This is a genomic window from Enterobacter ludwigii (assembly GCA_023023105.1).
Classification (GTDB): domain Bacteria; phylum Pseudomonadota; class Gammaproteobacteria; order Enterobacterales; family Enterobacteriaceae; genus Enterobacter; species Enterobacter adelaidei.
The window spans coordinates 1,897,310-2,820,055 of sequence record CP083824.1 but is presented as its reverse complement, the minus strand read 5'-3'; the positions used below and the strand labels follow the sequence as shown (position 1 = coordinate 2,820,055).

Genomic DNA, 922,746 nt, shown 5'->3' with positions numbered 1-922,746 from the left:
AGAAACTGATCGACGAAAATTTGCTGGATGCGGTGATTGGATTACCAGATAAGTTGTTCTACGGAACGGGGATTCCGGCTGCGATTCTGATTTTTAAGAAGCAGAAAGTGGATGACAAGGTGATGTTTATCGATGCCAGCCGTGAATATAAGGCGGGCAAAAACCAGAACCAGCTCAGCGCAGAAAATATCCAGAAGATCGTTAACACCTATCGTGAAGGCGATAACGTCGAGAAATACGCCTATCTTGCCAGCCTGAAAGAGATTCAGGACAACGACTATAACCTTAATATTCCACGCTATGTCGATACCTTTGAGGAAGAAGACGAGATTGATTTGCTTGCGGTACGTGCTGAGCGTGAGCAACTGAAAGCGGAACTGGCTAAGCTGGAAACTGAGATGGCGGGTTATCTGAGGGAGTTAGGTTATGGTGCCTAAGGGGTGGAGTGAAAGTTATCTTGGTGAAGTGGTTACATATAAAAAAGGCTATGCATTTAATTCATCATTATATACAGAGGAAGGGATACGGATTGTTCGAATTTCGGATACAACTAGGGAAGGTGCGAACAAGTTCCTGATATGAGATCATCATATTCATCCGGAGCGCATCCCAGAGGGACATCATGAGCCATCAACTCACCTTCGCCGATAGTGAATTCAGCACTAAGCGCCGTCAGACCCGAAAAGAGATTTTCCTCTCCCGCATGGAGCAGATTCTGCCATGGCAGAATATGACCGCTGTCATCGAGCCGTTTTATCCCAAGGCGGGCAATGGCCGACGGCCCTATCCGCTGGAGACCATGCTGCGTATTCACTGCATGCAGCATTGGTACAACCTGAGCGACGGTGCCATGGAAGATGCCCTGTACGAAATCGCCTCCATGCGCCTGTTTGCCCGATTATCCCTGGATAGCGCCCTGCCGGATCGCACCACCATCATGAATTTCCGCCACCTGCTCGAGCAGCATCAACTGGCCCGTCAATTGTTCAAGACCATCAATCGCTGGCTGGCCGAAGCAGGCGTCATGATGACCCAAGGCACTTTGGTGGATGCCACCATCATTGAGGCACCCAGCTCTACCAAGAACAAAGAGCAGCAACGCGATCCGGAGATGCATCAGACCAAGAAAGGCAATCAGTGGCACTTTGGCATGAAGGCCCACATTGGTGTCGATGCCAAGAGTGGCCTGACCCACAGCCTAGTCACCACCGCGGCCAACGAGCATGACCTCAATCAGCTGGGTAATCTGCTTCATGGAGAGGAGCAATTTGTCTCAGCCGATGCCGGCTACCAAGGAGCGCCACAGCGCGAGGAGCTGGCCGAGGTGGATGTGGACTGGCTGATCGCCGAGCGTCCCGGCAGGGTAAAAACCTTGAAGCAGCATCCGCGCAAGAACAAAACGGCCATCAACATCGAATACATGAAAGCCAGCATCCGTGCCAGGGTGGAGCACCCGTTTCGCATCATCAAGCGGCAGTTCGGCTTCGTGAAAGCCAGATACAAAGGGCTGCTGAAAAACGATAACCAACTGGCGATGTTATTCACCCTGGCCAACCTGTTTCGGGTGGACCAAATGATACGTCAGTGGGAGAGATCTCAGTAAAAACCGGAAATAACGCCAGAAATGGTGGAAAAAATAGCCTAAATAGGCTGATTCGATGTGTTTGCGGGAAAAAAATCGGCCCAGATCCGCGAAATTTTAATCAGCGAGTCAGCTTGGGAAGAAATGACCTGCTTATTCGCACCTTCCCTAGGGACTCCATCCATTCTGACAACCCTGTTTTTATTGCTGGCGGGAATGTCGAAGGTTTAGAGCAATACAGTCTTTTCGAAAACGATATAATACTCTCTACTGTGGGATCTCGTCCACATTTACTGGACTCCATGGTTGGTAAAGCTGTAAAGGTTCCGCGCAGTGCACATAATAGCTTGCTAAATCAGAATCTTGTTAAACTCATACCGAAGAAAACAAAAATAACAAATGAGTATCTTTTTAGCATGCTTAAAAAAAAGGAGTTTATACAATTCATCTCAAACTTGGTTCGTGGTAATGCAAACCAAGTCTCTATAACTTTGGCTGATCTTTTTAAATATAAATTCATCTTACCTTCTCTCCCCGAACAAAATAAAATCACCCAAATTCTGTCCACTTGGAATAAGGCAATTTCGGTGACGGAAAACCTTCTCGCCAACAGTCAGCAGCAGAAAAAAGCGTTGATGCAGCAATTGCTCACTGGGAGGAGGCGCTTACTGGATGATCATGGGGTTAGGTTTAGTGGGGAGTGGCGTTCAGGACCGCTAGGGAGCTTAGTCGGTAGGATTTATGGTGGGGGCACACCATCACGAGCTAATAGCGGACTATGGGGAGGGGATATCCCATGGGTAACAGTTAAAGATCTAATTTCACCACGTATTAACGGGGCTCAAGAGTATATTAACGAAATTGGTTTGGCTGAGAGCGCATCAAATCTTGTCCTTGCTGGAACGGTAATAATTGCGACTAGAATGGCCGTTGGGAAAACAGTTATGGCGTCTTGCGATGTTGCTATTAACCAAGATTTAAAAGCAATTTGTGCAAGTGAATATGTTTGCTCAGAATATATTTTTAACTGGTTTCTATTACACGCTGAACAGATAGCAAAAATGGGGACGGGGAGCACGGTTAAGGGCGTTCAAGTTGAAGCCATCAAGGCACTAAATATGACAATTCCTAAAGCGATAGAAGAACAACAAAAAATCGCAGCCGTACTTTCTGCTGCGGACGCTGAAATATCCACCTTGGAGAAAAAACTCACCTGCCTGAAAGACGAGAAAAAAGCCCTGATGCAGCAATTACTGACCGGAAAGCGTCGTGTGAAAGTAGAAGCTGAAGAAGCCGTTAGCGCTTAACGCTAAGAACAAGGAAAGCCAATGAACCAGACGTACACGCCAAAGTTCCAGGAAGAATACAGCGCCAAAATCCCGGCACTGACGTTACTGACCAGCCTCGGCTGGACGTTTTTATCTCCGAAACAGATTATGGGTTATCGGGGTTATAAACAGGATGAGGTAGTGCTGCGTCCGGTTCTGCGTGAAGTGTTGTCGAAGCGTTCGTTTATGACTGGTGGCAAAACCTGCCAGTTATCGGAAAAGGCACTGGATAACCTGATATCGCAGGTCTGTTCCCCGGCACTCAACGAAGGGCTGCTGAAAGCCAATGAGCGGATGTATAACCATCTGCTCTACGGGATCGCCGTCACGGAGTTTGTCGATGGTAAGAAGGTCAACCCCACGATTGCACTCATTGACTGGCAACATCCGGAAAATAACCAGTTCCATTTTACGGAAGAATTTACGGTGTTGCGGTCAGGCGGTGTTGAAACCCGCAGACCGGATATTGTCTGTTTTGTGAATGGTATCCCGCTGGCCGTCATTGAAGCGAAAAGCCCGGCAGGCCACAGCAAGAAAGGGCCAACCATTGATGAGGGGATATCCCAGAGTATCCGCAACCAGTTCAACGATGAAATCCCGCAGATGTTTGCCTACAGCCAGCTATTGCTTTCAATTAACGGGCATGATGGGCGCTACGGTACCTGCCATACGCCAATGAAATTTTGGGCAGCATGGCGCGAAGAAGATATTACGGATGCGCAGATGTATGCTCTGCGCAACCATCAGTTATCGACTGAACAAATTCATGCATTGTTTGATCATCGTCCTTCAGCCGATCTCGACTGGTACCAGCAGTTAATCGCCGCTGGTGAACTGGCTGTCAGTGGGCAGGATAAGCTGCTTATCAGCCTGCTTTCGCCGGAGCGTCTGCTGGAGATGACCCGCTTCTTCACCCTGTTTGATAAAAAGACCGGGAAAATTGTCGCCCGCTATCAGCAGGTGTTCGGGATTAAAAGGCTGTTGGAACGCATCAGTACCCGCAGACCGGACGGGGGCAGGGAAGGTGGTGTGATCTGGCATACCACGGGGTCAGGTAAATCGTACACCATGGTGTTCCTCAGTAAGGCGCTGATTCTTCATGACAGCCTGAAGCAGTGTCGTGTTGTGGTGGTGACGGACCGTGTCGATCTTGAAGGACAGCTCAGCGGCACTTTTGCCTCAGGTGGCGAACTGGCAGGGAAGGATGATAAGGCCAAAGCGATGGCGACCTCAGGTCAGAAGCTGGCACAGCAGATTGGCTTTGGTAAAGAACGTATAATCTTTACCCTTATCCAGAAATTTAACTCAGCGACAAAACTCCCCGAATGCGTCAATACCAGCCCCGACATCATCGTTCTGATTGATGAAGGTCATCGTAGCCAGGGTGGTGAGAACCATGTGCGAATGAAACTGGCCCTGCCGAATGCCGCCTTTGTGGCATTTACCGGTACGCCATTGCTAAAAGAAGATAAGACCACCAATAAATTCGGGCCGATTGTCCACGCTTATACCATGCAGCGAGCGGTAGAAGATAAAGCCGTTACACCTTTGCTGTATGAAGAACGTATTCCCGACCTTGAGGTTAACGATCGGGCAATAGATGCCTGGTTTGACCGTATTACCGATGGATTAAGCGAAGCGCAAAAAGCCGACCTTAAACGTAAATATGCCCGTAAAGGTGAGGTCTACAGTGCAGATGACCGCATCCGACTTATCGCACTCGATATTGCCACACACTTCTCGAAAAACATTGATGAGGGGCTGAAAGGGCAACTTGCCTGCGACAGCAAAATCTCCGCCATCAAGTATAAAAAGTATCTTGATGAAGCAGGGTTGTTTGAATCAGCAGTGGTTATCAGTACGCCGGATACCCGGGAAGGGAATACCGAGGTAGATGAAAGTAAACTACCGGAAGTGACGAAATGGTGGAAGGATAATGTCGGCACGCAGGATGAGTCCGCGTATACCCGCAATATCATCAGTCGTTTCGATACCGATGATAAGCTTAAATTGCTGATCGTCGTTGATAAACTGCTCACCGGGTTTGATGAACCAAAAAATACCGTGCTGTATATCGACAAGCCACTTAAGTCCCACAACCTAATCCAGGCGATTGCCCGGGTGAACCGACTGCATCCACTGAAAAAGTTTGGCCTGCTGATTGATTATCGCGGCATTCTGGCTGAACTGGACACAACTATCGGTAAATATCAGGATCTCGCCTCCCGAACCCAGGGTGGATACGACATCAAGGATATTGACGGGCTGTACAGCGCCATGAGCTCTGAATATAAACGTCTGCCGCATCTGTATAACCAGTTGTGGGCCATATTTGCCGGTGTTAAAAACAAAAATGATACTGAGCAGTTACGTGCAGTACTGGTGCCTAAAATGGAAGAACGTGACGGAGAGATGGTCGATATCCATCAGAAAACCCGTGATGATTTCTTCGAGGCGTTAACGGCCTTTGCCGGATGCCTGAAAGTGGCACTGCAGTCCGCCACCTTCTTCACCGACAAGAGCTTTACGGAACAAGACCGAAATATCTATAAAGAAACCGTAAAACAGATGTCCAGCCTTCGCCAGTGGGCAATGCAGGTAAGTGGAGAGCAGGTCAATTATGACGACTACGCTGAGCAGGTGAAAAAACTGCTGGATAAGCATGTCACCGGCGTTGAGGTTCGTGAACCGAATGGCGTGTATGAAGTCGGTAAAATGGGCAAGAGTGAAAAGCCCGAAGAGTGGGACAACAATAAAACCCGCAATGAAACCGACATCATTAAAACCCGTGTGACAAAGATGATTGAGCAGGAGCTGCGTGATGACCCGTATGCTCAGGAGGCCTTTTCCAAACTCCTGCGTATGGCAATCGAAGAGGCTGAAAAACTATTCGACCACCCACTGAAACAGTATCTCTTATTCCGTGAGTTTGAAGAAAAAGTTGAAGCCCGTAAGCTCAGCGATATCCCGGATGCGCTGGCGGTAAACAAGCATGCTCAGGCGTATTACGGTGTCTTTAAAAAAGAGCTACCGGAGGTTTTTGCGATTAACGACATTCAGGTGCAGGAGAAGTGGACGAAGCTGGCTTTTGAAGTAGACTGCATTATCGTCAAAGCAGTGGCAGAAAACTCCCTGAACCCTCAGGATATCGAGAAAGTGGTCAAGACAAATCTCTTACCGCTGCTGTTTACGGTCTGCCGGGAAGTAGGTGCCGGAATGAACCAGGTAAACCGTATTGTGGAAACTATCATCCAGATACTGCGCGTTGGTTTAATGAAATCATGAGTGAAAAAGAGTCGCCAGCAATGAAAGCAATACGCATTGTTTATGGTGATGAGGTCATCGTCGTACAGTGTGTTTCACGTCAGGTCGTTAAGGGCAGGGTGCTCATCAAGGTGCATCCGGACTGTCGTGTTGTTGCCTCTGTACCACCAGAAACACCTGAGCACGAGGTGCTGTTTGCGCTGAAAAAACGAGGGCGCTGGATATATCAGCAACTGCGTGAATTCAGGGAGCAACAGACGCACATTGTCCCGCGTCAGTATGTCAGCGGAGAAAGCCATTACTACCTTGGCAAGCAATATCAGTTGAAAGTGACAGAAGACGCTACTGCACCGCAACGAGTGAAAATGTTGCGTGGGCGCCTGGAAGTGACGGTCAGACACAAATCGACAGAAAAGGTTAAAGCGTTGCTGGCTGAATGGTATCGGGAACGCGCCAGAGATGTCTTCCAACGCAGACTAGATTTATTGATACCGCAGACCCTTTGGGTTAGTGAGCGTCCGCCGATACGTTTGCGGGCGATGCAAACGCAATGGGGCAACTGTTCTGCGAAAGGCTGTCTGACCTTAAATCCGTGGTTGGTGAAAGCGTCCTCAGAATGCGTCGATTATGTCTTGTTGCATGAGTTATGCCATGTGGCTGAGCACAACCACAGCGAGGAGTTTTACCGTCTGATGGGGCAGGTTATGCCGGGCTGGGAAAAGGTTAAGAAGCGACTGGATGGTATGGCTGGGATGTTGTTGGCTGACGTAATTGAAAATTAACTAGTTGTTTGATATGTAAAATTTTGTGGAGTTTTTATGTCAATTAATATCAATGATATTTTTAATGAAGCTAAAAATGAATTAGAAGATCTTAGGGTTGAAGGGATAAAAAGTGCTGCCTATCTGGAGCTAAAATCCATTTTTGAAGAGATAAAAGCAAATCCTGAAATAAAGACGAATTATAACTTTAGTTTTTCAGAACCCAGTTCAGGTTGGAAGAATGGTTGTTTATCGTACCGAGAAACTTGTTATAACAAGGATACAAAATCATATGTATTAGGGTTAACACATTTTGATGGCGAAAAATACTCCGCTGAAATGTATGTTTTTACCAGAGGACCAAGAGGAGCCGATAAAGGATATGAAAGGAAAATATTTAATGATGCAAGAGATGGCATTAAATTCATCATTAAAAAGCTAATTAGTTAAAATGGTATAATTCAAGGAAATATTATTAATTATAAATTTAAAAGGAAGCTAAATTGTCATGTAAAGCGTTAAACATCGAATTCATGAAAATGTTAAAAGGGATTTGTTTTGAGGATGATATTGAATTCAATTTTTTTGAATTGGGAGGTTCCGGATATCTCGAAAATCCAACAACGGACTTGATGGCTTTGTTTATGGGAGCACAGAAAATGGTGCAGCCATGGTTGCTCAAAGCATTGTTATGTTGCCTGGATGATTCCCTCGATGTTGATGAAATTGATTTCACCTCTCTGGAATTAATGAGAGAAGCCAGAACAGAGGATGGGAAATATCTTGATATTCTTATCAGACATGATGAATTCATCATAGGTATTGAGCATAAAGTTTTGGCTGATACATATAATCCTTTTCCCAGCTATGTAAGCCTCATTGATAGTTACGGCGGCAACAATCAAAAACTATTTCGCTGTATATTAAAGCCTGACGGTAACAGTGCTAAAGGCGTAGACGGTTGGCAACTGATCAATTATTCACTGTTGCTAGAAACCGCCATTCGACGTCTGGGGTTAGAGATGATGAATCAAGAGTTCAGCAAGTGGACTGTTTTTTATCAGGAGTTTTTGAGTCATCTTAAAAAATTGAGTGAGGTTAGTATGGATAAGGTATCTGATAAAAATGTGGAGTTTGTCACTGAAAATTTCACAGCTTTGATAAAATCGGTTCAATTGCTGGAAATGTACCAAAATGCTATCACCGAGGAAGCTAAATCGGTTGTCTCAGAGGTATTGCCTGATATTCATATTGCAACAGGTATTAATAACTGGAAGGGTTACTATAAAGCAATTCATCTGATGCCGGGATGCTGGGGGCAAGGTAAAACAGGAATTACGTTAGTTTATCGACCTTCAGAGGATGGACGAGATGAAGCTGAGTTCTACGTATATGGCTGGATACATTCAGATGATTACCCTGAAGTTAATGCACTAAAAGAAGAAATAAGAGTTGCTTTAAGTGCTGGAAATTTCATTCCAACCGCTAGCCCTGAGGACTACGAAGTATCAATTTCTGGGAAGGGGAAAGTGCTTGAACTGAGTTTTTGGGGGAACACGAGAAGCAAAAAAGATGCACTGGTTCTTCTTAAGGATATGACGGAGTGGGTGGACTCAAAAATAAGAACATAAATTAATATGACTGCGTTATGATGATCTTTTTTAAATTGTGGATTATTAAGCAGGAAATTAAAGTGTCGAATAGTCAGATATTGGAATAAAAGGAGAATATTCAAATGATTTATCAGTGTGATACTTGCAGTAGAACGACTTTTGAGGTTAATTGTCCCTGGTGTAGTGGAGTTTCGCCTGTAAAAACGTCTGCATGGGGTTCAGCATCATCGACCACACAAGCAATAGATATACAACGTATGACGCCATTGAATCCATCGTTTTATCCCGAATTTCAGTATCGTTCAAAGGGTGTTCTGAAAGATCTGTTTGGGAAAAAGAAAGAACAAACTCAGCTTAATCAATTACTTGAAAATGTTCTCGAAAAATACTCCAGTTTAAAAGATCCATATTTTACTAACTTCATTTACACTTCCAGATTCTCACATAATAATAAATCGGAAGCAGATTTCCCAACAGATAATGGCACATACTCCGAATTACAACTTTTCCGTGAGGTGTTGGTCAGAAAAGGGTTCAATGAGCTTGAGGAGTTACCTGAGCTATTAGATAAATTACTCCTTACCACGTCATTTAGCGCTCTTTATTATGGTTTCGCTAAAGAAGTTAAACGGCATATTAAATCTACACTTACTGAATCCTTGAAGTCATGGATTGAGGAAGCGGGCACCACTTTTCGGGCAGATCTTTCATTATTTCTATTCTATATATGGAGCAATAAAATAGAGTTCTCATCAGTAGAATTCAATGAAAAAGCGGAGGCCACGCCTGGTGTTCCTTTGGTTTTATTCGATGAAGTTAAAAAATACTTAGCTGTGTGCGAACGTATTTATTTTGATATTCTGGTTGATAGATTAGCTACACGGCTTGAGCATTTTAACCCTAACAAATTCGTTACCATGTATTTAGTTGACGCAATGGACGGCTTCCAGTTTGAAGATTTCCTTGTGGAAGTATTCCAGACTATGGGTTATGACGTCAAAGAAACCAAGAGAACGCAAGATCAGGGGGCAGATCTCTTCGTCACTCGATTTGGTAAGGATATGGTTATTCAGGCGAAAAATTATTCTGGTTCTGTAGGTAACTCGGCGGTGCAGCAGGTGATCTCTGCTAAAACGTTCTATGGTTGTGATGAGGCGATGGTTGTGACTAATTCCTACTTCACACGCTCTGCTAAAGAGTTAGCTGAGTCAGCCTTGGTACGTTTGATCGACAGGGATGAACTGCAAAAGTATCTGGATGATTACAATCAGAAGATAATCGAAGATTTCCAGTCAAACTCGTAACTTTGTCTTGTGATCAATGGAAAATGGCTTGTCCTTGGAGAAACGCTGATGAATTTGACGAAAATAAAGCTTGGAACCCGGAAATACCTCCCAGTGATCCATGAGCTTTTAGACTTGGGATTGCCAGGAGAAATTTTATCAATTCGTACTACAGGTAAGAAGGGAACCTTGATACCTGATCTGACTGTTGGGTTAGGTAAAGCTAGGCGAGTCAAAACTGGCGATTGGAACATCGCAGATACAAGAACATTTGACTATGTTGTTTTGCGAGTTGAGCGACCCGATAGTTATCATGATGTTTACACCGGTCAGTTCGTTCGACTCCATCGGTCAGAAAGAAGCGGCGGACAAATCGTCGAAATGAGTAATCCCAGGTTGGCGGGTATGACAAAATCCATTTCAAAAGTTTTTAATGGTGGAAAGGTGAGTGGTAGAGGGACCGCGTATGTCTCAATCTCTCCAGGCTTGAGCAACACAGTTATTTTCCCTACTCGCGTGTATAAAGAAGGGCGGGAAAGCAATGCAACTTACAGTTCCGACCAGTCGCCCTTTTCACAAGATGCCAGGAAGAATTGTTTTGACCGCTGTGTTGTTACCGGAGTCCAATCGCGTTGGAGGACCGAGGCAGCTCACATAACGCCGCGACACGAAGAAGGCATCCCAGACGTTACGAACGGTCTTCTATTACGTAGGGATATTCACAACCTATTTGACCACAACCATTGTGCGATTGATCCCGATAATATGAAAGTTTACTTCAGCCCTCAAGTCTGCGCGATAGATGAAGACCTCTTAGAGTGGCAGGGGAGCACTATCATTGCATCACGTATGCAGACACACATTAATATTGAGTATCTGCGTCCGCGATGGAGCAAGTTCATTGAAATTCATGGGAAAATGATGGACTAAAATGACGTGCACACATAGATGTATGGCAGGTTCATAGCGCATATAATCACGAAGTCTGCATATGGCATTGAATAGATGATCCTACCATTGAGAACGCTGCTTTGAGTATATTGAATGAAAACGGAAGCATGTTGCGACACTGCGTACCGACGATCAAAAAGGACTTAACATGTCAATTAACATCAATACTTTGAAGAATCTACGTACTGGATTACTTACTGCACTGGAACTTTCCATTAAGCATGGTGAAGCTGCAGAAAATGTCGATCACATTACCGATGTTTTGCGTCAGGTGGAGCTGACGACGCTTTTGCAGAAAGAACCAATTTATGCTATCGCCGGTATGCAAGGGGCTGGTAAAACAACCTTGGCGAAAACGATCCTCGGTATTAATGATGAATGGTTAGACGCCAATCCGGGTCGTGGCGAGCAGGTGCCGCTTTTTATCGAACAGGTGGATGGTGACCCCGCCTACTTTCCCCAGGTAGTCTATCAGTGCCTCAACCTTAAAACTGGCGAAATTCAGCAGCAAAAAGGCGAGGGCGGGGAGCAACTTCAAAACCTCCTTCGTGACTGGAACAGTGTTCGTCGCTATGAAAAAGCAGGCTTTAAGCTGCTCTACCCCAAACTGCTGATCAGCAAGAAAAACTCGTTCATTGATGAACAGGTGACCTGGGCGCTGTTACCGGGCTATGAGTTGACCACCAGCAAAAACTATCTCTGGCAGGATATGATGCGTCACGTATTGGTTAACGCCCGTGGCGTCCTGTTCGTTACCGATGCCTCGTTGTTAGCGAACGACAGCAAATCTGGTGTGCTGCAAGATTTGCGAGATAACTTCAGTGACCGAGGCCCTGTGGTGGTCATCAGCAAAACTGAGATGCTCGGTTTACAGGAAATCGAACAGCTCAAGACCAGTGCTGCTGAATGTGTATTCCCAAATGTTGGAATGAAAAAAGAGGATATCGTAGCGACAGGCTCTGGCAATAGCGATATTTGGATTGACGCATTGCGCCAGACGGTGACCAATAAGCTCACTAGCAGCTCGGCGTCTGAAGCAATTGCTTTGGATAATTTTATGGGGCTTATTCGCGAAGATGTATCCGAAATTATTAATGATTTGAGAATATTGGCGGATAAACAGCAGCATCATGAATCCATGGTAGAAGAGATTCTTGAGGCCTTTGATGAATCAGCCGCCAACCATGAGCAAAAATTACGCGCAGCGATAAAAAAGCAGACCCGTCAGCACTTTACTGATGCACTTATGCATTGTGAAGAAAACTATAAAAGCGAAGAGGTTGGTTTTCAAAACAATCTTAAAATTTTTGCGCGGCGTCTGTCGTTGCGCGGCGTAGAAGTGGATGACGAGCGCAGTCGACGCATTCTTGATGCTTGGAATAAACAATATGAAAACGTCAGCATCCACGAGCATAACTTCAAGGCACTGACATCTACAAATACACGGGTGCTTCGTGCTCAGGGGCTCTTGCCTAATGTTGAAAATCAGCAGTTACTACCGACAACAGCACCCGGGAGAATGGGATATCTGGTTCAGGATAAGCAGACGGAGTACTCGATGACAGATCCTGAGCTGATGACGGGACTGTATACACTGCTCAAAAAACCGAGCAAAGAGCATCAAGTTCCTCTGCCTACAAAACTAACCGCAGCTCTGGATATTTTGCCTGCCTTAATGCTGGAAAATGCACGTTCCAGGCTTGCAATGCAGCTCGATCCTGCTTGTACTACCCAACTGGCAGAAGAGATCCAACCTAAGCAAATATTTGATGCTCTCTTTTCCAGCAGTGAACAGTACCATCCAATTAAAACAGCCATGATGGCGTTTTTGGGGGCTGATGCTGCAGATGGAACGGTGGATGGTAAGAGCACACCAAATAAGGAAGGGGGATTAACTCCGCTGGCGTTAGTAGGTAAAGCGGCGTTGGTTGCCAGTGTGGCGTATGGTATTTACCAAATAACGGGTGTGATTCGCGACAGCGATAAAGCGCAGATCTATTACATTCGTCGTGCTATGGAGGAACTGGCATTCCATAACGAACAAACAGTGATCGGCAACTATCAGGAGATGATTGCCGAACTGAGAGAGCATATTGCGTATAACTTGAAGCAGATTTTTGGCGAAACGGATGCTCTGGCAAATCGAAGTGCGTTGGTACTCGCGATTAACAAGCTAACTGCGGCACAAAAGGAAGCAAAACTGTATGAAACTCACTTCCGAAAAATCTTGGGTTGATCTTAGCCGGGAACGTTACTTGTGGGCAGAAGAGAGTTTTGTCGCCTTTCTTAAGAAATTTGACGAGCAACGGCTAATCCAGGCGACGGACAATGCCAGAAGGCAGATTTCAGTGATCCTTTACGGCCCGGCTCAGGTTGGTAAAACCTCACTGATCTTGACCTTGCTGGGCATTCGTGATGACTGCTTCACCGAACTAAATACTTTGCTACGTGGCGAGCAGGATCTGGGCACGATGTCCACGGCGCGCACTTATCGCTATCGTATGTCTAAAAACGACTTCTGGTACTTTAGTCACCGCGAGAACGGTACAGCCTGGTTTAACGACGAGGAGGCGAAGGCCATTTTTGCCGGTTTTCGCCAGGAAGTTGAGCAGGGTGTGCGAGAATTCGATAGCGTGGATGTATTCCTGCCCCGACGCTTTTTTGATTTGCAGCAACAGAGCAGTGCTCAGCTGTTGATCCGTGATTTACCAGGCACTCACTCAACCAACGCCAATGAGCAGTACTATGTCAACATGCTTGCCAGCCGTTATCTTGCCTCTGCCGATGTGGTGATGCTGACAGGCAAGGCAGATGCGTTGTCCTTCCTAAAACCAGAAGAGTTGGACAATGACCTGCTGAAGGACTGGCACTGGCAACGCCACCGCTACAAGATTGTCCTGACTAGAGCTTATTCTGATGCAACACTTCAGCGTCTGATCAAGCAAAAACGGCTTGATAAAAAGGCAATGCGGACGTTCTTGCTTGAACAAATCAATACCATGGAGCTGGGATTGCCTGAAAGTATCAGTGAACTGATCTACCCCGTAGAGTGCGGCCACACCTGGCTGGCAATCAATGCCGGAGATGACGAGTTCGCCTGCCAGTGCCGAGATTTGCGGCGAGACGTGTTGCAAGAGTTACTCGACTCTCTGCACCAGGCGTCGAACCCGCTTTCACGCTTGCGCACGGGCTACGCGTTGCCGCATATCATTGAACAGCAAATGGCCGTCGAAAAGGTGCATTACGAAACAGAAAAAACGTTGCTGCGAAAACAGCTCTTACGGTTGGAAGAGCATGTTGATATGTACCAGGAACGTGTGAGCTGTAATAGAGATAACCATCAGAAATTAATAAAGAAGCAGCAAACGTTATTAAAAAAACGTGATGACGCATCGGGTAAGAATTTTGGTGAGCATTCGAACGTATCTCAGATAATCGCGCAATTAACGACATGCAAATCGCCATCTCTAGATTTACTTAAGTCGAAGATTCGTGAATGTGGTGAAACCTATACCCAATGCTGGAATGACCTGCTTGAAGCCTTCCAGCTTCCTCCTGAAAGGGTGCCGGAGATGGCCTATCTAGAGCGGGTCTTAACCAGACTGAATGGCTACTGGTTTGAAACCTATTTTCGCGAGAAAACACGCAGGGAAGATCAGGATGAGATCAAAGGGGCGTGCCTCAAAGACGCCAACTTCTTAACGGCTCTTTTCCACAAACGCATCAAGTTTAAGTTCGATACCGAAGAATGCGCCCTGAATAAAAACATTGTTAAAAATGAGCGCACAACGCGGCGACTGGAGCGTATCGTTGCTCAGTTATTGAAAAAAAAAGAGCACACACATCTGCGGATCGTCCGGATTAAGCAGGAGTTCGACGAGTCGTTAACTCGTTATTCCCAGCGGCTTCACGAGAGTAAAAACTTTCTGAATGTCATTCTTTCGGCAAAAAATACCCGGGCGCATGAAATCGAGGTCAACGTTAAAAACCCAGACATCAGCCGCAGCGAGCGCCTCGGCTGGTTGCTGATGTATAAAGCGTTGAACAACGATTTTGACTACGTAAAATCCTTAGCCGAGGAGAGCAGTAAAATTGAATAAAAACCTTGTTGTAGCGGAAACGGCCAACGATGAACAGTTACTGGACCAACTGGTGCAGGATCTGTTTTTGGAGCATTTGCGACGCGAGCTTGTCGGGCAAAAGAAGAGTATTGACGACAGTAATGACAAACTCTTTAATCTCGACCGAAAATTCGTCGCTGAATTTAAAAAACTGACCGGACCGCTTGAGACGATATCCGATACGCTCGGTGAGCAGACACGCGAACTGAACGATGCCAAAGATGATGCTCAAAGACATTATCTTACTTTATTGAACAGTCTGGCGCAGAACAGGGCGGACACTACCGCTCTGCATGACATGTCCCAGCAACAGAATAGTAAGCATCATCAGGAACAGGTCGAAGAACTACAACGCATCCATGAACAATTGCCCCAACAGAGCGCTAGACTTCAGGAGCAAAACGCAGCATTGACGTCCCTTACGGAACAGCAAGTGGCGTTAAGCCATCAGCAGGTAGCCCTTCAGGAACAACTGTTCTCCGCTACTCTGGCCGAGATGCAGGCGCAAAACGTGATGCTGGAGTCGCTCACGGAACAGAATAAATCTCTGCATCAACAAATACTCACCTTAGAGGATAAACAACGTGCAGAGCTACAGACAAACCGCCGTTGGGGCAAGCTGGCCACTGTATTCACGCTGGTGAATACACTCATTCTGATGGGCATGACCACCCTGTTTTTCATTCAGCATGGCACCTGACTAGGGATGATAGCTCTTTTAACGTCACAGCCCGTTTAAGTAATCTGCGTATAACTATGCGCATTCAGAGTGGACAAATGCGAGTTGATACGCTGCTGGCAGCTGAGTGTCAGTTGGGCGCGCTGTGTGGGTTTACACACTTGGCCGCTCACTGTTAGCGTTGCATTCAGCAAATTGATTTAACTAGGGTGAATACTTTCGGCACGAACTCATATCTGTGACGTTTCTTTGCTCAAAGCTATCCATGGCTATCTATTTACTGCTAACTACAGCAAATATGAACATCCAATCCCCACAAAATATTGCAATGAATCGCTATGTAACACATTGATCCTGCGTAGAATTTAAAATCCCTCGGCGTTCGCGCTGTGTGGGTTCAAGTCCCACTCCGGCTACCATGGGAAACAAAGAATAATCAAAGCAATAAGCAGTGTCGTGAAACCACCGAAAGGTGGTTTTTTTGTGCCTGAAATTCATTTTCCTAACATCATTTGTCATTTTTGCCCACCAACCACCGGAACAATCTTCACTTTTTGATCGTAACGTGACGTCTGTGTGATCGTCTTGAGACCTGAAATCTGTTGCTTCTCCTGCAGGCTTCCTTGCAGATCTGAAACGCCTTTTGCTTTCAATTCGTGAAATGTGAAATCAAAAAGTAGGTGGGGGAATTTTTTCTGAACTTCATCGCGTGCCCGCTGCCACCGGCTGTTAAACCCGTCACGGGTATAACGCGTGCCGTTCTGCTGGTGCAGCACATAGGGGTATACGCAAAGATGCATTGCATCAGTACCCCTTTCAGATCGTCGATTTACTTTGCATTCAGGTTGTCAGAAATATCTATGCTGGCTACAGACTGGACTTTCCAGGCCCCGTCTTCTTTTACCATGCAGTCAATAACGGTGTGATCGCGCTTCTTGCCAAAGGATATATACACCTGCATGCACACGGCATCGTAATCAATCGCTCTGGCAATAACCGTTCCCCAGTCATCTTCATAGCCCTGGGCCTTTATGAACATATCAGCGTCTGGAACGTCGTATTCATTCGGATCAAGCTTGTCCATGGCTTTAAGCTTACTGATGGTAACGTGGCTTACATACTGGCTGAGTGCGTCATAATCCGTAAGTGGCTCTTTGACCTGCCCCCACGATTAGATACAACACTCAGTTAGTAACGTCGGAATCTTCATTCTCAGAATGACCCTTTCTCCAGCCCGCTGCAAATTCAGACGGTGTCTGATAATTCAGCGTGGAGTGCGGGCGGCATTCGTTATAATCCTGCCGCCAGTCATTAATAATTTTCCTGGCATGAACGATATCGCTGAACCAGTGCTCATTCAAACATTCATCGCGAAATCGTCCGTTAAAGCTCTCAATAAATCCGTTCTGCGTTGGCTTGCCCGGCTGGATTAAGCGCAACTCAACACCATGCTCAAAGGCCCATTGATCCAGTGCACGGCAAGTGAACTCCGGCCCCTGGTCAGTTCTTATCGTCGCCGGATAGCCTCGAAACAGTGCAATGCTGTCCAGAATACGCGTGACCTGAACGCCTGAAATCCCAAAGGCAACAGTGACCGTCAGGCATTCCTTTGTGAAATCATCGACGCAGGTAAGACACTTGATCCTGCGACCGGTGGAAAGTGCGTCCATGACGAAATCCATCGACCAGGTCAGATTGGGCGCCGCCGGACGGAGCAGCGGCAGACGTTCTGTTGCCAGCCCTTTACGACGTCTTCTGCGTTTTACGCCCAGGCCACTGAGGTGATAAAGCCGGTACACGCGCTTATGATTAACATGAAGCCCTTCACGGCGCAGCAACTGCCAAATACGACGGTAGCCAAAACGCCTGCGCTCCAGTGCCAGCTCAGTGATGCGCCCTGATAAATGCGCATCAGCAGCCGGACGGTGAGCCTCATAGCGGCAGGTCGACAGGGATAAACCTGTAAGCCTGCAGGCACGACGTTGCGACAGACCGGTCGCATCACACATCAACATCACGGCTTCCCGCTTCTGGTCTGTCGTCAGTACTTTCGCCCAAGAGCCACCTGAAGCGCCTCTTTATCCAGCATGGCTTCGGCAAGCAGCTTCTTGAGTCTGGCGTTCTCTTCCTCAAGCGACTTCAGGCGCTTAACTTCAGGCACCGCCATACCGCCATACTTCTTACGCCAGGTGTAAAACGTGGCATCGGAAATGGCATGCTTGCGGCAGAGTTCACGGGCGGGTACCCCAGCTTCGGCTTCGCGGAGAATACTGATGATCTGTTCGTCGGAAAAACGCTTCTTCATGGGGATGTCCTCATGTGGCTTATGAAGACATTACTAACATCGGGGTGTACTAATCAACGGGGAGCAGGTCATCTTTCCCGATCATTATCTGAGAGATGTACCACTTATTAAACTGCAGTGCCGCCTTAGCTTCCGGCGGTAAGGTTTGAGCAGCATAAGCCAGAGGCGGCAGCAGCAGAGCTGCGAGTATTATTTTTTTCATGTTATTCATGCCTGTAAATTGCGTACGCTGGTTTTACTTCCCTGTACTCCGGGTCTGGATACAGCCATGCTGAAAGCTCCTTTTCAGTTAGTTTGACGTGATCGTCAGTGACTAATAAATCAGCATAACCAGACCTTCTCTAGCCATTGCGTGCTATACATTCTGTGAATAATTTATTGTTATTTATAGGAAATAATTTTGATACATACACCAGTATCGAATCAAACACCACCTAAATACGCCTTCCTCACCTCCTGATTGCCCAGCAGTTCTTCGCCGCTGCCGCTCAGGCGGATCTGGCCATTAACCATCACATATCCCCGGTCAGAAAGTTTCAGCGCATGGTGCGCATTCTGCTCGACCAGAAAAATCGTCATGCCGTTGCGGGCCAGCTCGCGCAGCGTCTGGAAAATCTGTTTTACCACAATGGGTGCCAGCCCAAGACTCGGTTCATCCAGCAGCAGCAATTTCGGGCGACTCATCAGCGCCCGGGCAATGGCCAGCATCTGTTGTTCGCCACCGGACATGGTCATCGCGCGCTGCTTGCGACGCTCTTTGAGGCGCGGAAACAGGTCAAACATGGTTTGCATATCTTCAGTCGCAAATTGATTGCCGATGGGGATAGTCCCCATCAGCAGGTTTTCTTCAACCGTCATATCCGGGAAGATACGTCGTCCTTCTGGCGCCTGGGCGATACCCCCAGATGCAACGTAATGAGTCGATTTATGGCTAATGTCCTCTCCGCAGAAAAGGATCTGTCCGTCACGAATACGGGGCTGGCCAAAGATGGACATCAGCAGTGTCGATTTACCCGCGCCGTTTGCACCAATCAGCGCTACGGTTTCACCCTTATTGACCTCCAGGGAAACCTGCTTCAGCGCCTGAATGACGCCGTAAAACACGTCCACCTCGCGAAATGCCAGCAGCGGTTCGTTCATAAGGTGACCTCGCTTTCGTCCGTACCCAGGTAGGCAGCAATGACCTTTTCATCATGCTGGATCTGCTCGGGTTTTCCTCTGGCAATAACATCGCCGTGGTCGAGCACGATAATGTCGTCCGATATCTCCATCACCATTCCCATATCATGTTCAATCAACAACACCGTGATGTCGTGATGATCGCGCAGAAAACGAACTATGCTGCTCAGCTTATGCGTTTCTACCGGGTTTAGCCCGGCAGCGGGCTCATCCAGGCAGATCATCTCCGGCCCGGTACACATTGCCCGCGCGATTTCCAGACGCCGCTGCTGCCCGTACGACATCTCTCCCGCCAGGCGATTGGCGCACTCCACCAGGTCAACCACTTCCAGCCAGTAGAAGGCTCTGTCCAGGGCATCACTCTCCGCCCGGCGGTATGCCGGCGTATTTAAGATCCCGGCAAGAAGATTGCGGTTAACGCGCATATGCTGTGCAACCAGCAGGTTTTCCACGACCGACATTTCGCGAAAAAGCCGGATATTTTGAAACGTGCGCGCCAGTCCGGCGCGGTTGACCAGGTGGGTTCCGCCAAACATTTTGTAGAAAAGACGCTGCCCAAACTGCGCGGGGTTAATCCAGTCACCTGGCTGGAATTTTTGCCCGAGGACCTGAATAACGTTGGTCGTTTTACTGCGGGTATTAAATAAAATGTTGCCGCCAGAGGCTCTGTAGAAGCCCGTCAGGCAGTTAAACACGGTGGTTTTCCCCGCACCGTTTGGCCCAATCAGGGCGGTAATAGAGCCACGCTGCACGTCCAGGTTGACATCGTTTAGCGCCTTAATCCCGCCGAAGTGCATCATCAGATGTTCAACGCGCAATATCATATCGTTCATGGCGCAACGCCCTTACGCACGGCAAACCCGCTGCGGTTTATGCGGATCAAACCGCGTGGACGCCAGATCATCATCACCACCATCAGCATGCCAAACAGCAGGACCCGGTACTCGGCAAAACTGCGCAGCAGCTCGGGCGTGACGGTAAGCACAAAGGCCGCCAGCACGACGCCAAGCGTGGAGCCCATGCCGCCCAGCACCACGATGGCGAGGATCAGTGCCGATTCAAAAAACGTAAATGAGGTCGGATTCACGAAGCCCTGGTAGGTTGCAAAGAACACCCCGGCAATCCCGGCGGTTGAGGCACCGAGCGTAAAGGCCGAAAGCTTGACCAGAACATGATTCAAGCCCATTGAGCGACAGGCGATTTCGTCTTCGCGCAATGCTTCCCACGCCCGGCCAATCGGCATCCGCGTCAGGCGGTGCTTAATATAGAGCACCAGCATCACCACCAGAAACAGTACCGCATAGATAAAGATAAACTTCATATTGGGGTTGTAGGTCAGGTGGAAAAATTCGTGGAAGGGCACTCCACCTTCTTTAGCCCGACGGCCAAACTCCAGACCGAAAAAGGTAGGAGGAGGGGCTGAAACACCATTGGGCCCTCCGGTGAAGGTCAGCCAGTTGTTCAGGATCAGACGAATGATCTCCCCAAACCCGAGGGTCACGATGGCCAGATAGTCACCGTGCATGCGCAGCACCGGGAAACCGAGCAGGGCACCTGCGGCAGCGGCCATGATTGCCGCCAGCGGTAGCATGCTCCAGAAGCCTAACCCAAGATACTGATAACCCAGCGCCAGGCCATAAGCGCCGATGGCATAGAACGCGACATATCCCAGGTCCAGCAGACCGGCCAGACCCACGACGATGTTAAGTCCCAGACCAAGAAGCACGTAGATCAGCCCGAGAATGGCAACGGTCAGCACATATTTGGTGGCGACAAACGGGAAGCAAATCGCAAGGGTAATCACCAGAGGAATAATCCAGCGCATGCGGCTTTTGTATTCCGGGGGGCGGACATACACGCCCGCGCTATCGGCTTCAAAGCGTGACTGGAAACGGGCTCCGGTGGCAGTACCCAAAAAAGCGCTCAACAGAAAGCGCCCCAGCATCACAATGCCAACCATCCAGGCCAGTCGCTGCCCGGCGAAGTTAAAGCTGTACCCGTCCAGCACCACGCCCGCAATTGGGCCAAATATAATCAGCGCAATCAGCCCGGAAAAAATAGCGTCCAGAGTGCAGCGTTTGAGAGAAAAACCGTGGCTTGTCATCGTTGCTCCCTCACACTTTGGCCACAATCGGGCGACCAAGCAGTCCCTGGGGACGGAAAATAAGGATCATCACCAGAAGCCCAAACGAGAACACATCTTTATAGTCCGAGTTCACCATGCCCGAGAACTGGGCTTCCGCCACGCCGAGAATAAGTCCGCCGAGCATTGCCCCGGGCAGGGATCCGATGCCGCCGAGTACCGCCGCGGTAAAGGCTTTGATGCCAATGACAAATCCGACGTAGAAATCAAAGGTGCCGTAATTCATGGTGATGAGCACACCCGCCAGACCCGCCATTGCCGCGCCGATGACAAAGACCAGCGAAATAATCCGATCGGTGTTTATCCCCAGAATGGAGGCCATTTTGCGGTCCTGTTGCACCGCGCGGCACATCCGTCCCAGGCGGGTATGGTTGATTATCCAGGTGAGGACCAGCATGCCGGCAAATGAAGCGACCAGAATAAACACTTTGGTATAGGTTATCTGAACGAACCCTTCCCCCAGATGCAGGCGAATAACGCCATCCAGCATGGTCGGAACCCCTTGCTGGCGCGGGCCCTGGCTCAACTGCGCGTAGTTTTGCAGAATAAGCGACATACCGATGGCGGAGATCAGTGGCGCCAGGCGTGTGGAGTTTCGCAGCGGCTTATAGGCAATTCGCTCGATGGTCCAGCCGTAAACCCCGGTCACCACAATAGTGAAAACCAGCGTCCCGAGGATCAACAGAGGGAAAGACTGCAGGCCGAAGAATGACAGCAGCGCCAGGCCAATGGCGCAGAGATAGGCGGAAATCATATACACTTCGCCGTGGGCGAAATTAATCATGCCGATAATGCCGTAAACCATGGTGTAGCCGATGGCGATCAGGCCGTAGACGGAGCCCAGCGTTAAGCCATTAATTAACTGTTGCAGGAAGAATGTACTCATCTTAGCGCGCTCGTTTTTTATAGGCTGCGCGACTTACGCAGCCTGATGTTTATTACGCGCCGACAGGCTGGCCTGCCGGCGTTGAGCGTGATTCCGTCCCGTTACTGCACTTCCTTATATTTTCCTTTGTCGTCCCACTGGTAAACCACGTAGTCAGACACTTTCAGATCGCCTTTGCTGTCCCAGGCTTTTTTGCCCATCACCGTGTCGACGGCATTGGCTTTCAGCCACTCGCTGGCTTTGGCAGAGTCCTTGCCACCGGTGGCTTTGAAGGCAGCAGCAATGGCCTGTACAGAGGCATAGGAATAGAGGGTGTAACCTTCGGGTTCGAATTTACCGGCGCGGAATTTCTCGATAACCGCTTTACCGTCCGGGATCAGGCGCGGATCTTTACCGAAGGTCATGTAAATACCGTTGGTGTATTGCGGGCCACCCGCGGCGGTTACCATCTCTTCGTTGACAATACAGTCGCCGGAGAAGAATTTCGCCTGCACGCCCTGTTCACGCATCTGGCGAACCAGCGGACCGGCTTCCGGGTGACAGCCGCCGAAGAACACCACGTCCGGTTTTTGTGCACCGATCTTCGTCACCAGCGCGTTAAAGTCTTTTTCACCGCGCGAAAGTCCCTCATACATCACATCCTGAACCCCGCGTTTCGCCAGCGCCGCTTTGGTGGCGTCAGCCAGACCCTGACCGTAGGTGTCTTTATCGTGAATGATCACCACACGTTTGGCTTTCAGCTTGTCGATGATGAAGTCGCTGGCGACCTGGCCCTGCTGGTCATCGCGTCCGCACATGCGGAACATGTCGCTCATACCGCGTTCCGTAATCAGCGGGTTGGTCGAGCCGGGAGTGATGGCAATAATCCCCGCATCGCTGTAAACCTCGGAGGCGGGCATGGTGGAAGAGGAGCAGAAGTGGCCAACCACGGCGTTGACTTTATCCTGGTCCACCAGACGGTTAGCAACAGCCACAGCCTGTTTCGGCTCGCAGGCGTCATCCCCCTGAACCAGTTTGATCTTCTCCCCGTTAATGCCGCCAGCAGCATTAATGTCTTCAGCGGCTTGCGTTGCGCCGTGCCAGTACTGATCGCCATAGGTGGCATTGGGGCCTGTGAACGGTCCGGCGACACCGATCACAATATCTGCCTGGGCGGAAAATGCGGTCACCAGGCAACCGGCCAACACAAGAGAAAGAGGCGTTCTGATAAATTTCAGCGACATTATTATGTTCCTTAGCAAAGAGGTTTTTGCACCACGGCGTATACCCAAACGCCCGACGGCGCAGCCAGTCCAAAACACGAGCAAGAACAAAATGCACTAAACGAACAAGATCCAGACTGCATCCTGCGTGATACGGCGAGGTTTCCATGCGCAACTTCGCGCGAAGAACATTAAGCAAAAACGTTGCCAGAATGGTTAACCCATTGATGGGTTTGCGACATGTTTGAGTATAGAGCCCCGTGTTATGTCGCCTTGCGGGAGGAGAAGAAATTACAGCGGAGATCACATATCGTTAACAATAAAGCCCATAAGTTGTGCAGGAGTCACGATTTGCACGTTTTTGCAGCAATAAAGACCTAAACTTCAACCCGGAAAGGTGTGCGATATGTGGTAGGATCCTTTCCTTTTTATCAGGAGTGTCAGCGATGACTGAAGGCCCATTGAATGAAAGCGAAATGGAGTGGCTTGAAGAGACATTAATGTCTTACGGTCACGACGATGCGTCCGTGATTGACGTCTCCGAACTGGACGGCATGCTTACCGCAGTGCTTTCTGGCCCCGTTGTCGTCGAGCCCGATACCTGGCTGGTGGCGGTGTGGGGTGGCGAGAAGTACATTCCACGCTGGAAAAACGATCGTGAGATGAACCGTTTTATCGATCTCTGCTTTAAGCATATGAACGATATCGCCGAGCGCCTGAGCGAATACCCGGATCAGTTTGAACCGATGTTTGGTTACAACGACGTGGACGGTGAAAGCTATACCGTTGTGGAAGAGTGGTGCTACGGCTACATGCGCGGCGTGGCGCTGACGGACTGGTCTGCCTTGCCGGAAGATCTAAAGGCCGATCTGGATGTGATTGCGCTGCACGGTACTGAAGAGAACAGCGACAAGCTGGATGCGCTGACGGAAGAGGAATATAAAGCCAGCATTGAAAGCATCCAGCCTGCGGCACTGCGTTTGTACAATTATTGGGTGAACAACCCGCAGCAACCGGAAGAGAAGAAGCCGATTGTGAATGGGGCGAAGGTCGGGCGTAACGATCCGTGTCCTTGCGGTAGCGGGAAGAAGTTTAAGAGCTGCTGTTTGCACTGATACATTTTTTTGTGGATTTAGGTAACTTTATTTCGTTCACCTTAACACCAACAGAAAATAATACGTCCTTAACATGTGATCAAGATAAGGGGGCATCGTAGCCCCCTTAGCAATCCCCGCGGCCCTGCGGATAATGATAGCTGGGTGGATTTTTCTGTTAACTATACGTCGCTTTTCACTCCAATAATACGGAGGTTAATCATATTTGTCTTGCCTAAAGATATCCGGGCGATGATTGTCGGCTAGAATCTCTTGCCGTTCTGAAATTCTTAGTGGTTCCCTGTATTATTATATTTGTATCGAGTGTGTCCCGGTCTTTTGGTAATGACTCCAACTTACTGATAGTGTTTTATGTTCAGATAATGCCCGATGACTTTGTCATGCAGCTCCACCGATTTTGAGAACGACAGTGACTTCCTGCCCAGCCTTGCCAGATGCTGCCTCAGATTCAGGTTATGCCGCTCAATGCGCTGCGTATATCGCTTGCTGATAACGTGCAGTTCTCCCTTCAGGCGTGATTCATACAGCGGCCAGCCATCCGTCATCCATACCACGACCTCAAAGGCCGACAGCAGGCCCAGAAGACGCTCCAGCGTGGCCAACGTGCGTTCACCGAATACGTGCGCCACAACCGTCCTCCGTATCCTGTCATACGCGTAAAACAACCAGCGCTGGCGTGATTTAGCGCCGACGTAACCCCACTGTTCGTCCATTTCCGCGCAAACAATGACGTCACTGCCCGGTTGTATGCGTGAGTTTACCGACTGCGGCCTGAGTTTTTTAAGTGTCGTAAAATCGTGTTGAGGCCAACGCCCATAATGCGTGCACTGGCGCGACATCCGACGCCATTCATGGCCATATCAATGATTTTCTGATGCGTACCGGGTTGAGAAGCGGTGTAAGTGAACTGTAGCTGCCATGTTTTACGGCAGTGAGAGCAGAGATAGCGCTGATGTCCGGCAGTACTTTTACCGTTACGCACCACGCCTTCAGTAGCTGAACAGGAGGGACAGCTGATAGAAACAGAAGCCACTGGAGCACCTCAAAAACACCATCATACACTAAATCAGTAAGTTGGCACCATTACCGTAATGATGAATGAATTAATCGCTCTAATCTTACCTCGTAAAGCTGTTCTTTATTATGATGCTTTGGCATTCGGTGTAATGCTTGCATTAATGACTGTGTGTTGATTTAGATTTCGATTGTTCTAACAAAAAACAATGGTGTATGCATAATAAATTTAAATCATTGAAAGATGAACCGAGAATTTATGAGAATGTATATGTCAATACGTATTCCTTCCCGAAGGAAATACTATGTTAGTGTTCACTGAGTTTTTTCAATTGGGGGTTAAGCAATATCGCGGGCCTCGTGCCCGCGTATTGTTTATAAATCTGAAATCACGACTGAATTTCTTTCAACTCTCTGATGTTTTCCTGAATCCGCGTAAGCGCAGTCTCTGCCTTATCAGGACATAAGGGGTTTTATCAAAGGGTAAACATACCCCTATGGTAGCTGGTAGTTTCCCCTTAACCCCCGTTTTTAACCCACTTCAGGCAGCATTCCCGCTGCAATCAAAACCTGCACCAGAATAATCACCACGCCACAGCCAAACACGATACACAGCAGCGGTTTTCCCCCCGCCACGCGATACCCTTGCTGAGGATGTTGCTGACGGCTCTTCCATGCCAGCAGGGAAGGGAGCAACAGGGCAAGGATCGACAGTGCCACCCCCGCGTAACCCAGCGCCATCACAAACCCGCGTGGGTAAAACAGCGCAAAGGCCAGCGGTGGCAGGAAGGTGATTGCGCCCGTCTGCAACCGTCCAGCCGCGGTATTGCGACGCTGGAACAGGTCAGCCAGGTAATCAAACAGGCCCAGCGCAACACCCAGGAACGACGTGGTCAGTGCCAGGTCGGCAAACAGGTGTACCGCCAGTTCCACATGTGGGGAGGTCACAACCTCGCGCAGTGCCAGCAGAAAACCATTCAGGCCAGCGTGTTGCGCCATCAGTCCAATAAAGGTCGAAGAGTCAATGCTGCCCAGCGTCACCAGTTGCCAGAAAATATAAGCGATCAGGGGGATTGCGCTGCCGATAACAAAGACACGGCGCAGCTTGCGAATATCGCCGTTCATATAGCTGACAATGCTCGGCACGCTGCCGTGAAAACCAAACGAAGTGAAAATGACCGGGATTGCGGAAAGCGCCAGCCCTTTTTCCAGCGGCAGCGTCAGCAGGTTGACCTTGTGTACATGTGGTGCGAGCAGTACCAGCATCACAATCAGGAACAGAATTTTGGCACTGAACAGAAAACGGTTAAACAGATCGACCAGCGACGTCCCCACGCAGACCACGCCACCGCCGATGAGCGCAAAGAAAATGGCGCCCGTTGCCGGGGTAATATCGGAGCCGAACCAGTCATTGACGCTGGAGGCGATGAGCTCCCCGGCACCGCTAATATAGGCGGCAGTCAGAGCGTACATCAGGAACATCATGCTAAAGCCGGTTATCCACTGACCGTAGCGTCCCAGATAGCGTGCTGCAAGAGAACCCAGACCGGTGTCGGCTGGCACATGCTGATAAACCTCAAGCAACAACAGTGCGGTGTAGCACATTAACGCCCAGAGCATACCAAGTAGCAGCAAGGTCATCCCAAACCCCACGCCTGCGGCTGCCAGGGGCATTGCCAGCATTCCTGCTCCAATCGTCGTTCCGGCGACGATAAAAATACTTCCCAGGGTTCTGTTTTTCACGCTTTCCTCTACAACGATTCGTAATCGCGACAAAATCTGCGGCGCAGAGTAAGGGAAAAGCGGTAACTCGTCAAATCACCGTTACAAGTAGTGTAATGAAAGGTTTACGAAGTTGAGCGCTCTGCGATCATGCATGGGGCGTCATCCAGACGTAACGTTAATAAGGGGAACAGGAAATACAATGAGGGTTTTGATGCAGGGAATGTAAGTAAAAAACGCGGCGCCGATTTTCGGCACCGCGCTGGAATTAGTTTTGCGTATCGAGGGTAGAAAGTTCTTTATCAATAAAGTAAAGACCTTCGCCAGATTTACCCACCAGAGATAATTTATCCAGGACGGATTTAAACAGCTTCTCTTCTTCGTGCTGTTCAGCTACATACCATTGCAGGAAGTTAAAGGTTGGATAATCCTGGCTGGTCATTGCCGCATGAACCAGTTCGTTAATTTTCTGTGTGATTAATTGTTCGTGCTCGTAGGTTGCGCGGAACAGTTCATCGAGAGAATTATATTCAGCAAAAGGGGATGTCACGGTTTCAATGCGCGGCAGGGCGCCGGTATCTGTCAGATAATCAAACAGACGTTGCATATGGGTCATCTCTTCCTGAGCGTGACGACGCAAAAACGCAGCCGCGCCTTCGAAACTGTGGTAGCTGCACCAGGCGCTCATCTGCTGGTAGAGCAGGGACGAAAAAAGCTCAAGGTTCATTTGTGCATTGAGCTTGTCGATCATTTCAGTTTTCAGCATAGTGGCGCTCCTGGTTATTATTTCTGATTCACAATGAGCGATACTATAATTTGTTATTTAATTATTTGCAAAACGTAAAATTTTTATTTCTTTATTTAAAATACGAATGGGAATAAAACGCATTGACGATTTTTATATTTATTAATGAGAATTATTTTTGTTCGTAATGAAATAAACTGCCAGCAAATACTGGCAGTCCTGATTAATACCACGGATTATTTGACTTAGGGTTAACGGCAAAACCCATACATTTATACTGGATAGTCACGCTCTCGTTCAGACACAGAGAGCCGCTAATCAGCGTGCAGGTTTTGATGGGCTGGCCATAGGCAGAGGCGGTGGCATACCCCATGCTCTGACACGCTTTTGCCGCCGTACCGTTATTCACATACTCATCAGAATACGCATTTTGTAGCGCCGCCTGGCCGTAGTCGAGGCGGACTATGCCGTTGGGCGCGTCGAGACTACTGACCTCAGCCTGGCGGTTAATGCTACACCCCGCGAGCAGCAGGATCGTGCCAGCTACGATGACTCTTTTCATGGTTCGCTCTGAATGGATGGAAATACGTTATCGTACCTGCAGATGTTTGCTGCAATGCCTGGAATAGCCGGACAATCTGCCCTCTCTCTTTGCAACGGGATGGAATTGAATGTAATCCGCATCCGGTACATTTAATATTGGCGGTTTTTTTGTACCTGTACGTGACGAAGGGGAGATAAAAGAGCCTGCGTTTTGCTACTATGGCGGCCTTTAAATAAGGAGAAAGCCCCCATGTCTCAAAACCTGAGTGCCGATCAGGAACTGGTCTCTGACGTTGTCGCCTGTCAGCTGGTTATCAAACAAATTCTTGATGTCCTGGACGTTATTGCGCCGGTTGAAGTGCGCGAGAAGATGTCAACTCAGCTGAAAAACATTGATTTCGCCAGTCATCCGGCAGCGGCTGATCCGGTTACGCTTCGTGCCATCCAAAAAGCCATTGCGCTGATTGAGCTGCGATTCACGCCGCAGAGTGAGTCTCACTGAAGAGTGGAAATGGGCGACAGTATTTGTCGCCCTTCAATGCCATCAGAAGAACGTCTGGACCAGCAGGTAGCTTGCCGCGCACGCACAACTTACACCAATCAGCCCTGGCAGAATAAAGCTGTGGTTGATGATAAATTTGCCGATGCGGGTCGTGCCTGAACGGTCAAAACCGATACAGGCCAAATCACTTGGATAGGTCGGCAGGACAAAATACCCGTATGACGCCGGGAAAAAGGCGATCAGCATTTTCGGCTCAATACCCAACATCAGGCCCATGGGCGCAACGGCCGTCAGCGCTGCGGCCTGGCTGTTCACCAGCTTCGACACCAGAAACAGTACAATGGCATACGTCCACGGGTGGCTTTTCACAACGCCTTCCAGCGCCAGTTTTAACTCGTCAAGATGCGCCTGGAAAAAGGTATCACTCATCCACGCCACGCCGAACACCGAGAAGATCGCCACCATTCCGGCTTTGAATACCGCACCGTTAGAAATAGCAGAGGCATTGACCTTGCAGGCCATCAGCATTACGGCGCCTGCAATTAACATCATCATCTGAATGACAAGGTTCATCGACAGCGCCGTCATTTTGCCTTTCAGCTCAAAGGCGGGGCGTAATTCCGGGAATGCCCCCAGCAGCACCACTACGGCAATACCGGCAAAGAAAATCCACGTGGACCAGTAGGCTTGTTTTGGAAAACGTTGATTCATTAACGTCTCTGTTCCGCCATAGATAAACTCGCGCTGCTTTGGATCTTTAAGCTTCTCCTGAAAATCCATGTCGTCGGCCAGATCTTTCCCGCGCCGCAAACTCCACAGGGCAGCGATGGCTACACCGAAAAGTGAAGCAGGAACTGACACTGCAAGTATTTCAAGGATGCCCCACGCATGGCCAATTCCATGCTGAGCGCCCAGGATGGACACCAGCGATACAACGGCAACGGAAACCGGTGATGCCGTAATCGCCATCTGCGAGGCCACGGATGCTACCGCCATTGGACGTTCCGGGCGGATCCCTTTTTTCAGGGCGATATCTGCAATGATCGGGAACATGGTGTAGACCACATGTCCGGTACCACACAGAAAAGTCAGCATCCAGGTGGTAAAGGGGGCGAGAAGTGTGATGTGCTGCGGGTGTTTACGCAGAAGGCGCTCTGCAAATTGCATCATGACATTGAGACCGCCTGCGGTCTGCAGAGTAGCAGCACAACCAATCACCGCGAGGATGGTCAACATGACGTCAACCGGGGGCTTGCCAGGTTGCAGCCCAAAAACAAAACACAAAATAAAAAGCCCAATACCGCTTATTAACCCCAGCCCCATACCGCCGAAACGTGTACCTGTCAGCAGGCAGAGGAGAATGACAACAAACTCGATGGTGATCATGATGCTCCCTCGTCAATGATTATGTAATTAAATAAATCATTACATGTTGTGTGGATAATCATTGGGAGCAAGATCTGATTTGTTAAATTTCAGCAAAAGCAGAAGGTTGGCGGTGAGAAGGGAAACCTGCGCCCGGACGGGAGCAGGTTAAAAGGGATCAGTGATGTTGCACCGTCACAATGTCGAGCAGGTGACGGTCAGTCTGTTCCGGGCATAACCCTGCCTGTCGCGCATTGCGCAGTTCATCCGCCAGTATCTTCAGCAGCATGCCGTCCTGCTGCTGTTCTTTGTCCATGTCGCGTAAGAATTTAAGGGTGGTAGTGTCTTGCTGCGCTTTGGCTTCATCGGCCAGTTTACTGAGAGTGGTGCAACGTTGCTCATACTCTTCAAGCGTTTTCTGGAACAGTTCTTCCAGGGAGGAGTAGTCATCGTTAATGGTATCAAGGGCTTTAACAACAGGATTGGCGCCAACGGCCTTCATGAAGTTAAAGACGCGCATCATGTGCGTGACGTTACTTTGTGCCTGAGTACGGAAGAATGTTGCTGAACCCGTAAGACTGTTCTCAGCACACCACGCACTTAAGTGAAGGTGCAGATTGGACGCATAGAACTCAAGGTTCATCTGCGCATTTAGTTTTTGCATCATCGTTGGGGTAGCCATACTCATATCCTTATTGACTGTGGGACGAGATGTCCGCTGCTTAACCTGAGCGTCAGGCATTGACGAAGAACTCGCAGATATACAATTTCCGCAGTATCTAAAATCGACCTAAAATTCACTTCCTGTGTTCGATATAAATAAGCATACCCTTGTCTCCGGGGTAAGAAAACTCCTAAACACCTTATTTTTACCATACATTACAAAAATTAAAATACTACAAATTTGCAAATGGATTTTCATAAAGCAAATATAGTATAAGTCATTGATAATTAATTATTATTTTAATTTGTCGCATGCTAATGTTCTTCCGTAAATATTAAGTCGGAATAATGCTCTGAGAAAAAATGAAATACGGATTATTCATTGCGAATATATGATACGCGGGAAAAATTGCGCTAAATCAATTTCTGCAGAATAACAGTCTGATGTGGTTCCCGTGCATTTGTGATGAAACGCAGTTTGATCTTTTTTTTCGTTGGTTGCCATTTTTCCCAGCGGACGGTGTCAGGGATTTCTTAGCTAATCTTATGGATAATTCTGCTTAACCCTCTTTCATTTGTCTGACAAATCCTGCCTTTTTTATGTCATTTTTCGCTGAATTTATGTACGCAATTACTGTAATTCTGCGGTGTGATGGGGCTCTCTTATGGATGATTAATTTCCCGCTAAAACTATCACCAGCAATAACGCTTATGACGAGGTAAGCGCTAATGCCTTGTTTTAAGTCCGATTAAATTAGAAGCACGCACATATTCCCTACAGAAAAGAATGCTAAAGCTGGAGTTTACCATGCACAAATTTACTAAAGCGCTGGCGGCCATCGGTCTGGCTGCCGTTATGTCACAATCCGCTATCGCTGAGAATTTAAAACTCGGTTTTTTGGTAAAACAGCCCGAAGAACCCTGGTTCCAGACTGAGTGGAAATTCGCAGATAAAGCCGGAAAAGATTTAGGTTTTGAAGTGATTAAAATCGCCGTGCCTGACGGTGAAAAAACCCTGAATGCCATCGACAGCCTGGCGGCCAGCGGTGCGAAAGGTTTCGTTATCTGCACACCCGATCCAAAACTGGGATCGGCAATCGCGGCGAAAGCGCGTGGTTACGACATGAAGGTCATTGCGGTTGACGATCAGTTCGTTAACGCCAAAGGCAAACCGATGGACAGCGTCCCTCTGGTGATGATGGCGGCGACCAAAATCGGTGAACGTCAGGGCCAGGAACTTTATAAAGAGATGCAAAAACGTGGCTGGGATGTGAAAGAAACCGCTGTGATGGCCATTACTGCGGACGAACTGGACACGGCTCGCCGCCGTACTTCCGGTTCCATGGACGCGCTGAAAGCAGCCGGCTTCCCGGAAAAACAGATCTACAAAGTCCCCACCAAATCCAACGATATCCCGGGTGCTTTCGACGCCGCGAACTCCATGCTGGTTCAGCATCCGGAGGTGAAACACTGGCTGGTGGTCGGGATGAACGACAATACCGTGCTGGGCGGAGTACGCGCGACGGAAGGCCAGGGCTTCAAAGCGCCTGACGTGATCGGGATCGGCATCAACGGCGTTGACGCAGTCAGCGAGCTGTCCAAAGCGCAGGCCACTGGCTTCTATGGCTCTCTGCTGCCAAGCCCGGACGTTCACGGCTACAAATCCAGCGAGATGCTCTACAACTGGGTAACCAAAGGGGCTGAACCGCCGAAATTTACCGAAGTGACTGACGTGGTGCTGATCACCCGCGATAACTTCAAAGAGGAACTGGCGAAAAAAGGATTGGGCGGTAAGTAATTCGCTGTGATTGTGCCCCTCATTCCTGTGAGGGGCCAGATGTACACACTACTGGAATCACGGAGACGTTATGCAACAGTCTGAGCCGTATCTCTCTTTTCGCGGCATTGGTAAAACTTTCCCCGGTGTTAATGCGCTGACCGATATCAGTTTCGACTGCTATGCCGGCCAGGTTCACGCCCTGATGGGCGAAAACGGCGCGGGAAAATCCACGCTGTTGAAAATCCTCAGCGGTAACTACACGCCGACGACCGGCACGCTGGCTATTCGCGGAGACGAGGTGGCGTTTGCCGATACCACGGCGGCGCTCAACGCCGGGGTAGCCATTATTTATCAGGAACTGCACCTCATCCCTGAGATGACCGTGGCAGAAAACATCTATTTAGGACAGCTTCCGCATACAAGCGGCGTGGTGAATCGTTCGCTACTTAATTATGAAGCGGGGCTGCAGCTTAAACATCTTGGCCTGGACGTTGATCCTCAGACGCCACTGAAATATCTCTCTATTGGTCAGTGGCAGATGGTTGAAATTGCTAAGGCGCTGGCGCGTAACGCCCGAATCATAGCCTTCGATGAACCCACCAGTTCTCTCTCCGCGCGTGAAATCGAAAATTTGTTCCGTGTGATCCGTGAATTGCGTCAGGAAGGCCGCACCATTTTGTACGTTTCGCACCGTATGGAAGAGATATTCGCCCTGAGTGATGCCATTACCGTCTTTAAAGACGGACGCTATGTACGCACCTTTACCGACATGAAGCAGGTTAACCATGACCAGCTTGTTCAGGCGATGGTTGGCCGCGAGTTGGGTGACATTTATCACTGGCAGCCGCGCGAGTATGGCCCTGAACGCCTGCGTCTGGATAGCGTAAAAGCGCCAGGCGTGCGTACGCCAATCTCCTTGTCAGTACGCAGCGGTGAAATCGTCGGACTGTTTGGCCTGGTGGGGGCGGGGCGCAGCGAGTTGATGAAAGGGTTATTCGGCGGTACCCGGATTACCGAAGGTCAGGTTTCCATTGACGGCAAGCGGGTAGATATTCAGAAACCGGCCCACGCGATCAGGGCGGGGATGATGCTCTGCCCGGAAGACCGTAAAGCGGAGGGGATTATTCCGGTTCATTCGGTGCGCGATAACATCAATATTTCCGCCCGCCGTAAGTTTATCCGCGCCGGTTGCCTGATTAACGATAGCTGGGAGTCGAGCAATGCCGACCACCATATTCGTTCGCTGAATATCAAAACGCCTGGCCCGGAACAGCTGATCATGAATCTCTCCGGCGGAAACCAGCAGAAGGCTATTTTAGGCCGCTGGCTGTCGGAAGATATGAAGGTCATTTTATTAGATGAGCCAACGCGCGGTATTGATGTGGGGGCAAAACACGAAATTTATAACGTGATCTATGAACTGGCAAAACGCGGCGTGGCGGTGCTCTTCGCCTCCAGCGATCTGCCGGAGGTGCTTGGCGTAGCCGACCGCATTGTCGTGATGCGTGAAGGTGAAATTGCCAGTGAATTACTTCATGAACAGGCGAATGAACAACAGGCGTTGAACCTCGCCATGCCTAAAGTCAGCCAGGCTGTCGCCTGAGTAAGGAGTTAATGATGTCCTCTGTTACTACATCCGGAGTGCCGAAGTCGGCTTTCAGTTTTGGACGCATCTGGGATCAGTACGGCATGCTGGTGGTCTTTGCCGCGCTGTTCCTCGCCTGTGCGATCTTTGTTCCTAATTTTGCCACTTTCATTAATATGAAAGGGCTGGGGTTGGCCATTTCCATGTCAGGGATGGTGGCCTGCGGCATGCTCTTCTGCCTGGCCTCCGGCGATTTTGACCTGTCGGTGGCGTCCGTTATTGCCTGCGCGGGTGTGACCACGGCAGTGGTGATCAACATGACTGAAAGCCTGTGGATCGGCGTCCTGGCCGGTCTGTTACTGGGCGTCATCAGCGGTCTGGTCAACGGTTTTGTCATTGCGCGTCTGAAGATAAATGCCCTGATCACCACGCTTGCCACAATGCAAATTGTCCGAGGCCTGGCCTATATTATTTCCGACGGTAAAGCGGTGGGGATTGAAGACGAGCGCTTCTTTACGCTGGGTTACGCCAACTGGCTCGGTCTGCCTGCGCCTATCTGGCTGACCGTAGCCTGCCTGATCCTGTTCGGCTTCCTGCTTAACCGGACCACCTTTGGCCGTAATACGCTGGCGATTGGTGGCAATGAAGAAGCGGCGCGTCTGGCTGGGGTGCCGGTCGTGCGAACCAAGATTATTATCTTTGTGCTCTCGGGGCTGGTTTCTGCCGCCGCGGGCATTATTCTGGCATCACGCATGACCAGCGGCCAACCCATGACCTCTATCGGTTACGAGCTGATCGTCATTTCGGCCTGCGTTTTAGGGGGCGTTTCCCTGAAGGGCGGCATCGGAAAAATCTCATATGTGGTGGCCGGTATCCTGATCTTAGGGACGGTAGAGAACGCCATGAACCTGCTGAATATTTCCCCGTTCTCTCAGTACGTGGTTCGTGGCCTGATCCTGCTGGCTGCGGTGATTTTCGACCGTTACAAGCAAAAAGCGAAGCGTACCGTATAACGCTTTTTCCCGTCTTTTATTGCTCAACTTATAACCTTAGTTGACCCCTTAACCGCCTCGCCAGTAAAACTGGCGGGGCGGTTGTCAAATGGCGAGCCACGTCACACTGTCTATACTTACATGGCTATGAAAGAGGTAAAGGCGTTTACCTCTCGCAAACCGTAAGGAGGAAAAGGGTGGCTGACTTGTTAACCGCACCGCCTGTACTGTCCGGACACTATGCTTTCTTTTTTGATCTCGACGGCACGCTCGCCGGGATAAAACCGCACCCTGATCAGGTGGCTATTCCGGATGCGGTATTACAGGATTTGCATCAGCTCTCGCTTATGAATGAGGGAGCACTGGCATTGATATCAGGGCGCTCAATGGCCGAGCTGGATATGCTCGCCAGTCCTTACCACTTTCCGCTGGCCGGTGTACACGGAGCGGAGCGCCGCGACATCCATGATCAAACGCATATCGTTTCACTTCCCGATGCACTCACACAACGTCTTCAGGAGAAACTTTCTGCTGCGCTGGCAGAACTGCCGGGCACAGAACTGGAAGCTAAAGGCATGGCCTTTGCTCTGCATTATCGTCAGGCGCCACAATATGAAGAGCGCGTGCTTGCCCTTGCCAGAGAAATTGCGAATGCGCACCCGCAACTGGCGTTACAGCCGGGTAAATGCGTGGTGGAGCTAAAACCGCAAGGGATCAATAAAGGCGCGGCCATCACCGCGTTTATGGCGGAGGAACCTTTTAAGGGCCGGACGCCCGTTTTCTTTGGGGATGACCTGACCGACGAAGCAGGGTTCCGCGTGGTGAATCAGGCCCGAGGGATCTCCGTTAAGGTTGGGCCCGGCGACACTGTTGCCCAATGGCGGCTGGTGGATGTCGCCAGTGTCTGGCAGTGGATATCTGACATCGCTAACCAGCAACAACAACAAATAGCGCAAAACCAAGGGGGAAACCATTATGGGTCGCTTAGTCGTCGTCTCTAACCGAATCGCGCCGCCTGATGATAAAAAAGTCAGCGCGGGTGGCCTGGCGGTAGGGGTGTTAGGTGCCTTAAAAGCTGCTGGCGGGCTGTGGTTTGGCTGGAGTGGTGAAATCAGTGAAGACGAAAAACCGCTCAAAAAAGTGACGCGCGGAAATATTACGTGGGCATCGTTCGCGTTAAAAGAGAAAGACTATGACGAGTATTACTCGCAGTTCTCGAATGCCGTTCTGTGGCCTGCATTTCACTACCGTCTTGACCTGGTTAAATTCCAGCGTGAATCCTTCGAAGGCTACACGCGAGTCAACGCGCTGCTGGCGGATAAACTGCTGCCTTTAATCGAAGAAGACGATATTTTATGGATCCACGATTATCATCTGCTCCCCTTCGCCAGAGAATTGCGGGAAAGGGGCGTAAATAACCGGATTGGTTTTTTCCTGCATATCCCGTTCCCGACACCGGAGATTTTTACCGCGTTACCACCCCATGAAGCGTTGCTGGAGGCGCTATGTGATTACGATTTGTTGGGCTTCCAGACTGAAAATGATCGCCTTGCGTTTTTGGATTCTGTGTCAGGCAAAACGCGCCTGGTGACCAAAGGTGGAAAAACGCATACTGCATGGGGGAAAACATTCCATACCGAAGTGTATCCGATTGGGATTGAACCCGACGAGATTGCGGAGCAGGCCGCCGGGCCGTTGCCATCAAAGCTGGCGCAGCTTAAGAATGAACTTAAGCATGTGAAAAATATCTTCTCGGTAGAGCGACTTGATTATTCCAAAGGGTTACCGGAACGCTTTCTGGCATATGAAACGCTGTTGGATAAGTACCCTCAACACCACGGTAAAATTCGCTATACGCAGATAGCACCAACGTCGCGCGGCGAAGTTCAGGCCTACCAGGACATTCGGCATCAGCTGGAGACAGAAGCGGGGCGCATTAACGGCCGCTATGGCCAACTGGGCTGGACGCCGCTCTTTTATCTGAATCAACACTTTGACCGTAAAATCCTGATGAAAGTGTTCCGCTATGCAGACGTTGGCCTGGTCACGCCGCTGCGTGACGGGATGAACCTGGTGGCGAAAGAGTATGTGGCGGCCCAGGATCCTGCCGACCCGGGTGTACTGGTACTTTCACAGTTTGCCGGAGCGGCAAATGAACTCACTTCAGCGCTTATCGTAAATCCTTACGATCGGGATGATGTGGCTAACGCCCTGAACCGCGCCCTGACAATGCCGCTTACAGAGCGCATTTCCCGGCATGCCGAAATGATGGAGACGATCCGTAAGAACGACATTAATCACTGGCAGGCGAATTTTATTCAGGATTTACGTGATATCGCCCCGAAAAGTAAGGATGGTGATCTGCAAAAAAAGATCGCGACATTTCCTAAACTCGCCTGATTTTCTACTGGGGGATTAATCTCCCCCAAGAGGTACTAACAGCACATCGACCTGACTTGAAGCAACAATAGATTTCGCCGCACATGCCGCGCGCGATAAAAAGCTATGGTTGTGGTTCCCGCATATCACTAAATCAATATTCTGTTTACGACACATGTCAAGAATATGTGCATTAAGTTCTCCCGTTGCAATAACGGTCTCATAAACAGGATATTGTGCCTTTTCAGCCAGTTCCCGCAGAAATTGCTGTGTTTCTTCCTGAAGTACCTCCCGAATATCTTCAAGCATAGGGGCTGCCAGCTGGTTATACATTTCGGGTTCGGCCGCGAGAGTGATGAGGCTGATGCGGGCATTATGGGGCCTGGCAATGGAAACTGCCCGGGCGACAAGCTGATGGCTTTCGGGTGAAACAGCAACAGAAACAAGAAGATGGGAGTAACTCATGGTGCACTCCTTAGATGTCTGACAGACTGCGTCTACCCACCTTTACCGCGAATCCCCTGGTTCTGCAAGAGTTGAATACGACATTAGTGTGAAGCTTATCATAATTATTCATTAATTATTCTTATAAGAAGAATAACTGAAAAATACGCCTAAATGAAAAAAATTAACAACTTAACGTAAATCACACAATTTTACTCTTCCACTATTAAATCATTTTAACGCGTTATAAACACAATTCGAATGATCACATACTGAAACATTTTTTTTGAGCGTTACGCATAAGTATATGTTTTTTCGAGGTAAGAAAAATGTATCCAGGACATTCTCGGGATGTGAACGATTGCAGACACCGGGAATGACAGGCAAAGCACGTTAAATGCCAGTTATGTTCACCCTTCTGCATGAGTATTCGGCATTTAAGAATACAAAACAGGACTGATTGCTCGCTTTTTGAGCAAATTACAAGTCATGCTGATGGATTTATGGGTGATATTCACTTAAATTATGTGACGTGGATCACATTTTTTTAAATTTGAGGAAGGCTGCATTGTATGTATCAAATCTGACGAGTAGAGTTTGCGTCGAATTAGGAAAAATCTTAGTTATTTGTAAGAAATGATAAAAGATGTAAGAGGCGCAACGGCGTTTCTTCTCTTGCGTGTATCAACTGAATACAAACCTAAATTCAACTATGCATTTGGCCTTTTCTTTTTTATACCGGGTGATTTCCCGGCGACATCACGGGGTGCGGTCTTTCCGCATAAAAATAATAGTTGGTTATTCGGGATGGGAACAATGCATACATCCGAGTTGCTAAAACATATCTATGACATCAATTTGTCGTATTTACTGCTCGCGCAGCGTTTGATTAGTCAGGACAAGGCGTCCGCGATGTTTCGTCTGGGTATTAACGAAGAAATGGCAACCATGCTGGGGGGTTTAACCCTCCCTCAGATGGTTAAACTGGCCGAAACGAATCAGCTGGTTTGTCAGTTCCGTTTCGATGATTCACAGACAATAACGCGTCTGACGCAGGAATCCCGTGTTGACGATCTTCAACAGATCCATACCGGTATACTTCTCTCCACTCGCTTGCTTAACGAAATCAGCCAGCCTGATGACGCAGCCCGTAAGAAAAGGGCCTAGCAATGAGCGAAAAAAGCATTGTTCAGGAAGCGCGTGACATACAGTTGGCCATGGAGCTGATTACACTGGGTGCTCGTTTACAAATGCTGGAAAGCGAGACTCAGTTGAGCCGTGGTCGTCTCATCAAACTGTACAAAGAGTTACGTGGTAGTCCCCCGCCGAAAGGCATGCTGCCGTTTTCTACCGACTGGTTTATGACGTGGGAGCAGAACATCCACGCATCCATGTTCTGTAACGCCTGGCAGTATCTTCTCAAAACCGGTTTGTGTAGCGGCGTTGACGCTGTGATCAAAGCGTACAAACTTTACCTTGAACAATGCCCACAGCAGGAAGATGGTCCACTGCTGGCGCTGACCCGCGCATGGACGCTGGTGCGTTTTGTTGAAAGCGGAATGCTTGAACTGTCGCGCTGCAATTGCTGCGATGGCAATTTTATTACCCATGCTCATCAGCCTGCAGGCAGCTTCGCCTGTAGTTTATGTCAGCCTCCATCCCGTGCAGTAAAAAGACGTAAACTTTCCCGGGATGCTGCCGATATTATTCCACAACTGCTGGATGAACAGATCGAACAAGCTGTTTAACCCGAACGTGTGGGCAAGATTCCAGCAGCGGTAAGCAATTACCGCTGCTTTTTTTTACCCCGCAAACGGTAAACGCTGCGAACTGAACGTCCTTGCCATAGTCACTAGCGGAAGGATGATGTCGTGCTTATCTTATTAGGTTACCTGGTAGTTCTCGGTACAGTTTTCGGCGGTTACATGATGACCGGCGGGCACCTTGGAGCACTCTATCAACCGGCTGAACTTATTATCATCGGCGGCGCAGGGGTAGGGGCTTTTATCGTTGGTAACAACGGTAAATCGATCAAGGGCACGCTGAAAGCGATTCCATTGCTGTTCCGTCGCTCGAAATACACCAAAAGCATGTATATGGACCTGCTGGCGCTGCTCTATCGCCTGATGGCGAAGTCACGTCAACAGGGGATGTTCTCTCTTGAACGCGATATCGAAAACCCGAAAGAGAGTGAAATTTTTGCCAGCTATCCGCGCATTCTTGCCGACGCCATGATGCTGGATTTCATCGTCGACTACCTGCGACTCATCATCAGCGGCAATATGAACACCTTCGAAATTGAAGCGCTGATGGACGAAGAGATCGAAACCCACGAAAGTGAATCCGAAGTGCCGGCCAACAGCCTGGCGCTGGTGGGCGATTCCCTTCCTGCGTTCGGTATCGTTGCCGCTGTCATGGGGGTTGTTCACGCCCTGGCCTCGGCGGATCGTCCTGCCGCTGAGCTGGGCGCACTGATCGCCCATGCTATGGTGGGCACCTTCCTCGGTATTTTGCTGGCGTATGGCTTCATCTCTCCGCTGGCAAGCGTTCTGCGCCAGAAGAGCGCGGAAACGACTAAAATGATGCAGTGCGTGAAGATCACGCTGCTCTCTAACCTCAACGGTTATGCGCCACCGATCGCGGTTGAGTTTGGCCGTAAAACGCTTTACTCCAGCGAGCGTCCGTCGTTTATCGAACTTGAAGAACACGTGCGTGCGGTGAAAAACCCAAACCAACAGACGACAACTGAGGACGCATGAAAAACCAGTCCCATCCGATCGTCATCGTAAAAAAACGCAAGCATAAGGGCGGCGGGCATGGCGCACACGGCTCGTGGAAAATTGCGTACGCCGATTTTATGACTGCAATGATGGCGTTCTTTCTGGTGATGTGGCTGATCTCCATCTCCAGCCCGAAAGAACTGATCCAGATTGCGGAATATTTCCGAACGCCGCTGGCGACGGCGGTGGCCGGTGGGCCGCGCATCTCTAACAGCGACAGCCCAATCCCGGGCGGTGGCGATGATTACACCCAGCAGAAGGGTGAGGTGAAAAAAGAGCCGAACATCGACGAGCTGAAAAGAAAGATGGAGCAGGCGCGTCTGAAGAAACTGCGTGGCGATCTCGATCAGCTGATTGAAGCAGATCCAAAACTGCGCGCGCTGCGTCCGCATCTGAAAATCGATCTGGTACAGGAAGGGTTACGTATCCAGATTATTGATAGCCAGAACCGCCCAATGTTTAAGACCGGGAGTGCGGAAGTTGAGCCGTACATGCGCGATATTTTGCGTGCTATTGCGCCGGTGCTGAACGGCATTCCTAACCGAATCAGCCTGTCAGGACACACGGACGGTTTCCCGTACGCCAGTGGGGAGAAGGGATACAGCAACTGGGAGCTTTCTGCCGATCGTGCCAACGCCTCGCGTCGCGAGCTGGTGGCCGGTGGGCTTGATGATGGCAAGGTACTGCGCGTGGTCGGCATGGCAGCAACCATGCGTGTCTCTGACCGCGGGCCGGATGACGCCATCAACCGTCGTATCAGTCTTTTAGTGCTGAACCAGCAGGCGGAGCAGGCCATCCTGCATGAAAACGCCGAAAGTCAGAATGAGTCACTGGACGATTTAAAACAGCCTGGGGCCGTTCCTTCGGCTGCCGTTCCAACATCGCCACCAGCCAATCCGAGGTGATAGCGTGAGCATGGATATTAGCGATTTTTACCAGACATTCTTTGATGAAGCCGACGAGTTGTTGGCCGATATGGAGCAACACTTGCTCGATTTGGTGCCTGAAGCACCAGACTCTGAGCAGCTTAATGCCATCTTCCGTGCGGCGCACTCCATTAAAGGCGGAGCCGGAACGTTTGGATTTACCATCCTGCAGGAAACGACCCATCTGATGGAAAACCTGCTTGATGAAGCACGACGCGGTGAGATGCAGCTCAATACCGATATTATCAACCTGTTTTTGGAAACCAAAGATATTATGCAGGAACAGCTCGACGCCTATAAAAGCTCGGCAGAGCCTGATGCCGCCAGCTTTGAATACATCTGCAATGCGCTGCGCCAGCTCGCGCTGGAAGCAAAAGGTGAGGTTGCCGCAGCCGTTGTTCCGGCCGCAAAACTGAGCGTTGTCGATGCCGTTGCCGCCCAGGAGTCTGCCCCTGCCGAAGCACAAGCGGGCAAATTGCGCGTTGTGCTGTCACGCCTGAAAGAGAATGAAGTTAACCTTCTGGAAGAAGAGCTGGGTAATCTGGCGACATTAAGCAATGTGGTAAAAGGCAAAGACAGTCTTGCTGCGACGCTTGATGACGGCATTGGCCAGGACGATATCGTGGCGGTGTTGTGCTTCGTCATTGAAGCCGACCAGATTGCCTTCGAAACCGAAACGGCCGTTGTCGAAACGCCAGCAGAAGAGGTCGCTGTTGTTGCTCAGACTACTGCACCGGCCGTTGTGCCTGCGGCTCCGGCGCTGAAAGCCGTGCCAAAAGAGGCTGCGGCGCCAGGCCGTGGTGAAAAACCGGCTGCGCGTTCCAGTGAGTCCACCAGCATCCGTGTTGCCGTTGAGAAGGTTGACCAGCTGATTAACCTGGTGGGCGAACTGGTCATCACTCAGTCAATGCTGGCACAACGTTCAAACGAACTGGACCCGGTCACGCACGGCGATCTGATTACCAGCATGGGGCAATTACAGCGTAATGCCCGCGATCTGCAGGAATCGGTCATGTCCATCCGAATGATGCCGATGGAATATGTCTTCAGCCGCTTCCCGCGTCTGGTCCGCGACCTTGCCAGCAAACTGAATAAACAGATTGAACTGACCCTGATGGGCAGCTCAACCGAACTGGATAAGAGCCTGATCGAGCGCATTATTGACCCGTTAACACACCTGGTGCGTAACAGCCTCGACCACGGTATCGAACTGCCGGAAAACCGCATTGCCGCCGGGAAATCTCCGGTCGGCAACCTGATCCTCTCTGCGGAACACCAGGGTGGGAACATCTGCATCGAAGTGACCGATGACGGTGCGGGCCTTAACCGTGAACGCATCCTGGCAAAAGCGATTTCGCAGGGGATGGCGGTCAATGAAAACATGACCGACGAAGAAGTGGGCATGTTGATCTTTGCGCCAGGCTTCTCGACTGCGGAACAAGTGACCGACGTGTCCGGGCGCGGTGTGGGCATGGACGTGGTGAAACGTAACATCCAGGAGATGGGCGGTCACGTTGAGATCCAGTCTAAGCAGGGCTCTGGCACCACCATTCGCATCCTGCTGCCGCTGACGCTGGCAATTCTGGACGGTATGTCAGTCAAAGTGGCAGACGAAGTCTTTATTCTGCCGCTGAACGCCGTGATGGAATCGCTGCAGCCGCGTGAGGAAGATCTGCATCCGCTGGCGGGTGGCGAGCGTGTTCTCGAAGTGCGCGGTGAGTATCTGCCGCTGGTGGAACTGTGGAAAGTGTTTGAAGTGGACGGGGCGAAGACAGAGGCCACGCAGGGTATCGTTGTGATCCTGCAAAGTGCGGGCCGTCGCTACGCGCTGCTGGTTGATCAGCTGATTGGTCAGCACCAGGTGGTGGTGAAAAACCTCGAAAGCAACTACCGCAAGGTACCAGGTATTTCTGCCGCGACCATTCTGGGTGATGGTAGCGTGGCGCTGATCGTCGACGTATCGGCGCTTCAGGGATTAAATCGTGAACAACGTGTGGCGTACACAGCCGCCTGATTAAGTAGAAGGTAATAACATGACCGGTATGAGTAATGTAACGAAACTGGCGGGCGAGCCATCAGGGCAGGAATTCCTGGTTTTCACTTTAGGTGACGAAGAGTACGGTATCGACATTCTGAAAGTGCAGGAAATCCGTGGTTACGACCAGGTTACCCGCATCGCTAACACGCCTGCTTTTATTAAAGGTGTCACCAACCTGCGTGGTGTGATTGTGCCAATCGTTGACCTGCGCGTGAAGTTCAGCCAGGGCGACGTTGACTACAACGACAACACCGTGGTGATTGTTCTGAACCTGGGGCAGCGCGTAGTGGGCATCGTGGTGGATGGCGTGTCTGATGTGCTTTCCCTGACCTCTGACCAAATCCGTCCTGCACCGGAATTTGCCGTCACATTGTCGACGGAATACCTGACCGGTCTGGGCGCGCTCGGCGAGCGTATGCTGATTCTGGTGAATATTGAGAAGCTGCTGAACAGCGATGAGATGGCACTGCTGGATATCGCGGCGAGTCATGTAGCGTAAAACAAAGCCGGGTAGCACTGACGCTTACCCGGCCTACGTGTTCGAGCCATTAGTGGGCCGGGTAAGGCGAAGCCGCCACCCGGCTTTTTCATACCCTTATGCTTCCTGCTCCACCAGCTCAGCTTCCGCTTCCCGCGCACCTTCATTCTGCGACAGCATCGCGGTCGCGATACCATTCCCCAGAACGTTAATCGCAGAACGTCCCATATCCAGGAAGTGATCAATTCCCATCAGCAGCAGAATACCGGCCACCGGAATATTGAAGCTTGGAATAGTCGCCGCCAGAACGACCAGCGATGAACGTGGTACGCCTGCAATGCCTTTTGAGGCGAGCATCAGGGTCAGCATCAATACCGTCACTTCAGAGAAGCTCAGGTGAATGTTGTACGCCTGGGCGATAAACATCGAGGCGAAAGAGCAGTACACCATCGAACCCACCAGGTTGAAGGAGTAGCCAATCGGCAGAACGAAAGAGGCAATGTTGCGCGAGCAGCCAAAACGCTCCAGCTGTTCCAGCGTTTTTGGATAGGCCGCTTCAGAGCTGCTGGTGGTAAACGCTACCAGTACCGGGTCTTTCAGCATACTGACCAAGCGAAACACCTCTTTTTTCAGCACCATGTAACCCACGGCCAGCAGCACCATGCAGGTGAGAAGAATGGCAACATAGTAGCCACCAATAAAGGAGGCGTAGTTCAACAGAATGCCCAGACCCTGAGTGGCAATAACGGATGAAATCGCCGCGAAAATGGCCAGTGGCGCAACGTACATCACGTAACCCGTCACCTTCAGCATGATATGGGAAACCACATCCAGCGCGGCAACCAGTGGCGCGTTGAATTTCTGTCCCAGCGACGCGCCGCCGATGCCGAAGAACATCGAGAACACCACAATCTGCAGGATCTCATTGTTCGACATCGCCCCTGCGATACTGGTTGGAATGGTGTGAGACAGGAAGGCTTTCAGCGTCATGCCCCCAACGGCCAGACCGGTATCGACGGCCTCGGTTGGGATCGTCAGGTTCAGACCGCTTCCCGGATGCTCGAGCGTGACGATAAACAGCCCCACCAGAATAGACAGCACGGATGAGCTGATAAACCACACCATCGCTTTGCCGCCAACGCGGCCAATGGTGGAGGTTTCACCCAGTTTCATGATGCCGACGGTTAACGTGCTGAAGACCAAAGGTGCAATCACCATTTTGATCAGGCGAAGGAAGATATCGGTCAGAAGGGTAATATTATCCGACCAGGCTTTAATAGCATCCGCAGATGCGTACTCATGAATTGCTGCCCCTGAAAGAATACCCGCCAGCATGAAAATCACGATGAAGAGTGTGAGTTTGTTTGCACTTGCCACGAAAAAAGACCCTCTATGCGCTTTAGATGTAGCCCGAGTCGATACATATAAATTTTTTATTACGACGCGGGAAATTATTCGGCACATAAATTGACGCAAAGTGTAGGGGGATACAACTCCTTTTTAAGTTTTATTAATTTTGTTGTTAATTCACTGACGATATATTGTGATCAATATCACATTATTGCGGATATATTCTCTGTGGATAAAATAAAATCTCTGTTTTTTAGAGTTCAACTGACTGTTATTTATAGAAATACCTCGTCAATAAGACATTCGGCTTATGCGTCATGGGGCAGGTGGTAGAAGCGATATCCATAAACTAAATTCTCAATAACCCCCCTCAAAGGAACCTTAAGCGGGGCTAACATCTTGAACGACAAAAATAAAATGCGGCAAGGGAACGGAGACGTCTTCTGGAGGGTGTAAATGAAAAGAAAACTCCTGTTGATCTGCGCAGGCAGCTTACTGACTGCAACAACGGCCCATCAGGCGCTGGCCGTTACCAGCAGCGGCACCATCGGCGCGACGCTGACGCTGACAAACGGTTGTTTGATAAACGGATCGCCCGCGCAAAGTGGCATTAACTTCGGTACGCTCGATTTCGGTACCCATCCGGCTACCTTTTCCACTCTTACGACGCAGTTGAGCGGCGCCAGCGGCGGAAACACCTTCACCATTCAATGTACGACCGCAAGCTATACGGTCGCGATCACCGGTAATACCCACTCCACCGCGCCCGGCTCCGTTGTCGGTTCGCCGGGTACGCCTGAACGCTATCTGGTTAATACAGCCAACGCGGCACAGGGCGTGGCTTATAGCCTGTACAGCGACAGCGGGTTTAACACCGTGATTGCCAATAACGCCGCGTTGCCGATCGCCTCTACGGCCGGAGGCGTGGATAGCTACACCCTCTACGGGCGTATTACCGGCGGTGGTAACAGCGTGACGGTCGTCCCGGGAACCTACACCGACACGATTAACGTCAGCGTCACCTATTAGTCCCGAACCGCCATGAAGGCAACTCTCACAGGTCTGCGCAAACGCGCAGAGGGACGCGTGCAGCCTTTTTTCGCGCTGATTGTCGGATTGCTCGTGATGCCCTCTGCGGACGCGGTGACATCACAGTCCTTTAAGGTCAGCGCGACGATAGTACCGGGATGCGCGGTGGCCACCGGCAGCGGAGGGCTTCTCGGTATGCTGGATTTTGGCACCCATAACGGCGTCGAGAGCGCGCCGGTCAGCACCAGCTTTGTGCCAAACGGGGCGTTGTCTATCGCCTGTACGCCGGGCGTGGCGCTGAGCATGAGCATTAATGGTGGTCAAAATTATTCATCCGTGCGTCGAATGAAGCGGTCCGGTGCAACAGAACTGGTGCCGTACCGGCTCTACAGCAGCAGCTCGCTGGCCGCGAACAGCGAAATTGGCGTAAACCAGGCAATACCGGTGACGTATACCAACAGCAATAACATCGCGCTGCCGCTTTTTGGCGTGGCGCTACTGACCGGATTTAGCCCGGCAGGAACCTATTCCGATCAACTCACCGTGACCTTGTCATGGTAATAAAGGGAGAGTGTTGATGAAGCCATTTTTCAGACCGATATGTCTGGCGGGTGCGTTGGGTATGGCTGCGGTAACCGGCCAGGTGCAGGCGGCGGCGACTATTCTGCTCTGGCCGATCGATCCGTGGCTTGCTGCAGACGCCAACGCCACGGAACTGTGGATCCAGAATCAGGGAAACAGCGCCACGACGATGCAGGTCCGCATCGTGCGCTGGAAGCAGGAGGACGGACACGAGCGTTATACCTCTCAGCAGGACGTGGTCGCCAGCCCGCCCATCGTCACGATTGGTACTGGCAGCAAGCAGCTTATTCGCCTTATCAAACAGGCTTCTGTTCCCGCTGGTGTCGAACAGGCTTACCGCATTATCGTAGATGAAATCCCTCAGCCTGATACAAAAGCCGAACCTGCCATCGGCCTCAAATTGCAGATGCGTTACTCCATCCCTTTGTTTGTGTATGGACAGGGGATCCCGACCATCAAAGAAGGCGCGCATCACGCGCTGGCGGAAACCCAAAACCTGAGCTGGCGGGTGACGCGCGCGGAGGGGCAGCCGGCGCTGGAGGTCAGAAATCGGGGTGATGTCCATGTCAGGCTGAGCCAGGTGGCGCTGGAGCAGGGAGGTCGGAAACACACGGTAGCGGATGGACTACTGGGTTACGTTCTCCCCGGCAGCACCCGCAGTTGGCCAATACCCGCCGGGGTTCGCCAGCCAGACCGGATGAGTGCGCAAATTAATGCCAGGGACGCACAATGGCAGTCGACGCCCGTCAACTAAAACCGGCGATGATGATACTGCTTTGCGTCAGTACCACTTCCTGGGCTGAAACCGGCGACGACAGTTTACCGCCGCCCCCCCAGGCTCAGGCGATCAATGATGAGGCGGTCTTCCAGCTCGCCCTCGTGCTGAACCACTACGATACCGGTCTGGTGGTGCCTGTGACGCAACGTAAAGGCGCTTTCTATATCTCCAGCGCAGATTTGTTACGCGCAGGGCTTCCCCCTGAGCATGTACCAACCGGGGACGTTAATCTCTCTTCGCTTTCTCAGGTTAGGGTGGAGTATGACAGCGCTGCGCAACGGTTATTGCTGACCGTTCCCCGCGACTGGGTCACGACCCGCGTGACGCCGTTCAGCACACAAACGGCGCAGAGCAAACCGCACTTTGGACGCGGGGCATTGCTGAATTATGATCTCTACACCAACCACACGGAACATCTTGGTGGTCAGGCGTCGCTCTGGCACGAATTCCGCTACTTTAACGAGAACGGCTCGTTTTCCTCTACCGGCTACGCCCGGGAAAATTTCACCGGGGATAATGGTCAGCAGGAAGGATATGTCCGCTATGACACCACTCTGCTATTCACAAATGAGGATGAGGCGATTTCCTGGAGTGCCGGGGATGTGATCAGCGACGCCCTGAGCTGGAGTACCAGCGTACGTATGGGCGGGATAAGTTACGGACGGGATTTCTCCCTGCGTCCGGACCTGGTCACATGGCCGCTACCCGAATTTTCGGGAGAAGCCGCGGTACCCACCTCGGTTGATCTCTTTATTAATGGCTATCGGTCCGGCTCAACTCAGCTCCAGCCGGGGCCATTTACGCTGACTAATCTGCCCTATATCAACGGTGCTGGGGATGCGGTGCTGGTCACCACCGATGCATTGGGTCGTCAGGTAAGTACCACGCTACCGTTTTATGTCACCAGTGATTTGTTAAAACAAGGCCTGAGCGGCGGGGCCGTGACGCTGGGAAGCCTGCGGCGTAATTATGGCATCAGGAATTTTGACTACGGCCCTGCGGCAGGCAGCGGCTCATATCGTTATGGTTTGACGGACTGGCTCACGCTGGAGGGGCATGCGGAAGGGGCACAAGAGCTGGCGTTGGGGGGCGCTGGCACTGTGGTTAAACTCGGACAGTTTGGCGTGGTGAATACCTCTTACTCGCAAAGCCGCATGCGCGGTGATGCAGGCGGGCAAATCAACTGGGGTTACCAGTACAGCACCAGCGAGTTTAGCGTGGCAACCCAGCACACGCGGCGCGATCGCGGCTTTGGCAATCTGGCTCTCTACGACCAGCCGACGGTCTATGACGAAAATGACAAACCCATCGCCAGTTTTAGTCGCAATACGGATCAGTATTCTCTCACCTTTAATCTGGGGCAGTACGGCAATATTGGCGCCGCCTGGATCGGCGTAGAGAGCTTCGACAGTCAAAAAACCGAGCTGCTGAATCTCTCCTGGAGCCGTAATCTGTGGGGTGCGAGCAGTATTTATCTGGCGGCAAGCCGGGACCAGCAGCGGGGAGACTGGACGGTGGCGTTGTCGCTGCAGGTGCCGCTGGGGGCGCGTGACAGCGCCGCCGTCACTTTCGAAAACACCCCGGATGCGGGCAGCACGCAGCGCATCAACTATAACCACTCGATGCCTTCCGACGGCGGGTTTAGCTGGAACATGGCATGGGCTAACCAGTCGAAAGCCAGTGACTATCAGCAGGGAACGCTGGGCTGGCGCAATAACAACATTGAGCTACAGGGAGGCGGTTATGGTGAAAAGGACAACATGACCTGGTGGGGCGAGGCGATGGGGGCGATTGTTCTGATGGACGGCGAGCTGTTTGCGGCCAACAAGATCAACGATGCCTTTGTGGTCATCAGTACCGATGGTCACCCGGACGTCCCGGTCAGCTACGAGAACCAGCCCGTCGGTAAAACCAATAACAACGGTTATCTGCTGGTGAGCGGGGTGTCGGCGTATTATCCGGCCAGTTACCGGATTGATACGCTGAATTTGCCTGCGGATACTCGGCTGAAAGAGACCGAACACCGGATTGCGATCCGCCGCCATAGCGGCTACCTGGTCGATTTCCCGATGGAACAGGAGCGGGTGGCGAGCGTTATTCTGCATGATGCGCAGGGACAGGCTATTCCGGTGGGAAGCCAGGTCCGACGCGCATCGCGTAGCAATGCGGTGGTAGGGTATGACGGTATCGCCTGGCTGGAAAATCTCAGTGATGTGAACCCGCTCGACGTTATCACCCCTGACGGAAAGCACTGCTCGGTCACGCTGACGGTGAGTGCCAATCCGCAACACAAACTGCAAACCTACGGTCCTCTGGTTTGTCGGGAGGGACAGTGAAACGCTTGCTGCTGTTGATGTTGTTGCTGTTCTCTGGCAGCGGCTGGGCGGCGTGTAACATCAGCACGGTCAATGCGTCGTTTGGTAGCGTTACCTCGTTCGCACTCAGCGGAAGCGGAGAGGTCGAAACCACGGGCACGCTGGTGGTGGCGTGCGATGCCATACTGAATCTGTTGACCAGCGACTCCGTGACGCTGACCTATAGCTCGGCATCGGTCTCGGGCAGCAGTCGGGCCACCATGAAACGGACGGATAATGCGACCATTACGGACGTGATCCCCACGCGATTGTGCGGTCTATCGGGGTGCGCAAGCAGCAGCGAGGTACAGATAAGTAAATCGTATACCTGGAGTGGGAATACCTTGCTGGGGCTGCTGGGGTCAAAGCAGTACAACATTCCGCTCTATTTTCGCACCGTCGCCGGGCAAAACGTCACTGCCGGGCCATATCAGGTGCAGTTAACCTTCAGCATTAACTACAGCGTGTGCTCCGTGGGCGCGCTCGGCATTTGCACAATCAATCAGACGGGAACCTCGACAACCACCATCCTGTTAGATATGACCGTCACCAATGACTGCAGCGCGATGACCACGCCAGACGTGAGCTTCAATAGCGCGCCGCTGGTACAAAGTTTCCCCACCGTCTCACAGGCGATTGCCGTCACCTGCACCAAAGGAAGTTCGTATACCATCGGCATCAATAACGGTGCCAACGCGCTGAACAACGTACGGCGTATGGTGAATGGTAGCAACTTTATGAGCTACGACATCTATAAAGAAGCCACCAGTAACCGCTGGGGGGGAAGCGGCAGCGAGCGCTGGTCCAGCGCGGTATCGTCGCAGGTCAGTACTGATGGTTTACTGCGCACCTACAACTACACCGCGAAAGTCCTGACCAATCAGGCCACGCCCCCCGCCGGAACCTACACCGATACGCTGATTGTCGACGTGGCGTTTTAACCCCGCGCTTTTCCCTTTCTCAAATGTAAAGTTCCTGTGGGCAGTGCCGATAACACCGTTAATAAATCTATGAGAAGGTGTTGTATGTTGAACCGTATCCGCGTTGTCACAATGCTCATGATGGTGCTGGTCATTTTCGCACTTCTTCAGCTCATCTCCGGCGGGCTTTTTTTCTCGTCATTAAAACAGAACCAGGACAGTTTCGCGGCCTCGAACGATCTCCGCCTGCAGCAGAGTGAACTCACGTCGACGTGGGATCTGATGCTGCAAACGCGTATCAATCTGAGCCGCTCGTCCGCGCGCATGATGATGGATCCGAATAATCAGCAGAGCAGCGCGAAAACCGATCTGTTGAAAAATGCCCGTGCTACTCTCGCTGACGCCGCAAAACATTACGACGCCTTCAAAAAGATCCCCCCGCAGCCCGCTATGGAGCAGGTGAGCCAGAATATTGACGAAAAATACAACGCCTACAATGCCGGTCTCACGGAGCTGATTCAGTTCCTGGAAAGCGGCAACATGGACGCCTATTTCGCGCAGCCAACGCAAGGGATGCAAAACGCACTCGGCGCGGCGCTGGGGGAATATGCGAAGGTCAGTAGCGATCTGTATCACTCGGCCTTTACCGAAAGCCAGAATGACTATCGCTTTGCGAAATGGCAGATGGCCGTGATGGCGCTGGCGCTGGTCATTGTGCTGGTCGCGGTCTGGTACGGCATTCGCCATATCCTGCTGAACCCTCTCGGCCGCGTCATTGCCCACATTCGTGAAATTGCCGGTGGCGACCTGACCAAAACGCTGACCGTTTCCGGGCGCAATGAGATCACCGAACTGGCCAACAGCGTTGACCATATGCAGCGTTCATTAATTGAAACCGTCGCCAACGTGCGAAACGGGTCGGAGGCTATCTATACCGGCACCAGCGAAATTGCGCTGGGGAATAACGATCTCTCTTCCCGTACTGAAGAGCAGGCATCCGCCCTGGAAGAGACGGCCGCCAGCATGGAACAACTTACCGCGACCGTGAAGCAGAACGCCGATAACGCCCGTCAGGCTTCTCAACTGGCTGAAAGTGCCTCTGAGACGGCGCAACGTGGTGGTCGCGTGGTGGATGGCGTGGTGAAAACCATGCACGAAATCGCCGACAGCTCGAAGAAAATCGCCGACATCATTAGCGTCATCGATGGCATTGCTTTCCAGACCAACATCCTTGCGCTGAACGCCGCCGTGGAAGCGGCACGTGCGGGCGAGCAGGGGCGTGGGTTTGCCGTGGTCGCGGGTGAAGTGCGTAACCTCGCCAGTCGCAGTGCCAATGCGGCGAAAGAGATCAAAGCGTTGATTGAAGATTCCGTTTCCCGCGTGGATACCGGCTCCGTGCTGGTAGAAAGTGCCGGGGAAACCATGAATGACATCGTGAATGCTGTTACTCGCGTAACGGACATCATGGGTGAAATCGCCTCTGCATCTGACGAGCAGAGTCGTGGTATCGACCAGGTTGCTCTGGCGGTATCGGAAATGGATCGCGTGACACAACAAAACGCCGCGCTGGTGCAGGAGTCCGCTGCGGCTGCTGCTGCCCTGGAAGACCAGGCGAGCCGTCTGAAGATGGCCGTCTCGGCGTTTCGTCTCGCTTCACTCGCTGGAAACACGGTCACCCCGCAAGCCACCTATCGTGTGCCCGCTGCAGAATCAGCGGCAACCCGTACCCGTGCTGCGACGACCGGACAAGATGAAAACTGGGAAACATTTTGACTGACAATTAAACCGCGGCTGCTTGCCGCTTGATGGGAGCGTGGATGTTAAATCGTATTCGTATCTCGACCACACTGTTTTTGATTCTGATCCTTTGCGGTGTGTTGCAGGTTGGCAGTAACGGGTTGTCTTTTTGGGCGTTTCGCGATGGCTATCAGAATTTGCAGGAAGTTGAGGCGAGTAATCAGCAGCGCTCCGCACTGGCACAAACGCGTGCCGTGCTGTTGCAGGCAAGCACTGTGCTGAATAAGGCGGGAACCTTAACCGCGCTGAGTTATCCGCCGGATGACATCAAAGCGCTGATGGCGACCGCGCGTGACAGCCTGAAACAGGCAGACGGGCAGTTTAAAGCCTTTACGGCGCAGGAAGCCGTTAGCGAGAAAGAGAAAACGCTAAAGGCTGCCATGAAAAAGAACTTTGAACAGTGGTACAGCGATCTGGACCACCAGGCAACCTGGCTTGAGAACAACCAGCTGTCAGATTTTATGACCGCACCGGTTCAGGCGTCTCAGGCGGCGTTTGATGGCAGCTTTAACGCGTGGCAGCAGGATATTAACCAGTTTGTTCAACGTGCAGAGGAAGACAGCAAAATGAGCTACCACATGTCCGGCGTGATTTTTGCCGTGGTGGTGATTTTGGCGGCGCTTCTGACCGGCGGGGCACTGATCTGGTCTCGCAAAATGATTGTGCAGCCGCTGGCGATTATCAGCAGCCACTTCGACAGTATTGCGAAGGGGAATCTGGCGCGTCCGGTGGCGGTTTATGGCAAGAACGAAATTTCGGCGATCTTTGCCAGCCTGAAGGCGATGCAGGGATCGCTGCGGGAAACGGTATCCGATGTGCGTCAGGGCAGTTATGCCATGCACACCGGGATTTCAGAGATTGCGGCAGGCAATAACGATCTCTCGTCCCGTACCGAGCAGCAGGCGGCCTCCCTGGCGCAGACGGCAGCCAGTATGGAGCAACTGACTGCGACGGTAAGTCAGAACGCTGATAACGCGCGTCAGGCGTCTGACCTGTCGAAACAGGCAGCAATGACGGCGAAAAAGGGTGGGGATCAGGCGTCTCATGTTGCGAGCACCATGCAGGAGATTGCCACCAGTTCGCAGAAAATTGGTGACATCATCAGCGTGATTGACGGTATCGCGTTCCAGACCAACATTCTGGCGCTCAATGCCGCTGTCGAAGCGGCGCGCGCCGGTGAACAGGGTCGTGGTTTTGCGGTGGTGGCGGGTGAAGTGCGTAACCTGGCAAGCCGAAGTGCCAACGCGGCGAAAGAGATTAAGGTGCTGATAGAAGAGTCGGTTTCACGCGTCCAGCAGGGCTCTACGCTGGTCGATACGGCGGCACAAACCATGCACGAGATCGTCACCTCTGTCACGCGGGTGAACGACATCATGGGCGAAATTGCCTCGGCGTCGGACGAACAGCGTCGCGGGATTGAGCAGGTTGCTCAGGCAGTCAGTCAGATGGATCAGGTCACGCAACAGAACGCCTCGTTAGTTGAGGAAGCGGCAGCGGCAACCGATCAGCTGGCCAGCCAGGCGGATCATCTCACCGGACTGGTCGCGGTATTTAATGTGAAAGAGCACGTTGAAGCAGTAACAGAAGTCGGGCGGTCGCAGGCCGTGCCAGTTGTATCCTGAATGTAATTAAGAAGGCGCTATGACATCACCAATGCCCTCCGGGCAAACGTCATTATTGTTGCAGATGACACAGCGCCTCGCGCTGTCCGACGCGCATTTCCGTCGGATATGTCAGTTAATCTACCAGCGTGCGGGGATCGTGCTTGCGGATCATAAGCGAGACATGGTTTACAACCGTCTGGTGCGGCGCTTGCGTACGCTGGGGCTGGATGACTTTGGTCGCTATCTGAGCATGCTCGAAGCGAACCAGAACAGCGCCGAGTGGCAGGCTTTTATTAACTCATTAACCACGAACCTGACGGCGTTTTTCCGTGAAGCGCACCACTTCCCGGTCCTGGCAGAGCACGCGCGTCGCCGCACCGGGGAGTATCGCGTCTGGAGCGCGGCAGCCTCGACGGGTGAAGAGCCGTACTCGCTGGCAATCACCCTTGCCGATACCCTGGGCATGGCACCCGGACGCTGGAAAGTCTACGCCAGCGATATCGACACCGAGGTACTGGAGAAGGCGCGTAACGGTGTTTATCGCCAGGATGAGTTGAAAACGCTGTCACCGCAACAGCTACAGCGTTATTTCATGCGTGGAACCGGTCCACATGAAGGCCTGGTACGCGTACGCCAGGAACTGGCGAACTGCGTCGAATTTGCGCCCGTTAACCTGCTGGATAAGCAGTACAACGTGCCGGGACCTTTTGACGCTATTTTTTGCCGTAACGTCATGATCTATTTTGATAAAACGACGCAACAGGACATTCTGCGTCGGTTTGTTCCGTTGCTCAAGCCTGACGGTTTACTGTTTGCCGGGCACTCGGAAAACTTCAGCAACCTCGTGCGTGAGTTTAGCCTGCGTGGGCAAACGGTATATGCGCTGAGTAAGGAAAAAGCATGAGTAAAATCAGGGTATTGTCTGTCGATGATTCGGCGCTGATGCGCCAGATAATGACTGAAATCATCAATAGCCACAGCGACATGGAGATGGTGGCAACAGCGCCGGATCCGCTGGTAGCGCGGGATTTAATTAAAAAATATAACCCCGATGTGCTAACGCTGGATGTCGAGATGCCGCGCATGGATGGCATAGATTTTCTGGAAAAATTAATGCGACTGCGCCCGATGCCGGTGGTGATGGTCTCCTCCCTGACGGGAAAAGGATCGGAAATCACGCTGCGCGCGCTGGAGTTAGGGGCGGTGGATTTTGTCACCAAACCGCAGCTCGGCATTCGTGAAGGAATGCTGGCCTACAGCGAGATGATCGCAGAGAAGATCCGTACCGCATCGCGAGCGAAACTCGCCGCTCACAAACCGATGGTTGCACCGGCAACGTTGAAGGCGGGTCCATTGCTCAGCTCGGAAAAACTGCTGGTGATTGGGGCGTCAACCGGGGGAACAGAGGCAATTCGTCATGTACTCCAGCCATTGCCGCTTTCAAGTCCGGGTATTCTGATCACTCAGCATATGCCGCCTGGCTTTACCCGCTCGTTCGCTGAACGTCTGAACAAGCTGTGTCAGATCAGCGTGAAAGAGGCGGAAGACGGCGAACGCGTGCTCCCGGGGCATGCGTATATTGCGCCGGGTGACAAACATATGGAGCTGGCGCGCAGCGGCGCTAACTATCAAATCAAAATTCATGACGGGCCGCCGGTCAACCGGCACCGTCCGTCGGTGGATGTGCTGTTTCATTCGGTGGCGAAACATGCGGGGCGCAACGCCGTTGGGGTGATCCTGACGGGGATGGGCAACGATGGTGCCGCCGGAATGCTTGCAATGCACCAGGCTGGCGCCTGGACGATTGCGCAGAATGAAGCAAGTTGTGTGGTGTTCGGCATGCCGCGCGAGGCCATCAATATGGGTGGCGTGAGCGAAGTGGTCGATCTTAGCCAGGTAAGCCAGCAGATGTTGGCGAAAATCAGTGCCGGACAGGCAATACGTATTTGACTCAGGAGTAGAATTAGATGGCGGATAAAGAGCTTAAGTTTTTGGTTGTGGATGACTTTTCCACCATGCGTCGCATTGTACGCAACCTGCTGAAGGAGCTGGGCTTCAACAACGTTGAAGAAGCAGAAGATGGTGTTGATGCGCTGAACAAACTGCAGGCGGGTGGGTTTGGTTTTGTTATCTCCGACTGGAACATGCCAAACATGGATGGTCTGGAACTGCTGAAAACCATTCGTGCAGATGCGGGCATGGCGTCTCTGCCGGTTCTGATGGTCACCGCAGAAGCGAAAAAAGAGAACATCATTGCCGCTGCACAGGCGGGCGCAAGCGGCTACGTGGTGAAGCCATTCACTGCTGCGACCCTGGAAGAGAAGCTCGGCAAGATCTTCGAGAAACTCGGCATGTGAGGTGTTGGTTATGATGCAACCTGCTATGAAACCCGTTGAAGAACACTCGCCGAGCGATATCATCGTACGCATCGGCAGCCTGACGCGCATGCTGCGTGACAGCCTGCGTGAACTGGGGCTGGATCAGGCGATTGCCGAAGCGGCGGAAGCCATTCCTGATGCGCGTGATCGCCTGGACTATGTCGTGCAGATGACTGCTCAGGCGGCTGAACGTGCGCTGAACAGCGTTGAAGCGTCACAACCGCACCAGGACGCGATGGAAAAGGGCGCGAAAGCGCTGACAAAACGCTGGGATGAGTGGTTTGAGAATCCGATCGAACTGGCGGACGCCCGTGAACTGGTTACCGATACCCGTCAGTTCCTGGGGGATGTTCCTGGCCATACCAGCTTCACCAACGCACAACTGCTGGACATCATGATGGCGCAGGATTTCCAGGACCTGACCGGTCAGGTTATCAAGCGCATGATGGATGTTATCCAGGAGATTGAACGTCAGTTGCTGATGGTGCTGCTGGAGAATATTCCAGAGCCTGCAGCCCGCCCAAAACGCGAGAACGAAAGCCTGCTCAATGGTCCACAGCTCGACGCCAGCAAAGCGGGCGTGGTAGCAAGCCAGGACCAGGTGGACGATCTGCTCGACAGCCTCGGCTTCTGATTGTCCATTCCGCCTCAGAGGGTTAACACCGTCTGAGGCGGTTTACGACAAAATCACTGAAAAGAGCCCGAATAAACGGGCTTTTCCCGCCATTGGATTTTCGCTGCACTGGCATGATACCCGTGACTTAATAGGTTGGGCATGCACTGTGGCAGAAGAGAACGACGACAAAACGGAAGCCCCCACACCCCACCGACTAGAAAAGGCGCGTGAGGAAGGGCAGATCCCCCGATCCCGAGAACTGACTTCCCTGCTGATCCTTATCGTAGGGGTGTGCATTATCTGGTGGGGTGGGGAGTCGCTCGCCCGCAAACTGGCGGGAATGTTGTCTACTGGCTTACGTTTTGACCACAGCATGGTCAATGACCCGAATCTGATCCTCAGCCAGATTATCCAGCTAATAAAAGGGGCGATGGTTGCACTGCTGCCGCTGATTACAGGGGTTGTGCTGGTCGCGCTGGTTTCGCCGGTGATGCTGGGTGGTCTGGTCTTTAGTGCCAAATCGCTGCAGCCGAAATTTTCCAAACTGAACCCGCTGCCGGGCATTGCGAAAATGTTCTCTGCGCAGACCGGGGCGGAGTTGCTCAAAGCCATTCTCAAATCGGTACTGATGGGGAGTTCAGCGGGGTTTTACCTCTGGTACCACTGGCCGGAAATGATGCGTCTTATCAGTGAATCCCCCCTCACCGCAATGAGCAATGCGCTGAACCTGGTCGGACTCTGCGCGCTGCTGGTGGTGCTCAGCATTATTCCGATGGTGGGTTTTGACGTGATCTTCCAGCTTTATACCCACTTCAAGAAACTGCGCATGTCACGCCAGGATATCCGTGACGAATACAAACAGATGGAAGGTGACCCGCACGTCAAAGGGCGTATCCGCCAGATGCAGCGCGCCGCTGCCCGTCGACGCATGATGGAAGACGTGCCAAAAGCTGACGTGATCGTCACCAACCCGACACACTATTCCGTTGCGCTGCGCTATGACGAAAACAAAATGAGCGCGCCGAAAGTGGTGGCGAAAGGGGCGGGTCTGATAGCACTTCGCATTCGTGAGATTGGTACTGAACACCGTGTACCTATCCTGGAAGCCCCTCCGCTGGCGCGTGCCTTATACCGCCATGCGGAAATTGGACAACAGATCCCCGGACAACTCTACGCCGCCGTGGCGGAAGTGTTGGCCTGGGTATGGCAGTTGAAGCGCTGGCGTCTGGCTGGCGGACAACGACCTGTGAAACCTGAGAACCTTCCGGTGCCTGAAGCGCTGGATTTTTTGAACGAGAAGGACACTGATGGCTAATCTGGTGGCAATGTTGCGCCTGCCCGGCAACCTGAAATCGACCCAATGGCAGATCCTTGCCGGGCCGATTCTCATCCTGCTAATTCTGTCGATGATGGTACTGCCGCTCCCGGCATTCATCCTCGATTTGCTTTTCACATTCAACATTGCGTTGTCCATCATGGTGCTGCTGGTGGCGATGTTCACCCAGCGTACCCTTGAGTTCGCGGCGTTCCCGACCATTCTGCTGTTTACCACCTTGCTGCGACTGGCGCTGAACGTGGCCTCCACGCGTATCATTCTGATGGAAGGTCATACGGGTGCGGCTGCGGCGGGTAAAGTGGTTGAGGCCTTCGGCCACTTCCTGGTAGGCGGTAATTTCGCCATCGGTATCGTGGTGTTTGTGATCCTCGTAATCATCAACTTTATGGTTATCACCAAGGGTGCAGGGCGTATCGCCGAAGTGGGCGCGCGCTTTGTGCTGGACGGGATGCCAGGCAAGCAGATGGCGATTGATGCCGACCTGAACGCCGGTCTTATCGCGGAAGATGAAGCGAAAAAACGCCGTGCGGAAGTGACGCAGGAAGCGGACTTCTACGGCTCCATGGACGGTGCGAGTAAGTTTGTGCGCGGTGACGCCATCGCGGGCATTCTGATCATGGTGATCAACGTGGTGGGTGGCCTGCTGGTCGGTGTTCTGCAACATGGCATGGACATGGGCCACGCGGCAGAGAGTTATACGCTGCTGACCATCGGTGACGGTCTGGTCGCGCAGATCCCGGCGCTGGTTATCTCCACGGCGGCGGGTGTGATTGTGACCCGCGTGAGTACCGATCAGGACGTTGGCGAGCAGATGGTCGGCCAGCTCTTCAGTAACCCGCGCGTCATGCTATTGGCCGCTGCGGTACTGGGGTTACTCGGTCTGGTCCCAGGTATGCCAAACCTCGTGTTCCTGCTGTTCACTGCGGCACTGCTGGGTCTTGCCTGGTGGATGCGAGGGCGTGAAACCCAACCGGCAGCCGAGCCTGTTGCGGTTAAAATGCCGGAGAACACCCAGGCTGTCGAAGCGACCTGGAATGACGTTCAGCTGGAAGATTCGCTGGGTATGGAAGTTGGGTATCGCCTGATCCCGATGGTCGATTTCCAGCAGGATGGCGAACTGCTTGGCCGCATCCGCAGTATCCGTAAAAAATTCGCCCAGGACATGGGCTTCCTGCCGCCGGTGGTACACATCCGCGACAATATGGACCTGCCGCCCGCGCGCTATCGCATCCTGATGAAAGGCGTTGAAATCGGCAGCGGCGATGCCTATCCGGGACGCTGGCTGGCGATTAACCCCGGCACCGCCGCAGGCACATTGCCAGGCGAGCAAACCATCGATCCGGCTTTTGGTCTGGCCGCGATCTGGATTGAAAGTGCGCTGAAAGAGCAGGCGCAAATTCAGGGGTATACGGTAGTCGAAGCCAGTACCGTGGTGGCAACCCATCTTAATCACCTGATTGGCCAATTCTCGGCAGAGCTGTTTGGACGTCAGGAAGCGCAGCAGCTCCTTGACCGCGTCACGCAGGAGATGCCGAAGCTGACGGAAGATCTGGTGCCGGGCGTGCTGACGTTGACTACCCTGCACAAAGTGTTGCAAAACCTGCTCGACGAGAAAGTACCGATCCGCGATATGCGTACCATTCTGGAAACCCTTGCCGAACATGCGCCGTTACAAAACGATCCGCATGAGCTTACCGCGGTGGTGCGCGTGGCGCTGGGGCGAGCGATTACCCAGCAGTGGTTCCCTGGAACCGGAGAAGTGCAGGTTATTGGTCTCGATACGCCGCTTGAACGTCTGCTGCTGCAGGCCTTGCAGGGTGGCGGCGGGCTGGAACCGGGTCTGGCGGACCGCCTGCTGGCGCAAACGCAGGAGGCGCTGGCGCGTCAGGAGATGCTGGGAGCACCGCCGGTGCTGCTGGTTAACCATGCGCTGCGTCCGCTGCTGTCGCGCTTCCTGCGTCGTAGCCTGAACCAACTGGTCGTGCTGTCAAATATGGAGCTGTCGGATAACCGTCATATCCGCATGACCGCGACGATTGGAGGAAAATAATGCGTAAGTGGTTATGGATCTTATTCTTCCCGCTGGTGGCGCAGGCTGCCGGGGAAGGGACCTGGCAGGCGAGCAGCATGGGCGTGACCCTCAGCAATCGCGGGGTTGCCATGTCATCAAACCCGTTATCGCCCTCTGAGCCGGTTTCCGGCCAGATGGGGCTTGTGGTGTGGAACTACAGGCTGATTGGCCCAACGCCAGCAGGGTTGCGGGTACGTCTCTGCTCTCAGACTCGCTGCACGGAAATTGACGGAGAGAACGGCACCACACAGGCATTTAATGGCGTGCCGGCCATCGAACCTTTGCGTTTTATCTGGGAAGTACCGGGTGGAGGGCGTTTGATTCCGGCGCTGAAAGTTCAGAGTAACGCTGTCATCGTTAACTATCGTTAACGGTGTGAAAAAAGAAACCCGGCGCTTGCCGGGTTTTTTGTATTACATGCGTTCTACGGTTTCGATACCCAGGGTATCCAGACCCAGCTTCAGGGTCTTCGCCGTGAGCTGCGCCAGCTTCAGGCGGCTGTTACGTACCGCGTCGCTTTCCGCAGACAGGATAGGGCAGTGCTCGTAGAAGCCGGAGAACAGGCCTGCCAAATCGTACAGGTAAGCACACATCACGTGCGGTGTTCCGTCTCGCGCCACAACCGTCAGTGTCTCTTCAAACTGCAGCAGACGCGCTGCCAGCTGCGCTTCGCGATCTTCAGTGATGGTCACGGCAGCATTCGCCAGTACGCTTTCGTCGATATTGGCTTTACGGAATACAGAGAGCACACGGGTGTAGGCATACTGCATGTACGGCGCGGTGTTGCCTTCAAACGCCAGCATGTTATCCCAGTCGAAGATATAGTCGGTGGTCCGGTTCTTGGAAAGATCCGCGTATTTAACCGCACCGATACCCACGGCATTCGCCAGTTTTTCCAGCTCATCGGCAGGCATATCCGGGTTCTTCTCCGCCACCAGGCGACGGGCGCGTTCCAGCGCTTCGTCCAGCAGGTCGGACAGCTTCACGGTACCGCCCGCACGGGTTTTGAACGGCTTGCCGTCTTTACCGAGCATCATGCCGAACATATGGTGTTCCAGCGGAACGCAATCCGGCACGTAACCGGCTTTACGCACGATGGTCCACGCCTGCATCAGGTGCTGGTGCTGACGGGAGTCGATGTAGTACAGCACGCGGTCGGCATGCAGCGTTTCGTAACGGTATTTTGCACAGGCGATATCGGTAGTGGTGTAGAGATAGCCGCCATCCTTTTTCTGGATGATCACGCCCATCGGTTCACCTTCCTTGTTTTTATACTCATCAAGGAACACGACCGTTGCGCCTTCGCTCTCAACTGCCAGATTTTTGGCCTTCAGGTCAGCCACAATGCCGGGCAGCATTGGGTTATAGAGGCTTTCACCCATTACGTCATCACGGGTTAGGGTGACGTTCAGACGGTTATAGGTGAGTTGGTTCTGAGACATCGTAATGTCAACCAGCTTGCGCCACATCTCGAGGAAGTACTGGTCGCCGCCCTGCAGTTTTACTACGTAGCTGCGCGCGCGCTCGGCAAAAGCTTCGTCTTCGTCGTAGTGTTTTTTGGCTTCGCGGTAGAACCCTTCGAGATCGGCCAGCGCCATTTCACCCGCGTTTTCCTGCTGCTGTTTTTCCAGGTAAGCAATCAGCATACCGAACTGAGTACCCCAATCGCCCACGTGGTTCGCGCGGATCACCTTGTGACCGAGGAATTCGAGGGTACGCACGGCAGCATCACCAATGATGGTGGAGCGCAGGTGACCCACGTGCATCTCTTTCGCCACGTTCGGGGCAGAGTAGTCGATCACAACGGTCTGCGCTTCCGGCTGGGAGACACCCAGGCGGTCAGATTTCAGCGCCGCGTCAACGTGGCTTGCCAGGAAAGCAGGTTCCAGGAAGATGTTGATAAAGCCCGGACCGGCGATTTCGGTTTTGCTGGCGATACCGGTGAGATCCAGATGCGTCAGTACCTGCTCAGCGAGTTGTCGCGGCGGCATGCCCAGTTTTTTAGCCACTGCCATCACGCCATTAGCCTGATAGTCGCCAAACTGTACTTTTGCTGACTGACGAACCTGCGGTTCGCAATCCGCAGGTGCACCTGCGGCAATCAGTGCCTGACTGACTTTTTCGGAGAGAAGAGCCTGAATATTCACCTGGATACCTTACTTTTTTGATGCGGGCTCACAACCACCCGCGCCAGTTATAGAATTTAGGGCGGGAGTATACTGCAAATGCCCTCTGGCGTCAGCATTGCGCGGGCCGAAGATTGTTCAGAATCCAGGCTAAGAAGGCGTGCATAATCATGCAGTCATAAAAAGCCGTATTCTGCGGTTGGTCAAAACTGGGCAACAGAGTAAATTAGCGGCTTTGCGACATGAAAAGAGACTGACTTATGGCGAACTGGCATTCCATTGACGAACTGCATGATATTTCCGCAGATTTACCGCGCTTCACCCAGGCGTTCACAGAACTTGCCACCCGCCTTGGTCTGGATATCGCACCGCTTGAAGCGGATCACATCTCTTTGCGCTGTCATCAAAATGCGACCGCCGAGCGCTGGCGTCGAGGTTTTGAACAGTGCGGTGAGCTGCTCTCTGAGAACATTATTAACGGTCGCCCAATATGCCTGTTTAAACTGCATGAACCCGTGAAGGTAGCGCACTGGCAATTCACTGTGATTGAACTGCCGTGGCCGGGGGAAAAACGTTATCCGCACGAAGGCTGGGAGCATATCGAAATTGTTCTGCCGGGTGAGCCAGAAACACTGAACGCGCGCGCACTGGCCTTGTTATCTGATGAAGGCTTAAGCAAACCGGGGATTTGTGTCAAAACGAGTTCACCCAAAGGCGAACGCGAGCGTTTACCTAACCCGACGCTGGCCGTCACGGACGGACAGGTCACCGTGAAGTTTCACCCGTGGACCATTGAGCAGATTGTTGCCAGTGAAGCGTGAGAGTTGTGAGTCAACGCCGGGACTAAAAACGGGCGGCGTGTCATGATGATTTGTTTAGTGGGCTTTCAGGAGGATTAAATGGCACTGCTGGAGATTTGTTGTTACAGCGTGGAGTGTGCCGTGACTGCGCAAAAACACGGTGCTGATCGCATCGAACTGTGCGCGGCACCCAAAGAGGGTGGGCTGACGCCATCCTACGGCATGTTGAAGTCTGCCCGTCAGGCCGTCACCATTCCCGTTCACCCGATTATTCGTCCTCGCGGCGGTGATTTTTGTTACACGTCGGGCGAGTTCAGTGCCATGCTTGAAGATATCACTCTGGTTCGTGAACTGGGATTTCCCGGGCTGGTTATCGGGTTGCTTGATGAAGACGGTCAGGTCGATATGCCACGTATGCGCCAGGTCATGGATGCCGCGAAAGGGATGGCAGTGACTTTCCATCGCGCATTTGATATGTGCAAAGACCCCCTGCAAGCATTTGATTCGCTTACCGAACTGGGCGTGGCACGCATTCTGACATCGGGGCAGCAGTCCTCTGCGGAAAAAGGTCTGCAATTAATTACGGAACTAAAAGCCCATTCTGGTGTTCCAATAATAATGGCGGGTGCGGGTGTCCGTGCCAGCAATCTGGAACGGTTTTTAAACGCCGGGGTAGAGGAGCTTCACAGCTCGGCAGGCAAGTGGATGCCGTCTCCCATGCGTTATCGCAATACAGGGTTGTCAATGTCGACAGATGCTGAAGCGGATGAGTATTCACGCTACGGTGTAGAGGGAGAGTCGGTTGCGGAAATGAAGTCGCTGATTGAGCGTCATCACGTGTAGCAACGTACCGATTTTTACCGCGCATCATGTCGCCCAATATGATGCTTGCTTGTACCAGGCCCCTGCAATTTCAACAGGGGCCTTTTTTTATCCTTCATATTTCAAGCCGCAGCTGCGTTGGCCACCAACGGCTAAAAGGCTACGGCTTCGTGGCAATCAACACCGCACGCATCGGCGCAGGATAGCCTTCAACGGTTTTGCTGTGATCGGCCGGGTCAAGGAATTGCTCCAGCGATTCGGTAATCATCCAGTCGGTGCGGCGCTGTTCTTCGATTGACGTCACGCAGACATCTGCAATGCGTACATCCACAAACCCGCACTTCTCAAGCCAGTTTTTTAGTGCCAGCGCGGAAGGGATGAAGTAGACATTTCGCATTTGCGCGTAACGGTCACCCGGCACCAGAACCGCATTCTCATCACCTTCGATAACCAGCGTTTCCAGCACCAGTTCGCCACCGCTGACCAGCTGATCTTTAAGCTGCCATAGATGCTCCAGCGGGGAACGGCGGTGGTACAGCACACCCATGGAAAACACGGTATCAAAGGCTTTCAGGGCTGGCAGTTGCTCAATGCCCAACGGCAGCAGGTGTGCGCGCTGGTCGTTACCCAGCAATTTACGCACTGCCTCAAACTGGCACAGGAACAGCTGCATCGGATCAATGCCCACTGCCAGATGCGCACCTGCGCCAATCATGCGCCACATGTGGTAACCACTGCCGCAGCCGACATCCAGAATGGTACGTCCGGTCAGATCGGACAGATGCGGCAAAACGCGATCCCATTTCCAGTCTGAGCGCCATTCGGTATTGATGTTCACACCGTAAAGTGAAAACGGTCCTTTGCGCCAGGGCATCAGGTTTCGCATCAACGTTTCGATGCGGTTAGTCTGCCCGGCGGAAAGAGGCTCTGCGCTTTCTGCGGTCACGCTATGCAGCAGATCCAGACGGTGAGGTGTCAGTTCAGGAAGAAACTCCACTGCATTTGACCACTGCTTTAACAGGCCGTGCTGCTGATCGCGCTGCCAGGTAGCAATCTGCGCCGGCAGGGTTTCCAGCCAATGGGAAAGGTGGTTTTTCGCAATCAGCTGATAGAAGTTGCCGAACTCAATCATGCAGGAACCCCCGCTTTCAGTGCCACCAGGGAGCCAAAGTTGAAACACTGGAACCACAGTTCGCTATGCTCAAATCCTGCCTGACGCAGACGCGCTTTATGGGTCTCCACGGAGTCCGTGAGCATCACGTTTTCGAGCATGCTACGCTTCTGACTGATCTCCAGCTCGCTGTAACCGTTCGCACGCTTGAAATCGTGGTGCATATTGAACAGCAGTTCGCCAACCTCGGCGTCTTCAAAGCTGAATTTTTCGGAAAGGACCAGCGCACCGCCAGGGTTCAGCCCTTGATAAATTTTGTCCAGCAGTCGCTGACGGTCTTCAGGCACCAGGAACTGCAGGGTAAAATTCAGCACCACCATCGACGCGTTATTGATCTCAATCTCACGGATATCACCTTCTACGACGTCCACCGGGGTAGGGGCTTTGTAAGCATCAATATGGCGACGGCAGCGTTCAACCATTGCCGGGGAATTATCCACGGCAATGATCCGGCAGCCTTCGTGGTGAACGTTACGACGTACCGACAGCGTTGCCGCGCCAAGCGAACAGCCCAGGTCATAGACCTTTGTGCCGGGTTGAACGAATCGCTCAGCCAGCATGCCGATCATCGAGACAATATTGGAATAACCGGGAACAGAGCGCTGGATCATATCCGGGAAGACTTCGGCTACCCGTTCATCGAAGGTCCAGTCGCCCAGGCTGGCGATAGGCGCGGAAAAAAGCGTGTCGCGATCTGACATAACGTAAAAAATCCGGGAAAAATAAAGTGGCGTATTGTGCGCTAATGGAAGGAGAAAACCAACTCCCACGGCATATACCAAAGGTTAGCCAGCACCATCAGCAAAAGTGAACACCACGTCGCACTCATGCCGGAACGACGCCAGCGAAACAGGCGGTGGTGAAAACCGTAATAATGCATTAGTCGGCCGGCAAGCAGAAGCAGGCCACAGATGTGCACCATCCAGGTTTCTGCGCCATTCATCTCCATAAACAGCAGCAAAATTAACGCCACCGGGATGTATTCGACCGCATTGCCGTGAACGCGGATAGCGCTTTGTAGCTCGGAAAATCCGCCGTCACCGTAAGAGACGCGGTACTGCATTCTGAGGCGCACAACATCAAATGAAAACTTAATCAGTAGCAATGCACCTAATACCGCATACAGCGCGCTGACCATACAAACTCCCTGTTTTTTGGCAGATGGCACTTTACTATGATAGGGGGTGATATCAGAAAAGAGAAGATTGTTGTGGGATGACGGGGGCGCTGCCCACGGACGGTACCGCAGCCTGCAAGGCCTGCCAGAGAGCATCGACCAGTTCAGGTGCCTGCGCGATATCCGGGGTGTGCAGGAAGAGATATGGCGTGGTGGTCTGTTCCCACGTCGCTAATTTTTGCAGCCAGACGGCGAACATCTCCTGATTTTGCTGCATGTTATCGCTGCCTATAAACCTGACCATAGGGTGATGAGCCGTCACGATGGCATGAACAGGCACTTTGGGCTTTTTGCGTTGCGCATCAATGATGGCTTCGCTATGCGGAATGGCGCTATGCACCGGACGGCTGTCGAGGATCACACGGTTGACTGAGCGCTCAAGCAGACCGCGATTGAGCGCTTTCTCTTCTTCACCTTTGGCAAAAAATGCAGGATGCCTGACTTCAACCCCATAGGTAAATTCCCGGGGAAGTGTATCCAGAAACTGCCAAAGCGCGGGCAGATCGCGTGGGCCAAAGACGGCGGGAAGCTGCAGCCAGTACTGACCTATGCGGTTTGCCAGCGGCGACATTCTGTTCAAGAACTCGACGGTCAAATCATCGCAGTGACGCAGGGCCGCGTTATGGGAGATGGTTGCCGGAAACTTAAAGCAGAAGCGGAAATCATCGGTTGTTTGTTCGCGCCAGCGTTCAACAATCTCTGCTTTGGGTAGTGCATACAGCGTGGTGTTACCCTCGACGCAATTGAAGTGTCGGGCATATTCCTCAAGGCTGGTGATGCCAAGGCGCACCCATTTCGGGTGCGACCATTGGGGCAGGCCCACATACATCATAACGCGTTTAAGATCTCGTCAGTGCTGCGCACACGACTGATGCGCGGGAAGATGTGAGTCATACTGCCCTGGTGCTGTTCCGCAGAGGCCGCGCTGCAGGCATCTTCTGCAATCACAAGGTTAAAGCCCAGTTCCCACGCGTTGCGGGCGGTAGATTCCACGCCGATGTTGGTGGAAATGCCACAAAGAATGATGGTGTCGATTCCGCGACGGCGCAGCTGCAGCTCCAGATCGGTACCGTAAAATGCACCCCACTGGCGTTTAGTCACTTCGATATCACTGTCACGCTTGCCGAGTGAGACCGGATACGTCCACCAGTTTTCCGGTAGCGAATGCGCCGCAATCTGCGCATCGACGGGCTGTTTTAAGGCTTCGGCAAAATCGGCGGACCAGCCGACGCGCACCATGACAACAGGCGCTCCGCTTGTGCGGCATTTTTCCGCCAGGCGAGCGGCGCGGCTGACCACATCATTTGCGGTGTGTGGGCCTCCGGCAAAAGGCAGGATCCCTTCCTGTAAATCAATGACGACAAGCGCGGTTTTGCTGGTATCGAGTGTTAACATAGTCACTCCAGTTAAATTAATCACTTCCGCTACACCATACGACGTGATGGCCTGTTACCGGTCGGATAATTTTGTTAATTTTTGTGAGAATGCGCAATAAGAGTGCAGCAAACGACCGTCAGGCCGAGGTTCGCTCTTATCGTCCGGCGGAATTTCCAGTATAATAGCCGCCTTTTTTCATCCAGTTGTGACATACAGAAAGCTGCGACATAGTAGCCTGCATACCAGGCGACATTTAGCCTGCGGCTAATTAAGGGATATCTCATGCGTACAGAATATTGCGGGCAGCTGCGTCAGTCCCACGTTGGACAGCAGGTAACCCTGTGTGGTTGGGTCAACCGCCGTCGTGATCTTGGTAGCCTTATCTTCATTGATATGCGTGACCGCGAAGGTATCGTTCAGGTGTTCTTCGATCCGGATCGCGCAGATGCGTTGAAACTGGCTTCTGAGCTGCGTAATGAGTTCTGCATTCAGGTCACCGGCACCGTTCGTGCGCGTGACGAGAAAAACGTCAACGCAGACATGGCGACCGGCGCAATTGAAGTGCTGGCGTCCGATCTGGTGATTATCAACCGTGCTGAAGCGCTGCCGCTGGACTCTAACCACGTCAACACTGAAGAAGCACGTCTGAAGTACCGCTATCTGGATCTGCGTCGCCCGGAAATGGCTCAGCGCCTGAAAACCCGCGCGAAAATCACCAGTCTGGTGCGTCGCTTTATGGATGACCACGGTTTCCTGGATATCGAAACCCCGATGCTGACCAAAGCCACGCCGGAAGGCGCGCGCGATTACCTGGTCCCATCCCGCGTGCATAAAGGTAAATTCTACGCGCTGCCACAGTCTCCACAGCTGTTCAAACAGTTGCTGATGATGTCTGGTTTCGATCGCTACTATCAGATCGTAAAATGCTTCCGTGACGAAGACCTGCGTGCTGATCGCCAGCCAGAATTTACCCAGATTGATGTGGAAACCTCCTTCATGACCGCCGAGCAGGTGCGTGAAGTGATGGAAGCTCTGGTGCGTAGCCTGTGGAACGACGTGAAAGGCGTTGAGCTGGGCGATTTCCCAATCATGACCTTCGCTGAAGCTGAGCGTCGCTACGGTTCTGACAAACCAGATCTGCGTAACTCGATGGAGCTGGTGGACGTTGCTGATCTGGTTAAATCCGTTGAGTTTGCGGTATTTGCTGGCCCGGCTAACGATGCCAAAGGTCGCGTAGCTGCGCTGCGTGTACCTGGCGGTGCGGCACTGAGCCGTAAGCAGATTGACGACTACGGTAACTTCATCAAGATCTACGGCGCGAAAGGTCTGGCCTATATTAAAGTCACCGAGCGTGCAAAAGGTCTGGAAGGTATTACCAGCCCGGTCGCGAAATTCCTGAACGCGGACATCGTGGAAGCGATCCTTGAGCGCACTGGCGCGCAGGACGGCGACATGATCTTCTTCGGCGCGGACAACAAGAAAGTGGTTGCCGATGCGATGGGCGCCCTGCGTCTGAAACTCGGTAAAGACCTGAACCTGACCGACGAGAACAAATGGGCGCCGCTGTGGGTTATCGACTTCCCAATGTTTGAAGACGACGGTGAAGGTGGTCTGACCGCAATGCACCATCCATTCACCTCGCCGAAAGACATGACTGCCGCAGAGTTGAAAGCCGCACCGGAAGACGCGGTGGCGAACGCCTACGATATGGTCATCAACGGCTACGAAGTGGGCGGTGGTTCCGTGCGTATTCACAGCGGTGACATGCAGCAGACCGTGTTCGGCATTCTGGGCATCAATGAGCAGGAGCAGCGCGAGAAATTCGGCTTCCTGCTGGACGCCCTGAAATACGGTACGCCTCCGCACGCGGGTCTGGCCTTCGGTCTTGACCGTCTGACCATGCTGCTGACCGGTACCGATAACATTCGTGATGTTATTGCCTTCCCGAAAACCACTGCCGCGGCGTGTCTGATGACCGAAGCACCAAGTTTTGCTAACCCGGCCTCTCTGGCCGAGCTGGGCATTGAAGTGGTGAAGAAGGAAGAGAAAAACTGATATGACATATAAGCTGCCCGTTTCGGTCCTGGTGGTCATCTATGCAGAAGACACGAAGCGGGTGCTGATGTTGCAGCGGCGCGATGACCCTGATTTCTGGCAGTCGGTAACCGGCAGTCTGGAAGAGGGGGAGACCGCGCTGCAGGCCGCCGCGCGTGAAGTAAAGGAAGAGGTCACCATTGATGTTGCCCGCGAGCAACTGACCCTGAAGGACTGTCAGCGCACGGTGGAGTTTGAAATTTTTAGCCATTTACGTCATCGCTATGCGCCGGGTACCGAGCGGAATACGGAATCGTGGTTCTGTCTTGCACTCCCCCACGAACGTGAGGTTGTGTTTACCGAACACCTGACCTACCGCTGGGTCAGTGCGGCGGATGCCGCCGCTCTGACCAAGTCGTGGAGCAACCGGCAGGCGATTGAAGAATTTGTAATTAACGCAGCCTGAGAAGGCGCGATTTTTGGAGAACTTTTTATGGCAGGTCATAGTAAGTGGGCCAACACCAAACACCGTAAAGCGGCACAGGATGCCAAACGCGGTAAAATCTTTACCAAAATCATTCGTGAGCTGGTAACAGCGGCACGTCTGGGCGGCGGCGATCCGGCTTCTAACCCGCGCTTGCGCGCGGCGGTTGATAAAGCGCTGTCTAATAACATGACGCGTGACACCCTGAACCGTGCAATCGCACGTGGCGTGGGCGGTGATGAAGACGCGAACATGGAAACCATCATTTATGAAGGTTACGGCCCTGGCGGTACTGCGGTCATGGTTGAGTGTCTGTCCGACAACCGTAACCGTACCGTAGCCGAAGTGCGTCACGCGTTTACCAAAACCGGTGGTAACCTGGGAACTGACGGTTCCGTTTCTTATCTGTTCAGCAAGAAAGGCGTGATCTCCTTCGAGAAAGGCGACGAAGATGTGATCATGGAAGCGGCACTGGAAGCCGGTGCAGAAGACGTTGTGACCTTCGATGATGGCGCAATCGACGTCTACACCGCGTGGGAAGAGATGGGTGCGGTACGTGACGCGCTGGAAGCGGCGGGTCTGAAAGCAGACAACGCTGAAGTGTCTATGATCCCATCAACAAAAGCGGACATGGATGCGGAAACTGCACCGAAACTTCTGCGCCTGATCGATATGCTCGAAGACTGCGACGACGTGCAGGAAGTGTATCACAACGGTGAAATCTCTGATGAGGTTGCAGCGACTCTCTGATGAGAGCGTGTAAACCGTTAACGGGAGACGCGTGATGTCGATTATCCTCGGGATTGACCCCGGCTCACGCGTCACCGGCTATGGCGTTATCCGTCAGGTGGGACGCCAGCTAACCTACCTCGGCAGCGGGTGTATTCGCACCAAAGTGGACGATCTGCCGTCACGCCTGAAACTGATCTACGCAGGTGTGACAGAAATTATCACCCAGTTCCAGCCAGACTATTTCGCCATCGAACAGGTCTTTATGGCCAAAAACGCTGATTCGGCATTAAAGCTTGGTCAGGCGCGCGGTGTGGCCATTGTTGCTGCCGTAAACCAGGATTTACCGGTGTTCGAATACGCGGCAAGGCAGGTCAAGCAGACGGTGGTGGGGATTGGCAGCGCGGAGAAAAGCCAGGTGCAGCACATGGTGCGAACCTTGTTGAAGCTCCCCGCGAACCCCCAGGCGGACGCCGCGGATGCGCTGGCTATCGCGATTACCCACTGTCACGTCAGCCAGAACGCGATGCAAATGAGCGAGTCGCGGCTCAATCTGGCGCGAGGCAGGTTACGATAATGAAAAATCAGGCTGGATGTTTATCCAGCCTTTTTTTATTATGTCGGCAGTTAATTTTTCCAGAACGCAGGAGCGTCACGTGATAGGCAGACTCAGAGGCATCATCATTGAAAAACAACCCCCGTTAGTGCTGCTGGAAGTGGGTGGCGTGGGCTATGAAGTCCATATGCCGATGACCTGCTTCTACGAGCTGCCGGACGCGGGTAAAGAGGCGATTGTCTTTACTCAGTTTGTGGTGCGTGAAGATGCTCAGCTGCTGTACGGCTTCAACAACAAACAGGAACGTACCCTGTTCCGCGAGCTGATTAAAACCAACGGCGTCGGGCCGAAGCTGGCGCTGGCAATTCTCTCCGGTATGTCAGCTCCACAGTTTGTGAATGCCGTTGAGCGCGAAGATCCCGCAGCGCTGATTAAGCTTCCGGGTATCGGCAAGAAAACCGCCGAGCGTCTGATTGTCGAAATGAAAGATCGCTTCAAAGGGCTGCATGGCGATCTCTTTACCCCTGCGACCGATCTGGTGCTGACCTCGCCTGGCGCGCCAGCGACGGATGATGACGCCGAGCAGGAAGCGGTTGCTGCGCTGGTGGCACTGGGCTATAAACCTCAGGAGGCCAGCCGTATGGTGAGTAAAATCGCCAAACCGGATGCCAGCAGTGAAACTCTGATTCGTGAAGCGCTGCGCGCTGCATTGTGAGGTAAAGGATGATTGAAGCAGATCGCCTGGTATCGGCAGGCTCCCTTCAGGCTGAAGACGTGGTGGATCGTGCGATCCGCCCGAAGCTGCTTGATGAGTACATTGGCCAGCCGCAGGTACGTTCCCAGATGGAGATTTTCATCCAGGCGGCAAAACTGCGCGGCGATGCTCTCGATCACCTGCTGATTTTTGGTCCTCCGGGACTGGGGAAAACCACGCTGGCGAATATCGTCGCCAATGAAATGGGCGTCAACCTGCGTACTACCTCCGGCCCGGTGCTAGAGAAAGCAGGCGATCTGGCGGCGATGCTGACCAACCTTGAACCCCATGACGTGCTGTTTATCGACGAGATTCACCGTCTGTCGCCGGTGGTGGAAGAGGTGCTCTATCCGGCGATGGAAGATTACCAGCTGGATATCATGATCGGTGAAGGCCCGGCAGCGCGCTCTATCAAGATCGATCTGCCACCGTTTACCCTGATTGGCGCAACAACCCGCGCCGGGTCGTTGACCTCTCCGCTGCGCGACCGTTTCGGTATCGTACAGCGTCTTGAGTTTTACCAGGTGGCGGATCTCCAGCACATCGTTGGCCGTAGCGCCCGCTATATGGGGCTGGAAATGAGCGAAGAGGGCGCGTTTGAAGTGGCGAAGCGTTCCCGCGGTACGCCGCGTATTGCCAACCGCCTGCTGCGCCGCGTGCGTGACTTTGCCGAAGTGAAGCATGATGGTTCCATTTCCGCCGAGATAGCTGCTCAGGCGCTGGATATGCTGAACGTAGATGCCGAAGGCTTTGACTACATGGACCGCAAGCTGTTACTGGCGGTGCTGGACAAATTCTTTGGCGGGCCAGTCGGGCTGGATAACCTGGCGGCGGCAATCGGGGAAGAGCGCGAGACAATTGAAGATGTGCTCGAACCGTATTTGATCCAGCAGGGCTTCCTGCAACGTACTCCGCGTGGACGCATGGCCACGGTGCGGGCGTGGAATCACTTCGGGATTACCCCACCGGCAATGCCATAATGTTTAATTCCCTCTCCCAACGGGAGAGGGGCAGGGTGAGGGCATCAGCGCCCTCGATGTCAACTTGCCGTCTTCTTCATCATACTGAAAATAAACAGCACCGCTGCACACAGCACCACAGACGGCCCTGCAGGCGTGTCATAAAACGCCGAGAAGGTTAATCCACCCGTTACCGCAATCATCCCGATAATCACGGCCACACCGGCCATCTGTTCTGGCGTGCGGGCAAAGCGGCGCGCTGTTGCTGCCGGAATGATCAGAAGGGAGGTAATAATCAGCGCTCCAACAAACTTCATCGCCACACCAATGGTCAACGCTGTTACCAGCATCAGCAGCAACTTCACGCGCTGCAATTTCACGCCGTCAACAAACGCCAGATCCGGACTTACGGTCATCGCCAGCAAATTACGCCACTGCCAGAGCAGAATGCCGAGCACCACGACGACACCAATGGCGATAGAGATCAGATCTTCTGGCGTCACGGCCAGCAGGTCGCCGAACAGGTAGGCCATCAGGTCGACGCGAATGTTCGACATCAGGCTCACGACGACCAGACCCAGCGACAGGGCACTGTGCGCCATGATGCCAAGCAGCGTATCAATGGCGAGGTGTGGGCGTTTTTCCAGCCAGACCAGCCCCCCGGCAAGGAGCAGCGTGACTACAATCACCGCATAGAAAGGGTTGACGTTCAGTAACAGACCAAAAGCGACGCCCAGCAGAGAGGCATGCGCCAGGGTATCGCCAAAATAGGACATTCTGCGCCAGACAACAAACGAGCCGAGTGGGCCCGCGGCGCAGGCAAGCATAATCCCGGCTAACCAGCCGGGCAGTAACAGTTCAATCATGAGTGTCCATTTCCCCGGCGCAGGACAATTCGTCCCTGTAAATCATGGCGATGATTATGATGATGGCGATAAATGCCCAGTTGCTCAGCACCGCGAGGGCCAAACATGGAGATAAACTCCGGATGCATTGACACCACTTCAGGCGTGCCGGAGCAGCAAATATGGTGGTTGAGACACAGCACTTCGTCAGTTTTTGCCATGACCAGATGCAGGTCATGGGACACCATCAGCACTGCGCAATCAAGCTCTCGACGTAGCTGGTCGATCAAATCATAAAGCGCAACCTGACCATTCACATCCACACCCTGAGTCGGCTCATCCAGTACCAGCAGCTGCGGGCTGCTCAGCAGCGCGCGGGCGAGTAAAACTCGCTGCGTTTCACCGCCGGACAGTTTTTGCAGAGGCGCATCGACAAGATGGCCCGCCTGCACGCGTTTCAGTGCCGGGAGAATATCGGCTTTACGGGTGCCGGGGCGCAGACGCAGGAAACGGCTGACCGTCAGCGGCAGCGTGGCGTCGAGGTGAAGTTTTTGCGGCACATAGCCAATACGCAATTTTTCCTCGCGCTTGATCACGCCTTCATCGGGTGCGACCAGACCCAGCACCACGCGCACCAGGGTAGATTTTCCGGCGCCATTGGGACCGAGCAGCGTCAGAATTTTGCCGGGCTTCAGATCGAGCGACACGTCAGAGAGGACGCGGCGCTGCCCGAATGAGACCGAAATATTTTCAAGAGAAACCAATGTCGTCATGTCATTTTAAGCTTGAAGAAGTCAACGAATGTTATAATATCACATTCCACGCATTCACTACGATGATTAGTCGCATTATGTTACATAAAAATACGCTTCTTTTCGCAGCATTATCCGCTGCCCTTTGGGGTACAACCGCACAAGATGTTAACGCTGCGGTTGTCGCTTCGCTTAAACCGCTTGGATTCATCGCATCTGCCATTGCAGACGGGGTAACGGAAACCCAGGTTCTGCTCCCTGATGGTGCATCCGAGCATGACTATTCCCTGCGCCCGTCAGATGTAAAGCGCTTACAAAACGCGGACTTAGTCGTCTGGATTGGTCCGGAAATGGAAGCGTTTATGCAGAAGTCAGCGAAACAGATTGTTGACGAAAAACAGGTCGCGATTGCCGAACTCCCTGGCGTGAAACCGTTGCTCATGAAAGGGTCGGATGACGACGGCGACGAACATGACCATCATGCTGCAGACGGCGAAAAAGGTGATGGAGATCACCATCACGGCGAGTACAACATGCATCTTTGGTTATCCCCAGAGATAGCGCGGCTTTCAGCGGTTGCAATCCATGACAAATTAGTGGAACTTATGCCGCAAAGTCGAGCCAAACTAGACGCCAACCTGAAGGATTTTGAGGCACAATTAGCCGCAACCGATAAGCAGGTAGGTACTGAGCTCGCACCGTTGAAAGGAAAAGGGTATTTCGTTTTTCATGACGCCTATGGCTATTACGAAAAACACTACGGTCTGACCCCGCTGGGTCATTTTACCGTCAACCCTGAAATTCAACCTGGTGCGCAGCGTTTACATGAAATCAGAACACAGTTGGTTGAGCAAAAAGCGACATGCGTTTTTGCTGAGCCACAGTTCAGGCCAGCGGTCGTAGAAGCCGTGGCCAGGGGGACATCCGTGCGCATGGGGACCCTTGACCCGCTAGGAACGAATATCCAGTTGAGCAAAGCGAGCTATTCGCAGTTTCTCAGCCAACTGGCGAACCAGTATGCGAGCTGCCTGAAAGGAGATTAACGAGGAAGTGAATACGTGCAACAGATAGCCCGCTCTGTCGCCCTGGCATTTAACAATCTGCCTCGACCCCATCGCGTTATGCTGGGGTCGCTTACAGTTCTCACTTTAGCGGTCGCCGTCTGGCGGCCCTATGTTTACCACCCGAGTTCTGCCCCTATCATCAAAACCATAGAGCTCGAAAAGAGCGAAATCCGTTCTTTGCTGCCTGAAGCCAGTGAGCCTATCGATCAGGCGGCTCAGGAAGATGAAGCTATCCCACAAGATGAACTGGACGATAAAACCGAGAGCGACGCAGGGACCCACGAATACGTTGTTTCTACCGGGGATACGCTGAGTAGTGTACTGAACCAGTACGGCATCGACATGGGCAATATCAGCCAGCTGGCGGCTGCAGATAAAGATCTCCGTAATTTGAAAATAGGGCAACAGCTCTCATGGACATTAACGGCAGATGGCGATCTGCAGAGTCTGACCTGGGAAATGTCTCGCCGCGAAACCCGCACCTACGAACGCACTGCAAACGGTTTCAAAATGACCAGCGAAATGCAGAAGGGCGACTGGGTCAATAGCGTTATGAAAGGGACCGTGGGCGCAAGCTTTGTTTCCAGTGCCCGAGATGCAGGGTTGACCAGCGCTGAAATCAGTTCTGTCATCAAAGCCATGCAGTGGCAGATGGATTTCCGCAAGCTGAAGAAAGGTGATGAGTTTTCCGTTCTGATGTCCCGCGAAATGCTGGAGGGTAAGCGCGAGCAGAGCCAGCTGCTGGGCGTGCGTTTGCGCTCAGAGGGCAAAGATTACTACGCGATTCGTGCTGAAGACGGCAAGTTCTATGACCGCAGCGGTACAGGTCTTGCGAAAGGCTTCATGCGCTTCCCGACGGCGAAACAGTTCCGCGTTTCCTCTAACTTCAATCCGCGCCGTCTGAACCCGGTCACCGGGCGTGTTGCACCGCATCGTGGCGTTGATTTTGCTATGCCGCAGGGTACACCGGTACTGGCTGTGGGTGATGGTGAAGTGGTCATGGCCAAACGCAGCGGAGCAGCTGGATACTATGTTGCGGTGCGTCATGGTCGTACTTACACGACTCGCTATATGCACCTGCGCAAGTTGTTGGTCAAACCGGGTCAGAAAGTGAAACGTGGTGACCGTATCGCGCTGTCAGGCAATACCGGACGTTCTACCGGCCCGCACCTGCACTATGAAGTATGGATCAACCAGCAAGCCGTGAACCCGCTGACGGCGAAACTGCCGCGCACCGAAGGCCTGACAGGTAAAGATCGTTCTGATTACCTGGCGCAGGTGAAAGAGGTGGTGCCGCAGCTGAGCTTAGACTAAGCCTTCTGTGTTGTTTAAAAAGCCGGTGTCAGTGTGCGCCGGCTTTTTCTTTTGTGCGTGGGCGACTGCCTCGCTACACTATCTGAATAAAATTTTGCGTCATCAGACCCTGGATCCAGCATGGAAACCCAAAAAAACAATATTGAATACATTCCCGAGTTTGAAAAATCTTTCCGTCACCCGCGTAACTGGGGTGCCTGGCTTGGCGTTTATGCATTTGCGGGTATTGCGATGCTACCAGCTTCTGTACGCGATCCTGTGCTGGGCAAAATAGGTCGCCTGGCCGGACGCTTAGGCAAAAGTGCCCGTCGCCGCGCGCAAATTAATCTTTACTACTGTTTCCCGGAAAAGAGCGACGCAGAGCGGGAGGCCATTATTGATGCCATGTATACCACTGCGCCACAGGCGATGGCGATGATGGCTGAACTGGCGCTGAAAGGGCCGGAGAAAGTCATGGATCGCGTTGACTGGAAAGGTCTGGAAATCATTGATGAGATGCGTCGCAACAACGAGAAGGTCATTTTTCTCGTTCCGCACGGCTGGGGCGTTGATATTCCAGCTATGCTGATGGCGTCGCAGGGACAAAAAATGGCGGCAATGTTCCATAATCAGGGTAACAAGATCTTTGATTACGTGTGGAATACGGTACGTCGCCGTTTCGGTGGTCGCCTACATGCGCGCAATGATGGTATCAAGCCGTTTATTCAGTCCGTACGTCAGGGCTACTGGGGCTACTATTTGCCAGATCAGGATCACGGCCCGGAACACAGTGAGTTTGTGGATTTCTTCGCGACTTACAAAGCGACACTACCTGCGATTGGCCGTCTGATGAAGGTGTGCCGTGCCCGTGTTATTCCGCTTTTCCCGGTCTACGACGGTAATACCCATCGTCTGAGCATTGAAGTTCGTCCGCCGATGGATGATCTGCTCACTGCAGACGATAACACCATTGCGCGTCGAATGAACGAAGAGGTGGAAATACTGGTGGGACCGCATGCGGAGCAGTACACGTGGATACTGAAACTGCTTAAAACGCGTAAGCCAGGCGAAAAAGAGCCGTATAAACGCAAAGAGCTTTTTCCAACGAAATAAAAAAAGCCCTCTCTGAAAGGAGAGGGCTTTTTAACAGAGACTGACTTACTCGACTGTCATAACGCGAGTGGTGTTGGTTGAGCCGATGGTGCTCATCACATCACCCTGGGTCACGATGACGATATCACCGGATACCAGATAGCCTTTGTCACGCAGAAGGTTTACGGCGTCGTGTGCCGCAGCCACGCCGTCATTGGTGCTATCGAAGTGAACAGGGGTAACACCGCGATACAGCGCCGTCAGGTTCAGCGTACGCTCGTGACGGGACATGGCGAAGATAGGTAAGCCGGAACTGATACGGGAGGTCATCAGCGCGGTACGGCCAGATTCGGTCATGGTGATGATTGCGGTAACGCCCTTCAGGTGGTTGGCAGCGTACATGGCGGACATCGCAATCGCTTCTTCCACATTGTCGAACTGAACGTCCAGACGGTGTTTAGAGACATTAATGCTTGGGATCTTCTCAGCACCCAGACAAACGCGCGCCATGGCGGCCACGGTTTCTGCAGGATACTGGCCTGCTGCGGTTTCCGCTGAAAGCATAACCGCATCGGTACCGTCCAGCACGGCGTTGGCCACGTCCATGACTTCCGCACGGGTTGGCATTGGGTTGGTGATCATGGATTCCATCATCTGAGTGGCGGTGATCACCGCGCGGTTCAGCTGACGTGCGCGGCGAATCAGCGCTTTCTGGATACCCACCAGCTCAGGGTCGCCGATTTCCACACCCAGGTCGCCACGGGCAACCATCACCACGTCAGAGGCGAGAATCACGTCGTCCATGGCGTCCTGATCGCAAACGGCTTCCGCGCGTTCAACTTTAGCGACGATTTTGGCATCGCAACCAGCATCACGTGCCAGTCGGCGCGCATAGTTCAGGTCTTCACCGCAGCGTGGGAAGGAGACGGCCAGGTAGTCAACGCCGATCAGCGCAGCGGTAACGATATCCGCTTTGTCTTTATCGGTAAGCGCTTCTGCAGAGAGGCCGCCGCCCAGTTTGTTAATACCTTTGTTGTTGGAGAGCGGGCCGCCGACGGTGACTTCGGTGAACACTTTCATGCCCTGAACTTCCAGCACTTTCAGCTGTACGCGACCGTCGTCGAGCAGCAGGATATCGCCAGGCACCACGTCAGCCGGCAGGCCTTTATAGTCAATCCCGACTTTTTCTTTATCGCCTTCACCTTTGCCGAGGTTGGCATCAAGCAGGAATTTGTCGCCAATATTGAGGAAAACTTTTCCCTCTTTAAAGGTCGATACACGAATTTTAGGACCTTGCAGATCGCCGAGGATGGCAACATGGCGCCCCAGTTTTGCTGCGATTTCACGCACTTTATCGGCACGTAATTTATGGTCTTCTGGCGTACCGTGAGAGAAGTTCATACGCACCACGTTGGCACCTGCGGCGATAATCTTTTCGAGGTTATTATCGCGATCGGTGGCCGGGCCTAAGGTGGTTACGATCTTGGTTCTGCGAAGCCTTCTGGACATGTATTACTCCGTTGACTGAAACAACTTTGGTGTTGCGTGAACATTGAATCGGCCTTCATTTGCCGCAAGGCGGCAGAGAGTGGACCGAATGCCGTAAATCGTTACATCGTCATTATTCGTGACGTTTTGTTATCAACTATCAGGGAACATCGCTCTTTATAAGCAATTCTTTATCAAAACGCGATTCCTTAAGCGCTTCCTTGACACGCTTCAAGTTATCTCTGAATTTTGCCCCTCTTCGTAGGGTAAAACCGGTCGCCAGCACGTCAATCACCGTGAGCTGCGCCAGACGGGAGACCATCGGCATATAGATATCGGTGTCTTCCGGTACGTCGAGGGTAATCGCCAGCGTGGCCTCACGGGCCAGCGGTGTCCCTGCCGTCGTGAGAGCGATCACCATGGCATCGTTTTCACGCGCCAGCTGGGCCAGTTCTACCTGGCTCTTGGTACGTCCGGTGTGCGAAATCAGTACCACGACGTCATCTTCACTGCAATTCATACAGCTCATGCGTTGCAGCACAATGTCATCGGAATAAATAACCGGCACGTTAAAGCGGAAGAATTTATTCATGGCGTCATGCGCCACGGCTGCCGATGACCCAAGACCAAAGAAGGCAATCCGCTTGGCCTGGGTGAGTAAATCCACCGCACGATTTACCGAACTCATATCCAGAGACTGGCGGACGTGGTCAAGTGTGGCCATCGCTGACTCAAAAATTTTCGCCGTGTAGGCATCAACGCTGTCGTCTTCATCCACATTACGATTAACATAAGGTGTGCCGTTTGCCAGACTTTGTGCCAGATGCAGTTTAAAATCAGGAAAGCCGCGCGTTTCCAGGCTACGGCAGAAGCGATTTACCGTTGGCTCGCTGACACTCGCTTCCTGCGCCAGAGCGGCGATGCTTGAATGAATCGCCTGAGCGGGAGACGCGAGAATAACTTCGGCCACTTTTCGCTCGGATTTGCTAAGGTGTTCCAGTTGAAACTGGATTTTTTCCAGCATGTTCATTGTTAACATGACGCTCATGGGTGTAAACGATTTCATAAATGGGTGAAATCGTGATTCGATTTAGCCGATATTACCCCTGTGGCTTCCATAAAGGGTAACAGTCGACAAGATAATGTTGTTGTTTTTTTTCATTACTTGATCGGCGTCGGGTTTTGCCGGGCCCTTGTTGCGCAAAGAATCGACGGTTGTTGCGTCATTGCATCCCCGAAAGCACCGGAATGGCGAAAAATCGCGGTAAAGCACGTGGCGATAAGCGCTAATGGTTTCGGGAATGACGTAAAAGCAGTACAGTGCATTGTAATAAAATTACAACGATACCTGGCAGAAGTACCAGGTGATCCAACTGAGGAGAATGACATGGCGGTAACGCAAACAGCCCAGGCATGTGACCTGGTCATTTTCGGCGCGAAAGGCGATCTTGCACGCCGGAAATTGCTGCCTTCCCTGTATCAACTGGAAAAAGCAGGCCAACTTCATCCAGATACCCGTATCCTGGGTGTAGGGCGCGCCGAATGGGACAAGGACGCTTATACCAAAGTCGTTCGTGAAGCGCTCGAAACGTTCATGAAAGAGAAAATCGATGAAAGTTTGTGGGATACGCTGAGCGGACGCCTTGATTTCTGCAACCTGGACGTGAACGACATCAGTGCGTTTTCCCGCCTGGGCGACATGCTGGATCAGAAAAATCGTGTCACCATTAACTATTTCGCCATGCCGCCAAGCACCTTTGGTGCCATCTGCAAAGGTCTGGGTGAAGCCAAACTGAACGCCAAGCCGGCGCGCGTGGTGATGGAGAAGCCGCTGGGTACGTCGCTGGCAACCTCCCGCGAAATTAACGATCAGGTAGGCGAGTTCTTTGAAGAGTGCCAGGTTTACCGTATTGACCACTATCTTGGTAAAGAGACGGTCCTGAACCTGCTGGCGCTGCGTTTTGCTAACTCCCTGTTTGTGAACAACTGGGACAACCGCACTATCGACCACGTGGAAATCACCGTGGCGGAAGAGGTGGGGATTGAAGGGCGCTGGGGTTACTTTGACCAGGCCGGTCAGATGCGCGACATGATCCAGAACCACCTGCTGCAAATTCTGTGCATGATTGCTATGTCTCCACCGTCTGACCTGACGGCTGACAGCATCCGTGATGCAAAAGTGAAAGTACTGAAGTCACTGCGCCGTATCGACCGCTCTAACGTACGTGAGAAGACCGTTCGTGGTCAGTACACCGCCGGGTTTGCGCAAGGCAAAAAAGTGCCTGGGTACCTGGAGGAAGAGGGCGCGAACAAGTCCAGCAACACCGAGACGTTTGTGGCTATCCGCGTGGATATCGACGACTGGCGCTGGGCGGGGGTTCCGTTCTATCTGCGTACCGGTAAACGTCTGCCAGCCAAATGCTCCGAAGTGGTTGTCTACTTCAAAAACCCGGAACTGAACCTGTTCAAAGAGTCCTGGCAGGAACTGCCTCAGAACAAACTGACCATTCGCCTGCAGCCGGACGAAGGGGTTGATATTCAGATCCTGAACAAAGTGCCGGGTCTTGACCACAAACACAACCTGCAGACCACCAAACTGGATCTGAGTTACTCCGAAACCTTCAACCAGACGCATCTTGCAGACGCGTATGAGCGCCTGCTGCTGGAAACCATGCGCGGTATCCAGGCGCTGTTTGTGCGCCGCGACGAAGTGGAGGAGGCCTGGAAATGGGTTGACTCCATTACCGAAGCCTGGGCAGCCGATCAGGATGCGCCTAAACCGTATCAGGCAGGCACCTGGGGGCCAGTCGCGTCCGTGGCGATGATCACCCGCGATGGCCGCTCCTGGAACGAGTTTGAGTAAGATCATCCTCTAGCTCGAAAGTGTTATTTTACCGGTAACATGATCTAACACAGCTAGTGGCATAATTTTTAAACTTTTAAGCTCCGTGTGGATTCACCCGCGGAGCTTTTTTTATTACACTGCCGGAAGTGATTTTGCCCCTGAGCTCCGGACAGCAAGCGTTTCAGCGTTGTTAACAACTGCCAGCGACTTTGTAAACTCCTGAGCACGGACAGATAAATTAGAGGAGCATTTATGAATCCGACATTGTTACGCGTAACACAGCGCATTATTGAACGCTCGAAAGAGACCCGTTCGGCCTACCTCGCCCGGATTGAACAAGCTAAAAGTAACACCGTCCACCGCTCTCAGCTGGCATGCGGTAACCTGGCACACGGTTTCGCCGCCTGCCAACCCGATGATAAAGCCTCGCTGAAAAGCATGTTGCGTAACAACATCGCCATCATTACTTCCTATAACGATATGCTTTCCGCGCACCAGCCGTATGAGGTATATCCCAATATCATCCGTAAAGCGCTGCACAGCGTGAATGCCGTGGGCCAGGTGGCGGGCGGTGTTCCGGCGATGTGCGACGGCGTGACGCAGGGTCAGGACGGAATGGAGCTTTCCCTGCTGAGCCGCGAAGTGATTGCGATGTCTGCAGCGGTTGGCTTGTCACACAACATGTTCGATGGCGCGTTGTATCTCGGCGTGTGCGACAAGATTGTCCCGGGCCTGGTAATGGCTGCGCTGTCGTTTGGTCATCTGCCTGCGATCTTCGTGCCATCCGGCCCGATGGCAAGCGGCCTGCCAAACAAAGAGAAAGTGCGTATCCGTCAGCTGTACGCAGAAGGGAAAGCAGACCGTCAGGCGCTGCTGGAGGCAGAAGCCGCGTCCTACCATGCGCCGGGAACCTGTACTTTCTACGGTACGGCTAACACTAACCAGATGGTCGTAGAGTTCATGGGGATGCAGCTTCCGGGCTCGTCCTTTATCCAGCCGGATGCACCACTGCGCCAGGCGCTGACCGAAGCTGCTGCCCGTCAGGTGACGCGTTTGACCGGTAATGGCAACGAATGGATGCCAATGGGCAAAATGGTTGACGAGAAAGTCATCGTTAACGGTATCGTCGCGTTGCTGGCAACGGGGGGGTCAACCAATCACACCATGCACCTGGTGGCCATGGCGCGTGCGGCGGGCATTCTGATTAACTGGGATGATTTCTCCGAGATCTCTTCTGTGGTGCCGCTGATGGCGCGCCTGTACCCGAACGGCCCGGCTGACATTAACCACTTCCAGGCCGCAGGTGGTGTGCCGCTGCTGATGCGCGAGCTGCTGAAAGGCGGTCTGCTGCATGAAGATGTAAATACCGTGGCGGGCTTTGGTCTGCAACGCTACACCCAGGAGCCGTGGCTGAATAACGGCGAGCTGGACTGGCGCGAAGGGGCGAATGCCTCTCTTGATGCACAGGTTATCGCCACCATCGACAAACCGTTCTCTCCTCATGGCGGTACCAAAGTGCTCAGCGGCAACCTCGGACGCGCGGTGATGAAGACGTCTGCCGTACCGGAAGAGAATCAGATTATCGAAGCACCGGCGGTAGTGTTCGAAAGCCAGCACGACGTATTACCTGCCTTTGACGCCGGTCTTCTGGATAAAGACTGCGTGGTGGTCGTTCGCCATCAGGGGCCAAAGGCCAACGGGATGCCAGAATTACATAAACTTATGCCGCCACTTGGTGTATTATTGGACCGCCGTTTCAAAATTGCTCTGGTGACGGATGGACGCCTCTCTGGCGCATCCGGTAAAGTGCCTTCAGCCATCCACGTGACACCTGAAGCTTACGACGGTGGTTTGCTGGCGAAAGTGCGTGACGGCGACATGATCCGCGTAAACGGTCAGACAGGTGAGTTAACCCTGCTGGTGGATGACGCAGAGCTGGCGGCACGTAAGCCACATATTCCTGACCTGAGCGCATCGCGCGTGGGGACAGGGCGCGAAATGTTTGGTGCGCTGCGTGAGAAACTCTCTGGTGCTGAGCAGGGCGCAACCTGTATTACGTTTTAAGACGACTTGATTTTAACGATCTGGCGAGAGAAGACACTGATGAAAAACTGGAAAACAAGTGCAGAAGCAATCATGACCACTGGCCCTGTCGTGCCGGTTATCGTGGTAAATAAACTGGAGCATGCGGTACCGATGGCGAAAGCGCTGGTTGCCGGTGGCGTTCGTGTTCTGGAAGTCACCCTGCGCACTGCCTGCGCGATGGATGCTATTCGCGCAATCGCTAAAGAAGTGCCGGACGCCATCGTCGGTGCGGGTACCGTTCTGAATGCACAGCAACTGGCGGAAGTGACTGAAGCGGGCGCACAGTTTGCGATCAGCCCGGGCCTGACGGAGTCTCTGCTGAAAGCGGCAACCGAAGGCACCATTCCGCTGATCCCTGGCATTAGCACCGTATCTGAACTGATGCTGGGTATGGACTACGGTCTGAAAGAGTTCAAATTCTTCCCGGCAGAAGCGAACGGCGGCACCAAAGCGCTGCAGGCGATTGCGGGTCCATTCGCTCAGGTTCGTTTCTGCCCGACGGGTGGCATCTCTCCTGCTAACTACCGTGACTACCTGGCACTGAAAAGCGTGCTGTGCATCGGTGGTTCATGGCTGGTTCCGGCGGATGCGCTGGAAGCGGGCGACTGGGATCGCATTACTAAACTGGCTCGTGAAGCGGTTGAAGGTGCGCAGCAGTAAGTTATACGCAGCATGAAAAACGGGCCATTCGGCCCGTTTTTTTATCCTCTTACGCTAACAGCTGCGGAGGCTGTTTTCGCTCTCGCCACGGCGTCTTCTACGTTATCCCCGGTGGCTAATGCTACGCCAAGACGACGCGTGCCGTCGATCTCCGGTTTACCGAACAAACGCACCTGTAACCCTGCACCTACTGCGCCGTCGACGTTATCAAACGTGACATTCTGGCTGGTTAATTGCGGCAGGATCACTGCGGAAGCGGCCGGGCCGTACTGACGGATGCCACCAACAGGCAATCCGAGGAAAGCGCGCACGTGCAGGGCGAACTCAGAGAGATCCTGCGAAATCAGCGTCACCATGCCGGTGTCATGCGGGCGAGGTGAGACTTCGCTGAAAATAACCTCATCTCCGCAGACGAAAAGCTCTACGCCAAACAGGCCATAGCCGCCCAGCGCGAGTACGGTTTTACGGGCGATCGCCTGCGCACGTTCCAGTGCCAGGGCACTCATCTGCTGCGGCTGCCATGATTCACGGTAATCGCCATCTTCCTGACGGTGGCCAATTGGGTCACAGAAATGGACGCCATCAATGGCGCTGACGGTCAACAGGGTGATCTCGAAATCGAATTTCACGACACCTTCGACAATCACGCGACCCGCTCCGGCACGACCACCTTGCTGGGCATAATCCCATGCCTTATCCAGCGTGCTGCTGTCGCGAATAAAGCTCTGTCCTTTACCGGAGGAACTCATCACGGGTTTAACGATGCACGGGTAGCCAATCTCCTCAACAGCCTGCAGGAATGCGGTTTTATCGCCAGCAAACCGATAGCTCGACGTGGGGAGCCCCAGCTCTTCCGCTGCCAGACGACGAATACCTTCCCGGTTCATGGTCAGTTTTGCCGCTTTGGCACAGGGCACCACGCGCTGGCCTTCCTGTTCAAGAGCGATCAGCGTATCGGTGGCGATGGCTTCAATTTCCGGGACCACGAAATCGGGTTTCTCCTGCGTAATCAGTGCCCGTAGGGCATCGCCATCCAGCATGTTAATCACATAAGAACGATGGGCGACGTGCATGGCAGGAGCATCGGCGTAACGGTCTACGGCAATCACTTCCACACCTAAACGCTGACATTCAATGGCGACCTCTTTACCCAGTTCGCCCGATCCCAACAGCATCACACGCGTCGCTGCAGGTCGCAGCGCAGTGCCTAAACGAGTCATAACATTCCCCCTGAAAAAGATGCGCGCAGTATAAACGAAAACGTTTGCGTGTGTCTTGTGCAGGGCTAAGGGAGGGGGAAGAAATTTGCGCATCTTTAGCCCATCCAGACATTTCCTGACGCCTGCTCGCTTACGCTGTGAAATATGTTCACCGTTAAGTGAGGGAAACCATGTCTGGTTGGTTAAATCAGTTGCAATCGCTGTTAGGACAGAAAGCATCGTCGTCTGGCGAGCAGGGGCTCAGTAAACTATTGGTTCCCGGCGCACTTGGCGGGCTGGCAGGCCTTTTAGTCGCGAATAAATCCTCACGTAAGCTGCTGGCAAAATATGGAACTGGCGCGTTGCTGGCCGGTGGCGGGGCCATCGCAGGTACCGTACTATGGAATAAATACAAAGACAGGGTACGGGCTGCACACTGCGATGAACCGCATTATAGCGAGCACACCTCGCCGCTGGATCTGCGTACCGAACGATTGATCCTTGCGCTGGTCTTTGCCGCGAAGAGTGACGGGCATATTGACGATAAAGAACGATCGGCGATTGAGCAGCAGCTTCGCGAAGCCGGTGTTGAAGAGAAGGGCAGAGCCCTGGTGGCGCAGGCGATTGAACAGCCGCTCGATCCACTGCGTCTTGCGCAGAGTGTGAAGAATGAGGAAGAGGCGCTTGAACTCTATTTTCTCAGCTGTGCCGCCATTGATATCGACCACTTTATGGAACGTAGCTACCTCAATGCCCTCGGCGATGCGTTGAAGATCCCGCAGGATGTACGCGAGGGTATTGAGCAGGATATCCGGGAACAAAAAAAAGCGTTACAGGGATAGCGTCGCGGCTGCGACACTGTTTCGCTTGCATCATGCGTGGGTTTTGCCAACCTTATAGGGTGTAAAACTTAAAAGAATGATGACATGCCACCGAAAGCCCGACGTACTCCTTATGCGATCACCACGCATGGCGATACGCGTATAGACAACTATTACTGGCTACGGGACGATTCTCGCTCCCGGCCAGAGGTGCTCGACTACCTGCACGAGGAAAACGACTATGGCCGCAAGGTCATGTCCAGCCAGCAGGCACTTCAGGATCAATTGCTGAATGAAATGGTGCAGCGCATTCCTCAGCATGATATCTCCGCGCCCTGGACCAAAAATGGCTATCGCTATCGTCATATCTACGAGCCCGGCAACGAGTATCCCATCTACCAACGACAACCCGTGTTAAGTGCCGAATGGGATGAGTGGGAGATTTTACTGGATGCCAACCAGCGCGCCGCCCACAGCGAATTTTATACGCTGGGTGGCATGTCCATTTCACCTGACAACACGATTATGGCGCTGGCTGAGGACTACCTCTCCCGCCGTCAGTATGGCCTGCGTTTTCGCAATCTGGACACCGGGAACTGGTATCCTGAAATGCTGGAAAATGTCTCCCCGGATTTTGTCTGGGCGAATGATTCCGAGACCGTCTACTACGTCAAAAAGCATGCGTCCACGCTACTGCCTTATCAGGTGTGGCGACATACCGTAGGGACGGGTTCTGCCGATGACGAACTGGTCTATGAAGAGAAAGACGAAACGTTTTATGTCAGCCTGCATAAAACCTCCTCACGCCACTATGTGATTATTTTCCTCGCCAGCGCGACGACGTCTGAGGTTTTGCTGCTGGACGCCGAACTACCTGATGCCCAGCCGCTCTGTTTTCTGCCGCGTCGCAAGGATCATGAGTACAGTCTGGATCACTTCCAGCACAGTTTTTATTTGCGCTCTAATCGCGAGGGCAAAAACTTTGGTCTCTATAAAACCAAAGTGCGCGATGAGCGCAAGTGGGAGGTGCTTATTCCCGCGCGGGAGCAAGTGATGCTGGAAGGGTTCACTCTGTTTACCGACTGGCTGGTGGTGGAAGAGCGTCAGCGCGGGCTGACCAGTATCCGGCAAATCAACCGTAAAACCCGGGAAGTGGTGGGGATTGCGTTCGACGACCCAGCGTATGTGACGTGGATTGGGTTCAACCCTGAACCCGAGTCGTCTCGGTTGCGCTACGGTTACTCCTCAATGACCACGCCGGACACGTTGTTTGAGCTGGATATGGATACCGGGCAGCGTCAGGTGATTAAGCAGACCGAGGTCAAAGGGTTTGAATCTGAAAACTACCGCAGCGAGCACCTTTGGGTCACTGTCCGCGATGGCGTGGAAGTTCCGGTCTCACTTGTTTACCACCAGGCGCATTTCCGGAAAGGGAAAAACCCACTGCTGGTTTACGGCTATGGTTCCTATGGCTCAAGCATGGATGCCGATTTCAGCAGCAGTAGGTTAAGTCTGCTCGATCGTGGCTTCGTTTTCGCTATCGCCCATGTGCGCGGCGGCGGTGAACTGGGGCAGCACTGGTATGAAGACGGGAAATTCCTGAAAAAGAAAAACACCTTCAATGACTATCTCGATGTTTGTGATGCGCTGATTGAGCAAGGCTACGGGGATCCGCATCTCTGCTTTGGGATGGGGGGCAGCGCGGGCGGCATGTTGATGGGGGCGGTGATCAACCAGCGTCCCGATCGCTTCAAAGGGATTGTCGCGCAGGTTCCGTTTGTCGATGTGGTCACGACCATGCTCGATGAATCCATTCCCCTGACGACGGGGGAGTTCGAAGAGTGGGGGAATCCTCAGGATGCGATCTACTATCGCTATATGAAAGAGTACAGCCCGTACGATAACGTGGAGGCAAAAGCCTATCCGCACATGCTGGTCACCACCGGGTTGCATGATTCGCAGGTGCAGTACTGGGAGCCGGCAAAATGGGTGGCAAAACTGCGGGAGCTAAAAACCGATGATAATCTGTTGCTGCTCTGTACCGATATGGATTCCGGGCATGGAGGGAAATCAGGGCGGTTCAAAACCTATGAAGGCGTCGCCCTGGAATATGCCTTCCTGATTGCCCTGGCGCAGGGAACGCTGCCAGGCGGTGAAGAGCCTTAAGCTTCGCCCAGGTAGTGTTTCAGCGTTAAGCGCAGTTCCGGGCTCATTTTGTCGAGGTTATTGTAAAGCCAGCGCAGATAGCCCGGATCTTTATCCGCAATATCAGACACCGCTCTACCGCGATATTTGCCAAAGGTAAAGGTGGTGAGAAGCGCAGGACGACCGGTGATCGTTGCCATATCATCCGGCGTCCAGCCAGAGATATTCATAATATCAATGAGTAACGCGGCGGTAATATAGCAGTCGTACAACGCGCGGTGATGGTGAAGCCCCTCAGGTGTACGGACGCTAAGCTTACGGGACTTATACAGCGCCATATTACTGTATTTGATCCCCGGCCAGAGGCGACGCGCCAGCTTCATAGTACAAATCCATTCCCCTGGCATTTCGGGCAACACCCGGCGGTCAAAGCTGGCGTTATGCGCGACGTACCACGGGCTACCGTAATAGTGTGGAATAATTTCTTCTATCCACGGCTTATCCGCCACCATTGATTCGGTAATGCGATGGATTGCCATAGCCTGCGGGCTAATGGGGCGATCAGGGCGCACCAGATGGCTCATTGGGTTGACGATTTTACCGTCTACCACATCGACAGAGGCCACTTCCACAATTCCGCCCTGAAGATCGCAAGTTTCGGTATCGATGACGCGCAGCATTGAAAACTCCTGAGCTTAAAACGCTTAGCCTAAAGGAATGATATCGCCTTGCCAACCCTGTCTGCCGAGCGTGCCGGTCAGCAAGAGCTCGCCTTTATCCGCGCGGACAATCAACTGGCCTCTTTCATCCCATAACGCGCTGCCGCCACACGCATTAGCCATTAACACGGCAATCGCATATTTATGTGCGAAGCGCTGCAGGGTGCTGATGGACTGCCGCCAGCGATAATCAACAACAGACTGACAGCTGGTAAACAGCGCCGCCTGTGAATCGAGATTGGGTGAATCGGTATGCGCATCAATGATGCTAAGTTGTTTATCTCCCGGAACCAGACTTGCACCGCTCCCCTGCGGGTAGCGCAGAATATCCTGGCTGGAAGGCGTAAACAGCGCGAGTCCTTTCTGGCGCTGACCATTCCGTTCAAGAGGGAGCCCGGCAATGAGGGTGATTTGGTAAAAATGTGCGGCGTCAAGCAGGGGTTCAAGCTGCGCATCACTGGGGGGAGGAGGTAATACCGTTGTGCCCGAGCCCGTTAATGAAAGTTCAGGAAATACCAGCAAATCGCATTGCTGGCGTGCTGCTTCGGCGATGAAGCAGAGGTGGCGCGCAACATGGTCATCCACACTGTGATGCTGCCCGGTATACTGGGCTGCGGCAATATTCCATTGTGACATCGTGACTTCCTTATACACTGAGTCGCAGGGATTTTAAGAATACACCTAGATTAATCAGGGTTTTCTTATCCTGGCATATTCCGCGTAAGGAAGTGTAACGACTTTTTAAGCTTATTTAACTTTAGGCTCGTAGGGCAAACGAGAAAGGTTGACCGATGCGAGACGGTGGGCAATTAATCTTTCGCGAAACCAGTCGCGCAGATGAGCCGGTTGTTCACGTTCAACAACCTCAGCCACGATGGGCATGTTGTAACGCTCTTTAAACGCGACGCCTGCGGCAGCGAGATCGACATTCACTTTATCCATCTCGTCCTGAGGAAGGGTGGCCAGATTGATCTTCATTTCCTTCTCCTTATTATGCGGCGGCAACGTTACCGCGATTGCACGATGATGACAAGCGGAGGCGGGATGATCCTCGACTCGTTTATTATACAGCGTTATTCTTTAGCATACAGACATAACAAAAAGGAATGATTGCGATGGGACTAACCACTTCCCGCGCGGTATGCGCGCTTGCCTTTCTGGCATCATTGGTCATGACGCCTTCTGTGCTGGCGCATGCTCATCTTAAACAGCAAACCCCGGCGGCAGAAAGCCAGGTGACACCACCCCAGGTCCTTACGTTGATTTTTTCGGAAGGTATCGAACCTGGTTTTAGTGGGGTCGTGGTCACGGATGCACAAAAGCAGGTTATGAAAACAGGTACGGTTAAACGAGACGAAAAGAACAACGCTCAGCTGACGGTTCCGCTGGAACAACCGCTGACGCCCGGGACCTATCAGGTCGACTGGCATGTGGTCTCCGTAGACGGCCATAAAACCAAAGGCAGCTACCACTTTAGCGTGAAATAGCATGCTGGCCCTGATTTATGTCGTGTTGCGATTTATCCATTTCGGGGCGCTGATGCTCATTTTTGGCAATGCGCTTTACAGCGTCTGGTTTGCGCCTTCCTCACTCCACCGCCTGATGTCCCGGCGTTTCCAGTTACAGCAGAAAGTGGCGTCTTTAATCAGCCTGGGTGCTGCACTCCTGATGTTTGTGTTTCAGGGGGGATTGATGGGTAGTGGCTGGGGAGATGTCTTTTCCCCGGAGATCTGGCGTAGCGTGCTGGCGACGCAGTTTGGCAGCGTCTGGCTGTGGCAAATGATTCTTGCTGCCATTACTGTCGGAGCTGCATGGCTCGCTCCCCTGAAAGGTTCACGGCTGTTATTGCTCGCAATGGGTCAGCTTATTCTGCTGGCAGGGGTAGGGCACGCGGCGATGAGCGACGGTCCGACAGGGGCTTTGCAGCGTCTTAATCACGCTTTTCACCTGCTGTGTGCCGCAACCTGGCTTGGCGGATTACTTCCGCTGCTGTTCTGCATGCGTCTGGCGAAAGGGCGCTGGCAAAATGCCGCTATCTACACCATGATGCGTTTCTCGCGTGTCGGCCATTATGCCGTTGCGGGTGTGCTGCTCACTGGCATTATCAACACGCTGTTTATCACTGGCATCCAGATCCCATGGCAGTCTGACTACGTGCAGTTTTTGTTGTTCAAATGTGCGCTGGTGGCGTTGATGGTAGCAATTGCACTGGCAAATCGGTATTTTCTGGTGCCACGGTTTCGTCCGGAGACCGGACAAGCGCAACAGATTTTTATCAGGATGACACAGGCAGAGGTGGTGCTGGGAACGCTGGTGCTGGCAACGGTCAGTCTGTTCGCTACCTGGGAACCCTTCTGATAAGGTTAAATAGCATATGAAAAAGACAGTACTTTCTCTCTTATTACTGGCCTGCACGGGGAGTGCTCTGGCTGCACCGCAGGTGATTACCGTCAGCCGTTTTGAGGTGGGTAAAGACAAATGGGCTTTCAATCGCGAAGAGGTAATGCTGACTTGCCGTCCGGGTCATGCATTATATGCGATCAACCCAAGTACGCTGGTGCAATACCCGTTAAATGAGACCGCAGAGCAACAGGTGGCTAGCGGTAAGAGCAGTGGCCAGCCGATCAGTGTTATTCAGATTGATGACCCGGCTCATCCGGGACAGAAGATGAGTCTGGCACCGTTTATCGAGCGTGCCGACAAGCTCTGTTAATGTTCAGGTTTCCAATAAAAAACCGCAGATGCTTGCGAAAGCACTGCGGTTTTTTACTTTTTATGATGCTCTTACGCTTTTTTTCAGGCCGCTTTAGCTGTGGACTGGAAAACCTGGCGTCGTCATCTATTCTTAAAAGGCAAGGCGACTTAGCCTGCATTAATGCCAACTTTTAGCGCACGGCTCTCTCCCAAGAGCCATTTCCCTGGACCGAATACAGGAATCGTATTCGGTCTCTTTTTATCTGTATGAAAGTAAACGAATAAATCCAACGCCTTCTTTCTTTTACAGCGTGCACACTGTGTGTGTCTTACTAAAACATAACACAACACAGCATGCGGAAGTCCAGCCCTTTTTGCCTGTTTTGTTAAATTTTTGTGCGCAGTCAGCGAAAGCCTATGCAGTGCTTAGAAGCGCGATTTAACAGATGCCTCAATTTCATCAAGGAGTTCAAAGCGACGGCGATATTCGGCACGTTTTTTACTGGCAATCTCCTCAAGGGATTTGCGTTCCATCTGCAAGGGCAGTTGCCAGCTGAATGTTGAGCGCTTTTGACCGTCGATAGAGGCCCAAAACTCATCGTAACTGGCGTGGAAATGACGGCCTTTACTCAGGCGATAACGCAGAGCACGGAAGATATGCCCTTCATCGCTGACGGCATAAATCGCTTTGATACCGGAGAGTGTTGCAAGCTGGAAAAGCACCTCCATTAATACTCGCTTAGGGAAAAGGCCGTGGCAGGCTCGTGTTGCCTGCTTGATCACATCACGGGATACGCTGCGGCGAGGTCCCTGAAGACCGCCAATCACCAGCACATATTCCCCGTTTTCCCGGGCGACGCAAAAGGTCACGCTCGCAAGCAGGGTATTTTCATTGTCTCGCAGCCACAGCGTACACTCGCCTTCGCGCTCCGCTTTACTGGCGTTCATGGCATTGACGTTATAGCTCACGCCATCTTTTGCATGAAACTCAACAATAGATTGCTCCTGGGGGCCAGTTAAAGCGTTGACCAGCCCGGCATCTTTCAGAGAGTCAATCCACTGATAATGACTAATGATAGCGTCGGCACGCGCGTTGGCATTCATGCCACGCATCAGATACTGACGATGGGTTTTACTTGGCAGCGTGATTTGCGAGGCCAGAAGTTGGTCAAAATCGTCGCGACGGGCCAGCGCATCGAGCATTCGGTGCGTTGAAGACCAGAAAAGCAGCGAACGTAATAGAAATTTAAGTCGATACTCGCGTTTTTGCCAGATAGGGCCTGGGACGAGTTGACCTTTCACCAGTTCGGAAATGATATGGGTACGATGCGAATGTGCTGCATCGTCTTGCAGGCGCGTATTTGACACGGGAAAACCTCAAATTTTATGCATTGCATATTTTAGGGGGCATGCAAAACTGGATTAATACTGGTGAAATATTTATTTATCCTTAGTTTACTGTTTGTTTAGCTTTGTGGAAAGCACTGCTGGATTGCGTCTCTCCGGATAAGTCTGGTGCAACTATACTCGCTACAGGAGGTGTTATGTATCAGCGATTAGAAGGTGGGAGGTGGCGTCACGTCTGGGTTGTTAGCGACATTCATGGTTGTTACCAGTGGCTGATGGATGAACTGAAACGTCGTCATTTTAATCCATATGAGGATTTACTGATCTCCGTCGGGGATTTGATTGATCGTGGTCCTGACAGCGTTAAATGCCTGGGGCTAATCAATGAAAAATGGTTTCGCGCGGTGCGCGGCAATCATGAACAAATGGCAATCGACAGCCTGGATAATAATGATTTTTCGCTCTGGACGATGAATGGCGGAATGTGGTTTGCACGCCTTGAACGTGACCAGCAACAGCTGGCGCTATCGCTGCTCAATGCCTGTCGCAGTTTGCCGCATATTATCGAGATCACCTGTGCAAATGGCCTGAATGTGATCGCCCATGCTGATTATCCTGCGGAGGAATACCGCTGGCAAAAACCGGTAAGCGCCCAGCGCGTATTATGGGATCGCGATCGGTTGATGGGGTTTATGGTGGGTAAAGGGCAGGGAATTCGCGGAGCGGATCATTTCTGGTTCGGACATACGCCTGTCGACCGAAGGTATGATTTTGATAATTTACACTATATCGACACGGGGGCTGTTTTTGACGGTTACTTTACGCTGGCACAACTGCAATAATAAATAACCCGCCTTCGGGCGGGTTCTCTTTAGGTCAGGCAAGGCGCATGACCCAGGCATCAGTTTTGCTATCGTAATGCTCACGGTAAAGGACAGAGTGTTCGCCATCAAGAATTGCCGGGACGCTGATGTCCGCATCCCAGGCATCGAGTTGCATACACAAATCCGGGTCGGATTTGCAGGGAATACTTAACGTTCGATCGCCTTGTATTTCGCCGCGCAGTTCTGCGTCGTCAATCTCAAAAGCGCCAATACGCACGCTGGTTTTCGTCATATTGCTCTCCGGGTCGATTGTCAAAATCTGGTATGACCAGTACGGTCATCCATTTTTGATCGTAGACAAGGAGAGCGAAATCGCCAGTAAAAAAATGCGCTTTTTTTCAGGCGGTGCGATCGTTACCGGTAAACAGCCGACCATCTCGCACTAGTTCACGCGGATAGCTGTTCTTCAGTCGTGAGCCCACTTTTTTAGCCAGCCCCAACGGGTATCCCTGATACGTAACCACAACTTCATCATTCGATGGCGTACTGACAGGATAAACATCGCGACCACGGTACCACTCTTCGGCTTCCTGATGTGTCAGGGCAAACGTATTCTCGTGTCCGGCGAGGGCGATAACAGCCTCATGCTGCCAGCGATAGCCTTTATTATGAACTTCCGCCAGACGGATCCCGATACGGGAAAAACGTACTTTGCCAATAAGCGGTTCAATACTGGCCGGGAAAAGCCAAATCTCTTTCTCACGTAACCAGAGATGGTGCGTTTCATCCCAGGAAAGCCCGGCTTTTCTGGCGGCGAGGGTGACCTGCTCGGCCTCTCGGCCTTTCAGCGGTGTGAACGGGAAATTGCCGACCTTAAACGTTGGAGCGGGCAGGGGGGCAACGGCGACAGCTTTACGCAGTCGGGCAACAAAAAAACCTTCACAGTCATAGATCTGCGGGAAAACATGCAGGAATCCTTCAGGCGTGATGGCCTCTTTTGCCGTGGGGAACAGATCGTTGAGCGGCAGAAACTCGACGGCATCGGGATATTGCCCCTTCAGCCACAGACAGACGTCTTCGTTTTCATCCCGGTTCAGTGTGCAGGTGGAGTAAATCAATGTGCCGCCTGGCCGCAGTGCATGAAATGCGCTGTCGATCAGCTCACGCTGGGTAGCAGCGATCTCAAGGTTGCTTTCAACAGACCAGTTCTTTAACGCATCAGGATCTTTACGCACCACACCTTCCCCGGAGCAGGGAGCATCCAGCAGAATAGCATCAAAGGCTTCCGGCAGGGCAGCACCGAACACGCGCCCGTCGAAGTGTGTCAGGGCAACATTATGAATACCGCAGCGGCTGATGTTGGCATGCAACACTTTGACGCGGCTGGCGGAATACTCATTGGCAAGAATTGCCCCCTGGTTACCCATCCGGGCGGCAATCTGCGTGGTTTTCGACCCGGGTGCCGCGGCCACATCCATCACCCGCTCAGGCGCGTTGTCATCGGCGAACAACGCGGCAACTGGCAGCATTGAACTGGCTTCCTGAATATAAAACAGCCCGCTCAGATGCTCGGCGGTACTTCCCAGCGGCACGGCATCTTCGTCATCACGCTCGATCCAGAACCCTTCAGCACACCATGGTACTGGCGTCAGTTGCCAGTTGTACGGGGATACCAGCGCGAGAAAATCCCCGACGCTGATTTTTAGCGTATTGACGCGAATACTTCGGCGCAACGGACGCTGACAGGCGGCGATAAAATCGTCTAACGACAGGTGAGAAGGAAGCGCCTCACGCATTTGCGCGAGGAATTGTTCAGGAAGAAATACGGAGTTTTGAGCCACGGGTACACCACAGGGAAAAGTTCAGGTGCGCAGTGTAGCATAAAGGCTCCGGTGCGTTGACACCGGAGCCCTGAGATTAACGCGGCAGAGCAGTTCCCCATTCACGCCACTCTTTCGGTTCACTTTCGAGCAGCAGGAAGTGTTTACCCGGTTGCGCTTTCGGTGCCAGCGGTGTGCCCGGTGGTGTGGCAAACGCAATCCCACCGCGAATAAACTGGTTGAAGGTACCAGTTTTCACGACACCCCCCGTCAGGCCAAAGTCCAGCGAATAGCCGGAAGCCAGCCAGAATACCGAGTTATTTCGCACCAGATGCTGGTAACGTTCGCTGATCCGTAACGCCACCATCACGCGGTCGGAGAGCGTCCCGAGCGTCAGACCGGTCACTGTGCCCACCTCAATACCGCGGAACAGTACTGGCGTGCCGATGCTGAGCGAACCAGCTTCTGGTACCTCCACCACAATGCTCAGACCATCAAGATAGCGCGAATCAGTGATTGTGGCTTCCTGCAGCTCAAAATCACGACGGGCATTGCCCTGGCCAGGCTCGACGTTGATATACGGCTGCAGGATGGTGTCGAGGTGCTCAACGCCTGCGGCCGAGATTTGCGGCGTCACCACCGAGAAGCGCGAACCGGTGCGGGCGAACGTCTGTACATATTCCGGGTAGAGCACGGCGGTGGCCTGCACCTCGTTACGCGAGGTGATCAGCGTCAGCTTCTGGATCTGCCCGATATCAATACCCAGGTAACGGATTGGCATCCCTTCAGCCAGTTTTCCCGCATCAAAAGCGTGCAGGGTAATCTGCCCGCCAACGGCACGTGCTGCGGTTTCGGACGGGAAGAGAATACGCTTATCCCCTTTGCGCAGATTCGCACCTGCACCGCTGAGGTTATCGAAACTAATTGCCCCACGCAGCGCGCGTGAAAGCGGGGAGGCCTGCACCGTCAGCCCGTTACCGTTGAGCTGAACTTTTGCACCGCCTTCAGCCCAGAAGACGCTGTTTGGCGTCAACAGCTTGCGATACTCCGGCTTGATATGCAGCTCGATATCAAATGCGTCCGCGCGAGGGCGAACGGTGATCACTTCCCCGACCTCAAATTTGCGATACAGCACAACGGAGCCTGCCTGAACGTCCGGCAATGTTTCGGCGCTTAATGTCAGCGTAGTGGTAGGAAGATCGCTCAGGCTGTTTTCAATCGCTTTATCCAGGTTGGCATACAGCGGGTAGCTGTCACGCACAGGGCCTTTATCGCCCGGCAGAATGCGGATCCCGCCGTTGACCCATTCGCTGGCGCTGGCGCCAAGGAACTCCACCCCGTCCAGACCTACTTTCACGTCGACACGACTGTTAACCACAAACTTACTGTCGCCATGGACCAGGTTGCTGTATTGCGGGTCAATGGCGACCGAGAAGCTCACGCCGTTCTCGGTAAGCGTACGCTCAAGAACTTGTCCTACCTGAACACCGTGCAAAATCAACGGCTGGCCGGCTTCAATACCGTAGCTTTCTGGCGCATTCAGCGTGACCGTCACGACACCCGGCTTTTGCAACAAGGCTTTGTCGGCCGGGGCAATCACAAAGCTATTGCTGGGCTGACCTTCACCGGGCACCAGCTCAAACGTATTTCCCGTCAGCAGACTACTGATACTGGCATCGTTGAGTGATAGCTTTGGACTGCGCATTTCAATACGCGTCTTCTCGCGCAGAAGATCGACCACGCTCGGATCAACGGTCATTTCGCCGGTGACCGAGCCGCCCGGGTTGAGCGTCATTTTGGTAAGCTGACCGACCTGCAACCCTTGATACATCAGCGGTGTTGAACCGGCTTTAAGCCCCTTCGCATCGGGCAGGACGAGTTTGATAATCACTCCGCGCTGGCTGTGCGCCAGGTCAGCGTACAATCCGAACGAGTCATCAGCGGTGGCAGGGCTTGAGTTTTCAGGGGAATCAAAGGCAATGGCGCCATTCACCAGCGCAGCCAGACTCTCCAGTTTCACCTTTGCACCGCTCAGGCTGAGATCGGCATCCACGCCGGATACGTTCCAGAAGCGGCTGCCCTTTTTAACCAGATTGGTAAAGCGGCGCTCGATCAGCACATCAATGGTGACACCCTGTTTATTCGGGTTGATGGCGTAATCGTAAACGCGACCCACCGGGATTTTACGGAAATAAACCAGTGAGCCACTGTTCAGAGAGCCGAGATCCGGCGCCTGCAGATGGATCATCAAATCGCCGTTGTTAAGGCGGTACTTGGGCTGTGTATCCAGGGCAACAAAGTGATCCTGCGGTTCACCTTTACCTGGCATCATACCGATATAGTTACCGCCCACCAGCGCATCCAGACCGGAAACACCCGCCAGAGAGGCCTTCGGCGTGACCAGCCAGAATTGCGTTTCGCTGCGCAGGGCATCCTGCATGTCTGATTTAATACTGACCCGCACCTGAATCTTGTTCAGCCCTTTTCCAAGGGAGATGTCCTGAACCGTACCTACTTCAACCCCCTGGAAGCGAACGGGTGTTCGCCCGGCGACGATACCGTCGGCGGTCTGGAAATCAATGGTGACCGTACTCCCGCGATCTTGATAGCTCGTCCAGATAAGCCAGCCCGCAATCATCAGGGCGATGACAGGCAGCAGCCAGAATGGCGAAATGCGGCGTTTTGTTTTAATTCTCGCTTCAGTCGGCGAAGCGGGGGTTTCCTGACTCATGTGCATCCCAAAGTAAGCGGCTATCCAGCCATTCCACAGCAAGAATAGTCAATATCACCGCTGAGCCGAAATAAAAAGCCGCGGGTCCCATTGTAAAAGCAAGTAACTGGTCACGATTAATCAGCGACATCATCAACGAAATCACGAACAGATCCAACATCGACCAGCGACCAATCCAGGTGACGAACCGCAAAAGCAGGATACGGGTACGTAGCCCCTGCTCACATTTAAAGTGAATGCTGATAAGTAACGTAAACATCACCACCACTTTGGTAAACGGCACCAGGATACTGGCAATAAAGACGATGGCAGCCACCCCCACATTGCTGTGCGCAAGGGAAATAATGCCTGAGAGGATGGTATCTTCCTGGCGTGCACCATTCACGTAAATAATGGAAATCGGTAGCATATTGGCCGGGATCAGAAACACCAGGGAGGCAATCAGCGCCGCCCAGCATTTTTGCAGGCTGTTGTTGCGCCGCAGTCTCAAAGGAATATGGCAGCGTGGACAGCGGCCACGCGCGTCGGGCAGCCCGGTATAGTGGCAACCCAGACAGACACGGAGGTTCTCATCCGGGCGTGTGGCTGGGCGCTGAGGATAAAAACGCTCCCAAAGCTGTTCGACGTTCAGGTGGATGAGCGTCAGGATACTGAGCAATACCAGGCAGATAAAAGCAAAGAGTCCGACGCCTGGCTGCAGAAACGCGTAGTCCTGCACTTTAATTGACGCCACGCCAACACCCACAAGATAGATATCCAGCATGACCCACTCTTTGAGTTTATCCAGCATCAGCAACACCGGTCGCAGGTTCATACCCAGAATGTTGCCGAGCCATAAATACGCAATCGCCGCGACCAGGACCAGCGGCGCGCCAACGGTGCAAAAAAGCACCATCGCTGCAGTTACCGGATCACCCTGTCGGGTCATCTGCCAGATACCCTGTAGAACGTTGGCATCAATGCGTACACCAAGCAGATAGAGTTTGAGGAGCGGCTCGCTCCACGCGAAAGGCATCAGAAGCAGCATCGTGACGGCCATGGCGGCGAGGCGGGTCAAAGACCAGTCGCGGCCGTCACGAATTTTGGCATCGCAGCGGGGACAAAAGGCACTTTGGTGCGATTTCATCTTCGGCAACATAAAAAGCGTATCGCACTGGGGGCAACGCTGATAATGTGCACGAGGCAAAGCTTCGCTTACCGTATGGACAGTTATCTTTTTTGTCGGCGTAATTTTGGTTGTTTTTAAGGCCATCAGCTGCGCACAAATAAGTATTGTTGAAAGTTATAATAACTCATGAACTGATTCATCTTGAGCATGAGTGCATTTAATGCTTATTTTAATAGGCTATGCGGTAATTTTGTAAGACAACTAAGTGATTGAATAATGAACAAAACAGAATTCTACGCGGATCTGAACCGCGATTTTAAGGCATTGATGGCGGGCGAGACCAGCTTCTTAGCCACTCTGGCAAATACTAGCGCATTGCTGTTTGAACGTCTCAGTGACGTTAACTGGGCTGGATTTTACCTTCTGGAAGGTGAAACACTGGTGCTGGGGCCATTCCAGGGCAAGCTGGCCTGCGTACGTATCCCGGTAGGGCGCGGTGTGTGTGGTACCGCGGTCGCCGAGAATCAGGTACAGCGTGTGGAAGACGTTCATGCGTTTGACGGACATATTGCCTGCGACGCTGCAAGTAATTCTGAAATCGTTCTGCCACTGGTGGTAAAAAATCAGATTATTGGCGTTCTGGATATCGACAGTACGGTCTTCAGTCGCTTTACAGCCGAGGACGAACAGGGACTGCGCGAGCTGGTGGCAAACCTGGAAAACGTTCTCGCTGCAACCGATTATCAAAAATTCTTTGCGAGCGTCGCAGGATAATCAACGGATAACGTAGCATTTACTGATAGCGTCATTATAATGACGCCTGTTCATGCCTGCGCTTGTTGGCAACGTCCGTTGTAATCAGGAAATTTCATGGAAAATCAACCTAAGTTGAATAGCAGTAAAGAAGTTATCGCATTTCTGGCCGAGCGTTTCCCACAGTGCTTCAGTGCTGAAGGTGAAGCTCGTCCCCTGAAAGTCGGTATTTTTCAGGATCTGGTGGCACGTGTTGAGGGGGAAATGAACCTCAGCAAAACTCAGCTGCGTTCCGCCTTACGTCTTTATACTTCGAGCTGGCGTTACCTGTACGGTATCAAACCGGGCGCGACTCGCGTGGATCTCGATGGCAACCCTTGTGGTGAGCTGGATGAGCAGCACGTTGAGCACGCGCGTAAACAGCTGGAAGAAGCCAAAGCACGCGTTCAGGCACAACGTGCTGAACAGCAAGCGAAAAAACGCGAAGCCGCAGCGGCAAACGGCCAGGAAGAAGCGCCTCGTCGTGAGCGTAAACCACGCCCTGCACCGCGTCGTAATGATAATAACGATCGCAAACCGCGTGCTGACAAACCTGCAGCGAAAGCCCCGCGCGCCCCTCGTGAAGAGCCGCGTCATACCCCGGTTTCAGACATTAACGCCCTGAGCGTTGGTCAGGCGCTGAAGGTAAAAGCGGGTAACAATGCTATGGACGCCACTGTACTGGAAATCACCAAAGATGGCGTTCGTGTACAGCTGACTTCTGGTATGTCAATGATTGTACGCGCAGAACACTTGTTGTTCTGAAACGGAGGCCAAGCCTGGCATGAACACTTTTTTTAAGCTCACCGCGCTGGCGGGCCTGTTTGCCATAACAGGTCACGCTTTCGCAGTGGACGATATCACGCGTGTTGATCAAATTCCGGTTCTTAAGGAAGAGACCCAGCACGCAACGGTGAGCGAGCGCGTAACCTCACGTTTCACCCGTTCGCACTATCGTCAGTTCGATCTCGATCAGGCCTTTTCGGCCAAAATCTTTGACCGCTATCTGAACTTGCTGGATTACAGCCATAACGTTTTGCTCGCCAGCGATGTCGAGCAGTTCGCTAAGCGTAAATCTGAGGTGGGTGACGAGTTGCGTTCAGGCAAGCTGGATCTGTTCTACGATCTCTATAACCTGTCGCAAAAGCGCCGCTTTGAACGTTATCAGTACGCGCTGAAAGTGCTGGAACGTCCGATGGACTTCACCGGCAATGACACCTTTAATCTGGATCGCAGTAAAGCACCCTGGCCGAAAGATGAAGCCGAGTTGAATGCGCTGTGGGACGGAAAAGTTAAATATGACGAACTGAGCCTTAAGCTCACCGGCAAAGATGAAAAAGAGATCCGTGACACGCTGACGCGTCGTTACAAATTTGCTATTCGTCGTCTGGCGCAGACCAACAGTGAGGATGTCTTCTCACTGGCAATGACTGCCTTTGCTCACGAAATCGATCCGCATACCAACTATCTCTCCCCGCGTAACACCGAGCAGTTCAATACTGAAATGAGCCTGTCTCTCGAAGGTATCGGTGCGGTGCTGCAGATGGATGATGATTATACCGTGATCAATTCGATGGTCGCAGGTGGCCCGGCATCCAAAAGCAAAGCGATAAGCGTAGGCGATCGCATTGTGGGTGTGGGACAAACCGGTCAGAACATGGTTGATGTGATCGGCTGGCGTCTTGATGATGTGGTGGCGCTGATTAAAGGCCCGAAAGGCAGCAAGGTTCGTCTGGAAGTTCTGCCAGCAGGAAAAGGCACTAAAACCCGTATTGTTACCCTGACCCGTGAGCGTATCCGTCTGGAAGACCGCGCGGTGAAAATGTCGGTGAAAACCGTGGGTAAAGAGAAGGTGGGTGTCCTGGATATCCCGGGCTTCTACGTAGGGCTGACCGACGATGTGAAAGTGCAGCTGCAGAAGCTTGAGAAGCAGAACGTTAGCAGCATTATCATCGACCTGCGCAGTAACGGCGGCGGTGCGCTGACGGAAGCGGTTTCGCTCTCTGGCCTGTTTATTCCATCTGGTCCTGTGGTTCAGGTGCGCGATAACAACGGTAAAGTCCGTGAAGATGCCGACAACGATGGTGTGGTTTACTACAAAGGCCCGCTGGTGGTCTTAGTGGACCGCTTCAGTGCTTCAGCGTCTGAGATCTTTGCTGCCGCAATGCAGGACTATGGCCGTGCGTTGATCGTGGGTGAACCGACGTTCGGTAAAGGCACCGTTCAACAGTATCGCTCTCTGAATCGTATTTACGATCAGATGCTGCGCCCTGAATGGCCTGCGCTGGGTTCGGTTCAGTACACTATTCAGAAGTTCTACCGCGTGAACGGTGGCAGTACGCAGCGTAAAGGGGTGACGCCGGATATCATGATGCCGACAGGCACGGAAGAGACGGAAACGGGCGAGAAGTTTGAAGATAACGCGTTACCGTGGGACAGCATCAACGCGGCGACCTACGTGAAAGCGGGTGATATGACGCAGTTTGGTCCTGAACTGCTGAAAGCGCATAATGACCGTATTGCGAAAGATGCGGAATTCCAGTACATCATGAAGGACATTGCACGTTTCAATGCTCTGAAAGATAAACGGAATATTGTTTCTCTGAACTACGCTCAGCGTGAAAAAGAGAACAACGAAGACGATGCAACGCGTCTGGCGCGTATCAACGATCGCTTCAAACGGGAAGGCAAGCCTCTGCTCAAGAAACTGGACGATCTGCCAAAAGATTACAAGGAGCCAGATCCTTATCTGGATGAGACGGTGCATATTGCACTCGACCTTGCGAATCTTGAAAAAGAGAAACCTGCCGTCCAACCTGCTCCGGCAAAATAATCTCCCAACAGGCACAAGAAATTGTGCCTGTTTCTTTTTGTTCTGCATCCTTCCGTCAGGCTGGTTTCCAATTGTGTAAAGTTGTGTCTTTCTGGTGACTTAAGCCCGCCTGATGCTTGAAAATAGCCACAATACCCATACGATGTGGGTAATCGCATAGTGCGTTTTGTTAAACTGAGGTTAAAAGAAAATTATGATGCGAATCGCGCTCTTCCTGCTCACCAACCTTGCGGTCATGGTGGTTTTCGGGCTCGTGCTAAGCCTGACAGGAATTCAGTCGAGCAGCGTTCAGGGTCTGTTGATTATGGCGCTGCTGTTTGGTTTTGGTGGCTCTTTCATTTCACTGTTGATGTCGAAGTGGATGGCACTGAAATCGGTAGGTGGTGAGGTTATTGAACAGCCGCGTAACGATATGGAACAGTGGCTGATGAATACGGTTGCTCAGCAATCCCGTCAGGCTGGGATTGCCATGCCGCAGGTCGCTATTTATCACGCGCCGGATATTAATGCGTTCGCTACGGGTGCTCGTCGTGATGCATCCCTGGTTGCCGTCAGCACCGGGTTATTACAGAACATGAGCCGTGATGAAGCCGAAGCGGTTATCGCTCACGAAATCAGCCATATCGCAAATGGTGACATGGTGACCATGACCCTGATTCAGGGCGTGGTGAACACTTTCGTTATCTTTATCTCCCGTATTCTGGCGCAGATTGCTGCAGGCTTTATGGGTGGCAACCGCGACGAAGGTGAAGAGAGCAACGGTAATCCGCTGATCTACTTCGCAGTTTCCATGGTACTGGAGCTGGTGTTCGGTATTCTGGCAAGCATTATCACCATGTGGTTCTCCCGTCACCGCGAATTCCACGCGGATGCCGGTTCCGCAAAACTGGTTGGGCGTGAGAAAATGATTGCTGCGCTGCAGCGTCTGAAAACCAGTTACGAGCCGCAGGAAGCGAACAGCATGATGGCCTTCTGTATTAACGGTAAATCGAAGTCACTGAGTGAAATGTTTATGTCTCACCCGCCGCTGGATAAACGTATCGAAGCGCTGCGTAGTGGGGAATACATGAAGTAACGCGAAGAACCGCAATAAGCCGGGCAGGAGAAGACTCCGCCCGGCTTTTTTTATGCCTGGGCTCTGGGCTGGGTAATGCGCAGACCGCTGACGATAGCCGCGAGGGTAGCAAGGGCTCCAGCGCTAAGGAGCGCAATGTGATTACCGTTTTGCCCGGCAAGGTTAAACATCAGAGCGACCAGAGCTGCACCGCTGCTTTGCCCTAACAGACGCGCGGTGCCTAACATACCGCTGACCCCTCCACTGCGATGACGCGGCGCTGAGGTAATAATGGTGTGATTGTTAGGCGACTGGAACAGGCCAAACCCGGCTCCGCACAGGATCATGCGCCAGATGATGTCGAGATCGGAAGGCGATGACGGCAGCAGCGCCAAAGCGAAAAGGCCTGTTGCCATCACAGCCAGCCCCAGAGCACCTAATAAACCGGCATGGACGCGTTCAATCAAGTAACCCGCCAGCGGTGCCATTACCATCGTAGCCAGCGGCCATGGGGTTAACAACAGCCCGGTCTCCACTTCAGAGCGTCCCACTACGCTTTGCAGGAAGAAAGGCAGAGAGACCAGGGCCAGCATCTGGGCGCAGAATGAGCAGACAGATGTGCAAATGGAGAGCGAAAAGAGGGGAATGCGCAGCAGGTCAACTGGCAGTAACGGCACAGGAAGCGTGAGCTGACGGCGAACAAAGAAGAAACCTGTCGCCAGCAAGACGATGAGTTCCGCGCCGGTAAGCATCAGGGATTGTCCCTGTGCAAAACCGCTCAGGGCAGTAATCAGCAGACCAAAGGTGAGGGCATTCATTATCGCGCTCACGACGTCGAAGCGCGGCATTGTACTTCTGGGGCCGTTAGCGGGAAGAAAGCGTAGGGCAAAGAAGATAGCCACGATGCCCAGCGGCACGTTTATGGCGAACAGCCATTGCCAGGACGCGACGGAAAGAATGGCTGCTGCAATGGTTGGCCCGGCGGCAGAAGAGACCGCAACAATAAACGAGTTTATCCCCATGCCGCGTCCCAGATGACGCTGCGGATAAATTAAGCGGATCAACGCTGTGTTAACACTCATGAGCGCTGCACCGCCAAAACCTTGTGCAATACGTGCAAGCGTCAGGGTATGCAGCGAATCAGAAAGGGCACATAACAATGAGGTGAAGGTGAAAACCACCAGACCGCATTGATAAACCCGACGGTAGCCAAACATATCGCCCAGAAAAGAGAACGAGAGCAGGGAAATAACAATTGCAATCTGATAGGCGTTAACTATCCATATCGAACTGGCAGGGGAGGCATGCAGGTCGCTGGCGATGGTTGGCAGGGCCACATTCGCAATTGCGCCGTCAAGGACGGCCATTGAGATACCGATAATGATGGTCGCTATAGCGCCATACCGCTGGGGTAAAGGCAGGCCATCGGAAAGGGTCTTTTCCATTAGGATTAAAAAAGCTCAGCGTGAAATTATTCTCAGGGTAACTATTTTAGCATTGTTACAGCCGCGATATGTCGCAGATTTGTAACGAAGTAAACGCGGATTGATTGCAGGTGACATGACGGGAACTTATAATAAAAACCGATTCTGATTTTTATAAAACACTCTCTATGAGGTGGTAAATGGCAATTGCGGATTTGGATAAACAGCCAGATTCTGTTTCTTCCGTGCTGAAGGTGTTTGGCATCTTACAGGCGCTTGGGGAAGAGCGTGAAATTGGTATTACAGAGTTGTCGCAGCGTGTGATGATGTCGAAAAGCACCGTTTATCGTTTTTTGCAAACCATGAAGTCACTGGGCTACGTTGCGCAGGAAGGCGAGTCTGAAAAATACTCTCTGACGCTGAAACTCTTCGAACTGGGTGCCCGTGCGCTGCAAAATGTTGACCTGATCCGCAGCGCGGATATTCAGATGCGTGAAATCTCCCGTCTGACCAAAGAGACCATTCACCTGGGGGCACTGGATGAAGACAGTATTGTTTACATCCATAAAATCGACTCCATGTACAACCTGCGTATGTATTCACGCATTGGCCGCCGTAACCCACTCTATAGTACTGCCATTGGTAAGGTTCTGCTGGCGTGGCGCGATCGTGAAGAAGTGAAACAGATCCTTGATGGCGTGGAGTACAAACGCAGTACGGCACGAACCATTACCAGCACGGATGCGCTGTTAACCGTGCTCGACAAGGTGCGTGAGCAAGGCTATGGCGAAGATAACGAAGAGCAGGAAGAGGGGCTGCGCTGTATTGGTGTTCCGGTATTTGACCGCTTTGGCGTCGTGATTGCGGGGCTCAGTATTTCTTTCCCGACGTTGCGCTTCTCTGAGGAGCGACTGCATGAATATGTGGCTATTCTGCACACCGCAGCACGTAAGATTTCCGAGCAGATGGGGTATCACGACTATCCTTTTTAATCCTCGTTAGCATAAAAAACGCCGCGAATGTTGCGGCGCTTTTGCTGTTAACCTGGCTGATTAGCCATTATCGATCACGACGGATGTTTTACGCAGTACCGGGCAATTAGTCAGGCCAATGATTCCGCTGTCAGTATGCAGATACTGCGCGGTGCTTACTCCTTGTGCTGTTAAATATTTACACTGAATGCCTAATCCTGCCGCGTTTTCAGTGCTTCCCACCAGCACACCATAACCGGTTAACAGAAGGCCAATCCAGACGATGGCCAGTACAACAATTGTTCGAATGATTAAGCGCATCAATGCCTCTTTATCGTTGTTATCATTAAGCAAGCGTAAACGGTTTACGTAATGAAACAAGTGCATGATTCTGAAAAAGGCTTGATGTCGGTACAGTTAGCCCTTGTTTAAGATAACCGTGATAACCTGGTTACATCAGGTCTTTTGACGGAGTGTGGAGTGAAAAAAATACGCTGGGTAATTCTGATTATCGTGCTGGTAGCGTGTGTGGTGCTATGGACGCAGACCATCAATGTGATGTGCGATCAGGATGTACAGTTCTTTAGCGGCGTTTGCGCAATAAATAAGTTTATTCCGTGGTAACACGCATTTTTTCTCAAGGTGATTTCCTTCCTTCGCGCCAGTGGTAAAATAGACGTTTTTATTGAGGTGGTGAAATGGGTGAGTTACTGAATTCAGGGCTGCTGAATGTGGCATCCTTGATGATTTCTTTGGTCGTTCTGCTTGTGGGACTGGTCATTTGGTTTTTCGTTAACCGGGCCAGTTCACGTACTAACGAGCAGATCGAACTGCTGGAAGCGCTGCTCGATCAGCAAAAACGTCAAAACGCGTTGTTACGCCGTCTGTGTGAGGCTAACGAACCGGAAGAGAAAGACGCGCCGAAAGACGCTGTCGCTGAAGACGACAAAGACGAAGACGACTTTATCCGCCTGGTGGCTGAGCGTTAATCTTTTTGTCCTGGGAGGTGGCTGTGGTCTGGAAAAATCCCTGGTATGACCCCTCCCTGAAACATCACACGCCGAATGGTTTCCGTAATACCCGTCCTGTCGGGCATCAGCCCGGTGACCTTGAGCGCTGGCGAAAAGCGCGTAAAGAGGCCGGTTTGCCCAGACCGCCCGCACTCGGTTATGAGGATTTTATACGTCAGTGGTGGCAACCGGTTGATCTTATGCAACCTCATGAGGATGGGGTATGGTGGCTGGGACACGCGAGTGTGCTGCTGCAGATAGACGGCAATATTCTCCTCACTGACCCGGTTTTCTCACAGCGTGCCTCTCCGCTCTCATTTCTGGGACCACAACGTAAAACCCCTCCGGTACTTTCTGTCGATCAACTTCATCAGCTTGATGCCGTCGTTATCTCCCATAATCATTACGATCATCTTGATGACGCAACTATCCGTCGGATCCTTAAACGCTTCCCTGACGTGAGTCTGTTTGTACCTTTAGGTCTGGCCGACTGGTTTCGCCGCCGGGGGGCAAGATGTGTGGTTGAGCTCGACTGGTGGCAGAGTTTCACCTGGCAAGGGATAACCTTGAGTGCTGTTCCGGCACAGCACTGGAGTATGCGAACACCCTGGAATCGAAATCGCACCTTGTGGTGCGGCTGGGTCTTTGAGGGGCGGCATCACCGTTTCTGGTTCAGCGGTGATACAGGTTATTCGCCTGAGTTGCTATTGATACCGGAGCGTTTGGGGAGAATTGACGCTGCTGCATTACCTATCGGAGCTTATGCCCCACGATGGTTCATGGCTGTACATCATATGGACCCTCAATCTGCCGTTGCGTTATGGCAACAGTTGGGCTGCCCTCTGGCGTTTCCTATTCACTGGGGCGTGTTTGAACTGGCAGATGATGCGCTGGATGACCCAGTGAGGGAGTTAACGGTTGCACTAGATAATTTAGCACCAGTTGATAGTTCTTTAAGGATACTGAAAATTGGTGAATATTTATCCTTATAAACGAAGCGATAAATTGTTGCATATATTCTGTATGTGAACGCGATAATGAATATTTTATTTTTATCGAAACGTTTTGCTTGCCTTGTTTTGATGCAGAGTCATAAAAATTTCATTATTTTGGTGCATAACACGGCTTATTAGCTGATGAATTTTAATACAGTCAACTGCAGGTTATTAACATTGTATTTTCTGCGAAACAATGCCGTGTCGTTACAATGATTTAAGCATAAGTTTTCACAAATTGTTCTAACTCAATCAATTTTGAAGATTTCTTTTCCCGACTGCTGGACGCACTGGAATGATTGAGCTATGTTAAAAAAGTCTTAGATTACAGCGACTGCGAAAGCAACGTTGAGTCTCTGTAACGAAGTAGAATTGCCTGTATGTTATGCGCATAATTGTGCAAAACCTGACAGGCAGTGTTCGAATTTGTGCGGCGGATCGAGACATGTTTAAAAATGGCTTGCCATATTAAACATTGTGTGTGATAACACGTTTTGGGTCAAACGAGGTACAGTTCTGTTTATGTGTGGCATTTTCAGTAAAGAAGTCCTGAGTAAACACGTTGTCGTTGAATACCGCTTCTCTGCCGAACCTTATATTAGTGCCTCATGCAGTAATGTCTCAGTTTTATCTCAGTTAATGCCTGCGGGCTAAGAAAACACTCTAAGGAATTTTGCAAATGGCAAAGATTAAAGGTCAAGTTAAGTGGTTCAACGAGTCTAAAGGTTTTGGTTTCATTACTCCTGCTGACGGCAGCAAAGACGTGTTCGTACACTTCTCTGCAATCCAGGGTAACGGCTTCAAAACTCTGGCTGAAGGCCAGAACGTTGAGTTCGAAATTCAGGACGGCCAGAAAGGCCCAGCTGCAGTTAACGTAACTGCTATCTGATCGAACCACTGCTGACTGAAGCGCTTAGCACTTCACTCTCAGACATAAAGCCTCGCATAACGCGGGGCTTTTTTATGCCCTTTATCTTTCAAAATATTACCATCCCCGTACTTGTTAGTAACTTGTTGCAAAGCTGCGAGGTTAGTAGCACTGTTTCGGCTCCTTCTGCTCGGCTTTTCCCGTTAAATCAGGGCGTTGTTAAATTGTCCTGGGGTTCAGGTGAAGAAGAAGATACTTACGACAGCCGGAAATTTCACTCCGGCGCGTTTTGCGCTGCTCTGTTTTGCCATTTTTTGTAGTCTGGCTTTTTTACTGGGTCGTGTTGCGTGGCTGCAAATCATCAAGCCAGACAATCTGGTGAAGCAAGAGGATATGCGGTCACTCCGGGAACTGCCGATTGATGCTCCACGCGGCATGATCAAGGATCGTGAAGGAAGACCACTGGCGGTCAGTGTGCCAGTCAGGGCCGTATGGGCCGATCCAAAAACGGTACTGGCGAAAGGGGGAGTCGGCTTTGATCAGCGCTGGCAAGCGCTGGCGAATGCGCTACATCTCTCTTTGGCTACGCTCTCGACACGCATCAACGCGAATCCACAGGGACGTTTCATTTACCTTGCCCGCCAGGTTGACCCGGCACAGGCAAAGTGGATCGATAAACTGAATTTGCCGGGTATCAATTTACGTGATGAGTCTCGTCGTTTTTATCCCGCCGGGCATGTGGCGGCAAATCTGATTGGTTTCACCAATATTGACGGGCAGGGTATTGAAGGTGTGGAAAAAAGCTTCAACGCTCAGTTAACGGGGAAGGCCGGGGTCCGGCAGGTAAGAGAGGATCGCTACGGGCGTGTGGTAGAAAACCTGACAGAAGTTGCTCCTGCACCGGCGCATAACATCCAGTTGAGCATCGACGAGCGGTTGCAAACCATTACCGAAGATGCGCTTGATAATGCCGTGGCCTGGAATAAGGCCGAATCCGGGGCATCGGTGTTAATTAATATCCCAACCGGGGAAATACTCGCCATGGCGAGCTATCCGGATTTCAACCCCAATAATCGCGAAGGCGCAACAATAAACGATTTTCGTAACCGTGCGATCAGCGATACTTTTGAACCTGGTTCTACCGTCAAACCGCTGGTGCTGATGACTGCATTGCAGCAGGGGCTGGTCCAGCCGGACAGCGTGATTGACACCCATCCGTATACTCTCGACGGGCATCGTATCCGCGATGTGGGTTACTACCCTGAACTGACCATGACCGGGATCCTGCAAAAATCGAGCGATACAGGCGTATCCCGCCTCTCGCTGGCGATGCCGATCCAGCATCTTATTGATACTTACCGGAACTTTGGTTTTGGTACAAATACGGGGCTTGGCTTAACGGGGGAGAGTGCGGGACTACTGCCACAGCGTAAATTCTGGAGCCAGCTCGACAGGGCGACGTTTGCCTTTGGCTACGGGCTGATGGTGACACCGCTCCAGCTGGCACATGTTTACGCCACCATTGGCGGCTACGGGCTTGAGCGTCCTCTCTCAATCACGCGTATCGATCCACCCGTAATTGGACAACGCGTCATGCCAGAGGAAATCGCTCATGAAGTGGAGCATATGATGGAGAGTGTGGCACTGCCTGGTGGGGGAGGCGTTAAGGCAGCCGTGCGTGACTACCGCGTGGCGGTGAAAACCGGTACGGCGAAGAAAATTGATGATAGCGGGAAGTATGTCGATAAATACGTCGCCTACACTGCAGGTGTTGCACCCGCCAGCGACCCACGTTTTGCGCTCGTAGTCGTGATTAACGATCCTCAAAACGGGGCATACTACGGCGGTGCCGTCTCCGCGCCCGTTTTCAGCGAGATTATGGGAAACGTGCTGCGTCTGGAGAATGTGAAACCCGATGGTTTACCGGCGGGTTCAGATCACCTTATCGTTATGCGTTAACCGGGCGTTTATAACCAGGGCGAATAGCGGTACACTTCGCCCTTTGAATATGCTCCGGAGTCACCATGTCCTTCAGCTGCCCCCTTTGCCACGCCCCCCTGACACACTCAGATAAAAGTTATACCTGTCCGCAGGGGCATCAGTTTGATATGGCAAAAGAAGGCTACGTGAATCTTCTGCCGGTGCAGCATAAGCGCTCCCGCGATCCCGGCGACAGTGCAGAGATGAAGCAGGCGCGTCGCGCGTTTCTGAATGCCGGGCACTATCTGCCGCTGCGGGAGACCGTCGCGCAGAGGCTGAATGACATTCTGCCTGATTCTGCCACCGCCATACTCGATATCGGCTGCGGGGAAGGGTACTACACCGCACGGTTTGCCGAGATTGCCCGTGAGAAGGGCGCGCTGACATTCGGTCTGGACGTGTCGAAAGTGGCGATTCGCGCAGCAGCAAAACGTTACACCGACGTGACGTTCTGCGTGGCATCCAGCCACCGTCTGCCGTTTGACGATGCCAGCATGGACGCTGTTATCCGCATTTACGCGCCCTGCAAGGCGGAAGAGCTGGCTCGCGTGGTGAAGCCGGGCGGATGGGTGATTACCGTTACCCCCGGCCCACGTCATCTGATGGAGTTAAAAGGGCTGATCTACGACGAAGTGCGTCTGCATGCGCCGCATTCTGAACAGCTGGCCGGTTTTAGCCTGAAGCAGGAGCAAAGCGTGGCGTATGAAATGACGCTTAAAGGAGAAGAGGCCGTTGCGTTGTTGCAGATGACTCCGTTCGCGTGGCGGGCAAAACCGGAAGTATGGGAAACGTTAGCGGCACGATCAGCATTTTGCTGCCAGACGGATTTCAGTATCCACGTCTGGCAGCGCGAAGATTAACCGGCGAAGTGTGCCCAGAGTATCTGGGCTCCGATGCCAATTAACACAATCCCACCCAGGATCTCGGCGCGTTTACCCAGCAGCGGGCCGATAAATCGACCAACCATCATTCCCAGTGTGGACATAATTAGCGTTGCGCAGCCAATAGCAAGCGCAGTGGCGATAATATTGACCTGCAAAAATGCCAGTCCGACACCGACAGCCATCGCATCAAGGCTGGTAGCAATGGCTGTGGTAACCAGTAACCAAAAACCGTGGCGGTGTTGAGGCTCCTCATCTTCATCGTCACTGCCGCGAAAACCTTCGATGACCATTCGGCCACCAAGAAACACCAGCAGCACGAACGCAATCCAGTGGTTCCATTCCAGCACAAACTGGCTGGCGAGCATGCCAAGACCCCAGCCGATAAGCGGTGTCAGCGTTTCAATTGCGCCAAAGATAAGACCGGTGCGTAATGCTTCAGAGAATTTTGGTTTGTGGAGCGTGGCACCTTTACCAATGGAGGCGGCAAACGCGTCCATGGACATGCCAAAAGCAAGAAGGATGGTAGCGGAGATATTCATAACAGCGTCCAGACCGGGAGATATCCATATGACACATCACTGCCCCCAGTAAACAGCAGTTGATGTATCTATGGTCTCGCCTGATCGCAACGCACATAAGATGTGCAGAAAGCGATCCGTACGCGCCACGTTTTTCAACGAGTATGTTGACACGTACATTTCCTGAGAACAGGAAATCGGCTACTCCCCAACGACGGGCGCAACCTTAACATATTTTGAGAATATAAAACAACAATGGATAGGCATTATTTCAAATGCTTATTGATAACGATTTTCATTTTTATTTAAGGGTGAGTGTGTCGTTAAGAAATATAGGTAGAAAGAAAAATGAGTAATATAGCTTCGGCTATGTTTATTGCGTAAAACGCACACAAAATATAGCCGATGCTATATATCTAACTCATTGAGTTTTAACGAGTAGTTTGTATATTTTTTCCAAATCGTCAATATTTTTAACACGAATAAGCAGGCGGCGTTGCTCTAATTGCATGACCAGTACACCATCTTCCGATAAATTCATCTCTTTAATACGGTTATATTCTATCCAGACATTGGCAAAGAAAAATCCATGGGATTTAAAAATGATTTTTGGCGTGCGGATCCAGAACAGATAAATCGCCATTAATGCCAGCGCACATAATAACCATGTGGTTAATATTGCACCATGGCTGGTGACGTTGTTGTAAATAAGGATGACGATGAGACCCGCGAAGATAAACGCATCTACGCGTCCGCGTCGCAGAAGAGGGAGGGAGAGCAGCGTCTCGCCGTGGCGGCGAGGCATGATGAACTCGTCATAGATCGCGTAAGCCAGAAGGGCAGCAATAAATAAAACCAATACGATGTCCGTGACAGTCATTCATCCTCCAGATGACAGATAAAAAAACCGGGGGCAAGCCCCCGGCGTCAAACGTTATTGCCTTACAGGCCCAGCAGGCCGACAGCGTAACCCGCGATACCGATGATAAAGAAGCCAACGATGATCCACAGTGGGTTAACTTTCTTACGCAGCAGCCACATGCAGGCGAAGGTTAACAGCAGCGGCACCAGGCCAGGCATAAGCTGGTCCAGAATCGTCTGCACGGTGGTGACGCGCGTCTGACCATCCTGCCCGGTGATGGTCGATACCACCAGCGGGATGTTCACGTGCGTCCACTTGTTAACCAATGCCCCCATCACAAACAGGCCGAGGATCGACGCCCCCTCAGTCAGTTTTTGCAGGAAGCCGCCGCCCATGTCCTTAACGATGTCCACCCCTTTACGGTAACCGTATGCCACACCGTAGTAACGGGTCAGCAGACGCACGGCGTTGAACAGGATAAAGAACAGCAGCGGGCCAAGCAGGCTGCCGCTCATCGCGATACCGGCCCCTAGTGCCGCGAAGACCGGACGAACGGTACCCCAGAAGATAGGGTCACCGACACCTGCTAACGGACCCATCAGACCGACTTTAATACCGTTGATGGCACCATCGTCAATCTCTGCGCCGTTCGCACGCTGCTCTTCCATCGCCAGCGTTACACCCAGAACGGGAGCCGCCACATATGGATGGGTATTAAAGAATTCCAGGTGACGCTTAATTGCCTGACGGCGCGCTTCGTTGTTTTCCGGATAAAGGCGTTTGATTGCCGGCACCATGGAGAAACAGAAGCCCAGCGCCTGCATACGTTCGAAGTTCCATGAACCCTGAAACAGGTTAGAACGGATGAACACGCCACGAATATCACCCGGAGTGAGTTTTTTCTCGGTGGTAGTTTTTGTCATATCAACCATTTCGCTCACCTGCTAGTCCAGTTCGTTATCGAGATCGTTGTTACCAGCAGCCTGCACTGGGGCACCCGCAACGCGGTTGTATTTCGGGCTCAGCTGGATGTAGAGAATCGCCATCACTGCACCAATTACACCCAGCGCAACCAGGTTGAAGTTGGTGAAGGCAGCGGTCACGAAGCCGAGGTAGAAGAACGGCATCAGGTAGCCTGCGCGCATCATGTTGATGACCATTGCGTAACCGACTACCACGATCATACCGCCCGCGATGTTCAGGCCGCCGGTGACCACTTCTGGAATGGCGTTCAGCATGCTCTGCACTTCACTGGTACCGACAGAAATCGCGACGATGACCGCCGGAATAGCGATACGCATCGCCTGCAGGAACAGCGATGAAACGTGGATCCAGGACAGCGCCGTGAGGTTGCCATTTTCGGCTGCCTTATCCGCTGCGTGCTGGAAAGCAACCGTGATGGTACGAACGATGATAGTCAGTACCTGGCCTGCTGCTGCCAGCGGGATCGCCAGGGCGATACCTGCACCAATACTCTGGTGACCGGCAATAACCAGAACGGTAGAAATGATGGAAGCCAACGCGGCATCAGGCGCAACCGCCGCACCGATGTTCATCCAGCCCAGGGCGATCATTTCAAGGGTACCACCGATGATGATACCGGTTTTCATGTCACCCAGAACGGCACCAATCAGCGTACAGGCCACCAGAGGACGGTGGAACTGAAATTCATCAAGTACGGATTCCATACCCGCAATACATGCGACGACGAACACCAGCACAATCTGAAGAGTGGTAATCTCCATTGCACTTCTCCTATTACATAAGCGTTATGTGAAAACCGGCGCGGGCTTATTTCCCAACTTTACCGATCAAATCCATCATTTTCAGTTTCTGATCCGTGGAAACCTTACGGGCTTCCAGCTCAATACCGCGGGCATTCAGCTTGTTAAATGCCTCGATATCTTTCGCATCAACCGAAATGGCGTTGTTGACCTGCGTTTTGCCCTGACGGAATGCCATACCCCCGATGTTCACGGAGGTGATTTTCACGCCGCCTTCAACAATGCGCTCAACGTCTGTCGGGTTAGTGAACAGTAGCATCACGCGTTCACCCGCATATTTCGGGTTGTTATAAACGCGGATCATCTTGGCGACATCCACCACGTGCGCGGTAACGCCAGGAGGAGCAACCTGAGTCAGAAGGGTTTTACGTACAGTATCGGCGGCAACCTCATCACTGACGACGATAATGCGTCGAACGTTGGTCTCTTTGGTCCAGCGCGTAGCGACCTGACCGTGGATTAAGCGGTCATCAATACGTGCAAGGCCAATAACCATGTAATCATTCGGGCCCATCGGTTTTGCCGGTGCAGCAGCTTTTGGCGCTGCGACAGCCGGTGCGGGTTTCTCGACTGGTTGTGCTTTCAGCGCTTTCACGCCTTCGCGGCCGGTTTCCACAGCGAGTGCAACCAACTCATCGAAAGAGGGATTGTCGTCGCGCGCCATGAAGGTTTCCACCAGCATCGGGATATTCACCCCGGCGACAACTTCGTAGTGTTCTTTATCGACGACAATGCGGCTGGCAGCATTGAACGGACTGCCTCCCCATGTATCAACGAGAAACAGCACGCCTTTGCTGGTATCCAGCTTCGCGAGTTGGGCGTTGTACTTCTCAATCAGCGTCTCGGCATTTTCACCGGGAACGAAATCGATCCAGCCGACGTTTTCCTGCTCGCCCAACAGCATCTCTGCTGTTTTGAGTAGCTGCTCAGCAGCCCAACCATGTGTGCCTATGACAATAGCAATGGTCACTTGCTACCTCCTTTTATTATCATTAATACGCCTGCCAGGCAGTCGTACTGAGAATCGTATTGGCGAACCGAATCGATTCAGATAAGGGTTAGAGTTCAAAAAACTAAGACTTCCGCGAATTATTTTAGATAGTGAAAAAATAATTTATGTGATGAAGATCCGTAATTTAGCTTTCGCAATCGAGAAATTACTCGTCAAGAATTAAGCCTTATCGAATTTTTGCAAAGGAACGTAAATCTTTGCTAAACAGATATTGTCTCTGATATGTTTAGCCTCCGTTTAATTGTTCAGGAGTATAGGGCTACAGCCCACTATATGGACCGTCACCGACGTCAGACATCTACCAGGCCATTTCGCGCCTATTTCACCGGCGATCCTCGCCACGTATCGACTCTGTTTGCCTCTGTTTTGCCCACATTGAGTGGGGCACCGTTTCGTCATTCCTTTAGCAGGAGCTTGTCATGGAATTCTTAATGGACCCGTCAATCTGGGTGGGATTGCTCACGCTGGTGGTGCTGGAGATTGTTCTCGGCATTGATAACCTGGTGTTTATCGCCATCCTTGCGGACAAACTGCCGCCAAAACAGCGTGATAAAGCGCGCCTGATCGGTCTGTCGCTGGCGCTGGTCATGCGCCTGGCACTGCTGTCCGTCATCTCGTGGATGGTCACGCTGACAAAACCGCTTTTTTCCGTCATGGATTTCACCTTCTCCGGCCGTGATTTGATCATGCTATTGGGGGGGATATTCCTGCTGTTTAAAGCGACGACAGAGCTGCATGAGCGGCTGGAAAACCGTCAGCACGATGATGGACACGGTAAAGGCTATGCCAGCTTCTGGGTTGTTGTGATGCAGATCGTGGTGCTTGATGCAGTCTTCTCGCTGGATGCGGTGATCACGGCCGTCGGTATGGTGAACCATCTTCCGGTGATGATGGCGGCTGTTGTTATTGCGATGGCGGTTATGCTACTGGCCTCGAAACCGCTGACGCGTTTCGTGAATCAGCATCCGACGGTAGTGGTACTGTGTCTGAGCTTCCTGCTGATGATTGGTCTGAGCCTGGTGGCGGAAGGCTTCGGTTTCCATATTCCGAAAGGCTACCTGTACGCAGCCATTGGCTTCTCAATTCTGATTGAGCTGTTTAACCAGATTGCGCGCCGTAACTTTATTAAACAGCAGTCGAATCAGCCGCTTCGCGCCCGTACTGCAGACGCCATTCTGCGTCTGATGGGGGGGCGTCGACAGGTCAACGTCCAGTCTGACTCCGAAAACCGTCATCCGGTTCCGGTCCCTGAAGGGGCGTTTGTGGAAGAAGAGCGCTACATGATTAACGGCGTACTCTCCCTGGCCTCGCGTTCACTGCGTGGGATCATGACGCCGCGCGGCGAAATCAGCTGGGTTGATGCTAACCTGAGCGTGGATGAAATTCGTCGGCAGTTGCTCTCGTCACCACACAGCCTGTTCCCGGTTTGCCGTGGTGAGCTGGATGAGATCATCGGTGTCGTCCGTGCAAAAGAGATGCTGGTGGCTCTGGAAGAGGGTGTCAACGTCGAAGCCATCGCCGCTGCTTCACCTGCGATTGTGGTGCCGGAAACGTTAGATCCAATCAACCTGCTGGGCGTGCTACGCCGTGCTCGCGGTAGCTTTGTGATCGTCACTAACGAATTTGGCGTAGTACAGGGGCTGGTGACGCCGCTGGACGTGCTTGAAGCGATCGCCGGTGAGTTCCCGGATGCAGACGAAACACCTGAGATCGTGGCTGACGGCGAAGGCTGGCTGGTTAAAGGTACAACCGATCTGCATGCGCTCTCGCACACCCTGGGGCTGGAAAACGTGGTCAACGATGAAGAAGACATTGCCACCGTGGCGGGTCTGGTCATCGCGGTTAACGGGCAAATCCCACGAGTGGGGGATGTTATCGAACTGCCGCCGTTGCACATTTCCATCGTTGAAGCCAACGACTATCGCGTTGATATGGTTCGTATTGTTAAAGAACACTCTGTCCACGATGAAGATGAGTAAGTCTGCTTAACGTAACGGCATTAAAGGCACGATGTGTCCGTTATGGTGTGCTGGCGGGGGGGCGCTTCCCGCCAGCCATTGCGGAAAATCTCGCAGTGGCATAGGCCGCGCATAGAAAAACCCCTGCAGGACAGGTACCCCATGACGGCGTAAATACCGCGCCTGCTCCTCTGTCTCGACTCCTTCAGCAACCAGTTCGATATTCAGCCGCTGACCCAGAGCAATAATGATGTCTGTCACCGTTGAATTTACTGCATCAGTTCCAATTGCAGTGGTAAACGACTGATCAATTTTCAGAACGTCCGGGTGCAGTTTTTCAAGCCAGGAGAGGGAACTGTTCCCGGTGCCAAAATCGTCGATAGCGAGTTTCACCCCCTTACGATGGAGCTCACGCACAGTGCGATAATCCGCATCCAGCAACGCATCTCGTTCCGTTAATTCAATCACCAGTTGCTGGCGCGGGTGTGCGCTGAACCAGAAGTGGTTCAGATCCTGTATCAACACAGCGCGACGGAAATGGCTGGCGGCGACGTTAATCCCAATGTGGAAACCTGCGCTGGAAGGAAAGTAACCTATCTGGCGCACCGTTTCGGCGATGACGTAACGGGTCAGGGGAACAATCAGGTTGTGTTCTTCTGCCAGAGGAATAAACACTTCCGGGGAGATCCACCCCTGACGGGGATTATTCCAGCGCAGCAGGATCTCAACACCAGAGCACTCCTGAGTACGGGCATTCACCAGCGGCTGACAGAAAAGCTCAAATTCCCGCGCCGCAATCCCCATATCAATCTCCCATGTGAAGCTCATCCGGTTTGCCGTAGCGAGCCAGGCGAGATATCCCAGCAACAGGCTCAGCATTAACCCCAGCGGCAGTTGGGCTGGCAGGCTCTTTAAGGCGAGTTGTCCAGGACCCGGCCCGCTTACTGTAATGGAGAAAGGATTACGGATTGATGACTGCTGGAAAATAGCGCCATCTTCATCAAATGTCAGGCTATCAGTGACGCGTTGACCATAACGCAGGAAGCGATCGCCCACGGTCAGCGCCACGTCATCGATCAGCGGGCGCTGGGGTTCCAGTATCATTTTGGTGATCAGATCAATATTGATGATTTCAATAACGCCATCTTCACCGTCACCGGAAACAGGGTACCACTGGATCAAAATCGGACTGCCCTTAAGCAGCCACTGGTCGGTCGATAAAATCAACTTCGTCGTATTGGCGGGTAATTCTTTCAGAAAATCACGAACCGGCACATCGCGGCTACCGAAAATACTGGAGCAATAGAGAATACCGTCTTTAATCAGGGCAATGGAGCGCACGGTCTGCAAAATGGCTGCCTGCTTTCGCAGAGCAAGGTGCACCTGAGGGCAGGGTTGACCCACGAGGGACTGCAGCACCTTGCGACGGTTTTCTAATGAAAGCAGTATGTTATCAAGGGAGCGAACGGTATGGCTGGTAAAATCGAGGATCCGCTGTTGGTTGACGTTCCGCTGCGAAATAAAGCGAATACCTAATGTCAGGATGAGCGTGAGGAGCGCGACCGTCACACAGACGATAACGCGTTTTCGGCGATAGTTTTTAATGATCGTTTGTGCTGTTTGCATGAACGGGCGCCTGATAAGCCACCAGCCACAAAAGCCGGACGCAACAGTACAAAGTGTAGTGGTGAAAGCAGAAGGAGACGAGAAACAGGAGGGAAATTCGCCCATCCGTTGCAGATGGGCGAAAGAGAGTATTAGTCGCACTGCACCTTAATAGCCAGGCCACCACGGGACGTTTCACGGTATTTCGCGTTCATGTCTTTGCCCGTTTCGTACATGGTTTCAATCACCTTATCCAGCGATACGCGAGGTTCGCTGGTACGGCGCATCGCCATGCGCGAGGCGTTGATGGCTTTCACTGAGGCAATCGCGTTACGCTCGATGCACGGTACCTGCACCTGGCCCGCGACCGGGTCACAGGTCAGACCGAGGTTATGCTCCATACCGATTTCAGCCGCCACACAGACCTGCTCAGGGCTTGCTCCCAACAGCTCTGCCAGACCGGCTGCCGCCATCGAACAGGCCACACCCACTTCACCCTGACAACCGACTTCAGCGCCAGAAATTGAGGCGTTCATTTTGTACAGCGCACCGATGGCACCTGCCGCCAGGAAATAACGGATGTAGATGTCCGGGGTCACGGGCTCAATAAAGTGATCGTAGTAGGCCAGCACCGCCGGAACGATGCCACACGCGCCGTTGGTTGGCGCAGTCACGACACGACCCCCTGCGGCGTTTTCTTCGTTAACCGCCAGGGCAAACATGTTTACCCAGTCGACCACGTTCATCGGGTCGTTGGAGAACTTGTCCGTGGTCACCAGCATACGGCGCAGGGCGGAGGCACGACGCGGCACGCGGAGCGGACCCGGCAGAACGCCTTCGGTGTTCATCCCGCGATCGATACAGGCGCGCATGGTTTGCCACACGTTCGCAAAATAGTCTTCAATCTCTTTTTTGCTGTGCAGTGCCAGTTCGTTCTGCATCACCATACCGGACAGTGAAAGACCGGTCTCTTTGCAGTAACCCAGCATTTCGGTAGCCGATTTGAACGGGTACGGTACGTTGACGTCGCCGACGCTATCTTTGCCAAAATGCTCTTCATCGACGATAAAGCCCCCGCCGATGGAGTAGTAGGTTTTGCTGTAAATCTCTTTTTCACCGCTATAAGCGTGAATGGTCATGCCGTTTTCATGCAGCGGCAGGTTGTCGCTACGAAAACGCATGCCATCATCCTGCGGGAAATCGACTTCCTGCTGGCCGTTTGCCAGCAGCAGGCGGCCACGTGTTTCCACGTCGCGAATGAATGCCGGGATGGCATCAATATCAACGGTATCTGGCATATTGCCTGCCAGACCCATAATAATGGCGATATCGGTGTGGTGGCCTTTACCCGTTAATGACAGTGAGCCGTAAACATCCACGGCGACACGGGTAACGCTTTCCAGTAATCCTTTTTCGACCAGATCATCGACGAACTGTTTACCGGCCTTCATCGGGCCAACAGTATGGGAAGACGAAGGGCCAATTCCCACTTTGAACATGTCGAATATACTAATCACTTTCACACTCCTGACAGGGTTACCGGGGTTCCAGTAACGATGTTATAACTGCGCATAGTGTAAGAGGGAACACCGACCTCGGCTTAACTATTCACATGAATTAAACTAATGGTTAACGATGGGTTTTGCTAATAGCGCGACGCAGATCGCAAACCTGGCAGAAGAGGGTGGAATGTAAAGTATAGTCAAGGCTTCAGGCCGATTTGCAACGCCAGCTCACGAATAATCCCCGCCGTCATGCCCCAGACAAAATAATGCTGATACCAGGACAACCAGACCCGATGGTCATGTCCGCGACGCTGAATATCCAGCGGGTGATAACGACTCAGTCGAAGGGCTTCATCCAGCGGCATTTCAAACACCGCGGAAACTTCATCAACGCTGGCGTGATACTGCAGGCCCGGCGGGATAATGCCAACCACTGGCGTGACCTGAAACCCGGTGACACTGTCGACGGGCGGCAGCACGCCGATAACCTCCACCGCCTCTGGCGGAATGGCAACCTCTTCCTGCGCCTCCCGCAGCGCGGCGGCAATCAGCGAGGCGTCGGAACTGTCGACTGCGCCTCCTGGAAAGGCGACCTGACCCGCGTGCTTACGTAAATGGGGAGAACGCTGGGTGAGCAGCAGGCCCGGCTGCGCGCGACGCACGACCGGGATCAGTACGGCTGCCTGACGCTGATTAAGCGCTTCGCGGTTGACCTGCGGTCGTAATAGCTGAAAACGAGATAAAAAGTCATCCAGCGTCAGGTTCTCTTTTTCCACCCGTGATTACTCCAGTTGTTTCAGGATACGGTTAACTTTATCAAAGGTTTCCTGATATTCCGCATCGACCTGGCTATCAGCAACAATGCCGCCCCCGGCAGAACAGTACAGGTTCCCGTTGCATGCCGTCAGCGTGCGGATCGTAATGCTGGTATCCAGCGTGCCGCACAGGCTTATATAGCCAATGCTGCCGCACCAGGCGTTGCGGCGGTGCGGTTCCAGTTCGTCGATGATTTCCATGGCGCGAATTTTTGGCGCGCCGGTGATGGAACCGCCCGGAAACGCGGCGCGGAGCAGATCGCAGGCGGTGCGAGAAGTGGGCAGACGCGCGGTAATGGTACTGACCAGATGATGCACCGCCGGGAAAGGTTCGACGACAAACAGTTCCGGCACGCGCACGCTGCCCGGAACGGCCACCCGGCCTATATCGTTACGCATGAGATCAACAATCATCAGGTTTTCGGCGCGGTCCTTCGGTGAGGTGGCCAGTTTTTCTGCCTGCTGACGATCGGCGTCGGGATCGGTAAGACGCGGCAATGTGCCTTTAATCGGACGGGTTTGGATCGTACCCTCTGCCAGATGAATAAAGCGCTCAGGTGACAAGCTGAGTATTGCCCCCTGTTTCAGGCGAATAAACGCGCTGAACGGTGCCCGGTTAGTGGCATTGAGGCGGGTAAATGCCTGCCATTCGTCGCCTTCATAAGTCGCCTGGAAACGCTGGGCAAGGTTAACCTGGTAGCAGTCACCGCTTTGCAGATACGCCTGAACGCGCGAGAATTTTTCGGCATAATCCGCGGCGCTCATATTCGAGCGCCAGTCGGAGGTCAGCATGAACGTCTCTGCGGGTGTAGCCTGTTGCGCCTCTAGCCAGTCCAGACGCGCCTGCACGTCACGATGGCTCAGCAGGGAAACCGTTTTTTTCTGGTGATCAACAATTAACGCCCAGTCATACAGCCCCACGGCCATGTCGGGCAGGGGAATATCAGCCTGCGCATGCTCAGGCAGCGTTTCGTAACGACGACCCAGATCGTAGCCAAACAGGCCCAGCGCGCCACCCTGAAAAGGAAGGTCCGGGTTCGGTGTGGCAGATAAGCCCAGCGCGTTAATTTCTTGCTGAAGCTGCATCAGCGGATCGTCCGTTAACGGCAGGTCATCGGTTGTCAGCGTCTTGACGGGATCGGCGACCAGAATATCGAAGCGGCTGTACGGGTGGTCCGCATAGCCGGAGTGCAGCAGCATCGCAAACGGAAGATGGCTCAAACGAGCAAACCAGAATTCAGCGGCGTCCGTACGCCAGGGCAGGGTAATAACAGTGGGGAAGCGCATGTTCATGTGTGGCATACTACCGGGCAGCGTGAAATAATTAGCGCCAATAATCTAGCAGGAGTTGACGATGTTTGCAGGTTTACCTTCTCTGAGCCATGAACAGCAGCAGAAAGCGGTTGAGCGAATTCAGGAACTGATGTCCCAGGGGATGAGCAGCGGACAGGCGATTACCGTTGTCGCCAAGGAGATTCGCGCCAGTCATTCCGGCGAGCGGATCGTGGCGCGTTTCGAAGATGAAGATGAAGATCCAGAAGAGTAATCGGGCTTACACCGCCGCGATAATCTTAATCTCAACCTTATACTCCGGTTTCATCAGCGTGGCCTGTACGGTGCAGCGTACAGGCGCGTGACCTGCTACAACCCACGCATCCCAGGCTTTGTTCATCGCCGCAAAATCCTCTTTGTTTGCCAGGAAAATCGTCGCATCCAGAATGCGGGATTTGTCGCTGCCCTGTTTTTCCAGCACCGCGTCAATCTGCGCCAGGGTATTTGCCGTCTGCTCGAACGCATCTGCGTCCAGGTTAGCCGGTACGCCGGTGTAGTAGAGCGTCTGGTTATGGATCACCACATCAGACCAGCGGGCTTCGGCATCAATGCGCACAATTGTCATAAACGTTTCCTCGTTATTTTTCGTCATCAGGCGGCAAGACTGCCATATTGTTCCGCTGACGTCACTATTTGGGGTGGCACTGGAGAGAAGGGGCTGACATAATCCCTGTGCAAAAATACAGTGAGAGAACACCGTGGCAGACGATTTTTCCCCTGAAGGTCAATTAGCACAGGCCATCCCTGGCTTCAAACCGCGTGAACCACAGCGGCAGATGGCGCATGCCGTTGCACGCGCCATCGACAAGGCGCAACCGCTGGTGGTCGAAGCCGGAACCGGCACGGGGAAAACGTATGCTTACCTTGCACCGGCGCTGCGCGCGAAAAAGAAGGTAATTATTTCCACCGGGTCGAAAGCGCTGCAGGATCAGCTGTACAGCCGCGATTTGCCCACGGTGGCAAAAGCGCTGAAATACAAAGGTCGTCTGGCCTTGCTGAAGGGGCGCTCCAACTATCTCTGTCTGGAACGTCTTGAGCAGCAGGCGCTGGCGGGTGGCGATCTGCCGGTGCAAACTCTGAGCGACGTCATTATTCTTCGCGCCTGGGCGAACCAGACCGAAGAAGGGGATATCAGCACCTGCGCGAGCGTGCCGGAAGACTCTCCTGCCTGGCCGCTGGTGACCAGTACTAACGATAACTGTCTTGGCAGCGACTGCCCGCTGTATAAAGACTGCTTTGTGGTGAAAGCGCGCAAAACGGCGATGGATGCCGACGTGGTGGTGGTTAACCACCATCTGTTTCTCGCCGATATGGTGGTTAAAGACAGCGGTTTCGGCGAGCTGATCCCCGAGGCGGACGTCATGATCTTCGATGAAGCCCATCAACTGCCGGATATCGCCAGCCAGTATTTCGGTCAGTCGCTCTCCAGCCGTCAGCTACTGGATCTGGCCAAAGATTTCACCATTGCTTACCGTACTGAATTAAAAGATACCCAGCAGCTACAGAAATGTGCCGACCGTCTGGCGCAAAGTGCCCAGGATTTTCGCTTACAGCTTGGCGAGCCGGGCTATCGTGGCAACCTGCGTGAACTGCTGGCCGACAAAAATATCCAGCGCGCACTGCTGCTGCTGGATGATGCCCTTGAGCTCTGTTACGACGTGGCGAAACTGTCGCTCGGACGCTCCGCGTTGCTGGATGCCGCCTTCGAGCGCGCCACGCTCTATCGCGGGCGGCTTAAACGGCTGAAAGAGATTAACCAGCCGGGGTTCAGCTACTTGTATGAGTGTACCTCACGTCATTTCACCCTCGCCCTGACACCGCTTACCGTAGCGGATAAATTCAAAGAGGTGATGGCGCAAAAACCGGGAAGCTGGATCTTCACCTCGGCAACGCTTTCGGTGAATGACGATTTGCACCACTTTACCGAGCGTCTGGGTATCGAGCAGGCGGAGTCGCTGCTGCTGCCAAGCCCGTTCGATTACGAAAAACAGGCGCTGCTCTGCGTGCCGCGCAATTTGCCGCTACCGAATCAGCCCGGTGCCGCACGCCACCTGGCGGCGATGTTAAAACCGATGATTGAGGCCAACAATGGCCGCTGCTTTATGCTCTGCACTTCTCACGCCATGATGAGAGACCTGGCTGAGCAGTTCCGTGCCACTATGACCTTGCCAGTGCTGTTGCAGGGTGAAACCAGCAAAGGGCAACTGCTGCAGCAGTTTGTCAGTGCTGGTAATGCCCTCCTTGTGGCCACCAGCAGCTTCTGGGAAGGGGTGGATGTGCGCGGGGACACGCTCTCGCTGGTGATTATTGATAAACTGCCGTTTACCTCTCCGGACGATCCGCTGCTGAAAGCGCGCATGGAAGACTGCCGCCTGCGCGGAGGCGATCCGTTTGATGAAGTCCAGCTGCCGGATGCGGTAATCACCCTTAAGCAAGGGGTAGGGCGATTGATCCGCGACGTGACCGACCGCGGTGTGCTGGTCATTTGCGATAACCGGCTGGTGATGCGCCCATATGGTGCCACTTTCCTTGCAAGCCTGCCGCCCGCGCCGCGCACGCGGGACATAAAACGCGCGGTGCGTTTCCTCGCAAACCCAACGGCGGAGTAATTTGCCCCGGAGTGTGCTAAGATGCGCGCCATTTTGTGACTGACCCTTGCGAGAGCGCGACAACTGATGCGAATTCTGGCTATTGATACCGCTACAGAGGCTTGTTCCGTTGCCCTGTGGAACGACGGTACTATCTCTGCTCATTTCGAAGAGTGCCCACGGGAACATACCCAGCGCATTCTGCCCCTGGTAAAAGCGATTTTAACTCAGGGCAACACCTCCTTAACCGACCTCGATGCGCTGGCCTTTGGCCGAGGGCCTGGCAGCTTTACGGGCGTACGTATCGGGATTGGCATTGCACAGGGGCTGGCGCTGGGCGCTGAGCTGCCGATGATTGGCGTCTCTACTCTCGCCACCATGGCGCAGGGCGCATGGCGCATGACCGGAGCAACGCGTGTGCTGGCCGCGATTGATGCCCGCATGGGTGAAGTCTACTGGGCTGAATATACGCGCGATGAAAACGGCGTGTGGCACGGTGAAGAGACGGAAGCCGTGCTTAAGCCGGAAGCGGTCACCGAAAGACTGCAACAGTTGTCCGGTGAATGGGCGACCGTTGGCACTGGCTGGCCTGCGTGGCCGGAGATGGCGAGCGGCACCGGGGTGACACTGGTAGACGGCAACATGCTGCTGCCGGCTGCGGAAGATATGCTTCCGATTGCCTGCCAGCTGCTCGCAGAAGGAAAAACCGTTGCCGTTGAACACGCGGAGCCGGTTTATTTGCGAAACACCGTCGCGTGGAAGAAACTTCCGGGCCGCGAGTGAATCTCAGTAACAGGAACTGAGAAAAAGGAGTCGCATCATGGCGGTTCAGACCAAAGTAGTACGCCTTATTATGGCAGGCGCAGTTGCCATAGCACTGAGCGGATGCGTTTCCGTTCCTGATGCGATTAAGGGCAGCAGCCCAACGCCACAGCAGGATCTGGTTCGGGTGATGAATGCGCCTGAGCTGTACGTCGGCCAGGAAGCCCGCTTTGGCGGCAAGGTGATCGACGTGCAAAATCAGCAGGGGAAAACCCGTCTGGAGATCGCGACCGTCCCGCTGGACAGCGGTGCCCGGCCTGTTCTGGGTGAAGCCTCTCGCGGACGTATTTATGCGGACGTCAGTGGTTTCCTTGACCCGGTCGATTTTCGCGGGCAGCTGGTGACCGTCGTCGGGCCAATTACCGGCGCCGTGCAGGGCAAAATCGGCAATACGCCGTACAAATTCATGACCATGCAGGTTAACGGGTATAAACGCTGGCGGCTGGCACAACAGGTGATTATGCCGCCTCAGCCGATCGACCCGTGGATGTGGGGGCCGCATCCTTATCGTTATGGCTACCCAGGTTGGGGTTGGTATAACCCAGGACCTGCACAGGTACAGACTATCGTTACTGAGTAACTTACTGTTATTGTTGGAAAAGAGACAGCGGCTCAGCCGCTGTCTCTGTTTTTTTACGGACAAGACGAAAAAAAAGAGTGACGCGCTTCGCAACCTTAAATCTGAACAATTAATAAACTGGTACGCTGAGTTAATATAATGTTAACAAACTGTTTATTATCGGGGTTGTGATGACGACGAACACTCATTTCAGAGGTGATGCATTGAAGAAGGTTTGGCTTAACCGTTATCCCGCAGATGTTCCTGCCGAGATCAATCCTGACCGTTATCAATCCCTGGTTGAATTATTTGAACACTCGGTAAGGCGTTATGCCGATCAACCCGCTTTCGTGAACATGGGCGAGGTGATGACGTTCCGTAAACTTGAGGAGCGTAGCCGGGCGTTTGCGGCGTATCTGCAGGAAGGGCTGGGGCTGCAAAAAGGGGACCGCGTCGCGCTGATGATGCCGAACCTGCTGCAATACCCGGTGGCGCTGTTCGGTATCCTGCGAGCCGGGATGATTGTCGTCAACGTTAACCCGTTGTACACGCCGCGTGAGCTGGAACACCAGCTGAACGACAGCGGCGCGGCGGCGATAGTGATTGTCTCTAACTTTGCCCACACGCTGGAAAAAGTGGTCGACAAAACCCAGGTTAAGCATGTCATCCTGACGCGTATGGGTGATCAACTCTCCACCGCCAAAGGCACGCTGGTTAACTTTGTCGTTAAATACGTCAAACGCCTGGTGCCAAAATACCATCTGCCTGATGCTATCTCCTTCCGCCGTGCGCTGCACGCGGGCTACCGTATGCAGTATGTGAAACCCGACGTGGTGGCAGAAGATCTTGCGTTTCTGCAATACACAGGCGGGACCACCGGCGTGGCGAAAGGCGCGATGCTGACCCACCGTAACATGCTGGCTAACCTTGAACAGGTGAACGCCACTTACGGGCCGCTGCTGCATCCGGGCAAAGAGGTGGTGATCACCGCGCTTCCGCTGTATCACATCTTTGCGCTGACCATGAACTGCCTGCTGTTTATTGAGCTGGGTGGTCAGAACATCCTCATCACCAACCCGCGCGATATCCCGGGCCTGGTGAAAGAGCTGGCGAAATATCCGTTCACCGCCATGACCGGGGTGAATACCCTGTTTAACGCGCTGCTTAATAACAAAGAGTTCCAGCAGCTGGATTTCTCCACGCTGCATCTCTCTGCGGGCGGCGGCATGCCGGTTCAGCAGGCGGTCGCCGAGCGCTGGGTCAAACTCACCGGTCAGTATTTGCTGGAGGGCTACGGCCTGACGGAATGTGCTCCGCTGGTTAGCGTCAATCCACATGATATCGACTACCACAGCGGTAGCATTGGTCTGCCAGTGCCTTCGACAGAAGCCAAACTGGTCGATGATGACGATAACGAAGTTGCACCGGGCGAGCCGGGAGAACTGTGTGTCAAAGGGCCACAGGTGATGCTGGGTTACTGGCAGCGTCCCGATGCGACCGACGAAATCATCAAAGACGGCTGGCTGCACACGGGTGACATCGCAGTGATGGATGACGAGGGCTTCCTGCGCATCGTTGACCGTAAGAAAGATATGATCCTGGTGTCCGGGTTCAACGTCTATCCGAACGAGATCGAAGATGTCGTCATGCAGCACAGCGGCGTACTCGAAGTGGCGGCGGTAGGGGTTCCTTCCGGCAGCAGCGGTGAAGCGGTCAAAATTTTTGTGGTCAAGAAGGATCCCTCTCTCACCGAGGAGGAGCTGGTAACGTTCTGTCGTCGTCAACTGACGGGCTACAAGGTACCGAAGCTGGTTGAATTCCGCGATGAGTTGCCGAAATCCAACGTCGGAAAGATATTACGACGAGAATTACGTGACGAAGCCCGTGGCAAAGTAGACAATAAGGCCTGAGCTTCACGCTAATCGCCCAGACGCCGGTTAAGCCGGCGTTTTTTATGGGCGCAAACAAAAGAGAACCCGTTTTGAATTACCAGATGATCACGACCAATGACGAGCTGGCTTCGCTGTGCGAAGTGACGCGCGACTTTCCTGCCATTGCCCTGGATACCGAGTTTGTTCGTACCCGGACGTACTATCCGCAGCTGGGTTTGATTCAGATGTTCGACGGTAAACATGTGTCGCTGATCGATCCTCTCGGTATTACCGACTGGACGCCGATGCGTGACCTGCTGCTCGATACTGCCGTGACGAAATACCTGCACGCAGGCAGTGAAGATCTGGAGGTATTTCTCAACACGTTTGGCATCATGCCACAGCCGTTGATTGATACGCAGATCCTGGCGGCATTCAGCAATCGTCCGCTCTCATGGGGCTTTGCTGCTATGGTAGAGGAGTATACGGGCCTGACGCTGGACAAAAGCGAATCCCGTACTGACTGGCTGGCGCGCCCTCTGACTGAGCGTCAGCTGGAATACGCGGCGGCAGACGTGTTTTATCTGCTGCCTATTGCCGGACAGCTGATGAAAGAGGCTGAAGCTTCAGGCTGGCTGGCTGCAGCCCTGGATGAGTGTCGTATGGCGCAGCAACGTCGTCAGGAAGTGGTTGACCCGAAAGACGCCTGGCGCGATATCAGTAATGCCTGGCAGTTGCGTACGCGTCAGCTGGCGTGCCTGCAGCTGTTAGCGGACTGGCGTCTGCGCAAAGCCCGCGAGCGCGATCTTGCCGTTAACTTTGTAGTCCGCGAAGAGCATCTCTGGGCGGTCGCGCGCTATATGCCAGGCAGCATGGGCGAGCTGGACAGCATTGGGCTTTCGGGAAGCGAAATCCGTTTCCACGGCAAAACCCTGCTGGCGCTGGTCGCAAAAGCGCAGGAGCTGCCGGAAGATGCGTTGCCGGAACCGCTGCTGAATCTGATGGATATGCCGGGCTACCGTAAAGCGTTTAAGGATATCAAAGCGCTGGTGCAGGTCGTCGCAACGGAAAGCAAACTGAGTGCGGAACTGCTCGCCTCACGCCGACAGATTAACCAGCTGCTGAACTGGCACTGGAAGCTGAAACCGCAAAATGGTTTGCCGGAAATGGTAGCAGGATGGCGCGGAGAATTGATGGCCGATCGCCTGAATACGCTGCTGGAAGGGTATCCGCGCTAATAAATATGCCGGGTGAAATACCCGGCATATTCCCCCGGCGGCGCTGCGCTTACCGGGCTACAAAATCACAAACCTACGGACGTGACTCTTCCGCTTCCGGAAGCGTAACGTTCAGCTCCAGAATCGAAATATCCCCGTCTTTCTGCTCCAGCTGTACGGTGACCATCTCCGGGTCAATCTGCACATACTTACAGATCACTTCCAGGATATCCTTACGCAGCTGCGGCAGGTAATGAGGCTCGGCGTCGCTACGACGGCGCTCCGCCACGATAATTTGCAGACGTTCTTTAGCGATGTTGGCGGTGTTCTTTTTCCGCGAGAGAAAAAAGTCCAGTAATGCCATAACTTATCCTCCGAACAGGCGTTTGAGGAAACCTTTCTTCTCTTCTTCAATGAAGCGGAAAGGACGTTCTTCTCCCAGCAGACGGTCAACAGTATCAGCATACGCTTTACCTGCATCTGCCATTGTATCAAGGATCACTGGCTCGCCCTGGTTAGAAGCGCGTAACACGGACTGATCTTCCGGGATAACGCCTACCAGTTTGATGCGCAGGATCTCCAGCACGTCTTCCATGCTCAGCATGTCACCTTTGTTCACGCGGCCAGGGTTGTAGCGGGTGAGCAGCAGGTGTTCTTTAATCGGGTCTTCGCCATTTTCCGCACGACGGGATTTAGAGGCGAGGATCCCCAGAATGCGGTCTGAGTCACGCACGGATGAAACTTCAGGGTTGGTGGTGATGATCGCTTCATCAGCGAAGTAGAGCGCCATCAGGGCACCGGTTTCGATGCCGGCAGGGGAGTCGCAGACAATGAAGTCGAAATCCATTTTTTTCAGATCGTCGAGCACCTTTTCCACCCCTTCACGGGTCAGCGCGTCTTTGTCACGCGTCTGAGAGGCCGGAAGAATGTAGAGGTTCTCGGTGCGCTTGTCTTTAATCATCGCCTGGTTCAGCGTGGCATCGCCCTGAATGACGTTCACGAAGTCATACACGACGCGACGCTCACATCCCATGATCAGGTCGAGGTTACGCAGACCGATATCGAAGTCGATAACGATGGTTTTCTTTCCCTTCTGGGCCAAACCAGTAGCGATGGCCGCGCTGGAGGTGGTCTTGCCAACGCCTCCTTTACCCGAAGTAACAACAATAATGCGTGCCATAGAAATTCCTTGTTAAAAAGGGATCAATTCAACGGTTGAACGGTCAACGCGTCGTCTGCCAGAAGCAGGCGAGCCGCTTTGCCATAAAATTCGGCTGGGATCTTGTCGCTCAGCCAATATTCACCTGCGATGGACACCAGTTCCGCCGTCAGGTGAGTACAAAATATTTGCGCATCCCGATCGCCACTTGCTCCCGCGAGCGCGCGTCCACGCATCATACCGTAAACGTGAATATTGCCATCTGCAATCAGCTCTGCGCCAGCACTGACGTGGCTTGTAACAATCAGATCACAGTTTGGTGCATAAATGCGCTGACCGGAACGAACCGGTACATCAATCATTCGCGTTTTTGTGACGGGGGTAACGTTTTGCACCACGGGAGGGGGCGTCTGGACGGCAACAGGTGCTGCACGTGAGGCTTTTTCTTTGCCCTCAGTCAGAAGTGGCAGCCCCGCACGGTCAATTTCCGCTTTCAACTCAGCATCTTTGCAGCCGCTGATGCCCACAATACGCAGACCGGTCGAGGAGACGGCTTGCTGGAGAAGTTTCCAGTTAACCGGTGCTTCAAGCGCGCTGACATTGATAACAACAGGGGCATGTTTCAGAAAAGCGGGAGCCTGGGCGATTTTGTCTTCTAACGCCTGACGAATAACCTCGGGTTTTGCATCATGCAAATGTACCACTGATAAGGTGAAGCTACTGCCTTTAAGCTCGATGGGCGTGTTTGACATCCTGGCCTTACTCAATTTGCTATTAACCGCAACCACTCGCTGCGATATTCCGAAGAGTATCAGGCATGTTATAGTCAGGAGTATATTGAGGCAAGCAACCACCCATTAATTCAGAGTAAAAACATGTTTTGTGTGATCTACAGAAGTACAAGTCGTGACCAGACCTATCTTTATGTCGAAAAGAAAGACGATTTTTCCCGCGTGCCTGAAGAATTAATGAAAAGCTTTGGCCGACCGCAGCTGGCGATGCTGCTGCCGCTGGATGGTCGTAAGACGTTGGTGAATGCCGATCTGGAAAAAGTGAAAACGGCATTAACCGAGCAGGGCTATTATTTACAGCTTCCGCCGCCGCCTGAGAATTTATTAAAACAGCATCTTGAGGCGAACGGAAAAAAATAGTCTCAACTGTTTTTGGACTCAACACATCAACCGTTTAGGGGTCGACCATGTATCAACATCATAACTGGCAAGGTGCATTACTGGATTATCCCGTCAGCAAAGTGGTCTGCGTGGGCAGCAACTATGCAAAACATATTCAGGAGATGGGCAGCGCGACGCCAGAAGAACCGGTTCTGTTCATTAAGCCAGAAACGGCGCTTTGTGATATCCGTCAGCCGCTGGCCTTACCGCAGGGGCTGGGTTCAGTCCACCACGAAGTTGAACTCGCCGTGCTGATCGGCGCGACGCTGCGTCAGGCCTCTGAAGAGCACGTGCAAAAAGCGATTGCTGGCTACGGCGTTGCGCTGGACCTTACGTTGCGTGATGTTCAGGGGAAAATGAAAAAAGCCGGGCAGCCGTGGGAAAAAGCCAAAGGGTTTGATAATTCCTGCCCGATCTCCGGTTTTGTGCCAGTGGGCGAGTTCACTGCTGACCCGCAGGATACGCCGCTTTCCCTGAAGGTTAATGGTGAATTCCGCCAGCAGGGAACCACCGCCGATATGATCCACAAGATCCTACCGCTGATTGCCTATATGAGCCGCTTCTTTACCCTGAAACCGGGTGATGTGATCCTGACAGGTACACCGGAAGGTGTTGGCCCGCTACTCAGCGGGGATGAGCTTGAGGTTGGTTTTAACGGCCTGTCGCTGAAAACCCGCGTGCTGTAACTGCATCTTGCCGCCTGAAGAGGGCGGCAAAACTTGCAACAACGTGCCAGACTCGTTATAAGGTGCGCTTTCTTTTGACGTGTGGACATCCTGATGAACGACATCCCTTTCTGGCAAAGCAAAACTCTTGATGACATGACTGACGCGGAATGGGAATCATTGTGCGACGGATGCGGGCAGTGCTGCCTGCACAAGCTGATGGATGAAGATTCTGACGAAATCTACTTCACCAACGTTGCCTGCAAACAGTTGAACATCAAAACCTGCCAGTGCCGTAACTATGAGCGTCGGTTCGAGTTTGAGCCGGACTGCATCAAATTAACCCGCGATAACCTGCCAACTTTCGAATGGCTGCCGCATACCTGCGCGTATCGCCTGCTGGCGGAAGGGAAAGGTTTACCAAACTGGCACCCGCTGCTGACGGGGTCGAAAGCGGCGATGCACGGTGAGCGCATTTCAGTGCGCCACATTGCGGTGAAAGAGTCTGAGGTTCGGGACTGGGAAGATCACATCATGAATCATCCCAACCGTTGAGTTGAAATAAAAAACCCGCCGAGGCGGGTTTTTTATTGTTTGCTGTATGTCGGGTAGCGCTGCGTTTACCTTCCAAACAAATCGCGTTTCTTCGGTTTGAATGGCTGAGCAATCAGCACCAGCAGTGCCACGACGAAGTAGGCCACAAAAATACCCACCAGCCACTGCGGCATCTCCAGGGTCAGGAATTCCCACTGACGAACGGAGCAGTCGCCGGAAGCAACAAACACCTGCGGCAGCCATTTATCCAGCGGTAGCCAGCTCGGGAAGCGGGCGGCGAAATCACAGGTCATAAATGGTGACGGATGCAACTGCATCATGGTGTGCTGCCAGGAGAGTTCAATCCCTTTCCAGGCGCTGTACAACCAGATAGCGATTGCGGCATAGCGCAGCGGTGATTTCGGGGCAATCGCGCCCACCAGACCCGCCCCCATAATGCCAAACAATGCGCAGCGTTCGTAAATACAAAGCACGCAAGGCTTGAGTCCCATTACATGCTGGAACCACAGCGCGACCATTTCCAGCGCAAAGGCGGTCAGGGCCATTAACAACCACGCTCCGCGACCGCGGGAGCACTGGTTTAAAAATCTCAACATAATCATTTCCCTGGAACATGCTTAGAAAGCGCAGTGTAAACGAATTCGTTTTTCGCGCCACCTGTACCTGACGAAATAAAACGTAATTGGATGTTTATCGTGCGAAAAAACAAACGGGCAGCGAACTGCCCGAGATGCATACTTTATTGCGCCGCAAGTATACCCGCTTGTATCAACCATTGCGTACAGGGAATGAGGGTAATTTTGACGCAAAGCAATCCCACGATCGTGAGCACCAGCGTATAGGGCAGGGCCATCCAGACCATCTTGCCATAAGAAAGTCGTATGAGTGGCGCCAGCGCGGAGGTCAACAGAAAGAGGAAAGCGGCTTGCCCGTTAGGGGTCGCAACCGACGGCAGGTTAGTGCCGGTGTTGATCGCCACAGCCAGCAGCTCAAACTGCCCCGTACTGATGACGCCTTGCTCCATGGCCGCTTTAGCCTCATTGATGTAGACCGTCCCGACAAAGACGTTGTCGGATATCGACGAGAGCAGGCCGTTAAACAGATAAAACAGCGAGAGCTGAGCATCCGGTGCAGCCTGTAAAACAAAGGCAATAATTGGCGCGAAGAGGTGTTGGTCAATAATTACCGCCACAACGGCAAAAAATACAGCTAACAGCGCGGTAAACGGCAAGGCTTCGGTAAACGCCTTGCCGATAGCATGTTCATCCGTTACGCCAGTAAATGTGGCGGCGAGGATAATAACCGAGAGACCAATCAACCCCACTTCAGCAAGATGAAACGCCAGCGCGGCAATAAGCCAGACACCGATGATCCCCTGCGCAATAAGACGCAGTGTCTCCTGGCGCGTCCGCTGGCTACGGCTTTGCAGATCGAATTTATGCAGTTCCTGACGCACCGGGGCCGGGAGTTGTGCGCCATAGCCAAAGAGACGAAACTTCTCCACCAGCATGCAGGTCACCAGACCGCAGATCAGAACCGGTATACTCACCGGTGCCATTCTCAGGAAGAAATCACCAAAATGCCAGCCAGCCGCTTTGGCAATGATCAGGTTTTGGGGTTCACCCACCATTGTCATCACGCCACCCAGGGCGGTGCCAACGCCGGCATGCATCATCAGGCTTCGCAGGAAGGCGCGAAATTGTTCCAGCACTTCCCGGTGGTAAGTATCAACCTGGCTGTCATCCAGCAGATCGTCACCGGGGCGCGAAGAGGCCACCCGATGGTAAATGCCGTAAAATCCAACGGCAACGCTTATCACCACCGCAACGACCGTCAGGGCATCCAGGAAGGCCGAAAGAAAAGCAGCAGCCACGCAGAAGGCCAGCGACAGAAGTGTTTTCGACGGAATGCTGAGCAGCAGGCGGGTAAAGATAAACAGCAGTAGCTGTTTCATGAAGTAGATACCGGCCACCATAAATATCAGCAGCAGAAGCACTTCCAGATTAGAGGCCAGTTCTGCTTTAACATGCTCTGCGCTGGTCATACCGATAACGACCGCTTCAAACGCCAGCAATCCGCCCGGCAGCAGGGGATAACATTTCAGCGCCATTGCCAGGGTAAAGATAAACTCGGCCACCAGCAACCAGCCGGCAATAAACGGGCTCACAATAAAAATGATGGGATTAACGACCAGGAACACCAGCAATAACAGTTTGTACCAGTCGGGTGACTGGCCTAAAAAATTGCGCCACACTGCGCGCCCAAAAGAAATTTCCACGACAGACGTCCTTCCCCGTCAACTCAGACAAAACATGAGTATACGCAAAAATCGCGGCCTGGAGGTGGATAAGTCAGTATTGTAAATTTCACAAAAATGAAACCGCGATCCCTCTTTTCTCTCTTTGCCGCGCTATCTGCTACAGCGTGCCTCTGGTATGATGAGTCCAATTTGCTAAAGCTGTGTAATGGAAATCTCACTATGGTCATTAAGGCGCAGAGCCCGGCGGGTTTCGCGGAAGAGTACATCATTGAAAGCATCTGGAATAATCGTTTTCCTGCGGGATCCATTCTTCCGGCTGAACGCGAACTCTCTGAACTGATTGGCGTCACTCGCACCACGCTGCGTGAAGTGCTCCAGCGACTGGCACGTGATGGGTGGTTGACGATTCAGCACGGCAAACCAACGAAAGTGAACAACTTCTGGGAAACTTCCGGGCTGAATATTCTTGAAACGCTGGCGCGCCTCGACCATGAAAGCGTGCCGCAGCTGATCGATAATCTGCTTTCCGTGCGTACCAACATTGCGACGATCTTTATTCGCACCGCTTTTCGTCAGCATCCGGAAGATGCGCTTGCCGTGCTGGCCAGTGCGAACGAAGTTGAAGATCACGCAGATGCGTTTGCAACCCTCGATTACAACGTCTTCCGTGGGCTGGCGTTTGCCTCTGGCAACCCAATTTACGGCCTTATTCTGAATGGTATGAAAGGGCTGTATACCCGCATTGGTCGCCACTATTTTGCTAATCCGGAAGCCCGCAGCCTGGCACTGGGTTTCTACCATAAGCTGAGCAAGCTCTGTTCTGAAGGTCTGCACGATCAGGTCTATGAAACCGTGCGTCGCTACGGCCACGACTCCGGTGAAATCTGGCACCGTATGCAGAAAACCCTACCGGGTGATTTAGCGATTCAAAGTCGTTAAATAAAAAAACCTCTCATATGAGAGGTTTTTTTTCGTCGGATGGCGCGACGCTTCGCGGACAAACAGGGCAGAGCTACAGCGTATTCAACCGCGCCGGACAACGCTCAAGTAACTCCACGCTACCATCTTCATTCTGCTGCTCAAGCTGCACGTCAAAGCCCCACAGGCGATGCACATGCTTCAGCACTTCTTTACGCCCTTTATCCAGCGGCGCGCGGTTGTGAGGGATATACCGCAACGTCAGAGAGCGGTCACCGCGTAAATCAACGTTCCATACCTGAATATTGGGTTCAAGATTGCTCAGGTTGTACTGAGAAGAGAGGCGAGAGCGGATCTCACGGTACCCCTCTTCGTTATGGATCGCTGAAATCTCCAGATAATTATTCCGATCGTCGTCCAGAACGGTAAAGAAGCGGAAATCACGCATGATCTTCGGCGACATAAACTGGCTGATAAAGCTCTCATCCTTAAAGTCGCGCATGGCGAAATGCAGCGTTTCCAGCCAGTCAGAACCGGCGATATCCGGGAACCAGTACTTGTCTTCTTCTGTGGGTGACTGACAGATACGTTTAATGTCCTGGAACATGGCAAAGCCAAGCGCGTACGGGTTAATCCCGCTGTACCACGGGCTGTTGTACGGCGGCTGGAACACCACATTGGTATGGCTATGCAGGAATTCCATCATAAACCGCTCGGTGACTTTTCCTTCGTCATACAGATGGTTGAGAATGGTGTAGTGCCAGAATGTCGCCCAGCCCTCGTTCATCACCTGGGTCTGTTTTTGCGGGTAGAAATACTGGCTTACCTTGCGCACGATGCGCAGGATTTCACGCTGCCATGGTTCCAGCAGCGGAGCATTCTTCTCCATAAAATAGAGCAGGTTTTCTTGCGGCTCAGACGGATAGCGACGTGCTTCGGCCACCGCTTTCTCTTCCTCACGCTTCGGCAGGGTACGCCACAACATATTTACCTGGCTTTGCAGATACTCTTCGCGGCTTTTCTGCCGGGCTTTCTCCTCCTGCAGGGAGATTTTCTGCGGACGTTTGTAACGATCCACGCCGTAGTTCATCAGCGCATGGCAGGAATCGAGCAGTTTTTCCACTTCATCCACGCCATAACGCTCTTCGCAGTCGGTAATGTACTTACGGGCGAAGATAAGGTAATCGACAATAGAACTGGCATCCGTCCAGCTGCGGAACAGGTAATTGTTCTTGAAAAAGGAGTTGTGTCCGTAGCAGGCATGCGCCATCACCAGTGCCTGCATGGTAATGGTGTTCTCTTCCATCAAATAAGCAATACACGGGTTGGAGTTGATGACAATCTCATACGCCAGCCCCTGCTGCCCGTGCTTATACAACCGTTCCGTTTCAATAAATTTTTTACCAAACGACCAGTGAGGATAATTAATCGGCATCCCGACGCTGGAGTAGGCGTCCATCATCTGTTCGGACGTAATGACTTCAATCTGATGCGGATAAGTATCCAGGCGATACAGTTTTGCCACCCGGTCGATTTCGGCGAGGTAGACATCCAGCAGCTCGAAGGTCCAGTCGGGTCCATCGCTCAGACGTGTGTTGTCCTTGTTCAGGGAATCAATAGTAGCCATTAGCGCGCCCTCATTGTGGGTGCTCTCTCTGTCTGGAGAGCCTCCTTTCAAGCATAGATCAACGTGTTAAAAAGCGTGCTGGAGCAGAAATTTTTTCTTTGCGATTTCGCGTTTTTGATACGGCAAATAAACGGTGTCTCGCAGCATATTATGCTGGTTAAAAATAACGCGCAGCAGGAGATCCCAAATTAGCACTATCCCCTGATGCTGGGGGATGTGTGAGGTAAGTCACCATAAAAAAGTCATATGTTGAATAATATTTTCAACTAGGTTATCAATCTGTAATTAGAAGATTGTTCTTTTGCACATAATGGAGTGGCTATGCGTGTTGTCATACTGGGAAGTGGTGTCGTTGGCGTAACCAGCGCCTGGTATTTAAGTCAGGCGGGACATGACGTAACCGTTATCGATCGTGAATCCGGTCCAGCGCTTGAAACCAGCGCGGCAAACGCCGGGCAAATCTCTCCGGGTTATGCGGCGCCGTGGGCGGCACCCGGTGTTCCGCTGAAGGCGATTAAATGGATGTTCCAGCGCCATGCGCCGCTGGCCATCAGCCTCGACGGCACCCAGTTTCAGCTGAAGTGGATGTGGCAGATGCTGCGCAACTGCGACACCCGCCACTACATGGAAAACAAAGGGCGCATGGTGCGTCTGGCGGAGTACAGCCGTGATTGCCTGAAAGCCTTGCGCGCGTCGACCGGCATTGAGTACGAAGGCCGCCAGGGCGGGACGCTACAGCTGTTCCGTACGGAGCAACAGTACGAAAATGCGACCCGCGATATCGCCGTGCTGGAAGATGCCGGCGTACCGTACCAGCTGCTGGAAGCGAGCCAGCTTGGTCAGGTTGAACCGGCCCTTGCGGAAGTGGCGCACAAACTGACGGGCGGTCTGCGCCTGCCGAATGACGAAACCGGTGACTGCCAGCTCTTTACGCAACGTCTGGCACAAATGTGCGAGCAGGCGGGGGTGAAATTCCGCTTTAACACCTCTGTCGATAAGCTGCTGTCGGAAGGGGAAAAGATTTACGGCGTGAAGTGCGGCGACGAAGTGATCAAAGCTGATGCTTACGTCATGGCGTTTGGCTCGTACTCCACTGCCATGCTGAAAGGCATTCTCGATATTCCGGTCTATCCGCTCAAGGGCTACTCGCTGACCATTCCGGTGAAAGAGGAGAGCGGCGCGCCTGTGTCGACCATCCTGGATGAAACCTACAAGATTGCAATTACGCGCTTCGATAACCGCATCCGCGTCGGCGGCATGGCGGAGATTGTCGGCTTCAACACCGAGCTGCTGAAGCCGCGTCGTGAAACGCTGGAGATGGTGGTGGGGGATCTCTTCCCGCGCGGGGGTTTTGTTGAGCAGGCAACGTTCTGGACCGGCCTGCGTCCAATGACTCCCGACGGCACACCGATAGTTGGGCGCACGCCGTTTAAAAATCTGTGGACCAATACCGGACACGGCACGCTTGGCTGGACGATGGCCTGCGGGTCTGGTCAACTGCTGAGCGACCTGATTTCCGGGCGCACGCCGGCTATTCCGTTTGACGATTTAAGCGCAGCACGCTATCAATCAGGGTTTACGCCGTCACGTCCACAGCACCTGCACGGCGCGCATAACTAAGGAGTCGTCATGTCCCGTCCTGTTCTGGCTCAGCTGGATCTGCAGGCCCTGAAGGATAACCTGCAAATTGTTCGCCGGGCAGCACCTGGTTCACGCGTCTGGTCGGTGGTCAAAGCGAATGCCTACGGCCACGGTATTGACCGTATCTGGAGCGCCCTCAGCGCGACCGACGGTTTTGCGTTACTGAATCTGGAAGAGGCCATTCTGCTGCGTGAACGCGGCTGGAAAGGGCCCATCCTGTTGCTTGAGGGTTTCTTCCACGCCGACGACCTGCCGTTACTGGATAAGTACCGTCTGACCACCAGCGTTCACAGTAACTGGCAAATTAAAGCCCTGCAGGATGCAAAACTGCATGCGCCGCTGGATATTTACCTCAAGGTCAATAGCGGTATGAACCGCCTGGGCTTCCAGCCTGAGCGGGTGCACACCGTCTGGCAACAGCTGCGTGCGCTGAAGAATGTGGGTGAAATGACGTTGATGGCGCACTTTGCCGATGCGGAAAAACCTGATGGCATTGCCGATGCCATGGTGCGTATTGAGCAGGCGGCTGAAGGGCTGGATTGTCCGCGCTCGCTGTCAAACTCAGCCGCCACGCTATGGCATCCTGAAGCCCACTATAACTGGGTACGACCGGGGATTGTCTTGTACGGCGCATCTCCGTCAGGTCAGTGGCAGGATATCGCCAACAGCGGCCTGAAGCCGGTCATGACCCTGCGCAGTGAAATTATTGGCGTGCAGACGCTGAAGGCCGGTGACACGGTGGGCTACGGCAGCCGTTACCGGGCGAAGGGTGAGCAACGGATTGGTATTGTGGCGGGCGGCTATGCCGACGGTTACCCGCGCATCGCCCCGACCGGTACGCCAGTCCTGGTAGATGGTGTGCGCTCCGGTACGGTGGGTACCATCTCTATGGATATGCTGGCCGTTGATTTGACGCCATGCCCGCAGGCGGGGATCGGTTCACCGGTTGAGCTGTGGGGTAACGAAATCAAAATTGACGATGTGGCTGCCGCGGCGGGAACGGTGGGGTACGAATTAATGTGCGCGCTGGCACCAAGAGTGCCGGTTGTGACGGTGTAACATATATTCGCCGGGTAGCGCTAGCGCTTACCCGGCAAAAAAACTACTACTCCGCTTCCTCGTCCATTGGCCTCACGCCAACTTTCCTGACCTCGTTATCTTCTTTCTCGGCCACCGTCCAGATCATCCCGGCAAACTCCACCTGGTCACCAACGACGGGGGCTGCACCCAGCAGTTGCTGAATGATTTCCCCTAACGTCTGCTGCTTGTCGCGGTACTCCAGTCCTTCATCCAGACCGTAAATCAGCGCCACATCGGCAAACTTGGCACTCGCTTCCAGAATAAAATCACCAAAGAAGCGCTGATCCAGCGCCACCGGTGGTGACTGACTGAACAGCTTGCCCAGCGCAGGCAGATCGCGCTCGCGGCCAATGACACACAGGATATCGCCTTCGCGCAGACGAGTGCTGCCGGTAGGATGCAACAGGGCATTATCACGGAACAGCGCGGCAATACGCGTTTCGGCCGGCATATGTAAATCGCGCAGCGATGCTCCCACACACCATTTGTCGGCGCTCAGTTGATAGACGAATTGTTCCCATGGGTTCTCAGGGTGAATGTCCAGCCCCACGCGGGAAACCGGCCAGCCGACAGGAGGGACCACCACTTTGGCTTTTTTCGCCGCCCACCCGAGCGAGGTTCCCTGGAACAACAGGGAAATCAGTACCACAAAGAACGCCACGTTAAAGAACAACCGCGCATTATCCAGACCGGCCATCATCGGGAAGACGGCAAGAATAATCGGCACCGCACCACGCAGCCCCACCCAACTGATAAAAACCCGTTCACGCAGATTGAAACCGCGAAACGGCAGCAGGCCCGCAAACACCGACAGCGGACGGGCGAAGAAGATCATCCATGCTGAAAGCAACAGCGCCGGAACGGCAATCGGCAACAGGTCTGACGGCGTGACCAGCAGACCCAGCACCAGGAACATGCCGATTTGCGCCAGCCATGCCAGACCGTCGAAGTTCTGCAAAATGGCGTGACGGTTGCGAATCGGACGGTTGCCCATCAGGAATCCGCAGAGATAAACCGCCAGAATGCCGCTGCCGTCCAGCGCCGTGGTAACGGCAAAAATCAGAATGCCGCCGCTCAGCGCCAGCAGAGGGTAAAGCCCCAGAGGAAGCGAGATACGGTTGATCATCTGCTGTAACAGATATCCTCCCGCCAGACCGATGAAAATACCCAGACCGAACTGCTGCAGAATATGCCAGGCAAACATCCAGCTCAGCCCGTTTTCGTGCTGCTGAATCATCTCGATTAACGTGATGGTGAGAAACACCGCCATCGGATCGTTACTGCCGGATTCAATCTCAAGCGTGGAACCGACACGTTCGTTAAGCCCCTTTCCGCCGAGCAGGGAAAACACGGCAGCGGCATCGGTTGAGCCAACGATAGCGCCAATCAGCAAACCTTCCATGATATTGAGATGGAAAAGCCACGCGGCCATCATCCCGGTCAGTCCAGAGGTAATCAACACACCGATCGTCGCGAGAGACAGTGCAGGCCCTAAGGCCACGCGGAACGAACTCGCCTGGGTGCGCATCCCGCCGTCCAGCAGGATCACCGCCAGCGCGAGGTTACTCACCATGTAAGCGAAAGGGTAGTTATCGAATGGGATACCGCCGATGCCATCAATGCCAGCCAGCATGCCGATGGCAAGGAAAATAACAAGAATAGGTATGCCGAGACGCGATGAAAATGAACTTAATAAAATACTGCTGGTTACAAGCACAGAACCCAGAATGAAAAGGCTGATTATCGCTGCGGCATCCAATGTTGTCTTTCTCCCACCTCAATGTTAACGCTGTTACTAAAACCCTAACATATTAACGGTGGCAACAGCGTTTTATTAAGGGGGTTAAACGGTTTTTTTATGCCTTTATGACAGGATGGCCGCTGATGGTTAGTCGACTGCCTGAATCATCATGAATCAGGGCGGCGTGTGCGCCCAGCGCCAGGGTCACAGTCTGCTGCTCATGGCCAAAATCCAGCCCCGTAATAACCGGAATATCCAGCCGCGAGCGAATGAAATCGACCATGGTTTCAAGAGAGTAACCTGCATCATAATCATTCGGTGCCGAGCCGCTAAAGCTGCCCAGTACAATCGCGGACTGACGTTCGAGGATCCCGGCGTGATAAAGCTGCAATAACATACGCTCAACGCGGAACGGATGTTCGTTGATATCTTCCAGCACCAGAATGCCGTCCTCAATTTGCGGCAGCCACGGCGTACCAATCAGCGAGACCAGCATCGCCAGGTTGCCGCCCCAGAGCTGGCCTTCACATTCCCAGTGCGGCCCATTGCCTTGCCACTCCACGCTGTAGGTGGGATTACGCAGCGCGCGCCAGAAATGCTCCTGGGTGAAGGGATCCAGTTCCGGCGCACCGAAGTTACCGGCCAGCATCGGGCCGCTGAAGGTGATGACGTTATGCAAGGCCAGCAGCCCAAGCTGGATCGCCGTGAAATCGCTGTGTCCGCAGATCAGCAGCGGATCCTGTTGTTGACGCTGTGCCAGCCCTTGCCAGTCGATACTCTCCAGTAAGCGGCTCGCACCGTATCCCCCGCGCACCGCGAGCACAATCTGGTTTTCGCCCTTCAGGTTCACCAGGTTATTAATATCATTCAGCCTCTGCGCTTCCGTTCCGGCAAAACGCTGAAGACGGCGGGGGATAATCGTCTGATTTTCTACCTGATGGCCGGATTCCAGCAAGCGCTGAACGCCCCGTTGTGCCGCGTCCTGGTTAATGCAGTAGCCCGAGGGCGCGATGAGATGAAACTGAGACATGGCAATTCCTTGCTGAATGAGAAACTAATTGTCTATATCATGCCGCTTATACGCCGCCCGCTTCAAGAGGCGGCGCACCGCGATGACCGGCTATAAGGATAGATGACGTGAAATTGAGATGGTTTGCTTTTTTGATTGTGTTGCTTGCTGGCTGTAGTTCTAAACATGATTATCAAAACCCGCCCTGGAACCCGGAAGTGCCTGTAAAACGGGCTATGCAGTGGATGCCGATCAGCGAACAAGCCGGAAAGGCCTGGGGCGTTAGTCCACGACTGATCACGGCGATTATTGCGGTGGAGTCCGGCGGTAATCCAACGCTCGTCAGCAAATCCAACGCGGTGGGGCTGATGCAGCTTAAAGCGTCAACGGCGGGAAAAGAGGTCTACCGTTACATGGGCTGGAGCGGGCAGCCGTCGACCAGTGAGCTGAAGAACCCGGAACGCAACATTTCGATGGGAACCGCCTACCTGAGCATTATGGAGCATGGGGTGCTGAAGGGGATTCAGGACCCGGAAGTGATGCAGTATGCGCTGGTGGTGTCTTATGTAAACGGTGCCGGCGCGTTGCTCAGAACCTTCTCCTCTGACCGGAAAGAGGCGATAGCAGAAATTAATGGCATGGACAAAGATGAGTTCTTTGAGCATGTAGCTAAGAATCACCCGGCACCACAGGCACCTCGTTATATCTGGAAAGTTCAGAAAGCGATGGATGCTATGTAATGCCGTAGACGGGCGGCGGTTACGCTGCCCGACTTTTCTCACAGAACTTTATTGGCGCGTTGCCGCGCTTCCCGCTCCAGTGAATAGATAATACGCTGAAGCTCGCGCTCTGCGCCGGGCCCCACGTTAAGGAAACGGAAGCTCAGGCGTGGCGTAGTGATAGTTTCATTTTTGCTGTCTACGACTTTGCGATCGCTGATGGCAATCAGCTGTGCATCAAAATAAAAGCGACCCCAGCCTCCCATATCCAGTTCTATCTGGGTAAAGCGCATGCCTTCAACCAGCCCCTCAGGTTTCGCGGTATCCATCAGCGCGCCCATACCGCCCAGAGACAGATCGAAGAGGCGGAAACGGATCTCTTTTTTGTCAGGCATTTTGGCCTTACAAAAATAGGCTGGCTGAAGTGGAGCGCTGATGCGGAAATACTCACGACGCTGGACAAACCAGAGATTGGTGGGAAGAGGCGTAACAAAAGCAGGAAGCCCCTGGTATTCACTCAGTTCCAGTCGTGGCAGCACAAACTCCACTTTCGCACCCTGCGTTTCGGCCATCACTGCGATATTTTCCGCTTTCAGTGCGGCACGGTTTTCATACTCCTGACTGCCAAGGTCGATAACCAGCCGCTCCTGCGAGGCATCAAGGATCTTGCTGATGAACTGATTATTCGACCAACTGATGCGCAGCGGCACTTCGCCTTTTTGCAGGTCGCGTAATACCCCTAATACAGCCAGCGGATTTTGCTTGAGGAACTGCTCACTGTAATGACTCACGCCGGATGGCTCCTTGAAAGATGACAGACTGTCTTAGCGTTATCGGCAATCAACAATGAAACTTAATACAAACCGGTGAGTTTTTTTTGCCTGTTTAAGCAAAGATAAGTCGGTGAGATGAAAATGGTTTTCCGGCGATGACCTATACTTAAGTTAGCTGTGCAGAAGGTTTTCTGCGCACGCGTTAAACCTGCAAGAGGGCATCGCTATGGGTATCATCGCCTGGATTATCTTTGGTCTAATTGCCGGCGCTATTGCCAAACTGATCATGCCGGGGCGTGATGGTGGCGGTTTTATTTTGACCTGTGTACTCGGGGTCGTTGGTGCGGTTGTGGGCGGCTGGCTGGCGACGATGTTTGGCTTTGGAGGCAACATAAGTGGTTTCGACCTGCACAGTTTTCTGGTCGCTGTCGTGGGTGCCATTGTGGTGCTGGTCATATTCAGGTTACTGCGACGAGCATAAATTGACATAAACGGCTCTCTGCGGAGGGCCGTTTTTTTACCGGAGTATTGATTTGCTAATCTAAATGATAATAATTGTCGTTCCTAATTGTATCTAACAACAAGACGACATTATGAATACCTCACGTTTTGCGCTGTGCGCCCTGGCAGGTGCCGTCACGCTGGCATTACAGGCCCAGGCGATTGCCGAAGAATCCACCATCGTTGTTACGGGCTCAGAGCAGGGCAGCGCGCTACCGGCCTGGACGAACAGCGCCACGAAATCGGCCGTTGCTGAAAGTAAAACGCCGCAGGTCATCACGACCCTCTCTGCGCCGGAAATAGAAAAGCGTCACGCGAATTCGGTGAATGAAATCCTGCGCTATGCCCCGGGCGTCTCAACGGAGGTACGGGGGAATACCTCCTATATGAGCGAATATAAAATTCGTGGCTTTACCGTTGACCAGGAGTTCTACAACGGGCTGCAACTACCCTATAACGTCACCGGAAACACCAAGGCGCGCATCGATCCGCTGTTAATAGACAGCGTTGATATCCTGAAAGGTCCCTCATCGGTCCTATACGGCGGCGGTTCGCCGGGCGGGCTGGTGAATATTCAAAGTAAAAAGCCGCAGCGAGAAGCCCGAACTGAGGTCGGTTTTAACACCGGGAACCGTAATCTGAAAGAGGGCTATCTCGACTCAACCGGACAAATTGCCGGCAGCGACTGGAGTTATCGTCTGCTGGGTAAAGCGACGGAAAATGACGATCAGCCGCACACTACCCGGTATGAAAACTACCTGATTGCCCCATCTGTCACCTGGCAACCGGACAGTAAAACCCGCCTCACCCTGGATGCCCTGGCGCAAAATACCCCGAGCCTGACGCCGTCTAACCCGTTGCCGCTCGCTTACCTGCGCTCGAAATACGCGGGCAAGCGCGATTACGCCGGAGATGAGTGGAATGGATTTAAGCAGCGTCAGTGGATGCTGGGCTACAGCTTCGAACACGAATTTGACAGCGGCTGGGGCTTTAATCAGAAAGCGCGCTATTTCGACGTTGATACCCACCAGCGCAGCGTCTACGCGACAGGGACGGGAAGTGAGGTGTACCAGCTCAACCGCTTTGCCTACACCACCGATGAAGACCTTAAGAGCTTTAACATCGATAACCAGGTGACCAAAACCGTTACGCTGGGTGACTGGAAACACCATCTGCTGGCCGGGTTTGACTATCAGAAGCTGAACTCCCATTTCCACTATCGCTACGCGTCGGCCACGCCGGGTATGGATATGCGTCATCCTGACTATTCGCAGATCCAGGAAAGCGCGCTGGGGCTCTACACCGCCCAGAAAAACCGTCTCAGCTACCAACAGAACGGTTATTACCTGCAGGATCAGGTGGAATTTGGCGGCCTCAACCTGCTGGGCAGCTTGCGCTACGACGATTACCGCTCCGTCACCACCAATTATCTGCAAAACGGCGATAAAGCCTGGGTATCGCAGGACCGCGTTACCAAACGCCTGGGGGCGCTTTACGCCTTCGACAACGGGATTTCGCCATTTATCAGCTACTCAGAAGGTTTTGCGCCAGTGTCACCGCAGGGAACGCTCGTGGCGAAAGACGTCAAACCGACCACCAGCAAGCAGGTGGAAGGCGGGGTAAAATATCTGCTGGCCGACTACGCCACCACCTTTACCGCCTCGGTGTTTAACATCCGTCAGAAAAACGTCGTCACCTCCGATCCGGGCTTCCTGAACTATCGTCAGACCGGGGAAGTGGAATCAAAAGGGGCAGAACTGTCCGCCATCAGCCGTCCGATGGATAACCTGACGCTGATTGCTAACTATGCCTACACCCACGCGATCAATACGGAAGATGACAAGTACAAAGGGAAACGTCCAACGCAGGTGCCGGAAAACGCCTTTAATCTCTGGGGGGATTACACCTTTGAGAACACGGCGTTGAAAGGGTTGATGCTGGGTGCGGGCGCACGCTACACCGGGCCGATGGAAATCTCTCCGGCTAACGATGCGGGTAAACTGGGTGGTGCAACGCAGTACGATCTGGCGGCTTCGTACCGGATGGGGGAAATTATGCCTTCGCTGGCAGGGCTGACGCTTAAGGCCAGCGCACAGAACATCACCAACAAAGAGACGCTGACCTGCTACGACGCGACCAACTGCTGGATTGGGCGTGACAGGACGTATCAGCTAGGGGCGAGTTACAGTTTCTAAGCAAAGCCCGGTGAGTACAAAACGTAGGCCGGGTAAGGCGTAGCCGCCACCCGGCAATACTCACTTTCTGCGCCGTCGCTTTCACCGGTGCCACCTCATCATTTGCCGCAGGCTGATTTTCCGGCACGCTGTCACACGGTTTCGCTTTCGGACACACCCTATCCAGCATCTTCAGCGTTACGCCGTTACTCCAGCCGAAGCCGTCCTGCAGCGGATACTCGCCTCCGCCGCCACCGGTCCCGGTTGTCGACACGTCATATTTCTCGACCAGTTTCTTTTCGCGGTCGTAAGTATGCTGAACGTTCTTCAGGAAACGCCAGGTTACCTCCATCGAGACCTTCTCTTGCCCGTAATTCTGCAGACCTTCCGCGGCCACCCACTGCAGCGGGGCCCAGCCGTTTGGCGCATCCCACTGCTGACCACTGTTGATGGTGGTGGTGGAAATCCCGCCCGGTTTCAACAAGCGAGACGAGGTTGCTGCTGCCACTTTGTCGGCCCGATCCTGTGCCGCCGCCTTCACGTAAAGTGGGAACAGGGCTGCCGCCGTGAGTTGATTACGCACCTTTTTGCTCTTGAGATCGTAATCGGCGTACCAGCCCTCTTTATCATTCCACAGATGGCTCTCGATGGCTTTCTGACGCGCGGTTGCCAGCGTTTCGTATTTGCTTGCGCTGGCGGCATCGCCACTCTCCTGGCTTGCCCGCGCCAGCAGTTTTTCCATCTTGAACATCAGGGCATTCAGATCGACGGGCACAATGCTGGTGGTCCGGATCGTGCCGAGCTTTTGCGGATCGTCCATCCAGCGGGAGCTAAAATCCCAGCCCGAAGCCGCAGCGGAACGCAAATCACGGTAGATCTCCGTCGCGGGACGGTTAGGGTTACTTTTGGCGGTATTCACGTCGTCAAGCCATGACTCCGGGCGCGGGGTATCGCGGTCATCCCAGTAGCGGTTGAGAATGGCGCCATCATCCAGTTTCACCACCCGTTTACTGGCTTGCCCCGGCTGAAGGGCATCTACGCCATCCATCCAGTAAGCGTACTCTTTCTCCATCTGCGGACGATATTTCTTCAGCGCATCGCTGTCGTGGGTCGCCAGCAGCTCAACCATCATTGAGAAAAACGGTGGCTGGGAGCGGCTCAGGTAGTAGCTACGGTTGCCGTTGGGAATGTGGCCGAAGGTGTCAATCTCATACGCAAAGTTATCCACCATGTCGCTGATTTTGTCCCAGTGATCGCTTTCCGCCAGGCCCAACATGGTGAAATAGCTGTCCCAATAGTAGACCTCACGGAAACGCCCGCCGGGCACCACGTAAGGTTTGGGTAACGGCAGAAGGGAATCCCATTTGTTGCTGGCTTTATCCGTGGTGCGCGTCAGTACGGGCCAGAGATCGTCAATGTGCTCACGTAAACTTTGTCCAGCAGGCGGAACATATTTTTCCCCTTCCGCAGGGAGCGTGAAGTTCATCTCGACAAAGTGGCGTAAGTCAAAGCTGGACTGCGTGTGCTGCATCCGATAATCCGCCAGAATCATTAGCGGGTCGCTTTTGGGGACTGCATCAGCGAAGGTTTTCTGATCGGGAAACAGTTTGGCACTTTGCACATCATTGAAAAGAGGGCCCAGCAAAATATCAGGTGAGGTTGTCTGGGGCGCGGGGCTATCGTCGGCATAACCCAATGTCGTTACGCCGAGCAGCACGCCTCCTGACGCAAGGGCCAGGAAAGCAGGGCGTAGTGTACGAGGTCTTATCATTAGTTCGTCTCCTGTCTTCACTAAACAGCGTGACCGCTGTTGTCAATCACCTGAAAACCTTAGACGAATATTGCCTGCTTCGCGTTAAATATTGCTGTTCGGTCAGGCCTCTTCCGGCGTCTGGCTGGTTTCCCGCAGCGTGCCCGGCGCATGTCCAATAATGCGCTTAAATGCCCGGCTAAATGCCGCCAGAGAGCCGTATCCCAGCCGCAGCGCGACGGTTTCAATCGGCTGATTTTCGTGTCGAATGTACTGAATGGCCAGCCTCATCCTCAGCTCGCTGAGATATTTTGCCGGCGTAGTTCCCGTCGCCGCCAGAAACCGTTCTGCGAATACAGAACGGGAAGTCCCCGCTTCTTTTGCCAGGTCTGCCACGCTCCAGTTCAGGCCAGGCTGCTGGTGCATAGCGTAAATGGCGCGGCTCAGGCGTGGGTCACGCAGTACCTGCACCCAGCCGGTGGCTTTGCCACAGCCGCCTTCAACCCAGCCACGTACGATTAACGCTGCCACCACGTCGGCCAGTCGCGCCAGGATCCCCGCGTACCCGGCCTGACGCGCCACGGATTCCCGCTCCATCGCCGCCAGCAACGGATGGATCTCCGGCCAGGTGGACATCAACCGGCTGACCATCATCACTTCCGGCATCGCCTTGATCAGTGGCTGCATCCCGCCCAGCTCAAAATCCATGCACCCGCTAAAGATGATGGTGTTCTCGCTTTCCGGGCAGGGCTCGCAGGTGATGGCACACACCGAGCTGCAGATGGGCTCGCTGGGAAAGGCGTTAATGGGCGTAATGGTCGCCTGCTCGTCTGAGAGCAGGGCATGGGAATTGCCGGCAGGAATAAAAAGGGCGTCACCACTGCTCAGTTCGAACGTTGCACCGCTCTCCATTCGCAGCAGGGCGCTACCGTGGCTTACAAAATGAAACTGCGCCCTACCGGGTGCCTGATGGAACGCGACGCCAAACGGTGCACTGGCCTGGATGCGCCGGTATTTCACACCTGACAGGCGCATGCCGCGTAAAAGTTCGCTGATCAGATCGGGTGACTGTACGGTCATGGCGCAACTCCGGACGAATAATCAATAAGTGGAGATTATATGTCATAGATCGTCCAGGGTGAACCTTCTATGCTTTTGCGACAGTTGTCACATTTTCATAACGGGAGAACAACAGATGAATTCATGTGTCGCGGCGAGAGAGGCCATCGCGCCTGCAAAACCCGCCTGGCGAGCGGTCTATTCACTGGGGCTGGGAGTGTTTGGGTTGATTACGGCAGAGTTTCTGCCCGCCAGTTTGCTGACGCCGATGGCAGCGAGCCTGGGGGTAAGTGAGGGGATGGCCGGTCAGGCCGTAACCGCCACCGCACTGGTGGCGCTGGTCACGGGATTGCTGATCACGCCGGCCACCAAGAACATCGACCGCCGCTGGGTATTGATGTTTTTCTCCGTGCTGCAAATCATCTCCAGCCTGCTGGTGGCTTTTGCGCCCAGCCTGCACGTCCTGCTGATGGGGCGATTGCTGCTGGGGGTTGCCATCGGCGGATTCTGGGCGATGTCGACGGCCACGACGATGCGTCTGGTTCCTGCGGATAAAGTGCCGAAAGCGCTGGCGGTGATCTTCTCCAGTGTATCAATTGCCACCGTAGTTGCTGCCCCACTGGGAAGCTATCTGGGTAGCCTGATCGGCTGGCGTAACGTCTTTATTCTCTGCATTCTGCCAAGTATGCTGGCGCTGCTGTGGCAGCTCTGGGTGCTGCCTTCCATGAAACCGGAGAGCAGCGGTAGCCTGAGTACGCTGTTCCGGGTGCTGCGTCGTCCGGGGATGATCGGCGGCATGCTGGCGACCATCCTGATCTTCAGCGGCCACTTTGCCTTCTTTACCTACCTGCGTCCGTTCCTGGAAACAGTAGGTCAGGTAAGCGTTGAGAGTATTTCACTGATCCTGCTGGGTTTTGGACTCGCCAATTTTGTGGGCACCTCTGTCGCCGGGCACCTGCTGGCACGTAATCTGCGCCTGACGCTGGCGCTGGTACCGTTTGCGATGGGCGTACTCGCCCTCACGATGGTGGCGTTTGGTCATCTGGCGATGCTGGATGGATTCCTGGTTGCGTTGTGGGGCTTTGCGTTTGGTCTGGTTCCGGTGGGCTGGTCAACCTGGCTTGCTACCACCGTTCCGGATGAAGCCGAAAGTGCAGGGGGGCTGCTGGTGGCCTCAATTCAGCTGGCAATCAGTGCGGGTGCGGCCGGGGGCGGGGCGGTATTTGACCTCAACGGTGCCAGCGGCGTATTTGCCGGAAGTGGTTTCCTGCTGGTGACGGCGATGGTGATTGTGTTTATGGGTGTAAAAGTTAAAGCAGAGTGAGTGCTTTCCCTCTCCTTTGGGAGAGGGACTTATCGGGTGTCCATCGTTCTATGCTGTCGCTCTTTCATTCCAGGTGTCTTTAAACATGATGTTCCCTTCGCAATATTTCCATTCAATTGATTCATAGCGGAGTTCGACTTCTTCCATGTGCGCACTCGCGATACCTAATGGATGCAATACTGGCGAAATCCTCGTTATCTTGACGTTTTCCAAAGTGATATGGAAGTATTCGCGCTCAATACCGGCGTCATCGATTTTATACATTTTTATTAATGCAGATTTGAATGTTTTGCCTGTGCATACAGCACGACATAAATAGGGTGTGATGCGGTCTATTTCCTTTTCAAAGGTAATTGGAACATGAAGGCGTGTCCCTGTCAGCTTTCCCGTGTTGGAACAGGTGGGGATCCAGACCGAGTGGTTAAACGATTTTAGTTCGGTAGAGCCCAATCTTGTAGGCATTAAACATTCACCAATAACGGGCGCGTTATTTTCATCAGTAAACCATATATGTGCTGGAGTAGGCATATTTCATTCCTTTCCCTGGTAAAAAAAGACAATTGAGTAAACGACGAGCACAATGACGCCAATGATTCCCATTGCAGTCAGGTCATCTTCGATGTAATTCACGACTAGCATGGCAAGAATAAGGATAAATAATACTATCCCATAACCTAAAATATCGTTGATGATATCTTTAATAAAGCTTGTAAAAAATTGCTTGAAAAATTTGCTTATGGATTTCCACATTATTTCATCATCGCTTTCAAAGCATCAATGATTTCATGAGAGGATGCAGTATTTATATTAAGATAACCAGATTTCATTATTACAGGTTCTACCAGAAAGTACATCATTTCGAGATCTTCCATATATAGTGCATGGTAAAATTGTGGACAGAGATTTTTCAGGTTATTTGCGCTATCTGCGGCATGCTGAACTATTGCATAAGCATTTAACGCCGCCAGACCCCAGCCAGTTTTGTTCGCAATTTTTTTCATTAAAGCGTTTTGAACGGCTGTATTTACTTTGTTGCCATAACAGATATAGGATGCCAGGGCATAAACTAAACCATTTTTAGATATCACTCTAACTGAATAGTTGGATGTAAAAGGTGTGACTTTTTCGAGAATATATCTTATTTCATTTTCACTCTTGTTTTTAAACAATGTCATTATGTATATTTTAATTATACGGGAAATGAGATCTCTTTTCTTGATTAACTGTATAATACCAAGCAAAAATCTTTGATCTTCTGAAGCCAAACGTTTACAGACATCCTGGTAATTGTCTGTAAAGCAAGATGTATAATAAAGCAAGCGCGTGGTAGCATCACCAAGATTGTTTAAATATTCTATAGCACCATCCTTTACTCCCGCGACGGCGCGATCGAGTCTTACTGCGAGGTCCTTATCGGATCCAATTATTTCTATAATTTCCTTGCTGTAATACATAATATGTTCCTGTTGTGTACAGGGTTTATCATGGTCTACGTTATCGTCTAAGGACAGTGATCGTACTCTCAATTTTAAAAGTAAAATAAAGAATAACTACTAACCTATTATCTAAGTTAATCGATGCTTATTTATAATTGATGCGATGAATTGGAACTTGTTGAATCTTAATAAGATTATCTTGAATTATATATTCAGCGAGGAGAGGGTGATATTACAGAATGATGACATAATTTGCAGACCGGGTAAGCGTAAGCGCCACCCGGCATTAAGGTAAGATTTACAACCCTTTCTTATCCATCCACAAAGCCAGATCTACCAGGCGGTTTGAGAATCCCCACTCGTTGTCATACCACGCCAGGATCTTCACCATATTCCCGCCAATCACCAGCGTGGAAAGCCCGTCGATAATTGAGGAGCGTGGGTCGCCCTGGTAATCGCTGGAGACCAGCGGTTCATCGCTATATCCCAGAATGCCTTTCAGTGGCTCGCTGGCGGCAGCGTGACGAAACGCGTCATTCACCTCTTCAACAGTCACGTTACGGCTTAGCGTTACCGTTAAATCCACAATCGATACCACCGGAACCGGCACGCGCAGGGAGTATCCGGTCAGTTTACCGTCCAGGGAAGGGATGACTTTCCCCAGCGCTTTTGCCGCACCGCTGGAGTACGGGACAATTGACAGTGCTGCAGCACGTGCTCCACGCAGATCCTTTTCAGGCTGATCATGCAGCGCCTGACTGTTGGTATACGCATGTGTTGTGTTCATTAGCCCATGCTCAATCCCGAACTGTTGATGCAGCACTTGCGCAGCGGGAGCCAGGCCGTTAGTGGTACAACTCCCGTTGCTTACGACAACATGCAGGGCCGGATCGTACTGCTCGTGATTGACCCCCATGACTATCGTCAGGTCATCGTTTTTCCCGGGAGCGGAGATGATAACGCGCTTAGCACCACCGTGGGTGATATGCACTGCCGCTTTTTCCCGTTCGGTAAAGAAGCCGGTGGCCTCAATCACCACGTCAACGCCGGCATCACGCCACGGAATATTCGCCGGGTCGCGTTCGCTGTATACGGTAATTCGTTGACCATCCACCTGCAACGCGCCGTCAGCTGCTTCAACGGGAACCGGCAGGGTACCGAGAAGGGAATCGTGTTTGAGCAAATGGGCGAGGGTTTTGCTGTCCGTCAGATCGTTAATGGCCACAATCTGCAGATCCGCATTACCCAGCGCCGCGCGCAGGAAATTACGTCCGATACGGCCGAAACCGTTAATACCGACCTTAACCATGGTGCACTCCTTATCTCTGTTGTCTGGAGTCACTGTAGGCGTCAGGCCGGGTGGCGTAAACGACAAAAAAAGATCAGATTACGCCATCTTCCGGCAATGAAAGCGCTGGCGGTACTCGCCCGGAGTGAGGTGGAGTTGTTTCTCAAACACGCGTCGCAAATTAATACTGCTGCCAAACCCGGTTCGCTCAGCAATAAGCTCAAGGGGATCCCGGGTCTGCTCCAGCAGTTGTCGGGCGGCAGCCAGACGCGCTTCAGTGACGTAGCGGGCCGGAGAAACCCCTGTCTCACGGGTAAACACACGGGTGAAATTGCGCGGACTCATCGCCGCTTTTCCGGCCAGATTTTCCACGCACAGGTCTTCCGTGAGGTTTTGCAGGATCCAGGTTTGCAACGCACTGAGCGGGCCAGAATCACCGGGTTGCTGAAGGCTATAACGGCTGAACTGCAGTTGCCCACCGGGGCGGCGCAGATACATCACCATATCCTGCGCCACGTCGCGGGCGAGGGTAAAGCCATAGTCATCTTCCACCAGCGCCAGAGTCAGATCGAACCCGGAACTTACGCCGCCAGAGGTCCAGACAGGACCATCCTGAACATACAGCGGACCACTTTCGACCCTGATATCCGGATACTGGGTTTGCATTGTTTCCAGCAGCCGCCAGTGGGTGGTCGCGCGACGACCATCGAGCAATCCCGTCTGGGCAAGTAGCATCGCACCGCCACAAATTGACGCGATCCGCCGCGCATGCGGCGCAGCAAGGTGCAACCAGTCCACCACGGCGGTACTTTCCTGTTCGTTCATACCGCGACCGGTGATGATAATCGTATCCAGCGGTTCACGCGGATCCAACTCCGGCAGACGGTAGTCCGCCAGCAGATTCAGGCCAGACTGACCGTGGATCACCTGGTGGGGCTGAGTCGTGGCGATGATAATGCGATAGCGGGGATGAGAAATACCTTCCGGATGCAGTCGATTGGCCTGCATCAGAATGTCAGCGATACCGGCGGCTTCAAACAGCATGCCGCCGTCGGGAACAATAATCAGGATTTTCTTCATGTCTTGAAAAGTACCTTTATTGCAGAATAAGTCAAGTGGCGGAGCCTGCCCACGTTTCTGGCAAAGCAATGCGATTTAAGTTCTTTGTTATTTCAGACGTTATCCGCGATCGTCAGGGCACTGTCTCTGGCGAAACGGCGTCTGAAGGAATGGGTAATCGAAGCTCCCTCTATTTACATCCACAACATCGTAATCACATCCACCGTCTCGCGTCGGGATTCCTGTGGCGAAGCGAACTGCCCACGTGGCTATTGATCATCACTATTTATGCAGGCTGGTTTGCCACGCTGACGTTCTGGCAAACGCTCGGCCTGCTGCCCGCCACGCTGCTGCTCATCGGGTTTACCGCCTGGTACATGTCCCTGCAGCATGAGCTGATCCACGGACACCCCACGCGTTTTGCCTGGCTTAACCAGCTGTTTGGCACGCTCCCGCTGGCGGTCTGGTACCCGTACGGCCTGTACCGGGACTCCCATCTTGCCCATCATCGGCACCATAGCCTGACCCATCCGGTGGATGACCCGGAGTCGTACTATTTTACGCCGGAGAGCTGGGCGCGCTTCTCCCCCTGGCAGAAGCGCGTGATCCAGGCGCGTAATACCTTTACCGGGCGGATAGTGCTAGCGCCGCTGCTGGATATCGTTCAAACACTGGGCAGCGCCGTGGCGGCATTTCGTCATCTTCAACTGCGGGCAATATCAATGTGGCTGCTTCACGTTTTGCTGCTGGTGGCTCTCTTCGCCTGGATGACGCAGACCGGCTTTTCACCCGTCTGGTTTGTACTGGCGGTCAGTTATCCGGCGCTGGCGCTGACCAAGGTTCGATCGTTTTTCGAACATCGCGCGGCGGATGACCCGCTCGCACGTTCCGTCATTAACGAGGCCGGGCTGTTCTGGCGGGTACTGTTTTTGAATCTCAACTACCATTCAGTACATCATGATTTACCGGGCGTGCCCTGGTATGGACTGAAGACGATCTACCAGCAAAACCAGGATGCGTATCGGCTGCGAAATCGTGGTTTTCTCGTTATGGGCTATGGCGAATGGTTCCGCCAGTTCTGGAGCAGACCCGTTAACGTTACCGTTCATCCGGGGAGCCAACAAAGGACAAATGATGAGTAACCTGCTGGCATTTCCCATGTATGCCGTGGATCAAGCCAATACCCGCGCGCTTTGGCTAACGGTAAAGAGGTTGCTGGTCGCACGTGGTGTGTCCGTTGACCGTGTCCCCGGCTGGCCGGAATCCAATCTGCTGACCCACTGGCAACAGCCTGAGCTTATCCTCAGCCAGACCTGTGGTTATCCGTTGGTGACGTTGCTACCGGACGTGCAGGTGGTCGGCTGTTTTCACTACACCGCTCCGGGCTGCGAGGGGATCCAGTACCGCAGTTTTCTGGTAGTGCGTGCGGAGGATCGGCATCTCGCGCTGGCTGATTTTCGCGGTCGTCGCGCGGTCTGTAATTCCGCGGACTCGCAGTCCGGCTACCGTGCGCTGCGAAAAAAAGTGGCTGACGACAATTTTTTCTCACAAACAACATTCAGCGGCAGCCATCGCCAGTCGCTGATTGATGTCAAACGCGGAGAAGGTGATATCGCGGCCATCGACTGTGTGACCTGGGCGCTGCTCCAGCGTCACGAGCCGGAACGGCTTGAGGGGCTCGCGGTCATTGACCGTACCCCTTTGACGCCGGGGCTGCCGCTGATCACCTCGCATAACACCTCGCCTGAAACGCTTAACGCCATTCGCGATGCGCTCCGCGCGCTGGTGGAATCACCGGAAAATCGGGACGTTTGCAACGCGGTGTTGATCGGCGGTTTTAGCGTGGTGACACGCCAGGCTTACGCTTCATTGTCTGCCTGAAAAATCTCCTGAGCGTCAGTAAAACAGCGCAGCGCCAGCGAGGAGACGGGCTTCTGTCTGCGCATAATCAGGCCGACGGGCGCCTCAATGTTTGCATCGGCGATGGGGACTATCCTGAAATTGCTGTTCAGGTCTTCCAGCCCGTTGTTCAGCGGCATCACGGCGCAGCACACGCCGCTCTGCACCGCCTGAATGATCTGGAACGTGGAGTCGCTTTCAAAAACAGATTTGGGTTCGATCCCTGCTGCGTTAAAGCTGGCCTCCATATGCGCCCGGTAGTGCATCCCTTTGGTCAGGAACCCCAGCGGAAAATCCATCAGGTCGCGCCAGGTCAGCGTGTCCTGATCCAACTGAAAGTGACGCGTATCGTGCAGCAGGCCCATCTTCGTTTTTGGCAGCTGGATAATGTCAAACAGGCTGGTGTCGATGCTGTTGAGGTAGCATATACCCAGCTCAAGCTGATTGCGGCTGACGCCATCGGCGATCTGTGCCGAGGACATGGAATAAAGGCTGTAAGTCAGCTCCGGGTATTTTTGCGTCAACAGGCGGATAAAGGTCATCGGGTCCACGCTCGCCAGCGGGACCATTCCCAGGCGTAACTCACCCACCACCTGGCCTTTGCACAGCGCGGCTTCGGCCTGTAACCCGTCGTGGGCAGCAAGCAAGGCATGCGCCCATGCCAGAATGCGTTCACCTTCCGGTGTAAAGCCTTCAAAGCGCTGCCCGCGCACAATCAGCACCAGCCCAAGCTCCTCCTCCAGGCTGCGGATGCGCATGGAGAGCGTCGGCTGGGTGATGTTGCACTGCGAGGCCGCCTTACCAAAGTGGCGGGTCTGATCGAGCGCGATCAAATATTTTAGCTGTTTTATATCCATCGTTTACTCGGCGCGAACAGCCTTACAGCATGCGGATCTCTTTCGAGCGCAGGGTGATGCGAACCGGAACCGATTTATAGGACGGCGTACCGCTGTCCTTATCCAGATAATCGAGTGGAACCAGCACGTTGGCTTCCGGGTAGTACGCCCCGACAGATCCCTGTGCGATGCTGTATGCCACAACGGTAATATCTTCCAGACGCTGAACACTGCCGGGGAGGGCGGTTTCGATATCCACGCGATCGCCGTGTTCCAGCCCGGCCTGTGCCATATCATCTTCATTCATAAACAGCACATCCCGGCGGCCAAAAACGCCACGGTAGCGATCGTCCAGGGCGTAAATGGTGGTGTTGTACTGATCGTGGCTGCGCAGCGTGATCAGACGCAGAACATGCTCTCCTTCACCACTGGCATTTTCATGCACGCCGTCGAATATTGAGAACATCGCTTTGCCCGTTGCGGTTGGCCAGATACGTTTCGTTGGCGGTAGCGGCATGCGGAAGCCGCCGGGAACGCGGATCCGCGCATTGTAGTTCTCGAACCCCGGAATGGTTTGCTCGATGAGATCGCGGATGCGGTCGTAATCCTCAATCAACGTCATCCAGTCCACGCGAGTTGTCTGCAGAGTGGCTTTCGCCATGCCGGCGACAATGGCCGGTTCAGCCCGCAACAGTGGAGAAGCAGGCTTCAGCTTGCCTGAAGAGGCATGCACCATCGACATGGAATCTTCGACGGTAATGGACTGACGCCCGGTGGCCTGGACATCCAGTTCTGTACGACCAAGACACGGTAAAATAATCGTCTCTTTACCGACCAGCAGATGGGTACGGTTGAGCTTGGTCCCGACGTGCACACTCAGTTCGAGTGACCCCATCGCCGGAAAACCGCGCTCGTGATCGGGCATCGCGACGGCAAAATTACCGCCGAGGCAGATGAGCGCTTTCGCGCGGCCGTCGATCATGGCTTGCGTTGCCTGCACCGCATCATGGCCGTGGTGGGAGGGGGGCTCAAACCCAAAAACGTCTTTCAGACGCTGCAGAAATGCCGGTGTCGGCTTCTCGCTAATCCCGACGGTGCGGTTCCCCTGCACGTTTGAATGACCGCGCAGAGGGCAGATCCCCGCGCCGGGTTTGCCAATATTGCCGCGTATCAGCAGCAGGTCAGCAATCAGCCGGACGTTAGCCGTGCCTTTATTGTGCTGGGTAATCCCCATCCCGTAGGTAATGATGGTGGCACTGGATTTCGCATAGGCGTCGGCCACGCTTTTAAGGGCCGCCTTGCTTAGCCCTGACTCTCGCTCGATCTCGTCCCACTGCGTATGGGCAATATCGGCAGCAAAGTCCTCAAAACCCTGGGTGTGCTCGGCAATAAACGCGTGGTCGAGCACGTTACCGCGTTCGGCCTCCATGTGCAGAAGGTGTTTAGCAATACCTTTTAACGCGGCGGCATCGCCTCCGGCCTTCACCTGGAAGTAAGTCGACGCGATATCTGTCGAGCTGTAGGTCGCCATTTCAATGACGCTTTGCGGGTCAGCAAAACGTTCCAGAGCGCGTTCGCGTAGCGGGTTAAAGACGATAATCGGCACGTTGCGACGCGCAAGCTCATGAAGGGTACCCATCATCCGTGGGTGGTTAGTCCCGGGGTTGTGACCGATGGAGATCACCAGCTCTGTTTTATCGAAATCATCCAGTGAGACGGTACCTTTCCCGATACCAATCGAGCGTGGCAATCCGACGCTGGTGGCTTCGTGACACATATTCGAACAGTCGGGGAAGTTATTGGTACCGTATTCACGTGCAAAGAGCTGGAACAGGTAGGCCGCTTCGTTGGAGGCGCGCCCGGAGGTATAGAACTCAACCTGATCCGGATCGAGCTCGCGCAGGACCTCACCGATGCGTTGAAACGCCTCGTCCCATTCAACAGGCCTGAAAGTATCGCTTGCCCGGTCATAGCGCAGGGGATGTGTCAGACGGCCGTATCCTTCCAGTTCAAAGTCAGACTTAGCCAGCAGTGAGGTAACTGTGTTTTCGGCCAGAAACGCCGGGGTGACACGTTTGCTGGTCGCTTCCCAGGTCACCGCTTTCGCGCCGTTCTCACAAAACTGGAAGGTCGATTTGTGTTCTTTATCAGGCCATGCACAGCCCGGACAGTCAAAGCCGTCAGGCTGGTTGGTACGCAGCAGCGTCGCGGGAGCATCAAAGGTATCCATTTGGGTACGTACCGCAATGGCGGTGGCTTTTAACGCCCCCCAGCCTCCGGCAGGACCGTCATAGTGCCTGATTCCGGGAACTGAGCGTCTTTTCTTGTTCATACCAACTCCTGACTCGTTAACTCATACACCGTCGGACCAGTAAAACCACTGTGGGAGGCAATAAGCGCAAGCAATGATCGGCACGTGTATCAATGCACACGGTGTTGCAAAGCGCTTTATCTTAAATACCTCTTTATTACAGTGATTTATCAACGATGTAATCTAAATATTTAAAGAAATTATAACGAAATTTTATCATTTTGATAATAAATCTTATCTATCACACATTCGGTGGGATAGATGACGCAGAAAGAAAAAATGATGTAGCAGCGGTAAAACTTCATATGAAAGTCGGGAAGGGTGAGCTAGCGGTAAACCTCAGCGTAAGTTGGTTTAGAGAAAAATCAGAACATTCTGGCAGCATAAAAGTTTACTCATGCTTAATTGTTAATTCATTCAATTGATGTCTGAATAGACAGTTATCACCATACAAAATACAAACTTATTTTGGGGTGTGAAATTAACCGTCTGCCAATGACCGAATTAATCTCATTTAAGGTGCCCTGCCGGAAAAAATAAACATACTCTATCGATGCAACAAATAATTCATAATGAATATATTCATTGCAAACCGAAAATAAACGAAATTCTACTAATTATGGTAGTGGTGAAAATAGGGCTTCTGCGTTAATGCAACTGGTTCTCTTTTGTGTTTTTCTTTTTTTAAAACAAGTAGTTGTGTTGGTTGTTTGCCTGGTAATTAGCTCATTGAGACTGCGCCACTTTGTTTGTCAGATTAATCCTATAATGCGCCATGTGCTTCATTAACCATCACTTGCGGGGCGTTAAATATTGAATTGATGCGAAGCTCATGTAAACTTGCTTGCTGTTTGTCAAAATATGTCAGGAAGACACTGGGCCTTATTCTGAAGGGCTCGTGCGGTAGCTATGCCCTTAAAATAGTCACGTCCCGAAAATATCCTGCATGTTTTAACTTTTGTACTTAAAACAAACTTCATTCCCTCATCTTCATCATCGAAATATCGCTACGGAAAAGCATATGAAAATGCGCGTACTGTTTTCACTTCTGTTTGTAATGGCGGTGGCGGGCTGTAAAGCGCCGCAGAAACCTGTGATCAACGACGATACGATCGTGACTAGCCAGGTCAACGGCGTCACCTTAACCCACCGTCACGCCGTTACCCCCCCAGCAGAATTCACCCAACTCAATGAGCCGTATCGTGCCATGTATCCGGCATCCGTGATGAGCCGTCCTGACTTTGGCGGAAAGGTTATCCGTACGCTGGAAACCGGAAAAACCTACGTGGTGCTGGGGCAGGTTGAACACTACTGGATGGCGCTTGCCGATGAAGGACAAGACCAGCTGATTGGTTACGTGCCGATGCGCGCCGTTATCAAGGCCGATCAGTACGACGCGGCCGTGCGTAAACAAGCCATTCGTCCTAAGTCACGTAAAAAAGCAACCTGTGTCGATGTTGATGGCAACAGCAAAGCCTGCAAAGACAGCGCTAACGGTACCTGGATCCTGAACTAAACGGCTTTTATGAGCGTGTTTTTATGAATAATAAAAATTTTCATCGGCTGTGGTTGGTCTTTTACGCGGTGGTTTTCACCCTTGTCAGTGGTTGTACGTCGTCTTCACACAGCGACCCTTCCCGCTACAATCTGCAGTTTCAGGCTCATCCACAAATCAATGAATCTGCGCCGCTTAAAGTCCGGGTACTGTTGTTGAAATCCGATGCGGATTTCATGTCCAGCGACTTCTATTCCCTGCAGAACAACGCGTCAGCAACGCTTGGCGCGAATCTGCTGAACAGCGATGTGTTCTTCCTGATGCCAGGACAGCTGTCGAAAACCCTCAGCGGACAAAGCTCTCCGGAGGCCCGCTATATCGGTGTGATGGCGGAATATCAAATGCTGGATGGAAAAAAATGGCGCGTTTCAATCCCTCTGCCTGTGCCAGGCGAAAATCATCTCTATCAGTTCTGGAAATGGTCCGCGGATGAACTCCAGGCCAACGTTTTTCTCGACGTGAATGGCATTCGTGTCATCAGTCAGTAACGCGCGTTAAAACAGGAAACACATCATGACGAAAGCAGAAAAGGTCGTCTGGACCGAAGGCATGTTCCTGCGTCCACACCATTTTCAGCGGGCTGAAAGCTATCTGCTCAACCATGTTCGTGAATGGGGTGCGCTACAGCGGTCCTATCTCTGGGGCTTTCTGGACGTTGAACTCGATGAAGCCATCCTGCGTCAGGGATGCATTGCCCTGAGCTACTGCAGCGGGTTGCTGCCGGACGGCACCTTTTTCCAGGTGCGTAACGGGCGCAACGGGCCTGCACCGCTGAAAATCCCGGACAACCTCACCAATGAAAAGGTGGTGCTCGCACTGCCGGTTCGCCGTGGCGAGAGAGAAGAGGTGATTTTTAGCGAAGAGCAGGCCTCTCTGGCGCGCTTCATCGCTTTTGAGCAAGAGGTAGAAGACGATAACGCCATGTCGGTGGGGGATGCCACCGTCCAGTTTGGCCGTCTTCGTCTGACCCTGATGCTGGAAAAAGATCTGACAGCAGAATGGACCGCCATCGGCGTGGCGGCAGTGACCGAGAAACGTAACGATAACCTCGTGCGACTCGATAACAGCTACATTCCGCCAATGCTGAACGCCAATAACAGCCCGCAGATCTACAGCATGATCAACGATCTGCACGGCTTACTGGTGCAGCGCAGTCAGCAGATTGGCGGTCGTCTGCGTCAGCCTGGCCGCTTTAACACCTCTGAACTGATCGAATTTACGCTGTTATCGCTGGTGAACCGCCATCTGGGCGAGGTTTCTCACTTAAAAACGCTGCCGCTGCTGCACCCGGAAACGCTCTGGCGCAGCTGGCTGCCGTTTGCCACCGAACTCGCCACCTGGACCTCGCAACGTCACGCCGAAAACGTACTACCGATTTACGATCATGACGATCTCGCGAACTGCTTCAGTAAGTTGATGCTGATGCTGCGTCAGGGGCTGTCGCTGGTGATGGAAGATCACGCGATTCAGCTGCCGCTTAACGAACGCTCTCACGGTCTGAACATCGCTACGGTGCCTGAAACCAGCATGGTGCGCGAGTTTGGTTTCGTACTGGCGGTAAAAGCCAGTGTGCCAGGCGAACACCTGCAAACCTATTTCCCTGCCCAGATGAAGATCGCGCCGGTATCGAAAATCCGCGATCTGGTCCAGTTGCAACTGCCTGGCATTATGCTGCGCGCCATGCCGGTTGCGCCACCGCAAATCCCATGGCATGCGGGCTACAGCTACTTTGAGCTGGAGAAAGGCAGTGAGCTGTGGCACGAGATGGATAAGTCCGGTGCATTTGCCCTGCATCTTGCAGGGGAATTCCCGGGGCTGGATATGGAGTTTTGGGCCATCCGTAGCCCGACAGAATAATATAGCGAGCGCTAAATATGCAGGAACGACAGGATACCGGCAGTGATGCCGCGATTACCGGAGCCAGTAGTAACAATCCGCTGGTGGCGGCCGCTAATCCGCTGCTCAATGCGATTCCGCAGATCCGTCATTCGGTGTCTCATGACGATCAGGTGGCATTACGCCAGCGTCTGATCGATGAAATTCGCCGTTTCGAAGTCCGCTGTCAGCAGGCTGGCCTCGCCTATGAGGTGATCGTCGGGGCACGTTACTGCCTGTGTACGGCCCTGGATGAAGCGGCTGCGCTGACCCCCTGGGGAAGCAGCGGCGTCTGGTCAAGCAACGGTCTGCTGGTGACGTTTCATAACGAAACCTGGGGCGGCGAGAAATTCTTCCAGCTGATGGCGCGCCTGTCGCAGAACCCGCGTGAACATATTCTGCTGCTGGAGATGATCAATTACTGCCTGCTGCTTGGCTTCGAAGGACGTTATCGGGTGCTGGATAATGGCCGCACCCAGCTCGAGACGATCAAGCAGCGGCTGTGGCAGATGATCCGCGGCGTGCGTGGAAGCTATCCGCCACCGCTTTCTCCCCATCCGGAAGATCGCCCGGTGCTGCGCAAACTGTGGCGTCCGATGGTGCCGCTCTGGGCTTGTGTCGCGCTGGCCGGGTTTATCGCCTGCCTGTTCTACATCGTCCTTAACTGGCGTCTTGGCGACAACACCAGCCCGGTGCTGGCGAAGATTTACCAGTCCCAGCTGCCGGAAACCACCATCCAGCAGCCAGCTCGCCAAGTACCTGCGGTGTTAAACCTGCGCGGCTTCCTGAAGCCTGAAATCGAGGCGGGCCTGGTCGCGGTGAAAGACGAAGCGGACCGCAGCGTTGTTATCCTGAAAGGTGATGGGCTGTTTGCCTCTGCTTCCACCGTTGTGCGTGACCGCTATGAACCGGTGATTAACCGTATTGCGCAGGCGATGAATAACGTCAGCGGCAAAATTCTGGTGGTGGGCTACAGCGACAACGTACCGATCCGCAGCGCGCGCTTTGCTTCTAACTATGAACTGTCTCTGGAACGTGCCCGCTCGGTACAGAAAATGCTGCAGGGAAGCCTCTCCCGGCCCGATCGTGTAAAAGCGGAAGGGCGGGGCGAAATTAACCCGGTGGCGCCGAACACGACGCCTGAAAATCGCGCCCGTAACCGCCGTGTGGAAATTACTCTGCTGGTGTCGCCTGAAAATACACAGGCTGAGCTGAACGGATTGCCGCAAGGAAACTAAGGATGCTGACTACACTTCTTTCCATTTTGACCAACCGCATTCTGTGGAGCTTCCTCGGCGTAACGGCGCTTGCGGCGGTGATCTGGATGATCGGTCCCCTGTTGTCCATCGTGGACACCCGACCGCTTGAGTCTGAACAAAACCGCATTATCAGCATCGCTGTGGTCTATCTGCTCTGGGCGCAAGGCCATATCCTGCCGCGGTTGTACAATGCCTGGCTGAACCGCAAGCTGATGGACAAGCTCAATGAGAACACGAGCAAACCGGAAGCCGCGGATCCGCAGAAACGACTGAACAGCGAGGAGCAGATCCTCGCCAGCCGTTTTGATGAAGCCGCGCAGATGCTGAAAAAAGCGCACTTCAGCAAAGCGGGGCAGAGTGCCCAGTGGACGCAGCGCTTCAGCACGCAATATCTGTATCAACTGCCGTGGTACGTCATTATTGGCGCACCGGGCTCCGGTAAAACCACGGCGCTGGTCAATTCCGGGCTGCAGTTCCCACTGGCCGATCGTTTCGGTAAGACCGCATTGCGCGGTATTGGGGGGACACGTAACTGCGACTGGTGGTTCACTAACGAGGCGGTGCTGCTGGATACGGCGGGTCGCTATACCACTCAGGAGAGCGAGCAGGTACAGGATGCCGGAGAATGGCTGGAATTCATGGGGTTACTGCGTAAGTATCGCCGCCGCCAGCCGATCAACGGTGTCATCATCACTATCAGCATTTCTGACCTTCTCACCCAGTCTGCCGAGGCGTCCCGCCAGCAGGCGGTGAATCTGCGTCAGCGTCTGTCTGAGCTGCATGAACAACTGGGCATTCGCTTCCCGGTGTACGTGATGGTAACCAAGGCTGACCTGCTTAAAGGCTTCCGTGCATGGTTTGCCGACTACGACAAAGCCCAGCGCGATCAGATCTGGGGCTTTACGCTGCCGTGGGAGCAAACCAGACACGCCGATTACGACCTGATGGGCAACTTCCAGCAGGAGTTTTCTCTGCTGCAGCAGCGCCTGGACGCCGGGCTGCCGGAAACCATGCTGAAAGAGCATGATGCAAAAACGCGCGCCGAAGCCTATCTCTTCCCGCAGGAATTTGCCGCGCTGCGTCCGCTGCTGGCGGACTACCTGAGCACGGTCTTCGCCCGTTCGAATTTCGAAACCGAGTTTTCCCCGCGCGGGATCTACTTCGCCAGCGGGACGCAGGAGGGCATGCCGTTCGACCGCGTGGTGGGCGAACTGAACCGCGCGCTCTCTTTACCTGAAGGTGCCGAGGGCGATAGCTGGGATGCAGTCAGCAAAGAGGCACCCATTCCAGGAGCGAAAGGCCAGAGCTTTTTCATCAAGAATCTGCTGCAAAACGTCATTTTCCAGGAGGCCGGTATTGCCGGAGAAAACCGCTGGTGGGAACTGCGCAACCGGGCGGTGATCTGGTCCGGCTATGCAGCACTACTGTCTCTGCTGGTGATCCTCGGTGGACTGTGGCTGACCAGCTACGCCAAAAACAAGGCGTATCTGGAAGAGGTCGATGCGAAGGTGCCGCTGCTTGATCAGCAGAGTAAAGCGTTACAGAACCAGCCTCAGCGTGACCTGTTTGATCTGCTGCCGCTGCTCAATGGTCTGGTGGACCTGCCGAAGAGTGACGCGTTTGATGTAAACGATCCGCCAGTATCCCGCCGTATGGGTCTTTATCGTGGGGATGACGTCAGTGATGCATCGCAGTCTCTGTACCAGAAAGCGCTGGATCAGATGCTGCTGCCTGCCGTCGCCATGCACATCACCACCTGGCTTCGTAACGACAACGGCAGCGATGTGGAATACAGCTACGAAGCGCTAAAAGCCTATCAAATGCTGTATCAGCCGAAGCGCTACGACGGCAAATTCCTGCATTCGTGGGTGATGCTCAATCTGCAGCGCAACCTGCCGCAGAACGTCACGAAGGCGCAACTGCAACAGCTTGAATGGCATCTTACGCAACTGCTGGAACCGAAAATTCAGGCCTCCCCGTATGCCCAGGACGAATCCCTGGTTACCCGCGAAAGAGCGCTGATCAACCAGCAGCCGCTCTCCACCCGCGTATATGGTCGTCTGAAGCGTCTGCTGGAACATGATGAAAATCTGAAGCCGGTTTCTCTTACCGACCTGGGAGGACCGCAGAGCGAACTGGTGTTTTCACGTAAAAGCGGCAAGCCGGTGAGTGAGGGTGTGCCGGGGCTTTATACCCCGGACGGCTACTGGAAAAGCTTTAACGGCCAGATTGACAGCGTCACCACCGCCCTGCATGAAGACGATGCCTGGGTGCTGGGAGCCGCCACGGCGCAGGAAGATAAAAAGCAGATCGATAACGCCGTGCGCCAGCTCTACATGCGAGACTTTATCGCAAACTGGGATCCCTGGCTCGCCGACATTCAGCTTAACAACAGTGCCGACCTTTCTCAGCGTATCAATACCGCACGCCTGCTTTCTGGCACAAACTCGCCGCTGCGCCGTCTGGTGCTGAGCCTGAGTCAGGTACTGAGGCTTTCTCGTGATGTGCCAGCAGCAGACAATGCTGGTAAAGCGCAGGATCAGAGCAACCGTGCTACCCGCACGCTGGAAGCGCTGTTCAGCAACAATGACAATACCCCGACGCAGGCTGCCGTGGTCACGCAGGCGCCGGAACAGCTGGTGACCGACCACTACGCCCCGCTGATTGAGCTGGCGCAGCCGCTGGAGAAGGGCGGGAAGACCATCGTCTTTGATGACTTTCTTAAGCAGGTGGACGAGCTTTATCGTTACCTGACCGCCGTCCAGGATGCCGCCAACAGCGGTATGCCGGCACCGGGTGGTGAGGCGATCAGCCGTCTGCAGGCCAGCGCCGGTCGCCTGCCGGGCGGGCTGCAAACCATGTTCAGCAACATGGCGGTGGGGGCCAGCAGTGATACCCAGCGCCGCGATCTGGACAATGTGCGTAAGCGGATCAATGTCGAAGTGGGCGGATTCTGTCGTCAGGCGATTGCCGGTCGCTACCCGCTGGTACGCAGCGCCAGCACCGAGGTCACTCCTGACGATCTCGCGCGTATGTTTGCGCCGGGAACCGGGCTGATGGACGCCTTCTTCCGCGACAATCTGACCAATAAAGTGGATACCACGCAGGCAAACTGGCGCTTTATGCCGGGCATTGACGGCAAAACGCTGCCGGGAAGCGAAGGGCTGCTGAGACCGTTCCAGCAGGCCCAGTCGATCCGTGATGCTTTCTTTGCTAATGGCGCCACGACCCCGTCTTTCAAAGTGACGGTCCGCACCGTCCGAATGGATAACACCATTCTGAACCTGACGCTGGACGTTGATGGCCAGCAACTGCGCTACAGTCATGGTCCTCAGGCGGTGCAGATCATGAACTGGCCAGGACCAGGTGGTACCAATCAGGTTCGTATGCAGCTGGGGCTGGCGAATGGCAGCACGGCAACGCTGGTGACCAACGGTGCCTGGGCGCTAAACCGCTTTTTCGATAAAGCGAGCACCAGCCCGGGGGCAGGTAGCCTGAGCCGCCAGGCCACGTTCAACGTCGACGGACATCAGGTCACGCTGGAGTTTGCGCCAAACAGCATTCGCAACCCGTTCCAGCTTCCTCGTTTCTCATGCCCATAACCGCAAGGACAGCCGTATGACGAATACCCCTGCGATGAACCGCTACAGCTGGTATGGCAAGTTACCCAGCGCCGGAGATTTTTTGCAGCGTCGCTTTCCTGACACTTTACAGCGCCAGTGGTCACACTGGTTCCAGGTTGGCCTGCTGGCCTGGCAGCAGGAAGAGCAGCGCAGCGGCGAGCGCCAGTTTCACAAAGCGCCGGTCTGGAATTTTGTTGTCCCCCCGATGCTGGGTAGCCAGATGATCCAGATGGGCTGTCTGCTGCCCGGCCGCGACAGCGTTGGTCGACAATACCCGGTTTGCCTTCAGCTGAGCTTCGCCCCGACAGAGTGGTCGACGAGCCTGCTCAGCCAGGCTGAAAGCTGGTATCAGCAGATTGGGCGCCTGGGTTTGCACGCGGTGCGCAATAGTTTTTCCGCCTCACAGCTGGATGAGATGCTGATGACCATTCCGGCGCCGCAGCCCGTTGAGCCGCAAAAGCGTTCTGACATCCTTGATGTGATTGGTTATGACGAAGACGGTCAGAACACGCTGGGCTGGCCCCAGGCCGCGGAATGCTTTGATCCGCTGCGCCAGACCAGCTACTGGTGGACTAACCGCTGCGATGGTTATCCGCTGTACACCCATGTTCACAGCGGTAACTTTACCGGGCAGCTTTTCACCCTGCTGTTCGACCCGGCAGGGGGTGCCCGCCCGGGCCGTCACGGTCTCTATCCGCCCATGTTTGAATAAGCAGGGAACTCATGAATATCGAAGAATTTCTCGCACCAATAAGCCCCGACAAGCCCTGCGGCGAAAACCTGGAGTACGACGCTGACTTCCAGATCATGAATCAGGCAAGTCTTGGGAAAGCAGAACAGCAGTTTGGCGACACCATTATCCCGGCAGAGCCTGCTGACTGGAACACGGTAGAAAAGTTCGCCACCAGCCTGCTGACCCGCACCAAAGATCTTCGCGTACTGCTGGCACTCACGCATGCCTGGACCCGCCGTCGCGGCCTGGCAGGTTACGCAGACGGGTTATTACTGGTGCAGGAGGCTATCAGTCGTTACTGGGAGCCGCTTTATCCGCTGCTGGAAGAGTATGGCGAAACTGATCCGTTCTATCGCATTAACGCTCTGGCCGCGCTGAGCGATAAATCTGATCTCACCGTCGCCGTGCGTAACGCTTCGCTGCTGCGTTCAAACGGCGATGAAATTTCGCTCCGGGATGCCCAGGCGCTGCTGGATGGCAGCAAGACCGAATGTCCGGATTATCCGGGTGGCCGTCCACGACTGATTGACGAACTGGCTCGCGGCGACCAGCCAGGTACCGCCGCGGTTATCGTCATTCACGAACGACTGCAGGCCATTCGCGATCTCCTCACCGGGTATCTCGGTGAAAGCGGCGTACCCGAAATGGAGCAGCTGCTGAAAACTGTGGGGCTGGTCGCCGGCGCGTGTCAGGTGACCGACATCAGCAAGCTGCTGCCAAACCGTGAAGCGCAGGTTGAACAACAAGCTGAGCAGCAACAGGTGACAGCACAGCCCGTTCAGCAGGTCACCGACTGGCGCAGTGTGCAGGTCACCAGCCGCGCCGACGCGCAGCTGATGCTGGAAAAAGCGAAGCAGTATTTTGCGCAGTACGAACCGAGCCACCCTGCGCCGCTGATGATTGAACGGGTACAGCGGCTGTCAGAACTCAACTTTATGGACATTATTCGCGACCTGGCGCCGGACGGCGTTAACCAACTGGAAAACATCTTTGGACGCCGCGAATAACGCGTCCAGGCATTATGACGACAGGCATGGAGCCTGCCGTTTCAACTTCACCGCGCATCTTTGATGGAGAACATCATGGCAATGAGTAACAGTGGGCAGAAATTCATCGCACGTAACCGTGCCCCCCGCGTGCAGATTGAGTACGACGTAGAGATCTACGGTGCAGAACGTAAAATTCAGCTGCCGTTTGTGATGGGCGTCATGGCCGATCTGGTCGGCAAACCGGTTGAAAACCTGCCGGCCGTCGACGAGCGTAAATTCCTCGAAATCGACATCGACAACTTTGACGAACGCATGAAGGCACTTAAGCCGCGTGTGGCGTTCCAGGTGGATAACACCCTGACCGGCGAAGGCAAGCTCAATGTCGATCTGACCTTTGACAGCATGGACGACTTCCTGCCGGATGCGGTGGCCCGCAAGGTTGAACCGCTGAACAAGCTGCTGGAAGCCCGTACACAGCTCTCCAACCTGCTGACCTACATGGACGGCAAAAACGGTGCGGAAGAGCTGATCGCGAAAATTCTCCAGGATCCGACGCTGCTCAAATCCCTGAGCCAGTTGCCGAAAAATGACGAAAGTGCGAAAGGTAGCGAGGAATAATCGATGAGCAACCAGACTCAACAACATGAGCAGCAGGCGGGTCAGGCGTTCAGCCAGGATGAATTCAGCGCGCTGCTGAACAAAGAGTTCCGCCCGAAAACCGATCAGGCGCGTTCCGCTGTAGAAAGCGCGGTCAAAACCTTGGCGCAGCAGGCGCTGGAAAATACCGTCACTTTCTCCAACGACACCTACCGCACCATTCAGAACCTGATCGCCGGTATCGATGAGCAGCTGTCGCAGCAGGTGAACCAGATCATTCACCACGACGAGTTTCAGAAACTGGAAAGCGCCTGGCGCGGTCTGAGCTACCTGGTGAACAACACTGAAACCGACGAGATGCTGAAGATCCGCTTTATGAGCATCTCCAAGCAGGAGCTGGGCCGCACCCTGAAACGCTATAAAGGCGTGGGCTGGGACCAGAGCCCGATCTTCAAGAAAATCTACGAGCAGGAGTACGGCCAGTTTGGTGGTGAGCCGTTTGGCTGCATCGTTGGTGACTACTACTTCGACCACAGCCCGCAGGACGTTGAGCTGCTGGGTGAAATGGCGCGCATCGGCTCTGCGGCGCACTGTCCGTTTATCACCGGTACCGCACCGGGCGTGATGCAGATGGAATCCTGGCAGGAACTGGCTAACCCGCGCGACCTGACCAAGATCTTCCAGAACACCGAATACGCCGCCTGGCGTTCACTGCGTGAATCCGAAGATGCCCGCTATCTGGGTCTGGTGATGCCACGCTTCCTGTCACGTCTGCCGTATGGCATTCGTACTAATCCGGTCGACAGCTTTGACTTTGAAGAGCAGACCGACGGCGCGAACCACAACAGTTACTCCTGGGCGAACGCGGCGTATGCGATGGCTGCCAACATCAACCGTTCTTTCAAAGAGTACGGCTGGTGCACCTCGATTCGCGGCGTGGAGTCCGGCGGGGCGGTAGAAAACCTGCCATGCCACACTTTCCCGAGCGATGACGGCGGTGTGGACATGAAATGTCCGACTGAGATCGCCATCAGCGATCGTCGTGAAGCCGAGCTGGCGAAAAACGGCTTTATGCCGCTGGTTCACCGCAAAAACTCCGATTTTGCGGCCTTCATCGGCGCGCAGTCTCTGCAGAAACCGGCCGAATACCACGACCCGGATGCCACCGCCAACGCGCGTCTGGCCTCTCGTCTGCCGTACCTGTTCGCCTGCTGCCGCTTTGCGCACTACCTGAAGTGCATTGTGCGCGACAAAATCGGCTCCTTCCGCGAGCGCGAAGAGATGGAACGCTGGCTGAACGACTGGGTAATGAACTACGTAGACGGTGACCCGGCCAACTCCTCTCAGGAGACCAAATCCCGCAAACCGCTGGCGGCTGCCGAAGTGCAGGTGCAGGAGATTGAAGACAACCCGGGCTACTACGCCGCGAAGTTCTTCCTGCGTCCACACTACCAGTTGGAAGGTCTGACCGTTTCCCTGCGTCTGGTTTCAAAACTGCCGTCGCTGAAGACGAAAGACGCGTGATTAAGGAGCATGCACAGACAGCCCCCTCTCCCTTGAGGGAGAGGGTTGGGGTGAGGGGGAAAATACGGCTACGGTGGTTATTCCGTTTTCCTCAAAAATAATTGTCTGTATGTGTTCAATTTTAATTCCGGCTAATGCTGGGTTTAGTAATAAAGACTTCACATTCTTTCCGTTTATTCAAGGGGAATGTAAGACTGTCAAATGACACGGGTCATTTGATGTGAGGCAGAGGTAAAATATGGACGGTTTTATTCAGCCCCATGCTTTCCTGTTTGCCATATAAGTGCTTTTTCGAAAGCAATATTGTTCATCCACGAAGAGTAGATATTATGGCTATTGATATGTTTCTGAAGGTCGAGGGTGTTACGGGCGAATCTAAAGATTCTAACCACACCGGCTGGACTGATATTACCTCCTTCTCCTGGGGCGCTTCCCAGCCAGGTAATATGAGCGTCGGCGGTGGTGGTGGTGCCGGTAAAGTTAACTTTAACGATCTGCACGTTAACGCTCTGATTGACAAATCCACTACAGCAATCCTGAAACACTGCGCCAGCGGTAAACACCTGACCAAAGTTGAGCTGTCCGTCTGTAAAGCCGGTGGTCAGCAGGTAGAATACTCCCGCATCACGCTGGAAGACGTTCTGGTAACGTCTGTTCAGTACACCGGTGCAGATAACGGCGATACCGTTGGTGTGACCTACGCATTCCAGGCTGCGAAAGTGAAACAGCAGTACTGGGAGCAGACCACTTCTGGTGGTAAAGGTGCTGAAAGCAGCGCTGGCTGGAACATCAAAGAGAACAAAGAAGCGTAATTGCGTATGTGACCGGGGAATTTTCCCCGGTTATTACGATTGGTTCACAACCCGGTGTATATTTGCGATGGAAAAAGCGTTAACGGTTATATCCATTGTATTATCATGTAGCGCCTGTATATCCCATCCTGCTCAGTTTCAGAGTCTAACCGTTAAGTTAGAAAAAAATGTTCCCTGTTTTGGAGTTTCGAATGACGCGAGATTCGGTGAACCTGTGTTAGTTTATGAACCTTCGATATCTAGACGTGTAGGTAACGGATGGGAGACTGTTTTTTCTCCAGGGAAATATCCTTCTCGCCATATTCTAAAATCTGAAGAGTGTCTTCGCTGGGATAAGGTGGACTGGCGGTCAGGAGAGTATGATGTGGTATTAAAGTCGAGAAATTATAATGGCGCTATTCGATATGCGACTCGCTTTGTGCTCAGTATAAATTCTAAAGGTGAATTATCGCTGGCTAAAATAGAATAGAGGCGTTTTCAAATGTTGGCGTTTTAAAGAAGTGCCAACATTTGGGTAATGGTGCCAACTTACTGATTTAGTGTATGATGGTGTTTTTGAGGTGCTCCAGTGGCTTCTGTTTCTATCAGCTGTCCCTCCTGTTCAGCTACTGAAGGCGTGGTGCGTAACGGTAAAAGTACTGCCGGACATCAGCGCTATCTCTGCTCTCACTGCCGTAAAACATGGCAGCTACAGTTCACTTACACCGCTTCTCAACCCGGTACGCATCAGAAAATCATTGATATGGCCATGAATGGCGTCGGATGTCGCGCCAGTGCACGCATTATGGGCGTTGGCCTCAACACGATTTTACGACACTTAAAAAACTCAGGCCGCAGTCGGTAAACTCACGCATACAACCGGGCAGTGACGTCATTGTTTGCGCGGAAATGGACGAACAGTGGGGTTACGTCGGCGCTAAATCACGCCAGCGCTGGTTGTTTTACGCGTATGACAGGATACGGAGGACGGTTGTGGCGCACGTATTCGGTGAACGCACGTTGGCCACGCTGGAGCGTCTTCTGGGCCTGCTGTCGGCCTTTGAGGTCGTGGTATGGATGACGGATGGCTGGCCGCTGTATGAATCACGCCTGAAGGGAGAACTGCACGTTATCAGCAAGCGATATACGCAGCGCATTGAGCGGCATAACCTGAATCTGAGGCAGCATCTGGCAAGGCTGGGCAGGAAGTCACTGTCGTTCTCAAAATCGGTGGAGCTGCATGACAAAGTCATCGGGCATTATCTGAACATAAAACACTATCAGTAAGTTGGAGTCATTACCAACATTTGGGTACTAATTCAACTCCATTTTTATTTTAATGTTTTTACTTATTCGTGAGCGTTTTTGTGAAAATCAAAGGGAATGAACATGGCTAGTCAATCATTAGTTAATCCGGGATATTGTATTGTTCAGCAACCAGGAACCCTGGATTTCCAGGCAAGGCACTTGTTCAACAATCCCAATAGTGATGCTGCACGTTATTTCATGCAGGTTAATAGTGATATGCAGTGGTCAAAACCTGGGCAGATGTTGATTCTTGATGCGCCGGGAAGTAATAATGCTGTGCAATTTAAGCAATTACAGCTTGCAAAAAAGAAAGTCAATGGTGCTCTGGCCGATCTTAACTCTGGAGAAGCGAATTTCTTTAACCAACATTTTAGTACCATAGCCGCAGTCACTAATTTTATGGATAAGTCCCTTGGTGTCGTTGCTGATGCAGGTGAAAAATATTTCAGTGAAATAGAAAAAAAACTTAAATCCATTGAGTTGGCTTACCAGAATCAGTACAGGGCGCAAGGGACATTGATAAGCCAACAGTTTTTTGTTGAGCGTCAGCGCCTCTTTTCTGAGTTGGATGGTTTATTAAACAAATTGTCCCGACTGACCTTAAAGATGAAACCCTATAACGAATTGAAGCATGCATTAGGCTTGTCAAGCAGATCCATTGTACATGAATGGAGTACAGCCGGAGTCGCTTCTATTCGTGGTTATTCAACTTATATCGATAATGCCTCTAAGGCTGCTCGTTTTCTTAAAGCGGGAGGGTGGCTTGCAATAGGTTTTGCAGGTGCAAATACCACTAATGAAGTTTACAATGCCTGCACCGCGGGACGAGAGCAGAGTTGCTCTAAAGTCGCTGTGAAAAAATACAGCAGCTTTGGTGCAAGCCTGGCAGGGGGGATTTACGGTGGTAAATACGGAGCCATGGCAGGTGCTGGTGTATGCGTTGCGCTTGGTGTTGCGACGGGGGGCGCAGGACTGCTCGCCTGCTCCATTGTCGGGGCTGCTGCAGGAGGATACGTTGGTGGCGAGATAGCGGGCGGAGCGACTGAGTATATGATGGATAAAATATGGTGAATATAGAGAATTTATTATTACTACTTATCGTGGTTTTATTGCTGATTGTTGTAATTATGGATCTGCGCAGTTCTCGTTATTTCAAAAAACACGAGGCTGATTATAATCAGTTACTTTCAGACTATCGGCGCAAGGGATATGATCTCGATCTTGTAACCGACTATGCTTCTTTTTTTGGTTCGCTGGCCAATTATCAAAAAATAATCTGGTTTGTTCGCCTTTATAAAGGCGTTAAAATGAAATTTACGCGTGAAAGGCTTGTTCAGGAAGATGCTTATAAATATGTACAGTCGTTACCTGAAGAAAGAATTGGTTGGATACTAAAGTTACATCGCCGTTATAAGTTACAGGCGTTAATATTCACTCTATGGCTCATTGTTGGATTATATTTTATCATCTTCATTAAATAGTTTTTTGATATTCAATTTCTCAAACGCCGCCGTTCTCGCTCCGAGAGCGGCAGCGTTTGAGCGCTAATCATACCAGCAGGAATACGCCATGCGATTCACGATTATTTCTACAAAACCCGGTCATCAGCCGCCGCAGAGCAGCTGTGATTTTTATGCCCCGGGCGGCACCATTGGGCGCGGTACGGATAACAACCTGGTGTTGCCGGATAATGACCGCACTATCTCTCGTCTGCAGGCCATTGTTCACGTTGACGCCCAGGGTGAATGCCGCGTGACCAACCGTGGCAGCGTCACCCGCGTGGTATTAAATGACATTCCGCTGGAGCGGGGGCGTCAGGTTGAACTGCAGGATGGCGACATTCTCGGTATTGATGACTACCGCCTCGAAGTGACCGAGCTGATCCACGACACGCAGCCCGTGAGCCGTATGGCGGCGAGCATGCAGCAGCAGGCACGTCCGACTGTCGCACCCGCACCCGCTCCGCAACCGAAGCCTGTGAGTGCAGCGCCACGAGCGAAAGCAGAGCCGACAGCCGTGCCAACGGAAATCTGGGATAACCTGATGCAGGAGTTCTCTATCTCCGACAGTATCTCCAGCAACCGCACAAAACCGCAGCCTGCAGCTTCGCACGATCCCTTCTCCCAGCCTGCGGCCCCGGAGCGTAACGCTGAAGATCCGCTGGCGATGTTCAACGACAGCGATCCTAAGCTTGAGCGTAAGAATGTCGATCCGGACACGCTGTTCAGCGATGAAGCGTTGTTCAAAAAAGAGAGCATCTTCGATGACGTCACCCCGTCAACACTGGTGCCGCCTGTAGAGAGTAAACCCGCACCAGAAGAAGAGGCGACGGATGAGCTCGATCCGCTGGCCCTGTTTGGTGGCAAGGCCAGCGCGCCAGCTGCGCGTAATGATGACCCACTCGGGCTGATGGGCGGCACGCCGTTAACCCATCCGGATGAGGTCATCGACAATCAGCCATTACCTGAACCTGAGCAGGAAGACAGCGTGCTGGCTGATTCTCCTCTGTTTGCCCCTGAGCCGCAGGAAGCACCGCGTGCAGAAGAAGCGCCCGCGCGACCAGATTATGCAGGTTTCACGATGCCTACGCCGCAGGCTGTGACGCGCAGTAGCGCTCAGGCCCCTAAGGGCCGTCTGCGTATCGATCCGGTCAATAACACTGCCACCTCAACCGCCACGGTAAACAATGGCGAGAAGGGCGATGTGTTGCAGGGTGAACTGCTGGAGGCGCTGCTGGAAGGCATGGGCCTGAGTGAAATGCAGCCGGTGCCGCAGTTTGACCGTGAAAATATGCGTCAGCTGGGGCAGATTCTGGGTATGTTCTCTCAGGGAACCGTGGCGCTGCTCTCCTCGCGCTCCATCCTCAAGCGCGGCGTAAAAGCCGACATGACCATGGTGCTGGACGATGCCAACAACCCGTTCAAGCTGTTGCCGACCGGCAAAACCGTCCTGATCCAGATGTTCGGCACCCCGATGCCGGGGTTTATGCCGCCAACAAAATCCGTGCGCGACGCGCTGATCGATTTGCAGGCGCATCAGCTGGGTATGATCTCCGGTATCCGCGCCATTATTGCCGCGATGCTGCAGTCCTTTAACCCGGAACAGCTCGAAGAGCAGGCGAAGCAGAACGGCATGACCTCCCGTCTGGCGCTACCGGGCAGCCGCAAAGCCGCCCTGTGGGACTATTTTGTCCGCAGCTATGGCGAGACGGCCGGCGAGATTGAGGATGACTTCCATACCCTGTTTGGCGAAGCATTCCTTCATGCGTATGACATGGAGGTGAATCAGTACAAAGACTCACAGAGCGGATCGGAAGACAAATGAATATCGCAACGGCTTCTCTCTCCCGCCAGGGGACGCGCGCCAGCAACCAGGATCAGACGGGAGAAACCATTGGGGAACGTTCAGCCTGCTTTGTCGTCTGTGACGGCATCGCGGGCCTGCCGGGTGGTGACGTCGCCGCTGAACTGGCCCGCAACAGCATTATCTCCCGCTTCGATGGCGACAAGCACCTCAACGCGCAGCATATACGCGACTATGTGAAAACGGCGAACCGCACCATTCTGAGTGAACAGCAGGCGGTACAGGACTATCGCCGGATGGGCACGACGCTGGTCAGCCTGTTTATTGACAGGGATTACGGCCTGGCGTACTGGGCGCACGCCGGAGACAGCCGTCTGTATCTGTTTCGTCGGGGCTGGTTGTGGCATGTCACCACCGACCACAGCCTGGTGCAACAGATGAAAGATGCCGGACACCAGACCGACGACCTGAACAGCAACCTGCTGTATCTGGCGCTGGGGATTGAAAACGGTGGACCGGAAGCGAGCTACAGCGACGTGGTACAGGTTGAAGATGGCGATGCCTTTTTACTCTGCACAGACGGCTTCTGGCATGGCGTCAGCGAAGAGCAGATGAAACAATCGCTACACATGGTCAACACACCGCAAGAATGGTTGACCTTAATGAACCAAATCATTCAAAAGAATGGCGAGCAGGAGGGGAATGCGCAGGATAACTATACCGCTCTGGCGGTATGGATGGGCAACCCTCAGGACACCACATTGCTGCACACACTCTCTGACGCAGCACAATTTCTTCCCTGCGGAACTGATTAGACACACAAGGAACGATATGAAACTTTGGCTATCGGGTTTGGCACTTCTGACGGTGGCTTCCACCGCGCAGGCTGAGAATTTCCGCATTGTGCAGTCACCTGCGCAGAAGCTGGATATCTGGATCGACAACATCAAAGACAACACGCCGCAGAGCTGGTGTAAGCCAGAGGTGGCCCTGCGTATTGTGGCGAACGGCAAGAAAGACGTTTCCGTTCTGGAGAACTTTGTGCCACGTCTTGGTGCTCTGCTGGAACACCAGTGCAGCAAAGTGAATAAGCTCAACTGGACGCTTAACGATCCGGCGGGCACGACGCTGGCACAGGGCACAGCAGGTAAAGCACAGGATTGGGCGCTGGTGGTGAAACAGGAGCAGTCCGCCCCAGCAGCGACCGTAACCGCAACCCCTGCCAGCGGTGCGTTAGTGCCGCCGGACCAGAATGTCGCCGCCCAAACTGCTGCCGCCGACCGCACGCCGTGGCAGGAATTTACCCTTCAGGATGGCTGCCACCTGCGCACCTTCTGGGAAGGGGGTTCCTCAGCACCGGCGCTGTTTATTCCGGATACTGACACCACCCGCTGCGGTAACGGGAGCTGGCTGAGTGGACACGCCGTCATCTCACAGTCCCGTAACGGCGGGCAGAAAGAGATGGCAGTGACGTACATTCATGGCTTCCCGGTAATGGGGCTGAATCAAAGCGCCAACCCTGAAAACGCGCTGATCACCTCCGTCAATAAAGAGCGCATGGTATTCAGCACCCCAAACAGCGACCAGAGCTGGATGATCCTGCCTTACGACGACACCCTCAATAGCTGGAAGAGTAACGGCACCGTAGCGGTGGAGATTTCCCGTGAAACCGCCAGCGACGATGCAAAACTACAGGCGCGTATTGCGGCAGTGAAAAAAACCTGGAGCGCCTGGGTTGCACCCGGTACCCCGGTGAATATCGTTCTGATTGATACCCTGCGTCCTCAACTGCGCGACCCGGCAGTCGGTGCGTGGCGCGCGGCGAATTAAGGAATGGCTATGAATACGCTTTATCAACACCTGGCGGGTGAGTCGCTCAGCGACGCGCTGGCACGTCTTGAAGCCGAAATCAAAGCCCGTCCGGCAGATGCCGATCTCCGCGCCGCGTTCGTACAGTTTTTAACCCTCAGCGGCAACTGGACGCGTGCGCTGACTCAACTGAAAAGCTGGCTGGCGCTGAAGCCTCAGGCAAAGCCAACGGTTACGCTGCTGGAGCAGTCAATCCAGGGCGAGTTGCAACGTGCGCAGGTAATGGCGGGACAAGCGCGTCCGGCCATGCCTGAAACCCAGTGGCCGTGGCTGACCACGCTTGCTGCGGCGCTGAGCGAAGAAGGCGAACAAGCCGCGGTACTGCGTCTGGACGCCCTTGAACAGGCGCAGGCAAACCCGGGACACCTCACCCTCGAAAACGAGGAAACACAGACGTTTGACTGGCTGATGGATGGCGATGCCCGTCTCGGCCCGGTGTGTGAAACCATTGTGAACGGTCGCTATTTCTGGCTGCCGTTTAGCGCCATCGCAGAAATCCGCTTCCAGGCTCCGGCCAGCGTCACCGATCTCGTCTGGCGCCATGCGCTGGTACGTCTGACCGACGGTACGGAACAGGTGTGTCAGATCCCGGCGCGCTATCCTTTTGCGGCCGATGCCTCCGATGCGGTCAAGCTGGGACGCACCACCGAGTGGCGTCCGCTCGACGAGGACGCCACCCTTTACGAAGGGATGGGGCAGAAAGCCTGGCTGAGCGAACAAAGCGAAAGCCCGCTGCTGACGCTAAGCCTCGTGACGTTTGCGACGGATGGAGCCGATGAGTAATCCCGCTGGCGAAGGCGATCTGCTGCGCAGCGGCTGGCAAGCCCGCAGCAAGCAGGAGAAGGTGGGGGCGCGCGATAAAATGCAGCCCTCACTGCTGGATCGCCTCACCGATAACGACCCGGAAAAAAAACGCGAGTCGGCCAACAGCAATCTGATCACCCACGCTGCGCTGCGTCGCAATGTCCTGCGGGATCTGCAGTGGCTGTTTAACACCATTAACCATGATGCGTCCGGTGATTTGAGTGCGTTGCCACACGTCAACCGCTCGGTGATCAACTTTGGTGTTGCGCCGCTGGCCGGGAAGCGCATGTCGGATATCGAATGGCACGACATTCAGCGCAAGCTCACTGAGGCCATCATCAATTTTGAACCACGTATTTTGCCGCAAGGGCTGCAGGTTCGCTGCGTATCGGATACCTCATCGCTGGATCTGCACAACGTGCTGTCCATCGAAATCAAAGGGCGTTTGTGGTGTGTGCCATACCCGCTGGAGTTTCTTTTTCGCACTGATGTCGATCTGGAAAACGGCCATTTTGAACTGAAAGATGCGGGGTAATCATGGAAAGTAAACTGCTCGAATACTACAACCGTGAACTGGCCTACCTGCGTGAAATGGGGGCCGAATTTGCAGAACGCTACCCTAAAGTCGCCGGACGGCTGGGCATGCGCGGCATCGAGGTTGCGGATCCGTATACCGAACGTCTGATGGAGGGCTTTGCCTTCCTGACGTCCCGCGTGCAGATGAAAATGGATGCGGAGTTTCCGCGTTTCTCTCAGCGCCTGCTGGAGATGATTGCGCCGAACTATCTCGCCCCGACCCCCTCAATGGCGATTGCTGAAATCCAGCCAGACAGTAGCCGGGGCGATCTGAGCAAAGGTTTTATCGTGCCGCGCGGCACTATGATGGACAGCCTGGCGCTGAAAAAAACCGGCGTGACCTGCAGCTATACCACTGCGCACGAGGTCAACCTGCTGCCGCTGAAAATCGAGAAAGTCGAACTGGGCGGGGTGCCTGCTGACCTGCCGCTGGCGCAGCTGGGCCTGAGCCAACGGGGGATCAACAGCGCGTTACGGATCCGCATCGCCTGCGACGGCCCGCAAAACCTCGGTCACCTGGATTTCGACCGTCTGGAATTTTTCCTCGGCGGTCCTGACATTGAAGCGCTGAAGCTGCTGGAGCTGGTGATGGAGCACCACGCCGGGATCGTCTGCCAGACGGTCAGCCCGCAGCCGCAGCGACAACTGCTGGCATCTGACGCTTTGCGTCAGGAGGGCTTTGAACCGGATCAGGCGCTGCTCCCGGACGATCTGCGTAACTTTGACGGTTATCGCCTGTTGCAGGAGTATTTTGCTTTTCCGGCACGTTTCCGCTTCATCAGCCTGAGCGGTCTGAGCAGGCTTATTGAGCGCAGCGAAGACGAAAAAGCCTTTGATATTTTCATCCTGCTGGATAAGTCGGATGAGCAACTGGAGCGCGTCGTTGATGCCAGTCATCTGGCGTTGCACTGTACGCCGGTGATCAATCTGTTCCCGAAAGTGGCGGCGCGACAAAAGCTCAACGACGGTCAGCATGAATACCATCTGGTGGTGGATAACATCCGTCCGCTGGATTATGAAATTTACGCGGTGAATAAAATCTTCGGCAGCGCCGACGGCCAGCGTGACGACCAGACGTTTCGTCCTTTCTGGAGTACCTGGAGCGGCGATGCGGGCAATTACGGTGCCTATTTTTCTCAGCGCCGGGAACAGCGCGTGCTCTCAGAACATGCTCTGCGGTACGGCACCCGTACCGGTTATATCGGTTCGGAGGTCTTTGTTTCGCTGGTGGATGAACAGCATGCACCCTGGCAGGAAAACCTGCGCTACATCTCCGCCGAGGTGTTGTGCACCAGCCGCGATCTGCCGCTGATGCTGCAGCAGGAGCTCGGGCAGTTCATTATGGCCGACTCCATGCCGGTGAAATCCCTTACCTTGCGTAAAGGCCCAACGCCACCGCGTCCGGCGCTGGCCGAAGGGTTCAGTACCTGGCGGCTTATCAGTCAGTTGCAGATGAACTACCTCAGCCTGATGGACAGCGAAAATGAAGAGGGCGCGGCGGCGCTGCGTCAGCTGTTAGGGCTGTATGCAAACCTGGCAGAAACGCCCGTTGCGCGTCAGGTCGAAGGGGTTCGCCACTGCGTGCTGGAACCCGTTCACCGTCGTGTTCCTGAACCCGGTCCGGTCGTTTTCGCCCGTGGGATCGGTATTACCCTGACGGTGGATGAGCGGGCGTTTTCCGGTGCCAGCCCCTGGCTTTTTGGCAGCGTGCTGGAGCGCCTGTTTGCCCGGCTGGTGTCGATCAACAGCTTCACCGAGTTCACCCTGCAAAGTCAGCAGCGCGGCGAGATCGGCTACTGGGCTCCGCGGATGGGTAAAAGGGCGCTGCTATGAGTGACGTTGCTGTCGCACCGCTGCGCGTCCAGCGCCTGACGCCGTTGTCGGATACGTTCTGGCATGGCGTTCGCGAGACCCCGTGGCGCTACGATCTGTTCCAGCTGTTAAGGCGTATTGATGCTCAGGGCGGCGAGCGCTACCCGCTGGGACGCGCGCCACTGCCAAAGTTTGAGCCGTTACGCATCGGTCAGCAGCCGTCGATGAGTTTTGCGCCGTCGACGGTGGCACAGGCCGGCCTGCGGGAGGAAAGCGGGCTGCATGAGGTGTCTATCCTCAGCTTCGGCCTGTTTGGCCCTAACGGCCCGCTGCCGGTACACATGACCGAGTACGCCCGCGAGCGTATTCATCATCACCAGGACACCAGCCTGAGCGCGTTTGCCGATCTGTTCCATCATCGTCTGACGTTGCTGTTTTATCGCGCGTGGGCGGATGCGCAGCCTGCAGTCTCTCTGGACCGCGCCGACAACAGGCGCTTTGAGGGGTATCTGGCGTCGCTGATTGGCATGGGACAGCCGGGCCAGATGGACAAAGGCAGCCTGAGCTCGCATGCACGCTTTACCCACGCCGGGCACCTGACCCGTCACGGGCGCGATCCCGAGGGGCTGGAGAAGATCCTGCGCAACTATTTTAAAGCGCCGGTCAAACTGATAAGCAACGTGCCCCAGTGGATGCCGCTTTCACCGCGTGAGCAGGCGCAGTTGGGCGAAGGACGTCGTTTGCCTCGTCTGGGCGAATCTGCGTTTCTCGGCGTTGCCGTCCGCGACGTGCAGCACAAGTTTCGCATCGACATTGGCCCGCTGAGCGCGGAGGAGTACAACCGTTTTCTGCCGGGCGAAGCGTGGGTCACCGAGCTGCGCGACTGGGTGCGCCAGTATCTTGGGGTGGAGTTTGAATGGGAAACACGGGTGATCCTGCGTGAAGACGCCGTGCAGGGCACCACGCTCGGCAGCGCCGGGCGATTAGGCTATAACACCTGGCTGGGACTTCAGCCGCAGCCTGTCCCGCGTGGCGACCTGGTGTATTGCGCAGAGCGATAATTTTTCTAACGCATTGTTATCAACGGAACCGAACATGTCAGAAATTAGCCGTGCCGTGCTTTTCGGCAAACTGGATACGCTGTTATTTACCTCTCTGGAAAGCGCCACTGCGTTCTGCAAGCTGCGCGGCAACCCCTATGTTGAGCTGGTGCACTGGCTGCATCAGCTGATGCAGCAGCAGGATGGCGATCTGCAGCAGGTCATCCGCCACTTTGGTCTCGACGAACAGCAACTGACGCGTGATATCGTGGCCGCGCTGGACGCACTTCCGCGCGGCGCGAGCTCCGTTTCCGATCTCTCCGAACATATCGACAGCGCTGTGGAGCGCGCCTGGGTGTTCGGCTCGCTGAAGTTTGGCGTCAGCCGTATTCGTGGCGGGCATTTGCTGATCGGCATACTGAAAACCTGGAATCTGGCTAACGTGCTGAAAAGCATCTCTGCGCAGTTTACTCGTCTGAATGTCGAGGTGTTGATTGAGCAGTTCGACGCTATTTGCGCCAACAGCAAAGAGACGCAGCAGGCTGCTGCCGCGGCGGATGTGCCAGCCGGTGCAGTACCGGCTGCACAGGGCACGCTGGCCCAGTATGGTCAGGACCTGACTGCGCGTGCCCGTGAAGGGAAAATTGATCCGGTGGTCGGGCGTGATGAAGAGATCCGCCAGATGGTCGACATTCTGATGCGCCGCCGTCAGAACAATCCGCTGCTGACCGGAGAAGCCGGGGTCGGGAAAACGGCCGTGGTGGAAGGACTGGCGTTGCGTATCGCCGACGGCGACGTGCCGGAACCGCTGCAAAATATTCAACTCTGGCTGCTGGATATCGGCATGCTACAGGCCGGTGCAGGCATGAAAGGTGAGTTCGAAGCACGTCTGCAGGCATTAATCAATGAAGTGCAGTCCAGCGCCACGCCGATCATTCTGTTCATTGATGAGATCCACACTCTGATTGGCGCAGGTGGCCAGCAGGGGACCGGTGATGCGGCAAACCTGCTGAAGCCTGCCCTGGCTCGCGGGCAACTGCGTACCATTGGGGCCACGACCTGGGCGGAGTACAAAAAATACATTGAGAAAGATCCGGCGCTGACCCGTCGTTTCCAGACGGTACAGGTTCACGAGCCGGATGAAGCCAAAGCCATTCTGATGCTGCGCAGCACCGTCTCGCCGCTGGAGACCCATCACCAGGTCCTGTTGCTGGACGAAGCGGTCAGCGCGGCGGTGAAGCTGTCGCATCGCTACATTCCGGCGCGTCAGCTACCGGATAAAGCTGTTGCGTTGCTTGATACCGCCTGTGCCCGCGTCGCGGTCAGCCAGAGCGCGCCACCTGCGCAGTTGGAAGACTGCCTGCGCCACCTTGCCGCGCTGGACGTGGAAATTGAGATAGCGGAACGCGAAGCCCGCGTGGGGGCAGGTGACGTCGATCGCGTGACGGCATTACTTGCAGATCGCGACGCGTATGAAACAAAACGCGAAGCCCTGGCCCAGCGTTGGGAAGATGAACGCAGCCTGGTGCAGGAGATTATCCGCCTGCGTGCCGCGCTGTTTGCAGTGGGCGACGACGATAACGCTGAGCTTCGCCGCCAACTGGCGGAACAGCAGCAGGCGCTGAACGCCTTGCAGGGTGATGAACCGCTGCTGTTCGCGGCGGTGGATGAAAACGTGGTCGCTGCAGTGGTTTCTGACTGGACCGGCATCCCGCTGGGCCGGATGGTGAAAAACGAGATCGACGCGGTGCTGAACCTCGCCGACACGCTCAACCAGCGCGTTATTGGCCAGCGTCACGGTCTGGAGCTCATTGCCCGTCGCGTCAAAACCTCACGGGCGAAACTCGACGACCCGAACAAACCGGTCGGGGTCTTTATGCTGTGTGGCCCGTCTGGCGTCGGTAAAACCGAAACCGCACTGGCGCTCGCCGAATCGCTGTACGGCGGTGAACAGAACGTTATCACTATCAACATGAGTGAGTTCCAGGAAGCACACACCGTTTCCACCTTAAAAGGTGCGCCTCCGGGGTACGTAGGGTATGGTGAAGGCGGGGTGTTAACCGAGGCGGTCCGCCGTCGTCCGTACAGCGTGGTGTTGCTGGATGAAATTGAAAAAGCGCACCCGGACGTACACGAGATTTTCTTCCAGGTCTTCGATAAAGGCTGGATGGAAGACGGCGAGGGTCGCCACATTGATTTCCGTAACACCATAATTATTCTGACGTCTAACGTTGGCACCGATCTGATCAGCGCCATGTGTGCCGATCCGGATCTGATGCCGGAGCCAGACGCCCTGAGCGGCGCGCTTCGCCAGCCACTGCTGGAAGTATTCCCGCCAGCGCTGCTGGGCCGCTTGCTGGTGGTGCCGTACTACCCGCTCAGTGACGAGATGCTGGGGCTGATTGTTCGCCTGCAGCTCAAGCGCATTCAGCGTCGTCTGGAAGAGAATCACAGCATTATTTCTGAGTTTGACGACAGCGTAGTGGAACAAATTGTTCAGCGCTGTACCGAGGTGGAGTCTGGTGGTCGCATGGTGGACGCTATCCTGACCAATACCCTGCTGCCTCAGATGAGCCAGATCTTACTTACCGCCAGCCGCAGCGACGAGCAGTACCGACGTCTGCATGTCACCTGCGAGCAGGGCGAGTTTCACTGTCAGTTTGCCGCGTAATAATCATCAAGAGAACTGTAAAAGATGACGGATAATGATAACAATCGGACTGTTCCAAACGCGCTCCCGGTCGGGTATCGCTTCAACGAGTTTGAAATCAAAGAGGTGATCGGCGGCGGTGGATTCGGCATCGTCTATCGCGCGTGGGATCATCAGCTCGAACGCACTATCGCTATCAAAGAATTTATGCCTTCTTCGCTCGCCGTGCGTGGCGATGACATGACCCTCGTGCTGCGCAGTGAGCGCTTTGGCAAAGCCTTTTCCGCAGGCCTGAATAGCTTTATTCAGGAGGCTCGTCTGCTGGCGCGTTTTAACCACCCGAACCTGCTGCACGTCCTGCGTTTTTGGGTACAAAACGACACGGCCTATATGGGGACGCTGTTTTACAGCGGTACCACGCTTTCTCGCCTGCGTGAAGAAAAGCCGGAGCTGATTAACGAGGCCTGGATCCGTCGTACGCTGCCGATGCTGTTTGGCGCGATTAAGACCATCCATGACGAAGGCTATCTGCACCGCGACATCTCCCTGGATAACATTCAAATTCAGGAGAACGGTCTGCCGGTACTGCTCGATTTCGGCTCCGCACGTCGCACCATTGGTAACCTTTCTGACGAAACGGAAACCATGTTGCGCCCGGGTTTTGCGCCCATTGAGCAGTACACCGACGACAACGAAAGCGAGCAGGGCCCGTGGACAGATATTTATGCCCTCGGTGCGGTGTTGCGTACGCTAATCGTGGGTTCACCGCCGCCAGTCAGCGTGGTGCGTTCGATCCAGGACACCTGCAAACCGCTGGTCGAGTTGATGCCGCTGGGCTATTCCATTCCACTGCTGCAGGCCATTGACCGCGCGCTGTCGCTGCACATGGAAGACCGTCCGCAGTCCATCGACGAGTTTGCCGCGCTGATTGAGATGCCGGTCGCCGGTATCAACGACGTGCTGACGGCGAAAAAACCTGGCACGATGCTGGTTCCGGTGGAAGAGGAAAAACCGGCTTCTGTACTCGACTGGCGTCGCTACAAGATCCCTGGGATGGTTGCCGCAGGTGTGCTGGTAGGTGTTGTCGCCGGAGCGATGCTGTTTAGCGGCGGCCATGATGCGCCGGAGCAGGCCGCACAAGCGCCGGAAGCGTCTCGCCCGACGGAAACCGCATCTAACGCGCCAGAAGTAAAACCTGAAACCGAGAAGGTGAGCGAGCCAGCGGCAACGCCTGAGACCGCGCAACCGAGCCCGCCACCGGTTGAAGCCAGCCCGATTGCCCTGGTTTACATTCGCATTCTTGATGGCGAGACGTTGAAAGTGAACGGCGAGACAAAAGCGCTGCGTCCGGCGACCAACGGTTATGCATCGCTGAAATTGCCGGCGGGTGAGATCAGAATTGAACTGGAAGGGAATGGAAGAACCCGTACCCAGACGCTGGATATTGCGAAGCCTGGCACCTGGCTGGTGAATCCATAAGTAAGGTAGACAGGGGCAGGTAACAGGACGGAGCGAATGTATAACATTAAGTTTGTCTATCTTTTCAACGAGAATGTCTCGCCAGCGCTTTTTGCGAAAATTACCCGCCCGTCCGTTGCCGGGCAGTGGATTATGTCGGTTCCTGACAATTCGCTGCGCTCCCTGTTCACACGCTACGATTTGCTGCACGCCATCACTGGCGCGAATCCTTATCAGTCAGGGCGTGATACCCGTAAGCTGATTGTGCAGGATCTTGATATGGGCAGGGTCGTTGCTATCGACGAGAGCTATCGCAACTGGTCGTCGGTGACGGAGATGTTTTATATCAATGCCGATGGCCGTCTGCAGGCCGCCTCGTTGAACGGTCTGGGCTGGTACCCGGTAAGTACCATTGTCGATCGTTACGAAACGATGGTGCGAACCTATGGTTCTCGCCCTGCGCCAACAGTGCTGCCGAAGCAGGTTGTGAAATCCAAAACGGCACAGATGCCGGATAAGCCGACACCGGGCAAAGACGGTAAAACCTACGCGGCGCAACTGCAGGAGATGACCAAGGCAGAGCGTTGGCAGGCACGTAAGGATCTGATTGCGAAGGGAAGCAACAGTCTCTACCCGGATGCGCAGATCGCGGCTAAACGGTTAGCGGCGAATAATATTGCCGTGGAGAAAGCGAAGCTTGCGGAAAATGTTTATAAGACCGTAAACCCGCTGGAATCAACGCCGGGCGTGCCGGAGGGGTGGAAGGATATTAGTAATGATAATGCGATGTTGAATAAATTTTATCTCTCGAACGATATGCTTTACGACAAAAAAGTCGGTCCCGACTTTCTGGCGCGCGTCTATCAACCTGACCCTGATATTTTTGGTAATGATATGAACCCTACCTTGGTATTTAGGGGGTCCCGGGCGCCGGAAATTACATCCAAGGAAGAGATAATTTCTTGGATGAAGGGGGATGAAGGTGCACAATTAATTAAAAATGGGGAAGACTGGAAAAATAATTTTTCGCAGGGTGCTGGAATGAGTGCGGAATATTATAGGAAGGCAGTATTGATTGGTAATAGACTGGCAAGGTCTGGTCAGAATATTGATATTGCTGGGCACTCATTAGGTGGTGGAATGGCTTCCGCAACTTCAATTGCTGGTGGTAAAGCTGGATGGACTTTTAATGCTGCCGGGCTAAATAGTAGTACCGTAAAAAAATATGGCGGCAAGATTGTTGGAAGTCCGGATAACATTCAGGCCTATCGGGTTAAAGGAGAACTCTTGACGAAGCTTCAGGAGGTTAATCCATTAGAGGATATTCAGATAATGAAAGAATATGGACCTGGAAGTTTCCTGCTTAAGGAAGAACTTTCTGCGATGCTTCCAAACGCTGCTGGAATACCTCACGATTTACCCGGTGGTGTGGGTGGAGCATTTGACAAGCATGGGATCAATCAAGCTATTGATTGTATAGAACAACAAAAAGACGAAGACATTTCGATTATCAGGAGTCGTTTGTGAAGACGTATGTTTTAACAAGCCTGATGTTTATTTTTATTTTCACGGTTCAGGGGTGTAAGCCAAATATGGATTTAAAACCACAGGATTACTTCAACGGAGATCAGCTTACTTTGGCGAAGGCTATTGAAAGTGGCAAGTTCGAAGAAGTTAACAAACTTGCCCCAAAAACCGAGCTCAACAAACCAGGGCAACATGATATGACTCTGCTGTTCTGGGCTGTTGGATGCTCAATAAACGATCGAAATTCTGTCTCGAAATTAAAAATAATAACTGATCTGGTAAAGAGTGGAGCGGATCCACTCCAGCAAACTCAGAAAGGTGATAGCAGCCCGGCTGAATTTGTTCTGAAAAGTGATAATGGTGAATGGATAAAAGCAATGTTAGATGGTGGCTTATCGACAGATGCTAAAGATAAGACTTTCAATAAGCCAATAATATTCAACACGCTTGAAGCAAAAAATACCAGGACACTAAAGGTCATGATTGACAGAGGAGCAAATATCAACGTCACCGACTCGCTCGGAGATACTTTACTAATGTATGCAATGGATTACGGTAAATACGAGCATGTACTGTTATTACTGGATAGTGGTGCAGATCCTACAATTCCTGGCAAAGGTGGCTGGACTTTAGGTAATCAACTTGAGCGTCTTTTAACTGATACAAAAGAAGATGACGAGCACTATCAAATCCTAAATAAGATAAAAGAAGAATTAATTAAGCACGGCGGTAAATGGCCACCTGCGCCAGTAAAATAAGAGATGAGCAGGATATGACTGGAAAAGATAAGGTGTTCTTTTTCTGGGGGGGTATGGATATTCTTGCCATCATACTCTATTGTGTTAACTCAGTACGAATGGGAAGAATACCTGTCATTTCGGATGCCCAATCATTTATTGATCTATGGTATGCACACAACGCTGTAGTACCAGGCATATTCGTAATGATCCTTTTTATACTGGATCTGGGACTTCTGCTTTCTTTTGTTGTCTCAGCAATTCTTTTCTTTAAACGGAAGCACTGGGCAGTTAAGTTGGCTCTGTTTCAAGAAGTTTTTCGATTGATATCATTCCGTTGTTCCCTTTCATTATTCCCGTTGCTGGTGGGCGTTACTGGTATCTCGAATGTTTGGGTTAACCTTATTTTATTCATAATCTCCGAAACGCTAAAATTGTACTCCCTAAAATATTATAAATATGTGCAGAAGGGAGTTTCTGCGTAAAATAGTGCTTTTATCAAGCATTGAGGGGCGAATGATTCTTCGAAATTTTTTCGTGTTAGTAATAGTAATCCTTTTACCAGGGTGCAATTGGGATGTAGAGATGGGCCCCCGGGATTATTTCAGTGGTTCACAACTTATTCTGGCTGAGGCAATTGAGCGTGGCGATACGAGTCATGTAAAAAAACTTGTGGCAACAACTGAACTCAACAAACCTGGTAAAGAGGACATGACGCTGCTCTTTTGGGCATTAGGCAATACAATGTATGAAAAGAAGACTGCTAATCGACTAAAGATTGTAACCCTTTTAGTCAAGGCGGGGGCGGATCCACTCCAGCCACGTTCTAAAGGTAAAAGTAGTCCTGCAGAGTTTGTCCTCATGGCCGATAGCGGTGTATGGATTGAAGCGCTGCTTGATGGTGGATTGTCGCCTAATGCAAAGGATAAAACATTTGATAAGCCAATTGTTTTCCAGTCAATAAAGGCTAAAAATACTGAAACGTTAAAAGTAATGTTGGATTATGGTGCAGATATAAACACAGTTAACTCGTTAGGCAGTACGCTGCTATTTGAAGTCTTGAATTATCATGCGTATGATCACGTTTTCCTTTTATTAGAGCGTGGCGCTGACCCTGAGATTAGGGCCGATAATGGATGGACGATGGTAAATCAATTGCAGAGACTGCTTAATGTGGAAGAAAAAGATAGTGATGAATATAAGATGTTAATAAAAATAAAAGATGCTGTCGTTGCGCATGGCGGGAAGTGGCCGCCTGCACCGGTTAAATAGGCAACATAAAGAACATGAATCTCACCGCTCGTCTAATACTGATTTTCATCCTTCTGTTACAGGGATGTAGACAGAATACAGATCAAAATCCACAAGACTACTTCAGCGGTCAGCAACTTGTTCTGGCTCAGGCTATTGAGAGCGGCAAGATAGATGAAGTTAAAAAACACCTAACGGGAACCGATCTCAACAAGCCTGGTCAGCGTGATATGACGTTGCTCTTTTGGGCGCTGATGAATACGCTCTATGATAAGAAAACGCAACCGCGCCTACAGATTGTTACGGAACTGATAAGGGCTGGGGCCGACCCGCTTCAACCAAGGCCTAATGGAAAAAGTAGCCCGGCAGAATTTGTTCTTATGGCGGACAGTGGTGACTGGATAAAGGCGATGCTGGATGGTGGATTATCACCCGTTGCTGAAGACAAGACATTTCATGAACCCATAATATTTGAAACCATCAAAGCTCAAACTACTGACACTCTCGTTGTTATGTTAGATCGGGGGGCTGACATTAACGTCACCGACTCACTTAATAGCTCATTATTGTTTGAAGCCTTAAATTACCATGCTTATGAGCACGTCATGCTACTATTGAATCGTGGTGCTGATACTGAAATCAAAGCCAAGAATGGCTGGACGGTGAGTAATCAACTTCAACGTTATCTGGATAGGGCTAAAAAAGACAGCGACGAGTATAAAGACCTTATTGCTATTAAAGAATCACTTATTCGACATGGTGGTAAGTGGCCACCAGATCCGGTCAAAAGAGGGTTTGAGTGAATATAACCGCGAAAAATAAAATATTCTATTTCTGGGGCATTATGGATGTCATTGGTATTGTGTTTTATTCAATTGGCCCATACCACTTGCTTCAGTCATGGTGGGATTCTACAGGCGGAAACTTTGGTGTCATTATCTTTATGCTGATAGCAGGAGGGGTAAACGGTTTATTGGCGGGGCTTTTTTACCTCGTTTACCTTCTGTGGCCGGTTTCATTATGCTTCTCTGCCTGGTTTTTTTTCACAACGCACCGATATGCCGTCCGGTTTGCTCTGGCGCAGGAAGTACTACGCCTGCTCACCATGAGTTGTTCGGTGACCTTGTTCCCAATGATTATAGTCGGTCTGGGAAAGAGTGTTATCCCTCTCAATATCACGCTGTTTGTTTTTTCTGAAATAGTGAAAATTGGTTCGCTCATATTTGTAATGAAAAAATAGTGTTCTGTGAATATCAAGTCTGATTCAGAATAGTCATTATCATCGTACGTTTATTGCCGTAATTATCTACATCGCATAAGCCATATGGATTAACGATTATGCTCAACCGAATTACCGTTCAGCTCCCGGTCGAGGGGCTTCTTTTCTGGAAACTTTCTGGCCGCGAGGCGATGTCCGAATCGTTCGCCCTGACGCTGACGCTGCTCGGCACGGATGCGCGCATTGACCGCAGTAAACTGCTGGGGCAGCCGGTCACGGTCACCATTCCGACGCAGAATCTGCTCACTTCCCGCTACATCAACGGCAAAGTCACACGGGTGGGGGTCAGCGCCGTGGAACTGACGGGCACCCGCTATGCGGTCTATCAGTTAACGGTAGAGCCAGATTTGTGGCCGATGAAACGTGACCGCAACCTGCGAATCTTCCAGGGCCAGACGGTGCCACAGATTGTGAAAACCCTGCTGGGTGAGCATCAGGTCAACGTTGAGGATAAACTCACCGGCAGCTACCGGGTGTGGGATTACTGCGTGCAGTATCAGGAGTCCAGTCTGGACTTCATCAGCCGTCTGATGGAGCTGGAAGGGATTGCGTATCACTTTAATCACGAAGCGGACAAACATACGCTGGTGCTTACCGACGCCGCGACGCAGCATCAGCCGTTCAGTGGCTATGAGGTCATTCCTTACCACCAGACTCCGTCCGGCGGCAGTACGGACGAAGAGGGAATCAGCCAGTGGGCGCTGGAAGACAGCGTCACGCCGGGGATTTACAGCCTCGACGATTATGACTTCCGCAAGCCGAATGCGTGGTTGTTCCAGGCTCAGCAGAACCCCGCGTCACCGAAACCGGGCAGCATCGACGTTTACGACTGGCCGGGTCGCTTTGTAGAGACAGGGCATGCGGAGTTCTATGCCCGTATACGCCAGGAGCGCTGGCAGGTGGAGCATCAGCAGATTCAGGCCACCGCGACGGCGGCAGGAATTGCGCCAGGCCACACCTTCACGTTAACCAACGCGCCGTTCTTCAGCGATAACGGTGAGTATCTGGTGACGGCCGCCGGTTACCACCTCGAAGAGAACCGCTATGCCAGCGGCGAGGGGGAAACCATTCACCGTACCGATTTCACGGTCATCCCGTCGGCGGTGGTCTACCGTCCATTGCAGTCCACGGCATGGCCACGCACCTACGGGCCGCAGACCGCGAAAGTGGTGGGACCGCAGGGGGAAAGTATCTGGACGGATAAATATGGCCGCGTGAAGGTGAAATTCCACTGGGACCGTCTGGCGAAGGGCGATGACACCAGCTCCTGCTGGGTACGCGTGTCGAGCGCGTGGGCGGGCCAGGGCTACGGCGGGGTACAAATCCCGCGCGTCGGCGATGAGGTGGTGGTGGACTTTATCAACGGCGACCCGGACCGTCCGATTATTACCGGCCGCGTGTATAACGACGCGAGCATGCCGCCGTGGGCGCTACCGGCTGCGGCTACGCAGATGGGCTTTATGAGCCGCACGAAAGACGGTTCCGTCGACAACGCAAACGCTCTGCGCTTTGAGGACAAAGCAGGTGCAGAGCAGGTGTGGATCCAGGCCGAGCGCAATATGGATACCAGCGTTAAAAACGATGAAACGCACAGCGTCGGCGGGGAGCGCAGCCATTATGTTAAGAAAAATGAATTGCATCGGGTGGAAGCAAACCAAATCCAGGCCGTAAAAGGCGGAACCGAAATCCTGACGGGTAAAGGCAAGCTGGATGCGGCGGTAGAGCAGTATGTCATTGCTTCCGGGACGAAGCTGCGGCTGGTCTCAGGTGAAAGCGCTATTGAGCTGAATGCTAACGGCAAGATTAACCTGATCGGCAAAGAGTTTAACTTCTTTGTTGAGGGCGATGGTTATATCACCACAGGCGGTAAGCTGCATCTGAATACCTCCGGTACAAATCCAGGTACCACGGCACCGGGAGCGGGACATAAAGGGGATATTGATGCGGCGGTGCAGGAGAAATTTACGACCAAAGGTGAGTAAGGCAGGAGCGGTGCTTGCCGCTCACTTAAAACGTTATCCGTTATGAATCTGAGTGCTGCACCGCTTCGGTTTCACCATGAAAAAACCTGACTCTCTTGCTTTAGTCTTCATTTTTCACCAGTGGTGAGAAACGCAATACACATTCCTTAAATGACAAATAACGTGAAAAAGTGCATCCCGACATATCTCTGCTGTGCCCTGATGTTGACCTGTCTGAGCAGCTATGAGGTATTGGCTCAACAAGTTTTAGTAAAACAGGATTTTTCTGTGCAGGTAAAAGACCATACTGTCGCATTGGGCGACAGGTGGACTCATGACGTTGCGTGTAAAATCGAGGTGCCGGTTGAAGGGAATTTTGTTGGTGAGGTTCCTTTTGACGGAACCAATTATAAATTCTACCAGCATCAAAGGGCTGGGTTAGAAATATTCAGTTCCAATCTCTGGTGGGATAAAGCGGAAAGACGCGTTGATGATTATATCGTGTCGCAGATTACGCTGACGGTAGCGGATATCAAAACGCCGCGTGGTATCCATGTGGGTTCAACGACGACGGAACTGAATAAAGCATACGGTGAGGGTCTGGTCGAAAATGATTCCGGGGAACGGTGGGTTTCCTATGAATTGGGTAAGAAATTGCTCTCTTTTGAGATTAAAGACAGCAAGATCGCAAAAATAACAATGAATTACGATAATGGTACTTCAGAGTGATTATGACCAGAAAATATTTGGCAGCTGCCTTGCTCGCAGCTTTATTGACTGGCACTGTTGAACCGTCATTTGCACTTGAATTATCACAGTACAATAACCTCGATACGGTAAGTCGCATCGTTGACGACAGTGCAGTGACAGACAATCTCAGGAAGGCGCTGGGCCGAGATTATGAGACGTTTATTGATAACTTTGATGTCTTTGGTGAACCGCATACCACCCCAGGTGGCGGATTGTTTGTTGAAGGCTGGCTAAAAGATCTTTATCAGGAGAACGCATCAGCTCTGGTCATCAATCCTGACGGCAAAATCTTTGCGGCCTGGGTGGTTCCGGAGTCGGACGTTATACAATATCGGTCATCTGATAATAGTCCGGATATTCATGCCGATATTCAGCAATGGGCCGCCAGATTTAATACGATGCATTTCGCAATGATGAACTAATCAAGATTATGCACCGTAAAATTTATTGTCAGCAAAGGCAGCCATATTTTAGTCGACCAGTCAGGTCATTGGCTTACAAAATAAAATAGCCAGCCAACAGGCCAGCGTGGATTGGCCATTCCTCTCTCAATAGTCATCATCCCGAGTTCACTTATGAAATACATCCTTCAGGAAGGCTCATTTTCCCTATTCCCTGCTGCCTGGCAGGATAACAGCATGAACATTATTCGTGATGACGAAAGTGGGTTGTCCGTGGTGGTCAGCCGCGGCGTTATCCCGGATGGCAGCGACTACGAACAAGAGTTCCACCGCCAGTGGGATGCGCTGCGTCCTCAGATGGGTGAGATTGCCCAGAGCGAATTCCGCAACGTAAAAGCGGGTCCTGACGGAAAAATTAACGGGCTGGAAGTCGAGACCACCTTTGACCGTAATGGCCAGCGCCTGTGGCAAAAACAGCTGGCCGTTCAGACACCGGGCAAACCGGTATTGATGATTTTTACCCTCTCGGCACTCAGAGCCTTCACCGAAGAGGACGAGGTGCGCTGGAGCGCGCTTAAGCAGAGTCTGACGCTAAACGACAACCGGAATGTGTAAGGCATGAGCGATAACAACGCGGCCCGTAAGGGCGACGAGATTATTCACTCCAGCATTTTTGCTGACATCACCAGCATTGTGGCGGAAGGTGCCGCCTATGCGGTGATCGGTGCGGCGGTGGGCGCGGCAGCCACCGTGGCTGCACCATTGCTGGGGGCGGGGGCTGCTGCCGCAGGCGTGGCGGCGATTGGTTCCAGCTGCTTGCTGAGCGGCATCATTGGCGGTGTGCTGGCAAACGTGGCGGGCATCACCGACGATATCAGCAACGCTGCGGAGGGATTAGGCAATGCGCTTTTCCCGCCGTCGCCTGCGGGTAAAATCACCACCGGCTCGAATAATGTTCTGACGAATGCGATCCCTGCTGCACGCGCGGCGGGCACGCTGACGCCCGCGGATACCCCTTCACCCGAACCGCAGTCCCCGGGTAGCTTTGCCGATTACGCGGGTATGCTGCTTTCCGCTGCCGGACAGTTCGGCAGTGAAATGTGGCAGCCGAGTGTGGCATCTGCCGCTGCGGGGACTTCGCCGCTGGAAGAAGACAAGGTGGCGTGCGAAAAACACTCCGGGCCGCAGTATCTGGCAGAAGGCTCCAAAAGCGTCTTCATCAACGGACAACCCGCTGTGCGTGCGAAAGATCGCACCACCTGCGAAGGCACCGTTTCCGACGATGTCTCCCCGAACGTGATCATTGGCGGCGATACGCTGACGGTCCGCGATATCAAAAGCGGCAAAACGCCTGGGCTGGCGCTGGGGATGATTGCGCTCTCCTTGCTGCGCGGGCGTCCGGGCAAGATCCTGAAAAACATGCCCTGTGCGCTGGCGGCAGCCGGCGGCGGGATGCTGGCCGATATGGCCGTCAATGCCGTGTTTGGCTCCTCGCATCCGGTTCACGCCGCCACTGGCGTGAAGGTCTTGAATGACGACGACGAGCTCGACTTCTCGCTGCCGGGGCGTTTCCCGCTTCGCTGGCAGCGCAGCTATAACAGCCTGACCACCCGCGAAGGGCTGTTTGGCCTGGGCTGGGCTACCACCTTTGACAGCTATCTGACGCTGGAAGAGAACAACGCAACCTGGTTCGATGAAACCGGACGAGAGCTGACTTTTGAGCTGCCGCCGGTTGACCACGCGTTTTACAGCATCAGCGAAGGCATCATTATCCGCCGCAATGAGAGCGGCGACGTGGCGATTGCCGACGATGACGGCGCTGTGTGGCGTCTGTATAAACCAACCCGGGCGGAGCCATCTATCCTGCGTCTGGCCTCTCTCAGCGACGAATACGGCAACGCGCTGCTGACGGAGTGGGATGAGCACGGCAGGCTGGTCGGTCTGCACGATGAGTTGCGGGCGATAGACGTCACCCTGCGCTATGAAGATGAACGTTTCCCGCAGCGTGTTACCGCTGCCAGTCATTTTGACGGTAACCAGACATGGCCGCTGATGCAGTGGCGCTACGATGCGCGCGCACAGCTGGCGAGCGCGACGGATGCCTCCGGCGTGGTGACGCGTGAATACCGCTATAACGACCACGGCATGATGGTCTGGCATCGCCTGCCGGGCGGTCTGGAAAGTGAATACCGCTGGAAAAAATTTGACCACTGGCGCGTGGTGGAAAACCGCACCAGCACAGGGGATGGCTGTCGCTTCACCTACGATCTGGACGCCGGGCTGACCAGTGTTGAACACTACGATGGTCAGAAACGTCAGCACTACTGGAACGCGCAAAATCTGATCGTCCGCTACGTTGACGAGCGCGGCGAGAACTGGCGCTACGCGTGGGATGACAACGAGCTCCTCACGCAACGCATCGATCCGCTCGGGAACGTCGTCACCTTCGTCTACGACGACATGGGCAATCGGGTGCAGGAGATCGACGCCGACGGCAATGCCCGTACCACGACCTGGCTGGAGCACCGTGCGCTTCCCGCGGCGATTATCGAAGCAGACGGCAGCGCTACCCGGTTCTGGTACGACGAACACCACGGCCTGAAACGCGTGGTGGACCCGATGGGGCAGACCACGCAGCTGCGACGGGATGAGTTCGGTCAGGTGGTTGAAGAGGTGGACGCCGCCGGGAACAGCCGCTACCAGGAGTACAACGAGGCCGGACAAGTCGTGCGTGCGACGGATTGCTCTGGCCGCACGACCCGGTATCACTATCATCCGCTGGGCTGGCTGACGACTGAGATAAGCGCTGACGGTGAAGAGACCCATTACCGCTATGACGCGGCAGGGCGTCCGGTGCAGCTTGATCGCCCGGAAGGCTGGACAGAGTCGCTCAAATGGAACGAACGTGGCCTGCCTGTGAAGCATGCTGGCGCCGACGGGAAAGAGAGTGAGTTCAGATACGATGAGGCAGGGCGCTTAACTGCCACCCGCAATACCCGGGGCGAAGAGGTTCGCCGCCGCTGGGACAGCCGCGGGCGTCTGATTGCTCTGGAAAACGAAAACGGCGAAGCGTATCAGTTCCGCTGGGGCGCAGACTCGCTGCTGCTGGAAGAGGTGGGGCTCGATGGGGTGGCCTCGCAGTATCGCTACGACGCCTGCGGGCGCACGATAGCGCGTACCTTTGCCGCCGGTCATCCCGAAGCCATTACTCACGCCTTTGCCTGGAGCGCGAGCGGCCAGTTGGTCGCCCGCACCACGCCGGAAGGGCAGACCCGCTACCATTACACCCCGTCCGGGCTGTTAAGCCGGATTGGCCTGCACCCTGCGCTTTCAGCGGATGCGTGGAGCTCCGAGGCAGAGCAGGAGCTTGCCTTTGAGTATGACGCGCTCGGTCGCGTCACGCGCGAGGCGGGTGAGCACGGCGAGCTGGCGTGGGAGTATGACGCGCTGGGCAACCGCACGTCCGTCACGCTGCCAGATGGCCGCGAGCTGAAGCAGTTCTACTACGGCAGCGGGCATCTGCTCAGCATTGCCCTCGATAAACTGTCGGTCTCCGACTTTACCCGCGACGAACTTCACCGGGAGACCAGCCGCACACAGGGGCTGCTGACCACCCGCAGCGAATACGATCGTCTTGGCCGACTGCATCGCCGGGATGTCTTTACCGGCAACGCTCAGCGCCCTTCGCCGCGTCGCTGGTCCCGCCGCTGGGATTACGACTACCGCAATAACCTGGTGCGGGAAGAGCGGGACGATAACCCGTTCAGCTGGTACCGCTGGCAGTACGACAGCGCCGGACGTCTGCTCGTTCAGGACGGTACGCTGCCCGGACAGGAGCAGTGGCGCTGGGACGCTGCCGGTAACCCGCTCGAAGGATCTGCTGAGAAGGTCACGCACAACCGCCTGACGCAGCTGAACGGCATTCGCTGGCGGTATGACATTCACGGCCGCACCGTGGAGAAGGATAACGGCCAGACCCGCTGGCACTACCGCTACGACGGTGAACATCGCCTGACGGAGGTTATCAGCCAGCCGCGGGACCGCAATAAACCGCAGACGCAGGTGAGCTTCCGCTACGACCCGCTCGGACGCCGCATCAGCAAAACGCGACGCCAGATGCTGGGCGGTCAGCCAACCGGCAAGCCGGTCACAACCCGGTTTGTCTGGGAAGGGTTCCGCCTGCTGCAGGAAGTGCACGGGGATGTGCCGCTGACCTACGTCTACAGCGACCAGGACAGCTACGACCCGCTGGCACGTATTGACGGCGTGGATGCGCCGGAGATTTTCTGGTTCCACTGCCAGCCCAACGGTACGCCGGAGCGGATGACGGATATCGAGGGGCAGGTGCGCTGGGAAGGCGTGAACAGCGCCTGGGGCAAGCTGCTGCGGGAAAGCAAGACGCAGGTATCAGGATATTCTCAGAACCTGCGGATGCAGGGGCAATACCTGGACCGTGAGACAGGGCTGCACTACAATCTGTTCCGGTATTACGACCCGGACTGCGGAAGGTTTACGCAGCAGGACCCGATAGGGCTGGCGGGGGGGATAAACCTTTACCAGTATGCGCCGAATGCGCTGGGGTGGGTGGATCCGTCGGGGTTGAGTAGGTGTTCATCCTCAGGTAAATATAAGCCCGGAACAATTCTTGGACGTACGGTTTATAAAAATACTGTCGATATACATCCTGGAGTTCCTAAATCAGTTCATCCTTCAGTTCATCCGTCAATCAAAGCGAAAGTTAAGGATGGTTGGACAAATGTTGATTTGATGAAAAACGGCTATGCTCCGATTGGTACGGATGGAAAACAAGTGAATCTACATCATGTTCTTGGACAAGAGCCTGGACCAATGGTGGAAATTCTTTCATCTACGCATAAGCTGTATCATAAGCAATTGCATGGATTAATCGAGAACGGTGGTAGTTTCAGAAATACTCCTGAACTTGATAGACAGTACAACAGATTCAGAAGTGCGTATTGGAAGTTGAGAGCATTAGATTTTTAATAGGGTGTAAAAATGATGACTATCAAAGCTGCAATTGAGTATTTGAACAATAATGCGACAGACGAAGTTTTTTGGTTAGGTCAAGTTGATATAGAACAGGTTGACTCACTTGAAAATAACCTGGGCATTAAACTCCCTCATGATTTTCGAGAGTTCTTACTTTTGGTTGGAGGCGGAGGGGTGATTGGAGAGGAGATTTCAGGAGTTGTGGATAATAATGCTCTCGAAGAGTCCGGAGGGGCCGTTTTTTACGATACAATATATTGTCGTAATGAATTTTCACTTCCTGAAAATTATGCAGTTATATATTTTAAAGATGATGAAGTTTGCTGGTGTATAGATTCTAATAGTGATGGCTTTGGAAGGGTTGTTAATTATGACCTGTTTTCCAAGAAAACGACAAACACTATAAGCTCTTCGTTTACTGAATTTTTTGATAATTATGTTAAGTTACGAACGTGATTAGTGGTATGAATTCCAATTAAATCCATGAGTATTTCCCAAGCTGATAAGGTCCAAGAGATAATTTGGACCTTATGATGCGAGTTTTATTGTGTCTAATTTAGAATGTGGGAATGCACCAACGCGATTGAATAGTCATGAGAATACACCGGATAAATCTCATTTGGAACAGCTGACTATATTTGATAATAATTTGACCAAGGCTGAGGCTAAATACTTGGAACAAAGAATTATGGATCTTAATGGTGGAACTAAGTCATAGAATTCCTTAACAAATCTCCTCAATAAAATCAGATTATATAGCCCTAATAACCAAAACGCTAGCATATATTATATTGCGGGTCATAGCTGTGATTGGGGTGGGAAAGTATTGAAAGATGCGTTATCAATTCTGAAAGGTAATGGTTTATGAAAGTAAAATACAAAGAGGGTGACATTTTTGTCATTCCATTGAGTAATGGGGAATATGCGATTTGTCATATTGTTTTTGTTCCAAGCAAAAAATTTAAGCAAGCAATAGGGTTCTGCATATTATCATTACAGAATACTGAAGAACTTATGGATAGCGGTGCATTAACGCCTTTAATTTTTGAAAAGTTTGGTAAGGAGATGAAAGTTATCTTTACTGGCAACCAAAATATCAGCAAAGGCGTTTGGAAAATTATTGGTTACGCTGATCTCACAGAAGAAAAAAAACAACTGAAAATATTTAATTATGCAGGTGGTTTGTATAATGGAGAGGACGAAATCAGGAGGTTATCTGTTGCAGAATACCCTAATTACACAACAATGGGGGTATCAGGGTTTGAGCTTGCCGATAACATTCTGACCAATATTTGAGTATCAGGGGAAGGGTGCTTCCCCTGTCACCTTTCGTATTACAGCCACTCATTAACGCATTGAAAAATATCACAGGAATTTTATTTTTTGATGGCCTGACCTCACATTATAGGTAGAGCGAGAATAAAAATAGAGGTAATGTAATGAATGATAAAAAAATACAAATAGTTGACCTACTGATTTCGCATAGTCAAATATTGTTACGTTCCCGAGATTATGACGAAAAACTGAGTCAGTGGGGAAAAGGCAATGTTTCTCAAGGTGCTGTTCTACACAAGGATTATGTTATATTCGATCCATTACCAGAGGACGCGTTTGGAGCAAACGTCAATATCAAAATAGAGAATGCTTTCAAATTGGATGAAAATGCTCAGCGCTGTATTGTTGTACCATTTTTTATTACGGATAAACATAAGCTGCAAATCGCTTCTGCAACTGAGAAATTCGATTTAAATATAGATGTGAACGATAAAGTTTATTCACTCTTTTATGAGATTTGTGAAGGAGATGAAATTTACTATAATTTCACTCTTGTACCGACAAAAGAAGCTATTGCTGCTAAGTTTTTGCTAGATGATCCTTGGGGAGGAATAAAAGATCATCCTCTCAAAGAAGGGGTTTTTTAAATGTAATATTAACCGGGGAATTAATCTTGGAATAAAAATCCACGCCGAAGCGTGAATTTTTTTCATTCAAAACAAATCAAACGTTAAACAAGAAGTTCATTACGTCGCCATCTTTAACGATGTAATCTTTCCCTTCCGCACGCATTTTGCTTGCTTTTTTCGCGCCTTGCTCTAGATAAGCTGTCGGTCTACGACTTTACCCGCGACGAACTTCACCGGGAGACCAGGCGCATCCAGGGGCTGCTGACCACCCGCAGCGAGTACGACCGTCTTGGCCGACGGCATCGCCGGGATGTATTCACTGGCAATGCCCAGCGCTGCGTCGTTGGGATTACGACTACCGCAATAACCTGGTGCGCGAAGAGCGGGACGATAACCCGTTCAGCTGGTACCGCTGGCAGTACGACAGCGCCGGGCGTCTGCTCGTCCAGGACGGTACGCTGCCCGGCCAGGAGCAGTGGCGCTGGGATGCGGCCGGTAACCCGATCGAAGGATCTGCTGAGAAGGTCACGCACAACCGCCTGACGCAGCTGAACGGCATTCGCTGGCGGTATGACATCCACGGCCGCACCGTGGAGAAGGATAACGGCCAGACCCGCTGGCATTACCGCTACGACGGTGAACATCGCCTGACGGAGGTTATCAGCCAGCCGCGGGACCGCAATAAACCGCAGACGCAGGTGAGCTTCCGCTACGATCCGCTCGGACGCCGCATCAGCAAAACGCGCTGCCAGATGCTGGGCGGACAGCCAGTCGGCAAGCCGGTCACCACCCGGTTTGTCTGGGAAGGGTTCCGCCTGCTGCAGGAGCTGCACGGAGACGTGCCGCTGACCTACGTCTACAGCGACCAGGACAGCTACGACCCGCTGGCGCGTATTGACGGCGTTGATGCGCCGGAGATCTTCTGGTTCCACTTCCAGCCCAACGGCACGCCGGAGCGGATGACCGATATCGAGGGGCAGGTGCGCTGGGAAGGCGTGAACAGCGCCTGGGGCAAGCTGCTGCGTGAAAGCGAGACGCAGGTATCAGGATATTCTCAGAACCTGCGGATGCAGGGGCAATACCTGGACCGTGAGACAGGGCTGCACTACAATCTGTTCCGGTATTACGACCCGGACTGCGGAAGGTTTACGCAGCAGGACCCGATAGGGCTGGCGGGGGGGATAAATCTTTACCAGTATGCGCCGAACCCTATCAAATATATCGACCCGCTTGGATTATGTAAGGCTGAAAGAGCAAGAGCGCGCCAAGCTAAAATGCTAAAAGATGATGTAGGATATAATATTAGTCCAAAAAGTTGGGATCAATATCCTGCAATCGGTCGAGATGGTACATTTATTACAGACAAAAAAGGAGCGTTGAAATATTTCAATGGCATTGAAGACGGAGATATCATTATATCTAAATCTCTTGCTTCAAAAATTGAAAAAGACATGGGTTTATACCCAGGGTCTTTAAGTGAAGGATTTAATATAAGAAAGATTGGTGGCATCTCTAATATGCAGCCACGAAGCCCATTAAGTGGTAATGATTATTTCTTAGGTCCGGGCCAACATTTACCTGGCGGGGCTCCAGAAATGGTGATAAATTCCGTACCAACATCAACTCCAGTAGCTATAAGGGTGAATGTAAATTGAATAAGATGCCAGATGATTCGATTATTGTCATTGATATGGCTGGGACTAGTGTGAAAATACGCGTTCTGGGAAAAGATTTAATTAGAAAAATGCAGGCGATAGGTTTTTCATTAAAAGATGAGCTTATGGTTTTACCTGTAATTGACGATCAGGATAAGCAAAGAATAATAAGGCTATTAGTTGACGAAGGAGCTCTTTTTTTATTTGGATATGGTTGGTATCCATCCGAAGTAATGGATTATTACAAAGAACAAAACATCAACTTTGGTAAATATAAGATTATATACTGGAGTGATAAAGATACATACCATATTGAGGAAAGATAACCCCCCATAAAATAAATGCAGGAGAGCACTTATCAACCATGTTGATAATCTTCGAAGCTCAGGGCAAAAAATTATTTTGGACTCCACCTCCTGAAGGCGCAACTTTCTATTACTTAACATTCAACCTGTCAAAGGAAGTGGTCGTTGTCTGTAGATATCCAGCAAAAAAATGGCTGGCATGATTGGTTTTATTCCTGGGATATGAAACGTAACACGTTGTCACGATCAGGCCCTGCATATTAAGCTCAAATGCGCCCTAAAAATGATAATGATACCGGGTGGCAAAAGAGGGGCTGCACAAGCAGTTCGAACAAACGACGGCTTTGTTGAATAAATCAGATTTCGGGTAAGTCTCCCCCGTAGCGGGTTGTGTTTTCAGGCAATACGCACGCTTTCAGGCATACCTGCTTTCGTCATTTTGTTCAGCGCTCGTACCAGGGCCATAGCCTCTGCAACCTGACCATCGTAGTCACGCAGTGTCAGTGAACCTCCGAACAGCTGTTTTACCCGGTACATCGCCGTTTCCGCTATCGAGCGACGGTTATAATCTGTTGTCCATTTCCACCGCGCATTACTCCCGGTCAGCCGCTGATTCGCAACAGCACGGTTACGGTCTGCATATTCACCGGGCCAGTAACCCGCGCCTTTTCGGGGCGGGATAAGCGCGCTGATTTTCTTACGCCGCAGTTCATCGTGACAGAGCCGGGTGTCGTAAGCGCCGTCTGCCGATGCTGCCCTGATTTTTCTGTGAGTCTGCCGGATAAGACCCGGGAAGGCTTCTGAGTCCGTCACATTGTTCAGCGACAGGTCTGCACAGATGATTTCATGTGTGTTGCTGTCAACTGCCAGATGCAACTTTCGCCAGATACGGCGGCGTTCCTGGCCATGTTTTTTGACTTTCCATTCGCCTTCACCAAAGACCTTCAGCCCGGTGGAATCAATCACCAGATGCGCGATTTCACCCCGGGTGGGCGTTTTGAAACTGACATTAACCGACTTTGCGCGCTTGCTGACACTGGTGTAATCCGGGCAGCGCAACGGAACATTCATCAGTGTAAAAATGGAATCAATAAAACCCTGTGCAGCCCGCAGGGTCAACCTGAACACGCGTTTAATGACCAGAACGGTGGTGATGGCGAGATCAGAATAGCGCTGAGGTCTTCCCCGTGATGAAGGCGTTGCCGACTCATACCAGGCCTGAATAGCTTCATCATCCAGCCAGAAAGTTATGGAGCCACGGTTGATGAGGGCTTTATTGTAGGTGGGCCAGTTGGTGATTTTGAACTTTTGCTTTGCCACGGAACGGTCTGCGTTGTCGGGAAGATGCGTGATCTGATCCTTCAACTCAGCAAAAGTTCGATTTATTCAACAAAGCCACAAACGACGTAAAAACCAAACTAAGAGGCAAGGATGAGCACAGTTTACATTGTCATATTGACCTATATAAAACCACTCGAAGAAATCGACGCAGAGATACCTGCTCATGTTGAGTGGCTTAAAAAGGGGTATTCAGAGGGGATTTTCCTGGCATCGGGTAGACGGATCCCAAGAAACGGTGGGGTCATTCTCGCGAAATGTGAGAGTCTTGCCGCTCTTGAAGAGCGCTTGCGCGAGGATCCTTTTCAGGCGTTGAAGCTTGCGACAGCCGAAATCATTCCATTTGAACCCAGCATGAAAACAGAACTCTTAGACAGTGTGTTTTAACCCCGGAATAAAAAAATCCACGCCAGGGCGTGGATTTTTTTCAGTCAAGACGACTCAGACGTTAAACAAGAAGTTCATCACATCGCCATCTTTAACGATATAATCTTTCCCTTCCGCACGCATCTTGCCTGCTTCTTTCGCGCCTTGCTCACCCTTGTAGGTGATGAAGTCTTCAAACGCGATGGTCTGCGCACGAATAAAGCCTTTCTCGAAGTCGGTGTGAATTTTACCAGCCGCCTGAGGCGCAGTTGCACCCACAGGGATGGTCCACGCACGCACTTCCTTCACCCCAGCGGTGAAGTAGGTCTGCAGGTTCAGCAGCTCATAGCCTGCGCGGATCACGCGGTTCAGGCCCGGCTCTTCCAGACCCAGCTCGGCCATGAACTCTTCACGGTCGGCGTCGTCCAGCTCGGCGATGTCGGATTCAACGGCAGCGCACACCGCCACAACCACAGAACCTTCAGCCGCCGCGATTTCACGCACTTTGTCCAGGTACGGGTTGTTCTCGAAACCGTCTTCGTTAACGTTGGCGATGTACATGGTTGGCTTCAGGGTCAGGAAGCTCAGGTATTTGATTGCCGCCTTGTCTTCTTCCGTCAGATTTTTCAGCGCGCGCAGCATGCCCGCGTTTTCCAGCTGTGGCAGACATTTTTCCAGCGCAGCCAGTTCCGCTTTCGCGTCCTTGTCGCCGCCTTTGGCTTTCTTCTGCACGCGGTGAATTGCGCGTTCGCAGGTGTCGAGATCAGAGAGCGCCAGCTCGGTGTTGATAACGTCGATGTCGTCAGCCGGATCCACTTTGTTGTTTACGTGGATAATGTTGTCGTTCTCGAAGCAGCGCACAACGTGCCCGATCGCTTCGGTTTCACGAATATTAGTCAGGAACTGGTTACCCAGACCTTCACCTTTGGATGCGCCTTTTACCAGGCCCGCGATATCCACGAATTCCATGGTGGTTGGCAGAATGCGCTGCGGCTTCACGATTTCCGCGAGCTGGTCCAGACGCGGGTCCGGCATTGGTACAACACCGGTGTTAGGTTCGATGGTACAGAACGGGAAGTTCGCCGCTTCGATACCCGCTTTGGTAAGCGCGTTAAACAGGGTGGATTTGCCCACGTTTGGCAGACCGACGATACCGCATTTGAATCCCATTTCTAAATCACCTTAATATCTTGATAATCAATCCGTTAACGATAACCGATTGATGAAAAGTAAATAACTACGCCTATTATACACGTAACCCGCATGACGCGCGGTAAAAAAGCCGGATCGGGCGGATTATTGCGCTTTGAAAGCGTGTAAGCGGTTTGTCGCTTTGGTTAACCCATCTTTCAGCCAGATTTCAGTGCAGCGAGCCGCTTCGTCTACCGCCTCGTCAATCAGTTTCTGCTCAGAAACCGGTGGTTTACCGAGTACGAAACCAACAACTTTGTTTTTATCGCCCGGATGACCGATTCCCACGCGCAAACGGTGGAAATTCGGGTTATTGCCCAGCTTGCTGATAATATCTTTTAGACCGTTGTGGCCGCCATGCCCGCCGCCCAGTTTGAATTTTGCCACACCAGGCGGGAGATCCAGTTCATCGTGCGCCACCAGAATTTCATCCGGGTTGATACGATAAAACGTTGCCATCGCCGCCACGGCTTTACCGCTCAGGTTCATAAAGGTGGTTGGTACCAGCAAACGAACATCAGCGCCAGCAAGGTTGATACGTGAGGTATAGCCAAAGAATTTAGGTTCTTCACGCAAAGGAGCACGTAACCGCTCGGCCAGGAGATCGACGTACCATGCCCCGGCATTATGGCGTGTTGCCGCATACTCTGCGCCTGGGTTGGCGAGGCCGACAATCAGTTTAATCGTCACGATTCAATTCCTAATGGGTTCCAGATCTGGCGCGTAGTTTACTGTCTGACGAGCCGCTTGACAAAATTCTGCGATCTTCACAGCGGAATACGAATAATTTCTTATTTAAACAATTAGAATTTCAAGCTGTTCAACGTCTTATTTGTAAACTTTTGTTTGGACGTTATCGGTAATTGTGATCATTCACGCAACTCATAAAAGAGGCGTTGTCTATACTTTACACACAAGGATTAGGGGCTTTTCCCCTGACAACCCAAAGTTCCGGAGGTGACACATGAAACGCAAAAACGCTTCGTTATTCGGTAACGTGCTGATGGGGTTGGGACTGTTCGTGATGGTAGCCGGCGTGGGTTATTCAATTTTAAACCAACTGCCGCAGCTTGACCTCCCGCAATACTTCGCGCACGGCGCGATATTGAGCATCTTCATTGGTGCGGTATTGTGGCTGGCAGGGGCTCGCATGAGCGGTCGTGAGGAAGTGTGTGACAAATACTGGTGGGTGCGCCACTACGACAAGCGCTGTCGTCGTGACCAGCACAAGCACAGTTAGTGCGACGATAAAGAACACCGAAACGGCTCCCAAGGGAGTCGTTTTTTTTTGCACGGACATGAAGCAGGAACCGCATATGATGAAGGGGATATGGATGGTGCCTGCCGTGCTTGCATCGCTCCAGCAGGCCACCCGGGTGATGATGCAGAGACATTATTCTGCATCAGACCACTCACAGATCCGCTAATGCGGCTTCACGGTTAGGGTAGAAGGAGAGTCGGCCAGGGATTGGCTGCACGCCCGCGCGCGCCATGGTGCGTAGGGGCTGGAATTCCAGGTTACTCACGCGCAGCTCACAGCCTTCCGGCAGACGTTTCACAAAGCGCTGGAAGGCATCCAGTCCACCGGCATCCAGCACCGGAACGGCATCCCATTTCAGCACCACAATCCGTTTCCCCGCGATGCGGGATTCGAGATCGCTGAACAGCCCCTCCGCGGCGGCAAAGAACAGCGGGCCAATCACACGCAAAACCAGCACATCGTCAGGCACTTCGACGTTCACCGGGGAAAGACGCGTCATCTGCGCAATACGACGCATAAACAGCAGGGACGCCAGCACAATCCCGACGCTGATGGCAATGACCATATCAAACAGCACGGTCAGCGACATACAAAGCAGCATCACGATAATGTCGTCTTTCGGTGCGCGACGCAGCAGGTTCACCACCTTATGCGCCTCACTCATGTTCCAGGCTACCATCAACAGCAGAGCGGCCATGGCTGAAAGCGGTAGCCAGGAGAGCAACGGAGCAAGGATAAGCAGGGCGAGGATCACCAGCACGGAGTGGATCACTGCCGAAATGGGGGATGTTGCCCCGGCACGCACGTTTGCCGCGGAGCGTGCGATGGCTGCCGTTGCAGTGATGCCGCCAAAGAACGGTGCGATAAGGTTACCCAGACCCTGACCAACCAGCTCGCTGTTGGCTTTATGCTTCGTTCCCGTCATGCCGTCCAGTACCACCGCACAGAGCAGAGATTCAATGGCCCCCAGCATTGCCATTGAGAAGGCTGCGGGAAGGAGGGCGCGCAGGGAATCCCAGCTTAGCGTGAAGCTGGAACCGGGCATATCCCACGGCAACACCAGCTGCGGTAACAGCTGCGGAATACCGCTTCCCTGTGAACCGTCCGCCAGAACATAGTGGAACTGCGAGCCGATAGTCGCGACATGGCCACCGAACATATTGACGATGGCCATTACCGCGCAGCCCAGCAGCAGCGCGGGCAGATGGCCAGGGAGACGAATGCCCAGACGAGGCCACACAATCAGCGTACCCAGCGTCACAATCCCGATGGCGGCGTCGCCCAGGTTGGCGGTCGGCAGCGCCATAATTAGCGCACCGATTTTTTGCAGATAGTGTTCAGGTACGTGGGGCATCTGCAGACCCAGGAAGTCCTTGATCTGCATGGTTCCGATGGTGATACCAATCCCGGAGGTGAACCCCAGCGTCACGGAAAGGGGGATGTATTCAATCAACCTGCCAAAACGGGCAAGACCGAATAAAATCAAAAAGACGCCGGACATCAGGGTGGCAACCAGCAGGCCTGCCAGGCCAAACTGCTGGGAAACCGGGTAGAGGATCACCACAAAGGCAGCGGTCGGGCCAGAGACGCTGAAGCGCGAACCGCCGGTCAGGGCAATGACGATCCCGGCAACGGCCGAAGTATAAAGGCCATACTGCGGCGCAACGCCGCTGCCAATCGCCAGCGCCATTGCCAGCGGAATGGCGATAATGCCGACGGTGATCCCGGCTATCAGGTCACGTAGAAAGCGTGACGAGGTGTACTTCTCTTTCCAGCAAGCGTCGATGAGGGCGCGAAAGGGCAGAACATGTGAGGAGGTTACGTTTTTCACAATTATCTATCTTCCAGATGCGCATCATCTGTCATATGAATGGCAGGTGAAGGAGGCATTGATCATACAAATAAATATTAAAGACAAAAAAACCCGCCGCAGCGGGTTTTTTGGCCGTGCTCGATTAGTGTTCGAACATAGCTGAGATGGATTCTTCGTTGCTGATACGACGAATCGCTTCGGCCAGCATCCCGGACAGGGTCAAAGTACGTACGTTTGGCAGCGCTTTGATTTCGTCACTCAGTGGGATGGTATCGCACACCACAACTTCGTCAATGACGGAGTTACGGAGGTTGTTTACCGCGTTACCGGAGAAGATCGGGTGAGTTGCGTAAGCGAATACGCGCTTGGCACCACGTTCTTTCAGTGCTTCTGCAGCTTTACACAGCGTACCGCCGGTATCGATCATGTCGTCAACCAGCACGCAGTCACGGCCAGCTACGTCACCGATGATATGCATCACCTGAGAAACGTTAGCGCGCGGACGACGTTTGTCGATGATCGCCATATCGGTATCGTTCAGCAGCTTCGCGATAGCACGAGCACGTACCACGCCGCCGATGTCCGGAGAAACCACAATTGGGTTGTCCAGGTTCAGTTGCAGCATGTCTTCCAGCAGAATAGGGCTGCCGAATACGTTATCAACCGGGACGTCGAAGAAGCCCTGGATCTGCTCTGCGTGCAGGTCAACGGTCAGTACGCGGTCAACGCCGACGCTGGACAGGAAGTCAGCGACAACTTTGGCGGTGATAGGTACACGTGCAGAACGAACACGGCGGTCCTGACGGGCATAGCCGAAGTAAGGGATTACAGCAGTGATACGGCCTGCTGAAGCACGACGCAGCGCGTCGACCATAACAACCAGTTCCATCAGGTTGTCATTTGTTGGAGCACAGGTGGACTGGATGATGAAAATATCACCACCGCGTACATTTTCGTTAATTTGTACGCTGACTTCGCCGTCGCTAAAGCGACCTACGGCGGCGTCGCCGAGGGAAGTGTACAGGCGGTTGGCAATACGTTGTGCTAGTTCCGGGGTGGCGTTACCAGCAAAAAGCTTCATATCAGGCACGAGAAGAACCTCAGGCATGCGTCCAGTGGTGGATAGCGTTCGCCGCAAACTGTGCGGGCCAGGCGAATACTATCCAGGCGGTGTATTAAAGAGCGCGATGCAACGTCTGGAACAGGGTGACGTTGTCACCGAAACTCAGTCTGCGCCAGAATGGTCTGCTGTAGGGGAGACGTGTTCATCCCACGCGCTACAAAACCATGCAGCCAAACCGGCGCTTGCTCAAGCACCTGACGAGCGGCGGATTCGGTGTCAAATTCAGCAAAGACACAGGCCCCTGTACCAGTCAGGCGCGACGGCGCGTATTCTAACAGCCAGGAAAGCACCGCATCAACCTCGCGAAAACGTTTTCTTGCGATATCCTCGCAATCGTTGCTGAATTCACAATTTAATAACGTTTCTATTGACCGAACCGGAGTATCTCTTTTCAGGTCAGGATCTTTAAAGATGACCGGGGTCGGAATGCTCACGCCGGGGTGGGCAACGAGATACCATTTTTCTGGCGGCTCGACCGGAGTGAGGACCTCTCCTACACCTTCGGCAAATGCCGCATGACCACGAATAAATACCGGTACATCCGCGCCCAGCGTCAATCCTAAGGCTGCCAGTTCGTCCGTCGACAGCCCACAACCCCAGAGATGGTTCAGAGCAACCAGCACGGTTGCGGCATTGGATGAGCCTCCACCGAGACCGCCACCCATTGGCAGACGTTTCTCAATGAGGATATCTGCGCCGCTTCCTGTCGGTAGTCGTCCGGCGTCAGTTGCCGCTTTCATCAGCAGGCGCGCCGCGCGGACAATTAGGTTGTCCTCATGCGCCACACCATCGACAGGCGTCAGCAGGCAAACCTGCCCGTCCTGACGCAGCTCAATCGAGATTGTGTCGGCATAGTCAATAAACTGAAACAGCGTCTGCAGGGTGTGATAGCCATCAGCACGCTGGCCGGTGATGTATAAAAACAGGTTCAGTTTTGCCGGAGAGGGCCAGTGGGTCATCATTTAACGATCCAGTTGTCCATTTTCAGCTTGATACGCTGGCTGCCCTGGGTCAGTTCCATATTCGATGGCAGAGAAGGTTTACTGTTGCTGTCATAGGCGCTGTACACCACTTTCCAGGTTTTGCCATTCTGCGCGTAATTCACCTGGCTTAGACGGTACTGATCGTCAAGCTGGTAGTCGGTGGCATCCCCCGGCAGGCCAAGGATCCACTGGCGCAGGCTGTTGAGCGGGATAGGCATTCCCGTCAGCTTACCAATCATCTCTTCGGCATCTGTCGCGGTGTAATGCTGGCCTTTGTTATCGGTGATCTGCGCTTCGCCCGGTTTCGCGATAAGCTCCAGTTCGGTGCTGCCCAGCGGGTTCAGCAGCAGCAGACGGTAGTTGTCCTGGCCTGTTTGCTGCCAGAAGAAACGCGCATAAACCTTTTGTTCGTCAGAGAGATACGCGAAAGCGCCGCGAGTCTGGTACTGGCTCAAATTACGGACGTCCTGCTGGTGTTGACGCCACTGCGGAGAATCAGGGCTTTTGCCTGGGCCTTTTGGTTGGGTGACAGTACAGGCGGTCAGAACCAGTGCGGCCAGCGGCAGCAGGCGAATCAGTCGGGTCATAATGAGGACAAATCCTTGAGATACGTTGCAGTTATAACTGTTAATGCTAGCGTTGAAGGGCCCCACCGTCTACGTTCAAATTATCTCAAAGCGCGATGTAACCTATTACTCCGAAAGGGTGCAGTCTCTTTTATTGATCTCGCGCATCCTGTATGATGCGTTCTGCTAACCTTATTAACGCTGGTACTACTCCCGCTCAACATGACCTTATTAGCACTCGGCATTAACCACAAAACAGCCCCGGTTTCGCTGCGAGAACGCGTAACGTTTTCGCCAGACACGCTTGACCTGGCGCTGGACAGCTTGCTTGCACAACCTATGGTGCAGGGTGGCGTGGTGCTCTCGACGTGCAACCGTACCGAGCTTTATTTGAGTGTGGAAGAGCAGGATAACCTGCACGAGGCGCTGATCCGCTGGCTATGCGACTACCACAATCTCAACGAAGACGAACTGCGCAATAGCCTGTACTGGCATCAGGACAATGATGCCGTCAGCCATCTGATGCGCGTGGCCAGCGGGCTGGATTCGCTGGTTCTCGGCGAGCCGCAAATTCTGGGGCAGGTGAAAAAAGCGTTTGCGGATTCGCAAAAAGGGCATCTGAAGGCCAGTGAGCTGGAACGTATGTTCCAGAAGTCATTCTCCGTGGCTAAGCGTGTGCGAACCGAAACCGACATTGGTGCCAGTGCGGTTTCTGTTGCTTTCGCGGCCTGCACCCTTGCACGCCAAATCTTTGAATCCCTGTCGACCGTTACCGTGATGCTGGTGGGTGCGGGCGAAACCATCGAACTTGTCGCGCGCCATCTGCGCGAACATAAAGTGAAAAAGATGATTATCGCCAACCGTACCCGCGAACGTGCTCAGGTGCTGGCGGACGAAGTGGGCGCAGAGGTGGTGGCGTTAAGCGACATTGATGAACGCCTGAAAGAGGCGGACATTATTATCAGCTCTACCGCCAGCCCACTGCCGATCATCGGTAAAGGGATGGTGGAGCGTGCGCTGAAATCCCGTCGTAATCAGCCGATGCTGCTGGTGGATATCGCCGTCCCGCGCGATGTTGAGCCAGAAGTCGGTAAACTGGCTAACGCCTATCTTTACAGCGTGGATGACCTGCAAAGTATCATTTCGCACAACCTTGCCCAGCGTAAAGCGGCGGCAGTGCAGGCGGAAACCATTGTTGAGCAGGAAACCAGTGAGTTTATGGCCTGGCTGCGCGCGCAAAGCGTCAGCGAGACCATCCGCGAGTATCGCGGGCAGGCGGAGCAGGTGCGTGATGACCTGACAGCCAAAGCGTTAGCGGCCCTGGAACAGGGCGGCGACGCACACGCTATTATGCAGGATCTGGCATGGAAACTGACCAACCGCCTGATCCATGCCCCAACCAAATCTCTTCAGCAGGCTGCCCGTGACGGGGATGATGAACGCCTGACTATTCTGCGCAACAGCCTCGGGCTGGAATAGCGCCCTATACCCATTTTCTAAGAAAAGGTGCACTTACGCCTATGAAGCCTTCTATCGTCGCTAAACTGGAAGCTCTGCACGAGCGCCATGAGGAAGTACAGGCGCTGCTCGGTGATGCCGGGACCATTGCGGACCAGGAACGTTTTCGCGCGCTCTCTCGCGAATACGCGCAGTTAAGTGATGTTTCTAAATGCTTTACTGACTGGCGACAGGTTCAGGAAGATATTGAAACTGCGCAGATGATGCTTGATGACCCTGAAATGCGCGAAATGGCGCAGGAAGAGTTGCAGGATGCGAAAGCGCGTTCGGAAGAGATGGAACAGCAGCTTCAGGTGCTGTTGCTGCCGAAAGATCCGGACGATGAACGTAACGCATTTGTGGAAGTCCGCGCCGGTACCGGCGGTGATGAAGCGGCCCTGTTTGCCGGGGATCTGTTCCGCATGTACAGCCGCTACGCTGAATCGCGCCGCTGGCGTGTGGAGATCATGAGCGCCAACGAAGGCGAGCATGGTGGTTTTAAAGAAGTGATCGCGAAGATCAGCGGCGACGGCGTATACGGTTGTCTCAAGTTTGAATCTGGCGGTCATCGTGTGCAGCGCGTACCTGCCACCGAATCGCAGGGGCGTATTCATACGTCAGCCTGTACCGTTGCGGTCATGCCGGAGCTGCCGGAAGCGGAACTGCCGGACATCAACCCGGCGGACCTGCGTATTGATACCTTCCGTTCCTCCGGAGCGGGTGGTCAGCACGTTAACACCACCGACTCCGCCATCCGTATTACCCACCTGCCGACCGGTATTGTCGTTGAATGTCAGGACGAACGTTCGCAGCATAAAAACAAAGCCAAAGCGCTTTCCGTGCTCGGTGCGCGTATCCACGCGGCAGAAATGGCAAAACGCCAGCAGGCAGAAGCGTCGACCCGCCGTAACCTGCTGGGCAGCGGCGACCGCAGCGACCGTAACCGCACCTACAACTTCCCGCAGGGGCGCGTGACCGACCACCGCATCAACCTGACGCTTTACCGTCTGGACGAAGTGATGGAAGGCAAGCTGGATATGCTGATTGAGCCTATTGTGCAGGAATACCAGGCCGATCAGCTGGCGGCGCTGTCCGAGCAGGAATAATGGATTTCCAGCGCTGGTTACGCCAGGCCGTCGGTGAGCTTTCAGAAAGTGAGAGTCCTAAACGCGATGCCGAAATCTTGCTTGAGCATGTGACGGGGAAACCGCGCACGTATCTGCTGGCTTTCGGGGAAACACAGCTGGCTTCTGAGCAGGAGGCGCAACTCGCCATACTGCTTGCCCGTCGTAAGGCCGGTGAGCCGGTGGCGCATCTGGTTGGAGAGCGTGAATTCTGGTCGTTACCTTTGTACGTTTCGGCAGCGACCCTGATCCCACGTCCGGACACCGAGTGTCTGGTCGAGCAGGCGCTGGCGCGTTTACCGGCTAGCGCCACTCGAATCCTCGATCTAGGTACTGGGACGGGCGCCATTGCGCTGGCGCTCGCCAGTGAACGCCCGGACTGTGATGTGACGGCAGTGGATGTGATGCCAGACGCGGTAGCGCTGGCAAAGCGTAACGTGGACAGGCTCGGCCTGACTAATGTCACCGTACTGCACAGCAGCTGGTTTAGCGCGCTAGAAAATCACACGTTTGGGATGATTGTCAGCAACCCTCCTTACATTGACGAACATGATCCGCATCTTGCGCAGGGAGATGTCCGTTTCGAACCGCTGACGGCCCTGGTCGCCGCTAACGAGGGACTGGCCGATCTTGATCACATTGTGACAACGTCACGGAAGCATTTAGTTCGCGGCGGCTGGCTGCTGGTGGAGCACGGCTGGACGCAGGGAGAAGCCGTGCGGGCGCTGTTTACGCAAGCAGGCTACACCGCAGTGGAAACCTGCCGCGACTACGGCGGCAACGAACGTCTGACGCTGGGGCAGTGGTGATGAGCCTGTTTACTGTGCTTATTTCCGCTCACCTGATTTCCGTTGCGCTGACCATCGGTTTTTTCATCGTGCGCTACTGGTGGCGTTACAGCAACAATCCGCTGATGGATGCCCGCTGGGTGCGTGTCGCACCGCACTGTATCGATACGGTTCTGTTCCTGACTGGCGCCGGACTCATGTGGAAGACCGGCTATCTGCCATTTACTGATAAAGGCGCATGGCTGACTGAAAAGCTGTTTGGCGTTATCATCTATATCGTTTTGGGTTTTATCGCGCTTGGGCGTCGTCGTCCGCGCAGCCAGCAGGTGGGATTTATTGCCTTTCTGCTGGGTCTGGTGGTGCTGTACATCATCATTAAACTCGCCACCACAAGAATACCGTTACTGGGGTAAGTCATGAAGTCCTTAGCCGATTTCGAATTTAATAAAGTGCCGCTTTGCGATGGCATGATCCTGATTTCGGAGATGATCCGTGACGATTTTACGTCGCAGTATGTCTACGATGAGCTGGAAAATCTGGTCAGCCTGGCGCGTGAAGAGATCAATCAGGCGCGTCCGCAGGACTGGCAATTAGAGAAGCTTCTGGAACTTTTCTACGGCGAATGGGGTTTCTGCGATACGCGTGGCGTGTATCGCCTGTCTGACGCATTATGGCTGGACCAGGTCTTAAAGAATCGTCAGGGCAGCGCCGTTGCGCTGGGCTCTATTTTGCTGTGGGTCGCACACCGTCTGGATATTCCACTGGTGCCGGTCATTTTCCCGACGCAGATGATACTGCGTGCCGAGTGGCTGGATGGTGAGATGTGGCTCATTAATCCGTTTAACGGCGACACGCTGGATGAGCATACGCTGGACGTCTGGCTGAAAGGCAATATCAGCCCGGTGGCCGAGCTTTTTAACGAAGATCTCGACGAGGCGGATAACTCAGAAGTGATCCGCAAGCTGCTGGATACGCTGAAATCAGCGCTGATGGAAGAGCGTCAGATGGAACTGGCTTTGCGTGCCAGTGAAGTGCTGCTGCAGTTTAATCCGGAAGATCCGTATGAAATTCGCGACCGTGGGCTTATTTATGCTCAGCTCGATTGTGAACACGTCGCGCTGAATGATTTGAGTTATTTCGTGGAACAATGTCCGGAAGATCCGATTAGCGAAATGATTCGCGCGCAGATCAACGCGATCTCGCACAAACAAATTACACTGCATTAATCTTAATTCCGATTCACACCTGAATAAGGCGATCCTATGAAACAAAAAGTGGTTAGCATTGGTGATATCAACGTGGCAAACGACCTGCCGTTCGTGCTGTTTGGCGGTATGAACGTGCTGGAATCCCGCGATCTCGCTATGCGTATCTGCGAACACTACGTGACTGTGACCCAGAAACTGGGTATCCCGTACGTGTTTAAAGCCTCTTTTGACAAAGCCAACCGCTCCTCCATCAACTCTTACCGTGGCCCGGGCCTGGAAGAGGGAATGAAAATTTTCCAGGAGCTGAAACAGACCTTTGGCGTGAAAGTGATCACCGACGTGCATGAAGCCGCTCAGGCGCAGCCTGTGGCCGATGTGGTAGATGTTATCCAACTGCCGGCGTTCCTGGCTCGCCAGACTGACCTGGTTGCCGCGATGGCGAAAACCGGTGCGGTGATCAACGTGAAGAAACCACAATTCGTGAGCCCGGGTCAGATGGGCAACATCGTCGATAAGTTTATCGAAGGTGGCAACGACAAAGTTATTCTGTGCGATCGTGGTTCAAACTTCGGTTACGACAACCTGGTTGTGGATATGCTGGGCTTCAGCGTGATGAAGAACGTCTCTAATCAGTCTCCGGTGATCTTCGACGTGACGCACGCACTGCAGTGCCGCGATCCGTTTGGTGCAGCCTCCGGCGGCCGCCGTGCCCAGGTTACCGAGCTGGCGCGCGCCGGTATGGCAACCGGCCTGGCGGGTCTGTTTATCGAAGCGCACCCGGATCCGGCTAACGCGAAATGTGACGGTCCATCCGCGCTGCCGCTGGATAAACTGGAGCCGTTCCTGAAACAGATCAAAGCGATTGACGATCTGGTGAAGAGCTTCGACGAGCTGGATACCAGCAACTAATAAAAAAACCCGCTTCGGCGGGTTTTTTTATGGGGCATGGTAAAAAGACTACGCAAATATCGTCATCAGATACGCAATAAACAACGCCATATGCGCCGCGCCGTTCAGCACATTGGTACGTCCGGTCGAGAACGAAATCTGACACAACAACAGTGATGCCACCATCACGATCATCTCTGGCGCACCCAGCGCAAACTGCAGCTCGTTACCCGTCATAAACGCAATCAACGTCACCACCGGAACGGTAAGCGAAATCGTCGCCAGCACGGAGCCGAAGAACAGGTTCATTGCGCGTTGCACCTGATTATTCAGTACCGCTTTCAGCGCGCCCAGTCCTTCAGGGGACAGAATCAACAGCGCTACCAGGAAGCCGGTAAAGGCCACCGGCGCGTTCAACTCGGTTAACAGCGTCTCCAGCGGATTGGCGTTCATCTTGGTAACCGCGATAACCGCAATCAGATGCACGATCAGCCAAACCGTGTGCCACGCGCTGCTGTGGGCCGACGGTTTACCGTGATGCGGGTCGTCATCGTCGCTGTCGTCTTCATGCTCATACACAAACAGACTCTGGTGCGTTTTGGTCTGAATCAGCAGGAATACGCCGTACATGGCCGCGGAAATCAGCGCAACCAACAATGCCTGACCGGTGGAAAAGTTTGCACCCGGCAGCGCCATCGGGAACACCAGCACGATAATTGCCAGCGGGAAGAGGGCAATCAGATACTGTTTAATGCCGAACAGGTTCATATACTGGGTCGCGAATTTACGACCACCCAATAACAGTGAGAAGCCCACCAGACCGCCCGTCACAATCATAATGATTGAGTAGAGCGTATCGCGCATCAGCGTCGGGGCGGCATCACCGGTCGCCATCAGCGCAGAGATCAGGCTAACTTCGAGGATAACAACGGAAAGACTAAGAATTAACGAACCGTACGGCTCGCCCAGACGGTGGGCTAATACGTCGGCATGGCGAACGACGCTAAAAGCGCTGGTTAAAATACCAACCAGAGCAAGAATATTGATACCAACCACCACTGGCAGTGACTGACTGCTTCCCCAGAAGAGCAGCACAGCCAGTGCCAGAACCGGGAAAATGAGTGACGTCTCCTTGTGGCGGGTCTTTACCGCCTCGTGTGTTGCTGTCATGTGCTTCTCCATCAATGCAGGTGCTTGTAATTATAGATAGATTTTTGAGGTCATTAAACTAACAGATCTCTGTTAAATACCCTTTATTTTTTACTTAATTTTACCCTTTGTCATAATTTTGTTTCTTGATGGGTAAAATGCAGAGTCTTTGTTTATTAGTCATTAAATAACAATGTATTAAAAATATAATGTCCTCATAAATTATTGCCGGGTGGCACCATGCCATATCGTCGTCCACACTTATCTCTTTAGCCAAAAGAGAGGTCAGTGATGCCCTATAAAACGAAACGCGAATTACCCGATAACGTGCAAAACGTGCTGCCCGCCCACGCGCAGGATATCTACAAAGAAGCGTTTAATAGCGCCTGGGAACAATACAAAGATAAGGACGATCGCCGGGATGATGCCAGCCGTGAAGAGACGGCGCACAAAGTCGCCTGGGCCGCCGTAAAACATGAATATGAGAAAGGAGACGACGATAAATGGCATAAAAAGAAATAGCCGTGAAATAATTCGCTGCCTTCATTTTGACTTTTCAGGCGGTTGAACTTCCGTTGTATTGCAACTGGTCCGCTAATTGCTTATCGTTATTTAACTGCTGGCAAAATGACCAGCACCTAAGGCCGGGAAGGCGAATTACAGATGTCGCAAGGAAGCATGCAGTGGCGGAGGTGTAAAGTGTTAACGCGTGATTTCTTAATGAAGGCAGATTGTAAGACGGCATTTGGTGCTATTGAGGAATCGCTTCTCTGGTCGGCTGAACAACGTGCGGCGTCACTCGCTGCCACGCTTGCCTGCCGTCCGGATGATGGCCCGGTATGGATTTTTGGCTACGGCTCTCTGATGTGGAACCCGGCTCTGGAATTTGTCGAATCGGCAACGGGAACGCTGCCGGGCTGGCACCGCGCATTTTGCCTGCGTCTGACGGCCGGGCGTGGCAGTGCGTGTCAACCTGGGCGCATGCTTGCACTGAAAGAGGGCGGACGCACCACGGGCGTGGCATATCGCCTCCCGGACGCCACGCTGGAAGAGGAGCTCACGCTGCTCTGGAAGCGCGAGATGATTACCGGCTGCTATATGCCGAGCTGGTGCAAGCTGGAACTGGACGACGGACGTACCGTTAATGCGCTGGTCTTTATTATGGATCCTCGCCATCCGCTGTATGAAGCGGATACCCGTACGCAGGTAATTGCCCCGCTGATTGCTGCCGCCAGTGGCCCGCTGGGTACTAACGCGCAGTATCTCTTCTCTCTTGATGACGAGCTGACCCGCCTCGGTATGAAGGACGACTGTCTGAACGAACTGGTGGTGAAGGTGAAGGCACTTCTGGAAGGGAACCTGCTCAACAGCTCGCTGCGACCGGGTTTTGCCTGAGAATACGCCCGGCTCGCCGGGCGTTTAATGTTATGCTGCTACGTAGCTGACAGAATGCTCCAGTGACTGACTGTGGCTGTCGATCAACACATCCCACGTGCCGGTATAGGGCACCGTAAGCCAGGCTTTATCATCCTGCACGGTCAGAATATCTGCCTGCGATTGTTTTTGTGCTTTTGAACTCATCAGATGAATACGGCAGCGCTCTGAACAACGAACCACTACCGTATCCCCGCCAAACAGTTTCAAACTTGTTTTTACCAGTGCCATTTTTTACCCCGTAGTCTTAAACAACGCTCTCCCTGCTGCCATATCCGAGCGTGATATTGTTCACAATTCACTCATGGCATAACACCAAAGGGGAGGGGCCGGGATGCTGATTTTGATCAAAAAATGGCATAACGATTAAACAAAAATGACAAAATCCCTAAAAATTTCAGCTGGCGCGCGTTTTACCCGCTAAACGCGCGCCGGGATAAAATTAAATGCGGAAATGTCCGGCGGTTTCAGCAAGGTCACCCGCCTGGCTCTGCAGGGCGCCCGCGGCGGCGGCGGATTGCACAACCAGCTCGGCGTTCTGCTGTACCATTCTGTCGAGATGGGTTACCGCATGGTTGATCTCATGGATACCCTTCATCTGCTCGCTGGTGGCGATGGAGATTTCACGCATGATGCCCGAGACGCTGCCGATGCTGGCGCGGATTTCATTCATGCTTTCCCCTGCCAGATGCACGTAACGGGAGCCCGTTGCCACGCTGTCAGTGGTGGAATCGATAAGCGATTTGATCTCTTTCGCCGCCTGAGCGCTACGGCTTGCCAGGTTACGCACCTCTCCTGCCACCACGGCAAACCCACGCCCTTGTTCCCCGGCTCGTGCTGCTTCCACCGAGGCGTTCAACGCCAGAATATTGGTCTGGAAGGCAATGCCGTCAATTACGCTGGTGATATCGCCAATTTTTGCGGATGCCACTTCGATGGACTGCATGGTACTGATTGCCTGCGACACCACCTCACCACCGCGCGCCGCGGCCGCTGAGGCTTTGCTCGCCTGGTCGTTGGCTTCTGCTGCAGACTCATTCGACTGCGTCACGGAGGCGGTGATCTGCTCCACGGCACTGGCGGTCTCTCGCAGGCTGGATGCCGCCTGCTCGGTGCGTCCGGAAAGATCCTGGTTACCAGCCGCAATTTCCTGCGCGGCATTTTTCACCGATGCGCTGGCATCACGGAGCTGTACCATGACGACGGAGAGTTTATCGCTGAAGGCGTTAAACGCTTGTGCAATCTGCGCGACTTCGTCTTCACCATCATCCGGCAGGCGCTGCGACAGGTCGTTAGTCCCGTTAGCAATGTTGTGCATCGCGTCGCGGATGTCAGACAGTCGCTTCAGCAGACGGGCAATCAGGAAGTGAACAATAGCGGCGCTCAGCAGAGCCAGGATCACCAGCGAGATAGCCGACGCTTTAAGCAGGGAACGCATGCCGGATGTCGCATCGCCATTGTCGAGGGCGACAACTAACATCCAGTTAGTGCCTGACACGGCCGTCGCAACAAAGGTTTTTTCTTTGTCATCGAATGTGCCGACAACCGGATTACCGCTTTTCAGCGCCGCAAAATCGATACCTTTGATCGTCTCGGCAAACGGTTTAAGCGTCAGCGCCGGATCATTGGCGGCAATCACGGTGCCATCGCTGGTCAGAAGTAATCCACTACTTGCCGGGGTCGGATGGATCCCGCGCACGTTAGCGACCACGCTATCCATGGCCACATCGCCTGCTACCACGGCTTTCAGGGTGCCATTTTCTTTCACCGGCACGGCGAACGTCACCACCAGCTTCCCGGTACCGGCATCTACGTAAGGTGCGGTGACGACAGGGGCGTCCTGGCTTACCACCTGCTGATACCAGGGGCGAATGGTCGGGTCATAATCCGCGGGGACGCCCGCTGGGTCAGAGAATTTGGCTGTCTTGCTGGCATAACCAACATAGACGTTGGTGAATCCCCCCGCCTGCGCAAGCTGTTTGAATACCGGAACCGGATCGTCACTCAGCGCCACGGTCTGAGCGGAGGCGATCACCGTCATTTTGCTTTTTACCCAGTCGGCAATCGCCATGTTATGGCTGGCGCTGGTGCTGGTCAGGATATCGCGCTGTGACTGCTGGTTATCCTGACGCGTGACCTGGAAGTTGATAACGGTATTAAGGAGAAGGGCGACGACCAGACAGCCTGCCGTCGCGGCGATGATGCGTGCACGAATCGATCTGAACATAAGTGAAATACCTGCTGTGTTGTTTCCATGCCTATCGGCAACCTTGCAGGTAAACTTGATGCTGAAACCGCGTCCATAAGAAAATAATATTTTTACGGGTTTATTATTAAAAAGTTAATACTTTATCGGCGGACAGCGTCCACTCGGCCAGCTCAACCAGCGTACCAATCTCTACACCATCAATCAGCGGCAGCCCGGTAATGCCGCGGCCGTCGGTGCAGGTCTTGCACAGCTTCACCGGCACATTTTGCGCGGTGAGGATCTCCAGCATTTGCTGAATGTTGTAGCCTTCTGCAGGTTTCTGTCCCTTCAGCCCGGCAGTGACCGCGTCCGACATTAAAAAGAGCCGTAACTCCAGTTCGCTCTCTTTATCGCGGAGTGCGATAGCCAGACGCAGGCTGTTAAAAAGGGATTCGCTGCCGTAAGCCGCACCGTTGGCGATGATCACTATCTTCTGCATGTTGACTCCTGTTCTTAAAAAGGCACGAATAATATAGGGTTTACCGAGTTTACGCCGTCTACAGCCGACAATAAACTTCAGGATATTCCTGAAATTTCCCGTAAGGCTGCAATTCTTTCTTAATAGCGTTAAGGTAAGAGCGTCTTTAACAAAACCCAGGCGCTAAACCCGACGTTGATGGCTGTATCGTCCTGCATTCGCTTTCTGTTATTACTCCCCCTTCTTACGGCGGGAGCCGTTCACGGTGCCCCGAATTCCTTTATGCAACAGGCAGAAAATCCCTTTGATAACAACGGGGATAGTTTGCCCGATCTCGGTATGGCCTCCCCAACTGGCGAGGGAGAAAAACACCTGGCCGAAATGGCAAAAGCGTTTGGTGAAGCCAGTATGACCGATAACGGTCTGACCACGGGCGAGCAGGCGCGCCAGTTTGCGTTTGGTCAGGTACGTGATGCGGTGAGTGGGGAAGTGAACCAGCAGATTGAATCCTGGCTCTCCCCGTGGGGTAACGCCAGCGTAAACTTGCTGGTGAATGACGAAGGTAAATTTAACGGCAGTAGCGGGAGCTGGTTTATCCCCTGGAATGATAACAACCGTTACCTGAGCTGGAGCCAGTTTGGCGTGACGCAGCAGACGGATGGCCTGGTCAGTAACGCCGGGGTAGGTCAGCGCTGGATCGCCGGCAAGTGGTTACTGGGCTACAACACGTTTTACGATAACCTGCTGGATGAAGGCCTGCAGCGTGCCGGGCTGGGCGCGGAAGCGTGGGGTGAAAATCTGCGTCTGTCTGCTAACTACTATCAGCCGTTTGCCAGCTGGCGTGACAGCTCGGACGTTCAGGAGCAGCGCATGGCGCGCGGGTATGATGTCACCGCCAAAGCCTGGTTGCCGTGGTTCCATCATCTGAACACCAGCGTTAGCTTCGAGCAATACTTTGGCGATAACGTCGACCTGTTCAACACCGGAACCGGCTATCACAACCCTGTCGCGGTAAATCTGGGGCTCAACTATACCCCTGTTCCGCTGGTCACATTGACGGCCGCCCATAAGCAGGGAGAGAGTGGCGTCAGTCAAAATAATCTCGGACTGAAGCTTAACTATCGCTTCGGCGTACCGCTTATAAAGCAGATCTCTGCCGGAGAAGTCGCCGCCACGCGCTCCCTGCGCGGGAGCCGCTACGACTCGCCTGAGCGGGACAACCTGCCGGTTATGGAGTTCCGCCAACGCAAAACGTTATCAGTGTATCTGGCGACGCCACCGTGGGATCTGAAAGGGGGCGAGACCGTGATGCTGAAGCTACAAATTCGCAGCACGCATGGTATTCGTCAGATCCACTGGCAGGGTGATACCCAGGCATTGAGCCTGACATCACCGGCGAAAAGTAACAGCGGCGATGGCTGGAGTGTGATTATGCCTGCCTGGGATAGCCGGGAAGGGGCAACTAACCGCTGGCACTTGTCGGCAGTGGTAGAAGATGAGAAAGGCCAGCGCGTCTCTTCCAATGAGATCACGCTTATTGTGGTGCAACCGCTGGTCGCATTACCCAACGACGACCCGCGCTGGAGGCTGCTGCCGGATGAGTAATGCTTAAAAAATTCGTTCCTGATGTACCCACACAGCGGCTTCAACGCGGGATTTTAACTTCATTTTCTTCAGCATGTGCTTCACATGTACTTTGACCGTGCTTTCGGTGATATCCAGGCGGCGGGCAATCATCTTGTTTGGCAGACCCTGAGCAATCAGCTTGAGAATGTCGCGCTCGCGTGGCGTTAACTGACTGACGTCGCGATCGGAGGTGGCGCGGTTGGCGCGCAGGCTGGCGGCCAGTACCGGCGTTAATGCTTCGCTCAGCACCATCTCACCTGCGGCAGCCTGTTGCAGCGCTTTAAGCAGATCTTCCGGCTCCATATCTTTCAGCAGATAGCCGTCCGCACCGCGCTTCAGCGCTGTGACCACATCTTCTTCATGGTTCGACACGCTAAAAACCACCACGCGACCGGAAAGGGATTTTTCCCGCAGCTTGTCGAGGGTTTCCAGACCGTTCATTCCGGGCATATTGAGATCAAGCAGGATCAGATCGGGATCAAGCGCTTCGGCAAGCTCAATGCCTTGTTCACCGTTGCTGGCTTCGCCTACGACGGTGATATCGGGTGCCATGCTGACCAGCTGTTTCACGCCAGTACGCAGCATCGGATGGTCGTCGATCAACAGAATTGATGCCGGTTCCTGATTAGTCATGGGTTTCTCCTTGAGCAGTTGTGAGCGGTTTCTCGGGAATAAAGGTGACAACAACTTCCGTGCCACCTGTCTCTCTCCGGCGAACCTGGCAATCACCGCGCAGGCTTTGGGCGCGGTCTCGCATGATGATTAAACCATAGTGGTTAGTTCGTTCGGCATTTTCCGGCACGCCGCGGCCGTTGTCATGAACCGTGAGCCTGACCTGATTAGCGTGCTGGCTGACGGTGACGGTTACCGCCGTCGCGCCAGCATGTTTGAGCACGTTACTCAACGCTTCACGGGCGATCTGCAGTAAATGAATGGCCTGATGCGACGGAACAAACCGCGGCGGCAGTTGGTAATCCAGCTTCACCGGGAACCCCAGCCGGGCGCTAAATTCGTGACAGCTGGATTCCAGGGCGGGGCGCAGGCCAGGTTCAGTGAGCTGCAGACGGAAAGTGGTCAGCAGTTCACGAAGTTGCACCCAGGAGGTATTCAGTTCGTTGCGGATCTGGCTCAGCAGCTGTTTATTACTTTCCGGCATCTCCGTATCCTGCATTTGCAGGCAGCTCACCTGCATTTTCATACAGGAGAGCGACTGGGCGATGGAGTCGTGAAGCTCGCGGGCGATGGTTGCACGCTCTTCCATGACGATCAGCTGCTGCTGTTTTTCCTGATGACGGTCGAGTGCCAGCGTGGCCGTCAACTGTTCAACCAGCGTATCAACCAGCTGTTGCTGGTCGTGGCTGAGGTGACGACCGGCCGGCAGGGTTGCCAGCAGAATGCCGTACTGGGTGTGGTTGTCCGTCAACCGCCACTTCAGCGTGGTACCACTCGACGTCAACGGCGGCAAGCCGCGAGGACAAAGATGGCAACCTTTGTCATCACAGGACATATCGGACTGGCAGGTAAACTCCTGATGGTTTTCTTCGTCTTCCACATCGTAGACCCGCAGCTCCAGGTCGTGAAGCAGGGTCAGATTTTGCAGGCCATTCAGTACCGGCGAGAGACGCTCGCAGAGCGGTACCTGCATATGCAGACGACGGTTGGCTTGCCACAGGAAGGAGAGCATCTCGTTTTTCTGCTCCAGCCCGGCCGTTTTTTCCTGAACGCGCTGCTCCAGCACCGCGTAGCTTTCGGAGAGTTCTGCCGACATGGTATTCAGCGCCTGGCCGAGCATCGCCATCTCGTTGCGCCCGCTGATATGGGTGCGCTGCGTAAAATCCCGTGCGGTGACCGCGCGGGCCATCGCCAGCAGCTGTTTCCAGGGATTCAGCAGCCGTGCACGCAGCCAGACAATGGTGAAGATGAGTAACAGCCCCATACACAGCGCCATTGCACGGTGCATCATCACTACCCGGTCAATACGCAATTCGGTGGTTTGGTCAAAAGAGGAGACCAGGGCATCAATGCGTGATACGAAACCCGCAACATCATGCGCAACCGCTTCTGGACTGCGCGCCTGTTTCAGCCCCGGCTGCAGTTGAGTGTGCCAGTAGCCCTGGAGTTCTTTAAGCTGAGATTGCTGACCGGCGCGAATGGCGGCGTTTTCCAGTTCCGGGCTGAACGCCGTGCGTTCCATTTCATCGAGCAGTGGCTGATCGACCTGCGTCAGGGGAACCGATGACAGAAGGCGGTAACTCTGCATGCGTAGCGAGCCCGCCTCATTGATGGCATGCGCGTTACCCTGTACACCCTGTACCAGCCAGCCGGAGATCGCCATGCCCGTCACACCGAGGGCGGTGGACAGCAAAACGATCAGCGCGACCTGATTCACGAGTGTCAGTGGAGATAAACATCTTTTTAACATAGAGTTGCCGTGCTCCTGACGTGGCCTGCTTGCAGGAATGGCGCTATTCTGGTGCATACCCTGGAGTATACCCATACCAATAAAGGATTACTCCCAAATTGCCAACGGAGTAACGGGAAGGGGGTGGGGGTAGCAAGGAAACGTCAGCACCGTGAAAAACCACATCTTTTTTACCGTCATAACCTACTCATTAAGGATGAGGGCTTTTTTTGCGCCGCAAATCCTCCCTCTTTTCCTTTGATTTATATCAACTTACCGCCGCTCTAAAACCCTAATGTTTGCAGCATCATTCGAGAATCAGAGGTGTCTATGAGTCACTCATCCGCTCCCGAAAGGGAAAATGGTGCCGTTATTACAGACTGGCGTCCAGAGGATCCGGCGTTCTGGCAACAGCGCGGCCATCGTGTAGCAAGCCGGAATCTGTGGATTTCCGTTCCGTGTTTGTTGTTAGCGTTTTGCGTCTGGATGTTGTTTAGTGCGGTGGCGGTAAACCTGCCAAAAGTCGGTTTTACCTTTACAACCGATCAGCTATTTATGTTGACCGCGCTGCCGTCTTTATCCGGCGCATTGCTGCGAGTGCCTTACGCGTTCATGGTTCCGGTGTTTGGCGGCCGTCGCTGGACGGCATTCAGTACCGGTATCATGATCGTGCCATGTGTCTGGCTCGGTTTTGCGGTACAGGATACGTCTACCCCGTTTAGCGTGTTCGTGATTATCTCCCTGCTGTGTGGTTTTGCGGGTGCGAACTTCGCCTCCAGTATGGCAAACATCAGCTTCTTCTTCCCGAAAGCGAAACAGGGCGGCGCGCTGGGTATTAACGGCGGTCTCGGCAACATGGGCGTGAGCGTGATGCAGCTGATTGCACCGCTGGCGATCTCTGTCTCCATTTTCGCAGCGTTTGGCGGCGGTGGCGTTGAGCAAGTGGATGGCTCTTCCCTGTATCTGCAAAACGCCTCCTGGATCTGGGTTCCGTTCCTGGTGATCTTCACTCTGGCAGCCTGGTTCTTTATGAACGATCTGTCAGCGTCAAAAGCGTCTCTGAGCGAGCAGTTGCCGGTGCTGAAGCGCGGGCATCTGTGGGTAATGGCGCTGCTGTATCTGGCAACGTTCGGTTCGTTTATCGGATTCTCTGCGGGCTTCGCCATGCTGTCGAAAACGCAGTTCCCGGACATTCAGATCCTACAGTTTGCCTTCTTTGGGCCATTTATTGGTGCCCTGGCGCGTTCGCTGGGTGGCATGGTGTCTGACCGTCTGGGCGGGACGCGTGTGACGCTGGTGAACTTTGTGGTAATGGCTGTCTTCTGTGCGCTGCTGTTCCTGACGCTGCCAACTGACGGACAGGGGGGTAACTTCACCGCCTTCTTCGGTGTGTTTATGGTGCTATTCCTGACTGCCGGGCTGGGCAGCGCTTCTACTTTCCAGATGATTTCCGTGATCTTCCGTAAACTGACCATGGATCGCGTAAAAGCTCAGGGGGGAACCGAAGAGCAGGCGATGCGTGAAGCGGCGACGGACACGGCGGCAGCGCTGGGCTTTATCTCTGCCATCGGCGCAATTGGCGGCTTCTTTATTCCGAAAGCGTTCGGTATCTCTCTTGACCTGACCGGTTCTCCGGCGGGGGCAATGAAAGTATTTCTCGTCTTCTATATCGCCTGCGTTGTGATCACGTGGCTGGTATATGGCCGTAATACTAAGAAAAATAAGTAAGTTTGATTATCCGTTTACGCGGCCTTCGGGCCGCGTTTTTTTGGCTCGTGAATAGTTACAACATACTGACGGGTTTGCAGAGGAAATCTGCGGGTAACACTGTTATCGCCATCGCTTTGCAGGTGGTTCTACCCCTTAATACCTGGGATGTTAAATCGTCTCCGTCTTTTTGTATGGCGAAATAAAAATATTCATATAAATCATCATTATATGAAAAATATAAAGCTACCGCTTTGGTGGTATTCGCTTTAATGCCTCGCCTGAAAGTCCCTCGTCGTCTTGATCGTTATCAATTCTCCCCCTCTTTCAGGGCGTTACCTTCGCTGCAAATCAGCAATGTCGATTTAGAGAGCCACAGGCTCCACACAGGAGATACCCGATGAGCAAATTTTTGGACCGGTTTCGCTACTTCAAGCAGAAGGGTGAAACGTTTGCCGATGGGCACGGCCAGGTTCTGGAGACTAACCGGGACTGGGAGGACGGTTACCGCCAGCGCTGGCAACATGACAAAGTCGTCCGTTCGACCCACGGCGTGAACTGCACTGGCTCATGTAGCTGGAAGATTTTCGTTAAGAACGGTCTGGTGACATGGGAAATGCAGCAGACCGACTATCCGCGCACTCGTCCGGATATGCCAAACCATGAGCCGCGCGGCTGCCCGCGTGGGGCGAGCTACTCCTGGTATCTCTACAGTGCTAACCGACTGAAATACCCGCTGATGCGCAAGCGCCTGATGAAAATGTGGCGTGAAGCGAAAGTCCAGCACAGCGATCCGGTTGATGCCTGGGCGTCTATTATCGAAGACGCTGACAAAGCGAAAAGTTTTAAGCAGGCTCGTGGCCGCGGTGGCTTTGTGCGTTCTTCCTGGAAAGAGGTGAACGAGTTGATTGCTGCCTCTAACGTCTACACCGTTAAGACCTACGGTCCGGATCGTGTAGCGGGCTTCTCACCAATCCCGGCGATGTCGATGGTCTCTTACGCCTCCGGGGCTCGCTATCTGTCACTTATCGGCGGTACCTGCCTGAGCTTCTACGACTGGTACTGCGACCTGCCGCCGGCGTCTCCGCAGACCTGGGGCGAGCAGACCGACGTGCCGGAATCCGCCGACTGGTACAACTCCAGCTACATCATCGCCTGGGGCTCTAACGTGCCTCAGACCCGTACGCCTGACGCGCACTTCTTCACCGAAGTCCGTTACAAAGGCACCAAAACCGTAGCAGTGACCCCTGACTACGCGGAAATCGCCAAGCTCTGCGATCTGTGGCTGGCACCGAAGCAGGGTACCGATGCCGCGATGGCGATGGCGATGGGCCACGTCATGCTGCGTGAATTCCACCTGGATAAGCCTAGCCAGTACTTCACCGACTACGTGCGTCGTTACACTGACATGCCAATGCTGGTCATGCTGGAAGAGCGTGATGGCTACTACGCTGCAGGCCGTACGCTGCGTGCCGCCGATCTGGTGGACGCGCTGGGCCAGGAAAATAACCCCGAGTGGAAAACCGTTGCGTACACCAGCAACGGCGAGCTGGTGGTGCCAAACGGCTCTATCGGTTTCCGCTGGGGTGAGAAGGGTAAGTGGAATCTTGAGCAACGCAACGGCACGACCGGTGAAGAGACGGAACTGCGCCTCAGCATGCTGGGTAGCCAGGACGAGATCGCCGAGGTGGGCTTCCCGTACTTCGGCGGTGAAGGTTCCGAGCACTTCAACAAGGTTGAACTGAACAACGTTCTGATGCACAAGCTGCCGGTGAAACGCCTGCAGCTGGCCGACGGCTCTACCGCGCTGGTCACTACCGTCTATGACCTGACCATGGCGAACTACGGCCTGGATCGCGGCCTGGGCGATGAGAACTGCGCAACTCACTACGACGAGGTGAAAGCCTACACCCCTGCGTGGGCGGAGCAGATCACTGGCGTTCCTCGGGCACAAATCACCCGTATCGCACGCGAATTTGCGGAAAATGCCGACAAGACGCACGGCCGTTCGATGATCATCGTCGGTGCCGGTCTGAACCACTGGTATCACCTCGATATGAACTATCGTGGCCTGATCAATATGCTGATCTTCTGCGGCTGTGTCGGTCAGAGCGGCGGCGGCTGGGCGCACTACGTGGGCCAGGAAAAACTGCGTCCACAGACCGGCTGGCAGCCGCTGGCGTTTGCCCTCGACTGGCAACGTCCGGCACGCCACATGAACAGCACATCCTACTTCTATAACCACTCCAGCCAGTGGCGTTACGAGACCGTAACCGCGCAAGAACTGCTCTCGCCAATGGCGGATAAATCCCGTTACAGCGGCCACCTGATCGATTTCAACGTGCGCGCAGAGCGCATGGGCTGGCTGCCATCGGCACCTCAACTGGGCACCAACCCACTGCGCATTGCAGAAGAGGCGAAGAAAGTGGGCATGTCGCCGGTGGATTACACCGTTAAGTCTCTCAAAGACGGTTCCATTCGTTTCGCGGCAGAACAGCCTGAGAACGGTAATAACCATCCGCGTAACCTGTTCATCTGGCGCTCCAACCTGCTGGGCTCGTCCGGTAAAGGGCACGAGTACATGCTGAAATATCTGCTGGGCACCGAGAACGGTATTCAGGGGAAAGATCTGGGCAAGCAGGGCGGCGTGAAGCCAGAAGAAGTGGAATGGAAAGATAACGGCCTGGACGGCAAGCTGGATCTGGTGGTGACCCTGGACTTCCGTCTGTCCAGCACCTGCCTGTACTCCGACATTGTGCTGCCAACCGCGACCTGGTACGAAAAAGACGACATGAATACCTCGGATATGCATCCGTTTATTCATCCGCTGTCTGCGGCTGTTGACCCTGCGTGGGAATCGAAAAGCGACTGGGATATCTACAAAGACATCGCGAAGACATTCTCCGAAGTCTGCGTCGGGCATCTCGGCAAAGAGACTGACGTGGTGACGCTGCCCATCCAGCACGACTCCGCTGCCGAACTGGCGCAGCCGCTGGACGTGAAGGACTGGAAAAAAGGCGAGTGCGACCTGATCCCGGGCGTGACCGCACCGCACATTATTCCGGTTGAACGCGACTACCCGGCAACCTACGAGCGCTTTACCTCTATCGGCCCACTGATGGAGAAAATCGGTAACGGCGGGAAAGGGATCGCCTGGAACACCCAGAGCGAAATGGATCTGCTGCGCAAGCTTAACTACACCAAAGCGGACGGCCCGGCCAAAGGCCAGCCAATGCTGAACACGGCGATTGATGCCGCAGAGATGATCCTGACTCTGGCACCGGAAACCAACGGCCACGTGGCGGTGAAGGCCTGGGCGGCCCTGAGCGAGTTCACCGGTCGCGACCATACCCACCTGGCGACGAATAAAGAGGAAGAGAAAATCCGCTTCCGCGATATTCAGGCCCAGCCGCGCAAGATTATCTCCAGCCCGACCTGGTCAGGCCTGGAAGATGAGCATGTGTCCTATAACGCGGGCTACACCAACGTTCACGAGCTGATCCCATGGCGCACCCTGTCAGGCCGCCAGTCGCTGTATCAGGATCACCAGTGGATGCGCGACTTCGGTGAAAGCCTGCTGGTGTACCGTCCGCCAATCGACACCCGCTCCGTGAAAGCCGTGATGGGCGCGAAATCGAACGGTAACCCTGAGAAGGCGCTGAACTTCCTGACGCCGCACCAGAAGTGGGGTATTCACTCCACCTACAGCGACAACCTGCTGATGCTGACCCTGTCGCGCGGCGGTCCGATTGTCTGGATGAGCGAAACGGATGCCAAAGATCTGGGTATTGAAGATAACGACTGGATCGAAGTGTTCAACAGCAACGGTGCCCTGACGGCGCGTGCGGTGGTGAGCCAGCGCGTACCGGCCGGGATGACCATGATGTACCACGCGCAGGAACGTATCGTTAATCTGCCGGGGTCAGAAATTACCGAGCAGCGCGGCGGGATCCACAACTCCGTGACCCGCATTACGCCGAAGCCGACCCATATGATCGGTGGCTATGCTCAGCTGGCCTACGGCTTTAACTACTACGGCACCGTAGGATCGAACCGCGATGAGTTCGTGGTGGTACGTAAGATGAAGAATATTAACTGGTTAGACGGCGAAGGTAATGACCAGGTACAGGAGAGCGTAAAATGAAAATTCGTTCACAAGTCGGCATGGTGCTGAATCTGGATAAATGCATCGGCTGCCATACCTGCTCGGTCACCTGTAAAAACGTCTGGACCAGCCGTGAAGGTATGGAATACGCCTGGTTCAACAACGTGGAAAGCAAGCCGGGCACCGGCTTCCCGACCGACTGGGAAAACCAGGAGAAGTGGAAGGGCGGCTGGATCCGTAAAATCAACGGCAAGCTGCAGCCGCGCATGGGTAACCGCGCTTGGCTTCTGGGAAAAATCTTCGCTAACCCGCATCTGCCGGGCATCGATGATTACTACGAGCCGTTTGACTACGACTACCAGAATCTGCACAACGCGCCGGAAGGCAAACACCAGCCGATCGCCCGTCCTCGCTCGCTGATTACCGGCCAGCGCATGGACAAGATCACCAGCGGTCCAAACTGGGAAGAGATTCTGGGCGGCGAGTTCGAGAAACGCGCCAAAGACCAGAACTTCGAGAACATGCAGAAGGCGATGTACGGCCAGTTCGAAAATACCTTCATGATGTATCTGCCGCGCCTGTGCGAGCACTGCCTCAACCCGGCGTGCGTGGCGACCTGCCCGAGCGGTGCCATCTACAAGCGTGAAGAAGACGGTATCGTGCTGATCGACCAGGATAAATGTCGCGGCTGGCGTATGTGCATCACCGGCTGCCCGTACAAAAAAATCTACTTCAACTGGAAGAGCGGGAAATCCGAGAAGTGCATCTTCTGTTATCCACGTATTGAAGCGGGGATGCCGACCGTCTGCTCTGAAAGCTGTGTAGGTCGTATTCGCTACCTCGGCGTGCTGCTGTATGACGCGGACGCGATTGAAAACGCCGCCAGCACCGAGCACGAGAAAGATCTGTATCAGCGTCAGCTGGACGTGTTCCTCGATCCTAACGATCCAAAAGTGATTGAGCAGGCGCTGAAAGACGGCGTACCGCAGAGCGTGATCGACGCCGCACAGCAGTCTCCTGTGTACAAAATGGCAATGGACTGGAAGCTGGCGCTGCCGCTGCATCCGGAATACCGCACTCTGCCGATGGTCTGGTACGTGCCGCCTCTGTCGCCGATTCAGTCAGCTGCAGATGCGGGCGAGCTGGGCAGCAACGGCATTCTGCCGGACGTGGAAAGCCTGCGTATTCCGGTTCAGTACCTGGCGAACCTGCTGACTGCCGGTGATACGCAGCCAGTACTGCTGGCACTCAAGCGGATGCTGGCAATGCGCCACTTCAAACGTGCGGAAACGGTAGACGGTGTTATTGATACCCGTGCGCTGGAAGAGGTCGGTCTGAGTGAAGCGCAGGCGCAGGAGATGTACCGCTATCTGGCCATTGCCAACTACGAAGACCGTTTCGTAGTACCGAGCAGCCACCGTGAACTGGCTCGTGAAGCCTTCCCGGAGAAAAACGGCTGCGGCTTTACCTTTGGCGACGGTTGCCACGGGTCAGACAGCAAATTCAACCTGTTCAACAGCCGCCGCATCGACGCCATGGATGTGACCAGTAAAACGGAGCCGCACCCATGATTGAACTTGTTATCGTTTCTCGTTTGCTCGAGTACCCGGATGCTGCGCTTGTGCAGCATCAACAGGAACTTTTCGATGCACTCGCATCATCTGAAAACCTGGATAAAGAGGATGCCCAGACATTGGGCATTTTCTTCCGGGACCTGTTAACGCGTGATCTTCTGGATGCGCAGGCGGATTACAGCCAACTGTTTGACCGGGGTCGTGCAACCTCGTTACTGCTGTTTGAACATGTTCACGGTGAATCCCGTGACCGTGGTCAGGCGATGGTTGACCTGATGGCGCAGTATGAGCAGCACGGCCTGCAGCTCGACAGCCGCGAGCTGCCTGACCATCTGCCGCTGTATCTGGAGTATCTGGCGCAGTTGCCGAAAGAAGAGGCCCTCGGTGGTCTCCAGGACATCGCGCCGATCCTGGCGTTGCTCAGCGCGCGTCTTCAGCAGCGTGAGAGCCGCTATGCGGTAATGTTCGAGTTGCTGGTGAAACTGGCTAACGCATCTGTCGACAGTGAAAAAGTGGCGGAGAAAATCGCCGATGAAGCCCGCGACGATACGCCGCAGGCGCTGGATGCCGTCTGGGAAGAAGAACAGGTGAAATTCTTTGCTGACCAGAGCTGCGGCGAGTCTGAAATCTCGGCTCACCAGCGCCGTTTTGCCGGCGCTGTGGCCCCGCAATATTTGAATATCTCTAACGGAGGACGGCAATAATGCACTTCCTGAATATGTTCTTCTTTGACATTTACCCGTATATCGCGGGCACCGTGTTCCTGGTGGGAAGCTGGTTGCGTTATGACTACGGTCAGTACACCTGGCGTGCTGCCTCCAGCCAGATGCTGGATCGGAAAGGGATGCATGTGGGTTCTAACCTGTTCCACATCGGTATTCTGGGGATTTTTGCCGGTCACTTCCTCGGGATGCTGACGCCGCACTGGATGTATGAAGCGTGGCTGCCCATTGAGGTGAAGCAGAAGATGGCGATGATCGCAGGGGGTGCTTGCGGTGTGATGACGCTGGTGGGTGGTTTACTGCTGTTGAAACGCCGTCTGTTCAGCCCGCGTGTGCGTGCGACCACTACCGCAGCGGACATCCTGATCCTCTCCCTGTTAATGGTGCAGTGCGCGCTGGGCCTGCTGACCATTCCGTTCTCAGCACAGCATATAGACGGCAGCGAAATGATGAAGCTGGTCGGCTGGGCACAATCTGTGGTGACTTTCCACGGTGGTGCGTCGTCGCATCTGGACGGCGTGGCGTTTATCTTCCGCCTGCATCTGGTGCTGGGGATGACGCTGTTTGTGCTGTTCCCGTTCTCCCGACTGGTACATATCTGGAGCGCGCCGGTAGAGTATTTGACGCGCAAATACCAGATTGTGCGCGCCCGTCGCTAATTTGCTGTTTTGATCCCAACCCCGCACTCGCGGGGTTTTTTTTCGCCCCAGCCCAGGTTATTGCCAGCCGCAGCAAACAATATCAGTGTGCCGCCCGCCAGCTGCGTCAGGTTCAGCGAGTGTCCGAATACCAGATTATCGACAATAATCGCTACCACCGGATAGATAAATGACAGCGAGCCGGTAATGGGCGTAGGCAGCTTCTGGATCGCGCTATAGAGCAACTGATACATAATGCCGGTATGGACGATGCCCAGCGTCAACAAAATTGACCACGGAAAATCCCCTGATAATGAGGGCATGTGGGCAAACGGCAGAAGCATTACCACGCCGGTCAGCACCTGAATAAAGGCAATATGCTGCGGCGCAATGGATCGTAGCTTACGAGCGATAATGGCGGTCACTGCGTAGAAGAAGGCTGCCGCCATTGCCAGACCGATACCCGTCAGCCAGTTGGTACTATGCGCTCCGGTCAGCTCACTGGAGAGCAATATCACCACGCCGCCAAAGGCGAGGAACAGCCAGCCCCATTTCACCAGGCTGACGCGTTCACCTAAAAATATCCCCATCAAAACCAGCATAAACGGCTGGGTGTTATACACCACGGTAGAAAGACCAATTGAGATCCGTTCATAGGCAGCGAAGAGCAGGAGCCAGTTCACCACGAGAGCCACGCCACCGAGAATAGCCAGTAGCAGTGTCGTCCGGGTGAGGGGACTGAACGGTTTTTGACTCATACGGATAAAAATAAACAGTGCGATGGCTCCGATAAGGCAGCGCCAGAACACGACTTCCGTTACTGGCAGACCGGAAAGTAAAACAAACGCGCCAATTGAGCCGGAAATTAACATCGCCAGGCTCATTTGCCAGACGCCTTTATGTAAATCACGCATCATTCACCTCCTGATTGTATGACGCTATTGTCGAGAATCGCTGTCGGGTTTTACAGGGATGAGATAAGGTGAAATGCAGTGATGGCTTTTTAAAATTAGGTGAAATGATGGAATTCCTTCTCGATGATATCGACCGACAAATTTTGGCCTGTCTGGTCGAGGATGCGCGTATGTCTTTGAAGGTGCTTAGCGGGCGCATCGGTCTGACCTCACCCAGCACGGCAGAGCGGCTGAAAAGGCTGGAAGAGCGTGGCGTGATTCAGGGGTATGGCGCACGAGTGAATCTGGCGGCGCTGGGGTATACGCTGCAGGCGCTGGTGCGTGTGCGGCCTTTGCCGGGGTTATTGCATAAGGTGGATAAATACATTCAGGCGATGCCGGAGTGTATTGAGAGCGACAAAGTCACCGGGGAAGATTGCTTTGTGATTAGGCTGGTGGTGCGTTCAATTGAGCAGCTTGATGGGTTGCTGGACGGTTTGGCGGAACATGCCCAGTGTAATACGTCGATTGTGAAGAGTTCGCCGGTGAAGCGTCGCTTGCCGCCGATGTAATTGTTGGTTTCGATATGATGGTGGTGGGGGAAGGATTACTCGGCGCGTTGCGCCTCGCCCTTCGGGTCGTTGCCTGCGGCAACGCTTTCTCGCTACGCTCGAATCGAACCTTCGTCGAAGCCTCTCATCCTTCCCCGTTGCGGAAATACATGATACAGGGTGCGAACAGAAGATTTGGAGTTATTTGAAAGTGATGGTGGTGGGGGAAGGATTACTCGGCGCGTTGCGCCTCGCCCTTCGGGTCGTTGCCTGCGGCAACGCTTTCTCGCTGCGCTCGAATCGAACCTTAGTCGAAGCTTCTCATCCTTCCCCGTTACGGAAATACATGATACTGGGTGCGAACAGAAGATTTGGAGTCATTTGAAAGTGATGGTGGTGGGGGAAGGATTCGAACCTTCGAAGTCGATGACGGCAGATTTACAGTCTGCTCCCTTTGGCCGCTCGGGAACCCCACCAGGGGTAATTCAAATTTTGAGGTACTGCTGAGAGATGGTGGTGGGGGAAGGATTCGAACCTTCGAAGTCGATGACGGCAGATTTACAGTCTGCTCCCTTTGGCCGCTCGGGAACCCCACCACGGGGCAATGCTTTTTACTGGCCTGCTTCCTGTCGGAAGCGGGGCGCATCATATCAAATGAGACGCCCCTGTAAAGCATTCCTTTAGGGAAATGAAGTTGTTTGGCTGCTTTTTATCCGTAAAGGTGCAAAGCTAATCAATTCATTTTCCAAAAGATTAAAGAATGATAGTTCTGTTACCGTAGACAAAGACGCGCTGCGCCAGCACCTGATACAGCGCACGGCTTAAGACGTTCTTCTCAACGTCACGCCCTGCACGCATCATGTCCTCAGCCGTGTAGGTGTGATCCACATGAATCACGTCCTGCATGATAATTGGACCTTCATCCAGATTGTCATTCACGTAGTGAGCGGTCGCACCGATGATTTTCACGCCACGCTCGTACGCCTGATGATAAGGACGTGCACCAATAAAGGCTGGCAGGAACGAGTGGTGAATGTTGATAATCTTGTTTGGGAAACGCGCCACGAAGGATGGCGTCAGCACGCGCATGTATTTCGCCAGCACGACGTAGTCGGGATTATGCGCTTCAATGGCCTGCGCCATCAGGTTGTCGTGCTCTTCACGCGTATGACCTTCGTGGCTCACCAGTTCGAACGGAATATCAAAACGCTCAACAAGCGTGCGCAGCGTCTCGTGGTTGCCGATCACGGCAGCAATTTCGACGTCCAGACCACCGTAGTTTGCTTTCATCAGCAGGTCGCCAAGACAGTGTGCTTCTTTGGTCACCAGAATCACGACGCGGCGGCGGCCTGCGGGAGTCAGTTCGCGAACGGAACCTTCCGGCAGCGCGCTATCCAGATCGGCAAGCAGGGTCGTGTCGTTGAAAATACCTTCCAGTTCGGTACGCATGAAGAAACGACCGGTACGGTGGTCAACGAACTCGTTGTTCTGCACGATATTCAGTTCATGTTTGTAACAAATGTTGGTAATTCGTGCGATCAGTCCTTTTTGATCGGGACAGATAGTGCGCAGAACTTTACGTTGTAGTGATTGCATCGCCGGGAAATCCTGTTTGTGTATTTGCGAAGTCTGGGTTGTCAGGCATTACTGCCCGCAACACTTTTTAAATTTTTTACCTGAACCGCATGGGCAGGGATCGTTACGACCAAACTGTGGGCGCGTTCCGTCAATATAATACCATTGCCCGCTTTCCTTTAAGAACCGGGAACGCTCGATAATGGCCGCCGTTTTATCGCGCTCGATAAAGCGGGCAACAAAGCTGACGTAGCCTTCGTTGTCGTCGTTTCCGGCCGATGCTTCAAAAACGGTCAGTCCAAGCCACTGCGTGTTGGCGAAGCCAGCTTCAATGTCCTGGCGAAAATCGGCGGCATGGCAAGACGGGTGCCAGGTTTTGATCAGATAGTCTGCGTCTTTGATCACAAAAGCAGTGTACCGTGAACGCATGAGGTGTGACGGGTCTGGTGCAACCTGATCGCCAGAAAGATAACGCTGGCAACATAGGCTATACTCCAGAGCGCTACCACAAGGGCAGAGTTGAGACACGATTCTCTTCCTGGAACAAAAAATAAGGGCGTAAAACGCTTCGGGTAGCACTATGTTAACTGAGCAGTTGCGTTGATGTCATGTCAGGAATCCAGGGGACGTAAAACAGGGCTAATGAGAAAGGTTAAAATTGGACTGGCGCTGGGCTCAGGTGCAGCCCGGGGATGGTCACATATCGGCGTGATTAATGCCTTAAACCAGATGGGCGTTGAGGTTGATATTGTTGCAGGGTGTTCAATAGGATCGCTTGTCGGCTCCGCTTACGCGTGCGGAAAGCTTCCGGAACTTGAAACCTGGGTACGTTCCTTCAGCTACTGGGACGTGCTGCGCCTGATGGACCTCTCATGGCAGCGTGGTGGGCTGTTGCGCGGTGAACGCGTTTTTAACCAGTTCCGCCAGGTTATGCCTCTTGAATACTTCACTGACTGTCAGATGCCTTTCGGCGCTGTTGCGACGAACCTCAGCACGGGACGCGAGCTTTGGCTTACTGAAGGTGATATTCATCTTGCCGTTCGTGCCTCCTGCAGTATGCCGGGACTAATGGCTCCTGTTCCGCATAACGGTTACTGGCTTGTCGATGGTGGCGTTGTTAACCCGGTCCCTATCTCCCTGACGCGTGCGATGGGTGCCGACATCGTCATTGCCGTGGATTTACAGCATGACCCCCACCTGATGCAACAAGACCTCATGCCGGTGAATCTCCAGAGCGAAGATGCCGAAGGCGAGAAACTGGCCTGGCATGAACGTTTGCGTGGAAGAATCGGGCGTATGGCCGCACGACGCTCTGTGACTGCGCCGACGGCCATTGAAATTATGACTACCTCTATCCAGGTTCTTGAGAATCGCCTTAAGCGAAACCGCATGGCTGGCGACCCTCCAGATATTCTGATTCAACCGTACTGTCCGCAAATATCTACCCTTGATTTCCATCGAGCTGAGGCCGCCATCGCAGCGGGCTCGATAGCCGTCGAAAAGAAAATGGATGAGCTGTTGCCTTTTGTGCGAACAGCACGTTAAGCACCTTTTTTTGATTACTTCAGCAAAATCTGACAGGCGGTAGTGCTGATAGCATGCCACTATTTAATTACTGTCAGCCAGGGGAGGAACCATGACGCAGCCATTGGCCGGAAAACACATTTTGATTGTTGAAGACGAGGCCGTTTTCCGATCGCTACTGGATTCGTGGTTATCCTCAATGGGAGCAATCACTTCGCTGGCTGAAGATGGCATAGACGCACTGGAAAAAATGGTCAGCATCACCCCGGACCTGATGATTTGCGACATTGCGATGCCGCGTATGAACGGACTGAAGCTGGTTGAACATCTGCGTAACGAAGGCAATCAGACACCGATTCTGGTGATATCTGCCACAGAGAATATGGCAGATATTGCCAAAGCGCTGCGAATTGGGGTTCAGGATATCCTGCTTAAACCTGTCAAAGACCTGAACCGGTTACGAGAGACGGTGTTAGCTTGTCTTTATCCGAACATGTTTAATTCCCGGGTAGAGGAAGAGGAGCGTCTGTTTCAGGACTGGGATGCCCTGGTAAGTAATCCACCTGCCGCGGCTAAACTGTTACAGGAACTTCAGCCGCCCGTACAGCAAACTATTTCACATTGTCGGATAAACTATCGCCAACTGGTTGCGGCGGACCAACCTGGGCTGGTGTTGGATATTGCACCGCTGTCTGATTCAGACCTGGCTTTTTATTCCCTGGATGTTACTCGGGCAGGGGATAATGGTGTATTAGCGGCGTTATTACTTCGTGCGCTATTTAATGGTCTCTTGCAAGAGCAGCTATCGCATCAGGGGCAACGGCTTCCGGAACTGGGCAGTTTACTAAAACAAGTGAACCAACTTTTTCGTCAGGCCAATTTGCCTGGACAGTTTCCGCTATTGGTCGGTTATTACCATAGTGGTTTAAAGAATCTGATCCTCGTTTCAGCGGGCCTCAACGCCTCACTGAATACGGGTGAACATCATATTCAGGTAAGCAACGGTGTGCCGCTTGGGACACTGGGAACAGCGTATCTTAATCAAATTAGCCATCGTTGCTCCTCCTGGCAGTGCCAAATTTGGGGTGCCGGGGGACGGTTACGATTAATGTTGTCCACGGAATAAGCAATTGGATCGTAATTTTAAGATTGCTTTACCTGTGTTTTGTGGGGAGTGCTACTATCCCTGCCCAGATTCATGCGTATTTATCCTAATTGATCGGCAACGCGTTCTTTTCAGACCCGAACTGTGGGGCGAGGCTGATATACTCAACGCGTTATTTATTGCATAAAAGTTCAAAACTTGAACAGCTCAGGAGAATTTGAATGGCTGCCCTAAATTCGAAAGTCAGAAAGGCCGTTATCCCGGTAGCGGGATTGGGGACCAGGATGTTACCAGCAACTAAGGCGATTCCTAAAGAGATGCTGCCTCTGGTTGATAAGCCATTAATCCAGTACGTCGTTAATGAGTGTATCGCAGCCGGCATCACTGAAATTGTGCTGGTTACGCATTCATCAAAAAACTCTATCGAAAACCATTTCGATACAAGTTTTGAACTTGAAGCCATGCTGGAAAAGCGTGTTAAGCGTCAGTTGTTACAGGAAGTGCAGTCTATTTGCCCTCCGCACGTGACTATTATGCAGGTTCGTCAGGGGCTGGCTAAAGGCCTGGGTCATGCGGTTATGTGTGCCCACCCTGTTGTCGGTGATGAGCCAGTAGCGGTAATACTGCCTGACGTTATTCTGGATGAATACGAATCAGATCTTTCTCAGGATAATTTGGCTGAAATGATCAAGCGTTTTGATGAAACAGGTAGCAGCCAGATTATGGTTGAGCCAGTTGAAGACGTAACCGCTTACGGTGTGGTTGACTGCAAAGGCGTTAACCTTGAGCCTGGCGAAAGCGTGCCAATGGTTGGCGTTGTAGAGAAGCCAAAAGCCGACGTGGCGCCTTCTAACCTGGCAGTGGTGGGTCGCTATGTCCTGAGTGCGGAAATCTGGCCTCTGCTTGCTAAAACGCCTCCAGGAGCGGGTGATGAGATCCAACTGACCGATGCTATTGATATGCTGATCGAGAAAGAGACCGTTGAGGCTTACCATATGAAAGGTAAGAGCCATGACTGCGGTAATAAGCTCGGTTATATGCAGGCATTTGTTGAATATGGCATTCGCCACAATACCCTGGGTGAAGAATTTAAAACCTGGCTCAAAGAGAACGTGGGTATTAAGAAATAACCAGGGCAGCAAATGTTTGAGACCGGTGAGGCGTTGCCCACCGGTTTTTTTATGCCCATAACACTCGTTATCCCGCTTGAATGTAAGAGATGGCAATAGCCGAATAAGATTCTATGACAGAGTGTAAGGGGATGTTGGTGATAAAATTGTGGTTAAAAAAAATCCCGCATTACGCGGGATTTTATGGAATGTGGCTTGATTAATCCTTGATCAGGAAGTCATCCAGCTGTTTACCTTGCTCATCCATGGCTTTCTTGATAACAGCAGGAGTACGACCCTGGCCAGTCCAGGTTTTAGTTTCGCCATTCTCATCAACGTAGCTATATTTAGCAGGACGGGCAGCGCGTTTTGCTTTGGTGCCGGTTTTAGCTGCAGCCATGCTGTTCAGCAATTCGTTTGGATCGATACCATCAGCAATCAGCATTTCACGATATTGTTGCAGTTTACGAGTGCGCTCTTCGATTTCAGCTGCTGCAGCGCTTTCTTCTTCGCGACGTTCATTAACTACAACTTCCAATTTTTCCAGCATTTCTTCAAGCGTTTCGAGGGTGCATTCTCTAGCCTGCGCACGAAGAGTACGGATGTTGTTCAGAATTTTAAGTGCTTCGCTCATTGTAGTAATCTCAAACTTATAATGGGGGGGTGGTTTGTTGACCTAATAATAGAGCCATAAATTCAGTTGTGCAATAGCCAGGAATGTAAGGAATTCAAAAAATACTAAATAAAGCCACTATTATTAATTACGCTAACTTAAATTTCATCTCCCAGGAATCTCGCTTGTTATCAGCGTAAGCCTGCGCAACCTGCTCGATTGCATCTTTTTTTGTGACATTTACCGCAGGAATTATAGTTGCTGCGGATAAATATCAGCCTTTTGTATTAGTTCCATTGAGCGATGTTAAGACAGTAATAGTTAATAAATAGTGAATTTTAATGAACATTGATTCCACTATAAAATGAAGTGTTATGTTTGACTGACCTTATAACATATAGACCTGATTGATTACGTTTACTCTCTGTTTTAACAGATTATTTTCGTAATCTGAGGGTGCTTAACTCCGCTCTGAACCGCATCGTCTGTGTGACCTGCCCCCACGATTAGATACAACACTCAGTTAGTAACGTCGGAATCTTCATTCTCAGAATGACCCTTTCTCCAGCCCGCTGCAAATTCAGACGGTGTCTGATAATTCAGCGTGGAGTGCGGGCGGCATTCGTTATAATCCTGCCGCCAGTCATTAATAATTTTCCTGGCATGAACGATATCGCTGAACCAGTGCTCATTCAAACATTCATCGCGAAATCGTCCGTTAAAGCTCTCAATAAATCCGTTCTGCGTTGGCTTGCCCGGCTGGATTAAGCGCAACTCAACACCATGCTCAAAGGCCCATTGATCCAGTGCACGGCAAGTGAACTCCGGCCCCTGGTCAGTTCTTATCGTCGCCGGATAGCCTCGAAACAGTGCAATGCTGTCCAGAATACGCGTGACCTGAACGCCTGAAATCCCAAAGGCAACAGTGACCGTCAGGCATTCCTTTGTGAAATCATCGACGCAGGTAAGACACTTGATCCTGCGACCGGTGGAAAGTGCGTCCATGACGAAATCCATCGACCAGGTCAGATTGGGCGCCGCCGGACGGAGCAGCGGCAGACGTTCTGTTGCCAGCCCTTTACGACGTCTTCTGCGTTTTACGCCCAGGCCACTGAGGTGATAAAGCCGGTACACGCGCTTATGATTAACATGAAGCCCTTCACGGCGCAGCAACTGCCAAATACGACGGTAGCCAAAACGCCTGCGCTCCAGTGCCAGCTCAGTGATGCGCCCTGATAAATGCGCATCAGCAGCCGGACGGTGAGCCTCATAGCGGCAGGTCGACAGGGATAAACCTGTAAGCCTGCAGGCACGACGTTGCGACAGACCGGTCGCATCACACATCAACATCACGGCTTCCCGCTTCTGGTCTGTCGTCAGTACTTTCGCCCAAGAGCCACCTGAAGCGCCTCTTTATCCAGCATGGCTTCGGCAAGCAGCTTCTTGAGTCTGGCGTTCTCTTCCTCAAGCGACTTCAGGCGCTTAACTTCAGGCACCGCCATACCGCCATACTTCTTACGCCAGGTGTAAAACGTGGCATCGGAAATGGCATGCTTGCGGCAGAGTTCACGGGCGGGTACCCCAGCTTCGGCTTCGCGGAGAATACTGATGATCTGTTCGTCGGAAAAACGCTTCTTCATGGGGATGTCCTCATGTGGCTTATGAAGACATTACTAACATCGGGGTGTACTAATCAACGGGGAGCAGGTCATGTGCGCTGAGTCGCTGTTGACCAGACAAAATATGGTACAATCAATCATCGGGAATATTACACATTGATTAGGGTTTTACGGCCAATGGCACAACTTTATTTCTACTATTCGGCAATGAATGCCGGAAAATCCACAGCACTGCTTCAATCCTCGTACAATTACCAGGAACGAGGAATGCGTACTGTTGTTTATACGGCTGAAATTGACGATCGCTTTGGTGCAGGGAAGGTGAGTTCCAGAATAGGCCTTTCGTCTCCGGCCAGGCTGTTTAACCCGCAAACTGACCTGCTGGAGGACATTCGCGCAGCGCATGCCACGCAGCCTATTCATTGTGTTCTGGTTGATGAGAGCCAGTTTCTGACGCGTGAGCAGGTTCATGCGCTTTCAGAGGTGGTAGATGGGCTCGATATCCCTGTTCTTTGCTATGGGCTGCGTACAGACTTCCGTGGCGAGCTATTCGCAGGGAGCCAGTATTTGCTTGCCTGGTCAGATAAACTCGTCGAACTCAAAACTATCTGCTTTTGCGGCAGGAAAGCCAGTATGGTGCTTCGTCTCGACCAGGCCGGAAAGCCTTATGCAGATGGTGAGCAGGTGGTGATAGGCGGCAATGAACGCTATGTTTCTGTCTGCCGTAAGCATTATAAAGAAGCGCTGTCTGTAGGCTCGCTGACGGCGATTCAGCACGACAACAGAAAATAATTTTCACCGTGTTCTTCAGACATAAAAAAACCCGCCATTGGCGGGTTTTTTATCAGACTGTCAGTTAAGCGCTTTTCTTCGCTTTTTTGTCAGCTTTTACCGCAGGAGCTTCAACTTTAGCCACTGCTACATCACCTTCTTTGAACTCACGACCGTAGTAGGTATCCAGCAGAATCTGTTTCAGCTCGGAGATCAGTGGGTAGCGCGGGTTAGCACCAGTACACTGGTCATCGAAGGCATCTTCAGACAGTTTATCTACGTGGGCGAGGAAGTCAGCTTCCTGAACGCCAGCTTCACGGATAGATTTAGGAATACCCAGTTCAGCTTTGAGGCTTTCCAGCCATGCCAGCAGTTTCTCAATCTTCGCAGCAGTACGGTCACCCGCAGCGCTCAGACCCAGATGGTCAGCGATTTCAGCGTAACGGCGACGTGCTTGCGGACGGTCGTACTGGCTGAATGCAGTCTGCTTGGTTGGGTTATCATTCGCGTTATAACGGATAACGTTGCTGATCAACAGGGCGTTCGCCAGACCGTGAGGAATGTGGAACTGAGAACCCAGTTTGTGCGCCATTGAGTGGCAAACACCCAGGAAGGCGTTAGCAAACGCGATACCGGCGATGGTTGCTGCACTGTGTACACGCTCACGTGCTACAGGGTTTTTCGACCCTTCATTGTAGGATGCTGGCAGGTTTTCTTTCAGCAGTTTCAGAGCCTGCAGAGCCTGACCATCAGAGAACTCAGACGCCAGTACGGAAACGTAAGCTTCCAGAGCGTGAGTAACCGCATCCAGACCACCGAAGGCACACAGTGATTTCGGCATTTCCATGACCAGGTTGGCGTCAACAATCGCCATGTCTGGGGTCAGTGCGTAGTCAGCCAGTGGGTATTTCTGACCTGTTGCATCGTCAGTAACAACCGCAAACGGAGTCACTTCTGAACCGGTACCGGAAGTGGTAGTAACGGCGATCATTTTCGCTTTTACGCCCATTTTCGGGAACTTGTAGATACGTTTACGGATATCCATAAAGCGCAGCGCCAGTTCTTCAAAGTGAGTTTCCGGATGTTCGTACATTACCCACATGATTTTCGCGGCGTCCATTGGGGAACCGCCACCCAGTGCGATAATCACATCTGGTTTGAAGGAGTTCGCCAGTTCAGCACCTTTGCGAACAACGCTCAGGGTTGGGTCAGCTTCAACTTCAAAGAAGACTTCAGTTTCGACGCCAGCCGCTTTCAGAACAGAGGTGATCTGGTCAGCGTAGCCGTTGTTGAACAGGAAACGGTCAGTCACGATGAGCGCACGTTTGTGGCCATCAGTAATCACTTCATCCAGCGCAATTGGCAGAGAGCCACGGCGGAAGTAGATAGATTTCGGAAGTTTGTGCCACAACATGTTTTCAGCTCGCTTAGCAACGGTTTTCTTGTTGATCAGATGTTTTGGACCAACGTTTTCAGAGATGGAGTTACCACCCCAGGAACCACAACCCAGAGTCAGGGAAGGTGCGAGTTTGAAGTTGTACAGGTCACCGATACCACCCTGAGAAGCAGGGGTGTTAATCAGGATACGTGCAGTTTTCATCTTCTGACCGAAGTGAGCAACACGTTCTGGCTGATTATCCTGGTCGGTGTACAGGCAAGAGGTGTGACCGATACCGCCCATGGCAACCAGTTTCTCTGCTTTCTCTACTGCATCGTCGAAATCTTTCGCGCGGTACATTGCCAGAGTCGGAGACAGTTTTTCGTGTGCAAATGGCTCGCTCTCATCAACAACTTTCACTTCACCGATCAGGATCTTAGTGGTTGCCGGAACGGTGAAACCTGCGAGTTCAGCAATTTTATACGCTGGCTGCCCAACGATAGCGGCGTTCAGTGCGCCATTTTTCAGGATGATGTCCTGAACGGCTTTCAGCTCTTTGCCCTGCAGCATGTAGCCGCCGTGGCTGGCGAAGCGTTCGCGAACCGCGTCATATACGGAATCTACAACAACAACGGACTGTTCAGATGCACAGATAACGCCGTTATCGAAGGTTTTGGACATCAGTACAGAAGCAACAGCACGTTTGATATCAGCCGTTTCGTCGATAACAACAGGAGTGTTACCTGCGCCTACGCCGATTGCTGGTTTACCGGAGCTGTACGCTGCTTTAACCATGCCAGGACCACCGGTCGCCAGGATCAGGTTAATGTCTGGGTGGTGCATCAGTGCGTTGGACAGTTCAACAGAAGGTTGGTCAATCCAGCCGATCAGGTCTTTTGGTGCGCCTGCAGCGATAGCCGCCTGCAATACGATATCAGCAGCTTTGTTCGTTGCATCTTTAGCACGTGGGTGCGGAGAGAAGATAATTGCGTTACGGGTCTTCAGGCTAATCAGTGATTTGAAGATAGCAGTAGACGTTGGGTTGGTGGTTGGAACGATACCGCAAATGATGCCGATAGGTTCTGCAATCGTGATAGTACCGAAGGTGTCGTCTTCAGACAGCACGCCACAGGTTTTCTCATCTTTATAGGCGTTGTAGATATACTCAGAAGCAAAGTGGTTTTTGATCACTTTATCTTCAACGATACCCATACCGGATTCGGCAACGGCCATTTTAGCGAGAGGGATTCGAGCATCTGCAGCAGCCAGAGCGGCCGCGCGGAAGATTTTATCAACCTGTTCTTGGGTGAAATTGGCATATTCACGCTGGGCTTTTTTAACGCGCTCGACGAGGGCGTTCAGTTCAGCGATATTAGTAACAGCCATAATGCTCTCCTGATAATGTTTAAACTCTTTTAGTAAACCAGCGCTCGATACGTCAGACAGTATAGACAGAGCTGATATGACTTGCGTAACACAAAATAAAACAAAGAGTTACTTTCTACACCAGCACACTAATTTACTAAAAGAGCCTTACCTTAGCATCATCCCTTTTTGTCAGGTGACCTCCCTGGGGTGTAACCAAGATTACTCACTTCTGAGTACGGAAATCATGATCTGCGTCAATTTTCCCCCAAGCTGATACCTTTCAGCAGGGTTATTTCTTTGAGATTTTTCCAGTGTTAAATAATTACGTAAGTATTGGAAGTGGCGCTATCATTGATTCTACATATGTTTAACATCCTGAAATGATAACGTTTTGGCACAGATTTCGAGTGAAGTATGCTAATAAAAAGGGTATCTTCAGCGCGATTTCACATGACAAATTGTCAGTCCCGGGCATGCGCATAAGCGGAGCAAAACGTGATCCAAACGCTCTTTGATTTTCCAACGTATTTTAAATTTTTTATTGGTTTGTTTGCCCTGGTCAACCCGGTGGGGATCATTCCTGTCTTCATTAGTATGACCAGTTACCAGACGGCGGCGGCCAGGAACAAGACCAACCTCACCGCCAACCTGTCAGTGGCTATCATATTGCTCACCTCCCTTTTTCTGGGGGACGCCATTCTTCAGCTCTTCGGGATTTCGATCGACTCTTTCCGCATTGCGGGTGGGATCCTGGTTGTGACCATCGCCATGTCTATGATCAGCGGTAAGCTGGGTGAGGATAAACAGAACAAACAGGAGAAGTCAGAAACTGCCATCCGTGAAAGCATTGGCGTGGTACCGCTGGCGTTACCGCTTATGGCTGGCCCCGGAGCCATCAGTTCAACGATTGTCTGGGGCACGCGTTACCATAGCCTGATGCATTTGATTGGCTTTTCCGTGGCCATTGCCATTTTCGCGCTCTGCTGCTGGGGAGTATTCCGCATGGCGCCCTGGCTGGTGCGCTTATTGGGGCAGACGGGCATCAACGTTATAACCCGTATCATGGGCCTGCTGTTGATGGCGTTAGGGATCGAATTTATTGTCACCGGTATTAAAAGCATTTTCCCCGGCTTGTTACACTAATATTTCATATGAAAGAACGGAGCTACAGCTCCGTTTTTTTACGTGATTATCAGTAAATCATATAACTAAAGTTGAAATGCTCACATATCATAATAAATTCTACTAATAATGTTCATCTCTTGTATTTCAATAAGTTATTAATTTCCTTCCAACCCGCCTGCGCAGAAAACCTTCGATCGCTCTGTTATTTTACTCACATGATACTCTGGGGCTTGCTGAGATATAACCGAAATGATATTAGTAATTTCAACATTCCCCTAGATGAATGTGCTAAATAATAACCAGTTGTTAAATTTTTGTACAAAAACACTCGATGATAGCGCAGCGACGCGCTTGTAGAGGAGGTTTCCTCTATCTTATTGAATGTCATGTTTTTTAGTGGCGTTTGATGTCTGGCAGGGCTGCCCTCAACGATACGGTTCTCACCGTAAAAGAGAATTGCTTAACAAATTTGCAAAATGTATTGGCGTGCGTTTACGCCATTTGATACTTTCCGGCCTACTATTTTGCAGCATAAAACAAGTAGATGAGAATTATTTTCATATGCTTCTCTTCTCAGATATCCAGCGCAGGTCTCAAACAGGGGAGGCCTGTAAAGAATCGACGCAAGACGGCCATACGAGCGGTCAGTAATAAAAAAGTCGGTGATAGCAAGAAGTAAAAAAGAAGAACCTGGCAGCAGCAAAAAAAACTCCTGCGCTGTACAGGCCCCAACAGGGGATTACACAGCTGGCGAAGGCCAGTCATTATAATGAGTGGAGTACCAACACAATGTCCATCATCACAAAAAAAAATCTGGTAGCGGCGGGGATTTTAACTGCGCTAATCGCGGGCAACGCTGCAATGGCTGCGGACGTACCTGCAGGTGTTCAACTGGCTGAAAAACAGACGTTGGTTCGTAACAACGGTGCGGAAGTTCAGTCTCTTGACCCGCATAAAATTGAAGGTGTTCCCGAGTCAAACGTTAACCGCGACCTGTTCGAAGGTCTGCTGGTGACTGACGTAGACGGCCACCCGGCACCTGGTGTGGCAGAAAAATGGGAAAATAAAGATTTCAAAGTCTGGACTTTCCATCTGCGTAAAGATGCGAAATGGTCAGACGGCACGCCGGTTACCGCCGAAGATTTCGTTTATAGCTGGCAGCGTCTGGCGAATCCAAATACTGCCTCTCCGTATGCGAGCTACCTGCAATATGGCCACATTGCCAATATTGATGACATCATCGCAGGCAAAAAACCGGTCACCGACCTGGGCGTGAAAGCGATCGATGCGAATACCTTTGAAGTCACGTTGAGCGAACCTGTTCCGTACTTCTATAAGCTGCTTGTTCACCCGTCTGTTTCTCCAGTTCCAAAATCCGCAGTGGAAAAATTTGGTGAAAAATGGACTCAGCCTGCCAATATCGTGACCAACGGTGCCTACAAACTGAAAGACTGGGTAGTCAACGAACGTATGGTTCTGGAGCGTAACCCGCAATATTGGGACAACGCGAAAACCGTGATTAATCAGGTGACGTACCTGCCAATTTCTTCCGAAGTGACTGACGTTAACCGCTACCGTAGCGGTGAAATTGACATGACCTATAACAACATGCCGATTGAACTGTTCCAGAAGCTGAAAAAAGAAATTCCTAAAGAAGTGCATGTTGATCCGTATCTGTGCACCTATTACTACGAAATCAACAACCAGAAAGCACCATTCACCGATGTTCGTGTCCGTACGGCACTGAAACTGGCACTGGATCGCGATATCATCGTGAACAAAGTGAAAAACCAGGGCGATCTGCCAGCATACAGCTATACCCCTCCATACACTGATGGCGCAAAACTGACTGAACCAGATTGGTTCAAACAGACGCAAGAGCAGCGTAACGCAGAAGCGAAGAAACTGCTCGCCGAAGCTGGCTATACTGCTGATAAGCCGCTGACCTTCAGCCTGCTGTATAACACCTCCGATCTGCACAAAAAACTGGCTATCGCCGTCGCCTCGATCTGGAAAAAGAACCTGGGCGCAAACGTGAAGCTGGAGAACCAGGAGTGGAAGACCTTCCTGGATAGCCGTCATCAGGGCACCTTCGATGTGGCGCGTGCTGGCTGGTGTGCGGACTATAACGAACCAACCTCCTTCCTGAACACCATGCTGAGCGACAGCTCGAACAACACCGCGCACTATAAGAGCCCGGCATTCGACAAGCTGATTGGCGACACGCTGAAAACAACTGACGAAGCACAGCGTACTGAACTGTACTCTAAAGCTGAGCTGCAGTTGGATAAAGATTCCGCGATCGTTCCGGTTTACTACTACGTCAACGCCCGTCTGGTGAAACCGTGGGTAGGTGGCTATACCGGTAAAGACCCGATGGATAATATCTACGTTAAAAACTTGTATATTATCAAGCATTAATGGCAATGAGTGGGGCGAGTTCGCTCGCCCCACGGTGTCTAACCGACGTCACAATATATAGGCACACGCCAGAAGGTACGGGCAATGTTTAAATTTATCCTACGTCGCTGTCTTGAAGCGATTCCAACGCTGTTTATTCTGATTACAATTTCCTTCTTCATGATGCGTCTTGCGCCGGGAAGTCCATTTACCGGTGAACGTACGTTGCCGCCAGAAGTCATGGCGAATATTGAAGCGAAATATCACCTGAACGATCCTATCTCCACCCAGTACTTCAATTATCTGAAGCAGCTGGCTCACGGTGATTTTGGACCGTCATTCAAATATAAAGACTATTCCGTTAACGACCTGGTGGCTTCCAGCTTCCCTGTATCGGCAAAGCTGGGTGCTGCGGCATTTTTGCTGGCCGTTGTTCTCGGGGTGACTGCAGGCGTTATCGCCGCGCTTAAACAAAATACCAAATGGGATTATACCGTAATGGGGGTGGCGATGACTGGGGTAGTCATACCCAGCTTCGTTGTCGCGCCGTTACTGGTGATGATATTTGCCATCACGCTGAAATGGCTACCTGGCGGTGGCTGGAACGGCGGGGCGTTAAAGTTCATGATTTTGCCGATGGTGGCATTATCTCTGGCGTACATCGCCAGCATTGCGCGTATCACCCGTGGTTCAATGATCGAAGTGTTGCATTCGAACTTCATTCGAACCGCGCGCGCTAAAGGGCTGCCGATGCGTCGGATTATCTTCCGCCACGCGCTCAAACCGGCGCTGTTGCCTGTGCTCTCCTACATGGGGCCGGCATTCGTCGGTATCATCACTGGCTCAATGGTTATCGAAACGATCTACGGTCTGCCGGGTATTGGTCAACTGTTCGTAAATGGCGCGCTCAACCGCGACTATTCGCTGGTACTGAGCCTGACCATTCTCGTTGGTGCGCTGACCATTCTCTTTAACGCAATTGTCGATGTGCTGTATGCCGTCATCGACCCGAAAATCCGTTACTAACTGGAGCACGCCATGATGTTGAGTAAGAAAAACAGCGAGGCGCTGGAAAACTTCAGTGAAAAACTGGAAGTAGAAGGTCGTAGCCTCTGGCAGGACGCGCGTCGCCGCTTTATGCACAACCGTGCCGCGGTAGCCAGTCTGGCCGTACTGGTGATCATCGCGCTGTTTGTGACCCTGGCGCCGATGCTGTCGCAATTTACCTATTTCGACACCGACTGGGGCATGATGTCCAGTGCACCTGATATGGAGTCCGGACACTATTTTGGTACGGATTCCTCCGGACGCGATCTGCTGGTACGAGTCGCTATCGGAGGCCGTATTTCGCTGATGGTCGGTATCGCTGCTGCACTGGTGGCGGTGATTGTGGGCACGCTCTATGGCTCACTCTCAGGCTACCTTGGCGGTAAAGTGGACTCCGTGATGATGCGTCTGCTGGAAATCCTGAACTCCTTCCCGTTCATGTTCTTCGTTATCCTGTTGGTGACCTTCTTTGGCCAGAACATCCTGTTGATTTTCGTGGCTATCGGGATGGTTTCCTGGCTGGATATGGCGCGTATTGTCCGCGGACAGACACTGAGCCTCAAACGCAAAGAGTTTATCGAAGCCGCGCAGGTGGGTGGCGTATCAATCGGTAATATTGTGGTTCGCCATATCGTTCCTAACGTGCTGGGGGTGGTGGTGGTTTATGCTTCACTGCTGGTACCAAGCATGATTCTGTTTGAATCCTTCCTGAGCTTCCTGGGGCTGGGTACGCAAGAGCCTCTGAGCAGCTGGGGTGCACTCCTGAGTGATGGTGCAAACTCCATGGAAGTCTCTCCGTGGTTACTGCTTTATCCGGCGGGTTTCCTGGTCGTTACCCTGTTTTGTTTCAACTTTATCGGCGATGGCCTGCGTGATGCCCTCGACCCGAAAGACCGTTAAGGAGCGCCGTCATGACAATTATTGAAACGGCCGCTGCGCCGCAGGCGCAACAGCAGAGCAAACTTCTGCTGGATGTGAAAGATCTCCGTGTAACCTTTAAAACCCCGGACGGAGACGTAACCGCCGTTAACGATCTCAACTTCGACCTGCGTGCAGGTGAAACGCTGGGGATTGTTGGTGAATCTGGTTCCGGAAAATCCCAGACTGCATTTGCGTTGATGGGACTGCTGGCTGCAAACGGTGTTATCGGAGGTTCCGCGAAATTCAACGGACGTGAAATCCTCAACCTGCCGGAACATGAGCTGAACAAGCTGCGTGCCGAGCAGATCTCGATGATTTTCCAGGATCCGATGACTTCGCTGAACCCGTACATGCGTGTTGGCGAGCAGCTGATGGAAGTCCTGATGCTGCACAAAGGTCTGGGCAAAGCGGAAGCGTTTGAAGAGTCAGTCAAAATGCTGGATGCGGTGAAAATGCCGGAAGCCCGTAAGCGCATGCGTATGTTCCCGCACGAATTTTCTGGTGGCATGCGTCAGCGTGTGATGATTGCGATGGCGTTGCTGTGCCGGCCAAAACTGCTGATTGCTGATGAACCCACCACCGCGCTGGACGTCACCGTTCAGGCACAAATCATGACCCTGTTAAACGAGCTTAAGCGCGAGTTCAACACAGCGATCATCATGATCACCCACGACCTTGGCGTTGTGGCGGGCATCTGTGACAAAGTGCTGGTGATGTATGCCGGCCGTACCATGGAATATGGCAACGCGCGTGATGTGTTCTATCACCCAGCCCACCCGTACTCAATTGGTCTGTTGAATGCGGTACCGCGTCTCGATGCGGAAGGGGAATCTCTGCTCACCATTCCGGGTAACCCGCCAAACCTGCTGCGTCTGCCGAAAGGTTGTCCGTTCCAGCCGCGTTGCCCGCATGCGATGGAAATCTGCAACAGCGCTCCGCCGCTGGAAGCGTTTGCACCAGGCCGCCTGCGCGCCTGCTTTAAGCCGCAGGAGGAGTTGGTATGAACGCATTAGATGAAAAACGCAATGTGCTGCTCGAAATCGCTGACCTTAAAGTGCATTTTGACATCAAAGACGGTAAACAGTGGTTCTGGCAACCATCTAAGACCCTGAAAGCGGTCGATGGTGTCACGCTGCGTTTGTACGAAGGCGAAACCCTGGGCGTGGTAGGGGAGTCTGGCTGCGGTAAATCCACCTTCGCGCGCGCCATTATTGGTCTGGTAAAAGCCACCGGCGGCAAAGTGGCCTGGCTGGGTAAAGACTTGTTGGGGATGAAGCCTGACGAGTGGCGTGACGTGCGTAGTGATATCCAGATGATTTTCCAGGATCCACTGGCATCATTGAACCCGCGTATGACCATCGGTGAGATTATTGCCGAGCCGCTGCGTACTTATCATCCGAAGATGGCTCGTCAGGAAGTTCGCGATCGCGTGAAGGCGATGATGATGAAAGTTGGCCTGTTGCCTAACCTTATCAACCGCTACCCGCACGAATTCTCAGGCGGCCAGTGTCAGCGTATTGGTATTGCACGTGCGTTGATCCTCGAACCGAAGCTGATCATCTGTGATGAGCCCGTCTCCGCGCTGGACGTATCCATTCAGGCACAGGTGGTCAACCTGCTGCAGAAACTGCAGCGTGAAATGGGGCTGTCACTCATTTTTATCGCGCACGATCTGGCCGTGGTGAAACACATCTCGGACCGCGTACTGGTAATGTACTTAGGCCATGCAGTGGAGCTGGGCACCTATGATGAGGTGTACCACAACCCGTTGCACCCTTATACCAAAGCGCTGATGTCCGCAGTACCGATCCCCGATCCCGATCTGGAAAAGAATAAAACGATTCAGCTTCTGGAAGGGGAATTACCCTCACCGATTAACCCGCCGTCGGGCTGCGTCTTCCGTACGAGATGCCCAATGGCCGGGCCGGAATGTGCGAAAACGCGACCGGTTCTGGAAGGCAGTTTCCGACATGCGGTTTCCTGCCTGAAAGTAGACCCGTTATAATCGCAAGGGCTGACATGATGTCAGCCCTTATTTTTTGCGAGGTTACTGTGTCGCTTTTAATCACGCCCGCCCGTCGGCGGCTTTACCATTTTTTATTCGATCCTGAAACCGTAACCGGGAGACGCTTCGAAGGCCTCTGTGGTTTATTTGCGCTGCTCAGCGTGGTTGTGATCTTTATTGAGTCTGGTGTCGGGACGCAATACCACCTGACGTTTGACGAGTGGCATATTTTTGTCTGGCTTGAGTTGGCGATTACCCTGGTCTTTACCGCGGAATATTGCCTGAGAGTCATTTGCTGGCCCAACCCGGCCAGATATGTTTTCAGCTTTTGGGGATTTATTGATTTAGCGACCATCCTGCCGCTCTATGTGATGTGGCTGTGGCCGGAAATTAGCCTGAGTTACGTCTTTGCCTGGCGAGCGATGCGCGTCATTCGGGTATTACGTATCCTTAAATTACTGCGTTTTATGCCGTCATTGCACGTGTTCTGGAGCGCGATAGTCAGCGCACGGCACCAGCTTATTCTGTTCTATTCATTTATTGCCATCGTCATGATTGTTTTCGGCGCGCTGATGTATCTGATAGAAGGGCCAAAATATGGCTTCACGACGCTTAATGCCTCGGTCTATTGGGCCATCGTGACCGTGACGACCGTGGGTTATGGTGATATCACACCGCATACCCCATTGGGACGTATTGTGGCATCAGTGCTGATCCTGATTGGCTATTCGGTGATTGCAATCCCGACAGGGCTCATTACCACACATATGAGCAGTGCCTTTCAGAGTCGCAAACAGCAGCGCAAATGCCCGAATTGTCATCAGGGTGAGCATGAACACAGCGCACGGTTTTGTAACCGCTGCGGAAGCGAATTACCGGATTAAATAAAAAAGGCTGCAATCGCAGCCTTTTTTACTATTCGCGCCAGAGGATATGGCACAGTTTGTGGTCTTTCTCGCGGCACAGCAGGACGCGGGCGAAGATGTCATTTATTTCGCCGCCATCTTCATCGGCCAGCCCAATCACTACTTCGGCAAAGAAGTCAGGATTAAGGTCGAAATCCACATGCTCAGCCCAGTCTTCTGAAGGGTCGAACAATTCGGCACCGCCGCGCTCTTCGAACTGCAGATTAAAGAGGATCACGTCTGCGGGATCGAGGTTATCAACCGCCAGTTCGAGAAAAATGTCATAGGCCTGCTCGAGCGTTTCGTCTTCGGTCAGGCGATTGTTCAGATCCATTTCCATGATGACTACCTGTTTAACATCGTTGGGCACGTTTTACAGCAACGGACTAAAGAAGTAAAACAGTCGTTCGGCAATTCTCTGCCACATTGGACGTTTTACCCACAGTCTGGCATCCAGCAGTCGCGAGCGGGAGATATAATCATCCTGGACTGCCGCCAGGTCACCGCCAAAACCGGCGTCATCAATCACCAGCGTGATTTCAAAATTGAGCCACAGACTCCGCATATCCAGGTTTACCGTGCCTACCAGGCTCAGCTCACCGTCGACGAGAACGCTCTTGGTATGGAGTAATCCGCCTTCAAACTGATAAATTTTCACCCCTGCGGCCAACAGTTCGCTAAAGAATGCCCGGCTGGCCCAGCCTACCAGTAGGGAGTCATTTTTGCGTGGCAAAATGATACTTACGTCGACACCACGTTGCGCCGCCGTACAGATTGCGTGCAGCAGGTCATCGCTGGGGACAAAGTATGGCGTGGTCATGATCAGGTATTCACGGGCTGAGTAGGTTGCCGTCAGCAGCGCCTGATGAATCAAATCTTCAGGGAAGCCTGGCCCGGATGCAATCGTATGAATGGTGTGCCCGCTGGCCTCTTCAAACGGCATAATATTGCCGTCCGGTGGTGGTGGCAGAATACGTTTACCGGTTTCAATCTCCCAGTCGCATGAGTAAACGATACCCATAGAGGTGGCAATCGGCCCCTCCATTCTTGCCATCAAATCAACCCATTGCCCAACTCCCGAATCCTGTTTAAAGAAGCGTGGGTCGACCATGTTCATACTGCCGGTGTAGGCAATATAGTTATCGATCATGATCATCTTACGGTGCTGGCGGAGATCCATCCGGCGCAAAAAGACACGCAGGAGGTTAACCTTCAGCGCCTCAACCACTTCGATACCGGCATTACGCATCATGCCCGCCCACGGGCTGCGGAAAAATGCCACGCTGCCTGCAGAGTCCAGCATCAGTCGGCAGTGAATGCCCCGACGTGCTGCGGCCATCAGGGATTCAGCAACCTGATCGGCCATACCACCGGGCTGCCAGATGTAAAACACCATCTCAATGTTATGGCGAGCCAATTGAATATCGCGGATCAACGCCTGCATAACATCGTCAGAAGTGGTCAGCAACTGGAGCTGATTGCCTTTGACACCGCCAATCCCCTGACGGCGCTCGCAAAGTTTAAACAGCGACGCGGCAACACTGCTGTTCTCTTCGGCAAAAATATGTTTGCAGGCTTTAAGGTCGTTAAGCCACTTCGCGGTCGAGGGCCACATGGCGCGGGCACGCTCGGCGCGGCGCTTGCCCAGATGAAGCTCACCGAAAGAGAGATAGGCAATGATCCCTACCAGCGGGAGGATGTAGATTATCAGAAGCCAGGCCATGGCAGAGGGTACGGCTCTGCGCTTCATCAGGATGCGTAATGTCACACCCGCGATTAACAGCCAGTATCCCAGAATGACCAGCCAACTCACCACGGTGTAGAAGGTTGTCATAGGTTAAAAAATCCTTTTGAAAGCGTATTGTTATGAGTGTACGCATCAGGATTCATCTGGCAAATAAAAACGCCAGGTAAAAGCGCTGGTTTGCTGTAGTGTTGGGTTTATAATGGCATCTCTGTTAGAGAAAGAGTTGTAGACATGAAGCGCAGTAGAACTGAAGTAGGGCGCTGGCGCATGTTGCGACAGGTGAGTCGTCGCAAGGCACGTTGGCTGGAAGCACAATCCCGCCGCAATATGCGTATTCACGCCATCAGAAAATGTGGAATGACCCGGCACCGCAACGCGTTGCTGTTCGCAGTCCAGGATATCTGATAACCATGAGGGCACCGCAAGGTGCCCACTGATTTTATAGCGTCTGATTTTTAGGAATAGCGTTTTTGCAGCGATATTCCCGTTGTTTTTAGCAAAAGGAGGGAGAAGTGTTTGCGGAGTTTGGTGTACTGAATTTCTGGACGTACGTTGTAGGCGCATTTTTTATCGTGCTGGTACCTGGGCCGAATACCCTGTTTGTGCTCAAACCGGGATTGGTCACGGCGTTAAAAAAGGGTACCTCGCCGCGACAGGTGTATTTATCGGCGATGCGGTACTGATGTTTCTGGCCTGGGCGGGTGTTGCGGCATTAATCCAGACCACGCCGGTACTGTTTAACATCGTGCGCTATCTCGGGGCTTTTTATCTGCTCTGGCTGGGGGGCAAAATGCTCTGGTCGGTGATCACCCGTAAGAATCATGCCCACGAGAGCGGCGCCGAGCCCGCCAGCATGATCATGAAACGTTCGCTGGTGTTGAGCCTCACGAATCCAAAAGCGATTCTGTTCTACGTCTCGTTCTTCGTGCAGTTTATCGACGTGAATGCGGAAAATACGGGGACCTCTTTCCTGATCCTCGCTACCACCCTCGAGCTGATTAGCTTTATGTATATGAGCTTCCTGATCTTCTCTGGGGCGTTTGTCACGCGTTACCTGAAAACCAAAAAGAAACTGGCAAAACTGGGGAACGGGCTGATAGGGCTGCTGTTTGTCGGGTTTGCGGCAAGGTTAGCATCGCTGCATTAATTGCCAAAAAGGCTCCGGTGACGGAGCCTTTTTTGTATCAGAATACTTTCTTATAAGGGCGAACGGTCACCTTTGCATACACACCGGCCGCAACGTATGGGTCTGCATCAGCCCAGGCCTGAGCCGCTTCCTGAGATTCAAACTCGGCAATAACCGTGGAGCCAGAAAAACCAGCGGCACCCGGATCATTGCTGTCGACTGCTGGCATTGGGCCGGCGGTCAGTAATCGACCTTCATCCTGCAGCAGCTGTAAGCGTGCCAGATGGGCAGGGCGAACAGACAGACGTTTCTCGAGGGAATCCGCGACATCTTCAGAGTAAATCACGTAAAGCACGGTGAAGCTCCTTAACCGTTAAAAGTGTCAGTTACGTTATGTGAAAGGGCAATTGACTGCAATGCAAAGATAAAAACAATGTTAATACCCTGATCTGAATGCCCCTTTTTTGGCCTCTCCTGCGCTTAAATTGCGCCAGAACAAAGTGTCTTATTGAATATGATTGCTATTTGCATTTAAAATCAATGTTCGATTTTTTAACGTTGATGATTATGACTGCGATGACCCTTGATTTACCTCGCCGCTTTCCCTGGCCGACGCTGCTTTCTGTCGTTATTCACGGTGCCGTCGTGGCGGGTTTGCTCTATACCTCGGTTCATCAGGTTATTGAAATGCCCGCGCCCGCGCAGCCGATTTCTGTGACGATGGTTTCGCCAGCGGATCTCGAACCACCGCAGGCTGCGCCTGCGCCGCCACAGCCAGTTGCTGAACCTGAGCCGGAGCCCGAGCCGATTCCGGAGCCGCCGAAGGAAGCACCTGTGGTGATCCACAAACCTAAACCGGAGCCAAAGCCTAAGCCGAAGCCAAAGCCGGTGAAGAACGTTGAGGAACGTCCGAAACGCGAAGAGCGTCCGGTTGAGCCGCGCGCCACCCAGACAGTAGAGAATGCGGCACCTTCACGTCCGGCAATGAACAACACGGCGACAACCGCTAAGCCGACAGTATCGGCGCCAGCAGGCCCGCGAGCACTGAGTCGTAACCAGCCTCAGTATCCTGCTCGAGCTCAGGCATTACGTATTGAAGGGCGCGTAAGGGTAAAATTCGACGTCACTGCGGATGGTCGTGTTGATAATGTGGAAATATTATCTGCTCAACCTTCTAATATGTTTGAGCGAGAAGTGAAATCCGCGATGCGCAGATGGCGATACGAAGCTGGAAAACCGGGAAACGGGTTGATAGTGAATATTGTTTTCCGTCTGAATGGCGGGGCACAGATGGAATAAGAGAAGCCTCCGTATGGAGGCTTTTTTTCGGTCTATCAGGCTTGCGGAAGTTGACGAGGTTTCCCTTCGCTATCCACTGCGACATAAATAAACAGCGCTTCTGTCGCTTTATAACGCTGGCCAATCGGTTCTGAAGAGACCTTCTTGACCCATACTTCTATATTGATCGAAATGGAGGTGTTGCCGCGTTTGACGCAACGCGCGTAACAGCAAACCACATCACCCACCGCAACCGGACGCAGGAAGGTCATGCCATCCACTCTCACGGTCACCACGCGTCCATGGGCGATCTCTTTTGCCAGAATTGCACCGCCCATATCCATCTGCGACATCAGCCAGCCGCCAAAAATATCGCCATTGGCATTGGTGTCAGCGGGCATTGCCAGTGTGCGTAAAACCAGTTCGCCCTGAGGGGCGTTAGTTGTTGTCATTGTTTTAACTCATAACGGAAGACTTCAGGCGGGATGCTACTATGATTCGCGTGCGGAGAGAATAGACCAGAACGCCTGTCGTTGACGTTCTGGTCAGTCATTAATCAGTGGTTGTCGTCCTGTGGCATATGACGATAGATGTATACACCGCTTAACAACGTAAAGATAAGCGTCAGCGCGGTCAGGCCGAAGACCTTAAAGTTGACCCAGATATTCTGCGGCAGCCAGAAGGCGATATAGATATTGGCAAGTCCACAAAGAATAAAGAATACCGCCCAGGCAATATTCAGGCGGGACCATACTTCCTGCGGTAGCGTCAGCTCTTTGCCCAGCATGCGCTGGATCAGTGGTTTTTTCATTACCCACTGGCTGATCAGTAATGCACCTGCAAACAGGGCGTAGATCACAGTGACTTTCCACTTGATAAATTCATCATTGTGGAAGAAGAGGGTTAGCCCACCGAATACGGCTACCAGGACAAACGTCACCAGTGCCATCTTTTCCACTTTACGATAGCGAACCCAGCTGTAGATCAGCACAACCGCAGTTGCAACGATCAATGCCGTGGTGGCGGCATAAATGTCGTAAAGCTTATAAAACGCGAAAAAGACGACGAGCGGTAAAAAATCAAGAAACTGCTTCATTCTGTGATTCCATCTTCTGTGTTGAGCCGGGTCCGATAAGGCACCCGACATCAGGATTACTGACGAATTAACATATACAGGCGGAACAGATAAACCAGCAGTACCGCTGAAATCAGGTTGCTTAGCGTATTCGCGACTACCGCACCTACGTTTGGCGTTAACACCGCAAAATTCGGCGCAAACAATAACAAGAGCGTTTTAGCCAGCAGCCAGCCGATCACGGCGGGCGCCACCAGACGCATATTAGCCCATGCCAGCCTGATGCTGCTGCGCATTGCGGTAAAAATCCCCATTTTATCCTGCACAATCATCACTGGGGCAAAAGCGAGCACGATAGCCAGCAACACACCCGGTACCACGACCAGCATAATCCCCATCTGCACCAGCAGGGTGGTTAAGAAAATCAGGATAAACAGCTTAGGTAAGACCGGTGCGCTGGCTCCAATCGCCCGTAAAGCGCTGACCCGATGCCCCGCCGACACCAGTTGAATCATTAGCAGAACGCCACCGGCCAGCACCGCATTACCAATCAGACCTGAGAAAGTGGATGCAGCGGAAGCCCGCAGCAGAATTTGTTGCTGCTCAGGCGTCATGTTTTGTACCAGTTCAAACAACCCTACGCTTCCTGCAAGGTGGTCGCCCTGGCTCAGGCTGGCAATTTGTTCTTCACTTGGTGAGAACGCATGGCCAAGCACCACCGTGATAAAGGCGCATAGCAACGCGATCAGTAAAAAGGTAATGAACTGATTGCGGAAAAAGTTTCCCGTGTCACGGTAGACAGACTTCGCCGTGATAGACATGCACTCTCCTTGAGTATTGCAGGTGTTAATTAGCCGGCAATTGTACACCGGATGCACCTGCTGTGGCAGCATCAAGGCTTGTATGGAAAAGCATATCTTTGTAAAGCGGCGGTAATCCAACGCGCGCGCGTGCGCGGTTACAGGCTTCGTTGACCTGCCCATCTTCCCCCGACATGGCAAATTCCCTGCACGGGCTGGGGCGATCCTCATAGATGGAACATCGGGTCGAAACCCCGGGCTCACCCTGTAGCGCTGCACAGCGGACCTGTTTTTGGTTGGTGCCACTCATGCAGCGCAGAAAAGGCGTTAGCGGCTCAGTGAGATGAACCGGAACGGCACCGCCGCCATCGCTGGCTTCGGCCCAGTAGAAAGAGACTCGAAAATACGCACAACAGGCTCCGCACGTCATGCACGGGTTCATATCACTCATGGCACACCTGCAAAAGAAGAACGCATCAAATCAACTTGTGAGAGCGATAAATTATCCAGCCACCAGAGGAAGAGCAAGAGGGGGAAAAGGGAAAATTTTGTAACCGTGAAATGCCAAAAATTGACATGGAGACAACTTATTGGTTTTGGGTGCGCAACAAAAAATTAATCCAGATCAATGAATGTTAAGTTACTGGTTTTAATGTGATCTGTGGCAGATCACTTATTACTCATTTATGAGTATATTCTCACCCGCGATTAAAACCACAACGATGGAGCGGATATGAAAAAATTAGCGGTGGCAGCCCTTGTATTAAGCAGTCTCTCTGGCGGCGCGTATGCGCATGAAGCAGGCGAATTCTTTATTCGTGCCGGTTCGGCTACGGTTCGCCCTACTGAAGGTTCCGACAATGTGCTGGGGATGGGCGGTTTTAACGTCAGTAATAATACCCAGTTAGGTTTAACGTTTACTTATATGGCGACGGATAACATTGGTGTTGAGCTTCTGGCTGCGACGCCATTCCGCCATCGCGTTGGCCTTGGGCCGACTGGCGATATCGCCACAGTTCATCATTTACCACCAACGTTGATGGCGCAGTGGTACTTTGGCGATGCCAGCAGCAAAGTGCGTCCGTATATTGGCGCCGGTGTGAACTACACAACCTTCTTTGATGAGAAATTTAACGATACCGGTAAAGAGGCGGGTCTGTCAGACCTCAGTCTGAAAGATTCCTGGGGCATGGCCGGGCAGGTAGGTCTTGATTATCTGATTAACCGTGACTGGTTAATTAACGCCTCAGTCTGGTACATGGATATTGATACGGACGTACGCTTCAAAGCAGGCGGTCAACAGCAAAGTATCAGTACTCGCCTGGACCCGTGGGTATTTATGTTCTCCGCGGGTTATCGTTTCTAATTTCATCACCTGAGACTGGCCATAAAACGGCCAGTCTTTCTGCGGAATTTCCCCTAGCGCACAACCAGCACCGGACATTTTGCGTGGCGGACAACGACTGCCGCGTTTGAGCCTAAGAGATAGGTAGTAATATCAGGCCGATGAGAGGCAATAATGATCAGGTCTGCGTTGATACTGTCGGCCAGTTTCAGGATCTGATCTTTAGGCGCGCCTGAAATGGCATGTGTCTGAACGCGGTCTGCGGGCAGATTGAACTGCTTAACCATCTCATTAAGTTTCTCCAGCGCCTCCTGCTGTATTTCCGCAAGTTTTGGCATCTCAACGGAATAGGCCAGCCCAAGAGAGGAGTAGTAGGGTAAAGAGGGAACGACCGTCAGAAAATGAACTTTACCGTTACTGATTGCTGCGTTTGCCTGTACATAAGGGATCACCTGTTCGGTCAGGCGACTCTCAGAGATATCGACAGGAACAAGAATCGAATTAAACATGCCACACCTCCTGTTTGTTTTTTATCCACCTAAAGTGTAGTGCTGTTGTAATGACATTCACTGTATTCGCGGCCAAAGTGGGATATAAGGCAGGTTTTGAGGTGGGAGAGACACCCCAGATAGGGGCGTCCGTGACAGCATTATTTCTGAATTAAATAGCGGATGGTCGGTCCGTCCTGCTGGATATCTAACACCGTGTAACCGTGGTTTTTGGCATCCAGCGGAATATTGTTGATGGACTGCGGACAGTCACTCACCACTTCCAGAATTTCACCTTTTTTGAGCTGCGGAAGCGCTTCAAGTGTGGCAACTGCCGGATAGGGGCAGGGTTCGCCGACCATATCCAGGCGATAATCAGGCACGATCTCTTTCATGCGGCATTCTCCTGCGTTTGGGTTTTAACAGTGGCTCTGCGGAAGAAACGTTTTTCCTGTGCGACAACCAGTAAAAAGGCTGCCAGCAGCAGACCATAAGTGACCAGCAGACCGCCGAGGGGGCCGAAGGTGCTCAGCAGATTCACCTTGTCCCAGTTGGTGGCAAGCACAGGGGAGAGGTCGTCCCAGAAGTAAGCCAGTATCGTCGAGCCGATAACATTTCCCAGACCCACCCACCAGTAATGCACCTGACCCTCAACGGCGCGGTACATCCAGCCGGTTTCACACCCGCCAGCCAGCACGATCCCGAAGCCAAACAGCAGACCGCCAATCACCGCGTTAGGACCTGCCCACATGATTTTCGGTTCGACCCCCAACTGAACATAGCTGAAGATACCGATGGCACTGACCGCCATCCCGGCGATAATCGCTTTCGCCATCATCGTGCGGCCGGTGATCCACATATCGCGAAACGCCGAAGTAAAGCAGATCTGTGCGCGTTCAATGAGAAGGCCAAAACCCACGCCAAACAGCATCGCCAGACCGAGTTTCGGCTGGTTCAGGGCTGTACACAGCGCCCACGCCAGCATGGCGAAAAAGACCAACATACCCAGGCGGAAGCGGCGACGGGCCTGAGAGGGCTTTTGCGTCAGTGGAGAAGCCGCACTCACCTTGACCATTTTGACCGGAATACGGAACAACGGGAGAAGGGTAAATTTTGCGCCAAAGTAAGAGCCGATGGCCGTGGCGACAGCAAAAAACCAGGCATGCAGTGAAAACTGAGGAATACCAGTGAAGAAGGCGGCAAGGTTGCACCCCATCGCCAGACGCGCGCCGAAGCCGGCAATCATGCCGCCGACAATCGCCTGCAGAATACGGATTCGGCTTTTAGGCAGCCTCAGCTTGACGTTATTTGCCCATAGCGCCGCAGCTAAACATCCGCCGAACATACCCATGATCATCATCCCATCAATGCGGGTGAGCGGTGTGCCGTCCAGATGAATGAGTTTAAAGTAACCCCACTCTTCGGTATGTGCCCCAGCCAGTTGTAGCAGTTGCCCACCCCAGCGCGTGAACTCGCCGGTGACGGCCCAGAAGGTGCCGGTAATGCCGAAATAGTAGGTAGAAAGGATCCCCGCCGCGATAACGGCCGGTACAGGTGACCAGAACTTAACCAGGTAAGTCTGTTTAAAGTATTGCCATGACATGAGAAAGCCTCTGAACTCAGAAGGAGTATGTTGATTTAACGGACTGGAATATATAACGTTTTTTGTTTCTCCAAAACTGCTCTCCAAAATACTGCCTGTTTTTATGACCTCAATCATTAAACCGTGCTGCTCACCCAACGGCAGCACGACTTCGGAACAGAGATAGCACTGAACACCGGTTATACTGAGTTGTTTCTTCGATGCGGAAATTCAGATGGGTTTAGCTCAGTAGCCCGGCTCCAACGTTTACTGACAGACCCAGAATCGCCAGATTGAAAACAAAAGAAATCACCGACTGGAGCAACGTAATTTGCCGCATGTCGGTGGTACCGGTCGCCACATCGGCAGTTTGTGACGCTACCGCGATGGTGAACGAAAAATAAAGAAAATCCCAGTAACCGGGTTCCTCCGGTTTTTCTGGAAAAATCATGGGTATGACGTCTTTAGTTCGGTGCAGGTAATGGTGGTGAGCGTAATGCATCGCAAATGAGGTGGGCAGTAAGGCCCAGGAAACGGCCAGCGTGGTGCCCGTCAACAGCAGATGCAGCACGCGCGGCGATCCGGTGAGGTGCTTGAGTGAGGTTAGCTCAATGAGGATCGCCAGAATGCTGGCCAGGCAGCCGATTATCACCATGCCCAGCACCAGCCCCGCGCTCTCATCCTGCATTTTGGCAATATGCGGAATATCCCGCACATCAGTACGTAACATACGAAACCACATAAAGCACAGATATAGCCACGCCAGCACATTCCAGCCTATCAGCAGCCGTTGCAGATATCCCAGATCAGGGGGAAGGGCTACAAAGCAGGTTACTCCGGCCAAAATGGCGAGCATTAACCGCATGCGCCCGTGAAAATAAGATCTGACAGAAAAGAGCATAATGTGAGTGTGTTTGTGAAGGGACAATAGATTAACTATAGTAGGTGAGCGTGAGGTTTTTCATCAAAACGTAATTAAAATACACACCTCAATGGACTAATGTTGCACCACTGTTTTTTATACTCCATTCCGCTGAAGTATTTCCCAAGAGAGAAAATGATTTTTTTCTCATTCTGCTCACACAGTTCTCTGGCTCGATTATAATTTTCCCAAAGCAAGATGCTTCCCGCACCAATATTGTTGTATTGAGGGTCGTATCCTCCATTGATGTCGTCGAAGTAAATCCACCCGGGGCATTCGGTTTTAAATATTAAATCAATGGCTATGATTTTCTTATTGATTGCGAGTGCGGATCCAAAAATCATATGTCTCAAGCTATTAATGGCATCCAGTAGATTTTCTCTTGGGTAGGGCGATACTTTGCCGCGCCAGCGAACATTAAACAAGTCTATGTAACTGTCGCAAATCTCGTCAGTGGAAAGATTGTTCACATCCAGTATTTCACCTCCAAGCTTGAGAAAACGACTCCTTTCCCCATTTCTTTTTCTAACCGTTTTTGTAGAAAATAGCGGTTTCATGTGACATATCTCATCATTCAGCATTTTACTGCTGAAGGAGTTGATGAATGAACTTTTCTGTAGTGGTGAAAGCTTTTTCGTCCTGACGGGAAGAAAGGATTTTGAATGGGTGGCGCTGGGTAAAATTATATCCTCAAAAACAAAAGGATGTGATTTTGAGTAGAGATTCAGTGACCCATTAATAGAATAAATTGATGAAACGACAATGCCATCTTTTTTTCTGCAAAAGAACTTGATTTCTTTATTTCGTTTGCTCGAAAGATAAGTTAGCACATCCGGATGTGTGCATACACTACCGCCATAAGTAGCATATGCCTGACGGTAAATACTCAGGTCACATTCTTCCCAGCCAAAAATGAAATTTCTCAACATGTTGTCCAAATATTATTACAATAGCAAACATGTGCATACATTATACTTTCCTTATAATAAGTAAATCGACAAAACGATATTGTTGACTGCCTGTTTAGTGAAGTGGGTAATTAAGTATTAGTTTGCTATTTATTGCAGTTGATATTAATGCTGTAAAGTGAAGAGGGAGTATAAAAAGAAGAAGGGAACCGTCTGGCGGAGTTGCCAGACGGCGAAGGGGTTATGCTCTTCGGGTTGCGGCTTTCATTGCGCTTACGAATGTTTTCAGTTCGGCCAGCATCTGCTCGGGCTTATCAACGTTCTTCTCGATGATTTTGACAATAGCCGAGCCGGAAATCGCCCCTGCTGCTTTTGCTTCAATCGCTGCCGAGACCTGTTCAGGAGAGGAAATCCCGAATCCCTGCAGCGGCGGTGCGGCATGGTATTCAGCCAGCTTTTCTACCAGATGATGCAGCGGCAGTGCGGCTTTATTTTCGGCACCGGTCACGCCCGCACGGGAGAGCAGGTAGGTATACCCGCGACCGTAAGAGGCAATCTGGCACAGCAGCTCGTCATCAGCATTCGGTGGGCAGATGAAAATCGGGGCAACGTTGTGGCGCATTGCTGCCTGGCGAAACGGTGCAGATTCCTCAACCGGCACATCCGCCACCAGTACAGAATCAACACCTACGCGTGCGCACTCGGCATAGAACTCATCGATCCCGCGGTTAAACACCAGGTTGGCGTACATTAGCAGGCCGATTGGGATTGTCGGGTGTTTCTGTCGAATGGCGGCCAGCATCTCAAAGCACTGGGTTGGCGTTACGCCCGCCGCAAAGGCGCGCAGCGTCGCATTCTGAATGGTTGGGCCATCCGCCAGCGGGTCAGAGAACGGGATACCCAGCTCCAGCGCATCGGCACCGGCTTCAATCAGGGCATCAATAATCCTCAGCGACTGTTCCGGGCCCGGGTCGCCCAGGGTAACGAAGGGAACGAACGCGCCTTCCTGGCGGGATTTCAGTTCTGCAAATGCGTTATCGTAACGTTCCATCAGATTTCCCCTCGTGCTTTCAGAATATCGTGAACGGTGAAGATATCTTTGTCACCGCGACCGGAAAGGTTAACCACCAGCAGCTGCTCTTTCTCCGGGTTTTCTTTCATCATTTTCAGCGCGTGTGCCAGTGCGTGAGATGACTCCAGCGCCGGGATAATCCCTTCGCTGCGACACAATGTTTTAAATGCTTCCAGCGCTTCATCATCGGTAATGGAAACATAATCCGCACGACCAATGCTGTTCAGGTACGCATGCTGTGGCCCAACCGACGGGAAATCCAGGCCCGCTGAGATAGAGTATGATTCTTCAATCTGGCCTTCGTCGGTCTGCATCATCGGGGACTTCATACCGAAGTAGATCCCAACGCGGCCATGCTTCAGTGGCGCACCATGCTCACCCGTTTCAATTCCATGACCAGCAGGCTCAACGCCAATCAGGCCAACGCGGGTGTCGTCGATGAAATCGGCAAACATGCCGATAGCGTTAGATCCACCGCCGACGCAGGCGATCACCGCATCCGGCAGTCGACCCTCTTTTTCAAGGATCTGCGCTTTGGTCTCTTCACCAATCATGCGCTGGAATTCACGTACGATAGTCGGGAACGGGTGCGGGCCCGCAGCGGTACCGAGCATATAGTGCGCGGTTTCATAGCTGCCAGACCAGTCGCGCAGCGCTTCGTTACAGGCATCTTTCAGCGTGGCTGAACCACTGTGAACCGGGATCACTTCTGCACCCATCAGACGCATACGGAACACGTTCGGCGACTGACGTTCAACGTCTTTTGCGCCCATATAAATGTGGCATTTCAGACCGAGCAGGGCGCTGGCGAGAGCAGAGGCCACACCGTGTTGACCCGCGCCGGTCTCGGCGATGATTTCGGTTTTACCCATACGTTTGGCGAGCAGCGCCTGACCCAACACCTGGTTAGTTTTGTGCGCGCCGCCGTGCAGCAAATCTTCACGCTTGAGGTACAGCGTCGTTTTGGTGCCTTCGGTCAGGTTACGACACTTGGTCAGCGCCGTTGGACGACCAGCATAGTTTTTCAGCAGGTCAGTAAATTCAGCCTGAAATGCCGGATCCTTCTGCGCGCTGACAAACGCCTCTTCCAGCTGGCGCAGAGCGGGCATCAGGATTTGCGGGACGTACATCCCACCGAACTCACCAAAATAAGGGTTTAGTAATGTCGTCATCTTCTCTTCCTTAATATGCACGCAGAGTTTTAAATACCGAGGCCAGCTTGCTGGCATCTTTGATACCCGGTTGCGACTCTACGCCTGAATTGAAATCGAGGCCTGCGCAGCCCGTTTTGGCGGCTTCAACGCAGTTATCCGGGCTTAATCCGCCCGCCAGCAGGACGTTGTCCAGCTTTTCACCATTCAGCAGCGACCAGTCAAAACGCTGACCTGTGCCGCCCTGGCCGTTATCCAGCACGTATTTATCAACATGAGTAAGATTACGCGCTGGCAGGGTGTCGCCTACGCTCTGGGCTTTCCAGATCTGCACCTGCGGTGCCAGCACGGTACGCAGAGCGTCTATATACGCCTGATCTTCATCACCGTGGAGCTGGACCGCGCTCAGGGATAAAGCGTCGGCTTTTGCCGCCACGTCCGTGATATCCGCATTGCGGAAAACGCCGACATAGCTGAGCGGCGCTGCCGCTATCACCTCGCGCGCCTGTTCTACGCTGACAACTCGTGGAGATGAATCGACAAAAATCAGCCCGCCGTAAATCGCCCCCGCGTCATACGCAGCCCGGGCATCCTGTTCGCGGGTCAAACCGCATACTTTGTTTTCACCCAGCAACACCCGGCGCACCGCAGCGTTGAGGTCGTCATGTTCCATCATGGCGGAGCCAATCAGGAAACCGTTGGCGAAGTGGCTCAACTCACGTACCTGCGCGTAGCTGTTAATACCGGACTCGCTGATCACCGTCACACCGGAGCCCAGACACGGCGCGAGCTGGCGGGTGCGGTTGAGGTCGATCGACAGGTCGCGAAGATCGCGGTTGTTAATGCCGACCACTCTGGCTTCCAGCGCAATCGCGCGTTCCAGTTCTTCTTCATTACTGACTTCTGTCAGCACGCCCATGTTCAGACTGTGTGCCACGGCAGAAAGCTGGCGATACTGTTCGTCGTCTAGCACCGAGAGCATCAGCAGGCAGGCGTCAGCCTGGTAAAAGCGCGCCAGCCAGATTTGATACGGATCGATAATAAAGTCTTTGCACAGAATCGGCTGTGGTGCGATGCCGCTGACGATGGGCAGAGAATCAAAGCTGCCCTGGAAATATTTCTCATCCGTCAGCACCGAGATGGCTGACGCATGATGCTTATAAATGCCGGCAATACGCGCCGGGTCGAAATCGTCACGAATAACGCCTTTAGACGGGGACGCTTTTTTGCACTCAAGAATAAACGCGGTGCGCGCGCCCTGCAGGGCGTCATAGAAACGACGGCTGCTCGGGACGACGTCGTTCTGGAAACTGGCAAGCGGCTGTTGTTGCTTGCGTGCTTCCACCCAGATGGCCTTATCGGCAACGATTTTCGCTAAAACGGTCTGCATTCTTTACCCTCTTGCCGCAAGTGCGGTAACGCGATCGTAAGCTGCACCAGAGCGCAGTACATCCAGAACTTTTTGAACGTTGGCCTTCAGGTCTTCCTCACCGTGCAAACGCATCAGCATGGCGACGTTGGCAGCAACGGCGGCCTCATGAGCGACCTCTCCTTTACCTTGTAATAAGCGCGTCAGAATGTCACGGTTTTCTTCCGGCGTACCGCCTGCCAGCGCTTCCTGGTGATATGGCGCTAAACCGAAGTCGGCGGCTTCCAGCTGATAACTCAGGATCTCGCCGTCGCGCAGTTCGGCTACCAGCGTTGGCGCATGCAGCGACACCTCATCCATTCCTCCACTGTGGACCACGGCGGCACGTTGATATCCCAGAACACGCAGTGTCTCAGCAATCGGCAGCACCAGTTCCGGGCTATAGACGCCAATCAGCGCCAGCGGCGGATGAGCCGGGTTGATAAGTGGCCCCAGTACGTTAAACAGCGTACGGGTTTTGAGCTGCTGACGAACCGGCATCGCGTGGCGGAAACCGGTGTGGTACTTCGGCGCAAACAGGAAACAGACACCCAGGTCATCCAGCGCTTCACGGGAACGCTCGGCGTTCATATCGAGATTAATACCAAATGCGGCGAGCAAATCGGAAGAGCCTGACCGGCTGGAAACGCTGCGGTTACCGTGTTTCGCGACTTTCAAACCACACGCCGCCGCCACGAAGGCGCTGGCGGTAGAGATGTTGATGCTGTTGCTGCCGTCACCGCCGGTGCCAACAATATCGGCAAACGGATAGTCCGGGCGCGGGAACGGAGCGGCATTTTCCAGCAGGGCCGTAGCGGCACCGGCGATCTCCTGCGGGCTTTCACCGCGCACTTTCATGCTCACCAGTGCAGCAGCAAGCTGTTCAGGTTTCAGCTCGCCGCGAACCACGGCGGAGAAGAGCTGATGGCTTTCCTGCTGGCTCAGGGTCTGCGCCTGGTACAGTTTTTCCAGAATCGGCTGAAGGGTATTAGTCTGTTCCAGCTTCTGTAACGCCCAGTCGAGAGTTTGTTCCAGCAGACGAGCACCGTTAGAGGTCAGAATCGATTCCGGGTGGAACTGCATACCGCAGACGCGATCCGCATCATGACGCACCGCCATCACCATCCCTTCAAACGAGGCGTTAATGGTCAGCCCGGCTGGAATGTTGCTCCCCACCAGCGAGTGGTAGCGCGCCACCGGGAGTGGGTTAGGCAACCCGGCAAACATCGCCTGACCGTCATGTTCTATGCTGGACGCTTTGCCGTGCAGAATTTCGCCCGCCTGGCCGACGTAGCCGCCATAGGCTTCCACAATGGCCTGGTGGCCGAGACAGATACCGATAATCGGCAGCTTTCCGCGCATACGCGTCAGCAGTTCTGGCATACAGCCAGCTTCACTCGGTGCACCGGGTCCTGGAGAGAGCATCAACACCGGGTTTTGCATGGTGGCCAGTCGGTCAATCAGCGTCTGTGCCGGCACGTGGTTGCGGTAGATAACGACGTTATGACCATTCGCACGCAGCTGATCTGCAAGGTTATAAGTAAAGGAGTCGATATTATCGAGCAGCAGAATGTCAGCCATCAGAAAATCTCCTGTGCATGGTGTGCGGTAGCAATGGCGCGAAGTACCGCACGCGCTTTACTGCGTGTTTCGTCAGCTTCAGACTGCGGAACAGAATCAAGAACAATGCCAGCGCCTGCCTGGACGGTGGCAATGCCATCTTCCACATACGCAGAGCGGATAACGATGCAGGTATCGAGATCGCCGTGGGCGGTGAAGTAACCCACTGCGCCGCCGTAGCTACCGCGACGACGGCCTTCGGCACCGGCAATCAACTGCATGGCGCGGACTTTTGGCGCACCGCTCAGGGTCCCCATGTTCATGCAGGCGCGATAGGCGTGCAGCACGTCGAGGTCGCTGCGCAGTTCACCGACCACTCGGGACACCAGGTGCATCACAAATGAATAACGGTCGACTTTGGTGAGGTCAGCGACGTAACGGCTGCCCGGAGTACAAATGCGCGCCAGGTCGTTACGCGCCAGATCGACCAGCATCAGGTGCTCGGAAAGCTCCTTGTGGTCGGTACGCATTTCGAGTTCGATGCGGCTGTCGAGATCGCGATCCAGTGAACCATCAGCACGACGACCGCGCGGACGCGTCCCGGCAATAGGGTAGATCTCAATCTGGCGGCTGGTGGCATCGTATTTCAGTGAGCTTTCTGGTGACGCGCCAAACAGGGTGAAATCGTTGTCCTGCATAAAGAACATGTACGGACTCGGGTTGCTTTTCTTCAGCACATCGTAGGCCGCCAGCGGAGACGGGCAAGGCAAAGAGAAGCGACGGGAAGGTACAACCTGGAAAATTTCACCGGCACGAATCGCTTTTTGCATCTGGCGAACAACGGCGCCGTACTGATCGTCAGTCTGGTTGACGTCGCACGTCATCTTCTCCACGCGCTGCACTGGAAGCGCAGGCGGCGCTTCGGTCATTTGCTGCTGCAGCTGGGTGATGCGATGTTCAAGGCGATTTTTCTCTGCCACAGAAGGCGTGAACAGGCTCGCCTGAATGCGGGTATATTTTTTCTGATGGTCGATCACCAGCAAGGTTTCCGCCAGATAGAAGCAGTAGTCCGGGCAGCGGTTGCCTTGTTCTGTTTCCGGCAAATCTTCAAAACCCGCGACCAGGTCATACGCAAACAACCCGCCGAAGAACATCGCCTCACGCTCATTTTCCGGTACGGACACCAGGTTTTGCAGCAGGCGGAAAGCATCGAAAACGGACAGAGAACAGAGACGTGCGTCTTCATCCAGCAACTGGCTGACCGGCGGGAAATGCAGAACCCGCATTTCCGGATGACGTTCATTTTCAATTCCTGCAGGCAGGGCGGCATCCAACAGCGGCAGCAGCGACTCGCCATTTTCTGACAGTGCCTTAATGGTGACAGTGTCACCTAAAGCGGTAATGCGCAACGCGCTGTCAACCAGCAGCAGGCTCTTGAGATCGTCTTTGCTGTCGATATCCGCAGATTCAAGCAGCAGCGTTGCCGGGCGAGCACCGCACACCTGATGAAACAGCGCGGTGGGGTTGTGGCGATAGGCCGCCTCGCGGGTTAGCAATTCGAGGTGTGGTTTGGCTGTTTGCATGATGTTGTTCTCATTTATTCTGTTCAAAAAAAAGCCCGCTTAGTAGCGGGCTGGGTATCTGTTTGCATTTCGCAGACGCGTGACACTGCCCGATGATCAGGAAGTGCGCCACCAACCGTGCAGAGTGAAATGTGCTGTCATTTTCAGATACCTTTCTCGTGTGAACTTGCGTACTAGTTAACTAGTTCGATGGCGAGTTGTCAACCCTTGATTTCAGAATTTCACGTTAAGTCGGTATCATGGCGGTTTCGGATGTCTCCAACCTGCTATGGGAAGTGCTTTGAGCGATACCACCTACGCGATTATTTATGATTTACACAGCCATACACAGGCCTCTGATGGCCTACTGACACCCGAGGACCTGGTTCATCGTGCCGTTGAAATGCGCGTCGGTACGCTGGCGATAACCGATCACGATACGACAGATGCCATTCCGGCGGCGCGCGCCGAAATCGCCCGCAGCGGGCTGGCGCTTAATCTGGTGTCCGGTGTCGAAATCTCCACCGTCTGGGAAAACCATGAAATTCATATTGTTGGCCTGAATATCGATATAGACCATCCGGCACTTCGGGCCTTTTTGCAAGAACAAAAAACGCGCCGCAACCAGCGCGCAGAGATGATTGGTGAACGTCTGGAAAAGGCGCATATTCCGGGCGCGCTGGAAGGTGCTCAAAAGCTGGCGAACGGCGGGGCGGTCACGCGCGGTCATTTCGCCCGTTTTCTGGTAGAGGTGGGCAAAGCCACGACAATGGCGGATGTTTTTAAAAAATATCTTGCTCGCGGGAAAACCGGATACGTTCCGCCACAGTGGTGTACAATAAAACAAGCTATTGATGTGATTCATCATTCTGGTGGCAAGGCCGTGCTGGCCCATCCGGGGCGATATAATCTTTCTGCTAAATGGCTGAAAAGACTGCTGGCACACTTTGCCGAATGCGGTGGTGAGGCGATGGAAGTCGCCCAGTGTCAGCAGGCGCCCAATGAGCGCGCGCAGCTCGCAACTTATGCCCGTCAGTTCGGCCTGCTTGGGTCACAAGGGTCTGATTTCCATCAGCCTTGCGCCTGGATCGAACTGGGGCGCAAGCTCTGGCTGCCCGCTGGCGTTGAGCCTGTCTGGACGCTCTGGGAACAGCCGCAGCAAATTGAAGAGAGGGAAGTATGAGTCAATTTTTCTATATCCATCCGGATAACCCGCAGCCACGCCTGATTAACCAGGCCGTAGAGATCGTTCGCAAAGGCGGTGTCATTGTCTATCCGACCGATTCTGGCTATGCGCTGGGCTGCAAAATTGAAGACAAAGGGGCGATGGAACGCATTTGCCGTATTCGCCAGCTGCCGGACGGCCATAACTTTACCCTGATGTGTCGCGATCTCTCTGAGTTGTCGACCTATGCTTATGTGGATAACGTGGCGTTTCGCCTGATCAAGAACAACACGCCGGGTAATTACACGTTCATCCTGAAAGGGACGAAAGAGGTTCCGCGCCGTCTTCTGCAGGAAAAACGTAAAACCATCGGCATGCGCGTACCGTCGAACCCGATTGCTCAGGCGCTGCTGGAAACCCTCGGCGAACCTATGCTCTCGACCTCGCTGATGCTGCCGGGAAGTGAATTTACCGAATCCGATCCGGAAGAGATCAAAGATCGTCTGGAGAAGGTCGTTGAGTTGATTATTCACGGTGGCTATCTCGGACAGCAGCCGACCACCGTGGTCGACTTGACCGAAGATGCACCAGAAGTGATTCGTGAAGGCGTGGGTGATGTTAAGCCTTTCTTGTAATGGTCTAAGCAGATATACTACGCGGCCATCAAAGCAGGGGTAAGCCCTCTTTTGACCTGATTCGACGCCTGTGAAGGCGACACCTGAGGAAGCTCAATGAGCGAGAAGTTACAGAAAGTGCTGGCGCGCGCCGGCCACGGCTCACGCCGTGAAATCGAAGCCATTATTGAAGCGGGCCGCGTGAGTGTGGACGGTAAAATCGCCACGCTGGGCGACCGCGTAGAAATTGTACCGGGGCTGAAGATCCGTATTGACGGTCATCTTATCTCCGTAAAAGAGTCCGCTGAACAGATTTGCCGCGTGCTGGCTTACTACAAGCCGGAAGGCGAACTGTGTACCCGCAACGACCCGGAAGGTCGCCCGACGGTGTTTGACCGTCTGCCTAAACTGCGTGGCGCTCGCTGGATTGCAGTAGGTCGTCTGGACGTGAATACCTGCGGTCTGCTGCTGTTTACCACCGATGGTGAACTGGCAAACCGTCTGATGCACCCAAGCCGTGAAGTGGAACGTGAATACGCCGTGCGCGTCTTTGGTCAGGTTGATGAGAATAAACTGCGCGATCTGTCGCGCGGCGTTCAGCTGGAAGACGGTCCTGCTGCGTTCAAAACCATCAAATTTACCGGTGGTGAAGGTATTAACCAGTGGTACAACGTAACGCTGACCGAGGGCCGTAACCGCGAAGTACGTCGTCTGTGGGAAGCCGTCGGCGTTCAGGTGAGCCGCTTGATCCGCGTCCGTTACGGCGACATTCTGCTGCCAAAAGGTCTGCCGCGTGGCGGTTATACCGAACTGGATCTGACGCAAACTAACTATCTGCGCGAGCTGGTTGGTCTGACGCCAGAAACCACCTCTAAAGTGGCAGTAGAGAAAGATCGTCGTCGCATGAAGGCGAATCAGATCCGTCGTGCGGTGAAACGCCACAGCCAGGTGAGCAGCAACCGCCGTTCCGGCAGCCGTAACAACAACGGTTAAAACAGAAGCCCGGTCAGCGTGACCGGGCTTTTTTTAGTAATCAATCCCGATTTGCGCTTTGATACCCGCATCAAACGCATGTTTCACCGGACGCAGCTCGCTGACGGTATCTGCCAGCTCCAGAATATCCCGATGACACCCACGCCCCGTGACGATCACCGTCTGATGTGCAGGACGGTTCTTCAGCGCATCCAGCACTGCTTCCAGAGGCAGGTAGTCGTAGGCGACCATATAGGTGATCTCATCCAGTAGCACCATGTTTAGCGAAGGATCGGCCAGCATTCTTTTGGCATGTTCCCAGACGGCGAGACAGGCGGCGGTGTCCGTTTCCCGGTTCTGGGTATTCCACGTAAACCCGGTCGCCATTACCTGAAACTCGACGCCATGAGGCTCAAGCAAATTCCTCTCGCCGTTGGGCCATATGCCTTTGATAAACTGGATGACACCGACTTTCTGCCCGTGCCCGACGGCACGCGTAGCGGTACCAAATGCGGCAGTGGTTTTACCTTTACCGTTGCCGGTGAACACGATGATGATCCCGCGTTCGTCCTGGGCTGCCGCGACGCGAGCATCGACCTGTTCTTTCAGACGCTGCTGGCGCTGCTGATGGCGTTCTTCACTCATTGGGAAATTCCTGGTTTACGGCCTGGCTGGGCGTCAAAGGTCATCCCTGTCTTGCGGCGACTGTCATCGCCCATTAGCCAGAGATAGAGCGGCATTATATCAGCCGGAGTTTTCAGCTTCTGTGGATCTTCGGTCGGGAACGCGCTGGCACGCATTTTGGTGCGCGTTCCACCGGGGTTAATGCAATTTACGCGCAGATGGCGGCTCTGATATTCCTCCGCCAGCACCTGCATCATGCCTTCGGTGGCGAATTTTGATACGGCATAAGCTCCCCAGTTCGCCCGGCCTTCGCGACCCACGCTGGAAGAGGTGAAGACCAGCGAGCCTGACTCAGATTTGAGTAATAAAGGAAGCAATGCCTGGGTAAGGAAAAACGTCCCGTTGACGTTGACCTGCATCACCTGCTGCCAGGTATCAGGATCCTGTTCATCCATTGGGCAAACATCCCCAAGCAAGCCGGCGTTGTGTAGCACACCGTCCAGTACTGGGTAGCGGGTACTGATGCGTTGGGCGAGTTCCTGGCACACTTCGGGAGTGCAGGTGAGTAAATCGAGCGTGTACCACGCCGCCAGTGTTCCACCAGCAGCTTCAATTTCCTGCGCGACACCTTTCAATTTCTCTTCGTTGCGGCCAATCAGAATAACGCTTGCGCCATATTCAGCGTACGTCAGAGCCGCCTCGCGGCCAATTCCGTCGCTGGCACCAGTAACGAGAATGATCCGGTTCTGTAGCAGGTTTTTTTGTGGTTGATAATGCACGGTGACTCCTCAGGCGTACAGTGACGCGATGACGCCTTCACGATGACTTTTCGGCTTTATGCCCGAATTAGCCTAATAATTCAATCAGTCTACAGGACGCATTACTGTAAAATTAACAATTTGCAAATATTTAAACTCCAGGCCGGGGATTCCTGAAGGCGGCTCGCAGAGGTAATGTCACGAGCGAGACGCATGGGCAGGGCTGTTGTACACTGCCGTGAAAGATTCGTGGTTAAATCAAGGTGGAACGCGTGGAATTACTTTCTCAATATGGGTTGTTTTTGGCCAAAATCGCGACGGTTGTCATTGCCATCGCAGTGGTTGCCGTTCTGATTGTCAACCTGACGCAGCGCAAGCGTCAGCGTGGGGAGTTACGCATCACGCGTCTAAGCGAGCAATATAAAGAGATGCAGGAAGATATGTCTCTGGCGCTGCTTGATAGTCATCAACAAAAACTGTGGCAGAAAGCGCAGAAGAAAAAGCACAAACAGGAAGCCAAAGCGGCAAAGGCAAAAGCAAAGCTCAATGCGCCGAAGGAGAAGGTCACGCCACGTGTCTATGTACTCGATTTTAAAGGTAGTATGGATGCGCATGAAGTTTCCTCTCTGCGGGAGGAAGTGACTGCCGTTCTGGCTGTGGCGACACCGCAGGATCAGGTTGTCGTGCGTCTTGAAAGCCCCGGAGGTGTCGTTCACGGTTACGGGTTGGCAGCCTCACAGCTGCAGCGTCTGCGCGAAAAGCGGATCCCATTAACCGTTGCAGTGGACAAAGTGGCGGCGAGCGGTGGTTATATGATGGCCTGCGTAGCGGACAAAATTGTTGCCGCGCCGTTCTCTATCATTGGCTCAATCGGTGTGGTCGCGCAGATCCCTAACTTTAACCGTTTCCTGAAGAATAAAGAGATTGATATCGAACTTCACACGGCAGGTCAGTACAAACGGACCCTGACGCTGCTGGGTGAAAACACGGAAGAAGGGAGACAGAAATTCCGTGAAGATCTCAATGAAACGCATCACCTCTTTAAAGATTTTGTGCACCGTATGCGGCCTACGCTCGATATTGAACAGGTCGCGACGGGCGAGCACTGGTACGGTATCCAGGCACAGGAGAAAGGGCTGGTGGATGAAGTGGGCACCAGTGACGACCTGCTGTTGAATCTGATGGACGGCCGTGAGCTGGTTGGTGTGCGCTTTACCCAGCGTAAGCGACTGCTTGACCGCTTCACCAACAGTGCGGCAGAAAGTGCAGACCGTCTGTTGCTGCGTTGGTTACAACGCGGACAAAAACCGTTGCTGTAAACAAAAACGCGAGGCATATGCCTCGCGTTTTGCATTAATCGACCAGGTGATATTTCTCTGAAAGCGTATGCGCCAGGTATTTAAACATGTTAAACACGGCGGTGCTTTTCGGGGTCGGTAACCCCTGTTCGTCAAGGAAGTATTCGCCACTGAAAATCAGCACGCCATTGCGCTGCTCCACACCAGTGGCTTCAATGCCCGCCAGCGTATCTTCATGGTCACGGATAAGCTTGTTTGCTTCGATAAGCAGAGAGGCTCGGTCAATAGGTTGGGTCGTATTCTGCATAATCCACTCCTTAAACAGTGACAATAGTCTACGCCGAGGGCGCTTTGGGGGCAAATTTTCCCTGTAATCTTAGGGGATAAGGAGCAGGGGCCTGGCTGGCGGGATTTGCTTTTGCATGCTAATAAAGTTGCGTAACGAATTTTATCAGGTAGAGTGTGCGCTTTCGTCATTCTGGCAACAGAATTGCTTGACATTCGACCGGGAATTCGTCACGAATTATACGAAATGTGAGAAAAATACCCGATAACTCAATCACCTGGGCGTGTTTCTTTGACGTCCGGTAAGACAAAGGGGTTGATATCTCCTGACGCGGCCGCAATATCATTGGCTCGCCGTCAGCGGAAGGGAAATCAACGTGCGGCGTATTCCTGGAAGAATTAAATTAGGTAAAGGTGAATATGGGTAAAGCTCTCGTCATCGTTGAGTCCCCGGCAAAAGCCAAAACGATCAATAAGTATCTGGGTAATGACTACGTGGTTAAGTCCAGCGTGGGTCATATCCGCGATTTGCCGACCAGTGGCTCAGCCAGCAAAAAGAGCGCAGACTCTACCTCCACCAAAGGGGCCAAAAAGCCTAAAAAGGATGAACGTAGCGCGCTTGTCAACCGCATGGGTGTTAACCCATGGCATAACTGGGATGCACAATATGAAGTGTTGCCCGGGAAAGAAAAAGTCGTTAACGAGCTGAAGCAGCTTGCTGAAAAAGCAGACCACATCTATCTCGCAACCGACCTTGACCGCGAAGGGGAAGCCATTGCGTGGCACCTGCGGGAAGTGATCGGTGGTGATGACAAACGCTACAGCCGTGTAGTGTTTAACGAAATTACGAAGAATGCGATTCGTCAGGCGTTTGAGAAGCCGGGCGAGCTGAATATCGACCGTGTAAACGCACAGCAGGCACGCCGTTTTATGGACCGTGTTGTGGGCTACATGGTTTCTCCACTGCTGTGGAAGAAGATTGCCCGTGGTCTGTCAGCAGGTCGTGTGCAATCTGTCGCTGTACGTCTTGTCGTTGAGCGTGAACGCGAAATTAAAGCCTTCGTACCGGAAGAATTCTGGGAAGTTGACGCCAATGTGACGACGCCAGGTGGTGATGCTCTGCCGCTGCAGGTGAGCCATCAAAACGACAAACCGTTCCGCCCTGAAAACCGTGACCAGACCATGGCCGCCGTGGCGCTGCTGGAAAAAGCTCGCTACCAGGTGCTGGAACGTGAAGATAAACCAACCAGCAGTAAGCCTGGGGCGCCGTTTATCACCTCTACACTGCAACAGGCCGCAAGTACGCGTCTGGGCTATGGCGTGAAGAAAACCATGATGATGGCCCAGCGCCTGTATGAAGCGGGTTACATCACTTATATGCGTACCGACTCAACCAACCTGAGCCAGGACGCGGTTAACATGGTGCGCGGCTACATCAGTGACAATTTCGGTAAGAAATACCTGCCGGAAAGTGCCAATCAGTTCGCCAGCAAAGAGAACTCTCAGGAAGCGCACGAAGCGATCCGTCCTTCTGACGTCTCTGTGTTAGCCGAGTCGTTGAAAGACATGGAAGCCGACGCGCAGAAGCTTTATCAGCTGATCTGGCGCCAGTTCGTAGCGTGTCAGATGACGCCAGCGCAGTACGACTCCACCACGCTGACTGTCGGCGCAGGTGATTTCCGACTGAAGGCGCGTGGCCGCATCCTGCGCTTCGATGGCTGGACGAAAGTCATGCCAGCGTTGCGTAAAGGTGATGAAGATCGCACGTTGCCGGCGGTTAACAAAGGTGACGAGCTGTCTCTGGTCGAATTGATCCCGGCTCAGCACTTTACCAAGCCGCCTGCGCGCTTCAGCGAAGCCTCCCTGGTGAAAGAGCTGGAAAAACGCGGTATTGGTCGTCCGTCGACCTACGCGTCAATCATCTCGACCATTCAGGACCGTGGCTACGTACGCGTTGAAAACCGTCGTTTCTATGCGGAGAAAATGGGTGAAATCGTGACTGACCGTCTGGAAGCCAACTTCCGCGAGTTGATGAATTACGATTTCACCGCGCAGATGGAAGACAGCCTCGACCAGGTTGCCAGCCATCAGGCGGAATGGAAAAAGGTACTCGACAGCTTCTTCAGCGACTTTACCGGTCAGCTTGAAAAAGCGGAGAAAGATCCTGAAGAAGGCGGCATGTTGCCTAACCAGATGGTACTGACCAGCATCGACTGCCCAACCTGTGGCCGTAAGATGGGGATCCGTACTGCAACAACGGGCGTATTCCTGGGATGCTCCGGTTATGCGCTGTCGCCAAAAGAGCGCTGCAAAACCACCATTAACCTGGTTCCTGAGAACGAAGTTCTTAACGTGCTGGAAGGTGATGACGCAGAAACCAACGCCCTGCGCGCCAAACGCCGTTGTAAAAAATGCGGCACGGCAATGGACAGCTACCTGATCGATCCAAAACGTAAACTGCACGTGTGCGGTAATAACCCAACGTGTGACGGGTACGAGATCGAAGAGGGTGAATTCCGCATCAAAGGCTATGACGGTCCGATTGTGGAGTGCGAGAAGTGTGGTTCTGAAATGCACCTGAAAATGGGGCGTTTCGGTAAGTACATGGCGTGTACTAACGACGAGTGTAAAAACACGCGCAAAATTCTGCGTAACGGTGAGGTGGCGCCGCCGAAGGAAGATCCTGTTCCGCTGCCTGAGTTGCCGTGTGAGAAATCAGACGCGTACTTCGTGTTGCGTGACGGCGCCGCAGGTGTCTTCCTTGCCGCCAACACCTTCCCGAAATCGCGTGAAACGCGCGCACCGTTGGTGGAAGAGCTGCATCGTTTCCGCGATCGTCTGCCTGAGAAACTGCGCTATCTGGCCGATGCGCCACAGCAGGATCCGGAAGGCAACAAAACCGTGGTGCGTTTTAGCCGTAAAACTAAGCAGCAGTACGTTGCGGCAGAGAAAGAGGGTAAAGCGACCGGATGGTCAGCCTTCTTTGTCGATGGCAAATGGGTTGAAGGCAAGAAATAATCTTCCCTAACCGTAACTTACCTGTAAAAGGGCCGGATTTCCGGCCCTTTTTTATTACCTTGTTATTATTTTTTGTTCCGTACTATACAGTCAGGCTATAAATGATATAGTGGTTATAGTTAATCTGTTTTTTATTATTAAATCGTCTTAAGCGATTGACCGCATGCGCTAAATCGGATGGTCTGGCATGAAATTACAGCAGCTTCGTTATATCGTTGAGGTGGTGAATCACAACCTTAACGTCTCGTCTACCGCTGAGGGGCTTTATACCTCGCAACCTGGCATCAGCAAACAAGTGCGTATGCTGGAGGACGAATTAGGTATCCAGATTTTCGCCCGCAGCGGCAAACATCTCACGCAGGTAACGCCAGCAGGACAGGAAATCATCCGCATTGCGCGGGAAGTCCTCTCTAAAGTCGACGCGATTAAGTCTGTGGCGGGGGAGCATACCTGGCCGGATAAAGGCTCGCTGTATATTGCCACGACGCATACCCAGGCGCGTTATGCCTTGCCAGGTGTTATTAAGGGCTTTATTGAGCGTTATCCACGCGTCTCTTTGCATATGCATCAGGGGTCACCGACGCAAATTGCTGAAGCGGTGTCGAAGGGAAACGCGGATTTTGCCATCGCGACGGAAGCACTTCACCTGTATGACGATCTGGTTATGCTCCCGTGCTACCACTGGAACCGTTCGATTGTGGTGACTCCCGATCACCCGTTGGCGGGTAAAGGGTCGGTGACTATTGAAGAGCTGGCGCAATATCCTTTAGTGACCTATACATTCGGCTTCACCGGACGGTCAGAACTTGATACAGCCTTTAACCGCGCAGGATTAACGCCGCGTATTGTCTTTACCGCCACCGATGCTGACGTTATTAAGACCTATGTACGGCTTGGCCTTGGGGTGGGTGTCATTGCCAGCATGGCGGTTGATCCGGTTTCAGACCCCGATCTGGTGCGCCTTGATGCGCACGATATTTTCAGCCACAGCACAACGAAAATTGGATTCCGTCGCAGTACCTTCCTGCGTAGCTATATGTATGATTTTATTCAGCGCTTTGCCCCGCATTTAACACGTGACGTGGTTGATACTGCCGTCGCATTACGCTCGAATGAAGATATTGAAGAGATGTTTAAAGACATCAAACTCCCGGCAAAATAATCACTCCCGGTATCTTTCCATCAGGGAAAGATACCGAAATAACGTCTCAAAGCTAAATTAGAATTATCATCATCTACGCTTCCCCTGCCATATAATGTCATTACCCATTTTATCTGCAGGGTTATAATGTCGTGAATTGGCGACAAAAGTAGAAACTAATTTGACGCTTCGCAAATATTTCTTTTCAGTTATTTATTTCTGGTCAAAAGATTGAATATTTCATACCTCCCAATGCATAAATTCACTGGCTTTTCGGCTAAAGTTTCTTTAGGATTTATCTCAACAGATGATTAATTGTACCAATTGTTTGGTCCTAAATGATAAGCGATGTCGATTGTATGAGGTTAGCAATGCCTTCTGGAAGTGAAGAACCGCAAAGGGATCCTGCGCTTAAGCGTAAAGCTTGGCTGGCGGTCTTTCTCGTCTCCGCCTCCTTTTGGGCGGTGGTTGCTCTCCTGGCCTGGAAATATTGGGGTTAACTATGGCACTGACGGTACGAACAGAGACGGTAAAACAGATGCGTCAGCATCGTGACAATGGTCACAAGGTGCGGAAAGCCCCTGCGAATACTGTGCCTGCATCCTGGAAACTGACGCCGCAGCAGCAAGCTTTTATTGATGTGTTCGCGGAAGACGAACCCAAAAAACAATAATTTAGTTGATTGCGTAATGATGCAAATAGTCTGAATAGTGACTCCGCATTTTTGTACTCTTTAATAAATACACATCAGCAATATAGAACTGAGGGCGACCTCGGAAACGTTTATAAATAATGCCTGGTGTCCCTATGATGAATAACACGACGTCTCATAAATACTGGTCATGGATCGGCGTTTTTACCGTGTCGATTCTGTTCTGGAGCCAGCTCATCTGGCTGGCCTTCCGTTAAATTGTAAAACCTCGCTGCGGCGGGGTTTTTTGTTTTCACCTTCTGAACACATCTGAATTTATCAATTTGGGTTGTTATCAAAACGTTACAGCGTCTTTGTGTTATCTTTAATTACGGCCCTGATGATTGTCAGGACATCTCTGTAATTAAGGAGGAGCTTATGTCGTTAACCCTACGCGAAGCCAGTAAGGACACATTACAGGCAGAAAATAAAACCTGGCATTACTACAGCCTGCCGCTGGCTGCCAGGACGCTTGGGGACATTTCGCGTTTACCCAAGTCCTTGAAAGTTTTGCTGGAAAATCTCTTACGCTGGCAGGATGGTGATTCTGTCACCCTCGAAGATATCCAGGCGCTGGCAGGGTGGTTGAAGCATGCCCACGCCGACAGAGAAATCGCTTATCGCCCGGCCCGGGTCCTGATGCAGGACTTCACCGGTGTTCCCGCAGTGGTTGATTTAGCCGCTATGCGCGAGGCCGTTAAACGCCTCGGCGGGGATACCGCAAAAGTGAATCCGCTTTCCCCTGTGGACCTCGTCATTGACCACTCCGTAACCGTCGACCGCTTTGGTGATGACGACGCCTTTGGTGAAAACGTACGTCTGGAGATGGAGCGCAACCACGAGCGCTATGTCTTCCTGAAGTGGGGACAACAGGCATTCAGCCGGTTTAGCGTCGTGCCACCAGGCACCGGAATTTGCCATCAGGTTAACCTTGAGTACCTGGGTAAAGCCGTCTGGAGTGAACTGCAGGATAAAGAGTGGGTGGCTTATCCGGACACGCTGGTGGGAACGGATTCACATACCACCATGATCAACGGTCTTGGCGTACTGGGTTGGGGGGTTGGTGGTATCGAAGCCGAAGCCGCGATGCTCGGACAACCGGTATCCATGCTCATCCCGGATGTGGTGGGCTTCAAGCTCACCGGCAAACTGTCAGAGGGCATAACAGCTACCGATCTGGTACTCACCGTCACCCAGATGCTGCGTAAGCATGGTGTGGTAGGTAAATTTGTTGAATTCTATGGTTATGGGCTGGATTCGCTGCCGCTGGCTGACCGCGCCACCATTGCCAATATGTCTCCGGAATATGGCGCAACCTGCGGCTTTTTCCCCATCGATGATGTGACGCTGGAATACATGCGGCTTAGCGGTCGCAGCGAAGAGCAGGTCGCGCTGGTGGAAGCCTATACCAAAGCGCAGGGCATGTGGCGCAACCCGGGCGATGAACCGGTCTTCACCAGCACGCTTGAGCTCGATATGGGCAGCGTTGAGGCGAGCCTTGCCGGGCCGAAACGCCCTCAGGATCGGGTCGCGTTGACTGACGTGCCCAAAGCGTTTGCCGCCAGCAATGCACTGGAAGTGAACGTGGCGCAAAAAGATCATCGCCCGATCGACTATGTCCTGAACGGGCATCAGTATCAGCTCCCGGATGGCGCGGTGGTTATTGCAGCCATTACTTCCTGTACCAATACCTCAAACCCCAGCGTATTGATGGCAGCAGGTCTACTGGCCAAAAAAGCGGTTGAGCTTGGGCTAAAACCTCAGCCGTGGGTCAAGGCTTCGCTGGCACCGGGCTCCAAAGTCGTATCGGATTACCTGGCCCAGGCCAAACTGACACCGTATCTCGACGAACTGGGCTTTAACCTGGTGGGTTACGGTTGCACCACTTGCATCGGTAACTCTGGCCCACTTCCTGAGCCGATTGAAACGGCGATCAAACAGGGTGATCTGACGGTAGGCGCAGTCCTTTCCGGCAACCGAAATTTTGAAGGGCGCATTCATCCGCTAGTGAAAACCAACTGGCTCGCCTCGCCTCCGCTGGTGGTGGCATATGCTCTGGCAGGAAATATGAATATCAACCTGGTGACCGACCCTATTGGTCACGATCGCAAGAATGACCCGGTCTACCTGAAAGATATCTGGCCGTCTTCGCGTGAGATCGCGCTGGCCGTTGAAAAAGTGTCAACCGAGATGTTCCGCAAAGAGTATGCGGAAGTCTTTGAAGGTACGCCGGAATGGAAAGCCATCAACGTCGCAGGGTCGGATACCTATGACTGGCAGGATGATTCGACCTATATTCGCCTGTCGCCGTTCTTCGATGAAATGCAGGCTGAACCTGCGCCGCTTAAAGATATCCACGGCGCGCGCATTCTGGCGATGCTGGGAGATTCTGTCACTACGGACCATATCTCTCCGGCAGGGAGCATCAAAGCCGACAGCCCGGCAGGCCGTTATTTGCAAAGCCGGGGTGTCGAACGCCGTGATTTTAACTCCTACGGGTCGCGTCGCGGTAACCATGAAGTCATGATGCGCGGCACGTTTGCCAATATTCGCATTCGTAACGAGATGGTTCCGGGCGTGGAAGGGGGCATGACGCGCCATCTGCCAGGTACGGAAGTCGTTTCGATTTATGATGCGGCTGTCAAATATCAACAGGAAGGTACACCGCTGGCGGTGATCGCCGGGAAAGAGTACGGTTCTGGCTCAAGCCGTGACTGGGCAGCGAAAGGTCCGCGTCTGCTTGGTGTTCGTGTGGTCATTGCCGAATCGTTCGAACGAATTCACCGCTCGAATCTTATTGGGATGGGGATCCTACCGCTTGAGTTTCCGCAGGGCGTCACGCGTAAAACGCTGGGTCTGAGCGGAGAGGAGCAGATTGACATTAGTGGTCTGCAAAATTTACAGCCTGGTAAAACGGTGCCAGTGAAATTAACGCGGGCAGACGGAAAAACCGAGGTACTGGAGTGCCGGTGTCGTATTGATACGGCAACAGAGCTGACCTATTACCAGAACGACGGTATTTTACATTACGTGATTCGTAAGATGCTGGATTGACGAAACCAGCCCGGCACATGCGCCGGGCTTTTTGCTCTTACTCTTTCAGCAGGTGGCCCATTTTTGCGGCTTTGGTATCAAGATAGTGGGCATTTTTAGGATTGCGGCCCACAATCAGCGGTACACGCTCAACAATATTGATCCCTGCCTCGGTCAGAATTTCCACTTTTTTCGGGTTATTGGTCAACAGACGAACTTCATCTACACCCAAAAGCTTGAACATATCGGCGCACAGGGTGAAGTCACGTTCATCGGCGGCAAAGCCGAGCTGGTGGTTCGCTTCCACCGTATCGTAGCCCTGGTCCTGCAGCGCGTAGGCGCGGATTTTATTCAGCAGACCAATGTTACGGCCTTCCTGACGGTGATAGAGCAGAACCCCACGGCCTTCCTCTGCGATGTGAGTCAGCGCTGCTTCCAGTTGGAAACCGCAATCACAGCGCAGGCTGAACAATGCATCACCCGTCAGACACTCCGAATGTACGCGGGACAGAACCGGCGTCTGCCCTGAAATGTCGCCGTACACCAGCGCGACATGATCCTGTCCGGTTGCCAGTTCTTCAAATCCCACCATCAGGAAATCGCCCCATGGGGTTGGCAGTTTGGCTTCTGCCACACGTTTAAGCTGCATGTGATTCTCCAGAGTAGGCTGACACGTGTCGTGCCTTTCGCCTGTTTTGCTTTCTGTATCAGTTCATTTTGCCACAAGCTCAGCATGTTCACCTAATGGGCACCATGCTATATGAACGTTAAACGCACGATCCGACATATCCACGTATCGAATAAATTTCAGTTATGATTGTGACGCTTAGCAAAAAAGGAGAAGACATGCTTTCAATCGCCAGACGTACGGCAGCAGGTGCGGCCATTTTACTGATTATGCCTCTGGCCGTATGGGTTTCGGGCTGGATGTGGCAGCCCGGGCAGAATGCGGCATGGCTGAAAACGTTATATTGGATAACGGAAACCGTCACCCAGCCGTGGGGAATTATTACCCATGTCCTTCTCTGCGCGTGGTTTCTGTGGTGTCTGCGTTTTCGACTGCGGGCGGCGCTAATGCTTTTTGCGATCCTCGGTGCTGCCATTTTGATTGGTCAGGGCGTGAAATCCTGGGTTAAAGATCGCGTTCAGGAGCCACGGCCTTTTGTCGTCTGGCTGGAAAAAACTCACCATATTCCTGTGGATGAATTCTACAATTTAAAACGTAAAGATCGTGGAGCACTGGTGAAAGAACAGCTTGCTGAACAGCAGGATATTCCGAAGTTTTTGCGTAAACACTGGCAAAAAGAGACGGGGTTCGCGTTTCCTTCTGGCCACACCATGTTTGCGGCCAGTTGGGCGTTACTGGGCGTTGGATTACTCTGGCCGAGACGACGAACCGTGACTATCGTGATTTTACTGGCCTGGGCGACAGGAGTGATGGGCAGCCGCCTATTGCTGGGGATGCATTGGCCGCAGGACCTGGCGGTCGCTACGCTGATCTCATGGCTGCTGGTCACGCTGGCGACCTGGCTTGCCGAACGACTCTGCGGTCCGTTAACGCCACCGCTCGAAGAGAAAGAAGAAATTGCCGAAAGGGAGCAAAGTGACGGTTGACGGTTGATAATCCGTCTTTCGCCCATAAATCCATAGCTGGCGCGTTACTTTTTCCGTTTCGCGCCCGTCACTAAAATGGTAGTTTATAAGACTGATTGCGGTGAATTGAACACACTTTATTCGCTTGAACCACATAACGGGAAGTAATGTGAAATATTTACTCATTTTCTTACTGGTATTGGCGATTTTTGTCATTTCAGTCACATTGGGTGCACAAAACGACCAACAGGTGACGTTTAACTATCTGCTGGCGCAGGGCGAGTACCGGGTATCGAGCCTGCTGGCGGTCTTATTTGCTGCGGGCTTTGCCATTGGCTGGCTGGTTTGTGGTCTTTTCTGGTTGAAAGTCCGTGTTTCTCTTGCGCGCGCTGAACGTAAAATTAAACGCCTCGAAAATAACATTGCGCCTGCGTCCGACATTCCGGAAAGCTCTGGTGTGCCGGTCGTGAAGGAATAATCGACTATGCTGGAGTTGTTGTTTCTGCTTTTGCCTGTAGCCGCAGCCTATGGCTGGTATATGGGCCGCAGAAGTGCGCAACAAACAAAGCAGGATGAGGCCAACCGACTCTCCCGTGACTACGTTGCGGGGGTTAACTTCCTGCTGAGTAATCAGCAGGACAAAGCGGTAGACCTGTTCCTCGATATGCTTAAAGAGGATACGGGAACCGTTGAAGCGCATCTCACCCTGGGGAACCTGTTCCGCTCACGCGGCGAGGTTGACCGCGCAATTCGTATCCACCAGACCCTGATGGAAAGTGCCTCCCTGACCTACGACCAGCGACTCCTTGCGGTACAACAGCTGGGGCGGGATTATATGGCCGCAGGGCTGTACGATCGTGCTGAAGATATGTTCTCGCAGCTGGTGGATGAAACTGATTTCCGTATCGGCGCACTACAGCAACTGCTGCAGATTTATCAGGCCACCAGCGACTGGCAAAAAGCTATCGATACCGCGGAACGTCTGGTTAAGCTGGGTAAAGATAAACAGCGCGTAGAGATAGCGCATTTCTACTGCGAATTAGCCCTTCAGCAGATGGGCAGCGACGACATGGACAAAGCCATGGCGTTGTTGAAGAAAGGCGCAGCCGCCGATCGTAATAGCGCGCGTATTTCGATCATGATGGGGCGCGTCTTTATGGCGAATGGCGATTACGCCAAAGCCGTTGAAAGCTTGCTGCGTGTTATCGACCAGGACAAAGAGCTGGTCAGTGAAACGCTGGAGATGCTGCAAACCTGCTATCAACAGTTGGGTAAGCAGGAAGAGTGGGTGGCGTTCCTGCGTCGTTGTGTGGAAGAGAATACCGGTGCGACCGCAGAGCTGATGCTTTCAGACGTGGTTGAGAAGTATGAGGGGAGCGACACCGCGCAGGTTTATATTACGCGTCAGCTGCAGCGTCATCCGACCATGCGGGTATTCCATAAGCTGATGGATTACCACCTGAATGATGCTGAAGAGGGGCGTGCTAAAGAGAGCCTGATGGTGCTGCGCGACATGGTAGGCGAGCAGGTGCGCAGCAAGCCGCGCTATCGTTGCCAGAAGTGCGGGTTTACGGCGTATACTCTCTACTGGCACTGTCCTTCATGCCGTGCATGGTCCACCATCAAGCCAATTCGTGGCCTCGACGGGCAGTAATTTTTTAAAATACTGCATTTTAGTTACAACATACTGAAGCGGTTTACTGCTTCCTGAACTCCATGCGGTTTGCCAGCCTGGCAGGAAAACAAATGGATTCTGTCAATTTGCGGCGGCGGCAGGTAGAATGCTCGCCGTTTATCTGTTCCGCGCCGCTGCGCGCCCATAGACGAAAAGGGCTGGTCATGACGTCTGTTACTTCCTCCACTTCCCGCGTAATTACGGATTCTCCTGTTGTTGTTGCGCTTGATTACAATAAGCGCGACGCAGCTCTGGCCTTTGTCGACGGTATCGATCCTCGCGACTGCCGTCTGAAAGTTGGCAAAGAGATGTTCACGCTGTTTGGGCCGCAAATCGTACGCGATCTGCAACAGCGCGGCTTTGACGTTTTCCTCGACCTTAAATTCCATGATATTCCAAATACCACGGCGCACGCTGTTGCTGCAGCCGCGGAGCTGGGGGTATGGATGGTTAACGTTCATGCGTCGGGTGGAGCAAGAATGATGACGGCCGCCCGCGAAGCGCTTCTGCCGTTCGGTAAAGATGCGCCTCTGCTGATTGCGGTCACCGTGCTGACCAGTATGGACGAAAGTGATTTACGCGACCTGGGTGTGACGTTGTCACCTGCGGAACATGCTGAGCGCCTCGCACGTCTGACACAAAATTGCGGTCTTGATGGTGTTGTCTGTTCGGCTCAGGAAGCGGTGCGTTTCAAATCAGTCCTGGGGCAGGATTTTAAACTTGTTACCCCGGGGATCCGCCCCGCAGGCAGCGACGTGGGCGATCAGCGCCGTATAATGACACCTGAACAGGCACTGGCTGCAGGTGTTGATTACATGGTCATCGGACGTCCGGTGACGCAGTCTGCGAACCCGGCAGAGACCCTTAAGGCTATCAACGCGTCGCTGAAAAAGGGGGCGTAATGACAGATTCCAACAGCCGTCTTGTTTACTCTACCGAAAGCGGACGGATAGACGAACCGAAAACGAAAGCGGAACGTCCGAAGGGGGACGGTATTGTTCGGATCCAGCGTCAGACCAGCGGGCGAAAAGGAAAGGGGGTATGCCTTATCTCCGGAATCGATCTGGATGATGCGGAACTGGCAAAGTTGGCGGCTGAACTGAAAAAGAAATGTGGCTGCGGTGGTGCCGTGAAAGACGGCATAATCGAAATTCAGGGTGATAAACGCGATTTAATTAAATCGCTGCTCGAAGCCAAAGGCATGAAAGTTAAGCTGGCGGGTGGCTAACAGAAATAAGCCACGACAAATGCCGTGGCTTGTTTTATATACGTGCGTAAGTCAGACCTGAAATGCGTTCTAAATAGCGTAATATCGGGGATGGCTTATCGAATTATTATTTACCAACCTGGTGACCGATAATACCACCGACAGCCGCCCCACCTAATGTCCCCAGCGTACTACCATCTGTTAATACTGCACCACCGAGAGCACCGGCACCGGCACCAATAGCGGTGTTGCGGTCACGTTTAGACCAGTTAGAGCAAGCGCTCAGGGACATTGCTACAGTGATTGCCAGAACAGCGGCGGCTACTTTTTTGCTGGTTAAGGTCATAATACTTTCTCCTGAATTATCGATTCACGGAAAGATGTACACATTAAGTATAGACGAATCGAATACTTAATTCTGTTCTCCGCGAAAGCTGGTCGCGCAGGCGTTACGTAATCACGCAGGTGATAGTCACTTCCTGTTATATCGCTAACATTAATTTTACGACTTTAGGCCAGCTTAAACAGGTAAAAACTCTTAAAGGGAGGTTAGGAATCATCTCAGAGAATGGGCTGCGTGTGCGCCCGAAAGCCGGGCGCATAATGTGCTCAGGCGGGGGTTTTAATAATATTGACGATGAGTCCGTCATCTTCCAGTTTATTACGGTGCGCGTCGCTCAAACGTTCATCGGTAATGACGCGGCTAAAGCGAGAAATTGGCCCCATTGTATAAGGGTGAACAGCGCCAAATTTAGAGCTATCCGTAAGCACAATGGCTTCACACTCTTTCTCGAGTACAGCATTGACTACGTCAGAACGCATCATATCCCGACCGGTGAAACCTGTCTCCGGTTGCCAGCCGTCGATCCCGATAAACGCCTTGCTGAAATGAACCTGCTGGACATACTGGCGTGTCAGAGGACCTACCATACTTTCACTTTTTTTCTGGTAAATTCCCCCCAGCAAAATCACTTCACAGCGTGTTTCTTTGAGTAAATGCGCGATATAGCTGCTGACCGTGATGATGGTAACGTCTTTTTGATCGGCAAGCGTACGCGCCAGAAGGGCATTGCTGCTGCCGTTTTCAATAAAAACGGTCTCATCATTGTTCACTAAAGACGCGGCAAATTCTGCCAGTTCACGTTTAAGCGCGTAGTTATTCATCATTCGCGTTTCAACGTCTTCGCTGTCGAGTGGGACAGCATATCCATGCGCACGACGGAGGTAGCTCTGTTTTTCCAGCAGATTGAGATCCTGACGGATGGTGACTTCAGAAACACCCGTGGTTTTAGCAAGATCGACCACGCTTACGCGCCCCTGATCGATGACCATCTGCAAAATGATTTGTTGTCGGGAATTCATAGCATCCATTTAATAAAGCGAAACGAGGTCGGGAACGCTGGGGTTAAACTTCCCACGGCGCCTTTGGCTGACGGTTTTCTGGCGCATTGTCGGCACCATTCTGAGCAAGAAGTTCAGACTTCAGGATCTCAAGATTACGGATCGCAGAGTGATAATCGCCCGCCACCAGGATATCCAGCACGGTATCAATACGTTGTGCTACAGCTTGTGCATCAATAGTAGACATAATCTCACCCCAGGAGCGAAAAGTTAATATTTTCAATGATGCAGAAAATAGGATCAAAAGAGAAGGGAAAAAATGCAATAACTAAATTACATAAACAACAGTGATAAATTTATTCCCTCTCATGCAGTGGGCTTAATGAGTGGATTAGTCTAAAACTGCGCGCAAGGCGCTTTTTTATAAGAGGAATTAGACTATGACAGTTATCAATCAGCCTACATGCACACTGTTTACCGATTCTAAACGTTTCACGCAGTTATCAGGGTATTACGAGGCGGAGCGCCGTACAGTCTGGATGATGCTGCAGGCCCAGCCGCGTCCTTGCTTCAATCATGCGCTAATTGAGGAGATCATGAACCTCTCATGGTTGGTGCGTCAGTCTGGTTTTGAGGTCGATTTTTGGGTAACCGGATCGCTGGTTCCTGAAATGTACAATACAGGAGGTGATTTACAGTTCTTCGTCGAGTGCATTCAGAACGGACGTCGAGAAGCGTTACGGGCATATGCACGTGCATGCGTTGATTGCGTTCATGCGGCATCACGCGGGTTTGATACGGGGGCTATCACGCTGGCAATGGTAGAAGGCAGTGCATTAGGTGGCGGGTTTGAGGCCGCTCTGGCGCACCATTTCGTAATGGCTCAGCGCGATGCCCGTTTAGGTTTCCCCGAGATTGCCTTCAACCTGTTCCCGGGCATGGGGGGATATTCACTTGTTGCACGTCGCTCCGGTATGAAACTGGCAGAGGAACTCATCTATAAAGGGGAATCGCATACGGCAGAATGGTACGAACAGCACGGGCTGGTGGATGTGCTGTTTGAACCTGGACAAAGCTACGTCTCTGTCAGGACATTTATCGACACGCTGCGGCCAAAATTGAACGGTATAAGATCAATGTTACGTGCCCGTACACGCGTTCTGCAATTGCCCCGCAGCGAGCTGATGGACATTACAGAAGACTGGGTTGATGCCGCATTCTGCCTCGAGCCAAAAGATATCGCCTATATGGAGCGTCTGGTTATGCTGCAAAACCGCCATCATGCGGCGGGTTTACGCAAAGCCAGTTAACGCTGATTTCGCGATTGATATCGTTTTAGCCATCGCTCGAATACGGCAGCGGGCATCGGCTTAGCAAAAAGAAAACCCTGCCGTTCGTTGACGCCATTCTTAGTCAGAAAGGCGTCTTCTTTTGCACTTTCCACGCCTTCCGCAATCACCTGCAGATTTAACGCCTGCGCCACCGCAACAATGGCGCGAACCAGGGACTGGGAGATGGATTGCTTATGAATATCCCTGACAAAAGATTGATCGAGTTTAATGGCATCGATCGGGAATCGGGCCAGTTGCGAGAGCGAAGAGTAGCCCGTGCCAAAATCATCCAGATGAATTTGCGCCCCTAACTTGCTGAACTGCTGGATTACTGAAAGCGCCAGCTCTTCGTTCTCGATAAGACAGCTTTCGGTTAACTCAACGTCCACAGGGCAGTATTCAAAGTTCAGATCTTTGAGCGCCTGTTTTAAATCACTGAAAATAGTCTGATCGGCCAGCTGGCGCGCAGAGACGTTCACGGCCACGCGCAGATTAATCCCCTTGTCGCGCCATTTAGCGATCTGGCGAACCACGTCCAGCATCACCCAGCGACCTAAGGGCACAATCAAACCCGACTCTTCGGCATAAGAGATAAATTCCAGCGGAGGGATCAAACCGCGTTCTGGTGACTGCCAGCGGACCAGCGCTTCAAGACTACGGACTTCCCCACGCCAGGTTATTTTGGGCTGGTAGTGGATCAGCAACTGATCGTTATCAAGCGCTTTACGCAGGTTGGTGTCTAGCCAGAGATATTCAAACACGCGCTGGTTCATCTCAGGTGAGAAGACACAAAACTTACCCCGTCCGTTCTCTTTGGCGGTGTACATCGCAGTATCGGCATTGCGAATGACGCTTTCCCGGTCAATGCCATGCTGTGGTGCGAGCGCGATACCCAGAGAACAACCGGTGTAAATTTCAATCAGACCAATTCTGAACGGCTGGCGCAGACGGGTTAAAATGCGCGACGCCATTGCCTCCAGAGAACCCTGCGAGGTATTTGTGGCCATGACAATAAACTCATCACCGCCGAGTCGAGCCAGTATCTGGCCCTCATCAAGACAACTCAAAATAGCGAGGGCGACAGCCTGTAGCAGCTGGTCGCCAAACATATGCCCGTAGGCATCGTTGACCTTTTTGAAGTTATCGAGATCGAGATAGACCACGCCAACCTGCGTTTCGCCACGGCTGTCGATGGCATCTGAAATCAGTTCGTGGATCGCATTGCGGTTTGGCAACCCGGTGATGGTGTCGGTATTGGCCAGCACGCGCAGCCGCTCCTGAGCACGGCGTTCCTCTGTAATATCGGTACCGGAACAGATAAGGAAAATTTCATTTTTACCGCTGCCGCTGTGAACAAATTTGTTTCTGAACAGAAACAATCTTTGTCCTTTTCGCGTTTTGATCCAGCGTTCGACTTCATACGAACTGCCGTTACGAAAGAAACCGGTAATATTGCGCTTTGAGGCCGCTGCTTCGCTGCGGCTCATAAAGAGCTTAAACACGTTCTGGCCAATGACTTCCTGTTCTTTCAGGCCGGTGTACTCTTCACTTAGTCGGTTAAAACGCTGGATATTGCCGTTATGATCGAGAATAACAATGACGGAGTTGGCCTCTGAGACTACCTGCTCCGCAAATGAGAGGCCCTGAGCCAGATCGCGGGCCACGGAGGGGGTATCATTCCAGGAGGACGCGGTGCCAGCCCACTCATTGCGGGTTATTTTGCGTCCGACAAGATGGACAGGGACATTTTCCCCGTACAAAGAGAGCGTCATTGAAATGCTGGAGGTAATAACAGTTAGGTCAGCCTGTTCGTCGTCCAGCGACACCACCTGAGTCACGTCGGCATTTTCACTTGCGGCAAGATGCAGAGCGTTGCTGTCAGCTGATAATCGCCACCATGGGCTGTGAGTGCCCATGTAACGAAACAGCAAATTCTGCTCCAGATCGTCCATCATGTATTCTCCCGCAGCTGCTCATTAGCGCACAAATTATTCATTTGCTGTCGACTTTTCCGTTGTGAAACAGCGGCAAAACCGAAGTGAACTTATTGTTTTTTTCCCTGAATTCTTATAATAAAACGAGTCACGCTAAAAAGGATACGTAGCGTATAAAAATTCACGTAACCGAATATAACAACACTCTTTTACTGTAGATAATTATGGTGAGTTTGGGCGGAGGGAGATTGAAAATAGTAAGAAAAAGTGATGATTTTGTGGTGAAAGATAAAAGTAAAATGTCGGCCTTTCCTGCAAAGAAAGGACCGACATTTTAACAGTCTATCAGGCGACAGGGCGCGCGATAATGCTCCGGGTTTCCATGCGAACTTCAGCGATGTTTACGTCAATCACATCTGTGACTTTGTAAACCGTTTCACCTTTAATTTGCACAGTCCCATTTTCCTGACTACAGACCATTTCGTCACGGACAGTGTGCAGGAACGGAGCAGGGATAAAGGCGACAGCACCGTTATCCACCAGACGGACGCGCATACCGCCACGGCTAATATCAATGATCTCCGCAGCAAAGCGGGTATCTGTACCGGTTTTGTCCTTCAGGAAACGCGCGTACAGCCAGTCCCCAACGTCACGTTCTGCCATCCGGTTCAGACGACGACGATCGGCCATCTGCTGGGTGGTATCGTCCTGAGGACGTGCAATCGTTTCGCCTTTGATAATCGCTTTCAGCAGGCGGTGGTTAACCATATCGCCATACTTACGGATCGGGGATGTCCAGGTCGCATAGGCTTCCAGACCCAGGCCAAAGTGCGGGCCTGGCTCTGTGCTGATTTCCGCGAAGGACTGGAAGCGACGAATGCGGCTATCCAGGAAACCAGAAGGCTGTGCGTCAAGCTCGCGACGAAGCTTGCAGAAGCCCGGCAGCGTCAGTACTTCTTCTGGATCAACATGCACATCGTGATTTTTCAGCAAGGCTGCCAGCGCTTCGGTATTGGCCGGATCAAATCCAGTGTGGACGTTGTAAATGCCAAAGCCCAGTTTGTCTCGCAGCACGCGAGCGGCGCAAATGTTGGCAGAAATCATCGCTTCTTCAACAATGCGGTTGGCAATGCGTCGTGGCTCGGCCACGATATCCAGCACTTCGCCTTTTTCACCCAGAACAAAGCAGTAATCCGGACGGTCTTTGAACACCAGCGCATGGGTTTTACGCCACTCGCCGCGGTTCAGACAGATACGGTGCAGCAGACGAATCTGAGCGGCAATGGCGTCTGATTCCGGTTTCCAGCTGCCGGTGTTCTCCAGCCAGTCGGAAACATTGTCATAAGCCAGCTTGGCTTTTGATTCAATGGTCGCGGCGAAGAACTCAATATCATCTTCAATCGTGCCATCTGCAGCGATGGTCATGCGGCAGGCAAGTACCGGACGCACTTCATGTGGACGCAATGAACAGAGGTCGTCAGACAGCTCGCGTGGCAGCATCGGAATGTTAAAGCCCGGCAGGTAGTTGGTGAATGCGCGGGTTTTCGCCGTATCGTCCAGCTTGCTGCCTTCAGCTATCCACGCGGTTGGGTCCGCAATGGCGACAGTCAAATGCAGTTTGCCATCGGCACTCTCTTCAGCGTAGAGGGCATCATCCATATCTTCTGTACTGGCGCTGTCAATGGTGACAAATTCCAGGGCAGTGAGATCGCGACGAACCAGGCCTTCATCCTGCATCTCAGTTGCAACGCCATTCGGCGCCTCTTTTTCAAGATTATGGCGTGCAAGCGTCACCCACCACGGCACGAAATGGTCGTCGCCAAAGGTGATGAACTGGGTCAATTCAGCATAAAAACCGCGATCGCCTTTCAGAGGATGACGGCGCATTTCTGCTACTGCCCAGTCACCTTCTTTAAAATCATGCTCAACGCCACGGGCGGCGCGGCAGGGAATAGCATCTTTCAGCAGGGGATGATCCGGCACGATAGAAAGACGATCGTCTTTTCTCTGCACCTTGCCCACAAAACGGGTCAGGAACGGTTCGATCAGTTCTTCCGGCTCGGCGGACTCACGATCCTTCTCGGTATGAATGACGGCCATGACGCGATCGCCATGCATCACTTTTTTCATCTGCGGTGGCGGAATGAAATAGCTTTTCTGCGCGTCAACTTCAAGGAAGCCAAAACCCTTTTCTGTGGCTTTTACGACCCCTTCTGCACGCGGCGTTTGGGAATGCAGTTGCTGTTTAAGCTGCGCTAGCAGCGGGTTGTCCTGAAACATAATGTTCTATTTTCGTAGCCATTGAGCGGCTGACAGTTTTACGCGATTCTCACTGTATCAGCAAGCGCTCTTTGGGTAATTAGTATGGTTATTCCTCTTTACCAAACGCGACGTTCAGGCGATTGAGCCAGCCATCAAATGCGCTTTGGCTTAGCAGTTCGATCGCGTGTACGGCAGGGAGTCCTGCATCCATGAGCGGGGTAAACTGTGCGGCGCTGAAGCGGTCAGGAGAGCGTGTCAGCAGTTCTGTTGCTGCCGAAAGTGCGGGAGAGGTAAGAGAAATCTCTTCGCGAATATTAATCAGGATTTCTCCCGTCAGGTCGAGTAGCGTCGGTTCATGGCAAAGAACCGGCGTCAGCGCTTCAAGCGCGGGTTCCGACTGCCAGCGGGAGAGAGATTCAAGCTGATGTGCACTTGCATAGCGCAGTTCGACGACGGGTAAAAGCGGTACCCACGCGTCATGGGGCGTGGGCAGGGTGTGCGGCTGAATATGATGGCCCGGCAACCAGCGAACAGGATGTCCCAGCAGAGCCTGAAACACCGCGACTACGCGAGCCTGAAAACCAATAAAGCCGATAATCTGGTTAATCACCACAATGTCGTAGGTTGACAGGCCCACCTCATCAAGCTGGTTCCGGGCTTTATCATCAATGACATCAGGAGAGCTGGCGAGCTGGCGGGCATACTGGGTGATTTGCGCCAGACGTCGGTTGCTTTCACGCGAGGAGTCCGGGCCGGGAAGCGGGGCGAGGAGGGCGGCGTAGTGGTTACACAGCCGCTGAACGCCGCAGGCCTGCGCAACGGTTAACGCGGTACTGAGCCGATCGTAAGCGCTGAGCGTTTGCAGGCGATTCACGGGAACTGAGAGCGGAAACAGCAGTTGGCATAAGGCTCTGGCAGGAGTAAGCCAGCCTGTACAGGCGGCGACAATCTCATCAGGCAGGGCTAAATCGAGCAAAAAACGATCGTCGACGTTAGCGGCTTCGGGCACCAGGGGCAGAACATCCGTTTGCGCGTGGTTGGACTGGGTTTCGTGGTACCAGTGGCCTTTGCCGGAAAAACGGCGTTGTTCCATGTGCGTTCCTTGATCTCAAAATGGCGATCAATATCCTGGCGTAAGGCTGATAAAGGGAAAAATATTGTTAGGTGATAACAAATAGCAGAACGGAATAACGAAGGGGTGGTGCGGAGGGAAAAACTCTCTTCCCGTGCGGGAAGAGAGTCACAGCTTATTTAATTTCCAGCTCGTTCATTGCAGCGATGTTGAAGCCACCGTCAACGTGAACCACTTCGCCGGAGATACCAGCGGAAAGGTCAGAGCACAGGAATGCTGCAGAGTTACCCACATCTTCAATGGTAACGGTACGACGAATCGGGGTAACCGCTTCGCAGTGTGCCAGCATTTTACGGAAATCTTTAATACCGGAAGCTGCCAGGGTGCGGATAGGACCTGCAGAGATGGCGTTAACGCGCACGCCTTCAGGACCCATTGCGTTCGCCATATAGCGTACGTTGGCTTCCAGAGAGGCTTTCGCCAGACCCATGACGTTGTAGTTAGGGATAGCACGTTCAGCGCCCAGGTAGGACAGGGTCAGCAGAGCTGCGCCCGGGTTCAGCATCGCGCGGCAGGATTTCGCCATCGCAACGAAGCTGTAGGAGCTGATGTCGTGAGCGATTTTGAAGCCATCACGGGTAACCGCGTTCACGTAGTCGCCGTCCAGCTGGTCGCCAGGAGCGAAGCCAATGGAGTGAACGAAACCGTCGAATTTCGGCCATGCTTTTGCCAGTTCAGCAAACATGCCGTCGATGCTTTCGTCTTGTGCAACGTCACATTCCAGAACAATGCTGGAACCCAGCTGCGCGGCAAACTCTTCAACACGGCCTTTCAGCTTGTCGTTCTGGTAGGTGAACGCCAGCTCAGCGCCTTCGCGATGCATTGCCTGAGCGATGCCGTATGCGATGGACAGTTTGCTGGCAACGCCAGTCACCAGAATGCGCTTACCGGAAAGAAAACCCATAGCTTTAATCCTTATATTCATTGCTTATTTTGCCTTGTAATTCATAGTGTTACAGGCAGTATTTCAAAATCATTCGAAATTAGCTCGAAATTATAGCCCACTCACAGCCCCTTGTGTCACGATATTTCTCGCACTTCTCCGAAGACGCATGCCCCGAAGAATGCGTCGCGGACTCGCGGGGACTCAAAATTTCAGCATTAGTCCAGTATATCACCCGGCAACACGTTCACCTCATCCAACCAGCGAGAAAGCGCGATCCCGCAAGGGTATTCACGCTTTGCTGAGGTTATCGATGAAGCGCGCGATGACGATAAAGAAAACCGGTACGAAGAAGATCGCGAGAAGCGTACCGCTAATCATTCCGCCAAATACGCCGGTACCGATGGCATGCTGCGTACTGTCGCTCGCACCATTGGCCAGCATCAACGGAACAACCCCTAAGGTGAAGGCTAACGACGTCATCAGAATGGGGCGCAGACGCTGGCTGGCAGCATGAATGGTTGCAGCCAGCAGGGGCTGCCCCTGTCGATGGAGCTGCCTGGCAAATTCAACAATCAGAATGGCGTTCTTGGCCGACAGGCCGATAAGCGTAATCAGGCCGACCTTGAAGAAAACGTCATTCGTCATGCCGGTAACGGACACCGCTATCACCGCGCCGATAAGACCCAGCGGAACAACCGGCATGACCGCAAAAGGAATAGACCAGCTCTCATACAGGGCGGCCAGCACCATAAACACGACCAGTATCGACAGGACGATAAGGCCCGGAAGCTGAGATTCCGATTTTCTCTCCTGCAATGAACTCCCGGCCCACTCGCCAGCCATGCCCTGAGGCAGACTCCTGGACACGTTCTCCATAACCTTCATTGCGGTGCCGCTGGACTCTCCCGGCGCCGCATTTCCGGTAATGCGAATAGCCGAATATCCCTGATAACGCGTCAACTGCTGCGGCGCAACGTTCCAGGAAAGCGTGGCAAACGTCGATACCGGCACCATCTGTCCCATCCGGTTTTTCACTGATAATGTCAGTATCTGCTCTGGCTGCATTCGGTGGGGCGCATCGGCCTGAATAATCACCTGCTGAACGCGGCCGTTATTCGTATAGTCATTGACGTAATTTGAGCCCAGGGTGACGGAGAGCGTTTGGTTGATTTCATCGAATGAGACGCCCATCGCTTCCGCCTTTTCTCTATCAACCTGGAGCGCAAGGCTTGTTCCTTCCGGAAGTCCGTCTATATAGACATCACTGAGTTCAGGGCGTTGGTTGGCTTGCAGGACCAGTGCGTCGGCAGCGCGCTTTAACGCCTCGTAGCCTAGTCCCGCTCTGTCCTGCACGTACCAGGTGAAGCCCGAGGAGGTGCCCATATCCGAAATGGCCGGCGGGAGCAGGCTCATCGTGACGGCATCAGGGACGTTTGCCATACTGGCCTGTATCCAGTCGGCTTCCCCCTGGGCCGTCGAGCCCTGCCGATCTTTCCAGTCCTTCAGCGTGGTGAAGGCCATAGCCGAATTTGGTCCTGAACCTGAAAATCCAAACCCCAGGATCATAATGTTGCTTTCAATATCCGGTCGGGCCGCAATTTCCTCTTCAAATTTTTTAACCACGTCGAGGGTACGCTGCATTGTGGCATCAGAAGGCAGTTGGATTGAGGACATAAAGTAGCCCTGATCTTCATCCGGCAGAAAGGACGACGGTAACGAAGACAATCCCAAAAACAGCGCAGCACAAAGCGCAGCGTACAGGAGCAGCATACGCCCGGTTCGCTTCAGAACGGCACCCAGCCCGGCTTCGTAACAGGCGGTGAGCGAACGAAAGCGCGCGTTAAACCCGACTGCGAACCTTCCACCTCCGCTCTTTTCTGCCTTATGCGGCTTGAGTAACGTTGCGCACAGGGCAGGCGTCAGCGTCAGGGCAAGAAACGCGGACAGCAGTATGGAGACTGCCATGGAAATACAAAATTGTCGGTAGATAATCCCGACGGATCCTTCGGCAAACCCCATGGGGATAAAGACGGCGGTTAGTACCAGCGTGATGCCTATAATCGCCGGGGTGATTTCCTGCATGGCTTGCCGCGTGGCGTCACGCGGGGACAGGCTTTTTTCCTCCATCAGTCGTTCAACGTTCTCCACAACCACGATGGCATCATCAACGATAATTCCTATCGCCAGGACCATGCCGAACATCGTCAGAATATTGATGGAGTAGCCGCTCAATAGCATCACCGTGAAGGTGCCAAGAAGTGCGACGGGCGCAACAATCGCCGGGATAAGCGTACAGCGTATCTTGTGCAGAAACAGCAGCATAACCAGGAAGACCAGGACCATCGCCTCTACAAATGTCTGAACAACCTTCATGATAGAAAGTTTCACAAACGGCGCGGTATCGAAGGGAACCGTAAACACCATTCCTTCGGGTAACACCCGGGAAAGCTCGTCGATGCGCGCCCGTACGCCGGAAGCTGTACTCATTGCATTCGCGCCAGGCGAGAGCTGGATTGCCGCCGCCGTTGCGGGCACGCCATTTTCACGAATACCAAAGGCGTAGCTTTGCAGGCCAGATTCAATCCGCGCAATGTCGGACAATTTCAGGCGGGCGCCGGATGCGTCAGATTTCAGGGTGATATTTCTGAACGCCTCTACCGAGGAGAGTTGTCCCTTCACGGTGATGGGATACGTCACCCCTTGTCCTGCAGATGCGGGCTCATCTCCCGTTTTACCAGGCGAAACAAGGGCATTTTGCTGGCCAACAGCGGTAAGAACATCACTCACCGAAAGCCCGTAGCTGTGGAGCTTCATGGGATCCAACCAGATGCGCAGCGCTTTTTCGCCGCCAAACAGCTGAACTTTCCCTACGCCGGGCACGCGACGAAGCTCGTCACTGACATTTCTGGCAAAGTAGTCGCTTAAATCGGCTTCCTCAAATTGACCCGTCGCGGACTTCAGCCCCACCATCATTAAAAACCCAGAGTTAACGGCCTCAACGTTAATGCCGTTTTGCCTTACCGCCTGAGGTAGACGAGGCTCGACGATCTTAATCTGATTCTGCAGATCCATCTGCGCCAGCTTGATGTCCGTGCCCGGTTTAAACGTAACGGTAATCGATGCTGAACCGGTTGTGTCACTGGATGATTCAAAGTAGAGCAAATTATCTACGCCAGAGATTTCGCGCTCAATTAACGATACCACCGACGTGTTCATGACATCGGGGCTGGCCCCCGGGTAACTGACGGAAATAATGATTCCAGGGGGCGCCACCGCCGGATACTGCGCAACCGGCAAACGGGGAATAGACAGGAGTCCTGCCAGAACGATAAAAAGCGCCACTACCCAGGCGAAAACGGGGCGTTCAATAAAAAAATGCGGCATTAAATTAACGGTAATGACTCCAACTTACTGATAGTGTTTTATGTTCAGATAATGCCCGATGACTTTGTCATGCAGCTCCACCGATTTTGAGAACGACAGTGACTTCCTGCCCAGCCTTGCCAGATGCTGCCTCAGATTCAGGTTATGCCGCTCAATGCGCTGCGTATATCGCTTGCTGATAACGTGCAGTTCTCCCTTCAGGCGTGATTCATACAGCGGCCAGCCATCCGTCATCCATACCACGACCTCAAAGGCCGACAGCAGGCCCAGAAGACGCTCCAGCGTGGCCAACGTGCGTTCACCGAATACGTGCGCCACAACCGTCCTCCGTATCCTGTCATACGCGTAAAACAACCAGCGCTGGCGTGATTTAGCGCCGACGTAACCCCACTGTTCGTCCATTTCCGCGCAAACAATGACGTCACTGCCCGGTTGTATGCGTGAGTTTACCGACTGCGGCCTGAGTTTTTTAAGTGTCGTAAAATCGTGTTGAGGCCAACGCCCATAATGCGTGCACTGGCGCGACATCCGACGCCATTCATGGCCATATCAATGATTTTCTGATGCGTACCGGGTTGAGAAGCGGTGTAAGTGAACTGTAGCTGCCATGTTTTACGGCAGTGAGAGCAGAGATAGCGCTGATGTCCGGCAGTACTTTTACCGTTACGCACCACGCCTTCAGTAGCTGAACAGGAGGGACAGCTGATAGAAACAGAAGCCACTGGAGCACCTCAAAAACACCATCATACACTAAATCAGTAAGTTGGCACCATTACCTAAATTAACGTCCCGTTACGTGAATTTCATCATCAGTGGATACGCGCTTACCGATATCCCTGAGCTGCGAAAATTTCTCAAGAAGTTGCGGTGCATCATCGAGGCTCGTCGCGAACATCCACATGTAGGTCATCACCGAATAAATATGTCCGGCGGTGATGCCGGTTGAGCGCGTCATCCAGACGATGGTCAGCGTAAAAAGCGCGGCAACAAGCACGCCAACCCACAAATAACCCCACGCCTCGCGGTCAGATAATGCGATACGTAAACGCGCCAGCGTGGAGTAATGTCGGTGAAGCGTGGCCGTGCCCGCCTTATGAACATAATCCACTTCTTTTTCCAGCCGATTATTCAGGCGCATGAACAGCCATTCATTTTTACGGGCGTATCCTGAAACAAATCCGAGCAGGATAAATACAATCGCAAAGCACATGACGCCGGCCCAAAATTCAATAAACATCAACATGATTGCGGCACCAAAAAGTGAGCTCAGCGAAGTAATAAGCAGGGGAAGGTGCATTTCAAAGAAATCTACATATTCGCGTGAGAGCGTTACCCTGGCGGCGATCGCCGAATGGTTAAGCTGATATTTGCGCTGTGCCAGGACGACGGAAACCGCGAGTCCGGCATAAATGCGTGCAAACGTGCGCGTGTCTACGCTCCGTCTGGCTGCACCGATGAACCACATGCAAAGTACCATCAGGCCATACAGCGCGGCGTTAAGCGTTTCACCGGCGAGGATGGCATTTATCGCGATGCCAGCCAGTACGGGATAAAGTAAAAACGTCACGTTTTCGGCCACCACCAGGAAAAAAGTGACAACCAGTTTTTTCCGGTGCCGTATTGCGAGTTTTTTTAGCGAGTGCATTACTCCGGCAGGTTCAGAAGAACGAAGATTATTACGGTTCATCATTATGGGTAATTTTTATCAGGTTTTTTCAGTGAGTTATTTTTGTGCAAAATAGCGTGAGGGAGAGTCTACCGCGCATCTGTTTAGCGGAAATGGGCGGTTTGTGGAGGTTGTGTGGAGCAACGGCTCAAATCATTCTTATAATAAGGTACAGCGGGGCTCCACCAAAAAAAATGATCAAATAACACTCGTAGTAAAAGATCAGATCCTCGATATCAGGTATCACGTTTAACAGCACGGTGAACGTAATAATGAGATAAACAAAAATCACCATCAACCAGAAGGCGACGACGAGTAGCTCAGTCAACGCGCCAGCTTTATTCTGGATTATCAGAGAGACAACCGACAATGCGATGCAGCCATAGATGATGGGTGAAGAGAGTAGCGTTGAGGCGACTTTTTCATCCATTTTGTGTACCAGCACCAGCCAGGTATAAAGTAATCCCCAGGACAGCAGCAGGAACAGGGAATATATGCCCAGCTTTTTGGGAGAGAAATATTTAGAAAGTTCCATGTTCATTATTTGAGTCAACTTCATAAAGTCATTAAGTAACAGGATTAATTTGCAACGCCCAATGTAAAAAGAGTTTTGTCTCAATAACGATTGTGTACGGGCATTGTCGAGTCTTTATTGACGAAATGTGTAGGCTGTATGGAGAATTAACCGGGCAGGTAAATCAGCCGGGAATTTTTCGTGACTACGGCACTTTCTCCCGGCGGCTGTGTCTTATTGTGCTAAAGAGATCTGATAGCGAGCTCAAAGGGTTTTCACCCACGGAGATAAAATGTACAAAAATACGCTGATCCTAGTTGTTGAAGATGAAGACGAAATCGCCGATATACTGATGAGCTACTTAGAGCGTTCGGGAATGAAAACGCTCCGAGCCCGGCAGGGCGAGCAGGCCATAGCGCTCAATCGCCTCCATAAACCTGATCTCATATTGCTGGACATTCACCTGCCCGTATGTGACGGCTGGAGTGTACTCACCACGATTCGTCAGGAAAGTGTTGTCCCCGTCATTATGGTTTCCGCTCTCGATCAGGATGTCGATAAGCTCATGGGGCTGAGGCTGGGCGCGGATGATTACGTGATCAAACCCTTCAACCCTTCTGAAGTTGTCGCACGGGTTGAGGCGGTGCTGCGCAGGACAAAACCCGCGCTTCAGCAGACGGGTTCCCAGCCGCTCAGAACGCCATTTATTACGGTCTATCCGGATGACTTCTACGTGGAAGTCACCGTGGAGGCAGAGGTTGTCTCCCCGGTATTAACGACGACCGAATTTAAATTGCTCACATACCTGGTGAGATACCCGCGAAAGGTCTGCTCCCGCGAAGAGCTACTCAACACATGTCTGCCGGAAGGGGATACGCTCGACAGAACGGTCGACAGCCATATGAGCAAGTTGCGTAAAAAACTGGAGCTTGCTGGCCTTTACGGTGTTCCAGAGAGCATCAGAGGCATGGGTTACCGGCTTGGGGAAAAGAAATGAACAAAGAGTCTGTTCTGAGTCGTCAGATCTTAACGTATATGCTGTTGTTGACGTTTACGATCATTGCCATCGCCGTACTCGGCTCCTGGTTTTTTTACTCCTTTATTCTGGAACACCTCCCGGGCGGCGCTGCTGCGGGCGATGACGAGCAGATGACGATGTGGGACTGGGTATGGATTGGGACCGCGACAACGATCAGTCTGATTATTGCACTCTTTTTCACGATCAAACTTTCATCGCGGATCCTCACCCCGCTAAACGCGGTAGCGTCCAGCCTGAAAAAGATTTCTCAGGGCGATCTGGACGCCAGGGCATTCTGCGCCAGTTCCCGGCTGGGTGAGATCAATCACCTGGTGACGGATTTCAATGAAATGGCGGAAAAATTACAGACGCTGGATATTCAGAGGAAATCCTGGAATGCCGCTATTGCGCATGAGCTGAGAACCCCAGTCACGATCTTACGCGGACGGCTTCAGGGGTTGGTTGACGGCGTTTTTACCCCGGACCCGGTGCTGTTTAATAATCTTCTCAAACAGACGGAAGGGTTAACCCGCCTGATTGAAGATCTCCGGGTTATCAGTTCGGATGGCGGGGCGGGTTACACGTTATGCCAGTCCAGAACGGATCTCAAAGGGACAATACAGAATGCACTCGATACGTTCATGCCCGAGTTCAGCCGTAAGGCGTTTACCGTCAATACAGACCTGAGGGATCAGCAATGCGTATTCGATCCATTACGCATCAATCAGTGTCTGACCGTTTTATTTGATAATGCCTTACACTATTCAACCTCGCGCACGCTCATCGTGAAAAATGGCGTTTCTGATAAAGGCAATTATATCCTTATTCAGGACGGGGGACCGGGCATCCCCGGAGAGTTTCATGATTTCCTGTTTCAGCCCTTTCAGCGCGATAATGGCGCCAGACATGTGAACCCGGAAGGCTGTGGTTTGGGCTTGTCGGTGGTAAAAGCCATCATGCTGGCTCATGGTGGCGATGTTACCTATACCTTATCGACGCAAAACCACTCGATATTTAAACTCACCTGGCCCGACTCGTGAGCTTCAGCGGCAGGTCAAATGTGCCTGCCGGCGATAAATGCCATATTTTTCCTAACTTAGCATCCCATTCCTGCGGGGTAATCGTCAGTTTACCGCGTCTCGGGCTTAAGGTTATCTCGCTGAAATAGATTTCGTCTCTTTTTAACATAAGGTCCACACGGCAGTAGTCAATGCCATGCGCCAGCTCCTGGGAGGCCAACAAAGCCTGTCGGAACAAGAGCGGTTCGCCTGGCCCTACTGAAGTATTCGGATATTCCATCCGGAAGGGTTGTAAGTTCCAGTGCCTGTCATAAACGTTGATAAACCCCTTGCCGTTATCATCCGTAAAATCCGCTTCTACATAGTGAGCAACACCATGAAAGCAATGGATCCTCAGCATTTCGGGCGTTGTGTTCCTGTCAGCATCGTCGAAGAGATCGACAAACGGCTCGCAAAGTATACTCGGCGTAATGTTTTTGTACTGCCATTCGCGCGTGGTGTAGTAAAGATTTTTCTTTAACGCGAGGCTCAGCTTTTTACACGCTTCTCTTTCATTAAATTGCGATTTGTTTGTACATATTATTGTGCTGCCGCTGTCATGATTGCACTTAAGGACGAATTTGTCAGGAAGAACTGAAAAATCAATCTGCGACGGCCTCGTATAAACGCCGATTAATGGCACTGTTTTCACGCGCGTTGTTCTGGAGGAAACGTACGCCCGAACGGCGAGTTTATCGGCAAGCATCGTGTAGAAGTTATTATGGTCATAGACCAGACGATGGCATATTTTTTCACTCAACGTTGTGGGTGAGTTAATGTCAGGGTTTTTCCCGGATACTCTTTTAAGCCTCATGGTATGAAAGTGCAGGTCCGTCATTAAAAATGAACGGCATTTTCTGATGAGATACTCTGTGTATTTTAGAACGTAAGTGACAGTGTTCATTTCTTCTCCCCCGTATTGTCCGGATATTCTGGAGAAGAACTGTTGATTGATATTGCTTAAAATATGGAGCAGGGGTGGAGACGAAAAATTAAAGGATTAAATAGCGTACGCAGGCTATTTAATCCTTAATTTAGGGGGGATTTGTGTTTACCGTCGCGCTTAGCGGTCCTTTCTCCACGCATCAGCCGTCAACGCTTCACCGAAATGACCGGCAATCAGCCGTTTTGTCAGCTCATGAAGCGGAGAGGCCATCACATCCGCCGTGCTGCCGCGCTCGACAACTTCGCCCTGGTGCATGACCATCACCTGGTCGCTGATGTGTTTCATCATCCCCAGATGTTGGGTGACGTAGATATAAGAGATACCCTGTTTTTCCTGCAATTCCAGCATCAGGTTAATTAACTGCGAACGCATCGACATATCCAGCGAGGCAAGCGCTTCGTCGGCGATGATCACTTTCGGGCGCAAAATCAACGCGCGCGCCAGGCCCAGACGCTGTTTCTGACCCGGGGCTAACATATGCGGGTAATAGCTTTCGTGATCGGGCAACAACCCAACCATACGCAGGGTTTCAAAGATACGCTTACGGCGCGCCTCAGGCTCCAGGTCGGTGTTCAGACGCAGCGGAAAATCCAGAATTTGCGAAATGCGCTGACGTGGATTGAGCGAGGTTGACGGATCCTGGAAAATCATACGGATGCGCTGGCTACGGAAAGAGTAATCACCGAATTCCAGGGGATGATCGTCAATCAACACTTCGCCTGCCGTCGGTTCAACCATGCCGGCGAGCATTTTCGCCAGGGTGGATTTCCCGGAACCGTTCTCGCCGATGATCGCCAGGGTCTGTTTTTCACGCAGCGTAAAGCTCAGCGGTTTCACCGCGTCGACGGTTTGACGATGAAACAGCCCCGTACGGTAGCGAAAGGTCTTACTCAGGTTGCGAACTTCCAGCAAAGTTTCGACCATTTCACTCTCTCTCCATGTTCAGTGGGAAATGACAGGCGTAAAGATGATTTTTGGCCCCGGTCAGGCGTGGTGTCTCGATACATTTACGCTGAGCATACGGGCAGCGCGGGCCGAGACGACAGCCTATCGGCAAGGACTCCAGCAGTGGAATGGCTCCTGGCAACGTATTCAGGCGACTCTTATGCGGCATGGCGCTGCCAAAATCCGGAATGGCACGGATCAGCGCCTGCGTGTATGGATGATGCGGCGCGTTGATTAAATCTTCACTGGGCGCTGTTTCGACCGTTTGCCCGCAGTACATGACATCAATTTTGTCGGCCCATTTGCTAAGCATCTGCAGGTCATGGCTGATCAGCAAAATGGTGGTGTTGTTATTCTGGTTGAGACGCGACAGCAGGCGGAAAATTTGCGCCTGCGTGGTCGGTTCCATCGCGTTTGTCGGCTCGTCGGCAATCAGCAAACGCGGTTGATTAGCCAGCGCGATGGCAATCATCACTTTCTGACACTCGCCGTCGGTCAGCTCATACGGGAAGCTGCGCATGGCATCTTTATGATCTTTGATCCCGACGCGGTGCAGCAGCTCAATGGCACGACGTTTCCGCCAGCCAATGCGCTGCCACCAGCGGCCTTTATAGGTCCAGCCTGGTATGTTCTGCATCAGCTGTTTGCCCACGCGCTCGGACGGGTCGAGACAGGATTGTGGCTCCTGGAAAATCATTGAGACGTTATGGCCCACCAGCTTACGACGCTCGCGGTGGGAGAGGCGCAGCAGGTCAATATCATCGAACCGCATACGGTCAGCGGTCACGCGCCAGTTATCTTTTGCCACACCGCAGATGGCTTTAGCGATCAGGCTCTTGCCCGAACCGGATTCTCCCACCAGCCCGCGAATTTCACCCTCAGCGAGCGTGATACTGATGCGATCGACTGCTTTAACCCAGCCTTCACCGGTTTTGAACTCGATAGTGAGGTTGCGAATATCAAGAAGCGGCATTATTGCACCCCCGCGTTAATTGCACGGCGAATACCGTCGCCCAGCAGGTTGATAAGCAGCACGCTCACCATGATGGCCGCACCTGGCAACATAACCACCCACGGCGCCACGTAGATGAGCTCCAGGGCATCGCCGAGCATTGCACCCCATTCAGGTGACGGCAGCTGTGCGCCGAGGTCGAGGAAACCGAGCGCCGCGATGTCCAGAATCGCCATCGACAGGGCGCGGGTGATCTCGGTGACCAGCCCGGAAGCGATGTTCGGCAGAACGGCGAACCACAGAATATTGAACGTTGTTGCCCCGTCCAGACGGGCAGCGACGACATACTCTTTTTCCAGCTCATCATGCACCATGCTGTAAACCGAGCGAACGATGCGGGGTAAAATTGCCAGCCAGACGGCGAACATGGCATGCGACAGATGCGGACCCGCAAACGCGACGACAATGATTGCCAGCAGCAGAGACGGAATTGAGAGCAGCGTGTCCAGAATGTGGTTCAACACCGCCGAACGCAGGCCATGGGTGGAACCTGCAAAAATGCCGAGCGCCAGACCACAGATCGTTGCCGCAAGGGTCACCACAAATGCACCCCCCACCGTTGGCGCAGCACCGCTCAACAGGCGGCTCAAGACGTCACGACCCAGGTCGTCAGTACCCAGGAAGAAAGAGACCTCACCGTAGCGTGACCAGGAAGGCGGCAGCAGCTGATAGCCAAGGAACTGTTGGTCAATGCCATACGGCGCAAACCACGAGCCAAAGACGCAAAGCAAGACCAGACCGGCACAGCCATACAGGCCGATCATTGCCGTGGTGTCACCATAGAATTTACGCCACACGGTACGCAGCACACCGGGCGTGCGCTTTTCACTGTATACGTTATCGTAAGGCATACCATTCCTTATGCTTCAATGGGTTAGCCATCGCACCCAAAATATCGGAGATCACGTTAACAATAATCACCAGCGAGCCAATCACCATGACACCTGCGGAAATAGCCGCATAGTCCTGCTGGCGGATGGCGTTTATCAGCCAGCGTCCGAGCCCCGGCCAGCTAAAGACCATCTCGGTGATCATTGCCAGCGTTAACATGGTGGAGAACTGTAGCCCCAGACGTGGGATCACCGGCGGCAGCGCATTGTGTAGCACATGACGGCGCAAAATGGTCAGACGTGATAATCCACGCGTGGCGGCGGCTTTGACATAGTTTTGATCAAACACCTCGATGGTGCTCAGACGCATCAGACGGATCACTTCGGTCGTTGGGGCAACCGCCAGCGTTAGCACCGGCAATACCATATGGCGCAGCGCGCTGACGATCATCTCATGACGCCACACCGAATCAGAGAGCCATGCGTCTATGATTGCAAAACCGGTCACCGATTTAACGGTATAGAGCAGGTCAAAACGACCGGAGACCGGGAGCCAGCCCATGGTCAGTGAGAAGAAAAGCGTCAGCAGCAGCGCCAGCCAGAAGACAGGGATCGAGAAGCCGAGCAGGGCGAGAGCGCTGATAAACTTATCCTGCCATTTGTTGCGATAAATTCCGGCCAGCATGCCCACGGGAATGCCGACCATCAAAGCAAAGCCGAAGGCCAGAATGCACAACTCCATCGTGGCCGGAAAAACCTCTTTTAGCTGATCGGAGATCAACTGCCCGTTAATGCTGGAGACGCCAAAATCCCAGTGCAGTAGACCGTTAAACCAGAAGATCCAGGCATCCCACAGCGATGACCCCTGAAGTGGGGCATGCGGCGTGAAATAGCTCAGGCTGAAGCCGACGAAATTCAGGAAAAAGAGCGTCACCAGCAACAGAAGAAGCCGACGTAAGGTAAAAATAATCATGGTTTTTTCACCTCTTGTTCTTTTTCGCGCGACACTCCGGCGAACGAGGCGTTGCCAAACGGGCTCAACACCAGACCTTTAATATCATAACGATAGGCCTGAAGGCGCAGGGAAGAGGCCAGCGGCAGTACGGGCAACTCCTGGGCAAGGATCTTCTGTGCTTCGTCATAGGCGTCGATACGTGAGGCCAGCTGCTGGGAAGCCAGTGCTTTTTGCAGCACAGCGTCAAACTCCCGGTTACACCAGTGGGCATAGTTGGTCTGCGAGTTGATCGCCGCACAGCTCAGAAGCGGCCGGAAGAAGCTGTCCGGATCGTTACTGTCGGTCGCCCAGCCGGTCAGGGTTAAATCATGGTTCATGTCCATCAGGCGTGCCTCCTGGAAACGACCCTCAACCGGTACGATGATCACTTTCACGCCCACCTGCGCCATATCGGCCTGCAGCAGTTCGGCGGTTTTCAGTGGACTTGGGTTCCATGCCTGGGAGCTGGTGGGCACCCAAAGTTGCAGGGTCAGGTTTTCCGCGCCCAGCGCTTTCAGTTGTTCACGCGCTTTTGCCGGATTGTACTCCGTAATTTTAGCTTCACCGTCATAGGCCCATGAGGCGCGCGGTAAAATTGAGGCGGCGGTTTCCGCCGTGCCGTAGTAGATCGACTGCATCAGGCGCTGATTGTTGATCGCCAGCGCAAGGGCATGGCGGACGGCAGGATTATTTAACGGTGGTTTGTCGGTATTAAACGCCAGATAGGCAATATTCATACCCGGGCGCAACGTCAGGCGCAGGCGCGGATCGTCGCGCAAAATGGTGAGTTGGCTGGCAGCAGGCCAGGCGAGCACGTCGCACTCCCCGGTCAGCAGTTTTGACAGTCGTCCCGTCCCGCCAGAACCGAGATCGACCACGACCTGCGGCATCAGCGGTGTGCCGCGCCAGAAATGCTCGTGACGTTGCAGGCGAATATATTGACCCGCGCGGTATTCGGCGAGCTGGAACGGACCGGTGCCGACAGGTTGACGATCGAGCAGCTCCTGATGGTCCGATTTAGTCAGATTCGCCGCGTATTCAGCAGACATGACTGACGCATAATGGGTTGCCAGGTGCCAGAGGAAGGAGGCATCCGGGCGCGTCAGCGTAAATTCAACGGTTCGGTTATCCAGCTTGCGCACGCTTTTAACCGTGTCGGCAAACTGCAGGCTGTCGAAATAGGGGAAGTTGCTGCCGTTTACATTATGCCACGGGTGGTTGCGGTTAAAGATTCGCTGGAAGGTAAAGACCACATCATCCGCATTCAGCTTGCGCGTTGGGGTAAACCACGGCGTTTTTTGAAAGGCGACATCATCACGCAGATGAAAACGGTAGGTGGCGCCGTTATCAAGCACTTCCCAGCTTTCCGCAAGCTCAGGCACCAGACGATAAGTGTAAGGATCGACATCCAGCAGACGATCGTAAAGTTGTGCGGCAAGCGTATCGACAATCAGGCCGCTGCCCGCCTTTTGCGGGTTGAAAGTATCCACCTGACCGCTTACGCAATAGACGAAGCCGCTGTCACGAATATCAGGCTGCGCAACGTGCTCGGGCGCAGCAAAGGCCAGGCTGCTGAAGAGACCGAGTGCAAAAAAGGACGATAAAACCAGACGCATAATTTTTAAGGTTTTTAGGTTCGATCTGCAAAGTGTATCGCACTTACGCCTGCTTCGTAAAAATGTCTGCGGGTAAGTGCTGATATTGTCAGCGCATTTGATGCTTTTTGAGCAATGCCCTTAATTGATGGTAGGTCAGACCCAGGAGTTCAGCCGCGCGTTTCTGGTTATATTTCGCCGTCTTCAGACTTTGCTCAAGCAACTGCTGCTCCTGATGATGCTGAAACTGACGCAAATCAAGAGGAAGAGTGGGGGACTCGCTCGCTAACGACGGTGCGGAAGCCGGCTGCATGGTGCGCTGGAAAGGATCGATAATGATGTTATCCAGCTCCGTCTCACTGCTGCCGTGGCGATAAACCGAGCGCTCCACGACGTTCTTCAGCTCACGAATATTGCCCGGCCAGCGGTAAGCAAGGAGTGTTTCCTGAGCAGATTCGCTGAAACCTGGAAACAGCGGCAGGCCGAGCTCCCGGCACATCTGAATAGCAAACTGCTCTGCCAGCAGCATGATGTCGCTTTTGCGCTCGCGCAGCGGTGGAAGCTGAACGACGTCAAAAGCCAGGCGATCAAGCAGATCGGCACGGAATTTTTCCTCCGCCACCATTTCCGGCAGGTTGGCGTTAGTGGCGCACACCAGGCGCACATTGACCTGCAGCGGCTGGCTGCCGCCTACGCGTTCCAGCTCGCCGTACTCAATCACGCGCAGCAGTTTTTCCTGCACCAGCATGGGGGCGGTGGCCAGTTCATCAAGAAAGAGTGTGCCGCCATCGGCGCGTTCAAAACGCCCCGGATGGCGTTTTTGAGCGCCGGTAAACGCGCCCGCTTCATGGCCGAAAAGCTCGGTGTCGAGCAGGTTTTCATTCAGCGCCGCACAGTTGAGGGAAATGAAGGGGCCATCCCAGCGCCCGGATAGATAATGCAGGCGGTTGGCGATCAGTTCCTTACCCGTACCGCGCTCACCAATGATGAGCACCGGTTTATTCAGCGGCGCGAGGCGAGAGACCTGTTCCAGCACTTCCAGAAAACTGTTTGCTTCACCGAGTAGATTGTCTTTGTATCCAGGCATGATGAAATTAACCACTCCTTAGCGATATTCACCAGGTAAGCATAGTTATCCGTTGCGTTAAAATCAATCAGATCAAGTAAAATCAATAAGATAAAAAACTGGCATGGTATTTGTATTATCTGTTCAGCAGGGCATTGCCCGATAACAGAACTATGAGGACTAGATTATGGGTATTTTTTCTCGTTTTGCCGACATCGTGAACGCCAACATCAACTCACTGCTTGAGAAAGCGGAAGATCCGCAGAAGCTGGTACGTCTGATGATTCAGGAGATGGAAGACACGCTGGTTGAAGTGCGTTCTACCTCCGCCCGTGCGCTGGCTGAGAAGAAACAGTTAACGCGTCGTATTGAACAGGCTACCGCTCAGCTGAACGAATGGCAGGAAAAAGCCGAGCTCGCGCTGCGTAAAGATAAAGAAGATCTGGCCCGTGCAGCGTTGATTGAAAAACAGAAGCTGGCGGACATGATTGCAGCGCTTGAGCATGAAGTGACGCTGGTTGATGACACCCTCAACCGCATGAAGAAAGAGATTGGTGAGCTTGAAAACAAACTGAGCGAAACCCGTGCGCGTCAACAGGCACTGGCTCTGCGCCACCAGGCGGCAAGCTCTTCACGAGACGTTCGCCGTCAGCTGGACAGCGGTAAACTGGATGAAGCGATGGCGCGTTTTGAATCGTTTGAACGTCGTATCGATCAAATGGAAGCGGAAGCCGAAAGCCATAGCATCGGTAAGCAGAAGTCGTTGGATCAACAGTTCGCTGACCTGAAAGCCGACGATGAAATCAGCGAGCAGCTGGCGGCACTGAAAGCCAAAATGAAGCAAGATAACCAATAATAATTTATGCGGCACCTGAGCGTGCCGCCATGCATCGTAAGACAAGGAGTACACATGAGCGCGCTTTTTCTGGCCATACCTCTGACTATTTTCGTGCTGTTCGTTTTGCCGATTTGGTTATGGCTGCACTACAGCAATCGTTCTTCACGGGGCGAGCTTTCCCAGAATGAACAACAGCGTCTGGTACAGCTATCGGAACAGGCGAATAAAATGCGCGAACGCATTCAGGCACTGGAAGATATCCTGGATGCCGAGCATCCAAACTGGAGGGATCGTTAATGTCTGGACTGAATCTGAACAAAAAACTGTGGCGAATTCCGCAGCAGGGTATGGTGCGCGGCGTCTGCGCCGGGCTGGCCCATTATCTTGATGTTCCAGTGAAACTGGTCCGTGTCGTCACGGTTTTGTCTATTTTCTTCGGCCTCGCGTTTATCACCCTGGTGGCGTACATCATTCTGTCATTTGTACTCGAACCGATGCCGGAAGGTGAACTGGCTGCGGAAGGTGCGCCAACCAGCAGCGATCTCCTGAATGCAGTGGACGATCAACTGGCCGCAGGTGAAAAGCGGTTGCGGGAAATGGAGCGCTATGTCACCTCGGATACCTTTACGCTGCGCAGTCGTTTTCGTCAGCTTTAAGAGAGAGCCTACATGAAGCAAAACTGGCAACAGGCCGGTCAGAAGGTCAAACCCGGCCTGAAAATCGCAGGTAAACTGGTCCTGCTGACGGCGTTACGTTACGGCCCGGCGGGTGTGGCGGGGTGGGCAATCAAATCTGTTGCCCGTAAGCCCGTCAGATTGTTGCTGGCCGTGGCGCTGGAGCCACTGCTGCAGAAACTGGCCGGACGTCTCGCAGGAAAATTTAAATAATAGTGGTATGGCATGCGTATCAGCGTGCCGTTTCACTGTACGGTTTTATTCCTTTCATGTAGCCCCCATGTCATATTTTTAAAAAGAGATACTCCTTCAGGCAAAAAGGACGGCGATGAAGCGACTTAAGAACGAATTCAATTCACTGGTGAACCGCGGTGTTGACCGTCATTTGCGTCTGGCGGTGACAGGTTTGAGCCGCAGTGGTAAGACGGCATTTATCACCGCGATGGTGAATCAGCTTCTTAACCTGCACGCCGGGGCACGCTTGCCTTTGCTTAGCGCCGTGCGGGAAGAGCGTCTGCTGGGCGTTAAGCGCGTACCTCAGCGCGATTTTGGCATTCCACGATTTACGTATGATGAAGGGCTGGCACAGCTTTATGGCGACCCACCCACGTGGCCGACGCCAACCCGAGGGGTAAGTGAAATTCGTCTTGCGTTACGCTTTCGTTCCAATGAATCCCTGATGCGCCACTTCAAAGATACCTCAACACTGTATCTTGAAATCGTCGATTATCCTGGCGAATGGCTGCTCGATTTACCCATGCTGGCGCAGGATTATCTTAGCTGGTCCCGTCAGATGACGAGTTTGTTACAGGGTCACCGCGCGGAGTGGTCAGCAAAATGGCGGCAATTGTGCGAAGGCTTAGATCCGCTCGCGCCTGCTGATGAAAACCGTCTGGCGGCTATCGCGGAAGCCTGGACGGCGTATCTGCATCAGTGCAAACAGGAAGGCCTGCATTTTATCCAGCCGGGGCGTTTTGTCCTGCCGGGCGATTTAGCCGGAGCGCCCGCACTGCAGTTCTTCCCGTGGCCGGACGTGGATGGCACCGGAGAGTCAAAACTGGCTCAGGCCGACAAGCACACGAATGCCGGGATGCTGCGCGAGCGTTACAATTACTACTGTGAAAAGGTGGTCAAAGGTTTCTACAAAAACCACTTTTTACGTTTTGATCGTCAGATAGTGCTGGTGGATTGTCTTCAGCCGCTTAACAGCGGGCCACAGGCTTTCAACGATATGCGCCTCGCGCTGACACAGCTGATGCAGAGTTTTCACTATGGTCAGCGGACGTTATTTCGCCGCCTGTTCTCGCCGGTGATCGACAAGCTGCTGTTTGCGGCCACCAAAGCCGATCATGTTACGGTCGATCAACACGCCAATATGGTGTCGCTGCTGCAACAACTGGTCCAGGATGCCTGGCAAAATGCCGCTTTCGAAGGGATCAGCATGGATTGCCTTGGGCTGGCGTCCGTGCAGGCGACGCAAAGTGGGCTGATAGACCTTAACGGCGAAAAAATACCGGCATTGCGCGGGAACCGTCTCAGCGACGGCGAGCCACTTACCGTTTATCCGGGTGAAGTGCCCGCGCGGCTTCCAGGCCAGGCGTTCTGGCAGAGCCAGGGCTTCCAGTTTGAAGCCTTCCGACCCCAGGCCATGAGCGTCGATCAACCGTTACCGCACATTCGTCTGGATGCGGCACTGGAGTTTTTGATTGGAGATAAATTGCGATGACGGAACCGTTAAAACCACGCATAGACTTTACCGGAACGCTTGAGCAAAAGAATCAGGAAGCGTTTAAAACGGCACAAACGTTCAGTGGTGCGCAGGCTGAAAACTTTGCCCCGGCGCTGACGGAGGAGCCTGATGTAGAGGAAGGCCAGGCGGAAGCTGTCGTTGAGGCTGCTTTACGCCCGAAACGCAGCCTGTGGCGTAAGATGGTCACCGCCGGTCTGGCGCTGTTTGGAGTAAGTGTGGTTGGGCAGGGCGTACAATGGACGATGAATGCCTGGCAAACCCAGGACTGGGTTGCGCTCGGCGGGTGTGCTGCGGGTGCCCTGATTGTGGGGGCGGGTATTGGGTCGGTTGTAACGGAGTGGCGTCGCCTCTGGCGTCTGCGGCAGCGCGCGCATGAGCGCGATGAAGCGCGGGATCTGCTTCACAGTCACGCTACCGGAAAAGGTCGCGCATTTTGTGAAAAGCTCGCCAGTCAGGCTGGAATTGATCAATCGCATCCGGCACTTCAGCGCTGGTATGCCGCCATCCATGAAACCCAGAATGACCGCGAAGTGGTCACGCTCTATTCTCATATGGTCCAGCCGGTGCTGGACGCCCAGGCGCGGCGCGAGATTAGCCGCTCTGCGGCGGAATCCACGTTGATGATTGCCGTCAGCCCGCTGGCGCTGGTCGATATGGCATTTATCGCCTGGCGTAACTTACGCCTGATTAACCGTATCGCGAATCTTTACGGCATCGAGTTGGGTTATTACAGCCGGCTCAGACTGTTTAAACTGGTTTTGCTCAATATCGCCTTTGCCGGTGCGAGTGAGCTGGTGCGCGAAGTGGGAATGGACTGGATGTCGCAGGATCTGGCGGCACGGCTCTCAGCCCGTGCTGCTCAGGGTATTGGGGCGGGTTTATTGACGGCGCGTTTAGGCATTAAAGCGATGGAAGTCTGTCGTCCGCTTCCCTGGATTGATGACGACAAGCCGCGGCTGGGGGATTTCAGGCGCGAGTTGATCGGTCAGCTCAAAGAAACGCTCAATAAAAAACCTGCCCCGTGAGGTTTTGTTCACTAATCGTGCTGGCTGTCAATATTTGTTGACAGCCATCTTCCGGATCACCGTGTTCTGACATATCATTTTACTGTTATTGGCTTAAAACGGTGAATTTCCCATGCGTCTTGAAGTCTTCTGTGAAGACCGTCTCGGTCTGACCCGCGAATTACTCGATCTTCTTGTTTTACGTAGCATTGATTTACGTGGCATTGAGATCGACCCTGTCGGGAAGATTTACCTCAATTTTGCCGAAATTGAATTTAATACCTTCAGTAGCCTGATGGCCGAAATCCGCCGTATCGCTGGCGTTACGGATGTACGGACTATCCCGTGGATGCCCTCTGAGCGTGAGCATCTGGCGCTGAGCGCGCTGCTGGAAGCGATGCCAGAGCCTTTCCTCTCTCTGGATTTGAAAAGCAAAGTAGAACGCGTTAACCACGCCAGCTGCCAGCTTTTTGCGCAGAGCCAGGACAAACTCAGCAACCACAACGCCGCGCAGTTGATTCCCGGTTTTAACTTCCAGCGCTGGCTGGACAGCAACCCCCAGAACACACATAGTGAGCACGTTGTTATCAACGGACAGAATTTCCTGATGGAGATCACGCCGGTCTATCTGAAAGGGGAAAGCAATACCCGCGTGTTAACTGGTGCGGTGATCATGCTGCGATCAACGTTACGTATGGGACGTCAGTTGCAAAACCTCTCCAGTCAGGATGTAGGGGCATTCAGCCAGATTATTGCCGTCAGCCCGAAAATGCGTCATGTGATTGACCAGGCCCGTAAGCTCGCGAGTTTGACTGCGCCGCTGCTGATTACCGGCGATACCGGCACCGGGAAAGACCTGCTCGCTCACGCCGTACACCTGGCGAGCCCGCGTGCTGCAAAACCGTATCTGGCGCTTAACTGCGCCTCTATCCCGGAAGATGCCGTCGAAAGCGAGCTGTTTGGTCATGCTCCGGAAGGCAAGAAAGGGTTCTTCGAGCAGGCGAACGGTGGTTCGGTGCTGCTGGACGAGATCGGCGAAATGTCGCCACGTATGCAGGCTAAGCTGCTGCGTTTCCTGAACGATGGTACGTTCCGCCGCGTGGGTGAGGATCACGAAGTGCATGTGGACGTGCGCGTCATTTGCGCCACCCAGAAAAACCTGGTGGAACTGGTGCAAAAGGGGATCTTCCGCGAGGATCTCTATTATCGCCTCAACGTCCTGACACTCAACATTCCACCGCTGCGCGATTGCCCGCAGGATATCATGCCATTAACGGAACTGTTCGCGGCTCGCTTTGCCGACGAGCAGGGGGTTCCACGTCCTAAGCTGTCTGCCGATCTCGGCACGGTATTAATGCGCTATGGCTGGCCGGGCAATATTCGTCAGCTCAAAAACGCCGTTTATCGGGCTCTGACGCAGCTGGAAGGATATGAATTACGTCCGCAGGATATCTTGTTGCCAGATTACGACGCCGGGTCAGTATCTGTCGGTGAAGAGGCGATGGAAGGTTCACTGGATGAGATCACCAGCCGTTTCGAGCGTTCAGTGCTGACACAGCTTTATCGCAGCTATCCAAGCACCCGCAAGCTGGCAAAGCGTCTTGGTGTCTCGCATACCGCGATAGCGAATAAGCTGCGTGAGTATGGTTTAAATCATAAGAAGGGCGACGAATAACAAAAAGCCTCTGTATAGAGGCTTTTTTTCTTTTCGCTTATTCCTTCGCAAGAGGCGTGGTTACGATTTCTGTTTTGGTGTCTCCCTGAATCGACGCAATTCTGTTTTCCACATCTTTCACCTGTTGCGGGTTGTGAAGCAGGGTATAGGTCAAATCAAACGGTAATGACTCCAACTTACTGATAGTGTTTTATGTTCAGATAATGCCCGATGACTTTGTCATGCAGCTCCACCGATTTTGAGAACGACAGTGACTTCCTGCCCAGCCTTGCCAGATGCTGCCTCAGATTCAGGTTATGCCGCTCAATGCGCTGCGTATATCGCTTGCTGATAACGTGCAGTTCTCCCTTCAGGCGTGATTCATACAGCGGCCAGCCATCCGTCATCCATACCACGACCTCAAAGGCCGACAGCAGGCCCAGAAGACGCTCCAGCGTGGCCAACGTGCGTTCACCGAATACGTGCGCCACAACCGTCCTCCGTATCCTGTCATACGCGTAAAACAACCAGCGCTGGCGTGATTTAGCGCCGACGTAACCCCACTGTTCGTCCATTTCCGCGCAAACAATGACGTCACTGCCCGGTTGTATGCGTGAGTTTACCGACTGCGGCCTGAGTTTTTTAAGTGTCGTAAAATCGTGTTGAGGCCAACGCCCATAATGCGTGCACTGGCGCGACATCCGACGCCATTCATGGCCATATCAATGATTTTCTGATGCGTACCGGGTTGAGAAGCGGTGTAAGTGAACTGTAGCTGCCATGTTTTACGGCAGTGAGAGCAGAGATAGCGCTGATGTCCGGCAGTACTTTTACCGTTACGCACCACGCCTTCAGTAGCTGAACAGGAGGGACAGCTGATAGAAACAGAAGCCACTGGAGCACCTCAAAAACACCATCATACACTAAATCAGTAAGTTGGCACCATTACCAATCAAACTGCGTGCTGGCTCCTGGTTGCAGCTGCTTAACGCGTTTCTGCTCGCGTTCGATGGTGACGGGGTACGCGTAGCTGGTACCTGGCTCAATGCCTGTAACATAACCCTGTTTCAGCGTGTCGGTGTTTTTCCAGAGAGTCAGCACGGGCAACTGGCGAGTATCAAACTGAATTGACGCACCTTTATCACCGGCTTTATTGATCACCGCTGCAAGCGTTTCGTGGTTATTATCCGCGAGCGGTTTGATATTAAAGACCATCTCATCAAAGCCTTTTGTTGGCCCTGCGTAAGTCTGCCAGTCGTTAACACCGGCTTTGGCGTAATCATTGAATGGGCTCACGCTTACCGCCGGGGCAAGGAATCGCGCGCCTTCTTCGAGGATCGGTGTTCCAAAGTTACTGTGATAGATGATTTGATAATCATGAGGGTAATCAGCATGGTTAGTCAGAACATCATGCAGGCTGAACTGGTTGCTTCCAGGAACGTAACGCAGTTCGGTCATGGTCTGCAGATCGGCTTTCTTGAACGTACTCTCTTTGATTAAACCGCGAATGCGAATCTCATGTGGGGCAGCATCAGCAACTTCCACTTCCACCTGCGAGGCAGGCGTATTACCCGCCTTACCGTGAAGGGTATAGATTTGTCCATCAGCGGTGACCGGATGGCCTGTCCACTCATAGCCACATCGCACCATCATCTCATTGAAACCTTCCAGCCAGCCGAGTCCGTTTCGACTTTCCAGATTAATATAGGCCGGGTTCACGACCTCTTTAACTGGGGAATTCCACCCGAGTTTGGTACCAAACCCTTCGACATGCAGGAGATCCATGCCACGAGTCGGGCTTAACGCAATTGTCAGTCCATTTTTACTGCTGATGATGATGACTTTACTGCCTTCCTGTTTACCCCCGTGTAAGACTTTTTGCTCAATGCTGAACGTTTGATCTTTAACGTTCAGCTCACCGCTGGAAATCTTCCAGTTCCCTTTCTCCACACTGCTTTCAGCACTTGTCAGCACCCAGGTTTTAGCCGCAACTTGGCCAGAGATCAGTACTGCGAGTATCGTAAACGCCAGTTTGATTTTCATTTTCATTCCTTTTTGCTGAAACGATTATTTGATTTCGTAAGAAAATCTAAAGGTTTAACAAAAATGGAAATGTGATGTGCTTCACCAGGCATGAAAATATGAATTTTGGGGAATGGTTATGGGATATAGATCGCTATATTGTTAAATATTGCGAATGGTTTTGCACAATTAATGTGAATTATGGCAATAATAGCTTGAACGATTCAGCTTTGAGGAAATAAAAAACCCCGCCATCGCGAGGTTTAGAAAGTACTGTATAGATTGCTAAGCAATTATTATGCTTTCAGCACGTCCAGCGCAGCAGTGTAATCTGGTTCGGTGGTGATTTCGTTAACCAGTTCGCTAAATACGACATTGTCATTTTCATCAATAACCAGTACAGCGCGTGCTGCCAGGCCTTTCAGCGGGCCTTCCGCGATGCTGACGCCGTATTTTTCCAGGAAATCCTGGCTGCGCAGAGTGGAGAGGGTGATAACGTTGCTCAGGCCTTCGGCACCGCAGAAACGAGACTGGGCAAACGGCAGGTCAGCGGAAATGCACAGCACAACCGTGTTGTCCATTTCAGTCGCCAGCTGGTTGAACTTACGTACGGATGCAGCACAAACACCGGTATCAATGCTTGGGAAAATGTTCAGCACTTTGCGTTTACCCGCAAACTGAGCCAGTGTGACGTCAGACAGATCTTTAGCCACCAGAGTAAAAGCCTGAGCTTTGCTGCCAGCCTGCGGAATGGAACCTGCAACAGCAACCGGGTTGCCCTGGAAATGAACGAGTTGTGACATAGATATCTTCCTGTTTACATATAGTTAACGTCGGGGCTAGTGTATGCCATCAGCGGATAACACGGCAAACCAAATTTTTCGCCTTTCCGGGCCGCAAGGAGTCAGTGATGAGAAGCGTTAAAGTCTATGAAGAAGCCTGGCCATTGCATAGCCCATTTGTCATCTCCCGCGGCAGCCGAAGTGAGGCCGGTGTGGTGGTGGTTGAAATTGAAGAAGAGGGGTTTAAAGGTACGGGAGAATGCACGCCATACCCACGCTATGGAGAAAGTGCTGCGTCAGTGATGGCGGCTATCATGACCCTGGTACCCGATCTGCAAAAAGGGCTCTCGCACGAAGCATTACAGCAGCGTTTACCTGCAGGAGCGGCACGTAACGCTATTGATTGCGCGTTCTGGAATCTTGAAGCCGCTAAACAGCAAAAACCCCTGACATCGTTGCTGGGGGTGGCCTTGCCGCAATCGGTCGTTACGGCGCAAACCGTTGTTATTGGTGAGCCGGAACAGATGGCTGCCAGCGCAAAAGCGCTTTTTGATGCAGGGGCCACCCTGTTAAAGGTGAAGCTCGACGATCGTCTGATTAGCGAAAGAATGGTTGCCATTCGCGCGGCAGTGCCGTCGGCCACACTGATTGTTGACGCCAACGAATCATGGCATCCCGAAGGGCTTGCCGCGCGATGTCAGCTGCTGGCTGACCTGGGCGTGGCGATGCTGGAACAACCTCTACCCGCAAAGGATGATGCGGCGCTGAAGAATTTTATCCATCCGTTGCCTGTGTGCGCGGATGAAAGCTGTCATACCCGCGAGAGTCTGAGCGGGCTACAGGGCAGCTATGAGATGATCAACATTAAGCTCGACAAAACCGGTGGGCTAACGGAAGCGCTGGCCCTGGCGGCTCAGGCCCGGTCGGAGGGTTTTTCCGTGATGCTGGGATGCATGCTTTGTACATCCCGGGCGATCAATGCGGCACTCCCGCTGGTCAATCAGGCCAGTTTTGCTGACCTGGATGGCCCGACATGGCTGGCGGTTGACGTTTCACCGGCGCTTAATTTTACCAGCGGCGTGCTTCATCTTTGAGGCTGCCAGCGCAGAAGTTCCACCATCGCTTTTAAGTATTTTTCGCTGGCTTCATCGGATGAGATTGCCGGGAATTCAGCGGTGATACACGGTAAGCTCAAATCGGCGCACCAGCTTCCGAATGAGCCGGGCGTTTCATAGCCAACGCTGGTAACCAGCGGCAGGGCGAAAGCCTCTGCCAGCCATGCGCCCAGTTCGGTGTGACGTGGATCTTCAATACAGGCCAGCGGATCGTGGAAGGAGACAATCCAGGCGGGGTGGATCTTATGGATAAGCTGGCACAACGCTTGTGTTTCAGGCTCCGAACCCGGGGTGTCTCCCGTCAGCAGGACCACATCCCGCTCTTCGGCGGCGCTGTTCCAGCGATAAACCGTTTCCCCGGCATGCCAGTTTGCTGCCGGGAAATTACGGTTTAAGTCGACTCCTCTCGCATTCGCGCGTAATCCAAGCTGACAGCCATCCGGATTCACCGCCAGAATGACGTGATGACGCCGTAGTTTGGGCGTCAGTGTTCTCAGTGCACATGAGAGCGTGACGATAGAGGAATTTTCATCGCCATGCGTGCCGGCAATGGCCAGACCGCTATTGCGATCGGCATCGGGGGCAGGGAACCAGATCAGCGATGCGCCTAAAAATGAGCGGCCATATTGCTCAGCGCCCGGCGGAAAGGCGCCTCGTTCCGCTCTTGGTCGGGTGATTGCCATACGAAATCCTGATAAAGAAGTCTCTACAGGCAGTGTTGTGCAAAATTCGCTGTTAATCAAATAGTTTCCTTATCGGTTGAGAATTGCCGCAAATCACTTTTCCGGGCGAAGGTATTTGCATTTCTCTTTTTCGAAACAAATAATTACGCATCTGCTTGTTATCTGAATTCATTAAAGGGGATCGTATGAAGCATCCTGTCTCGCGTCTTTGTGCTGCACTATGTCTGTGCGGACTCTCAACACTCTCGTACGCTGCTGATGTGCCACAGGGCACGGTACTGGCGCAACAACAGGAGCTGGTCAGACATATTAAAGATGAGCCTGCCTCGCTCGATCCGGCAAAAGCGGTGGGGTTGCCAGAGATTCAGGTGATTCGCGATCTCTTCGAAGGACTGGTTAATCAGAATGAGAAAGGGGAATTAACTCCCGGGGTAGCGACGCGCTGGCAGAGTAACGATAACCGTATCTGGACGTTCACCCTGCGTGATAACGCCAGGTGGTCTGACGGTTCCCCGGTCACCGCGAAGGATTTTGTCTACAGCTGGCAGCGTCTGGTCGACCCGAAAACCACCTCTCCGTTTGCCTGGTTTGCAGCGCTGGCGGGTATCAACAACGCCCAGGCCATTATTGACGGTAAAGCGGCACCAGACACCCTGGGCGTGACGGCGGTGGATGCCAGAACGTTACGCGTCCAGCTGGACAAACCGCTGCCGTGGTTTAGCAACCTGACGGCAAGCTTTGCGTTCTATCCGGTGCAAAAAGCCAACGTTGAAAGTGGTAAGGAATGGACGCGTCCAGGAGCTCTGGTTGGAAATGGAGCATACGTTCTTAACGACCGCGTGGTGAATGAAAAACTGGTTGTCGTTCCAAATACGCATTACTGGGACAATGCAAAAACTGTCCTGCAAAAAGTGACGTTCATTCCAATCAATCAGGAGTCGTCTGCCACCAAACGCTATCTGGCGGGAGATATTGATATTACCGAATCGTTCCCGAAAAACATGTATCAGAAACTCCTGAAGGATATTCCGGGGCAAGTTTATACCCCGCCTCAACTGGGTACCTATTATTACGCGTTTAACACGCAAAAAGGTCCGACAGCGGATGCCCGCGTTCGTCTGGCGCTGAGTATGACCATCGATCGCCGCATTATGGCGGAAAAGGTATTAGGGACCGGTGAGAAGCCAGCATGGCATTTTACCCCAGACGTGACGGCGGGCTTTACCCCAGAGTCTTCACCGTTTGAGCAGATGTCACAGCAGGAGCTGAATGCTCAGGCAAAAACCTTGCTGCAGGCTGCGGGTTACGGTCCTCAGCGCCCGCTGAAATTGAATCTGCTGTATAACACATCCGAAAACCACCAGAAAATCGCCATTGCGGTGGCGTCCATGTGGAAGAAAAATCTTGGTGTGGATGTCAAACTGCAAAACCAGGAGTGGAAAACCTACATTGATAGCCGCAACACCGGCAATTTTGACGTAATCCGCGCCTCATGGGTCGGTGATTACAACGAACCCTCGACGTTCCTGTCGCTGCTGACGTCAACTCATACCGGTAATATTTCGCGTTTTAACGATCCGGCTTACGATAAAATTGTTCACCAGGCGACGCTGGAAACGACGGCGAAAGCGCGTAACGCAGACTACAACATGGCGGAGAAAATCCTCATGGAAAAAGCGCCTATCGCACCTATCTACCAGTACACCAATGGTCGCCTGATTAAGCCCTGGGTGAAAGGGTATCCCATCAATAACCCGGAAGACGTGGCATACAGCCGTACGATGTATATTGAGAAGCACTGACGTATAGCCATCAGCTAAGCGAAACTGGCGCTAAGCTGCGCCAGTTTTTACTTACCGCACTATTCTAACAATGCATTAAATTTTGCCAGCCACTGGGGATGTGCAGGCCAGGCGGGAGCAGTAACCAGATTGCCGTCCACATGTGCCTGATCGATGCCAATATTCGCGTAGTGTCCGCCGCTGAGACGGACTTCAGGGGCACAGGCCGGGTAGGCGCTACAGGTACGTCCTTTCAGAATGCCAGCGGCAGCGAGCAATTGCGGGCCGTGGCACACGGCGGCAATCGGTTTACGCGCGGCGTCGAATGCCTGTACCAGCTTCAGCACGTCATCATTTAACCGCAGATATTCGGGGGCTCTCCCGCCGGGGATAAGCAGTGCGTCGTAGTCCTGCTCTTTTACTGCGGAAAAGTCGGCATTGAGCGTAAAACGGTGACCGGGTTTCTCGCTATAGGTCTGGGCACCGTCAAAATCATGGATCGCCGTCATGACATAATCGCCCTTTGATTTATCGGGGCAGACAGCATCAACCTGGTGACCAATCATCTGTAAAGCCTGAAAGGGCACCATCGTTTCGTAATCTTCGGCGTAATCGCCAACCAGCATCAGGATCTTCTTGCTCATCATTCCTCACCTCTGCGAATAAAGATGATTAAGATATAGCCTGGTATGGCTGAAATGCCGGAAATAAAAAAAGCCCGTCAGAGAACGGGCAACATAAGCAAATGATTTAGTGATTCGTTATCAACGTTACTGGATGATAACGCCGCGTATTTTACGTGGCGTTAAGGGATTCAGGTAGCTAACAAATTCGGTAGGTGAAACAATAAATTAAACGTGTGTTATGGCGTATCGAAAGTGGGGTAGAGGCTGTTTTCCAGAAATTCTACCAGGTACCAGATTTCACCGCTAAAAATAAACCAGAAACCAAATATAATAAGGCTCAGAATAATTAAGGTGAGTATTATTTCTGTTTTACTCATTGAAGACGTTACCCACCGCTATTCGGTTTATACGAGGCGGGCATTGTAACGGGGCTTTCCTGGATACTCCAGTTTCACGCTGCAAGGACCTTGTTGCGTCCATCATTTTTGGCGCGATAAAGCGCATCGTCCACACGCTTAAACAGGTCATCAATACTCTCACCCGGGGTATGTCGCGCCACGCCAATGCTGACGGTAAACCGAGGTAAGCCCGGGATAGTGATGCGGGAAACAGCAGAGCGGATCGATTCGGCAATCAGCAAAGCGGTTTCGAGGGATGTACGCGGCAGCAGGATGACGAACTCTTCACCACCCCAGCGGAACACCAGATCATCTTTCCGGCCACAGGCTTCCAGCGTTCGGGAGAGGGCGATAAGTACTTCATCACCTTTCAGATGACCAAAGAGATCGTTAATGTTTTTAAAATGATCGGTATCCACTAGCAGCAGGCTAAATTGCTGTTGCGCGGGAAGATGATTCTGGCTGGTTTGATCGATAAGGGTGTAAAACTGCCGACGATTGAGCAGACCCGTCATGGCGTCACGCGAGGCAGCGTGTTCCAGCTCTTGCTCCAGCCTTTTTTGCTCGGTGATATCGTGGATGATGCACAGCATGAGCTTGTCACCGTAAATCTCAAGAGGCCCGGCATACGTCTGAACATGACGAGTGGAACCATCGGCAAGACGGTGAACAAAGTTGAGAGGTTTATGACCACCGGGCAGTGCGGCAATTTCGGTCATAATGGGTATAACATCTCTTCCAAGAGTATTTATTTCCCAGGTATGTTTACTGCACATTTCATCATGTGAATAACCATAAAAATTGAGTGCAGCCAGGTTTGCATCGACGATTTGGCCATCGCGGGCAGGATCGATTAACAGCATCGGTGCGCTGTTGGTCAGGAAAAAGCGTGCGTAAAACCCCTGTTTTTTGCGCCGGTAGGTTGCAGAACGGCTGGCTTTCAGCCCGGAGACGATTTGCGAAGAGATCCCTTCGAAAACAATCACATCACCATAGGGTGCGTAGTGGGCCAGCGAGAGTCGACAGCTCAGTGGAGCATCTTGTCCATCCCGCTTAATGGTCCAGATTTCGACGATCTCCTGCTCCGTTTTGAGTTCAGAAACGTACATCGACAGCACAGTTTGCGCACTCGCGGAATAAATTCCTTTGCGTAAATCATTCAGTGTTTTGTCACCCATTACCTGAGCTGCGGCCACATTTGCAAAAATGATCTGTTCCGAAACAGCTGAAATAAGCCACACGGGTGTTTTAATTACATTCAGCGCATCAAAACCATTTTGCGACATAGGCATTTCCTGTTCATCGGCACATTGTGCCTGACAATCATGATCGGATTGACTCGTGTGTACTCTTTTGAAACATACTCTACTTAAACTCGTCAGGCATGATTTTTTTGTGAAATAAATACGTGTTCTGAATGAATTTTACCAATTGGTATAATTTGTTTGTCTGAGTTCTTCTGCAACAGCAGCCACGGCACCTGTTCGGCAGGTAAAGGACGGGAAAAAAGGAACCCCTGCAGATAATCGCAGCCGAGGCTGGTCAGTACCGCTTGCTGCTCTTCTGTTTCGATCCCTTCTGCAACCACATTCATCTCCATGGTCCGCGCAATGTTGATAATGGTTTCCACCAGCTTGCGGCTTTTTTCATTTTCCAGCATCGACATCACAAAACTTTTATCAATTTTGAGCTCTTTTGCCGGAAGAACGCTCAACATCAGCAGGTTTGAATAGCCAGTCCCGAAATCATCAATCGAGACGGTGATCCCCGCTTGAGTAAACGCATTGAGTAACTCGATACTGCGGTCGAGATTTTTAAGCGCGGTACTCTCAGTCACCTCAAGGATCAGCCGGGAAGGAGACAGGTTATATTTTTCCAGCATCGACGATACGATATAGAAGATGTCTGGCTGTTCGAACTGAACAGGGGATAAGTTGAATGACAACGTCCACTGGCTAAAACCTTGTTCAGTCCAGAAATGAAGCTGTCGGCATGCTGCTTCAATTGCCCAGTTGCCAACCGGAATAATTAAACCTGTTTGTTCCAGCGAGGGTAAGAACAGATTAGGCAGCAACACCCCTTGCTCAGGATGGCGCCAGCGGAGAAGCGCTTCAAAACCGTGAATCGTTTTCTCTTCGGCATGCCAGGTTGGTTGGTACCAAAGTTCAAACTGATCGCGTTCAAGTGCCTGGGTGAGTTCCTGCAAAAAGCCAGGTTTAGCCGGAACCGCCGTCGACATTTCAGTCCGGTAAATAGCCCAGCCATTACGGCCATCCTCTTTAACGTGATGTAAAGCCGCATCCGCCTTCAGTTTAAGTTCATGCAACGTTTCTCCATCCTGTGGGTAGAGGCTAACCCCCGCGCTGACGGTTGTACTTAACGTGTGTCCACAGATTGAAAGAGGACGACGCATATCCCCGAGTAACGTAGCGAGCAGAGCATTGAGTTTGTCGTCGTCGCATTCTGGAACCAGTAAGATAAAGGCATCCCCTCCTAGTCTGGCCAGGGTCATCTCACGCGTGAGTCGGGCCGTGATGCGTTGTGCAAGCGTGATTAACAACTCATCACCGACATTGTGACCCCAGGTATCGTTGACGCGTTTGAAGTGATCGACATTCAGGAAAATCACGGCAAATTGCTTGTTGCTGAGCAACGCGCTGCGCAGACAATCCTGCATGCGAATATCCATCTGGTGGCGGTTGGCGAGTCCAGTGAGTGCATCAAAGCGAGCCTGTAGCTCTAACTGGCGGTTGAGTTGTCGAAGATTTTCCGTCAGGCGATTGGTGCGCCAGTGAGAATCTACAAGCGAGATAATAAGCATTACGCCGAGCAGGGTGAGCGTAGTGACCGAAACCCAGATAGACAATCCCAGCTCGCTGATCCCACCGGGGAGGGTATGTGACATTTCATGAAAATGCGCGGCACTCATACCGGTATAGTGCATCGCACAGATGGCGGCGCCCATAATAAAGGCTGCAAGAATGCGACTGACAAAAACCCCTTTGTGAATATCGCGCAGCCGGAAAGCCAGCCACAGGGCAACGCCGGAAGCAACAACGGCAATCAGCACAGATAAACCCACAATACGCCGATCCCAGACGATGCTGCCGTCCAGCATCAATGCGGCCATACCGATGTAGTGCATAGACACCACGCCCGCACTCAGGATCACCGTGGCGAAGAACAGTCGAAAGGGAGAAAGTTTTTTGCCGGTGACGGCAATATTAATGGCCACGGACGACGCAACAACTGCCGCACCCAGAGACGCAAGTGTTAACCAAAGGTCGTAGCTCATCATCATTGGCATTTGCATCGACAGCATGCCGATGAAGTGCATTGACCAAATCCCGATGCCCAGCGTGACGCCTCCGGCAATGCGCCAGAACATTGCCGCCTTGCGGCTGGAAAGGGGGATTTTCCCGGCGCTGTCCAGAGCGACAAAGGAGGCGATAAAAGCCACCAGATAAGAGATGGCGATGAGTACAGGGTCCCACGATATATTGAGCATTATGCAATCCCACTCCTGAGAGGGTTACCGATTTCGCCTGCCGGGCACATCTCTATCTGGCAACGAACATGCGCATTAAACAATATTAGTTATTTATCGTGAAAAATGGCCAGTCATATTAAAACTCTAAAAATAGTAAGGAATATAAAATATATTCCATTTATTAATCTATGTAGCATTGCTAAACAAACAGGAATAACTATAGCAAAGCTCCTTAAATATGAGGCTAAAAACAACCTCTCACCGCAGGGGATGGTATCGCTTAACGTGGCAGGAGACCAGTATCGCAGCATGCCACGCAGAACATTTTTACTAATACACTCTTTTTATCTGACTTAAGCTAAATCTCAGGCAGCTATCGGTAAAACAAAAAACCGACGGTGTTTGTGAGGACAAAGTTCAGAGCCGATGCTATAAGTCTAAATGCCGACCAAAATATAAAACGTGGGTATAATCATGCTAAGAAATATTAGTGTCAGAACCTTCATTGTCTGGTTTCTTTTTTGTCTTTTTTTGGTTAATGCAGGTGTCGTTGTTCTATTTTCCAGCAATGTCTCACTTTTCGTTTCACTTAATTTATTAAATTTCGTTGCGCTATTTTTACTTTGGGGCTACATGACAAAGTATCTTGTGACACCGATCAATACTGTGAAAAAAAGTATTGAAGACGTGACCGCAGGCAATCTTGGCGTGTCTATTCCTGAGTTTGGTAATAACTGTGCAGGCAGATTAATCCCGGGGATTAATAGCCTCTCCAGCAACATTGCCACGCTTGTCCGGGAGATCAGGGCATCGTCGCAAACCGCCATGACGTTATCGGATCAACTCTCTTCCCGAAGTGCGCAGCTCTCGGTGAAAACGGAGCAACAGTCTGCATCTCTGGTGCAAACTGCGGCCAGCATGGAACAGATGGCCGCGAGCACTAAAAACAATGCCGATAACACCCGGCTGGCGAGCGAACAGGCGAATGTGGCGACGTTACAGGCTCGCAAGGGAGGAGAGCTGATGGGGCAGGTCGCGACTAATATGCAATCCATTACCGAATGCGCACAGCAGATGACAGAAATCATCTCGCTCATCGATGGTATTGCGTTCCAGACGAATATTCTGGCGCTTAATGCGGCCGTCGAGGCGGCGAGGGCGGGAGATCATGGAAAAGGTTTCTCTGTGGTTGCGGAAGAGGTAAGAAACCTCGCACACCGCAGCGCGGAGGCCGCGAAAAATATCAAAGCGCTGATTGAAGTCACCAGCACTAACGTCACTCAGGGTGTCACTGTTGTGTCTCAGGCAGAAAAGAATATGCATGAGATCGTGGCGGGGTCGGGAAAAGTTAGCCGGTTGATGGACGAGATTTCCACGTCCACATCAGAGCAGGAGAAAGGCATTTCTCAGATCACTCTGGCGTTGTCCGAGCTTGAACGGGTCACGCAAAGCAATGTGGCGATGGCTGAGGAACTCAATGGTTCATCTGATGTGTTGCGTAATCAGGTGATCGAACTGCAGACGCGCACACGTAACTTCCGGCTTAATAATAACGATGAGGCAGACATCACGTTCTCATCACATGCGGGCAATTTGTCGTTCCACCCGCGACCCGGTCACTCCCTGTAACGGAACAAAAAAGCCTGGTACGCCGGGCTTTTTTTATGCTTCTACCCAGCGATTACGTCCCTGCAGCTTCGCCATATACAGGGCTTTATCCGCACAGCCAATGACCGATTGGGGCGATTGCCCGTGTGTCCAGAGCGTCAGCCCCTGGCTCACCGTTACGTGAGGATTGACTGGGGAGAGGGCGTGAGCGAATGCCTGGCTTTCCAGCATGCGGGAAATGCGTTCCGCAGTTGATCGCACCGTGCCGGCATCGGCCTCGGGGAGTAAGACCATAAACTCCTCGCCACCCACCCGGCCTACAATGCCTTCGTTTTCACGGCTCGCAGATTCAAGTACACCCGCAATCATGATCAGACAGCGATCCCCTTGTTGATGCCCGTAATGGTCGTTGTAGAGTTTAAAATGATCGACATCCAGCATAATCAATCCAAATCCTTTCCCATCCTGCTGATGGCTGGCAATTTCCTGATCCATACGCGCTTCAAAACTTCGACGGTTGGCTAACCCGGTCAACGGATCTTTGCTGGCGAGCAGACCTAGCTGATGAATAAGATCGGCGTTTTCTTGTTCACGTTGCAGCGCAAGAATAAACCAGCGGTTAAGGATCCGTCTCCCGGATTCAATTAAGCCTGCCAGTAAGACCCATTGCAGCGCGCTCAGGACGGTGAGCTGAGTGGGGTGAAACAGTGTGGTAACCAGAATGGTCACCCACACAGGGATGATAAAACTTAATAGCACTCTGGGGTCGAAATAGAGGGAAATGAGCGACGCAAACAGTAGGAGTGCAGCGAACGGGAAGATGATCCGAATATCTTCACTGGTGATTAATACGTAAAAGCACGTCGCCCAGCAGAGGCTTAATCCGACAACAACGCCTTTGGCCAGGCTTCTGAGCCAGGGAGCGTTTTGCAGCGGTGCCATTCGTAGTATAAAGAGTACGCCTGCCGAGAGGGTAAGAATGATAACCATCATGCCTTCCATCAATCCTGCTGGATGAAGGGAAGGTGTTAACACCCCAATCGGAGCAAAATAACGTCTCCCCAGGATGAACAGCGAAAACAATATGTTCACCCACAGGAACCAGGTCATGCTGGTTTTTATCGCGATTGCGCGCATTTCTGCCAGGCGCAAATCGAAGGCGACGCAGTTCTTTTTTATGGTCACGCACTTACCCCAGCATCTTTTTAGAACAATCCAGCAGCATTTCTTTAACTCTAATGATTTGCCTGCGACTGTCTACAGGAACCTGTTGCAATACGCTCAATTCCTGAGCGATTTCAGCGCGATGCCGCATATAGTTGTTGCTTAACCCCTGATGAAAGCTAGACTGACATCGAAAGAGCTTAAAAGGCGGAGGCGCAGTGGAGAGCATTAAAGGATCTGAACTTAACGTTCCTGACGCAGTTTTTGCGTGGGTGCTGGATGGGCGCGGCGGTGCCCGACCGCTGGAGGATAGCGATGTCATTGATAACGAGCATCCTTGCTGGCTACACCTGAACTACACCCATCCGGACAGCGCTGACTGGCTGGCTTCGACGCCGCTCTTGCCTAACAATGTGCGCGATGCGCTGGCGGGAGAAAGCCTGCGACCTCGCGTGAGCAGAATGGGAGACGGAACGTTGATTACCCTGCGCTGCATTAATGGCAGCACGGATGAACGTCCCGATCAGCTGGTTGCGATGCGCGTCTATATGGATGATGGTCTGATTGTTTCCACCCGTCAGCGTAAAGTCCTGGCGCTGGATGACATTGTTAACGATCTGAAAGAAGGTACCGGGCCGATCGACTGTGGCAGTTGGCTGGTGGACGTCTGCGACGCCCTTACCGATCATGCGAGCGAGTTTATCGAAGAGCTGCACGATAAAATCATCGACCTGGAAGATAACTTGCTCGATCAGCAGATCCCACCGCGTGGATTTCTGGCGTTATTGCGTAAGCAGTTGATCGTTATGCGTCGTTATATGACACCCCAGCGTGACGTATATGCCCGTCTGGCAAGCGAAAGACTGACCTGGATGAATGACGATCAGCGACGCAGAATGCAGGATATCGCCGACCGGCTGGGCCGCGGGCTGGACGAAATTGATTCCTGTATCGCCAGAACGGCAGTGATGGCAGACGAAATCGCCCAGGTGATGCAGGAATCCCTGGCGAGAAGAACCTATACAATGTCCCTGATGGCGATGGTATTTTTGCCCAGCACGTTTCTGACCGGCTTGTTTGGTGTGAACCTGGGGGGAATTCCGGGGAATGCCTATCGCTACGGCTTTACCGCTTTTTGCGTCATGTTAGTTGTTGTGATTGGTGGTGTTGCATGGTGGTTACATCGCAGTAAATGGCTGTAAATTTACGTTTTTTTCACGTTTTACGCGGTTCAAAACGCTCTTTTAATTGAGCGAAGTCAATAAACATCTACCCCGTAAGGTGCAATATTACTCCCGCAGGTGAATGCAACGTCAAGCGATGGGCGTTGCGCTCCATATTGTCTTACTTCCTTTTTTGAATTACTGCATAGCACAATTGATTCGTACGACGCCGACTTCATAGTCGGCTTTTTTTTGCCTCCTGTTTCCCAGCGTCTACCCTAAGAAGAGTACGCCTAAACCTGGAGGGAAATATGAGCATGCCATTGTTACAGTCCATTCCGACCGGCCCAACCCCCAACGATCCCGTACCGATGCCCGATCCCATCCCGCGTCCTCAGCCGATGCCCGACCCGCCGCCAGATGAAGAACCGATTAAAATGTCGCATCAAACCGCGAGATCTGCGAGGATACGCGCCATCTGACTGCGAAGATGACCACGAGAGATTATTGTGACTGCTTTTTCTACCCTGAATGTTCTGCCCGCCGCCCAACTCGACAACCTCAACGAGTTGGGTTACCTCACGATGACGCCGGTTCAGGCGGCGGCACTGCCCGCTATTCTTGAGGGCCGTGATGTACGCGTACAGGCGAAAACGGGCAGTGGGAAAACAGCGGCATTCGGTCTTGGCTTGTTGCAACATATTGATGCCGCGATGTTTCAGACCCAGTCTCTGGTATTATGTCCCACCCGTGAACTGGCAGACCAGGTCGCGGGTGAACTGCGTCGCCTTGCGCGTTTCCTGCCAAATACCAAAATTTTAACCCTCTGCGGCGGACAGCCTTTCGGTGCTCAGCGTGATTCGCTCCAGCATGCGCCGCACATTATTGTCGCGACGCCAGGTCGCCTGCTGGACCACCTGCAAAAAGGCACCGTTTCGCTGGATGCGTTACAAACGCTGGTGATGGATGAGGCAGACAGGATGCTGGATATGGGCTTCAGCGATGCGATTGACGAGGTGATCCGTTTCGCTCCGTCCGATCGCCAGACGCTGTTGTTCTCTGCCACATGGCCGGAAGCCATCGCCGCCATCAGCGGCCGCGTGCAGAAAAATCCGCTTACCATTGAAATCGACAGTGTTGACGCCCTGCCAGCCATTGAACAGCAGTTCTTTGAAACTTCGCAGCAGGGAAAAATCCCTCTCCTGCAGAAATTGCTGAGCCAGCATCAGCCTGCATCCTGCGTGGTGTTCTGTAATACCAAAAAAGACTGCCAGTCAGTCTGCGATGCGCTAAATGCGGCGGGGCAGAGTGCATTGTCGCTGCATGGCGATCTGGAGCAGCGCGATCGCGATCAGACGCTGGTCCGTTTTGCCAACGGCAGCGCCCGTGTACTGGTTGCGACCGACGTGGCGGCGCGGGGGCTGGATATCAAATCGCTTGAGCTGGTGGTGAACTATGAGCTGGCGTGGGATCCTGAAGTCCACGTCCATCGTATCGGCCGTACGGCGCGAGCAGGAAACAGCGGCCTTGCGATCAGCTTCTGTGCGCCGGAAGAGGCGCAACGCGCCAATATTCTCTCAGAAATGCTGCAGATTAAGCTGAACTGGATGACCCCACCAGCCGGTGTCAGCCTCGTGCCGCTGGAGGCTGAAATGGCGACGCTGTGCATTGATGGCGGTAAAAAAGCCAAAATGCGTCCAGGCGATGTATTAGGTGCGCTGACAGGAGATGTGGGTCTGGATGGGGCGGATATCGGTAAGATTGCGGTGCATCCGTCACATGTTTATGTGGCGGTTCGCCAGACGGTTGCGCATAAGGCCTGGAAACAGCTGCAAAACGGGAAAATTAAAGGGAAAACCTGCCGCGTTCGTCTGCTGAAGTAAAGGATATAGCGTCTCAGAATCTCTTTCTGAGACGCTATCATTTTATTTCACTTCGAGTACGTTCAGACGCAGTTCTTCGAACTGATTGTCATCTTCTTCTGGCTGCCAGCCAGCAGGCTGCATAGGGATCTCTTCCCGATCAAACGCCAGATCGCCGCCATTCACCACGTCTGATTCGTGGTTGATACCTTTGAAGTCGAACAGCTCAACATCCGCGAGGTGGGACGGCACAACGTTCTGCATCGCGCTGAACATGGTTTCGATGCGACCCGGATAACGTTTGTCCCAGTCACGCAGCATGTCGCCAATCACCTGGCGCTGCAGGTTCGGTTGAGAGCCACAGAGGTTACATGGAATGATCGGGAATTCTTTGGCCTGAGAGAAACGCTCAATGTCTTTTTCGCGGCAGTAGGCAAGAGGGCGGATGACAATGTGCTTGCCGTCATCGCTCATCAGTTTTGGTGGCATGCCTTTCATCTTACCGCCGTAGAACATGTTCAGGAACAGTGTCTGCAGGATATCGTCGCGGTGATGGCCCAGCGCAATTTTGGTTGCGCCCAGTTCCGTTGCGGTGCGATACAGAATGCCGCGGCGCAGACGGGAGCAGAGAGAGCAGGTGGTTTTCCCTTCCGGGATCTTCTCTTTCACAATACCGTAGGTGTTTTCTTCAACGATTTTGTACTCAACGCCCAGCTTCTCCAGATATTCCGGCAGAATGTGCTCCGGGAAGCCCGGCTGTTTCTGGTCAAGGTTGACCGCCACCAGGGAAAACTTCACCGGCGCGCTTTGCTGAAGATTACGCAGGATCTCCAGCATCGTGTAGCTGTCTTTACCCCCTGACAGGCAAACCATAATACGGTCACCGTCTTCAATCATGTTGAAGTCTGCAATGGCCTCGCCCACGTTACGGCGCAGTCGCTTTTGCAGTTTGTTCAGGTTGTATTGCTCTTTCTTTGTATTTGCTTGATTTTCTTGCATGTATTACTACCTTCGGAGCCAATAGGGGCAAAAATTTTTCAGCGCGCGAGCTTATCGTTAAGCATCAGCACCTGTTCGCCATTCATTTCTTCAATCCACGCACCGTAGACTTCATAAACCATTTGCGCGTTTTCATGCCCCATCTGGCTGGCTATGAAAGACGGTTAGCGCTGACAGATAAAAGCCAGCAGGCAAAAGTATGCCGCGTATGGTACGGATTCCGGCGGCGAATGCCAGCACGTTTTACAGCAGCGTTAAATCTGGCGCCGATACTTGATAAAGAGTAGTAGGCCTTCTGTATGCCCTTGCGCATCCTGGGCATGAAAACAAATCGCAGGCTCTGGCAGATCGCTTCGCCAGTGGCGAGACTTTTAGTATCCATGGAAGAAGTAGCGAATCTTCAAGCCGATAAACTTCAACACTGGCCAGACATAATGCTGGATGAAATATAGGGCAGGTGGAACAACCAATGCCGCACCAGCTGCGCAGATTGCGTATACTGCCGAGTCTTTTGCAATTAATGAATAATTTAGGTTAAGTGTTTCAAGGTTAATTGCATTGGTTGTACTGGAACCTACAAATCCAGAGCCAAAAACAACCAGGAACACATAAAGTGATGCTGTTATGAGCTTTAAAATTAGCCGAATGTATTTCACGATGAACACCTGCTGAATGAATCCCCCTTTTTACACATAAGCAACGTGTTTAGCTAGCTCATGGTTTACGTTGTTCTAAATGGTATTCTGAACTTTACACCCGAACCCACAAAGGCTGGCTGTGTTGACCTGTTCTCGCGCAAAGTTATTGGCTGGTCAATGCAGCTCCGGATGACAAAAGATAAATAGCCTGAGCCTGATACATACGTGATATCGCGTATAATGCTTCTTCAAAATCGCTTAACATCCACTGGCTTGTACTATGACTCTCAATCGTTTTTGTTATTTACTCCTGATCCTCGCTGCGGTCGGCAGCATTCTTACCTCGTATCCAGTGGTGATGTGGTTGCTGCTGATCAATGTACTGACGATGGTTATATATGGCGCAGATAAAATGGCGGCGCGTAAAGGTATGCGCAGAGTTCCGGAAGCGACGTTGCTGGTATTTGGTGTGACAGGGGGTTGGCCCGGGGCCCTTTTGGGGCAACAACTCTTTCGTCATAAAACCCAAAAGCAGCCATTCAAAACGTACTTTTTTATCAGCGTTATCATCAGCATCGCTGTGATGGCCGCGGCTTACCATTTCTCTCCTTTTACATCTTCATGAGTGCTACTCATGATGAGTGAAATGCCTGTTGACATCAAGTTAACTTGAACTTTTAAGATGCCTGCCACAGGTTGAAAAAGGAGTAACATCTTAAAATGAAAGATATTGATGTCGGTTTTACACATGTCGCGTTCATGGTCAGGGATCTTGAGAAGAGCATTGCTTTCTATCGTCGTTACGCGGGTATGGAGATTATTCACTCCCGTGAACCCGATATTCCTGATGCCCGTAAAGTGGCGTGGCTAAGCGACCATACCCGTCCTTTCGCCCTGGTGCTGGTACAGGCAGATAACGTAACCGATACTCCGCTGGGCAACTTTGGTCATCTGGGCATTGCCTGCGCCACCCGTGAAGAACTCGACAGGAAAACGGAGATGGCAAGCGCTGAAGGTGTGTTAAGAAAAGCGCCGGAAGAGCTGGGTGATCCCGTCGGTTACTATGTATTTTTTGCCGACCCTGACGGTAACACGTTAGAACTGTCTTTCGGTCAGCGGGTTGGGCTTGAAGCAATCCGAACGGCTCATCCAGAAAGTAAAGATAACGGGATATAAGAGAGAAATAATGGAATACAGATTGCCATTACAAACCTCGCGTTTGTTACTGCGTCCACTGGCATCCGCCGATTTGCCGGAAATTTCGTGCTACCGCAACCAGCCTGAGGTGGCCCGTTTTCAGAGCTGGGATCGTTTTACGATGCAGGATGCGGAGAAATTATATGCTCAGCAGAACACCCTTGCGTTTAACTGCGATGACACGTGGTACCAGATTATCGTTGAACGGCAAATGGACGGGGCTGTGATTGGGGATATTGGTGTTCATTTTTTTGACGAGGGCATGCAGGCTGAACTGGGTATGACCTTTGATGTGAAATATCAGAATCAGGGTTATGCCCGGGAAGCTATCAATGCCATAATCACGCTGCTATTTACGCACTATAACAAGCACCGGCTTATCGCCGTTGTGGATACACGCAATATTCGCGCTGCAAACCTTTTGCAAAAACTCCATTTTCGACGGGAAGCCCATTATCGGCAGAACATCTTTTTTAAGGGAGAATGGGGTGATGAATATTGTTATGCCTTGCTGAAAGAGGAACACCTCCGGCATTAACAGAGCGTCAAAAGTTACTCAATACAGACACCAGCACCGCTAATAGTAGTAGGTTTATTCTCAATAGCTTGCTGTTTTTTGCACAATCTGAATAATAAGTGCAACAACACATAAGACAACATCCCATGAAAATTCAATCTATTACACTGGCGGTGCTGGCATTCATTGCTACACCTGCCTGGTCCGCGTTTCAGGAGCGGGAATATAATACATGGTATATAAAAAATGCCGTTCTTTATGACATGACACAAACTTCAGAGGGTTTTCCTGTCATGGTGAGTATATCCCAACCGGAGCGGCGGTCTGCCAATCTGCTGGTGTCCTATATTTCTGAAGGACAATGTGGTGGAGACAGGAAAGAGCTTAACGTCAATGGCAAAGCACTGCCTGCGCAATATCACTGTGTTCAGGTGGGCCAGAGCAAAATTGAACATTTTTCTGTGATTGATGCTGATAGTGTTAATGGCATGGTGACGCATCTTAAGTCTGATTTCACCATACTGCTACAAAACGACATAAAGGTATGGGCGGCAAATATTAAAACACCAAAATACGGACTGACACCCAGATTCTAAATACTGAAATCCCGTCTTTTTACGGGGTTTTAGCAATCGCCAATAATTATTTCCTCTATAATAATTTCATTGTTTTATTACTCCAAAAAATGATAAGTGGACTTGTTTTTTTACGTATTGAAAATTCTGTACTTAAAGCGATACGAAATTGTATGAGTTAACTTTGCTAAATATTCTTTTCATGATGGATAAAGCTCACTTTCAGTCTTACGCTTGCTAACAGCTTTTTAGTTGTTCAACACGTCTGTACTGGGTAAGGAGCAGAAAATGACACAGCTTAATAGTCTGGATTCACTCAGCCGTAAAGAAGGGATGTGTTTATTAGAGCAAAGTATGGGTTTTGTCTGGCAGGCAGCACTTAGGGCAGTTGCGGTGTTAGGCGTCGCGGACCATCTGATCGAAGGAAAAAAATCAATTAAGCAACTGGCCCTGGAGCTTAATGTCGATCGCGACTATCTGCATAGAATCATGCGATTATTATCCTCCCGTGGGGTGTTCAACGAATTAACTGAAGACGAATACAGTCTTAGCCATTCAGCAAAATTCCTTTGTTCTGAGTATGAATTTTCCTTGCGTTCAGCGGTACTTATGCTGACCGATCCCACTTTCTGGCAGCCAGCGTCCAGAATGGATGAAATATTACAAGGTAAACCTGTTTTCAATGAATTGTTTGGTAAGCCTTTTTACGAATACTGGCAGCATGATGACACGGTTACGGGCAGCAATATTTTTCATGCCGGTATGGCATCTATGTCATCCGTGGAAAATGAAGTCATTGTGGATTGCTATGCGTTCCCTCATCACGCCGTCGTTGCAGATATCGCCGGGGGACTGGGGAATTTATTACTGGCTGTTTTACGTCGAAATCCAGGCCTTACCGGGATCCTTTTTGACCAAAAGGATGTGCTTGCGCGGAACCGACTGCATTTGCTGAATGACGATCGCCGGGGGAGGACGGTAGAGGGTAGCTTTTTTGAGACCTGTCCTGATGCGGATATTTATCTCCTTAAATACATCTTGATGGATTGGCCAGACGCGAAAGCCGTTCAGATACTACAGTGCTGCAGAAAGGCAATGAAAGAACGTTCACGATTATTGGTTTTTGAACCCCTTATCAAAGACGAAAATAATGAGCAGGGACGGTATGAGATTGACCTGCTTCTTTTAACAAGCTTTGACGGAGGGCGGGCAAGGGCAAAATCTGAATATCAGAACTTGTTTGAACAGGCGAATCTTAAGTTAAATACAATAATAAATACCCGCTCGTACCTGTCGATACTGGAAGTCGTACCTGTTTGAACCGCTTTCATGGTATTAACAGAGCAGTTGAACACCATTCCGTTTTAACATATTCCTGCTACGCTTTTCTGTTGTAAAAGGGAGCTCGAATATGCAAAACAAAGATGAACAAACAGGTTTAGTGGGGCTGGCGATCGGTGCCGCCGTCATTGGGCTGGTTTCAGCGCAGAAACCGATCGATCGCGATAGCATCGTCAATGAACTGGTCAGGCTAGGCAGGCAGAAGGGAGACGGCGTTGAAGATGAGGTTTTCGTTAAGGCTGCTGCGCTTGTGAGGAAAGGGGTGTAACCGATGGGTGAACTTCGTCATGCGCAGTGCCATTGTGGCGCGGTGGTATTTACCGTCGCACTGTCTGATGGCTTTAATACTGCGCGGCGCTGCAGCTGTTCTTTTTGCCGAATGCGGGGGGCTGTGGCGGTATCCGCGCCGTTATCGGGGATTACCGTAACCAAAGGGGAGGATAAGCTCACGGAGTACCGATTTAACACGGGTACGGCCCGGCATTTCTTCTGCTCAATATGCGGGATTTATACGTTCCATCAGCGGCGTTCCAACCCGAACGAATACGGTGTGAATGTTGCCTGTTTTGAAAACGTATCGCCGTTCGACTTCCCGGAGGTTACGGTGATGGACGGGGTTAACCATCCTATGGACGGGGATAGTGGGGTTTTTGGCTATCTCTCTTTCCGCAAAAAATGAGTGTTTTCAGGATTAAGGCTAACCGCCATCCAGGTGGTTCAGAAGAGTGCTGAGGTGACCAACGATATCACCAAAATCAAAAATTAGCGCCATCCACAGAAGCGCTAAAAGAGTAAGTACTGCAACGGATACACGACTTAACAACGCTGTTGTCCTTAGTGATGAAAGGGCTAAACCGTAAGTGTAACCAGCTTTCTTTCAACTTACTCTCAACCAGTTCGTCAGAAACTCTCCATTTTGTGACGTGGCTCAAAAAAATGGGCCCGCATAATTTTACGGGCCCGGACAATTAGAACTGGTACACCAGGCCTAACGCAACAACATCATCGGTACCGATGCCGTTGTTCTTGTAGAAACTTTCATCTTCGTCCAGCAGGTTGATTTTATAATCAACATAGGTGGACATGTTTTTGTTGAAATAATAGGTCGCACCTACTTCAGCATATTTAACCAGATCCTGATCGCCCTGGCCGTTGCCCAGGTCTTTACCTTTAGACTGCAGGTAGGACAGGGTTGGACGCAGACCGAAGTCGAACTGGTATTGCGCGGTGATTTCGAAGTTCTGAGTTTTGTTCGCCACGGCGTCGGTATTATCACCATAAGGCGTCATGTTACGGGTTTCAGAATACATTGCCGCCAGGTAGATATTATTGGCGTCATATTTCAGACCAGCAGTCCAGGCATCGGCTTTGTCACCACCAGCCGTGGTATTCATGACCTGCTCGTTGGTACGGTCAGAAGAGGTATAGGCCGCACCTGCGCTGATCCCCATCCCAAAGTCATAGGTGGTAGAGATACCGAAGCCGTCACCGTTTTCATGGCGTGTGTCACGGCCATTGTTGGTACCTTCCTGGTTGTTGCTGGCGTCTTCATTCTTACCCTGATACTGCAGAGCAAAGTTCAGGCCCGGTACCAGACCATAGAAGTCGGTGTTACGGTAGGTTGCTACACCGTTCGCACGACCGGTCATAAAGTTGTCAGCTTTGGTGTAGGAGTCGCCACCGAACTCTGGCAGCATATCTGTCCAGCCTTCAATGTCGTACAGAACGCCATAATTACGGCCGTAATCGAAGGAACCGTAGTCACCCACTTTTACGCCCGCGAAGGCCAGACGTGTCCAGGACTGGTTATCTGAACCTTCAGTATTGTTCGCCTGAATGTTGTATTCCCACTGAGCGTAACCGGTCATCATGTTGTTGATTTGGGTTTCACCTTTGAAACCCAAACGCATGTAGGTCTGATCGCCATCAGCGCCTTTATCGTCGGAGAAATAGTGCAGACCATCTACTTTTCCGTACAGATCTAATTTGTTGCCGTCTTTATTATAAATCTCTGCTGCATGCGCAGCACCAGCCATTAACAGAGCCGGAATCATCAGAGCCAGTACTTTTCTTTGCATTGTGATATTCCTTTGCAGTTGTTTTTATTTAATTACCTGTTGAACTTTCCGAATGAGAAAGTTGTCCCATGCTAAATCACTCCAGTGTAAGAGTAATAAAGTATAATTGTTACGAACTAAGTAAAATCTAAACTGAATAAAACGACGGAAATGATCATTGGTTTAATGAATAATTCGTGATGAATTATATAAAATAAAAATTATTAATAAGGGATTAAGTAAGCTAGTCTCTGTGCTGTTATATGCCTTTAAGATTATTTATCCATAATTTACATGAATGCTATTTAGTTTTCTAAATAGATATTTATTAATTAACTGGATTGGCCCGATGTGATTACATCGGGCTTTTTTTATGGCAAAAAAATGCCCGGACTAGCCGGGCGGGGGGATTAATCGCTGGTTGATTTTTCGGCTTTACCGGCCATATGCGCCAGGAAATCATACCGTTTTTGCAGGTCAGCGGCGGCATCTTTCCATAACTGTTCAGCGACCTCAGGCTGTTGCGCATTGAGGCGGCGGAAGCGTTGCTCCTGCATTAACGTTTCGGCCAGGGCATCTGACGGTGGACGCGAATCCAGCGCCAGCGGTAACTTGCCCTCGTCCGCACGGCGCGGATCGAACCGGTAAAGAGGCCAGAATCCGGTAGCCGTCAGCTGACGCATCTGATCGTGGCTGAGTGCCAGGTCGTAGCCATGCTCTTCGCATGGGCTGTAAGCAATAATCAACGACGGGCCTGGATACGCTTCCGCCTCCTGAATGGCTTTCACCGTCTGGTTAAGTTGCGCACCCAGCGAGATTTGCGCGACGTAAACGTGACCGTACATCATCATGCTCACACCGAGATCTTTGCGCGCCTTACGTTTTCCGTGTTCACCAAATTTTGTGACGGCGCCCAACGGCGTAGCCTTTGATGCCTGACCGCCGGTATTGGAATAACACTGCGTATCCAGGACCAGAATATTGACGTTTTCGGTCAGGCTCAATACGTGATCCAGCCCGCCAAAACCAATATCGTAAGCCCAGCCGTCACCACCAATCAGCCAGATCGATTTTTCAACCAGGGCGTCAGCGTCAGTCAGAAGTTGTTCTGCACCTGCCACCCCCTGAAGGGCATGCCGCAGCTCAGCAACTTGCTCGCGACGAACTTCTGGTGTGGCTTCTGCGCGTAGTGCCTCATTGAGCTCAGCAGGGATCTGCCCGGCAAACTGTTCCAGCAAACGCATCACTCGAGCGCGATGCTGGTCGACGGTCAGACGGAAGCCGAGACCAAATTCGGCATTATCTTCGAACAATGAGTTTGCCCATGCCGGGCCTCGACCATTCGCGTCGGTGGTGTACGGCGTGGAGGGCAGGTTACCGCCGTAGATAGATGAACAGCCGGTGGCATTGGCAATCAACATCCGGTCGCCGTAGAGCTGAGTCAGCAGCTTAATATAAGGCGTTTCACCGCAGCCAGAGCAGGCACCGGAGTACTCGAATAACGGCGTGATGAGCTGCGACGTTCGAATATCAATACGTTCCAGCTTGCTGCGATCGATTTCCGGTAAGTTCAGGAAGAAGTCATAGTTTACTTTTTCTTCTTCAACGTGCTCCAGACGCGACATCATATTGATGGCTTTGATATTCGGGTCCTGTCTGTCTTTCGCCGGGCACACCTCAACGCACAGATTACAACCGGTACAATCTTCAGGTGCGACCTGCAGAACGTATTTCTGTCCGCGCATATCACGCGATTTCACATCCAGAGAATGCAGGCTGGCCGGGGCATCCGCCATTGCTTCCGGGGAAACCACTTTGGCGCGAATGGCCGAATGTGGGCATGCCGCTACACAGTGATTGCACTGGGTACACAGATCTTCTTTCCAGATGGGTATCTCTTCGGCGATGTTGCGTTTTTCCCACCGCGTGGTCCCCATTGGCCAGGTCCCATCTGGCGGCAGGGCAGAGACGGGAAGGGCATCGCCCAGCCCGGCCAGCATTGCCGCCGTCACGGTCTTAACGAAATCAGGCGCCGCATCAGATACCACCGGAGGACGATTTGGACTTGCAGCATTTACTGGTTGCAGCGCTACTTCAAACAGAGATTCGCGAGCGAGTGCCAGCGCCTGCCAGTTGCGTTCGACCAGTTCCTGCCCCTTGCTGCTGTAGCTTTTGGCAATTGCGCCCTGCAGTTCCATGAGTGCGCTGTCGCCAGGCAGGATGTTGGTCAGATGGAAAAAGGCCATTTGCATAACGGTATTAATACGCGCGGCCAGACCACATTCGCGGGCAATTTTCGCAGCGTTAACCACATAAAAACGGGCTTTCTTCTGGTTGAGGACCGCCTGTACCTCCTGCGGCAGACGCGCCCAGACTTCGTCTGCACTGTATGGCGTATTCAGCAGGAAAATACCGCCGGGTTTCAGGCGCTCGGCCATCTGGTATTTATCAATAAACTGCAGCTGGTGGCAGCCAACAAAATCAGCCTGCGAAATAAGATAAGCCGAGCGGATGGGGTGTTCACTCACGCGCAGGTGGGAAACGGTCAGACCACCGGCTTTTTTGGAGTCATAGACGAAGTATCCCTGGGCATACCACGGGGTAGAATTGCCGATGATTTTGATGTTGTTTTTGGTCGCCGAGACGCTGCCGTCGCTGCCCAGACCATAGAACAGCGCCTCAAGTTTGGCATTCGATGGTAACGTATTTTCTGGCAAAGCCAGGGAAAGGTTAGTCACATCATCATAAATGCCGACCGTAAAGCGAGGCTTCGGTTTCGCTTCATTTAACTCGTTAAATATCGCCAGCACGCAGTCCGGTCCAAACTCCTTGGAGGACAAACCATATCGGCCGCCGATCACGCGCGGTAGCGTTTCACGTTCGCCGTTATTAAATGCTTCAGCCAGGGCGGTCATGACATCCAGATACAGGGGTTCCGCGTGTGCGCCGGGCTCTTTGGTACGGTCAAGTACCGCCACAGCACGTGCGCTTTCAGGTAGGGCAGAAAGCAGATGTTTAGCTGAGAACGGACGATAGAGACGCACCTTAAGCACGCCAACTTTTTCGCCGCGCGTCAGCAGCTCGTCAACCACCTCTTCACAGGTTCCAATGGCGGATCCCATCAGCACAATCACGCGTTCTGCCTGCGGGTGGCCGTAGTACTCGAACGGTTTGTATTCTCGACCGGTTGCGGCGGCAAAGTCAGCCATCGCCTGTTCAACATGGGCGTAAACCGCGTTGTACCATGGGTTCGTGGCTTCACGGGACTGGAAATAGGTATCTGGATTCGCTGAAGTCCCACGGATCACCGGATGCTCCGGGTTAAGGGCGCGGGCGCGGTGCGCGTCGATTTCCGCCTGCGGCAGAAGATTCAGAATAGTGTCGTCAGCCAGCGGGACAATTTTGTTGATTTCGTGAGAGGTGCGGAAACCATCAAAGAAGTGAATAAATGGAACGCGACTTTTCAGCGTGGCGATATGCGAAATTAAGGCAAAGTCTTGTGCTTCCTGTACGCTGCTGGCACAAAGCATCGCGCAGCCCGTCTGGCGCACGGCCATCACGTCGGAGTGGTCACCGAAGATGGAAAGGGCGTGGGTGGCGATGGTTCGTGCCGCAACATGCAGAACAAAGGGGGTGAGTTGACCGGCGAGCTTGTACAGCGTCGGGATCATCAATAGCAATCCCTGAGAAGAGGTAAACGACGTGGAGAGCGCGCCTGTCTGAAGCGCACCATGTACCGTGGCAATCGCACCGGCTTCAGACTGCATTTCAACCACTCTTGGGACATCTCCCCAGACGTTTTTTAAGCCATTTCCCGCCCAGGCATCTGCCTGCTCAGCCATGGTAGAACTTGGCGTAATCGGATAGATGGCGATAACTTCGCTGGTGCGAAACGCGACTGAAGCAACTGCACCATTACCGTCAATAGTTTGCATAGGACGACACCCTTACATTGCGCAAAATTAGAGGGGCAGTCATTAGGCGACTACCCCTGAATATTATCTCTTTAGTCTAGCAAACAGGGGATTCTACAATTTTCGCTTTTGTGTCCTCGGTATTCCCGGCATCAATGAGTAGATCAAACTTTTGCCAAAAAAATTGCGAGAAAGTGTTTCAGGAGCGCATAAATACGCACTTCCGCTCTCGACGACACGGGATGTGATGCCTATTATGCATAGGTTTCGCATTATTCATGGGGGAGAGAGCATGCGCTCAGCATTTTTGGTAGGGTGTGCGGCGTTATTATTGTCGGCATGTAGCAGTGAACCAGTCCAGCAGGCAACGGCGGCCCACGTGGCGCCTGGAATGAAAGCGGCGATGTCCAGCTCCGGCCAGGCCAACTGCGCGATGATTGGCGGTTCGTTGTCTGTTGCCCGCCAGCTTGACGGTTCTGCTATCGGGATGTGCGCCTTGCCAAACGGCAAACGCTGCAGCGAACAGTCGCTTGCCGTTGGAACTTGCGGTAACTACTGATTATTCTGCACGCTTAAACAACAGCGTTTTATCGGCTGTCGCCAGCGTTAACTGGTCTTCTGTCAGGTCGACCTGCGCCCCTTTGCGCAGCATGTCGCCGATAGCGCGATCCAGCTCGTTAAGCTGTGGTTCAGTACAAAGTTTACGCGTCATGGCCAGACCGCTGACTTTCAGCTCGCCTTCGGATAATTTCCCCTGCCCGTTGAAGCGATTACACATCAGGCCTGAAACACGAATGTTATTCACCAGGCTAATATCTGGCAGGGCGCTAAAGCTGATCTCAGGTTGCGTTGCTGTGGCCTTCACGGCTTTACCGTCCACATTTTCCAGAACAAAGCGATGATTCTTCAGTTGCTCCGGCTGAACGGAAGCTTTCCCCGGATTAACGCAACCGGAGAGGACCAGGCTAATAACGCTTAACGCAATGAGCTTTTTCATTTTTCGTCTCAAACTATAAATACTGTGAATCTTTTTCCAGTGTAACGATACGCTGTCGTGCGTTAATGGGGTTTATCTGAAAGTGCGGGCAGGTGTCGGGCAACGAAGACGTTGCCCGACATGAAGATTAGTGAGATTTAAACCCTGCGGCCGTCATCAACATACGAAAGAACATACTGACCGCAGCCAGCGCCAGTACGCTTCCGCCCCAGATAATGGCCAGCCACATCAATCTTTTCCAGACAGGTTGTTGCATCAGTGATAACCCTCCCCATGCTGAACTTTTCCGCGAAACACGTAGTAACTCCAGAAGGTGTAGACCAGGATAATGGGAATGATCAACAACGCGCCCACCAGCATAAAGCCCTGGCTTTGCGTCGGCGCGGCGGCCTGCCACAGGGTGATTGACGGTGGAATGATATGCGGCCAGATGCTTATCCCAAGACCGCTAAAGCCGAGGAATATCAATCCTAACGTCAGGATGAATGGGCGATTATGGCTTGCAGGATTATTGAGGCAACGCCACTGATACAGACTCAGAAGCACCACCAGCACCGGAACAGGCAACAGGTAAAACAGATTCGGCAGCGTGAACCAGCGCGCGGCGATGGCTGGCTGCGCCAGCGGTGTCCAGATACTGATTGCGGCAATGAAGGCCAGAAGAATGATTAACAGCGTTCTGGATACCCCACGCATCCGCTGCTGAAGGGCATTTTCGCTTTTCATCACCAGCCATGTAGAGCCTAACAGTGCATAGGCCACCACCAGACCGGCACCGCAGAACAGGTTAAACGCGGTGAACCAGTCAAAGGGCCCGCCAGTATAGGCCCGGCCAGTCACGGTAAAGCCGTTGATCACTGCGCCCACCGTGACACCCTGGGTAAACGTAGCCAGAATTGAACCACCAATAAACGCTTTATCCCAGAAGGGACGGTGCGCCGGCGTTGCTTTAAAGCGAAACTCGAATGCTACGCCACGGAAAATAAGTCCGATCAGCATTAATGTCAGCGGGATGGTGAGGGCATCAATGATCACCGCATAGGCCAGTGGAAATGCACCGAACAGGGCCGCACCGCCGAGCACCAGCCAGGTTTCATTTCCGTCCCAGACCGGGGCGACGCTGTTGACCATCACATCGCGATCGTCGGCATTTTGTGTCGCCGGAAACAGAATACCCATCCCGAGATCAAAACCGTCCATCACGATATACATCAGTGTGGCGAAGACGATGATGACAAACCAGATAATGGAAAGATCGATACCCATTATGGCTGCTCCTTATGTTCAGTTGTGACGGCAGAGAGTGGGCGTGCCGGACGTCCGTCTGATTCGGTGGCATAAGATTCATGAGGCTGCGGACCTTTCCTGATAAGGCGCACCATATAGCTGTAACCCACGCCAAACACCGAGGTGTAAACGACGAAAAATGCCAGCAAACTCACGCTCATATGCAGGTCACCATGCGCTGAAACCGCATCTTTCGTTCGCTGCAGACCATAAACAACCCACGGCTGGCGGCCCACTTCGGTGGTGATCCATCCGGCCAGAATCGCAATCAGCCCGGATGGCCCCATCAACAGGGCAAACCACAGGAAAGGGCGAGAAGCGTAAACACGCTTTTTATAGCGTAACCACAGCGCCACAACGCCGAGCAGCAACATCAGCATGCCTAAGCCGGCCATAATGCGGAATGACCAGAAGACGATGGTCGAGTTCGGGCGGTCTTCCTTCGGGAACTCCTTGAGAGCCGGAACCTGTTTATCCAGGCTGTGCGTCAGGATAAGACTCCCCAGCGCAGGGATCTCCAGACCAAAGCGGGTGCGTTCCTGTTCCATATCCGGCCAGCCAAAAAGCAGCAGCGGGGTGGGTTCTCCTGGCGGGTTTTCCCAATGACCTTCAATGGCGGCGATTTTAGCGGGCTGGTGCTTTAGCGTGTTCAACCCGTGCATATCACCAACCATGGCCTGGATGGGGGCGACAATTAGCGTCATCCACAGCGCCATAGAAAACATCGCGCGGATGGCTGGAGTATTATTCCCGCGCAGCAGATGCCATGCCGCGGAAGCGCCGACAAATAACGCGCTGCTGAGGAACGCGGCTATCGACATATGCAGCAGTCGGTAAGGGAAGGAGGGGTTAAATACCACGGCGAACCAATCCACCGGCACGACCTGACCGTTGACGATCTCATAGCCTTGCGGGGTCTGCATCCAGCTGTTTGATGAGAGGATCCAGAAGGTGGAGATAATGGTCCCCAGTGCCACCATGCAGGTGGCGAAGAAGTGCAAACCAGGCCCGACTTTGTTCCAGCCGAAAAGCATCACACCAAGGAAACCTGCTTCCAGGAAGAAGGCGGTCAGCACTTCATAGGTCAGCAGCGGGCCGGTAATACTGCCCGCAAACTGCGAAAATCCACTCCAGTTGGTACCAAACTGGTAGGCCATCACCAGACCGGAGACAACGCCCATACCAAAGTTAACGGCAAAAATCTTCGACCAGAAATGGTACAGCGAGCGCCAGACCGGATTTTTGGTTTTAAGCCACAGGCCTTCGAGCACGGCAAGATAGCTTGCCAGGCCGATGGTGATGGCCGGGAAAATGATGTGAAAGGATACGGTAAAAGCAAACTGTATCCGTGCAAGATGAAAAGCATCTAAACCAAACATGCACAACCTCAATGTCAAACGGTGTGCTGTTATGCTATAGGGGCAGAAATCAAACTATCAGAGGCAGAAAAGTAAAATTTATCTATAACAGTTGGAGGAATAATCAGGAATTGAACATCTGATATACATCGTGTTTTTGAATAAAAAATTTATTTTTATGAATTTTACGCATGAAACTGCTTGCTTTGTCTTCAACACCATGCGTTAATGACCTTCTGGTTTTGAGTCCAAAAAAATATCTGACGTAGTTTTATAAAGTAGTCCTCATCACGTTGTGCCTCTCCGCAGCCGCTCCTGGTTCTCTTTCTACACTCCGATTAGTTTTTGTTTCAAACCACTATCGCCTGAAAGGCCCATTAGCAATTTACGTTTTAACGTTCACAGGAGAATCCTATGACTTCTTACATTCATTTCCGCTGCCCATGCTGTCATGGTTCGCAGTACCGTACCTCAGTCTTTGATGTGTCTGAGAAAAACCCGTTTGGCGCGAAATGCATTTTTTGCAAATCGTCGATGATTACGCTCGATCACCTGACCGTTGCACATTCAGCCCAGAGCCACGTTATCGAGTACCGCAAGTAATCAACACCGCTTTTCATAACAGTTAGCAAAAACTTCTCTTTTTCTCCTGCTGATATACACTGTCGGCATTAAGGAGAATCTGATGAAAAAATACCAGCGTCTGGCGCAACAAATTATCTCGCAGATTGAGCTTGGCGTATGGTTGCCGGGCGATAAGTTGCCTTCTCTGCGCGAGCAGGTGGTGAGCAGCGGCATGAGTTTTATGACCGTTGGCCACGCGTACCAGATGCTGGAAAGTCAGGGGCGCATCGTCGCCAGACCACAGTCGGGCTATTACGTTGCCTCGCGCCCGACGACACAACAGCCTGCTCCGCCTGCCCAGGTGATGCGTGACGAAGCGGTCGATATCAACACCTATATCTTCGACGTATTGCAGGCCAGCCGCGATCCATCGGTTGTTCCTTTTGCTTCCGCGTTTCCCGATCCCCGACTTTTCCCGCTTCAGCAGCTCAACCGTTCGCTGGCGAATGTCAGTAAAACGGCGACCGCAATGAGCGTCATTGAAAATTTACCTCCGGGTAATGTTGATCTCCGCCACGCCATTGCTCGTCGCTATGCCCAGCAGGGGATGAACATCTCACCGGAAGAGATCGTCATTACCGCTGGCGCACTTGAAGCGCTGAATCTCAGTTTGCAGGCAGTGACTGAACCCGGGGATTGGGTGATTGTCGAGAATCCCTGTTTCTACGGCGCATTGCAGGCGCTGGAACGCCTGAAACTCAAGGCGCTGTCGGTTGCGACGGATGTCCGCGAGGGGATCGACCTGAATGCGCTTGAGCAGGCGCTGAATGAATACCCGGTAAAAGCCTGCTGGCTCATGACCAATGGGCAAAACCCGCTTGGCTTTACGCTGAGTGCCGAGAAAAAAGCGCATCTGGTGGCGCTGTTAACGAAACATAACGTCACCCTGATTGAGGATGATGTCTATAGCGAGCTTTACTTCGGCCGGGAAAAACCGCTTCCGGCGAAGGCCTGGGACCGGGAGGAGATGACGCTTCACTGCTCATCGTTTTCGAAATGTCTGGTGGCGGGGTTTCGTATCGGCTGGGTGGCGGCGGGAAAACACGCACGCCGTATTCAGCAGCTTCAACTGATGAGCACGTTATCGACCAGTTCTCCGATGCAACTGGCGCTGGTGGACTATCTGGCGACTAAACGTTACGACGCGCATCTGCGCCGCCTGCGACGCACGCTGGCCGAGCGAAAGCAGCAGGCCTGGCAATCCCTTTTGCGGCATATGCCTGCCGGGGTCAAAATTCACCATAATGATAGCGGCTACTTTTTATGGCTGGAGCTTCCGGCGCAGCTGGATGCAGGGCTGCTTAGCGAAAAGGCCTTAATTCACCACATTAGCATTGCCCCCGGAAAGATGTTTTCCACCTCTGACGCCTGGACGCCATTCTTTCGTTTTAATACCTCCTGGGCATGGGGGGAGCGTGAAGAACAGGCGGTTATTCAGTTGGGGAAATTAATTAGCAGTATGCTGAAATAAACTTTTCTTACCTTCATTTAAATAATCATTCCTTATTCGTATGGCGGCACGGCGAATATTTCGTGGCGCCATATCCCAGAAAATCTGCATACCGTCTCCCATCGCTAACTCCTTGTCTATAATCCAGTTAACGGGTAATGCGCCCTCGGTCACACCTTGATGAAATTTCCTTAAGCCGCACGGTGCGGCGCATTTACGCGGTCTACGTTTAATAAGGGAGATATTTTTACGGCACGGCTGCCGCTAAATTCCATTGCGACAGGAGTAACCCTTATGAGCAAAAAATTTGCCCGCAGCAGCCTGTGTGCGCTCGGCATGACTATCATGACAGCGCAAGCCGCAGAACCACCAAAGGCTATCGGTGACGGGGAAGGACGACTGGATATTATTGCCTGGCCGGGATACATCGAACGCGGACAGACGGATAAAAATTATGACTGGGTCACCCAGTTTGAAAAAGAGACCGGGTGCGCGGTCAACGTCAAAACGGCGGCCACGTCGGATGAGATGGTGAGCCTGATGGCGAAAGGGGGATACGACCTGGTCACCGCGTCGGGTGATGCTTCCCTGCGCCTGATCATGGGCAAACGCGTGCAGCCCATTAATCCCGACCTCATCCCCAACTGGAAAACCCTCGATTCACGGATTGTGAAAGGAGAATGGTTTAACGTAGGTGGCAAAGTCTACGGCACTCCCTATCAGTGGGGGCCAAACCTGCTGATGTACAACACCAAAACCTTCCCGACACCGCCGGATAGCTGGGGCGTGGTCTTTACCAAACAGGATCTCCCGGACGGTAAAACCAATCAGGGGCGTGTGCAGGCGTATGACGGCCCGATTTACATCGCCGATGCCGCGCTGTTTGTCAAAGCTACTCAACCGCAACTGGGTATTACCGACCCGTACCAGCTCACGGAGAAACAGTATGCCGCCGTACTCAAGGTGCTTCGCGATCAGCACGCCTTGATCCACCGTTACTGGCATGACACGACCGTACAAATGAGTGACTTCAAAAATGAAGGCGTCGTCGCCTCCAGCGCCTGGCCTTATCAGGCGAATGCCCTGAAAGCTGAGAACCAGCCGATTGCCACCGTCTTCCCGAAAGAAGGGGTTACTGGCTGGGCGGATACCACCATGCTTCACGCGCAGGCAAAACATCCGATGTGCGCCTACAAATGGATGAACTGGTCGCTGACACCGAAGGTGCAGGGCGATCTGGCGGCATGGTTTGGCTCACTGCCTGTGGTTCCTGAAGGGTGTAAAGCCAGTACGTTGCTGGGTGATAAAGGTTGCGAAACAAACGGATATAACGAGTTCGACAAAATCATGTTCTGGAAAACCCCTATCGCTGAAGGCGGCAAATATGTGCCATACAGTCGCTGGACGCAGGATTACATCGCCATCATGGGCGGCCGTTAATCGCCCGGGAGCAGAACATGACGTATGCCGTAGAGTTTAATAACGTTTCTCGTCTGTACGGCGAGGTACGGGCGGTGGATGGGGTCACCATTGCGATTCGTGACGGAGAATTTTTCTCCATGCTGGGGCCTTCGGGCTCCGGCAAAACCACCTGCCTGCGTCTAATTGCTGGTTTTGAACAGCTCTCAGGCGGCACGATCGCTATCTTTGGCAAAGAGGCGAGCGAACTTCCTCCGTGGGAACGGGATGTGAACACCGTATTCCAGGACTATGCGTTGTTCCCGCATATGTCGATCCTCGATAATGTCGCCTATGGGTTGATGGTCAAAGGTGTCGACAAGAAAAAACGCCATGCACAGGCCCGGGATGCCCTGGAAAAAGTGGGCTTAAGCTTTGCCGTAGCCCGTAAGCCCTCACAACTTTCTGGCGGTCAGCGCCAGCGCGTTGCTATTGCACGTGCGTTGGTCAATGAACCACGCGTCTTGCTGCTGGACGAACCTTTAGGCGCACTTGACCTCAAATTGCGCGAGCAGATGCAGTTCGAGCTGAAGAAGCTTCAGCAGGAACTGGGTATCACCTTTATTTTTGTCACCCACGATCAGGGTGAAGCCCTTTCCATGTCAGACCGGGTGGCGGTGTTCAATAACGGACGTATTGAGCAGGTCGATACACCCCGCGATCTCTACATGCGCCCGCGCACCCCGTTTGTGGCCGGTTTTGTCGGCACCTCCAATGTCTTTGATGCTGGCCTTGCGCAGAAAGTCTGTGGTCTGGAAGGTACTTACTCGCTACGTCCTGAGCATATTCGCCTCAATGAGAGCGGTGAAGTTCAGGTTCAGGGCGTCGTGCAGGCGGTACAGTATCAGGGGGCGGCAACACGTCTGGAGCTCAAACTCGCTGATGGGGCAAAACTGCTGGTGAGCCAGGCCAATCTTAGTGATATCACGATGCTGAGTGGCGTTGAGCCGGGGCAGGCAGTGATGGCGTCGTGGTCACGGGATGCCATGATCCGTCTGTCTGAGGAGAGGTGAAATGGATATGAGTGTCGCTCATCCTCCCGCACCACGCAGCCGCTTAAGCCGCATAACGGCTCTGTTCTGGCGAAAGCCATTGCTCGGCTTGTTCCTGCTCCTGCTTGCTCCGCTGATGTGGTTTGGCATCGTCTACTTAGGTTCGCTCCTGACCCTGCTGTGGCAGGGTTTTTACACCTTTGACGACTTCACTATGGCGGTCACGCCGGATCTGACGCTGGCTAATATTCAGGCACTCTTCAACCCGGCAAACTACGATATCATCCTGCGTACGCTGATGATGGCAATCGCGGTCACCATTGCCAGCGCAATCCTGGCATTCCCGATGGCCTGGTATATGGCGCGTTATACCAGCGGTAAGTGGAAAGCATTCTTCTATATCGCGGTGATGCTGCCGATGTGGGCGAGCTATATTGTTAAGGCGTACGCCTGGACTTTACTGCTGGCGAAGGATGGCGTGGCGCAATGGTTTCTCAGCCATATGGGGCTGGAGCCGATCCTGACCTCAATGCTGATGCTACCGGCGATTGGCGGAAACACATTGTCCACCTCAGGGCTAGGGCGGTTTCTGGTCTTCGTCTACATCTGGTTGCCGTTTATGATCCTGCCCGTACAGGCGGCGCTGGAACGGTTGCCCGCTTCTTTACTGCAGGCCTCGGCCGATCTCGGTGCGCGTCCCCGTCAGACCTTTCGTTATGTCGTTTTACCGCTGGCGATCCCGGGTATTGCCGCAGGGTCAATATTCACCTTTTCCCTGACGCTGGGGGATTTCATTGTTCCGCAGCTGGTAGGGCCGCCGGGCTATTTCATCGGGAACATGGTCTATTCTCAGCAGGGGGCGATCGGCAATATGCCCATGGCCGCGGCGTTTACTCTGGTTCCCATCGTGCTTATTTCTCTCTATCTGGCGTTCGTGAAACGTCTGGGAGCATTCGATGCACTCTGAACGCGCACCGTTGTTCCTGAAAGTGGCAGCATGGGGAGGGGTAATCTTCCTGCACTTCCCGCTGCTGATTATCGCGACCTATGCCTTTAACACCGAAGACGCTGCGTTCAGTTTCCCGCCACAGGGGTTGACGCTGAAGTGGTTTAGCGTGGCGGCAGGGCGCGGCGATATTATTGAATCCGTGACGTTGTCACTTCAAATTGCCGCCTTATCCACCGCAATTGCCCTCGTGCTTGGCACGCTTGCTGCAGCGGCACTGTGGCGCAGTGAGTTTTTCGGCAAAAACGCGATCTCATTGTTGTTGATGTTGCCGATTGCGCTACCGGGGATCATCACCGGTCTGGCGCTACTGACAGCATTTAAGGCTATCAACCTCGAACCGGGATTTTTCACCATCGTGGTCGGACACGCCACCTTCTGTGTGGTGGTGGTGTTTAACAACGTGATTGCCCGGTTCAGACGTACCTCCTGGAGTCTGGTTGAGGCGTCGATGGATCTGGGGGCTGACGGCTGGCAAACCTTCCGGTATGTCGTGCTGCCCAATCTTGGCTCAGCGCTATTGGCCGGGGGCATGCTGGCGTTTGCGCTGTCGTTCGACGAGATCATCGTCACAACATTTACCGCGGGACACGAGCGTACGTTACCGCTGTGGTTACTCAATCAGCTCGGGCGTCCACGCGACGTGCCGGTCACCAACGTTGTTGCACTGTTGGTGATGCTGGTGACGACCATCCCCATTCTGGGAGCCTGGTGGCTAACCCGCGACGGCGAGAACATTGCCGGTAGCGGGAAATAACTTTAATTTCAACAGGATAATGCTATGCAAAAACATCTGCTGATAAAGGGTGAACTGGTTGCCGGAGAAGGAGAAAAACAGCCGGTTTATAACCCTGCCACCGGAGAGGTACTGCTGGAGATTGCGGAAGCCTCGCCTGCTCAGGTCGATGCGGCCGTTCAGGCTGCGGATCGTGCTTTCAGCGACTGGGGGCAAACCACACCTAAAACGCGTGCTGAGTGCCTGCTGAAACTGGCTGATGTCATTGAGGCGCAGGGTGAAGAGTTTGCCAGGCTTGAGTCTCTTAACTGTGGTAAGCCGCTGCACTGTGTTCTGGGTGATGAGATTCCGGCCGTCGTCGACGTTTTTCGTTTCTTTGCCGGGGCTGCGCGTTGCCTGAACGGGCTGGCCGCCGGAGAATATCTTGATGGCCACACCTCGATGATCCGTCGCGACCCGATTGGTGTTGTCGCCTCTATCGCACCGTGGAACTACCCGCTGATGATGGCTGCATGGAAGCTGGCACCTGCGCTGGCGGCCGGTAACTGTGTGGTGATCAAACCCTCTGAAATTACGCCGCTGACAGCCTTAAAACTGGCAGAACTGGCGAAGGATATCTTCCCGGCAGGCGTTCTGAACGTGCTGTTTGGTCGAGGTAAAACGGTAGGTGATCCGCTGACCGGACATGAAAAAGTGCGTATGGTCTCACTGACCGGTTCGATTGCCACCGGGGAACATATCATCGGGCATACCGCATCTTCGATTAAGCGCACCCACATGGAGTTGGGGGGCAAAGCGCCGGTTATCGTCTTTGATGATGCCGATCTCGATGCCGTTGTCGAAGGTGTTCGTACTTTCGGTTTCTACAATGCCGGACAAGACTGTACGGCAGCCTGCCGTATTTATGCCCAGAAGGGGATTTATGCCCGGCTTGTTGAAAAACTGGGGGCAGCAGTAGCCAGCCTCAAAATGGGTGCCCCGGAGGATGCCTCTACCGAGCTTGGGCCGCTGAGTTCGTCCGCCCATCTTTCACGGGTCTGTAAAGCTGTTGATGAGGCGAAAGCGCTCGGCCATATCCGCGTTGTCACGGGAGGCAGTAAAAAAGAGGGGACGGGCTACTACTTCCAGCCAACCCTGCTGGCGGGTGCAAAACAGGAAGATGCCATTGTTCAGCGAGAAGTGTTTGGTCCGGTGGTGAGCGTGACCGAGTTTGACGATGAAGCGCAGGTGCTGGCATGGGCTAACGACTCGCAATATGGCCTGGCATCATCGGTCTGGACCAAAGATGTGGGGCGCGCCCATCGCCTGAGTGCGCGCCTGCAGTACGGATGTACCTGGGTTAACACCCACTTTATGCTGGTGAGCGAAATGCCACATGGCGGCATGAAATTGTCCGGATACGGAAAAGATATGTCGGTTTACGGGCTTGAGGATTATACGGTTGTCCGGCACGTTATGATTAAACACTGACCATCATGCCCGGTCGCTTGCGCGGCCGGGTGTACTCTCATTTCGCCACGAATGTTGCGTAAAATACCCAATTGTTATTAGCCATAATTTTTAAGTGGTTATTCTGTAACGAAAAAACTTGATCTGTATCAACATATGACGCATATTGCGTGCGGTTATTTTTTCGGCTCTGGTATACAGAATGACGTTGTATCAAAAGATGTTGGTTTTTTACGCAATCATGGCTTCCATCTGCGCATTAATTACCTGGTTCCTCTCTAAAGACCGTAAACGTATACGCCTGCTGAGTGCTTTTCTGGTGGGATCTACCTGGCCAATGAGCTTTCCCGTTGCGCTGCTGGTCTCGCTTTTCTGAAGCTCGCTTCCAGTTTTAAAAGATGAACATAGCATTCCAGATGTGATGACTGTATAAATACACAGTGCATCATAAAAGGAGTGCTTATGAACAGTTTTTACTCACACCAGGCTGGTTGCACTGTGCGCTGGCATGATTTGCCGGGTGCTGACGATCCCGTCGTGTTCATTCACGGGTTGGGTTGCGCCTCTTCCTATGAATACCCCCGAGTCGTTCGTGATCCATTATTCGGCGCGCGCAGAGCCATTCTTATTGATTTGCCTGGTAGCGGTTACAGCGATAAGCCTGAGCACTACAGCTACAAAACCACCGACCAGGCGCACGTTGTGGCGGAACTGATTGATCATCTTAAACTGAATGCTTTCTGGCTCTATGGTCACAGCATGGGTGGCAGCATTGCTATCGAAGCAGCGGGGCTGCTGGCACCGCGCGTCAGAGGGTTGATGGTGTCAGAACCTAATTTTCACGCAGGTGGCGGAGTGTTCAGTCGGCCTATCGCAGCGCAAACAGAGCAACAGTTTCTGGAACAGGGTTATGATGCCATGCTCAGCGCAGAAACGACGGCGTGGGCGGGTTGCCTGCAGAGTAATGCCCCGTATGCCGTGTGGCGGGGTGCATCAAGCCTGGTGGAAGGTGTGGAACCCGAGTGGGAAGCACAATTCCTGTCTCTGACCTGCCCGGTGACGTTGATTTTCGGCGAGCTGTCGCTGCCTGATAACGATGTGGATAATCTGAAGCAGAAGGGCATTGAAGTGAAAATCATCCCGGCAGCCGGGCATTCAATGTCCTGGGAAAACCCGTCCGCGCTGGCACAGGCATTAGCAGAGTGCGTGGCAGCGTGATAATAGCCCGCATTGCTGCGGGCTAAAAAGATCAGCGCAATAATGCCTGCAGCGCCTGACGAGAGGCGGGCTGAACATCATGCGGATGCTGGTAATCAATGTTCTCTATCGCCCGGCTATAGAGCGCAACCAGCCAGTCGTAAACATACGCGGTAGCCGCATGTACGGGCTGTTCCCCCAGTCGGGTAAGACGAGGTTCCGCGCTACTCACCACCGGTGTGACAAAGATGGCATTACCCTTACGGATGCGGCTTGCCGGACGTGCTGTAACAGGTGTCTGGTCGTAACCCAACCAGCCAACAAAGTTACCCATCACAGCATGCAGCTGTGCGGCGCTACTTTTATCCGTTTCAACAATGCGCTGAAGTTGCTGAGGCAGGTTAAGCCGGTAGCTGGTTACCACCAGAACATCTGCGATTTGCTGCAACACCCCGGGCTCCAGTCCAAGACGGGCTGCCGTGGCATCATTGCGGCTCCATTGACGCAGATGATTTATCCACACTCGGTGTGCCAGACGCGCTTTGTCTTTGGTCTGGAACATGCCGGTACTTTCCTGTGCGTTATCGGCAAACAGGTCAATGGAATCCGTAAACAACCCGTTAACTTGCTCCTCACGGGGTTGCTGAACGGCCAGCAGGGTTTCAAAGGCTTTAAGCGGCGGCAGAAGACCCTCCAGCAGTTCACCGTGGCGGGCGGCGCAGCCCTGAAGGGTTCGCACCATACTTTCTGCACGGGTTCGTCTGGCTCCGGGGGCCTCAACCAGTGGCGCCAGATAGCTTTGCATCAGAGACGAAAGCTCCTGCCGCAGTAAGTTTTTCAGCGTATTAAGACGCTTCTGCCGCTGGGCAGGTAATGTAGCCTGAGACAACCACTCGATCACGCGCTGCATGCTGTTGCTGTCCAGTGCCTGGAGGGTGCCCCAGCGCAAACCCGGTTTACCGAGCAGATGCTGCACGGCTTCATCGAGATTCTGCCGGGTGGTAAAACGAGCGTCATGAGGGGTGATTGCCCACACCAGACCCGGCAGGGCCGATTCTTCAGCAGGCTGTGTCTCTTTAACCCAGTTCATTAACACTTTTGCTTTTTTGGCCGTTTGCTCGTGCTGTGCGGTCGCATTGCAAATAACCAGAACATCTGGCTGTAGCTGTTGACGGTAGTGCTCAAGCAGCCACTGTGATTTAGCCTGGTGTAACGGATCGGCATTATTTTCTTCAAATACCGGAATATCAATAATATCGACATTATCCAGGGCACTGTTCTCAACCGGTAACACCAGCTCGCGGGTCAGGAAGGCAAGCACATCGACGGGGATGCTGATGGCATTGAGCATCTCACCGTTATTCAGTGGATGAAGCAGCGTCTCCTGCGCTTCCTGAAGGGTTAACGTGCCGTCGTGCGTCAGGAACCCTTCACCGGGCAGGCCGAAGCTATCCACCAGCAGGCTAAGCGGCGCGGCAAGTTCGCTGGCATGGCTGGTCTGATGCAGCACATGGGCGAGTTTTAACCACTGCTGGGTCAACTCCTGTTGCTCACCCCACAACAGTGACCAGACGCTGGCTCGCGTGCTGAGATCAAGGGAGGGGACCAGTTGGGCAAACTGGTGCCACAGGGCATCATCAATTTGCTGTTTTGCGGCGGGTACCGTGTTCTGCCAGAAGCGGGCAATTGCCCCGACTTCCTGAGACGTGATGCCAGGCACGCCCTGCGGCTGACGCAGACCGCGCCATTTTTCCAGGCGCGTCTCAATGACGGCTTTATCCACGGCGCGCATCTGCGGGTGCTGCGTCGTGCGGGCAATAAACAGCTGTACCAGTTCGGCCTCGGTGATCAGACTCAGACGCAGAGGAAACGCCTCATCAATGACGTCTGCATGTCCCCGGGTGAAGCGGACGGCCATGTTTGTCAGGGCATGTCCCGGATTGATATGGGAAAAATAGTCAAAGGTGCGCTGGCCTGGTGTCACGTTCAGGCGTCCGTTGCCGCTACCGCACAGAGACAAAAGCAGGTGCGCTTTTGCACTCTGAGAATGACCGTAAAGCCCAATGCTGCTCTGGCGAGTCAGGGCATGTTCAATGGCTTGTTCCCGCGCCTGCACCGCGTTGATGCGAGCAAGCAGGGCGTCGGCATCGTTATCCAGCACCGGGGCGTTCAGGCGCGTCTCATTAATCCACCCGATTAGAGCCTGAGTGGTGGTCGTCGTCACTGTCATTTCAGGTATACGCTCCCGCTGTCGATCCAGTAGTGGCTACCGCTATGACGGCGATCGGCCAGAGTATTCAGTTTGAAGGTTAACGCGTCAGGGGCGACCGGGGTGCCGTCCTGGAGCCAGGCATCGCTCAGTTCGAAGGACTCCGGGCCTTCCTGCTTGCTGCCACCGCAGAGTTTAAGCCGCACGTTCAGCACGCCATCACCCGCAATCGCTTTGGCCAGTTCAGCCGAGTTGATGCTAAGTGTATAGAGCGGTGTGGCCGGCCAGCGTGCGTTTGCCAGCTGGCGGAAGCCGAGGGTGACGTTACCGCGCAGCGGGAAGTGCAGACGCGCGTCGAGTTTCGCACCGGGTTTATCGAGATCGATATCCTGATACCAGACGTTCTCTTCGCGCAGGGTGTTGACCGTATTATCCAGCACACCCAGATACCGCACGGTTGAATACGCACCAATATCTGCTGCCTTAAAGTTAAAGCGCGGCAGACGCAGATCAAGCGCCAGGCTGCAAAGCATCGCACCCACGGCGGCTGTTGATTTGGGGTTGCCAATGCGGCCCTGTTGGCTGAACGGATACCACTCATGAACCTGATACTTATCCAGCCAGACGATGCGATTGACCGGAACCGGCTGCAGGTGACGAATCAGTGCCTGAACGCCAGGCAGGCAGCCAGGACGCCCGGTGATCAGCAAAATATCGCAGCTGTAATGGGAAATCGCCTCACATACTGCATGGAGCGGCGAAGCCAGCGTAAACTGACCAGCCAGCATTGCATCCTGCATCTCACGGAAATTTACGTGCAGCGGAACGGTGAACAGATCGAACGTTTCAGAACCCGCAGGCAGGGCATGATCGATCGCCTGTTGCAGATAATTCATCACGTTGCGGGTCGGTTTCTGCGGCAGGAGATCGCCAAAGGTGGCATGCAGGCCAGCCAGCGGATCGTCAATATCGCTCGATTCCCACGCGGCAAGAATGGCATGGCCAATCGGCATAAAGAGCTGAAGCGCCGTTTGCTGGCGCAATACTGCCTGGGTGTCAATTCGGCCGGAGTCACCGAAGAGCGAAGCCATCAGCAGCGAGGCGTCCGCAATACCCGATTTCTGCAGTTGCGTTTGCAGGGCGGGCAGTACATAGCGCTGAATCACATCAAGCAGGGTATCGTCGCCCGCGACTTTAAACCCTTCACGGAACAGCAGTTGCGGCGTGATTTTAACGTTGTTACCCGAGCCATCATCAAGCTGATAATGGGTGATCGCCATATCCGTTGTGCCGCCACCAATGTCGATGGACGCGACGCGCAGTGAACGCCCCGGCTGAACGCCGGGCTCAGGTTCACGATCCGGGCGGGCGAGGGAGGCAAAGAACGCCTCAGTCTGGCCGCCAAAACGAGAAATGGCTTCGTTATACAACCAGACCAGTTGACCGCAGCTGGCTTCATCCCACTCCATCTGGATTTCAGGAACCGGCACCACACTTTTTTCCTGCTGTTTGCGGGTGGCGAAATCTTCATCCTGCGGGTGCCATCCCATTGCTTTCCAGACAATGGCGATCGCTTCGAACATGCGGCGACGGAAAATCTCCCGCTCCTGCTTTGGCATGGCCGACGGCAGGGTCAGGATCAGGGTTCGTAACTGGCGCGGAGATGCCGGGAAGCCCAGACGCAAGCGCGTGGCGACGCTATTGATCTGACCCAGAGCCTGTGCCAGCAGCTCGCACAACATGTGTGTCATCAGCGTGCTACGGCTGTACTGCGGCGAGAAGACTGGCAGTCGCTCGTCCTGCGGCAGCGTAAAGAGCGGCTCACCGTCATCGTTCATCAGGTTCATCAGCGGAAACGCGGTAGCCAGAGGTTCACGCTGGGTTTTGCTGTTCATCTGGCTAAATCGCCAGTCCTGAACCACCGGTGTTTCATCCCAGAGGTAGCGACGCGGGCTGGAGATGCCGCTGTTACCTTCGGTTCCCAGGCGCTGGGTAGCCAGTTTCCGTGCTTCATCGCCGACGCGGACAATCGACGGCCAGACAAAGGCATCTTCGCGACCGCTTTCAACCGAGAAGTGCTGCTTGCCAAAACGCGCTTCTGAGAACTCCAGACGGCTGGTGAACAAGGGTTCATTGAGGAATTGTGGCTCGCTCAACGAACGTACCTGCAGCTCGGCAGTCTGGCGCAGACCATCGTTCGCATCCCCGTGGTCTTCAATAATCACGCCGCAGGTATGGGTATTGCCCACATCGAGGATCAGGTCGACCGGAATGGCAGGGGTACTGAGCGTATGAGTGACAAATTTCACTTCCGGCACGGTAAGCTGCTCACCGAGCATGGTCAGAAGGTTGAGCCAGTGTGCCTGATATTCAAAACTACGCATCGCCTGTTGCAGATCACGTTCAGAGCGGTTTTCAACACCGTCGGCATACTGGGTAAATGCCTCACGCAGCCAGCCGTCAATCCAGGTCTGGTCGAGGAAACTTTCCACTTCGTTATCCCGCCAGGCCAGAGCGAAACGGGTTCCGTTCAGAATGTCGTTTTCGACCGGGGACAGCGCGGACGTGGCATGTTCGGCAATCTGGCTGTCAAGCGCGAGGGTCACGCGGTGCGTATTGCCTGCCGTGTCGGGTTTATCAAGCTTGCGAACCTGAACGCGAGCCCAGTTATCCGGGCCGTCAACAAAGGTCCGTGGCGGGTTAAAGCGCAGGAACGGAACAGGAAGCCAGACACCATCAAGGACCGCCAGCGACTGATGTAGCGCAATGGTGGTTTCCGGTTTCACCACTTCAGGCTGCCCGCCGTTCAACCCGGGCAGAGTATAACGCCCGTTCACCAGGTCGAAATCGAGACGCAGAAGCGGGCCGTTCGCGGTTTTACGTACGAAGCGCCCGTTGCTGGCGGTGTCCTGCGGCGTCAGACCGAAATCAAGGAACTGCACGCCGCTGTTAGCGATAAGCGTGACGCTTTGTTTATAGTCGCAAAGATTTACCAGCATAGGATCAGGCACCTGCTTTCTTGAACGTCAGTGGGACGACGGTGTTTGCATCATAGTGAGCACGACATTCTGCGATATCGCTGGTGCCTGCTTTACAGGAAACCTCCGGCATCGGGTAGCGTGAACCGTCGGTGCAGCGGGCGTTACCGCGACTCTTAATCATCAGTTCACCATTGCTGTGAAGCCCGGAGAAGATCTCTGCGCGGCAGACAATGTTGTCACCATGTACTACACGGGCGAAACCTTTATTGTTCTGGATCTGGTAGCGCAGTGACGGTGGCTTACCGGTCACCGGATCTTTCACATCGAGGATGGCGCGCCAGGTCCCGTTGAGGAAGCGCGTCGATCCCGCTTTCACTTGCTGACCTTCCATAACCATCGCATCTTTCGGAATCGCGACGATAACGACCGGGGCGGGCGCTGGAGCAGGAGCAGGTTCTTTTTCTTTGCTTGCCACTACCTCAGCCTGATGCAACGGTAATTTCATCGCCAGTGGTTCAACTGCTTTGATCGGTTTCGGCGCAATTTCTACAGGCTCTGGCATAGGTGCAGGCTGCGCGGAAGGGGACTGTTTTGGCCACAGCTGCGGTGCGGCAATGGCGGCAACGATCACGGCGGCAACGGGTAGCGTCCACAGCGGGATACGACGCTTTTTCACAACGGTTGTCGGGGTGGGTTCCTGAGCAGGTTGTGGTTGTGTCGCGACTGGAGCAGGTTCTGGCTCATACAGATCCTCCGGCGTAATGCGCACCACCGTTGACGGTGCAATCAGTGGCTCGTCTGCTTGTTCGAAGGTGATGATCGGTTCCGGCTCAGGTTCCGGTTCAGGATCTTCAATCACAACGGGGGCTGGCTCAGGGATCAGTGATTCACGCAGGCAGTCGAGAACATCGTCGCGTGCATTTTCGTTCAGGTTTACAAAGCCCCAGAAGCTAATGACCGGTTTCCCTTCGACCAGAAAGAGAAAGTTTTCGCCCGGAAACTGGAACGCTTTTGACAGCAGTGAACCAAAAAGCTGTTGTGCTGTTTTAGGTGACTGGAGGCACTTCTTACTCAACGACTCGACGCTGGCAAGCGTATTTTCCAGATAGCGCAGGGCGCGAAAACGGTCGTCTTCATCGGCCGCTTTCCAACTGGTAACACTCCCCTCTATCGGGGAATACCAGTCTACACGGTCACCGCTATCGTTGACCTGTGGAATGGCCAGACAGTCGACAATGGCCTGTTGTTTGCGCAACCGGAGCGCTTCCCGGATTTGTAACGCTGATTCAAAAACGGCTTGTCCGCCGCCGCCAACGGCCTGAAAATCATCCAGATTACCGCTGCGTAAAAGAGTTTTTGCCACGATTTGATCCCATATACTTCTTCACACCGTTACTTTAACGAAATGAGGAAGCAAACAAACGGAGGAAGAGACGCTAAAAGCGCCGATTTCTTGCGGCATAGAAAATGACGGTTGTGCTTGACGGATAATGGCACTTAAGGCAAATCATCTTTTTTTGCATTGACTGCAAAACCAGCGAAAAACGTGACTTTAGAATAACCTGATAGTGTTTCGTTATTTGCCAGGTCATTAAGCCTGTGCTGTTATTACTGTCCTATATAATAAAACATCCAGGGTTATAACCATGTCTACAGGGAAAACACTGCTCGCCCTTGCGCTGAGTACGCTTTTACCAGCCGGTGCCGCATTGGCGGCAAATAATGACACCATTATTTACTGCTCTGAAGCCTCACCCGAGTCTTTCAACCCGCAAATCGCCAGCTCCGGCCCGTCTTTCGTGGCCAGCTCTCAGGTGTTGTATAACCGTCTGATCAATTTCGATCCGGTGAAAAATACGCCGGTTCCGTCGCTGGCGGAGTCCTGGACAATCTCACCAGACGGTAAGACCTATACGTTTACCCTGCGTAAAGGGGTGAAGTTCAACAGCAATAAATACTTCAAACCGACCCGTGACTTTAACGCCGATGACGTCATTTTCTCCGTCATGCGTCAGAAAGACCCTAAGCATCCTTATCACAACGTATCGCAGGGCAACTACGAATACTTTAATGACGTCGGCCTCGATAAACTGATTCAGGACGTTAAAAAGGTCGATGATTACCATGTTCAGTTCACCCTCAGTGAACCCAACGCTGCATTCCTTGCCGACTGGGGAATGGATTTTGCCTCGATTCTCTCCGCTGAATACGCTGACGTGATGCTGAAAAAAGGTACGCCAGAGAACGTGGATACCTGGCCGATCGGTACAGGGCCTTATGTGCTGCAGCAGTACAAAGTGGATTCACTGATCCGCTATGTCGCTAACCCGAACTACTGGGAGGGCGAGGTACCGACAAAACACCTGATCTTCTCCATCACGCCAAATGTGGAAACGCGTCTGGCGAAATTGCAGACCAACGAATGCCAGATCATTCCTGCTCCATCCCCGGTGCAGTTTGATGTGATTAAAAATAACAAAGACCTGACGCTGCACTCTGTCGATGCGTTGAACGTCGGCTATCTGGCGTTTAACACCGAGAAAAAACCGTTTGATAATGTTCTGGTACGTCAGGCACTAAACTACGCAACTGACAAGAAAGCCATCGTCAACGCGGTCTTTATGGGCTCGGGTACGGTGGCAAAATCACCAATTCCGCCAAACATGATGGGCTTTAATAAAGACCTGAAGGACTACAGCTACGACCCCGAAAAAGCGAAAGCCCTGCTGAAGCAGGCCGGGCTGGAGAAGGGCGCGGAAGTGACGCTGTGGTCAATGCCGGTGCAGCGTCCGTACAACCCTAATTCGCGCCGTATTGCGGAGATGATCCAGAGCGACTGGGCGAAAGTCGGTGTGAAGGCCAAAATTGTCTCTTACGAGTGGGGCGAATACCTCTCCGGCATGCGTAAAGGTGAGCACGACTCTGCGCTGTTCGGCTGGATGTCCGATAACGGTGACCCGGACAACTTTGCTGACGTACTGCTGGGGTGCAACAGCATTAAAACGGGTTCAAACGCAGCACGCTGGTGCGATAAGGGGTATGATTCCCTGGTGCAAAAAGCGAAGCTGACCAGCAACCCGGCTGAGCGCGCTAAACTCTACGGTCAGGCGCAGGAGATTTTCTACCAGCAGGCGCCGTGGATCGCACTGGCGAACGGGAAAACGTTCTACGCTACCCGCAGCAACGTCACGGGTTACAGCGTGAGCCTGATGGGCAGCGATTTCTCAAAAGCGAAGCTGAACTAAGCGTATTATTGCCGGGTAAGGCGTAGCCGCCACCCGGCAATTCACAAGGAGTGACAATGTCACATTTAAACGATGTTATCGCCCGCGTCGATGCCGCCATCGAAGAGAGCGTAATTACCCACATGAATGAACTGCTGATTGAATTAAGCGATGATGCAGAGCTCAGCCGTGAAGATCGCTACACCCAGCAGCAACGTCTGCGCACCGCGATTTCACACCACGGTAAGCAGCATAAAGAGGAGCTGGAAGCGCGACAGGAACAGCTAACGAAAGGCGGCACCATTCTGTAGCGATCAAAACTGGCGTCGCGCGACCAGCCAGGCCCCCACGACCAACATCACCGCGCCGCACACCGGGCCGATCAGGGCGCGCAGCGGTATGCCGTTGCTTCTCAGCACGTCCATCACCAGCCCGCCGATCAACTGGCTTGCCACCAGCACAGCGATGGTCGTTGCCGCGCCTACGTTCTGGTATCCGCTGATACTGGCAAACACGAAAAACGAACCCAGCAGCCCCGGGATCAGCGTCCACCAGCGCACTGTAGCGGCCAGCTCGCTAAATCCGGCGAAGCCCTGTTTCAGCAGCAGAATGCTGACAAACAGCACAATGCCGACCAGTGAATTCAGCAGCATCGCGATAAGAATAGTGGAGGAGGTCTGGGTGATGCGCACCATTAAGGTATTTTGCACCACCAGACCGATTCCCGCCGCCACCAAAAAAGCCAGCGTCATTGACTGATTCATGGGATGGCGTCCGGGTCGCTGCGCTCATCCAGCTGCAGCTGCATAAAGGTTAAGTCCAGCCAGCGGCCAAACTTGGTACCCACCTGCGGCATTTGACCCGTCGTCACAAAACCGAGCGTTTCATGGAGATGAATCGAGGCATGATTCTGCGCTTCGATGCCTGCGACCATCACGTGTTTGCCGATGGCACGGGCTTCGTTAATCAGCGCTTTCATCAATGTGCGACCAATCCCTTTGCCCTGATGATCCGGATGAACATAGACCGAATGTTCTACCGTATGACGAAAACCGTCGAAGGCACGCCAGTCACCAAAAGAGGCATAGCCCGTGATAACACCGTCTTCTTCACTGACCAGTACCGGATAACCTGCGAGGGTGCGTGCCTCAAACCAGGCGATACGATTATCGGTGTCGACGGTCTTATCGTTCCAGATTGCGGCAGTGTGCAACACCGCGTGGTTGTATATTTCTCCTATCGCAGCGCAGTCTTCTTTGCAGGCATGACGAACGATCATGATGAAACCTCTGTGTGTTGTTCACTATAGTATTACGATTTAACTACGATATTACACAACTGTATCGCCAGATAGCTATGACATAAGCCATATTTTTTTGTTATCAAAAGCCCATTGAAATGCCGTTCATACACTATAGTATGACGTCATGAACACCATAACAGACACCATGAATCAACGGATTAGCGCAAGAGTTCGCCTTGAACGCGAGTCTCGCGGATGGTCTTTGAGCGAGCTTGCTGACCGGGCAGGCGTTTCGCGTGCGATGATCCACAAGATAGAACGTGGGGACAGTAGCCCTACGGCAACGTTGCTTGCCCGCTTGTCGGGGGCTTTTGGCATCAGCATGTCGACGCTGATTGCCAGAGCCGAGATGCAAGAGGGAAAACTACTGCGCCTCGCCAACCAGCCCGTCTGGCGCGATCCACAAACGCATTACCTTCGCCGCCACGTTTCTCCCCGCACAGATCTTCCCATTGACCTTGTTCAGGTTGAACTCCCGGCGGGGAGCGATGTGCCTATGCCTGCCTCTTCTTATGCGCTGGCACGTCAGCTTATCTGGTTACAAATGGGTGAGCTGGTGTTCCAGGAGGGCGATACGCGCCACGAGATGCGGGCCGGGGACTGCCTGGAGCTGGGGCCGCCTAATGACTGTCGGTTCATCAACGAGACGAATGAAACCTGCATCTATCTGGTCGTACGGCTTAACCAATCTGGCTCGTAATGTTAAAGCGATAACGCCGATCGTGAGCCAGGCTGTAATGACATTTGAACCAGAAGGAGTTCCTGATGAATCAATCTGTTTCGCTTAATCGCCGCTGGGTACTGGCCTCCCGTCCACAGGGTGCGCCTGTCGCGGAGAATTTTCGTCTGGAGGAGCAACCTGTTCCTGCGCCAGTTGAGGGGCAGCTTTTGCTCCGTACGGTCTGGCTGTCGCTGGACCCTTACATGCGTGGCCGCATGAGCGATGCGCCATCCTATTCACCGCCGGTTGAGATCGGTGCGGTGATGGTGGGAGGAACGGTCAGTCGCGTTGAGCGGTCAAACCATCCCGACTTCAAAGCTGGTGAATGGGTGCTGGGCTACAGCGGCTGGCAGGAGTATGAACTCTCGGACGGCAGCGGCCTGGTCAAGCTGGGTGAAAATCCGTCTCATCCTTCCTGGGCGCTGGGTATTCTGGGTATGCCGGGCTTTACCGCCTATATGGGATTGCTGGATATCGGGCAACCTAAAGCGGGGGAAACGCTGGTGGTTGCTGCCGCAACAGGCCCGGTTGGCGCGACCGTTGGGCAGATTGGCAAAATCAAAGGTTGCCGGGTGGTCGGCGTGGCCGGTGGCGCAGAAAAATGCCGCCATGCGGTTGAGGTCCTCGGGTTTGACCTCTGTCTGGATCACCACGCTGCGGATTTTGCCGACCAGTTGAAACACGCCTGTCCGAAAGGAATTGATGTCTATTATGAAAACGTCGGCGGAAAAGTCTTTGACGCCGTGCTGCCGTTGCTGAATACCTCCGCGCGCGTCCCGGTATGTGGTCTGATCAGTGGCTATAATGCGACGGGCCTGCCTGACGGCCCGGACCGTTTGCCGCTCCTGATGGCGACCATTCTGAAGAAACGCATTCGTATGCAGGGCTTTATCATCGGCCAGGACTATGGGCATCGCATTAAAGAGTTCCAGCAAGAGATGGGGAGCTGGGTGCAGGAGGGCAAAATTCACTATCGTGAACAGGTGACTGACGGCCTGGAGAACGCGCCTGAGGCGCTGATTGGCCTTCTGGAAGGGCGAAACTTCGGCAAAGTCGTGATTCGCGTCGCGGGTGACAATAAATAAACCACAATATGGCGGGGTTTCCCGCCATATTTATTTGTGAAGATACGATATATTGTCTTTAATTAACTGACATGGCTTTTCGCGCCATCATCCCGGATGAGCCCGAAAACGAAAAATACAAATTTTGCACGTTTTGATGTTTTTACGTACTTCCCACCACCAGGCATGACGATACAGGATATATCGGACCGGCGTCGTTTTATTAAACTGACGTTTAAAAATAGCATTGAGCTTTAGCTACAGGAATTGAACATGCTTGATTTGGATCATTTAGAAAAAGCGCAAAGGATCAGTCTTACCATGCAAGTTGAACTCAGTTTGAAAGGAGCGTTAATTACAGGCTCACTCAAACCTGGGGCACGACTGATTACGAAAGAGATCGCCGAAAAATTAGGCACCAGTATTACCCCGGTTCGTGAGGCGCTTTTGCGTCTGGTGTCATCAGGGGCATTACATGCCACGCCAGCACAGGCATTTCTTGTGCCTGAGGTGACGCTGGAGCGTTATAACGAGATTAATGCCATCCGAAAACAACTTGAGCCGATGGCGGTTGCCGCAGCATGTCAGAATATGTCTGACGGCAAGCTGGAGGTGCTTCACAAATTGTCGGACGCCTTTCATGACGCCATGCGTAATGGTAACGTTCAGCAGGCCTTGCATGCAAATCGTGTCTTCCGGTTTACGCTTTATCAGTATGCGGAAATGCCTACGCTCAATGCCTTAATTGAACAGTTATGGGTCCGCATTGGGCCGTGCATTAACTATCTGCACCAGGAACTCAACGACATCACGATGTCGACGTATCACTATGATGAGCTACTTGCGGCCCTTGAGCGACGGGATGTGGGCGACTGCCAGAAGGCGATTGATAAGTTGATTGATGAAGCAAATTCTCTTTTACAGCGACAATATTTTAACTAAGAGATTATTTAACACAGCGACTATATACCGTAGCTAATTATTTATTCGGTGAATAACTCCTGATGGCTTATTGCCATCAGGAGGGTTATTTCATTAATAAAATAAACTTTTCTTTTTGCTTACTCGAAGCGATAAGAGATCGACATACCTACGCCATAGTTACGCCCGGGTGCAGGCTCGTAATAACGACCATTGGATTCGTTGACAATAACCGAGCCGACGTACTCTTTGTCGAACAGGTTATCTACGCGGCCAAAGACGTCCATTCCCCAGTTACCATAGTTGAGCTTATACCCGGTATTCAGCCCAACCACGGTGTACGACGGTGCTTTCGCCGTGTTTTCGTCGTCGGCCATGATATCGCTCATGTAGCGGACATCTGAACCCGCGTACCAGCCTTCCTCCGGCTGCCAGCCAAACGAGGCATAACCCATGTTACGGGCGATACCTGGCATGCGGTTTCCATTACAGTCTGCGTCGCTGCATACGTTAGTACGGTAGGTGGCGTCCAGATAGGTCCACGCCATTTTCAGCTTCCAGTTTTCAGCAAACTGCTGGTCCAGGGAAACCTCCACCCCCTGACGACGGGTTTTACCGGCATTTTTATAGCTGGTACGGCCGCCGGAACTGGAATCGACCACGATCTCATCATCCGTGTCTGTGCGGAACAGCGCAGCCGTTAGCAGACCATTGCCGATACGGGTTTTGCTCCCCACTTCATACGTATTGTTGGTGGAAGGTTTCAGGCCAATATTCAGACCGCCCTGGTTATCTGAACGATATGAGAGTTCGTTGATTGTTGGCGTTTCGAATCCGCGCCCGGCAGCAGCATAGAGATTCCACGCGTCCGTCATGGCATATTTCACGGAGCCCGCCGGGAGCCACTTGTGATAGCTCGCGTCACCACTGTCATCCCCGTTGCCCGGCGTAATGTAATGATCGTTGGAGTCGAACCAGACCGAACTGTAACGCACACCCGCATCCACAGAGAGCTTCTGTGTCAGCTGCCAGCTGCTTTGCAGATAAGGGTCGACGTTCCACATCAGGTTACGTTCGTTACGGCGCTTGTCACCCTTCACACCGTATTCCGGCACGCCGTTATTCATCACGAAGTTTTCATACCCGCGACGATCTTCGCTCAGGTTTTCATAGTTCAGGCCGGTGGTAAGGGTCACCGGCACCAGCAGCTCGCCACGGTGCGTCCAGCGGGTATCAACGCCCTGGTAATGGCGCTGCATATCAATCACACCACCAGAGTGAGATGGCTTAAGCTGCGGTTGATAAGGTATCGACTGGTACTGCGTCATTTCACGCTCACCGGCATACATCATCACGCTAAGGTCGTCCTGGGCGCTGAGCTGGCGGTCATAGCGCAGACCGGCCTGGGTCTGTTTGATGGTCTTACGGGTGTTGTACTGATCGCCGCGCGGAGACTGGCGCGGGTCATTCCGCCACTCCTGGTAATCGAGTCCACCCGGATCGTTAGCCTTCATGTCCACGCTATTAACGATCAGCGTGAGTTTACTGACATCATCTATACGCACACCCAGTTTGGCATTGGCGAGATTCTTCCGCGCACCGCTGTGGTCACGATAGCCTTTAGTGGTGAAGCGGGTGGTGGAAACGGTGTAATCCACATCGCCTGCGTGTGTCCCGTCACCCATTGCCCCCGTGGCTTTCATGCCATAGCGCCAGGTACCGTAACTGCCGTAATAGCTGCTGGCCTCAATGGTCGGCGGCTGCTGCCCGGTCTGGGTGTTGATGTTAATCACGCCACCCGAGGCGTTGCCGTACAGGGCAGAGAAGGGGCCGCGCAGCACTTCCACAGTGTCCACACTGGAAAGATCGATGTTGGAGGTTTGCCCTTGTCCGTCAGGCATGGTGGCTGGAATACCGTCGACATACATGCGGATACCGCGTACGCCAAAGGTTGAACGGGCACCAAATCCACGCATTGACAGCTGGAGATCCTGCGCATAGTTCTGGCGGTTTTGAATTTGCAGGCCTGGAACGCTACCCAGTGATTCAGACAGGTTGATGCGTGGCGTGGCCTGACGCATATCATCGCCATTCACGACGCTCACCGCGGCTGGAGTATCGAGTTCCGATACAGTTTGCGGTGTAGCGCTGACGATCATGGTCTGTTCATCCGCACTCATCGCAGTGAGAGGCGCAACAATAACAGGAACCAGCATCAGAGATGCCTTACGGGCGGAAATGATTTTCATGAGTAAAACCGGTTGTGGTATCTAAACGAACCAAATGGAACATGTGCCTATATGTTAAAGGTTTTGTAAATGTTTTGAAAACTTTAACCGCACGTTGCGTTAATGAATGTGGGCGAGGGAAAGAAAAACTCCACATTTTGTTGATTAATGATTACTATTCTCATTATCAAAAGGCAATGCCAGGACGTTGCCTGCCGGAAGTGATGTCAGCAGAAAACCCTCTTTTCAGAAAAGGAATTGTTATGTCTTTACGTCATCTGTGCTCGCCGCGACTGAGCCTTTCTCTGCTGTCTGCTACGTTACTGTTTGCCAGCACCTTCCAGGTGCACGCCGCCGAAGAGATCCTGCGTAAAGCGGTGGGGAAAGGGGCGTATGAAATGGCGGTAAGCCAGCAGGAGAATGCGCTGTGGGTTGCGACGTCGCAAAGCCGTAAAACCGATAAGGGCGGGGTTATCTATCGCCTTGACCCGGTCACGCTGGACGTGACGCAGGCGATTCATAGCGATCTCAAACCTTTCAGTGCCACCTTTGACAAGGCGAGCCAAACGCTGTGGTTCGGTAACACCATCAACGGCGCGGTGACGGCCATTGATGCCAAAACGGGCGACGTGAAAGGGCGTCTTGTGCTCGATAATCGCCAGCGCAGTGAAACCGTCAAACCGCTGCAGCCACGCCAGCTGGTGGCTGATGACAGCACTAACACCGTCTATATCACTGGTGTGGGTAAAGAGAGCGTGATTTGGGTGGTGGATGGCGCAACGCTGAAGCTGAAAGAGACTATTGCTAATACCGGCACCTATAGCACCGGTCTGGCGCTGGATGCGCAGGCGAAACGCCTCTATACCACCAATGCCGACGGTGAGCTGGTGACGATTGATACGGCCACCAACAAAATCCTGAGTCGTAAAAAAGTGCAGGACGACGGGAAAGAGCACTTCTACCTGAATCTGAGCCTCGATACTGCCGGCCAGCGCGCGTTCCTGACCGATTCAAAACAGCCGGAAGTGCTGGTGGTGAGCCTGAAAGACGGCAGCGTGATCGAGAAAATCTCAGCACCAGAATCACTGGTCGTGCTGTTTAACCCGGCACGCAATGAAGCGTATGTGACGCACCGTGAAGCCGGTAAGGTGAGCGTGATTGACGCGAAATCTTACAACGTGACGAAAACCTTCGACACGCCGGTCTACCCGAACAGCCTGGCGCTCTCTGCGGATGGCAAAACCTTGTATGTGACGGTAAAACAGAAATCTACCCGTCAGCAGGAGGCAACCCAACCTGACGACGTAATTCGTATCACGCTGTGATGTAAAAAAAGGGAAGGCATCTGCCTTCCCTTTTTAATGATTAACGCGACGTTTCTTCAACCAGCGGCGCGTCGTGTTTTTCATCATCAGGATGAACCGGCGCGGTGCTGTGAATTTCGTGAACGCGTTTACGTACGCCAAACCAGCCAGCAATCAGCAGTACAGCCAGCAGCGGTATAGTGGCGATGGTGTAGGTGCCGTTCGGGTAATCGAACGCCATCAGTACCAGCACGCTGAACAGGAAGAGCAGGGTGAGCCAGGAGGTCACCGGCGCGCCAGGCAGCTTAAAGCTCACGTCAGCGGCTTTACCTTCTTTAATGGCTTTACGCAGACGCATCTGGCAGACCACGATAAAGGCCCAGGATGCGATAATACCAAGCGCAGCAACGTTCAGAACGATTTCGAAGACCCGGGACGGGACCAGATAGTTCAGGAATACGCCGAATACATACACTACCAGCGTCGCCAGAATACCCGCGTAAGGCACGTGCTGCTTGCTCATCTTCGACATGAACTTCGGCGCAGAACCGCCCATGGACATGGAGCGCAGGATACGACCGGTAGAATAAAGCCCGGAGTTCAGGCTGGAGAGCGCTGCGGTCAGTACCACGATGTTCATGATGCTGCCAACATAAGGCACGCCCAGCTTAGAGAAGAAGGTCACAAACGGGCTCTGACCCGCCTGATAGGCGTTCCACGGCAGTAATAGAACCAGCAGTACCACGGAACCAACGTAGAACAGACCGATACGCCAGATCACGCTGTTAATGGCTTTTGGCACCATCGTCTGCGGATCTTTACATTCACCCGCAGCAGTACCCACCAGTTCGATAGAGGCAAAGGCAAACACCACACCCTGAACCAGTACCAGCGCTGGCATCAGACCGTGCGGGAAGAATCCGCCGTTATCGGTTATCAGATGGAAGCCAGTGGCATTACCATCCAGTGGTTTACCGCTGCCGAGGAAGACAGTACCCACGATCAGGAACACGACGATGGCCAGCACTTTGACCAGTGCAAACCAGAATTCCATCTCCGCAAACCACTTCACGCCGATCATGTTCATGGTGCCGACAATGGCCAACGCGCCAAGCGCAAAGACCCACTGCGGCACATCACCAAACGCGCCCCAGTAGTGCATATACAGCGCCACGGCGGTGATATCGACAATACCGGTCATCGCCCAGTTGACGAAGTACATCCAGCCTGCAACATAGGCCGCTTTTTCACCGAGGAATTCACGGGCGTAAGAGACAAAGCTGCCGCTTGAAGGGCGATGCAATACCAGTTCGCCCAGTGCACGAAGAATAAAGAAAGAGAAGATCCCGCACACCAGATAGACCAGGGCGAGAGCTGGGCCAGCCATCTGCAAGCGAGCGCCTGCACCTAAAAACAGACCCGTTCCGATAGCGCCGCCGATGGCGATCATTTGAACCTGACGGTTGCCCATCGCTTTGTGGTAGCCATCTTCGTGGGAGTTCAACCAGCGACGTTTAGCAGCATGATGATCGGCTGCGCTTTTATTGCTTGTTTTCATTGAGTTACCTGTTTGCCTGTCTGAACCATTATCGTGATAGTCCTGCCTGGCAGAGTGCAATACAAACGATTGCTTCTGCGCAAACACATGTCGCCTTCCCAGTGATTCTACGTATGGATAAGGCGAAACATGGCGAGGCATCCTACCTGCAATTCATAAGCGACGCAAAATATAACCGTGCCGAAAGTGATGCAGGTCGAAGGAAATCGTGTGGTCAGAGCAGACGTGGATCACAAGATGCTGAATCGTGGTGATTTTTTAGACGAACCCATTAGTGACTTGATGATTTATTCATCAATATTGCTTAATGGTTGCGCAGTGAAATGAACTCATTGCAAACGCAACGCTTCAATCAGCAACGAAAAGGCGAGGGTATGCTGGCGACGGCTTGGGTAATAAAAATGATCGTGACGCAGGGTCGTGGCTGGTTACAGGAGTGGGGCAAAGAGGCTGAGCCGCTTAACCAGGGCGATGACGCACATTGCCATCGCCGAATCCGTAAACGGTAGCCCGGTAAAGTGGCTGGAAAAAGTTACTGACGGGCAGTGCCTGAACGACTAACCGCCAAAAACGGAAATTGCCTGCTGCAGGCGCGTTGTGCGCTGCGTCAGGTGATTAGCGGCCTGAGTGACATTATCCACCATCCCCGTATTGTTATGCGTCATTGCACCAATACGGGAGATGGACGCGTTGATAAGCGTCAGCGCCTGAGTCTGTTCCTGAGTGGCATGACCGATCTCCTTAATCAGGGAGGACATCTGCAGAACATTGTCGATCATGACCGTCAGCTGCGTTTCGGTTTGTTCCACCTTTTCCACACCCGCGTTCACACTGGAGACGTTTTTCTCAATAAGCGTTTTGATCTCTTTAGCCGCCGTCGCGGAGTGCTGCGCAAGGTTTCGCACTTCAGCCGCCACCACCGCAAAACCGCGCCCGGCTTCACCTGCGCGTGCCGCTTCAACGGCAGCATTTAGCGCCAGTATATTGGTCTGAAAGGCGATGCGATCGATAACGCTGATGATATCGACGATCTGACTGTTATCCTGCGAAACGGATTGCATCATGCCGATAGTCTCTTTCATCATCGCTTCACCGCAGTGGGCGCTGGCACTGGTGCGATCCGCCATCAGGATCGCTTCTTTTGCGGTTTCCGCCGTTTGCTTAACGGCACTGGCAATTTCTTCCACCGCCGCTGCGGTTTGCTGCAGAAAGTCTGCGGTCTCTTCAGAACGCGCCTGCAGATCCGCGCCCTCTTTGGCGACCTGCTGGCTGATAGTGCCAATCCCGTTAATCTGCGCCCCGACATCGTCGACCAGAGAATTCAGGTTTAAACCGGATTGGTTGACCAGACGCATCATCAGACCGATTTCATCGATCCTGTCAAAGTGGTAATACTCGGTTTTACGCCCTGAAACCACGCACTGCATCTGTTGAACAATGGATTTTACCGGCCGGGCAATTTGTGCATGAAGATAATATGCCAGGGTTACAAATAGCAGAACCAGACCGCCGAACTGTGTAAGCGTATTCGGGAATAATAAAATCAGCAAACAGGAAAGCAGGGCCGTCACTGTAATACCGAGATAGATTCTTTTGCTGGTACTGAGTCGTTTAAAAAGAGACATGAAAGAAAATAAACCGCGACGAACCAATAATCCCTTGTAAAAACGATGATGCGTTAATTCGTTATTGCGTACTTTCTCATAGAGTTTTTCACTGGCAGCGATCTCTTCGCGTGCTGGAATATTCCGCACGGAGATATAGCCTGTTAAGTTTCCATCCTGCCAGACTGGCGTCACATTAGCGCGTACCCAATAGTGATCGCCGTTCTGACGACGGTTCTTGACTAGCCCTGTCCAGGTTTCCCCCTGTTGTAGGGTAAACCACATGTCACCAAACGCCTCGGCAGGCATGTCGGGGTGGCGAATAATATTATGCGGTTCACCCATAAGGTGTTCTTCTTTATATCCGCTAGCTTCAATAAAAGCGGAATTGGCATAGGTAATATGACTTTGCGTATTGGTGGTCGACATTAACGTCGAGCCTTCGTTAAGAAAATACTCGCTTTGTGTAACGGGACTGTTACGCCTCATGAGTAACTCCATGATGATGTGAAAGAATAAAAACCGCCTGGTAAACACTCAGGCAAGATTGATGTAATTATTTTTATAGCTGTCTGCCGTGTATTCTCTATTAAATTCTGCTTGTCCGAAATACCTGGTGCTAATTATTTTTTATCTATTAAACTGAGTCAATGTAATAAAAATGAAAATAATTTCGAGCGCAGTTTCGTCATCCCCTGCAAATAAATGACATAAGCCAAATTAAAAGCGGGAGATCACCTCCGCGAGGTAAATTAAGATGTCGAAATAGCGTTTCGTTAACAGAATGAAAACGTGATGATTTGCGCGACCCTGTTGGCTCGGATGCGGGCAGAAAAGTGGTTGCACCTCAAAAGTCTTAGTCTTTGCATGGTTTTGGATATCTGATTTCCGGCAAACTAAATGTAAATTAATTGTTTCTCAGTAGTGAAATACGCCTTTAATAATGTCGCCATGTTAAGTCAAACGAGAACGCAACATGTCATGGCGAATCAGCATTCTGGATAAAAGCCCCATCGCTGAAAACGAAACCGCTGCCGATGCACTGGCGCGTACTTTGATGCTGGCGCAACAGGCAGAGAACCTGGGTTATCACCGCTTCTGGATTGCTGAACATCACAACACACCGCAGCTGGCCAGTCCCTCACCGGAGCTGCTGATTGCCTGGATCCTGGGACAAACAACGCGCATTCGAGTGGGGTCGGGCGGCGTCATGCTCCAGCACTATAGCCCGTATAAAGTTGCCGAGAATTTTAACGTTCTGGCCGCCCTGGCGCCGGATCGCGTTGATCTCGGCGTCGGAAAAGCCCCGGGTGGGCTGCCACTCTCGACCCGCGCGCTGCAGCAGGGTCTGAATCAACAGGAAAAGGGCAGCTTTGCCGAACAACTGGCTCATCTTGACCACTGGATCCGCCCAGAAAACCAGGCTGCGGAAGAGGTTGTTCGCGCAACGCCGCTACCGCCCGTACCTGCACAGGGTTTTCTGCTGGGCGCAAGTGCTGAAAGCGCGCTGCTGGCCGCAAAACTCGACTGGCACTTTGTTTTTGCCGCACACCTGAACGGTGACCCGGATCTGCTGCGCGAGGTGATCGCCACCTGGCGTGAAAACAGCGTCCGCGACGTGATAGTGGCGGTACAGGCGATTGTTGCGCCGACGCAGGCTGAAGCAGACGCGCTTGCGCAGAAGGTCGAGGTGTGGGGCGTTGAGCTGGCAAACGGCCAGCGCGTGACCGTCGCCAGCGAAGAACAGGCTTATGCCTTTGCACGTCAGGCGGGCAGCGAACCGGTACGTATTGCCCGTCGGGCCCAGTCTCTGCTGGCCGGTACGGCTGAATCAGTCCTAGAACAACTGAACGCCCTGCATGAACAGTGGGGCATTGACGAATTCATTATTGATACCCCGGTTGCGGATGGCGTTGCGCGCGTGCAGTCCCTGCGTCTGCTGGCCCAGGCGCGGCTTAACAAGGAGGTCACGGTATGAGCTTTGGCGAACAACTGATTGCCTGGCGGCGCGAGCTGCATCAGAACCCGGAATTGTCAGGTCAGGAAGTAGAAACCACCGCACGCCTGCACCAGTGGCTGACAAAGGCAGGCATAACGCCGTTGCCTTACGCGCTGCCAACCGGTCTGGTGGCGGAAATCGGGACCGGTGACAAGCTGATTGCGCTACGGGCAGATATAGACGCTTTGCCGATTGAAGAGCGCAGCGGGGTGCTGTTTAGCTCACAGCGTGCGGGCGTGATGCATGCCTGCGGGCATGATATCCACACCAGCGTGATCCTTGGGGCCGCGTTAAAACTGAAAGAGCGGGAATCCTTGCTCAACGGCCGGGTGCGAATCCTGTTTCAGCCTGCCGAAGAGAACTTCGGTGGTGCGAAAAGCCTGGTGCGGGCCGGCGCGTTGCGTGATGTCAGCGCGATTTTCGGCATGCATAACGAACCTTCGCTGTCGGTCGGCGAGTTCGCCACCCGTGGCGGGCCATTCTATGCCAACGTCGACAGATTTGTGATTCGCATAACCGGTAAAGGCGCGCATGCTGCCCGGCCACATGAAGGCAACGATGCGATTGTCCTGGCGAGTCAACTGGTGACCGCTCTGCAAAGCGTCGCCAGCCGTAACGTCAATACGCTGGATTCGGTGGTACTGAGCGTTACGCGTATTGCGGGTGGGAATACCTGGAACGTGTTGCCAGAAAGCGTCGAGCTGGAAGGCACACTGCGCACTCATCGTACGGAGGTGCAGCAGAATGTTAAAACCCGCGTGGAAGAAATCGCCGCCGGGTTTGCCAGCGCCTTCAGCGCACAGATTGATATTACCTGGTACGCCGGGCCCACCGCGCTGGTGAATGATGAACGTTGGGCAGATTTTGCCACCTCGGTCGCCCGGGAAGCGGGGTATGAGACCCGGCACGCCGAACTGCATATGGGAGGGGAAGATTTTGCCGTCTATTTGCAGCAGATCCCGGGGGCATTTGTCAGCATTGGCAGCAATAGTTCGTTTGGTTTACACCACCCGGCATTTAATCCGGATGAAGCCCTAATTGAGCCGGCTGCCCGCTATTTTGCACAGCTTGCGGAAAAAGCCCTGCAACACGTTTAATTCAGAAGAGGTAAATATGTCTGCAAACCGACAATTGCGGCTGGGGACCATTTTGCATGGTGCATCCGGGAATATGTCAGCCTGGCGCCACCCGGTGGCCACCGCTGATGCCAGTATTAATTTTGAATTTGTAAAAGCGACGGCATTAAAAGCGGAAGAGGGGAAACTCGATTTCTTATTCGTTGCCGATGGCCTTTATATCAACGAAAAATCGATCCCGCATTTTTTAAATCGTTTTGAACCGCTGACGGTATTGTCCGCGCTGGCAAGTATCACCTCACGTCTGGGGCTGGTGGGAACCTTATCCACCTTTTACAGCGAGCCCTTTACCACGGCGCGCCAGTTCGCCAGCCTTGACCACCTGAGCAACGGGCGTGCGGGCTGGAACGTGGTGACCTCGCCGCTGGAAGGTTCTGCGAAGAACTTTTCCCGCGAAAAGCACCCGGAACATACCCTGCGTTACCGGATTGCAGACGAGTATCTCGACGTGGTGAAAGGGCTCTGGGACTCCTGGGAAGGTGACGCCTTTGTACGCAATAAAGAGAGCGGTCAGTTTTTTGACCCGGCCAAACTGCATGCGCTGGATCACCACGGTGACTTCTTCCAGGTCGCCGGACCGCTGAATATTGGCCGTACACCACAAGGGCGTCCGATTGTCTTTCAGGCGGGCGCGTCGGATGACGGTAAAAGACTGGCGGCGAAACATGCCGACGCCATTTTTACCCATCACGATACGCTCGACGAGGCAAAAGCTTTTTACCGCGACGTGAAGCAGCAACTGGAAACTAACGGACGCCGCACGTCAGATCTGCATATTTTCCAGGGCGTCAGCGTGATTGTCGGAAAAGACGCCGATGATGTGGAAAACCAATATCAAACGACGGCGGCGCTGGTGTCGATTAATGATGCTTTGAACTACCTCGGGCGTTATTTCGAGCACCACGATTTCAGCCAGTATCCACTCGACGAACCGTTCCCGGATATCGGTGATTTAGGTAAAAACAGCTTCCGTAGTACTACCGATGAAATCAAACGTAATGCCCGGGAGCGCAACTTAACCCTGCGTCAGGTGGCGCTTGAGGCGGCTTCACCGCGCCCGCGTTTTTCCGGTACGCCGGAGCAGGTGGCGGACGGTCTGCAAGCCTGGTTTGAGGATTATGCGGCTGACGGATTCATCATTCAGGGCGGGACGCCGGACACCTTCCCGCGCTTTGTTGACCAGGTGGTGCCCGTTTTACAAGCCCGTGGCCTGTTCCGTACCGAATACCCGGGCACCACGCTGCGCGAAAGTCTGGGCTTAGACGAACCCCAAAACCAGTTCATAAAACAATAAAAGAGAATACCGCTATGCAGAAAAAAACGCTTATTCTGGCGCTTGCGCTGGCCTTTACCCCTGCCGTCTGGGCAGAGAATGTGAACATTAACGGTACTGGCGTCAGCATTGAGGCCAATAAAACGCCGATCAACACGACCAAAAACAGTGATGCAGTAGCAAAACTGCCTAAGGATTATCGGTTTGCCGTGCCGGGGAAATTTACCGTCGCGGTGGCAGGGCTGAATCAACCGCCGCTGACGGTGTTTTCAGATGACAACAAAACGCTGCTGGGCAGCGAGGTTGATGTCGCCCGTCTGGTGGCCGACAGCCTGGGCCTGGAGCTGAACGTGGTGCCCACCTCCTGGGAGGACTGGCCGCTGGGCGTGGCCTCCGGTAAATATGACGCGGCCATCAGCAATATCACGGTCACTAAAGCGCGCAAAGAGAAGTTTGATTTTGCCACCTACCGTAAGGATTCCCTCGGCTTCTACGTGAAATCGACCAGCCCGCTGAAGTCGATAGAGAAAGCAGAGGATATTGCCGGGCTGAAAATTATCGTCGGCTCAGGCACCAATCAGGAGGCCATCCTGCTGGCCTGGAATGACGAAAACCTCAAGAAAGGGCTCAAACCCTTTACCCCTGTCTACACCAAAGACGATGCGGCGCAAACGCTGGCACTCCAGTCAGGACGTGCGGATGCCTATTTTGGCCCGAACGTAATAGGCGCGTGGAAAGCGGCGTTAACCGGTAAAACCAAACTGGTGGGCAGCGTCGACGGTGGTTGGCCGAAGGCGGCGCACATTGCAGTGACGCTGAAAAAAGGCAGTGGCCTGGTCGAGCCGGTGCAAACCGCACTTAACGGCGTCATCAAAAACGGTGATTACGACAAAGTGCTGAACCGCTGGGGAGAAGGAGTGGAGCGTATCCCGCAATCTGAAGTAAACCCGGCGGGTCTGGGTGACTAAGGAGGGGCTATGAGCGAACAATTCCGGGATGTGTCACCAGAAGATGCGGATCTTCAACCTGTTATCGAGGGGCTGTTTGGAGAATATGCGGCCCGCTACGGTGACTACTTCTCTAAAGACGCTGAAGTGGAACTTACCGAGTGGTACTTAGCGCCGCAGGGGCTGTTCATTGTGCTGGAGCGCGATGGCGAGATTATTGCCACCGGCGCATACAAACCCTTTGACGAGCGTACCGCTGAAATTAAACGTATCTGGACAAATAAATCCCTGCGTCAGCAGGGACTTGCTGGCCGGGTAGTGGCGGAACTGGAGCGCAGGGCGGTGCTGGCCGGTTACAGCCAGATTTACCTCACCACCGGTTTTCGTCAGCCGGAGGCGGTCAGGCTCTATCTCAGCCAGGGGTACCAACCGCAGTTCGATCTCAACCGCAATCCGGAAGAGTACAGTCAGCCACCGTTTGACGGTCGGCTGCGTTTCACCAAAACGCTGGTACGCGAAGCGTTCAGTAAAACCGCATGAGGAACGACGATGAGCAACGTTGAAACCATTAAGGTGGTCCCGGCGCGTTATCCGCTGCGGGCCGTTGGTGCCGCGGTAGCGCTGTTTGTGCTGGCGGGCGTGATTCAGTCCGTAGCCTTTAACCCGCGCTGGGAGTGGGCAGTGTTCGCCCGCTGGTTCTTTGACCCGGTGATCCTTGAAGGTGTAGGGCAAACGCTTCTGCTGACGCTGATCGGCACCGCGCTGAGCGTGGTGATTGGCGGCATGCTGGCCCTGGCGAGACTTTCTTCATCCTGGCTGTTGAGCAGCCTGGCGTGGGGTTACATCTGGCTGTTTCGATCGTTACCGCTGATCGTGGTGCTGATCATCCTGTACAACTTTTCCTATCTCTACGACACACTCTCGCTCGGCGTGCCGTTCACCGGCATCACCTGGGGCAGCTTTGAAACCATCAACGTGCTGGGGCAGTTTTCCACTGCGGTAGTGGGGTTAACCCTCGTTCAGAGCGCCTATACCGCAGAGATTATTCGCGGCGGATTTCTCGGCGTTGACCACGGGCAATATGAAGCTGCCGCTGCGCTTGGTCTGCCTGCATGGCGACGCACGGTGCGCATCATTTTGCCCCAGGCACTGCGCACCATTCTGCCGTCGGGATTCAATGAAATCATCAGTCTCGCCAAAGGTACGGCGATGGTTTATGTCCTGGCGATGCCGGAACTGTTTTATACCATTCAGATGATCTACAACCGTACGCAGGAGGTGATCCCTCTGCTGATGGTGGGGGCTGCCTGGTATCTGGTGATTACCACCGTTTTGTCCGCTATACAGCATGTCGTTGAGCGCGGTCTTGCCCGCAGCGAACGCCGTTCTGCCGTTAATCAGAACCGTGCGGCCAGCCGTACCCGGTCTGTTACCACCTCGCCAGCACAGGAGCCCATCCATGCAAGCCTCTCCTGAAGGACACATTTCCATTACCGGAGTCAGTAAGTTTTTTGGCCGCCACAAAGCGCTCGACAACGTCACGCTTGAGATCCCTCCGGGATCGGTCACGGTGATCCTCGGGCCGTCCGGCTCGGGTAAATCGACCCTTTTACGCACCATTAACCATCTGGAGCGAGTCGACGAGGGTTTTATCCAGATCGACGGGGATTACATTGGCTACCGCCGTCAGGGAGACAAACTCTACGAGCTGAAGGAGAAAGAGATCCTCAAACAGCGTGTCAACGTGGGCTACGTGTTCCAGAACTTCAATCTCTTTCCGCATCTCACGGTGCTGGAAAATTTAATTGAGGCACCTGTCGCGCATAAGAAACTCAGCAAAAAAGAGGCGGTAGAGCACGCCTGGAGCCTGCTTGACGTCGTGGGTTTACGCGATAAAGCGGATGCCTGGTCGCGTCACCTCTCCGGCGGTCAGCAGCAGCGCATTGCCATTGCTCGTGCACTGGCGTTACGTCCTCGCGTGATGCTGTTTGATGAACCCACCTCGGCTCTCGACCCGGAGCTGGTGGGCGAAGTACTGGACGTGATCAAAAAACTGGCCCGATCCGGCACTACGCTGGTGGTGGTGACCCACGAGATTGGTTTTGCCCGGGAAGTGGCGGATCAGGTGGTGTTTATGGTCGACGGTAAAATTGTGGAGCAGGGCAGCAGTGACGAGGTTTTAAACCGTCCGTCGCACCCGCGAACGCGCCAGTTTCTGTCAAAAGTGCTGTAAGGAGCGCAGATGAAATATGGACTTCTGGTGGGGCTGATCTTTTCGGCTGCCAGCCACGCCAGCTTAGATTTAACAGCAAACGAGCGACCTCTGCCGGTAACGGTCGATCCCCAGGCGGTGGCAAAGATACCTGCGGATTATACGTTCGTTGAACCGGGAACACTGACGGTGGCCATTTCGGCGCTGAACTCTCCGCCGCTGGCGCTGCTTGCCAGCGATAATCGAACGCGGATTGGCAGCGATCCGGATATTGCTCGTCTGCTGGCGGGCAGTCTGGGGCTAAAACTGAAGCTGGTCCCCACGGCGTGGGAAGACTGGCCGCTGGGGATCACCTCCGGGCGCTATGATGTGGCGCTGGTGAATATTGCGGTAACCGAGCAGCGGAAAGAGAAATTTGATTTTGCGACCTATCGCGTCGATTCACTGGCCTTTTCGGTGAAATCCACGAGCGAGATTCAGTCAATCAAAAGTGCGGAAGATCTGGCAGGGAAAAAGGTGATCGTTGGCTCTGGCACGAATCAGGAACGTATTCTGCTGGGCTGGAACGAAGAGAACAAAAAGGCAGGGCGTGAACCTGCGCTACCGGTCTATCTGACCGACGATGCCTCGGGCAATCTCTATATTCAGTCCGGCAGGGCAGATGTCTTTTTTGGGCCGCAGTCGGTGTCGGCGTATAAAGCTGCACTGACCGGCAAAACCCGCGTGGTCGGTTTAGGGCCGAAAAAAGCCTGGGTCGCCACCACGACCAAAAAAGGGAATCAGCTGGTTTATGCTCTGCAAGCCGCACTGGACGGGGCAATTAAGCGGGGAGATTACCAGAAGGTGCTGGCGCGCTGGGGAGAGCAGGGCGAAGCAGTGGAGCGCTCCGAGGTCAACCCCCCTGGGATAACCTACTAACCTACTAAAGGTGCTCTACACTTAGGGTTTTTATCCCTGAGGGGGCAACATGATTAAACTCTATGGCGTACCCGGCTGGGGCTCGGCAATCAGTGAAGTGATGCTAACCCTGGCTGATATCCCTTATCAATTTATCAACGTGGACGGGTTTGACCAGCCCGGTCCGCAGCGTGAGCTGTTGCACAAGCTGAACCCGCTGTGCCAGGTGCCCACGCTGGAGCTGGAAAATGGGACCATCATGACAGAAACCGCGGCGATTGCTCTGATGGTACTCGATAAATGTCCCGAGCTTGCTCCACCTCCAGAACAGGCCGAACGCCAGCAGTTTCAGCGTTTACTGATCTGGTTTGTCGCCAATGTTTACCCCACCTTCACGTATGCCGATTACCCCGAGCGCTGGGCGCCAGATGCGCCGGAGCAGCTGCAGAAAAATTGCATTGAGTACCGTAAATCGCTCTATCAGTGGTTCGACGGTCAACTCAAGGCGAGCCCTTATGCGCTGGGTGAACGCCTGACGCTGCTTGATGTGTATATTGTGGTCACGCGCACCTGGGGGCCTCGTCATGAATGGTTTGCCGCGAATACCCCGAAGATAACAGCGATTGCGGACACGGTTACTCAGCTTCCGAAACTGCACAAGGTGTTAAAGGCAAACAATATTATCTGATAACGTGGAACCCTGGCTCATAACTGGAAACCTGCACATGCCACATGTAGATATCAAATGTTTTCCCCGCGATTTGAACGACGAACAAAAAACTGCGCTGGCGGCGGATATTGCCGACGTCATCATTCGCCATTTCAACAGCAAAGACAGTTCCGTGTCGGTTGCGCTGAACCAGGTAGCGCCGGAAGACTGGAAAGCCCAGGTCTGGGATACCGAGATAGGTCCGAAGCTGGATGAGCTGATTAAGAAGCCAGGGTATTCGATGTAAATCTTTTGCCGGGGAGCGGATAAGTCCTCCCCGGCTCAACTTCCCGTTTTTCGCAAAAAACGATAAAAATGCGTTTTGTCTTATCCGCTACACTTAACGTTTCTGACTGACTTATTATTAATCCTTAGGAAAGATCTCCAACAGAATCAATTAAGGACAGACACGTTAAAGGATAATTTTCTGATGACAAAATTACCCCGTTTTTCATTCGCCTTTCTTCATCCCCGTTACTGGCTAAGCTGGGCAGGCATTGCCGCGCTGTGGCTTATCATGCTGCTCCCTTATCCGCTTCTGTTCAGAATTGGTCATGGTCTTGGTCGACTGGCGATGCGCTTGCTTCCCCGCCGCGTCGAAATTGCCCGCCGCAACCTTGAGCTTTGTTTCCCGGAGATGAAAAAGGCGGAGCGAGAGTCATTGCTGCAGCGTAATTTTGAATCGGTAGGAATGGGGGTGATTGAAACCGGAATGGCATGGTTCTGGCCTGCGTGGCGGGTTAAGAAATGCTTTACCGTTAGGGGCTATGAGCACATGGAAATGGCGCGGGCGAAAGGTAATGGCGTGGTGCTGGTGGGAATGCATTTTCTCACACTTGAGCTGGGCGCGCGGATATTTGGCATGCTCAACCCCGGTATTGGCGTATATCGTCCTAATAATAATGCCCTGCTGGACTGGCTACAGACGCGAGGGCGTCTGCGTTCCAATAAATCTATGCTCGATCGTCATGATTTAAAAGGCATGATCCGCTCGCTGAAGCAGAATGAAATTTTGTGGTATGCCCCGGATCATGACTATGGCAAAACCAATAGCGTCTTTGTGCCGTTCTTTGCGGTTCCGGATGCCGCGACGACCGCTGGAAGCTATATGCTGGTCAAAAGCGCTAAGCCCGCCGTCATTCCCTTTGTGCCGCGACGCAGGGTGGATGGCAGCGGTTATGAACTGATTATTCTGGAGGATATCAGCGAGGCGTTGCAGGGGGGAGATAAAGAATCTGTTGCGACGCAAATGAACAGAGCGATCGAACAAGCGGTACGCATGGCACCAGAACAGTATATGTGGCTGCACCGGCGCTTCAAAACCCGCCCGGAGGGGGTGCCGGACCGATATGCGCGTGCAAAAGACGTGACGTCCTCCGTTAATATCTTATCCGCTGAAGAGATTTCTGAGCGGTCTGGCATACAGCACTGAGGCAAAAAACCATGCCCTCACTCTTGTGGTGAGGGCATAAATATCCCCTACAGGGCAGACCTGCGATAAGGTGCGTAATCTGCTTGCCACCAGGTCTGCTCGATGCGCGCCAGCAAGATTTCGTTGTCTATCGACGGGGCGACGCCCTGATCAATCGCCGCACGGGCAACGGCGAGGGCAATCTGGCGTGACACCGTTTCAATGCGATCGACCGGCGGCAACAAGCCCCCTTTCTCGGTGGTAACCAGTGGAGACTGCGCGGCCAGGCTGCGGCTTGCCGCCATCAACATCTCTTCCGTCACACGGCGGGCGTTGCTGGCCAGGATCCCTAGCCCCAGACCCGGGAAAATATAGGCGTTGTTACACTGGGCGATGTCGTACTGCTCGTTTTGCCAGAACACCGGGGCAAACGGGCTACCGGTGGCCACCAGTGCGGCACCCTGGGTCCACGCGATAAGATCCTGTGGCTGCGCCTCTGCCCGTGATGTCGGGTTCGAGAGCGGCATGATAATAGGGCGCGGGCAGTGCCGATGCATCTCTTTCACAATTTCTTCACTGAAGAGTCCTGGCTGGCCTGAAACGCCGATCATCACCGTCGGATGTGCATTTTTTACCACTTCCAGCAGGGAGATATTATTGGCTTCTACCTGCCAGTGGCTAATCGCATCACGCGCGGTGAGAAGGTTTTTCTGGAAGTCGAGCAGGTTGGTCATATCGTCGGTCAGCAAGCCAAAGCGGTCGACCATAAAGATCCGGCTGCGGGCTTCGGACTCTGTCAGGCCGTCATCAACCATCAGGGCCACAATTTTTTCTGCTATTCCGCATCCGGCGGAACCGCTGCCCAGGAAGACCACACGCTGATCGCGAATGCGTGTACCCGCTGCATGGGCTGCCGCAATCAGCGTACCTGCGGTGACGGCTGCCGTTCCCTGAATGTCATCATTGAAGCAGCACAGCTGGTCGCGGTATCGCTGGAGCAGTTTAGTGGCGTTTTTCTGCGCGAAGTCTTCAAACTGCAGAAGAACATTTGGCCAGCGTGCTTTGACGGTGCTGACAAACATATCCATAAATTCAGCATATTGATCGTCGCTGATGCGCGGATGGCGCCAGCCCATATACATCGGGTCGTCCAGGTGCTGCTGATTATTCGTCCCGACATCCAGCATAATGGGCAGGGTGGAAGCCGGATGGATCCCCCCGCAGGCGGTATACAGCGACAGCTTACCAATCGGGATACCCATTCCACCGATACCCTGATCGCCAAGCCCCAGAATACGTTCCCCGTCAGTCACTACAATCACTCGAATATCGTTGCGCGAGAAACTTTGCAGCATCTCATCAATACGATGGCGGTTTGGCCATGAAATAAACAACCCGCGTGCCCGACGGTAAATGGTGGAGAAATGCTCGCAGGCTTCACCTACCGTCGGAGTATAGATAATTGGCAATGTCTCTTTCAGGTGCGAGCGTAAGAGATTGTAAAACAGGGTCTCATTGGTATCCTGAATATTACGCAGATACACATGACGGGAAATATCGCTTTTAAAATGACAGAATTGTACCCACGCGCGTTCCGTCTGCTCTTCAATGGTTTCAACGTTGTGAGGCAATAAACCATGCAGGTTGAAATTATCACGTTCTTCTTTTATGAACGCGAGACCTTTATTTAATAATGGGTTTTCCAGCAATACGGCCCCGTTATAGGGAGTGTACAGAACTTCTTTGCGAGACATGGTTAACTCCTGAATTTTTTAAATAAAACAGATTAAGAGATTAAATAGATCATAATGCCTTCAGTCAGTACGCCGACGGCAGTGCCAATTAATATGGAGGATGAGGCAGTATCAATATAGGTGTCGCTGCGTATGGCAAACATACCTGCGGCGATAGCGGAAGGCGTCGCACCAATAATAACAACCTGCTGGAGTAAGGTATGGCTAAGACCAAATGCGATACCGGCTACGGCCATGATGGCGGGTTGAATGAGGTTTTTAATACTGATATTGGTAAATGTCTGCACATTCAATTTTGGACGTTCACCGTAAAATAACAGGCCGAGAGCAAACAGCGACAGTCCACCGGAGACTTTGCCAACCATCTCAATGGGCATACTGAGAATTGACGGGATCTGTACGCCAGCCAGGCTGAGCAATACACCGGAAACGGGTATCCAGACGATAGGATTACGTGCCGCTTTGATGAGGTTTTGTATCACCATCGCTCCAGGATGCAGCGATTCCAGACCATCATGACTGTTCTTATCTCCCATACGAATCAGGACGATAGTCAACGGGATCATGATAACGCTGGTGATGATATTGCCGATCAGTACGCCAATGAATCCTTCTGGCCCAATCAACACAGCAAGCACGGGTGCCCCAAAGTAGGCCATATCCGGAAAGGCACAAACCAGAGACTGAATGGCACTGGTTTTTATATCGTGACGAAAAACAAAACGTGAAATAAATAATGTCAATAAATACGAACCCATTAAACCGACAACCAGGACCGCCATAAACGTCAGGTTCTTAATTTTGCTCGGGTCGGTATGCAATGCGCCAATAAAAAGATGAAAGGGAAGTGCAAAACGAATCACCACTGTCGCCATAACGTTTGCATCTTCACGTCGGGAATACCCGAGTTTCCCGCTTAACCACCCAAGCAGCATTATAAAGACGAGCGGAAACAGCGACTGTAATAGTAATGAAGGCATAGTATTTCCTGTAGGGTATTTTATGTGTTTTGTTGCAGCGCTAATCTAGCGGTTAGATAGCACGGTAAGAGTGACAATGGTCACACTCTCTCTGGTTTTATTAATTTCAAAATGATTGCGTTAGTTGGATAAGTAATAGGGGTGGCAAAAATTGATTAGGCACAAGAAAACAGCAATGCCTGTCTAAAATAACTTTAGTTACTTAATGATGAATAAAGTTATTTAACGGGAAAGGGTTGTATTGTTCACACTTCTTTCAGGCCCCGCATGTTATTTTTTACACTGAGCCTGTTTTTAGAAAAGGCCACGTAAGTCTTTAATTGATATTAAATAACATTTATCCGTATTGGAATAATTCCGTGTTTATTCCTTTTCTTTGCATATCCGAACACAATTATCAGGTGATTATATGAAAGATAATCCTGTACCGACTTCTGAGTTGTCGTCCACGCGTTTTGCCTTTGGGCTTTACAATACCGAGGTTGGCGCAGTCCCGTTGATGCTATTCGTCGGGATCGCTGCCATTGTGGCGACCTCTGCCTGGGCAGGCTTGCTGCCGAAAAATATGATCGGCGGACTCGCAGTCATCATGACCCTTGGTTTTGCGTTTGCGAAAGTGGGGCGGCAAATCCCGTTGCTGAAAGACATCGGCGGCCCGGCAATCCTGTGTCTGATGGTCCCCTCCGTACTGGTCTATTTTGGTGTCTTCGAAAAACACACGCTGGATACGGTGCATCTGTTGATGAAAGAGGCAAATCTGCTCTATTTCGTCATCGCCTGTCTGGTGGTAGGGAGCATTCTGGGAATGAACCGGATACTGCTTATCCAGGGGATGATGCGCATGTTTATCCCGCTGGTGGCCGGGACTTTCATGGCGGTACTGAGCGGGCTCATCGTGGGTTCACTGTTTGGCTATACCCCGTACCACACGTTCTTTTTTATCATCGTGCCGATCATTGGTGGCGGGATTGGTGAGGGGATTTTGCCGTTGTCCCTGGCCTATTCGGCAATCCTTGGTCATACGCCGGACGTCTATGTTGCTCAACTGGCGCCTGCCGCGGTGGTGGGGAATATCTTCGCCATTATTTGTGCAGGCTCGCTGGCGCGTCTGGGAATGAAACGTCCTGCATTGTCGGGTAATGGCATGTTAACCCGTAGCAAAGAAGACAGCAGCCTCTTTGCGGGCGCGGACAGTGCTCAGCAGACAGATTTCCATCTGATGGGAGGCGGGTTACTGATGGTGTGCGCATTTTTCATCGTCGGAGGGTTGTTTGAAAAACTGGTACACATTCCCGGTCCGGTGCTGATGATCCTGATAGCCGTACTGTGTAAATACTTTAAGGTGATCCCGGCCTCAATGGAGCAGGGCGCACACAGTTGCTATAAATTCGTCTCGGCTGCGCTCGTCTGGCCACTGATGATTGGTCTGGGAATGTTATACGTGCCGCTTGAAAGCGTAGTGTCTGTCTTCTCAGTAGGCTACGTGGTGGTATGTGGTTCGGTGGTGATTGCGATGGCGCTGAGTGGCTATTTTATTGCCTCGCGTCTGAATATGTATCCTGTGGAAGCGGCCATTGTCACCTGCTGCCACAGTGGTCTGGGCGGGACAGGGGATGTGGCTATTTTGTCTGCCTCTAACCGAATGTCGCTCATGCCGTTTGCACAGATTGCCACCCGTATCGGCGGCGCATCGACGGTGATCATCGCCACGCTGCTGATGGGCTGGATTATGTAACGTAGCAGGGGTAAGCCGGGTAACACACCCGGGCTTACCCCTTTGTTGTCGGCACAATCTGAACATGGTTTTGTTTCACCTCATGACCCTGCGCATTCACATAACCAATATGCACCGGATCGCCGCTTTCTTTATCCACCAGGGTTAAATGCGGTGCGGTGTGTAAAACATGTTTGTGTCCCCATTCCATCAAAGATAAAAGCACCGGGGCAAGGGTGCGGCTTTTGTCGGTAAGCTGGTACTCATACCGTTCCCGTGCTCCCTCTTCCCGGTAAGGTATACGGGAAAGCAACCCCAGTTCTGTCATCAACTTTAAACGTGTCGCTAACGTCTGTTTCGCTATTCCGGTATGTATTCGCATGGTTTCGAAACGCGTCACACCGTAAAACGCCTCTCTCAGAATCAACAAAATCCATTGATCGCCCACGATTTTTGCCCCTTCAGCCAGACCGCACAGTTCTGGCGAGAGGTAAGGCAACAATTTATCTTTTGACACAGGATGTTTTCCTTTTTAATCTAAGTATGATTTTTAGACCTTGCTTATAGGGAGAATACAATGCCTTTTGTAAATGTACAAACGATTAAAGGGATCATGAATGCCGAGCAGAAGAGCGAGCTGTTGCGCCGTATGACGGACTTAATGGTGGAAATCGAAGGGAAAGGGGATCCGGAGTTCCGGCGCTCGGTCTGGATCCGTATTGATGAGCATGACCCGGAGCAATGGAGCCTGGGGGGATTACAGCCTACCGCTGAAATGATTGCGAAGAAATTCGCGTCGACGCAGGCGTCCTGATAAGAGGCCGGGAGGGACACAGTATCTCCCGGTGAAACCTTGTTTGCAGCCGGGTTCGCCCGCAATGAGTATCGACCGATGAACAGTCGACAGCTTCAAACAAGACGGAAAATTGCGGCCAGTTTTTTGACTGCGTCTTCTATTTCCCTCTCCGTATAAGCGGCAAAACCCATCAAAAAACCGCTGGTCAGGGGTTTGTCTGCATATAAACTGGTAAGCCCTAATATATCAACATTTGCGCGACGGGCGGCGGCGGCAATCTCCTTCTCGGAGATCCCGTGCCTGAGGTGACAAGGCATCTGCATTCCACCTGTTGGTATTACGCACTCAACATAATCAGAAAGATACTCATCCATCAGCCTGGCCAGTTTGTTGCGGCGAGTAACATAAACGCTCCGCATCTTGCGAATATAGGCACCAAAATGCCCTCCCTCCAAAAATTTCGCCAGCGTCAGTTGGGATATTGAGGCGGTATGGCCGTCCATTAATGTCCTGGCCATGGTCATCGACTCTACCAGTTCTGAGGGAACAATCATGTACGCAATACGTAGCCCGGGGAACAGGGACTTGGTGAAAGTCCCGATATAAATTGTCCGGTTGTAAGCATCAAGCCCCTGAAGACAGGCCATAGGCTTTCCTTCATAGTGAAACTCACTATCGTAGTCGTCCTCAATGATCCAGGCGGAGTGACGATTTGCCCAGTCAATGACAGCCAGGCGTCGGTCAAGAGAGAGCGTCACCCCGGTAGGATATTGATGAGAAGGGGTAAGGTAGATAGCCCTGGCAGGACTGGTCAGAGCATTCAGCGCGTCAATTGAGATGCCTTTATCGTCAAGAGGAACCGGAAGACAGTGCAGTCCGGCAGATTTAAACGCTTTGTATGCTCCTTGATAGCAGGGATCTTCAATGGCAATGCCATCCTCTGCGTCCATCAGCACGTGGGAACAGAGAGCAAGCGCCTGCTGAGAACTGGTCAGAATGATGATCTGTTCAGCCCTCGCACGCGTCCCGCGCTCAAGATTGACATATTCCGCGATTGCCCGCCGTAGGCGTTCCATGCCCTGCGGAGGGCTTTGCTCTAATATCTGGTGTTGATATTCCTTAAGAACCTGCCGCTGAAGTCGCTCCCAGGTTGGAATGGGAAACATGCGCGTCTCGGGGATACCCGGTGCCAGTGGGCGGGGCGAGGAAAATTCGCGGATCCCGCCACTTTCATAGATGATCTTTCCACGAGCGCTGAGTTTTGCCTTTCGTCTATCAGCGGCAGGATGCTGCTGCCGGGAATGCGGTTTTAAAAACCGTGCGCTGGAAGAGACAAAGCTTCCTCTGCCTGTTTGCCGCTCAATAAAACCTTCTGCATGCAGGCTGGAATAAGCTGCTTCAATCGTATCCCGGGAAACACTCAGTGAACTCGCCAGCGCGCGTGAAGCGGGAAGGGCCTTACCGTGAGATAAGATCCCTTCCAGTATCAGTGACCGTATTGCTCTCTGGATCCTTTCATGCAGGGGCAGCGATCCGTTGGAAGGATCAATAATCCATGCCTTAACCGTTTCAAGTTGTGCGTGCTTAAACATCTTTACCCACTCTCCCTCGTGTGGCCTCCATTATAAAACAACACGGCAAAATTGGTCTGCTTCACTTGCGAAAATTGGCGGGGCTAAACGTGCCATTTAGCGCATACACTCATCCCGAAACCGTGAATGAATAAACAAAGAGGTTGTTATGAATAATACGATTGTGACCATTGAGGCTGTTCAGGAAAGTGATTACGAGAGCTGGATGCCATTGTGGGGTAAATATCAAGAATTTTATAACGTTGATCTCTCCGGGGCAGTCACTCAGCGCACCTGGCAACGATTTTTCAGCCCCATTGAGCCACTATTTTGCTTAGTGGCAAGATATAACGGAGAGGTGGTGGGTTTTGCGCATTATCTTTTCCACCGTTCAACCTGGGCGGAGAGCGATTACTGTTATCTTGAAGATTTATATGTTTGCGATGCCGTCAGGGGCAAACACATTGGTAAACAGTTAATAGAATATGTTCAGCGAGAAGCGAGAAAACATCATGCGCGTCATCTTTACTGGCATACACATGAAACCAACTACCGCGGGCAACGATTGTATGACTGGGTCGCGAAAAAAAGCGGCATGATTGAATATCGTATGCACGTAAGATAAATCCCTTCGCTGACGTGATGCCCCCTCAAATGTTGACGGGGCGTTTCAAGCTATTATTTAGCCTGTAACAGTATGTCCATCAGTCCCGGGAAACGGGCATCGAGATCGTCTCTACGCAAAGAAATCATATTCTCTCGTCCCTGCTGACGTTGCCAGATCACTCCGCTGTCACGCAATACGCGCCAGTGATGTGTCATTGTGGACTTCACCACATCTTCCGGGCGTAGTGCGTTACAGCTTAGCTCGCAACCATCGGCCAGCCTGCGGATAATCGACAGCCTGAGCGGGTTGCCGAGGGCAAACAACACATTTTCCAGCAGTATCTGTTCTGTTTCGGGGTGGTTTTGGATCATCGTTTTCCTGCGTCTGGTGTCAGATTGAGCTATATCAACAATAGGTCAATCGTTAAAAAATAGTTCGATAATACTCGTACAATGGGACTATTATAGCAAACGAACGAATACACGACCATCCTGGTCGTCACAACCTGTCTTACTGACTAAGGAAATATTATGCCCCGACCCATCCCCCTCGAACGTTATCGCAACATCGGTATCTCCGCGCATATCGATGCCGGTAAAACGACCACCACCGAGCGCATCCTTTTTTACACCGGGATGAGCCACAAACTGGGTGAAGTACACGATGGCGCGGCAACAACTGACTGGATGGCGCAGGAGCAAGAGCGCGGGATCACCATTACGTCCGCGGCCGTGAGTTGCTTCTGGCCGGGTATGGACAGAGGGTTTGAACCGCACCGGATCAACATCATCGACACCCCGGGGCACGTGGATTTCACCATTGAGGTGGAACGTTCCATGCGTGTACTCGACGGTGCCGTGATGGTGTATGACTCCGTTGGCGGCGTTCAGCCGCAGTCCGAAACCGTCTGGCGTCAGGCGAATAAATATCACGTGCCGCGGCTGGCCTTCGTTAACAAAATGGACCGTCCGGGTGCCGATTTCTTCCGCGTCGTACGCATGATGCAGGAACGTCTGAAAGCGAACCCGGTACCGATTGTTATTCCGGTTGGCGCGGAGGAACACTTCACCGGCGTGGTGGATCTTATCAAAATGCGTACCATTTTGTGGGACGATGCCACCCAGGGCATGGTGTTCACCTATGCGCCCGTGCCGGATGATTTACTGAGTACCGCGAAGGAATGGCGGGAAAAAATGGTCTCTGCGGCGGCGGAAGCCAGCGATGAGCTCATGGATAAATATCTGGAAACCGGCGATCTGGACGAGGCGGAAATCATCAGAGGTCTGCGTATTCGCACTATCTCGGGTGAAATCCAGCCTATGCTGTGCGGCAGCGCGTTCAAAAACAAAGGTGTGCAGCGCATGCTCGATGCGGTCATTGAGTTGATGCCGTCACCACTGGATGTGCCAGCCATTGATGGCGTGGATGAAAAAGGCCAGCACGCTGAGCGTCATCCCAGTGATGATGAGCCGTTCTCCGCGCTGGCATTCAAACTGATGAGCGATCCGTACGTCGGGCAACTGACCTTTATCCGCGTTTACTCTGGCGTGCTGCGCAAAGGCGACGCGGTGTATAACCCGGTGAAAGGGAAGAAAGAGCGCATTGGGCGTATTGTGCTGATGCATGCCAACGATCGCCACGAGGTGGATGAACTGCGCGCCGGTGATATCGCGGCCTGCGTTGGGTTGAAAGATGTGACAACCGGTGACACGCTCACCGATCCGAATGCCGTCATCACGCTTGAACGCATGGAGTTTCCGGATCCGGTTATCTCCCTTGCTATCGAGCCGAAAACCAAAGGCGATCAGGAGAAAATGGGGATCGCGCTGCAGCGTCTGGCGGCGGAAGACCCCTCTTTCCGCCTGCATACTGACGAAGAGTCCGGCCAGACGATTATCTCCGGGATGGGTGAGTTACACCTTGAGATTATCGTCGACCGCATGAAGCGTGAGTTTGGCGTCGAGGCGAACATCGGTCGTCCACAGGTGACCTACCGGGAAACCTTGCGTAAAGCGGTGAAGGATATCGAAGGTAAGTTTGTCCGTCAGTCCGGCGGTAAAGGACAGTACGGTCATGTGGTACTGAGCCTTGAGCCGACTGAACCGGGCAGCGGATTTACGTTTGAAGATGCCACCAAGGGCGGCGTGGTGCCGCGCGAGTATATCCCGTCCGTTGAAAAAGGGCTTCGGGAAGCGATGAACAGCGGCGTGCTGGCGGGGTATCCGGTGGTCGATGTCAAAGCGACGCTGACGTTTGGTTCGTATCACGATGTCGACTCCTCGGAGATGGCGTTCCGCATGGCGGCGATCCTCGGATTTAAAGAGGGCGCTCGCAGGGCGGATCCGGTGATTCTTGAGCCGATCATGCATGTCGAGGTGGAAACACCGGAAGAGTACGCCGGCAACATTATGGGCGATCTCTCTTCTCGCCGTGGCATGGTGCAGGGGATGGAAGAGCAGTACGGAAGCCAGATTATTCGCGCTGACGTGCCGCTGGCAGAGATGTTTGGTTATGCCACCACGCTGCGCTCGATGTCACAGGGGCGTGCGACGTATACGATGGAGTTCCATCATTTTGCGGAAGCACCGCGAAATGTTGCGGATGAGATTATTTCACGACGTGCTAAGAGTTAATTAATTGCACATGGTAGTCGTTGGGCTACCATGTGTTTTTGCCTCTGCGGCAGGGGACATTTCCTTTCATACCACATTGTTACTTAATCAGCGTGGCGGAACGAACTTTCCATTTCCCTTTTTCCTGGACGAGACAATCAGCTACAACGTGATCTTGTTTCTTACCAAACGCGATATAGACGTTTGTGCAAACGGCATCAAAATCAGAATGTAAGACGGTTATCTGATCCCAGTCCTCATTCCAGTCCTGCGCTTTGATGAACATATCAGCATCTGGCATGTCTTTTTCGTTACTGTCGCCTGAGTACATTTCTTTAATTGCCGCAATTGTTTCTGATGCAACGTAATCATTCATGATGTCTGGATTGAGGACTGGTGCTTTGTCCTGATTCAACTGAGCGATATACCATTGATTGAATTTAAGCGCCGCCAGCCCTGGGGCATCGGTGCTATCAGCGACCGCGAACGGAGACACGGCAAAAAGAAAAAAGCAGAGTGTTTTCATTAGTCATGCCTGAAGAGTTCGTAATGGGGTTGTATGTTTCGGTAAGCCTGTCCTGGGTACATGGTGCGTTGTACAAAATCGCTGATCCACTGCTGACCATCGTAGATGCACACGTGTCCGCTATCGTGACCCACAATGTTTTGGATAACGGCTACGTCACCAGCATGAGGTTGATCATATATCAGGCGGAAGCCAGCGTTGACTAATGTCAGCCCCATGTCTTTTGCAAGACGCGTATTAAGGATTTTTAATCTTCCTCCGGATCTGATTGCTTCGGTGACGTAGTGAGCACAATTACCTGTGCTCTTCGGTTGGGCTGACCTGCCCCCACGATTAGATACAACACTCAGTTAGTAACGTCGGAATCTTCATTCTCAGAATGACCCTTTCTCCAGCCCGCTGCAAATTCAGACGGTGTCTGATAATTCAGCGTGGAGTGCGGGCGGCATTCGTTATAATCCTGCCGCCAGTCATTAATAATTTTCCTGGCATGAACGATATCGCTGAACCAGTGCTCATTCAAACATTCATCGCGAAATCGTCCGTTAAAGCTCTCAATAAATCCGTTCTGCGTTGGCTTGCCCGGCTGGATTAAGCGCAACTCAACACCATGCTCAAAGGCCCATTGATCCAGTGCACGGCAAGTGAACTCCGGCCCCTGGTCAGTTCTTATCGTCGCCGGATAGCCTCGAAACAGTGCAATGCTGTCCAGAATACGCGTGACCTGAACGCCTGAAATCCCAAAGGCAACAGTGACCGTCAGGCATTCCTTTGTGAAATCATCGACGCAGGTAAGACACTTGATCCTGCGACCGGTGGAAAGTGCGTCCATGACGAAATCCATCGACCAGGTCAGATTGGGCGCCGCCGGACGGAGCAGCGGCAGACGTTCTGTTGCCAGCCCTTTACGACGTCTTCTGCGTTTTACGCCCAGGCCACTGAGGTGATAAAGCCGGTACACGCGCTTATGATTAACATGAAGCCCTTCACGGCGCAGCAACTGCCAAATACGACGGTAGCCAAAACGCCTGCGCTCCAGTGCCAGCTCAGTGATGCGCCCTGATAAATGCGCATCAGCAGCCGGACGGTGAGCCTCATAGCGGCAGGTCGACAGGGATAAACCTGTAAGCCTGCAGGCACGACGTTGCGACAGACCGGTCGCATCACACATCAACATCACGGCTTCCCGCTTCTGGTCTGTCGTCAGTACTTTCGCCCAAGAGCCACCTGAAGCGCCTCTTTATCCAGCATGGCTTCGGCAAGCAGCTTCTTGAGTCTGGCGTTCTCTTCCTCAAGCGACTTCAGGCGCTTAACTTCAGGCACCGCCATACCGCCATACTTCTTACGCCAGGTGTAAAACGTGGCATCGGAAATGGCATGCTTGCGGCAGAGTTCACGGGCGGGTACCCCAGCTTCGGCTTCGCGGAGAATACTGATGATCTGTTCGTCGGAAAAACGCTTCTTCATGGGGATGTCCTCATGTGGCTTATGAAGACATTACTAACATCGGGGTGTACTAATCAACGGGGAGCAGGTCAGGGCGTGTGATCGGGCATATGAGATTGCGCCATATTTATTCCATGACATTGATATTTCCTTATTGAGAGATCGCTAATGCAACAGCCCTGGAAATATCCTCCGTTTTACCACGTCATGGTAAACTTAAAATGCCATAAAAATTTAATATAATTCAGCAGGATATAATTAATTAAATCAATCCAGCGCCTTCACTATCTTCCCGCTAGCCACAAACGTCCCCGCACCAAGATGATGCAGCGTATTCAGCTTATCTCCGTCAAACTGCCAGCGTCCGGCGAAGAACGCGCGTTCATCGGCTGCGGCAGAAACCACTTCACCAAACAGCGTGTCATATTTTTCAGCCGCTGCGGTCACCGGGAGTAAACGACACTCCATCCAGGCCAGACATTTTTCTTCAATGACGGGCAAACCGAGTTCCGGACCGTTCACTACCGGGATCCCGTAGCAGTTAAATTTGTCTTCATCGCGCCCACTAACGCTACCGACCGCCCAGGTCCAGTTGGCAGCCGCCACGCCGGGGATAACGATGCCGAACATCCCACTGCGTTCAATCAGCTCACGTGACCAGGTACTTTTATCCACGACGATCGCGATACGCGGCGGTTCAAACTCAACGGGCATTGACCATGCGGCGGCCATAACGTTGCGTCTGTCGAGGCTTTCATCCCGACTGGTGATAAGCACAGTAGGGCCGTGGTTCAGCAGACGGCTGGCATGATGTAATTCAACGGGGCGAAAGTAGCTCATAGGGTCTCCTCATGTACAACGATGAGTATGACGAAAAAGCACGTAAATCAAAGTGGGCGCGTAGAATTAGTTTATAAACAAAACATCACTATCAAAGGAAACTGATGCATGTCCCCATTTCTGACTGCCTATTTCGCCCGTATCGGCTGGAATCAACCGACCGGGGTTAATATCGACACTCTGCGCGCGCTGCATTTACACCACAACTGTGCGATCCCTTTCGAGAATATTGATGTCGTCCTGCCGCGTGAAATCCATCTTGACGATCGGTGTCTGGTCGACAAACTGCTAACAGCGCGACGTGGGGGATATTGTTTTGAGCAAAATGGCTTATTCGAACGGGTGCTGCGCGAAGTCGGTTTTACGGTACGCAGTGTGCTCGGGCGCGTGGTATTAGCGAATCCACCACAAATGCCGCCGCGAACACACCGCCTGCTGCTGGTTGAGCTTAACGGTGAGCGCTGGATTGCGGACGTAGGCTTTGGCGGACAGACGCTGACGGCGCCGATTCGGTTGCTCGCTAACGAAGAACAGACAACGCCGCACGGGGCGTATCGTTTGCTGAGCGAGGGCAATGACTGGGTATTGCAGTTCCGGCACCACGAGCACTGGCAGTCGATGTACCATTTTGATCTGACGACGCAATATTTCAGTGATTATGTCATGGGCAACTTCTGGTCAGCACACTGGCCGCAGTCGCATTTCCGTCATCATTTGCTGATGTGCCGCCACTTGCCGGACGGTGGCAAGCTGACGCTGACCAACTTCAACTTTACCCACTGGCAGAATGGCCATGTGGAGGAGCAGATCCATCTTCCTGATGCTGCGGCGCTGTATCAACTGATGCAGACGCGTTTTGGGTTGGGTATTGATGATCCTAAGCACGGCTTTTCACTGGCGGAACTGACAGCGGTGATGGCAGGGTTTGAAACACATCCACAGGCAGGGAAATAAGGTGAAAAGGGGCTAACGCCCCTTTGCCGCATAAGGCTTACAGCTGGGTAAACTTGCTGATCCACGGGCTGTTTTTTTCTCCAGACCACAGTTGAACAAGCATGTCTCTGAATTTTTCCGCCGCCGGGCTGAGAGGCGTTTCCCTGCGCTGTACAAGGCCTAACGTGCGCCGTATGACGGGTTCAATCAGCGGCCGGCTGACCAGAATATGATGCTCATCGGCCGGCATAGCCAGGCTGGGAACGACAGAGACCCCGAGACCCGCTTCCACCATCCCCAGTGACGTTGAAAGATGTCGAACCTCATAAAACCAGTTAGGCTTCCACGCCATTTTCTCAAACGCCTGATCGATAAGGGAACGGTTTCCGCTCGAACGCCTAACCCCAATCAGCTTCATTCCTGCCAGATCGTCCCATGTTACCAGCGGCTTTTTTGCCAGTTCATTGTCGCGGCGACATGCCAGAACAAAGGGTTCATTCACCAACGGCGCAAAATCGATATTTGGATGTGTGATGTTTATCATATTTATACCGAAATCTGCGTCGCCATTTAAAACGGCTTCGAGACAATCGCTGGCACTGTGCTCAAGTATGCGAATACGGATGTTTGGATAGGCATTGTTATAATCTCGTATCACTGAAGGCAGAAAATAGAACGCGGCAGTAGGGATACAGGAAACGGTAATAACACCTGCCTGATGTGTTGCCATCTCTTTAATACTCATGACTGAGCTTTCATAAAAATCTATTAAATTCTTTGCCTTAGGTAAAAACTCTCTGCCCACCGTCGTCAGCTTGACGCTGCGAGTGGAACGTTCAAACAGCGTGGTCCCCAGGCTCTCTTCCAGTTTCTGAATTCTGCGTGTTAAAGCAGGTTGTGAGATGTGAAGAAATTGCGATGCTTTTGTAAAACATCCAATTTCTGCAATTTTTACAAATGCTTGTATTCCCTGTAATTCATGCTGCATATCTGCACACCATTCTCGCTTTACCTTAACCATGCTAACGCAGGGGGTATTAATGTGCAAAGCGTATTAATCCTTCTTTTTTTGACATTAGAGTTATCAACTGGAGTGTGAAAACCTTATTGCGTTCCTGATAAAAACGAAATAAGAAAAAGACATGTTAAAGATCCCTTGCGTATTAATGCGTGGCGGTACGTCAAAAGGTCCCGTCATTCTGGCCAGCGACCTGCCGGCGGAAACCGAAGCGCGTGACGCGGTATTACTCAGCCTAATGGGCGCAGGCCATGAACTCGAAATTGACGGCATTGGTGGCGGAAGCCTACAAACCAGTAAGGTGGCGATCGTCAGTCCGTCCAACAGTCCGGACGCGGATGTAGATTACTTATTCGCACAGGTGATGGTGAACGAACGTCGTGTCGATACCACACCAAATTGCGGGAATATGCTCTGCGCCGTGGGGCCTTTTGCCATTGAAAAAGGGCTGGTGAAGGCGCAAAGCCCGGTGACGACGGTGCGTATCCGCAATCTCAACACTGGTACTCTGGTTGATGCTGAAGTTCAGACGCCAGACTATTGGGTTGAGTATGAAGGCGATACCCAAATCGACGGTGTGCCGGGTACAGCGGCACCGATTGGCTTAACGTTCCTGAATTCTGCGGGGTCTAAAACAGGGAAACTGCTGCCGACCGACAGCGTGACGGATGTATTCGATGGTATCGAAGTCACCTGTATTGATATGGCGATGCCGATGGTGCTGATTGAGGCATCAGCACTAGGGAAAACAGGAGGGGAGTCACCGGCAGAGTTAGATGCCGATCGTGAGTTTAAAGAAAGGCTGGAGAGGGTGCGGCGCCAGGCTGGCACGGCGATGGGATTAGGGGATGTATCGAACAAAGTGATCCCTAAACCGGTTCTCCTCAGTCGGGCATGTAAAGGCGGAACGCTCCAGGTTCGTTATTTCATGCCACATACATGCCATAAGTCGCTGGCCATTACCGGTTCGATCGGCATATCGACCGCGACGCTGATTGAGGGCTCAGTGGCCTTTAAAATCATCGCCGACCGTCCAAAGGGGTTATTTACCAATATTATTGATATTGAACACCCCTGCGGAAAAATATCCGTTTCATTATTGAGGGAGGGTGACAAAATCGAAAACACCCGTGCGGCTGTTATTCGTACTTCACGCAAGTTATTTGAAGGTGTTGTTTGTGTGCCTGAAAATATATTATCTGAAGTTGATTGATGAAAATATTAATCAAATAAACAACCAGCATTAAAAAAATTACATTCTGTACCTTAACTATAATACTGAGGTTATTATGGCGTTAACTCATGCTAACAATACCCAGAGGGCTCCTGATCCTGTAAAAGCCAGTGCGCATATTCGCGTGATTCTGGCCCTGGCATTATCAGGGCTTGCTGAGCTTGCTTCTCTTTTCTTTATTCAGCCACTGCTCCCGACTGCACGTTTTTAGTTCACATGTTCCTCGGCATTCCCTGGTGGGGTTTCCTGATGCAGCATGGCATGCTGCAGTCTTAATTGTCCGATGGCGGCTACGCCTTACCGGATCTGGAACGGATAAAACAGTAGGCCGGGTAAGGCGTAGCCGCCACCCGGCACCTGTCACAATTTCCGGCTAGCGTATCAGGATTGTTTTTCCTTCGCCGTCAACCGATCGGGTTGGAATAACATAGCGATCAATGCCAATCAGTGTGCAAAACAGATCTCGGGTAAATACTTTATTTCCGAAATACCACGAATGTGATGGCATTCCTTTGATCCCTGCGGGTTCATCCTGTACGAGAATAGCAGAGTCACTTTCTAGTTTTTCGTAATACTTTGTACAGTCTACATTTATTGCATTTGAAGGTGCGTTCTCAGGAAGACCCACACGCCCAACCCGAGGAGCAACGCCGACACGTTTCACATTCGATATATCCAGAGCCTGGTCACGACGGCTGGAATAATTAGTTAGACGAATACCATGACGGTAAATAGAATCACTTCGCGGGTCAGGGTTTGACATTACGCTGCTCGATACATCGCCTGCGACGAAAATGATCTGGCTCACTTTCCAGGCACTATTTGGCAGGTTGGTATCATCCGCATCATCAAATGCTTCAGTGAGCACATAAGCCCCAGTAGAATGACCCAAAACATGAATATTAATCGGACAGTCGGGTTTTTGTTTTTCTGATACGTAGGAAATTCCTTCTGTCATAAGGCGCATTGCGGTAAGTTTTGCCTTGTGACGGTCAGGTAAATAGGCCAGCGCCTTGTCATCACTTGGCCAGTCAAAGGAAACCACTATTCCTTTAAAACCAATATCAGACAATCCGTTTGCCAAAAGTCTGTGTCGCTCGATCACTTCGCTCTCGCTCATGTTGTAACCATGCACAGAAAAAAGTAAATCCCCTCGCTTTTCGCCTTTCTCGTTTTTCCACTGTGCACCTTGTATAACTTGATCAAACCATTTTTGTTCAGGAATGGCATGGTCGGGACTGGGGTCCTCTCCATCAGGAACAACCAAATAGCTTGTTCCACCAATATCGGAGGTAAATTTACCTCTTGATGCTTTCCGAACAGACATAACATATGAAGGCATGATTTAATCCCACGTTGAGTAAAAAGTTATCTTTGTTTGTAATGTAGGAAATCTATTCTAAAATTGTCTGATTCACTTTGCGGTTAAATTTTCCTTTTTATTGGAAGGGCAGTATGAAGTGTATATGAGAACGCAAGTGATTTAGTGCAATATGTTTCTTTTGTTAAGGAATTTGAGGTGGCTCGCATTATTTCTGATTTTGTGTTAAATATTCATGGCTTGAATGTGTGTGAAAGGGTGTCTGCGCAGATTAAGAACCTGTACTCTACAGCAGGCTCTTAATGTATGGGTTAAATAACGTCTAACGATGATTAATTCAATTCAAGGTCGATCAATTTATCGAGATGCCTATTAAACGCGGCTTCGTCCATTTCATGCATGTTTAAGATATACATCCCGTCCAGACCGCACACCAGACCAATCAAGCGCCAGGCGATATTTTCCGCTCTATCGCCAGGACGAAATACCCCGGCCTCCGTTCCCGCTTTGATTAGCGCCACCGTTTCCTGGTGCCACATTTCCATGGTCATAATATAGGCACCCTTAATGTCAGCATCGCGGTTGGCCAGGATCTGTGCTTCACGCCACAGGCGAATGTAAGGTTCAAACATGCCATCATCGCTCCCGAGCATGGCATGAAGCTGCTCCCGCCAGCCAGCCTGTTTGCCGACGACATCTGCATCCAGCAGTTCACGGATCAAGCGAACAAAAGCCAGCGATTTTAGCTCCCCGCCGGAGGTAAAATGATGGTGAACCTGTCCGGTCGCGACCCCAGCTTCAGCTGCAATGCGGCGTACCGTCATTGCCGCCAGTCCTTCGGACAGCGCCACGCGCATGGCGGCCTGTAAGATGTCTTCCCGCCGTTCATCCTTGCTCAGATATTGCATTTCGACTCACTCTCAATAGGAATGAAACGAGTGTAACAAAAAGCTGGACACGCGTTCAACTTTACGTAGGATCGCATTCTGGACATGTGTCCATGATTTAATTAAAAGGAAATTTATGTTTCGTCAGTGGTTAGCGTTAGTGATTATCGTGCTGGTGTATATCCCGGTAGCGATCGACGCAACGGTGCTGCACGTGGCGGCGCCGACATTGAGTATGACGCTGGGGGCCAGCGGCAATGAATTGCTTTGGATCATCGATATTTACTCGCTGGTGATGGCGGGGATGGTGCTGCCGATGGGCGCACTGGGCGATCGTATTGGTTTCAAACGGCTGTTAATGATCGGCAGTACGTTGTTTGGTTTGTCATCGCTGGCGGCCGCGTTTGCCCCGTCTGCTGGATGGCTGATTGCGGCGCGCGCCTCGCTGGCGATTGGTGCGGCGATGATTATTCCGGCTACGCTCGCGGGTATCCGCACGCTGTTTACTGAAGCGCGGGATCGTAATATCGCGCTTGGTGTCTGGGCGGCTGTGGGGTCCGGTGGCGCAGCATTTGGTCCGCTGATTGGCGGTATGCTGCTCGAACATTTTTACTGGGGATCGGTATTTTTAATCAACGTACCCATTGTATTGGTCGTGGTTTCGCTGGCCGCACGTTTTGTGCCGCGTCAGCAGGGTCGCCCGGAACAACCGCTTAATATTAGCCATGCCATCATGCTAATCGCGGCGATTTTACTGCTGGTCTACAGTGCGAAGACCGCGCTAAAAGGCGTCCTGGCACCAGGCGTCGTCGTGTCCGCGCTGGTTACCGGCTCGGTGCTGCTGTTTATCTTCGTGCGTATTCAGCTTCGTGCTCGCGTGCCGATGATCGACATGCGTCTGTTCTGCCACCGCATCATTTTGAGTGGCGTGGTAATGGCGATGACTGCGATGATTGCGCTGGTCGGGTTTGAGCTGCTGATGGCTCAGGAGCTGCAGTTTGTTCACGGCTTTACGCCGTTTGAAGCGGGGATGTTTATGCTGCCTCTGATGGTTGCCAGCGGCTTCAGTGGGCCGATCGCCGGTGTACTGGTTGGACATCTGGGGTTACGCATCGTCGCCGCTGGCGGAATGGGGCTGAGTGCCGTCAGTTTTATTGGTCTGTCGCTGCTCGACTTCAGCACCCAGCAGTGGCAGGCGTGGTGCCTGATGGTGCTGCTGGGCTTCAGTGCTGCCAGCGCGCTGTTGGCTTCAACCTCAGCGATCATGGCTGCTGCGCCTAAAGAGAAAGCCGCTGCAGCAGGAGCGATTGAAACCATGTCGTATGAACTGGGTGCCGGTCTGGGGATCGCCATTTTTGGTCTGCTGTTGACCCGCAGCTTCACGGCGTCGATCGAATTGCCACAGGGGCTGAATGCTTCTCTCGTCGACAAAGCGTCGTCATCCATTGGTGAAGCGATGAAGGTGGCGCAGGATCTGACACCCACGATGGCGGAAACACTGATTGAAGCAGCGAAAAGCGCGTTTATCACTTCGCATAGCGTAGCGTTGGGGAGTGCTGGGGGAATGCTGCTGTTGCTGGCCGTTGGCGTTTGGTTTAGCCTGGCTAAGGTCAACCCGCGGTAAATAGATCCGGAAAACCAGGTTTATGGTTGGCGTCAGTGGGGCAGATGCACTATGTTTTTTAAAGGATTATCTGACTCTTGCTGGAAAATATGAGCCTGCTCCACCGCAGTGAATCGCGCCAACCGTTCTCCCGGTTAACCCTGCTTGCCGGTGGTGCGCTGGGTGTCGTTTTTGGTGATATTGGCACCAGTCCGCTCTATACCTTCAGGACCGTGTTGTCGCTCTCTGAGCATGATCCTACGCCCGCAGTGGTTCTGGGACTGCTCTCGCTGATTACCTGGACACTCATCCTGGTGACATCCATAAAATATGCTGCATTCGCCATGCGAATTGATAATCATGGCGAGGGCGGCATCATGGCATTGATGTCGCTTCTGGTGGAAAAAGGGAAAGGCGGGCGCTGGGTCATTTTTTCCGCACTTATCGGCGCTGCGTTGATTTACGGTGATGGCGCGATAACCCCGGCAATCTCCGTACTTTCCGCTCTGGAAGGGCTGGAAATTGTTTTTCCTGAATCGCAGCCGTATATATTGCCGCTCACGGTCATGGTTTTACTGGCACTTTTTCTGATCCAACCTTTTGGTACCGCTCGTATAGGAAAGATATTTGGTCCGATCATGGCGCTGTGGTTTTTTGCAATTGCAGCGTTGGGCGTATGGGGGATCATTCAGCACCCATCGGTATTGCTGGCGCTGAATCCTGCGTATGGCATCGCGTTTTTGTTTTCGAACGGGTACACCAGTTTTCTGGTCCTGGGGGGCGTTTTTCTCTGTGTGACTGGTGCTGAAGCGCTGTACGCCGATATGGGGCATTTCGGTAAAAAACCCATCTGGCTTGCCTGGTACGGTGTCGTATTTCCCGCATTGCTGCTCAATTATGCGGGGCAATCCGCGCTGATCCTGGCCGGAGCCGACAGTAAACAAAACCTTTTCTTTATGCTGTGTCCGCCTGTGATGCAGTTTCCGCTCATTATTCTTGCCGCACTGGCGACGATAATCGCCAGTCAGGCGATAATTACGGGCGCTTTTTCCATGACGCGGCAGGCTATTCAGCTCGGCTGGTTACCCCGTTTACGGATCAAACAGACGGCGGCAGAAAGCTACGGTCAAATCTATATAGGCACAATCAATTGGCTGCTTATGGTGGTAACGATTGGGCTGGTGGTGTTTTTCAAATCTTCCGACAAGCTTGCTGCTGCATACGGTATTGCCGTGTCATTAACCATGCTGATGACGACGGGCCTGCTATTTGTGGCAATGCGGGAAGTGTGGCACTGGAGCCGGGTCAGCAGCGCGGTTATTGCCCTCTGTTTCCTGGTGATTGATGCCACCTTCTTGTTTGCCAATCTGATTAAGGTCCTGGAAGGCGGCTATATTCCGCTGCTGATGGCCGCAGCGATTTGTACGGTGATGCTGATCTGGCACCGCGGCGTTAAGGCGGTATCCGCATCGGTGGGCGAGAAGGGCATCAGCGTGGATGCGTTCTTTAACCAGCTTCAGCAAAAGACGGTACCCAGAGTTGCAGGTTCCGCCGTTTTTTTGACCCGTACACAGAACAATATCCCGCCGGTCATGCGCTGGCATGTTGCGCGCAACAAGGTGCTACAGCGAGATGTGTTATCGCTGACTATTGATATCCTGAATGTGCCCTATGTTGGGGAAGAACAACGGATCAGGGTAGAGCAGCGCGCGCCAGGTTACTGGCACGGCGTGGCACAATACGGTTTTATGGAGCACCCGGATATCCCGCATTTGTTGCAGGGTGTCAGTGAAATCAACGTGCTGTTCGCGAATGATGATGCCACCTGGTATGTTGGACATGAAACTATCGTAGCCGGTGATGGAACCGCGGGTATGGCAGCATGGCAACGGCATATTTTTGCTTTCATGAAGCGCAACTGCACGCACGTCATCAACCACTATCACCTTCCCAGCGACAGAGTTGTCGAAATCAGCCGACGCGTTGCCGTGTAGACTCTGGCGAAAGCAGAGGTCCTCTGCTTTCGCACCATTCTATTTCTCAAGCGCCGCAGACAGGACACTATGCAATAACACATTCGCCCCTTTCTCCGACCATTCTGGCAGGATCCTTTCCGCTTCGTTATGGCTAATGCCTTTCACGCAGGGGATAAAGATCATGCTGGCGGGCGCAATTTTGCTGACATAGCAGGTGTCGTGACCCGCGCCGGAGACCATCGGTTTCGACGAATAGCCCAGTTTCGCCACGGCCTTCTCCGTACGAGCCAGGCATTCGGCATCAAACGCGATGGGCGCGTAGTCAAAAATACGTTCAACGAGAGCCGACACGCCGCGCAGGCTCAGGCTTTCAGCCACCTTATGCAGCGCCGCCTCCATGGTTTCCAGCGCCTGCTGCTCCGGGTGGCGAAACTCAACGCTGCATTCCACGCGAGACGGCACGACGTTGCGCGAGTTTGGCGTAACCTGCGCCATACCGATCGTCGCGCGTCCGTCTGGGGCATGCCGATAGCCAATCTCTTCCACCTTCAGCGCCAGCTCTGCGAAGGCGGTCAGCGCGTCGCGGCGGCTGTGCATCGGCGTGGTGCCTGCGTGGGCGGCAAATCCGTCCAGCGTCAGGGTAAACCAGCGCTGGCCCATTGCCGCGCGGACTAAGCCGATATCGATGGCTTCATCTTCCAGGATCGGTCCCTGCTCGATGTGCAGTTCGTAGCAGGCGTGAACAGGAAACGCGCGAGCAGGGATTTCACCCCGGTAGCCAATGCTATCCAGCGCTTCGCCCACGGTGATGCCATCGTTATCCGCACGGGCATGCGCGTACGCTTCGCTAAATTGCTCCGTCCAGACCCCTGAAGAGAGCATGGCTGGCGCAAAGCGCGCACCTTCTTCGTTAGTCCAGTTCACCAGCACAACGTCACGTTCAGTCTCAACGTGATGATCGTTAAGGGTTCGCAGCAGCTCCAGCCCTGCCAGCACGCCGTAAACACCGTCGTAGTTACCGCCCTGCGGCTGGGTATCCACATGTGAACCCGTCATGACCGGGGCAAGCTGCGGGTTTTTCCCCGGGCGACGGATAAACATATTGCCCATGCTGTCGACGTCGCAGGTGAAACCCGCGTCCAGCGCCCAGCCGCGCAGCAGGTTTCGCGCAATACGATCTTCCTCGCTCAGTGCCAGACGGGTGACGCCACCGGCAGGCGTGCCGCCGATCTGCGCCATCATCTCAAGCGTTGACCACAGTCGTTCGGCGTTGACGCGGATCATGTCTTGTCCTTACTGCTGCGGTAGCGGAAATCACAGCATGAACCGCCCTGCATGATGGTGGTGGTGCGGGTCAGTTCCACGTCCGGTGCATAGCCAACGATGAATTTTTCATCGCGCGCGCAGGAGAGCAGATGACCAATCTCGCCCAGCCCCATTTCGTGATACATCTCCGCGTAGCGGCAACGGGTCACGTTGTAGTTGTACTGCTGGTCGTCGGCGTCAATCACCTTCACCTCAAGCGCGTTATCTTTCTCCCACAGATATTGCAGTGCGATAAAACTCTTTACGTCCGCGCCGTTGGGTTCTTTGCTGGCAAACGCTTTGCCTGCGTCAATCGCGGCCTGCTCAATGGCCTCACCAATGACCGCCTGGGCGCGGGTTTTCCCTATCTCGCGCACCAGGATTTCATAAATTGGCTTAATAATTTCTGCTTCAATTTTGCGGCGGGCGAGAATGCCCAGCTCGTTATTATCACTCATCACATTGCCCTCACTGCGTTACTTCGCTTTTGTGCCACCCAGCACGGTTTGCGGCTGCCATTTGCCGTCGACAACTTTGTAAACGGTGAAAGACGGCGATTTCAGGTTACCTTCTTTATCAAACGCTATCTGGCCGGTGACGCCGGAGTAGCTGATGGCGCGCAGGGCGGGCAGATATTCGGACGGCTCAACGGAATCTGCTTTTTCCATCGCCGCAACCAGCACGCGGGTGGCGTCATAGGCGAACGGGGCGTGCAGTTCGATATGGGTGTGGTAGCGGGCCTGATAGGCCTGTTCGAATGCCTTTCCACCCGGCATCTGGTCAACGGGCAGACCCGGCTCCAGCGCGACCACGCCTTCGCCTTCTTTCTGCGCCAGCTGCAGGAACGTCTGGCTGACAAATCCGCCTGCGCCCATCAGCGTGGCGTTCATGCCCAGCTGTTTGATACGACGCGCCAGCGGTGCGGCCTGGCTGTCGACGCCGCCGAAGAAGATCAGATCGGCGTTTTTACTCCGGATGGCGGTCAGTACGGCGCTGAAGTCCACCGTTTTGTCATCAACGTACTGACGATCGACAACCTTCACGCCCTGTGCTTCCAGCGATTTAATGAACTGGTCCGCCAGCCCCTGACCAAACGCGGTACGGTCGTCAATCACCGCAATGCGTTTCGCTTTCAGGGTATTTACCGCGTACTGTCCGGCCAACTGGCCGCCGTCATCGTCGTGGCCCATCACGCGGAAGCTGGTATCGAAACCCTGTTTGGTATAGGCGTGACCGGTCGCTACGGGCGCAACCTGAGCGATACCGGCATCGTGATACACACGCGCAGCCGGAATACTGGTACCGGTGTTCCAGTGACCGACAACGCCCGCCACGCCGCTATCCACCAGACGTTGCGCCACGGCCACGGCGGTGCGCGGGTCAGACTGATCGTCTTCGGACTGCAGTTTGAATGTCACCGCTTTGCCGCCGATGGTCGGGTGCTGCTTGTTGATGTCATCAATCGCCAGCTGTGCGCCATTCTCCAGATCTTTACCGATACGGGCCGATGGTCCAGTGAGCGGGCCCGCCAGACCGATAACCACGGTTTCACTGTCGGCGGCCCATGCGCCCGTTGAGGCAAAACCACCGAGCAGAATAGCGGCGCTGAGCGCGCTGATTTTTACTGTTTTCATTGTATTTCCCTGATGCTGGTTAGTGTTGTTAAGCGGGCATTTCGCCCAAATAAATCTGTGCAATCTGGTCGTCATTGAGCAGCGCTTTCGATTCGCCGTGATGAACAATGCTGCCACTGTCCATCACCCACGCGCTGTCGGTGACTTCCAGCGCCAGGCGGGCGTTTTGTTCGATGAGCAGCAGGGCAACGCCGCGCTCGCGCAGGCCGGCTATGACGGCAAAAATGTTTTCTACCATCTTCGGTGCAAGTCCCATTGAGGGTTCGTCGAGGATCAAAAGTCGCGGGCGACTGAGCAGGGCGCGGTTAAGGGCCAGCAGCTGTTGCTCTCCGCCGGACAGCAACCCGGCAAGTTGATGCTGGCGCTCGCCCAGACGCGGGAAGCGCTCGAAAATCTCGTTCATCTCGCGCTTTACGGTGACAGTGTCACGCCTGAGCCAGGCGCCCATCTGCAGGTTTTCCAGCACCGTCATTCGGGAGAAGATTCCCCGGCCTTCCGGGACCATCACCAGTCCGTCACGGAGCAGGGTTTCGGGCTTGTGCTTACGCACCGCTTTACCGTTGAATTCAATACGACCGCTAAAGTTTTCCAGCCCGGTAATGGCGCGCACGGTGGAGCTTTTACCCGCACCGTTAGCGCCGATCAGCGTGGCCTGCTCGCCCTCGTGCAGGGTAAAAGAGACATCGCGTACGGCCTGAATACCGCCGTAATGCACGTCCACGCGTTCCACTTTCAGTAATTCAGACATGGGCGTTGCCTCCAAGCCAGGCGGCGATCACTGCCGGGTCGCGACGAACGCTCTCGGGCGTGCCGCTGGCGAGCGTTTTGCCGTAATCCAGCACCGTCAGGCGATCGCAGATGCCCATCACGAGCTTGACGTCATGTTCAATCATCAGCAGGGTTTTACCGTCATCACGTAGTCGGATGAGTAACTCGCCAAGCGCTACTTTTTCTGCTGCATTCATCCCGGCGGCGGGTTCGTCCAGTGCCAGCAGCAGAGGGTCGGTTGCCAGCGCTCGGGCGATTTCAAGTCGACGCTGATGGCCGTAGGCCAGATCGCAGGCACGGTAGTGGGCGAACTTCGCAATGCCGGTGTATTCCAGCCAGTGCCAGGCCAGCTCACGGGTTTGCATTTCTTCTGCGCGGGCGCGTTTGTGGCGGCTCAGCGCTTCCCAAAGACCGTTACGGGTGCGCACGTGGCGACCCACCATTACGTTTTCCAGCACCGACATGTCGTTAAAGAGGCGCACGTTCTGGAAGGTTCGCGCAATCCCGGCGGCGGTGACCTTCTCAATGTGTCTGGGGAAATAGGGCTTATCGGCGATTGAAAATTCACCGCTGTCCGCCGGATAAAGCCCGGTGATCAGGTTAAAGCAGGTGGTTTTTCCCGCCCCGTTAGGACCTATCAGTCCGTAGATTTCACCCTTGTTCACGGCGATCGAAACGTCATCCACGGCGGTAAGCCCACCGAAACGTTTGGACATGTTGCGTACGGTTAACAGACTCATGTATTCACCTCCTTGTGGCGTACCGGCCAGATCCCGGCAGGACGAACCAGCATGACCAGCACCAGCGCCAGGCCGTAGAACAGCTGACGCAACACTTCGGGGTCAATCAGCACCGTACCGAACAGCGCCTGCTGAACCGGGGCTGCCTGACTGCGCAGCAGTTCCGGCAGGGCGGTAAGCAGTATCGCGCCGAGGATCACGCCCGGAATATGCCCCATACCGCCCAGCACCACCATCGCCAGCACGGCAATGGATTCCTGTAACGTGAAGGATTCCGGGGAGACAAAGCCCTGAAACGCGCCGAACAAGGCACCCGCCACGCCGCCAAATGAGGCACCCATCGCAAAGGCCAGTAGCTTATAGTTACGGACGTTGATGCCCATCGCGCGGGCCACATCCTCATCTTCACGAATGGCATGCCAGGCGCGACCAATACGCGAGTGTTGCAGGCGCAGGCAAACAAAAATAATGGCCACAATCACCAGCATCAGTAGGTAGTACCACAGCCATAGGGCAGGCACTTTAAAACCGAACCAGTGATACACACCGCTGAATTTCAGGCCGAAAAGATTCAGGGTATCGACGCCGGTAATACCTTTCGCACCGTTCGTGATATTCACCGGACGGTCGAGGTTACGCATCAGGATGCGGATGATCTCCCCAAACCCCAGCGTCACGATCGCCAGATAATCCCCACGAAGCTTTAACGTTGGCGCACCGAGCACGATGCCGCACACCGCTGCAACCAGTGCCGCTATGGGAATAATCAACAGATAAGACGTGTGCAGCCCGTCCGGGAACCAGACCGCGAGGATCGGGAACACTTCAAGCAGGTGCGGTGAAGCCAGCAGGGCGGCCAGATAGGCACCCACTGCGTAAAAGGCGATAAAGCCCATGTCCAGCAGGCCGGTGTAACCGACCACAATGTTCAGCCCCAGCGCCAGCATGATGTAGAGCAGGGCGAAGTCGATGACGCGCACCCAGTAATTTCCGCCGAGCTGGCTGGCAACCACTGGCGCAATCAGCAGCGCGAGGCAGAACAAACTCATACCGGACCAGAATTTGCGCGTAGCGGTCGGCGTTTGTAGTTGTACGGTTGTCATAGTATCCCTTACGCTCGGTTTGCCACACGCTCACCCAGCAGACCTGCCGGACGGAAGACCAGTACCAGAATCAGCACGATGAAGGCAAAGACGTCCTGATAGTTGCTGCCAAAGACGCCGTGGGTCAGTTCACCCAGGTAACCTGCGCCCAGCGCTTCGATGATGCCGAGCAGGATCCCGCCAATCATGGCGCCACGAATGTTACCAATGCCTCCCAGCACGGCGGCGGTAAAGGCTTTGATCCCGGGCAAAAAGCCCATCGAGAAGCTGGCGTTGCCGTAGTTGCTGGCCATCATGACGCCTGCCAGCGCGGCAAAGATGCCGCCAATGGCGAACGTCAGGGTAATAATGGCATTGGGGTTAACCCCCATCAGCGTAGCCACGCGCGGGTTTTCCGCCACGGCGCGCATGCCGCGCCCCAGGCGGGTGTATTCCACCAGCAGCCATAGCCCTGTCATCACTGTAAGCGCCAGCACCACGGTAACAATGCCGGTGACGGTCACAATGGCAGGGGGATGCAGTTCACTTCCTGACGTCACGGCAATCGGTTCCATGGGCAGGATCTGAGGGAACATCAGAGGGTTGCGCGTCCAGACGATCATCGCCACGGTTTGCAGCAGCACCGAGACGCCAATCCCGGAGATCAGCGGTGCCAGACGCGGCGCGTTACGCAGGCGTCGGTAGGCAAAGCGCTCCACGGCCATCGCCAGCAGGGCACAAACGGCCATGGCGATCAGCAAGGCAAAACCGAGCTGAATCAGAAGCGGCAGGTGCGGGAAAGTATTGTTGAGGATGTTCATGGCAGAAAGTGTGGTTAATGCACCCACCATCAGAATATCGCCATGGGCAAAGTTAATAATGCGCAAAATGCCATACACCATGGTATAGCCCAGCGCGATCAACGCGTAGATGCTTCCCAGCATCACACCGTTGATCAGTTGTTGTATGAATGTATCCAACGTAGGTTCCTGCAAAGTGCTCTTTCTGCGGCTACCATCCAACAAATGAAATAAATTGTAAAATACACATATATTATTTCTTATGATAAACAGATATTGTTTTATCTTTATGATTTATATGAAAATATAAAAATTCCGTTTTCGGATATAAAGCCTAAAGAAATCAACATATGAATAAAACAGAACAGTCACCTGGCCTACCCATTTATGGAGAAAGTCGACTGGCCAATGATCCGCCGCTACGGGCTGTACGTGCTTTTGAAGCTATCGCCCGGTTGGGCAGTGTTACGCTGGCGGCACAGGAGCTGGATATTTCACCGTCTGCTGTCAGTCACCAGCTCAAGGTGCTCGAAGGGTTCCTGCAAATGCCGCTGACGGAACGCCAGGGGCGCAGGCTAGTGCTGAGCCAGCAAGGACGTGAATATTACCGCTCCATCCGTGCGGCTTTTAACGTGTTGCGCCAGGCAACGGAGCATCTGGCTGAACAGGCGCAAACGCGTCAGGTCACCATCAGCCTGATCCCGCTTTTTGGCATGGGGTGGTTTATCCCGCGTCTGCCTGCTTTTATGCGTGCCAATCCGCAAACCGAGATCAACGTAGTGTATGCCAATCATCGTAACTATCTGAGCGATGCGTCGGATATGTCGATTCGCTTCGGCAACGGTCAGTGGGCGGGATATCAGAGTGAAAAATTGATCTCCGGTCAGATGGTGCCTGTATGCAGCCGTGCATTTTTGCGCATTCATGGCCATATCGACACGCCAGAGCAACTGCTGCAAATGCCGTTGCTGCACGATGAGGAGCGCATCACATGGTCACAGTGGTTCCTGTTACAGGGAGTGAAACGCCCTCTGCGGCGCAGTGGCCCCCTGTTTGAGGACGGACTTTTGACGCTGGCGGGAGTACAGGCCGGGCTGGGCTGCGCGTTGATGCGTGAGCCGCTGATCGCGCCTTATCTTGAGAGTGGTGAGCTGGTGAAGATATTTGACTTACCCATTGATGACGGGCGCGACTACTACCTCTGTGTTCGTTCGGATTCGGAGATGACCGAGGACGGTAAGCTACTGCAAAACTGGCTTCGTCGGGCCGCGGGGGAGAATCTCCTATGAGGTAAGCAAACAGTGCTTATCCATGGCTTCAATTTCTGAACCGCTGTAGCGCGCATATTGTCCGGTCAGACCAAAGAATGCGGGCTGGGTTTCGGTATAGATTTCAGCGGCGAGCACCAGCCGACGTCGTTCATCTTCGCTCATCTCAAGTAATGTCCATGGAATAAAATAGCGTGCTGTTGAGGTCAGCTTGAACCACAGAGGACAACCACACCCCGGACAGAACCAGCGTTCTCCTCGCGCAGAGGACGAGAAGTGAGAAGGGGCAATCGAGTCTTGCTCCACAAGCGGTTTACCCGCGGCTTCCAGATACATGGCAATTCCGCCTGACCACTTCTGACATTGCGTGCAGTGGCAGGCATAGACGTCGAAATTGTTGAGGGAAACGCTGAATTGGCTCATCCCGCATAGACAGCGTCCTTTGAATATGTGCATGGCGTGCTCCTTTATTACGCCAGTCAAACGGTATAAAAAAAGCCAGCCACGAAGGCTGGCCTTTTTATACTGACAAATCTTAGAACTGGTAAGTCAGACCCAGAGCAACGATGTTGTCGGTAGCAATACCCGCAGCTTTGGTGAACTTGTTGTCGTCCAGCAGGTTGATTTTGTAATCAACGTAGGTAGACATGTTCTTGTTGAAGTAGTAAGTCGCGCCAACATCAACGTATTCAACCAGATCCTGGTCGCCATAAGTACCGATGTCTTTACCTTTGGATTTCAGGTAAGCAACGGATGGACGCAGACCGAAATCGAACTGGTACTGAGCAACAACTTCAAAGTTCTGAGCTTTGTTCGCGATATAACCTTTACCGAAGTTGGTCATATTGCGGGTTTCAGAGTAGGTGCTTGCCAGGTAGATGTTGTTTGCATCGTATTTCAGGCCAGCGGCCCAAACTTCTGCGTTGTCACCGCCAGCGTTCATGGTATTAGCCACTTCACCAGCACGAACCTGATTGTTGGTACGGTCAGATTTCGCATAGGTTGCACCCACGCCGAAACCGTCCATTTCATAGGTAGAAGACAAGCCCCAACCGTCACCGTTCGCTTCGGTGATGTCGCGCTTGTTGTTTTTACCCTGGTACTGAGCGGCAAAGTTCAGACCGTCAACCAGACCGAAGAAGTCGGTGTTACGGTAGGTTGCAACGCCAGTGGCACGCTGAGTCATGAAGCCATCAGTCTGCGTCCAGGTATCACCACCGAACTCTGGCAGAACGTCAGTCCATGCGCCGATGTCGTAAGCAACACCGTAGTTACGACCGTAGTCGAAAGAACCGAATTCGTTGAATTTCAGACCAGCGAAAGCCAGACGCGTTTTGTTGCCTTTGTCGCCGTTGCTTTCATCGTTGTTGCCTTTGAATTCATATTCCCACTGACCGTAACCGGACATCTGGTCGTTGATCTGAGTTTCACCTTTGAAGCCCAGACGTACGTAGGTTTTGTCGCCGTCGTTGCTGGTGTCATCAGAGAAATAGTGCAGACCTGTTACTTTACCGTACAGATCCAGCTTGTTACCGTCTTTGTTATAAATTTCAGCAGCGTTAACAACGCCTGCTGCCAACATGGAAGTCACTGCCACTGCAACTAATTTAAGTTTCATCTTAAATATTCCTTATAATTTTCTTAAGTATTTCCTGAGCCACTTCGAACGATTTCTAAACGAGGCTGTTCGTCAATGGCATGCTATTTTTAAAAATGTTGTAGTTGCCTTTCAATAATAAGTTTCAAATTATTGCTAATAATTTCCTTTAGTGTGATCGAGATCGGATAAATGGTCGCTAAACAGAATGAAATGAAGAGTGTTTAACCGGGTTTTGTATATTTTCTTATCAGATCTATTATCCGCAATATAGTTTTTTAATGGTTTAATTTAGTTATGTTACTATCAATTTTATCGGTGCATTTTGTAGAATTAAGCTTAGCTGTTTACCGTAAATCATTGTGTTAGGTTATTGAATGCACGTAATTACCGTGTTTTTTGCTGAAATACACAGAAATACACAGAAACACACAGAAACACACTATTGCACTTTGTGCTATTAAGGTTGTTAATATTCGCAGGAGAGTAATTGCGCTACGGTGTCAGTTTATGTCAAGAAGAGAGGAGGGGGGAATGCGAAACAACGATAATATAAACAGAATTTAAACACATTCTCTAATGAGCTTATGAATATTTTGACGTGCGATCACATATTAAATTTATGTTAATTTTCTGCCGGGTTACAGGCCTCCCGGCAGAGCGACGGACCCTTATTTTCGTGTCGCGAACCAGCAAAGCAGCGACCCGGCGCAGACCATCAGCGCACCTTGCCAGAACGAGAAAGAGAGTGGAGAGCTCAGCAGGGCGGCAGCCAGAGCGGCAGAAAGTACAGGGGTAAAATAGGATACGGCGGCAAGTACCGTGACGTTGCCATGGAGAATACCGATATTCCATGAGGCATAGCCAAAACCCAGAGCAACACCGCACATTAATAGCTTCACGACAACCGGGACACTGAATACCATTTCTGGCTGCTCGCTAAGGGCATATTTCACCCAAAGACTCAACGCAGTCAGCAAAACAAAAAGGGTAATACCGTTTTGCCCTTTGGCAAATTTGCTGGTTACGGTGCAGTAGGCCGCCCAGATAAATGCCCCGGCAAACGCCAGCGCATAACTCAGTGGACTGGAAACGATATTGCGGGTGATCTCCTCAAGATGTAATCCCTGTTCACCGCCTAATACCCAGCAGACGCCCAGTAATGAGATGGCTAAGCCGGGGATCACCCACAGAGTTGATTTTTGCCCGTTGAACAAAATGGCAAATACAATCGTCAGGCTCGGCCACAGATAATTGACCATGCCGACCTCAATGGCCTGCGATCGCGTTGCGGCATAGCCCAACGAGAGTGCCAGGCAAATTTCATAGCTGACAAACAGCACGCTGCCTGCAATAAGATAGCGTGGCGAGAATTTGCGGATATCAGGAAATCCCACCGTCACCAGACACAATAATCCACTGACGGTGTAGATCATTGCCGCACCGCCTACTGGCCCTAACCCCTCGCTCACGCTGCGAATGAGCCCAACCATCGTGCTCCATAACAGTATTGCCGCCAGCCCAATAAGCGTTGCTTTTTTTCTGTCCATTACTTCGCCATTGCAATAAAAATCAAAGGAAAAATGTATCGCATTCATCCTGACGCTGTCGCCAATTATTCTCTTAAACCGTTAATCAAAAAGGGGTATTTAAATGTACCGGTGGTGACTATTAAGGGGGTGAAGACAGATGACCTTGATTTGACGCAAAAAAATCAGGGGAGTTACTGCTAGTTTGCGGCGCGAAGTCTTATATGAAAACGAGGACAACAATGGACGTCAGCCGCAGACAATTTTTTAAAATCTGCGCGGGCGGTATGGCCGGAACAACGGCAGCCATGTTGGGATTTGCTCCCAAAATGGCGCTGGCTCAGGCACGCAACTATAAGCTGCTGCGCGCAAAAGAGATCCGTAACACCTGCACATACTGCTCCGTGGGTTGTGGGCTTTTAATGTATAGCCTGGGCGATGGCGCGAAGAACGCCAGAGAAGCGATTTACCATATTGAAGGGGATCCGGATCATCCGGTGAGCCGCGGAGCGCTTTGCCCGAAAGGGGCGGGGCTGCTGGACTACGTTCACAGCGAAAACCGCCTGCGCTACCCGGAATACCGCGCGCCGGGTTCCGACAAGTGGCAGCGTATCTCCTGGGACGAGGCCTTCTCCCGCATCGCCAAATTAATGAAATCCGACCGCGATACCAACTTTATTGAAAAGAATACTCAGGGCGTAACGGTTAACCGCTGGCTTTCCACCGGGATGCTGTGCGCGTCTGCGGCGAGTAATGAAACCGGCATGCTGACGCAAAAATTTGTGCGCTCTCTCGGCATGCTGGCGGTAGACAACCAGGCGCGCGTCTGACACGGACCAACGGTAGCAAGTCTTGCTCCAACATTTGGTCGCGGTGCGATGACCAACCACTGGGTTGATATCAAAAACGCTAACGTCGTGGTGGTGATGGGCGGTAACGCCGCTGAAGCTCATCCGGTGGGGTTCCGCTGGGCGATGGAAGCGAAAAATAACAATGATGCGATGCTTATCGTCGTCGATCCGCGCTTTACGCGTACGGCATCGGTGGCCGATATCTATGCGCCGATCCGCTCCGGTACGGACATTACGTTCCTGTCCGGCGTGCTGCTGTACCTGATCGAAAACAACAAAATTAACGCGGAATACGTTAAGCACTACACCAACGCGAACCTGCTGGTGCGGGATGATTTTGCCTTCGATAACGGGTTGTTTAGCGGCTATGACGCTGAAAAACGCCAGTACGATAAAACGACCTGGAACTATCAGTTCGATGAAAACGGCTATGCGCTGCGGGATGAAACCCTGACGCACCCGCGCTGCGTGTGGAACCTGCTGAAGCAGCACGTCTCCCGCTATACGCCGGAGGTGGTGGAAAACATCTGCGGCACGCCGAAAGCGGACTTCCTGAAAGTCTGCGAGGTGCTGGCCTCAACCAGTGCCGCCGACAGAACCACCACGTTCCTGTATGCGCTGGGCTGGACGCAGCATACCGTTGGTGCGCAAAACATCCGTACCATGGCGATGATCCAGCTGCTGCTCGGCAATATGGGGATGGCCGGTGGTGGTGTTAACGCCCTGCGTGGTCACTCCAATATTCAGGGCTTAACGGATCTTGGTTTACTGTCGACCAGCCTGCCGGGCTACCTGACGCTGCCGTCTGAAAAGCAGGCGGATCTGCAAACGTATCTTGAGGCCAATACGCCAAAAACGACGCTGCCGGATCAGGTGAACTACTGGAGCAACTATCCGAAGTTCTACGTCAGCCTGATGAAATCCTTCTACGGCGACGCGGCGCAAAAAGAGAACGACTGGGGCTTCGATTGGCTACCAAAATGGGATCAGGCGTACGACGTCATCAAGTATTTCAACATGATGGATAAAGGCAACGTCACGGGTTACATCTGCCAGGGCTTCAACCCGGTGGCCTCGTTCCCGGATAAAAACAAGGTTGTGCGCAGCCTGAGCAAGCTCAAGTACATGGTGGTTATCGACCCGCTGGTCACTGAGACCTCTAACTTCTGGCAGAACCACGGCGAGATGAACGATGTCGATACCGTATCCATTCAGACCGAAGTGTTCCGCCTGCCGTCCACCTGCTTTGCGGAAGAAGACGGGTCTATTGCTAACTCTGGCCGCTGGCTGCAGTGGCACTGGAAAGGCCAGGACGCTCCGGGCGAAGCGCGTAACGACGGCGAGATCCTGGCCGGGATTTACCATCGCCTGCGCGAAATGTACCGCACCGAAGGCGGCAAAGGCGCTGAGCCGCTGCTGATGATGAGCTGGAACTACAAGCAGCCTGACCATCCTGAGTCAGAGGAAGTCGCCAAAGAGAACAATGGCGTTGCGCTGGCGGATCTCTATGACGCTAAGGGCAACCTGGTGGCGAAGAAAGGCCAACTGCTGAACAGCTTCGCGCTGCTGCGCGACGACGGCACGACGGCGTCTTCCTGCTGGATCTACGCCGGTAGCTGGACGGAGCAGGGTAACCAGATGGCTAACCGTGATAACGCTGACCCGTCCGGGCTGGGCAATACGTTGGGCTGGGCATGGGCATGGCCACTGAACCGTCGTGTGCTTTACAACCGTGCCTCGGCGGATATCGACGGTAAAGCGTGGGATCCGAAACGGATGCTGATTCAGTGGAACGGGACAAAATGGACGGGGAACGATATCCCGGACTACAACACCGCCGCGCCGGGCAGCAACACCGGGCCGTTTATCATGCAGCCGGAAGGGCTGGGACGCCTGTTTGCCCTCAACAAGCTGGCGGAAGGGCCGTTCCCGGAACACTACGAGCCGATGGAAACGCCGCTCGGCACCAACCCGCTGCATCCAAACGTGGTCTCCAGCCCGGTGGTGCGTATCTATGAGGACGATGTGCTGCGTTTAGGTAAGAAGGATAAGTTCCCGTACGTGGGGACCACCTATCGCCTGACCGAGCACTTCCACACCTGGACCAAGCATGCGCGGCTTAATGCCATCGCCCAGCCGGAACAGTTTGTGGAGATAAGCGAAACCCTGGCAAAAGCGAAGGGCATTGCCAACGGCGACCGCGTGAAGGTGAGCAGCAAGCGCGGCTTTATTCGCGCAGTGGCGGTAGTCACTCGCCGCTTGCAATCTCTGAACGTGAACGGGCAGCAGGTGGAAACCGTCGGTATTCCGCTGCACTGGGGCTTTGAGGGCGTGGCGCAGAAAGGCTACATCGCCAATACCCTGACGCCAAACGTTGGCGATTCCAACTCGCAAACGCCGGAGTACAAGGCGTTTCTGGTTAACATCGAGAAAGCGTAAGGAGCGATTACATGGCGATGGAAACACAAGACGTTATCAAACGCTCCGCGACTAACCCGATAACTCCCGCGCCCCGCGCGCGGGACTACAAGGCAGAGGTCGCCAAGCTTATCGATGTCTCCTCCTGCGTGGGCTGCAAGGCCTGCCAGGTGGCGTGCTCGGAGTGGAACGATATCCGCGACAACATTGGGCACTGCGTAGGGGTTTACGATAACCCGGCGGATCTGAGCGCCAAATCCTGGACAGTAATGCGCTTTAGCGAAACCGAGCAGAACGGCAGGCTGGAGTGGCTGATCCGCAAAGATGGCTGCATGCACTGTGAAGATCCGGGCTGCCTGAAGGCGTGCCCGTCTGCCGGCGCGATTATTCAGTACGCCAACGGGATCGTCGACTTCCAGCAGGATAACTGCATCGGCTGCGGGTACTGCATTGCGGGTTGTCCGTTTAATATCCCGCGCCTCAATAAAGAGGATAACCGGGTATACAAATGCACCTTGTGCGTGGACCGCGTCAGCGTCGGGCAGGAGCCAGCCTGTGTGAAGACCTGCCCGACCGGCGCTATCCACTTCGGCACCAAAAAAGAGATGCTGGACGTGGCGCAGGCGCGGGTAGACAAGCTGAAAGCACGCGGTTACGACAAGGCCGGTATTTATAATCCGCAGGGTGTGGGCGGCACGCACGTAATGTATGTGCTGCACCATAACGACCAGCCGGAGCTGTACCACAACTTACCGAAGGATCCGGCGATCGATACGTCCATCAATCTGTGGAAAGGGGCGCTTAAACCGCTCTCAGCGGCGGGCTTTATCGCCACCTTTGCCGGGCTGATTTATCACTACATTGGGATTGGGCCAAACAAAGAGGTAGACGACGAGGAGGATCATCATGAGTAAGTCGAAAATGATCGTGCGCACGAAGTTTGTCGACCGCGCCTGTCACTGGACGGTGGTGATCTGCTTCTTCCTGGTGGCGGTGTCGGGGATTTCGTTCTTCTTCCCGACGCTGCAGTGGCTGACCGAAACCTTCGGTACTCCGCAAATGGGGCGTATTCTGCACCCGTTTTTCGGCGTGCTGATTTTCGGGGTGCTGATGTTGATGTTCGTGCGCTTTGTCCATCACAACATCCCGGACAAGCAGGATATCCCATGGGTGAAAGGGATCGTCGAAGTCCTGAAGGGTAACGAGCATAAAGTCGCGAAAGTGGGCAAATACAACGCAGGGCAGAAGATGATGTTCTGGACCATCATGAGCATGATTTTTGTGCTGCTGGTGACCGGCGTGATTATCTGGCGTCCGTATTTTGCACACTACTTCCCTATTCAGGCGGTGCGCTACGCGCTGCTGATCCACGCGACGTCGGCCATCATTCTGATCCACGCCATCCTGATCCATATGTATATGGCATTCTGGGTTAAAGGGTCGATTAAAGGCATGATTGAAGGGAAGGTGAGCCGCCGCTGGGCGCAAAAACACCACCCGCGCTGGTATCGTGATGTGGAACGTCTGGAAGCGAAACAGGAAAGTACGGAAGGCATGAAGTAAGACCTGCGCCGTCGGCTTTGCCCGGCGGCGCTGCACTTGCGCGGGCCTACGTTATGTATTGGTCACTAACGCATCTATCGCTGCAATCACAGTACTCCTCGCGCTGCGAAGATTGCATACATAATTTTTATTATTTAGTTTCTTTTTCTCCACGTGTGTTATGCCAGCGGTGTTAAGAAAATATCGCTCAAAATCAATATTCACTAAGGGCGCCGCGGCGTTGATATGTCCACATAAATAATTGTGGTAACTTAATGGAATAATCAGTCTTGTTGATAAATCATCATAATAGTCATGTTGAATTATCATAAAATAAGGTTGATAGTCCCGGGTTCTCTCTGAAGGGTTACGGTAAACGTCAAACTGAAAGCACATTAAATCCCTCCAAAGAAAGGATCGTCTGATAATAATCCCGCTTTAGCCGTAAATTCATTCATGGCTCTTATGAACTCTTTATCTTGCTGATGCTGTCGTCTTTGCGCCTCTTGTGTCTGGGCTTCACGGGAGACTCCACTCGCCACGCTCTCCCTTTTACCATAGTCTTTGCTTCGGTTTGGTTTCATTTTAAGCTCCTTTGTTGGTGCGGTTATTATCAACCGCAGCCAACAAAAAACAATACTTTACCCCCTGGTAATCTACATTCTGCGAGGCGTATTCCAGTAATTTCAGAACCGCTCTTCAACATACCGGAACGGGTATTTGGTGGGTTTCACTTTGCCGATTTTACGTTTCGGTAAATCCACCTTGTCGACATGAATTTCTTTATACGGGATTTGCGTAAGCAGGTGCGAAATAATATTCAGGCGCACGCGTTTTTTATCTTCTGAACGCGCCACAAACCACGGCGCCCAGGCGGTATCGGTGGCTTCAAACATTGCGTCGCGCGCAAGGGTATACTCGTCCCACAGGTTAAAGGATTTAATATCCATCGGTGACAGCTTCCAGATTTTACGACCATCGTTAATGCGGTCACGCAGACGGCGCTCCTGCTCTTTCGGCGTCACCTCCAGCCAGTACTTCAGCAGGATGATCCCTGCATCCACCATCGCTTTTTCCATCACTGGCGTGCCGTCAAGGAACTTCTCAACTTGCTCAGGGGTGCAAAATCCCATTACCCGCTCGACACCCGCGCGGTTGTACCAGCTTCTGTCAAATATGACGATCTCCCCGGCGGCAGGCAAATGGGGAACATAACGTTGAAAATAGAGCTGGGTTTTCTCTTTCTCGGTTGGCGCGGGAAGGGCAACCACGCGGAACACGCGTGGACTGACGCGCTCGGTGATCGCTTTAATGGTACCGCCTTTGCCGGCGCCGTCCCGTCCTTCAAAAACAATACACACTTTGAGTCCTTTGGCGACAACCCATTGCTGGAGCTTAACCAGTTCAACGTGCAGGCGACGAAGCTCTTGCTCATACTCTTTGGTTTTTAGCGGTGCATTTTTTACGACATCAACAGTGGCACTGGTTTTCTTTTTGCTTCCCATGATTGTCATCCTCAGGTTATCCGGCGCGGGAAAAAAGCGAGGCCGCACTATGAAGTGTAATAGATCGTCGCGGACGCAACAAAATCAGCACTTTTAATACCGCTCACATTGTGTGGTTAATGGGATAATTTCATTCTTATTTACTTAAAGGAACTAAGAATGAGTTGGAATAAAGAAGCTGCAGTTTCGTATCTCCGTTCACACGCTCTGGGGCACTCTCATAGTGAATGTGCTAAATTTACCCGCCTGGCCATGCTGGCTGGAGGTGTTAAGGTACCGAACACAGATTATGCAAAAGATTGTGGGGCGGAATTCAGGGCCGGGGTATCGCAAAATGCAACCAACCTTTAAAATTTACAGGATGCATTGATGAAAAGGATATTTATATTACTCGGTATGTTGTTAGTGGGATGTAGTTCGACAGCCAATCATGATCAGAGTGCGCAAGACACTACCAAATCATTTTATAAATCCTATCTTTCCGCATTCGGCAGTGATGAAGCCAGGCCTTACCCTGCCGACGAACTGCGTAAATATGTTTCTGCTGATACTATTGTTCGCATTGGTGCCATTCAGGAAATCTCTGAACAAGAGTTAATAGAGTCCGACTATTTTACATATACTCAGGATTACTCTCGCGAATGGATACCTGCGTTACGAGTGGAAAACGCAAGACCATTTTTAAACGGTGAAGTAGTCCAGGTCATTGAGGGGGCGGGTGGCGGGAGAAGCATACACCTTGAAGTATTTCTTCGTCGTGAAGGTGATGCATGGAAAATCTACCGCGTTCGTGACATAACGAACAATCACGAGCATCCAATTTTCAATACTGGCGCTATTACACGCGCTAAAGCAGCGGCAGAAAGCGCATTGTAAAAACTACACCTCAAACCCTCTCACCAGATTTAAAAAAATATTGGATAAAGCATCTGAATTAATGGATTAACGTGTCAGCCAGTTCATTTGAACTGGCTCACCATACAAGATTATTCAATAATGCCCGTCGCGAGTGATTAACCAGTGGTTGAAGTATGAAAAAGACAATTTTTTCGTTGGCGCTGAGCACCTTTGGTCTGGGAATGGCTGAATTTGGCATTTTGGGAGTGTTAACCGAGCTGGCCCATGACACCGGGATTTCAATTCCCTCTGCCGGGAATATGATCTCGTTTTATGCCTTCGGGGTGGTGATTGGCGCGCCGATTATGGCGCTGTTTTCGGGCAAGCTCTCTTTAAAGACTACGCTGCTGTTTCTGGTGGCGATATCCGCCGTCGGAAACGCCCTGTTTACCTTTTCAACGTCATATTTCTGGCTGGCGACGGGACGCTTAATTTCAGGATTCCCTCACGGCGCGATTTTCGGCGTCGGGGCGATTATCCTCTCCAAAATTGCGCCACCGGGGAAGGTGACGGTCGCGGTGGCCGGAATGATCGCCGGCATGACGGTGGCTAACCTGGTGGGCGTTCCGCTGGGCACCTGGCTGGGGCACGAATTCAGCTGGCGCTATACCTTTTTCCTGATTGCAGTGTTCGATGCGCTGGTGATCCTCTCGGTTCTGCTCTGGGTACCGGATATCCACGACACATCAGAAATCAAATTGACCGAGCAGTTCCACTTCCTTAAAAAACCAGAACCCTGGCTGATTTTTGCTGCCACCATGTTTGGCAACGCCGGGGTTTTTGCCTGGTTCAGTTTCGTTAAACCATTTATGGTCAACGTCTCCGGCTTCACCGAAGGGGTGATGACAGCCATCATGATGTTGATGGGACTTGGTATGGTGTTGGGCAATCTGTTGAGTGGCAAACTCTCGGGTCGCTTTAGCCCGCTGCGCATTGCGGCCACCACCGACATGGTGATTGTGACTTCTCTGCTGCTGCTTTTTGCCTTTGGTGAACTGAAAACGGCCTCGTTGGTCATGGGGTTTATCTGCTGTGCCGGGCTGTTCGCGCTCTCTGCGCCGCTGCAAATTCTGCTCCTGCAGAATGCGAAGGGCGGTGAGATGCTGGGTGCCGCAGGCGGTCAGATGGCATTTAATCTCGGCAGTGCGGTTGGCGCATTTTTCGGCGGCATGATGATTACGCTTGGCTTTAGCTGGAGTTATGTCACGCTGCCTGCCGCACTCCTTTCGTTTTCGGCCATGAGTTCGCTGCTGATCTACGGCCATCTGCGGGCCAGACAGGCTCAGGCTAACGCTCGCGCGCTAGCCTGATGGAGTCATGCTAGCCAGGGCTCTCCCAGCGTCAGCATCAGGCGGTTGGCCCAGGCGAAGAACGCGGCGGACTGCACCAGATCAAGCTGCGCCAGGGTATCCAGCCCCTCTTTTTCCAGCGCGGCAAGGTGCAGCGGCGTGGCGGCAGGCGGCGTAACCGACAGCGCCGCTGCAAAATTGATCTCCGCCTGCCAGCGCGCAGACTGCCCGTCGCTCAGGGATTGCCCGGGACGCACCGCCAGAAGCGCCTCTACCGCAGCGTCATCCTTTGACAGCTGGCTGGCTTTACGCGCATGGACAGATGCGCAGTAAATGCAGCCGTTGATTTTACTGGCGACCGTTGCGGCCAGCTCGCGCTCGGCGCGCGGTAATCCCCCCGATGTATAAAAAATTCCTTTATCGGTCAGCGTGCGCTGTTCAAGCACCGGCAGGTTGCTCCCCAGCAGGCGGAAGTAGTCAGAATCGGTATGGCCAAATTTCGCCAGAATGGCAACCTCATCGTCACGGAAATCCGCCAGCGGTTTGGCCGCTATCCACGGTTCCCATCCCAGCTCCTGCTGGGTAAACGCGACGGGTGCCGCCTTTCCGGTGACCGTTGTTGCGGTCGTGTGCCAGATGCCTGCCGTCACCGGCGCATCGCTTTTGGCGACGGGCCTGTCGTTCAGCAGCCGCAGTCCGGTGATGAGTCGACTCTGGAAGCTCACAAATGCGACGAGCTGCGCTAGGGTAACAATGCCTTCCTTGCTCCATCCCGCCTGGGTCAGCGCCTTTAACGCTGCAGGCGTCGCTTCGACGGGTGAGAACGTCAGCAGACGCGCGAAGCTCAGCGCCGGGGTCAGCCGTTCCGTGGTCGGATCGGCCAGGCCAAACCCTGCGTAGTGCGCGGCCAGCGCCTCTGCGTTGTGCCATCTGGCAACTTTTGCTGCCACAGTGAAGCGTTCATCGAGTGGGAAATCGGTGTCCTGCTGGCTGAAGAGAATTTCGTAGCTGCCCTGCGCGTGTCGTGTGGCGGCATCACGCGTGGCGCGCGCCTCTGCCAGAGGGGAACCGGGTTTAATTTCCGCCAGCTCGGCGAGAATGTCCTGACTTAATGACATAGGTGTCTCCTCAAAGGATGTGGGGGGCAATATGTTCGGCGATCAGTCCGATGGAGCGCAGCGTGTCTCGATGGGTGGGCTCGACCGAATGGACCTGGAATGAGATATCCGTGGCGCGCCTGAGAATGGAATCCGCATTAAGTGAACGCAGCACCGTATCAGGCGAACCGATATGGGCATCGAACTGACGACGATAATCAGTGACGTTGTCACCTTTGACCGTGTATCCGGCAGCGCGATGCTGCTGAGCTTGTTTCGCGAGACCCGGCGTTGCGACTCTGAGCGCATAGTCATCGCTGTCAGCGACGAAGGCTGTACGGGAGGCCAGAATACGCGGGGCGATGCCTGATGGCAGCGCATCGAGGTAGGCATCCACAATCGGGTTCTGGATCGCGTCGAGCGTTAAATCCAGCCGATCTGCCGGGCGCGGCTGCGTGCGGGAGAGCATTAAACCGTGTCCGGCCTGCGCGGCGCGAACGGCACCGTCAACTGAGAAGGTGGCTATCCAGATACGGTCAGCCAGCTGTGGCGCTGGCGGGTACAGGTGGTTATCCGGATGGGTGAGCGAATCCCCGTGCCAGGCGCTTTGGATCACATGCAGGTTCTCGGCAAACGCGGTCGCACGTTCTTCAAACGTCAGGCCGAACGGCAGAAAAGAGGTCGGCGTGCCGCCTGAGCCAAAGCCTACTTCCAGGCGTCCGTCTGCAAGCAGATCCAGCACGGCGGCATCTTCCGCCACACGCAGCGGGTTTTCCATCGGCAGGGTAATGATGGCCGTGCCCAGGCGAATGGTTTCCGTATGCGCGGCGACGTGTGCCAGAAACAGCAGCGGCGACGGCAGGCCACCTTCGCTTTCGTGGAAGTGGTGCTGTGCAATCCAGGCGCTGTCAAAACCGTGGCGTTCGGCGTGGCGGATCTGTTCAGTTGCCAGGCGATAGCGCTCCTTCGGCGTAGCGTCGTCAAGCAGGCGGGTGAAAAATCCCAGGCGTTTTCGCGTCATGCGAACTCCTCTGTAGCGGGTGAAAAATGGGGAATGGCGGCAATCAGCTCGCGGGTATAGTCGTTCTGTGGCGACGTGAATAAGGTTCCGACGTCGCCCTGTTCGACCACCTGACCGCTGCGCAGCACCGTGACGCTGTGGGCGATTCGGCGAACCGTGGACAGATCGTGCGTAATAAAGAGATAGGTCAACCCCAGTTGCTGCTGCAGCTGCTGAAGCAGAGCCAGGATCTGCGCCTGCACGGTGACGTCCAGCGCGGAGGTGGCTTCGTCCAGCACCAGAATGGTCGGCTCCAGGATCAGCGCCCGCGCGATAGCCACGCGCTGGCGCTGCCCGCCTGAAAGCTCACGGGCAGTGCGGCTCAGAATATCGACGGGCAGGGCAACCCGCTGCGCCACGGTCTCCACCCGGACCTTTCGCTCCGCCTTACTGAGGCGAGAAAAGTTCTTCAGAGGTTCTTCGATGATCTCAAACAGCGTCTGACGCGGGTCGAGAGAGGCAAACGGGTTCTGGTAGACAAACTGGATCTTCTGGCGCAGCTGGCGACGGGCCTCGCGGCTAAGCGTAGTGGCATCAATATCATCAATAATGACCTGTCCGCTGTCGGCCTGTTCAAAACCCAGCAAAATACGGGCGAGGGTGGTTTTTCCGGAGCCGGACTCACCCACCAGCGCATGCGTGCTGCCGCGCCTGACGTCAAACGTTACCCGATCCAGCGCCTGAAGCTGATGGCCTTTGCCCAGGGAGAATTGTTTGCTGATGGCGCGGGCGCGAATGGTCGGTGACGCGAGCGGCAGACCTGCCACCGGGGCAATGGTCAGGCGCTGGCCCTGGAGATCGCTTAACAGCTGACGGGTGTAGGCGTGCTGCGGCGTGCGCACGATATCGGCGGTGTTTCCCTGCTCCTGAACCTCGCCATCGCGAAAAACCAGCAGCCTGTCCGCGCGCTCAGCGGCAAGCGCGAGATCGTGGGTGACAAACAGAACGGCGGTACCCGATTCCCGGCGCAGGATATCCAGCAGGTCGAGAATGCGTTTTTGCACCGTCACGTCCAGCGCGCTGGTAGGCTCATCGGCAATGATGACGTCCGGGCGCAGCGCTATTGCGATGGCAATCAGCACGCGCTGTTTCATCCCGCCGGAGAGCTGGTGCGGATACTGGTTCATGCGCTGTTCGGGATGGCTCAGGCCGACCTTTGTCAGCAGGGCGAGCACCTGCTCGTCGCGCTGAGCGCGAGTCACTTTCTGGTGTAGCTGAATAATCTCTCCAACCTGCGCACCGATGGTCTTCACCGGGTTGAGCGAATTACCCGGGTCCTGCGGAACCAGGCTAACTCGCGCACCGCGAAGGGTATCGAGACGCTTAGCGGACCACTGGCTTATCTCCTCGCCGTTGAGAATGATTTTTCCCGCATCGCGCCGGGCGTTATCGGCCAGCAGACCGATGATCGCCTGCGCCGTGGTCGTTTTGCCGGAGCCGGACTCGCCGACAAAGGCCAGCATTTCTCCTCGCCCGAGCGTGAAGCTGACGTTATGCACCACCTCGCGCCACTGGCGCGCGGTACGGTAGCTGATGGTCAGGTTTTCTACCGAGAGTACGCTCATTTCAGGCCTCCGCTGAACTGTTGACTGATACGGTTGGTGGCCAGCACCACGGCGATGACGACCACGCCGGGGAAGGTGGTGAGCCACCAGGCGGTAGAGAGATAGTTACGGCCTTCTGCAATCAATAAGCCCCACTCCGGCACCGGCGGCGGGGTGCCGTAACCGAGGAAGCTCAGCGTGGAGAGCGCCAGGATGGCCTGACCAAACTGCAGCGTGGCAAAGGCGATGACGGCAGTTAAGGCATTGGGCAGGATGTGTCGCCACAGCACGGCGAAAAACGTCCCGCCGCAGCCAAACGCCGCTTCGACATAATCCGTGTGGCGGATGCGCACGACTTCACCGCGCGCGAGGCGGGCGAAGCTGGCTATTGAAGCCACGCCTACGGCAATCGCGGCGTTAACGGTGCCAAACCCGAGCAGAATAATCACCGTCAGCGAGAGCAGCAGAGATGGGATGGACAGCAGCACGTCGACGAAGCGCATCAGCAGAGACTCGACGCGTCCGGCGAACGCCCCGGCAACCACCCCTAAGCCGGTGCCTGCCAGCAGACCCATCGTCACGGCGGCCAGCGCCGCGCTCAGGGAGTGGGACGCACCATAAACAATACGGGTATAAACATCGCGACCAAGCTGATCGGTGCCGAGCCAGTGTCCCGCCTGCGGCGTCAGGCGCTGTGCACCGGCGATGCCCTCAATCGGGCTGTAGTGGGTTAACAGGCCGGGCGCCACGGCGGCAAAAAGCGCAATGATAATTACTGCCCATGCCAGCCACAGTCCTGGTTGCCACGCGACGCCCTGCCAGGCGGGAACGCGTTTTCGCGCGGCGGCAGCGTAATCGACCAGGCTCATGATGCACCTCCGGTAACGGTTTGCAGACGGGGATCCAGCAGCGGCATCAGCAGGTCCACCAGCAGATTGATCAGGACAAAACCGAGGGCGGAAATCATCACCACCGCCTGAAGTACGGCAATATCCTGGTTATTCACCGCCTGCTGGGTCAGTTGCCCGAGACCGCTGCGGCCAAAAACGGTTTCCGTGATCAGCGCCCCGGCAATCAGCTCGCCGAGCAGCAGCCCGGCAATATTTAGCACTGGCAGCAGGGCGTTGCCGGTCACGTGACGCCACAGGACAGCGGTTTCACTCAGCCCTTTGGCACGGGCGACGGCGACAAACGGCTGCGTCGCCACCTGGTCCAGACTGCGCATCAGAATTTGTGCCAGCGGGGCGGAGATTGGGATCGCGACGGTTACGATTGGCAGGATCAGCCCCTGCAGCGGCGTCGGGTTAATCACCGGGATCAGCCGCAGCTGGAAAGAAAAGAGCTGGATAAGGGCAATCCCCAGCCAGAACGTCGGTAAAGAGATAAACAGGACTGGCAGAGACTGGAGGGTATTACTCAGCCAGCGCAGACCCGGCAGGCGCGACGCAAAGGCCAGCGCAAATGCCAGCAGGACCGCGAGTAAAAAGGCAGGCAGGGCGAGGCTCAGGGTATCCGGCAGATTGCTGGCAATCAGCTCGCTGACCGGCACCCCGGCCTGAAGCGAATAGCCGAAATCCCCGCGCAGCATCGCCAGCAGCGTATGACCGTATTGCTGCCACAGCGGGCTGTCCGCGCCGTAGGCCACGCGCATCTCCTCGATTTGCGCCGGGCTTAAGCCCAGGTCCGGGTTCTGAAATTTAATCAGCACCGCGTCGCCCGGCAGCACCTGGAGCAACACGAACGAGAGGGTAAAGGCGGCCCACAGTACCAGCAGCCCGTGCCCAAAGCGTTGAAGAAGTGCGTGGCGCATCGTCGGCTCCTCAGTGTTTCTCAATCCACGCGCCGTAGAACGACGGGCGGCCTACCGCTTCAAAATTGACGCCTTTCAGCCACGGCGCACCGGCAAAGACCTGCGGCTCCTCGAAAATCGGAATAACGTAGGCGTTATCCAGCAGGTAGCGCTGGGCGTCCCCCGTCAGCTGCAGGCGTTTTTGCGGATCGACTTCAGCAGAAATGTTCACCAGCAGTTCATTCAGCTTGTCGTCACGGAAGTTTTTGACCTTGTCGCTGGACCCGCCTTTTTGCAGCAGCGCGTCGCGGTTAGCCGGGTAGAACATGCTTTTCACCACGTCAGGATCGGCGCGGCCCACTTCGGAGACGGTTAACGGGGTTTTCAGCGGGTCAAGGTTATCCAGCGTGCGGCTGCCTGCGTCACCGGCTTTGACGCTCAACGCCACGCCCACCTGTCGCCACTGCTGGGCAACCAGCTGCAGCACCTCTTTGTTTTGCGGCTGCGGCAAGGATTCATACACCGTCAGTGCCAGACGTTGGCCGTCTTTGGCGCGGATCCCGTCGCTGCCTGCTTTCCAGCCCGCGTCATCCAGCAGCTGGTTGGCTTTAGCCGGGTCAAAGGCCAATTTGTCGCTGAGATCGACAAAACCTGCGGCGGAATCGGCAATCACTGACTTCGCCTGCGGATAGTTGGCCGAGAAGAGGGTCTCAACCACCTGTTTTGCGTTGGTGGCATGCAGCAGCGCCTGGCGCACGCGAATATCGGAGACCAGCGGGTTATCCGGACGGAAGCTGATGCTGTCGTTCACCCCGCGCGTCGGGGCAGCATAGATCTTATAGCCCTGATCTGTAGCCTGCTTTTCGTCATATGCCTGCACCTGGCGAATAAAATCAGTCTGACCGGCCAGCAGGGCGCCCACGCGTACGCTGTCTTCCTGAGTCACGATAAACTTGATGCCATCAAGATTGGCTGGCCCCTGTTGCGCCAGATTTTTGGGACCCCACTGGTAGTCCTTACGCGCTTCCAGCGTTACTTCGCGACCCAGCTTCTCGTCCTTTACCACAAACGGGCCAGAGCCAATGATATGACGGGCATCCCCCAGCTCTTCAAAGTTGCGTTTCAGCGTGCTGAGCGAGACCAGACCCGAGCCAATGGTGGCGGTACCTTGCAGAAACCCCGGCGACGGTTTTTTGAAGTAGAACTTCACGGTCAGCGGGTCGATGACTTCGCTGCGATCGTAGTTATTGATCACTTCTGACACCGGCAGGCGCTGCGCCTTATTGCCTAAACCGTAGGTATCAAAATTTTTCGCTACGGCGTTCGCGTCCAGCGGCGTGCCGTCAGAGAAGGTGATGCCTGGGCGAATTTTAAAGGTGTATTCGGTTTTATCGGCGTTGGTGGTCCAGCTTTCTGCCACCCAGGGCTCCACCTGCAGCGTCCTGGGGTTCTGCCACGTCAGTTTGTCGGTGATCTGGTTCAGAATGCCGCCGTTCGGGTAAAAGCCACCGGCGGGCGGATAGAGGTTGGTGTGCGCCTGTTGCTCCAGATAAATCAGCGTGCCGCCTTTAACAGGCGCATCGGCGGACCAGGCTGCGGTGGTCGTCAGAATCAGCGCCGTCAGCAGCGGCAGACGAAACGGGGTTTGCATGGTGAATTCCTTTGTTATCTTCTTGTTAGCGTCGGATTCATCATCGGGCGCGGGGGAAAACAAGGGAACAAAGGAATTAAGATAAGGATTGCCGGAAAATGGCTATAAAAAAAACCGCCCCTGTCAGGAGCGGTACTTGAACGGTGGGTGATTATGAACGCAGGTCAATCACCATACGGCCACGGATCTGACCCTGTTCCATCTCTTTAAAGATGGCGTTGATGTCTTCCAGCGGACGCATCGTGACTTTCGGCACGACCTTGCCTTCTGCTGCAAACTGGAACGCTTCCTGCAGATCCTGACGGGTACCGACCAGCGAACCGACAACCTGAATACCGTCCAGCACCAGACGCGGAATATCGAGGCTCATTGCTTCCGGTGGCAGGCCAACCGCGACCACGCGGCCACCGGCACGCACGGCATCAACCGCTGAGTTGAATGCTGCTTTTGCGACGGCAGTGACGACTGCGGCATGCGCGCCGCCGGTTTTTTCCTGCACAATTTTAGCGGCATCTTCGCTGCGTGAGTTGATAGTTAAATCCGCACCCATGCTTGCCGCCAGCTTCAGCTGTTCATCGTTAACGTCAAGAGCGATGACTTTGGCGTTAAAGACGTTTTTAGCGTACTGCAGTGCGAGGTTACCCAGCCCGCCAAGACCATAAATTGCAATCCACTGGCCCGGTTTAATACCAGACACTTTTACCGCTTTGTAGGTGGTCACGCCGGCGCAGGTGATGCTGCTGGCAGCAGCCGAATCCAGACCGTCCGGCACTTTTACCGCATAATCTGCGGTGACAATGCACTCTTCCGCCATGCCGCCATCCACGGAGTAACCGGCATTTTTTACATCGCGACACAGGGTTTCGTTGCCGGTATTACAGTATTCGCAGTGACCACAGCCTTCAAAAAACCATGCCACGCTTGCGCGATCGCCGACTTTAAGCGATTTCACGCCAGGACCAACTTCTTTTACGATACCAATCCCTTCATGGCCCAGGATAACCCCGGTTTTATCGCCGAAATCACCGTTCTTCACGTGGAGATCGGTATGGCATACGCCACAGCACTCCATCTTAAGCAGGGCTTCTCCATGCTTTAACGGTCTTAACGTTTTTTCGGTGATATTGACCTGGTGATCCTGAGTGACAACAGCAGCCTTCATGTGTATCTCCTTGTTCATGATTAGAATTTGCATAGCAGGTGTAATACCCCTTAAGGATTGATACATTAGCCTGGTAATGCAAGGCTACGGCAACATAATGTCATCATTTGATTCGATTTAAGATTAAGAATACGGCGATCCCTCTAATTATTAAGGGGGAAAAGACTGGCCCGGCGAGCAACTCGCCGGGCGCAGTTTTACAGCTGTGCTTCTATCTCCTTAATCTCTTTACGCCATTGCGCCTGAAGCTGCGGCTTCTGATGCTTCGGCTTCCGTGCCAGATCGTCTTCCAGCAGCGTTTCCAGAGCGACCAGCCGTTCAAGCAGATCGTCATACGGCGAGGGTTGAACCGTCGCGGCAGCAGCGGGCGCCGCGGATGTCACTAGCCCTGCGCTTTCACGCAGACGCTCAAACACCGCTTCTGCATCGTGCCACTCGCTCAGCTTTCCTTCTTCAATCAGCCAGAAACGGTTGCAGCTTTCGCTAATTAACTGGCGGTCATGGCTGACCAGCAGAACACCACCTTCGAACTGCTGAAGGGTTTGCGCCAGCGCCTCTTTGCCTTCCATGTCCAGGTGGTTGGTGGGTTCATCCAGCATCAGCAGGCTATAGCGAGCAAGCGTCAGGCCCACGAACAACAGGCGTGAACGCTCGCCACCGCTGAGCGTGCTGACCGTTTGCACGTGACGCGCCCACGGGAAACCCGCGCTTATCAGCGCCATTTTGCGGTTCTGCGGATCCGGCGCGAAAGGCTCCAGCGCGTCGAGCAGCGTGGCGTTGTCCGGTAGCTGATTCAGCGTCTGGTCGTAATAGCCTGGCGACACGCGGGGGTGGATTTTCAGCCCGCTGTCTGCGGACTCATCGGCGAACTGTTGCCAGATAAGCCTCATTAGCGACGATTTGCCGCAGCCGTTGCGTCCGACAATCGCCACGCGATCGCCGCTTTTCAGCCGCGCCATGTCGATGTTAAACAGCTGCGGTAGCCCGGGCGCAGGCGGGACGCTGAGGTTTTCCATCTCCAGCAGACGGTCTGCCCGCAGCGCGTCGCCGCGCAGGGTTAACGTCCACTGGCTGCCTGCCGTGAGTGCCGTCTGGCTCTCCTTCAGCCGTTCGACCTGTTTTTCCATCTGTTTGGCTTTGCGGGCCAGGTCTTCGTTGTCGTAAACCTTGCCCCAGGTCGCCAGCCGCTTCGCGCTGGCGGTCACACGGTCGATCTCCTTTTGCTCCGCCTTGTGGCGCTGCGCGTCGCTTTCATCCTTTGCTTCAAGCGCCTTGCGGGCGGCCGTGCAGGGAAGGGCGAAGTAGTGCAGCGTTTTATCGCGCAGGATCCAGCTACCGTTGGTGACGGCATCCAGCAACTGTCTGTCATGCGAGACCAGCACAAAGCTGCCTGACCAGTTCTGCAAAAATTGCTCAAGCCAAAGCATGGTGGGTAAATCGAGATGGTTACTCGGTTCATCCAGCAAAAGCAGATCCGGCTCGTGAATCAATGCCCGCGCCAGCAGCAGGCGAGTGTGCTGCCCGCCGCTCAGCGTGGCGGATTGCAGCGCCATATCCTGCGGCGTGAAGCCCATGCTTGCCAGCAGCGTTTCGGCTTTCCAGCGCAGGCTGTCACGTTCAGCAGAAGGTAACTGTGCCAGCACGGCATCCAGCATGGTCAGCGGAAAAATAGCGTCCGGGAGGTGTTGTTCTACCCGTGCCATCAGGCACTGCCCGGCCAGCGAAACCGTTCCTGCGGCAGGAGCGTCAGTGCCGTCCAGTACCTTCAGCAGCGTACTTTTGCCGCAGCCGTTATCGCCCAGCAGGCCAATGCGATCGCCTTTTTTCAGCGTAAAGGATAGCGAGTCGAAGAGCGTGCCAAACGCCGTATCAACGCGTAAAGATTGTGCAGTGAGTAAAGTGCTCATTGTTGCTTACCCAAGAGTTACAGGCATGTTTATGCCTCGTCAAACATCGCTGACGATAACTCAGTAAGCCCGAGAGAAGGGATTTCAGGGGTTGGTGTCTTCGCTCAAGCAGAAGTTATCGCAGCACGATACCGATAACGCTTGAGCTGGTGCGATCACCAAATGTATGTGAAACATTGAAAATTTCACAGTACAGCATAATTGGCCTCCTTATATGTTATGAGTTTGTAATGAACTACCACTATACAACGTTTTCGAGTGTATACCAAGTAGAGGGGCAGCATTGCTGCCCTGTATTATCTTTTCCGTATAAGCAAATACAGGGCTAGTGTAAGAGCTGAGGCAATGAATGCGGCTATACTGAAAAAAGGTACAGCACAAAATCCATAATCAATTCGTCGCCATAGATTTCAAAATGCTCCGCAAAAGAGTACTGCGCATCTGGTGGAATAACTTTATATAATGTGATTAATGACAGAAATACTACGGTACACCATAGAATTACAAGGAGTACCACCTTCACTAATGGACAATCATATAGTTTCATTCTCACCACTTGTCGTTGCTCTGCGGTTAAATTAAACATTTTCTCTCTTAGTTAGAGGCGAAGCATCCTTTGCTTTCTTCGTCATCATGCACAACAACGATCGTTCCATGAATCACGATAGATAATATTACCCTCTGTATACTTCCAGGTAATCGCTTCATAACGTAATTCGAGCGTTTCAAGGTGCGTACTGCTTATACCGTTAGGAGACAGGTAGGGTGCAACTGTTGTAAACTTGACGTTTTCCAGAATGATATTGAAATACTCGGCCTCAATACCTGATTCCAGAATACGGTACATTTTAATTGTGGCCTTCTTCATGGTTCGGCCTTCACAGACAGCACGGTACAAAAGTGGTGTTGTTTGATCAAATTCCTTCACTATTGTGATAGGGCGATGGACACGCGTTCCTGTTAGTTTTCCCCAGCTTGGATCGACCGGGATAGTGACACCGTGAGAGAAGGATTTTAACTCGATAGACCCCAGACGAAGTGGCATAAGGCAACTGCCAACGATCGGTGAACCATTTTCATCTTCAAGCCATAAGTGTGCGGGTATAGACATAATATATCCTTATGCATAAATTTACGATAATGCTAACGTTTGAATCTTGCAATTTCATATATTGATAAAACAACCATCACAAACACAAAGAATAAGGGGATCAGCCAGATTGGGGCGTCAGGAAATAATGAGCCCTGAATCAAGGCGAATACTACTGTCAGCGCTGATGGGCCATAATACGAAACTAACGACCTGAACATTCGCCTGAAAAATCTTTTAATAAGATTCATCATGGTTATCGAACCATCCTGGTTATGATATCCGCAATTTCATCATCCGATGCCCATTGTGCTGTAAGCGCCTTAGCCCGCTCAAACACTGGCTCTATCAGGAAATACATCATTTCCAACTCTTGAACGTATAGCGCTGAGTAGTAAGCGGGATAAGTAATGTGAAGACGATGCGCGCTGTCTGCTGCTTTTTGGACAATGCCGTATATGCCAATAATCCCAACAACCTGTCCCGCTCTTCGCCCTGCCAGGGCACTGATTTCAAGGTTTAGATTCATGCCTGCTGCGACAAATGATGCCGTTGCTAAAGCAAACCCCACGTTTGTGAGTGAGCTTGCGGCAATATGGATATTAACAGCCATAAGCATTTGTTTGATACGTTCAAGCTGTTCTGTGGTTTTATCTTTAAATATTTCTTCGAAATAAATTTTGAACATGTCATACGCAACATTGTTATGTCGAAGAAGATAAATAACACCGTTTCTAAATCGAATGTCTTCAGCTTTTTGTTTCTTGCATACGTCCTGATATTCATCAGTAAAGCAGGACGTATAATACAGTGCGCGCGTTGCACCTGCGCCGATCGTTTCAATCTGATTTGATACGGCTTTTCCTACACCCGTTAATGCGTGGTCGAGTTTTAACGCAAGAATTTTATTCGCCTGCAAGTAACTTATCACTTCATCTCTGTAGCACATGACCGCTCCTTGCTTCCCTCGCGATCTTGTACATCAACAGCGTCTTTGATATCTGCACCGCCGTCATCTTTAAGCCAAAGATATGCCGGAATTGCCATTTTAATACCCTTTTTAAATTAATGAGTTTAGTGATGTGGAACGTTACTAAACCCTTAAAAGAATTTGTTTATTAGGCAAAAAGTGTTATGTGAAAATTTTATATTTCAACGAGATATGAATTATCGTTGAATTATTGATTTTTTAAATAAGGGGTAGGGGAACGCCGTTGTAGCGGCTAAGAAAATAAAGAGAGGAGGGTGTTCACGTTCCCTCTCCCTTTTGAGGAGAGGGAACGGTTGGAACGCAGAGTTAAATCGACGTCCGGCGATAACTCCGGTATTCAGGCTTCCAGAAGTTGTCGTCGATGGCCTGTTGCAGCGCGTCGGCTGAAGTTTTCACCGCCACGCCTTGCTGCTGCGCCATTTTACCTACCGCGAACGCGATAGCGCGCGACACCTTGTGAATGTCTTTCAGCTCTGGCAGCACCAGACCTTCACCGTTGTTGACCAGCGGCGAGTAGCCTGCGAGGGTTTCGCTCGCCGACATCAGCATTTCATCGGTGATGCGAGACGCGCCGGAGGCGATTACGCCCAGACCAATGCCCGGGAAGATGTAAGAGTTGTTGCACTGGGCGATCGGATAGGTTTTATCCTTCCACACCACTGGATCGAACGGGCTGCCGGTGGCAACCAGGGCGTTACCTTCAGTCCAGGCGATGATGTCCTGCGGCGTCGCTTCCACGCGGGAGGTTGGGTTAGAGAGCGGCATCACGATAGGGCGCTCGCAGTGCTTGTGCATCTCGCGAATGATCTCTTCGGTGAAGAGGCCGGTTTGCCCGGAAACGCCGATCAAAATATCCGGCTTCACGTTGCGCACCACGTCCAGCAGGGAGAGCACTTCGTTGTCGGTATCCCAGTTTTTCAGGTTTTCGCGCTTCTGCACCAGTTTGGTCTGGAACGGCAGCAGGTTTGGCATACCGTCGGTCAGCAGGCCGAAACGGTCAACCATAAAGACGCGAGAGCGCGCCAGCTCTTCGCTTAACCCTTCACGCTGCGTCTGCGCGATAATCTGCTCGGCAATACCGCAGCCGGCAGAGCCTGCGCCGAGGAAGACAATTTTCTGATAGCTCAGCTGGCTGCCTGCCGCGCGGCTGGCGGCGATCAGCGTACCCACGGTGACCGCTGCGGTACCCTGGATGTCGTCGTTGAACGAGCAGATCTCGTCGCGATAGCGGTTCAGCAGCGGCATGGCGTTTTTCTGCGCGAAGTCCTCAAACTGCAGCAGCACGTCCGGCCAGCGGTGCTTCACGGCCTGGATGAAATCATCAACAAACTGATAGTACTCATCGTCGGTGATTCGCGGATGACGCCAGCCCATATAAAGTGGATCGTTGAGCAACTGCTGGTTGTTAGTGCCGACGTCCAGTACCACCGGCAGGGTATACGCCGGGCTGATACCACCACAGGCGGTATACAGGGAGAGTTTACCGATGGGGATCCCCATCCCGCCAATGCCCTGGTCACCGAGGCCGAGAATACGCTCGCCGTCGGTCACCACAATCACTTTGATATTGTGGTTAGGCACGTTTTGCAGAATGTCGTCCATGTTGTGACGGTTCTGATAAGAGATGAAAACGCCGCGAGAGCGACGATAGATCTCTGAGAAGCGCTCGCAAGCCGCACCCACCGTCGGGGTGTAGATCACCGGCATCATCTCTTCGAGATGGTTCTGTACCAGGCGATAGAAGAGGGTTTCGTTGGTGTCCTGAATGTTACGCAGGTAGATGTGTTTGTCGATTTCAGTTTTGAAACCCTGATACTGGATCCACGCGCGCTCTGCCTGTTCTTCAATGGTCTCAACCACTTCAGGCAGTAAACCCAGCAGGTTAAAGCTGCTGCGCTCTTCTATGCTGAAGGCGCTGCCTTTGTTAAGCAGGGGGAATTCGAGTAAAACCGGTCCGGCATAAGGGATATATAAGGAACGATGTTTTTTCAGTTTGTTGTCCATGTCACTCACTCTTTTTATGAAGATCCGTCCCTGACACTGCTGTTTGTCATCTTTCTGGCCTGTGCTACGGGATTCGGTCAGCGGTATTATAAAGGAGCTAAATATGAATTACCGCAACACATAAACAAAAACACCATCGGAAGACCGATGGTGTTGAGGTTCTGTTTCTGGAACTTACTTGCCCGCGTGGCGTTTTCTGCCGGTGGCGTGAGTGACTTGCGTTTCATGGTCGCCTTCAATCACCACTTTACGTTGGTTTGAAAGCTTGTAGTTCAGTCCCAGAATGTGGCGTGCCTGACGGTTCGATTTCATGTTAACTCCTCAATCCTGTTGATAGTTTTAAGGACCAGTTTGCTCACGCAAACGAAATGTAACCCCTTAGGTTGCACATCCAGCATAGCAGGTTTTTACATTACCACTTCATTTCGCCGGTATTCACTTTGGCGCTCAGTTCCAGTGAGCTGGCTTCTGCAAGGTTCGGCCACTGTTTTTTCATCGTGTCGATTACGCTGGCTGAGTTTTTATGTTGACCTAACGCCAGTTCGAACTGCTGAAGGTACTGACGGGTAAAGTCGATAGCCCCGGTTCCGGCTGGCGGCGTGCCGAGATAATGCCCCGGAATGACGCGCTCGGGCTTATGTGCGGCCATATCATCCAGCGTTTCTTGCCACTGCTTACGGCTCGCTGGTGTCTGGGTGTCTGCTGTCCAGACGTGAATGCCCCAGGAAACCCCGGTACCGCCAAGAATGGTTTTCGCTGACGGGATCCAGACATAAGCCGCGTAGCTGTCTGGTTGCTCAATATCAATCTTTTCCCCGTCAACCATAAACGTGGTGGAGGTAAGCACCTGCGGCACAACCAGCTCGGTTGGCGCGCCGTCTTTCATCTGTGGACCCCAGAAGGCGAGCTTGGCGTCTTTGGTGGCTTTAATATGGTCAACGACATGCTGGGTGGCTACCACTTTGGCATTCGGGAAGGCTTTTACCAGCGGCTGCAGACCGAAGTAAAAATCGGGGTCGCCAGACGTGATCACAATCTTATTCAGCGTTTTACCGCTGTGGCGAATTTTCTCTACCAGCGCTTCGCCATCTTTCACGCTGAACTGCGCATCAAACAGAACCGCTTCTTTCGGGCCGGAGACCAGCGTTGATGAGACCGCGAAAACCCTTTTTCTTGCGGGTTATAGGTATCAATGGTCAACGGTGCAGCAAAAACAGCCGGAGTGAAAAGGGTGGAAAGCAAAGCAAGGTGAGTGAGTTTCATACTGTTGTCTCTGTTGTGCAGGAAAGTCTCTATTGTACGGATATTCGCATTTGCCAGAATTCCTGAAACAAGACATGCTTAGTTTCATAAATCGAGCAAATGGAGTTTCTATGGATCGCGTTATTGCCGCTCAGGTCTACAACCGGATATGCGAGCTGGGAAGTTTGAGCGCGGCGGCCCGCGCGCTGGGGATTTCCCGACCGATGGTGAGCCGCTATCTTGAACAAATGGAGAAGTGGGCGGGAACACGGCTGGTTAACCGCTCAACGCGCAAGTTAACCCTGACCGCGGCAGGGGAAAAGGTGCTGCAAAAAACACGGACACTCTCGCAGATCTCGCAGGAAATCGAAGGTCAGTCAGAGAAAGATCTGCCGTCCGGCACGCTGCGGGTGGCCTGCGCCCATTTCACCGCTATGCACCTGATTGCGCCGGTGTTGCCCGGTCTGCTTTCGCGCTATCCGCAACTGCGCATCGAGCTGGATGTGAACAACCACCCGGTCAGCCTGGTGGGAGAGCGCATTGATGTCGCCGTGCGCATTACGGATAACCCTGAACCCGGCATGATTGCCCGTCGGCTGGGAGAATGTCGCTCGGTTCTCTGTGCCTCACCCGATTATCTTGCACTGCACGGGACGCCCGTCAGCCCCGAAGAATTAGCACAGCATAACTGCCTGCACTACAGCTTTTTCGCCGGGCAGTCCTGGCACTTTCTGACCCCGGAAGGCGAAAACCTGAGCGTGGCCGTCAGCGGCAACCTGAGCGCCAGCATCTCTTCGCTGTTGATGGATGCGGCGATAAAGCATTGTGGTATTGCGATGCTGCCGGAGCGTGAAGCGTCTGCCGCGCTGGACCAGGGCTTACTGGTGCCGGTGCTGAGCGCGCTGGAGCCGAAACCGCTTGCCATCCATGGCATTTATCAGTCCCGGGAATATCAGCCAGCTGCACTGCGCGTGTTTCTCGATGAACTGGCCGGTTATCTGGCATGATAGCCGCGAACGCTCTTGATTACTTTGCCTTTAGCCAGGGCGTGGCGGTGCTCCAGAAAATAATATCGGCCCCGAGGTACTGTTCTGCGAACTGGTCAAACTCGGCTTTGATAAAGGGCTTACCGGTCTGCGGATTTTTATAGGTCAGGGTCGGCTCCTGAACCGCCATGGCGATGAGCGGCAGCGTGTGTTTATTTTTATGGAAGAAGGGATAGGCGTTCTTCATGTGGGCCTTGCGGTTGGGAACAATGTCCGGTCCACCCAGGCCGATATTGTTAGCGCTGGCATACGCAAACAGACGCCCCATGTAGTTGTGGTCATTATCCCACTCGCACGGCCAGAAGTTCACGTATTGCACAACGTGTGATTTCTGAAAAGCCTTTCGCGCAAAGGCGAGGTTTTCCATTTCACCCGCGAAATAGCTGTCGCAGGTAAATCCGGCCGGCGGATTTTTTTCGTCGATATCAATGGCGGTTTCCGGCAGGTTTACCCCGTATACCTCGCCATCAAAGCGTTTCGCCAGGGCGGCCAGCAGCGCCTGGTAGCGCTGGCGCACGGCAGGATCCCACTGACGCGCCACCCATCCTGAACCGACTGGCTTTCCTTCGCCGGGGTTATCGAACTGCGGTGCAATCCCGCCACCATATTGCTTATCGTGCATCAGATAATCCGGCACGTAGCGGGCATTAGGCTCAAAGAAACGATCCTGAATCTGGATGAAGAGCTTTTTCCTGGCAGTCTTAAGACGCGCCAGATCCTGCTCAATGCGCGAGAAGTCATACTTGTTCTTCTCGGGTTCAAGCAAGCGCCAGTTGTAAACAATCTGCACGCCGCCGATGTCGCTTCGCGCAACAAGCGGAAACGCCGCATCGAGATCGCCGGAGCTGGTATAGATAAAGTTCTCCGGCGTTTTCGCCAGTGCAGACAGCGATAGAGCCAGTGTAGTTACGGCAACGGCCATCCTGATTTTTAGCGCCACATCATTATCCTTTTTGTTGGTGCAGCAGGTGAAAGTCCTGGAAAAGTCTGTGTTCCAGGGTGGGTCAGATGCGTAGTCTATACTTAACCCTTTGTAAGCCAAAAGGAGAGCAAGAATGACTATTCATAAGCACGGTTCGGCACACTGGTCTGGCGACATTAAGCGCGGAAAAGGAACGGTTTCCACCGAGAGCGGCGTTCTCAATCAACAGCCTTATGGTTTCAATACCCGCTTTGAGGGCGAAAAGGGGACCAACCCCGAAGAGCTGATTGGCGCAGCACATGCGACCTGTTTTTCGATGGCACTGTCGCTGATGCTTGGCGAAGCGGGCTATATCGCCGATTCCATTGATACCACCGCGGACGTCTCTCTGGATAAAACCGACGGCGGCTTTGCTATCACGAAGGTTGCCCTGAAAAGTAAGGTGACCGTCCCAGGCATCGCCCCTCAGCAGTTCGATGGCATTATTCAGAAAGCGAAAGCGGGCTGCCCGGTATCGCAGCTCCTGAAAGCCGAGATTACGCTCGACTATAAGCTTAACTAAGTCCCAGTCGGGTTCGCGCCCGGCTCTTCCTCTCGCGCGTTCCTGGCGCTGGATTTACAGGGACGGGGGATCCGCAAATCTAATCCAGATTCCGCCAGCAGCGAACGTTCCGGCCCTCATGTGAGGGCTGTAACGGTTGCGGATGTTCACATCCCTCCATTGCCATCGGGCAGCGATCACGGAAAAAACAGCCAACCGGCAAATGACGGTTTCCGGGAAGTTCAGTCTTACGCAGCGCCAGCCCCTCATCCAGCGGTTGACCTGTTCTGGGAACGGAGTCAAGCAGCAGCCGGGTGTAAGGATGGCGCGGCTCCCCCAACACCTGTGCGGCACTACCCAGTTCAACAATCTGACCCAGATACATTACTGCCACGCGGTCGCTCATATGCCTGACCACCGAAACGTTATGGGAGATCAAAACAAAGGTCAGATTACGCTGCTGTTGCAGTTTTACCAGCAGGTTGAGGATTTGCGCCTGCACCGAGATATCCAGCGCGCTGGTGGGTTCATCGAGCACTATAATATCGGGATCGGACGATAGCGCCCGGGCGATGGCAATGCGCTGACGTTGTCCACCGGAAAAGGCGTGCGGGAGTCGGTCGAGATACTCCGGGCGAATACCTACCAGCAGTGCCAGGTTTTCAGCCAGCTGGCGGCGCTCGCGCTCGCTGCTGCGTTTTTGCACCCACACCGGCTCGGTGATAATGCGCCAGACCGGTAGACGCGGGTCGAGTGAGGAGAGCGGGTCCTGGAAAACCATCTGCATGCCGCCCGCGTGCTGTGTCCGCTGGCAGGCGCCGGTGCTGGGTTTAAGCATGCCCATCAACAGTTGTGCCAGCGTGCTTTTCCCACAGCCGGACTCACCGACTATACCCAGTGTTTCTCCCCGGCGGATCTGTAAATCAAGCCCGTTGAGGGCATGTACCTGTTCCGTTACGCGGCCAAGCCAGTTTTTGCGTGCCGGAAAATTCACGTACACGCTATCCAGTTCCAGCAGTACATCAGACATGGTGTTGCTCCCGTTGTGGATACCAGCAGGCAGCCTGTTGGCCTTCTGCTCCATTGGGTTGTAAGCGCGGTGTTTCACTGCATTTCGCCCCGGCGGCAAAGCAACGCTCGCGGAAAGCGCATCCTTGCGGAAGCTGGCTGAGGTTGGGTACTGTGCCGGGGATCGCCGGAAGCATGTCGCGCGGCTGACCATTTTCCGGTGCACACTGCAACAGACCAATAGAATAAGGGTGTACGGGATGGTGGATCAGCGTTTGCGTGGATCCGCTTTCTATCACGCTACCCGCGTACATCACATACATGCGATCGCAGAGTTGCGACACCACGGCCATATCGTGGCTAATAAACAGCACCGAGGTGCCGCTGGCGCGTGCTTTGTGTTTCAGTAGCCGGAGCACCTGTAACTGAACGGTGACATCCAGTGCCGTGGTGGGTTCGTCGGCGATGATAAGTTCAGGCTCGCAGGAGAAGGCAAGGGCGATCATCACCCGCTGGCGCATGCCGCCTGATAGCTCGAACGGATAGCGTTCCATGACCTGTTTCGCGTCCGGGATTTGCATCTCCTCCAGCAGAGTAATCGCCTTCTGCTGCGCCTCACCCCGCGAAAGCGGCTGGTGCTGGCGGATAACCTCCACCATCTGTTTGCCAATCCGCCGCGTCGGGTTGAGTGCAGTCATCGGCTCCTGAAAAATCATCGCCACTTTAGCGCCTCGCCACTGGCGAAGCTGTTGCTCGGATGCCGTCAGGACATTTTCACCCAATAGCCTCACCTGACCGTGATGAATATGGTAGCTGCCTTCCGGCAGCAGGCGCATAGCCAGCATGGCGGTAACCGATTTTCCCGAACCCGACTCACCAACAACGCCAACGATTTCACCTCGTTTGATCTCCAGCGAGACGTTGTTGAGGGCATGGACCTCACCGCGAAAAATCGGGAAGCTCAGATGTAAATCTTCAATGGTTAATACCGATTCGGTCATGACTGTTTCCCTCCCGATTTCGGATCCAGCAGATCGCGGATACCGTCACCAAACAGATTAAAGCCCACGGCAGTAATCAAAATGGCTGCACCAGGAAAGGCACAGTACCACCACTGGTCGAGGACGTAGTTACGGCCAACGGCCACCATTGCGCCCCATTCGGCGGTCGGTTGCTGAGCACCCAAACCAATAAAGCCCAGCGTGGCGGCCATCAGAATGGCGCTACCGATATCCAGTGAGGCCTGCACAATCAGCGGTGGCAGGGCATTGCGCAGGATATGCCAGCGGATTAAATGCCAGCGCGATGCGCCAAACGTGCGGGCGGCCTGGACATAGGTAAACTGGCGCACCACCAGCGTTTGTCCGCGCGCCAGGCGGACGTAAAACGGAATGCGGACAATCGCAATCGCCAGCATGGCGTTAAATAGGCTCGGGCCCAGTGCGGCTGCCAGTGCCATGGTGAGTACCAGGGAGGGAATAGAGAGCATAATGTCCATCACCCGCATGATGATGGCGTCGCCGCGCCCGCCCAGAACACCGGACAAACAGCCCAGCAGCGAGCCAATCCCTCCTGCAATAACCACAACGGCCAGCCCGGCGGTAATGGATTGCTGACTGCCCGTCAGTACGCGGCTGAACAGATCGCGGCCCACTTCGTCAGTGCCAAACCAGTGTTGCGCCGACGGTGCCTGCAGGCGGGCGGTCAGATCCAGCGCGTTCGGGTCGTGCGGCACTATCCACGGTGAGGTCACCATCAGAAGCAGCATGGCTATCATAATGACGCCACCGACGATCGTGAGCGGGCTTTGACGCAGCATCCAGAAGAGCTTTGCCCAGTTGATGCGTTGTCTCACGGTTTTAACCGGTACGGGCGTTTCCTGCGTTAACATCATTCGGCACCTCCGCGCCCGATTCGCGGGTCGATCCACAGGTAAAGCAGATCGACCACCAGATTAACCAGCACGTAGGCCAGCGAGACGACGACCGCGAAGCCCATCACCGCCGGGAAATCCAGCGCCTGGATGGACGTCACCACCCAGGCCCCCATTCCGGGCCAGGCGAAGACGGTCTCGGTGAGCACGGCACCGTAAAGCAGATCGCCCAGCGCCAGCCCGAGTACGGTAATTGACGGGATCATGGCGTTTGGTAAGGCATAGCGCAGCACGATGTACCAGCCTGGCAACCCGCTGGCGCGGGCGGTACGAATGTAATCCTCGCTCAACTGCTCAAGCATGGCCGAGCGTACCTGCCGCGCCACAATGCCCAGATGCACAAACGCCAGCGTCAGTGAGGGTAAAATCAGATGCTGCAGGGTGTTCAAAAACACCTCTGCGTTGCCTTCAAGCAGGGAATCGATCAGATAAAACCCGGTGACATGAGCTGGCGGGTCAAGCCAGTCGTCCAGCCGACCGCCACCGGGAAGAATTTGCAGATGACCATAGAACAGCACAATGACGCCCAGCCCGAGCCAGAATGCGGGGGTGGAGATCCCGGTCATTGCCATCAACCGCACCAGATGATCCAGCCAGCGGTTACGATACACCGCCGATAAAATCCCCAGCGGCACCCCAATCACCAGGGCCAGCAGCAGGGAACAAAAAGCCAGTTCCAGCGTAGCGGGGAAAAAGGCTTTTAAATCTTCCGCAACCGGACGCCCGGTGCGAATCGACGTCCCTAAATCACCATGGGCGAGAGCCTCCACGTAGCGGCCAAACTGGATATACAGCGGTTGGTCCAGTCCCAGCTGCTGGCGAATGCCCTGTACAATTTCGTCGCTGGCGCGGTCACCGGCCAGCAGACGGGCCGGATCGCCGGGGATCATGTGTGAAATAATAAAAGTAATAATACAGACACCGGCCACCACCAGGAGTAACCCCCAGCAGCGCTGGCGCACAATGCTCCAGAACGTCATACACTTTCCCCCGGCGAGAACCGTTACTTACTCATGGTGGCGATGTTGAACACCTGCTCGAGCATCGGATTAAAGGTGAAGCCTTTAACGTCTTTGTTCATCGCCAGCTGGTAATTCTTCTGGAACAGATACACGTAGGCGGCTTCGTCGATCACCACTTTTTGCGCCTGCTGGTAGTCTTTGGTGCGCTCCGCCTGATCGGTGGTTTTCAGCGCGGCCTGCAGGAGCGAATCCACCTCTTTGTTCTCATAGAACGAACGGTTGCCTGGCAGCCCTTTTTTGTCCGATTCGAACCAGTAGTTCATGAACATATACGGGTCGGCAAAGTCCGGGCTCCAGTTGCCGATGGCAATGTCATAATCACCTTTACCGACACGGTCGCGCATGGTGGCGTTTGCCAGTTTTTCCAGCTTGACGTTAATGCCGAGTTTGCCGAGGCTGGCCTGGGTAGAGAGTGCGATAGGCTCCCAGTTCGGGTCGTTGTCCGAGTAGAGGAAGGTCAGGCTGGCCGGTTTGTCTTTCACCTTCTCCAGCGCGGTTTTGGCTTTGGCCTCGTCAAAACTGTACTGCATGGCCGTCGCGTCAAAGCCCCACATGCCGTCCGGGATCGGGCCACGCATCTGCTTGCCATTTCCGCTCAGAATGCCTTTCACCATTCCCTGATAATCCGTCGCCCAGGAGACGGCACGGCGTAAATCCACCTGATTAAGCGGTGCCTTACTGTTGTTAAGATACAGGTAGGTCACGCGCAAAGAGGGGTATTCTGCGACGGCCACTTTGCCTTCCTGTTTCAGTGCGGCCAGCTGGTCAACCGGCAGAGAGTCAGCAATATCCAGATCGCCACGGGAAAGCTGCAGTCGGCGGGAGGCGCTCTCACCGATTATTTTCACGGACACGCGTTTAAAGTGCGGTTTATCACCCTGCCAGTGGGGATTTGGCACCAGCACCAGTTGCTGACCTTTCTGCCAGCTTTTCAGCATAAACGGGCCTGATCCAGCGGTGTTTTGCGCCAGAAAACCGCGCGCATCGTCCGCCGCATTGGCTTTCAACACCGCCGGGTTAATGATGGAGGCACCGTCGTTCGCCAGCGTGTAGAGGAACGGGGCAAACGGCTGACTGAGCGTGAATTTCACCGTATGGTCATCAACGGCATCAATTTTCAGGTCTTTCGGGAAGGCTTCAGACGGCCCCTGGCTGAGTTTCAGCAGGCGTTCGAACGAGAGCTTGACCGCTTCGGCGGTGACCGGCGTGCCGTCGGAGAATTTCGCGTTGTCCGTCAGGGTAAAGGTCCACTCTTTTTGGTCGTCGGAGGCTTTCCATACTGTTGACAGATCGCCTTCCACTTCGGTTGTACCGGGCTTGTATTTCACCAGTCGTTGATAGGACGGATAGGTGACGGTCCAGTCGTTGTTATCAATCGTTACGGCAGGATCGAGCGTTTGCGGGTCAGCTGCTTTACCGATCACCAGCATGTCTTTCGGGACGGAAGCCAGCGCCAGCGGGGCGCTCAGTGCCAGCGTGGCGGCAATTACGGTCGTGAGAAGCGTTGTTTTCATGGCAGTGCTCCAGGTTCAAAGAGGGGGGTGCGTCAATGGAAAACAGGCAAAACGGTCGTCAAGCAGCGGATAGCTGGCGGCATTCGGCAGTTCGAAATGCCACCATTCGCTGCTGATCCCCACAAAACCGCCGCCGAACATGATGGCGTTCAGCAGCAGACGGTTGCGCTGTGCGTGCGGTGGCACGGAGGGATGATACGGATGCGAGCGGTCATGCATTTCGTCAAAACCGGCACCCATATCCAGCACGGTGTTATGTTCATCCATCAGCGTGACGTCGATAGCCGTACCGCGGCTGTGATTGGAGCCAATCGCCACATCCACCACATATTCCGGGTTTGGGCAGGCATCCCACAGCTGGGCCTGCGCCTGTTGCGGTCGATAGGCGTCGTACACCACCAGTTTCAACCCGGCCAGCGTGGCAATACCGATGGCTTTCGCCAGTGCGGTGGCCGCGTCGGTATGCAGCAGGCACTGTGCTTCCTGATAGATCGGGCGACCAGTGATGTTGTCGGCGGTGGCGTACTTCAGATCGATGTGCAGCGTGGGAAACGCTTTCGCCACATCAATCAGTTCACTCTCTTCGGGCATAGCTCCGCTCCTTTAGCGTTCGAATTGGCCAAACTCTTGTTGTAATTGTCGGTTTACGGCCAGGCGCGCCGGAAGCGCGTCACCTAACGCTTCCACCACGCCCGACAGCAGCAGGTTGAACAGACAGCTCACGGGGGCAAGTGAATCCCAGAAATGGCCGGTATCGGTTTTCACTTGCAGTAAATCAATCTGATAATCGCGTGCCCACGGACACCAGATATCAGTGATCAAGGCCAGGGGGATCTGTTTCTCACTTGCAACACGGCAGTACTGCCGAGCGACAGCGGAGTAGGTACGGGTATCTGTCAGCACCACATAGGGATGAGAAAACCCTGAGTTCAGAGATTCAACCCAGCTCCCGGATGCCCCCTCGGAATAGCTGACGCCCGGGCGGAGATACTCGAGGTGGCTGAAGAAAGCGTTGGCTATCCCGCGGGTCGACTGAATTCCCAGCACAAAAACGGCCTCCGCGTGAGCCAACTGATGCACCACCTGGCGGAAGGTGTCCGTTTGCGCCAACTGATACACCTGCGTGATGGCATCCACTTCCAGCGACAAAGCGTGCTGAAGGCGATTGGGCAGGGGGCGCTGCTGCTGCCAGGAGTCCAGACGCTCATTCATGCCCCAGGGCTGGTAAGGGTCGCGCAGGCTTTTCTTGGCGTCTTCCAGGTTACGATACCCCAGCTTGCGCAGGAAGCGTCCGACGGTGATGCCGCTGGTACCGGTCGCCAGACCGACGCTCTCTGCCGTTTCAAACGGAATTTGCGCGGTGTGCGCCAGTAGCCAGCTGCCAACCCGTTTTTCGCTGGGCGTCAGTTGGCTGAAGGTCGCTTCGATACGGCTCAACATCTCGGGTTTTGTCGTCATAGCGCCTCGCTGTTAACAGGCTGTCAGTCGCCAGAATTGTGTTACCTGATTAACAATGCATGACGCGTGCCAGAGTCACAGGGCAGTGAGAACCTGCTGCGACACAAACTTCATGCAATATTTAATTAACCAATGATCAACATTTGTGCAGCCTAGTTCACTTTTGGTGCACTGGCTGAGCGGGCAGGTATGAATTTGTTGAATACGTCAGCTTCTTCACATTTTTGATAAGATATAAACACAGTGAAAATAAAAGGGATCCCGGCATGGCGAATTTGTCCTGGCGTGTCAGCGTGCGCCTGATGTCTCTCGCAAAAAAAATAGCGATGGTAGCGGGGATCGTCCTGGTCGTGCTGCTTGCTGTGCGGGCGTATCTGTCTCAGCAGGGGCCGGAACTGCACCCCTGGCATACCTGGCGGGCAGATGAGATGTCCGTGCGCGAGCTGGACAAAGCCGATTTTTCCGGGTATCAGGCCCGGGAAAAGGCGATTTTCACCGATCTGGATAACGCGGTGACGGCGAAAACAGCGGGCGAGGAACAAACCCCGTTAAACCGTTATTACCGCCAGAGCCTGGTGTGGCCCGGTCAGTTTTCACCAGATGCCAACCGTTCATTTGTGCTGATGCCTGCCGGAAAGCCGCGCGGTGCGGTGGTGTTGCTGCACGGATTGACGGACTCACCTTACAGTGTAAGACACCTGGCTTTGCATTATCAGCAGCACGGGTTTGTGGCAGTGGTACCGCGGCTACCCGGACACGGCACCGCGCCCGGCGCGCTGACGGACGTTGACTGGGAGATGTGGCTGGCGGCAACGCGCCTTGCTGTGCGGGAAGCCACGCGTCTGGCGGGAGAGAGTGCGCCACTCCATCTGGTGGGGTACTCCAACGGCGGGGCGCTGGCGATGAAATATACCCTTGATGCGCTGGATTCCACTTCACTTCATCGACCGCAGCAGGTGGTACTGCTTTCACCGATGATTGGCGTGACGGCCTTTGCGCGGTTTGCCGGTTTCGCCGGGTTACCGGCGCTGCTGCCGGCGTTTGCCAAAGCGGCGTGGCTGAATATCTCGCCGGAATATAATCCGTATAAATACAACTCGTTCCCGGTAAATGCTGCCCGCCAGTCGTGGCTGTTGACGAAGACCCTTCAGGAGCAGATTGGCCGCGCGGCGCGGGAACACAAACTGGGGCAGTTGCCGCCGGTTCTGGCGTTTCAGTCAGTGATGGATTCCACGGTCAGTACCCGCGCGGTGGTAACCGGGTTATTTGATCAGCTTCCGGAGAACGGCAGTGAACTGGTTATGTTTGATATCAACCAGGCGGCAAGTTTCCGTCCTTTGTTTAAGCCGTCATCCTGGACGGCGGCCTCGTCGCTGCTGCCCGTCGAACAGAGGCGTTACAGTGTCACGATTATCACCAATGCCAGCGAGCACAGTTTCTCGACGGTGGCGAAAATAACCCCGGCAGGCAGCACCCATGAGACAGTCGTACCGCTTGCACAGTCCTGGCCGCAGGATGTCTACTCCCTGTCGCATATTGCCGTGCCGTTCCCGCCGGATGACGATCTGTATGGCCGCGAACCTGGCGTGAAAAACCACTATGGCATTAGCCTGGGGACGATTGCGCTCTGGGGAGAAACGTCCGTGTTGAGCGTCGGAAAAGAGGCGCTCATGCGAGTCACCTCGAACCCGTTCTACGACTACATGCTGGAGAGGATCGGCGGCCGGATCGGGGATCAATAACCGTAAAGAACCCTTGTGGCGTGAATATGTTAGGTCGCACTGATTAATTATGATAAACAGTAGGTTCAAGGCACCTTTCTCTCTCATTGGAACCCGCTCTTGTGCTGACAACGCTCATTTACCGAAGCCAGTTGAATTTATCCCACCCGTCCACCGAACTGCGGGAGCTGGTGGAGCGGGCCAGGGGCCGCAACACAAAACTGGATATTACCGGCGTCCTCCTGGCTAAAGGGAGTGATGTTATGCAAATCCTAGAAGGGTCGGAAGAGAGTGTGGTCAAATTGTTCCACACCATCCGTGAGGATAAACGGCACAGTGGTGTGGTTGAACTGATGCGGGACTACGGCCCGCGCAGACGGTTCGAAAATGTCGGTATGCTGCTCTTCGACCTGCAGATCCAGTCGGCGAAAGACGTGCTACAGTCGGTACTGCGTTACAGCAAGCTGGACAGCTATCTCGCCTCTGATGATCGGGTATTCAAATTTATCCAGAGGTTTATTACAGATCAGCGACCGTCCTCGTCTGGGGAACGTTACGACCCGACAAAATGGACGCTCTCACCGGAGACATTACCGTTTGGTGATAGCCTGGGCCTGCTGGCTAACCAATCTTGCCAGTTTGCGCTCCAGCCCATTGTTGAGCCCTCCGAAGGGAAGATTAGTTCACTTGAAGCCCTCATTCGCGGTAATGATGGCGGCAGTCCGGAGCATTTTTTCAGCTCCCTCGACCCGGACAAAATCTACGAAATTGACCTTCAGACGAAAGTCTATGCCTTTGCGCTGGCTGAAAAGCTCGGTATTGGTAACCATAAAATTGCGGTAAATCTGTTACCGATGTCGCTGGTCAATGTTCCTGGCGCCGTGGCATTTCTGGCGGATCAAATTAAAAAACACGGGCTTAAACCGGAGCAGGTTGTCATTGAAGTCACTGAAAACGAGATGATTTCCGGCTTCAACCAGTTTAATAGCGCCATTAAACAACTTCGTGCTGAAGGCATTGGCCTGGCGATTGACGATTTTGGTTCCGGCTATGCGGGGCTTTCGCTGCTGACCCGGTTCCAGCCGGATAAAATTAAAATTGACCGGGAAATTGTCAGCAATATTCATCTTAGCGGCCCGAAACAGGCGATCGTGCGCTCGATTGTCAGCTGTTGCTCCGACCTCGAAATCACCCTGGTGGCGGAAGGGATCGAGAAAATGGAGGAGTGGTGCTGGCTTGAATCAGCCGGGATCCGCCGTTTCCAGGGCTTTCTGTTTGCCCGTCCACAGCTTAATGGCGTAGGCGATATTCACTGGCCGCATCTGGTGCGTTAAGCCAATTTTCCACCCTCGTTATTTCCCCTTTTCCTGACCTGTGCTTAAATAGCTAAAACGGTTTAACAATGTTTAGCTAAGAGGATCACATGAAAAAAATCTGGGTACTTGGCGATGCGGTAGTGGATTTGCTGCCTGACGGCGAAGGCAGATTACTGCAGTGTCCCGGCGGTGCACCGGCAAACGTCGCCGTCGGTATAGCCCGGCTGGGCGGTCGAAGCGCCTTTATCGGCAGAGTTGGCGATGACCCGTTCGGGCGTTTTATGTCTAAGACATTAGCCGACGAGCGAGTCGACGTGAAGTATATGCGCCTGGACCCGGCGCATCGTACCTCTACGGTGGTAGTGGATCTGGATGACCACGGCGAACGCTCGTTTACCTTCATGGTGCGCCCGAGCGCCGATCTGTTTCTGGAAACGGCCGATCTCCCGAGCTTCAGCGCCGGGGAGTGGCTGCATGTCTGTTCCATCGCGTTGAGCGCAGAGCCAAGCCGTTCTGCGACCTTCAGGGCGATGGCCTCCATCCGGGAAGCGGGTGGTTACGTCAGTTTCGATCCCAATATTCGCCCGGACCTCTGGCAGGATGAGAACGAGCTTCGCCGCTGTCTCGAACGCGCTCTGCAGGGTGCAGACGTGGTGAAACTTTCTCTCGAAGAGCTGGCCTTTTTCACTGGCGAAACGCAGGTGGAGACCGGTCTGGATAAGCTCATGAATCGCTGCCCGGCACATCTGGTGCTGGTTACACAGGGTAAAGAGGGCGTCATCGCATGGCATGAGGGCACCGTGAAACACTATCCGGCCACGCCTGTGAAATGTGTCGATACGACCGGCGCAGGCGATGCCTTTGTGGCGGGGCTGCTTTACGGGCTGGCCGCCGGTCAGCCGTTGACGTCCGTTATCGCTTTAGCTCAACGCTGCGGTGCGTTAGCCACCACGGCAAAAGGCGCCATGACGGCTCTGCCATATCAGCACGCCCTGTAATTCCTCCCATTGCTGGCCGCCATCCGGCGGCCTGAATTGTCGCCTCGATCACACTTACTAAAACGGTTTAGCAAAAAAGATTGCCGATCCAAAATTCAGAGGTTTAGTATCAGCAACCTAAACCGGTTTAGCAATTTAGCACGTTTAATGACTTCTTTTAGGGATGCGACAAAATGTATAAAAAACGCAGACTTGCCGTGATGATAGGCATGCTGGCCGGAAGTACCTCTGTTTTTGCCCAAACGGATATGACAAGCATCGAAGCGCGACTTGCGGCGATGGAACAACGTCTTCAGGACGCGGAGACGCGCGCACAGGTTGCTGAGAAACGCGCGACGGATGCAGAACAAAAAACGCAGCAACTGGTTGCGGCTCAGCAGCAGGCGCAAACGACAACTCAGGAAGTGGCTCAACGCACCGCCGCACTGGAGAAAAAAGCGGACCAAAGCGGTGGGTTTGAGTTCCACGGCTATGCCCGTTCTGGTCTGCTGATGAACGATGCGGCCTCCAGCAGCAAAAGCGGCCCTTATCTGACACCCGCCGGGGAAACGGGCGGAGCAGTAGGGCGTCTGGGTAACGAAGCCGATACCTACGTTGAGCTGAACCTGGAGCATAAACAAACCCTGGATAACGGGGCGACCACGCGCTTCAAAGCGATGCTGGCCGACGGTCAGAGGACTTATAACGACTGGTCAGCCGATACCAGCGATCTCAATATTCGTCAGGCCTTTGCGGAGCTGGGCAACTTGCCTGATTTCACCGGTGCGCTGAAGGGCAGTACCTTCTGGGCGGGTAAACGCTTTGACCGCGACAACTTTGATATTCACTGGCTGGATTCCGACGTCGTGTTCCTTGCCGGTACCGGTGGCGGTGTGTATGACGTGAGATGGAACGATTCGCTGCGCAGTAACTTCTCAATTTACGGCCGCAACTTTGGCAGCGTGGAGCAGACCGACAATAACGTTCAGAACTATATCCTCAGCATGAACCACTTCGCCGGACCGTTCCAGCTGATGGTAAGCGGCCTGCGGGCAAAAGATAACGACGACCGTAAAGACACCAACGGCGATCTCATCAAAACTGACGCCGCCAATACCGGCGTTCATGCTCTGGTCGGGTTGCACAATGAGAGTTTCTACGGCCTGCGGGAAGGGACAGCCAAAACGGCGCTGCTGTACGGTCACGGGCTGGGTGCGGAAGTGAAAAGCATCGGTTCCGATGGCGCACTGCTGTCCGAGGCGAATACCTGGCGCTTTGCAAGTTACGGTGTCACGCCGATTGGCGGGGGCTGGAGCGTTGCGCCTGCTGTCCTGGCGCAAAGCAGTAAAGATCGTTACGTCAAGGGCGATAGCTATGAGTGGGTGACGCTCAACACCCGCCTGATTAAAGAGGTGACGCAGAACTTCGCCCTGGCGTTTGAGGGAAGCTATCAGTACATGGATTTAAACCCGGAAGGCTATAAGGACCGCAACGCCGTCAACGGCAGCTTCTACAAGCTGACCTTTGCCCCAACGTTAAAAGCGAGCAAAATCGGCGATTTCTTCAGCCGTCCGGAGCTGCGCCTGTTTGCCACCTGGATGGACTGGAGCAGCAAACTGGATCATTACGCCAGCGATGATGCCTTTGGCAGCAGCGGGTTCAACGCAGGCGGGGAATGGAACTTTGGGGTCCAGATGGAAACCTGGTTTTAACCCATCACGCTCCCGCCTGGCGGGGGCGTTTCGCACATCATAAAAAGAAGTCAGGCAGAGGTATCTATGGATTTTAATCAAATCGCCCGCGAGCTTATTCCGCTGCTCGGTGGCAAGGAAAATATCGCCAGCGCGGCGCATTGCGCAACGCGTCTTCGTCTGGTGCTGGTCGATGACGCGCTGGCAGATCAGCAGGCTATCGGCAAGGTCGAGGGCGTGAAGGGCTGTTTCCGTAACGCCGGGCAGATGCAGGTGATTTTTGGCACGGGCGTGGTCAACAAGGTTTATGCCGCGTTTATTCAGGCTGCGGGGATTAGCGAATCCAGTAAATCCGAAGCCGCGGATCTGGCGGCGCGCAAGCTGAACCCGTTCCAGCGCATTGCCCGTCTGCTCTCCAACATCTTTGTGCCGATCATTCCCGCGATTGTGGCGTCCGGCCTGCTGATGGGCCTGCTCGGTATGGTGAAAACCTACGGCTGGGTCAATGCGGATAACGCCATCTACATCATGCTGGACATGTGCAGCTCGGCGGCGTTTATCATTCTGCCTATTCTGATTGGTTTTACCGCCGCGCGGGAATTTGGCGGCAACCCGTATCTCGGCGCGACGCTGGGCGGCATTCTGACGCACCCGGCGCTGACCAACGCCTGGGGCGTGGCGTCCGGTTTCCACACCATGAATTTCTTCGGCCTTGAGATCGCAATGATTGGTTACCAGGGCACGGTTTTCCCGGTGCTGCTGGCCGTCTGGTTCATGAGCATCGTGGAGAAAAACCTGCGCCGCGCGATCCCGGATGCGTTAGACCTGATCCTGACACCGTTCCTCACCGTCGTTATCTCCGGATTTATCGCCTTGCTGATTATCGGCCCGGCGGGGCGCGCCCTGGGCGACGGTATCTCCTTTATTCTGAGCACGCTGATCGCCCACACGGGCTGGCTCGCCGGGCTGCTGTTCGGCGGACTGTATTCGGTGATTGTGATCACCGGTATTCACCACAGTTTCCACGCGATTGAAGCAGGTCTGCTGGGTAACCCGTCGATTGGCGTTAACTTCCTGCTGCCGATCTGGGCGATGGCGAACGTAGCACAGGGCGGCGCCTGTCTGGCGGTGTGGTTCAAAACCAAAGATGCCAAAATCAAAGCCATTACCTTACCTTCGGCGTTCTCTGCCATGCTCGGTATTACTGAAGCGGCCATTTTTGGTATCAACCTGCGTTTCGTAAAACCGTTTATTGCCGCGTTGATTGGCGGTGCGGTGGGCGGGGCCTGGGTGGTCTCAGTGCATGTTTATATGACTGCCGTTGGGTTGACCGCTATTCCAGGTATGGCCATTGTGCAGGCAAGCTCTCTGCTCAACTATATTATCGGCATGGTGATTGCCTTCGGCGTGGCGTTTACCGTCTCGCTGCTGCTGAAATATAAAACGGACTCAGAATAATGACGTTACCTTCACGCTGGCCTGCGATCCTGCAGGCCGTTATGAAAGGCCAGCCGCGCGCGCTCGCAGACAGCCATTATCCGCAATGGCACGCCGCGCCGGTGACGGGGCTGATGAACGATCCCAACGGGTTTATCTGGCTTGCCGGGCGTTATCATCTGTTTTATCAGTGGAACCCGCTGGACTGCGAGCATCGGTTTAAATGCTGGGGGCACTGGAGTTCTGCGGATCTGGTGCACTGGCAGCATGAGCCGCTGGCGCTGATGCCCGACGAAGAGTATGACCGCAACGGCTGCTACTCTGGTAGCGCCGTGGATAACGAGGGCGTTTTGACCCTGTGTTACACCGGCAACGTCAAATTCGATGACGGCAACCGCACCGCCTGGCAGTGTCTGGCCGTGGAACAACCGGACGGCAGCTTTAAGAAACTCGGACCTGTGCTTGCGCTACCGGAAGGTTACACCGGCCACGTGCGTGACCCGAAGGTGTGGCAGCACAATGGGGAGTGGTACATGGTGCTGGGCGCGCAGGATCTGCAAAAACGCGGCAAAGTGCTGCTGTTCAAATCCGCTGATTTGCACACCTGGGCGTCCTGCGGTGAGATCGCCGGTCACGGCGTTAACGGCCTGATGGACGCAGGGTATATGTGGGAGTGCCCCGATCTGTTTGCCCTCGACGGGACGCATGTTCTGATCTGCTGTCCGCAGGGGCTGGCGCGCGAGCCACATCGCTACCTCAACACCTATCCAGCCGCATGGATGAGCGGGGCGTTTGACTATGCGCGCGCCGCATTTGAACACGGTGAGCTGCATGAGCTGGATGCCGGGTTTGAGTTTTACGCACCGCAAACGACGCTGGCGGAAGATGGTCGACGCATTCTGATCGGCTGGATGGGCGTGCCGGACGGAGAAGAGATGCTTCAGCCAACACGAACGCATGGCTGGATGCACCAGATGACTTGTCCGCGCGAATTACGCTACCACGACGGCAAGCTCTGGCAGACCCCAGCTCGTGAACTGGAAGCGCTGCGTGAAGGTGAACGACGCTGGCAGGGGTTCGCCAGTGATGCGCCAGAACTGGATGCGACGCGTCTGGAGTTTGAACTGAGTACATCGCGCGTGGACGTCGATTTCGGCGGAACCTTGCGTCTCACGGTCGATGGCCAGGGGCTGCGTCTGGAACGCGCCAGTCTGAAAGCCGGGGAAACATTGACCCGCTACTGGCTGGGGGACGTCAGCCATTTACGCGTTCTGTGCGACCGCTCCAGCGTTGAAATTTTCATCAACCACGGTGAAGGAGTGCTGAGCAGCCGCTATTTTCCTGACCATCCAGCCCGTGTACGATTCGAAGGTGAGTCCGTCATCACATTACGCTACTGGTCGCTGCGCGCCTGCATGATAGAATGAGGGTTTTGGCAGCCGGATCTAAGTCGTTGTGAGAAAAACAAAACGCGTCACCATTAAAGACATCGCGGAACTGGCGGGGGTATCAAAAGCCACCGCCAGCCTGGTCCTGAACGGACGCAGCAAAGAGCTGCGCGTAGCGGAAGAGACGCGTGAACGCGTGCTGGCGATTGCCAAAGAGCACCACTATCAGCCCAGCATTCATGCCCGGTCGCTGCGTGATAACCGTAGCCACACCATTGGGCTGGTGGTTCCTGAAATTACCAACTACGGTTTTGCCGTGTTTTCTCACGAGCTGGAGACGCTGTGCCGTGAGGCTGGCGTTCAGCTGCTGATCTCCTGTAGCGATGAAAACCCGGGGCAGGAGACGGTAGTGGTGAACAACATGGTGGCGCGTCAGGTGGACGGGCTGATTGTGGCTTCCAGCATGCTTAACGATGCGGACTACCACAAGCTGAGTGAGCAACTGCCCGTTGTCCTTTTTGACCGCCACATCAACGACAGCGCGCTGCCGCTGGTGATCACCGATTCCATTACCCCGACGACGGAACTGGTGGCTGACATAGCGCGTCAGCATCCTGATGAGTTTTACTTCCTCGGCGGTCAACCACGCCTTTCCCCGACGCGCGACCGCCTGGAAGGGTTTAAGCAAGGTTTGCGTGAAGCCAATGTAACGCTGCGCCCGGAGTGGATCATTCACGGCAACTATCATCCGAGCTCCGGATACGAGATGTTCGCTGAACTTTGCGCCCGCCTGGGACGTCCGCCGAAAGCGCTTTTCACCGCCGCCTGCGGTCTGCTGGAAGGGGTATTGCGCTACATGGGTCAACACTACCTGTTGCAAAGCGATATCAGGTTAGCCAGTTTTGACGATCACTACCTCTACGATTCGCTGACGATCCCTGTCGATACCATTCGTCAGGATAACCGCCAGCTGGCCTGGCACTGCTTTGATTTAATTAGCAAATTGATCGAAGGGGAGACACCACAGCCCTTGCAGCGCAAGCTGGATGCCACCCTGCAACGACGCTATAAGTCATCTATATAGCTCTGACCGATACATCAATAACTTTAATTAATTTAAGTTTTGGATGCGCCGATAACCATAAGGAATAATTCTCCTTGAGGTATTGGTCTATGTCGTTGAAAAAGTCGTCCCTGATTGTCCTGTTCTCACTGCTTTTCTTCTTTGTTGTCAGCACCGTCACCAGCGTTGGCCTCATCATTAAAAGTAATAATTCCCTGGATAATGTGAACAAAGAGATCCAGGTTGTGCTGTCGATTATTGACCCCATCAACCACAGCCGCACCCTGCGCGTTCGGGTGATGGAGTATGTGAAGATGGTGGAAGCGGGCAACTCGGCAGATGAGTCTGCGAAGCTTGCCGCAGTGAAAGAGGCGCTGACCAAAGCGGACCACGCCTTTGCTGCCTTTATGGATTCACCGCGTCTGACGGATGAAGCGCCGCTGGTGAGTGCCTATCAGGATGCCTGGCAAAACTACCGCAACCAGGGACTGGTACCGCTGATCAATGCTGCCGAAGCGCACGATGTTGCCAAATTTAACGCCCTGATCCCGAACGTGTCCCGCCTCGACCGCCAGTACGAGATCGTTCTCGACCAGGTGCTTTCGGTCCACCAGAAATACGCCAAAAGCCTGAACGAAGATGCGAGCAGCAACTTCATCTCCGGCCTGGTGATGATTGCCGCTATCGCCTGCCTGTTTGTGGTGGTGATTGTCGCGGTCAGCCTGCTGATGAAGCGCTTTGTGTTTGCCCCGGTAAACCTGGCACGCGAACACTGCAGCCAGATTGCGGCAGGCAAGCTGGACATCCCGGTGCCGGTGAAGGGACGCTCTGGCAACGAAATCGACCATCTTATGAGTTCGATGGAGCAGATGCGCCAGGCGCTGCTTGCGACCATCGCCCAGGTGCGCGATGCGAGCCATACCGTGACCCACGCAGCGCAAGAGATTGCCTCCGGGAATATTGACCTGGCGTCACGTACCGAACAGCAGGCGTCCGCGTTAACCCAGACGGCGGCCAGCATGGAAGAACTGAGCGCAACCGTGGCGAACAATACCGATAACGTCTATCAGGCCGGAAAACTGGTGCAGGACGCGGTGAAAAATGCCCACACCGGTGAAGCGGTGACCCGTGAAGTCATCGACACCATGAATACCATCGCGGCGAACTCGAAGCGCATCGAAGACATTACCAGCGTTATCAACAGCATCGCCTTCCAGACCAATATTCTGGCGCTCAATGCGGCAGTTGAAGCGGCGCGCGCCGGTACGCAGGGACGCGGTTTCGCGGTTGTGGCCAGTGAAGTTCGCACCCTGGCACAGAAAAGCGCAGTGGCGGCTAAGGACATCGAGAGCCTGATTGCGCAGTCGGTTTCCAGCGTGAAAAACGGTGCCGAGCTGGTGAACCGTTCGGGCGAGGTGATCGATTCCATTATTGGTTCTGTTAATAAAGTGAATACGCTGATGGAGCAGATCTCCGTCGCCTCTGAAGAGCAGAGCCGTGGGATCAGCCAGGTCGGACAGGCGGTAACCGAGATGGATGGCGTAACCCAGCAGAACGCCGCGCTGGTGCAACAGTCCGCCGCGGCCGCGGCATCGCTGGAAGAGCAGGCGCAGCAGCTTTCGAGAAGTATTTCGAGTTTTAGTTTGCCGGTGCAGGCTTAATTGAATGGAGGGAGGCTCCTGAGGGAGCCTTTTTTGTGTCTGATGTCGCGGGGAGATCGTGTGATTTTCCTTAACCTTTCGCTCCCGTTTCTGACACACTGCTTTTATACTGACCGATTACCGTTGCCCCACAAGTTGTTTTATCTCCATGCAGAACGCGACGTTGACCATTAACAGTGACATGGCTCGATCCAATTAATGTGGCCTCTTTACCGCATTGAGGGCAATTGAACTTATGGCCGGTAACTACCATTGCAGCACGGTCAACGGTGTGCGTGTAAATACCCTGTACGATTGTGCCGCCGTGAGTCGTGGTATCACCCACTAAAATGAATCGCTGATTCATCCGAATCCCTCCTTGAGTGAAATGTCAAAATTTGCGCTAAAGCATACTTATGTAAATAGCCATTAAAATTATAAGGTTTTTGGTTGTATAGTTTGCCACCTGCTTTGAACTTAATGCAAATTTGCCATTGCGGAAAGATCGGTCATGTGACTGTAAAAGGACGCTTATGAATGGACGCGAAATACGGTTTTCTCACTTACCGGTCGTTTTCAATCCCGAAGAAAGCCTGAATAAATACCTCCTGACCATCAGCGGGTCTGACTTGATTGCTGATGTGGAATCATTTACCGGTGAAGAAGCGCTGAGTACCCCGTATCGATATACAATCCGTTTCACCTCCACCACTGACGACGCTGAAGCTTTTCATATCGTCCAGAAAGAAGCGTCATTTATTCTTCGAGCCGCCAACCCTGCATGGTCAAAGTATTTTCCCGATCGTGAAAAATGGGTCGCTTTGCGTAAAATCCCTGGCGTCATAACTGAACTCAGCAGAATCAGCAGCAGCGTTGAAGAAACGCTGTACGAAGCTGTGTTGGAACATCCTCTGGCGCTTCTTAACGCCCGCTATCGCAGCGCTATCTATCAGAATGTATCTGTACCAGAACTGGTTAAACGCATCCTTAAAGAACACGGTTTTGAGGGATATGAAATCAATTTTGACCAGCTTCACTGGGAATATCCGCCGCGGGAAATGATTGTTCAGTGGAAAGAAAGCGATCTGGGGTTCATCCAGCGCTTGCTGTCTGAAGTGGGTATATGGTTCCGGTTTGAGCTACATCCCGATCATGACCATATTGTTGTTATCGTGTTCGGAGATTCCGGGGCGCACTATGTACACAACCATAAGATCGCAGCAATCAACCCTGCTGGAACCGTAGGTAATATCTACAGCCTGCGAAAAATGACAACCAGGCATACCATCGTTCCTGGCTCGGTCGATGTGCGTAACTACAACTATCGGGAGAGTCGGAATTACAGAGCACTCGAAACACAGGCCGATAAATCACGCCAGTCGGAACTGGTTTACGGTGGCGAATATCACTACGCGGATAATCATCTGGCATCCGGTGATCGTTATGCCATAGGCAAAGGCCAACACGCCGAAACCAGTTGGCACTATGCGCGAATTCGTCATGAATGCCTGCTTACCAATATGATTACGCTGGAAGCCGTAGCCGACGATCCCGCTATTGTGCCTGGATTCGATCTCGATATCACCGGCAATAAACCAGCAGCCTTTGACGAAGGGATGGTTGTCACCAGCATCCGCTCCACAGGTTCACGCAAGAGCAGTTTTCAAAGTGAAATTAAAGGAATTCCATTCAGCGAAATCTGGTGTTATCGCCCTGAACGTCTCCCACGCCCCATCATCACAGGTACAATCCCGGCGAGAGTGTCGGGGATAAGCATTAACGATCAGCTTTCGCGGATAGATAATCAGGGTCGTTATCGGGTGCAGTTTAACTTTGACCAGGCTGAATGGAAAAAGGGGCTGGAGAGTATGCCTGTCAGGTTAGGGCGGCAGTACGCCGGTGATACCTATGGGATACATTTTCCCCTGCTCGATAATACAGAAGTTGGCATTGCGTTTGAAAATGGCGACCCGGAACGACCGTTCATTGCCCATGCCTTCCATGATGAAATAAACCCTGATTTAGTTACTGACCGCAACAGCACACGCAACGTCATCAGGACTCCACGAAATAACAAATTTCGGATGGAGGATAAGAAAAACCATGAACACATCAAAGTCGCGACGGAGTACGGCAAGTCGCAACTGAATTTAGGACACCTGGTCGATGCCAGTGGTAAGCGGCGCGGGGAAGGCGTTGAGTTACGCACCGACAAGCAAGCTTCGCTTCGTTCTGCTGAAGGCTTTCACATCACCACAGAGGCGAAACTAAAAGCAACCGGCAATCAGAACGACATGGCTGCGACCATAGCGCAGCTTGAATCTGCGTTACAACTGGCCCGTTCGCTTCAGGCCTGTTCGGAAATAGCAGATACGCCAGCCGCCGATCTATCGTCGGTGACTGAATTTCGGCAGCGAGTAGCAAAACCAGAAGATGCCACGCTCTCTCTTCATGGTGAAACCGGCATAGCTCTCACATCCCCTAAATCAGTCTTGCTGCATGCCGGGGAGAATATGACCACAACGTCCAGGCAGGACATGAATGCTAACGCCTTCCGGCGCATGACTCTGGCCGCTGGGGAAGTCTTCTCCGTATTCGTCCGTAAAGCAGGGATGGTGTTTACCGCTGCAAAAGGGTCTATTCGGCTGAGTGCACAGAAGGGGGAAATTAACGTCGTCGCGAATCAGAACATTAACCTCACCAGCTCTCAGGGCAAAATTGTACTGAATGCGCAAGATGAATTGCTGTTGATGTGCGGAGGTGCAGGCATTCGCCTTAAGAAGGGTGAAATGGAGTTCATTGCCCCGCATTACATCCGTATAAAAGCGCCCGCCGTCGATTACATGGCGAAAGCAAGTCTTGACCATCTGAAGCCTACCTTTTCAGAAGGCGAGCTGGCTCAGCAGTTCCGGCTACATGCCCCCGACGATCCGGATCATATTCTTAAAGGTCAACGCTTCAGGCTCCATAAAAAGGGCGAAGTCATCGAGGGGATCACCGATGATAACGGCGAATCACCGCTACTTAACACGTCTGAACTTGATACCTGGTCACTCGAATTAGTCCATGAGTTAGAAGCCCCGGAGGGAACCGTATGAGTGAGTCATCTGATGCGCAGAACGCCAACCCATTTGATGAGGCTCCAGAGTCTCAGGATCCGCAAAGTTTCGGCGCACACAACAAACGTTTCCTGGCGGAGCAGTGTATCGGTGTTCCGGTTAATGCCGGTAAACCGATGTACACCACGAACTGCCCTGTACATCGTCCAATGCCAGGCATTGTGATCCTGGTTCATGGTGTGAATGACGTGGGGGAAGCCTATCAGAACCAGGAGCGCGGCATCATCGAAGGGTTGAAAAAGCGACTGGGTCGCGATGACTTATGGCCGCATGAGTGGGAAGAAAAAACCTACAAAATCCGAAATGCGGATGGGGTAATGGAGGATTGTCCTGACTCACAGAAAAAGCAAATGATCTGCTCAAATACTCCCGTGCGCTCACCAGTGATCCCGTTTTATTGGGGATATCGCCCGGTTGATAAGGCTATGTGGGAGGATGACCAGCGGCAGTACCGTGAAGCCATGCGCAACAGCGGCAATAACGCAGAAACCCCCTTACCGTATGATGCTTATCGCGAAAATGACCCGGCGATCCTGAAACGATTCGGCGGTAAGTATGCAATGGACTGCTTTCACAATACTCTGGACCTAAATGGCGTCTGGGGAGGTGGAACGTTTGCCAATGCCACGACCAGCATCCCTGATATGCTTGGCCCGGGAGCAGGGGGCGCAGCGCTTGGTGCGGTCGGCTTTTTGAGTCGTACTGAACTGGCAAACGGCGGTGACTTTACCCACCCGGTATACAGCAACCCACACCGTATTTATCAGTTCTATGCCGCACAACGGCTGGCAAATCTGATTTTAACCATTCGCCAAAATAAGCCTACCGCCAAAGACACAATTAATGTCGTTGCGCATAGCCAGGGAACCATCATCACCATGTTGGCAAACATGCTGGTTAAGCAGGCGGGGGAGCCTCCGGCTGATTGCGTGATCCTCAATCACTCCCCGTATTCGCTCGAAAATCGCTGGCTGGAGAACGGTCAGCCAGGTCATCACCAGACAGATGCCGCCCGGCAGCAAACCTTTGTGAATTTCTGCCGTCTGATGGCGACGAATGAAAAATTTGCGTCCAGCGGTGACGGGTTAATGACCGCCGCAGATCAAAAAACGCTGCTCGACACGATGACGCTTCCGCGCAAGGAGTTCAGCAGTAACTGGTATGATTCACCTTTAAATCAGCGCAATAACTTCGGCAAAGTTTATAACTATTTCTGCCCGAATGATGGGACCGTATCACTGCTTCCTGTTCAGGGTTTCGGCTGGCGCGGGGTTCCACAAAAGCTGGCCGACACCATCCCCAATTTACGCCAGCGCGTTTTTTTCCAGAACAGTAGTGTTGGTCATGCGCCAGATGGAAAACCGTTCCGTAAGCCTGCTGTGGGGAAAGGTGATTTCGCTTATTCCGCATTGACGAACGCAAGCTGGGATTACAGCGATGTGGTTCCAAACGGTGAAGCCCTGCCTGAGCCGTTTATTTTCACTCTCATGGGGCAACTAAACCCTCTCGATACTAGTACGGACAAAGACAACGCCTACAAAGCCCCTGCAGGGGGAAATGACGTTATGGTTTCGTATAACGCCAAAGCGGGAGCAACCAGCAACTCCCGGCGAACTAAGGAGGACGTTTTCGACTGCCCGCCGTTTGAACCGTTCAAACATCTACGGCCCGGCCATGTCCTGACGAAAAGCGAAATCAACACGCTTGAGTATTGGCGCAATATCGATATCGTCAGCGGTGAAATCACCGGTGTTAACGATGCCAACAAAAAAATCGTTGTACGCCGGAATTTGACCGAAGCCGAACTGCACAAGCTGTTCAGTTCTTCAGACGATGTGATGTTCAGTCAGCATTCGTCCATCGTTATGTCACCTAAAGTACCGGAACTGGCGATGGCCTATGACCTGGCTATAGGTCCGTGCAAATCGTTTGATTTTGAGCATGGTGCATTCTGGAAGAAATTACTGCGTATTGCCGACTGGCGCAGTGATTGGTCAGATGATCGTGATGCATCGAAATACTACAGATCAGGCGAACTACCTTCTGAAACCACCAAAAAATTCATGAACAAGCCAGGTTCAGTCTTGCCTACCGGCGAGTTTGGTGTAGTGAACCAGTTTATGAATGCAACTCGAGTGATCCCCGCCCGCTACCCGGAAGTCTATAACCGTGAAGTGACAAATCTGCAATGGCCGATGCCTCCCGTTGAAGGTTTTAACACCGTACCCTCTGAGCCGAGAAGGAAAGTCGGATGATGAATAAAGGAGTTGCCCATGCAACGTTGGCCTGGCTGATGTTGATGGCGGGATGCACACAGGCACAGGACGCGCCGACGCAGGTGATTTACCGGTTTGATGATCATCGTTACCTGGAGTTGAAGGGATGGAACTGTGAGGGGGCATTATTCTATATTGACCCGCAGCGCGGTATACGTTCAGAGGTTTCCAGTCAGTTTTACCGGGCATTTGCGAACAAGTATGTGCATCCCTCCGAGCGTTATATTGCCATTCCGTCCTGGGATACGGATGCCTTTGCAGTTTCAAAAGATTACGGTAAAACCTGGCAGTCAGCACCATTCTCCCCGGCTACGCATAGCGTTGAACCCGATGGAACAACCAGACCAGGCAGAGAAAATATGCGGTAATGGTGCCAACTTACTGATTTAGTGTATGATGGTGTTTTTGAGGTGCTCCAGTGGCTTCTGTTTCTATCAGCTGTCCCTCCTGTTCAGCTACTGAAGGCGTGGTGCGTAACGGTAAAAGTACTGCCGGACATCAGCGCTATCTCTGCTCTCACTGCCGTAAAACATGGCAGCTACAGTTCACTTACACCGCTTCTCAACCCGGTACGCATCAGAAAATCATTGATATGGCCATGAATGGCGTCGGATGTCGCGCCAGTGCACGCATTATGGGCGTTGGCCTCAACACGATTTTACGACACTTAAAAAACTCAGGCCGCAGTCGGTAAACTCACGCATACAACCGGGCAGTGACGTCATTGTTTGCGCGGAAATGGACGAACAGTGGGGTTACGTCGGCGCTAAATCACGCCAGCGCTGGTTGTTTTACGCGTATGACAGGATACGGAGGACGGTTGTGGCGCACGTATTCGGTGAACGCACGTTGGCCACGCTGGAGCGTCTTCTGGGCCTGCTGTCGGCCTTTGAGGTCGTGGTATGGATGACGGATGGCTGGCCGCTGTATGAATCACGCCTGAAGGGAGAACTGCACGTTATCAGCAAGCGATATACGCAGCGCATTGAGCGGCATAACCTGAATCTGAGGCAGCATCTGGCAAGGCTGGGCAGGAAGTCACTGTCGTTCTCAAAATCGGTGGAGCTGCATGACAAAGTCATCGGGCATTATCTGAACATAAAACACTATCAGTAAGTTGGAGTCATTACCAAATATGCTCTCGTTTACGGTCGTTAACGATCAGGGTTTTTTGCTTACTCGTCAGGGCAATCTCTACATGAGTTCAAAGCCCTTCGATGATCCGCGAATTTTACCCGGGGGCACCGGCGTTGATTATGTCGATGAAGATGGTGATAAACATCGCCTTCGACCGGGTTTTGCTGGTGCAACCTGGGGGCTATCGTACCTTCCACCGAAGTCTCTTAAATATCTAACAGCTTCTGAGTTAGCTAACTGGCAAAACTTGCCGACTCACGTACCTGAAGTCAGAAATTATAAAGGCTGGGATCATATGCAGTGCAACCCGGATAAAGGGCTTAAGCAATGAGCACTCTGATTCAGGCAAGCCTGCCGTTGAAGGATTTAACACCGTACCCACTGAACCGAGAAGGAAAGTCGGATGATGAATAAAGGAGTTGCCCACGCAACGTTGGCCTGGCTGATGTTGATGGCGGGATGCACACAGGCACAGGACGCGCCGACGCAGGTGATTTACCGTTTTGACGATCATCGCTACCTGGAACTGACGGGCTGGAACTGCCAGGGCGCGTTGTACTACGTTGACCCGGTGCGCGGTATCCGCTCTGAAGTCGCCAGCCAGTTTTACCGGGCATTTGCTGACAAGTACGTGCATCCCTCCGAGCGTTATATTGCCATTCCCGGATGGGATACAGATGCCTTCGCAGTTTCAAAAGATTACGGTGAAACCTGGCAAGTTGCGCCATTCAACACCGGTTTTCATACGGTAGAACCGGATGGCTCAAACAGTCCATCCAGAGAAAATATGCTCTCGTTCACGGTCGTTAACGATCAGGGATTTTTGCTTACTCGCCAGGGCAATCTTTACATGAGTTCAAAGCCCTTCGATGATCCGCGAATTTTACCCGGGGGCACCGGCGTTGATTATGTCGATGAAGATGGTGATAAACATCATATGGCCCCCGGTTCTGCCGGGCCAAAATGGGGGCTGTCATATATCCCACCCAAAACAATCGACCAACTGACTGACCAATATCTGACAAACTGGCAAAACTTGCCGACTCATGTACCTGAAGTCAGAAATTATAAAGGCTGGGATCATATGCAGTGCAACCCGGATAAAGGGCTTAAGCAATGAACGCGATGATTCGGGCAAGCCTGCCGATTGCTATCCGATCAGGATAATCTGCCATGCCGGAAGATTGACCGTACTGAGATAGCTCCAGCCAGCAGTGAGCGCTATGTATTCAAATTCGTCAGCACAAAAATTTTTTATTCATCCCAGCAATATTTCCCTCCCTCATTCGTCTACCTCATCACAAGCCATAATCAGTTACTGTAAACGAGGTACACACCATGAGAGATTTTGATATGCACGACAAAGGTCACGGACGCGGATTCGGTCGCCACCGTATGGGCAAGGGTTTAGTCATCGGCGCAGTGATCTTCGTTGCACTCGGCCTGCTGGTAATGTCCCTGTGGAACGCCTTGCTTCCGGCGATCCTCGGCGTGAAAGCCATCGGGTTCTGGCAGGCGCTGGGCATACTGGTGCTGAGCCGCATTCTGTTTGGCGGGCTAGGTTTCCGTCCCGGGATGTTTGGCGCGCACCGCCGGATGCACGAGCGCTGGATGAACATGACCCCCGAACAGCGCGAGGCGTTTATTCAGCAGCGTCGCGAAGGGTTTGGTCGCCACGGGCGCGGTCACTGCGGCTGGCACGGCCATCGTGACGATAAGCGCGATGACAACGCGCCAAAAACGCCGGAAGCAGAGTGAGCGAAATGAAAGCCGGGGAGGCGGGCGGATCCATGCTGATGTCGGCGCTCAATGCCTGTCGCGCCAGGCTGAAAGCCTTCATACGCGGGCGCACGTCCGTCCGTGATGATGCCGAGGACATTTTGCAGGAAGTCACGTATCAGCTGATGAAAGTGGAACAGCCAGTCGAGAACGTTGCTGCGTGGCTGTTCCGCGCGGCGCGTAATGAGATGATTGACCGGTCGCGGAAAAAACGCGAGGTTTCGCTCTCCGGCTATTTTACGGGCGACGATGAAGACGGTTTTCCGGAAGACGAGCTGGCCGAAACCCTGTTCGGTGTGCCGCAGACACCGGAAGAGGAGTATCTCAAAACGCTGTTGTGGGAAGAACTGGAACAGGCGTTGTCTGAACTTCCACCGCCGCAGCGGGAGGTATTCGAAAAGACCGAGCTTCACGGCTACAGCATTAAAATGCTGGCAGAGGAGACGGGTGCCAGCGAGCAGGCGCTGTTATCCCGTAAGCACAAGGCGGTATTGTTTCTGCGTACGCGGCTGCGGGATGTTTATGACGCGCTGACCGGTGAATAGCGGCGACAGACAAAACCTTACACTTCCGGCACTTGTAGATTCATCACTATCGTTTATGATCGGGGCGTCTTGTTACTCTGGAATGTTATGCGCAACCGTCAGCTTCTCGGAAAATGGCTTTTGATCGTCACCTGTCTCGCGATGGCACTTTGTCTCGTGCAGCGTGCGGTGTATCTCAACCATTTTTTACAGGGACTGGATCCGCAAACGTCCCAGATAGCTGACGCCCCAGCTCAAAACAGCAACACTGAACAGCCCGGCCCGTCACCTTGTCAACTGGGCGCACACTCGCTTCTCTGCGCGCAGCCGCTGTTCTTCGACGGTGCGCTACCGGCCATTATTATCTTCTTTGCCCTCCTGCAGCTGTTTACGCAGGGGCGGGTATTTGTTTCCAGAGAACAACCCGTTCAGGCGCCGCCTCCCCGAATACATCTTAAAAACTGCGTCTTCCGTGAATGAAAAACATCGTCACCACACGATAATTTTCACTATTCACGGAGTAAAACATGTTTAACCTTTTCAGGGGGTTCGTCTTCCTGTGGCTGTCCTGCATCGGTATTACCCATGCGGCAGACACTGGCTGGCAGGTCTCCCCACAAAACGATCACGCCCGTATCCGCTTTCAGGCGGAAAGGGATCAAAACCGCATTCAGGGTTTGCTCACCGTCGAGCTAAAGCCCGGCTGGAAAACCTACTGGCGTGCGCCGGGCGAGGGCGGTGTCGCGCCGAAAATCAGCTGGCCGGAAGGCGTAACGGACAGCTGGTCCTGGCCAGTGCCTTCGCGTTTCGATATCTCCGGCATGACCACGCAGGGATATCACGACAAGGTCACGATCCCGATTGTCCTCGACGGGGTGAAGGGAGACGCGCTCGACGGAACGCTGACGCTCTCCACGTGCAGTAACGTCTGTCTGCTGACGGACTACCCGCTGCATCTTGATTTTACCCAGCCGGTCGATGCAGGTTTTCGTGACGCTTTTGACCATGCGATGCGCTCTATGCCCGGCTCGTCTGGCGTTTCATCTGACCTCACCGCCTGGCTGGCGGACGGCAATCTGGTCATTACAGGGACAACGGAAGGAAAGTGGGACAATCCGGGGATCTATTTTGACCCGCTGGAGGGGGATATTCTTCCGGGAGAACCCGTCATTAAACACGACGGCCATCAGCTTCGGGTGACCGTTCCCGTCACCGATGAGTGGGGAGATAAGCCCACCTCGCTGGCAGGTAAAGCTCTGTCGTTTGTGTTGACTAATGGCAGTAAAGCCCAGCAAACCGTAATGACGGTTGGATCAACGCCTGCTGCGTCCGCAGCGCCCGGCACGGGCAAAATGATGCTCTTTGCGCTGTTGGGCGGGCTGATCCTGAACCTGATGCCCTGCGTGTTGCCGGTGATGGGTATGAAGCTCAACAGTATCCTGCATGCAGGCTCGAACAAACGAACGATCAGGCTGCGTTTTCTGGCAACCAGCGCCGGGATCCTCACCTCCTTTATGCTGCTTGCCGCGATGGTGACTGCGCTTAAGCTGACCGGGGCATCTCTGGGCTGGGGTATTCAGTTCCAGAACCCGTGGTTTATCGGCCTGATGATCGCCGTGACCTTCCTCTTCGCGCTGAATCTGTTTGGGGTGTTTGAGATGCTGCTGCCTTCTGCTACCGCAGGACGCCTGGCCGCAACAGGCGGCGCGGGGCTGGGCGGCAGTTTCTGTGAAGGGATGTTCGCCACGCTGCTGGCCACGCCGTGCTCCGCGCCATTCCTCGGTACTGCCGTGGCGTTTGCCCTCGGCGCACCGCTGCAGACCCTGTGGCTCATTTTTCTGATGCTCGGCGTGGGAATGAGTTTGCCGTGGCTGTTCGTCGCCCTGGTGCCCAAAACGGCCATGCTGCTGCCGAAACCCGGCCGCTGGATGAACACGCTTAAGGTGATCCTGGGCCTGATGATGCTGGCCTCCAGCCTCTGGCTGGCGACGCTGTTGAACCTGCATCTGGGTGATACGATTGGTCAGATCGTGATGCTGGTGCTGATTGTTGTCGCACTGGCGCTTTTTGCATTGAAGGGGCAAAGGTCCTCGCCACTGTTCTGGCTGGTGGTGATCTCCCTGTCGGTATTTGGTGGATACCAACTGCGCGGGTTGCTTAACGCATCACCTGTTCTCGCAACGCAAAGTGTGGAGCAGACGATCCCGTGGCAGCCGCTAAGTGAAGAGGCCATCCAGATGGCGCTTGCGCAGGGGAAACGGGTGTTTGTGGATATCTCTGCCGACTGGTGCGTAACCTGTAAGGTTAACGAGCATCGGGTACTGAATCAGCCGGACATCATTGCCGCACTGAGTCAGCCGGACGTAGTGGCCCTGCGCGGAGACTGGAGCCAGCCTTCCGCGCTTATCGCTGCGTTTCTTGAGAAGCGAAATCGCTACGCCATTCCGTTTAATGAGGTGTATGGCCCCGGTATCCCGGACGGGGAGATCCTCTCGCCGCTGCTGGATAAGCGCACCCTTGTCACTACCCTGAACAACGCAAAAGGCTAACCGTTTTATGAAAAAAATCCTTATTACGCTGCTGCTACTTCTGGCCTCTGTTCAGGTGATGGCGGCAACACCCCTGACGCCGGACCAGGAACAACGTGCGCAGAAGATGATCTCTGATTTCCTGTTTAATGATCCGAACTCCCCGCGCATCGGCGCGAAAAACCCAAAACTGACCCTGGTGGTCTTTACGGACTACAACTGCCCGTACTGTAAGAAATTCGACCCGTACATGGAGAAAATTGTCGAAAAATACCCGGATGTCGCAGTGGTCTTTAAGTTTTTGCCTTTCCGCTCGGAAAGTTCGCTGACCGCAGCGCGTGACGCCTTAACGCTCTGGCGCGCGCATCCGGAGCAGTTTATGAAATTGAACCATACCCTGATGGCCAGAAAGGGGTACCACGATGACGCCAGCATTCAGGAGGCGCAAAAACGGGCAGGGGTGAGTGTCACGACGCCAGATGAGGAGAGCCTGATGACGATTAAGCGCAGCCTGATCGTTGCAGAGAAAATGGGGATTCAGGGCACTCCCGCCACGCTTATCGGCGAGGGATTGCTTCCCGGCTGGGTCCCGTTTGAACAGTTCGATGAAATGGTCAGTGACGCACTGAAAAACCGCTAACCTGAAAGGGGGCTTGATGCCCCCGATAAACCGGAGAGGGAAATGAAAAAATTACTGTTACTTTCAGCGCTGGTATCGTCAGGGCTGGCGCAGGCGGCTGAAGCCATACCGGATGTGGTAAAACACTTCAGCGAGCAGCAGGACATCAAAATCATTAAGAAACTGGATGCACCTGGCGGTGTGCCAGCCTGGCTTGGACAATATCAGGATATGGGCGTGACGCTCTTTTTAACGCCGGACGGCAAGCACGTGATCTCGGGGTATCTGTACGATGACAAAGGAAAAAACCTCAGCGAAGAATATTTCCAGAAAGAGATCTATGCCCCGATGGGACGTGAAATGTGGAAAAAGCTTAACGCGGCGCACCCCCTGAAAGAAGGGGCGGAGAACGCTCCGCGTAAAGTGTTCGTCTTTGCCGATCCGTTCTGCCCGTACTGCAAACAGTTCTGGTCAGAGGCGCAACCGTGGGTGAAGGCCGGTAACGTTCAGCTCAATACGCTGCTGGTGGCGTTTCTCAACCCCAACAGCGGACGTAATGCTGCCGCCATACTGAATGCGAAAGATCCGGTCTCGGCCTGGCGTGATTACGAATTATCTGGCGGCAAAAAATTGCCAAAACCAGAAGGCAGCGCATCCCGTGAAACCGTTGAAATACTGCAGAAACACCAGACATTAATGGACGCTCTGGGCGCTAACGCCACGCCAGCCATTTATTATCTGAATGCGGAAAATGAGCTTCAGCAGGTGGTGGGTATGCCGGATGAAAAACAGCTTGAGGCGATGTTCGGGCCGAAGCCATAAGCGAAAACAGGCAGAAACGGGACGTTTCTGCCTGATATTCTCTTAGCTACCCCAGCGCCCCCTGAGGTAGTTGACTGCTTGCTGGGTCTGCGGCTGGTTCAGGTAATCTTCCCTGAACAGGATCGTACCATTCACATTGGGCAGCGAATCGTTCAGATCGAGCTGTTTTTTCAGCTCCGGTACACCGCCCTGAACCATCCAGTCCGGTTCATTTTTCGACGGTTCACCCACTTTGTAGAACGCAACGCCGATATACAGGCGAGTGTGAGTCGATTTCACGACATCTGCCCACCATTTGGTCAGCACGTCGTAGCGCGCCGCATCCCGGGAGAAAGGCCAGTAAATCTGGGGGGCGATGTAGTCGAGTAAACCTTGTTGTACCCACTGACGTGTATCCGCGAAGGATTCATCATAGGCTGCAGCACCCCGTGTGTCCGAGCCTGCCGGGTCAAATGAACGGTTACGCCACACGCCAGCCGGGCTGACGCCAAACGCAACGCCGGGTTTTGTCTGTTTAATCGCGCGGGAAACCTGCACGATCAACTGCTGCGTGTTATGTCTTCGCCAGTCAGCTTTTGAGGCAAATCCCTGGCCGTATTGCCGGTAAGTCTGCGCGTCATTGAGCGCCGAACCGGGTGATTCGGCATAAAAGTAATCATCAAACTGCACGCCGTCTATCGGGTAGTTTGCAACCACTTCGGTGACCACTCGGGTGATCCAGTCGCGCACTTCCGGAATGCCCGGGTCGAGTACGAAACGATCGCCTGAAATGCGTACCCACTCCGGGTGCTGGACATAGACACTGGACGGGGTCTGGTATGACGTCCGGTTCAGGGCGGCGATGGTCGAGGGTTTCGTGTTTGTCGATACGCGGTACGGGTTGAACCAGGCATGCACTTTCATGCCGCGCTTGTGCGCTTCATCGAGCATGAACTGCAGCGGATCGTATCCAGGATATTCGCCGATGTTGCCCGTCAGCATATCTGACCACGGTAAAATTTTTGACGACCAGAGGGCCGTGCTGTCCGGTTTCACCTGGAAAAAGACAGTGTTAATTCCTAGCCGCTTAAGATTGTCGAGCTTGCTGGTCAGTGCTTGTTTTTGCATCGCGATACGCTGGTCAGCGCTTCGTCCATTCACTGATGCGACAGGGGGCCAGTCGAGGCGGGAGACGGTCGCCAGCCAGATCCCGCGCATCGGCTCGTTGGCCTGCTGCGTTGGTTCGCTCACGCCAGGAAGGGGAGTAATCAGTGATTTCGGTGGTTTTGAGGAGCAGCTCACAAGTAAAAGTGCGCAGCCAGCCAGCGCACCAATCCGTTTTACATGTCGCGTCATTTGCGTATTAGCTCTTGATAATCCGACTGTTAGCCCAGGGATTAAAGGCGGGCGTTTCCTGTTCTGCGTGTCCTTCATCGTTGAGGGAGTCCAGATACAGGGCTTCGACTTCCGCGCGTGCCCAGGGGGTACGGCGCAAAAATTTCAGGCTCGATTTAACGCTGGGATCTTTTCTGAAACAGTTAATTTTGATTCGGTCGCCCAACTCGTTCCAGCCATATTTCGCCACCAGGGCGTTGACCATCATCTCCAGCGTTACGCCATGCAAAGGATCGTTAGAAATGTGTGCAGTCATAAGCGTCCGGATGTCTCAATTTTAATGGGGTTGGGTTAACCGGTGAAAGGGTACAAGAAAGCACGGGAAGCGGCAATGACATCCCGCGCTGATGCTTATTCCGCACGGCTGGCGTCCCGGTTGGTATAGGTGACAGGCACCCACCCATAGCCGCCGTTTTCGCCTTTGGTGACATAGCCGATACCCGGGAACGGTAGATGGGGCGCGGCAACCAGGTCTTTATTTCTCACAAAGCCCGCAAACGCCTCTTCGCGCACGCGTGCCGCTTTGTTCTGATCTTCATCGTAGGTGATAGTCACGTCGGGCTGCGGGAACTGGACCGCCGCAGCATGAATAATATCGCCCACGAAGGTGATCTTCTCGCCTTTACTTGTCAGCGTATAGAAGGCTGATCCCGGTGTATGGCCGGGATGTACCGTGCCGGTAATGCCTGGAATAAGCTCGGAAGTGCCAGAAAAAGGCACGACTTTGCCTGCATCAAGGTAAGGTTTTAACGTTTTCTGAGCGACGTCAAAGTAGTTCTTGCCGTAGCCTGTTTTTTTCTGATTATCGTCATTAAAGAAAAAGTCGATTTCCGGTTTTCCAACGAAAACGCGCGCGTTGCTGAACACCACTTTACCGTCCTTCACCAGGCCGCCAGCATGATCGGAATGGACGTGAGTGAGCAGGATTTCGGTAATATCCTGCGGCTTAACCCCCTGCGTGGCAAGGCTCTCAATCAGACGTCCACCGTTACCGGGGCCAAAGAGCTGGCCTGAGCCGGTATCCACCAGGATTTTGTGTCCGGGCATCGCTATCAGGAAAGCGTTAATGGACACTTCAGCCGGGTTGGTCTGGAAATTTTTCGCGAGCAAAGCATCAATCTTTTGTGGCGTTGTCCGGCGCAGTAATTTATGCAGATCCTGAGCGACGCTCCCGTCTGTAAACGAAGTGACGATAATATCGCCGATCTGAACGCGGTATCCGCCAGCTGGTTGTTCAACAACGTGCTGAGGCGTATTTGCCAAAACCTGTAATGAAGGGTAGAGAAGTAATGCACTGGATATCAGCGTGGACAGAGCAAGTTTTTTCACGGTAAGCATAAGAGTCTCCTTTGAAAGCGCTCATCTTACTTCTCCGTAAAAATAGAAGAACCTACCTAATAATGACAGGAGCCAGCATAATAGCCGGGTGGTGCAGACACCATTCCCGGCCCGTAAGACGTTATTTTTTCAGCGGTGCGTTCCAGCTGTCCGGCGTCGATTTTGACCAGGAGCCATAAGCAGCATTAGGCAGCACAATCCAGTCATTGCCGAAGTGTTCAGCGCTGGCCTCAACCAGCTCACGCTGCTGCTCGCTCGGTTTTTTGTTTTTAAATTGCACGGCGAAATCCGGCAGGCTGTCGCCGAACAGCATCACGATCTGCTGTTTTTTGAGGATACTCTGGCGACGCTCTTCTTTGCTGACCGTATCCAGAAGTACGCTCTCGTCTGTAACCTGTGGAAGTCCCAGAGATTTTAACGTATTGAGCGTGTCGGCTTTGTTTTCCTGCATACGATCCGAAACATAATAAATACGGACTTTGCTTTGATTCACGTGGTCAAGAAAGGCTTTCGCACCGGGGATCAACCCGGGTTTGCCGTGTTTCTCCCACTCACTCCAGGTATCCCATTGGGTAAAATCGTGACACTGCTCCATGTCGCGCACCAGTAACGGGGTGTTATCGAGGACGGTTTCATCCAGATCCATGACGACGGCGTAATTCTCTGGCGTTTTCAGATCTTTTAATTTTTCATTGAAACGCTCAGTAGCAAACCGATACGTCTGCATCTGAAGCGCCATAATCTCGGCCGATTTCTGCTGATAGCGCAGCGCCATTTCATACGCTTTGGGTTCACACAGGTCACGGTTAGCCGCCATTGCCGTTGCACTGAATACGGGTAATGCCAGCAGTAATACCTTAGCCATTGAATTCACACTTCTTTCCTCAACACCTTGTTAAAATCCCGCAAGCGTAATGGAGTTCAATGACAGAAAAATGAACCTTATGTGGCAACTCAACTTACAGTGAGGCTGCCGCCCGGGCCGCAGTGTCATACAGTGATGATATGGTGCGTAACAGTTGTGCGGTGTCTCCAATCGATCCCCCTGAAATGCCGCTCTCTGCCTGAATATTGATAAGGCACGCCTCACGAACATCACGGTATTTCATGCATAACGCTTTACCTTCCTCCGTAGTGGAGAAGAAGAGCTCTTTACCCGCTTTCTCGCTCGTCACGTAGCCCGCTTTGACCAGCTTTTTCAGGGCATAGGTCACTACGTGGGTATCTTCCACGTTGAGGACGAAACAGATATCGGCCAGCTTTTTCTTGCGGTCACGGTGGTTCACGTGATGCAGCAGTGAAACGTCAAACGCGCCCATATCGGGCTCTCCGGCAGCCGCCATGCAGCGCACCATCCATTTGTTAAACGCGTTACTGGTCATGATCAGCGCGTATTCCAGCTCTGATAACTCTGCGCAGCGCTCGGATACCAGATGGCGGGAAGAGACGATACGGCCATCATTGATATCTTCGCGAGGTGATGAAGCACTCTTTTTGGTGGTCATAAGGGTCCTTAGCCAGAAATGTAAACTCGTCGATAAAATAAGAACATTTTATTGATAATTTGTTTACATGTTTTTGAGGTTCAGATATAGCTTTTTAGCGCAGGTTTTGCGAAGCCTGCCAACAAAACACAACATCGCTCGCCGCAAATTAAAAAAATAGCCGTCGGCGCGCAACGCTCACTTTCGATAGGGTAAACGTTTATGGACGGTACTACGCTGTTACCGCTGATCGGGATACCGATCGTGGTTATTGGTTTTGCACTGCGCTTCAACCCGCTACTGGTGGTTGTGGTGGCGGGGCTGGCGACGGGTCTGCTGGTCGGCATGGATTTCGGTATGCTGCTGGAAACCTTCGGCGAGAAGTTTGTGAATAGCCGATCGCTGGCGACCTTCATTCTGATCCTGCCCGTTATCGGTTTGCTGGAGTACTACGGGCTTAAAGAGCGCGCCCAGGCCTGGGTGGCGAAGATCGCCAGCGCCACATCTGCGCGTATTCTGATGCTCTACTTTGTCGCTCGTGAAGGTACGGCTGCACTGGGTCTGATGTCGCTGGGCGGTCATGCACAGACGGTACGTCCGCTGCTGGCACCGATGGCCGAAGGGGCGGCGCTGAACGAATATGGCGAGCTGCCGCAGCACATTCGCGACAAAATCAAAGCCCATGCCGCCGCGTGTGACAACATCGCGGTCTTCTTTGGGGAAGACATCTTTATTGCCTTTGGCGCGGTGCTGCTGATTGACGCGTTCCTGAAAGAGAATGGCATTCAGGGCATTGAACCGCTCCATATTGGTCTGTGGGCCATCCCGACCGCGATTGCGGCATTGATTATTCATATGACGCGCCTGCTGCGTCTGGATGCGAGCATCCGTCGCGACGTGATGGCCTGGCGCGCGGAGCAGGGAACGCAGGAGGCCGCGCAATGATGACGCTTATTACCATTAACCGCGTGTACTACCTGATTGGCTTTGTCGTGATGCTGCTGGTTGTGATGACCCTGCGCGATCGTGCCAATCCTAAGCGTTTTACCACTGCGCTGTTCTGGTTTTTATTCGGCGGGATCTTCCTGTTTGGCGACCTGATGGTGCAGGAGCTCGGTAAATCGCTGGCCTACCGGATCATTGGCGGCAGTGTCATCGTTATCGCGCTGCTGGCGGGTTTTGGGCTGGTCGGGAAAGGGCACTATAAAATGGCCTCCGATGAAGAGCGGGTTGCCTCGTCAAACCGGCTCAAAAACTGGCTGTTCCTGCCCGCACTGATGATCCCGGTGGTGACGGTTCTCGGGACGTTATTCCTGAAAGGGGTTTCTGTAGGCGGTGTGTTCCTGCTCGATCAGAAACAACTCACCCTGGCGGCACTTTGCGTGGCTTGTGTCGCGGCGATCCTCACCGGCTGGTGGCTGACCAAAGGCACGCCGCTGCATGCGGTTCGTCAGTCTCGTCGTCTTGTCGATACCATCGGCTGGGCGGTGATCCTGCCGCAAATGCTGGCCATGCTCGGCGGCGTGTTCGTGGCGGCCAATACCGGTGATTCAGTGCAGAAGGTGGTGAGCCTGTTCGTTAACCCGGATAGCCGCTTCATGCTGGTGGTCATCTACTGCGTGGGTATGGCGCTGTTCACCATGATCATGGGTAACGCGTTTGCGGCCTTCCCGGTGCTGAGTGCCGGCATCGCCTTACCGTTCCTGATCAACGTGCATCACGGCAACCCGGCGCCGCTGCTGGCGATTGGCATGTACGCGGGCTATTGCGGCACGTTAATGACGCCGATGGCGGCGAATTTCAATATCGTTCCCGCCGCGCTGCTGGAGCTGAAAGACAAATATCAGGTGATCAAGATCCAGATCCCAACCGCGTTAACCCTGCTGGTGGTGAACGTGTTCTTAATGTATTTCCTCGTGTTTCGCTAAGGAGCTGTTATGGAATTAACGCAACATCAGGCTGACGCGTTTGCCCGCATGCCATTGACCTATTTGCGCCAGGAATATCCGAACCACATTATGCACCTGCTGAATGATGATGGAGATGTTCTGCCACCTCGCGAATTGCACCCGATTTTCTACGGCTGTTTTGACTGGCATTCGGCGGTGCACGGCTACTGGCTGCTGCTGCGCTGCGTGCGTCTTTATCCAGAATTGCCGTGCAGAGAGGAGATTGTCGCGCTCATCGATGAGCACCTGACAGAAGAGAATGTGGCAAAGGAGTTGGCCTATTTCACCGCCCCGTTCCGCGCGTCGTTTGAGCGGCCGTATGGTTACGGCTGGCTGCTGGCGCTGGCCCAGGAACTGAAACAGTCGTCGTTGCCTCAGGCCGCTGGCTGGTATCAGACACTACAACCCTTAACGCTGGACATTCGCGACAGGCTGGTAGATTACCTGAATAAGCTCACCTATCCGATCCGCGTCGGGACGCACTACAACACGGCGTTTGCGCTCGCACTGGCACTCGATTACGCCCGGGGAGTGGAAGATAGTGCGCTTGCGCAGTCTATTCTGACGGCGGCGGAGCGGTTTTATCTTGCCGACACGCGTTATCCGGCTCACTACGAACCCGGTGGCGATGAGTATATTTCCGGCGCGTTGACCGAAGCGTTACTGATGAGCAAGGTGTCAGAGGACTTCCCGGCGTGGTTTGACGCGTTTCTGCCGGAGGTGGGGTCGATTGCGGCACTGATGAACCCGGCGGAAGTGAGTGACCGAACCGACCCGAAAATTGCTCATCTGGACGGATTAAACCTGAGCCGTGCCTGGTGTATGAAGCATATTGCCAAAGCATTGCCGGCAAACCATCCGGCACAGCAGGCATTGCGTGATGCCGTGACAAAACATCTTGCCGCAAGCGTAGAGCATGTGGTGGGTAGCCACTACAGCGGCGGACACTGGCTGGCGAGCTTTGCGTTGCTCGCTCTGGAATAAACGAAGGTGCAGCGCCGTCAGGCGCTGCACCAGGTTTAGGCTGCGGCCCGGACTGCGGGACGTAGCCTGCTCAGGCTAAACAATACCGATCCCGTTGAGGCAATCACGGCGATCCACAGCGCCAGATGGACCGTTTGCTCATCAAGCGTTTGATGTTCGGGTGCTGCGGCGATGGTCAGCAGAACGCCTACCACGGCAGCGCCGAGACACTGACCAAATGTTCGGACGATAGACAACACCCCGGATGCATAACTGGCATTTTCCCGCGCCACATTCGAGAGCATTTCCCGGTTATTGGGGCTCTGGAAGCAACCAAACCCCACACCGCAAACCAGGCTACGCAGGCAGATATTCCATGCGGAAGGATTGGAAGGTAACGTCGCCAGCAGAACCAACCCGACGACAAAAATAATCAGTCCGATGGTCGAAATCAGCGGTGCTGAAAGCGTATCCGCCCAACGCCCGGCATGCGGGGCAATCAGCACGATACCGATTGGCCACGGTGTGAAAAGCAGGGCGGAAACGACCGGACTGTAGCCATAGACGCTCTGAAACAGGAACGGCAGCGCGACAAACGTGATGCCCTGACTCACAAATGAAGCCAGAGAGGTCAACGCGGCAAGTGTAAAGCGGCTATTTTTGAACATGACGGGGGGCAGTAATGGCGCCCGGCTGCGGCGAATATGCCAGATAAAGGCGATGGCACTGACCATGGCGATAAGCGCCCACGTCACGCTTTCCTGACCAGCGCTTTGCAACACGTGCTGAAAACTGTTGGCCGTCATGATCGTCGAACCTAACAGTGCGGCAGAGAGCACCGCCCCCATCGTATCAAAGGGAGCACTATCAACAGCCGCTTTGCGCGGTAAAGCCTTCCAGGCCAGCAGCAAGGCAATGCTTCCTGGAATAATGTTAATGGCGAACAACCATTGCCAGCTCAGCGTGTCCAGTATCGTTCCGCCCAGCACGGGCGCAATCGCGGTGCTGGAGGCGATAAGCAGAGCGTGTAACCCCAGAATGCGGCCAAGCAGTCGACCGGGGAACACGGAACGCAGTATCGCCGGGGCTATACTGAGGGTGGCCGCACCGCCGATACCCTGCAATATACGCATTCCGATCAACACCTCGGGTGTTTTCGCCAGTGCGCAGCCGAGGGAGGTGAGCGTAAAGGTGGTAAGCCCGGCCAGAAAGACCCGCCGATAGCCAATGCGAGCCGCCAGCGCAGCGAAAATGGCGAGTGTCATTGCCGCCGACAACAGATAACCATTCGCAAACCAGACCGCGACATTCGCGGACACCTGCATGGCATTCGCCATGGAGGGCAGCGCTATGTTGATCATGGTGCCATCAAAGACGCCCATCAGCGTGGTGGTCATCACTGCGGCCATGACCCGGGCGCGTTCATCTCCCGGCAGCCCTTCATCACCAGGTTGATTTGAAAATAGCATCATCATCGTAACTCCAGATAAGAATGTTGATGACGAAACTATAACCATGGGGTATACAGGGCGGAAGACGCAGCATTTGCAACTTATCGTTGCATTAAACGCCTTATATGAGGAACCACCGTGACCGATCCTGATTTTAATCTGCTTGTTGCGCTCGACATCCTGCTGGCTGAAGCCAGTGTTGCGGGCGCGGCGCGGCGTTTAAACCTGAGTACCTCCGCCATGAGCCGTACGTTGAGCAGACTTCGGGAGGTGACTGGCGATCCGATCCTGGTGAGAGCCGGGCGTCATATGGTACTGACACCCTGGGCCGAAGCCACACGGGACCGCGCCAGAAGCGCCGTGCATGAGGCGAGGGCGGTGCTGCAACCCTCTGCCGACACACTGAAGGTGGAAAGTCTGGAGCGGCTGTTCGCCATCAGAGCCAACGACGGTTTTGTGGTGGCGTTTGGGCCCTTGCTGATTGCCGCCGTGGCGGACGTCGCACCTGACGTGTGTATCCGTTTCACCCCGAAACCGGAGAAAACGTCGCGCTATCTTCGCGAAGGGCTGGTTGACCTGGAAATTGGTGTGCAGAGCAATATGGGGCCTGAAATCCGTCTGCAAAGGTTATTTCAGGATCGGTTTGTTGGCGTGGTGCGCAAGGGGCATCCGCTGGCGTCACTCCCGACGGTAAGCCTGAATGATTACGTCTCCTGGGGGAATGTGGTCGCCTCACCCGACGGATCGTTACACGGTTTTGTCGATGAGGCGCTGGCGGAATTGGGGATGAAACGTAAAGTCGCCAGCGTGGTGCCGGGTTTTCCGACGGCGCTATCCGTCGCGCTGACGTCTGATATGATCGCGATGGTGCCGGCATTGTATTTGCTGAATCAACCGATGACCGGGTATGCGCACGTCTTTGAACTGCCTTTCAGGGCCCGAACTATCACGGTCTCACAGATGTGGCACCCGCGAATGGAAAGGGACCCTGGCCATCAGTGGCTCAGAGAGAAAGTTCGCGACGTGTGTCGGGCGGTGCGCTGACGACTTATACACCTTTTCGCGGTACGGTGAGGATGAAGCGAGTCGATACGGTATCCGATTCCACATGCACTTTACCGTGATGCGCAGTGACGATGGACTTGACGATGGCAAGCCCAATGCCGCTCCCTTCACCTTTACGTTGTCTGGATGGATCAACCCGATAAAAACGATCAAACAACCTTGGCAGATGTTCTTCCGGGATGGGGGTTCCGGGGTTTTCAATCACCAGTTCAAAATCGCTGTCCTGTTCTCTTATCGAGACGGTGACCGCTTTTCCTCCCGGGGTATAGCGCAGCGCATTAGAGATCAGATTACTAATTGCTCTTCGGAACATCTGCGGATCGCCTTCCGTCAGGCAGGGCATACCGTTGAATTTCAGCGATACGTTGCGTTCTTCCGCCCACGCCTCAAAGAAATCGAACACTTTTACGACCTCTGCACTCAGGTCGAACATGACCTTGTCAGGAATGAGCTGGTTATTATCCGCCTGAGCGAGGAAAAGCATATCGCTGACCATTCTGGTCATCCGGTTGTATTCTTCAAGGCTTGAGTAGAGTACATCTTCCAGCTCCTTCTGCGAACGGTTCTGGCTCAGCGCGATTTCGGTTTGCGTCACCAGATTCGTGATGGGCGTTCTGATTTCGTGTGCGATATCGGCAGAAAAGTTAGCCTGGCGGGTAAAGACATCTTCAATCTTTTCAATCATATGGTTGAATGAGATCACCAGCTGTTCCAGTTCGACAGGCACGCGGGACGGCTCCAGCCGCGCATCGAGATTTTCAGAGGTGATGTTTTTGATGGCGGTGCTGACGTTACGCAGTGGCAGGTGCCCCTGGCGAACCGCGATACGAACGATAAGAATAATCAGCAGGCTTATCACCGTGGCGATCGCGAACAGATTCTTTTTCAGCGCCTCAAGGTAGTGCAGATGGAAATTAATGGAGAGCCCGATCAGCATGACATAGCGCTGCGTTTTGCCCTGCAGTGTCGCCGTTCCTGAAGAGGCGATAATCCGGTACGTTTCCATTTTCATATCAGACCCGGCGTGCATTGACCCGGCGGGTTCCTCTACCGACCAGAGAAATACGTCCTGTGCGCGACGGTGCGTGCTAAAGTCTGCCGAGTTCATCGCCGGGCGTAATGCCGCCCCTCGTGCCGAGCTGAACAGTTCATTTCCCTGCGGATCAAGAAGCAGGACGGCAACGTTGCGGTAACTGGCAATCGACTCTTTGATTTTACTGACTTTCTTCTGGTCAGGTTCTGACGGGGACTGCAATATGCGCTGCATCGCGGTGCTGATTTGCTGCAGATCGCTGATATCCTGCTCGGCAAAATGTTTTTCAACAGAATGCAGCATAAACCAGGCAAAGGCGAAAAAGGCCAGTATCGTGGAGAGGCTGATAAAAAAGGTCAGCCGCAGGGCAAGAGAAAAAGGGCGCCTGAGGGCCTTACTGCGCATCCGGGACCTCCAGCATATAGCCCACGCCGCGCACCGTCTGGATAAGTTTAGGCTCATAATCGCTATCTATTTTCGCCCGCAGCCGCTTCACCGCAACGTCAATCGCATTTGTGTCGCTGTCAAAGTTCATGTCCCAAACCTGGGAGGCTATCAGGGAGCGGGGGAGCACTTCTCCCTGATGACGCATGAAAAATTCCAGCAAGCTGAATTCTTTGCTGGTCAACAGAATACGGTTTCCGGCGCGGCTCACTTTTCTTGAAACGAGATCTACCGTCAGGTCCGCCACCTGAAACTGGCTTTCTGTGATCACCGTATTTCCGCGTCTTAGCAGCGTTCTCACCCGGGCGAGAAGCTCAGCAAAAGCAAATGGCTTTATCAGATAATCATCTGCCCCCAGCTCCAGCCCCTTAACCCGGTGTTCGATCGTGCCGAGGGCAGTCAGTAACAGTATCGGCATGCCTTTTCCGGCAGAACGAAGCATGCGGACAATATCCCAGCCGTTCACATCGGGAAGCATGATATCCAGTATCAGTAGATCATATTCGGCGGTCATGGCGAGATGGTACCCATTCAGCCCATTGTCAGCGTGGTCGACAATAAACCCTGCTTCAGTGAGCCCCTTGCTGAGGTATTCACCGGTTTTAATTTCATCTTCAACGATCAATATTTTCATCTTGCTCCCCTGACTGACTGCTGATGACATTCTAGTGAGCCTGCGACCGTTAACAATGACTTACGGTAAAAATGACAACATTGTCATTATCCTGTCACCCGTCAAACAGGATGCGTTCAGTAGAGTAGCCCTAAAAATACTCTGGATTTCATTTGAACCGTTATGTTCCTGTTAAAACGACTTAGCATCAGTACAGTATTTATCCTCGCAGGCTGCGTTTCGCTGGCACCTGACTACCAGCGACCGGCAGCGCCTGTACCTCAGCAGTTTTCGCTTTCACGCAACAGCCTCACACCCGCAGTGACGGGATATCAGGACACTGGCTGGCGTCACTTTTTTACCGACTCTCAGGTCGCCGGGTTGATTAACGAAGCCCTGAATAACAATCGTGATTTAAAAATGGCCGCGCTGAAGGTTGAGGAGGCCCGGACACAGTTCAATGTGACCGACGCAGATCGTTATCCTCAGCTGAATGGATCGTCTGGTATCACTTACAGCGGTGGTCTGAAAGGTGACAAACCTGGCACACAACAGTATGACGCAGGTATTGCGCTTAGCTACGATCTCGATTTCTTCGGCAAGCTCAGAAACATGAGTGAGGCTGACCGACAAAATTATTTCGCCAGCGAAGAGGCGCGTCGTGCCGTGCATATTTTGCTCGTCTCGAATGTGTCGCAGAGTTATTTCAACCAACAACTGGCGTATAAACAACTGCGTATTGCACGGGATACGCTGAAAAATTACCAGCAGTCCCTGGCGTTCGTTGAACAACAGCTTATGACCGGCAGCACGAACGTCCTGGCGCTTGAACAAGCTCGGGGGCAAATTGAAAGTACCCGGGCAGAAATTGCCAAAAGAGAAGGGGAACTGTCGCAGGCCAACAATGCCCTGCAGCTGGTCCTCGGAACCTATCGTGCGCTTCCATCCGAAAAAGAGATGAACGCCAGCGATATCGCACCAGTAAAACTGCCGCCGCATCTTTCATCAGAAATACTGTTGCAGCGCCCGGATATTATGGAAGCGGAGTATCAGCTTAAAGCAGCTGATGCCAGTATCGGCGCGGCACGTGCGGCCTTTTTCCCGTCCATATCGTTAACCAGTGGTCTTTCGACAAGCAGTACGGAATTATCCAGTCTCTTTACGACAGGGAGTGGAATGTGGAATTTTATCCCTAAAATTGAGATCCCCATTTTTAATGCGGGCAGGAATAAAGCCAATCTGAAACTGGCTGAAATTCGCCAGCAGCAATCTGTTGTTAATTATGAACAGAAAATTCAGTCCGCTTTCAAACAGGTTGCTGACGCGCTCGCGTTGCGAGACAGCATCAACCAGCAGCTTGATGCACAACAACGTTATCTTAATTCTCTGCAAATAACGCTGCAGCGTGCGCGAGGGTTATATTCCAGTGGTGCGGTCAGTTATTTAAATGTGCTTGATGCGGAACGTTCGCTGTTCTCTACGCAACAAAACATCCTCGACCTTATCTATTCCCGGCAGGTTAATGAAATTAATCTATTCACCGCGCTGGGTGGCGGTTGGGCTGAGTAAACTTATTTAATTAAACAGGAAAATAAAAATGCGTAATTCTCTTAAAGCCGTTGTATTCGGTGCGATCTCTGTGATGTTCTCTGCCAGCCTTCAGGCTGAAGTTCATCAGCATGAGGAGATGAGTGTCGCCAGTGATGCCGGCGCAGAGCAAATCATCAACGCCACGGGTGTCGTGAAAGACGTTGACCTCACGAATAAAAAAGTCACGATTTCTCACGAAGCTATACCTGCAATCGGCTGGCCTGCAATGACCATGAGTTTCACTTTTACTAATGCTGACGAGAGCATCAATGCCTTAAAACCAGGTCGTCATGTTGATTTTTCATTTGTTCAGCAGGGCAATATCTCTTTACTTAAGAGCATTAAATAGAGAGGAATGGCATGACCTCTTTCAAAATAAAATATGCCGCCATGATTATCAGCAGTCTCCTGATTGGAGGAGTGATATCCGTGACGGCATGGCAAACAATTCATGCATCTGAAAAAACAGAAAATAGCGCATCTGAAAGAAAGGTACTTTTCTGGTATGACCCGATGAAACCAGACGTTAAATTCGATAAGCCCGGTAAATCGCCGTTTATGGATATGGACCTGGTGCCGAAATATGCGGATGAAAATAGCGAAAAAAGCAGTGCCGGTATACGTATTGATCCGACGCAGGTCCAGAATCTGGGGTTAAAAACACAAAAAGTCACCCGTGGAACACTGAATTATTCCCAGACGATCCCGGCTAACGTCAGTTATAACGAATATCAATTCGTCATTGTCCAGGCACGCTCGGAAGGTTTTGTTGAGAAAGTGTACCCCCTGACAATTGGCGACCATGTAAAGAAAGGGACACCACTTATTGATATCACGATACCGGACTGGGTAGAGGCGCAGAGTGAGTTTCTGCTGTTATCCGGTACCGGCGGTACACCCACGCAAATAAAGGGGGTTCTGGAACGGCTTCGGCTTGCCGGCATGCCGGACGATGACATTCAGAGGCTACGTGCAACCCGGACTATCCAGACCCGGTTTACCATAAAGGCACCGATTGACGGCGTGATCACGGCTTTTGACCTGCGTACCGGTATGAATATTTCTAAAGAGAAAGTGGTCGCGCAAATTCAGGGAATGGATCCGGTCTGGATCAGCGCTGCAGTACCTGAATCTATCGCTTATCTGCTGAAAAACTCGTCGCAGTTTGATATTTCCGTACCCGCTTATCCGGATAAATCGTTCCCGGTCGAAAAATGGAACCTTCTGCCCAGCGTGGATCAAACGACCCGCACATTGCAGGTGCGATTACAGGTATCAAACAAGGATGAGCTCCTGAAACCGGGCATGAATGCGTTTCTGAAACTGAATACCCAAAACCCGGAAATGCTGTTGATCCCGTCCCAGGCCGTGATAGACACCGGCAAAGAACAGCGTGTGATTACCGTCGATGCTGATGGTCGTTTTGTGCCCAAAAAGATCCACGTTCTGCACGAATCTCAGCAGCAGTCCGCTATTGATACTGGACTGAACGAAGGGGATTCGGTGGTGGTCAGTGGTCTGTTCCTGATTGACTCCGAGGCCAATATTACCGGTGCGCTGGAACGTATGCGCCGTGCTGAAAAAACTGACGACACGCATTCAGGTCATTAAGGAGACGATGATGATTGAATGGATTATCCGGCGGTCAGTCGCCAACCGTTTCCTGGTGATGATGGGGGCGCTGTTCCTCAGCGTGTGGGGTACCTGGACCATCATCAATACCCCGGTCGACGCCTTGCCCGATCTGTCTGACGTTCAGGTGATTATCAAAACCAGCTATCCCGGCCAGGCCCCGCAGATTGTTGAAAATCAGGTCACGTATCCGCTCACGACTACCATGTTGTCGGTGCCAGGCGCAAAAACCGTGCGCGGATTTTCTCAGTTCGGCGACTCGTATGTATATGTTATTTTTGAAGATGGTACCGATCTGTACTGGGCCCGATCTCGCGTTCTGGAATACCTTAATCAGGTTCAGGGCAAACTGCCTGCGGGGGTGAGTTCTGAAATCGGCCCTGATGCCACGGGCGTGGGCTGGATATTTGAATATGCTCTGGTTGACCACAGTGGAAAGCACGATCTTTCAGAACTGCGCTCATTGCAGGACTGGTTCCTGAAATTTGAACTCAAAACCATCCCGAACGTGGCTGAAGTCGCGTCCGTGGGCGGTGTGGTTAAGCAGTATCAGATTCAGGTCAATCCGTTAAAACTGGCCCAGTACGGTATCAGCCTGCCGGAAGTTAAGCAGGCGCTTGAATCGTCTAATCAGGAAGCAGGGGGATCATCTGTTGAAATCGCGGAGGCGGAGTATATGGTCCGCGCCAGCGGTTATCTCCAGACCATTGATGATTTCAATAACATTGTCCTGAAAACCGGTGTAAACGGGGTCCCGGTTTATCTGCGTGACGTTGCCCGCGTACAAACAGGCCCGGAAATGCGGCGTGGGATAGCAGAGTTTAACGGTCAGGGAGAGGTCGCTGGTGGCGTCGTGATCCTGCGTTCGGGCAAAAATGCGCGCGACGTCATTACGGCGGTGAAAGATAAACTGGAAACGCTAAAGGCGAGTTTGCCCGAAGGGGTCGAGATCGTGACGACTTACGATCGCAGCCAGTTAATTGACCGGGCCATAGATAACCTGAGTTCTAAACTCCTCGAAGAATTTATTGTGGTCGCCATCGTCTGTGCGCTGTTTCTGTGGCATGTACGCTCTGCGCTGGTGGCGATTATCTCACTACCGCTTGGGCTGTGTATTGCCTTTATTGTCATGCACTTCCAGGGGCTGAATGCCAATATTATGTCACTGGGAGGTATTGCCATTGCCGTTGGCGCGATGGTGGATGCGGCCATCGTGATGATTGAAAACGCACACAAACGGCTGGAGGAGTGGGATCACCAGCATCCGGGGGAACAGATTGACAACGACACGCGCTGGAAGGTTATCACTAACGCCTCCGTCGAAGTGGGCCCTGCGCTGTTTATTAGTCTGCTGATCATCACCTTATCGTTCATCCCCATTTTTACCCTTGAAGGGCAGGAAGGGCGGTTGTTTGGTCCGCTGGCGTTTACAAAAACCTATTCCATGGCGGGTGCGGCCGCGTTGGCTATCATCGTGATTCCTATCCTGATGGGGTTCTGGATACGCGGGAAGATCCCTGCTGAGACCCGTAATCCACTGAACCGGTTGTTGATTAAGGCCTATCATCCGCTATTGATTAGGGTGCTTCACTGGCCGAAAACCACTTTGCTGGTCGCGGCGTTATCCATCTTCACGGTTATCTGGCCACTGAGCCAGGTTGGCGGTGAGTTTCTGCCGAAGATCAATGAGGGCGACCTGCTGTACATGCCGTCAACCTTGCCAGGCGTTTCGCCGGCTGAAGCCGCCGCGATCCTGCAGACCACGGATAAATTAATCAAAACCGTGCCTGAAGTCGCTTCTGTTTTTGGCAAAACCGGGAAAGCCGAAACGGCAACGGATTCCGCACCGCTCGAAATGGTAGAAACCACGATTCAGTTGAAACCGGAAAATCAGTGGCGGCCCGGCATGACCATCGACAAGATCATTGATGAACTGGACAAAACGGTACGTTTGCCGGGCCTGGCTAACCTCTGGGTACCCCCCATTCGTAACCGAATTGATATGCTCTCAACCGGGATCAAAAGCCCGATAGGTATCAAAGTGTCTGGTACGGTTCTGTCTGATATTGACGCCACGGCGCAGAACATTGAGGCGGTCGCCAAAACCGTGCCTGGAGTGGTTTCAGCCCTGGCAGAGCGCCTGGAAGGGGGGCGCTACATTGATGTGGACATCAACCGGGAAAAGGCCGCTCGCTACGGTATGACCGTAGGTGATGTGCAGCTGTTTGTCTCCTCAGCCATCGGCGGGGCGACGGTGGGTGAAACAGTAGAAGGTGTCGCTCGCTATCCAATAAATATCCGCTATCCCCAGGACTACCGGAACAGTCCAAATGCGCTGAAACAGATGCCGATCCTGACGCCGATGAAGCAGCAGATCACGTTGGGTGATGTCGCGGAGGTTAATGTGGTCTCCGGCCCGACCATGCTGAAAACGGAAAATGCCCGGCCAGCAAGCTGGATTTACATCGATGCGCGGGGCAGGGATATGGTATCGGTGGTAAATGACATTAAGACGGCAATCAGTCAGAACGTGAAGCTGCGGCCAGGTACCAGCGTGTCATTCTCTGGACAGTTTGAACTGCTCGAGCACGCGAACAAGAAACTGAAGCTGATGGTGCCGGTGACGGTGATGATCATCTTCATTCTGCTGTACCTGGCATTCCGTCGCGTAGATGAAGCCTTATTGATCCTGATGAGTCTACCGTTCGCCCTGGTCGGGGGGATATGGTTCTTGTACTGGCAGGGCTTCCATATGTCTGTGGCTACCGGGACCGGATTTATCGCCCTGGCCGGGGTTGCAGCCGAGTTTGGTGTGGTCATGCTGATGTATCTGCGACATGCCATTGAAGCGCATCCGGAGTTATCTCATCGGGAAACATTTACCGCAGAGGGGCTCGATGAAGCGCTTTATCATGGTGCCGTACTGCGTGTTCGACCGAAGGCGATGACCGTTGCGGTGATCATTGCAGGTTTACTGCCTATTCTCTGGGGAACCGGTGCGGGGTCAGAAGTGATGAGCCGGATAGCAGCGCCAATGATTGGGGGGATGATCACAGCTCCGCTGTTATCACTGTTTATTATTCCTGCGGCGTATAAATTGGTTTGGATGCGGAGGCACAAAACAGCGAGCGCATTTCGTGAAGATGACAGAGGAACGGATAGCTGATAAATTAGCTATTCAATAACCTATTCATAAAGCGATTCAACACCATGACAAATCGATCCGAAACGTTACGTCAGTTGCTGAGGAAAGGCCCAATATCGGTAAGGCAACTTACTGATAATATGGGAATTAGTCAGCCTACGGCTTCGAGAGCGATTAAAGCGCTTGGTGATGAAGTGGTGCGTATTGGCTCTGGTCCATCTATTCATTACGTACTACGCGATGCGCTTCGTGGGTTCAGTTCGGCCCCTATTTACCGCATCACCGAAGAGGGCAAGGTCAAGCCGCTGGGGCAGCTCATACCGGTTTATCCCGATGGTTTTGTGATGGAGCAAGCGGATAACATCTGTCTTCATAGCGATGGGCTGCCGTGGTGGCTCTTTGATATGCGGCCTCAGGGATATCTTGGCCGGGCGTATGCATCCCGATTTTCAACTGAACTTGGCCTGCCGGCAAATCCTGAAAACTGGACAGACTCCGATGTTATAAGGGCCTTACTGGCTCATGGGCACGATGCGGTAGGGAACGTATTAATAGGAGAGCAAGCGCGAAACCATTTTGTGGATATGCCGCAGCCTGTTGCAGTGGAGCGGGCAACGGCATATCCGTCGTTGGCTCTGGCCGTTAGCTCCGGAGAGGTGCCGGGTTCCTCCGCTGGCGGTGAGCAACCAAAATTTTGCACCTATACAGAACGTGGTCATGTCATCGTGAAGTTCACGGCTCCCGACGATAACCCCATAAGCGAACGCTGGCGAGATCTTCTACTGGCAGAACATCTTGCGTTAAAAGTGCTTGATGTTGAAACAGAGGTATTTGATTTTGGTGGACAGCGTTTCCTTGAAATCCCACGGTTTGATCGTGTAGGACCACTTGGCCGTAAAGGTCTTTTTTCGTTACGGGCTCTGGAGGCGGAATTTGTCGGCCGAGCAAGAGAGGCCTGGCCCGTATTGGTTAACGAGTTGGTTAAGCAGGGATGTGTTCATCCTGATGCCATCGCAGGAACGGCGCGGCTTTGGGCATTTGGCATGTTGATCGGCAATACCGACATGCACCACGGGAATCTGTCGTTTATTAGCGCCCATGGGCGTCCTTATCATCTTGCGCCTGCCTATGACATGCTGCCCATGGGATTTGCGCCGAAGTCGGGGGGCGGAATGTTGAATACACTTCGTCCGGCAATGCTCCTTGATGCGATTGTGGGAGAAATCTGGCATGAGTCACTTGAACTGGCTGAGCGCTTTTATGCTTTGGTCAGCAATTGCAACCGTTTTTCTGCCAGCTTTGCGCCATGCGTGGCGGCGTTACGCGCACATCTTGACGAGGCGAGGTCAAGGATATCGCGTCTGGGATAATGCAATGCATTCGGACCTTGGCTTATGAAGTTGAAAACCCGCAGATGACTTTGCGGGTTTTTTATTCCAGCCACAAAAAGGTCGACAAATCAAAATATAAAATATTTATGCAATTAAGTTTTGATTAAGAAAAATAAATTAACAATTAACGATTGCTTAATTGTTAATTTAAAACAAAACCGTTTTTTTGCCTTTTTCTGAATGGAGGGATATTTATCCTGATAATAATTAAGCACTTGAGATATTGTTCTTGATTAAGAGCTTATAGTCGTTATTGATGCTTTGTTTTTGTCATTAAGTGGTGTATTGCATTGCGCGATTAATGGAGCAGCAAAATGAAATTCTGAATTATTAAAGTCAGTTGCGGGAAGTGATTACACCACCCATATTTAAGAACGTTCTGATTGCCAGTTATTGCATTGGCAAAAATATAAAATATATCACAAGCAGCTTCTGCCAGATTGAAGCTGGCGGGGGCTTTATTGACAAATCTGTATGGAAATAAATGGATCCCAGAAACCATTTCAAAATAGATGGGGCGAACTCCGAAAAGCCAAATGAGTAGGATGACTAATATCGAGGAAATATCATGTCGAATCAAGAGACTATTGTTGGTGGCTGGACGGCTTATCATACATTGACCGAAAAAGATTGGCAGGTATTTAAAGAAGCCATGGCGGGATTTGTTGGTGTAACGTATGAGCCGCAGGCCGTCTCAACGCAGTTAGTGGCCGGGACAAATTATCGCTTCAAGTGCCTTGCTTCAATTCCGCCTGCATTAGTGGTGTGGGAATCTATTGTTGAAATCTTCCAGCCTTTGCAGGGTGCTCCACATATTGTCGGAATCACCAGAATCTGAATTTTAATTAATACTGTGTCAATGCGTGATTTAGGAAAGCATTCCAGACTTTGACGGTCTATTTCTTAAATAAGTGATTTTTATTAACTTGGTGTTTTATATTTAACCGAGTTCAAAAAGTCCACTCCGTTCTTAGTAACTGAAAGGGTATTTAATAATGCTAAATCATATTCTACAGGCTGGCACCAATCCATCGATTAACAGTAATAACATGAAAGCGAGCGCTGATGCCTCTACCACAGCAGCCGTGATCATTCAAAACTATGTCGGCACCATTTTAACGCAGGCCGATCTCTCCCTGCCGGATATATTACCTCATCTACCGGAACATCAGGCAAAGGCCAGAGACCATGCCACATCCTGGCGTGATGTCATACAGCCGCAAATGATCTCAACCAATACGGATATTGTAAGCTTCTCTAACAATTTTGATTCCTATTATGATCCTTTGGTTAAGCTGGCGGTAAAAATACAGCAAAACCCTTCGGACACAGCATCAATTAATACTTTTAAACTGGGTGTTCAGCAACTTCAGGCGCTGGTCGCTCAAAAACAAACCGCTACGCATACCGTGGTTAATTCAGTGGGCGGTTTCCAGACAACGCTTGCCGAAGATGCCCGCAATTTCGCCAGTGATTTTACTACGGCAGAAGCGGCATTAGCCGGTAAAGACGGACAAATTGCCGCTCTGGGAAAACAAATCGACGCTATTAATTCCGCCATGAGTAAGGACTTAACTATGATTGCAGCGGGTTCAACCGCCGCAGTGGTAGGAGGATTAATGATTGCCGTGGGGGTACTGGCGGAAATTGCGACCGCAGGCGTCAGTACCGCACTGATTGTCGGTGGATTGGTGGTCGTCGGGGCCGGTGCTGGTGTTGCCATTGCCGGGGGGGTTGACTATGCCAAGCAAACCAGCGCGCTCAGCACGGCCATTACGACCAAAACAAAACTACAACAACAGTATTCTGCCACCAAAAACGTGAATACGATTGTTCAGAATCTTTCGGGCCAGGCATCCGCTGCGGTTCAGGCCGCGGGTTCTTTACTGGCAGGTTGGCAGACGCTTGAACAGGACTTTATTGTCTTCCAGTCGGCGCTGACCAGCGCGACCCCAGATTTAGGCTATTTCCTGATCGCGCAACTCAATGCGGCGAAAGCGGACTGGGATGATGTTGGCAATCATGCCCGTAAGCTATTGGATTATGGTTCTTTACCGGTCAGCAACGCATCGGTCACCAGCAGTGGGATCCTGTTGCCTAACCCAACGGCGACATTTGCACGGCTGGCTGCTGCATAGCGTTCATCAATCATCAATCAGGCCCGTGAGGGTCTGATTGTTTTAGCAGACAAACCGGACGCATCGTTTCACGATGATGCCAATAAGTGACCCGTGTCTAAGGTTCAGAGTATGCCAGCATTGAAAGTCAGCTTTACTCAGGCATTAACGGCTCAACAAAATGTGCGTCAACAGATGATGCAGGTCGCACAACAATTAGAACAGCTTCCGCCCATTAACGATCCGCAGATCTCCGATCTGAATGAAAATATCTTTTCCGTCCGCAATCATGCAAATTATTATCTGTCTGACATTGTGGTCAAAATGGATTCGTTGTATTCCGAGGTTATCAAGTTTGGAGGTGAGCTGGATTCTACGGTTGCCAACATCCGTTCTGAATTAAATGGTCCTGACGGACAGGAATATCTCACAAAAGCTCAGGGGCAGATTAAGCAGTTACTCGCCGACAGCGCGCCGCTATCCGCCTCTCTGAATGATTTCAATAAGGTTATTATTTCCTTTAATAATGACATTACGACGGACTCAAGGAACTTGCTAGCCGATCAGCAAAGGGCACAACAGTTATTAGCTGCCGATCAGGCAAGGTTAGAGGCTCTTAACGCTCAGCTGAATGCGCTGAATGCTGAGCTTGAAAGTAAAAAGAGGATGGAAATTATCATCGGTATTTTTACTCTTGGGATTGGCGCCGCGATTATGGAATTGACAGGCTATGTGCAAAGCACGGAGCGGGCAATTGCTCAGGCGCAACAGGAAACGGGAATGCTTTATCAGGAAATAGGACAACTTGGTGCCACCAGTGATGCACTGAACGCATTGACCAAAGGAACCGCTATTTTGTGTGGCCTGACACAATCTCTTCAATATGGTTGGCAAACCGTGACGGCCGAGCTGTCGGAGGTCACTCAACAACAGGTGACTGCGGATTTTCTTATAGTCTCCGTTAATGCCGTGCAGGCGAACTGGCAGGAAGTGATGCGCACCGTTGAGCAATTGCAGTAAGCCAAAAACCAATTAACGACTTTGAGGTTTTCATTATGATCATGCAAGCCATTGCAGCTGCGAAAAATGATACTGAATCATCATCAACCAATGCCTTAATGACAGGTATTCAGGGGCTTTGTTGAATAAATCGAACTTTTGCTGAGTTGAAGGATCAGATCACGCATCCTCCCGACAACACAGACCATTCCGTGGCAAAGCAAAAGTTCAGAATCACCAACTGGTCCACCTACAACAAAGCTCTCATCAACCGTGGCTCCCTCACTTTCTGGCTGGATGATGAGGCGATTCAGGCCTGGTATGAGTCGGCAACGCCTTCATCACGAGGAAGGCCCCAGCGCTATTCTGATCTCGCCATCACCACCGTTCTGGTGATTAAACGCGTATTCCGGCTGACCCTGCGGGCTGCGCAGGGTTTTATTGATTCCATTTTTGCCCTGATGAACGTTCCGTTGCGCTGCCCGGATTACACCAGTGTCAGTAAGCGGGCAAAGTCGGTTAATGTCAGTTTCAAAACGTCCACCCGGGGTGAAATCGCACACCTGGTGATTGATTCCACCGGGCTGAAGGTCTTTGGTGAAGGCGAATGGAAAGTCAGAAAGCACGGCAAAGAGCGCCGTCGTATCTGGCGAAAGTTGCATCTTGCTGTTGACAGCAACACACATGAAGTTGTCTGTGCAGACCTGTCGCTGAATAACGTCACGGACTCAGAAGCCTTCCCGGGCCTTATCCGGCAGACTCACAGAAAAATCAGGGCAGCCGCGGCAGACGGGGCTTACGATACCCGGCTCTGTCACGATGAACTGCGCCGCAAAAAAATCAGCGCGCTTATTCCTCCCCGAAAAGGAGCAGGTTACTGGCCCGGTGAGTACGCAGACCGCAACCGTGCCGTTGCTAATCAGCGGCTGAGCGGAAGCAATGCACGGTGGAAATGGACAACGGAATATAACCGTCGCTCGATAGCGGAAACGGCAATGTACAGAATGAAGCAGTTGTTGGGAGATTCACTGACGCTGCGTGACTACGATGGTCAGGTAGCGGAAGCTATGGCCATGGTGCGTGCGTTGAACAGGATGACAAAGGCTGGGATGCCAGAAAGCGTGCGTATTGCCTGAAAATCCAGCCAGCTACAGGGTCGTTCGCACGAAATCTTATTTATTCAACAAAGCCGTATTCAGGGCATCGGTGCTTCTTCGATTGCTCAACAGACTTATGCGAGCACTGTATTATGTCAACCCAACATTCATTTAGATATTTTACCTGACCTTCCTGCACAGCAGGCTATTGCGCGCGATCAGGCGCAGGAATGGTTGTCCTCGATTAATCCGGCGGCTATCTCTTCTCTGGTGAATGTGCGTAATTTTTCGAATCAGGTGGGGGCTTATGTCGATGCACTTCTTCCGGCGGCACAAAAATATGACATGGGGGATAAAAGCCAGCTTCCTTATATCCAGCAGGGCATCCAGCAGCTGCTTTCTCTTGCTCAGAAAAACGTCACTTCCACGGGGGTGTTTGTCGATAACGTCCAGGTTTATGTGAATGGGATCAACAGCAGTCAGAGCACATTTAAAGCGGCTAAAGAAACCGTGCAGACGCAAATTACCGGTGATAAAGGGGAAATATCGGCACTCCGGCAGAAGCTAAACGATCTGAATAAACAGATGGATGCAGATATTGTGCAGATTTCGGCGGGAGCGGTGAGCGACATTATAGGGATCGGCATGATTGTCATTGCGGCCACAACAATTATCGAAACCGGTGGGGCAACACAAACGCTTCTGGCTGCGGGTATTACCCTGGTCGCGGGCGGAACGCTGGCGATGACCATAAGCTCTGCCGATATTGTCAAAGCGCAAAAAGAGTACAGCACAACGTTGACCAATCTCGTCGGGCTTGAATTGGAGGTGGCTGTCTTTGACACGGTTTATAACCAGTTGACGGCCAGTGAAAGACTTTCTCAGTCTGCCATTGATTCCGCTAAGCTGCTGGTCAACGGATGGCAGACCGTTGCTGATAGCTACCAGCAAACGCTGACCGACCTGCAGCAGAGTTCAAAGGGGTATCTGGCACTGAGGCTGAGTGCGATGAAACGCCAGTGGCAACAGCTAGGTGAACAGGCGGGAAGCGTGATGCAGTTAGGGCCGCTGCCTTTCAATACTGTTCCCGCAAATGAACTGAAGTCGAGTGCATGACAAGCGAAGATTAATATTTGGCTGCTGCTGCCCGGTAACCGCCGGGCAGACAGGCTTGTTTCCGTCCGAAGGCGGTACACCGTCAGCGCTGTTGGCTGAAGGTGAGGGGTACAAAACAGAGCAGGGAATGCAATCGCATTCAGCCTGCATTGATCATGCGGCGGTGCGCTTCGGCCATGGCCTCATGTGGGCCGGACTGACCGTTATTCATGAATTCATGGGCAACCGCTGCTCTTTCATGCTCATCCATCGCTGCGTAAGACGTTGACGAGACGGTCATGGATACAGTGTTATTTCCCATCGTCTTCTGATGACTTTCCACACCCTGGATCCTGACAGGAGCCGCGGCAGACTGCATCTGGTGAGCAGGAGCTTGCGCATTGTTGACGCGCTCATGGATATCCACGGTTTCAGTGGCCCAGGCCGAAGAAATTAAACCAAAGCCCAGCAAAGATGTTAATACGATATTTTTCATGATAACTCTCCATTTCTGAATTAGTGATATCCGGGGAAGTACAACCGATATTTTCAGTTCCATAACTGAAACAGGTTCGGCAGTGTTTATTTATCCGGGAGAGGGCTGGATATTCATTTCCTGGCATACTCTGACGCCGAGTATTGATGAAGTGATTCAGCCTTTCTGATAAGTCGCACTAATTATATCGAATGGCTTCTGTTTGCTGCATGACATGCTAATGACATCTTTGTCATGAATGTCAGGGTTTACATCGATAATATACAGAGGTGAATATGAAAATGTTCGCCAGGAAAAATCAGGTAGTTGGGGGGATAGGTAAGTGTATGATTAATCGTAGTCTGTATGAACGGCAGACTCCATTTAACTTATGTTGTGCAAGAATTTAGTTCATAAGAAATAATCATCAATATGATCTTGTTTTAAATGAATATTTAAATTAAAAATTCTACTGGCTACATAGATGACTTCATGAACTAACAGATAAAAGGTGATGTTTGTCGACCTTATCGTTATCTATATGGCATCATGCTGATACTAGTTTCGAGAGAGGATCTCTGCGATGTTTGCTTACAAAGCGGCCATACGGAGATAACACTCTAGTGTAATTGCTGCGGTGGAAATAATGGAATGTCGCACTCACACCAGACAGCGAAGGGATCATTTTTCTCGGGGAAGACCATTCCGGCAATGCTATTCATTTTCACCGCTTTTAACACCTCTACGAGACGTTGTAAATCTTCTTTACCAGACGTATTATTTGACTGATTTCCGACCAGCCTTGTCCAGCTTCCTTTTTTTTCTACGGCATGGATTTGGCCGTTGGCACCCTGAATGAGCCGGTATGACTGATGTCGACTCAGATCTGTAATGGTTGAGAGTTCGTCATGCCCTTCATATCCGAACAGGTAATTCCCATGGTTTTGCCATCTAACTCTTAGCGGCTTGCAATTGTTCGTGTATTGAATAGCCAGAAAATCCGTGGATGTTCTGTCAGCGACGCTGTTACACCTGGGGTCGGTTTTATATTGTACAACTCCCTTTGGTGTGGTTGTGATGAAGTTTCCGCTTACAGGTACCAGAATGCGTTGCTCAGTAACACTATCATCGGAATAATATTGAAAAAGGTTTGTGCCTGATTCGTAAGAAATGGTTCTCTGACCTGTGCGTGCAATGGTATATAACGCATCGGACTTAGGAGCTTCATACCTGAATTCGAAATAATAACTCTGCTTACCTGAATCTTTACATGACTCTATAACTTCTGTGAAATAATGCATATCACTATGCGGCGTATCAAATGTGTATATGTTTTTATAATTACAACCGTTGCTAAATTTATGCGTCAGCGCCCAGTCATTTTTTTCATCATAACTCATCTCCTCTGTTGGCTCGCCCGTTTCAGTTTTGCGGATCATATTAAATAAGTCCGAGTACTGAAAACTGATGGTAATGCCGGCCATTTCTAATTTTGATAGGGTTGAGTAATTTTCAGTGGAGGGGGGGGGCCAGTAAGCTATCTGAACGGCTTTTCCCTTTGCAAACAATTGGGTAATAAAACCAAATTGATCCTGATCTATGTTAATGACAGGCCTTGTGTTTCCTCGCTTCATTCCGATGATGCTACCTCCAAAATAATAAACTGAGATATCGTCAGATAACTGAGTATGTTTCTCTTTGAGTAACCTACCGAAGCGGTCAAATCTATAGCTTATAGAATCGATTTGTGAAATCACACCACTTCCGGATTTTCTCAGAAAGGTTTTGGGCCCATTTGAATACTGCTCGATATTGAATTCATCATACCAATTATAATTATGTTGAGTGATAAGGTAGTCAGCAATAAGTTGGCTGCGGTCACTGGATGGTTCATTATATCCAGCTATATTTGACTCAAACTCTTCTTTATGATGCTCTATAAATTGTCGGTATTTAAATTCGTGTGAAGGAGACTTGAGTATTATTTTAACTCCCCCGCCACATATATTAACTGCCAGTCCATTTTCCTGTAGAGTAAGTGTAGTGCCGATATCACTGCACCAGCCCAGACCAAATGATGATCTCAGCAGCGAACGTGAATTATAGGTCAAATCGAGAGGGACTGAATGCACGTACCGTTCAAGGTTTGCTGTATATATGTAATTAGCATTATTCGGGGACACTAAACCTTTCTCAGCAAAAACCATCGTCGACAGTATAGCCAGCGCGCAAATAAAAAGCCGAGGCCGTAGGAGTTCAGACATATTTACCATCCATAACATGAAGATGAATCATAACCCGATCGATGATGGTGTGATCTCCCGTCACGGCCCCCACTTCAGCGACAACATGAATGACCATCTGCCAGCGCTCACGAGGTATGAGCGCAATCAGCATGACAAAAGCCTGTGCCATTACTGGGACGGCAGCAGCTTCTTTCCAGAGGTCTTGTCTTGCCCTGAAGAAATTTGCCACAAACCAGTCCTGCAACCGCTCATGTCTGAATGCATAAATATTGCCTGTTATTCCCCCTCCGGTGATGATTAATCGCTCATCCCGAAAAAACGTAAGCTCATCCGTTGTAAATTCTGACTCTGAAATACATGAGCTATTGTTTTTCCGCTCATTGTAGGCCAGTTCAGATAATCTGGTGAGTGGCAGTTCTCGATAAAATTTACCTTTATAACGTAGTGAGATGTTCTCCATAAACTGAGATATAATATTTTCATTGCTCACTGCAACATTATGCTTAAATAGCTGTTTGATAATTTCAAGATCGAACGGCGTCAATCCTTCACCAAATTTAAAATTGGCAGGAAGGCCATGAATAATATTCCGTATCTCTTCTAACGAGGTTGTCTGTATTTTATCGTGGAGTAATGCTTCCGTTAAATACTTCTCGGCACTGTCCATAGTCAATGGTGTAATGCGTAACTGTTTGCAATCCTGCAACTCAGGAACAATACCTGGCTGTGACGTTATAATGACGTTTGCTGTGGTGTATCGCAGGCAAAAATCTTGGATCCGCATTCTCGCGACAGGACTGCCTTCATTATAGCCATCAATGATGATACTAAGTGCACCGGTTGCCAGTGCTCTTTCGATGATTTTAAAGTCCGATGCTTCCTCCGGTAATCTGGCATAAACAGCAGCGATAACACCTTCTTCACATTGACGGGCACCAATCATTATCACCGGAGATTGCATTCGATGCACAAGACTCTTCACATACACGCTTTTACCTGAGCCTGACACGCCAGTAAGTAATGTGTAGCCGGAAGGTTTTTCGAGCATTTCGGCGATATTCTTTGACTCAGACCAGGAGCCATTGTCCAGGAGTGCTTCGGCATTAATCCCATTGAAATAAAATGTAACAGCTGCGCGTTTTTTATGAATTTGCTGGACGACAGGTTTTATCAGGAATCGTGTGACACCCGGAACATTAAGAAGTAAATCCAGTATGCCCAATGTTAAAATTTTCCGTAGCATGGGATTTTGCCAGATGATAGCACGGGTAGTGGCTGATGTTCGGTAACGCAGGAATAGCATGATAAGCAGCAATGACTCGGCAATAGCGAGTGCTACGGCCGTATATTTGGTATATTTGGCAATGGTGTAGACTACGCTGTCTTCCATTTCCAATGTTAACGGTGCCTGTAATAGCTCGCGCCAGGGGAAGAGCAATCCCGTTGATGAATAAGCCCGTAATTCAGTAAGTTGTGGAGTATCCATATCCTGAGGGATACTGAATTTTAGTTCTTTATCTGTAATCTGAGCATTCACAATACTTTGTTTACTACCATCATTCAGTACAGCAAAGGCTACAAGAGGGCTTACGGATGGCATGCTTGCAGAAAACCTACCGTTAGATATTTTTCGACTATTCAGGGCTGCCACTAACTCTGGCGCTGGTTCTGAATAAAATGATGCCCCCCCGTAAAAATGTGCGGCCCACAATCCATGGGAGTCCTCAAAAAGGCGTACGACGGGATTAGATGAGTCTGATAAATCAGGAACTTCAAAGATATTTTCACGGAAGACTTTATACACCTGATCCTGACATATTATCCAGGCGCCATCATCAGTGCTACGTATTACATCAATGACTGGTGACTGCACGCTGGCGATCTTTTTAACAATGCTGTTATATAACTGGAAAATTTCCCCGCGAGTGTTTGCGAGTACGGCATAATTATTTTTAGCATTAATTAATGCAGCATAAAAAGACGTGCCAGTTGTACTATCACTTAGCATATTTTGCGGGTTTGAAATAATTTTTATCTGCGAAGAGTCTGTAATCCCGAGAGCGCCGCTTTTAAATCCGACAATTACATGGCTTCCCAAAGTAAATAGATTGGCCACATAATCTAATTTTCGCGGAAAAGGCATTTTTTGTATATTAATGCTACCGTCATGGTAGGCCGCATAGAAAAGCAGACCTTTTTCAGTTTGCATTATTACAGTGCCATTCTCGCTACCAGTGATTGTCATGGGAGAATCATCAGCATCAATCTGTGACTGTGAACTGAGTTTTACGCCGGTATCGATGTTTACCTGAAAAATCTCCCCATCGTTAAGGCTTAACCATAACGTGTTTTCACCAGTACTGGTGGCAGCAGTAACTACTTTTTGACATCCCCCCTCATCTAATACATTAATTTTCTTAATTATTTTCCCGGTGGCATCTGTCTTTGTTATGCTTCCGCACAACTGAATCGCAGTAGCTGAATTTTCTGAGGCGATGACTTCAATAACAGGATTTTCTACAGGTAAAGTAGTTAAGTCACTCCTGATCGTTTGTCCTTTACTGTCAATATGGTAAAGGTTTAATCCACCTAATGTGAACCACGCACCTCCGGAACCGTCTTCACGGACATGCTCAACAGGTAACTTATCTGGGTTCTCGATATTTAATAAATCACCTGAGCCTTTGCGGGCAATACCCTGCGTAACCAAAAAGAAAGGGGAACTGTTGTCATAACCTACAAAGAGTACATCTGTCTCATCGGCAGGGATGGTTTCGCTCCAAGCATTAGAGGAAAAGATTATATATTGTAGAATAAGCAGTAAATACAGCAGTAAATTGTGCCGATTATGAATGCCCATATGATAATCCTACTCAGTTGAATATGTTCAACTACTCAATTTTAGTTCAGAAGAAACAGATTCGTCTGGGTAAAATTGCGGGGGAGCCAAAAATAACGTCATGATCCGGAATAGCACAATTTCACTATAGTTAATCCGGTGTTCATCTTGGTTCATGAATTAAGTTAACAATCAACATGATTCAACTTATGTGGTTTTTAATTGAGCGTCTTCCCTGACGCCCCCCTCTCATGAAAGGGCTTTCAGCATCGCCTTTGAGAAAGCGATTCGATCTTCGAGGATCACTTTGGCTTTGCCATTGACTCGCTCTGTTAACTTCACCAAATCCCAGTTGTCGGCGAGCGGCAGGCAGTTGCGGGTTTTCAGATACCAGCAGCCTGAAGCGGCTGCTCCTTCAGGGCTTGTACACCATTCGGCAGCTTCCTCAACGGGCATGTTGATAAATCTGGCAAACTCCTGATATTCCGATTTTCCCGTCAACTGGATCAAACCTCGCCCGCGATAGCGGTAACCGTCTCCCGAGGCTTCATCGCCATTGCCCAGTCGGTTGGCATAGACACGGTTTGCCAGTTTCATTGGCTGACGTAAGAACTGTTCGGCTTCCTGGTCGTCTTTGAAGTGACGGCCAAAAATCTTTATTAACTGGTTCAGCGTGGTGTATCGCAGATTTTCCTCAAGCTCGGAAAACGTTGCCCCTGCTTCCACCATAAATTGCCCGACAGCGGCGGCAATGCGTCGTTCGGAATGGATCTCGTAGTGATTAAATGCGTTGCCAAGCGCCGGAGCCCAGATATCGATATTCAGGCGTGGGCTTACCTGTTTTAAGGCGCTGGCAAGCGGCGATTGTGGAAGCGTCGTATAGGCAGGGGCTGCCTCAGGTGCTGGCTTGGGTGAGGCAGGGCTGACGGGCGTGGGTGGGGTGTCATCACCTGTGCCAATACTGCCAACCGATCCCCCACCATCGGCTTTTTTGGCATCAGGACCGATATAGGGGGATACGGCAGATTTGATGCGAGAATTAAAACTCCCCTCAATAAAATCGACACCGGCATATCCTGCGGCTACCACGGCCATTAGCGATTCAGCAGGAAATTTTCCGGCAAATGTGTCCAACCCCATTGTTATCCCTGAAAGGCTGCCAGCAATAAAACCGATCATCAGGGTGACCATTAAATAGCTGGCACTGAAGTTCTGCTTACTGTCGCCCGCTTCAAGTTGCAGATAACCTGCTTTTCTCAGCCCGACAACGGCCCGAATCCCTTGTCCAACCATCCCCGCCACACCGCATAAAATCAAGGCAGAGAGCGCGGTTCCTAATGTTAATTCGCTCATTTATTCACCTCAATATGTGCAATAGTCACTACATTCTGCTTAGATTGCTTCATGATTGGGCTGACGCGCAGGCTGATTTCAGCACTGTCGCTGGCATGTAATTTATACTGATTAATCCCGTACGGCGGCGTCAGCCCTTGAAGCCAACTGTCGTGTACAAACATATTGGGGGCGTCTTTATTTTGTTGCATGCCGTGAGCAATGCCCTGGAGTACTTCTTCTGCCAGCGACGTCGCCACCATAGCGGTTGGTGCTATTATGCTAGCGGCGATTGCACTGCTGTTGATGGCCGCTTCCAGCTGCTTTCCTGCATTTTGAATGTCCGCGTCAGAATCCATGTAGGGATCAAGATGGTTGCAAAAATCAAATGGCTTGCGTATCCGCAATGTTGTCATAAATACGGCAATATTATCTTCCAGAGGGCTGAACATAGTGTTTCCTCAGCAATCTGATAAGTGCGAGGGACAATACGCTTAAGTATTTTCTTTTTTGTTCAGGGTTCGATAGCACAAAAGCGTGAAACACAAAAAAAATATCGCACTTCATTATCATGGTGAATAATTTTGTCGAAGCCACCTGTTAAGCGGAGCTAATATTGTTTTAACAGATGCTTGAGTAATGTCGAGGTGGATAGGTAATGAATCCGTCATACTGGCCGTGATGGATGGCAGAAGAGCGAGCAGTTTATCGCTGCCTTTGCAAAGTCAGTGCGTTCTGTGAGTCGCATTGTTGAGAAAATAGCAGACTCAAACTACACTCAAGAATATTTTAGCTAGTTGTTGGTTTTTTATTATCCTGAATACGTTGCTGATGAGGAGTAAAAAAAACCTTATAATTATCGGCGCTTGCTTTCTTTAAATATGGGTTCTGATTTTCCTTTAGTGACAGTGTGTTGCCTGGATGATGGCTTTTATAATTATTAATGCAGCTTTCTGACAGTAGCGTGAGACCATAAACGTTTGTATCAACAGATAGGGAAAATATATGCCTGTTGCTTATAGTGCAGATAATCAATCACTTTATCATCCTGAACGAGATATAACATTATTGTGTGATTCTGACTGGCCAGATGAAATCGCGCTGGCAGCAGAATTATCACGGCTGGCATATCTGAGGGCAGAAAAAAAGGGGGCTGGAGAAAAAGAGAAGTTAACGGGCATATTAAAAGCGGCGGGGTTTGGCGCGCCCGAACTGTTGAACGATGTTGCTCGTGATGCTTACGGGTTTGCCACCTGTCATGCCAGCGGCCTGTGCGTGCTTGCCTTTCGGGGAACGCAGATTGATCACTACCAGGATTTTCTGACCAATATTCAGACATTGCCTGAATATTGTCGCTATGGACGAGTACATACCGGATTTCAAAAAAGCGCCCAAGCCCTACAGCCTCTGGCGGAAAACTGGCTCAAGAAAATGACAGCAAAGCGAACCCATTTGCTGATTTGTGGCCACAGCCTAGGTGGGGCAATAGCTACTTTGCTGGCGATGGCGTTACAGCCGGACACGTTAATAACTATAGGTTGCCCCAGAGTCGGAGACGATGCATTTGTCAGTTCCCTGCTGGGCCAGCCTCATTTGCAGGTAATCCGGGTGGTCAACTGCTGCGATGCGGTGCCGACCGTCCCCCCGACATTCCTGGGCTATGAGCATGCCGGAAATGCTCTCTACCTTGATTGCAATGGAAAGCTTCTGCATAACCCAACCGCTAGCGCACTGAAAAGCGATCGGGCGGCAGGGCGTAAAATCTATGCTCCGCTCTATGAAGCCGACCGCCTGAATCATGTTCCGGTGCGTTGGCTCGCCGATCACGCCCCTCACAATTACATCCGGGCCTTCTGGCCATAACGAGGTGTGGAATGCCATATCTGATGGTTCGACCGTTGTTAGGTAATGTTGGTGTCATCCAGCTGTGGGTGGGTGTTTTTGGGTATAAGACAGCCCCGATATTGAACTTTACGTTGAATGAAAAAGCGGTTAGCCCGGAAATAAGTAGTCAGCCTCTGGCTCCGATTCGTGATGATGACTGTCTGAACAAGCGGCCGCTAAGTTATCAGGGGATTTATGAGTTCAGTGTCCAGGGAAATGACAGTGAGCACTGCTTTAATGTGAGCATCCCGCAAGATGGCACATCGCGATTTCTGGCTGTGAAGTCGCTCCCTGCGAAAGTGCCATTTTTGGGTAACAGCTTCAAAATTATGCTGATGTCATGTTACTGCGCGGGTACCGATGCAGTGGGAGTGGGTGATTTTGTGCAACAGATACCGGTACGTCCGGATATGACGCTTTTTGCGGGTGATCAGGTTTATCTGGATCAACCGCCTTTCTTTCACATGCCGGACTCTGCTGAGGAACTCCGAAAAAACATTGCCGCCAAGTACCGTCGAAACTGGTTGTCAGATTTCACCGGGCAAAGGGGGTTACAGAAAGCGTTAACCAAAGCGCCGACATTATGTCTGCCTGATGATCACGAATTCTGGAATAACTATCCCTGGGAACAAGTCTGGAAAGAGGGGACGGGGCCGGAGCCAGGTGCAAATGGGATTAATCATTGGGAAGTTGTCGCAAGAGAGCTGTTACAGGATTTTCAACTGGGAGGCGCTCCTGCTTCCCAACAACCCTGGACGTTTTTGGAAATTGAGCCACTCAGTATGTTGTTCCTGGACACGCGAAGCTATCGACAGAAAAACTTTACCAGCCCGACTGGACTTATGCCTGACAGCGCGTGGAAGGCCGTCGAGAAATGGCGGGATAATCTGTTGGATCACCAAATTAACGGTAAGCCGCTTATCGGTGTACTTGCCACAGGGCAGGCCTTGTTTTGCGAACCAACGGGGTGGTTATTAAACAAAATGGGAGATGCTGAGCTCGCGAACTATACAACACAGTTTGCGAAACTTATGGAATCAATTGATAAGCTTGGTGAGTGTGGTGTACAGGTGATCTTCCTGACGGGAGATGTGCACTGGAACAGAGTGGCTCAAGCTAACCATACCCGGACGAAAAGGACCACTCTGACGGAGGTCATCTGCTCGCCGACCAGTTTGTGTGTGACGCCAGGAGTTGACCAGGCGAATATTGCCAAACACACGGTAGGGGGATTATTCGGTAAAAATTCTGACTGGAAAAGACATTCCGATCCCGATACCCCTCCGAAATATGTTGGTGAAAAAAATCAGTTCAGCCCGTTTGAAAAGTTCTACGGAATGAGAGGCAATCACGTCGCAATTATCGAATTTACTCGTTCAGGTTCAGGGGTAAATATGACGGTGAATTATTATCCCATTACTTATCCAGCGTCTCCTGCCGTTTCTACGAGAACGTATCCGATTATCAACGTTAATACTTAGCTTCTGGAGAATAATAATGGTCATGAATTATGCCCCAGGGTCAGAAAAGAACCCTAAACTGGTTGAGCAAAAACGCGCCGATAATGAGAACAACCTTGAGTGGTTGTTACGTGCCTTTAATGCGCTTAAAGGTAAAGAGCCTTTGGCGCAGTCATACATTTTGCTGCTTGGTGGTACGGATACGTTGTCGTGGCGAATTCGTGCTGGCCAGTCACAGCTGCGCTTTGATATGTTGCCTTCGTATTGGTCTACCTCGGCGCTGCTGTGCGCTAATGCTGAAAATGTGGATAAATCGAAAGTGCTGCATATTCCACTTTTCCAACCCCAGGGAGGTTTTTTTGCCACTGAGCGCAATGGCGTTGTGGAATCACCGGTCTCAATTTTTAAGGATTCTGAGCACTGGAAAAATATCGCATTGATAGCTTTTCCAAAAGCTCAAGAAGACGTACTGAATTCGCTTCCTCATTTTCAGAGGGGACGCAACTATATTGACGCACTTGAGCATATTCTCCGTTGGCTGGCTTTTGCGTGGGGTGTCGCAAGAACTCCCACGCCGATTAATGATGGTATTGGGCTGCCTACCGCCTGCATGCTGGAAAGTTTATATAGTGGTGCGGGGATGGATCTCACCCCAGGGCTGGAAACTCGTGCATCGACTCCTGAAGCCATCTGGGCTACAGCCTCGCGCTGGTATAAACATTTTGAAAATAATAAGCTGAAAATGCCAAAAGGGCGCTTCTGCACACCCGACAGTTACAACATCAATGATGGGCATAAAAAGCCATCGGGAAGGGCGAACAAGTCCACTGAAGACTAATTCAAAAGCAGAAGCCTGCTATAAAGCAGGCTTCTCTATAATCGCCCTGGGCATGAATACAAAAGTATTTAAACGACTGGAGCAGGAATGTGAAAAAGCCAGAAGCCATCTTGCTATAGTTGAAGGGTTGGGTAAGTGTATGACTAGTCGTTGTCTGCGGGCGGTTATGAACTAAATGAACGACAGACTTAATTTAACATAATATACATTATGCGCACTAATATGAATCCATGGAAAATCTACACATTATCTGTTGTCATTGCCCTGGTCATTGAGCCCACTGAAAGTACCTTCCAGACGCTGTTCATCATTTTCCGTTTTCAGGTGGCGTCGCTGGTGCGCTATACCAGTTCTCTTTTGGCACCATCACACTGTTTTCCGGTTGCAATACAAAGTTCGGAGACATGATCTGCACGTTAAATTCATTGAAGACGTCCTGAATATTGCTGTGCAGTTCGTTACGGCCATCTGCCAGTGACAAATCCGGCAGCAGTCGTACCTGTAATTCATAAGCAATGTACCAATCCATCAGACTCAACTGTCGCACCAACGGTGGCTGTGAAAGATCGATTCCTTTGGCACGTTTGGCCGCCAACTCCAACATTGCATGCACCTGACGCCATGGCGTGTCGTAACCAATGGTGACGCCGACAGTCAGGTTAACGCCACCGTTTGTACTTTGCGCACTCAAATTGGTAATTTTACCGCTTACCACGACAGCGTTCGGCACGGTAACCACGTAGTTTTCACGGGTGATAATTTTGGTTGCAAGCATACCAATTTCACTTACCAGCCCCTCGTTATCTGCCACCCGAATCATGTCTCCTTTGCGGAGAGCACGCGAGTAAATCAAAACCAGACCACTCATTGCATGGTTCATCACCCCGGCAGAGCCTAGCGTGAGCATCAGGCCAAAGAAAACACTGATGCCTTTAAAAGCCAGTGAATTGGCCCCGGGCAAAAAAGGATAAGCTGCCGAAAGCGCAAAGAGCCACACCACGACTGAAATCAGCTTGCGGGTTGCACCAACTGTTTCAGGATGGATACCGGGCAGTTGCAAACGCCCTGCTTCCACCTGATTGAGTACCATCTTTAACAACTTCAAAATGAAGGCGGTAATAAGGAAGATGATCAGAACAATCAACAGGCCCGGTAACGCTGAGACAATAGACAGCGCGATATCGCGTACCACGCGTACGGACCACTCTCCCAGAGACTCTCCCCAGACGCGCGTCCAGGGGAACAGGCTGAAGGTCCAACTCAGCCAGACATAGAGTGCGACAATTCCCAGTAAAATCATCAACAACGCATACAGGCGCGTTTCGATAGCACCGATAAACCGCCGCCAGCGCTGAGGTATCCAGCTTCGATTCTCAAAAATACGCCGGCGATAAACACGTTTGATCCAGCGCCATGAACGGTATGTGCCGTACCAGAACAGCACCAGTGCCAGCAGTCCCGCTACGGTCTTCACCGCCGATAGCGCCAGCCAGCCGCTGTTATACTGATCGCTCAAGGCTGAGCGTTGCGCTTCCATACGCGCCAGTACGCGCTGCGCCGCCTGGTCAAGCGTAAGATCGTCTCCCTCGTCGAGATCGCCTGCTGTCAGTAGCATCACCGGTTTGCCGTTCATCACGATGAGCCGTCCCGGCTGGTTATAACGATTTACTGACACAATCTTTAGCGGTTCGCGAACATCAGCTTCAGTGAAATTTCGTAGCGTATTGCGGATGCGTAACACCCGTTCTTCTGGCGTGGTAAGACCGAACTTTGCCTGTAGCATGACGATCGGTTGATGGAAAATATAAACCGTGCGAGCGCGCTCCTTTTCAGTGGGCTCCTGTCGAGGTTCCGCCGCATGGGAATTAACAAGCACAGAGAAGAGAAAACACGTTAAAAGCGCGAGCACAATCCTGTTCATATTCGCCACCGAAAACGCGAGAATTATCGTTATTTTTCAAAAAGCCAAATCAAGGCCGATCGCTTTTTTAGCATAGTCCAGCCCTTCACTTACGCAATGATAGATACCCCTTTTTCCGATATCGCACGGATCCAGTCCTCATCGGTGTTGCCATCGATAACGATGGTATTCGCCAGAGACACATCGCCAATCACAAACGATGATGCGGTGTTTATTTTTTCCGGTGAGGCCAGGACAACCGTCTCGGCGGCTCTGCCGGAAAATGCACGTTTGATGCACGCTTCTTCAAAATCACCGGTCGTCAGTCCCGCCTCAGGGTGGATGCCGGTCACTCCCATAAAGAACAGATCTGCGTGAATATTTTCGATACCTTCAATGGCACCCGCACCGACCGCAACAATAGAGTGTTTATACAGGCGGCCACCTATCAGAATCACCTCGACAGAAGGATGATTAACCAGTCCCAGAGCGATACTCGGGCTGTGCGTTACCACGGTGATGTGCAAGTCAGGAGGTAAAAACGTAATCAGTTCGGCGGTCGTTGTTCCACCGTCAACGATCACCACCTGACCCGAAGAGATGAGCTGTGCACCCTTTTGAGCCACCTTTTTTTTCGCATCCATCTTAACGAATTGACGCTCTGCGAACGGAGCAATAGCGGAAGATGACGGTAGCGCGCCACCGTGAACGCGCTGTAAACGCCCTTCTGCCGCCAGCTCACGTAGATCGCGCCGTATAGTGTCTTCAGAGACATCGAAGAGAATGCTGAGCGCTTTCGACTGAACCTGCCCTTCGGCTTCGAGCTTTTCAATAATCAATTGTTTTCGCTGACTGGTGAGCATTAGGATTCCTGGTGTTGCATGTTTAATCTTGAAGTTGCACGATAATGCTGGTTATGATGATTACTCTACGTAAGGAGGAACAATCGTGCAATCAAAACGTGCAGATGTACGCATTATTGACAGTGAAACGCTGTCAAATAACTGGTATGTCCTTAAAAAATATACCTTTGACCTGCAGCGCCGTGATGGCGAATGGCAGCGGCAAAACCGTGAAGTTTATGACCGGGGTAACGGCGCGACAATCCTGCTCTACAACCGTGAGAAAAAGACGGTGATCCTGACCCGCCAGTTCCGTTTTCCTGTATTTATCAACGGCCACGAGGACGATTTGATCGAAGCCGCTGCCGGGTTGCTCGATAACATGGATCCAGAGAGCCGCATTAAAGCAGAAGCGGAAGAAGAAACTGGGTTTAGCGTTTCATGCGTGCAGAAAATCTTTGAAGCGTATATGAGCCCGGGATCCGTCACGGAAAAACTCTATTTTTACCTTGCCGAGTACCATCCGAAAGACAAAACCAGCTCAGGCGGCGGGATCAAGGCTGAGGGCGAAGATATCGATGTACTCGAAATGACGCTGGAAGAAGCATTACAGGGCATTGAAACGGGTAAGATTGTCGACGGGAAAACCATCATGCTGCTTTACCATGTTGCACTGAAAGGCATTTTGTAATTTGCCTGAGTCATGACACCTGCCACTGTGCAGGTGTCTGCCTGTGCTATTCTTGCAAAAACATGCAAAACGGAGATCTGACAATGGCTGACTGGAACCCTTCCCTTTACCTGCAATATGGTGCAGAACGAACGCGTCCTGCCGCTGAACTGCTCGCCAGAATTCCACTGGATGAGGTCTCCTCCATCGTTGATCTGGGCTGCGGGCCAGGCAACAGTACTGCCCTGTTAAAGCATCGCTGGCCCTCGGCACATATCACTGGGGTTGATAATTCACCTGCGATGCTGGAAGAAGCACGCAAGGCGTTACCTGACTGCCATTTTGTTGAAGCCGATATTCGCCAGTATAAGCCCGGCCAGCCGCTGAGTCTGATTTACGCTAATGCATCGCTGCAATGGATCCCTGACCATTACGATCTCCTGCCTCACCTTGTCTCTTTGCTTATGTTAAATGGCGTGCTGGCGATCCAGATGCCTGACAACTGGCTCGAACCCACCCATGTGGCGATGCGTGAAGTGGCGCTGGAGCAAGATTACCCCGATCGTGGTCGTGAACCGTTGCCCGGCGTACATGCCTATTTTGATATTTTGTCAGAAGCCGGTTGTGACGTAGATATCTGGCGGACAACGTATTTTCATAAAATGAGCTCTCACCAGGCCATTATTGACTGGGTCAGCGCCACCGGTTTGCGCCCCTGGCTGCAGGAGCTGAATGAGAGCGAGCAGAAACATTTTCTGAAACGCTACCATGAACTACTGGTAGAGCAGTATCCGCTCCAGGAAAACGGGCAGATACTGCTGGCTTTTCCACGGCTGTTTATTGTTGCTAAACGTCAACCCTGATGGCTTATGACCGGGCTTCTTTGAGCAGCTGTTGAATGACCTTCTCTTGCTGTTCATAGTTGCCTTCGCCAAAAGAGGTGTAGCGTAACTGCCCTTTCGCATCAAAATAGTAATGTGCGGGCCAGTACTGGTTGCCGAAAGCATTCCAGATTTGATAGTTGTTATCGGTCACAACCCGATAGGGCAACTGCCACTTATTCACCGCATTTTTTACCGAGGAAAGCGGTTTTTCCCAGGGGTATTCGGGCGTGTGAACCCCAATCACCACCAGACCCTGTGACTGGTATTTTGTCGCCCAGTCACGCACATGCGGGAGCGTATGCTGGCAGTTGATACAGTCCCATGTCCAGAAATCGATCAGCACTACCTTACCGCGCAGTGATTCAGACGTGACACTGTCACCATTTATCCACCCTGTTCCACCGCTTAACGAAGGTAACTGACTGCTGGGCTCCGCCATCACGACTGGCTGAAGCTTCACCGGTGTGGTTGCTGGTTTTGCCAGATTCATCAACGATGTTTCCAGATAGTCGGCAACGCCGTTAGCGCCTTTCAATATGGATGTTACGCCTGTTGCATTCAAAGCCACAGCCGCTAGCATCACGCCCCCTGCAGCCTGGCGTAATCTCTCCATCATCGCCGACTTTGCTCTCAGCGGTGCCAACAGTTTGCGCCCGCCGATAATAAGCAATCCCAGCATCAGCGCGCATCCGCTGCCATAGGCGGCCAGCAGAGCCCCTGTCGCAATAGCTGAATTCCCCGCAATATTAATGCTGAAAATGGCGCCCAGAACCGGCCCGGCACAGGGAGACCAGAGCAACCCGACGGCTAGTCCGGCCAGAAAAGCCGATGCTATACCGCGCGTTTGCCCGCTTCGGGTATTGAGGGCATTTCCCACGCTGACGGCAGGCTGCGCAATACGCCGGGCAAAGGACGGAGAGATTAAGCTCAGTGCGGCGATAGCCAGAATGACAAGCGCGACCCAGCGCCCGATAATGGTTGCCTCTGCAATCCACTCGCTGGCGACGGTGACGGCCATCGCCACCAGGGTGAACATCACGATCATCCCCGCAAAGAGCGCCAGAATATGTCGTCGTTGCCCCTGAAAGCCGGCGAACAGGAGCGGAATAACCGGGAGCGTACATGGACTGAGCAGGCTTATCATCCCACCTAAAAAAGCGATTATCAGAAACATAGTGACCTCACATGACAGATGCTGCAACGCTGCAGTGAGGCTATTTCATCGTACCGATGTGTTAAGGATATGTGTAAAACCTGGGGTTTTGTCTGGCTCTGTATCTGTCTCCCTGAGAGATACAAAGCCGTACAATTAGCGTCGAGGCAGTGCAATGGAGACGTCGAGCCCTCCCTCTGCACGGTTTTCCAGCTTCAGCTTTCCTTCGAGTTGGGCGGTGAGCTGCGCGGCAATAGCCAGACCAAGCCCGGTTCCGCCGGTGTCACGGTTGCGCGATGTTTCAACCCGATAAAAAGGCTGCAACACGGCCGCGAGCTCGGCCTCGGGTATTCCCGGCCCACCGTCCATGATGTGAATGACCACCTCTTCGGTAGACGAATCATCTATAGCGATGACGGCACGCTCGCCGAATTTCAGAGCGTTATCCAGCAAATTAGTCATCACCCGACGAAGCGCCTGCGGGCGCGTAACAACGGGTAAACGAGCCTCGCTTGCCTGAAACTGCACGTTTTTACCGATGTCCTGATAATCGCACGCTATGCTATTCACCCACGCGTTCAACTCCAGTTTCAGCGACGTCTCTTCCAGTGATTCTGATGAACGGGCATATGCAATCCCCTCCCGCACCAGACGCGACATGTTATCAAGGTCATTTAATAGCTTGTCGCGAAGCTCAGGTTGTTCAGCCATTTCGACACGCAGTTTCATGCGTGTTATTGGAGTCTGGAGATCGTGAGAAATGGAGGCGAGGATCTGCGCGCGGTCTTTGATATAGGACTGGATGCGAGCCTGCATTGCATTGAAGGCATGCGCTGCTCGTTGTACTTCAACCGGTCCCTTCTCTTTCATGGGAGCATTTGCCGAAGGATCCAGCGTATCTACCGCATGGGTAAATTGTGAAAAAGGCCGTATCACCTGTCGCACCGCGATCCAGGAGCAGGCAGCAAGGAGCAAAAGTTGCAGGATGAGAACAACAGGTAGCCAGCTTGCGACCGGCGGCATTCGGGGGATCAGGTCAATGGTCAGCGGCGAGCCATCGTGCAATGTGAGATGTGCCTGAATATGGGAAACAGAACCCGGAACCGCGGTAAAACTGAGCGGATAGTCAGCCGCGAGGGTCTCTTTTAACGTTCGGATGGCATCCTGAGAACGCTTATCCGTCGGCGCGGCGCCAGGCTCACCTGCACCGAGGATATAACGATAGTTACCCCGTTCAAGTCGCGGAAGCCAGGCCGCGCGTTCACTGGCGGGTAACCGGTCTAAAATGGCCACGCTGGTTGCAACATCGTATTCCAGATTACCGAGCATCACCGTGCGGGCACTGTGCATTCGTTCAACCATGACCAGCGTCATACTCAGGGCGTTGGCCAGCAAGAGACCCGCAAGCACAATGATCAGCAGTCGGGCAAGCAGTGAGCGTGGCCAAAGCGTCATTCATTAACCTCTTTGATTGTCACGGGCATGGTAAAAACATAGCCTTCACTGCGCACGGTTTTAATATAGGCAGGCGTGCGTGCATCTTCATTCAGACGCTGGCGAACCCGGCTTACGAGCAAATCGATAGAACGTTCAAACAGTTCGGCGTCTCGCCCTTGCGTCAGGTTGAGTAACTGATCCCGGGAGAGAACACGTTGAGGATGGTCGAGGAATACGCGCAGCAGGCGATACTCCGCCCCGCTGAGCGCCACGATCACCCCTTCCGGGTCAATTAAGTGGCGGGCGACGGTATCCAGTTGCCATTCGCCAAACATCACCAGTCGTCCTGCCTCGGTCACCTGTAAATTGGGCGGCATTGTGCGAAACCGCCGCAAAATTGCTTTGATACGTGCCAGTAGCTCACGGGCGACAAACGGCTTCACAACGTAATCATCCGCCCCCATTTCCAGTCCCAGGATCCTGTCCGTCTCTTCGCTGCGCGCCGTCAGCATCAGGATGGGCAAATCTTTGTGTTTGCCGCTGCGAAGCTGTCGACACAGGGTGAGTCCATCATCACCGGGCATCATGACATCCAGCACTACCAGGTCGATATGCTGTTTATCCAGCACGGCACGCATTTCTTTACCGTTTGCCGCACCGGTCGCGCGATAACCGGACTTAATGAGATAGTCGACAATCAGTTCACGAATATCCCTGTCGTCATCGACGACAAGGATATGATCAATATGCTCCACCGAACTCTCCTGACTGAGGGGTAACGTATTGAAAATAGCACATATCACAGCTTATCCGCGTCGATAACCGCCTTGACGAAATCCTGTGGATCTTCCTGAGGAGGGTTGTGCCCCACGGTTGCGCCGGAGGTGCGGTGCTCATATTTACCGGTAAATTTACCTGCATAGGCCTGCGGTGCCGGGTGCGGCGCACCGTTATTTCCGCCTTCAATGGTAATGGTCGGGACGGTAATATTCGGCAAAGTCGCCAGTTTTTGCTCGTAGCTGTCGTATTTACGCTCCCCTTTTTCCAGCCCTAAACGCCAGCGATAGTTGCTGAGCGTCACTGCGACGTGATCCGGGTTATCAAGGGATTTGGCGCTGGCGTTAAAGGCTGCATCGCTAAATTTCCAGTCAGGCGATGCCTGCGACCAGATTAAGCGCGCGAAATCATGCGTGTTTTTGGCATAGCCTTCAGCACCACGCTCGGTGGCGAAATAGAACTGATACCACCACTGCTGTTCGGCTTTTGGCGGCAACGGTTGTTTGCCAATCTGCTGGCTGCTGATGAGATATCCACTCACCGACACCAGTGATTTAACGCGCTCTGGCCAAAGCGCCGCAACGATATCCGCCGTACGGGCACCCCAGTCGTATCCCGCGAACACCGCCTGTTTGATATTCAAAGCGTCCATCAGGTTAACAATGTCTTTCGCCATCGCCGAAGGCTGGCCGTTGCGCGGCGTTTTTGCAGACAGGAAGCGCGTGGTGCCGTAGCCGCGTAGAGAAGGCACAATCACCCGGTAGCCTTTGGCCGCCAGCGCAGGCGCTACCTCGGCGTAGCTGTGAATATCGTAAGGCCAGCCGTGTAATAAAATGACCGGTTGACCATTTTTGGGGCCGATGTCGACATAACCGACATTCAGATCGCCGGCGTTAACTTGCAGTGGATGATCAAAAGCTGACGCGAAGTTTGTGCCGGTGGCTTCGGCCTGACAGGACATCACCGTGCCAAGAGAAACGGTCAGTGCGAGGGTTGAGTACGCGAGTTTGCTGAACATGTTGGTATCTCCGGTTGAGTACATTTCACGGGGATATAACAACACCTCAATGTATAGCGGATATGTGCGAAAGCGGGTTTATTGCAAGCCTGTGTATGTATCCCGGGCGCTGATACAGTGTGATACAAACACAGGCGTTACAGATTTACAGGGAGAGGCGATAGCGGACGTAATCGTCAGCTTCACCATATTTATCATAGAGTTTACGCGCCTGATTGTTCTCCCGGGTGACCCAGTATAGTTTTGACCACCCTTCCCGTTTGCCTTCCTCTATCAGAGCATCAATGAGCGCCTTTCCGGCTCCCGCCCCGCGCTCGGTGGCATCGACAAACAGATCTTCCAGGTAACAAATGGGCGCTGTCGACCAGGTTCCTTCGTGCAGAATGCACATCGCAAAACCGATGACCTTTTCGTTCTTCTCTACTACGCGGCAGAACATCTGTGAACGATCTGATAACGCCCTTTCCCATGTCGATGCGGTAACAGATTCCTCAAGGTAGCAGTCATAAAAATGGGTATAGCCATCCCACAGGGGACGCCATTGAGAATAATCATCTGCGCGTAAAGCTCTTACCGTGACAGCCATGTATTTCCTCGTATTACAAAGAGTTCGCCATTATCAAAACCCGACTTAGTTTTCGGTAACGTCACATCACCTCTTTAACGGATTTTTAGCCGCATTTCACGTGCCAGCCTGGCAAGACGCTGAGTACGACAATACAGCGTAAACAGCACAAAACCACTGCTATTCATTACTACCCGACAAAGTAACAGTGCGGAGAATGCGATGACTAGTGGCCAAAGACTTCCGTCATGGGAAAGCAGAAGATATAGCGTCTGAACGAGGGTTAGTACCAGCATAACTATGAACAGCGTCATAAACCCCTGCAATCCCGACGTTGCCCCTCGTGCCAGAAGCGCGCTTATAACAATGAGCGCGCCTGTCATTATTAATGATGGTACGAAAAAGCTCAGTGCATGATTTAATGGAGATAACCCCTGCATAGTATGGAGAAAAGGCAAAAGGTTAAACGCAAACACCACTAAAAACAGAGGGAACAACGTGGCTACCGGGTAAGGATTTTGACGCGGCAACTCGCTAAGGGGACGAGAAAAATACTGTTCCATCTCGGGAGTGGAATAGTTCAACAAACGAGGATCACGACGAGCAATAGCTTCCTCTATCTCTCTGCCATGCTGCAGAAGATCCAGGAAAACCCGTCCGGTTAAAAAACTCAGAAACCTCATCAGAATACCGCCAGCGACTGGATGGTACCGATAATGTATTTACCGGTCCGTGGTATGTTACTGGGCGCTGCAACAACTCCACTCACTGCACTCCCAGCCAGAGCCGCGGCACTTGTGACCACTTGTCCAAGTTGTCGAGTGAGTTCTATCTGAACCGGTCCGGTAGGAAAGCGTTTCGGATAAAGACCTGCGCGAATAAGAGCTTTAATCTCTTTGTTACTTATACCCGGGTTTTGTGCGCGAATTATCAATTCGGTCAAACGAGCGCGATCCTGACGAGGATAGTTTTTCAACCACTCAGTGGCTTTCAAAGAAGATATGGATTTCATTGCACGCCAGGTGGTAATCGCTTCTTTTAATGCACCTCCGGCACTTGCTAACGAAATTAAATCCAGTGATGTAGAGGTTGCTACGTACCATTCTTGCGTATCGAGCCAGGCAACATTTCCGCCACCGTTTTCAACCAAATCATAGATACGATAAAGGCCATTAACACATTGCAACCCAGTGGCGATGGTACCAGCGTAGCCAATAGCCACTAAGACGCCACTGCCTCCTGCGGTAATAGGTGTTGCTGCAGTGCCCGCAAGCATCACGCCTCCAGTAATGATCATCGCACCACATGAAAGTACCGTTGATGCTAGCTCAGTTCCCATGGATGTGGATGTCACTGCATCAGTCAAGGATTTACCTACGATAGAAGCGGATGGTTGGGATGTTGCTTTAGTTACAATAACATGGGTTACAATGCCACTTTGCCCATTAGCATGACGTTGCCCAGATCGAACCAGGTAGCGTTGAGCACCGTCAGAATAAATGATCCCGGCCTTAGCAAATTCGCGATTACAGTCCATAGCGGAACCTAGCGCGTTGAAATCAAAATCTGCAGCCCCAAGCCCTGCAATGCGTGCAAAATCATAGCCGGGGAGATTTCTCTCAGGGTTCATTCCAGGCAAAACCATACAATACTCCTTTTGCGTGTGGATAAGTTGAACTCAACCTATCTGACTGTAACCGTTCGGAATGCAAAGCAAAATTTTGGTAGTAAATTACTTATAACGCAACCAAATAGAATGTGATAGAAGTGAAAATATCAGAACCCAAACAAAAGCATAACGCTTAAATATGGAGATCCGCGGATGACGATACCGACTCTCACGACAGAACGCCTATTGCTAAAACCGTTGGTTGCCGAAGATGCCGTCCAGATACAGAAGCTTTATCCGCGCTGGGAGATCGTCCGCTATATGGTCTCTTCTGTACCCTGGCCCTACCCGGATAACGGCGCGGAAAACTATGTCAATAATGTGGCGCTGCCGGATATGGCAAAAGGAATTGCCTGGTTCTGGAGCATCCGCCGTCGCGACGTTCCCGATGAACTGATGGGCATTATCTGCCTTTACGATGTCGAAGATAATAACCGTGGTTTTTGGCTGGCTCCGGAGTTTCAGGGTCAGGGATTTATGCGTGAGGCCAGTATTGCAGCAACGGATTATTGGTTTAATACACTGAACAAGTCGGTATTGCGTGCGCCAAAAGCCGCTGCAAATAGCCGCTCCCGACGTATTTCGGACAGTAGCGGCATGCGGCTTATCAGGACAGAAAAGAAAGCGTACGTCAGCGGAATACTGGATTCTGAGCTGTGGGAGATCACCCGCGACGAGTGGAACGCCCGTCAGGTCAGCTGATAATGTTTATCCGGCATCAGCCTGTCAGGAATAGTCTCTTCATCGTTCATCTGCAGCAGATCGCGTTCCATCATGTTGCAGATGGCGTCCAATGGCAGGTCATTATTTTCTGTACCAAACGGGTCTTCCAGTTCTTCCGCCAGTGCATCCAGCGAGATGAAAGTGTAAGAAATCAGCGCAGAGACAAACGGCGTCATGTAATGCAGGTCCACAACCAGCGCGAACGGCAGCATGATGCAAAACAGATACACCGTACGGTGCAGAATTAACGTATACGCAAACGGCACTGGGGTCGTCGCAATACGTTCACACCCAGACAGAACGATGGACATGTCGTTCAGACGGTTATTCAGACTGTGGAAAAGAATGTCTGATAGTTGTCCGTTACGACGTCGAACAGCCAACCACTCTCCCATGATCAGCAAAATACGGTTCGCCGGCGAGTTGGCTTCCATCACTTTTTTTAAATCATCTGCGGCAAGATAGCGAGACAACTGACCGGCGTTCATTTCTCGGCGCAGGGTCATGCGTAAACAGTTGGCGAAGGCAATCTGCAGGCGGACAAATTCACCCAGATACTTATCGTCTGGTAGGGTGTTTTTTACCTCGCGAAACAGAGAGCGGGCCGCTATCATCAGTTGCCCCCAAAGCAGGCGAGCTTCAACGTAGCGCGAATAACAGGCGTTGTTTCTGAAACCTAAAAAGATAGCGATCGCCACGCCGAGAATGCTAAATGGCGCAACCGTAAATTTGATGCCGAGAGAGGTATACCACGGTAGCATCACGATCACGGCGATAGATAACAGGAAGTTAAGTAACAGTCGGGTATAGATTTTAGGCAGTACTGAGCCATGCCAGACAAAAATCATTTGCAGCCAGTGCTGCTTAGGACGAACAATCATAGTGAGTTTCAGAAAAGAAAAGAGCGTGGTTATTAAACGTGATCCCCCACACGGTTGCAAGCATGTTAATGGAACATTGAATTTTCACACCTGTTTAGCTTTAACCGCACGGTGCTGCATCTGAATTTTAAAACAGGCATAATAGTATGTTGTAACTAAATGGTGATGTTATTAAACCCGGCCGAAGCCGGGTAACGTCCTTAGCAAAGCGGTTTTACCGCTGAGCGCATTCCTTTCAACAAAATGGCATCAAGATCCAGTGTCACCTGGTCTACGAGGCCACGAACCTGAGTGAGATCCTGCTCCCAGTGCTCACTTACGCTCAATACCGCCTGCACCAGCTCACGGGTACTGATCTGCTTATCGTGATGCTGCGCCCACAGCTGTTGATAACGTTCGAGCCAGTGTGCATCATCCTGCACCGGATAGCGTTCCCCGTTACGCTCTGCACGATAGAACGCCATCAGTGCCGCTAAGGCAAATGTCAGGCGTGCAGGTAATTTACCTGTCGTTTTCTGCCCTGCCAGCAGCTGCGGCAGTATACGAGTGCGATATTTGGTCATGCCGTTGAGCGCAATAGAGAGCAACTGATGCCTGATGTAAGGATTACGGAACCGACCTGTTACCGCGCTGGCGAAAGATTCCAGTTCATCACGCGGTAGATCCAGAACAGGAATAATTTCCTGATAAATCGCTTTCTCGACGAAGGCGCAAACGTCGCTATCATTCATCGCCTCACCTACCGTATCCAGCCCTGCCTGAAATGCCACCGGCACCAGCGCCGTGTGTGCACCGTTCAGAATCGCGACTTTTCGCTCTTTGTATGGCTTGATGTCATCAACAATCAGCACATTTAGCGGGTATTTATCCAGGCAAAGCTCACGGGCAAGGGAAGCCGGTCCCTGAATGACAAATAAATAGAAATGTTCAGCCGTATCCAGGAACCCATCGTGATAACCCAGCTCAGCTTCCAGCGTGGCCACTTCGTCACGCGGATAACCGGTCACAATACGGTCGACCAGCGTCGAACAGAAGCTGTTGGCCTCGTTCAGCCAGCGGATAAAAGCGGCAGGCAGCGCCCACTCTTGCGCATAGCGCAACACCAGTTCACGAAGTGCATCTCCGTTGTAGTCAATCAATTCACAGGGAATGATTATCCAGCCTTTGTCTGGCGCGCCGTTGAAGTGACTGAAACGCTCAAACAGCAGTCGCGTCAGCTTCGCCGGGTAACTCACTGCGGGGGCATCTTCAAATCCGTCACCGGCGTGATAACTTATCCCGGCTTCGGTGGTATTCGAGAAAACAAAGCGCATATCCGGGTTGTGAGCCAGTTTCAGGAACTCATCATACTGGCTATAGACGCTGATCTCCCGGTTAACGGAACGGATAAGACGGGCATCGCTCACCGCCTCACCCTGCGCATTCAGCCCACGAATAATCGTGGTATACAGGCCATCCTGGGTGCTAAGCGACGGTGGGAAGTCACTTTGAATAGGACGAACGATAACCACACCAGCGTTAAGATCGGTATGTTCATTTAACAAATCGAGTTGCCAGTCGACGAACGCACGCAGGAAATTGCCTTCACCAAACTGAATGATACGTTCAGGATATTGCGCACCGGGAAAATCACGACGGTTGAGAGTGTCCACTTTAGGTTCCTTTTATAATTAGTCATACAGCCTGATAAGATTGGTACGATAACCTATCAAAACCTGACGACCAGAAACCCTGTTTTGATCAATCCCGGTGCAGTTGTGCAAAATAATTACAGGAACTTGTAGAACACGGACGTGGCCGTCATGGCACCATCCGGCATAAGAGCATAGCGTGGGATCTCGCCGACCTTTTGCCAGCCAGCGCGCTGGTAAAACGTCTCGGCGCCGCTGCCTGTGGAAGTATCAAGCACCAGCACGGAAATGCCTCTGGCTCTGGCCTGAACTTCAAGCGCTTCCATTAGCGCCATCGCGGCCCCTTTCCGACGCGCTTTCTCATGAACCAGCAGCTTCGCTACATCGGCGCGATGCGGCTGGTTTTCCGGCAGGTCTGTGATTAACTGCACCGTTCCGATGATGCCGTCCTGCGGGTCGACACAGGCCAGCACGAGGCGCTCATTGCGCCCTACGCTTTCAGCAATACCGCGCCAGAAAGAGCGGCCCTTCTCCAGACTAAAGGGAAGCATAAAGCTGACGGATGCGCCGCCGTTGACACAGTTTTCGAGGATCCCGGCCAGGGCATCAATATGGGTGAGAATGTCTTCGCGGGTGAGGCTTTTGATTTGCAGTGAGGTATTCATTGTTATTCCTTACGTTGAATACACTCACTGTGCATTTAACATCTTCTTAACGCAAACGGTTCGGACATAGGCTTTTGTTATGTCACCGGGCGCGCTGGCGCTGCTGTTTCATGGCATACATCTTTTCATCAGCATCTTTTAACCACTGCTGCAGGTCGTTGCCGTTATGATCGAATTCACTTAGCCCCCATGAGAAGTGAAGCGACCAGGGGTGTAACTTGCGGGCGTTATAGTTTTCTACCTGCTCGACGAGATACTGCATGGCAATCCAGGCGCCCTGCTCATCCGTATCCGCAAACAGCACGGCGAACTCGTCCCCGCCAAAACGAACCAGCAGATCCGCTTCACGGAAAGAAGCACGCATCAGTTGCGCCATGGCTTTCAGCGCCTTATCCCCCTCTTCATGCCCGAAGCGATCGTTAATTTCCTTAAAGCGATCCAAATCCAGCCAGCCGAGCGTCAGCGGCTCGGCCCGGCGCCGGGCAACGGAAAGCGTGAAACGCACGAGTTGATTAAAGCCCCGACGGTTGAATAGCCCGGTTAATTCATCCGTGGTCGCCGCGCTGATGGCAGCAAATTCATCTTCCGCCAGTGCGCCAAGGTCTCCCAGGACAGCAAGGTCGGCGTCAGAAAACTCCCGGGGAGCGTAATCAATCAGGCACAGCGAACCTACGCTTGCGCCATCGCGCAGGCGCAGCGGGAAGCCCGCGTAGAAACGAACACCGGGTTCGCCTGCCACCAGCGGATTATCAGCAAAACGATCGTCCTGTAGCATATCTCCCACCACCAGCGGCGCTTCGGTAAGGATCGTATGGCCACAAAATGAGATGTTACGTGGCACACTGCCGGGTGCCTGCCCATCGGCTGATTTAACGATCAGGGCATGTTCATCAATAAGATTGACCATCGCAAGCGGCACCTGGAAGAATCGCTTTGCCAGTCGTGTTAAGCGGTCAAACGATGGGGAACTGTCAATCTCGAGCAAACCAGACTCACGCAGTGAGTTAAGACGTTCCGTTTCATTTTCAGGGATTGCAGGTGCTTTCATAATGTCTCCTGACGTAAAGCGTTACTCAAAGCGTAGCTTAAACAGGGACATTGTCAGTGTTCTAACATCCTGCTAAGTCGCTTACTATTCACGTCAATGCCTTATGACGATTAACGCAGCTATGTTTCACTCCCGGAGGTCGCGGCAATTTGCTCGTCCGACACCCGTGCGCTGGTACGATTTCGACCCGCTTTTTTTGAACGATAGAGATGATCGTCCGCTTCGGCCATCAGTTTGTTGAAGACCTCAGTCAACTGCCATGACTCAGCCTTGCCACTCCCCAGGCCAATACTGACCGTCAGATGGAGCGCTTGCTGACGCCATGTAAAAGGGTGACTGGAAACAGTGGACCGGATACGCTCAGCCAGTTCAAAACCATTCTGTGCGTCGCCAGAATTTACCACCACCGCGAACTCTTCTCCGCCCATTCGCGCCACCATCCCATCTTCACCAACGACCTCCTGAACCTGCTGGGCGAACGACGCGAGCACACGATCACCGCACTCATGGCCGTAGTTATCATTAATGCTTTTGAAGTAATCAATATCCAGCAGCATGACGGTCAGAAAACGTGAATGGCGGTGCGTTTCTTCACGCTTTAACGCCTCATAAAGGCCGGAACGCGAGTAAACCTGCGTTAAAAAGTCGTAATCCGCCCTGAGAGAAACCTGGCGAATCAGGGAATTAATCGCTGCCATGCTGACGGATACCATCACCGGGCAGATTGCCATTGTGGCGATCCCCAGACGGGCTGAAAACATCATCGGCGTCGTAAACGGCGTCGCCACGGCAATATTAATAATCGAGTTGGCGACCAGAATGATTTCAGTCGCGCCCGTGATAAACGTCAGCAGACAGGTCGCAGGCAATGAGTAGCGAACCGCACACCAGATAAGCGCAGGAAGAGGAAATGAGAGACTCCCCGCCCCGCCAATCACCACCGATGCAACCACCGAGACGATCAAGGCAATCACCGGCAAGAGCTGTTCAAGACGTAACCTGAATTCACGCAGGGGCATACGTAACGTGAGCATACAAGGCACAACAAGCACGCCGGTTGAGAATTGTTCGCTAAACCAGTCGGCAAACAGCGGCCAGAAGGTGTGACTATCAATCCCCACTGACCCCACCGCACCGAGCAACGCACAAAGCAGCGCGGCAATCAGGCAGTAGTTAAACAGACGTAACGCGTTGAGCGGGTCTGGGGTTTTCTTCATTAACCGTCTGTCGCGCTGAACCAGCACGGCGACAACAACGATAAAGATCATATTAGACAGATTAATCACCACTGAGGCCATTCCCCAGTTGGTCGTCACTGCGTCGTACGTCAGCATAGCAACATACGACACCGCGTAATAATGCAGGCGATTCAGATAGACATAACGGGCAAAGATCCCCGCCATGACGCCATTCAGCGGCCAAAACAGCGACAAAGCCTCAATCAGCCGTAATTCCGCCCCCACAAAATAGAATAAGGTGGTGAGAATAAAAATCGCCAACGCATTTCGCAGCGGCGTATCGGGTTGGAACAGCCTGAAAGCGGTAAGAGCAGAACGCATTAAATATCATTCCATATGTTGCTTATGGCAATTACTGCGGTCGTCAGCATAGTCGGGACTAACTTAGGATGCATCTATAACACAATTACAACGGGATCATAACTCGTCAAATTTAGGTGTTCATCTGGAGCACCAGCCAGTGGTGGATCACGCTGACGATATAATGCTGTTGCTGCGCCGTAAGCTGAACACCCTGCGGAATGTTATGCCATTTTGCCAGACAACCCCGACAACAGGTGGCCGTAGCATGTTGGGCAATAAACACCGGGTGACCACGCATCGGTGTCTGTTTGCCATCATTTACCGGCAAGGCCGGAGCAAGGCGCTTTTCTACAAAGTCAGCGGCATGCCGATCGATGGTTTCGGCACCTTTGTCCCAGCAGTACTGTCTTTCCTTATCGCCTAAGCGAAAGCGCGAACGAAAAGTCGATCGCGCCAGGCGGGAAAAGAGAGGGTCAAGGTCAGGCATCAGTACACGGAACGCCCAAGACGCTGGGTCAGTTTTTCCAGAACCGCCACACCGGCAAGTGAATTCCCCGTTTCATCCAGCTCCGGGCTCCAGACGGCAATCGCCATTTCATGAGGCACAATTGCCACCACACCGCCGCCAACGCCCGATTTTGCCGGGAGGCCGACGCGCCAGGCAAACTCGCCAGCGTTTTGATACATCCCGCTGGTTGCCATCAGCGCATTAATCTGACGCGCCTGCAGAGGTGAAACCACCGGCTGGTTAAGATGCGGAGCGTGCCCCTGGTGCGCCAGGAACAGGAATGTCTGAGCCAGCTCAACGCAGCTCATTTTCAGGGCGCAGTAATGGAAATAATTTTGCAGAACAGTCGCCACGTCATTATGGAAATTGCCGAAGGATTTCATCAGCCAGGCGATGGCGGCATTGCGGGCGGAGTGTTCAAATTCCGAGCGCGCCACCACCGGATCGTAGGCGATATCGTCTACGCCTGAAAGCTGGCGAACAATCTCAAGCATTCGCTGACGCGGCGCGCTGAGGCGGCTTTGCAACATGTCGCAGACCACCAGCGCCCCGGCATTGATAAAGGGATTTCGCGGTTTACCCTGTTCGATTTCAAGCTGCAGCAGTGAGTTAAAAGGCTGGCCGGAAGGATCTTTACCCACGCGCTGCCAGATCTCGTCACCTTCATACTGGCGCATAGCTGCAACCAGACTCAGCACTTTGGAAATGGACTGAATGGAAAAACGTTCAGTTGCATCGCCTGCCTGGTATCGCTGTCCGTCCAGGGTGCAGATAGCGATGCCAAGTTTATTCCCGCTGACCGAGGCAAGAGCCGGAATGTAGTCGGCAACCTTCCCCTTTCCAATTAACGGACGAACCTGCGCCAGAATCTCGTCCAACATCTCATTATGGATGACCGCAGCCACACTTTGCTCCTTGCCCTCAGGCTAAAACGGGCTGCGAGTATAACAGAGGCTAATGTATTGCGTCAGGCGCTAAGACGAAAACGCGAAACCGCCTGCAATAAAAGATCGGATTGCTTTTGCAGCCGTACTGAGGAATCCGAGGCGTCAGAGACCAGTAAATCCGTCTGACGGGAGACCTGATTAAGCGCCTGCAGCTGGCTCGTCATCCGATGAATACTCTCTCCCTGACTGAGCGTGGCGGCTGAGATCTCATTCAGCAAACTACTTAAATTCCCCACCAGACCGGTGACCTGCTGCAAGTTCTCCTCCATCAGGTTAACGGCGCGAGAACCGTCTTCAATACCCTGCAAAGAGCGATTGATAAGTTCCTGGATAGTCTGGGTCGAGTGGCTACTCTTTCTGGCCAGCAGTCCGACTTCCCTGGCGACAACGGCGAACCCCCGCCCCTGGTTCCCGGCATGGGCAGCCTCGATGGCGGCATTCAGCGCCAGGATATTAGTCTGAAACGCCACGCTGTCGATCATTGCCACGATCCCGCGCATCTCTGAGGATCGGTCGACGATCGCCTGCATAGAGGCATTAACGGCAGACATCATCCGATCTCCGCCAACTACCGCCTGGCGCGCTTCATCAGCCCGCGAGCTGGCGAGTCTGGCGTAACCGGTGTTCCCTTCTACATGCGTTTCCAGTGCCGCAATATGCGCCGTCACGTCCTCAAGCTCTTTCGCCTGACGTGCCGACTGCTGATACAGCTTCTGGTTGCCCTGTGCCAGGGCACCAACGTTCTCAACCATAGAGGTGGTCGCATTGCTGACCTCAGACACCAGCTGCTGCAAACCCTGCTGCATGGTGGCAATACTGTCGCTGAGCTGCCCTATTTCCCGGTTGAAACGCATGACACCGGGCGGGGTGCCGGAGAGATCTCCCGCAGCCAGTCGGGTGATATGCGCAATCAACCGACGCAACGGCGTAATCACCCATCGGGACATGCCGAACCAGACGGCAATAGCGATGGCGAGTAACAAAACCGGAGCAAACAGGAACAACGTTTGCAGACCGGAAAGCTGCGCCATCAACGTCTGGCGGCCCTGCACAGCCTGCTGCTCGCTGGCTTGCTGGTAGCGCGCGTAATTGTCGTTAAAGTCTGTCTGAAAAGCCTGAGCCGGTACGGCAAAAAACGCGTCGATAGTGTTGGTTTTGACCAGACCTTCCGCCTGCTCTTTGATCGCGCCGTAGAACAGCTGATAGCTGTTCGTCAGGGCTTCATCTTTCGGCGGATTGAGCGCCAGCCAGGCCTTCCATGCCTGCTGAGAAACCGTCAGCGCCTTTTGCGCGTCATCCATCAGGCTATGCCAGCTTCCGTCGGAGCCGGTCTCTTTATCCTGCATAAACCAGACGCCGGACCGGTTAAGCAGATCGCTTGCTGCCAGCAGGGAAACGCGGGCCAGATCCAGCTTACTCTGTTGCTGATACGCCAGCAGATTTTGCTGCTCGTTGCGTTGGGCTTCGTTCAGTGAGGCGTTAAGCAAAAATGAAGAGGAGAGCTGCAGCGCGGAGAAAAGGCCAATAATACAAAAAATACCCGTCAGCAGGCCAAAGTGACGAGGGATAACACGCTGCGCAATACGGCGGAAAATTTGCGTTAGGTTCATGATTTTCTTCATTAACAATGCGTTAGACGCGTGCGAGTCTACGAAATGAAAATGACAGAACCATTGCAAAGAAATGACAACGGCCCTCGTGATGAGGGCCGAATAAATTACACGCGATCCTTCCACACCGTCTGCACGTTGCAGAACTCGTGCAGCCCAAAGTGGGAAAGCTCGCGGCCAAATCCACTCTTCTTCACGCCACCAAAGGCCACGCGCGCGTCGCTGGCGCTATAGCCGTTGATAAACACGCCGCCGCACTCCAGCTCGCGCGAGAATTTATCCGCAAGCGCTGCGTCAGCGGTAAAGACGGTTGCTGACAGACCAAAGTCGCTGTCATTGGCAAGCGTCAGAGCGTGCTCCGCGTCTTTCGCAACCGTAATGGCCGCAACCGGACCAAACAGCTCCTGGCGGAAGGCCGTCATCTCAGGCGTCACATTGCCGAATACGGTCGGGGCATAATAATTGCCCTCACCGCTGATTTTCTCCCCGCCCAGCAGCAACGTTGCCCCTTCAGCCAGCGTGGCCTGCACCTGCTGATGCAGTTCATCGCGCAGGTCAAAACGCGCCATCGGGCCAATATAGTTCTCTTCCCGATCCGGAGCACCCATCTTCAGCGCAGAAACCGCATCGACAAAACGTTGAGTAAAGGTATCCGCAATACCCTCTTCCACAATGAAGCGTTTTGCTGCTGCACACACTTGTCCAGTGTTCTGGTAGCGACCCGCTACCGCCGCCTTCACGGCAAGATCGAGGTCGGCATCGTTGAGAACAATAAACGGATCGGAACCACCCAGCTCAAGCACGCATTTTTTCAGCGCCGCCCCGGCCTGGGCGCCAATCGCCGCACCGGCACGCACGCTGCCGGTTACGGTAATTGCCGCGATACGACGATCGTTAATCACCTGGCTCACGCCATCATTAGTGGCATTCACCCAACCAAAAACGCCTTCAGGAAACCCTGCGTCTGCAAAAATCTGCGCAATAAGATCGGCTGAACCGAGGACGTTTGGCGCATGCTTAAGCAGATAGCTGTTCCCGGCGAGCAGGATCGGTACCGCACCGCGCAGCACCTGCCAGAGCGGGAAGTTCCACGGCATCACCGCGAGAACCGGTCCCATTGGTCGGTACTCAATCACCGCCTTCTGGTTTTCCACCAGCGTGGGCTCCGCGTGCAGCATCGCCGGGCCATGCTCAGCATACCAGTCGCACAGACCGGCGGATTTTGCCACTTCCGCCCGCGCCTGCAGAATGGGTTTTCCCATTTCCCGGGAGATCGTCTGCGCCATCTCTTCCGCACGGTTGCGCAGCGCTGCGCCGAGATCGCGTAGTTTCTGCGCACGGTGTGAAACGCTTTCGCGTCGCCACTGACGAAAACCCGCGTCAGACAGTGAAATCGCGTGTTCAACCTCCTCCTGGGTTGCCCACGGCCAGGCTGCGAGCGTTTCCCCCGTCGTCGGGTTCACAGAGAGGGCATGTGTTGCAGGTGAATAAGTCATGATGTTCTCCACGTTAAAACGGTTGATTAATTGTGGCCCACTCTGCTATTTCTTAAAAATGAATAATACTAACCACCTTATTCACGAATCGAGAATGCTATGGATTTAACCCAGCTTGAAATGTTTAACGCCGTCGCACAGACGGGCAGTATCACCCAGGCGGCGCAGAAGGTGCATCGCGTGCCGTCTAACCTGACGACCCGCATCCGCCAGCTGGAAGCTGACCTTGGCGTTGAGTTGTTTATTCGTGAGAACCAGCGTTTGCGTTTATCCCCTGCCGGGCATAACTTCCTGCGCTACAGCAAGCAGATCCTGGCGCTGGTGGATGAAGCGCGCATGGTCGTCGCGGGAGATGAACCCCAGGGGTTATTTGCCCTCGGGGCGCTGGAAAGTACCGCTGCGGTACGCATCCCTGAGACGCTGGCGCAGTTTAACCAGCGCTACCCGCGTATCCAGTTTGCCCTTTCTACCGGGCCATCCGGGACGATGATTGATGGCGTACTCGAGGGAACCTTAAGCGCCGCCTTTGTCGACGGGCCACTTTCGCACCCGGAACTGGAGGGAATGTCCGTCTACCGCGAAGAAATGATGCTGGTCACCCCCGCCGGACATGCGGAGGTCAAACGTGCCACGCAGGTGAGCGGTAGCGACGTCTACGCTTTTCGCGCGAACTGTTCGTACCGTCGACACCTGGAAAGCTGGTTTCATGCGGACAGAGCCACGCCCGGGCGCATTCACGAGATGGAGTCCTATCACGGTATGCTCGCCTGTGTTATCGCGGGTGCGGGTATTGCGCTGATGCCCCGTTCAATGCTGGAAAGCATGCCGGGGCATCATCAGGTTGAGGCGTGGCCGCTGGCGGAAAACTGGCGCTGGCTGACCACCTGGCTGGTGTGGCGCCGCGGGGCAATGACTCGCCAGCTGGAGGCCTTTATAGCGCAGCTAAACGAACGTCCACAACCAGTGCCTTCTCCATAAACAGGCTGAGGGGATCGTCAACGTACGGCGCAAACGCCGGGCGCATTTCGTACCCGCACTGTTCGTAAAGCCGAACCGCAGCGCGCTGTTTGATGCCCGTCTCCAGCCGTACCGTGTGGCAATGTCGGCTGAGGGCTTCGTCCTCCAGTGCGGCCAGCAGCGTCTCTCCAAGATGTTGGCCCCGATGGGCCGGGTCGATATAGACCCGCTTCATCTCCCCCGTTTCGTCACCGTTGAGAACGACCGCTCCACACCCGACAGCCTGGAGCTGCTGGTCGCGAATGATCATCAAAATTAACGATGACTCTGGTAGCGCAGTCAGATCAAGCAGATGGTTACTTTCGGCGGGATAGAGTTCGCTCTGATAGCGGTCAAGCGCCGCAATCAGTTTGAGGATATCCGGGTGACGGGCAGACTCAGAGGTAATGGAATACATGGCAGGCTCCTTGCTTTTTTTGTGAGACTAAACTTCAACATAGCGCAGCCCTGCCATGGTGCTTCATAGTATTAACTTATAGCGATCCACTCTTAGCGTAAATAGATACGCCCTTTCAGATACAAGGTCGCCTGGCCGCCAATTAACACCCGGTCACCCTTCAGTTCGCAGCGCAGATCCCCGCCGCGATACGACACCTGGCGGGCATTCAGTGAGGTTTTACCCAACTTCTCGCTCCAGTATGGGATCAGCATGCTGTGGGCGGATCCTGTGACCGGATCTTCCGGCACCCCTTCACCCGGGCAGAAGAAGCGACTGACGAAATCGTACTCATCACCCGGCGCCGTCACGCAAACCATTTTATCCAGCGGGAGCATCGCCGCGATGTCCGGCGTTAGTGCTTCCACCGCCTGCTGGCTCTCCAGCACCACCATGTAATCTCGACCAACGCGCACCTCTTTCGCCTCTGTGATGCCCAGCGCGCCAAACAGCACCGCAGGTGGGTTATCGACCCCCTCCGTTGACCACGCAGGGAAATTCAGGGTCAGCCAGTCGCCGCTGCGTTTTACCGTCAGTTCGCCGACAAAGCGCGTGGTGAAGGTGATTTCGGTATGAGGGTAATCAAGGTATTCGAAAATAACGTGTGATGCCGCCAGCGTGGCATGGCCGCACAGGTTAATTTCATCCAGCGTGGTAAACCAGCGCAGCTCAAACCCGTCGTCGGTTCGTACAAAAAAAGCTGTCTCAGACTGGTTATGCTGCTGCGCCATTTTGAGCAGCGTCTCGTCCGGCAACCACTCTTCCAGAGGACACACTGCTGCCGCATTGCCGCCAAACGTTTTGTCACTAAAGGCATCCACCAGATAAAATTCAATTTCCTGCATTGTCTCTTCCTCTCTTGTTATGGGTATTCAGCGCAGAAAAACTGTGCCTTTTAAATAAAGTGCTGCCTGGCCGCTCATCAGCACACGTGAGTCTTTCAACTCGCAGCGGACATCCCCGCCGCGTGCGGAAACCTGACGAGCAAGCATCGTCGTTTTACGCAGTTTTTCACTCCAGTAAGGAATGAGCATCGTATGTGCAGAGCCAGTAACCGGATCTTCCGGGACGGACACCCCCGGCGAGAAGAAGCGGCTGACAAAATCATATTCACCGTCTCCCCGTGCCGTTACCGTCACTTTATGTTCGCCTGGCGTCATCGCGGAGATGTCTGGCGCGAGCGCTTCGACCTGCTGGCGATCGTCCAGCATGATGAGCCAGGCCCGGCCTTTACGGGCTTCTACGTAGCGGCTGATGCCCAGGGCCGAGAGCATCTCCGGCGGGGGCGTCTCTTCATGAGTTGGGCATGCCGGGAAATCCAGTGTCATCCAGTCACCTTCGCGGCTTACCGTCAGGCGGCCAGATGCGGTATCAAAGTGGATCCGCGAGTCGGGATAATCCAGTTCGGTAAACAGGACATACGCCGCCGCCAGCGTGGCGTGACCACAGAGATTCACTTCCGTAAGGGTGGTAAACCAGCGTAGCTCAATCCCCCCTTTACTGCAGACGAAAAAAGCCGTCTCCGACTGATTATGCTCTTGCGCCATTCTCAGCAAGGTCTCATCGGGTAACCATGTCTTCAACGGGCAAACCGCTGCCGGATTGCCGCCAAAGGTTTTGTCACTGAAGGCATCAACCAGATAAAAATCAATCTCCTGCATTGTCTTACCGCCTGTTTTTATTATGTTGTTCTTTTATATTCAATGAAAACGACGTTCCCGGCTACCGCTTTCATAAGGTAAATATTGAGATCTGCATCACATAATGATTGAGTTTTCACCATTTAACGTTTTAAGATCGACATCTCTTCTTTTCAGCAACGAATCTCCGACATCCCTATGACAACGAACACAGTTTCCCGCAGAGTTGCGTGGCTACGGGTGGTCACGCTGGCTATTGCCGCATTTATTTTTAACACCACAGAATTTGTTCCGGTTGGGCTGTTGTCTGATATCGCGGAAAGTTTCCAGATGGAAACGGCGCAGGTGGGCATTATGTTGACCATCTACGCCTGGGTGGTGGCGCTGATGTCCCTGCCGTTTATGCTCATGACCAGCCAGATGGAGCGGCGTAAGCTGTTAATCGGTCTGTTTGCGTTGTTTATTGCCAGTCACGTTTTGTCGTTTATGGCGTGGAGCTTTACCGTGCTGGTCATTAGCCGCGTCGGTATTGCCTTTGCCCACGCTGTGTTCTGGTCAATTACTGCGTCTCTGGCTATACGGCTGGCACCGGCCGGTAAACGAGCCCAGGCGCTGAGCCTGATTGCCACCGGTACGGCGCTGGCGATGGTATTGGGTCTGCCTATTGGCCGAATCGTAGGGCAATACTTCGGCTGGCGTACCACCTTCTTCGCCATCGGCATGGGGGCACTGATCACACTGGTTTGCCTGATCAAACTGCTGCCGACGCTGCCAAGCGAACATTCTGGCTCGCTGAAAAGCCTGCCGCTGCTGATGCGTCGCCCGGCGTTACTGAGTATCTACCTGCTTACCGTCATTGTGGTGACAGCGCATTACACGGCGTATAGCTACATTGAGCCGTTTGTACAGGTTGTGGCGGGCTTTAGCGCCAACTTTGCCACGGTATTACTGTTGATCCTCGGTGGAGCGGGCATTATTGGCAGCATTCTGTTTGGTAAGCTGGGTAACCAGCATGCCTCCACTCTGGTGAGTAGTGCCATTGGCCTGCTGCTGGCCTGCCTGCTGTTACTGATGCCCGCGGCGGGAAGTGAAAACCATCTGGCGATCCTCAGCCTGTTCTGGGGGGTGGCGATCATGATTATTGGTCTGGGCATGCAGGTGAAAGTCCTGGCCCTGGCACCCGATGCGACGGACGTCGCCATGTCACTGTTCTCGGGGATTTTTAATCTGGGAATTGGCGCGGGCGCGCTGGTGGGAAATCAAATTAGCCTGCATGTGTCGATGTCGGCGATCGGCTATCTGGGAGCCATCCCTGCGCTGGTAGCGCTGATCTGGTCAGTGCTGATCTTCCGTAAATGGCCGGTGGCGCTTGAAGAACACAGGCAGCACGGGTGACGTTTGTTTGTGCCGGGTGAGGCGAAGCCGCCACCCGGCAATGAAATTAATGGTAAGTTTTAATAATCTCCAGCACGCCGTTAATAATAAACTGCACGCCCATACAGACCAGTAAGAAGCCCATCAGACGGGAAATCGCCTCGATACCGCCCTTGCCTACCCAGCGCATAATGGCGCCAGAACTGCGCAGTGACACCCACACGATAATCCCTATAATCGCAAAGATCAGCGGTGGCGCAACCGTCAGTACCCAGTCCGGGAAGGTTGCGCTGTCACGCACCGTGGATGCGGAACTGATGATCATCGCGATGGTACCCGGCCCCGCCGTGCTCGGCATGGCAATTGGTACAAAGGCGATATTCGCACTCGGTTCGGTTTCCAGCTCTTCCGATTTACTGGTCGCTTCCGGTGACTCATGCGCTTTTTGTGCCGGGAACAGCATACGGAAACCGATAAAGGCCACAATCAGCCCCCCGGCGATACGCAGGCCAGGGATAGAAATCCCGAAGGTGTTCATCACCAGTTGTCCGGCGTAGTAAGCCACCATCATGATGGCGAATACATACACGGAGGCCATCATCGACTGATGATTACGCTCGGCGCTGTTCATGTTCCCCGCGAGCCCGAGGAAGAGCGCAACCGTCGTTAACGGGTTGGCCAACGGCAGCAATACCACCAGCCCAAGACCAATTGCTTTAATCAAATCCAACATAGTGCGTTGTTGTCCTTATTCATATTTAACACAGCAATTATAGGGGGAAAGTGTGACGTTCAGCCATCTGCTCAACGTAACGATTATTTTCCTCCGTGAACAATTACTCCCGGTTATCTATTTGATTTGAAAGACCTCAAAAAACGTACATGAAACGTTTTAGCAATTCGTGGCATCGGTTAATTCATTCAGTTGACTTATACTTGCCTGAGCAATAATATCTGCCGTGACTAAACTACTTGCCAGGGCAACCATTGTGAAAAGCACCAGTGATCTCTTTAACGACATTATTCCACTGGGTCGTCTTATTCATATGGTCAATCAGAAAAAAGATCGCCTGCTCAATGACTACCTGTCACCGCTGGATATCACCGCAACACAGTTCAAAGTGCTGTGTTCCATTCGCTGCGAAATGTGTATCACGCCGGTTGAGCTGAAAAAGGTGCTCTCTGTCGATCTGGGTGCGCTAACCCGCATGCTGGATCGTCTCGTCTGCAAAGGATGGATAGAACGAAGCCCTAACCCGAATGACAAACGCGGCGTACTGGTGAAACTCACCGAGGATGGCGCAGCGATGTGCGAACAATGTCATCAATTAGTAGGACAAAAATTACATCAGGAACTCACAAAAAACTTAACGGCAGATGAAGTGGCAACCCTTGAGCTTTTGCTTAAGAAAATACTGCCGTAATCAGAATAAGAGGTATGACGATGTCCAGACGCAATACTGACGCTATTACCATTCATAGCATTTTGGACTGGATCGAAGATAACCTGGAATCGCCGCTCTCCCTTGAAAAAGTGTCCGAGCGTTCAGGTTACTCCAAATGGCACCTGCAACGGATGTTCAAAAAAGAGACCGGCCATTCATTAGGTCAATATATTCGCAGCCGCAAGCTGACAGAAATTGCCCAGAAACTGAAAGAAAGCAATGAGCCGATCCTTTATCTGGCGGAGCGTTACGGATTTGAATCGCAACAAACCCTGACGCGTACGTTCAAGAACTACTTTGACGTGCCACCTCATAAGTACCGAATTACCAGCGTGCCGGGCGAATCCCGATACCTGTATCCGTTAAAACATTGTAGTTAATCATCGCCTTTAAAGACGTAACCGAGGAAATCATGAAAGCTATCGCCTCCGCCGCCCTCGCCTTGCTGGTGCTATTCTCCAGCCAGACCTTCGCGGAGCAAACCCCTCGTGCAACGCAGCAAAATAATCCTGATACGATGATTTTGCCGTCAGCACATGACCGGTCACCCTACGATTTCAACCACATGGGTGCAGGTAGCGACAAGTCCGACGAATTAGGCGTGCCTTATTACAATTAGCACGGCCTCTGATTCGTTTTGCCCCGCAGATGCGGGGCTTTTTTATGCCTTTCCACTGACCCGCGTCGCCCGACGCACGCGCAAACCAAAGACATTAATATACAACCCGGCCATGATCAGCACAGCGCCAAGCAGCTGCAGCGCGCTCAGCGTTTCATTCAGTAAGAGTGCCGCACTGGCAAGCCCCACCACCGGAACCAGCAGCGACAGCGGTGCGACGCGCCAGGTTTCATACTTGCCAAGCAGTGACCCCCAGATCCCATAGCCGATAATGGTGGCCACAAACGCCAGGTAGAGTAGCGACAAAATCGTGGTGAGATCGATTTCAACCAGGCTGTTCAGCATCACATTCGGACCATCCAGAATAAACGACGCCGCCAGAAACGGGATTATCGGGATCAGCGCACTCCAGACCACCAGCGACATAACCGCCGGGCGCGCCTCATGCTGCATGATCAATTTGTTGAAGATATTCCCGCAGGCCCAGCTCAGCCCCGCCGCCAGCGTCAGCATAAAGCCGAGCAGCGCCACATCCTGACCGTTCAGACTGGCCTCAATCAGTACCAGCACGCCAAACACCGCGAGCGTGATCCCCGCCAGCTGTTTGCCCTGCAGGCGCTCACCAAACACAAACGCGCCGAGGATAATGGTAAAGAACGCCTGCGCCTGTAACACCAGCGAGGCAAGACCGGCCGGCATTCCGAACTTGATGGCACAGAAGAGAAAAGCGAACTGGCCAAAGCTGATGGTCAGGCCATAGCCCAGCAGCAGTTTCAACGGGATTTTAGGACGGGCGACGAAAAAAAGCGCCGGGAACGCCACCAGCATGAAACGTAAACCGGCCAGCATCAGCGGGGGCATGTTGTGCAACCCCAGCTTGATGACCACAAAATTGAGCCCCCATACTACGACCACCAGCAACGCCAGCAGCCCGTCTTTACGCGTCATACCCTGCCCCTGAATTATTAATTATTTGTTAACACTTCAAGGTAACAGAAAAAAGCACGCTGCGAGAAGATCATTAATTCTGGCAGTCAGGCGAAGCACTTACGGATAAATTGGGTGCTATACAAGCCCCTTATGTCGTGATACTCCTTTTAGAACACAACATAAAAAGCATAAGCAATTGTCGGGCAGGAATATGAAACCATCTCTCAGGCGCTCAACCGCAGCGCTGCTGGCATCGTCATTGTTGTTAACAATCGGTCGGGGGGCAACGCTGCCGTTTATGACCATTTATCTCACGCGCGTCTATAGCATGAGCGTCGAGAATATTGGTTATGCCCTGACGATTGCGCTGACTATTGGCGTGGTGTTCAGCCTGGGGTTTGGCATTCTTGCCGATAAGTTTGATAAAAAACGCTACATGCTGATCGCGATCGTGGCTTTTATTGCCGGATTTGTCGCGATCCCGTTGGTCGATAACGTCACGCTGGTGGTGCTGTTCTTTGCGCTGATCAACTGCGCCTATTCCGTCTTTTCGACGGTGCTGAAGGCCTGGTTCTCCGACGTGCTCACCGCAAGTCAGAAAGCGCGTGTCTTCTCGCTGAACTACAGCTTCCTGAATATTGGCTGGACGATCGGGCCGCCCATTGGCACCCTGCTGGTGATGTACAGCCTGCAGCTGCCGTTCTGGCTGGCCGCCTTCTGTGCCGCACTGCCGCTCGGATTTATCCATTTCTTCGTGCAAAAAAGCGTCGCACTGGATACCACCGAGGAGAAAATGCCCTGGCAGCCGTCAGTATTGCTGAAAGACCGCGCGCTGTTCTGGTACACGCTCTCTGGCCTGCTGGCGTCCTACGTGGGCGGGTCGTTCGCGAGCTGTATTTCGCAATATGTTCTGGCCGCGCATGCAGACAGTGATTTCGCTGAAAAAGTGGTCGCTGTGGTATTGCCCGTCAACGCCGCCGTGGTGGTGACGCTGCAATATGCGCTGGGCCGCAAGATCTCTGCCAGCAATATTCGCCCGCTGATGACCCTCGCGACCCTGTTTTTTATTATGGGACTGGGCGGCTTCATGCTCTCCGGAGAAAACCTGATTTACTGGGGTATTGCTGCCGCCATCTTTACGCTCGGCGAAATCATCTATGCACCGGGTGAATACATGTTGATCGACAATATCGCTCCACCAGGAATGAAAGCAAGCTACTTCTCCGCGCAGGCGCTGGGCTGGCTGGGCGCAGCGGCAAACCCGATGATCACCGGTATTATCCTGACCAACCTGCCGCACTGGTCGTTATTTGTGATTATGATGGTCGCCATTGTGATTGCCTGGCTGATGATCTTGCGCGGGATGAGCGTGAAGGCATGGTGCGAGTCACCCAATGTAGCGTAGCACGTGTAGGCCGGGTAAGGCGTTGCCGCTACCCGGCCGTAAAGCATCAATGGTGTAACATCTCCTCCACCACCTGCTCTTTGTACATTTCATTCGGATAATAGGTCGGCCAGTTATCCATCTCTTTCAGCAGCGCCTCATGAGAGGTATTACCCATAAAAATGTGGAAATGCGAAGACGCTTTCGGCGCGATGATATGGTCGCTGAACTGGACAAACTTCGGTGCCTGACTGCTGGCATCTTTGCATTCAAACAGATAGCGAACCCCTTTTTTGCCGGATGTATAGGTCAGGATTTTGTAGCCGCTGTAATCATAATGACAGCGGCTAACCTCTTTACCTTTGTGAAATTCCATAACGTTATTTTCGATGCCGATGGCATCCACGTCCGTCGCATATCCCGTGCGGTAGTAGGCTTTCACCTCATCAAAGGATTTGCTTTTATCCTTCTGCGCTTTCTGCCTAAAGACCGGATCCAGCGAACCATCGAGCAGGAACGGATAGACCGACTGCCAGGTACCGTCCCAGTCAGACAGCGCTCTGTCCTTCACGTCTTTATCCTCAAACACGCCGTTCGCCGCCTTCTGTTCCGCTTCGGTCATCTGATGTCCGTGCGAGTGAGCAAACAGCTGGCCGCTGACCAGCAGCGCCCCCAGAGTCATGGCAAATTTTCCAATATGTGCAGCCAACATAACATCCTCATTCCGTTTGATAAGAATGCGAATGTTATATTATAACATTTCAAATCGCAACCAGGCCGCGAACGCCCTCCTGCTCCATGTTTTCACCTCGTCCGCGCTGAATGATAGTGCCGCGCGACATCAGCAGATAGCTGTCAGCCAGCCCGGCGGCAAAATCATAAAACTGCTCGACCAGCAGGATCGCCATATCGCCCCGATCCGCCAGGGTGCGGATCACCTGACCTATCTCTTTTATGACAGACGGCTGTATACCTTCGGTGGGTTCATCGAGGATCAACAATTGCGGGCGGCTTGCGAGCGCTCGACCAATCGCCAGCTGTTGCTGTTGTCCTCCGGAGAGATCGCCCCCGCGACGCTGTTTCATCTCTTTAAGCACCGGGAACAACTGCCAGATCTCTTCCGGAACATGCTTTGCATCGCGGGCAGAAAACCGCGACAGGCCAAGCAGCAAATTTTCTTCAACGGTTAAGCGAGGGAAAATTTCACGCCCCTGCGGGACATACGCCACGCCAGACTGCACCCGCTGGTGCGGCTTGCTATAGGTGATTTTTTTGCCCTGCCAAATCACCTCCCCGGTTTTCGCCGGGATCAGACCCATAAGGCACTTCAGCAGCGTAGTTTTCCCGACGCCGTTACGCCCCAGCAGGCAGGTGACTTCGCCAGTGATGGCTTCAAAGCTCACGCCGCGCAGAATATGGCTGCCGCCATAATATTGATTCAGTTCGTTAACCTGTAACATCACCGCTCCTTAGCGTCCCAGATAGACTTCAATCACCTGCTCATTGGCCTGCACCTCGCGAAGCGATCCCTCCGCCAGCACGCGCCCCTGGTGCAGTACCGTCACGTGATCGGCAATGGTTTCTACAAAGCCCATATCGTGCTCCACCACCATCAGAGAATGCTTGCCCGCCAGCGTTTTGAACAACTCAGCGGTATATTCGGTTTCCGCATCGGTCATCCCGGCCGCCGGCTCATCCAGCAACAACAGATGCGGATCCTGGACCAACAGCATGCCGATCTCGAGGAACTGTTTTTGCCCGTGCGAAAGTAGCCCGGCCAGGCGGTCACGTTCACTACTCAGCCGCAGCAAAACCAGCATTTCATCAATCCGGTCGCGTTGTTTACCGTTGAGTTTTGCCCGCAGGCTCGCCCACACGGATTTATCGGTTTTCATGGCAATCTCAAGGTTTTCCCACACCGTTAGCGCTTCAAATACCGTCGGTTTCTGGAATTTTCGGCCAATCCCCTGACGGGCAATGGCGGCGGGCTCAAGCAGCGTCAGGTCAATAGACTGGTCATAAATCGCTTTGCCGCTTTTCGGCCGTGTTTTGCCAGTGATGACATCCATCAGCGTGGTTTTACCTGCACCATTGGGACCAATCACGCAGCGCAACTCGCCCACGCCGATGTTCAATGTGAGATCCGTCAATGCCTGAAATCCATCAAAGTTAACGTTGATCTTTTCCAGTTGCAGCACAGGGTCAGTCTGCTCACGGTAGCGATCGCCAGGTAACTGGCGGGTGAATAATCCTTCAGCTGGCTGCATTACTTCTCTCCCTTACGAAACAGACCGTAAACGCCGCGTGGTAAAAACAGGGTCACGGCGATAAAAATCATCCCGAGAAACAGTTGCCAGTATTCCGGCATCGCGACCGTGAAAACACTCTTTGCCCCATTCACCAGCGCAGCGCCTATCACCGGCCCCACCAACGTGCCACGTCCGCCCAGCGCTACCCAGATTGCCGCTTCTATCGAGTTTGTCGGCGACATCTCTCCTGGGTTGATAATGCCCACCTGCGGAACGTAGAGTGCCCCTGCAAGGCCACACAGCACTGCAGAAAGTGTCCACACCAGCAGCTTGAACCCGCGAGGATCGTACCCGCAAAACGTCAGGCGGTTTTCGGCATCCCGTACGGCAGTCAAAATACGGCCAAACTTGCTCTTCGCCAGTGCAAATCCGGTGCCTAACGCCAGGAGCAGCAACAATACGGTCGCCAGAAACAGCGCAATACGCGTGGTCGTTTCCGTCACCGAAAACCCCAGCAACGTGGTGAAACCGGTAAAGCCGTTATTACCGCCAAAACCGGTTTCGTTGCGAAAGAACAGCAACATCCCCGCATAGGTCAGCGCCTGGGTCATAATTGAGAAGTAGACCCCTTTGATCTTCGAGCGGAAGGCAAACCAGCCAAACACCAGCGCCAGCAGGCCAGGCACCATGACAATCAGTACCAGCGTCCAGGCAAAGTACTGGGTTCCCCACCAGAACCACGGCATTTCGGTCCAGGAGAGAAACGACATAAACGCGGGCAAACCGTCACCTGCGGCCTGGCGCATCAGGTACATGCCCATCGCATAGCCACCCAGCGCGAAGAAAATACCGTGCCCAAGGGACAACATTCCGGCATAGCCCCACACCAGATCCAGCGCCACCGCAACGATGGCGTAGCAGAGGATCTTACCGATAAGCGTCAGCATCCAGGTTGATAACGCCAGCGGATGCGTAGCAGGGAGTAAGGCAAAAAACGGCAATATCAGCAGACACGCCACCAGCAGGCTGCCGACAATCTGAATGGTTCGTGGCGCTTTACGCGCCAGCGTTAAGGTGAGTGGCTGGCTCATCAGTCAATAACCCTCCCTTTCAGTGCAAACAACCCCTGCGGTCGTTTCTGAATAAACAGAATGATCGCCACCAGAATCAGAATCTTGCCCAGTACCGCCCCCATCTGCGGCTCAAGGATTTTATTAAAGATCCCAAGACCAAAGGCTGCGGCCACGCTGCCTGCCAGCTGGCCTACGCCACCGAGAACGACCACGAGGAAAGAGTCGATGATATAGCCCTGACCCAGCTCTGGCCCGACGTTCCCAAGCTGAGATAACGCCACGCCGCCTAACCCGGCAATGCCTGAGCCAAGCCCGAACGCCAGCATATCGACACGCCCCGTCGGCACCCCACAACAGGCAGCCATGCTGCGGTTTTGTGTCACCGCACGCACGTTAAGCCCCAGACGGGTTTTATTCAGAATCAGCCGGGTGAAGAACAGCACCAGCAGCACGAATCCCAGCACCACTATGCGGTTCCACGGCAACGTCAGGTTAGCAAAGACCTGCACGCCGCCAGACAACCATGCCGGGTTTGCCACCTCCAGATTCTGTGCGCCAAAGGTCATGCGCACCAGCTGGATGAGCATCAGGCTGATGCCCCAGGTTGCCAGCAGCGTTTCCAGCGGACGACCGTACAGGTGACGGATCACGGTACGCTCCAGCACCATCCCGATGCCCGCCGTCAGGCAGAACGCCACCGGCAACGCGATAATCGGATAGAGCGCCAGCCACTGGGGAGCAAGCCCGGCCATCACCTGCTGCACCATCCATGTAGCGTACGCCCCGAGCATTAGCATCTCACCGTGGGCCATATTGATTACCCCCAGCAAACCGTAGGTGATAGCAAGACCCAGCGCGGCCAGCAGCAGCACCGATCCCAGAGAGAGTCCCATAAACGCCTGTCCCAGCAGATCGCCCCACATCAGGCGATGCTTAATCTGGCTAAGGCTCTCTTCTGCGGCAGCGCGAACGCCAGCATCAGGCTCTGTCTGTACCTGCGCAAACGGTGTTAGCTTTGACTGCACATCCGGATCGTCGGACTGACCTAACAGCTCGACTGCCTTGCGGCGCACCTCTGCCTGCGGACTTGCAAGCTGAAGATTCGCCACTGCAAGCAGCAGCGCCTGGCGCGCCACATCATCGGTTTCACTCACAACCCGCGTTTGCAGGAAACCGAGCATGCCGGGCTGAGCGTCACGCTGAAGCTGGCGAGCCGCAGCACGTCTTTCAGTGACACTGTCACTCACAACCTGATGTGTAGCAATGGCTGTTGCGGCAAGCACCCGCAGCCGGTTGGTCAGACGCACGGCTTTGGTTGGCCCCTCTGCAGTTTTGGTTTCCCCCAGCGGCTTGATGTCGCCATTACGTTGCACAAACGCGTGCTTTTGGCTGTCGGTGTAGAGGTTTTCATCTTGCAGTGCCTGAAGCAGCGGCAACCTTGCGGCATCCGGCGCTGCGGCCCACTGCGTCAACAGGTCAGCCTGCTGGCTGCGACTGGCGGCAACAAAACGATCGGCATCCGATGCCTGCGCCATCCCTGGCAGCAGACCGGCAAGCCACACAATAGCGACGATCGTGCGCATGACGCTCATGGATTATCTCCCTGCTGTAATGGCTCAGTTGCTGGCGGTTTTCATCGGCTGATCGGACTTTTTGTCATTCCCGGCAATGAACGGGCTCCACGGCTGGGCACGTACCGGCTGTTCAGTCTGCCACACCACGTTAAACTGACCGTTCCCTTCAATTTCACCGATCATGACCGGCTTATGCAGGTGATGGTTGGTGGCATCCATGGTGAGCGTAAAACCTGAAGGGGCTTTAAATGACTGGCCTGCCATCGCCGCGCGCACTTTATCTACATCGGTAGAACCGGCTTTTTCCACCGCCTGTGCCCACATATGGATGCCCACGTAGGTGGCTTCCATCGGGTCATTCGTGACCACGGTGTCGGCATTCGGCAGCTTGTGCGCTTTTGCATAGGCTTTGTAATCCGCCACGAACGCCTGGTTGGTCGGGTTATCCACAGACTCAAAGTAGTTCCACGCAGCCAGGTTGCCGACCAGCGGTTTGGTGTCGATCCCGCGCAGCTCTTCTTCACCCACGGAGAATGCCACTACCGGCACGTCGGTCGCTTTCAGACCCTGATTGGCCAGCTCTTTGTAGAACGGTACGTTGGAGTCTCCGTTGATGGTCGATACCACGGCGGTTTTACCGCCTGCGGAGAATTTCTTAATGTTGGCAACAATAGTCTGGTAGTCGCTGTGACCAAACGGGGTGTAAACCTCTTCGATATCCTTATCCTCGACACCTTTCGAATGCAGGAAGGCACGCAGGATCTTGTTGGTCGTACGGGGGTAAACGTAATCGGTACCTAACAGGAAGAAGCGTTTTGCCCCACCGCCGTCTTCACTCATCAGGTATTCCACCGCCGGGATCGCCTGCTGGTTCGGTGCCGCGCCGGTATAGAAGACGTTCGGTGACATCTCCTCGCCTTCATATTGCACCGGATAGAACAGCAGGCCGTTCAGTTCTTCAAACACCGGCAGAACCGATTTACGCGACACCGATGTCCAGCAACCGAACACGACCGCGACTTTATCCTGGCTTAACAGCTGGCGAGCTTTCTCAGCAAACAGCGGCCAGTTCGACGCCGGGTCAACCACTACCGGTTCCAGCTTTTTACCCAGTACGCCCCCTTTGGCGTTGATCTCATCGATCGTCATCAGCGCAACATCTTTCAGCGGGGTCTCGGAGATAGCCATCGTGCCGGACAAAGAATGCATGATGCCCACTTTGATGGTATCGGCCGCTTGCACGCCAAAACTCATTCCCATAGCAACAACAGAAGCTGACAACGCGAAGGCTTTCAATAAGGTACGACGGTGCATATTTTCACTCCTGAAAAAGAACGCTGTGCGAAGACGTCCGTTACGGCGTGGACGCGGAAAAAAATGTGCCAGCTAAGCAGGAGCAAAAAGGATGCCAGAATGGAAAAAGCGCGATTGCAGGGAAAGTGAAAGCAGGATGTAAAGAGAACGACTCAGAATGGCACAGCGCTGCACTTTTATAATGCAGCGCCGGGAACGAAGGGTTTACCAGACTTCGCTGGCGATCTGCGTCACCAGACGCACTTTATCCCACTGCTGGTTTTCACTTAGCGTGTTGCCCTCTTCCGTGGAGGCAAAACCACACTGTGGGCTGAGGCAAATTTGCGCTTTCGCCACGTATTTTGCCGCCTCCTCCAGACGTGCCTTTACCCCTTCCGGGTTTTCAAGTTCGCCGTTTTTAGTGGTGATAAGGCCCAGCACCACCTGCTGCTTGCCCGGGCGAACAAAGCGCAGGGGTGCAAAATCCCCGCTGCGGTCGTTGTCATACTCAAGGAAGAAGGCATCAACGTTGACCGTGCCAAACAGCACTTCCGCCACCGGCTCGTAGCCGCCTTCGGAAATCCAGGTTGAACGGAAATTCCCGCGACAGACGTGCAGCCCGATGGTCAGATCGTCCGGTTTCCCTTCCAGCGCCTTGTTTAGCACGCGGGCATAGATACGCGCCAGTTCATCGGCATCATCGCCGCGTTCGCGGATCTGACGGCGCTGATCGTCAGAACAGAGATACGCCCAGACGGTGTCATCCAGCTGCAGATAACGGCAGCCTGCATCGTAGAATGCGCGGATGGCATCACGCCAGGTGGTCGCCAGGTCGTTAAAATAGTCATTCAGATCCGGGTAAACCGTCGCATCAATGTCTTTACGGCCTCCGCGGAAATGGAGCACGCTCGGGCTGGGAATGGTCATCTTCGGCTGAGCGTTGCCGCTGATGCTTTTCAGATAACGAAAATCTTCCAGCATCGGATGCTCGCCAAAGCCCAGCTTGCCGATGACGCGCACGCCATGGGCTTTGGTTTGTACCCCGTTAAATTGAATACCCTGCTGTGAATCGTAACGCTCAACGCCCTGCAGACCGTCGAAGAAATCGAAATGCCACCAGGCGCGGCGAAACTCGCCGTCGGTGACCACATGGAGCCCACATGCGCACTGCTGCTCGACAACATGGCGGATCGCCTCATCCTCCACCGCGCGAAGTTCTCCGGCATCAATTTCGCCGCTGGCAAATTTCAGGCGGGCCTGTTTGATGGTGTCCGGACGTAAAAAACTGCCTACTACATCGGCGCGATACGGGGCGTGTTGTCGTTGCATGGAATTCTCCTCAGTCTGCCGGCGATAATTGCCAGAAGTGATAATTCATTATTTGAACACTTGGACTTCTGGATGTCTAAATGTCCAAAAAAGATGTCATATCTGTCATATTCCGGCAAACGAGAAAATTTCACGGGTGTTGAATAAAATTCATCTTCACAGCGCGGTAGCGGTTTCGCTGCTGGCAAAGGCGAACTTTTCATCTTCCCAGCCGGTGATCCCCCCGAGCATGATTTTGACCGGCAGCCCGAGACGTGCCAGCTTGAGCGCCGCTCTGTCCGCACCGTTACAGTGCGGCCCTGCGCAGTAGACAACGAAAAGCGTGCCTTCAGGCCATTGCGCCATGCGCTCAGGAGTAATCTGGCTACGCGGCAGGTGCAAAGCACCAGGCACATGACGGCGTGCAAACTGCTCCGGACTCCCCACTACGTGCAGCAGCACAAAATCTTGCTCCTGGTTGACGATGGCATGATGCACATCAGCACAGTCGGTTTCGACGCTCAGGCGGCGTAGAAAATGGGTGACAGCTTCCTGCGGTTCCGCAGCCGGAAATTCAGTAACATAACTCATGATACTTCCTCATCTTTGGCGTTTGTGTTAACACTACTCTATCCACAAATTCAGCCCGTGAATGCCCGCGCGTATGCCAGAGAACAGCAAAAAGATGACAAACTTAAGACAGATAACGCGGCCGCTGGTGGTTGTACTGGCGTATGACGGTCTGTGTACCTTTGAGTTTGGCGTGGCGGTGGAGATCTTTGGTCTGCCGCGTCCTGAACTGGGGGACGAATGGTATCGTTTTGCGGTGGCGGGTATTGATAGCGGTGAACTTCGGGCAACCGGTGGGATCCGTATAATAACCGACGGCGATTTAAGCCTGCTTGAATCTGCCGATCTGATCGTGATTCCTGGCTGGAGAGGCCTGGATTCACCAGTCCCGGACACACTTTGTGAGGCATTACGCCAGGCCAGCGCGCGAGGCTGCCAGTTGCTGTCCATCTGTTCGGGGGTCTTTGTGCTGGCGGCATCGGGGTTGCTGAACGGACGTAAAGCCACGACGCACTGGCGCTATCTTGACGCGCTTAAAGCCCGTTACCCTGACATCCAGGTGGTCGAGGATGTGCTCTATCAGGATGAGGGAGATATTCTTACCTCCGCAGGCAGTGCGGCAGGAATTGATCTTTGCCTGCACGTTGTACGACGGGATTATGGAATGGAAACGGCCAATAGCGTTGCGCGTCGGCTGGTCATTCCCCCTCACAGGGATGGCTCACAACCGCAACAGCTGAGTCGCCCGGTCGCGCAGTTGCGGGAAAGCCAGCGCCTGGGCCAGCTTTTTGATTTCCTGCACAATCATCTTGTCGAGCCTCATAGCGTCGATTCGCTGGCGCGTCGGGTGGGCATGAGCCAGCGTACTTTCCTTCGTCGCTTCGAGGCAGCGACAGGAATGACCCCAGCGCGTTGGTTGATCAATGAACGCCTGATGCGGGCAAAAGATTATCTTGAAAGCAGCCGTTTAAGTATCGACAGTATTGCAGAACAAACTGGATTTGGTCAGGCATCGACGTTGCGCCATCATTTTCGCCAGCAGTTTGCACTTTCCCCGGCACAGTATCGCAAGCAATTTTCAGGTTCAGGTACTGCCCGCTGAGGCATCACTCTTTTGGTTGTGTTGAAATACGGAGCACCTGATGATCACCACACACGTTTTTATCGCGGTCAGTCTTGATGGCTATATCGCCCGAGAGAATGACGATATCGACTGGCTTTTGCAGCGCGATGACCCGACAGAAGATCATGGCTATGAAGCGTTCATCGCGGACAAAGAGTGGATCGTAATGGGACGAGGGAGCTATGAGAAGGTATTGTCCTTTGACACATGGCCTTATGACCGGCCCGTGCTGGTACTCTCCCGACAGCTGGCGAATACTCCCGTGCCGGAGGCCCTGAAGGGCAAAGTACAGTTCTCTCATCGCACACCAACAGAGGTGCTCGATGACCTGGCGGCGCAGAACGTCCATCGCGTCTATCTCGATGGCGGACAGGTGATACAGTCGTTCCTGCGTGAAGGGCTGGTCGCGGATATGGTTATCACGACCGTCCCTGTTCTGCTTGGTTCAGGAAAGTCTTTGTTCGGAAGCCTGCACCAGGATATTGATTTGACACTGGTATCAAGCCACAGCTTCCCTTCAGGTCTGGTGCAGTCGCACTATCGGCTGAAATCATAAACCGCGGCAAACATCATGACGACATGTAAAAAAAAACCGCCATTATCTGGCGGTAAATGCTTGCATGGATAGATTTGTATTTTATGCTCTACGTCCCGACACTCCATGGCCGGGCAGCGGATCCATTACAACCTAACACCTTTTATCTTAACGAGAGGTAAACAGCCCTATTAACCCGCTTTGATATTGATTTGCAAATAACGCATCAGCCCCTGTTCAGCGCTCAATTTTGCGTCATCATTCATTGCTTCCAGATAAAACGAACGCGCGACGCTATAAGGCGCTTTATCAGAAGGATACACGGCAAACTGAAATGTTTTTCCCCGCAACTGATTGGTGCAGTCTAATTCCCAATGTTGATCGTTCACTTTGGTGCTATTGCAGGCAACACGGCCATAATCGCTGGTTAAATATGAACCAACACGTGTTTGTGCGGACTTAATATATTCCGGTTCGTTGTCACCAGCGTAGTGAAACCCAGCAGCAGCCACAACAGCAGCCGCTACAATCCCAAACGTTATCATTTTTTTCATTAATCAGGACCCATTCCTTAGCCATAGACTCGCTATTATATAGGAATAATCTTTAAAGTAACTGTCCAGTTATGTACCAAAAATGGCGGTTTGCAATATATCAGATGATTTTTAAGATGTTTCCTGGCCGTCTTTCATTCCGACAATATTTGACATTCTCTTTGCGATAATTTGAACTTTTGAATAATAACACCATGAAATAACAGGCATGATATTCCTGCTCTGTCATTTCGCGGTGAACACATGATAAAAAAAGGGTTAACACTCATAATGCTGATTTGCGCTCTGTTTTCAGGCCAGCTGATGGCCGGGCACAAAGGTCATGAGTATTTATGGGTAAAAAATGTTGGGCATCAGCTTCGGCATGAAGCTGACAGCGATGAGTTGCGAAGTGAAGCAGAAGAATCAGCGGAAGGTTTGCGCGAACACCACCTGTGGCAAAAATCGCGCAAACCGGATACACACTTTCGTTAATTACCTTTGCGTTTAGGCAGGGTTTTCATAAGTTCGTCCGGGCTTACTGAGGCTACGACACTCCCCGGCGCTGGCATTTTGAAAATATGGTTTTTCATCTTACCAATTACATGCATTTCGCAAGGACGGCAGTCAAATTTCAGGGTAAGCACTTCGTCACCATTCACCAGTTGCATAGGTGTGGCCTTCCAGCTCTTGATGTTCCCTTTCGCCTGCTTAGGACACAGGTTAAACGCAAAACGGAGACAGTGCTTGGTGATCATCACCGGCACATCCCCCTTCTCTTCATGTGCTTCATAGGCCGCGTCGATCAGCTGCACGCCGTGACGATGATAAAATTCACGTGCTTTATGGTTGTAGACGTTAGCCAGGAACGACAAATGCGTATCCGGGTAAACGGGCGCTGGAACAGCTTCAGCTTTACGGCTACCGCGCGGATAGTGAGCCAGACGAGCCGCATCCAGCATCTCCGAGGTTTCCCGACGGAACTGGTTAAGCAGGCTGTTCGGCACGAACAGTGCGTCCGACAGATTCACCTCAATATTACGCGCGTAGTAAATCGTCTGCCCCAGCTTCGCCACACCTTCTTTCAGGTTGTTTAGCGCTTTTTCCGCATTGTTGGCGACCTCAAATTGGCCATCAAGCGTATGCGTCACGCTGATGCCATCTTCGCAGGTCATGGTCAAAATCAGCTGCTCTTCCCAGCCTCCCAGTTCAATATCCACCGCGATGCGACGCTCGCTGGAGGTTTTCAGCAGCGCCTGCTGCCAGTTATGATCCAGGTTACGGTTTAGCGCCGCGTTCGGTCGCGCTTTGTAGAGATCGGCAGGCATTTCATTCGGCCACACGCGATAGCGATTTTCTCCGGTTTTTTCAACCGTATTGGCACGGAAGCCTACGACTTCACGCTTAATCATCACGTTCAGGCCATCGCCGTTCGCCAGCGGCTCCGTGACCTCCACGTCCAGATGATCCTTCGCCACTTTCAGAACTTCACCGACCGGCAAGCCGATAAATTTCGGCGAATCAAACGCGCCGATGTCACCTTTACGGGCGTTCACGAAATAGTCGGTACTGCCACGATGGAAGGTTTTATCGGTCGACGGAATAAAGAAATGTTCGGTACGACCGGCTGACGCGCGTGCCAGGTCACCACGATCTTCAATAATGGCATCCAGCATCTGGCGATAGTGCGCGGTGATGTTCTTCACGTAGCTCATATCTTTATACCGCCCTTCAATCTTGAAGGAGCGCACGCCTGCATCAATCAGCGCGCCGAGGTTGGCGGTCTGATCGTTATCCTTCATGGAAAGCAGGTGCTTTTCAAACGCCACGACGCGACCCTGATCGTCTTTCAGGGTATACGGCAGGCGACAAGCCTGAGAGCAATCGCCGCGGTTAGCGCTGCGCCCGGTCTGGGCGTGAGAAATATTGCACTGGCCGGAATAAGCCACGCACAACGCGCCGTGGATAAAGAACTCAATCGTCGCGTCTGTCGCCTGGTGGATATCACGGATCTGGTTCAGGTTCAGTTCACGCGCCAGAACGATCTGCGAAAAACCGACGTCGGAGAGGAATTTGGCTTTCTCAACGGTGCGGATATCGCACTGGGTGCTGGCGTGCAGTTCAATAGGTGGGATATCCAGCTCAAGAACGCCCATATCCTGAACGATCAGGGCATCGACCCCGGTCTGGTAGAGATCGGTGATCAGACGTTGCGCAGGTTCCAGCTCATCATCATGAAGAATGGTGTTCAGGGTCACGAACACTTTCGCCCCGAAACGGTGGGCGAACGGTACCAGTTCAGCAATATCCTGCAGACTGTTGCTGGCGTTATGGCGGGCACCAAAGCCAGGACCGCCAATGTAGACGGCATCTGCACCGTGAAGGATCGCTTCACGGGCAATGGCGGCGTCGCGGGCCGGGCTTAAAAGTTCAAGATGATGGGATTGCAGGCGCATACTTCGTCGTTATCCGTTATGGTCAAAATGGCGGCTATTGTAGTCAGAAGTATGCGACAGCGAAACAGTTTTGCGTAGCGTCAGCGGGGATAATGGATTAGGGAGTGAAAATGCACCGTCCGGTCGCTGCTGTTACGGTACGCGTGCGGTTTGTCCCCGGCAAAACGGATGCCTGAATCGGCAGGAATTGTCTGCCACTCACCCTCCAGTTGCATCTCCAGCTCGCCGCTTATCACCACCACATGCTCAATCACCCCCGTTTCATGGGGCGTTGACTCGCTTAGCGCGCCGGGTGCCAGAGTAATGGAGAAATGATCAAACTTCAGCGTCTCATCCCACGGGAACAGCGGTTTTACCACCATGGCCTGCTGCTGCGGGTCAAAAACAGCCTGCTTGTCCGCCTCTGGGGTGATAAAGGTGGAAAACGGTACGTTCAGCCCGGTGGCGATTTTCCACAGTGTTGATACCGTCGGGCTGGATTCATTGCGCTCGATTTGCCCGAGCATCGCTTTTGAAACCCCCGTATCTTCTGCCAGCTTCGACAAACTCCAGCCGCGATCCTGGCGCAGTGTTTTCAGTGTGGTTGCAAGATGTTGTGTGATGTCCATGTGCCCTCCTGGTCATGATCAGCATACCACTTGTACGCTATAGCGCACAGTGCTACCTTACCCCGGACGTTATAACGCACAGCGGAGTTTTCATGCGCGCTTCTTCAACACACCTTGTTCCAGCCGTTCTGGCGGGTTTTGTCGCCGTCCTGGTCGGCTACGCCAGTTCTGCTGCCATCATCTGGCAAGCCGCAGCGGCAGCCGGCGCAAATGCGCAACAGATTGCGGGCTGGATGACGGCACTCGGGATTGGGATGGGAGTCAGCACGCTGGCGCTTTCATGGTGGTATAAAGCGCCGGTACTCACCGCCTGGTCAACACCCGGTGCAGCGCTGCTCGCGACCAGCCTGCACGGTGTCACGCTGGCTGAAACGATCGGCGTATTCATCTTTGCCAATGCGATCATTTTACTCTGCGGCATCACCGGGTTATTCGCCAGGTTGATGAAGTTGATCCCCCATTCGCTTGCCGCTGCCATGCTGGCAGGGGTGCTTTTGCAGTTTGGGCTGCATGCGTTTGCCCATCTGGAGGGGCACTTTCTGCTGTGCGGCAGCATGATTGCCGCGTGGCTAATGGCAAAAGCGCTGGCCCCCCGCTATGCCATTGTGGTTACGCTTCTGGCAGGCGGCATCGTGGCCTGGGTAAGTGGTGACGTTGTCACGGATAAATTCACCCTTTCCCTTGTTATGCCGGAGTTTATTGCGCCATCCTTCACCTTCACCAGCCTGGTGAGCGTGGGTATCCCTTTCTTCCTGGTGACCATGGCCTCTCAAAATGCCCCGGGATTCGCCACGATGAAAGCCTCCGGCTACCCGCTGGCGGTTTCGCCGCTCATCATCTTTACGGGCGGGCTGGCACTGCTGTTTTCGCCCTTTGGCGTCTTTTCCATCTGTATCGCGGCGATTACCGCCGCCATTTGTCAGAGCCCGGATGCGCACCCGGATGCAGGTAAACGCTGGCTGGCAGCCATCGCGGCCGGGGGATTTTATCTGTTAGCCGGTATTTTCGGTGGTTCTATTACTGCAATCATGACGGCGCTACCGCTCAGTTGGATCCAGACGCTGGCGGGTCTGGCGTTACTCGGCACCATCAGCGGAAGTCTGTATCAGGCGCTGAATCACGAAGCGGAACGTGACGCAGCGATAGTCACATTCCTGATGACCGCGAGCGGTGTGACGCTCCTGGGCATTGGTTCGGCATTCTGGGGACTGGTTCTGGGCGGTGTGTGCTATGCCCTGTTATCACGCACTCGCCGCGCGTAGCTGAGAAGGCGTCATTCCCGTCACGCTGCGAAAGCGGTTACTGAAGTGGCTGGCGGAGTTAAATCCACAGGCAAGCGCGATGTCCGTCAGCGGCGTCGCCGTGTGTTGTACCAGCGCTTTCGCCTTTTCCATTCTGCGCTGCATCACGTACTGATGCGGCGCCAGGCCCGTCGACTGGCGGAACATGCGGGCAAAATGGTATTCGCTGAGAGAGGCCTGTGCAGCCAGTTCTGCCAGCATCAGGGGCTGCCCCAGGTTCTCTTCGATAAAGGCCAGCACGTTACGCAACACGAACGGGGATAACCCGCCCGTGACGACAGGCAGCTTCCACTGAACGTTCGAGTAGTTTTGCAGCAGATGGGTTAACAGCAGCGTAGAGGCCGTGCTCAGGGTGAGCTGGTTAGCGTGCTGCTGCCAGTCGCAGCCAAGTAAAAACTGACGGTACAACGCGGTTATCTTCGGGTCACTGCCGAAAATATGCTCGTCCAGGGTCAGCGAAAGTGGCCGCTTGTCCCAGATTTTTTCTCCCACGTCGCGCAGATGTTCATCGGTGCAGTAGAGATGCACAAACGACAGGTCATCCCGGATATCCCACGTTGATTCGCTCTCTTTGGGCATCAAACAGAAACGATCCGGACCACCGCCATTTTTCCAGCCGCCCGGCGTTTTTTGATAACTTTCGTAACCGTCAGCCACGTACAGGCTAAGGGTATGATGATTGCTTTTTACCGTTATCGTATCGTGCTTGTTGTACCACGCTGCCAGCTGAATACCCGAGTTCAGCGAGACGGTTTCCCGCAGGACTGCATTCTGTTGGCGCAGCGTTTCAAAGGTATCGTAAGCGTGAGACATAACCGTTAGCGTGTTATTGATCAGAATATTAGTCTAAGAATTGTTGCCGCCGGTTGCCAGTCCCCATAAAAGAAAAAAGCGCAAGAATTTGCAAGTCTACCGCAAGGCAGTGCAAGCCCCTTGCGGCTCAGCGCGCCATACTGCCCACTTCCGTGGTTTGAGAAGAGAAAAGTATGAACGCATTATTATACGGACTGGTGGTAATTATCTGGGGAACCACCTGGATCGCGATTTTCCTGCAGCAGGGTTCCGTGGCGGCCCCCGTATCCATTTTCTGGCGCTTCGCGGTTGCCAGCCTCACGATGATGGTGGTGTTACTCGCCCTGCGTAGACTACGCAAACTGGCGCTGCGGGATCATCTGTTTTGCATACTTCAGGGATGCTGCGTTTTTTGCTTTAACTTCTGGTGTTTTTATACCGCGGCCTCGCACATCAACACCGGGCTGGAATCGGTGATTTTCTCAATGGCGGTGCTCTATAACGCCATCAACAGCTTTATTTTCTTCGGCCAACGCCCACCAGCGCGGTTCTGGACCGCTGCGGCTCTGGGGTTGATTGGCATTATCACCCTCTTCTGGGACGATCTTCTGGCCAGTGGCTGGAGCGCGTCACTCCTGATGGGTATTGGTCTCTCCGCACTCGGTACCTACGGTTTCTCGCTGGGCAATATGATCAGCATGCGCCATCAGCGCAAAGGCCTTGAAACCATGACTACCAACGCCTGGGCGATGCTGTATGGCACACTGGTGATGGGCTGCATTGCCCTTTTCAGAGGCGACAGTTTCACCCCGGAATGGACGGTGAGCTACATTGGCGCGCTGCTCTATCTGGCTTTGTTTGGTTCGGTGATTGCTTTCGGTGCTTACTTTACGTTGGTAGGGCGTATCGGCCCAGGCAAAGCGGCCTACAGTACGCTGCTCTTCCCGCTGGTCGCCCTCTCCATCTCAACGGTTTATGAAGGTTACGTGTGGCATATTAACGGTATCGTCGGATTGTTGCTGATTCTGGGAGGGAATATGGTGATGTTTACTAAACCCGAAACCTGGATCAGGCGCTTACGAACAGCGTAAATAAATAAGGCCTGCGCAATGCAGGCCTTTCCTGGTTATTTCATGGTCTTTTTCACGTCAAACATGGTGGCATCGGTCGCCATGTCATCAACAACCTGTTTCAGGGTTGCAAAGCCCATTGGGGTATTTTTGTTCGTCAGCTCTTTACCTTCGCCTTTACGAACCACTTTAATAACAGGTTTACCGGTTTTTGCATCAATCAACTCACCTTCAAAGTAAAGGTGGGTATCCATTGTGCGGTGACCGGTCGCCATTTGCGTACCTGCAACAACCAGTGCCACTGGCACCACTTCATAGAACTGCAAACCTTCTTGCTTAGAGGTTACACCGGTAATCGCACCACGGAAGATCAGGCTACGCGGCCCTGGTGTGGTAACGATCGGTTTACGCTGACCAATCGAGGTTTTCATTTTGTTGTTGGTATAACTCAGCAGCTCATCCAGTGTTTTTTGACCAATCTGCGTGGTTGGTTTTGGAGCCGGATAATAAGTAATCGGGTTCCAGACAATATTGTCATAATTAGCTTCGTTATATGACGGATCAACCCAACGTAAGGTCGGTTTACCCGTTGCAGAAGTTGTTTCCTTTAAACCAGAATAGTCTTTTAAAAAGCCTGAGTATTGTTCGGGAGCGGCCACTTTTGATGAACAGCCCGCCAAAGCCAACAGACCAGTAAGCACTGCAACTTTTAAAAAAGTTTGAGTACGCATGATGGTTTTCCATGTTATCTGCAAGTATGCATTTGAAGTTATAGCAAAGGACTGGAGGGTTTGTTGTGACAAAAAATGATGTCGGGAGCACAAATTGCAAAAAGACTGCCCGGATGCGTGCCGGGCAGTGAAAAATTACTGATGTATATCCAGTTGCCAGAACAGATGTTTACCAAACGGGTCAATTTCATAACCCGTCACCTCTTTGCGCACCGGTTCGAAAATGGTTGAATGCGCAATCATCACCGCTGGCATCTGGTCATGCATCATCTGCTGAGCCTCTTTATACAGCGCCACACGTTTATCGTGGTCGGTTATTGATTTTGCCTCCGCAATAATTTTATCAAACGGCTTATAGCACCACTTCGCCGAGTTCGAACCGCCATTTGCAGAGGTGCAGGTAAATAGCGGACCAAAGAAGTTGTCCGGATCGCCCGTTGCGGTCGTCCAACCCATCAGCGCAGCCTGATGCTCCCCGCCCTTCACGCGCTTGAGGTATTCACCCCATTCATAGGTGACAATGTGAGTTTGTACGCCCACTTTCGCCCAGTCGGCCTGAATCATTTCGGCCATACGTTTCGCATTCGGGTTGTACGGACGCTGCACCGGCATTGCCCACAAATCAATGTTCACCCCGTTTGCAAAACCTGCTTCCTTCAGCAGCGCTTTTGCCTTTTCCGGATCGTAATCGTAATCCTTAAGTTCACTGTCGGCGCTCCATACCCCTGGCGGCAGCAGGTTCTTCGCGGCGGTCCCCGTGCCATGGAACACCGCGTCAATAATGGCTGATTTGTTGATGGCGATGGCCAGCGCCTGGCGAACCTTCACGTTATCCAGCGGTGGCTTTTGGGTGTTAAACGCCAGAAAACCAGTGTTCAGCCCTGCCTTGCTCATCAGGTTGATGTCTTTGTTCGCCTTCATACGCGGCAGATCGGCTGGGTTCGGGAACGGCATCACCTGACATTCGTTCTTTTCGATTTTGGCAAAACGTACTGAAGCATCCGGCGTGATGGTAAACACCAGCCGATCGAGTTTCGATTTACCCTGCCAGTAGTCTGCAAACGCGGTGAAAAGGATGCGGGAGTCCTTCTGATACTGTGTGAGCTTAAACGGCCCGGTGCCAATCGGCTCCATATCCACCTTCTCTGGTGTCCCCGCTTTCAGCATCGCGTCGGCATACTCCGCAGAGAGGATCGAGGCAAAATACCATGCCAGATCCGCGACAAACGGCGCCTCCGGGTGTGCCAGCGTAAAGCGCACGGTGTGATCATCGACTTTATCAATGGCGGTTATCAGACTGCCAAACTCCAGACTTTCGAAATTGGAATAGCTGCCGTTAGAGACGTTATGGTAAGGATGATTCACATCTTTCTGCCGCATAAACGAGAAGATGACGTCATCGGCGTTAAAGTCCCGGGTCGGTGTGAACAATTTATTGCTCTGGAATTTCACCCCCTTGCGCAGATGGAAGGTATAGACTTTACCGTCGTCGCTCACCTCCCAGCTCTCTGCCAGACTGGGTACCAGCTCCGTGGTGCCAGGTTTGAAATCGACCAGCCGGTTATAAACAGGTACAGCACTGGCATCCACGCTGGTGCCCGACGTGTATAACTGAGGATTAAAGTTTTCCGGCGATCCTTCGGAACAATACACGAGCGTTTTCGCAGCGACAGTGGAACTGACGGTGAGCGCCGCAAGAGCAAGCGTTAAGATTGTGAGTTTGCTTTTCATCATTTATTCCTGTCTTTTTAATTCGACGGCTAATTAATTCTTTTGCCATTTCATAAATAACATTAAAGTGAAGTGGCAAACACCTGAAAAATAAATAAGGAATAAATCACTATGGGCTCGCCACTTTCCAGACAATTAACGCACCGCTTTTTTCGCTATCTCTCCATCACCAGCCAGAGCGATGCCAGAGTAAAAACTCTGCCCTCTACGCCAGGCCAACACAACATGGCGCGGGAGCTTGCTCAGGAGCTGGCACAGCTGGGGTTAGACGACATTGTGATTGATGAATTCGCCACGGTGACCGCGGTGAAAAAAGGTAACGTAGCCGGTGCGCCGCGTATTGGTTTTATTACCCATATTGATACCGTCGACGTGGGATTATCACCGGATATTCATCCGCAGATATTAACATTTACAGGTGAAGACCTCTGCCTGAATAAAGACAAAGACATTTGGTTACGCGTAAAAGAGCATCCGGAAATTCTGGCCTATCCGGATGAGGAGATTATTTTCAGTGACGGAACCAGCGTTTTGGGCGCAGACAATAAATCAGCCGTTACCGTAGTCATGACCGTGCTGGAAAACCTGACCGCGGAGCATCAACACGGCGACATTGTGGTCGCATTTGTCCCGGATGAAGAAATCGGCCTGTGCGGCGCGAAGGCGCTCGATCTGAAACGCTTCGATGTTGATTTTGCCTGGACCATTGACTGCTGCGAGCTGGGTGAAATTGTCTACGAGAATTTTAATGCGGCAGCCGCGGAAATCCGCTTTACCGGCGTAACGGCACACCCCATGTCCGCCAAAGGCGTGCTGGTGAACCCCCTGCTGATGGCGACCGATTACATCAACCATTTTGACCGCCAGCAAACGCCCGAGTGTACCGAAGGTCGTGAGGGCTATATCTGGTTTAACGGTATTCAGGCGGGGCAAAACGAGGCCATCCTCAAAGCGAATATCCGCGATTTTGACAAGGACAGCTTTGCCGCCCGCAAGCAGCAGATTGCCGACGTTGCCGCGCTGATAGCCGCCCAACATCCAACGGCCAACGTGGACTATCGCATTGAAGATACCTACAGCAATATCAGCAATGCGATTGGTGAAGACAGGCGCGCCATCGACCTGATGTTTGAAGCGATGGAATCGCTCGGCATCACGCCGAAACCGACGCCGATGCGCGGCGGCACAGACGGTGCGGCACTCTCGGCAAAAGGGCTACTTACGCCAAACTTCTTCACCGGCGCGCATAACTTCCACTCGAAGTTTGAATTTCTGCCGCTGTCGTCGTTCGAGGCCTCTTACCAGACAGCCCTGCAACTCTGCCTGCTGGCCGCCCGTTAAGTGGGTTTACGCGCCAGCATGGTGGCAAAGCGCAGCTTAATGCGATTGCCGTTTTCATCGGTGCGGTGCAGTTCACCAACGTCTTCGTTGTATTTGAGCAACTCCCAGCCTTCATAGTAGTTGCTCAGTTCGCCCGTTCTAAACGCAAACGGGAAGCCGACGGTACACGGATAATCAGTCGTATCCATGGCGGCGACAATCAGGTTGTGGCCGCCTGGTGTAGTGCAGCGCTGCATATTGGCGATAAGACCGGGGATGGTTTTTGCATCCAGGAACATCAGCACGACGGTGGACAAAATAAAATCGTATTCACCGTCGAAACTCAGGGTGTTGAGATCTTTTATCGCCGTGTGGAGGTTGTCGATCCCTTCTTCCGCCTTGATGCGCTCGATATTATCAATGCTCATCGGGTTTTTATCCCAGGCCGTCACCTCGTGACCGTTAGCAGCAAGGTAGAGACTGTTACGGCCATTTCCACAGCCCAGATCCAGCGTTTTACCCGGTTTAACTCTTTCTGCACTGAACAGCACCTCGGAATGCGTTCGGGTTAAGCCATATTTCTCTGTGAAGTAATTCTCATCGACGGTCATTATTTTTTCCTGATCCTGCATAAATTTAAAGTGCATTTTGAATGCCATTTTAAGGCGTTTACCGTCTGGTTGCCAACCGTTCGAAAACCGAAATATTTGCTACGTTTAGTTAAGACGGTTATCAGAGAGATCAAGATGAACAAATATCGCCTGAGCGACGATACACGCCTTTGGCAATGGAAAAATGGCGAAACAACCCACTCGACCACATTACGGCAGATTATCGCCACGGCGGAGTTTAACGACGTGACGATAGGTACGAAAGGTGGATGGATTGACGATGAGCGCGCCCTCGCACAAGACGGTGACTGTTGGATCTACGACGAAAACAGCGTGGTGTTCGCCGGTGCCACCGTATCCGGCAACGCGCGGCTTACCCTGCCTTGCATCATCAGCCACGAAGCGCATATCGGCGACAATAGCTGGCTGGACGAGGCCGAAGTCAGTCATGGAGCACGAATAAGTGACAACGTCACCATTCAGCACTCCTGTGTTCGGGGTGAATGTCATATTTATGGCAATGCCCGCGTGCTTCACAACAGCGTCGTTATTGCCGCCAAAGGCCTGACGCCGGACCATGAACAGATCCTGCAAATCTACGATAACGCGACGGTCAGCCAGTCACGCATTGTGCATCAGGCGCAAATCTACGGCGATGCGATGGTGAATGATGCCTTTATTGAGCACCGCGCCGAAATATTCGACAACGCAATCCTTCAAGGCAACGATCTCAATAACGTCTGGGTGTGCGACTGCGCAAAGATCTATGGCAATGCCCGCGTGATTGCCGGTTTTGACGACGATGCCATTCCGACGGTGCGCTACAGCTCTCAGGTCGCGGAGGATGCGGTGGTAGAAGGAAACTGCATCATTAAACACCACGTTCTGATTGGGGGACAGGCATGGCTACGCGGTGGGCCGATCATGCTGGATGATAAAGTCGTGATTCAGGGACGGGCGAGGATCAGCGGCGATGTGCTGATTGAGCACCGGGTTGAAATCACCGACGATGCGGTGATTGAAGCGTTTGCCGGTGAGAATATTCATCTGCGCGGCGAAAAGGTCATTAATGGCAACCAGCGCATTACCCGCACGCCCCTGCTGGGCGCGCTATAGCGTATAAATCTTGCCGTAGATGTTCACATCGTCGAAATGACCATTGAGGAATTCCGCTTCCCGCAGGCAACCTTCCAGCGTAAAACCGTTGCGCAGGGCAACATTGTTGCTGTGCTGATTCGCGACCCGACACTTAATCACAAAACGACGGATTTCACCGCGTTCAGCGTAGTAACGCGTAAACGCCTGCAATGACTGAGAGAGGATCCCCTGCCCTTGATGCGCTTCATCCAGCCAGTAGCCGATGTACCCGGCTTTGTTGGCCGGTTCAATCGTGTTAAACGACAGCACGCCGACCAGCCCATCATCCTTAAAGATCAAAAACATTTTGGCGTAGCCGCGCTGGTGCAGCATCTGGTTACTCTGCACGTTACGGCGGGTATCTTCTTCGCTGCCCACGTGCTGCGCCCAGTCAAAGGCGGTTTGCAGAAAAGCTCTGTTTTTGACGACGAGGTTGTGCAGTTCGGCGGCGTAGCGCTCTTCAACGGCGCGCAGTTCGATGTGTTGCGATACAGGGATGATTTCAGATGTCATAATACCTCATATTAACGAATGTGACTCTTTAAACAAGAATGCCGTTTCACAATACTAAGCTTTGTTATTCTCATGGCTTCTTGCTCGAGCGCATAAAAATTTGCTGAGCAAATCTTAAAGTATTCATTACCCGTGAATGGCTCAGAGTGAGTGTAACTACGTTCATTATTTACTGAAGAGCAACCGGCAGAATGCAGGAAAGTTGAATTTGAAGGATCCATCTCACCGCTTATTTCACTTCTTTTACGCAAATTTAAAACATAGCCTTCAGGGTTTGCATTCAGCCAGTTTTTATATTGCACTTCGCTGTTATCGAGTTCTTCACTGTGAAATCGCACAACGGAGGCATTACGATCAGTAATATATTTCATCGCAGCCAGAAGATAGGAGGCTTTGAAAGTCACATCCTGGTAGTCTTTCGCTAACAAACTTTCAGCTTCTTCAAACCGCTCAACAAATGCTGCAACCTCTTTGGGATCGATACGGCTAATATTATCTTTTCCATTTCGAACAAACAGCTTTTGCTCTTCAGTGTAGAGAGTGAAAGGAACATTCCTTGATCCAGTGATCAGCTCGACGGGGTGGGAAAAATACTCCAACATTAGATGATAGAAATCTTTATAAGCCATGATTCTGTCTCCCTTTAATATTCGTGAAATGCGTGGCTGTTTTGTTGCTCATCATAAATGACTTCAGGCTCATCTTCAGGGAAGCAACTGAACGAATCCTGCCATTCGCCTTTCACCAATCCACCAGATTCAAGGTCAAAGGGCACACACCATAGAGATAAATCTTCGTCAAAATGGAACACCGGTAATGGCGCAGCAAAGTACTGATGACGCGGATAAATCAGCATCATTTTGCCTTTCCCATGAAGATACTTTTGCCCATAGGCGAACATCTGATACAGGTCCGACTGGCTGATTTCATACTTCCTTAGAGCATCATCAGCTCTGCTATCTAATAGCTTCCATTTAGCATCCATAACCACCGTCTGCTCGCCGGTGATAAGAAAGTCAGGTTTAAGCATGAACCATCGTTGAGATAACTTTTCGCCAACAGGAACATGTTCTAACAAGTACTGGCTCTTAGTCTGCTCAATAAGCTGGTAATCGTGATGCAACGCTCCAGCCAGACCGTATCCTACCCAGCCCTCATATAACTTCTCCATAGGGAACAGCAAAGATATTCCCTGATGCAATCCATATTGAAAATCTGGATTCATCTGTTCAAGAATGAGCTGGCACCACGGCTTTATCGCGCGATAGCCAAAGAGATATTTACCGTCACTCCACTGCCTCATTGAAAGTGTTGTACTGCCAGAGATCGGCACTATGCCATCCAGTTGGTGGCTAAGTGAATTTGCCTGCCTCCAGCTCTGCCCTTGTCTGGTCATTTTGAGAGTCCAGTCTAAAGCAGTCCGTAACAGGCGATTTTCGATACGCTGAGGGGAAAACTCAGCATAACGCACATGAAAATGAGTGCCTCTGCCCGGAGGCATTCTCATTTGCGCAGTGACATCCAATTGACCACGGATGAACGCACTATGCTCATCCTCAATGAGGTGATAATCGAAACGCAGTCCTTTGCGAACTAAATCAGCAAGATGTCGCAAAAACTCACTGATTATCCATTCATGTAGAGGCTGGTCACTACGTTGCAATACCGCCTGGCTCGCCTCACGAGGTGCAATTCCGGTAGAGGCACTAAGCATTCGGCGTAAAAGCTGACGCAGAGGGACTATTTCGACGGGAACGTCAAGAGTGGTTTTTGGCAGAATTTCAATTGACTCGCCAGTCGGGGATTGCAGATAACCGACATAGCTTCCCAAACGCAAAAATCGCCTCCCTTCCCGGCTGAGAATTTGAGAGGTACCACTCCACTTTTGTTGCAATTGCTCAAGCCAGGAAAATGTTGCTTCAGAGACAATCCCCAAATCCATACTGGCTGGTTGAGAGTTATCACAGGTAAGCAGAGCATATTCCCGGACCTGAATCATCATGCCACAATACCCTGATAAGCTTCTGCCGACACGAAAGCATGTTCATTAATACGAAAACGCCTGTCAGACAAACTATCCGCAATATCTTTCGGGAATAGCGCAGAAAATGACGGTAATTGTGCTGACTGTTGCAAGAGAATAAAACGGTTTTCTTTCGCTTTCACTGAATCATTAAGCACCCAACCGATACGTTCATAATCATCAAAGAAATACTCTCTCAGCAATGGAATGAGTTTTTCCTGGAAGATGCTGGCAAGACAGGCTTCACGGTCGGCGTTATTTTCTAATTTCTTTAATGGCATGAAGTAAGCATGACCAATCATATGCTCACTATCCAGCAGTGCTTCGATACGTTGATTAATGCGCGTTAACAACGTTTCGACATCAACGCCAAACGCAGTGACCCCAGCTAATAACTCCGGTCGTGCAGGCATTTCGGTAAAGCTAAAGCGTCGTCTTAGCGCCAGGTCCATTTGTATCAGGGATTTATCCGCAGTATTCATCGTCCCAATGACATAGACATTTCTTGGCACGGAAAACAGCTGTTTAGAATAAGGCAGGACTAAGGAGCGGGCATCTTCAGCTCCCAATCGTTTATCGGATTCCAACAGAGTAATCAATTCACCAAAGATACGGGCAATATTCCCCCTGTTTATCTCATCGATAATGAGCACATGCGGTAATGCTTGATTATCACTTGTTTCTACCGGGGCCAATAGTTGAGACAGTTTTTCCCTGTCAATTGAGGCATCCCTCAACTCATATAATGTCATCTGTGAAAGTGCTTTTAAAAAAAGCTGCTCTTTCGGTAAGCTCGGTGAATAAGTTCGTAACCAGTTGACCTTACGCATTTGGTGATAGCCTACGCGTTCATCATTTGGCAGGAATTGATAATCTCCGGCGATCTCGGCGATGGCCCTGAACTTATGATTACCATCGGAAATAATAACCAGATCACCATTCCGAATGATATTTTTAAACATGTTGACCGCAGTCAACATGTATTCACTTCTCTCAACCTGGCCTTCATTCGATTCGTCTATTCGTAATCGGACATCCGCAGGAGTAGTGCAACCACTAAAATCAAGATTATCACCCCAACCCAATAAAATATAATTGTTCGCAAGGCATTCATCGAAAATATAATCTTCACCGTCAAGAGTATTTCCAAGAGACATTTTCCAAATCCGTCTCCCATTCAAAGACAATGACTGGGTTGAACTACCACTCGTTTTAACTTCAGCATTCAGGCACAGCTGCTTAAAAATACCATCCATAACTTCGTAGCGAAGCGTACCCGAGCTTTCATCAGTAGTCGCACGAATACCCTCGATAAAGTCCTCATAGGAGAAACTTTGATGGAAAGTGGTAAACATGATGCGCTGCTTTTCTACCAGAATCTGATACCGCTGCTTTACCTTTTCCCGTAAGTCATTGCCATGATGCTCACGCGTAGCCTGTTGATACCATGCATTATCCGCAATTTTGACAGCCAATTCGGTCGTCGTGTAGGTTTTACCCGTGCCTGGTGGTCCAAAGAGAATCTGGTTTAAGGGATACATTAACGATTGCTCCTTGTTTTCGTTGTCTCTTTTTAGTCCAGGCTGGGTGATCAAAGAGGGTTGGCCTCTCAACAAATTCACGAGAGCCTGTAGCGCTTCGACTGATTCAACATCAGTTGCATAACCATATTGGGAGGTACCATTATCTTTCGGGTAACGTCGATAGCTGGTGCTTTTTACTTTTTCCCAAAGGCAGTAGAGACCCTCAATGCGATCAATTTCCGCCTTTAAGGCAAGGGTGTCTGGTGCGAGAACCAATGGGCTCTTGTTAACAACGCCGTCCCGACTGCGTTTGACATACAGATACTTCCCATTTCCGAGCGGATGCTCGGATGCATAGCTTGGCTCGAATTTTCCATCCTCAAGCCGGTAACCCAATTCATTCAGTGCCTGGAATATCTGGAGCGAATTCAGCATTTCCTACACCACTCCTTGTTAAAAAAGCAGCACAAATGAGAACATATGCTAAATCATGATTTATAACTGTTAATCGCCCGGCAGCGTTACGCTTACCAGGCGCAGTTCAACTCGATTAACGCATTACCCTGTCATCAACGTACTGACGTTTATCCGGTGCTGGCGGGAAATACTGATACAGCCAGGTTTCACTGATGGCATCCCCCTGGCAGCGCAGGAACAAACGCATGTCCACTGGTTCGGTCGAATCCGATGTTGGATACCAGTCAAACAGAATGCGATAGCCGTCAAACGGTTCAACGTAAAGGATCTCAACCTGCTTCGCTTCACCGCTGGAGAGCGTAATGACCGGCTCGATGCCTTTTGGTGCAGACGCTTTCAGGTCGCCACCGACAAAGTCGATAGCGAAGCGACGGGCCCACACTTTCGGGTAATTTTCGCCGGGTGCCCACCCTTCCGGGAAGCCACCCATACCGGTGCGGGTCGCGAAGACCGTTGCCAGCGGAGAACGCACTGGCGGCATGGCGCTCCAGTAGAGGCGATATTTGAAGTCCAGCTCGTCGCCCGCTTTGACCGCTTTTTCTGGCTGCCAGAAGCAGACGACGTTATCCAGCGTTTCACCCGTAGTCGGGATCTCCATCAGGCCAACTGAGCCTTTGCCCCAGTCATTGCGCGGCTCAACCCACAGACTTGGGCGTTTGTTATACCAGCCCATCACGTCCTGATAGTGCGAGAAATCGCGATCAAGTTGCAGCAGGCCGAACCCTTTCGGATTCTTGTCCATATAGGCATTGAACTGCAGCTTCTGCGGGTTGTTCAGCGGACGACAGATCCACTCCCCGTTGCCGCGCCACATGGCCAGGCGGTCGGAGTCATGAATTTGCGGGTGAATGGTGTCACACATGCGGCGTTCGTTATTACCGCAGCTGAACATGCTGGTCATCGGCGCGATGCCGAGTTGCTTAATGTCTTTACGCGCATAGAGGTGGTTTTCCACCTCCATAATCACCTGGCTCTTCTCGCAGTGGATCACGAATTTATAAGCACCAGTGATGCTTGGGCTGTCCAGCAGCGTATAAACGGTAAAAGTGGTGTCGCCAGGTTTGACGGTTTCAAACCAGAACGAGGTGAAATCCGGGAACTCTTCCGGCGTGTCGGTAAAGGTATCCACCGCCAGACCACGTGCGGAAAGACCATATTGGTAGGTGTCATCAACCGCACGGAAATAGCTCGCACCGAGGAAAGAGACGATATCGCGACGCGCCAGTTCAGGGGCTTTAAACGCACGGAAGCCCGCAAAGCCGAGATCGCTTTGCCCTTCCAGCTGTTTGGTATCCACACCCGTTTCACCATAGCTGAACAGCTCCGGACGGAAGTGGATCTCGCGCGCCATAGAAGTAGACTGGTCGAGCGAGAACATCCGCACGCGACGACGGAAACCCATTCCCATATGGAAGAACTGCACGTCCAGTTGACGCCCTTCAATGTTATTCCACAGAGACTGCTTTTCATCGTAGCGGATGGCGTTGTACGCCTGCGGCGTCATGGTGGCCAGCGTGTCCGGCAGCGGGCGCGGCGCACCACCCCACGGGGTTTTCGCCAGGTCATGCGCCATGGATTGCAGTACGGAGAAATCAAAACGACGGCTCTGGCCGTCAGCAATGTCAGAGTCAGCAGCGTATGCCGCTTTGGAAAACAGAGAAGCAAGGCCAGATGTGCCGCTCAGGGCTGCCACTGCCAGCGAGCCTTTTAGAAAACGTCTGCGATTCATGCCTGGAAAAACGTCCTTATGGTCGTGTGAATGTGTTTCGCGCTCGGCGAAATGACGGCAAGAAAGAACGCACAGCCTAAACAAAAATGGTTAAGAATCCAATTGTTGGCCGGTGATTATATGAACAAAGTGTGAAATATTTTCTGTCGACCAGAACGGCCCGAAAGTGGTGTAAAGAAAGCCTGGAGAATGTGTAGAAAAATGCCCCGGCGCGACATCGTTCGCCGGGGCCAATGAGGCGGTTATTTTACGCTGACATCGATACCCGGGAAGTACTTATCAGCGAGTTTAGCGATCGTGCCGTCGGCACGTACTTTATCAATCGCGGCATCAAGTTGCTTTTTGGTGGCCTCGTCACCTTTACGCAACCCAAAACCGATCCCACTGCCGAGGATAGTGTCGTCAGACACCGGTTTGCCGATGAAGCCAAACCCTTTCCCCTGCGGCTTGCTGAGGAAACCTGCCTGCCCGGCCGCTGACATGACCAGCGAGGCGTCGATCCGACCATTCAGCAGATCGCCCCAGGCCATATTCTGATCTTTATAAGACACCACGGTGACACCCTGCTTTTCCCAGTGCTCTTTCGCATAGGTTTCCTGAATGGATCCCTGCAGCACACCAATGGTTTTTCCCTTCAGCCCTTCGGGAGTCGCCTCTACCGCCGTTCCGGCCTTACCGACCAGCTGCGACGGAATACGGTAGATCGGTTGGGTAAAATCAATGCTCTTGCGGCGCTGTTCGGTGATATTCATCGCCGAGTTGATCGCGTCGAATTTCTTCGCCACCAGCCCCGGAATCAACGCATCAAACGAGGTTTCAACCCAGGTGCACTTCAGCGCTGCGGCTTTACAAATGGCATTCCCCAGTTCAACGTCAAACCCTTCCAGTTCGCCCGCCGCATTACGGCTCTCAAACGGCGGATATTCCGCCTCCAGACCGTAACGCAGCTCGGTAGCCGCAAAGGAAGAAAAAGTACACAGCAATCCCATGCCGACAACTAACGCGCGTAATTTCATCCAATACTCCTCAGCGTGGTTTAACCCGACACAGGGCCTGGGCACCTGCCCGTAACGTCGCCTCATCTTTCGCAAAAGAGAGACGAATCAATTTATTATCCGTACCGTCCGCATAAAACGCCGACAGCGGAATGGTGGCAACACCGTACTCAACGATCAGCCGTTTCACCAGCTCGCTATCGCGCTCATCGCTAAACTGGCTGTAGTCCGCCAGCATAAAGAACGACCCGGCACTCGGCAACAGGGTAAACGGCGAATCCTCAAGCAGACTTTGCAGCAGATCGCGCTTACGCTGGTAAAACGCCGACAGCGACAGCCAGGTTTGCGGATCAACCATATGCTCAGCAAAGGCATGCTGCATTGGCGTATCGGCAGAAAACATTAAAAATTGATGGACTTTACAAATCTCGTCCATCAGTACCGCCGGGGCAACACAGTAACCCACACGCCACCCGGTAACGTGATAGGTTTTTCCGAAAGATGAGATAATCACGCTACGCTCCGCCAGCTGCGGGTGTGTAGCCATCCCGTGGTGCGGTTCACCATCAAAAACAACGTGTTCGTACACTTCGTCAGACAAAATAATGATATCGGTATTGCGCGTCAGCGCCGCCAGCTGCTGCAGGTCATTAGCTGAGAAAACCTGACCGCTCGGGTTGTGCGGGGTATTGATGATAATCATACGCGTACGCGGGGTGATCGCGGCACGCACTTCATCCCAGTTGACGGCAAAATCCGGCACCGTGAGTTTGATGGCGACCGGGGTTGCCCCCTGCAGGCGGACAATTGGCGCATAGCTGTCAAATGACGGTTCAAAATAGATCACCTCATCGCCCGGGTGCACCAGCCCGCTGATTGCCGAATAAAGTCCTTCGCTGGCGCTGGCGGTGACCAGCACCTCGCTACCTGGGTCATACTGCGTGCCGTAGAGGGTGGCAATTTTATCGGCAATGCGTTCTTTGAGCGGCTGCAGACCGGTCATCGCTGCATACTGGTTATGCCCTGCCTCCATTGCGCGGGTGACGCCCGCAATCAGCTTCGGGTCGCAGGAAAAGTTCGGTGCGCCCTGAGAAAGGTTAATCGCGTTATGCTGCGCCGAGAGCTGGCCGATAACGGTAAAAATGGTGGTACCCACATCAGGCAGTTTAGAGCGTGTTTGCACCGGCGTTCGTAAAGTCATCCTCTTTCCCTTCTCATGGACATTGCATAACTATTCAAACAACAAGTGAGTTGTCGGGACAATCGAATTGTTGTCATAATAGCCATGAGAAAAATGCATAGCTGAGGTGTTTATATGTCGCGCCGTTCGCTCCCGCTCAATGCCATCGACGCATTTTTAGTCACCGCGCGTCACCTGAACCTCACCCACGCCGCCGCTGAGCTTTGCCTGACACAGGGGGCAGTGAGCCGCAAGATCGCTTCCCTTGAAGCGTGGTTTGGCTTTCCGCTATTTGAGCGTCATGCGCGTGGGCTGCGGCTGTCACCGCAGGGAAGCGCCCTGTTGCCTGAACTGCAATCGTCTTTTGAGCAATTGCTGACGGTGGCCGGCCGGGCCCGCAGCCAGCAAACCGTCATCCGCTTAAAAGCCCCCACCTGCGCCATGCGCTGGCTGGTCCCCCGCCTGCTGGAGGTGGAGCGTGAACAGCCGGATCTGCAAATTGCATTGACCACCACCACCGATCACAACGTGAATTTCAAAACCGAATCTTACGACGCGGCCATCGTGTTCGGCACGCACATGAGTGCCGGCGACCTGCTGTTTGAAGAGGCGTTAACCCCGGTGCTTAGCCCTATGCGCGCGAGTGCCGCACTGGGTTCGTTGACATTTCTTCACCCCACAAGGGATAAGACAGACTGGTCATTGTGGCTGGCAAAACAGGAAGGCCCGGGCTTTGTTATGCACAAAAATCAACACTTCGATACGATGGATCTCGCCATTACGGCGGCCATTCAGGGGCTGGGCGTCGCCATTGCCGACGAAACGCTGGTAGAAGAAGATGTCCGTGCCGGAAGGCTAACGCGGCCCTATGAGACAAGTATAAAAACCGGCGCGAGCTACCGCCTGGTGCTGCGCGAAACGCCTGGCGAAGAAAATGGGCTGGCGGCGTTTCGCGCTTGTTTGCTTAGTCGAGGCTGACGTGATGTTTCATCACCCGCTTGAAGAGACTCATGCGGGCACGCATAAAGCGGTTTTCAAGCCTGAAACCTGCATGTTTATTCAATCCAATACGTAACAGAACGTCCCTCCCTTTGCGACATGCTGGCCAGTGCGTGGGGCCCGGCAGAATGTCGCGCCTCCCGGCGTCACGCGCGAAACTTACCCAATAATCGGCCACCTGGGCAGCAAACTGGAGATCGCGTGCATTAACATACTGACGCGACGGTTCTACCTGACCAAGCGTATCGAACACATAGGGAACTTCATTGCCATGCCAGGCGCCGTTGATGTATGTGTCATGTTCTGCTTCCGCGACATAGTCGAACCAGTAACGCCAGCACAATCCGCCGATGCGCTGTTGAGCCTGCATCACTACGTAGCCCATCGTGGTGAACGCCATATCGCGGCACACCTGTCGGCCCAGCTCTTCGTCCCCTTTGACGCCAGGATAGAGCAGCTTAATCAACCCCAGACCAAAGCGACGTTCGCGGCGCAGTTTCTGGATTTGCCCGGCAAGATCGATACCAAACACCGCCATCACGCTGGCTTCATCGCTGTTTGAGCCAATCATCACCGGCACAGGATGCTGTCGGGCGGCGAAGAAGACATCGAGCATCGCTTCCGGCAGCACGCAATCCCCGACGATGGGTGCCGGGGCAATGTTCAGCGGTGCGGTTAATGGCCAGAACGCGTCGGGCGGAATAGCGCGTAGCTCCTCGGCTGTCGCATTCTCCAGGCTAAAATGGGCGGCCAGCGCTTCCCCCTTCTGCAGTGCCTGCTCGCGCGGCGTGTCAGGTAAGGTGTAACCGCTTTGTACAATCGCCTTATGGAACAATCCTTCTGCCAATGGCGAGGCCAGCAGCGAAAGCACGCTGCGCGCGCCCGCGGATTCGCCAAACAGGGTCACGTTAGCAGGGTCGCCGCCAAACGCAGCAATGTTATCCCGCACCCATTCGAGCGCGGCGATCTGGTCCAGCAGGGCAAAATTATGCACAACGCGATATTCTTCGCCCTCCAGTGCAGGATGGGCAAAGAAGCCAAGATGACCGAGGCGATAGTTGATCGTGACTACAACCACACCGCGCATTGCCAGCGCTTTGCCGTTATAGGGCGGCAGCCCCCCGGCACCAATGGTAAACCCGCCGCCGTGCAGCCAGACCATCACCGGAAGCGATTCCGCGCGCTCTTTGGGAGACCAGACGTTGAGATAGAGACAATCTTCAGAAAACTGGCCCGGATCGCCGCCGCCTAGCTCCTGACAATACTCGCTGCTTTGCCAGCTTGAGGCCGAAAAGGTGGTGGCTTCGCGAAGTCCATCCCACGGTTCAGGCCGCCGCGGGGAACGCCAGCGCCACTCGCCCACGGGCGGTGCGGCGTAGGGAATACCGCACCAGACATGGACATTTTCATCGGTTAAACCAGACAGTGCGCCGCAGCGCGTTTCAACCACAGGGGCGGAAGGATTTTGCATAACGACCTTAATTTTTCCATCACACCCCAGCAGAGTAACGGTTTCAGAGCAAACCGCAACGCTGTTTGCTTCGTACTTCAGCCTCCTGATAGAGCGTAAACTCGTCATACACCGGGCAGCCCAGCGCCGCTTCAAAGGCATCGCGGCTGGCATTTCCGTGGCTGCGCGCCTGGGTTTCATTCCCGAGATTGGACTGGAATATCCCGGCAGCGCTGACCGGCAGGAAATCTTCGTAGGTAATCGGCTGAGCGACCACCCACCCACGTTCGATCAGCGGCTGCGGATCGTCTCCGGGACGAAACGCGTGGCGATGCGCTTCCCCCGCAGGCGTCAGACGATAGCGGAAATAGGCCAGCTCCTGACGACGCATTAGCATTTCGCTGTCCGGGAAAGCGTTAAAGATCTCCCGCAAATGCAGCTGGTGGGTCAGGTTATCTTTACCGGTACCGGCCTGTGCGAGCAGGCTATCGTACAGTTCACGGCCTTTTGGCGTCAGCGCCACGCCGCGCTGTTCAATTTCACCAAACCGCGCGGTATGTGTGCCTTTATGTTCTCCGGCAAACAGCACTGGTTCTTCAAGCGCCTTAAAGCTGGTCTGTCGTAAGAGCACAGGCACTTCGCGACGAGGAGGTCCTTCGATCAGCACTTTTGGTTCTATACCATACTTCGGCATCAGCTCCTGCACCCGGTCAATATCCAGGGTACGCGGCGTGAGGTGGTTAATGTGGCAGCCCGGGAAGCAAACCACATCGGCAATCAGCCGGTGTTCGTTGTGCAGGGCCAGATAGGTTTCCTGATCGACCGTCGCATGACGATGCCAGCGGAAGGTTTCCAGCGCTTCCTGCACAAATTCGTGCGCCTGTGCGTCAGTAAACTGCCCTTCCGACTCATGGAGCTCGATCAGCGCCAGACAGCTTGGGGTAAAGATGTTCCGGTGAGACAGGATCTCCGCCGCGCGTTCACGCAGCGCAACGTTTTCAATCAGCTCAAGACGCAGTAGCGAGGTAAAGATACGAAACGGATTACGGCACAGCGCCGCATCGTCTATCGGACGAAACGCCGTGGAGTGGACCGGCACCCCCGCCTGAGAGAGATCGTAATAGCTGACCGGGTACATGCCCATGATGGCAAACATACGACGCAGGGTTGATAGTTCCTGTGCCGTGCCGACGCGGATCGCCCCGTGGCGCTCCACGTTCAGGCGCGCCAGTTCATCGGCATTAGCCAGTTGTTCATGTAATAGCGGGTTATTTTCCAGAACCGCCAGGTTTACGTCTGCGACCAGTTCGAGCAAAGTGCCGTATTGCGGAACTTCCTGCTGGTACATCGCCGACATAGCCTGCGAAAAGCGTTCCCGAATGTCATCAGCCGTGATGGTGTTCGCCATGATGTCATGCCTCCAGTGAATATTACCTGGAGTGTAGAGAAACCCGTTCCTTCCTGGGGGAAGAATTTCTGATTTGTGATCTTAAGACGACAGTGGTCAAACCGTGTGCTACTGGCCCCCTGAACAACCCCAAACGGAACCATTATTTTATCCTCACACTGTCTCCAGACGAGGATTATGCCAACAGGGTCTACACTCTATCTTTAGGTAAAGAGGTTCGCGGAAGTTGGCACGGCGATCCGCATTCCGACCTGCTCACCGTGGCCGATTGCGGCACCGGTATCAAAAACCGTAATCGGTTTTGCCTGGTAGCAAAAAGCAGCCCGGCGATGCGCGTGCCCCATCGTTTCAGAGGTACGGACCATGTTCGCACTTGATGCATTCCATTTAGCAAGAATTCAGTTCGCTTTTACCGTCTCGTTCCACATCCTGTTTCCTGCGATCACCATCGGGCTCGCCAGCTATCTGGTGGTGCTGGAGGGCATGTGGCTGCGCACCAAAAACGACGTCTGGCGATCGCTGTACCATTTCTGGCTCAAGATATTTGCCGTTAACTTCGGGATGGGCGTCGTTTCCGGTCTGGTCATGGCGTATCAGTTTGGCACCAACTGGAGCGGCTTCTCACAGTTCGCCGGCAGTATTACCGGCCCACTCCTGACCTATGAGGTGTTAACCGCCTTCTTCCTGGAAGCCGGTTTCCTTGGCGTCATGATGTTCGGCAGGAATAAGGTCGGTCCGGGTCTGCACTTCTTTTCAACCTGCATGGTGGCGCTCGGCACGCTGATGTCGACCTTCTGGATCCTCGCCTCCAACAGCTGGATGCATACCCCGCAGGGTTTCACTATCGATAACGGGCAGGTTATCCCGCAGGACTGGCTGGCGATTGTCTTTAACCCCTCGTTCCCTTACCGCCTTATTCATATGGCTATCGCCGCTTTTTTGAGCAGCGCGCTGTTTGTCGGGGCATCGGGCGCATGGCATCTGCTGCGCGGTAACGATACCCCCGCCGTTCGCACCATGTTTTCGATGGCGATGTGGATGGCGCTGGTGGTCGCGCCCATTCAGGCGGTGGTGGGCGATATGCACGGCCTGAACACGCTTGAGCATCAGCCGGCAAAAATTGCCGCCATTGAGGGGCACTGGGAAAATCCTCCCGGCGAGGCTACCCCGCTGCTGCTGTTTGGCCTGCCGGATATGGACGAGGAGCGCACCAAATACGGTCTGGAAATCCCCGCGCTCGGCAGCCTTATCCTGACGCACAGCCTGGATAAGCAGGTCCCGGCGCTGAAAGACTTTCCGAAAGAAGATCGCCCAAACTCAACCATTGTTTTCTGGTCGTTCCGCGTGATGGTCGGGATGGGACTGCTGATGATTACCCTTGGTCTTATCAGCGTCTGGCTGCGCTATCGCCATCGACTTTACCACTCGCGCCCGTTCCACTGGTTTGCCCTCTGCATGGGGCCTGCCGGGCTACTGGCGCTGCTCGCCGGATGGGTAACCACCGAAGTGGGACGTCAGCCGTGGGTCGTCTATGGCTACCTTCGCACCATCGACGCGGTATCGCTGCACAGCACCTTGCAGATGAGCATCAGCCTGCTGGCGTTCTTCGTCGTCTACTCGTCGGTGTTTGGCGTAGGCTATGTCTATCTCATCCGGCTGATTAAGAAAGGTCCTCAGCCCGTCGATACGCTGACGTCAAACACCTCGGGCACGCCTGCCCGTCCGCTGTCTGCCGCTGAGTCTGTTCCGGAAGAGGAGAAAATCTGATGGGTGTCGATATCTCAGTGATTTGGTTTGCCATCATCGTGTTTGCCACGCTGATGTACATCATTATGGATGGCTTCGATCTGGGCATTGGCCTGCTGTTTAACTTCGTGGGCGATGCCAGAGAGCGCGATGTGATGGTCAACAGCGTGGCGCCCGTCTGGGACGGTAACGAGACCTGGCTGGTACTCGGCGGCGCGGGGCTCTTCGGCGCATTTCCGCTGGCCTATGCGGTCATTATTGATGCGCTGACGATCCCCCTCACCGCGATGCTGATCGGCCTCATTTTTCGCGGCGTCGCCTTTGAGTTCCGCTTCAAAGCCACCCCCTCACACCGCAAGTTCTGGGACTACTCCTTTGCTGGCGGCTCCCTGCTCGCCACCTTCAGCCAGGGCGTGGTGGTGGGGGCGATGATAAACGGCTTCGACGTGGAGGGACGGCGGTTTGTTGGCTCGGCGCTGGACTGGCTCACACCCTTTAACCTCTTCTGCGGCATCGGTCTGGTCGTCGCCTACACGCTGCTGGGCACAACCTGGCTCATTATGAAAAGCGAAGGCGCGTTGCAGGTCCGTATGCGCGAGCTGACCCGCCACGTGCTGCTGGCGCTGATAGTGGTAATTGCGGTGGTGAGCGTCTGGACGCCGCTCGGCTGGCAGTACGTGGCCGACCGCTGGTTTACCCTACCCAACTTCTTCTGGTTCCTGCCGGTTCCTCTGCTGGTCGGGATCTTCAGCGTGTTGATCTGGCGCCTGACCCGCAATCCGACCAGCCACGTGCGCCCTTTTCTGCTGACGCTGGGACTTATTTTCCTCGGGTTTAGCGGACTGGGCATCAGCCTCTGGCCGAACATTATTCCGCCGCGTATCACCCTGTGGGAGGCCGCAGCCCCGCCTGCCAGCCAGCTGTTTATGCTGGTCGGGACATTACTGATTATTCCGGTGATCCTGGTGTACACCGCCTGGAGCTACTACGTCTTCCGGGGCAAGGTTTCGGATACCGAAGGCTATCACTGAGGAACGCCATGACGGCGGACTGTTGTCGCGAAAAAGAATGTTTCTCTGTCCGCCTGTCATTTCTCGAAAGGAATATTCGAAATATATACATGGCGTTCAATCATGGCATATTTAATTTCACGCATACCTGTATAGCAATTATTATGGCAGCCAATAGCAAAATATCCTCGACTTTTAAGGTACGTGTTTTTAGGACTTATCACATTTGCCCCATAAAGGAATAGCAATAATACTTAATAATTCAATACACCCAAAGATGAAGGATATCAGATGAAATTATCATCCGCTTTCGCTTTAGTGATATTTCTGGCTCCGACCGCATGGGCAGATAATAACGGCGGATTACAAAAAGGCGAAGCCCCAACGCCACCTCATTCGCTGGATAGCGGATATCGCGGAACCGACGATGCGCGCATTATGACAATCACTCAGGCAAAACAAATGCACGATGGTGCAACAATTTCATTGCGCGGTAATCTTATTGACGGTAGCGGCGATAAATTTGTATTTCAGGATAAAACCGGAAAAATCGACGTTATTATTCCCCAGACAGTCTTCGAGGGCAGAACGGTAAAACCCGACCAGATGATCGGTATTAACGGTTCGCTTGATAAAAAATCATCCCCTGCCGTCGTCCGCGTAGATCGTTTGCAGAAATAATTCAGCGAAGCGTTAACGCTGCAGTTATCCATCAAATCTCACCCCTTGGCTTAAGGAGTCAGCTATGAGCGATACCCAACAACGTACGAACGCTTACCCACACCCCCCGTTCCCGGAACAGCCGCAAACGCCGCCGGGACTGGCATCCGAAATGCAACCTGTACCTGACCATGGGGAAACCAGTTACAAAGGGCATGGACGCCTCACCGGAAAAAAAGCGCTGATAACCGGAGGAGACTCCGGTATTGGACGTGCGGTGGCGATTGCCTATGCCCGTGAAGGTGCCGATATTGCCATCAACTACCTGCCGGAAGAGGAGCAGGACGCGGTAGCCGTTATTGACCTGATTAAAGCTGAAGGCCGCACTGCCGTCGCGCTTCCGGGCGATATCAGGGACGAAACCTTCTGCCAGAACCTGGTTGATGAGGCCGCCACCCAACTTGGCGGGCTGGATATTCTGGTGAATAACGCCGGTCGCCAGCAGTTCCGGGAATCAATTGAGGAACTGACCACCGAAGAATTCGACGCGACGTTTAAAACGAACGTGTATGCCCCTTTCTGGATCACCAAAGCCGCTCTGCGCCACCTGAAAGCCTCATCCGTTATCATTAATACCTCCTCCGTGCAGGCGGTGAAGCCCAGCCCCGTACTGCTGGACTATGCCCAGACGAAAGCCTGTCTGGCGGTATTTACCAAAGCATTAGCCAAACAGTTGGGTCCGAAAGGCATTCGCGTCAACGCGGTCGCCCCTGGCCCTTACTGGACTGTGCTGCAATCCAGCGGCGGGCAACCGATGGAAAAAGTGAAGGAGTTCGGTGGCGACACCCCGCTGGGGCGTCCGGGCCAGCCCGTCGAGATTGCACCATTGTACGTCACGCTGGCCTCGGATGAATGTTCCTTTACGTCCGGCCAGGTGTGGTGCTCTGACGGCGGTGACGGCGTGATCTAAATCGGTTAGCCACTCCTCTCCTGAATGCGCAATAAATGAACACGGACGTTCGCTTTTGTGCCCCCGTCGAAAAACATGTTGTAACTCAAACAGATCAAATGTTAAAAATATTTTGCTATCAGGTTATCAAAATTAAACAACTTAACTTGTCACCCGCATCGCTCTGTTTTTAACATCGCCTATGGAAAAAAATGGTCTGTTCAGTCAGCGCATACGCTTGCGCCATTTGCATACATTTGTGGCCGTCGCTCAACAGGGAACGCTGGGGCGTGCGGCTGAAACTCTTAACCTGAGCCAGCCTGCTCTCTCGAAAACGCTGAATGAGCTGGAACAACTTACCGGTACACGTCTTTTTGACCGTGGTCGTCTGGGGGCACAACTGACCCTGGTGGGCGAGCAATTTCTCACGCACGCCGTAAAAGTGCTTGATGCCCTCAACACCGCGGGCCAGTCCCTCAATCGCAAAGAAGAGCACGCCAGCGAAGTTGTGCGCGTGGGAGCCCTGCCTACCGCTGCACTGGGTATTCTTCCTCCGGTCATCGGTCAGTTCCACAAACAGCAAAGACATACCACGATTCAGGTTGCCACCATGAATAACACCATGCTGCTCGCGGGGCTGAAATCAGGTGAACTGGATCTTGGCATCGGTCGAATGTCCGATCCTGAACTGATGGGTGGTCTGAATTACGAACTGTTGTTCCTGGAATCACTGAAGCTGGTTGTGCGTCCTGACCACCCTCTGTTGCAGGATACCGTGACGTTAAGCCGCGTCATGGAGTGGCCTGTGGTGGTCTGCCCTAAAGGGACGGTCCCGCGAGACACCGCCGAGACACTGCTTAAAATGCAGGGATGTTCGCTGCCTTCGGGTTGTATCGAAACGCTTTCGGCCTCGCTTTCACGCCAGCTTACTCTGGATTATGACTACGTCTGGTTCGTTCCCTCCGGCGCGGTAAAAGATGATTTACGCCAGGGTACGCTTACCGCACTGCCGGTGACGTCGCCTGGCGCCGGTGAACCCATCGGTATTCTGACGCGGGTAGATACCCCGCTTTCCACAGGCGCACAGACGCTGCTGAGCGCCATTCGCAAATCTATGCCGGTCTAGAAACCCTTCCCCTCACTCTACCCCTCTCCCCAAAGGGGGCGAGGGGCAGTCCTGTGCTCTAATCAATTAATGCGAAATTATTCATTAACAATTGCGTAAAACAATTTAACAGTTTTATCATACCTGTGAATTCACCAAATGGTTCGCAAATCATTTTACAAACCCGAATTCACTCGTATTTATCATTACCCCCTCTGCAATTATTACCCAACTGGTACATTTCCGGCACGGCGGGGGGATCTAAAGGAGACAGAAAATGGCATTTGGCAGCGCGCCGCGCGGGATACCTCGTATTCTGCAGTGGCTACTTGCCGGACTGATGATGCTCATCGGTCTGGCCGTCGGCGGGTTGGGCTTTAAGCTCGCCTCCGTAGGTGGAAGTTGGTACTTCCTGATAATGGGCGTGGTGATGGTGATTGCCGCGATCCTCATTTTTACCAGTCGCACCAGTGGGATAGTGCTTTATAGCATCGCGTTTATCGCCTCGCTGTTCTGGGCGGTAAGCGATGCGGGCTGGGATTTCTGGCCGCTCTTCTCCCGCCTCTTTACGTTTGCCGTACTGGCATTCCTCTGCGCCATCGTGTGGCCTTTTCTGCGTGCAGCAAACCATAACGCACCGAACAAGGCTCCCGCTTTTGGTATCGCAGCCGTGCTTGCGGTGGCTATGCTGGTCAGCCTGGGCTGGATGTTTAAACCGCAAACCCTCGTGGCGGCTAACGAGCCCGTTCCGGTTAAACCCGTCGCACCCGGCGAGCAGCAAAAAAACTGGGAGCACTGGGGCAACACCACGCACGGCGACCGCTTCGCCGCGCTGGACCAGATTAACAAGCAGAATGTCAGTGACCTGAAAGTTGCCTGGGTTGCACACACGGGTGATATCCCGCAGAGCAATGGTTCTGGCGCGGAAGATCAAAACACGCCATTGCAGATTGGCGACACGCTGTATGTCTGTACGCCATACAGTAAAGTGCTGGCGCTGGATGTCGACTCAGGTAAAGAGAAGTGGCGCTATGATTCCAAAGCCACGGCACCTAACTGGCAGCGTTGTCGTGGGCTGGGCTATTTTGAGGATCGGTCTTCAGTGACAACGTCACAGGTTGAGACACAGCCTGCCGCGTGCCCTCGCCGCCTGTTCCTGCCCACTACTGATGCCCGCCTGATTGCCATCAACGCGGATACCGGTAAGGTCTGCGAAGACTTTGGCGACCATGGCACCGTTGACCTGAGCGTCGGCATGGGCGAGATCAAGCCGGGCTACTATCAGCAAACGTCTACGCCGCTGGTTGCCGGGAATGTTGTTGTCGTCGGCGGTCGCGTCGCGGATAACTACTCCACCGGCGAACCGCCGGGCGTGGTGCGCGCGTATGACGTTCACACCGGTAAACTGGCGTGGGCGTGGGATCCGGGTAACCCGAACCTGACCGGCCTGCCGCCGAAAGGCCAGACCTACACGCGCGGTACGCCGAACGTCTGGTCTGCGATGTCTTATGACGCCAAACTGAACCTGATCTACCTGCCAACCGGCAACGCCACCCCGGATTTCTGGGCAGGTGAACGTACCGCGCTGGATGATAAATACAGCTCATCTATCGTGGCGGTTGATGCAGCCACCGGTCAGGTCCGCTGGCATTTCCAGACCACCCACCACGACCTGTGGGACTTTGATCTGCCTTCCCAGCCGCTGCTGTACGACCTGCCCGACGGTAAGGGCGGTACCACGCCTGTACTGGTGCAGACCAGCAAGCAGGGTATGATCTTCATGCTCAACCGCGAAACCGGTAAGCCGGTGGCGAAGGTTGAGGAGCGTCCTGTCCCGGCGGGTAACGTCGAAGGTGAGCGCTACTCTCCAACCCAGCCGTATTCTGTTGGTATGCCGATGATTGGCAACCAGACGCTGACCGAGTCCGACATGTGGGGGGCGACGCCTGTCGACCTGCTGCTGTGCCGTATTCAGTTCAAGGAGATGCGCCATCAGGGCGTCTTCACCCCACCAGGTCTCGACCGTTCCCTGCAGTTCCCTGGCTCGCTCGGCGGGATGAACTGGGGCAGCGTCTCCGTTGACCCGAACAACAGCCTGATGTTCGTCAACGATATGCGCCTGGGGCTGGCAAACTACATGGTACCGCGCGCTAACGTGGCGAAAAACGCCAGCGGCATCGAGATGGGTATCGTACCAATGGATGGAACGCCTTTCGGTGCCATGCGCGAACGTTTCCTGTCGCCGCTGGGCATTCCGTGCCAGAAGCCGCCGTTTGGCACCATGTCAGCCGTTGACCTGAAAACCGGCAAGCTGGTGTGGCAGGTTCCTGTCGGTACGGTGGAAGATACCGGCCCGCTGGGCATTCGTATGCATATGCCGATCCCAATTGGTATGCCGACACTGGGTGCGTCACTCTCTACTCAGTCTGGTCTGCTGTTCTTTGCCGGCACTCAGGACTTCTACCTGCGCGCGTTTGATACCGCCACCGGGAAAGAGATCTGGAAAGACCGTCTGCCGGTGGGCAGCCAGTCCGGCCCGATGACCTACGTGTCGCCGAAAACCGGCAAACAGTACATCATCATTAACGCCGGTGGTGCCCGTCAGTCACCGGATCGCGGTGATTACGTTATCGCGTATGCCTTACCCGATAAGAAGTAACAGATGAAAAAAGGGACCGAAAGGTCCCTTTTTTTCTGGTGGCGCAACTCAGAACGTTTCCCAGTTATCCCCGGAAACCGTTGCCGCGGGGCGTAGCGGCGTGCTCTTCGTCACTGAGGCTGGTGTAGCCACTCGGCCTGGCTTCACGCTGCTCAAACGAAACGCGCCAACCGCCTCGGTCAGACGCGCGCCCTGTTCTTCCAGAGATGCTGCGGCTGCGGAGGCTTCTTCCACCAGCGAGGCGTTCTGCTGGGTCACTTTATCCATTTCAGAAATCGCCTGACTCACCTGCACAATGCCACGACTCTGCTCATCAGACGCTGCGGCAATCTCCAGCATGATGTCAGTCACCCGTTTAACCGCCTCCACGATTTCATTCATGGTGTTGCCGGCGGCGACAACTTCACCGGAACCCTGGTCGATCAGCGAGACCGACTCGTTGATCAGGCTCTCAATCTCTTTTGCGGCATTCGCACTGCGGCTTGCCAGGGTACGTACTTCACTTGCTACCACAGCAAACCCACGCCCCTGTTCACCCGCCCGCGCCGCTTCTACCGCTGCGTTAAGCGCCAGGATATTGGTCTGGAAGGCAATGCTGTTAATCACTGCGGTAATCTCAGAGATTTTTTTCGAACTGCTGGAGATGTTACCCATGGTTTTGACCACCCCGGAGACCATCTGGCCGCCACGGCTGGCTTTACCGGAGGCATCTTCTGCCAGTTTACTGGCATGGTGAGCATTATCCGCGTTCTGTTTCACCGTTGCGGTCAGTTGTTCCATGCTTGCGGCGGTCTGCTCAATGGCAGCAGCCTGCTGTTCAGTGCGCGAAGAGAGATCGGTGTTACCGGCAGAGATTTCACTGGTTCCACGGTAGATCTCCTCCGCCCCCTGACGTACGGTACCCACGGTGTTTTCAAGCGAGTGCTGCATGGTTTGCAGATCGCGCGTCAGGCGGCCAATTTCGCTGCGTCCGGCCACATCGTCCGGCATCGTCAGGTCGCCTTTGGCGATATTCTCGATACGTTTCGCCGCACGCTGCAGCGGATGGATCACCGTGCGGCGCAGCACGGTAAAGGTCAATGCCGTCAGCACCAGTGCGAGCGCGAACGCGCCGATCATAAACATCAGACCCAGCTGTGTGCGGCTGTGCGCCTGTGCCGTCAGGGCATTGGCACGGTCGGTACGGATCTTAATCGCCTTCAGCAGCACGGCGTTGTAGGCGTCGTCCAGCGGACGCGCGGTTTCGTTTTCATGGTTGATAATTGCTTCAAACATACCGTTTTTGGCGAATTTAACCATCGGCTGCATACCCGCAATATAGGCGTCATATCGTGCTTTCAGGTCAGCATCCAGCGCTTCGCCCTCTGCGGTACGCACGGCGCGATTCATATAGGCGGTGAAACTCTCCTGAGACTGCTTAATACGCGTTTCCGCATCGCTGATGTTCTGCTTCATGGCATCCATCTCCGCGATACGGCTTGCCGCACCGGCGTGGATCAGATTGATACGCGCGGTTCGCAGATGGTTTGAGCTGTTCGACAGCCCCATACGCACCTGAATTTCAGATGTGACATCCTGCTGATCGCGATCGGCCTGAAGCAGGAAATATCCCGCCAGACCTGAGCTCAAGGCAAAAAGCAGAATAATGCCACCGAGAATGGAGGAAAACAGCGGAACCAGCCTGATGTGATGCAAGAAGCTCAGCTTGCGCTGCGCCTGCATCGAAGTAGTGTTGTCCATGACCGTCGACTCTCTTATAGGTAAGATGCGTAAAAACACGCCCGTTAAATAGTCATCGGCACGGCAGAGATTTAGATTACGGCTAAAAACGCCGCACTGGTCACACTTTAGAGAAGATTATTAAAGAAATGCCAGCGGTGAAAAACCGCTGGCAGAAGAGTTACTTGTCGCCGAAATGAAATTACTTGTCGCCGAAATGAATAACGGTGCGGATGGATTTCCCTTCGTGCATCAGATCAAACGCGTCGTTGATCTGCTCCAGTGGCAAACGATGGGTGATGAACGGGTCGAGCTGGATTTTTCCGGCCATGGCATCTTCAACCATACCCGGGAGCTGAGTACGCCCTTTCACGCCGCCAAACGCGGAACCGCGCCACACGCGACCTGTCACCAGCTGGAATGGACGGGTTTTAATCTCCTGACCCGCCCCGGCAACCCCAATAATGATGCTCTCGCCCCAGCCTTTGTGGCAGCACTCCAGCGCAGAACGCATCACGTTCACGTTGCCGATGCATTCGAAGCTGAAGTCAACGCCGCCATCGGTCAGCTCAACGATGACATCCTGAATCGATTTTTCGTGATCTTTCGGGTTCACGAAATCGGTCGCGCCCATTTCACCCGCCAGCTTGAATTTCTCCGGATTGGTGTCGACTGCGATGATACGGCCGGCCTTCGCCTGAACCGCGCCCTGAATCACCGCCAGACCAATGCCGCCGAGACCGAACACCGCCACGGTATCGCCCTCTTTGACCTTTGCCGTGTTATGCACCGAGCCGATACCGGTGGTCACGCCGCAGCCCAGCAGGCAAACTTTATCCAGCGGCGCCTGCGGGTTCACCTTCGCCAGCGAGATCTCCGCGCAAACGGTGTACTCGCTGAAGGTGCTGGTGCCCATGTAGTGATAAATCGGCTCGCCGTTATAAGAGAAACGGGTGGTGCCGTCCGGCATCAGCCCTTTGCCCTGAGTGGCGCGAACCGCCTGGCAGAGGTTGGTTTTACCGGATTTACAGAACTTACACTCGCCGCACTCCGCGGTGTACAGCGGGATCACGTGATCCCCGGGTTTCAGGCTGGTCACGCCCTCGCCCACTTCTACCACAATCCCGCCACCTTCATGACCGAGTACCGCAGGGAAAACGCCTTCCGGATCGTCACCCGACAGCGTAAACGCATCGGTATGACATACGCCGGTATGGGTTATTTTGATCAACACTTCGCCGTTCTTCGGCGGTGCCACGTCGATTTCAACGATTTTGAGCGGCTGGCCGGGGCCAAATGCAACAGCAGCGCGAGATTTCATATTGTCTTCCCTTATTGTGAGGTATGTGGGTTTATTTTAGATAAGAGCGCAGCAAATGGCCGACTTCCGCCATGCGCACGGCTCGCTGATCCGGCGTTGTTTCCCCCGTCACCAGCTCATCTTTGAGGTGAATTTCGACCATTTCGCCCATCAGGCCATTGGCAGCACCGCGCACGGCGGCGATTTGCTGCAGGATGGCTAAACAGGGATCGCCCGACTCCAGCGCGCGTTCAAGGGCATCGACCTGCCCACGAATGCGACGGACGCGGGTAAGGATACGTTTTTTGTCTTCGGGTGAATGCGGCATACGCCCTCCAGATACTATAGGGGGGTATGGTATTTCACTTGACAGGGGATGTAAACCTTCTGTTTCCGTTGCTACATCAGCGTATCTACCGCATATCATCAACCAAGCGAATAAAACCCCAAAAACATATAAGACTATGAAATATATAATCTTTTAATAACATTTTTTGCCTAAGCGGATTGAAGCTCTCGTTGTTTAGTGACACTTTCATCTACAACAGGAGTTAACACATGGCATGGAACAAACACGCAGCGGCCCTGAACGGGCAGGTTTCCTAATTTTAGGACAAGGCGAAACATTACAGGAAGGCGATGTGGTTGTTATTCAGCCCTATGATGGCGGTAATCCTGCGGGTCACATGGCAATTTACGACGGCACTACCTGGTACTCAGATTTCAGACAAAGAGATATGTGGGGTGGTCCGGGATATCGTTCTGAGCGCCCTTCTTACAAAATTTACAGGAAAAACTGATGCGTAACATTCTTATGATGTGCCTGTTATTGACGGGATGTTCAGCACAGATGGATTCGCCGGAAAACGTATCAATGATTTTTATTCGTTCTACCTCACGGCCTTCGTTACAGATACCCATGAAGATAATCTCGATTCACCAAAAATACGTGAGTATATTGCGCGCGACACGCTCTTCCGTCTGAAGAAAATTCTTTCTCTCAATGAGCAGGAAATTATCGGTTCCGATTATTTTACCTATACACAAGACTATGCCGCGGAGTGGATCCCTGACCTGAGCGTAAGCAACGCAATAAACTCAGTGTCCGGAAAAGTTGTTAACGTCGAGCTGGGTGCAGGTAATGGGCAAAAACAGCGGTTAAACGTGTATCTGCGCAATGAAGACGGTAAATGGAAAATTTACCGCGTCACCGATGCGAGCCATCATTTCGAACAGTATATTTTTGACGACAGGGCGATTGCTGCCGCACAACGATATGCGGCCAGTATAACTTCTCCATAATTAGCAAGATCGGTCAGGATTCTGGCCATTTGGTGAGGCAAAGTGGGTCATCAGGAGGATGCAATGAACGATGCAATCAAAACGGCCTACCGCGAGCGCTTCACGATGGTGTGCGACTATATCGCCCACCATCTCGATGAGCCGCTCACGCTGGAGAAGCTCAGCGCGATAGCCTGCTGTTCGCCTTATCATTTTCACCGGCAGTTTCTGGCATTCAGCGGCCAGCCGCTGTATCGCTATATCCAGTGGCTACGCCTTCGTCGTGCTTCCTGGCGACTGGCGTTTAATCCACAGGATAAGGTGATTGATATTGCGCTCGATGCCGGATTCCAGAACCCCGAATCGTTCAGCCGCGCCTTCAGAAACGCATTTGGAAAAAGCCCCCGTCAGTTTCGGCAACAGCCGGACTGGCTGAGCTGGCACCAGCGCGTACCGAAAATGACCTTTCAGGAGCAAAAAACAATGGAAATTAAGATTGTCGATTTCCCGCAGACCCAAGTGGCAGTTCTGCAGCACCGTGGCAGCCCGGATAGGGTTAATGACAGCGCGGCGAAATTTATTGCCTGGCGTAAAACCTCGGGCTTATCACCCGTACACGAAAGCAGCACCTTTGGCATTGTCTGGGATGACCCGGCAACCACACCCGCAGACGCCTTTCGTTTCGATATTTGCGGCAGTATCTCTGAAGCGATACCGGAAAATGACTTCGGGGTTTCCAGTGGTGAAATCGACGGTGGTCGATACGCCGTCGGGCGTCACACGGGTTCGCTGGATAACATTTCCGCCACGGTATGGGCGATGTTTCGCGAGTGGCTACCGGCCAGCGGCGAAACGCTGCGCGATGCCCCGCTATTTTTCCACTACCTCAACTTTATTCACGAGGTGCCGGAACATGCGCTGCAAACGGATATCTACCTGCCGTTAAAATGACTATACCTCATTGACCGCTATATCTGCCGGGTAGCGACGCTTACCCGGCCTAAACGTCCCTACCAGTCTGCGCTAGCGACTGCAGTTCCTCCTTAAGCCATCGGGTCGCCCCCCGCTGCCCGCTGCGTTTATGTGAGTAAATTTTCACTTCGAACGCGTGTATCGGGAACGGTAGTGCAAAAATTCTGAGATCCGCTGTCGCAATCAGCTTTTCAGCAGCATATCGGGGGATCGCCATCAGCAGGTCGCTTTCCGCTACGATAAACGGCGCGCTGAGCATCGACGGCGTTTTGATCGCGATTTGTCGGGTATAGCCCAACTGCTCAAGCCGCACGTCCAGCACGCCCTTCTTCTCATTCCACGGGGTCACCACCAGATGCCGGGCCGCGAGATAATCCTCCAGCGTAAGCCGCGTCCGGCTTGCGTTGCTGATGACCACATACTCATCTTTAAACCAGCCGATCTCTTCCAGTTCCGGATGGCGGATATCATCCGGCGTGCTAAAGCCCAGCGCCAGATCCACCTCACCCGCCAGCAGCTCCGTCAGCGCCGGGCTGTGCGGCAGATAGCGCAATTCAAATCGTAAACCCGGCGCAGTAAGCTGCAGCTTGTGCATCAGAGCAGGAAAAATGCAAAGCGCGGTAAAATCCGTTATCGCAATCTGCAAGCTCTCTGTACTGCTGGCTGCATCAAACTCCAGCTGCGGGGTCAGCTCATGATTCAGGAACGACAGTGCGGAAGCAATCGAAGGTGCGAGCTGAGAGGCATACACGCTGGGAGACATACTATGTCCTTCGCGAAAAAACAGCGGGTCATTCAGGGTGACGCGCAAACGCGACAGCGCATGGCTGAGCGCGGATGTGCTCATCGCCAACTCGTCAGCGGCCAGCCGAACGGAGCGGTGACGGTAAATCGCGTCGAAAACGGGCAGCAGGTTTAAATCAAGCCGCCTCAGTACCGGATGCATAATATTCATCATATATTGATTTCATTGCACTTAATTCTACGGACAATACTCCGTATGCTTAACGCCATCAATCAAGACGCACGCTAAAAGCAGGGAAAACAATGAGCATCACCATTCGTCAGGCACGCCCCGAAGATGCGGCGGCCATTTACGCCATGATCTATGAGCTGGCAGTGTATGAAAAAGCGCCGGAAGAAGTGGTTACTACACCGGAGGAGATCCGGAAAACGCTTTTTGTCGCAGATACCAAAACCGAAGCATTGATCGCGGAGTGTGAAGGCAAGATCGCCGGCTATGCCGTGTACTTCACCAGCTATTCAACCTGGCTCGGGCGCAACGGGATTTATATGGAAGACCTGTACGTTTCTCCGGAATATCGCGGTAAAGGTGCAGGCAGAGCGCTGCTGAGACATATCGCGCAGCTCGCGGTAAAACGACAGTGCGGTCGTCTTGAGTGGAGCGTGCTGGACTGGAACCAGCCCGCTATCGACTTTTACCTGAGTATTGGCGCGCTGCCACAGTCCGAATGGATCCGCTATCGTCTTGATGGCGAAGCACTACTCAAATTTGCCGAATAGCGGCACGATTTACCCGAGAATAATCCCGCCCCGCGGGATTATTCTTATCTGCGTTGCTCCCTTCTCTACAGTTTATGAATTTATGCTACTCTTCCATAAATTTCATAAACATAATGCAGAACATCATGACGACAGTTCCTTTTATCCGCCCGCAACTTACCCTGCCAGACGGTGCCGAAAAACTGCTGCTGCACTCCTGCTGTGCCCCCTGCTCGGGTGAAGTGATGGAGGCTATTCAGGCTTCTGGCATTGAATACACGATTTTTTTCTATAACCCCAATATCCATCCGCAAAAGGAATACCTCATTCGCAAGGAGGAAAATATTCGGTTTGCGGAAAAACACGGTGTGCCGTTTGTTGATGCCGATTACGACACCGATAACTGGTTTGAGCGTGCTAAAGGCATGGAGTGGGAACCCGAGCGCGGCGTGCGCTGCACTATGTGCTTCGATATGCGCTTCGAGCGAACGGCGCTCTATGCGGCAGAAAATGGATTCAGCGTCATCTGCAGCTCGCTGGGTATCTCCCGCTGGAAGAACATGCAGCAGATAAATGACTGCGGCCAGCGTGCGGCTGCACGCTATCCAGGTATGGTTTACTGGGACTATAACTGGCGCAAACAGGGCGGATCCTCACGCATGATAGAGATCAGCAAGCGTGAACAGTTTTACCAGCAGGAATATTGTGGATGCGTTTATTCTCTCAGGGACAGTAACCTGCATCGTAAGTCTCAGGGCCGCCCGTTGATCCGCATTGGGAAGCTCTATTACGGTCAGGATGACAATGAGAAATAACGGGTTCCCGGTATAGAGATATATCCGAAAACCATCCTTTCAGGTGCCGAATTTAGCCTTTCGCCTCTCACCTCTACAAAGAGCGGCTATCCTTTAACTATCAACAAAAGGAGGCAAAAATGTCTGATTTCGGTACTGATAAAAATACCCAGTTTGCTGAAGATAAAGCAAAAAATAAACTTGATGAACTCGCAGGTTCAGCGCAGCAGCAGTTTGGTGAATTCGTTGATTCACCAAAACATCAGGTAAAAGGTGCTGCGAAAAAATATGCCGCGCAGGCCAGTGATGCGGTCTCCGATGTCACCGAAGCGGTCAGAAATAACCCTCTCACCGGCCTAATCGCCGCCGGTGCTGTCGGTATTGTGCTCGGCCTGCTGTTAGGTCGAAAATAACTCAAGGCCCTTCGGGGCTTTATTTTCCTTACTAGCTAAATAACCGTACCATGCGGTCTAACTCATCTTCTTTCACAGCACGAGATAAATAATACCCCTGAAAGTTTTTGACGCCCAGGGCAGCTAATTTCTCAAATTTTTCTTCGCTATCAACGCCCTCTGCAATGCAATCTGTTCCGGTCATATCGCTATAAAGCTGTATCGCTTTAATAAGGTGATAGTCATTGTCATTTGCCACGAAATGCTCAACAATGTCCTTGTCCAGTTTGAGCCCATCAAAATGTACCTGTCGCACCGGGAACATGGTTTGATGGTTAGAGAAGCAGTCATCCAAAAATAATCGACATCCCGTACTCCGTAAATGCCGCATAGTTTCAGGGATCCTGGTGTCCTTCGTGACATCAATATCCTCCGCGAATTCAAAGACTAAATTTTCGGCCCACCGCGGTTTGAGTAGCATGTCGATAGCTTTCTTTGCCATATCAGGCAATGCATTCCCGGAAGCCAGTCGGGGTGGTATATTAACTGAAAAATAATATTTCCCGTTATATTTATTAATACCTGACACGGCAGCATGGATAACTAACGCCGTAATCTTTAGCCATATTTCATTATTTGAAATATCAGCCAAAAAACTGACTGGCTTGACGATTTTACCATTTTTATTCCATCGAATAAGTATTTCAAAACCAACCCCTTTTTTGTTATGGTCGGTAATGATCTGGTACACAGGGAAAATATCCCGCTTAAGCAGTGCGTTAAAAATCTCTGTTTCCTTTTCCGTAAAATCTGTCTTTTGATTTTTGCGCTTAATACTTTCACCCACATTGAAATTGTGTGGATCGTTTACCCATTGCTTGATTAAATGTAATTTTTGAATACCTTCCTTTCGGTGAGTATATACCGTTTTATTAGATAACCCCATTGTATCGCACAATTCTTTTACGGACATACCCCGGTAGAAACTTAATAAAACATCAACCTCCCTTCGGGTTAGCCATTTAAAATTTCCTTTAGCAGAATAATCCAGAGAGTGATCCCGCAATAAACGAGAACCATCCTTAAATATATTATCATGCATGCTGATGGAGCCTATTATATCAGACACGCTGGCCATGCGAATCAGCGATAACTGACGGCTGCTATTTAAAAGGCTACCCAGGGTGCGATACAGCCAGCTGTCTGGTATATCACCATACAGAGTAACACGTTGAATAACGGGTAGCGAATTAAGTACGGATGCCAGGCGTTTCAGACTCTCAAGGAGATTGACAATACCTTTCCCGAGGAACACCACAATGTGAGCACTCTGATTTATAAGAATATTTTTTCTGTCTCGTTGCGATATCTCATCCCCGACAAAGCGAATAAGCGATGCCTCTATCCCGTATTTTTCCAGGATCAGACGATATCCCTGAAATGTGAAGCCGCAGGCTGAGATGACAAACTTTTGGTCATCGCAAGCCCCATTTCTGAGAGAAATTTTTTGGGTCATAACCTGCTCCTGGGCACCAACGCGCCATTTCCATTTGTGAATGCATAAAATGTCATGCACCTGATGTGAGTATTAATTTTACCGTACAATAACAGGGTAAGAAACAGTCCTCACCGGAACATCTTTGCGTTAATCACTTCACGCCACGCAACGTGCAAATATACTTTTCTTTTCAAATAACCACGGTAAATGTTTCATTCTCAGGGTATAATGAAAATTCCGAAAAAGAAGGCTGGATACTTCATCTATCGGCTCATTCAAATACGAGAAATACGCTATGGATAATCATATCTCATCCAGGGCCTTGCTACATCGAAGGGATGTTATAAAGAACAATCCGCGATTCAGTGAGGCAATATTAGAGCACTACACCATTAATGACACCATCTACAAAAAACAACCTTTGTTCTACAAAACGATGCTGCAGGAATCACGATTTAACATTATCCTTTCCATGTGTTGTTTTATTTTTGGAAATCAGGCTGAATCTGTCTCGGAAATAAAAGAGTTATGTTCTCGCTATAAAATAGCCAGCCCCAACAGCGTTATTGCAATCATTACGATACTCAGAACCACCGGGCGCATCAGCACCTGGCGCTGCACGGAAGACAGACGCAAAACGAGAATAGCGCCAACTGAAAAAGGCCTGAATGAACTAAAGCGATATATGTCCGGGGCATTTTTGCCGGTCAGCATTCTTTATCCGGCATTTAATATTGACGTTAACCTTTTGGATAATGACGTGTTGAGAAATAATTTTTTCCGTCGCGCGGCAGAATATCTTTTTCGGGGATTAACGTTCAGAAAAGTTTTGCCTGAAGTGGGATTATTCATCGATAAAGATGGCGGTCGAATGATTATGCTCTATCTATACCTGCAGGCCATAAAAAACAAATCTGCCCATGGTGCAACTATTGAGTATTCAGCAAGCACACTCGCAAGGTAATGACTCCAACTTACTGATAGTGTTTTATGTTCAGATAATGCCCGATGACTTTGTCATGCAGCTCCACCGATTTTGAGAACGACAGTGACTTCCTGCCCAGCCTTGCCAGATGCTGCCTCAGATTCAGGTTATGCCGCTCAATGCGCTGCGTATATCGCTTGCTGATAACGTGCAGTTCTCCCTTCAGGCGTGATTCATACAGCGGCCAGCCATCCGTCATCCATACCACGACCTCAAAGGCCGACAGCAGGCCCAGAAGACGCTCCAGCGTGGCCAACGTGCGTTCACCGAATACGTGCGCCACAACCGTCCTCCGTATCCTGTCATACGCGTAAAACAACCAGCGCTGGCGTGATTTAGCGCCGACGTAACCCCACTGTTCGTCCATTTCCGCGCAAACAATGACGTCACTGCCCGGTTGTATGCGTGAGTTTACCGACTGCGGCCTGAGTTTTTTAAGTGTCGTAAAATCGTGTTGAGGCCAACGCCCATAATGCGTGCACTGGCGCGACATCCGACGCCATTCATGGCCATATCAATGATTTTCTGATGCGTACCGGGTTGAGAAGCGGTGTAAGTGAACTGTAGCTGCCATGTTTTACGGCAGTGAGAGCAGAGATAGCGCTGATGTCCGGCAGTACTTTTACCGTTACGCACCACGCCTTCAGTAGCTGAACAGGAGGGACAGCTGATAGAAACAGAAGCCACTGGAGCACCTCAAAAACACCATCATACACTAAATCAGTAAGTTGGCACCATTACCCGAAAATGGACTTTCAAATGAAACATATAAACCCCCTGTTATTTAAGGAAAATTCCTAATTCGTTATATGCACATTTTTGCGTTAATTTCATGACGGGTCAGACACAAAGATTTTCAAAGAAGTGTCAACTTACGTAGTTAAAGCCTACACGGCGACACATATGACCATTAAAAAACAAATTTACGTTATTTTAATTCGTTAATTAGAATTTAATTGAAATATATAGCCAGATAAGGGTGATACAATAGCGACATAATCCAAACTATTAAATAAAACATAACAATAACACCATGGTTAACATTTAAAACGGTTTACTTATAAGCACTTAATATAATTTTAATAATCACCCACCTGAATCATTACCCCACTTGCGTATCCTGGTGACGACATTGTGCTTTTCTCTGCGCTGAAATGCTGTATTATGCGAACTATTGCGACATTTTGCAGGATTTGTTCATGCACAAAACGGCTCGTCAACGATATGTACTTGATATTATTAGTGAGCAAGGACAGGCCAGTATCACCGAGCTGGCAGAAAAGCTTCAGGTTTCAGCAGACACCATCCGCCGCGATCTGACTGACCTTGAAAACCAGGGCCTTGCGCAGAAGAATCATGGCGGGGCTATTGCACTCAATCTTTCCGCCATGAATCGTCAGGGGCGCAGTACGTTGCTGCCCGAAGCCAAACAGCGTCTGGGTAAACAGGTCGCGCAGGCAGTTCCACCGGGCTCCACCCTGTTTCTGGATGCCGGAAGCACGGTGATGGCTGTTGCCACCTTTCTTCAGGGGCCGCTGACTGTTATCACCACCTCGCTGGATATTGCCCAGCATTTTAGCGACCAGGATAATATTGAGCTGATCCTGCTCGGTGGAAAATGGGACCAAAAGCAGCGCCTGTTCGCCGGAAGCGCCACCCTGTCCCTCCTGTCCCGTTATCGTGCGGATATCGCTATTCTCGGGGCGTGCGCCATCCATGCCGATCTCGGTCTGAGTGCCAGTACAGAAGCAGATGCGGAGGTCAAGCGCGCGATGCTTGCCGTAAGCCATGCTCACTGGATTGTCGCCGACCACCTTAAAGTCAACCGCTGCGAACCGTATCTGGTTTGCGAGTTATCCAACATCCAACAACTGTTTCTGGATCGTCCCTGGCCTGAGCTTGGGGACCATAGCGCATTGCAGGTCACGGTTTGCGCGAATCAACGTGGAGAAGGTCATGAGTAAAGTGAAAACAATCAACATTGCATTGATCGGGTATGGATTTGTCGGCAAAACTTTCCATGCACCGCTGATCCAGTCCGTTGATGGACTTAAGCTGGCGGTCGTCTCTTCTCGTGATGAAGAAAAAGTAAAACGCGATCTTCCGGATGTTCAGGTGGTTGCAACACCGGAAGAGGCCATTCAGCATCCGGATGTCGATCTGGTCGTTATTGCCTCCCCCAACGCCACCCACGCGCCGCTGGCCACGCTTGCGCTGAACGCCGGGAAACATGTGGTTGTGGATAAGCCTTTCACCCTCGACATGCAGGAAGCCCGCGACCTGATTGCGCTGGCGGATGAAAAGCAGCTTTTGCTCTCCGTCTTTCACAACCGCCGCTGGGACAGCGATTTCCTCGGCATTAAGCAGCTTATTGAGCAAGGTACGCTCGGCAAGATTAAACATCTGGAGTCGCATATTGACCGTTTCCGTCCGGAAGTACGCGTGCGCTGGCGCGAGCAGAACGTCCCCGGGAGCGGCCTGTGGTTTGACCTGGGTCCTCACCTGATTGACCAGACGCTTCAGCTCTTTGGCCTGCCGCAGTCGGTTCAGGGGAATATCGCGACGCTGCGCGACGGTGCAGAAATTAACGACTGGGCGCACGTGGTCTTAAATTATCCGCAACATAAGGTCATTCTGCATGCCAGCATGCTGGTCGCAGGCGGTACGGCACGCTTTACGGTCCACGGGGATAAGGGCAGCGTGATGAAAGCCAGAATCGATCAGCAGGAAGCGCAGCTGCTCGCAGGGGTGATTCCCGGCAGTGCAACCTGGGGCGAAGACAGCGACAGCATGGTGCTCTATGGAGCAGACGGAGCACAGCAGACTATTGCGACCCCGAAAGGCGATCAGCGCCAGTATTACATTAATGTACGTGATGCGGTTCTCGGGAAAATCACCAACCCCGTTAATCCTGTCGAAGCATTAGCGGTTATGGCTGTACTGGAAGCGGCAGTGAAATCGTCTGAGACCGGATCAACGCAGGCGCTGGCGTTAACTACTGAAGAGCGTGCTCAGCTGCGCTAAAAAAAAGCCGGGTGGCGCTGCGCTTACCCGGCCTGTTTTCCGCATTTATTGACGCTTTTTCGGCATCATGCGCAGAAGGGTATTATCTTTCCAGAAATAGTGGTGCATCAGTGCTGCCAGTGCGTGCAGGCCAATCATAAAATAGCCCAGATTCGCCAGCGTAACGTGCCACTCTTTCAGCACATCGACCAGGTCAAAATTGGATTCCGCCGCATGCGGCATCACCATGCCAAAAGCAAACCAGTCGCTGCCCCGGTTGTACATCATCACAATACCAATCAGCGGTAACGCAATGAACAGCATATACACCACCAGATGCCCCAGATGAGACATCCCCGTCACCATCGCTTTTGGCTTTGGTTGAATCGGTGGCGCGCGGAACTTGAGACGAACCAGCAGACGCGTCACCATCAGCACCAGAATGGTGATTCCGCATGAGACGTGGATCATATTGATCAATGGGCGAGCGGTACGCGGGAAGAAACCTTTAAACTCCATCGCGCAATAAGCAACGATGATTAACAGAAACACCAGCCAGTGAATTGCGATTTGCAGGCTTGTATATTTAGTACGCATGGGATTTCCTGAAAAAAACGGATATCGCGTCAACATAATCCCCTTTCCTTAAAAATTCATCAATTTTTCTGTATGGTTTTTCAAATACTTCCTTTCGCATGAAGCATCTTCAATTGCCGCCCAGCCCGTGATGGTCTAAGCCTGGATGAGTTCAAACTGTCGTATCGACACGTTCACAGGAGAACACCATGAGTAAAATTGGCATTAACGGATTTGGACGCATTGGACGCCTTGTACTGCGCCGCCTTCTTGAAACCCAGGATAGCAACACCGTCGTCGCCATCAACGACCTCACCTCTCCCAAAGTATTGGCCTATCTGCTCAGGCATGATTCCAACTACGGTGGTTTCCCGTGGAGCGTGGATTTCACTGAAGATGCGCTGATTGTTGACGGTAAAACCATTGCGGTATACGCCGAAAAAGAGGCGAAGCATATTCCGTGGAAAGCCGCAGGTGTGGATATCGTTGTGGAGTGCACCGGCTTTTACACCTCCGAAGAAAAATCACGAGCGCATCTGGATGCAGGCGCGAAGAAAGTGCTTATTTCTGCCCCAGCCGGAGAGATGAAAACCATCGTTTATAACGTGAATGACGACACCATTGACGCCAGTGATACCATCATTTCCGTCGCTTCCTGCACCACCAACTGCCTCGCCCCACTGGCAAAAGCGCTGCATGATGCCTTTGAAATTAAAGTCGGTACCATGACGACTATTCACGCCTATACCGGTACCCAGGCACTGGTAGATGGGCCTCGCGGAAAAGATCTTCGTGCCTCACGCGCGGCGGCAGAAAATATCATTCCGCATACCACCGGTGCGGCGAAAGCCATCGGCCTGGTCATCCCCGCGTTGAGTGGCAAACTGAAAGGCCACGCGCAGCGCGTGCCGGTTAAAACCGGCTCCGTCACCGAACTGGTCGCCATTCTGGGTAAAAAAGTCACGGTTGAAGAGATCAATACCGCGTTGAAAAAGGCGACGCAGGGAAATAAATCGTTTGGTTATACCGATGAAGAGATTGTGTCGTCAGATGTGATCGGTTCGCACTTTGGTTCGGTATTTGATGCCACGCAAACTGAGGTAACGGAAGCGGGCGATCTGCAACTGGTGAAAGCCGTCGCCTGGTATGACAACGAATATGGTTTTGTGACGCAGCTGGTGCGTACGCTGAATAAGTACGCCGCACTGTAATGCCTTCCCCCTCTTTGCGGAGGGGGAAACCGCAGGATGCTCAGAGAAGCGAGCGCCGGGATAAGGCGTTTTTCAGGATCGGATCCTGCTGTAGCAATGCCCATGCGTCTGCCACGGCATCAGGAAACTCAACGTGCGCGATAAAATCACGTCCGGCAGGACCATAGCCGTTAACGTCATCATACAGTCGCGGCAGTTCCCCCAGAACCAGTGACAGGTAGCGGTCAACGGGCCACAGTCCGGTGTTGCCCTCGCTAAATTCCACCCCATCTTTGCCGTTCTGCAGTGTCGGCGTAACACCCGGGTGGCTTATCCACCGCGGTGCAACGGGTTCATCCCGGCACACGCGGGCAAACGTCGCCATGGTACGTCGCTGCATCGTCGGATCCTGCACCACCAGCACCCGTCCGGTAGCTCGCTGACGTTTTTTCAGTATGTTCCAGCTAAAACGCGCGTTTTCACCACAGTTGGTGGATTGATCTTCGATCCACAAACGTCCCTCAGGGATCTGCCAGAACTCGCGCGCAATGTCGGCCAGAATACCGCCTTCCGGTCGCCCAGTGACCGGTATCGTGTGATAACGCGGGTGACTGCCAATGCCCGCATATAGAAACGCGGTCGAATGGCCGATACCGCCGCTAATCAGCAACGGGATCTCGTTTTGCGCGGCGATACGGCAGGCCGCATCAATAGTCGGAATGACCGCGTTTCCTGCCAGAACCACCCCATCGACATCCGGGTTCTGACGGGAACCGCTCAGATCATCCTGCGCCAGCCATGTGCCGAGAGTATTAATCGCCGCCAGAGTGGCATCAGGCAGAATGGGGAAATGGGTCTGAACCATGATGAACTTCTCCTGTGAGTCTCTTCAGGGGGACGGCTTCTGGCTAATAAAGTACAGGCGAGCGCCGAATCGGATTGCATCTGCCTATTATGCTATTGGTTTTCTATCACTCAAAACATTCTGTTGCGTGTGCTGTTTAAAAAAGTACCCAGTGCGGCTCAATTATACCGTGAACGATTTTACAGGGAACTTCGGGGCCAGATTTACGAAGGTTCAATGCCTGAAGTGCTACGATTACCAGGTCCCTATTTCGCCCCCAGTTTTTACTCTCAGGAGCCAATCTATGCAACAACAGTGGTCAGCAGTAGATAATTTCATGATTTCTTCGCTTATTCCTGAAGATGATGTCTTGCGTCAGGTACTGGAAAACAACAAACGCGGCGGGCTCCCCGAACACGATGTAGCGGCCAATCAGGGTCAACTGCTGGCGCTGTTTGTCCGTCTGACGCAGTCGCGGCGTGTTCTTGAGATTGGCACGCTCGGTGCCTATAGTTCCATCTGGATGGCTCGCGCTCTGCCGCCAGACGGAAAGCTGATTACGCTTGAAGCGGATCCAACCCATGCCGAAATTGCCCGCCAGAATATCCACCTCGCGGGGCTAAACAACCGTATTGAACTGGTAGAAGGCCCGGCTCTGAACTCGCTCGAGAATTTCGGTGATATACCGCCATTCGACCTGATCTTTATTGATGCAGATAAGCCAAACAACCCAGGTTATCTGGAATGGGCGCTGCACTACTCCCGCCCAGGGACGTTGATTATTGGTGATAACGTGGTACGCGAGGGCGAAGTGATTAACGAGCAAAGTGACGATGCGCGCGTGCAGGGTGTTCGTCGGTTTATCGAGATGATTGGGGACAATCCCCGTTTAACCGCCACCGCGTTGCAGACGGTGGGGGTTAAGGGGTGGGACGGGTTTACGCTGGCAATTGTGGAACGATAACCAGCCGGGTGGCGGCTACGCCTTACCCGGCCTACATTTTCTTCCGTAGGCCCGGTAAGCGCAGCGCCACCGGGCAAGGGTTTTAACCGGAAATCTGCTCCATTGTCTGCAAAATACGTTTATCCGAAATCGGATACGGCGTACCGAGCTGCTGGGCAAAGAAGCTGACACGGAGCTCTTCGATCATCCAGCGGACTGCCTGAACGTCTTCATCGTCGCGGCGTGTCGGCGGCAGTTTATTCAGCCACTGCTGCCACGCCTGCTGCACGCTCTCCACTTTCAACATCTGAGCGCGATCGCGATGTGGGTCGATAGCCATTTTCTCGAGCCGTTTTTCAATCGCCTGCAGATAACGCAGCGTATCGCCGAGTCGCTTAAAGCCGTTTCCGGTGACAAACCCGCGGTACACCAGCCCGGCCATCTGTGCTTTTACATCTGACAGCCCCAGCGCCATGGTCATATCCACGCGCCCTTTCAGACGTTTGTTGATATTGAAAACGGTGGTGAGGATTTGCTCGACCTGTTTGGCAATATCTACCACCGTGTCGTTCAGCTCCGCGCGCACCTTGTCATGAAGCTGAGCAAAACCTGCTTCCGTCCAGACCGGACCACCCGCCTCGTGGATCAGTTTGTCCACGCCGCAGGAGATGCAGTCGTCGATCAGATCCAGCACTTTACCGTATGGGTTAAAGTACAGCCCCAGTTTGGCTTTGTTCGGTAACTTCTCGTGCAGATACTTAATCGGCGACGGGATATTCAATAGCAGCAAGCGGCGCAGGCCGCGCCACATCATCTGTTGCTGTTCCTGCGGGTTATCAAACAGCTTGATCGCCACACTGTCGCGCTCATCGACCAGCGCAGGCCAGGCCTTCACCTTATAGTTACCGCGCTTCTGCTCGTAGCTTTCCGGAAGCTGACCAAAACTCCAGATGTGCAATCCGCTCTGCTCGATACCGTCATCCGCAACCGCAGAGAGCGTCTCCTGGACTTTGCCTTTCAACGCCTCTTTCAATTCGGTCAGGGAACGCCCTTCCTGCAGCTTTTTGTTTTTATCGTCCACCACGCGGAAGCTGATTTTCAGGTGATCGGGCACCTGATCCCAGTTCCAGTCATCGCGGTCGATGGTCGTGCCGGTCATGCGTCGGAATTCACGCTCCAGCGCGTCCAGCAGCGGCAGTTCCAGCGGTGTGACGCGGCCTAAAAAGGCTTCCGCATAGTTTGGCGCAGGCACAAAGTTGCGGCGCACCGGTTTAGGCAGCGATTTGATTAATGCAATGACCAGTTCGCGACGCAGGCCAGGAATTTGCCACTCGAACCCGCTCTCTTCCACCTGGTTTAACAGTGGTAGCGGAATGTGTACGGTCACCCCATCCGCGTCTGCGCCGGGTTCAAACTGATAGGTCAACCGCAGCTTGAGGTTGCCCTGATGCCAGAAGTTCGGGTAATCAAGTTTGCTGACTGACTCCGCCCCTTCCTTAATCAACATGCTCTTCTCAAAGTTGAGCAGGTCTGGCGTCTCTTTGCTGGCCTTCTTCCACCAGCTGTCGAAGTGACGGGCAGAGATCACATCATGGCTGATGCGCTGATCGTAAAACTCAAACAGCGCCTCGTCGTCCACCAAAATGTCGCGACGGCGGGATTTGTGTTCCAGCTCTTCCACCTCGGCGCGCAGTTTGAGGTTTTCGCGGAAGAAGGCGTGGCGAGTCTGCCAATCACCTTCCACCAGCGCATGGCGGATAAACAGCTCGCGGCACAGCGCCGGATCGATCTGGCTGTAGTTGACCTTACGCGCGGCCACGACAGGCAGACCGTAGACGGTCACCTTCTCAGTTGCCATTACCGCGCCCTGCGCACGCTCCCAGTGTGGCTCACTGTACGAGCGTTTCAGCAGATGTTGCGCCACCGGCTCAACCCATTCCGGATCGATACGCGCCGCAATTCGCCCCCACAGACGGCTGGTTTCCACCAACTCGGCCACCATGGTCCATTTCGGTGGTTTTTTGAATAAGCCGGAACCGGGGAAGATGGAGAAACGGGCGTTACGCGCGCCGGTATACTCCTGCTTTTCTGCGTCCTTCATCCCGATATGGGACAACAAACCAGTCAGCAGTGCGATATGCACTTCCCGGTATTCCGCCGGTTCACTGTTGACCGGAATGCCCAGCTCTTTCACCACCTGGCGGAGCTGGGTGTAGATATCCTGCCACTCGCGTACGCGCAGGTAGTTGAGGAAATCCACGCGACACTGGCGGCGGAACTGGTTCGAGGAGAGCGCTTTCTGCTGCTCACCGAGGTAGTTCCACAGGTTCACGAAGGCGAGGAAATCGGACTCTTTATCGTGGAAGCGGCGGTGTTTTTCATCAGACGCCTGCTGTTTGTCCATCGGACGTTCACGCGGATCCTGAATGGAGAGCGCCGAGGTGATGATCATCGCTTCACGCACGCAGCCGTGTTTTTGTGCTTCCAGCACCATACGCGCCAGACGCGGGTCGACCGGCAACTGGCTGAGCTGACGGCCCAGCGGCGTCAGCTTATAAGCCGTTGCCTGCTCATCGGTGGTAATAGCGCCGAGCTCTTCCAGCAGACGTACACCGTCCTGAATGTTGCGTTTGTCCGGCGCTTCCACGAACGGGAACGCCGCGATGTCGCCCAGCCCCAGGGCAGTCATCTGCAGGATAACGGACGCCAGGTTGGTGCGCAGAATTTCCGGGTCAGTAAATTCCGGACGCGACAGGAAATCGTCCTCAGAGTAAAGACGAATACAGATCCCTTCTGACACACGACCACAGCGGCCCTTACGCTGGTTCGCCGAGGCCTGGGAGACCGGCTCAATCGGCAGGCGCTGAACTTTGGTACGGTAGCTATAGCGACTGATACGCGCCGTACCCGGGTCGATAACGTATTTGATCCCCGGTACGGTCAGCGAGGTTTCCGCCACGTTGGTCGCCAGCACGATACGTCGCCCGCTGTGCGCCTGGAACACGCGGTTCTGTTCGCTGTTTGACAGACGCGCGTACAGCGGCAGGATCTCCGTGTGGCGCAGGTCGCGCTTGCTGAGCGCATCGGCGGTGTCGCGAATTTCGCGCTCGCCGCTCATAAAGATCAGAATATCACCCGCGCTTTCGTTACCCAGTTCGTCAACGGCATCGAAAATAGCCTGCAGCTGGTCACGCTCGGTATCATCCGCCTCTTCCACAATCGGGCGATAGCGCACTTCCACGGGATACGTGCGTCCTGACACCTCGATAATCGGCGCATTGTTGAAATGCTTCGAGAAGCGTTCCGGGTCGATGGTTGCGGAGGTGATGATGATTTTCAGATCCGGGCGACGCGGCAGCAGCTCTTTCAGGTAGCCGAGCAGGAAGTCGATGTTCAGACTGCGTTCGTGCGCTTCGTCAATAATGATGGTGTCGTACTGCATCAGCAGGCGATCCTGCTGGATTTCCGCCAGCAGAATACCGTCGGTCATCAGTTTGACCATAGTGTTATCGCTAACGTGGTCGCTGAATCGCACCTTGTAACCGATGCAGCCGCCCGGCTCCGTTTGCAGCTCTTCGGCAATACGGTTCGCAACAGTACGCGCCGCCAGACGACGCGGCTGGGTGTGGCCAATCAGCCCTTTGATCCCGCGGCCCAGCTCCATACAGATTTTCGGCAGCTGGGTGGTTTTCCCCGAACCGGTTTCGCCGGCGACAATCACCACCTGGTGATCGCGGATAGCTTCGAGGATGTCCTGTTTTTTCTGACTGACGGGCAGGTTATCCGGGTAATTGATCGCCGGACGCGCAGCTTCACGCAGCACAACTTTCCCTGCCGCCTGTTCAATCTCTTTTGCCATCTCCTGGTAAATGGCCTGTTGTGCATCAGGATTTTTAACCTTCTTCACGCCGTGTAAACGTCGGGCAAAGCGCTGTTTATCACGCAGCGTCAGCGAATCAAGCTGTTGCAGGAGCATCGCGAAGGTGAGTTTTTGTTGTTCTGTCATAGCGTTAACGGGCAGTGCACTGCCAGGTAAAATCTCTTTTTAATGATTGCTATAGAGTACCACATTGGTGCTTTCAGCGCCTTATTCAAAAAATTCGAACATAGGCTTCGATATATTGCGCTATCTCTATGGCAGGATTGTGAATAGAGTGTCAACAAGCAACGGGGCAACCCCCTTCAATCAAATGCAATAACAGGAATCACCCATGAGCAAAGTATTAGTTTTGAAATCCAGTATTCTGGCAGGGTACTCTCAGTCTGGTCAGCTGTCTGATTACTTCGTTGAACAGTGGCGTGAACAGCATTCTGCTGACGAAATCACCGTGCGTGACCTGGCTGCAAACCCAATTCCTGTGCTGGACGGCGAGCTGGTTGGCGCGCTGCGTCCAAGCGATGCACCACTGAGCCCACGTCAGCAGGAAGCTCTGGCCCTGTCCGACGAACTGATTGCTGAGCTGCAGGCGCACGACGTTATCGTCATTAACGCCCCAATGTACAACTTCAACATCCCAACTCAGTTGAAGAACTATTTCGACCTGGTGGCGCGTGCTGGCGTAACCTTCCGTTACACCGAGAACGGTCCTGAAGGCCTGGTAAAAGGTAAACGTGCGATCGTACTGACCAGCCGTGGCGGTATCCACAAAGACACCCCAACCGACCTGGTTGCACCATATCTGACCGTTTTCCTGGGCTTCATCGGTATCACTGATGTGAACTTCGTGTTCGCTGAAGGTATTGCCTACGGTCCTGAAATGGCGACCAAAGCGCAGACCGATGCGAAATCTGCTATCGACAGTTTCGTAGCTGCTTAAGATATTCCCCTCTCACCGCCCGGTGGGAGGGTTTTTCTTTTCTCCGCATTTAGTTATCATCCGCTCCCACTCTCCAGCCGGGCGGCCTGATGTCTGCGATTATTGATTCTTTTATTGCCCCACCGTGTCACGACAACATCGAGATCCTCTGGCAGGATGAACATCTGCTGCTGATCAATAAGCCTTCCGGTCTGCTCAGCCTCTCGGGCAAAAATCCGCAAAACCTCGATTCTGTCCATTATCGTCTGGTCCAGACGTTCCCTGGCTGCACGCTGGTACACCGCCTGGATTTTGGTACCTCAGGGTTGATGGTGGTTGCGCGCAATAAAGCCATCAATGCCGCACTGTGCGAACAGTTCAGCCAGCGCAGCGTGGAGAAAGTCTACAGCGCCCTGCTTTGCGGACATGTTGAAAATGACGAAGGTGTAATTGATGCGCCGATTGCCAAAGATCCGGCGCTATTCCCATTGATGTCGATCTGCGCGAAAAATGGTAAACCCGCCCGCTCCCACTATCGGGTGGTGGAAAGGTTTTATCAGGAGACGGGACTGCCGTTAACACGGGTGAAACTCACCCCGGAGACCGGGCGAACCCACCAGTTGCGCATTCACTGCCAGCAGCTGGGGCACCCGATTCTGGGCTGCGATCTGTATGGTGGTCTCGAAGCGCCGGGAGCGGAAGACGCGCCCCGGCTGATGCTGCATGCCTGCGAATTGAATTTTATTCATCCCGTGAGCGGAGAGCCGGTTAACGCCCGTCACGCCGCCCCGTTCTGAAGGGGATTTACCACATCAAATCGTCCGGGATTTTGAAGTCCGCGTACGGATCGTCTTCGTCCTGCTCTTCCTGGCTGAGCGCGCTGTTTAATACGATACTGTCGGCATCGCGCTGGGCAATTTTGTCTGCCACCACAGCCGGGATAATTGCGTATTCGCAGTCACCGCTGGCGTTGATGACCAGGCGGGCAATCGCCAGACGACCGTTAATCAACTGAGTTTGAGTCTGCTTATCAACCTCGATTCTCTTGATCAGATTACCGTCGGTGAAGTTAAAGGTGATGTTGCCCCTTGAAACGGTGATGCGGTTCATCTCAATCAACTGTTTCACCTGGGCTTTAAACTCTTTCGCCAGTACTGCCTGTTTTTGCTGCTCGCTCAGCAGTTTATCGCGCTCGATCTGCGCTTTCTTGTTCTCTTCAACCGCTTCCCGAGCTTCACGCGCCTGAACGCGTGATTTCTTTGCCGTGCGCTGCACTTTCGCCGCTTTCTTGCTGCTGACCAGGCCTGCTTTCAGCATCTGCTCTTGTAAGGTGAGTTTTGTCATGATCGTTTCTAAACCGATTGGAAATTTTGGGGATTATACCGTCATTAAGCCCGTGCCGAAACATAAGTAAAACATAGGACAGCTCGCCTTAACTGTCTGATAATTTTGCGGCTGCCAATAAAGCACACGGGATACACCCATGATATAGATTAAAGTCGCAGACCTGCACGCGTCCGAATCCCAACGCCTCATTGAAAATCTGTCATCAGAACTGGCAGCGATTACCGGGGATGGCGGTACACAACATTTTAACGTCGACGCCATGATGGCCGAACGCACGCTGTGGGTTGTCGCTAAAAATGACAAGGGTGACGCCGTGGGATGTGCGGCATTGCGCCCGCTCTCCGGGCAGGTTGCCGAACTTAAGCGAATGTACTCCGACAGAAGCGAACCCGGTATTGGGCAGGCTTTACTGGCTTTTCTTGAAGCCTCTGCGCAAAATTTAGGCTACGGTGAAATCTTGCTTGAAACACGAAAAGTGAACAGGCGCGCTGTGAATTTCTATGTGCGGAATGGCTACAGCGTAATCGACAACTACGGACCCTACATCGGCAAGCAAGAAGCAGTCTGTTTCGCTAAAAAATTCATGATGATCTAGCGCGGTCAGAAAATGTGATCAACATCATGAACTTCCCTCATGTTGCATTGAAATTAAGTCACTTCCCCTGCGCCGCGGGCTCAGGCATAAATTATGCATCGGTAACTTCTTAGCAACATGAACTTAGGATGCATAACCACAATGAGCAAAGCTTTCACATATACCCTTAAGCGCAGTTGCTTCGATGAGAATTACAACCCGTCTGAAAATACGCGTACGACCACCAACTTTGCCAACCTGGCGCGCGGGGAAAAGCGTCAGGAAAACCTGCGCAATACGCTGGTGATGATCAACAACCGTTTTAACGCCCTGGCGCGCTGGGATAACCCAAATGCCGATCGCTATGCGGTCGAACTTGAAATCATTTCAGTTGAGATGAACATCGGTGCTGAGAAAGCATTCCCGGCCATTGAGATACTGCAGACCACCATTGTCGACAAGAAAAACAACCAGCGTATCCCTGGCATTGTCGGGAATAACTTCTCGTCGTATGTGCGGGATTATGATTTCAGCGTGCTGCTGCTCGAGCACAACAAGAACCAGCAACACTTCAGCATTCCGGAAAAATTTGGCGAGCTGCATGGCAATATCTTCCGCCATTTTATGAGCTCATCTGAGTACAGAGATAATTTCAAAAAGGCACCTGTAATTTGCCTGAGCGTCTCCAGCAAAGACACCTACCGTCGTACGGGGAACGAGCACCCTGTGCTCGGCATCGAGTATCAGCCAGATGGAGAGTCTTTAACAGAACAGTACTTCGCGAAGATGGGCCTTAACGTACGCTATTTCATGCCTGAAAACAGCGTCGCACCTTTTGCGTTCTTTTTTACCGGCGATTTGCTGAGTGATTACACCGATCTGGAACTGATCGGCACCATCAGCACGATGGAAACGTTCCAGAAAATCTATCGCCCGGAAATTTATAACGCTAACTCGGCGGCGGGACTTTTCTATCGACCGGATCTGAACCAGCAGGATCACTCATTAACAAAAATTGTTTATGACCGCGAAGAGCGAAGCCGTCTGGCGATTGAACAGGGTCGATTTACCGAAGAATACTTCATTAAGCCTTACCAACACATTCTTGAGCAGTGGTCTGATAACTACACGCTTTAATACATTAAAAAAGGTCTTTTACTATGAAAACATTGCTCCCGACTTCTACGGCTGGCAGCCTGCCTAAGCCGACCTGGCTTGCTCAACCTGAAACGCTGTGGTCACCCTGGAAATTACAGGATCTGGAATTACTCACGGGGAAACAGGACGCACTTCGTTTATCTCTGGATGAGCAGATCCGTGCGGGTATTGATATCGTCAGCGACGGTGAACAAACCCGCCAGCACTTTGTCACCACCTTTATTGAACACCTGAGCGGCGTTGATTTTGAAAACCGCCAGACCGTACGCATTCGTAACCGCTATGACGCCAGCGTGCCGACCGTGGTCTCTGCCGTTGCGCGCCAGAAACCGGTATTCGTGGATGACGCGAAGTACCTACGCCAGCTCACGGACAAGCCAATCAAATGGGCCCTGCCTGGGCCGATGACCATGATCGACACCCTTTACGACGCGCACTATAAAAGCCGTGAAAAGCTGGCCTGGGAGTTCGCCAAAATCCTGAATCAGGAAGCAAGAGAATTAGAAGCAGCTGGCGTCGATATTATTCAGTTTGATGAGCCAGCGTTTAACGTCTTCTTTGATGAGGTCAACGACTGGGGCATCGCCGCGCTGGAACGCGCCGTTGAAGGCCTGAAATGTGAAACGGCGGTACATATCTGCTACGGGTACGGTATTAAAGCCAACACTGACTGGAAAAAGACGCTCGGCTCGGAGTGGCGCCAGTACGAAGAGGCCTTCCCTAAACTGCAGACCTCTACCATCGACATTATCTCCCTGGAGTGCCACAACTCCCGCGTACCGATGGATCTGCTGGAGCTAATCCGCGGTAAAAAAGTGATGGTTGGCGCGATTGATGTCGCCACTAACAGCGTCGAAACGCCAGAAGAAGTGGCCGATACGCTGCGTAAAGCCCTGCAGTTTGTTGATGCCGATAAGCTTTACCCGTCAACCAACTGCGGTATGGCTCCTCTTTCCCGTCAGGTTGCCAACGGTAAACTGAAGGCCCTGAGCGCCGGGGCGGAGATTATTCGCAAAGAGCTCGCATAACGGCGAATCACTCCCCCTTCCGGGTAAAGAACAGCGTCACCGTGGCGACGGTGACGCCTAGCTTCTTCATCTCGGTTTTGTTGAACAGATGTGTCTCATCCTGCAGGTACATCCAGTCGTCAAACTTGAGCAGCCAGGTACTGCCGTTCGCCTTCACATTCATGCTGTAATGCCAGTTAAAGGCGTTGCCTGCTGCCTGTCCGGTGGCAACCCCTTCAATGTCCCCTGCCGTTCCCTCGTAGCGATCGTTCCCCACGCGGCGGATTTGCCAGACCCGCTGCTGCTTTTCACCGTCGTCATAAACAAAGTGTTCATTGAGCGTCAGCGTATCGCCGATAACGTCCCCGGTAATCTCCACATGAAAACGGCGGATCTGCTTGCCGCTGCGATCCTGCACCATCCCCCACGCTTCGGTTTTGCCCTGGAAATAGTGGAAGATATCGAGCCGTGGCTGCTGCTGGCGATACTCGGTCACGTCGGTGCTACAGCCGGCCAGCAGCATCAAGAATGCCAGCGCCATCATCAGGATACGTTTCATTTTTGGCCTCCGATTAACTGCTGACGCAGGTCTGGATACTGCGTGCGTGGGCCAAGCCAGATCGCCAGAAAGCGAGTACTGAATGCTTCTGACTGGCGTGGTCCCAGGGGAATAAAACTTTTCTGGGAAGTGGGCTCGCGATACCAGAACTGCCCCTGCTTATCATTGAGGACAAATGCCAGTTGCGAACCCGGTCTGACATCCGGCCACAGTGACTGAAGCATACGCAGCCAGGCTTCGCTTTGCGGTTCCTGCGCCAGGATCCCCTGAGCCTTCCACTGGTCGCGGGTCGCTTCAACCAGCTCTTCGCCATCGATATCGCGCGCATAGGTAATAATTAGCGCCTGATCCTGATTTTCCCGGCTGTATCGACCATCGGGAGTACGCAGCTGGGAGGTATAGACGGTGAACGGTCCCCACGTCAGCGTGGCATCCCCTACCTTACGCCAGGCCAGCCAGTCGGCCGCCTGAACCAGAGGGGACATGGTCATCAGCCAGATAAGCAAAACGGCAGACCTCATTTTTGTCTCCCCAATAGCAGGTGGAAAAACAGCATCAACACCAGCCAGCCCGGCACCATCCAACTGACGACGATAAAGGTCGGCTCCAGAAACGTGATGGCCCCCAGTCGCTCGCCAATCAGGTACGCCACCGGTCCTCCTGTGGCTGCCAGCAGAGTCAGCAGCCAGCCGGGTAAGGTCGTAGTGAGCGTAAGCTGTGTCCAGACGGTGGCGAACATCAGCCACAATGCCACTATCCATAGCGGTATCAGGGACTCGCTCCTGAAGGAAATCAGCCCCGTTAATGCCCAGAGCGCATCCAGCAGGCAGCCCGCTGCGGCCAGACCGATTGCGTACAGACGGTATGCTGACGGCAACAACAGACAGGCAAGGATCGCCAGCGCGAGCCAGATAATCAGGCCATGTTCTCGAAAAAGCACCACCAGCGCCCAGTAAAGATCGAACGCTATGGCCAGCAGGAAGACCTGAATGTATCGTTTCATACGCGCTCAGCGGTCAACTGCACTACGCTAATGGTGCGGGCGTTAAACCCGGCTTCGCAGTAGCCAAAGTAGTAAAGCCACATCCGGCGAAAACGATCGTCGAACCCAAGTTTTTCAATCTCCTGCCAGGTATGGACAAAGCGCTGCCGCCAGTGGGCCAGCGTGCGGGCGTAGTCAGGCCCCATGTCGAAGAGATTACGCACCACGAAATCGGTGTGGCGTGTCATCAGCTCATTCATCGCGGTAATGCTCGGCAAGAAGCCGCCGGGGAAAATATAGCGCTGGATGAAATCGACGCTTTTGCTGTAGTCGCGATAGCGCTGGTCCTGAATGGTAATGGCCTGAATTGCCATGCGACCTCCTGGACGCAGCCGCGCCTGGCAGGTACGGAAGAACACTGGCAAGTAGCGCTGCCCTACGGCTTCAATCATCTCTATTGAGACCAGCTTGTCATACTGCCCGGTAAGGTCACGGTAATCGCAAAGCAGTACCTCGACGCGATCCTGCAATCCAGCGCGGGCGATCCGCTCCGTCGCCCAGAGATATTGCTCTTTCGACAGCGTGGTAGTGGTTACCCGACAGCCGTAGTGACGCGCGGCGTATTCCGCCATCGCACCCCAGCCCGTGCCAATTTCCAGCAGGTGATCGGTCTCATTCAGAGCCAGTTGTTCGCACAAACGCGCCATTTTTGCCTGCTGCGCCGCCGTAAGATCCTGCTCGTCCGCGGTAAATAGCGCGCTGGAATAGAGCAGCTCCTTATCCAGAAAATGGGCATAAAAGGTGTTGCCCAAATCGTAATGGGCGGCAATATTTTCACGTGCCTGCGCGCGGGAGTTACGCCGAGTCCAGTGACGTAAGCGCTCCAGAGGCTTGCCGAGAAAACGGAATCCTTTCTCCAGACGGCCAAGCACCTCGCCGTTAAGCGCCAACAGCTCCAGAAGCGGCGTGAGTTGCGTGGTTTCCCATTCGCCGTCCATCCAGGCTTCTGCCGCGGCAAGGCTACCGCCGGTTAAGACACGCCAGTAGACGCCGGGAGAAAGGATTTGCACATCCGCATGCAGCGCGGAGGATGTCTCGCCAAAATGGAAAGTTTGTGCCCCTTCGCGCAGCGTCAGCGAGCCGCCGCGAATACCGCTTAGCAAACGAAAAAGCAGCCAGCGCGCGATGCGGACGTTGCGCGGGATATCGGGTTCAAGCGCAAAGACAGGATCGGTCATGAGCGTTCACTCCTGCTGACGGGATGGTTATACAGCGGCACACGCTTGAGCCACAGGCGCAGCGCCTGCCAGTAAATGGCAAAAACGGTTTTCAGGGTCATGAGCGGGATGCGCAATAGCAGTGAGCGCAGTGCCGGGCGTGTCAGAGGCGCCCGGCGTAGCGCCAGCGTGGCATCGAAAACTTTCCCTTCCTGATGATTTTCAATGTGCATATGCAGCGTGTTATCCGGGTCGTTAAAGCGCCAGTGATAGACCATGTCCATCGGGTTGAAGGGGGAAACGTGAAACGCTTTTTCGGTGGGCTGCGCATTTTGTCCGTTAACGGCATAGTAATGACGTTCATTCCACGGCGTGTTGCGAACCTCCGCCAGCACCCAGCGCAGCATTCCCTTCCCGTCGTAGCAGTAGTAAAAGTTGACCGGATTGAAATGAAAGCCGAAATAGCGCAACTGTGTCAGAAGCATCACCCGCCCGTCCGGGCGTTCTCTGGTCAGGCTTTCCAGCCTGTTCAGCACGTTCTCTTTGAGCGGCAAGCCGAGCGGATAGTCCGCGTCATAAAACGCGGCGGCGGCAAAGCGATTGCGCCGCACGCCGACGGAGGCCAGCAGCGGCAGTTCATCCAGCTCCAGCCAGGCCATAAAGACGCTGTAGCGAAATTCATGGGTTTTCGGCTGAAGGCGACGGTGGCGCAGTACGCCATGATAGAGGCAGCTGTTCATCTCAGTTCCCCTCTCCGGACGCTATCGCATTGACCACGTCCAGCGCGCTGCGCACGCCATCTTCATGAAAACCGTTGTACCAGTAGGCCCCGCAAAACCAGCTTCTCTGGTGGCCGTTGATCTCGCCCCGCCGCGCCTGTGCCCGCCAACTTTTCGGGTTAAAAAGCGGATGTTCATAAACAAAACGTTGCAGAACGAAGCGTTCATCCATCGGCGTGTCCGGGTTCAGGGTGACGCAGAACAGCGGGCTACCCACAGGCAACCCCTGCAAAATATTCATGTTGTAGGTAACACAGGCGCTGGCCTGCTCGTGTTCGCTCAGGCGGTAGTTCCAGCTGGCCCATGCCCGCTGCCGAACCGGCAGCCAGCGCGGATCGCCGTGTAAAACGACCTCGTTGCGCTGCCAGCCGATATCGCCCAGCACCTCGCGCTCTGCGGGCGTGGGGTCATCAAGCATCGCCAGGGCACTGTCGGAGTGGCAGGCAAAAATGACCTGGTCGAAGGTATGGCTGGCGTTTTCAAGCTGAAGCGTAACCCCGTGCGCGTGGCGGCTCACCCGCTGCACCGGCACGTTGAGGTGTAGCGTCATGCGGTTGCCCAATTTGTCCAGCATGGCGCGGATATACTCCCGCGAGCCGCCGGGTACCACGTACCACTGCGGGCGATGGGTGATATCCAGCAGGCCATGATGGTGAAAGAAGCGTAAAAAGAGCGGCAAGGGGAAACGCTTCATCTCCTGCAACGACGATGACCAGATGGCGGCCCCCATCGGCAGAATGTAGTGGCGCGCAAAAAACGGCGTGAAGCCGTGCTGCTCCAGAAACGTTTGTAGCGTGGCATTCGGGTCCACCTCCCCAGCCAGCGTCTCTTTCGCCAGCCGATTGAAGCGGACGATCTCCCCGAGCAGCCGCCAGAACGTCGGATTCGCCAGATTTCGACGCTGGGCAAACAGCGATGTCAGGGTGTGTCCGTTGTACTCCAGCCCCGTCGCGGGATTGTGCACCGAAAAGCTCATCTGCGTTTTTTGCCCGCTGATGCCCAGCTCGCTGAGTAGCCCCATAAACCGCGGGTAGGTGCGGTCGTTGTAGACGATAAACCCGGTATCGATCGCGTATGTGCCCTGAGGTGTCGTCACGTCAACCGTTGCGGTATGGCCGCCGGGCGTGGCTCCCGCTTCAAACAGCGTCACCCGATGGTGCCCGGCCAGGCGCCAGGCGCAGGTCAGGCCGGCGATGCCGCTGCCGATAATCGCAATGTTCATGAACGCACCATCCTGCGCAGCAGCGCACGCTGAAGAAACGCAGGCAGTCCGGAGAGTAATCGCATAATCAGGCCGAAACCGTCAGGAAACGCGATATGCATTTTTCCTGCCGCCAGCCCGGTGCGGATCGCCTTAACCGCGTCGTCGACAGTCACCCGGCCAGGCATGACAAAATCATTTTTGCGCGTCAGAGGCGTGTCAACAAAACCCGGAGAAACAACCGTGACAGCAATCCCTTTTGGCTCCCAGTCAAGACGCAAGCTCTCGGCAAACCAGCTCAGCGCCGCTTTGGACGCGCCGTAGGCCTCCGCGCGTGGAAATGGAAGCCAGTGGGCCATCGAGCTCACCAGCACCACACGGTTGCCAACAGCCATCTGCGACTGCAGCACCTCAAGGCAATTCACCGGGCCGATGAAGTTTGTCGCCATAACGCGTTCCACCAGCGCCGCATCTACCTCGCCATGATCGAGGTATTCGCAGGTACCGGCGCAAAGAATGATCAAATCGGCATAGCTGCCGGTCAGGGCCTGGCGACAGGCGTCCCTGTCTGTCATATCGAACAGGCGAACGGTAAGATTGGGGCAACTCTGGTGCAGGGCTTCAAGACGTGCAGGGTCGCGCCCGCAGGCAATCACGTGGTAGCCGTCAGCGGCAAATGATTTCGCCAGCCCGGCGCCAATACCCGAGCTTGCGCCAGTAATGAGCACCGTCTTCATGATTTCACCCTCCGCTTCACGCCGCGTACCGCCCAGCCAAGCAGAGGAAGGTGTTCGTAGAGCATCTCTCCTGCATCGTAGTAATCACGTTGACGTGTGATGAGATGGTTTTCCGTCTCCACTACCGAACACCCCGGCAGTTCGAGCGGCTCTCCACCCGCAATGCGCGGGTGCGACCAGTGCATTACCCAGGTGACCGCAAAGCAGCTTTCGCTGCACAGCGGCGGATCGATAGTGAAACGGCAATCTTCGACATTGGCCAGCAGATGGGTGAAATAGCGCTGAAGCGCAAAAATTCCCTGATGCTCGCCGAACGGATCGATAAGCGTGGCATTTGAATGATAAAGCTCAGCCAGCGCAGAGGGTGGCTGGCTATCCAGTGCGGTGTAGTAATTCACAAAACGACTCACGACAGTGTGCAACGTGCTCATGGGTCACATCCCGGCTGTATATAACGTGGCGTAATCGCATAATTAAAACTTACACAATTGTAGTTATTTGTCCAAGTTTGTGTGGGTATTTTTTTTATATCATTTATATTTCAGTTGGTTAAAACTATACTTCGAATGACTAATGATGTAGGCCGGATAGATGCCTTCCCCCTGCTCGTTATATAGAACGCGTGCTCCCCACTAAAACAAGTGGTAGAACATTTTCGCCAGAACGCGCTAGTCTGCCTGCGGACGAGTGGATGACAGACGATAAGATTTTTATGGAAATTATTTTGATGCGACATGGAAAGCCCAAATACGCAGGCGCGCCAAAAGTGTCGTGCAGGGAAATGCCGGAATGGATCGACAACTATAATCTCTCTTCTACGGGCCGCGATATGCCGCCGGAAATCAGTAAAGTGCTGATTTATCGCGCACTCACCTTCATCAGCAGTCCGCTTCCGAGAGCCCTCTCATCGCTAAAAAAACTGGGGTGTGAACCCGGCTTCATTGATGACGTGTTTCGGGAGGCGGAGCTACCGGTATTCCGTATCCCGGGGTTGCGGTTATCGCCTTTTCATTGGGCAGCGTTATTTCGTGTGCTTTGGCTCTGCGGCCTGTCTGGAGAGGTAGAGTGCGTAAGAATGGCAAAAAGTCGTGCCGTTAAGGCGGCAGAGCTCCTCGTGACGGCGGCTAAGGGCTCCGACGGACCCGTCTTGCTCATGGGACACGGGATCATGAACCGGTTTATTGCAAAAGAACTGATCGCATTAGGCTGGAAAGAACAGACTCGCCCGGGTAAGGGATACTGGGGAGCCGGTGTTTACAGCATTGTGTAGCGGCGCATACGGAGGCCGAGTTTTTTTTATCCTCGGCGCTCGGATCATCGGGTCTGGCTAAGAATAACGCGATCGAACAGACGGTCACCCAACCAGACGCGCATGCGGATGAGCATCTTTGCATACTTGCCGGCAGCATAACGTGTACGTGGATGAGGACTGTTAACGGCGCGGGCAACCACGTCCGCAATCACCTTCGGGTCGCTGCCTCTGCCATTCCCGTAAGCATTTTTGACCGAGTTCGCCACCTTCCCCACCAGATGACCATAAGGGCCACTAGCTGAACGTTTGACAATACTGCCGCTGACCACTTCACCAAAGCCTGTCTCGATTAAACCCGGTTCAACAATCACAACCTTAATTCCATATTCAGCCACTTCAAGACGCAGACAGTCAGACCATCCTTCGAGTGCATGTTTCGTAGCGTGATACCAGGCTCCCAGGGGGGTGTAAATTTTCCCTCCTATTGAAGTGATATTGATAATGTAACCACGGCGTCTGGCGCGCATGGCCGGGAGCAGCAGTTGCGTAAGGCGGGCCGCTCCAAACACGTTCGCCTCAAACTGATAGCGAGCTTCATCAATACCGATCTCTTCTACCGGTCCATAGAGCCCAAAACCCGCATTGTTGACCAGTACGTCAACCCCACCTGTCTGCGACACGATGGTATCTACTGCAGCCAAAATGTCTTCATCACGCGAGATATCCATCCGCAGAGCGCGCGCACCAAGCTGGGCGAGATCGTTCATTTTCTCAACGCTACGGGCAGCAGCGTAAACCTGATAGCCATCCTGAATAAGACGACGGGCGATGACTTTGCCCATACCTGACGATGCACCGGTGACCAGCGCGGTTTTCTTGTCCTGAGTAAACATAAATACCTCGGTGAGTAGACTGTCGTTATTTTGCCCTCCTTAGGCCCTACGTTAACTAGCGTACCGCGCCATATGACTCGCAAACTGCGCCATCGAGCGATAAATATGCACCTGTTTACTCAAGACGCATGGCTGTCCTGGCCGCTTCAGGGGTCTGGCCCGTCCAGGTCATAAATGCGCGATAGAATGAGTTAGGATCTTCAAAGCCAAGCAAAAATGCGATCTCATACCCGGAAAGACGCGTATTACGAAGATAATGACGGGCCAGGTGTTCGCGACAAGCATTAACAAGGTTGCGAAAGTTGCCCCCTTCCTGCTCAAGCCTGCGTTGCAGCGTGCGTTTGCTCATTCCCAGACGCTCCGCCGCTTTTTCAATAGTCGCTTCGTTACCGGGAATAAGTTCCAGGAGTACCGCACGAACGCGCTCGGCGGTTGAAGCCAGTTCATTTAACTGACTGAGACGACGCTGAAGTTCTGGTTCAAATACCTGCCACATCCCCTCATTTGCCGTTAAAAACGGCCGAAGAGCATCAGTCGAGGAAAAGCTGATGGCAGGCTGTTCTCCATATTGCACGTCAGTTCCAAAGAAATGGGAAAAGTGGCTGCTCTGAACCGCTGACGGCAGTGCAGAGACACGGACCTGTAAGGGGTTAACCGGTTCGCGGGTCCCCAGCCGCAGAAGCTTGAGCAGGAAGCCCAGCTCTGCCACCTGCAGAGACGGCGGGATAGCTATCGCATAGAGCCAGCGTGGTGAAACGGTAAGGATGCCGTTTTGTTCCACCGTTGTTTCCAGAACCATGGGTGCAATAAGCTGTTTATATCTGGCCAGACGCTGGACAGCCTGCATCATATTGCTGCTACACAGTGCGGCAAAAAGTGGTGGATCAAACACATCCGCTGAGATCAACTCAATGAGCGGTACGGGAAAGGCAGGATGGTTCGTTTCGGCCTCCAGCGCGCTCCAGAAGCGGATGTATTCATGCGTATCGAGTCCGCGCGCTTTTTGCAAAAAGAGATCGTCAGGTAATCCTGCCCTGCGGAGAATGCGTACTGGCTCAAGCCCCGCGTCTTTCAGCAGCGTTTTCCAGCTTATATCGAGAGCGAAAGTACGGTTATAGGCCATTTGCTCATTTCCGGTGTGAAGGTTAGTCAACGCTTAGCGTTATTGTGTTGCGGGCGTTTGTCAGTCGTCGCAGGTGTAAACATTATTTACCCCCTAATAACGCTGCGGCTAGTGCCCTCTTCAACGAATTGATGACATCATCCGTATCCATGCCCATTTGTGCATGGATAATTGCGCCGTCAATGAGCAACATGATTTCGTTGGCGACGTTCTCATTCGTCATGCCCGTCATCTGCGCAATGATTTTCTTTGTTTCGATTTTATGATCGCGGCATATCTCTTTTATTTCGCTTTCAATATCTTCCGATTTTGCCTCTGCGCTGGCATTAATAAACGCACAGCCGTGGAACTCAGGCGAAATAAACCATTCGTAAAGCGTTTCAGATATCGCATCAGAAGGTATTTTACCTTTGACGAGATGTCGACGCAGCGTGGACTCAAACCAGCTAATCCATATTTCATGCCGATAGTGCAAATAGGCAAGAATAAGTAAACTTTTACTCGGGAAATGGCGATAGAAAGTCACCTTTGTCACTTTCGACGCTTTAATCAGCGTATCCACCCCCGTCGCCCTGAAACCTGTGGAATAAAACAGATCGTGCGCCGTCAGTAATATCTTATCCCTGACGCTGATTTTTGTATCGTTGCTTACGGGGTCTGTTTTCACTTTTCGGTAGCCTCAAAACGGATGTTGACAACGTTATTTCACAGGCATAGATTACCGCAAGTAGACAGACCTGTCTACATAATATAATCCTGAGGTAATCGCCATGAACACACGTCCTCCTTTACCGCCCTTCACGCGTGAAAGTGCTATCGAAAAAGTCAGGCTGGCAGAAGATGGCTGGAACAGTCGCGACCCGGCGAAAATCGCACTGGCCTATTCACTTGATACCCAATGGCGCAACCGTGCGGAATTCGCCACCAACCGTGAAGAGGCCCAGGCGTTTCTGGAGCGGAAATGGAAAAAAGAGCTGGATTATCGTCTGATTAAAGAGCTCTGGGCATTTACGGATAACCGGATCGCGGTTCGCTACGCCTATGAATGGCATGATGATTCAGGCAACTGGTTCCGTTCATACGGCAATGAAAACTGGGAGTTTGAGCCGAATGGGCTCATGAAGCGTCGTTTTGCCTGTATCAACGATATGCCGATCAAGGAATCAGAGCGACTGTTCCACTGGCCACTGGGCAGACGCCCGGACGATCACCCCTCTTTGAGCGATCTGGGTTTATAGGATTTTCGCATCACTCCGGGCAGACCCCGGAGTGATGAATTTACAACGCCCCCAGTTGCTTCATCAGCGTCAGGTTGTCCTCAATATGCCAGTTAGCCACAATTTTGCCGTCACCGATCTCATAAATATCCGTGGCGATAAAATCTATTTTCTGCCCCTTTCCTTTTAGCTTGCCAAATGTCCCGGTGAATGTGCCGTGAAAATGTAAATGGGATACAGCACGGTTACCCGAAATAATCATTTGCTTAACGTCACAGCGTAAATCAGGCACAGCGGTACGAAATGCCCGGGAGGCTAAAATCGCGCCTTCAGGACCTTGCTTACGACCCTCAGGGGGTGTTTTATCAATGAAATTAATCGCCAGGGCATTACGGGCCAGGGACTCTTCCCCCGTATTCCAGAACGTTGCATACTCTCTGGCAACATATTCATTCGCCGCTAATTGCGTCTGCGTCAGACTTTTATCGACAATAAGATGTTCCGGTTTCACCAGTTCAACCTGGGCCGAAAATGCGGTTCCCGTGGTACCAGCAAGAATAAGCGCCATTATGCCTGGGGCAAAAAATGTTGAATATTTCATAATCTCTCTCGACACCTTATTTAGGGAAGGTGCGAACAAGTCCCTGATATGAGATCATGTTTGTCATCTGGAGCCATGGAACAGGGTTCATCATGAGTCATCAACTTACCTTCGCCGACAGTGAATTCAGCAGTAAGCGCCGTCAGACCAGAAAAGAGATTTTCTTGTCCCGCATGGAGCAGATTCTGCCATGGCAAAACATGGTGGAAGTCATCGAGCCGTTTTACCCCAAGGCTGGTAATGGCCGGCGACCTTATCCGCTGGAAACCATGCTACGCATTCACTGCATGCAGCATTGGTACAACCTGAGCGATGGCGCGATGGAAGATGCTCTGTACGAAATCGCCTCCATGCGCCTGTTTGCCCGATTATCCCTGGATAGCGCCCTGCCGGATCGCACCACCATCATGAATTTCCGCCACCTGCTCGAGCAGCATCAACTGGCCCGTCAATTGTTCAAGACCATCAATCGCTGGCTGGCCGAAGCAGGCGTCATGATGACCCAAGGCACTTTGGTGGATGCCACCATCATTGAGGCACCCAGCTCTACCAAGAACAAAGAGCAGCAACGCGATCCGGAGATGCATCAGACCAAGAAAGGCAATCAGTGGCACTTTGGCATGAAGGCCCACATTGGTGTCGATGCCAAGAGTGGCCTGACCCACAGCCTAGTCACCACCGCGGCCAACGAGCATGACCTCAATCAGCTGGGTAATCTGCTTCATGGAGAGGAGCAATTTGTCTCAGCCGATGCCGGCTACCAAGGAGCGCCACAGCGCGAGGAGCTGGCCGAGGTGGATGTGGACTGGCTGATCGCCGAGCGTCCCGGCAGGGTAAAAACCTTGAAGCAGCATCCGCGCAAGAACAAAACGGCCATCAACATCGAATACATGAAAGCCAGCATCCGTGCCAGGGTGGAGCACCCGTTTCGCATCATCAAGCGGCAGTTCGGCTTCGTGAAAGCCAGATACAAGGGGCTGCTGAAAAACGATAACCAACTGGCGATGTTATTCACCCTGGCCAACCTGTTTCGAGTGGACCAAATGATACGTCAGAGGGAGAGATCTCAGTAAAAACCTGAAATAACGCCAGAAATGGTGGAAAAAATAGCCTAAATAGGCTGATTCGATGTGTTTGCGGGAAAAAAATCGGCCCAGATCCGCGAAATTTTAATCAGCGAGTCAGCTTGGGAAGAAATGACCTGCTTATTCGCACCTTCCTTAACCGCTCCGCTGGGGCTGATTGGCGTGGTGCCTGTACTGCTGGTTTTCAATCAGCCGTTTGGCATCAATGCGCTGGTCGGATTGATCGCTCTTTCAGGCATTCTTATGCGCAATACGTTGATTCTGATTGGGCAAATCGACCATAACCAGAAAGAAGGTCTCGACCCGTTCCAGGCGGTAGTCGAGGCGACGGTCCAGCGGGCGCGACCGGTATTATTGACCGCGATGGCTGCAGTGCTGGCGTTCATTCCCCTGACGCATTCGGTCTTCTGGGGAACGCTGGCCTATACGCTAATCGGCGGAACGTTAGGGGGAACAATCGTTACGCTCGTGTTCCTGCCTGCAATGTATGCGATCTGGTTCAGGATCCACCCGGTGGAACAACGCGTGCAGCACCCCGCAGAAAACGTGTAAACTACCATCAGTAGATAAAAGTTTTGAGGAAAGCATGGTTGTTAAGCGCTTAAGAAAAGAGGATCGCCGCGTGCAACTGCTGGAGGTTGCGCGTGGTATTGTCCGCCAGCAAGGCACGGAGGCACTGACGCTCGGTTATCTGGCCGAGCGGGCCAACGTGACAAAACCTATCCCCTACGACCACTTTGGCGATCGTGAAGGGTTGCTGATGGCGTTGTACCAGGATTATAGCGATCGGCAACTGGCGAAATTCCGTGAGACGCTGGCGGTCGACAGCAAAACACTGGAAAAGACGATCCGCTTTTTCAGCGCTGCCTATATCGACTGCGCCATTACCGCCGGGCCTGAAACCGGGCCGATCGCCGCGGCACTGTCCGGCTCCCGCGCGTTGCAAACGTTTCGGGAAGCCTGCGTGGCGGAATGTGCCGACTGTCTGCGTACCGCGCTTTCCCCTTTTATCGTTCTGAAAGGTGTCCAGGGCGAAGCGGTACTGACGGCCATCATTGGTGCAGCAGATGCTCTCAGCACGGCCGCAGGTAACGGCGCGCTCGCCCGAAATATTGCAGAAGATATGCTCAGTGGTGCCATGACTGGCGTGCTGGAGACCTACGTGAATAGCACAAAATGATCGCTCGGGGTGGATTGATGCTTAAGTTACCAATGGTAACATAAGCGTCAATTCTTACCCATTCGAGGTCACTATGTCTGCTACAAATGCCATTAATAACGCATTGATCGTGACGGCTCACCCTGTCGACAACTCATTATCCCATTCGCTGGCAACCCATATTGCCGTGAAATTACGCGAGCAAGGTACGCAGGTTGAAATTGCCGATCTGCATGCTGAAGAGTTTAATCCGGCCATGTCTCGTCCCGATCTTGATTTATATCACGGCGATCCCAGCGCCCTTCCCGGCGATATTCTGCGCGAGCAGCAGCGCGTCGAGCGAGCGGATAGGCTGGTGTTTGTCTTCCCGGTGTACTGGTGGTCAGTTCCCGGTCTGTTAAAAGGCTGGTTTGATCGCGTTTTGACGCTGGACTGGGCATATAAGGTGGGAGAAGATGGCCGGATTGTGGGGAATTTGCGTGACGTTCCCGTTCACCTTGTGACAACAGCAGGCACCGATCTCAGCGGATTCGATAAGCATGGCTACACAACGGCGATTCAGACGCAGATAATCGAGGGTATTTTCGGCTTCTGCGGCTTGAAGAACGTCACGCTTGATATTCTTTTCCAGGCGGATACAGCAACACCTTCTCAGGTTGAGGATTTCCTGCAAGGGCTTGTGAGCACCATTACAGCGTAAAACCACCGTCACCCACTTGTACCTGAGCGTACCATTTCATTAGCTCCGCGGTACCTGGCTCGTTTTCAGCAGGTGCCCATGGGGCTGAATCTTGTTCGGCAACAGGCTGGTAGCCACCGTGTTTTACCTCAAAAATGACCCCGCCTTTATCCAGCGATAACACGGCATGCCAGATCCCCGCGTCCATCTCCAGCACCTTGCAATCTTCACCCAGTACAACCCGCTGGGTCACATTACCGTTGTCATCAAAATTCAGTACTAAAAAGCGCCCGCTAAGAGCCGTCAGCAGTTCAAACGTGTGCGGGTGACGATGAGGACGAACATAGGTACCTGGTTCCATGGCAATAGCCAGACGCTGAACCGGATCGCTGAGCTCAGGGTGCAAATTTCGATGAGCGCGTAAGCGAGGGGAATTTGCGGCTTGCTCGCTTTGTTGCTGCAGGTCACTGAACGTAATTTGTTTCATATAAACCTTTGGGAGTGTAGTTAACATACGGCAACCCGATTGCCGCAGCACGTTATACCATTAGAAACAGACAATCAGCTACGGCGATCCTCAATAAATTCACCTCAGAGCCAGCAAAGACCTTAACGCGTCTGCAGGTTCCGAGCCCTGTGTTATGGGTAAAATTCAATGTTGAGTAAAACTCACGCTGAGTCTTACTATTTGTCGTTTTTCAATTTAACCGCACTGAAATATCATTCCCTCAACCTTTTTTATTGCTGTTCGATGAAATGAACATCGAGACGCATACTCTAAATAATAATGAGAGTTGATGAGGAACCTATGACGCTAGAAATTTTATGCCATTTAATGAATATAGTTTTGCCACATAAAAATACCACGACTGAAAATTTACATACGTTTATAAAAATACTTTCAGCTGAGAAAGGAAACTCTGAAGCACTTTCACAATTTATACATCGCCTGCATCTGCTCTCATTCGCCCTTAGCGAGCCTGGCAAAGCTGAGGAGTTGCTTTCTGCGTATTTACCCAAAGAAGACATCCCCCTTCCCCTGCCTGACTTCGCGGAATGGTCCCGGGTGCCTAACACCGCGTCAGATGAAATGCAGGCATCTGAAGCAGTGGATTATTTTCATAAAATGACAGCGGCTGCCAACGTATTACGCACTGCGTTGATCGATGCAGAGCGGGAAAAAGGAGCACCTGCCCTCTACATTCTGGATAAATTGCTCAACCTGAATAGTGCATTGCCGGATAGATATAAGAAAATGGCTAACATCCCCTACGCATAAATAATGCTGACAGACAGGATACTCCGCAGGGAATATCCTGTTTCAGTACGACCTTTTATAATCCCAATCAAGACATACAATATCCAGAGAAGGAACAACCGGAGTATTAAGATTAAGCCAGCCTAACAGGCGTTCGATACTTTGCTTTCTGAGCGAATTTTTCGGCCAGACAATATAGTAGCCCTCTCCTGTTGCGATGGCCTCCCGAAAGGGAAGGACGAGAAGGCCACCCGTCAGGGCTTCTGACGAGAGACGAAGGTCAGTCATAGCGACACCATGACCGTTCATGGCTGCAAGACTTCCCTGTTCAAGGGTATCAAAGACAATCCCGCCACTCACGTCGAGTCCGGGAAATTTCCCCGTCCTTTTCAGCCACCTTCTCCAGTCTCGTCTGTCCGGTGAGGGATGGATAAGATCGCACTGAGGAAGATGATGCCGGGCAGATTCCAGCAAAGAGGGGGCGCAAGCGGGGATAAGCCATTCACTGAAAAGCAACCGGCTCTCTGTGGCTTCACCAAAATACCCATTTCCGAGGAGTATCGCGCAATCGTAAGGCTCGCGAGTGAAATCAACGGTATCAATGTCCATCCAAACACTGGCTATTTCAACTTTGGGTTTCGCATGGCTCTCGCGAAAAGTTCTCAGGGCATCGAGCAACCACCTCATGGTAAGCGAGCTGGGGGCTTTGAGGCGCAGGAGGTGATGTTCACTTCTGAATGCCCGACAGGCCCACTCCATGCTGGCGAAACTTTCGCTGAGTTGCCCGGCAAGAATCCGTCCGGCCTCACTCACCTCGACTCTCGGGCCTTGTCGTTTAAAAAGCTCACAGTCGAACCACAACTCAAGCGTCCGGACATGTCTGCTGACCGCGCCCGGCGTAATATTGAGCGTTTCAGCGGCTTTACTGAATGAGTTCAGCCGTGCGGCCGCTTCAAACGCGCGTAGGGCATACAGTGGTGGTAATGACATCATTCACCTTGTTTTTTGCGATATTCCGGCCAGTGTTCAGTCATTTATCCCCCGACGCCTCCGGAGGAAATGTCAGCAGTAATTCCCTCAGCAGGGATTCAAGCTGCCCGTGTTGTTCGCCCGATAACGGTTTCAGTAGTGCATTCTGTGTTTCTGTATGAACGATCAACGCGCGTTCAATACACTCCTGCCCGTGAGGCGTCAGGCTGACGAGGGTGCTGCGTTTGTCTTCAGGGTCAGCAATCCGCCGGATAAAACCTTGTTGTTCCAGATGATTGAGCCGGTTAGTCATTGCCCCAGAGGTGATCAACAGCGATTTATACAGCTGCGTGGGCGACAGGCAATAGGGCTCACCGGCGCGACGCAACGTGGCAAGCACATCAAATTCGCCCTCGCGAAAACCGAACGACGCCATGGCCTGCGCACGCTTTTTTGCAAGATGCTTCATCAACCTGAGCATGCGGCCAAAAATTTTCATCGATGAGACATCCAGTTCCGGCATGGCACTGCCCCACTGGTCAACAACAAAATCGACATGGTCTTTCATTTTCACCCCTGATAACGCGGGAATTTATCCTGTTGTGCGGTACATCTTACACAAAAAAAGATTTTATCTTAACGTTAAGATAAATGCTTGCGGTGTTTTGCCCTGGCTGCTCACTACCGAAAAGGATCTCATGTTGAAACGCACATCGCCTTTACTCTTTGCCGTTATCGCTTTTATCGTCGGGTTGAACCTGCGCCCTATACTTGCTTCTGTCGGACCGTTGTTTTCAGTACTTCAACGTGAAGTGGGGTTATCAGCCACAGAGTTCAGCCTGCTTACCACGCTACCTGTCGCCATGATGGGGCTGGCGGCATTAAGCGGCCCCTGGCTTTTAGCCAGAGTGGGTGTCGTCCGGGGGATTATGATCGGACTTTTCATCCTGCTCCTGGCCTGTTCATTCCGGGGGATGAGCGCCACGCTGACCGGCCTGATGACCACAGCATTATTGGGCGGGGCCAGCATAGGCATGATCCAGGCGTTAATGCCTGCTCTGATAAAAAGGGAGTATGCACAGACGGCCAGCACGGTGATGTCCCTGTTCAGCACGGGCATTATGGCCGGGGCCGCATTAGCGGCCGCCAGTGCCGAGCCGTTATTTTCATGGCTTGCGCTGAAGCCCGCGCTGGCGATGGCAGGTGTGTTAACGCTGCTTGCGCTGGTACTGTGGCTGGCGTTGGTTAAGCATCATCGCGGGCAAACGCCAGTGCGCGAATCAGTGACTCTCTCCTCTTCCCGTACCGGGCTATTGCTGCTCTTTTTCGGTGTGGGGACGGGAGCCTACACGCTGGTTCTGGCGTGGCTGCCACCGCTCTATATTCAGGCGGGATGGAGCGCACGCAGCAGCGGTTATATGCTGGCCTGGCTAACATTAACCGAAGTTGTCGCAGGGTTTGTTGTCTCTGCGCTAATTGGTAAATTCCCCGACCGTCGCGTTCCGCTGATTACTGTTCTGCTGTTGCTGCTGGCGGGGTTAATGTGTCTGGTCTTTTCGCCAGGAACCACGCCCGTAATATCAACCTTACTGCTTGGCACAGGTATCGGCGCCCTCTTCCCGCTGTCGCTCATCGTCACATTCGATCACGCACAAACACCTGCCCAGGCAGGGAAATTACTTTCGAAAGTGCAAGGCGGCGGGTACATGATTGCGGCACTCATGCCATTAATTGCGGGGATCGTTCGCGACAATGCGGTTTCACTGACCAGCGCCTGGCTGGTAATGAGCGCCGGTGTCGTGCTGTTGATCGTCATCGCCCTTACGTTTAAACCCGTGGCGGCATGCCCGATACGGTAAATGAGATACCAGAATTGAGGGTAGTGTTAATGCCAGCCATACTTTAAATTCAGCATTAATTTCAGGCAATCCAGGGGGTGCTATGTCGCAGATTTTACCGGGAGTTGACGTGTTATTTATCGCGGGTTTCGGACCCATTTCGCGAAATACAGAGTCCAGTTACGGGTTTTATGTCGAGACGCTCGGATTGCCGCTAAAGCCGATGGAAGGTAATAGCGACTATCTTCTTGCCGAAGAAGGTCTTTTGCAGGGGGTTAAACATTTTGCCGTCTGGCCGCTTTCGCAGGCTGCCACGTCATGTTTTGGCCAGGAGCAGTGGCCAGCCGATCATCCGATACCTCAGGGATGGATTGAATACGAGGTGCAGGATCTCGCTTCTGCTACCCGTATCCTGAGGGATAAAGGTTATCGCCTGCTTGTGGCTAACCGTACTGAACCGTGGGGGCAAACCGTCACTCGCCTGCTTAGTCCGGAAGGTTTGTTGACCGGGCTGACGATCACACCGTGGCTACGGGGGTAAACGGTGTCCGCGTCCGGCACGAAGCAGACCTGCATGAGTAAATGTGGGGGTATTCTTTGAGCGAGGAGCGGACGTTGCAACCTGGATCTAAACGCGCTTCGACTCAGGCGTTCCCTGATGGAATACCAATTGCCATTGGCCATTTCCATTCATTTCCCAGCATGAAGAACGAAGAGAGGCATTACTACCATCTGGATCAAAAGTCCTATAATGCAATATTGCGAAATTATTTCTAACGATGATAAGTCTAAATTCGTCACTGTGTATTATTGAACCGCCAACTTCAGTAGAAAGTGCCTCTATTGTTTCTGCCCGATCAACTAACATGCCAGATCGCGTTATCTCTCGAAATTCCTCATGAAGTATCTGTTCAAGCCATTTCCGATCGTTCCGCTTGTTATTATGAAGAGAGCATTCGAGACGTTTAAGTTTCTCAAGGAGCATAGTATTGTCCTGATTACATAGGGTCATTAATTTTTAGGACAATCAACGCTGGAAAGCCACGTCCGCCTTTGGCACTGAGCTGACATACTATCGTCAAGCAACGTCCGTTTCTGGTAAATCAATGATAACCAGTGTGCCAAAACTGCCGGGTTCTACCGTATGAGGAATACCCGCTTTCGCGACATAAAGCTGGCCGGACGTAACAGAGATTTTGTTTCCTTTCACACTCAGCTCCAGACGTCCATCAATAACCAGTAACCCCTCGTCGTACGCATGTACCTCTTCAATGACTGAGCGTTCATCCATGCGTAAAACTTTGAGATTTGCGGTGCCAATGCGGCCTAATACAGTAGAGTGCCAGCTCTCAGGTAATGCAATTGCTTCGGCTCGAAGGTCATAAAGCGTCATAATGTCACTCCTTTTTATGTTCGTTAATCACTCTTATGCCATACAAACTCGCTGTCGCCATATGACAAATATGGACAAACAAGTCGAATAAGATGCTAAACCCTTTGGCTATGCAACATTACCTTGTGTTACTCAGGATTTTTGCTCAATTTCTGCTGCATGAAATCAATGAGCGCTCGTGTTTTAGCAGGCAAATAGCGTCGTTCTGAATAAAGTGCAAACAATTGCAATGGCGCTGGCGATTGTTCAAACTCAACTTCGATTAACTGTCCATTGTTAATGTATGGCTGACAGGCTTGTTTCGAAAGAATGGCAAAACCGACACCTGCGACCGCCGCTCGCCCTGCCATTTCTCCGCTGTTTACCCGGTAATGACCTTTAACCTTAATGGTTTCAAATCCCCCTTTTTTATTAACAAACTGCCAGGGAGCACTTCTAAGTGCACTTACCGTTGTAATACAGGGTAACTCTTCAAATTGCTGTATCCGAGAAGGTGTACCATAACGCTGAATAACGGAGGGGGCTGCAACAATAGTGCAAGGGATAGTCACCAGATGACGGGCTATGTAGTCACAGTCATCCATTTGACCACGGCTAACGATAACAGCTAAATCAAGATCATCTCGCAGGGATTCAAAACCAGACAAATTTGTTACGCAGCTTATTTCCAACTCGGGATACTGGCAAGCGAAATCGGCAACAACAGAGCCCAGCAATGCAGGACCTATTTCATTCGGAATACAAATGCGTAATGGACCCTTGAGTTGCATTTGCCGTAACGTTAATTCTGTTTCAGTTTGCTCAAGCGCCTCCAGTAGTGGCTTAGCCCGGGCATAGAGTAAGTGCCCCGCCTGAGTAAGTTTCATATGTCGGGTGCTGCGCTCAATAAGCTGAAGATTCAGTTTGTCTTCTAACTGAGAAATACAGCGACTTACATTAGATGTAGGCATTTCAAGGAACTTTGAGGCCCCAATAAAACTTTCTCTTTCAACCACCGCCGTGAACACTTTAAGGGTATTAAAATCAAGAGCCGAACGCATCAACTATCCCAAAAATGATAATAATAAGTGCCATTTTTACCATCTAATGAACTGCATTGATAGTAGTTAAACTCGGGTATCTTTCATCCACAGGTTGCTTGCTATGCCACTGGTCAACACAATGTTTAATCATAAAACCCTTATACGAATAGCGATTGTAATGGCTTTTATCCAGTTCAATAATGCGCTGGAATATATGATGTTCAACCCTGTTTTTGCTTTTATGGCCGCTGATTTCGCTGTCCCCGTATCATACTCTGGCTATGTATCCGGCATGTACACAGCTGCAGCCGTGCTGTCTGGGATTATCGCCTTTTACTGGATAGGTCACTTCAACAGGAAACGTTTTTTAATTGCCAATATGGCATTACTAGGCCTGGTGACACTTTTGACTACATTTATCTCCCATTTTAGCATTCTGCTGATATTACGATTCTGCGCAGGATTAGTCGGAGGAACGACAATGGGGGTGGGTATCAGTATATTGATAAACCACGCACCAACTAACTTGCGGGGGAAAATGTTGGCGACGGTGATTGCATCATTTTCGATAGTCAGCATTGCAGGAATGCCCACGATATTATTTTTGTGTACTCATTATGGCTGGCATATCGCTTTGTGGTTAATCAGTGCACTGTGTTTGTTGGCATTGCCGCTGATTGTTTCCATCATCCCTCAGGATCCCGTTTCTTTCGAGCCCCCCCACACACTCACTCTCGACGCTGATACTTTACTGTTTGCTTCCAGTAATGCACTTGTACAGTTTAGTTCGATGTTGGTCATTCCCGTTCTGGTGCCGGTAATGACACAGCAATTGAGCGCTTCGCAGGACCTGTTACCCTGGCTGTTCTTCGTTGGAGGGATGAGTGGGTATCTGTCTACAAAAATGACTGGCGCGTTAGCTTCCCGTATATCTGCTTTGATTTTGGCCTCAGGGTCAACCATCGTCTTTATCCTGAGTTTACTCATACCCATCCTGGGTTATCCGCATCCGGCTCTGTTCATTACTTTATTCCTTGGCGCATCTTACAGCCGTCTGGTTTCGACTTCGGTGGTGACGATTCAGTTTCCTGATGACAAACAACGAGCCGGGTTCGCTTCATTACAGACATCAATAATGTATTTGACTACAACAGTCGCATTTTTCCTCTCTGCTTACCTGTTACCAGGGTACGTCATGGCACCACGAAATATCAACACGTTGCTGGCAGCATCTGCAATTTTCGCATCAGTTTCCCCCTTTATTATTGTTATTCTGCAAAAGAAACTGGCTAAACGTCTTATCCAGGCTGACCACCCCATCACTGACTAGCATTTCATCTGTTTTTATCTGTGTGCTGAAACTGGATGCAACATTCAGATTGATTCTTAAGTAACTTGCATTTTGATAGTTACTATGCCAATTTGCTTGCGAAAGCCACCTATTCATCCAGGTCAGCCCATGAAAAATGAACTGCTTTGCCACGCTCCCTGCCCCATTGCCCGTAGTCTTGGCCGTATTGGTGACAGCTGGAGCATCATGATCCTGCGCGACGCCGCTTCGGGTTTTACCCGCTTTGACGAGTTTCAGAAAAGCAGTAACGTCGCGCCCAATATTCTTTCGCGCCGTCTTAAGTCGCTGGTAGATGACGGATTACTGGAGAAGATTTGCTACAGCAGTTCACCACCGCGCTACGAATATCACCTCACACAAAGCGGACGCGATTTTCGCATGGTTCTGCTGGCGATCGCGGAATGGGGAAGCCGCCACTTTTCACCCGAAGGCCGTCAGATGCAATTGGTGGAAAGTGAAACCCAGCGTTCTGTGGAGCCGATCCTGGTCGATAAAGCAACCGGTGAGGAGATTGTTACGGGCAAATACACCATGGTACCGGGACCCGCGGCCTCACCGATGATGAAATACCGCCACGAATATCTGCTGCGCAAACGCGAAGGCGATAGCGCGCAAAAATTCCAACCCGAACCTTACAGAGATGCCAGCCATGAATCCGACCTGAATTAGCGGGAGGAACGAAGCAAGGTATTTCCCGAAGTAATTGACCTCATCATGATCGGTTTTTTGATTGTCGCGCTGCTGGTTTCATTGCTGAAAAAGTCGCCGGCACATTACTCATACAGGAGAGTTGTTTATGGGTGTTTCAGCTAAACGCATTGTTGTAACCGGGATGGGGATTGTCAGCCCACTGGGCTGCGGTGTACAACACGTCTGGCAGTCGCTGCTGGCAGGAAAGTCAGGTATTACAAAGCTTAGCGAGAAGTTGGTCGACGATATTCCCTGCAAAGTCGCTGGACAGGTTCCGTCCGTTGAGAACGACCCGCTGCACGGCTTCGATCCGTTGACAACCATTCCGGCCAAAGAACGTAAAAAGATGGATCGCTTTATCGAATTTGCGCTGGTTGCCGCGCGTGAAGCGCTGACGCAGGCCGGGTGGTCGCCTGCATCAACGACAGAACAAGATCGTACTGCAACGGTCATCGCGACTGGGATCGGCGGGTTCAGCGAGATCGCCAATGCGGTACATACGACGGATGAGCGCGGGCCGCGTCGCCTGTCTCCGTTCACCATCCCCTCTTTTCTTGCCAATCTCGCAGCCGGACATGTGTCTATTGCTCACGGTTTTCGTGGTCCCATCGGCGCGCCGGTCACCGCCTGTGCGGCAGGAGCGCAGGCCATTGGCGATGCTGCACGAATGATCCGCAGCGGCGAGGCCGATATCGCCCTCTGTGGCGGTTCAGAAGCGGCGATTCATCGCGTTAGCCTTGCCGGGTTTGCCGCAGCAAGAGCACTCTCCACCGCATCCAATGACCAGCCGGAAGCGGCTTCTCGCCCCTTTGACCGTGACCGCGATGGTTTTGTGATGGGAGAAGGTGCCGGGCTTATCGTGATTGAGTCGCTGGAGCACGCACTGGCACGTGGCGCCACGCCGCTGGCAGAGTTGGTAGGCTACGGCACCAGCGCAGATGCGTATCACCTGACAGCGGGTCCGGAAGACGGTAACGGCGCACGTCGTGCCATGGAAATGGCCATTCGTCAGGCGGGTGTCTCAGTAGAAGAGATTGACCATATCAATGCCCACGCCACTTCGACTCAGGTAGGAGACAAAGGTGAACTGGCAGCGATTAAAAGCCTGTTTGGCACGCATCCCGTTGCTATTACGTCCACAAAATCAGCAACCGGTCATCTGTTAGGTGCAGCCGGCGGAATTGAGGCCATCTTCACTATTCAGGCGTTGCGTGACCAGATAGTGCCGCCGACGCTGAACCTGTCTCACCCCGATGAAGACGCGGAAGGCCTGAACCTGGTTGCGCTGTCGGCTCGTCCTCAGAAGATGAACTACGCGCTGTCGAACGGTTTTGGCTTTGGTGGCGTCAACGCTAGCCTGCTGTTGAAACGCTGGGAGTAAGGATCCAGTTCCCCCGCTGGCAAAGGCCGGCGGGTTTGGCCCGATAACCGCCCCGCTGATTATCCCCAACGCTATTTGAACAGAGTCTGACGTGTGTTTTATTTCCCGGTTCACGTCTGAAACGAGCATACATAATCTGCATTCAGCTCCTCATTTTGATTCGAATCAAAAGCTCACCCGATAATGCGATGAATTAACAAACAATTCTTGAATATTGCTAAAACGCTGGGATAGTAGCACTGATTATTAGACGATCGGTCAATATTGAAATTATACTGCTGTTTAAGGGTAGCCATACAACCAAACTTACGAGGTAAAAATGTTTAACTCATTATTAATCAACAAGAAAGAAGACCATTACTCTGCGCAATTTGTTGAGACAGCTGAAAGCGATCTGCCTGACGGGGATGTCACTGTCAACATTGACTACTCTTCCATCAATTACAAAGATGCCCTGGCTATCACCGGGCGGGGTCCTATCGTCCGTCAGTTCCCGATGGTGCCGGGCATCGATTTTGCTGGCACTGTGTCCGCCAGTTCGCATCCGGAATATCAGGTCGGTGATCAGGTTCTCCTCACCGGCTGGGGTGTAGGGGAAAAACACTGGGGCGGGTTGTCCGAAAAGGCACGGGTAAAAGGCGACTGGCTGACGCCGCTTCCGGCTGGCGCAAACAGTAAACACGTCATGGCCATCGGAACTGCAGGCTTTACCGCGATGCTGTGTGTTGACGCCCTGCTGAACCACGGTGTTAAGCCTGAAGATGGCTCGGTACTTGTTACCGGAGCCAGCGGAGGCGTCGGAAGTATTGCGGCCATGATCCTGGCGTCAATGGGCTTCCAGGTCACCGCGTCTACCGGTCGTCCGCAAGAATCCGAATGGCTTTATAAAACGGTCGGGGTCAATGAGATTATTAATCGCACTGAGCTTTCCAGCCCAGGCAAACCGTTGCAGAAAGAACGCTGGGCTGCCGCGATTGATACGGTGGGCAGTCACACGCTCTGTAATGCCTGCGCCGGAGTTCGCTATGGTAGTATTGTTGCGGCCTGTGGCATGGCCCAGGGTATGGATATGATGGGTAATGTGGCCCCGTTTATTCTGCGTGGCGTTACGCTGAAAGGAATTGACAGTGTCATGTTCCCGAAAGAGAAAAGAGCGGCGATCTGGCAGCAGGCAATTACGTATTTACCAGAATCCAGACTGGATAGCCTGACCAGCGTATATCCGCTCAGTGAGGCCATCTCGGTGGCCGAAGCACTTCTTAGCGGCGGCATTCGTGGCCGGGCAGTGATTAAATGTAGCTAAAGCGACAGGATTATCGTTCTCTTAAGGGGCTGCTGTCAGCCCCTCTCTTTTTACTGTTCAGGTGCCACATCCTGCGATGGTTGATAGCGTACAGACGTTTTGAAGTAGCTCCAGAAGTCGTACACAGGTTGGGTGGAACAATAAAGTTTGGCACGCATTACAGCCCCCTCCCAACCACTCCAGAAAATAGCGGCCAGTTGTTTGTCATTCATATCAGAGCATATTTCACCGGAAGATAATGCATCGGACAAACAGGTCGCCACAAGCGCTTGCCAGCTTTCAAGAATATCCTGTAGCTGTTTAATAAAGGAGGGTGGAAGCCCCGGACTTTCCTGCATCATATTTCCAACCAGGCAGCCCCGGGTGAAATTGTACTTTTTAATCCCGTCGCAGGCATCGTGTATAAAATTTTCCAGGCGTAGCATGGGTGCGCAGGATGACGCATGCAGATGTTTTTTTAGTTTGTGCTCGAAGAAACTGTCGTAAGCACTCAGAACGGTCTGGACGTATTCCTCTTTGCTCTTGAAGTAATAATAAAATGAGCCTTTTGGAACACTGGCATTTTTGACAATGGCATCGACTCCCGTCGAAAGAAAACCATTCTGCGTCAGGAGTTCAAGTCCGCTGCGGATCAGATCATTACGGGTATCTGCATAGGTGCTTTCTGTTTTTCGTGGTCTTCCCCGCCCGCGCGTTTCGCCGATCATGACGCATCTCCTGCATGTTTAAACGACAAAGAATAAGTGATTATACGCGACGGCTTCAATCAGTTTATCCCTTGCGGTATTGTATACGCCCCCCCTGTCAACGGGCGGTCATACTACCTGCCGTTTGCCGAAAGTACGCCAGAAGCAAATATCTCGAATAACGGGAACACTCAGATCTTGAGTGCGGCGAGGATGGAGGCTTCCATTTTCTCCGGCGTCGTGAACGGTGCAAAACGCTTAAGCGGTGTACCGTCGCGACCTATCAGGAACTTCGTGAAATTCCACTTGATCCGTCCCCCCAGCACCCCGGGCAATTCATTTTTCAGGTAACGAAACACCGGGTGCGCGGCATTGCCGTTGACCTCTACTTTCTCGAACATCGGGAAGCTCACACCGTAGTTGATATAACAGGTCTGCTCGATTTCATCAGCACCACCGGGTTCCTGCTTACCAAACTGGTTGCAGGGGAAACCCAGCACCACAAACCCATGGCCAGCATACTTCTTGTAGAGCGCTTCAAGGCCAGAGTATTGTGGCGTGAATCCACACTGACTGGCAGTGTTCACCACCAAAACCAGTTTGCCAGCATAGTCAGCCATTGAGATAACCTGGCCGCGCAGACTGGTAGCAGAAAATTGATAAAAGGTGGTCATATCGCGCTCCTGAGAGTAACAACTGCCAATGCCGGCAAAGCCTGGAACCATTTTAAAACAAAAATTTTATTTAGAAGCGTGCCATCATTACGTAGGTAAGATCAATATCCGGAGAAAAACGTGTTCGGAAAATTTTTATTAAACTACATGCCAGGGTTACAAAATTTATTAGCCTACGATAAAAGCTGGCTAAAACATGATGTTAAAGCCGGGTTATCCGTTGCGGCTGTAGCACTGCCCGTTGCTATTGCTTATGCTGAGTTGGCGGGTGTTGGGGCTATCGTAGGTCTGTATTCATGTGTTTTACCGATGATAGCCTATGCGCTGTTTGGCTCTTCACGTCAGCTTATTGTTGGCCCCGACGCAACGACCTGCGCGGTGATTGCCGCCGTCGTGTTTCCTCTTTCTGCCGGAAATCCCGAACTGCACTGGCAACTGACGATCGTCATGACATTGATGATGGGCGGATGGTGTCTGCTTGCCAGTAAATTTCGCCTGGGTGCCCTTGCCGATCTGCTTTCTCACCCTATTCTGACTGGCCTGCTTAATGGCGTAGCCGTGACGATTATTGTCGGGCAATTAGGCAAGGTTTTCGGGATCAAGCTTGATGAAGCGCAGGTTATTGAGAAAATTCTTGCCTTACCGGGCCGAATTTCAGACAGCCATTTATTAACCTTAGGAATATCCATTTTAACGTTAGCGATTTTAATGGCGATCAAAACGTTTCGCAGCCACTGGCCCGCACCGTTGATTGCCATCGTGATTACGACGTTTCTGGTATGGGGGACATCTGCGCAACAGTATGGTATTGCCACTATTGGGGGGGAAGGCTTCCAGCCCGGTTTACCGGTCGTTAACTGGGTGGCGTTCCAGCCGGGCCCGATGCGTGATTTAGTGATCCCGGCGCTGAACCTGGCTTTGGTTAGTTTTGTCAGTCTGATGCTGACCGCCCGCAGTTTTGCCGCGAAAAATGGCTATGAAATTAATGCTGATGCAGAGTTCAGAGCGCTGGGTATTGCGAATATCATGTCGGGGTTATCTCAGGGGTTTGCTATTAGTGGGGCCGATTCCCGGACCGCGGTTAATGATTCCACTGGAGGAAAAAGTCAGCTGGTATCCATTGTCGCAGCCTTAATCATTGGAGTCGTATTACTCTTTTTCACCCAACCCTTACAATTTATTCCGGTCTCTGCCTTAGGCATTGTTCTAATGTATGCGTCGTGGTCATTAATTGATTTGCGTGGGCTATGGAACCTGAGACGAAGAAATAAACAGGCATTTCGCCTGGCCTTTTTCACGTTTGGCTGTGTTTTAATTATCGGCGTAATTCAGGGGATCGGCCTTGCGGTGCTGCTTGGCCTGTTACAGTTCCTCCGTACAGTCTTTCGCCCCTCTGAGCATTTACTGGGAACAGACGAAAATGGCATGATCCACTCATTAGGGAATACCACCGATATTAAAATGGTTCCGGGCGTGCTGATGTATCGATTTAACTCACCGTTGACCTATTTTAATGTGGCTTATTTTAAACGCCGCGTGTTGAACTTAGTTGAAGGCGCAGCAGAACAGCCTAAATGGGTGGTCATTGATGCCGTTGCCTGCTTCACGTATTCAGATATCAGTGTCCTGGCAACCATTAATGAGCTAAAGCGTGACCTGAAGGGTCGGCAGATTAAGCTCATCCTTGCGGGCAGGAAAACGGAATTAACACGCTGGTTCAAAGAAAGTCGACCAACTATCAATGATGATGAAATGATTCTGGCGCCAGACCTCTATCTGGCACTCCGCTTCATTCAAAGCAAAGAGACTGCGAGTGAGGGTGAAACCGGTAGTGTTATATAACCCCAAACGGGTTGAAGGCGAATATTACCAGAATTTTCAAAGGGCTGCTGTCGCAGCCCTGCGATAAAGCGGAGAGAAGGATGTTACTATATGTCGCACAACCAACGGGTGGTACATCACTTCATTCTATAATGTCGTCACACCAGGTGAAGGATTCATCTAAAGCTCCACTGTGCTGTAATGACAAATACGGATGGAATTATAATACCCACATCCATCCCAAAATAAGACGTAAAATTGTATTGAAATCCATGGTATATGTAGGGAGAAAAGCCGATTCCTGTTACTTTTTTGAAATCATGGTATGACCCATGGTCACCACAATCACTGAAAGCATCAAAGAAAAACTCACCGACGTATCCATATATCCCTTTAAAAACCCAACCGTTATCCCACCCTGCCCAGTCTCTTCTGACGCCGGCAGCCAGACATCTGTTATCAAAGCTGTTTTTCATTGTGCCTAGCACAAAGCTATATTTCGAATCATCCGAGAACTTCCTCTCCACGGATATAAAGTTATTCTCAAAATTCTCAGTATATTGTCCGTGATTGTTTGTAAGATGATAGACGTATGAACCCGTGTTTATTGAGTACAGGTTTATTTCATCTGCAGAACAATACAATGCAACCAGATAAAAACTTCCGCACCACAACCATGCGCGGTATCTTTTCCAAACTGTCTGTTCATGTGGACTATTATCCATAATCACTCACTTTGGCTAACGCGCTGAAATTGCGACGTTTTATCTTCGGCTTATCGCTGTACAAATTTTAGCATACTTTCGGATATGTGGGAGACACCCAATATTGGTTGGGTTGCTGAGATGACCTCCCAACAACGCCAAAAAATATTGCTTCCCTATCGTGTACTGGCGGCCAGCCTCGTCTACCAAATGAACGTCTTTTTAACCCGAACGGAGGTACGGAAGTACGGGATCCAGATACAAGCGTATATCACATGCATAATAATAGGCATTATCTGAGCCATATTCAGGGAGATCTGCGGAAAGATGTAAGAAGTGGCGACCCTGTCAATTAGCATCAGAGCGATACCCGAAACAAGCAAAGCACAATAAGCCAGAGGTAACTCTTTCTTTTTCCGCAAAAACAGAGAAACAATATAGATGATAAAGAGCAGGAAAACTAAGTTAATCCCACTAGCAACAAAGAGATAGGTCGTCTGGGAGAGCGGAAGACGACCTACCGTTTCCATCCCGGCACTTAACGTTACTGCCATAGAGTTAAAGTAGGCGTAAGCGATAAACAGCATATTGATAAATGGCAGATATAACAAACCACCTATTTTGCGATATCGTTTTTCTTCGCACTCAGAACAATATTCAAGATGCTGTGGGATCTCTTTATCACATTTAATGCACGTCCACTGAAACGCTGAATTGGTCATTTTATGTCCTTATTTCATAATAGCTCGGTAAGGCCTGGTTATTGATTATCGCGTCACACTCACATTTTCCAGCGTCACCAACCTTTCAGGCTTGTCACCCAGTTGCTGAGCAACAGGGACGAAGATATTGAGATCCTGCAGCCAGGCTAATTTGCTCCTGTTATCCGGTTGCCCCTCATTACTTTCATGACACTCAACTAACAAATATTTCCCACTAAACTCAGGTGCGATACGCTGCGCATCCCCTTCCCCCGTCACTTCACAGCGCATCGCTGACGATGTGACTTTCTTATCCGCATCAATATTTTCCAATTTAGCCTGAAATTTTTGACCCTGTACTAACGGGAAATGCAGATCCGTCTGCAATGTGTTGAGCAACATGGCACCGCTACTGATGGACATGGCGAATTTCAGTTGCAACAGATTAGCCAGCGTTAAACGTTGAACCGTCCAGATGCCATAATCTTCCAGCTTACGTATATAACCATCCGATTGCGCATCCAGCTGGACTTTAATCTTACCGAGCGCGCTGACTTCGGTGTAACGAACCTGTTTAAAACGCGGCATCGCCCAGGATTTGATCAATGCCTGCGCCTGGCGATCAATAGCAGCAGAAAGGGGGTATTTGCTCAACCATTGCGGATTATTATTGCTCAGATCGGGCATTGAGGGCCCCATCAACGTGGATGCTGACTTGTTCACCGCGGGTACAAAGCGCCCTTCAGCGGTGAACGTTTTGCCTGCAGGTAGCTGGCAGAGTTGCTCAAAGCGTTGTGCCTTTTGAGCGTCAATCTTGAAGCTACTTTTGCGACGAACAATATCAGCCGTGATGAGTGAGTCCGTTACGCGACCCTGGCCATCGAAGTTCATTGCAGCGACAGCGTCGCCCTGATGGGTTTTACAGTTATAGAAATAGTGCTCAATCTTTAATTCAAGCGGCGCGTCATAAGGCGGTTCCCAGATGATATCGGCAAAATCATATCCCATGCGTACCGTTAAAATGTCGCCAACGCGATGAATGCTGTTAACATCGACAAGATCGGTAATGCCCGTTGCAGACGTGGCTGATAATCTTTCCCACAGAGGTTCTTTTACCGGTAGCTGGCAGATCTTACGGATATCCTCTGCCGTCATCAGCTTATCATCCTGTGCTGACGCATACCGCATGTAGCTGTCGCCGTAAAAACGGGCTTTGGTTAACCCTTCATCATCCAGTAAATCCTTGTACAGAAGCTCGGACTTACCCTGCTTACAATCCACTGAACGCCATTGTTGCGCTGTTTTGCCGTTATTGAAGTTTAACGACACCATATAACTCACACGATCGTGGATGCGGGTAACAGACAAGGGGTTGATGCCGCCGCCGATAAGTTCAGGCTTTTCAGCGGCCTGAGCAAAAGAAAACGGCAACAGAGAAAGTAAAAACAGAGGGCGTAGTAAAGGCCGTGCGTAATGCATACATGTTCCTTCATATATAATCAGAGAAAAAGATTATCGGCACCAGGGATTAAATAATTAGCCTCATTTAATTGCAACTGTACAGATAACCGCAGCATGGGTCGGTTCCATCCGCCCCTGCTTCAATATCTCACCTCACACCGCCGACTTCGGCCTTAAATTCTCATCAAACGTCAGCCGTTTCCGCCCAGGCTCCACTTCACGCAGCGGTTCCACCTGGTGCATGGTCAGCTTGCAGCGCTCCACCAGCACCTGATATTCCCTTGTACCCTGTTTTTTCCACGCCAGTTCCTGCTCGCTCAACTCGCGAATCGCTTTGGCCGGGCTGCCAATAATCAAATACCCTGCGGGCATTTCCGCTTTCGCCTTCACAAATGCCGCCGCGCCGACGATGCTGTTTTCACCAATCACCGCGCCGTCCATCACCACAGCGTTCATTCCCACCAGTGCGTTACGGCGGATAACACAGCCATGCAGAATAGCGCTGTGGCCGATATGGCCGTCCTCTTCCACCACCGTGTCCTGCTCAGGGAAACCATGCATCACGCAGTTATCCTGAATGTTCGCGCCATCTTTCACCACGATACGGCCAAAATCTCCGCGCAGGCTGGCGTTCGGGCCGACATAAACACCTTTCCCCAGGATCACATCACCAATGAGTACCGCCGTCGGGTGAACATAGCTCTCGTCAGGTACGACCGGCGTCAGACCATCAATTTGATAAACAGGCATCCTCACTCCTTATGTGCTCGTAAGACCACCAAAGCGTTGATAGTAGAGCGTGCCAGGCACGGGCAGTTCACCGACGGAGGTTTCGCCTTTCTCACTGACAAACGCCAGCGCCCCCGGTGCCACACGCTGATAAATATTGATGCAGAGCTGCCGGGCGCTTTGCCCGGCCCAGTGCGCTGGCAGTAGCTCTTCCGGCAGCAATGGGTCTTTCAGCACCACACGACGATAAAAATGGATAAGCAACAGCTGGATCTGGAAACAACGCTCTGGCGTCAGCTCCTCTGGTGTCGCCTCTTTCAGCAGCGGCAGCAGCGGTCGGAACGAGCTAATAAACGTTTCGTACATCGTGTTTTGTTCGGTCAGTTGCCAGCACTCTTCCACCCGCGAACGCAGCGCAGCGCGGGATAAAGCCAGCGGCGAGTGAGCTTCAAAGAAGATGACGTTTTCCGCCACGCCAGCATCATGAAGCAGGGACTGCACATCCGCCAGATGCTGCGATGGCGAGGCCATCAGGCTCGGCGCCAGCGTGCCAAATCCCTGCCAGATCAGCTGTTTTTTGACGTCAGCAAGCGTGGTTTTGTCCAGCCCTTCAGAGAGCAGCAATAACCATTTTCCGTCCCAGGCGGGCAACTCCGCGCGATAGATCTTATTCTCCGCGCGGCGGGTTAAGCGTAGCCCTTTGTCGCTCAGGCGATAAAAGCTGCGGCGTCCAATGCGCGAGACGTCAAGCCAGCCCTCTTTGTTAAGGCGGAACAACGCAGTTCGCACGAACCGTTCGCCGAACCCCATACCCTCCAGTAATGCCGCCAGGCTTCCGAGCCAAATCTCGCCCCCGCGATGGGAAAGCGCGTCACCGTATAATGAAGAGATAAGGGATGTCCCGCTGACCGGAACGGAGCTGACTGCGTGCTGGATGAAGGCGTCGAGTTTCATGTGATTCATTCTGTTGTAATTTTTGTCCCGGATGAATCATAGCATAGTTCTGCGTTCCCTCTCTCCGGCGGAGAGAGGGAAGAAGAAACTCAGCCGTTGGCCGCGACTTTACGCAAATCAAACACCCGGCAGGCTTTCCCCTCTGAGCGAGGGATACTGCCGCAGTTAACGATCATCACGTCGGTTGAAATCCCGACCATGGATTTAATGCGGTGGCGCAACTGGTGGCACACCTGGCAACGCTGTTCGTGCGTCAGCGTCAGGCTGCTCTCTTTCAGCTCCACCTTCACGGAAAGTGAATCAAGATGTCCGCGACGGTTCACCTCCAGCTGGTAATGCGGCGAGAGATGTTCGAACTTCACAATTTCCTCTTCCAGCTGCGACGGGAAGACGTTGACGCCACGGATGATCAGCATATCGTCACTGCGACCGCTGATCCGGTCCATACGACGCATACTGCGCGCGGTTGCTGGCAGCAGGCGTGTCAGGTCACGGGTACGGTAGCGGATCACCGGCAGCGCCTCTTTCGTCAGCGTGGTAAACAGCAGTTCACCCTGCTCGCCGTCATTAAGCGGCGTGCCGTCGTTCGGGTTGACGATCTCCGGATAGAAATGATCTTCCCAGATGGTCGGACCATCGGCAGTTTCGATACACTCCATCGCCACGCCGGGGCCCATCACTTCAGAAAGACCATAAATATCCAGCGCTGTGATCCCTAGCCGTTTTTCAATCTCACGGCGCATGGCCTGCGTCCACGGCTCGGCGCCGAACACGCCCACACGAAGAGAACAGGTACTGGCATCGCCGCCCATCTGGCGTTCCAGTTCTTCAATCAGGTTAAGGCAGTAGGATGGCGTCACCATGATCATATCTGGCTGGAAATCCCGGATAAGCTGCGCCTGCTTCTCCGTCTGACCACCCGACATCGGGATCACCGTTGCGCCTAAACGTTCCGCACCGTAATGCGCGCCCAGACCGCCGGTAAACAACCCGTAACCATAGGCCACGTGAATTTTGTCTTTTGCACTGCCGCCCGCGGCGCGCAGGGAGCGGGCCACCAGATTGGCCCAGGTGTCGATATCATTTTGGGTATAACCCACCACCGTTGGCTTGCCGGTAGTGCCTGAGGAGGCGTGAATACGCACTACCTGCTCCATCGGTACGGCAAAGGTATCGAACGGATAGTTATCCCGCAGGTCCTGCTTGGTCGTGCACGGGAATTTACGGATATCCGCCAGCTCTTTGAAATCGTCAGGGTGAACGCCCGCTGCGTCAAACTTGCGTTTGTACATCGGTACGTTGTTATAGGCGTGGTGCAGCGTCCATTTCAGACGCTCGGTCTGAAGGGCCTGTAATTCGTCAAGGGATGCTGTTTCGATCGGGTCAAGCTTTGTTGTATTTGTCATTGTAGGGTACTCACATTGTTATTCGCTCAAACACGCTCAAGGATCATGGCAATGCCCTGACCCACACCGATGCACATCGTACACAGCGCATAGCGCCCGTTGCGTCGATGCAATTCATTGCTTGCGGCCAGCGCCAGTCTGGCACCGCTCATCCCCAGCGGGTGGCCTAACGCAATAGCGCCCCCGTTCGGGTTAACGTGAGCGGCATCATCGGGTAACCCTAACTGACGCAGCACGCCCAGCGCCTGCGAAGCAAAAGCTTCGTTAAGCTCGATGACGTCCATATCGTTGATACTGAGTCCGGCTCGCTCCAGCACTTTGCGGGTGGCAGGTACCGGGCCTAAGCCCATCAGACGCGGCTCCACGCCTGCCGTCGCCATCGCCACAATACGCGTACGCGGGACTAATCCCTGCGCGAGCGCCATCTGTTCACTGGCGACGATCAGCGCTGCTGCGCCGTCGTTCACGCCAGAGGCATTCCCCGCCGTAACCACCCCATTTTTACGAAACGGTGTTTTCAGTCCGGCAAGCTGTTCAAGTGTCGTATCCGCCCGTGGATGTTCATCCACGCTACATTCCGTTACCGCGCCTTTTTTACCCGGCACCAGCACCGGCACAATCTCCTGCGCCAGAATACCGTTCTGCTGCGCCCTGGCGGTTCTCTGCTGGCTGCGTAGCGCAAAAGCGTCCTGATCGGCACGGCTGATATTTAACAATTCAGCTACATTCTCTGCCGTTTCCGGCATACTGTCAGTTCCGAAGTGCTGATGCATGAGCGGATTCACAAAACGCCAGCCGATGGTGGTATCAAAGATCTCTGCCTGACGCTGAAACGCGGCGGTGGCTTTCCCCATCACAAACGGCGCGCGGGACATGGACTCCACGCCGCCCGCCAGCAACAGATCGCCATCGCCTGCTTTAATAGCGCGGGCTGCAAAGCCAATCGCGTCCAGCCCCGAACCGCACAGGCGGTTAATGGTGGTGCCGGAAACCGTCTGCGGTAATCCTGCCAGCAGGGACGACATGCGCGCCACGTTGCGGTTGTCTTCCCCCGCCTGGTTGGCGCAACCGAGGATCACATCATCAATCCGCTCCAGATCAAGCTGCGGATAACGCGCCAGCAGCGCCCGCAGCGGAACGGCCCCCAGATCGTCAGCGCGAACTGCGGAAAGTGCGCCGCCGTAACGCCCCACCGGGGTTCGTACGCCATCACAAATAAATGCATCACGCATCAGGCTTCTCCTGTCACACTGCCGCCAATGCGGTGCGATTTTCCGCGAAAAAGGGCGACGGTTTTCTGTTGTTGATTCTGAATTTCAATGTCATACACGCCGGTGAGTTTGCCCTGATGCTTTACCCGCGCGGTGGCGGTCAGCGTATCCCCGGCAAAGCCCGGACGCAGAAAATCAATCGAGCAACCGGAGGCGACCGCCGCCAGCCCCTGGCTGTTGCAGGCGTAGGCAAAGGCGGTGTCCGCCAGCGAGAAAAGCTGTCCGCCGTGACAGGTTTTGTGGCCGTTTAGCATATGCGGGGTGATGGTCATCGTCACCACCGCATAGCCTTCGTCCATTTCAATGATGTCGATTCCCAGCGCCTGCGCGCAGGCGTCCTTTTCGTACATCGTGCGGGCGTTATGCCAGGCGTTAGGACTCATAGCTACTCTCCAGAAGCGCACGCTGGCGCAGCAGTGAACAGGGACGATAACGTTCTTCACCGTAATGACGTTGCAGGTTCTCCAGCAGCGTCAGCAGACGTTGCCAGCCCAGACGCTCCCCCCAGGCAATCGGACCGCTCGGGTAGTTCACGCCGAGGCGCATGGCGGTATCAATATCCTTCTCGCTGGCCACCCCTTTTTGCAGGGCATCCAGCGCTTCGTTGGCAATCATCGCCAGCGTGCGCCAGACCAGCATGCCCGGATAATCGGCAATTTGTACGACCCGTTTGCCCTGCTGTTGCAGGTACCAGATGGCTTTTAACGTCGCGGTCTGCGGGTTGCTGGCTGCCGCCGCAATCACCGCCACATCGCGTTCAATACGGTCAACCATCACCACCGGGCAGTTAAGGCGCAACGCCAGCGCCTGAGCGGTTTCACCCTGCGTTTCCATCAGATACACATCGTCAATTTCAGTGACGCCGTCACTTTTCTTTTCGATGCGCATCGGACGATAACTGTCATCCACGGGCTCAACCCACTGCACGTCGGGTTTATCCCCTTGCCAGTCGTAAACGCCCTTTCCGCTTTTTTTACCGAGTCGCCCCGCCAGCACCAGCTCCTGCTGGACCAGCGAAGGCAGAAAACGGCGTTCCTGCCAGAAGGCGTTAAACACCGAACAGGTCACGGCAAAGTTAACGTCCTGACCAATCAAGTCTGTGAGTTCCAGTGGTCCCATCGGGAAACCGCCGCCTTCGCGCAGTGCGGCGTCAATCACTTCCGGTGCGGCCACCTGTTCTTCCAGTGCGCGCCAGGCTTCAGAGTAGAACGGACGTGCAACACGGTTCACGATGAACCCCGGCGTTGACTGGCAGCGAACGGGTTGTTTCCCCCAGTTGAGCGCCAGCTCGCACAGCGCATCGGCCACTTCCGGAGAGGTCGCCAGCCCGCTGACCACTTCCACCAGCTTCATTACCGGTGCCGGGTTAAAGAAATGCAGTCCCGCCACGCGCTCCGGGTGGTGCACGTCGGCCGCAATCGCGGTAACTGAAATAGACGAGGTGTTACTGGTCAGCACCGTCTGAGCCGGGCAGATCGCGGCCAGCTGTGCAAACAGCGCCTTTTTCACCTCCAGACGCTCAGAGGCCGCTTCAATCACCAGATCTGCCGCCGAGAGTGCCTCGATATCGGTCACTGGCAGCAGTCTGGCCAGGATTTGGCTACCGGCATCTGCGGAGAGTTTTCCCCGCGTCACCCGGGAAGCCAGACGCTGGCGAATGCCGTCAATGGCGCGCGAGATCGCATCTGCGGAGATGTCGTATATCAGGACGTGATGACCATGGCTGGCCGCGACTTCGGCAATTCCGGCGCCCATCGTGCCGCTGCCAATCACGGCGACAGTGCGTATGTTCAACATCTTATTTCCCCGTAAAGTTCGGCGCGCGCTTTGCCAGGAAGGCGCTGACGCCCTCGCGGTAGTCGTCGCTGCGCCCGGCCAGGCGTTGATAGTCGCGCTCGAGATCGAGTTGTGCATCCAGGGTGTTGGTTTCTGCCGCGTTGATGGCCTGCTTGATCAACCCCAGACCAAACGTCGGCTGTGAGGCAAAATGCAGCGCCATCTGCTGTGCCGTGGCGGAAAGCTGCTCGTCGTCCACCACCTGCCAGATCATCCCCCAGGCCTGCGCTTGTTCGGCGCTGAGTTTGTCCCCCAGCAGCGCCAGCCCCATAGCGCGAGCGCGTCCGGCAACGCGCGGCAGCAGCCAGGTGCCGCCGCAGTCCGGGACTAACCCAAGCTTGCTGAAGGCCATGACAAAGTTGGCGGAACGCGCCGCAATGACCATGTCGCATCCGAGCGCCAGCGTAGCCCCGGCACCGGCCGCCACGCCGTTGACCGCGCAGATGACCGGCTTCGGCAGTTTTGCCAGGCGGCGCACCAGCGGGTTGTAAAACGTCTCCACGGACATGCCCAGATCCGGCGCCGGGCCGTTGGGGTCAACATTGCGGTCATTCAGATCCTGACCGGCACAGAAACCGCGTCCTGCCCCGGTGATCAGCAGACAGCGGATGGTGTCATCACGCTCGGCCTGTTTCAGGCACTCCGAAAGCTGCTGATGCATCACGTCGTTAAAGCTGTTCAGACGCTCCGGGCGATTCAGCGTAATGGTCATTACGCCTTGCTCTACGTTACTCAGGATAAATTCCACAATTAGCGTCCTTTAAAGTCGGGGGTGCGTTTCTGTAAGAAGGCATTGATACCTTCCCGGCGGTCTTCGGTCGCGGAAAGCAGCGTAAAAAGCTGACGTTCCTGTGCCAATCCTGCCTGCAATGGCACTTCCTGAGACTGGCGCAGCGCCTGTTTCGCGGCCTGCAATGCCAGCGGCGAATGACGCGCCATCAATGCCGCCTGCTTCAGGGCATACTCCAGCGTCAGGGAGACCGGGAACACATCGCTGACCAGCCCAGCACTCAGCGCCTGTTGCGCGGAGAGACTTTCCCCGGTCAGCACCATTTTGCTGGCGAGGGATTTACCCACGCTGCGAATGAGGCGCTGCGTGCCGCCCGCGCCAGGCATAATCCCGAGGATGATTTCCGGCAGACCGAAACGCGCGTTATCCCCGGCGATCACCACGTCGCACAGCAGTGCCAGTTCACATCCAGCCCCCAGCGCGAAGCCGTTCACGGCGGCAATCAGCGGTTTGTTAAATGCGTCTATCCGCTTCCACAGCTGCGGACGGATATCGTTCAACGTGGCCGGCAAGTCTTTATCTGCCATTTCGTTGAGATCCGCCCCGGCCGCGAAGCAGCGCTCGTTGCCATAAATAACGCAGGCAGAAATGCCGCTATCACAGGCCGCCGCCTCAAGCTGTTCCGCAATCTGCGTCAGCAGCGAATTGTTGAGGGCGTTGCGTGCCGCCGGACGGTTCAGCGTCAGCTGCAACACGCGGCCATGGCGGGTGACAATCAGTTCGCTCATGCCATCCCCTTCGCGTCGAAATCGACGATCACGTCAGCGGTTAACGGCAGCGACTGACAGCTCAGCACATACCCGGCGGCCAGTTCGTCCGGCTCCAGGCTATAGTTGGTCACCATGTCCACTTTGCCGCGCAGCACTTTACATTTACAGGTGGCGCACACGCCGCCTTTACAGGCATACGGCAGATCCGCCCCCTGGCGCAGTGCGGCATCAAGAATACTTTCATCGTCCGCCGTCAGGGTGATTTCACGGTCACGGCCGTCCTGACGAACGGTGACTTTCTGCCCCTCAGCCTGCACGCTAACCGTGCGTTTAGCCGCTGAGCCTGGCGTATTAAAACGTTCCAGATGGATGGCTTTTTCCGGCATCCCCAGCGCTTTTAATGTGCTTTCAGCCTCATCCATCATCGCCGACGGACCGCAGATAAACGCTTCGTCGTACTGGCGGAAGTTGATCAGCGTTTTCGCCAGTGCCTGCAGTTTTTCCCCGTCAATACGACCATGGAGAAGATCGCTATCCAGACGCTCCTGGCTGAAGATGGAGACCAGCTGCAGCCGCTGCGGGTATTTGTCTTTCAGGTCCGCCAGCGCCTGGCGGAACATCATGCTCTGGCTGCTGCGGTTGCCGTAAATCAGGGTGAAATGACTGTTCGGTTCGGTGGCAAGCGTTGCGGATAAAATCGCCAGCATCGGGGTGATCCCGGAGCCTGCGGCAATCGCCAGATAGTGTCCTTCACGTTCCGCCTGCGGCTGGTAGCCAAACTGGCCCTGAGGAACCATCACCTCCAGCGCCATACCCTGTTTAATCTGATCCCGGGCATAGCGGGAGAATCGTCCGCCCTCGATGGCTTTGACCGCCACGCTGATCTCACCCGGTGCGCTACTCCGGCAAATGGAGTAACAGCGGCGCAGTTCATCCCCGCCCAGTTTCGTTTTCAGGGTCAGGTGCTGCCCCGGACGGAAGCGGTACGCGTCCTGTAATTCCTGCGGCACCGCGAAGGTGATCGTTACCGCATCACGGGTTTCGGGTTCCACTTTTGCCACTGTTAATGAATGAAACGTTGTCATGGCAGCCTCAAATACATTTGAAATAATCGAAAGGCTCACGGCAGGTGTTGCAGCGATAGAGCGCTTTGCAGGCCGTTGAACCAAATTCACTGATAAGCGAGGTATCGGTGCTCGCACAGCGCGGACACGTCACCTCAGCGGGCGCATGGGCATGGCAGCTGTGGCCGACCGGCGGGCTGATGCCATATTCACGCAGACGCTCGCGGGCATCGGCGGTCATCCAGTCGGTGGTCCAGGCGGGTTCAAGCTGGAGCACAATATGAACCGGCGTAAACCCGTGTGCGGTCATCGTTTCGCGGATAGCACCCAGCAGGTGTTCCGTCGCCGGGCAACCTGAGTAGGTTGGCGTGAAGCCAATGACCCAGCCTTCACCTTGCGGTGCGACGCTGCGCACCATGCCCAGATCGGTGATGGTTAACACGGGCACTTCCGGGTCCGGGATCTGGCTTAACAGCGACCAGATCTGCGGGATCTCCGCCGGTGCAATCTCAGCAAAACGCTGCATCATGACCTCCGCTATTACCACTGTTGACCCGGGTACGCGCGCTGGAGATATTGCATTTCCGCCAGCATCGGGCCCAGATGTTCGGTATGTAGCCCTTTCTTGCCTCCGGTGCGATACGCCACTTCGTCGGGTACCTTCAGGTTGGCTTCTGCCATGCCGGCAAACACTTCGCTTTCCCACGGCTGGCGCAAGGTGCGCGGGTCAACCGCCACGCCGGAGGCAGTCAGCTCCAGCTCGACGTCATCGGCTTCGAACAGTTCGGCCGTAAAGCGCCACAAAGTGTCGATGGCCTGCTGCATTTTTTGCGCGGAGGTTTCGGTGCCATCGCCCAGGCGCACCAGCCAGCCACGGCTAAAGCGCAGATGGTAGCGCGCCTCTTTAATGGCTTTTGCGGCAATGGCGGCAAGCTGACTGTCGCTGCTGTGTGCAAGGCGTTCATATAGCGCCACATTCCAGGCATCCATCAGGTACTGACGGGCAATCGTGTCGGCGAAGTTGCCGTTCGGCTGCTCCACCAGCAGTAAATTGCGGAACTGACGCTCGTCACGCCCAAATGCCAGCGTGTCTTCATCGCCCTGACCTTCCAGCTCCGCGGCATAGGTCAGGAAATTGCGCGCCTGCCCCAGCAGGTCGAGACCGATATTGGCCAGCGCGAGGTCGATCTCAAGCTCCGGTGCGTGACCGCACCAGGCGCCGAGACGCTGCGAAAGCACCAGACCGTTGTCGCCCAGACGCAGGGCATATGCAGTGACTGTTTTCATCCCCATCCTCACATATGCTCGATGCCATCAGGGATGGTGTAAAACGTCGGGTGGCGGTAGACCTTGCTTTCCGCCGGGTCGAAGAACTCGCCGCTCTCTTCCGGCTGGGAGGCGATAATCTCGCTCGCCTTGACCACCCAGATGGAGCACCCTTCGCTGCGGCGGGTATAAGCATCACGCGCATTTTCCAGCGCCATGCGATCGTCAGCGGCATGCAGACTTCCCACGTGACGGTGGGACAAACCTTGTTTGCTGCGTACGAACACTTCGTACAGCGGCCAGTAGACATTGCTCATCGTGATTCCTCTCAAGCCACTTTGCGGGCATGTTGTTTTTCTGCGTGCGCCAGTGCAGCTTCACGCACCCACGCCCCCTCTTCCCAGGCCTTGCGTTTGGCGGCCAGGCGTTCGTGGTTACAGATGCCACGCCCGTTAATCACCTCTTCAAATTCCTGCCAGTAGATCTCGCCGAAACGGTAATGACCGCTCTCGTCGTCAAAACGCAGGTCGGGATCGGGCACCGTCATGCCGAGCATCTCCACCTGGGGAATGGTGTTGTCGACAAAACGCTGGCGAAGTTCGTCATTGCCGAAGCGTTTGATTTTCCAGGCCAGGCTGCGGGCGCTGTTCGGCGAGTTGTCATCGTTCGGCCCAAACATCATCAGTGCCGGCCACCAAAAACGGTTGATGGCGTCCTGCAGCATCTGGCGTTGGGCTTCACTACCCTGCGCCAGCGCCATACAGGCTTCAAAGCCCTGACGCTGGTGGAAGCTCTCTTCTTTACAGATTTTCACCATTGCCCTGGCATACGGCCCATAAGAGGTCCGGCACAACGCTACCTGGTTAACGATGGCAGCGCCGTCCACCAGCCAGCCGATCACGCCGATATCGGCCCAGCTCAGGGTTGGGTAGTTGAAGATGGAGGAGTATTTCATCTTGCCGTCGAGCATCTTCTGGTAGATGTCTTCCCGCGCGCAGCCCAGCGTTTCTGCCGCGCTATACAGGTACAAACCGTGTCCGGCTTCGTCCTGCACTTTCGCCAGCAGGATCGCTTTACGGCGCAACGTCGGTGCGCGGGTGATCCAGTTACCTTCGGGCAGCATGCCGACAATTTCGGAGTGCGCGTGCTGGCCAATCTGGCGGATCAGCGTCTTGCGGTAGGCCTCAGGCATCCAGTCCTGGGGCTCTATCGCCGTCTCCTGCGCTATGCGCTGCTCAAACCGTTGTTCTTGCGTCACGTCATCACCTTTATGATTCGTTAGTTTGCAATCTAAAGCGAAATGTTGAATCACTTTGTTTTTTAAAAGTTACACAAAGGTTAAATATAACCCCAAGAATTGTTTCCTGGTTTTGTGATGCCGCTCGCAAGGCTTTTACAGCACACCCTAACATTCGGGCGTTTGCGCACTGCGTTTCATCAGTGCCGGATCACAATGTTAACAAATCATTAAAACTCAGCTTGATTTTTATGATTCACGATCAAACTATTAATGGTGAATTTTCGTAACATTTGGAGATAAGCGATGCAGCAGTTAGCCAGCTTCTTGTCCGGTACCTGGCAGTCTGGCCGGGGCCGCGAACGCACTATTCATCACGCCATCACTGGCGAAGCGCTGTGGAGCGTAACCAGCGAAGGGCTGGATATGGCGGCCGCCCGTCGCTATGCCATTGAGCACGGCGGCGAAGCACTTCACAAAATGACCTTTATCGAACGTGCTGCCATGCTGAAGGCGGTGGCGAAACATCTGCTTAGTCAGAAAGAGACGTTTTATGCCCTGTCTGCCCAGACCGGGGCGACAAAGGCAGACAGCTGGGTGGATATTGAAGGCGGTATCGGTACCCTCTTCACCTATGCCAGCCTGGGCAGCCGCGAACTGCCGGATGACACACTGTGGCCTGAGGATGAGTTGATCCCTCTGTCGAAGGAAGGTGGTTTTGCTGCACGCCATGTCCTGACGTCAAAATCAGGCGTGGCGGTCCATATCAACGCTTTTAACTTCCCGTGCTGGGGTATGCTGGAAAAACTGGCACCCACCTGGCTCGCCGGGATGCCTGCCATCATCAAACCCGCTACCGCCACAGCGCAGGTGACCCAGGAGATGGTGAAATCCATTATCGACAGCGGCCTGGTACCGGACGGCGCCATCAGTCTAATCTGCGGTGGCGCAGGGGATCTGCTGAATCATCTCGACAGCCAGGACGTGGTGACGTTTACCGGCTCCGCCAGTACCGGGCAAAGCCTGCGCGTCCACCCCAATATTGTGGCGAATTCCATTCCCTTCACCATGGAAGCTGACTCCCTGAACTGCTGCGTGCTGGGGGAAGACGTTACGCCAGACCAGCCAGAATTTGCCCTGTTCATTCGGGAAGTCGTCCGTGAAATGACCGCCAAGTCCGGACAAAAATGTACGGCGATCCGCCGCATCATTGTGCCGCAGACGCGGCTCGATGCCGTCAGCCAGGCGCTAATCGCGCGGCTGGAAAAAGTGGTGGTGGGTGACCCGGCGCAGGAAGGGGTAAAAATGGGCGCGCTGGTGAACAGCGAACAGCGTGCGGACGTTCAGGAGAAAGTGGAGCTGCTGGTTGCCGCAGGCTGTGAAATCCGCCTGGGGGGCAAAGCGGATTTGCAGGCTACTGGTGCCTTCTTCCCACCGACCCTGCTTTTCTGTCCGCAGCCGGATGAAACACCGGCAGTTCACGCGACTGAAGCCTTTGGTCCGGTTGCGACCCTGATGCCGTATCGCAATGCAGCCCACGCGATGCAGCTTGCCCGCGCGGGCGGTGGAAGCCTGGCCGGGACGCTGGTCACTGCGGATCTGGCAACCGCCCGCCAGTTTATTGCCGGCGCGGCACGCGCTCACGGACGTATTCAGGTCCTCAATGAGGAATCCTCGAAAGAGTCTACCGGCCACGGTTCTCCGCTTCCTCAACTGGTCCACGGTGGTCCAGGTCGCGCGGGCGGCGGTGAAGAGCTGGGCGGCCTGCGGGCAGTGAAGCACTATCTGCAGCGCACCGCCATTCAGGGCAGTCCATCCATGCTGGCTGCCATTGGCAAACAGTGGGTGCGCGGTGCTGACGTGCAGGAAGACCGCGTTCATCCGTTCCGTAAATACTTCGAGGAGTTGCAGCCGGGCGACAGCCTGCTGACGCCGCGTCGTACGCTCACAGAAGCGGATATCGTGAACTTTGCCTGCCTGAGCGGCGATCACTTTTACGCGCACATGGACAAGATTGGCGCGGCAGAGTCAATCTTTGGCGAACGCGTGGTCCACGGTTATTTCCTGATTTCCGCCGCAGCAGGGTTGTTCGTTGATGCGGGTGTCGGGCCGGTGATTGCCAACTACGGCATGGAAAACCTGCGCTTTATCGAGCCGGTTAAACCGGGCGATACCATTCAGGTGCGCCTGACCTGCAAACGTAAAACGCTGAAGAAACAACGCACCGCCGAGGAAAAACCGACGGGCGTGGTGGAGTGGGCCGTTGAGATTTTTAACCAGCATCAGCAGGCCGTGGCGCTCTACTCCATTCTGACGCTGGTGGCGCGCCAGCAGGGTGACGCCTGACTCTTTTCTCTCTCGCACGTTGACCGGGGTGTGATGCCACCCCGGTCTTTTTTTAACCTGGCAAGACTGACAAATAATCTGGCAGATGCAGGCAAACGCTTTTCTCAGGCGCCTGTCAGGATAAGGCTGTCACCACACAATAAACACAACAAGATGAGGTCTACGATGGGAAGCAATTCTTCTTTTTCTGCCCGTAGAACGGCACTGGCTATGGCTGTTGCGCTGTGTTGCGCCTGGCAACCCCCTGTTTTCGCTCACGGCAGCGAGGCGCACATGGTCCCGATGGACAAAACGCTGCAGGACTTTGGCGCAGATGTACAGTGGGATGATTACGCACAACTGTTCACCATCGCGAAAGACGGTGCTTTTGTGAAGGTCAAACCGGGGGCGAAAACCGCTATCGTCAACGGTAAAACCCTCAAGCTGCAGGTACCGGTGGTGATGAAAGGCAAAAAGGCCTTTATCTCTGACACCTTCATCAACGACGTTTTCCAGTCCGGCCTCGACCAGACTTTCCAGGTTGAAAAACGCCCTCACCCGTTAAACGCGCTAACGGCTGACGAAATCAAACAAGCCGTAGAGATCGTCAAAACCTCTGCGGATTTCAAACCGAATACCCGTTTTACCCAGATTGCCCTTGCTGAGCCAGATAAGACCAAAGTGTGGGACTTTGTGCTTAACGGTACGGCAGTGGATTCTCCCCGCCAGGCGAACGTGGTTATGCTCGACGGGAAGCACGTTATCGAAAGCCGGGTAGATCTGAAGGACAAAAAGATCCTGAGCTGGGAACCGGTAAAAGACGCACACGGCATGGTGCTGCTGGATGACTTCACCGCGGTTCAGCAGATCATCAACGAGAGCACTGAGTTTGCAGAGGTGCTTAAAAAACACGGTATCACCGATACGAAGAAAGTGATTACCACGCCGCTGACCGTCGGCTATTTCGACGGTAAAGACGGCCTGAAGCAGGAAGATCGCCTGCTGAAAGTGGTCAGCTACCTGGACGTCGGTGACGGTAACTACTGGGCGCATCCGATTGAAAACCTGGTGGCCGTAGTCGATCTTGAGCAGAAGAAAATCCAGAAAATTGAAGAAGGCGCTGTTATTCCGGTTCCCATGGCTCCGCGTCCGTATGACGGCCGTGACCGTATCGAAACAGCGAAAAAGCCCCTTGAGATCGTTGAGCCAGAAGGCAAGAACTACACCATTACCGGTGATATGGTGCACTGGCAGAACTGGGATTTCCACCTGAGCCTGGATTCCCGCGTCGGCCCGATGATTTCGACTGTGACGTACAACGATAACGGCAAAAAGCGCCAGGTTATGTATCAGGGCTCCTTAGGTGGCATGATCGTCCCTTACGGCGACCCGGACGTGGGCTGGTATTTCAAAGCCTATCTGGATTCCGGCGACTATGGCATGGGCACCCTGACCTCTTCGCTGGTACGGGGGAAAGACGTGCCGTCTAACGCCGTGATGCTCAATGAAACGATCCCGGATTACACCGGTGCGCCAATGGAGATCCCGCGGGCAATCGCCATTTTCGAACGCTACGCCGGGCCGGAATACAAACACCAAGAGATGGGACAGCCAAACGTCAGCACCGAGCGTCGTGAACTGGTGGTACGTTGGGTGAGTACTGTCGGTAACTACGATTACATCTTCGACTGGGTATTCCATGAAAATGGCACCATTGGAATTGATGCTGGTGCGACGGGTATCGAAGCGGTGAAAGGCGTACTGGCGAAAACCATGCATGACGCCACCGCGAAAGACGACACCAAATACGGCACACTGATCGATCACAACATCGTGGGTACCACCCACCAGCATATCTATAACTTCCGTCTTGATATGGATGTGGATGGCATCAACAACAAACTGGTGGCAATGGATCCGGAAGTGAAACCGAATACCGCCGGTGGCCCGCGCACCAGTACCATGCAGATCAATCAGTACGACATTGATACCGAGCAGCAGGCGGCACAGAAATTCGACCCGGGCACCATTCGCTTGTTGAGCAATACCAGCAAAGAGAACCGCATGGGCAACCCGGTCTCGTACCAGATTATCCCGTACGCGGGCGGTACACACCCGGTAGCGACGGGCGCGAAGTTTGCCCCGGACGAGTGGATTTACCATCGGCTGAGCTTTATGGATAAGCAGCTGTGGGTCACCCGCTACCATCCTGATGAGTTGTACCCGGAAGGGAAATTCCCTAACCGTTCCATCCACGATACGGGCCTGGGGCAGTACAGCAAAGATAATGAGTCACTGAATAACCAGGATGACGTCGTCTGGATGACCACAGGGACAACCCACGTCGCCCGTGCCGAAGAGTGGCCGATCATGCCGACGGAATGGGTACATACTCTGCTTAAACCGTGGAACTTCTTTGACGAGACCCCCACGCTGGGGAAGAAAAAAGACGCTAAATAACATACCGGGCGCAACGCCCGGTTTTTTATTCATTCACTTGCTGAATACCTCTTCCCGATTATAGTTATTCATGCCCTCTTTATTTCCACTTCATCTCTTGAATCACTTTCAGCCAGGACACGACGTTTCTACGTAAGCCGTAATACATCACTGAGAGGTTTTAGGATGAAATTTAATTTGATTGTCAGGAGCCTGGCGTTAGCAGGTTTTTTTATTTCCGTCAGTTATTCATTTGCCGCTGAAGCGCCAAAAGATGCTACAGCAGCAACTCAACAGGCCAATAATGCCCTTTTTAATCAACTTCCTTTCTCTGACAAAACCGATTTTACCGACGCGCATAAAGGTTTTATTGCCCCTCTCCCTCAGGAGGTTATCAAAGGGGAACAAGGGAATGTTATCTGGGATCCGCAGCAATATTCGTTTATTAAAGAAGGCGATAAAGCGCCTGATTCCGTCAACCCAAGCTTATGGCGTCAATCACAGCTGATTAATATTAGCGGCCTGTTTGAAGTCACCGACGGGGTATACCAGATCCGTAACCTCGACCTGTCAAATATGACGATTATTGAAGGTAAAGCGGGAATAACGGTCGTTGATCCGCTGGTATCCGCCGAAACCGCTAAAGTCGGGATGGACCTGTATTTTAAACATCGCGGGAAAAAACCGGTCGTGGCTGTTATCTATACCCACAGCCATGTCGACCACTATGGTGGCGTGCGCGGCGTGGTAGATGAAGCCGATGTAAAAGCTGGTAAGGTAAAAATTTACGCCCCGTCCGGTTTTATGGAAGCCGCAGTAGCGGAAAATATCATGGCGGGTAACGTCATGAGCCGCCGCGCCAGTTATATGTACGGCAACCTGCTTAAGCCCGATGCGAAAGGACAAGTTGGTGCAGGCTTGGGTACAACGACCTCTGCCGGTACGGTTACGCTTATCGCTCCGACCAATATCATAGAAAAAGATGGCCAGAAAGAGGTCATTGACGGCCTGACCTATGATTTTATGCTGGCGCCGGGCTCTGAAGCACCATCAGAGATGCTCTGGTTCATCGAAGAGAAAAAACTGATCGAATCAGCAGAAGATGTCACCCACACGCTGCATAACACTTACTCCCTGCGCGGCGCGAAAATTCGCGAGCCGTTACCGTGGTCGAAATACATCAACCAGGCGATCGTACGCTGGGGCGACAAAGCCGAAATTATTATGGCGCAACACCACTGGCCAACCTGGGGTAACGAAAATGTGGTCAAGCTGTTGAAGAGCCAGCGCGATCTTTATCGTTACATCAACGACCAGACACTGCGTATGGCGAACGAAGGCCAGACGCGTGACGAGATCGCCGCCAACTTTAAGCTCCCGGATTCGCTGGCGCACACCTGGGCTAACCGGGGCTACTATGGCTCCGTCAGCCATGACGTGAAAGCCACCTATGTCCTCTATCTTGGCTGGTTCGATGGCAACCCAGCGACGCTGGATGAACTGCCACCTGAAGAGGGAGCGAAGAAATTCGTTGAGTACATGGGTGGTGCTGACGCCATCCTGAACAAAGCCAAAACGGACTTTGACCAGGGGAATTATCGCTGGGTTGCACAGGTCGTGAGCAAAGTGGTCTTTGCCGATCCGAATAATCAGGCGGCACGTAACCTGGAAGCAGATGCGCTGGAGCAGCTCGGTTATCAGGCCGAATCTGGCCCGTGGCGTAACTTCTACCTGACCGGTGCGCAAGAACTGCGTAACGGCGTGGTGAAAGGCCCGACGCCGAATACCGCTAGCCCGGATACCGTGCGGGCAATAACGCCAGAGATGTTCTTCGACTATCTGGCTGTGCATATCAATGGCGAAAAAGCCGGTACTGCCAAATCCGTGTTCAACATTGATTTAGGCAGCGATGGCGGAAAGTATAAACTTGAGCTGGAAAACGGCGTGTTGAACCACACGGCTAACGCCGAGGCGAAGGACGCTGACGCCACGCTGACCCTGAACCGTGATACGCTGAACAAAATTATCCTGAAAGAAGTGACGCTGAAACAGGCGCAGGATAGCGGCGATATTAAGATCACCGGCGATAGCGCGAAGCTGGATGCGATGCTGGGCTATATGGATAAATTTGAATTCTGGTTTAACATTGTGACACCGTAACACATCACCTGATGGGCGGTAACCCCGCCCATTTTTCTCCCGCTCCTTTCGATACGGAAATCCCTCTTGATAGAAAAAAGACGCAATACACCACCCGAGCTAGCCACCTGGCCCACCCGAAAATCCATGGTGCACCATGGCCTGGCGATGAATCTACCTTGGCTGGCTTTCGTGAACGTGAGCTTTGCGCTGATGCTCCTGCTGCGCAACGTCTTGTTCGGTAACATCGACAGCCAGGTCGGTGCAACGAAATACCTAACGATGATGGTCGATACCTCAATGCTGGGGGTCATTATCCTTTCAACTGCGCTGATGGTTATGGCCTGGCGACGTATCGTCGGGATCAGTGTCGTGCTGTTTATCTGCAGCCTGCTGTGGTCACTGTGTAGTTATTTGTTGATCACGGTTGTTCAGCTTCCTCACGCCTGGCCAATCTTCGTGATTCTGTTGCTCGCGGGAATGACCGCGCTCTATTTTCACCCGTCGGGGCTGCTCTCTTTTGTCCTGCCGCTCTGGATCGCCCTGCCGTCTGCAAGCATCGCCCTGAACCAGAGCGTTAACCTGCGCTTTGCCGTGATCTGGGTGGTATTCACCCTGATCCTGATTTGCGGACGCTTTATCCTCCTGAACTGGTTCGAAGAAGCCTGGCGACGTAACCAGCAGAATCAGCGACTCATTCTGCGGCTGGACGCGCTGGCGCATCTGGATGCGTTAACCCAGACGGCAAACCGCCGGGCCATGGAAACCGTGCTGGAAAACGCGGTTGATCAGAAAAAAGCCTTCTCGCTGATTATGCTGGATGTCGACTATTTCAAACTTTACAACGACACTTATGGCCACCAGGCGGGTGACGACTGCCTGGCGCAGGTAGCGCAGGTGCTGAAAAAATCAGTACGTACACCTCACGACGTTGTTTCTCGCTACGGTGGTGAAGAGTTTGTAGTGATCCTGTTTGACTGTCCGGAGAACATGGCAGAACAGGTTGCTATACGCATTCAGGAGGGGTTGTATTCAGCCGCGATACCGCACAGTGGCTCGAAGGTTAGCGGGGTTGTCACCGCCAGCATGGGGATTGCGGGAATGGAGGACGGTCTGGCGGGTCCCGAGATCATCGCCCGCGCTGACGCGGCGTTGTATCGGGCGAAAGAGGCCGGGCGGGATCGGTGGTCCCGTTAATAAAGCCGGGTGAGGCGTAGCCGCCACCCGGCTTGTTTTTTAATACCGCACGCACACCGACTTCGTTTCGCACCAGCCGTCCAGCCAGTCCGGGCCAAAGTCGCGTCCGGTGCCAGACTGTTTCATCCCGCCGAACGGCAGGTTAGCGTCGATCAGCGTATGGCTGTTTACCCAGACGGTACCCGCCTGCAGCCTGTCGGTATATTCCAGCGCCTTGCTGATATTCTGCGTCCAGACGCTGGCCGTCAGGCCATACTCGGTGTCGTTTGCCAGCTGGAGCGCCTCTTCACCATCGGCCACTCGCACCAGGTTGACCACTGGGCCAAATACCTCTTCACGAGTGAGCCTCAGCGCGGCATCCGGGTTCACCACCAGCGTTGGTGAAACGTAATAGCCTTTGCCTTCCGGGCCACGGTTACCGGCGATCAGTTCCGCATGACGGGACTTCGCTTCATCGAGGAAAGTCTGCACCTTGTCGCAATGCGCACGCGAAACCAGCGGGTTAATAAAGGCTTCCGGCGACATGCCCGGCCCGACGCTCAGCGATTTCACCGCCTGTTCAAACCCGCTGACCAGCGTGTCGAACAGCGGCGCTTCGATATAGATGCGGGAGCTTGCCGCACAGACCTGTCCCTGATTCAGGAAGCTGCCGGTCATCAGGCCTTCAATCACCCAGGCAGGGTCGGCATCTTTCAACACGATGGCCGGGTTTTTCCCGCCCAGTTCCAGGGTCACCCCGGTTAACGTGTCCGCCGCCGTGCGGGCAATTTGCTTACCCGTTGCCGTTGAACCGGTAAAACTCACTTTCGCAATGTGCGGATGCGAGGTCAACGCTGCGCCACACACCGCGCCGCTACCGGTTACGACGTTGAACACCCCGTCCGGGATGCCCGCTTCGCTGGCCAGCTCCGCCACGCGCAGCATGGTCAGCGGCGTGGTTTCTGACGGTTTAATCACAATGGAACAGCCCGCGGCCAGCGCAGGCATCACTTTCCACATCCCGATCATCAGCGGGAAGTTCCAGGGTACAATTCCGGCCACCACGCCAACCGGCTCTTTGCGCGTCCACGCCTGGTAGCGGGCCCCCTGTGGCAATGGGATAGAGAGATCCAGCGTTTTGCCAGCGATCTTCGTGGTCAACCCGGCGGTGTAGCGCATCCAGTTCAGGGTGCAGCCAACTTCAAAAGCGCGGGAAATGTTAATGGATTTGCCCTGCTCCAGCGTTTCAAGCTGAGCCAGCTCCTCACTGTGCTGCTCAACCAGATCGGCAAAATGGAGCAAGATCCGCTCGCGTTCAGCCGGTAATTTTCCGGCCCAGCTGCGGGCAACAAACGCGCGCCAGCCGGACATCACGGCGCGGTCAACATCGTCAACGCTGGCATCGGCAGTCGAGGCAATCACCTCGCCCGTGGCCGGGTTGTAGACATTCAGCCGTTTTTCACTGTCTGATGCGGCCTGACGCCCTTCGATCCACAGGCCATGATGTCGGTCTAAAAACTGCTGCACAGCAGGTTGGATTGCCACCAGTGATTCAGACATAGGGTACTCCTTCGTTATTATTCGTCGGGTGTTGATCCAGTCTAAGAGGGGTTTCGCATTCTCGCTTTTGTCTGTGTGACATTCGCTTTGCCACCTGTGACAGGCTCCGCAAATCGTGATAATTCCGCCTTATATCACTGTTCCCGGTGAGTGTTCTTTCCTATAGTCAGCCTCATAGCTCTGACAAAATGCAACACAAATGCAACAATGCGAAAACGTTGACGGCGCAGTGAGAGAAACGATGGCGTGTGCAAGCGAGCAGGAACAGTATCAGCAGTGGCTGGCGCAAATTAACCAGGTTTGCGGGCGCTTTAACGCGCGTCCTCTGGAGGGAAAATTCTTCGGGAACTGGAAACCAGCTACGCGCGCAGCCTGAAGCTCAGTACCGTTACCGCAGGCGGCGTGAATCTGTTCCGTTCTCGCCAGGAGATCGCTCAGAGTAATGATGCCTGGTTCTATACCGTGTTCCAGCTTGAAGGCAGCGCGGAAATTGAACAGGATGACCGGCGCTCTGTGCTTAAAACCGGTGATATCACGCTGCTTGACGCATCACGCCCCTGCTCAATCAACTGGCAGGAAAAATCCCGCCAAATTTCGCTGCTGGTACCCCGTCAGATCATTGAGCAGCAGTGTCGGTTTCAGGAGATCAACTGCGCGCTCACTCTTTCCCGTTCGTTGCCAACGGTACAGCTGAGTCATCGTCTGTTAATGGACAGTATGAACAATGCCGATCTGAGTGACCGGGAGAGTGAAGCCGCGCTCGAAGCGATGGTCTGCCTGCTGCGCCCCGCTTTCCAGCAGCGCGAGTTGATTCAGCCGCGTAAGGAACGCCAGTTCCTGCATGTGGTGGCGCTGATCGACGATCATATTCAGTCCGAATCTCTGCGTCCGGAATGGATTGCCGCCGAGAGCGGTATGTCCGTGCGAAGCCTCTACCGCATGTTTGCCGAGAAAGGGCTGGTGGTGGCGCAGTACATTAAAAACCGTCGTCTGGATCTGTGCGCGCAGGTGTTGCGTTCTACCAGTGATGACGAAAAGCTGGCGGGGATTGGCTACAGCTGGGGATTTACCGACCATAGCCATTTTTCCACGGCGTTTAAGCAGCGTTTTGGCGTCTCGCCAGGTGAATACCGCAAGCGCTACCGCTAACTATTTTTTCAGCCATTTTCCGTTAATGCCCTTCACATACTCGCCGGGTTGAGCACGGGCAACCAGTTTTTGTCCCGCCATTTTCGCCACTTCATCGACCGGTAAATTATTGCTGTCAGCCAGCTTCTGGTAGTTTTCCGTGCGCGCCGCATTGATACGGTTAACCAGCGCCAGCGTTTCCGCATCCTGTTGGATCGGGGCAAGATACCCGCTCAGGGTTTCCCCTACGCGCCCCTGCGCCCGGGCATCATTTAAGGTGAGCGCGGCCGCCTGCACGTTCATCCCCAGTGCCAGTAAAATCAGAGCTAATCGTTTCATGGCGTCCTCAGAACAGATCGCTGCGCGATTTCAGCAGAGTTTCAACGTCTTTATCGACCTTAATGTGGATCTCATGTTCGATTTTGACATTCATATTGATGGTAATCGGCTCTTTCGGTGCCGCGACTTCAATGCGCGGCGTACAGCCAGACAGTAGCGCGACAACGGCAACGGTGAGTACACCAGCCATCTTTTTCATTGTTGTTCCTCACTTTCCTTGCCAGTCGAACTGCGGGGACCGGGTATCGCCGCGTGTTGCTCAAACCAGGTTTGCAGGTTGTCTCCAAAACGCAGGCTGCGCCAGAGGGTAAAGACATTCTCGTCATGGGTATAGTTCAGGTTGACGGTGCTGCTTTTGCCATCGACACGGCTGGTCCCCTTGATGGTGGCCTGCATGGTTAATTGCCCCAGGTTATCTAAATTGATTCTCGTCCACGAACGCGAAATTTCCATATAGCGGAGCCAGTTAATCGCGGCGCCCGCGACCATATTATCGTTCACAATGGCGTCTGCGGTATCTTTGTCGATACGCAGCGTCATGGGCCCGGGGTTGCTCAGCCAGCCATCTTTGATGATCCATTTTTCATTGTCCAGCCAGAACGGCAGCGCCCCGCTGACCGGCCCCGACATGGCAAACTGTTTCGGATTGACGGCGCTAATCAGCTCGCTGGAAGATATATTATCTACGCGCAGCAAGGCCGGATCGTGCTGCGGCATCCTCAGCTGCTGCATGGTGATCTTCCCGCCGAGGGTTTCCACCTTCACGTTGGTGAGCAGAAGCGGATTGTCCTCCGTCCAGGGATAATCCCCCTGTAAGTCGGCGGTGATGTTGCGCGCGGTCACCAGGTTTTCGACTTCATCTATGCGCAACGTGACCGGGCCGCGCGTGCCCAGGGACCAGGTCCCTTCGCTGAAGCGGAACGGCAGCACAAAATCGACGCCGTTGACCTGGTTATCAGGCATCCAGGCGCTGCCGGATTTCAGCACGCCGTGCCCACCGGCTTCAAAGCCCTGATCGGCCGCCGCCGAGAAGGCGACCTGCGCATAGAGTTCCCCGTCACGCAGCGTCATTTTCCAGTCCGGTGGTATCAGCGGCTGAAATACGGTAAGCGACTGTTTCGGCCACCAGGCCTGCCCGCGAAGACGTTCCCCATCCCATCGACCATTTACCTGTACCGGGCCAATTTTGTCTGCATGGAGGTCGCCCTTGAACTGGAAAATCGTTGGGTCTGTTCCGTCGACGCTAAAGGTCAGTACTGAGGGCGGTAACACGCTCCCGCCGGAGAAGCGGGTTTGTCCCGCATTGAGCGCCAGCGCGCCGCTGAAGGTGGGTTTTTCGGGGTCACGGAACCAGCGCACCGGTTGATCCAGCACCAGACGCGGCTTGCTGACTTCCATCGTACCGTACTGAAGTTTGTCAAAACCGGTGGAGAGCGCAGTTAGCTCAATGAGATTGTCACGCCATTCGCCTTTCCCGGCGACATCCCAGCGCGCATTCATCGGCGTAAAGCCCCCTTTTCCCCAGTAGCGCCACTGCCACAGACCGTTGTCGGGTAAAAAGTCGTTGGCCTGGCCGTCCAGGTGGAGCTCAAAATCGCCCATTTCGTTTTCATGGGCCCGCAGAATGGCCTGCAAACGGCCATCAACACCCTTTTGCGTGAGCTTGACGCCCGCAAGTGGCCAGCGAATTTCATCAATATTGAGGGAGTTAATAATGCGTCCGCGTGAACGAAGCAGCGCCCCCGGCTCAAAGGAAAGCTGAGGTTCATACAGGCTTCCGGTCAGTTTTGCCGGCAGTCTGGCGTAGAGAATAAGGTCGTTTTGTTTCGCCTCACCGCTCAGATACAGCGGCATGTCGCTGTTTTCCATACTGAGCCTGCCCGGCCCAAGGTTCAGAACCGCGTTGCCTTTCCCTGCATCACCCTGGGTAAGCACATTGAGACGTCCGGACAAGGTAGCTTTCTCCAGTCCCTGTTGCCAGTTGTCGACTCGCAGGCCAACTCGCCCGCTCAGCGGCATACCGGAGAGGTCCCAGTTCCAGCGTCCGTCACTGATATTCAGCTGTTCTGCCGTGATCTGCCACGGGAGGTCGAGCAGCGGGTCGGGGTTATCGCGCGCCATCACCACCAGTTGTCCCTGATTTTCCGCCCAGTCCAGATCGGCATCGACCAATGAGGTGAGCTGTGGCACGTTAAAGGTCGCGACCGCGTGGCCTTTAACCGGTACCCCATCGGGAACCAGCGGCAGAGTGAACTCGCCCACCAGTTTTATGGGCTGAGGCCGATCGGGAAGCTGTACATCGAACTGGCTGACGGAGAGCAACTGTCCACGAAGTTTCCCTTTAATGCTGACCTGCTCGCCATTATAGGTAATCTCCTGGCTGGCAGGCGTCAGCGAGGCATAAAGCTCGCCCTGCCATTGTTGCCAGGGTGAGAGCGTCAGGCGATGAACGGTAAGCCAGGTCTTCGGTAAAACCGCCTGCCACTGTGCCAGCGTTTTGGGCGCAACCGTTGAGGGTGCAGACTGAGGGATTTTGCTTAAACACTCGGAATTAAGCTCGAGCGCACCGATATCCAGTTTCCAGCGACTGGGACGTGACAGCGTCACGTTATCGACCCGGGCAATCTCACAGTCTTCAACCAGATAGCGAACATCGGGAATGACCAGTGCGTGACGGGTGATTTTGGGGCTTTGTTCAAAGGCGATACGTGTCCCGACGGGTAGCCAGATACCGGCAAGCGTTGGAACCCACTGGGCGAGCGTCATCAGCAGCGTCAGCGGCAGGAGGATGAACAGCAGTAAAAGCGCAATTGCGGCTTTGTATTTACCCTTCATGGGCAGTTAATATCCTGATTTAGCAAAAGAATTAAGCCGACATTGCCGATCATTGTCGCATGTTTAGCCAGTCAGTTGAAGGGAATGCCATTTTTAAGGATAGATGCTCTAGAATAATTGATAGAACTTATTGAATTCAATAATATTTCAAAAATTGTAAGATAATTTTAATCATGCTAACGTGAATGCAAAATCACTGGAGAAAGTCTTATGAAACTCGCGGTATATAGCACAAAGCAGTACGACAAAAAGTATCTGCAACATGTTAACGAGGCTTACGGGTTTGAGCTTGAATTTTTCGACTTTCTGCTGTCTGAAAAAACCGCCAAAACGGCGCACGGCTGCGAAGGCGTCTGCATTTTTGTGAACGATGACGGCAGTCGTCCGGTGCTGGAAGAGTTGAAAAAACAGGGGGTGAAATACATCGCCCTGCGCTGCGCGGGTTTTAACAACGTTGACCTCGACGCGGCGAAAGAGCTGGGCCTGAAGGTGGTTCGCGTGCCGGCGTACTCCCCGGAAGCGGTCGCGGAACATGCGATTGGCATGATGATGTCGCTCAACCGTCGTATTCACCGCGCTTATCAGCGCACCCGTGATGCTAACTTCTCGCTGGAGGGACTGACCGGCTTTACCATGTACGGCAAAACCGCCGGCGTGATCGGCACCGGTAAAATTGGCGTCGCCGCCCTGCGCATTCTGAAAGGCTTCGGCATGCGTCTGCTGGCATTTGATCCCTACCCAAGCGCTGCGGCGCTGGAACTGGGCGTCGAATACGTCGACCTGCCAACCCTGTTCTCACAGTCTGACGTGATCTCCCTGCACTGCCCGCTGACGCCGGAAAACTACCACCTGCTGAACCAGGCGGCGTTTGACCAGATGAAAGATGGCGTGATGATCATCAACACCAGCCGCGGTGGGTTGGTTGACTCTCAGGCCGCCATCGAAGCGCTGAAAACGCAGAAGATTGGCGCGCTGGGGATGGACGTGTATGAAAACGAGCGCGATCTGTTCTTTGAAGACAAGTCTAATGATGTGATCCAGGACGACGTGTTCCGCCGCCTGTCTGCCTGTCATAACGTGCTGTTTACCGGACACCAGGCGTTTCTGACTGCCGAAGCGCTGATCAGCATTTCGGAAACCACGCTGGGGAATCTACTGCAGCTGGAAAAGGGTGAAGCCTGCCCTAACGAACTGGCATAAGCCTGGCGCCGGGTGGCGGCTATGCCCCACCCGGCGAACTGTCAGTTTCCCATGTCCGATTAGCGCAGCGCCACCACAGCAGCACGGCCACCAGGGCAATCGCGCTCAGTACGCTGAACGCCGTCGCAAAAGAGTAATGACCGGCGATCGTACCGGTTAACGCCGGACTCATGGATGCCCCAATCCCCTGCATCAGCATCACCACGCTTTGCCCGGCATTGACGTGCCCGCTTCCGCGCAGCAGCACCACAATAAACGACGGTACCACGACACCCAGGATCCCGGCGGCCAGTCCGTCGAGGATTTGTACCGGTATCATCATTAACGGCGCGTCCGTAGATGCCGCCAGCGCCGCGCGCACCGGCATAACCAGCAGCGCCAGCATAATTAAGCGCCAGTAGCCGTAGCGTTCTATGCGGTGTGCGACCCAGATGGCAACGGGGATCATCACGGCCTGTGAGATGATGACGGTACCCGCCGCATACAAACCGGGGTTAATCGAGGCAGGTGCCGCTGCAACTCTCATGCTCAGCATCGGCAGCAGCGCGGCGTTTGCCAGGTGAAACAGCAGCAGCGTCAGCCCGGTCACAAACAGCGCACGGTTTTTCATCAGCACCGCAAAACCGGGAACCGGCAGGTTCGCCTGAGATGACAGCCCGCGCGCGGCGTTGTTGTCGATATCGCCGTGGCGAATGGCAAGCAGCGCGCAGAGCGTGAGCAGCGTCGTGCAGGTCATCAGCAGGAAAATCCCGCCCACGCCCCAGTACCAGGCAATGCCGCCTGCAATCAGTGCAGTGACAAAGTTGCCGCCGTGATTGAACGCCTCATTTCTGCCCATCTGCGCACTGAACCCGCTCTGGCCGGTCAGCCCCAGCGTTATACCGGCGAGCAACGGCCCCACAAATGCCGCACTGATACCGCTGACAATTTGCGAAACAGCGACAACGCTGCTCTGCTGGCTAAACCAGAGCAGGAGCGTACTAAGGGTGATGAGCAGGCACACCAGCGCCAGCACGGATCGCTTGCTGCGTGAGGTGTCGGTGATAAATCCCGCCGGCAGCGTGGCCAATAATCCCGCCAGACCACCGGCCGTCATCAGTATGCCGATATCATCAGGGGACCAGTGACGTTCAGTCAGAAAAATACCGAGAAAAGGACCAAGACCATCGCGGACATCCGCAATGAAAAAACTGGTCAGGCACAACGCCCGCAGTGAACGAAGAGACATACTGTCTGCCTTAGCATGTTACAGCCTGTTATAAATACAATCGAGTATACCGGGTATTGTTGAAAATCAGGTGACATCTGTAAAAACTTTTTCCCGAACTTAAACAATTCATAACGAACGTTGTTTTTTCGCTTTACTCATTATAAAGCCTTATTATACTGGCGATAAATTTACACAGGAGTCCTTCGTTGGAAAGTCACCTTATATATGATACGAAGGTAAGCTAGTGCGATTTCACGCTGCTTACCTGAACGGTGGGCAGCAATCATCTCAACGCGATTGCATCCCGACACATTAAGAACCGCTATAATTGTGGGTAATCGCCATGTTTCTGTTTACACATTCACTCTTCCCGCCGCCGTCGCGCTGAAAATACGTAGTGTTTAAATGGCGTCATATAGTGCTTTAGCACTGACGTTTATTATTGAATATCGTAAACAGGCGACAGGATGATGTTCCCATATATCTCTCATCTGCTCGCAGCAATGCTGCTGGGCGCAATTATTGGCGCAGAAAGACAATGGCGCCAGCGGATGGCCGGGCTTCGTACTAATGCACTGGTTGCTACAGGCGCGGCAGTATTTATTTTAAGTTCCGTCTCCACTTCTCCTGATAGCCCGGGGCGCATCGCGGCACAGATCGTCTCCGGAATAGGTTTCCTCGGCGCCGGCGTGATTATGCGTGAGGGAATGAATATTCGGGGTCTGAATACCGCGGCAACGCTGTGGTGTTCGGCTGGAATTGGTGTGCTATGCGGATTAGGCCAATTCTGGAATGCCGCGATGGCCAGCGTAATTATTCTCTGTGCTAACATATTGCTTCGCGAAGCCGCGCAGCGGATTAATCAACTCCCCGCGCTTCACGAAGGCGAAAAATGTTATGTTCTGAAAGTGACCTGCAATGATGAGCATGAAGATGCCGTGCGGCAGAATGTTGTCAAAATGGCTCAGGAGCTGACGTTAAGTCTGAAAGCCATCTATTCAACGGCAGCGAAAACAGAAGGAACCACCGAAATTCGGGCTGAAGTGATTACCCGTGAGGAATACCGAAAATTACTCGATTTGATTATGGGTAATATGGGTGGGAATAAAATTATCGCTTCCGTAAGCTGTCATGCAATATGAACATAAGCCGGGCCCTGTGCCCGGTTACGTGACCACTCAGCAAGCCCACGCGCCCAGACGGCTAAAATAAAATTTGCTAATTAATCCTGTCCGTGTATTAATGATCTCGTTGGTTCGATGCAATACAGAATGTAACATTTTACTAAGCAGTCCTCATAACCAGGCGCTATCGCTGATACCCCCTCCTTTTGAGTCCATACGTATACAATTTATACGTTCTCTATCATAACGTTACTACTTTAAAAGCATTCAAATGGAGTATATATGTCGTCAAAAATTTTAGGTCTGGTTAAGTGGTTTAACGAAGATAAAGGCTTTGGCTTTATCTCCCCGCTTGATGGCAGTAAAGATATTTTTGTCCACTTTTCCGCCCTTGAGGGGGACAGTTTCAACACGCTTTTTGAAGGTCAAAAAGTCGAGTTTGCTATCATTAGCGGCAGTAAAGGCCCTGCAGCAGGCAACGTAACGCTTTGCGATAAATAATATCGCCACGGACCCGCGATAACGATGACGGTTTTCCTGAGTAGACGGGTCCTTAGCATTGCTTTTTAATTTTCTGGCGAAATTATTTTTTTAAAATCGTTGAGAGGACTTAAAAAGAGTATTGCAATATGGGCAAACAAGCTGTGCGCCCTTTTGTACGCGATTATAGCTGTGCTCTGAATCTTTCGAGCAGTTTGGGCAGGGACATTTGACTAAATGATTTCGACGAAATTGCGTATTTTTACGTCCAGACATAGGCTTCTCCTGATTAAATGGACTGCCACAGTACACGTTAAGTCAGGATATTGCTTGCTTTAATTTTCGAAAAAGTTAAAACAATGAATAAATCAGTCTTTTTGGACGGCATCAGCTTAAAAAATCACGAATGATTACAGGGTGATATATGAAAAAGGTGATAGTGTTCTTTAATGGTAAACCGAGCAAAGTTATGACTGTGCTTAAGGGCATTACATCCATACGTGAAGAATACCCGAATGGCGAAGAGGTTAATCTTCAAATAATGTCTGCTGGTTTTCCGTCTTTAACAGGCGATCATGATGTTATCTATGTTGCCTCGGATCGGGAACTTACCTCTCAGGAAATACTCGATGCAGCACAAAAATATTTGTGATGTATCGGGTTCGCAATTAATTTTTTGAATTAAGATTAGAATAATAACTATGCATCATCATTAGCGCCTGCTTAATGCAGGCTTTTTTTATGACCATTTGTCCTCAACGGTGAGCGGGTCAAGCGGGCGCTAACCCTGGATGACCCGCCAACTATGGCATTACGCGCTCAATCCGCGATTCTCCAGCATCGGTTCAATCTTTGGATCGTGCCCGCGCCAGCTACGATACAGTTCCGCTAAATCTGTACTATTCCCACGGGATAAAATCGCCTCACGGAATTTTTGCCCGTTTTCACGGGTTAAACCGCCCTGCTCGACAAACCACTGATAGCCATCGTCCGCCAGCATTTGTGTCCACAGGTAAGCGTAATACCCCGCCGCGTAACCGCCACCAAAGATATGAGCAAAGTAGCTGCTGCGATAGCGCGGCGGTACGGCGGGCAGATCCAGCCCCTCTTTTTTCAGGGCGGCGGCTTCAAACGCCTCGACACTTTCAACAGGCTCACGAATACTGTGCCAGTTCATGTCCAGCAGCGCGGCACTGAGTGTCTCCGTCATGTCATAGCCTTTGTTAAACTGAGTCGCACTCAGCATGCTTCTCCGTAGCGCTTCCGGCATCGGTTCACCGGTTTCAAAATGACGGGCGTAATGGGCAAATACCTGAGGATGGCTGGCCCAGTGTTCGTTTATTTGCGACGGAAACTCAACGAAATCACGTGGGGTATTGGTACCCGCGAGCGTGGCGTAGCGCTGACTGGCAAACAGCCCGTGTAGCGTATGGCCGAACTCGTGGAACAGGGTAATCACGTCATCCCAGGAGAGTAGCGCCGGGCGTCCATTACCCGGTTTCTGATAGTTACAGACGTTGTAGATAACCGGACGGGTGGCAAATTCATAGGATTGCACGACAAAACTGTCCATCCACGCCCCACCTTGCTTGGAGTCACGGGCAAAGAAGTCACCGTAGAACAGTGCCATACCAACACCCGTGTGGTCGAAAATTTCCCATACGCGAACGTCCGGGTGATAAACCGGGATATCAAAGCGCTCCACAAAGCGGATGCCAAACAGCTGGCTGGCCGTCCAGAATACGCCATCGTGCAGTACGTTATTGAGCGCAAAATACGGCCTGATTTGCGACTCATCGAGGGCATATTTTGCCTGACGCACGCGCTCCGCATAGAAGGCCCAATCCCAGGCCTGCACGGTGAAACCACCCTGTTCGTCATCAATGACATTCTGAATATCGGCCTGCTCGCGTTCCGCGCGGGTACGTGCGGCAGGCACAATGCCACGCATAAAGGTAAGCGCGGCGTCTGGCGTTTTCGCCATCTGGTCGGCAATGCTCCAACTGGCATAATCCTCAAAGCCCAGCAAGCGAGCCTGACGTGCACGTAACGCAGTAAGACGAAGGATCAGCGCGCGCGTATCGTTCTCATCCCCTTTCTGGGTACGCGTCCAGCCTGCGTTAAACAGATTTTCCCGCGTCTGACGATCGCGCAGCGCCGAAAGCGCTGGTTGCTGGGTGGTGTTCAGGAGCGGGATCAACCAGCGATCGTTAAGCTCTCTCTCGGTGGCAGCCTGTGCGGCATCAGCGATTTCGTCAGCGCTAAGCCCATCAAGCTGGTGTGCGTAATCCACCACCAGCCCGCCAGCCTTATCAGCAGCCAGCAGACGCTGATTAAACTGGCTGGTCAGAGAGGCCGCCTCGGTATTAAGCGCCTTCAGCTCGGTTTTTTCTGTCTCATTCAGACGTGCGCCGGCCAGAATAAACCGCTGATATGTCTCCTCAACCAACCGACGGGATTCAGCGTCCAGCGCGGCACGGTCCTGCCAGACGCTCTCCACGCGAGCGAAAAGCGTGTCGTTTAGCCAGATATCGTTCGCCAGCGCGGCAAGTTCGGTAGAGAACTGCTCTTCCAGTTCCTGCAGGTACGCATTGGTGTGTGCGGAGGTCATGGCGAAGAAAACGCTGTTGACGCGCGTGAGCATGGCGCCGCTTTTCTCCAGCGCCAGTACGGTGTTGGTGAAGTCTGGCGCAGTGGTCTGAGAGACAATGGCGTCAATATCCGCCCTCTTCTGGCGAAGCGCTTCATCGAAAGCCGGGCGATAGTGGCTATCGTTGATTTCATCAAAATGAGGTGCCTGGTAAGGTAAAAGGCTGATTTCAAAAAAGGGATTCGTGGCCGTCATCTTTTGCTCCTGAGTACGGGTATCCTCCCAGATTAGGCCAGGCCGCCATCCCCTGCAATGCTGCCATACAAATGTTGCCTTAACGCACCCTCGTCGACCGTGCTATGTTAGTACCACACAAAAAGCGTTGAGGAACAGTGAGATGATTATTTTAGTTACCGGGGCGACAGCGGGTTTTGGTGAAAGCATCACGCGTCGCTTCGTCGCCAACGGACACAAGGTGATTGCAACGGGCCGTCGTCAGGAGCGTCTGCAGGAGCTGAAAGACGAATTGGGTGACAGCATCCTGACCGCGCAACTGGATGTGCGTAACCGCGCGGCCATTGAAGAGATGATTACTAACCTGCCTGCCGAATGGCGTGCCATTGATGTGCTGGTTAACAATGCCGGTCTGGCGCTGGGCATGGAGCCTGCCCACAAAGCCAGCGTTGAAGACTGGGAAAACATGATCGACACCAACAACAAAGGGCTGGTCTATATGACCCGTGCAGTGCTGCCGGGCATGGTCGAGCGCAACCGCGGCCACATTATCAATATTGGTTCCACCGCCGGGAGCTGGCCATATGCGGGCGGCAACGTCTATGGCGCGACCAAAGCGTTTGTGCGCCAGTTCAGCCTGAACCTGCGTACCGATCTGCACGGCACGGCCATTCGCGTCACCGATATCGAACCGGGTCTGGTTGGCGGGACAGAATTCTCCAACGTGCGCTTCAAAGGCGATGACGCGAAAGCGGACAAAACCTACGAAAACGCTAACGCGCTGACGCCGGAAGATGTCACTGAAACGGTGTGGTGGGTGGCGACGCTGCCGAAACACGTCAACATCAACACTGTAGAAATGATGCCGGTCAGCCAGAGTTTTGCCGGACTTAGCGTCCATCGTGGCTAACTGAGCCCTTCCCGGCCTGCGGGCCGGGTCTGTTTCGGGTTATAAAAGAATGGTAGTATGTTCTGGCTAACTCTCTGAGAAATGACAACTCATGGCCGCTGAATCGCAACTCAATCCCACCCAGCCAGTAAACCAGCAAATCTATCGCATTTTGCGACGTGATATTGTCCATTGCCTGATCCCACCGGGTACACCGCTTTCTGAAAAAGAGGTGTCCGTGCGTTTTGACGTTTCCCGTCAGCCGGTGCGCGAAGCGTTTATTAAGCTCGCAGAAAACGGTCTGATTCAGATCCGCCCGCAGCGCGGCAGCTATGTGAACAAAATTTCACTCTCGCAGGTGCGCAACGGCTGTTTTGTTCGCCAGGCGATTGAATGTGCCGTCGCGCGCCGTGCTGCAACGCTTATCAACGACAACCAGTGTTATCTGCTGGAGCAAAATCTGCACCAGCAGCGCATTGCGATTGACCGTAAACAGCTCAATGATTTCTTCCTGCTGGATGACGAATTCCACCAGAAGCTGGCGCAAATTGCGGACTGTCAACTCGCCTGGGACACTATCGAGAACATTAAGGCCACCATCGACCGCGTGCGCTACATGAGCCTCGACCACGTCTCCCCGCCGGAAATGCTGCTCCGTCAGCACCATGATATTTTTAATGCGCTTGAAAAACGCGATGCAGACGGTGTGGAAAAAGCGATGACGCTACATTTGCAGGAAATTAGTGAATCCGTGCAGCTTATTCGCCAGGAAAATAGCGAGTGGTTCAGCGAAGAGTAACATTTGCCGCACCCCTTACGGATGCGGCGAAGAAATTAACGAACGACTAATACCGGAATAGTGGCGTAGCGCAGAATAGATTCCGCATTTGAACCAAGCAGATGAGTGGTGATGCCCGGGTTTTTCGACCCGATGACGATCACATCATATTCCCCCTCCTTGCTCAGCTTGATAATTTCATCGCGGACATTGCCAAAACGAACCATGCCGTGAATATTCTCAGGGGAGATATCGAACAGTCTCTTTAACTCGTTCATTTTCTTCCCGGATTCAGCGGTCATATACTCTTCAAATTTTTTTATATCAGCGTTAAACCCGCGCAGCAGTGAGCGACTGCTGGCCGGAAGAATGTTGACCAGGGTAATCGACGCGCCCTCAGCCTTTGCCAGGTTGGCCGCATGGCGTACCGCTTTATCGCTTAATTCCATTTCAAACACATCAACAGGCATCAAAATCTTCTTATACATAAGCCTGACTCCTTATTCCGATGAAGGGTTATTTCCTGCCTCCAGAATGGCATCAGAAATATAAACCAACCCTCAACGCTTCCCTATCGAAACTATCAGCTTATGAAAATAACGGTCTGCTTTGTAAATTGCTGTCGTGAACCGTCAGCACTCGATGCAATAAACAAAAAAGTGTGAGTTTGATCAAAAACAAAAACATGAAGCGCGGACAGGCGTATTTATATGCCCCGTGAACGGCAAACCTGAATTAGCGCCGTAACGGATAAGTTAGAGAGGAGAATATACCATGATGACATACGACCGTAACCGTAATGCAATTACCACTGGCAGCCGCGTCATGATAAACGGCACAGGCCATACTGGGGTCATTAAAGCGATCCACAGCGACGGGCTGGATGCCGCGCAGGTGCGTCGTAGCAAAACGGTGGAAGTGGAAGGATGCGAAGGTAAGTTCGAACCGATTGAACTGATTCGCCTGGGTATGCACTAAATTGTACCCGTACATGCCGCCGCGAACGGCGGCATGAGATGAATTATCGTTGCGCGGCGTACTGTGCCACCGTGGCTTTTGCTCCCTTCTGTAGCAACGTCTGATACGCGCTCATCACCGCATCCACAAAGCTAGCCTCTTCAGGTAACTCTCTGCCAAAAATAGCCTCGATGCCAAGCAGGGCTTTCACACGGCTTTCCCCCTCGGTACTTCCCTTCACTGCCGCCTGAATCACGGCCAGTTGCGGATCGCTCACCTCAATGGTATTACCCTGTTCATCCACACCGCCAACATAGCGCATCCAGCCAGCCACACCCAATGCCAGTAGCGGGAACGGCTTTTGATGCACCAGGTGCCAGCGCACAGAATCCAGCATACGCTGCGGGAGCTTCTGGCTACCGTCCATCGCAATTTGCCAGGTTCGATGACGCAGGGCCGGGTTACTGTAGCGAGCAATCAGCAGATCGGCATAATGACCTAAATCGACGCCTTTCACTTTTAAGGTTGGCGCCTGCTCGTTGAGCATCAGCTTATGCGCGGCGAGGCGGTAATTTTCATCCTGCATACAGTCGTTGATATGCTGGTAACCCGCCAGATAACCAAGATAGGCAAGGAATGAATGACTGCCATTGAGCATACGCAGCTTCATCTCTTCAAACGGAATAACATCTGACACCAGCTCGGCCCCGGCTTTTTCCCATTCAGGACGCCCGGCAACAAAGTTATCTTCAATCACCCACTGGCGGAACGGTTCACAGGCCACTGCCGCCGGGTCGAGCACGCCAGTCAGTTGTTCGATTTTATTCAGCGTGTCTACCGTTACTGCAGGCACGATGCGGTCCACCATCGTTGACGGGAAGGTGACACTGGATTCAATCCAGTCCGCCAGCTCACCATCGACAGCGCGAGCATAAGCACAGGTGACATTGCGCATCACATGGCCGTTCTCCGGCATGTTGTCACAGGACATCACGCTGAAAGCAGGCAGACCCGCAGCTTTACGGCGCGCCAGGGCTTCAACCACTACCCCGGGTGCGGATGTCGGGTGATGGGGGTTTTGCAGGTCGGCGGCAATTAACGGATGATCGAACATCAGTTGCCCGGTCGCGGGTGAGTGACAATACCCTTTCTCGGTGATCGTCAGCGAGACAATTGCCACCTGCGGTTCACACATCGCGGCCAGCACGGTCTCCAGCCCGTCAACCTGCGCATGGAGTGCTTTTTTGACCACTCCGACCACGCGAGATGTCCATGCATCGGCAGACATCTCCGCCACGGTATAGAGGTTATCCTGCGCGTTGAGATCGGCAATCTGCTGCTCGCCGCCAATCAGGTTTACTTCACAATAACCCCAGTTGCTGCCGTGTTCCGCTGCGAGAATGTCGGCATAAACCGCCTGATGCGCACGGTGAAATGCGCCGAAGCCAAGATGAACAATGCGTGCCTTCAGGTCGTCGCGAGTGTACTGAGGAAGCGTGGCTTTCGCCTGTAATAACCGGTTTTCCATGATTAAGACTCGTTAAGTAGAACGCTGTGAACCACTGCCGCCCATTGACCAGAGCGGCAGCGCCTGCTGACTACACCAACTAGAATGGCAGTTGGGGTAAAAAAATAACTGCCATTAACCATACTGATACTTCAGTTTGAAATTTTGATTTATATTAACTTTTGTTCATGTGGTGTGACACACGCTGAAAGTTGTGTGACAAATTACTCAAGTTATAAACCATCAGCGCCGTGAGGAGACGGCTCCGTAGCTTACGGACTCTTCTGGCGCGACTTCCGCTGCATCTTGCGCCGCGCTCAGGTCACGGTCACGCACTTCCGGCATCAGGAATGCAGAAACCAGCCCAATCACGGAATAGGCCACCAGCATGGCGACAATCGGCCACCAGGAGCCGGTCATATTGCAGAAGATCCCGGCCAGCACTGGGCCAAACCCGACCGCCACCAGACCACCCGCCTCTTTTGAAATGGCCATACGGGTAAAGCGATTACGCGAACCAAACATCTCCGCCATGGTGATGTTTTCCAGTGCAAACAGCCCCAGAACGGCAAAATTATGGATAACGATGATCGAGAGCATAATCACGCCCGGCGCATAACTTTTATCAACGATGATCGACAGCATCGGGTACGCCAGAATAATGGCGGAGATATTCAGGATAATGTACGGCAGACGACGACCCACTTTATCCGACAGCCAACCTAACAGTGGGATGGTGATAAACCCGAGAACCGAACTGATCATCAGCGCATCAGTGGGAATCGCTTTATTAAACAGCAACGTCTGAACCAGATAACCGGCAAGGAACGTCTGAATCAGACCTGAGTTACCCGCCTGACCAAAACGCAAACCTGTTGCCAGCCAGAAGGATTTGCTCTTAAACATGGCACCTAAAGATGTATCGGGAACCACGGTCTCTGTATCGCTGACTTTCTCAAATACCGGGCTCTCTTTGAGGTTCATCCGCAGCCAGATGGCGAAGATCATCACCACCACACTGGCAAGGAACGGTACGCGCCAGCCCCATGCGAGCAGCTGTTCACGATCGAGGGCAAAGAACATCACAGCCCAGATAGCCGTTGCGCTCAGCGTCCCGCAGTTGGTCCCCATCGCCACCAGCGAGGAGATAATGCCGCGTTTCCCTTTCGGGGCATATTCTGCCAGCATGGTCCCGGCTCCGGAGATCTCTGCCCCGGCCCCCAGCCCCTGAATAATGCGCAGCGTCACTAACAGAACAGGTGCAAAAATCCCGATTTGCGCATAGGTCGGCAGGACACCGATGAGGGTGGTACAGATCCCCATCATCGTGATGGTGATGAACAACACTTTTTTACGGCCGATGCTGTCCCCCATTCTGCCAAAGATAAAGGCCCCGACGATGCGCGCAATATAGCCTGCACCGTAGGTTCCCATCGCCAGGATCAGCGCCATCGCAGCAGACTGTTCCGGGAAGAAGATCTCATGGAAGACCAGGGCGGCCCCAAGCGAGTAGAGCTGGAAATCCATAAACTCCAGAGCGGTGCCCAGCCAGCCGGAGACGGCGGCTTTCACCAGATCGGAGGTCGTTCTTTGAGGTTGTATTTGCGTCATAATGGCTATCTCTGAAAGGTAAGATGCGTACCACATAGAGCCTGTCTGCGCAGGCTCTTAACCGCGTGAATTATTATTTGTCGAATGTCAGCAAGACCTTGCAGCACTGCCGCTGATCTTTCTCAAACAGTTCGATGGCGTCTGTTACATGGTGATAGTCAAAGGTGTGCGTAATCAATTTTTCAGGGTCGATAAGCCCCTTTTCCAACCAGTTAATAACGACCGGGAATTTGTTGGCGTTCAGGCGTGAAGAGAAAATCGTCAGCTCTTTACCGGTGATGCCCTGCTGAGCAATCTGACTCGGCTCGCTTGAGAAGCCCATCAGCACGATGCGCGCCGCCGGAGAGGCCAGCGTAATGGCCTCCTGCAAAATCGACGGATGACAGGCGGCATCAATGATTAACGTCGGTTTGATGCCTTTTTCCTCCAGCGCAGCCTGTAAGGACTGTTCGCTGTTGTTAAATACCCAATCAGCACCACTGCGCTGGGCCATTTTCAGGCGTTCATCGATGCGGTCAACCACGATAACCTGCTTCACCTTGTAGACGCCCTTCAGCGCCTGAACGGTGACCAGCCCCATCGGTCCTGCGCCGTATATCAGCGCAACGTCCTGCTCGGTGGGGTTGGCCTGCCCCGTCACGTTGGCGGCAATGGTGAAGGGTTCAACCATGACGGCGTGTTTATCCGGGATCGCGTCCGGGATAGGCCAGGCATTTTTAGCAGGTACTGCCGCATAGTCGCTGAAGCCGCCGTCACGGTGAACGCCCAGCACCACCAGCGAGGTGCAGACGTTCGGTTTTCCGACGGAACACGGATAGCAGTGCCCGCAGCTGATCACCGGGTCAACCGAGACGCGCTGGCCCAGGCGCGAACTGTCGACGCCCTCGCCCACAGCATCAATGACGCCAAAAAATTCATGTCCGATCACTCGCGGATACTTCGCAAACGGGTTATGCCCCCGGTAAATATGGCTGTCTGAGCCACAAATCCCGGCCAGTTTAATGCTGACACGCACTTCTCCGGCAGCAGGTTCCGGGTGTGGACGCTCTTCAATCACCAGTTGGTTCGGCTGCTGAATCACTATGCTTTTCATCGTTCGTTCCTCACTTACCAGTTCCACAGCGTGCCGTCTTCAAGACGGGCCACCGGCAGATAGGCAGGATCGTACGGATACTTCGCTGCCAGCTTTTCATCAAATTCAATGCCCAGGCCCGGCTTATCGCCCGGGTGCATATAACCGTTATCAAAGCGCCAGCTGTGCGGGAAGACCTCCAGCATCTGTTCGGAATAGCCCATATATTCCTGCACGCCAAAGTTCGGTACCCACAGGTCGAAATGCAGCGCGGCCGCATGGCACACGGGCGAGAGATCCGACGGGCCGTGTGAACCCGTGCGCACCTGGTAGAGCGAGGCAAAATCCGCGATGCGGCGCATCCCGGTGATCCCCCCCGCATGGGTAATGGTGGTACGGATATAGTCGATAAGCTGCTCTTCAATGAGCTGCTTGCAGTCCCAGATGCTGTTAAACACTTCACCCACCGCAATTGGCGTAACGGTGTGCTGGCGGATCAGGCGGAAGCACGCCTGATTTTCCGCAGGCGTGGGGTCTTCCATCCAGAACATACGGAATTCTTCGATGCTTTTGCCGAAACGCGCCGCTTCGATGGGCGTCAGACGATGGTGCATGTCGTGCAGAAGATGTTCATTGAAACCAAATTTACTGCGTACCGCGTCAAACAGCTTTGGAGTGAAGTCGAGGTATTTTTCGGTGGACCAAAGCTGCTCTTCCGGCCAGTCTCCTTTCGTGGCAGGCTCATACGCCAGCCCTTTCCCTTTTGACATGCCGTAGGTTGTTTTCATGCCCGGTACGCCACACTGGACGCGGATCGCTTTAAAACCCATCTCTTTGTGACGGGCATAATCTTCCAGCACGTCCTCAAGGGTGTGCCCGGTGGTGTGGCAATAAACCATCACCCCTTCCCGGGACGCGCCGCCCAACAGCTGGTAGAGCGGCATGTTCGCCGCTTTGGCTTTGATGTCCCACAATGCCATATCCACGGCAGAGATGGCCGACATGGTAACCGGGCCACGACGCCAGTAAGCACCTTTATAGAAAAACTGCCAGATATCTTCGATGCGGTGGGCATCACGACCAATCAACTGCGGGCAGAGGTGATCCTTCAGATAAGACGCTACGGAAAGTTCGCGCCCGTTCAGCGTGGCGTCGCCAAGACCGATAATCCCCTCGTCGGTAGTGATTTTAAGCGTGACAAAGTTCCGCCCCGGGCAGGTAACAAACACGTCAGCCGCGACAATCTTCATAATTCCTTTCCTTACATCGTTGGTTGTGATGTTGGAAATTTACTCATCCACACTACTACCATACAAGTATAATGATCATAAAATCAGCGAGCGGTCACAAAAACCGGGCGCTCAGGCTCGCCCCCATCCCGCAACAATAATCAGCATACCGCACAGGGCAATCAGCGCGCCGGCCCAATCGTATGCGCTGAGTTTTACGCCATCCACCACGCGCAGCCACAGCAGTGCGGTACAGACATAGACTCCACCGTAAGCCGCATAGACACGACCGCTGGCTGCCGGGTGTAGCGTTAACAGCCAGACAAACAGGGCCAGCGCCACGCCGGCCGGGATGAGCAACAAGACCGTTACGCCCTTCTTCAGCCAGAGCCAGGGCAAGAAGCATCCGATGATTTCGCAGAGCGCGGTGGCGAAAAAAAGGAGTGTGGTTTTGATCATATTTAACGTTGTATGAGGATTTATTTAGACATCATACCTGATGATGTCCTTTACTTTTCCATACCCTGGCTACGGGTATGACGTAATTTTACTTTGGTGTAGAATCTGAACGGGATAACGTGATTATCTGCACTCACTTAAAAGGAAACGCGATGACTACATTAAGCAAACGCCTTTGTCTGACAGCCCTGCTGGCGCTGTCATCGTTCGCCTTTGCCGCCTCTGCAACAGCGGAAACCAGTAAACTCGTTATTGAGTCTGGTGATAGCGCGCAGAGCCGCCAGAACGCCGCCATGGACAAAGAACAATGGAATGACACCCGCAACCTTCGTCAGAAGGTTAACAAACGTGCGGAAAAAGAGTGGGACAAAGAGGATGTCGCTTTTGACGCGCGTGATAAATGCCAGCAAAGTGCAAACGTTAATGCTTACTGGGAGCCAAATACCCTGCGCTGCCTGGATCGCCGTACTGGCCGCACGGTAGCGCCTTAATGTCAGCGCCCTGTGATATAAAACTCCGTCCGCTGGAGCGTGAGGACCTGCGCTTTGTCCACCAGCTCGATAACAACGCCAGCGTAATGCGCTACTGGTTCGAAGAGCCTTACGAGGCTTTTGTCGAGCTGTCCGATCTTTACGATAAGCACATACACGATCAGAGCGAACGTCGTTTTGTGGTGGAGTGTGAAGGTGAAAAAGCCGGGCTTGTTGAACTGGTTGAAATCAACCACGTTCACCGTCGGGCAGAGTTTCAGATTATTATTTCACCGGAACATCAGGGGAAAGGTCTTGCTTCACGCGCGGCGAAGCTGGCGATGGATTACGGATTTAACGTCCTGAATCTCTACAAGCTTTACCTGATAGTCGATAAAGAGAACGAAAAAGCGATTCACATCTACCGCAAGCTGGGCTTTATGGTGGAAGGTGAGTTGATACACGAATTCTTTATCAACGGTGAATACCGCAATACCATTCGCATGTGCATCTTCCAGCACCAGCACCTGGCCGGACATAAACCCTCCAGTGCCAGCCTGCTGAAACCTACCGCGCAGTAACCTGCGCGGCTTTATGCTCAGTAGTAGTCAATCGTGTTTTTGATCGTGTATTTGCGCTCAACGGCGGGTTTGACGCTATCGTCCGTTATTGTGAGATCGCAACTGACAGGATTATTATGACGATCGTAGTCGCAGCTCTGCTTCACGTTGCCCAACGGCTTGTCATTCAGCATGCTCACTGCCGAGTAATCCATTCTTTTGCGAATATCCTTAGACGGTGTCGACTGAACGGATAAATGCTGATCCCCGGAGACGGTGGTTTTACCCAGCGGGTAACCGTCCGCGTCGTAGCGATACTTCACCTCCATCTCTTTGCCATGCGCCGCCACCACAAAACCGTTATCGTCGGTATCCCACGTCACCCCGGCTGATGGTAATTCCGCCAGCTGGCATTTTCCCTGCAGTTTCACTTTGCGCTGCTGAGTTTCCGCATCAAGGTAGTAGTTGGCATCCAGCACCAGCGCCACACCGGTGTTAGCCTCGAGGTCGTGCAGCTCCAGGGTATCGAAACACCCTTCTGTCGACACGGTACCGGTGACCCGTTTAGACACTTCCCCTTTTTCATTGAACAGCGTCTGGGTAAAGTCTTTGACCGGACCGCGCAGAGGGTCAAAATCAAACTCGTTAGAGAAGCTCGCCATCTCGGGGGTAAACGACAGCGGCGAGGTGTTGTTATCACACCCCACCAGTGTCGCTGCCAGTAGCGTTATCGCTGTGTATTTATTCACATTCATTACCGTACAGAGAGATTATTCCCAATCATATTAGCAAATACAGTTGTTTACACGAAGCCTGCTAAAATTAATCTACACACAGAGATAAGGAGCTACAGATGAAACGGTTACCCTGGATTACCGCCCTGCTGTTAATGAGTGCTTCAACGGCCGCGCTGGCGGCACCGGATTCCTGCGAACGCGTGAAAAGCGACATTCAGCAGAAAATCATCAACAACGGCGTGCCGGAGTCAGGTTTTACCCTGAGCATTGTGCCAAACGACCAGGCCGACCAGCCGGGCACACAGGTGGTGGGCCATTGCGCCAATGACACCTTTAAAATCTTGTACACCCGTACGGGTAGCGGTGCTGCTGAAGCTCAGTAATTCACCCTCAATCCCCTTTGATTTGATGAGGATTAATATTTAATACCCCCAAATAAGTAACACTCACCCCATCATTAGCCCGGTTGTAATTACGGGAAAAAAAATACGCAATTATAATGATGGGGTGAGCCATGTCCGATACTGAACATCACGGCGGAATTAGCCGTCGAACACTCGTGAAATCTACTGCCTTAGGTTCTCTGGCGCTTGCCGCCGGTGGTTTATCGTTGCCCTTTGGCGTGAAAAGCGCCGCCGCTGCGGTGCAAAACGCCATAAGCCCTGTGGAAGATAAAGTGGTCTGGGGCGCCTGTTCGGTCAACTGCGGTAGCCGCTGCGCATTGCGTCTGCATGTCCGTGACGACGAAGTGTATTGGGTCGAAACCGATAACACCGGTGAGGATATTTACGGTAATCACCAGGTTCGCGCCTGCCTGCGCGGGCGTTCTATTCGGCGTCGGATCAATCACCCTGACCGTCTGAACTACCCGATGAAACGCGTGGGCAAACGCGGTGAAGGCAAATTCGAGCGTATTTCGTGGGATGAAGCGCTGGATACGATCGCCCGCAACCTGAAAGGTGTGGTGGAGAAATACGGTAACGAGGCGGTTTACATTAACTACTCCTCCGGTATTGTTGGCGGCAATATCACCCGCTCCTCCCCCTATGCTTCTCTGGTCGCGCGCCTGATGAACTGTTACGGCGGTTTTCTGAGTCATTATGGCACCTACAGCACCGCGCAAATCGCCTGCGCGATGCCGTACACCTACGGCAGCAATGACGGCAACAGCACGTCTGACATCGAAAACACCAAACTGGTGGTGATGTTCGGTAATAACCCGGCGGAAACCCGCATGAGCGGCGGCGGAATTACGTATTACCTCGAGCAGGCTCGCGAGCGTTCCAACGCGCGCATGATCGTCATCGACCCGCGCTACACCGACACCGCAGCAGGACGTGAAGATGAATGGATCCCGATCCGTCCAGGCACCGATGCCGCACTGGTGGCAGGTATCGCCTGGGTATTAATCGACGAAAACCTGGTCGACCAGCCTTTCCTGGATAAATACTGCGTTGGCTACGACGAAAAAACGCTCCCGGAAGGCGCTCCCGCTAACGGTCACTACAAAGCGTATATTCTCGGCCAGGGTGACGACCAAACAGCCAAGACCCCGGAATGGGCCTCTCGCATTACGGGCATACCGGCCGATCGCATCATTAAGCTTGCGCGCGAAATTGGCTCCGCAAAACCGGCCTGTATCTGTCAGGGCTGGGGGCCACAACGTCAGGCTAACGGCGAGCTGACAGCCCGCGCCATCGCCATGTTACCGATTTTAACCGGAAACGTGGGGATCAACGGCGGTAACAGCGGCGCGCGTGAGTCGACGTATACCATCACCATCGAGCGAATGCCGCTGCCGGATAACCCGATAAAAACGCAAATCTCCTGCTTTAGCTGGACGGATGCCATCGCTCGTGGGCCGGAAATGACCGCCCTGCGCGACGGCGTTCGCGGTAAAGATAAGCTTGATGTGCCCATCAAATTTATCTGGAACTATGCAGGCAACACCATCATCAACCAGCACTCGGATATCAACAAAACCCACGACATCCTGCAGGACGAAACCAGGTGCGAAACCATCGTGGTGATCGACAACTTCATGACGTCATCGGCGAAATACGCCGATATCCTGCTGCCGGATCTCATGACTGTCGAGCAGGAAGACATCATTCCCAATGATTACGCCGGAAACATGGGTTACCTGATTTTCCTTCAGCCCGTGACCGCACCGAAGTTTGAACGCAAGCCTATCTACTGGATCATGAGCGAAGTGGCTAAACGTCTTGGGGCTGATATTCACCAGAAATTCACCGAAGGCCGTACCTAGGAACAATGGCTGCAGTATCTGTATGCCAAAATGCTCGAAAAAGATCCGCAGCTGCCGTCGTATGATGAACTGAAACAAATGGGCATCTATAAGCGCAAAGATCCCAACGGGCACTTCGTGGCCTATAAAAAATTTCGCGATAACCCGGAGGCTAACCCGCTGAAAACCCCTTCGGGTAAGATTGAGATTTACTCCAGCAAACTTGCAGAGATTGCGGCAACCTGGGAGCTGGCCAAAGATGAAACCATCAGCCCTCTTCCGGTTTACGCTTCGACATTTGACGGCTGGGATGCCCCCGAGCGCACCCAATTCCCGCTGCAGCTGTTCGGTTTCCATTTTAAAGCTCGTACTCATTCGAGCTATGGCAACGTCGACGTGCTGAAAGCGGCCTGTCGTCAGGAGATCTGGATTAATCCTGTTGATGCTGAAAAACGCGGCATTAAAAACGGCGATACGGTGCGCGTCTTTAACGATCGCGGTGAGGTGAGAATTGAAGCGAAAGTCACGCCGCGCATCATGCCCGGCGTGAGTGCCATGGGACAGGGAGCCTGGCACGACGCCAATATGAACGGCGATCGTATCGACCACGGCTCTTGTATCAACACCCTGACGACCCATCGACCTTCTCCGCTGGCGAAAGGCAACCCGCAGCACACCAATCTGGTGCAGATCGAGAAGGTGTAGAGGGTGAAACGCAAGACCATGGTTTATTCTATGGTCAGTATTATAGGTTAACACAGTCGCGCGGACGTCATCCGCGCGAGCAAGGAAGGTTTAATGAAAGACATATCGCATCGTGAATCGTTAGCGTTTAGCGCCCGGGTACTGGGCGCGCTGTTTTATTTTTCTCCTGACAGCAAGCAGGCTGAACCGCTGGTGCAGGCCCTTTGCGCTGGTGAATGGGTTCAGGACTGGCCCCTGCCATCGGACACTCTGCAACCTGTTGCTAAAACCTTCGCCACGTCTGCCGATGAGTCACTGACGGACGCCTGGCAACGGTTATTTATCGGCCCTTACGCCCTACCCGCTCCTCCGTGGGGTTCCGTCTGGCTCGACCGTGAATCCGTGCTGTTTGGCGACTCGACTCTCGCGCTGCGCCAGTGGATGCGGGAAAACAATATCGCCTTTGAGATGCAGCAGAACGAACCGGAAGATCATTTCGGTACCGTGCTGCTGCTTGCGGCGTGGCTGGCCGAGAATGGCCGCGAGGCGCAGTGCGATCAGCTTCTGGCCTGGCATCTATTGCCGTGGAGCACCCGCTTCCTGTCAGTGTTTGTCGACAACGCCGGGCATCCGTTTTATGCCGCGTTGGGCAAGCTCGCACAGTTGACGCTTGCGGACTGGCAATCAAGGCTAATTATTCCGGTGGCCGAAAAAACGCTCTACCGCTAAGGGCTTTGACTTGCTTATGGTTGAAGGGTTGGCTGTAGCTCCTGGCATTACCTGATAAAGCTGCACAGCAGCTACGGCTTTTTCAGAAATATAGTGATGTTTTGTTTGGTAACCAATACCTGGTATCAAGCGATAGCAATGCCGGTAACTGGGAACGAAGCGAGCATTTATTGCTATTTCTAAACGCTATTGCCAAAGCATGGATTGTCACCGAAGTCATTGTGCTGCTCAATGAGCGGCAAAAAGCAGCATTTCCTTTGTATCTCAACTGGTATAGAGAACATCTTCCAGACTGGTTAGATGATGTCGTCAAAATGCTATGAATGAACAATGGCCCAGTTACAGACAATGATGTCCGCTTTGTGCCACAAGCGGACGTTGCACTAAGGTGTATTAGTACCCTCTGAACGCCTGGAATGACCATCAAAAAGAATAGTTAAACCTCCCGTTTATACTTCAGCACATCAATGAACAGAGAAAATGCCGAACCCGCATGGCGGCGGTGTGGGTAGTACAGATGATACCCAGGTAAGTCAGGGGTAAATTTCTCCAGAACGCGGGTCAGTTTTTTTTCTTCAATAGCCTGCTGAACCTGGTCATAAGGCAGATACGCGAGGCCGTGCCCGTCAATTGCGGCATCGAGGATCAGATCTATTGTATTTAATAGAAGTTGTCCTTCCATGCGAACCCTGACTTCGCGCCCTCCACGCACTAATCTCCAGCGATTTGCGGTGCCCGATGACGGAAGGAACAGATTAATAGCCTGATGATCGACCAGGTGCGCCACAGACACTGGAATACCTTTTCGCGAGAGATAATCCGGCGCACCAACAATTGCCATCGGGATATCGGGTCCGATTCGAACAGCAATCATATCCTTGTCCATCTCTCCCCCCAGGCGAACCCCGGCATCAAAGCGCTCAGAGACGACATCAGTCAGGCCGTAATCGATGAGTATCTGCACATCAATTTCGGGATGGGATTGCAACAACGTGCGCATGGCGGGCAACAATATGGTCTTTGCGGCATGTTCCACTGTGGTAATGCGTATGGTGCCAGACGGACGATCGCGCAGGTCGCCCAGGGAAGTCAGAGCAGAATCCAGGTCATGCAGCATTGGGCCAAGAACAGACAAAAGGTGTTCACCCGCTTCCGTCGGTACCACGCTGCGTGTGGTTCGCGTTAAAAGCCGTAACCCTAACCGTTCTTCCGTGCGACGAACTATCTGACTTAACGCTGACTGCGCCATGCCAAGACGGGCGGCGGCCCGGGTGAAACTACGCTCTTCGGCGACGGCCACAAAGGCCATCAGATCGGCTATCTCATCGCGTTTCATCTCTTTTTTCCATCCGGGATATTAATCATTTAAATGATAAGTCCAGTCATTATTTTGGGTCTAATCATCTTAATAATCAATGGCTATAGTTATCCCATCAAGCATGACAGATAACCGACAGCCCATGAGGAACCGGATGATGAACCAGAAAATCAGCTTCACCAACAGCAATATCCCGACAATCTCTTTGTCCGCCGTGCTTTATTTCCCACCCGCATTTGATGAAAGCCGCAAGTACCCGGCTATTGTAGTTTCGCATCCGGGGGGCGGCGTTAAGGAACAAACCGCCGGTACCTATGCCGAAAAGCTGGCAGAAAAAGGGTTTGTGACCGTGGCTTACGATGCGTCTTATCAGGGCGAAAGTGGCGGCGAACCGCGCCAGCTGGAAAACCCGTACATCCGTACCGAAGATGTCAGCGCAGTGATTGATTACCTGACCACACTGCCTTATGTCGACACCGCGCGAATTGGCGCTATGGGAATATGCGCCGGTGCGGGCTATACCGCCAATGCCGCGATTCAGGATCGCCGTATCAAGGCCATCGGAACGGTCAGCGCCGTTAATATCGGCTCAATGTTCCGCAACGGCTGGGAAAACAATGTGAAGTCCATTGATGCACTGCCGTATGTTGAAGCCGGTTCAAATGCCCGTAGCACCGATATCAGCAGCAGTGAATATGCCACCATGCCGCTGGCTCCCATGAAGGAGTCTGATGCTCCAAATGAAGAGTTGCGCCAGGCCTGGGAGTACTACCACACGCCACGGGCACAGTACCCGACGGCCCCTGGATACGCCACGCTGCGCAGCCTCAACCAGATCATTACCTACGACGCGTACCATATGGCGGAGATTTACCTGACCCAGCCACTGCAAATTGTTGCAGGTAGCGTGGCGGGAAGTAAATGGATGAGCGATGATCTGTACGATCGCGCCTCAAGTCAGGACAAGCGGTACCACATGGTCGAAGGTGCTAACCACATGGACTTGTATGACGGTAAAGCCTACGTCGCTGAAGCCGTTTCCGTATTAGCCCCATTCTTCGGGGAGATTCTGTCATGAAACATGTTCAAATCCAGAATGCCGATATGGCCTGGCATGTTGCCGCCAACGTTCAGTTTCCACCTACGTTCGATGAGTCAAAACAGTATCCGACAATTATCAGCGTCCACCCTTTTGGCAGCTGTAAGGAACAGACGTCCGGCAATGTCTACGGAAAAGCGCTGGCTGAAGCAGGCTATGTCGTGATCGCCTATGACGCCAGCTTCCAGGGGGAGTCCGGCGGCTCTCCACGCTGGGTGGAGGATCCGACTCAGCGCGTGGAAGATATCAGTCGGGTTATTGATTACGCCGTCACCCTGCCGTATGTCGATGCTGAACGGATTGGCGTGCTGGGCATTTGCGGCGGCGGTGGCTATGCCATTAATGCCGCACTGACGGAGAAACGTATTAAAGCCGTGGTGAGCATCACCGGCGTAAATATCGGTCGTCTTTTTCGCGAAGGCTTCAGCAATTACGACCCTATTGGCGCGCTGAATGCGATGGCGGCACAGCGTACAAATGAAGCCCGTGGGGGGGAGGTTCAGGTTAATGAACTGCTCCCCGCCAGCCTGGAAATGGCAAAGGCTAGTGGGCTGACTGAGCGTGATGTATTTGAGGCAACAGACTACTACAAAACGCCACGCGGCCAGCAGCCAGGCGGGGCAACGCGGATGGTGTTCTCTCATGCGCAGAAAACTCTGGCCTGGGATGCCTTCGCTTTCGCCGAAGTGTTGCTGACTCAGCCAGTAATGGTGGTAGTTGGTGAAAAAGTGGGTGCTTTCGGTGCTTACCGTGACGGGCTGGAAATCTATGGCCGGGCTGTAGCCTCGCGTGACCGTCAGTTGGTCTCATTAGCCGATTTTTCGCATTACGAACTGTATGACAAACCGGAAGCGGTTAGTGAAGCGATGTCAAAAGTACTTCCGTTCTTTGCCGCACACCTGGAGTAATGCCCTGTGAAAAACATCATTCAAAAAGTCCTGGTACTTGGCGCCAGCGGGCAGATTGCCCGCCATGTTATCGACCAACTGGCCGATAAACCAGGCGTCATACAGACGTTATTTGCCCGTCAGCCAGAAAAAATCACCCAGCCTCACCCGGCCAATAGCCGGATTATCATGGGCGATGTGTTAAACCATGCGGCGCTGGAACAGGCCATGGTGGGTCAGGATGTGGTTTACGCCAATCTGACCGGGGAGGATTTAGATCTACAGGCGAAGGCGGTGATTGCGGCGATGAAAGCCACTGGCGTAAGACGCCTGATTTTCGTCCTTTCTCTCGGTATCTATGATGAAGTCCCGGGAAAATTCGGTGAGTGGAATAACGCCATTATTGGCGAACCTCTCAGACCATTCCGCCGTGCGGCTGATGCGATTGAAGCCTCCGGGCTGGATTACACCATCCTGCGTCCGGCTTGGCTGACGGATGAAGATACGATTGATTATGAACTCACTACCCGCAATGAGCCGTTCAAAGGCACGGTTGTATCACGCAAAAGCGTTGCCGCATTAATCGCCGATATGATTGATAAACCTGAAAAACATATCGGTGAAAATATCGGTGTTAACCAGCCCGGGACCGACGGCGACAAGCCGTACTTTATGTAAATCAATCATGCCCTTTTACCCGTACAGCTTGTATTGCAGTACGGGTTCTTAAACTTATCGAGGTGAACTGAGATGAATCGTGTTTGGTTTGTAACCGGGGCTGCCCGCGGTATGGGGGTCAGTATAGTGAATGCCGCTTTGCAACAGGGAGATCGTGTGGTGGCAACGGGGCGTAATATGGACAAATTACGCCAAATATTCAGCACGGTAGCGGCGGAGAATATTGCGCTGCTGGAGCTTGATGTTCGCGATGAGCACCAGGCTAAGGTTGCTGTAGATGCCGCTGTTCGCCGTTTCGGGCGTATTGATGTTCTGGTTAACAACGCGGGATTCTGCCTGCTGGGTCGCTTTGAAGAGGCAACCGCTGAACAAATAGAGCTGCAGTTTGCCACTAACGTGTTCGGCACGGCCAATGTGCTACGCGCTGTCTTACCGGTCATGCGCCAGCAGCATAGCGGACGCATTATTAATACGTCCTCGATCGCGGGTGTCAAAGCGGTCGCAAACGCTACATTCTATTCTGCATCGAAGTTTGCCGTTGAAGGTATGACGCTGGCCCTTGCCGATGAAGTTACGCCGCTTGGTATTCATGTCACCGCGATTGAGCCCGGTTTCTTCCGCACAGAGTTTCTCAGCAATAGTTCGGCCCACTATGGCGAAAAAAAGATTGAGGACTATGCCGATTTCGGCGATGCGCGTGAGTTACTGGCATCCGCAGATGGTCAACAGCAAGGGGACCCGGCCAAACTTGCACAGGTCGTTTGTCAGATGGTTGAAATGGAGAACCCACCCCGACAGCTGCTTATAGGGAATGACGCTATCAGTTATGTAATGCCTTCGCTGGAAGCCCGTATTAAAGAGATACGCGAATTTGCGGCGCTGAGTAATACAACCGATTTTGATTAATGGGTGTAAGCACCCGATGTTTTAAATATCGAGAGTACAATGACTGACTTATTAACCCAGGCCTTCACGTTTAAAAATGGCCTCAGGATGCGTAACCGCGTCGTTATGGCACCGATGACCACCTGGTCCGCTAATGACGATGAAACTATTTCAGATGAAGAAGTAAACTATTATCGGGCACGCGCTACCGGTGTGGGATTAGTGATAACGGGATGCGCTCATGTTCAGAGAAACGGAGTGGGTTTCACCAATGAATTCGCAGCCTACGATGATCGTTTTATCCCGAGTCTGAGGAAACTGGCTGATGCGGCAAAAAGCGGGGGGGCGCTGGCAATCCTGCAACTGTTTCATGCCGGTAATAAAGCGGTTCCCGAACTCATCACTGGTGGAGAGCTGGTCAGCGCCAGCGCCCTGGCCGCTCCGGCTGGCCCTTTTAATCGCGGGGAACAAGCCAGCCGGGCGATGGAACATGACGAAATTCTTGATGTCATTCATGACTTCGGCGAAGCCACTCGCCGCGCAATTGAGGCCGGATTTGATGGTGTCGAATTGCACGGCGCACATGGTTTTCTTATCCAGAACTTCTTCTCCCCCTGGTTTAACCAGCGTACTGACGAATGGGGTGGTTCATTAGCAAACCGGATGCGTTTCCCGCTGGAGGTCGTTCGGGAAGTCCGGCGGGTTATTGAAACTCATGCCAGGAAACCCTTTTTACTGGGTTACCGGTTATCGCCGGAAGAGTCAGGAGACGGAGGATTACGGATTAATGACTCCCAGGCTCTGGTGTGTCAGTTAGAGAAAGAGAGGCTTTGTTGAATAAATCGAACTTTTGCTGAGTTGAAGGATCAGATCACGCATCTTCCCGACAACGCAGACCGTTCCGTGGCAAAGCAAAAGTTCAAAATCACCAACTGGCCCACCTACAATAAAGCCCTCATCAACCGTGGCTCCATAACTTTCTGGCTGGATGATGAAGCTATTCAGGCCTGGTATGAGTCAGCAACACCTTCTTCACGAGGCAGACCTCAGCGCTATTCTGACCTTGCCATCACGACTGTGCTGGTCATTAAACGCGTATTCAGGCTGACCCTGCGCGCTGCGCAGGGCTTTATTGATTCCATTTTTTCTCTGATGAACGTTCCGCTACGCTGCCCGGATTACAGCTGTGTCAGCAGGCGGGCAAAGTCGGTTAATGTCAGTTTCAAAACGCCCACCCGGGGTGAAATCGCACACCTGGTAATTGATTCCACCGGGCTGAAGGTCTTCGGTGAAGGCGAGTGGAAAGTCAAAAAGCATGGCCAGGAACGCCGCCGTATCTGGCGTAAGCTGCATCTCGCCGTTGACAGTAAAACACATGAAATCATCTGCGCTGACCTGTCGCTGAACAACGTTACGGACTCAGAGGCCTTCCCCGGGTTAATCCGGCAAACCCACCGGAAAATCGGGGCAGCATCGGCAGACGGCGCTTACGACACCCGGCTCTGTCACGATGAACTGCGGCGTAAGAAAATCAGCGCGCTTATCCCGCCCCGAAAAGGCGCGGGTTACTGGCCCGGTGAATATGCAGACCGTAACCGTGCTGTTGCGAATCAGCGAATGACCGGGAGTAATGCGCGGTGGAAATGGACAACAGATTACAACCGTCGCTCGATAGCGGAAACGGCGATGTACCGGGTAAAACAGCAGTTCGGGGGTTCACTGACGCTGCGTGACTACGATGGTCAGGTTGCGGAGGCTATGGCCCTGGTACGAGCGCTGAACAAAATGACGAAAGCAGGTATGCCTGAAAGCGTGCGTATTGCCTGAAAACACAACCCGCTACGGGGGAGACTTACCCGAAATCTGATTTATTCAACAAAGCCAGAAAGAGACTCTCATTGACTATCTCCATATCTCACTCCACGACGTACTTACTGAGCGGCCGCAGGGTAGTGAGGATAAGGAAACAATTCTGGCGCGGTTTGTAGAACAATTTAATGGGCGTTTACCTTTGCTGGCGGCCGGAAAAATTACTTCGTCACAGGCGGCTCAACAGGCTCTGGAGGCCGGACTGTCACTGGTTGCCTTAGGCCGGACGATTGTCATGAATCCCGACTGGATGGAGCTGGTGCAGGCAGGCCATGAGAATAAGGTAAAAAACATGCTTATCCTGTCTCAACGGTCAGACGAATTAGCGATCCCTGAAAAACTATGGCAAGTGATTCAGAAAACGCCCGGATGGTTCCCGACATAAACAAGACCTGAGTAATCAGACATCAGTACAGGTAATTCTGAAATATACCGTTTTGCCTGTAACTATCTGGAAGGTGAAACATCAATTTGTAGCTTTCTATCCATACAGGGCGAGAAGGTCCGCTTCTCGCTCATCGCTGCCGGTCAGATAGCAGGGGAGCAAACTGCCATGGACAGAATCACCGCAAAATCCACCAGAATGAATCGCCACGGATAATCTAGACACTTCCGAGCCGTTGATAATACTGGTTTTCATATTCTGTCGGTGACATCTGTTCGCTAGAACCATGCCGACGCTTACTGTTATAAAACATTTCGATGTAATCAAAAATATCACTGCGGGCTTCTTCCCGCGTTCCGTAGATCTTTTTCTTTATCCGTTCACGTTTCAACAACTGGAAAAAACTTTCTGCAACCGCATTATCATGGCAGTTACCGCGACGGCTCATGCTACCCTCCAGGCCGTGTGATTTCAGGAACGACTGCCACTCATGGCTTGTGTACTGACTGCCCTGATCCGAATGAACCAGCACCTGTTTTTCGGGATTACGCCGCCATACAGCCATCAGCAGTGCGTTCAGGACAATGTCCTTTGTCATCCGGGATTGCATGGACCAGCCGATAATTTTGCGTGAGAACAGATCAACAACAACGGCAAGATACAGCCAGCCTTCGTGGGTCCTGATGTAGGTTATGTCCGTTACCCAACGCTCATCAGGAGCATCCGGATTGAACTGTCGCTGGAGCCTGTTGGGTGACACGATACTGGCCTCGCCTTTACGTGCCCGCGGGCTTCGGTATCCGACCTGAGCCTTTATTCCGACACGTTTCATCAGTCTCCAGACTCTGTTTACTCCGCACTGTTGCCCGCTGTCACGCAGATCCAGATGGATTTTGCGATAACCATAGACGCATCCCGATTCCAGCCAGAACTGTTTAATCTGTCCTGTCAGTCTCAGGTCTGCCTGATGGCGTTGTGAATGCGGCTGCTGAAGCCAGGCGTAAAAACCACTGGGATGAACATCCAGCACCCGACAGAGCAGGCGAACAGGCCAGCAACAGGAGTTGTCACGGATAAAGGCGTACCTCAGTCGGACAGCTTTGCGAAGTACGCCGCGGCTTTTTTTAATATGTCCCGTTCGTCGGTAACCCGTTTCAGCTCTTTCTGGAGACGGCGGATCTCGGCCTGAGCATCTGACTGTTCTTTATTAGTGGAAGAATCCGGACCGTACTTCTTTATCCAGGCATAAAGGCTGTGGGTGGTGATATCGAGACGTGTTGCAACGCTGGCAACAGAATAACCGCGATCAACAACCTGTTTGACTGCTTCAGTTTTAAACTCTTCAGGATAACGCTTACCGCTCATGGGCACCTCTCTTTAAGTCATCTTAAATGACTCTGAGGTGTCTGTTAAACGCGTGGCGATTCAGAACGAAAACGAATATCACCCCTACATTTAGTGGTGGCTACGTGAAGGTGGTTCATCTATTCTGCTTGTATCAGCGGGCAGGCCGGAGTCACTCTTTGTGGATAATCCCATCCTTCAGAAAACCATCATTATCTTTATTCTCATCTTGTGGGTAATCGATGAATTCAGGGCCAGGAAAAGAAAATGTTCTGACCCCGCTATTGAAGCAGCTGATGCCAGAGAACGCCAGGAATGGCGCTATCTCAGATGGGGGTTCCGGACTATACAAGTGGCAGCGACAGTGTATATCTTCGTTCAGCTGATTCAGGTATTACTGAGATAAATGCCACAGGCAGGTACAACTGGACAAAAACATCTTACTGTCCAGTTGAGCCTCGGTGAACGCCGTTATGTAGGTCACCTGAGTGCCAGGAGCGGTCATTTCACACTTCTGTTTATGTTGCCAAAATCGGTATGCCACTACGCCGGACTATCCAGCGGGTACGGGTTATTTCAATACATACTCGAACTTTTCTTCCCAATTTGAATTCAGGTCTTGCAGTTTTGCCCTCTCAAAAACCTTGATAATTTCGTCGAAATAACTGCCAAGATATATTCTGGATAAATCAGAGTTTAACCATATTATTTTTACTGGCCTTTCAACATCGGTGCTAAGGCGATCCCACAATGCATCGAGATTTCTACCATAGTAGGGCCCAAAGTCTAATGATGCAGACATAATGGAATGAAACTCTTTTTCAGATAGGACGTGCGCTCCATCCAAATACAATTCACCTACACTCATTTCCTGTTCACTCACTTTGACTTTCTACCCGTTAATTAATACACGACAATGCACGTAATGTCCGCCTTGATGGTTTCAACAATTACCAACTTCCGCTCTTCATTCAAAGCAGACCTTTGGCTCAGTTAGATCGTCCGCTTCGTGCTGTGAGGCATCCCAGTCCCTGTAATGTCATACGAACAGCCTCATCAAGAGGGGTATGCGGCTCGGCACCTAAAAAAGTCACGAGTTTCGTATTGTCCAGGCGGACCGATTGACGCCACAGATACCGCATTTCCAGAAGTTCGCGCAAGGTTGCGTTGAAAGGTGCTGCCAGGTGCATAAACCACCACGGAAATGAGTGTATTTTGGCAACACCGCCATAGTGTGCGGTGATACGTTGTATCGCCCTGACCATTTGGCTGCCGTCGGGATCCCAATGTCCTTGCATATGGAATCGCGCAAATGGCTCAAGTTCTTCACGTCGCGCCAGCAATGCAGCAATAGTTTTCGCGATATCAGGTAAATAGGCCCACTGATGACCTGTTTCAGCCGTACCTGGATTAGAAATTACTTTTGGCAGTGTGCCGGGCTTGATCAAACCTTGAGAAAACCAGTTATTACCAGCGTGTGGACCGAAGAAATCCCCCGCGCGGACGACCAGGACCCGTCCGCCACGCCGTGAATAGGCCTCAAGTTCTTTCTCCATTTGTACCCTGATCGCTCCTTTCCTTGTGACTGGCCTTTGCTGAGCATCTTCTCGTAACAGCGGGAAGGCATCAGGACCATAGTTGTAAACGGTACCTGGAAGCACTACCAAGGATCCATTTCTTTCTGCTGCATTGATTGTGTTGCGCAGCATAGGCAATACAAGATGCTGCCAGTTTCGGTAGCCGGGTGGGTTGACGGCGTGTACGATCACAGAGCAGTCTTTCGCCGCAGAGGCGACTTGTTCTTTGTCGAGAGCATCGCCCGCTATCCACTGGATTTCGCCATTAAGTTCGCTTCCATGGCTTCCTCGTTTTAATGCACGTACCTCCCATTTTTCCCGAATGAGTTGTCGAGCAGTTTCACCACCAATACCGCCTGTAGCGCCTAGTATTAAGACCTTCCCTCTGGTTTCCATCGTATTTGCCTCTTTGCTGATTTCAGATTGACAGCATAAGTACAGGCAGAGCTAAATGGTATTGCATATCAATATAGGGCAGGTATACAAATTTGTATGAAGACATCTATTCCATGGGAGTGGTACCGAACATTTCTTGCGGTGCTCAGAGAAGGGTCTCTTTCCGGTGCATCCCGCATGCTTGGTATTACGCAACCAACGGCAGGTCGGCACATAGCTGCACTGGAATCTGCCCTCGGCCAGGTATTGTTCACGCGGTCGCAAACGGGATTGCTGGCAACTGAAACTGCGCAGGCGTTGAGGGAACATGCCGAAGCGATGGAGAGTACGGCTAACACGCTGGAGCGTACAGCGGCCAACGTTGGTGCTAGCAGCGCGTCCATTCGCGGTGTAGTACGTGTCTCTGCAAGTGAGATTATTGGTGTCGAGGTACTCCCGCCACTCATTGCGCAGCTCAGGGAATCCAACCCGCAAATCACGATTGAATTAGTGCTGTCCAATCGGGTTCAGGATTTACTGCATAGAGAAGCAGATATTGCGATACGCATGACGACGCCAATACAGGAGCAGCTTATTGCTCGTCGCGTTGGCAGCATTGAGCTCGGTCTACACGCGTCCACTGCTTATCTTGCCCGACATGGCGCGCCTGACAATACCGAAGATCTGTTGAAACACGCGCTGGTTGGTTTTGATCGGAATACGCCTTTCATCCGTAATGTATTGAAAAAATACCCGCAGCTAAATCGGGATCTCTTTTCTATACGCACTGACAGCGACGTGGCTCAGCTAAGCCTGATTCGTGCCGGTGCAGGCATTGGCATATGCCAGGTACAACTGGCCAATGGACCTATTCCGCTTCAGCGGATACTTCCACATTTCTTTTCTTTATACCTTGATACATGGCTCGTCATGCACGAAGACCTGCGTAATAGTCGGTGCTGCAAATTAGTTTTCGATGTTCTGTCAAAGGGATTAGCGGAATATATCTACCCGAAGCGAACGTAAAAATGCCAAAATACATCACCCATGTAATGGCATGCCACCATACAGTTCGGCCTTAGATCGTCCTTAATCAGATTACACTGAGCGCTATCGTGCAAGAAATAAAGACTCATGCACGCGAGTTTATCGGCGTTCTTCATATTTGCTGCGTTTATGCTGATAGAGCAACTCGTCGGCTTTCAGCATCGCGACATCCAGCGTGTCCCCAGGCCGCAACTGATATGCCCCCCAGGAAAATGCCACCAGTTTATTCGGGTCAATCGTGAGTAATTGCTTCTGCGCACGGGTAATAACTTCGCGGGATTTATTCAGCGTATAATCGATAAGAAGTAAACAGAACTCATCGCCCCCAAGCCTGATACCGTAGTCACTTTTACGAATGACATTGCCCAGAACCATCCCCAGCGTCTGTATCGCTTTATCCCCCATATGGTGGCCGAGAGAATCATTGATTCTTTTGAGGCCATCACTGTCAATGGCGATGATCGTGACAGGGATAGCTCTGTCAACGAGTGAGCGGATTTTATGTTCCAGCTCAGGTGTAATGACTTTTCTGTTATACAGTCCGGTCATTGCGTCCGTCACATTATCCCTGGAAAGCAACGTTTGTCTGATTAACTGCTTATACGCATATCGGCATAATGCCCAGGTACCAAGGAGATAAAGCAGAAACAGCCATAAATTCGCAATAATGACGTAGAAAGCATCCAGTTTCACATGCAGAGTGTAATACTGGGTGAGTGAATCTTCATAACTGATCAAGGCAAAAGATTTGATATATGGCTTATGGAAAGCAATATGGATGCCGGTTCCATTATCGGTGACATATAAAGAAAGGAATCGCCATAACAACGGACGATCGACAGTATTAAACGAAACGACCAGATCGTCAACATTGATGTCTGTAATCAGAATGCCTTTTACTTTATCACCCAGAAATACCGGGGTAAGCATGCTAATAATATTATTGCGGGTGTAGCCATCCTGATAAATATGAGACAGCGTGGTTTCCCCCTTCAGTAGATCTTTAAGGGCATTATCATCAATCGAAATCGTGTGTGCGCTATGTGCAATATTGATGCTGCCATTATTACCCTCAAGCCAGTTACTGAAGGTATAGTTGTGGGTATTAACTAGCTGATTAATATAAATATAGTTATGAGCAAGATCGATATAGTATCTGATGTTCCTGAACGTATAGCCGGAATAATTTGAAAAGCTGTACTTCGACTGGGCTGCGCGCTCAGCGGTGTGGATAACCGAAAGTGCGCCAATGTCTCCCGCCCACTCGTTGCACGAGGTATTGCGGGTTTGCAGCGTACCTTCAAGGTTATTCCTGTTTTTCTTCAACAGATTGAATCCGTAAATATTACCCTCGGTTTCTAACTGCTGACATATTGATGCCCGTTCGCTATCGTCAGAGTCCGGATCGGCTATTCGACGATAAAACTCGCGCGAGAGCCGGGTGGCAATATTCTGGTTAATAGACTCTTCATGAAAAAGTGCCGATTTCCCATTTTCAGCAACGTACCCCAGATAGTTCTGTAAATCATGCACGTTACGAACAGCCAGCGCGGTAAACAGTGAGGTTGTGCAAACCACGATCAGAAAAATCGCACTGATATATTTTTGTCTGGTCAAGATGGCTCATTCCCTGTTGTACCACCTAAAAATAATAGCAATTATAGCACTGGCATCTTAGCGGATGCTTGCTCAAGGAATAAATTTTCAATGCCACCCATAATGCCAATCTATTCCAGACAACCACCAAAGGTTACGATGGATTTAATTCCATAGATATCAAGTAGTTGCGGTGATATTTTATATGGCAAAGGTATAACAAATGCTGATGCCGCATGAAATATATTAATATTGCCGGAATCTAATGCAATTCATAATGACCTTGATTATGGAATGAGATATAACGTGCCCCGAAGAAAATTAACATTTTCATAACGTAATTAAGGTTAAGCAAATGAAGCAAGTTGGTATTGTTGGCTGGCGAGGTATGGTCGGTTCGGTTTTGCTACAGCGAATGGTTGAAGAGAACGACTTCGACAATATTTCTGCACATTTTTTCAGCACCTCCAGTGCAGGTGCTGCTGGTCCTGTCATTAATGGCGTCAGCTACACGCTTAAAGATGCTAATTCCATTAGCGCCCTGGCCGATATGGATATCATCATAACCTGTCAAGGTGGGGATTATACCAAAGCCGTTTACCCGGCTTTGCTTAACCATGGCTGGCAAGGCTACTGGATTGACGCGGCCTCCGCGCTGCGGATGGATGAGAAAGCCTGCATTATTCTCGACCCCGTCAACCGCACAAATATTGATCGAGCAATCAAAGAAGGTATTAAGCTTTTTGTCGGTGGCAACTGTTCCATTACGCTGAGTCTTATGGGCCTGGCTGGGTTGATAAAGGCTGACTTGATCGAATGGATGAGTGTGATGACCTATCAGTCCGCATCGGGTGCGGGTGCACAATATGTACGGGAATTAATCACACAAAGTGCTTACATAAATAACCATTTATCTTCGGATGAGCTGGCGTCCTCAGGTTCAGTGCTTCCTTTAGTTAACAAGGTCAGTGAGTTGATTAACAGCGCTGATATGCCGACCCAGAACTTCGGTGCTCCTTTGATGGGCAGCATCATTCCCTGGATTGACAGCGATTTAGGCGATGGCAATAGCCGTGAAGAATGGAAAGGTGAGGCTGAAACGAACAAAATTTTAGGTCTGTCTCCCGGCACGATCCCGGTTAACGGCTTATGCATACGAGTCGGCGTAATCCGCTGCCACAGTGCTGCTATAACCCTTAAGCTCAAGCGTGAAGTCCCCGAAGAGGAATTTGCAGAATTAGTGATGAATTCCCACCCTTGGGTTAACTATGTGCCCAATAACAAGGCTGAGAGTATCAGCACACTAACACCGGCATATATCAGCGGTTCGCTTAAGGTGGGTATTGGCCGTTACAAAAAAATGTCGCTAAACAATGAACCTATCTACTCGGTCCTGACGGTAGGCGATCAGCTATTGTGGGGAGCAGCGGAACCATTGCGTCGCATGTTGAATATTCTGCTTGGTAAAGTGTAAATCATAATATTCCGACAAAACACCTACTTAGTAGGTGTTTGCGGAACTTACTTTAGCGATTTCGTTTCACCTCGTATTGCAGGCACACTACCCCCGACGGGAAAATATGACTCTTCACCAACATGAGTGAGGTTCTGTCTTGTATATTTTTGAACAAGGGAATGCCTTGCCCCAGCAGAACGGGATTGACGAATAGCCAATATTCATCGATGAGGTTTTCCGCCATTAGCGCGTGAGTCGCTGAGGGGCTACCAAACAATAAGATTTCGCTGCCCGCGTTTTGCTTGAGCTTATTGATTTCGTCGCTTAAGTTGCTACTGATAATTTGCGTATTAGGGTGATTTTTTTCCAACAGCGTTTTCGACAACACCACTTTTTTGGCAGATTTATACCAACGCGAATGCGCAAGGTCATGCGGGCTGGCGTCAGGCTTATCGGCAGCAGTGGGCCAGTACGATTCCATCATCTGGTAGGTGGTACGCCCATATAGGGCGGTGTCGGTCTGCTGAATCCGCTTCTCCACGTATTCAAACAAATCGGGGCTTATGCAAATCCAGTCCAGACTCGCCTGCCCCTCAGCGTTAGATGCGACAAAACCATCCAGCGACACATGAACAAACGAAACGATTTTTCTCATGGTTTTCTCTCTGATTAAGTGTTGATTACGTAGCCTTTGGTTTGTCCATTCACCACCGATCACGCTCAAGTTGTATCGGATCGCGATGAACAAAAGCGTGAAGCGGTGAAAAAAATAGGATGTTCGATCACGAATGCCGCAGATTGCTTCAAAAAAATGACCGTATTTGTTATATTGTTGCTCATTGATTATTCACCTCTGCGGTGCCAAAAAGAATAAGATTCACCGCAACCCAGGAAAGAGAAATGTTAGATTACCGCTTCCCGACAGCTTTGCAGATGGTTCTCAGCGTAGCGATGGCGGAGCAATTGGGTGAACGTTCGACGAGTGCCATTCTTGCCTACGGCCTGGAAGCCAACCCGAGCTTTATCCGCAAATTGATGGTTCCGCTTACGCGTGATGGCATTATTGTCTCAACGCTTGGCCGTAACGGCTCTATTCATCTTGGTCGCCCGCCGGAAGAGATCACCCTGCGCGACATCTACCTTTCGGTCATCGAAGATAAAAAGCTATGGGCGTCGCGTCCAGACGTACCGGCTCGCTGCGTAGTCAGCGCTAACGCCTGCTGGTATTTCAAGTCAATTTCCGAAGAAGCGGAGCAAGCTTCGTTAGCGGTATTAGCGCGCCACACTGTGGCAAGCGCGCTGGAAGAGGTCAAAAAAGCCGATACCAGCGGGTGCGATCCGGTGCCTGAACTTATCGCCCTGTATAAAAAAGCCCATTAATTTTTACGAAAAAAAACCGCCTTCACAGTGAAGGCGGTTTTTTATTATCTGCAATGTCCTTACGCAGGCAGCACTTCCCTTTCCGCTTTACCGCGCGTTACGAGTTTACGCAGCGTCACGTAGAACACCGGTGTCAGGAACAGACCAAACAGGGTCACGCCCAGCATCCCGGAGAAGACGGTGATCCCGGTGACGCCGCGCACTTCCGCACCCGCACCGTGACCGAGTATCAGCGGAATTGTCCCGGCAATAAAGGCGATGGAGGTCATCACTATCGGACGTAAACGCAGACGACAGGCCTCCAGCGCCGCTTCCATAATGCCTTTGCCCTGAATTTCCAGCTCGCGGGCAAACTCCACGATAAGAATCGCGTTTTTACAGGCCAGCCCCATCAGTACCACCAGCCCCACCTGCACGAAGACGTTGTTATCGCCCCCGGTCAGCCAGACGCCAAACAGCGCGGAGAGCATGGTCATCGGCACGATGAGGATCACCGCCAGAGGCAGCGTCCAGCTTTCATACAGCGCCGCCAGCACCAGGAACGCCAGCAGTACCGCTACCGGGAAGACGATCAGCGCCGTATTGCCCTGGGTGGCCTGCTGGAAGCTCAGATCCGTCCATTCAATATTCATCCCGTTCGGCAGGATCTGCTTAGACATCGCGTCCAGCTGCGTCATCGCTTGCGCTGATGAGAGCACGCGCGGGTCGGCATCACCAATCAGGTCCGCCGCCGGATAACCATTGTAGCGAATCACCGGATCAGGCCCGTAGGTGGTCGTGATTTTCACCATACTGCCAATCGGCACCATTTCGCCCTGGCTGTTACGGGTGCGCAGATTAGCAATATCTTCCACGCTGTCGCGGAACTGCCCATCGGCCTGCGCCATCACGCGCCAGGTACGCCCGAACTGGTTGAAGTCATTAACGTACGACGAGCCCAGATAGGTTTGCAGCGTACCGAAAAGATCGGTCAGCAACACGCCCTGCGCTTTCGCCTTATCGCGGTCAACCTGCACGTCCAGCTGCGGCACGTTAGCCTGGTACGTTGAGATCGGGAAATGCATCCCCGGCGTTTGCATAATCGCACCGGACATGGTGTTCACCGCGTTTTGCAGCGCGCCATAGCCCAGACCACCGCGATCCTGGATGTACAGCGAATAGCCCGACCCCTGACCCAGACCTAAAATCGGCGGTGGCAGGATAGAGAAGCCAAAGCCTTCCTGGATTTGCGCGATTTTTGCGTTGATCTCAGCGTTAATTTCCGCCGCAGTATGTTTGCGCTGGTCGAACGGTTTCAGGCCAAAGAAGACCGTCCCGGTATTCGGCGTGTTGGTGAACTGCAGCGCATTCAGCCCCGGAAACGCGACCGCATAGTCCACACCTTCGGTATTCATCCCGATTTCGCTCATTTTGCGGATCACCGCATCGGTGCGCGCCAGCGACGAACCTTCCGGCATTTTCACGCCACCAATCAGGTACAGCTTGTCCTGCGTCGGAATAAAGCCGCCGGGCACCGCTTTAAACATCACGCCCGCCGCACAGAGCAGCAGCAGATACACCGCAAATACCGCACCGCGTCGTCCGAGCGTTTTCCCCACCAGCCCCTGATAACCGTTCGAGCTGCGGTGGAAAAAGCGGTTAAACGGACGGAAAATCCAGCCAAACAGACGGTCAATAAGCCGGGTCGGAAAATCCTTCGGTGCGCCGTGCGGTTTTAACAGCAGAGCCGCCAGTGCCGGAGAAAGCGTCAGCGAGTTGATGGCGGAAATCACCGTCGAAATCGCGATCGTCACCGCAAACTGCTTATAGAACTGCCCGGTGACGCCTGAGAGGAACGCCATCGGCACAAACACCGCACACAACACCAGCGCAATCGCGATAATCGGCCCCGAAACCTCACGCATCGCCTGATGCGCCGCCGCAAGCGGAGCAAGCCCCTCTTCGATATTTCGCTCGACGTTTTCCACCACCACGATGGCATCGTCCACCACGATACCGATAGCCAGTACCAGCCCGAACAGGCTCAGGGTGTTAAGTGAAAAGCCCAGCAGGTAGAGAATGCTGAATGTCCCCACGACAGAGACCGGCACCGCGATCAACGGAATGATCGACGCGCGCCAGGTTTGCAGGAACAGAATCACCACCAGCACCACCAGCACCACCGCTTCCAGCAGCGTTTGTACGACAGCACGAATCGAATCGCGCACAAAGACCGTCGGATCGTAAGGAGCCGCCCACTTCATGTCTGCCGGGAAACGCGTGGACAGTTCGTCCATTTTGGCGCGCACCGCGTTAGACAAATCAATGGCGTTCGCCCCCGGAGACTGGAAGATGCCAATCCCGACCGCGTCTTTATTGTTAAGCTGGGAACGCAGCGCATAGCTGCCGGAACCCATTTCGATACGCGCCACGTCGCGCAGGCGGACAACCGTACCGTCCTGCGTCGTTTTCAGGACAATATTGCCAAACTCGTCTTCAGTATGCAGACGCCCCTGGGCGTTAATGGAGATCAGGAAATCACTCTCTTTCGGCAGCGGCTCGGCACCCAGTTGCCCAGCGGACACCTGAACGTTCTGCTCCTGCATAGCCGTGACCACGTCCGATGCGGTCAGCCCGCGGGCTGCCACCTTGTTAGGATCCAGCCAGACGCGCATCGCGTATTCGCCTGAGCCGAAAATCTGAATCTGGCCGACGCCGGGCAGGCGCGCCAGCTCGTCCTTCACCTTCAGCGTGGCGTAGTTACGCATATACAGGGAGTCGTATTTCCCGTTGGGCGAAAACAGATGCACCACCAGCGTGAGCGTTGGCGACTGTTTCTGGGTGGTAATCCCCAAACGCCGCACGTCTTCCGGCAGGCGCGCCTCGGCCTGCGCGACGCGGTTTTGCACCTGTACCTGCGCCTGATCCGGGTCGGTTCCCGGACGGAAGGTGACGGTGGTCACCAGTACGCCGTCCGAGCCCGCAACGGACTTCATGTACATCATGTTTTCAACGCCGTTGATCGCCTCTTCCAGCGGCGTCGCCACGGTCTCGGCAATCACTTTCGGGTTGGCGCCCGGGTATTCCGCGCGCACCTGCACGCTTGGCGGCACAACGTCAGGATATTCGCTCACCGGCAACAGCGGGATGGCGATCAATCCTGTGATAAAAATCAGAATCGACAGGACGGCGGCAAAAATGGGCCTGTCGATGAAAAAACGGGAAAAGTCCATGGGTCGGATTCTCAGGTAAGGGATCAGTTAAGGGCGGCGCTGGTAGTCATGGCAACGGTTTTCGCGTTAACCGGCATCCCCGGCATGAACACTTTTTGTAAGCCCTCGACGATGACTTTATCGCCAGGGTTCAGCCCCTGCCGCACGATGCGTAAACCGTCTGCCAGACGTCCCGGCGTGATGTCGCGACGCTGTGCTTTCCCCTCTTTATCCACGATATACACGTATTTGCGATCCTGATCGGTCAGCACCGCTTTGTCGTCGATCAGCGTGGCTTTGAATTCCGCGCTGCCCGGCAGGCGTACGCGGGCAAAGAGCCCTGGCGTGAACTGACGCTGCGCGTTATCCAGCAGCGCGCGCATACGGATGGTGCCGGTACTCGGCGTTAACTGATTATCAAGGAAGTCCACTTTGCCCTGATGGGGATAACCCTCCTCGCCCGTCAGACCAATCTCCACCGGAAGCGCCATGTGATTGCTGGACGCCCCCTGCCCGCTGCGGGCCAGATTTTGGTAGTGAAGATAGGTCGACTCATCCACGTCAAAGTAAACGTAAACCGTTTTCTGCGAGACCAGCGTGGTGAGGACGCTGGCGGTGTCCCCCGCCGTCACCAGATTACCGCTGGTGATCAGCGCCCGGCTGGCGCGGCCATCAATAGGCGCGGTGACTTTGGTGAAATCCAGGTTAAGTTGTGCGGCGTCAACCGCCGCCTGCGCGGCGCGAATGTCGGCCTGTGCCTGGGTGGCAGCTGAACGACGCTGCTCCCATTCTTCACGGGAGACTACGTTGGTATTGACCAGTTTATCGGTACGGTTGGCCTCGCTTTGTGCCAGGCTGGCCTGCGTTTTGGCTCTCGCCAGGTTCGCCTGTGCCTGCTCCAGCGCCGCACGATAGGTTCGGTCATCAATGGTGAACAATACCTCGCCCTTTTTCACCTCCTGGCCATCGGTGTAATTCACTTTATCAATGTAACCGGAGACGCGCGGACGTAACTGAACGCTCTCCACTGCCTCAATCCGACCGTTAAAGCTATCCCACTGGCTTATGGATTTCACAACCACGTCAGCAACGCTGACGGCGGGCGCAGGTGGCGCAGCGTTTTGCGCGACACTGTTATCGCATCCGACGAGCAGCACGGAGAGCAACATGACCCCCAGCGCGCTCAGATGAAAGTTACCCCAGGTTTTTTGCAGGCTCATTATTTTTATTCCGATAATTGTAGCCGCCGGACAAGACGCCGCAGGAGATGCCGCGCCACTTCCTTTGTCCGGTAGCTGGCTTAAGGCCATTTGTGCCGTTCATCGCCACAAAACTGTAACAGTAATGAATACACTATTCGCGGCGATTGTAGGAATGCGCTTAACTAAGTGCAAGAATAATTGTTGCACTTTATGTGCTATTTGAGTCGAAGGGAAAAGAGCCGTTTCGCTCAAGGATTTAAATGCAACAATAAAACTTGCAATTAACGTAAAAACCAGCCAACCTTTAAATGCAACAGACAAAGATACTTTTAGGCGAGCGGTATGAGGATAACCAGATGAACACTGGCGCATTTATGCATGATTTACTCGACTGGATCGACAACAACCTTGATAGCCGTCTGGACATTGAGTCCGTCGCCAGGCGATCCGGTTACTCAAAATGGCACCTCCAGCGGCTCTTCAAAGAGCATACTGGCTCCCCTCTCGCCGAGTATATTCGCGCGCAAAAGCTGCAAAAATCGGTCGAACGGCTGGCTCAAAGTGATGAACCGATTCTGAATGTGGCGATCGCGCTGGGCTTTGACTCACAGCAGTCCTTCAACCGCAGCTTTAAGCGTCAGTATGGTCAGGCGCCTGGCGCATGGCGGCGGAGTCTGGGTGGCCCGGAAACGCAGCAGCTACGCTAGCAATGAAATTGTCACGGATGACATCCTCCCTGCTTGCGTCCCAGGCGATGCCCACCTCCCAGCTTATTGACTCCCCCGTTAGCGGAATAATCACCAGTTCCGGCGGCGCGATATGGGTCACGCTGGTGGGCAGAATGGCCACACCGATCCCCGCAATCACCATTGCGACGATAGTTTGTATATCGTCAGTCAGTTGCGTCGATGAGATGAAAAGACCGTTGTCATGCAGGAAGCGGTCAATCTGTGCGTTTAAACCCCGTCCTCGCTCATCATAAAGCCGCAACAGAGGGCGTTTCGCGAGCCACTCAGCCACAGACATTGTCGGCGACGCGGCGGGCGCAACCAGAACCAGCCGATCGGTAAATAACGGCAGGTATTCAAGCGCCACGGGGGGCGGAACCCTGACAAACCCCACCTGTAGCTCATCATTTTGCAATTGCTCGTACTGCTGGAAGGAAGGCAGATCCGTCAAGGACATCTCGACTCCCGGGAAGTCGCGACGAAAGTCTGCAATACAGCGTGGTGCCAGATAAAAGCTTGAGAGACCGAACCCGACGGCAATATGCCCTTCAACCCCTTTTGAGACCCGCTCAGCATGCTGCATAAATAACTGGGTTTGCCTGACCACTTTTTCAGCCTCTGGCAGTAAACGTTTGCCGTTGGCCGTCAGTACTGCGCCGTGACGACCTCGTGAAAAAAGAGACATATTCACCTGAGATTCGAGGAGATTAATCTGTTTGGTCAATGCCGGTTGTGAGATAAACAGCGCCCGCGCCGCATCGGCATAGTTCCCTTTTTCAGCCAGTACCACAAAGGCTTTAAGCAACCGGATGTTCAATTTTGCATTCCAGATGGTTATTAAAATCAGAAATGATTTGATTATACAGTTATTGGAAAGCGTTATGTAATTCAGTTTCGATGACAACTGGAGACACATCATGAACGAACATCAATCCTTAAAGGCGGCAACCGTACAGTTTCAGCATCAGGCCAGTAATAAAAAATACAACCTGCTGATAATGTAGAAATTTATTGAGCAAGCGGCGCTTGAGCAGGTGAAAATTCTCACCTTCCCTGAAATGTGTATCACCGGCTACTGGCATGTCCCCAAACTCACCTCAGCGGAGGTATCAGCTCTGGCAGAGCCGATTGCTGAAAGCCCTTCCCTGATGTTAATTCGCTCTCTGGCGATTAAACATCAAATGCTTATTGGCGCAGGTCTTATTGAAAGAGCCGACGATGGCCGTCTTTACAATGCATATGTTGCCTGTATGCCGGACGGCTCAATGCATACGCACCGTAAACTCCATGCGTTTGAACATCCGGCCATCAGCAGCGGGGACAGCTTTACCGTTTTTGATACGCCCTGGGGAGTGAAAGTCGGCATCCTGATTTGCTGGGACAATAATCTGGTCGAAAACGTGCGCGCGACGGCGTTGCTGGGTGCCGATATTCTTCTCGCGCCGCATCAAACGGGCGGTACCGATTCCCGCAGTCCTCATGGCATGAAGCCGATTCCGCTGGCGCTCTGGGAGGCGCGGGAAACGCGCAAGGAGGAAATTACGGCCGCATTCAAAGGGGCAAGCGGTCGGGAATGGCTCATGCGCTGGCTGCCTGCCCGTGCACATGACAACGGATTATTTGTTCTCTTCAGCAACGGTGTGGGTGCAGATGATGACGAAGTGCGCACAGGAAATGCCATGATCCTCGACCCCTATGGCAGGATTGTGAATGAAACCTGGGCGGCTGAAAATATGATGGTGAGCGCTGAACTGGATTTAAGCCTGCTTGCTATGAGCACCGGACGCCGCTGGATCCACGGTCGCCGCCCCGATTTATACCAGATATTGACCCAGCCGCAGGGCTATGAACGTGATGCGATCAGCGCACGATTTTCGAATGAGCCCCCTGCCCGCTAGAAATGTCAGCATTTTTTAGCTGCAACATAAACCCGGAGCTGTTATGCTGTATATAATTACAGTATGAGGTGCGCATAATGGCTGTTGAAACAAAATATGTTGTCGTAAGAAAAGGTGAAGAGAAAATGACATTTGCCAGTAAGAAAGAAGCTGACGCTCACGACAAGCTGCTTGATATGGCAGACGCGTTCACCGACTGGCTGTTGCAAAGCGGAATGCAGATGGATGAAACACAGGCTGAAGATCTTGGTCTGTATCTCGCCGAGCAGAAAGAGGCCGTGCAGCATATTCTGCGTACCAGCAAGCTTCCCGATCTCAATGCCGCCGTTGTTGCAGATAAAACAGAAGCCGATGCGGTTGATGATAAAAAAATCAGAGCGGTGAAAGCGGCCTGATTACGAGAATAATCATTACCTGTTCCGAAGCCGTAAGGAGATAACTGCTTGCGGCTTTTTTAGCTGTTTGTAGGGTTCCCTGTTAATCTTTCAGCAGGCTTATTTCTTCGAACAGCCATTGCTTCAGCGTTCGTATTTTAAACGAATCCTTATTATCCAAACGGTAAACTAAATCGTATCCCCGCTCTGCTTTAAGTTTGTATTGCGGAAACGGAACAACAAGCCTTCCGGTAGCGACATCATCTGCAATCAGCACACTCCGTCCCAGAGCCACGCCTTCGCCACGTATAGCGGCTTCGGTAGCCATGCTGCCAAGCGTCCATAAGGTCCCCTGATGGCCGCTGAAATGGTTTTCTCCGGCCATTTCAAACCATGCCTCCCAGTTCGCCAGCATTCTGTACTCATGAAGAAGCACGCAGTTTGAAAGATCCTTAATTTCTTTCAGACCGTTATGTTCCTTAATAAAGTCGGGGCTACAGACAGGGGTGACTGTTTCACTCAAGATTCGCTCAGAACAGACGTCGCGATAATTACCACGGCCATAACGAATTGCTGCATCGACCTGACCATCGTTAAGATCCACGTTAATGTCAGTAACATCCAGCTGAATATCGAGTTCAGGATGCCGCTGCCTGAAACGGCTGAGACGTGGGGCCAACCACTTACTGGCGAATGAAACCGTTGTACTGATACGCAAACTTTTTGCTGGGCTCCTTTCGCGTAAACGCTCGGACTCTCTCACTAAATCACCCAGAAGGCGGGTAACCGAAGGGTGGAATTCAGCCCCCTCCTCCGTCAGGATTATCTGTCGCGTCAGTCTGTGAAATAGCTTTATCCCCAGATGATCTTCAAGCTTCCGGATTTGCCGGCTTATCGCGCCGTGCGTGACGTGCAACTCCGCTGCCGCCAGCGTCATGCTGGAGAGCCGGGCAGTGGCTTCAAAAGCCCGAAGCGTTTGCAAGGGTGGGAGGCGATCGAACATCATACGCGTGATAATAATTCACGCATGGTGTGAGAACAAATGATTTGTCAGGCCCTCGTCCCAAAATCAAAATCGAAACAAATAACCATTTTATTTTCATCATGTTATCGGAGGGATAATGGAAAGTTTGTTCGTGTACGGGACGCTCGGTCCAGGCAGACCTAATGCGCATATTCTTGAGAATATCGGTGGGTCGTGGCAGGAAGGACACGTGGGTGGGTCTCTGTTAAATAAAGGCTGGGGTGCAGAGATGGGGTATCCGGGGATCGTGCTGGATGACTCGGGTAATCGTGTTCAGGGGTTTATTTTCACTTCAGCGAATTTGCGTAATCACTGGGATGTACTCGATCGGTTTGAAGGTGCTGAGTATGAGCGTGTACCGGTAGACGTCACGACGACTGCCGGTCAGACAATACATTCATGGGTGTACCGGCTTAAGCCATTCGCTCATTTTACGCAACACTGCATTTACTGAATGCCCGTTTTTAACGAGGTTCGAACGCATTATGATGGCGCTATTCCGTTATGAAGGAGGCAACATGCGTTTTGAGAGACTGCAGTATTTATTTGATCCACTTTGCGGCTGGTGCTACGCCAGCGCGCCGGCGCTGGGTTACCTTGCTCAGCACCACGCTGATAAACTTGCGCTAATGCCCAGCGGGCTGTTCAGCGATGAGGGAGCCCGGGACATCACCGCGGAATGGGCGGAGTACGCCTGGTCCAACGATCGGCGCATCGCTTCACTCACCGGGCAGCCTTTCAGCGAGCGCTATCATCAGCTTCTGCTGAGCGGTACGCGGTTTGATTCGACGTTTATGAATCGTGCTCTGACCATGGTTCGTGACATCAACCCGTCGGCCGAGACACATCTTCTTCATACGCTACAGCATGCCCGCTATGTTGAGGGGCGAGACACCTCAAGACCTGACGTGGTGGGTGATATCATTGAGGACTGGGCCGGGAAAAACAACCTCGCGTTAAAGCATGAACGGGTCGCTCTGGCGCTTGAAACCGATAACGCGCTGCGGCATATCACGGACGAGAGGATCGCGAAAGTGAATCGTCTTATGAATCAGCGAGGTATCCGGGGAGTGCCTTTGCTGCTGGCAACGGTTAATGGCACAGAGCATATGATTAGTGGACATGCTCTTTACGGTGGCGCAGAGAAATTACGCGCTACGCTATTAGCGCTTGGCTGAATGGGTTTGCCAGCACGCTTAGTGGCGAGAAAGGATGCAAAAACAGGCTGTTACTGCACAAGCTGTCAGAACTAATCCCAGCTGCTGCACGATACCGGCAAGTCCCAGCATCATTCCCAACAGCATATAGTAGACTAATCCAAACAGCGCTCCGGCTGCTCCGGCCTGTTCACGATACTGGCTCAGGGCCTGGCTCAACACGTTTGGAATCGCGATTCCATAGGCAACCACAATCCCGGCCATCGGCAAAAGGATCCATACGGATTGCTGTAAAACCCATGCTGCAATACCCGATAACAGGGCCAGCAGGCACGCATTCTTCACCAGCTGTTCTGGTGACAAACCGACAGACAACAGTTTCCGGTTCCAGAGGCTGCCCGACAGAGAAGCAAAAGCCAGTAAAATTCCCGTCCATCCGAAAGCCCTGGGACTCCAGCCCAGTTGCCCAAAAAGAAACGGCGCAAGGCTGTAGTAACTGAAAATCATCGTATTGAGCAGCGCAACAAGCGCTGCATTTTTCCACAGCCTTGCATCACCCGCCATTCGGTAAACCAGCCCGCCAAGACGGGCACTGGAAGTATTTTCCGACCGCGTTTCTGGCAGCAAGAATGCGGTCAGTGTCAGCAGAACCAGCGCCAGTGAGGCCAGCGCAACAAATACGCCGGTATGTCCGTACAGGCTAACCAGCCAGCCTCCACTCACCAGACCGAAAACCGGGCTGATTGCCAACGCCGCACCCATAACAGAAAAGACGCGAGCTAAGGCCGTCGATTCGTAACTATCACGCAGCATGGTCTGAACGACAACGGATCCGGCTGCTGCCCCCATGGCCGCGACCATGCGAGCCATGAGCAAAACACTAAAGCCTGGAGCGACAAGCGCCAGTGTGGAACCGGTCCCGTAGCACAGTAGTCCGGCCATCATCGCCGGTCGCCGACCGATATGGTCGCTTAACCAGCCCCAGAGCGCAACGCCGACGGCAAACGCGACAAAATAGACAGAAAGAGTCTGCGCGGCACGTTCACTGCCTACCTGAAAAGCACGGGCAATGTCAGGCAATGCGGGGCTGTAAATGGTTTCGACCAGTTGAGGAAACATAATCAGTAATGTCAGAAGCCACAACGGTGGCTGTTTATCGGTGTTCATAACAACAATCCTCAGATAAGCAGAATATGCAGGTATCATTGCGGAAGTTGCCATGTCGAATTACCATTATTACGACTACATATATTTAAAATCGGACATTCAATGAAGATAAACCCTCAAGATTCTTTCGATCCGGATCTGTTCGACGATCTGGTTATCGGAATTGCATCCGATATGGGGGTACATGATTCAGGGATGCACAGCCACCTTCGTCATCAGTTACTTTTTTCGGCGGCGGGAAGTATCACAATTGAGCTGGATAATACCCTTTGCCTGCTTCCACCCAGGCGTGCGGCATGGATACCGGCCGGCACGGCTCATCGCGCCATAATGAAGGGTACGATGGCCTACCGTTCTCTGTACTTTTCTAGCACTTTACCGTTATCAGCATTACCTCTACAGGTTGTTGAAGTTAATCCCCTGTTCTTTGAGGTGATCGAGCGGATGGCATTCTGGCCATGGGGAATGCCCACAGAACAACAAAGCAGTCTAATCAATGTTTTTTGTGAGGAAATTAAAAATGCCCATCGCGAAAACTGGACGTTACGGTTTCCCTCAGATATTCGCCTGAATACCTGGCTGAACACGATCCGTAAGGGCGAATTACCCCCTCGGCTTGGACAATTAGTCCAGAAGGTAGGGGCATGTGAACGCACGATAAGCCGTATATTTATCCGGGAAACGGGAATGAGTTATCAGAGCTGGAGGCAACAGTGGAGGCTGCTGAAAGCGATGGAAATGTTGTGCGAGGGTATGCCGCTAAGTCAGGTTGCACAGCAGCTAGATTTTGTCAGTGACAGTGCCTTTATTGTCTTCTTCCGCCAATATACGGGAACAACGCCGACCCGCTACCTCCGGCATTTAATTGCTGAACATCAGGACGTAACGTCGGTTTAACAGCCAGTCTTCGCTCACAGCTGACTTGCTTCTTAGTTAGCTCGCCCGCTTTGTGCCAGGAGAGGAAGTTGGAGTGCCAGAGATTATATAAAAGCTAATGGTTCGTTTTACTGGGATACTTACACTTCTGCCATGGAACGTGCAAGGTGTTGCCATCTTCAGACGTAAAATTTCCTGCCTTATCATCCGTCCTGAAACACCGGGTGACTTTACCGTCAATTGACCTGCTCCCCGTTGATTAGTACACCCCGATGTTAGTAATGTCTTCATAAGCCACATGAGGACATCCCCATGAAGAAGCGTTTTTCCGACGAACAGATCATCAGTATTCTCCGCGAAGCCGAAGCTGGGGTACCCGCCCGTGAACTCTGCCGCAAGCATGCCATTTCCGATGCCACGTTTTACACCTGGCGTAAGAAGTATGGCGGTATGGCGGTGCCTGAAGTTAAGCGCCTGAAGTCGCTTGAGGAAGAGAACGCCAGACTCAAGAAGCTGCTTGCCGAAGCCATGCTGGATAAAGAGGCGCTTCAGGTGGCTCTTGGGCGAAAGTACTGACGACAGACCAGAAGCGGGAAGCCGTGATGTTGATGTGTGATGCGACCGGTCTGTCGCAACGTCGTGCCTGCAGGCTTACAGGTTTATCCCTGTCGACCTGCCGCTATGAGGCTCACCGTCCGGCTGCTGATGCGCATTTATCAGGGCGCATCACTGAGCTGGCACTGGAGCGCAGGCGTTTTGGCTACCGTCGTATTTGGCAGTTGCTGCGCCGTGAAGGGCTTCATGTTAATCATAAGCGCGTGTACCGGCTTTATCACCTCAGTGGCCTGGGCGTAAAACGCAGAAGACGTCGTAAAGGGCTGGCAACAGAACGTCTGCCGCTGCTCCGTCCGGCGGCGCCCAATCTGACCTGGTCGATGGATTTCGTCATGGACGCACTTTCCACCGGTCGCAGGATCAAGTGTCTTACCTGCGTCGATGATTTCACAAAGGAATGCCTGACGGTCACTGTTGCCTTTGGGATTTCAGGCGTTCAGGTCACGCGTATTCTGGACAGCATTGCACTGTTTCGAGGCTATCCGGCGACGATAAGAACTGACCAGGGGCCGGAGTTCACTTGCCGTGCACTGGATCAATGGGCCTTTGAGCATGGTGTTGAGTTGCGCTTAATCCAGCCGGGCAAGCCAACGCAGAACGGATTTATTGAGAGCTTTAACGGACGATTTCGCGATGAATGTTTGAATGAGCACTGGTTCAGCGATATCGTTCATGCCAGGAAAATTATTAATGACTGGCGGCAGGATTATAACGAATGCCGCCCGCACTCCACGCTGAATTATCAGACACCGTCTGAATTTGCAGCGGGCTGGAGAAAGGGTCATTCTGAGAATGAAGATTCCGACGTTACTAACTGAGTGTTGTATCTAATCGTGGGGGCAGGTCACAATCTTGCAATTCTCCCGTTCCCGTAACAGCGTCGTTTGTGACGCACAGAAGAAGCGCTATGACTTATCTTCAGGCGGACGGTTCCGCGTAGCGCCTTCAGAAACTGATAGCCCCTGCTCCATACGGTTAATGGGACTGAAATACGCGCTAGTGCAGGAGACGGAAGGCAAACTAGGCCTGGTGAACCTACTCTGTGTCAGACATTGCCTGCGCAACTCTGAATAGCAAAAGATTAATCAGGAGGGAGGGTGGAGACTTCGTAGGTCAGGGCCGCACTATACTGCGGCCCCCACCGTTAACCATTCTTATCAATATCATCAATTGTACGGTTGTTGTCATTGTAAGTCTTCATTAAGCGACCATCACCGTTTTTCAGGTCCTGTCCTGCCTGTTCTGCAATGGTGTTGTTCACTGTTTTAGCACCATTAACCCAGGCTTTCTTATTCTCTGCAAAATTTGCGCGGAGATCACTTTCGGGTTTCTTTAACGGTTTCTTTGCCATGCTGTATGCCCTCTAAATAATTGATGATTTCTTGAACGGTTATAGCAGCGTTCCCAGTTAGAGAGATGGTCTTGAGCTCCCATCCTTCTTTTACAGAAAACTCTTTCATCGGACCTAAGGTATAAACTACTTTTTCTTGAGAAAAGTACAAGACATTAGATTTTTTATTTGTTTGCCAGTCGGAGGGAGGAGAAAGGCGAAACTTTATTTTCCTCTGACCTAGCAATGACTTGATTCTTAAGAATAAGTTTCGTTTATTGACCGAACCTGTAGCGCTTTTGAACTTCTTCTCAAGACTTTCGATGTACTCATCCGAGGACATTTCATCTATCGGGGTTTCTTTTACGTCAGCTGAAAAGGTTAAGACATTAGACACTTTGCGCCCCCTTAAATTTCAAGAATCATTTCCAGTCAAGAGTAACTGAACCTGTTGCGATCATTCAAGAAAAAGAAGCATTGCGGTGGCCTGCGCCCGCCCGATGGGCGAACATTGGCAAATTATGAGCCGGCGTCACTGTGTGAAATCTGAGAAAACGTCAGAGATAAAAACCCCGACAGAATGCCCGCAGCGCGGTCAGAGGAGACAGAGCGTTTATGTCACTACCTGTCTTAAACGGTCAGCCCCCCCTCAGCCCGACTGCGGCCACACGCCGAGCTGCCCCGCTAACTGCTTGCGCCTGAGGTTACCGGCCTGCGTCACCGCCGTGATGTCGGCCTGAACGCGGCCATTTTGCACGAGGTGATCCGCACTACCAAGCAGCGTCGATCGGGAATCGGCTGGCCGAAAAATGGCACGTGTCCCGCTTTCCGAAACGGCCGACATTGACGATCTAAGGAGACTTTCGCAAGTTCCAGAGAGGAACTTGAGGCGGACGAAGAAACCTGCAAGCAGCGCGTCCTGCCCGTCAGGATCTGCGACTGGCTGATCCGAGCCACCGATGTGACCGTACGCGCTGACGCGTTACCCCACACGTTCTGTCCGAGATGCAGCAGTGGCTGCTGGATCATTAAAAAATTGAGTTAACACAGTCGGGCTAAGGACTATTCGTAGAGGACTCCAAGAGAGTCATAAATCGTTCATCATTAATGTCCGCTTTTCGCTCATAGCCGCCCTAACGTTACCTAAACCCCGAACTCCCCCCATAAAACCTGGTAGCTATACAAACGCACCAGGCTGTTACGTTAATACGTGTTAATCACTTAAAAAGGAAATGCGCATGACCCCACATCCGCTGCGCCAGATAATCGAATCCTGCGATCGCGCCATCACCACCAAAAACTATGACGCCCTGATGGAGTACTACGCCGAAGATGCGGCTCTGGTGGTCAAGCCAGGCATGACGGTTAAAGGTAAAGAAAACATCCGCAGCGCGTTTATTGCCATCTCAGATTATTTTCAGGATCAGCTGGTTGTCGAACAAGGAGAGATGCAGGTGATAGAAGGTGGCGGCAATGCGCTTGTTATCATGGAAACCATTCTGCGTTTTCCTGATGGCAAGGGTGGAAGAACGGAAATATCACGTCGCGCGACCTATGTTTTTCGACAGGAGAGCGATGGTCGCTGGCTTTGTACCATCGACAATTCCTACGGGACGTCACTCCTGGATACGAGGAACTGATTACTTTTATCACGACGTCAAAGGGGCGCTACCGCCCCTCCATACCAGCAACCTTAATGCGCAGTAATGCGCGGCTCCTTCACAAACTCCGCCAGCAGCCACACCATATCGTGCAGCAAGCCCGTTAGCTCTTTCGCTACATTCGCAGGTAGCGTTCCGCCCTTAACCGCTTGTGTCAGCGCCAGAGCATAGTCCACCTGAGTCACGGTATCCTGCCAGCAGTCCGGCACGCAGGAGTTCAGTTTCTCACCCATGATCAGTTGTGCGATCAGGTCTGGCGGAAGATCGACATCGCAGAGTTCCCTTAGCTTCCACAGGGCGTGCAGCAGACGCTCGCAAAGCGTCGTAAACATCGTTGCATCTTCGATTTCGACCAGCACACTCACCAGTGCAGCGCAGTTGTCGGCGACGACAAACAGATCGGCGTCAGCCGGAAGTGGTCGGGAGATAAGTTGCAGAATGACGCTTTCGTCAGATGGGAGGTAAGTCAGGGTTGGGATCGTAGCCATCGTAAGGCATCCTCAGTGTATAAATTTGGGTGAACCACCCGATGAGTTCCTACGCTCGAGGGGGTAGCGCTGACAGAGGTAGGAATACCGCCCACAGAGAAAACGGCCAGCCTTGCGGCTGCTCCGCCAGCGCCACCGCAATTTTAGCGATTGAAACGCTGCCGCGACAAATAAATATCGCTCTGTAGATACGGGTTCCTACGCCCGATTGCGGATGTGCCGCAACGCAGGCACTTTACGACCGCGATCGCCTGAATAAAAGAGATATCCCTGAATTACACAGGGTTACTTTTAGGTTTGCGAGGCGTCTTCCAGAACGGCAACCCTACCGGGAGTGCTACGCTTGCCCGGCCTACATTTTCAGCGTATCAATCACCGCTCTCAGCGCGGGCGACACGTTACGGTGCGGGTAGTAAAGGAACAGACCCTCCATACGCAGGCTGTAGCGCAGCAACACCCGGATAAGCGTTCCGCGTGCAAGATCGTCTGCCACCAGCTCAACCGGCACATACGCCAGACCCAGACCCAGCCGTGCGGCTTCGGCTTCCATATAGCTGTCGGATAACGCCCACTGTCCTTCCGGCCGATGGGTAACGATTTTTTCGTCCTGCACCAGTTCCCAGTGATAAAGACTGCCGTCAGCAAGCTGGTAAGCAATACAGGGGTGAGGCGTCAGATCGGCAGGCGTTTGCGGGAAGCCGTAGCGGCGAAAGTGCTCCGGTGTGCCCACCACCGCCATCTCCATGTCGGGGGTGATGCGTACCGCGATCATTCCCTGCCCCACTTCCGGCCCCAGCCGCACGCCTGCATCGAAGCGCTCGGCGATGATGTCAACGAACCGACTCTCGTTTATTAGCTCCAGCCGGATATCCGGGTAGCGCTGCTTAAACACCGCGAGCTTCGGCAGCAGACATTTGTCGATGGCGTGCTGGCTGGCATTAATGCGCACCGTGCCGGAGGGGGTCTCGCGAAAATGCGCCAGGGTGGCAAGGCCGTTATCAAGCGCATCAAATCCCGACTCCGTGGTGCGATAAAGTTGCTCGCCAGCCTGAGTCAGGGACAGCTTTCGCGTGGTGCGAACCAGCAGCTGAACGCCCAGCCGTTCTTCCAGTTCGCGCACCGAACGGCTGATCCCGGATTGTGCCAGCCCAAGCCGCTGCGCGGCTGCCGTAAAGCTCCCTTCCCGCACCACCTGCATAAACAGGTACAGCTCATTGTAGTTTTCCCGCCTCGCCATCCCGCCCCCATATTTATAACAATATGATATGAATCCTAGCAGAATTCGCCCTCTAATCAGCACTTTTTCTGCTAACTATAATGGCCGCATCACAACAACGCACGGTACCTCTTATGAAAACATTCACCCAAAAACTATCAGTTGCGATGCTGCTCTGCGCATCTTTAAGTGGAGTTACAACAATGAGTTATGCAGATACCATCAACCCAAACGCACCCGTTTCAATGGTGACCACCTGGGACAAAACCTTCGCTGAAAGTGATAAGGTCGACCATCGCAAAGTGTCATTCCAGAACCGCTACGGGATCACCCTGGTGGGCGATTTGTATCTTCCTAAAGATCGTGGAGACCGTAAACTGGCGGCGATTGCCGTCAGCGGGCCGTTTGGCGCCGTTAAGGAGCAATCCAGCGGCCTGTACGCACAGACGCTGGCCGAAAACGGGTTTGTGACGCTGGCGTTCGACCCGTCCTACACTGGCGAAAGCGGCGGCCAGCCACGCAACGTGGCCTCCCCTGACATCAACACCGAAGACTTTAGCGCGGCAGTGGATTTCCTCGGCATTCAAAAAGAGGTGGACCGTAACCGCATCGGTATTCTCGGCATCTGCGGCTGGGGTGGTATGGCACTCAATGCGGCATCTATGGACACCCGTGTGAAAGCGGTCGCCACCAGTGTGATGTATGACATGAGCCGCGCCATGGGTCACGGCGTGGGCGACGGTAAAGACCGTTACACCACGGCAGACCGCCACGCCGTGTTGCAGTATCTGAACGAGCAGCGCTGGAAAGATGCCGAGAGTGGCACCCTCGCCCATGCGGGCCATGACATTTATGTCGATGAACACAGTAAGGTGACCGCCGCCGATCGTATTCTGCCGGAGTCATTACCTGCGAACCCCCATCCGGTTCTGAAAGAGTTCTTCGATTACTACCGGATGCCGCGCGGCTACCATGCGCGTTCCGTCAACTCAACCGGCGCATGGACGGCAACAATGCCTTTATCCTTTATGAATATGCCGCTGCTGAGTTATGCCAAAGAGATCACCATCCCGACGCTTATTGTCACCGGTGAGAAAGCGCACTCCCGCTATTTTGCTGAAGATGCGTATAAAGCCGTGGGCAGCAAACAGAAAGAACTGGTGATTGTCCCGGGTGCAAATCATGTTGATCTCTACGACAACGCTGCCGGAAAAATTCCGTTTGCTCAGTTTGAGCAGTTCTTCAAAACCAGCCTGAAATAACCTGCTACGCCACCCGTTTCTGCGGGTGGCGCTTCGTGAAATCTGACTATGTCCACACTGAACCACACCTCATCATCAAACGCTGAGCGTGCGCACTGGGGCGGTATTTTTGCCATGACCCTGTGCGTGTTCGTCCTGATAGCTTCTGAATTTATGCCCGTCAGCCTGCTCACCCCCATCGCCCGGGATTTGGGTGTGACAGAGGGGCTCACTGGCCAGGGGATTGCCATCTCGGGTGCACTGGCGGTGCTGACCAGCCTGAGCCTTTCTCACCTTGCCGGGAAAATGAATCGCAAATATCTGCTGCTGGGCATGACGATGCTGATGGCGATATCGGGGATCATTATTGCCTGTGCGACCGGCTATCTGGTGTATATGGCAGGCCGCGCGCTCATCGGCATCGCGATTGGTGGATTCTGGTCGATGTCTGCCGCGACGGCTCTCCGTCTTGTGCCGCAACATCAGGTATCCCGCGCCCTGGCTATTTTTAACGGCGGCAACGCGCTGGCGACGGTTATCGCAGCCCCGCTTGGCAGCTATCTCGGCGCGACCATTGGCTGGCGTGGCGCTTTTCTGTGTCTGGTGCCGGTCGCCATCGTCGCCGCTATCTGGCAGTGTTTTAGCCTGCCAGACATGGCAAATCAGCAAAGCCCACGCGGGAGCGTGTTTCGTCTGTTCCGCGAGCGCGTGGTCCGTACAGGGCTGATGGCCTGCGGCCTGTTCTTCATGGGGCAGTTCGCGTTATTTACCTACATACGGCCGTTCCTTGAAAACGTCACCCGCGTCAGTCCTTCCGGCTTATCGCTTATTCTGCTTGCCATCGGTATAGCGGGTTTTGTTGGCACGCTTGTTGTTGTCCGGGTTCTGAGCGCTGCGTTTTACCCGACGTTAATGGCGATCCCGCTTCTGATGGCGGCCATTGCTGGCACGTTAATCCCGGCCGGAAACAGCGTGTGGATAGTGGCGGTGCTGTCAGGCGTTTGGGGAATGCTGGCCACGGCGGCGCCAACAGGCTGGTGGAGCTGGCTTGCCCGTACTCTTCCTGATGACGCCGAGGCAGGCGGCGGGCTGATGGTCGCGGTGATCCAGCTGTGTATTGCGATAGGTTCAACGGTGGGCGGCATGGTGTTCGACCATGCTGGCTGGCAGAGCACGTTTGCACTGAGTGGCCTGTTGCTGCTGGCCTCGGCTGCACTGACATTTTTCACATCACGGCAAAAATAACCTGAATTTGCGTAGCGACTTCCAGAACGGCAACCCTACCGGGAGTGCTACGCTTGCCCGGCCTGCGTATTCCCCACCAAATTTTGCCCCATCCTTCCCCTCTAACTGTTGTATTGTTTCCAGACATAACCCCTAAAGGACACCTGCACCATGCTCAAGATCCTCGGCAAAACAACCTCGATAAACGTTCGCAAAGTACTCTGGACCTGTGAAGAAGCCGGGCTGAATTATCGCCAGGAAGATTACGGGATCGGTTTTATCTCAACGGAAACGGAAGAATTTCGCGCCCTGAACCCGAACGCAATGGTACCGGTGCTGATTGATGAGGAGTTTGTGCTGTGGGAATCTAACTCCATTTGCCGGTATCTGGCGCGCAAAGCCGGACGCGACGATCTGCTCCCTTCTGAGCCAAAAGCCTGCGCGAATGTCGAACACTGGATGGACTGGCAAGCCACAGAATTCAACAATGCCTGGCGTTACGTCTTCCCGGCGCTGGCGCGCAAGAACCCGGACTATAACGATCCAGACCGCATTGCCGCAGGCATTAAAGAGTGGAACCACTGTATTGCTATCCTTGAACAGCAGCTCCAGCGCACAGGGGCGTGGGCAGCGGGCGAAAACTTTACTCTTGCGGACATCGTGCTGGGATTGTCGGTCAACCGCTGGAAAATGACGCCGTTCGAGCACCCAGCCGTCCCGGCTATTGATGCCTGGTTTGCGCGCCTTAACCAGCGTCCAGCATTTTTACGTCGCGGGAATAACGGGATGGTGTAAGTCTTATCCGCCGTCCTCTGATTGCCGCATATCAGTCCGGGGACGGCCCCCGCTCCAGAAATGTCTGTTTTGTGACGATGGCTCCGATGAATGGGGGTTAATATGTGACAGTGTCACACATCATTTGTATCTTTAGGACTATTCTGCCTCTGGCTTAGCCAGCCCTTACCCTGTCAGGCCTGACACAAGGTTTACTCATTAATCATAGGGTTACTGATTCCCCCCCTTCGCTGGAACCCTTCCCAAACGCTTGCTATAGGTGAAATACCCCTGCCGAAACATGGCATAACAACAGGCAACCGGTGGTTGCTATAACGCATGCGTACAGGGAGACACACCGCAATGCACCCATTACTTAAACGTTCGCTGCTGTTTGTCGGCGCCATTATCGTGGTCCTCGCCCTCCTCGTCTGGGGGATCGGCCTGGAGACGATTAAGGCGCGCCAGGTTGACCTGGTTTATCTCGGGCAACAGCACATGATTCTGGTTTTCTCATCCATGTTTTTTGCCCTGCTGGTGGGTATTCCGGCCGGTATTCTGCTGAGCCGCCCGGCCGCGCGCGGTATCGCCGAATACGTGATGCAAATCTTCAACGTCGGCAACACGCTGCCGCCGCTGGCCGTGCTGGCGCTGGCGATGGTGGTGATTGGCATCGGCGATACGCCCGCCATCATCGCCCTGTTCCTCGCCTCTCTGCTGCCGATTGTGCGCAATACCTATGCCGGGCTGTGCGCGGTTCCGCCGTCGTTGCTGGAAGCGGCAAACGGCATCGGGATGACCAAATGGCAGCGGCTGCGTCAGGTTGAGTTACCCACCGCCTGGCCGGTCATGCTTTCGGGGATCCGCATCGCCACCGCCATTAACGTCGGTACCGCGCCGCTGGCGTTCCTGATTGGCGCCAGCAGCTACGGCGAGCTGATTTTCCCCGGCATTTACCTGAACGATTTCCCGACCCTGATCCTCGGCGCGGCGGCCACCGCCCTGTTCGCCCTGATCCTCGATACCCTGCTGGCGGCGCTGGGTCGCGCGATGAGCCCCCATCTCGCTCGATAACAATAATAAGGAGCTTTTATGAGACTGTTTTCCGGCCTGACGGCGCTGTGTGCCGCGGCGCTGTTCACCAGCCAGGCGATGGCGGCCCCGCTGATTCTGGCGACCAAGAGCTTTACCGAGCAGCACATTCTCTCGGCGATGACCGTGCAGTATCTGCAAAAGAAAGGATTCCAGGTTCAGCCGCAAACCAATATCGCCACGGTAATTTCCCGTAACGCCATGATCAACAAGCAGATTGATATGACGTGGGAGTACACCGGCACGTCGCTGATCATCTTCAACCACATCAACAAGCGCATGTCTCCAGAGGAGTCCTGGGAGACGGTGAAGCGCCTGGACGCGAAGCACGGTCTGGTCTGGCTCAAGCCCGCCGACATGAACAACACCTACGCTTTCGCCATGCAGCGCAAGCGCGCCGAGGCGGAACACATCAACACCATGTCGGAAATGGTGGCGAAGATTGAGCAGATCCGTAAAACCAACCCGGACAAGAACTGGCTGCTGGGCTTAGACCTGGAATTTGCCGGACGCAGCGACGGCATGAAGCCGCTTCAGGCCGCCTATAAAATGGACCTGGACCGCCCGCAAATTCGCCAGATGGACCCCGGTCTGGTCTATAACGCGGTGCGCGACGGCTTCGTCGACGCGGGTCTGATTTACACCACTGACGGGCGCGTGAAGGGCTTCGACCTCAAGGTGCTGGAAGATGATAAAGGCTTCTTCCCGAGCTATGCGGTCACCCCGGTGGTACGCAAGGACACGCTGGAGGCCAACCCGGGGCTGGAAGAGGCGCTCAACACCCTCTCGGCACAGCTCAACAACGACGTTATCACCGAACTGAACAAGAAGGTGGATATCGACCATCAGTCACCGCAGCAGGTCGCCCGTGATTTCCTGCGTAGCAAACAGCTGCTGTAGGAGGCGCTATGGAGACAATTCACTACATTCTGGACAACTGGGATTACCTCTTAACCCTGACGCTGCAGCATCTGTGGCTGGTGGCGCTGGCCGTAGGCTTAGCCATTCTCATCGGCGTCCCGCTGGGCATTCTGATTGTCCGCCACAGGTGGCTGGCAACGCCGGTGCTGGGGATAGCCACCATTGTGCTGACCATTCCGTCCATCGCCCTGTTTGGCCTGATGATCCCGCTGTTTTCGCTGATCGGTCAGGGTATCGGTGCCCTGCCCGCAATCACGGCGGTGTTTCTCTACTCGCTGCTGCCGATTGTACGTAACACCCATACGGCGCTCGACAGCCTGCCGCCTGGCCTGCGCGAAGCCGGGCGCGGCATTGGCATGACCTTCTGGCAGCGCCTGCGCTGGGTAGAGATCCCGATGGCGCTGCCGGTGATTTTCGGCGGGATCCGCACCGCCGTGGTGATGAATATCGGCGTGATGGCGATTGCCGCCGTGATCGGCGCGGGCGGTCTTGGCCTGCTGCTGCTGAATGGCATCGGCGGAAGCGATATCCGCATGTTGATTGCGGGCGCGCTGATGATTTGTCTTTTAGCGATTGTGCTCGACTGGCTGCTGCACCGTCTGCAGGTGGTTCTGACTCCAAAGGGGATTCGATAATGATAAAACTGGAAAACCTCACCAAACAATTTTCACAGAAGCGCGGCCAGACCTTTAAGGCCGTTGATAACGTCAGCCTGAACGTGCCGGAAGGGGAAATGTGCGTCCTGCTTGGCCCGTCCGGCTGCGGAAAGACCACCACCCTGAAGATGATTAACCGCCTCATTACCCCCAGCAGCGGAACGATCCTGATCAACGGTGAAGACACCAGCGGGATGGACACCGTCACACTGCGCCACAACATCGGCTACGTGATCCAGCAGATTGGCCTGTTTCCGAACATGACCATCGAAGAAAACATCACCGTCGTGCCGCGCATGCTGGGCTGGGATAAAGCCCGCTGCAAAACCCGCGCCGAAGAGCTGATGGATATGGTGGCGATGGATCCGCATAAGTTCCTCAACCGCTACCCGCGCGAGATGTCCGGCGGCCAGCAGCAGCGTATCGGCGTGATCCGCGCCCTGGCGGCGGATCCTCCGGTACTGCTGATGGATGAACCTTTCGGCGCGGTGGACCCGATCAACCGCGAGGTGATCCAGAACCAGTTCCTGGAGATGCAGCGCAAGCTAAAAAAAACCGTCATGCTGGTCAGCCACGATATCGACGAAGCCCTGAAGCTCGGCGACCGTATTGCGGTGTTCCGTCAGGGGAAAATCGTGCAGTGCGCCAGCCCGGATGAACTGCTGGCGAAACCGGCGAATGAGTTTGTCGGCTCGTTCGTCGGTCAGGACCGTACGCTGAAGCGTCTGCTGCTGGTATCGGCGGGCGACGTGACCGACCAGCAGCCGACCATAACGGTACAGGGCTCTACGCCGCTTCCCGACGCCTTTGCGACCATGGACGATAATGATATTCGCGCCGTGACGGTGGTCGACGAGCATGGCAAACCGCTGGGCTTTGTGAAGCGTCGCGAAGCGCGTCAGGCCAGCGGTACCTGCGCCGACATCCTGCATCCGTTTCGCATCACCGGCAAAGCGGAAGATAACCTGCGCGTGGTGCTTTCACGTCTGTATGAGAGTAATACCAGCTGGATGCCGATCGTGGATGAGGACGGGCGCTATAACGGCGAGATTTCTCAGGACTATATTGCCGAGTACCTGAGCTCCGGACGTACGCGTCGGGCGCTGAATATTCACAGCGACAGCTAACCTTTCTGGCCGGGCGTCGCCCGGCTTTTTCGCACGCATACCTTTTGCTAACCCCGCGATTTCCCGCCACAATATTGTATCGTTCCTGTTTACTCGCGACCCATGCAACGTCTTCATGCTTACCCCGACATCCGGGCAATGTTTCGCCGACTGCTGATTGCTACCGTCACCGGTGTACTGGCCGCGCTGGCCGTTGCGGTGTTTCGACACAGCATGTATTTGCTGGAGTGGCTGTTTCTCAGTAACGACAGCGGCAGCCTGGTGAATGCCGCCGCCGCGCTCGCTCCCTGGCGGCGTGCATTGACGCCTGCCCTGGGGGGGCTGGCGGCCGGGTTGCTGTTATGGGGATGGCAGCGAATGACCGCGCAGCGCCCTCACGCCCCCACCGATTACATGGAAGCGCTGGAGACCGGGGACGGTCAGTTTGACTACGGTGCCAGTCTGGTAAAATCCCTTGCCTCACTGCTGGTCGTGGCCAGCGGGAGTGCCATTGGTCGCGAAGGCGCGATGATCCTGCTTGCCGCCCTCGCCACCTCCTTTTTTGCCCGGCGCTTTACGCCGAAATCCGAGTGGAAACTCTGGATCGCCTGCGGCGCCGCGGCCGGGATGGCCAGCGCCTACCATGCTCCGCTAGCCGGAAGCCTGTTCATTGCAGAGATTCTGTTTGGCACGCTGATGCTGGCCTCGCTTGGCCCCGTGGTTATTGCTGCGGTGGTGGCGCTGCTCACGACGCATCTTTTAGCGCCCGGAGCCCTCACGCTCTATGACGTGCATCTGAGCGGCATATTCACCGCGGCAGATTATGCCCTGTTGCTCGCTATGGGTTTGCTGGCGGGCCTCTGCGGCCCACTGCTGATGTGGCTGATGACGTTCAGTCATGGGCTATTCCTGCGTCTCAAACTTTCACCACCGTGGCAACTGGCGCTCGGCGGTTTGATCGTCGGGCTGCTGTCCCTTTTGACACCTAAGGTGTGGGGGAATGGCTACAGCGTGGTTCAGGCTTTTCTGATCGCGCCCCCGTTGCTGTTGGTCATTGCCGGTGTGTTTATCTGTAAACTGCTGGCGGTGCTGGCCAGCAGCGGCTCCGGTGCGCCGGGAGGGGTATTTACGCCTACGCTGTTTGTCGGTATGGCGACAGGTATGCTGTTTGCTCAACTTTTCGCGCTGTGGTTACCGGGCTCTGAGACGGCGATTTTGCTGGGGCTGGCAGGGATGGCAACGTTACTCGCCGCAACCACACATGCGCCCATTATGTCGGCGCTGATGGTCTGTGAAATGACCGGGCAGTATTTTTTGCTGCCCGGTTTGCTGGTCGCCTGCGTGGTGGCGTCCGTTCTGTCGAGGACGTTACGCCACGACTCTATCTACGGTCAACACGCCACCGAGGGCAGAGAGATCGATGTATTGCGCTAACTCGCGCTGCTCTGCGCGGGGCAGGTACGGCAACTCACCGACCAAAGGCCCGGGCAGTTTTGTGCTCAGCACGTCGATGATTTCAGCGTAGTGCGCAAGTCCTGGGTTGATGCGGTTTGCCACCCAGCCAATCAACGGCAGGCCGTCATTGGCTATGGCTTGTGCCGTCAGCAGCGCATGGTTAATGCACCCTTCCTGGATACCCACAACCATCACCACAGGCAGCTGCTCCTGCACGACCCATTCAGACAGCGGGCGCAAATCATTCATCAGGCTGCGCCAGCCGCCCGTCCCTTCAACCACAACGTGATCAACCTTCCCGCTCAGGTTTGCCAGGCCATCAGACAGCAGGGGGTAATTAATCATACCGCTGTGCGCCACGCTGCTCTCCTCTTCGCTTAACGCAATTGGATTAACCGCGTCATATGTCAGCTCCAGCGACGAGACGCTTTGCAGCACCAGAGCGTCTTTATTACGCAATCCCTCTGGCGTCTCTTTACTGCCTTTTGCGACCGGTTTGTACCCTGCAACGCGTTTACCGCTTGCAGCCAGAGCCTGCAGTAATGCGCGGGATACGACTGTCTTGCCGACAGAGGTATCTGTACCAGTAACAAAGAAACGCTTAAGCATGACTCACTCCACCTCTTGGGTATGCTTCGAAAATATAAACCAGGTAAATAATTCAGTGGGGGAAGTCTACGGGATGCATGCGCTACCCGGCTTGAGATAGCGCAATTTTTCTTACATCTGCAGAAAAGAGTTAACCCTGTAACAGGCGGATCAACAGCGAGCCGTTATACATGGCATCTTTGACCAGCGCCGCACCTGCCATCGTGCCCTGGTTGGAGAATTGGGTACTTTCTACCGCAATATTCTTGCTGTACGCGGGGAGCGACTGCTGATGAATACAGGCCGAAATAGCCGGGAAGAGGATCTCCGCCGCCTGGCTGAGCGGCGAACCAATCAGGATTTTTTGCGGGTTGAAGAGATTCACCATAATAGCCAGAATGCGGCCAACGTTGTTACCTACGCCGGTAATAATGTCCTTCGCCAGGAGATCGCCCTGACGCGCGGCAGCGCAGAGGGAGTCCACCGTTAAGGGTTGTCCGTGTAGCGAAGAGCTCATGGACTGGCCGAGCCTCGCCTGCGCCAGTTCCAGCACGCTTTCCACGCTGGCAATCGTCTCCAGACAGCCATGGTTCCCGCAATAACAGCGTTTACCGTAAGGGTCGACCTGGGTGTGGCCGATTTCGACCAGACTACTGCTTCCGGCATGCAGAAGGCGTCCGTCGGTGATCACGCCCGCCCCGACGTTATGATCGATGACGACCTGAATGACGTCCCGCGCACCGCGTGACGCGCCAAACAGTGCCTCAGCCATCGTCCAGGCGCTGATGTCATGCTGAATATAGACCGGCACACCGGTATGGTTTTTCAGCACTTCACCCAGCGGCATCTCTTTGACATCGTCGTAAAACGGCATACGGTGAACAATGCCGTTTTCGGTATCAATAATGCCCGGCATGGTGATGGCTATCGCCGTTAAGCGTTCAAGCCGCTGCTGATGGCGGATAAAGAAGTTATCAATATGCGAGACAATCGCATCGAGGAGCGGTTCCTCAGCATTGAGCGGCAGTTCAAGCCGGTCTTCCACCACCAGTTTGCTGCTCAGGTCGCGCAGCGCAAGGAAGATTTCCCCCCGACTGATGCGCAGTGACAGGTAGTGCCACGCTTCCGTCTCGACCACCAGCCCGACCGCCGGACGGCCACGGCTGCCCGGCTCCTGGATCTCGGTCTCCTGAACCAGGTGGGCTTCCAGCATTTCGCGGACAATCTTGGTGATACTGGCAGGTGCCAGTTGTGCCAGGCGCGAAAGATCGATACGCGAAACCGGACCAAGCTGATCAATCAGGCGATACACCGCGCCAGCATTGGTCTGCTTAATCTGATCAATATGCCCTGGCTGACTATCAGCAACCACCTCGTACTCCCTTATTTTCGAGCTTCGAAATAAACTGTGGGCTATGGTGAAGCACTTCCATGTCCGTCGTCAAATATTTACTTAGCCATGTGATTTACTGCACATTTTTGCCCGTATTTCCCTATAAATATCGCCCGGCAGAGGCGCTAATTAACTGCTGTTTAAAACGCTGTGCGGCATGACTCTGTTCATGATGTTTTGACCATACCAGCCACATCTCTGAAACAGCGTCCTCTTCAGCGATGGTAACCCAGCGCATTTCGCGCAATTGTACCCGTTTAAAGGAGGCCGGAAGAATAGACACGCCCAGCCCGGCAGCGACCAGACCAATAATGGTCATCGCTTCCCCGACTTCCTGAGTAATAACCGGGGCAAGATCGTAGCGGCGCATCAAACCCAGAATATCATCATACAGGCCCGTCCCGACCTGCGGGTCAAAAAAGACAAACGGTTCTTTTGCCAGTTCTGCCAGCGTGACAGACGGACGCGAAGCCAGTGGATGATCGTGAGGGATCATCGCCATCAGCGGTTCGCGCAGGATCACCTGCCACGACAGCGTGTCCGGCAGTTGAGTGTTTCGCATCAGCCCCAGATCCAGCGAACCTTCATTCAGTGGCGCAATCTGTTCGCGGGTATTAATTTCGCGCGTCTGAATATGAACATCCGGAAAATGCCGGCGGAATGAGGAGAGCGTCTCCGAGACGGCGCTGATAAACGGTGCGGACGAGGTAAACCCGATCCGCAGTTCTCCGGTTTCACCGAGATACAGCCGTTCTGCCCGCGCCGCGGCCTCCTCGACCATACTCAGGATTTGTCTGCTATCGGCCAGAAACTGTTTTCCCGCCGCCGTCAGGCTTACGCTGCGGTTGGTGCGGGCCAGAAGACGCGCCCCAACCTGCTGCTCCAGGATCTGAATCTGCTGGCTTAGCGGTGGCTGAGAGATATTCAGTCTTGCCGCCGCGCGGCCAAAATGCAGTTCTTCGGCAACGGCAACAAAGTATCGGAGGTGACGCAGCTCAATATTCATATTTTTAAAGTATCATTTGAGATTATTAATATATTAGACAGAATATTTACATTTTCCTACTCTGATCGTGTGATCATACCCGTCACCAGAAATCACGGGGATGTTTAAGCAAGGAAACTGTGTGAGTCGTACAACTGCCATTGATATCGATCCGGCCAGAGATATCAATGATTTACCCGTAGCATCTCAGCCGGTTCAGTTCATTAAACGCGGTACACCTCAATTTATGCGCGTCACGCTGGCGCTCTTCTCAGCGGGTCTGGCAACGTTTGCATTGCTCTATTGCGTTCAGCCGATCCTGCCCGTTCTCTCTCACGAGTTTGGCGTATCGCCTGCCAGCAGCAGCATTTCGCTCTCAATTTCCACCGGGATGCTGGCAATTGGCCTGCTCTTTACCGGCCCACTTTCCGATGCCATCGGTCGCAAACCGGTGATGGTTACCGCGCTGATGCTGGCCTCGGTCTGTACGTTACTCTCGACCATGATGACCAGCTGGCACGGTATTCTGGTGATGCGCGCGCTGATTGGTTTATCGCTCAGTGGGGTTGCCGCTGTAGGGATGACCTACCTCAGCGAAGAGATCCACCCGAGTTTTGTTGCCTTCTCAATGGGGTTGTACATCAGCGGGAACTCCATCGGCGGGATGAGTGGACGCCTGCTGAGTGGGGTATTTACGGACCTCTTTAACTGGCGCATTGCGCTGGCTGTCATTGGCTGCTTCGCCCTTGCCTCTGCACTGATGTTCTGGAAAATTCTGCCGGAATCGCGCCATTTCCGCTCCACCTCGTTGCGCCCGAAAACGCTGTTTATCAACTTCCGTCTGCACTGGCGTGATAAAGGGCTGCCGCGCCTGTTTCTGGTCGGCTTCCTTCTGATGGGCTCCTTCGTCACGCTGTTTAACTATATTGGCTACCGCCTGATGCTCTCACCGTGGCATCTGAGCCAGGCCGTTGTCGGTTTGCTTTCTGTCGCTTATCTGACCGGAACATGGAGCTCCCCAAAAGCCGGAGCGATGACGGCACGCTTCGGGCGGGGACCGGTGATGCTGGTATTCACAGGCGTGATGTTACTCGGCCTGCTGTTGACGCTCTTCTCCTCCCTGTGGCTGATTTTTGCTGGAATGCTGCTCTTCTCCGCGGGATTCTTCGCCGCCCACTCGGTTGCCAGCAGTTGGATTGGCCCACGCGCCCGTCGGGCCAAAGGTCAGGCGTCGTCGCTTTATCTGTTCAGCTACTATCTCGGTTCCAGTATTGCCGGGACGCTCGGCGGCGTGTTCTGGCATAACTACGGCTGGAACGGCGTGGGCGGGTTTATCGCGCTGATGCTGTGCGCGGCGCTGCTGGTTGGCGCCAGTTTGCATAAACGTCTGCATTAACAATCCACCGCCTTCGTGTTTAAATCAAGCCGATGCTAATTTTTGTCATCGGCTGATTCAGACACGAGGACTTCATGAAAAACAACAACTACCAACAACTCACCCGCACCTTCCAGCGTCTCTCCCGATTCTCCCACCTCTCCTCTATCGCCAGTTGGGATATGTTCACCATGATGCCGCCAGGCGGCAGCGCTGCCCGTGGCGAGGCGCTGGCGGAGATAAGCGTCCTGCAACACCAGATCCTGACCGATAAAAAAGTCGGCGACCTGTTAGCGGCGGCGGCAGATGAAAATCTGAATGATATCGAACAAGCCAACCTGCGCGAAATGACGCGTCAATATCAGCAGGCCTCGCTGCTGCCAGAATCGCTGGTGGAAGCCAAATCCCTGGCGGGCAGCAAGTGTGAACACGCCTGGCGCACGCAGCGCCCCGCCAACGACTGGCAGGGCTTTTCTGCCAACCTGAAAGAGGTGGTCAAACTCAGTCGCGAAGAGGCTCGCCTGCGGGCCGAAGCCAAAGGCTGTACGCCGTACGACGCGCTGCTGGATATTTTTGAGCCCGACATGACCAGCGCGCGTCTGGACGTCCTGTTCGGCGATATGAAATCCTGGCTGCCGGACCTGCTGGCAAACGTGGTGGAAAAACAGGCTCAGCGTTCGTTTGTTCCACCGCAAGGCCCCTTCCCGACAGCAACACAGCGTGAGCTGGGGCTGGAAGCTATGCAGATGCTGGACTTCGATTTTAACGGCGGACGCCTGGACGTCAGTGCGCACCCGTTCTGCGGTGGCGTACCGGAAGATGTGCGAATTACCACGCGTTATGATGAGGATGAACTGCTGAGCGCGCTGTTTGGTGTGATTCATGAAACCGGGCACGCCCGCTACGAACAAAACCTGCCGCGAGCGTGGGCAGGACAGCCTATCGCTCTGGCACGCTCCACCGCCATCCATGAATCCCAGAGCCTGTTCTTTGAGATGCAACTCGGCCGCAGTGAGGCCTTCCTCAAACATCTCCTCCCTGCGGTGCACGCCCGCTTTGGCAGCCAGGCGGCGTTCAGCGAAGAGAACTTTATTGCCTGGAACCAGCGCGTGAAGCCGGGCTATATTCGCGTCGATGCGGACGAAGTGAGTTACCCGGCACATGTGGTGCTGCGCTATGAGATTGAGCGTGCGCTGATCAACGGCGAGATCGAGGTGGACGATATTCCCGCCCTGTGGGACGAGAAAATGCAGGCCTGGCTCGGATTATCCACGAAAGACAACTACCGCAACGGCTGCATGCAGGATATCCACTGGACCGACGGCGGTTTTGGCTACTTCCCGTCCTATACGCTGGGGGCCATGTATGCCGCGCAGCTGTTCCATGCGGCCAAAACGGCGCTTCCGGGTCTGCAGTCCTCCATCGCTGAAGGCGATTTTTCCGCGCTGTTTGACTGGCTGCGCCAGAACATCTGGCAGCACGGTAGCCGCTTTACCACGTCGCAGTTAATTACCCAGGCAACGGGTGAAGATCTGAATATCAGCTACTTCCGGGAACACCTGACCTCACGTTATCTGTAATTCTTTCAGCCGGAGCATGCTCCGGCTACCCCCTCGCCGAATTTGTTTAAGACTATGATTTAGCGCATACCGTTCCGATCACACCTGGTGTATTACTGCGCTTCCTTGTCAAATAATTAAACCGCTATCAGACAGGGATTAACAAAATAAAGGGATGAATGATGAAAGGCATAATGAAAACGATGTTGGCCATTGTGTGTGCGACGAGCTTAAGTACCTTCGCGGCCACGGATAACACACCACAAGACGCATTCAATGATATTACCCATTCACTGACAGATCTCCAGCCCATCACGTTTCAGGCTCCCGCGGAGCGATATAAGCTGCTGGTGTTTATTGATAATCAGTGCATTTACTGCAGCAATGTGGTGAAAAACGTTAAGCAGTATACGGATGCCGGGTTGACGATGTCGTTTCTGACCGTTGCGCCCAACGCCATTCGCGACTCGGTCATTGAAGATATGGGGCGCGTCTGGTGTTCAACCGATAAGGTCAAAAGCCTGCAAAAAGCGATGGCGGGATTTTTACCTGATAATGACACCACCGCAGCGTGCTCCGATTTGATCGTGCGGCAATCCGCGCTGGCTGAACGGTTGGGCGTGAGCATTACGCCAGTTATGGTAGTAATTGAGCCTGAGTCACGCACCATCATTGGCAGCCAGCCTCCGGCTGCGATTCTGGCTGCACTCAAAAAATAACGCAGGCCTGAACGGACAGCGGCGCAGGCCCTGTCCGTTCACCGTTTCCACCCTTTGTACATATGGTTACACAGCGATACCAATCACTCACGGAAACCTCGAATTTACAGGGATATAGTTATTTCAACGGCCCCGCAGTGGGGTTAAATGAAAAACCAAATTCGAGGGTATGAGAATGAATAAAGTATTAGCTCTGGTTGTTGCCGCTGCTATGGGTCTGTCTTCTGCTGCGTTTGCTGCTGAAACTACTGCAACCGCTGCACCGGCTGCCGCTCCAGCTGCAACCACTACCGCTGCTCCAGCAAAAGCAGTTCACCATAAGAAACATCATAAAGCAGCAATGAAAAAAGAAGCCGCTGCACCAGCAACCGCAGCACCAACCGAGCAAAAAGCTCAGGCTGCCAAAAAGCACCACAAAAAAGCCGCTAAACCGGCTGTAGAGCAGAAAGCGCAGGCCGCTAAAAAGCACCACCACAAAAAAGCGACCAAACCAGCTGTAGAGCAGAAAGCGCAGGCTGCTAAAAAGCACCACCACAAAAAAGCGACCAAACCAGCTGTAGAGCAGAAAGCTCAGGCCGCTAAAAAGCACCACAAAAAAGCAGTAAAACACGAAGCTGCTAAACCAGCTGCACAGCCAGCTGCGTAAGAGTACAAGCTTAATCGTGCCCTTCGGGGCACGTTGGTAAACCGGCGCTGAACCGGAACAGGTTCCGCGCCGTTTTTTTATCCGGAGGGCGTATGCTGCGACGCTATCGGTTTGAGCTGATCCTGATCCTGCTTATTTTATGCGCGCTCATCGCAAGCCATTTTTATCTTTCCTGATTGTAGCACGCTGATTTTACTCCCACTTTAGCGCTGTCCCGTCTATAGTATTTTCATAGGGTTCACTTTTAATAATCATAATTACCCCCACCAGAGTGTGATATGCGTAAATCTGTTGTGTTGTTACTGGGAACGTTTGGTCTTTTTTCTGGATTTTCACATGCGGATGATGGCGGTGATGACACCATTAGCGCGAAAGATCTAAAAACGCTTTTTTTCGGTCATGATGACCGGACTCGCGTCACCGATCCTACCCAGGCGCCCTGGGATGCAATAGGGCAACTGGAAACCGCCAGCGGTAACTTGTGTACCGCGACGTTGATCACCCCGCAGCTTGCCCTGACGGCCGGCCACTGTCTGTTGACACCGCCAAACGGTAAGCCAGACAAAGCGGTTGCCTTGCGGTTTGTGTCGCAAAAAGGAATCTGGCGCTATGAAATCCACGGTATTGAAGGCCGGGTTGACCCTTCTCTCGGCAAACGCCTGAAACCCGATGGTGATGGCTGGATAGTGCCACCGGCAGCCGCCTCATGGGATTTTGGCCTGATCATTTTGCGCTACCCGCCTTCAGGTATTACGCCGCTGCCGTTATTTGACGGAGATAAAGCCGCACTCACCGCCGCCCTGAAAGCTGCCGACCGCAAGGTGACGCAGTCAGGCTACCCTGTCGATCATCTGGATGCGCTTTACACTCACACCGACTGTGTTGTGACGGGCTGGGCACAAACCAGCGTGCTTTCGCATCAGTGCGATACGCTGCCAGGCGACAGCGGTTCACCGTTAATGCTGAAAACGGATAATGGCTGGCAATTGATTGGCGTCCAGAGTTCCGCGCCTGCGGCGAAAGATCGCTGGCGCGCAGATAACCGGGCGTTGTCTGTTACCGGTTTTCGCGACAAGCTGGAAGCGCTGGCGCAACAGTAAATCAGCACTGCCTGATCTGATGTAATTCTCTGATTGACTCAATTGGCATCGGCTGGCTGAACCAAAAACCCTGCAGTTGATCGCAGCCAGCCAGCCGTAGCAGTTTCATCTGTTTTTCGGTTTCCACCCCTTCCGCCACCACCGCCATGCCCAGCGCATTGGCGATCCGCACTGTGCCGCTGACCAGCGCTGCCGCCTGTTCATCGTTGCCCACCAGCCCGGCCAGTGATTTATCAATCTTAATGGTGTCGAAGTTAAAACGCCGTAAATATCCAATACTGGAATAGCCCGTGCCAAAATCATCCAGCGCCACCGCGGTTCCAAGCGCTTTAAGATTGGCTATTGCCATGCGGGCTCGCTCCGGGTTTTCCAGCACATAGGTCTCTGTTACCTCAAGCTGCAATCTGTTGGCCGGGAAACGCGTGGTCTCCAGCACACTGGCCACTTTGTCTTCAAATTCAGGATCGCGAAATTGTGCAGGAGAGATATTCACGGAGAGTTTTAACTCACTGAATGGCTCCAGATCCTGACAGGCCCGCTGCAAGACAAACTGGCCCAGTTTGTAAATCAAACCACTGGTCTCTGCAATGGTGATAAAGGTGTCCGGGTCAAGTGGCCCGCCCGGTCGACGCGGCCAGCGAACCAGCGCTTCGACACTGCCCATTTTCTGGCTGTGAGCGTCAATAATTGGCTGGTACCAGACCTCAAACTCATCGCGCTCCAGGCCGCTTCTGATCTGATTCTCAATCGCCAGCTTACGTTCACGGGTACTGTTCAGCGCCGCGTCGTAGTGGGTGATGCGCCCTTTTCCACTCATTTTGGCGTGATACATGGCAATATCCGCACGGCGAAACAACTCAGTACTGGTGCATTCGATCAGGGTGCCGCTGGCAATACCTATACTGGCGCCGATATGGATTGTGCGCTCCCCTAGCCGAATCGGGATGTTGAGAAAATCCAGCACCGAACGGGCAAACGCAGTGGCCTGCGCTTCCGCGCCATCACCACCGATGGTCATAGCAAATTCATCGCCGCCCATGCGTGCCAGCATCCCTCCCGGTGGGACGCGTTCATTCAGCGTTTTCGCTATCACTACAATGAGATCGTCACCCACGCTATGGCCGTAGATGTCATTGACATCCTTAAAGCCATCCAGATCGATAAACACCACGCTTTTGACGTCAATATCACCGCGTAAACTCACGCGATCCAGATCTTCGATCAGCGCACGTCGGTTCGGCAGATGGCTTAACCAGTCCGTTCTCGCGACCATACGCGCCTGATTTTCTCCACGCGCAAGTTTGTACAGCCCCACACCGCTCACCAGAATGAAGAGCAGGATCAGCGCCGACGCCAGCACCACAATCTGCGTAATATCAGACGATGCAGCCCGGGCGGCTTGCGCTCCCGGAAGACGAGCCTGCCAGTTCAGGTATCCCAGTAACTCTCCTGCTGAACTGCGCAGGGGCATACTCAGATTATTGATTTTTTCAGGGGTAAAATTGAGGTTATCAATCTGAAAGGTCGTCCCCAGATCGGATAATATTTTCGCGTTCAGATGACGCGTAATCACCAGATAGCGGCGTGTTCCATCGGTAACCTGTAAATCTCCAACCATCGGGCGAATCAGCCCTATCCCAATAAATGCAATGCCGTTACGCGTTCGGGTGATGCCCGCATAGATATTTTTATCACCGGGCAGTGCTTGTCCGTACTGGTTAATAAGCCCTTTGAAGCCTTTACCAAAAAAATCAAGGTTCGTCTCTTTGAACGGTTGGCTTTGAAACGATCCCCAGATGACATTGAAGTGTTCATCAAGCACGAAAGTGCCGTCATAAAGGTTGTTAATTTTAAAGCCAGCGCCCCAGGTGTTATACAGCCAGTTGGGATCCAGAGTTGGACGGTACGTCTCGTGTACCGCATCGTCCCAGACAGCGTTATCCAGGACCAGAGAGGAGACTCGGTTGACGGATGTCTGAATGGCACCCTGCACGGAAAGTGCCGAACGGTGTTCGTCAATTTCATTGGTTTTCGTGCTGATAAGGTGCAGGGATAGATAGAGCAGTGCCACAATGGAAATGATTAAGCCGATCCCCGCGATGAAGACCATGGCAAACAATGTTCTCGCAGTAGGAATATTGCGCCAGCTCAATGTGCGATACATCAGCCATCCTCTTCAATGTTATGCTTTTCTAAGAGTACTACAGGCAGCGAATTTCGCTGCCTGTAAATAATGGCTGTCAGTATATCAGGCGAGTTTTATCATGATCATACCAGCAAGCAGTAATATCAATCCTACCCAGCCTTTGTTATTTAAACGCTGACCGAAGAGCACCCAACCTGCTGCCAGCGTGGCGGCGATACCAAACCCTCCCCACAGCGCATAGGCAACAGAAAGGTCGATTCCTTTTACCGCCTGGGACAGGGCACTGAACGCCCCCAGAACCGCCGCAATCGACATCAGTCCGTACACTTTACGGCGAAAACCATCCGAGAATTTCAGCAGGACGTTAGCCAGAATTTCCAGCACGATGGCAAAACCCAGCCAGGCCGCATGAACCCATTCAAACTGTTGCATGGTTCTGCTCCTTCTGCTGTTTTGTCGGCTTACGAGTACCCGATTTAATCAGCACAATACCCGCAACCAGGGTCGTTAACCCGGCAACCTTCATCGTGGAGAGCGTTTCGTCAAATATCATGACGCTGAACAGTGTAATCAGCAAAATACCGATCCCCTCCCATAGGGCATAGGCCACACCCAGCGCAATTTTTTTTACTGCAAATGAGAGGAAAATATAGGAAAGTGAAATCATCACCAGCATTAAAATAAAACCGGTGTTGCCATCGCTGACACTTGCCCATTTCATCGACAACGTGCCGGTAATTTCAGCGATAATAGCCAGAGCTAATAAAATCCAGTAAAACATGTTTTTCTCCTGCTTGAGAATATAATCCATCGTGGCCCGCCGCGAACAGCAAACCAAAAAATATGAAATTAAATCGGACAGCTAAGCGCGTAGCGCCAGCTCAGGCAGAAGATGTGACTATAGTGCGGTGCGCCAGTGTTGCTCACCAGAAAGCAGGCAGAAGGAAGAGGAAAATACAGCAGTATTGTTTGAAAAGTACGTCCTGAACAAATTGTCCATAAAATTACAATTATCCGCGGTGTTGCTTCTCGTCTTTGCGGATCAAAATTGTCCTCGGTAGTTAAACACGCCAGATTTGTACCATAAGTCAGGATTTTACTCAAAGTCTTTGCAATTCTTTACCCACCCCGTTTGATTTTGGTTACTTTATTACAGCGGGTTTCGCATTTATTATAAATAAAAAGATTATTCCGGAGTCACCATGGCTAAACCCATCATTACCCTGAACGGGTTAAAAATTGTCATCATGCTGGGCATGCTGGTGATCATTCTGACAGGCGTTCGTTTTGCCGCCGACATCATTGTCCCCTTTATTCTGGCGCTGTTTATTGCGGTGATCCTTAACCCGCTGGTACAGCGCATGACACGGTTACGCATCCCGCGCGTGCTGGCGATCACCCTGCTTATCAGCATCATTATTATTGCGATGGTTCTGCTCGTCGCTTATCTGGGGACGTCGCTCAATGAACTGGCGCGAACATTGCCGAAATACCGTTCGTCACTGGCGATACCGCTCCTGCAAATTGAACCCTGGCTGCAGCGTGCAGGCATAGAAGTCTCGGTTGAGGAGCTCCTGAAATATATCGATCCCAACGCGGCCATGACGCTTGTCACCAGTCTGCTGGCGCAACTCTCCAATGCCATGACCTCTATTTTCCTGCTGTTCTTAACGGTGGTGTTCATGTTGCTGGAGGTGCCGCAGCTTCCCACAAAGCTGCAGCAGATCATGGTTCGTCCGGTTGAAGGTATGGGGGCAATTCAGCGCGCGCTGGACAGCGTTTCCCGCTATCTGGTGTTAAAAACGGCCATTAGTCTGGTCACAGGAGGGGTGGTCTGGGGAATGCTCATGGCGCTGGATGTCCGCTTTGCATTTGTCTGGGGACTGCTGGCGTTTGCGCTGAACTACATCCCTAACATCGGCTCCGTGCTGGCAGCAATCCCGCCTATTCTTCAGATGCTGGTTTTCAGCGGGTTCTATGACGCGTTGATTCTGCTGGCTGGATATCTGGTGATTAATCTGGTGTTCGGCAACATTCTTGAGCCACGGATGATGGGGCGTGGACTGGGGTTGTCCACACTGGTGGTCTTTTTGTCCCTTATTTTCTGGGGCTGGCTGCTCGGCCCCGTTGGGATGCTGCTTTCCGTTCCGCTGACCATCATTGTGAAGATTGGCCTGGAACAGACGGCTGGCGGGCAAAGTATCGCGGTGCTGCTGAGCGATATGAGCCATCAATAACGGTCACGCTATCATCGACAGGATCGGCTTGCCGATCCTGCCACCTTCACGGTACGCACTTAGCGCCCTCTGCCATTCCGTCAGAGGGTACACCGTGGCATGGCTGTACTGGCTACCACGCAACTGAGGCCAGATGCGTTCGAACTCGGCATGCCACGCCTCCACGCTGAGGGCATCGAGATAGTTGCGAATATGAAACCATGCCACGCGCGGCATGGGGCGCTGCTGACGGAAGGTTTGCCCGGAGAGCAGTCCGTAGCAAACAAACATGCCCTGCTCGGGCATCACGTTGAGAATAGCTTCCGCAAGCGCTCCTCCGGTCGCATCGTAAACAACATCGGCACACGCAGCGATAGCGCCGATTCTCTTCGTATCCTGTTGCGCGACGGGAATGATCCCCATCGCATCCAGCCTTTCAGCATGTACAGGTGAACGGTGAATACCGTATACCGCTTGTGCTCCCCTCTGACGCGCCCACTGCCCGAGCAGAATGGCACAGTCAGAACCGGCAGCCGTGAGCAACACCCGCTTTCCCTGTGGTGGATAGTGAGCGAGCATCATCTGCGCCGCCAGCGGATTGATATAGGCCCGTGCGGCCAGGCGTGAGTCGATATTGTCCGGAACCGGGATCGTATACTCAGCCGGGCAATCAACATAGCGCTGCCAGGTTCCCTGCCCCCGTAAGGGTAAGACGCGCTTGCCCACCAGCCCCGTGAAGGGGGCTGGTGCCTGGGTCACAATCCCGACGCCTTCATACCCTGCCACCGCCGGTAGCGGCGTCCGGTGGCGATAGGCCCCGGTAATGGGGATAAGATCGGACGCGTTCACCGGGGAAAACAGCATTTGCACACGAATATGACCTGGAGCAAGCTCGCCCAATGGCGCTGTTTCCGGCTGCAGAACAGAATCTGGCTCGCCAAAACGTCGATACCAGAGGGCCAGGTTTTCCATTACGATCTCACGGCTAATTACAGAATGGCTACTCGCGCCAGCCCATTGCCGGTGCGACATGTTTGAGAATGGACTCAATCACGTGCGCATTGTAATCCACACCAAGTTGATTCGGCACGGTCAATAATAACGTATCGGCTTCGGCAATCGCGTCGTCCTTTTTCAACTGTTCAATCAGCTTGTTAGGCTCTGCGGCATAGCTACGTCCGAAGATCGCACGCGTTTTCTCATCAAGATAACCGACGCTATCGCTGTCGCTCCGGCTGGAGCCGAAGTACATCCGATCGCGATCGTCCATCAGCGCAAAAATACTGCGGCTAACCGAGACTCGTGGCTGACGCGTATGCCCCGCTTCCGCCCACGCCTGACGGTAAGCGCGGATCTGTTTTGCCTGCTGAATATGGAACGGCTCACCGGTTTCATCGTCTTTTAAGGTAGAACTTTGCAGGTTCATTCCCAGTTTTGCCGCCCACACTGCCGTCGCATTCGAACCGGCGCCCCACCAGATACGCTCGCGCAAACCGGCGGAATAAGGTTCAAGGCGCAGCAACCCCGGCGGGTTCGGGAACATAGGTTGTGGATTCGGTTTTGCAAAACCTTCTCCACGCAATACCTCAAGCAGTACCTCGGTATGGCGGCGTGCCATATCAGATTCGTTTTCCCCTTCCTGCGGGACATAGCCAAAATGACGCCAGCCATCAATAACCTGCTCCGGGGAACCCCGGCTGATGCCAAGCTGCAAACGCCCACCTGAGATCAGATCCGCGGCTCCAGCATCCTCTGCCATGTACATCGGGTTTTCATAGCGCATATCAATGACGCCAGTACCGATTTCAATGGTTTTCGTTTTGGCGCCTATTGCGGCCAGCAGGGGGAACGGGGAGCTCAACTGCCGGGCAAAGTGGTGCACACGGAAATACGCGCCGTCTGCACCCAACTCTTCGGCCGCCACGGCCAAATCAATGGACTGAAGCAATGTATCCGCTGCTGAACGCGTACCGGACTGCGGTGAAGGTGTCCAGTGACCAAACGACAGAAACCCGATCTTTTTCATAACGATTTATCCTGATGGGACTTTGCATCTCACCTACTTTACGCATTACCCGGTGAGAATAAATGCCGTTTATTTAACGGAATGATTCAAATAAATTGACTGAATTGAGGGGTTCGTCATTACGCTCCATAATGGGATATAATATCCCCCACTCTTTTCATGGCAGGTAAAACCGGCAATGGCTTTGATCCCTAAAAACTACGCGCGGCTGGAAAGCGGCTATCGCGAAAAAGCATTAAAAATCTATCCATGGGTGTGTGGTCGCTGCTCGCGAGAGTTTGTTTATTCCAATCTGCGTGAACTCACGGTTCACCATATCGATCACGACCATACCAACAACCCGGAAGATGGCAGCAACTGGGAACTGTTGTGCCTGTTCTGCCATGACCATGAACACTCGAAATACACCGAAGCGGATCAGTACGGTACCACCGTGGTTGCAGGGGAAGACGCGCAAAAAGACGTGGGCGTTGCCACGTTTAACCCGTTTGCCGATTTAAAAGCGATGATGAATAAGAAGAAATAATATCGCACCGCCCATACCAGCCGTATGGGCGATTCTCGGGGCAGTGTGACAGCAGGCCGCCCCTTCTGTTTTACGCCGTCGTCAACGCAAAACGGTCTTTCAGCATACTGGAGATTTCTTCCTCCGCCAGTTGCTGTATTTCAACCCCATCCGCAGTGATCGTCTTCAGCACATCGCCCAGTAAAATCTCACGTCCTTCCGGGCGATGCTGCACCACCACCAGCTTCTGGACAAAGATGGCATCCGGATGCGTGGAGTTAAGGTAGTTGGCCGGAACGAAATCAATCCATTCCTGAGGCGTGAGATCAAAGCCGTATTGACGGGCCCATTCCCCCTCCACTTTTGCCTGAAGCAGATATTCGCCCTCTGCGCTACGGCTAAGCCGAAACGTGTCGAAATCCTGGGTGATATCGACATCAAGCGTGTCCAGCGCCATCGGTGCACGGATGCCGTAGCTGCCGAACCCGAGATCGCAAAGCCACTGTCGACTATCTACCTCAGCGATGAGCGCCATGTGGGTTTTCGGTCGTCGCGCAGGGTAGAACATCGGGCGTGCCGCCACGAAACGGTAAGGAATACCTACCGCCTCCAGCGCCATGGCAAAAAGACCGTTCACCTCATAGCAGTAACCGCCGCGCCCCTGCGTTAACACCTTATCGGCAATATCGTCTGGTGCCAGCGAGACAATTTTGCCCGCCTGCACGTCCAGATTTTCAAAGGGAACTGAAAAGAGCTGATGACGCATAAGCGCATGTAACGTGGCCGTATCGGCAGCCACCGGTCCGGTGTAGTTTATGCGTTTGAAATAAGTAGAGATGTTGAAATTATTGCTCTGCATAATGCCTCCTTGTCCTGAACATGTCGGACACTATAGATGGCGCGCATCATTGGCTGTATAGTCAGTTTTATCGAAAATCAGCCTGAACAGATGCCCATGTCTGCCCCATCTCCGTCGTCCCCACATTACCGCCGAATAGCTGAGATGCTCCGTCTAACACTGACTTCAGGTGCGTTGCGTGTAGGCGACCGGATGATCTCCGCGCGTAAACTGGCCGAACGCGAACACGTTAGCCTTCCGACGGCGCTGGAAGCCCTTCGTTGCCTTGAAGCAGAGGGGCTGATTGTGGCGCGTCCGCGTTCGGGCTACTTCATCTGCCAGACCAGCATCACTCCGCGTGCGGAACCTTCGCACTCCGTACCTGGTCCGGTCCCTGTGGCAATGTCCGCCGTGGCCCGCTCGCTGTTCAGCAGTGCAGAAGCCCGTCTGATACCGTTGGGCGCAGCCCTGCCTGACCCCGCATGGCTACCCGGCGATATGCTGCAACGGGCGTTGCACTCTGCCGTCCGCCGTCTGGACGCACACGGACAAAGCTATAGCCTGCCTCCGGGAAGGCGTGATTTACGAAGTAAGATTGCCGCGCGTTCTGCGCAATGGGGGGCTCGTTTCGGCGCGGATGATCTCATCATCACCGCGGGTGCAACGCAGGCGCTGCGCCTTGCCCTTCAGGCAGTGTGCCAGCCAGGTGATGTCGTAGCGATTGAGCAGCCTGCCTACTTTGGTACACTCCTGCTGCTGGAAGATTTAGGCCTAAGAGCCTTAGCGATCCCGACCGATCCCGTTGAAGGCCTGTTACTGGAACCGCTGGCTGACGCCATTCGCTACCACCGCCCCGCTGCCGTTTTGGCCTCACCCACCGTGCAAAACCCTTTGGGTGCCAGTATGCCCGTTGCACGCAAGCAAGAGCTTGTTGCTCTGCTTGAGCAGGCAGAGATCCCTTTAATTGAGGACGATGTCTATGGTGACCTCGTTGGCGAAGGGCAACGCCCTCCGGCCTGCAAAGCGTTCGACCAGAGCGGAAACGTGATTTACTGCAGTTCGCTCTCTAAAACGCTTGCGCCAGGCTGGCGGATCGGCTGGATTGCCGCCGGGCGCTACCACGCGCAGGTATTGCAGACGCGTATGGCCGGAGAGTGGGCAGGTGCGCCAATGCTGGAAGCCGCAACGAGCGAGATCCTCGCAAGTGGCGACTACGATCGTCATCTGCGGCGGTTAAAGCACCGGATCGCAGAGGGAATAGACGCCGTCGTTGCGCGGGTCGAGACGAGTTTCCCACCGGGTACACGTGTTAACGTGCCCACTGCCGGTTTCCTGTTGTGGGTAGAACTTCCTCAGCAGATCAACGCGCTGGAGGTGCATCGACGTGCGCTGGCGTTGGGCATCGGCGTCAGCCCTGGCCCGCTGTTTTCCCCTGGCGCAGAATTAACGCACTTTCTGCGGCTAAACTGCGCAAACGAACCAACGCTCCTCCTGCTGAATGCCGTGGAACAGATTGGCGCGCTGTGTCACGAACTGGCTGTTTTCACACCAGACTCTCCAGCCACTCGGTAAATACCCGCACTTTTCGGGAGAGGTGACGGTGTGGATAGAGAAGTGACAATTTTCGGTCCGGAGATCGGTAGTCTGGCAAGACTTCAACCAGAAGACCGCGGTCAATGTAAGGCTGCAGAAAGAGATTCATCCCCTGCATTAATCCCAGTCCGGCCAGACCTGCCGCAATGTAGGCTTCGGAGTTATCCACCACAAGTTTTCCGGGAAGTTTAATCTCAGCAGTCCCTTCTGGCGTTGTAAAAGTCCACGGATAAATTTGTCTGCTGTTGTTGTTAACCCAGTTGATCGCCTGATGTTCGCGTAAATCATCCAGCGTTGCAGGCGTGCCGTTTTTCGCAAGCCAGGCCGGGCTGGCGCAAGTCGTAATCTTGATATTCCCGATTTTACGCGCGATATAGTCACCATCGTCGAGTTCTCCCACCCGTAGCACACAGTCCAGGCCCTCTCGTAGCATATCCCGACGACGGTCAGAACTGCTCAGGATAATATCGATTTCAGGATGCTGGCGATAAAAATCAGGCAGATTAGGTATCACCCGCAACGCCGCAAAAGAGATGGGCATATCCACACGTAACTGACCGTGTATTGCCCGGCCACTGCCAAACGACTCCAGTAATTCATCAGCCTGCACCAGCAGAGGTTTACTCTGACGGTAAAACGCTTCCCCATCAGGTGTCAGGCTGATACGACGCGTTGTTCGTTGCAGTAAACGTGTGCCGCTGTGTTGCTCCAGAAGCTGTAATGCTTTGGTGACTGCCGGACGATGGATTTGCAGATTCTCCGCCGCCTGGGTAAGACTCCCTGACTCGATAATTTCAATAAAAATCCTAATAGATTCAAAGAGGTTTATTTGCATAAAGGATGTTTTTGCCGCAAGCAGGATAAAGTTATTGTTATGAATTTTATAACAGTGATGAATCTTTTTGGCTATTTTTCCTAACAATATTGAGCCCTACACTCTCCCCCATTCAAACATGAGGGAGAGTCTGCTATGAAAAATAACCGTATCTGTCAGATCCTGGGTATCGAAAAACCTGTTATTCAGGGGCCTTTATCCTGGCTCACTGATGCACGATTAGTCGCCGCAGTCAGCAATGCCGGAGGGCTCGGTGTGCTGGGACCAAATGCAGGTTTAACCGCCGATACCGCGGTCTCTACGCCGAAAGAGACCGCTGAAAAAATGCGTGAGGAAATTCGTAAAACCAAACGGCTGACCGAAAAACCCTTTGGCGTGAACCTGATCCCCACAGCCGTTAATGACATCTGGACCGGGCCTATCCTTCAGGTGGTAAAAGAAGAAGGTATCAGGGCCGTGGTGTATACGGGTTATGGGGAAGGCAGCATTATTCCAGCGCTTTTTAACGAGTTAAAAGAGACAGGTATCACCATTATCTACCGCGACATCAACCCAACGCCTGAAAACACTCGTCTCGCAGAAGACCTGGGAGCAGACATTATCGTCGCCACCGGTTTTGACGAAGGGGGCACATTGCCCGCAACGGTGCTTGGCACCTTTTCCATCGTGCCGCTGATTGCCGATGCCGTGAAGCACATTCCAGTGATGGCTGCGGGGGGTATTACCGATAACCGCACCGCCAGAGCGGCCCATGCATTAGGCGCTGAAGGCGTGTTTGCCGGTTCGGTCTTTATCAGCACAGAAGAAAGCCGCGTGCCGCAGGGGGTCAAAGATAAAATTATTGCCGCCAACGGTCTCGATTTGCTGCTTTTCCGCACCGTGCCCCATTACTACCGTTCTCTTCCCGGCAAGCTGGCGGAAAAACTGGCGTTGATGGATAAAACAGGTGCAAGCAACGAAGAGTTGGGCAAGGTGATGGGAGGATTACGGGGTTTACGCCTGGGTATGCTGGAAGACAACACCGATGAAGGTTATATCGCGCTTGGCACAGGCATCGGAAATATCCGTAGTGTTAAAAGCGTCGCCGACGTCGTCAATGCGTTAACAGTTGAGTAAGTGTCCCCGCGTCCTGGCTTGCACCAGGACGCCCTTACAGTCAGGGAATAATACGTGCCGCTCTCAGCTGCGCGAACAGGTTGAAAAACATCTCATCGGTTGCCTGCATTCGCGTGAAGCCAGACCGCCGAAGCTTGCTGCCATCACCGAACATGTCGTAATTCCAGCTAAAGACGAAATCGGCAAAATGTCCGTCATTCAGCTGCATAATATCCGTTTCTACCAGCCGATCTCTGGCAAGCTCGCGCCATACCTCACGATAGTCCTTAAACAGCTGATGAAATGACAACCTCACGGGCGGAGCAGATTCCAGTTCAAACCAGCGTGCGATGCGCGGCCATAGCTCACTCCAGCGCCAGATATCGCCGTTATTCACGTTGAAAGCCTGATTCTGCGCCGCAGATGTCGTGGCAGCCCACAGCGTTGCCTCGGCCAGCAACCCGGCGTCGGTATGATCAACGATACTGTGCCAGGTCTGCTCGGTACCGGGAAAGCGCAAAGGTAGCCCCTGAGCCTTACACAAAGACGCATACAGAGCGATGCTCAGCGCCAGATTCATCGTGTTGCCGGGCACGGTACTTCCCACCACGCCCGGTCTGATGGCATTCCAGTGCCAGCTTTTCCCACGCTGAAAATCGCTGAGCCACGTGAGCTGAGCGGCGTTAAATTCTGCACCCGGTACGCCCGGATCGCTTTCGCGTGCCGGGGTTTTGAACGGCCCCAGATGTGCACCATAGACTTTGTACCCCTGCATCAGGCTGACCGTCTGCAGCGGTGCTGTTTTTTCGATATGACTGACCAGATGACGCAGCATCGTAACGTTCGGCTCGACCATGTCTGTCCAGTTTGCCGCGTTCGCCCAGGCGCTGTAAAAAATATGGGTGATACCACTCAGGGGTTGCAGCACCTCTGCGCTGTTCTGCGCATCCAGTAAATCGACATTCACCATCGGAATAGCATCCGGATGGGTCACTGCATGGCGACTGAGACCGATCACCTGCCATTTATTGTGCAGGAGCGTTTTGACGAGCTGTCTACCCACAATTCCGCTGGCACCAGCGACCAGCGCGACGTTTTGTTGCGGCATCTTATTCATGAAGTTTCTCCAGAAAGGGTGACAGGCGCAGTGTCATATATTATTTTTTTATTGGATATCCCCTTAAACCGATGGCACTTATCAGAAAAATCATTAAATGAATAATAAACTCAACGCCATTTCCACCTTTCTTTGCGTTGCAAAAGCAGGTTCCTTTTCTGCCGCCGCCCGCCAGAGCGGGATGAAGCAATCTGCGGTCAGCCAGCAGATCGCCGCCCTTGAACAAGAGCTTGGTGTCGTGTTGCTGCATCGTACAACGCGATCAATGAAGTTGACTGAACAGGGAGAGCGTTACAGCCGTGATATGCAGCTTGTGCTGGATGCCATGCGGGAAGCTGAGATGCGGCTGGATCCTGTCGATCAGCAATTTCAGGGGAGAGTGCATGTCCAGCTGCCGAGCGGGCTGGGCCAGATCTTTTTGCCACATTTGCTTTCGCTGCAACGCCTGCATCCAGAATTGCACCTGATGCTTTCCCTCGATGACCGCATTGCCGACCTGGTGACAGAAGGGGTGGATGTCGCAATACGACTAAGCAGTGAGCCTCCTATGGCGCATGCGGCTCGCGTGCTGGCACGTGTTGAAACCGCGCTGTTTGCCACCCCCGAATTTCAGGCGGTGCACAGCGTCAGCGAGCTGGCGACGCTGCCACATGTACGATTTAGCGGCATCCCGCTGGATGCCCCATTGCGGCTGCTTTCTCAGGAAGAGACCCTCGACGTGAAGGTGAATACCGTTTTCCGCGCCAATACCAGCGACGCGCTATTACAGGCGCTGGAGTCAGACATCGGAATCGGAGGCATGCAGCTACCGCTTGCGGCCAGAGCATTGAAAAATGGCACACTGGTGCCGATCTTACCCGCCTGGCGGTTACCCGACCGATTCCTCTATGCCGTTTTCCCTGATGCCCGCTTTATTCCACAGCGCGTCCGACGTGTCGTCAGCGTGATTGAGCAATTACTGCCTGAGATCATGAAGAAAAACTGAACATTCCCCCCGCAAATCACGTGCACTTTTTGACCATAAGGAATAGAGTATTTTCACCGTATCCTCTTCTTTATGGAGCACATATGCCCGATTACAGTTTCTTCAGGAAAGGCCCGGATCTCGTTGCGATCGAGAGCGCAAACATCGATGCAGCTTCTCAGCTGACCGCTCAGGGGTTTGAAAAGCAGTTTGAGGAGATCAGCGCTGCGGATGAAAAAACGGCGCTTACCCGCTTTGCTGATATCCATAAAAATAATGACATCGATCGCCATAACTTCCTGGCAGGTGCGGGCCAAATGCCGTTGATCGGCGTGCTGACGGCGGCGGCAACCTGGTTGACGCAAAAGAAATAACGCAGGAGTTCTCTACCTCGCCACCGGCAAATCTGCGTATCGCGTGGTATAAGCCGGAGACAGCATCTCGCGTTTCATTGCCCAGGATTTCTCAATCCCCTGCCCGGCAAACCATATCTTCCCTTTGCCGGAATGATTGACGCTATCGATCATGTCCATCAGTGCCGCACTGTTGACGCGCAGACGGTTATCGTCAAACAAATTAAGCTGGGCGACACCCGTACTGAAAAAGTCCGCCAGCATCACCCCCGCTTTCATGTAGCGATACCCGTCAAGCCATATACGCCCCAGCGCCTCCGTGGCTGCACGGATGATATCGCGTGAGTCGTTGGTCGGCGTCATCAGGATGGTTGAAGCCTGATTGCCGTAATAAATTTCGTTGTCGGCATGAGGGCTAGTGCGCAAAAACACGCTGATAAAGCGGCAGTATTGATGCTCGCCGCGTAGTTTTTCTGCTGCACGTTCCGCGTAGGCGCAAATGGCCTGATGCATCTCTTCGTATTGCGTAATCCGGTGTCCAAACGAACGGCTACAGATAATTTGCTGCTTTGTGGGAGTAAACTCTTCCAGGTCAAGGCAGGGTTCACCGCGAAGCTCTCTCACCGTGCGCTCCAGTACCACGTTAAAATGTTTACGAATGACCCAGGATGAGGCATCCGCCAGCGCCAGTGCCGTGGAGATCCCCATCGCATTGAGTTTTTTCGTGATGCGCCGTCCAACGCCCCACACCTCGTCTACCGGTACATTCGCCAGCAGTTTGCGCTGCCGCTCGCGATCCGATAAATCCACCACGCCACCGGTACTCGACCACCGCTTGGCCGCATAGTTGGCCAGCTTCGCCAGCGTTTTTGTCGGGGCAATACCGACGCCAACCGTTAAGCCCGTATTTTTAAGTATCTGCGCGCGCACCTGGCGACCAAATGCTTCCAGCGACATGCAGTGGCTGACACCTGACACATTCACGAACGCTTCATCAATGGAATAGATCTCTATTGCCGGGGCAAGATCGGTCAGGGTTTGCATCACCCGGCTGCTGAGGTCGGCATAGAGTGCATAATTCGAACTAAAGACGTACACCCGGGAGGGGTAGCTCTTCTCTTTGAATTTGAAATACGGCTCACCCATTTTTATACCGAGCTGCTTTGCCTCCCGCGACAGTGAAATAATGCAGCCGTCGTTATTCGAAACTACCACGATAGGTTTCCCCTCCAGATCGGGACGGAACACCTTCTCGCAGGAGGCATAGAAACTATTCACATCAACCAGCGCGAACATGTTTATGCGTTTTGAGTGTGTGGGTAACAACCCCGAAGATTTGCAGCTCCTCTTCGGACTGAAAGGTGATCGGCTGATAGCGGACATTATGCGGCAGGAGTCTCAGGACCGGACGGGTCTGCAACTCTTTCACGGTAAATTCACCGGCGACCGACGCCACCACGATATCGCCATGTTCAGCATTTAACGAGCGATCAACCACCAGCAGATCGCCGTCGCCGATCCCGGCGCCAATCATCGAGTCTCCGCTCACCTTGACGAAATAGGTTGCACTCGGGTGTCTGACCGCCAGCCTGTTGAGATCGAGGCGATCCTCCACATAATCCTGCGCAGGGCTTGGGAAACCACAGGCAACACGCTCCAAAAATAAAGGTAATTCAATGTATTGCTTTGGATGATAAGAAAAGAGAGTGTTCATAAATGCCTTTCTCGCCACGCACTGTATATAAATACAGTATTACAGATAATGCCCCAGGATCAAGGTCATTTCCGCAGACGATCCCAAACGCATTGAAGTTTGAGAGGATTTAATTCAGCTGCAGCTTCTGCAGGTTACTCCACCACCACTTTCACCTTCGGCTTCGACAACAAAATATGAATAAGCTCGGTAAAAGGAACTGGTTTAAAAAAGTAGTACCCCTGCTGAAAGACGATGTTATTGCGATTGAGGTAGTCTAGCTGCGCCTTCGTCTCTACGCCTTCCGCTACAATGCTGATGGAGAGTTTACGCGCCAGATCCAGCACACAGTCGAGGATGCGGGTAGAGTCCGCATGCTCGTTCACCCGGCTGACGAAGCTATGGTCAATTTTGATATAATCAATATGCAGATCATGCAGATAAGAGAGTCCAGAATAGCCGGTACCAAAATCATCCAGTGCAATAGCGAACCCTTTTTCATGGAGCACATTCAGGGTCTGGACAAGGTTTTCATCAATATCCAGCGGTTCCCGCTCTGTCACTTCGATCACCAGGTTCAGATCTTTTCTGACGAAACTATCCTTGTACTTCAGGCACTCATCCAGGAAGGTCGGCATCGCAATGTGGGGGGCACTGAAATTCAACCCGACGTGAAACCCTTCCGGTAATTTCGTGGAAATCGCGTTCATCTGTGTCGTCACCTGCGCCATCAGGCTTTGCGTCAGAGGAACAATCAGCCCCGATTTTTCAGCAATGGGAATGAATGTGGCCGGAGAAATATAGCCCGCCTGCGGATGCTTCCATCTTGCCAGCACCTCCACGCCCCGCAACGTGCCTTCTCTACCATTCACTACAGGCTGGTAAAACGGAACGATTTCCCCCCGGGCAATTGCGGTACGAAGTGACTCTTCAGGCAGGGTGTTTTTGTTCAGATACTTATGCAAAACGTAAGCGGCAGTACCGGAGATCAGCAGTAAAAACAGCATGATGCCTGCCCCGTGTTCGATCAGCCTTTGTACGCTAAACAGAGGAGGAAGATTATATCTGACGCTATAGGGGTAATTTCCCGACCGGGCCTGCCCGGCCTGCGTTTCCTGGCGATGAGTGATGGTGAAATTGCCGGAAGCATCAAGAGCGTAACCGCCCACCACCAGTGCGTAATTAACATGCTCCAGGGGCGTACTCAGAGCGTCACGGATATGGCTATCGCTCACGCTGACCATAATACGATTGGTGGCAAAGTGGGTCTGAAATAACAGAACAGGTCGTCCATTTACCGTATCGCTCGCCGGCGTGAGAAGTAATTCTGAAAAAGGTATATCATTAATATTTAATAATAAAATACGATTCCCCGGCAGAGATGAACACCAGGGTTGCCCCTTTTTGAGAATAACGATGGTTCTGAGATGGGGTTGCAGAGCGGCCTCCGTACCAAGCTGATACTGCCCATCTGCATCACATCCCTTCGCAATAATTTCCGTCGCGGTTCTGGCTGCAACCCGTGCTTCATCAAGAATGGCATTGATATTGTTAACGGCGTATCTGGCTCCCGACGAGCTATCAACCCGAGCTGAATACCAGAGCTGTATATTGAGGATAAAAACGCCAGCAATAAAAATAGCCACTGCTGTTATGACAGGAATAAAGACATTGCGCATTGCCGTCTCAACTGTACTTAGCATTATCAGTACAAAGAGCATGGTCGACAACATTAAAAATAACCACTGAAAAAAGAGACAAATCTCAGGGTGTTGCAAACAAAACCCGGAAATTTTCCGGGCTTTGCTTATATCAGGTTTAGTCCACCAGCGAATTTAGCGTTTTCACGGCTTCAGGCGGTAGGTGCAGTGCCCCCGCCGCAAGGTTTTGCCGCAGATGCGTCACGGAAGAGGTTCCGGGGATCAGCAAGATGTTCGGGGAACGTTGCAACAGCCACGCCAGCGCCACCTGCATTGCCGTTGCGCCCAGTGAATCAGCAACGGCCTGCAGCCCGGAAGATTGCAGTGGCGTAAAACCTCCCAGCGGGAAGAACGGTACATACGCAATGCCCTGCTGTGCCAGCCCATCCACCAGCACATCGTCCCCCCGGTTTACAATGTTGTACATGTTCTGCACGCACACCACCGGCACCATCTTCTGCGCTTCCGCAACCTGAGTGGCCGTCACATTGCTCAGACCAATATGACGCACCAGCCCTTGCTGTTGTAGCTCTGCCAGGGTGGAAAGCGGTTCCGCAATCGACCCTTCCGCAGGCCCGTGTGTGCTGAACATAATTCGCAAATTCACCACGTCCAGCACGTCAAGCTGCAGATTACGCAGGTTGTCATGCACCGCCTGAGTCAGTTCCTGCGCGGAAAAGGCCGGCAGCCAGGCACCTTTACTGTCGCGACGGGCACCGATTTTGGTCACGATAGTCAGATCGTCCCGGTAAGGATGAAGTGCTTCGCGGATCAGCTGATTGGTAATATGCGGACCATAAAAATCACTGGTATCAATGTGGTTCACCCCCGCCGCGACGGCTTCACGTAGCACCTCCAGCGCGGCCAGCTTATCCTTCGGTGGACCAAAGACGCCCGGCCCGGCAAGCTGCATCGCACCGTAGCCCAGTCGTTTAACCGTCCGCGTCCCGAGCGCGTACGTCCCGCTTTTATCAATGCTGCTCATGTTAACCTGCCTCATAAAAATGATCCGGATTTACAACAGGTTCCCTGAGAGAACCCTTGGTTAAGCGCGAGTTAAATTAAAGTTTAAATTCTCTACGACGATAGTATTGGAGTACCCCTGCATTTTCTCTAACGGACGACCGCTATGCTGAAAAATCTGCACGTGATTACCGGTATTATCTTTGCCCTCACCATATTCTGTCTGTTGCAAGTTGTCACGGGAGGGTTGTTCTACTCTGCTGTCAGCAACGATCGCCATAACTTCCAGAACTCCGGGGTGCTCAATGCCCAACAGGAGAGTCTGAGCGACAGCGTGAACACGCTGGTGAAAACCCGCGTCACCGTCACCCGCGTGGCGATCCGTTACCTGAAAAACCAGCGTGACCCGGCTTCCCTTGCGGCGATAAACAAACTGCTTGGCACCGCAGGCGACTCGCTGGCAAAAGCCGAGGCCTACAACAAAGAGTGGCAGAAACTGCCGCAGGTTAAGGGTCAGGATGCGGCATTAACCGACGAAATGCAGAAGTCCTGGAACCAGATGCACGAAGTGATGCGTTTATCGATTGAGTACCTGCGTGCCGATAACTACCAGGCCTATGGCGATCTGGACGCTCAACAGGCCCAGGACGATATGGAAGCGGTCTATAACCGCTGGCGTGCCGAAAACAACACCCTGCTGAAGGCCGCAACGGAAGAGAACCAGAGCAGCTTCACCCAGATGCAATGGACGCTGGCGGCTATTTTGCTGGCCGTTATCGCGGTACTGGTAGTGATCTGGCAGGGTTTACAACATCTGCTGTTAAAACCCCTCAACACCATTATGAACCATATTCGCGCGATTGCGGGCGGCGATCTGACGCAGGATATCGTCATCACGGGTCGCAATGAGATGGGTCAACTGGCCGCAGGTCTGCAGGATATGCAGCAGTCGCTGGTGACCACCGTCAGCGCCGTACGTGGGAGCACTGACTCCATCTACACCGGCGCTGGCGAAATTGCCGCAGGCAGCAACGATCTTTCCGCCCGCACCGAGCAGCAGGCCTCCTCGCTCGAGGAGACCGCCGCCAGCATGGAAGAACTGACCGCAACGGTTAAACAGAACTCCGATAACGCCCGTCAGGCTACGCTACTGGCGAAAAACGCCTCTGAAACCGCAGCCCGTGGCGGTCACGTGGTGGATAACGTTGTTCGCACCATGACCGAAATTGCTGACAGTTCGCAGCAAATTGCGCACATTACCGGCGTGATTGACAGCATCGCTTTCCAGACGAACATTCTGGCACTTAACGCAGCGGTGGAAGCTGCTCGTGCCGGGGAGCAGGGTCGTGGTTTTGCGGTTGTGGCAGGCGAAGTCCGTACGCTGGCGAGCCGCAGTGCGCAGGCTGCGAAAGAGATCAAAGGGCTTATCGAAAACTCCGTCAGCCGGGTGAATACCGGTTCTGAGCAGGTTAGCGAAGCAGGCACCACCATGAAAGAGATTGTCGCTGCCGTTACCCGTGTGACCGATATTATGGGTGAGATTTCGTCGGCATCCGATGAACAGAGCCGTGGTATCGAACAGGTAAGCCTGGCCGTTTCACAGATGGACAGCGTGACACAGCAAAACGCCGCGCTGGTGCAGGAGTCCGCCACGGCGGCGGCGGCGCTGGAAGATCAGTCTGAACAGCTGCGCCAGGCAGTGGCGGCATTTCGTCTGAACGGCAAAGAAAAAGTCGCAGCCCCGCGCCCGGCCAATGTGAAGACACCGCAGTTGCTGCGTCCGGCAACGACAACCGCCTCTACCGACAGCAACTGGGAAACGTTCTAAGTCTATGGCGGGCGAGGCTATCGCCCGCTAGCGGCTGCGCTTGGCGTGCCGCTCCCAGTTTTCCTGTTTCGCTTCATCGGATTTTCGTAGCGAAACATAACATGCCCCGCTGCCGCCGTGATGCGGCAGCGCCACGCAGAAAGCCTGCACTTCCTCAAACTCGGTTAACCAGCGCGCCAGATAGCTGCGCACCACATTAGGATGGGAGTTCTGCTCACGCCCTTTCCCGTGAATGATAATCAGGTTACGTAACCCGTCACGTCCGGCCTGGCGAATAAAAGAATACAGCATCTGACGGCAGCGTTCGGCGGGCTGACGTAAGAGATTTAAGCTGGCCTGGCGGGCATATTTACCCGTGCGTAGCTTATCAATAACGCCCTGCTGCACCCCTTCACGCTGGAACGCCAGCGCCTCTTCAAGGGGCAGAAGTTCCAGAAAGCCCAGGGTCAGGAAGTTATCCAGCTGTTCGGTATCCATCTCCTGGCGCGACCGCGTATTGCGGCTTGGCTGCCAGTGAATATCCGGGCTGCGCTTCAGGGGCTGGACATCCTCCATGGCGTCAAGAAAAAAGGATTTGTCGTCAGGGTTCATGGATATCCTCCGGCTACATCTGAGGACTGTACTATACCTGTGCCAGACAGGGGCCTCAATAACCGTTATACCGCAAGGTATGGTATAAATATTAACCTGATGAATAGATATAATAATCCCCCCACAGACTTAAACCACACTTAACTAAAATTTTAGCAAAGATAAAATAAGTGATTTGTGTTAAAAATTCGTGAAATCAATCACTCACCCGCCTTTCAATTTTCAGGAAAGGTGTTATAACTAAATAAACCTGCTCCATGGATATAACACTCAGGATCTGCGAAAGGACGCACTGCTGTGTGTACTGTAGGGTCTGTCTGATGTCGGGCAGACCCTGTTTTTTTATTATATAAACTTCACTCTACAACTATTTTTCTCGCTTCTCTTCTGAATTGCGTTATTAACGATTCGGCAAGAGGCGTCTGACGTGAATCACGGCGCTGAACTAAATAATATGCCGCTTTTGGAAGCGACTCGATAACCGGGATCATGACCAGACGGTGCGCCAGCAGCGGGTCACAGCCCAGTTCCAGTGGCAATATACTTAAAAAATCACTTTGCGCGACAAGGCTAATACAGGAAGTAAACGTTTCACAGACCACACCAATCCGCGGTATTTGTGAGCGATGGTTAAATACATCCTCTAATTGCTTATAATAACTTCCCCGTGGCGTCGGCATTGTCCAGTTATAATGCAAAAGTTCATTAATAGAGGTTGCTCCTGTCGCCGGATGCCCTTTCCGGCAAAATACCGCAAACGGTTTTTCGAACAGCTTTTCAAACGTAAATTCATGGTCGTAAGGTCCCTGATAATAGGTGTTGATGGTAAAGTCCAGCTCCCCCTGGCGTAGTTCATTGATCATCGACACCAGTTGCCCTTCCATAATCCGGACTTTGACCTGCGGGTGCTGCGCATGAAAGCGGGTGATGACGGCGGGCATGAGGCTGCGTGAAACACTGGCCCCCATCCCAATGTTGATTTGCCCGGCAAGTTCCCCCTGCCGCTGGCGAATGTCATCCTGCGCCGCACGTAACTCTTCCAGAATCAGCCTGGCGCGCGGGTAAAAACCTTCGCCACATTCGGTCAATGCCACGCCCTTACTCCTGCGCACAAAAAGCTGCGCCGCCATGCCCTCTTCCAGCTCTTTGATGGATTTGGTCAGCGCCGGTTGTGACAGATTGAGCGCCCTGCTGGCACCACGAATACTGCCCTGGCGCGCGACTTCAACAAACGCCCGGATTTGATGAAATTTAATCTGAAATGACATAGCCCGACCGATAACCGTTGTTTATCAGAGTAAAGAAACTGTCATCTACTTTAATAGAAAGGGATGTGCGAGGGTAATTCCTGAACGGTTAAAACTGTGAAAAAACGGTTAGTGATAAGTAAAAACTATCACAGCGTGAAGCAGTTCACATATTTTAATGATAACAGGAACAGATATGGACACACTGGCGCAATACATCCAGACATTAACGCCGCAGCTAAGGGCATGGCGTCGCGATTTTCACCATTTTGCGGAATCCGGCTGGGTGGAGTTTCGTACCGCCGCGAAGGTCGCGGAAATCCTTGACTCAATGGGTTACGAACTGGCGATGGGCCGCGACGTAGTGGATGCCGAAAGCCGTATGGGGCTGCCTGATGACGACACCCTTGCGCGGGAGTTTGACCGAGCCCGTGCACAAGGCGCGCCTGAAAAATGGCTCGCGCCGTTTGAAGGCGGATTTACCGGGATTGTAGCGACCCTCAATACCGGCCGACCAGGGCCGACTCTGGCGTTTCGCGTGGACATGGATGCCCTTGATTTAAGTGAAGCGCTCGACGACAGCCACCGCCCGTATCGCGACGGATTTGCCTCCTGCAATCCTGGGATGATGCACGCCTGCGCGCACGACGGCCATACCACCATTGGTCTGGGACTGGCACAGGTGCTTAAGCAGAGTGAATCACAACTCAATGGTACCCTCAAACTGATCTTCCAGCCTGCCGAAGAAGGGACGCGCGGCGCACGCGCCATGGTCGCAGCCGGAGCGCTGGACGACGTGGACTATTTCACGGCCATCCATATTGGTACCGGCGTGCCTGCCGGTACGGTTGTCTGCGGCAGCGATAACTTTATGGCGACAACCAAGTTCGACGTGAACTTTACCGGCGTTGCCGCACACGCAGGCGGTAAACCGGAGGATGGGTGTAACGCTCTGCTCGCCGCGGCGCAAGCCGCCATCGCCTTGCACAGCATTGCACCGCACAGCGAAGGTGCATCCCGGGTGAACGTTGGGGTAATGCAGGCGGGCAGCGGACGCAACGTGGTGCCCGCCAATGCGATGATCAAGGTTGAAACCCGCGGCGAAAGCGAAGCCATTAATCAGTATGTCTTTGAACGGGCACAGTCTGTCATCACCGGCGCGGCGGCACTCTATGGCGTGACGGCCGAGATACGCCTGATGGGAGCCGCCACCTCCAGCGCCCCCACCCCCGCCTGGGTCGATTATCTGCGCGAGCAGGCAGGCCAGGTGTCCGGCGTGGTGCATGCCATTGATAACGTTAAAGCCCCGGCGGGTTCCGAAGACGCCACGTTAATGATGGCCCGCGTGCAGCAGAACGACGGCATGGCGTCATATATGGTGTTTGGCACGAATTTGAGCGCCGGACATCACAATGAAAAATTCGACTTTGATGAGCAGATAATGGCTGTTGCCATCGAAACGCTGGCGCGGACTGCGCTTAATTTCCCGTGGACGCGAGGTGTGTGATGCAGGAGAACTACGCTTTTATTGCCGATGCGATCGACACGCGATGTCGGATGTTAACCGATATTGCCGACGAGATTTGGGATCATCCCGAAACGCGTTTTGAAGAGTTCTGGTCAGCTGAACGGCTCGCCAGTGCGCTGGAGGCCGAAGGCTTCACGCTAACCCGTGAAGCGGGTGGCATTCCGAATGCCTTTATCGCCAGCTTCGGCAGCGGGAAACCGGTTATCGCTCTGCTGGGCGAATACGACGCGCTGGCCGGCTTAAGCCAGCAGGCGCACTGTGCAGCAGCGCAATCCGCCACGCCGGGAGCTAACGGCCACGGCTGCGGGCATAATCTCTTAGGTACCGCAGCATTTGCGGGGGCAATGGCGGTAAAAAGCTGGCTGGAACAACACGGTGGTAGCGGAACAGTGCGTTTTTACGGCTGCCCCGGTGAAGAAGGCGGCTCCGGAAAAACCTTTATGGTGCGTGAGGGTCTGTTTGATGACGTCGATGCCGCCGTCACCTGGCACCCGGAAGCGTTTGCTGGCATGTTTAACGTCAGTACGCTGGCCAACATTCAGGCCGCCTGGCGTTTTCACGGCGTGGCGGCGCATGCGGCCAACTCTCCCCATCTTGGACGCAGCGCGCTGGATGCCGTAACACTGATGACTACTGGCACCAACTTCCTTAACGAACACATCATTGAGAAAGCGCGCGTCCATTACGCCATTACTGACACCGGGGGCATTTCACCGAACGTGGTGCAGGCGCAAGCCGAAGTGTTGTACCTGATCCGCGCTCCGGAGATGGCCGACGCACAACAAATCTATGAACGCATCGGGAAAATCGCCCAGGGCGCAGCGATGATGACCGAAACCACCGTCGAGTGCCGCTTTGATAAAGCCTGCTCCAGCTACCTGCCGAACCGTACGCTCGAGGCGGCGATGTATCGCGCAATGCAGCACTACGGTACGCCCGAATGGACCACCGAAGAGCGCGATTTTGCCCGCGAGATCCGCGCCACGCTGACGCCAAACGATCTGCAAAACAGTCTGAAAAATATTGCTGCAACAGGCGGGGAAGCCGGTAAAGCCTTTGCCCGGCGCCATCAGGAGACGCTGCTGGTGGATGAAGTCGCACCGTATGCCATTACTGACAACGTGCTGGCGGGTTCAACCGACGTGGGCGACGTCAGCTGGAAAATGCCCGTTGCACAGTGCTTCAGCCCCTGCTTTACCGTCGGCACGCCGCTGCACACCTGGCAACTGGTCGCTCAGGGTCGTACCTCCATTGCCCATAAAGGCATGCTGCTGGCCGGAAAAGTGATGGGTGCGACCGCACTCAATCTGCTGCAGGACGCGGTGCTGCTGAAAAAATGCCGTGAAGAGTTCGAACAACAAATACAAGAAAAACCGTACGTGTGTCCGATCCCACAAGGTGTGACACCGTCACCTTTAAAATAAAAAAACACAACACAACAACACAATAGTCACGAGGAACGCCCATGAGTATGTCATCCATACCTTCGCATTCCCCATCCGGTAAGCTCTATGGCTGGGTTGAAAGGATCGGCAATAAAGTACCGCACCCTTTCCTGCTGTTTATCTATCTGATTCTGATTTTAATGGTCGCCACTGCCGTGCTCTCCGCCTTTGACGTGAGCGTGCGCAGCCCGGCTGACGGCAGCCTGGTGGCGGTAAAAAACCTGCTCAGCGTTGACGGGCTGCATTGGTTTTTACCCAACGTCATCAAAAACTTCAGCGGTTTCGCCCCGCTTGGTGCCATTCTGGCGCTGGTTCTGGGTGCAGGGCTCGCGGAACGCGTGGGACTGTTACCGGCCCTGATGGTGAAAATGGCCTCTCACGTCAGCGCACGTTACGCCAGCTATATGGTGCTGTTTATCGCCTTCTTCAGCCATATCTCTTCCGATGCTGCGCTGGTCATTATGCCGCCCATGGGCGCGCTGATTTTCCTCGCAGTCGGACGTCACCCTGTAGCGGGTCTGCTGTCGGCAATTGCGGGTGTCGGGTGCGGTTTTACCGCCAATCTGCTGATTGTCACTACCGACGTACTGCTCTCGGGCATCAGTACGGAGGCGGCGAAAACTATCGACCCCGCGATGCATGTCAGCGTCATCGATAACTGGTACTTTATGGCAAGCTCGGTCATTGTCCTGACGATTGTCGGCGGGCTGATAACCGATAAGATCATCGAACCGCGTCTGGGAAAATGGGAAGGTCGCAGCGATGAAAAGCTGGAAACCCTGAGCAAAGAACAGCGCTTCGGCCTGCGCGTGGCGGGCGTGGTCTCGCTGGCCTTTATCGCGCTGGTGGCGCTGATGGTGGTGCCGGAAAACGGTATTCTGCGCGATCCGGTTAAACATACCGTTCTTCCCTCACCGTTTATTCAGGGCATTGTGCCGCTAATTATTCTGTTTTTCTTTGTCGTGTCGCTCGCCTACGGCATCGCTACCGGCAAGATTCGCCGTCAGGGCGATCTGCCGCAGCTGATGATCGAGCCGATGAAAGAGATGGCGGGCTTTATCGTGATGGTTTTCCCGCTGGCTCAGTTCGTCGCCATGTTTAACTGGAGCAATATGGGCAAATTTATGGCCGTCGGCCTGACCGACGCGCTGGAGGCTGCCGGGTTAAGCGGCGTCCCGGCGTTTGTCGGTCTGGCGCTACTGTCATCCCTGCTGTGCATGTTCATCGCCAGCGGATCGGCCATCTGGTCAATTCTGGCCCCGATCTTCGTGCCGATGTTTATGATGCTGGGGTTCCACCCGGCATTTGCCCAGATCCTGTTCCGTATCGCTGACTCCTCCGTCATCCCGCTGGCGCCGGTATCACCGTTTGTTCCGCTGTTTTTAGGCTTCCTGCAGCGCTATAAACCTGAAGCCAAACTGGGTACCTACTATTCGCTGGTTTTGCCCTACCCGCTTATCTTTTTAGGAGTATGGCTGGTCATGCTGGTGGCGTGGTATCTTGTCGGCCTGCCAATTGGACCGGGGATCTACCCGAGGCTGAACTAAAGGAACGAGGATGCTGAGATTACTCGAAGATAAGATTGCGACGCCGCTTGGGCCGCTGTGGGTGATCGCGGACGAGCAGTTTTGTCTGCGTGCCGTTGAGTGGGAAGAGCACAGCGATCGCATGGAAGAACTGCTCGATATTCATTACCGCTCACAGGGGTATGAACGCATCCGCGCCACTAACCCGGGCGGACTGAGCGACAAGCTGGCGGCGTACTTTGAGGGCGATCTCAGCAGCATCGACACCCTACCCACCGCCACGACCGGAACACCTTTCCAGCGCGAAGTGTGGCAAGCACTGCGGACTATCCCGTGCGGACAGGTCATGCATTATGGCCAGCTCGCGGAGCAGTTAGGCCGCGCCGGGGCGGCACGCGCAGTGGGTGCCGCGAATGGCTCCAACCCGGTCAGCATCGTGGTGCCCTGCCATCGAGTGATTGGCCGCAACGGCACCATGACGGGGTATGCCGGAGGCGTACAGCGCAAAGAGTGGTTACTGCGTCACGAAGGGTATCTTCTGCTGTAAATCCCAGGCTTTTTGTGCTTAATTTTCTACCGGTTAGGCTAAAAATCCATAATCAAGCTGTGGAATTTCAAGGAGATGGCAGCGCATTGCCGTCTCTTGTTCTTATTGAGAGTTTGCCAGGCTTACGTACTTACCAAAAAGATGTTAAAATTGACCAATATCAATTAAGGCTTGAGCAAACCTATGATCCCGGAAAAGCGAATTATACGACGCATTCAGTCTGGCGGTTGTGCTATCCATTGCCAGGATTGCAGCATCAGCCAGCTCTGTATCCCGTTTACCCTGAATGAGCATGAACTTGATCAGCTTGATAATATCATCGAGCGCAAAAAGCCTATTCAGAAAGGGCAGACGCTGTTTAAAGCGGGAGACGAACTGAAATCGCTCTATGCTATCCGTTCTGGCACCATCAAGAGCTACACCATCACCGAACAGGGTGATGAGCAGATCACCGGCTTCCATCTGGCGGGTGACCTGGTTGGCTTTGATGCCATCGGCACTGGCCACCACCCGAGCTTTGCTCAGGCGCTTGAAACCTCTATGGTTTGCGAAATCCCATTTGAAACTCTGGATGACCTGTCCGGAAAAATGCCTAATTTGCGTCAGCAGATGATGCGCCTGATGAGCGGTGAGATCAAAGGCGATCAGGACATGATCCTGCTGCTTTCCAAAAAGAATGCAGAAGAGCGCCTGGCTGCGTTTATCTACAACCTCTCCCGTCGCTTCGCTGAGCGTGGTTTCTCTCCACGCGAATTCCGTCTGACCATGACGCGTGGCGATATCGGCAACTACCTGGGCCTGACCGTGGAAACCATCAGCCGTCTGCTGGGCCGTTTCCAGAAAAGCGGTATGCTGGCTGTTAAGGGTAAATACATCACGATCGAAAACGGCGAAGCACTGGCCGTTCTTGCCGGGCACGCCCGTAACGTGGCATAAAGCCCATATGTATATTGCCAGACCAATAAATTTTCTTGATTTATTGGTCTGGCATATTAACACTTCCGTTATCTGACATTTTCACCGTAGCACGTCCCCACACAGCGCCCAAAAGGTTCTCGTTGAGGTTATGAATTGAGAGAAAGTTTATTTTTCGTTTCAGTCGTGATTGCCTCAGTGACCTTTATCTTCATCTGGATCATGCTTGTCGGCCCGATGAAGGGGGAGGAAAAAACCTACGTTCAGGATTCCACGACCTTTGTGATAGCAGTGATGGTGTTGCTGTTTATTGCATTTATTGCGGTGACAACGACCGTTCTTTTCCTCTGATAATTTTTCATGAATTATTGATCTGGCAAAACCTCCCCCCTGTTTCATTCAGGATATATAGGTTACTCTTTTAATTACAGACTGTGGTGACAGTAGTAAGGAGACCTGTATGGCAAAGTATCAAAACATGCTGGTAGCTATCGATCCGAATCAGGACGATCAGCCGGCATTACGACGTGCTGTGTATTTACATCAACGGATTGGTGGCAAAATCAAAGCGTTTTTGCCGATCTATGACTTCTCATATGAGATGACCACCCTTCTGTCGCCTGACGAGCGCACCGCTATGCGTCAGGGAGTGATCAGCCAGCGTACCGCGTGGATCCGCGAACAGGCGAAGTATTACCTGGAAGCGGGAGTTCCTATTGATATTAAGGTGGTCTGGCATAACCGACCTTTCGAAGCCATTATCCAGGAAGTCGTTGCCGGTGAGCATGACCTGCTGCTGAAGATGGCGCACCAGCACGACAAGCTGGAATCCGTGATCTTCACCCCTACCGACTGGCATCTGCTGCGTAAATGCCCTTGCCCGGTCTGGATGGTGAAAGACCAGCCGTGGCCTGAAGGCGGTAAGGCCGTCGTGGCAGTCAATCTCGCCAGCGAAGAGGATTACCACAATGCGCTGAACGAGAAGCTGGTTAAGGAGACAATCCAGCTCGCTGAACAGGTCAATCACACCGAAGTGCATCTGGTTGGCGCGTATCCGGTGACGCCTATCAATATCGCCATTGAACTGCCTGAATTTGACCCGAGCGTGTATAACGACGCCATCCGTGGTCAGCACCTGTTAGCCATGAAAGCGCTGCGCCAGAAATTCAGCATTGATGAGAAAATGACCCACGTGGAAAAAGGGTTGCCTGAAGAGGTTATCCCGGATTTAGCCGAACATTTGCAGGCCGGGATTGTCGTGCTGGGCACCATTGGTCGAACCGGTATTTCTGCCGCATTCCTCGGCAATACCGCCGAACAGGTGATCGACCATCTGCGTTGTGACCTGCTGGTCATTAAACCGGATGAGTACCAGACGCCGGTTGAGATGGACGACCCGGAAGACGATTAAACAGCGTTTGGGGATAAAAAAGCCGCCAGAATTGGCGGCTTTTTCATTTAGTACAACTTACAGCGCTTTCAGAATCGCATCCACGCTGGCTTTGGCGTCGCCAAACAGCATATGGGTGTTCTCTTTGAAGAACAGCGGGTTCTGAACCCCGGCATAGCCAGTGTTCATGGAGCGTTTGAAGACAATGACGTTCTGCGCCTTCCACACTTCCAGAACCGGCATACCGGCGATTGGGCTACGCGGATCGTCCTGCGCCGCCGGGTTAACGGTGTCGTTAGCACCGATGACCAGCACGGTGTCGGTCTCGGCGAAATCATCGTTGATTTCATCCATTTCCAGCACGATGTCGTACGGCACTTTCGCTTCCGCCAGCAGTACGTTCATGTGACCAGGCAGACGCCCTGCCACCGGGTGAATACCAAAGCGAACCTTGATCCCGCGCGCGCGCAGCTTCTCAGTGATCTCCGCGACCGGATACTGAGCCTGTGCTACCGCCATGCCATAGCCTGGGGTGATAATGACTGAATGCGAGTTTTTCAGCATATCAGCAGTATCTTCCGCGTTAATCTCGCGGTGCTCACCCACTTCTTCGTCAGAACCCGTCGAGGAACCATCAGAACCAAACCCACCGGCGATAACGCTGATGAACGAACGGTTCATCGCTTTACACATGATGTAAGACAGGATCGCACCGGAAGAACCCACCAGCGCACCGGTGACGATCAGCAGGTCGTTGCTCAGCATAAAACCTGCCGCCGCAGCCGCCCAACCGGAGTAGGAGTTCAGCATGGAGACGACCACTGGCATATCCGCACCACCGATGGAGGCTACCAGGTGCCAGCCGAATGCCAGCGCAATGATGGTCATCACCAGCAACGCCAGTACCTGCAGACCCACGCTTTCGGTACGCACGAAGACCACCAGCAGCACAAACGACACCACCAGCGCCGCCAGGTTCAGCTTATGACGGTTTGGCAGCATCAGCGGTTTAGACGAGATCTTCCCGCGCAGTTTACCGAACGCAACAATGGAGCCGGTGAAGGTGACCGCACCGATGAAGATTCCGAGGAACACTTCCGTCAGGTGGATGTTCACCAGAATCGGTTCCAGACCCGGGGTGTGGTACAGGTAGCTGTTGAAGCCTACCAGCACCGCCGCCAGACCGACAAAGCTGTGCAGAATCGCAACCAGCTCCGGCATCTCGGTCATTTCAACGCGTTTCGCCAGACGAATACCAATCGCACCACCGATGATCATCGCCACCAGGATCCACGCAACGTTGCCGGTGTCCGGCCCAAAGATGGTGGCAATCAGTGCAATCGCCATCCCGGCGATACCAAAGTTATTACCCTGCTGAGACGTTTCGTGTTTGGAAAGCCCCGCCAGACTGAAAATAAACAGGATTGCAGCAACAATGTATGCGGCTGTCACTAATCCTCCAGACATATGCTACCCCTTAGCCTTTACGAAACATTTTCAGCATGCGCTGAGTCACGGTGAAACCACCGAAAATATTGATACTGGCGATCAACACCGCAACAAAGCTCAGGAAGCTGATCCAGCCGCCGTGACCAATCTGCAGTAACGCCCCAACCACGATAATCCCCGAGATGGCGTTGGTGACCGACATCAGTGGCGTATGCAAGGCATGGGAAACGTTCCACACCACGTAGTAACCCACCACGCAGGAGAGCGCGAAGACGGTAAAGTGGCCAAGGAACTCTTTCGGTGCAACGTTAGCCAGCCAGCCGAACAGAATAATCGCCAGCGCCATGATCGCGTATTTGCGCCATGGAGAAGCGGGTTTGGCGGGTTCTTTAGGTTCTGGCGCCGCTTTCGGTGCAGCCTGAGGCTGAGCAGAAACCTGAATAGGTGGCGCAGGCCAGGTGATTTCACCTTCACGAACCACGGTAACGCCACGTACGACCACATCGTCGAAATCAACGGTGACGTTGCCATCTTTCTCTTTGCAGAGCAGTTTCAGCAGGTTAACGAGGTTGGTGCCGTACAACTGAGAAGACTGCGTTGGCAGACGGCCTGGCAGATCGGTATAACCGATCACCTTCACGCCGTTCGCGGTCGTGGTCACCTGATTCGGGACGGTATATTCACAGTTACCGCCGTTTTGCGCCGCCAGGTCGACAATCACGCTGCCCGGCTTCATGGAATCTACCATTTCACGGGTGATCAGCTTCGGCGCGGGTTTACCCGGGATAAGCGCAGTGGTGACAATAATATCGACATCTTTCGCCTGGGCAGCGAAGAGTTCCATTTCGGCTTTGATAAAGGCTTCAGACATCACCTTCGCGTAACCATCGCCGCTGCCTGCTTCTTCCTTGAAGTCCAGCTCAAGGAATTCGGCACCCATACTTTGAACCTGTTCCTTAACCTCAGGACGGGTGTCAAACGCGCGCACGATAGCCCCCAGGCTATTTGCTGCACCGATTGCAGCAAGACCCGCAACGCCCGCGCCAATCACCATCACCTTCGCCGGAGGGACTTTACCCGCCGCAGTGATTTGACCGGTAAAGAAGCGACCAAATTCGTGGGCCGCTTCAACAATGGCGCGGTAGCCGGCAATGTTTGCCATGGAGCTTAAGGCATCCAGCGACTGGGCACGCGAAATACGCGGCACAGAATCCATGGCCATCACGGTCACGCCACGTGCCGCCAGCTTCTCCATCAGCTCAGGATTTTGCGCAGGCCAGATGAAACTCACCAGCGTCGTACCTGGATTGAGCAGCGCAATCTCACTCTCTTCCGGTGCGTTCACCTTCAGAATCACCGGTGACTGCCAGACTTCAGCACTGTCCACCACTTCCGCGCCAGCCTGGATGAAGGCTTCGTCATCGAAACTCGCCAGTTTGCCTGCGCCGCTTTCAACCGCGACGGTAAAACCCAGTTTAAGCAGTTGCTCCACCGTTTTCGGTGTTGCCGCTACGCGGGTTTCATTGGCTAACCGTTCTTTTGGTACCCCAATACGCATAGTTTTCCCTTCCATCGGTTTTTGATGATGGTTTGTCGATAAATGCCCGCGGTTTGTATCAATTTTCGCCATCACAATAGCGACGAGATATGATTAACCCCGGAAAATAAAACAGTAACAAACTGTCTATAACCTACTGAAAATAGCGCCCGTGATCTACCGCCAGAAAACACTATTTCTTACTTTATCTGTGAAAAATAAGCGATCGGCGTCACTGACAGTGATATTTACCTTAAATTCATCGTCAAAGCCGATAAATCGCGCAAACGAAGCGGTAAAAACATGATATAGCGCCATAAGAGAACAAGTTATTAACATTAAATTAACTTGTGAAAGTCATAAGCTTTATCAGTTTTACTTGTCAAACGTCTGTTTTTTCAACATATCACTAAATGTTATCGAATTCGGTGATTCAGTAAGCACTGGCAGTGAAAAATGCCGCAGACAGCGACAGGTTTTAAATGCCATAATCGGGACCGTCTCAAATTAACAACAATACCAGTACATGGTTTGCGCAAGGCGAAGGATTATTTTTATGAAGCTTAAGAACACACTCCTGGCGTCCGCACTTCTCTGTGCGACCGCCCTGTCTGCGAATGCCGCAACAGAGTTAACGCCGGAGCAAGCGGCAGCGTTAAAACCTTTTGACCATACGGTCATTGTGGGTCGTTACAATTCCATTGGCGATGCCGTCGCCGCCGCATCAAAAGCCGCCGATAAAAATGGTGCGGCCTCGTTTTACGTCGTTGACCAGTCTGATTATGGCAACAGCGGTAATCAGCGCGTAACGATTGCGCTGTTCAAAGACAATGCACCAAAAGCTGATGCACCGAAAAATCGCGTGATTAATGGCATCGTTGAACTGCCAAAAGATCAAGCGATCGCATTGGAACCTTATGACACCGTCACCGTTCAGGGCTTCTATCGCAGCCAGCCTGAAGTGAACGATGCCATCACCAAAGCGGCGAAAGAGAAAGGGGCATACTCTTTCTATATCGTGCGTCAGGTGGATGCTAACCAAGGCGGCAACCAGCGCATTACCGCGTTCATTTATAAAGAAGATGCGAAAAAACGTGTTCTGCAAAGCCCGGATGTTATCCCGGCTGATTCCGAAGCAGGCCGCGCGGCGATAGCGAAGGGCGGTGAGGCAGCGAAGAAAGTTGAAATTCCTGGCGTAGCAACCTCTGCTGCACCAAGCGCTGAAGTGGGTCGTTTCTTCGAAACGCAATCCACGAAAGGTGGCCGTTATTCCGTGACGCTGCCAGACGGTACCAAAATTGAAGAGCTGAACAACGCCACTGCTGCACAGATGGTGCCGTTCGACAGCATCAAGTTTACCGGCAACTACGGCAACATGACGGAAGTTTCTTATCAGGTCGCGAAGCGTGCGGCGAAGAAAGGCGCGAAATACTACCACATCACCCGCCAGTGGCAGGAACGTGGCAACAACGTGACGATCAGCGCCGATCTCTACAAGTAACAAAATCATTGATCAAAGGCGGCGCAATGCCGCCTTTTTTTGTTACTTTTTTTGAATTTCTGCCACACGTCATTGCATGCTTTCGTTACACTCCGTAAAATCCCGCGCCTTAGTGTGATCCACCATTTTTATGCGCCTGTGCGAAATAATTATTCTGGATTTGGACTTTTCATAACAGGAAGCCAATGGAAAAGAAACTTGGCCTGAGTGCTCTGACTGCACTCGTTTTAAGCTCAATGCTGGGCGCGGGCGTATTCAGTTTACCGCAGAACATGGCGGCGGTGGCAAGCCCAGCCGCACTCCTCATTGGCTGGGGTATCACCGGCGTTGGAATATTGCTGCTGGCGTTCGCAATGTTGCTGCTGACCCGCATCCGACCTGATCTGGACGGCGGTATTTTCACCTATGCACGTGAAGGTTTTGGTGAGCTGATTGGCTTCTGCTCCGCATGGGGATACTGGTTATGCGCGGTTATCGCCAACGTCTCCTATCTGGTGATCGTCTTCTCGGCGCTGAGTTTCTTTACCGACACGCCTGAGCTGCGTCTCTTTGGCGATGGTAACACCTGGCAGTCTATTGTGGGTGCCTCGGTACTGCTGTGGTTCGTTCACTGGCTGGTTTTACGTGGCGTACAAACAGCAGCCAGTATTAACCTTGTGGCAACCCTCGCGAAGCTGGTCCCGCTTGGTCTGTTTATCGTGCTGGCCTTTATTGCGTTCCGTATGGACGTATTTAAGCTCGATTTCACCGGCGTTGCGCTGGGCGTACCTGTCTGGGAGCAGGTGAAAAACACGATGCTCATCACCCTGTGGGTGTTTATCGGTGTTGAAGGCGCGGTCGTGGTTTCCGCCCGGGCACGCAATAAACGCGATGTGGGCCGTGCAACTTTGCTGGCCGTACTGGCCGCGCTGGGGGTCTATCTGCTGGTGACGCTGCTGTCTCTGGGCGTGGTAGCACGTCCTGAGCTGGCCGGAATGCGTAACCCATCAATGGCAGGGCTGATGGTGAAAATGCTCGGTCCCTGGGGCGATGTGGTGATTGCTGCGGGGCTGATCATCTCCGTCTGTGGCGCTTACCTGAGCTGGACCATCATGGCCGCTGAAGTCCCGTTTCTGGCCTCTACGCATAAGGCGTTTCCACGCCTGTTTGCCCGTCAGAACAAAAACAGTGCGCCGTCCGCGTCACTCTGGCTGACTAACATCAGCGTGCAGGTCTGTCTGGTGCTGATCTGGCTCACAGGTTCTGACTATAACACTCTGCTGACCATCGCCTCCGAGATGATTCTGGTACCCTATTTCTTAGTGGGCGCATATTTGTTAAAAATCGCCACACGCCCGGCGCACTATGTTGTGGGTGTAGGAGCCTGTATTTACGGTCTGTGGTTGTTGTATGCTTCCGGGCCTATGCATTTGCTGCTGTCTGTAGTGTTATATGCACCGGGTTTGCTGGTGTTTATCTATGCACGCCGCACGCATCAGCTGGAAAACGCTCTTAAACGCCGCGAGATGGCCTTAATCGGACTGTTACTGGTTGCAGCTTTACCGGCAACCTGGATGTTAATGGGATAGCATCGCCTTTCCCATTGTTGAACTGTAAAGGAGAATACGATGGGAAATGAACAGCTTCACCCAATACTGATTACCGGTGGAGGCCGACGTATCGGCCTCGCCCTTGCCCATCATTTTCTCAACCTTCGCCATCCGGTCATCGTCAGTTATCGTACTGAATATCCTTCTGTCGAAGGATTACGGAAAGCAGGAGCTGTCTGCATTCAGGCGGATTTTTCAACCGATGAAGGCATTCTGGCCTTTGCGGATAAGGTGAAGTCCATCACGACGGGGCTACGTGCCGTTATCCATAACGCCAGTGCCTGGTGTGCCGAAAAGCCCGGCACGTCGCTCAGCGAAACGCTCTCTGCCATGTTACAGATCCACGTTAATGCGCCCTATTTGCTTAATCACGCGCTGCAGGATCTGCTGCGCGGCCACGGGCATGCTGCGGGTGACATTATTCATTTCACCGATTATGTGGTGGAGCGTGGCAGCGACAAGCACATTGCCTATGCAGCCAGTAAAGCCGCGCTGGATAACATGACGCGCTCGTTTGCCCGCAAACTCGCGCCCGAGGTGAAGGTAAATGCCATCGCTCCGGCAATGATTTTATTTAACGAAACCGATGATGCGGAGTATCGCCAGCAGGCGCTGAACAAGTCGCTGATGAAAATCGCCCCAGGCGAAAAAGAGGTGATCGACCTTGTGGATTACCTGCTCACCAGTTGCTACGTTACCGGCAGAACCTTTGCCGTGGACGGAGGCCGACCACTGCGCTAGTGAAAACGACTCCAGAAGAAGATTAATACCCAGGCGCTGAGCCCCCAGCAGACCACTGCCCCGCTCAGCGCCAGGGGAAGTCGCAGAAAACCGGTGAAATACCAAAGCGATAACAGGTAGAGGAAATACGGGATGATAGACCACATGCCAAACACGATGGTCGTTCGCAATGCTTCTGTGCCCCGTTCAGAGGCCACAATATAGTGCGCAATGAGCGCAAAAGTCGGGAAGAGTGGGATCAGCCCGGCAATATAATAATTTTTGGTTTTTGCCAGAATGCCAATCAGTAACACCACCAGCGCCCCAAGCGCGGCTTTAATCACCAGCCCCATACTTTTTCTTTCCTGAAACAATCAAGTAACAATATGAGTCAGAATAACGGAACTGATGCTAATTTTGAAAGATTAATGGAAGGTTAAGGTTCTGCGGTGTATGTTGACATTTTTCACGATAACAGACGTTGTATGAATAAGATTGTTTATGTTGAAGACGAACCCGAAGTCGGGCAATTGATCGCCGCCTATCTGGGTAAACATGATATGGACGTCATTGTTGAGCCTCGTGGCGATCGCGCCGAAGAGGTCGTCGTGCGTGAAAACCCGGACCTGGTACTGCTGGATATCATGTTGCCAGGAAAAGATGGCATGACGCTCTGCCGCGACCTACGCGCCCGCTGGGACGGTCCTATCGTACTACTCACCTCGCTGGACAGCGATATGAACCATATTTTGTCGCTTGAGATGGGTGCCAATGACTACATTCTGAAAACCACACCGCCTGCCGTTTTGCTCGCGCGCCTGCGCCTTCATTTACGCCAGCACGCCAGCATCGAACGTGAGGCGCCTGCTCCGTCACTGACGCCGCACAAAGCGATGCGTTTTGGTACGCTTTCCATTGATCCGATCAACCGTCAGGTACTGCTTTCCGACGAGCTTATTGCGCTCTCGACCGCCGATTTTGACCTGCTTTGGGAGCTGGCGACCCATGCCGGGCAAATCATGGATCGCGATGCGCTGCTGAAAAACCTGCGCGGAGTGAGTTATGACGGCATGGATCGCAGCGTTGATGTGGCGATATCGCGCCTGCGCAAAAAGTTGCAGGATAACGCCACCGAGCCGTACCGCATTAAAACCGTGCGTAACAAGGGTTACCTGTTTGCCCCGCACGCCTGGGAAACCTGATTATTTCATCATCCGGAATCGTTAATGAAAAAGCTGTTTGTGCAGTTTTATCTTCTGCTGTTTGTCTGCTTCCTGGTGATGACCATGCTGGTCGGGCTGGTCTATAAATTCACCGCCGAACGTGCGGGCAGGCAGTCGCTGGATGACCTGATGAAAAGCTCGCTGTATCTGATGCGCAGCGAGCTGAGAGAGATCCCACCGCACGACTGGGCAAAGACCCTGAAAGAGCTGGATCTGAACCTGTCGTTTGATTTACGCATTGAGCCGTTGAAAGATTTCGATCTGGACGCGCGTGCCATGCAGCGTCTGCGCGACGGGGACATTGTCGCGCTGGATGAGAAATATACCTTTATCCAGCGTATTCCGCGCAGCCATTACGTGTTGGCCGTCGGGCCGGTGCCCTACCTCTATTATCTGCACCAGATGCGTCTGCTGGATATGGCGCTGATGGCCTTTATCGCCATTTCACTCGCGTTTCCGGTTTTTATCTGGATGCGACCACACTGGCAGGACATGCTGAAACTGGAATCCGCCGCACAGCGTTTTGGCGAGGGACATTTTACCGAACGTATTCACTTCGACAGCGGTTCCAGCTTTGAACGTCTGGGCGTGGCCTTTAACCAGATGGCAGATAACATCAATGCCCTAATCGCCAGTAAGAAGCAGTTGATCGACGGGATTGCACACGAGCTGCGGACGCCGCTGGTTCGCCTGCGCTATCGTCTTGAAATGAGCGAGAATCTGACGGAAGCGGAATCTCAGGCTCTGAATCGCGATATTGGCCAGCTTGAAGCGCTGATTGAGGAGCTGCTGACCTACGCGCGCCTCGACCGCCCGCAGAACGAGCTGAACCTCAGCACGCCGGATCTGCCTGACTGGCTGCAAACTCACATTGATGATGTCCAGAGCGTGAACCCACAACGCACGCTGTTGACCCGCGTTACCTCGGGTGATTATGGTGCTCTGGATATGCGCCTGATGGAGCGCGTGCTGGACAACCTGCTCAACAACGCCATGCGTTACAGCGAAAGCACATTGCAGATTGGACTGGATTTACAGGGCAATCAGGCTCGTCTGACGGTGGAGGATGACGGGCCGGGGATAGCCCCGGAAGCGCGAGAAACGGTGTTTGAACCGTTTGTGCGTCTCGATCCCAGCCGCGATCGCGCCACTGGCGGATGCGGCCTGGGGCTGGCGATTGTCTACTCTATCGCACAGGCGATGGGCGGAACGGTGCATTGCGAGGAGAGCGAACTCGGTGGCGCGCGCTTCTGCTTTAGCTGGCCGGTATACCATAACATCGCCCTTCCCGTTCCTGCCTGACTTAAACCGCACGCTGGCCTGACCCGGCGTGCTGTGCTATATGATAAGTATGTTGTAACTAATGAGTATATTTATGGCGACTTACGATCTCATCGAAAGGCTCAACAGCACCTTTCGCGAAATAGAACATGAATTACTTACGCTGACAGAACGCTTGCAAACCTGCCGCCTGCTGGCCGCGCGCGTCTTTACCCTACCGGATGTAGCCAAAGGGGCTGAACACGATCCGCTGGATACCATCGACGTGAAACAGCACATCGGCAAAGCCGCATTTGAACTGGCATTAAAACATTATCGTCACCTTTTTATTCAGCAGCAGTCAGAACAACGCAGCAGTAAGGCGGCTGTTCGTCTGCCTGGCGTGATCTGCCTGCAAACCGATGCGACAACGCGTGAAGCGCTGGAAGGTCAGATTACGTATATCAACACTCTGAAAGCGGCATTTGAAAAGATCATCACCGAAGAGTCAGGCCTGGCCCCTGCTGCCCGGTTCGAGTGGGTGCATCGTCAGCTTCCTGGATTGATTACCCTGAATGCCTACCGCACGCTGACGGTATTGCGTCATCCCGCCACGCTGCGCTTCGGCTGGGCCAATAAGCACATCATTAAAAACTTCACCAAGGATGAGATTCTGGCGCAACTGGAAAAAAGTCTGAAGACGCCGCGCACCGTGGCACCGTGGTCGCGGGAACAGTGGATTGAACGCCTGGAGCAGGAGTATCACAGCATCGCCTCGCTACCGGCGGACACGCGCCTCAAAATAAAGCGCCCGGTGAAGGTCCAGCCTATCGCCCGCGTCTGGTATTCCGGTCAACAGAAACAGGTGCAGTATGCCTGTCCGACACCGCTGATTGCGCTTTACGATGCCGATCAGGGTGCTATCGTGCCGGATATCGGTGAACTTCTGAATTACGATGCTGAAAATATCCAGCACCGTTACAGACCTCAGGCGCAGCCGCTACAGCTGATTATTCCGCGGCTGCACCTGTATGTGGCGGGATGATTATTTCAGGCTGCCGACCATCGCTTCCGGACGAACCCAGGCGTCGAACTCCGCCTCCGTCAGGTAGACCAGCGCCAGGGCGGAGGCTTTCAGCGTCAGCCCCTCTTTATGCGCTTTTTTGGCAATCTCGGCGGCTTTATCGTAGCCGATATGGGTATTGAGCGCCGTCACCAGCATCAAAGACTCGTTGAGCAACTGGCTGATGCGCTCGCGGTTTGGCTCAATACCTACCGCACAGTGCTCGTTAAAGCTTTCCATCCCGTCCGCCAGCAGCCGAATGGATTGCAGAACGTTGTGGATCACCATTGGACGATAGACGTTCAGCTCGAAGTTGCCGGATGCGCCTCCCATGTTAACGGCCACGTCGTTGCCTATCACCTGACAGCAAAGCATAGTCATGGCTTCGCACTGGGTCGGGTTCACTTTACCCGGCATGATGGAGCTGCCCGGCTCGTTTTCCGGGATGCTGATTTCACCAATACCGCAACGCGGACCCGAAGCCAGCCAGCGTACGTCGTTGGCAATTTTCATCAGCGAGGCCGCCAGCCCTTTCAGCGCGCCGTGGGTATGAACCAGCGCATCGCAGGTCGCCAGCGCTTCGAACTTATTGGGTGCCGTAACGAACGGCTGCCCGGTGATGTTTGCCAGCTCCTCCGCCACGCGCACCGCGTATTCAGGATGGGTATTTAACCCGGTCCCGACCGCCGTCCCGCCGAGCGCCAGCTCCGCCAGATGCGGCAGGCTGTACTCAATATGCTTCAGGTTATGTTCCAGCATCGCGACCCAGCCGGAAATCTCCTGGCCGAGCGTCAGCGGCGTGGCGTCCTGCAGGTGCGTACGGCCAATTTTGACGATGTCACGGAAGGCCTGCGCTTTCTCGTTGAGCGTGGATTTCAGAACGTTGAGCTGCGGGATAAGCTGCTCGCGAATAGCGATGACCGCCGCCACGTGCATTGCCGTCGGGAACACGTCGTTCGAACTTTGGCTCTTGTTCACGTCATCATTCGGGTGAACCTTACGCTCCATACCACGCACGCCGCCCAGCAGCTCGCTTGCGCGGTTTGCCAGCACTTCGTTCATGTTCATGTTGCTTTGCGTGCCGGAACCGGTCTGCCAGATGGCCAGAGGGAATTCATCAGGGTGCTTGCCTGCCAGCACCTCATCAGCCGCGCTGATGATGGCCGAGGCTTTTTCTGAAGCCAGCAACCCTAAGTCCTGATTCACTTTGGCTGCGGCGCGTTTCGTCAGTGCCAGCGCCTGAATCAGCGAAACGGGCATTTTCTCAGTTGAGATGCGGAAGTGTTCCAGCGAGCGTTGGGTTTGTGCGCCCCAAAGTTTGTCGGCCGGGACGTCGATCGCGCCCATAGAATCTGTTTCGCGACGATGCGTTGTCATTACTTTCTCCTTGATAACAAAGATGGGATTGCTCACATGCTTAAGAGATAAGTATTGATGGCTTCTGAATTACTGTATGGCGCTTTGTGCGCTCTTTATTATGCCGGGTGGCGCTGACGCTACCCGGCAGAGTTTTAGCTTACTTCACACACGCCGAACACTGGGAAGACTGGATCTGTTTGAAGAAGTCGTTACCTTTGTCATCCACGAGGATAAACGCCGGGAAATCTTCCACCTCAATTTTCCAGATCGCTTCCATACCCAGTTCCGGGTATTCCACACACTCCAGGCTCTTGATGCTGCCCTGCGCCAGCACGGCTGCCGGGCCGCCGATGCTGCCGAGGTAGAAGCCGCCGTGCTTGTGGCAGGCGTCCGTCACCTGCTGGCTGCGGTTGCCTTTCGCCAGCATGATCATGCTGCCGCCGTTGGCCTGCAGCTGGTCAACGTACGAGTCCATACGGCCTGCCGTGGTTGGGCCTAACGAACCGGAAGCATACCCTTCAGGCGTTTTCGCCGGGCCTGCGTAGTAGATCGGGTGATCTTTAATGTACTGCGGCAGCCCTTCGCCGTTGTCCAGACGCTCTTTCAGCTTCGCGTGCGCGATGTCGCGTCCGACGATAATCGTGCCGTTCAGGGAGAGACGCGTCGACACCGGATACTGCGAAAGCTGTGCCAGGATCTCTTTCATCGGACGGTTCAGGTCAACGCGAACCGCTTCACCCTCACCTGCTTTACGCAGTTCTTCCGGAATGTACTTACCTGGGTTGTTTTCCAGTTTTTCGATCCACACACCTTCGCGGTTGATCTTGGCCTTGATGTTACGATCCGCAGAGCAGGACACGCCCATCCCGACCGGGCAGGATGCACCGTGACGCGGCAGACGGATCACGCGCACGTCGTGAGCAAAGTACTTACCGCCAAACTGTGCACCCAGGCCCAGATTACGCGCTTCTTCCAGCAGTTCTTGCTCAAGCTGCACGTCGCGGAACGCCTGGCCGTGCTCGTTCCCTTCCGTTGGCAGGCCATCGTAGTATTTGGTTGAGGCCAGTTTCACGGTCTTCAGCGTGCTTTCAGCCGAGGTACCGCCGATCACGAAGGCAATATGGTACGGCGGGCACGCCGCGGTGCCGAGGGTGCGCATCTTCTCAACCAGGTAGTTCTTAAGCTTGCCCGGGGTGAGCAGCGCTTTGGTTTCCTGGTAGAGATAGGTTTTGTTGGCTGAACCGCCGCCTTTGGCGATGCAGAGGAATTTGTACTCGTCACCGTCTACGGTATAGAGGTCAATCTGCGCAGGCAGGTTGGTACCGGTGTTGACCTCTTTGTACATATCCAGCGCCGCGTTTTGCGAATAGCGCAGGTTATCTTCGGTGTAGGTGTTGTAGACGCCGTGCGCCAGCGCCGCTTCGTCACCACCGCCGGTCCAGACGCGCTGGCCTTTTTTACCGACAATGATTGCCGTGCCGGTGTCCTGACAGGTCGGCAGAACGCCTTTGGCTGCGATATCGGAGTTACGCAGGAACTGCAGGGCAACGTATTTATCGTTCTCGCTGGCCTGCGGGTCGCTCAGGATATCGGCAACCTGCTGCTGATGCGCGGGACGGAGCATAAACGAAGCGTCGTGGAACGCATGCTGCGCCAGCAGCGTCAGCGCCTGCGGATCGACCTTGAGGATCTCCTGTCCTTCAAACTCAGAGACGGAAACGTGATCGCGGGTTAACAGGTAATACTCGGTCTGATCCTTACTCAGCGGGAAAGGATCCTGATAATGAAAGGGTTTATTCGACATTGTTCTCTCACTTACTGCTTCAGTCTGATTATTTGGGCAGATGTTCCGCTGCCCGCTTAAAAGCGAGTCAGCTTATCCTACACAATTTTTTAACAAAAACTGAGACTAGTACGACTTTTTACATCCGCAGGTTACTTCCACGTGGTTTATTGCTTTAATACCCGGAGTTAATTCCACATTTGAATCAGGGCTTGATAATGCAAAAACTCATTAACTCAGTGCAAAACTACGCCTGGGGAAGTAAAACTGCGTTAACGGATCTCTACGGTATCGCGAACCCGAACAACCTGCCGATGGCAGAACTGTGGATGGGGGCGCACCCGAAGAGCAGCTCAAAAATTGAAGATGCCAGCGGCCAGATTCGCGCTCTGCGCGACGTCATTGATGCCGATAAAGGCGCGCTGCTGGGCGACAAGGTTGCCAGCCGTTTTGGTGAGTTGCCGTTCCTGTTTAAAGTACTGTGCGCCGACCAGCCGCTCTCCATTCAGGTTCACCCGAACAAGAAAGCCTCTGAGATTGGTTTCGCCAAAGAGAACGCCGCAGGCATTCCGTTAGATGCCGCCGAGCGTAACTACAAAGATCCTAACCATAAGCCGGAGCTGGTCTTTGCGCTGACCCCGTTCCTGGCGATGAATGCGTTCCGCGAGTTTTCAGAGATCATCTCCCTGCTGCAACCTGTCGCAGGTGCCAACAAGGCTATCGCCCACTTCCTCGAAAACCCAAACGCAGACGCGCTGAGCCAGCTGTTTGCCAGCCTGCTTAACATGCAGGGTGAAGAGAAATCGCATGCGCTGGCGGTGCTGAAAGCGGCGCTGAACACGCAGCAAGGTGAACCGTGGGAGACTATCCGTCTGATTTCCGAATTCTACCCGGACGACAGCGGTCTGTTCTCTCCTCTGCTGCTGAACGTGGTGAAGCTGAACCCGGGCGAAGCGATGTTCCTGTTTGCCGAAACGCCTCACGCCTATCTGCAGGGTGTCGCCCTGGAGGTAATGGCCAACTCTGACAACGTGCTGCGCGCGGGTCTGACGCCGAAATATATCGATATTCCTGAGCTGGTTGCCAATGTGCAGTTCGTGGCGAAACCAGCCGGAGAGCTGCTGACTCAGCCGGTGAAAAACGGCGCAGAACTGGACTTCCCTATCCCGGTTGAGGATTTTGCTTTCTCACTGCACGACCTGAGCCAGACAGAAACGACCATCGCGCAGGAGAGCGCGGCGATCCTGTTCTGCGTAGAAGGCGAAGCGGTGCTGCATAAGGGAGAACAGTGTCTGGTGCTCAAGCCGGGCGAGTCGGCTTTCGTTGCGGCCAATGAATCTCCGGTTAGCATTAGCGGTAAAGGCCGCCTGGCGCGCGTTTTTAATAAGCTATAGGGACTTACTGAATTTTTTAACAACTCTTGCTAAGCTAGTTGCTGGCTTTATATCTCCGGGCGGTGTCTACCGCCTGGTTTCATTTTAGGGATAGTCGCAATGAAAAAATCGGTCGTAGCGGTTGGAGTGATTGTAGCGTTAGGCGTGGTCTGGACAGGTGCCTCCTGGTTTACCGGGAAACAGCTGGAAGGCCGTCTGGCTGAGATGGTGGCGCAGGCTAACAGCGAGCTTAAACGCAGCGCGCCGGAAGCAGGTCTTGAGCTGAGCTACCAGAATTATCAGCGCGGCGTATTTACCAGCCATATGCAGGTTGTGGTGAAGCCGGTTGCCGGTACTGAAAACGGCTGGCTGAAATCGGGCCAGAGTGTGGTGCTGGATGAAGTGGTCAGCCACGGTCCGTTGCCTCTGGCGCAGTTGAAGTCCTTTAACCTGATCCCGTCGATGGCATCCGTTCACACCGTACTGGTGAACAACGACCTGACCAAACCGCTGTTCGACCTGGCGAAGAATGAATCACCTTTCGAGATTAACACCCGCATCAGCTATGCCGGTGACACGAGTTCCGATATTGCCCTGAAAGCGCTGAACTACGAGAAAGAGAATGAGAAAGTCGCCTTCAGCGGCGGTAACTTCAAGCTTGATGCTGACCGCGACGGAAACGTGTTCTCCCTGACGGGTGAAGCGGAAAGTGGCCTGGTCAATGCCGTCAATGAATACAACCAGAAAGTTCAGCTCACCTTCAATAATCTGAAAGCCGACGGCAATAGCCGAATGACCGATTTTAAAGAGCGTATCGGCGATCAAAAACTGTCTCTCGATAAGGTTGCCATTGCGGTTGAAGGAAAAGAGATGGCCGTGCTGGAAGGCATGGACGTCAACGGCAAATCCGACGTTTCCAAAGACGGTAAGAGTATCAATACTCAACTGGACTACACGCTGAAGAGCCTGAAAGTGCAGAATCAGGATCTGGGCACCGGCAAACTCTCTCTGAAGATCGGCAATATCGACGGCCAGGCGTGGCACGAGTTTAGCCAGAAATACAGCAAAGAGAGCCAGGCGCTGCTGACCGATACCGCACTGCAGCAGAACCCTGAGGTATATCAGCAGCAGGCGATAGCGGTGCTGTTCAATAACCTGCCGATCCTGCTGAAAGGCGAGCCGGTGATAACCGTTGCGCCACTGAGCTGGAAAAACAGCAAAGGTGAAACCAACTTTAACCTGTCTCTTTTCCTGAAAGATCCGGCAACTGCCACGGGTGAACCGCAAACGCTGGCGCAGGAAGTCGATCGCAGCGTGAAATCGCTCGACAGCAAGCTGACCATCCCTATGGAGATGGCAACCGAGTTTATGACCCAAATTGCGAAACTGGAAGGCTACGGTGATGAAGACGCCGGCAAGCTGGCGAACCAGCAGGTGAAAGGCCTGGCGGCGATGGGCCAGATGTTCCGCATCACCAAGGTGGAGAACAACACGATTTCCACCAGCCTGCAGTACGCCAACGGCCAGGTCACGCTCAACGGCGATAAAATGCCGCTGGAAGACTTCGTCGGCATGTTTGGTATGCCGGCTCTGGGGATGCCGGACCCGGCTGAACCGGCAGCGCCAGCTGAACCGGCTGCACCGCAGCAGTAAACGTCAAAACCCCTCGCATGAGGGGTTTTTTATTGCCGGGTGGTGCAGAGGCGTCTATTTCACCGTCACCAACCGCGCCGCCACAATCTGATGCCCGGCCTGGACATCCGTATTCTCGATGCGCTGCATGATCCTGTCTGCCAGCGTGTAGCCCATCTCCCGCGCGGGCGTCGTGGCCCAGACGATTGGAAGATCGTCCAGCGCGTTTTCGCCGACGTCGGCAAATGCCCCTAGCGCCACCTGATGGCCGAAGAAGGTTTCTACCCCGCCCTCGCCGCTCTGACGCCCGGCGCGGATCAGCCCAAACCAGGCTCCCATGGCGATCACGTCGTTATAGCAAATCACGGCGCTGATCGTCGGGCTGCTGCGCAACAACGCGCTTATCGCTTCCGCCGCTTTCTTTTGGCTGGATTCGCACTCAACGACCCATTCACTGTGGAATGGCAGGCCGTATTTAATCAGCGTCGCGCAGTAGCCGCCTACCCGCTCGGCCCGGGTCAGGGACGAACTTTTGCCGCCGAGCCAGGCAATGCGCTGATGACCGCGACGAATAAGATGTTCGGTTAACATTTGTGCGGCCTGCATGTTATCCGGGCGCAGCGTATCAGCCTCATCCAGGTAACTGGCGCGCGAGGCAAAGACCAAAGGCACACCTTTTTCGGCGGCTCGTTCACACAGCTCACTGCCTACGCCTGACGCCCCGGCGACAATCACCCCGTCGACACCCTGGTTAAGCAACATATCCAGGCGGGAAAGCAGCTGATCGGCTTCACGGCCACCGTGCAGCAGAAAGACCATCCGTCCCTGCGCTTCAAGCGCCTCGGTTAACCCTGCAGTCAGTTCTGCATAGAAGGGAGACGTCAGGTCACGAACAATCAAACCGATCACCCCGCTTTGCCCACCGCGCAGCGCCGATGCCTGGCGGTTACGCACAAAGCCCAGCTGTTCAACCGCCTCGTTCACCCGCTGGCCGGTCGCAGGAGAGATCCGCCCTTTCCCGCTTAGCACCAGAGAAACGGTGCTGACGGAAACACCCGCCGCCAGCGCAACATCGTTGATGGTGATTTTTTTCGCTACAGCCATGTGTCGGCGTGACTCCCTGAAATGAGATCGGTAAAACGTTTTATCAATACGTTATCTTTATACTACCAGTCAAAGCCTGAGAATGTGATTTAGCGCGCACTAAACTTTGATAAAACGTTTTATCTTCTCGCAGCATTGAAGCAGATAAACTGATTTTAACAATAAAGGAGTCGTTTTATGACGGCGAAAGCAGCACAAAAAATATCGCTGTGGGAGTTTTTCCAGCAACTGGGTAAAACCTTTATGCTGCCCGTGGCACTCCTCTCGTTCTGCGGGATCATGCTCGGGATCGGCAGTTCACTCAGCAGTAAAGACGTCATCACGCTGATCCCGTTCCTCGGCGCGCCAGTGCTGCAGGCGATCTTTATCTGGATGAGTAAGGTCGGCTCCTTTGCCTTCAGTTTCCTGCCCGTGATGTTCTGTATTGCTATCCCGCTGGGTCTGGCGCGCGAGAATAAAGGCGTGGCCGCGTTTGCCGGTTTTGTGGGTTACGCGGTGATGAACCTGGCCGTTAACTTCTGGCTGACCGCGAAAGGCATTCTGCCTACCACCGACGCCGCTGTGCTGAAAGCTAACAACATTCAGAGCGTGATTGGTATCCAGTCTATTGATACCGGGATCCTCGGTGCGGTGATCGCCGGGGTGATCATCTGGATGTTGCACGAACGCTTCCACAATATCCGTCTGCCGGATGCGCTGGCATTCTTCGGTGGTACCCGCTTTGTGCCGATTATTACCCTGGTGGTAATGGGTCTGTTTGGTTTGATCATTCCGCTGATCTGGCCAGTCTTTGCGATGGGTATCAACGGCATTGGGCGCATCATTAACGGCGCGGGAGATTTTGGACCGATGATCTTCGGTACCGGTGAACGCCTGCTGCTGCCGTTTGGCCTGCAACATATCCTCGTGGCTCTGATTCGCTTCACCGAAGCGGGTGGTACCATGGAGGTGTGCGGTCACGATGTGAGCGGTGCACTGACTATCTTCCAGGCACAGTTAAGCTGCCCAACTACGCACGGCTTCTCCGAAAGTGCAACCCGCTTCCTGTCTCAGGGGAAAATGCCTGCCTTCCTCGGCGGCCTTCCTGGCGCTGCGCTGGCAATGTACCACTGTGCACGCCCGGAGAATCGTCATAAAATTAAAGGCCTGCTGATTTCCGGCGTGATCGCCTGCGTGGTAGGCGGTACCACTGAGCCAATCGAATTCCTGTTCCTGTTCGTCGCACCGGTGCTGTATCTCATCCACGCCGTGCTGACCGGTCTGGGCTTTACCGTGATGGCGGTACTGGGGGTTACCATCGGCAACACCGACGGCAACGTGATCGACTTCGTGGTGTTCGGTATTCTGCACGGCCTGTCCACCAAGTGGTATCTGGTGCCGGTCGTGGCGGCTATCTGGTTCGCGGTGTATTACGGTATCTTCCGCTTCGCCATCACCCGCTTTAATCTGAAAACGCCAGGTCGTGATACCGATACAGCGAGCAATGTTGAGCAGGCTGTTGCCGGGACCGTGGGTAAATCCGGCTATAACACCCCTGCTATTCTGGCGGCACTGGGCGGTGCGGATAACATCACCTCTCTGGATAACTGCATTACCCGTCTGCGTCTGTCAGTGGCGGATATGTCGAAAGTAGACACCAACGCCCTGAAAGCCAACCGGGCCATCGGCGTGGTGCAACTAAATCAGCACAATTTGCAGGTGGTTATCGGCCCACAGGTACAGTCAGTGAAAGATGAGCTGGCGACCCTGATGCGAACTGTCGAAGCCTGATGCCTCAGCCCCCTCACCATGAGGGGGTTTTACTTTAAGGACGTACGTCATGTTTGATTTTTCTCCCGTCGTGGATCGTCACGGCACCTGGTGTACACAGTGGGATTACGTCGCCGACCGTTTTGGCGCGGCCGATTTGCTGCCCTTCACTATCTCGGATATGGATTTCACCACCGCCCCCTGCATTACCGATGCGCTGCAACAGCGCATTCATCACGGCGTGTTTGGCTATAGTCGCTGGAAGAACGAGGAGTTCCTGGCCGCCGTCGCGCACTGGTTCCAGCAGCGGTTTAACAGCCAGATTAATACGGAAACCGTCGTTTATGGTCCTTCCGTCATTTATATGGTCTCTGAATTGATTCGTCTCTGGTCAAACCCCGGCGACGGCGTGGTGGTACACACCCCGGCATACGATGCGTTTTACAAAGCCATTGAAGGCAATGCTCGTCATGTGGTGCCCGTCGAGATGGAAAAGCATGCCGCAGGCTGGCAGGGAAATATGGCTGCGCTGGAAGCGGCCCTTGCAAAATCTGAAAACAAAATTTTGCTGCTGTGCAGCCCGCAAAACCCGACCGGCAAGGTCTGGACGCGGGATGAGTTGACCCACATGGCGGAACTGTGCGCACGCTATGACGTGGCGGTGATCAGCGATGAAATACATATGGACATGGTGTGGGGAGATCGTCGTCACACGCCGTGGAACGCGGTAGCACGGGGCAAATGGGCGCTTCTCACCTCCGGTTCGAAAAGTTTCAATATTCCGGCGTTGACCGGCGCTTACGGCCTGATTGGTGATGAAGAAAGCCGTAACGGTTATCTTAGCGCGTTGAAAGGCCGGGACGGACTCTCTTCCCCTTCCGTGCTGGCACTGACGGCACATATCGCCGCCTATCAGCAGGGAGAGCCGTGGCTGGATGCCTTGCGGCGTTATCTGGAAGAAAATTTGTCGTATATCGCGCAGGAAATAAACAGCGCTTTTCCGAAACTGAACTGGCAGCCGCCAGAAGCGACCTATCTGGCCTGGATTGACCTGCGCCCACTGAACATTGACGACCGGGCGCTGCAAAAAGTGCTGATCGAGAAGCAAAAAGTCGCCATCATGCCAGGAAATACCTACGGCAAAGAGGGAAATGGCTTCGTGCGCCTGAATGCTGGCTGCCCGCGCAGCAAGCTGGAACAAGGGGTTCAACGCCTTATCGCCGGGATTAACACGCTACTGTAATTCATTTGCGCAACGGAATATTCCATTGCGCAAATAGCTTTTTACCTCGTTTTGTTTTTATAATATGGCGCACTTTAACCAGAAAAGAGTGCGACCATGATTGATACACGCCTGCCATTAACTGATATTCATCGTCACCTTGACGGTAACATTCGTGCCCAAACCATCCTCGATCTTGGCCGCCAGTTCAATTTAACGCTTCCTGCTCAGACACTTGAGTCCTTGATCCCTCATGTTCAGGTCACCTCCAATGAACCTGACCTGGTCAGCTTCCTGAGTAAACTCGACTGGGGCGTGAAGATGCTGGCCTCGCTGGATGCCTGCCGCCGCGTGGCGTTCGAGAACATCGAAGATGCCGCCCGTAACGGTCTGCATTACGTCGAACTGCGTTTCTCGCCAGGCTATATGGCGATGACCCACAACCTGCCCGTTGCAGGCGTAGTGGAAGCCGTCATTGAAGGCGTCCGCGAAGGCTGTAAAACGTTTGATGTCCAGGCCCGTCTGATTGGCATCATGAGCCGTACGTTCGGTGAGGCAGCCTGCCTGCAGGAACTGGAAGCGCTGCTGGCGCATCGCGATGCCATCACTGCGGTCGACCTCGCCGGTGATGAGCTGGGCTTCCCGGGCAGTCTGTTCCTGTCCCATTTCAACCGCGCGCGTGACGCCGGGTGGCACATTACCGTTCATGCAGGTGAAGCGGCAGGTCCGGAAAGCATCTGGCAGGCCATCCGCGGGCTGGGCGCCGAGCGTATCGGCCACGGCGTAAAAGCGGTAGAAGATCGCGCTCTGATGGATTTCCTGGCGGAACAGCGCATCGGAATTGAGTCTTGCCTGACGTCTAATATTCAGACCAGCACCATGGCAACGCTGGCACAGCACCCGCTGAAAACGTTCCTTGAGCACGGTGTGCTGGCCTCACTGAACACTGACGATCCGGCGGTTCAGGGGGTGGATATTATTCACGAATACAACATTGCTGCGCCTCAGGCGGGTCTGAGCCGCGAGCAAATTCGTCAGGCGCAGATCAACGGGCTGGAGATCGCTTTCCTGACGCCTGAAGAGAAGCAGGCGCTGCGGGATAAGGTGGCAACCGCGTAAGCCTTTTTGCCGGGTAGCGGCTGCGCCTTACCCGGCATACAAAATATCTGTACCTTATGCCAGACAGAGCGTGGCGCGATGTTTGGCTGATTCGATGCCCAGCTCAATCAGCTCCATAATCTGAATGGCCTGGCTTGCCGGAACCGGATTTTCCCCCGTTCCGTTCAGCGCATCGCGGATAGCTGCATAATAAGCCGGGTAGTTACCTGGAATAGTCAGCAAGGTTTCCTCCACCAGCTCCTCACCTTCAACCCGCGTCACAACACCGTCTCGCATATCATAGCCCCAGTCTTCCTGTGGCAAACGCTCCCCGTTTTTTAAGCGATCTTCCTGCGGGTCGAGACCGAACTTCACATAACTCCCGCGCGTACCGTGAATGATATAACGCGCGGATTCTGCGGCCGCCACCATCGTCCCGTGGAGCACAATTCGACGCTGTGGGTAACTCAAAACCGCATGGAAATAATCCGTTGTCTGCGCGCCAGGCCTGAGCTGTGCCAGATCGACCGTCATACTCACCGGCAGGCCAAACAGATTCACGGCCTGATCCAGAAGATGCGGGGCCAGATCGTACCAGATGCCGCTGCCCGGACCGGCCTGCTCGCGCCAGCGGTTTCGTACCTGCGGGCGAAAACGGTCAAAATGCGATTCAAAAAAGAGGATCTCCCCCAACGTACCTTCGCTGAGAAGCCTTTTTACGGTCAAAAAATCGCTGTCCCAACGGCGGTTATGGAATACCGAAAGTAACCTGCCCAGGCTCTTTGCTAGCGCATCAAGCTCGCGTGCTTGTGACAACGTCACGGTAAAGGGTTTATCAACGACCACGTGCTTGCCGGCTTCCAGCGCCGCCTTTGCCAGCGGAAAGTGCGTGTCGTTTGGCGTGGGGATGATAATTAAATCAATATTCGGATCGTTGAAAAGATGTCTAGGTTCAGAGACAACCGGCACGGAAGGCCAGTCGGCATGGACTTTAGTTGCATCACTACTGGATACGGCAGCCAGCGCCATTCCGGGCGTCCCGGCGATCAGAGGCGCATGAAACGTTTTTCCCGCATATCCATAACCAATAAGCCCGACGCGGATATTATCACTCATAGTGTCATCCTCTTTTATGGCGTTCTTATTTCACACTGGCTAGCCTGGCATTACCACAGATTAATAATGTGCCATATGACTTAAAATAGCAGGTTGTATGGGTTGTTTTTGTTACATAGTATTAACCACCTGATTTTGTTTAAGGGAACCGTTCCCAAAGCACTTGCCGCCGGGGAAACGCCGCTGTAACATCTGCTCCCTGTATTTATGGATAAATTACAACTACGAATCATGACGTCAATTATTAATCGAATCATTGAATTAGCGGGATGGATTGTTCTTGGGGTATCGGTCATTTTGCTTGGCGTTGCCAGCCATATCGATAACTACCAACCGCCGGAGCCTGTCACAGTCGCCCAACCTAAGTAACCGGTTACTGCAATAAAGAGTGACACAATATGTCAGTTACGTATTGCCAGCCCTGGTGAACACGGTTAACCTTCTCTTCCAGGCATCATTTGATGCCTGAAACTTTCAGCAAAGAAAACTCCTAATTTAGTCGCATTACCTGAGTGGGCTGTTTACGTCTTTATTAATCCGTTTATTATTCGAACGAATTACCTTAACTGGTATTACTCACTTTTATATGGAAAATTATTAATATGACAGTTCAGGACTATTTATTAAAATTTCGCAAGATCAATTCCCTTGAAAGCCTGGAAAAACTGTTTGACCATCTGAACTACACCCTGTCGGATAATCAGGAAATCATCAACATGTATCGTGCCGCTGACCATCGCCGTGCGGAACTGGTCTCCGGAGGCCGTTTGTTCAATGTGGGTGAAGTGCCTAAGTCTGTCTGGCGTTACGTTTTATAAGAAAGTAGCCATCAGCGCGAAATGTTATATACTCTCCGCCCTGCAAACTGGCTGTACAACATTTCGCGCAGATTATGGGAGAGTTTATGACCGCAACGCCTGGAGAACGCATTGGAGGCTGGTTAATCGCCCCACTGGCATGGCTGCTGGTTGCCTTATTAAGCGCATCACTTGCGCTGCTGCTTTATACCACCGCACTGATTACCCCGCATGCCATCCAGACGCTGATGTCGCAAAGTGTGCTTAATATTGCGATGTGGTTTGTATCGTTCGTTTTCGCGATAGGGATGTGGTACTACACGCTGTGGCTGACCATCGCTTTCTTTAAGCGCCGTAAAAGTGTGCCTAAGCATTACATTATCTGGCTGCTGATTTCGGTCCTGCTGGCGGTAAAAGCTTTTGCTTTTTCGCCGGTTTCTGACGCCCTGGCCGTCCGCCAGCTACTTTTCCCTTTACTGGCCGCTGCGCTGCTGGTGCCCTATTTTAAGCGTTCGACACGGGTGAAAAACACCTTTGTGAACCCGTAATAACCTTACAGATAACCTGTTGTCGCCTGCGTTGGTTTATCCGATAATAGGCGGCTTTTTTATTTCAGGCTAAATAATGACCGATTACTTACTGCTCTTTGTCGGCACAGTGCTGGTTAACAACTTCGTCCTGGTGAAGTTCCTTGGCCTATGTCCATTTATGGGCGTTTCCAAAAAACTGGAAACTGCAATGGGCATGGGGCTGGCGACCACCTTTGTCATGACGCTGGCGTCTATTTGCGCGTGGTGGATTGATACCTGGATCCTTATCCCGTTGGGGTTAACCTATCTCCGTACGCTGGCCTTTATTCTGGTTATTGCAGTGGTTGTGCAATTTACCGAAATGGTGGTACGCAAAACCAGTCCGGCGCTCTATCGCCTGCTGGGGATTTTCCTGCCGTTGATTACCACCAACTGCGCCGTGCTCGGCGTAGCGCTGCTGAACATCAACCTTGGGCATAACTTTATGCAATCGGCACTGTATGGTTTTTCTGCGGCCGTCGGTTTTTCTCTGGTGATGGTGCTGTTCGCCTCTATTCGTGAGCGCCTCGCCGCAGCGGATATCCCTGCGCCGTTTCGCGGTAACGCGATTGCGCTGGTGACCGCAGGTTTAATGTCTCTGGCCTTTATGGGCTTTAGTGGTCTGGTGAAGTTGTAATGAATGCTATCTGGATTGCCATCGCCTCTATCAGCGTCCTGGGGTTGGTGTTTGGCCTTATCCTGGGTTACGCCTCCCGCCGTTTTGCGGTAGAGGACGATCCTGTTGTTGAAAAAATTGATGAGCTTCTTCCACAAAGCCAATGTGGACAGTGTGGCTATCCCGGTTGCCGCCCCTATGCCGAAGCGGTAGGGATTCAGGGTGAAAAAATTAACCGCTGTGCACCGGGTGGTGAGGCGGTAATGCTGAAAATTGCGGCTCTGCTGAACGTTGACCCGCAGCCGATTGATGGCGATGCAGACGTCCAGGAGCCGGTTCGCGCCCTTGCTGTGATCGACGAAGCAAACTGCATCGGCTGTACCAAATGTATTCAGGCCTGCCCTGTAGATGCCATCGTTGGCGCAACCCGCGCCATGCACACTGTCGTCGCTGATCTGTGTACTGGCTGCAACCTCTGCGTAGCGCCATGCCCGACGCAATGTATTGAACTGCGCCCGGTTGAAACGACTACCGAAAGCTGGAAGTGGGATCTTCAAACCATTCCGGTTCGCAACATTCCTGTGGAACAACATGCTTAAGTTATTTTCTGCTTTCAGAAAAGAGAAGATCTGGGACTTTGACGGCGGTATTCATCCGCCGGAGATGAAAACCCAGTCCAACGGCACCCCACTGCGTCAAATTCCGCTGGCGACGCGTTACATCATGCCTCTCAAGCAGCATATTGGCGCGGAGGGCGAGCTGTGTGTGAAAGAAGGTGATACGGTTCTTCGCGGCCAGCCGCTGACCTTTGGCCGGGGACGAATGCTGCCTGTACACGCGCCAACATCTGGCAAAGTGATGGCAATCGCTCCGCATACGGTGGCTCACCCGTCAGCACTTTCAGAACTGAGCGTCATTATTGAAGCCGACGGTGAAGATCGCTGGATCGAGCGTGACGGCTGGGGCGACTACCGCAACCGGAGTCGCGATGAGCTCATCGAGCGTATTCATCAGTTCGGTGTGGCCGGACTGGGCGGCGCAGGCTTCCCTACCGGTGTCAAACTGCATGGCGGTGGCGATAAAATACAGACGCTGATTATCAATGCTGCTGAATGCGAGCCTTATATCACCGCAGACGATCGTCTGATGCAGGATTGCGCCGCCCAGGTGGTGGAAGGTATTCGCATTCTCGCGCACATTCTGCAGCCGAAAGAAGTACTGATTGGTATTGAAGACAATAAACCACAGGCCATCTCAATGCTGCGCGCCGTACTGGCCGGTAGCCATGATATCGCCCTGCGCGTCATTCCAACCAAGTACCCTTCTGGTGGCGCAAAACAGCTGACGCAGATTCTTACCGGTAAACAAGTGCCACACGGTGGACGCTCCTCAGATATCGGTGTGCTGATGCAAAACGTCGGGACCGCCTATGCGGTGAAGCGCGCGGTGATTGACGGCGAGCCGTTGACCGAGCGCGTGGTAACGCTGACCGGAGAGTCTGTCTCGCGTCCGGGGAACGTCTGGGCGCGACTGGGAACGCCGGTTCGTCACCTGCTGGAACAGGCTGAGTTTTGCCCTGGCAGCGACCAGATGGTGATCATGGGCGGCCCACTGATGGGCTTTACCCTGCCGTGGCTGGATGTCCCGGTGGTCAAAATCACGAACTGCCTGCTTGCGCCTTCTCCAATCGAAATGGGCGAAGAGCAGGAGGAGAAAGGTTGTATCCGCTGTAGTGCCTGTGCCGACGCTTGCCCGGCGGACCTGCTTCCGCAGCAGTTGTACTGGTACAGTAAAGGCCAACTGCACGACAAAGCACAAGCCCATAATCTGGCTGACTGTATTGAATGCGGAGCCTGCGCCTGGGTTTGCCCAAGTAACATTCCACTGGTGCAGTATTTCCGCCAGGAGAAGGCTGAAATTTATGCCATCTCAATGGAAGAAAAACGTGCAGCCGAAGCAAAAGCCCGCTTTGAAGCGCGCCAGGCTCGACTGGAGCGCGAAAAAGCGGCTCGTCAGGAGCGCCATAAGCAGGCTGCTGTTCAGCCAGGTGAGAAAGATCAGGATGCCATTAACGCGGCACTGGCGCGCGTTCGCGAGAAAAAAGCGACCGCAGCCCAAACCGTGGTCATCCCGGCGGGTGAGAAACCGGATAATAGCGAAGCGATTGCCGCCCGCGAAGCGCGTAAAGCAGCGGCTCGCGCCCGTCAGGCTGAAAAAGCGCAAACAGCTCAGGCTGAAGTTGAGGTTGATCCACGGAAAGCCGCCGTTGAAGCGGCAATTGCCCGCGCCAAAGCCCGAAAAGCCGGTGAGCAAAACGTGGTAGTCGAGAAAGAGGCGGTGGACCCGCGCAAAGCTGCCGTCGAAGCGGCAATAGCCCGTGCCAAAGCCCGTAAGACAGCACAACAGACGCAGACAACCGAACCCGAAATGCCGGTCGACCCGCGCAAAGCCGCTGTTGAAGCAGCAATTGCACGCGCTAAAGCCCGTAAAGCGGCGCAACAGGAAGAGCAACCTCAGGCCGCAAATGACGACCCGCGCAAAGCTGCCGTCGCCGCTGCCATCGCGCGCGTTCAGGCGAAGAAAGCCGCACAGCAAGCAGTTAACGAGGATTAAATGGTTTTCAGAATCGCAAGTTCCCCTTACACCCACAACCAGCGCCAGACATCGCGCATTATGATGCTGGTCTGCCTGGCCGCGCTGCCGGGCATTGCCGTTCAGTGCTGGTTTTTCGGCTGGGGAACCCTGTTCCAGATAGTCCTGGGCTGTGTCAGCGCCTTAGCCGCTGAAGCCCTGGTGCTTAAACTGCGCAAGATGGTAGTTTCCCGCATCCTTGCCGACAACTCCGCGCTACTGACCGGCCTGCTGCTGGCCATCAGTATTCCACCGTTTGCCCCATGGTGGATGGTGATACTCGGTACCGTCTTCGCAGTGATAATTGCCAAACAACTGTATGGTGGACTCGGTCATAACCCGTTTAACCCGGCAATGATCGGCTACGTGGTGCTGCTGATCTCCTTCCCGGTACAGATGACAAGCTGGTTGCCACCGCATGAGATTGCGGCAACGGTTCCGGGCTTTATGGATGCCCTTCACGTGATCTTTACCGGCCATACCGCACTCGGCGCTGATATGAACACGCTGCGTATGGGCGTGGATGGTATCAGCCAGGCGACGCCTCTCGATACGTTTAAAACGTCCCTGCACGCGGGTCACAGCGTTGAACAGATTATGAAATCAGCCATCTACAGTGGCGTGCTGGCAGGCGCAGGCTGGCAGTGGGTTAACCTGGCGTATCTGCTGGGCGGTCTGTTCCTGCTGCAACAAAAAGCCATTCGCTGGCATATCCCGGTCAGCTTCCTCGTGACGCTGGCGGTTTGTGCCACGCTGGGCTGGGTGTTCTCCCCCGAGTCACTGGCCAGCCCGCAGTTGCATTTGCTCTCCGGCGCGACCATGTTAGGCGCATTCTTTATCCTGACGGATCCGGTTACCGCGTCAACGACCAACCGTGGCCGCCTGATCTTCGGTGCGCTGGCTGGGTTGCTGGTATGGTTGATCCGCAGCTTTGGTGGCTATCCGGATGGTGTGGCATTTGCCGTCCTGCTCGCCAACATTACCGTTCCGCTCATCGACTATTACACGCGTCCGCGCGTGTACGGACATCGTTAAGGGTTTCGCCATGTTAAAAACAATGCAAAAACACGGCGTTACGCTGGCTGTCTTCGCCGCGGTCCTGACTGGGCTGACGGCACTGGTGAATTCGTTGACCAAAACGACCATCGAAGAACAGGCTTCGAAGCAGCAAAAAGCGCTGTTCGATCAGGTGATCCCGTCTGATTTCTACGATAATGACCTGCAGCAAAGCTGTTTCATCGTCCAGGCACCGCAGTTAGGCAAAGGCGCACATCGCGTCTTTATCGCCCGTAAAGGGGATAAACCGGTGGGCGCGGTGATGGAAGCGACCGCCCCCGATGGCTATTCCGGTGCCATTCAACTGCTCGTTGGCAGCGATTTCTCCGGTACGATACTGGGCACCCGCGTAACGGAACATCATGAGACGCCGGGTCTTGGCGATAAAATTGAAACCCGTCTGAGCGACTGGATTTTGCATTTTGCCGGTAAAGTGATTCATGGCGAAGGAGATACTGCCTTTGCGGTGAAGAAAGATGGCGGCGAGTTCGACCAGTTCACCGGGGCGACCATCACCCCACGCGCCGTGGTTAACGCCGTAAAACGAGCCGGGCTGTATGCTGAAACGCTGCCCGCGCACATCAACAATCTTCCGGCCTGTGAGGAGTAATCATGAGCCAGGTTAAAGAAGTTATTGTCCAGGGGTTGTGGAAGAACAACTCCGCGCTGGTACAGCTTCTGGGAATGTGTCCATTGCTGGCGGTCACCTCCACCGCCACCAACGCGCTTGGTCTGGGTCTGGCGACCACCCTGGTACTGACCCTGACCAACCTCTCCATCTCAGCCCTGCGCCGCTGGACGCCGTCGGAAATCCGTATTCCGATTTACGTCATGATCATTGCCTCGGTCGTGAGTATCGTCCAGATGCTGATTAACGCTTACGCATTCGGTCTGTATCAGTCGCTGGGCATCTTTATTCCGCTTATCGTCACCAACTGTATCGTGGTTGGACGCGCGGAAGCCTTCGCGGTGAAAAATAGTCCGGCCATGTCGGCGCTGGATGGTTTTTCGATTGGTATGGGCGCCACGGGAGCCATGTTTGTGCTGGGCTCAATACGTGAAATCCTCGGCAACGGTACGCTGTTTGACGGTGCAGACGCGCTGCTGGGCGGCTGGGCCAGGGCGCTGCGCATTGAAGTGTTCCACACCGATACGCCATTTCTGCTGGCCATGCTGCCGCCAGGCGCATTTATTGGCCTCGGCATGATGCTGGCGATAAAATACCTGATTGATGAGAAACGTAAGCGCCGCGCGGCAGAGCGCAGCGTCCAGGAAGGGATACCCGAGAAGGCCTCATGAATAAAGAAAAGCGCATTGCGATCCTGACTCGTCTGAGGGACGAGAACCCACACCCGACGACAGAGTTGAACTTTAACTCCCCGTTTGAGCTGCTGATCGCCGTGCTGCTCTCTGCACAAGCTACCGATGTAAGCGTCAATAAAGCCACCGCCCTGCTCTATCCTGTTGCCAATACGCCGAAGGCCATGCTGGAACTGGGCGTGGAAGGCGTGAAGTCTTATATCAAAACCATCGGCCTGTTTAACAGCAAAGCGGAGAACGTGATTAAGACCTGCCGGATCCTGCTGGAACAGCACGGTGGCGAAGTGCCGGAAGATCGCGCGGCGCTTGAGGCGTTACCCGGTGTAGGTCGAAAAACCGCGAACGTTGTGCTAAATACGGCATTTGGCTGGCCGACTATCGCTGTCGACACGCATATCTTCCGCGTATCTAACCGCACCAACTTCGCACCCGGCAAAAATGTCGAGCAGGTTGAGGAGAAACTGCTCAAAGTGGTTCCTGCCGAATTTAAGGTTGACTGCCACCACTGGCTGATTCTGCACGGGCGTTATACCTGCATTGCCCGTAAGCCTCGCTGCGGCTCCTGCATCATTGAAGATCTCTGCGAATACAAAGAAAAAGTGTATCCCTGATCGACTAATTCCCCCGCTAAAAGAAGGGCTACCAAACGCTCTTCTTTTGGCCGTTATTTGTCCGCCTGTTGCTTACCCTGGCTTGTCACTTGTTCGGCCATTTAACGCTCAAACAGGTTAATAGTTTTTTTATATCCAAAAATTTCTATATATCTGTGATCGCGATCACCCTGATAACTTCATGTTGATTTTTTGTTGTCAAAATCGGCCTAAACCCTTTATCTGACAAGACACACCTCTCCCATCACCGTAGATAAGACCAGCTATTTTTCAGAATATGGGCTATATCACTGCACCAGGCGGCAAATAGCAGAACATATCGCCAAAACCTAATCATGACCGGTCATTACCAGTCGAAAAAACTACCTTTACTCATTGCATGAAATTTAACGCTGAATAACATTTATATAAACCGACGATTATACCACCCAAGATATATGTAACAGATTATTACAAACGTATTGCCAGATGGAGCAGGATAGTGAACATTACCCGCCGTTTCTCCTCCCAAAATAACTATAAGGCGTATTGACTACGGCCATCACGCTATGAACACCCCCGTTAATATGGGATGTAAAAAAAGAGGTATATGTGTCTACTGCAAACAATAAACCAACAGATGAAAGCGTAAGTCTTAACGCTTTTAAACAACCAAAAGCGTTCTATCTCATCTTCTCTATCGAGTTATGGGAGCGTTTTGGTTATTACGGCCTGCAAGGGATCATGGCGGTTTACCTGGTAAAACAGCTGGGTATGTCCGAAGCCGATTCCATCACGCTGTTCTCCTCCTTCAGTGCTCTGGTTTACGGTCTGGTCGCAATCGGCGGCTGGCTGGGTGATAAAGTTCTCGGTACTAAACGCGTTATCATGCTGGGTGCCATTGTACTGGCAATCGGTTATGCGCTGGTTGCGTGGTCTGGTCATGATGCTGCTGTCGTGTATATGGGCATGGCGACCATCGCCGTGGGTAACGGGCTGTTCAAAGCGAACCCGTCTTCCCTGCTCTCTACCTGTTACAGCAAAGATGACCCGCGTCTGGACGGTGCATTCACCATGTACTACATGTCCGTGAACATCGGTTCCTTCTTCTCCATGCTGGCAACACCGTGGCTGGCCGCTAAATTCGGCTGGAGCGTGGCGTTCTCCCTGTCCGTGGTCGGTATGCTGATCACCGTTGTCAACTTTGCCTTCTGCAAACGCTGGGTTAAAAACTACGGTTCAAAACCTGACTTCGAACCCGTACATGTGGGTAAACTGCTGGCGACCATTGTAGGCGTTGTGATCCTTGCTGCAATCGCGACCTGGCTGCTGCACAACCAGGGTATCGCACGTGCGGTTCTGGGTGTGGTTGCACTGGGTATCGTGATTATCTTCGCAAAAGAAGCCTTCGCCATGCAGGGTGCCGCGCGTCGTAAGATGATTGTGGCGTTCATTCTGATGCTGGAAGCGATTATCTTCTTCGTACTGTACAGCCAGATGCCAACCTCTCTGAACTTCTTCGCCATTCGTAACGTTGAGCACTCAATTCTGGGTATCGCATTCGAACCGGAGCAGTATCAGGCCCTGAACCCGTTCTGGATTATGATTGGCAGCCCAATTCTGGCCGCTATCTATAACAAGATGGGTGACCGTCTGCCAATGCCGCACAAGTTTGCCATCGGCATGGTGTTGTGCTCCGGCGCCTTCCTGGTGCTGCCACTGGGTACCAAATTCGCGACTGATGCAGGTATCGTTTCCGTTAACTGGCTGATCCTGAGCTACGCTCTGCAGTCTATCGGTGAACTGATGATCTCCGGTCTGGGTCTGGCGATGGTTGCACAGCTGGTACCACAGCGTCTGATGGGCTTCATTATGGGTAGCTGGTTCCTGACCACTGCCGGCGCAGCAATCATTGCAGGTAAGATTGCAAACCTGATGGCCGTTCCGGATAACGTCACTGACCCACTGGTCTCTCTGAACGTCTACGGTACTGTATTCATGCAGATTGGTATCGCTACAGCAGTCATCGCTGCTCTGATGCTGCTGACGGCACCGAAACTGAATCGTATGACTCAGGACGACGACAAGACCGCTAAAGCGACTAAAACCGCTACCGCGTAATATCATTGAGAAACGACATAACAGAAGCCGCTAATGCATTAGCGGCTTTTTTTTTACCCGTTCGCGCACTAACATAGCTGAAACCTCAGCAAAAAAGGAGTTACCGATGAAACTGTTCTATAAACCGGGCGCGTGCTCTCTTGCTTCCCATATTACCCTGCGCGAGAGCGGCAAAGATTTTACGCTGGATGGCGTTGATCTGATGAAAAAACGTCTGGAAAACGGTGATGATTTTCTTGCCATCAACCCGAAGGGACAAGTTCCGGCACTGTTGCTGGATGACGGTACTCTGCTGACCGAGGGTGTGGCGATTATGCAGTTTCTGGCAGATAGCGTGCCCGATCGCCAGTTACTGGCACCGGTAAGTACGGTTTCTCGCTATAAAACGCTGGAGTGGCTGAACTACATTGCGACCGAGTTGCACAAAGGCTTTACGCCGCTGTTCCGTCCCGATACGCCAGAAGAGTACAAACCCACCTTGCGTGCGCTTCTTGAGAAAAAGCTGCAGTACGTTAACGAATCGCTGAAAGACGACCAGTGGATTTGTGGTTCGCGTTTCACAATTGCCGATGCGTACCTGTTTACCGTACTGCGCTGGGCGCGCGCGGTTAAGCTGAACCTGGAAGGGTTAGACCATATTGCATCGTATATGACACGCATGGCAGAACGTCCTGCGGTAGCTGCAGCGCTGAAAGCGGAAGGTCTTAACTAACATCGCCCGGCGGCGCTGCGCTTGCACGGGCCTACGGGTTGAGTAGGCCGGGTAAGCGCAGCGCCACCCGGCATATTTTAAAGCTGCGTTGCGCTAAAATAGTGTTCCGGCTTAGCAATACGATCCTGTGCCGCAACGACCTGTAATTCATACTCCTGCATTTCTTTCGTCGCAATCATGATTTCGTATACCGCCGCGGTGACATGCTCCAGGGCATCTCGCAGCGTTGCACCCTGCAGGAGTTTCACCAACAGCAGACCGCTGGTCACATCCCCAACCCCTACCGGCTGACGTGGGCCAAAATCCACCAGCGGACGGCTGATATGCCAGGCATCGTCTTTCGTCACCAGCAGCATCTCAAAACGGTCCTTACTAAGCCCTGCACGCGCGAGATGTTTCACCAGCACAGTTTTTGGCCCCAGAGCTATCAGCTCGCGGGACGCGCTTACCGCCTCTTCTACGCTGTTAACGGGATGCTCGCAAAGGATCTCCAGTTCGACCAGATTTGGCGCAATGATATCGCTGGCGGGCAGCGCATGGCGAACATGAAACTCTGCGACACCCGGTGCCACGATGCAGCCTTTCTCCGGATGGCCCATAACAGGGTCACAGAAGAATTTTGCCGCTGGGTTTGCCGTTTTCACCTGGCGAACAATACCGAGGATATGCTCTCCTTGCTCTGCTGAACCGAGATAACCGCTCAGTACCGCGTCACAACGTTTGAGCTGGCCGATATCGGCAATACCTTGCACAACTTCCGTGAGGTGTGAAGGCGGCATTACGTAGCCGGTCCATTGGCCGTATTGCGTGTGGTTGGAGAACTGTACGGTGTTGAGCGGCCAGACGTTGGCACCGAGGCGGCGCATTGGAAATTCCGCTGCGCTATTGCCAGCATGTCCGAAAACAACGTGGGACTGAATGGCGAGGATGTTCTTCATTTTTTTCTTACCAAACCCTGTAAAAACAAAAGGGGCGTGGTTTCCCACGCCCCTGGCTACTTTTAATTATTTCCAGCAGACCAGACAGTAATTTTTCTTGCCGCGACGCAGCAGCGTGTAGCGACCATACAGACGATCGCTGTCAGTGAAGGTGTATTCCGGGTCGGACTGCTTCTCACCATTGATGGTGATAGCGTTGGACGCGATGGTTTTACGCGCCTGACCACGGGAAGGCTGCAGCTCGGAGTCCACCAGCGCCTGCATCAGGTCAGCACCTTTTTCCATCTCGACCATTGGCACGCCGTCCTGCGCCAGCTGTTCGAAGTCCGCTTCGCTCAGATCGCTCAGTGTGCCGTTGAACAGGCTTGCCGTGATACGTTTTGCCGCGGCCAGACCTTCTTCACCGTGAACCAGTTTGGTCACTTCGTCCGCCAGCACGTACTGTGCACGTGGCGCCTTACCGCTATTTTTATCCTCTTCTTCCAGGGCATTGATTTCTTCAAGGTCCATAAAGGTGAAGAACTTCAGGAAGCGGTATACATCGGCATCAGCCGTGTTGATCCAGAACTGGTAGAATTTGTACGGGCTGGTCTTTTTCGGATCAAGCCATACCGCGCCACCTTCGGTTTTACCGAATTTGGTCCCGTCGGCTTTGGTGATCAGCGGAACGGTCAGACCAAAGACCTGGTTCTGGTGCAGACGACGGGTCAGGTCAATACCGGAGGTGATGTTACCCCACTGGTCAGAACCGCCAATCTGCAGGGAAACACCGTGCAGTTTGTTCAGACAGGCAAAGTCATAACCCTGCAGCAGGTTGTACGAGAACTCGGTGAAGGAGATACCCTGGTCATCACGGTTCAGACGCTGCTTCACGGCTTCTTTGTTAATCATCTGGTTAACAGAGAAATGCTTGCCGATGTCACGCAGGAAAGTCAGCACGTTCATGCCGCCAAACCAGTCATAGTTGTTAGCGGCAATGGCGGAGTTATCACCACAGTTGAAGTCGAGGAACGGTGCAACCTGTTTGCGGATCTTATCCACCCACTCCTGCACGGTATCTTCGGTATTCAGTTTACGCTCAGCGGCTTTAAAACTTGGGTCACCAATCAGACCTGTCGCACCGCCAACCAGGGCAACAGGTTTATGGCCCGCCATCTGGAAGCGTTTCAGGCATAACAATGGAACAAGATGCCCCAAATGCAAGCTGTCAGCGGTGGGATCGAAGCCGCAATAGAGCGCGATCGGGCCTTGCGCCAGTCGCTCTGCTAACGCTTCCTCGTCCGTCACCTGAGCCACGAGGCCCCGCTCTTGCAATTGTTTAATCAAGTTACTGCTTGCCATCAAATTCTCCATGTATAAACGACTGCACCTTTGCCGGTACACGACTTTTCGCCTGATGCGAAAGTACCATAGAATAAAGCGCAAGCGCGGTGTGCGCTAGCGCTTAAATCAACAAATTTCGGGGATTACGGTGCCAGTCTGTCGATTTTCCAGCCGCCATTGTCGCGCTGGTATAAAAAGCGATCGTGCAGGCGATGTTCGCCCCCTTGCCAGAACTCCATCTGCTCAATCGGGATGCGGAAACCGCCCCAGAAACTCGGCAGAGGGATTTCACCCTGCTGGAACTTCTGTTTCAGCTCAAGAAATTTGCTTTCCAGCACGCCTCGAGCTGAAATTCGGCTCGACTGTTTTGAAACCCAGGCACCAATCTGGCTGTCGCGCGGACGGCTGTGGAAATACTTCACCACTTCCAGCGTCGAGAGACGTTCCGCTTTGCCTGTCACCATGACCTGACGCTCCAGCATATGCCAGGGGAACAGCAGGCTGATACGCGGATTGTTTTCCAGATGATGTGCTTTGCGACTGCCCAGGTTGGTGTAGAACACCAAACCTTTCTCGTCATAATGCTTGAGCAATACGATGCGCTGATACGGTTGACCGTTTTCATCGACCGTTGCGACAACCATAGCCGTTGGGTCGGCCAGTTTCGCTTCGCAAGCCTGTTTCAGCCAGCGTTCAAAAAGCACGAGGGGTTCAGCGGGAAGGTCCTGGCGACGCAGGCCACCTTTGGTGTATTCACGGCGCAGATGCGCGATTTGCTGCAGTTCGTCGTTATCTGACATGGCGTTAGCTGACATTGAGATTGGGTGGCGCTATTGTGCGCCGCCCCTGTAAAAATCTCAACGCTTCGGATTTTCCAGCTGACAATTGTTCAGCACGATACGGTCACGTTTGTAGACCGTGGCGCTGTCCCCTTTCGACCAGAAGACATAGATACCATCGGTATAACGTGCACCGGAGGCCGAGATGCCCTGCTTCAGGGTCAGCAATTTATTGTCGTACACAAAACTGGCTTCCTGGCGCGGGTTATTCAGCTTAACGGTCAGCGGCTTTTCATCGCAACGATACTCCAGCGTATCGGTCTGCATACGCTCAACGAGTTGGTTATAGACGCTGCATCCTGACAGCAACAAAGGCGCGACAATAAGAAGAAGTTTTTTCATGAGCGTATTCCGACGACTTTCCTGGTCCTGGAGGGCGTGACTGCCCTCCTGTTTTTATTCCATTCTAACGACAATACGCGACGCTGAATTTCAGTTAACTCTGATTCTGACGAGGGTTGGCCGGGAAAATGGCACCAAGGACGCTCGCCTCACGCGCACCGGTTACCGACGGTAAATTGCCCGGTAGCCCGGCAATCGTGCGCCAGGCAAGCCATGCAAAGGCCAGCGCTTCCATATCATCTCCACTGATACCCGCTTCATCTGTCGTCGTGACTTCTGTACCCGGCAGTAGCCCGGCAAGACGCGCCATCACCAGCGGATTTCGGCTTCCTCCCCCGCACACCAGCAGACGTTCGCATCCGCCACTGAGAAGCACCTGTTCAGATATCGACACGGCCGTTAACTCAGCAAGTGTTGCCTGGACATCCTGCGGCGCGAGTGCCGGGAATTGCGCCAGCTGGCGCTCAAGCCAGCCATAGTTGAAATATTCGCGCCCCGTGCTTTTCGGTGCCGGTAGTGCAAAATAAGGGTCGCTTAACATGGACTGCAACAGCGGAATAATCACTTTACCCGCGCTCGCCCACTCCGCGTTTTTATCATACGGTTGACCGCACTGACGCCAGATCCAGGCATCCATTAACATATTGCCCGGGCCGGTATCGTAGCCACGTACGGGCTGTCCCGGGATGAGCATGGACAGGTTGGCGATACCACCAATATTGAGCACCATACGGCGTTCTGAAGGGTGCGCCAGTAAAGCCTGATGGAAAGCGGGCACCAGCGGTGCACCCTGTCCTCCAAGCGCAATATCGCGACGACGAAAATCGCCCACCACCGTTACACCGGTCTTTGCCACAATCTGGTTGTTATCACCAATTTGCAGGGTATGCGGTGCTTCGCCACCTGGCTCATGCCAGACAGTTTGTCCGTGACACCCAATGGCAACCACATCCTGTGGACGAAGATGTTCTTTGTGCATTAACGCCTGTACCGCATCAGCAAACAGCGCTCCCAGGCGTACATCGAGCTGCCCTAGCTGGGAAAGGGTGAGTTGCTGCCCCTGACAGATACTCAGAATATCCTCTTTCAGTGAAATGGGGATTGGCCAGGTCAGGCTCGCCTGCTGCGCCACCATGTTTTCATCAATGGCGGCCAGAACGACATCTACCCCATCCAGACTGGTGCCTGACATCACACCAATGTAGCGACCCGATTTCATGCGCTTTCCTTACGTTGCGTGGGCTAAGAGTATCCACTCAACCATAAACAGCGCTGCTTTGCTATCCGGCGATAATATTTTTTAACAATGTCAGACGGGTAACACGTGCGAAGACTGTTTATGTCTCGTTAAGTCAAATTCAAGTACAATTTTCCCATTGTTAGTGCAAAGATATGAACTATGGCCCCTTATGCCATATAATTTAGCCATAACGGATGCCCTCAATCGGGCGTTTTTGGTGAACAGGAGATTCAAATGATTTTACGTGTACTGGGCGTTTCGCTGATTGGTTTAACTCTGGCTGGCTGTGTGAATGACAGTTCACTTTCTGGCGACGTTTACAGCGCTTCTGAAGCGAAACAGGTTCAGAATGTGACTTACGGTACCGTTGTTAATGCCCGTCCTGTACAAATCCAGGGTGGTGATGAAAACAACGTGATGGGTGCAATCGGCGGTGCTGTGCTGGGTGGTTTCCTGGGTAATACCGTCGGCGGTGGTACAGGCCGCTCTCTGGCGACCGCAGCAGGCGCCGTTGCCGGTGGTGTAGCAGGCCAGGGCGTTCAGGGTGCGATGAACAAAACCCAGGGTGTAGAGCTGGAAATCCGTAAAGATGATGGCAGCACCATCATGGTTGTTCAGAAACAAGGTAGCACGCGTTTCTCTGCAGGCCAGCGCGTTGTTCTGGCGAGCAACGGAAGCCAGGTTACCGTTTCTCCACGTTAATTCGTTTTTGGATGTGGTCACCAGGCCACATCCATTTACAAAAATATAATATTAATTAATACTTTCACACAAATATATACTTAACTTATTATTAATTAGTCTTGATATTGTTCCTGCGCAAAGTATTTATAAAACTCATTAGTTAAACTCATCGCAATTGCCTTTTTTATTTATTATAATTTTGTTAAAACTTATATGCTTGCGATGAATAATTGTGTGAAGAACCGTTATTTCTTATTCTGTATCGGCTGCATTGCCGTCATTGGGCTATTGCAGGGTTTATTTTTAGAACTTGTCGAACGGGTACCGTCGTTCTCTCCGTTATTATTCCCTACACTGACCATTTTCTTACTGGTATTTCACCTGTTTATTGCCTGTTTTATGGCAATGAAATACTGGTGTGATCGAAGAAGGTTGTATCTGATTGCAATTGCCTTAGCCTTTGCCGGCTCGGCGATGATGATGGTAGGAACGCTATCCAGCTTCCCTTCCTGGTTAGCTCTCTATCAGTTCAATGCAGTTAACTATAATGATGCCATGATCTTCTTTATGTTCCGCCATCTTATCATGGCGGTTCTCATCATCCTTTCAGCCTTGCTTTATACCATCCGGGATTACCCGCTTTCACGTCCGGCACATATTTCCATCGTGACTGGCGGATTTATCTTTACTGTTTCTATGGTGGCTCTGGCGTGGTTTTGTTCCAGTCATTCATCACTGTTATTACTGGATCTTGTCGATAATGAAACCCGGCAATTTATGGTTCTCTGGAGCCAGGCCATTAATATTCTTCTTATTGTTCTCTGGATAGTAACGTTAGCAACACTAATGTTTATTACCCGGGTACGTAACCTTTTCTGGGTTGGCGGTAATTTCTTATGCGTCTGTTATATTGTGACGCTGACAATGCTACTGGCTGGCGGACACGCTGAAGATATCGCCTGGTATCGGGCCCGATTATTTGAAACAGTTGCTACGCTGCTTATTATTTTTGTTCTGCTTTATGATGTCTTCAGGTTGTATCGTGACTCACATTTAAAGTATCAGCAATCGTATCAGAACTCGATTCGCGATCCGCTCACCCGGCTTTATAACCGCAGTTATTTCTATGAATCATTAAATCAGGCCCTGGATATCGCCAAAGCCGGTCGTCCTGTTTCTGTTATCGTCAGCGATCTCGACCGCTTTAAGCGAATCAACGACAACTATGGGCATCTCCAGGGAGACAAAGTGTTGCAGTTTGTCGCTCATCTGCTGATGGATTCCGTGCGCCCACAAGATATTGCGGCCCGTATCGGTGGCGAAGAGTTTGTACTGATGCTGGCTAACACCTCTTCAGAAGAGGCTTACAAGGTGGCTGAACGCATACGGCTCAATCTGAGCGGCTTTGATAAGGCCAGCAGCGAGGGGCAGTTACCAGAACCGATCACTATCAGCATGGGAGTATTTACGGCAACCTCATCAGGGATTACTGCAGAAGAGTGCGTGGAAAGTGCCGATAAGGCAATGTACGAAGCAAAAGAGACAGGCCGTAACCGCGTAGTTGTCTTTAAATGAAAAAGGCCTTGCTGTTGCAAGGCCCTTTGGAATGTCAGTCGCGCGACTGCAGCTCATGGATGTTTTGTTCCAGGCGACCAATAAGGCTGATGAGCATTTCAAGCTCCGCCGGAGAAACACCCGAGAGGATTTCACCCCGCGTTTTGGTAATCACGGCTTCCATTTCAGTAATGATGGGAGTCGCTTTCTCTGTGAGTTTAATCCGCTTAGCGCGACGATCGCTGGCGCAGGTTTGCCGGGAGATGAGTCCCTTCTCTTCCAGCTGGTCAAGCGTGCGCACCAGCGACGGTTGCTCAATACCTATCGCTTTTGCCAGTTGAATTTGCGACTGTTCAGGCGGCAGCTGATGAATGTTATGCAGCGTAACCCAATGTGTCTGTGTCAATTCCAGAGGTTTCAGGCGATGGTCAATCAGAGCACGCCAGACGCGTACCAACCTTGCCAGATCAGAACCTAATGGCGATTCCAATTTCATCTCCTTATAATTAGCTTGCTAAGTTATTATACTGATTTTAGAATAGTGTGCAGCATTTATATTGCCAAAACAAATGCAATACTGCATTCATGGAACTTAAAAGTATGACTTACACTGAATTGTGATACCTCATCATATTAAGACAAGCCATTGTGACATTCTGTTCACTGCAAAGGATTTCTACCTGTGACGTTTTTTCATCACTCAGAAGGTTTGCCCCTTCAGGACTTGATCTTCGGTGCATCAGTCTACTTTCCGCCTCTGTTTAAAGCCGTACTGGTAGGTTTTATTCTCTGGCTCATCGCACATCGTCTGCTTCGTGACTGGATGTATTCCGGCGAAATCTGGCATCCCATGTTGATGGATCTCTCCCTGTTTGCCCTCTCCGTGTGTCTGGGTCTTGCTGTCTTGCTGGTGTGGTGAATATGCCCCTGAAAACGCTGAAGTACTTTTCCACGTTGTTTGTCCTCGCTCTCGCGCTGGTTGCAGGCTGGTGGCTGTGGAATTTTTATATGCAATCACCCTGGACGCGTGATGGCAAAATTCGCGCTGAACAGGTCAGCATTACTCCCCAGGTTTCAGGGAGTATCACGGCGCTTCTTGTTAACGATAACCAGTATGTAAAAAAGGGGGACGTGCTATTCCGTATCGACGATACCCCGTATCACATTGCGATTCTGAATGCCCAGGCTCAGCTGGCAAAAGCCCAGTCTGACTTAGCGAAAGCCAACAACGAGGCAAACCGCCGCCGACATTTATCGCAAAATTATATCTCTGCAGAAGATTTAGATACTGCGAATATCAACGTTAAGGCCATGCAGGCAAGCGTCAATGTGGCTGAGGCTACGCTGAAACAAGCCCAGTGGGAGCTAACCCAAACCGTTATAACATCGCCTGTCGACGGATGGGTGACCAACCTTTCAGCGCGTGTGGGTAACTATGCCACTACCGGACAGCCGGTGTTTGCCCTCGTCGACAGCCACTCCTTCTATGTCGTGGGCTATTTTGAAGAGACCAAACTTCGCCATATCCGCGAGGGTTCTCCGGCAACCATTACCCTTTATAGCAGTTCGCAAAAGTTACAGGGTCACGTATCCAGTATTGGTCGGGCGATATACGATCAAAGCGTTGAAACGGATTCCGGCCTGGTACCGGACATTAAGCCGAACGTTCCCTGGGTGCGTCTGGCTCAACGCGTTCCGGTTCGCGTAGAGTTTGACCGTCTACCGCAGGACATCACCCTGGTATCCGGCACGACCTGTACCGTCTCCATCGGAACCCGTTAATGAAACTGCAGGTGCTCTCCTGGCGTAACACGCCGTGGATGAAAGCGACGCGTCCCCAGTGGCGCTATGCGCTGCGTAATGGCATCGCGATGTGTCTTGCGCTGACCATCGCCTATTACCTGAACCTTGATGAACCCTACTGGGCGATGACCTCTGCGGCGGTGGTGAGTTTTCCCACGGTCGGAGGTGTTATCAGTAAAAGCCTCGGTCGTATCGTAGGCAGCCTGCTGGGTGCCAGTGCCGCGTTAATTATCGCCGGTCATACGCTGAACGATCCATGGCTGTTCTTGCTGAGCATGGCGGCATGGCTGGGATGCTGTACCTGGGCCTGCGCTCATTTTACCAACAACGTCGCCTATGCTTTCCAGCTGGCGGGCTATACCGCCGCCATCATTGCCTTTCCGGTGGTTAACGTACTCGATACCACCGAACTGTGGGATATCGCTCAGGCGCGCGTCTGTGAAGTGATTGTCGGTATCCTCAGCGGCGGGTTTATGATGATGATCCTGCCCAGTACGTCGGACGGCACCGCGCTCATCACCGCGCTGAAAGCCATGCATGCCCGATTGCTGGAGCACGCAAGCCTGCTGTGGCAACCTGATACCAACGATGAGATCCGTCTCGCCCATGAAAAGGTCATTGGGCAGATCCTGACCATGAATCTGTTACGCATCCAGGCCTTCTGGAGCCATTACCGCTTTCGCCGTCAGAATACCCTGCTTAACTATCTGCTGCACCAGCAGCTGCGCATGACCAGCGCTATCTCCAGCCTGCGCCGGATGTTACTCAATTGGCCGACGCCACCAGAAAACACCCGTGCGGTGATTGACGTACTGCTCGCAACGCTTGCACGCCCGGATGCGGACATCTACACCGTCGCGAAGATCATTGCGCCGCTCGCCCCGGTCGATGAGTACGATTATCGTCATCGCGCCTTCTGGCAGCGTCTTAATTATTTCTGCCGGCTGTATCTGCGAAGCAGCCGCTGGATTAGCGCCGTCGAGAATGCCACCCCGGTGACTGAATTCAACGTCCCGGGTAGTCCAGCGCTCGCACGCCATACAGACTATCTCGAAGCACTGTGGAGCGGCTTTCGCACCTTCTGCGCACTGATGCTGGTGGGGGCGTGGAGCATTGCCACGCAGTGGGACTCCGGTACGGCAGCCCTGACGCTCGCTGCCATCAGCTGCGTGCTTTACTCCGTTGCTGCCTCACCGTTTAACTCTCTTACGCTGCTGATGCGCACCCTGGTATTACTGTCGTTGTTCAGTTTTGTGGTGAAGTTCGGCCTGATGGTGCAGATAAGTGACCTGTGGCAGTTCCTGCTGTTTCTGTTTCCGCTGTTAACCACCATGCAGCTTCTGAAGCTGCAAATGCCCAAACTGGCGGGGCTATGGGGACAGTTGATTGTTTTTATGGGGTCGTTTATTTCCGTGACGAATCCGCCGGTTTACGATTACGCCAGTTTTCTCAATGACAACCTGGCGAAGATCCTCGGTGTCGGACTGGCCTGGCTGGCCTTCGCGGTGTTACGCCCCGGTTCAGATGCGCGCAAGAGTCGTCGGCACATCCGGGAGTTACGCCGGGGGTTTGTCGACCAACTCAGTCGTAAACCGCATCTGAGTGAAAATGAGTATGAATCGCTGGTTTATCACCATGTCAGCCAGTTGAATAACAGCCAGGACGCACTTTCCCGCCGCTGGCTGTTGCGCTGGGGCGTAGTGCTGTTGAACTGTTCACACGTCGTCTGGCAGCTTCGCGTATGGGAAACACGCACTGATCCCCTCTCACAGGTTCGGGATGTTTGCATCTCCCTGCTACGCGATGTCATGAGTGAACGCGGTGTTCAGCAGCGCCCCCTCGAAGCCACACTGGCTGAGCTGCAGCGGATCTGCGATACCCTCGCGCGGCACCATTTGCCCGCTGCTCGAGATTTGGCCTCGATCATCTGGCGCCTGCACTGCTCGCTGTCGCAGCTGGAGCAAGCGCCTCCTCCTGGAACCATTGGGGATCAAATTACGCCACAGGCATAACGCACCCCGCCACCGCCAAGCGGTTTAGGCCGATCGGACATATTGTCACCGCCAACATGGATCATCAGCGCTTTGCCTTTAATCTCAGCCAGTTTTTTCAGCCGTGGTGCAACGACGGGTTCCGTGGCTTTCCCGTCGTTATTCACCACCAGCACAGGGAGATCGCCGAGATGCCCCTTCCCGTTCGGACCTTCGTGTTTACCGGAGTGTTGGGGATCAAAGTGGCCGCCCGCTGATTCCGCCGCCGAGGCTTTTCCCTCTTTCAGTGCAGGCTGACAGCTACCGTTGGCATGAACATGGAAACCATGTTCACCGGGTGGGAGTGCTTTGAGGTTGGGTGCGAACTCCAGTCCTTTGTCGGTTTCGGTTATTTTCACCGTTCCGATTGACTGCCCCACACCCTGAGAGGTGACAAGATTCATTTCCACTTCATCACTGGCCGCCTGCGCACCAGCGCAGACTACCAGCGTGACGAGCGCCAGAGCAAAACGCTTCATATGACCTCCACGGGTTATTTTTTGCCCCTTAAGTTTATACCAGGGGCAAACATTTCACCGGAAAGTCACTTTTTGCTGGTTTACGGTACGTCGTAGCCGAGTGCGGCTTTACGGATGCGGAACCACTGCTGACGGGTCATCTGCAGCTCTTCAGCCGCAATCGCAGAGCGTACGCGTTCAATTTTACCAGAACCAATAATTGGCAGTGGTTTTGACGGCAGGCGCAGGATCCACGCGTACACCACTTGTTCGATGCTCTCAGCATTGAGCTCGCGGGCGATGGTTTCCAGTTCATTGCGCAGCGGCTGGAATTCATCGTCATTAAACAAGCGTCCCCCTCCCAGGCACGACCACGCCATCGGGCGAATGCGAAGCTGTTGTAGCTGGTCAAGCGTCCCATCCAGCAGCAGCGGCTGGTGAACCGGGGATATCTCGACCTGGTTAGTGGCCAGGGTAAATGGCAGGCGCGACTGAAGCAGCGCAAACTGTGCCGGGGTAAAGTTTGAGACGCCAAAATGACGGACTTTCCCGCTCTGATGCAGATTCAGAAACGCTTCGGCCACTTCATCGGCATCCATGAGCGGATCGGGACGGTGGATTAACAGCAGGTCGATATGATCCGTCGCCAGATTGACCAGCGACTGCTCAGCACTTTTGATGATATGCGCACTGTCGGTGATGTAATGACCGAGGGCATGCTCAGGTTTTGCCGTGGTGGCAATACCGCACTTCGTGACGATCTCCATGCGTTCACGCAGGGCCGGAACCAGCTTGAGCGCCTCTCCGAACGCGGCTTCACACTGGTAGCCACCATAAATATCGGCATGATCGACCGTGGTGATCCCTAAATCGAGATGCTCTTCAATAAAGCTCGCCAACTGGAGGGGGGACATATTCCAGTCCATCAGGCGCCAGTAGCCCATCACAAAACGGGAGAATTCTGGCCCCTGGGGGGCAAGGGTAATTCGCTGAACCATAACATTTTCCTCAAGGACGTGATGTCATGAGTATACGCAATTACCGTGTTAAAAAAGTGAAGGTTGCTGGGGTTCTTCTGCCTCACCCGCTTTATTTGCGCGTATTTTGCGCAGAAGTCGCTGTCGGCAGAGTCGAAGCACCTCCTGTTTTTGCGTGTCGCTAAAGGTTTGCCAGTTGAAACGTTCATCACGGGTACGCATGCACCCGCGGCAATATCCACGTTCATCTACCTGACAAATACCCCGGCACGGGCTCTGGATGGGGAAAAACTCCAGTTGCTCTGCCACACTCACCTCCAGATTACCGCTATCACTTACAGTGAAGACGTTAAACATGCCGCGTGCAAGGGCTTTACCACAGATTTGTGGCATTAAGGTTTCACTAATCTTCCCTCTCTATACTCGCCCCATCATTAAAATGACAGGTTTTTCATTCGATGCGGTTAATTAAAAAGTTACAGTGTAACGACATTAAATTTACTCTTGGCTGTGCGCTCTTCTTTACCCTGGTAAACGCGCTATTTATACAACGCAGTTGGGCAATTATCGCCCCCGCTCATCTTCACGATATCCTCTTTGCCGCTACCGTACCGCTGGTGCTGTTTTGCGGCTGGGTGATTGTGTTTAGCCTGCTCAATATTCCATTTATTCGCAAGCCGCTGCTGATTGTGCTGACGCTCGGGTGCGCCGCTGCCACCTACTTTATGTACACCTACGGCGCGGTTATCGATCAGAACATGATCGTGAACGTGTTCGAAACGAACTCCCAGGAAGCCACCGCCCTGGTAACGCCACAGATGATTTTGTGGATTGTTGTTGCCGGTCTCATTCCATCCGTAGTGCTGGTATTGACCCGCATTCGTACCGGGAAATGGTGGTATGCCCTGTTGATGCGCGTTGCCGCAATGCTCGGTGCCCTGCTGGTGATTATCCTTATTGCCGCCGTATTTTATAAAGATTACGCGTCGCTGTTTCGTAATAACAAAAGCATTGTCAAAATGGTCACCCCCGCGAACTACGTCAGTGCCGTGATGAAGTACAGCAAAATGCGCTGGTTTGCAGGCGATCAGACGCTGGTGCGGATTGGCGAAGATGCACACAAAGGACCCTTGATTTCAGGTCAGCAAAAGAAAACCGTTCTGGTGCTTGTCGTCGGCGAAGCGTCACGCGCGGCGAACTACTCCCTGAACGGCTACGAACGCGAAACAAACCCGGAACTGAAAAAGCAGGATGTGATTAACTTCCCGCAAGCCTCCTCGTGTGGTACTGAAACCGCGGTATCCGTTCCCTGCATGTTCTCCGGCATGACGCGCAGCAAATACGATGCTGACCTGGCTCATCATCGGGAAGGACTGCTCGACGTGCTCAAGCATGCGGGTATCAATCTGCTGTGGCGCGACAACGATGGCGGCTGTAAAGGTGCCTGCGATCGCATCCCCCATACCGACATGACGCAGTGGAAACTGGATCAGTTCTGCAAAGACAAGTCCTGCATCGACGACGTGAATTTCTACCGCCTGGACAACGTCCTGGATGGCCTAAAGCAAGATACCGTTCTGGTTATCCACCTGATGGGCAGTCACGGCCCCGCGTACTATCGCCGTTATCCGGATAATTTCCGTAAATTCACCCCAACCTGCGACACCAACGAAATCCAGGATTGCGATCATCAGGCGCTGATAAACACCTATGACAACACGATCCTGTATACCGACAGCGTGGTCAGTAAAACGATTGATACGTTGAAAGCACGACAGGCAAGCATGAACACTGCGCTGATTTACCTCTCAGATCACGGCGAATCGCTGGGCGAAAGCGGTATCTATCTGCACGGCACGCCGTACATGCTGGCACCGGAACAGCAAACACACATTCCGTTTATGTTCTGGTTGTCACCGGACTATGCGAAAAATTTTGGCATCAACGAGCAGTGTTTACGTGACCATGCGGCAAAAAATGCGGTTTCTCAGGACAATTTGTTCTCGACTGTACTGGGTATGATGGACGTGAAATCAACGGTTTATCAACAGCAACTGGATATTCTGCACGCGTGTCGTCAATAAACTTGCTTGCATTAGACCGAACGGTCTATTAGAGTGCGGCCATGAGCAGAAATACTGAACACGATACCCGCGAACATTTACTGGCGACCGGCGAGCAACTTTGCATGCATCGCGGATTCACCGGTATGGGCCTGAGCGAGCTATTAAAAACCGCTGAGGTACCGAAGGGGTCGTTTTACCACTACTTCCGGTCCAAAGAGGCGTTTGGCGTCGCAATGCTGGAGCGTCATTATGCTGGTTATCACCAGCGTCTGGCGACCCACTTTGCATCGGGTAAAGGTAACTATCGCGATCGTGTTTTGAACTACTATCAGGAAACGCTGAACCAGTTCTGCCAGCAGGGCATTATCAGCGGATGTCTGACGGTAAAACTTTCTGCTGAAGTGTGCGATCTCTCCGAAGACATGCGCACGGCAATGGATAAAGGTGCCAGTGGTGTTATCGCCCTGCTGGCTCAGGCACTGGAGAAAGGCCGCGATGAGAAAACGCTGGCCTTTCCCGGTGAGCCGCTAACCCAGGCGCAGGTGTTATACGCCCTCTGGTTGGGCGCTAATCTGCAGGCCAAGATTTCGCGCAGTGCCGTGCCGCTGGAAAGCGCACTGGCACATGTGAAAAACAGCATTACTACGCCTGGCGTTTAACAGGCGTTTTTATTTACCTCGTTACTAGTCGACTGGTCTACTCAGGAGTCTTTATGTCAGCTGAAAAATTATTTACCCCATTGAAAGTGGGTGCCGTCACTGCGCCAAACCGCGTGTTTATGGCTCCGCTTACCCGTCTACGCAGCATTGAGCCGGGTGACATCCCAACCCCACTGATGGGTGAATACTATCGTCAGCGCGCAAGCTCTGGCCTGATCATCACGGAAGCCACACAGATTTCTGCTCAGGCTAAAGGTTATGCGGGAGCGCCGGGTCTTCACAGCCCGGAACAGATCGCCGCATGGAAGAAAATCACCGCGGGCGTTCACGCTGAAGAGGGTCGTATTGCGGTTCAGCTGTGGCACACCGGTCGTATCTCTCACAACAGCATTCAGCCAGGCGGTCAGGCACCTGTTTCCGCTTCCGCCCTGAGCGCGAATACCCGTACTTCACTGCGTGATGAAAATGGTCACGCAATCCGCGTTGATACTTCTATGCCACGCGCACTTGAGCTGGACGAGATCCCGGGTATCGTTAACGACTTCCGCCAGGCCGTAGCCAATGCGCGTGAAGCCGGGTTTGACCTGATTGAACTGCACTCCGCGCATGGCTACCTGCTGCATCAGTTCCTGTCACCGTCGTCTAACCATCGCACCGATCAGTATGGCGGCAGCGTCGAAAACCGTGCCCGTCTGGTGCTGGAAGTGGTTGACGCCGTATGCCAGGAGTGGAGCCCTGAGCGTATCGGTATCCGCGTCTCCCCGATTGGCTCTTTCCAGAACGTCGACAACGGTCCGAACGAAGAAGCGGACGCGCTGTATCTGATTGAAGAGCTGGCGAAACGTGGTATTGCTTATCTGCACATGTCCGAGCCCGACTGGGCCGTTGGTCAGCCTTACACTGAGGCTTTCCGTCAGAAAGTACGCGAGCGTTTCCATGGCGTGATCATCGGTGCGGGAGCCTATACTCCTGAGAAAGCCGAAGATCTGATCAATAAAGGTCTGATCGACGCCGTCGCATTTGGCCGCGACTACATCGCCAACCCGGATCTGGTTGCCCGCCTGCAGCAGAAAGCGGCACTGAACCCACAGCGTCCGGAAAGCTTCTACGGCGGTGGTGCAGAAGGCTACACCGACTACCCTTCTCTGTAATCCCTCCAATGAGCATTGATAGCGGCGACAATTCGCCGCTATACTAAAACATCGTTTCTGTTCAAAAACATATTCTATTCCATAGGTTAATGAGGAAATTATGCGCCTACTTCACACCATGCTGCGCGTTGGCGACCTGCAACGTTCTATTGATTTCTACACTAACGTACTGGGTATGAAACTGCTGCGCACCAGTGAAAACCCGGAATACAAATACTCGCTGGCGTTCGTGGGTTACGGCCCGGAAACGGATGAAGCGGTGATCGAGCTGACCTACAACTGGGGCGTAGACAGCTATGAGCTGGGCACGGCCTACGGCCACATCGCGCTGGAAGTGGACAACGCGGCCGAAGCGTGTGAGCGCATTCGCAGCAACGGCGGTAACGTGACGCGCGAAGCGGGCCCGGTCAAAGGTGGCACTACCGTGATTGCGTTTGTGGAAGATCCGGACGGTTACAAAATCGAGCTGATTGAAGCCAAAGACGCCGGTCGCGGTCTGGGCAACTGATCCCTCAGGGCGCAATATGCGCCCGTAGTTTTACTGCATACCCTTCCAAAATTTGCCATAATGCGCTCTGCTTTTTCCCCATGTAAGAGACCCTGATGTCCGATAACGCTCAATTTAGCGGTCTGTGCGACCGTTTTCGTGGTTTTTATCCCGTTGTCATTGATGTAGAAACAGCCGGATTTAACGCTAAAACCGATGCGCTGCTCGAAATTGCCGCCATCACGCTGAAGATGGATGAACAGGGCTGGCTTACACCGGACACCACGCTGCATTTCCACGTTGATCCTTTTGAAGGGGCAAACTTACAGCCGGAAGCACTGGCGTTTAACGGTATCGACCCGCATAACCCGTTACGTGGTGCAGTCAGTGAATATGATGCGCTGCACGCCATTTTTAAGATGGTGCGTAAAGGTATGAAAGAGAGCAACTGCAGCCGCGCGATCATGGTGGCCCATAACGCCACGTTCGATCACAGCTTTACCATGGCCGCCGCAGAGCGTGCCTCGCTCAAACGAAATCCCTTCCACCCATTTGTCACCTTCGATACTGCCGCCCTGAGTGGCCTGGCGCTTGGACAAACAGTGCTATCAAAGGCCTGTATCACGGCAGGTATTGAGTTTGACGGTACGCAGGCGCACTCTGCCCTGTATGACACGGAACGCACTGCAGAGCTGTTCTGTGAGATCGTCAACCGCTGGAAACGTCTGGGCGGCTGGCCGCTACCGATGGGCGACAGCGAAGAGTAAAAAAAAGCGACCTGAAGAGGTCGCTTTTTTATTTCGGCAGAAAGTTACTCTGCGTCCGGCTCTTCAGTTTTGTACTTAGCCGCCGTCTCTTTGATCAGCTGCTGCAGTTCACCGCGCTGATACATCTCAATCAGGATATCACAACCGCCAACCAGTTCACCGTCTACCCACAGCTGTGGGAACGTCGGCCAGTTAGCGTACTTAGGCAGCTCAGCGCGGATGTCCGGGTTTTGCAGGATATCAACGTAAGCAAAACGCTCACCACAGGCAGACAGTGCCTGAACGGCTTGCGCGGAGAAGCCGCAGCTTGGCAGCTTCGGAGAACCTTTCATATACAGCAGAATCGGGTTTTCAGCGATCTGGCGCTGGATTTTTTCAATAGTGGTGCTCATGTCTTGCTTCCTTTAACTTCTGTTACGGCATTAGTCTGACATTGTAGCGGTTCAGACTGGCATCGGAAAATAACATTTTTGTCACGTTTATTTATTTTACCGCGACTCATGAAAAGTTGCATTGCAAATGGTGTTTAACCCTGCTGCACTGAGGGTTTTGCTTAGGGAGTGAACAAATGTGCGACAGAACGATGAATTTTTTTGCACTTGCTAACGAAACACGATTGTAGATTGAAAAATGCTATTAACTTCTCGGGTTTTTATGGATTAGAATCGACGGGCTTTGTAAATCATACGCAGGTACTATAGATGGCCTGCATTTATCAGGGGACTGCCCAGTGGCGCGGATAAATAAAATCTCGATCACGCTCTGTGCTTTACTGTTTACATCACTCACTTTCACGCCAGTGGCAAACGCCTCTCAGCAGGCGCGGCATTCTGCTGTGCAAAAGAACCATCTGGTGAAAGCCACAGAACGTAAGAAAAAAACCACCAGTAAGAACGACAAGAAAAAAACAACTGCTCAGACTAAACAAACCGCTTCCAGCAAGACAAAAACAAAATCTTCCCGCACTGCTCACACATCCAAAAGTAAAGCCTCGCAGACTGCCGCCAACCTCGTGACTGAAAAATGCATCACGCGTAAAGGCCACAAGGCGAAATGCACGAAGGTCACGAAAATAGCGGAAGTGCATAAAGTGCGGGTACAGAAAGCGCAAAAAACCGCGATGAACAAACTGATGGGGCAAATTGGCAAACCTTATCACTGGGGTGGCAGTTCACCGCGTACCGGTTTTGACTGCAGTGGTCTCGTCTATTACGCCTATAAAGATCTGGTGAAGTTCCGCATTCCACGTACTGCCAATGAAATGTACCACCTGCGCGATGCTTCTCCGGTTGACCGTGGTGAGCTGGAAAACGGCGATCTGGTCTTCTTCCGTACACAGGGTCGCGGCACGGCTGACCACGTCGGTGTCTATGTCGGTAACGGGAAATTCATTCAGTCACCACGCAGCGGTCAGGATATTCAGATCACCTCGCTGAGTGAAGACTACTGGGTTCGTCACTATGTCGGCGCGCGTCGCGTCATGACGCCTAAAACCATTCGCTAATCCCTGCCCTGCCGCATCGCGGCAGGGTAAGTTCCTCTTTTGCATACCCTTTCAATTTGCTATTCTCTCCTCGTTGTCTGTGTGGTTATTGGCAACACAAAATACAATAAGGAGAGAAGCAATGTCGTTCGAATTACCTGCACTACCGTATGCTAAAGACGCCCTGGCACCGCACATTTCTGCGGAAACCCTGGAATATCACTACGGCAAGCATCACCAGACGTACGTCACCAACCTGAACAACCTGATCAAGGGCACCGATTTCGAAGGCAAAACGCTGGAAGAGATCGTCCGCAGCTCTGAGGGGGGCGTATTCAACAACGCAGCTCAGGTGTGGAATCACACCTTCTACTGGCACTGCCTGGCGCCAAACGCCGGTGGCGAACCTGCCGGTGAACTGGCTACCGCCATCAACGCCGCCTTTGGCAGCTTCGCGGATTTCAAAGCGAAATTTACCGATGCAGCTATCAAAAACTTCGGTTCTGGCTGGACGTGGCTGGTAAAAGAAGCCGATGGCAAACTGGCTATCGTTTCCACCTCTAACGCGGGTACCCCACTGACCACCAGCGCTAAGCCACTGATGACCGTGGACGTTTGGGAACACGCTTACTACATTGATTACCGTAACGCGCGCCCGAACTACCTGGAGCACTTCTGGGCACTGGTAAACTGGGAGTTTGTGGCGAAGAACTTCGCCGCATAAGAGACACGCAGAAGGGTTCGCCCTTCTGCGTTTTTTGCTTATTCAGCAGCGCAGGCTGTTTCTGGCTGCTTACGACCTGACATCATCACCAACAGCAGACAAAGCGCGGCAATAATCGCCCCCATCACCGGTACAAAACTGTATCCCAGCCCCCCGGAAATAACCGCGCCACCGGCGGCTGCACCGAGCGCATTACCGAGATTGAACGCGCCAATATTCACTGAAGACGAAAGACCCGGCGCCTCATGGGCGACACGCATCACGCGCATCTGCAGCGGTGGAACCACAGCAAAGGTGGCAGCTCCCCAGACGACCATCGCAATGGCTGCTCCGAACTCATTACGTGCCAGCCACGGAATAGCAATCATGATGACAATCAGCAGGGTTAAGAAGCCCTTCAACGTCCCGCTCACGGAACGGTCGGCAAATTTCCCACCCAGATAGTTACCAATCGAGAAGCCCACGCCAATCAGCACCAGCATCGCAGTGATAAAGATCGGCGTTGCGTGAGTGATGTCGTGAAGCACAGGAGAAATGTAGGTATAGAAGGTAAACATCGCCCCTGCCCCCAACACGGTCGTCAGCAGCGCCGAGAGCACCTGCGGGCGTACCAGCACAGACAACTCTTTGCGCACGTCAGGACGTTCCCCCGCGCTGCCTTTCGGCAGGGAGAAGAACAGTGCCACCATGGCGATCACACCGAGACCGGCCGTCGCCAGGAAAGACATACGCCAGCCGATCGCTTCACCCAGCCAGGTTGCCGCAGGCACCCCGCCGATGTTGGCAATCGTTAGTCCCATAAACATGGTTGCCACGGCACTCGCCTGCTTGTGTTTTGGCACCACGCTTGCGGCAACGACCGACCCCAGCCCAAAGAACGCGCCGTGATTAAGGCTGGTCAGAATGCGGGACAGCATCAATGTGGTGTAGTCCGGCGAAATGGCGGAAAGCACGTTGCCCAGGGTGAAAATCGCCATCAGGAAAATCAGCGCATTGCGGCGCGCGCGATGCGAAAGCAGAAGCGTCATCAGCGGCGCCCCGACCATCACGCCGATAGCGTACGCGCTGATTAACATCCCTGCGGCAGGGATCGAGACATCCACGCCTCTGGCAATAACAGGCAGTAAACCCATCGGGGAGAATTCAGTGGTGCCAATCCCAAAAGCGCCAATCGCCAGGGCCAGCAGGGGAAAATTGATTTTCATACGTCAACTCCGGATGCCGTGTCATGTGGTGACACAGAACAAAGAAGCGGAAAGCATGACATCAATCACAAAAAATGAGAAGTTAACAAATTGGCAAAAGATTTTTGCCAGAGAAGTAACAATCCGGGGAATCGGGAGGGAGAAGGCTCTCCCTCCGCGTAAATCAGTGCAGTGCGGCCGTCAGACCCGCTGCGACAATCAAAGCCAGCACAATAACGGTGGTGAACAGCGAAAACTTCAGATCGGAACTCATCAATTTTTCTCCTTTTAATCCCCCCACGGAAAGTGAGCTTGCTCATTTTTGCACAATTTACGTCAAAAATCTTCCTGGATTTAAACGGATAACCACTTTACCTCTTCCCCTTTTCATCAAGATAGGACAAAATTCCACGCTAAATTTATTAGCGTACCGGCCATTGACCCCCTCCTGACGTCCTGTGTCGTTTTCCCGGCGTGTCGCAATTCAAAATTGCGTGATAAGGGTGAGAGAAGGCAAACGTTTACCTTCAAGTTTTTCAGGAGTTTAGGATATGGTCTGGAGTGACATTTAATGGCAACAATTAAAGATGTAGCAAAACGCGCAAACGTTTCCACTACAACCGTATCACATGTAATTAACAAAACCCGCTTTGTGGCGGAAGAGACGCGCAACGCCGTCTGGGCAGCGATCAAAGAACTGCACTATTCGCCAAGTGCGGTTGCGCGTAGCCTCAAGGTTAATCACACCAAGTCTATTGGTTTGCTGGCGACCAGCAGTGAAGCGGCCTATTTTGCCGAGATCATTGAAGCGGTTGAGAAAAACTGTTTTCAAAAAGGCTATACCCTGATTCTGGGCAACGCGTGGAACAGCATTGAAAAACAGCGCGCCTACCTGTCGATGATGGCGCAAAAGCGCGTTGATGGCCTGCTGGTGATGTGTTCCGAGTATCCGGAAACTGTGCTGTCCATGCTCGAAGAGTATCGCCATATCCCAATGGTAGTGATGGACTGGGGTGAAGCCCGCGCGGACTTCACCGATTCCGTTATCGATAACGCCTTTGAAGGCGGTTATATGGCGGGTCGTTATCTGATAGAACGCGGTCACCGCGAGATCGGTGTGATCCCGGGTCCACTGGAACGCAATACCGGTGCAGGTCGTCTGGCTGGGTTTATGAAAGCGATGGAAGAAGCGCTGATCACCGTGCCGGAAAACTGGATCGTGCAGGGCGACTTCGAACCGGAGTCGGGCTACCGCGCGATGCAGCAGATCGTCTCCCAGCAGCATCGTCCGACCGCCGTTTTCTGCGGGGGCGACATCATGGCAATGGGTGCCCTCTGTGCTGCCGATGAGCTGGGTCTGCGTGTACCGCAGGATATTTCTGTGATCGGGTATGACAACGTGCGTAACGCGCGCTTCTTTACGCCGGCATTAACGACCATTCACCAGCCGAAAGACTCACTGGGTGAAACCGCCTTTAATATGCTGATGGACAGGATCGTCAACAAACGAGAAGAGTCACAGTCCATTGAAGTTCACCCGCGTCTTATTGAACGCCGCTCCGTTGCGGATGGTCCGTTCCGCGACTACCGCCGGTAATCTCTTCACGGGGGCCAGTTAAGCTGGCTCCCGTAACCATTCCCGGTTTAGCGTTTCGCTGTCTCCCAGATAATCCAGCAGCCAGGCCATCGCTGGCGAGACATCATTTTGTTGCCAGGTGAGGCAACAGGCCGCATCCGGGAACGGGTTCTCTAGCGTCAACTCAACCCACTCTCCGGTGTCAATTCGCGGCCGCGCAAAATGAACGGGCACCATCGCAACGCACAAGCCAGCACTGAGGCACGTCGCCGACGATTCCCAGTCGGGTGCAACCACCCGCCGCTGGTTATCCAGAAGCCATGTGATACGCTTGGGTAATGAACGGGACGTATCCTCCAGCACCAGCGATGGCCAGTTGCGTAGCGTATCGTCGCTCAAGGGGCCTTCCAGAGCCGCCAGCGGATGATCGCTTGCCACCACGCATTTCCAGCTCAGCATCCCCATATCGCGAAACGCATAACGTCCCCCAACCGGAATCGCCTGCGTGGCCCCGATCGCCATCTCTGCCCTGCCGTCCGCCAGCGCATCCCAGACGCCGTTAAACACTTCCTGCGACACCCGCAATTCGACGTCAGAAAAATGACGATAGAAATCGACAATCATTTGCCGGGTACGCTCAGGTTTGACGATATTATCCACCGCGATGGAAAGATGCCCCCGCCAGCCGTTAGCGATCTGCTGACACTGTTCGCGGGTGATCTGCATTTTTTTGATGACAGAACGTCCTTCTTTCAAAAACCACGCGCCGGCGGGCGTTAATTCCACATCACGATGTCGCCGTTCAAACAGAGGAACCGCCAGCCACTCCTCCAGCTGACGTACTGTATAGCTGATAGCTGAAGGCACGCGGTGTAACTCCTGCGCCGCTCCACTGAAACTGCCGTTACGCGCGACAGCATCGACCACTTCAAGAGAATAATCTGACCACATTTTCTGCCTGCAAAAAATTTGAATGCACACGCCAAATATTAGCGTTTCACAAGCGGCTTTGCACTCCCTACACTCAGCGCCAATGTATACCTGCCTCCTCAGGAGAATAAAACAATGCAACCCAGGAAAGGTTTTTTAGTCTGGCTCGGCGGCTTAAGCGTGCTGGGCTTTTTGGCCACTGATATGTACCTGCCGGCTTTCGCCGCCATGCAGGAAGATTTGCAAACCCCTGCAGCGGCCATCAGCGCCAGCCTGAGTTTGTTCCTCGCCGGTTTCGCCTTCGCGCAGCTACTTTGGGGGCCGCTATCAGATCGTTTTGGCCGTAAACCAGTACTGTTGCTGGGCCTGGGCATTTTTGCCGTCGGCTGTCTGGGTATGTTATGGGTACGCGATGCGACCTGGCTGCTGGTGCTGCGCTTTGTGCAGGCCGTCGGCGTCTGTGCAGCAGCGGTGACCTGGCAGGCTCTTGTTACCGACTACTACCCAGCCAACCGCACCAACCGGATTTTCGCCACCATTATGCCGCTGGTAGGGCTTTCACCTGCCCTCGCCCCGCTGCTGGGCAGCTGGATCCTGGTGCATTTCGAGTGGCAGGCTATCTTTGCCACGTTGTTTGCCATCACACTGGTACTCATGCTGCCGGCATTCGCGCTCAAACCAGCGCATAAAAAAGAGGCACATGCGGATGCGAAGCCCATTACCTTTACCTCTTTGCTGAGTGCCAAAGCGTATCGCGGTAATGTCCTGATTTATGCCGCCTGCTCGGCGAGCTTCTTCGCGTGGCTGACCGGTTCGCCATTTATTCTGCACGATATGGGGTACAGCCCGGCGGCGATCGGCCTGAGCTACGTTCCGCAAACCATCGCATTCCTGGTGGGCGGGTACGGCTGTCGTGCGGCGCTGCAGAAATGGGAAGGTCAGCAGATGCTGCCGTGGCTGCTGGTGCTGTATGCATTGAGCGTTATCGGGACATGGGCCGTCGGGTTTATCCCTGGCACCGGTCTGGTAGAAATTTTAATGCCATTCTGCGTGATGGCTGTTGCTAACGGGGCAATCTACCCTATCGTTGTGGCGCAGGCATTACGTCCGTTCCCGCAGGCGACGGGTCGCGCGGCTGCGCTGCAGAACACCCTGCAGTTGGGTCTGTGCTTCCTGGCAAGCCTGGTGGTCTCTGCGCTGATTGCCACACCGCTCCTGACCACCACTACCGTGATGCTGGTGACCGTTGTGCTGGCCTTTGTGGGCTACCGTATGCAGGCTTCCGCACAGCGTGAGCTGAATGACAGCACGCCGGTTGAAACATCGCATGCGTAATCGCGCCGGAAATTATGTTAACTTCCAGTGATTAGGTTGCTAAGAATTTTTTATTGAATCACCAAATTTTGAGGCCTATACTAAATTTGGTTCGATTAAATACGATAAATATTAAGTGTTAACGGGAGCCGGAGTGCTCCCGTTTTACCATGGAAGGCATTTCGGCAAGGGTTATCTCCCTTCCTCTGTTCTACGTCGGATATTAGCCTCGCGGTATTTACCGTGAGATTTCTCACAAACCAAAAAAAGCGTCTACGCTGTTTGAAGGTTCTGATCACACAGGGTGATGGAGAAGCTATGAGTTCATCGTGTATAGAAGAAGTCAGCGTTCCGGACGATAACTGGTCCCGGATCGTCAGTGAACTGTTAGGTCGAGCAGGCATCACTATCAATGGATCGTCGCCAGCCGATCCCCAGGTTAAACATCCCGACTTTTTTAAGCGCGTGTTGCGGGAGGGTTCGTTAGGCCTGGGGGAAAGCTATATGGACGGCTGGTGGGAGTGCGAACGGCTGGATATCTTCTTCTCCAGCGTGTTGCGTGCCGGTCTGGAAAATCAACTCCCCCGCAATCTGAAAGACACACTGCGCGTCGCCTCTGCCCGGCTGTTTAATCTGCAAAGTAAAAAACGCGCGTGGATCGTCGGCAAAGAGCATTACGATCTCGGCAACGACCTGTTCAACCGTATGCTTGACCCCTTCATGCAATATTCCTGCGCTTACTGGAAAGAGGCTTCGACGCTGGAAGAGGCTCAACAGGCTAAGCTGCAGTTGATTAGCGAGAAACTGAAGTTAGAACCCGGAATGCGCGTGCTGGATATCGGCTGCGGCTGGGGTGGACTGGCCTGGTTTATGGCGAAGCATTACGGCGTCAGCGTGGTGGGTGTCACTATTTCAGCTGAACAGCAAAAGTTGGCGCGGGAACGCTGCCAGGATCTCGATGTGGATATCCGGCTACAGGATTATCGCGATCTTAACGAACAGTTTGACCGTATCGTTTCGGTGGGCATGTTCGAGCACGTGGGGCCGAAGAACTACAACACCTACTTTAACGTGGTGGATCGTAATTTGAAACCGGACGGCATCTTCCTGCTGCATACCATCGGCTCTAAGCGGACCGACAACAACGTTGACCCGTGGATCAATAAATACATCTTTCCGAATGGCTGTTTACCGTCCGTTCGCCATATTGCCAACGCCAGTGAACCCCATTTCGTGATGGAAGACTGGCATAACTTCGGTGCGGATTACGACACCACGTTGATGGCATGGCATGCTCGTTTTCAGGAAGCCTGGCCTGAGATTGCGGACAACTATTCTGAACGATTCAAGCGGATGTTTAGCTATTATCTGAATGCCTGCGCGGGGGCGTTTCGCGCGCGGGATATTCAGCTCTGGCAGGTGGTCTTCAGCCGTGGCATTGAACACGGTTTGCGGGTCGCCCGCTAAAAAAATAACCCCGGTTACCCGGGGTTATTTTTTATTCTTCTTCTGCTGTTTTAATTATTGCAGCTTCTTTTGCCGCCAGCACACGCTCAACGGTATCCACCACCGCCTGAGTTTGCGGATCGATTTCGATATTTACGCGATGCCCCAGTTTTTTCGCCCCCAGCGTGGTGCGCTGCAGCGTTTCAGGAATTAAATGCACACAAAAACGCGTCGGCGTTACTTCACCTACCGTCAGGCTAATCCCATCAATGCCAATAAATCCTTTATAGAGGATGTATTTCATTAATGAAGGATCCTGCATTTTAAACCAGATTTGACGGTTATTTTCCGAGGTCACAATTTTTGCCACCTCAGCGGTGGTCATGATGTGCCCCGACATCAGATGCCCGCCAATCTCATCGCTGAACTTCGCCGCCCGTTCTACGTTGACGGTATCCCCAACCGCCAGCTCACCCAGGTTGGTGATACGCAGCGTCTCTTTCATTAAATCAAAGCTAATCTGGTTGCCGTTAATTTCGGTCACGGTCAGGCAGCAGCCGTTATGCGCAATCGAGGCACCGGTTTCAATGCCCTCAAGCATATATTCCGGCAGCTCAACAACATGAGTACGGAAATTAGGTTTTTCATCAATGGACACCACTTTGGCGGTGCCCTGCACAATACCAGTAAACATGCTTACAACTCCTGTTTTTTCCGGACGGTGGTGACACCGTTTAATCCCATCACAATAACAGTTGGAAAAACAGGTTGCCAGCGGAGCGCATTTTCTGGCGATTTTTTCACTAGATAAATAGCTAAAGCCCGCTACAATAGCTGGCACCCCCCTGCATTTTCTTCTTGCTGCCCGTTTCGGCGGCTTTTTTAGTCTCTCAAATAACTACAAAATAAAGGTGTTCACGTGCAGAAGTACATGAATGAAGCGCGCCAGTTATTGGCACTGGCTATACCAGTGATCGTCGCGCAAGTGGCCCAGACCGCAATGGGATTTGTGGATACGGTAATGGCGGGTGGCTACAGCGCCACCGATATGGCGGCCGTTGCTATCGGCACGTCAATCTGGCTTCCGGCCATCCTGTTCGGCCACGGTCTGCTGCTCGCGCTCACGCCTGTTATCGCCCAGCTCAATGGCTCGGGTCGTCGCGAGCGCATTGCCCACCAGGTCCGTCAGGGTTTCTGGCTGGCGGGGTTTGTCTCCGTGCTGATTATGGTGGTGCTCTGGAACGCGGGCCATATTATTCGCGCCATGCATAACATTGACCCGGCACTGGCTGACAAAGCCGTGGGTTATCTGCGCGCCCTGCTCTGGGGGACTCCAGGCTACCTCTTTTTCCAGGTGGCGCGTAACCAGTGTGAAGGTCTGGCGAAAACTAAGCCTGGGATGGTGATGGGCTTTATTGGTTTGCTGGTCAATATTCCGGTGAACTATGTCTTTATTTACGGTCATTTCGGAATGCCGGAACTGGGTGGCGTCGGCTGCGGCGTGGCGACGGCAGCCGTTTACTGGGTGATGTTCTTCTCGATGATCGCCTTTGTAAAACGCGCCCGTTCCATGCGCGATATCCGCAACGAGAACAGATTTAGCACGCCAGACTGGAGCATCATGACGCGTCTGGTGCAGCTAGGTTTGCCGATTGCCCTCGCGCTGTTCTTCGAGGTGACGCTTTTCGCCGTGGTCGCCCTGCTGGTCTCCCCGTTGGGCATTGTGAACGTAGCCGGGCACCAGATTGCGCTGAACTTCAGCTCGCTGATGTTCGTCCTGCCGTTGTCGCTGGCGGCGTCGGTGACTATCCGTGTCGGCTTCCGTTTGGGGCAAGGTTCGACGATAGACGCGCAAACCGCCGCGCGAACCGGGCTGGGTGTCGGTGTCTGCATGGCTGTCTGTACGGCGCTCTTTACCGTCACGCTACGCGAACAAATCGCCCTGCTCTACAATGACAACCCCGAAGTCGTGGCTCTGGCGTCGCATCTGATGCTGCTGGCAGCGGTCTACCAGATATCTGATTCCATTCAGGTGATTGGCAGCGGTGTGCTGCGTGGATATAAAGACACGCGTTCCATCTTCTTTATCACCTTCATCGCCTATTGGGTATTGGGTCTGCCGTGTGGTTACATTCTGGCCCTGACCGACCTGGTGGTTGACCGCATGGGTCCGGCCGGATTCTGGATGGGCTTTATCATCGGTCTGACCTCTGCGGCAATTATGATGATGATGCGAATGCGCTTCCTGCAACGTCAGCCATCAACGGTCATTTTGCAACGCGCAGCACGTTAATTACGCAGTAGCCGCCAGCCGGCGGCTACTTTATCTTCACTTTGCGCGGTAATACAGCAATCGCGTGAAATCAGAGAGAAAAATGCATTTTCCCTCTTGCCTCATTGGTGCTGTGCCGCTAATATTCGTCCCCGTTGTCACCGACAACACGTTGCGTTCATAGCTCAGTTGGTTAGAGCACCACCTTGACATGGTGGGGGTCGTTGGTTCGAGTCCAATTGAACGCACCATTCTGCGTCCGTAGCTCAGTTGGTTAGAGCACCACCTTGACATGGTGGGGGTCGGTGGTTCGAGTCCACTCGGACGCACCATTTCAGTCCTGAAATGGTGCAAATTCTCCTCTGATTTCCTGAATTATCCTAATCCCTTATTTTCATCACTGTTCTCCTGCTACGCTTTTCTCATGGAAAAAAAGAGGAATACCGTCGATGAAGAAAATCGCCATTATCGGTTCCGGCCCTACAGGGATTTATACCTTTTACGCACTTCTTAAAAATCCGCAGCCGCTTTCGGTTTACGTCTTTGAGCAAGCTGATAACGCGGGCGTGGGTATGCCCTATAACGACGACGATAATTCTCGTCTGATGTTGGCGAACATTGCGAGCATTGAAATCCCGCCACTGTTCATGTCCTACCTCGACTGGCTTAATGACCAGAGCGAAACCCATCTGGCACGCTTTAAGGTGGATAAATCCCGTTTGCATGACCGGCAGTTCCTGCCCCGGCTCCTGCTGGGTGAGTATTTCTGCGACAGCTTTTGGTCAATCGTAAAAGAGGCGAAAAAACGCGGGTTCCATGTTGAAATCCATGAGTCTGCCCGGGTCACCGACATCGTGCCCACGAATGACGGCGTCACGCTTTCCGTCAACGACAGCAGTTTTCCTGAACGCTTTGACCTTGCGGTTATCGCCACCGGCCACGTCTGGCCTGCAGACGACGAAGCCTCTCGTACGTATTTCCCAAGCCCGTGGTCCGGTCTGATGGATGCCAAAATTCCGCCCTGCCGTGTTGGTGTTATGGGAACATCGTTAAGCGGTCTTGACGCGGCAATGGCGGTAGTGATGCAGCACGGCGCGTTTCGCGACGGTAAATTCGTTCTGGATACAGGCAGCGAGGCGTTAAAGATTGTCCTGATGTCCCGAACGGGCATTCTCCCGGAAGCCGATTTTTACTGCCCTATTCCTTACGAACCGTTGTCAGTGTTGACTGAGCTCGCGGTTGAACGCGAAATTGCCAAAGGGCCGGATGGCCTGCTTGATCGCATTTTTGCCCTGATGGTGAGAGAGCTTGAACATGCTGACCCGGCATGGTGTAAGAAAGTTGCTCTGCATAAGCAGACGGCAGACAGCATGCGTGAGGCCTGGTTTGAAGATCGCAAACGACACGACCCGTTCACCTGGGCCGAAGAAAACCTCGACGAGGTTGAGAGAAACAAACAGGAACACCGCACCGTGGCCTGGCGCTACACCGTGCTTCGGCTCCATGAAGTGGTTCAGACGATCGTACCGCATCTCGACGATCGCGACAGTAAGCGCTTCAAACAAGGGCTGGCCCGGGTCTTTATCGACAACTATGCGGCTATCCCTCCACAGTCTATTCGCAGGCTGCTCGCGCTTCGCGAAGCCGGCATTATTAGCGTGGCTGCGCTCGGTGATAATTACACGCTGGATATTGGCAGCGATAGCGCAGCAATCGCCACAAAAGAGACCGTCTACCGTTTCGACGTTTTTATTGATGCACGCGGGCAAAAGCCGCTCAAAACGAAAGATCTGCCCTTCCCGACGCTGCGCAAGCAGCTGGAAGCAACGGGTGAAGAGATACCCGACATCGGCGAAGATTACACCTTAAAAGCGCCTGACACCGTTCGCGGGCGCATCGCCTTCGGCGCGATACCGTGGCTAATGCACGATCGTCCCTTCGTTCAGGGGCTGGCGGAGTGTGCAGAGATTGCAGAGGCGATGGCGAAAGCGGCAGAAAAAACCGCGTCTGGGTTACGGCGGAAATTACCGTATAGTGAGGACTGACAGGGCATCCATGCCCTGCTGTAATGGATTACTCGAAATACACTTCCGGGTTTTCAGACAGCGAAACGAAGGTTTTCGTCGCTTTATCCAGCGCGCGAATTTCGCCGCTTTCAATGTCATACACCCAGCCGTGCAGTCGGATAGAGTTGTTACGCAGGCCCACCGCCACGGATGGATGGGTCTTAATGTTGCTCAGCTGCGCAAATACGTTTTCCTGCACCATCGCGTTGACTTTATCGATCGGCTTATCCCAGATTTTCTTCTCAACCACCGCTTTTGCCGCATCGGAATAGCGCAACCAGTGCGACACAGCAGGCATCGGCTCCAGGTTCGCGTTATCGGCAATCGCCTTCATCGCACCACAGTTGGAGTGACCGCAAATCACGATATCCGTCACACCCAGCGCCACAACAGCGTATTCGATGGTTGCGGACACACCGCCAGGCTCAGGTCCGAACGGCGGCACAATGTTGCCAGCATTACGAATGACAAAGAGTTGTCCTGGCTCCTGCTGGGTGACCAGTTCCGGGACCAGACGGCTGTCGGAGCATGAGATGAACAGCGCTTTGGGATTCTGGCTGGACGCTAAACTGCGGAAGAGTTCTTTACGTTGCGGGAAAATCTCTTTTTGAAAGCTGAGAAAACCTTCAATGATATGTTGCATAGCAATGTCTCTTTTATCTGTTTTAGTTTAGGCATGATCGAGATCACACTCGTAAAGTTTACCCATCGTGGTTTACTTCAGACAAGCAATATATTTCTGGCCCGACCGCTGCACAATTTCGTCCGCGAAGGCCTGGATGTTCTGCCCTTCGAAAGCACCGTACAGACGTGCAAACGTTCTGCCTTTCAGATGACTCACTACCGATGCTACGGTCCGGGCCGGCAGCGGAAGATAATTTGGGTAACTCCACATAAACGAGACAGCGTCTTTCCCCGGCGTGACCTGCAGAATATCGCCCACCAGCAATACCCCCGCACCTTCCTGCCAGTGCAGCACTGTCCCGCCAGCAAAATGACCGCCGAGGCGCAGCAAAGTAACCGACGGGAAAATTTCCAGCGCATCGTCCTGCCAGAAGTGGATTGCCGGGCTATCGCGCATGACCCATTCTCTGTCGCTGGCGTGCAGATACAATGGTGCATCAAACGCCGCAGCCCATTCCTGCATCGTGGTGTAATAGTGCGGATGCGAAATCGCAATCGCGCTGATACCGCCGAGCGCAGTGATGAGCGTTTTAGTTGCCGGGTCGAGGTTAGCAATACAGTCCCAGAGAATATTGCCGTGCGGGGTACGCAGGAGCAATGCCCGCTGGTTGATAGCAAATGCGGGCACCGTTTTGATACTGAACAATTGCGGCTCCAGCTGCTGCCATTTGTTGCTGTGTGTGGCGGTTACGGTATCGAAATCTGTCCACACCTGGCCCGTGACGGGCACATACTGACGGTCATCCTCGCAGATCGGGCATCTGTCAGGCTGTGCATCATAGGCGGTTCCGCAGGTTTTACAGAGGGTAATCATGTGTTCTCCTCAGCGATAAAGCACTGAGTATGGCAGGGATTATCCTTATGTGCTGCGAGGTACATTGCTGGCTTTTTTTGCCCTATACTGTGCCAGTATCAAAAACTGAACAGAGCAGGTGCAACATGGAAATTGATCTCGATAACTTAGTGTTTAACGGTCTGGATGAAGCAGAAGAGCGTAATGCGGAACGTCTGGACGACGCGGATAAAAAAGCGCAGGCGATTGTCGCCGACGATGACTGCGGCGACGCCTGCAAGATCTAATAAAAAAGCACCGGGAAACCGGTGCTTTTTTATTTCACTCGTTAAACGTCGCGCACACCTCGTTCCAGTACGTTTCGCGCGTGCGGCGCAGTTCAGCGTGGCGTTTTATCATGGAACCACTCCGGGTCAATGTTGGCAACGTCTACGCCATACAGGCTGGCGACAGGCAGTATCGACTCAAGAACACGTTGCGCGCTGTTCTCCGCATTCGCTGGCCGGGCCGCAAAAAACCGCCGTAACGTGCTGATCCATTTTTTCATCGTCTTACCCTCTCTCGCCGTATCTGCCTTCAGTTAAGCACCCAAATCCCGTGGAGGGGAAATACCAAAATCCACTGTCGATGTGCAGGACCTGCAAATAGCCCCCCGTCCTTTTCACTCTTCATTAACACCTTGTTCACTAATGCTTTTTTGCTCATAGCAAAGAACGATTTCTTATTTGGCGATAGCTTTCCCTTATGGGAGCGTAACGGGGTAAAACAAAAACAACGGGATGGCGTATGACTATGGCAGCAAAAATGAAAGGGTTTAAAAAACGGACGCTGGTTCTGGGATTAGTGGCAGCCTGGGGCCTGTTTTCAGCGCAGGCGCAGGCCGATCAGCTGGCGGATATCAAGGCAGCAGGGGTGGTGAAAGTGGCCACATTTGATGCCAACCCGCCGTTTGGCTCGATTGATGCCAAAACGCATGAGATCGTGGGTTACGACGTGGACTTCGCCAAAGCGCTGGCTAAATCACTCGGCGTGAAGCTTGAACTGGTTGCCACCAATCCGGCCAACCGCATTCCGCTGCTGCAGTCCGGCAAAGCCGACCTGATCGTGGCGGATATCACCATCACCCCGGAACGCGCACAGGTCATTGATTTCTCGACGCCTTACTTCGTCACCGGCCAGCAGTTCCTGGTTCCGGCGAAATCACCGGACAAGCTTGATGACTACAGCCGGGCGCGTATTGGCGCGGTCAAAGGAACCACGGGCGAGCAGGCGCTGCACCAGCGTTTCCCGCAGCCACGCGTGCTCTCTTATGACGATATTCCACTGGCGCTGACGGCACTGCGCAATGGCAACGTGCAGGCAATCACCCAGGACAGCACCATTCTGGCCGGTCTGCTGGCGCAGGCGCCGGATAAAGCCAACTTTAAAATCCTGCCCGACCTGCTCAGTAAAGAAGAGATTGGCGTGGGGGTGAAGAAAGGTGAAACCGCGCTTCTGAAGGCCGTTAACGACGAGCTGGTTAATCTCGAGAAGAACGGCCAGGCGGCAAAAATCTACGACGTCTGGTTTGGTCCAGGCACTCCAGCTCCACAGCCTCGCGCCTTTAAAATAGAAGCTAAGTAATATGCTCTCAGGTTTATTTTCACACTCCGCGGCCGGTGCCGCGGATTTTTCACATCTGGAACAGGCCAGCGTCGAGTTTCGTCATGTGGACAAACGTTACGGTGACCATCAGGTTTTAAACGACATTAACCTCACCATCACGCCCGGAGAAGTGGTCGCCATCCTCGGCCCTTCGGGTTCCGGTAAATCCACCCTGATTCGTCTCATCAACCAGCTTGAAACCCTGAGCGGCGGGGAGATCCTTGTCGACAACAAACCGACCGGCAAGCTGTCTGGTATCGGGCTGCGTCAACTGCGCAGCCGCGTGGGGTTTGTGTTTCAGCAATTCAATCTTTATGCCCATCTTACCGCCAGCCAGAACATCACCCTGGCGCTGGAGCAGGTTCACGGCTGGAAGCCGCAACCTGCCCAGGAGCGCGCGCTGTCGCTGCTGGAGAAAGTCGGAATGCTGGAAAAAGCCTACCATTTCCCGGCAGAACTTTCTGGTGGTCAACAGCAGCGCGTGGCGATAGCCCGTGCTCTGGCCTCTTCGCCGCAAATCATTCTCTTCGACGAGCCGACATCGGCTCTCGATCCTGAGATGATTGGCGAAGTGCTGTTTGTGATGAAAGCCCTCGCCCACAGCGGGATCACCATGATCGTCGTGACCCACGAGATGCAGTTTGCCCGGGAGATTGCCGACCGGATCGTCTTTATCGACGGCGGGCAAATTCTCGAGATTGCGCCGCCGGCGCAGTTTTTTAGTCAGCCCTCACATCCGCGCGCGCAGCGTTTCCTGCAAAAGGTGCTTAACCCACTGCATCAGGAGCATCTGTAATGCCCGCGCTCGACTGGCACGGGGTACTGACCGGACAGCCCCTGCAGTGGATATTCTCCGGATTTCTCACCACCCTGTGGGTCACGATTATGGGGGTCATGCTGGCAAGCCTGCTGGCATTACTTTTTATGCTCCTGCGCCTTTCCGGCGGACGCCTCGGGAGCGCCATCGTCAGTGGCTGGGTATCGCTGTTTCGCAATACGCCGCTGCTGGTGCAGCTGCTGTTCTGGTATTTTGCCGCCTGGAACGGATTACCACAGGCGTTTCGCGACGTGGTTAACGCGGATCACAGCTGGTCAATTCTGCCCGGCGACGTCTGGTGGTTTACACCCGAGTTTTTATGTTCCGCCTGGGGGTTGGGCGTCTTTACCTCGGCGTTTTTAATCGAAGAGGTGGAGTCAGGGTTACGTTCTGTGCCTGCCGGACAACGGGAGGCCGCGCTGGCTCAGGGTTTCTCTTCGTGGCGTTTGTTTCGTCACATCCTTCTGCCGCAGGGCCTGGCCAACGCCTGGCAGCCCGTTGTGGGGCAGTACCTTAATCTGATGAAGCTCTCCTCGCTCGCCAGCGGGATTGGCTTTGCCGAACTCACCTACCAGGTCAGGCAGATTGAAAGCTACAACGCGCATGCGCTGGAGGCATTTACTGTTGGTACCGCACTCTATCTCCTGACCGGTCTGGTCATGGGAATGGTGCTGGTTCGTATTGGACCTCAGGCGAAACGTAAACGCCCCATCGTTGTCACCGCAGGGAGTGAAAAACATGATTGCCGGACTTAATGTCATCACCGATAACCTCGATTATCTGTTGTGGGGACGCGCGGCAAGCGGCGAACCGGGCGGCGTATTGCTCTCGTTGATGATGGCGGCTGGAGCCGCCGCCATCGCTCTGCCCGGCGGGGTTGCTCTCGCGTGTCTGGCCTGGCGCTTTACCGGGCTCGTACGCAAACTGCTTTTTTTGTGGGCAGAACTGATCCGCGGTATCCCACTCATCTTTGTGATTTTCTGGATGTGGTATCTGCTGCCGCTCATCACCGGGGGCGATCTGCCGGGGGCGCTGACCGTCACGCTGGCCCTGGCCTGGTTTACGGCGGCAACCGTGATGCACTCGGTGCTGGCCGGACTTAACGCGCTACCCTCCGGGCAATATGAGGCTGCCCTGTCTCAGGGATTCAGCACGCAACAAACGTTGTTGCGCGTGCTGCTGCCGCAGGCGCTGAGGAATATTCTGCCGTCGCTGGTGGGAATTTTTATCAGTCTGCTGAAGGATACGTCGCTGGCGTTTATCGTGAACGTACCGGAACTGACCACAGTCGCGGGACAGGTCAACAACCGGGTGCAAATCTACCCGGCGGCCATTTTTATCTTTACGGGTGTGGTCTACTACCTGCTCTGCTGCTCGCTGGAGCAGCTTGCGAAACGCTGGCGCATCACCCGGCCAGCGCTTTAACCACCGTTTCCATCGCTTCGGTTGTTAATTCACTGCGTTTAACGCGCTGGTTCGCCAGCGCGGTACGCAGTACTCCGGCAATGACAATATGCTTTGGCTCCTGCCCTAAATCACGCATCTCAAGCACCACCTTACCGACTACCCGGCACATCTCCTGATACAGCGCTTCATCTTTAGTCACATTACCCATCGTCATCACTCCATTGCCTGTTAAACGTTGAGCTTAAATGATTCTCCTGCCGGATACAAAAAAGAAGCCCGGCGAGAAACTCGCCGGGCTTCATCTGTAAAATCAGCTAATTAGTTGTTTACTGGAATGACTGCGCCTTTGTACTTGGTGCGGATCCAGTCCTGAATCTCTTTCGAGTGCAGCACGTTCACCAGCGCAACGATATCTTTCTTCTTCTCGTCACCGCGATGCACGGTGATGATGTTGGCGTACGGGTTGTTTTCACCGCTCTCAACCGCAATCGGGTCGTGAACCGGATCCAGACCGGCGTCAATCGCGTAGTTGGCGTTGATCACCACAGCAGCGCCTTCATCATTGTTGTACATCTGCGGCAGCAGAGAGGCTTCAACGTTAGGGGTGAACTGCAGCTTTTTCGGGTTTTCTACGATGTCGCTGATGCGCGCGGTCACTTTGTCGATGCCCGGATTCAGCTTGATCACGCCCTCTTTTTCAAAGATAGAGAGGATACGACCCTCTTCAGAAACAGCGTCACGCATGATGATTTTTCCGCCTTCCGGCAGATCTTTCAGCGACTTATATTTTTTAGAGTAAATGCCGATTGGCTCAATGTGGATCGCGCCTGCACTGACAAAATCATAATCCTTGTCGCCCGCATGATCTTTCAGAACGCTGTTCAGGTAAGGGATGTGCTGGAAATAGTTCGCGTCGATATCATGACCCGCCAGCGCGGTGTTGGGCAGAATGTAGTCCTGGAACGGTTTAATCTCCAGGTCGATCCCCTGCTTCGCCAGAATCGGTTTTGCCTGCTCCAGAATTTCAGCGTGTGGCGTGTTGGACGCGCCCACGGTCAGGGTATCTGCCCACGAGGCAAAGCTCAGGGCGCTCAGGGTTGCAGCGGCGATCAGTGTCAGTGTCTTTTTCATGATGTGGTTCCTGTGTGTATTTATTAGCGTTTATCTAACAGTGAAGTAATGACATCGCCGCAGAACTGGATGATGAAAACGATGATTAAAATGGTCACCGTTGCCACCAGCGTGACGTCACCATGGTTGCGCTGGAATCCTTCCAGATAAGCCAGATTTCCCAAGCCACCGGCGCCAATCACCCCCGCCATCGCGCTGTAACTTACCAGCGCAATCAGCGTCACCGTAATACCTGATACCAGTGCAGGTGATGATTCCGGCAGTAAAACCCGAAACACTAACGTGCTCAGTCGTGCGCCCATCGAGCGGGTTGCTTCGATGACGCCTTTGTCCACTTCACGCAGGGCGATCTCCACCAGGCGCGCGTAGAAAGGAGCGGCACCCACGATCAGCGCCGGCAGTGCCGCGTTGGCGCCAAGAATGGTGCCGACAACGGTCTTGGTAAACGGGATCAGCAGCACAATCAAAATGATGAACGGAATCGAGCGGAACACGTTCACCACAATCGAAATGACGCTATACACCGTGCGGTTGTGGAACAGCCCGCCGCGCGCGGTTAAAAACAGCGCCAGACCCAGCACGATGCCCAGGACAAAGGTCGCCACGCCGGAAAGCGCCGTCATGTACAGCGTCTCCAGCGTCGCCGCCCAAAGCTGATCCCACTTGAGATGCGGAAAGAGATTTTCAGCCATGTTTAATCACCTCGCCTTCAATATCGCTGTGCTGCAGGTCGGCGAGGATATTGTTCAGTTGTTCATCGGATGCCACCACGTGCACCCAGAGCTGGCCAAACACGCCGTGGGCGGTTTGCGTCATCTTCCCGTGCAGGATGTTAAACGGCAGGCCGTAGCGCAGCGTCAGTTCGCCCACGATCGGCTTATGGGTACTGTGCCCGGTAAAGGTCAGCCTGATGACCGTGCCTTCCAGATCGTTTGCCAGCTCGCTATTAAACGTTTCCTCTTCCGCGTACTGGCTCACCTGACGGACAAACTGCTGGGTAATCGGCTGCTGCGGATGGGTAAAGACGCTCAGCACGTCCCCCTCTTCCACCACTTTACCGTTCTCCATCACCGCCACGCGGTCGCAGATTTTGCGCACCACGTGCATCTCGTGCGTGATCAACACGATGGTCAGCTTGAAGCGGCGGTTAATATCCAGCAGCAGATCGAGGATCTGATCGGTAGTCTGCGGGTCGAGCGCTGACGTAGCTTCATCACAGAGCAGCACGTCGGGGCTGTTAGCCAGCGCACGCGCAATGCCCACACGCTGCTTTTGCCCGCCGCTCAACTGCGACGGGTAGGCATTTTCACGCCCTTTTAGCCCAACGAGTTCGACAAGTTCGGCCACGCGGGCCTTGATTTTCGCTTTTGGCACGCCAGCAATTTGCATGGAAAACGCGATGTTTTCTGAGACCGTGCGCGACCACAGCAGGTTGAAATGCTGGAACACCATACTGATTTTCAGGCGCGCCTGGCGCAGCGCTTCGCCGCTGGCGGCAGAGATATCCTGTCCGTTAATGGTAACGCTTCCGGCGCTGGGTTTTTCCAGACCATTCAGCAGACGAATCAGCGTGCTTTTCCCGGCCCCACTGTAACCAATAATTCCGTAAATCTGTCCCTGAGCTACCGTCAAATTGACGTTATCAACGGCAGTCAGTGCCACCTTTCCGTTGCCAAAAACCTTCGAAATATTACTCAGTACAATCATTCTTATTCGTTATCCGTCCCGCGCATGGCGGTTTAGCAGTATGGATGTCCAAATGAGTGTAAACAGGCGTTATCAGCTTTTAAATGAACAAAAAAGAATGTGTTATAACCGTGGGAAATAAACGGCGGATTTACCGGGTGGGAAGCATTTAGACCAATTTCAGCAATGATTATCTGCCAGATGTATATCTGCTGGCTGACACCCTTAAAAATCGGTCATTTTTGCAGCATTTCTCACTGGTATAGCCATCCTCACATCCAGACAACTTTACGTCTTGCTATCCTGACATCCAAAAACGGCATTTATATTCCTTTCAGTTCTAAACGGCAGTGAATGGTTCTTTATTGCGAAAATTACACCGCCCTATCATCCCGTCATGACATCCAGAAAGAAAAACATCATGGCGATTTATCACTCCGTCACCGAACTCATTGGTCGTACCCCGCTTATCCAGCTGCATAAGCTTGATACCGGTCCCTGCTCGCTGTTCCTGAAGCTGGAAAACCAGAACCCGGGCGGTTCTATTAAGGATCGCGTTGCGCTGTCGATGATTAATGAAGCGGAGCGTACCGGGCAGCTGCAGCCGGGCGGTACGATCATTGAGGCGACGGCGGGAAATACCGGTCTCGGCCTGGCTCTGATCGCCGCTCAGAAAGGCTACTCGCTGATCCTGGTGGTACCGGACAAAATGAGCCGCGAGAAAATTTTCCACCTGCGCGCGCTGGGTGCCCAGGTGGTACTGACCCGCTCCGACGTTAATAAGGGCCATCCCGCCTATTACCAGGATTACGCGCAGCGCCTGGCTAATGAACTGCCCGGCGCGTTTTACATCGACCAGTTCAATAACGAAGCCAATCCGCTGGCACACCGCACCACCACAGCCCCGGAACTGTATGAGCAGTTGGACGGCAAGATCGACGCTATCGTAGTGGGTGTGGGTTCAGGCGGGACGCTGGGCGGCCTGCAGGCGTGGTTCGCCGAGCACTCTCCGCACACGGAGTTTGTGCTGGCAGACCCGGCAGGATCCGTTCTGGCAGACCAGGTAGAAACCGGGAAATATCACGATGCCGGCTCCTGGCTGGTTGAGGGAATTGGCGAAGACTTTATTCCTCCGCTGGCCCACATCGAAGGCGTGAATCGCGCCTGGCGCATCACCGACCGGGAAGCCTTCACCACCGCGCGCGAGCTGCTGAAAACGGAAGGTATTCTGCCAGGCTCCTCCAGCGGCACGCTGCTGGCGGCGGCGCTGAAATACTGCCAGGCGCAGACCACGCCGAAGCGCGTGGTGACTTTCGCCTGCGACAGCGGCAATAAATACCTCTCGAAGATGTTCAACGATGACTGGATGCATCAGCAAGGCCTGATCACGCGCCCGCAGGCAGGCGATCTCTCCGACTATATCGCCCTGCGCCACGATGAAGGGGCTACCGTCACCGCCGCCCCGGACGACACGCTTTCCACCGTCCTGGCACGCATGCGTCTGTATGACATCTCCCAGTTGCCGGTACTGGAGAACGGCAAGGTCGTCGGCATTATCGACGAGTGGGATCTCCTGCGGAATATCGACGGCGATGGCGATCGCTTCGCACTTCCCGTAACTGAGGCCATGACCCGTCAGGTGGAGTTCCTCGATAAACGCGCCCCGGAAAGCGACCTGAATACCATTTTCGACCGCGGTCTGGTGGCCGTGATCAATGACAACGACCGTTTTCTGGGTCTGATTACGCGCAGCGACGTTCTGACCGCCTGGCGCAACCGTCTTCAGCAATAAAGGAATAGATGATGAAAAACCTGGCTACCTTGAGCGTCCACAGCGGCGAGTTTAACGATCAACATGGCGCCGTTATGCCACCGATTTATGCCACCTCGACGTTTGCGCAACCGTCTCCCGGAGAACATACCGGCTATGAATATTCCCGGAGCGGCAACCCGACTCGCCACGCGCTGGAGACCGCCATCGCCGAACTGGAAGGCGGCACGCGCGGCTACGCTTTTGCCTCCGGTCTGGCGGCTATTTCCACGGTGCTCGAACTGCTGGATAAAGACAGCCATATTGTCGCCATTGATGACGTCTACGGTGGGACGTATCGCCTGATCGAGAACGTGCGCAAGCACAGCACCGGCCTGCAGGTCAGCTGGGTTAAACCGGACGACTTAGCCGGGCTGGAGGCCGCCATTCGCCCGGATACGCGTATGGTCTGGGTCGAAACGCCCACCAACCCACTGCTTAAGCTGGCGGACCTGGCGGCCATTGCAGCTATCGCCCGTCGTCATAACGTCATCAGCGTGGCGGATAACACCTTCGCGTCGCCGGTGATCCACCGTCCGCTGGAATCGGGTTTCGATATCGTGGTGCACTCCGCGACCAAATACCTTAACGGCCACTCTGACGTCGTCGCCGGACTGGCGGTGGTAGGAGATAACCAGGCGCTGGCGGACAAACTTGGCTACCTGCAAAACGCGGTCGGTGGCGTACTGGATCCGTTCAGCAGTTTCCTGACGCTGCGCGGTATTCGCACGCTGGCTTTGAGGGTAGAAAAGCACAGCACCAACGCGCTGGCGATTGCGCAATGGCTGGAGCAACACCCGCAGGTTGAAAAGGTGTTCTATCCCGGCCTGGAATCGCACCCGCAATATTCGCTTGCCCGCACGCAGATGGCATTGCCCGGCGGAATGATTTCTGTTGTCGTAAAAGGCGATGCGCAACGTGCAGCAGAAGTGATTCGCAACCTGAAGTTGTTCACCCTTGCGGAAAGCCTGGGCGGCGTTGAGAGCCTTGTGAGCCAGCCTTACAGCATGACGCACGCCTCGATTCCGCTGGAGCAACGCCTGGCAAACGGCATTGTGCCGCAGCTGATCCGCCTGTCAGTGGGAATTGAAGATCCAAAAGACTTGATTGCCGACCTCAGCCAGGCGCTGAAAAAATAAGCAAAATGCGGCAGGTTAATCCCCTGCCGCCATAAGTTGTCATTATGGCTTAACGCCTTGATAACAATATTATGTGAAACTTCACAGATTATTTCTGAAACACCGTTTCCATTTTCCTTTTAGCTAAAAATCAGCGTATAATGCGCTCCTAATCCCTGGTGAATGGTTTCAGCGCTTGGAATACAAAAAACAACGTACAACTTCTCCTCTCCTTCGTTGGGCTGTCACTCAGGCACACTTTCTTCTGCACGCTCATTTGATGTCTCCTATCCTTAGTGCGTGTCATATACTCTTTTGCAACACAGGTTTGACTCCGCGGCGGTGCGCCCAGGAGCGAGATTTCCATATCCTTCCCAACTTAAAGACTAAGACTGTCATGAAAAAGACGAAAATTGTTTGTACTATCGGCCCGAAAACCGAATCTGAAGAGATGCTGAGCAAAATGCTGGATGCCGGCATGAACGTGATGCGTCTGAACTTCTCCCATGGTGACTACGCGGAACACGGTCAGCGTATCCAGAATTTGCGCAACGTGATGAGCAAGACCGGTAAAAAAGCCGCGATCCTGCTGGATACTAAAGGTCCTGAAATCCGCACCATCAAACTGGAAGGCGGTAACGACGTCTCTCTGAAAGCGGGCCAGACTTTCACCTTCACTACTGACAAATCCGTTGTCGGCAACAGCGAAATCGTTGCTGTGACCTATGAAGGCTTCACCAGCGACCTGTCCGTCGGTAACACCGTACTGGTAGACGATGGTCTGATCGGTATGGAAGTCACCGCTATCGAAGGTAACAAAGTTATCTGTAAAGTGCTGAACAACGGCGACCTGGGCGAAAACAAAGGCGTTAACCTGCCGGGCGTTTCCATCGCGCTGCCAGCACTGGCTGAAAAAGACAAACAAGACCTGATCTTCGGCTGCGAGCAAGGCGTTGACTTCGTTGCTGCCTCTTTCATCCGCAAACGTTCTGACGTGGTTGAAATCCGTGAGCACCTGAAAGCGCACGGCGGCGAGAAGATCCAGATCATCTCCAAAATTGAAAACCAGGAAGGCCTGAACAACTTCGACGAAATCCTCGAAGCGTCTGACGGCATCATGGTTGCACGTGGCGACCTGGGCGTTGAAATCCCGGTTGAAGAAGTGATCTTCGCGCAGAAGATGATGATCGAGAAATGTGTTCGCGCGCGTAAAGTGGTTATCACTGCAACGCAGATGCTGGACTCCATGATCAAAAACCCACGCCCAACCCGCGCAGAAGCAGGCGACGTGGCAAACGCCATCCTCGACGGTACTGATGCAGTTATGCTGTCTGGCGAATCCGCGAAGGGTAAATATCCGCTGGAAGCGGTGACCATCATGGCCACCATCTGCGAACGTACCGACCGCGTGATGAAAAGCCGTCTGGATTACAATAACGACAGCCGTAAACTGCGCATCACTGAAGCGGTGTGCCGTGGTGCAGTTGAAACTGCAGAGAAACTGGAAGCGCCACTGATCGTGGTTGCCACCCAGGGCGGTAAATCTGCTCGCGCTGTGCGTAAATACTTCCCGGATGCGACCATCCTGGCACTGACCACCAATGAAACCACTGCTCGTCAGCTGGTACTGAGCAAAGGCGTTGTGCCTCACCTGGTGAAAGAAATTGCCTCTACCGATGATTTCTATCGCCTGGGTAAAGAAGTGGCTCTGGAGCTGGTTGATCGTGGCCTGGCTCAGAAAGGTGACGTTGTGGTTATGGTTTCTGGTGCACTGGTACCAAGCGGAACTACCAATACAGCATCTGTTCACGTGCTGTAATAATTCCCGAACGAATTAATTTTGGTAAAAAGCGCCCCTCGGGGCGCTTTTTTTATTCCTGGCATTAGCCAAAGTCATTCAAAATGCAAATCGGGTTTTTCTATTTAATTGCGAATTATCTAAGATGAATCCGATGATAAATGCCTTTTTTTACATAGATTTTTGCCCGAAAAGGGCTGATTCGATGCTTCTTTGAGCGAACGATCAAAAATAGGGGTATTCCCATCAAAAAAATATTCTCAACCCAAAAAACTTTGTGTAATACTTGTAACGCTACATGGAGATTAACTCAATCTAGAGGGTATTAATAATGAATCGTACTAAACTGGTACTGGGCGCGGTAATCCTGGGTTCTACTCTGCTGGCTGGTTGCTCCAGCAACGCTAAAATCGATCAGCTGTCTTCTGACGTTCAGACTCTGAACGCTAAAGTTGACCAGCTGAGCAACGACGTGAACGCAATGCGTTCCGACGTTCAGGCTGCTAAAGACGACGCAGCTCGCGCTAACCAGCGTCTGGACAACCAGGCTACTAAATACCGTAAGTAATAGTACCTGTTAATAAAATGGCGCACATTGTGCGCCATTTTTTTTGCCTGCATCAAACTGCTACTGCGTCACCTTCTCCCCTTCATCTTCCGCTACGGCAGCAGACGCCTGACTGTTCTGCACCGACAACACGTTATTACTGGCTGATGGCGCGCTACCCGACGATACAACAACCGGGATCCCGGCACGGCGTGACAGGGCCTTATTGATAAGCGTTTTATCACTTCCCGCCTGAGAAACAAATGTCGCAAAGTCTGCGGAGTGCGTGATTGGCGAAACCTGCGGGTTTTCCCCCTCAACCTGCGCCAGCGGACGGTGGACTTCGATATAGCGTTTACCATCCGGTTCGACGGAAAACTTCACGGGCTCATTGATAATCTGTACCCGCGTGCCAACCCGTACCTGTTCAAACAGAGCTTTAATATCCGGGGCGTTCATCCGCATACAGCCAGAGCTGACCCGAAGGCCGACGCTGTCCGGCGCACTGGTGCCGTGGATCAGGTATTCCCCATTACCCACGCCTAAACGCAGTGCAAAGCGTCCTAGCGGGTTATTCGGCCCGGCGGGTACAACCGGAGGTAATTTAATCCCCTGCTCCAGAGAGCGTGCTCTGATGCCCGGTGTTGGTGTCCAGGTAGGATTAGGGATTTTCTGGCTCACCCGCGTGGTCGTAACGGGTGTTTCCAGCCCCAGTTGTCCGATGCCGAGCGGAAAGACCTGAACAATGTTTTCTCCCGGCGGGAAGTAGTAGAGCCGAAGCTCAGCGAGATTCACCACAATCCCCTCGCGGGGCGTATCCGGCAACAGCATTTGCGACGGAATGGTAATAACGGTTCCCGGGGCAGGGTTTATCGGCGCAATAGTATTGTTGGTTTCCAGGATCACCTGGGCTGCAGTATTAAACCGGCGGGCAATAGTCTGCAGCTTATTATCCCCTTCCTGTATGGTGTAGGTTTGATTTTGCCCAATCAGACGACTGCCTGCGGGCGGCAATGGGTAGTCCATCGCGCGGGCCGAATTAAGGGCACCGAGCGAACTGAGGAGTAATAGAGTTATGAGAGACGCGCGCTTCATGCTGAGATTCCTTATTCACTGACAGAACGTCAGAAAGCTGAAAAACCAGCGAGGCGGGAACCACCTCGCGAAACAGAATGAATGCTGTTTTATAAGTCTAGCTAAGGATTGCAGCTTTAGCGCGAATGGCGCGAATCATCGCTTCGAGTCCCTGGGAACGGGAGGGGGTGAGGTGTTGAGTCAGAGCCATTTTTTCAAACCACGGGCGGACATCAAACGCAACAATGTCCTGCGCCGACATCTGGTGATAAAGAATAAACACCACGGCGATAAGCCCTTTTACAATCGCTGCATCGCTGTCGCCGTGCAACTGGATTGTGCCGTCGTGAGTTTGCTCCATCACAATCCACACCTGGCTCTGGCAGCCCTGAATAGTATTCTCCGGGTTATGCGCCTCTTCACTGAGCGGGGGTAAACGCTGTCCCAGCTCAATAATATAGAGATACTTCTCTTCCCAGTTCGCGCAACGCCCGAAGTTACGCAGCAATTTATCTTTATCCGGCAACTCTGCCATATTTTGCCTCTCCGTTAGCCCAGCAGCTGGTGAATACGTTTTAGCCCTGCCACCAGTCTGTCGACCTCTTCCATTGTGTTGTACATCACCAGCGACGCGCGGCACATTGCCGGCACCTGGTAAAACGCCATCAGCGGCATGGCGCAGTGGTGTCCGGTACGGACCGCCACGCCGTAGTTATCGAGAAAACTGCCCACGTCATAGGCGTGGTGTTTCCCGAGATTAAACGCGATCACCCCTTGCCGGTCGGCAGGTCCATAGAGGGTCAGATCCGGCACGCTGGCAAGCTCCGCAAGCGCATAGTGCATCAGCAGCTGTTCGTACTCCTGAATACTATCAAGGCCGATCGCGGAGACATAAGAGACCGCCGCCCCCAGCCCGATAATCCCGCCTGTGTTAGGTGTCCCCGCCTCAAAACGCCACGGCGCACGGGCGTAGGTAGTCCCTTCCGACAGGCTGACGGTGGCGATCATCGACCCGCCTCCTTCCCACGGCGGCATCGCCTGCAGGATGTCCTCTTTCACATACAACACGCCAATCCCCGTTGGGCCATACAGCTTATGCCCGGAGAAGACGTAGAAATCACAGTCCAGCGCCTGAACATCAACCGCGTGGTGCATTACCGCCTGAGCACCGTCAATCAGCACCTTCGCGCCGGTCTGATGGGCTTTCCCGACAATCTCTGCGACCGGGTTTTCCGTCCCCAGTACGTTGGAGACCTGAGTGACCGCCACCAGCCGGGTTTTATCGTCGAGTAATGCGTCAAGCTGCTCGAGCTGCAGCGTCCCGTCTTCATTCAACGGAATGACCCGCAATTGCGCCCCCACACGCTCACAGAGCATCTGCCACGGCACAATATTGGCGTGGTGCTCCATCTGGGTGATGATGATGTTGTCACCTGCGTGGACCTGCGCATTGCCCCAGCTGTTGGCAACAAGGTTGATCCCCTCCGTGGTACCCCGCACAAACACCAGCTCTTCCGGTGACCGTGCATTGAGAAAGGCGGCTATTTGCGTACGCACATTCTCCATGCGTTGAGTCGCTTCAGCACTCAGCGTGTGGATCCCCCGATGCACGGCGGCGTAGCCATGACGGTAGAACTCGGCTTCCGCATCCACCACCTGATTCGGCTTCTGTGCGCTGGCCGCACTGTCCAGGTAGGCCAGAGGAAGACCGTTCACTTCACGGGTCAGAACCGGAAAATCTGCCCGCACTTTCTCTACGGGAAAACTCATACTTCGCCTCCAGGCAGACGCTGACCAATACGGGCCAGCACCTGCTGTTTTAACAGGCCATCGTGCAACGCTTCCGTCAGTTCGGCGGCAAACGCATAGATAATCATTTTCTGCGCCGCCTGCTGGTCGATACCGCGGGAACGCAGGTAGAACATCTGCTCATCATCAATCCGCCCGACCGTCGCACCATGGCTGCATTTCACGTCGTCGGCATAGATCTCCAGTTGCGGCTTGGTATCCACTTCCGCCAGTCGCCCCAGCAGCAGATTGTTATTGGTCATCTGCCCGTCAGTTTTAATCGCGTGTTGCGCCACGTTAATCAGGCCATTAAACACCGCACGCCCTTTGTCGCTGACAATGGTTTTGTGCAACTGACGGCTGTTGCAGTAGCCCTTGTTGTGTTCAAGCCAGGTGCGCGTGTCGCACACTTCCGCTTTGACCGGCATCGCCAGGCTGTTGATGCGCAGCGTGGTGTTTTCACCGTTAAGCTGCGTGCTGGTGTTATGGCGCAGCACGGCGCCACCGAGTAGAAAACTGTGGCTGTAGGCTGCGGCATCCTGACCGAGCAAAATATCGTTATGGGCGAAGTGGTGACTCTGCGCATTCTCAAACGCCAGCTTGATATGGTGAAGATGGGCATTGGCGGCAACGTTCATCGTCAGACGCGATCCGGTAAAGTGTCGGATATCGTTGAGACTGACGTAATGCTCAATCACCGTGGCTTCCGCCCCCTCAGCCAGTTCAAGATGATGGCGGTAGTGAGCCGTGTTGATCTCGTCGCCGTCCAGCCCCTGGGTGATATGCATCAGCAACAGCGGTTTGGCCGGGCGCTGGTTACGCTTCACATGAATATGCGTCACCGACTGCGCCAGACTTTCAGTGAGATGCAGAAACACTTCCGGCTGAACTGCTGTCGTCAGGCTCTGACGATCGTCGTTAATCGCGATGCCGAACCCGCTCTCCTGCGTGTCATCGCTCAGTTCCGGGCGGAACTGACCATCGACAAACACCAGACGCACGGCATCCACACTCAGTGCCAGCGCATCGCGCTGCACCGGGGTGATATCCGCCAGACGGGTGACAAACTCGCCGTTCATCAGGCCATCAAGCGGGGTGTATTTCCAGTTCTCATGCTTTCGCGAAGGCAGGCCGAGACGCAGCATCTGCTGTAAATGTTGCTGCGCTTGCTCAGATCGTGTCTCCCCCTGGGCTTCAAACAGTCTGTGCCACTGCTGGAGCACATTACTGCTGTTCGGTAAGCCAGCCATAACCCTGCTCCTCCAGTTGTTTAACCAGCGTAAAATCACCCGATTTCACAATGCGCCCCTGGTAAAGCACGTGGACGTAGTCCGGCTTGATGTAGTCGAGAATACGCTGATAGTGGGTGACGATAATGAACGAACGCTTACCATCGCGAAGGGAGTTAACGCCGTCAGCGACAATCTTCAGGGCGTCAATATCCAGACCGGAGTCGGTCTCATCCAGAATGCACAACGCGGGTTCCAGAACCGCCATCTGCAGGATGTCGTTGCGTTTTTTTTCACCCCCAGAGAAACCAACGTTAACCGAGCGGGTGAGCAGATCCTCCGGCATTTTCAGCAGTTTGATCTTCTCTTCCATCAAATCCTGGAAATCGAAGCGGTCCAGCGCCTCCAGGCCGCGATACTTGCGCACCGCATTCAGCGCCGTTTGCAGGAAGAACTGGTTACTGACGCCAGGGATTTCTACCGGGTACTGGAAGGCCATAAAGATGCCCTCTCCCGCACGATCTTCCGGGGACATTTCCAGCAGATCTTTGCCGTTAAATTCGACCGAGCCGTGGGTCACTTCGTAATCTTCACGGCCTGCCAGCGTCGCTGAAAGCGTACTTTTCCCGGAACCATTCGGCCCCATGATGGCGTGAACTTCACCCGGTTTGACATCAAAATTGAGGCCACGCAGGATCGCTTTGTCTTCCACGCTAACCTGTAAATCTTTAATACGTAACATGTGCTTTCCTTAACCGACGCTGTGTTCAAGACTAATGGCGAGGAGTTTCTGGGCTTCAACGGCAAATTCCAGCGGCAGTTCAGAGAACACGTCCTTACAGAAGCCGTTCACAATCATCGAAATAGCATCTTCTTCGCTGATCCCGCGTTGCAGGCAGTAGAAGAGCTGATCTTCCCCAATACGCGACGTCGTCGCCTCGTGCTCAAGCTGGGCGGTATTGTTACGACACTCAACGTACGGGAAGGTATGCGCCCCGCATTCCGCGCCAATCAACATCGAGTCGCACTGGGTAAAGTTACGCGCATTGGTGGCCGTCGGCATGATTTTCACCAGACCACGATAGCTGTTCTGGCTGTGTCCGGCGGAGATGCCTTTCGAGATGATGGTCGACCGGGTATTTTTCCCGATGTGGATCATCTTGGTCCCGGTATCGGCCTGCTGATGGCCACTGGTCAGCGCCACAGAGTAGAACTCACCGATGGAGTTATCCCCACGCAGAATGCAGCTCGGGTATTTCCAGGTGATAGCCGAGCCCGTTTCTGACTGGGTCCACGACATCTTGCTGTTTTCACCTTCGCACAGCGCACGTTTGGTCACGAAGTTCAGGATGCCACCGGTATTGCCGTCACCCGGGAACCAGTTTTGTACCGTTGAGTATTTCACCTCGGCATCTTTATGGATGATGACCTCCACTACCGCCGCGTGCAGTTGGTAGCTGTCACGCACCGGGGCGGAACACCCTTCGATGTAACTGACATAGCTGCCCTCATCGGCCACCAAAATGGTCCGTTCAAACTGACCGGTTTTTTCGGCGTTGATGCGGAAATATGTCGAGAGTTCCATCGGACAGCGCACGCCTTTCGGCACATAGATAAAGGTACCGTCAGAGGCCACCGCCGCGTTGAGCGCCGCAAAGAAGTTGTCGTTAGAGGGCACCACGGTCCCAATGTACTTTTTCACCAGTTCCGGGTGCTCGTGAATGGCTTCACCGAAGGAGCAGAAAATGATCCCCTGCTCTGCCAGCTTTTCACGGTAGGTGGTTGCCACTGAGACGGAGTCAAAAATGGCGTCTACCGCCACCTCTTTGCCCTCACGTACGGGCACGCCCAGCTGGTTGAAGGCTTCTTCCACCTCTTTGCTGAGGAAGCTGTTTTCAGCGCCAGTCTGCTGTACTGCGCCAGGCTGAGAGGCACAGGTATCGTCGCAACTGCCGCAGGATGGCGCTGAGTAGTAGCTGTAGTCCTGATAATTCAGCTTGTCATAATGCGCTTTCAGCCAGTGCGGCTCTTCCATCTCCAGCCACGCGCGGTAAGCGCTCAGGCGAAACTCCAGCATCCACTCTGGCTCATTACGTTTCGCCGAGATCGCCCGCACGACATCTTCGTTAATGCCTTTCGCCAGCTCGTCGGTCTGCAGCTGGGTGAAGAACCCCTCTTTATAGTTGAGGTGCCCCCCGCTCCAGGTATTTACTTCACTCGTTGCTTCAGTATTACGAGACATAGTTCCGCCTATACCCCAAAGCTTTCGCCACAGCCGCATTCGTTCTGGGCTTTCGGGTTGTGAAATTTGAACAGCTGGTTTAAACCTTCCCGTACGTAGTCCACTTCTGTACCGTCGATAAAGGGCATGGCCTGCAGCGCGACGTACAATTTTGCGCCGTCGGTCTCGAAGACCAGATCATCTTTCTCGGGTTCGGTGACGGTATCAAGCACGTAGCCGAAGCCTGCGCATCCCGTCTGTTTGACTCCAAGGCGCACGCCGAGGATCTCGGGCTTTTTCGCCACCAGCTCGTGAATATGTGCCGCCGCCGCTGGCGTGAGCGTTAAACCGCGCCAGGTAAAATCGGCAGGATTGAAGGTTTCTGAATGCAGTTCCATAGGTCCACCTCATCTGATTAGCCATCAGGGCATAACACCATGTTAGTGATAACGATTATCACTTCAACCCTCTGGCAGCAGGGGCATTCGGCTAAACCGCCCTTTTTGGCTACTTTTATTAAGCATAGACCCTGTTGCGACAGGCCGGAGGGATGGATTTAATTGTTCAATACATTGATAAATAATGCATTATTCATCCAAAAACACGAAGGAAGAGGAAAAAATAAAATATGCATCGGAAATGCCTATTTTTAAGATAGATTTTTGTCTTGCAGTGAACAACGGGCAGGCAGCATATGTAAGCACCACCCTGGAGATGGCGCTTATTCAATCATACCGAATGGCCTGGCCTGGAAGATTTACACTATATATCGGCAAAATAAAACGTGTTTACACTTCACTATATGCGGGAGGTGCAGAATCAAACAATAAACCCAGTGTATCATAGGCAGGGGGTAAATTTAGATTTTCAACGGCAATGCGCGGACCTTGTCGGCGTGGTCTAAAGAGTTGAGAGGCCTCGGCATAATCTGGTAGGGCATGCAGAAAACGGCTTCGCACCGAACGTTCAAAATGATTGATAAAGGTTTTATGCACAGTGGAATCAAGATAATATTTAGCCACCGTCTGGCTTGGTCTCCTAAATATAACACCCGAACTTCCCCCCAACTTAAGCGATATGCTCTTCTTTTCGTAAGCTTAATTCTAGCTGTAAACCCACCTTCCTTGTTGAGCACAAGTTTTATTGTGCCTTTCAATTTACGGCTATCACTATTATAGAACGCGCTAAATTTGTTATTACTTTGCCAGCCATCTACTAAAATATCTTGTTGGCGCAAAAAATCTTCGAAAAATCCCTTTTGCGCGTTTAAGGCATCTCCTGGAGTAAATGAAGAACCGTCTGTGGCAACTGCTGAAACAACATTTCTACCAACCTCCAAATCCATCATCCCTTCGACTCTGTTCATTGCCTGTCCGGCAACTTCCATTTCTTCAGAGGCTCTGCGAACATTACGCCCAACAAAACCTGCAAAGATGAAAATAAAATCCAGCAATGGACCATGCCCGGATGCATCAGTGTTATTAATGCTATCACCACTGCAATAGGCAAAACCGTTCCCCCCCCCGGCGTCAAATGGGCTCATGTATCCTGGCCAGTAAAACGTTTCAGAATGGGGTTAAAACCACGGTAACCATTTCCCAGAAGATAACTATTGCTTACATCAGAACGCCGCTGGCCTGAATAAAAAATGCTATTTTTCCTCATCCTATATAACCTCATAATTTAATTTATACTCAACCTTAGGAAAAATACTTTGAAAAATACAAACTATCCCCCAAGGATTCCGCCCTGAGAAAAAGCAATCAAAAATACTTACGGTACTGAAGATAAATCCGTGATAGCTAATCGCAGGCTAATGACATTATTTTCCGAAAAAAAGTAGAGTATTGTGCTTAATGAACATCAATTATTCTATTTTTTGTACGCTATTGTATTATGGCATTCGAAATCAACGAACCGACGCCGCTCGATTGACGAAACAGGTCAGGTGATGACGAAATCTAAAGCAAAAAGGCCCTTCCGGACCCCTTAGTTTAAATATGAAACGACACAGAGAAACCCTGTTCACGCCAGTGATCGAGCTGTTCCTGCTGGCGAGGCGTTGGGGATTTCCCCGTCCAGACGAAGATTTTTTGCCCCGGGAAAAGTTCCGGACGCGGTGAGTCAATAGGTTCCGCCAGCACATCAATATGCCAGCCTTTCTGCGATAAGCGTGCGGCCTCAAGCCACAAATGAGTACGGTCCTCGCATTCCCAGCCAATAAGCAGCGCGTCTTTACCCGCTTTCTTGCGGGACTCCGCCAGGCTTGCAATCGCGAATTCAATCAGGACGCCGTCAAGCAGGCTTGCCATGTGACGCACGGTGTTCTGGTCCTGATTCATTCGCTGGCGGACGGGAGAGATGATGTTATCAATCAGTGCATCCAGCGCGTGATCGCGGCGATACTCACCAATTTTGGCGCGCAGCTTTGCCGGGCTGGCATAACGCAGAACGGTCATCATCTCTTCCTGGAATGAAACCCAGTTACCCTGAGTCAGTACGTCCTTGTTTTCCAGTAAGGCTTTGACTTTTCCGACCGAGACGCCGCTTTTCATCAGGCGCTTGATCTCTTCAATACGCAGGATATCTTCATCGTCAAACTGACGATGACCCCCTTCGCTGCGCTGCGGCTTCAACAATCCATAACGGCGCTGCCAGGCACGCAGCGTAACGGGGTTGATACCGCATCGTTCGGCCACTTCGCCGATACTGTAATAGGCCATTAACTCCCTCACGCACAGTACTTCCATACCTAACTACACCAACCTTATCAGATTGTACAACCCATTTGTATAACTAAGACCTCGTTTTAAGCAGGTGAATGCGTTACAAGCCATTTACCTGTTAATACATTGTTGTATAAATTTTACCGTTAGTACAGTCACGTCAGTCAAACTGTGTACAGTTTTTTCAGAACTCGTACTTTTTCTCTGGCCACGCAATAGCCGGAATTCCGCCATGTCGCGGGCTGGCAAAAAGGTGTCCCTGAAACTGAGAAATTCCTGCAGACTCCAGCCACATCCACTCTTCAGCCTTCTCCACACCGACCGCACAGAACTGAATTTCAAGGGAAGTACAGCACTTGATGATCGCCTGAATGATGGCCTGTCTGGGGCCGCTTTTGTGCACGTTTGCGACCAGGTCGCGATTAATTTTAATTCTGTCCGGCTGGAACTGTGCCAGTAACTGTAGCCCGGCAAAACCGGCACCAAAGTGATCGATCGTCACACTGATACCCGCACTTTTTAACTGCCTGACCGAATGGGTAAATTCATCGAAACGGGAAATGGCTTCGCTCTCCGTAAATTCCACCACAATTTGCTCGGGCACAAAGCCATTTGCATCAATCGTGGTGAGCAGGAAGTCCACGGCGTTCGGTACGTTAACCAGCGTCATAGGCAGCAGGTTGAGGGATAATGTCTGGTCCTGTAGCCCCAGCGCGCTGGCCATTGAGAGCGCCACCTGCTTGCTGTGCAAATCAGACGCATACATTTCCTCACGCGGTCGGTTAGCGAAGTAGACCCCAGGAGCATTGCCGTCAGGGGTGCGGAGAAGCGCCTCCCAGGAGACGACCTGCTGCATGAACGGATCGACGATGGGTTGAAACGCAAAACTGCAGTCCGCTCCTTTTGCCACCACCTCAGGTTGCGCGGATAGCGGTGTTTCTTCGGGGATAAAATCCCATGAATCCGCCGGAGGCAATTCAAAATAGTTGGCTTTCTCAGTGGCCTCGACAAAGGTGCGGAAAAACTGCAAAGGACGGTCATTGTACGTCAACTGATAACGCGTGGTGCCTTTGTTAAGCACCTGCTGAAGTACCTCCTCCCTGTCGAACTGGCGCAAATCAAACAGCTCCATACCCACGTTGCCAAAACGTCGGGTCGGCCCGTGATCGCGCATCAACTCCACCACGTTATGGTGACGTGCGTCCTTACAGATCTGCTCATAGATTGACGAAACGTGTTCCACTGGCCCTTCGAGCAATTGAAAAAAATGTGTGCCGTTAAACAGCAAGATCCCCGTGACATTGGATTGCCGATTTTTACTATTTGCAGCAGCGACCATTTTTTCCAGCGCTTTCACTGGAACGTCCTCGCAGATATGACTGCGGTAAATGATGGTTGTAAGCATGCTATTCCTGGGGGGTTAGGGTTATGACCACAAAAACATGTGGATAAGGATCTGTTATAGCACATTAATTGCCTGACAAATAATTTACACCTCAATCATTTACGCCATTTAATGACTCCATTTTCTGCTCTGTACAACTTAACAGTGCCGCTCTGATTTGTACAATATATCTTGTAGAGTTACCATTTTGTGGCATGCAAACAACCCATTGAAATAGTTATAATTAATAAAAAATATCACAAATAAATCCAAAATCTGTACATTTTTAATGTACAGATTTTAGAATTGTGTATACCTTAAATGTAACGTTACTGATTACGAATTTTTACAGGAGTGAAACATGCAACAGAACGGTTATGTCGCAGATTCGGCAGCAGCGATTGCACAGTACTTCGAAAAAGCCGCACTTCCTACTCAGCAGGAAACATTGGGTCAGGTCGTGGTTGAAATTCTTAGCGACGGGCGAAACCTCAATCGCAAAGCGCTCTGTACCAAACTGTTAAGCCGCCTCGAAAGAGCCGATGGCCCGGAAGGGGAACAACATTATCACATGCTGCTTGGTCTCCTCTTCGAGCGGTAATGCCATGAACAGCAGTGACGCAGATCGACTGATAGACCAGCTTATCGGTGAAGCCGCCCTTTCTCTTCTGAAAGAGCGGGGGCCAGTCACAACCGAAGGATTGCTGCAGCGTCTGCGGGTCATGAAAGAACATGAAAAGGATCCCCGGCGGCGGGAGACACTTGCGGTGGTGATTGCCGAGATCGGCTCAAACAGCATCGCCTTTACACGTCGCAGAACCGCGCAAGGACGAACGAACAGAGAGGGATCTCTCAACGATAACAGAGACAATGTTGTGCCGTTATTTGGAAGTGGAAAACCGTCCGATCCCAAAAAAATACATTGACTGTCATTTAACAGCTACGGTGAGAACAAATGAGACAAAATATTCAGCTTCAACCCGAATACCATTCTGCTTTTTTAGACAGTGCGCTGTCGGAATATTTCCGTCACGCAGGCGATCGTTTTGCTGAAGAGTCCGCTGTTTTTTCTACTGCAGTACGCTGTGTTCTGGCCTCCGAAGGGCATCTCTCCAACAAAGCGATCATCCTCTGGCTTATTCAGACGCTGGAATCGACCAACGACGTTGTCCAGGCGGATGTTATTCGCAAGACGCTGGAAATCGTCGTTGGCTACACCATGGACGACCTGTAATATCACAGCCACTCAGCCTGCTCTCGTGTCATCGTCAAAACTGACGAATGTTCTGACGATGACACGCGCCCTCCCCGCTTAACCCCTGTAAAGCCAGCAAAGCCAACCTGGCACGGTTCCTGCTTACCTCCGTTTACGGGGCTGGGTCTTCCAGCCAACTTTGCTTCATTTCTTAACAGGTCTGTTATTGATGAAAAAGATCGCCAGCGTCTGCCCCTACTGCGGTGCAGGCTGTAAATTAAACCTTGTCGTTGAAAATAACCGTATTATCCGTGCCGAAGCGGCAGAGGGCGTCACAAACCAGGGCTCCCTGTGTCTGAAAGGCTTTTACGGCTGGGATTTCCTCAACGATACCCGTCTCCTCACCCCACGCCTGACCCAACCGATGATCCGCTACCACAAAGGAGAGGCATTTACTCCCGTCACCTGGGAAGAGGCAATCCGCTATACCGCCCACAAACTCAGCAGCATTAAAGAGCAGTACGGCCCACGGTCGATCATGACCACCGGCTCCTCACGTGGTACCGGGAATGAAACAAATTATGTGATGCAGAAATTTGCCCGTGCTGTGCTGAACACCAACAACGTTGACTGCTGTGCGCGCGTCTGTCACGGCCCTTCCGTTGCCGGCTTACAGGAAACGTTGGGCAATGGCGCAATGAGCAACTCGATCAGCGATATTGAAAACTCAAAATGCCTGCTGGTATTCGGCTATAACTGCGCGGACTCCCACCCTATCGTCGCCAGACGTGTGCTGAAGGCGCGTGAGAACGGCGCAACAATTATCGTCTGCGATCCGCGTCGCATTGAAACGGCGCGCATTGCCGACCAGCATCTGCAGCTGAAAAACGGCAGCAACATGGCGCTGGTGAACGCCTTTGGTTATGTGCTGCTGGAAGAAGAACTCTATGACAAAAACTACGTTGCGCGTTTTACAGAAGGGCTTGAGGCCTATCGTCAGACGGTAAAAGACTACGCACCAGAGAATGTCGAACATCTTACCGGCATTCCCGCCCGCGATGTTCGACAGGCGATGCGCACTTTTGCGGCGGCACCGTCAGCCACCGTGATGTGGGGCATGGGTGTAACGCAGTTTGGTCAGGCTGTCGATGTGGTCAAAGGACTTTCCAGCCTGGCGCTGCTGACCGGCAACCTTGGACGACCTGCCGTCGGCGTTGGCCCTGTACGCGGCCAAAATAATGTACAGGGCGCCTGCGATATGGGGGTTCTACCCAATATGTTCCCGGGTTACCAGGACGTCACGGACCCGGCAATCAGGCAGAAGTTCGCTGATGCGTGGGGGATTGACGTCAACAAAATGGACGATCGTGTCGGAACACGCATAACTGAAGTGCCACACCTGGCACTGGAAGGTAAGGTCAAAGCCTATTACATCATGGGGGAAGATCCGCTTCAGACCGAGGCCGATCTCGGCCTGGTTCGCAGCGGTTTTGAGGCCCTCGACTTTGTGGTAGTTCAGGACATCTTTATGACCAAAACAGCGGAAGTGGCGGATGTTCTTCTCCCCGCCACCTCCTGGGGCGAACACGGCGGCGTATTTACCTGTGCCGACCGGGGGTTCCAGCGTTTTGGCAAAGCCATCGAAGCCAGCGGCAACGTGAAGCGCGACTGGGAGATCATCAGCCTGCTCGCAAGCGAAATGGGCTACCCGATGCATTACGAGTCTAACCAGCAGATCTGGGACGAGATGCGCGAGCTGTGCCCGCTGTTCTTCGGCGTGACGTATGAAAAAATGGGTGAGATGGGTCATGTCCAGTGGCCGTGCCCGACGCTGGATCATCCGGGAACCCCGTACCTGTACAAAGGCAATCAGTTCGACACCGCATCCGGTAAAGGGCAGCTCTTTGCCGCCCCGTGGCGCGCGCCGGCGGAAACCCCGGATGCGGATTTCCCGCTGGTGCTCTGTACGGTACGCGAGGTGGGGCACTACTCCTGCCGCTCCATGACCGGGAACTGCGCCGCGCTGCAAAGCCTGGCCGACGAGCCTGGCCGCGTGCAAATGAACCCTGCCGATGCAGCTAAGCTGGGCATTACAGACGGGCAACTGGTCTGGGTGCGTTCGCGTCGTGGTAAAGTGATTACCCGCGCCAGCATTAGCGAGCGTATCAACGCCGGGGCGGTCTATATGACCTATCAGTGGTGGATTGGGGCCTGTAACGAACTGACGCAGGACAACCTCGATCCCATCTCCAAAACGCCGGAGACGAAATACTGCGCGGTGCAGTTGGAGGCGATTGAGGATCAGCGCTGGGCGGAGGACTATGCGACCACGGCCTATCAAAGCATGAAGACGCGGCTAATCACTGCCCTCAACGTCTGAGAATATGCCGGGAAGCGGCGACGCCTGACCCTGCCAACACCTGAGATTTTGTAGGCAGGGTCAGCGAAGCGCCACCCGGTGTGAAAAATCAGGGAGGGCTATGCATAGAGAACTGCACCATCAGACCCGCGTCATCTCCTACCTGGAATCTGCCAGCGGCCAGCCCTGCTGATACAGACCGCCGTGATATGACCTGCCCGTAAAGGGCGATAGGCATCTCCCCTGGCGGGATCTGGAGATCGATGCCGCCCAACTGGTCGCCCGGGTCGCGTTTCTGGCTTCCCGTATTATCCCGGCCAAGAAAAGCCATCACGAAACGCTGTCAACGTCTGAGGGCGTCCTCTTCCGCCCCACCACTGCGGGATCTCGCCAAAGCTCAACCATTGATTCGCAACGCTTACCGCAGCATAGCTACCGTTCGGGTTCAGATGTGAGGCATCGGAAACCCACTGTGTTTCGTCTACGTTCCCCTGAAGCGTGACATCCCAGTACTCACCGTTGGTGTTTAGCATCGTACTCAACGACTGTTCTGCCCGCTGAATATGCCTGGTCCCTGCGGCAGCGGGTCCCGACCGGTTGCCACGTCACCCCACGGCACGATGAGCGTTTTTATCTGCGCAAGGCGCATCTGAACCCGGCGAACAACCTGCTCGCTCACCGGATCGCGAGCGTCATACCGCGCCACCATCGTACGGCTGATTTCCGACTCACTTAGCGGCCGGGTTGATAGCGATAATGCGAACAGATGACGCCCGGCTAACCACGCCAGATCGTCCCGCAGCTGGCGGTCATTCTCAATTAATCCGGCTCCTCTAACGTTGAACGCGACCGCGCTGGCTAAAAATACGGCATATTTAACGGGCAGACGACGCGGCAACCTCATAGTTCTTGATATCCATGGTTAGATAGTCCCGAAAAAAATTGGGAGCGCTATTTTTCTCGGCCAGTCTGTTAAGCAACACGATTAATTCATAATCATTTCGCAGATCGAATTTTTGCATCAGCATATATTTATGGCTGAATACCGTCTTATCACTGATATTCAACTCGTGCGCAATCTCCATGACCGACAGTCCTTTATAAAAACTCGCCATAATGCGGATCTGCTGTGGAGAAAGTTTTTTATGATGGCAGTCAAGACAGACATTTTTATTCCAGCGATAGCCGGGCGACTGCGTTTTATACCAGGCAAAATAGATTATCTCTCTGATCTTCAAAACCGACGCTCTTCGCGAAATTAAAATAATATCTTCAAAACATGACGGGGTCGTTGCTTCACGACACTCGTCATCCACCAGGCCTATCACGATCCCCTTTTTACGCGACTGTAACTCCGGTATGCAGGTGAAAACCTCGCCGACACACAGCGAGAGCACCACAATATCGGCGACACTTACGCCGTCATGGGTAAAATGAGATGAAAACTGGACCTCTTCTCTGAAACCTCGCTGAAATAAATCAGCGAGAAAGACCTGTAAGCCATACTGAAACAGTAAATCAGACTCTTTTATCAGAATGTTCAGCATAGGTTAATCCGCTGCCATGAGTGAATTGAAATGGCAACCTACCACCACCTCTGAATCGCTATTTCGCTCCATACTGCTGTTATTAAATGAGGGGGAGTCAATAAAGGCCCATATAATTGAAAAAATAAGAACCAACACCGTCATCCCTTTCAATAAAAAGTGAATGGCATGCACATTTACCTCCAGAACGTCTGCTTAACTAATTATATTGCATGGTCATAACGACAACTGCACTGATGCTTCCGGGCGTTGCACCGCCTGAAGCGGATTTTACCCAGGCCTGCATAGGCATCGTGGCAGTGCTGTCTGCCGCAATGGCCTTTGTGATACTGGAGCCAGTCCCTTTAAGCGAGCCGGTTGCGGCGTCACTCATAGCGACGGCAACGCCAGTGGCCGAGCCGCTGTTCATGTAGTAGTCCGCCCCTGCTGCGGGATCCGAGTTACCTGTGAACGTCACCGTGATGCTACGGGTTCCCAGCGGACAACTTGTAAAGAGCAAATTGAACGCAACCGGGTCAGACGTGGATCCCGGCGTCACCATATTTGATGCCTGAATATTGCCAAGATTAATATCCAGATTCGTATTTCCGCCATTAAATATGCAGGGTGACGCAACGATATTCCCCGTTACGCCAATATTGACCGTATCGGCTGAAAACACCTTCCAGCTCAACAGGGCAAGCAGGAGCGTTTTTTTGTGCGATATTTTCATCTTCTCACCTGCTACTGGTAGGTTATATTAAGCGTGGCCGAGGCGTTGGCCGTTCCCGACTGAACGGTCCCCTGCGTTTGATAATAACGGGCCGTTAACGGGAGCGTTTCGACTCCACCCGTCGACTGTTTTAATAACAGGCGGCTATTCATGGCCAGTGGAGTACCGTTATAGATGAGTTGAACGCCCACTCCTTTTGCCGTTCCGGTATTACCTTGACCCGTTAAGGCCATTACGCTGGTATTGCTGATATCCGGATTTTGAATACCGCTTAAAGTGACGTTAATATTGGTTCCGGTGCTGCAGTTTAATCCGAGATTCTGCGTATTTTGCGCCCCTGCCGGCGACGTTCCCACGCCTGCGTTAAAAGATGAGGTGGGTATATTTCCAATGGCGAAGGTTAGTTGTGGCGTATTAATTGTGCATGCCAGGGCATTGATCGTTCCGCTGCTTAACTGCGTTGTCAGACCATCGCGATAAATAGCGTCGCTGCCCTGAAGGGTTACCACACCGATTACGCCTGGCGTGAGTGCCCCAGATGAAACCAGCCCGGTCACCACCAGTTCAATTTTTCCGCCATACCAGTCGACGTATGAGGTTTGTGCGTTATATGAGAAGGTATTGCTCGGGTTTTCGAAATAATTGTTCGATGAAAATCGAATCCCAATCCCGCTGACGTTGGTATTGTAAACATGATTCCCATAGGTACTGAGCGTGGCGCCGTTATAACGCATGCTAAAACCCAGCATTAATGGATTGGTGCAACCGGTCAGATACGATCCGGTGCCCGACGCAGCACCGGAGAATATCACCGTTCCAACAGGCGCATCGCGCTGCACGGTGAGGGTGCCCACCGACAGCGTAGACGTCTGCGGAACGATCGTCATGCACGTCCCGGCGTGGGCATAATTCCAGCCCACAAAAAAACACAGCAACAGCAAAAATTTCATCGTTTTCATCTTAATGTCCCTGACGGCAAAGAGCGTTAACGAGGGTGACGCCACCGTAGGTGGCCTGTTTCGGCAGGGTGAAATCCGCACGACACTGCTGGGCGGATTGATTTCCCCACGCGACGACCAGCGTCCCCTGCTCGCTCATGCCGGTTAAATAGACCTGTCCTCGATCGCCGACGATAAAGCTACCGTGACCGTCTCCAGCGAGCGTCACTACCGCCCCAAAAGGAACGAAGCGGCCGTTGTCCATCAAGGTCATCAACACCTTGCGCCCCACTTTGGAAAGGTAATCAGCCCTGACTACCGCGCCTCGCGTCGGCGTGACCGTACGCGTACTGATCTCCAGCTCAACGTCATCAGGCATATTTTCCGGATCGAGCGTGAGGTCGTTTTTGCGGTACACGGAGAGGTTGCTAACCACCGTATAGCCTCTGTAGTCCGTTCGCATGCCGGACTGGTTTCGAATATCCACCCCATGGGCGCCGGGTGCCTTAATCAGGGCATTGGTTTCCCCCAGCGGCTGGGAAAAGGTGATGCCGTCCGCGTGGGCCAGAATCCCCCCCTGCAGGCCGTAGTTCAGACGCTCGCTGCTCCTGTCGTAGCCATAGCCCGCCGTCACTTCGCCGTAGGTCCCTTTGTAGTCACCGTTAATGTTGCCGGTATATCCGACGCCGTCCGTGCCGAAGCCCTGCTGCACGTTCCAGTTCAGGGCATTGTTTTCCAGGGCCACGCCGTTCATACCCAGGTTGTGCGTGGTGCCGTTATTCTTGCTGGCGTTCATGCCATAGTTCGTCCACGTCTGCGGGAGGAATTTCTCCAGCGGCACGCTGACGTTAAATGCCAGAAGCTGATCGTGGTCGTACGTTTTGCTGCTCCCGGTGCCATAAGAGGCTGCACTGGCGTTTTTGCTGTATGTCCAGGTCACGCCATAGCTGATGTTATGCCAGTAGTTGTTATACCCGACGCTCCAGGATGCCATCGATTTGCCCGAATTCCAGTAGTCTTCCCGCGCGGCGCTGAGGGTCAGGGAACCCATATCCCCGCCCAGCGTCTGGCTCATGGTCAATTCGGCGCGGTTACGCCGCCTGTCCTGCAGCGAGGTACTGTCCCCCCAGGAATCCAGCACTTCCTGCATCCCGTAGTAGCCGCTGGTCGAATAGCGATACCCCGCAATAGAGAAGTTCGTTCCGGTATCGATAAAGTTCTTGCTGTACCGCGCGCGCCAGGACTGCCCGTTGGTTTTTGCCGTTTTATCCGGTGTAGACCAGGCCTGGGTAACGTCGGTAGAGAGCGCACCAAAATCCCCCATGTTTTTACCCACCCCAACGGCGAGCGACCGGTACTTGCCTGACCCCTGAACGCCACCGTATAGCGTCAGGCCATACGGGAGACCATAAATACCGGTCAGTTGCCCGAAAGGCGTCTTTTCCACCCTGCTGTTATAGGCACGATAATGGCCGCCCGTGATGGCATACTTCAGACGCCCTTCGCGCTGCAGCACCGGCAGTGAGGCGTAAGGCAGGGTGAAATGTTGTTCACTTCCATCAGCCTCTTTGATCGTCACGTCAAGGTCCCCGGCACCGCCCGTCGGGTACATGTCGGTTATCTCAAACGCCCCCGGGGCGACATAACTCTGGTAGATCTGATAGCCATTCTGGCGCACCACCACCTGCGCATTCGTGCGCGCAATACCGCGAACCACGGGCGCGTAACCCTTCAGGGAATCCGGCAGCATGTCATCGTCGGATGCCAGTTGGCCGCCGCGAAAAGGCATACTGTCAAACACGTCAGCCGGAGAAGAGCTGTCGCCTAGCGTCAGCTGCGCTTTCAGGGGAATAACGGCCCGCTGCGCATAGGTATAAACGGTGTCCCATTTATCCTGACCCGACGCATCCCGGGACCAGGTGGTGTAGTTGCGCAGACGCCACGGCCCAATGTTGATCCCCGGACGCAGGTTGGCATACAGGCTGTCGGTTCTGGCAGCCTCATCGGTTTTCGCCCAGGTGTTGGCCCCGCTCAGGCTGTAATTGAGCATGGCGGCATTGATACCTTCGTCCCACATCTCCGGCGGCACATAGCCACGCGCCGGTATATCGATAGCAGCCTGCGGAATACTGATAACCAGACGCTGCGCGTTGAACTGGAAATCCGTCGAGGACAGCGGAATGGCTTTAAGATCGGCACAGGCGCTTTTCGCTGAGCCCAACAGAGGAAAAAGCGCAGTCTTAACCCCCCACTGTTTTAATTGTTCAATGCTCAGGCATGGCTGTAATACGTCATTTCCATCGGGCGATTTCGCTGCGGCAAAGGTAATATCCCGGGTCTCAATGAGCTGATCGTCAAGAATAATATCAACATGGTACGTCCCCGGTGCCTGAGAGCCTGTTTCAAACGCGGATAAATCTGCTTTCCCTATTCCCGGGTTATCCAGCTCAACCAGTTCGGTATTAAACGTTTCGCTGGCATAAAGCGTGGGTGAAGAACCCGTCATCACCAGGGCGATGAGTGTCGCCAGACGTCGAGGTCGTACTTTATAATGCTGTATTTTCATTGCTGATGACCTGAGTAATGCAGGTATTACCGTTTTTCAAAATCACAAACTGGCTTGATGTAAAGCGCCGGGACTTCCATAATCGTTGATAACTTTAAACGTCAGCGTATTTCCGTTGGTTCCATGAGATAACGGGAACCGGGCCGACGCGCCGGGTAATACATACGAAACATCATCCAGTTTTTTTCCGCCTACGGATATTTCATTAAAATTGATTACATAGGGAGTCGGATTCGTTACCTGAATTTCATTCCCGTTGCGTTGCCATGCTAATTTTTCAACCTGTTCTTCAGGCGTTGACGCGTGAAGATTTGCCGGGCGATAAATCAACTTGATACGCGTTTTCACCGCAATTTGCAGTGAGTTAGCCTGTTTCGTTGCAGAAGGAATAGCTTTTATATTGAGCCAGAATAAACTTTCTTGTTCCTGAGGGAGTGAACCCGCCATGACAATGCGTTCGATATTTTTCTGGCCGCCATCAAGTCGATAAAGCGGAGGCGTAATGATAAAAGGCGCTTTATCTGCTTTTCCCTCCGGTGTATCAATCCACGACTGAATTAAAAAGGAAGCGCTATCGGCATTATCTACGCTAATTGATGCTTCTTTTTTTGCACCGTCGAAAATAACGCGCGTGCCGCCAATAATGACGCCGGCATTGGCCATTGAAAATGTCAGCGGTAACGCTGTCGCGGCCAGGCCGATTGTTTTGATAAAACGCATTGAATACCTCATAAAACAAAGGGGCCGGGTGGCCCCATACTGATTACTGCAAAAGACTTAGTTATAAACCACAGAGAAGTTAGCAACCGAATTAGCCGGGCCCGCGGTCACTGATTCCGCAGTCGAAATATACTGAGCATAGAAATTGAGCGTATTATCAGTTGTGCTGCTCAGAGCATAGGAATAGCTGTTGCTACCATGCAGCGGTAAATCGGCCTTATCAGCCGTCATCAGGTTGATGGCCACGCCCGTTGCTGCACCCACAACGGAGGAATCAATCGCCAGCAGGCTTGCGTTGGTTAAATCTGGCGTTCCGTCAAAACGCACCTTCGCGGAGGTAACGGTCACCGGGCAGTTTTTCAGTACGATATCGAACTGCGTCGCCGCGGTTCTGGAACCCGTTGTCGGGAATTCCGTTTTGTAGTAATCACCGAGGACCACAACCTGATTCTGGGATGCCACATCTACATCGCAGGCATTATCCAAAATATTACCGTTAAAATTAACCGTACCTGCCGCAGCGAAAGCCTGAGTCATTGTCAATGCAGAGCCTGCCGCAAACATGGCAGCAATAATTTTCTTTTTCATAAAGCCATTTCCTGTATTACTTTATTTATTACTGATATTCAGGCAAAACAGACAATCCTCATTCTGCCATTATTTTTAGGTGCCATCAGAAACAAAATAAAACTCTCATCATGGCGAGCGTTTCAGATTGGCATTTCTGTCGGCGAGTCAAAACTTATACAACTCTTTTCCGCGAAACAATCTATTTTCAGGTCTAGCTGTAGACTGGGGCTTAACAAAAAATAAACATTTAAACTGTGCGCTTTATCGTCAGTCTATTTTTAGACCTTCACCTTATAACGATAAAATTCATAGCGTTAAGATGCCTACTCCTCCTGGTCTATTATTAGACTTTTGACTGTTATTCCCTGCTTCGCTGATTTTTAAGATAATTCTCCACGCTGATTGAAAAACGATCACACCTGTTGAAGTGAGGTATATTATGAACACGCGAATTGCAACCGAATTAGACAATGAGAAATCATCGGTGCTGGGATTAAAACCCTTAAAGCACATAGAGCGCTTAATTGATAATGTCCTTCCTGTCGCAGAGAAAATCATTCTTTCGAAAAGTGAAGTCGTACAATATTACCGAAATGACGAACGCCACTGTTTTATGCTATTACACGGCAGCGTGGCGCTGCACCGCCGCGGCGACGGCATTGTGTTAAATTCGGAATCAGCCCCCTTTATACTGGGTGTTAGCAGTCAGTTTTCATCGGAACATCTTTACGTCAGGGCACTGGAGACATCCGAATTAGCGTGCATGTCGCTGGATGCGTTTAACAACGTGGTTGCACAGCACGATCTCTGGGAACATTTTTCTAAATTGCTGATCTATACAGCATCACGGGTGTATGAGCACTGTGCACAAATTTCACAGATGTCCGCATACGATATCATCCGCTTTCAGCTGGTTGAATTAATGCAGGAGCCTGAGGCAATTAGACAAAACATCACCGCAGCGGCCTACATTAAGAGCCGTACCTACCTTTCCCGCAGCGGTATAATGCGGATTCTGGCAGAACTGCGTACGGGGAAATACATCACCATGGAACGTGGCGTGCTGATAGAGGTTAACCATTTACCCCGGAAGTACTGAAAGCACAATAATATCTGGAGATAGCGCGAGAGAAGAGCGAAACTATAAGCATAAGGTCATCTTCCAGGTTTACGGCTATGTCCTCTACAGATAAATCGTCTCGCGGCTCCCCTTACGCCCAGGAACTGATCGCGCATCTGGAGCCCTATTGCACCGTGCGTCGAACGGGCCGCGGCGAACGACTTAACCTTGAGGTTAACGGTCAGGGGATCTGTTATTTAATCCTGGAGGGGACGATTGCACTCTACCGCAGCAGCGATAACATGATGCTTTCCACCGCTCGCAGCCCTGCCCTGTTTGGTCTTGCTAACCTGACAGACATCTATTTCAATGATTACCTCATCACGGTGAGCCCTTGCCTGATTGGTAGTATCCCTACTGAACAGGTGGCTGATATTATTAAAGAAAAAGGGCTATGGGGTCTGCTCTCCAGACAGCTGATGTTTGTCTATAGCCGACTTTATAACAACGTGATGCCCCAGGGTGCCCCCACTGCGTATGAGATGATTCGCCAGCAGCTCGTTAAGCTAATGGAGGAAGACGAAGGCTATCGACGCAGCGTGACGGCGGAGCGATACATTCGGGAGAAAACCCAGCTCTCCCGCAGCGGCGTGATGCGTATTCTGGCGGATTTAAAAACCGGTGGATTTATCGAGATGGAAGAAGGCAGGCTCATTAGAATCAATAAACTCCCCGCCAGATACTAAATTCCGGGTACAAAAAAGGCCGCAAGCGCGGCCCTTTCATTACATACACTCAATGGACGTGAACGCCCAACCGCCAGGCAAAGTAAATCTCTTCTTTCAGCTCATTCGAAGAGAGCGCCAGCAAATCTGCAAATTCCAGCTCAAGCTGTTTCAGCTTTTTCAGGTACTGCGCCGGAGACAGGTTGCTCTTATCGCGACGTAAATATTCAATTGCCAGCTGTGTTGGGGTTATTTCAGTATCCATGATGTCCTCACTTATGTACAAAACATGACCACTATATCACAACACAGTGGCTAACTTTTGACCAAAGGCAAAACATCTGAAAACTTTACACAACTGCCGTCGTCAGCCGCGACGAGCAGCACAAACGATCCTGCTCATCGAGAATGTCAATTTGCCACACCTGATGGCGACTTCCGGCGTGCAGCGCGCGGCAAACACCGCGCACACGACCGCTACGCACCGAGCGAATATGGTTAGCATTCACCTCCAGCCCGACGACCTTCTGCTCCCCTTCGGTACAGAGATACCCTGCCACAGAGCCCAGCGTTTCAGCCAGCACGACGGACGCGCCGCCGTGCAATAAACCAAACGGCTGATGAGTACGGTGATCGACAGGCATGGTCGCCTCAATCTCATCGTCACCGATGCGGGTGAACTGGATATCCAGCAGTCCCACCATATTGCCCTCGCCCATGGCGTTCAGCGCCTGCAGCGTCACTGCACGTTTCCAGATCATCCAATTATCTCCAGTAAAGCCTGCAATGGGTGACGAACACCGTTACCTTCTACCCGTTTAACCTGGCTTCGGCAGGAGTAGCCCGTCGCCAGACAGCGGTTTCGCGGCAAACGCTGCATCGCCTGATGCCAGGACAACTCGTAGATGCCGAGCGAGTTCGCGTGATTCTTCACTTCATGTCCGTAGGTTCCGGCCATGCCGCAGCAGCCCACATTCACACTCTCCAGCTTTGCGCCAAACCGGGCAAAGATAGAGGCCCACTGTGCAGGCGCGCCCGGCAGTGCAGTCACTTCCGTACAGTGACCGAACAGATACCACGGTTCCCCGCTGATATCCTGAATCGCTTTTTGATCCAGTGCGAGCGGCAACCACTCGTGCACCAGCATGACGTGGAAATCCCCCCGTTTATCCCCAAGCGTCTGCTTGTATTCATCGCGATAGCAAAGCACCAGCGCCGGATCGACACCAACCATCGGGATCCCCAGCGTGGCAACACGGTTGAGGAAGTCCGACGTTTTCTGTGCCGTTTTCGCAAAGCGGTTCAGGAAGCCTTTAATGTGCTGCGCCTTGCCGTTCGGTGAGAACGGCAGAACCACCGGTTGATAACCCAGTTTTTCTGACAGGCGGATAAAATCCGCCACCACCTGTGCATCGTAGTAGCTGGTGAACGGATCCTGCACCACCAGCACCACATTCGCTTTTTGCTCAGGGGCTAACGCCTCAAGCTGTTCAAGGGTCATGTTCGCTGAGCGGTGTCCGACGAGCTGTCGTTGCAGCGACGGTACCGACAGCAGCGGCAGATCGACCATTCCGATATGTTTTTCGGAGAGCTTGCGCACCAGCGGTTGATTAATAAAGAAGTTAAAGGTCTTTGGCGCACGCGCCATCAGCGGCGCATAACTTTCAACTGTCGCCACCAGATGGTCACGTACCGGACGCAGGTATCGGGTGTGATAAAGCTGCAGAAAACGCGAACGGAACTCCGGCACATCTATCTTAACCGGGCATTGGGTTGAGCAGGCTTTGCAGGCCAGACAGCCAGACATCGCCTCTTTCACCTCATGGGAGAAATCATACTCGCCTTTATTTGCATGCCAGCTATTCCGTGTGCGCTCAATCAGCGAACGCAGGCTGGCGCGTTTTTCCGGTAGCTCCTGCTCAAGCTTGAGCGGATCCACTCCTCGGTCGGCCAGCAGACGCAGCCATTCGCGCACCAGCGTTGCACGCCCTTTCGGAGAATGGATACGGTTACTGGTGATTTTCATCGACGGACACATCGGGCTTTTCACATCAAAGTTAAAGCACAGGCCGTTGCCGTTGCACTCCATCGCGCCGCGCCATGAGGAGCGTACCGCGATAGGGATCTGTCGGTCATAGGTGCCGCGTTTAACGGCATCCACCCGCAGCATCGGCGCATCCATACCTTCAGGCGGACAGATTTTCCCCGGATTGAGGCGGTTATCCGGGTCAAAAGCCGCTTTAACTTTGCGCAACTCCGCGTAGAGCTGCTCGCCGAAAAATGCCGGACTGTATTCAGCGCGGAAGCCTTTACCGTGCTCGCCCCACAGCAGGCCGCCATATTTCGCGGTTAACGCAACGACGTCATCGGAGATCTGTTTCATCAGGATCTCCTGCTGCGGGTCGCACATATCCAGCGCCGGACGCACGTGCAGCACCCCGGCGTCGACGTGACCAAACATGCCATAGCTCAGGCCGTGGCTGTCCAGCAGGGCGCGAAACTCGACGATATAATCCGCCAGATGCTCAGGCGGAACGCAGGTATCTTCGGCAAACGGAATGGGCTTGGCCGCCCCTTTCGCGTTGCCAAGTAGCCCTACGGCTTTTTTCCGCATCGCGTAGATACGTTCAATGCCGGCCAGATCGTTACAGAGCTGCCAGCCAATCACCCCGCCTTCACCTTGCGCGATAAGTTCATCCAGCCGCTGACAGAGCGTCATCACCTGGTTTTCAATCAGCGCCGCGTCATCGCCGGCAAATTCAACGATATTAAGGCCAAGCATTACTTTATCTGGCACATCGGTAATCAGCTCACTGACGGAGTGCCAGACGATGTCTTCCCGGGCCAGATTTAATACTTTGGAGTCGACGGTTTCAACAGACAGCGCTTGTGCTTCAACCATAAAAGGTGCATTACGCAGCGCAGAGTCGAAAGAGTCATATTTGACGTTCACCAGGCGACGTACCTTCGGCAACCGGGTGATATCCAGCCGCGCCTCGGTAATAAACGCCAGCGTTCCCTCGGAGCCCGTCAGTATGCGGGTTAAATCAAATTGCGTCAGATCATCGTTAAACACATGACGCAGATCGTATCCGGTCAGAAAACGGTTCAGTTTGGGGAATTTGTCAAGGATCAGCTGACGGTTGTCGCGGCAGCGCTCCAGCACGGTACGATAGATGCGTCCTCTGGCGGTGTTATCTTTACCCAGGGTTTCCGCCAGTTTGACCGGCATCGGCTGCGTATCAAGAATATCACCGCCCAGCAGAACGGCACGCACGCCCAGCACGTGATCGGAGGTTTTACCGTAGACCAGCGAGCCCTGACCGGAGGCATCCGTGTTGATCATCCCGCCGAGGGTCGCGCGGTTACTGGTGGAAAGCTCCGGGGCAAAAAAGTAGCCGTAAGGCTTGAGATACTGATTTAGCTGATCTTTGATAACGCCCGCTTCGACCCGCACCCACCCCTCTTCAGGGTTGATTTCAATAATGCGGTTCATATAGCGAGACATATCAACAATGATGCCCTGGTTCAGCGCCTGGCCATTGGTTCCGGTGCCACCGCCACGTGGGGTAAAGACCAGAGAAGCAAACCGCTCCTGCGTTGCCAGCCGGGCGATAAGCGCGACATCGGCCGTTGAACGAGGGAAAACAACGGCATCGGGAAGAAGCTGGTAGATACTGTTATCAGTCGCCATCGTCAGCCTGTCGGCATAATTCGTGGCGGTATCACCTGTAAAACCCTGTTGCTCCAGTGCCTGCAAAAAATTAAGCACCAGCTGAACGACGCCAGGTGCCTGAGAAATCTGTGGGATCATGACTGTCGACCCTAATTAGAGTAATTTGAAATCGTTTGCGTTGTGTCTGGAAAGTTTTATCACATTTTTTTCTTATGTGCTTCGTAGAATTACGGGCAAAATCCGCCTGTCAAAAATCGCCGAGATCACTAATGATTAGAGAGACGCGGTTTTCCGTTCCCGCCAGCCACGCTGGTGTTCATTAAAGGAAGTTTCAAATATGGTCAATCTTCGCCAGCCCAGGGATGTTGCGCAAATCTTGTTGTCGGTGCTGTTCCTGGCTCTCATGATTATTGCGTGTCTGTGGATTGTTCAACCCTTTATTCTCGGCTTCGCCTGGGCTGCGACCGTTGTCGTTGCCACGTGGCCTTTACTGTTGCGTTTGCAGAAGCTGCTGTTTGGCCGCCGCGGGTTAGCGGTGCTGGTTATGACACTCTTGTTGTTCCTGCTGTTTATTATTCCCATTGCTTTACTGGTGAATAGCCTGGTGGATTCCAGTGGTCCGATAATTCGAGCCATTACCAGTGGTGAGCTGACGCTACCGGATCTCGCCTGGCTAAACAGTATTCCAGTGGTGGGTGCCAAACTCTATAGCGGCTGGCATAGCCTGCTGGAGATGGGCGGCAGCGCGTTGATGGCGAAAGTGCGTCCTTATATTGGTACCACCACCACCTGGTTTGTGGGACAGGCGGCGCATATTGGTCGCTTTATGATGCACTGTACCCTGATGCTGGTCTTCAGTGCCCTGCTCTACTGGCGTGGTGAGCAAGTTGCTTTGGGTGTTCGTCATTTTGCTACCCGTCTGGCGGGCAAACGGGGTGACGCAGCGGTACTGCTGGCTGCACAGGCTGTGCGCGCGGTTGCGCTTGGCGTTGTGGTAACGGCGCTGGTGCAGGCGATACTGGGCGGTATCGGTCTGGCAATTTCCGGTGTGCCGTACGCCACCGTCTTTACCGTTGTGATGTTGATGACCTGTCTTGCGCAACTGGGACCGTTGCTGGTGCTGATACCCAGCATCATCTGGCTTTACTGGACAGGTGATACCACGTGGGGAACGGTTCTGCTGGTGTGGAGCTGCGTGGTTGGTACGATGGACAACGTCATTCGTCCAATACTCATCCGCATGGGTGCTGACCTGCCGCTGATCCTGATCCTCTCAGGCGTTATTGGTGGATTGATTGCCTTTGGCATGATTGGCCTGTTTATTGGCCCGGTGCTTCTCGCCGTGACATGGCGTCTGTTCTCCGCCTGGGTGCATGAAGTGCCGCCACCGGGTACTGACCCGGACCTCATCCTGAATGAGCTGGAAGAGCTGGAAGATAAGAACAGTCAGTAACCGCAGTGCCGGGTAAGATATGCTTACCCGGCCCCTTAATACTTAAGTAATACTTAAGTATTTATTCATTGAGCACTGGTCAGACCCACCTTCCCTGCACTAAATCTGCTGCTAACCTCAAGAAATCTTTACGTCTCTTTAACTATTGAGACGAATCTGATCGACGCTAAATAACACAATGCCTAGTATTAGCACACGGTTATAAATCAACACCTTGGTTTATAAGCATGGAAATCCCCTGAGTGAAACAACGAATTGCTGTGTGTAGTCTTTGCCCATCTCCCACGATGGGCTTTTTTTTCGCTTAAAAACAGTGAGTTACAAAGTACGGTGAAATTTAAGTGTACTACTGGTGTGCTAAACGTGTAATTAGCAGTAAATGCTACCCCCTGTACGCCTCTTAAAATTCCCCTAAAAATCAGAAGGTTGTTTTTGTGTATTACCCTTTTAAAAATTGTTCCATCCCGTGTAATCCGCTACACTATCGCCCCCGTTTTACTTCCCGTTTAGCGGGGCTATTTGCCGCAATTCCGGTAAAGCCTTTGCCGCTCATTGGTAGGGGCTTTTCTTTCCTCTCAGTGATATTTCTCCTTTATTCATTCATTATCTAAATAATTGATCCTGCTAATCATGGTGCTAACATAACCCTTTTCAATGGAGGGTTAAAAATGGCTATACCTGTTTATTTATGGCTGATTGATGATGCAGGAAATCAAGTAAAAGGGTCTGTAGATGTTCACGGTAGGGAAGGTTCTATAGAGATTGTAGAGTTAATGCATAACGTAGAACTACCTACTGATAACTTAACAGGGAAAATCACTTCTAAGAGACTGCACGGAGACTATTTTTTAATTAAAGAAGTAGACAGTTCATCTCCTTACATCTATCAAGGTGTTTCATCTGGTAAGCGGTTTAAGCAAGCTATATTAAAATTCTATCGCATTAATCATAACGGACAAGAGGAAGAGTATTTTAGGGTGACGTTAGATAATGTCAGAATCAATGAAGTAGAGCCTTTCATGTTTGATATTAAAAATCCTACATATGAAAAGCATAACCATCTTGAAGCATTCTATTTAGCTTATGAAAAAATCACATGGCACTATTTAGATGGTAATATTATTCATTCTGACTCTTGGAATGGTAACAAGGAGGTAGCGTAATGACTTGGGTATATAAAGTAAGTGCTCATAGTTTTTATCTTAACGGTACATACCAGTTTGATGCAATGTATGCAGGTAAACCGGGTTTTAAGAATGATTCAGCTAATGAGTGTGTAAAGGATAAAGGCCCACTTCCTAGAGGCACTTATACTATTGGACCGGCCTTCTATCACAAGAGGACAAAAGCCTACACTATGAGGCTGACACCTTATCCAGAAAATCAAATGTGCGGGCGTGATGGTTTTCTGATTCACGGCAACAGTGGAGCACATCCTTCAAGTGCCTCAAATGGTTGCATTATATTAGGTTTAAAGGGGCGTATCACGATCAATAAAAGCACAGATAAGATACTGGTAGTTGAGGATTAATATGAAGAGATTATTATTTCTACTATTTAATATTCCTGTTATATCTTATGCACAATCGGGGTGTGAATTACCTAATGCAGCGATGGAATCATCCTTATTTGATGCACTTTCTAAAGATTTAAAAATTGACACTTCAACTGTAGACGAGATGAAAGCAAAAGTAAAAATCCTCGATGTTACACCTATATCTAGATTCTATGCAGAGGAGTTAGCAAAGATAGATTATGAAGAGGATAAGGCCAGAAATAACAATAAACCGCTATTAGATGAAAAGTCATATTTTGACAGCTTCTATGATAACGATGTTAAATCTATAACTGCAAAATATACATATACAAACAAAGCAGGGAAGAAGTCTGTTTTCATTGCCACAAGCCTTATGAATAAAGATGAATGCTCTATAAGGTTCAACGGGTACATTACTCTTTCAAGAGAGTTTTAAACATAAAAGCCCCATCAGGGGCTTGTTCTAACATTCTTTCCTTCAGGAACAAAGGTAACCGATCTGATCCCGATTGATTAACACACCGCAATGCCTTCATTTGCGCGCTTAACCTGACAGCTACTGAGCATCCGCCACTCCGCAGACAGCACCCGCGTTTCACCTGTCACATTAACCGTCACCACCTCGCGGATATCCGTCGACGATGCGCCAATCTGCAACTCAAACTCACGCGGCTCAACAATGCGTTTTCCGTCCCGACGGGTGAAGTTGAACATCTCAACTGGCAGCATAAAGGTGAGCGTGGCGGTTTCGCCCGGCGAGAGCGTGACGCGCTGGAATGCCTTTAGCTCCTGAAGTGGCCGTACCTGCGTGGCAACCTTATCCCTGACGTAAACCTGCACCACCTCGCTGCCACTGCGTTCTCCGGTATTGGTAATATCCACACTCAGCGTCACCTCACCGTCAACCGGCACGCTGGATGCCACCACTTTCGCCGTTCCCCAGTTAAACTGCGTCCAGCCAAGGCCGAAACCAAACGGATAACGAGATCCGAAATGGAACGCAAACGGCGTACCGCCACTTTTGAGCTTGTGATTGTAGTAATACGGCATTGCCCCGGCACTTTTCGGCACGCTCACTACCAGACGCCCTTGCGGTTCCGCACGCCCTGTCAGTACGTCCGCAATCGCCCAGCCCCCTTCCTGCCCTGGAGCCCAGGCCATAATGAGTGCCGCTACTTTGTCTTCCAGTCCCTGCAGGTTGTATGGCCGCCCTCCGGTCATCACGACAATCACCGGTTTGCCGTTGGCTACCAGCGCCTCCAGAAGTTGCTGCTGCACACCCGGCAGATTCAGAGAATCGGTATCAGACCCTTCCCCTACCGTGCCGCTCTGGAACAATCCGGCGAGGTCGCCAACGCAAGCCACTACAACATCACTCTCTTGCGCAGCGTTAACAGCCTCGGGGATCAAATCAGTACATTGAGAAACCGGCGACTGCTGCATCGGTTTGCCGCCGCTGTCGCCCGGGAAGACCGGCGCGCCCGCCATCCGTTTTTCGATAATGTGACACCCTTTGGCGTAGCGGACCTGCGAGGCACCAAGATAATGCTCCAGCGCCGCACGCGGGGTCGTGACCTGCGAGGTCTCTTCTACCATATCGCTGATGATCAAATGCACCGGGAAACTGTAGCCGCTGAGCAGCGCGAGCGGGTCGTCCGCCGTCGGCCCCACCACCGCCACGCGGGGTTTACCCCCGAGCGGTAAAATGCCGTTGTTTTCCAGCAGCGTGAGCGATTTCGTCGCCACTTCCCGAGCGGCCTGGCGGGCCATATCGTTTTGCAGATCGATACCATTTTCATCCGCGTACGGGTTTTCAAACAGGCCAAGGCGGAATTTTTCCGTCAGCGTACGCGCCACAATCTCATCGACCTTCGCCATAGAGATCAGCCCGCGCTCTACCGCTTCCGCCAGATGCCGCGCGCAGTCATCTTTCGGCAGTTCGACATCCAGCCCGGCGTTGAACGCCAGCGCAGCGGATTCGGCCGCGTCGTGGGAAATCCCGTGGTGCTGGTGCAGCAGGCTGACGCCGCCGTAGTCCGCGACAATAATCCCGTCGAACCCCCACTGCTCGCGCAGGACGGTGGTCAGCAGGAAGCTGTCGCTGTGCCCCGGCTGGTTATCAATATCGTGGTACGCGGGCATAACCGAACCGGCGTTTGCCAGCTTGACCGCCATTTCAAACGGCAGCAGGAAGGTGTCGTTCAGCTCGCTGAATCCGAGGTGGACCGGCGCATGGTTGCGTGCGCCTTCGCTGAACGAGTGACCCACGTAATGTTTCAGGGTCGCCAGCAGATCGCGTTTATCGCCCTGTAAGCCCTTCACGTAGGCGGTGGTCATCACCCCCACCAGCCACGGATCTTCACCAAAGGTCTCTTCGGTACGCCCCCAGCGGACATCGCGAGAGACATCCAGCACCGGCGCCAGCCCCTGCTGACAGCCAACGGACCGCGCCTCTTTACCGATCTGCTCTGCCGCGCGCTGTACCAGTTCAGGATCCCAGGTAGAGCCGTAGTTCAGCGACGACGGGAACAGCGTAGCGTCTTTGCACAGCAGCCCCACCAGGCACTCTTCATGGAACAGCGCCGGTATGCCGAGACGCGTCTCCTCCATCATCATGCGCTGCAGGCGGTTAGCGGCACGCACCCCAGTTTTCGCGTCGACGATATGGGTACCCAGCGGACGGGTGATCTGCCCGACGCCCAGCTTTAGCCGTTCGCTCAGCGCAGCCTGCTCGCTCACGCCGGAGAATTCGTCACTCAGATCGCTGCGCTCACGATGGTTACCGTTTTCATCGAGGATCAGCCAGTACGCATGCATCTGGGCAAACTTCTCTTCCGGGGTCATACGTGCCAGTAAGTCGGCGACGCGCTCGTGCACGGGACGTCCCGCGTCCTTATAGATAGCTGTCATGTTTTACTCCTGTAGTGCGGAAGGGGTTGCCGGGCTGAGTTGCCCCAGGTCAGGTCTCACCTCACGTTTGCTGGCCAGCTCCCGGGCAATGGAATCCACCAGCCGGCTGTTAAGTTTGTAGATAGCAAGCAGCGCGACCATGCAGAGGAACAACGCGCAAGGGATAAGGGTGAACAGTGCATTAATGGTAGAGAGAACATGCGGTGCCTGAGTTGCCTGTCCCGGGGCGTAATCCACCATACCAAGGACCCAGCCGACGACCGCCCCACCCAGCGCCAGGCCAAATTTGATGGCAAACAGCGCGGTGGAAAAAACCAGCCCGTCCAGGCGACGACCGCTGCGGTGCTCTTCGTAGTCGACCACATCGGAGAACATGGTCCACTGGAGCGGTGTGGTGAGGTTTTGCACAAAGCTAAAGACAATATTGAGGCCAAAGATCAGCCAGACCTGCGAAGGGGGAAGGAAGAAAATCAGCGCGCCGAAGATGACGAAGGAAATAATGGTCCACTGGTAGGCCCGGACGCGGTCAAATTTGCCCAGCAACCGTTCGGATAATAATGCGCCGCTTAAGGAGGCCACCATTCCGGAAACAATAAAGGCAAAAACCAGCTCCGGACGCAACAGCACATAGTTGACGTAATACATGGTGGCGGAACCGCGCGTCACCACCGCCGTTAACAGCAAAATATTAAACACGAACACAATACGCCACTGGCTGTTTCCGGCCAGCAGTTTTAAATCGGTGAGCATGGAGCCGGAGGTATCATTGCGCGGAGAATAACGCTCGCGAGTCATCAGGAAGCAGCAGAAGAACAGTACAATCCCGAGTAGTCCCATCAGGCTCATGGCATAGAAATAGCCTTTCTGCACGTTGCCCTGTCCAAACAATGAGACCAGCGGCAGGGCAATAACCGTAACAATCAACCCACCGATAAACGACAGGCCAAAGCGCCATGACTGCAGAGAGTGACGCTCGCGCGGATCCAGCGTCAGCGCGCCGGGCATGGCGCAGTAAGGTACGTTAATCGCGGAATAAATCAGGCTTAAGATCGCGTAGGTCACGCAGGCATACGCAATTTTCGCCGTAGGTCCCACGTCCGGAACATAGAAGGTGATGAGGCAGCTCACGCCAAACGGAATGGCGAACCACAGCAACCATGGACGGAAACGGCCATGACGCGTTTGCGTACGGTCGACCAGTGCACCAATGCACGGGTCGACAAACGCATCGACCACGCGTACCACTAAAAACATGGTGCCCATAATCGCGGCGGGCAACCCAAAAACGTCCGTATAGAAATAAGCAAGAAATAACGTAGCCGTTTGCCAGACCAGCGCGCTGGCCATATCACCTAAGCCGTAACCTATTTTATCTTTGGTACGCAATACAGAGGAAAGTGTCATTGTTATTTGCCTTTTTATCAGGTTAAAACGTATTTCAACCAGTTGCGCATCATCGGTAGGGAAATGCGCAGTAAGGCTCAAGTATTAGCAACGGTTTGCGCGCTAACAATTGTCTAAATTAACAGACAAATTATGATATTTGGTTTTTTACTTTATTTGTGATGGGGAGCAAATAAGAAGAGAAATAAAAAAGGCGAGGAATAATCTCCTCGCCTTTTCGGGTTATGATGGTGTTACTTGTTCAGTTCTGCCAGGCTCAGCCAGGTTTGCACCACGGTGTCCGGGTTCAGGGAGAGACTATCAATCCCCTCTTCCATCAGCCATGCGGCAAAGTCCTCATGGTCGGATGGACCCTGACCACAAATCCCGACGTATTTACCCTGTTTCTTCGCCGCACGAATGGACATCGACAGCAGCGCTTTCACCGCCTCGTTCCGCTCATCGAACAGCTCAGAGACCACGCCGGAGTCACGGTCCAGGCCCAGCGTCAGCTGCGTCATGTCGTTCGAGCCGATAGAGAAGCCGTCGAAGTGCTCCAGGAACTGCTCGGCCAGCAGGGCGTTGGACGGGATTTCGCACATCATGATGATCTTCAGCCCGTTCTCGCCGCGCTTCAGCCCCTGACGCGCCAGCTCGTCCACGACGGCTTTCGCCTGATCTACGGTGCGCACAAACGGGATCATGATTTCGACGTTGGTCAGTCCCATGTCGTTGCGCACGCGTTTCACCGCTTCACACTCCAGCGCGAAGCAGTCGCGGAAGCTCTCGGACACGTAGCGTCCGGCACCACGGAAGCCCAGCATCGGGTTCTCTTCTTCCGGCTCGTAGCGCTCGCCACCCACCAGGTTGGCATATTCATTAGACTTAAAGTCAGACAGACGCACGATCACGCGTTTCGGGTAGAAGGCAGCACCCAGGGTGGCAATCCCTTCGGTCAGACGGCCGACGTAGAACTCTTTCGGCGAGTCGTAGCCTTTCATCATCTCGCGGATTTCGTTCTGCAGCTTCGGATCCTGGTCGTCAAACTCCAGCAGCGCACGCGGGTGAACGCCGATCATACGGTTGATGATAAACTCCAGGCGCGCCAGGCCCACGCCTTCGTTCGGAAGGCAAGCGAAGTCAAACGCGCGGTCCGGGTTACCCACGTTCATCATGATCTTCAGCGGCAGATCCGGCATGGTATCCACGCTGGAGCTCTTCACGCTGAAGTCGAGGATATCGGCATACACATAGCCGGTATCGCCTTCGGCACAGGAGACGGTCACGTTCTGTCCGTCTTTCATGCGCTCGGTGGCGTCACCGCAGCCGACAACCGCAGGAATACCCAGCTCGCGGGCAATGATCGCCGCGTGACAGGTACGGCCGCCGCGGTTGGTGACGATAGCCGCCGCTTTCTTCATGATCGGTTCCCAGTCCGGGTCGGTCATGTCGGTCACCAGCACGTCGCCAGGCTCAATGCGGTTCATCTCGCTGATGTCGTGGATCACTTTCACCGGGCCGGCACCGATACGGTGACCGATGGCACGGCCTTCCGCCACGATTTTGCCCTGCGCGTGAAGCGTGTAGCGCTCCATCACCTGACCGCGAGAGCGGACGGTTTCCGGACGCGCCTGGACAATAAACAGCTTGCCGGTGTTCCCGTCTTTCGCCCATTCGATGTCCATTGGACGACCGTAGTGTTTTTCAATCTGTACCGCCTGCTTCGCCAGCTCCTGCACTTCGGCGTCGGTCAGGGAGAAGCGGTCACGCTGCTCCTGCGGTACATCTTCAATTTTAACCTGCTTGCCATGCTCCTGGGTTGGGGCATAGATCATGCGGATTTTTTTCGAGCCCATGGTGCGGCGCACCACCGCCGGACGGCCCGCGGCCAGAGTAGGCTTGTGGACGTAGAATTCGTCAGGGTTGACCGCCCCCTGTACCACCATCTCACCCAGACCCCACGCGGAGGTGATAAACACCACCTGGTCGAAGCCGGACTCGGTATCAATGGAGAACATCACGCCGGAAGAGCCCACGTCCGAGCGCACCATGCGCTGTACACCTGCGGAAAGTGCTACGCCGCGATGGTCATAGCCCTGGTGCACGCGATAAGAGATGGCACGGTCGTTGAACAGGGAAGCGAACACGTGCTTCACCGCCACCAGCACGGCATCGTATCCCTGCACGTTCAGGAAGGTTTCCTGCTGCCCGGCAAACGAGGCGTCTGGCATATCTTCTGCGGTTGCAGAAGAACGCACGGCAAAGGAGGCCTGCGCATCGTCAGCAGAGAGCTGGTTGTACGCATCGTGAATGGCTTTTTCCAGTTCCGGCTGGAAAGGTGTGTCGATAATCCACTGGCGGATTTGTGACCCGGCTTTGGCAAGCTCGGTAACGTCATCAATATCCGTTTTATCCAGCAGGTCGTAAATGCGCTGGTTCACGCCGCTCTGGTCTAAAAACAGGTTAAACGCATCGGCAGTTGTGGCAAACCCGTTTGGTACGGAGACACCCATACCCGACAGATTTGTAATCATTTCACCCAGGGAGGCATTTTTGCCCCCAACTCTGTCTACATCATTCATACCGAGTTGGTTATACCAAAGCACCAGCGGTGACGAGCCATTGTTGGACATCGAAACAATCCTTTTGTGATATTTGATCGGAGTAAGTAACACCTGACTACGTATTTATAGTGGCATATTTATTAGCGCTAAAAAAACGGTGAATCGTGTAAGCAATTTAAATTTTCAACTTTTCGGATACTTTCCCATCACCCACGAACCCGATGATTCCTATATATTCAGCCAGAAACCACAAAAATAAAGTCGCTATTTGAAAAATGAAATCCACTTTTCAGGAAAATCAAAAACATCGTTTCATTTATAATTAAGATAAGTTCTTTGCTGTGTAATTTACTTTTTTAATTTATGCTTTCAGGCAATTAGGTATGATATTCAGGGTGAGTAAAATGGATAATGCTGTCGATCGCCACGTTTTTTATATTTCTGATGGTACGGCGATCACCGCCGAGGTGCTGGGCCATGCGGTGATGTCGCAGTTTCCCGTTTCGATTAACAGCATCACGCTGCCGTTTGTCGAAAATGAGAGCCGCGCCAAAGCGGTGAAGGACCAGATTGATGCCATCTACCAGCAGACCGGCGTCCGCCCGCTGGTATTCTACTCGATCGTGATCCCCGAGATTCGCTCCATCATTCTGCAAAGTGAAGGCTTCTGTCAGGATATCGTCCAGGCACTGGTGGCTCCGCTGCAAAGCGAGCTTAAGCTTGATCCGACCCCGATCGCTCATCGTACCCACGGGCTAAACCCCGGCAATCTGACCAAGTACGATGCGCGTATCGCTGCCATTGATTACACCCTGGCACATGACGACGGTATCTCGCTGCGTAATCTTGACCAGGCGCAGGTGATCCTGCTTGGCGTATCGCGCTGCGGCAAAACGCCAACCAGCCTCTATCTGGCGATGCAGTTTGGTATTCGTGCCGCAAACTACCCCTTTATTGCTGACGACATGGATAACCTGGTGCTACCTGCCGCCCTTAAGCCTCTGCAACATAAGTTGTTCGGCCTGACGATCAACCCGGAACGCCTTGCCGCCATCCGCGAAGAACGCCGCGAGAACAGCCGCTACGCCTCCATGCGCCAGTGCCGGATGGAGGTCTCCGAAGTGGAAGCGCTGTACCGCAAAAACCAGATCCCGTGGCTGAACAGCACCAACTATTCGGTTGAAGAAATTGCCACCAAAATTCTCGACATCATGGGGCTTAATCGCCGCATGTACTAATATGCTAGTACATTAGCTCAGATTCAGGTATCATCATCGGCAACCACGGGGCGGTGTCGCCCCGAACTTGAAATCAGCAGGGATTGGTTTAAGGTGATGCCCATCACTTCCCGGTAGTCTGCCGATGAAGCAAAAATTTTCTGAGACATTCCATGAATAAAACCGACGAACTCCGCACTGCGCGCATCGACAGCCTGGTTACCCCAGCTGAACTGGCACTGCGGCATCCTGTTTCCGCCACCGTTGCGGAACATGTCACGGCTTCCCGCCGGCGCATTGAAAAAATCCTGAATGGTGAAGACAAACGTCTTCTGGTAGTGATTGGGCCTTGCTCCATCCACGATCTGGATGCCGCAATGGATTATGCCAAACGACTTCAGGGGCTGCGGGACAAATACCAGCATCGCCTTGAGATCGTGATGCGAACCTACTTTGAAAAACCGCGGACCGTAGTGGGCTGGAAAGGCCTGATTTCCGATCCTGATCTGAACGGTAGCTACCGCGTGAACCACGGTATTGAGCTGGCGCGCAAACTGCTCCTGCAGGTCAATGAACTGGGCGTACCAACGGCGACCGAATTTCTCGATATGGTGACCGGGCAGTTTATCGCCGATCTCATCAGCTGGGGCGCAATTGGCGCACGTACCACCGAAAGCCAAATCCACCGCGAGATGGCCTCCGCCCTCTCCTGTCCGGTCGGCTTTAAAAACGGAACTGACGGTAACACCCGTATCGCGGTAGATGCGATCCGCGCTGCCCGTGCCAGCCATATGTTCCTGTCGCCGGATAAGAGCGGTCACATGACCATCTACCAGACCAGCGGTAACCCGTACGGGCATATAATTATGCGCGGTGGGAAGAAACCCAATTACCATGCACAAGATATTGCGGCCGCCTGTGAAACACTGGCAGAGTTCGACCTTCCGGAACATCTGGTGGTGGATTTCAGCCACGGTAACTGTCAGAAACAGCATCGCCGCCAGCTGGATGTGTGCGATGAAATTTGCCAGCAGATCCGCAGCGGCTCAACCGCCATCGCGGGGATTATGGCCGAAAGTTTCATCAAGGAAGGCACGCAGAAGATCGTTGCCGGACAGCCAATAGTGTACGGTCAATCAATTACCGACCCGTGCCTGAGCTGGGAAGACAGCGAACTGCTGCTGGAGAAACTGGCTTCTGCGGTAGATACGCGCTTCTAAAATCCAGTCCTTCTCCCTCTCCCTGTGGGAGAGGGGCGGGGTGAGGGCATCAAGCCGCACTTCACCCCCAAATTTGATCCTCTCACCCTTTTTTCACAAAAACGCTTGCTGTGAATTTACAGTTTATTGATAATGATTATCATTGTTACATTGGTTGTCATTTATAAACATTATGTCACGTACGGATAACAACGCGGTAACGCCAGAAAAAACACACACAGCCCCTGCCTCCACCGAGCGTCGGATTGACAGCAAAGCCCTGCTCGGCGATGAGGGGCGGGTGATTATCGAGCATGACGGTCAGTATTACCTGCTACGCCAGACCCATGCCGGAAAACTGATCCTGACTAAATAAACAACACGATAACTTCGCCAGCCACCCAGGTGTTCCCCAGGCAGCCAGCGCTTTCGATTCTTAATGGAGAGTTGCTATGCCATACCTGCATTCCGCGTCTTTACGCCCGTCAATTTTGGCTCTGGCAGTCGTCAGTACCCTGCCGGGCGTCGCGTTTGCTGCCGCAGATGATATTACCGTCACCGCCACGGGCAACGCCCGCAGCGCCTTTGAAGCTCCGATGATGGTGAGCGTGATTGACGCCAGCGCGCCTGAGAAACAAACCGCCAGCTCTGCTGCCGACCTGCTGCGTAACGTTCCTGGTCTCACACTGGACGGCACCGGGCGCACCAACGGGCAGGACGTGAACCTGCGCGGTTATGACCGCCGCGGCGTGCTGGTGCTGGTTGACGGCGTGCGCCAGGGAACCGATACCGGCCACCTGAACAGCACCTTCCTCGATCCGTCGCTGATTAAACGTGTTGAAGTGGTTCGTGGACCATCCGCCCTGCTCTACGGAAGTGGCGCGCTGGGCGGCGTGATCTCCTATGATACTGCCGACGCCAAAGACCTGCTGGAGCCGGGAAAAAACAGCGGCTACCGCGTATTTGCTACGGGTGCAACGGGCGATCATAGCCTCGGAATGGGGGCCAGCGCGTTTGGCCGCACCGACACGCTGGACGGTCTGGTCTCCTGGTCGAGCCGTGACCGGGGTGACATTCGTCAGAGCAACGGTACAGCAGCACCAAATGATGAATCCATTAACAACATGCTGGCAAAAGGTCGATGGAAAATCGACCCGGCGCAGACCCTGAGCGGCTCCCTGCGCTACTATAACAACGACGCACAGGAACCCAAAAATCCGCAAACCATTAAAGCGGATGCCTCCAGCAACCCCATGACTGACCGTTCCACCATCCAGCGTGACGCTCAGCTGGGCTACAACATCGCGCCGGAAGGCAATGACTGGCTGAACGCCGATGCCAAAATCTACTGGTCTGAAGCGCGCATTAACGCCCAGAACATCAACGGCAGCGGTGAATTCCGCAAGCAAACCACGAAAGGTGGGAAGGTGGAAAACCGCACCCGACTGTTTAGCGACTCCTTTGCCTCACACCTCCTGACCTACGGCGGAGAATATTACCGCCAGGAGCAAAGCCCGGGCGGTGCGACGACCGGTTTCCCGGACGCAAAAATCGACTTCAGCTCCGGTTGGCTGCAGGATGAAATTACCCTGCGCGATCTGCCCATCACCCTTCTGGGGGGGACGCGTTATGACAACTATCGCGGCAGCAGTGATGGTTATGACGATGTGGATGCCGATAAGTGGTCATCCCGCGCCGGGTTAACCGTCAGCCCAGCCGACTGGCTAATGCTGTTCGGCTCTTACGCGCAGGCCTTCCGCGCGCCGACCATGGGTGAAATGTATAACGATGCGAAGCACTTCTCGATCGGCCGCTTCTATACCAACTACTGGGTGCCAAACCCGAACCTGCGTCCGGAGACCAATGAAACTCAGGAGTTCGGTTTTGGTCTGCGCTTTGACGATCTGATGCTGGCGAACGATGCGCTGGAGTTCAAAGCGAGCTATTTCGATACGAAAGCCAAAGACTACATCTCCACTACCGTCGATTTCGCAGCGGCGACCACCATGTCCTATAACGTTCCCAATGCCAAAATCTGGGGCTGGGACGTAATGGCGAAATACTCCGCCGAGATCTTCAACCTTGACCTGGCCTATAACCGCACGCGCGGGAAAGATACCGACACGGGAGAGTACATCTCCAGCATTAACCCGGACACCGTCACCAGCAAGCTGGATATCCCGGTAGCGCAAAGCGGTTTCTCCGTGGGCTGGATAGGTACCTTTGTTGACCGTTCAACGCACATCAGCAGCAGTTACAAAAAGCAGCCTGGCTACGCGGTCAACGATTTCTACGTCAGCTATCAGGGTCAGGCACAACTGAAAGGCATCACAACGACGGTGGTGCTGGGTAACGCCTTCGACAAAGAATACTGGTCACCGCAGGGTATTCCGCAGGACGGTCGCAACGGCAAGATTTTCGTAAGCTATCAGTGGTAACCCCCTCGCCCCGGTTCACCGGGGCATCCATGAAGAAGGACGAGACAATGAATCACTACACACGCTGGCTTGAGCTAAAAGAAGAAAACCCGGGTAAGTACGCGCGTGACATCGCAGGTTTAATGAACATCAGTGAAGCTGAACTGACCTTTGCCCGCGTCGGCCACGATGCCTGGCGCCTGAACGGTGAGATCCGCGATATCCTTGGCGCGCTGGAAGCCGTGGGCGAAACCAAATGCATTTGCCGCAATGACCATGCCGTTCACGAGCAGGTAGGGACCTTCACCAATCAGCATCTCCACGGTCACGCCGGGCTGGTACTGAACCCACGCGGACTGGATCTGCGTCTGTTCCTCAATCAGTGGGCGAGCGTTTTTCACATCAGTGAAGCTACCGCGCGCGGCGAGCGTCAGAGCATCCAGTTCTTCGACCATCATGGTGATGCGCTGCTGAAGGTCTACGCCACCGATAGCACCGACGTATCCGCCTGGAGCGACGTACTGAGCCGCTTTATCTTTGCCGATAATCCACCGCTGGCGTTAAAGGTGGCCGATGTCCCGGTTCACGCAGAAAACGCGCAAGCCGCGCTCGTGGACACAGAGTGGCGCGCCATGACCGACGTGCACCAGTTCTTCGGCCTGCTGAAGCGCCACAATCTCAGCCGCCAGCAGGCGTTTAACCTGGTGGGTGACGATCTGGCCTGCAGGGTAGAGAACTCCGCGCTGGCGCAGCTGCTGGAGACGGCGCGCCAGGACGGCAACGAAATTATGGTGTTTGTCGGCAACCGCGGCTGCGTGCAGATCTTCACCGGCGCGGTGGAAAAGCTGGTGCCGATGAAAGGCTGGCTCAACATCTTTAACCCGACCTTTACCCTGCATCTGCTTGAAGAAGCCATTGCGGAAACGTGGGTCACGCGCAAACCGACGGCTGACGGGCATGTCACTAGCCTGGAGCTGTTTGCCGCCGACGGCACGCAAATCGCTCAGCTGTATGGTCAGCGTACCGAAGGCGAGCCGGAACAGAGCCAATGGCGTAGCCAGATTGACGCCTTAACGGCGAAAGGGTTGGCCGCATGAAAAAATGGATCGCCGTTCTCAGCGCCCTGCCCCTGATGGCGTTTGCCGCCACGCAGGAGAAAATCGTTACGCTTGGCGGCGACGTGACGGAAATTGTCTTTGCCCTTGGCGCACAGTCGTCTCTGGTGGCTCGCGACAGTACCAGTCAGTGGCCACAGGCAGCAAACGATCTGCCTGACGTGGGATATTTGCGCCAGCTGAATGCGGAAGGCATTTTGTCCATGCGTCCCACCCTGGTGCTGGCAAGCGCCCAGGCGCAACCGTCTCTGGCATTAAAACAGGTTGAGCAAAGCCATATCAGGGTCATCACCGTTCCGGCAAGTAACGCGCTGGGCGTCATTGATGAAAAGGTGCGGGTCATCGCGCAAGCGACACATCGCGAGGTTGAGGGAGAAATCCTGCGTAACACGTTACGTCAGGCCCTGACCGCCCTGCCCGCCTCGCCACTCAACAAGCGGGTGCTGTTTATCCTCAACCATGGAGGGATGACCGCAATGGCTGCCGGACAACAGACCGCAGCGGATGCCGCCATTCAGGCGGCGGGGCTTAGAAATGCGATGCAAGGTTTTACCCGCTATCAACCGCTGTCACAGGAGGGCGTGATTGCCAGCCAGCCCGACCTGGTGGTGATTTCTCAGGAAGGTATCAACGCGCTGGGCGGTGAAGACAATCTCTGGAAACTGCCGGGTCTGGCGCAAACGCCGGCGGGACGCAACAAGCAGCTGCTGGCAATTGATGATATGGCGCTTCTGGGGTTTGGCGTGCGAACGCCGCAGGCAATTCAGCAGTTGCGCGTCAGAGCGGAGCAACTACCCTGATGTCCCGACGGATCACCTTGTCACTGTGGATACTGACCGCACTCCTCACGACGATGACGATCGTGGCGACCGGTTTTGGCGCGTTGCATCTACCGGTCAGCCTGCTGTGGAACGGCAGCGATGATGCGCTGCGTCAGATCTGGCTGACCATACGCCTGCCCCGAGTGCTGTTGGCGCTGGTTATTGGGGGTTCACTGGCGCTGGCAGGCTGTGTAATGCAGGGGTTATTTCGTAACCCGCTGGCAGATCCGGGCCTGCTCGGGATCAGCAGCGGTGCGGCGCTTGCCGTTGCGTTATGGGTGGTTATTCCGCTCTCGTTACCTGCACTGGTCATGCTTTATGCCCCGATGATCGCGGCCTTTTTCGGCGCGCTGTCTGCCACTTTCGTGATTTTCCTTCTCAGCCAGCAGCGTAACAGCTCGCTCTCCCGGTTGTTGCTAGTAGGTATCGCCATTAATGCCCTGTGCGGGGCAGCCGTCGGTGTGCTGTCATGGCTCAGTAATGATGCACAGCTTCGCCAGCTTTCACTTTGGGGTATGGGCAGCCTCGGCCAGGCACAATGGTCAACATTGCTGGCCGTCACCTCGCTGATGATGCCCACTCTTCTGGTGATATGGCGTCTTGCCAGCGCGCTCAATTTACTGCAATTAGGTGAAGAAGAAGCGCACTATCTCGGTGTGGAGGTTGCGGTTGTGCAGCGGATCCTGCTGCTGTGTAGCGCCTTGCTGGTCGCCGCTGCGGTAGCGGTCAGTGGCGTTATCGGTTTTGTCGGTCTTGTGGTCCCCCACCTGATGCGCATGTGGCTCGGGGCAGATCACCGGGCGGTGATCCCCGGATCTGTACTCGCCGGCGCGGCACTGCTGCTGATTGCGGATACGGTGGCTCGTACCCTGGTCGCCCCGGCGGAAATGCCGGTTGGTTTGCTGACCAGCCTTCTCGGCGCGCCGTGGTTTCTGTGGCTGATCTTTCGTCGTGGAGGCGAGCATGGCTGAACGCTATTGTGCAGAAAAAATAGATTTCCACACCGGACACCGGACGCTTATAAACGAGGTATCCCTGGATTTATCCATGGGTGAAATGGTGGCGTTGATTGGCCCGAATGGCGCCGGAAAATCGACGTTACTGCGGCTGCTCACGGGCTATTTAAACCCTACTGGCGGGCAGTGCAACCTGGCAGATATCCCCCTCAATGCCTGGCAGCCGGAAAGACTCGCTCGCCGCCGGGCGGTGATGCGCCAGAACACGCAGCTCGGCTTCGACTGGCCTGTGGAGGCGGTAGTCGGCATGGGCCGCGCTCCCTGGACTCGCTACCCCGAACCCGCAGTTGTTCAGGAGGTGATGCAGATTACCGGATGTTTACCGCTGGCGGGCAGGCAGTTTGCCGCACTCTCCGGTGGGGAACAGCAGCGGATCCAGCTTGCGCGGGCGCTGGCGCAGCTGTGGCACGAGGGTGCGCCGCGCGGCTGGCTGTTCCTTGATGAACCCACGTCTGCGCTGGATCTCTATCACCAGCAACATCTGCTGCGCCTGCTGAAATCCCTGACCCATCAGGGAGATCTCCACGTCTGCGTCGTGCTGCACGATCTTAATCTGGCGGCGCTGTGGGCGGATCGGATCCTGCTGTTACACAATGGCAGATTGGTCTGCGAAGGCGTACCTGAAGCTGTTTTGCAGGCTGATGCGCTGGCACACTGGTACGGGGCAGAAGTGCTCGTCGGCAGACATCCAGATTACGCCACGCCGCAGGTGTTTCTCGCCCCCTGACCAGGCTGATAAAAATCCTTCAGTGTTTCCAGCAGGGCACGCGCCGCTTTTGAAAGCTGTGTGTGCCCTGGATGGATCACGCCAATGCATTTCTCAATAAGCGGGTTATCCAGTGGAATACAGACCGCGCCTAACGCAGCCATCTGTGTTTCGCACAATGCCGGAACAGCGCTGCCGCCCAATCCACTGGCGACCATCCGCCCCACCGTCACCAGTTGATGACTCTCCAGCGCCACATCCAGTTTTCTGCCGCTTCGGGCCAGTTCCTCTTCCATCATCAGACGTACCGCTGAGGGTCGCTGCAGGGTGATGAAATCCAGCGTCAGCAGCTCTTCCCATGACAAGCGTTTTTTACCGGCAAGAGAGGAATCTTTCGGCACAATGGCGACAAATCTGTCGAGACCCAGGGGCGTAAACAGCAGGTTATGCGTGGGTGCCGGCTCAAACGCGATCCCCATCTCCACCCGCCCTTCCCGAACCATCTCGATCACGTGTTCGTTGATGACATCATGCACGGTGACGTTGATCCCGGCGTGGCGATCGCGAAAGGCTTTGAGTACCTCCGGTAAGACATTCGCGGCAAACGACGGCATGGCCGCGACCGAGATTTTGCCACGCTGTAGCGTAAAACACTGATGCATCGCCTCTTCGACGTTATCCCAGTCGGCAAGCAGTTGCCGCGCCATGGGCAAAAACGTCTCCCCTTCCTGTGTCAACGCCACTTTACGCGTGCTCCGCTGCAGCAGCGGCCCTCCCAGCACATCCTCAAGACCTTTAATCGTCAGGCTCAGTGCTGGCTGAGAGAGATTTAGCCGTTCGCTGGCGTGCGCGAAATTCAGAGTGTGAGCTACCGCTAAAAACGCGCGTAACTGTTTGACACTCATTCTCATTTTTCATCCTGTTAACTAATTGAAAAAATTTAGTTAACAGTAAATTAATAAAAAAACCAAATGAGTGAGTCACAAATTCAAAATTAACAAATGAGTCACCGCCCCTAATGATACCGGCACGGACAACGGGAGAGATGACGATGGCGGGACTGGATAAACGCGTCAGTAGCTATGCGCAAGCGCTGGATGGGCTGACGAACGGAATGACCTTGCTGGCAGGCGGTTTCGGCTTGTGTGGCATCCCAGAGAACCTGATTGCAGAAGTCAGACGCCGTCAGGTGAACGATCTGACGGTGGTTTCAAACAACTGCGGCGTGGATGGTTTCGGCCTCGGAATACTGCTTGAGACGCGGCAGGTACGCAAGGTGGTGGCGTCTTACGTGGGTGAGAACGCGCTATTCGAGCAACAGGTATTGAGCGGTGAGCTGGAGATTGAACTCACGCCTCAGGGCTCGCTGGCAGAAAAAGTGCGCGCGGGTGGAGCCGGTATTCCGGCATTTTACACCGCCACCGGTTATGGCACTCCCGTGGCGACTGGCAAGGAAATTCGTCAGTTTGCGGGGAAACACTACGTCCTCGAAGAGGCCATTACGGGTGATTTCGCGCTTATCAAAGGCTGGAAAGCAGACTGGTACGGCAACGTTATCTATCGCCATACCGCGCAAAACTTTAATCCGCTGATGGCCACGGCGGGCCGGATAACCGTTGTGGAGGTGGAAGAAATTGTTCCTCCGGGCGAACTGCCTCCGTCCGCTATTCACACCCCAGGAATTTACGTCGACAGAGTGATTGTCGGCCAGTTTGAAAAACGCATTGAACAGCGCACGCTGCGCGCGGAAGGAGTCTGACAATGTTGACCCGTGAACAGATGGCAATGCGCGTCGCTCGCGAGCTGCGCGACGGTTACTACGTCAACCTGGGGATCGGCATCCCTACCCTGGTGGCGAACTACATTCCACCGGGGATGGATGTGATGCTCCAGTCGGAAAACGGTCTGCTGGGAATGGGGGAATTCCCGGATGAACGGAACCTCGACGCCGACATGATTAACGCCGGTAAACAGACGGTGACCGCGCGGATCGGTGCTGCCATTTTCGACTCGGCTCAGTCATTCGCCATGATCCGTGGCGGTCATGTCGATCTGACCGTATTGGGTGCGTTTGAAGTGGACGTCGAAGGGAATATCGCCTCGTGGATGATCCCCGGGAAGATGGTGAAAGGGATGGGAGGAGCAATGGATCTCGTTGCCGGGGCACAGAACATCATAGTGGTAATGACCCACGCGTCAAAAAGCGGTGAGTCAAAGCTACTCCCCCGCTGCACGCTGCCACTCACGGGCGTGGGCTGCATCCGTCGGGTCTTAACCGACCTCGCGTTACTGGAGATCAAGGACGGCACGTTCATTCTTCGGGAATACGCTCCGGGGGTGAGTATCGACGAGATCGTGGCGAAAACGGCCGGGAAAATAACAGTGGCGGACGACGTTCGCGAGATGCGCTTCAGCTGAGGACTCAACATGAAAAACGTCATGATTGTCGGGGCAGCGCGAACCCCTGTGGGTGGTTTTCGCGGCTCGCTCGCCTCCCTTTCTGCAGTTGAACTGGGTGCAGTAGCGGTACAACACCTGCTTGCGACCAGCGGTTTGCATGCAGATCAAATAGACGAGTTGCTCTTCGGTCAGGTGCTGACGGCAGGCTGTGGACAAAACCCCGCGCGCCAGACGGCAATCCGCGCCGGGTTACCTGTCAAAACGCCCGCGACAACGGTCAATCTGGTGTGTGGTGCGGGCTTAAAAGCGGTGCAACTGGCCGCGCAGGCGATCCGCTGTGGCGATGCCGACGTGGTTATCGCGGGCGGTCAGGAGAGCATGAGCAACGCGCCTTATCTGCTGGACGGTGCGCGATCAGGGTTGCGTTTTGGTCATACAGACCTGCAGGACAGCATGATTACCGACGGGCTATGGGATGCGTTCAACGATTACCACATGGGGATCACCGCAGAAAACATCGCCCGGCAGTACGGCATTTCGCGCGAGCAGCAGGACGCCTTTGCCGCCCGGTCGCAGCAAAAAGCTGCATCCGCGGCTGAATCCGGTCGATTCGACGCCGAAATAGTGCCAGTGACGGTGAAACAGGGTAAAAAGCCGCCCCTGATCATCAGCCGTGATGAACAGCCCCGGCCGGGAACCACCGCAGAACAGCTCGCGCAACTGCGCCCCGCGTTTTTACACGAGGAAGGCACGGTCACGGCGGGTAATGCCTCAACGCTCAATGATGGTGCCGCTGCGGTACTGTTGATGAGCGAGGAAAAAGCACGGGAAAGCGGTTTGCCGATCCTGGGCCGCATCGTGAGTTACGCCGTGACGGGCGTTGACCCATCCGTGATGGGAATTGGTCCGGTCAGTGCCTGTCAGACGGCTCTGGCGCGGGCTGGCTGGACGCTCGATGACGTGGATCTCATTGAAGCCAATGAAGCCTTTGCGGCGCAAGCGCTGGCGGTGGGCAAGCTGCTCGGCTGGGATGAGTCAAAGGTGAACGTCAACGGTGGCGCGATTGCGCTGGGTCATCCGATTGGTGCTTCCGGCTGCCGCATTCTCGTCACGCTGCTGTACGAAATGCAGCGTCAGGGGGCTAAAAAAGGACTCGTCACCCTGTGCGTAGGCGGCGGACAAGGCATCGCTCTGACCGTCGAGCGTTAAACATCTCGTTGGTACCCGAATATAACAATGATAGTGAGGAGTCGTAATGAGTGTGTTAATTGCCCTGGCGGCACTGGCATTGCTGATGCTGGCGGCCTATCGCGGATATAGCGTTATTTTGTTTGCGCCGATTGCGGCGCTGGGTGCAGTGTTGCTGACCGACCCGGGGGCTGTTGGCCCGACGTTTACCGGTCTGTTTATGGAAAAAATGGTGGGCTTCGTCAAGCTCTACTTCCCGGTGTTTCTGCTGGGTGCCGTTTTTGGCAAGCTGATTGAGCTTTCCGGTTTCTCACGATCGATCGTCGCCTCCGCTATTCGGATCCTCGGTCGTCGCCACGCGATACCGGTCATTGTTCTGGTCTGTGCGCTGTTAACCTATGGCGGCGTTTCGCTGTTCGTGGTGGCGTTTGCGGTCTACCCGTTTGCCGCCGAACTGTTCCGCCAGAGCGGCATCCCTAAACGTCTGATCCCAGCCACCGTGGCACTGGGCGCGTTTTCGTTTACCATGGACGCCTTGCCCGGCACGCCGCAGATCCAGAATATCATCCCCACCAGCTTCTTTGGCACGAACGCCTGGGCCGCACCGTGGCTGGGGCTGATAGGCTCCCTGTTTATTATCGTATTTGGCCTGCTCTGGCTGGAGCGCCAGCGTCGTAAGGCGTTCAATAACAATGAAGGCTACGGCACGGATCTGAAAAATGAACCTGAGACGCCGGATAACATTAATCTGCCGCATCCGCTGATTGCCCTCTCCCCGCTGCTGGTGGTGGGCATCCTGAATCTGCTGTTTACCCGCTGGATCCCTGGCTGGTACGGTACTAGCCATGAGCTTACCCTACCCGGCCTGGCGAAGCCGATTGTGACCGAGGTGAGCAAGATCACCGCCATCTGGGCCGTTGAGGCGGCGCTGATCTCCGGCATCATGCTGGTGCTGATTTTTGGTTTTCGCAATATCCGCGGGCGTCTGGCTGAAGGCAGCCGGACGGCGGTTAGCGGCGCCATTCTGGCAGCGATGAATACGGCCTCTGAATATGGTTTCGGGGCCGTTATTGCTGCACTGCCTGGTTTTCTGGTGCTGTCAAAAGGGCTGGCCGCAATCCCAAACCCGCTGTTAAACGAAGCGATCAGCGTGACCGTCCTCGCCGGGATCACCGGTTCCGCCTCCGGGGGGATGAGCATTGCACTCGCGGCAATGTCTGACAGCTTTATTGCCGCTGCGCACGCCGCCAATATTCCTCTGGAAGTACTGCACCGCGTGGCCTCGATGGCAAGCGGTGGTATGGACACGCTTCCCCACAATGGCGCGGTGATTACCTTGCTGGCAATCACCGGCCTGAGTCATCGTCAGGCCTATGGCGGTATTTTCGCCATCACCCTCATAAAAAGTCTGGCAGTGCTTTTTGTCATTGCCGTGTTCTATCTGACCGGCATTGTTTAAGGAGAGAAAAATGAATCTGAAGGGTAAAACCGCTCTGGTGACCGGTTCGACAAGCGGTATTGGACTTGGGATCGCCCGCGTGCTGGCGAAGGCCGGGGCGCAGCTGATCCTCAACGGTTTCGGCGACAGCGAATCAGCAAGAGAAGAGATTGCGCAACTCGGCCAAAAGCCGGGCTATCACGATGCAGACCTGCGTGACGTACTGCAAATTGAAGCCATGATGCGCTACGCCGAATCGCAGTTTGGTAGTGTGGATATTCTGATTAACAATGCCGGAATACAGCATGTGGCCCCTGTTGAGGTATTTCCGGTAGAGAAATGGAACGACATTATCGCGCTGAATCTCTCTTCCGTGTTTCACACCAGCCGGCTGGCACTGCCTGCCATGCGTGAGAAAAACTGGGGCCGTATCATTAACATTGCCTCCGTTCATGGGCTAGTCGCGTCAAAAGAAAAGTCGGCCTATGTCGCCGCCAAGCATGGCGTGGTGGGCTTTACGAAATCCCTGGCGCTCGAAACCGCCCGCACGGGGATTACCGCCAATACGATCTGCCCGGGCTGGGTACTGACTCCTCTGGTACAACAGCAAATCGACAAACGCATTGCCGATGGCGTCGCACCAGACCAGGCACGAGACCAGCTTCTGGCGGAGAAACAGCCTTCAGGTGAGTTTGTCACCCCGGAACAGTTGGGCGAACTGGCGCTATTTTTGTGCAGCGACAGCGCCGTAAATGTCCGGGGCGTCGCATGGAACATGGATGGTGGGTGGGTCGCACAGTGACGGGTAAGCCGGGTGAGCGTCGCGTCACCCGGCAAAATGACTAACTTGAGCAGCTTACCTCCAGCCGCTTGCCCCAGTCAGGCGGGCGGCTGACGTAATCGTCATCCCTGTCGGCAAACGGCGTGCGTAACGCCACATGCAGACGGTGTAACTCGTCATACTCACCCTGCTCTGCCTGCTCAATCGCCCGTTGGGCCAGCCAGTTGCGTAACACCATCGCCGGGTTCGCCGCGTTCATCTGCGCATGCCGGGTGGTATCGTCAACCTGCTCTTGCTGCAACCGCGTGCGGTACCGGGCAAACCAGTCGTCAAACGCCTGCCTGTCGATAAACTCGTCCCGCAACGGTGAGGCGGCACTGTGCTGCTCCGTCTGGCCCAGCATCCGGAAAGTACGGGTATAATCACTGCCTTCACGCGCCATCAGGGCAAACAGGTCATTGAGGATCTCGTTATCCCCCCTTTCCTGGGTCATCAGCCCCAGCTTATTGCGCATCAGCATGCCGTATTCACGCAGCAAAATATCCTGATAGCTATCGAGCGCGTCATTCAAGGCATCAACGTCGATAAACGGTGACAGCGTTTGCGCAAGACGTTGCAGGTTCCACAATCCAACCGCAGGCTGATTGTCAAAGCTGTAACGGCCCTGATAATCGGAGTGATTACAGATATATCCCGGCTGATAATCATCAAGGAACCCAAACGGACCGTAATCAAAGGTCAACCCCAGGAGCGACATGTTGTCCGTATTCATGACGCCGTGGGCGAATCCTACCGTTTGCCAGCGCGCGATCATTGATGCAGTACGGGCAATCACATCCCGGAACCAGAGAACGTATTTATCATCCTCATCCTGCAAATGTGGCCAGTGATGAGCGATAGCGTAGTCTGCAAGCTGACGCACCTTTTCCGTCTCGCGGCGATAGTAAAAGTGCTCAAAATGGCCAAAGCGCAAATGACTTTGCGCAATGCGCATCAGCAACGCCCCTTTTTCCATCGTTTCGCGCGCAACCGGCGTGTCGCTGGTGACAATCGACAGCGCACGAGTGGTCGGGATCCCCAGCGCATGCATCGCTTCAGATGCCAGGCATTCACGAATCGTTGAACGTAATACCGCACGCCCATCCCCCATCCGCGAGTAAGGGGTAAGGCCTGCGCCTTTCAGGTGCCAGTCAACCGTCTCCCCGGTGGGAAGCTGTTGTTCACCAAGCAGGATCCCCCTGCCGTCGCCCAGTTGCCCCGCCCAGACGCCAAACTGGTGTCCACTATAGACCTGAGCCAGGGGTTTCATGCCTGTGAGGAGCTTTTCGCCCCCCCAGACGCCAGCGCCGTCTGAAGGCTGAAACATGGCAGGTGGAATCGCCAGCTCCTCTGCCAGCCGATCGTTGTGCCAGATAAGACGCGAATTTTGTAAGGGTGTTGGTTTGAGTGCTGTGTAAAAACCAGGCAACTCGTCATGCCAGTGAGCAGTAAAAGACAGGGTCATAAGTCCTCCTGCTTTTAGTGTAGAGGGTTTACCCGCACTTAAACACGGGCGAAAGAAAGGGTTATCGCTGAACCAGCGTGGTGACGTGCTCTGCACTGACCGCTGGCCAGAGCGCTCCCTGCATCGCGCCGACGTTAAAGGACAAGACACGTTGCAACAGGTTGTGATCGTCGATTCCGGCTACGATGACAGACTGGCAATGGGGTGTTATCTGCCAGAGAATTGCACGCATAAAAGGTTCAAAAGAAAGCTCCGATGCACGCTGCTGAATGAACCCTTTGTCGATGATCACCCGTTTAAATAATCCATCATAGACGGCTTTGAGGGATGCTGCGCCTGCACCAAAGTTTGCCAGAACCAACGGGAAATGAATCGCCATTCTTGCCAACTGGAGATCGTCTTTTCCGTTATTTAAACCTGGATAGTTCTCATTAACAGTAAACTCAATAAACGGATAACGCTCAAGGATTGAAACAGCGTTTCCATTGCTTAATAAAAACTCAACAATAACAGGTGTAATATTGATCCATGCAATTAACTGATGCTGAATAAAAAACAGTTTGCAGGTATCAAGCAATTGCAGTTTCTCGTTAAACAACGCTAACTCTTCTGTCGCTGTAAGACGAGGGATAACGAGGTCAGTGGGGATCCTTACATCAGTGCCGACGCCAGTAAAGTTAACCAGAACCTCTAAACCTTTAAGCTCACCTGCACTATTACGGGCAGGCATGAACAATAGTTCAGACTGGTAAGCATTATCTAGCGTAATTATCATTGCACTCGCCCCGCATTAAAGATGAGAGAGGACATCCTGGAGCAATTGCCGACACAATTCCACTGTCTTGATTTTAATAAGATTAATTTCATTAGTTCCGTATTAATTTTCAGATTTATCCCTGAATCTAAAATAATCTTATCCTGGTTACTGAATAATAGCCAGTTTTAGATAAAACAGACACATGCGGGCTTAGCTAATTTTAGGTAAATTTAACTTTAATCATCTTATTTGCGAAAAAACGACATGATTTATTCGCTACCATGCCGTCATAAAGACACATCCGGGGCAGACTAAATACGTCGTGCTTGCCAGAAGTTTTTACGCCAGTACACATTATCGAGAGAAGATCGCATCACTCCGCGGCTGGTCGAGGCGTGAATAAACTGATTGTCTGTATCATAAATTCCAACGTGAAGACCGCTTTCACCCGACCCGGTTTTGAAAAACACCAGGTCTCCAGGCAGAAGCTCATCTTTATCAATTTCAGTCCCTATTTCTGCCTGCTTGCGCGTTTCGCGCGGAAGCTGTAAGTCAAACTTGTCGCGGAACGTCATCAGGACAAAACCAGAACAATCTACACCGCCACGGCTCATGCCGCCATAGCGATAAGGCGTACCGCGCCAGTTGCTCAGCTGATCGTTGAGACTGGCAATGACGGTAATTGAATCTGAAAGCCGTGGGTTAGGTGGCGGCGCACGATGGCTACTGCATCCCGCGAGAAATAACGCTGCCATCAGGAGAAACCAGAATCGCATTTTCAGACGAATCCTCTGCTTTTTTTGTTCTTTTCGTAATTTAGCGTGCAACTGTGCTAACAGGCAAGAAACGGTTACTCCTGCCCGGTAGAAATCAGCATCTTATGTCCCTCTATATCCAACCTGCGGAACGACATATTGTACGCAAGAGCAAGATTTGGCGGCGTAAGAACCTGATCCCGCATCCCGCTGGCGATCATCTTTCCACGTGACAGCAACCACACCCGGTGGGCATGCCGCAAGGTATGGTTGAGGTCATGACTGCTCATTACCACGGCGATACCCTTTCGGCTCAGACTACTTAACAGCGAATCCAGCGCCGCCTGCTGCGCCACATCCAGACCGCTCATCGGCTCATCCAGAAGCAGCATCCGCCCGTGAGGGTTACCTGCCGGGTGAATCTGAACAATGACCGCCGCCAGGCGCACCCGCTGCCATTCTCCGCCGGAAAGCTGGCTGGCGTGTCGGGACAGTTTATCTTCTAGCCCCAGGGCCGCAGCCACTTCAGTCAGCAGTGCCGTATGTTGTTTGTCGTGCAAATGCAGCATCAGATAATGCCAGACAGGCATCGCAAAAGGGGGCATTTGTTGCTGCACAAGGTAACTGCGCCGGTGCGCCAGCGAGACCGGCGACCAGTCGGTTAGAGTATGCTCCAGCAGCGATATCTGCCCTTGCCCGGAGGTTAGCCCCGCCATACGGGCCAACAACGTGCTCTTCCCTGCGCCGTTGGGCCCAACAAGATGCAGGATCTCTCCCGCATTGAGGGTACCGGTTATCGGCTCCAGACGTCCCTTCTCGGCAACGTCCGTGAGCTGCATCAGCAACGACATTATTTCGCCAGCGCCAGCTTGATAGATTCCATGACAATCGGATCTTCAGGCGTCATATCCGGCGAAAAACGCTGAATCACCTGGCCATCACGACCAATCAGGAATTTTTCAAAGTTCCACAGAATATCATCCGGGTAGAGCGGTGCCCGACCTTTGCTCGCCATACGTTCATAAAAGCCGCTGCCTTCTGGCGCAACGGCTGTCGGCGCGGCAGCAATCAGCTTCGCATACAGCGGATGGCGATCTTCGCCGTTAACATCAATTTTGCTGAACAGCGGGAACGTCACACCGTAGGTCGTACTACAAAACGTTTTGATCTCTTCTTCGCTTCCCGGCTCCTGGCCCAGGAACTGGTTGCAGGGGAAACCCAGCACGGTGAAACCGTCTTTCTCCCACGCTTTCTGAATGTTCTCCAGCTGCTCGTACTGTGGCGTCAGGCCACATTTGGATGCCACGTTGACGATCAGCAATACATTGCCTTTGTAGCCTTCCAGCGTGGTGTTATCGCCATCAATGGTGGTCACTTTGGTGTTCAGGATATCTGACTGCATAGCATTCCCTCTGGTTGTCTTACGGATCGTGATTTAACGTCCGGCTTTTAATAGTAGCCAGATAAATACCGGCGCGCCCAGCGTGGCGGTCACTACACCAATGGGCAGTTCCGCGGCTGTCAGGGCAAGCCGGGCGATGATATCGGCCACCAGCAGTGTTACCGCCCCGGCGACTGCCGAGGCCGGAAGTAAGGTTCGATGGTCGGTGAGGCCACACAGGCGAAGCATATGCGGAATAACCAACCCGATAAAACCAATCGCCCCCGCCAGCGCCACGCTGACCCCCACCAGCCAGCCAATGGCAATAACCAGCACATTACGCCAGAACACCAGTGGCATCCCGAGCTGGCGAGCGGATGTTTCACCCAGCGCGAGCATGTTGAGTGGTTGTGCCTGCATGGTCGCCCACAATATGACCGGGATCAGAAGAACCATCAGCCAGCCCTGGTGCCAGTCCACGCCCCCAAAACCGCCCATCATCCAGTACATCAGCTGACGCAGGTCAAAAGAGGTCGAGAAGTAGACCGCCCAGGTCATCAGCGCGCTACAGATGATACCCAGCGCTACCCCGGCAAGCAGCAGACGGCTGGTCGACAAGTGCCGTCTGGCGAAACGCAGGAGAATGAGCGTTATCAGCAATGCGCCAGTAATGGCGCTCAGGCTGATACTCCACCCGGAGAGTGCTCCCCCGCCAAGCATGACGGCCGCTATCAGCCCCACGCCTGCGCCGTTCGATACGCCGAGCAGCCCGGGTTCCGCCAGCGGGTTGTCGAACAATGCCTGCATAATGGTGCCGCAGAGCGCCAGTGCAGCCCCCACCAGGATCACCGCCACGGTGCGCGGCAGACGTATTTGCCAGATGAAGATCTGCCCGTCAGGGCTCATCCAGCTTTCAGGCCCTATCCATCTGTCGCCCGCACACAGGCTTATGCCGGCGGCGACAACGAGCAGTAGCACCAGCAAAAACAGGCGACGTTGATCGGAACGGTGCTGGCGATAGGCGTAATCAAGCATGTGTACAGTTTTATTGACGTAAGATGTAATTGATTTTACGGCGGGTTTGCCAAAGAGCGCAAAGAAAAAAGGCCGCGTGAGCGGCCTTTTTAGTTAGTTCATATTACTCTGCTTTGGGCGTTGCGTTTTCGACACGGCTTTTTAACTTCTGGCCGGGTCTGAAGGTCACCACGCGGCGAGCTGTAATGGGAATATCTTCCCCCGTCTTCGGGTTGCGGCCCGGACGTTGGTTTTTGTCTCGCAAATCAAAATTGCCAAAACCGGAGAGTTTTACCTGTTCACCATTTTCCAGAGCACGACGGATCTCTTCGAAAAACAGCTCTACCAGCTCTTTGACATCCCGTTTGCTAAGCCCAAGCTTATCAAACAGATATTCTGACATTTCAGCTTTTGTAAGCGCCATAGGTTCAATCCCTCAATGATGCCTGGAATCGCTCTTTTAATGCCTCTACACATTTGGCGACGGTAGCGGCAATCTCCTCTTCTTCGAGTGTACGGCTGGTATCCTGAAGGATAAGGCTGATAGCAAGGCTCTTGAAACCTTCTGCTACGCCCTTGCCGCGGTACACGTCAAATAAGTTTACGCCAACTACCTGATTTACGCCAACTTTCTTACATTCGGCCAAAATATCTGCTGCGGGCACATTTTCCGCGACCACAACCGCGATATCACGGCGGTTCGCCGGGAAGCGTGACACGTCCTGCGCCTGAGGAATGACGCGGTCTGCAACCGGGTTCCACTCCAGCTCGAACACGATGGTACGGCCATTCAGATCCAGTTTACGCTCCAGCTCAGGGTGAACAACACCAATGAAACCAACACGTTTGCCGTCTAAATAAATGGCTGCACTTTGCCCCGGATGCAGTGCCGGAATGGCTTCTGCACGGAATTCAATTTCAGATAATTTACCGGTCAGATCGAGAATTGCTTCCAGATCGCCCTTCATATCGTAGAAATCAACCGTCCCTTTCGCCAGATCCCAATGCTCTTCATAGCGGTTACCGCTGATGGCACCAGCCAGCATAAGATCCTGACGGATGCCTAAATTTGCCTGATTATCCGGTACAAAGCGCAAACCGCTTTCGAAAATTCGCACACGGTTTTGCTGGCGATTCTGGTTGTAAACAATCGTACCCAGCAGCCCCGTCCACAGAGACAGACGCATCGCGGACATTTCGCTGGAGATTGGGCTTGGCAGGATCAGCGCTTCCTGGCCCGGATGGATCAACTGTTGCAGCTTCGGATCAACAAAGCTGTAGGTGATCACTTCCTGGTAACCTTTATCATTGAGCATGGTTTTCACACGCTTCAGAGACAGGTCAGCTTCACGGTGGGTGCCCATCACCAGACCCGCCTGTACAGGCTCATCAGGGATGTTGTTGTAGCCGTATACGCGAGCCACTTCTTCCACCAGGTCTTCTTCGATCTCCATGTCGAAACGCCATGATGGCGCAACAGCCTTCCATTCGTCCTGACCTTCGGTGACTTCACAGCCCAGGCGCTTCAGAATGTCGGTGACCTGCGCATCGGCAACGTGGTGCCCAATCAAACGATCCAGCTTGCTGCGACGCAGAGTGATGGTTGCGCGTTTTGGCAGAGTGTCTTCGTTTGTCACATCAATAACCGGGCCAGCTTCGCCGCCGCAGATATCGATCAGCAGGCGGGTCGCGCGTTCCATCGCTTTGTACTGCAGCGCCGGGTCAACGCCGCGCTCGTAGCGGTGGGAGGCATCGGTATGCAGGCCGTGACGGCGTGCGCGACCGGTGATGGAGAGCGGGCTGAAGAAGGCGCATTCCAGCAGGACGTTTTGCGTCTCGTCGTTCACGCCTGAGTGCTCGCCCCCGAAGATACCGCCCATCGCCAGCGCTTTACCATGATCTGCAATCACCAGGGTATCAGCGTTCAGTTTTGCTTCGCTGCCGTCCAGCAGAACCAGGGTTTCACCCTCTTTCGCCATACGTACAACAATTCCGCCTTCGATACGATCTTTATCGAACGCGTGCATTGGCTGGCCAAGCTCCAGCAGAACGTAGTTAGTGACGTCAACAACCGCATCAATGGAGCGAATACCACAGCGACGCAGTTTCTCTTTCATCCACAGAGGGGTTGGCGCTTTAACGTTAATGCCTTTCACAACACGCCCCAGGTAACGCGGGCACGCATCGGCGGCTTCAACCTGAATTGGCAGAGTGTCGGTAATGGTTGCAGCTACTGGCGTGATGTCTGGTACGTTCAGCTCAACCTGGTTCAGCACCGCAACATCGCGCGCTACGCCGATGATACCTAAGCAATCAGCACGGTTTGGCGTGACGCTGATTTCAATGGTGTTGTCATCAAGCTTCAGGTATTCACGGATATCGGTGCCAATTGGCGCATCCAGCGGCAGCTCAATGATGCCATTGTGATCGTCGGAAATACCCAGTTCGGAGAACGAGCACAGCATGCCTTCAGACGGCTCACCGCGCAGTTTCGCGGCTTTAATTTTGAAATCACCCGGCAGTACCGCACCAACAGTTGCCACAGCAACTTTCAGCCCCTGACGGCAGTTTGGCGCACCGCAGACGATATCCAGCAGGCGCTCGCCGCCCACATTCACTTTTGTTACGCGCAGTTTGTCTGCATTAGGATGCTGGCCGCATTCAACTACTTCACCTACGACCACGCCATTAAAGGCACCTGAAACCGGCTCAACGCCGTCAACTTCCAGGCCAGCCATGGTGATCTGGTTAGAAAGCGCTTCGCTGTCCAGCGTGGTGTTCACCCATTCGCGTAACCACAGTTCACTGAATTTCATTGTTCTGTCCTGCCCTTATTTAAACTGTTTGAGGAAACGCAGATCGTTTTCGAAGAATGCACGCAGATCGGTCACGCCGTAACGCAGCATGGTCAGACGCTCCATGCCCATACCGAACGCAAAGCCGGAGTAAACTTCCGGATCGATACCTACGTTGCGCAGTACGTTTGGATGCACCATGCCGCAACCCAGCACTTCCAGCCACTTGCCATTTTTACCCATCACGTCAACTTCCGCAGACGGTTCAGTGAACGGGAAGTAGGACGGACGGAAACGAACCTGCAGATCTTCTTCAAAGAAGTTATTCAGGAAATCATGCAGCGTGCCTTTCAGGTTGGTGAAGCTGATGTTTTTATCAACAATCAGGCCTTCCATCTGGTGGAACATTGGCGTGTGGGTCTGATCGTAATCGTTACGATATACACGGCCCGGCGCGATAATACGGATTGGCGGTTCCTGATCCTTCATGGTACGGATCTGAACGCCGGAAGTTTGGGTGCGCAGCAGACGCGTGGCGTCGAACCAGAAAGTATCGTGGTCAGCACGTGCCGGATGATGGCCAGGAATGTTCAGGGCATCGAAGTTGTGATAATCATCTTCAATTTCCGGGCCAGTCGCCACGGTAAAGCCGAGCTCACCGAAGAAACTTTCAATGCGATCGATGGTGCGGGTAACCGGGTGCAGACCGCCGTTTTCGATGCGGCGACCCGGCAGAGAAACGTCGATAGTCTCTGCAGCCAGGCGCGCATTCAGCACTGCACTTTCCAGCTCAGCTTTGCGTGCATTCAGCGCCTGCTGTACCTGCTCTTTGGCTTCGTTAATTACCGCCCCCGCTGCCGGGCGTTCTTCTGGCGGCAGTTCACGCAGGGTTGTCATTTGAAGGGTCAGGTGCCCTTTCTTACCAAGATATTCGACGCGGACATTGTCTAACGCGGCAACATCTGAGGCCTGATTAATGGCGGCTGTTGCACTGGCAACCAGCTCTGCGAGATGTGACATGATTTTCCTCATTATGTCGGTGCAGACACCGATTTGGTGGAGTTATTCTCTCAAATTCAGGCACAAAAAAAGCCTCCATCGGGAGGCTTATCTGGCGCTGTTTTTCGTTTCATCTTTCACGCGCTAGCCTCCTGAATTCAGGTGCTAAAGTAAAAGAAGAAGCGGAAAATAGCAGCATTCATGCTTGCGTTACCTTGTGTGGTAAATACCGTTAAGACCTTATTGAAAAGGTTGCACCGGTAAAAGTCAATCTTCTGATGGTGTTAAATGAAAAGAGGGAGCTAAGCCCCCTCTCTCAACTGGCTTATGCCAGTGCTGCTTTCGCTTTTTCGACCAGAGCGGTGAACGCTACTTTGTCGAATACTGCGATGTCAGCCAGGATCTTACGGTCGATTTCAACAGAGGCTTTTTTCAGGCCGTTGATGAATTTGCTGTAAGAAATACCGTTCTGACGTGCTGCTGCGTTGATACGCGCAATCCACAGTTGACGGAACTGACGCTTACGCTGACGACGGTCACGGTAAGCGTACTGACCTGCTTTGATAACAGCCTGGAAGGCAACGCGGTATACGCGTGAACGCGCACCATAGTAGCCTTTAGCTTGTTTCAAAATTTTCTTGTGACGTGCACGTGCAATTACACCACGTTTTACGCGAGCCATGTGTGCTCTCCTGTATCTATTCTAAGTTAAAAAAGTTAAACGTTAACGACTTATGCGTACGGCAGGCACGCGATTACCAGGCCCAGATCGCCTTTAGAAACCATGGCTTTTGGACGCAGGTGACGTTTACGCTTGGTAGCTTTCTTAGTCAGAATGTGACGCAGGTTAGCGTGCTTGTGCTTAAAACCACCTTTACCGGTTTTTTTGAAGCGCTTAGCAGCACCGCGTACGGTCTTAATTTTTGGCATCTTAATAACTTCCACTTCGCATTGTTAAATAAACGAAACATAGGCGAACAAAACCTATGAAACCCGAAGGCTCCACAGATTTTGCTGCTTGAAGGCCTTACTGTTTCTTCTTAGGAGCGAGCACCATGATCATCTGGCGGCCTTCGATCTTCGTAGGGAAGGATTCGACTACTGCCAGTTCACTCAGATCGTCACGGACGCGGTTAAGCACTTCCATACCAATCTGTTGGTGGGCCATCTCACGACCGCGGAAACGCAGCGTGATCTTGGCCTTATCGCCATCTTCCAGAAAGCGAATCAGGCTGCGGAGTTTTACCTGATAATCGCCATCGTCGGTACCAGGACGGAATTTGATTTCCTTAACCTGGATAACTTTTTGCTTTTTCTTCTGTTCCTTAGAAGACTTACTCTTTTCATAAAGGAACTTGCCGTAGTCCATGATACGACAAACTGGCGGTTCGGCGTTAGGGCTGATTTCAACTAAATCTACTCCAGCTTCTTCAGCCTTTTCGATTGCTTCTCTCAGACTCACAATCCCCAGCTGCTCGCCTTCCAGACCTGTTAAGCGAACTTCCTGGGCGCGAATCTCGCCATTGATACGATTCGGACGTGCCGTTTGAACTCGTTTTCCGCCTTTAATACCTTATTCCTCCAGTTGTTGAAGACTGCGGCTGCGAATCTCTTGTTGCAGCTTCTCAATCACTTCACTTACGTCCAGGCTGCCCAGGTCTTTACCACGGCGGGTGCGAACGGCAACTTTGCCTGCTTCCACCTCTTTATCACCACAGACCAACATATACGGGACACGACGTAAAGTGTGCTCGCGGATTTTAAAGCCAATCTTCTCATTTCTCAAGTCTGCTTTTACGCGAATGCCCGCATTTTGTAGTTTCTGCGTCAATTCTTTAACGTAATCCGCCTGAGAATCGGTAATGTTCATCACCACGACCTGCACTGGCGCAAGCCAGGTTGGGAAGAAGCCAGCGAACTCTTCAGTCAGGATGCCGATGAAGCGCTCCAGAGAACCGAGAATTGCACGGTGAATCATTACCGGAACCTGACGCTCGTTGTCTTCGCCAACATAAGAGGCGCTTAAACGCTGCGGCAGGGAGAAGTCCAGCTGTACAGTACCGCACTGCCATGCGCGATCGAGGCAGTCATACAGGGTAAATTCAATTTTCGGACCGTAGAATGCGCCCTCGCCCAGTTGGTATTCGAACGGAATCCCGTTCTCTTCCAACGCCACGGCGAGATCCGCTTCTGCACGATCCCAGGTCTCATCGCTGCCGATACGTTTTTCCGGACGCGTTGAGAGTTTGACCACGATCTTCTCGAAGCCAAAGGTGCTGTACATATCGTAGACCATACGAATACAGGCGTTAACTTCGTCACGTACCTGATCTTCCGTACAGAAGATATGCGCATCATCCTGAGTAAAACCACGAACACGCATCAGACCATGCAGCGCACCTGATGGCTCGTTACGGTGGCAGCTACCGAACTCTGCCATACGCAGCGGCAGGTCGCGGTAGGACTTCAGACCCTGGTTGAAGATCTGAACGTGCCCCGGGCAGTTCATTGGCTTGATGCAGTATTCACGGTTCTCGGAAGAGGTAGTGAACATCGCATCTTTGTAGTTGTCCCAGTGGCCGGTTTTTTCCCACAGCACACGGTCCATCATGAACGGGCCTTTTACTTCCTGGTACTGGTACTCTTTCAGCTTGGAACGAACGAAGGTTTCCAGTTCACGGAAAATGGTCCAGCCGTCGTTGTGCCAGAACACCATACCCGGCGCTTCTTCCTGCATGTGGTACAGGTCAAGTTGCTTACCAATTTTACGGTGGTCACGCTTCGCGGCTTCTTCCAGACGCTGCAGATAAGCATTCAGCGCTTTTTTATCGGCCCATGCGGTCCCGTAGATACGCTGCAACATCTTGTTGTTGCTGTCGCCACGCCAGTAGGCGCCTGCGATTTTCATCAGCTTGAAATGATGACAGAAGCGCATATTCGGCACGTGCGGTCCACGGCACATGTCGACGTATTCTTCGTGATGGTACAAGCCAGGCTTGTCATCATGGGAGATGTTTTCATCAAGAATAGAGACTTTATAGCTCTCGCCACGCTTCACGAAGGTTTCACGCGCTTCGTGCCAGCTGACTTTCTTCTTGATGACGTCATAGTTCGTTTCGGCGAGCTCGTGCATACGTTTTTCGAGCGCGTCGATATCTTCCTGAGTCAGGGTGTGGTCAAGGTCAACGTCGTAGTAAAAACCGTTGTCGATTACCGGACCGATCGCCATTTTGGTGTTTGGCCACAGCTGTTTGATGGCATGACCTAACAGGTGTGCGCAGGAGTGGCGAATGATCTCCAGACCTTCTTCGTCTTTCGCTGTAATGATTGCAAGCGTTGCATCATTTTCGATCAGATCGGAAGCATCCACCAGCTCACCGTTAACACGGCCAGCAATGGTCGCTTTCGCAAGACCAGGACCAATGTCCAGGGCAACATCCATTGGGCTAACAGCGTGGTCGTAATGGCGTTGGCTGCCATCAGGAAGAGTAATTACAGGCATTTTATATCCTTATTTGCAGTGATGCCCCACACATAAGAGCATATACAAAGAAAATAATCGTGATTTGACAATAGATTACGACACCATCTGACCAACAATCGTCAAATTGGTTCGTCATCATTCACCCGCAGGAAAATCAGACAACGTCCGATTTACGGCAAGCCTTGCAATGTTAACACTAACAAAAGGGAGATTGCACCCTCTGCTGGCAGATTGGTGTGCTGGCACTTTTGCATGAATTTGCCGGTTGCATATCCCCGGAGCTCGCATTCCAGAGATGATGGGCTACTCTTGAACAGGTCATTAAACCCAAAGGTGCATACCATGAACGTATCTAGTAGAACGGTTGTGATATTGAACATCCTTTCAGCCACAGGTTTATTGTTGATTCTCGCCGAACGATTCCACTGGTTCTGAGCCTCACCTAAGCGGGTATAACCTAATCGCGCCCTGCGATGGGGCATTTTTCTGCCCTGTTTGATAGACTATGCGTATCAAGGAACAAGGATTAGGTTATGCCAACAAAACGATTTGCCGTAAAACACTGGAAAATGGTGCTGGTGCTGATAGCCATCTGCGGCGCTATGCTGTTACTGCGTTGGGCGGCAATGATTTGGGGCTAGAGGCGAATAGTCGTCATCAGAAAGTACGTCAACAGGCCTAAGATGTAAAACGGGCCGACATCTTCATCGGCCCGCCATTATTACATTCTATAACCCAGTGAAACAGTGGTTCTGCGATCGGTATGATCCGGTGCAGTTTCTGGCGGTGAAGAGTTCCAGGTCACGTTGTAAGCCACTTTCAGACCAAAGTGTTCGTTGATAGCCACGTTCAGCGCTGTCTCGGAGTTCAGCGTCGTATCGTCGGCACCAAATACTGAAACACCCTGGGTAAATTTGGTGTTGTCGGTCATCTGCCAGGCATAGGTGCCGGAAGCGTAGCCAAGAGGTTGGGTTTTGGTATCGCCATCGGTGTACTCGTCATAACGAACACCAGGACCGAATTCAAAACGGAAGCTGTGTACCGGGCCATTCAGGAACTGACGACCATAACCCGCAGTGAACACATCACGCTGACGATAACCGTTGTAGCGGTCAGTCAACCAGCTTGCCTGACCAAACAGGTAGTCATAGTCAGTCATGTTGTAGCGGCTACGTCCGCCTACCGCATATTTCTCGGAAGAGCGTTCATCGTTAGCGGAAGTGTTGCTGGCATTTCCCCACAGAGACCATGCGGTGGTGTTACCGTACCAGGTGAGCGTACTGTCCGCTGTCAGAGAGGAGCTTTTCGTGTTACCGGATTGTGCCAGGTACCCGGCGTTCAGGTTACCTTCAAACGGTTTTTTCGCGGTGGTGGGATCGTCCATGACAGTAAAAACGGTATCATCGGCGCTCGCGTTCATTGCCACAAACACGCCACCCGCCAGCATCAGTGCAGCGGGTACTGTCTTCAAAAGCTTCATTTTATTAAGGAGTCCGTACAACAAAAAAAGAGACCACACGGTCCCGGAATCTTTCTTGAGGATCAATGACAAGGCGTCCAGAGAAAGGTAACAAATTATAAAAAGCCGCAAATAACATAGCAATGTTTTCTTATTTCATTTTTTGAATAAGAACGATCTCAAATTGCGTTTTATTTTATATATCCCCAAAATGTTATTTCATCCCTATTCATATTTAAAATCATACTGTTATTTACATTGCCTTCCTGATAAATGGTGCCAGACTAATAAGAACCCATACTAAAAGGAGGTAATGATGGTTTCTATCTACACTCTGACGCTCTCCCCTTCCCTTGATTCCGCCACCCTGACGCCCCAGATTTACCCGGAAGGTAAATTGCGTTGCACGCCCCCTGTCTTTGAGCCAGGCGGCGGTGGTATCAACGTGGCGCGCGCGATTACGCACCTCGGCGGTAAAGCGACAGCAATATTCCCCGCAGGCGGAGCCACCGGTGAACACCTGATCTCTTTGCTGGCAGATGAGCATGTTGCCGTAGAGACAGTCGATGCCAAAGACTGGACACGACAAAACCTGCATGTACACGTGGAGTCAAGCGGAGAGCAATACCGTTTTGTCATGCCTGGCGCAAAGCTCAGTGATGATGAATTTCGTCAACTGGAAGAGAAAGTGCTGGCGATAGAAAGCGGTGCACTGCTGGTAGTGAGCGGCAGCCTGCCACCCGGCGTGAGCACGGAAAAATTAACAGCGCTCATCCGGGCTGCACAACAACGCGGGATCCGCTGCATTGTCGACAGCAGCGGCGATGCCCTGCAGGCTGCATTAGTGCCTGGCAATCTTGAGCTGGTTAAACCCAACCAGAAAGAGTTGAGTGCACTGGTCAACCGCGAACTGACACAACCAGATGATGTTCGCACCGCCGCACAGGAGTTGGTGCGCAGCGGTAAAGCGCGACGCGTTGTGGTCTCCCTTGGTCCTCAGGGGGCGCTGGCAGTCGATGAATCGTCGTCCGTTCAGGTTGTGCCACCCCCAATGAAAAGTCAGAGTACAGTGGGTGCCGGTGACAGCATGGTCGGTGCAATGACGCTGAAACTGGCACAGGGCGCATCACTGCTGGAAATGACACGCTACGGTGTGGCGGCGGGGAGTGCTGCAACCATCAACCAGGGCACGCGTCTCTGTTCACTGGCCGATACGCAAAAAATCGTTGATTACCTGTCACGCAATTAACACCCGTTCCCCTTCTTTATGGAGGGGAAATTCACATCGTAGTCGCCAAACACAGACTATCGACTATGCTAAGAAAACTTTCATGATAACAATGAGGTGAATTATGAGCAGTGGTGACATCACCCGCTACGTTGTAACCGTCAACCTTCATGAAGCATCGCTCACCGAGCTGAATGAGCTCAACAACGCGTTCACCCGGGCTAATTTTCTCCTCACGCTCACGGATGACGAGGGCAATGTTCATGATTTAGGCACGCTGACATTCGGCATAATCAGTCCCCTGAGCCAGGAAGAGGTACATGCGCTGGGCACCAGTCTGGTGGAAAGCGTGACTGACAAGCCTGCCGAAATTGACGTGGAAACCTGGGAAAGCTGGAAGAAAAAAGAACAATAAGTGCCCTGCATGAATTTAAACCGCTCAGGTGTGCGTTAGTTCGTATTTTTTTACCGCAATTATGCGCTAACTTTATGATCTGGCAGACAACATGGGAGAGACAACATGTGGCAGGCTATCAGTCATCTTTTAAGTGAGCAACTGGGTGAAGGTGAAATTGAACTGCGTAACGAACTGCCAGGCGGAGAGATCCACGCCGCGTGGCATTTACGCTACGCTGGACGCGACCTTTTCGTTAAATGTGATGAGCGGGAACTGCTTCCGATCTTTACCGCCGAAGCTGACCAGCTGGAACTGTTGTCGCGCAGTAAAACGGTGACGGTCCCACAAGTTCTGGCCGTGGGGAGTGACCGAGACTACAGCTTTCTGGTGATGGAATATCTCCCAGCCCGTCCGTTAGATGCCCATAATGCTTTCATTCTCGGCCAACAGTTAGCGCGCCTGCATCAATGGAGCGACCAGCCGCAGTTTGGTCTCGATTTCGACAACGATCTCTCCACTACCCCACAACCTAATGCCTGGCAGCGTCGCTGGTCGACGTTTTTTGCTGAGCAACGCATTGGCTGGCAACTTGAGCTGGCCGCAGAAAAAGGGCTGGAATTTGGCAATATAGATGCCATCGTTGAGCACGTTCAGCAGCGTCTGGCATCCCACCAGCCTCAGCCTTCTTTGCTACACGGCGATTTGTGGTCAAATAATTGCGCGCTAGGCCCCAACGGCCCTTATATTTTTGACCCGGCCTGCTACTGGGGTGACAGAGAATGCGATCTGGCCATGTTGCCGCTGCATCCGGAACAGCCACCGCAAATATACGATGGGTACCAGTCGGTTTCCCCCCTGCCGCCCGGTTTCCTCGATCGCCAGCCGGTGTATCAGCTTTATACGCTGATGAACCGAGCCATCCTGTTTGGCGGGGAGCACCTGGTCAACGCGCAGCGGGCCCTTGAACGTATACTTGCCGCGTGAAGGCAGATAAGGGTGGCTATTTCGCCACCCTTATCTGTTACAGAAAACCGAGCAGCGAGAAGAAGAAGTATCCCGCCACAATGATGATCACCGGGAGGATATAGAGCGGGAAAATTTGCAGAAAAATGGTATGACGCGGCACAACAATGCGGGATTCAATCTGCTCCCGACTCATCCCTTCCGGGCCTTTAGCCTGCTCCAGAATTAACTGATCCTCAACCCCTTCGCGTAGAAAGCGCGTCTGACGACTCATTCGTGCGCCAGAGGCCTGCAATGCGAGG

At 53.1% G+C, this 922,746-nt stretch carries 875 protein-coding genes, 4 tRNA genes, 3 other RNA genes, 23 pseudogenes and 2 other annotated features (2 of these 907 only partly in view); of the genes and pseudogenes, 479 read left to right on the top strand and 426 right to left on the bottom strand.

The genetic code is table 11. The features are described 5' to 3' along the window. From LCD46_13645 to LCD46_13590, 12 genes and pseudogenes are all read left to right on the top strand, one after another. Positions 1-437 (top strand): annotated as a pseudogene (locus LCD46_13645) (type I restriction-modification system subunit M) (it extends 805 nt beyond the left edge of the window). A 185-nt stretch (positions 438-622) separates the two neighbouring features. Continuing rightward, complete coding sequence (locus LCD46_13640) at positions 623-1,603, top strand: IS5-like element ISKpn26 family transposase (GenBank protein ID UOY69141.1); 981 nt, start codon at positions 623-625, stop codon at positions 1,601-1,603. After that, the gene (locus LCD46_13635) at positions 1,585-2,889 is read left to right on the top strand and encodes a restriction endonuclease subunit S (protein UOY69140.1); all 1,305 of its coding nucleotides are present in this window, start codon (positions 1,585-1,587) and stop codon (positions 2,887-2,889) included. The genes LCD46_13640 and LCD46_13635 overlap by 19 nt, the downstream gene beginning before the upstream one ends. A 21-nt stretch (positions 2,890-2,910) precedes the next feature. Beyond that, on the top strand, positions 2,911-6,195 hold the full coding sequence (locus LCD46_13630; protein ID UOY69139.1) for an HsdR family type I site-specific deoxyribonuclease: 3,285 nt from the start codon (positions 2,911-2,913) through the stop codon (positions 6,193-6,195). Further along, complete coding sequence (locus LCD46_13625; protein ID UOY69138.1) at positions 6,192-6,956, top strand: M48 family metallopeptidase; 765 nt, start codon at positions 6,192-6,194, stop codon at positions 6,954-6,956. The genes LCD46_13630 and LCD46_13625 overlap by 4 nt, the downstream gene beginning before the upstream one ends. A gap of 36 nt (positions 6,957-6,992) precedes the next feature. Beyond that, positions 6,993-7,385: a hypothetical protein gene (locus LCD46_13620; GenBank protein ID UOY69137.1), complete on the top strand. Its 393-nt coding sequence runs from the start codon at positions 6,993-6,995 to the stop codon at positions 7,383-7,385. Positions 7,386-7,468: 83 nt separating this feature from the next. Then, positions 7,469-8,566, top strand: a complete 1,098-nt coding sequence (locus LCD46_13615; protein UOY69136.1) for a PD-(D/E)XK nuclease family protein — start codon at positions 7,469-7,471, stop codon at positions 8,564-8,566. 104 nt (positions 8,567-8,670) lie between these two features. Beyond that, positions 8,671-9,852, top strand: coding sequence for a restriction endonuclease (locus tag LCD46_13610; GenBank protein UOY69135.1), 1,182 nt, complete (start codon positions 8,671-8,673; stop codon positions 9,850-9,852). Positions 9,853-9,900: 48 nt separating this feature from the next. Beyond that, positions 9,901-10,761, top strand: a complete 861-nt coding sequence (locus LCD46_13605) for an HNH endonuclease (protein UOY69134.1) — start codon at positions 9,901-9,903, stop codon at positions 10,759-10,761. A gap of 169 nt (positions 10,762-10,930) precedes the next feature. After that, the gene (locus LCD46_13600; protein ID UOY69133.1) at positions 10,931-13,018 is read left to right on the top strand and encodes a hypothetical protein; all 2,088 of its coding nucleotides are present in this window, start codon (positions 10,931-10,933) and stop codon (positions 13,016-13,018) included. Next, the gene (locus tag LCD46_13595) at positions 12,987-14,882 is read left to right on the top strand and encodes a hypothetical protein (protein UOY69132.1); all 1,896 of its coding nucleotides are present in this window, start codon (positions 12,987-12,989) and stop codon (positions 14,880-14,882) included. Before LCD46_13600 ends, LCD46_13595 begins: the two co-directional genes overlap by 32 nt. Beyond that, entirely contained in the window at positions 14,875-15,603 is a 729-nt protein-coding gene (locus LCD46_13590) for a hypothetical protein (protein ID UOY69131.1), read from the top strand. The genes LCD46_13595 and LCD46_13590 overlap by 8 nt, the downstream gene beginning before the upstream one ends. A 494-nt stretch (positions 15,604-16,097) precedes the next feature. Here LCD46_13590 and LCD46_13585 read toward each other — a convergent pair. The 9 genes and pseudogenes from LCD46_13585 to LCD46_13545 all read right to left on the bottom strand — a co-directional run bounded on the left by LCD46_13585 (position 16,098) and on the right by LCD46_13545 (position 23,318). Beyond that, positions 16,098-16,361 (bottom strand): annotated as a pseudogene (locus LCD46_13585) (integrase). 50 nt (positions 16,362-16,411) lie between these two features. Then, complete coding sequence (locus LCD46_13580; protein UOY72963.1) at positions 16,412-16,684, bottom strand: DUF3828 domain-containing protein; 273 nt, start codon at positions 16,682-16,684, stop codon at positions 16,412-16,414. An 82-nt stretch (positions 16,685-16,766) separates the two neighbouring features. Next, a protein-coding gene (locus tag LCD46_13575) for an IS3-like element ISSen4 family transposase (protein ID UOY69130.1) occupies positions 16,767-17,887 on the bottom strand; the annotation gives its coding sequence in 2 pieces (ribosomal slippage) (positions 16,767-17,629 and positions 17,629-17,887; 1,122 coding nt in all). Positions 17,888-17,936: 49 nt separating this feature from the next. Then, entirely contained in the window at positions 17,937-18,089 is a 153-nt protein-coding gene (locus tag LCD46_13570; protein ID UOY69129.1) for a hypothetical protein, read from the bottom strand. 221 nt (positions 18,090-18,310) lie between these two features. Next, a complete protein-coding gene (locus LCD46_13565; protein UOY69128.1) occupies positions 18,311-19,027 on the bottom strand; it encodes an ABC transporter ATP-binding protein in 717 nt (238 codons plus the stop codon). Further along, entirely contained in the window at positions 19,024-19,899 is an 876-nt protein-coding gene (locus LCD46_13560; protein ID UOY69127.1) for an ATP-binding cassette domain-containing protein, read from the bottom strand. The genes LCD46_13565 and LCD46_13560 overlap by 4 nt, the downstream gene beginning before the upstream one ends. Beyond that, on the bottom strand, positions 19,896-21,170 hold the full coding sequence (gene livM, locus LCD46_13555; GenBank protein ID UOY69126.1) for a high-affinity branched-chain amino acid ABC transporter permease LivM: 1,275 nt from the start codon (positions 21,168-21,170) through the stop codon (positions 19,896-19,898). The genes LCD46_13560 and livM overlap by 4 nt, the downstream gene beginning before the upstream one ends. Before the next feature lie 10 nt (positions 21,171-21,180). Continuing rightward, entirely contained in the window at positions 21,181-22,095 is a 915-nt protein-coding gene (locus LCD46_13550) for a branched-chain amino acid ABC transporter permease (GenBank protein ID UOY69125.1), read from the bottom strand. Between the two features lie 101 nt (positions 22,096-22,196). Next, entirely contained in the window at positions 22,197-23,318 is a 1,122-nt protein-coding gene (locus tag LCD46_13545; protein ID UOY69124.1) for a branched-chain amino acid ABC transporter substrate-binding protein, read from the bottom strand. A 425-nt stretch (positions 23,319-23,743) separates the two neighbouring features. Between LCD46_13545 and LCD46_13540 the strand changes: the two genes are divergently transcribed. Then, positions 23,744-24,412 (top strand): YecA family protein, encoded by a 669-nt coding sequence (locus LCD46_13540; protein UOY69123.1) that lies wholly within the window; start codon positions 23,744-23,746, stop codon positions 24,410-24,412. A 335-nt stretch (positions 24,413-24,747) separates the two neighbouring features. Here LCD46_13540 and LCD46_13535 read toward each other — a convergent pair. The 4 genes from LCD46_13535 to LCD46_13520 form a co-directional block, all read right to left on the bottom strand. Beyond that, positions 24,748-25,445, bottom strand: a protein-coding gene (locus LCD46_13535; GenBank protein UOY69122.1) for an IS1 family transposase whose coding sequence is annotated in 2 segments (ribosomal slippage) — positions 24,748-25,196 and positions 25,196-25,445 — 699 coding nt in all. Because the reading frame shifts where the segments join, the coding sequence is not laid out codon by codon here. A gap of 512 nt (positions 25,446-25,957) precedes the next feature. Then, positions 25,958-27,169 carry a tyrosine transporter TyrP gene (tyrP, locus tag LCD46_13530; protein ID UOY69121.1) on the bottom strand — a complete coding sequence of 404 codons (1,212 nt, stop codon included), beginning with the start codon at positions 27,167-27,169 and terminating at the stop codon, positions 25,958-25,960. Positions 27,170-27,416: 247 nt separating this feature from the next. Further along, positions 27,417-27,914, bottom strand: a complete 498-nt coding sequence (gene ftnA / locus LCD46_13525) for a non-heme ferritin (protein UOY69120.1) — start codon at positions 27,912-27,914, stop codon at positions 27,417-27,419. A 202-nt stretch (positions 27,915-28,116) separates the two neighbouring features. After that, entirely contained in the window at positions 28,117-28,455 is a 339-nt protein-coding gene (locus tag LCD46_13520) for a YecR-like lipofamily protein (protein UOY69119.1), read from the bottom strand. Positions 28,456-28,686: 231 nt separating this feature from the next. On the opposite strand from LCD46_13520, the gene LCD46_13515 reads away from it, so the two are divergent. Continuing rightward, positions 28,687-28,938: a DUF2766 domain-containing protein gene (locus tag LCD46_13515; protein UOY69118.1), complete on the top strand. Its 252-nt coding sequence runs from the start codon at positions 28,687-28,689 to the stop codon at positions 28,936-28,938. 42 nt (positions 28,939-28,980) lie between these two features. Here LCD46_13515 and LCD46_13510 read toward each other — a convergent pair whose 3' ends face one another. Both LCD46_13510 and LCD46_13505 read right to left on the bottom strand, forming a co-directional pair. Then, entirely contained in the window at positions 28,981-30,324 is a 1,344-nt protein-coding gene (locus LCD46_13510) for an anaerobic C4-dicarboxylate transporter (GenBank protein ID UOY69117.1), read from the bottom strand. Between the two features lie 157 nt (positions 30,325-30,481). Beyond that, positions 30,482-30,985, bottom strand: a complete 504-nt coding sequence (locus tag LCD46_13505; GenBank protein UOY69116.1) for a non-heme ferritin-like protein — start codon at positions 30,983-30,985, stop codon at positions 30,482-30,484. Between the two features lie 789 nt (positions 30,986-31,774). On the opposite strand from LCD46_13505, the gene araF reads away from it, so the two are divergent. The 5 genes from araF to otsA all read left to right on the top strand — a co-directional run bounded on the left by araF (position 31,775) and on the right by otsA (position 37,723). After that, entirely contained in the window at positions 31,775-32,764 is a 990-nt protein-coding gene (gene araF / locus LCD46_13500) for an arabinose ABC transporter substrate-binding protein AraF (GenBank protein UOY69115.1), read from the top strand. A 70-nt stretch (positions 32,765-32,834) separates the two neighbouring features. Next, complete coding sequence (araG, locus tag LCD46_13495; protein ID UOY69114.1) at positions 32,835-34,349, top strand: L-arabinose ABC transporter ATP-binding protein AraG; 1,515 nt, start codon at positions 32,835-32,837, stop codon at positions 34,347-34,349. Between the two features lie 14 nt (positions 34,350-34,363). Then, positions 34,364-35,344 carry an L-arabinose ABC transporter permease AraH gene (gene araH / locus LCD46_13490; GenBank protein UOY69113.1) on the top strand — a complete coding sequence of 327 codons (981 nt, stop codon included), beginning with the start codon at positions 34,364-34,366 and terminating at the stop codon, positions 35,342-35,344. A gap of 176 nt (positions 35,345-35,520) precedes the next feature. Continuing rightward, positions 35,521-36,324, top strand: a complete 804-nt coding sequence (gene otsB / locus LCD46_13485; protein ID UOY69112.1) for a trehalose-phosphatase — start codon at positions 35,521-35,523, stop codon at positions 36,322-36,324. Next, entirely contained in the window at positions 36,299-37,723 is a 1,425-nt protein-coding gene (gene otsA / locus LCD46_13480; protein ID UOY69111.1) for an alpha,alpha-trehalose-phosphate synthase, read from the top strand. Before otsB ends, otsA begins: the two co-directional genes overlap by 26 nt. Before the next feature lie 15 nt (positions 37,724-37,738). Here the strand turns inward: otsA and uspC are convergent, their stop codons facing one another. Continuing rightward, positions 37,739-38,167 (bottom strand): universal stress protein UspC, encoded by a 429-nt coding sequence (uspC, locus tag LCD46_13475; protein ID UOY69110.1) that lies wholly within the window; start codon positions 38,165-38,167, stop codon positions 37,739-37,741. Positions 38,168-38,962: 795 nt separating this feature from the next. On the opposite strand from uspC, the gene flhD reads away from it, so the two are divergent. From flhD to cheW, 6 genes are all read left to right on the top strand, one after another. After that, complete coding sequence (flhD, locus tag LCD46_13470; protein ID UOY69109.1) at positions 38,963-39,313, top strand: flagellar transcriptional regulator FlhD; 351 nt, start codon at positions 38,963-38,965, stop codon at positions 39,311-39,313. A 2-nt stretch (positions 39,314-39,315) separates the two neighbouring features. After that, a complete protein-coding gene (gene flhC / locus LCD46_13465) occupies positions 39,316-39,894 on the top strand; it encodes a flagellar transcriptional regulator FlhC (protein ID UOY69108.1) in 579 nt (192 codons plus the stop codon). A gap of 123 nt (positions 39,895-40,017) precedes the next feature. Beyond that, the gene (gene motA / locus LCD46_13460) at positions 40,018-40,905 is read left to right on the top strand and encodes a flagellar motor stator protein MotA (protein UOY69107.1); all 888 of its coding nucleotides are present in this window, start codon (positions 40,018-40,020) and stop codon (positions 40,903-40,905) included. After that, entirely contained in the window at positions 40,902-41,831 is a 930-nt protein-coding gene (motB, locus tag LCD46_13455) for a flagellar motor protein MotB (GenBank protein UOY69106.1), read from the top strand. Before motA ends, motB begins: the two co-directional genes overlap by 4 nt. 4 nt (positions 41,832-41,835) lie before the next feature. Then, positions 41,836-43,866, top strand: a complete 2,031-nt coding sequence (gene cheA / locus LCD46_13450) for a chemotaxis protein CheA (GenBank protein ID UOY69105.1) — start codon at positions 41,836-41,838, stop codon at positions 43,864-43,866. Positions 43,867-43,885: 19 nt separating this feature from the next. Beyond that, positions 43,886-44,389: a chemotaxis protein CheW gene (cheW, locus tag LCD46_13445; protein UOY69104.1), complete on the top strand. Its 504-nt coding sequence runs from the start codon at positions 43,886-43,888 to the stop codon at positions 44,387-44,389. A 96-nt stretch (positions 44,390-44,485) separates the two neighbouring features. On the opposite strand, the gene LCD46_13440 is transcribed toward cheW, so the two are convergent. Continuing rightward, positions 44,486-45,745 (bottom strand): dicarboxylate/amino acid:cation symporter, encoded by a 1,260-nt coding sequence (locus tag LCD46_13440; protein UOY69103.1) that lies wholly within the window; start codon positions 45,743-45,745, stop codon positions 44,486-44,488. Positions 45,746-46,174: 429 nt separating this feature from the next. Between LCD46_13440 and LCD46_13435 the strand changes: the two genes are divergently transcribed. The 14 genes from LCD46_13435 to LCD46_13370 all read left to right on the top strand — a co-directional run bounded on the left by LCD46_13435 (position 46,175) and on the right by LCD46_13370 (position 61,554). Then, on the top strand, positions 46,175-46,747 hold the full coding sequence (locus LCD46_13435; protein ID UOY69102.1) for a spore coat U domain-containing protein: 573 nt from the start codon (positions 46,175-46,177) through the stop codon (positions 46,745-46,747). A gap of 12 nt (positions 46,748-46,759) precedes the next feature. Beyond that, positions 46,760-47,308 (top strand): spore coat U domain-containing protein, encoded by a 549-nt coding sequence (locus tag LCD46_13430; protein ID UOY69101.1) that lies wholly within the window; start codon positions 46,760-46,762, stop codon positions 47,306-47,308. Positions 47,309-47,324: 16 nt separating this feature from the next. After that, positions 47,325-48,083 carry a molecular chaperone gene (locus tag LCD46_13425; GenBank protein UOY69100.1) on the top strand — a complete coding sequence of 253 codons (759 nt, stop codon included), beginning with the start codon at positions 47,325-47,327 and terminating at the stop codon, positions 48,081-48,083. Then, a complete protein-coding gene (locus LCD46_13420; protein UOY69099.1) occupies positions 48,059-50,443 on the top strand; it encodes a fimbria/pilus outer membrane usher protein in 2,385 nt (794 codons plus the stop codon). Before LCD46_13425 ends, LCD46_13420 begins: the two co-directional genes overlap by 25 nt. After that, the gene (locus LCD46_13415) at positions 50,440-51,402 is read left to right on the top strand and encodes a spore coat U domain-containing protein (GenBank protein ID UOY69098.1); all 963 of its coding nucleotides are present in this window, start codon (positions 50,440-50,442) and stop codon (positions 51,400-51,402) included. Before LCD46_13420 ends, LCD46_13415 begins: the two co-directional genes overlap by 4 nt. Positions 51,403-51,486: 84 nt before the next feature. Beyond that, positions 51,487-53,154 (top strand): methyl-accepting chemotaxis protein II, encoded by a 1,668-nt coding sequence (tar, locus tag LCD46_13410; protein ID UOY69097.1) that lies wholly within the window; start codon positions 51,487-51,489, stop codon positions 53,152-53,154. A 44-nt stretch (positions 53,155-53,198) separates the two neighbouring features. Continuing rightward, on the top strand, positions 53,199-54,800 hold the full coding sequence (tap, locus tag LCD46_13405) for a methyl-accepting chemotaxis protein IV (GenBank protein ID UOY69096.1): 1,602 nt from the start codon (positions 53,199-53,201) through the stop codon (positions 54,798-54,800). Between the two features lie 19 nt (positions 54,801-54,819). Then, the gene (gene cheR, locus LCD46_13400; GenBank protein ID UOY69095.1) at positions 54,820-55,686 is read left to right on the top strand and encodes a protein-glutamate O-methyltransferase CheR; all 867 of its coding nucleotides are present in this window, start codon (positions 54,820-54,822) and stop codon (positions 55,684-55,686) included. Then, complete coding sequence (locus tag LCD46_13395; GenBank protein ID UOY69094.1) at positions 55,683-56,732, top strand: chemotaxis response regulator protein-glutamate methylesterase; 1,050 nt, start codon at positions 55,683-55,685, stop codon at positions 56,730-56,732. The genes cheR and LCD46_13395 overlap by 4 nt, the downstream gene beginning before the upstream one ends. Positions 56,733-56,749: 17 nt before the next feature. After that, positions 56,750-57,139, top strand: a complete 390-nt coding sequence (gene cheY / locus LCD46_13390; GenBank protein ID UOY69093.1) for a chemotaxis response regulator CheY — start codon at positions 56,750-56,752, stop codon at positions 57,137-57,139. 10 nt (positions 57,140-57,149) lie between these two features. Then, complete coding sequence (cheZ, locus tag LCD46_13385) at positions 57,150-57,794, top strand: protein phosphatase CheZ (protein ID UOY69092.1); 645 nt, start codon at positions 57,150-57,152, stop codon at positions 57,792-57,794. Between the two features lie 148 nt (positions 57,795-57,942). Next, positions 57,943-59,091 (top strand): flagellar type III secretion system protein FlhB, encoded by a 1,149-nt coding sequence (flhB, locus tag LCD46_13380; protein ID UOY69091.1) that lies wholly within the window; start codon positions 57,943-57,945, stop codon positions 59,089-59,091. Next, complete coding sequence (gene flhA, locus LCD46_13375) at positions 59,084-61,162, top strand: flagellar biosynthesis protein FlhA (GenBank protein ID UOY69090.1); 2,079 nt, start codon at positions 59,084-59,086, stop codon at positions 61,160-61,162. The genes flhB and flhA overlap by 8 nt, the downstream gene beginning before the upstream one ends. Then, positions 61,162-61,554 carry a flagellar protein FlhE gene (locus tag LCD46_13370; protein ID UOY69089.1) on the top strand — a complete coding sequence of 131 codons (393 nt, stop codon included), beginning with the start codon at positions 61,162-61,164 and terminating at the stop codon, positions 61,552-61,554. Before flhA ends, LCD46_13370 begins: the two co-directional genes overlap by 1 nt. 42 nt (positions 61,555-61,596) lie before the next feature. Here LCD46_13370 and argS read toward each other — a convergent pair whose 3' ends face one another. Next, a complete protein-coding gene (gene argS, locus LCD46_13365; protein UOY69088.1) occupies positions 61,597-63,330 on the bottom strand; it encodes an arginine--tRNA ligase in 1,734 nt (577 codons plus the stop codon). A 239-nt stretch (positions 63,331-63,569) separates the two neighbouring features. Between argS and LCD46_13360 the strand changes: the two genes are divergently transcribed. Both LCD46_13360 and cutC read left to right on the top strand, forming a co-directional pair. Next, the gene (locus tag LCD46_13360) at positions 63,570-64,130 is read left to right on the top strand and encodes a VOC family protein (protein UOY69087.1); all 561 of its coding nucleotides are present in this window, start codon (positions 63,570-63,572) and stop codon (positions 64,128-64,130) included. A 78-nt stretch (positions 64,131-64,208) separates the two neighbouring features. Then, positions 64,209-64,952, top strand: a complete 744-nt coding sequence (gene cutC, locus LCD46_13355) for a copper homeostasis protein CutC (protein UOY69086.1) — start codon at positions 64,209-64,211, stop codon at positions 64,950-64,952. A 139-nt stretch (positions 64,953-65,091) separates the two neighbouring features. Here the strand turns inward: cutC and cmoB are convergent, their stop codons facing one another. The 5 genes from cmoB to LCD46_13330 are packed head-to-tail and all read right to left on the bottom strand — an operon-like array spanning position 65,092 to position 68,674. Continuing rightward, positions 65,092-66,063: a tRNA 5-methoxyuridine(34)/uridine 5-oxyacetic acid(34) synthase CmoB gene (cmoB, locus tag LCD46_13350; GenBank protein ID UOY69085.1), complete on the bottom strand. Its 972-nt coding sequence runs from the start codon at positions 66,061-66,063 to the stop codon at positions 65,092-65,094. Continuing rightward, positions 66,060-66,803, bottom strand: a complete 744-nt coding sequence (gene cmoA / locus LCD46_13345; GenBank protein UOY69084.1) for a carboxy-S-adenosyl-L-methionine synthase CmoA — start codon at positions 66,801-66,803, stop codon at positions 66,060-66,062. Before cmoA ends, cmoB begins: the two co-directional genes overlap by 4 nt. Positions 66,804-66,844: 41 nt before the next feature. Next, a complete protein-coding gene (locus tag LCD46_13340; GenBank protein ID UOY69083.1) occupies positions 66,845-67,240 on the bottom strand; it encodes an MAPEG family protein in 396 nt (131 codons plus the stop codon). A 52-nt stretch (positions 67,241-67,292) separates the two neighbouring features. Next, positions 67,293-68,111, bottom strand: a complete 819-nt coding sequence (locus tag LCD46_13335) for a DUF72 domain-containing protein (GenBank protein UOY69082.1) — start codon at positions 68,109-68,111, stop codon at positions 67,293-67,295. After that, the gene (locus tag LCD46_13330; GenBank protein ID UOY69081.1) at positions 68,108-68,674 is read right to left on the bottom strand and encodes a hydrolase; all 567 of its coding nucleotides are present in this window, start codon (positions 68,672-68,674) and stop codon (positions 68,108-68,110) included. The genes LCD46_13335 and LCD46_13330 overlap by 4 nt, the downstream gene beginning before the upstream one ends. Before the next feature lie 264 nt (positions 68,675-68,938). On the opposite strand from LCD46_13330, the gene aspS reads away from it, so the two are divergent. From aspS to ruvB, 6 genes are all read left to right on the top strand, one after another. Next, positions 68,939-70,711, top strand: coding sequence for an aspartate--tRNA ligase (aspS, locus tag LCD46_13325; protein UOY69080.1), 1,773 nt, complete (start codon positions 68,939-68,941; stop codon positions 70,709-70,711). A gap of 1 nt (position 70,712) precedes the next feature. After that, entirely contained in the window at positions 70,713-71,156 is a 444-nt protein-coding gene (gene nudB / locus LCD46_13320) for a dihydroneopterin triphosphate diphosphatase (GenBank protein ID UOY69079.1), read from the top strand. 27 nt (positions 71,157-71,183) lie between these two features. Beyond that, positions 71,184-71,924: a YebC/PmpR family DNA-binding transcriptional regulator gene (locus LCD46_13315; protein UOY69078.1), complete on the top strand. Its 741-nt coding sequence runs from the start codon at positions 71,184-71,186 to the stop codon at positions 71,922-71,924. A gap of 34 nt (positions 71,925-71,958) precedes the next feature. Beyond that, positions 71,959-72,480 carry a crossover junction endodeoxyribonuclease RuvC gene (gene ruvC, locus LCD46_13310; GenBank protein ID UOY69077.1) on the top strand — a complete coding sequence of 174 codons (522 nt, stop codon included), beginning with the start codon at positions 71,959-71,961 and terminating at the stop codon, positions 72,478-72,480. A gap of 79 nt (positions 72,481-72,559) precedes the next feature. Next, complete coding sequence (gene ruvA / locus LCD46_13305; GenBank protein ID UOY69076.1) at positions 72,560-73,174, top strand: Holliday junction branch migration protein RuvA; 615 nt, start codon at positions 72,560-72,562, stop codon at positions 73,172-73,174. 8 nt (positions 73,175-73,182) lie between these two features. Beyond that, positions 73,183-74,193, top strand: coding sequence for a Holliday junction branch migration DNA helicase RuvB (gene ruvB, locus LCD46_13300; GenBank protein UOY69075.1), 1,011 nt, complete (start codon positions 73,183-73,185; stop codon positions 74,191-74,193). Between the two features lie 59 nt (positions 74,194-74,252). On the opposite strand, the gene znuB is transcribed toward ruvB, so the two are convergent. Continuing rightward, positions 74,253-75,038 carry a zinc ABC transporter permease subunit ZnuB gene (gene znuB, locus LCD46_13295; GenBank protein ID UOY69074.1) on the bottom strand — a complete coding sequence of 262 codons (786 nt, stop codon included), beginning with the start codon at positions 75,036-75,038 and terminating at the stop codon, positions 74,253-74,255. After that, a complete protein-coding gene (znuC, locus tag LCD46_13290) occupies positions 75,035-75,790 on the bottom strand; it encodes a zinc ABC transporter ATP-binding protein ZnuC (protein ID UOY69073.1) in 756 nt (251 codons plus the stop codon). Before znuC ends, znuB begins: the two co-directional genes overlap by 4 nt. A gap of 77 nt (positions 75,791-75,867) precedes the next feature. On the opposite strand from znuC, the gene znuA reads away from it, so the two are divergent. From znuA to lpxM, 3 genes are all read left to right on the top strand, one after another. Beyond that, positions 75,868-76,812, top strand: a complete 945-nt coding sequence (znuA, locus tag LCD46_13285; GenBank protein ID UOY72962.1) for a zinc ABC transporter substrate-binding protein ZnuA — start codon at positions 75,868-75,870, stop codon at positions 76,810-76,812. A gap of 15 nt (positions 76,813-76,827) precedes the next feature. Then, positions 76,828-78,147 (top strand): murein DD-endopeptidase MepM, encoded by a 1,320-nt coding sequence (gene mepM, locus LCD46_13280; GenBank protein UOY69072.1) that lies wholly within the window; start codon positions 76,828-76,830, stop codon positions 78,145-78,147. Between the two features lie 120 nt (positions 78,148-78,267). Further along, on the top strand, positions 78,268-79,239 hold the full coding sequence (gene lpxM / locus LCD46_13275) for a lauroyl-Kdo(2)-lipid IV(A) myristoyltransferase (GenBank protein ID UOY69071.1): 972 nt from the start codon (positions 78,268-78,270) through the stop codon (positions 79,237-79,239). A gap of 45 nt (positions 79,240-79,284) precedes the next feature. Here lpxM and pyk read toward each other — a convergent pair whose 3' ends face one another. Together pyk and LCD46_13265 are read right to left on the bottom strand one after the other, a co-directional pair. Then, positions 79,285-80,727 (bottom strand): pyruvate kinase, encoded by a 1,443-nt coding sequence (gene pyk, locus LCD46_13270; GenBank protein ID UOY69070.1) that lies wholly within the window; start codon positions 80,725-80,727, stop codon positions 79,285-79,287. 139 nt (positions 80,728-80,866) lie between these two features. Further along, entirely contained in the window at positions 80,867-81,736 is an 870-nt protein-coding gene (locus tag LCD46_13265; protein UOY72961.1) for a MurR/RpiR family transcriptional regulator, read from the bottom strand. Positions 81,737-82,093: 357 nt separating this feature from the next. Between LCD46_13265 and zwf the strand changes: the two genes are divergently transcribed. The 3 genes from zwf (at position 82,094) to kdgA (ending at position 86,296) form a co-directional block, all read left to right on the top strand. Then, positions 82,094-83,569: a glucose-6-phosphate dehydrogenase gene (gene zwf, locus LCD46_13260; GenBank protein ID UOY69069.1), complete on the top strand. Its 1,476-nt coding sequence runs from the start codon at positions 82,094-82,096 to the stop codon at positions 83,567-83,569. Between the two features lie 234 nt (positions 83,570-83,803). After that, complete coding sequence (gene edd, locus LCD46_13255) at positions 83,804-85,615, top strand: phosphogluconate dehydratase (protein ID UOY69068.1); 1,812 nt, start codon at positions 83,804-83,806, stop codon at positions 85,613-85,615. 39 nt (positions 85,616-85,654) lie between these two features. Further along, entirely contained in the window at positions 85,655-86,296 is a 642-nt protein-coding gene (gene kdgA / locus LCD46_13250) for a bifunctional 4-hydroxy-2-oxoglutarate aldolase/2-dehydro-3-deoxy-phosphogluconate aldolase (GenBank protein UOY69067.1), read from the top strand. A 41-nt stretch (positions 86,297-86,337) separates the two neighbouring features. On the opposite strand, the gene purT is transcribed toward kdgA, so the two are convergent. Further along, complete coding sequence (gene purT, locus LCD46_13245) at positions 86,338-87,516, bottom strand: formate-dependent phosphoribosylglycinamide formyltransferase (GenBank protein UOY69066.1); 1,179 nt, start codon at positions 87,514-87,516, stop codon at positions 86,338-86,340. A 170-nt stretch (positions 87,517-87,686) separates the two neighbouring features. On the opposite strand from purT, the gene LCD46_13240 reads away from it, so the two are divergent. Continuing rightward, entirely contained in the window at positions 87,687-88,337 is a 651-nt protein-coding gene (locus LCD46_13240; protein ID UOY69065.1) for a DUF533 domain-containing protein, read from the top strand. Positions 88,338-88,421: 84 nt separating this feature from the next. Continuing rightward, positions 88,422-90,482 carry an oligopeptidase B gene (gene ptrB / locus LCD46_13235; GenBank protein ID UOY69064.1) on the top strand — a complete coding sequence of 687 codons (2,061 nt, stop codon included), beginning with the start codon at positions 88,422-88,424 and terminating at the stop codon, positions 90,480-90,482. Here the strand turns inward: ptrB and exoX are convergent. The 3 genes from exoX to LCD46_13220 form a co-directional block, all read right to left on the bottom strand. Then, entirely contained in the window at positions 90,479-91,141 is a 663-nt protein-coding gene (exoX, locus tag LCD46_13230; protein ID UOY69063.1) for an exodeoxyribonuclease X, read from the bottom strand. The genes ptrB and exoX overlap by 4 nt on opposite strands. Positions 91,142-91,165: 24 nt before the next feature. Next, on the bottom strand, positions 91,166-91,816 hold the full coding sequence (locus LCD46_13225) for a carbon-nitrogen hydrolase family protein (GenBank protein ID UOY69062.1): 651 nt from the start codon (positions 91,814-91,816) through the stop codon (positions 91,166-91,168). Between the two features lie 111 nt (positions 91,817-91,927). Then, complete coding sequence (locus LCD46_13220; GenBank protein UOY69061.1) at positions 91,928-92,158, bottom strand: DNA polymerase III subunit theta; 231 nt, start codon at positions 92,156-92,158, stop codon at positions 91,928-91,930. 137 nt (positions 92,159-92,295) lie between these two features. On the opposite strand from LCD46_13220, the gene yobA reads away from it, so the two are divergent. From yobA to LCD46_13205, 3 genes are read left to right on the top strand one after another with little or no spacing between them, the layout of a single operon-like run. After that, positions 92,296-92,667, top strand: a complete 372-nt coding sequence (yobA, locus tag LCD46_13215; GenBank protein ID UOY69060.1) for a CopC domain-containing protein YobA — start codon at positions 92,296-92,298, stop codon at positions 92,665-92,667. A 1-nt stretch (position 92,668) separates the two neighbouring features. Further along, on the top strand, positions 92,669-93,538 hold the full coding sequence (gene copD / locus LCD46_13210; GenBank protein ID UOY69059.1) for a copper homeostasis membrane protein CopD: 870 nt from the start codon (positions 92,669-92,671) through the stop codon (positions 93,536-93,538). 16 nt (positions 93,539-93,554) lie between these two features. Next, a complete protein-coding gene (locus LCD46_13205; GenBank protein UOY69058.1) occupies positions 93,555-93,893 on the top strand; it encodes a YebY family protein in 339 nt (112 codons plus the stop codon). 407 nt (positions 93,894-94,300) lie between these two features. Here LCD46_13205 and LCD46_13200 read toward each other — a convergent pair whose 3' ends face one another. Further along, positions 94,301-95,242, bottom strand: coding sequence for a VirK/YbjX family protein (locus LCD46_13200; protein UOY69057.1), 942 nt, complete (start codon positions 95,240-95,242; stop codon positions 94,301-94,303). 176 nt (positions 95,243-95,418) lie between these two features. On the opposite strand from LCD46_13200, the gene pphA reads away from it, so the two are divergent. After that, positions 95,419-96,063: a protein-serine/threonine phosphatase gene (gene pphA / locus LCD46_13195; GenBank protein ID UOY69056.1), complete on the top strand. Its 645-nt coding sequence runs from the start codon at positions 95,419-95,421 to the stop codon at positions 96,061-96,063. Positions 96,064-96,097: 34 nt separating this feature from the next. Here pphA and LCD46_13190 read toward each other — a convergent pair whose 3' ends face one another. The 4 genes from LCD46_13190 to yebS all read right to left on the bottom strand — a co-directional run bounded on the left by LCD46_13190 (position 96,098) and on the right by yebS (position 101,848). Beyond that, on the bottom strand, positions 96,098-96,337 hold the full coding sequence (locus LCD46_13190; GenBank protein UOY69055.1) for a YebV family protein: 240 nt from the start codon (positions 96,335-96,337) through the stop codon (positions 96,098-96,100). Positions 96,338-96,443: 106 nt separating this feature from the next. After that, positions 96,444-97,886 carry a 16S rRNA (cytosine(1407)-C(5))-methyltransferase RsmF gene (gene rsmF, locus LCD46_13185; protein ID UOY69054.1) on the bottom strand — a complete coding sequence of 481 codons (1,443 nt, stop codon included), beginning with the start codon at positions 97,884-97,886 and terminating at the stop codon, positions 96,444-96,446. A 76-nt stretch (positions 97,887-97,962) separates the two neighbouring features. Then, positions 97,963-100,596: an MlaD family protein gene (locus tag LCD46_13180; protein ID UOY69053.1), complete on the bottom strand. Its 2,634-nt coding sequence runs from the start codon at positions 100,594-100,596 to the stop codon at positions 97,963-97,965. Then, positions 100,565-101,848, bottom strand: a complete 1,284-nt coding sequence (yebS, locus tag LCD46_13175) for a membrane integrity lipid transport subunit YebS (protein UOY69052.1) — start codon at positions 101,846-101,848, stop codon at positions 100,565-100,567. Before yebS ends, LCD46_13180 begins: the two co-directional genes overlap by 32 nt. Before the next feature lie 132 nt (positions 101,849-101,980). On the opposite strand from yebS, the gene LCD46_13170 reads away from it, so the two are divergent. The 4 genes from LCD46_13170 to htpX all read left to right on the top strand — a co-directional run bounded on the left by LCD46_13170 (position 101,981) and on the right by htpX (position 106,404). Further along, entirely contained in the window at positions 101,981-102,478 is a 498-nt protein-coding gene (locus LCD46_13170; protein ID UOY69051.1) for a GAF domain-containing protein, read from the top strand. A gap of 96 nt (positions 102,479-102,574) precedes the next feature. Beyond that, a complete protein-coding gene (gene proQ, locus LCD46_13165; GenBank protein UOY69050.1) occupies positions 102,575-103,261 on the top strand; it encodes an RNA chaperone ProQ in 687 nt (228 codons plus the stop codon). A gap of 19 nt (positions 103,262-103,280) precedes the next feature. Next, positions 103,281-105,329, top strand: coding sequence for a carboxy terminal-processing peptidase (gene prc, locus LCD46_13160; protein ID UOY69049.1), 2,049 nt, complete (start codon positions 103,281-103,283; stop codon positions 105,327-105,329). A 193-nt stretch (positions 105,330-105,522) separates the two neighbouring features. Then, positions 105,523-106,404 (top strand): protease HtpX, encoded by an 882-nt coding sequence (htpX, locus tag LCD46_13155; GenBank protein ID UOY69048.1) that lies wholly within the window; start codon positions 105,523-105,525, stop codon positions 106,402-106,404. A 50-nt stretch (positions 106,405-106,454) separates the two neighbouring features. On the opposite strand, the gene LCD46_13150 is transcribed toward htpX, so the two are convergent. Next, positions 106,455-107,828: an MFS transporter gene (locus LCD46_13150; protein UOY69047.1), complete on the bottom strand. Its 1,374-nt coding sequence runs from the start codon at positions 107,826-107,828 to the stop codon at positions 106,455-106,457. Positions 107,829-108,007: 179 nt separating this feature from the next. Here LCD46_13150 and kdgR point away from each other — a divergent pair, with 179 nt between their 5' ends. Continuing rightward, entirely contained in the window at positions 108,008-108,799 is a 792-nt protein-coding gene (gene kdgR, locus LCD46_13145; protein UOY69046.1) for a DNA-binding transcriptional regulator KdgR, read from the top strand. Between the two features lie 60 nt (positions 108,800-108,859). On the opposite strand, the gene LCD46_13140 is transcribed toward kdgR, so the two are convergent. Beyond that, positions 108,860-109,099 (bottom strand): hypothetical protein, encoded by a 240-nt coding sequence (locus tag LCD46_13140; protein UOY69045.1) that lies wholly within the window; start codon positions 109,097-109,099, stop codon positions 108,860-108,862. A 159-nt stretch (positions 109,100-109,258) separates the two neighbouring features. On the opposite strand from LCD46_13140, the gene mgrB reads away from it, so the two are divergent. The 7 genes and pseudogenes from mgrB (at position 109,259) to rlmA (ending at position 114,491) form a co-directional block, all read left to right on the top strand. Continuing rightward, positions 109,259-109,402 carry a PhoP/PhoQ regulator MgrB gene (gene mgrB, locus LCD46_13135; GenBank protein UOY69044.1) on the top strand — a complete coding sequence of 48 codons (144 nt, stop codon included), beginning with the start codon at positions 109,259-109,261 and terminating at the stop codon, positions 109,400-109,402. Positions 109,403-109,476: 74 nt separating this feature from the next. Next, positions 109,477-109,767 (top strand): YebO family protein, encoded by a 291-nt coding sequence (locus LCD46_13130; GenBank protein ID UOY69043.1) that lies wholly within the window; start codon positions 109,477-109,479, stop codon positions 109,765-109,767. A 23-nt stretch (positions 109,768-109,790) separates the two neighbouring features. Beyond that, complete coding sequence (locus LCD46_13125; protein ID UOY69042.1) at positions 109,791-110,780, top strand: MBL fold metallo-hydrolase; 990 nt, start codon at positions 109,791-109,793, stop codon at positions 110,778-110,780. 525 nt (positions 110,781-111,305) lie between these two features. Next, positions 111,306-111,450, top strand: a pseudogene (locus LCD46_13120) (YobF family protein). A gap of 12 nt (positions 111,451-111,462) precedes the next feature. After that, positions 111,463-111,672 carry a transcription antiterminator/RNA stability regulator CspE gene (cspE, locus tag LCD46_13115; protein UOY69041.1) on the top strand — a complete coding sequence of 70 codons (210 nt, stop codon included), beginning with the start codon at positions 111,463-111,465 and terminating at the stop codon, positions 111,670-111,672. Between the two features lie 219 nt (positions 111,673-111,891). Continuing rightward, the gene (gene ftsI / locus LCD46_13110; protein UOY69040.1) at positions 111,892-113,610 is read left to right on the top strand and encodes a peptidoglycan glycosyltransferase FtsI; all 1,719 of its coding nucleotides are present in this window, start codon (positions 111,892-111,894) and stop codon (positions 113,608-113,610) included. A gap of 65 nt (positions 113,611-113,675) precedes the next feature. After that, the gene (gene rlmA / locus LCD46_13105) at positions 113,676-114,491 is read left to right on the top strand and encodes a 23S rRNA (guanine(745)-N(1))-methyltransferase (protein UOY69039.1); all 816 of its coding nucleotides are present in this window, start codon (positions 113,676-113,678) and stop codon (positions 114,489-114,491) included. Here rlmA and mntP read toward each other — a convergent pair. The 5 genes from mntP to manX all read right to left on the bottom strand — a co-directional run bounded on the left by mntP (position 114,488) and on the right by manX (position 118,649). Further along, a complete protein-coding gene (gene mntP, locus LCD46_13100; protein UOY69038.1) occupies positions 114,488-115,054 on the bottom strand; it encodes a manganese efflux pump MntP in 567 nt (188 codons plus the stop codon). The two genes, rlmA and mntP, sit on opposite strands and share 4 nt — an antisense overlap. Positions 115,055-115,454: 400 nt before the next feature. Then, on the bottom strand, positions 115,455-115,913 hold the full coding sequence (locus LCD46_13095; GenBank protein ID UOY69037.1) for a DUF986 family protein: 459 nt from the start codon (positions 115,911-115,913) through the stop codon (positions 115,455-115,457). Positions 115,914-115,975: 62 nt separating this feature from the next. Beyond that, on the bottom strand, positions 115,976-116,827 hold the full coding sequence (locus LCD46_13090; GenBank protein UOY69036.1) for a PTS mannose transporter subunit IID: 852 nt from the start codon (positions 116,825-116,827) through the stop codon (positions 115,976-115,978). Between the two features lie 12 nt (positions 116,828-116,839). Beyond that, a complete protein-coding gene (locus tag LCD46_13085; GenBank protein UOY69035.1) occupies positions 116,840-117,640 on the bottom strand; it encodes a PTS mannose/fructose/sorbose transporter subunit IIC in 801 nt (266 codons plus the stop codon). A 46-nt stretch (positions 117,641-117,686) separates the two neighbouring features. Beyond that, positions 117,687-118,649: a PTS mannose transporter subunit IIAB gene (manX, locus tag LCD46_13080; GenBank protein ID UOY69034.1), complete on the bottom strand. Its 963-nt coding sequence runs from the start codon at positions 118,647-118,649 to the stop codon at positions 117,687-117,689. A 461-nt stretch (positions 118,650-119,110) separates the two neighbouring features. On the opposite strand from manX, the gene yoaE reads away from it, so the two are divergent. Next, positions 119,111-120,670, top strand: coding sequence for a CNNM family cation transport protein YoaE (yoaE, locus tag LCD46_13075; protein UOY69033.1), 1,560 nt, complete (start codon positions 119,111-119,113; stop codon positions 120,668-120,670). Between the two features lie 6 nt (positions 120,671-120,676). Here yoaE and LCD46_13070 read toward each other — a convergent pair whose 3' ends face one another. From LCD46_13070 to pabB, 4 genes are all read right to left on the bottom strand, one after another. Continuing rightward, entirely contained in the window at positions 120,677-122,275 is a 1,599-nt protein-coding gene (locus LCD46_13070; protein ID UOY69032.1) for a cyclic diguanylate phosphodiesterase, read from the bottom strand. A gap of 131 nt (positions 122,276-122,406) precedes the next feature. After that, positions 122,407-123,771, bottom strand: coding sequence for an L-serine ammonia-lyase (gene sdaA, locus LCD46_13065; GenBank protein ID UOY69031.1), 1,365 nt, complete (start codon positions 123,769-123,771; stop codon positions 122,407-122,409). Positions 123,772-123,956: 185 nt separating this feature from the next. Beyond that, on the bottom strand, positions 123,957-124,535 hold the full coding sequence (locus LCD46_13060; GenBank protein UOY69030.1) for a CoA pyrophosphatase: 579 nt from the start codon (positions 124,533-124,535) through the stop codon (positions 123,957-123,959). Between the two features lie 6 nt (positions 124,536-124,541). Beyond that, positions 124,542-125,867 carry an aminodeoxychorismate synthase component 1 gene (pabB, locus tag LCD46_13055; protein UOY69029.1) on the bottom strand — a complete coding sequence of 442 codons (1,326 nt, stop codon included), beginning with the start codon at positions 125,865-125,867 and terminating at the stop codon, positions 124,542-124,544. Between the two features lie 61 nt (positions 125,868-125,928). Here pabB and LCD46_13050 point away from each other — a divergent pair, with 61 nt between their 5' ends. Continuing rightward, positions 125,929-126,120 carry a YoaH family protein gene (locus LCD46_13050; protein UOY69028.1) on the top strand — a complete coding sequence of 64 codons (192 nt, stop codon included), beginning with the start codon at positions 125,929-125,931 and terminating at the stop codon, positions 126,118-126,120. Positions 126,121-126,126: 6 nt separating this feature from the next. Here the strand turns inward: LCD46_13050 and LCD46_13045 are convergent, their stop codons facing one another. Then, the gene (locus tag LCD46_13045) at positions 126,127-126,471 is read right to left on the bottom strand and encodes a RidA family protein (GenBank protein ID UOY69027.1); all 345 of its coding nucleotides are present in this window, start codon (positions 126,469-126,471) and stop codon (positions 126,127-126,129) included. Positions 126,472-126,604: 133 nt separating this feature from the next. Here LCD46_13045 and LCD46_13040 point away from each other — a divergent pair, with 133 nt between their 5' ends. From LCD46_13040 to rnd, 5 genes are all read left to right on the top strand, one after another. After that, positions 126,605-128,515: an ATP-dependent DNA helicase gene (locus tag LCD46_13040; protein ID UOY69026.1), complete on the top strand. Its 1,911-nt coding sequence runs from the start codon at positions 126,605-126,607 to the stop codon at positions 128,513-128,515. Positions 128,516-128,581: 66 nt separating this feature from the next. Further along, a complete protein-coding gene (tsaB, locus tag LCD46_13035) occupies positions 128,582-129,277 on the top strand; it encodes a tRNA (adenosine(37)-N6)-threonylcarbamoyltransferase complex dimerization subunit type 1 TsaB (GenBank protein UOY69025.1) in 696 nt (231 codons plus the stop codon). A gap of 37 nt (positions 129,278-129,314) precedes the next feature. Next, the gene (locus tag LCD46_13030) at positions 129,315-129,896 is read left to right on the top strand and encodes a Slp family lipoprotein (GenBank protein ID UOY69024.1); all 582 of its coding nucleotides are present in this window, start codon (positions 129,315-129,317) and stop codon (positions 129,894-129,896) included. A gap of 203 nt (positions 129,897-130,099) precedes the next feature. Next, the gene (gene fadD, locus LCD46_13025; GenBank protein UOY69023.1) at positions 130,100-131,785 is read left to right on the top strand and encodes a long-chain-fatty-acid--CoA ligase FadD; all 1,686 of its coding nucleotides are present in this window, start codon (positions 130,100-130,102) and stop codon (positions 131,783-131,785) included. Between the two features lie 71 nt (positions 131,786-131,856). After that, complete coding sequence (gene rnd / locus LCD46_13020; GenBank protein ID UOY69022.1) at positions 131,857-132,984, top strand: ribonuclease D; 1,128 nt, start codon at positions 131,857-131,859, stop codon at positions 132,982-132,984. A 73-nt stretch (positions 132,985-133,057) separates the two neighbouring features. On the opposite strand, the gene minE is transcribed toward rnd, so the two are convergent. The 3 genes from minE to minC are packed head-to-tail and all read right to left on the bottom strand — an operon-like array spanning position 133,058 to position 134,874. Next, positions 133,058-133,327: a cell division topological specificity factor MinE gene (minE, locus tag LCD46_13015; GenBank protein UOY69021.1), complete on the bottom strand. Its 270-nt coding sequence runs from the start codon at positions 133,325-133,327 to the stop codon at positions 133,058-133,060. Positions 133,328-133,330: 3 nt separating this feature from the next. Further along, a complete protein-coding gene (gene minD / locus LCD46_13010) occupies positions 133,331-134,143 on the bottom strand; it encodes a septum site-determining protein MinD (protein UOY69020.1) in 813 nt (270 codons plus the stop codon). Between the two features lie 23 nt (positions 134,144-134,166). Beyond that, positions 134,167-134,874 carry a septum site-determining protein MinC gene (gene minC, locus LCD46_13005; protein UOY69019.1) on the bottom strand — a complete coding sequence of 236 codons (708 nt, stop codon included), beginning with the start codon at positions 134,872-134,874 and terminating at the stop codon, positions 134,167-134,169. Between the two features lie 123 nt (positions 134,875-134,997). Between minC and LCD46_13000 the strand changes: the two genes are divergently transcribed. The 3 genes from LCD46_13000 (at position 134,998) to LCD46_12990 (ending at position 136,514) form a co-directional block, all read left to right on the top strand. Then, positions 134,998-135,273 carry a YcgL domain-containing protein gene (locus LCD46_13000; protein ID UOY69018.1) on the top strand — a complete coding sequence of 92 codons (276 nt, stop codon included), beginning with the start codon at positions 134,998-135,000 and terminating at the stop codon, positions 135,271-135,273. 47 nt (positions 135,274-135,320) lie between these two features. Beyond that, complete coding sequence (locus LCD46_12995) at positions 135,321-135,980, top strand: fumarylacetoacetate hydrolase family protein (GenBank protein ID UOY69017.1); 660 nt, start codon at positions 135,321-135,323, stop codon at positions 135,978-135,980. A gap of 93 nt (positions 135,981-136,073) precedes the next feature. Next, positions 136,074-136,514: a YcgN family cysteine cluster protein gene (locus tag LCD46_12990; protein UOY69016.1), complete on the top strand. Its 441-nt coding sequence runs from the start codon at positions 136,074-136,076 to the stop codon at positions 136,512-136,514. Between the two features lie 65 nt (positions 136,515-136,579). Here the strand turns inward: LCD46_12990 and dsbB are convergent, their stop codons facing one another. Continuing rightward, positions 136,580-137,110, bottom strand: a complete 531-nt coding sequence (dsbB, locus tag LCD46_12985) for a disulfide bond formation protein DsbB (protein ID UOY69015.1) — start codon at positions 137,108-137,110, stop codon at positions 136,580-136,582. Between the two features lie 143 nt (positions 137,111-137,253). Next, complete coding sequence (gene nhaB, locus LCD46_12980; GenBank protein ID UOY69014.1) at positions 137,254-138,792, bottom strand: Na(+)/H(+) antiporter NhaB; 1,539 nt, start codon at positions 138,790-138,792, stop codon at positions 137,254-137,256. Positions 138,793-138,993: 201 nt separating this feature from the next. Between nhaB and fadR the strand changes: the two genes are divergently transcribed. Beyond that, the gene (gene fadR / locus LCD46_12975) at positions 138,994-139,713 is read left to right on the top strand and encodes a fatty acid metabolism transcriptional regulator FadR (GenBank protein ID UOY69013.1); all 720 of its coding nucleotides are present in this window, start codon (positions 138,994-138,996) and stop codon (positions 139,711-139,713) included. Between the two features lie 73 nt (positions 139,714-139,786). Here fadR and LCD46_12970 read toward each other — a convergent pair whose 3' ends face one another. Continuing rightward, positions 139,787-141,319: a SpoVR family protein gene (locus LCD46_12970; GenBank protein ID UOY69012.1), complete on the bottom strand. Its 1,533-nt coding sequence runs from the start codon at positions 141,317-141,319 to the stop codon at positions 139,787-139,789. A gap of 321 nt (positions 141,320-141,640) precedes the next feature. On the opposite strand from LCD46_12970, the gene LCD46_12965 reads away from it, so the two are divergent. Continuing rightward, positions 141,641-142,939 carry a D-amino acid dehydrogenase gene (locus tag LCD46_12965; GenBank protein UOY69011.1) on the top strand — a complete coding sequence of 433 codons (1,299 nt, stop codon included), beginning with the start codon at positions 141,641-141,643 and terminating at the stop codon, positions 142,937-142,939. Positions 142,940-142,948: 9 nt separating this feature from the next. After that, positions 142,949-144,019, top strand: coding sequence for a catabolic alanine racemase DadX (gene dadX, locus LCD46_12960; GenBank protein UOY69010.1), 1,071 nt, complete (start codon positions 142,949-142,951; stop codon positions 144,017-144,019). Between the two features lie 46 nt (positions 144,020-144,065). Here dadX and LCD46_12955 read toward each other — a convergent pair whose 3' ends face one another. Together LCD46_12955 and ldcA are read right to left on the bottom strand one after the other, a co-directional pair. Further along, the gene (locus LCD46_12955; protein UOY69009.1) at positions 144,066-145,799 is read right to left on the bottom strand and encodes a potassium/proton antiporter; all 1,734 of its coding nucleotides are present in this window, start codon (positions 145,797-145,799) and stop codon (positions 144,066-144,068) included. Between the two features lie 97 nt (positions 145,800-145,896). Then, positions 145,897-146,811: a muramoyltetrapeptide carboxypeptidase gene (ldcA, locus tag LCD46_12950; protein ID UOY69008.1), complete on the bottom strand. Its 915-nt coding sequence runs from the start codon at positions 146,809-146,811 to the stop codon at positions 145,897-145,899. 107 nt (positions 146,812-146,918) lie between these two features. Here ldcA and emtA point away from each other — a divergent pair, with 107 nt between their 5' ends. Then, entirely contained in the window at positions 146,919-147,530 is a 612-nt protein-coding gene (gene emtA, locus LCD46_12945; protein ID UOY69007.1) for a membrane-bound lytic murein transglycosylase EmtA, read from the top strand. A gap of 38 nt (positions 147,531-147,568) precedes the next feature. On the opposite strand, the gene LCD46_12940 is transcribed toward emtA, so the two are convergent. Further along, complete coding sequence (locus LCD46_12940; GenBank protein ID UOY69006.1) at positions 147,569-148,300, bottom strand: flagellar brake protein; 732 nt, start codon at positions 148,298-148,300, stop codon at positions 147,569-147,571. Positions 148,301-148,508: 208 nt separating this feature from the next. Here LCD46_12940 and LCD46_12935 point away from each other — a divergent pair, with 208 nt between their 5' ends. Continuing rightward, the gene (locus LCD46_12935) at positions 148,509-148,763 is read left to right on the top strand and encodes a GlsB/YeaQ/YmgE family stress response membrane protein (GenBank protein ID UOY69005.1); all 255 of its coding nucleotides are present in this window, start codon (positions 148,509-148,511) and stop codon (positions 148,761-148,763) included. 112 nt (positions 148,764-148,875) lie between these two features. After that, a complete protein-coding gene (locus LCD46_12930) occupies positions 148,876-150,978 on the top strand; it encodes a TonB-dependent siderophore receptor (GenBank protein UOY69004.1) in 2,103 nt (700 codons plus the stop codon). 121 nt (positions 150,979-151,099) lie between these two features. Here LCD46_12930 and LCD46_12925 read toward each other — a convergent pair. Next, positions 151,100-152,728: pseudogene (locus LCD46_12925) on the bottom strand (alpha,alpha-trehalase). Between the two features lie 102 nt (positions 152,729-152,830). Beyond that, positions 152,831-153,787, bottom strand: coding sequence for an AraC family transcriptional regulator (locus LCD46_12920; protein UOY69003.1), 957 nt, complete (start codon positions 153,785-153,787; stop codon positions 152,831-152,833). Positions 153,788-153,902: 115 nt separating this feature from the next. Here LCD46_12920 and LCD46_12915 point away from each other — a divergent pair, with 115 nt between their 5' ends. Beyond that, positions 153,903-155,090: an MFS transporter gene (locus LCD46_12915; GenBank protein UOY69002.1), complete on the top strand. Its 1,188-nt coding sequence runs from the start codon at positions 153,903-153,905 to the stop codon at positions 155,088-155,090. 48 nt (positions 155,091-155,138) lie between these two features. On the opposite strand, the gene hcp (LCD46_12910) is transcribed toward LCD46_12915, so the two are convergent. From hcp (LCD46_12910) to LCD46_12895, 4 genes are all read right to left on the bottom strand, one after another. Then, the gene (hcp, locus tag LCD46_12910; protein ID UOY69001.1) at positions 155,139-155,618 is read right to left on the bottom strand and encodes a type VI secretion system tube protein Hcp; all 480 of its coding nucleotides are present in this window, start codon (positions 155,616-155,618) and stop codon (positions 155,139-155,141) included. 221 nt (positions 155,619-155,839) lie between these two features. Continuing rightward, positions 155,840-156,544: a hypothetical protein gene (locus tag LCD46_12905; protein UOY69000.1), complete on the bottom strand. Its 705-nt coding sequence runs from the start codon at positions 156,542-156,544 to the stop codon at positions 155,840-155,842. Positions 156,545-156,824: 280 nt separating this feature from the next. Continuing rightward, positions 156,825-157,835: a type I glyceraldehyde-3-phosphate dehydrogenase gene (gene gap / locus LCD46_12900; GenBank protein ID UOY68999.1), complete on the bottom strand. Its 1,011-nt coding sequence runs from the start codon at positions 157,833-157,835 to the stop codon at positions 156,825-156,827. A gap of 78 nt (positions 157,836-157,913) precedes the next feature. Then, positions 157,914-158,894: a GlxA family transcriptional regulator gene (locus LCD46_12895; GenBank protein UOY68998.1), complete on the bottom strand. Its 981-nt coding sequence runs from the start codon at positions 158,892-158,894 to the stop codon at positions 157,914-157,916. A gap of 149 nt (positions 158,895-159,043) precedes the next feature. On the opposite strand from LCD46_12895, the gene LCD46_12890 reads away from it, so the two are divergent. Together LCD46_12890 and LCD46_12885 are read left to right on the top strand one after the other, a co-directional pair. After that, a complete protein-coding gene (locus LCD46_12890) occupies positions 159,044-160,015 on the top strand; it encodes a fatty acid desaturase (protein ID UOY72960.1) in 972 nt (323 codons plus the stop codon). Beyond that, positions 160,008-160,754 (top strand): PhnD/SsuA/transferrin family substrate-binding protein, encoded by a 747-nt coding sequence (locus LCD46_12885; protein ID UOY72959.1) that lies wholly within the window; start codon positions 160,008-160,010, stop codon positions 160,752-160,754. Before LCD46_12890 ends, LCD46_12885 begins: the two co-directional genes overlap by 8 nt. Here LCD46_12885 and LCD46_12880 read toward each other — a convergent pair. Both LCD46_12880 and LCD46_12875 read right to left on the bottom strand, forming a co-directional pair. Next, positions 160,733-161,629, bottom strand: coding sequence for a LysR family transcriptional regulator (locus LCD46_12880; GenBank protein ID UOY68997.1), 897 nt, complete (start codon positions 161,627-161,629; stop codon positions 160,733-160,735). The genes LCD46_12885 and LCD46_12880 overlap by 22 nt on opposite strands. Before the next feature lie 22 nt (positions 161,630-161,651). Next, complete coding sequence (locus LCD46_12875) at positions 161,652-163,940, bottom strand: FdhF/YdeP family oxidoreductase (GenBank protein UOY68996.1); 2,289 nt, start codon at positions 163,938-163,940, stop codon at positions 161,652-161,654. A gap of 1,000 nt (positions 163,941-164,940) precedes the next feature. Between LCD46_12875 and LCD46_12870 the strand changes: the two genes are divergently transcribed. The 36 genes from LCD46_12870 to LCD46_12695 all read left to right on the top strand — a co-directional run bounded on the left by LCD46_12870 (position 164,941) and on the right by LCD46_12695 (position 206,523). Continuing rightward, on the top strand, positions 164,941-165,435 hold the full coding sequence (locus LCD46_12870) for an SH3 domain-containing protein (protein UOY68995.1): 495 nt from the start codon (positions 164,941-164,943) through the stop codon (positions 165,433-165,435). 23 nt (positions 165,436-165,458) lie between these two features. After that, a complete protein-coding gene (gene tssJ / locus LCD46_12865) occupies positions 165,459-165,962 on the top strand; it encodes a type VI secretion system lipoprotein TssJ (protein ID UOY68994.1) in 504 nt (167 codons plus the stop codon). A gap of 25 nt (positions 165,963-165,987) precedes the next feature. Further along, positions 165,988-167,331, top strand: a complete 1,344-nt coding sequence (tssK, locus tag LCD46_12860; GenBank protein UOY68993.1) for a type VI secretion system baseplate subunit TssK — start codon at positions 165,988-165,990, stop codon at positions 167,329-167,331. Between the two features lie 17 nt (positions 167,332-167,348). Continuing rightward, complete coding sequence (locus LCD46_12855) at positions 167,349-168,587, top strand: DotU family type VI secretion system protein (GenBank protein ID UOY68992.1); 1,239 nt, start codon at positions 167,349-167,351, stop codon at positions 168,585-168,587. A 2-nt stretch (positions 168,588-168,589) separates the two neighbouring features. Beyond that, positions 168,590-172,210 (top strand): type VI secretion system membrane subunit TssM, encoded by a 3,621-nt coding sequence (gene tssM / locus LCD46_12850; GenBank protein UOY68991.1) that lies wholly within the window; start codon positions 168,590-168,592, stop codon positions 172,208-172,210. Positions 172,211-172,226: 16 nt separating this feature from the next. Continuing rightward, a complete protein-coding gene (tagF, locus tag LCD46_12845) occupies positions 172,227-172,943 on the top strand; it encodes a type VI secretion system-associated protein TagF (protein ID UOY68990.1) in 717 nt (238 codons plus the stop codon). An 11-nt stretch (positions 172,944-172,954) separates the two neighbouring features. Then, positions 172,955-173,971 (top strand): type VI secretion system protein TssA, encoded by a 1,017-nt coding sequence (gene tssA, locus LCD46_12840; GenBank protein UOY68989.1) that lies wholly within the window; start codon positions 172,955-172,957, stop codon positions 173,969-173,971. Between the two features lie 75 nt (positions 173,972-174,046). Further along, entirely contained in the window at positions 174,047-174,571 is a 525-nt protein-coding gene (gene tssB / locus LCD46_12835; protein ID UOY68988.1) for a type VI secretion system contractile sheath small subunit, read from the top strand. 3 nt (positions 174,572-174,574) lie between these two features. Then, positions 174,575-176,074 (top strand): type VI secretion system contractile sheath large subunit, encoded by a 1,500-nt coding sequence (tssC, locus tag LCD46_12830; protein UOY68987.1) that lies wholly within the window; start codon positions 174,575-174,577, stop codon positions 176,072-176,074. Positions 176,075-176,403: 329 nt separating this feature from the next. Continuing rightward, positions 176,404-176,886, top strand: a complete 483-nt coding sequence (locus LCD46_12825) for a type VI secretion system tube protein Hcp (GenBank protein UOY68986.1) — start codon at positions 176,404-176,406, stop codon at positions 176,884-176,886. Positions 176,887-177,454: 568 nt separating this feature from the next. After that, a protein-coding gene (locus LCD46_12820; GenBank protein UOY68985.1) for an IS1 family transposase occupies positions 177,455-178,152 on the top strand; the annotation gives its coding sequence in 2 pieces (ribosomal slippage) (positions 177,455-177,704 and positions 177,704-178,152; 699 coding nt in all). Between the two features lie 102 nt (positions 178,153-178,254). Next, positions 178,255-179,244, top strand: coding sequence for a hypothetical protein (locus LCD46_12815; protein ID UOY68984.1), 990 nt, complete (start codon positions 178,255-178,257; stop codon positions 179,242-179,244). Continuing rightward, positions 179,238-179,654, top strand: coding sequence for a hypothetical protein (locus LCD46_12810; protein ID UOY68983.1), 417 nt, complete (start codon positions 179,238-179,240; stop codon positions 179,652-179,654). Before LCD46_12815 ends, LCD46_12810 begins: the two co-directional genes overlap by 7 nt. 88 nt (positions 179,655-179,742) lie before the next feature. After that, positions 179,743-181,497 (top strand): type VI secretion system-associated FHA domain protein TagH, encoded by a 1,755-nt coding sequence (gene tagH, locus LCD46_12805; GenBank protein ID UOY68982.1) that lies wholly within the window; start codon positions 179,743-179,745, stop codon positions 181,495-181,497. Further along, a complete protein-coding gene (locus LCD46_12800) occupies positions 181,494-182,291 on the top strand; it encodes a protein phosphatase 2C domain-containing protein (protein UOY68981.1) in 798 nt (265 codons plus the stop codon). The genes tagH and LCD46_12800 overlap by 4 nt, the downstream gene beginning before the upstream one ends. A gap of 16 nt (positions 182,292-182,307) precedes the next feature. After that, positions 182,308-183,306, top strand: a complete 999-nt coding sequence (locus LCD46_12795; protein UOY68980.1) for a hypothetical protein — start codon at positions 182,308-182,310, stop codon at positions 183,304-183,306. Between the two features lie 9 nt (positions 183,307-183,315). Continuing rightward, positions 183,316-184,128 carry a protein of avirulence locus ImpE gene (locus LCD46_12790; protein ID UOY68979.1) on the top strand — a complete coding sequence of 271 codons (813 nt, stop codon included), beginning with the start codon at positions 183,316-183,318 and terminating at the stop codon, positions 184,126-184,128. Continuing rightward, positions 184,121-184,684, top strand: coding sequence for a type VI secretion system baseplate subunit TssE (gene tssE / locus LCD46_12785; GenBank protein UOY68978.1), 564 nt, complete (start codon positions 184,121-184,123; stop codon positions 184,682-184,684). The genes LCD46_12790 and tssE overlap by 8 nt, the downstream gene beginning before the upstream one ends. Positions 184,685-184,686: 2 nt before the next feature. Continuing rightward, on the top strand, positions 184,687-186,558 hold the full coding sequence (tssF, locus tag LCD46_12780; protein ID UOY68977.1) for a type VI secretion system baseplate subunit TssF: 1,872 nt from the start codon (positions 184,687-184,689) through the stop codon (positions 186,556-186,558). Beyond that, on the top strand, positions 186,555-187,598 hold the full coding sequence (gene tssG / locus LCD46_12775) for a type VI secretion system baseplate subunit TssG (protein UOY68976.1): 1,044 nt from the start codon (positions 186,555-186,557) through the stop codon (positions 187,596-187,598). Before tssF ends, tssG begins: the two co-directional genes overlap by 4 nt. A 34-nt stretch (positions 187,599-187,632) precedes the next feature. Next, on the top strand, positions 187,633-190,248 hold the full coding sequence (gene tssH, locus LCD46_12770) for a type VI secretion system ATPase TssH (GenBank protein UOY68975.1): 2,616 nt from the start codon (positions 187,633-187,635) through the stop codon (positions 190,246-190,248). Positions 190,249-190,272: 24 nt separating this feature from the next. After that, on the top strand, positions 190,273-191,706 hold the full coding sequence (locus LCD46_12765) for a protein kinase (protein UOY68974.1): 1,434 nt from the start codon (positions 190,273-190,275) through the stop codon (positions 191,704-191,706). Between the two features lie 36 nt (positions 191,707-191,742). Then, on the top strand, positions 191,743-193,212 hold the full coding sequence (locus LCD46_12760; GenBank protein ID UOY68973.1) for a phospholipase: 1,470 nt from the start codon (positions 191,743-191,745) through the stop codon (positions 193,210-193,212). Between the two features lie 23 nt (positions 193,213-193,235). Beyond that, the gene (locus LCD46_12755; GenBank protein UOY72958.1) at positions 193,236-193,970 is read left to right on the top strand and encodes an ankyrin repeat domain-containing protein; all 735 of its coding nucleotides are present in this window, start codon (positions 193,236-193,238) and stop codon (positions 193,968-193,970) included. Further along, positions 193,946-194,434 carry a hypothetical protein gene (locus LCD46_12750; GenBank protein UOY68972.1) on the top strand — a complete coding sequence of 163 codons (489 nt, stop codon included), beginning with the start codon at positions 193,946-193,948 and terminating at the stop codon, positions 194,432-194,434. Before LCD46_12755 ends, LCD46_12750 begins: the two co-directional genes overlap by 25 nt. Before the next feature lie 31 nt (positions 194,435-194,465). Beyond that, the gene (locus LCD46_12745) at positions 194,466-195,221 is read left to right on the top strand and encodes an ankyrin repeat domain-containing protein (GenBank protein ID UOY68971.1); all 756 of its coding nucleotides are present in this window, start codon (positions 194,466-194,468) and stop codon (positions 195,219-195,221) included. A gap of 14 nt (positions 195,222-195,235) precedes the next feature. Beyond that, entirely contained in the window at positions 195,236-196,003 is a 768-nt protein-coding gene (locus LCD46_12740; GenBank protein ID UOY68970.1) for an ankyrin repeat domain-containing protein, read from the top strand. Then, the gene (locus LCD46_12735; protein ID UOY68969.1) at positions 196,000-196,440 is read left to right on the top strand and encodes a hypothetical protein; all 441 of its coding nucleotides are present in this window, start codon (positions 196,000-196,002) and stop codon (positions 196,438-196,440) included. Before LCD46_12740 ends, LCD46_12735 begins: the two co-directional genes overlap by 4 nt. Positions 196,441-196,538: 98 nt before the next feature. Further along, positions 196,539-198,461: a type VI secretion system tip protein VgrG gene (gene vgrG / locus LCD46_12730; GenBank protein ID UOY68968.1), complete on the top strand. Its 1,923-nt coding sequence runs from the start codon at positions 196,539-196,541 to the stop codon at positions 198,459-198,461. 162 nt (positions 198,462-198,623) lie between these two features. After that, positions 198,624-199,169: a hypothetical protein gene (locus tag LCD46_12725; GenBank protein ID UOY68967.1), complete on the top strand. Its 546-nt coding sequence runs from the start codon at positions 198,624-198,626 to the stop codon at positions 199,167-199,169. A gap of 2 nt (positions 199,170-199,171) precedes the next feature. After that, positions 199,172-199,612 carry a hypothetical protein gene (locus tag LCD46_12720; protein UOY68966.1) on the top strand — a complete coding sequence of 147 codons (441 nt, stop codon included), beginning with the start codon at positions 199,172-199,174 and terminating at the stop codon, positions 199,610-199,612. A gap of 153 nt (positions 199,613-199,765) precedes the next feature. Continuing rightward, entirely contained in the window at positions 199,766-200,206 is a 441-nt protein-coding gene (locus tag LCD46_12715; protein UOY68965.1) for a DUF1795 domain-containing protein, read from the top strand. Positions 200,207-200,209: 3 nt separating this feature from the next. Next, a complete protein-coding gene (locus tag LCD46_12710) occupies positions 200,210-204,595 on the top strand; it encodes a DUF6531 domain-containing protein (protein UOY68964.1) in 4,386 nt (1,461 codons plus the stop codon). A 12-nt stretch (positions 204,596-204,607) separates the two neighbouring features. After that, on the top strand, positions 204,608-205,057 hold the full coding sequence (locus tag LCD46_12705) for an SMI1/KNR4 family protein (GenBank protein ID UOY68963.1): 450 nt from the start codon (positions 204,608-204,610) through the stop codon (positions 205,055-205,057). A gap of 408 nt (positions 205,058-205,465) precedes the next feature. Then, positions 205,466-205,897 (top strand): immunity 26/phosphotriesterase HocA family protein, encoded by a 432-nt coding sequence (locus tag LCD46_12700; protein ID UOY68962.1) that lies wholly within the window; start codon positions 205,466-205,468, stop codon positions 205,895-205,897. A gap of 143 nt (positions 205,898-206,040) precedes the next feature. Then, positions 206,041-206,523 (top strand): competence protein ComJ, encoded by a 483-nt coding sequence (locus LCD46_12695; protein UOY68961.1) that lies wholly within the window; start codon positions 206,041-206,043, stop codon positions 206,521-206,523. Positions 206,524-206,599: 76 nt separating this feature from the next. Here the strand turns inward: LCD46_12695 and LCD46_12690 are convergent, their stop codons facing one another. Next, the gene (locus tag LCD46_12690; GenBank protein UOY72957.1) at positions 206,600-206,668 is read right to left on the bottom strand and encodes a DUF933 domain-containing protein; all 69 of its coding nucleotides are present in this window, start codon (positions 206,666-206,668) and stop codon (positions 206,600-206,602) included. Between the two features lie 20 nt (positions 206,669-206,688). On the opposite strand from LCD46_12690, the pseudogene LCD46_12685 reads away from it, so the two are divergent. Together LCD46_12685 and LCD46_12680 are read left to right on the top strand one after the other, a co-directional pair. Further along, a pseudogene (locus LCD46_12685) lies at positions 206,689-207,743 on the top strand (RHS domain-containing protein). A 422-nt stretch (positions 207,744-208,165) separates the two neighbouring features. Then, positions 208,166-208,486 (top strand): hypothetical protein, encoded by a 321-nt coding sequence (locus tag LCD46_12680; protein ID UOY72956.1) that lies wholly within the window; start codon positions 208,166-208,168, stop codon positions 208,484-208,486. 375 nt (positions 208,487-208,861) lie between these two features. On the opposite strand, the gene LCD46_12675 is transcribed toward LCD46_12680, so the two are convergent. After that, entirely contained in the window at positions 208,862-209,830 is a 969-nt protein-coding gene (locus LCD46_12675; GenBank protein UOY68960.1) for an IS5 family transposase, read from the bottom strand. Positions 209,831-209,896: 66 nt separating this feature from the next. Here LCD46_12675 and LCD46_12670 point away from each other — a divergent pair, with 66 nt between their 5' ends. Beyond that, a complete protein-coding gene (locus tag LCD46_12670; GenBank protein ID UOY68959.1) occupies positions 209,897-210,190 on the top strand; it encodes a YciI family protein in 294 nt (97 codons plus the stop codon). 54 nt (positions 210,191-210,244) lie between these two features. On the opposite strand, the gene ychF is transcribed toward LCD46_12670, so the two are convergent. Further along, a complete protein-coding gene (gene ychF / locus LCD46_12665; protein UOY68958.1) occupies positions 210,245-211,339 on the bottom strand; it encodes a redox-regulated ATPase YchF in 1,095 nt (364 codons plus the stop codon). A 126-nt stretch (positions 211,340-211,465) separates the two neighbouring features. Continuing rightward, the gene (gene pth, locus LCD46_12660; protein ID UOY68957.1) at positions 211,466-212,050 is read right to left on the bottom strand and encodes an aminoacyl-tRNA hydrolase; all 585 of its coding nucleotides are present in this window, start codon (positions 212,048-212,050) and stop codon (positions 211,466-211,468) included. A gap of 274 nt (positions 212,051-212,324) precedes the next feature. On the opposite strand from pth, the gene ychH reads away from it, so the two are divergent. Both ychH and LCD46_12650 read left to right on the top strand, forming a co-directional pair. Continuing rightward, on the top strand, positions 212,325-212,600 hold the full coding sequence (gene ychH, locus LCD46_12655; protein UOY68956.1) for a stress-induced protein YchH: 276 nt from the start codon (positions 212,325-212,327) through the stop codon (positions 212,598-212,600). 58 nt (positions 212,601-212,658) lie between these two features. Then, positions 212,659-212,787 (top strand): annotated as a pseudogene (locus LCD46_12650) (MerR family transcriptional regulator). Here LCD46_12650 and dauA read toward each other — a convergent pair. From dauA to lolB, 4 genes are all read right to left on the bottom strand, one after another. After that, complete coding sequence (gene dauA, locus LCD46_12645) at positions 212,773-214,452, bottom strand: C4-dicarboxylic acid transporter DauA (protein UOY68955.1); 1,680 nt, start codon at positions 214,450-214,452, stop codon at positions 212,773-212,775. The pseudogene LCD46_12650 and the gene dauA sit on opposite strands and share 15 nt — an antisense overlap. 124 nt (positions 214,453-214,576) lie before the next feature. Beyond that, positions 214,577-215,524 carry a ribose-phosphate diphosphokinase gene (prs, locus tag LCD46_12640; GenBank protein UOY68954.1) on the bottom strand — a complete coding sequence of 316 codons (948 nt, stop codon included), beginning with the start codon at positions 215,522-215,524 and terminating at the stop codon, positions 214,577-214,579. Between the two features lie 125 nt (positions 215,525-215,649). Beyond that, positions 215,650-216,519: a 4-(cytidine 5'-diphospho)-2-C-methyl-D-erythritol kinase gene (ispE, locus tag LCD46_12635; protein ID UOY68953.1), complete on the bottom strand. Its 870-nt coding sequence runs from the start codon at positions 216,517-216,519 to the stop codon at positions 215,650-215,652. Continuing rightward, positions 216,516-217,127 carry a lipoprotein insertase outer membrane protein LolB gene (gene lolB / locus LCD46_12630; protein ID UOY68952.1) on the bottom strand — a complete coding sequence of 204 codons (612 nt, stop codon included), beginning with the start codon at positions 217,125-217,127 and terminating at the stop codon, positions 216,516-216,518. Before lolB ends, ispE begins: the two co-directional genes overlap by 4 nt. 201 nt (positions 217,128-217,328) lie before the next feature. Between lolB and hemA the strand changes: the two genes are divergently transcribed. From hemA to kdsA, 6 genes are read left to right on the top strand one after another with little or no spacing between them, the layout of a single operon-like run. Then, complete coding sequence (gene hemA, locus LCD46_12625; GenBank protein ID UOY68951.1) at positions 217,329-218,585, top strand: glutamyl-tRNA reductase; 1,257 nt, start codon at positions 217,329-217,331, stop codon at positions 218,583-218,585. Positions 218,586-218,626: 41 nt separating this feature from the next. Continuing rightward, positions 218,627-219,709 carry a peptide chain release factor 1 gene (prfA, locus tag LCD46_12620; GenBank protein ID UOY68950.1) on the top strand — a complete coding sequence of 361 codons (1,083 nt, stop codon included), beginning with the start codon at positions 218,627-218,629 and terminating at the stop codon, positions 219,707-219,709. Further along, entirely contained in the window at positions 219,709-220,536 is an 828-nt protein-coding gene (gene prmC / locus LCD46_12615; protein UOY68949.1) for a peptide chain release factor N(5)-glutamine methyltransferase, read from the top strand. Before prfA ends, prmC begins: the two co-directional genes overlap by 1 nt. Continuing rightward, positions 220,536-220,928 (top strand): invasion regulator SirB2, encoded by a 393-nt coding sequence (gene sirB2 / locus LCD46_12610; GenBank protein UOY68948.1) that lies wholly within the window; start codon positions 220,536-220,538, stop codon positions 220,926-220,928. Before prmC ends, sirB2 begins: the two co-directional genes overlap by 1 nt. A 3-nt stretch (positions 220,929-220,931) precedes the next feature. Beyond that, the gene (gene sirB1, locus LCD46_12605) at positions 220,932-221,741 is read left to right on the top strand and encodes an invasion regulator SirB1 (GenBank protein UOY68947.1); all 810 of its coding nucleotides are present in this window, start codon (positions 220,932-220,934) and stop codon (positions 221,739-221,741) included. A gap of 36 nt (positions 221,742-221,777) precedes the next feature. Continuing rightward, on the top strand, positions 221,778-222,632 hold the full coding sequence (gene kdsA, locus LCD46_12600) for a 3-deoxy-8-phosphooctulonate synthase (GenBank protein UOY68946.1): 855 nt from the start codon (positions 221,778-221,780) through the stop codon (positions 222,630-222,632). 48 nt (positions 222,633-222,680) lie between these two features. Here kdsA and chaA read toward each other — a convergent pair whose 3' ends face one another. Next, on the bottom strand, positions 222,681-223,781 hold the full coding sequence (gene chaA / locus LCD46_12595; protein ID UOY68945.1) for a sodium-potassium/proton antiporter ChaA: 1,101 nt from the start codon (positions 223,779-223,781) through the stop codon (positions 222,681-222,683). A gap of 270 nt (positions 223,782-224,051) precedes the next feature. Here chaA and chaB point away from each other — a divergent pair, with 270 nt between their 5' ends. Next, on the top strand, positions 224,052-224,282 hold the full coding sequence (gene chaB / locus LCD46_12590) for a putative cation transport regulator ChaB (protein UOY68944.1): 231 nt from the start codon (positions 224,052-224,054) through the stop codon (positions 224,280-224,282). A gap of 177 nt (positions 224,283-224,459) precedes the next feature. Next, positions 224,460-225,155 carry a gamma-glutamylcyclotransferase gene (locus tag LCD46_12585; protein UOY68943.1) on the top strand — a complete coding sequence of 232 codons (696 nt, stop codon included), beginning with the start codon at positions 224,460-224,462 and terminating at the stop codon, positions 225,153-225,155. A gap of 30 nt (positions 225,156-225,185) precedes the next feature. Here the strand turns inward: LCD46_12585 and LCD46_12580 are convergent, their stop codons facing one another. The 3 genes from LCD46_12580 to LCD46_12570 form a co-directional block, all read right to left on the bottom strand. Then, the gene (locus tag LCD46_12580) at positions 225,186-225,425 is read right to left on the bottom strand and encodes a DUF1883 domain-containing protein (protein ID UOY68942.1); all 240 of its coding nucleotides are present in this window, start codon (positions 225,423-225,425) and stop codon (positions 225,186-225,188) included. 211 nt (positions 225,426-225,636) lie between these two features. Next, positions 225,637-227,421, bottom strand: a complete 1,785-nt coding sequence (locus tag LCD46_12575) for a methyl-accepting chemotaxis protein (protein UOY68941.1) — start codon at positions 227,419-227,421, stop codon at positions 225,637-225,639. A gap of 106 nt (positions 227,422-227,527) precedes the next feature. Further along, the gene (locus LCD46_12570; protein ID UOY68940.1) at positions 227,528-227,881 is read right to left on the bottom strand and encodes a DsrE/DsrF/TusD sulfur relay family protein; all 354 of its coding nucleotides are present in this window, start codon (positions 227,879-227,881) and stop codon (positions 227,528-227,530) included. 177 nt (positions 227,882-228,058) lie between these two features. On the opposite strand from LCD46_12570, the gene LCD46_12565 reads away from it, so the two are divergent. Continuing rightward, positions 228,059-229,465: a YchO/YchP family invasin gene (locus LCD46_12565; protein ID UOY68939.1), complete on the top strand. Its 1,407-nt coding sequence runs from the start codon at positions 228,059-228,061 to the stop codon at positions 229,463-229,465. 3 nt (positions 229,466-229,468) lie between these two features. Here the strand turns inward: LCD46_12565 and narL are convergent, their stop codons facing one another. Both narL and narX read right to left on the bottom strand, forming a co-directional pair. Then, positions 229,469-230,119 (bottom strand): two-component system response regulator NarL, encoded by a 651-nt coding sequence (gene narL / locus LCD46_12560; GenBank protein ID UOY68938.1) that lies wholly within the window; start codon positions 230,117-230,119, stop codon positions 229,469-229,471. Further along, positions 230,112-231,908 carry a nitrate/nitrite two-component system sensor histidine kinase NarX gene (gene narX, locus LCD46_12555; GenBank protein ID UOY68937.1) on the bottom strand — a complete coding sequence of 599 codons (1,797 nt, stop codon included), beginning with the start codon at positions 231,906-231,908 and terminating at the stop codon, positions 230,112-230,114. The genes narL and narX overlap by 8 nt, the downstream gene beginning before the upstream one ends. A 309-nt stretch (positions 231,909-232,217) precedes the next feature. Here narX and LCD46_12550 point away from each other — a divergent pair, with 309 nt between their 5' ends. From LCD46_12550 to narI, 5 genes are all read left to right on the top strand, one after another. Further along, complete coding sequence (locus tag LCD46_12550; protein ID UOY68936.1) at positions 232,218-233,615, top strand: NarK family nitrate/nitrite MFS transporter; 1,398 nt, start codon at positions 232,218-232,220, stop codon at positions 233,613-233,615. 379 nt (positions 233,616-233,994) lie between these two features. Further along, entirely contained in the window at positions 233,995-237,738 is a 3,744-nt protein-coding gene (locus LCD46_12545) for a nitrate reductase subunit alpha (GenBank protein ID UOY68935.1), read from the top strand. Next, positions 237,735-239,270, top strand: coding sequence for a nitrate reductase subunit beta (gene narH, locus LCD46_12540; protein ID UOY68934.1), 1,536 nt, complete (start codon positions 237,735-237,737; stop codon positions 239,268-239,270). Before LCD46_12545 ends, narH begins: the two co-directional genes overlap by 4 nt. Beyond that, positions 239,267-239,977 (top strand): nitrate reductase molybdenum cofactor assembly chaperone, encoded by a 711-nt coding sequence (narJ, locus tag LCD46_12535; protein UOY68933.1) that lies wholly within the window; start codon positions 239,267-239,269, stop codon positions 239,975-239,977. Before narH ends, narJ begins: the two co-directional genes overlap by 4 nt. After that, positions 239,977-240,654: a respiratory nitrate reductase subunit gamma gene (gene narI / locus LCD46_12530; GenBank protein UOY68932.1), complete on the top strand. Its 678-nt coding sequence runs from the start codon at positions 239,977-239,979 to the stop codon at positions 240,652-240,654. Before narJ ends, narI begins: the two co-directional genes overlap by 1 nt. On the opposite strand, the gene LCD46_12525 is transcribed toward narI, so the two are convergent. Next, positions 240,651-241,547: a DMT family transporter gene (locus tag LCD46_12525; protein UOY68931.1), complete on the bottom strand. Its 897-nt coding sequence runs from the start codon at positions 241,545-241,547 to the stop codon at positions 240,651-240,653. The genes narI and LCD46_12525 overlap by 4 nt on opposite strands. A gap of 107 nt (positions 241,548-241,654) precedes the next feature. On the opposite strand from LCD46_12525, the gene LCD46_12520 reads away from it, so the two are divergent. Continuing rightward, entirely contained in the window at positions 241,655-242,098 is a 444-nt protein-coding gene (locus tag LCD46_12520; GenBank protein ID UOY72955.1) for an Lrp/AsnC family transcriptional regulator, read from the top strand. Between the two features lie 18 nt (positions 242,099-242,116). On the opposite strand, the gene LCD46_12515 is transcribed toward LCD46_12520, so the two are convergent. The 6 genes from LCD46_12515 to LCD46_12490 form a co-directional block, all read right to left on the bottom strand. Further along, positions 242,117-242,247: non-coding RNA, RtT sRNA (locus LCD46_12515), on the bottom strand. 45 nt (positions 242,248-242,292) lie between these two features. Continuing rightward, a non-coding RNA gene (locus tag LCD46_12510) (RtT sRNA) lies at positions 242,293-242,423 on the bottom strand. A gap of 45 nt (positions 242,424-242,468) precedes the next feature. After that, positions 242,469-242,553: transfer RNA gene (locus tag LCD46_12505), tRNA-Tyr, on the bottom strand. Positions 242,554-242,588: 35 nt separating this feature from the next. Further along, positions 242,589-242,673 (bottom strand) — tRNA-Tyr (locus tag LCD46_12500). Between the two features lie 157 nt (positions 242,674-242,830). Further along, the gene (purU, locus tag LCD46_12495) at positions 242,831-243,673 is read right to left on the bottom strand and encodes a formyltetrahydrofolate deformylase (protein ID UOY68930.1); all 843 of its coding nucleotides are present in this window, start codon (positions 243,671-243,673) and stop codon (positions 242,831-242,833) included. A gap of 48 nt (positions 243,674-243,721) precedes the next feature. Continuing rightward, on the bottom strand, positions 243,722-244,180 hold the full coding sequence (locus LCD46_12490; GenBank protein ID UOY68929.1) for a YchJ family protein: 459 nt from the start codon (positions 244,178-244,180) through the stop codon (positions 243,722-243,724). 114 nt (positions 244,181-244,294) lie between these two features. Here LCD46_12490 and rssA point away from each other — a divergent pair, with 114 nt between their 5' ends. The 3 genes from rssA to galU all read left to right on the top strand — a co-directional run bounded on the left by rssA (position 244,295) and on the right by galU (position 247,411). Next, positions 244,295-245,197 carry a patatin-like phospholipase RssA gene (rssA, locus tag LCD46_12485; GenBank protein UOY68928.1) on the top strand — a complete coding sequence of 301 codons (903 nt, stop codon included), beginning with the start codon at positions 244,295-244,297 and terminating at the stop codon, positions 245,195-245,197. A gap of 91 nt (positions 245,198-245,288) precedes the next feature. Continuing rightward, the gene (gene rssB / locus LCD46_12480; protein UOY68927.1) at positions 245,289-246,302 is read left to right on the top strand and encodes a two-component system response regulator RssB; all 1,014 of its coding nucleotides are present in this window, start codon (positions 245,289-245,291) and stop codon (positions 246,300-246,302) included. A gap of 200 nt (positions 246,303-246,502) precedes the next feature. After that, positions 246,503-247,411: a UTP--glucose-1-phosphate uridylyltransferase GalU gene (gene galU / locus LCD46_12475; GenBank protein ID UOY68926.1), complete on the top strand. Its 909-nt coding sequence runs from the start codon at positions 246,503-246,505 to the stop codon at positions 247,409-247,411. Positions 247,412-247,610: 199 nt separating this feature from the next. Here galU and hns read toward each other — a convergent pair whose 3' ends face one another. Together hns and LCD46_12465 are read right to left on the bottom strand one after the other, a co-directional pair. After that, a complete protein-coding gene (hns, locus tag LCD46_12470; GenBank protein ID UOY68925.1) occupies positions 247,611-248,024 on the bottom strand; it encodes a DNA-binding transcriptional regulator H-NS in 414 nt (137 codons plus the stop codon). Positions 248,025-248,522: 498 nt separating this feature from the next. After that, positions 248,523-249,643, bottom strand: a protein-coding gene (locus tag LCD46_12465; protein UOY68924.1) for an IS3-like element ISSen4 family transposase whose coding sequence is annotated in 2 segments (ribosomal slippage) — positions 248,523-249,385 and positions 249,385-249,643 — 1,122 coding nt in all. Because the reading frame shifts where the segments join, the coding sequence is not laid out codon by codon here. A gap of 156 nt (positions 249,644-249,799) precedes the next feature. Between LCD46_12465 and tdk the strand changes: the two genes are divergently transcribed. Further along, a complete protein-coding gene (gene tdk / locus LCD46_12460) occupies positions 249,800-250,414 on the top strand; it encodes a thymidine kinase (GenBank protein UOY68923.1) in 615 nt (204 codons plus the stop codon). 64 nt (positions 250,415-250,478) lie between these two features. Here tdk and adhE read toward each other — a convergent pair whose 3' ends face one another. Further along, positions 250,479-253,157 (bottom strand): bifunctional acetaldehyde-CoA/alcohol dehydrogenase, encoded by a 2,679-nt coding sequence (adhE, locus tag LCD46_12455; GenBank protein UOY68922.1) that lies wholly within the window; start codon positions 253,155-253,157, stop codon positions 250,479-250,481. 477 nt (positions 253,158-253,634) lie between these two features. Between adhE and LCD46_12450 the strand changes: the two genes are divergently transcribed. The 7 genes from LCD46_12450 (at position 253,635) to LCD46_12420 (ending at position 261,521) form a co-directional block, all read left to right on the top strand. Beyond that, positions 253,635-254,282, top strand: a complete 648-nt coding sequence (locus LCD46_12450; protein ID UOY68921.1) for a YchE family NAAT transporter — start codon at positions 253,635-253,637, stop codon at positions 254,280-254,282. 771 nt (positions 254,283-255,053) lie between these two features. Continuing rightward, complete coding sequence (oppA, locus tag LCD46_12445; protein ID UOY68920.1) at positions 255,054-256,685, top strand: oligopeptide ABC transporter substrate-binding protein OppA; 1,632 nt, start codon at positions 255,054-255,056, stop codon at positions 256,683-256,685. A gap of 84 nt (positions 256,686-256,769) precedes the next feature. Beyond that, positions 256,770-257,690, top strand: coding sequence for an oligopeptide ABC transporter permease OppB (gene oppB, locus LCD46_12440; protein ID UOY68919.1), 921 nt, complete (start codon positions 256,770-256,772; stop codon positions 257,688-257,690). 12 nt (positions 257,691-257,702) lie between these two features. Then, positions 257,703-258,611, top strand: coding sequence for an oligopeptide ABC transporter permease OppC (oppC, locus tag LCD46_12435; GenBank protein UOY68918.1), 909 nt, complete (start codon positions 257,703-257,705; stop codon positions 258,609-258,611). An 11-nt stretch (positions 258,612-258,622) separates the two neighbouring features. Continuing rightward, positions 258,623-259,636 carry an ABC transporter ATP-binding protein gene (locus LCD46_12430; protein UOY68917.1) on the top strand — a complete coding sequence of 338 codons (1,014 nt, stop codon included), beginning with the start codon at positions 258,623-258,625 and terminating at the stop codon, positions 259,634-259,636. Continuing rightward, the gene (gene oppF / locus LCD46_12425; protein ID UOY68916.1) at positions 259,633-260,637 is read left to right on the top strand and encodes a murein tripeptide/oligopeptide ABC transporter ATP-binding protein OppF; all 1,005 of its coding nucleotides are present in this window, start codon (positions 259,633-259,635) and stop codon (positions 260,635-260,637) included. Before LCD46_12430 ends, oppF begins: the two co-directional genes overlap by 4 nt. A 14-nt stretch (positions 260,638-260,651) precedes the next feature. Next, a complete protein-coding gene (locus LCD46_12420; GenBank protein ID UOY68915.1) occupies positions 260,652-261,521 on the top strand; it encodes an ion transporter in 870 nt (289 codons plus the stop codon). A gap of 31 nt (positions 261,522-261,552) precedes the next feature. Here LCD46_12420 and LCD46_12415 read toward each other — a convergent pair whose 3' ends face one another. Together LCD46_12415 and cls are read right to left on the bottom strand one after the other, a co-directional pair. Next, on the bottom strand, positions 261,553-261,882 hold the full coding sequence (locus LCD46_12415; protein UOY68914.1) for an HI1450 family dsDNA-mimic protein: 330 nt from the start codon (positions 261,880-261,882) through the stop codon (positions 261,553-261,555). A 33-nt stretch (positions 261,883-261,915) separates the two neighbouring features. Beyond that, entirely contained in the window at positions 261,916-263,376 is a 1,461-nt protein-coding gene (gene cls / locus LCD46_12410) for a cardiolipin synthase (protein ID UOY68913.1), read from the bottom strand. A 144-nt stretch (positions 263,377-263,520) separates the two neighbouring features. On the opposite strand from cls, the gene LCD46_12405 reads away from it, so the two are divergent. Together LCD46_12405 and leuE are read left to right on the top strand one after the other, a co-directional pair. Continuing rightward, on the top strand, positions 263,521-263,694 hold the full coding sequence (locus tag LCD46_12405) for a YciY family protein (protein ID UOY68912.1): 174 nt from the start codon (positions 263,521-263,523) through the stop codon (positions 263,692-263,694). Positions 263,695-263,801: 107 nt separating this feature from the next. Continuing rightward, positions 263,802-264,436: pseudogene (gene leuE / locus LCD46_12400) on the top strand (leucine efflux protein LeuE). A 37-nt stretch (positions 264,437-264,473) separates the two neighbouring features. Here leuE and LCD46_12395 read toward each other — a convergent pair. Further along, positions 264,474-264,770: a YciI family protein gene (locus LCD46_12395; protein UOY68911.1), complete on the bottom strand. Its 297-nt coding sequence runs from the start codon at positions 264,768-264,770 to the stop codon at positions 264,474-264,476. A 221-nt stretch (positions 264,771-264,991) separates the two neighbouring features. Here LCD46_12395 and tonB point away from each other — a divergent pair, with 221 nt between their 5' ends. Further along, complete coding sequence (tonB, locus tag LCD46_12390) at positions 264,992-265,714, top strand: TonB system transport protein TonB (GenBank protein ID UOY72954.1); 723 nt, start codon at positions 264,992-264,994, stop codon at positions 265,712-265,714. 35 nt (positions 265,715-265,749) lie between these two features. On the opposite strand, the gene yciA is transcribed toward tonB, so the two are convergent. From yciA to LCD46_12370, 4 genes are all read right to left on the bottom strand, one after another. Next, complete coding sequence (gene yciA / locus LCD46_12385) at positions 265,750-266,145, bottom strand: acyl-CoA thioester hydrolase YciA (GenBank protein ID UOY68910.1); 396 nt, start codon at positions 266,143-266,145, stop codon at positions 265,750-265,752. Between the two features lie 104 nt (positions 266,146-266,249). Next, on the bottom strand, positions 266,250-266,789 hold the full coding sequence (locus LCD46_12380; GenBank protein UOY68909.1) for a septation protein A: 540 nt from the start codon (positions 266,787-266,789) through the stop codon (positions 266,250-266,252). Between the two features lie 56 nt (positions 266,790-266,845). Beyond that, the gene (locus LCD46_12375; GenBank protein UOY68908.1) at positions 266,846-267,589 is read right to left on the bottom strand and encodes an envelope biogenesis factor ElyC; all 744 of its coding nucleotides are present in this window, start codon (positions 267,587-267,589) and stop codon (positions 266,846-266,848) included. 25 nt (positions 267,590-267,614) lie between these two features. Further along, positions 267,615-268,019, bottom strand: coding sequence for a YkgJ family cysteine cluster protein (locus LCD46_12370; GenBank protein ID UOY68907.1), 405 nt, complete (start codon positions 268,017-268,019; stop codon positions 267,615-267,617). 282 nt (positions 268,020-268,301) lie between these two features. Here LCD46_12370 and ompW point away from each other — a divergent pair, with 282 nt between their 5' ends. Further along, a complete protein-coding gene (gene ompW / locus LCD46_12365; protein ID UOY68906.1) occupies positions 268,302-268,934 on the top strand; it encodes an outer membrane protein OmpW in 633 nt (210 codons plus the stop codon). Between the two features lie 53 nt (positions 268,935-268,987). On the opposite strand, the gene uspF is transcribed toward ompW, so the two are convergent. The 11 genes from uspF to trpL all read right to left on the bottom strand — a co-directional run bounded on the left by uspF (position 268,988) and on the right by trpL (position 279,728). Next, positions 268,988-269,422 carry a universal stress protein UspF gene (gene uspF / locus LCD46_12360; protein ID UOY68905.1) on the bottom strand — a complete coding sequence of 145 codons (435 nt, stop codon included), beginning with the start codon at positions 269,420-269,422 and terminating at the stop codon, positions 268,988-268,990. A gap of 140 nt (positions 269,423-269,562) precedes the next feature. Continuing rightward, entirely contained in the window at positions 269,563-269,796 is a 234-nt protein-coding gene (gene yedF / locus LCD46_12355) for a sulfurtransferase-like selenium metabolism protein YedF (GenBank protein UOY68904.1), read from the bottom strand. Next, positions 269,793-271,004 (bottom strand): selenium metabolism membrane protein YedE/FdhT, encoded by a 1,212-nt coding sequence (gene yedE / locus LCD46_12350; GenBank protein ID UOY68903.1) that lies wholly within the window; start codon positions 271,002-271,004, stop codon positions 269,793-269,795. The genes yedF and yedE overlap by 4 nt, the downstream gene beginning before the upstream one ends. A 220-nt stretch (positions 271,005-271,224) precedes the next feature. Then, positions 271,225-271,884 carry a DUF1345 domain-containing protein gene (locus tag LCD46_12345; protein ID UOY68902.1) on the bottom strand — a complete coding sequence of 220 codons (660 nt, stop codon included), beginning with the start codon at positions 271,882-271,884 and terminating at the stop codon, positions 271,225-271,227. A gap of 74 nt (positions 271,885-271,958) precedes the next feature. Beyond that, positions 271,959-272,834 carry a transcriptional regulator gene (locus tag LCD46_12340; GenBank protein ID UOY68901.1) on the bottom strand — a complete coding sequence of 292 codons (876 nt, stop codon included), beginning with the start codon at positions 272,832-272,834 and terminating at the stop codon, positions 271,959-271,961. Between the two features lie 220 nt (positions 272,835-273,054). Next, positions 273,055-273,864, bottom strand: a complete 810-nt coding sequence (trpA, locus tag LCD46_12335; GenBank protein UOY68900.1) for a tryptophan synthase subunit alpha — start codon at positions 273,862-273,864, stop codon at positions 273,055-273,057. Further along, a complete protein-coding gene (gene trpB, locus LCD46_12330; protein ID UOY68899.1) occupies positions 273,864-275,057 on the bottom strand; it encodes a tryptophan synthase subunit beta in 1,194 nt (397 codons plus the stop codon). The genes trpA and trpB overlap by 1 nt, the downstream gene beginning before the upstream one ends. Positions 275,058-275,067: 10 nt before the next feature. Beyond that, on the bottom strand, positions 275,068-276,426 hold the full coding sequence (gene trpCF / locus LCD46_12325) for a bifunctional indole-3-glycerol-phosphate synthase TrpC/phosphoribosylanthranilate isomerase TrpF (GenBank protein ID UOY68898.1): 1,359 nt from the start codon (positions 276,424-276,426) through the stop codon (positions 275,068-275,070). A 3-nt stretch (positions 276,427-276,429) separates the two neighbouring features. Further along, entirely contained in the window at positions 276,430-278,025 is a 1,596-nt protein-coding gene (trpD, locus tag LCD46_12320; protein ID UOY68897.1) for a bifunctional anthranilate synthase glutamate amidotransferase component TrpG/anthranilate phosphoribosyltransferase TrpD, read from the bottom strand. After that, positions 278,025-279,587 (bottom strand): anthranilate synthase component 1, encoded by a 1,563-nt coding sequence (locus LCD46_12315; GenBank protein ID UOY68896.1) that lies wholly within the window; start codon positions 279,585-279,587, stop codon positions 278,025-278,027. The genes trpD and LCD46_12315 overlap by 1 nt, the downstream gene beginning before the upstream one ends. A gap of 25 nt (positions 279,588-279,612) precedes the next feature. Continuing rightward, positions 279,613-279,707 (bottom strand) — a sequence feature (Trp leader region). After that, positions 279,684-279,728: a trp operon leader peptide gene (gene trpL, locus LCD46_12310; protein ID UOY72953.1), complete on the bottom strand. Its 45-nt coding sequence runs from the start codon at positions 279,726-279,728 to the stop codon at positions 279,684-279,686. (Overlaps the previous feature by 24 nt.) Before the next feature lie 127 nt (positions 279,729-279,855). Here trpL and yciV point away from each other — a divergent pair, with 127 nt between their 5' ends. The 3 genes from yciV (at position 279,856) to rluB (ending at position 282,338) form a co-directional block, all read left to right on the top strand. Beyond that, on the top strand, positions 279,856-280,749 hold the full coding sequence (gene yciV, locus LCD46_12305; protein ID UOY68895.1) for a 5'-3' exoribonuclease: 894 nt from the start codon (positions 279,856-279,858) through the stop codon (positions 280,747-280,749). Continuing rightward, complete coding sequence (locus tag LCD46_12300; protein UOY68894.1) at positions 280,746-281,366, top strand: threonylcarbamoyl-AMP synthase; 621 nt, start codon at positions 280,746-280,748, stop codon at positions 281,364-281,366. The genes yciV and LCD46_12300 overlap by 4 nt, the downstream gene beginning before the upstream one ends. A 96-nt stretch (positions 281,367-281,462) precedes the next feature. Further along, a complete protein-coding gene (gene rluB, locus LCD46_12295; GenBank protein UOY68893.1) occupies positions 281,463-282,338 on the top strand; it encodes a 23S rRNA pseudouridine(2605) synthase RluB in 876 nt (291 codons plus the stop codon). 33 nt (positions 282,339-282,371) lie between these two features. On the opposite strand, the gene cobO is transcribed toward rluB, so the two are convergent. Continuing rightward, positions 282,372-282,962, bottom strand: a complete 591-nt coding sequence (cobO, locus tag LCD46_12290) for a cob(I)yrinic acid a,c-diamide adenosyltransferase (GenBank protein UOY68892.1) — start codon at positions 282,960-282,962, stop codon at positions 282,372-282,374. Then, entirely contained in the window at positions 282,959-283,720 is a 762-nt protein-coding gene (locus LCD46_12285; protein UOY68891.1) for a YciK family oxidoreductase, read from the bottom strand. The genes cobO and LCD46_12285 overlap by 4 nt, the downstream gene beginning before the upstream one ends. Before the next feature lie 251 nt (positions 283,721-283,971). On the opposite strand from LCD46_12285, the gene sohB reads away from it, so the two are divergent. Next, the gene (gene sohB / locus LCD46_12280; protein UOY68890.1) at positions 283,972-285,018 is read left to right on the top strand and encodes a protease SohB; all 1,047 of its coding nucleotides are present in this window, start codon (positions 283,972-283,974) and stop codon (positions 285,016-285,018) included. 34 nt (positions 285,019-285,052) lie between these two features. Here the strand turns inward: sohB and LCD46_12275 are convergent, their stop codons facing one another. Beyond that, entirely contained in the window at positions 285,053-285,304 is a 252-nt protein-coding gene (locus tag LCD46_12275) for a YciN family protein (protein UOY68889.1), read from the bottom strand. Positions 285,305-285,702: 398 nt separating this feature from the next. Here LCD46_12275 and topA point away from each other — a divergent pair, with 398 nt between their 5' ends. The 6 genes from topA (at position 285,703) to acnA (ending at position 293,186) form a co-directional block, all read left to right on the top strand. Next, the gene (gene topA, locus LCD46_12270) at positions 285,703-288,300 is read left to right on the top strand and encodes a type I DNA topoisomerase (protein UOY68888.1); all 2,598 of its coding nucleotides are present in this window, start codon (positions 285,703-285,705) and stop codon (positions 288,298-288,300) included. A gap of 187 nt (positions 288,301-288,487) precedes the next feature. Continuing rightward, a complete protein-coding gene (gene cysB, locus LCD46_12265; GenBank protein UOY68887.1) occupies positions 288,488-289,462 on the top strand; it encodes an HTH-type transcriptional regulator CysB in 975 nt (324 codons plus the stop codon). A 338-nt stretch (positions 289,463-289,800) separates the two neighbouring features. After that, positions 289,801-289,941, top strand: coding sequence for a YmiA family putative membrane protein (locus LCD46_12260; protein ID UOY68886.1), 141 nt, complete (start codon positions 289,801-289,803; stop codon positions 289,939-289,941). 2 nt (positions 289,942-289,943) lie between these two features. Next, complete coding sequence (locus LCD46_12255; GenBank protein UOY68885.1) at positions 289,944-290,114, top strand: hypothetical protein; 171 nt, start codon at positions 289,944-289,946, stop codon at positions 290,112-290,114. A 137-nt stretch (positions 290,115-290,251) separates the two neighbouring features. Beyond that, the gene (locus LCD46_12250) at positions 290,252-290,350 is read left to right on the top strand and encodes a hypothetical protein (GenBank protein UOY72952.1); all 99 of its coding nucleotides are present in this window, start codon (positions 290,252-290,254) and stop codon (positions 290,348-290,350) included. A 160-nt stretch (positions 290,351-290,510) separates the two neighbouring features. Continuing rightward, positions 290,511-293,186 carry an aconitate hydratase AcnA gene (gene acnA / locus LCD46_12245; GenBank protein UOY68884.1) on the top strand — a complete coding sequence of 892 codons (2,676 nt, stop codon included), beginning with the start codon at positions 290,511-290,513 and terminating at the stop codon, positions 293,184-293,186. A 37-nt stretch (positions 293,187-293,223) separates the two neighbouring features. On the opposite strand, the gene ribA is transcribed toward acnA, so the two are convergent. Beyond that, the gene (gene ribA, locus LCD46_12240; GenBank protein ID UOY68883.1) at positions 293,224-293,814 is read right to left on the bottom strand and encodes a GTP cyclohydrolase II; all 591 of its coding nucleotides are present in this window, start codon (positions 293,812-293,814) and stop codon (positions 293,224-293,226) included. 197 nt (positions 293,815-294,011) lie between these two features. On the opposite strand from ribA, the gene pgpB reads away from it, so the two are divergent. From pgpB to yciH, 5 genes are all read left to right on the top strand, one after another. Then, positions 294,012-294,779: a phosphatidylglycerophosphatase B gene (gene pgpB, locus LCD46_12235; GenBank protein ID UOY68882.1), complete on the top strand. Its 768-nt coding sequence runs from the start codon at positions 294,012-294,014 to the stop codon at positions 294,777-294,779. Positions 294,780-294,927: 148 nt separating this feature from the next. Continuing rightward, on the top strand, positions 294,928-295,236 hold the full coding sequence (locus LCD46_12230) for a LapA family protein (GenBank protein ID UOY68881.1): 309 nt from the start codon (positions 294,928-294,930) through the stop codon (positions 295,234-295,236). Between the two features lie 6 nt (positions 295,237-295,242). Then, positions 295,243-296,412 (top strand): lipopolysaccharide assembly protein LapB, encoded by a 1,170-nt coding sequence (lapB, locus tag LCD46_12225; protein UOY68880.1) that lies wholly within the window; start codon positions 295,243-295,245, stop codon positions 296,410-296,412. Positions 296,413-296,597: 185 nt separating this feature from the next. After that, positions 296,598-297,335 (top strand): orotidine-5'-phosphate decarboxylase, encoded by a 738-nt coding sequence (gene pyrF, locus LCD46_12220; protein UOY72951.1) that lies wholly within the window; start codon positions 296,598-296,600, stop codon positions 297,333-297,335. Beyond that, positions 297,335-297,661 (top strand): stress response translation initiation inhibitor YciH, encoded by a 327-nt coding sequence (gene yciH / locus LCD46_12215; protein UOY68879.1) that lies wholly within the window; start codon positions 297,335-297,337, stop codon positions 297,659-297,661. Before pyrF ends, yciH begins: the two co-directional genes overlap by 1 nt. Positions 297,662-297,767: 106 nt before the next feature. On the opposite strand, the gene osmB is transcribed toward yciH, so the two are convergent. The 3 genes from osmB to LCD46_12200 form a co-directional block, all read right to left on the bottom strand. Continuing rightward, positions 297,768-297,986, bottom strand: a complete 219-nt coding sequence (gene osmB, locus LCD46_12210; GenBank protein ID UOY68878.1) for an osmotically-inducible lipoprotein OsmB — start codon at positions 297,984-297,986, stop codon at positions 297,768-297,770. A 263-nt stretch (positions 297,987-298,249) separates the two neighbouring features. Continuing rightward, positions 298,250-299,002, bottom strand: a complete 753-nt coding sequence (locus tag LCD46_12205) for a DeoR/GlpR family DNA-binding transcription regulator (protein ID UOY68877.1) — start codon at positions 299,000-299,002, stop codon at positions 298,250-298,252. Positions 299,003-299,045: 43 nt separating this feature from the next. Then, on the bottom strand, positions 299,046-299,228 hold the full coding sequence (locus LCD46_12200; protein UOY68876.1) for a hypothetical protein: 183 nt from the start codon (positions 299,226-299,228) through the stop codon (positions 299,046-299,048). Positions 299,229-299,421: 193 nt separating this feature from the next. Here LCD46_12200 and LCD46_12195 point away from each other — a divergent pair, with 193 nt between their 5' ends. Then, a complete protein-coding gene (locus LCD46_12195) occupies positions 299,422-300,291 on the top strand; it encodes a crotonase/enoyl-CoA hydratase family protein (GenBank protein UOY68875.1) in 870 nt (289 codons plus the stop codon). Here LCD46_12195 and pdeR read toward each other — a convergent pair. The 8 genes from pdeR to LCD46_12155 form a co-directional block, all read right to left on the bottom strand. After that, on the bottom strand, positions 300,288-302,267 hold the full coding sequence (gene pdeR, locus LCD46_12190; GenBank protein UOY68874.1) for a cyclic di-GMP phosphodiesterase: 1,980 nt from the start codon (positions 302,265-302,267) through the stop codon (positions 300,288-300,290). The two genes, LCD46_12195 and pdeR, sit on opposite strands and share 4 nt — an antisense overlap. A 324-nt stretch (positions 302,268-302,591) precedes the next feature. Then, on the bottom strand, positions 302,592-304,526 hold the full coding sequence (locus tag LCD46_12185) for an exoribonuclease II (protein UOY68873.1): 1,935 nt from the start codon (positions 304,524-304,526) through the stop codon (positions 302,592-302,594). Between the two features lie 88 nt (positions 304,527-304,614). Further along, positions 304,615-305,601: a CMD domain-containing protein gene (locus LCD46_12180; protein UOY68872.1), complete on the bottom strand. Its 987-nt coding sequence runs from the start codon at positions 305,599-305,601 to the stop codon at positions 304,615-304,617. Between the two features lie 154 nt (positions 305,602-305,755). Next, on the bottom strand, positions 305,756-306,544 hold the full coding sequence (gene fabI, locus LCD46_12175) for an enoyl-ACP reductase FabI (protein ID UOY68871.1): 789 nt from the start codon (positions 306,542-306,544) through the stop codon (positions 305,756-305,758). Positions 306,545-306,814: 270 nt separating this feature from the next. Next, the gene (locus tag LCD46_12170) at positions 306,815-309,910 is read right to left on the bottom strand and encodes a multidrug efflux RND transporter permease subunit (protein UOY68870.1); all 3,096 of its coding nucleotides are present in this window, start codon (positions 309,908-309,910) and stop codon (positions 306,815-306,817) included. 24 nt (positions 309,911-309,934) lie between these two features. Then, a protein-coding gene (locus LCD46_12165; GenBank protein ID UOY68869.1) for an IS1 family transposase occupies positions 309,935-310,632 on the bottom strand; the annotation gives its coding sequence in 2 pieces (ribosomal slippage) (positions 309,935-310,383 and positions 310,383-310,632; 699 coding nt in all). A 59-nt stretch (positions 310,633-310,691) separates the two neighbouring features. Beyond that, positions 310,692-311,600, bottom strand: coding sequence for an ABC transporter six-transmembrane domain-containing protein (locus tag LCD46_12160; GenBank protein ID UOY68868.1), 909 nt, complete (start codon positions 311,598-311,600; stop codon positions 310,692-310,694). Between the two features lie 124 nt (positions 311,601-311,724). After that, entirely contained in the window at positions 311,725-312,111 is a 387-nt protein-coding gene (locus LCD46_12155; GenBank protein ID UOY72950.1) for a transporter, read from the bottom strand. 271 nt (positions 312,112-312,382) lie between these two features. On the opposite strand from LCD46_12155, the gene LCD46_12150 reads away from it, so the two are divergent. Continuing rightward, positions 312,383-313,087, top strand: a complete 705-nt coding sequence (locus LCD46_12150; protein UOY68867.1) for a response regulator — start codon at positions 312,383-312,385, stop codon at positions 313,085-313,087. After that, positions 313,084-314,148: a HAMP domain-containing protein gene (locus tag LCD46_12145; protein ID UOY68866.1), complete on the top strand. Its 1,065-nt coding sequence runs from the start codon at positions 313,084-313,086 to the stop codon at positions 314,146-314,148. Before LCD46_12150 ends, LCD46_12145 begins: the two co-directional genes overlap by 4 nt. Here LCD46_12145 and LCD46_12140 read toward each other — a convergent pair. The 7 genes from LCD46_12140 to pspF form a co-directional block, all read right to left on the bottom strand. Then, a complete protein-coding gene (locus LCD46_12140; protein ID UOY68865.1) occupies positions 314,129-315,070 on the bottom strand; it encodes a glycosyl transferase in 942 nt (313 codons plus the stop codon). The two genes, LCD46_12145 and LCD46_12140, sit on opposite strands and share 20 nt — an antisense overlap. Positions 315,071-315,229: 159 nt before the next feature. Next, positions 315,230-316,036, bottom strand: a complete 807-nt coding sequence (gene sapF, locus LCD46_12135) for a peptide ABC transporter ATP-binding protein SapF (protein UOY68864.1) — start codon at positions 316,034-316,036, stop codon at positions 315,230-315,232. Position 316,037: 1 nt separating this feature from the next. Next, positions 316,038-317,030 carry a peptide ABC transporter ATP-binding protein SapD gene (gene sapD / locus LCD46_12130; protein ID UOY68863.1) on the bottom strand — a complete coding sequence of 331 codons (993 nt, stop codon included), beginning with the start codon at positions 317,028-317,030 and terminating at the stop codon, positions 316,038-316,040. After that, a complete protein-coding gene (gene sapC / locus LCD46_12125) occupies positions 317,030-317,920 on the bottom strand; it encodes a peptide ABC transporter permease SapC (protein ID UOY68862.1) in 891 nt (296 codons plus the stop codon). Before sapC ends, sapD begins: the two co-directional genes overlap by 1 nt. Next, positions 317,907-318,872, bottom strand: a complete 966-nt coding sequence (gene sapB, locus LCD46_12120) for a putrescine ABC transporter permease SapB (GenBank protein ID UOY68861.1) — start codon at positions 318,870-318,872, stop codon at positions 317,907-317,909. Before sapB ends, sapC begins: the two co-directional genes overlap by 14 nt. After that, on the bottom strand, positions 318,869-320,509 hold the full coding sequence (gene sapA / locus LCD46_12115) for a peptide ABC transporter substrate-binding protein SapA (GenBank protein ID UOY68860.1): 1,641 nt from the start codon (positions 320,507-320,509) through the stop codon (positions 318,869-318,871). The genes sapB and sapA overlap by 4 nt, the downstream gene beginning before the upstream one ends. Positions 320,510-320,597: 88 nt before the next feature. Then, positions 320,598-321,575, bottom strand: a complete 978-nt coding sequence (gene pspF, locus LCD46_12110) for a phage shock protein operon transcriptional activator (GenBank protein UOY68859.1) — start codon at positions 321,573-321,575, stop codon at positions 320,598-320,600. 166 nt (positions 321,576-321,741) lie between these two features. On the opposite strand from pspF, the gene pspA reads away from it, so the two are divergent. The 7 genes from pspA to tyrR all read left to right on the top strand — a co-directional run bounded on the left by pspA (position 321,742) and on the right by tyrR (position 327,495). Continuing rightward, complete coding sequence (gene pspA / locus LCD46_12105; GenBank protein UOY68858.1) at positions 321,742-322,410, top strand: phage shock protein PspA; 669 nt, start codon at positions 321,742-321,744, stop codon at positions 322,408-322,410. Between the two features lie 54 nt (positions 322,411-322,464). Beyond that, entirely contained in the window at positions 322,465-322,689 is a 225-nt protein-coding gene (gene pspB / locus LCD46_12100; GenBank protein UOY68857.1) for an envelope stress response membrane protein PspB, read from the top strand. Beyond that, on the top strand, positions 322,689-323,048 hold the full coding sequence (pspC, locus tag LCD46_12095; GenBank protein UOY68856.1) for an envelope stress response membrane protein PspC: 360 nt from the start codon (positions 322,689-322,691) through the stop codon (positions 323,046-323,048). The genes pspB and pspC overlap by 1 nt, the downstream gene beginning before the upstream one ends. Before the next feature lie 12 nt (positions 323,049-323,060). Continuing rightward, positions 323,061-323,279 carry a phage shock protein PspD gene (pspD, locus tag LCD46_12090; GenBank protein ID UOY68855.1) on the top strand — a complete coding sequence of 73 codons (219 nt, stop codon included), beginning with the start codon at positions 323,061-323,063 and terminating at the stop codon, positions 323,277-323,279. Positions 323,280-323,394: 115 nt separating this feature from the next. Next, positions 323,395-324,792 (top strand): YcjX family protein, encoded by a 1,398-nt coding sequence (locus tag LCD46_12085; protein UOY68854.1) that lies wholly within the window; start codon positions 323,395-323,397, stop codon positions 324,790-324,792. Continuing rightward, entirely contained in the window at positions 324,789-325,841 is a 1,053-nt protein-coding gene (locus tag LCD46_12080; protein ID UOY68853.1) for a YcjF family protein, read from the top strand. Before LCD46_12085 ends, LCD46_12080 begins: the two co-directional genes overlap by 4 nt. 112 nt (positions 325,842-325,953) lie before the next feature. Further along, positions 325,954-327,495, top strand: coding sequence for a transcriptional regulator TyrR (gene tyrR / locus LCD46_12075; protein ID UOY68852.1), 1,542 nt, complete (start codon positions 325,954-325,956; stop codon positions 327,493-327,495). A gap of 37 nt (positions 327,496-327,532) precedes the next feature. Here the strand turns inward: tyrR and LCD46_12070 are convergent. The 4 genes and pseudogenes from LCD46_12070 to tpx form a co-directional block, all read right to left on the bottom strand. After that, a pseudogene (locus tag LCD46_12070) lies at positions 327,533-327,655 on the bottom strand (DUF4432 domain-containing protein). A gap of 16 nt (positions 327,656-327,671) precedes the next feature. After that, a protein-coding gene (locus tag LCD46_12065; GenBank protein UOY68851.1) for an IS1 family transposase occupies positions 327,672-328,369 on the bottom strand; the annotation gives its coding sequence in 2 pieces (ribosomal slippage) (positions 327,672-328,120 and positions 328,120-328,369; 699 coding nt in all). A 56-nt stretch (positions 328,370-328,425) separates the two neighbouring features. Further along, positions 328,426-329,517: pseudogene (locus LCD46_12060) on the bottom strand (aldose 1-epimerase family protein). Positions 329,518-329,792: 275 nt separating this feature from the next. Next, positions 329,793-330,299: a thiol peroxidase gene (gene tpx / locus LCD46_12055; protein ID UOY68850.1), complete on the bottom strand. Its 507-nt coding sequence runs from the start codon at positions 330,297-330,299 to the stop codon at positions 329,793-329,795. A 107-nt stretch (positions 330,300-330,406) separates the two neighbouring features. Between tpx and ycjG the strand changes: the two genes are divergently transcribed. Continuing rightward, entirely contained in the window at positions 330,407-331,372 is a 966-nt protein-coding gene (gene ycjG, locus LCD46_12050) for an L-Ala-D/L-Glu epimerase (protein ID UOY68849.1), read from the top strand. Here ycjG and mpaA read toward each other — a convergent pair. Continuing rightward, positions 331,363-332,076, bottom strand: coding sequence for a murein tripeptide amidase MpaA (gene mpaA, locus LCD46_12045; GenBank protein UOY68848.1), 714 nt, complete (start codon positions 332,074-332,076; stop codon positions 331,363-331,365). The genes ycjG and mpaA overlap by 10 nt on opposite strands. A gap of 185 nt (positions 332,077-332,261) precedes the next feature. Here mpaA and LCD46_12040 point away from each other — a divergent pair, with 185 nt between their 5' ends. After that, complete coding sequence (locus LCD46_12040) at positions 332,262-333,878, top strand: peptide ABC transporter substrate-binding protein (GenBank protein UOY68847.1); 1,617 nt, start codon at positions 332,262-332,264, stop codon at positions 333,876-333,878. A gap of 59 nt (positions 333,879-333,937) precedes the next feature. Here LCD46_12040 and LCD46_12035 read toward each other — a convergent pair whose 3' ends face one another. From LCD46_12035 to LCD46_12020, 4 genes are all read right to left on the bottom strand, one after another. After that, a complete protein-coding gene (locus LCD46_12035; protein ID UOY68846.1) occupies positions 333,938-334,501 on the bottom strand; it encodes a DJ-1/PfpI family protein in 564 nt (187 codons plus the stop codon). A gap of 218 nt (positions 334,502-334,719) precedes the next feature. Further along, on the bottom strand, positions 334,720-334,860 hold the full coding sequence (locus LCD46_12030) for an Ecr family regulatory small membrane protein (protein ID UOY68845.1): 141 nt from the start codon (positions 334,858-334,860) through the stop codon (positions 334,720-334,722). 74 nt (positions 334,861-334,934) lie between these two features. Beyond that, on the bottom strand, positions 334,935-336,167 hold the full coding sequence (locus LCD46_12025; GenBank protein ID UOY68844.1) for a sensor domain-containing diguanylate cyclase: 1,233 nt from the start codon (positions 336,165-336,167) through the stop codon (positions 334,935-334,937). Between the two features lie 92 nt (positions 336,168-336,259). Next, complete coding sequence (locus LCD46_12020; protein ID UOY68843.1) at positions 336,260-338,389, bottom strand: EAL domain-containing protein; 2,130 nt, start codon at positions 338,387-338,389, stop codon at positions 336,260-336,262. Positions 338,390-338,845: 456 nt separating this feature from the next. Here LCD46_12020 and LCD46_12015 point away from each other — a divergent pair, with 456 nt between their 5' ends. After that, positions 338,846-340,000 (top strand): methyl-accepting chemotaxis protein, encoded by a 1,155-nt coding sequence (locus LCD46_12015; GenBank protein UOY72949.1) that lies wholly within the window; start codon positions 338,846-338,848, stop codon positions 339,998-340,000. A gap of 33 nt (positions 340,001-340,033) precedes the next feature. Here LCD46_12015 and LCD46_12010 read toward each other — a convergent pair whose 3' ends face one another. Then, positions 340,034-341,164 (bottom strand): membrane-associated sensor domain-containing protein, encoded by a 1,131-nt coding sequence (locus LCD46_12010; GenBank protein UOY68842.1) that lies wholly within the window; start codon positions 341,162-341,164, stop codon positions 340,034-340,036. Positions 341,165-341,361: 197 nt separating this feature from the next. On the opposite strand from LCD46_12010, the gene zntB reads away from it, so the two are divergent. The 3 genes from zntB to dbpA all read left to right on the top strand — a co-directional run bounded on the left by zntB (position 341,362) and on the right by dbpA (position 344,189). Further along, a complete protein-coding gene (gene zntB / locus LCD46_12005; protein ID UOY68841.1) occupies positions 341,362-342,345 on the top strand; it encodes a zinc transporter ZntB in 984 nt (327 codons plus the stop codon). 272 nt (positions 342,346-342,617) lie between these two features. Next, the gene (locus LCD46_12000) at positions 342,618-342,788 is read left to right on the top strand and encodes a hypothetical protein (GenBank protein ID UOY68840.1); all 171 of its coding nucleotides are present in this window, start codon (positions 342,618-342,620) and stop codon (positions 342,786-342,788) included. A gap of 27 nt (positions 342,789-342,815) precedes the next feature. Beyond that, entirely contained in the window at positions 342,816-344,189 is a 1,374-nt protein-coding gene (gene dbpA / locus LCD46_11995) for an ATP-dependent RNA helicase DbpA (GenBank protein UOY68839.1), read from the top strand. Between the two features lie 42 nt (positions 344,190-344,231). On the opposite strand, the gene ttcA is transcribed toward dbpA, so the two are convergent. The 3 genes and pseudogenes from ttcA to LCD46_11980 all read right to left on the bottom strand — a co-directional run bounded on the left by ttcA (position 344,232) and on the right by LCD46_11980 (position 345,823). Next, the gene (gene ttcA, locus LCD46_11990; protein UOY68838.1) at positions 344,232-345,167 is read right to left on the bottom strand and encodes a tRNA 2-thiocytidine(32) synthetase TtcA; all 936 of its coding nucleotides are present in this window, start codon (positions 345,165-345,167) and stop codon (positions 344,232-344,234) included. Between the two features lie 38 nt (positions 345,168-345,205). After that, positions 345,206-345,498 (bottom strand): annotated as a pseudogene (locus LCD46_11985) (tyrosine-type recombinase/integrase). Between the two features lie 40 nt (positions 345,499-345,538). Next, on the bottom strand, positions 345,539-345,823 hold the full coding sequence (locus tag LCD46_11980) for a hypothetical protein (GenBank protein ID UOY68837.1): 285 nt from the start codon (positions 345,821-345,823) through the stop codon (positions 345,539-345,541). Positions 345,824-346,085: 262 nt separating this feature from the next. On the opposite strand from LCD46_11980, the gene LCD46_11975 reads away from it, so the two are divergent. From LCD46_11975 to LCD46_11945, 7 genes are all read left to right on the top strand, one after another. Then, positions 346,086-346,430, top strand: a complete 345-nt coding sequence (locus LCD46_11975) for a DUF1294 domain-containing protein (protein UOY68836.1) — start codon at positions 346,086-346,088, stop codon at positions 346,428-346,430. A 95-nt stretch (positions 346,431-346,525) separates the two neighbouring features. Beyond that, positions 346,526-346,981: a VOC family protein gene (locus LCD46_11970; protein UOY68835.1), complete on the top strand. Its 456-nt coding sequence runs from the start codon at positions 346,526-346,528 to the stop codon at positions 346,979-346,981. Positions 346,982-346,991: 10 nt separating this feature from the next. Beyond that, complete coding sequence (locus tag LCD46_11965; protein ID UOY72948.1) at positions 346,992-347,540, top strand: GNAT family N-acetyltransferase; 549 nt, start codon at positions 346,992-346,994, stop codon at positions 347,538-347,540. Positions 347,541-347,665: 125 nt separating this feature from the next. Then, the gene (locus tag LCD46_11960) at positions 347,666-348,115 is read left to right on the top strand and encodes a hypothetical protein (protein UOY68834.1); all 450 of its coding nucleotides are present in this window, start codon (positions 347,666-347,668) and stop codon (positions 348,113-348,115) included. A gap of 267 nt (positions 348,116-348,382) precedes the next feature. After that, positions 348,383-349,414: a methyltransferase gene (locus LCD46_11955; GenBank protein UOY68833.1), complete on the top strand. Its 1,032-nt coding sequence runs from the start codon at positions 348,383-348,385 to the stop codon at positions 349,412-349,414. Positions 349,415-349,505: 91 nt separating this feature from the next. After that, positions 349,506-349,703: a hypothetical protein gene (locus tag LCD46_11950; GenBank protein ID UOY68832.1), complete on the top strand. Its 198-nt coding sequence runs from the start codon at positions 349,506-349,508 to the stop codon at positions 349,701-349,703. A gap of 3 nt (positions 349,704-349,706) precedes the next feature. Next, positions 349,707-350,114 carry a GFA family protein gene (locus LCD46_11945; protein ID UOY68831.1) on the top strand — a complete coding sequence of 136 codons (408 nt, stop codon included), beginning with the start codon at positions 349,707-349,709 and terminating at the stop codon, positions 350,112-350,114. 289 nt (positions 350,115-350,403) lie between these two features. Here the strand turns inward: LCD46_11945 and ompC (LCD46_11940) are convergent, their stop codons facing one another. Together ompC (LCD46_11940) and nifJ are read right to left on the bottom strand one after the other, a co-directional pair. Then, positions 350,404-351,513: a porin OmpC gene (gene ompC / locus LCD46_11940; protein UOY68830.1), complete on the bottom strand. Its 1,110-nt coding sequence runs from the start codon at positions 351,511-351,513 to the stop codon at positions 350,404-350,406. A gap of 389 nt (positions 351,514-351,902) precedes the next feature. Further along, positions 351,903-355,427 carry a pyruvate:ferredoxin (flavodoxin) oxidoreductase gene (nifJ, locus tag LCD46_11935; GenBank protein UOY68829.1) on the bottom strand — a complete coding sequence of 1,175 codons (3,525 nt, stop codon included), beginning with the start codon at positions 355,425-355,427 and terminating at the stop codon, positions 351,903-351,905. A 271-nt stretch (positions 355,428-355,698) separates the two neighbouring features. On the opposite strand from nifJ, the gene LCD46_11930 reads away from it, so the two are divergent. Further along, positions 355,699-355,965, top strand: coding sequence for a DUF333 domain-containing protein (locus tag LCD46_11930; GenBank protein UOY68828.1), 267 nt, complete (start codon positions 355,699-355,701; stop codon positions 355,963-355,965). Here LCD46_11930 and hslJ read toward each other — a convergent pair whose 3' ends face one another. The 4 genes from hslJ to LCD46_11910 all read right to left on the bottom strand — a co-directional run bounded on the left by hslJ (position 355,966) and on the right by LCD46_11910 (position 359,069). Then, entirely contained in the window at positions 355,966-356,403 is a 438-nt protein-coding gene (gene hslJ / locus LCD46_11925; protein ID UOY68827.1) for a heat shock protein HslJ, read from the bottom strand. A 127-nt stretch (positions 356,404-356,530) separates the two neighbouring features. After that, entirely contained in the window at positions 356,531-356,659 is a 129-nt protein-coding gene (locus LCD46_11920) for a DUF2474 domain-containing protein (GenBank protein ID UOY68826.1), read from the bottom strand. Then, positions 356,659-357,669, bottom strand: coding sequence for a cytochrome d ubiquinol oxidase subunit II (cydB, locus tag LCD46_11915; GenBank protein UOY68825.1), 1,011 nt, complete (start codon positions 357,667-357,669; stop codon positions 356,659-356,661). Before cydB (LCD46_11915) ends, LCD46_11920 begins: the two co-directional genes overlap by 1 nt. After that, positions 357,669-359,069, bottom strand: a complete 1,401-nt coding sequence (locus LCD46_11910) for a cytochrome ubiquinol oxidase subunit I (protein UOY68824.1) — start codon at positions 359,067-359,069, stop codon at positions 357,669-357,671. The genes cydB (LCD46_11915) and LCD46_11910 overlap by 1 nt, the downstream gene beginning before the upstream one ends. A gap of 393 nt (positions 359,070-359,462) precedes the next feature. Here LCD46_11910 and LCD46_11905 point away from each other — a divergent pair, with 393 nt between their 5' ends. The 9 genes from LCD46_11905 (at position 359,463) to LCD46_11865 (ending at position 367,981) form a co-directional block, all read left to right on the top strand. Further along, positions 359,463-359,651: a cold-shock protein gene (locus LCD46_11905; GenBank protein UOY68823.1), complete on the top strand. Its 189-nt coding sequence runs from the start codon at positions 359,463-359,465 to the stop codon at positions 359,649-359,651. An 82-nt stretch (positions 359,652-359,733) separates the two neighbouring features. Further along, entirely contained in the window at positions 359,734-361,143 is a 1,410-nt protein-coding gene (locus LCD46_11900; protein ID UOY68822.1) for a PLP-dependent aminotransferase family protein, read from the top strand. Between the two features lie 273 nt (positions 361,144-361,416). Continuing rightward, positions 361,417-362,562, top strand: a complete 1,146-nt coding sequence (locus tag LCD46_11895) for an ABC transporter substrate-binding protein (GenBank protein ID UOY68821.1) — start codon at positions 361,417-361,419, stop codon at positions 362,560-362,562. A gap of 17 nt (positions 362,563-362,579) precedes the next feature. Beyond that, positions 362,580-363,593: an ABC transporter ATP-binding protein gene (locus LCD46_11890; protein UOY68820.1), complete on the top strand. Its 1,014-nt coding sequence runs from the start codon at positions 362,580-362,582 to the stop codon at positions 363,591-363,593. A 1-nt stretch (position 363,594) separates the two neighbouring features. Continuing rightward, on the top strand, positions 363,595-364,539 hold the full coding sequence (locus tag LCD46_11885) for an ABC transporter permease (GenBank protein ID UOY68819.1): 945 nt from the start codon (positions 363,595-363,597) through the stop codon (positions 364,537-364,539). After that, on the top strand, positions 364,529-365,335 hold the full coding sequence (locus LCD46_11880) for an ABC transporter permease (protein ID UOY68818.1): 807 nt from the start codon (positions 364,529-364,531) through the stop codon (positions 365,333-365,335). The genes LCD46_11885 and LCD46_11880 overlap by 11 nt, the downstream gene beginning before the upstream one ends. Before the next feature lie 24 nt (positions 365,336-365,359). Then, a complete protein-coding gene (gene patD / locus LCD46_11875) occupies positions 365,360-366,784 on the top strand; it encodes an aminobutyraldehyde dehydrogenase (protein ID UOY68817.1) in 1,425 nt (474 codons plus the stop codon). A 181-nt stretch (positions 366,785-366,965) separates the two neighbouring features. Next, on the top strand, positions 366,966-367,139 hold the full coding sequence (locus tag LCD46_11870; protein ID UOY68816.1) for a GhoT/OrtT family toxin: 174 nt from the start codon (positions 366,966-366,968) through the stop codon (positions 367,137-367,139). An 86-nt stretch (positions 367,140-367,225) separates the two neighbouring features. Next, on the top strand, positions 367,226-367,981 hold the full coding sequence (locus LCD46_11865; protein ID UOY68815.1) for an alpha/beta hydrolase: 756 nt from the start codon (positions 367,226-367,228) through the stop codon (positions 367,979-367,981). 31 nt (positions 367,982-368,012) lie between these two features. Here LCD46_11865 and LCD46_11860 read toward each other — a convergent pair whose 3' ends face one another. The 3 genes from LCD46_11860 to LCD46_11850 are packed head-to-tail and all read right to left on the bottom strand — an operon-like array spanning position 368,013 to position 374,513. Next, positions 368,013-370,190: a virulence factor SrfC family protein gene (locus LCD46_11860; protein UOY68814.1), complete on the bottom strand. Its 2,178-nt coding sequence runs from the start codon at positions 370,188-370,190 to the stop codon at positions 368,013-368,015. Further along, positions 370,187-373,168, bottom strand: a complete 2,982-nt coding sequence (locus tag LCD46_11855; protein ID UOY68813.1) for a virulence factor SrfB — start codon at positions 373,166-373,168, stop codon at positions 370,187-370,189. The genes LCD46_11860 and LCD46_11855 overlap by 4 nt, the downstream gene beginning before the upstream one ends. A gap of 4 nt (positions 373,169-373,172) precedes the next feature. Beyond that, on the bottom strand, positions 373,173-374,513 hold the full coding sequence (locus LCD46_11850) for an SrfA family protein (protein ID UOY68812.1): 1,341 nt from the start codon (positions 374,511-374,513) through the stop codon (positions 373,173-373,175). Positions 374,514-374,796: 283 nt separating this feature from the next. On the opposite strand from LCD46_11850, the gene LCD46_11845 reads away from it, so the two are divergent. Together LCD46_11845 and LCD46_11840 are read left to right on the top strand one after the other, a co-directional pair. Then, positions 374,797-376,395, top strand: coding sequence for an ABC transporter substrate-binding protein (locus LCD46_11845; protein ID UOY68811.1), 1,599 nt, complete (start codon positions 374,797-374,799; stop codon positions 376,393-376,395). Positions 376,396-376,451: 56 nt separating this feature from the next. Continuing rightward, positions 376,452-376,685: a YdcY family protein gene (locus LCD46_11840; GenBank protein UOY68810.1), complete on the top strand. Its 234-nt coding sequence runs from the start codon at positions 376,452-376,454 to the stop codon at positions 376,683-376,685. A 3-nt stretch (positions 376,686-376,688) separates the two neighbouring features. Here the strand turns inward: LCD46_11840 and LCD46_11835 are convergent, their stop codons facing one another. Continuing rightward, on the bottom strand, positions 376,689-377,138 hold the full coding sequence (locus tag LCD46_11835; protein UOY68809.1) for a DMT family transporter: 450 nt from the start codon (positions 377,136-377,138) through the stop codon (positions 376,689-376,691). Further along, positions 377,135-377,653: an N-acetyltransferase family protein gene (locus LCD46_11830; protein UOY68808.1), complete on the bottom strand. Its 519-nt coding sequence runs from the start codon at positions 377,651-377,653 to the stop codon at positions 377,135-377,137. The genes LCD46_11835 and LCD46_11830 overlap by 4 nt, the downstream gene beginning before the upstream one ends. Positions 377,654-377,801: 148 nt before the next feature. Here LCD46_11830 and LCD46_11825 point away from each other — a divergent pair, with 148 nt between their 5' ends. The 3 genes from LCD46_11825 (at position 377,802) to LCD46_11815 (ending at position 380,404) form a co-directional block, all read left to right on the top strand. Further along, positions 377,802-378,377: a helix-turn-helix domain-containing protein gene (locus LCD46_11825; protein UOY68807.1), complete on the top strand. Its 576-nt coding sequence runs from the start codon at positions 377,802-377,804 to the stop codon at positions 378,375-378,377. Positions 378,378-378,442: 65 nt separating this feature from the next. Then, positions 378,443-379,483 carry an NADP-dependent oxidoreductase gene (locus LCD46_11820; GenBank protein UOY68806.1) on the top strand — a complete coding sequence of 347 codons (1,041 nt, stop codon included), beginning with the start codon at positions 378,443-378,445 and terminating at the stop codon, positions 379,481-379,483. Positions 379,484-379,735: 252 nt separating this feature from the next. Continuing rightward, entirely contained in the window at positions 379,736-380,404 is a 669-nt protein-coding gene (locus LCD46_11815) for a GntR family transcriptional regulator (protein UOY68805.1), read from the top strand. A 119-nt stretch (positions 380,405-380,523) separates the two neighbouring features. Here LCD46_11815 and LCD46_11810 read toward each other — a convergent pair whose 3' ends face one another. Continuing rightward, positions 380,524-382,632, bottom strand: a complete 2,109-nt coding sequence (locus tag LCD46_11810) for a TonB-dependent receptor (GenBank protein UOY68804.1) — start codon at positions 382,630-382,632, stop codon at positions 380,524-380,526. A gap of 242 nt (positions 382,633-382,874) precedes the next feature. Here LCD46_11810 and LCD46_11805 point away from each other — a divergent pair, with 242 nt between their 5' ends. Continuing rightward, positions 382,875-383,936, top strand: a complete 1,062-nt coding sequence (locus tag LCD46_11805; GenBank protein ID UOY68803.1) for a YncE family protein — start codon at positions 382,875-382,877, stop codon at positions 383,934-383,936. Positions 383,937-383,976: 40 nt separating this feature from the next. On the opposite strand, the gene ansP is transcribed toward LCD46_11805, so the two are convergent. Then, on the bottom strand, positions 383,977-385,473 hold the full coding sequence (ansP, locus tag LCD46_11800; protein UOY68802.1) for an L-asparagine permease: 1,497 nt from the start codon (positions 385,471-385,473) through the stop codon (positions 383,977-383,979). 401 nt (positions 385,474-385,874) lie between these two features. Between ansP and LCD46_11795 the strand changes: the two are divergent. After that, positions 385,875-386,034: pseudogene (locus LCD46_11795) on the top strand (cupin domain-containing protein). Here LCD46_11795 and LCD46_11790 read toward each other — a convergent pair. Next, positions 386,031-387,566, bottom strand: coding sequence for a methyl-accepting chemotaxis protein (locus LCD46_11790; GenBank protein UOY68801.1), 1,536 nt, complete (start codon positions 387,564-387,566; stop codon positions 386,031-386,033). The pseudogene LCD46_11795 and the gene LCD46_11790 sit on opposite strands and share 4 nt — an antisense overlap. A gap of 487 nt (positions 387,567-388,053) precedes the next feature. Between LCD46_11790 and LCD46_11785 the strand changes: the two genes are divergently transcribed. The 10 genes and pseudogenes from LCD46_11785 to LCD46_11740 all read left to right on the top strand — a co-directional run bounded on the left by LCD46_11785 (position 388,054) and on the right by LCD46_11740 (position 397,682). Then, positions 388,054-389,055: an LLM class flavin-dependent oxidoreductase gene (locus tag LCD46_11785; protein UOY68800.1), complete on the top strand. Its 1,002-nt coding sequence runs from the start codon at positions 388,054-388,056 to the stop codon at positions 389,053-389,055. Beyond that, a complete protein-coding gene (locus LCD46_11780) occupies positions 389,052-390,173 on the top strand; it encodes an amidohydrolase (GenBank protein UOY68799.1) in 1,122 nt (373 codons plus the stop codon). Before LCD46_11785 ends, LCD46_11780 begins: the two co-directional genes overlap by 4 nt. Positions 390,174-390,189: 16 nt before the next feature. Beyond that, positions 390,190-392,453 (top strand): annotated as a pseudogene (locus tag LCD46_11775) (NtaA/DmoA family FMN-dependent monooxygenase). 9 nt (positions 392,454-392,462) lie between these two features. Then, positions 392,463-392,972 (top strand): GNAT family N-acetyltransferase, encoded by a 510-nt coding sequence (locus LCD46_11770; protein UOY68798.1) that lies wholly within the window; start codon positions 392,463-392,465, stop codon positions 392,970-392,972. Between the two features lie 9 nt (positions 392,973-392,981). Next, entirely contained in the window at positions 392,982-393,908 is a 927-nt protein-coding gene (locus LCD46_11765; GenBank protein UOY68797.1) for an amino acid ABC transporter permease, read from the top strand. After that, positions 393,892-394,665, top strand: coding sequence for an amino acid ABC transporter ATP-binding protein (locus LCD46_11760; GenBank protein UOY68796.1), 774 nt, complete (start codon positions 393,892-393,894; stop codon positions 394,663-394,665). Before LCD46_11765 ends, LCD46_11760 begins: the two co-directional genes overlap by 17 nt. A gap of 9 nt (positions 394,666-394,674) precedes the next feature. Further along, on the top strand, positions 394,675-395,562 hold the full coding sequence (locus LCD46_11755; GenBank protein UOY68795.1) for an ABC transporter substrate-binding protein: 888 nt from the start codon (positions 394,675-394,677) through the stop codon (positions 395,560-395,562). Positions 395,563-395,611: 49 nt separating this feature from the next. Then, positions 395,612-396,229 carry a glutathione S-transferase family protein gene (locus LCD46_11750; GenBank protein UOY68794.1) on the top strand — a complete coding sequence of 206 codons (618 nt, stop codon included), beginning with the start codon at positions 395,612-395,614 and terminating at the stop codon, positions 396,227-396,229. 37 nt (positions 396,230-396,266) lie between these two features. Beyond that, positions 396,267-396,497, top strand: a complete 231-nt coding sequence (gene pptA, locus LCD46_11745; GenBank protein UOY68793.1) for a tautomerase PptA — start codon at positions 396,267-396,269, stop codon at positions 396,495-396,497. A 183-nt stretch (positions 396,498-396,680) separates the two neighbouring features. Beyond that, positions 396,681-397,682 carry an LpxL/LpxP family Kdo(2)-lipid IV(A) lauroyl/palmitoleoyl acyltransferasee gene (locus LCD46_11740; GenBank protein UOY68792.1) on the top strand — a complete coding sequence of 334 codons (1,002 nt, stop codon included), beginning with the start codon at positions 396,681-396,683 and terminating at the stop codon, positions 397,680-397,682. Between the two features lie 47 nt (positions 397,683-397,729). Here LCD46_11740 and LCD46_11735 read toward each other — a convergent pair whose 3' ends face one another. Continuing rightward, complete coding sequence (locus LCD46_11735; protein UOY68791.1) at positions 397,730-399,415, bottom strand: NAD-dependent malic enzyme; 1,686 nt, start codon at positions 399,413-399,415, stop codon at positions 397,730-397,732. A 32-nt stretch (positions 399,416-399,447) separates the two neighbouring features. Next, a complete protein-coding gene (locus LCD46_11730) occupies positions 399,448-400,395 on the bottom strand; it encodes an AEC family transporter (protein ID UOY68790.1) in 948 nt (315 codons plus the stop codon). 409 nt (positions 400,396-400,804) lie between these two features. Here LCD46_11730 and LCD46_11725 point away from each other — a divergent pair, with 409 nt between their 5' ends. Next, complete coding sequence (locus LCD46_11725; GenBank protein UOY68789.1) at positions 400,805-402,130, top strand: 2-hydroxycarboxylate transporter family protein; 1,326 nt, start codon at positions 400,805-400,807, stop codon at positions 402,128-402,130. Between the two features lie 34 nt (positions 402,131-402,164). Here the strand turns inward: LCD46_11725 and LCD46_11720 are convergent, their stop codons facing one another. Next, positions 402,165-402,626 carry a helix-turn-helix transcriptional regulator gene (locus LCD46_11720; GenBank protein ID UOY68788.1) on the bottom strand — a complete coding sequence of 154 codons (462 nt, stop codon included), beginning with the start codon at positions 402,624-402,626 and terminating at the stop codon, positions 402,165-402,167. Positions 402,627-402,686: 60 nt separating this feature from the next. Between LCD46_11720 and LCD46_11715 the strand changes: the two genes are divergently transcribed. Next, the gene (locus LCD46_11715) at positions 402,687-402,923 is read left to right on the top strand and encodes a tautomerase family protein (GenBank protein ID UOY68787.1); all 237 of its coding nucleotides are present in this window, start codon (positions 402,687-402,689) and stop codon (positions 402,921-402,923) included. Positions 402,924-403,018: 95 nt separating this feature from the next. Here LCD46_11715 and LCD46_11710 read toward each other — a convergent pair whose 3' ends face one another. Next, complete coding sequence (locus LCD46_11710; protein ID UOY68786.1) at positions 403,019-404,497, bottom strand: PLP-dependent aminotransferase family protein; 1,479 nt, start codon at positions 404,495-404,497, stop codon at positions 403,019-403,021. A gap of 148 nt (positions 404,498-404,645) precedes the next feature. On the opposite strand from LCD46_11710, the gene LCD46_11705 reads away from it, so the two are divergent. Continuing rightward, the gene (locus LCD46_11705) at positions 404,646-405,101 is read left to right on the top strand and encodes a GNAT family N-acetyltransferase (protein ID UOY68785.1); all 456 of its coding nucleotides are present in this window, start codon (positions 404,646-404,648) and stop codon (positions 405,099-405,101) included. Between the two features lie 53 nt (positions 405,102-405,154). Here LCD46_11705 and LCD46_11700 read toward each other — a convergent pair whose 3' ends face one another. Continuing rightward, the gene (locus LCD46_11700; protein ID UOY68784.1) at positions 405,155-405,454 is read right to left on the bottom strand and encodes a helix-turn-helix domain-containing protein; all 300 of its coding nucleotides are present in this window, start codon (positions 405,452-405,454) and stop codon (positions 405,155-405,157) included. A 159-nt stretch (positions 405,455-405,613) separates the two neighbouring features. On the opposite strand from LCD46_11700, the gene fusA reads away from it, so the two are divergent. Continuing rightward, positions 405,614-407,716, top strand: coding sequence for an elongation factor G (gene fusA / locus LCD46_11695; GenBank protein UOY68783.1), 2,103 nt, complete (start codon positions 405,614-405,616; stop codon positions 407,714-407,716). A 79-nt stretch (positions 407,717-407,795) separates the two neighbouring features. Here fusA and LCD46_11690 read toward each other — a convergent pair whose 3' ends face one another. Continuing rightward, positions 407,796-408,221, bottom strand: coding sequence for a YbjP/YqhG family protein (locus tag LCD46_11690; protein UOY68782.1), 426 nt, complete (start codon positions 408,219-408,221; stop codon positions 407,796-407,798). On the opposite strand from LCD46_11690, the gene LCD46_11685 reads away from it, so the two are divergent. After that, the gene (locus LCD46_11685) at positions 408,212-408,427 is read left to right on the top strand and encodes a hypothetical protein (protein UOY68781.1); all 216 of its coding nucleotides are present in this window, start codon (positions 408,212-408,214) and stop codon (positions 408,425-408,427) included. The two genes, LCD46_11690 and LCD46_11685, sit on opposite strands and share 10 nt — an antisense overlap. 140 nt (positions 408,428-408,567) lie before the next feature. On the opposite strand, the gene LCD46_11680 is transcribed toward LCD46_11685, so the two are convergent. Further along, positions 408,568-409,688, bottom strand: a protein-coding gene (locus LCD46_11680) for an IS3-like element ISSen4 family transposase (GenBank protein UOY68780.1) whose coding sequence is annotated in 2 segments (ribosomal slippage) — positions 408,568-409,430 and positions 409,430-409,688 — 1,122 coding nt in all. Because the reading frame shifts where the segments join, the coding sequence is not laid out codon by codon here. Positions 409,689-409,934: 246 nt separating this feature from the next. Continuing rightward, complete coding sequence (locus LCD46_11675) at positions 409,935-410,507, bottom strand: flavin reductase family protein (GenBank protein UOY68779.1); 573 nt, start codon at positions 410,505-410,507, stop codon at positions 409,935-409,937. Between the two features lie 108 nt (positions 410,508-410,615). On the opposite strand from LCD46_11675, the gene nhoA reads away from it, so the two are divergent. Then, the gene (gene nhoA, locus LCD46_11670) at positions 410,616-411,461 is read left to right on the top strand and encodes an N-hydroxyarylamine O-acetyltransferase (GenBank protein UOY68778.1); all 846 of its coding nucleotides are present in this window, start codon (positions 410,616-410,618) and stop codon (positions 411,459-411,461) included. A 37-nt stretch (positions 411,462-411,498) separates the two neighbouring features. Here nhoA and LCD46_11665 read toward each other — a convergent pair whose 3' ends face one another. Next, positions 411,499-412,428, bottom strand: coding sequence for a LysR family transcriptional regulator (locus LCD46_11665; GenBank protein ID UOY68777.1), 930 nt, complete (start codon positions 412,426-412,428; stop codon positions 411,499-411,501). Between the two features lie 154 nt (positions 412,429-412,582). Between LCD46_11665 and LCD46_11660 the strand changes: the two genes are divergently transcribed. Both LCD46_11660 and LCD46_11655 read left to right on the top strand, forming a co-directional pair. Further along, complete coding sequence (locus tag LCD46_11660; GenBank protein ID UOY68776.1) at positions 412,583-413,671, top strand: 4-oxalomesaconate tautomerase; 1,089 nt, start codon at positions 412,583-412,585, stop codon at positions 413,669-413,671. Between the two features lie 76 nt (positions 413,672-413,747). Beyond that, the gene (locus LCD46_11655; GenBank protein ID UOY68775.1) at positions 413,748-413,903 is read left to right on the top strand and encodes a hypothetical protein; all 156 of its coding nucleotides are present in this window, start codon (positions 413,748-413,750) and stop codon (positions 413,901-413,903) included. A 162-nt stretch (positions 413,904-414,065) separates the two neighbouring features. Here LCD46_11655 and LCD46_11650 read toward each other — a convergent pair whose 3' ends face one another. Both LCD46_11650 and LCD46_11645 read right to left on the bottom strand, forming a co-directional pair. Next, a complete protein-coding gene (locus LCD46_11650; protein ID UOY68774.1) occupies positions 414,066-415,034 on the bottom strand; it encodes an alpha/beta hydrolase in 969 nt (322 codons plus the stop codon). 311 nt (positions 415,035-415,345) lie between these two features. Then, the gene (locus tag LCD46_11645; GenBank protein ID UOY68773.1) at positions 415,346-415,921 is read right to left on the bottom strand and encodes a TetR family transcriptional regulator; all 576 of its coding nucleotides are present in this window, start codon (positions 415,919-415,921) and stop codon (positions 415,346-415,348) included. A gap of 115 nt (positions 415,922-416,036) precedes the next feature. Here LCD46_11645 and LCD46_11640 point away from each other — a divergent pair, with 115 nt between their 5' ends. Next, a complete protein-coding gene (locus LCD46_11640; GenBank protein UOY68772.1) occupies positions 416,037-417,524 on the top strand; it encodes an MFS transporter in 1,488 nt (495 codons plus the stop codon). An 89-nt stretch (positions 417,525-417,613) separates the two neighbouring features. Further along, positions 417,614-419,497, top strand: a complete 1,884-nt coding sequence (locus tag LCD46_11635) for a KUP/HAK/KT family potassium transporter (protein ID UOY68771.1) — start codon at positions 417,614-417,616, stop codon at positions 419,495-419,497. Positions 419,498-419,536: 39 nt separating this feature from the next. Here LCD46_11635 and LCD46_11630 read toward each other — a convergent pair whose 3' ends face one another. The 7 genes from LCD46_11630 to LCD46_11600 are packed head-to-tail and all read right to left on the bottom strand — an operon-like array spanning position 419,537 to position 425,988. Then, complete coding sequence (locus LCD46_11630; GenBank protein ID UOY68770.1) at positions 419,537-420,763, bottom strand: Zn-dependent hydrolase; 1,227 nt, start codon at positions 420,761-420,763, stop codon at positions 419,537-419,539. Further along, positions 420,760-421,242, bottom strand: coding sequence for an L-2-amino-thiazoline-4-carboxylic acid hydrolase (locus tag LCD46_11625; GenBank protein ID UOY68769.1), 483 nt, complete (start codon positions 421,240-421,242; stop codon positions 420,760-420,762). Before LCD46_11625 ends, LCD46_11630 begins: the two co-directional genes overlap by 4 nt. Before the next feature lie 18 nt (positions 421,243-421,260). After that, entirely contained in the window at positions 421,261-422,418 is a 1,158-nt protein-coding gene (locus LCD46_11620) for a branched-chain amino acid ABC transporter substrate-binding protein (protein UOY68768.1), read from the bottom strand. A 28-nt stretch (positions 422,419-422,446) separates the two neighbouring features. Beyond that, the gene (locus LCD46_11615) at positions 422,447-423,166 is read right to left on the bottom strand and encodes an ABC transporter ATP-binding protein (GenBank protein ID UOY68767.1); all 720 of its coding nucleotides are present in this window, start codon (positions 423,164-423,166) and stop codon (positions 422,447-422,449) included. After that, positions 423,159-423,926: an ABC transporter ATP-binding protein gene (locus LCD46_11610; protein ID UOY68766.1), complete on the bottom strand. Its 768-nt coding sequence runs from the start codon at positions 423,924-423,926 to the stop codon at positions 423,159-423,161. The genes LCD46_11615 and LCD46_11610 overlap by 8 nt, the downstream gene beginning before the upstream one ends. Beyond that, positions 423,923-425,029 (bottom strand): ABC transporter ATP-binding protein, encoded by a 1,107-nt coding sequence (locus LCD46_11605; protein UOY68765.1) that lies wholly within the window; start codon positions 425,027-425,029, stop codon positions 423,923-423,925. Before LCD46_11605 ends, LCD46_11610 begins: the two co-directional genes overlap by 4 nt. Before the next feature lie 8 nt (positions 425,030-425,037). After that, on the bottom strand, positions 425,038-425,988 hold the full coding sequence (locus LCD46_11600) for a branched-chain amino acid ABC transporter permease (protein UOY68764.1): 951 nt from the start codon (positions 425,986-425,988) through the stop codon (positions 425,038-425,040). A 170-nt stretch (positions 425,989-426,158) separates the two neighbouring features. Between LCD46_11600 and LCD46_11595 the strand changes: the two genes are divergently transcribed. After that, entirely contained in the window at positions 426,159-427,097 is a 939-nt protein-coding gene (locus LCD46_11595; GenBank protein UOY68763.1) for a LysR family transcriptional regulator, read from the top strand. On the opposite strand, the gene LCD46_11590 is transcribed toward LCD46_11595, so the two are convergent. The 3 genes from LCD46_11590 to yddG all read right to left on the bottom strand — a co-directional run bounded on the left by LCD46_11590 (position 427,092) and on the right by yddG (position 430,223). Continuing rightward, entirely contained in the window at positions 427,092-427,532 is a 441-nt protein-coding gene (locus LCD46_11590; GenBank protein UOY68762.1) for a GFA family protein, read from the bottom strand. The two genes, LCD46_11595 and LCD46_11590, sit on opposite strands and share 6 nt — an antisense overlap. Positions 427,533-427,611: 79 nt before the next feature. After that, positions 427,612-428,694, bottom strand: a complete 1,083-nt coding sequence (gene ompC / locus LCD46_11585) for a porin OmpC (protein UOY68761.1) — start codon at positions 428,692-428,694, stop codon at positions 427,612-427,614. A gap of 650 nt (positions 428,695-429,344) precedes the next feature. Next, a complete protein-coding gene (gene yddG, locus LCD46_11580; GenBank protein UOY68760.1) occupies positions 429,345-430,223 on the bottom strand; it encodes an aromatic amino acid DMT transporter YddG in 879 nt (292 codons plus the stop codon). Between the two features lie 221 nt (positions 430,224-430,444). Between yddG and fdnG the strand changes: the two genes are divergently transcribed. Genes fdnG through fdnI form a run of 3 tightly spaced genes read left to right on the top strand, consistent with a single transcriptional unit; the run spans position 430,445 to position 435,034 of the window. Next, positions 430,445-433,492, top strand: a complete 3,048-nt coding sequence (gene fdnG, locus LCD46_11575) for a formate dehydrogenase-N subunit alpha (GenBank protein UOY72947.1) — start codon at positions 430,445-430,447, stop codon at positions 433,490-433,492. 11 nt (positions 433,493-433,503) lie between these two features. Then, entirely contained in the window at positions 433,504-434,385 is an 882-nt protein-coding gene (gene fdxH / locus LCD46_11570) for a formate dehydrogenase subunit beta (GenBank protein UOY68759.1), read from the top strand. Continuing rightward, positions 434,378-435,034 (top strand): formate dehydrogenase-N subunit gamma, encoded by a 657-nt coding sequence (gene fdnI, locus LCD46_11565; GenBank protein UOY68758.1) that lies wholly within the window; start codon positions 434,378-434,380, stop codon positions 435,032-435,034. The genes fdxH and fdnI overlap by 8 nt, the downstream gene beginning before the upstream one ends. A gap of 51 nt (positions 435,035-435,085) precedes the next feature. On the opposite strand, the gene LCD46_11560 is transcribed toward fdnI, so the two are convergent. From LCD46_11560 to ppk2, 3 genes and pseudogenes are all read right to left on the bottom strand, one after another. After that, positions 435,086-435,409: a CcdB family protein gene (locus tag LCD46_11560; GenBank protein UOY68757.1), complete on the bottom strand. Its 324-nt coding sequence runs from the start codon at positions 435,407-435,409 to the stop codon at positions 435,086-435,088. After that, positions 435,409-435,507: pseudogene (locus LCD46_11555) on the bottom strand (post-segregation antitoxin CcdA). The gene LCD46_11560 and the pseudogene LCD46_11555 overlap by 1 nt, the downstream one beginning before the upstream one ends. 192 nt (positions 435,508-435,699) lie before the next feature. Further along, on the bottom strand, positions 435,700-436,518 hold the full coding sequence (gene ppk2 / locus LCD46_11550; GenBank protein ID UOY68756.1) for a polyphosphate kinase 2: 819 nt from the start codon (positions 436,516-436,518) through the stop codon (positions 435,700-435,702). Positions 436,519-436,677: 159 nt separating this feature from the next. Here ppk2 and LCD46_11545 point away from each other — a divergent pair, with 159 nt between their 5' ends. From LCD46_11545 to araJ, 3 genes are all read left to right on the top strand, one after another. Beyond that, positions 436,678-436,869 (top strand): hypothetical protein, encoded by a 192-nt coding sequence (locus LCD46_11545; protein UOY68755.1) that lies wholly within the window; start codon positions 436,678-436,680, stop codon positions 436,867-436,869. 18 nt (positions 436,870-436,887) lie between these two features. Continuing rightward, positions 436,888-437,394: a YbjP/YqhG family protein gene (locus tag LCD46_11540; GenBank protein ID UOY68754.1), complete on the top strand. Its 507-nt coding sequence runs from the start codon at positions 436,888-436,890 to the stop codon at positions 437,392-437,394. A 155-nt stretch (positions 437,395-437,549) separates the two neighbouring features. Continuing rightward, the gene (araJ, locus tag LCD46_11535; protein ID UOY68753.1) at positions 437,550-438,725 is read left to right on the top strand and encodes an MFS transporter AraJ; all 1,176 of its coding nucleotides are present in this window, start codon (positions 437,550-437,552) and stop codon (positions 438,723-438,725) included. A gap of 5 nt (positions 438,726-438,730) precedes the next feature. Here araJ and LCD46_11530 read toward each other — a convergent pair whose 3' ends face one another. From LCD46_11530 to LCD46_11465, 14 genes and pseudogenes are all read right to left on the bottom strand, one after another. Next, positions 438,731-439,822 (bottom strand): alkylhydroperoxidase domain protein, encoded by a 1,092-nt coding sequence (locus tag LCD46_11530; protein ID UOY68752.1) that lies wholly within the window; start codon positions 439,820-439,822, stop codon positions 438,731-438,733. A gap of 10 nt (positions 439,823-439,832) precedes the next feature. After that, complete coding sequence (locus tag LCD46_11525) at positions 439,833-440,822, bottom strand: putative FMN-dependent luciferase-like monooxygenase (GenBank protein ID UOY68751.1); 990 nt, start codon at positions 440,820-440,822, stop codon at positions 439,833-439,835. Further along, positions 440,819-442,426 (bottom strand): ABC transporter ATP-binding protein, encoded by a 1,608-nt coding sequence (locus LCD46_11520; protein UOY68750.1) that lies wholly within the window; start codon positions 442,424-442,426, stop codon positions 440,819-440,821. Before LCD46_11520 ends, LCD46_11525 begins: the two co-directional genes overlap by 4 nt. Continuing rightward, positions 442,423-443,274 carry an ABC transporter permease gene (locus tag LCD46_11515; protein ID UOY68749.1) on the bottom strand — a complete coding sequence of 284 codons (852 nt, stop codon included), beginning with the start codon at positions 443,272-443,274 and terminating at the stop codon, positions 442,423-442,425. Before LCD46_11515 ends, LCD46_11520 begins: the two co-directional genes overlap by 4 nt. Then, positions 443,271-444,215: an ABC transporter permease gene (locus LCD46_11510; GenBank protein ID UOY68748.1), complete on the bottom strand. Its 945-nt coding sequence runs from the start codon at positions 444,213-444,215 to the stop codon at positions 443,271-443,273. The genes LCD46_11515 and LCD46_11510 overlap by 4 nt, the downstream gene beginning before the upstream one ends. A 10-nt stretch (positions 444,216-444,225) precedes the next feature. After that, positions 444,226-445,845 (bottom strand): TIGR04028 family ABC transporter substrate-binding protein, encoded by a 1,620-nt coding sequence (locus LCD46_11505; protein UOY68747.1) that lies wholly within the window; start codon positions 445,843-445,845, stop codon positions 444,226-444,228. A gap of 151 nt (positions 445,846-445,996) precedes the next feature. Continuing rightward, positions 445,997-447,007 (bottom strand): alcohol dehydrogenase AdhP, encoded by a 1,011-nt coding sequence (gene adhP, locus LCD46_11500; GenBank protein UOY68746.1) that lies wholly within the window; start codon positions 447,005-447,007, stop codon positions 445,997-445,999. Positions 447,008-447,204: 197 nt separating this feature from the next. Then, positions 447,205-448,914, bottom strand: coding sequence for an ATP-binding cassette domain-containing protein (locus LCD46_11495; GenBank protein ID UOY68745.1), 1,710 nt, complete (start codon positions 448,912-448,914; stop codon positions 447,205-447,207). Positions 448,915-449,545: 631 nt separating this feature from the next. Then, a complete protein-coding gene (gene hcp, locus LCD46_11490) occupies positions 449,546-450,025 on the bottom strand; it encodes a type VI secretion system tube protein Hcp (GenBank protein UOY68744.1) in 480 nt (159 codons plus the stop codon). 235 nt (positions 450,026-450,260) lie between these two features. After that, positions 450,261-450,953: a hypothetical protein gene (locus LCD46_11485; protein UOY68743.1), complete on the bottom strand. Its 693-nt coding sequence runs from the start codon at positions 450,951-450,953 to the stop codon at positions 450,261-450,263. 5 nt (positions 450,954-450,958) lie between these two features. Further along, positions 450,959-451,051: pseudogene (locus LCD46_11480) on the bottom strand (type VI secretion system tube protein Hcp). A gap of 250 nt (positions 451,052-451,301) precedes the next feature. Then, on the bottom strand, positions 451,302-452,999 hold the full coding sequence (locus LCD46_11475; GenBank protein UOY68742.1) for an NAD-dependent malic enzyme: 1,698 nt from the start codon (positions 452,997-452,999) through the stop codon (positions 451,302-451,304). A 174-nt stretch (positions 453,000-453,173) separates the two neighbouring features. Further along, a complete protein-coding gene (gene sra / locus LCD46_11470; protein ID UOY68741.1) occupies positions 453,174-453,311 on the bottom strand; it encodes a stationary-phase-induced ribosome-associated protein in 138 nt (45 codons plus the stop codon). 100 nt (positions 453,312-453,411) lie between these two features. After that, a pseudogene (locus LCD46_11465) lies at positions 453,412-454,262 on the bottom strand (MBL fold metallo-hydrolase). Positions 454,263-454,372: 110 nt separating this feature from the next. Between LCD46_11465 and LCD46_11460 the strand changes: the two are divergent. Further along, on the top strand, positions 454,373-455,248 hold the full coding sequence (locus LCD46_11460; protein ID UOY68740.1) for a LysR family transcriptional regulator: 876 nt from the start codon (positions 454,373-454,375) through the stop codon (positions 455,246-455,248). 19 nt (positions 455,249-455,267) lie between these two features. Here the strand turns inward: LCD46_11460 and LCD46_11455 are convergent, their stop codons facing one another. Continuing rightward, complete coding sequence (locus LCD46_11455; GenBank protein UOY68739.1) at positions 455,268-456,227, bottom strand: hypothetical protein; 960 nt, start codon at positions 456,225-456,227, stop codon at positions 455,268-455,270. A 115-nt stretch (positions 456,228-456,342) separates the two neighbouring features. Between LCD46_11455 and LCD46_11450 the strand changes: the two genes are divergently transcribed. Next, the gene (locus LCD46_11450) at positions 456,343-456,771 is read left to right on the top strand and encodes an OsmC family protein (GenBank protein UOY68738.1); all 429 of its coding nucleotides are present in this window, start codon (positions 456,343-456,345) and stop codon (positions 456,769-456,771) included. 79 nt (positions 456,772-456,850) lie between these two features. On the opposite strand, the gene LCD46_11445 is transcribed toward LCD46_11450, so the two are convergent. The 7 genes from LCD46_11445 to LCD46_11415 are packed head-to-tail and all read right to left on the bottom strand — an operon-like array spanning position 456,851 to position 463,685. Then, positions 456,851-457,780 (bottom strand): ABC transporter ATP-binding protein, encoded by a 930-nt coding sequence (locus tag LCD46_11445; GenBank protein UOY68737.1) that lies wholly within the window; start codon positions 457,778-457,780, stop codon positions 456,851-456,853. Continuing rightward, the gene (locus tag LCD46_11440; protein ID UOY68736.1) at positions 457,773-458,759 is read right to left on the bottom strand and encodes an ABC transporter ATP-binding protein; all 987 of its coding nucleotides are present in this window, start codon (positions 458,757-458,759) and stop codon (positions 457,773-457,775) included. Before LCD46_11440 ends, LCD46_11445 begins: the two co-directional genes overlap by 8 nt. After that, positions 458,756-459,652 (bottom strand): D,D-dipeptide ABC transporter permease, encoded by an 897-nt coding sequence (locus LCD46_11435; GenBank protein ID UOY68735.1) that lies wholly within the window; start codon positions 459,650-459,652, stop codon positions 458,756-458,758. Before LCD46_11435 ends, LCD46_11440 begins: the two co-directional genes overlap by 4 nt. After that, positions 459,649-460,671: an ABC transporter permease gene (locus tag LCD46_11430; GenBank protein ID UOY68734.1), complete on the bottom strand. Its 1,023-nt coding sequence runs from the start codon at positions 460,669-460,671 to the stop codon at positions 459,649-459,651. Before LCD46_11430 ends, LCD46_11435 begins: the two co-directional genes overlap by 4 nt. 23 nt (positions 460,672-460,694) lie before the next feature. Next, a complete protein-coding gene (locus LCD46_11425; protein ID UOY68733.1) occupies positions 460,695-462,227 on the bottom strand; it encodes an ABC transporter substrate-binding protein in 1,533 nt (510 codons plus the stop codon). Between the two features lie 15 nt (positions 462,228-462,242). After that, positions 462,243-462,818, bottom strand: a complete 576-nt coding sequence (gene ddpX, locus LCD46_11420; protein ID UOY68732.1) for a D-alanyl-D-alanine dipeptidase — start codon at positions 462,816-462,818, stop codon at positions 462,243-462,245. Positions 462,819-462,830: 12 nt separating this feature from the next. Then, positions 462,831-463,685 carry a MurR/RpiR family transcriptional regulator gene (locus LCD46_11415; protein ID UOY68731.1) on the bottom strand — a complete coding sequence of 285 codons (855 nt, stop codon included), beginning with the start codon at positions 463,683-463,685 and terminating at the stop codon, positions 462,831-462,833. Between the two features lie 266 nt (positions 463,686-463,951). On the opposite strand from LCD46_11415, the gene LCD46_11410 reads away from it, so the two are divergent. From LCD46_11410 to LCD46_11375, 8 genes are all read left to right on the top strand, one after another. Next, positions 463,952-465,427: an alpha/beta hydrolase gene (locus LCD46_11410; protein ID UOY68730.1), complete on the top strand. Its 1,476-nt coding sequence runs from the start codon at positions 463,952-463,954 to the stop codon at positions 465,425-465,427. Between the two features lie 101 nt (positions 465,428-465,528). Next, positions 465,529-466,740 carry a diguanylate phosphodiesterase gene (locus LCD46_11405; protein UOY68729.1) on the top strand — a complete coding sequence of 404 codons (1,212 nt, stop codon included), beginning with the start codon at positions 465,529-465,531 and terminating at the stop codon, positions 466,738-466,740. 89 nt (positions 466,741-466,829) lie between these two features. Beyond that, complete coding sequence (locus tag LCD46_11400; GenBank protein UOY68728.1) at positions 466,830-467,720, top strand: aminoimidazole riboside kinase; 891 nt, start codon at positions 466,830-466,832, stop codon at positions 467,718-467,720. Between the two features lie 173 nt (positions 467,721-467,893). Further along, positions 467,894-469,411 (top strand): carbohydrate porin, encoded by a 1,518-nt coding sequence (locus LCD46_11395; protein UOY68727.1) that lies wholly within the window; start codon positions 467,894-467,896, stop codon positions 469,409-469,411. 66 nt (positions 469,412-469,477) lie between these two features. Continuing rightward, positions 469,478-470,848 carry a sucrose-specific PTS transporter subunit IIBC gene (locus LCD46_11390; protein ID UOY68726.1) on the top strand — a complete coding sequence of 457 codons (1,371 nt, stop codon included), beginning with the start codon at positions 469,478-469,480 and terminating at the stop codon, positions 470,846-470,848. Next, positions 470,848-472,254, top strand: a complete 1,407-nt coding sequence (locus LCD46_11385; protein UOY68725.1) for a sucrose-6-phosphate hydrolase — start codon at positions 470,848-470,850, stop codon at positions 472,252-472,254. The genes LCD46_11390 and LCD46_11385 overlap by 1 nt, the downstream gene beginning before the upstream one ends. A 28-nt stretch (positions 472,255-472,282) precedes the next feature. Beyond that, positions 472,283-473,299 carry a LacI family DNA-binding transcriptional regulator gene (locus LCD46_11380; GenBank protein UOY72866.1) on the top strand — a complete coding sequence of 339 codons (1,017 nt, stop codon included), beginning with the start codon at positions 472,283-472,285 and terminating at the stop codon, positions 473,297-473,299. Positions 473,300-473,388: 89 nt separating this feature from the next. Beyond that, positions 473,389-474,939, top strand: a complete 1,551-nt coding sequence (locus tag LCD46_11375; GenBank protein ID UOY72865.1) for a methyl-accepting chemotaxis protein — start codon at positions 473,389-473,391, stop codon at positions 474,937-474,939. A gap of 70 nt (positions 474,940-475,009) precedes the next feature. On the opposite strand, the gene LCD46_11370 is transcribed toward LCD46_11375, so the two are convergent. Further along, positions 475,010-475,285, bottom strand: coding sequence for a PAAR domain-containing protein (locus tag LCD46_11370; GenBank protein UOY72864.1), 276 nt, complete (start codon positions 475,283-475,285; stop codon positions 475,010-475,012). A 166-nt stretch (positions 475,286-475,451) separates the two neighbouring features. On the opposite strand from LCD46_11370, the gene vgrG (LCD46_11365) reads away from it, so the two are divergent. The 12 genes and pseudogenes from vgrG (LCD46_11365) (at position 475,452) to dsbG (ending at position 487,722) form a co-directional block, all read left to right on the top strand. After that, on the top strand, positions 475,452-478,016 hold the full coding sequence (gene vgrG, locus LCD46_11365) for a type VI secretion system tip protein VgrG (protein UOY72863.1): 2,565 nt from the start codon (positions 475,452-475,454) through the stop codon (positions 478,014-478,016). Continuing rightward, positions 478,013-480,292: a DUF3274 domain-containing protein gene (locus LCD46_11360; protein UOY72862.1), complete on the top strand. Its 2,280-nt coding sequence runs from the start codon at positions 478,013-478,015 to the stop codon at positions 480,290-480,292. The genes vgrG (LCD46_11365) and LCD46_11360 overlap by 4 nt, the downstream gene beginning before the upstream one ends. A gap of 41 nt (positions 480,293-480,333) precedes the next feature. Continuing rightward, positions 480,334-480,648: pseudogene (locus LCD46_11355) on the top strand (hypothetical protein). Positions 480,649-480,731: 83 nt separating this feature from the next. Beyond that, positions 480,732-481,429, top strand: a protein-coding gene (locus tag LCD46_11350; protein UOY72861.1) for an IS1 family transposase whose coding sequence is annotated in 2 segments (ribosomal slippage) — positions 480,732-480,981 and positions 480,981-481,429 — 699 coding nt in all. Because the reading frame shifts where the segments join, the coding sequence is not laid out codon by codon here. Between the two features lie 19 nt (positions 481,430-481,448). Continuing rightward, on the top strand, positions 481,449-481,781 hold the full coding sequence (locus tag LCD46_11345; GenBank protein UOY72860.1) for a hypothetical protein: 333 nt from the start codon (positions 481,449-481,451) through the stop codon (positions 481,779-481,781). A 72-nt stretch (positions 481,782-481,853) separates the two neighbouring features. Beyond that, entirely contained in the window at positions 481,854-482,570 is a 717-nt protein-coding gene (locus tag LCD46_11340) for a hypothetical protein (protein ID UOY72859.1), read from the top strand. A gap of 218 nt (positions 482,571-482,788) precedes the next feature. Beyond that, positions 482,789-483,208 (top strand): hypothetical protein, encoded by a 420-nt coding sequence (locus LCD46_11335; GenBank protein ID UOY72858.1) that lies wholly within the window; start codon positions 482,789-482,791, stop codon positions 483,206-483,208. 5 nt (positions 483,209-483,213) lie between these two features. Then, a complete protein-coding gene (locus LCD46_11330; protein ID UOY72946.1) occupies positions 483,214-483,774 on the top strand; it encodes an RNA polymerase sigma factor in 561 nt (186 codons plus the stop codon). An 87-nt stretch (positions 483,775-483,861) separates the two neighbouring features. After that, complete coding sequence (locus LCD46_11325) at positions 483,862-484,233, top strand: hypothetical protein (protein UOY72857.1); 372 nt, start codon at positions 483,862-483,864, stop codon at positions 484,231-484,233. Between the two features lie 47 nt (positions 484,234-484,280). Continuing rightward, complete coding sequence (locus LCD46_11320; GenBank protein ID UOY72856.1) at positions 484,281-486,302, top strand: thioredoxin family protein; 2,022 nt, start codon at positions 484,281-484,283, stop codon at positions 486,300-486,302. Between the two features lie 7 nt (positions 486,303-486,309). Then, a complete protein-coding gene (locus LCD46_11315; GenBank protein ID UOY72855.1) occupies positions 486,310-486,921 on the top strand; it encodes a DsbA family protein in 612 nt (203 codons plus the stop codon). 42 nt (positions 486,922-486,963) lie between these two features. Continuing rightward, positions 486,964-487,722 (top strand): thiol:disulfide interchange protein DsbG, encoded by a 759-nt coding sequence (dsbG, locus tag LCD46_11310; protein UOY72854.1) that lies wholly within the window; start codon positions 486,964-486,966, stop codon positions 487,720-487,722. Between the two features lie 42 nt (positions 487,723-487,764). Here dsbG and LCD46_11305 read toward each other — a convergent pair whose 3' ends face one another. From LCD46_11305 to LCD46_11285, 5 genes are all read right to left on the bottom strand, one after another. Beyond that, positions 487,765-489,057, bottom strand: coding sequence for a glycoside hydrolase family 10 protein (locus tag LCD46_11305; protein ID UOY72853.1), 1,293 nt, complete (start codon positions 489,055-489,057; stop codon positions 487,765-487,767). 7 nt (positions 489,058-489,064) lie between these two features. Then, entirely contained in the window at positions 489,065-489,352 is a 288-nt protein-coding gene (locus LCD46_11300; protein ID UOY72852.1) for a VF530 family protein, read from the bottom strand. Positions 489,353-489,447: 95 nt separating this feature from the next. Continuing rightward, positions 489,448-490,434: an MBL fold metallo-hydrolase gene (locus LCD46_11295; GenBank protein UOY72851.1), complete on the bottom strand. Its 987-nt coding sequence runs from the start codon at positions 490,432-490,434 to the stop codon at positions 489,448-489,450. Between the two features lie 121 nt (positions 490,435-490,555). Beyond that, entirely contained in the window at positions 490,556-491,308 is a 753-nt protein-coding gene (locus tag LCD46_11290; protein ID UOY72850.1) for a 5'-nucleotidase, lipoprotein e(P4) family, read from the bottom strand. 85 nt (positions 491,309-491,393) lie between these two features. After that, the gene (locus LCD46_11285; protein ID UOY72849.1) at positions 491,394-491,939 is read right to left on the bottom strand and encodes a winged helix DNA-binding protein; all 546 of its coding nucleotides are present in this window, start codon (positions 491,937-491,939) and stop codon (positions 491,394-491,396) included. Between the two features lie 201 nt (positions 491,940-492,140). Here LCD46_11285 and LCD46_11280 point away from each other — a divergent pair, with 201 nt between their 5' ends. From LCD46_11280 to LCD46_11270, 3 genes are read left to right on the top strand one after another with little or no spacing between them, the layout of a single operon-like run. Continuing rightward, a complete protein-coding gene (locus LCD46_11280) occupies positions 492,141-492,863 on the top strand; it encodes a DUF969 domain-containing protein (GenBank protein UOY72848.1) in 723 nt (240 codons plus the stop codon). Continuing rightward, positions 492,860-493,846 (top strand): DUF979 domain-containing protein, encoded by a 987-nt coding sequence (locus tag LCD46_11275; GenBank protein ID UOY72847.1) that lies wholly within the window; start codon positions 492,860-492,862, stop codon positions 493,844-493,846. Before LCD46_11280 ends, LCD46_11275 begins: the two co-directional genes overlap by 4 nt. A gap of 9 nt (positions 493,847-493,855) precedes the next feature. Then, positions 493,856-494,851, top strand: coding sequence for a DUF2891 domain-containing protein (locus LCD46_11270; protein ID UOY72846.1), 996 nt, complete (start codon positions 493,856-493,858; stop codon positions 494,849-494,851). Between the two features lie 35 nt (positions 494,852-494,886). Here LCD46_11270 and LCD46_11265 read toward each other — a convergent pair whose 3' ends face one another. After that, the gene (locus LCD46_11265; GenBank protein UOY72945.1) at positions 494,887-496,302 is read right to left on the bottom strand and encodes an MFS transporter; all 1,416 of its coding nucleotides are present in this window, start codon (positions 496,300-496,302) and stop codon (positions 494,887-494,889) included. Between the two features lie 117 nt (positions 496,303-496,419). Between LCD46_11265 and LCD46_11260 the strand changes: the two genes are divergently transcribed. Next, positions 496,420-497,325 carry a LysR family transcriptional regulator gene (locus LCD46_11260; GenBank protein UOY72845.1) on the top strand — a complete coding sequence of 302 codons (906 nt, stop codon included), beginning with the start codon at positions 496,420-496,422 and terminating at the stop codon, positions 497,323-497,325. 4 nt (positions 497,326-497,329) lie between these two features. Here the strand turns inward: LCD46_11260 and LCD46_11255 are convergent, their stop codons facing one another. Together LCD46_11255 and LCD46_11250 are read right to left on the bottom strand one after the other, a co-directional pair. After that, the gene (locus tag LCD46_11255) at positions 497,330-498,784 is read right to left on the bottom strand and encodes a Cu(+)/Ag(+) sensor histidine kinase (GenBank protein UOY72844.1); all 1,455 of its coding nucleotides are present in this window, start codon (positions 498,782-498,784) and stop codon (positions 497,330-497,332) included. Then, the gene (locus LCD46_11250) at positions 498,774-499,457 is read right to left on the bottom strand and encodes a copper/silver response regulator transcription factor (protein ID UOY72843.1); all 684 of its coding nucleotides are present in this window, start codon (positions 499,455-499,457) and stop codon (positions 498,774-498,776) included. The genes LCD46_11255 and LCD46_11250 overlap by 11 nt, the downstream gene beginning before the upstream one ends. 162 nt (positions 499,458-499,619) lie before the next feature. Here LCD46_11250 and LCD46_11245 point away from each other — a divergent pair, with 162 nt between their 5' ends. The 10 genes from LCD46_11245 (at position 499,620) to LCD46_11200 (ending at position 512,523) form a co-directional block, all read left to right on the top strand. Beyond that, positions 499,620-501,005: an efflux transporter outer membrane subunit gene (locus LCD46_11245; protein UOY72842.1), complete on the top strand. Its 1,386-nt coding sequence runs from the start codon at positions 499,620-499,622 to the stop codon at positions 501,003-501,005. Positions 501,006-501,033: 28 nt separating this feature from the next. After that, positions 501,034-501,375 (top strand): cation efflux system protein CusF, encoded by a 342-nt coding sequence (cusF, locus tag LCD46_11240; GenBank protein ID UOY72841.1) that lies wholly within the window; start codon positions 501,034-501,036, stop codon positions 501,373-501,375. A gap of 11 nt (positions 501,376-501,386) precedes the next feature. Next, positions 501,387-502,637, top strand: a complete 1,251-nt coding sequence (locus LCD46_11235; GenBank protein ID UOY72840.1) for an efflux RND transporter periplasmic adaptor subunit — start codon at positions 501,387-501,389, stop codon at positions 502,635-502,637. Positions 502,638-502,647: 10 nt separating this feature from the next. After that, positions 502,648-505,824 (top strand): Cu(+)/Ag(+) efflux RND transporter permease subunit SilA, encoded by a 3,177-nt coding sequence (gene silA, locus LCD46_11230; protein ID UOY72944.1) that lies wholly within the window; start codon positions 502,648-502,650, stop codon positions 505,822-505,824. Positions 505,825-505,868: 44 nt separating this feature from the next. Next, positions 505,869-507,173 (top strand): type II toxin-antitoxin system HipA family toxin YjjJ, encoded by a 1,305-nt coding sequence (gene yjjJ, locus LCD46_11225; GenBank protein UOY72839.1) that lies wholly within the window; start codon positions 505,869-505,871, stop codon positions 507,171-507,173. A 589-nt stretch (positions 507,174-507,762) separates the two neighbouring features. Continuing rightward, positions 507,763-508,032 carry a hypothetical protein gene (locus LCD46_11220; GenBank protein ID UOY72838.1) on the top strand — a complete coding sequence of 90 codons (270 nt, stop codon included), beginning with the start codon at positions 507,763-507,765 and terminating at the stop codon, positions 508,030-508,032. A gap of 157 nt (positions 508,033-508,189) precedes the next feature. Next, complete coding sequence (locus LCD46_11215; GenBank protein ID UOY72837.1) at positions 508,190-509,332, top strand: alpha-helical pore-forming toxin family protein; 1,143 nt, start codon at positions 508,190-508,192, stop codon at positions 509,330-509,332. Between the two features lie 111 nt (positions 509,333-509,443). Beyond that, positions 509,444-510,331: an HBL/NHE enterotoxin family protein gene (locus LCD46_11210; GenBank protein UOY72836.1), complete on the top strand. Its 888-nt coding sequence runs from the start codon at positions 509,444-509,446 to the stop codon at positions 510,329-510,331. Positions 510,332-510,477: 146 nt separating this feature from the next. After that, on the top strand, positions 510,478-511,446 hold the full coding sequence (locus LCD46_11205) for an IS5 family transposase (protein UOY72835.1): 969 nt from the start codon (positions 510,478-510,480) through the stop codon (positions 511,444-511,446). A 42-nt stretch (positions 511,447-511,488) separates the two neighbouring features. Beyond that, positions 511,489-512,523: an alpha-helical pore-forming toxin family protein gene (locus LCD46_11200; protein UOY72943.1), complete on the top strand. Its 1,035-nt coding sequence runs from the start codon at positions 511,489-511,491 to the stop codon at positions 512,521-512,523. A gap of 139 nt (positions 512,524-512,662) precedes the next feature. On the opposite strand, the gene LCD46_11195 is transcribed toward LCD46_11200, so the two are convergent. The 5 genes from LCD46_11195 to LCD46_11175 form a co-directional block, all read right to left on the bottom strand. Continuing rightward, a complete protein-coding gene (locus LCD46_11195) occupies positions 512,663-512,998 on the bottom strand; it encodes a copper-binding protein (GenBank protein UOY72834.1) in 336 nt (111 codons plus the stop codon). A 599-nt stretch (positions 512,999-513,597) separates the two neighbouring features. Then, complete coding sequence (locus LCD46_11190) at positions 513,598-515,241, bottom strand: hypothetical protein (GenBank protein ID UOY72833.1); 1,644 nt, start codon at positions 515,239-515,241, stop codon at positions 513,598-513,600. Next, positions 515,234-518,083 (bottom strand): hypothetical protein, encoded by a 2,850-nt coding sequence (locus LCD46_11185; GenBank protein ID UOY72832.1) that lies wholly within the window; start codon positions 518,081-518,083, stop codon positions 515,234-515,236. The genes LCD46_11190 and LCD46_11185 overlap by 8 nt, the downstream gene beginning before the upstream one ends. A gap of 228 nt (positions 518,084-518,311) precedes the next feature. Beyond that, positions 518,312-519,415, bottom strand: a complete 1,104-nt coding sequence (locus LCD46_11180; protein ID UOY72831.1) for a glycoside hydrolase family 19 protein — start codon at positions 519,413-519,415, stop codon at positions 518,312-518,314. After that, a complete protein-coding gene (locus LCD46_11175) occupies positions 519,412-519,846 on the bottom strand; it encodes a hypothetical protein (GenBank protein ID UOY72830.1) in 435 nt (144 codons plus the stop codon). The genes LCD46_11180 and LCD46_11175 overlap by 4 nt, the downstream gene beginning before the upstream one ends. A gap of 553 nt (positions 519,847-520,399) precedes the next feature. Between LCD46_11175 and LCD46_11170 the strand changes: the two genes are divergently transcribed. The 3 genes from LCD46_11170 to LCD46_11160 are packed head-to-tail and all read left to right on the top strand — an operon-like array spanning position 520,400 to position 523,576. Continuing rightward, positions 520,400-521,257, top strand: a complete 858-nt coding sequence (locus tag LCD46_11170) for a lipase family protein (protein ID UOY72829.1) — start codon at positions 520,400-520,402, stop codon at positions 521,255-521,257. A gap of 11 nt (positions 521,258-521,268) precedes the next feature. Next, a complete protein-coding gene (locus tag LCD46_11165; GenBank protein UOY72828.1) occupies positions 521,269-522,759 on the top strand; it encodes an alkaline phosphatase D family protein in 1,491 nt (496 codons plus the stop codon). 16 nt (positions 522,760-522,775) lie between these two features. Next, positions 522,776-523,576, top strand: coding sequence for a hypothetical protein (locus LCD46_11160; GenBank protein ID UOY72827.1), 801 nt, complete (start codon positions 522,776-522,778; stop codon positions 523,574-523,576). 307 nt (positions 523,577-523,883) lie between these two features. Here LCD46_11160 and LCD46_11155 read toward each other — a convergent pair whose 3' ends face one another. Together LCD46_11155 and LCD46_11150 are read right to left on the bottom strand one after the other, a co-directional pair. Further along, complete coding sequence (locus LCD46_11155) at positions 523,884-525,497, bottom strand: mechanosensitive ion channel family protein (protein ID UOY72826.1); 1,614 nt, start codon at positions 525,495-525,497, stop codon at positions 523,884-523,886. Positions 525,498-525,586: 89 nt separating this feature from the next. After that, a complete protein-coding gene (locus LCD46_11150; protein UOY72825.1) occupies positions 525,587-526,339 on the bottom strand; it encodes a DeoR/GlpR family DNA-binding transcription regulator in 753 nt (250 codons plus the stop codon). 85 nt (positions 526,340-526,424) lie between these two features. On the opposite strand from LCD46_11150, the gene LCD46_11145 reads away from it, so the two are divergent. Beyond that, positions 526,425-527,009: an NUDIX domain-containing protein gene (locus LCD46_11145; GenBank protein UOY72824.1), complete on the top strand. Its 585-nt coding sequence runs from the start codon at positions 526,425-526,427 to the stop codon at positions 527,007-527,009. Positions 527,010-527,092: 83 nt separating this feature from the next. After that, a complete protein-coding gene (gene tam, locus LCD46_11140; protein UOY72823.1) occupies positions 527,093-527,851 on the top strand; it encodes a trans-aconitate 2-methyltransferase in 759 nt (252 codons plus the stop codon). Between the two features lie 4 nt (positions 527,852-527,855). Here the strand turns inward: tam and LCD46_11135 are convergent, their stop codons facing one another. The 7 genes from LCD46_11135 to LCD46_11105 all read right to left on the bottom strand — a co-directional run bounded on the left by LCD46_11135 (position 527,856) and on the right by LCD46_11105 (position 534,467). Beyond that, entirely contained in the window at positions 527,856-529,046 is a 1,191-nt protein-coding gene (locus tag LCD46_11135; GenBank protein UOY72822.1) for a cytochrome c biogenesis protein/redoxin, read from the bottom strand. A 135-nt stretch (positions 529,047-529,181) separates the two neighbouring features. Next, positions 529,182-530,480: a two-component sensor histidine kinase gene (locus tag LCD46_11130; protein UOY72821.1), complete on the bottom strand. Its 1,299-nt coding sequence runs from the start codon at positions 530,478-530,480 to the stop codon at positions 529,182-529,184. Beyond that, positions 530,477-531,217, bottom strand: a complete 741-nt coding sequence (locus LCD46_11125; GenBank protein UOY72820.1) for a response regulator — start codon at positions 531,215-531,217, stop codon at positions 530,477-530,479. Before LCD46_11125 ends, LCD46_11130 begins: the two co-directional genes overlap by 4 nt. Before the next feature lie 44 nt (positions 531,218-531,261). Next, the gene (locus LCD46_11120) at positions 531,262-532,257 is read right to left on the bottom strand and encodes an alpha/beta hydrolase (GenBank protein UOY72819.1); all 996 of its coding nucleotides are present in this window, start codon (positions 532,255-532,257) and stop codon (positions 531,262-531,264) included. Between the two features lie 145 nt (positions 532,258-532,402). Next, positions 532,403-532,843: a GNAT family N-acetyltransferase gene (locus LCD46_11115; protein UOY72818.1), complete on the bottom strand. Its 441-nt coding sequence runs from the start codon at positions 532,841-532,843 to the stop codon at positions 532,403-532,405. A gap of 74 nt (positions 532,844-532,917) precedes the next feature. Beyond that, positions 532,918-533,505: a hypothetical protein gene (locus tag LCD46_11110; protein ID UOY72817.1), complete on the bottom strand. Its 588-nt coding sequence runs from the start codon at positions 533,503-533,505 to the stop codon at positions 532,918-532,920. Next, a complete protein-coding gene (locus LCD46_11105) occupies positions 533,505-534,467 on the bottom strand; it encodes a hypothetical protein (GenBank protein UOY72816.1) in 963 nt (320 codons plus the stop codon). Before LCD46_11105 ends, LCD46_11110 begins: the two co-directional genes overlap by 1 nt. A 177-nt stretch (positions 534,468-534,644) precedes the next feature. Between LCD46_11105 and LCD46_11100 the strand changes: the two genes are divergently transcribed. Then, on the top strand, positions 534,645-535,193 hold the full coding sequence (locus tag LCD46_11100; GenBank protein UOY72815.1) for a GNAT family N-acetyltransferase: 549 nt from the start codon (positions 534,645-534,647) through the stop codon (positions 535,191-535,193). Here the strand turns inward: LCD46_11100 and LCD46_11095 are convergent. The 9 genes from LCD46_11095 to sad all read right to left on the bottom strand — a co-directional run bounded on the left by LCD46_11095 (position 535,181) and on the right by sad (position 545,541). Continuing rightward, a complete protein-coding gene (locus tag LCD46_11095; protein ID UOY72942.1) occupies positions 535,181-536,128 on the bottom strand; it encodes a bestrophin family protein in 948 nt (315 codons plus the stop codon). The genes LCD46_11100 and LCD46_11095 overlap by 13 nt on opposite strands. 167 nt (positions 536,129-536,295) lie before the next feature. Then, positions 536,296-537,747 (bottom strand): tagaturonate reductase, encoded by a 1,452-nt coding sequence (locus LCD46_11090; protein UOY72814.1) that lies wholly within the window; start codon positions 537,745-537,747, stop codon positions 536,296-536,298. 116 nt (positions 537,748-537,863) lie between these two features. After that, positions 537,864-538,391 carry a GNAT family N-acetyltransferase gene (locus LCD46_11085; protein UOY72813.1) on the bottom strand — a complete coding sequence of 176 codons (528 nt, stop codon included), beginning with the start codon at positions 538,389-538,391 and terminating at the stop codon, positions 537,864-537,866. 82 nt (positions 538,392-538,473) lie between these two features. Further along, positions 538,474-539,439, bottom strand: a complete 966-nt coding sequence (locus LCD46_11080) for a sensor domain-containing diguanylate cyclase (GenBank protein UOY72812.1) — start codon at positions 539,437-539,439, stop codon at positions 538,474-538,476. Between the two features lie 119 nt (positions 539,440-539,558). After that, positions 539,559-540,998 (bottom strand): GGDEF domain-containing protein, encoded by a 1,440-nt coding sequence (locus tag LCD46_11075; protein UOY72811.1) that lies wholly within the window; start codon positions 540,996-540,998, stop codon positions 539,559-539,561. A 112-nt stretch (positions 540,999-541,110) separates the two neighbouring features. After that, positions 541,111-541,467, bottom strand: a complete 357-nt coding sequence (locus LCD46_11070) for a DUF4186 domain-containing protein (GenBank protein ID UOY72810.1) — start codon at positions 541,465-541,467, stop codon at positions 541,111-541,113. Further along, a complete protein-coding gene (glsB, locus tag LCD46_11065) occupies positions 541,467-542,393 on the bottom strand; it encodes a glutaminase B (protein ID UOY72809.1) in 927 nt (308 codons plus the stop codon). Before glsB ends, LCD46_11070 begins: the two co-directional genes overlap by 1 nt. 62 nt (positions 542,394-542,455) lie before the next feature. Continuing rightward, entirely contained in the window at positions 542,456-544,045 is a 1,590-nt protein-coding gene (locus LCD46_11060; GenBank protein UOY72808.1) for a methyl-accepting chemotaxis protein, read from the bottom strand. 107 nt (positions 544,046-544,152) lie between these two features. Further along, on the bottom strand, positions 544,153-545,541 hold the full coding sequence (gene sad / locus LCD46_11055; GenBank protein ID UOY72807.1) for a succinate-semialdehyde dehydrogenase: 1,389 nt from the start codon (positions 545,539-545,541) through the stop codon (positions 544,153-544,155). Between the two features lie 99 nt (positions 545,542-545,640). Between sad and LCD46_11050 the strand changes: the two genes are divergently transcribed. After that, complete coding sequence (locus LCD46_11050) at positions 545,641-546,519, top strand: LysR family transcriptional regulator (GenBank protein ID UOY72806.1); 879 nt, start codon at positions 545,641-545,643, stop codon at positions 546,517-546,519. Here the strand turns inward: LCD46_11050 and LCD46_11045 are convergent. The 3 genes from LCD46_11045 to LCD46_11035 form a co-directional block, all read right to left on the bottom strand. After that, positions 546,473-546,955, bottom strand: a complete 483-nt coding sequence (locus tag LCD46_11045; GenBank protein ID UOY72805.1) for a GNAT family N-acetyltransferase — start codon at positions 546,953-546,955, stop codon at positions 546,473-546,475. The two genes, LCD46_11050 and LCD46_11045, sit on opposite strands and share 47 nt — an antisense overlap. Before the next feature lie 92 nt (positions 546,956-547,047). Next, complete coding sequence (locus tag LCD46_11040; GenBank protein ID UOY72804.1) at positions 547,048-547,839, bottom strand: PhzF family phenazine biosynthesis protein; 792 nt, start codon at positions 547,837-547,839, stop codon at positions 547,048-547,050. Positions 547,840-547,866: 27 nt separating this feature from the next. Then, positions 547,867-548,655, bottom strand: a complete 789-nt coding sequence (locus tag LCD46_11035) for a PhzF family phenazine biosynthesis protein (protein UOY72803.1) — start codon at positions 548,653-548,655, stop codon at positions 547,867-547,869. A 177-nt stretch (positions 548,656-548,832) separates the two neighbouring features. Here LCD46_11035 and LCD46_11030 point away from each other — a divergent pair, with 177 nt between their 5' ends. Further along, positions 548,833-550,029: a sugar transporter gene (locus tag LCD46_11030; GenBank protein UOY72802.1), complete on the top strand. Its 1,197-nt coding sequence runs from the start codon at positions 548,833-548,835 to the stop codon at positions 550,027-550,029. Between the two features lie 46 nt (positions 550,030-550,075). Here the strand turns inward: LCD46_11030 and LCD46_11025 are convergent, their stop codons facing one another. Next, on the bottom strand, positions 550,076-550,741 hold the full coding sequence (locus tag LCD46_11025; protein UOY72801.1) for a MarC family NAAT transporter: 666 nt from the start codon (positions 550,739-550,741) through the stop codon (positions 550,076-550,078). 256 nt (positions 550,742-550,997) lie between these two features. On the opposite strand from LCD46_11025, the gene marR reads away from it, so the two are divergent. The 3 genes from marR to marB are packed head-to-tail and all read left to right on the top strand — an operon-like array spanning position 550,998 to position 552,072. Continuing rightward, positions 550,998-551,432 carry a multiple antibiotic resistance transcriptional regulator MarR gene (gene marR / locus LCD46_11020; protein UOY72800.1) on the top strand — a complete coding sequence of 145 codons (435 nt, stop codon included), beginning with the start codon at positions 550,998-551,000 and terminating at the stop codon, positions 551,430-551,432. A 20-nt stretch (positions 551,433-551,452) separates the two neighbouring features. After that, a complete protein-coding gene (marA, locus tag LCD46_11015; protein UOY72799.1) occupies positions 551,453-551,833 on the top strand; it encodes an MDR efflux pump AcrAB transcriptional activator MarA in 381 nt (126 codons plus the stop codon). A gap of 32 nt (positions 551,834-551,865) precedes the next feature. After that, on the top strand, positions 551,866-552,072 hold the full coding sequence (gene marB / locus LCD46_11010) for a multiple antibiotic resistance protein MarB (GenBank protein UOY72798.1): 207 nt from the start codon (positions 551,866-551,868) through the stop codon (positions 552,070-552,072). Positions 552,073-552,114: 42 nt separating this feature from the next. Here marB and eamA read toward each other — a convergent pair whose 3' ends face one another. Continuing rightward, positions 552,115-553,020, bottom strand: a complete 906-nt coding sequence (eamA, locus tag LCD46_11005; protein UOY72797.1) for an O-acetylserine/cysteine exporter — start codon at positions 553,018-553,020, stop codon at positions 552,115-552,117. Positions 553,021-553,213: 193 nt separating this feature from the next. On the opposite strand from eamA, the gene ydeE reads away from it, so the two are divergent. Then, on the top strand, positions 553,214-554,407 hold the full coding sequence (gene ydeE / locus LCD46_11000; GenBank protein UOY72796.1) for an efflux MFS transporter YdeE: 1,194 nt from the start codon (positions 553,214-553,216) through the stop codon (positions 554,405-554,407). A gap of 46 nt (positions 554,408-554,453) precedes the next feature. On the opposite strand, the gene zinT is transcribed toward ydeE, so the two are convergent. From zinT to LCD46_10960, 8 genes are all read right to left on the bottom strand, one after another. Then, positions 554,454-555,095, bottom strand: coding sequence for a metal-binding protein ZinT (gene zinT / locus LCD46_10995; GenBank protein UOY72941.1), 642 nt, complete (start codon positions 555,093-555,095; stop codon positions 554,454-554,456). Positions 555,096-555,147: 52 nt separating this feature from the next. Next, complete coding sequence (gene urtE / locus LCD46_10990; protein UOY72795.1) at positions 555,148-555,846, bottom strand: urea ABC transporter ATP-binding subunit UrtE; 699 nt, start codon at positions 555,844-555,846, stop codon at positions 555,148-555,150. Positions 555,847-555,855: 9 nt separating this feature from the next. Next, complete coding sequence (urtD, locus tag LCD46_10985; protein ID UOY72794.1) at positions 555,856-556,653, bottom strand: urea ABC transporter ATP-binding protein UrtD; 798 nt, start codon at positions 556,651-556,653, stop codon at positions 555,856-555,858. Continuing rightward, positions 556,653-557,726, bottom strand: a complete 1,074-nt coding sequence (gene urtC, locus LCD46_10980; GenBank protein UOY72793.1) for an urea ABC transporter permease subunit UrtC — start codon at positions 557,724-557,726, stop codon at positions 556,653-556,655. The genes urtD and urtC overlap by 1 nt, the downstream gene beginning before the upstream one ends. Then, positions 557,726-559,300, bottom strand: coding sequence for an urea ABC transporter permease subunit UrtB (gene urtB, locus LCD46_10975; GenBank protein UOY72792.1), 1,575 nt, complete (start codon positions 559,298-559,300; stop codon positions 557,726-557,728). Before urtB ends, urtC begins: the two co-directional genes overlap by 1 nt. Before the next feature lie 24 nt (positions 559,301-559,324). After that, entirely contained in the window at positions 559,325-560,596 is a 1,272-nt protein-coding gene (urtA, locus tag LCD46_10970) for an urea ABC transporter substrate-binding protein (GenBank protein UOY72791.1), read from the bottom strand. A 204-nt stretch (positions 560,597-560,800) separates the two neighbouring features. Beyond that, positions 560,801-561,904: a cobalamin-independent methionine synthase II family protein gene (locus LCD46_10965; protein UOY72790.1), complete on the bottom strand. Its 1,104-nt coding sequence runs from the start codon at positions 561,902-561,904 to the stop codon at positions 560,801-560,803. A 156-nt stretch (positions 561,905-562,060) separates the two neighbouring features. Next, complete coding sequence (locus LCD46_10960; protein UOY72789.1) at positions 562,061-562,474, bottom strand: rhodanese-like domain-containing protein; 414 nt, start codon at positions 562,472-562,474, stop codon at positions 562,061-562,063. 73 nt (positions 562,475-562,547) lie between these two features. On the opposite strand from LCD46_10960, the gene ftrA reads away from it, so the two are divergent. Continuing rightward, positions 562,548-563,555, top strand: coding sequence for a transcriptional regulator FtrA (gene ftrA / locus LCD46_10955; protein UOY72788.1), 1,008 nt, complete (start codon positions 562,548-562,550; stop codon positions 563,553-563,555). A 40-nt stretch (positions 563,556-563,595) separates the two neighbouring features. Continuing rightward, positions 563,596-564,132 (top strand): dihydrofolate reductase family protein, encoded by a 537-nt coding sequence (locus LCD46_10950; protein ID UOY72787.1) that lies wholly within the window; start codon positions 563,596-563,598, stop codon positions 564,130-564,132. Positions 564,133-564,302: 170 nt separating this feature from the next. Here the strand turns inward: LCD46_10950 and LCD46_10945 are convergent, their stop codons facing one another. Beyond that, positions 564,303-564,665 (bottom strand): hypothetical protein, encoded by a 363-nt coding sequence (locus LCD46_10945; GenBank protein UOY72786.1) that lies wholly within the window; start codon positions 564,663-564,665, stop codon positions 564,303-564,305. Positions 564,666-564,908: 243 nt separating this feature from the next. Between LCD46_10945 and LCD46_10940 the strand changes: the two genes are divergently transcribed. Beyond that, positions 564,909-565,139, top strand: a complete 231-nt coding sequence (locus tag LCD46_10940; protein ID UOY72785.1) for a YncJ family protein — start codon at positions 564,909-564,911, stop codon at positions 565,137-565,139. On the opposite strand, the gene LCD46_10935 is transcribed toward LCD46_10940, so the two are convergent. Together LCD46_10935 and LCD46_10930 are read right to left on the bottom strand one after the other, a co-directional pair. Then, positions 565,136-567,100, bottom strand: coding sequence for a U32 family peptidase (locus LCD46_10935; protein UOY72784.1), 1,965 nt, complete (start codon positions 567,098-567,100; stop codon positions 565,136-565,138). The two genes, LCD46_10940 and LCD46_10935, sit on opposite strands and share 4 nt — an antisense overlap. A gap of 80 nt (positions 567,101-567,180) precedes the next feature. Then, the gene (locus LCD46_10930) at positions 567,181-567,708 is read right to left on the bottom strand and encodes an XRE family transcriptional regulator (protein UOY72783.1); all 528 of its coding nucleotides are present in this window, start codon (positions 567,706-567,708) and stop codon (positions 567,181-567,183) included. Between the two features lie 92 nt (positions 567,709-567,800). On the opposite strand from LCD46_10930, the gene LCD46_10925 reads away from it, so the two are divergent. Next, positions 567,801-568,970 carry a benzoate/H(+) symporter BenE family transporter gene (locus LCD46_10925; protein ID UOY72782.1) on the top strand — a complete coding sequence of 390 codons (1,170 nt, stop codon included), beginning with the start codon at positions 567,801-567,803 and terminating at the stop codon, positions 568,968-568,970. Here the strand turns inward: LCD46_10925 and LCD46_10920 are convergent. After that, positions 568,950-569,822 (bottom strand): AraC family transcriptional regulator, encoded by an 873-nt coding sequence (locus tag LCD46_10920; protein UOY72781.1) that lies wholly within the window; start codon positions 569,820-569,822, stop codon positions 568,950-568,952. The two genes, LCD46_10925 and LCD46_10920, sit on opposite strands and share 21 nt — an antisense overlap. Before the next feature lie 173 nt (positions 569,823-569,995). On the opposite strand from LCD46_10920, the gene LCD46_10915 reads away from it, so the two are divergent. Beyond that, positions 569,996-570,892, top strand: coding sequence for a DMT family transporter (locus tag LCD46_10915; GenBank protein UOY72780.1), 897 nt, complete (start codon positions 569,996-569,998; stop codon positions 570,890-570,892). Between the two features lie 35 nt (positions 570,893-570,927). Here LCD46_10915 and LCD46_10910 read toward each other — a convergent pair whose 3' ends face one another. Both LCD46_10910 and LCD46_10905 read right to left on the bottom strand, forming a co-directional pair. After that, entirely contained in the window at positions 570,928-571,602 is a 675-nt protein-coding gene (locus LCD46_10910) for a DUF3313 domain-containing protein (GenBank protein ID UOY72779.1), read from the bottom strand. A 135-nt stretch (positions 571,603-571,737) separates the two neighbouring features. Next, positions 571,738-573,333 (bottom strand): ABC transporter substrate-binding protein, encoded by a 1,596-nt coding sequence (locus LCD46_10905; GenBank protein UOY72778.1) that lies wholly within the window; start codon positions 573,331-573,333, stop codon positions 571,738-571,740. Positions 573,334-573,444: 111 nt separating this feature from the next. On the opposite strand from LCD46_10905, the gene pepT reads away from it, so the two are divergent. Next, positions 573,445-574,674 carry a peptidase T gene (gene pepT, locus LCD46_10900; GenBank protein UOY72777.1) on the top strand — a complete coding sequence of 410 codons (1,230 nt, stop codon included), beginning with the start codon at positions 573,445-573,447 and terminating at the stop codon, positions 574,672-574,674. Here pepT and tehB read toward each other — a convergent pair. After that, entirely contained in the window at positions 574,671-575,264 is a 594-nt protein-coding gene (tehB, locus tag LCD46_10895) for a tellurite resistance methyltransferase TehB (GenBank protein UOY72776.1), read from the bottom strand. The two genes, pepT and tehB, sit on opposite strands and share 4 nt — an antisense overlap. A gap of 135 nt (positions 575,265-575,399) precedes the next feature. Between tehB and ydcK the strand changes: the two genes are divergently transcribed. Then, positions 575,400-576,380 (top strand): YdcK family protein, encoded by a 981-nt coding sequence (gene ydcK / locus LCD46_10890; protein UOY72775.1) that lies wholly within the window; start codon positions 575,400-575,402, stop codon positions 576,378-576,380. Here ydcK and rimL read toward each other — a convergent pair. The 7 genes from rimL to LCD46_10855 all read right to left on the bottom strand — a co-directional run bounded on the left by rimL (position 576,375) and on the right by LCD46_10855 (position 584,862). Further along, complete coding sequence (gene rimL, locus LCD46_10885) at positions 576,375-576,914, bottom strand: 50S ribosomal protein L7/L12-serine acetyltransferase (GenBank protein UOY72774.1); 540 nt, start codon at positions 576,912-576,914, stop codon at positions 576,375-576,377. The genes ydcK and rimL overlap by 6 nt on opposite strands. A gap of 11 nt (positions 576,915-576,925) precedes the next feature. Next, entirely contained in the window at positions 576,926-577,543 is a 618-nt protein-coding gene (locus LCD46_10880; GenBank protein ID UOY72773.1) for a hypothetical protein, read from the bottom strand. 14 nt (positions 577,544-577,557) lie between these two features. Further along, positions 577,558-578,916: an McrC family protein gene (locus tag LCD46_10875; GenBank protein ID UOY72772.1), complete on the bottom strand. Its 1,359-nt coding sequence runs from the start codon at positions 578,914-578,916 to the stop codon at positions 577,558-577,560. Beyond that, a complete protein-coding gene (locus LCD46_10870; GenBank protein ID UOY72771.1) occupies positions 578,913-580,895 on the bottom strand; it encodes an AAA family ATPase in 1,983 nt (660 codons plus the stop codon). The genes LCD46_10875 and LCD46_10870 overlap by 4 nt, the downstream gene beginning before the upstream one ends. A gap of 115 nt (positions 580,896-581,010) precedes the next feature. After that, positions 581,011-582,666: a glucan biosynthesis protein gene (locus tag LCD46_10865; GenBank protein UOY72770.1), complete on the bottom strand. Its 1,656-nt coding sequence runs from the start codon at positions 582,664-582,666 to the stop codon at positions 581,011-581,013. 242 nt (positions 582,667-582,908) lie between these two features. Next, positions 582,909-583,682, bottom strand: coding sequence for a transporter substrate-binding domain-containing protein (locus LCD46_10860; GenBank protein UOY72769.1), 774 nt, complete (start codon positions 583,680-583,682; stop codon positions 582,909-582,911). A 10-nt stretch (positions 583,683-583,692) separates the two neighbouring features. Beyond that, positions 583,693-584,862, bottom strand: a complete 1,170-nt coding sequence (locus tag LCD46_10855) for a pyridoxal phosphate-dependent aminotransferase (protein ID UOY72768.1) — start codon at positions 584,860-584,862, stop codon at positions 583,693-583,695. A gap of 114 nt (positions 584,863-584,976) precedes the next feature. On the opposite strand from LCD46_10855, the gene LCD46_10850 reads away from it, so the two are divergent. Next, entirely contained in the window at positions 584,977-585,819 is an 843-nt protein-coding gene (locus LCD46_10850; protein ID UOY72767.1) for a LysR family transcriptional regulator, read from the top strand. Here the strand turns inward: LCD46_10850 and LCD46_10845 are convergent. From LCD46_10845 to LCD46_10835, 3 genes are all read right to left on the bottom strand, one after another. Continuing rightward, the gene (locus LCD46_10845) at positions 585,806-587,311 is read right to left on the bottom strand and encodes a carboxylesterase/lipase family protein (GenBank protein ID UOY72766.1); all 1,506 of its coding nucleotides are present in this window, start codon (positions 587,309-587,311) and stop codon (positions 585,806-585,808) included. The two genes, LCD46_10850 and LCD46_10845, sit on opposite strands and share 14 nt — an antisense overlap. 43 nt (positions 587,312-587,354) lie before the next feature. Next, positions 587,355-588,698 carry a VOC family protein gene (locus LCD46_10840; GenBank protein UOY72765.1) on the bottom strand — a complete coding sequence of 448 codons (1,344 nt, stop codon included), beginning with the start codon at positions 588,696-588,698 and terminating at the stop codon, positions 587,355-587,357. A 203-nt stretch (positions 588,699-588,901) separates the two neighbouring features. Beyond that, entirely contained in the window at positions 588,902-589,063 is a 162-nt protein-coding gene (locus LCD46_10835; GenBank protein ID UOY72764.1) for a hypothetical protein, read from the bottom strand. Between LCD46_10835 and LCD46_10830 the strand changes: the two genes are divergently transcribed. From LCD46_10830 to LCD46_10805, 6 genes are all read left to right on the top strand, one after another. Then, entirely contained in the window at positions 589,062-590,465 is a 1,404-nt protein-coding gene (locus LCD46_10830; protein ID UOY72763.1) for a cytochrome ubiquinol oxidase subunit I, read from the top strand. The two genes, LCD46_10835 and LCD46_10830, sit on opposite strands and share 2 nt — an antisense overlap. Then, positions 590,465-591,475, top strand: coding sequence for a cytochrome d ubiquinol oxidase subunit II (gene cydB, locus LCD46_10825; GenBank protein UOY72762.1), 1,011 nt, complete (start codon positions 590,465-590,467; stop codon positions 591,473-591,475). The genes LCD46_10830 and cydB (LCD46_10825) overlap by 1 nt, the downstream gene beginning before the upstream one ends. A gap of 270 nt (positions 591,476-591,745) precedes the next feature. Then, positions 591,746-592,135 (top strand): YdeI family stress tolerance OB fold protein, encoded by a 390-nt coding sequence (locus LCD46_10820; GenBank protein ID UOY72761.1) that lies wholly within the window; start codon positions 591,746-591,748, stop codon positions 592,133-592,135. Between the two features lie 64 nt (positions 592,136-592,199). Then, positions 592,200-593,084, top strand: coding sequence for an SDR family oxidoreductase (locus tag LCD46_10815; protein ID UOY72760.1), 885 nt, complete (start codon positions 592,200-592,202; stop codon positions 593,082-593,084). Positions 593,085-593,265: 181 nt separating this feature from the next. Beyond that, a complete protein-coding gene (locus LCD46_10810) occupies positions 593,266-594,189 on the top strand; it encodes a LysR family transcriptional regulator (protein ID UOY72759.1) in 924 nt (307 codons plus the stop codon). A 256-nt stretch (positions 594,190-594,445) separates the two neighbouring features. Then, a complete protein-coding gene (locus LCD46_10805) occupies positions 594,446-596,827 on the top strand; it encodes a glucose/quinate/shikimate family membrane-bound PQQ-dependent dehydrogenase (protein ID UOY72758.1) in 2,382 nt (793 codons plus the stop codon). Positions 596,828-596,875: 48 nt separating this feature from the next. Here the strand turns inward: LCD46_10805 and LCD46_10800 are convergent, their stop codons facing one another. The 3 genes from LCD46_10800 to LCD46_10790 form a co-directional block, all read right to left on the bottom strand. Next, a complete protein-coding gene (locus LCD46_10800) occupies positions 596,876-598,567 on the bottom strand; it encodes a methyl-accepting chemotaxis protein (GenBank protein ID UOY72757.1) in 1,692 nt (563 codons plus the stop codon). Positions 598,568-598,748: 181 nt separating this feature from the next. Next, positions 598,749-599,867: an S-(hydroxymethyl)glutathione dehydrogenase/class III alcohol dehydrogenase gene (locus LCD46_10795; protein UOY72756.1), complete on the bottom strand. Its 1,119-nt coding sequence runs from the start codon at positions 599,865-599,867 to the stop codon at positions 598,749-598,751. A gap of 31 nt (positions 599,868-599,898) precedes the next feature. Continuing rightward, positions 599,899-600,174 carry a metal/formaldehyde-sensitive transcriptional repressor gene (locus LCD46_10790; GenBank protein ID UOY72755.1) on the bottom strand — a complete coding sequence of 92 codons (276 nt, stop codon included), beginning with the start codon at positions 600,172-600,174 and terminating at the stop codon, positions 599,899-599,901. A 301-nt stretch (positions 600,175-600,475) separates the two neighbouring features. On the opposite strand from LCD46_10790, the pseudogene LCD46_10785 reads away from it, so the two are divergent. From LCD46_10785 to LCD46_10775, 3 genes and pseudogenes are all read left to right on the top strand, one after another. Next, a pseudogene (locus tag LCD46_10785) lies at positions 600,476-600,646 on the top strand (hypothetical protein). Between the two features lie 37 nt (positions 600,647-600,683). Then, on the top strand, positions 600,684-601,148 hold the full coding sequence (locus LCD46_10780) for a YbjP/YqhG family protein (GenBank protein ID UOY72754.1): 465 nt from the start codon (positions 600,684-600,686) through the stop codon (positions 601,146-601,148). 63 nt (positions 601,149-601,211) lie between these two features. Further along, positions 601,212-602,078, top strand: a complete 867-nt coding sequence (locus LCD46_10775) for an AraC family transcriptional regulator (GenBank protein UOY72753.1) — start codon at positions 601,212-601,214, stop codon at positions 602,076-602,078. 49 nt (positions 602,079-602,127) lie between these two features. Here LCD46_10775 and LCD46_10770 read toward each other — a convergent pair whose 3' ends face one another. Continuing rightward, positions 602,128-603,057, bottom strand: coding sequence for a LysR family transcriptional regulator (locus tag LCD46_10770; protein ID UOY72752.1), 930 nt, complete (start codon positions 603,055-603,057; stop codon positions 602,128-602,130). Positions 603,058-603,146: 89 nt separating this feature from the next. Between LCD46_10770 and LCD46_10765 the strand changes: the two genes are divergently transcribed. The 3 genes from LCD46_10765 to LCD46_10755 all read left to right on the top strand — a co-directional run bounded on the left by LCD46_10765 (position 603,147) and on the right by LCD46_10755 (position 604,809). Then, positions 603,147-603,623 (top strand): GNAT family N-acetyltransferase, encoded by a 477-nt coding sequence (locus LCD46_10765; protein UOY72751.1) that lies wholly within the window; start codon positions 603,147-603,149, stop codon positions 603,621-603,623. A 125-nt stretch (positions 603,624-603,748) separates the two neighbouring features. Beyond that, positions 603,749-604,417 carry an epoxyqueuosine reductase QueH gene (locus LCD46_10760; protein UOY72750.1) on the top strand — a complete coding sequence of 223 codons (669 nt, stop codon included), beginning with the start codon at positions 603,749-603,751 and terminating at the stop codon, positions 604,415-604,417. Positions 604,418-604,536: 119 nt separating this feature from the next. Further along, on the top strand, positions 604,537-604,809 hold the full coding sequence (locus LCD46_10755) for a CsbD family protein (GenBank protein UOY72749.1): 273 nt from the start codon (positions 604,537-604,539) through the stop codon (positions 604,807-604,809). 31 nt (positions 604,810-604,840) lie between these two features. Here the strand turns inward: LCD46_10755 and LCD46_10750 are convergent, their stop codons facing one another. Then, positions 604,841-606,304: an EAL domain-containing protein gene (locus LCD46_10750; protein UOY72748.1), complete on the bottom strand. Its 1,464-nt coding sequence runs from the start codon at positions 606,302-606,304 to the stop codon at positions 604,841-604,843. Between the two features lie 277 nt (positions 606,305-606,581). On the opposite strand from LCD46_10750, the gene LCD46_10745 reads away from it, so the two are divergent. Then, on the top strand, positions 606,582-607,250 hold the full coding sequence (locus LCD46_10745) for a MarR family transcriptional regulator (protein UOY72747.1): 669 nt from the start codon (positions 606,582-606,584) through the stop codon (positions 607,248-607,250). Positions 607,251-607,260: 10 nt separating this feature from the next. Here the strand turns inward: LCD46_10745 and LCD46_10740 are convergent. Beyond that, a protein-coding gene (locus LCD46_10740) for an IS1 family transposase (GenBank protein UOY72746.1) occupies positions 607,261-607,958 on the bottom strand; the annotation gives its coding sequence in 2 pieces (ribosomal slippage) (positions 607,261-607,709 and positions 607,709-607,958; 699 coding nt in all). Positions 607,959-608,470: 512 nt separating this feature from the next. On the opposite strand from LCD46_10740, the gene LCD46_10735 reads away from it, so the two are divergent. Together LCD46_10735 and LCD46_10730 are read left to right on the top strand one after the other, a co-directional pair. After that, positions 608,471-609,235 carry a DeoR/GlpR family DNA-binding transcription regulator gene (locus tag LCD46_10735; GenBank protein UOY72745.1) on the top strand — a complete coding sequence of 255 codons (765 nt, stop codon included), beginning with the start codon at positions 608,471-608,473 and terminating at the stop codon, positions 609,233-609,235. Next, positions 609,228-610,295: an oxidoreductase gene (locus LCD46_10730; protein UOY72744.1), complete on the top strand. Its 1,068-nt coding sequence runs from the start codon at positions 609,228-609,230 to the stop codon at positions 610,293-610,295. The genes LCD46_10735 and LCD46_10730 overlap by 8 nt, the downstream gene beginning before the upstream one ends. Before the next feature lie 45 nt (positions 610,296-610,340). Here the strand turns inward: LCD46_10730 and cybB are convergent, their stop codons facing one another. Beyond that, positions 610,341-610,871 carry a cytochrome b561 gene (gene cybB, locus LCD46_10725; protein ID UOY72743.1) on the bottom strand — a complete coding sequence of 177 codons (531 nt, stop codon included), beginning with the start codon at positions 610,869-610,871 and terminating at the stop codon, positions 610,341-610,343. Between the two features lie 188 nt (positions 610,872-611,059). Between cybB and gap (LCD46_10720) the strand changes: the two genes are divergently transcribed. After that, entirely contained in the window at positions 611,060-612,061 is a 1,002-nt protein-coding gene (gene gap / locus LCD46_10720) for a type I glyceraldehyde-3-phosphate dehydrogenase (GenBank protein ID UOY72742.1), read from the top strand. Between the two features lie 40 nt (positions 612,062-612,101). Here the strand turns inward: gap (LCD46_10720) and LCD46_10715 are convergent, their stop codons facing one another. Further along, positions 612,102-612,905 carry a YdcF family protein gene (locus tag LCD46_10715; protein UOY72741.1) on the bottom strand — a complete coding sequence of 268 codons (804 nt, stop codon included), beginning with the start codon at positions 612,903-612,905 and terminating at the stop codon, positions 612,102-612,104. Between the two features lie 283 nt (positions 612,906-613,188). Between LCD46_10715 and LCD46_10710 the strand changes: the two genes are divergently transcribed. Beyond that, entirely contained in the window at positions 613,189-613,848 is a 660-nt protein-coding gene (locus LCD46_10710; protein ID UOY72740.1) for an O-methyltransferase, read from the top strand. Between the two features lie 82 nt (positions 613,849-613,930). On the opposite strand, the gene hrpA is transcribed toward LCD46_10710, so the two are convergent. Next, positions 613,931-617,833, bottom strand: a complete 3,903-nt coding sequence (gene hrpA, locus LCD46_10705) for an ATP-dependent RNA helicase HrpA (GenBank protein ID UOY72739.1) — start codon at positions 617,831-617,833, stop codon at positions 613,931-613,933. A 205-nt stretch (positions 617,834-618,038) separates the two neighbouring features. Between hrpA and azoR the strand changes: the two genes are divergently transcribed. Both azoR and LCD46_10695 read left to right on the top strand, forming a co-directional pair. Continuing rightward, a complete protein-coding gene (gene azoR, locus LCD46_10700) occupies positions 618,039-618,644 on the top strand; it encodes an FMN-dependent NADH-azoreductase (protein UOY72738.1) in 606 nt (201 codons plus the stop codon). Between the two features lie 89 nt (positions 618,645-618,733). Then, complete coding sequence (locus tag LCD46_10695; protein ID UOY72737.1) at positions 618,734-619,420, top strand: RluA family pseudouridine synthase; 687 nt, start codon at positions 618,734-618,736, stop codon at positions 619,418-619,420. 7 nt (positions 619,421-619,427) lie between these two features. On the opposite strand, the gene LCD46_10690 is transcribed toward LCD46_10695, so the two are convergent. After that, entirely contained in the window at positions 619,428-619,967 is a 540-nt protein-coding gene (locus LCD46_10690) for a DUF2058 domain-containing protein (GenBank protein UOY72736.1), read from the bottom strand. Between the two features lie 148 nt (positions 619,968-620,115). On the opposite strand from LCD46_10690, the gene LCD46_10685 reads away from it, so the two are divergent. The 3 genes from LCD46_10685 (at position 620,116) to LCD46_10675 (ending at position 622,730) form a co-directional block, all read left to right on the top strand. Continuing rightward, positions 620,116-620,565 carry a GNAT family N-acetyltransferase gene (locus tag LCD46_10685; protein ID UOY72940.1) on the top strand — a complete coding sequence of 150 codons (450 nt, stop codon included), beginning with the start codon at positions 620,116-620,118 and terminating at the stop codon, positions 620,563-620,565. Positions 620,566-620,706: 141 nt separating this feature from the next. Next, a complete protein-coding gene (locus tag LCD46_10680) occupies positions 620,707-621,681 on the top strand; it encodes a DUF1852 domain-containing protein (GenBank protein ID UOY72735.1) in 975 nt (324 codons plus the stop codon). A gap of 23 nt (positions 621,682-621,704) precedes the next feature. Continuing rightward, positions 621,705-622,730, top strand: a complete 1,026-nt coding sequence (locus LCD46_10675) for a methionine synthase (protein UOY72734.1) — start codon at positions 621,705-621,707, stop codon at positions 622,728-622,730. A 7-nt stretch (positions 622,731-622,737) separates the two neighbouring features. Here LCD46_10675 and LCD46_10670 read toward each other — a convergent pair whose 3' ends face one another. From LCD46_10670 to LCD46_10635, 8 genes are read right to left on the bottom strand one after another with little or no spacing between them, the layout of a single operon-like run. Continuing rightward, complete coding sequence (locus LCD46_10670) at positions 622,738-623,268, bottom strand: DUF3833 domain-containing protein (GenBank protein UOY72733.1); 531 nt, start codon at positions 623,266-623,268, stop codon at positions 622,738-622,740. Beyond that, complete coding sequence (locus LCD46_10665; protein ID UOY72732.1) at positions 623,265-623,789, bottom strand: chalcone isomerase family protein; 525 nt, start codon at positions 623,787-623,789, stop codon at positions 623,265-623,267. The genes LCD46_10670 and LCD46_10665 overlap by 4 nt, the downstream gene beginning before the upstream one ends. Continuing rightward, positions 623,786-624,271, bottom strand: coding sequence for a DUF2878 domain-containing protein (locus LCD46_10660; protein ID UOY72731.1), 486 nt, complete (start codon positions 624,269-624,271; stop codon positions 623,786-623,788). The genes LCD46_10665 and LCD46_10660 overlap by 4 nt, the downstream gene beginning before the upstream one ends. Continuing rightward, a complete protein-coding gene (locus LCD46_10655) occupies positions 624,268-625,488 on the bottom strand; it encodes a cyclopropane-fatty-acyl-phospholipid synthase family protein (protein ID UOY72730.1) in 1,221 nt (406 codons plus the stop codon). Before LCD46_10655 ends, LCD46_10660 begins: the two co-directional genes overlap by 4 nt. Then, a complete protein-coding gene (locus LCD46_10650; protein ID UOY72729.1) occupies positions 625,485-626,207 on the bottom strand; it encodes a DUF1365 domain-containing protein in 723 nt (240 codons plus the stop codon). The genes LCD46_10655 and LCD46_10650 overlap by 4 nt, the downstream gene beginning before the upstream one ends. Position 626,208: 1 nt before the next feature. Beyond that, positions 626,209-627,468, bottom strand: a complete 1,260-nt coding sequence (locus tag LCD46_10645) for an FAD-dependent oxidoreductase (protein UOY72728.1) — start codon at positions 627,466-627,468, stop codon at positions 626,209-626,211. Beyond that, positions 627,465-628,184, bottom strand: coding sequence for an SDR family NAD(P)-dependent oxidoreductase (locus LCD46_10640; protein ID UOY72727.1), 720 nt, complete (start codon positions 628,182-628,184; stop codon positions 627,465-627,467). Before LCD46_10640 ends, LCD46_10645 begins: the two co-directional genes overlap by 4 nt. Beyond that, positions 628,181-628,615: a nuclear transport factor 2 family protein gene (locus LCD46_10635; protein UOY72726.1), complete on the bottom strand. Its 435-nt coding sequence runs from the start codon at positions 628,613-628,615 to the stop codon at positions 628,181-628,183. The genes LCD46_10640 and LCD46_10635 overlap by 4 nt, the downstream gene beginning before the upstream one ends. A 260-nt stretch (positions 628,616-628,875) precedes the next feature. On the opposite strand from LCD46_10635, the gene LCD46_10630 reads away from it, so the two are divergent. After that, entirely contained in the window at positions 628,876-629,454 is a 579-nt protein-coding gene (locus LCD46_10630) for a histidine phosphatase family protein (GenBank protein ID UOY72725.1), read from the top strand. Between the two features lie 44 nt (positions 629,455-629,498). On the opposite strand, the gene LCD46_10625 is transcribed toward LCD46_10630, so the two are convergent. From LCD46_10625 to LCD46_10615, 3 genes are all read right to left on the bottom strand, one after another. Next, complete coding sequence (locus LCD46_10625; GenBank protein UOY72724.1) at positions 629,499-630,329, bottom strand: oxidoreductase; 831 nt, start codon at positions 630,327-630,329, stop codon at positions 629,499-629,501. Between the two features lie 115 nt (positions 630,330-630,444). Next, a complete protein-coding gene (locus tag LCD46_10620; GenBank protein UOY72723.1) occupies positions 630,445-631,452 on the bottom strand; it encodes an AraC family transcriptional regulator in 1,008 nt (335 codons plus the stop codon). Between the two features lie 82 nt (positions 631,453-631,534). Further along, on the bottom strand, positions 631,535-632,119 hold the full coding sequence (locus LCD46_10615; protein UOY72722.1) for a TetR/AcrR family transcriptional regulator: 585 nt from the start codon (positions 632,117-632,119) through the stop codon (positions 631,535-631,537). Positions 632,120-632,222: 103 nt separating this feature from the next. Here LCD46_10615 and LCD46_10610 point away from each other — a divergent pair, with 103 nt between their 5' ends. Next, complete coding sequence (locus tag LCD46_10610; GenBank protein UOY72721.1) at positions 632,223-632,690, top strand: nuclear transport factor 2 family protein; 468 nt, start codon at positions 632,223-632,225, stop codon at positions 632,688-632,690. Positions 632,691-632,730: 40 nt separating this feature from the next. Here the strand turns inward: LCD46_10610 and LCD46_10605 are convergent, their stop codons facing one another. Further along, the gene (locus LCD46_10605; protein UOY72720.1) at positions 632,731-633,270 is read right to left on the bottom strand and encodes an ester cyclase; all 540 of its coding nucleotides are present in this window, start codon (positions 633,268-633,270) and stop codon (positions 632,731-632,733) included. Between the two features lie 92 nt (positions 633,271-633,362). Between LCD46_10605 and LCD46_10600 the strand changes: the two genes are divergently transcribed. From LCD46_10600 to LCD46_10585, 4 genes and pseudogenes are all read left to right on the top strand, one after another. Next, positions 633,363-634,343 (top strand): IS5 family transposase, encoded by a 981-nt coding sequence (locus LCD46_10600; protein ID UOY72719.1) that lies wholly within the window; start codon positions 633,363-633,365, stop codon positions 634,341-634,343. 147 nt (positions 634,344-634,490) lie between these two features. Next, positions 634,491-634,907: pseudogene (locus tag LCD46_10595) on the top strand (efflux RND transporter permease subunit). Between the two features lie 34 nt (positions 634,908-634,941). Further along, positions 634,942-635,535: a TetR/AcrR family transcriptional regulator gene (locus tag LCD46_10590; GenBank protein ID UOY72718.1), complete on the top strand. Its 594-nt coding sequence runs from the start codon at positions 634,942-634,944 to the stop codon at positions 635,533-635,535. Positions 635,536-635,608: 73 nt separating this feature from the next. After that, entirely contained in the window at positions 635,609-636,214 is a 606-nt protein-coding gene (locus LCD46_10585) for an NAD(P)H-dependent oxidoreductase (GenBank protein ID UOY72717.1), read from the top strand. Here the strand turns inward: LCD46_10585 and LCD46_10580 are convergent. After that, entirely contained in the window at positions 636,204-636,680 is a 477-nt protein-coding gene (locus tag LCD46_10580) for a WbuC family cupin fold metalloprotein (protein ID UOY72716.1), read from the bottom strand. The genes LCD46_10585 and LCD46_10580 overlap by 11 nt on opposite strands. 321 nt (positions 636,681-637,001) lie before the next feature. On the opposite strand from LCD46_10580, the gene LCD46_10575 reads away from it, so the two are divergent. After that, complete coding sequence (locus LCD46_10575; GenBank protein UOY72715.1) at positions 637,002-637,472, top strand: hypothetical protein; 471 nt, start codon at positions 637,002-637,004, stop codon at positions 637,470-637,472. Positions 637,473-637,514: 42 nt separating this feature from the next. On the opposite strand, the gene LCD46_10570 is transcribed toward LCD46_10575, so the two are convergent. Both LCD46_10570 and LCD46_10565 read right to left on the bottom strand, forming a co-directional pair. Continuing rightward, positions 637,515-638,441, bottom strand: a complete 927-nt coding sequence (locus tag LCD46_10570; GenBank protein ID UOY72714.1) for a LysR family transcriptional regulator — start codon at positions 638,439-638,441, stop codon at positions 637,515-637,517. 40 nt (positions 638,442-638,481) lie between these two features. Then, positions 638,482-638,988, bottom strand: a complete 507-nt coding sequence (locus LCD46_10565; protein UOY72713.1) for a MarR family transcriptional regulator — start codon at positions 638,986-638,988, stop codon at positions 638,482-638,484. 130 nt (positions 638,989-639,118) lie between these two features. Here LCD46_10565 and LCD46_10560 point away from each other — a divergent pair, with 130 nt between their 5' ends. Both LCD46_10560 and LCD46_10555 read left to right on the top strand, forming a co-directional pair. Then, positions 639,119-640,279, top strand: a complete 1,161-nt coding sequence (locus LCD46_10560) for an MFS transporter (GenBank protein UOY72712.1) — start codon at positions 639,119-639,121, stop codon at positions 640,277-640,279. Positions 640,280-640,361: 82 nt separating this feature from the next. Further along, positions 640,362-640,799, top strand: coding sequence for a glyoxalase/bleomycin resistance/dioxygenase family protein (locus LCD46_10555; protein UOY72711.1), 438 nt, complete (start codon positions 640,362-640,364; stop codon positions 640,797-640,799). Between the two features lie 87 nt (positions 640,800-640,886). On the opposite strand, the gene LCD46_10550 is transcribed toward LCD46_10555, so the two are convergent. From LCD46_10550 to LCD46_10540, 3 genes are all read right to left on the bottom strand, one after another. Then, on the bottom strand, positions 640,887-641,243 hold the full coding sequence (locus tag LCD46_10550; GenBank protein ID UOY72710.1) for a nuclear transport factor 2 family protein: 357 nt from the start codon (positions 641,241-641,243) through the stop codon (positions 640,887-640,889). A gap of 93 nt (positions 641,244-641,336) precedes the next feature. Beyond that, on the bottom strand, positions 641,337-641,651 hold the full coding sequence (locus LCD46_10545) for a cupin domain-containing protein (protein ID UOY72709.1): 315 nt from the start codon (positions 641,649-641,651) through the stop codon (positions 641,337-641,339). A gap of 128 nt (positions 641,652-641,779) precedes the next feature. Beyond that, the gene (locus LCD46_10540) at positions 641,780-642,691 is read right to left on the bottom strand and encodes a LysR family transcriptional regulator (protein ID UOY72708.1); all 912 of its coding nucleotides are present in this window, start codon (positions 642,689-642,691) and stop codon (positions 641,780-641,782) included. A gap of 103 nt (positions 642,692-642,794) precedes the next feature. Here LCD46_10540 and LCD46_10535 point away from each other — a divergent pair, with 103 nt between their 5' ends. The 4 genes from LCD46_10535 (at position 642,795) to LCD46_10520 (ending at position 647,398) form a co-directional block, all read left to right on the top strand. Further along, positions 642,795-644,003: an MFS transporter gene (locus tag LCD46_10535; protein UOY72707.1), complete on the top strand. Its 1,209-nt coding sequence runs from the start codon at positions 642,795-642,797 to the stop codon at positions 644,001-644,003. A 129-nt stretch (positions 644,004-644,132) separates the two neighbouring features. Next, positions 644,133-644,693 (top strand): helix-turn-helix transcriptional regulator, encoded by a 561-nt coding sequence (locus tag LCD46_10530; GenBank protein ID UOY72706.1) that lies wholly within the window; start codon positions 644,133-644,135, stop codon positions 644,691-644,693. Between the two features lie 127 nt (positions 644,694-644,820). Then, a complete protein-coding gene (gene fabF, locus LCD46_10525; protein ID UOY72705.1) occupies positions 644,821-646,095 on the top strand; it encodes a beta-ketoacyl-ACP synthase II in 1,275 nt (424 codons plus the stop codon). Between the two features lie 319 nt (positions 646,096-646,414). After that, on the top strand, positions 646,415-647,398 hold the full coding sequence (locus LCD46_10520) for an oxidoreductase (protein UOY72704.1): 984 nt from the start codon (positions 646,415-646,417) through the stop codon (positions 647,396-647,398). Between the two features lie 50 nt (positions 647,399-647,448). Here the strand turns inward: LCD46_10520 and LCD46_10515 are convergent, their stop codons facing one another. Continuing rightward, positions 647,449-648,105, bottom strand: coding sequence for a TetR/AcrR family transcriptional regulator (locus LCD46_10515; GenBank protein UOY72703.1), 657 nt, complete (start codon positions 648,103-648,105; stop codon positions 647,449-647,451). 170 nt (positions 648,106-648,275) lie between these two features. Continuing rightward, positions 648,276-648,758, bottom strand: a complete 483-nt coding sequence (locus tag LCD46_10510; GenBank protein ID UOY72702.1) for a glutathione peroxidase — start codon at positions 648,756-648,758, stop codon at positions 648,276-648,278. 120 nt (positions 648,759-648,878) lie between these two features. On the opposite strand from LCD46_10510, the gene LCD46_10505 reads away from it, so the two are divergent. After that, complete coding sequence (locus LCD46_10505) at positions 648,879-650,600, top strand: SulP family inorganic anion transporter (GenBank protein ID UOY72701.1); 1,722 nt, start codon at positions 648,879-648,881, stop codon at positions 650,598-650,600. 155 nt (positions 650,601-650,755) lie between these two features. On the opposite strand, the gene LCD46_10500 is transcribed toward LCD46_10505, so the two are convergent. The 16 genes from LCD46_10500 to paaA form a co-directional block, all read right to left on the bottom strand. Continuing rightward, the gene (locus tag LCD46_10500) at positions 650,756-651,304 is read right to left on the bottom strand and encodes a hypothetical protein (protein ID UOY72700.1); all 549 of its coding nucleotides are present in this window, start codon (positions 651,302-651,304) and stop codon (positions 650,756-650,758) included. 182 nt (positions 651,305-651,486) lie between these two features. Continuing rightward, entirely contained in the window at positions 651,487-652,005 is a 519-nt protein-coding gene (locus tag LCD46_10495; protein ID UOY72699.1) for a DUF2569 domain-containing protein, read from the bottom strand. 45 nt (positions 652,006-652,050) lie between these two features. Next, positions 652,051-653,463 carry a hypothetical protein gene (locus LCD46_10490; protein ID UOY72698.1) on the bottom strand — a complete coding sequence of 471 codons (1,413 nt, stop codon included), beginning with the start codon at positions 653,461-653,463 and terminating at the stop codon, positions 652,051-652,053. A 135-nt stretch (positions 653,464-653,598) separates the two neighbouring features. Next, positions 653,599-654,195, bottom strand: coding sequence for a phenylacetic acid degradation protein PaaY (gene paaY, locus LCD46_10485; GenBank protein ID UOY72697.1), 597 nt, complete (start codon positions 654,193-654,195; stop codon positions 653,599-653,601). Positions 654,196-654,204: 9 nt separating this feature from the next. Next, entirely contained in the window at positions 654,205-655,137 is a 933-nt protein-coding gene (gene paaX / locus LCD46_10480; GenBank protein UOY72696.1) for a phenylacetic acid degradation operon negative regulatory protein PaaX, read from the bottom strand. A gap of 80 nt (positions 655,138-655,217) precedes the next feature. Then, positions 655,218-656,534, bottom strand: a complete 1,317-nt coding sequence (paaF, locus tag LCD46_10475) for a phenylacetate--CoA ligase (protein ID UOY72695.1) — start codon at positions 656,532-656,534, stop codon at positions 655,218-655,220. Positions 656,535-656,560: 26 nt separating this feature from the next. Further along, entirely contained in the window at positions 656,561-657,766 is a 1,206-nt protein-coding gene (pcaF, locus tag LCD46_10470; protein UOY72694.1) for a 3-oxoadipyl-CoA thiolase, read from the bottom strand. Beyond that, entirely contained in the window at positions 657,766-658,188 is a 423-nt protein-coding gene (paaI, locus tag LCD46_10465; GenBank protein ID UOY72693.1) for a hydroxyphenylacetyl-CoA thioesterase PaaI, read from the bottom strand. Before paaI ends, pcaF begins: the two co-directional genes overlap by 1 nt. Beyond that, a complete protein-coding gene (gene paaC / locus LCD46_10460; protein UOY72692.1) occupies positions 658,178-659,602 on the bottom strand; it encodes a 3-hydroxyacyl-CoA dehydrogenase PaaC in 1,425 nt (474 codons plus the stop codon). Before paaC (LCD46_10460) ends, paaI begins: the two co-directional genes overlap by 11 nt. Position 659,603: 1 nt before the next feature. Beyond that, complete coding sequence (gene paaG, locus LCD46_10455; GenBank protein ID UOY72939.1) at positions 659,604-660,392, bottom strand: 2-(1,2-epoxy-1,2-dihydrophenyl)acetyl-CoA isomerase PaaG; 789 nt, start codon at positions 660,390-660,392, stop codon at positions 659,604-659,606. Continuing rightward, positions 660,392-661,159: a 2,3-dehydroadipyl-CoA hydratase gene (locus tag LCD46_10450; GenBank protein ID UOY72691.1), complete on the bottom strand. Its 768-nt coding sequence runs from the start codon at positions 661,157-661,159 to the stop codon at positions 660,392-660,394. Before LCD46_10450 ends, paaG begins: the two co-directional genes overlap by 1 nt. Further along, positions 661,156-662,226 (bottom strand): phenylacetate-CoA oxygenase/reductase subunit PaaK, encoded by a 1,071-nt coding sequence (gene paaK / locus LCD46_10445; GenBank protein ID UOY72690.1) that lies wholly within the window; start codon positions 662,224-662,226, stop codon positions 661,156-661,158. The genes LCD46_10450 and paaK overlap by 4 nt, the downstream gene beginning before the upstream one ends. Positions 662,227-662,233: 7 nt before the next feature. After that, positions 662,234-662,731 (bottom strand): phenylacetate-CoA oxygenase subunit PaaJ, encoded by a 498-nt coding sequence (gene paaJ / locus LCD46_10440; GenBank protein ID UOY72938.1) that lies wholly within the window; start codon positions 662,729-662,731, stop codon positions 662,234-662,236. Between the two features lie 14 nt (positions 662,732-662,745). Next, on the bottom strand, positions 662,746-663,492 hold the full coding sequence (paaC, locus tag LCD46_10435) for a phenylacetate-CoA oxygenase subunit PaaC (protein UOY72689.1): 747 nt from the start codon (positions 663,490-663,492) through the stop codon (positions 662,746-662,748). Positions 663,493-663,500: 8 nt separating this feature from the next. After that, positions 663,501-663,788, bottom strand: a complete 288-nt coding sequence (paaB, locus tag LCD46_10430; GenBank protein UOY72688.1) for a 1,2-phenylacetyl-CoA epoxidase subunit B — start codon at positions 663,786-663,788, stop codon at positions 663,501-663,503. Positions 663,789-663,799: 11 nt separating this feature from the next. Then, on the bottom strand, positions 663,800-664,780 hold the full coding sequence (paaA, locus tag LCD46_10425; protein ID UOY72937.1) for a 1,2-phenylacetyl-CoA epoxidase subunit A: 981 nt from the start codon (positions 664,778-664,780) through the stop codon (positions 663,800-663,802). Between the two features lie 234 nt (positions 664,781-665,014). Here paaA and paaZ point away from each other — a divergent pair, with 234 nt between their 5' ends. The 4 genes from paaZ (at position 665,015) to LCD46_10405 (ending at position 672,808) form a co-directional block, all read left to right on the top strand. Then, entirely contained in the window at positions 665,015-667,054 is a 2,040-nt protein-coding gene (gene paaZ, locus LCD46_10420) for a phenylacetic acid degradation bifunctional protein PaaZ (GenBank protein UOY72687.1), read from the top strand. Between the two features lie 165 nt (positions 667,055-667,219). Beyond that, positions 667,220-669,493, top strand: a complete 2,274-nt coding sequence (tynA, locus tag LCD46_10415; GenBank protein ID UOY72686.1) for a primary-amine oxidase — start codon at positions 667,220-667,222, stop codon at positions 669,491-669,493. A 165-nt stretch (positions 669,494-669,658) separates the two neighbouring features. Continuing rightward, on the top strand, positions 669,659-671,632 hold the full coding sequence (locus LCD46_10410; GenBank protein UOY72685.1) for an MBL fold metallo-hydrolase: 1,974 nt from the start codon (positions 669,659-669,661) through the stop codon (positions 671,630-671,632). Between the two features lie 69 nt (positions 671,633-671,701). Further along, complete coding sequence (locus tag LCD46_10405; protein UOY72936.1) at positions 671,702-672,808, top strand: GGDEF domain-containing protein; 1,107 nt, start codon at positions 671,702-671,704, stop codon at positions 672,806-672,808. Positions 672,809-672,847: 39 nt separating this feature from the next. Here the strand turns inward: LCD46_10405 and LCD46_10400 are convergent, their stop codons facing one another. Continuing rightward, positions 672,848-674,347 carry an aldehyde dehydrogenase family protein gene (locus tag LCD46_10400; GenBank protein UOY72684.1) on the bottom strand — a complete coding sequence of 500 codons (1,500 nt, stop codon included), beginning with the start codon at positions 674,345-674,347 and terminating at the stop codon, positions 672,848-672,850. 241 nt (positions 674,348-674,588) lie between these two features. Between LCD46_10400 and feaR the strand changes: the two are divergent. Continuing rightward, a pseudogene (feaR, locus tag LCD46_10395) lies at positions 674,589-675,496 on the top strand (transcriptional regulator FeaR). Here feaR and LCD46_10390 read toward each other — a convergent pair. Genes LCD46_10390 through LCD46_10380 form a run of 3 tightly spaced genes read right to left on the bottom strand, consistent with a single transcriptional unit; the run spans position 675,497 to position 678,649 of the window. Continuing rightward, positions 675,497-675,814: a YdbL family protein gene (locus LCD46_10390; GenBank protein UOY72683.1), complete on the bottom strand. Its 318-nt coding sequence runs from the start codon at positions 675,812-675,814 to the stop codon at positions 675,497-675,499. Positions 675,815-675,821: 7 nt separating this feature from the next. Continuing rightward, complete coding sequence (locus LCD46_10385; protein UOY72682.1) at positions 675,822-676,013, bottom strand: YnbE family lipoprotein; 192 nt, start codon at positions 676,011-676,013, stop codon at positions 675,822-675,824. After that, positions 676,010-678,649: a YdbH family protein gene (locus tag LCD46_10380; protein UOY72681.1), complete on the bottom strand. Its 2,640-nt coding sequence runs from the start codon at positions 678,647-678,649 to the stop codon at positions 676,010-676,012. The genes LCD46_10385 and LCD46_10380 overlap by 4 nt, the downstream gene beginning before the upstream one ends. Before the next feature lie 210 nt (positions 678,650-678,859). Between LCD46_10380 and LCD46_10375 the strand changes: the two genes are divergently transcribed. Next, on the top strand, positions 678,860-679,849 hold the full coding sequence (locus LCD46_10375) for a 2-hydroxyacid dehydrogenase (GenBank protein ID UOY72680.1): 990 nt from the start codon (positions 678,860-678,862) through the stop codon (positions 679,847-679,849). A 19-nt stretch (positions 679,850-679,868) separates the two neighbouring features. Here the strand turns inward: LCD46_10375 and LCD46_10370 are convergent, their stop codons facing one another. Beyond that, positions 679,869-681,077 carry an MFS transporter gene (locus tag LCD46_10370; GenBank protein ID UOY72679.1) on the bottom strand — a complete coding sequence of 403 codons (1,209 nt, stop codon included), beginning with the start codon at positions 681,075-681,077 and terminating at the stop codon, positions 679,869-679,871. A gap of 452 nt (positions 681,078-681,529) precedes the next feature. Between LCD46_10370 and LCD46_10365 the strand changes: the two genes are divergently transcribed. After that, on the top strand, positions 681,530-682,201 hold the full coding sequence (locus tag LCD46_10365) for an MgtC family protein (protein ID UOY72935.1): 672 nt from the start codon (positions 681,530-681,532) through the stop codon (positions 682,199-682,201). A 264-nt stretch (positions 682,202-682,465) separates the two neighbouring features. Further along, the gene (locus LCD46_10360) at positions 682,466-682,684 is read left to right on the top strand and encodes a cold shock domain-containing protein (GenBank protein ID UOY72678.1); all 219 of its coding nucleotides are present in this window, start codon (positions 682,466-682,468) and stop codon (positions 682,682-682,684) included. Between the two features lie 90 nt (positions 682,685-682,774). Here the strand turns inward: LCD46_10360 and LCD46_10355 are convergent, their stop codons facing one another. Continuing rightward, on the bottom strand, positions 682,775-682,939 hold the full coding sequence (locus tag LCD46_10355; GenBank protein UOY72677.1) for a YnfU family zinc-binding protein: 165 nt from the start codon (positions 682,937-682,939) through the stop codon (positions 682,775-682,777). Between the two features lie 148 nt (positions 682,940-683,087). Between LCD46_10355 and LCD46_10350 the strand changes: the two genes are divergently transcribed. Next, positions 683,088-683,315, top strand: a complete 228-nt coding sequence (locus tag LCD46_10350; protein UOY72676.1) for a hypothetical protein — start codon at positions 683,088-683,090, stop codon at positions 683,313-683,315. Between the two features lie 159 nt (positions 683,316-683,474). Here the strand turns inward: LCD46_10350 and dcp are convergent, their stop codons facing one another. Beyond that, the gene (gene dcp / locus LCD46_10345) at positions 683,475-685,508 is read right to left on the bottom strand and encodes a peptidyl-dipeptidase Dcp (protein UOY72675.1); all 2,034 of its coding nucleotides are present in this window, start codon (positions 685,506-685,508) and stop codon (positions 683,475-683,477) included. Between the two features lie 142 nt (positions 685,509-685,650). On the opposite strand from dcp, the gene ydfG reads away from it, so the two are divergent. Both ydfG and LCD46_10335 read left to right on the top strand, forming a co-directional pair. Then, entirely contained in the window at positions 685,651-686,397 is a 747-nt protein-coding gene (gene ydfG / locus LCD46_10340; protein UOY72674.1) for a bifunctional NADP-dependent 3-hydroxy acid dehydrogenase/3-hydroxypropionate dehydrogenase YdfG, read from the top strand. A 91-nt stretch (positions 686,398-686,488) separates the two neighbouring features. Then, on the top strand, positions 686,489-687,175 hold the full coding sequence (locus tag LCD46_10335) for a GntR family transcriptional regulator (protein UOY72673.1): 687 nt from the start codon (positions 686,489-686,491) through the stop codon (positions 687,173-687,175). Positions 687,176-687,210: 35 nt separating this feature from the next. Here LCD46_10335 and LCD46_10330 read toward each other — a convergent pair whose 3' ends face one another. Then, entirely contained in the window at positions 687,211-687,642 is a 432-nt protein-coding gene (locus LCD46_10330) for a universal stress protein (GenBank protein UOY72672.1), read from the bottom strand. A 286-nt stretch (positions 687,643-687,928) separates the two neighbouring features. On the opposite strand from LCD46_10330, the gene ydfZ reads away from it, so the two are divergent. Further along, positions 687,929-688,132 (top strand): putative selenium delivery protein YdfZ, encoded by a 204-nt coding sequence (ydfZ, locus tag LCD46_10325; GenBank protein ID UOY72671.1) that lies wholly within the window; start codon positions 687,929-687,931, stop codon positions 688,130-688,132. A gap of 43 nt (positions 688,133-688,175) precedes the next feature. Here the strand turns inward: ydfZ and LCD46_10320 are convergent, their stop codons facing one another. The 5 genes from LCD46_10320 to LCD46_10300 form a co-directional block, all read right to left on the bottom strand. After that, positions 688,176-689,639, bottom strand: coding sequence for a mannitol dehydrogenase family protein (locus LCD46_10320; protein ID UOY72670.1), 1,464 nt, complete (start codon positions 689,637-689,639; stop codon positions 688,176-688,178). A 222-nt stretch (positions 689,640-689,861) separates the two neighbouring features. Continuing rightward, positions 689,862-691,229: an MHS family MFS transporter gene (locus LCD46_10315; protein ID UOY72669.1), complete on the bottom strand. Its 1,368-nt coding sequence runs from the start codon at positions 691,227-691,229 to the stop codon at positions 689,862-689,864. A gap of 73 nt (positions 691,230-691,302) precedes the next feature. Next, the gene (locus LCD46_10310) at positions 691,303-692,322 is read right to left on the bottom strand and encodes a Zn-dependent oxidoreductase (protein UOY72668.1); all 1,020 of its coding nucleotides are present in this window, start codon (positions 692,320-692,322) and stop codon (positions 691,303-691,305) included. Positions 692,323-692,336: 14 nt separating this feature from the next. After that, positions 692,337-693,551, bottom strand: a complete 1,215-nt coding sequence (locus LCD46_10305; GenBank protein UOY72667.1) for a D-galactonate dehydratase family protein — start codon at positions 693,549-693,551, stop codon at positions 692,337-692,339. Between the two features lie 111 nt (positions 693,552-693,662). Further along, on the bottom strand, positions 693,663-693,989 hold the full coding sequence (locus LCD46_10300; protein UOY72666.1) for a YnfA family protein: 327 nt from the start codon (positions 693,987-693,989) through the stop codon (positions 693,663-693,665). Between the two features lie 152 nt (positions 693,990-694,141). Here LCD46_10300 and LCD46_10295 point away from each other — a divergent pair, with 152 nt between their 5' ends. Together LCD46_10295 and speG are read left to right on the top strand one after the other, a co-directional pair. Continuing rightward, on the top strand, positions 694,142-694,480 hold the full coding sequence (locus LCD46_10295; protein UOY72665.1) for a DUF1283 family protein: 339 nt from the start codon (positions 694,142-694,144) through the stop codon (positions 694,478-694,480). Further along, positions 694,480-695,040: a spermidine N1-acetyltransferase gene (speG, locus tag LCD46_10290; GenBank protein ID UOY72664.1), complete on the top strand. Its 561-nt coding sequence runs from the start codon at positions 694,480-694,482 to the stop codon at positions 695,038-695,040. The genes LCD46_10295 and speG overlap by 1 nt, the downstream gene beginning before the upstream one ends. A 17-nt stretch (positions 695,041-695,057) precedes the next feature. On the opposite strand, the gene LCD46_10285 is transcribed toward speG, so the two are convergent. Next, positions 695,058-695,768, bottom strand: coding sequence for a YnfC family lipoprotein (locus LCD46_10285; GenBank protein ID UOY72663.1), 711 nt, complete (start codon positions 695,766-695,768; stop codon positions 695,058-695,060). 104 nt (positions 695,769-695,872) lie between these two features. Between LCD46_10285 and LCD46_10280 the strand changes: the two genes are divergently transcribed. The 4 genes and pseudogenes from LCD46_10280 to LCD46_10265 all read left to right on the top strand — a co-directional run bounded on the left by LCD46_10280 (position 695,873) and on the right by LCD46_10265 (position 699,740). Further along, positions 695,873-696,139 carry a DUF1161 domain-containing protein gene (locus tag LCD46_10280; GenBank protein UOY72662.1) on the top strand — a complete coding sequence of 89 codons (267 nt, stop codon included), beginning with the start codon at positions 695,873-695,875 and terminating at the stop codon, positions 696,137-696,139. A gap of 131 nt (positions 696,140-696,270) precedes the next feature. Further along, positions 696,271-698,709, top strand: a pseudogene (locus LCD46_10275) (dimethyl sulfoxide reductase subunit A). A 93-nt stretch (positions 698,710-698,802) separates the two neighbouring features. After that, entirely contained in the window at positions 698,803-699,417 is a 615-nt protein-coding gene (gene dmsD / locus LCD46_10270; protein ID UOY72661.1) for a Tat proofreading chaperone DmsD, read from the top strand. Positions 699,418-699,437: 20 nt separating this feature from the next. Beyond that, positions 699,438-699,740 (top strand): annotated as a pseudogene (locus LCD46_10265) (aminoglycoside phosphotransferase). Positions 699,741-699,853: 113 nt separating this feature from the next. On the opposite strand, the gene LCD46_10260 reads toward LCD46_10265, so the two are convergent. Continuing rightward, positions 699,854-700,753 (bottom strand): LysR family transcriptional regulator, encoded by a 900-nt coding sequence (locus LCD46_10260; GenBank protein ID UOY72660.1) that lies wholly within the window; start codon positions 700,751-700,753, stop codon positions 699,854-699,856. 136 nt (positions 700,754-700,889) lie between these two features. Between LCD46_10260 and LCD46_10255 the strand changes: the two genes are divergently transcribed. The 7 genes and pseudogenes from LCD46_10255 to LCD46_10225 all read left to right on the top strand — a co-directional run bounded on the left by LCD46_10255 (position 700,890) and on the right by LCD46_10225 (position 706,538). Beyond that, positions 700,890-701,813, top strand: a complete 924-nt coding sequence (locus LCD46_10255; GenBank protein ID UOY72659.1) for an alpha/beta hydrolase — start codon at positions 700,890-700,892, stop codon at positions 701,811-701,813. After that, positions 701,810-702,742 (top strand): alpha/beta hydrolase, encoded by a 933-nt coding sequence (locus tag LCD46_10250; GenBank protein ID UOY72658.1) that lies wholly within the window; start codon positions 701,810-701,812, stop codon positions 702,740-702,742. The genes LCD46_10255 and LCD46_10250 overlap by 4 nt, the downstream gene beginning before the upstream one ends. 18 nt (positions 702,743-702,760) lie before the next feature. Continuing rightward, positions 702,761-703,399 (top strand): SDR family oxidoreductase, encoded by a 639-nt coding sequence (locus LCD46_10245; GenBank protein UOY72934.1) that lies wholly within the window; start codon positions 702,761-702,763, stop codon positions 703,397-703,399. Between the two features lie 72 nt (positions 703,400-703,471). Then, positions 703,472-704,305 carry an SDR family NAD(P)-dependent oxidoreductase gene (locus tag LCD46_10240; GenBank protein ID UOY72657.1) on the top strand — a complete coding sequence of 278 codons (834 nt, stop codon included), beginning with the start codon at positions 703,472-703,474 and terminating at the stop codon, positions 704,303-704,305. Between the two features lie 39 nt (positions 704,306-704,344). Further along, positions 704,345-705,100, top strand: a pseudogene (locus tag LCD46_10235) (NADH:flavin oxidoreductase). Between the two features lie 42 nt (positions 705,101-705,142). Beyond that, positions 705,143-706,111 carry an IS5 family transposase gene (locus LCD46_10230; protein ID UOY72656.1) on the top strand — a complete coding sequence of 323 codons (969 nt, stop codon included), beginning with the start codon at positions 705,143-705,145 and terminating at the stop codon, positions 706,109-706,111. A 43-nt stretch (positions 706,112-706,154) separates the two neighbouring features. Further along, a complete protein-coding gene (locus LCD46_10225; protein UOY72933.1) occupies positions 706,155-706,538 on the top strand; it encodes a hypothetical protein in 384 nt (127 codons plus the stop codon). A 217-nt stretch (positions 706,539-706,755) separates the two neighbouring features. Here LCD46_10225 and LCD46_10220 read toward each other — a convergent pair. After that, positions 706,756-707,903 (bottom strand): IS3 family transposase gene (locus tag LCD46_10220; protein UOY72655.1). Its coding sequence is split into 2 segments (ribosomal slippage): positions 706,756-707,666 and positions 707,666-707,903, totalling 1,149 coding nucleotides; the frame shifts between segments, so codons are not numbered across the junction. Between the two features lie 160 nt (positions 707,904-708,063). On the opposite strand from LCD46_10220, the gene LCD46_10215 reads away from it, so the two are divergent. Next, on the top strand, positions 708,064-708,288 hold the full coding sequence (locus LCD46_10215) for a hypothetical protein (protein UOY72654.1): 225 nt from the start codon (positions 708,064-708,066) through the stop codon (positions 708,286-708,288). Between the two features lie 165 nt (positions 708,289-708,453). On the opposite strand, the gene LCD46_10210 is transcribed toward LCD46_10215, so the two are convergent. Then, positions 708,454-708,750, bottom strand: coding sequence for a barstar family protein (locus LCD46_10210; protein ID UOY72653.1), 297 nt, complete (start codon positions 708,748-708,750; stop codon positions 708,454-708,456). Positions 708,751-708,871: 121 nt separating this feature from the next. Beyond that, complete coding sequence (locus LCD46_10205; protein ID UOY72652.1) at positions 708,872-709,855, bottom strand: NAD-dependent epimerase/dehydratase family protein; 984 nt, start codon at positions 709,853-709,855, stop codon at positions 708,872-708,874. A 96-nt stretch (positions 709,856-709,951) separates the two neighbouring features. On the opposite strand from LCD46_10205, the gene LCD46_10200 reads away from it, so the two are divergent. Then, positions 709,952-710,860 carry a LysR family transcriptional regulator gene (locus LCD46_10200; GenBank protein ID UOY72651.1) on the top strand — a complete coding sequence of 303 codons (909 nt, stop codon included), beginning with the start codon at positions 709,952-709,954 and terminating at the stop codon, positions 710,858-710,860. 120 nt (positions 710,861-710,980) lie between these two features. Here the strand turns inward: LCD46_10200 and LCD46_10195 are convergent, their stop codons facing one another. Then, the gene (locus LCD46_10195) at positions 710,981-712,498 is read right to left on the bottom strand and encodes a diguanylate cyclase (GenBank protein ID UOY72650.1); all 1,518 of its coding nucleotides are present in this window, start codon (positions 712,496-712,498) and stop codon (positions 710,981-710,983) included. A gap of 334 nt (positions 712,499-712,832) precedes the next feature. Here LCD46_10195 and asd point away from each other — a divergent pair, with 334 nt between their 5' ends. Continuing rightward, entirely contained in the window at positions 712,833-713,951 is a 1,119-nt protein-coding gene (gene asd, locus LCD46_10190) for an aspartate-semialdehyde dehydrogenase (protein UOY72649.1), read from the top strand. 52 nt (positions 713,952-714,003) lie between these two features. Here the strand turns inward: asd and LCD46_10185 are convergent, their stop codons facing one another. Further along, complete coding sequence (locus tag LCD46_10185) at positions 714,004-714,588, bottom strand: dihydrofolate reductase family protein (GenBank protein UOY72648.1); 585 nt, start codon at positions 714,586-714,588, stop codon at positions 714,004-714,006. A gap of 245 nt (positions 714,589-714,833) precedes the next feature. Here LCD46_10185 and LCD46_10180 point away from each other — a divergent pair, with 245 nt between their 5' ends. Continuing rightward, a complete protein-coding gene (locus LCD46_10180; GenBank protein ID UOY72647.1) occupies positions 714,834-715,313 on the top strand; it encodes an Rrf2 family transcriptional regulator in 480 nt (159 codons plus the stop codon). Positions 715,314-715,372: 59 nt separating this feature from the next. Here the strand turns inward: LCD46_10180 and oqxB are convergent, their stop codons facing one another. Together oqxB and LCD46_10170 are read right to left on the bottom strand one after the other, a co-directional pair. Further along, positions 715,373-718,525 (bottom strand): multidrug efflux RND transporter permease subunit OqxB, encoded by a 3,153-nt coding sequence (gene oqxB / locus LCD46_10175; protein UOY72646.1) that lies wholly within the window; start codon positions 718,523-718,525, stop codon positions 715,373-715,375. Between the two features lie 23 nt (positions 718,526-718,548). Continuing rightward, the gene (locus tag LCD46_10170; GenBank protein UOY72645.1) at positions 718,549-719,724 is read right to left on the bottom strand and encodes an efflux RND transporter periplasmic adaptor subunit; all 1,176 of its coding nucleotides are present in this window, start codon (positions 719,722-719,724) and stop codon (positions 718,549-718,551) included. A 338-nt stretch (positions 719,725-720,062) separates the two neighbouring features. Between LCD46_10170 and LCD46_10165 the strand changes: the two genes are divergently transcribed. Then, positions 720,063-720,413 carry a helix-turn-helix domain-containing protein gene (locus tag LCD46_10165; GenBank protein ID UOY72644.1) on the top strand — a complete coding sequence of 117 codons (351 nt, stop codon included), beginning with the start codon at positions 720,063-720,065 and terminating at the stop codon, positions 720,411-720,413. Here the strand turns inward: LCD46_10165 and LCD46_10160 are convergent. Beyond that, a complete protein-coding gene (locus tag LCD46_10160; protein ID UOY72643.1) occupies positions 720,337-721,251 on the bottom strand; it encodes a LysR family transcriptional regulator in 915 nt (304 codons plus the stop codon). The two genes, LCD46_10165 and LCD46_10160, sit on opposite strands and share 77 nt — an antisense overlap. A 100-nt stretch (positions 721,252-721,351) precedes the next feature. Between LCD46_10160 and LCD46_10155 the strand changes: the two are divergent. Both LCD46_10155 and LCD46_10150 read left to right on the top strand, forming a co-directional pair. Next, positions 721,352-722,332: pseudogene (locus LCD46_10155) on the top strand (nitrilase family protein). 77 nt (positions 722,333-722,409) lie between these two features. Beyond that, positions 722,410-722,727 carry a YebG family protein gene (locus LCD46_10150; protein UOY72642.1) on the top strand — a complete coding sequence of 106 codons (318 nt, stop codon included), beginning with the start codon at positions 722,410-722,412 and terminating at the stop codon, positions 722,725-722,727. 82 nt (positions 722,728-722,809) lie between these two features. Here the strand turns inward: LCD46_10150 and gcvA are convergent, their stop codons facing one another. Continuing rightward, positions 722,810-723,709 carry a transcriptional regulator GcvA gene (gcvA, locus tag LCD46_10145; GenBank protein ID UOY72932.1) on the bottom strand — a complete coding sequence of 300 codons (900 nt, stop codon included), beginning with the start codon at positions 723,707-723,709 and terminating at the stop codon, positions 722,810-722,812. A gap of 118 nt (positions 723,710-723,827) precedes the next feature. On the opposite strand from gcvA, the gene LCD46_10140 reads away from it, so the two are divergent. Together LCD46_10140 and LCD46_10135 are read left to right on the top strand one after the other, a co-directional pair. Then, positions 723,828-724,184 carry a gamma-glutamylcyclotransferase gene (locus LCD46_10140; GenBank protein ID UOY72641.1) on the top strand — a complete coding sequence of 119 codons (357 nt, stop codon included), beginning with the start codon at positions 723,828-723,830 and terminating at the stop codon, positions 724,182-724,184. Positions 724,185-724,248: 64 nt separating this feature from the next. Further along, positions 724,249-724,908 (top strand): protein-disulfide isomerase, encoded by a 660-nt coding sequence (locus LCD46_10135; protein ID UOY72640.1) that lies wholly within the window; start codon positions 724,249-724,251, stop codon positions 724,906-724,908. A gap of 18 nt (positions 724,909-724,926) precedes the next feature. On the opposite strand, the gene LCD46_10130 is transcribed toward LCD46_10135, so the two are convergent. After that, positions 724,927-726,054, bottom strand: coding sequence for an MFS transporter (locus LCD46_10130; GenBank protein ID UOY72639.1), 1,128 nt, complete (start codon positions 726,052-726,054; stop codon positions 724,927-724,929). 102 nt (positions 726,055-726,156) lie between these two features. Between LCD46_10130 and LCD46_10125 the strand changes: the two genes are divergently transcribed. After that, positions 726,157-726,951 carry a helix-turn-helix transcriptional regulator gene (locus tag LCD46_10125; protein ID UOY72638.1) on the top strand — a complete coding sequence of 265 codons (795 nt, stop codon included), beginning with the start codon at positions 726,157-726,159 and terminating at the stop codon, positions 726,949-726,951. A 291-nt stretch (positions 726,952-727,242) separates the two neighbouring features. Further along, a protein-coding gene (locus LCD46_10120; protein UOY72637.1) for an IS3-like element ISSen4 family transposase occupies positions 727,243-728,363 on the top strand; the annotation gives its coding sequence in 2 pieces (ribosomal slippage) (positions 727,243-727,501 and positions 727,501-728,363; 1,122 coding nt in all). Between the two features lie 326 nt (positions 728,364-728,689). Here the strand turns inward: LCD46_10120 and LCD46_10115 are convergent. Together LCD46_10115 and LCD46_10110 are read right to left on the bottom strand one after the other, a co-directional pair. After that, complete coding sequence (locus LCD46_10115; GenBank protein ID UOY72636.1) at positions 728,690-728,896, bottom strand: hypothetical protein; 207 nt, start codon at positions 728,894-728,896, stop codon at positions 728,690-728,692. Continuing rightward, positions 728,862-729,272, bottom strand: a complete 411-nt coding sequence (locus LCD46_10110; GenBank protein UOY72635.1) for a hypothetical protein — start codon at positions 729,270-729,272, stop codon at positions 728,862-728,864. Before LCD46_10110 ends, LCD46_10115 begins: the two co-directional genes overlap by 35 nt. Positions 729,273-730,113: 841 nt before the next feature. On the opposite strand from LCD46_10110, the gene LCD46_10105 reads away from it, so the two are divergent. Continuing rightward, complete coding sequence (locus tag LCD46_10105; GenBank protein ID UOY72634.1) at positions 730,114-730,515, top strand: SgcJ/EcaC family oxidoreductase; 402 nt, start codon at positions 730,114-730,116, stop codon at positions 730,513-730,515. A 53-nt stretch (positions 730,516-730,568) separates the two neighbouring features. On the opposite strand, the gene LCD46_10100 is transcribed toward LCD46_10105, so the two are convergent. Both LCD46_10100 and LCD46_10095 read right to left on the bottom strand, forming a co-directional pair. Beyond that, a complete protein-coding gene (locus LCD46_10100; GenBank protein UOY72633.1) occupies positions 730,569-731,024 on the bottom strand; it encodes a hypothetical protein in 456 nt (151 codons plus the stop codon). Positions 731,025-731,376: 352 nt separating this feature from the next. After that, positions 731,377-732,261, bottom strand: coding sequence for a LysR family transcriptional regulator (locus LCD46_10095; protein UOY72632.1), 885 nt, complete (start codon positions 732,259-732,261; stop codon positions 731,377-731,379). A 113-nt stretch (positions 732,262-732,374) separates the two neighbouring features. Here LCD46_10095 and LCD46_10090 point away from each other — a divergent pair, with 113 nt between their 5' ends. From LCD46_10090 to clcB, 8 genes are all read left to right on the top strand, one after another. Next, positions 732,375-733,502, top strand: a complete 1,128-nt coding sequence (locus tag LCD46_10090; protein ID UOY72631.1) for an alpha/beta hydrolase — start codon at positions 732,375-732,377, stop codon at positions 733,500-733,502. 48 nt (positions 733,503-733,550) lie between these two features. Beyond that, complete coding sequence (locus LCD46_10085; protein ID UOY72630.1) at positions 733,551-734,726, top strand: MFS transporter; 1,176 nt, start codon at positions 733,551-733,553, stop codon at positions 734,724-734,726. Between the two features lie 150 nt (positions 734,727-734,876). Next, complete coding sequence (locus LCD46_10080; GenBank protein UOY72629.1) at positions 734,877-735,500, top strand: glutathione S-transferase; 624 nt, start codon at positions 734,877-734,879, stop codon at positions 735,498-735,500. Between the two features lie 342 nt (positions 735,501-735,842). Next, positions 735,843-736,553 (top strand): osmoprotectant ABC transporter permease OsmY, encoded by a 711-nt coding sequence (gene osmY / locus LCD46_10075; GenBank protein ID UOY72628.1) that lies wholly within the window; start codon positions 735,843-735,845, stop codon positions 736,551-736,553. 18 nt (positions 736,554-736,571) lie between these two features. After that, a complete protein-coding gene (gene osmX / locus LCD46_10070; GenBank protein ID UOY72627.1) occupies positions 736,572-737,471 on the top strand; it encodes an osmoprotectant ABC transporter substrate-binding protein OsmX in 900 nt (299 codons plus the stop codon). Between the two features lie 8 nt (positions 737,472-737,479). After that, the gene (gene osmW / locus LCD46_10065; protein ID UOY72626.1) at positions 737,480-738,127 is read left to right on the top strand and encodes an osmoprotectant ABC transporter permease OsmW; all 648 of its coding nucleotides are present in this window, start codon (positions 737,480-737,482) and stop codon (positions 738,125-738,127) included. Beyond that, a complete protein-coding gene (gene osmV, locus LCD46_10060) occupies positions 738,127-739,275 on the top strand; it encodes an osmoprotectant ABC transporter ATP-binding protein OsmV (GenBank protein UOY72625.1) in 1,149 nt (382 codons plus the stop codon). Before osmW ends, osmV begins: the two co-directional genes overlap by 1 nt. Positions 739,276-739,377: 102 nt before the next feature. Beyond that, a complete protein-coding gene (gene clcB / locus LCD46_10055) occupies positions 739,378-740,688 on the top strand; it encodes a voltage-gated ClC-type chloride channel ClcB (protein ID UOY72624.1) in 1,311 nt (436 codons plus the stop codon). Here clcB and bioD read toward each other — a convergent pair. The 3 genes from bioD to LCD46_10040 form a co-directional block, all read right to left on the bottom strand. Next, positions 740,623-741,318 carry a dethiobiotin synthase gene (bioD, locus tag LCD46_10050; GenBank protein ID UOY72623.1) on the bottom strand — a complete coding sequence of 232 codons (696 nt, stop codon included), beginning with the start codon at positions 741,316-741,318 and terminating at the stop codon, positions 740,623-740,625. The two genes, clcB and bioD, sit on opposite strands and share 66 nt — an antisense overlap. A 130-nt stretch (positions 741,319-741,448) precedes the next feature. Then, entirely contained in the window at positions 741,449-742,669 is a 1,221-nt protein-coding gene (locus LCD46_10045) for an ROK family protein (GenBank protein UOY72622.1), read from the bottom strand. A gap of 121 nt (positions 742,670-742,790) precedes the next feature. After that, positions 742,791-743,696, bottom strand: coding sequence for a LysR family transcriptional regulator (locus LCD46_10040; protein ID UOY72621.1), 906 nt, complete (start codon positions 743,694-743,696; stop codon positions 742,791-742,793). A 121-nt stretch (positions 743,697-743,817) separates the two neighbouring features. On the opposite strand from LCD46_10040, the gene LCD46_10035 reads away from it, so the two are divergent. From LCD46_10035 to LCD46_10015, 5 genes are all read left to right on the top strand, one after another. Further along, positions 743,818-745,071 (top strand): MFS transporter, encoded by a 1,254-nt coding sequence (locus LCD46_10035; protein ID UOY72620.1) that lies wholly within the window; start codon positions 743,818-743,820, stop codon positions 745,069-745,071. Positions 745,072-745,145: 74 nt separating this feature from the next. Beyond that, on the top strand, positions 745,146-746,630 hold the full coding sequence (locus LCD46_10030) for a carboxypeptidase M32 (GenBank protein ID UOY72619.1): 1,485 nt from the start codon (positions 745,146-745,148) through the stop codon (positions 746,628-746,630). A 173-nt stretch (positions 746,631-746,803) separates the two neighbouring features. Beyond that, a complete protein-coding gene (locus LCD46_10025) occupies positions 746,804-747,328 on the top strand; it encodes a thioredoxin fold domain-containing protein (GenBank protein UOY72618.1) in 525 nt (174 codons plus the stop codon). A 175-nt stretch (positions 747,329-747,503) separates the two neighbouring features. Beyond that, positions 747,504-747,974, top strand: coding sequence for an acid resistance repetitive basic protein Asr (gene asr, locus LCD46_10020; protein ID UOY72931.1), 471 nt, complete (start codon positions 747,504-747,506; stop codon positions 747,972-747,974). 278 nt (positions 747,975-748,252) lie between these two features. Next, positions 748,253-749,074, top strand: a complete 822-nt coding sequence (locus LCD46_10015) for a serine protease (protein UOY72617.1) — start codon at positions 748,253-748,255, stop codon at positions 749,072-749,074. A 1-nt stretch (position 749,075) separates the two neighbouring features. Here LCD46_10015 and LCD46_10010 read toward each other — a convergent pair whose 3' ends face one another. The 3 genes from LCD46_10010 to mdtJ form a co-directional block, all read right to left on the bottom strand. After that, on the bottom strand, positions 749,076-751,238 hold the full coding sequence (locus LCD46_10010) for a bifunctional diguanylate cyclase/phosphodiesterase (protein UOY72616.1): 2,163 nt from the start codon (positions 751,236-751,238) through the stop codon (positions 749,076-749,078). A gap of 84 nt (positions 751,239-751,322) precedes the next feature. Continuing rightward, positions 751,323-751,652, bottom strand: coding sequence for a multidrug/spermidine efflux SMR transporter subunit MdtI (gene mdtI / locus LCD46_10005; protein ID UOY72615.1), 330 nt, complete (start codon positions 751,650-751,652; stop codon positions 751,323-751,325). Beyond that, positions 751,639-752,001 (bottom strand): multidrug/spermidine efflux SMR transporter subunit MdtJ, encoded by a 363-nt coding sequence (mdtJ, locus tag LCD46_10000; GenBank protein UOY72614.1) that lies wholly within the window; start codon positions 751,999-752,001, stop codon positions 751,639-751,641. The genes mdtI and mdtJ overlap by 14 nt, the downstream gene beginning before the upstream one ends. A 421-nt stretch (positions 752,002-752,422) precedes the next feature. Between mdtJ and LCD46_09995 the strand changes: the two genes are divergently transcribed. Then, complete coding sequence (locus LCD46_09995) at positions 752,423-753,457, top strand: AI-2E family transporter (protein UOY72613.1); 1,035 nt, start codon at positions 752,423-752,425, stop codon at positions 753,455-753,457. Between the two features lie 3 nt (positions 753,458-753,460). Here LCD46_09995 and LCD46_09990 read toward each other — a convergent pair whose 3' ends face one another. Both LCD46_09990 and LCD46_09985 read right to left on the bottom strand, forming a co-directional pair. After that, on the bottom strand, positions 753,461-754,408 hold the full coding sequence (locus LCD46_09990; GenBank protein ID UOY72612.1) for a zinc-dependent alcohol dehydrogenase family protein: 948 nt from the start codon (positions 754,406-754,408) through the stop codon (positions 753,461-753,463). A 28-nt stretch (positions 754,409-754,436) separates the two neighbouring features. Continuing rightward, positions 754,437-755,462 (bottom strand): LLM class flavin-dependent oxidoreductase, encoded by a 1,026-nt coding sequence (locus LCD46_09985; GenBank protein UOY72611.1) that lies wholly within the window; start codon positions 755,460-755,462, stop codon positions 754,437-754,439. Between the two features lie 178 nt (positions 755,463-755,640). Between LCD46_09985 and yajD the strand changes: the two genes are divergently transcribed. Then, a complete protein-coding gene (gene yajD, locus LCD46_09980; protein UOY72610.1) occupies positions 755,641-755,988 on the top strand; it encodes an HNH nuclease YajD in 348 nt (115 codons plus the stop codon). Positions 755,989-756,058: 70 nt separating this feature from the next. On the opposite strand, the gene LCD46_09975 is transcribed toward yajD, so the two are convergent. After that, complete coding sequence (locus LCD46_09975; protein UOY72609.1) at positions 756,059-756,826, bottom strand: arylamine N-acetyltransferase; 768 nt, start codon at positions 756,824-756,826, stop codon at positions 756,059-756,061. Between the two features lie 96 nt (positions 756,827-756,922). On the opposite strand from LCD46_09975, the gene LCD46_09970 reads away from it, so the two are divergent. Beyond that, the gene (locus LCD46_09970; protein ID UOY72608.1) at positions 756,923-758,377 is read left to right on the top strand and encodes a PLP-dependent aminotransferase family protein; all 1,455 of its coding nucleotides are present in this window, start codon (positions 756,923-756,925) and stop codon (positions 758,375-758,377) included. On the opposite strand, the gene LCD46_09965 is transcribed toward LCD46_09970, so the two are convergent. Then, entirely contained in the window at positions 758,349-759,233 is an 885-nt protein-coding gene (locus tag LCD46_09965) for a LysR family transcriptional regulator (protein ID UOY72607.1), read from the bottom strand. The two genes, LCD46_09970 and LCD46_09965, sit on opposite strands and share 29 nt — an antisense overlap. 135 nt (positions 759,234-759,368) lie before the next feature. Between LCD46_09965 and LCD46_09960 the strand changes: the two genes are divergently transcribed. After that, complete coding sequence (locus LCD46_09960) at positions 759,369-760,349, top strand: nitronate monooxygenase (GenBank protein ID UOY72606.1); 981 nt, start codon at positions 759,369-759,371, stop codon at positions 760,347-760,349. A gap of 40 nt (positions 760,350-760,389) precedes the next feature. Here the strand turns inward: LCD46_09960 and LCD46_09955 are convergent, their stop codons facing one another. Then, positions 760,390-761,445, bottom strand: a complete 1,056-nt coding sequence (locus LCD46_09955) for an SDR family oxidoreductase (protein UOY72605.1) — start codon at positions 761,443-761,445, stop codon at positions 760,390-760,392. Positions 761,446-761,542: 97 nt separating this feature from the next. Here LCD46_09955 and LCD46_09950 point away from each other — a divergent pair, with 97 nt between their 5' ends. After that, positions 761,543-762,430 carry a LysR family transcriptional regulator gene (locus tag LCD46_09950; protein ID UOY72604.1) on the top strand — a complete coding sequence of 296 codons (888 nt, stop codon included), beginning with the start codon at positions 761,543-761,545 and terminating at the stop codon, positions 762,428-762,430. 83 nt (positions 762,431-762,513) lie between these two features. Beyond that, entirely contained in the window at positions 762,514-762,783 is a 270-nt protein-coding gene (locus LCD46_09945) for a hypothetical protein (protein ID UOY72603.1), read from the top strand. Positions 762,784-762,795: 12 nt separating this feature from the next. Here LCD46_09945 and umuC read toward each other — a convergent pair whose 3' ends face one another. The 4 genes from umuC to LCD46_09925 form a co-directional block, all read right to left on the bottom strand. Further along, positions 762,796-764,058, bottom strand: coding sequence for a translesion error-prone DNA polymerase V subunit UmuC (gene umuC, locus LCD46_09940; GenBank protein UOY72602.1), 1,263 nt, complete (start codon positions 764,056-764,058; stop codon positions 762,796-762,798). Further along, positions 764,042-764,476: a translesion error-prone DNA polymerase V autoproteolytic subunit gene (gene umuD, locus LCD46_09935; GenBank protein ID UOY72601.1), complete on the bottom strand. Its 435-nt coding sequence runs from the start codon at positions 764,474-764,476 to the stop codon at positions 764,042-764,044. The genes umuC and umuD overlap by 17 nt, the downstream gene beginning before the upstream one ends. Before the next feature lie 134 nt (positions 764,477-764,610). Beyond that, on the bottom strand, positions 764,611-766,134 hold the full coding sequence (locus LCD46_09930) for an EAL domain-containing protein (protein ID UOY72600.1): 1,524 nt from the start codon (positions 766,132-766,134) through the stop codon (positions 764,611-764,613). A 139-nt stretch (positions 766,135-766,273) separates the two neighbouring features. After that, complete coding sequence (locus LCD46_09925) at positions 766,274-767,140, bottom strand: aldo/keto reductase family oxidoreductase (GenBank protein UOY72599.1); 867 nt, start codon at positions 767,138-767,140, stop codon at positions 766,274-766,276. 147 nt (positions 767,141-767,287) lie between these two features. Between LCD46_09925 and LCD46_09920 the strand changes: the two genes are divergently transcribed. Further along, complete coding sequence (locus tag LCD46_09920) at positions 767,288-768,946, top strand: methyl-accepting chemotaxis protein (GenBank protein UOY72930.1); 1,659 nt, start codon at positions 767,288-767,290, stop codon at positions 768,944-768,946. 27 nt (positions 768,947-768,973) lie between these two features. Here the strand turns inward: LCD46_09920 and smrA are convergent, their stop codons facing one another. Together smrA and LCD46_09910 are read right to left on the bottom strand one after the other, a co-directional pair. After that, positions 768,974-769,537 carry a DNA endonuclease SmrA gene (gene smrA / locus LCD46_09915; protein UOY72598.1) on the bottom strand — a complete coding sequence of 188 codons (564 nt, stop codon included), beginning with the start codon at positions 769,535-769,537 and terminating at the stop codon, positions 768,974-768,976. 356 nt (positions 769,538-769,893) lie between these two features. After that, the gene (locus tag LCD46_09910) at positions 769,894-770,805 is read right to left on the bottom strand and encodes a LysR family transcriptional regulator (protein UOY72597.1); all 912 of its coding nucleotides are present in this window, start codon (positions 770,803-770,805) and stop codon (positions 769,894-769,896) included. Between the two features lie 175 nt (positions 770,806-770,980). Here LCD46_09910 and LCD46_09905 point away from each other — a divergent pair, with 175 nt between their 5' ends. The 7 genes from LCD46_09905 to uspE all read left to right on the top strand — a co-directional run bounded on the left by LCD46_09905 (position 770,981) and on the right by uspE (position 778,156). Next, positions 770,981-772,291, top strand: coding sequence for a M20 family metallo-hydrolase (locus tag LCD46_09905; protein UOY72596.1), 1,311 nt, complete (start codon positions 770,981-770,983; stop codon positions 772,289-772,291). Beyond that, a complete protein-coding gene (locus LCD46_09900) occupies positions 772,291-773,736 on the top strand; it encodes a M20 family metallopeptidase (protein UOY72595.1) in 1,446 nt (481 codons plus the stop codon). The genes LCD46_09905 and LCD46_09900 overlap by 1 nt, the downstream gene beginning before the upstream one ends. Before the next feature lie 41 nt (positions 773,737-773,777). Beyond that, positions 773,778-775,304 carry a p-aminobenzoyl-glutamate transporter gene (gene abgT / locus LCD46_09895; GenBank protein ID UOY72594.1) on the top strand — a complete coding sequence of 509 codons (1,527 nt, stop codon included), beginning with the start codon at positions 773,778-773,780 and terminating at the stop codon, positions 775,302-775,304. Positions 775,305-775,314: 10 nt separating this feature from the next. Next, the gene (gene ogt, locus LCD46_09890; protein UOY72593.1) at positions 775,315-775,830 is read left to right on the top strand and encodes a methylated-DNA--[protein]-cysteine S-methyltransferase; all 516 of its coding nucleotides are present in this window, start codon (positions 775,315-775,317) and stop codon (positions 775,828-775,830) included. A 183-nt stretch (positions 775,831-776,013) separates the two neighbouring features. Further along, positions 776,014-776,766, top strand: a complete 753-nt coding sequence (fnr, locus tag LCD46_09885; protein UOY72592.1) for a fumarate/nitrate reduction transcriptional regulator Fnr — start codon at positions 776,014-776,016, stop codon at positions 776,764-776,766. 135 nt (positions 776,767-776,901) lie between these two features. Continuing rightward, the gene (locus tag LCD46_09880; protein UOY72591.1) at positions 776,902-777,096 is read left to right on the top strand and encodes a hypothetical protein; all 195 of its coding nucleotides are present in this window, start codon (positions 776,902-776,904) and stop codon (positions 777,094-777,096) included. A gap of 109 nt (positions 777,097-777,205) precedes the next feature. Continuing rightward, a complete protein-coding gene (gene uspE / locus LCD46_09875) occupies positions 777,206-778,156 on the top strand; it encodes a universal stress protein UspE (GenBank protein UOY72590.1) in 951 nt (316 codons plus the stop codon). Positions 778,157-778,213: 57 nt separating this feature from the next. On the opposite strand, the gene pntB is transcribed toward uspE, so the two are convergent. Continuing rightward, a complete protein-coding gene (pntB, locus tag LCD46_09870) occupies positions 778,214-779,602 on the bottom strand; it encodes a Re/Si-specific NAD(P)(+) transhydrogenase subunit beta (GenBank protein UOY72589.1) in 1,389 nt (462 codons plus the stop codon). A gap of 10 nt (positions 779,603-779,612) precedes the next feature. Beyond that, positions 779,613-781,142: a Re/Si-specific NAD(P)(+) transhydrogenase subunit alpha gene (gene pntA / locus LCD46_09865; GenBank protein UOY72588.1), complete on the bottom strand. Its 1,530-nt coding sequence runs from the start codon at positions 781,140-781,142 to the stop codon at positions 779,613-779,615. Positions 781,143-781,677: 535 nt separating this feature from the next. Here pntA and ydgH point away from each other — a divergent pair. The 3 genes from ydgH (at position 781,678) to folM (ending at position 784,952) form a co-directional block, all read left to right on the top strand. Next, positions 781,678-782,622 (top strand): DUF1471 family protein YdgH, encoded by a 945-nt coding sequence (gene ydgH / locus LCD46_09860; protein UOY72587.1) that lies wholly within the window; start codon positions 781,678-781,680, stop codon positions 782,620-782,622. Positions 782,623-782,807: 185 nt separating this feature from the next. Further along, positions 782,808-784,190 carry an amino acid permease gene (locus LCD46_09855; GenBank protein ID UOY72586.1) on the top strand — a complete coding sequence of 461 codons (1,383 nt, stop codon included), beginning with the start codon at positions 782,808-782,810 and terminating at the stop codon, positions 784,188-784,190. 39 nt (positions 784,191-784,229) lie between these two features. Continuing rightward, positions 784,230-784,952, top strand: coding sequence for a dihydromonapterin reductase (folM, locus tag LCD46_09850; protein ID UOY72585.1), 723 nt, complete (start codon positions 784,230-784,232; stop codon positions 784,950-784,952). On the opposite strand, the gene LCD46_09845 is transcribed toward folM, so the two are convergent. Then, positions 784,949-785,284, bottom strand: coding sequence for a GlpM family protein (locus tag LCD46_09845; protein ID UOY72584.1), 336 nt, complete (start codon positions 785,282-785,284; stop codon positions 784,949-784,951). The two genes, folM and LCD46_09845, sit on opposite strands and share 4 nt — an antisense overlap. A gap of 132 nt (positions 785,285-785,416) precedes the next feature. On the opposite strand from LCD46_09845, the gene rstA reads away from it, so the two are divergent. The 3 genes from rstA to tus all read left to right on the top strand — a co-directional run bounded on the left by rstA (position 785,417) and on the right by tus (position 788,459). Further along, the gene (gene rstA, locus LCD46_09840) at positions 785,417-786,133 is read left to right on the top strand and encodes a two-component system response regulator RstA (protein ID UOY72583.1); all 717 of its coding nucleotides are present in this window, start codon (positions 785,417-785,419) and stop codon (positions 786,131-786,133) included. Between the two features lie 24 nt (positions 786,134-786,157). Further along, entirely contained in the window at positions 786,158-787,456 is a 1,299-nt protein-coding gene (rstB, locus tag LCD46_09835) for a two-component system sensor histidine kinase RstB (GenBank protein UOY72582.1), read from the top strand. Positions 787,457-787,529: 73 nt separating this feature from the next. Then, positions 787,530-788,459 carry a DNA replication terminus site-binding protein gene (tus, locus tag LCD46_09830; protein ID UOY72581.1) on the top strand — a complete coding sequence of 310 codons (930 nt, stop codon included), beginning with the start codon at positions 787,530-787,532 and terminating at the stop codon, positions 788,457-788,459. On the opposite strand, the gene fumC is transcribed toward tus, so the two are convergent. Further along, complete coding sequence (fumC, locus tag LCD46_09825) at positions 788,460-789,854, bottom strand: class II fumarate hydratase (protein ID UOY72580.1); 1,395 nt, start codon at positions 789,852-789,854, stop codon at positions 788,460-788,462. It abuts the gene before it with no gap. Positions 789,855-789,993: 139 nt separating this feature from the next. After that, positions 789,994-791,640, bottom strand: coding sequence for a fumarate hydratase (locus LCD46_09820; protein ID UOY72579.1), 1,647 nt, complete (start codon positions 791,638-791,640; stop codon positions 789,994-789,996). A gap of 197 nt (positions 791,641-791,837) precedes the next feature. Between LCD46_09820 and manA the strand changes: the two genes are divergently transcribed. Together manA and LCD46_09810 are read left to right on the top strand one after the other, a co-directional pair. Beyond that, positions 791,838-793,013 carry a mannose-6-phosphate isomerase gene (gene manA, locus LCD46_09815; protein ID UOY72578.1) on the top strand — a complete coding sequence of 392 codons (1,176 nt, stop codon included), beginning with the start codon at positions 791,838-791,840 and terminating at the stop codon, positions 793,011-793,013. Between the two features lie 99 nt (positions 793,014-793,112). Next, complete coding sequence (locus LCD46_09810) at positions 793,113-794,645, top strand: YdgA family protein (GenBank protein ID UOY72577.1); 1,533 nt, start codon at positions 793,113-793,115, stop codon at positions 794,643-794,645. A gap of 54 nt (positions 794,646-794,699) precedes the next feature. On the opposite strand, the gene LCD46_09805 is transcribed toward LCD46_09810, so the two are convergent. Further along, the gene (locus tag LCD46_09805) at positions 794,700-795,728 is read right to left on the bottom strand and encodes a Mal regulon transcriptional regulator MalI (GenBank protein ID UOY72576.1); all 1,029 of its coding nucleotides are present in this window, start codon (positions 795,726-795,728) and stop codon (positions 794,700-794,702) included. 177 nt (positions 795,729-795,905) lie between these two features. On the opposite strand from LCD46_09805, the gene malX reads away from it, so the two are divergent. From malX to add, 3 genes are all read left to right on the top strand, one after another. Then, positions 795,906-797,498, top strand: a complete 1,593-nt coding sequence (gene malX / locus LCD46_09800; protein UOY72575.1) for a maltose/glucose-specific PTS transporter subunit IIBC — start codon at positions 795,906-795,908, stop codon at positions 797,496-797,498. A gap of 49 nt (positions 797,499-797,547) precedes the next feature. Beyond that, positions 797,548-798,720, top strand: a complete 1,173-nt coding sequence (locus tag LCD46_09795) for a pyridoxal phosphate-dependent aminotransferase (protein UOY72574.1) — start codon at positions 797,548-797,550, stop codon at positions 798,718-798,720. Positions 798,721-798,816: 96 nt separating this feature from the next. Next, positions 798,817-799,818, top strand: a complete 1,002-nt coding sequence (add, locus tag LCD46_09790; GenBank protein UOY72573.1) for an adenosine deaminase — start codon at positions 798,817-798,819, stop codon at positions 799,816-799,818. 54 nt (positions 799,819-799,872) lie between these two features. Here the strand turns inward: add and LCD46_09785 are convergent, their stop codons facing one another. Continuing rightward, positions 799,873-800,913, bottom strand: a complete 1,041-nt coding sequence (locus LCD46_09785) for an oxidoreductase (GenBank protein UOY72572.1) — start codon at positions 800,911-800,913, stop codon at positions 799,873-799,875. A gap of 243 nt (positions 800,914-801,156) precedes the next feature. Here LCD46_09785 and blr point away from each other — a divergent pair, with 243 nt between their 5' ends. From blr to gstA, 12 genes are all read left to right on the top strand, one after another. Next, a complete protein-coding gene (gene blr / locus LCD46_09780) occupies positions 801,157-801,282 on the top strand; it encodes a division septum protein Blr (GenBank protein ID UOY72929.1) in 126 nt (41 codons plus the stop codon). A gap of 233 nt (positions 801,283-801,515) precedes the next feature. After that, the gene (gene ydgT / locus LCD46_09775) at positions 801,516-801,731 is read left to right on the top strand and encodes a transcription modulator YdgT (GenBank protein UOY72571.1); all 216 of its coding nucleotides are present in this window, start codon (positions 801,516-801,518) and stop codon (positions 801,729-801,731) included. A gap of 86 nt (positions 801,732-801,817) precedes the next feature. Further along, complete coding sequence (locus LCD46_09770) at positions 801,818-802,258, top strand: DUF2569 domain-containing protein (GenBank protein UOY72570.1); 441 nt, start codon at positions 801,818-801,820, stop codon at positions 802,256-802,258. Between the two features lie 76 nt (positions 802,259-802,334). After that, complete coding sequence (gene rsxA / locus LCD46_09765) at positions 802,335-802,916, top strand: electron transport complex subunit RsxA (protein ID UOY72569.1); 582 nt, start codon at positions 802,335-802,337, stop codon at positions 802,914-802,916. Continuing rightward, the gene (rsxB, locus tag LCD46_09760) at positions 802,916-803,494 is read left to right on the top strand and encodes an electron transport complex subunit RsxB (protein ID UOY72568.1); all 579 of its coding nucleotides are present in this window, start codon (positions 802,916-802,918) and stop codon (positions 803,492-803,494) included. Before rsxA ends, rsxB begins: the two co-directional genes overlap by 1 nt. Then, positions 803,487-805,508, top strand: a complete 2,022-nt coding sequence (rsxC, locus tag LCD46_09755) for an electron transport complex subunit RsxC (GenBank protein UOY72567.1) — start codon at positions 803,487-803,489, stop codon at positions 805,506-805,508. Before rsxB ends, rsxC begins: the two co-directional genes overlap by 8 nt. Further along, complete coding sequence (gene rsxD / locus LCD46_09750; GenBank protein UOY72566.1) at positions 805,509-806,561, top strand: electron transport complex subunit RsxD; 1,053 nt, start codon at positions 805,509-805,511, stop codon at positions 806,559-806,561. Between the two features lie 10 nt (positions 806,562-806,571). Beyond that, positions 806,572-807,192, top strand: coding sequence for an electron transport complex subunit RsxG (gene rsxG / locus LCD46_09745; GenBank protein ID UOY72565.1), 621 nt, complete (start codon positions 806,572-806,574; stop codon positions 807,190-807,192). Between the two features lie 2 nt (positions 807,193-807,194). Further along, positions 807,195-807,881, top strand: coding sequence for an electron transport complex subunit E (locus LCD46_09740; protein UOY72564.1), 687 nt, complete (start codon positions 807,195-807,197; stop codon positions 807,879-807,881). Then, positions 807,878-808,513 carry an endonuclease III gene (gene nth, locus LCD46_09735; GenBank protein UOY72563.1) on the top strand — a complete coding sequence of 212 codons (636 nt, stop codon included), beginning with the start codon at positions 807,878-807,880 and terminating at the stop codon, positions 808,511-808,513. Before LCD46_09740 ends, nth begins: the two co-directional genes overlap by 4 nt. Positions 808,514-809,104: 591 nt before the next feature. Further along, positions 809,105-810,613: a dipeptide/tripeptide permease DtpA gene (gene dtpA, locus LCD46_09730; GenBank protein UOY72562.1), complete on the top strand. Its 1,509-nt coding sequence runs from the start codon at positions 809,105-809,107 to the stop codon at positions 810,611-810,613. 106 nt (positions 810,614-810,719) lie between these two features. Next, positions 810,720-811,325, top strand: coding sequence for a glutathione transferase GstA (gstA, locus tag LCD46_09725; GenBank protein UOY72561.1), 606 nt, complete (start codon positions 810,720-810,722; stop codon positions 811,323-811,325). Between the two features lie 77 nt (positions 811,326-811,402). Here the strand turns inward: gstA and pdxY are convergent, their stop codons facing one another. The 5 genes from pdxY to anmK form a co-directional block, all read right to left on the bottom strand. After that, entirely contained in the window at positions 811,403-812,263 is an 861-nt protein-coding gene (gene pdxY, locus LCD46_09720; protein UOY72560.1) for a pyridoxal kinase PdxY, read from the bottom strand. Between the two features lie 66 nt (positions 812,264-812,329). After that, entirely contained in the window at positions 812,330-813,604 is a 1,275-nt protein-coding gene (gene tyrS / locus LCD46_09715) for a tyrosine--tRNA ligase (GenBank protein UOY72559.1), read from the bottom strand. A 125-nt stretch (positions 813,605-813,729) separates the two neighbouring features. Continuing rightward, a complete protein-coding gene (pdxH, locus tag LCD46_09710) occupies positions 813,730-814,386 on the bottom strand; it encodes a pyridoxamine 5'-phosphate oxidase (protein UOY72558.1) in 657 nt (218 codons plus the stop codon). A 57-nt stretch (positions 814,387-814,443) separates the two neighbouring features. After that, the gene (mliC, locus tag LCD46_09705; protein UOY72557.1) at positions 814,444-814,767 is read right to left on the bottom strand and encodes a C-type lysozyme inhibitor; all 324 of its coding nucleotides are present in this window, start codon (positions 814,765-814,767) and stop codon (positions 814,444-814,446) included. Positions 814,768-814,861: 94 nt separating this feature from the next. Further along, on the bottom strand, positions 814,862-815,986 hold the full coding sequence (gene anmK / locus LCD46_09700) for an anhydro-N-acetylmuramic acid kinase (protein UOY72556.1): 1,125 nt from the start codon (positions 815,984-815,986) through the stop codon (positions 814,862-814,864). Between the two features lie 255 nt (positions 815,987-816,241). Between anmK and slyB the strand changes: the two genes are divergently transcribed. Then, positions 816,242-816,709: an outer membrane lipoprotein SlyB gene (gene slyB, locus LCD46_09695; GenBank protein ID UOY72555.1), complete on the top strand. Its 468-nt coding sequence runs from the start codon at positions 816,242-816,244 to the stop codon at positions 816,707-816,709. Between the two features lie 195 nt (positions 816,710-816,904). Continuing rightward, positions 816,905-818,266 carry a GGDEF domain-containing protein gene (locus LCD46_09690; GenBank protein UOY72554.1) on the top strand — a complete coding sequence of 454 codons (1,362 nt, stop codon included), beginning with the start codon at positions 816,905-816,907 and terminating at the stop codon, positions 818,264-818,266. Between the two features lie 34 nt (positions 818,267-818,300). On the opposite strand, the gene slyA is transcribed toward LCD46_09690, so the two are convergent. Next, positions 818,301-818,741 carry a transcriptional regulator SlyA gene (gene slyA, locus LCD46_09685; protein ID UOY72553.1) on the bottom strand — a complete coding sequence of 147 codons (441 nt, stop codon included), beginning with the start codon at positions 818,739-818,741 and terminating at the stop codon, positions 818,301-818,303. A gap of 186 nt (positions 818,742-818,927) precedes the next feature. Here slyA and LCD46_09680 point away from each other — a divergent pair, with 186 nt between their 5' ends. The 3 genes from LCD46_09680 to LCD46_09670 are packed head-to-tail and all read left to right on the top strand — an operon-like array spanning position 818,928 to position 822,060. Beyond that, entirely contained in the window at positions 818,928-819,164 is a 237-nt protein-coding gene (locus LCD46_09680; GenBank protein ID UOY72552.1) for a DUF1656 domain-containing protein, read from the top strand. Positions 819,165-819,166: 2 nt separating this feature from the next. After that, positions 819,167-820,027, top strand: coding sequence for an HlyD family secretion protein (locus tag LCD46_09675; GenBank protein ID UOY72551.1), 861 nt, complete (start codon positions 819,167-819,169; stop codon positions 820,025-820,027). After that, the gene (locus tag LCD46_09670; GenBank protein ID UOY72550.1) at positions 820,027-822,060 is read left to right on the top strand and encodes an FUSC family protein; all 2,034 of its coding nucleotides are present in this window, start codon (positions 820,027-820,029) and stop codon (positions 822,058-822,060) included. Before LCD46_09675 ends, LCD46_09670 begins: the two co-directional genes overlap by 1 nt. On the opposite strand, the gene sodC is transcribed toward LCD46_09670, so the two are convergent. The 3 genes from sodC to LCD46_09655 all read right to left on the bottom strand — a co-directional run bounded on the left by sodC (position 822,039) and on the right by LCD46_09655 (position 823,870). Continuing rightward, positions 822,039-822,557: a superoxide dismutase [Cu-Zn] SodC2 gene (gene sodC / locus LCD46_09665; GenBank protein UOY72549.1), complete on the bottom strand. Its 519-nt coding sequence runs from the start codon at positions 822,555-822,557 to the stop codon at positions 822,039-822,041. The two genes, LCD46_09670 and sodC, sit on opposite strands and share 22 nt — an antisense overlap. A gap of 80 nt (positions 822,558-822,637) precedes the next feature. Beyond that, positions 822,638-823,534 (bottom strand): aldo/keto reductase family oxidoreductase, encoded by an 897-nt coding sequence (locus LCD46_09660; GenBank protein ID UOY72548.1) that lies wholly within the window; start codon positions 823,532-823,534, stop codon positions 822,638-822,640. Between the two features lie 48 nt (positions 823,535-823,582). Beyond that, positions 823,583-823,870 carry a DUF1289 domain-containing protein gene (locus LCD46_09655; protein UOY72928.1) on the bottom strand — a complete coding sequence of 96 codons (288 nt, stop codon included), beginning with the start codon at positions 823,868-823,870 and terminating at the stop codon, positions 823,583-823,585. 101 nt (positions 823,871-823,971) lie between these two features. On the opposite strand from LCD46_09655, the gene eptA reads away from it, so the two are divergent. The 5 genes from eptA to rnt all read left to right on the top strand — a co-directional run bounded on the left by eptA (position 823,972) and on the right by rnt (position 828,643). Then, the gene (eptA, locus tag LCD46_09650; protein UOY72547.1) at positions 823,972-825,597 is read left to right on the top strand and encodes a phosphoethanolamine transferase EptA; all 1,626 of its coding nucleotides are present in this window, start codon (positions 823,972-823,974) and stop codon (positions 825,595-825,597) included. A 41-nt stretch (positions 825,598-825,638) separates the two neighbouring features. Further along, positions 825,639-826,238, top strand: a complete 600-nt coding sequence (locus LCD46_09645; GenBank protein ID UOY72546.1) for a TetR/AcrR family transcriptional regulator — start codon at positions 825,639-825,641, stop codon at positions 826,236-826,238. A 53-nt stretch (positions 826,239-826,291) separates the two neighbouring features. After that, on the top strand, positions 826,292-827,389 hold the full coding sequence (locus LCD46_09640) for an alkene reductase (GenBank protein UOY72545.1): 1,098 nt from the start codon (positions 826,292-826,294) through the stop codon (positions 827,387-827,389). A gap of 100 nt (positions 827,390-827,489) precedes the next feature. Continuing rightward, positions 827,490-827,897 (top strand): lactoylglutathione lyase, encoded by a 408-nt coding sequence (gloA, locus tag LCD46_09635; protein UOY72544.1) that lies wholly within the window; start codon positions 827,490-827,492, stop codon positions 827,895-827,897. A gap of 95 nt (positions 827,898-827,992) precedes the next feature. Further along, entirely contained in the window at positions 827,993-828,643 is a 651-nt protein-coding gene (rnt, locus tag LCD46_09630; GenBank protein ID UOY72543.1) for a ribonuclease T, read from the top strand. A gap of 44 nt (positions 828,644-828,687) precedes the next feature. Here rnt and grxD read toward each other — a convergent pair whose 3' ends face one another. Then, positions 828,688-829,035 (bottom strand): monothiol glutaredoxin 4, encoded by a 348-nt coding sequence (gene grxD, locus LCD46_09625; protein UOY72542.1) that lies wholly within the window; start codon positions 829,033-829,035, stop codon positions 828,688-828,690. A gap of 338 nt (positions 829,036-829,373) precedes the next feature. Between grxD and LCD46_09620 the strand changes: the two genes are divergently transcribed. Then, entirely contained in the window at positions 829,374-830,147 is a 774-nt protein-coding gene (locus LCD46_09620; GenBank protein UOY72541.1) for a C40 family peptidase, read from the top strand. Positions 830,148-830,268: 121 nt separating this feature from the next. Beyond that, positions 830,269-830,850, top strand: a complete 582-nt coding sequence (sodB, locus tag LCD46_09615) for a superoxide dismutase [Fe] (GenBank protein ID UOY72540.1) — start codon at positions 830,269-830,271, stop codon at positions 830,848-830,850. 38 nt (positions 830,851-830,888) lie between these two features. On the opposite strand, the gene LCD46_09610 is transcribed toward sodB, so the two are convergent. Both LCD46_09610 and LCD46_09605 read right to left on the bottom strand, forming a co-directional pair. Beyond that, a complete protein-coding gene (locus LCD46_09610; GenBank protein UOY72539.1) occupies positions 830,889-832,055 on the bottom strand; it encodes an MFS transporter in 1,167 nt (388 codons plus the stop codon). A gap of 163 nt (positions 832,056-832,218) precedes the next feature. Next, complete coding sequence (locus tag LCD46_09605; GenBank protein ID UOY72538.1) at positions 832,219-832,308, bottom strand: YnhF family membrane protein; 90 nt, start codon at positions 832,306-832,308, stop codon at positions 832,219-832,221. 297 nt (positions 832,309-832,605) lie between these two features. On the opposite strand from LCD46_09605, the gene purR reads away from it, so the two are divergent. Next, complete coding sequence (gene purR / locus LCD46_09600; protein ID UOY72537.1) at positions 832,606-833,631, top strand: HTH-type transcriptional repressor PurR; 1,026 nt, start codon at positions 832,606-832,608, stop codon at positions 833,629-833,631. A gap of 18 nt (positions 833,632-833,649) precedes the next feature. Here the strand turns inward: purR and LCD46_09595 are convergent, their stop codons facing one another. Further along, positions 833,650-834,561: a LysR family transcriptional regulator gene (locus tag LCD46_09595; GenBank protein ID UOY72536.1), complete on the bottom strand. Its 912-nt coding sequence runs from the start codon at positions 834,559-834,561 to the stop codon at positions 833,650-833,652. A 114-nt stretch (positions 834,562-834,675) separates the two neighbouring features. Between LCD46_09595 and LCD46_09590 the strand changes: the two genes are divergently transcribed. Beyond that, positions 834,676-835,875: a Bcr/CflA family multidrug efflux MFS transporter gene (locus LCD46_09590; protein ID UOY72535.1), complete on the top strand. Its 1,200-nt coding sequence runs from the start codon at positions 834,676-834,678 to the stop codon at positions 835,873-835,875. A gap of 297 nt (positions 835,876-836,172) precedes the next feature. Further along, entirely contained in the window at positions 836,173-837,321 is a 1,149-nt protein-coding gene (gene cfa / locus LCD46_09585; protein UOY72534.1) for a cyclopropane fatty acyl phospholipid synthase, read from the top strand. Positions 837,322-837,352: 31 nt separating this feature from the next. Here the strand turns inward: cfa and LCD46_09580 are convergent, their stop codons facing one another. After that, a complete protein-coding gene (locus LCD46_09580; GenBank protein UOY72533.1) occupies positions 837,353-837,994 on the bottom strand; it encodes a riboflavin synthase in 642 nt (213 codons plus the stop codon). A 225-nt stretch (positions 837,995-838,219) separates the two neighbouring features. Here LCD46_09580 and mdtK point away from each other — a divergent pair, with 225 nt between their 5' ends. From mdtK to LCD46_09560, 4 genes are all read left to right on the top strand, one after another. Continuing rightward, complete coding sequence (gene mdtK, locus LCD46_09575) at positions 838,220-839,593, top strand: MdtK family multidrug efflux MATE transporter (GenBank protein ID UOY72532.1); 1,374 nt, start codon at positions 838,220-838,222, stop codon at positions 839,591-839,593. Between the two features lie 153 nt (positions 839,594-839,746). Beyond that, positions 839,747-839,823 (top strand) — tRNA-Val (locus LCD46_09570). Positions 839,824-839,827: 4 nt separating this feature from the next. After that, positions 839,828-839,904 (top strand) — tRNA-Val (locus LCD46_09565). Positions 839,905-840,021: 117 nt separating this feature from the next. Further along, entirely contained in the window at positions 840,022-841,617 is a 1,596-nt protein-coding gene (locus tag LCD46_09560) for an FAD-NAD(P)-binding protein (GenBank protein UOY72531.1), read from the top strand. Between the two features lie 28 nt (positions 841,618-841,645). Here LCD46_09560 and LCD46_09555 read toward each other — a convergent pair whose 3' ends face one another. Next, complete coding sequence (locus tag LCD46_09555; protein ID UOY72530.1) at positions 841,646-842,281, bottom strand: carbonic anhydrase; 636 nt, start codon at positions 842,279-842,281, stop codon at positions 841,646-841,648. 72 nt (positions 842,282-842,353) lie between these two features. Then, positions 842,354-843,136 carry an MBL fold metallo-hydrolase gene (locus tag LCD46_09550; protein ID UOY72529.1) on the bottom strand — a complete coding sequence of 261 codons (783 nt, stop codon included), beginning with the start codon at positions 843,134-843,136 and terminating at the stop codon, positions 842,354-842,356. A gap of 125 nt (positions 843,137-843,261) precedes the next feature. On the opposite strand from LCD46_09550, the gene LCD46_09545 reads away from it, so the two are divergent. Next, a complete protein-coding gene (locus LCD46_09545) occupies positions 843,262-843,402 on the top strand; it encodes a hypothetical protein (protein UOY72528.1) in 141 nt (46 codons plus the stop codon). Positions 843,403-843,494: 92 nt separating this feature from the next. On the opposite strand, the gene LCD46_09540 is transcribed toward LCD46_09545, so the two are convergent. After that, positions 843,495-843,662, bottom strand: coding sequence for a hypothetical protein (locus LCD46_09540; protein UOY72527.1), 168 nt, complete (start codon positions 843,660-843,662; stop codon positions 843,495-843,497). Positions 843,663-843,907: 245 nt separating this feature from the next. Here LCD46_09540 and LCD46_09535 point away from each other — a divergent pair, with 245 nt between their 5' ends. From LCD46_09535 to LCD46_09520, 4 genes are read left to right on the top strand one after another with little or no spacing between them, the layout of a single operon-like run. Further along, positions 843,908-844,738, top strand: a complete 831-nt coding sequence (locus LCD46_09535) for an ABC transporter substrate-binding protein (GenBank protein UOY72927.1) — start codon at positions 843,908-843,910, stop codon at positions 844,736-844,738. 1 nt (position 844,739) lies between these two features. Further along, positions 844,740-845,555, top strand: a complete 816-nt coding sequence (locus tag LCD46_09530; GenBank protein ID UOY72526.1) for an amino acid ABC transporter ATP-binding protein — start codon at positions 844,740-844,742, stop codon at positions 845,553-845,555. Then, positions 845,555-846,331, top strand: a complete 777-nt coding sequence (locus LCD46_09525) for an amino acid ABC transporter permease (GenBank protein ID UOY72525.1) — start codon at positions 845,555-845,557, stop codon at positions 846,329-846,331. The genes LCD46_09530 and LCD46_09525 overlap by 1 nt, the downstream gene beginning before the upstream one ends. Next, positions 846,315-847,001, top strand: coding sequence for an ABC transporter permease subunit (locus LCD46_09520; protein ID UOY72524.1), 687 nt, complete (start codon positions 846,315-846,317; stop codon positions 846,999-847,001). Before LCD46_09525 ends, LCD46_09520 begins: the two co-directional genes overlap by 17 nt. On the opposite strand, the gene fumD is transcribed toward LCD46_09520, so the two are convergent. The 4 genes from fumD to LCD46_09500 all read right to left on the bottom strand — a co-directional run bounded on the left by fumD (position 846,982) and on the right by LCD46_09500 (position 849,821). Further along, positions 846,982-847,191, bottom strand: a complete 210-nt coding sequence (fumD, locus tag LCD46_09515) for a fumarate hydratase FumD (protein UOY72523.1) — start codon at positions 847,189-847,191, stop codon at positions 846,982-846,984. The genes LCD46_09520 and fumD overlap by 20 nt on opposite strands. Before the next feature lie 110 nt (positions 847,192-847,301). After that, positions 847,302-848,114, bottom strand: a complete 813-nt coding sequence (locus LCD46_09510) for a methionine ABC transporter substrate-binding protein (protein UOY72522.1) — start codon at positions 848,112-848,114, stop codon at positions 847,302-847,304. A gap of 23 nt (positions 848,115-848,137) precedes the next feature. Next, positions 848,138-848,806: an ABC transporter permease gene (locus tag LCD46_09505; GenBank protein UOY72521.1), complete on the bottom strand. Its 669-nt coding sequence runs from the start codon at positions 848,804-848,806 to the stop codon at positions 848,138-848,140. Further along, the gene (locus LCD46_09500; GenBank protein ID UOY72520.1) at positions 848,799-849,821 is read right to left on the bottom strand and encodes an ATP-binding cassette domain-containing protein; all 1,023 of its coding nucleotides are present in this window, start codon (positions 849,819-849,821) and stop codon (positions 848,799-848,801) included. Before LCD46_09500 ends, LCD46_09505 begins: the two co-directional genes overlap by 8 nt. A gap of 400 nt (positions 849,822-850,221) precedes the next feature. Between LCD46_09500 and LCD46_09495 the strand changes: the two genes are divergently transcribed. The 4 genes from LCD46_09495 to lpp all read left to right on the top strand — a co-directional run bounded on the left by LCD46_09495 (position 850,222) and on the right by lpp (position 855,094). Then, positions 850,222-851,592 carry a cystathionine beta-synthase gene (locus LCD46_09495; GenBank protein UOY72519.1) on the top strand — a complete coding sequence of 457 codons (1,371 nt, stop codon included), beginning with the start codon at positions 850,222-850,224 and terminating at the stop codon, positions 851,590-851,592. Positions 851,593-851,603: 11 nt separating this feature from the next. Then, positions 851,604-852,749 (top strand): PLP-dependent aspartate aminotransferase family protein, encoded by a 1,146-nt coding sequence (locus tag LCD46_09490; protein ID UOY72518.1) that lies wholly within the window; start codon positions 851,604-851,606, stop codon positions 852,747-852,749. A 376-nt stretch (positions 852,750-853,125) separates the two neighbouring features. Continuing rightward, complete coding sequence (gene pykF, locus LCD46_09485; GenBank protein ID UOY72517.1) at positions 853,126-854,547, top strand: pyruvate kinase PykF; 1,422 nt, start codon at positions 853,126-853,128, stop codon at positions 854,545-854,547. Between the two features lie 310 nt (positions 854,548-854,857). After that, entirely contained in the window at positions 854,858-855,094 is a 237-nt protein-coding gene (gene lpp, locus LCD46_09480) for a murein lipoprotein Lpp (GenBank protein UOY72516.1), read from the top strand. 60 nt (positions 855,095-855,154) lie between these two features. On the opposite strand, the gene LCD46_09475 is transcribed toward lpp, so the two are convergent. The 10 genes from LCD46_09475 to LCD46_09430 form a co-directional block, all read right to left on the bottom strand. Further along, positions 855,155-856,168 carry a L,D-transpeptidase family protein gene (locus LCD46_09475; GenBank protein ID UOY72515.1) on the bottom strand — a complete coding sequence of 338 codons (1,014 nt, stop codon included), beginning with the start codon at positions 856,166-856,168 and terminating at the stop codon, positions 855,155-855,157. Between the two features lie 97 nt (positions 856,169-856,265). Further along, positions 856,266-856,682: a cysteine desulfuration protein SufE gene (sufE, locus tag LCD46_09470; protein ID UOY72514.1), complete on the bottom strand. Its 417-nt coding sequence runs from the start codon at positions 856,680-856,682 to the stop codon at positions 856,266-856,268. A gap of 14 nt (positions 856,683-856,696) precedes the next feature. Then, positions 856,697-857,917, bottom strand: coding sequence for a cysteine desulfurase SufS (sufS, locus tag LCD46_09465; GenBank protein UOY72513.1), 1,221 nt, complete (start codon positions 857,915-857,917; stop codon positions 856,697-856,699). Further along, entirely contained in the window at positions 857,914-859,185 is a 1,272-nt protein-coding gene (sufD, locus tag LCD46_09460; GenBank protein ID UOY72512.1) for a Fe-S cluster assembly protein SufD, read from the bottom strand. The genes sufS and sufD overlap by 4 nt, the downstream gene beginning before the upstream one ends. Continuing rightward, complete coding sequence (gene sufC / locus LCD46_09455; protein UOY72511.1) at positions 859,160-859,906, bottom strand: Fe-S cluster assembly ATPase SufC; 747 nt, start codon at positions 859,904-859,906, stop codon at positions 859,160-859,162. Before sufC ends, sufD begins: the two co-directional genes overlap by 26 nt. Before the next feature lie 9 nt (positions 859,907-859,915). Next, positions 859,916-861,406 (bottom strand): Fe-S cluster assembly protein SufB, encoded by a 1,491-nt coding sequence (gene sufB / locus LCD46_09450; protein ID UOY72510.1) that lies wholly within the window; start codon positions 861,404-861,406, stop codon positions 859,916-859,918. An 8-nt stretch (positions 861,407-861,414) separates the two neighbouring features. Continuing rightward, the gene (gene sufA, locus LCD46_09445) at positions 861,415-861,783 is read right to left on the bottom strand and encodes a Fe-S cluster assembly scaffold SufA (GenBank protein ID UOY72509.1); all 369 of its coding nucleotides are present in this window, start codon (positions 861,781-861,783) and stop codon (positions 861,415-861,417) included. Positions 861,784-862,244: 461 nt separating this feature from the next. Next, on the bottom strand, positions 862,245-862,928 hold the full coding sequence (locus tag LCD46_09440; protein ID UOY72508.1) for a hypothetical protein: 684 nt from the start codon (positions 862,926-862,928) through the stop codon (positions 862,245-862,247). A gap of 451 nt (positions 862,929-863,379) precedes the next feature. After that, entirely contained in the window at positions 863,380-864,108 is a 729-nt protein-coding gene (locus LCD46_09435) for a MerR family transcriptional regulator (GenBank protein ID UOY72507.1), read from the bottom strand. 187 nt (positions 864,109-864,295) lie between these two features. Beyond that, positions 864,296-865,516, bottom strand: coding sequence for a diguanylate phosphodiesterase (locus LCD46_09430; protein UOY72506.1), 1,221 nt, complete (start codon positions 865,514-865,516; stop codon positions 864,296-864,298). Between the two features lie 340 nt (positions 865,517-865,856). On the opposite strand from LCD46_09430, the gene LCD46_09425 reads away from it, so the two are divergent. The 4 genes from LCD46_09425 (at position 865,857) to fdhF (ending at position 869,070) form a co-directional block, all read left to right on the top strand. Continuing rightward, complete coding sequence (locus LCD46_09425; GenBank protein ID UOY72505.1) at positions 865,857-866,096, top strand: two-component-system connector protein YcgZ; 240 nt, start codon at positions 865,857-865,859, stop codon at positions 866,094-866,096. Between the two features lie 4 nt (positions 866,097-866,100). Continuing rightward, complete coding sequence (locus LCD46_09420) at positions 866,101-866,421, top strand: hypothetical protein (protein ID UOY72504.1); 321 nt, start codon at positions 866,101-866,103, stop codon at positions 866,419-866,421. Positions 866,422-866,450: 29 nt separating this feature from the next. Further along, complete coding sequence (locus LCD46_09415; protein UOY72503.1) at positions 866,451-866,729, top strand: two-component-system connector protein AriR; 279 nt, start codon at positions 866,451-866,453, stop codon at positions 866,727-866,729. A 190-nt stretch (positions 866,730-866,919) separates the two neighbouring features. Further along, positions 866,920-869,070, top strand: a complete 2,151-nt coding sequence (gene fdhF / locus LCD46_09410) for a formate dehydrogenase subunit alpha (GenBank protein ID UOY72502.1) — start codon at positions 866,920-866,922, stop codon at positions 869,068-869,070. Between the two features lie 88 nt (positions 869,071-869,158). On the opposite strand, the gene LCD46_09405 is transcribed toward fdhF, so the two are convergent. The 9 genes from LCD46_09405 to LCD46_09365 form a co-directional block, all read right to left on the bottom strand. Further along, entirely contained in the window at positions 869,159-869,380 is a 222-nt protein-coding gene (locus LCD46_09405) for a capsule assembly Wzi family protein (GenBank protein UOY72501.1), read from the bottom strand. After that, the gene (locus LCD46_09400) at positions 869,358-869,591 is read right to left on the bottom strand and encodes a capsule assembly Wzi family protein (GenBank protein ID UOY72500.1); all 234 of its coding nucleotides are present in this window, start codon (positions 869,589-869,591) and stop codon (positions 869,358-869,360) included. Before LCD46_09400 ends, LCD46_09405 begins: the two co-directional genes overlap by 23 nt. Then, entirely contained in the window at positions 869,588-869,953 is a 366-nt protein-coding gene (locus LCD46_09395) for a hypothetical protein (GenBank protein UOY72499.1), read from the bottom strand. Before LCD46_09395 ends, LCD46_09400 begins: the two co-directional genes overlap by 4 nt. Next, positions 869,925-870,596 (bottom strand): LuxR C-terminal-related transcriptional regulator, encoded by a 672-nt coding sequence (locus LCD46_09390; protein UOY72498.1) that lies wholly within the window; start codon positions 870,594-870,596, stop codon positions 869,925-869,927. Before LCD46_09390 ends, LCD46_09395 begins: the two co-directional genes overlap by 29 nt. A gap of 199 nt (positions 870,597-870,795) precedes the next feature. Continuing rightward, on the bottom strand, positions 870,796-871,308 hold the full coding sequence (locus tag LCD46_09385) for a type 1 fimbrial protein (GenBank protein ID UOY72497.1): 513 nt from the start codon (positions 871,306-871,308) through the stop codon (positions 870,796-870,798). An 11-nt stretch (positions 871,309-871,319) separates the two neighbouring features. After that, complete coding sequence (locus LCD46_09380) at positions 871,320-872,267, bottom strand: fimbrial protein (GenBank protein UOY72496.1); 948 nt, start codon at positions 872,265-872,267, stop codon at positions 871,320-871,322. Position 872,268: 1 nt separating this feature from the next. Beyond that, a complete protein-coding gene (locus LCD46_09375) occupies positions 872,269-874,812 on the bottom strand; it encodes a fimbrial biogenesis outer membrane usher protein (GenBank protein UOY72495.1) in 2,544 nt (847 codons plus the stop codon). Positions 874,813-874,854: 42 nt separating this feature from the next. After that, positions 874,855-875,532, bottom strand: coding sequence for a fimbria/pilus periplasmic chaperone (locus tag LCD46_09370; GenBank protein UOY72494.1), 678 nt, complete (start codon positions 875,530-875,532; stop codon positions 874,855-874,857). A 57-nt stretch (positions 875,533-875,589) separates the two neighbouring features. Next, positions 875,590-876,120, bottom strand: a complete 531-nt coding sequence (locus tag LCD46_09365) for a fimbrial protein (GenBank protein UOY72493.1) — start codon at positions 876,118-876,120, stop codon at positions 875,590-875,592. 421 nt (positions 876,121-876,541) lie between these two features. Here LCD46_09365 and LCD46_09360 point away from each other — a divergent pair, with 421 nt between their 5' ends. Together LCD46_09360 and LCD46_09355 are read left to right on the top strand one after the other, a co-directional pair. Next, a complete protein-coding gene (locus LCD46_09360; protein UOY72492.1) occupies positions 876,542-877,201 on the top strand; it encodes a helix-turn-helix domain-containing protein in 660 nt (219 codons plus the stop codon). 77 nt (positions 877,202-877,278) lie between these two features. Continuing rightward, entirely contained in the window at positions 877,279-877,908 is a 630-nt protein-coding gene (locus LCD46_09355; GenBank protein UOY72491.1) for a helix-turn-helix domain-containing protein, read from the top strand. Positions 877,909-877,957: 49 nt separating this feature from the next. On the opposite strand, the gene LCD46_09350 is transcribed toward LCD46_09355, so the two are convergent. The 3 genes from LCD46_09350 to LCD46_09340 all read right to left on the bottom strand — a co-directional run bounded on the left by LCD46_09350 (position 877,958) and on the right by LCD46_09340 (position 881,701). Next, positions 877,958-878,152 (bottom strand): YdiH family protein, encoded by a 195-nt coding sequence (locus LCD46_09350; protein UOY72490.1) that lies wholly within the window; start codon positions 878,150-878,152, stop codon positions 877,958-877,960. A gap of 85 nt (positions 878,153-878,237) precedes the next feature. Then, positions 878,238-878,648, bottom strand: coding sequence for a 1,4-dihydroxy-2-naphthoyl-CoA hydrolase (gene menI / locus LCD46_09345; GenBank protein UOY72489.1), 411 nt, complete (start codon positions 878,646-878,648; stop codon positions 878,238-878,240). Further along, positions 878,645-881,701 carry an FAD-binding oxidoreductase gene (locus LCD46_09340; protein UOY72488.1) on the bottom strand — a complete coding sequence of 1,019 codons (3,057 nt, stop codon included), beginning with the start codon at positions 881,699-881,701 and terminating at the stop codon, positions 878,645-878,647. The genes menI and LCD46_09340 overlap by 4 nt, the downstream gene beginning before the upstream one ends. Before the next feature lie 199 nt (positions 881,702-881,900). Between LCD46_09340 and ydiK the strand changes: the two genes are divergently transcribed. The 5 genes from ydiK to LCD46_09315 all read left to right on the top strand — a co-directional run bounded on the left by ydiK (position 881,901) and on the right by LCD46_09315 (position 884,989). Continuing rightward, positions 881,901-883,016 carry an AI-2E family transporter YdiK gene (gene ydiK / locus LCD46_09335; protein ID UOY72487.1) on the top strand — a complete coding sequence of 372 codons (1,116 nt, stop codon included), beginning with the start codon at positions 881,901-881,903 and terminating at the stop codon, positions 883,014-883,016. Positions 883,017-883,211: 195 nt separating this feature from the next. Next, an RNA gene (gene rprA / locus LCD46_09330) (antisense sRNA RprA) lies at positions 883,212-883,319 on the top strand. A 365-nt stretch (positions 883,320-883,684) separates the two neighbouring features. Beyond that, the gene (gene hcp, locus LCD46_09325; GenBank protein ID UOY72486.1) at positions 883,685-884,179 is read left to right on the top strand and encodes a type VI secretion system tube protein Hcp; all 495 of its coding nucleotides are present in this window, start codon (positions 883,685-883,687) and stop codon (positions 884,177-884,179) included. Further along, complete coding sequence (locus LCD46_09320; GenBank protein ID UOY72485.1) at positions 884,179-884,547, top strand: DUF2778 domain-containing protein; 369 nt, start codon at positions 884,179-884,181, stop codon at positions 884,545-884,547. Before hcp (LCD46_09325) ends, LCD46_09320 begins: the two co-directional genes overlap by 1 nt. Before the next feature lies 1 nt (position 884,548). Further along, complete coding sequence (locus tag LCD46_09315) at positions 884,549-884,989, top strand: Shiga toxin A subunit (GenBank protein UOY72484.1); 441 nt, start codon at positions 884,549-884,551, stop codon at positions 884,987-884,989. A 77-nt stretch (positions 884,990-885,066) separates the two neighbouring features. Here LCD46_09315 and LCD46_09310 read toward each other — a convergent pair whose 3' ends face one another. From LCD46_09310 to ppsA, 3 genes are all read right to left on the bottom strand, one after another. Continuing rightward, entirely contained in the window at positions 885,067-887,463 is a 2,397-nt protein-coding gene (locus LCD46_09310) for a glycoside hydrolase family 3 C-terminal domain-containing protein (protein ID UOY72483.1), read from the bottom strand. A 3-nt stretch (positions 887,464-887,466) separates the two neighbouring features. Further along, on the bottom strand, positions 887,467-888,867 hold the full coding sequence (locus LCD46_09305; GenBank protein UOY72482.1) for an MFS transporter: 1,401 nt from the start codon (positions 888,865-888,867) through the stop codon (positions 887,467-887,469). A gap of 233 nt (positions 888,868-889,100) precedes the next feature. Then, positions 889,101-891,479, bottom strand: a complete 2,379-nt coding sequence (ppsA, locus tag LCD46_09300) for a phosphoenolpyruvate synthase (GenBank protein UOY72481.1) — start codon at positions 891,477-891,479, stop codon at positions 889,101-889,103. A 335-nt stretch (positions 891,480-891,814) separates the two neighbouring features. Here ppsA and ppsR point away from each other — a divergent pair, with 335 nt between their 5' ends. The 8 genes from ppsR to LCD46_09260 all read left to right on the top strand — a co-directional run bounded on the left by ppsR (position 891,815) and on the right by LCD46_09260 (position 899,922). Beyond that, positions 891,815-892,648: a posphoenolpyruvate synthetase regulatory kinase/phosphorylase PpsR gene (gene ppsR / locus LCD46_09295; protein ID UOY72480.1), complete on the top strand. Its 834-nt coding sequence runs from the start codon at positions 891,815-891,817 to the stop codon at positions 892,646-892,648. A 152-nt stretch (positions 892,649-892,800) separates the two neighbouring features. Beyond that, positions 892,801-893,847 (top strand): 3-deoxy-7-phosphoheptulonate synthase AroH, encoded by a 1,047-nt coding sequence (aroH, locus tag LCD46_09290; GenBank protein ID UOY72479.1) that lies wholly within the window; start codon positions 892,801-892,803, stop codon positions 893,845-893,847. 172 nt (positions 893,848-894,019) lie between these two features. Continuing rightward, positions 894,020-894,202, top strand: a complete 183-nt coding sequence (gene hemP, locus LCD46_09285) for a hemin uptake protein HemP (GenBank protein ID UOY72478.1) — start codon at positions 894,020-894,022, stop codon at positions 894,200-894,202. Positions 894,203-894,278: 76 nt separating this feature from the next. After that, positions 894,279-896,264, top strand: a complete 1,986-nt coding sequence (locus tag LCD46_09280) for a TonB-dependent hemoglobin/transferrin/lactoferrin family receptor (protein UOY72477.1) — start codon at positions 894,279-894,281, stop codon at positions 896,262-896,264. A gap of 47 nt (positions 896,265-896,311) precedes the next feature. Beyond that, positions 896,312-897,340, top strand: a complete 1,029-nt coding sequence (gene chuS / locus LCD46_09275) for a hematinate-forming heme oxygenase ChuS (GenBank protein UOY72476.1) — start codon at positions 896,312-896,314, stop codon at positions 897,338-897,340. Further along, positions 897,337-898,158, top strand: coding sequence for a hemin ABC transporter substrate-binding protein (locus LCD46_09270; GenBank protein ID UOY72475.1), 822 nt, complete (start codon positions 897,337-897,339; stop codon positions 898,156-898,158). The genes chuS and LCD46_09270 overlap by 4 nt, the downstream gene beginning before the upstream one ends. Continuing rightward, on the top strand, positions 898,158-899,150 hold the full coding sequence (locus LCD46_09265) for an iron ABC transporter permease (protein UOY72474.1): 993 nt from the start codon (positions 898,158-898,160) through the stop codon (positions 899,148-899,150). The genes LCD46_09270 and LCD46_09265 overlap by 1 nt, the downstream gene beginning before the upstream one ends. Next, the gene (locus tag LCD46_09260) at positions 899,143-899,922 is read left to right on the top strand and encodes a heme ABC transporter ATP-binding protein (GenBank protein UOY72473.1); all 780 of its coding nucleotides are present in this window, start codon (positions 899,143-899,145) and stop codon (positions 899,920-899,922) included. Before LCD46_09265 ends, LCD46_09260 begins: the two co-directional genes overlap by 8 nt. On the opposite strand, the gene LCD46_09255 is transcribed toward LCD46_09260, so the two are convergent. Further along, a complete protein-coding gene (locus LCD46_09255; protein ID UOY72472.1) occupies positions 899,889-900,812 on the bottom strand; it encodes a LysR family transcriptional regulator in 924 nt (307 codons plus the stop codon). The two genes, LCD46_09260 and LCD46_09255, sit on opposite strands and share 34 nt — an antisense overlap. Positions 900,813-900,952: 140 nt before the next feature. Between LCD46_09255 and LCD46_09250 the strand changes: the two genes are divergently transcribed. The 5 genes from LCD46_09250 to LCD46_09230 are packed head-to-tail and all read left to right on the top strand — an operon-like array spanning position 900,953 to position 905,729. After that, positions 900,953-901,660, top strand: a complete 708-nt coding sequence (locus LCD46_09250) for a CoA transferase subunit A (GenBank protein UOY72471.1) — start codon at positions 900,953-900,955, stop codon at positions 901,658-901,660. 2 nt (positions 901,661-901,662) lie between these two features. Next, positions 901,663-902,319, top strand: a complete 657-nt coding sequence (locus LCD46_09245; GenBank protein ID UOY72470.1) for a CoA transferase subunit B — start codon at positions 901,663-901,665, stop codon at positions 902,317-902,319. A 9-nt stretch (positions 902,320-902,328) separates the two neighbouring features. Further along, positions 902,329-903,510 (top strand): acetyl-CoA C-acetyltransferase, encoded by a 1,182-nt coding sequence (locus LCD46_09240; protein ID UOY72469.1) that lies wholly within the window; start codon positions 902,329-902,331, stop codon positions 903,508-903,510. A 46-nt stretch (positions 903,511-903,556) separates the two neighbouring features. Then, positions 903,557-904,948, top strand: a complete 1,392-nt coding sequence (locus tag LCD46_09235; GenBank protein ID UOY72468.1) for a GntP family permease — start codon at positions 903,557-903,559, stop codon at positions 904,946-904,948. Positions 904,949-904,958: 10 nt separating this feature from the next. After that, positions 904,959-905,729, top strand: a complete 771-nt coding sequence (locus LCD46_09230) for a 3-hydroxybutyrate dehydrogenase (protein UOY72467.1) — start codon at positions 904,959-904,961, stop codon at positions 905,727-905,729. A gap of 40 nt (positions 905,730-905,769) precedes the next feature. On the opposite strand, the gene LCD46_09225 is transcribed toward LCD46_09230, so the two are convergent. From LCD46_09225 to thrS, 14 genes are all read right to left on the bottom strand, one after another. Next, positions 905,770-907,212: a YdiU family protein gene (locus tag LCD46_09225; protein UOY72466.1), complete on the bottom strand. Its 1,443-nt coding sequence runs from the start codon at positions 907,210-907,212 to the stop codon at positions 905,770-905,772. Between the two features lie 61 nt (positions 907,213-907,273). Then, entirely contained in the window at positions 907,274-907,987 is a 714-nt protein-coding gene (locus LCD46_09220; GenBank protein ID UOY72465.1) for an EAL domain-containing protein, read from the bottom strand. A 293-nt stretch (positions 907,988-908,280) separates the two neighbouring features. Further along, positions 908,281-908,745, bottom strand: a complete 465-nt coding sequence (locus LCD46_09215; protein UOY72464.1) for an NlpC/P60 family protein — start codon at positions 908,743-908,745, stop codon at positions 908,281-908,283. Between the two features lie 74 nt (positions 908,746-908,819). Further along, on the bottom strand, positions 908,820-909,575 hold the full coding sequence (btuD, locus tag LCD46_09210) for a vitamin B12 ABC transporter ATP-binding protein BtuD (protein ID UOY72463.1): 756 nt from the start codon (positions 909,573-909,575) through the stop codon (positions 908,820-908,822). Further along, positions 909,575-910,126, bottom strand: coding sequence for a glutathione peroxidase (locus LCD46_09205; GenBank protein ID UOY72462.1), 552 nt, complete (start codon positions 910,124-910,126; stop codon positions 909,575-909,577). The genes btuD and LCD46_09205 overlap by 1 nt, the downstream gene beginning before the upstream one ends. Before the next feature lie 33 nt (positions 910,127-910,159). Next, complete coding sequence (btuC, locus tag LCD46_09200; GenBank protein UOY72461.1) at positions 910,160-911,140, bottom strand: vitamin B12 ABC transporter permease BtuC; 981 nt, start codon at positions 911,138-911,140, stop codon at positions 910,160-910,162. A 103-nt stretch (positions 911,141-911,243) separates the two neighbouring features. After that, entirely contained in the window at positions 911,244-911,543 is a 300-nt protein-coding gene (ihfA, locus tag LCD46_09195; protein ID UOY72460.1) for an integration host factor subunit alpha, read from the bottom strand. Between the two features lie 4 nt (positions 911,544-911,547). Further along, complete coding sequence (pheT, locus tag LCD46_09190) at positions 911,548-913,935, bottom strand: phenylalanine--tRNA ligase subunit beta (GenBank protein UOY72459.1); 2,388 nt, start codon at positions 913,933-913,935, stop codon at positions 911,548-911,550. 15 nt (positions 913,936-913,950) lie between these two features. Beyond that, positions 913,951-914,934 (bottom strand): phenylalanine--tRNA ligase subunit alpha, encoded by a 984-nt coding sequence (gene pheS, locus LCD46_09185; GenBank protein ID UOY72458.1) that lies wholly within the window; start codon positions 914,932-914,934, stop codon positions 913,951-913,953. 62 nt (positions 914,935-914,996) lie between these two features. Beyond that, positions 914,997-915,121 (bottom strand) — a sequence feature (Phe leader region). Further along, on the bottom strand, positions 915,072-915,116 hold the full coding sequence (gene pheM / locus LCD46_09180) for a pheST operon leader peptide PheM (GenBank protein UOY72926.1): 45 nt from the start codon (positions 915,114-915,116) through the stop codon (positions 915,072-915,074). (Overlaps the previous feature by 45 nt.) Positions 915,122-915,238: 117 nt before the next feature. Next, entirely contained in the window at positions 915,239-915,595 is a 357-nt protein-coding gene (gene rplT / locus LCD46_09175) for a 50S ribosomal protein L20 (GenBank protein ID UOY72457.1), read from the bottom strand. Positions 915,596-915,645: 50 nt separating this feature from the next. Continuing rightward, positions 915,646-915,843: a 50S ribosomal protein L35 gene (gene rpmI / locus LCD46_09170; protein ID UOY72456.1), complete on the bottom strand. Its 198-nt coding sequence runs from the start codon at positions 915,841-915,843 to the stop codon at positions 915,646-915,648. Positions 915,844-915,940: 97 nt separating this feature from the next. Beyond that, positions 915,941-916,483, bottom strand: a complete 543-nt coding sequence (infC, locus tag LCD46_09165) for a translation initiation factor IF-3 (GenBank protein UOY72925.1) — start codon at positions 916,481-916,483, stop codon at positions 915,941-915,943. A 3-nt stretch (positions 916,484-916,486) separates the two neighbouring features. Next, positions 916,487-918,415 carry a threonine--tRNA ligase gene (thrS, locus tag LCD46_09160; protein UOY72455.1) on the bottom strand — a complete coding sequence of 643 codons (1,929 nt, stop codon included), beginning with the start codon at positions 918,413-918,415 and terminating at the stop codon, positions 916,487-916,489. Positions 918,416-918,739: 324 nt separating this feature from the next. Here thrS and yncL point away from each other — a divergent pair, with 324 nt between their 5' ends. Continuing rightward, on the top strand, positions 918,740-918,832 hold the full coding sequence (gene yncL / locus LCD46_09155) for a stress response membrane protein YncL (GenBank protein ID UOY72454.1): 93 nt from the start codon (positions 918,740-918,742) through the stop codon (positions 918,830-918,832). A gap of 98 nt (positions 918,833-918,930) precedes the next feature. Beyond that, positions 918,931-919,038 carry a hypothetical protein gene (locus LCD46_09150; protein UOY72453.1) on the top strand — a complete coding sequence of 36 codons (108 nt, stop codon included), beginning with the start codon at positions 918,931-918,933 and terminating at the stop codon, positions 919,036-919,038. An 80-nt stretch (positions 919,039-919,118) separates the two neighbouring features. Here LCD46_09150 and LCD46_09145 read toward each other — a convergent pair whose 3' ends face one another. Further along, positions 919,119-919,877 carry a YdiY family protein gene (locus tag LCD46_09145; GenBank protein UOY72452.1) on the bottom strand — a complete coding sequence of 253 codons (759 nt, stop codon included), beginning with the start codon at positions 919,875-919,877 and terminating at the stop codon, positions 919,119-919,121. A gap of 295 nt (positions 919,878-920,172) precedes the next feature. Here LCD46_09145 and pfkB point away from each other — a divergent pair, with 295 nt between their 5' ends. The 3 genes from pfkB to LCD46_09130 all read left to right on the top strand — a co-directional run bounded on the left by pfkB (position 920,173) and on the right by LCD46_09130 (position 922,465). After that, the gene (pfkB, locus tag LCD46_09140; protein ID UOY72924.1) at positions 920,173-921,105 is read left to right on the top strand and encodes a 6-phosphofructokinase II; all 933 of its coding nucleotides are present in this window, start codon (positions 920,173-920,175) and stop codon (positions 921,103-921,105) included. A gap of 103 nt (positions 921,106-921,208) precedes the next feature. Then, positions 921,209-921,499 carry a type V toxin-antitoxin system endoribonuclease antitoxin GhoS gene (gene ghoS, locus LCD46_09135; protein UOY72451.1) on the top strand — a complete coding sequence of 97 codons (291 nt, stop codon included), beginning with the start codon at positions 921,209-921,211 and terminating at the stop codon, positions 921,497-921,499. Positions 921,500-921,604: 105 nt separating this feature from the next. Then, entirely contained in the window at positions 921,605-922,465 is an 861-nt protein-coding gene (locus LCD46_09130) for a fructosamine kinase family protein (GenBank protein UOY72450.1), read from the top strand. Positions 922,466-922,502: 37 nt separating this feature from the next. On the opposite strand, the gene LCD46_09125 is transcribed toward LCD46_09130, so the two are convergent. Beyond that, a protein-coding gene (locus tag LCD46_09125; protein UOY72449.1) for a YniB family protein crosses the window boundary here: on the bottom strand, positions 922,503-922,746 show its 3' end. The gene runs 293 nt beyond the window's last position; 244 of the gene's 537 nt are visible here — the last part of the coding sequence; the start codon falls outside the window, past its right edge — the gene reads right to left on this strand; the stop codon is at positions 922,503-922,505.

Excerpts from the sequence above, each read along its gene's own strand:
- LCD46_13640 (UOY69141.1), top strand. The coding sequence starts at position 623 with ATGAGCCATCAACTCACCTTCGCCGATAGTGAATTCAGCACTAAGCGC.
- LCD46_13630 (UOY69139.1), top strand. The coding sequence starts at position 2,911 with ATGAACCAGACGTACACGCCAAAGTTCCAGGAAGAATACAGCGCCAAA.
- LCD46_13625 (UOY69138.1), top strand. The coding sequence starts at position 6,192 with ATGAGTGAAAAAGAGTCGCCAGCAATGAAAGCAATACGCATTGTTTAT.
- LCD46_13620 (UOY69137.1), top strand. The coding sequence starts at position 6,993 with ATGTCAATTAATATCAATGATATTTTTAATGAAGCTAAAAATGAATTA.
- LCD46_13615 (UOY69136.1), top strand. The coding sequence starts at position 7,469 with ATGAAAATGTTAAAAGGGATTTGTTTTGAGGATGATATTGAATTCAAT.
- LCD46_13610 (UOY69135.1), top strand. The coding sequence starts at position 8,671 with ATGATTTATCAGTGTGATACTTGCAGTAGAACGACTTTTGAGGTTAAT.
- LCD46_13605 (UOY69134.1), top strand. The coding sequence starts at position 9,901 with ATGAATTTGACGAAAATAAAGCTTGGAACCCGGAAATACCTCCCAGTG.
- LCD46_13600 (UOY69133.1), top strand. The coding sequence starts at position 10,931 with ATGTCAATTAACATCAATACTTTGAAGAATCTACGTACTGGATTACTT.
- LCD46_13595 (UOY69132.1), top strand. The coding sequence starts at position 12,987 with ATGAAACTCACTTCCGAAAAATCTTGGGTTGATCTTAGCCGGGAACGT.
- LCD46_13570 (UOY69129.1), bottom strand. The coding sequence starts at position 18,089 with ATGAAAAAAATAATACTCGCAGCTCTGCTGCTGCCGCCTCTGGCTTAT.
- LCD46_13565 (UOY69128.1), bottom strand. The coding sequence starts at position 19,027 with ATGAACGAACCGCTGCTGGCATTTCGCGAGGTGGACGTGTTTTACGGC.
- LCD46_13560 (UOY69127.1), bottom strand. The coding sequence starts at position 19,899 with ATGAACGATATGATATTGCGCGTTGAACATCTGATGATGCACTTCGGC.
- livM (UOY69126.1), bottom strand. The coding sequence starts at position 21,170 with ATGACAAGCCACGGTTTTTCTCTCAAACGCTGCACTCTGGACGCTATT.
- LCD46_13550 (UOY69125.1), bottom strand. The coding sequence starts at position 22,095 with ATGAGTACATTCTTCCTGCAACAGTTAATTAATGGCTTAACGCTGGGC.
- LCD46_13545 (UOY69124.1), bottom strand. The coding sequence starts at position 23,318 with ATGTCGCTGAAATTTATCAGAACGCCTCTTTCTCTTGTGTTGGCCGGT.
- LCD46_13540 (UOY69123.1), top strand. The coding sequence starts at position 23,744 with ATGACTGAAGGCCCATTGAATGAAAGCGAAATGGAGTGGCTTGAAGAG.
- ftnA (UOY69120.1), bottom strand. The coding sequence starts at position 27,914 with ATGCTGAAAACTGAAATGATCGACAAGCTCAATGCACAAATGAACCTT.
- LCD46_13520 (UOY69119.1), bottom strand. The coding sequence starts at position 28,455 with ATGAAAAGAGTCATCGTAGCTGGCACGATCCTGCTGCTCGCGGGGTGT.
- LCD46_13515 (UOY69118.1), top strand. The coding sequence starts at position 28,687 with ATGTCTCAAAACCTGAGTGCCGATCAGGAACTGGTCTCTGACGTTGTC.
- LCD46_13510 (UOY69117.1), bottom strand. The coding sequence starts at position 30,324 with ATGATCACCATCGAGTTTGTTGTCATTCTCCTCTGCCTGCTGACAGGT.
- LCD46_13505 (UOY69116.1), bottom strand. The coding sequence starts at position 30,985 with ATGGCTACCCCAACGATGATGCAAAAACTAAATGCGCAGATGAACCTT.
- araF (UOY69115.1), top strand. The coding sequence starts at position 31,775 with ATGCACAAATTTACTAAAGCGCTGGCGGCCATCGGTCTGGCTGCCGTT.
- araG (UOY69114.1), top strand. The coding sequence starts at position 32,835 with ATGCAACAGTCTGAGCCGTATCTCTCTTTTCGCGGCATTGGTAAAACT.
- araH (UOY69113.1), top strand. The coding sequence starts at position 34,364 with ATGTCCTCTGTTACTACATCCGGAGTGCCGAAGTCGGCTTTCAGTTTT.
- otsA (UOY69111.1), top strand. The coding sequence starts at position 36,299 with ATGGGTCGCTTAGTCGTCGTCTCTAACCGAATCGCGCCGCCTGATGAT.
- uspC (UOY69110.1), bottom strand. The coding sequence starts at position 38,167 with ATGAGTTACTCCCATCTTCTTGTTTCTGTTGCTGTTTCACCCGAAAGC.
- flhD (UOY69109.1), top strand. The coding sequence starts at position 38,963 with ATGCATACATCCGAGTTGCTAAAACATATCTATGACATCAATTTGTCG.
- flhC (UOY69108.1), top strand. The coding sequence starts at position 39,316 with ATGAGCGAAAAAAGCATTGTTCAGGAAGCGCGTGACATACAGTTGGCC.
- motB (UOY69106.1), top strand. The coding sequence starts at position 40,902 with ATGAAAAACCAGTCCCATCCGATCGTCATCGTAAAAAAACGCAAGCAT.
- cheW (UOY69104.1), top strand. The coding sequence starts at position 43,886 with ATGACCGGTATGAGTAATGTAACGAAACTGGCGGGCGAGCCATCAGGG.
- LCD46_13435 (UOY69102.1), top strand. The coding sequence starts at position 46,175 with ATGAAAAGAAAACTCCTGTTGATCTGCGCAGGCAGCTTACTGACTGCA.
- LCD46_13430 (UOY69101.1), top strand. The coding sequence starts at position 46,760 with ATGAAGGCAACTCTCACAGGTCTGCGCAAACGCGCAGAGGGACGCGTG.
- LCD46_13425 (UOY69100.1), top strand. The coding sequence starts at position 47,325 with ATGAAGCCATTTTTCAGACCGATATGTCTGGCGGGTGCGTTGGGTATG.
- LCD46_13420 (UOY69099.1), top strand. The coding sequence starts at position 48,059 with ATGGCAGTCGACGCCCGTCAACTAAAACCGGCGATGATGATACTGCTT.
- tar (UOY69097.1), top strand. The coding sequence starts at position 51,487 with ATGTTGAACCGTATCCGCGTTGTCACAATGCTCATGATGGTGCTGGTC.
- tap (UOY69096.1), top strand. The coding sequence starts at position 53,199 with ATGTTAAATCGTATTCGTATCTCGACCACACTGTTTTTGATTCTGATC.
- cheR (UOY69095.1), top strand. The coding sequence starts at position 54,820 with ATGACATCACCAATGCCCTCCGGGCAAACGTCATTATTGTTGCAGATG.
- LCD46_13395 (UOY69094.1), top strand. The coding sequence starts at position 55,683 with ATGAGTAAAATCAGGGTATTGTCTGTCGATGATTCGGCGCTGATGCGC.
- cheY (UOY69093.1), top strand. The coding sequence starts at position 56,750 with ATGGCGGATAAAGAGCTTAAGTTTTTGGTTGTGGATGACTTTTCCACC.
- cheZ (UOY69092.1), top strand. The coding sequence starts at position 57,150 with ATGATGCAACCTGCTATGAAACCCGTTGAAGAACACTCGCCGAGCGAT.
- flhA (UOY69090.1), top strand. The coding sequence starts at position 59,084 with ATGGCTAATCTGGTGGCAATGTTGCGCCTGCCCGGCAACCTGAAATCG.
- LCD46_13370 (UOY69089.1), top strand. The coding sequence starts at position 61,162 with ATGCGTAAGTGGTTATGGATCTTATTCTTCCCGCTGGTGGCGCAGGCT.
- LCD46_13360 (UOY69087.1), top strand. The coding sequence starts at position 63,570 with ATGGCGAACTGGCATTCCATTGACGAACTGCATGATATTTCCGCAGAT.
- cutC (UOY69086.1), top strand. The coding sequence starts at position 64,209 with ATGGCACTGCTGGAGATTTGTTGTTACAGCGTGGAGTGTGCCGTGACT.
- cmoB (UOY69085.1), bottom strand. The coding sequence starts at position 66,063 with ATGATTGAGTTCGGCAACTTCTATCAGCTGATTGCGAAAAACCACCTT.
- cmoA (UOY69084.1), bottom strand. The coding sequence starts at position 66,803 with ATGTCAGATCGCGACACGCTTTTTTCCGCGCCTATCGCCAGCCTGGGC.
- LCD46_13340 (UOY69083.1), bottom strand. The coding sequence starts at position 67,240 with ATGGTCAGCGCGCTGTATGCGGTATTAGGTGCATTGCTACTGATTAAG.
- LCD46_13335 (UOY69082.1), bottom strand. The coding sequence starts at position 68,111 with ATGATGTATGTGGGCCTGCCCCAATGGTCGCACCCGAAATGGGTGCGC.
- LCD46_13330 (UOY69081.1), bottom strand. The coding sequence starts at position 68,674 with ATGTTAACACTCGATACCAGCAAAACCGCGCTTGTCGTCATTGATTTA.
- aspS (UOY69080.1), top strand. The coding sequence starts at position 68,939 with ATGCGTACAGAATATTGCGGGCAGCTGCGTCAGTCCCACGTTGGACAG.
- nudB (UOY69079.1), top strand. The coding sequence starts at position 70,713 with ATGACATATAAGCTGCCCGTTTCGGTCCTGGTGGTCATCTATGCAGAA.
- LCD46_13315 (UOY69078.1), top strand. The coding sequence starts at position 71,184 with ATGGCAGGTCATAGTAAGTGGGCCAACACCAAACACCGTAAAGCGGCA.
- ruvC (UOY69077.1), top strand. The coding sequence starts at position 71,959 with ATGTCGATTATCCTCGGGATTGACCCCGGCTCACGCGTCACCGGCTAT.
- ruvB (UOY69075.1), top strand. The coding sequence starts at position 73,183 with ATGATTGAAGCAGATCGCCTGGTATCGGCAGGCTCCCTTCAGGCTGAA.
- znuB (UOY69074.1), bottom strand. The coding sequence starts at position 75,038 with ATGATTGAACTGTTACTGCCCGGCTGGTTAGCCGGGATTATGCTTGCC.
- znuC (UOY69073.1), bottom strand. The coding sequence starts at position 75,790 with ATGACGACATTGGTTTCTCTTGAAAATATTTCGGTCTCATTCGGGCAG.
- znuA (UOY72962.1), top strand. The coding sequence starts at position 75,868 with ATGTTACATAAAAATACGCTTCTTTTCGCAGCATTATCCGCTGCCCTT.
- lpxM (UOY69071.1), top strand. The coding sequence starts at position 78,268 with ATGGAAACCCAAAAAAACAATATTGAATACATTCCCGAGTTTGAAAAA.
- pyk (UOY69070.1), bottom strand. The coding sequence starts at position 80,727 with ATGTCCAGAAGGCTTCGCAGAACCAAGATCGTAACCACCTTAGGCCCG.
- LCD46_13265 (UOY72961.1), bottom strand. The coding sequence starts at position 81,736 with ATGAACATGCTGGAAAAAATCCAGTTTCAACTGGAACACCTTAGCAAA.
- zwf (UOY69069.1), top strand. The coding sequence starts at position 82,094 with ATGGCGGTAACGCAAACAGCCCAGGCATGTGACCTGGTCATTTTCGGC.
- edd (UOY69068.1), top strand. The coding sequence starts at position 83,804 with ATGAATCCGACATTGTTACGCGTAACACAGCGCATTATTGAACGCTCG.
- kdgA (UOY69067.1), top strand. The coding sequence starts at position 85,655 with ATGAAAAACTGGAAAACAAGTGCAGAAGCAATCATGACCACTGGCCCT.
- purT (UOY69066.1), bottom strand. The coding sequence starts at position 87,516 with ATGACTCGTTTAGGCACTGCGCTGCGACCTGCAGCGACGCGTGTGATG.
- LCD46_13240 (UOY69065.1), top strand. The coding sequence starts at position 87,687 with ATGTCTGGTTGGTTAAATCAGTTGCAATCGCTGTTAGGACAGAAAGCA.
- ptrB (UOY69064.1), top strand. The coding sequence starts at position 88,422 with ATGCCACCGAAAGCCCGACGTACTCCTTATGCGATCACCACGCATGGC.
- exoX (UOY69063.1), bottom strand. The coding sequence starts at position 91,141 with ATGCTGCGCGTCATCGATACCGAAACTTGCGATCTTCAGGGCGGAATT.
- LCD46_13225 (UOY69062.1), bottom strand. The coding sequence starts at position 91,816 with ATGTCACAATGGAATATTGCCGCAGCCCAGTATACCGGGCAGCATCAC.
- LCD46_13220 (UOY69061.1), bottom strand. The coding sequence starts at position 92,158 with ATGAAGATCAATCTGGCCACCCTTCCTCAGGACGAGATGGATAAAGTG.
- yobA (UOY69060.1), top strand. The coding sequence starts at position 92,296 with ATGGGACTAACCACTTCCCGCGCGGTATGCGCGCTTGCCTTTCTGGCA.
- copD (UOY69059.1), top strand. The coding sequence starts at position 92,669 with ATGCTGGCCCTGATTTATGTCGTGTTGCGATTTATCCATTTCGGGGCG.
- LCD46_13205 (UOY69058.1), top strand. The coding sequence starts at position 93,555 with ATGAAAAAGACAGTACTTTCTCTCTTATTACTGGCCTGCACGGGGAGT.
- pphA (UOY69056.1), top strand. The coding sequence starts at position 95,419 with ATGTATCAGCGATTAGAAGGTGGGAGGTGGCGTCACGTCTGGGTTGTT.
- LCD46_13190 (UOY69055.1), bottom strand. The coding sequence starts at position 96,337 with ATGACGAAAACCAGCGTGCGTATTGGCGCTTTTGAGATTGACGACGCA.
- LCD46_13180 (UOY69053.1), bottom strand. The coding sequence starts at position 100,596 with ATGAGTCAGGAAACCCCCGCTTCGCCGACTGAAGCGAGAATTAAAACA.
- yebS (UOY69052.1), bottom strand. The coding sequence starts at position 101,848 with ATGGCCTTAAAAACAACCAAAATTACGCCGACAAAAAAGATAACTGTC.
- LCD46_13170 (UOY69051.1), top strand. The coding sequence starts at position 101,981 with ATGAACAAAACAGAATTCTACGCGGATCTGAACCGCGATTTTAAGGCA.
- proQ (UOY69050.1), top strand. The coding sequence starts at position 102,575 with ATGGAAAATCAACCTAAGTTGAATAGCAGTAAAGAAGTTATCGCATTT.
- prc (UOY69049.1), top strand. The coding sequence starts at position 103,281 with ATGAACACTTTTTTTAAGCTCACCGCGCTGGCGGGCCTGTTTGCCATA.
- htpX (UOY69048.1), top strand. The coding sequence starts at position 105,523 with ATGATGCGAATCGCGCTCTTCCTGCTCACCAACCTTGCGGTCATGGTG.
- LCD46_13150 (UOY69047.1), bottom strand. The coding sequence starts at position 107,828 with ATGGAAAAGACCCTTTCCGATGGCCTGCCTTTACCCCAGCGGTATGGC.
- kdgR (UOY69046.1), top strand. The coding sequence starts at position 108,008 with ATGGCAATTGCGGATTTGGATAAACAGCCAGATTCTGTTTCTTCCGTG.
- LCD46_13140 (UOY69045.1), bottom strand. The coding sequence starts at position 109,099 with ATGCGCTTAATCATTCGAACAATTGTTGTACTGGCCATCGTCTGGATT.
- LCD46_13130 (UOY69043.1), top strand. The coding sequence starts at position 109,477 with ATGGGTGAGTTACTGAATTCAGGGCTGCTGAATGTGGCATCCTTGATG.
- cspE (UOY69041.1), top strand. The coding sequence starts at position 111,463 with ATGGCAAAGATTAAAGGTCAAGTTAAGTGGTTCAACGAGTCTAAAGGT.
- rlmA (UOY69039.1), top strand. The coding sequence starts at position 113,676 with ATGTCCTTCAGCTGCCCCCTTTGCCACGCCCCCCTGACACACTCAGAT.
- mntP (UOY69038.1), bottom strand. The coding sequence starts at position 115,054 with ATGAATATCTCCGCTACCATCCTTCTTGCTTTTGGCATGTCCATGGAC.
- LCD46_13095 (UOY69037.1), bottom strand. The coding sequence starts at position 115,913 with ATGACTGTCACGGACATCGTATTGGTTTTATTTATTGCTGCCCTTCTG.
- LCD46_13090 (UOY69036.1), bottom strand. The coding sequence starts at position 116,827 with ATGGTTGATATGACAAAAACTACCACCGAGAAAAAACTCACTCCGGGT.
- LCD46_13085 (UOY69035.1), bottom strand. The coding sequence starts at position 117,640 with ATGGAGATTACCACTCTTCAGATTGTGCTGGTGTTCGTCGTCGCATGT.
- yoaE (UOY69033.1), top strand. The coding sequence starts at position 119,111 with ATGGAATTCTTAATGGACCCGTCAATCTGGGTGGGATTGCTCACGCTG.
- LCD46_13070 (UOY69032.1), bottom strand. The coding sequence starts at position 122,275 with ATGCAAACAGCACAAACGATCATTAAAAACTATCGCCGAAAACGCGTT.
- pabB (UOY69029.1), bottom strand. The coding sequence starts at position 125,867 with ATGAACATGCGCTTCCCCACTGTTATTACCCTGCCCTGGCGTACGGAC.
- LCD46_13050 (UOY69028.1), top strand. The coding sequence starts at position 125,929 with ATGTTTGCAGGTTTACCTTCTCTGAGCCATGAACAGCAGCAGAAAGCG.
- LCD46_13045 (UOY69027.1), bottom strand. The coding sequence starts at position 126,471 with ATGACAATTGTGCGCATTGATGCCGAAGCCCGCTGGTCTGATGTGGTG.
- tsaB (UOY69025.1), top strand. The coding sequence starts at position 128,582 with ATGCGAATTCTGGCTATTGATACCGCTACAGAGGCTTGTTCCGTTGCC.
- LCD46_13030 (UOY69024.1), top strand. The coding sequence starts at position 129,315 with ATGGCGGTTCAGACCAAAGTAGTACGCCTTATTATGGCAGGCGCAGTT.
- minE (UOY69021.1), bottom strand. The coding sequence starts at position 133,327 with ATGGCATTACTGGACTTTTTTCTCTCGCGGAAAAAGAACACCGCCAAC.
- minD (UOY69020.1), bottom strand. The coding sequence starts at position 134,143 with ATGGCACGCATTATTGTTGTTACTTCGGGTAAAGGAGGCGTTGGCAAG.
- minC (UOY69019.1), bottom strand. The coding sequence starts at position 134,874 with ATGTCAAACACGCCCATCGAGCTTAAAGGCAGTAGCTTCACCTTATCA.
- LCD46_13000 (UOY69018.1), top strand. The coding sequence starts at position 134,998 with ATGTTTTGTGTGATCTACAGAAGTACAAGTCGTGACCAGACCTATCTT.
- LCD46_12995 (UOY69017.1), top strand. The coding sequence starts at position 135,321 with ATGTATCAACATCATAACTGGCAAGGTGCATTACTGGATTATCCCGTC.
- LCD46_12990 (UOY69016.1), top strand. The coding sequence starts at position 136,074 with ATGAACGACATCCCTTTCTGGCAAAGCAAAACTCTTGATGACATGACT.
- dsbB (UOY69015.1), bottom strand. The coding sequence starts at position 137,110 with ATGTTGAGATTTTTAAACCAGTGCTCCCGCGGTCGCGGAGCGTGGTTG.
- fadR (UOY69013.1), top strand. The coding sequence starts at position 138,994 with ATGGTCATTAAGGCGCAGAGCCCGGCGGGTTTCGCGGAAGAGTACATC.
- LCD46_12970 (UOY69012.1), bottom strand. The coding sequence starts at position 141,319 with ATGGCTACTATTGATTCCCTGAACAAGGACAACACACGTCTGAGCGAT.
- LCD46_12965 (UOY69011.1), top strand. The coding sequence starts at position 141,641 with ATGCGTGTTGTCATACTGGGAAGTGGTGTCGTTGGCGTAACCAGCGCC.
- dadX (UOY69010.1), top strand. The coding sequence starts at position 142,949 with ATGTCCCGTCCTGTTCTGGCTCAGCTGGATCTGCAGGCCCTGAAGGAT.
- ldcA (UOY69008.1), bottom strand. The coding sequence starts at position 146,811 with ATGTCTCAGTTTCATCTCATCGCGCCCTCGGGCTACTGCATTAACCAG.
- LCD46_12935 (UOY69005.1), top strand. The coding sequence starts at position 148,509 with ATGGGTATCATCGCCTGGATTATCTTTGGTCTAATTGCCGGCGCTATT.
- LCD46_12930 (UOY69004.1), top strand. The coding sequence starts at position 148,876 with ATGAATACCTCACGTTTTGCGCTGTGCGCCCTGGCAGGTGCCGTCACG.
- LCD46_12920 (UOY69003.1), bottom strand. The coding sequence starts at position 153,787 with ATGACCGTACAGTCACCCGATCTGATCAGCGAACTTTTACGCGGCATG.
- LCD46_12915 (UOY69002.1), top strand. The coding sequence starts at position 153,903 with ATGAATTCATGTGTCGCGGCGAGAGAGGCCATCGCGCCTGCAAAACCC.
- hcp (UOY69001.1), bottom strand. The coding sequence starts at position 155,618 with ATGCCTACTCCAGCACATATATGGTTTACTGATGAAAATAACGCGCCC.
- LCD46_12905 (UOY69000.1), bottom strand. The coding sequence starts at position 156,544 with ATGTATTACAGCAAGGAAATTATAGAAATAATTGGATCCGATAAGGAC.
- gap (UOY68999.1), bottom strand. The coding sequence starts at position 157,835 with ATGGTTAAGGTCGGTATTAACGGTTTCGGCCGTATCGGACGTAATTTC.
- LCD46_12895 (UOY68998.1), bottom strand. The coding sequence starts at position 158,894 with ATGAAGAAAATCCTGATTATTGTTCCCGACGGCGGCATGCTGTTTGAA.
- LCD46_12890 (UOY72960.1), top strand. The coding sequence starts at position 159,044 with ATGGGTAATCGAAGCTCCCTCTATTTACATCCACAACATCGTAATCAC.
- LCD46_12885 (UOY72959.1), top strand. The coding sequence starts at position 160,008 with ATGAGTAACCTGCTGGCATTTCCCATGTATGCCGTGGATCAAGCCAAT.
- LCD46_12880 (UOY68997.1), bottom strand. The coding sequence starts at position 161,629 with ATGGATATAAAACAGCTAAAATATTTGATCGCGCTCGATCAGACCCGC.
- LCD46_12875 (UOY68996.1), bottom strand. The coding sequence starts at position 163,940 with ATGAACAAGAAAAGACGCTCAGTTCCCGGAATCAGGCACTATGACGGT.
- LCD46_12870 (UOY68995.1), top strand. The coding sequence starts at position 164,941 with ATGAAAATGCGCGTACTGTTTTCACTTCTGTTTGTAATGGCGGTGGCG.
- tssJ (UOY68994.1), top strand. The coding sequence starts at position 165,459 with ATGAATAATAAAAATTTTCATCGGCTGTGGTTGGTCTTTTACGCGGTG.
- tssK (UOY68993.1), top strand. The coding sequence starts at position 165,988 with ATGACGAAAGCAGAAAAGGTCGTCTGGACCGAAGGCATGTTCCTGCGT.
- LCD46_12855 (UOY68992.1), top strand. The coding sequence starts at position 167,349 with ATGCAGGAACGACAGGATACCGGCAGTGATGCCGCGATTACCGGAGCC.
- tssM (UOY68991.1), top strand. The coding sequence starts at position 168,590 with ATGCTGACTACACTTCTTTCCATTTTGACCAACCGCATTCTGTGGAGC.
- tagF (UOY68990.1), top strand. The coding sequence starts at position 172,227 with ATGACGAATACCCCTGCGATGAACCGCTACAGCTGGTATGGCAAGTTA.
- tssA (UOY68989.1), top strand. The coding sequence starts at position 172,955 with ATGAATATCGAAGAATTTCTCGCACCAATAAGCCCCGACAAGCCCTGC.
- tssB (UOY68988.1), top strand. The coding sequence starts at position 174,047 with ATGGCAATGAGTAACAGTGGGCAGAAATTCATCGCACGTAACCGTGCC.
- tssC (UOY68987.1), top strand. The coding sequence starts at position 174,575 with ATGAGCAACCAGACTCAACAACATGAGCAGCAGGCGGGTCAGGCGTTC.
- LCD46_12825 (UOY68986.1), top strand. The coding sequence starts at position 176,404 with ATGGCTATTGATATGTTTCTGAAGGTCGAGGGTGTTACGGGCGAATCT.
- LCD46_12815 (UOY68984.1), top strand. The coding sequence starts at position 178,255 with ATGGCTAGTCAATCATTAGTTAATCCGGGATATTGTATTGTTCAGCAA.
- LCD46_12810 (UOY68983.1), top strand. The coding sequence starts at position 179,238 with ATGGTGAATATAGAGAATTTATTATTACTACTTATCGTGGTTTTATTG.
- tagH (UOY68982.1), top strand. The coding sequence starts at position 179,743 with ATGCGATTCACGATTATTTCTACAAAACCCGGTCATCAGCCGCCGCAG.
- LCD46_12800 (UOY68981.1), top strand. The coding sequence starts at position 181,494 with ATGAATATCGCAACGGCTTCTCTCTCCCGCCAGGGGACGCGCGCCAGC.
- LCD46_12795 (UOY68980.1), top strand. The coding sequence starts at position 182,308 with ATGAAACTTTGGCTATCGGGTTTGGCACTTCTGACGGTGGCTTCCACC.
- LCD46_12790 (UOY68979.1), top strand. The coding sequence starts at position 183,316 with ATGAATACGCTTTATCAACACCTGGCGGGTGAGTCGCTCAGCGACGCG.
- tssE (UOY68978.1), top strand. The coding sequence starts at position 184,121 with ATGAGTAATCCCGCTGGCGAAGGCGATCTGCTGCGCAGCGGCTGGCAA.
- tssF (UOY68977.1), top strand. The coding sequence starts at position 184,687 with ATGGAAAGTAAACTGCTCGAATACTACAACCGTGAACTGGCCTACCTG.
- tssG (UOY68976.1), top strand. The coding sequence starts at position 186,555 with ATGAGTGACGTTGCTGTCGCACCGCTGCGCGTCCAGCGCCTGACGCCG.
- tssH (UOY68975.1), top strand. The coding sequence starts at position 187,633 with ATGTCAGAAATTAGCCGTGCCGTGCTTTTCGGCAAACTGGATACGCTG.
- LCD46_12765 (UOY68974.1), top strand. The coding sequence starts at position 190,273 with ATGACGGATAATGATAACAATCGGACTGTTCCAAACGCGCTCCCGGTC.
- LCD46_12760 (UOY68973.1), top strand. The coding sequence starts at position 191,743 with ATGTATAACATTAAGTTTGTCTATCTTTTCAACGAGAATGTCTCGCCA.
- LCD46_12755 (UOY72958.1), top strand. The coding sequence starts at position 193,236 with ATGTTTATTTTTATTTTCACGGTTCAGGGGTGTAAGCCAAATATGGAT.
- LCD46_12750 (UOY68972.1), top strand. The coding sequence starts at position 193,946 with ATGGCCACCTGCGCCAGTAAAATAAGAGATGAGCAGGATATGACTGGA.
- LCD46_12745 (UOY68971.1), top strand. The coding sequence starts at position 194,466 with ATGATTCTTCGAAATTTTTTCGTGTTAGTAATAGTAATCCTTTTACCA.
- LCD46_12740 (UOY68970.1), top strand. The coding sequence starts at position 195,236 with ATGAATCTCACCGCTCGTCTAATACTGATTTTCATCCTTCTGTTACAG.
- vgrG (UOY68968.1), top strand. The coding sequence starts at position 196,539 with ATGCTCAACCGAATTACCGTTCAGCTCCCGGTCGAGGGGCTTCTTTTC.
- LCD46_12720 (UOY68966.1), top strand. The coding sequence starts at position 199,172 with ATGACCAGAAAATATTTGGCAGCTGCCTTGCTCGCAGCTTTATTGACT.
- LCD46_12715 (UOY68965.1), top strand. The coding sequence starts at position 199,766 with ATGAAATACATCCTTCAGGAAGGCTCATTTTCCCTATTCCCTGCTGCC.
- LCD46_12710 (UOY68964.1), top strand. The coding sequence starts at position 200,210 with ATGAGCGATAACAACGCGGCCCGTAAGGGCGACGAGATTATTCACTCC.
- LCD46_12705 (UOY68963.1), top strand. The coding sequence starts at position 204,608 with ATGATGACTATCAAAGCTGCAATTGAGTATTTGAACAATAATGCGACA.
- LCD46_12700 (UOY68962.1), top strand. The coding sequence starts at position 205,466 with ATGAAAGTAAAATACAAAGAGGGTGACATTTTTGTCATTCCATTGAGT.
- LCD46_12695 (UOY68961.1), top strand. The coding sequence starts at position 206,041 with ATGAATGATAAAAAAATACAAATAGTTGACCTACTGATTTCGCATAGT.
- LCD46_12680 (UOY72956.1), top strand. The coding sequence starts at position 208,166 with ATGCCAGATGATTCGATTATTGTCATTGATATGGCTGGGACTAGTGTG.
- LCD46_12670 (UOY68959.1), top strand. The coding sequence starts at position 209,897 with ATGAGCACAGTTTACATTGTCATATTGACCTATATAAAACCACTCGAA.
- ychF (UOY68958.1), bottom strand. The coding sequence starts at position 211,339 with ATGGGATTCAAATGCGGTATCGTCGGTCTGCCAAACGTGGGCAAATCC.
- ychH (UOY68956.1), top strand. The coding sequence starts at position 212,325 with ATGAAACGCAAAAACGCTTCGTTATTCGGTAACGTGCTGATGGGGTTG.
- ispE (UOY68953.1), bottom strand. The coding sequence starts at position 216,519 with ATGATGACCCACTGGCCCTCTCCGGCAAAACTGAACCTGTTTTTATAC.
- lolB (UOY68952.1), bottom strand. The coding sequence starts at position 217,127 with ATGACCCGACTGATTCGCCTGCTGCCGCTGGCCGCACTGGTTCTGACC.
- hemA (UOY68951.1), top strand. The coding sequence starts at position 217,329 with ATGACCTTATTAGCACTCGGCATTAACCACAAAACAGCCCCGGTTTCG.
- prfA (UOY68950.1), top strand. The coding sequence starts at position 218,627 with ATGAAGCCTTCTATCGTCGCTAAACTGGAAGCTCTGCACGAGCGCCAT.
- prmC (UOY68949.1), top strand. The coding sequence starts at position 219,709 with ATGGATTTCCAGCGCTGGTTACGCCAGGCCGTCGGTGAGCTTTCAGAA.
- sirB2 (UOY68948.1), top strand. The coding sequence starts at position 220,536 with ATGAGCCTGTTTACTGTGCTTATTTCCGCTCACCTGATTTCCGTTGCG.
- sirB1 (UOY68947.1), top strand. The coding sequence starts at position 220,932 with ATGAAGTCCTTAGCCGATTTCGAATTTAATAAAGTGCCGCTTTGCGAT.
- kdsA (UOY68946.1), top strand. The coding sequence starts at position 221,778 with ATGAAACAAAAAGTGGTTAGCATTGGTGATATCAACGTGGCAAACGAC.
- chaA (UOY68945.1), bottom strand. The coding sequence starts at position 223,781 with ATGACAGCAACACACGAGGCGGTAAAGACCCGCCACAAGGAGACGTCA.
- chaB (UOY68944.1), top strand. The coding sequence starts at position 224,052 with ATGCCCTATAAAACGAAACGCGAATTACCCGATAACGTGCAAAACGTG.
- LCD46_12580 (UOY68942.1), bottom strand. The coding sequence starts at position 225,425 with ATGGCACTGGTAAAAACAAGTTTGAAACTGTTTGGCGGGGATACGGTA.
- LCD46_12575 (UOY68941.1), bottom strand. The coding sequence starts at position 227,421 with ATGTTCAGATCGATTCGTGCACGCATCATCGCCGCGACGGCAGGCTGT.
- LCD46_12570 (UOY68940.1), bottom strand. The coding sequence starts at position 227,881 with ATGCAGAAGATAGTGATCATCGCCAACGGTGCGGCTTACGGCAGCGAA.
- LCD46_12565 (UOY68939.1), top strand. The coding sequence starts at position 228,059 with ATGGCTGTATCGTCCTGCATTCGCTTTCTGTTATTACTCCCCCTTCTT.
- narL (UOY68938.1), bottom strand. The coding sequence starts at position 230,119 with ATGACTAATCAGGAACCGGCATCAATTCTGTTGATCGACGACCATCCG.
- narX (UOY68937.1), bottom strand. The coding sequence starts at position 231,908 with ATGTTAAAAAGATGTTTATCTCCACTGACACTCGTGAATCAGGTCGCG.
- LCD46_12550 (UOY68936.1), top strand. The coding sequence starts at position 232,218 with ATGAGTCACTCATCCGCTCCCGAAAGGGAAAATGGTGCCGTTATTACA.
- LCD46_12545 (UOY68935.1), top strand. The coding sequence starts at position 233,995 with ATGAGCAAATTTTTGGACCGGTTTCGCTACTTCAAGCAGAAGGGTGAA.
- narH (UOY68934.1), top strand. The coding sequence starts at position 237,735 with ATGAAAATTCGTTCACAAGTCGGCATGGTGCTGAATCTGGATAAATGC.
- narJ (UOY68933.1), top strand. The coding sequence starts at position 239,267 with ATGATTGAACTTGTTATCGTTTCTCGTTTGCTCGAGTACCCGGATGCT.
- narI (UOY68932.1), top strand. The coding sequence starts at position 239,977 with ATGCACTTCCTGAATATGTTCTTCTTTGACATTTACCCGTATATCGCG.
- LCD46_12525 (UOY68931.1), bottom strand. The coding sequence starts at position 241,547 with ATGCGTGATTTACATAAAGGCGTCTGGCAAATGAGCCTGGCGATGTTA.
- LCD46_12520 (UOY72955.1), top strand. The coding sequence starts at position 241,655 with ATGGAATTCCTTCTCGATGATATCGACCGACAAATTTTGGCCTGTCTG.
- purU (UOY68930.1), bottom strand. The coding sequence starts at position 243,673 with ATGCAATCACTACAACGTAAAGTTCTGCGCACTATCTGTCCCGATCAA.
- rssA (UOY68928.1), top strand. The coding sequence starts at position 244,295 with ATGAGAAAGGTTAAAATTGGACTGGCGCTGGGCTCAGGTGCAGCCCGG.
- rssB (UOY68927.1), top strand. The coding sequence starts at position 245,289 with ATGACGCAGCCATTGGCCGGAAAACACATTTTGATTGTTGAAGACGAG.
- galU (UOY68926.1), top strand. The coding sequence starts at position 246,503 with ATGGCTGCCCTAAATTCGAAAGTCAGAAAGGCCGTTATCCCGGTAGCG.
- hns (UOY68925.1), bottom strand. The coding sequence starts at position 248,024 with ATGAGCGAAGCACTTAAAATTCTGAACAACATCCGTACTCTTCGTGCG.
- tdk (UOY68923.1), top strand. The coding sequence starts at position 249,800 with ATGGCACAACTTTATTTCTACTATTCGGCAATGAATGCCGGAAAATCC.
- adhE (UOY68922.1), bottom strand. The coding sequence starts at position 253,157 with ATGGCTGTTACTAATATCGCTGAACTGAACGCCCTCGTCGAGCGCGTT.
- oppA (UOY68920.1), top strand. The coding sequence starts at position 255,054 with ATGTCCATCATCACAAAAAAAAATCTGGTAGCGGCGGGGATTTTAACT.
- oppB (UOY68919.1), top strand. The coding sequence starts at position 256,770 with ATGTTTAAATTTATCCTACGTCGCTGTCTTGAAGCGATTCCAACGCTG.
- oppC (UOY68918.1), top strand. The coding sequence starts at position 257,703 with ATGATGTTGAGTAAGAAAAACAGCGAGGCGCTGGAAAACTTCAGTGAA.
- LCD46_12430 (UOY68917.1), top strand. The coding sequence starts at position 258,623 with ATGACAATTATTGAAACGGCCGCTGCGCCGCAGGCGCAACAGCAGAGC.
- oppF (UOY68916.1), top strand. The coding sequence starts at position 259,633 with ATGAACGCATTAGATGAAAAACGCAATGTGCTGCTCGAAATCGCTGAC.
- LCD46_12420 (UOY68915.1), top strand. The coding sequence starts at position 260,652 with ATGATGTCAGCCCTTATTTTTTGCGAGGTTACTGTGTCGCTTTTAATC.
- LCD46_12415 (UOY68914.1), bottom strand. The coding sequence starts at position 261,882 with ATGGAAATGGATCTGAACAATCGCCTGACCGAAGACGAAACGCTCGAG.
- cls (UOY68913.1), bottom strand. The coding sequence starts at position 263,376 with ATGACAACCTTCTACACCGTGGTGAGTTGGCTGGTCATTCTGGGATAC.
- LCD46_12405 (UOY68912.1), top strand. The coding sequence starts at position 263,521 with ATGAAGCGCAGTAGAACTGAAGTAGGGCGCTGGCGCATGTTGCGACAG.
- tonB (UOY72954.1), top strand. The coding sequence starts at position 264,992 with ATGACCCTTGATTTACCTCGCCGCTTTCCCTGGCCGACGCTGCTTTCT.
- yciA (UOY68910.1), bottom strand. The coding sequence starts at position 266,145 with ATGACAACAACTAACGCCCCTCAGGGCGAACTGGTTTTACGCACACTG.
- LCD46_12380 (UOY68909.1), bottom strand. The coding sequence starts at position 266,789 with ATGAAGCAGTTTCTTGATTTTTTACCGCTCGTCGTCTTTTTCGCGTTT.
- LCD46_12375 (UOY68908.1), bottom strand. The coding sequence starts at position 267,589 with ATGTCTATCACGGCGAAGTCTGTCTACCGTGACACGGGAAACTTTTTC.
- LCD46_12370 (UOY68907.1), bottom strand. The coding sequence starts at position 268,019 with ATGAGTGATATGAACCCGTGCATGACGTGCGGAGCCTGTTGTGCGTAT.
- ompW (UOY68906.1), top strand. The coding sequence starts at position 268,302 with ATGAAAAAATTAGCGGTGGCAGCCCTTGTATTAAGCAGTCTCTCTGGC.
- uspF (UOY68905.1), bottom strand. The coding sequence starts at position 269,422 with ATGTTTAATTCGATTCTTGTTCCTGTCGATATCTCTGAGAGTCGCCTG.
- yedF (UOY68904.1), bottom strand. The coding sequence starts at position 269,796 with ATGAAAGAGATCGTGCCTGATTATCGCCTGGATATGGTCGGCGAACCC.
- yedE (UOY68903.1), bottom strand. The coding sequence starts at position 271,004 with ATGTCATGGCAATACTTTAAACAGACTTACCTGGTTAAGTTCTGGTCA.
- LCD46_12345 (UOY68902.1), bottom strand. The coding sequence starts at position 271,884 with ATGCTCTTTTCTGTCAGATCTTATTTTCACGGGCGCATGCGGTTAATG.
- LCD46_12340 (UOY68901.1), bottom strand. The coding sequence starts at position 272,834 with ATGTTGAGAAATTTCATTTTTGGCTGGGAAGAATGTGACCTGAGTATT.
- trpA (UOY68900.1), bottom strand. The coding sequence starts at position 273,864 with ATGGAACGTTACGATAACGCATTTGCAGAACTGAAATCCCGCCAGGAA.
- trpB (UOY68899.1), bottom strand. The coding sequence starts at position 275,057 with ATGACGACATTACTAAACCCTTATTTTGGTGAGTTCGGTGGGATGTAC.
- trpCF (UOY68898.1), bottom strand. The coding sequence starts at position 276,426 with ATGCAGACCGTTTTAGCGAAAATCGTTGCCGATAAGGCCATCTGGGTG.
- trpD (UOY68897.1), bottom strand. The coding sequence starts at position 278,025 with ATGGCTGACATTCTGCTGCTCGATAATATCGACTCCTTTACTTATAAC.
- LCD46_12315 (UOY68896.1), bottom strand. The coding sequence starts at position 279,587 with ATGCAAACAGCCAAACCACACCTCGAATTGCTAACCCGCGAGGCGGCC.
- yciV (UOY68895.1), top strand. The coding sequence starts at position 279,856 with ATGGGAAGTGCTTTGAGCGATACCACCTACGCGATTATTTATGATTTA.
- LCD46_12300 (UOY68894.1), top strand. The coding sequence starts at position 280,746 with ATGAGTCAATTTTTCTATATCCATCCGGATAACCCGCAGCCACGCCTG.
- rluB (UOY68893.1), top strand. The coding sequence starts at position 281,463 with ATGAGCGAGAAGTTACAGAAAGTGCTGGCGCGCGCCGGCCACGGCTCA.
- cobO (UOY68892.1), bottom strand. The coding sequence starts at position 282,962 with ATGAGTGAAGAACGCCATCAGCAGCGCCAGCAGCGTCTGAAAGAACAG.
- LCD46_12275 (UOY68889.1), bottom strand. The coding sequence starts at position 285,304 with ATGCAGAATACGACCCAACCTATTGACCGAGCCTCTCTGCTTATCGAA.
- topA (UOY68888.1), top strand. The coding sequence starts at position 285,703 with ATGGGTAAAGCTCTCGTCATCGTTGAGTCCCCGGCAAAAGCCAAAACG.
- cysB (UOY68887.1), top strand. The coding sequence starts at position 288,488 with ATGAAATTACAGCAGCTTCGTTATATCGTTGAGGTGGTGAATCACAAC.
- LCD46_12260 (UOY68886.1), top strand. The coding sequence starts at position 289,801 with ATGAGGTTAGCAATGCCTTCTGGAAGTGAAGAACCGCAAAGGGATCCT.
- LCD46_12255 (UOY68885.1), top strand. The coding sequence starts at position 289,944 with ATGGCACTGACGGTACGAACAGAGACGGTAAAACAGATGCGTCAGCAT.
- LCD46_12250 (UOY72952.1), top strand. The coding sequence starts at position 290,252 with ATGAATAACACGACGTCTCATAAATACTGGTCATGGATCGGCGTTTTT.
- acnA (UOY68884.1), top strand. The coding sequence starts at position 290,511 with ATGTCGTTAACCCTACGCGAAGCCAGTAAGGACACATTACAGGCAGAA.
- ribA (UOY68883.1), bottom strand. The coding sequence starts at position 293,814 with ATGCAGCTTAAACGTGTGGCAGAAGCCAAACTGCCAACCCCATGGGGC.
- pgpB (UOY68882.1), top strand. The coding sequence starts at position 294,012 with ATGCTTTCAATCGCCAGACGTACGGCAGCAGGTGCGGCCATTTTACTG.
- lapB (UOY68880.1), top strand. The coding sequence starts at position 295,243 with ATGCTGGAGTTGTTGTTTCTGCTTTTGCCTGTAGCCGCAGCCTATGGC.
- pyrF (UOY72951.1), top strand. The coding sequence starts at position 296,598 with ATGACGTCTGTTACTTCCTCCACTTCCCGCGTAATTACGGATTCTCCT.
- yciH (UOY68879.1), top strand. The coding sequence starts at position 297,335 with ATGACAGATTCCAACAGCCGTCTTGTTTACTCTACCGAAAGCGGACGG.
- osmB (UOY68878.1), bottom strand. The coding sequence starts at position 297,986 with ATGACCTTAACCAGCAAAAAAGTAGCCGCCGCTGTTCTGGCAATCACT.
- LCD46_12205 (UOY68877.1), bottom strand. The coding sequence starts at position 299,002 with ATGAATTCCCGACAACAAATCATTTTGCAGATGGTCATCGATCAGGGG.
- LCD46_12200 (UOY68876.1), bottom strand. The coding sequence starts at position 299,228 with ATGTCTACTATTGATGCACAAGCTGTAGCACAACGTATTGATACCGTG.
- LCD46_12195 (UOY68875.1), top strand. The coding sequence starts at position 299,422 with ATGACAGTTATCAATCAGCCTACATGCACACTGTTTACCGATTCTAAA.
- pdeR (UOY68874.1), bottom strand. The coding sequence starts at position 302,267 with ATGATGGACGATCTGGAGCAGAATTTGCTGTTTCGTTACATGGGCACT.
- LCD46_12185 (UOY68873.1), bottom strand. The coding sequence starts at position 304,526 with ATGTTTCAGGACAACCCGCTGCTAGCGCAGCTTAAACAGCAACTGCAT.
- LCD46_12180 (UOY68872.1), bottom strand. The coding sequence starts at position 305,601 with ATGGAACAACGCCGTTTTTCCGGCAAAGGCCACTGGTACCACGAAACC.
- fabI (UOY68871.1), bottom strand. The coding sequence starts at position 306,544 with ATGGGTTTTCTTTCCGGTAAGCGCATTCTGGTGACTGGCGTTGCCAGC.
- LCD46_12170 (UOY68870.1), bottom strand. The coding sequence starts at position 309,910 with ATGCCGCATTTTTTTATTGAACGCCCCGTTTTCGCCTGGGTAGTGGCG.
- LCD46_12160 (UOY68868.1), bottom strand. The coding sequence starts at position 311,600 with ATGATGAACCGTAATAATCTTCGTTCTTCTGAACCTGCCGGAGTAATG.
- LCD46_12155 (UOY72950.1), bottom strand. The coding sequence starts at position 312,111 with ATGGAACTTTCTAAATATTTCTCTCCCAAAAAGCTGGGCATATATTCC.
- LCD46_12150 (UOY68867.1), top strand. The coding sequence starts at position 312,383 with ATGTACAAAAATACGCTGATCCTAGTTGTTGAAGATGAAGACGAAATC.
- LCD46_12145 (UOY68866.1), top strand. The coding sequence starts at position 313,084 with ATGAACAAAGAGTCTGTTCTGAGTCGTCAGATCTTAACGTATATGCTG.
- LCD46_12140 (UOY68865.1), bottom strand. The coding sequence starts at position 315,070 with ATGAACACTGTCACTTACGTTCTAAAATACACAGAGTATCTCATCAGA.
- sapF (UOY68864.1), bottom strand. The coding sequence starts at position 316,036 with ATGGTCGAAACTTTGCTGGAAGTTCGCAACCTGAGTAAGACCTTTCGC.
- sapD (UOY68863.1), bottom strand. The coding sequence starts at position 317,030 with ATGCCGCTTCTTGATATTCGCAACCTCACTATCGAGTTCAAAACCGGT.
- sapC (UOY68862.1), bottom strand. The coding sequence starts at position 317,920 with ATGCCTTACGATAACGTATACAGTGAAAAGCGCACGCCCGGTGTGCTG.
- sapB (UOY68861.1), bottom strand. The coding sequence starts at position 318,872 with ATGATTATTTTTACCTTACGTCGGCTTCTTCTGTTGCTGGTGACGCTC.
- sapA (UOY68860.1), bottom strand. The coding sequence starts at position 320,509 with ATGCGTCTGGTTTTATCGTCCTTTTTTGCACTCGGTCTCTTCAGCAGC.
- pspF (UOY68859.1), bottom strand. The coding sequence starts at position 321,575 with ATGCCTGGATACAAAGACAATCTACTCGGTGAAGCAAACAGTTTTCTG.
- pspA (UOY68858.1), top strand. The coding sequence starts at position 321,742 with ATGGGTATTTTTTCTCGTTTTGCCGACATCGTGAACGCCAACATCAAC.
- pspB (UOY68857.1), top strand. The coding sequence starts at position 322,465 with ATGAGCGCGCTTTTTCTGGCCATACCTCTGACTATTTTCGTGCTGTTC.
- pspC (UOY68856.1), top strand. The coding sequence starts at position 322,689 with ATGTCTGGACTGAATCTGAACAAAAAACTGTGGCGAATTCCGCAGCAG.
- pspD (UOY68855.1), top strand. The coding sequence starts at position 323,061 with ATGAAGCAAAACTGGCAACAGGCCGGTCAGAAGGTCAAACCCGGCCTG.
- LCD46_12085 (UOY68854.1), top strand. The coding sequence starts at position 323,395 with ATGAAGCGACTTAAGAACGAATTCAATTCACTGGTGAACCGCGGTGTT.
- LCD46_12080 (UOY68853.1), top strand. The coding sequence starts at position 324,789 with ATGACGGAACCGTTAAAACCACGCATAGACTTTACCGGAACGCTTGAG.
- tyrR (UOY68852.1), top strand. The coding sequence starts at position 325,954 with ATGCGTCTTGAAGTCTTCTGTGAAGACCGTCTCGGTCTGACCCGCGAA.
- tpx (UOY68850.1), bottom strand. The coding sequence starts at position 330,299 with ATGTCACAACTCGTTCATTTCCAGGGCAACCCGGTTGCTGTTGCAGGT.
- ycjG (UOY68849.1), top strand. The coding sequence starts at position 330,407 with ATGAGAAGCGTTAAAGTCTATGAAGAAGCCTGGCCATTGCATAGCCCA.
- mpaA (UOY68848.1), bottom strand. The coding sequence starts at position 332,076 with ATGGCAATCACCCGACCAAGAGCGGAACGAGGCGCCTTTCCGCCGGGC.
- LCD46_12040 (UOY68847.1), top strand. The coding sequence starts at position 332,262 with ATGAAGCATCCTGTCTCGCGTCTTTGTGCTGCACTATGTCTGTGCGGA.
- LCD46_12035 (UOY68846.1), bottom strand. The coding sequence starts at position 334,501 with ATGAGCAAGAAGATCCTGATGCTGGTTGGCGATTACGCCGAAGATTAC.
- LCD46_12030 (UOY68845.1), bottom strand. The coding sequence starts at position 334,860 with ATGAGTAAAACAGAAATAATACTCACCTTAATTATTCTGAGCCTTATT.
- LCD46_12025 (UOY68844.1), bottom strand. The coding sequence starts at position 336,167 with ATGTCGCAAAATGGTTTTGATGCGCTGAATGTAATTAAAACACCCGTG.
- LCD46_12020 (UOY68843.1), bottom strand. The coding sequence starts at position 338,389 with ATGCTCAATATATCGTGGGACCCTGTACTCATCGCCATCTCTTATCTG.
- LCD46_12015 (UOY72949.1), top strand. The coding sequence starts at position 338,846 with ATGCTAAGAAATATTAGTGTCAGAACCTTCATTGTCTGGTTTCTTTTT.
- LCD46_12000 (UOY68840.1), top strand. The coding sequence starts at position 342,618 with ATGAGCATGCCATTGTTACAGTCCATTCCGACCGGCCCAACCCCCAAC.
- ttcA (UOY68838.1), bottom strand. The coding sequence starts at position 345,167 with ATGCAAGAAAATCAAGCAAATACAAAGAAAGAGCAATACAACCTGAAC.
- LCD46_11975 (UOY68836.1), top strand. The coding sequence starts at position 346,086 with ATGACTCTCAATCGTTTTTGTTATTTACTCCTGATCCTCGCTGCGGTC.
- LCD46_11970 (UOY68835.1), top strand. The coding sequence starts at position 346,526 with ATGAAAGATATTGATGTCGGTTTTACACATGTCGCGTTCATGGTCAGG.
- LCD46_11965 (UOY72948.1), top strand. The coding sequence starts at position 346,992 with ATGGAATACAGATTGCCATTACAAACCTCGCGTTTGTTACTGCGTCCA.
- LCD46_11960 (UOY68834.1), top strand. The coding sequence starts at position 347,666 with ATGAAAATTCAATCTATTACACTGGCGGTGCTGGCATTCATTGCTACA.
- LCD46_11955 (UOY68833.1), top strand. The coding sequence starts at position 348,383 with ATGACACAGCTTAATAGTCTGGATTCACTCAGCCGTAAAGAAGGGATG.
- LCD46_11950 (UOY68832.1), top strand. The coding sequence starts at position 349,506 with ATGCAAAACAAAGATGAACAAACAGGTTTAGTGGGGCTGGCGATCGGT.
- LCD46_11945 (UOY68831.1), top strand. The coding sequence starts at position 349,707 with ATGGGTGAACTTCGTCATGCGCAGTGCCATTGTGGCGCGGTGGTATTT.
- ompC (UOY68830.1), bottom strand. The coding sequence starts at position 351,513 with ATGCAAAGAAAAGTACTGGCTCTGATGATTCCGGCTCTGTTAATGGCT.
- nifJ (UOY68829.1), bottom strand. The coding sequence starts at position 355,427 with ATGCAAACTATTGACGGTAATGGTGCAGTTGCTTCAGTCGCGTTTCGC.
- LCD46_11930 (UOY68828.1), top strand. The coding sequence starts at position 355,699 with ATGCGCTCAGCATTTTTGGTAGGGTGTGCGGCGTTATTATTGTCGGCA.
- hslJ (UOY68827.1), bottom strand. The coding sequence starts at position 356,403 with ATGAAAAAGCTCATTGCGTTAAGCGTTATTAGCCTGGTCCTCTCCGGT.
- LCD46_11920 (UOY68826.1), bottom strand. The coding sequence starts at position 356,659 with ATGCAACAACCTGTCTGGAAAAGATTGATGTGGCTGGCCATTATCTGG.
- cydB (UOY68825.1), bottom strand. The coding sequence starts at position 357,669 with ATGGGTATCGATCTTTCCATTATCTGGTTTGTCATCATCGTCTTCGCC.
- LCD46_11910 (UOY68824.1), bottom strand. The coding sequence starts at position 359,069 with ATGTTTGGTTTAGATGCTTTTCATCTTGCACGGATACAGTTTGCTTTT.
- LCD46_11905 (UOY68823.1), top strand. The coding sequence starts at position 359,463 with ATGACTTCTTACATTCATTTCCGCTGCCCATGCTGTCATGGTTCGCAG.
- LCD46_11900 (UOY68822.1), top strand. The coding sequence starts at position 359,734 with ATGAAAAAATACCAGCGTCTGGCGCAACAAATTATCTCGCAGATTGAG.
- LCD46_11895 (UOY68821.1), top strand. The coding sequence starts at position 361,417 with ATGAGCAAAAAATTTGCCCGCAGCAGCCTGTGTGCGCTCGGCATGACT.
- LCD46_11890 (UOY68820.1), top strand. The coding sequence starts at position 362,580 with ATGACGTATGCCGTAGAGTTTAATAACGTTTCTCGTCTGTACGGCGAG.
- LCD46_11885 (UOY68819.1), top strand. The coding sequence starts at position 363,595 with ATGGATATGAGTGTCGCTCATCCTCCCGCACCACGCAGCCGCTTAAGC.
- LCD46_11880 (UOY68818.1), top strand. The coding sequence starts at position 364,529 with ATGCACTCTGAACGCGCACCGTTGTTCCTGAAAGTGGCAGCATGGGGA.
- patD (UOY68817.1), top strand. The coding sequence starts at position 365,360 with ATGCAAAAACATCTGCTGATAAAGGGTGAACTGGTTGCCGGAGAAGGA.
- LCD46_11870 (UOY68816.1), top strand. The coding sequence starts at position 366,966 with ATGACGTTGTATCAAAAGATGTTGGTTTTTTACGCAATCATGGCTTCC.
- LCD46_11865 (UOY68815.1), top strand. The coding sequence starts at position 367,226 with ATGAACAGTTTTTACTCACACCAGGCTGGTTGCACTGTGCGCTGGCAT.
- LCD46_11860 (UOY68814.1), bottom strand. The coding sequence starts at position 370,190 with ATGACAGTGACGACGACCACCACTCAGGCTCTAATCGGGTGGATTAAT.
- LCD46_11855 (UOY68813.1), bottom strand. The coding sequence starts at position 373,168 with ATGCTGGTAAATCTTTGCGACTATAAACAAAGCGTCACGCTTATCGCT.
- LCD46_11845 (UOY68811.1), top strand. The coding sequence starts at position 374,797 with ATGTCTACAGGGAAAACACTGCTCGCCCTTGCGCTGAGTACGCTTTTA.
- LCD46_11840 (UOY68810.1), top strand. The coding sequence starts at position 376,452 with ATGTCACATTTAAACGATGTTATCGCCCGCGTCGATGCCGCCATCGAA.
- LCD46_11835 (UOY68809.1), bottom strand. The coding sequence starts at position 377,138 with ATGAATCAGTCAATGACGCTGGCTTTTTTGGTGGCGGCGGGAATCGGT.
- LCD46_11830 (UOY68808.1), bottom strand. The coding sequence starts at position 377,653 with ATGATCGTTCGTCATGCCTGCAAAGAAGACTGCGCTGCGATAGGAGAA.
- LCD46_11825 (UOY68807.1), top strand. The coding sequence starts at position 377,802 with ATGAACACCATAACAGACACCATGAATCAACGGATTAGCGCAAGAGTT.
- LCD46_11820 (UOY68806.1), top strand. The coding sequence starts at position 378,443 with ATGAATCAATCTGTTTCGCTTAATCGCCGCTGGGTACTGGCCTCCCGT.
- LCD46_11815 (UOY68805.1), top strand. The coding sequence starts at position 379,736 with ATGCTTGATTTGGATCATTTAGAAAAAGCGCAAAGGATCAGTCTTACC.
- LCD46_11810 (UOY68804.1), bottom strand. The coding sequence starts at position 382,632 with ATGAAAATCATTTCCGCCCGTAAGGCATCTCTGATGCTGGTTCCTGTT.
- LCD46_11805 (UOY68803.1), top strand. The coding sequence starts at position 382,875 with ATGTCTTTACGTCATCTGTGCTCGCCGCGACTGAGCCTTTCTCTGCTG.
- ansP (UOY68802.1), bottom strand. The coding sequence starts at position 385,473 with ATGAAAACAAGCAATAAAAGCGCAGCCGATCATCATGCTGCTAAACGT.
- LCD46_11790 (UOY68801.1), bottom strand. The coding sequence starts at position 387,566 with ATGAGGCGTAACAGTCCCGTTACACAAAGCGAGTATTTTCTTAACGAA.
- LCD46_11785 (UOY68800.1), top strand. The coding sequence starts at position 388,054 with ATGTCATGGCGAATCAGCATTCTGGATAAAAGCCCCATCGCTGAAAAC.
- LCD46_11780 (UOY68799.1), top strand. The coding sequence starts at position 389,052 with ATGAGCTTTGGCGAACAACTGATTGCCTGGCGGCGCGAGCTGCATCAG.
- LCD46_11770 (UOY68798.1), top strand. The coding sequence starts at position 392,463 with ATGAGCGAACAATTCCGGGATGTGTCACCAGAAGATGCGGATCTTCAA.
- LCD46_11765 (UOY68797.1), top strand. The coding sequence starts at position 392,982 with ATGAGCAACGTTGAAACCATTAAGGTGGTCCCGGCGCGTTATCCGCTG.
- LCD46_11760 (UOY68796.1), top strand. The coding sequence starts at position 393,892 with ATGCAAGCCTCTCCTGAAGGACACATTTCCATTACCGGAGTCAGTAAG.
- LCD46_11755 (UOY68795.1), top strand. The coding sequence starts at position 394,675 with ATGAAATATGGACTTCTGGTGGGGCTGATCTTTTCGGCTGCCAGCCAC.
- LCD46_11750 (UOY68794.1), top strand. The coding sequence starts at position 395,612 with ATGATTAAACTCTATGGCGTACCCGGCTGGGGCTCGGCAATCAGTGAA.
- pptA (UOY68793.1), top strand. The coding sequence starts at position 396,267 with ATGCCACATGTAGATATCAAATGTTTTCCCCGCGATTTGAACGACGAA.
- LCD46_11740 (UOY68792.1), top strand. The coding sequence starts at position 396,681 with ATGACAAAATTACCCCGTTTTTCATTCGCCTTTCTTCATCCCCGTTAC.
- LCD46_11735 (UOY68791.1), bottom strand. The coding sequence starts at position 399,415 with ATGTCTCGCAAAGAAGTTCTGTACACTCCCTATAACGGGGCCGTATTG.
- LCD46_11730 (UOY68790.1), bottom strand. The coding sequence starts at position 400,395 with ATGCCTTCATTACTATTACAGTCGCTGTTTCCGCTCGTCTTTATAATG.
- LCD46_11725 (UOY68789.1), top strand. The coding sequence starts at position 400,805 with ATGAAAGATAATCCTGTACCGACTTCTGAGTTGTCGTCCACGCGTTTT.
- LCD46_11715 (UOY68787.1), top strand. The coding sequence starts at position 402,687 with ATGCCTTTTGTAAATGTACAAACGATTAAAGGGATCATGAATGCCGAG.
- LCD46_11710 (UOY68786.1), bottom strand. The coding sequence starts at position 404,497 with ATGTTTAAGCACGCACAACTTGAAACGGTTAAGGCATGGATTATTGAT.
- LCD46_11705 (UOY68785.1), top strand. The coding sequence starts at position 404,646 with ATGAATAATACGATTGTGACCATTGAGGCTGTTCAGGAAAGTGATTAC.
- LCD46_11700 (UOY68784.1), bottom strand. The coding sequence starts at position 405,454 with ATGATCCAAAACCACCCCGAAACAGAACAGATACTGCTGGAAAATGTG.
- fusA (UOY68783.1), top strand. The coding sequence starts at position 405,614 with ATGCCCCGACCCATCCCCCTCGAACGTTATCGCAACATCGGTATCTCC.
- LCD46_11690 (UOY68782.1), bottom strand. The coding sequence starts at position 408,221 with ATGAAAACACTCTGCTTTTTTCTTTTTGCCGTGTCTCCGTTCGCGGTC.
- LCD46_11675 (UOY68779.1), bottom strand. The coding sequence starts at position 410,507 with ATGAGCTACTTTCGCCCCGTTGAATTACATCATGCCAGCCGTCTGCTG.
- nhoA (UOY68778.1), top strand. The coding sequence starts at position 410,616 with ATGTCCCCATTTCTGACTGCCTATTTCGCCCGTATCGGCTGGAATCAA.
- LCD46_11665 (UOY68777.1), bottom strand. The coding sequence starts at position 412,428 with ATGCAGCATGAATTACAGGGAATACAAGCATTTGTAAAAATTGCAGAA.
- LCD46_11660 (UOY68776.1), top strand. The coding sequence starts at position 412,583 with ATGTTAAAGATCCCTTGCGTATTAATGCGTGGCGGTACGTCAAAAGGT.
- LCD46_11655 (UOY68775.1), top strand. The coding sequence starts at position 413,748 with ATGGCGTTAACTCATGCTAACAATACCCAGAGGGCTCCTGATCCTGTA.
- LCD46_11650 (UOY68774.1), bottom strand. The coding sequence starts at position 415,034 with ATGCCTTCATATGTTATGTCTGTTCGGAAAGCATCAAGAGGTAAATTT.
- LCD46_11645 (UOY68773.1), bottom strand. The coding sequence starts at position 415,921 with ATGCAATATCTGAGCAAGGATGAACGGCGGGAAGACATCTTACAGGCC.
- LCD46_11640 (UOY68772.1), top strand. The coding sequence starts at position 416,037 with ATGTTTCGTCAGTGGTTAGCGTTAGTGATTATCGTGCTGGTGTATATC.
- LCD46_11635 (UOY68771.1), top strand. The coding sequence starts at position 417,614 with ATGAGCCTGCTCCACCGCAGTGAATCGCGCCAACCGTTCTCCCGGTTA.
- LCD46_11630 (UOY68770.1), bottom strand. The coding sequence starts at position 420,763 with ATGATCCGCGTCAACGCCGAACGACTGTGGTCAACGCTTGAGATGATG.
- LCD46_11625 (UOY68769.1), bottom strand. The coding sequence starts at position 421,242 with ATGAGTGATAATAACGAGCTGGGCATTCTCGCCCGCCGCAAAATTGAA.
- LCD46_11620 (UOY68768.1), bottom strand. The coding sequence starts at position 422,418 with ATGAAAACAGTAAAAATCAGCGCGCTCAGCGCCGCTATTCTGCTCGGT.
- LCD46_11615 (UOY68767.1), bottom strand. The coding sequence starts at position 423,166 with ATGTCTGAATTACTGAAAGTGGAACGCGTGGACGTGCATTACGGCGGT.
- LCD46_11610 (UOY68766.1), bottom strand. The coding sequence starts at position 423,926 with ATGAGTCTGTTAACCGTACGCAACATGTCCAAACGTTTCGGTGGGCTT.
- LCD46_11605 (UOY68765.1), bottom strand. The coding sequence starts at position 425,029 with ATGACAACCGTACAACTACAAACGCCGACCGCTACGCGCAAATTCTGG.
- LCD46_11595 (UOY68763.1), top strand. The coding sequence starts at position 426,159 with ATGAATAAAACAGAACAGTCACCTGGCCTACCCATTTATGGAGAAAGT.
- LCD46_11590 (UOY68762.1), bottom strand. The coding sequence starts at position 427,532 with ATGCACATATTCAAAGGACGCTGTCTATGCGGGATGAGCCAATTCAGC.
- ompC (UOY68761.1), bottom strand. The coding sequence starts at position 428,694 with ATGAAACTTAAATTAGTTGCAGTGGCAGTGACTTCCATGTTGGCAGCA.
- yddG (UOY68760.1), bottom strand. The coding sequence starts at position 430,223 with ATGGACAGAAAAAAAGCAACGCTTATTGGGCTGGCGGCAATACTGTTA.
- fdxH (UOY68759.1), top strand. The coding sequence starts at position 433,504 with ATGGCGATGGAAACACAAGACGTTATCAAACGCTCCGCGACTAACCCG.
- fdnI (UOY68758.1), top strand. The coding sequence starts at position 434,378 with ATGAGTAAGTCGAAAATGATCGTGCGCACGAAGTTTGTCGACCGCGCC.
- LCD46_11560 (UOY68757.1), bottom strand. The coding sequence starts at position 435,409 with ATGTGCTTTCAGTTTGACGTTTACCGTAACCCTTCAGAGAGAACCCGG.
- ppk2 (UOY68756.1), bottom strand. The coding sequence starts at position 436,518 with ATGGGAAGCAAAAAGAAAACCAGTGCCACTGTTGATGTCGTAAAAAAT.
- LCD46_11545 (UOY68755.1), top strand. The coding sequence starts at position 436,678 with ATGAGTTGGAATAAAGAAGCTGCAGTTTCGTATCTCCGTTCACACGCT.
- LCD46_11540 (UOY68754.1), top strand. The coding sequence starts at position 436,888 with ATGAAAAGGATATTTATATTACTCGGTATGTTGTTAGTGGGATGTAGT.
- araJ (UOY68753.1), top strand. The coding sequence starts at position 437,550 with ATGAAAAAGACAATTTTTTCGTTGGCGCTGAGCACCTTTGGTCTGGGA.
- LCD46_11530 (UOY68752.1), bottom strand. The coding sequence starts at position 439,822 with ATGTCATTAAGTCAGGACATTCTCGCCGAGCTGGCGGAAATTAAACCC.
- LCD46_11525 (UOY68751.1), bottom strand. The coding sequence starts at position 440,822 with ATGACGCGAAAACGCCTGGGATTTTTCACCCGCCTGCTTGACGACGCT.
- LCD46_11520 (UOY68750.1), bottom strand. The coding sequence starts at position 442,426 with ATGAGCGTACTCTCGGTAGAAAACCTGACCATCAGCTACCGTACCGCG.
- LCD46_11515 (UOY68749.1), bottom strand. The coding sequence starts at position 443,274 with ATGAGCCTGGTCGATTACGCTGCCGCCGCGCGAAAACGCGTTCCCGCC.
- LCD46_11510 (UOY68748.1), bottom strand. The coding sequence starts at position 444,215 with ATGCGCCACGCACTTCTTCAACGCTTTGGGCACGGGCTGCTGGTACTG.
- LCD46_11505 (UOY68747.1), bottom strand. The coding sequence starts at position 445,845 with ATGCAAACCCCGTTTCGTCTGCCGCTGCTGACGGCGCTGATTCTGACG.
- adhP (UOY68746.1), bottom strand. The coding sequence starts at position 447,007 with ATGAAGGCTGCTGTTGTCACTCAGGATCACCAGGTCAATATCACCGAA.
- LCD46_11495 (UOY68745.1), bottom strand. The coding sequence starts at position 448,914 with ATGAGCACTTTACTCACTGCACAATCTTTACGCGTTGATACGGCGTTT.
- hcp (UOY68744.1), bottom strand. The coding sequence starts at position 450,025 with ATGTCTATACCCGCACACTTATGGCTTGAAGATGAAAATGGTTCACCG.
- LCD46_11485 (UOY68743.1), bottom strand. The coding sequence starts at position 450,953 with ATGTGCTACAGAGATGAAGTGATAAGTTACTTGCAGGCGAATAAAATT.
- LCD46_11475 (UOY68742.1), bottom strand. The coding sequence starts at position 452,999 with ATGGACAACAAACTGAAAAAACATCGTTCCTTATATATCCCTTATGCC.
- sra (UOY68741.1), bottom strand. The coding sequence starts at position 453,311 with ATGAAATCGAACCGTCAGGCACGCCACATTCTGGGACTGAACTACAAG.
- LCD46_11460 (UOY68740.1), top strand. The coding sequence starts at position 454,373 with ATGGATCGCGTTATTGCCGCTCAGGTCTACAACCGGATATGCGAGCTG.
- LCD46_11450 (UOY68738.1), top strand. The coding sequence starts at position 456,343 with ATGACTATTCATAAGCACGGTTCGGCACACTGGTCTGGCGACATTAAG.
- LCD46_11445 (UOY68737.1), bottom strand. The coding sequence starts at position 457,780 with ATGTCTGATGTACTGCTGGAACTGGATAGCGTGTACGTGAATTTTCCG.
- LCD46_11440 (UOY68736.1), bottom strand. The coding sequence starts at position 458,759 with ATGACCGAATCGGTATTAACCATTGAAGATTTACATCTGAGCTTCCCG.
- LCD46_11435 (UOY68735.1), bottom strand. The coding sequence starts at position 459,652 with ATGATGTTAACGCAGGAAACGCCCGTACCGGTTAAAACCGTGAGACAA.
- LCD46_11430 (UOY68734.1), bottom strand. The coding sequence starts at position 460,671 with ATGACGTTCTGGAGCATTGTGCGCCAGCGCTGCTGGGGGTTACTCCTG.
- LCD46_11425 (UOY68733.1), bottom strand. The coding sequence starts at position 462,227 with ATGAAAACAACGCTTCTCACGACCGTAATTGCCGCCACGCTGGCACTG.
- ddpX (UOY68732.1), bottom strand. The coding sequence starts at position 462,818 with ATGCCCGAAGAGAGTGAACTGATTGATGTGGCGAAAGCGTTTCCCACG.
- LCD46_11415 (UOY68731.1), bottom strand. The coding sequence starts at position 463,685 with ATGACGACAAAACCCGAGATGTTGAGCCGTATCGAAGCGACCTTCAGC.
- LCD46_11410 (UOY68730.1), top strand. The coding sequence starts at position 463,952 with ATGGCGAATTTGTCCTGGCGTGTCAGCGTGCGCCTGATGTCTCTCGCA.
- LCD46_11400 (UOY68728.1), top strand. The coding sequence starts at position 466,830 with ATGAAAAAAATCTGGGTACTTGGCGATGCGGTAGTGGATTTGCTGCCT.
- LCD46_11395 (UOY68727.1), top strand. The coding sequence starts at position 467,894 with ATGTATAAAAAACGCAGACTTGCCGTGATGATAGGCATGCTGGCCGGA.
- LCD46_11390 (UOY68726.1), top strand. The coding sequence starts at position 469,478 with ATGGATTTTAATCAAATCGCCCGCGAGCTTATTCCGCTGCTCGGTGGC.
- LCD46_11385 (UOY68725.1), top strand. The coding sequence starts at position 470,848 with ATGACGTTACCTTCACGCTGGCCTGCGATCCTGCAGGCCGTTATGAAA.
- LCD46_11375 (UOY72865.1), top strand. The coding sequence starts at position 473,389 with ATGTCGTTGAAAAAGTCGTCCCTGATTGTCCTGTTCTCACTGCTTTTC.
- LCD46_11370 (UOY72864.1), bottom strand. The coding sequence starts at position 475,285 with ATGAATCAGCGATTCATTTTAGTGGGTGATACCACGACTCACGGCGGC.
- vgrG (UOY72863.1), top strand. The coding sequence starts at position 475,452 with ATGAATGGACGCGAAATACGGTTTTCTCACTTACCGGTCGTTTTCAAT.
- LCD46_11360 (UOY72862.1), top strand. The coding sequence starts at position 478,013 with ATGAGTGAGTCATCTGATGCGCAGAACGCCAACCCATTTGATGAGGCT.
- LCD46_11345 (UOY72860.1), top strand. The coding sequence starts at position 481,449 with ATGCTCTCGTTTACGGTCGTTAACGATCAGGGTTTTTTGCTTACTCGT.
- LCD46_11340 (UOY72859.1), top strand. The coding sequence starts at position 481,854 with ATGATGAATAAAGGAGTTGCCCACGCAACGTTGGCCTGGCTGATGTTG.
- LCD46_11335 (UOY72858.1), top strand. The coding sequence starts at position 482,789 with ATGAGAGATTTTGATATGCACGACAAAGGTCACGGACGCGGATTCGGT.
- LCD46_11330 (UOY72946.1), top strand. The coding sequence starts at position 483,214 with ATGAAAGCCGGGGAGGCGGGCGGATCCATGCTGATGTCGGCGCTCAAT.
- LCD46_11325 (UOY72857.1), top strand. The coding sequence starts at position 483,862 with ATGCGCAACCGTCAGCTTCTCGGAAAATGGCTTTTGATCGTCACCTGT.
- LCD46_11320 (UOY72856.1), top strand. The coding sequence starts at position 484,281 with ATGTTTAACCTTTTCAGGGGGTTCGTCTTCCTGTGGCTGTCCTGCATC.
- LCD46_11315 (UOY72855.1), top strand. The coding sequence starts at position 486,310 with ATGAAAAAAATCCTTATTACGCTGCTGCTACTTCTGGCCTCTGTTCAG.
- dsbG (UOY72854.1), top strand. The coding sequence starts at position 486,964 with ATGAAAAAATTACTGTTACTTTCAGCGCTGGTATCGTCAGGGCTGGCG.
- LCD46_11305 (UOY72853.1), bottom strand. The coding sequence starts at position 489,057 with ATGACGCGACATGTAAAACGGATTGGTGCGCTGGCTGGCTGCGCACTT.
- LCD46_11300 (UOY72852.1), bottom strand. The coding sequence starts at position 489,352 with ATGACTGCACACATTTCTAACGATCCTTTGCATGGCGTAACGCTGGAG.
- LCD46_11295 (UOY72851.1), bottom strand. The coding sequence starts at position 490,434 with ATGCTTACCGTGAAAAAACTTGCTCTGTCCACGCTGATATCCAGTGCA.
- LCD46_11285 (UOY72849.1), bottom strand. The coding sequence starts at position 491,939 with ATGACCACCAAAAAGAGTGCTTCATCACCTCGCGAAGATATCAATGAT.
- LCD46_11280 (UOY72848.1), top strand. The coding sequence starts at position 492,141 with ATGGACGGTACTACGCTGTTACCGCTGATCGGGATACCGATCGTGGTT.
- LCD46_11275 (UOY72847.1), top strand. The coding sequence starts at position 492,860 with ATGATGACGCTTATTACCATTAACCGCGTGTACTACCTGATTGGCTTT.
- LCD46_11270 (UOY72846.1), top strand. The coding sequence starts at position 493,856 with ATGGAATTAACGCAACATCAGGCTGACGCGTTTGCCCGCATGCCATTG.
- LCD46_11265 (UOY72945.1), bottom strand. The coding sequence starts at position 496,302 with ATGATGCTATTTTCAAATCAACCTGGTGATGAAGGGCTGCCGGGAGAT.
- LCD46_11255 (UOY72844.1), bottom strand. The coding sequence starts at position 498,784 with ATGCGCAGTAAGGCCCTCAGGCGCCCTTTTTCTCTTGCCCTGCGGCTG.
- LCD46_11250 (UOY72843.1), bottom strand. The coding sequence starts at position 499,457 with ATGAAAATATTGATCGTTGAAGATGAAATTAAAACCGGTGAATACCTC.
- LCD46_11245 (UOY72842.1), top strand. The coding sequence starts at position 499,620 with ATGTTCCTGTTAAAACGACTTAGCATCAGTACAGTATTTATCCTCGCA.
- cusF (UOY72841.1), top strand. The coding sequence starts at position 501,034 with ATGCGTAATTCTCTTAAAGCCGTTGTATTCGGTGCGATCTCTGTGATG.
- LCD46_11235 (UOY72840.1), top strand. The coding sequence starts at position 501,387 with ATGACCTCTTTCAAAATAAAATATGCCGCCATGATTATCAGCAGTCTC.
- silA (UOY72944.1), top strand. The coding sequence starts at position 502,648 with ATGATTGAATGGATTATCCGGCGGTCAGTCGCCAACCGTTTCCTGGTG.
- yjjJ (UOY72839.1), top strand. The coding sequence starts at position 505,869 with ATGACAAATCGATCCGAAACGTTACGTCAGTTGCTGAGGAAAGGCCCA.
- LCD46_11220 (UOY72838.1), top strand. The coding sequence starts at position 507,763 with ATGTCGAATCAAGAGACTATTGTTGGTGGCTGGACGGCTTATCATACA.
- LCD46_11215 (UOY72837.1), top strand. The coding sequence starts at position 508,190 with ATGCTAAATCATATTCTACAGGCTGGCACCAATCCATCGATTAACAGT.
- LCD46_11210 (UOY72836.1), top strand. The coding sequence starts at position 509,444 with ATGCCAGCATTGAAAGTCAGCTTTACTCAGGCATTAACGGCTCAACAA.
- LCD46_11195 (UOY72834.1), bottom strand. The coding sequence starts at position 512,998 with ATGAAAAATATCGTATTAACATCTTTGCTGGGCTTTGGTTTAATTTCT.
- LCD46_11190 (UOY72833.1), bottom strand. The coding sequence starts at position 515,241 with ATGTCTGAACTCCTACGGCCTCGGCTTTTTATTTGCGCGCTGGCTATA.
- LCD46_11185 (UOY72832.1), bottom strand. The coding sequence starts at position 518,083 with ATGGGCATTCATAATCGGCACAATTTACTGCTGTATTTACTGCTTATT.
- LCD46_11180 (UOY72831.1), bottom strand. The coding sequence starts at position 519,415 with ATGAGCGAATTAACATTAGGAACCGCGCTCTCTGCCTTGATTTTATGC.
- LCD46_11175 (UOY72830.1), bottom strand. The coding sequence starts at position 519,846 with ATGTTCAGCCCTCTGGAAGATAATATTGCCGTATTTATGACAACATTG.
- LCD46_11170 (UOY72829.1), top strand. The coding sequence starts at position 520,400 with ATGCCTGTTGCTTATAGTGCAGATAATCAATCACTTTATCATCCTGAA.
- LCD46_11165 (UOY72828.1), top strand. The coding sequence starts at position 521,269 with ATGCCATATCTGATGGTTCGACCGTTGTTAGGTAATGTTGGTGTCATC.
- LCD46_11160 (UOY72827.1), top strand. The coding sequence starts at position 522,776 with ATGGTCATGAATTATGCCCCAGGGTCAGAAAAGAACCCTAAACTGGTT.
- LCD46_11155 (UOY72826.1), bottom strand. The coding sequence starts at position 525,497 with ATGAACAGGATTGTGCTCGCGCTTTTAACGTGTTTTCTCTTCTCTGTG.
- LCD46_11150 (UOY72825.1), bottom strand. The coding sequence starts at position 526,339 with ATGCTCACCAGTCAGCGAAAACAATTGATTATTGAAAAGCTCGAAGCC.
- tam (UOY72823.1), top strand. The coding sequence starts at position 527,093 with ATGGCTGACTGGAACCCTTCCCTTTACCTGCAATATGGTGCAGAACGA.
- LCD46_11135 (UOY72822.1), bottom strand. The coding sequence starts at position 529,046 with ATGTTTCTGATAATCGCTTTTTTAGGTGGGATGATAAGCCTGCTCAGT.
- LCD46_11130 (UOY72821.1), bottom strand. The coding sequence starts at position 530,480 with ATGACGCTTTGGCCACGCTCACTGCTTGCCCGACTGCTGATCATTGTG.
- LCD46_11120 (UOY72819.1), bottom strand. The coding sequence starts at position 532,257 with ATGTTCAGCAAACTCGCGTACTCAACCCTCGCACTGACCGTTTCTCTT.
- LCD46_11115 (UOY72818.1), bottom strand. The coding sequence starts at position 532,843 with ATGGCTGTCACGGTAAGAGCTTTACGCGCAGATGATTATTCTCAATGG.
- LCD46_11110 (UOY72817.1), bottom strand. The coding sequence starts at position 533,505 with ATGAGGTTTCTGAGTTTTTTAACCGGACGGGTTTTCCTGGATCTTCTG.
- LCD46_11105 (UOY72816.1), bottom strand. The coding sequence starts at position 534,467 with ATGGTTTTGCCTGGAATGAACCCTGAGAGAAATCTCCCCGGCTATGAT.
- LCD46_11100 (UOY72815.1), top strand. The coding sequence starts at position 534,645 with ATGACGATACCGACTCTCACGACAGAACGCCTATTGCTAAAACCGTTG.
- LCD46_11085 (UOY72813.1), bottom strand. The coding sequence starts at position 538,391 with ATGAATACCTCACTGCAAATCAAAAGCCTCACCCGCGAAGACATTCTC.
- LCD46_11080 (UOY72812.1), bottom strand. The coding sequence starts at position 539,439 with ATGAAAGCACCTGCAATCCCTGAAAATGAAACGGAACGTCTTAACTCA.
- LCD46_11075 (UOY72811.1), bottom strand. The coding sequence starts at position 540,998 with ATGCGTTCTGCTCTTACCGCTTTCAGGCTGTTCCAACCCGATACGCCG.
- LCD46_11070 (UOY72810.1), bottom strand. The coding sequence starts at position 541,467 with ATGCCTGACCTTGACCCTCTCTTTTCCCGCCTGGCGCGATCGACTTTT.
- LCD46_11060 (UOY72808.1), bottom strand. The coding sequence starts at position 544,045 with ATGAACCTAACGCAAATTTTCCGCCGTATTGCGCAGCGTGTTATCCCT.
- sad (UOY72807.1), bottom strand. The coding sequence starts at position 545,541 with ATGACTTATTCACCTGCAACACATGCCCTCTCTGTGAACCCGACGACG.
- LCD46_11050 (UOY72806.1), top strand. The coding sequence starts at position 545,641 with ATGGATTTAACCCAGCTTGAAATGTTTAACGCCGTCGCACAGACGGGC.
- LCD46_11045 (UOY72805.1), bottom strand. The coding sequence starts at position 546,955 with ATGTATTCCATTACCTCTGAGTCTGCCCGTCACCCGGATATCCTCAAA.
- LCD46_11040 (UOY72804.1), bottom strand. The coding sequence starts at position 547,839 with ATGCAGGAAATTGAATTTTATCTGGTGGATGCCTTTAGTGACAAAACG.
- LCD46_11035 (UOY72803.1), bottom strand. The coding sequence starts at position 548,655 with ATGCAGGAGATTGATTTTTATCTGGTTGATGCCTTCAGTGACAAAACC.
- LCD46_11030 (UOY72802.1), top strand. The coding sequence starts at position 548,833 with ATGACAACGAACACAGTTTCCCGCAGAGTTGCGTGGCTACGGGTGGTC.
- LCD46_11025 (UOY72801.1), bottom strand. The coding sequence starts at position 550,741 with ATGTTGGATTTGATTAAAGCAATTGGTCTTGGGCTGGTGGTATTGCTG.
- marA (UOY72799.1), top strand. The coding sequence starts at position 551,453 with ATGTCCAGACGCAATACTGACGCTATTACCATTCATAGCATTTTGGAC.
- marB (UOY72798.1), top strand. The coding sequence starts at position 551,866 with ATGAAAGCTATCGCCTCCGCCGCCCTCGCCTTGCTGGTGCTATTCTCC.
- eamA (UOY72797.1), bottom strand. The coding sequence starts at position 553,020 with ATGACGCGTAAAGACGGGCTGCTGGCGTTGCTGGTGGTCGTAGTATGG.
- ydeE (UOY72796.1), top strand. The coding sequence starts at position 553,214 with ATGAAACCATCTCTCAGGCGCTCAACCGCAGCGCTGCTGGCATCGTCA.
- urtE (UOY72795.1), bottom strand. The coding sequence starts at position 555,846 with ATGTTACAGGTTAACGAACTGAATCAATATTATGGCGGCAGCCATATT.
- urtD (UOY72794.1), bottom strand. The coding sequence starts at position 556,653 with ATGCAGCCAGCTGAAGGATTATTCACCCGCCAGTTACCTGGCGATCGC.
- urtC (UOY72793.1), bottom strand. The coding sequence starts at position 557,726 with ATGAGCCAGCCACTCACCTTAACGCTGGCGCGTAAAGCGCCACGAACC.
- urtB (UOY72792.1), bottom strand. The coding sequence starts at position 559,300 with ATGAGCGTCATGCGCACGATCGTCGCTATTGTGTGGCTTGCCGGTCTG.
- urtA (UOY72791.1), bottom strand. The coding sequence starts at position 560,596 with ATGCACCGTCGTACCTTATTGAAAGCCTTCGCGTTGTCAGCTTCTGTT.
- LCD46_10965 (UOY72790.1), bottom strand. The coding sequence starts at position 561,904 with ATGCAACGACAACACGCCCCGTATCGCGCCGATGTAGTAGGCAGTTTT.
- LCD46_10960 (UOY72789.1), bottom strand. The coding sequence starts at position 562,474 with ATGAGTTATGTTACTGAATTTCCGGCTGCGGAACCGCAGGAAGCTGTC.
- ftrA (UOY72788.1), top strand. The coding sequence starts at position 562,548 with ATGCCAGAGAACAGCAAAAAGATGACAAACTTAAGACAGATAACGCGG.
- LCD46_10950 (UOY72787.1), top strand. The coding sequence starts at position 563,596 with ATGATCACCACACACGTTTTTATCGCGGTCAGTCTTGATGGCTATATC.
- LCD46_10945 (UOY72786.1), bottom strand. The coding sequence starts at position 564,665 with ATGAAAAAAATGATAACGTTTGGGATTGTAGCGGCTGCTGTTGTGGCT.
- LCD46_10940 (UOY72785.1), top strand. The coding sequence starts at position 564,909 with ATGATAAAAAAAGGGTTAACACTCATAATGCTGATTTGCGCTCTGTTT.
- LCD46_10935 (UOY72784.1), bottom strand. The coding sequence starts at position 567,100 with ATGCGCCTGCAATCCCATCATCTTGAACTTTTAAGCCCGGCCCGCGAC.
- LCD46_10930 (UOY72783.1), bottom strand. The coding sequence starts at position 567,708 with ATGGACATCACACAACATCTTGCAACCACACTGAAAACACTGCGCCAG.
- LCD46_10925 (UOY72782.1), top strand. The coding sequence starts at position 567,801 with ATGCGCGCTTCTTCAACACACCTTGTTCCAGCCGTTCTGGCGGGTTTT.
- LCD46_10920 (UOY72781.1), bottom strand. The coding sequence starts at position 569,822 with ATGTCTCACGCTTACGATACCTTTGAAACGCTGCGCCAACAGAATGCA.
- LCD46_10915 (UOY72780.1), top strand. The coding sequence starts at position 569,996 with ATGAACGCATTATTATACGGACTGGTGGTAATTATCTGGGGAACCACC.
- LCD46_10910 (UOY72779.1), bottom strand. The coding sequence starts at position 571,602 with ATGCGTACTCAAACTTTTTTAAAAGTTGCAGTGCTTACTGGTCTGTTG.
- LCD46_10905 (UOY72778.1), bottom strand. The coding sequence starts at position 573,333 with ATGAAAAGCAAACTCACAATCTTAACGCTTGCTCTTGCGGCGCTCACC.
- pepT (UOY72777.1), top strand. The coding sequence starts at position 573,445 with ATGGGCTCGCCACTTTCCAGACAATTAACGCACCGCTTTTTTCGCTAT.
- tehB (UOY72776.1), bottom strand. The coding sequence starts at position 575,264 with ATGACCGTCGATGAGAATTACTTCACAGAGAAATATGGCTTAACCCGA.
- ydcK (UOY72775.1), top strand. The coding sequence starts at position 575,400 with ATGAACAAATATCGCCTGAGCGACGATACACGCCTTTGGCAATGGAAA.
- rimL (UOY72774.1), bottom strand. The coding sequence starts at position 576,914 with ATGACATCTGAAATCATCCCTGTATCGCAACACATCGAACTGCGCGCC.
- LCD46_10880 (UOY72773.1), bottom strand. The coding sequence starts at position 577,543 with ATGGCTTATAAAGATTTCTATCATCTAATGTTGGAGTATTTTTCCCAC.
- LCD46_10875 (UOY72772.1), bottom strand. The coding sequence starts at position 578,916 with ATGATGATTCAGGTCCGGGAATATGCTCTGCTTACCTGTGATAACTCT.
- LCD46_10870 (UOY72771.1), bottom strand. The coding sequence starts at position 580,895 with ATGCTGAATTCGCTCCAGATATTCCAGGCACTGAATGAATTGGGTTAC.
- LCD46_10865 (UOY72770.1), bottom strand. The coding sequence starts at position 582,666 with ATGAATCGCAGACGTTTTCTAAAAGGCTCGCTGGCAGTGGCAGCCCTG.
- LCD46_10860 (UOY72769.1), bottom strand. The coding sequence starts at position 583,682 with ATGAAATTACGCGCGTTAGTTGTCGGCATGGGATTGCTGTGTACTTTT.
- LCD46_10855 (UOY72768.1), bottom strand. The coding sequence starts at position 584,862 with ATGACTTTACGAACGCCGGTGCAAACACGCTCTAAACTGCCTGATGTG.
- LCD46_10850 (UOY72767.1), top strand. The coding sequence starts at position 584,977 with ATGTCGCGCCGTTCGCTCCCGCTCAATGCCATCGACGCATTTTTAGTC.
- LCD46_10845 (UOY72766.1), bottom strand. The coding sequence starts at position 587,311 with ATGCAAAATCCTTCCGCCCCTGTGGTTGAAACGCGCTGCGGCGCACTG.
- LCD46_10840 (UOY72765.1), bottom strand. The coding sequence starts at position 588,698 with ATGGCGAACACCATCACGGCTGATGACATTCGGGAACGCTTTTCGCAG.
- LCD46_10830 (UOY72763.1), top strand. The coding sequence starts at position 589,062 with ATGTTCGCACTTGATGCATTCCATTTAGCAAGAATTCAGTTCGCTTTT.
- LCD46_10835 (UOY72764.1), bottom strand. The coding sequence starts at position 589,063 with ATGGTCCGTACCTCTGAAACGATGGGGCACGCGCATCGCCGGGCTGCT.
- cydB (UOY72762.1), top strand. The coding sequence starts at position 590,465 with ATGGGTGTCGATATCTCAGTGATTTGGTTTGCCATCATCGTGTTTGCC.
- LCD46_10820 (UOY72761.1), top strand. The coding sequence starts at position 591,746 with ATGAAATTATCATCCGCTTTCGCTTTAGTGATATTTCTGGCTCCGACC.
- LCD46_10815 (UOY72760.1), top strand. The coding sequence starts at position 592,200 with ATGAGCGATACCCAACAACGTACGAACGCTTACCCACACCCCCCGTTC.
- LCD46_10810 (UOY72759.1), top strand. The coding sequence starts at position 593,266 with ATGGAAAAAAATGGTCTGTTCAGTCAGCGCATACGCTTGCGCCATTTG.
- LCD46_10805 (UOY72758.1), top strand. The coding sequence starts at position 594,446 with ATGGCATTTGGCAGCGCGCCGCGCGGGATACCTCGTATTCTGCAGTGG.
- LCD46_10800 (UOY72757.1), bottom strand. The coding sequence starts at position 598,567 with ATGGACAACACTACTTCGATGCAGGCGCAGCGCAAGCTGAGCTTCTTG.
- LCD46_10795 (UOY72756.1), bottom strand. The coding sequence starts at position 599,867 with ATGAAATCTCGCGCTGCTGTTGCATTTGGCCCCGGCCAGCCGCTCAAA.
- LCD46_10790 (UOY72755.1), bottom strand. The coding sequence starts at position 600,174 with ATGCCGCATTCACCCGAAGACAAAAAACGTATCCTTACCCGCGTCCGT.
- LCD46_10780 (UOY72754.1), top strand. The coding sequence starts at position 600,684 with ATGTTCAGCACAGATGGATTCGCCGGAAAACGTATCAATGATTTTTAT.
- LCD46_10775 (UOY72753.1), top strand. The coding sequence starts at position 601,212 with ATGAACGATGCAATCAAAACGGCCTACCGCGAGCGCTTCACGATGGTG.
- LCD46_10770 (UOY72752.1), bottom strand. The coding sequence starts at position 603,057 with ATGATGAATATTATGCATCCGGTACTGAGGCGGCTTGATTTAAACCTG.
- LCD46_10765 (UOY72751.1), top strand. The coding sequence starts at position 603,147 with ATGAGCATCACCATTCGTCAGGCACGCCCCGAAGATGCGGCGGCCATT.
- LCD46_10760 (UOY72750.1), top strand. The coding sequence starts at position 603,749 with ATGACGACAGTTCCTTTTATCCGCCCGCAACTTACCCTGCCAGACGGT.
- LCD46_10755 (UOY72749.1), top strand. The coding sequence starts at position 604,537 with ATGTCTGATTTCGGTACTGATAAAAATACCCAGTTTGCTGAAGATAAA.
- LCD46_10750 (UOY72748.1), bottom strand. The coding sequence starts at position 606,304 with ATGACCCAAAAAATTTCTCTCAGAAATGGGGCTTGCGATGACCAAAAG.
- LCD46_10745 (UOY72747.1), top strand. The coding sequence starts at position 606,582 with ATGGATAATCATATCTCATCCAGGGCCTTGCTACATCGAAGGGATGTT.
- LCD46_10735 (UOY72745.1), top strand. The coding sequence starts at position 608,471 with ATGCACAAAACGGCTCGTCAACGATATGTACTTGATATTATTAGTGAG.
- LCD46_10730 (UOY72744.1), top strand. The coding sequence starts at position 609,228 with ATGAGTAAAGTGAAAACAATCAACATTGCATTGATCGGGTATGGATTT.
- cybB (UOY72743.1), bottom strand. The coding sequence starts at position 610,871 with ATGCGTACTAAATATACAAGCCTGCAAATCGCAATTCACTGGCTGGTG.
- gap (UOY72742.1), top strand. The coding sequence starts at position 611,060 with ATGAGTAAAATTGGCATTAACGGATTTGGACGCATTGGACGCCTTGTA.
- LCD46_10715 (UOY72741.1), bottom strand. The coding sequence starts at position 612,905 with ATGGTTCAGACCCATTTCCCCATTCTGCCTGATGCCACTCTGGCGGCG.
- LCD46_10710 (UOY72740.1), top strand. The coding sequence starts at position 613,189 with ATGCAACAACAGTGGTCAGCAGTAGATAATTTCATGATTTCTTCGCTT.
- hrpA (UOY72739.1), bottom strand. The coding sequence starts at position 617,833 with ATGACAGAACAACAAAAACTCACCTTCGCGATGCTCCTGCAACAGCTT.
- azoR (UOY72738.1), top strand. The coding sequence starts at position 618,039 with ATGAGCAAAGTATTAGTTTTGAAATCCAGTATTCTGGCAGGGTACTCT.
- LCD46_10695 (UOY72737.1), top strand. The coding sequence starts at position 618,734 with ATGTCTGCGATTATTGATTCTTTTATTGCCCCACCGTGTCACGACAAC.
- LCD46_10690 (UOY72736.1), bottom strand. The coding sequence starts at position 619,967 with ATGACAAAACTCACCTTACAAGAGCAGATGCTGAAAGCAGGCCTGGTC.
- LCD46_10680 (UOY72735.1), top strand. The coding sequence starts at position 620,707 with ATGAGCAAAGCTTTCACATATACCCTTAAGCGCAGTTGCTTCGATGAG.
- LCD46_10675 (UOY72734.1), top strand. The coding sequence starts at position 621,705 with ATGAAAACATTGCTCCCGACTTCTACGGCTGGCAGCCTGCCTAAGCCG.
- LCD46_10670 (UOY72733.1), bottom strand. The coding sequence starts at position 623,268 with ATGAAACGTATCCTGATGATGGCGCTGGCATTCTTGATGCTGCTGGCC.
- LCD46_10665 (UOY72732.1), bottom strand. The coding sequence starts at position 623,789 with ATGAGGTCTGCCGTTTTGCTTATCTGGCTGATGACCATGTCCCCTCTG.
- LCD46_10660 (UOY72731.1), bottom strand. The coding sequence starts at position 624,271 with ATGAAACGATACATTCAGGTCTTCCTGCTGGCCATAGCGTTCGATCTT.
- LCD46_10655 (UOY72730.1), bottom strand. The coding sequence starts at position 625,488 with ATGACCGATCCTGTCTTTGCGCTTGAACCCGATATCCCGCGCAACGTC.
- LCD46_10650 (UOY72729.1), bottom strand. The coding sequence starts at position 626,207 with ATGAACAGCTGCCTCTATCATGGCGTACTGCGCCACCGTCGCCTTCAG.
- LCD46_10645 (UOY72728.1), bottom strand. The coding sequence starts at position 627,468 with ATGAACATTGCGATTATCGGCAGCGGCATCGCCGGCCTGACCTGCGCC.
- LCD46_10640 (UOY72727.1), bottom strand. The coding sequence starts at position 628,184 with ATGAAGACGGTGCTCATTACTGGCGCAAGCTCGGGTATTGGCGCCGGG.
- LCD46_10635 (UOY72726.1), bottom strand. The coding sequence starts at position 628,615 with ATGAGCACGTTGCACACTGTCGTGAGTCGTTTTGTGAATTACTACACC.
- LCD46_10630 (UOY72725.1), top strand. The coding sequence starts at position 628,876 with ATGACAGACGATAAGATTTTTATGGAAATTATTTTGATGCGACATGGA.
- LCD46_10625 (UOY72724.1), bottom strand. The coding sequence starts at position 630,329 with ATGTTTACTCAGGACAAGAAAACCGCGCTGGTCACCGGTGCATCGTCA.
- LCD46_10620 (UOY72723.1), bottom strand. The coding sequence starts at position 631,452 with ATGGCCTATAACCGTACTTTCGCTCTCGATATAAGCTGGAAAACGCTG.
- LCD46_10610 (UOY72721.1), top strand. The coding sequence starts at position 632,223 with ATGAACACACGTCCTCCTTTACCGCCCTTCACGCGTGAAAGTGCTATC.
- LCD46_10605 (UOY72720.1), bottom strand. The coding sequence starts at position 633,270 with ATGAAATATTCAACATTTTTTGCCCCAGGCATAATGGCGCTTATTCTT.
- LCD46_10600 (UOY72719.1), top strand. The coding sequence starts at position 633,363 with ATGAGTCATCAACTTACCTTCGCCGACAGTGAATTCAGCAGTAAGCGC.
- LCD46_10590 (UOY72718.1), top strand. The coding sequence starts at position 634,942 with ATGGTTGTTAAGCGCTTAAGAAAAGAGGATCGCCGCGTGCAACTGCTG.
- LCD46_10585 (UOY72717.1), top strand. The coding sequence starts at position 635,609 with ATGTCTGCTACAAATGCCATTAATAACGCATTGATCGTGACGGCTCAC.
- LCD46_10580 (UOY72716.1), bottom strand. The coding sequence starts at position 636,680 with ATGAAACAAATTACGTTCAGTGACCTGCAGCAACAAAGCGAGCAAGCC.
- LCD46_10575 (UOY72715.1), top strand. The coding sequence starts at position 637,002 with ATGACGCTAGAAATTTTATGCCATTTAATGAATATAGTTTTGCCACAT.
- LCD46_10570 (UOY72714.1), bottom strand. The coding sequence starts at position 638,441 with ATGTCATTACCACCACTGTATGCCCTACGCGCGTTTGAAGCGGCCGCA.
- LCD46_10565 (UOY72713.1), bottom strand. The coding sequence starts at position 638,988 with ATGAAAGACCATGTCGATTTTGTTGTTGACCAGTGGGGCAGTGCCATG.
- LCD46_10560 (UOY72712.1), top strand. The coding sequence starts at position 639,119 with ATGTTGAAACGCACATCGCCTTTACTCTTTGCCGTTATCGCTTTTATC.
- LCD46_10555 (UOY72711.1), top strand. The coding sequence starts at position 640,362 with ATGTCGCAGATTTTACCGGGAGTTGACGTGTTATTTATCGCGGGTTTC.
- LCD46_10550 (UOY72710.1), bottom strand. The coding sequence starts at position 641,243 with ATGCTCCTTGAGAAACTTAAACGTCTCGAATGCTCTCTTCATAATAAC.
- LCD46_10545 (UOY72709.1), bottom strand. The coding sequence starts at position 641,651 with ATGACGCTTTATGACCTTCGAGCCGAAGCAATTGCATTACCTGAGAGC.
- LCD46_10540 (UOY72708.1), bottom strand. The coding sequence starts at position 642,691 with ATGCGTTCGGCTCTTGATTTTAATACCCTTAAAGTGTTCACGGCGGTG.
- LCD46_10535 (UOY72707.1), top strand. The coding sequence starts at position 642,795 with ATGCCACTGGTCAACACAATGTTTAATCATAAAACCCTTATACGAATA.
- LCD46_10530 (UOY72706.1), top strand. The coding sequence starts at position 644,133 with ATGAAAAATGAACTGCTTTGCCACGCTCCCTGCCCCATTGCCCGTAGT.
- fabF (UOY72705.1), top strand. The coding sequence starts at position 644,821 with ATGGGTGTTTCAGCTAAACGCATTGTTGTAACCGGGATGGGGATTGTC.
- LCD46_10520 (UOY72704.1), top strand. The coding sequence starts at position 646,415 with ATGTTTAACTCATTATTAATCAACAAGAAAGAAGACCATTACTCTGCG.
- LCD46_10515 (UOY72703.1), bottom strand. The coding sequence starts at position 648,105 with ATGATCGGCGAAACGCGCGGGCGGGGAAGACCACGAAAAACAGAAAGC.
- LCD46_10510 (UOY72702.1), bottom strand. The coding sequence starts at position 648,758 with ATGACCACCTTTTATCAATTTTCTGCTACCAGTCTGCGCGGCCAGGTT.
- LCD46_10500 (UOY72700.1), bottom strand. The coding sequence starts at position 651,304 with ATGGATAATAGTCCACATGAACAGACAGTTTGGAAAAGATACCGCGCA.
- LCD46_10495 (UOY72699.1), bottom strand. The coding sequence starts at position 652,005 with ATGACCAATTCAGCGTTTCAGTGGACGTGCATTAAATGTGATAAAGAG.
- LCD46_10490 (UOY72698.1), bottom strand. The coding sequence starts at position 653,463 with ATGCATTACGCACGGCCTTTACTACGCCCTCTGTTTTTACTTTCTCTG.
- paaY (UOY72697.1), bottom strand. The coding sequence starts at position 654,195 with ATGCCTGTTTATCAAATTGATGGTCTGACGCCGGTCGTACCTGACGAG.
- paaX (UOY72696.1), bottom strand. The coding sequence starts at position 655,137 with ATGAATCACATGAAACTCGACGCCTTCATCCAGCACGCAGTCAGCTCC.
- paaF (UOY72695.1), bottom strand. The coding sequence starts at position 656,534 with ATGACAAATACAACAAAGCTTGACCCGATCGAAACAGCATCCCTTGAC.
- pcaF (UOY72694.1), bottom strand. The coding sequence starts at position 657,766 with ATGCGTGATGCATTTATTTGTGATGGCGTACGAACCCCGGTGGGGCGT.
- paaI (UOY72693.1), bottom strand. The coding sequence starts at position 658,188 with ATGAGTCCTAACGCCTGGCATAACGCCCGCACGATGTACGAAAAGGAC.
- paaC (UOY72692.1), bottom strand. The coding sequence starts at position 659,602 with ATGTTGAACATACGCACTGTCGCCGTGATTGGCAGCGGCACGATGGGC.
- LCD46_10450 (UOY72691.1), bottom strand. The coding sequence starts at position 661,159 with ATGAGCGAACTGATTGTCACCCGCCATGGCCGCGTGTTGCAGCTGACG.
- paaK (UOY72690.1), bottom strand. The coding sequence starts at position 662,226 with ATGACAACGTTTCATTCATTAACAGTGGCAAAAGTGGAACCCGAAACC.
- paaJ (UOY72938.1), bottom strand. The coding sequence starts at position 662,731 with ATGCAGCGTTTTGCTGAGATTGCACCGGCGGAGATCCCGCAGATCTGG.
- paaC (UOY72689.1), bottom strand. The coding sequence starts at position 663,492 with ATGAAAACAGTCACTGCATATGCCCTGCGTCTGGGCGACAACGGTCTG.
- paaB (UOY72688.1), bottom strand. The coding sequence starts at position 663,788 with ATGAGCAATGTCTACTGGCCGCTGTACGAAGTGTTCGTACGCAGCAAA.
- paaZ (UOY72687.1), top strand. The coding sequence starts at position 665,015 with ATGCAGCAGTTAGCCAGCTTCTTGTCCGGTACCTGGCAGTCTGGCCGG.
- tynA (UOY72686.1), top strand. The coding sequence starts at position 667,220 with ATGGGAAGCAATTCTTCTTTTTCTGCCCGTAGAACGGCACTGGCTATG.
- LCD46_10410 (UOY72685.1), top strand. The coding sequence starts at position 669,659 with ATGAAATTTAATTTGATTGTCAGGAGCCTGGCGTTAGCAGGTTTTTTT.
- LCD46_10400 (UOY72684.1), bottom strand. The coding sequence starts at position 674,347 with ATGTCTGAATCACTGGTGGCAATCCAACCTGCTGTGCAGCAGTTTTTA.
- LCD46_10390 (UOY72683.1), bottom strand. The coding sequence starts at position 675,814 with ATGAAACGATTAGCTCTGATTTTACTGGCACTGGGGATGAACGTGCAG.
- LCD46_10385 (UOY72682.1), bottom strand. The coding sequence starts at position 676,013 with ATGAAAAAGATGGCTGGTGTACTCACCGTTGCCGTTGTCGCGCTACTG.
- LCD46_10380 (UOY72681.1), bottom strand. The coding sequence starts at position 678,649 with ATGAAGGGTAAATACAAAGCCGCAATTGCGCTTTTACTGCTGTTCATC.
- LCD46_10375 (UOY72680.1), top strand. The coding sequence starts at position 678,860 with ATGAAACTCGCGGTATATAGCACAAAGCAGTACGACAAAAAGTATCTG.
- LCD46_10370 (UOY72679.1), bottom strand. The coding sequence starts at position 681,077 with ATGTCTCTTCGTTCACTGCGGGCGTTGTGCCTGACCAGTTTTTTCATT.
- LCD46_10365 (UOY72935.1), top strand. The coding sequence starts at position 681,530 with ATGTTCCCATATATCTCTCATCTGCTCGCAGCAATGCTGCTGGGCGCA.
- LCD46_10360 (UOY72678.1), top strand. The coding sequence starts at position 682,466 with ATGTCGTCAAAAATTTTAGGTCTGGTTAAGTGGTTTAACGAAGATAAA.
- LCD46_10355 (UOY72677.1), bottom strand. The coding sequence starts at position 682,939 with ATGTCTGGACGTAAAAATACGCAATTTCGTCGAAATCATTTAGTCAAA.
- LCD46_10350 (UOY72676.1), top strand. The coding sequence starts at position 683,088 with ATGAAAAAGGTGATAGTGTTCTTTAATGGTAAACCGAGCAAAGTTATG.
- dcp (UOY72675.1), bottom strand. The coding sequence starts at position 685,508 with ATGACGGCCACGAATCCCTTTTTTGAAATCAGCCTTTTACCTTACCAG.
- ydfG (UOY72674.1), top strand. The coding sequence starts at position 685,651 with ATGATTATTTTAGTTACCGGGGCGACAGCGGGTTTTGGTGAAAGCATC.
- LCD46_10335 (UOY72673.1), top strand. The coding sequence starts at position 686,489 with ATGGCCGCTGAATCGCAACTCAATCCCACCCAGCCAGTAAACCAGCAA.
- LCD46_10330 (UOY72672.1), bottom strand. The coding sequence starts at position 687,642 with ATGTATAAGAAGATTTTGATGCCTGTTGATGTGTTTGAAATGGAATTA.
- ydfZ (UOY72671.1), top strand. The coding sequence starts at position 687,929 with ATGATGACATACGACCGTAACCGTAATGCAATTACCACTGGCAGCCGC.
- LCD46_10320 (UOY72670.1), bottom strand. The coding sequence starts at position 689,639 with ATGGAAAACCGGTTATTACAGGCGAAAGCCACGCTTCCTCAGTACACT.
- LCD46_10315 (UOY72669.1), bottom strand. The coding sequence starts at position 691,229 with ATGACGCAAATACAACCTCAAAGAACGACCTCCGATCTGGTGAAAGCC.
- LCD46_10310 (UOY72668.1), bottom strand. The coding sequence starts at position 692,322 with ATGAAAAGCATAGTGATTCAGCAGCCGAACCAACTGGTGATTGAAGAG.
- LCD46_10305 (UOY72667.1), bottom strand. The coding sequence starts at position 693,551 with ATGAAGATTGTCGCGGCTGACGTGTTTGTTACCTGCCCGGGGCGGAAC.
- LCD46_10300 (UOY72666.1), bottom strand. The coding sequence starts at position 693,989 with ATGATCAAAACCACACTCCTTTTTTTCGCCACCGCGCTCTGCGAAATC.
- LCD46_10295 (UOY72665.1), top strand. The coding sequence starts at position 694,142 with ATGACTACATTAAGCAAACGCCTTTGTCTGACAGCCCTGCTGGCGCTG.
- speG (UOY72664.1), top strand. The coding sequence starts at position 694,480 with ATGTCAGCGCCCTGTGATATAAAACTCCGTCCGCTGGAGCGTGAGGAC.
- LCD46_10280 (UOY72662.1), top strand. The coding sequence starts at position 695,873 with ATGAAACGGTTACCCTGGATTACCGCCCTGCTGTTAATGAGTGCTTCA.
- dmsD (UOY72661.1), top strand. The coding sequence starts at position 698,803 with ATGAAAGACATATCGCATCGTGAATCGTTAGCGTTTAGCGCCCGGGTA.
- LCD46_10260 (UOY72660.1), bottom strand. The coding sequence starts at position 700,753 with ATGAAACGCGATGAGATAGCCGATCTGATGGCCTTTGTGGCCGTCGCC.
- LCD46_10255 (UOY72659.1), top strand. The coding sequence starts at position 700,890 with ATGATGAACCAGAAAATCAGCTTCACCAACAGCAATATCCCGACAATC.
- LCD46_10250 (UOY72658.1), top strand. The coding sequence starts at position 701,810 with ATGAAACATGTTCAAATCCAGAATGCCGATATGGCCTGGCATGTTGCC.
- LCD46_10240 (UOY72657.1), top strand. The coding sequence starts at position 703,472 with ATGAATCGTGTTTGGTTTGTAACCGGGGCTGCCCGCGGTATGGGGGTC.
- LCD46_10210 (UOY72653.1), bottom strand. The coding sequence starts at position 708,750 with ATGAGTGTAGGTGAATTGTATTTGGATGGAGCGCACGTCCTATCTGAA.
- LCD46_10205 (UOY72652.1), bottom strand. The coding sequence starts at position 709,855 with ATGGAAACCAGAGGGAAGGTCTTAATACTAGGCGCTACAGGCGGTATT.
- LCD46_10200 (UOY72651.1), top strand. The coding sequence starts at position 709,952 with ATGAAGACATCTATTCCATGGGAGTGGTACCGAACATTTCTTGCGGTG.
- asd (UOY72649.1), top strand. The coding sequence starts at position 712,833 with ATGAAGCAAGTTGGTATTGTTGGCTGGCGAGGTATGGTCGGTTCGGTT.
- LCD46_10185 (UOY72648.1), bottom strand. The coding sequence starts at position 714,588 with ATGAGAAAAATCGTTTCGTTTGTTCATGTGTCGCTGGATGGTTTTGTC.
- LCD46_10180 (UOY72647.1), top strand. The coding sequence starts at position 714,834 with ATGTTAGATTACCGCTTCCCGACAGCTTTGCAGATGGTTCTCAGCGTA.
- oqxB (UOY72646.1), bottom strand. The coding sequence starts at position 718,525 with ATGGACTTTTCCCGTTTTTTCATCGACAGGCCCATTTTTGCCGCCGTC.
- LCD46_10170 (UOY72645.1), bottom strand. The coding sequence starts at position 719,724 with ATGAGCCTGCAAAAAACCTGGGGTAACTTTCATCTGAGCGCGCTGGGG.
- LCD46_10165 (UOY72644.1), top strand. The coding sequence starts at position 720,063 with ATGAACACTGGCGCATTTATGCATGATTTACTCGACTGGATCGACAAC.
- LCD46_10150 (UOY72642.1), top strand. The coding sequence starts at position 722,410 with ATGGCTGTTGAAACAAAATATGTTGTCGTAAGAAAAGGTGAAGAGAAA.
- gcvA (UOY72932.1), bottom strand. The coding sequence starts at position 723,709 with ATGTTCGATCGCCTCCCACCCTTGCAAACGCTTCGGGCTTTTGAAGCC.
- LCD46_10140 (UOY72641.1), top strand. The coding sequence starts at position 723,828 with ATGGAAAGTTTGTTCGTGTACGGGACGCTCGGTCCAGGCAGACCTAAT.
- LCD46_10135 (UOY72640.1), top strand. The coding sequence starts at position 724,249 with ATGCGTTTTGAGAGACTGCAGTATTTATTTGATCCACTTTGCGGCTGG.
- LCD46_10130 (UOY72639.1), bottom strand. The coding sequence starts at position 726,054 with ATGAACACCGATAAACAGCCACCGTTGTGGCTTCTGACATTACTGATT.
- LCD46_10125 (UOY72638.1), top strand. The coding sequence starts at position 726,157 with ATGAAGATAAACCCTCAAGATTCTTTCGATCCGGATCTGTTCGACGAT.
- LCD46_10115 (UOY72636.1), bottom strand. The coding sequence starts at position 728,896 with ATGGCAAAGAAACCGTTAAAGAAACCCGAAAGTGATCTCCGCGCAAAT.
- LCD46_10105 (UOY72634.1), top strand. The coding sequence starts at position 730,114 with ATGACCCCACATCCGCTGCGCCAGATAATCGAATCCTGCGATCGCGCC.
- LCD46_10100 (UOY72633.1), bottom strand. The coding sequence starts at position 731,024 with ATGGCTACGATCCCAACCCTGACTTACCTCCCATCTGACGAAAGCGTC.
- LCD46_10095 (UOY72632.1), bottom strand. The coding sequence starts at position 732,261 with ATGGCGAGGCGGGAAAACTACAATGAGCTGTACCTGTTTATGCAGGTG.
- LCD46_10090 (UOY72631.1), top strand. The coding sequence starts at position 732,375 with ATGAAAACATTCACCCAAAAACTATCAGTTGCGATGCTGCTCTGCGCA.
- LCD46_10085 (UOY72630.1), top strand. The coding sequence starts at position 733,551 with ATGTCCACACTGAACCACACCTCATCATCAAACGCTGAGCGTGCGCAC.
- LCD46_10080 (UOY72629.1), top strand. The coding sequence starts at position 734,877 with ATGCTCAAGATCCTCGGCAAAACAACCTCGATAAACGTTCGCAAAGTA.
- osmY (UOY72628.1), top strand. The coding sequence starts at position 735,843 with ATGCACCCATTACTTAAACGTTCGCTGCTGTTTGTCGGCGCCATTATC.
- osmX (UOY72627.1), top strand. The coding sequence starts at position 736,572 with ATGAGACTGTTTTCCGGCCTGACGGCGCTGTGTGCCGCGGCGCTGTTC.
- osmW (UOY72626.1), top strand. The coding sequence starts at position 737,480 with ATGGAGACAATTCACTACATTCTGGACAACTGGGATTACCTCTTAACC.
- osmV (UOY72625.1), top strand. The coding sequence starts at position 738,127 with ATGATAAAACTGGAAAACCTCACCAAACAATTTTCACAGAAGCGCGGC.
- clcB (UOY72624.1), top strand. The coding sequence starts at position 739,378 with ATGCAACGTCTTCATGCTTACCCCGACATCCGGGCAATGTTTCGCCGA.
- bioD (UOY72623.1), bottom strand. The coding sequence starts at position 741,318 with ATGCTTAAGCGTTTCTTTGTTACTGGTACAGATACCTCTGTCGGCAAG.
- LCD46_10040 (UOY72621.1), bottom strand. The coding sequence starts at position 743,696 with ATGAATATTGAGCTGCGTCACCTCCGATACTTTGTTGCCGTTGCCGAA.
- LCD46_10030 (UOY72619.1), top strand. The coding sequence starts at position 745,146 with ATGAAAAACAACAACTACCAACAACTCACCCGCACCTTCCAGCGTCTC.
- LCD46_10025 (UOY72618.1), top strand. The coding sequence starts at position 746,804 with ATGAAAACGATGTTGGCCATTGTGTGTGCGACGAGCTTAAGTACCTTC.
- asr (UOY72931.1), top strand. The coding sequence starts at position 747,504 with ATGAATAAAGTATTAGCTCTGGTTGTTGCCGCTGCTATGGGTCTGTCT.
- LCD46_10015 (UOY72617.1), top strand. The coding sequence starts at position 748,253 with ATGCGTAAATCTGTTGTGTTGTTACTGGGAACGTTTGGTCTTTTTTCT.
- LCD46_10010 (UOY72616.1), bottom strand. The coding sequence starts at position 751,238 with ATGTATCGCACATTGAGCTGGCGCAATATTCCTACTGCGAGAACATTG.
- mdtI (UOY72615.1), bottom strand. The coding sequence starts at position 751,652 with ATGCAACAGTTTGAATGGGTTCATGCGGCCTGGCTGGGTTTTGCCATC.
- mdtJ (UOY72614.1), bottom strand. The coding sequence starts at position 752,001 with ATGTTTTACTGGATTTTATTAGCTCTGGCTATTATCGCTGAAATTACC.
- LCD46_09995 (UOY72613.1), top strand. The coding sequence starts at position 752,423 with ATGGCTAAACCCATCATTACCCTGAACGGGTTAAAAATTGTCATCATG.
- LCD46_09990 (UOY72612.1), bottom strand. The coding sequence starts at position 754,408 with ATGGAAAACCTGGCCCTCTGGTATCGACGTTTTGGCGAGCCAGATTCT.
- LCD46_09985 (UOY72611.1), bottom strand. The coding sequence starts at position 755,462 with ATGAAAAAGATCGGGTTTCTGTCGTTTGGTCACTGGACACCTTCACCG.
- yajD (UOY72610.1), top strand. The coding sequence starts at position 755,641 with ATGGCTTTGATCCCTAAAAACTACGCGCGGCTGGAAAGCGGCTATCGC.
- LCD46_09975 (UOY72609.1), bottom strand. The coding sequence starts at position 756,826 with ATGCAGAGCAATAATTTCAACATCTCTACTTATTTCAAACGCATAAAC.
- LCD46_09970 (UOY72608.1), top strand. The coding sequence starts at position 756,923 with ATGTCTGCCCCATCTCCGTCGTCCCCACATTACCGCCGAATAGCTGAG.
- LCD46_09965 (UOY72607.1), bottom strand. The coding sequence starts at position 759,233 with ATGCAAATAAACCTCTTTGAATCTATTAGGATTTTTATTGAAATTATC.
- LCD46_09960 (UOY72606.1), top strand. The coding sequence starts at position 759,369 with ATGAAAAATAACCGTATCTGTCAGATCCTGGGTATCGAAAAACCTGTT.
- LCD46_09955 (UOY72605.1), bottom strand. The coding sequence starts at position 761,445 with ATGAATAAGATGCCGCAACAAAACGTCGCGCTGGTCGCTGGTGCCAGC.
- LCD46_09950 (UOY72604.1), top strand. The coding sequence starts at position 761,543 with ATGAATAATAAACTCAACGCCATTTCCACCTTTCTTTGCGTTGCAAAA.
- LCD46_09945 (UOY72603.1), top strand. The coding sequence starts at position 762,514 with ATGCCCGATTACAGTTTCTTCAGGAAAGGCCCGGATCTCGTTGCGATC.
- umuC (UOY72602.1), bottom strand. The coding sequence starts at position 764,058 with ATGTTCGCGCTGGTTGATGTGAATAGTTTCTATGCCTCCTGCGAGAAG.
- umuD (UOY72601.1), bottom strand. The coding sequence starts at position 764,476 with ATGAACACTCTCTTTTCTTATCATCCAAAGCAATACATTGAATTACCT.
- LCD46_09930 (UOY72600.1), bottom strand. The coding sequence starts at position 766,134 with ATGCGCAATGTCTTTATTCCTGTCATAACAGCAGTGGCTATTTTTATT.
- LCD46_09925 (UOY72599.1), bottom strand. The coding sequence starts at position 767,140 with ATGAGCAGCATTGATAAAAGCGGGACGTACGCGCTCGGGACGCGGACG.
- smrA (UOY72598.1), bottom strand. The coding sequence starts at position 769,537 with ATGAACCCTGACGACAAATCCTTTTTTCTTGACGCCATGGAGGATGTC.
- LCD46_09910 (UOY72597.1), bottom strand. The coding sequence starts at position 770,805 with ATGTCATTTCAGATTAAATTTCATCAAATCCGGGCGTTTGTTGAAGTC.
- LCD46_09905 (UOY72596.1), top strand. The coding sequence starts at position 770,981 with ATGGACACACTGGCGCAATACATCCAGACATTAACGCCGCAGCTAAGG.
- LCD46_09900 (UOY72595.1), top strand. The coding sequence starts at position 772,291 with ATGCAGGAGAACTACGCTTTTATTGCCGATGCGATCGACACGCGATGT.
- abgT (UOY72594.1), top strand. The coding sequence starts at position 773,778 with ATGAGTATGTCATCCATACCTTCGCATTCCCCATCCGGTAAGCTCTAT.
- ogt (UOY72593.1), top strand. The coding sequence starts at position 775,315 with ATGCTGAGATTACTCGAAGATAAGATTGCGACGCCGCTTGGGCCGCTG.
- fnr (UOY72592.1), top strand. The coding sequence starts at position 776,014 with ATGATCCCGGAAAAGCGAATTATACGACGCATTCAGTCTGGCGGTTGT.
- uspE (UOY72590.1), top strand. The coding sequence starts at position 777,206 with ATGGCAAAGTATCAAAACATGCTGGTAGCTATCGATCCGAATCAGGAC.
- pntB (UOY72589.1), bottom strand. The coding sequence starts at position 779,602 with ATGTCTGGAGGATTAGTGACAGCCGCATACATTGTTGCTGCAATCCTG.
- pntA (UOY72588.1), bottom strand. The coding sequence starts at position 781,142 with ATGCGTATTGGGGTACCAAAAGAACGGTTAGCCAATGAAACCCGCGTA.
- ydgH (UOY72587.1), top strand. The coding sequence starts at position 781,678 with ATGAAGCTTAAGAACACACTCCTGGCGTCCGCACTTCTCTGTGCGACC.
- LCD46_09855 (UOY72586.1), top strand. The coding sequence starts at position 782,808 with ATGGAAAAGAAACTTGGCCTGAGTGCTCTGACTGCACTCGTTTTAAGC.
- folM (UOY72585.1), top strand. The coding sequence starts at position 784,230 with ATGGGAAATGAACAGCTTCACCCAATACTGATTACCGGTGGAGGCCGA.
- LCD46_09845 (UOY72584.1), bottom strand. The coding sequence starts at position 785,284 with ATGGGGCTGGTGATTAAAGCCGCGCTTGGGGCGCTGGTGGTGTTACTG.
- rstA (UOY72583.1), top strand. The coding sequence starts at position 785,417 with ATGAATAAGATTGTTTATGTTGAAGACGAACCCGAAGTCGGGCAATTG.
- rstB (UOY72582.1), top strand. The coding sequence starts at position 786,158 with ATGAAAAAGCTGTTTGTGCAGTTTTATCTTCTGCTGTTTGTCTGCTTC.
- tus (UOY72581.1), top strand. The coding sequence starts at position 787,530 with ATGGCGACTTACGATCTCATCGAAAGGCTCAACAGCACCTTTCGCGAA.
- fumC (UOY72580.1), bottom strand. The coding sequence starts at position 789,854 with ATGACAACGCATCGTCGCGAAACAGATTCTATGGGCGCGATCGACGTC.
- LCD46_09820 (UOY72579.1), bottom strand. The coding sequence starts at position 791,640 with ATGTCGAATAAACCCTTTCATTATCAGGATCCTTTCCCGCTGAGTAAG.
- manA (UOY72578.1), top strand. The coding sequence starts at position 791,838 with ATGCAAAAACTCATTAACTCAGTGCAAAACTACGCCTGGGGAAGTAAA.
- LCD46_09810 (UOY72577.1), top strand. The coding sequence starts at position 793,113 with ATGAAAAAATCGGTCGTAGCGGTTGGAGTGATTGTAGCGTTAGGCGTG.
- LCD46_09805 (UOY72576.1), bottom strand. The coding sequence starts at position 795,728 with ATGGCTGTAGCGAAAAAAATCACCATCAACGATGTTGCGCTGGCGGCG.
- malX (UOY72575.1), top strand. The coding sequence starts at position 795,906 with ATGACGGCGAAAGCAGCACAAAAAATATCGCTGTGGGAGTTTTTCCAG.
- LCD46_09795 (UOY72574.1), top strand. The coding sequence starts at position 797,548 with ATGTTTGATTTTTCTCCCGTCGTGGATCGTCACGGCACCTGGTGTACA.
- add (UOY72573.1), top strand. The coding sequence starts at position 798,817 with ATGATTGATACACGCCTGCCATTAACTGATATTCATCGTCACCTTGAC.
- LCD46_09785 (UOY72572.1), bottom strand. The coding sequence starts at position 800,913 with ATGAGTGATAATATCCGCGTCGGGCTTATTGGTTATGGATATGCGGGA.
- ydgT (UOY72571.1), top strand. The coding sequence starts at position 801,516 with ATGACAGTTCAGGACTATTTATTAAAATTTCGCAAGATCAATTCCCTT.
- LCD46_09770 (UOY72570.1), top strand. The coding sequence starts at position 801,818 with ATGACCGCAACGCCTGGAGAACGCATTGGAGGCTGGTTAATCGCCCCA.
- rsxA (UOY72569.1), top strand. The coding sequence starts at position 802,335 with ATGACCGATTACTTACTGCTCTTTGTCGGCACAGTGCTGGTTAACAAC.
- rsxB (UOY72568.1), top strand. The coding sequence starts at position 802,916 with ATGAATGCTATCTGGATTGCCATCGCCTCTATCAGCGTCCTGGGGTTG.
- rsxC (UOY72567.1), top strand. The coding sequence starts at position 803,487 with ATGCTTAAGTTATTTTCTGCTTTCAGAAAAGAGAAGATCTGGGACTTT.
- rsxD (UOY72566.1), top strand. The coding sequence starts at position 805,509 with ATGGTTTTCAGAATCGCAAGTTCCCCTTACACCCACAACCAGCGCCAG.
- rsxG (UOY72565.1), top strand. The coding sequence starts at position 806,572 with ATGTTAAAAACAATGCAAAAACACGGCGTTACGCTGGCTGTCTTCGCC.
- LCD46_09740 (UOY72564.1), top strand. The coding sequence starts at position 807,195 with ATGAGCCAGGTTAAAGAAGTTATTGTCCAGGGGTTGTGGAAGAACAAC.
- nth (UOY72563.1), top strand. The coding sequence starts at position 807,878 with ATGAATAAAGAAAAGCGCATTGCGATCCTGACTCGTCTGAGGGACGAG.
- gstA (UOY72561.1), top strand. The coding sequence starts at position 810,720 with ATGAAACTGTTCTATAAACCGGGCGCGTGCTCTCTTGCTTCCCATATT.
- pdxY (UOY72560.1), bottom strand. The coding sequence starts at position 812,263 with ATGAAGAACATCCTCGCCATTCAGTCCCACGTTGTTTTCGGACATGCT.
- tyrS (UOY72559.1), bottom strand. The coding sequence starts at position 813,604 with ATGGCAAGCAGTAACTTGATTAAACAATTGCAAGAGCGGGGCCTCGTG.
- pdxH (UOY72558.1), bottom strand. The coding sequence starts at position 814,386 with ATGTCAGATAACGACGAACTGCAGCAAATCGCGCATCTGCGCCGTGAA.
- mliC (UOY72557.1), bottom strand. The coding sequence starts at position 814,767 with ATGAAAAAACTTCTTCTTATTGTCGCGCCTTTGTTGCTGTCAGGATGC.
- anmK (UOY72556.1), bottom strand. The coding sequence starts at position 815,986 with ATGAAATCGGGTCGCTACATTGGTGTGATGTCAGGCACCAGTCTGGAT.
- slyB (UOY72555.1), top strand. The coding sequence starts at position 816,242 with ATGATTTTACGTGTACTGGGCGTTTCGCTGATTGGTTTAACTCTGGCT.
- LCD46_09690 (UOY72554.1), top strand. The coding sequence starts at position 816,905 with ATGCTTGCGATGAATAATTGTGTGAAGAACCGTTATTTCTTATTCTGT.
- slyA (UOY72553.1), bottom strand. The coding sequence starts at position 818,741 with ATGAAATTGGAATCGCCATTAGGTTCTGATCTGGCAAGGTTGGTACGC.
- LCD46_09675 (UOY72551.1), top strand. The coding sequence starts at position 819,167 with ATGCCCCTGAAAACGCTGAAGTACTTTTCCACGTTGTTTGTCCTCGCT.
- LCD46_09670 (UOY72550.1), top strand. The coding sequence starts at position 820,027 with ATGAAACTGCAGGTGCTCTCCTGGCGTAACACGCCGTGGATGAAAGCG.
- sodC (UOY72549.1), bottom strand. The coding sequence starts at position 822,557 with ATGAAGCGTTTTGCTCTGGCGCTCGTCACGCTGGTAGTCTGCGCTGGT.
- LCD46_09660 (UOY72548.1), bottom strand. The coding sequence starts at position 823,534 with ATGGTTCAGCGAATTACCCTTGCCCCCCAGGGGCCAGAATTCTCCCGT.
- LCD46_09655 (UOY72928.1), bottom strand. The coding sequence starts at position 823,870 with ATGTTTAACGTCTTCACTGTAAGTGATAGCGGTAATCTGGAGGTGAGT.
- eptA (UOY72547.1), top strand. The coding sequence starts at position 823,972 with ATGCGGTTAATTAAAAAGTTACAGTGTAACGACATTAAATTTACTCTT.
- LCD46_09645 (UOY72546.1), top strand. The coding sequence starts at position 825,639 with ATGAGCAGAAATACTGAACACGATACCCGCGAACATTTACTGGCGACC.
- LCD46_09640 (UOY72545.1), top strand. The coding sequence starts at position 826,292 with ATGTCAGCTGAAAAATTATTTACCCCATTGAAAGTGGGTGCCGTCACT.
- gloA (UOY72544.1), top strand. The coding sequence starts at position 827,490 with ATGCGCCTACTTCACACCATGCTGCGCGTTGGCGACCTGCAACGTTCT.
- rnt (UOY72543.1), top strand. The coding sequence starts at position 827,993 with ATGTCCGATAACGCTCAATTTAGCGGTCTGTGCGACCGTTTTCGTGGT.
- grxD (UOY72542.1), bottom strand. The coding sequence starts at position 829,035 with ATGAGCACCACTATTGAAAAAATCCAGCGCCAGATCGCTGAAAACCCG.
- sodB (UOY72540.1), top strand. The coding sequence starts at position 830,269 with ATGTCGTTCGAATTACCTGCACTACCGTATGCTAAAGACGCCCTGGCA.
- LCD46_09610 (UOY72539.1), bottom strand. The coding sequence starts at position 832,055 with ATGAAAATCAATTTTCCCCTGCTGGCCCTGGCGATTGGCGCTTTTGGG.
- LCD46_09605 (UOY72538.1), bottom strand. The coding sequence starts at position 832,308 with ATGAGTTCCGATCTGAAGTTTTCGCTGTTCACCACCGTTATTGTGCTG.
- purR (UOY72537.1), top strand. The coding sequence starts at position 832,606 with ATGGCAACAATTAAAGATGTAGCAAAACGCGCAAACGTTTCCACTACA.
- LCD46_09595 (UOY72536.1), bottom strand. The coding sequence starts at position 834,561 with ATGTGGTCAGATTATTCTCTTGAAGTGGTCGATGCTGTCGCGCGTAAC.
- LCD46_09590 (UOY72535.1), top strand. The coding sequence starts at position 834,676 with ATGCAACCCAGGAAAGGTTTTTTAGTCTGGCTCGGCGGCTTAAGCGTG.
- cfa (UOY72534.1), top strand. The coding sequence starts at position 836,173 with ATGAGTTCATCGTGTATAGAAGAAGTCAGCGTTCCGGACGATAACTGG.
- LCD46_09580 (UOY72533.1), bottom strand. The coding sequence starts at position 837,994 with ATGTTTACTGGTATTGTGCAGGGCACCGCCAAAGTGGTGTCCATTGAT.
- LCD46_09560 (UOY72531.1), top strand. The coding sequence starts at position 840,022 with ATGAAGAAAATCGCCATTATCGGTTCCGGCCCTACAGGGATTTATACC.
- LCD46_09555 (UOY72530.1), bottom strand. The coding sequence starts at position 842,281 with ATGCAACATATCATTGAAGGTTTTCTCAGCTTTCAAAAAGAGATTTTC.
- LCD46_09550 (UOY72529.1), bottom strand. The coding sequence starts at position 843,136 with ATGATTACCCTCTGTAAAACCTGCGGAACCGCCTATGATGCACAGCCT.
- LCD46_09545 (UOY72528.1), top strand. The coding sequence starts at position 843,262 with ATGGAAATTGATCTCGATAACTTAGTGTTTAACGGTCTGGATGAAGCA.
- LCD46_09540 (UOY72527.1), bottom strand. The coding sequence starts at position 843,662 with ATGAAAAAATGGATCAGCACGTTACGGCGGTTTTTTGCGGCCCGGCCA.
- LCD46_09535 (UOY72927.1), top strand. The coding sequence starts at position 843,908 with ATGGCAGCAAAAATGAAAGGGTTTAAAAAACGGACGCTGGTTCTGGGA.
- LCD46_09530 (UOY72526.1), top strand. The coding sequence starts at position 844,740 with ATGCTCTCAGGTTTATTTTCACACTCCGCGGCCGGTGCCGCGGATTTT.
- LCD46_09525 (UOY72525.1), top strand. The coding sequence starts at position 845,555 with ATGCCCGCGCTCGACTGGCACGGGGTACTGACCGGACAGCCCCTGCAG.
- LCD46_09520 (UOY72524.1), top strand. The coding sequence starts at position 846,315 with ATGATTGCCGGACTTAATGTCATCACCGATAACCTCGATTATCTGTTG.
- fumD (UOY72523.1), bottom strand. The coding sequence starts at position 847,191 with ATGGGTAATGTGACTAAAGATGAAGCGCTGTATCAGGAGATGTGCCGG.
- LCD46_09510 (UOY72522.1), bottom strand. The coding sequence starts at position 848,114 with ATGAAAAAGACACTGACACTGATCGCCGCTGCAACCCTGAGCGCCCTG.
- LCD46_09505 (UOY72521.1), bottom strand. The coding sequence starts at position 848,806 with ATGGCTGAAAATCTCTTTCCGCATCTCAAGTGGGATCAGCTTTGGGCG.
- LCD46_09500 (UOY72520.1), bottom strand. The coding sequence starts at position 849,821 with ATGATTGTACTGAGTAATATTTCGAAGGTTTTTGGCAACGGAAAGGTG.
- LCD46_09495 (UOY72519.1), top strand. The coding sequence starts at position 850,222 with ATGGCGATTTATCACTCCGTCACCGAACTCATTGGTCGTACCCCGCTT.
- LCD46_09490 (UOY72518.1), top strand. The coding sequence starts at position 851,604 with ATGAAAAACCTGGCTACCTTGAGCGTCCACAGCGGCGAGTTTAACGAT.
- pykF (UOY72517.1), top strand. The coding sequence starts at position 853,126 with ATGAAAAAGACGAAAATTGTTTGTACTATCGGCCCGAAAACCGAATCT.
- lpp (UOY72516.1), top strand. The coding sequence starts at position 854,858 with ATGAATCGTACTAAACTGGTACTGGGCGCGGTAATCCTGGGTTCTACT.
- LCD46_09475 (UOY72515.1), bottom strand. The coding sequence starts at position 856,168 with ATGAAGCGCGCGTCTCTCATAACTCTATTACTCCTCAGTTCGCTCGGT.
- sufE (UOY72514.1), bottom strand. The coding sequence starts at position 856,682 with ATGGCAGAGTTGCCGGATAAAGATAAATTGCTGCGTAACTTCGGGCGT.
- sufS (UOY72513.1), bottom strand. The coding sequence starts at position 857,917 with ATGAGTTTTCCCGTAGAGAAAGTGCGGGCAGATTTTCCGGTTCTGACC.
- sufD (UOY72512.1), bottom strand. The coding sequence starts at position 859,185 with ATGGCTGGCTTACCGAACAGCAGTAATGTGCTCCAGCAGTGGCACAGA.
- sufC (UOY72511.1), bottom strand. The coding sequence starts at position 859,906 with ATGTTACGTATTAAAGATTTACAGGTTAGCGTGGAAGACAAAGCGATC.
- sufB (UOY72510.1), bottom strand. The coding sequence starts at position 861,406 with ATGTCTCGTAATACTGAAGCAACGAGTGAAGTAAATACCTGGAGCGGG.
- sufA (UOY72509.1), bottom strand. The coding sequence starts at position 861,783 with ATGGAACTGCATTCAGAAACCTTCAATCCTGCCGATTTTACCTGGCGC.
- LCD46_09440 (UOY72508.1), bottom strand. The coding sequence starts at position 862,928 with ATGAGCCCATTTGACGCCGGGGGGGGGAACGGTTTTGCCTATTGCAGT.
- LCD46_09435 (UOY72507.1), bottom strand. The coding sequence starts at position 864,108 with ATGGCCTATTACAGTATCGGCGAAGTGGCCGAACGATGCGGTATCAAC.
- LCD46_09430 (UOY72506.1), bottom strand. The coding sequence starts at position 865,516 with ATGCTTACAACCATCATTTACCGCAGTCATATCTGCGAGGACGTTCCA.
- LCD46_09425 (UOY72505.1), top strand. The coding sequence starts at position 865,857 with ATGCAACAGAACGGTTATGTCGCAGATTCGGCAGCAGCGATTGCACAG.
- LCD46_09420 (UOY72504.1), top strand. The coding sequence starts at position 866,101 with ATGAACAGCAGTGACGCAGATCGACTGATAGACCAGCTTATCGGTGAA.
- LCD46_09415 (UOY72503.1), top strand. The coding sequence starts at position 866,451 with ATGAGACAAAATATTCAGCTTCAACCCGAATACCATTCTGCTTTTTTA.
- fdhF (UOY72502.1), top strand. The coding sequence starts at position 866,920 with ATGAAAAAGATCGCCAGCGTCTGCCCCTACTGCGGTGCAGGCTGTAAA.
- LCD46_09405 (UOY72501.1), bottom strand. The coding sequence starts at position 869,380 with ATGGCTTTTCTTGGCCGGGATAATACGGGAAGCCAGAAACGCGACCCG.
- LCD46_09395 (UOY72499.1), bottom strand. The coding sequence starts at position 869,953 with ATGAGGTTGCCGCGTCGTCTGCCCGTTAAATATGCCGTATTTTTAGCC.
- LCD46_09390 (UOY72498.1), bottom strand. The coding sequence starts at position 870,596 with ATGCTGAACATTCTGATAAAAGAGTCTGATTTACTGTTTCAGTATGGC.
- LCD46_09385 (UOY72497.1), bottom strand. The coding sequence starts at position 871,308 with ATGAAAATATCGCACAAAAAAACGCTCCTGCTTGCCCTGTTGAGCTGG.
- LCD46_09380 (UOY72496.1), bottom strand. The coding sequence starts at position 872,267 with ATGAAAACGATGAAATTTTTGCTGTTGCTGTGTTTTTTTGTGGGCTGG.
- LCD46_09375 (UOY72495.1), bottom strand. The coding sequence starts at position 874,812 with ATGAAAATACAGCATTATAAAGTACGACCTCGACGTCTGGCGACACTC.
- LCD46_09370 (UOY72494.1), bottom strand. The coding sequence starts at position 875,532 with ATGCGTTTTATCAAAACAATCGGCCTGGCCGCGACAGCGTTACCGCTG.
- LCD46_09365 (UOY72493.1), bottom strand. The coding sequence starts at position 876,120 with ATGAAAAAGAAAATTATTGCTGCCATGTTTGCGGCAGGCTCTGCATTG.
- LCD46_09360 (UOY72492.1), top strand. The coding sequence starts at position 876,542 with ATGAACACGCGAATTGCAACCGAATTAGACAATGAGAAATCATCGGTG.
- LCD46_09355 (UOY72491.1), top strand. The coding sequence starts at position 877,279 with ATGTCCTCTACAGATAAATCGTCTCGCGGCTCCCCTTACGCCCAGGAA.
- LCD46_09350 (UOY72490.1), bottom strand. The coding sequence starts at position 878,152 with ATGGATACTGAAATAACCCCAACACAGCTGGCAATTGAATATTTACGT.
- menI (UOY72489.1), bottom strand. The coding sequence starts at position 878,648 with ATGATCTGGAAACGTGCAGTGACGCTGCAGGCGCTGAACGCCATGGGC.
- LCD46_09340 (UOY72488.1), bottom strand. The coding sequence starts at position 881,701 with ATGATCCCACAGATTTCTCAGGCACCTGGCGTCGTTCAGCTGGTGCTT.
- ydiK (UOY72487.1), top strand. The coding sequence starts at position 881,901 with ATGGTCAATCTTCGCCAGCCCAGGGATGTTGCGCAAATCTTGTTGTCG.
- hcp (UOY72486.1), top strand. The coding sequence starts at position 883,685 with ATGGCTATACCTGTTTATTTATGGCTGATTGATGATGCAGGAAATCAA.
- LCD46_09320 (UOY72485.1), top strand. The coding sequence starts at position 884,179 with ATGACTTGGGTATATAAAGTAAGTGCTCATAGTTTTTATCTTAACGGT.
- LCD46_09315 (UOY72484.1), top strand. The coding sequence starts at position 884,549 with ATGAAGAGATTATTATTTCTACTATTTAATATTCCTGTTATATCTTAT.
- LCD46_09310 (UOY72483.1), bottom strand. The coding sequence starts at position 887,463 with ATGACAGCTATCTATAAGGACGCGGGACGTCCCGTGCACGAGCGCGTC.
- LCD46_09305 (UOY72482.1), bottom strand. The coding sequence starts at position 888,867 with ATGACACTTTCCTCTGTATTGCGTACCAAAGATAAAATAGGTTACGGC.
- ppsA (UOY72481.1), bottom strand. The coding sequence starts at position 891,479 with ATGTCCAACAATGGCTCGTCACCGCTGGTGCTTTGGTATAACCAACTC.
- ppsR (UOY72480.1), top strand. The coding sequence starts at position 891,815 with ATGGATAATGCTGTCGATCGCCACGTTTTTTATATTTCTGATGGTACG.
- aroH (UOY72479.1), top strand. The coding sequence starts at position 892,801 with ATGAATAAAACCGACGAACTCCGCACTGCGCGCATCGACAGCCTGGTT.
- hemP (UOY72478.1), top strand. The coding sequence starts at position 894,020 with ATGTCACGTACGGATAACAACGCGGTAACGCCAGAAAAAACACACACA.
- LCD46_09280 (UOY72477.1), top strand. The coding sequence starts at position 894,279 with ATGCCATACCTGCATTCCGCGTCTTTACGCCCGTCAATTTTGGCTCTG.
- chuS (UOY72476.1), top strand. The coding sequence starts at position 896,312 with ATGAATCACTACACACGCTGGCTTGAGCTAAAAGAAGAAAACCCGGGT.
- LCD46_09270 (UOY72475.1), top strand. The coding sequence starts at position 897,337 with ATGAAAAAATGGATCGCCGTTCTCAGCGCCCTGCCCCTGATGGCGTTT.
- LCD46_09265 (UOY72474.1), top strand. The coding sequence starts at position 898,158 with ATGTCCCGACGGATCACCTTGTCACTGTGGATACTGACCGCACTCCTC.
- LCD46_09260 (UOY72473.1), top strand. The coding sequence starts at position 899,143 with ATGGCTGAACGCTATTGTGCAGAAAAAATAGATTTCCACACCGGACAC.
- LCD46_09255 (UOY72472.1), bottom strand. The coding sequence starts at position 900,812 with ATGAGAATGAGTGTCAAACAGTTACGCGCGTTTTTAGCGGTAGCTCAC.
- LCD46_09250 (UOY72471.1), top strand. The coding sequence starts at position 900,953 with ATGGCGGGACTGGATAAACGCGTCAGTAGCTATGCGCAAGCGCTGGAT.
- LCD46_09245 (UOY72470.1), top strand. The coding sequence starts at position 901,663 with ATGTTGACCCGTGAACAGATGGCAATGCGCGTCGCTCGCGAGCTGCGC.
- LCD46_09240 (UOY72469.1), top strand. The coding sequence starts at position 902,329 with ATGAAAAACGTCATGATTGTCGGGGCAGCGCGAACCCCTGTGGGTGGT.
- LCD46_09235 (UOY72468.1), top strand. The coding sequence starts at position 903,557 with ATGAGTGTGTTAATTGCCCTGGCGGCACTGGCATTGCTGATGCTGGCG.
- LCD46_09230 (UOY72467.1), top strand. The coding sequence starts at position 904,959 with ATGAATCTGAAGGGTAAAACCGCTCTGGTGACCGGTTCGACAAGCGGT.
- LCD46_09225 (UOY72466.1), bottom strand. The coding sequence starts at position 907,212 with ATGACCCTGTCTTTTACTGCTCACTGGCATGACGAGTTGCCTGGTTTT.
- LCD46_09220 (UOY72465.1), bottom strand. The coding sequence starts at position 907,987 with ATGATAATTACGCTAGATAATGCTTACCAGTCTGAACTATTGTTCATG.
- LCD46_09215 (UOY72464.1), bottom strand. The coding sequence starts at position 908,745 with ATGCGATTCTGGTTTCTCCTGATGGCAGCGTTATTTCTCGCGGGATGC.
- btuD (UOY72463.1), bottom strand. The coding sequence starts at position 909,575 with ATGTCGTTGCTGATGCAGCTCACGGACGTTGCCGAGAAGGGACGTCTG.
- LCD46_09205 (UOY72462.1), bottom strand. The coding sequence starts at position 910,126 with ATGCAGTCAGATATCCTGAACACCAAAGTGACCACCATTGATGGCGAT.
- btuC (UOY72461.1), bottom strand. The coding sequence starts at position 911,140 with ATGCTTGATTACGCCTATCGCCAGCACCGTTCCGATCAACGTCGCCTG.
- ihfA (UOY72460.1), bottom strand. The coding sequence starts at position 911,543 with ATGGCGCTTACAAAAGCTGAAATGTCAGAATATCTGTTTGATAAGCTT.
- pheT (UOY72459.1), bottom strand. The coding sequence starts at position 913,935 with ATGAAATTCAGTGAACTGTGGTTACGCGAATGGGTGAACACCACGCTG.
- pheS (UOY72458.1), bottom strand. The coding sequence starts at position 914,934 with ATGTCACATCTCGCAGAGCTGGTTGCCAGTGCAACAGCCGCCATTAAT.
- rplT (UOY72457.1), bottom strand. The coding sequence starts at position 915,595 with ATGGCTCGCGTAAAACGTGGTGTAATTGCACGTGCACGTCACAAGAAA.
- rpmI (UOY72456.1), bottom strand. The coding sequence starts at position 915,843 with ATGCCAAAAATTAAGACCGTACGCGGTGCTGCTAAGCGCTTCAAAAAA.
- thrS (UOY72455.1), bottom strand. The coding sequence starts at position 918,415 with ATGCCTGTAATTACTCTTCCTGATGGCAGCCAACGCCATTACGACCAC.
- yncL (UOY72454.1), top strand. The coding sequence starts at position 918,740 with ATGAACGTATCTAGTAGAACGGTTGTGATATTGAACATCCTTTCAGCC.
- LCD46_09150 (UOY72453.1), top strand. The coding sequence starts at position 918,931 with ATGCCAACAAAACGATTTGCCGTAAAACACTGGAAAATGGTGCTGGTG.
- LCD46_09145 (UOY72452.1), bottom strand. The coding sequence starts at position 919,877 with ATGAAGCTTTTGAAGACAGTACCCGCTGCACTGATGCTGGCGGGTGGC.
- pfkB (UOY72924.1), top strand. The coding sequence starts at position 920,173 with ATGGTTTCTATCTACACTCTGACGCTCTCCCCTTCCCTTGATTCCGCC.
- ghoS (UOY72451.1), top strand. The coding sequence starts at position 921,209 with ATGAGCAGTGGTGACATCACCCGCTACGTTGTAACCGTCAACCTTCAT.
- LCD46_09130 (UOY72450.1), top strand. The coding sequence starts at position 921,605 with ATGTGGCAGGCTATCAGTCATCTTTTAAGTGAGCAACTGGGTGAAGGT.